Origin of the sequence: Citrobacter sp. ABFQG (assembly GCF_004322975.1) — a bacterium.
Lineage (GTDB): Bacteria > Pseudomonadota > Gammaproteobacteria > Enterobacterales > Enterobacteriaceae > Citrobacter > Citrobacter freundii.
The window spans coordinates 1668287-2591032 of sequence record NZ_CP036435.1 but is presented as its reverse complement, the minus strand read 5'-3'; the positions used below and the strand labels follow the sequence as shown (position 1 = coordinate 2591032).

Genomic DNA, 922746 nt, shown 5'->3' with positions numbered 1-922746 from the left:
AGTGGTTTGGCCAGAATACCCAACGCTACGGCACTCGGTAATGCCAACAGGAAACACAAGCGCAGGCCCCAGTCCATCAGGCGACAATACTCATCATGATTACCGCTGGAAAAGCTTTTTGACAGCGATGGCAGCAGGATAGTCCCCAGCGCTACGCCAAGCACACCGGACGGAAACTCCATCAGACGGTCGGCATAGTACATCCACGAAACTGAGCCAGAGGCCAGAAACGAGGCGAAAATCGTATTGATGATTAGTGAAATCTGGCTGACTGATACCCCAAGGATCGCCGGGCCCATCTGCTTGACGACGCGCATCGCCCCCGCATCGCGGAAGTTCACACGCGGCAGTACCAGCATGCCAATTTTCTTCAGATGCGGAAGCTGATAAATCAGCTGTAGCACGCCACCCACGGTAACGGCCCACGCCAGCGCCAGCACTGGCGGATGAAAATAAGGGGCCGCAAACAGCGCGAAACCGATCATGCTGATATTCAGAAAAGTCGGGGCAAACGCAGGAATAGAAAAGCGGTTCCAGGTGTTAAGGATCGCACCAACCAGTGAGGCCAGTGAAATCAGTAGAATATAGGGAAAAGTGATCCGCAGCAGTTGAGTGGTCAGCGCAAATTTATCCGCTGTGTCGGCAAACCCCGGCGCGGTAACTAAAATCACCCATGGCGCAGCCAACATCCCGGCTACCGTCACCACAGCCAGCGCCAGCGTCAACAGTCCGGAAACGTAGGCAACAAACACGCGGGTAGCATCTTCCCCCTGCTTGCTTTTGTACTCAGCAAGAATCGGCACAAACGCCTGCGAAAATGCGCCTTCGGCAAAAATTCGGCGTAGCAGGTTAGGAAGTTTGAATGCCACAAAAAAGGCATCTGTCGCCATCCCTGCACCAAAGATTCTGGCGACAATCGCATCACGCGCAAAACCCAGCACTCGTGAAAACATCGTCATCGAGCTGACGGCTGCCAGCGACTTTAATAAATTCATCTATGTTGTATTCCAGACTCTGAGGCAAAACCCCGACAAACCTGCCCGTAGGTCGGATAAGGCATTCTCGCCGCCATCCGACACTTTTGCTGCGCCTGATGGCGACACCGTAGCGCCTTATCAGGCCGACAAATCAGCCTATGGTTGAAAAGAGGTGTTATTTTGAGTGGGCATATAGTACCTGGATTACAATGAATTACTACCGCCAGATGTTACAGGGGGTTATTCAGCCATCGCCTCCCGCCACAGCTTTTCAACAACACGCTGGGCCAGTAGCGCCTGCTCACCTGCCGTCTGGGGAACCGTCTGATTTTGCACGCACTCAATGAAATGACGCGCACATCCGGCAAAACCACGCTGTTCTAAGGTCGTTTGCCAGCCCGCTATCGGCTTATGAACAACACCTTGCCCACGCTCTTCCCGCCATTCCCGCATATCAGTTACGTCAATCAGGCCACCGTCCGTCACCGCCTGCACGCTTTCGCGCTGGCTACCGGCACGGCGATGCATACTGGTCGTTATCTGCATTTGACCGGTAGAAAAATGGTGCTCGGCGTAAAGCATCGCACCAGATTCATTGGTCAGCAGCGTGCCGTTATTTAACTGCGCCTGCCCTCCCGCCAGCCACAATGCGGTATCGACTACGTGCAGATAGTCGTCCAGCAAAGTGAAACGCAGATCGTGCAGCCCAACGCTATCCGTACGGTGCTTATCCATACGTACAGACGCGGCGGTGCTCAACTGGGTTTTGAGATCCTGGTACAGCGGTGCAAACCGGCGGTTAAACCCGACCATCAGCGTGAGTTTTTTCCGCGCGGCCAGTTCCACCAGTTGCTCAGCCTCACGCAGGTTTTCCGCCAGCGGCTTATCCACACACACGTGAACTCCGGCATTCAGCAATTCACTGACGACCGCATAGTGAGTCGCGGTGCTGGAATGGACGAAAACCGCGTCGCAGGTTTGCGCCAGATTCACCAGTGAATCCACGTAGGGTATCCGCCAGGTATCACAGATACGCAGTGCTTTATCGCGCGAAGGTGAAAAGGCGCCTTGCAGCGTCCAGTCTGCGGAGGTGCCCAGCACGGGTAGCCAGGCCTTTTGCGCAATACCGCCAAGGCCGACAACGCCGATACGTAATTTATTCACGTTAGTCTCCCAGGTGCGCCAGCAATGAATCAAGTCGCTGCTTAAGTTCTGCGACCTCCGTTTCCAGCATTTCCACGCGTGCCTGCAGATCACCGGAGGCTGCAGGGAGTTGATCTGCCGCGGCAATGGCTTCATCAACCTCACCGCAAAACAGGTGCATATAGCGACTTTCACGTTTGCCCGGCTCGCGCGCCAGGCGGATCACATAAGGCCCATCTTCCCGGGTTGCCAGATTTTCCAGTGTCGATTCCACTTCGGCCATATCGCTGAATTCGTACATACGGGATGCGCGACTACGCAATTCACCAGGCGTCTGAGCGCCCCTCAGCAGCAGTGTAGTGATTACGGCCACCTCTGCGGCACTGAGCTTCAGATTGCCAAATTCAGAGTTGCAGAAACGCTGCTCATATTTCGTAACGCGATTGCCAAAGCCGCTCACCGTGCGCAGAAAATGTCGCTTAACCAGGTTATCCAATTGCTCCTGCACGTCCGATTCCGACAGGTTCATCACCGGTTCACGATTCGTTTTTTGATTGCAGGCTGTTACGACTCCATTAACGGAGAGTGGGTACTGTTCCGGCGTTGTCACTTGTTTTTCTAATAAACAGCCAATCACTCGTGCTTCGGTGGCGGTTAATTCGTATTTCATCGTCTTCTCCATTAATCATGGCTGCATCTGAAACTTAGCGGCCGGGGGTCCATTCTGATGTGGTCAACGCCGTCAGCACGTGATCGCGCCACTGCCCGTCAATCAGCAGGTAGTCTTTGGCATAGCCTTCTTTTTCAAAACCCAGTCGCGCCAACAGGTCACCGCTGCGCTTATTATGTGGCATGTAGTTAGCCATAATGCGGTGAATATGCTGCGTGCGCTGCATATAACGGATGGCCGAAGTTAAGGCTTCATACATTAGCCCCTGCCCCTGCCATTTCTGCGCAATGGAGTAGCCGAGATAACAGGCATGGAAGGATCCCCGCACCACGTTTGAGAAGTTCGCAACGCCGATAATCTCTTTTTCGTCCGGATCGAGCAGCGCAAAATAATAGGCAGTGCCCTGTTTATGAAACTCAGAGATCATGCCGAGACGCGCCTGCCAGCCGGACGGATAGCAGTGGCTTTCATCGCGAATAGGTTCCCAGGGTTTTAAGAAATGACGATTTTCTGCGTAATAATCTGCCAGACGCCAGGCATCACGCTCATGCACTAAACGCACGACCAGGCGGTCCGTGGTTAAGCGCACTTTTGGCACGTTACTGCGATAGCCAAACATTCTATACCTACTCCTTCCCGTAACGTCTTCAATACGCTATTCGCATTACTATACCTGTGCGAATACACCCTGTGAAAAGAGCAAAATGCCATTTTTTGAATTATTCACACATTTTGATGAAAACTCTCTATCAAGACGGACTTTTGATAAAAAAATATTGTCCCGCGAAGGGTGGGAAAAGCGATGACGACACCGCAGAATAGGAGGTGCTTATCTTTTAAACTCTATCCAGAGTGACGAGTTTTTCCCTGGAGGGGAAATGTCGCAAGTCTCGCAGGCAAGGAACCTGGGTAAATACTTCCTTCTCATCGATAATATGCTGGTCGTGCTGGGTTTCTTCGTCGTTTTCCCGCTGATCTCAATTCGTTTCGTCGACCAAATGGGCTGGGCCGCCGTGATGGTCGGTATCGCGCTTGGATTACGTCAATTTATCCAGCAGGGGTTGGGTATTTTCGGCGGTGCTATTGCTGACCGTTTCGGCGCCAAACCGATGATCGTCACCGGCATGCTGATGCGCGCAGCCGGGTTCGCCACCATGGGCATTGCGCATGAACCGTGGCTGCTGTGGTTTTCCTGCTTTCTTTCCGGGCTGGGTGGCACGCTGTTCGACCCTCCCCGTTCGGCGCTGGTAGTCAAGCTGATCCGCCCGGAAAAGCGCGGGCGTTTTTTCTCTATTCTGATGATGCAGGATAGCGCCGGGGCCGTGGTCGGCGCGTTACTCGGCAGTTGGTTATTGCAATACGATTTCCGTCTGGTATGTGCCACCGGCGCAATTTTGTTCGTTCTGTGCGCGGCGTTTAACGCCTGGCTGCTCCCGGCATGGAAGCTGTCGACGGTGAAAATTCCGGTGCGCGAAGGGATGAGCCACGTGATGCATGACAAGCGCTTTGTCACCTATGTGCTGACGCTGGCGGGCTATTACATGCTGGCGGTACAGGTGATGCTGATGCTGCCCATCATGGTGAACGACATCGCTGGCTCACCAGCCGCCGTGAAATGGATGTATGCCATTGAGGCATGTCTCTCTTTAACGCTGCTGTACCCGATTGCCCGCTGGAGTGAAAAACGCTTTCGCCTTGAACATCGCCTGATGGCGGGCCTGCTGGTGATGTCTCTAAGTATGATGCCCATTGGCCTGGTCGGGAATTTACAGCAGTTGTTCACCCTGATCTGCACGTTCTATATTGGCTCGATCATCGCCGAACCGGCGCGTGAAACTCTGAGCGCCTCGCTGGCGAATGCGCGGGCCAGAGGAAGCTATATGGGCTTCAGCCGACTGGGACTCGCCATCGGCGGCGCAATTGGCTATGTCGGCGGCGGCTGGCTGTTTGACATGGGCAAGGCCCTGGCACAGCCTGAGCTGCCCTGGATGATGCTCGGTATTATTGGCTTCATCACCTTCCTGGCGCTGGGCTGGCAATTCAGTCTCAAACGCCCAACGCGAGGTATGTTGGAGCCAGACGCCTGATAGCCGAACCTGCGTCCGGGCGCTTTTCAGTTTTTTCTGCTGGCGTCCGGGGCGCTGGTACTCGATGATGCTTTGTGTCACGATTACGCCACATGCATCATGTTGAGGAACCCCATGAAAAAGTTTTTTTTTGCCGCTGCACTGATTGTCAGCGGCCTGTTGGTTGGTTGTAATCAACTCACGCAATACACGGTTAGCGAGCAAGAAATTAATCAAGCCCTGGCAAAGCATAATAACTTTTCAAAAGACATCGGTTTGCCCGGCGTTGCTGAAGCACATATCGTACTGAATAATCTCGCCAGCCAGATTGGTCGTGAAGAGCCAAACAAAGTCACCCTGACCGGCGATGCCAACCTGGACATGAACTCCCTGTTTGGCAGTCAGAAAGCGACCATGAAGCTGAAGCTGAAAGCCTTACCGGTTTTCAATAAAGAAAAAGGCGCGATTTATCTGCAAGAGATGGAAGTCGTCGACGCCACCGTCACGCCAGAGAAAATGCAGTCAGTACTGCAAACGCTGATGCCGTATTTAAATCAGTCGCTGCGTAACTATTTCAACCAGCAACCAGCGTACATTCTGAAGGAAGACAGCAGCCAGGGTGAAGCGCTGGCGAAAAAACTGGCGAAAGGTATTGAGGTGAAACCGGGTGAAATCATCATCCCGTTCACCGACTAATGAAACTGAGGGCGCTGATGCGCCCTTTTTTTTCGTGCAAACGAAAACGTTTCCGCTTATCCTTTGTTTCCGGCAAAAAAGACTATCCTCAGCCGGAGCATATTGATGACTGCACCATCCCAGGTTTTAAAGATCCGCCGCCCAGACGACTGGCATCTTCACTTTCGCGATGGCGACATGTTAAAAACTGTCGTGCCCTATACCAGTGAAGTTTATGGCCGTGCCATTGTCATGCCGAACCTGGTACCGCCCGTCACCACGGTTGACGCGGCTATCGCTTATCGCCAGCGCATTCTTGACGCGGTACCTGCCGGACACGACTTCACGCCATTAATGACCTGCTACTTAACGGATACGCTGGATCCCAACGAGCTGGAACGTGGATTCAACGAAGGCGTATTCACCGCGGCAAAACTCTATCCAGCCAATGCCACCACCAACTCGACGCATGGCGTAACCTCTATTGACGCCATCATGCCGGTGCTGGAGCGGATGGAAAAATTGGGTATGCCACTGCTGGTGCACGGCGAAGTCACCCATGCAGATATCGATATTTTCGATCGCGAAGCGCGCTTTATTGAAACGGTGATGGAGCCGCTGCGTCAGCGTTTGACCTCGCTGAAAGTGGTGTTCGAGCATATCACCACCAAAGATGCTGCCGAATACGTGCGTGATGGTAACGAACTTTTGGCTGCGACCATTACGCCACAGCACCTGATGTTTAACCGCAACCACATGCTGGTTGGCGGGATTCGCCCTCACCTGTATTGCCTGCCGATCCTCAAACGTAACGTCCACCAACAGGCGCTGCGTGAACTAGTTGCCAGCGGGTTTAAGCGCGCATTCCTCGGTACCGACTCAGCGCCGCACGCGCGTCATCGCAAAGAGTCAAGCTGTGGTTGTGCGGGCTGTTTTAATGCACCGACCGCGCTGGGCAGTTATGCCACCGTGTTTGAAGAGATGAATGCGCTGGACCATTTCGAAGCCTTCTGCTCACTCAACGGCCCACAGTTCTATGGCTTGCCGGTAAATGAGACCTTTATTGAGCTGGAACGCATGGAGCACCTGGTTCCTGAGAGCATTGCACTGGAAGACGATACGCTGGTGCCTTTCCTGGGTGGCGAAACGGTACGTTGGTCAGTAAAAAGCTAAAAAAAGTGTAGCCAACTGATGCGAATAACTGTATAAATAAACAGTATATTCCACAGGGGGCTACTATGCGTATTGAAGTCACTATTGCCAAAACTTCACCTTTACCTGCCGGTGCAATTGACGCACTGGCTGGTGAACTCTCCCGCCGTATTCAGCACCATTTTCCGGATAACGAAGGTAACGTTACCGTCCGTTATGCCGGCGCAAACAATTTGTCGGTTATTGGCGCGACTAAAGAGGACAAAGAACGCATCAGCGAGATCCTACAGGAAACCTGGGAAAGCGCGGATGACTGGTTCATCAACGAATAAATAATGATATGCAGTGATGTTTGTTTGCCGGGTCGCCCCGGCTTTTTTATACACACTATCCTGTAATCAATCGCGCATTTCTTCTGACGAGTATTTAATTTAATATTAACCCACCGATTATCTTTTAACCAAAACAACAAAATAATTGTGCAACATACTAAAAAAAAATGAATAACATGTTGGTTTCTTAGTCAGATAACGCTGAAAACAAAAAATTTATGCCCTTCCCTCTTTAAATTTTCAATGAATACCCTTATTTATTGATATACTGAAGTTGCTTCAGAAAAAAACGCATTGAACCTCGAAAACCGTTGTCTAGTAACACGAATTAGGGGGCATGATGGAAAAGAATAATGAAGTCATTCAGACTCATCCGCTTGTAGGGTGGGACATCAGCACTGTTGATAGCTACGATGCGCTGATGCTGCGTTTGCACTACCAGACCCCGAATCGCCCTGACCCGGATGGGACTGAAGTTGGTCAAACGCTCTGGTTAACCACTGATGTTGCCAGGCAATTTATTTCGATATTAGAAGCAGGAATCGCCAAAATTGAATCTGGCGATTACCAGGTAAATGAGTATCAGCGACATTAAACCTGATACATCCAGCCATCAAAAGGCACCTTAACGGTGCCTTTCTTATTTCCAGGTTGAATATTCCGGGTCAGTTATTTAACCTGCTACTATCGCGATTGCAGAGAGAAGCGGATGAAATACGACTTAATCATTATTGGCAGCGGTTCAGTAGGCGCCGCAGCTGGATACTATGCCACTCGTGCCGGTCTGAAGGTTCTGATGATCGATGCACATATGCCTCCTCATCAGCAGGGCAGCCACCACGGCGACACTCGATTAATTCGTCATGCTTATGGCGAAGGTGAAAAATACGTTCCGCTGGTACTACGTGCGCAAACATTGTGGGATGAACTGTCCACCCATAATGAAGAACCGATTTTTGTTCGCTCCGGTGTTATCAACCTCGGTCCGGCAGAGTCCACCTTCTTAGCGACTGCAGCGCAAAGCGCCAAACAGTGGCAACTCAACGTTGAACAACTGGATGCGGCAGCCATCATGGCGCGCTGGCCGGAGATTCGTGTACCTGACAACTATATCGGTCTGTTTGAAGCGGAGTCCGGTTTTTTACGCAGTGAGTTAGCAATTAAAACCTGGATCCGTCTGGCGGAAGAAGCAGGCTGTGCGCAACTGTTTAAATGCCCGGTCAGCGCAATTCATCACGGTGATGATGGCATCACGGTAGAAACGGCTGACGGTGACTACCACGCGAAAAAAGCAGTGATCAGCGCCGGTACCTGGGTGCAGGCTTTAGTCCCTGAACTACCGATACAACCGGTGCGCAAAGTGTTCGCCTGGTATCAGGCCGATGGGCGCTACAGCGTTAAGAATAACTTCCCAGCCTTCACCGGCGAGCTGCCAAATGGTGATCAATACTACGGTTTCCCGGCAGAAAACGACGAACTGAAAATTGGTAAGCACAACGGCGGACAAGTCATTCACTCTGCTGATGAGCGTAAGCCATTTGCCGCTGTAGCCAGCGATGGTTCTGAAGCCTTCCCATTCCTGCGCACAATTCTGCCGGGCGTTGGCTGCTGCCTGCACGGCGCGTCCTGCACTTACGATAATTCACCGGATGAAGACTTTATTATCGATACTCTGCCAGCGCACGACAACACGCTAATCATTACCGGGCTGAGCGGACATGGCTTTAAGTTTGCCTCTGTTCTGGGAGAGATTGCGGCAAACTTCGCTCAGGACAAACCGTCTGACTTTGACCTGACCCCCTTCAGGCTAAGCCGTTTTAAGTGATAATAAATGAATGGCCTCGATGATGAGGCCATTTTTAATGACAGGAATAACGTTAATGCGCCGTATCTTTCACTATCTTGTTAATAATATTCGCGAGCATCTTATGCTCTACATTATTTTATGGTCGCTGCTGGCCATTATGGATGTAATATATATTATGTTTTTCTGATTCCTGCGCGCTGACAATAATTGACAAAAATTGAAATTATCTTAATTTTCATTGCAATAAACTGAACAATAATAAAAATCATAACCACCCATAAACCAAGCATTATCACCTACTCTCACACTAATCCCTTGATGATTAATTCAATAATCAGTCAACTTTACTGAACAAAAAATAAATATCATCACCATTGTTATTTATTAGTTGCATTAATGTCTTTTACACGCCATTTTCATTCACTTCTGAAATATCAATCGGTGTGCTTATGCAATTCAAAAATAGTTCACAGCGCTATGGCGTAGTGTCAGCCACATTACATTGGCTGGTTGCGATTGCTGTATATGGCATGTTCGCCTTGGGCTTATGGATGGTCACGCTTAGCTACTATGACGGCTGGTATCACCAGGCCCCTGAACTGCATAAAAGCATCGGCATCCTACTCATGATGGGACTGGTTATCCGCGTTATCTGGCGGTTGTTCTCCCCTCCGCCTGCTGCGTTGGCAAGCTACTCCCGTTTAACCCGCATCGCAGCGGCAATGGGTCACCTCGCTCTTTATTTGCTGCTCTTTTCAATTGTCATCAGCGGATATCTAATTTCCACCGCAGATGGCAAAGCGATAAGCGTCTTTGGTTGGTTCGACATTCCAGCCACCGTTGCCAACGCAGGTGCTCAGGCCGACCTCGCCGGTAGCTTGCACCTGTGGCTTGCGTGGACCGTGGTGATTTTATCCCTACTGCACGGACTGATGGCCCTGAAACATCACTTTATTGATAACGACGATACCCTCAATCGCATGTTGGGAAAATCGTCATCTGACTATGGAGCTTAAAATGAAAAAAAACCTGCTGGGACTTACACTCGCCTCTCTGTTATTCACCACCGGGTCGGCCGTGGCGGCAGATTACAAAATTGACAAGGAAGGACAGCATGCCTTTGTTAATTTCCGTATTCAGCATCTGGGTTACAGCTGGCTGTACGGCACATTTAAAGATTTCGACGGTACGTTTACCTTTGATGAGAAAAATCCCGCAGCCGATAAGGTTAACGTAACCATCAACACCAACAGTGTTGACACTAATCACGCCGAACGTGACAAGCATCTGCGCAGCGCAGATTTCCTTAACGTAGCGAAATTCCCGCAGGCGACCTTCAGCTCCACCAGCGTGAAGAAAGAAGGTAATGACCTGGATATCACCGGTAATTTAACCCTGAACGGCGTTACCAAACCGGTTACGCTGGACGCGAAGCTCATCGGCCAGGGCGGCGATCCTTGGGGCGGTACGCGCGCTGGTTTTGAAGCGCAAGGTAAGATTAAGCTGAAGGATTTCAACATTACCACCGATCTCGGTCCGGCGTCGCAGGAAGTCGATCTGATCATCTCAGTGGAAGGTGTGCAACAGAAGTAACGCATGAATGGCCGGATGGGGCTCAAGCCACCATCCGGCATAGCGACTATTGCGCAGGGTCTGGAATACCCAGTTTGGTATTCAGGTGACCACGTGATTTATTAAAGATTTTATTGCCATTTTCACGCCCAGCGCGACGACGCCGTTGTTCCTCTTCCGGCAACTCACTCTCTTCGCTACACAGCTCGCTACAGCAGCCATTATATTTCTGCGCACAAGCCGGGCACTGAATAAACAACAGATGGCAGCCATCATTTTTGCAATTAGTATGGCTATCGCACGCCGTGCCGCACTGATGGCAATGTGCGATAACATCTTCAGAGATTCTTTCGCCCATGCGCTCATCAAAGACAAAGTTTTTACCGATAAAACGCACCGGAAGTCCCTGCTCACGCGCCTTGCGGGCATACTCAATAATACCGCCCTCAATGTGCCAGACTTTGCTAAATCCATTGTGTTTCATCCAGGCGCTAGCTTTCTCACAGCGGATCCCACCCGTGCAGTACATCACGATTTTTTTATCTTTATGCGCCTGCATCATTTCAACAGCTTTCGGCAACTGATCGCGGAATGTGTCTGCCGGGATCTCCAGCGCATTCTCGAAGTGACCCACCTCATATTCATAATGGTTGCGCATATCAATGAATACCGCTTCAGGATCGTCAAGCATGGCATTCACCTCTGCTGCCTTGAGATAATCCCCCACGTTGCTGGCGTCAAAGTCTGGATCGTCAATACCATCCGCCACGATACGTTCACGGACTTTCATACGCAGTACCCAGAACGATTTACCGTCATCATCCAGCGCAATATTCAGACGTAAATCGTTCAATGCAGGATCAAACGCATAGAGTTGCTGGCGAAATGCCTCGACGTTGCTTTGCGGTACGCTGATTTGCGCGTTAATTCCTTCATGGGCAAGATATACTCGCCCGAAGACGTTCAATGCGGTGAACATCTGGTACAGTGCATCACGTGTGTGCTGAGGATTGGCAATGGTGAAATATTTATAGAATGAGATCGTCGTACGCGGCTCGGTCTCGGCCAGCATTTTGGCTTTGAGGGCGTCGTTCGAAATGCGGTTGTGTAACACTGGCATGGTGTACGTATCCTGCAAATAGGGAATAAATGAAAATCGGCGGCATAATAAAGCAAACATCGCCAATTTACATCCACACATTTTACGCTACATTTCATACTTCACTATAAAGTTGCAACAACAATTGCGGAATTAATCACCGTTCTCCCGTCACAAATTTTTGATACGCGCGAAAAAATGCGACAATACAGGGAATTGGTCGTTTGAAGACAGGATAGACATGACGAATTTACCCAAGTTTTCGGCTGCGTTACTGCATCCACGTTATTGGTTAACCTGGCTGGGTATTGGCATCCTTTGGTTAATCGTGCAGTTACCCTACCCCATCCTCTTTAAGTTGGGCTGTGCATTAGGTCGACTGGCGCTACGTTTGATGAAACGTCGGGCAAAAATTGTTTCCCGAAATCTGGAACTGTGCTTCCCGCAGATGAGTGAGCAGGAACGCCAGCAGATGGTCGTCAAGAACTTCGAATCCGTGGGCATGGGCGTAATGGAAACCGGGATGGCCTGGTTTTGGTCCGATAAGCGTATTTCACGCTGGACTGAAGTGATCGGGATGGAACATATCCGTGACGTTCAGGCGCAAAAACGCGGGATCCTGTTAGTGGGTCTGCACTTTCTGACTCTGGAACTGGGTGCGCGTCAGTTTGGTTTGCAGGAACCGGGTATTGGTGTGTATCGCCCTAACGACAACCCGCTTCTCGACTGGCTACAAACCTGGGGCCGTATGCGCTCGAATAAATCAATGCTCGATCGTAAAGACCTGAAAGGGATGATTAAAGCGTTGAAAAAGGGCGAAGTGGTCTGGTACGCGCCGGATCACGATTACGGCCCTCGTGCCAGTGTGTTTGTACCACTTTTTGCCGTTGAACAAGCCGCAACAACCTCTGGGACCTGGATGCTTTCGCGCATGTCCAATGCCTGCCTGGTACCGTTTGTTCCTCGCCGCAAACCTGACGGTAAAGGCTATCAATTGATTATGCTGCCTCCGGAGTGTTCACCGCCTTTGGACGACGCAGAGACCACTGCCGCGTGGATGAACAAAATTGTTGAGCAATGCATCATGATGGCACCAGAGCAGTATATGTGGCTGCATCGTCGCTTCAAGACGCGCCCTGAAGGTTCTCCTTCCCTGTACTAAAACACTGTTGCAGTCCTGTGGGCTGCAACACCTTCCCTGCCTGCTTTAGGTTTAACTGCTATCCGCATTGCAGCAATTATCTACCAGGCGCATAATTAGCCTGCTTACTTATATTCAATCGATAGCGCAAACAGCGCGCCACACTGCGGAACGCTATGTCACCCTCAGATGCTCCCATAAACTGGAAACGCAACCTCACTGTTGCCTGGTTAGGTTGTTTTTTAACCGGCGCAGCATTTAGCCTGGTCATGCCCTTTTTGCCCCTTTACGTCGAAAGTCTCGGCGTCACGGGACATAGCGCACTGAATATGTGGTCAGGCCTGGTCTTCAGCATCACCTTTCTTTTTTCCGCCATCGCCTCTCCTTTCTGGGGTGGCCTTGCCGATCGCAAGGGGCGAAAAATCATGCTGCTACGATCTGCGTTGGGTATGGCTGTTGTGATGCTGCTGATGGGACTGGCGCAAAATATCTGGCAGTTCTTGATCCTGCGCGCCTTGTTGGGGCTGCTTGGTGGATTCATCCCCAATGCGAATGCACTGATCGCCACCCAGGTTCCACGCAATAAAAGCGGCTGGGCACTGGGAACGCTTTCCACCGGTGGCGTTAGTGGCGCACTGCTCGGGCCGCTAGCGGGCGGCCTCCTCGCGGATCAGTACGGACTGCGTCCCGTATTTTTCATCACCGCCAGCGTGCTGTTGGTCTGCTTCATCCTGACGCTATTTTTTATCCGCGAGCGTTTCCAGCCGGTGAGCAAGAAGGAAATGCTGCACATTCGTGAAGTCGTGGCCTCTTTAAGGAACCCCAAACTGGTGCTGAGCCTGTTTGTCACCACTTTGATCATTCAGGTAGCCACCGGTTCTATCGCGCCAATACTGACACTGTACGTTCGAGAGTTGGCTGGTAACGTCAGCAATATTGCGTTTATCAGTGGGATGATAGCCTCTGTCCCCGGCGTTGCGGCATTAATCAGCGCCCCTAAACTTGGCAAATTAGGCGATCGGATTGGCCCGGAGAAGATCCTGATCGTCGCGCTGATCGTTTCCGTGTTACTGCTAATTCCAATGTCATTTGTCCAGACGCCCTGGCAGCTTGGTATTCTGCGCTTTATATTGGGGGCGGCCGACGGCGCTCTGCTCCCGGCGGTACAAACGCTGCTGGTCTATAACTCGACTAATCAAATAGCTGGACGTATTTTCAGTTATAACCAGTCATTTCGCGACATTGGTAACGTAACAGGACCTCTAATGGGGGCAGCGATATCCGCCAACTACGGTTTTCGTGCTGTATTCTGTGTGACCGCAGGAGTCGTACTGTTCAACGCCCTGTACTCGTGGAATAGCCTGCGCCGTCGTCGGAGTACAGAGGTCGTGGGATGATTTATATATTTATATTCGCAGGTTCAGAATAAAAATTTATCTCACATGACATATATTTCAGTCTTAATGATAATAGTAACACACTTTATTTCTGCCAGAATTTTTGGCTTCATACAAAGCGGCATCAGCATATGAAACAACTTTATCCGCTGATTCATCATCAATTTTACTGCAATATACACCGATACTTATCGTCATTTTTTCTTTTAAATCATATGAATTTGGTATTGTCGTACCATTTTCCACATTTCGCCTAATTCGTTCTGCAACAACAATTGCCTCATCTTTATCGTTACACTTAAGAAGGATCGCAAATTCTTCGCCACCGACTCTGGCAAAAATATCCGTATCTCTGATTGATTTATTGATAATATCGACAATGCTGATTATTACTCTGTCACCTTCCTGATGACCGTAGGTATCGTTAATCCGTTTGAATTTATCAATATCCAGAACCATTACACACACTGCACCTTTTGCTAATGATGCTTTTAATGACTTATAGAATAGTTTACGATTATATATTTTAGTCATTGCATCTTTAATAGCTGAATCCGTTTCTTTTTTTAAGATGATGAAGGTGTTGTACATCAGTATTGAGATTATACACAGGGCACTTATCACCTCAATTCCCCGGCTAACATACCAAATATACATGCTATATTCATCCAGGCTCAGAAGTAGTACATTGGTCAATATTGCTGAGCAACACAGTAGCCCTATACTTTTCCACAAGATGTTGTGCGTTCTGGTTTTAATGATTAAATACAACAGGACCAGCCCCCAGGATATAATAAGCGAATAAATGTACCCAATGTGCCAGTGCACCGTGACATTATCAGGCTTCAGGCTTGTTATCTCGAGTGTAAAATTAGGGTTGTAACTGGCCAGAGTGTGCGCCATCACCGCGATAACAAGCATGATTAAAAAAGACAGAACGATATAGCAAGGTTCTCTTTCTTTGGTTTCAATAACTGTCGAGGATATTTTATAAGATTTCAATGAAACAAATAGCAGAGCGATGAAACTAATCTGCCGAAAGTAATAAAATATAGCTATATCGTTAGTTCTTTTTTCGATTGATGCATGATCATTAATCAAGTCCTGAACAATGTAGATAGTCTCGACGAAAAATATGTTATTGCCAAGAAACGCCATGCCTAATATCATGAGGCAGGTGAGATCTTTTCTACAAAGATACTGAAATAACATAAACAGGAAAATTATTCCATATAAAAAGAACAACCCTACAATTATAATCAGATATACTGTTTGCGGGACACTTTGCATCGTTAATTTAAATTGTGTAAGACACAAACCGCCAAGAACATAGCTAGCCAAACAGATTATATAGAAAGCCATTAACCTTCCATTATTTGAATTATAGTTATCCATAACAACCTTAAGGTAATTCTTAATTTTGCATTTTATATAATAAAGCATAAGATTTTGCAAACTATTATACCCGCACAATTTCAATAACATTAATTCATTTCTTATTTAATGGTTTCTTATAGATTTATAACCTTTGTCATTAATAATCTTTTATTATGTATACTATTCCAGTATCACTCGCACCATTCACAACCCCTATACGCAAAAGACACTTTGTCACTTCCAGAGACACCACTAAGTTTAGCCACTTTCATTGATTACCTCTGCAACACTTCCGTATTGGGCATTAATTTTCTCCTTTATTTTGATTGAGTTATGCAATATTAATTCATAAACGTTCGCATTCCCCCTCTAAAACACATAAAAATCGGTGTTTAAAACTGAAGATTTTCTAATATAACGCCAACTTTTATTTATTTGATTTTCATTACTGCATTGCAAACCACATACATTACTCTTTTTTCTTGAATTTTTTTCCTGATATTACGTCGGCTTCAGTATCTGCCAATGTAAATTTTTTCATAAACTACCGAGGTTACTTTCACCTGCTCTCGTTGGCATTGCAGGCAGTAATCATCTGATTGAGTTAGCCACGCAGCTAACGGGTTTGACGCTCTGCGGATCGCCGTCTATAGATTGAATCATCCCCCTTTATTGTTCGCCTTAGGAGAAGAAAAATGGCAAAGAATGACATGAATTTTTATGCCACGTTGGAAGAGGCTATTGATGCGGCTCGTGAAGTGTTTCTGGCTGATAACCCTGACCTTGAGTCAGACGATGCCAGCGTTCAACAGCTAAGCATCCAAAAATACGTGCTACAGGATGGCGACATTATGTGGCAGGCGGAATTCTTTGCTGACGAGGATGATGTAGATGGTGAATGTCTACCAATGCTGAGCGGAGAAGCGGCTCAGAGCGTTTTTGATGGCGACTATGATGAAATTGAAATTCGCCAGGAGTGGCAGGAAGAAAATACGCTTCACGAATGGGATGAAGGTGAATTCCAGCTGGAACCTCCCCTTGATACCGAAGAGGGGCAGACCGCAGCCGATGAATGGGATGAGCGATAGTTACTCGTAAGGTCCATGATGAATATCGAGCGGGAGCAGCAACGTATCAAACACTAGCGAAAAAGGCAGATCGAGGATCGTGACGTAGCGCCATGCCGAGTCCCGAACATCCCATTGCACGCCAGGATAGTATTGATTTCCGTGTCCTTGCCCTGGGATGGTACGACTAATAATGCTGCCGCATCCGCTCAGGAAGAAGATCATTATTCCTACAGCCAATATTCGCACCTGCTACCTCACGACTCATTCTATTCAATATAAAAAAATACCGGCACCAGGCCGGTATTTTCACGTTACAGAACGCTTATTTTTTCCTGAGCGCCAACGGGTTCAGAGTCAATCCCTGATAGTAGTTCACCCACGAAGAATACTTATCAGGTGAATTCCAGACGCGATAATGTAAACGTGCCATGGTCACCGGATCGCTCAACAATACAAGGCGGCGATCGCGATTCAGTTTCTCCGGCGTTTCGTTCAGCGCCTGTTCCACATGGCGATCGCGTGCAATCTCCAGCACGTTGCTGGCGCGGTGGCGTGCAGTCGCCATGGCCGTGGCCAGTGCGTTAAACGACGGGTTAAACACCGCATGCATAAAGCCATCGTCCAGCGTACGTTTACGGTTCATCACCAGATAAGTATCGGTATCCACCAGCACCTGCGGCGGGGAATACTCTTCCGGGATCAGGAACAGCTTCCAGCGCTTGGTACGTAACCCCACCGTGGAACGGCTGGAAATCACTGAAACAAACGGCGACAGGATCAGCGAGAAGACAATCGGTGCCAGCCAGAACAGGAAACGCAGATCCAGCCAGGCCATACCCACAGCCCACACCAGCCCCAACAGTAACTGAGAACCGTGACGCATAAACGCTTCACCCCATGGGGTGGAATCGTCATCGCGCTGCGGCGAATTCCACACCACTTCCCAACCGAGGAAAGCGCTCACGACGAAGACGGTATGGAACAGCATGCGCACCGGTGCCAGCAGCACGGAGAACAGAACCTCCAGCAGCAGCGACAGCGTAACGCGGATGAACCCACCGTACTCTTTCGTCCCTTTACACCAGATGAGCAAAATACTCAGCAACTTCGGCAGGAACAACAGCACCATCGTTGAAGCAAACAGCGCGATCGCCAGTTCAGGTCGCCATTGCGGCCATACCGGGAATAGCTGACGCGGTTGCAGGAAGTACTGCGGTTCCGTCAACGCATGTACCACCTGCAATGCGGTAGAGAGCGCGAGGAACATAAACCACAGCGGCGCGGACAGATAGGACATCACACCAGTCAGGAACACCGCACGGTGAACCGGGTGCATCCCCTTAACCAGGAACAGACGGAAGTTCATCAGGTTGCCGTGGCACCAGCGACGGTCACGCTTGAGTTCATCCAGCAGGTTCGGCGGTAGCTCTTCATAAGAGCCCGGTAGATCGTAGGCAATCCACACGCCCCAGCCAGCGCGACGCATCAAGGCCGCTTCCACGAAGTCATGGGAGAGAATCGATCCCGCAAACGAACCTTCGCCCGGTAACGGCGCGAGCGCACAGTGCTCGATAAACGGCTTCACGCGGATAATTGCGTTGTGGCCCCAGTAGTGTGATTCGCCTAACTGCCAGAAGTGAAGCCCGGCAGTAAACAGCGGCCCATAAACACGGGTCGCAAACTGTTGGCAGCGCGCATACAGCGTATCCATACCGGAAGCCTTCGGTGAAGACTGGATAATCCCGGCATTCGGATTCGCTTCCATCAGGCGCACCAGGCCGCTCAGACAGTCACCGCTCATCACTGAATCCGCATCCAGCACAACCATGTAGCTGTACTGATTTCCCCAGCGACGGCAGAAGTCATCAATGTTGCCGCTTTTACGCTTCACGCGACGACGACGACGGCGGTAGAAAATCTGTCCTTCGCCCTGCACTTCGGCAATCAGCTCCATCCAAGCTTTTTGTTCTGCCACGCAGATATCAGGATTGTAGCTGTCGCTCAGAATGTAAACATCGAAATGCTCAGCGTTGCCCGTTGCTTTGACCGACTCCCACGTGGCGCGAAGTCCCGCGAATACGCGATCAACGTCCTCGTTACAGATAGGCATAATCAACGCCGTACGGTGTTCAGGATTCAACGGTTCATCCCCGACCGTTGAGGCCGAGATACTGTACTTATCCCGTCCAATCAGCAATTGCAGGAAGCCCATCAGCGCGGTCCAGAATCCCGCTGATACCCAACAGAAAAGTACGGCAAACAAAATAAGAATGCCGGTCTGGAGCATGTAGGGCAGCAGTTGCATAAAGGAGACCCACAAATCCTGCCCCATCATGTCTGCAGGATTAATGAATGCCCACCCCTGATAAGGAAGGATCGTCTTCATATACCAGGTTGCAACGACCGTTTGCGCCAGCGTTAAGATCAACAGCGTATAGCGGCGGATGGTGCCTACGGTACGCCATTTTTGCTCGCTCTCTTGTTCTTCTTTCGTCAAACGCGAAAGATAACGCGGAGTCACATCGCGCCCACGCAGACGATCCCAAAAACGGCCAACCGGGTTGGTACGCCAGGGATCGGGGAACATAGAGGTACGCGTTGCTTTTGGCATCGCCTGTAGCTGATCGCGCCCCTCATCGTCCTTAACCAACTGCTCTTTAGCCAGAGAATCCGGCCATGCTTGCTCAAGACGAGCTTTTACAGAACCCTGCGGTGAATCATCTTCGCGCGAGTACGTACGATGCTCAGCATCCAGCGCCTGATGAACGGCGCGGATGTCAGTTTTCGGCAGTGCCGCTTTTTCGATATCCGAAAGCGGCATTGCGTCAATATACTCAGTTGTCTTATTCATTGGCAGGTAACTGGTAGCTCCAGGTTTCACTCAGCGTCTGATCTGCATTGACCAGGGCAGCACGCATTTCAGTGGTTTTCTTCACGTCTTTCACTTTCACGCGCAATACCAAACGCCAACCTTTAGTGACCGGGTTGTAGCGCACGGTGTTTTCAACGATTTCACCGTTGTCACCAATACTGGTTTGTGCAGTAACCGGCGTATCCTGCGGCAGCTTTTTCATATCGGTGCCGGAAAAGTCCACCACAAACGCGATGGTACCGTCAGGCTGACGAATGAGATTGGACTGTTTAACATCACCGGTAGAACGACGTGTCTGCTGTACCCAGGCGTTATCAGGCGCATGAAGCTTGTCTTCATCACGCGTGAACGTCAGGGTATATTTAAAGTTCATTTCTTTACCGGCTTCAGGCAGCTGATCCGGGGTCCAGTACGCAACGATGTTATCGTTCGTTTCATCGTTAGTTGGAATTTCAACTAACTCAATCTTACCTTTGCCCCAATCGCCTTTTGGCGTGATCCAGGCGCTCGGGCGCAGATCGTAACGATCGTCGATGTCTTCAAAACGCGAGAACTGACGGCCACGCTGCAACAGACCGAAACCTTGCGGATTTTCCATAGCAAAGCTGCTCACCGCGAGATGTTTCGGGTTATTCAGCGGACGCCAAATCCATTCGCCGTTACCAGCGTGGATGGACAAACCGTTAGAGTCATGCAGTTCTGGACGATAGTTAGTCGTCGGAGAAGGCTGGTTCGGTCCATACAGGAACATACTGGTTAACGGTGCCACGCCAAGTTTGCCTACTTTGTCGCGCAGATAAACTTTGGACTGAACATCGACTACCGTGTCACGACCAGGAATGATGACAAAGCGATACGCTCCTGTAGCACGCGGAGAATCCAGTAAGGCATAAATAGTTAGACGTTTATCAGTTGGTTTCGGACGCTCGATCCAAAACTCACGAAAGCGGGGAAATTCTTCACCAGAAGGCAGAGCGGTATCAATCGCGAGACCGCGCGCAGAAAGGCCGTAGACCTGGCCTGCACCCAGAACACGGAAATAGCTGGCACCGAGCATGCTGACGATTTCGTCGTTTTTATCTTTGCTGTTGATCGGATACAGCACTTTGAACCCGGCGAAACCGAGATCTTTTACCGTGTCTTTATCATGCTGAACATCGCCGAAATTAAAGTAATCCGGGCTGTATTTGATTCTTTTCACCGCAGTAGCGGTCACTTCGTTGATTTTGACCGGCGTGTCGAAGTACATACCCTGGTGGTAGAACTCGAGCTTAAATGGGGTCTTGAGATTGCTCCAGTAGGCTTTATCGCGATTAAACTGGATCTGCTGATAATCCGCATATTTCATGTCGCGGAAAACGGAGGGCAAGTTACTTTTTGGCGCCTCATAGCCTTTATCGGCTAAGGATTGAGCTTGTTTTGCAACATCATCAATGCTGAATGCCCAGCTTGATGATGTGTACAGCGTTAACATGACTGCTGCACCCAACCAACGCATTTTCATCATTTGTAGTTTATGTTTCATAATTAGTAAGCACTTCCCCCTTTGTGTGCTTATATTGATCCGATCCATTTTAATGGATAATCGGGTATTCCGACAACTGAATCCCTGTATTGTTCGCGCGCTGGCTCATGGTTTAAGCAGGTTCGTCTGCCTGTTTTCACTTTGCGTGCTTATCCTGGAGACAGGTTGTTAGACTTCGTGTAGGGTTGCCCTCGAATGTAACCATTATTCGTCTTAGGGATAAGACGAAAAGTCTGAGAATACATAACTGTCTATGAGCTCTGTATCACCACCACGCGAATATTTTCTTGACTCCATCCGTGCCTGGCTAATGTTGTTAGGGATCCCGTTTCATATTTCATTGATCTACTCCACCCACACATGGCACGTGAACAGCGCAGAACCATCGTGGTGGTTGACCTTGTTCAATGACTTTATCCATGCTTTTCGCATGCAAGTCTTCTTTGTCATTTCGGGTTATTTTTCCTACATGCTATTTCTACGCTATCCGATAAAGCGCTGGTGGAAAGTGCGTGTAGAACGCGTGGGGATCCCTATGCTGACTGCGATTCCGCTGCTTACACTGCCGCAATTTATCATGCTGCAATACGTGAAAGGCAAAGCAGACAGCTGGCATACCCTCAGCGGCTACGATAAATACAACGCGCTGGCCTGGGAGCTGATTTCCCATCTGTGGTTTTTACTGGTTCTCGTGGTGTTAACAACCCTGAGCATGTGGGTGTTTACCCAGATGAAACACAGATTGACGCAAAGCGACGTCGGCAGCGCGCCTTCGGTGTCAATGACGAAGTTAACGCTGATTTTTGCAGTGCTGGGTTTCGGTTATGCCGCCGTCAGAAGGACGATTTTCATCCTCTACCCTTCGATTCTCAGCGATGGCATGTTTAATTTTATCGTTATGCAAACGTTGTTTTATGTGCCTTTCTTTATGCTCGGTGCGCTTGCGTTTATCAATCCTAATCTGAAAGCGCTGTTTACCACGCCATCGCGCGGCTGCACGCTGGGCGCCGCATGCGCATTTGTCGCCTATCTGCTCAATCAACGTTACGGCAACGGCGATGCCTGGATGTATGAAACCGAATATGTTATTACCATGGTCATGGGCCTGTGGATGGTGAACGTCGTCTTTTCACTTGGTCACCGTTTGCTGAATTTCCAGTCAGCCCGCGTGACCTATTTTGTCAACGCATCTCTGTTTATCTATCTGGTGCATCATCCGTTAACGCTGTTTTTTGGCGCTTACATCACACCGCATATCAAGTCGAATCTGCTGGGTTTTCTCTGCGGTCTGCTGTTTGTGGTCGGGATTGCGGTAATACTGTACGAAATCCATTTACGGATCCCGGTGCTGAAGTTTCTCTTTTCGGGTAAACCAGCCGTCAGGCAGGATAAAAACAAGGCCGTGGCCGGTTAGTTTTCTTGCATTGAATGGTTCAGAGCAACCATTCAATGGGCAACACGGACGCCAACTTTACCAGCACCCGCTTCCAGAATCCTGTGGCGGGTTCTTTTTTCAGTACTTGTTCACTGCCAGAATGTCTGTCGACCCAATTGATTCTTCCCCACCGATCAAGACGTAGTTGCCAGGCTATTTCACGCTGGCTTTGCATAAAACGTTTATGAATCAACTCGGCCAGTACTTCACTCTCAATCACAAACCCCATTTCCGTATTGAGCAGCGTTGAACGGGGATCAAAATTAAGCGATCCGATAAACACTTTACGACCGTCAATACTGAAGGTTTTCGCATGCAGGCTGGAGCCTGAATTACCGGTTAATCCCCGGTCATGTACTGCTGAAACGCGATCGCGGGTTGGTTTGAGCTCGTATAACTCCACACCGTAGCGCAAGAGCTTTTTTCGCCAGCGTGCATAGCCTGCGTGAACGACTGCGACATCATTCGCCGCCAGAGAATTAGTTAAAATCGCGATCTTAACGCCTTTTCTCACCAGTCTCAGGAGCTGCGCCACGCCGGCGCGAGTTGGTACAAAGTAGGCGGAAATAATATCAATACGCTCGGTGGGAGATCCCATCACGTCAAACAAACGCTGCGGTAATAGTGAGTGGCGCGGCGCTTTCCCCTCTCCTTTTGCGGGATCATCACTCAGCAAGCGCGTTCTCGCCCAAATCAGCGGTAGCGACCTCTGATCGAGGTGGGTCATAAACTGGCTGGTTTCCAGCTTATGTAGATAGCGACGCGTGATGTCATCGTTATACCAGGATTCTGGAAGTTCGATTTTTTGCGTTGAAGCTGGCTCAGCCACCTCAAGTACGTTTTGCAATGTTGAAACCGAGCGGCAGTGCCAGTAACGCTCAAAGTCGTCTGCAACATCCTGGACCACCGGCCCGATAGCCATAACATCCAGATCGGAAAACAGCGGTTGTTCGCCTGTACCAAAATAGGCATCGCCGATATTTCGCCCGCCCACGAGAGTTACGACGCCGTCAGCGGTATAACTTTTATTGTGCATACGTCGATTCAACCGGGCAAAATCGGTTAAATAGCCCAGTGCACGCAGGATACGAAAGGAAAAGGGATTAAACAGACGGATTTCTATATTAGGGTGATTGTCCAGCAAACGCAGCGTATCATCCAGACCTGGCGTGTTGTTATCATCCAGCAACAAACGCACCCGGACGCCCCGCTTCGCCGCGGCCAGCAAAACGGAAAATAGTAATAGCCCGGACATGTCGCTTTCCCAGATGTAATACTGAACATCCAGGGTACGTTCCGCCATTTCCGTCAACCGATAGCGAGCAGCAAATGCATCCAGGCTGTCATCCAACGTCAGAATGCCGCATTCTCCCGGGTGGTTTTCACAAAGTGGCGTGATGGCACGCTCAAGTCGCGTCATATCAGTCCGTGCGTTCATCGCCTTGCTGGGTAAGTAATCTCTTGTATAGCCGAGCGTTTTCTTCATCAAAGCACACGAAGTATATTTGATCGGGAAGCGTACGTCGGGTGATAAATTTCAACACCGTTTTCACCGCGATCTCTGCCGCTGCAGCGCGGGGGTAACCATAAGCACCGGTGCTTATTGCTGGAAAAGCAATGGATTGATAACCATTGGCTAAGGCCAGTTGCAAGCTATTAAAGTAAGCCTCTTCGAGGCGTTCAGCTTCATGATGATCGCCACCCTGCCATACGGGCCCCACGGTGTGGATCACTGCTCTGGCGGGCAAGTTTCCCGCCAGGGTGATAACCGCATGACCGGTTGGGCATTCGCCCTGTTGCTGGATAACCTGTTTGCAGGCCGCCAGCAACGCAGGCCCTGCAGCGCGATGAATCGCTCCATCGACGCCACCTCCGCCCAATAGCGATGGATTCGCCGCGTTGACAATCACATCAACAGCGATCGTCGTAATATCGCCATGTAACACATGAACACGTGATTGCATAAGTTCCCCCTGACCAAACACTATTTGTTAAGTGTACAGCAGGGTTTTCCCGGAAATCTCACTTTTTAACCAAACGTGTGCATATGTACGCCGGAATGATTCATTTATATTCAATGTTAAGAATTGCCATGTTTTTCTGTTCATTGAGATAGTGCATTTTGACTGTGGCAATTTGCTGCACATTTTGAGGGGCAGTCGCGACCTGTTGCTGACTGTAGAGACTATTACGGGTGGTGCCGTCGCGCATACATGACAATTCAATTTGCTGCTGCCGAGCGTTAACATCGCAAGGTGATTCAACTATTGCACCGCGAAAATGAATAACCCCGCCGGTTGAGATTTGTTGCGCCATTGCGGGGAGGGTAAAAAGAGAAATGCTGCACAAGCTGATACTAAAAAAACGCTTTAATAATGTACACATAAGGGTTCCTCAATGATTAGCCATCCTTGAGGGATCGAAATGATCCTTCGCCGCTGTGATTAACGATCAAATTAAAACGTTCAAACGTCTCTATATTCATAGAACAGCAGTGCATTCCCAGCCACACCCTTAATGCAAATACATCAAAAAAATCACGGGTGACCGTTTGAATCTGGCCATTGCTGAGACAGATGCAGAGACTGCCCATCCGAAACGGTAACGATAATCTTGACCGAATCCTCAGGTGAAATATTAAAACTCAGTTTAGTTAATTCAATCGGCCGATTAGCGGGGACCGAAAGGCTTGTTTTCTGCTGCGATTGGCTTTGTCCCCCGGACCCTTTACGTATGGCGAGGACTTGTACCTCACATACGCACGGTTGAGTTAACGTCACCTGAGGAATAATGGTGTACATATCACCTTGCTGAGTTGTATTGAATGTTATTTGATTTGCCAGCGCGGCAATGAGTAATAGCGTATGCATCATATTCTCCCGAAAAAAAAACAGGGCTCACGCCCTGTTTATTATCAGTCAGAAAACTGAATTAGTGTTGGTTAGCTGTAGCGTTGTTACCAAAGCCAACCTGCTGAATCAGCACATTGGAGTCAGAGGCTGTCTGATTAACCAACGCACCGTTGCGGCCACCGAACTGGGTCACGCTAATATCAGCATTTTTTGCATTCCACTGATCGATAGTGGCACTGTTCTGGAAGCCGGTCTGTTTCAGGCTAATGGTACTGTCATCAGCACCCTGGCCAACAACAGCTCCGTTGCCACGCCCGTGTTGTGTGATGGTGACATCTGATTTACGCGCATCACTTTGCAGAGCATTTGCAGAGTTGTTTGACCCATATTGGTAGATACTCAGTGAAGAGTCTGGGCCATAATTACTGCCACCACCATGATGATTGCCGCCCCATTGCGGAACAACACCAGCCAGAGCACTGCCAGAAACTACGATTGCTGCGAATGCTGCCACTTTTAAAAGTTTCATGGTAAACCCCCATCGGATTGATTTAAACGTCGTTAATGGATTAGCGTTGAGTCACGCGAATTGCCATTTGCGACTGTCTCTGCACCACAACTGCTGTTTTTTGTGTACCGTACTGGGTAATATTGGCTTTATTACCAGAGCCTTTCTGGATAATTACCGCCGTATTACCGTATGAACCTTGTTTAATACTCGCATCATTGGAACTACCCGTTTGATCAATATATGCAAAGTTATATGATCCCGTCTGGTCTGTTTTCGCTCGATTACCAGAACCTTCTTGCGAAATGACTGACAATAACTTCGAGCCCCCCTGGCGGGTATTTGCACTGTTCGCAGTGCCAACCTGACCAATAATGGCTGCCTGATTAAATGAAGACTTACTTAATTCATTTACCGCAAAGTTATATTCTGAATTAGCTAAATCATAACTTGTAGTCGCGGCTGCAATCCCAGGCACACCCAGCATTGTAAACATCATAAATAACAACTTGTTTTTCATGTTGTCACCCTGGACCTGGTCGTACATGAAGTTAAATTAATTACCACTCAAATTGTTGTTAACATGACTTACATTTGTTAACGCCACGTTACGATGAAGATTATGTCTGCGGAAACATTTTAAATAACTCACCCGCCAGTTGTATTTTTATATTCAGATTCACCCCAAAGTACTAATTAACAGCGAACAATACCGTTACAGCTCTGGATTTCATTTCTTTTTTAACCCGGTGAATGAATTTCTATGCAGTAACAAAAAAAACGCGTTTTCCGCGTTTTCTGGGCCTCGTAGCGAGGTACTTCGATAGTTAGCAGTGCAAGTCGTGACAAGCGTCATTTTTTTCTATCTAAAATTGTTCAACTTAAAGTAAGACAAAAAGATCGGAATTCATTAGAAATCAAAAACCATCTAAGCATAAATTTAACTCTTAATAATCAATACCATATTATAATTTGTATGATTTTTTAAATCTATGCAGTATCGCCAAAATGTACAACTTTACTATCAAATCTAAACTTCTAAAAAACCCAAAAATCACATTTTAATATATAAATTTACATTCTGTAACATGTTTAACACTTGCTTTAAGATTTGTAATAGCTAGATTGAAATCAGTTGAAGTCCATTTGTTTTAATATTTTCACCCCGTTGGGTCGATATTTTATTTCTACACAGCAGTGCAACATCTGTCAGTACTTCTGGTGCCTCTATTTTAGTAGAGACAGCTGTCAGGTGTGCGACTAAAAAAGTGGAGTTTCATCATGTTTAATGAAGTCCATAGTATTCATGGTCATACATTATTGTTGATCACTAAACCATCCCTGCAGGCAACTGCGTTATTACAGCATTTAAAACAATCGCTGGCGTTAACCGGAAAACTACATAATATTCAACGTTCTCTGGATGATATTTCCTCCAGCTGCATTGTTCTACTGGACATGATGGAGGCAGACAAAAAACTGATCCATTACTGGCAAGATAATTTGAGCAGAAAAAACAACAATATAAAGACGTTATTGTTGAATACCCCAGATGATTATCCTTATCGGGATATTGAAAACTGGCCGCATATCAATGGCGTATTCTACGCAACGGAAGATGAGCAGCGTGTCGTCAGCGGATTGCAAGGTGTGTTGCGTGGCGAATGCTACTTTTCACAAAAGCTCGCCAGCTACCTGATCACGCATTCCGGGAACTACCGCTATAACAGCACGGAGTCGGCATTACTTACGCACCGTGAAAAAGAGATCCTTAATAAACTGCGTATTGGCGCCTCAAATATTGAAATCGCGCGTTCACTATTTATTAGTGAAAATACGGTTAAAACACATCTTTATAATCTTTTCAAAAAGATAGCTGTCAAAAATCGTACGCAGGCGGTCTCGTGGGCCAATGATAACCTCAGGCGATAAAGCCATGAAAAGCTATTTGTCCTGGATTGTGGCAGCAAATTTGTTCCTTGCTGCCGGGAATCTACACGCTGCTGTAGAGGTGGAGGTTCCCGGACTGTTGACTGACCACACTGTCTCTTCCATTGGCCATGATTTTTATCGTGCCTTTAGTGACAAGTGGGAAAGTAAGTACACAGGAAACTTAACCATTAATGAAAGGCCCAGTGCACGTTGGGGAAGTTGGATCACCATAACTGTCAATCAGGACGTTATCTTCCAGACTTTTTTATTCCCGACGAAAAGAGACTTCGACAAAATTGTGGTCTTCGCATTGGCAGAAACTGAGGAAGCATTAAATCGTCGGCAAATAGATCAAACGCTATTAAGTACGAGCGATTTAGCGCGCGATGAATTCTAAAACATGATTTAGTCCGGAGGCTTTCATGCGTGTCAAACATGCAGTGGTTTTGCTCATGCTGATTTCACCATTAAGTTGGGCCGGAAATATGACGTTCCAGTTCCGCAACCCTAACTTTGGTGGCAACCCAAACAACGGCTCTTTTTTACTGAACAGCGCTCAGGCGCAAAACTCGTATAAGGATCCGAGTGCTGGCGATTACGGGATTGAAACCCCATCAGCACTGGATAACTTTACCCAGGCAATACAGTCGCAAATACTCGGTGGCTTGCTCACCAATATCAATACCGGTAAACCGGGGAGGATGGTAACCAGCGATTTTATCGTTGATATCGCCAACCGGGATGGGCAACTGCAACTGAATGTCACGGACAGGAAAACGGGGAGAACGTCGACTATTGAAGTGTCGGGTTTACAAAATCAGTCGACCGATTTCTAAATTATAGCCACGAAAGGAAAAAATCATGCAGCGCTTACTTATCATGGTGGCAGTAATTTTACTCAGCGGATGTTTAACAGCTCCGCCTCAAGAAGCCGCTAAGCCGACATTAATGCCCCGGGCCCAAAGCTATAAAGATTTGACGCATCTGCCTATGCCTACAGGTAAGATCTTTGTGTCGGTATACAACATTCAGGATGAGACTGGCCAATTTAAACCTTACCCGGCAAGTAACTTCTCTACCGCCGTCCCGCAAAGCGCCACGGCTATGCTTGTCACCGCATTGAAAGATTCTCGTTGGTTCGTCCCTCTGGAACGTCAGGGGCTACAGAACTTGCTGAACGAACGTAAAATCATTCGTGCGGCTCAGGAAAACGGTACGGTTGCGATTAATAACCGGATCCCGCTACAGTCCCTGACCGCAGCAAACGTCATGGTGGAAGGGTCAATTATCGGTTATGAAAGCAACGTTAAATCGGGTGGTGTCGGTGCGCGTTATTTCGGTATTGGCGCCGATACGCAATACCAGCTCGACCAGATAGCGGTAAACCTGCGCGTAGTTAACGTCAGCACCGGTGAGATCCTGTCGTCAGTGAACACCAGTAAAACCATTTTGTCTTATGAAGTACAGGCTGGAGTGTTCCGCTTTATTGACTACCAGCGTCTGTTGGAAGGTGAAATTGGCTACACCTCTAACGAACCGGTTATGCTTTGTCTGATGTCAGCGATTGAAACAGGCGTTATCTTCTTAATTAATGACGGCATCGATCGCGGATTGTGGGATTTGCAGGATAAGAAACAAGTTGATAATGACATTCTGGTTAAATACCGCCATATGTCGGTACCGCCAGAATCCTGATGGATCTTTACTGCATAAAAAGCGTGAGGAAAACCCTCACGCTTTTTTATTTACTGGTCAGCGTCGGCGATATTCGATTTTCACGGCGAGATGCCAGCCACAGACCACTGTTTTTCATCGCATAGCCGAATATCAGGCCCAGTACCAGTGACGGTACAACCAGTCGCCAGTCGCCCTGCCCTGCAAATGTTGCACATGCGCCAATAAACGTGCCCGGTACAAATGAAAGCAACCATTGCTTTGCCTGGATACACATCAGAAACGCGACAATTCCCGTCATGACATAACCAATAATGTCCATATGCGGGGCAAGCGCGCTACCGTTAATAATCACCAACGCCCACACCACACCGCTTAGCAGCGTACACGCCGAGATCCACAGTCCTTTTAGCCCACCTTGCGGGCAGGCGAAATAGGCCGTGCACCCCAGAAAGCCAGCCCAACTGAGTAAGCCAAGAGAAACGGCCACCCATCCCCAGATCCCAGAGAGAATGCCCGTTGTGATTGCAATTGAGAGAAGTATGTTCATGCCGCGTATCTTAGCAGAAAAACGGCATAGGAATGAGATCGTGCACACAATTTATGCAAGCATATAATTAGCGTTGCAGCTTAAAGTGATTTAAATCACATTTATTCGTCAGTATCTTCCTGCAACTCGTCCCACATTGCACTAATAGCATCACGTGTTAGCGGCGCCATGGTACGCCAGAACGGCGTGTTTGCGTGCGCCTCAACTTTGCCAAGGAACGTACCACACCAGGGCAGCAGGTAGTCTACAAACAAGGTTTCAAGCGCCTCACTTTCATCTTCCGCAGACTGGTCTTCAAGCCATGAAGCCGCCAGCAACAGCGTACCAATGTGATCTGCCGGCGTATCTGCCAGCGGCATGCCGCGGGCAGAAAGAAATGCACGAACATCCGATTCTTTCGCCCCTTCTACCCAGGCGCTACGATAAGGCGGCACAGCACACTCTTCACCGACAAACAGCGCGTTGTAATCTGCAGCCAGTTGGGGCATATCGCAGCTCTTCTGCAGACGAGTGAGCAGTTCGTCCTGTTCCAGCGGCCAGTTGGCAGACAGTTTACCTTCACTAATTAAGGTAAACAGGGGAACCAGTAAAGGGTCCTGCGGTTGGCGATAAAACAGCGAGCCCAGTACACGACACAGGATAGAAAACTCGTTCATTGATATATTCCAGTTAGTAACAATTACAGTTCAGCAAATTCCGCGATCGGCTCCATGCCTCGCGATTCCAGAAACGCCAACAGGCGTTTAGGTGTGACGTTTAAAATTCTGTCTTCAGGGAAATTAACATCATCCAGGATTTTACGGCATTCGCCAAATTCTCCCAGCGTGAAAGCAGTATGTGAATCCGACCCTAATGCCACCCAGCCGCCAGCATCGCGCACAGCCGCAGCAACCGCACGACAATTATCCTCACTGCCCTTACGCGAATGCAAAAACGAAGAGTTATTGATTTCCAGTGCAACCTGGTACTTTGCCGCCGCCTGGGCAATTGCAGTAATATCAACCGGATACTTGGGATTTCCCGGATGGCTAATGATGTGCACATTACCGCTGGCCATCGTGGCTATCATTGCCTGGGTATTGGTTTCTTTATCGTGAGGTGCAAAAACTGGCTCATGGAAGCCCGCAATAATGAGGTCCAGAGAGGTAAACATCGGACCTGAACAGTCAATTTCGCCTTCAATATTCTTAATATTCGCCTCAATGCCGCGCAGGATCCCTACGCCATCTACAACACGTGGCCAAATACGCATATTGATAAAGTGCCAGTGGTGAGGCGCGTCCGCCATGTCCGGTCCATGATCGGTAATAGCAAACAGCTTGATGCCTTTGCGACGGGCTTCAGCGATGTAATCACTTAAGGTGCTGTAGGCGTGGGTGCTGGCGACGGTATGCATATGCAGGTCAACGGGATACATAACTCTCTCCTGTAGTCATTTTTCGTCAAGGATAGCAGGTATCGCCGCTATTTATTAGCTGAAACCCGGCATCCGCCGGGTTAGCATTAGTATCCCCGAACGCGATCGACCTGACCCGTTACGGATTTCCTGCTCTCCAGGTCCAAAATCGTGCGGGAAATATAGTCCACAGCCTCTGCTGGTCGCGTTACCGCGGCAATATGCGGCGTCATTGCCACACGCGGATGTTTCCACAGAGGACTGGTTTCCGGCAGCGGTTCACGGCTATAGACATCCAGCATGGCACCTTTCACCTTGCCGCTGTCCAGCGATGCCAGAAGATCGTCTTCATTGAGATGAACACCACGCGCCAGGTTCAGCACGTAGGCGCCATCCAGCAATTGGCTAAGTAAATCAGCGTTAATAATACCTACGGTTTCTGCCGTATTAGGCAGGAGGTTGATAAGCACACGAGTTTGGCTCAAAAACGCGCCCAGTTCCTCAGTACCGGCGAAGCTTTCCACGCCAGACCAGGATTTACGCGAACGGCTCCAGCAGCGCAGTGGGAATCCCCATGCTTGCAGGCTTTCGGCAACTTTTGCGCCCAATACCCCTGCTCCCATGATCCCGACGGTAAACTCCTCACGAGTATATTCTGGCAACGGTTGCCATTTCGCCTGATTTTTCAATGCCTGATAATCATCAAAGCGACGAAACCAGTGCAGCACCTGACTAACCGCATATTCCTGCATTTGCAGGCCCATACCCGTATCTTCCAGACGGAAAAGCGGGATCGACGCATCCAACATTTCCGGATGAGCATTGAGTTTACTGAGAATAGAATCGACGCCCGCGCCTAGCGCAAATACGGCTTTTAATTTTCGTCCTGCGAGCATTTCAACCGGCGGATGCCAGACCAGCGCATAGTCAGCATGTGCATTATCACCCGCTTTCCACTCACGTACGTTTGCACCAGGTATTGCCTTTGCCAACGCATTAATCCACCAGGTCGTATCGAATGTTGGGTGATAGAAAATTATATCCACATTGTCTCCTGAACATTGTTGTGCGGAACTTTCTCGCACTTATTATCATCATTTTCCGAGGGAACATCAGAGTAGCAAATTTTAGGATGCTGGCAAAAAAAACAATTCCCGCTTATTTATGCTCCATGTTGCTTGAAGTTTGTGTAAATGCACATTTTTTTCAAAAAGTTGATTGACGACGGGGCGGTGTTTCCCCTACATTAGCGCCCGTTCCGGTAGCACAGGAACAACAATATGGTGAGGTGTCCGAGTGGCTGAAGGAGCACGCCTGGAAAGTGTGTATACGGCAACGTATCCGGGGTTCGAATCCCCGCCTCACCGCCATATTTAAAGAAGAGCTCGTATGCAAGTACGGGCTTTTTTTTCGCATATTGCATAGCCTGGCGGGGATGAGAAGCCCGGACCGGGGTTCGACTACTGGCGCAGCCAGTTGGACAGACTGAGAGCATAGCGAACAGGCTGCCCGCAGGGCGAGCGAAGCGAGTCAATCCCCGCCTCACCGCCATATTTAAAAAAGAGCTCGTACGCAAGTACGGGCTTTTTTTTTCGCATATTGCACAGCCTGGCGGGGATGAGAAGCCCGGACCGGGGTTCGACTACTGGCGCAGCCAGTTGGACAGACAGAGAGCACAGCGAACAGGCTGCCCGCAGGGCGAGCGAAGCGAGTCAATCCCCGCCTCACCGCCATATTTAAAGAAGAGCTCGTACGCAAGTACGGGCTTTTTTTTCGTATGTTGCACAGCATGGCAGGGATATCGCCCCGCTCAAGGTTTCTGCTCTACTTATCGCTGGTAGCGGCATGCATGAGACTTATCATGCCGGATATCTTCAACAAATCACGCCAGATCCTCCGGTCCAGATTGCAGGTAATGACCTTCATAGCGGTTTACTCTTTCTCAAGCAACCAGCAGCGGAAGCCATCATCCATTGCCTAGTCCTGCGCAGTTTGCCCGCCAATACTCCCGGTTGTGCTGAGATATCAGCAAGCTGGTGGAGCATCGCTTTAATTTATTCCAGCGCGGCATTGCACCCGGTAATGATGCGCTTAAGCAAGGAATGCTGGCCAGGTGTTGTGAGTCCGGCAGCATCACGAATGGTGTGTAATACAGGGGTGTAAGCATCGATCGATTTCGTCGATCGATTACGTAAAAATTGATCTGCAAAATGAATTATCCCGCATGATTGTCCCTGTGCCACAATCTCTAAAACGAATTTAACTGATTGTTTATAAATCTAATTCCTGTCTTATTTAGGAGCGAACACCTTTTGTCCTGGAAGCTCGGCAGGGAAATAGCATAAAGGATGATGTGATGAGAGATGCGCACGGTGTAATAAGAAAAGGAGCGTCTTTGAACAGTGGCTCTCACTCGATACAGAATTCTGCGACGAGTGCTTATTTGATATTGACGAGGAAATCAGGGAAAGGCAAATACTCCCCGTCAGACGTCTGAAAGATGATCCAGCCCGCAATACAAATCGGAAGTCTTCCCGTTGATTTTTATCATCATTTTATAGATACGATCATGATAAATTTCACCTTGTTTTTTATATCACCCTGACTGTAAATGAGATTGAGTACTGTAACAGCACACGTTTCTCTTAAGAGCAGGTACATGCCAGAGTGAAGGGTTGACAATGCTCTTCAGAAGAACATGTCAGTATGGCAAGCAAGGATACACATAAATGGTAAAGTTTCTGCGAAATGGACCCGCAGTTGTTGTTCTGGCATTTATATTATGGGGCCTGATCCCATTGTTTTATCAATATCTATCTGGCGGAGCCCTCGCTGAAATTTTGATGTACAGAGTTTTCTGGTCTATACCTCTATTACTGCCAATAAGATTATTATTTCGTAAGAGAACTTTTTTTCGCGATTTACTGAAAGATAAAACCTCCTTCATATCCTGCATGATAGCAGGCTTGCTAATGGTAATTTCGTGGTCAGCTTTTATTTATGCATTAACAAATCATAAGGTACTCGACGCCAGTCTGGGATATTTTATCAACCCACTTATTGTCATTTGCCTTGGATGTATTTTTCTTAAAGAAAAACCATCATTATTTCAACTTATAGCAGTAATATCCGGCGTATGTGGTCTTGGCTATCAGATTATTTCCGCAAACAGTTTTCCTTCACTAGCGTTAATCATGGGGTTTTCATTTGCATTGTACGGACTGGCGCGAAAATTTATCCATTACGATGCAATAACCTCAATCACGCTTGAAACATTCTGGGCTCTACCTGTTGCTCTTTTCATCTTTATCTATACTGGCTCGAGTATAACTACATCATCTGACATCTCTCTGTTCCTTTATATATTAACCGCTCCCGTTACAGTAATTCCGTTAGTGTTATTTGCAGTAGCGCTAAATCGTACATCTCTTATTGTGACAGGTCTTGCTCAGTATATAGAACCATCTTTGCAATTTCTCATTGCCATACTTATATTTGGAGAAGTTATTAATTACTCCGAGCTATTTTGTTTTTCAGCGGTATGGTTTGGATTGTTGCTATGTATATTTGAGAGTCTTTACTATCATTACCGACGTAATCCTCCACGGTCTGAAAGTAATCATCCTGCAGGCACTTTACGGTGATGTACATGCAGAATATAAAACTCAGTACGCTTATTCGTTTCCCTGGAACACGCGCTCAGGTATGAATGAGTAAACAATTCGAGTTTGTTTATTCAAGATTACCACGTCATTTAGGTACATAGGACAGTTGACTGCATGTTCATGGTTAAAGCCGGACAAAAAAATTTTTCCGATACCTTTATACAGATTGGCACTGTTCATCACCGGTGAATCCCCCGGAACACTGTCGCACTGCAACCAGGCATCGAGCTAGTGCATTTCTCTGAGAACGTGAGTGACCAGAGAATGTTGCGGCCGATCGGTAAAGTCTCTGTATCCAGAAATATTCTTAACGGCAGTACCCTATTCGTGCGTCAGCCAGCGAATCAGGTTCCCCTTGGTATTGTTTTGCGGGCCTGTTTCATAACCATACAATGCAAACTCCTTTTCAGTACAAAAGGTTACCAAAAATATACTGGGCATTATATCTGGAAAGAAAGTCAGGAATGTGTATATCCCAATTTAAGTTATTCAATTTGACAATAATCCACGAAAACCGGCGTATTGCGCGGGAATACAGCCAATTGTGATAGCTGTCATCGTTCAAAATTTGTCCTGACGTTCAAAGTCGTGCGTTTTCCAAACACCCATGGCTCGCTGAATCACATGATTTACTTCGTTATGTGGTTGACAAGTCAACCTACCAGTTTACTCAATGAACATCGGTATGTTTGTAAAGTATACTTTGTTTAACAAATATATATGTTCTTCTCTGTAGAATGAAAAAAATTTGTTTTCATCAGGATATGCGAACGAGAGAGCGCCTAATGATTATCAACAAAACTGGCATGTCAGACATGAATTTATTTTCAAAATGTTTCGCATTAACAAAACAGCGTCAGAGATTCCAGTATTTACACCTTGCACGTAAATAAATTTAAACACCCTGAATTAATAATGATACTTATGAAAAATACATCATATCTAAGTTTCTTTAACCAAATTCTATTGGCACGTGGCCCTTTGCATAGCAAATGGAAGAACAAAAAATTTCGACTCATGTATCTTTTACGATCTATGATAAGTCCTGTCTCCAGTATTCGGTATTATCAAGAATTACATTCCCTTAAATCAATTGATAAGATTCTGGAGATGCAACCTACGTTACCAGCCAAAATTCATCGTCCCTATTTACATAAAGGAGGGCTGGCATGGAATCGAAGGAAAAACATTATTGGTCACTACCGTTTTGTCCAGAATTTACCAGTGAAACACCAGGCGTTATTATTACCTGACAGAGATGTGCTATTGGTCCATTTCACCGGAAAAAATGGTGAGGATTTTGATATTCACTGTTCTTCAGGCGGTTTTGATCGTGAAGGAGAACTGATGTTATCTCTGAGTTTTAACAACACCCCGGTGGCCCGATTGTCCTTCTCGGTTATCCCGTCAAAAAAAGGACATTGTGCATTTATTGGCGGTCTGCAGGGGGCACCAAAAAATATTGGCCCAGACATTATTCGTAACGCTACTAAAGCCTGCTATGGACTATTCCCTAAGCGGATCGTTTTTGAGGTTCTTTGTTCATTGATGCGTTGCTGTGATATCACTAATATTTTAGCAGTTAGTGAACAGAGCCATGTTTTCAGGCAATGGCGATACCGGTACAAGAAACGTAAATACTTTGTTGCCCTGTACAGTGATTTTTGGGAATCAGTTGCTGGTCGTCCATACGGTAATTGGTATAAGTTGCCAATTTATGTAGAGCGTAAGTCATTTAATGAGCTTGCCAGTAAAAAACGCGCGGAATACCGGAGACGGTATGACCTGTTGGATCATATTAATGAGGAAATCATGATTCTCCTGCAAAATCAGATGTAACATAATGTCGTAACTCAGCTCAGAAACTGGCTGATGAATGCGACATCTCGATAAAAGCGTAGCTATCGTTCCGCGTTGGCGAACCATTACACGAACGTCCGCTGAGTGCTGTGAGCTCAACGGGTCGCTGATCCGCGAGACGCATTCATCACTGGATAAACGCATGAGTCTAAAATAAGGTGTTCTCTATTCCACAGTTCATAAATCAAACTTTTGACATATCTCAAGTCAGGCAAGGTTCCCCCTCGACTTCAGATATCCTGGTTTCTACTCGTTTTCGATGTTCTATTTCATCAGAGCATACTATTTCAATTTCTAAAATTTACTTAACAACACACAAATAACAAAGCCCGGTTTCCCGGGCCTTGAAGACGGAGTACTTATCAGTTGTAAGCGTTGAGCGTCCGCTGACAGAGCGCCGAGCGGACGCAATCGTCTTTATTGAAACGAACGATCCCAACCATATCATCTTCTTCGAAACGGGCCAGCGCATCGCTTAGTCCTGAGCGAACGTGAGCTGGAAGATCGCACTGGGTCACATCCCCATTCACAATCACCGTCACATTCTCCCCGAGGCGGGTCAAAAACATCTTCATTTGCGCAGCAGTGACGTTCTGAGCCTCGTCAAGAATGACCACTGCATTTTCAAATGTACGTCCACGCATATAGGCGAACGGCGCGATTTCCACCTTACCAATCTCAGGTCGCAGGCAATATTGCATGAAGGAGGCTCCCAGCCGTTTCACCAGCACGTCATACACGGGGCGAAAATAGGGAGCGAACTTCTCGGAAACATCTCCAGGTAAGAAGCCGAGGTCTTCATCAGCTTGCAGAACTGGACGGGTTACAATGATCCGGTCCACGTCTTTGTGGATCAGAGCCTCTGCAGCTTTTGCCGCGCTGATCCAGGTTTTACCACACCCGGCTTCACCGGTGGCGAAGATCAGCTGTTTACTCTCAATAGCATTCAGGTAGTGCGCCTGAGCCTCATTTCGCGCCGTGATTGGCGTGGCATCGCGACTATCACGCGCCATACCGATCGCTTCTACGCCGCCCATCTGCACAAGCGAGGTGACCGATTCATCTTCACGTTGCTTATGACTACGCGAATCCCGCCTCAGCACACGTTTTGCTTCACGACGAGCTTTGATCACTGCTTTTTGTCTTCCCATGGATAGCACCTTGAGTTGTAGGTATACATCACACGCGCCGTTGGCGGCACGATTATGCGCACGAACATCTGAGGGTTGGCTTCCTTGTAAGCCATTGCTTGCTTTCGGATAAGACGCCACACACGGCTACGCGCACCGTACAGGGCGTAAGTTACAAGGAGAAGAAGTGAGTGAGAGAGAGATTTAGCGGTAACGAGGAGGCTACCGGAAGAGAAACGTCCGCGTAAGGTACTGCTGTTACTGTGAAAAACGTGTCCAGTACAGGACTTTTCCATTCGCGATCTCCATAGTGAATGACTATCACCGCCGGGAACTACCGCTATTACTTATAATTACATCATAACCTTTCGCTAATGCAACAATATTTTTACTTATTGTTAACTTAAATTCTATCTTATCACCAGAGACAGTCTCTTGCAGAGAGATGACAGAATTATTTCAGTCGCATACCGATCATAAAAAATAATTTGTTCCTTCATCAAGATATCAGGAAAAACCCCGCTGTACTGCGGGGCATAATCATCACGCTTCGAGCAGAGACTGTCCCAGATAATTGTCTGCAGTTTTAACACCCGGCAAAGAAAAGAAATATCCCCCACCAATCGGTTTGACATACTCTTCGAGCGCTTCACCATTCAGACGTTTCTGCACCGCCAAAAATCCTTTTTCCAGATCGTGTTGATAGCAAACAAACAACAGCCCCATATCCAGTTGACCAGAATTAGTCACACCGAGCGAATAACTGTAGCCACGACGCATCATCAGGCTCGAGTCGGTCTCTTTCGTGCGCGGGTTTGCCAGGCGGATATGACTGTCGAGCGCAATCACCTCACCTTCAGGATCACTGGCATAGTCAGGTACATCATGCTCATGCTGCATGCCCAGCGGCGCGCCGGTGTGTTTATCACGACCAAAAATCGTTTGCTGCTCTTTCAGCGGCGTACGATCCCAGAACTCAACGCGGAACTGAATGAGCCTGACGGCCTGATAACTGCCACCTTGCGCCCAGGCAGGTTCGCCCTGCCCATCCGTCACCCACACCACGTCTTGCATCAACTTCGCATCCGTAGCGTCCGGATTCGCGGTGCCGTCTTTAAAGCCAAGCAGGTTGACCGGGGTCTCTTTGCCTTTGCTGCGCGCTGCGTGGTCAGAAATAAACCCTTCACGTTTCCAGCGCACGCTGAGGAGATCGGGCGTATGTTTAATGATATCGCGCAACGCGTGGATGACAGTGTCCTGGGTGTTGGCACAAATCTGCAGCAGCAAATCGCCATGGCACAGCGCCGCATCCAGCGAATCATTCGGGAAGCGGGTCATTTTTTGCAGCTTTTTCGGCATCTGCGGTTTCAGGCCATAACGTTCATCGAACAGCGATGAACCAACCGACAACGTCATCGTCAGGTTGTCTGGCGCAATGTAAGCGCCGAGGATACCTGAATCCATAGGAGGGAGACGCGGATTGGGCGTATCCGGTGCCGGTCCACCGGTGGTCAGAAACGCAAATCGGCTAGTCAACAACCGGAATAAACGCTCAAGATCGGCCTTATCGCTGGCGAGAACATCGAATGCCACCAGCATCATTGATGCCTGCTGCGGCGTCAGGATCCCCGCCTGATGCTGACCATAAAACGGCTGCGTTTCACTACGCGCATCCGGAGACAGCGTTCCCGGCGCGCTTTTTGGTTTTTGCGCGTGGGCAACCGGACACCCACCCGCCAGCGCCAGCGCCCCACCCAGGGCGCCCATCCCTTTCAGTAAACGTCGGCGTGACGGTTCGCTCACGCCGTTTTCATTATCTTGCTGCATAGTGCTTAATCCAGACCCAGAACACCGCGTAATTGCGACAAGTCTTCCGCCAGCGTCGTGATTGGCCCTTTCAGCGCATTACGATCGGCATCAGTCAGTTTGTCATAGGTTTCAAAACCGTCTTTGGTACGGTACTTGCTCAGAATGGTATCGACCTTTTTGAAGTTCGCATCCACCTTTGCCAGCAGCTCAGCATTGGATTTTTGTAACTGAGGACGCAGGAGATCGACAATTTTCTGCGCGCCATCGACGTTCGCCTGGAAATCCCACAGATCGGTATGGCTGTAGCGATCTTCTTCCCCACTGATTTTGCTGGCAGCAACTTCTTCAATCAGTCCTGCAGCCCCGCCAACAACTTTAGACGGTGGGAAAGCCAGCTCGCTAATACGCGTTTGCAGGTCAAGAACATCGCTATTTAATTGGTCGGCGTATTTATCCATTCCTTTGGTGGTATTGTCGCCAAACAGCGCTTTCTCCAGGCGGTGGAAGCCGGTGAATTTAGGATCGGCGGCTTTTTGCTCATAATCATCTTCACGCGCATCGATGCTGCCGTCGAGATCGGAGAACAGTTCAGCAATCGGTTCAATACGCTCATAATGCTGACGGGTTGGCGCATACAGCGATTTCGCTTTTTCCACATCACCGGCTTTAATTGCATCGGTGAAGGCTTTAGTGCCCGCCACCAGTTGCGCGGTTTCAGCCGTCACGTAGGCTTTGTACTCGGTAATCGCGCCGCTCAGACTCAGCAGAGCATCGCTCTGTGCGGCATCCGCCGTTGCGCTGCCTTTTACGATCAGTTTGCCTTTCGGGTTAGTCAACAGACCGCAGGTCATATCATATTCGCCAGGCTGCAGGTTAGCGGTCATTTTCTGGCTAAAACCTGGTGCAATGTTTTCGCGCTCTTCAACCACCATAACGCCTTTAAGAATTTCCCACTCCAGCGCTTTCTGGCTGTGGTTCTGGATGATGAACTGCGTTTTCCCGGCGTTAACCGTGATCGTCATCGGTTCACACTGTTTGTCGTTAACCGTGACTTTCACCTGCGGAATATCGGCGGCTTGTGCAGAAAAAGCGGATGCAAACAGCGCGGCAATACCCAACTGCAGCGCACTACGGCGAAAATTAAACGTCATAACCTATCCCTATAAATAAGTATGTTGTAACTAAAAAGTATTCTGCATCGCGTTTTTATCAAGGTGCGGTACGCGATGCCGTAGTGCCTGAACGCGGCGGTAGTGCAAACATAATCAACGCCGGAATCAGGTAGATAAACCAGACAGCGACTTCACTGACGCTTGGCGCTTCCTGATAGCCGAAAATGCCTTCCATCAATGTGCCAAACAGCGAATGCGTCGACAGCACACTGCTCAGGTCAAACGCCACATCCTGAAAATGATTCCACAACCCGGCTTCGTGGAAAGCGCGGATCGCCCCAGCGGCAAGACCGGCTGCTACCAGCAAAATGAACAGGCTGGTCCATTTAAAGAATGCCCCGAGGTTGAGGCGAATGCCGCCGAGGTAAATCAGGTATCCCAGTACCACTGCGGTAGCCAGTCCCAGCATCGCGCCTAACGGCGGCCAGATGCCTACATCCTGCTGGAATGCCGCCAGCAGGAAGAACACCGATTCCAACCCTTCTCGCGCAACAGCAAAAAAGACCATCATCACCAGCGCCCAGCCGTGATGATTACCGCGTTGCAACGCGTTATCGACAGCCTGTTCAAGCTGGACTTTGACGTTGCGGGAAACTTTACGCATCCAGAACACCATCCAGGTGAGGATCACCACGGCAATGACCGCCACGATGCCTTCAAACAGCTCCTGTTCTTTTTGCGGAAATTCACCGGTGGTTTCGTTGATGAAAATCCCTAACGCCAGGCATAACGCCGCCGCCAGCAGAACACCAATCCACATCACACCAATCCATCGACCACGCTGAGTCCGTTTCAGGTAGCTGGCAATCAGGCTGACAATCAGCGCGGCCTCTAACCCTTCGCGCAACATAATTAGAAATGGAACAAACATGCGAAGAACCCTTAAACGTTATTCTCGGTCAATTGATGAAAAGAAAAGTAAATTACAGTGATAGTGATTATCATTACAGCAAAGAAAAACTCAAGCAGAATGTTTTGAGAATGATGACTTAATGTAAACAGTTAGGCGGGTAATGGTTATGCAGGTTTGCGGGGGCGCAATAAAAAGCCCGCGCACGGCGGGCTTCAGGGACAGGTGATAAATTATTCTGCCTGTAAACGCGATGGCGGAGCTGAGTGATAATGCGCGTCAGCCTCGGCAAAACGTTGCTGCATAGCAGTTGAAGGTGCTTTACCCAACAGGCTGAAGACCACAATACCGATGCTGCCGAAAACAAAGCCCGGGATAATTTCATACAGACCCAGCCAGGCGAACTGCTTCCAGACGATTACCGTCACCGCACCGATGATCATCCCTGCCAGCGCGCCGTTGCGGGTCATACGCGACCACATTACGGAGAACAGGACTACCGGACCAAACGCCGCGCCGAAGCCGGCCCAGGCATAGCTTACCAGACCAAGTACGCGGTTCTCCGGATTCGCCGCCAGCGCGATGGACACCAACGCCACGACCAGCACCATGATGCGGCCAATCCATACCAGCTCTTTCTGGCTGGCATTTTTACGCAGGAACGCTTTGTACAAATCTTCGGTGATTGCGCTGGAGCACACCAGCAACTGGCAGCTCAGAGTCGACATAACCGCAGCGAGGATCGCAGACAGCAGAATACCGGCAATCCATGGGTTAAACAGTATTTGCGCCAGTTCAATAAACACACGCTCGGCGTTCTGGTTAACGGCACCGGCAAGCTGTGGGTTGTTGTTAAAGTAAGCAATACCAAAGAAGCCTACGGCCACGGCACCTGCCAGACACAGGATCATCCAGGTCATGCTGATACGGCGAGCATGAACGATGCTATGGTGGGAATCTGCCGCCATAAAGCGCGCCAGAATATGCGGCTGGCCAAAGTAACCCAGACCCCAGCCCATCAGGGAAATGATGGCAACAAAATTCAACCCTTTGAACATGTCCACGTTCTCAATGCTCTTTTGTTTAATCACTTCCAGCGAATCTTCAAATCCACCTACGCCAATAATGACCATTACCGGCGTCAGGATGAGAGCAAAGATCATCAGGCTGGCCTGGACGGTATCCGTCCAGCTTACCGCCAGAAAACCACCAATAAAGGTATAAATGATCGTCGCGGCCGCGCCCGCCCACAGCGCTGTTTCGTAGCTCATGCCAAAGGTGCTTTCAAACAGACGCGCCCCTGCCACAATCCCTGAAGCACAATAGATGGTGAAAAACAGCAGAATAACCAACGCGGAGATAATACGCAGAATTCGGCTTTTATCTTCAAAGCGACCGGTAAAGTAATCCGGTAACGTCAGCGCATTGTTATTGTATTCGGTATGTACGCGTAAACGTCCGGCCACCAACTTCCAGTTGATCCATGCGCCCAAAATAAGGCCGATGGCGATCCAGCTTTCTGAAATGCCCGACAGGAAAATCGCGCCAGGCAAACCCATCAGCAACCAGCCGCTCATGTCAGATGCCCCGGCGGATAACGCGGTCACGAATGGACCCAGACTGCGTCCACCAAGAATGTAATCGTCAAAGTTTTTGGTTGAACGCCATGCAATAAACCCTATCAATATCATGCCGAAAATATAGACACAGAATGTCACTAACATCGGTGTGCTAATAGCCATCAAAACTCTCCAAAATTATGTATCAGCAATGCCGTGGCTTGCCGTTTTATTACCCTGCCGGAACGTGGCAAAGATATCTATGTTGACCAGGGCGACCGTATCCTGCCGGAAGCGATGGTTATTCACAATCGATTTAACACACCATTTACATCAAATTTGATCCAGAGTAGATAGCATTTTTCTGTAGGTTGCACTCTCTCACATTTTTTTCGGTTGCACCTTTTAAAAGTGTTAACTACCGCAGAGAAAAAGATTCTGTAATTTTTACAGCCCACATCATAACGCTCATATTTATTAACATTTCATTCATTTCCAAGCTTGCAAACCAAGTCACATTTAACACGGTTGCACAAAGTTGCAACATAGTGGATATTTCTCGGTAACTATCAGACCCGTATTTCAGTACAACAGGAGTAAACGGCATGGGAACCACCACGATGGGGGTTAAGCTGGATGACGCCACTCGCGAGCGTATTAAAACAGCAGCATCACGAATCGATCGCACGCCACATTGGCTGATCAAACAAGCCATCTTTAATTATCTCGAAAGACTGGAAAACGACGACGCGCTTCCTGAACTACCGTCCCTGCTGGCGGGTGCCGCGAATGAGGGTGAGGAGTCAACCACGCCGCAGAATGAAGCGCATCAGCCTTTCCTGGAATTTGCCGAACAGATCCTACCGCAGTCAGTTTCCCGCGCAGCAATCACCGCCGCGTACCGCCGCGCCGAAACCGACGCAGTGCCGATGCTGATGGAGCAGGCTCGTCTGCCGCAACCCATCGCTGAGCAAGCGCACAAGCTGGCGTACAGCCTGGCCGACAAACTGCGTAACCAGAAGACCGCCAGCGGCCGCGCCGGGATGGTACAAGGTTTATTGCAGGAATTCTCCCTTTCTTCACAGGAAGGCGTCGCGCTGATGTGTCTGGCGGAAGCCTTGCTGCGTATTCCTGATAAGGCAACCCGCGATGCGTTAATCCGCGACAAAATCAGCAACGGCAACTGGCAGTCGCACATTGGACGCAGTCCGTCACTTTTCGTCAACGCAGCGACCTGGGGGCTGTTGTTTACCGGTCGTCTGGTTTCTACGCATAATGAAGCCAGCCTTTCACGCTCACTCAACCGTATTATCGGCAAGAGCGGTGAACCACTGGTGCGTAAAGGCGTCGACATGGCAATGCGCTTGATGGGCGAGCAGTTCGTCACCGGAGAGACTATCGCCGAAGCGCTGGCTAACGCGCGTAAACTGGAAGAAAAAGGTTTCCGCTACTCTTATGACATGCTGGGTGAAGCAGCTCTAACCGCCGCTGATGCCCAGGCTTATATGGTTTCGTACCAACAGGCAATCCACGCCATTGGTAAAGCCTCAAATGGTCGCGGCATCTATGAAGGGCCGGGCATTTCTATCAAGCTGTCGGCGTTGCATCCGCGTTATAGCCGCGCGCAGTATGACCGCGTGATGGATGAACTCTATCCGCGTCTGAAGTCGCTTACTCTGCTGGCCCGCCAGTACGACATCGGTATCAATATCGATGCTGAAGAGGCAGACCGACTGGAGATCTCCCTCGATCTGCTGGAAAAACTGTGCTTTGAACCTGAACTGGCGGGCTGGAACGGTATCGGCTTTGTTATTCAAGCCTACCAGAAGCGCTGCCCGTATGTTATCGACTACCTGATTGACCTCGCCACGCGCAGCCGCCGTCGCCTGATGATCCGCCTGGTTAAGGGCGCCTACTGGGATAGCGAAATCAAACGTGCGCAAATGGACGGTCTGGAAGGTTATCCGGTCTATACCCGTAAGGTGTACACCGACGTTTCCTATCTGGCCTGTGCGAAAAAACTGCTTGCGGTACCGAATCTGATCTACCCGCAGTTCGCCACCCACAACGCCCATACGTTGGCGGCGATTTATCAATTAGCCGGTCAAAACTACTATCCGGGTCAGTACGAGTTCCAGTGCCTGCACGGTATGGGCGAACCGCTATATGAGCAGGTCACCGGTAAAGTTGCCGATGGCAAACTGAACCGTCCATGCCGCATTTATGCACCGGTAGGCACGCATGAAACGCTGCTTGCGTATCTGGTGCGTCGTCTGCTGGAAAACGGCGCCAACACTTCATTCGTCAACCGCATTGCAGACACTACCCTGCCGCTGGATGAACTGGTAGCCTGCCCGGTCGAAGCCGTTGAAAAACTGGCGCAGCAGGAAGGCCAGGCTGGTCTGCCACATCCGAAGATTGCCCTGCCGCGTGACCTGTACGGTAAAGGCCGCGAAAACTCAGGCGGACTGGATTTAGCTAACGAACATCGTCTGGCCTCGCTGTCCTCCGCCCTGCTCAACAGCGCGCTGCAAAAATGGCACGCTAAGCCAATACTCGAACATCCGGTTGCTGACGGTGAAATGACGCCAGTCGTCAACCCGGCCGAACCGAAAGATATTGTCGGTTACGTGCGTGAAGCGACTCACAGCGAAGTGGAACAGGCATTGCAGAATGCGGTAAATAACGCGCCGATCTGGTTCGCCACACCGCCGCAAGAGCGTGCCGCTATTTTGCATCGCGCCGCCGTTCTAATGGAAGGCCAGATGCAGCAATTGATTGGCATTCTGGTGCGCGAAGCAGGTAAAACCTTCAGCAACGCCATTGCGGAAGTGCGCGAAGCGGTAGACTTCCTGCGCTATTATGCCGGTCAGGTCCGCGATGACTTCGATAATGAAACCCATCGTCCGTTAGGGCCTGTAGTCTGTATCAGCCCCTGGAACTTCCCGCTGGCTATTTTCTCCGGGCAGATTGCCGCCGCGCTGGCGGCGGGCAACAGCGTACTGGCAAAACCCGCGGAACAAACCCCGCTGATTGCCGCCCAGGGTATTGCCATTTTACTCGAAGCAGGTGTACCGCCAGGCGTGGTGCAACTGTTGCCTGGTCAGGGCGAAACGGTCGGGGCGCAGCTCACTTCCGATGAGCGCGTACGCGGCGTCATGTTTACTGGCTCAACGGAAGTTGCCACGCTGTTGCAACGCAATATCGCGACCCGCCTGGATGCTCAGGGACGTCCAATCCCGCTTATCGCCGAAACCGGCGGGATGAACGCCATGATCGTCGACTCCTCCGCGCTGACGGAACAGGTGGTGGTCGACGTCCTGGCTTCTGCCTTTGACAGCGCCGGGCAGCGCTGCTCTGCGCTTCGCGTCCTGTGTCTGCAGGACGATGTAGCCGACCATACGCTGAAAATGCTGCGCGGCGCGATGGCGGAGTGCCGCATGGGTAACCCGGGCCGCCTGACCACCGATATTGGACCGGTTATCGATGAAGAAGCCAAAACCAATATTGAGCGCCATATTCAGGCCATGCGCGCCAAAGGGCGTCCGGTGTTCCAGGCCGTGCGCGAAAATAGCGACGATGCGCGGGAATGGCAAACCGGTACCTTTATCGCCCCGACGCTTATTGAGCTGGAAAGCTTCGATGAATTACAAAAAGAGGTGTTTGGTCCGGTACTGCACGTCGTGCGTTACACCCGTAATAATCTGGGCAGCCTGATTGAGCAAATTAATGCCTCCGGCTACGGTCTGACGCTGGGCGTACACACGCGTATCGACGAAACCATTGCCCAGGTCACGGGCTCAGCACATGTGGGGAACCTGTATGTTAACCGCAATATGGTCGGCGCCGTCGTCGGCGTGCAGCCATTCGGTGGTGAAGGCTTGTCAGGAACCGGGCCAAAAGCGGGTGGGCCGCTGTATCTGTACCGCCTGCTGGCAAACCGTCCGGAAAATGCGTTAGGCATTACCCTTGCCCGCCAGGATGCAGACTACCCGGTCGATGCGCAGCTTAAAGCCGCACTCGTTCAACCGCTGGAAGCGCTCAGCGAATGGGCAACCGACCGTCCAGCACTGCGTGCGCTCTGCCAGCAGTTTGGCGAACTGGCGCAGGCCGGAACGCAACGCCTGCTGCCAGGACCCACCGGCGAGCGCAATACCTGGACGCTGTTGCCGCGCGAACGCGTTCTATGTATCGCCGATGATGAACAGGACGCACTGGTACAGGTTGCCGCTGTAACTTCCGTTGGTAGCTTAATCCTGTGGCCAGATGATACGTTCCATCGCGACCTGGCAAAACGCCTGCCAGCCGCGGTCTCCGGGCGCATTCAGTTTGCCAAAGCGGACAACATCGCCACGCAGCCGTTTGATGCCGTTATTTTCCACGGCGATTCCGATCAGCTTCGCGCACTGTGTGAAGCAGTGGCGGCCCGCGAAGGGGCGATTGTGTCGGTCCAGGGCTTTGCCCGTGGCGAGAGCAATATTCTGCTGGAGAGGCTGTACATTGAACGCTCCCTGAGCGTCAACACCGCCGCAGCTGGCGGGAACGCCAGCCTGATGACAATCGGCTAAGGTTGTGGTTAATTAAGGCTCCGGTAACGGGGCCTTTTTTTATGAAGCCAGAGGGAAGCATGAAACGAATCGTACTGACATGTGCAGCGCTGCTGCTGAGCGGCCAGGTGCTGGCGGATGACTGCGCCAACGCGAACACACAGATTGAGATGAACACCTGTGCGGCAGAGCAGTATAAGGCGGCCGACGCCAAACTTAATGAAACTTATCAGAATGCGCTGAAGCGCGCCGCCCCAACCCAGCGCGATTTACTGAAAAAAGCGCAAATATCCTGGATAACTTTGCGCGATGCAGACTGTGCGTTAATCAGTTCCGGCACCGAAGGCGGCAGCGTTCAGGCGATGATTTCCAGCCAGTGCCTGACGGATAAGACCAACGAGCGCGAAGCGTTTCTCGCCTCGCTCTTGCAGTGTGAAGAAGGCGATTTAAGCTGCCCACTACCACCGGCCAGTTAACGCACGCGGATCCCTTCAATAATCATCCGCTGTACGCTCTCGACCGTTTGGTTAAAAAAGGCTTCATCACGCAGCGTTGCGCCTGTCACCGCCTCTACCTGTGGGGCAAAGTCGGCGTAGTGCTGAGTTGAAGCCCAAATCATAAAAATCAGATGATGCGGATCGACCGGAGCCAGTTTTCCGCTTTTGATCCAACCGGCAATCAGCGCGGATTTCTCATCAATTAGCGTTTTGAGATCCCCCTCCAATTCTGCCATCAATAAAGGCGCTCCGGCCAGCATCTCCATACAAAACAACCGTGATGCCTGAGGGTAATCGCGCGACACTTCCAGCTTAAGGCGAATGTATTCTTTAATGGCCACCAGCGGCGCAAAGTCTTCGCGAAAAGCTTTTAATGGAGCCAGCCAGATGTCGAGGATCTGCCGTAAAACGGCAATATAAAGCAACTCTTTTGACGGGTAGTAATAAAGTAAATTGGTTTTTGACACGCCCGCCTGCTCTGCCACCTGCTCCAGGCGCGTGCCGTGGATCCCATATTGGGAGAAGATATTTAATGCCGCGGTTAATATGGCCTGGCGTTTTGCACTGACGGCCTGCGAACGCTTACCTGTTTTTTTCTCTGCGCGTTGGACCATGCGCCCTCTCCTTCTTGTGAGGGCGTCAGCATACCAAATCACGCGGTGAATGGTTAAATTAAAGCGATTCCGGAGGCGCCTCTTGCGGCTGCGCTTTTTTCTTTTTGAACTTCAGCTCGCTGACCAGCACGCCAACAATAATGAATGCCGCGCCAAGCAATGCAAGTAGCGGTAAGCGTTCACCCGCCAGACGGCCAAAGATCCCCGCCCACACCGGCTCACCGGTATAAATAACCGTCGCGCGCGTCGGCGAAACACTACGCTGCGCCCAGTTCATGGTGACCTGAATAATCGCGCTGAAAATCCCCAGCCCCAGCGCCACCACCAGCAATCCGGTAGACATTGGCGGTACGGCCTCTCCGGCTGGTCCCATCGCAATAAACGCCACTATCGAAGCAGTTGCCAGTTGCACTACCGTTACCCGCCGTACATCCACTTTTCCCGCCCACGCGCTAATCAGGATAATTTCTGCCGCAATCGCCACCGCACCGGCGAGCGTGATCCACTCGCCTTCGCCTAAAGCCAGTAAATTACCTCCCGGTCCGGCAAGAAAAATCAATCCGATAAAGGCCAGTACAATACCGACGCACGGCATCAGTCCAGGCATGCGCCCCAGACACAGCCATTGTAAAAGCGGTACCAACGGAACGTACATCGCGGTAATAAACGCCGATTTACTGCTGGGAATAAACTGTAGCCCCCAGGTTTGCAGGCTATAACCCAGCGCAATGGCGATACCGATTGCAACCCCTGCTTTGACTTCCAGCCATGTCAGCTTATGCAGTGTGTGTAACGACAAAAGCGCGACCGCCAGTGCGGCAGTGGCAAAACGCACACCGACAAAGAAAAAAGGCCCGCTCAGGGTAACGGCATATTGCACCGCCAGAAACGTGCCACCCCAGAACATGGTGATCACAATGAGGATCGCTTCCTGAGGTTTAACAGAAAAGGAATAACGAGAGAGTAATGACATGAGACACCCGATTAACTGAATGTCATTAGTCTGCGTTGCGTTTTGTTACAGTTCAACCTTGCAGACAAAAAAAACCGCCGGAAGGATCCGGCGGCGGTGGCTACGTAACGTCTGTCTCTGACGCTCAGGCGTCACGACATATCTGACAGATAGCCCGACAATTACGATTTGTTGTTGCCGTGGCTATTTTTGCCCCCTTTTTTGCCTGCCTCTGAAGCGCGTTGCGGGTCATTCTTAAAGTTGCCCCCGCTGTGCTGGCCACCTTTTCGACCTGCTTCTGATGCTCTTTCGCGGTCTTCCGCAAAGTTGCCGGAACCGCCCCGATGGTTTGCCATTACTGACCTCCGTCATTGATTAGACATCATATTGCATAGGTACTGAGGAGTGATACCTCACGCAGCGTTACGGGCGGGGCCCTGAAAATAACTGCGTGGGATTAAGCATAGTGAAGCGTGGACTGGGCAGACGCTAACTGTAATATCCTGCAACAGGATCAGGAGTGCCAAAGAAATAATCACCCTAAGAAATCAATAAGTCTTTCTTATGACTACCGAATTCACTCCAGTTAAATATGTATCATTTTGCTACAAAGCAGGTTGTTATAAAAATTGTTATAAATCAAAGAAGTGATTGTGAAATTTGCACTCCTGACAGTACGTCATATCTTTAAAGGTAGGTAGCGAGTCGCTACGGACACGGTTAACTCGAGGAGTAGTGTAAAATGGCAAAAGTTCTGGTGCTTTATTATTCCATGTACGGACACATTGAAACTATGGCCCATGCAGTCGCAGAAGGCGCAAATAAGGTAGATGGCGCGGAAGTGATTATTAAGCGCGTACCAGAGACCATGCAGCCTGAGATTTTCCTTAAGGCTGGCGGCAAAACACAAAACGCACCAGTCGCAACCCCGCAAGAACTGGCTGATTACGACGCCATCATTTTTGGTACCCCCACGCGCTTTGGCAATATGTCCGGTCAGATGCGTACCTTCCTCGACCAGACTGGCGGGCTGTGGGCCTCTGGTGGTCTGTACGGCAAACTCGCCAGTGTATTCAGCTCAACGGGAACCGGCGGCGGTCAGGAACAAACCATTACCTCAACCTGGACTACGCTTGCCCACCATGGGATGGTGATTGTGCCTATCGGTTACGCGGCGCAAGAGCTGTTTGATGTCTCTCAAGTTCGCGGCGGTACCCCTTACGGTGCAACCACCATTGCCGGAGGCGACGGCTCCCGCCAGCCAAGTCAGGAAGAATTATCTATCGCCCGCTATCAGGGTGAATATGTCGCAGGTCTGGCAGTAAAACTCAACGGCTAATCTTCAACAGGAGGATTCGAATGCCAACTCAAGAAGCGAAAGCCCATCGCGTCGGCGAATGGGCAAGTCTGCGCAATACATCGCCGGAAATAGCCGAAGCCATTTTTGAAGTCGCACATTATGACGAGAAACTGGCGGAAAAAATTTGGGAAGAAGGTAGCGATGAGGTACTCATCAAAGCCTTTGAAAAAACAGACAAAGATTCGCTCTTTTGGGGTGAACAGACTATCGAACGTAAAAACGTCTAGCGCTCAGACTCCCCCGCGAACACGGGGGAGTTTTCTTTTATTTAGCCGCCTCATTCAGCACGCTGTCGAACTTATCTATCGGGCAAAAACCATCCGCATCTATCGGACATCCTTTCAGCTCAAGCGTTACGCGCTGCGCTGGGGATTTCAGCGTCAGAACGTCTGCATTACGCAACTGCAGCGAGCTCTGATACACATACTCGATTTTCATCAGATCACGATTTGCGTTGCTGTCATGCCAGCGCTGGAAGACAATCTTCCCGCCAATCGGTGTACGCTCGTTCTGAGCGTGAAGCTGGTATGGTTTGAAATCCAGCGCGGTGAGCAGCGAAGCGATGTTTGAGTCATGTCCCACCAGCACGGTTATTTTCGGTGCTTTCGCGCGTTCCGTAACCAGCGCATTATCAATATATTTCACCAGAGGTTTGGCGACGTTCTGCGCCACTTCCGGGGAGGTGAACAGGCTGTCCTGATAGCCATTTTTCAGCTTCGACAGAACCTTCCACTGCTGATCCGATTTAATCTCGCCCCAGGCAACCTTGTCCATCGGGAAGCCTTCGTAATACTGCAGCGTGAAGGCATCGACCAGCGAATTCCCCACCTTCAGCGGCCCCGATACGCCTGGCTCCTGCTGGTATTTCGCGCTGAACGTATCTTTGGCATCGGTCAGGGAACACTGCTGTTTTTCTTTACAGGATGGAGAGTCTTTGTAGTCGGTCATTTGCTCAAGCAACTGATAGCTATCGTTGAGCTGCATTTTACTACGCTCTTTCTCCATGGCCTGAACGGCCTGCTGGCTGAAGGTGGCGGAATCATCGGTGATCACCGGATTAAAGGTGGGATCCATGGTGCCCATTTTTTCCTGATGATGGACCGGAACATCGCAACCAGGGAAAGCGCCGGTGACAAAGAACTGCGCCGTAGCAACAGTGCGCTGCAGGCTGTTAGCATAGGTATAAACCGTATCCGGTGCCGGACATTCGCCCGATTTCACCATCCCCTGCTCTGCCAGCCACTCTCGCATGTAGTGACCCATATAGATTTCCAGCACACCGCCTTTGGTGGTGAGTTGTCCGCCGGGGACATCCCACTCTGGCCATTGCTTGGGGGTGGACTGTTCAAGAACGCTGCCATTATTGGCTAAAGGTGCACGTAAGTTATGCCGACTCATCATCAATACTTGTTGAAGCTGATACCCTTCCGGCGCGGTCTGCGCCTGCGCGGCGGTTGACAATAATACAGCCCCTGCCACGGCTGCGGCGATTAACGATTTATTCATCCCTACGACCTCTTGTTGTTATCAATCACAACAGAGTGTGACAGAAATATGACATATTTCCGGGAACGCTTTCGCAAAACAGACCATCTAGCGTGTCGTTTTAACACCAAACTCGGTTTCGAGTTTACGAATGCCAAGAGGTGTGAAGATGACGTGGCGGCTGCCCTGTTCGGTTTTTATCCATCGCTGTTCACTGAACCAGCGCAGCAGCGTTGCGCCAAGCACACCACCAGGATGATAACGTCGCTCGCTCCAGTCCAGACAACCGCAGGTTAACTTCCGCCGGGATGAACCCGCCGCCAGGACAATCCCCATCTGGGCCAGCTTTTCCCGTCCAAGTGACGTCAGCGTTTCGCCATCCGGCGTTAACCACTGACGGGAAACCAACGTATCAAACAACCTCACCGCGACCTCTCCGGCGAGATGGTCGTAGCAGGTGCGGGCATGCCGCAAACCTGGCGGCGTTGTGATTCTCCGGGGCGTTGATGCCGCCCACGCAACGCCCATCAGGCGTTCCAGCAGTTCAGCGATATCGGAACCTGCAAGGCGAAAATAACGATGTCTGCCCTGCGCAAGCGCCACAACAAAGCGTTGTTCGCACAGACGCGCCAGATGCGCGCTGGCGGTCGACGCGGATATATCCGCCACCGCGCTGAGCTCAGTTGCAGTCCAGGCGCGGCCATCCATCAGGGCGCACAGCATACGCGAGCGCGATTTATCGGCCATCACTGCCGCAGAGAGTGCCATTTTCGACTCCAGATCGCCCTCTTCTTCATGTAACATCACGGATGCCATAACGACCTCATTGCCCCTGAATCTTTGAATTAACGATGCCATGAAAGTCGCGCAAAGTCACCGAACCGGTCACACAGCACGCAGCATCATCTCTGTACCCAACCCGACCAGACAAAACAGAAAACAGCGTTTAAACACGAGCGGAGAAATAACCCTTCGCACACGGGTTCCTATCCACTGGCCAATAAGTGCAGGAACAATGGCCAAAGCCGACAAGCTTAGGGATTGTACGGGCAGCGCGTTGTGCCACCACAGACCCAGCGCCAATGCCAGGGTCGAAAAGGTAAAAGAGATCCCGAGCGCCTGTACCAGTTCATCTTTCTCAAAGCCCAGGGACTGGATCCAGGGTACGGCGGGCATCACAAACACCCCGGTTCCGCCGGTCAATAAGCCGGTCACAAATCCAATAACGAGGGAGTACTGTTTTTCACGCTGCGGGGCCACCGTGATTTTCTTTCCCGCCAGCGTCCAGATAGCGTAGGCCACCAGCGCCACGCCGAGCGCAAACTGAGTTCGGGTGGTGTCATCCCCGGTAATCCAGGCGCTGGCAAGCAGAGTCGCCACTACCACTGTCAGCAGCATTGGCCACAGTCGTTTGAGCAATTGACGCGTATTTCCGCCTGCGCCAAACTGAAACAGATTACTGATCAGCGAAGGCAACAGCAGCATGGCCGCCGCCGCAACCGGTGAAATAAGCGATCCGAGGATCCCCATTGCCACGGTAGGTAACCCCATACCCGTAACGCCTTTCACCATCCCGGCGAGGACAAATGTGGCGGCAATCATCATCACCAGGGAGGATTCAAATGCGTATACATTGGCCATTCTTTATTTTCCCACAAAAAAAGATAAGCCAGATTAAACGCAACTATGAATACTTGCTTCGTCGGTTGACGAAATATGCCATTCAATTATTCGCAGATAATCACTTCGCTGCGGATATTGCGTGCACAATATAAGGTTCCATCTGTCAAATACAATTGATGAAAGCGCGTGTTATCTGGGATGTTGTGTAAAAGGGAACGCTCAGTATCAATGAACTCTCGTTGTATCCGATAATGAACCGCATCATCAGTTTCAAAGGAAACGTATTCCCGTTTGGTATATGGTTTACTTTTTAATTTCACATACACAATGTATTGCACCGTACTGAATGTCAGTCCAGTTTTTGCAGCAATCTCTTTCAGATTTAGTGGTTCAGAAGACGTATAGAGTGTTTGTACCTGTTCAATACGTTTTTGATTGTAGGCGGATACCCGCAGGCTGAGTTTCAGTCGATACGCCATATTGCGCACAACCGTAATATTAGTGTGAAGCATCCCCGCAATCTGCTCCGTCGTGAGAACGCCTGCGTTTTCACGCAGGACGGCCAGACTCTCTTTATTCCACCTGAATGCCATATAGTGTTTCTCTTTGTATCGCGTTCATCGGGCGGCCAGTCGCGCAAACGTTGCATCTAACTCAGGCGGTTTCCGCATCCCCTGGTGTAATTCCAGTACACGACCATCCCTGTCAATTAACACAGAGGTTGGCGTGCCGATGACCTGATAGCGTTCCTGGGAAATCTTAAGCTGATCGCGGAGTACCGGGTAAGAAACCTGATGTTTCGCCAGTAAGTCATCTATGTTAACCGTTGCCGGATCGGTATTCACAGCCACGACCACAACGTTATCGCCCCACTTTTTACTTAGCGCTTCCAGCGCGTCCATTTCGGCAAGACAGCCACCGCATCCCGCCGACCAAAAGTTTAGATAAATAGCCTTTCCACGCCAGCGCTCAAGCCCAGCCTTCCCCCCCTGCAGGTCGAATGTTGCCAGCGCCGGGGCTTGCTGCCCAACCACCAACTTCTCTTCTTTACATCCACTAATCAGAACCAAAATGGCGAAAGTTAATACGTTAATCCAGCGCATGTTGATTAGCCTCCTCACCGTGATATTTGCCATGCTGCAAACGGATAATACGATCGGCAAATAACCCCAGCGCCGGATTATGCGTCACCATCACAATCGTGCGCCCCTGCCGATGCAGGTCAGTGAGTAGATCCAACACCCGCTGTTCATTCTCTTCATCGAGGTTACCCGTAGGTTCATCGGCAAAAATCACCGGCGGCTCATTGACCAGCGCCCGGGCAATGCACACCCGTTGCTGCTCTCCCCCAGAAAGTTGACTCGGCAGGTGCGTTACTCGATGCCCAAGACCGACTTGTTCCAGAACCTTCCTGGCCGCCGCTTCATCTACCACGCTATGGTAGTGTTGCGCCAGCATGATATTCTCCAGCGCGGTTAAAAACGGGATCAGATGAAACTGCTGGAATACCAACCCTATTTTCTCAGCGCGAAAACGGCGACGCCCCTCTTCATCCAGTGCGGCAGCATCAATCCCATCTAAAAACACCTGACCTTCTGTCGCGGTGTCCAGGCAGGTCAGAATATTCATCAGTGTCGTTTTACCCGAACCAGAAGCGCCCATAATCGCGACAAACTCCCCCTGCACTATTTGCAGGTTGATGTCATCTAAGGCGGTAACATCGCCGAACCGTTTATATAAATGGCGGGTTTCAATCGCCATTGATGGGGTCTGCACAACGGACATGGCGTTACTCTCCTTTCAACACTTTTGCGGGTTCGATGCTAACCGCGCGACGGACCGGAACAATCGCCGCCAGAATGGCGACCAGTAAAGATAATGTCAGGGTGATGGGCAGCACTGGCCAGCGTAGCGATATTGCGGCATTGAATACAGTCAGTCCCAGTAGTTGGGCCAACATGTACCCTAAGATCCACCCACAAACCACTGCAGCCAGCGCGATAATGCAGGTTTCAAGGAGAATTTGCCGGACAATATCACCGTTGCTGGCCCCCAACGCTTTTTGCAGCGCAAATTCCCTTGCCCGCTCACCCACAATGGCCATCAACGTGGTATTCACACACAAAGATGACAGCGCAAGGATCACAACCGATACCAGCCCCATTAACCCTTTTATTTTATCCAGTACCTGTCCTTCTGATGCGGAGACTTTCCGTATTGGACGGATCTCCAGTTCCGGGTATTGAGCCTGCAATCGGCTGGCATAGTTTTCCACCTGACCGACATCGTTACTGACACTCAGCAGCCCATGGCTGATTTTATCGGGCTGATGCAACCACGCCTGCGCCACTTCAAGACTCACAATTAGCATGTTATCTGTCGCATCACCGGCTTCAACAATGCCTTTTATCTGTAAGTTTTTGCGCTGATTGTGATCCACCAGGATGATGTTATCGCCCGGTTGGACGTTAAGACGCTCAGCCAATTTGATGCCAATCATCGCATTGCGATCGTCAAAGCTGACACCAATCCAATTCCCCTGAACCTGCCAGTACGGCACCAGCTTTTGCAAGGATTCAAACCACACGCCGACAATCACCACCTTCTCCAGCTCGGTACGCGCCATACCGTAAAGCCAAGGACTGGCTCCGTGAACCAGGCCTTGCGGTGCCTGATCTAAAATAGTCTGCAACGCTTGCTGCGGCATGCCGGAGCCATGGCCTGGCCCGATGTAGAAATTTGCGCCAAAGGTCCGCAATTCATCACTCATTTTGGTATTGATGTCGAACCACACCGCAGATAGCGCGGTCACAATGGTCGCCCCGACCATCAATGCGGCAAATACTACGCTAACTCGCTGAAAACGCAGACGCAGTGCCCGCCATACCAGCAACCAGAGCATCGTACGTTTAGCGGCCATACAGCACCTCCACAGGATACAGGCGGGCAATACGGCGGGCCGGGAACCAGGTGCCAATCAGGGCAATCAGGACCGCAATAACCAATACACATGGCACCACAATCCAGGCAAAATTCAATGGCGCATCAAATAGCATCAGGCCAATCGCTTTCGCCATTCCCCATCCAGCAACACATCCCAATGCCCCTCCGGCCAGTCCACTGGACGCGGCTTCAAGATAGAACAACAGCATGATTTGCCACTGATGCGCGCCAAGCGCCTTCATCAGGCCGATCTCTTTAGCGCGTTCCATAATGGTGCTGGTCATAAGTGACGCAATTCCCATAGCCGAAGCTGCCAGTGCTGCGACGGTCACTACGGCCATCAGCAACTGAATTTTATCGATTACAACCCCCTCAGATGCAGCAACCTGCCACACAGGGCGAACTTCTGCACCGGAAATAGCCTCCTCCAGTTGATGAGCAATGGACGAGACATAGGCAGTGCAGTACCAAAGGTCGTACTCTTCAGCATTCAGTGCATCGAGATTTTCACGCGCCCGACGCGACAATTCATTTTCCGGCACCGTCAGCGCTGAGACACGAATGGCCTGTACTTTGCCGGGTAAATCCAGCAACGTTTGCGCCGTGCTCAACGGCATAACCAGTTGGTTATCCTCGTCCCCGCCGCTGGAGAGAATGCCGCTGACGGCCACATTCAACGTTGTATTGCTGGTACGGATCACCAGTTTATCGCCTGGCTTCCAGCCCGTTTGTCGTGCCAACGCATGCCCTACCAGTGTTTGAGGAGCATCACCAGCAGGCTCTTGCGGCCAGTGGCCTGTCACTTGCCAGAACGGGCTTACCGTTTTTTGCCCCGTCTCAAACCCTTCTTCATCTGGAATATCTACCGGTTGGCTGAAGAAGGTGCCGAGAATACGTACTTCTTTGCCGTTAACGTCGACATCACCGCCAAGCATAGGGGCAAAGCCGACAATGTTGTTGCGCCAGAAGATATCCTTAATGTTGGGGAGTTCCGCTTCATCAAGGAAATCCTGTCCTGATAGTGGATTACTGTTTTCACTGAAAAGTGCAGGAAGCGCCGCCTGTCCGGCAGGTTCAATCAAAATATTGGCACCATAGGACTTCAATTCTCTGGACATTTTATCGCCAATATCAATCGACACCGCCAGCAGGGCGGAGATAAGGCTGGACGCAAGAAAGACGGTCATAATAGCCAGCCCCTTGCGTCGGAGATTACGCCCCCAGGATTGTCGTAACATTCTCCACAGCATTGTTACTCCTCCCTCAATTCAGCAGGGACGAACTGTTCCGGGGTTTTACGGAAGCGATCGTAATTGGCCTCGGACGAGAAAAACCAGGTTTTGCCACCATAGCTGTATTTGTAGTCAGCAGAAGTATTGGTCAATGTGGAACCATCAACCGGGTCGGTCACCTTGATGGTCATGACCGTCGAGAAGTAATTCACGCCAGCAGCCAGCTCTTTACCTGGGATCACCAGCTCTTTCTCATCATTACGCCAGTTTTCAATTGGCACAGGATTGCAACCACCAGGTTTACCAATCGAAGGAATGAAAATGTGTACCCCGCATGCCACGCAGATAACCTGATTACCTTCCATCACGTAACCCTGATCGCCGCACAGTAGACAGGCATCAAAAACTACCCCCAAACGCAACTTGTCGGGATAACGGTTAATCACGAAAAAACGTACCGCTTTACCATCATCAGCCACCCAAACAAAGCGGTGCAGCTTGCCATCACGGAGTCGTTCTATTGGCAGATGAACCATGCCATCACTGGCAAGTTGTACCGGAATGGCTTCTGACAACTGCGGCGGTTGAGAGGCGACTTTTTCCCACCACAGTTGTCCGGCGATCACCACCACCGCACAACCTAGCGTGACCAGCCAAAGACGAAACGCATTTCGACGATGCGCCAGCGCCAGTCGATAAGCAATCGGCTCATCGGCTTTACGCGTCTGGCGGAACGCGCATAACAACGCCGGTACCCAGCACAGTGCCAGAGCAAGTAATAGGGCGGCCCCCAACCAGTTATACATCGCCGCGTTGTTTGTCACTTTGGCCACGAAACTCAATAGCGATTTCGCCAGCGGTAGCACCTGCAGTTTCATTAGCAGTAGCAACAAATTACCGCTTAATGGCAGCCAAATCATGACCATCAGAATCAGCGTCAACGGCCAGTAGAGTCCACGAATACGACGCAACAGCATGGCGCTCAGTACCCCAACCAGGCAGAGGATCGCAAATGCCAATAGCATTGCCGTCAGATTCAACAGCAGATCGGTATTTAGCACATGGGTGCTGGTTAATCCGCCGAGATTGGGATCCAAAGCCCAATGTCGGGCTGCGCCAAACACCAAAATCCCCTGCCACAGGTAGCGAATGCGCTTTGATACCCACCAGAAGCTCAACACAAACAGCAGCGTAATCATCACTTCTGTGCCAACCAGCAACAATTGCACTGGCTGCGAGCCACGGAGGGTCAGTCCCACCAGCACGCCAACGATTAAACCTGTGAGTAAGGTCCAGACGAGTGGGCGCAAAGAAGGGGGATCGATGCGACTCCAGAGAACCCCGGAGAGCAGCGCAATGCAGAAAAAAACCTGTAGCGTCGTGACAAAAAAATAACTCATAACATCGACTCTGTACGGCGGATTGAATGATGTAACTATCCAGGTACATCGATAATTTAGAGCCAGCCCATCAGGGGGATAAGTTCGCGGTCAGTTAAGACATGAGCAGCGCAAAACAAATCGTGGGTACACTTCGTACGTAAGATTGTGAGCACTGCCCGGTCCAAAATGGCAAATCAAGCAGCCTGATGGAAAAGCGCTTAGTTCAGGCCGACGTATTTAAATTCATAACTCACGTCAAATGGTTTCCACCAACGACCAACGCCGGTCTCACTGTCTGTATGACGGTGCATACCTGCTTTTGACGGCGGTTCGATGTGATAGGTCACTTTATAGTTACCCACCCCCATCATTTTGATGTTCGCACCGTAATGAGGGCCATCGCTGGCAACCATCGGCATGAACGTACCTTCTTGTTTTTCACCCGTATCACTGTTAATCAAGGTGTAACTGATAGTCAGATAAGGGATCCACTCGCCTGCGCCAAAACCATTTTTACTGCCTTCCACGGCATGAATATCCGCCTCAAGGTGAATATCGGCTTTTGCTGCCGGTAATCCCATGCCACGCGGTTCCATATCGATTGGCTGCAGGTAAACAGCGGCCAGTTCCATCTCATTCATGGTGACAGGCTCACCTGCCGGATACTCCTTAAAGGCAAACGCTGCCGGAGCAGTGAAAATACCGGCCATCACTGCACTGGCAATCAGGGTTTTCTTCATGGTCATCAGACATATCCTCTCGTCTCAAATAACAGCTATAGATTAGTTTTTATCGTTTCCCCAGGAACAGTGCTTTTCCTCCGCATCACCCACAGCGCCGCCAGCGCCGCAAGTAGCAATATGGCCTGCGGTAATAACGTTTCCACGTAGGGATAAATTCCCAACCAACTGATTTCGGGGAAGCCGTTAATCAACGTTGGCTGGAACAGCTTACCTTCCACCAGTTCCAGAACCCCTTTGCCCGCAAATACAAAGGCCATCAGGTACATAAAACTGCCGGTAAACATAAAGAACGGCTTCAAAGGCAGGCGTACAACCGAGTAGCGCATAATGAGCCAGGCGACCAGCAGAACAACACAGCCGATAACAAAACCTGCCGCAATCGCCATATGCCCAGAAATATCATTCGCATCCCCGATCAGGGCGTAGTAAAACAGCACGGTCTCCGCCCCTTCGCGGTAAACCGCCAGGAAACTGGTAAGCCACAGTCCAACCAGTGAACCACGGGAAAGTGAGTGGGACAGTTTCCCTTCCAGCCATGCTTTCCAGTGGCGAGCCTCGACTTTAGACAGTAACCAGTAGCTCATGAAGAACAGCATGACGACGGCAATCAGCATCGTTACGCCTTCCAGCAGTTCTCGGCTGGCGCCGGAATTCGTGAACAGGAGTTGGAATATCACAGCGGTAATGACGCTGGCGAATAATGCAACAATCACCGACTGGCGAATTAACGGAAGCTTATCCTGGTGATTGTTTTTCACCATATAAGCCACGATGGCCGCCACAATAAGCAGGGCCTCCAGTCCTTCGCGGACAATGATCATCAGGCTGTAGAGCAGCAGGCTCCACTGGGTTTCTACTCCTTCTCCCAACATCACCACCGCTTTTTGTAAATCCTGCTCCAGTGCGCTGGCTTCGGCGTTGAGTCTTTCCACTGGCTGACCCGCTTTCATCAGACTAACCAGACGCGTGAAGTAAGCCTCCAGCGAGGTTTTAAACGCCGAATCGCGAGAACCGATTTTGTTTTCCATACCGCTAGCTTCAAAGCGGTCAAAATAACTGTCTTGCACATCCAGAATGGCATTCTTCGCATCGCCCTCCTGGTAACGGGCAATCGCTTTCTGAATACTTTGATGGATACCCAACGAGACGGCAGCCCAGTCTGCGCGGGCTATATCATCCTGTGCCGTGGGCGTATTCCCCGTATTTTGCACCGCCGTGACCTGCTGTTCGTCACGGGTAGTAGGCAAACCAGGCAGAAGATCCTCAATATCCTGTAACAACGTAGTGACCTGATAAGAGACATCATTAAGGCGATCTGGCTCTGCGGTGAGCGCAATCAACGCAGAAAATTGCTGGTTAATCGCAGCAGCGTCTTTTGCCGATCGATTCTGTCTGACCGACATTTCCATCTCTGAGTTTTTAAAACCCTGATAGTGCGCTTGTTGAACGTTTTGGCTGGCTACGCTTAAATTCCCGGCCTGATAGTTATTTACTGCCTGGGCCAACAAATCGTCGATAACACGAAAACTCTCTTGCCAGTGTACGGCGATATCTGTCCTGGAAAACGCATTGTGCTGCTCTTCGGCAACCAGGCGATGTCCGCCATCTAACACAGGTTCAACTTCGCGCAGCGAGGCTTTGAGCCAGTCGATTTTAGACTGCACGTCAGAGAGCGATTTTTTTGCGCCAATCATGCGACGGATCTCACCAAAAGCGCTTTCCATCTCATAACTTTTGCTGGCGGAAATGTTGATTCGAATAGGACCTTCAAGGTTTTCAAATACCTCAAAGTAGGCCATTTGCACCGTTCGCCGCGCTTCATCAGTTTGTTGCTGAGAGTAAAGTTCTGCTGTTTTATCAAGACGTTGCTCAATATCCTCAATGAATGGAGCATAGTTTGTTGCGGCCCATACATGAAGGCTTACAAGCAAGCTACACAAAGTGGTCAGCAGGAAAACACAGAACTTACGCACGGTACGCATCCCGTAAAATACAAATGATAATTATTATCATTATCGATTTTAGCTTGCGTTGTACATGACCTGGATCATAAAAATGTCAACGGGTAACAAGTTATGTAAATTTATCTCATGAAAATGTGATGAATACGAAACTGAGACATTTGGGATTGATTAGTGATGCCGTCAATACAGGAGAATTTATCGGTGATATGGAATAGAGTTGCCCCATACTCACTGACGCAAATGAGGCCAACAGTGAGTATGAAGATAAACGTTATTTAAGACAAAAGTGATCAGGGAACTATTATATCAGGACCACGAGTAATCCGTTGCAAAAAACGGCCGTAACCCTGTTCGCCTGTCCAGTAGTTGATGCTTCTCTCAACCCCATTCGATGTCAGGGTCGCGCCAGAAATACCATCCACTGTATATTCATCGATATTCTCTGGTTTCTCCTGAGTTATTCTTAGCGCTGGCATCAAGTTATTATCAACCACTTTTTTACCCGGCCATTGCTTGCGCCAACTTTCATCTTCCACTCTGGCTCCCAAAAAAGGAGTTTCCCGCTGCTGATAGTAATACAGGTTTTTAACCGTACGTCCGTCTGGGTCAAGAGCCAGAAAGGCATACATCATTGACTTCGCACCCTCACCGAAAACAGGGAGTATAATTTGTTGAATTTTATTACTTTTATCTTTTACAAGATATACATCTGCAATAGTACAGCGCTGATGGATCTTCGCGGGATCATGTTCCGGAGCGAGTTTTTTACATCCCTGCGTCTGGACGTCATCAGCTACCCATTCACCGGAATCCAGATTAACCTTACGCGCTAAAATATAACGTTGATACAAATTTTTAATTGTTTTTTTATCGTGCTCATCTGATTTCAACAGGCCTGAAGCATGCAGAATGGCGGCATATTTCTCTTCGCTGGTAGGTTCAGTGAGTTCCCCCTGATACATCATAAACCAGACAATAGCAGCAATAAAAATAAGGATACAAAAAAACATCATTGATATAACAATAACTTTACCCTTGCGCATTATTCTATAATCCCTGCGAGAAATAAGATATTTAAAACATCATCAGATATGCCATTATCCTTGTGAATTTGCAACTACAGAAAAAAATCAAAAATATATAACTATTAGTGTGTAGCTTTAGGATCAAATATCAGAACAACATGTTTTTCTTACCTTTTTATCGTAAAAAAATGCCGGGTTCCCCCGGCACAAATATCAGAATATTTTCGCCCACCACAGCCGAAGTTTCATGCCCCAGTAGCTGGTCCAGCCGCTGGTGGTTGATACCACCCGACCTTCTGACATCACCACCAACGTGGGCGTGACGCTAATCGCCCAACTGTGGGAAATAGCCCCATTCGCATCATTGATGACCGGAAATTCCACGCCTTTACGCAACAGCCAGCGAGATACCTCAGCTTCATTTCCGGAGCGTAACGCAATGGTCATCACATTTTCCCCTTCCGAGCGCAGCCTGGCGACTTCCGGCGTTGTGAAGCGGCATACGCCGCACCAGCTCGCCCAGAAATAAAGCAACACTGGCTCGTCTTTGCTGAGCGCCGCCAGCGTGACGGTTTCACCATCCAACGTTTGTAAAGGCGTACTGTCAAAAGAGGCAGGGAGCTGCGGCGCGCGCCAGGCATCCATCAGCAGCATCGCCCCCGCCAACAGAGCCAGTAAGATCAGCCCTTCGCGCAGCCAGCGGCGCAGTTTACTGAGCATTGGCCGCCGCCAGTTTTTCTTTTACCACTTCCTCAAGCGTTTCCCACGGCACCGCACCGGGAATAAGTTCATCGCCAATGATCGTTGCGGGGGTTCCCTGTACACCCACCAGTCGCGCCAGTTGCAGGTTAGTGCTCAGCGTTTCAGCACTTTGGGCGTCCAGCGTCACCGGACTGGCCCCCGCTTTTTCCTGCGCCTGTTTGATACTGACATCGGTATGGTAGCCCTTCTTCTGCATCAGTTTTTCATGTAGCGCCAGAAACTGCTGCGGATGCTGATGCCATGTCGTCAGCACGGTCCGCGCCGCCAGTTCCGAGCTTTCACCTTTAAACGGCAACGGTTTGATCACTACCGCCACGTCAGGATATTTCTGCACAATTTTTTCCAGCATTGGATCCAACTGCTTGCAGTATGGGCAGTTGTAATCGGTGAAGTTTATCAGGGTCAGTTTTGCCTGCTTTGCGCCAATCAGCGGGCTGTTGGGATCGTTAAACAGGGCTTCCTGAATTAATGCTTCAATTTGCTTTTCCTGTTCCGGGGTAAACGGTGCAGGCTCTTTCGCGATACTGACGGCAGAAAACAGAGTTAACAGCAGAACAATCATCATCTTCATGGGGTAACTCCTTTGGCATCGTTCAACGTTTGCAGTACCGCATCGCGGGTTAACAACGTGGGTAACACCTGGCCTTCCGGCAGACCGGGGCCATAAATTTGGTTATACGGCACAGCAACCTGGCCGCGTTTTTTTAGAAATTCGGTAATGGCTTCAGAAGGGAGTGTCCAGTCGCCACGCAGCGCCACCACATCCGGCTGTTGCAATGCGGCCTGGACGTCATCTTTATGCAAGACGTTGAACTTGTTTACCTTACAGGTGATGCACCAGTCTGCTGTGACGTCAATGAACACACGCTTATGTTGCGCCAGCGCATCCTCAATAGCTTGCTCGCTTAGCGGTTGCCAGTTCACGCTCTCTTTGCCGGTGCTTTGCCCTACGAACCCGAAATGCGGGAGCAGCAACGTCGCAAGCCAGATGGCGGAACCCAGCATCATCACGCCGAGCAGACGCCGCAACATATTCATCCAGCGTCCTGGCCGCGGCAAACGCAGCGCCAGACCGGGACGCAGAGCCACCAGAAGCCACGGTAAGCTCATTCCCAGCCCAAGTGCGATAAACAATCCCCACAATGTCGGCAGCGAAGCGGTCAATGCCACCGCCACCGCCGTTCCAAGGAACGGGGCACTGCACGGCGTAGCAAGCAGCGTCGCAAATGCACCTTGCCAGAAATGTCCCGACAGACCGTTGCCTCCGTGAGTCGCCAGCGTGGTAGTCATCGCAGAAGGGAGTCGGAATTCAAACCACCCGAACAGGCTGGCGCTGAACGTCAGCATCACCAGAACCATCACGCCAATGAACCATGGATTCTGAAACTGGATCCCCCAGCCAAGCGCCTGATTGGTTAAACGCAGCACCGTCATCAATAGAGCCAGAGCCATAAATGAGACAAGTATTCCGGCTACCGATGCGAGGAACTGACGACGGACCTGGCGACGACTTTTTTCCTCGACCAGCAAAATCGAGCCCAGCTTCATGCCCAGAACCGGTAACACACAGGGCATCAGATTGAGGATCAAACCGCCCAGCAGCGCCATTAGCACCACTTGCCACAGTGGGAGTGAGGCGTTCTCAACAACCGGGGCTTCGCCAATCGCAAGACGACTTTCCTGGGCAACACCGTTATCTGCCAGCACCAGGGTGACTGACTTACCACGCAGATCCGGCGCGCCTTCTCCCCAACCGTCATGTACAGGTACCGTGGCGCGTAATGTCTCCCCCTCAACATGGATTTGCGGCATGCCAAAATCCGCATCATCAACAGCATCCAGATACAGCCCTGGTGCAGTCCAGCCTCCCGCACGGTGAGCCTCGACGACTAACTCTCCCGCCCGTGCGCCGGCGCTCAGAGCATCGGTCAGGCCGCTGGCTAGTGGGATCTGTCCCATCGCCTGAGCATAGTCATGTGCAAAAGTCGGGTCCTGGGCTGTGGGCGTCACGGAAAAAGGAAAATCCGTCAACAGGCAAACGTTGCTACAGGTGGATAGTGTCAAAACGCCGCTGAGCGTGGCGGGCGCTCTACCGCGCACCACCATCGGGAACGTCACCTTATCGTGATACCCCTGGGTAGTGATATTGGCGACCTCAAAACGAGCAGGGGTTGGCCAGAACCAGTCGACCGCAGGCATTTCCTCTTTCCAGGCGATAGCAGGCGCAACGCCCCCCTCGCCCGGAGAACGCCAGTAGGTTTTCCAGCCGTCCTCCAATTTGACATCCAACAACAGACGGGTTTCACCGCCAGCGGACGTATCAGCGCGTAACCGCACGCTGGCGTGATCGTTATCGGGTGAACGCATCCAGCCGGGTTCAGCCGCCCAGGATACGGGCAGCCATAGCAATAACAGACAGAGCAGTGTCTGCCTGAAAACAGTCATCATAGTTTTTCTCCGTGAATAATTATCTAACAGTCAGCAACGGCTGTTCTGTCATTCACGGAAGACGCAAAATCGGAGATGCACCCGGAGAGTGGGCGGCGAGATGGCTCGCGGTGGGAAAAAAGGTAGACGAAACGCCCGCACTGGCGCCAGCAACGACAGCAGCAGGCACAGCACCAGAATAGCACCTTCAAACAGTACGGGTGGCGCAGCCAGTAATGACTTCGCGCTCAGTTCACAAGGGGTAACGGGTGAGGCCTCATCGGCCTGCACTTGTGCGCTGGCGACAACGCTTGTAACGGCGGTATCCATCTGCAACGCGTGCAGACCCGCCATGCGTTGTGCGGTGCAAACCATCACCACAACACATGCCAGACAGAGGAACCACCATCCCATCCGTTGACGTTTCGCCATTATACCCTCACTCATTGATGCGAGTTATCTTAACCACTCGCCGGTTTTTGGCAACCTTTGCGCTGTAAAGTTATGTCCTAGCATCTGCTGGATATACCGCGATTTCAATCAGATTGAGATCGGGATCCCTGACATAAACCGAGCGAATCGGTCCTGTCGCACCGGTTCGTGCAACGGGCCCTTCAATAATCTCGACTCCGTGGGTTTGAAACGTCTCTGTCACCTCTTCCAGTGTACGCGTGGTGATAAAACACAAATCCAGCGCCCCCGGCGTTGGCGCGTAGGCTTTAGGTTCAAACTCTTTTCCCCGAATATGGAGATTGATTTTCTGATTGCCAAAGACGAAGGCTTTCCGACCTTGTGCGAAAGTTTCCAACCTCATGCCTAAAAGCTCGACATAAAAACGAACGCAAGCCTCTTCATGATTGGTGGTTAGTACCAGGTGATCCAGGTGGTCGATCATAGTGATATCCATTTGGATTGCTCATCTCTGACACTTACCCTATTCATTCACGCGCGACAAGAAAAAGACAATCTACAGGGGTATTTGCAAATACTTAGCGCAATACCTTGCCATTCACGCTTTAAAAGCGAAATGATAATTAATCATATTTTCGTCTTTGTTTATTACACTATAACATTGCTAAAAACACCCCTGAAAATATCACGGAAGTTATCATTCACTATTTACGAAGAATGCCAGAGAATATTTCAATGTCAGCACACAAATAATGCCCGCTACGTACTGATGCGTAAATGAAAGTAAGGGTCAGCGCATTTTCAGGGGATTTCCTTATTATATCCATACGCAATGAATAACGTATTCATTAGCAGATGATTTGTTTATCAAATGTTATTTAGAGTATATGGAAATGAAAAAATATTTATTACCCCTGATTGGGTTACTTTTTACAGTTAGCGCTCAGGCAGCATCATTTACCGACGGTAAAGAGTATATCACCCTGGAAAAACCCGTCGCTTCCGCCCCAGCTGCGCTGAAGTTTTTCTCATTTTACTGTCCTTCCTGTTATCAGTACGATGAAGTTTTTGAAATCACGGATAACGTGAAAAAAGCACTGCCTGCTGATGTCAAACTCACCGAATACCACGTCGACTTTTTAGGTCCGCTGGGGCAAGACATGACGCACGCCTGGTCCGTCGCCATGCTGTTAAACGTACAAGATAAAGTTAAACCGTTGCTTTTTGATGCCGTTCAGAAAAAACAAACCGTTAAAACAGCGGATGATATTCGTAACGTATTTATCAGCGCGGGCGTCAGCGCCAGTGATTATGATGCCGCCTGGAACAGTTTTGCCGTGAAATCCCTGACCGCAAAACAACAAGAAATGGCTAAAGCGGTAGATTTAACCGGTGTGCCCGCCATTTTTATCAACGGTAAATATATGATCAATCCAAAAGGACTGAAATCTGACGACCTAAACTCTTTTGTGAAGAGCTACGCGGATACGGTTCGCTATCTGATCACCAAATCCTGACATTTCGCTAATCTCACTTTTCGCACCACACAACAGTCAAAAGCGCTGTTGGTGGTGCGCAATCACATCATTTAGACCAATATCCTTTCTTCCCGGTTGGCATTCGCCGTTATCAGGATTACCCTAAACTTAGCGGTGTTACCTGTTGTCGGGGTACACCTTCTTCAAGTGTTGATTTACACGAGAGAACGCTATGGAATTAAAGGATTATTACGCCATTATGGGCGTGAAACCGACAGACGATCTCAAGACAATCAAGACCGCCTATCGTCGACTCGCCCGTAAATACCATCCTGATGTCAGCAAAGAGACTGACGCTGAGGCCCGGTTTAAAGAGGTTGCTGAAGCCTGGGAAGTCCTGAGTGATGAACAGCGACGTGCCGAGTACGACCAACTGTGGCAGCATCGCAACGACCCTCAGTTCAGCCGTCAATTCCAGCAAGGAGAGGGGCAAAGCTACAGCGCCGAAGATTTCGACGATATCTTCTCCTCCATTTTTGGTCAGCGTGCGCACCAGTCGCGCCAGCGCCCTGCCAGCCGCGGGCATGACATCGAAATAGAAGTTGCCGTCTTCCTCGAAGAAACGCTTACTGAGCATAGCCGCACTATCAGTTACAACCTGCCAGTCTACAATGCGTTTGGCATGGTAGAACGAGAAATTCCTAAAACACTGAACGTGAAAATTCCGGCTGGCGTCGGTAACGGTCAGCGTATCCGCCTGAAAGGTCAGGGCACGCCCGGCGAAAACGGTGGGCCGAACGGTGATTTGTGGCTGGTGATTCATATTGCGCCGCATCCGCTGTTCGATATCGTTAATCAGGATCTGGAAGTTGTCGTTCCTCTGGCGCCGTGGGAAGCTGCGCTGGGTGCGAAAGTAACCGTTCCGACGCTGAAAGAGAGCATCCTGCTGACCATTCCTGCAGGCAGCCAGGCCGGTCAGCGGTTACGCATTAAAGGCAAGGGTCTGGTAAGTAAAAAACATACCGGCGATTTGTATGCGGTGATCAAGATCGTCATGCCACCGAAACCTGACGACACCAGTGCCGCCATGTGGCAACAACTGGCAGATGCACAAAAGACCTTTGATCCGCGCAAAGAGTGGGGGAAAGCATAATGGCTAACGTTACCGTCACTTTTACCATTACCGAATTTTGTCTGTACACCGGTGTGTCAGAAGAAGAACTGCATGAGGTTGTCGGCTTAGGGGTGATAGAACCCCATGAAGACGAGACGTTTGACGATCATGCGCTGACCGTAATGCGTCGCGCGATGCGTCTGCGTCAGGAGCTGGAACTTGACTGGCCAGGGATTGCCGTTGCATTGACGTTGCTGGAAGAGAACGCTCAGTTACGTCAGGAAAATCGCCTGCTGCGCCAGCGATTGTCTCGTTTTATCAGCCATCCTTAGTGTGTCAGGGCCAGCATGGTGCTGGCCCTTTTATTGTCCCGAAACCTGCTCTTAATGACATTAAGCAGTAGATGGCATACAGTCAGCGATAAGAATTATCTCAAACAATAAGACGTTGAGCCATGCAGCTTAAGCCCCTCACAAAAGGTCGTTTTCACAATATCTGGCAGCAAGATGATGCCTTAATTGAGAAGATATTCCAGGAACTGCTCTCTGAAACTCAGATGATCCACGAAGATGAGTATCTCTATCGCCAGGGACAGGTAGTCGATCGACTTATCATGGTGCAATCAGGCAGAATTTCCCTGCGTTACAGCGCGGAAAATGGTCGCCGTTTTCAGTTGGGCGCAATGGAATGTGATGAGCAACTATTTGGTGAAATGGAGTTTTTTACCGGGTATCGCTGCCAGCTTGATATCGTGGCCGAAGAGCCGTTGACCGTGGTGGTGTGCAGCTGTGAGCGTCTGGAAGAAGCGCTAAACCAGCACCCGAGACTGGCGATATTCTTTGCCAGTGCGATGGCGATTGATTATCAGGATATGCTGGAAATCTTCCTGCACCGGATGCTCTACCCTATCGTTCATAACGTGGCGTATGATCTGTATCGCCAGCATCAGAACAAACAGCCGATGGATGGTTTCCATAAAAAATACCAGGAAGCAGAACGGTTCGGCACCACCGATCGGGTCTATCGGCGGGCGGTTAAAGCCCTGACGGATGCCGGACTGGTAACGCGCACGAAGCAAGGACTGGAAATTAAGGATCTGGATGGGCTGCGTAAATTCCTCGGCAATGACATCATTGACTGACACACCATCCCCGTAGAGAAGGTTGGTGTGTCAGTTCAACGCAATCAGAATTTATAGGTAAGGTTGAAGTAGTGACCGAGTCCGGTGGTGCGCCCTGCTCCGCCGTGATTTTCCATCAATGCCATATTGCGGAAATACTTCAAGCCATAACCCACCGCATAATGCTCTGAATGCCAGTAGATACCGTTATACCATTCAATCGCGTTATTGCTGTATAACGGTTGATTAGCAATCTTGTTAGCGGCGAACTGATAGTCAAAGTAACCCTGATAGTTCAGGTAGCTGCCGTTAGCAAAGGTATAGAACGGCGTCGACCAGTTGGTCGAGAACATGTAGCCATCCCACTTGCCTTCGTTATCCGCACCGTAGTTTTCACGCACATAATGCGCATAGATGTTCATTCCCACCAGACCAAACCACGGAACCTTAATATCTGTGCCCAGACCGACATAATGTTCAAATAATTCCCGGTCGCCAATGTTATTTACCGTTGCGATATAGAATTCGTTAAATGGCCCAACGGATAAATCTTTATTTAAAATAGCATCCAGGGAAAAACGTGGGGATATCTTGGCGAAAAAGTTATCGCCACCATGTCGGTCATCCTGCTTGCGGTCAAAAATATCAAAGAAATCGACATAACCATACAGATCGATAACTCCGGAACGCGCTCCAAACTCCAGTTCCAGATAAGTGTCATTACGAATACCATAAGGCACTTTCGCATCCACACTTTGCATTAAGTTCATCTGCATCCAGTTAAAATCATTTTTACGGACGTTGCCATCGGTATAATCAGCAGCAAGCGCTTGCGTACAGCTCATTGCAACGATTGCGCCCAGAACTGTTTTTTTAATCATTGATTTATTCTTCATCATTTTCAATTCCTTTGAGCAAGGTTGAGTGTCGCCCCACCAAATAAATGGTGTGGCGACTGACTATCTAATTAGAGAGGTAAGTGTTATTACTGTGCTTTGTTACGTTTAAGTTTTAATGTACCCATCAACATGATAAAGATTATTAAATATAATACTGGTATTGCGTACATAATTTTCTGCAAGCCCATTGTTTTTTCCATTAGCGCACTGATCGCTGGACTAAACATAGCCCCGGCGCTACCGCTAATTAAAATATATGAAACATTCTGACTACTTGCGCGCTTCACAAATGAAACTCCGTAGGCAATAAAGGAGTTATACAGCGCCGCACAGACGAATCCGTAACTATAAGCCAGATAATCAAGCCCCGAGATGTTTTCTTTCGTTACAATAATGGTCGTAATAACGCAAGCGAGCAAAATAATACTCAACAGGAAATAATGTATCCTCACTCGAGAAACAATGACAGTTGATACTAGCGCCCCAACCAACGCCGCTCCCCAGTATTGCGTAATAATATTACCGGCTTCTTCAAAAGGAATGCCAAATTTGTTCTTCACAAATAATGGTGCCCAGGTCAGGAAGGTATACAGCGCCAGCATACCTAAGAACAGACCAATACCTCCGCTAATAATCCCTGGGTTCCACTCAGACTTCACCGCGTCTGTCCGATCCTCCGCAGACGCAGTTTCACAGGCAGTAAAACGAGTGAGCGCCACCACACCTAACGTAAGTAAGGCCACCATGCCAACACTTAGATAGCTGTAACTCCATGACATATTGTGCGTCAGGGCGTAGGTGGTGATCAGCGGGAAAACCACGCCTGCGACGTTAAAGGTGGCGTCTTGTACCACCAACATTGTACTTTGAATGCGATCCTGCCATACCGAAACGACAATCGTTCCTGCCACACACAGGCCAATCCCACCGCAAAAGCCCACCAAAGTCATGGCAACCATCACTGGCCATAAGCCGGGGCTTAAGTGCATTGCCAGCGAACAGAGGAACACTATCGAATAGATAATAAACGTCATTCGCTTGACGCCAATTTTTTCTATCAGGAAAAAGGCGGCGATGGTCCCCGCTAATGCCCCACCGTTAAGCAGCGAAAATATCGAGGCAACGGTATTCACATCAGCACTGTAACGTACCGCAATCGGTTCAATCAGCATTCCAAACTGACTGGCAAACCCCGCCATAATAAAATTTGCCAGAAAACTAATCAGTGTAAGTGCTATTTTATTCTTCATATAATGACATCCCTGATTGGTTCAATTAAAAGCCAATGCTAAGCCGTAACGGCTGTATTTAGCGCCAGCTCAATCATATTTTTAAAAGTTAATTGTCGTTCCTCTGCCGTGGTTTCTTCGCCTGTCAGGCAATGATCGGACACCGTTAAAATAGCCAGTGCTTCAATATTAAATTGGTGTGCTAAGGCGTATAAGCCGGCCACCTCCATATCCACACCCAGTACACCAAACTTTTCCAGTGCAGGAATGAGGTTTTCGTCAGGATCGTAATAAAGATCGCCACTGAAAACATTACCGACCTTAATGTCGATTCCGGCCTTCTGCGCCAGCATCCACGCCTGTTGTAGTAATGGGAAGTGAGCGGATGTCGCCATCGTGTAGCCCGCGCTACGTTTTAAATTTGTGACAGAGTCCGTTCCGGCAGCGAGAGCCAGAATAATGTCGCGCATTTTGACATGCGGTTGTGTTGCCCCCAGGCTACCGACGCGAATAATTCTCTTCACATTAAAATCATGTACCAGCTCATGGGCGTATAGCGTCATAGACGGAATACCCATACCGTGTCCCATCACCGAAACAGGTTGACCAAAATAAATACCGGTATAGCCCAGCATATTACGCACGTTGGTAACTTCGCGGTAATCCATAAGATAATTTTCGGCAATAAATTTTGCGCGCAGCGGATCGCCCGGCATAATCACAGTTGGCGCAAAATCACCCGCTTTAGCATTAATATGTGCAGTCATAACAATTCCTGAATTATGGGTATTGGAGATATGCAGGGATTGTAACCAGACGTTTGCAGAGGATTGAGGACAAAAGTCCTGCTCAAAGGATCGGCCTCTCATTTCTGAGAGTTAGAGTTGCAGGCTTAGGATGCAGAGGAAAACTATGCCCCGGCAACAGTTAGGAAAAGCAAGACCCAGAACAATAAAAGAACAGATTAGCCCCCAAATCGCTGGTGACTACCGCGTTGGCGCGAGTAGCCATAGCAGCGTCAATATTGTTTTGAAAATGGTCTTATTGTTATTATCGTATTCCACTCTAAGCTTGGATGCCTGCCATGACCCGATTAAGGTTTAGTGAGATGACTCACGCCGATATACCTGCTGTTCAGTCGTTCCTTATTAAGCATCTTAATTTGTTCTTCAATGCCGGGAGAGTCATGCCTGCTGCTGAAGAAGATATCTTCGATCTCAGGCAGCAGTATATTTTGCAAGAAAGAAATCTATTACTTTGCGCATGGAGTGAAAAACAAGAGCTCATCGCTACACTTGCGGTATGTCAATATGATGATCGTATCACTGAGCTACGTGGGCACTATAATTTGCCTGAAACGGCAGAAATTTGTCGTTGCTACGTGGATGCGCGCTACCGCAGACAGGGAATCGGAAGCCGGTTGTTTGCTTTAGCTCAAATGTTCTGCCAGCAGCAAAAATATAAAACCTTATATCTTCATACTCATCATTTCTTGCCTGGAGGGTATCATTTTTGGTTGCGTAAAGATTTTAGCGTCGTTATGGATATGCAGGATGAATGGCAATTGGTACATATGCAGAGATCACATTATTAAATTAACCCAACGCTAATTAACTGCGTTATTGATAACGATCAATATGATTAAATTGAAAAAATAAAACCGTGTTTATAGTTTGATCAATATCAATCAATTCTCATTTAGCTTTTTATTGTTATTTTCATGTATACATCCGAGATAAAGGATTTAAGCATAACCAATTGTAAAACATAACAATTTTACCAAAGGTGTGAGGTTTTCCCTGTTTATTCATACGGTTGACCTCGTTAACAATTGCCGTTAGAGTCGCTTTTGACAGCATTTCATTACATTTTTGTATATGAATAGGAATATGGTGAGAATTATTCAATTCAATTCCATAACTGCCCCCGCAACTGTAGGCGGATGCAGAATATCCTTGTGTGGTTAATAAGCCACAGGTCACTGTAAAGCTCGTCTTTATGGGAAGGCCGATATTCTGATTACCGTGAGTCAGGAGACCTGCTGTCAACGATGTATACCATTAAGTGGACGGGATGGTCCATGGGATGAATTATTTGACGTAAGCAGTAGTGTATTTATGAATAAGATTTTGGCTAAGTAAGGCTTATTTGCATTTGTTGCATATCTTCATTCTTAAAATTCACGATTTAATGTCATCTATCTTCATGTCTCCTCCCGATATATGGAATGAAATGAGCCATGACCAGACTTTAAGATTCTGGCATCAACGGGACGATGATAATGCACGCTAATTCTACATTTTTCTCTTCTAAAAAAACGCTTCTGGCTATTGTTGGAACCACTGTACTGTTGACTTCCGGTTTTTCTAACGCGGCAAAAACCGAATATCCTCTGACGATTAAAAACTGTGGACGCGATATTACCTTTAATCAGGCACCAACGCGCGTGGCAACCGTGGGTCAGAACAGTACCGAGATTCTCTATTCACTGGGGCTGGCCGATCGCGTCGTGGGTACTTCGTTGTGGTTTGGCCCGGTACTGGATGCTTACAAAGCAGCAAATGAAAAAGTTGCCGTCATTGCGCAAAATATTCCCAGCTTTGAAGGAATTGTGGCTAAAAAACCAGATCTGGTCGCCAGCCAGTTTGAATGGCAAATCGGCCCTGCTGGCACAGTTGCCTCATACGAACAGTTTAGTGAACTGAAGGTGCCCGTTTACACCGCGCCAGCTGACTGTGCTAAGGATAACGAAGATGGGGGTGATGGTGTTCGTAAGGGCATGTTTGATATTGCTATGGTGTATCAGGAAGTCGCCGATCTGGCAAAAATTTTTGATGTTCAGGATAAAGGCGAAGCGCTGATTGCCAGCCTTAAAGCGCGTGAATCAGCAGCAAAAAATAAAATTACCGGCATGGATAAGAATGTTTCTGCCGTGTTCTGGTTCTCAAGCGCCGATTTACAGCTCGATCCTTACGTTGCCGGGAAGTTTGGCCCAGCAGCATGGATAGCCCAAACGCTGGGTGTGAAAAATGTCATTGATTCTGCTGAAGAGTGGCCAACGGTGGGCTGGGAAACCATCGCTAAAGCTAACCCTTCTGTCATTGTGCTCGGTGAGATGAGCCGCCGACGCTTCCCGGCAGATGACTGGAAGATCAAGATGGAATACCTCCAGTCCGATCCTGTCACCAAACTGATTCCTGCCGTCAAAGAAAACCATCTGCCGGCCATTGACGTACAGACAATGAATGCCGGGATCAGAACTATTGATGGGGTGGAAAAACTGGCTGACGCTCTGGTTGAATATGGCTTAGCGCATCCGCAGGCTGCTCATTAATCTACATTTTGCGCTATATCACGGCACGGTATAGCGCATCTCCGTTACTCAGGAACGCAGATAATCATGAGTGATTCTCGCAGGATGCGTCGCGCTGTTGGTCAGCTTGCGGTGAGAGTCGGTGGTCATGCCGTTTGGGTCAGTGCGCTGATGTGTTGCGTACTGCTGGCGGGGATTTCCATCGGCGAAACGTTTATCCCCTGGCGGCACGTACTCAGCACGTTGGCAAATCATCTTTTCGATACCCACTATCCTGTCGATGCACTGGATGCGGGGATCGTCTGGAACTACCGCCTGACCCGAGCACTGGTCTCAGCAAGCTGCGGCGCCTGTCTGGCTGTTTCCGGCGTAGTGTTGCAGTCGTTGCTGCGCAATGCGCTCGCCGAACCTTATCTACTGGGGATTTCTGCCGGAGCATCTACCGGTGCGGTGCTGATTGCGCTCACGGGACTGGGGGCTGGCATCATCAGTATGTCTTTAGGGGCGTTCATTGGTGCGCTGACGGCATTTCTGTTCGTTGCGCTATTGGCGATGGCCGCTGGCGGTAAACAAGGCGGCGGGATTACAACCCAAATCATTCTTGCCGGGATCGCCAGTTCGCAACTGTTCAATGCGATTACGTCGCTTATCATCACCCGCTCAGCAAACGCCGAGCAAGCACGCGGAATTATGTTCTGGTTGTTAGGCAATTTGAGCGGTGTACGCTGGCCCGATGTTGTCTTAGCTATTCCTACCGCTCTGGTCGGTATTGCGCTGTGCTTCTGTTATGCCCGCCACCTTGATGCGTTCTCCTTTGGCGCTGAATCCGCGGCATCGTTGGGCATTCCAGTCAAACGTACTCGCGCAGTACTAATTGCTGCTGTCACCGGTATGACAGCGATTATGGTCTCCATTGTTGGTGCGATCGGCTTTGTCGGTCTGGTGATCCCTCATGCCGCTCGTTTGCTGGTCGGCAACCAGCATCATCGACTGCTGCCGGTTAGTGCGCTTACCGGCGCCATTTTCCTCATTGTCGCCGATGTTATTTCTCGCACGTTACTACCCGGCCAGGTACTGCCCATTGGGGTAATCACGGCTTTGGTCGGCGCGCCTGCGTTTTCAATCATTCTGATAAGAGGAAACCAGAACAAATGACGGTAAACCTCGTACAGCCACTTGTTACCTCTGCGCAAGCCGTTATTGAAGCCTGCAATCTGCGTTGGAAGGTAAAGGGTAAGACGATTGTTGATGATATTTCTCTCCGCGTAACTCCCGGCGAGTTTGTCGGTATCATCGGTCCCAACGGCTCGGGCAAAACGTCACTGATTTCACTGCTGGCCGGTTTGCTGAAGCCGACTTCCGGGCACATCACTCTGCGGCAAAAAGCGCTCCAGCACTATTCGCGGCGTCATCTTGCGCAACATGTGGCGCTGGTCGAACAACAGGCTGAAACCAGCGAGCGGCTTACCGCTTTACAAGCCGTTTCTCTGGGACGGACCCCCTGGCTTAGCCTGCTCACCCCCTGGTCTGCCAAAGATGACGATATCGTACAAACGATGCTGGAGAAGGTCGATCTCAGTGAATTACAGCACCGCTGCTGGCATACCTTTTCCGGGGGAGAAAAACAGCGCCTGCATATTGCACGGGCGCTGGCGCAGCAGCCGCAATTGTTGCTGATGGACGAACCCACCAACCATCTCGACATTCAACATCAGATTGGCCTGCTGAGTCTGGTTAAACGTGAAAAGCTCACGGTGATTGCTGCTCTGCACGACCTTAATCATGCCGCAATGTTCTGCGATCGCATCATCGTAATGACCTCCGGACATATGGCAATGCAGGGTAAACCTTGCACCGTTTTTACCCGCGATAATCTCCATGCCTGGTTTGGTATCGACGCCGTTGTCGAACATGAAGCGGGTAGTGAAAACTGTTTTATTCGTTATCAAAGACCTGATGAATTTTAAGGAAGAATCGATGAAATACCTCAAACAGAGTCTGAAAGTTTTGTGTTTACTCGCCCTCGCCTCTTCAGCCTTCGCGCAAACTCACGAAGTGTTGATGAAGAATCGTGGGTCTGCGGGGCCGATGGTCTACGTGCCGGATTATCTGGAGATCCAACCCGGTGATACGGTGAAGTTTATCCGTAAGCATAAGAGCCACAACGCGGCTTCAATTGCTGAATTGTCTCCGGCTGACTATCCCGGTTTCATGGGAAAAATAGATGAAGAGATCGAGGTGACTTATGACAATCCTGGATTTTACGGCATCAAATGTTCACCGCATTACGCTCAGGGCATGGTGATGATGATTAAGGTTGGCGATACCACGTTACCGGATAGCTATCGGGCATTCAAAGCGCCAGGTATTGCTGATAAGCGCTTTCAGGAAATTTACGCGCGTATCGACAAACAATAATCCGCATTACTCTGGGAGAAATACAAGGTGGCAGATAAAAAACTTGCAGATGGCGAAATCCAGGAACAGCGTCGGGAATGCCTGTGTAAACTGACGAAATTCGTCGGCGCGGCTGGCGTCGCGGCTGCCGTGTGGCCGCTGGTTTCGGCCTTAAGCCCGGATGAGAAAACGCTAGGGGAAAATGAACCGATTGATGTTTCTCTTGCGGGTGTTGCTGCTGGACAAACCATCAGGCGCATATGGCAGGGAAAGCTGATTCTTATTCACCACCGCACGCAGGAAGAGATTGTCGCCGCCAGAAATACCAACTGGCATACGCTTATTGATCCACAGTCTGACAGCGAGAGGGTCTCTGCGGTTCATCCCCAATGGCTGGTGGTTCAAGGGTACTGTCCACATGCCGGATGTGTCCCCAACGCCCAGCCGGGAGGGCTGGGCTGGATTTGTCCGTGCCACGGCTCGGAATTTGATACCTCCGGGCGCGTGACGCGCGGCCCCGCAACGGCCAACCTGGCAATCCCGGATTACGCCTTTCATTCTGATGGTCAGATCGTGCGTATCGGCACTAAGGAAGCCTGACATGATGAGTGAGCGCGTCTATTCGCTTCGCTGGCGAATTCCTTTTCCTCGTTCGATTGCCGGACTCTGGCTGTTCGCTATCGGCGCAATCCTGCTGGTTATGCTCGGCGTGCAGATCCTGACAGGTATCGTACTGGCGATGTTTTACGTGCCGACAGCCGGGTTGGCATTTGACTCCATTATTCATATTATGCGTGCGGTTCGCCACGGAGAACTGATACGTAATATGCATGCTATTGGCGCATCGCTCTTTTTCTTTGCCTGTTATCTGCATATTTTTCGCGGTATGTACTACAACGTGTACCGCAAGCCCTGGACAACAATGTGGTTAATTAGCGTCACGCTGTATATCCTCCTGATGATAACCGCATTTCTTGGTTATAGTCTTATTTGGGGGCAAAAAAGCTACTGGGCGGCAACGGTCATTACTCGCTTTGCCCAGGCCATTCCGCTAGTGGGTGATACGTTATACGCATATTTAGTCGGTAGCCATACGCCGGGAACACCGATGCTTGGCCGCTTTTTTGTTATCCACTTTATTCTTCCTTTTGTGATTGTCGTGGCAACGGTTTTTCATATTCGAACCGTACAGTCAGCGTTTGCCCAGGCGATGAAAAAGAAGTTCAGCGAGAAAGAGTCCAGGAACCTGTTGTTCGATTACAAAATTACCGATCTCGATGCCATCAAAATCACCCTTTTTTTGATGCTCTTCGCCTGGTTTTTATTCTTTGCTCCGCACTATCTGAGCAGCGCCGATAACTTTATTCCCGCAGACCCAACGATTACACCGGCGATTGTTGCGCCAGAATGGTATTTCCTTCCCTTCTTCTCCATCTTGCGCTGTTTCCCGAATGAATTCGTGGGACTAGCCGCGATGTGCGGTTCGATACTGATTTTCTATTTTCTTCCCTGGCTTGATACCTCCCGGGCTCGTTTTCGCCATTACAGCAAGCTGGTCAAATGCGGATTCTGGCTGTGGGTCATCAATGCCTGCTTTTTAGGCTGGTTAGGATCGAAAGCGCTGGTTGGCCCCGACCTTCTTGACGGTTTTCGTAACGAAGAAGGTTGGATACGTGCCGCGTCCCAGCTTTCGACGCTGATTTGGTTTGCCTGGTTTTTAATCGTATTACCTTGCCGTCGTTTTCTGGAAAAACAGGACTGATAATGAAACGACTATTGAAATTCAGTGTTCTGTGTTTTTCTCTATTGGGACTGGGCTCCACCTATGCGCAAGAAGCCACGCCTGAACGACAGGAATGGAGTTTCAGCGGCATCAATGGCCAGTATGATAAAGAGCAGCTTCGGCGTGGTCTGCAGGTTTATGAAGAGAAGTGTCGCGCTTGTCACGGCATGAAGCACCTTACCTTTCGAACCTTGACCAGACCCGGCGGCCCGGAACTCACGGAAGAAGAAGCAAGAAGTATCGCTAACGGCTATCAGTTTCCTGAGATTCAGGATGACGGCCAGATGGGTGAGCGGGACGGGACGCTAAATGATAGCTTTATATCGCCATATTTAAACGAGCGGGAAGCTCGATACCTTAATAATGGCGCAGAACCTGTTGACCTGAGCTATATCGTCCGCGCCCGCTCATACGATCGTGGATTTCCGCAATTCCTGTTAGATGCTTTTCTGCCCTACACGGACCAGGGAGCTGATTACGTCTACGCGCTACTCACCGGCTATCTGCCTGACGATCCCGAACTGAAGGCTAACCGCTATTTTCCGGGCGGCGTGATTAACATGCCGAAACCGCTGAATAGCGGAGAGATCCAATGGAGTCCGGCGTCACAGAAAGCTGAAACTGAGGAGCAATACGCCAGGGATGTTACCGCCTTTCTGGCATGGGCAGCCGATCCGGCGCTCTCTGAACGAAAACAGCAAGGGAATTACGTTATGGGCTATCTGGCTATTATGCTGGGGCTGCTATGGATATTACGACGAATGAAGAGACGTTCGCTCATGTAGGTCTTGCGAGGCGGGGGATTACTCAGTTCACCAGCATTCAACCGGTCAGCTGCGCTGTTGCCCTCGCGCGACTAAGACAAGTAAAGGAAGGAAAAATATAAATCAAGCAAAATGAAAAAACCCCAAGCTATTTGATAGCTTGGGGTTCATGTTTGGCGGAAGCGTAGAGATTCGAACTCTAGAACCCTTTCGGGTCGCCGGTTTTCAAGACCGGTGCCTTCAACCGCTCGGCCACGCTTCCAATGAGGCGCACTATAAACATCCCGAACGGACCTGTAAAGCACCAATGTGTTCGTTTGCCTGAAAAACAGCCAAAATGCTGTTAATCGACTGAAATAACAACAGATTGACCATTTAATCAGCACAAATATCGGCTACAACGCTTAATGTTTTTTGATGTACATATCTTTGGTGTAGTAATTTCCCCGGTTATCCGGTGCAAATCCCCCCACCCACGGCTTCACCAGATGCGTGCGGACATAGTGGTAAACCGGAATCGCAGGGACATCATCACCTAAAAGATCTTCAGCCTGCTGATAGTATTTGCCTCGTTCTTCCAGTGAATTTGCTTTCGCCGCATTACGCATCGCTTCATCAAAGGCGGGGTTGCTGTACTTGGTAGTATTCTCGCTATCACCGGTACGGAAAATATTGAGGAAACTTGAAGCATCATCATAATCGGCTATCCACGCATAGCGCACGACGTCAAAATTACCGGTGTGCATAGTGTCCAGCATGGTTTTCCATTCCTGGTTTTGCAGCTTCGCCTCGACGCCAAGGTTTTTCTTCCACATCGACGATGCGGCAATCGCAATACGCTGGTGCGTTTCGAAGGTGTTGTAGAGCAAATTCAAGCTAAGCGGATGCTCAGGACCAAAACCGGCTTCAGCAAGCAGTTTTTTGGCTTCAGCAATACGTTTTTCGAGCGGCCATGACGCATACTCCGGTGCATGCAGTTTCACCCCACCTATTTCCGGCTGGCTGATAACCCACGCTGCTCGCTGTCCCTGCCCCATCACCTTTTGCGCAATGATGTCTTTATCCAACGCCATATTCAGCGCCCGGCGCACGCGCGGATCATTAAACGGCGCGCGGGTTGTATTGAACTGATAGTAATACGTTGAAAGCTGGGGAGAGACATGCAGTTCATCGCCCATCGTTTTTTTCAGTTGGGCGAACTGATTGACCGGTACGCTATAAACAATGTCGATTTCACCGGCCTTATAGCGGTTTACGTCAGCCGACTCTGAGCTGATGGGCAAATAAGTAACTTTATTAATAACCGTATGCCGATCGTCCCAGTAATGTGGGTTACGCTCGGCAACGATGCGCTCATTGACCACCCATTGCGATAGTTTGTACGGCCCACTGCTGACAAAATGTTCTGGTCGGGTCCACTTGTCGCCAAAACGCCCAATCAGAACTTTATCCAGCGGCACCAGCGATGGATGCGCCAGCATCGCCAGAAACGCCGCCGTCGGTTGCGTCAGGGTAATTTCCAGCGTGGTATCATCCAGGGCTTTGACCCCTAGTGTAGCGGGATCTTTATTCCCTTGGGCAATATCAACCGCGTTCGCAACATGCATATTGCCCAGATACGAAGCATAAGGTGAAGCCGTTTGCGGCGAGACCAGACGCTGCCAACTCCAGACAACATCCTGTGCGGTAATCGCAGAGCCATCAGACCAGGTAATGCCCGGACGTAAATGAAAGGTCCAGATAGTATTGTCTTTATTCTCCCAGGATGCCGCAAGGCGGGGCTCGATAGACCCATCCTGCTTGACAGCAACCAGACCGTCGAACATATCGCTGATTAAATTAAACTCAACGTTGCTTTCGACTTTATGCGGATCCAGCGATGCCGGCTCACTGCCGTTATTTCTCACCAGTTCCTGCTTTTCAGCCAATGCTGTTCCTGCGGGAACATGAGCTGCCCATGCCGCGCCGTTTATTGATATCATACAGGCGGCCAACAGCGTAAACGTAAATACCTTCGATTTGTGTTGAGTCATTCCCTGCACCTTATTGTTCTGTTTTATGTAGACACCGCTTTCACTGTCAGAGAGATTCAGGAATAACGCAATATTTTTCAGTGACCTATAAGATGTCGATCTGACATTTTCAAACAATAAGTGGTAACATCTAATTTAGACACTTTTGCTGAAATAATATGCTTAAGTCTGGCGGGTTAAAATGCGTAAAGATGGGTAAAACCGCTGTGTCATTCCCCTTGATTTCATTATCCTCCATCATTAATTACATCTGTCATAAGAGAGTGACTCATGGATCGTATTATTAGTTCTTCGCGCGACCGTACATCGCTACTCAGCACGCATAAAGTGCTGCGCAATACCTATTTTCTGCTCAGCCTGACGCTGGCGTTTTCTGCCATCACCGCAACGGCAAGCACCGTGCTGATGCTGCCATCCCCGGGTCTAATCCTGACGCTGGTGGGAATGTATGGTCTGATGTTCCTGACATATAAAACTGCGGATAAGCCGGTCGGAATTCTGTCTGCTTTCGCATTCACCGGCTTCCTGGGCTACATTCTGGGACCGATTCTGAACACCTACCTGTCTGCAGGCATGGGTGATGTTATCGGTATGGCGCTGGGCGGCACTGCTCTGGTCTTCTTCAGCTGTTCTGCCTATGTGCTGACCACCCGTAAAGACATGTCCTTCCTCGGCGGTATGCTGATGGCAGGTATCGTGGTGGTGCTGATTGGTATGGTTGCGAATATCTTCCTGCAACTGCCAGCTCTGCATCTGGCCATCAGCGCGGTGTTTATTCTGATTTCTTCAGGCGCTATCCTGTTTGAAACCAGCAATATCATCCGTGGCGGTGAAACCAACTACATCCGTGCAACGGTCAGCCTGTATGTTTCGCTGTACAACATCTTCGTCAGCCTGCTGAGCATTCTGGGCTTCGCCAGCCGCGACTAAGTTGTCAACTCGCACTATCCAGCCCCGCTTATGCGGGGCTTTCTTTTTTGGTAAACTGCCGCCTGTTTGACTTACGTAGTGACAAATTATGTTGATCTTTGAAGGTAAAGAAATCAGTACCGATAGCGAAGGCTATCTGAAAGATACCACGCTGTGGAGCGAGCCGCTGGCCGAGAAAATCGCCGAAAACGAAGGCATTACGCTCTCCGCAGAACACTGGGAAGTGGTGCGTTTTGTCCGCGATTTTTATCTGGAATTTAATACCTCCCCCGCTATCCGCATGCTGGTAAAGGCGATGGCCAACAAGTTTGGCGAAGAGAAAGGCAACAGCCGTTATCTCTACCGCCTGTTCCCGAAAGGTCCGGCCAAGCAGGCGACTAAAATTGCCGGCCTGCCGAAACCGGTGAAATGTATTTAATAACGGATACTAAATCCCTTTAGCTCGTCGCCAGGACGATGGGGTTCGCTGAGAACTCTGTCTACCCTGGCGCTTCGCGGCCCCCCGGCTTTCAACCACTTCATCAGTTGTTCCACCCGGTCACCTTCACCGCAGGCGACAACCTCTACGCTGCCGTCATCCATATTCTTCGCGTATCCGGTCAATCCCAGCCGTTGTGCTTCATGCTGGGTGGTGTAGCGAAATCCTACCCCCTGAACCCGGCCATAGACCCAGGCGATTATGCAGACTTTCGACATTGCGGTTCTCCTTATCATCACAGCGCGCGTTGCAAATATGCGCAAAACTCAGGACAATGGCGCCCATTTCTTTGAATTGACAGAATAGTAAATTATGAGTGTACGTTTAGTGTTAGCCAAAGGGCGCGAAAAATCATTACTGCGCCGCCATCCGTGGGTATTTTCCGGTGCTGTCGCACGTATGGAAGGTAAAGCCAACCTCGGTGAAACCATCGATATTGTTGACCATCAGGGTAAATGGTTAGCACGCGGCGCGTACTCACCCGCGTCGCAGATCCGTGCACGCGTCTGGACATTTGACAAGTCTGAGTCCATCGATATTGATTTCTTCACCCGTCGTCTGCAGCAGGCGCAGACATGGCGTGACTGGCTGGCGAAAAAAGACGGTCTGGACAGCTACCGTCTGATCGCCGGCGAATCCGATGGTCTGCCGGGTGTCACCATTGACCGCTTCGGCAACTTCCTGGTGTTGCAGTTGCTCAGTGCGGGGGCTGAATACCAACGCGCCGCGCTGATTAGCGCTCTGCAAATTGTTTTCCCGGACTGCGCCATTTATGACCGTAGCGATGTGGCCGTGCGTAAAAAAGAAGGTATGGAGCTGACTCAAGGGCCAGTAACGGGCGAGCTTCCGCCAGCACTGCTGCCAATTGAAGAGCACGGCATGAAGCTGCTGGTTGATATTCAGCATGGTCACAAAACCGGCTACTACCTCGATCAACGCGATAGCCGCCTGGCCACGCGTCGTTATGTGGAAAATCAGCGTGTGCTGAACTGTTTCTCTTATACCGGTGGATTTGCGGTTTCAGCATTAATGGGTGGATGCCGTCAGGTCGTCAGCGTTGACACCTCTCAGGAAGCGCTCGATATTGCCCGCCAGAACGTGGAACTGAACAAGCTGGATCTGAGCAAAGCTGAGTTCGTGCGTGATGATGTGTTCAAACTTCTGCGAGCTTATCGCGATCGTGGTGAGAAATTCGACGTCATCGTGATGGATCCGCCGAAATTTGTCGAAAACAAAAGCCAGTTGATGGGCGCCTGCCGCGGCTATAAGGACATCAATATGCTGGCTATTCAGTTGCTCAATCCGGGCGGCGTACTGCTGACTTTCTCCTGCTCTGGGCTTATGACCACCGATTTATTTCAGAAAATCATCGCTGATGCCGCAATAGATGCTGGTCGTGATGTACAATTTATAGAGCAGTTCCGTCAGGCCGCCGATCACCCGGTGATCGCTACCTACCCGGAAGGGCTGTATCTGAAAGGGTTTGCCTGTCGCATCATGTAACTTGAAAAGTGGAATATTACCCTTACATAGAGGGTATCTATTTCCCGGGAGGTGACTATGATTGCCAGCAAATTCGGTATCGGCCAGCAGGTCCGCCATTCCCTGTTAGGTTACCTCGGAGTGGTCGTGGATATCGACCCGGAATATTCGCTTGATCAACCGTCAGCCGATGAGTTGGCGGTTAACGACGAACTTCGCGCCGCTCCCTGGTATCACGTGGTGATGGAAGACGATAATGGTCTGCCAGTACATACGTATCTGGCCGAAGCACAACTGAGTAGCGAGCTACAGGAAGAACATCCGGAGCAACCGTCGATGGATGAACTGGCGCGAACAATTCGAAAACAGCTTCAGGCCCCGCGCCTGCGCAATTGATGCAAACACAGACCCGATTAGCTAATCGGGTCTGTGCGTTTTGTTCGGCTACAGATCCACCTTACTTCGCCAGTCCCAGCCGCGGGATCTCAATCGCCGGGCAACGATCCATCACCACCGTCAACCCTGCATCACGAGCCAGTACGGCTGCCTGCTCGTTAATCACGCCGAGCTGCATCCATAGGGTCTTCGCGCCGATGGCAATTGCCTCCTGAGCAACACCCCACGCCGCTTCGGAATTACGGAAGACATCTACCATATCCACTTTCTCTGGTACATCTGCCAGCGTCGCATAGCCCTGCTGCCCCAGCAGTGTTTTTCCGGCAACTTTCGGTGAAACAGGAATAACGTGATAGCCCTGATCGAGTAAATATTTCATAACCCGATAGCTTGGGCGATCGGGTTTATCGCTTGCACCCACCAGTGCAATCGTGCGGGTCGTTGTCAAAATGCCAGCAATATCGGTCTCTTTCATCGTTTTCCTCCAGGCTGTTTAGCAAAGTGTACGACAAACCTGACTTTGCGACCATTCATCCCATACTGGCGCATGAGAGCTAAACTCAAAAATATGTCTATATGTTAGTAAACATGATTATCGAAAAATTTAGATACATCTTATACAGATTTTTTCTGGACAGGAGAAACCTATGAAAGCCGGCATTGTGACAGCCTTAATTGCCCTGTGTTTGCCGGTAACCGTTTTTGCTACCTCTCTACGTCTGTCTAATGATATTGACCTTCTGGTGCTGGACGGAAAAAAAGTCTCCAGCTCATTACTGCGTGGTGCCGAAAGTATTGAGCTGGAAAATGGTCGGCACCAGCTCGTGTTTCGCGTAGAAAAAACCATTCGCCTGTCCAGCCACGAAGAACGTCTGTATATTTCGCCCCCGCTGGTCATCAGCTTTGATACCCAACTCGTCAGTCAGGTTAATTTTCACCTGCCACGTCTGAGCAACGAGCGAGATGCAACGCATTTTGATGATGCCCCACGCGTAGAACTGCTGGATGGGGATTCCATGCCTATACCGGTTAAGCTGGATATTCTGTCAATCACATCCACCGCAAAAATCGTAGATTATGAAATGGAAACAGAGCGCTATAACAAAGCGGCTAAGCATGCGTCTTTACCGCAATTTGCCACGATGATGGCCGATGACAGTTCGCTGCTTTCCGGGGTATCTGAACTGGACCGCGTGCCGCCTCAGTCACAAACGCTGACTGAGCAGCGCTTAAAATATTGGTTTCAACAGGCTGACGCACAAACGCGAAGTAACTTCTTACAATGGGCTGAGAAACAGCCCCCATCGTGACATTTATGTTCGTATACGCATTTTTTTTGTCTTTCTCTTGCAGCGTCAAGTGCTTCCAGTACTCTGTAACAAGGTTAACTTGGGAGCTGTACTATGGAATTAACGACTCGCACATTACCAGCGCAGAAACATATTGCGTTGGTCGCACACGATCACTGCAAAAAGATGTTGATGAGCTGGGTTGAACGCCACCAGCCATTACTGGAACAACACGTTCTGTATGCTACAGGGACAACTGGAAATTTAATTCAACGCGCGACAGGAATGGACGTCAATGCCATGCTGAGCGGCCCAATGGGGGGTGACCAGCAGGTGGGTGCGCTAATTTCAGAAGGGAAAATTGATGTGCTGATTTTCTTCTGGGATCCGCTCAACGCCGTTCCCCACGATCCTGATGTCAAAGCCCTGCTACGCCTGGCCACAGTCTGGAACATTCCGGTCGCCACCAACGTGTCAACGGCTGATTTTATTATCCAGTCGCCAAACTTCAACGACGCAACGGATATCTTGATCCCGGATTACGCCCGTTATCTTGCAGAACGCCTCAAATAAACGCTAAGCAGGCGGCAACTGCCGCCTGCTTTTCAGGGTTTCCGGGTCACCGGAACGTCTAATTGCTTAAGCTCATCAACAAAACATGATGGCGCGTCTTTGCTAAACAGTAGCCATACCCGATGCCGTGCACGCGTTAGCGCCACATACAGCAACCGCCTCTCTTCAGCATCAGGAAAATCTTCAACAGCCGGGAGTAACGCCTCTTCCATAATCGACTCACGAGCCGGAGCCGGAAAACCGTCATTCCCGTCATGAAGCCCCATAACAATGACGTAATCCGCCTGCTGCCCTTTGCTGGCATGAATAGTCATAAAATCCAACTGCAGCTTGGGCCAGCGGGTGGCCGCTTTGTCCAGGCTGGCTGGCTTCAGATGATGGTACCGCGCCAGCACCAGAATTCTCTCTTCAGCTTTCACAAAACCCGACAGCTTATCCAGCAACAGATCTAACTGACTTTCATCGAGCAACGTGACAGCTTTTTTATCACCGGTCGTCAGACTGTTCAGCGGTTTCGTGAGCTGATGTGGGTTTTGCTGGATAAACTGGTTTGCGACTTCGCCAATCCGGCTATTAAAACGGTAAGTCGTATCCAGATTACAGCTATCGCCCTCACCAAAATTTTGCTGGAATGCGGTCGTCAGAGAAAGCTTTGCTCCGCTGAACCGGTAAATGGCCTGCCAGTCATCTCCCACGGCAAACAGCGTGGTCTGCGAGTTTTGCTTTCGCAAGGCGGCTAACAGGGCGGCGCGCTGAGGGGAAATATCCTGAAATTCATCGACCAGAATATGTTTCCACGGACTGATAAACCGCCCCTTCTCCAGAATGACAATAGCCTGATGGATCAACCCGGAGAAATCGACGGCATTCTCATCCTTCAGGGCACTCTTCCAGGCCTTGAGCAGCGGCGCCATTAGCTTTATGCGTTTACTGAACAGATCGCGGATCTCCTCCGGAGCATTAGCAATCATCTCCGCCTGTGCTCCACCATGCATCCGCATCAAACTAACCCAGCGATCCAACCGGGAGGCCAGACGGCGCTGTAATTTTTCGTCATCCCAGAAGTTACCTTCGGGTACAGACCACTGCATTTCTTCTTCTAACCATTGTCGCCAGCCTTTAGCCTGAGCCTTTTTCTCACTGCACTGCTGACGCCAGGTCGTTATAAAGAGTTTACTGCGAGCGGCGGCATCATTTTCCAGCTTGCTCACTGTTGGAACTTTTTTGCTACCTTGCGAAATAATGTACAACGCCAGTGAATGGAACGTCCGTGCAGTGACCTCGTCCGTATGCAGACGCTCACGAATGCGGTCATCCATCTCCTGGGCTGCTTTGCGTCCAAACGCCAGCAACAGGATCTGTTCTGGCGCGGCTTCTCCTCGTGCAAGCAGCCAGCCCGCACGGGCGACCAATACGGATGTTTTACCGCTTCCAGCCCCTGCAAGTACCAACAATGATTGCTCACCGTTCACTACCGCGCGCGCCTGAGCAGGGTTCAACGGCGAAGATTCAATATGCTGGAAAAACTCAGCATACTCTTCCAGCATTGCCTCGGTGTACGCCTGATTGTGCTGTAAGCGGCAGGCTTCAATGTCCTTCAACCACGCCTGGCATTGACGTAACGCCTCCCGGCAATTTTCAAATTCTTCCAGCCGATTAACCGGGAGCGGTAACGCGGCAAAGGCACGGCGAATCTGCTGCTGCAGCCCTGACGTTTGTTCGCGCGTCAGCCATTTACTTTCACTAGTACGCGCCGCTATCGCATCCAACTGCTGCTGTAAAACCCCCGCAGCAACGTCACTCATTTCCTGGCTCCACTGCTGCCAGAGTGCATTCAAATGATGATGGAAGCGCTGGGTTTCCGCCCACTCTGTACCGTGAAGACGAACCACCTTCTCATCCGGGAGTACAAACTCCAGCTCGCCCCACACCAGACCACGTTTGCAATGAATAGCCAGTAACTGATTGAAGGGAATAAGATACTCGTGACGATCGCCGGAAACTTTAATCCCGGCATTGAGAATAACGGCCCGATCGTAAGGGTGTTGTGCCAGACGTTTTCCAAGAGAAGTAGCTTTCAGTTCCATAAGACTCAAGCGGATCCACACGAAGAGGTTTGCTTATCAGTGTAACCGCCAGAGAAAACGTGCTCCAGCCCAAAAAAACGTTACAATTGCCGAATTCACAGAAAACCAGAGTTAACCGAGGGTTTATGCGTACTGTTCTGAATATTTTAAATTTTGTGCTTGGGGGGTTCGCCACCACCCTGGCCTGGTTACTGGCAACGCTGGTCAGTATCGTGCTTATTTTTACTTTACCCTTGACCCGTTCATGCTGGGAGATAACCCGACTTTCACTGTTTCCCTATGGCAACGAAGCGATACATGTCGATGAACTGAATCCGGCCGGTAAAAGCGTCCTGTTGAATACCGGCGGCACCGTGCTCAATATTTTCTGGCTGATTTTCTTCGGCTGGTGGTTGTGTCTGATGCACATTGTCTCTGGTATTGCTCAGTGCATAACGATTATTGGTATTCCGGTTGGCATTGCGAACTTTAAAATCGCTGCCATTGCGCTCTGGCCGGTGGGTCGCCGGGTAGTTTCAGTAGAAGTTGCCCGTGCAGCGCGTGAAGCCAATGCACGTCGTCGCTTTGAATAATCAGGACCAATGGCCTTTATGTTAAGTCCTCTGCTCAAACGCTATACCTGGAACAGCACCTGGCTGTACTACGTGCGGATTTTTATCGCGCTATGCGGTACAACGGCGCTGCCCTGGTGGCTGGGTGACGTCAAGCTGACCATCCCTCTCACGCTAGGTATGGTCGCTGCCGCACTTACCGATCTCGATGATCGTCTCGCGGGCCGACTGCGCAATTTAATCATCACGCTGGTGTGCTTTTTTATTGCCTCAGCCTCCGTTGAACTGCTCTTCCCATGGCCCTGGCTGTTTGCTATTGGGTTAACGCTTTCCACCAGCGGTTTTATTCTGCTGGGGGGATTAGGCCAGCGCTATGCAACCATCGCTTTTGGCGCGTTGCTCATCGCCATTTACACGATGCTGGGCACCTCGCTTTACGATCAGTGGTATCAACAACCAATCCTGCTGCTCGCTGGCGCTATCTGGTATAACCTGCTGACGCTCACCGGGCATCTTCTGTTCCCCATCCGCCCCTTACAGGACAATCTGGCCCGCAGCTACGAACAATTAGCGCACTACCTGGAACTGAAGTCGCGTCTTTTTGATCCCGACATCGAAGATGAAAGCCAGGCGCCGTTGTATGATTTAGCCCTCGCTAATGGGCAACTGATGGCAACGCTAAACCAGACCAAAGTATCGCTGCTGACTCGCCTGCGCGGTGACCGTGGACAACGGGGAACACGTCGCACGCTACATTACTATTTTGTGGCGCAGGATATTCATGAACGCGCAAGCTCCTCACATATTCAGTATCAAACGCTACGCGATCATTTCCGTCATAGCGATGTGATGTTCCGCTTCCAGCGGTTGATGTCGATGCAAGGACAAGCCTGTTCACAACTGTCTCGTTGTATTTTATTGCGCACACCTTACCAGCACGATCCGCACTTTGAACGCGTCTTCACTCATATAGATGCCGCACTTGAGCGCATGCGCGCCAGTGGTGAGCCTGCAGATCTGCTCAATACGCTGGGATTCTTACTATCGAACCTGCGGGCTATCGATGCGCAACTGGCCACCATTGAGTCTGAACAGGCTCAGGTACTCTCGCGCAATGAGTCTGAAAATCAGCTTGCTGATGACAGTCCCCATGGATTCAGTGATATCTGGTTACGCCTGAGCCGTAATTTCACCCCAGAGTCCGCACTGTTTCGCCATGCCGTCCGCATGTCGTTAGTGCTCTGTGTTGGTTATGCCATTATCCAGGTAACCGGCATGAATCACGGATACTGGATCTTGCTGACCAGCCTGTTTGTCTGTCAACCAAACTACAATGCCACCCGACATCGCCTGGCGCTCAGGATTATCGGCACGTTGGTTGGTATTGCCATCGGTTTACCGATCCTGTGGTTTGTGCCCTCTTTAGAAGGGCAGCTAATACTTTTAGTGATCACTGGTGTACTGTTTTTTGCCTTTCGCAACGTCCAGTATGCGCATGCCACCATGTTTATCACGCTGCTGGTATTACTGTGCTTTAACCTGCTCGGCGAAGGCTTTGAGGTTGCGCTGCCGCGTGTCATCGATACGCTAATTGGCTGTGCTATCGCCTGGGCGGCTGTCAGTTTCATCTGGCCAGACTGGCGTTTTCGTAATCTACCACGGGTAATTGAGCGGGCGACTGACGCTAACTGCCGCTACCTTGATGCAATTCTCGAACAATACCATCAGGGTCGTGATAATCGTCTGGCCTACCGTATCGCTCGCCGTGACGCGCATAACCGTGATGCTGAACTCGCCTCTGTGGTGTCAAACATGTCGAGCGAGCCGGATGTGACGGCCCAAACCCGCGAAACGGCGTTCCGTTTACTGTGTCTCAACCATACGTTTACCAGCTATATTTCTGCGCTTGGCGCACATCGCGAACAGTTGACCAATCCAGACGTTCTGGCATTGCTGGATGACGCTGTTTGCTATGTTGATGATGCCCTTCACCATCAACCCGCTGACGAGCAACGCGTATACCAGGCGTTAGAAGGGCTGAAGCAGCGAATTCAGCACCTGGAACCACGCCCGGACAGTAAAGAGCCTCTGGTCGTTCAGCAAGTTGGGTTATTGATCGCTCTGCTCCCGGAAATCCGGCGATTACAGCAGCAAATTGCCGTACTACCTTCTAATACCCCGGTTCCGGCGTAAGAGAACTTACCCACTCCACCAGCTCCTGGCGACGCGTCGCCGGGAGCGCGGCTTCATGTATCCCCCCTACCGCGCCTTCAAGGGCATAGAGTACTTTTACCGTCAGAGCCGGGTTATTTTGCCGAAGTTTCAGCCAGCACATTTGTGCTCCCAACGACCGCATAGTCCCCTCATCTTTAATGCCAACTTCATTCAGCAGAGTCTCCAGATGAAACGTCATATTTGGCAATTCCCGCAGACGATGCTGGGTAAAGCGACTCTGTTTTTCCTTAACCGCTGCATCCAACGAATATCGCGATAACGACACCAGTTGCTGCTGGTTTTGCCACAGGGCATCGTTCACCTGGTAATAATTAAGTACAAGAGGACGTCCCCGCTTAATAAATGTCAGCCAGACAGGAGAATTTTGTACACAATACTGGGCGCTCTGTTCACAGGCGCGAAGATACAACTCACCATTGGCGACCATGGCAAAGACCGTATCGCCAACCGTCAGACTGTAGCCACCAAACAGTGAGCGATAGTGAATTGTCCCCAGAGAAGCCAAATATTCCTGCGATTTATAGATCCTTGCATAAGAAAGCTCTTTCATAAAAATCCTTTTTAAATCATAACGTAAGCAAATGATTTTTAGTAGCGGATCCGTTAATGACGAAAATAGGCAACTTATGCGTATGGGGCAAGATGAATTTTATTTTTCCCGTGACGACGACTAAAAATTGCGAACCTGTTTCCGAAAATAAGGTTGATCTTTGTTGATAGCAGGGTTACTGTATATCCATACAGTAACTCACAGGGCTGGATTGATTATGTACACTTCAGGCTATGCAAATCGTTCTTCGTCGTTCTCTTCCGCATCAAGCAGCATTGCGCGCGTTTCATCAGAGAACGCAACCGCTGGGCTTATCAGTGAAGTAGTCTATCGCGAGGACCAGCCCATGATGACGCAACTACTGCTGCTTCCTCTGCTGCAACAGTTAGGGCAGCAATCACGCTGGCAGCTGTGGCTGACGCCTCAGCAAAAATTAAGCCGGGAGTGGGTGCAGTCAGCCGGACTTCCATTGACAAAAGTAATGCAGATTAGCCAACTCTCCCCCTGCAATACGCTGGAATCGATGATCCGTGCGCTGCGCACAGGTAATTACAGTGTCGTTATCGGCTGGCTGGCAGAAGAATTAACGGAAGATGAACATGCCGAGCTGGTAAAAGCGGCTGATGAAGGAAATGCGATGGGTTTTATCATGCGTCCTGTTTGCGCACAGTCACTTGCGGGGAGACAGCATTCCGGGCTAAAAATTCACTCGAATTTGTATCATTGAGTAAAATTAGGATTTATCCTGGAATTTTTTTTCATGCTTCAATTTGCCTTTGAGCTTTAACGCGTTTTTCGTCCGAACGCCTGTCTCAAGCGGTTTTCAGGAAATCCTCAGTGCATTTAGTCATCAATAAATGTTAAATATTATGTATACAAGCCTTTTTTTTTCATATGCCTGACGGACTTCACACTTGTAAGTTTTCAACTACGTTGTAGACTTTACATCGCCAGGGGTGCTCGGCGTAAGCCGCAGATATCGGTAGAGCAACTATTGAACTGGTCCCCGGGTGAAGGATTTAACCGTGTTATCTCTCTTCGGAGATATTCATGGCGAATTTTGGATGATAACGAGGCGCAAAAAATGAAAAAGACAGCTATCGCAATTGCAGTGGCACTGGCTGGTTTCGCTACCGTGGCGCAGGCCGCTCCGAAAGATAACACCTGGTACGCTGGTGCTAAAATGGGCTGGTCTCAGTACCATGATATTGGCAACAACCAGATCAACAACGCCGGTCCGACCCACGAAAGCCAACTGGGTGCCGGTGCGTTCGGTGGTTATCAGGTTAACCCGTACGTTGGTTTTGAAATGGGTTACGACTGGTTAGGCCGTATGCCGTACAAAGGCTACACCGACCAGACTCATCAAAACGGCGCTTTCAAAGCTCAGGGCGTTCAGCTGACCGCTAAACTGGGTTACCCAATCACTGACGATCTGGACGTTTATACCCGTCTGGGTGGTATGGTTTGGCGTGCAGACGCTAAAAACAACGAAGGCTTCAAAGACCACGACACTGGTGTATCCCCAGTATTCGCTGGTGGCGTAGAGTATGCAATTACTCCTGAAATCGCTACCCGTCTGGAATACCAGTGGACCAACAACATCGGTGACGCGAACACCGTTGGTGGTCGTCCGGATAACGGCCTGTTGAGCGTTGGTGTTTCTTACCGTTTCGGCCAGCAGGAAGAAGCAGCTCCAGTAGTTGTTGCTCCGGCTCCGGCTCCAGAAGTACAGACCAAGCACTTCACTCTGAAGTCTGACGTTCTGTTCAACTTCAACAAAGCAACTCTGAAACCAGAAGGCCAGCAGGCTCTGGACCAGATGTACAGCCAGCTGAGCAACCTGGATCCGAAAGACGGTTCCGTAGTGGTTCTGGGCTTCACTGACCGCATCGGTTCTGACGCTTACAACCAGGGTCTGTCCGAGAAACGTGCTCAGTCCGTTGTTGATTACCTGATCTCTAAAGGTATTCCTTCTGACAAAATCTCTGCACGTGGCATGGGTGAATCCAACCCAGTTACTGGCAACACCTGTGACAACGTGAAAGCTCGCGCTGCACTGATCGACTGCCTGGCTCCGGATCGTCGTGTTGAGATCGAAGTTAAAGGCATCAAAGACGTTGTAACTCAGCCTCAGGCTTAAGTTATCGTCTTATAAAAAAACCCCGCGCTATGCGGGGTTTTTTTTCATCTGTTTCCACTCAAAACAAGCCTCTTGTTACACCAGCCAACCGCTAGTCTTTTCCCAGCAACGCCTGTAAATCCTGTTTCAATGTCGACATTTTGTTCGCGTACTTCTCTTTATGCTCTGCGTCTTCAATCAGCTGCACTATAGTTTCAGAAAGTGTTTTTCCGCGCCGCTGCGCAAGACCTGCCAGACGCTGCCAGACCATAAACTCCAGATCGATAGATTTCTTACGCGTATGTTGATGTTCTGCATTAAAGTGCCGCTTACGCCTCGCCCGGATCGTTTGCTTCATACGATTGAGCAGTGCAGGGTTCATGTATTCTTCAATCCAGGCGTTGACCCGAACCGGTTCATTTTCGAGGGTTAGCAACAAATCAACGGCTTCTTTGGCAGCGCTGGCTTCCACATAGCGGGTAATCAACTCCCCCTCGCGATGCTTCTTCACCAGGTACTTCCATTTCCATCCGCTTTCAAGATTTTCAAGTTGTTGATATTTCATTGCGATCTCAATGTTACCGTGTAACTCTTATCAGAATATCAGCTTTTTCGGCATCTGAAGAAAAGAATATCCAGCCTGTGAACTGCCGCGCGTCATCACAACCGTTTCGCGGCGCTTTCCAGGTGTTTAGTGGTGAGGGTTACGGTATAATCTCGTTTTTTACAACAGACTAAAAAACATCAACTTTGACCATTACGAAACTTGCATGGCGTGATCTGGTTCCTGATACCGACAGTTATCAGGAAGTATTTGCACAGCCGCACGTCACTGACGACACCGACACCTTACTTAGTGATACTCAGCCACGTTTACAATTCGCGCTAGAGCAGCTTCTTCAGCACTGGACAACATCCTCGTTCATGTTGGTTAAAGCACCGGAGGAGCTTGAGTATCTCAACCTTATTGCAAAGGCTGCACGTCCCTTGCACACGGATGCAGGAAGCCTGACTGGCGGTCATTACGACATCTCCGGTCACACTATTCGTTATCGTACAGCTGAAAAAGCGGAAGACAATTTTGCGACGTTGACGCAGGTGGTCAGCGCTGACTGGGCCGAAGCTGAACAACTGTTTGGCTGTCTACGTCAGTTCAATGGCGAAATTACGCTGCAGCCAGGTCTGGTACATCAGGCCAATGGGGGGGTGCTGGTTATCTCATTGCGCACGCTGTTGGCCCAACCTCTGTTGTGGATGCGTCTGAAAGCCATTGTCAGCCACGAGCGTTTTGATTGGGTGGCTTTTGATGAGTCTCGCCCACTGCCTGTCTCTGTTCCGCCTATGCCGCTTAAACTGAAAGTGATTTTGGTGGGTGAGCGTGAATCGCTGGCGGATTTCCAGGACATGGAACCAGAGTTGGCTGAGCAGGCCATTTACAGCGAGTTTGAAGATAATCTGCAGATAGTGGATGCAGAAACCATGACGCAGTGGTGTCAGTGGGTCACGCATACTGCCATGCGCAATAATTTGCCTTACCCCGCTCCTGATGCCTGGCAGGTTTTGATCCGTGAAGCCGTTCGCTATACCGGTGAACAGGATACATTGCCTCTTAACCCGCTGTGGATCACCAGACAGTTCAAAGAGGTGGCCCCGTTATGCGAGAGCGAAACCTGCAACGCTGAGCAGTTCAGCCTGATGCTGGCTCAGCGCGAATGGCGTGAGGGATTCCTGGCCGAACGCATGCAGGACGAAATTCTGCAAGAGCAGATCCTTATCGAGACAGAAGGCGAGCGTATTGGCCAGATCAACGCCTTGTCGGTGATTGAGTTTCCAGGCCACCCACGCGCATTTGGCGAGCCTTCTCGTATCAGTTGCGTCGTGCATATTGGCGACGGCGAGTTTACGGACATTGAGCGCAAAGCCGAGCTCGGCGGAAATATTCATGCCAAGGGTATGATGATTATGCAGGCGTTCCTGATGTCGGAACTCCAGCTTGAGCAGCAAATCCCCTTCTCTGCCTCGCTGACCTTTGAGCAATCTTACAGCGAAGTGGACGGTGACAGCGCGTCTATGGCAGAACTGTGCGCATTGATCAGCGCCCTCGCCGACGTGCCTGTTAATCAAAGTATCGCCATTACCGGTTCTGTCGATCAGTTTGGTCGGGCGCAACCTGTCGGTGGTCTGAATGAGAAAATTGAAGGTTTCTTCGCCATCTGCCAGCAGCGTGAGCTGACGGGCACGCAGGGCGTTATCATTCCTTCGGCTAACGTCAGACACCTCAGCCTGCATCCCGCGCTGCTGCAGGCCATAGAAGAAGAAAAATTCACTATCTGGGCGGTGGACGACGTAACTGATGCGCTGCCACTGTTGTTAAATCTGGTGTGGGATGGCGAAGGCCAGACAACGCTGATGCAAACCATTCAAGAGCGTATTGCCACGGCTACGCAACAGGAAGGTCGTCACCGTTTTCCATGGCCGCTACGTTGGCTGAACTGGATTATTCCGAACTGATCGGACTTGTTCAGCGTACACGTGTTAGCTATCCTGCGTGCTTCAATAAAATAAGGCTTACAGAGAACATGGTAGATAAACGCGAATCCTATACGAAAGAAGACCTTCTTGCCTCTGGTCGCGGTGAACTGTTTGGCGCAAAAGGGCCACAACTGCCAGCACCAAGCATGCTGATGATGGACCGTGTCATCAAGATGACCGAAACCGGTGGCAACTTTGACAAAGGTTATGTTGAAGCTGAACTGGATATCAACCCAGACCTGTGGTTCTTCGGTTGTCACTTTATCGGCGATCCGGTGATGCCGGGCTGCCTGGGTCTCGACGCCATGTGGCAGCTGGTTGGATTCTATCTCGGCTGGCTGGGCGGAGAAGGTAAAGGCCGTGCGCTGGGCGTAGGTGAAGTTAAATTCACCGGCCAGGTTCTGCCGACTGCGAAGAAAGTCACTTACCGCATTCACTTCAAACGTATCGTTAACCGTCGCCTGATCATGGGCCTGGCTGATGGTGAAGTGCTGGTTGATGGTCGTCTGATCTACACCGCAAACGATCTGAAAGTGGGTCTGTTCCAGGACACTTCCGCGTTCTAATCCAGGACTGCGTAGCAGCCAGACATTAACGTTTCTCCGTTTTATCTGGTGTGCAAAAAGGCGAAACCTCCGCTCTGCGGAGGTTTCTTTTATCTAAAGAGACAGAATCAGGCCATTAAAACCCTATCCCCCATGGCTTCTCGCCAGCCTCCCAGCCAGTATGACCTCTGATTCAGCGTCTGATAGGGACACATTTCTTTTGAGCGTCCGGCAATGCCGGCCTGATATCCACGTTGATGTGCCCGTTCCAGGCGATCTCGTTTTTGTCTCTTCATGCCTCGTTTCCCTCATTTTTTGGTCTGGTGGAAAAGAAAACAGTGATTACTAAGTGTGCAATCACACTAAACGAATACCCCTAAACATTAGGCTCGTCAATGCGCAAAATTCACGCCAGTGTCATATTTGTGAGCTAGCCTCTAAATCATTTGTACAAAAATAGTCAGTCAGAACAGCTATCTCCACGGCTAAAAAAATAAAAAAAACCGCCCCGGGCGGTGAGCCAGGGGCGGCATAATTTACAATTATTTAAGCTTATGGGATGCGTTTCAGCTCTTGAGCAATAGCCGTCGCTTCCTGACTCCAGGCGTTAGCAAGAACCTTCACCATCTCATCGTAGCCGTCTTTAGTCTGTACAGCTTCGATGTGGAATGGACGTTTGATCAGTTGTCCCTGATGATTCAGCAACCATTCTCCACTCACGATAACCTTACCATCGTAACGACCGTGGAAGCCGGTTACGGTGACGTTCAGCGTGTCCTGAGTGCTTCCCAGCGGCTGCGAAGCAACAACCCAGCCAGGCAACTGCATGCTGAGGTTAGCAACCAGCGTATTGCGCAATTGCTGATCTAATGGGCTGGCCCAGAGATTATTATTGGCTATAACATATTGCACATCGCTGGTCTGGTAAACCACCCCATTACCGGCCAGATAATCAGGTACCGCAATCTGTTCAACCCACAGCAGACGGTTTCCCTGATTGGCGGAGCTCTGCACACCGCCTTGTGCGATAGGGAGCTGGTAATAGCTTTTATTCTCTCCGCTGGAGCTGCATGACGTCAGCCAGACCGCCATCATCACCACTAGCCACTTTTTCATTGTTTCGCCCTCTTCGGCTCTGGATCTTTTTTGTCCTTCGCTTCAAATACCAGCGCATTACTCTTATCGTTCAGCGTTTTCAGTACCGGTTGCAGTTCACGTAGCACCTGATCAAGACGCTGCATATCTGCCACCATCTTGTTGTAGGCCGCAGAACCAGGCTGGAAGCCCTGCATGCTACGATTTAGTTCACGCAGCGTGTTCTGCATATCCGCCGGAAGATCCTGCATCGACTGGCTGGACGTGATCTTGTTCATGTTATCCAGCGTGGTTTGCAGATGCTTCATCGTGCGCTGGCTTTCCGACAGCGTATTGGTTGCCTGCTCAATCATCGGGTTCAGCGGCAGATTATTAATCTTATCCAACGCTTCCATCAGACGCTGTTGGATCTGCGCCAGACCACCGCTCACGGTCGGAATAATTTGATAACCATTAAATTCGCGTACACCAGTAATCGGCGGCTCTTTCGGATAGAAGTCGAGATCGACATAAAGCGCGCCGGTCACCAGGTTCCCGGTTTTGAGCGATGCCCGTAATCCGCGTTTAAGCAATTCCGCCAGATGAGCACCAACATCAGTATCTTCGCCCAGCTGCGCCTTCAGACGTTCTGGTTCAATGCGTACCAGCACCGGAATGCGATAATCATTGTTGAACACCTGGCGCATATTCGGTGAGAAGAAAGGCACTTTACTCACCGTACCCAAGCGGATGCCACGGAATTCCAGCGGCGCACCAGGCTGCAGGCCACGAATCGAATCTTTAAAGAACATCAGATAATCGATATGATCGGTATACAGTGAATCCTGAATACTTTTTTGATCGTCATAAAGATTAAACGCTGACTGTTGTGCGACCGGCTCGCCCTGCTCTAAACCTTCTGGCACATCAAAACTTACACCACCGCCAAACAGCGTGGAGAGCGAACCCATTTCTACGCGCATACCTGCTGAGGTAAGATCTACGGCGATCCCGCTGTCTTTCCAGAAACGCACATTACTGGTCACCAGACGATCGTTAGGCGCATTAATGAAAAGCTGATAGCTGATCGTACGCTTTTGCGCATCAAATGTGCTGGTTTCAACCGAACCTACACGATAGCCGCGAAAAAGCACCGGATCGCCCGGACTCAACTGACCGGCTTTTTTGCTGTCCAGAATCACACGGATCCCTTTTGCATCTGGCGGGGCCAGTGGCGGTGAATCCAGCAGTTGGTAATTTTCCAGCTTACTGCCTTTATTGCCAGGCTGCAGTTCAATATAAGCCCCCGACAATAGCGTGCCGAGCCCACTGATACCTTCACGTCCAACCTGCGGCTTCACCACCCAAAAGACAGAATCTTTATGCAGCAGCTTTTCCATTCCGGAGTTAAGGCGCGCTTTAATCTCCACATGGGTCAGATCATCCGTCAGGGTTGCGCTCTCAACGATGCCGACGTCCACACTGCGGCTCTTAATCGTCGTCTTGCCCCCTTCAATACCTTCGGCATTGGTGGTAATAAGCGTGACCTGTGGCCCCTGATGACTGTAGTGATAAAACAGAACCCACGCGCCAATGAGTGCAGTGACGATAGGAAATATCCACACGGGCGACCAGTTTTTTACCTTTTGCACTTTGGCTTCCCCACTTTTAGATTCCATGCTGTCAGGACTCCTCATGGCCTGGTTCTGGTTCACGATCCCACGACAGACGCGGATCAAATGTCATCGCAGAAAACATTGTCATAATGACGACTAAAGCAAACATCAAAGCACCCATTGCAGGATAAATGTTCATTAACCCTCCCATGCGCACCAGCGCAGAGAGTACCGCAATCACAAAGACGTCGATCATTGACCAGCGACCGACAAATTCCACGACCTCATAAATTAAATGCATCCGTTCACTGTCGCGCTTGCCGTGCCCCTTGGCGTCCCAGCATAGCCAGGCAATGGCGATCATTTTCAACGTCGGCACCATAATACTGGCGATAAAGATAACCGCAGCCACCGGATACGAGCCTTCGCTCCAGATTAAAACCACCCCCTCAAGTATGGTTGACGGCAGCTTTGACCCGAGCAAATCGGTAATCATAATCGGCAGAATATTGGCAGGAAGATAAAGCATGATTGACGTAAACAGTAATGCCAACGTCCATTGCAGACTGTTTTTACGCCGCACATAGCCTTTCGTCTGACAGCGTGGGCACACCCGTTCATCAGCGGGAAGTATTGCAGTGCAGCAAGAGCAGGAACGCAGTCCCTGTCGGATGCCAGGCACGCCAGGTTTTAAGGCCTGCTTTATGACAGGCATTGGCGCAATATCATCCCATAGCCAGCGACGGTCAACGCACTGAAATGCACGCAACTGTAAAACGCAAAAGAAGCACCACGGAATAAAGCTGCTGCCCACGCCGATATCGCCGTAGGCCATCAGCTTAACAAAGCTCACCAGCACGCCGGCGAGGAAGATTTCTGCCATTCCCCAGCTTTTTAACTGAAACAAAATGCGCGCCAGCCATGCTTTAAGCCGCTCGGGCATCTGAACCCGGTTTACCAGTAGCAGGATCGTCAGCAGGCAAAAGGCCGGAACCAGCTGAACGAATAAGATAAAGAAGGTGCCGAGACTGGCGTAATCTTCAGAAAAGAGCACGCTGGGAATTTGCAGCAACGTCACTTCACTACTCACACCTGCGACGTTCATATTCACAAAGGGAAAGAGGTTTGACAGCAGCAGCATAAATAGTGCGGCTAAAACATAGGCAGTGGGACGCTGCCGGGGCGCGTCCCACTCAACGGTTAACGTAGTGCCACATCGTGGACATGCCGCTTTCTGACCATGCTCAAGGCGAGGTAACGCCACCAGCATGTCACACTGCGAGCACAAAATATGCTTCGCGGCATGGTGATGTTCGCACATAGGTGCTCCTTTAATTATGCGCCATTCTTCAAAGACTCAAGATACTCCCAGCGCTCAAAGGCTTGCTCAAGTTCTTGTTCCGCTTCGTTCAAATTAGCTAACACCTGTTGCGTTTGCTCGTGAGGCTGACTGAAAAACGCGGCGTCAGCAACCTGAGCCTGTAAGGCTTCCAGCTTAGCTTCCAGTTCTTCAAGCAACGCGGGGAGCTGCTCCAGTTCGCGCTGCAGTTTATAGCTTAGTTTGCTGGTGCCGCGTTTGACAATTTCTGCTTTAGGAGCGGCTGGCTCCTCTGTTTTTTTCGCAACTGGCTGCTTAAACGCCACATACTGCGATTGTTGACTGCGCGCATCATGATAACCGCCGACATAACGACCAATTTTACCGCCGCCTTCGAAGATCCAGCATTCGGTCACGGTATTATCGACAAACTGACGGTCGTGGCTCACCAGCAGCACGGTGCCCTGGTAGCTATCAATCAACTCTTCGAGCAGTTCTAGCGTTTCGACGTCAAGATCGTTCGTTGGTTCATCGAGAATCAACAGATTGCTGGGTTTCAGGAACAAACGTGCCAATAACAGGCGATTACGTTCCCCGCCAGAGAGCGCACGTACTGGCGTCATCGCACGTTTCGGATGGAACAGGAAGTCCTGCAGGTAACCCAGCACATGGCGAGGTTTACCGTTAACCATCACCTCTTGCTTACCTTCAGCCAGGTTGTCCATCACGGTTTTATCGGGATCCAGTTCGGCGCGGTGCTGATCGAAATAGGCCACTTCCAGCTTGGTACCGACGTGAATGCGTCCGCTGTCAGCCTGAAGCTGACCTAACATCAACTTCAGCAGCGTTGTTTTGCCGCAGCCGTTAGGTCCGATTAGCGCGATCTTGTCGCTACGCTGCACCTGCGCGGAGAAATCTTTCACCAGCTGCTTTCCGTCAACCTGGTAATCCACATTCTCCATTTCGAAAACAATCTTGCCTGAACGGCTAGCCTCTTCGACCTGCATCTTCGCTGTGCCCATCACTTCGCGACGTTCGCCACGCTCGCGACGCATGGCTTTCAGTGCGCGCACGCGACCTTCGTTACGCGTACGACGCGCTTTGATACCCTGACGAATCCAGACTTCTTCCTGCGCCAACTTGCGATCAAATTCCGCGTTTTGTAACTCTTCTACGCGCAACGCTTCTTCTTTATCCAGCAGATACTGATCGTAACTCCCCGGATAGGTCACCAGCTTGCCGCGGTCAAGATCGACAATACGCGTCGCCATATTGCGGATAAATGAACGGTCATGGGAAATGAAAATAATTGTCCCATTGAAAGTTTTCAGGAACCCTTCCAGCCAGTCGATGGTTTCAATATCCAGGTGGTTCGTCGGTTCATCCAATAGCAGCACGCGCGGGTTGCTCACTAACGCGCGGCCCAGCGCCGCCTTACGTAGCCAGCCGCCGGAAAGCGATGCCAGCTCCATGTCTGCTTCCAGGCCAAGCTGTTCCAGTACTTCATTAATACGGTTTTCCAGCTGCCACAGATTGTGGTGATCCAGCTGTTCCTGAACCTTCGCCAGTTCCTGGAGGTTTTTATCACTCGGATCGGCGATCACCAGATGCGAGATATCGTGATAACGCTTGAGGTAAACCGCCTGTTCTGCAATCCCTTCGGCGACAAAATCGTAGACGCTACCCTGCACGTTGCGCGGCGGATCCTGCTGCAGACGCGCCACAACCAGATCCTGCTCATAAATAATACGCCCATCGTCAAGACCCTGTTCACGGTTCAGGATCTTCATCAGCGTCGATTTGCCCGCGCCATTACGGCCAACCAGACAGACCCGCTCGTTATCTTCGATATGCAGTTCAGCATTATCAAGAAGCGGCGCATCGCTGAACGACAGCCATGCACCATGCATACTGATTAATGACATTTAATTTTCCTTTCAGGCTGCGGTAATCAGCCAGCAATTGTGGATCTGACGGTTACGGGCAAAGTCCTGGGAAAGCGTTTTTTGGGTGATTTCTTGTGCTTTCAATCCCAGTTCAGCCAAACCGTCGAGATCCATACGGAACCCACGTTTGTTGTTGGAGAACATGATCGTGCCGTCTTTACGCAGCAAACGTTTCAGATCTTTCATCAGCGCCAGATGATCGCGCTGCACATCAAACGAGTCTTCCATACGTTTTGAGTTAGAGAACGTCGGCGGATCGATGAAAATCAGATCAAACTGTTCATTGGCATCACGCAACCAGCCCAGGCAATCGGCCTGAATTAAACGGTGAGCGCGACCGCTCAGGCCGTTCAGACGCAGGTTGCGTTCCGCCCATTCCAGATAGGTACGCGACATATCAACCGTCGTGGTGCTACGCGCACCGCCCAATCCTGCATGTACGCTGGCGCTGCCGGTGTAGGAGAACAGGTTAAGGAAGTCCTTACCTTTACTCATCTGCCCCAGCATACGGCGCGCAATACGGTGATCGAGGAATAAACCCGTATCAAGGTAGTCAGTCAGGTTCACCCACAGGCGCGCGTTGTACTCGCTTACCTCAATGAATTCACCCTTCTCATTCATCTTCTGATACTGATTCTTGCCTTTCTGGCGTTCACGGGTTTTCAGCACCAGTTTATTGGGCGCGATTTCCAGTACTGACAGCGTTGCGGCAATAATGTCAAACAGGCGTTGACGCGCTTTTTGTGCATCAACTGTCTTCGGTGGAGCATATTCCTGAACCACGACCCACTCACCGTAACGATCCACAGCAACGTTGTATTCCGGCAGGTCAGCGTCATACAGGCGATAACATTCAATGCCTTCCTGACGCGCCCATTTTTCCAGTTTCTTGATGTTCTTGCGCAGGCGGTTAGCATAATCTTCCGCGACCGTGGCAGGCTTGCTGTCCGCGGTGGTCTCTGCAACGTGATAGTTTTTCTGCACACAATCCAGCGGGCCGTTTTTCGCCTTGAACTGCTTGTCGGCACGTAATTGCAGGCTGCTGAGCAGATCCGGAGAGGCGCTGAACAGCGACAAATTCCAGCCGCCAAACTGGTTTTTCATCGTTCGGCCCAGCAGGCTGTGCAGGGCAATCAGCGCCGGTTCGCTATCCAAACGTTCGCCGTAAGGCGGGTTACTGATAACCGTCCCATACGGTCCTTTCGGCAACGGATTGCTCAGTTTGGCGACATCTTTAACGTCAAATGTCATCAGATCGGCGATACCGGCGCGGCGAGCGTTACTGCGCGCTTTTTCAATCACGCGCGCATCGCTGTCGGATCCATAAAAATGCGAGGTATAGTCAGCCAGTCCCTTACGCGCACGCACCTGCGCTTCGGCTTTAACTTCTTGCCAGACGGCTTCGTCGTGCTGCGCCCAACCGCTGAAGCCCCAGTACCCGCGGTGCAGGCCCGGCGCGCGATCGGTTGCCCACATCGCCGCTTCAATCAGCAGTGTGCCGGAACCACACATCGGATCGAGTAACGGGGTTCCCGGTTGCCAGCCAGAACGCATAACAATAGCGGCGGCCAGCGTTTCTTTAATCGGTGCCTGACCCGCGCGATCGCGATAGCCACGCTGGTGCAAACCATCACCGCTCAGATCGAGCGCAATGCTGGCGGTATCTTTGTTCAACCAGACGTTGATGCGCAAATCCGGAGATTCACGATCCACATTCGGACGCGGCATATTTTTACGGGTAAATGCATCGACAATCGCATCCTTGACCTTTAGCGCGCCGTACTGGCTGTTACGAATGGTTTCGTTCAGGCCGCTAAAATGAACGGCAAACGTAGCACCAGGGTTAAATATCTCTGTCCAGTCGATTGCCTGAACGCCGAGGTACAGATCAAGATCGCTGTAGACCTTGCACTCTCCCATCGGCAGGATAATGCGCGAGGCCAGGCGACTCCACATCAGGCTCTGGTAAACAAGCCGCGTGTCGCCCTTAAAATGGACCCCACCCTGAACGACCTGACACTCCTGCGCGCCGAGGTTTTCCAGTTCAGTTTTTAACAGCTCTTCCAGCCCGCGGGCCGTACTGGCAAACAGAGAATTCATAATGTCACTTTTACTCCGAGAAAATTGCTGCGCATTATAGCTAATATGGGCTGTATGTCATAAAGTTGAAGGCTTATTTTCATTCGAGGGGCTGTACAGTGGTCACGTTAACCCGACTTTTTATTCATCCGGTTAAATCAATGCGCGGCATTGGGCTCACGCATGCCCTGGCCGACGTCAGCGGTCTCGCCTTTGACCGTATATTTATGATCACTGAACCTGACGGAACGTTCATAACCGCCCGCCAGTTCCCACAAATGGTCCGTTTTACGCCATCCCCATTCCACGATGGGCTGCATCTTACGGCTCCAGACGGCAGCAGTGCACTCGTACGATTTGCCGACTTCGCCACCCAGGATGCGCCAACTGAAGTATGGGGTAATCATTTTACCGCGCGCATTGCGCCAGTGGCTATTAACCAGTGGCTTAGCAGTTTTTTCTCCCGTGACGTGCAGTTACGCTGGGTCGGTCCGCAGCTGACGCGCCGTGTAAAACGACATGTTGATGTTCCTTTATCCTTCGCTGATGGTTATCCCTATCTGCTGGCCAACGAAGCATCCCTGCGCGATGTGCAACAGCGCTGTCCGGCAAGCGTCAAAATGGAACAGTTTCGCCCCAATCTGGTGGTTTCAGGAGCTGGCGCCTGGGAAGAAGATACCTGGAAAGTGATTCGTATTGGCGACGTCATTTTTGATGTTGCAAAACCCTGTAGCCGCTGTATTTTCACTACCGTTAGCCCGGAAAAAGGCCAGAAACATCCATCCGGCGAACCGCTCGCAACACTGCAAACCTTCCGTACTGCGGTAGATAACGGCGATGTCGATTTCGGCCAGAATCTTATCGCACGCAACAGTGGCGTTATTCGCGTCGGCGATGAGGTAGAAATTTTGGCAACCGGCCCCGCCAGAGCGTACGGCGCGGCGGAATCAGACGACACTGCACCCGAACAACAACCTGATGCCACGGTGCTTATTGACTGGCAGGGACAGACCTTTCGCGGAAATAATCAGCAGGTATTGCTTGAGCAGCTGGAAAACCAGGGTATCCGGGTTCCCTATTCATGCCGGGCAGGCATTTGCGGATGCTGTCGAATTCGACTGGTAGATGGCGAAGTTAGCCCGTTGAAGAAATCAGCGATAGGGGACGACGGAACGATTCTGTGCTGCAGCTGTATTCCCAAAACGGCAATCAGGCTGGAGAGCTAAACCGCCTGCTCAAGGCTGAAACTGTCAACTACTGCTTGCGGTTTCAGTCTGTCATTCATTATTTTAATCGCATCGCCAAGCTGCATCGTGCGCCCGGCGATAACCACACCAGGTTGCGCAAGCAGACAAAGCGCGGCGTTTTCACCCGGCTCAACCACTAACAGGTTTACCTGTTCATCGGTATCGCTTAAATCAACACAGGCAGCGTCACCCACGACCGGCGACCAGTTAATACCGTGCGCAACAAAGTGCCAGCTTTTCGGCATTTGCGGTTTGAGATAACGAATCGCCACCAGCGCATTGAGCACCAGTTCCGCTTTTTGTTCTTTGGCTAAATCCAGGTAGCGACATTTTTCTTCAAAGGAAAAATAAAGCGCGGCGTCATCAACACAAAAACCTGACGGAGAAAATGCATCAGGAGTGAGCATTTTACGAGCAAAACGCGAGCGGAATAACATGCCATTGGCTAAATCGAGCATCATACGATCATGCTCTTCATCATAATACCAGCGCCAGTTATCGTCGGGTTTAATTCGCATCAGTTTCTCTCCTTTCCTTAATCATCACCGTTACGACAGTATCCTTTTGCCGCTTCGTTTATTGCCCTAATAATAAAAGCTCAGAATGTTTAAATAAGCAACAGTAAAGGAATATAAAACAACCAGGGCTAGAAATAAAGCCCTGGTTTGTGATTAAGGTAGCATTCAGATATTGCTGACGATTTCTTTTATCAACGGCGGACCTTTAAAAATAAAGCCCGAATAAATCTGTACGAGGGTTGCACCAGCAGCTATTTTCTCACGTGCAGCAATCACCGAGTCGATACCACCAACACCAATAATCGGCAGCTGGCCTTTTAATTCCTGAGACAACTGGCGAATAATTTCTGTACTTTTTAATTGTAATGGTCGACCGCTCAGGCCACCCATTTGATCGCAATTTTTCATTCCTTGAACGAGAGAACGATCGAGCGTGGTGTTAGTCGCAATTACGCCATCAATATTATGACGAACTAAACTGTCAGCAACCTGGATCAGTTCTTCCACAGAAAGATCCGGCGCGATCTTTACCGCCACTGGAACATATTTATGGTGGATCGCTTGCAGATCATTTTGCTTATTTTTAATTGCCGTCAGGAGATCGTCTAGCGCCTCGCCGTATTGCAGCGTACGTAATCCCGGCGTATTCGGTGAAGAGATATTAATCGCGATATAACCCGCATAAGCATAGACTTTTTCCATACAAATCAGATAGTCATCTTTGCCGTTCTCTACTGGGGTATCTTTATTCTTACCAATATTAATCCCCAGAATACCGTCAAAATGCGATTTTTTAACGTTCTCAACCAGGTTATCAACCCCGCGGTTATTAAACCCCATACGGTTGATCAAACCTTCTGCATCGACCAGACGGAACAGACGCGGTTTATCGTTACCCGGCTGAGGGCGTGGCGTCACGGTACCAATCTCAATGGAACCAAATCCCATCGCGCCGAGCGCATCAATGCACTCCCCGTCTTTATCCAGTCCGGCAGCAAGCCCGAGCGGATTCTTAAACGTCAACCCCATACAGGTAACCGGTTTTGCCGGTACTTTCTGGCGCACAAGCGCTTCAAGCGGTGTGCCGGTAATGCGACGTAATTGCTGGAATGTCAATTCATGAGCGCGCTCTGGATCGAGCTGAAAAAGGGCTTTACGAACGAAGGGGTAGTACATGAACTCTCCTGGATTCCCGGTGTGCAAACCGGGGGCGTATTATGTGCGATCGCGAGCAAAAAGGGAATTGACCTGCGGCAATAAATAGCAATCGTTTTCCTCGCCCCTGCTTTTTACACCCTAAATAATTCGAGTTGCAGGAAGGCGGTGACGCAGCAAATCCCCAGGAACGTACACCAGTACGTGACTGGGGTGAGCGAGGAAAGCCAACGCACATGCAACTTGAAGTATGACAGGTATATTTATTTTTCGACTTTTCTATCCCGTATAAATCATTTCGATAAACAAAATCTCTCTGCCAGACTGCATAAATTGTTATCAATGTTAAGCAAAAGCAAACAATTAGTTATAAGGGGAGATTAAAATTATGCGCGTCATTACTCTGGCGGGAAGCCCACGCTTTCCCTCTCGCTCCAGCGCGTTACTGGAATATGCTCGAGAAAAACTAAACGGTCAGGATGTGGAAGTTTTTCACTGGAATCTGCACAACTTTGCCCCAGAAGACCTGATCTATGCCCGTTTCGACAGTCCGGCGCTGAAGACATTTAGCGAACAATTGCAGGATGCAGACGGGCTGATTGTCGCCACGCCGGTCTACAAAGCCGCTTACTCTGGCGCCCTGAAAACCCTGCTCGATCTGCTCCCCGAGCGAGCGCTGGAAGGGAAAGTAGTTTTGCCGTTGGCTACCGGCGGCAGCGTGGCGCATTTGCTTGCCGTCGATTACGCGCTGAAACCGGTACTGAGCGCATTAAAGGCCCAGGAGATCCTGCACGGTGTGTTTGCCGATGATTCACAGGTAATTGATTATCAACATAAACCTCAGTTTACGCCTAACCTTCAGCAGCGTCTGGACAGTGCGCTCGATACCTTCTGGCTGGCGTTGCATCGTCGCGATGTCCAACTTCCTCAACTGAACACCCTGCGAGGTGCCGCCCATGCTTGATCTTCTCAAGCGTCACACGTCATGGCTGGCACTGAGTGGGTTGTTGTCGTTGTCAACTCTGGGGCATGCCGCAGAATCGGCCCCCGATGCCTTGCGTATTGGTTACCAGAAAGGAAGCGTCAGTATGGTGCTGGCCAAAAGCCATCAGCTACTGGAGAAACGCTATCCGCAGACTAAAATCTCGTGGGTCGAATTCCCGGCTGGGCCGCAAATGCTGGAAGCGCTCAACATCGGCAGTATCGATCTCGGCAGCACCGGTGATATTCCGCCAATTTTCGCCCAGGCTGCCGGAGCCGATCTGGTTTACGTGGGCGTCGAGCCGCCCAAGCCGAAAGCCGAAGTGATTCTGGTGCCGAAAAATAGCCCGATCCAGAGCGTCGCGCAGCTTAAAGGACATAAAGTCGCCTTCCAGAAAGGGTCCAGCGCCCACAATTTACTGCTCCGGGCGCTGCAACAGGCTGGACTGAAACTTACCGATATTCAACCGACCTATCTGACTCCCGCCGACGCGCGAGCAGCCTTTCAGCAAGGAAACGTTGATGCATGGGCTATCTGGGACCCCTATTATTCCGCCGCGTTACTGCAAGGTGATGTACGTGTGCTAAAAGACGGCTCAGACCTCAAGCAAACCGGTTCGTTTTATCTCGCCGCCCGCCCCTATGCCGAGAAAAATGGCGCATTTGTTCTTGGCGTACTGGATACCTTTAGCCAGGCCGATGCGTTAACCCTCAGCCAGCGCCAGCAAAGTATTACCCTGCTGGCCAAAACCATGGGACTGCCAGAACCGGTGATTGCGTCTTATCTGGATCACCGTCCGCCAACCACCATTGTGCCAGTCAACGCCTCTGTTGCAGCCCTGCAACAACAAACCGCCGATCTGTTTTATGACAACCGTCTGGTGCCGAAAAAAATCGATATTCGCCAGCGTATCTGGCAACCCACTCAGCAGGCAGGAGAAAAATTATGAGTCTGAACATGTTTTGGTTTTTACCCACCCATGGTGACGGTCATTATCTTGGAACGGAAGAGGGTTCGCGCCCTGTCGATCACGGTTATCTGCAACAAATCGCGCAAACGGCCGATCGTCTTGGGTTTACCGGCGTTCTGATCCCAACTGGTCGCTCTTGCGAAGATGCCTGGCTGGTCGCCGCCTCGATGATCCCGGTCACCCAGCGATTAAAGTTTCTGGTCGCGCTGCGTCCAAGCGTTACCTCGCCAACGGTTGCCGCACGTCAGGCTGCAACGCTCGACAGACTCTCAAATGGCCGGGCGTTATTTAACCTGGTGACCGGCAGCGATCCACAGGAACTGGCAGGCGACGGCGTGTTCCTCGATCACACCGAGCGCTATGAAGCCTCTGCTGAATTTACTCAGGTCTGGCGGCGCTTGCTGCAAGGTGAAACGGTGGATTTCAACGGCAAACATATTCACGTTCGCGGCGCGAAGCTGTTTTTCCCTCCCGTACAACAACCCCAACCACCGCTTTATTTCGGCGGCTCGTCTGATGTCGCACAAGATCTTGCTGCAGAACAGGTTGATCTCTACCTGACCTGGGGCGAGCCGCCCGAACAGGTGAAAGCGAAGATTGAACAGGTGCGGGCCAAAGCAGCGGCGCTCGGGCGCAAGATCCGCTTCGGTATTCGTCTGCATGTGATCGTACGAGAGACAACGCACGAGGCATGGCAGGCAGCGGATCGTCTGATAGCCCATCTGGATGACGACACCATCGCCAAAGCCCAGGCCGCCTTCTCAAAAACGGATTCGGTTGGTCAGCAGCGAATGGCTGCACTGCACAACGGTAAACGCGACAAACTGGAAATTAGCACGAACCTGTGGGCAGGGGTAGGACTGGTACGCGGTGGCGCAGGGACCGCACTGGTTGGAGACGGTCCTACGGTCGCAGCACGTATTAACGAGTATGCCGCGCTGGGCATCGACAGCTTTGTGCTGTCCGGCTATCCGCATCTGGAAGAAGCGTACAGGGTTGGTGAGCTGCTGTTCCCGCATCTGGATGTCGCGATACCAGAAATTCCGCAACCGCAGCGCCTGCAACAGCAAGGAGAAGCAGTTGCAAACGAATTCATCCCGCGCAAAGTCGCACAAAGCTAAGGAGCGGCTAATGGCAACGACGAAAAACAGATGGTTATTGCGCCTCGCGCCCTGGTTTTTACCGGTAGGTCTGGTGGCGCTCTGGCAGCTCGCATCATCAATGGGCTGGCTGTCCAACCGCATACTACCCTCTCCGGAGGGTGTTATCGAAGCCTTCTGGACGCTTTCCGCCAGCGGCGAGCTTTGGCAGCATCTGGCCATCAGTTCCTGGCGCGCGCTGATCGGATTCTCCATCGGTGGATCGATTGGCCTGACGCTGGGACTGATCAGCGGTCTTTCGCGTTGGGGAGAACGCTTGCTGGATACCTCGGTGCAGATGCTGCGTAACGTACCGCATCTGGCGCTGATCCCGCTGGTGATTTTGTGGTTCGGCATTGATGAATCCGCCAAGATCTTTCTCGTTGCGTTGGGCACGCTGTTCCCGATTTACATCAACACCTGGCATGGGATCCGTAATATCGATCGTGGGCTGGTAGAGATGGCGCGCAGCTATGGGTTGTCCGGCTTTTCACTGTTTGTTCATGTCATCCTCCCTGGCGCCCTGCCCTCCATTATGGTCGGCGTGCGTTTCGCTCTCGGGCTGATGTGGCTGACGCTTATCGTCGCAGAAACCATTTCAGCCAATGCCGGTATTGGCTACCTGGCGATGAACGCCCGCGAATTTCTGCAAACCGATGTGGTCGTGGTGGCCATTATTCTCTACGCCTTACTCGGCAAACTTGCCGACGTCAGCGCCCAATTGCTGGAGCGAGTCTGGCTGCGCTGGCACCCGGCTTACCATATAAAGGAGGCTACCGTATGAATACCGCTCGCTTGAACCAGGGTACGCCGCTGTTGCTGAGCGCCGTGACAAAGCAATACGCCGCCAATACGGTGCTCAATCAGTTAGATTTGCATATACAGGCCGGGCAGTTCGTTGCCGTGGTTGGCCGCAGCGGTGGTGGTAAAAGCACGTTGCTGCGTCTGCTGGCAGGGTTGGAGTCGCCCACCTCAGGCGCATTACTTGCCGGAACCACCCCACTGGCGGAAATTCAGGATGATACGCGTATGATGTTTCAGGATGCGCGTCTGCTGCCATGGAAGACGGTTATCGATAACGTCGGTCTGGGTCTGAAAGGTCACTGGCACAATGCGGCCCGAGATGCGCTGGCCGCCGTTGGACTGGAGAATCGTGCTCAGGAGTGGCCCGCAGCGCTTTCTGGCGGACAAAAACAGCGCGTGGCCCTGGCCCGGGCATTAATTCATCGCCCTGGTCTGCTGCTGCTGGATGAACCCCTCGGCGCACTGGATGCCTTAACCCGCCTTGAAATGCAGGAGCTGATCGTCTCTTTATGGCAAGAGCACGGCTTTACCGTACTGTTGGTCACCCATGACGTCAGCGAAGCGGTAGCAATGGCCGATCGCGTTTTGCTGATTGAAGACGGAAAAATCGGGCTGGATTTAACGGTGGATATTGCACGACCTCGCCGGATTGGTTCCGTGCGTCTGACAGAACTGGAAGCCGAGGTGTTGAACCGGGTGATGCAGCGCAGCGACAATGAAGTTCAGCTACGCAAGCAAGGTTAAAAATGCCGGATGGCGCTACCGCTTATCCGGCCTACGCGTGAATGGTAGGCCGGACCCATCCGGCAATATTATCAGGCTAACGCTTTAGAGATCTTTTCGAACAGATCGCCTGACAGATTCTCCAGACCTTTCAGCTGTTCCAGCGCCGCACGCATCTTCGCCTGACGTTTTGCATCATAACGTTTTAAGCGAATCAGCGGCTCAATCAGGCGTGACGCCACCTGCGGGTTACGGCTGTTGAGCTCAGTCAGCATGTCAACCAGGAACTGATAACCGCTACCATCTTCCGCATGGAATGCTGCCGGGTTGCTGCCCGCGAAGGCACCGATCAGCGAACGGATGCGGTTTGGGTTACTCATGCTAAAAGAGCGATGCTTCAACAGGCCGCGTACCGTTTCCAGCACGTTTCTAGCCGGGCTGGTGGATTGCAGGATAAACCATTTATCCATCACCAGACCGTCATGGTGCCACTTATTGTCATACTCCTGCATCAACGCGTCACGACAAGGAAGCTGCGCCGCGACTGCCGCGGATAGCGCCGCAAGCGCATCGGTCATATTGTTCGCTTCACGGTACTGCTTGCTTACCAGCGTGTCAGCCAGATGGGTTTCGCCAAAGGCCAGGAAACGCAGGCAGGCGTTACGCAGCGTACGCTTGCCAATATCGGCATGCTCAACGCGGTACTCATCAAGATGATTAGCGTTATAGATGGCGAGGAATTCATCCGCCAGCTCGGCCGCCAGCGTGCGGGTTAACGCTTTGCGTACTTCGGTTATCGCCACCGGATCAATGATGTCGAACAGTTCGGCAATTTCATTTACTGAAGGCAGCGTCAGGATCTCTGCCGCCAGCGCCGGATCGATTTTCTCATCCAGCAAAACTGCGCGGAATGCATCGGCCACGTGTACCGGCAGCGACAGCGGTTGTCCCTGCTGATGGCGAGCAACGTTGAGCTTAATGTAGGTCGCCAGCAGGCTTTGCGCCGCGTCCCAACGAGAGAAATCATTACGCGCGTGACGCATCAGGAAGGTCAGTTGCTGATCGCTCCATTTATATTCCAGTTTTACCGGCGCGGAGAATTCGCACAGCAATGCCGGAACCGGCTGGAAGTAGACGTTATCAAAGACAAACGTCTGCTCTGCCTGGGTGACGTTGAGTACGGAATTCACCGGGTGCCCGCCTTTTTGTAGCGGGATCACTTTCCCTTCGTTGTCATACAACTCGAGAGCGAATGGAATATGCAGCGGTTGTTTTTCAGCCTGATCCGGCGTGGCCGGCGTGCGCTGGCTAATGGTCAGCGTGTACTGTTCAGTTGATGGGTTATAGTCATCACGCACGGTCAGAATCGGCGTACCGGACTGACTGTACCAGCGGCGGAAATGGGAGAGATCAACGTTAGACGCATCTTCCATCGCCTGCACAAAATCATCACAGGTTGCAGCGCTACCGTCGTGACGCTCAAAGTACAGCTGCATCCCTTTCTGGAAGTTAGCCTCACCCAGCAGGGTGTGGATCATACGAATCACTTCCGCACCCTTCTCGTACACGGTCAGGGTATAGAAGTTGTTCATTTCGATGACCATATCCGGGCGGATAGGATGCGCCATCGGGCTGGCGTCCTCAGCAAACTGCAGGCCGCGCATGGTACGCACATTGCTGATGCGGTTTACCGCACGTGAACCGAGATCGGAACTGAACTCCTGATCGCGGAACACAGTTAAACCCTCTTTCAGGCTCAACTGGAACCAGTCGCGACAGGTCACGCGGTTGCCGGTCCAGTTATGGAAATATTCGTGACCGATGACGCGCTCAATATCGAGGTAATCTTTGTCGGTGGCGGTATCGGTACGCGCCAGCACGTATTTGGAGTTAAAGATGTTCAGACCTTTATTCTCCATCGCGCCCATGTTGAAGAAATCCACAGCGACAATCATATAGATGTCGAGGTCATACTCGAGGCCAAAGCGCTCTTCATCCCATTTCATGGAGTTTTTCAGCGAGGTCATCGCCCATGGCGCGCGGTCCAGGTTACCGCGATCGACGTACAGTTCCAGTGCCACTTCACGCCCTGAGCGGGTAGTAAAAGTATCGCGCAGGACGTCAAAATCACCGGCCACCAGCGCAAATAAATAGCACGGTTTCGGGAATGGATCCTGCCACTGAACCCAGTGGCGACCATTTTCCAGTTCACCCTGCGCCACGCGGTTACCGTTGGAGAGCAGGAACGGATATTGCGTTTTATCGGCGATTATTTTGGTAGTAAAACGCGCCAGCACCTCCGGGCGATCAAGATACCAGGTAATATGGCGGAAACCTTCTGCTTCGCACTGGGTACACAGCGCATCGCCTGACTTGTACAGCCCTTCCAGCGCGGTATTCGCCGCTGGGCTAATTTCATTCACGATACGCAGCGTAAAACGTTCCGGCAGTTGATTGATGACCAGAGCGCCCTCTTCTTCTCTATACTCTGTCCACAGCTCGTCGTTTACGTGGATCGACACCAGGGTCAGATCTTCGCCATTCAGGCGCAGGGGCGCGTCGGACGCGCCATGACGGACAACCTGGCTCACTGCGGTGACCACGGTTTTTTCAGCATCCAGGTCAAAGGTCAAATCAATATCAGTAATCTGGTAATCCGGCGCACGATAGTCGTGACGGTATTTGGCTTGTGGCTGTTGTGTCATAAAAAAACCTTTAGCATCTTTAATAGAGTCTCGGCTTCAGTCTATTCCTGTTGCGTAAATCGCGCTACGCAGAATGTTCATCTTTTCAGGCACAAACACCCTTTTTGCTACATTTTTATAACACGTGGCACGAATTGCCCTCGACCAGAAAGAGAGCTTATGGTGTGATCGGGGTTCAATAAATCGCTAAACAGGGTATACTCCAGCGGTTTTCTTAGTTGTTTATTGTACTAAACGCTCCCGTGAGAGGATGCTACTGCGCACCTATGACACAATTCGCTTCTCCTGTTCTGCACTCGCTGCTGGATACAGACGCTTATAAGTTGCATATGCAGCAAGCCGTTTTTCACCACTACTATGACGTACAAGTAGCGGCTGAATTTCGTTGCCGTGGCGATGACCTGCTCGGTATTTATGCCGATTCTATTCGTGAGCAGGTGAATGCTATGCAGCACCTGCGACTGCAGGAGGATGAGTACCAGTGGCTCTCCGGCCTGCCTTTCTTTAAAGCTGATTACCTCACCTGGTTACGTGATTTCCGCTATAACCCGGAACAGGTTTGCGTCACCAATGATAACGGTAAGCTAAACATCCGCTTAACCGGTCCGTGGCGTGAAGTGATCATGTGGGAAGTCCCGCTGTTAGCGGTGATTAGCGAACTGGTACACCGTTACCGCTCACCTGAATCAGGCGTCCCGCAGGCACTCGATGAGCTGGAAAGCAAACTAGTAGAATTCTCTGCTTTAACGAAAGATGTCGATATGTCCCGCTTCCATTTGATGGATTTCGGTACGCGTCGTCGTTTTTCGCGCGAAGTACAGCAGGCTATCGTTAAACGCCTGCAGCAAGAGCCCTGGTTTGTCGGCACCAGTAACTACGATCTGGCCCGCCGTCTGTCATTAACCCCAATGGGTACGCAGGCGCATGAGTGGTTCCAGGCTCATCAGCAAATCAGTCCTGAACTTGCCACCAGCCAACGTGTTGCCCTGGCCGCTTGGTTAAATGAGTATCCTGATCAACTCGGCATTGCATTGACCGATTGCATCACCATGGACGCATTTTTACGCGACTTTGGCGTTGAGTTTGCGACCCGCTACCAGGGATTACGCCATGACTCAGGCGATCCGGTGGAATGGGGTGAAAAAGCCATCGCCCATTATGAAAAACTGGGTATTGATCCGCTGAGCAAAACGCTGGTCTTTTCAGATAACCTCGATCTGAAAAAAGCGATTGAACTCTACCGCCACTTCTCTTCCCGCGTACAGTTGAGTTTTGGTATTGGGACACGGCTAACATGCGACATTCCACAGGTTAAGCCGCTTAATATCGTAATTAAGCTGGTGGAATGTAACGGCAAACCAGTGGCGAAGTTATCTGACAGCCCGGGTAAAACCATCTGCCACGATAAAGCATTTGTTCGTGCACTGCGCAAAGCCTTCGATCTCCCGCATATTAAAAAAGCCAGTTAATCCTTCCAGGGAGCCATTTTGGCTCCCTTATTCGCGTTTATTTCCGAAATCTTTCACTCCAGCTACGAATTCTGCTTGTCTGATTGCAGATGCCAGGTAACATAGGTATCCCCCCCATTATGGGTGGACATGTGTTTATATATCCGACTATTAACAGAGAGAATATTATGAGCGTTGTGCCTGTAGCCGACGTACTCCAGGGCCGCGTAGCCGTTGACAGCGAAGTCACCGTGCGCGGATGGGTGCGTACCCGCCGAGATTCAAAAGCTGGCATCTCCTTCCTCGCCGTTTATGACGGTTCCTGCTTTGATCCTGTACAGGCCGTCATCAATAATTCTCTGCCCAATTACAATCAGGACGTACTGCACCTGACGACGGGTTGTTCAGTTATCGTAACGGGTAAAGTCGTTGCATCACCTGGACAAGGACAGAGCTTTGAAATTCAGGCCACTGAAGTTGAAGTCGCGGGCTGGGTTGAAGATCCTGATACCTACCCAATGGCGGCTAAGCGTCACAGCATCGAGTATCTGCGTGAAGTGGCGCATATGCGTCCGCGCACCAATATGATTGGTGCGGTAGCGCGCGTACGTCATACGCTGGCGCAAGCGCTGCATCGCTTCTTCCACGAGCAGGGTTTCTTTTGGGTATCGACTCCGCTGATCACCGCTTCCGATACGGAAGGTGCCGGTGAAATGTTCCGTGTTTCTACGCTGGATCTGGAAAACCTGCCGCGTAACGATCAGGGTAAAGTCGATTTCGATAAAGACTTCTTTGGTAAGGAAGCGTTCCTGACCGTTTCCGGTCAGTTGAACGGTGAAACCTACGCCTGCGCTCTGTCCAAAATTTATACCTTTGGCCCGACGTTCCGTGCAGAAAACTCTAACACCAGTCGTCACCTGGCAGAGTTCTGGATGCTGGAACCAGAAGTGGCGTTCGCTGACCTGAACGATGTTGCAGGCCTGGCTGAAGCGATGCTGAAATACGCGTTCAAAGCCGTACTGGCAGAGCGTGCGGATGATATGAAATTCTTCGCTGAACGTGTCGACAAGGACGCGATTTCACGCCTGGAACGTTTCATTGACGCTGACTTCGCGCAGGTGGATTACACCGACGCGGTAAGCATTCTGGAAAAATGCGGCAAACAGTTTGAAAACCCGGTTTACTGGGGTGTGGATCTGTCTTCCGAGCATGAACGTTATCTTGCTGAAGAGCACTTTAAAGCGCCGGTGGTGGTGAAAAACTACCCGAAAGATATCAAAGCGTTTTATATGCGCCTTAACGAAGACGGTAAAACCGTTGCTGCAATGGACGTTCTGGCTCCTGGAATCGGCGAAATCATCGGTGGTTCTCAGCGTGAAGAGCGTCTGGACGTGCTGGATGCCCGTATGCTGGAAATGGGTCTGAACAAAGAGGATTACTGGTGGTATCGCGACCTGCGTCGCTACGGTACCGTTCCGCATTCCGGCTTCGGATTGGGCTTCGAGCGTCTGATCGCTTACGTCACCGGCGTGCAAAACGTCCGTGATGTTATTCCGTTCCCGCGTACTCCGCGTAACGCTACCTTCTAAACGTGCGTTATTGTTTCAAAGGCCAGCATTGCTGGCCTTTTTTATACCCTTTTCATATTATCTGGATACCCATCTCACGTTAAACACAACCATTCAATCCCCTCCACCTGTTACGTAATATTTCATCGCAATACATTTGCACAAAAAATAACCAGTAATTTTATTGTGGATTAGCATTTTCTGATTAAATAGTACATTTTTTAGCCTTTCGCACGGCACTCCAGACGTCCAAAAATCGTTATCTGTAAAATCCAAACTTTCCGGTATTACGGAGAAAAAATAACCTTAGCAAAATTAAATATAAGAAAATCATATAAATAGAAATAAAAACGAGAATTTTCAGCTCAGGGGTATCCGAAGTTTGACGCTGTTCACAAAGTTGCACAAAAATAACATTTTGTTACACATTTTTTCTTTTTGAAACCAAATCTTTATATTTGTAGCACTTTGACGGTAGCGAAACGGTAGTTTGAATGGAAAGATGCCTGTCAGACACATAAAGACACCAAACTCTCATCAATAGTTCCGTAAATTTTCATTGACGGAATTTATTGGCGGCAGTGGCAGGTGTCATATAAAAACCGATGAGGGTAATAAATAATGATGAAGCGCAATATTCTGGCAGTGGTTATCCCTGCTCTGCTGGTAGCCGGGGCAGCTAACGCTGCAGAAGTTTACAACAAAGATGGTAACAAGCTGGATATCTACGGTAAAACCGTTGGTCTGCATTATTTTTCTGACAGCGCTGCTGACGATGGCGATCAGACTTATGCTCGTCTTGGTTTCAAAGGGGAAACTCAGATTAACTCCGAGCTGTCCGGTTACGGTCAGTGGGAATACAACTTTGCCGGTAACAACTCTGAAGGCGGCAGTGACGCTCAGAACGGCAACAAAACCCGTCTGGCATTTGCTGGTCTGAAATATGCCGATCTGGGTTCTTTCGACTACGGTCGTAACTACGGTATCGTTTACGATGCTCTGGGTTACACCGATATGCTGCCAGAATTTGGTGGTGATACCGCATACAGCGACAACTTCTTCGTTGGTCGTGTTGGTGGTGTTGCAACCTACCGTAACTCCAACTTCTTCGGTCTGGTTGACGGTCTGAACTTCGGTATCCAGTATCTGGGTAAAAACGAACGTGATGGCAATACCGGTCGCTCTAACGGCGACGGCGTTGGCGGTTCTGTAAGCTACGAAATGGATGGTTTCGGTATCGTGGGTGCTTACGGCGCAGCTGACCGCACCAACGCGCAGGAAAACTCTTTCTACGGCAATGGCGGTAAAAAAGCTGAGCAGTGGGCGACCGGCGTGAAATACGATGCTAACAACATCTACCTGGCAGCGAACTACGGTGAAACCCGTAACGCGACCCGCATCTCAGGTGCTGGTAACAGCGGTTTTGCGAACAAAACTGAAGACGTATTCGTCGTTGCTCAGTACCAGTTCGATTTCGGCCTGCGTCCGTCCCTCTCCTACAACAAGTCTAAAGCGAAAGACGTAGAAGGTATCGGTGATGTGGATCTGGTCGATTACTTCGAAGTAGGTGCGACCTACTATTTCAACAAAAACATGTCCACCTATGTTGACTACAAGATTAACCAAATCGATTCTGACAACAAACTGGGCGTGAACTCTGACGACATCGTTGCAGTTGGTATCGTTTACCAGTTCTAATAGCAGACCTCTTTGTTAAATGCCTTAAAAACAGGACTTCGGTCCTGTTTTTTTATATCTGCCAGCGGATTCTTGCATCTTAAAAAAACACCTCAGCTTTTCGTCAGTAACGGTTGGCATTTTGTAAATCTACCGTTAACCTGATAGCGGACTTCCCTTCTGTAATCACTATGGAACCTCGTCATGTTTGAGAACATTACCGCCGCTCCTGCCGACCCCATTTTGGGTCTGGCTGATTTGTTTCGTGCCGATGACCGCCCTGGAAAAATAAACCTCGGGATCGGTGTATATAAAGATGAGACAGGCAAAACGCCGGTGCTGACCAGCGTTAAAAAAGCCGAGCAATATATACTGGAAAATGAAACCACCAAAAACTATCTTGGCATTGACGGTATTCCAGAGTTTGGTCGTTGTACTCAGGAATTACTGTTTGGTAAAACGAGTTCGCTTATCAACGATAAACGCGCACGTACAGCACAGACCCCTGGCGGCACTGGCGCACTTCGCGTGGCAGCTGATTTTCTCGCAAGAAATACGTCGGCTAAACGCGTATGGGTGAGCAACCCAAGCTGGCCGAACCATAAGAGCGTCTTTAACTCTGCCGGTCTGGAAGTTCGTGAATACAACTATTACGATGCGGCGAACCACTCATTAGACTTTGATGCGCTGCTGGCCAGCCTCAGCGAAGCTCAGGCTGGCGATGTGGTACTGTTCCACGGCTGCTGTCATAACCCAACCGGTATCGATCCTACGCTTGAGCAGTGGCAAACGCTGGCTCAGCTTTCTGTCGAGAAAGGATGGTTGCCGCTGTTTGACTTCGCATACCAGGGCTTTGCCCGCGGTCTGGAAGAAGATGCAGAAGGTCTGCGCGCATTCGCCGCGCTGCACAAAGAGCTGATCGTTGCCAGTTCCTACTCCAAGAACTTTGGTCTGTACAATGAGCGCGTAGGTGCCTGTACGCTGGTTGCTGCTGATGCTGAAACCGTCGACCGTGCGTTTAGTCAGATGAAATCAACCATTCGCGCTAACTATTCCAACCCGCCAGCACACGGCGCATCCGTAGTTGCCACGATTCTGAGCAATGACGCGCTGCGTGCCATCTGGGAACAGGAACTGACCGATATGCGCCAACGCATTCAGCGCATGCGTTTACTGTTCGTGAATACGCTGCAGGAGAAAGGTGCGAACCGCGACTTCAGCTTTATCATCAAACAGAACGGCATGTTCTCATTCAGCGGCCTGACAAAAGAGCAGGTTCTGCGTCTGCGTGAAGAGTTTGGTGTCTACGCTGTCGCTTCCGGACGTGTAAACGTAGCTGGAATGACGCCAGATAACATGGCACCGCTGTGCGAAGCGATTGTCGCAGTACTGTAATCTATCGCGTACAAAAAAGGCCGCAATAGCGGCCTTTTTATTTATCTGCGGTATTACCAGACAGGCATTTCGTCCTGCAGGAACGGGTTATGAAGCCGTTCGTTACCCAGCGTAGAAAGTGGGCCGTGACCCGGAATAAACGTCACGTCATCGCCCAGCGGCAACAGTTTACGTTTAATCGAATCGATCAGTTGGCTGTGATCTCCGCGCGGAAAATCGCTGCGCCCTACGCCACCTTTGAAAATCACGTCACCCGAAATCAGTAACTTTGATTGCTCATCAAAGAAGACCACATGTCCCGGTGTATGACCCGGACAATGCAACACCTGCAACGTCACGTTGCCAACGCTGACCCGATCACCTTCGTTCAACCAGCGATCGGGCGTCAGCGGCTCACAATCGCCCAGGCCAAACATGCGGCTCTGCGCAGGGAGACCCTGTAGCCAGAACTCATCTTCTTTTTCCGGACCAATAACCGGTACACTATAATGCTGTGCCAGTTCAGTTGCCGCCCCAACATGATCAAGATGACCGTGAGTAAGCAGGATCTGCATTAGCGTCAGACCGCTGGCATCCACTTCCTGTTTGATTTTCTCGGCATCGCCGCCGGGATCGACCAACGCGGCCAGACGAGTCTGCTCACACCAGATTAGCGAGCAGTTCTGGGCGAATGCAGTGACCGGAATAATACGATAGTTCATACAGCTCCTGTTTCATTAAGCTTATGGATCACCAGTGCCGTGCAGGGCCGGTGTCAATATGCACAAAGTTACTGCTGGGGTAGTATCCTACACCACCTGCGCGCATAGATAACGCAGCTTTGCGAATATTACTTAATGCGATGCCTTCAATATGGAAATCCATGGCCTGCCCTTTGGTGTGGTAGCTTTTCTTGGCCACACCGCGACTGCGCGCACGTAGTTCATTATTGGTATCGACGGAACGATAACCGGAGATCAGCTGTACGGGTTTACGCGTACCCAGCAGGCCCTGCAGACGGAAGAGTTGATCAAACAGTCCGGGGTCAATGGATTTCACTTTATTGGCCCGAAAATCACGGAAAAAGTGGTTAAGTTTTGCTAATTCGTCCTGAATATAGCCCCTGCCATCAAAAAACTCTGCTTTTATTGACTCACCGGTATGCAGGTTATTCAGAGTCAATATACGCGGACGTGGGGTAGAGAGTGTTGCAAACGCAGGCGTAGGCAGGATGGCAGCGCCGAGGGCAATACCACCAAGCGCCAGCAGTTTGCGGCGATTAGCGTCAAATTTGTCCATGGTATTAAGGTCTACAAGGTCAATGTTATCGTATGTATGCTCTAGCGCACGCGGGAAACCTTATCTGGCTAAGTAGTCCACGTCAAGGCTCCCAACCCCAGGAAATACGGGGCTCACAGCCATTTTGCCCCGTTTCCAGCATAACTTACGACAATCATTTTCCTCGAACTGCTTCATTTATCTGATTAATTGCTCGGCTTTTGACACAATTTGTGCGCTGGATCGCGCTGTCAGATCGTAATTGTAAATATCTGTACGATACTGCGTGCGACCATCCGGGCCAACAAATGCGGTCAGATAGTAGAGGTTGACCGGAATATTCTGGCGAATATTCACGTACCGCGTATCCCCTTGCTTCAGGACATCCGAGATGCGGGTATCATTCCAACCCGCGTCCTGTAGCAGCATATTCGCCAGCTCAGATGCCTTATTCACACGCACACAGCCGGAACTTAACGCCCGCGTATCTTTCTGGAACAGATTGTGGTTCGGCGTATCGTGCAGATAAATAGCGTCCGAACTCGGCATATTGAATTTATAGCGTCCGAGCGAGTTACGTGCGCCCGGAGCCTGCTGAAAGCGGAACGGCAGATTGGACGCAGTGATGGTGGCCCAGTCAACCTGCCACGGATCTATCGTCTCTTTACTGTTCCAGCCGCGCATTACGGTATAGCCGTGACGTTCAAGATACCCCGGATCATTCCATAACTTAGGCAGAATATCTTTTCGGGCCAGCGTCGGTGGAACGTTCCACGGTGGGTTAACGACCACGTTATTCAGCGCACTACTCATCATCGGCGTTTTGCGATCTGGACGCCCGACAATAACGCGCGAGGCCAGCACCTGATTTCCATTCTGATAATAAACCAGCGAATAGGCAGGAATGTTCACCATGATACCGGTAGACAGCTCACTCGGCAGCAGGCGCAAGCGCTGAATATTTAACGCCAGCACGCCCGCACGCTGAGCAGGCGTTACGTTCAGCCAGTCACGCGTGGCAGGGCCAATCGCGCCATCAGCCCCAAGCCCTTGCCACGTCTGAAAACGCTTTACCGCATCGACAAGTTCACGATCGTAAGCGCTACGTCCTTCTTTAGCAGATGTACTGACGGCGGACTCCAGCATTCCCGTACGGCGCAAAATTTCACGCAGCGCGGGGATGTCGTTACTCCACTCTCCCGGACGCAGCGTCGCGGTACTGGTGAGCTGAGGCCAGGGCCGCGTATCGCTCACCAGCTTGAGTAGTGATTCATGCATTGCGGCGTACTGCGGATGCTGAGGCGGCAGGCTGGCAACAAACGAAGTTAGTTGACCGTTATCCAGTGCGACCTGCCACTGGTTGATGACAGAAATCGGCGGCGTTGTTAGCGCATAGGGCTTATCGCTATAAAGCCAGCGATTACCTTTGACAGGGATATTAGCAATAAAGTGCAGGTATCCCAACATCGCATCAGAGAGCACGATATCTCGCGCCTGGCCGGACACTGCCGGATCAGTCAGAAGTGCAACCCAGGTAGTAAACTGCGGCTGAAAGCCAGCAATCGCGACCTCGGCCAACTGTTGTTGAAAGGCCTTTACCGCATCACGATTTTCCCACATCGGCTTCATTTCACGTGCGGCATACAGCAATTCCAGCTGGCTCATATACACTGGCGTGAAGCCCGCTGGAAGTTGAGATTGTAATTCGGCGCGGGCTTGATCAACTGACACGCCCTGCGGTAACGGTTGAATCCCCGCCATAATAGCCGTCGCGGAAGATTGTACCTGCGGCTGCGATAATGCTGTTGGCTGTTCACTGACGCTCGCGGAGCTATCGCCAGGGATCATTTCAGGCTCATCGGCCTGCGCATTGAACAGTGGAGCGAATGTTACGGCCAGGCACAAACTGATTGCCGACAGCCGACGACCACACATTTTATTAAGCAACATCCCTTGCCCCCTGTTTTCTTTATCATACTCTATAGCCAGGCACCATAAATCGGGTGTGCAACGCCTGTAGACGCCAATACAACTGAAGTATGACGAGTAAGCCTGCATACCCGTCAGGCTTATCTTCAGTATATAAACTTCGCCAATGTTTTACCTGGTATAATGTAAAGAAGTTAAAAGAAATTGCACCTGCAATTGAGACTTTTCGGAAAAGAAGAAAGGCGGTCAAATGACCGCCTTTCTATTTAGCTTGCCTGCGAGGAGGCATCTTCAGTCCCCGGCAGTGGTTCCGGTAACTGAGGCGCAAATCCGCGCAGCCCCACCACATGAACGTGCTCGGTGTTCTGGAAGACTTTACGCACCAGTTTGTAGGTCGTGCCTTTCTCTGGGCTGATGTTTTCCGGCGCAGCGATAATCAGCTGCATCTGCAAACGCTCACACAGCTCAAACAGAGTCGCAATAGAACGCGCATCGAGTCGTGCTGCTTCATCAAGGAACAGCAGGCGGCAAGGAGAGATGTCTTTCCCGCGCAATCTGCGACCTTCATCTTCCCAGCTTTGCACCACCATCACCAGAATAGACATCCCGGTCCCGATCGCTTCACCCGTTGACAGCGCGCCAGATTCAGCACGCAGCCAGCCGTCAGAACCACGGTTAACCTCAACTTCCATTTCCAGATAGTTACGATAGTCCAGCAGCTCTTCACCAATGGTTTGCGGCGTGCGTTGCCCCATGTCGATCTGCGGATTCAGGCGCTGATACAGCTTCGCCAGCGCTTCTGAGAAGGTCAGGCGATTGCTGTTAAACAGATCCTGATGCTGCTCATGCTGCTCTGAAAGTACGTCCAGCAAGGTAGCATGCGTTTCACGCACATTGACGTTCAGGCGAACGCTGTTAACCTGGCCAAACGACACACTTTGCAGCCCCTGGTTCAGCATGCGAATACGGTTCTGTTCACGCTGAATGGTCTTACGAATAATGTTCGCCACGCTGCGTGAGCTGATCGCCAGTTTCTGTTCACGAGAGGTTAACTCTTCCGTCAGACGGCTCAGCTCAATCTCCATCTGTTCGATGGCTTCAACCGGATCGTCGGTACGGATAATATCCTGGCGAATACGTTCACGCAGATGCTGGTAAACCGCGACGAAGAACTGGATTTTGCGCTCTGGGCGTTTTGGATCTTCAGACATACGCAACACATCGCGCAGGTGTTCGTTATCCGCAACCGCCAGACGTAGCGCACCGAGCGCCTTATCCGACATCGAACGCAGTTCGTCACCAGAAAGATAGGCCAACTCGCGACGGTGCAGACGACGTTCCACACCGTTATCTTTCACCATCCGCATGACTGCACACCAGCCGGCTTTGGCGGTGACTACCTGCTCACGCATTTCATGATAATCACGTTCCAGCTTGCGCAGTCTGCGGGTCAGGTTTTCCATCTCCGCTTCGCAGAAGGTCAGTGCTTTCTCAAGTTGGTTGCGGCGTGCACGGTTGTTGCTGAGCTGCGCATGCAGTTCGTCACGACGGATACGCGCGCGCTCTTCGGCACCGCTGTCCGCACGGACACCAATATCCTGCAGTTCACGTTGTAAATCGTTAAGCAGCTCTTTTTTGGTGTCATAAGAGCTTTTTAGCGATGCCATGACCTGGTTGTACTGGCTTAACTGTGCAGCATGACTGCGCAGCGCCTCACGAGCGCGGGTACGTTCGGCTTCCGCCTGTTCCAGGCGTTCACGCAATTTTTCGTTCAGATCGCTATTACCGCTCAGCATTTCGGCTGAGTCGGAATAACTAAAGTGCGCCCGACGCTGTACGACTTCAGTCAGCGCAAAAGCCTGCTGACGTGCGTCGCGCTGCATCTGCTGGGAATACGTATAGTCTTCCTTCAGCTGTTCAAACTGCTCAGGGTCATTTTGCAGAACTGAAACGATAGGTTCCAGTTTCGCCAACTGATTGCCATGTTGCTGTACAAAACGCGCGGCTTCCTGAGCTTCATCCAGACGCTCGCGAATTTCGTCCACGCGATCGGCCAGCGTGTCATCTGCCAGCAGATTCAAGCGAGGCAGCAGGCGGTTCAGCGCGGAGACGCCCTCTTTCGCCTGTTCAAACTGCATACGGCTTTGCTGATTATCATTTTCATGATTGGTCAGCGCACGTTCCAGTTCAACGCGACGGCTATTCAGTTGGCGAATTTCCGCTTCTGGATCGGCTTCAAACGCCACCGACAGATGGCTGCCGATAAAGCGGCTGAACGCCTGATGCAGACGCTGGGTTTTCTGGACATCAAAGGAGAGCGTGGCGAAACGTTCAGACAGCCCTTCACGCTCGGCATGCAGGGTTTCGATACGGCTTTCGCGCGCGGCACGACCAAAAATAGGTACCTTCGGGAAGCGGGAATAACGCCATTGACGCTCGGCGGTTTTCACCACCACCGCATTTTCCAGTTCATCAACGCTGAAGACGCTATCATCAAACGACTGCGGATCCCCTTCGATGAAATAGAGATCTTCCGGGCAATCCGTCAGCCCTTCAAGCTGTTCGGTAATTAGTGATAGATCTGGTACCACGATGGCATGGCGCGAAGGACCATACAGCGCAGAGAAGTACGGGGCATCTTCAAGGCTAACGTCATCATAAATTTCTGACAGCAGCACGCCGCCAAAGCGTTCCGCCAGCGCGTTCAGACGCTGATCTTCCGCCCCGCCCGGCTGACTTAAACGTTCAATCTCTTCATCAACCGCATTTTTACGTGCACCGACTTCATCACGCTCAACAATGGCCTCACGCTCGCGCTCCAGCAATTGTTGCAGATACTCGGTCACATCCTGGCTGGAGGTAAACTCTTCGCCACACTGCTCGCTAAGCTGATTCAGGCTATTTTGCGCAGCCAGCCAGACAGGTGCCCGCTTCATCAAATGCTGAATACGGGATTGTAGCTGTTCCTGTTCCTGACGCAGCGTCATACGCTGTTCGCTGGCAGACGAGACGCTGTCCGACAAGGCGGCGATGCGCGCTTCCAGTTCCTGGTGCAGCGCTTCCAGCTCATCGATATCAAACTGTTTACCCTGACGCTTGCAGAATTCGGCCAGCAGACGCTCGGCATCCTGCTGTTCGCGCAGACGCTGCTCCAGTTCGCTCAGTCGCATACGCAATGGCTGAACCTGTTCCGCCAGGTGGCGCTGTTCAACGCCTTCGCGCAGCAGTTCACGCGCCACGCTCCAGGCTTCACTACGTGCCAGCGGGCCGTTGATAGCCGCCACCAGCTGATAAGCCTGTTCGAACTGGCTATGCGCGGTTTGCGCCACGCTCATTTTTTGTTCAAGCGTTAGCAGCTTTTCAGTGGCTTCCTGCTCTTTGGCCTGGAAAGTCTCCAGCCATTCGGCGGCGCTGTCGGCTGTCAGATCCGGTAGGTGGCAGAGCTCTTTCGCCCGATTTAGGGCCTGGATCGCCTGGGTATACTGGATGGCTCGCGTCTGCTGGACGTCCAGCGCCTGCTGGTAATCGGCAAGCTGGCTTTTCAGCTCATCCACTTCCAGTTCGGCGGCTTCCGCGCGGGCTTCGTTTTCATCCTGGCGGTCAACGGCTTCCGCAACCACCTCATTTTGTTCTTCAAGACGGATCTGCAGTTCTTCGAGATCCGCTTCGTAGCGTTCAATTTTTTCCTGCTGACGCAGCGCGGTTTGCACCAGATTCAGGTGATCGCTCGCGGCCTGATAATCGGCTTCCAGATCGCCTTCGGCGCCGTTATGCTCGCCCAGTTCACGCGCCATATCCACGTGCTTGTACTGCTCTGCCGCCAGCTGCTTACGTGAGGTATACAGTTCACGACGATATTCCAGTGCTTTATCCAGATGGATACGACGTTCGTTGGCATGGCGCATATAATCCGCAGCCACATAGTTGGTCGCTTCGCTGATCAAATGCTTAAACAGGTCGCGGTCAGACTGGGTTACGCGAATCGCTTCAAGCGTCATGCGGTTTTCACGCAGCGCGGCTTCCATATCCTGGAACGCTTTACGGACGCCGCCGTTTTCCGGCAGCAGGTAGTCACGCAGTGAACGGGTAATGGCGCTGGAGATCCCGCCGTACAACGAGGCTTCAATCAGACGGTAGAATTTACTACGATCAGACGCGGAGCGCAGACGACGAGCAATGATGCCCAGATCGAACATCAGCGAATGATAATCGGTTATTGAGTTGAACTGCTTAAACTGCACACCTTCCATCTCATCAAGCTTCTCTTTCAGCTCAGGTAGAGACAGTACGCGCGCCTGGCGTTCGTTCAGCGTTTCCGTCACCAGTTGGGTTGGCTGTACCGACATCGGCAGCCCCTGAATGGCAAACGGTTTGATATCCACTTTGCGATCACGACCCGCAACCTGTTGCAGACGCACACCCACGACCACGCGCTGATGACGCGAGTTGAGGACGTCGAGCATTGAGTAACAGACCCCTGCTTTCAGCTTACCGTGCAGACCTTTATCACGTGAACCGCTGGTTGCACCAGCTTCGGTGGTGTTACGGAAATGCAGCAGGGTTAAGTCCGGAATGAGCGCCGTAACAAATGCCGCCATGGTGGTGGATTTACCCGCACCGTTACCACCGGACAGCGTGGTGACCAGCTCATCGAGATCAAACGTACGGGCAAAAAAACCATTCCAGTTAATCAGCGTAAGTGAGCGAAATTTACCGCGTTCAATCATTATTCTTCTTCTCCACTGTCCGGCTGATTCTCTTCGGGCTCATCGTTGAGCTGCAGACGGTTCTCGACCGCCATCGCTTCACCATCACGAATTAAGCGACGCTGTGCTTCACGCGGATCGTCACCGCTACGCACATCCGCGCCAAAGCGGAAGACAGATTCCGTAATACGGAATTTGCTGCTGTCGTGGCCCAGAAACCACACCATGCCTAAGCGGCGCAAACGGTTGAGCGAAGAACGCACTTTTTCCTGTAGCTTCTGGCGGTCAACGTCAGAACCGGTTGAACGGTTGTTCACCAGCTTCAGCAGTTTGGCTTCATCCGCCAGCGTTAACAGCTCGTCATACAGCTCTTGCTGGGTAAAAATCCCTTCGTTCGCCAGGCGTTCCGGGCTGAGATAGAGATAGCAAAGAATTTTACCCACCATCATGTCCAGTTCAGACAGGACCGAACGCGGAATGAGCGTCGTTGAACGCGGACGAAGGTAAAAGAACCCTTCCGGCGCACGGATCAATTCCACGTTATAGCGGCTGTAAAACTCTTCAAAATATTCCTGAAAATCCATCAGGAAGGCATGATTATCCAGTTCATCCAGACCGATATGGCGACCCGAACGTAAGGCGCTATCCAGCGCCGGAAATAACGGATTCGCCAGCGCCTGCGCCAGCTTTACCGGCATCACTTGTTCAATATTTGTCAATGACATGCGCCTGTACCTTGGCTCCGTAATCATTAATCGGCTGCCATTTGGCTGGCAGTCCGGTGAAGTCTGCTTGCGCTACGCCAAGGCGTACCGCCTGATCGATGACAATACGCGCGACGTCGAAATGACGCGCACGTGGGTATTGCGCCAGATACTCGCGCACTACCAAACCGAGATCCAGTGGTGTTTGTCTGGATTTGTAGATAGCCAGCTGTTCTTCGATGATCGCCGCCAGTTGTTCACGGATCTCGTTAAATTCTTCATATTCCAGATCTTCCGGAAGTTCACCGGTGACCTCTTCGTCACGCAGCACCATCTCCTCGTCACGCATATCCAGCAGACGATCGGCGTTGGCATAGGTCAGCGCCCATGGGTCGTCAAAGTAGGTCTGCACGGACTGACGCAGACGTTGGGCGAAGACGCGGTTTTTATCCATATCGATCGCGGTACGGATAAATTTATGCACATGACGATCGTAGCCGATCCACAAGTCAATGGACTGCTGACCCCAGCTAATAATGCGGTCGAGCTTGCTTTGTAAATCAAACACCAGCCGATCAACAAAATGCAAATCATCATGCGTCATTGTGGCGTCCTGGATGCGTAACAGGTTAGCCTGCAGCTTATCCCCCGCCGCTTCCAGCGTATCCTGCAGTTCACGCAGCGTACCAGACGTTTCAGAAAGCAACAGTTCACAGCTGGAAATCGCCGCCCGCCAGTCTTTGTTTAGCAACTGTGCGATGTCGTCTTTTACCTGCTGCTGCTGTTCATCCATGATGCGCTGGGTCAGATCGATACTGTCGAAAATCTCCGCCACCGAGTATTTCAATGGCGCATAGACGTTGCGGTGCCAGTGGAACTCATCGCCACCTTCCGCTGCCGCATCCGCCGCGCGCTTCAGTTCGCCTGCAACAATCGACAGTTGCATGGAAAGACGCAGCGTAGAGAACTCGCGCTGACGAATATAGTAATCTGTGATGCCAATCCCGAGCGGCGTTAAACGGTAAATGGCGTTGCCTTCAGCCTGCTCGCTGGTAAAGCGGTTCAGCAGACGTTGACGCACCATATCGTTGATCGCGTTGTTGGCGCGGACGCCGATGGTTTCGCTGGTTTGCTCAAACGCATCACTCACATGGCGGAATGCATCCACCAGTTCACCTTCACTCATCTCACCGTCAAGTCGCTCACCGTTCAATGTGGCGACCGCCAGCAGGAACGAAAGTCTGTCTACCGGCAGAGAGATGGAGAAGTCATTTTTTCTGGCCCAGGCAACCAGTTCGGGGACTGTCTGGGAAAATTCACTCATAGGTTATCCTTGCATCTGCGGCTCGGGCCGGACGTTTAATCGCGGTGACATGAATATAGCGCCCAAGGCTGATATACGGTTCCTGGCGGCAATAGCGCGTTTCTATTTCTGTTAAAGCATCAAAACAGTCATGCTGTTTTTGTTTATCACGCAGATAATCATGAAACACCCTCACGCCCGTTTTACCGGTTATCTCCCAGCCAATCTCCTCCAGCCAGCCATAGACCTGCTGAGGGTCGCGCGGGAAATCGGGAGACAACGTGCGCCGTTTCTTTTTATACATTCCCTGCTGTACATAGCCGAAATTACCGACCAACACATTACGCATCAACAGGCCATTTGCATTGTAGAACATCAGCGATAAAGCACCGCCCGGGCGTAACATCGACCACAATGTTTTTAAGACGGCTTGTGGATCGGCCACCCATTCCAGCACAGCATGAAACAATATCAGATCAACCTGAGAATCCAAATGCTGTGGGATGTCCTGAGCGGCACAATGTATAAAATGCATGTTGTCGCTCACACCTTGCTCTTCTGCCGCCCGTTGCGCTCGCGCCACCATCTCAGCAGAAAGATCGCACAAGGTAACGTGATGGCCCCGCTGCGCCATCAGAATGGCTGTCTGCCCTTCTCCGCCACCCGCATCAAGCACACGCAATGTCTGGCCCGCGTATTCGGCAAGAAGTTTGTCCAGATCCTGCCAGAGGATCGTCTGGCGAAGCTGACCTTTAGTGGTGCCGTAAATGTTACGGGAAAACTTCTCTGCAATGTCATCAAAATTGCGATCCCGCATCAGGCTCTCCACATGCTGGCTTTAGGGTGACTAAGTAAAACCGCTATTTTGTCACACCCACGCCGAGAATGAACCTTCCTGGTGTAATATCGCTGCAGATCCCCTGCTGTATGGTTAAAAAAGGAACCAAAAAGGATGCTTTTTACGCTGAAGAAAGTGATTGGCGGTATGATGCTGCCACTTCCGCTAATGCTCATTATCATGGGTATAGGCCTGGCGCTGCTCTGGTTTAGCCGCTTTCAAAAAACAGGGAAAGTGTGCATTAGCCTGAGTTGGCTGGCGCTGTTACTTCTTAGCTTGCAACCCGTCGCTGATAGCCTACTGAAACCGATTGAGGACAGCTATCCAACCTGGCAGGATACACAAAAAGTGGAATACATTGTGGTGCTGGGCGGAGGGTATACCTGGAATCCTCAGTGGGCACCAAGTTCAAACCTAATCAGCAACAGTCTTCCGCGTCTGAATGAAGGTATTCGCCTCTGGCGTGCTAATCCGGGATCGAAGCTTATCTTTACCGGTGCTGCGGCAAAGAGCAATAACGTCAGTACTGCAGAAGCGGGAGCCCGCGTAGCGCAGTCACTGGGTGTGCCACCCGGTGATATCATCACGCTGGATAAACCTAAAGATACTGAAGAAGAAGCCGCAGCAGTTAAGCAGGCCATCGGCAGCGCGCCGTTCCTGCTGGTGACCTCCGCATCGCACTTACCACGAGCAATGATTTTCTTCCAACAAGCTGGACTACACCCGTTGCCCGCGCCGGCTAATCAGTTAGCAATTGATTCACCGCTAAATCCGTGGGAGCGCGCGATCCCCTCTCCCGTCTGGTTGATGCATAGCGATCGTGTTGGTTACGAAACATTGGGTCGCATCTGGCAGTGGTTAAAGGGATCGGAGCACTGACAGAAATATTGCCTGACGGCGACGCTAACGCGGCTTATCAGCCCCAGGCGTTCAGCGCAGAATTGTAGGCCGGATAAGGCGCTCACGCCGCCATCCGGCAATGCCGTAACGGGATAGTCAGGCGAGCCACGGCAGCAGTGATTTCGTTGCCAGGTCAAAGTTGGTGCGATTAAAACGTCCGGTGTTGACCAGTTGCGCCACCTCATCCCATAACACATACAGCCAGCGCCGCCAGATGAAGGACTCCGCCACGGGCGCGCGTTGCAGGTATTGCCAAAGCAGGCTTTCCGCCAGCGCGTTATCCATTAAACGGAACAATTCATACTCTCTGGGCGCCCACAGCATCAACCCCGGTCCCACCATGGCCAGTAGCTGATCGCTACGGGCGTCTTTGAGCATGCTACGTAAACTGAAATTACCGTGGATCAGTACGCAGTTATCATTGAATCCTTCAAATAAAGCGGGTAAACACTCACGGGTACGAAACAGGATCCGCTTATCCTGCATCGTCAAGCCAGTATTGTTGAACTGATTTAACGTGGTCCACAGCACCTCAACACGCTGGCGATACCAGGATGGCCAGATATTCTCTTGCGTGTTATCCACCATTCCCACGCAGCCACGGCTATCCTGCCGATGCCATGACAGCAGACCTTCTACGATCTGATCTTTTAAATGTTCCCAGCGTTCGGGCGTTCGGGCTGGCGCTTCCACCGGCACACCCCGTAAACGCTCAAGCAGTAACACATCGGGGCCGGGATGCTCTTCGTGGGTTAAGACCCCGTAAATGACGGGCATACGCACCGTACCGCTGCGCGCTAACATGGAGGTTTTCCATGCCAGTTGCTGCGCCATACCTGGCGTGGTGAAACTTCTCGCCATCAGCGGCATCGGATTTCCCTGGCTGTCGTACAGTGACCACAGGGCCGTATCCACTTTTTCATTCACGCATTCTATACGACTGAGTTTTTCGCCCAGCAGGTGGCTGAGTTCGGCACGCAACTGTTCCATTTCAGATTGCCCTCATAAATGCTACTGCTTTCATAATGAGCGTCGGGCAGACAGATGTCACCCGGATGAGATCAATTGATGAAAAGAAAAGTTGAGGGAAAGCGCAACGATACGACACTCCTCCCAAAAATACGCATCAATATGGGGGAGTGCCGTGAGAAAAACTAAGGCATTTCGGCGCGAACGCGCTCGAGATCTTCGGTAGTGTCTACGCCGGTACCCGGGACTTCTTTTGCGACGGCAACGTGAATTTTTTCGCCGTACCACAGCACTCGCAGCTGCTCCAGCATTTCGATATGCTCAAGCGGGCTAGGCTGCCAGTTAACATAGCGGCGAATAAAACCGGCGCGATAGCCGTAAATGCCCAGATGGCGCAGGAAGGTGTCCCCCACCGTTTCCAGACTTTTGGCGAAACGATCGCGATCCCATGGGATGGTCGCGCGTGAAAAATAGAGCGCATATCCTTCAGCGTCCAAAACGACTTTTACCGCATTCGGATTAAATGCCTCTTCCGCACTGTGAATCGGAGCCGCAAGAGTCGCCATGCCGACCTGACGTTGCGCCAGATTCTCAGCCACCTGGCGAATAATGACCGCCGGAATCATCGGCTCATCACCCTGTACGTTCACAATAACGGTATCATCGCTAAAACCACATTTCTCGACGACTTCCGCCAGGCGCTCCGTACCAGACTGGTGATCGGCGCGGGTCATGCACACTTCCCCCCCCACCGCTTCTACCGCGCGAGCAACATCCTCGTGATCGGTGGCCACGATGATACGTTCAGCGCCAGATTCACGCGCACGCTCCAGGACATGCACGATCATAGGCTTGCCGTTGATATCCAGTAGCGGCTTGCCCGGCAGACGAGTGGACGCATAACGCGCAGGAATAATGACCACAAAACTCATGATTTACTCTCATCAGCAGTCAGAACGCGGGCTTCGGTTTCCAGTAACACAGGAATGCCATCACGCAGTGGGAAAGCAAGGTTATCCAGTTTACAAATCAGTTCCTGTTTTTCCTGGTTAAACCAGAGTTTGCCATTGCATACCGGGCAGGCAATGATTTCAAGCAGACGATGATCCATAGTTCCTCCAGATGGACCGGATTGTGAATCCGTAAATATTAACATAATCGCTTAAAGGGCTGGGTCTATTTCCCAACCATGGCGTGCATCAGCAAATAAACCTTCAGGATAACGTCCCAGCGTCACGCGTGTTGCCAGTTGCCAGCGGGCAAAATCGTCAATCGCCTGAAACAATCCTTTTTGCAAAGTCACCCCAGGCTTAACCCCATCCTGTAACCACAGCGAAATCACGTCCAGCACGCCCGTTTTACGGTGCATTTTGGCATCCATTCGCCCAACCAACTGCCCGCGGTGCAGCAACGGCAAGACGAAATAACCGTACTGACGTTTTGGTGCTGGCGTGTAACACTCCAGCCGGTAGCTAAAATCGAATAGCTGCTCTGCCCGTTTACGATCCCAAACCACCGGATCAAAAGGCGATAACACTGCGCTGTGGGTCGCTGTTAATTTGCCCGCCAGCGCCTGTTCGAGTAGCGGCTGAAGGTGGCTATGCAGCCACAGCGTTCCCAGCCCTTCAACGTCGACAGGAATAATCTGTTGCTGTTCCGCCCGTTCGTTGCACCAGTTTTTTAGCGCCGGGCGCTTCAGGCGGTAGTAGTCTGCCAGCCATTGTTCGCGGAAAATCCCCAGACTGCGGGCGCTGTTATCCAGCATGACGCTTTCAGCATCTTCCTGCGAAAGTGGGTCGCGTTCATCGTCCCAGTGTGGCATGACGCGATGGGTTAAATCATACACTCGCTGGAAATTACGCCGTTCCACCACCATCACTTTCCCGGCAGTGAACAGCCCTTCAAGATGACGCTTCTGCGGTTTCCATTCCCACCAGCCGCTGGTCCCCTTACGTGGATGCTCAAAATCAGCAGATCGTACCGGTCCGTTATGCTGGATGTGCTGGAGCAGTTGCTCAATTTCATGAGCATGTTCTTTCATCCACGCCGCTTTATACTTCCAGCCCATATTCTCCGGGGCCAGCATGCGGTGACGTATCAGCATAAAATCGCTGCGCGGCAAAAAGCAGGCCTCGTGCGCCCAGTATTCCATCAGTTCGCCCTGCTGTAACGAGTCGTCCAGCCATTGGGGTGAATAATCGCCTAAACGACTAAACAGCACCAGGTAAGGACTTCGCGCCACAATATTGATGGTATCGATTTGCAGTAACGACATGCGCGAAATAGTCGCGAGAATATCTGCCGGGGTTGCCCGACGGCGTGTTTTTTTCAGCAGACCTTGAGCGGCAAGGTGAAGATGACGGGCATCCGTCAGAGAAAGGTGCGGCAACGACATCTATGGCCTCATAAATGATTCGCTGCCGCAGCGTGAATCAGTTAGCGAGTCAGCGAGATTAAGCTATCCAGCAACATGTCAGGCCGATCGCCTGACAAATGTGCGTCAACAGGTAAATACCACCAGTTTTCATCGGCAAATGCCCGGCACTTAACCGCATCTTTTTCCGTCATCACCAGCGTTTGCCCGGCGTTTACAAACGCACTGACGTCACTGTAGGTCAGAGACTGATGGTCTGCCAGCGCAATGCTTTTTTGCACGCTGGCACCGCATGCTTTCAGCGTGGCAAAAAAACGCGGAGGGTGACCAATGCCCGCCATGGCGACAATATTGGGCAATTGCGCTACATCACGGCGTTCGCCTGTACGTAAATTAACGGCCAGCCCCGGTTCAAGTCGCATAGGGATTTCCCCTGGTTGCGCAACGCCACCGTTAACAATAGTCGCATCCACCGATTTTAGACGACCTGCGCGTTCCCGCATTGGACCAGCGGGAAGCCACCAGCCATTGCCAAACCGACGTTCGCCGTCAATAACCACGATTTCAACATCTCGCGCCAGACGATAGTGCTGTAGCCCATCGTCGGTCACAATAATCTGCACGTCATGTTGGGCCAAAATGGATTTTACCGCATCCGATCTTACCGGGGATACCGCTACCGGCACGCCGGTACGTTGGGCGATCAGCACAGGTTCATCACCCGCTTCTGCGGTAGTGGTCTCTGCGGTCAATAACAACGGGTAAGCAGCCGCTTTCCCGCCGTAACCACGCGACACCACGCCCACGCGAATCCCGCGTTGCTGCAGTTGTTCAACCAGCCAAATCACCACCGGTGTTTTGCCATTGCCGCCGGCTGTAAGGTTTCCGACCACCACAACCGGTACTGGCGCGCGCCAAGCGCGTTTCAGCCCAAGCTTGTAGCATAGACGGATCCCGCCACTCACCAGGCCATAAAGCCAGGAGAGTGGAAGTAACAATCGCCACAGCGGCGATTCACCAGACCAGATACGTGCGATCATTGACCGAATTGCATTTTGTGTAATTGCGCATAGACCCCGCGCTGCTCAATCAGGTCGCTATGGGTTCCGCGTTCGACAATCAGACCATCCTCCACCACGATGATTTCGTCGGCTTGTTCAATGGTTGAAAGACGGTGAGCAATGACCAGAGAAGTACGGTTTTTCTGTAGCTCATCCAGCGCAGACTGAATCGCACGTTCAGATTCGGTATCAAGAGCTGATGTTGCTTCATCAAGGATCAGAATTGGGCTGTCACGCAACAAGGCACGGGCGATAGCGATACGCTGACGTTGTCCGCCGGAAAGCAGGACGCCGTTTTCACCAATCACCGTATCCAGACCATTATCCATCTTGTTGATGAAATCCATGGCGTAGGCCATCTGCGCCGCTTTTTCGATCTGCTCACGGCTGTACATATCGGTACGCGCGTAGGCGATGTTGTTGGCAACCGTATCGTTAAACAGGTGCACATTCTGCGAAACCAACGCAACCTGATCGCGCAGGGATGCCAGGGTATATTCGCGCAGATCGTGTCCGTCCATCAGAATCTGCCCTTCATCAATATCGTAGAAGCGCGTAATCAAGCTGGCGATGGTGGATTTTCCTGAGCCCGAACGGCCAACCAGAGCAACGGTTTTACCCGCGGGAATATTCAGGTTGATGTTGCGCAGAGCCGGTACTTCACGTCCCGGATAGGTGAAAGTCACGTTGCGGAACTCGAGATCGCCGGTAGCACGCTCGATAACACGTTTACCTTCATCTTTCTCTTGTTCGCTATCCAGAATCGTAAATAAGGTCTGGCATGCCGCCATACCGCGCTGGAACTGCGCGTTGACGTTGGTCAGCGATTTCAACGGACGCATCAGCGCGATCATTGAGGAGAAGACAACCGTAATTGTCCCTGCCGTCAGGTTTTCCATTACGCTTGGGAAGCTGGCCGCATATAACACGAAGGCCAGAGCCAGAGACGCAATCAACTGGATGATAGGGTCGGAGATAGAAGAAGCGGAAACCATCTTCATACCCTGCAAACGCATCTTGTTGCTGACCTTATCAAAGCGCTTGGTTTCGACTTCCTGACCACCAAAAATCAGAACTTCTTTGTGGCCTTTCAGCATCTGCTCCGCACTGGTCGTAACCTGCCCCATAGTGTTTTGCATGTTTTTACTGATGCTACGAAAGCGCTTGGAAACCACACGGATCGCCACTGACACAATTGGCGCCAGTACAATCAGGATCAGTGACAGCTGCCAGCTGTAATAGAACATCATGATAAACAGGCCAATGATTGAGGCCCCTTCACGTACCACGGTGATCAGCGCGCCGGAAGACGATGACGCGACCTGCTCTGAATCATAGGTAATACGTGACAACAGCGTACCTGTAGACTGTTTATCAAAAAAGGAGACTGGCATGCCCATCATATGACCAAACAGGCGGCGACGCATGGTCATGACCACTTTGCCTGACACCCATGAGATACAGTAGCTGGAGACATAACTGGTTAAGCCACGAACTATCATCAGCCCAATGACCACCAGCGGCATCCACAGCAGCACCGAACGATCCGTTTTACCAAAACCATCATCCAGTAATGGTTTAAGGAGCGATAACATGAAGGTATCGCTGGCCGCGTTAAGGACTAACGCTATACCCGCCACGATCAGACCCGATTTAAAAGGCGCTATGGTTGGCCATAGTCGGCGAAACGTCTGCCACGTAGAGAGATCTTTATCGTTATGCATTCAAAAAACCAGCATTTGTTAGAATAGCCGCATATTCTACCCGTTATCCTCCGACACGCCAAACCACTGATGATACCAACGAGGTAAAATCTGATCCCGCAAGCTGTGTATTCGCCAGTTTTTTTGGTAAAAATCCAGCGTAATCTGCCCCTGATGTGGTGTATCCAGCCATTGATAATTTTGTTTCCGATAACGTTGCTTCACTTTCCAGGATGGCAGACGCCAGGCGTTGTAACGGGATGCAGAGGCTAATGCGGCCTGCCCGTCAACTCTCTGAATGAGTGCCAGTGATGATGAAGTATTGCTGCCATGATGCGGAACCTGCATCACCGTAGACTGCAGATGCTGCCAGTAGTGACTTAGCATTTTTTGTTCAGCGGGAGACTCAATATCGCCGGTCAGCAAAACACTCTGATACCCATCATCAACTTTAACCACGCAGGAGTGGTTATTCCCCTGCCCTGTACTTCCACGCACAGGCCAGTGCGCACTGAAGGTTAACCCTTGCCATTGCCAACGTTCTCCGCGAAAACACGGGAGGTGTCCTTTCCAGCCTAGCGGACTTCTTATCCATAGTGATGGCCAGGCTTGTTGTAAGGAGTGCAACCCTCCCCGGTGATCCATATGTTCATGACTTAAAATGACCCCTTCCGGCTCCAGGTTATGCCAACGCAACCAGGGAATAATCAGCTGTTGCGCGCTATCGCCTTCAGGCCATGCCAGACCGGTATCGTAAAGCAGCGCTTTTCCATTACGCACAATCACCATCGCCAGCCCCTGCCCGACATCCAGCATATGCACTTGCCACACATCTGTACGCGGTGCACGCCAAAGCGGCCCACTCAGCAAAAGTAGCGCAGAGAAACAGACCACCGGTAGCGTACGCAAGATATTTAGTCGCCATGCGATAATCATCATTCCGGGTAAAAATGCGAGCCATTGCCAGCGTGCATCAATATTGATCCACCCTTCAGGCAGGCTCCTGAGCCCCCAAAATAGTAGCGCCAGAGAACGATCCGCTAAATACCACAGATTCGATTCAATCATCACCAGTCCGGCTAAATGCACGATCATGCCTGCTAATATCAAGGGTACGGAAACAAACGTGACCAAAGGGACGGCAAACAAATTAGCCGGAAACGAGGTCAGACTAAAACCGTGAAACATTGCGATTTGTACGGGAAGAAGCAGAAGCGTAATACCCAATTGCAGATGAGCCAGCGCCAGAAATTGACGACCAGCACGCGACAGCGGCCAGTCCGGGAGCGGTACCCATTGGTACCAGAACAGCAGTGCCGCAACGGCGGATGCAGACAACCATAGACTTTGCGAAAGAACGGCAACAGGATCCACCACCAGAATGGCTGCCAGACAGCAGATCCATACCGACCATCCGCTCCACTGCCTGCTGCTAAGTCTTAGCGCCCCCCAGACTAGCAGCGCAACAACCGTTCGTAATGCCGGGGGTTGCAGCCCCGTCAGCCAGGCATATAATGTGGCGCAGACAATCCCACCCACTAATGGAACCTGCCAACAAATCCATCTGGCGGGCATAAAAAATTGTCCCGCGCGAATTATTCCGCCAGCCAGAAGTGCAGCAAACGCAATATGCAACCCGGAGATAGCCATCAAATGAGCCGTGCCGGTATCACGCATAATCGTTTTCACCTCTTGTGACACGGACAAGCGCTCACCCATTCCCAGACCCAGTATGACCTGCTGCCAGGGATAATCGGCGAGTACCGTTTTCAATGAGTCGAGAAATCGCGAACGCAAACTGCATTGTGGTGTGATAACCGAAGCCTGTAAGAATCGCCCCGTCAACGGTTGATGCTGCGCCAATGCGTAACGCTGGCTATCAAATCCGCCTTCGTTTAATTGACCGTGTACGGCGCGGACTTTCAATGTCATCGCCCATGTCTGACCCGCACAAACATCACCGGGTAAATACTGTCCGTACAAGACGATTCCTTGTGCAGGAAAGATTCGTCTCCCCTGAAGGTGAGTGATTTGGCCGTAGTGCGTTGTCATATTGTCAGTTCCGGTTATCCGCACAATGGCTTGCTGGGTTTTCGCAGGCAGCGTATTACCGGCCCACTGAGCCTCTTTCGCAGCCAGGATTCCCCAAAGAAAAAACAGCAGGGTTAGTCCGACGGAACGTATATATTTGTGGGGGAGAAAACAGAGCAGCCATGCCAGACAAAATACAATGCCGATACACAACATGCCTGGCAGCGTAGGTAATAGCATGAGTGGGAGAATGCCGAATAATGCACACGTACTCACCGTTGTTATTTTCATCAATAACCTCCCTGTTACAGGGAGTGTGCAGTACTCTTCGACGGTTGTCTGGCATCAATTTATCGTTATACGACCTGAGTTCCGCAGACATTTAGTGGGGGTTGTAACGTACAAATTAACTGGGATGAGGATTCCAGGATAGGCGCACAGAAATGAAAAAAGCACCCATGTGGGTGCTTTTCTCGGCGTTAAGTCTCGCTAAAAACTTAACCGTAAATATTGGCGCGGTCGCGCAGTTCTTTACCTGGTTTAAAGTGCGGAACGTATTTCCCTTCCAGATCCACTTTATCGCCGGTCTTCGGATTACGTCCGGTGCGTGGTGCGCGGTAATGCAAAGAGAAGCTGCCGAAACCGCGGATTTCAATACGCTCGCCCTGCGCAAGAGTCGAGGCCATATGTTCCAGCATCTCTTTAACTGCATCTTCAACCGCTTTCGCGGGAATATGAGGTTGCTGGGTTGCAAGTCTTTCAATCAATTCTGACTTGGTCATGATTCCTCCGGTTCCTTAAAGGCATAATTAGCTGCTGCATTGATTAAGGGCGGCCGTAGCCGCCCTTTGTCATTGATTACAGGACGAATCCTGTAATCTGTCAAGCTACTCGTCATCCTTTGTGCCGTTAACAGCACAAAGGATTTAGAGCACTCGATATTACTCGCCTTTAGCTGCTTTGAAAGCTTCAGCCATTGCGTTGTTAGAGAAGTTAGCATCTTCCTGTTTGTTAACAGTTGCGATTGCATCTTTCTCATCAGCTTCGTCTTTAGCACGAACAGACAGGCTGATTGCACGGTTCTTACGATCAACGCCGGTGAATTTAGCTTCAACGTCGTCGCCTACGCTCAGAACCAGAGTTGCATCTTCAACGCGGTCACGTGAAGCTTCAGAAGCGCGCAGGTAACCTTCAACGCCGTCAGCCAGTTCTACGGTTGCGCCTTTAGCGTCAACTGCAGTGACTTTACCGTTTACGATTGCGCCTTTCTTGTTCAGTGCAACCCAGTTGTTGAACGGATCTTCTGCGAGCTGTTTAACGCCCAGAGAGATACGCTCACGCTCTGCGTCAACCTGCAGAACAACTGCTGCGATTTCGTCGCCTTTTTTGTATTCACGAACTGCTTCTTCGCCTGCAACGTTCCAGGAGATGTCAGACAGGTGAACCAGGCCGTCGATGCCGCCGTCCAGGCCGATGAAGATACCGAAGTCAGTGATAGACTTGATTTTACCTTCAACACGGTCGCCCTTGTTGTGGGTTTCCGCGAACTGCTGCCATGGGTTGTTTTTGCACTGCTTCAGACCCAGGGAGATACGACGACGTTCTTCGTCGATATCCAGAACCATAACTTCCACTACGTCGCCAACGTTAACAACTTTGGACGGGTGGATGTTTTTGTTGGTCCAATCCATTTCGGAAACGTGAACCAGGCCTTCAACGCCTTCTTCGATTTCAACGAAGCAGCCGTAGTCGGTCAGGTTGGTCACGCGACCAGTCAGTTTGGTACCTTCTGGATAACGCTTAGCGATAGCTACCCATGGATCTTCGCCCAGCTGTTTCAGGCCCAGAGATACACGAGTACGCTCGCGGTCGAACTTCAGCACTTTAACAGTGATTTCGTCGCCAACGTTTACGATTTCGCTCGGATGCTTAACGCGTTTCCATGCCATGTCGGTGATGTGCAGCAGGCCGTCAACGCCACCCAGATCAACGAATGCACCGTAGTCAGTGAGGTTCTTAACGATACCTTTAACTTCCATGCCTTCCTGCAGGTTTTCCAGCAGCTGATCGCGTTCTGCGCTGTTTTCGGATTCGATAACGGCACGACGGGAAACAACAACGTTGTTACGCTTCTGATCCAGCTTGATTACTTTGAATTCAAGCTCTTTGCCTTCCAGGTGCAGCGTGTCGCGGACCGGACGAACGTCTACCAGGGAACCCGGCAGGAACGCGCGAATACCATTCAGCTCAACAGTGAAGCCACCCTTGACTTTGCCATTGATAACACCAGTAACGGTTGCAGCTTCTTCGTAAGCTTTTTCCAGCGTGATCCAAGCTTCGTGACGTTTAGCTTTTTCACGGGACAGCAGGGTTTCACCGAAGCCGTCTTCTACTGCATCCAGAGCAACGTCAACTTCGTCACCAACCTGGATTTCCAGCTCGCCCTGGGCGTTTTTGAACTGCTCTGCCGGAATGGCGGACTCAGATTTCAGACCAGCGTCAACCAGTACTACGTCTTTGTCGATAGCAACAACAACACCACGAACGATGGAACCCGGACGGGTTTCGATTTCTTTTAAGGATTCTTCAAACAGTTGAGCAAAAGATTCAGTCATGTTTAATCTTCAGGTTTCATATTTAACGTCCACCTGGCTCCATGCCGGATGGGGTTGTTTAACATACCCGCTGTCAATCCATTGCAACGGGGGTACTGCAAATTCGGTCGCACTTAAGCGAGAGCCAGTTTTTGGCGCGCGTATTGTAACGCTTTTTCAATCACTTGCTCAATGCTTAATCGGGTTGAATCCAAAACTAAAGCATCAGCAGCAGGAACCAGCGGCGCTACAGCACGGTTACGATCGCGATAATCGCGTTCTTCGATCTCGGCCAAAAGGCGTTCAAAGTTAACACTAAAGCCCTTCTCCTGCAACTGTAGCATACGTCTATGCGCACGTTCTTGCGAGGAGGCGTCCAGAAAAATTTTCACCGGCGCATCCGGGAACACCACGGTCCCCATATCACGTCCATCAGCAATCAGACCTGGGGTTTCGCGAAATGCGCGTTGACGACGTAAAAGCGCTTCACGCACGCGAGGAAACGCCGCGACCTGAGAGGCGGCATTCGCCACTTCCTGGGTACGGATTTCACCGCTGACATCCTCACCTTCAAGAATGACTTCAAGGTTGCCGTCTGTTGAGATAAAACGCACATCCAGGTGTGAGGCAAGTGGTACCAGAGCATCTTCAGAAGTGACATCAACATGGTGATGTAACGCTGCGAGCGCCAGTACGCGGTAGATCGCGCCTGAATCTAACAGATGCCACTGCAATGCTTCCGCCATTGCCTTGCACAAGGTGCCTTTTCCTGCACCGCTTGGGCCATCAATGGTAATAACCGGGGCAATTGCCGTCATCTTTTTCTCCTTAAACGGGCGTACATTAACGTGAACGCCGCGCATTATACGCGCCAACGCTAATGATCGTTAATACAGAGTGTAAAAACCCGATTAGTCTGTAACGATATGTGGAAGAATTGCGCAATTATAGCGGGCTGGCGAGAAACCAGCCCGGAAGATGGCACTGTTTTACTTTTTATCTGCTGCGATACGTTCACGCATATGCTGAGCGCGATCGTCAGATGCCGGATGAGAATCCATCAGTGATTTTGCATGGCCTGCGTCCATCGTGGCAAACTTATCAAACGCAGTCACTAACCCCTGACGGTCAATACCGCGTTTTTTCAGCAAATCATAGGAAAAGTCATCCGCATCCGATTCCTGGCTACGGGAGAAGGCTGAGTTAATCACACCTTCCGCCAGATCGCCCAACTGAGACTGGGAAAGCTGAGAAGCGACGCCGCTGGTCGCAGAAATAGCATCGCGCGCAGCAAGTGTGGCATACGCGGTCTGCATTGCTTTACGTGAGTGCCCTAAAGAAACATGGCCCAACTCATGACCCAGCACGCCTTCAATTTCATTGTCGGTCATCAGGTCCATCAAGCCCGAATAAACACGTACACATCCATTCGCCATTGCCCAGGCATTGATATCACTGGTCATATAAACTTTATAGTTGACCGGCGTTCCATCAATGTTATTACCCAACGCTTTCGCAATTTTATTCAGACGCTTAGTGTATTTGCTTTTTGCGCCCGCCAGCTGGTTTTCACTATCCATCTGCTTACATGAGCTTTTAGAGAGGGATTTGACATCAGCGTCGGTAAGCGTCGCAGCTTTATAAGCTGCCATACCAGAACTGGCAACAAGGTCGCCATTTACGCCATTTTTACAACCTGCCAGCAACGTAGCGGAAACCGCCAACGCCAAAAAGAGTGATTTATTTTTCATGCTAATCTTCCGATGACATTTATAATAAAAACAAATAAATAAGTTAAATCATCCACAAGTTAGCATTAGTTGTAAGCGTAAAAACAGTGCGGTTACGGACACAGAAACGCCAGTCCGGGGACCGACGTTTCGTGAGGATCAGGCAGATGTACTAATACGCGCCAGCTGTTCGAAATAATCCGGGAAAGTTTTGGCGGTACATTTTGGATCAAGAATGGTCACAGGCGTGTCAGACAGCGCCACCAGCGAGAAACACATCGCCATGCGGTGATCGTTATAGGTCGCGATGTCCGCAAATTGCAATGTTGCAGGCGGGGTGATGCGGATAAAGTCATGCCCCTCTTCCACTTCCGCGCCCACTTTGCGTAACTCCGTCGCCATCGCGAACAGACGATCGGTCTCTTTGACGCGCCAGTTGTAGATATTACGTAATGTTGTGGTGCCTTTCGCAAACAGCGCCGCCGTTGCAATGGTCATCGCCGCATCAGGAATATGGTTCATATCCATATCCACTGCGTTCAACTCGCCGCGAGTACAGGCAATAAAATCGTCGCCCCATGTAATGGTAGCACCCATTTTTTCCAGTACATCGGCAAAACGAATATCACCCTGCATGCTGTTACGGCCAATCCCGGTAACTTTTACCGTACCGCCTTTAATGGCACCCGCCGCGAGGAAATAGGAAGCGGAAGAAGCATCGCCTTCAACCAGGTATGCACCCGGTGACTGGTACTGCTGCTGCCCCTTCACGACAAAGCGCTGGTAGTTTTGATTTTCAATTTCAACACCAAACGTTTTCATCAGGTTCAGTGTGATATCAATGTAAGGTTTGGATACCAGGTCACCTTTAATTGCAATCGTCGTATCCTGCGGCGCAAGCGGCGCAGTCATCAGCAGCGCAGTGAGGAACTGGCTGGAAACGCTACCGTCTACCTCAACCTGGCCACCGGTAAAGCCACCGCGCAGACGTAAAGGTGGATAGTTTTCCTGCTCCAGATAGTCAATTTTGGCTCCGCCCTGGCGCAGCGCATCAACCAGATGGCCAATCGGGCGCTCTTTCATGCGCGGTTCGCCCGTCAGCACGATGTCATTGCTGCCCAGACATAGCGCTGCGGCCAGCGGGCGCATGGCGGTTCCGGCATTACCAAGGAACAGTTCCACTGAGCCTTGCGCATGTAATGCACCACCATTGCCAATAATCTCGCAGCGGGTACGATCAGCAGAAAGGGTATAGCTAATCCCTAACACATTCAGAGCATTGAGCATATGGCGAACATCATCGCTGTCCAGCAGGTTGGTCAGGACAGTGGTGCCATTGGCTAATGCGGCCAGCAGCAAAGCGCGGTTAGAAACACTTTTGGATCCAGGCAGATTGATTGTGCCATCCACCCGCGCAATGGGTTGTAACGTCAGGGATTCCATGAAACTCGACTCTCAAAAACAGACATAAAAACCCCACAGACGGGCTGTGGGGATGAAAAGTACAGCAGATTAGCCGCGACGGCGTTCAAAATCGACCATGAAATCGGTCAGTGCTTTTACACCTTCAAGCGGCATTGCATTGTAGATGGACGCACGCATACCGCCGACCACACGATGCCCTTTCAGCGCGTGCAGGCCCGCAGCAAAAGACTCTTCCAGGAACAGTTTATCCAGTGCGCTGTCAGCCAACTGGAACGGTACGTTCATGCGTGAACGGTTGGATTTCGCCACATCGTTACGGTAGAAATCGCTGTTATCAATTACGCCGTACAGCAGTTCCGCTTTTTGCTGGTTAATCTTATCCATTGCATTAACACCGCCCTGCTTTTTCAGCCATTTAAAGACCAAGCCAGACAGATACCAGGCAAAGGTTGGCGGCGTATTGAACATGGAATCGTTGTCATTCAGCACGGTATAGTCGAGGATTGACGGGCATGAAACATGAGCTTTACCCAGCAAATCTTCACGGACGATGACAATCGTCAGGCCCGCCGGGCCGATGTTTTTCTGTGCACCGGCATAAATTACGCCATAACGGCTAACGTCAAGCGGTGCGGAAAGAATGGTAGAGGACAGATCCGCCGTGACCACAACGTTACTGGCAAAATTCGGCGTTTCATCGATCGCAATGCCATCGATAGTTTCGTTCGGACAATAGTGCAGGTACGCCGCGTTATCAGAAAGCTGCCATTCACTCATCGGCTTAACAGCGCGCAGGCCGTCCACGGTGACTTTGGCATCAATAACGTTTGGTGTGCAGTATTTTTTCGCTTCTTTAATTGCACTGGCGGCCCAATAACCGGCATCGACGTAATCCGCGGTGGTTTTATCACCCAGAATATTTAACGGGATACCCGCGAACTGCCCACGACCACCGCCATGGCAGAACAACACTTTATAGTTGGAGGGGATGCTAAGAAGATCACGAAAATCCTGCTCCGCTTCCTCGGCGACCTGGATGAATTCTTTGCCACGGTGGCTAATTTCCATCACCGACGTGCCAAGACCGTTCCAGTCGCGAAGATCCTGTTGAGCCAGTTTAAGTACTTCTGCCGGTAGCATTGCCGGACCTGAACTAAAATTAAAGACCTGAGCCATTTCCCCTCACCACGTTGTGTTGTTGTCCAATCAACATCCTGTCATTGACGATAATCCGGTGACAGACATTGGTATAAGTTATTCCTGTGGATATCGGTTTTATCATTCAGTGACACGCGCCGCAATGGGTAAAACTGACCAGGGTAAAAATGTGTCATTGGTCACACAACAGAATCTATCGGATTGACGGGTAAAAACCGAGATTTTTGCTGTCAGGTAACCCGTTTTGCCCGACTGGCCTTCGACCATTCTGGATTTGCACAGCGTGGACATAATTGATGATCTCCGGCGTTCATTTGCACCACTTCGCTACAACGTATACAGGCATAGTCTCCTGCTTCAGGCATTACTTTAAATCGTTGCGTACAGTGCTTAGGTAAAATACTGAGCCCCGGCTTTACGTCTTCATCGGCAAAGAAGTAGACGCTGATTTGTCCATTCGTCTCCAGAATAGCCAGTTTCACCTGTCCCAATTGCTCCACGCCGTTCAAACGCAGTTCCATAAAGAATTCAAATTCCGTCATATTGGCGCTATTGAGCTTTGACCATGCCAGCTCGCCGTCTTCAATGATCACGACGGGCTTGCCCTCCAGCAGGTCCTCCATTTTTTCACTATGCGCCATCAGCCACATCACCAACCGATACAGCACAGCAAGAGTAATAAAAACCACCAGCACTGGCAGCATCGGGACATCGTCATAGAATGCCACGTCTCCCGCTGCAGAACCCAGCGTAAGGATGATCAGCACTTCAAAAAGCGACATCTGGCGTACGCCGCGACGTCCGGTGATTTTTAAAAACAGAAAAACCAATATAAAGGTGTAGAGGCTGCGTAACGCAACTTCCCCCAGAAAATCCATGGGCACCTTATCAAGCGCCATACGGTGCAAATCGAAAGTTTTCATTAATATGCTCTAAACGTGGTTGGTTGTAAGAAAGCATAGCCAATGCTTTTATTTACGCCTGAGCTCCGGCGGCGATAGCGCCGTTCATTGAAAACCCGTATCATTGCGCGCTTTCCGTACGACAAAAGTGATTTTCATGACGCAAACATTTATCCCCGGCAAAGATGCCGCTCTGGAAGACTCCATCGCTCGCTTCCAGCAAAAATTGCTCGACCTCGGTTTTCAAATTGAAGAAGCCTCGTGGTTGAATCCCGTCCCTAACGTCTGGTCTGTACATATTCGCGACAAAGAATGCGCGCTGTGCTTCACCAACGGTAAAGGCGCGACGAAAAAAGCGGCGTTGGCTTCCGCGCTGGGCGAATACTTTGAGCGTCTGTCGACTAACTATTTCTTTGCGGATTTCTGGTTGGGCGAAACTATCGCCAATGGCCCGTTCGTGCATTATCCGAACGAAAAATGGTTCCCGCTGACAGAAGAAGACGATGTACCAGAAGGTTTACTGGATGCACGTCTGCGAGCGTTTTACGATCCAGATAACGAACTGACTGGCAGCATGCTTATCGATCTGCAGTCTGGTAATGAAGAACGTGGCGTCTGCGGCCTGCCGTTTACCCGTCAGTCGGATAACCAGATTGTCTATATTCCGATGAATATTATCGGCAACCTGTATGTTTCTAACGGCATGTCCGCGGGTAACACGCCTAACGAAGCGCGCGTTCAGGGCCTGTCTGAAGTCTTTGAGCGTCATGTGAAGAACCGCATTATTGCGGAAAGCATCAGCCTGCCGGAAATCCCGGCCGAAGTCATGGCGCGCTATCCGGCAGTGGTGGAGTCCATCGCCACACTGGAAGCTGAAGGTTTCCCAATTTTCGCCTACGATGGCTCGCTGGGCGGCAAGTATCCGGTGATTTGCGTTGTCCTGTTCAACCCGACCAACGGTACCTGCTTCGCTTCCTTCGGCGCACACCCGGATTTCGGCGTGGCGCTGGAGCGTACCGTCACTGAACTGCTGCAGGGCCGTGGTCTGAAGGATCTTGATGTCTTCACCCCACCGACCTTCGACGATGAGGAAGTGGCAGAACATACCAACCTTGAAACTCACTTCATCGATTCCAGCGGTTTGATCTCATGGGATCTGTTCAAGCAGGATGCCGACTATCCGTTCGTTGACTGGAATTTCTCTGGCACCACGGAAGAAGAGTTCGCCACTCTGATGGCCATCTTCAATGCTGAAGATAAAGAAGTGTATATCGCTGACTATGAGCACCTGAGCGTTTACGCGTGCCGCATTATTGTGCCGGGAATGTCTGACATCTATCCGGCAGAAGATCTGTGGTTAGCTAACAACGCTATGGGCGCCCATCTGCGTGACACCATTCTCTCTCTGCCGGGCAGCGAATGGGATAAAGAAGACTATCTCAATCTGATCGAACAACTGGATGAAGAAGGCTTTGACGACTTCACCCGCGTACGCGAGCTACTCGGTCTGGCGACCGGTGCAGATAACGGTTGGTACACCCTGCGTATTGGCGAGCTTAAAGTGATGCTGGCGCTGGCCGGTGGCGATCTGGAGCAGGCGCTGGTGTGGACAGAATGGACGATGGAATTTAACGCCTCCGTCTTTAGCGCGGAACGTGCAAACTACTATCGCTGCCTGCAAACATTGTTGCTGCTGTCTCAGGAAGAGGACCGTCAGCCGCTGCAATATCTGAACGCATTTGTCCGCATGTACGGCGCAGAGGCGGTTGAAGCGGCAAGTGCGGCATTGAGTGGCGAAGCGCCATTCTACGGGTTGCAAACCGTTGATAACGATCTGCAAGCTTTCCCGGCGCATCAGTCTCTGCTGAAAGCCTATGAAAAACTGCAGCGCGCGAAAGCGGCACATTGGTCAAAATAATGACAGTCAGCCTGCGCTAAGTAGGCTAAAAGTATTGTCTGGGATATATTACGGGGCGCTTTAAGCGCCCTGTTTTTTATTTTGTTCAAATCGGAAAATAAATGTAAAAACAAGGTTAAATATTAGTAGTTGATATTAAAAAAATTAGCATATTAATGTGGTTTTTTATCTCAATTACTCCATTTTAATTAACCGTCTGACAGGAGATAAAAAGAAAAAATTCAACTCACTTTATAATTTTTAAAATTTATTTTTATATGGATAATCAACAAGTTACTCCGTAATCGCATAAAAACCATGCGTCTTGCGGGCCTATAAGCCAGGCGAGATATGATCTATATCAAATTCTCATCTATAATGCTTTGTTAGTATCTCGTCGCCGACTTAATAAAGAGAGAGTTAGTGTGAAAGCTGACAACCCTTTTGATCTTATTCTACCTGCTGCAATGGCCAAAGTTGCCGAAGAAGCAGGCGTCTATAAAGCAACGAAACATCCGCTTAAGACGTTCTATCTGGCAATTACTGCCGGTGTATTCATTTCAATTGCCTTTGTTTTCTATATCACCGCCACAACCGGTACCGGAACTATGCCTTTCGGCATGGCAAAATTAGTAGGTGGTATCTGCTTTTCCCTGGGGCTGATTCTTTGTGTTGTCTGCGGCGCAGACCTCTTCACCTCAACCGTATTGATTGTCGTAGCAAAAGCCAGTGGTCGTATTACCTGGGGCCAATTGGCTAAAAACTGGCTTAACGTTTATGTCGGTAACCTGGTGGGTTGCTTGCTCTTCGTGCTATTGATGTGGCTTTCCGGCGAATACATGACCGCCAACGGCGCGTGGGGGCTCAACGTCCTACAAACAGCCGACCACAAAGTGCACCATACTTTTGTTGAGGCGGTAAGTCTTGGCATCCTGGCTAACCTGATGGTGTGTCTGGCCGTATGGATGAGCTACTCGGGCCGCAGCCTGATGGACAAAGCGTTTATCATGGTATTACCGGTCGCAATGTTTGTTGCCAGCGGTTTTGAGCACAGTATCGCAAACATGTTTATGATCCCTATGGGTATTGTAATACGCGATTTCGCCACCCCGGAATTCTGGACCGCAGTTGGGTCTTCTCCGGAGAATTTTTCTCACCTGACCGTGATGAATTTCATCACCGATAACCTGATTCCGGTTACGATCGGTAACATTATCGGCGGCGGTTTGTTGGTCGGGTTGACATACTGGGTCATTTATCTGCGTGGTAACGATCATCATTAATCTGATGATGCCCATTACACGCAGTAAATAAAAAATCCACTTAAGAAGGTAGGTGTTACATGTCCGAGCTTAATGAAAAGTTAGCCACAGCCTGGGAAGGTTTTACCAAAGGTGACTGGCAGAATGAAGTAAACGTACGTGACTTCATTCAGAAAAACTACACTCCATATGAGGGTGACGAGTCCTTCCTGGCTGGCGCAACTGATGCGACCACTGCACTGTGGGACAGCGTGATGGAAGGCGTTAAACAGGAAAACCGCACTCACGCGCCTGTTGACTTTGACACCTCCGTTGCTTCTACCATCACTTCTCACGACGCTGGCTACATCAACAAAGCGCTCGAGAAGATTGTTGGTCTGCAGACTGAAGCTCCGCTGAAACGTGCGATCATTCCGTTTGGCGGCATCAAAATGGTTGAAGGTTCCTGCAAAGCGTACAATCGCGAACTGGACCCGATGCTGAAAAAAATCTTCACCGAATACCGCAAAACCCACAACCAGGGCGTATTCGATGTTTACACCAAAGACATTCTGAACTGCCGTAAATCCGGTGTTCTGACTGGTCTGCCAGATGCGTATGGCCGTGGCCGTATCATCGGTGACTACCGTCGCGTTGCGCTGTACGGTATCGACTACCTGATGAAAGACAAATACGCTCAGTTCGTCTCTCTGCAGTCCGATCTGGAAAACGGCGTAAACCTGGAAGCAACTATCCGTCTGCGTGAAGAAATCGCTGAACAGCACCGCGCTCTGGGTCAGATCAAAGAAATGGCTGCTAAATATGGCTGCGATATCTCTGGTCCGGCTACCAACGCTCAGGAAGCTATCCAGTGGACTTACTTCGGCTACCTGGCCGCTGTTAAATCTCAGAACGGTGCAGCAATGTCCTTCGGTCGCGTATCCACCTTCCTGGATGCTTACATCGAACGTGACCTGAAAGCAGGCAAAATCACCGAGCAAGACGCACAGGAAATGATCGACCACCTGGTCATGAAACTGCGTATGGTTCGCTTCCTGCGTACTCCTGAATATGATGAACTGTTCTCCGGTGACCCGATTTGGGCAACTGAATCAATCGGTGGTATGGGCGTTGATGGCCGTACTCTGGTTACCAAAAACAGCTTCCGCTTCCTGAACACCCTGTACACCATGGGTCCTTCTCCGGAGCCGAACATCACTGTTCTGTGGTCTGAAAAACTGCCTCTGAACTTCAAGAAATTCGCCGCTAAAGTGTCCATCGACACCTCTTCTCTGCAGTACGAGAACGATGACCTGATGCGTCCGGACTTCAACAACGACGACTACGCTATCGCTTGCTGCGTAAGCCCGATGGTTGTTGGTAAACAAATGCAGTTCTTCGGTGCGCGTGCAAACCTGGCGAAAACCATGCTGTACGCAATCAACGGTGGTGTTGATGAAAAACTGAAAATGCAGGTTGGTCCTAAATCTGAACCGATCAAAGGCGACGTTCTGAACTTCGACGAAGTTATGGACCGCATGGATCACTTCATGGATTGGCTGGCTAAACAGTACGTCACTGCACTGAACGTTATTCACTACATGCACGACAAGTACAGCTACGAAGCCTCTCTGATGGCGCTGCACGACCGTGACGTTATCCGCACCATGGCGTGTGGTATCGCTGGTCTGTCCGTTGCTGCTGACTCCCTGTCTGCAATCAAATATGCGAAAGTTAAACCGATTCGTGACGAAGACGGTCTGGCTATCGACTTCGAAATCGAAGGCGAATACCCGCAGTTTGGTAACAACGACTCTCGCGTTGATGACATGGCGGTTGACCTGGTAGAACGTTTCATGAAGAAAATTCAGAAACTGACTACTTATCGTAACGCTATCCCGACTCAGTCTGTTCTGACCATCACCTCTAACGTGGTTTATGGTAAGAAAACTGGTAACACCCCAGATGGTCGTCGTGCTGGCGCGCCGTTCGGACCGGGTGCTAACCCAATGCACGGCCGTGACCAGAAAGGTGCTGTTGCCTCTCTGACCTCCGTTGCTAAACTGCCGTTTGCTTACGCTAAAGATGGTATCTCTTACACCTTCTCTATCGTTCCGAACGCTCTGGGTAAAGACGACGAAGTTCGTAAGACCAACCTGGCGGGTCTGATGGATGGTTACTTCCACCACGAAGCGTCCATCGAAGGTGGTCAGCACCTGAACGTGAACGTCATGAACCGTGAAATGCTGCTGGATGCGATGGAACATCCGGAAAAATATCCGCAGCTGACCATCCGCGTTTCTGGCTACGCAGTACGTTTTAACTCCCTGACTAAAGAACAGCAGCAGGACGTTATCACTCGTACCTTCACTCAGACCATGTAATTGGTTTTGACTGAAATCGTACTTTAAAAAGCGTACAATAAAGGCTCCACGTAAGTGGGGCCTTTTTAATAGCCTGCTTTGTCAGCCATCTATACTTATGGATAGCAGCCAAAACAGACTCGACACAGTTAATAACTGTGCACTAACACTGGCCCCGGATGGGCCACACCTGGAGAAACACCGCAATGTCAGTTATTGGTCGCATTCACTCCTTTGAATCCTGTGGCACTGTTGATGGCCCGGGCATCCGTTTTATTACCTTCTTTCAGGGCTGCCTGATGCGCTGCCTGTATTGCCATAACCGCGACACGTGGGATACGCACGGCGGTAAAGAAGTTACCGTTGACGAATTAATGAAAGAGGTGGTGACCTACCGCCACTTTATGAACGCCTCCGGAGGCGGCGTGACAGCGTCTGGCGGCGAAGCTATCTTGCAAGCTGAATTCGTACGTGACTGGTTCCGGGCCTGTAAAAAAGAAGGTATTCATACTTGTCTGGATACTAACGGTTTTGTTCGCCGCTACGATCCGGTGATCGATGAGTTGCTGGAAGTCACCGACCTGGTCATGCTCGATCTCAAACAAATGAACGATGAAATCCATCAGAATCTGGTGGGTGTGTCTAACCATCGTACACTCGAGTTCGCGCGTTACCTGTCCAACAAAGACATCAAAGTGTGGATCCGCTATGTTGTCGTACCTGGCTGGTCTGACGATGACGACTCCGCACACCGCCTTGGCGAATTTACCCGCGATATGGGCAACGTTGAAAAAATCGAGCTGCTGCCTTACCACGAGCTGGGCAAACACAAATGGGTGGCAATGGGCGAAGAGTACAAACTGGATGGCGTCAAACCGCCGAAGAAAGAGACCATGGAACGCGTGAAGGGTATTCTCGAGCAATATGGACATAAAGTGATGTATTGAGTTTTATGGTGGGTAACAGATACGTTACCCACCTGACCCTGCCTTAACGCCCTCTTCTCGCCAGTAACGGGAAAATCAATCCCAGTCCAACCAGCACAAATGGCGTCACAATATTCAGCGTGAGCTGGAATGTCCACTCAGGGGTGAAGGCTTCCATTTTCGGGAAAATCCCGGTCAGACAGGCAAATGCGGTAAAGGCAAAGCACCAGATCCCCACGGTCATCGCGAGCGATCGGTTGCGAATAAAGACATATTCTGATTTATATTTTTGCGCCAGACGAATAACGGCAATGAATGCCACAAACACCCATAAATAACGCAATGGCATCACGACAGAGTTAAGATTCAATAGCCATTTATACAGATTGTTCATGTCGCCAATTCCCAGTGTTGGCAACATAATCAGAATCGCCACCAGCACCAGCGTCAGAATATAACCATTTACCGGCGTACCGGAAGCATTGGTTTTACACAGACTCTCGGGAATATATTTACGATCAGCATCACCCAGCAGAACTTTAAGCGGTGCATCAATAGAAAATACCAATGCCGCAATCTGTCCCAGCGTATTGGCAATCGCGTAAATAACCATCAGCGAATTACCCATACCATAATACTCACCCAGTTTCTGGAAGGCGTAATATTGACCATTCGTCATCAGATCATCTGGAATATGCCGGGAGTCAAACATCATTCCCATAGCCAGCGATCCGAGAATCGCACATACCGCCACCATAACAGCCAGAACGAGCATCCCTTTCGGAAATTCTTTGCCCGGATTACGTGTCTGATTAACGTATGGCGAAATTTTCTCCGCGCCGCCCACGGCAAAGACCAGCATGGAGATCGTGGTAATGTAGGTAAAATCAATGTGCGGGATAAACGATTCCCAGGTGATATTGGTTGTCGCTATCTGCACATCCGTAATTGCAGGCGCAGTTACCGCCATCACGACATACAAAATGGACATCACAAACATCGCGATGCCTGCAACTGACCCAACAATTTTCAGCGACTTCATGCCACGGGACGCAACCCACATGAAAAAGACAAACAGCGCCAGTGTCAGCCCCTGCAACGCCACGACGGTGTACTCTTTAATCAACGAACCATCGCCCTTCAGCGCCCATCCCAGCGCAATCAGAATAGCCTGCGGTTTTTGCGCCAGATAAGGAATATGCACAACCCAATAGGTCCATGCAGCAAGATAAGCCAGCCCTGGCCCCATGGTATGTTTAATCCAGGTACTGACGCCGCCTTTACCCTCTTTAAAAGTTGAGCCAAGCTGCCCGACGATCAACGCATAAGGTATAAAATAGAGCGCGAAAATAAAGATCCAAGAGGAGACAACAACTAATCCCTGATTGGCATAGTTGTTAACGACGTTGCCAAAACCCCAAACGGTAATAAAAGACATCAATGCAATGTTGTACCATCGTAATTGTTTTTCCTGCACACCAGCCATACGCAATCCTTCGTGGAAGCTTTATGATTATAAATAAATGAGGCGTGGGATTATGCGCGGTAAAATGAGCGAGCGGAAACGGCAGGATGTAAAACTATAACCTTCTGCACACTTTATTTTCAGGAAAGAAGTGTGTGATTAAATAATGCAGGTTCCCATAAAGCATACATAAACAGTATGTATGGGAACCTGTTCATATTCTGTTAAATCAGGTCAAATGTGCGCAATAGAATTGGGTGTATGGCCCGTTTTACGCAACAGCATCAGTAAATAAATAAACGATACGCTGGCGATCATGATAAACAGCAAGCTATCTGAATAATTCTGCATCAGCATCGCTGTAAATGAAGGACCCAGCAGACTGCCCACGGTATAGCTCAATAACAATGCCTGATTCATGGCGACCAGCTGATGATGCTCCACCTTTTCACAGGCCCAGGCCATCGCGACCGGGTAGAGGGTAAAGCCTGCCGCACCCAACATAAACAACGCGGGCGCCATCGCCGCCTGATTCAGCATGGCGATACTCCCGACGATCACCACGAAGACCTGGACGCGTAAAACCAACAGACGTCCCAGCTTGTCCGCCAGACGGCCAATCGGCCATTGCCCCAGAATACCTGCACTTACCAGGACCGCCATCCAGAAACCAATGCTGGCGTTACTCACCCCCTGATGATTGAGATACAGCGGCATCAGGCCATACAAAGACCCCAGCACAATCCCGGAAATAATACAGCCATTCACGCCCAGACGCGCCTGGCGGAGTTTCAGCATGGAAACAATAGGCGTAGACTGCTGCTCATCACCCTGCTGATTGGCAATGCGCGTAAACAGCAGTGGCAAAACACCCGCCAGGATAGTACCCGTCACCCACGGCAGGACGTTCATCAATTCCGTGGATACTTTACTCACCAGCAGTTGGCCTAAAAACGTCCCCACGTAATAGATCATCATATAGGCGGCAAGCAAACGTCCGCGATTACGCGAAGTCCCGCTGCACATCAGCGCGCTTTCCACCACCACCCAAATCATGGCGCAGCCAACACCAGCGATAAAACGCCAGGTCATCCAGCTCCAGAATCCCACCATAATCCCCAGCCCGACACAGCCCGCGGCAAAAATAAGCGAGGCGATATAATAGCTGCGGTTAAAACCAAGGTGTTTTATTAAATACCCTGTCAACAACGTCCCTACCAGATTACCGGTAAAGTAGGACGAGCTCACCACGCCTACCTGCCAGGTGGGCAGATTTTCATGGGCGAGCCAAAGCGGGACGAGCGTGTTTAACACGGCGATCGCCAGGGTCAACAGAAGTAGCCCGCACAGCAATAGCATGACGGGACGGGTATAGGTGGACATGAATAAAAACCGTGAGGAAGTTCAAATTTCATGCGCATCATGCCACTGCTAAAAACATTGTCAATCGGCGTAATCAGAGGGCTGAGGCGCTTTCTGGTCGATCGATTTGCATTACTGATTCTTAATGTGAATAGATAAAAAATACAAAATCACATCTGCTTGTTTTTATTGATCTAAAACAAAAATCTCGCGTTACGTTCAGTCGAAAAATTTCATGGATTACCCTTACTTTTATTTCTTACTAAACTCAATGCGGGATGCTGAGCTGCATTGTCTTCAAAATAGAACAGTGAGTTCTTATTTAGGCATCTACTCCAGATATCGTTCTTTTCGTAGACTTAAACTCATCAAATTTCCCCCACTGAGCTGAACAGGAGAAATATCATGACTAAACCTTACGTAAGACTTGATAAAGATAATGCGGCAGTACTGCTGGTCGACCATCAGGCAGGCCTGCTCTCTCTGGTTCGGGATATCGATCCCGATAAATTTAAAAACAACGTGCTAGCCCTGGGTGACTTAGCAAAATACTTCAACCTCCCAACCATTCTGACAACCAGTTTTGAGACAGGACCAAACGGGCCGCTGGTACCGGAACTGAAAGCGCAATTTCCCGATGCGCCCTATATTGCTCGCCCAGGAAACATTAACGCATGGGATAACGAAGATTTCGTGAAGGCAGTGAAAGCGACCGGCAAAAAGCAGCTGATTATCGCCGGTGTCGTGACGGAAGTTTGCGTCGCCTTCCCTGCGCTCTCAGCTATTGAAGAAGGCTTTGACGTCTTTGTGGTAACCGATGCTTCAGGCACATTTAATGAAATTACCCGTCATTCAGCTTGGGATCGGATGTCTCAAGCAGGCGCTCAGTTGATGACATGGTTCGGAGTAGCGTGCGAGCTGCACCGCGACTGGCGCAACGATATCGAAGGTCTGGCAACGCTGTTCTCGAATCACATTCCGGACTACCGCAATCTGATGACCAGCTACGACACGTTAACTAAGCAGAAGTAAAACCAGGGCGAAAGCCCTGGCCTGACATATTGCCTGATGACGCGCAGCTTTAAGGCCTACGGATCTGTAGGCCTGATAAGACGCAAGCCGCCATCCGGCATAGTTTGGATTAACTCGCCACCGCCATACCGACTGTCATATGCAGCCCGTAGAACACGCCACGACCAATCAGCTCGCCGACTAACAGCAAAATAAACGCCACGGAAAGCAGCGGAACGGCAGGCTGGTAACCCTTCACTTGCGGTACAATCCAGCAGCACAACGCTAATGCCAGCGCCACAATCCGCCACGCCATCAGCGAGCCGTAATCCGGAACCAGCGCAGACGCCTGCTGAATCGAACTGTGGATCGTCGCCAGTTCAGCCCCCTGCATGACAGACATAATGGCGCTTACGACCAGAGCAAGCACTGAAATTGCCGGCAGCAGGCGCATCGCCCAACCATCCACGCCAGCAATTCTCAGTAACAGATACCCCAGCAGCGGACCGCCCATAAACATCGTCAGGAAGAAGCCCAGCGGAGTCCAGACGCTGTACCAGGTCGGCACAGTATCAATGGTGTTATAAACGCGTACCATCATCCAGACAAAAACCACACCCAGCACCATGGTGACAACTAACCACAGATTGCGTAATGCGGGCGACATTTTTTTCAACGTGGCCAGCAGCCAGCCGATACCACCAACGGCAAAGAAGATTGAACCGCTGGCAATTTCGTTACTCAACGCCGAAGACCCTACGCGATTGAGCGAGTTAAAGGCGCGCATCGGCGAGCCCAGGTGGAGCATAGAAGCAATGAAGCCAATGCCCATTAATACCCACAATCCAAACATGCAGGCAATCACGCGCTGCTGCGATTCTGGACGCAAGTCACCTTTCATCAACGCCAGCGCAAGAACGATAAAGCCACCAACCACACACTGTCCGAAGACCGTGAAGATCATCAGCGGCCATTCATGCCATCCACTTCCCATCTTACACCTCCTTCGGATTGGCCAGATAACCTGTGGTATCCCCGGTCGGGCGGCTATTGGCGTTAGGTTTGATGACAATACTCGGTTTGGTAAAGTGCGCGCCCGGCAGTGGCGCAACCGCAGCCAGGGTGCCATGCTTTTTGCGCAGCTCTTCAATCGGACCAAAATCCAGCGCACGCAGTGGGCAGGATTCGACGCAGATAGGTTTTTTACCTTCAGCGACGCGCTCATGGCAGCCATCGCATTTAGTCATATGCCCTTTTTCAGCATTGTACTGCGGCGCGCCGTAAGGACAGGCCATGTGGCAATACCGACAGCCAATGCACACGTCCTCATCGACAACGACAAAGCCATCTTCACGTTTGTGCATCGCGCCGCTCGGACACACCTTGGTACAGGCTGGGTCTTCGCAGTGGTTACACGCAATGGAGAGGTAATAGGCAAAGACGTTCTGATGCCAGACGCCGTTATCCTCCTGCCAGTCACCGCCCGCGTATTCATAAATGCGGCGGAAGCTGACTTCCGGGGTTAAATTTTTGAAGTCTTTGCAGGCCAGTTCGCAGGTTTTGCAACCGGTGCAACGGCTGGAATCAATAAAAAATCCATACTGGGTTGTCATCGGTTACTCCTTACACCTTTTCAACCTGAACAAGGTTCGTGTGTGATGGGTTCCCCTTCGCGAGAGGAGACGGACGCTGGGTCGTCAGGACGTTAATACAACCGCCCTGGTCCACGCGTTTTGCGTCCGGGTCATACCACGCCCCTTCGCCTAGTGCCACCACGCCAGGCATCATACGCGGCGTTACTTTAGCCTCGATGTGCACTTCACCACGATCGTTAAAGATGCGCACCTTGTCGCCGTTGTTAATGCCGCGTCTCTGCGCATCCATCGGGTTGATCCACATTTCCTGACGGCAGGATGCTTTCAGAACATCCACGTTGCCATAGGTCGAGTGGACACGAGACTTGTAATGGAAACCGGTCAGTTGCAGAGGGAATTTCTCCACCAGCGGATCGTTCAGGCTTTCAAATCCTGGGGTATAAATCGGCAGTGGATCAATCACATCACCTTCCGGCAGTTCCCAGGTCGCCGCGATCTCGGCAAGTTGCTGCGAATAAATTTCGATCTTACCTGACGGAGTAGTCAGCGGATTGGCGTCAGGATCCTCACGGAACGCCTTGTACGCCACGTGATGCCCCTGTGGGTCACGCTGTTTAAAGATCCCCTGCTTGCGGAATTCTTCAAACGTTGGCAGTTCAGGAATCGCTTTGCGCGACTGCTCGTACAGATGACGCATCCACTCTTCCTGAGTGCGACCTTCTGTAAACTGCTGCTCAACGCCAAGGCGTTTCGCAAGCTCGCTGGTCATCTGGTAGATAGTCTTGCATTCGAAGCGTGGTTTGATCGCCTGATCGGTGAAAATCACATACGACATATTCCCGCAGGAGGCATCCAGTGCGAAGTCCATCTGCTCCGAAGCGGTACAGTCCGGCAGCAAAATATCCGCGTATTTCGCCGAGGAGGTCATATGGCAGTCGATGACAACGATCATCTCGCACTTCTTATCATCCTGTAGGATTTCGTGTGTGCGGTTGATGTCGGAGTGCTGGTTAATCAGGCAGTTACCCGCATAGTTCCAGATCATCTTAATCGGAACATCGAGCTTATCTTTACCACGAACACCGTCACGCAGCGCCGTCATCTCCGGACCTCGCTCAATGGCGTCCGTCCACATAAACATCGAGATACTGGTTTCTACAGGGTTTTCCAGCGTAGGCATACGTTCAAACGGCAAACTGTATGAGCCCTCACGCGCCCCGCTGTTGCCGCCGTTAATCCCAACGTTACCGGTCAGAATAGCCAGCATAGAAATGGCGCGGGTCGCTATTTCACCATTAGCATGACGCTGCGGTCCCCACCCCTGGCTGATGTATGCCGGTTTAGCGCTACCGATTTCACGTGCCAGTTTGACGATTCGTTCAGCAGGAATCCCGGTAATTTGCGCAGCCCATTCCGGGGTCTTGGCAATACCGTCTTTGCCCTGCCCAAGAATATACGCCTTATAGTGACCGTTTTTCGGTGCATCTGCCGGTAAGGTTTTCTCGTCGTAACCTACGCAATATTTGTCAAGGAACGGTTGATCAACCATGTTTTCGGTGATCAGAACATACGCCAGCCCATTTACCAGCGCGGCATCCGTACCAGGACGGATGGGGATCCACTCATCTTCACGACCCGCACCAGTATCCGTGTAGCGAGGATCGATAATGATCATGCGGGCATTGGATTTCTGTCGCGCCTGTTCAAGGTAATAGGTTACCCCACCCCCGCTCATACGGGTTTCACCTGGGTTATTCCCGAACAGAACCACCAGCTTGCTGTTTTCAATGTCTGACGGGCTGTTACCGTCTGCCCAGCCGCCGTAGGTGTAGTTCAACCCGGCAGCGATTTGCGCTGAAGAGTAGTCACCGTAGTGGTTCAGGTAGCCACCACAGCAGTTCATCAGACGTGCTACCAGCGTTTTGCCCGGTGGCCAGGAGCGTGTCAGGGTGCCGCCCAGCGTACCTGTGCCGTAGTTCAGGTAGATAGACTCGTTGCCGTAGTCTTTGATAAGACGCTGCATATTGCTGGCAATGATATCGTAGGCTTCATCCCAGCTGATACGCTCAAATTTACCTTCGCCACGCTTGCCGACGCGTTTCATCGGGTATTTCAGACGATCGGGATTATAGACGCGACGACGCATGGAGCGACCTCGCAGACAGGCGCGTACCTGATGCAAACCGTCGTAGTTGTCATCACCGGTGTTGTCGGTTTCAACATACTTTATTTCACCATCTACCACGTGCATACGCAGAGGACAGCGGCTACCACAGTTCACCGTACACGCGCTCCAGATGACTTTCTCACTGGCCTGTGTTGGATTAAGGGCTTCTGCAGCATTTGCAATACGGGTAAATGGCAGGGTAAACGCGCTACTGGCCACCGCCAGTCCGCCTATCGCCGTCGTTTTCACCAAACCTCGGCGACTAACCTCAGCTGCCAGCATGGCATCGGGGATCTTAGTTTTCATAGTGGCTCACTCTGCTGCTCACAATAAACAAAAGGCAAATATCCGTTGTATAGATTTTTATATAACGTTACTATCGATATAAAGACTGGTAGATACTGAATTTGCGAAAAGACAGAGATAAATACTGACTTTCATTTGAAGGCAGTATTACTCCTATGGAGGTAGATGTTATTGTCCGACGTCAAACGGGCATAAAAAAAGCGCCCGGAGGCGCTTTTTTAGCAGGGAAAGGTAGCTTAGCCGATGAATTCCAGGCCATTCATGTACGGACGCAACACTTCCGGAACCTGAATGCGACCATCAGCCTGCTGATAGTTTTCCATTACCGCAACCAGCGTACGTCCTACCGCCAGACCAGAACCGTTCAGCGTATGTGCTAAACGGGTCTTTTTATCGGATTTACTGCGGCAACGCGCCTGCATACGACGAGCCTGGAAATCCCACACGTTGGAGCAAGAGGAGATTTCGCGATAAGTGTTCTGCGCCGGGATCCACACTTCCAGATCGTAGGTTTTGCATGCACCGAAGCCCATGTCGCCAGTGCACAGGATGATCTTGCGATACGGCAGACCCAACAGTTGCAGGACCTTCTCAGCATGACCGGTCATCTCTTCCAGCGCGTCCATAGAGTCTTCCGGGCGAACGATCTGCACCATCTCAACTTTATCGAACTGGTGCATACGGATCAGACCACGGGTATCACGACCGTAAGAACCTGCTTCAGAACGGAAGCACGGCGTATGCGCAGTCATTTTGATCGGCAGCGCATCTTCGTCAATGATTTCGTCACGCACCAGGTTGGTCAGCGGCACTTCTGCAGTTGGGATCAGCGCATAGTTGCTGCTGTCAGCTTCTTCATCCAGCGGACGGGTGTGGAACAGATCGCCAGCAAATTTCGGCAGTTGGCCTGTTCCGTACAGCGTGTCATGGTTAACCAGATACGGAACGTAGTTTTCGCTGTAACCATGCTGTTCGGTATGCAGATCCAGCATAAACTGAGACAGCGCACGGTGCATGCGTGCGATCTGGCCTTTCATAACAACGAAACGAGAGCCAGTCAGCTTAACCGCCGCGGCGAAATCAAGACCCGTGTGCATTTCACCCAGAGTAACGTGATCGCGCACTTCGAAATCAAACTCACGTGGTGTACCCCAGCGGCTGACTTCGACGTTGTCATTTTCATCTTTACCCACCGGAACTTCGTCCGCTGGCAGGTTAGGAATGGTCAGCGCAATATCGCGGATCTCGGCCTGTAAGGTATCAAGTTCAGCTTTCGCGGCATCCAGCTCTTCGCCCAGTTTGTTCACTTCCAGACGTAAAGACTCGATATCTTCCCCGCGCGCTTTTGCCTGGCCGATGGATTTCGATCGAGAGTTACGCTCTGCCTGCAGGTTTTCAGTTTGTACCTGCAGAACTTTACGACGCTCTTCAAGAGCGCGCAGCTTATCTACATCCAGCTTAAAGCCCCGGCTTGCCAGTTTTTCTGCGACTGCGTCTGGCTCATTACGCAGCAGATTGGGATCGAGCATGCTTATCCTGTGCTTATCGAATTAAAATAGGAGAAAGTGACCACAGCCTGCGGTCACAGGGATACAGAGACAACATTACCGCAACGATAACACTAACGGTAGCGTTTTATAGGGCTATTTTGATCCTGTCCGGCGAGCCAGGCGAGCTTTTCGCCAATCTTGCCTTCAAGACCTCTGTTTGTGGGGTGATAATAGCGCGTTTGTGCCATTTCCTGCGGGAAGTACTCTTCTCCGGCGGCATAGGCATTTGGTTCATCATGGGCGTAACGATACTCCTGACCGTAGCCCATATCCTTCATCAGCTTCGTCGGCGCATTGCGCAGGTGAACCGGCACGTCGTAATCCGGACGTTCACGTGCATCAGCCAGCGCGGCTTTGAAGGCGGTGTAAACTGCATTACTTTTCGGCGCGCAGGCCAGATAAACAATCGCCTGAGCAATCGCACGTTCGCCTTCCGCTGGTCCCACGCGGGTAAAGCAGTCCCATGCTGAAATTGCCACCTGCATGGCGCGTGGATCGGCATTGCCCACATCTTCAGAGGCAATTGCCAGACAGCGACGAGCAACATACAGCGGGTCACCGCCTGCACTAATGATGCGCGCATACCAATAAAGCGCTGCATCCGGTGCACTGCCGCGAACCGATTTATGTAATGCAGAGATGAGATCGTAAAAGCGATCGCCTTTATTATCGAAGCGTGCGCTGCGCTCACCGGCAATTTCAGTGAGCAATTCTGGTTTCAATACGTGCTTGCCAGAATCATCAACTTCGGCCATATCGGCCATCATTTCCAGCGTATTCAGCGCCCGGCGCGCATCACCATTAACCAGTTCGGCAATAGCCCGACGCGTCTCTGGCGGCAGTACGATATCCTGGCAGCCGTAACCCCGCGCTTTGTCTGACATCGCCTGGTCCAGCACCTGTTCAATGTCGTCGGTGGTTAACGATTTCAGTAAATAAACACGCGCCCGCGACAGCAGCGCTGAGTTCAGTTCAAACGAGGGATTTTCAGTGGTGGCGCCAATAAACGTGATGGTACCGTCTTCAATATGCGGTAAAAACGCATCCTGCTGGCTTTTATTAAAACGGTGAACTTCGTCGACAAACAGGATCGTACGCCGACCAGCGTTACGGTTCTGACGCGCACGCTCAATCGCTTCACGAATCTCTTTTACACCAGACGTAACCGCCGAAATGCGTTCGACATCGGCGTTAGCGTAACGGGCAATGACTTCGGCAAGGGTGGTTTTCCCCGTCCCCGGAGGCCCCCATAAAATCATGGAGTGCAGGTGCCCGGCCTCGATAGCGCGCGGCAAGGGTTTACCCGCAGCCAACAAATGCTGCTGGCCGATATACTGCGCTAAATTTTCTGGCCGCATACGCGCGGCCAGTGGCTGAAAGGTATTATCAGAAAAGTCGAGCGACAGATTGCTCACTCACACGCCTCTACTTACGTTGATCGTCAACCGTTACACCTTGCGGCGGGGTAAAGGTGAATTTGGAAGGTTCAATCGCACCATTCTGCTGAGATTTCAGCTGATAGCTGCTGCGCTGATCGTCTTGCTCAACGGCGCTAAACTGATGGATCGTCCCGTCACGCCCAACATTGATCGTAAACTGCTTCAGGTTACCGCTGCTGGTTTTTGGCGTCAGCACGAAATCATCGCCGTTTTGCTTAATGTTGTACTGCTGCCAGTCACTGGCCTGGTTACGCGCGATCAGCATGAACGGCGTATTGCCCGTGGCGTCTTTCAACCAGGTCGCGGTCGCCTGTTCAACAAACGGGTTAAAGAACCACAGCGTTTTCCCATCGGAAACCAGGATGCTCTCATCAGGCTGGGTCATATGCCAGTTAAACAGATTAGGACGTTTAACCCATAAATCACCCTGACCTTCCTGCACCGCTGCGCCGCTGCCGTCCGTGACCTTCTGAGTAAAGCTGGCATGGAAGCTACTGACTTTATCCAGACGGCTTTTCAGGTCGCTGGCAGCGTCAGCCCAGACGCTGCTCACCACAAAGCTCGACAGTAATGCACAGGTGATTGCGATTCTTTTCATCGTTATTCCTCAAAATACGTCACTCCCAACGGGGAGATCCCTCTGCTATCCATTTCAGGCCAAAAATCAGCATGAGGAAAGTAGAAAATACTGAATTACTTAACTTTGCAATCATTCGAAGGGCGGCGGAGCCAGCACTTCACGATTACCATTATGCCCTTGTTCGCTGACAATACCCTGCGCTTCCATCTGCTCGATGATGCGCGCCGCTCGGTTGTAGCCGATGCGGAACTGACGCTGGACGCCGGAGATTGAGGCTTTGCGTTTCTGGGTCACAAAGTTTACCGCCTGATCGAACAGCGGATCCAACTCTTCGCCACCATCAAAACCGCCACCGCCGCCTTCGCTTTCGCTGTCAGAGGTAATGCCGTCGACGTATTGCGGACGACCGCGCGCTTTCCAGTCCTGTACCACTGCGTGAACTTCTTCGTCGCGGACAAAGGCGCCGTGAACACGCACAGGGATCGTCGAGTTCGGTGCGGAATAGAGCATGTCACCCATACCTAACAGCGATTCCGCTCCGCCCTGGTCAAGGATGGTACGCGAGTCAATTTTACTGGACACGGTAAAGGCGATACGCGTTGGAATGTTCGCTTTAATCAGTCCGGTGATAACGTCAACCGACGGTCGCTGGGTTGCCAGCACCAGGTGGATCCCCGCCGCACGCGCTTTTTGCGCCAGACGAGCAATCAGTTCTTCCACCTTTTTGCCAACCGTCATCATCAGGTCGGCGAATTCATCCACCAGCACAACAATATACGGCAGTTTTTCCAGCACCGGATGCTGAACATCCATACTGTCACCCGGCTTCCAGTAAGGGTCCGGAATCGGACGTCCCATGCGGGCGGCTTCGGCGATTTTCTCGTTATAACCGGCAAGGTTACGCACGCCAAGCGCCGACATCAGCTTGTAGCGACGTTCCATTTCATTGACGCTCCAGCGCAAGGCGTTAGCAGCATCTTTCATGTCGGTCACGACTTCGGTCAGCAGATGCGGAATGCCTTCATAAACCGACAGTTCCAGCATTTTCGGGTCAATCATGATAAAGCGAACGTCTTCCGGCTGCGCCTTGTAGAGCATGCTGAGGATCATGGCGTTCACCCCAACAGACTTACCGGATCCGGTTGTCCCTGCTACCAGCAGGTGCGGCATTTTTGCCAGATCGGCCACCACCGGTTCGCCCGCAATATCTTTACCCAGCACCACAGTCAGCGGAGATGAATTATCACGGAATTTAGCGTTATCCAGCACTTCACGCAGATAAACGGTTTGACGTTTTTTATTCGGTAACTCCAGTCCGACATACGGTTTGCCTGGAATAACCTCGACCACACGTACCGCTGCGGTCGACAATGAACGCGCCAGATCGCGCGACAGGTTGGAAATACGCGCCGCTTTAACCCCAGGAGCCAGATTAAGCTCAAAGCGGGTAATCACTGGGCCTGGAGAGTAGTTCACTACATCGGCTTTAATGCGGAAATCCGCCAGACGCGCTTCCACCAGACGTGCCATTTGCTCCAGCGCGAACGTATCTATCGGCTCAACCTCGCTCGGCGGCGGTGTAAGCAGATCTAACGATGGCAGCGGCGTGCTTGGACGGTGCGCCGGACGGCTGTCGCCATTACGCATCAGCAGCGGATGGATCAGACTATCCTGCGGCGGCGGCGTAACAGGCTGCGCTGGCTGCTGATAATGCTGCTGCGGTGCGACAGGCTGCGCCGGCTGCTGATAATGCTGCTGCGGTGCGACAGGCTGCGCCGGCTGCTGATAATGCTGCTGCGGTGCAACAGGTTGCGCCGGTTGCTGATAATGCTGCTGCGGTGCAACAGGTTCCTGGTACTGCGGCGCAGGCTCCGGCATCACGCCAGGCGTAAACAGCGGCTCATGCGGCCCCTCATCTACCAGCGTTTTCATTGGCGAAAATTCAAAGTCATCGAGCGAGAACGGATTCGCTCCGGCAGGCTGTTCACCGGAATAACGCTGCTGCTGAGAAGAAGCAAACTGGCGAGCCAGTTCCGCTTCTGCGGCTGAATCTTCGTCATCAGTCTGGTGGGTATCGTCCTGATACTCTTCGCCATAACGATGCTGCTGCGACTGAGCGAACTGGCGTGCCAGCTCGTCCTGCTGCATTGCATCCATTTCATCGTCATTGTACGCATCTGTATCAAGCTGCTCTTCGCGCGCTTTCTCTTCAGCCATACGCTGTGACGGCAGTTTGATGCCATACGACGCCAATTCCCGGCGAGTAGGCACGCGCACACGATTTGGGCGCGGTAACTGCGGGCCAATCCCCTCTTTCACCTGCGGACGCGGCGCACCGCTGCCCGCAAGGCTAAAGACAGGTGCAGCTGCTCCTGCACCCGCCCCTAAAGCGGCGCTTTTTACACCGGCAGCCAGCGGTGCAACAGCAGCAACAGACTCAACGGGCGGTATGGATGCAGTCGTCGGCATAGATGGCGTAGACGGTTTAATACGCTCAGGCTCCTGAGCAGGTTCTGGAATCGGCTGATACCATGCGGCCAGTTGCTCACGCTCACGCGCACGTTTCTCTTCGACTTCTTCAAAGTAATAGAGCGGCGGACGAGTCGGTTTAACTTCTTCAACCACGGGCTCAGGTTCCACCACAAGCGGTTGTTCAACCACAGGCTGCTGGAACGTAGTGCTCTGTTGAGGGATTGATTCCTGCTGATAAACAGGTTGCGGCGCAGGCTCCGGCTGATAAGCAGGCTGCTGGAATGTGGCGTTCTGTTGAGAGGTCGGATCCTGTTGATAGACAGGCTGCAGCACAGGCTCTGGCTGATAAACAGGTTCCGGCTGCGGTGCGACTGGCTGCGCATAAACAGGTTCCGGCTGCGGTGCGTAATATTGCGGCTGCGGACTCTCCTCCACAACCGGCTGTTGCCATGGCTCATACGGCTGCTGCACCGGAGGTTGCGCGTACTGGGCTGGTTGCGGATAACCTTCAGGCGTTGGTGCAATCGCGGCATCACCGGTTTGCGGGCCTGGTGCGGATTGCCAGGCTACGGCTGGGGCCGGTTGCTCCATAACAGTGTTGGTCACGGGCGAGGTTTGCAGCAACGGATCTACCGGCGCGCTCCAGGCCTGAGCGGCCGTTGTAGCTGCAGCTGCTGCAGCCACAGGCTCGGTCACCGAGTGGCCGTTAAGCAGTGGGTCAAGCTCGTCATATTCAGGCAGCGTCGCGCGATTGCCGGAAAACAGCACATCGTTAGGATCGGCAACCACGCCACGGGCGCTGTATTCAATTTCGTCTTCATCATCCATGCGTTTGCCGGAGAACAGCGCCGCATCGGTGTGACGACCAAGCGGGTTGGTAAATTTCTCTGCCAGACGCTTACGGCGCGCTAACGCACCGCGCAGAATACGAGCCCGACGCGATTCATGGGGTTTGCCATCAGCGGCATCGACAGACTCTTCTTCATCTTCATATTCTTCGTCATCGACCCAGGTATCGTCGCGGCGGGTACGGTTGCTGGCAAACGTCAGGATATTGAGTAACCAGCCGCCCAGTTTTTCCGCAATGCTCACCCATGACCAACCGGTGAACAGCGTTAATCCCGCCGCCCAAATGCACAACAACGTCAGCGTGCCGCCGCTGCTGTGCAGTAAAGGTTGTAGCGTAGTGCTGAGCAGACTGCCGATCACGCCGCCAGAGGCGAAATACCAGATGTCATCGGCGTTAATTGCGGCCAGCCCGCAGGAAGTGAGAATCAGCGCCAGAACGCCAATAATGCGCAGCGAGACGGCAAAATAATCGACGTATTCGTCGCTGGCCTGGTGTCGCCAGGCAAACCAACAACCGCCAACAATGATGACGGGAATGGTGTAGGCCATGACGCCAAAAATAAAGAACAGCGTGTCCGCCAACCATGCTCCGGGTATTCCCCCCAGATTATGGATAGGTTCATGCCATGCGGTTTGTGACCAACTGGGATCCGAAGGGTTAAAGCTGAGTAAGGCAGCCATCAACCAGACGGCAAAAAGGGCAATAAGGATCAGTAGCGCTTCCAGAAGTCGGCGCCCGCTGCTTAACTTCGTCAATGTGATGTCTTTGTCTTCAGTGTATTCCTGGCTCAAAAACGGCTCTCCAGGTTTCAGGCTTTTCCTGCCCGATGCTAAAACGGACAACAGCACCGGGTTACCCCGGCACTGTTGCTGTATGGATTAACAGGAGTGTAATCAAACTGCGTCGATTTTGCACCTGTTCCGTGTTAGCGCGTCTTAATTACCAGACGATTGCTCTGTTTGACTTCTTCCATGACTACATAAGTACGTGTGTCATTCACGCCAGGCAGACGCAGCAGGGTTTCCCCCAACAGCTTACGGTATGCCGACATATCCGGTACGCGTGTTTTCAGCAAATAGTCGAAATCACCGGAAACCAAATGACACTCTTGAATTTCTTCAAGTTTTTGTACTGCAGAGTTGAATTGTTCAAACACATCCGGGGCGCCACGATTCAGAGTAATCTCAACAAAAACCAGAAGTGATGCATCCAGATAATGCGGGTTTAACAGCGCTGTATAGCCCTGAATAAAACCCTGTCTTTCCAACCGACGCACACGCTCAAGGCAGGGCGTTGGTGAAAGTCCCACACGTTTAGAAAGCTCGACGTTAGAAATACGCCCATCCTTTTGCAGCTCATTAAGAATGTTACGATCGATACGGTCGAGATCTTTGCCAGGGCGCTTCTTACTATCTACCATTATTATTGTCTCTCTGTATTCCTTCCCTACTCCTGCCTGACTCTACCAACATCACTGTTCAGAGTCGCTACCCATCAAAATAAACCGCAACCCAGAGGGATTTTCGGTTCGCAATGTCTGGGTTTATGGTGAGAAGACCGTTGCCTGTCGGCGGCTATCGACATCACGAATGGCATCTGTCCACACCATGCGTAGATTTCGCTAACACGGTAAACATGGTATCTACATGCATGATTATGCAGCACATACATGACACAGTTTTTTTCTTCCTTGAATGTTTTCGCAAAACAGCAGGGGATTGTCAAAGCAAAACATCGATTTTTAGTACAACATGCCAGTTATTCATTCGCAGTGATGGAAAATCGTCATTTTATCACCTTATAACTGACCGATTTTAAGTAGAAATCGTTATAGTATTACGGCTGATCACCCCGTTCATCGGTTTCTGCTATTACACATATTGTTAACAAAATCGCCATACTCTTTTTTTACGTCTGTAAATTCCCTACAATCCTGCTCATTGCCTGCCAACAACTATGGGGATCTCATGGGCGCAACCAAACACAGTAAACTTCTTATTCTGGGCTCTGGCCCTGCGGGATATACCGCTGCGGTCTACGCTGCACGCGCGAACCTGCAACCGGTACTGATTACCGGTATGGAAAAAGGTGGTCAGTTGACCACAACAACAGAAGTGGAAAACTGGCCTGGCGATCCGCACGATCTTACTGGCCCGCTGCTGATGGAGCGTATGCACGAACATGCGTCCAAATTTGACACTGAAATCATTTTTGATCACATCAGCAAAGTTGATCTGCAAAACCGTCCTTTCCGTCTGACCGGCGACAGCGGTGAATACACCTGTGACGCACTGATCATCGCCACCGGCGCTTCAGCACGTTACCTGGGTCTGCCTTCAGAAGAAGCATTCAAAGGCCGTGGCGTTTCCGCCTGCGCGACCTGCGACGGTTTCTTCTACCGTAACCAAAAAGTTGCGGTGATCGGCGGCGGCAACACCGCTGTTGAAGAAGCGCTATATCTGGCGAATATCGCATCTGAAGTGCATTTGATTCACCGTCGCGACAGCTTCCGCGCGGAGAAAATTCTCATCAAACGTTTGATGGATAAAGTTGAAAACGGCAACATCGTGCTTCACACCCACCGCACGCTGGAAGAAGTGACCGGCGATCAAATGGGCGTAACCGGACTGCGTCTGCGCGATACGCAAAACACTGACAACGTGGAATCACTTGACGTTGCCGGGTTATTTGTCGCTATCGGTCACAGCCCGAATACCGCTATTTTCGACGGTCAGCTTGAACTGGAAAACGGCTACATCAAAGTTCAGTCCGGTATTCACGGCAATGCCACTCAAACCAGCATTCCGGGTGTCTTCGCAGCCGGTGACGTGATGGACCATATTTATCGCCAGGCGATTACCTCTGCGGGCACGGGCTGTATGGCCGCGCTTGATGCAGAACGTTATCTCGACGGTCTGGCGGACGCTTGCAAATAAGTTTTACAAATCAGTAACAAAAGTAAAAAAGGCGACTATAAGTCGCCTTTATTTTTGCCTCGTTGTAACATTGCCCTGCCCAAAAATTCCAATAACTCACCTGCTAAGCGTGCAATGAATAAAACCCGTCAAAAAGAGCTGACCCGCTGGTTAAAACAGCAAAGTGTAATTTCCCAACGATGGCTGAACATTTCGCGCCTGTTGGGGTTCGTGAGCGGCCTGTTAATTGTCGCTCAGGCCTGGCTCATGGCCCGAATTCTGGACCATATGATCATGGCCAATATTCCCCGAGAGGCGCTTCTGCTTCCTTTCATCGTGCTGGTATTGATTTTCATCCTGCGGGCATGGGTCGTCTGGTTACGCGAACGGGTCGGGTTTCACGCAGGGCAGCATATTCGCTTTGAAATTCGCCGCCAGGTGCTTGACCGTCTGCAACAGGCAGGTCCGGCCTGGATACAAGGCAAACCGGCCGGGAGTTGGGCCACGTTGATCCTGGAGCAGATTGACGATATGCATGATTACTATGCACGTTATCTGCCGCAAATGGCGTTGGCCGTATGCGTCCCCTTATTGATCGTGGCGGCGGTATTCCCGTCAAACTGGGTGGCCGCCCTTATTCTGCTTGGAACTGCCCCGCTGATCCCGTTGTTTATGGCGATGGTTGGTATGGGTGCTGCCGACGCTAACCGCCGCAATTTTCAGGCTCTTGCTCGCCTCAGCGGCCATTTCCTCGACCGCCTGCGTGGCATGGAGACGCTAAGAATCTTTGGTCGCGGTGAAGCCGAAACGGAAAGCATCCGCGCTGCGTCACAGGATTTCCGCCAGCGCACTATGGAAGTCCTGCGCCTGGCTTTCCTGTCATCCGGTGTCCTTGAGTTCTTTACCTCCCTGTCCATCGCACTGGTCGCGGTTTACTTCGGTTTTTCCTACCTTGGCGAACTCGATTTTGGACACTACGGCACAGGTGTCACATTGGCTGCCGGCTTCCTCGCGCTCATTCTGGCGCCGGAATTTTTCCAGCCCCTGCGCGATCTGGGCACGTTTTATCACGCCAAAGCACAAGCCGTTGGTGCAGCAGACAGTCTGAAAACCTTCATGGAAACCCCGCTTGCACATCCTGAGCGTGGCGACATTGAGCTGACAACAAAAGACGCTGTTTCAATTGAAGCACAAGATCTGGTCATCACCTCGCCGGAAGGTAAAGTGCTTGCAGGCCCGCTCAACTTTACCCTGCCAGCGGGCCAACGTGCGGTGCTGGTTGGCCGCAGCGGTTCCGGCAAAAGTTCGTTGCTAAATGTCCTGTCCGGATTTCTCTCTTATCAGGGATCGCTGCGAATTAACGGCTTTGAACTACGCGACCTGTCGCCTGATTGCTGGCGCAAACAGCTGTCCTGGGTTGGACAAAATCCGCAGCTCCCTGCCGCCACGTTACGCGATAACGTGCTGCTCGCTCGCCCCGATGCCAGCGAAGAACAGCTGCGGGCCGCACTCGACAGCGCCTGGGTCAGTGAGTTTTTACCGCTACTGCCGCAGGGTGTAGATACACCAGTAGGCGATCAGGCGGCTCGACTTTCTGTCGGACAAGCGCAGCGCGTTGCCGTGGCTCGCGCCTTACTCAACCCGTGTCAGTTGCTGCTGCTTGATGAACCCGCCGCCAGCCTGGATGCACACAGCGAACAACGCGTGATGCAAGCGTTGAACGCAGCGTCACGCCGCCAGGCTACGCTGATGGTGACACACCAACTTGAAGACCTTGCCGACTGGGATGCTATCTGGGTGATGCAGGACGGACAGATCGTTGAACAAGGCACTTATGCCGAACTTAGCGCAGCCAACGGGGCGTTTGCGACATTACTGGCTCATCGTCAGGAGGACATCTAAATGCGCGCTTTGCTACCTTATCTGACGCTGTATAAACGTCACAAATGGATGTTAACCCTGGGGATCGTTCTGGCGATCGTCACACTGTTGGCAAGTATTGGTTTGCTGACGCTTTCCGGTTGGTTCCTGTCGGCTTCTGCTGTGGTGGGTGTCACCGGGATTTACAGTTTTAACTATATGCTCCCTGCCGCCGGGGTACGCGGTGCGGCAATCACCCGCACCGCGGGCCGCTATTTCGAGCGACTGGTCAGCCACGACGCGACGTTCCGCGTGCTGCAACATTTGCGTATATATACCTTCAGCAAACTGCTGCCGCTCTCTCCTGCTGGCCTGTCCCGTTATGGACAAGGTGAATTGCTTAATCGCGTGGTGGCGGATGTCGACACGCTCGATCATCTCTATTTACGCGTGCTCTCCCCGCTTGTAGGCGCTTTTGTCGTCATCATGGTGGTCACGCTGGGGCTAAGCGTTCTCGATTTCACGCTAGCTATTACTCTCGGCGGTATTATGCTGCTGACCTTATTTATCTTGCCCCCACTCTTTTATCAGGCAGGTAAAAGCACCGGGCAAAGCTTGACGCATTTACGTGGGCAGTATCGTCAGCAGTTAACATCCTGGCTGCAGGGCCAGGCTGAACTGACCATCTTTGGTGCCAGTGAACGTTACCGCGCGCAAATGGAAGCCACTGAGTTGCAGTGGCATGAAGCCCAACGACGTCAGTCTGAATTAACGGCGCTATCACAGGCGGTCATGCTGTTAGTCGGCGCACTGGCAGTGGTTGTGATGTTATGGATGGCCTCAGGTGGCGTAGGTGGCAATACCCAGCCTGGTGCGCTGATCGCGCTGTTTGTCTTCTGTGCGCTGGCCGCATTTGAAGCATTAGCACCCGTCACCGGCGCGTTTCAGCATCTCGGACAGGTTATTGCCTCTGCGCTGCGCATCACCGAACTGACTGAACAGCAGCCAGAAGTCACCTTCCCGGATGCCGGTTCCCCGGTTTCTGAGCAGGTCACTCTCACGCTACGCGATGTATCATTCAGTTATCCGGGACAAGCACAAAAAGCGCTCGACACCCTTTCCCTGAAGGCTCAGCCCGGTGAGCATATTGCGATTCTCGGCCGCACCGGATGCGGTAAGTCAACGTTACTGCAATTGCTTACCCGTGCATGGGATCCGCAGCACGGCGAAATTCTGATTAATGAGCAGCCGATTTCAGCCCTCAGTGAAACCACGCTGCGCCAGAGCATCAGCGTCGTGCCACAGCGCGTGCACCTGTTCAGCGCGACGCTTCGCGACAATCTTCTGCTGGCGGCACCGCACGCCAGTGATGACACATTATCCGCAATGCTGTGCCGCGTCGGTCTGGACAAACTGCTTGAGGGTGATGGACTCAACGCCTGGTTAGGCGAAGGGGGTCGACAGCTTTCTGGTGGCGAACTTCGTCGTCTGGCTATCGCCCGTGCCTTATTGCACGATGCCCCACTGATGCTGCTGGACGAACCGACCGAAGGACTTGATGCAACAACAGAAAGCCAAATGCTTGAATTAATTGGCGATGCCATGCGTGATAAAACCGTACTGATGGTGACACATCGTCTGCGCGGCTTGTCACGTTTTGATCAAATAATAGTGATGGACAACGGACACATTATTGAGCAAGGTAATCACGCAGATTTGTTAGCCCGGCAGGGACGTTATTACCAGTTTAAGCAACGTCTGTAAGCTATTATTGAACGATCAAACTCGCGTAGTGGAGTTTCGCAGTCATGCGCCTGGTGCAATTGTCCCGCCATTCTATAGCCTTCCCTTCACCGGAAGGCGCTTTACGCGAGCCTAACGGTTTGTTGGCGCTTGGCGGCGATCTCAGCCCAGCCCGACTGTTAATGGCCTATCAGCGCGGAATTTTCCCGTGGTTTTCACCTGGCGACCCCATCCTTTGGTGGTCGCCCGATCCACGCGCCATTCTTTGGCCCGAGAAATTTCATCTCAGCCGCAGCATGAAACGCTTTCATAAAAACTCGCCTTATCGCGTGACGCTCAATTACGCGTTCGGTCAGGTGATTGAAGGCTGCGCGAACGACCGGGAAGAAGGCACCTGGATAACGCATGATGTAGTGGACGCCTACCATCGCCTGCACGAACTGGGCCATGCGCACTCCATTGAAGTGTGGCGACAAAATGAATTAGTGGGCGGTATGTATGGCGTGGCGCAAGGTACACTATTTTGTGGCGAATCAATGTTCAGCCGTCAGGAAAATGCGTCCAAAACCGCACTGCTTGTTTTTTGCGCTGAATTTATCCGTCAGGGCGGAAAATTAATCGACTGCCAGGTATTAAATAGCCACACAGCTTCGCTGGGCGCCGTCGAAACCCCTCGTCGGGAGTACCTTGAACACCTGAGCAGACTGCGCCAGCAGCGGCTACCGAGCCATTTCTGGGTTCCCAGGACGTTATTTTCGCCTCAGGGGTGAATGTTTTCGGCACATTTTTTGTCGGGGTGTTATAATTGTCGCGCAGAGTTGGTTTAGCCCATTACCCCGCCGCCGTTAAGGAACAGTTCGCGTCAGGCAACGCCTATCGTTTATCTCCTCGTTCCCTTACACGTTGCGCTTTAAGTGCGGCTTTGCCGTGTGTGGTTAGAGTAATGCGCCAAACCCGATTTGCTGTGTTTTAAACGCACAAATCTTTACTTATTAAAAGAACTTCGGCATTATCTTGCCGGTTCAAATTACGGTAGTGATACCCCAGAGGATTAGATGGCCAAAGAAGACAATATTGAAATGCAGGGTACCGTTCTCGATACGTTACCTAATACCATGTTCCGCGTAGAGTTAGAAAACGGTCACGTGGTTACTGCACACATCTCCGGTAAAATGCGCAAAAACTATATCCGCATCCTGACGGGCGACAAAGTGACTGTTGAGCTGACCCCGTACGACCTGAGCAAAGGCCGCATTGTCTTCCGTAGTCGCTGATTGTTTTTAACGCCCGAATGGCGTCCAGATAATAAAAGGTCGGTTTAACCGGCCTTTTTTGTGGGTTGAGGATATGTATTTAATCCTCAATCATCCGCGCATATTCTTCCGTTAAGAAATCTACTAAAGCGCGCACTGACGGCAATAATCCCCTGCGTGATGGAAAGACTGCGTGAATAATTTCTCGCTTCGGTTCCCAACCGTCGAGCAACGCCACCAGTTCACCCGCGGCTAATTGATCTTTTACCATCAGTTGCGGAAGCTGCACTACCCCCACACCGGCAACTGCGGCTTCACGTAGCGCCAGCATATCGGTGGTAATCATTCGCGGCGTGAAATGCACCTCTGCCCGCGCGCCCTGCGGGCCAAATAACTCCCAACGATGTACATGTTTGCCCGAGGCGAGACTCAAACCAGGCCAGCGTGTCAGCTCCGCCGGAGAGTGTAGCGCCCCCATTTGCTCGATTAACTGCGGGCTGGCATACAAACGATGCCCCCTGTCCGCCAGCACACGCATCACCAGGTCGCTATCCTCAAATGGTCTGGGCCTGACACGAATCGCCACGTCCAGACCTTCTCCAACGACGTCAACACGACGATTTGTCGCCTCCAGTTGCACTGATACGTCAGGATAACGCGCCATAAAACGAGCAAGCATCGGCCCGATATGCACATGCAGCAACGTGACCGGGCACGTCAACTTCACCACGCCACGCGGTTCAACCTGTAACGCGGCAATGGCATCCTGCGCCGCCTGCGCTTCAACCAGCATCGCCTTACAGTGTTCGTAAAAGGTTTGCCCCACTTCCGTCACGTTAAACTGGCGGGTGGTTCGCTGAATCAGTCGAACCCCCAGCCTCTCTTCCAGTTGCGCTATCCGTCGGCTTAGTTTTGATTTCGGTTCATCAAGCGCCCGACCCGCCGCCGCGAATCCTCCTTCCTCTACAACATGCACAAACCATGCAAAATCATTGAGATCTGGCTTCGTCATCTAATTGTCCTATTTATGAGACAGTGAGAACTATTTTAGCTACTACTCAGTTCGCTGTCATGAATATAAGCTTATTCACATCAAGATAACGCCACTGAGGAGACACAAATGAAACACGTAACAGGCGTCTACACCGCACCTCGCCCGCACTGGGTTGGCGATGGATTTCCGGTTCGCTCGATGTTTTCTTACCAGTCTCATGCTGAGCAACTAAGTCCGTTCCTGCTGCTGGATTACGCCGGTCCACATACGTTTACGCCGGGTAACGAAAAACGCGGCGTAGGCGAGCACCCTCACCGTGGTTTTGAGACGGTGACCATCGTTTACAGCGGCGAAGTTGAACACCGTGATTCAACCGGTCGCGGCGGCACTATCGGCCCCGGCGACGTGCAGTGGATGACCGCGGGTGCAGGAATATTACATGAAGAGTTCCATTCACCAGAATTTACCCGTCAGGGCGGCGAACTGGAAATGGTACAGCTGTGGGTCAATCTGCCAGCAAAGGACAAAATGGCCGTTCCGGGTTACCAGGGCATCAACAGCGATGTGATCCCCTCTGTCGCCCTGCCTGATGAAGCAGGAAGCGTTCGGGTGATTGCGGGCAGCTATCAGGATACAAAAGGCCCGGCACATACCTTCTCGCCGCTGAACGTTTGGGATATGCGTTTACAACGTAATCATCAGCTCACGTTGTCCCAGCCGGAAGGATGGAGCACTGCGCTGGTGGTATTGAAAGGGAATATCACCGTAAACGGCACTACGTCTGCCAGCGAAGCGCAACTGGTGGTGCTGAGCCAGCAAGGGAAAACGCTGCATATTGAAGCCTCCAGCGACGCCAGCGTGCTACTGCTTTCTGGAGAACCGTTGAACGAGCCGATTGTAGGTTACGGTCCGTTTGTAATGAACACGAAACAAGAAATCGCTGAAGCCGTACGCGATTTTAACTCCGGCCGCTTTGGCCAAATCTGAATCGAAGGAGAAGAATATGTCCAGTCCTGCAAACTTTAATGGTTCACGTCCGGTCATCGATGTAAATGATTCCGTCATGCTGCTTATCGATCATCAGAGCGGGTTGTTCCAGACCGTCGGCGACATGCCAATGCCAGAACTGCGTGCGCGTGCCGCCGCGCTGGCTAAAATGGCGACCCTGGCGAAGATACCGGTGATTACCACGGCATCCGTACCGCAGGGACCTAACGGCCCGCTGATCCCTGAGATCCACGCTAATGCGCCACATGCCCAATACGTGGCGCGTAAAGGCGAAATCAACGCCTGGGATAACGAAGACTTCGTGAAAGCGGTAAAAACAACAGGTCGCAAGACGCTGATTATCGCCGGTACGATTACCAGCGTGTGCATGGCTTTCCCGGCTATCAGCGCGGTTGCGGAAGGCTATAAGGTCTTCGCAGTGATCGACGCTTCCGGTACTTACAGCAAAATGGCGCAGGAAATCACCCTGGCTCGCGTTGTTCAGGCTGGCGTCGTGCCGATGGATACCGCCGCCGTCGCGTCTGAAATTCAGGGCACATGGAACCGTGAAGACGCCGCCGAATGGGCGGAAGTGTATACCAAAGTCTTCCCGGCTTATCAGTTGCTGATCGAGAGCTACAGTAAAGCCCAGGAAGTCGTGACCAACGGCGAAAAACTGGACTCTCAGCGCTAATCCTATCCTCCGCGCCTGCCTGGGCGGAGGAATATGTATATTGCGTAACCAAACGAGAGTTAACACGTAAATTCTGCTTGACCGTTTTAGCGCAACTCCCTATAGTAGCGCCCCGTTGCCCCCCAAGCGGTCAGGCAGCAATACAATATGGTGAGGTGTCCGAGTGGCTGAAGGAGCACGCCTGGAAAGTGTGTATACGGCAACGTATCCGGGGTTCGAATCCCCGCCTCACCGCCATATTTTAAGAAGAGCTCGTACGCAAGTACGGGCTTTTTTTTCGCATATTGATTTGCCGGATGCGGTGCAAGCACCTTATCCGGCCTACGAATGACGAACAACCTGTAGGCCTGATTAGCGAAGCGCCATCAGGCATAGCAGTTATTGTCGGCTGAGCAGCGTTAACACTTCATAATGCGAGGTGTGCGGGAACATATCGAAAAGCTGAACGCGTTCAATGCGATACCCAGGCAACTCACGAATATCCTTCGCCATGGTTTGCGCATTACAGCTGGAATAAACAATAAAACGCGGTGCCATGCGGGAAAGAAAATCGCACAGCGGTTTCCCAATCCCGCGACGCGGTGGATTCACCAGCACCAGATCCGGAACTTCGCCCTGAGCGGTAGCAAACTGAGTTGAATCCAACGCCTGAAAATGCAGATTCTGCAACCCAAGTTCCTGCGCCGACTGCTTCGCGCAGGTAATCGCCTCTGGCGCGATTTCAATCCCCGTCAGTTTCATTTGCGGCGTAGCGCAGTGCAGGCCAAAACCCCCAACGCCGCAAAACAGATCCCACATGTGATTAACCGGAAGCTGACGCACCCAGTCGCGCGCCGTGGCATACAACTGCCCCGCCACCACCGGGTTAGTCTGGAAGAAGCTCTGTGGGCGGATCCACAACGGTACATCGTTAAAGCGTTCCGCCAGCGCCTGTTGTTCCGTCAGGAAGATTTCTGTCTCCCCTTCCATAATCGCCATATGCACCGGCTGAATATTGGCAGTGATCACTTTTAACTGTGGGAGTTGTGCCTGCAGCCAGGGCAGCGCCGCGCGCAGCTGTGCCAGTTTTGCTTCAGAACGCAGGACAAAACGCAGCATCATGCCGCCATCGAACCGGCTTTCCGTTAACAGCAAATATTTCAGTTCCCCGCGTTTACGCGCAACGTTATAGGGTGTTAATCCTGCTCGGGCGATAAACGGCTTAAGAACGGAAAATACGGGCGCAAAAGACTCAGGGTAGAGCGGACAGTCGCACAAATCCTCCGGCGTACCGTCACGATGCAACATCCCCAGCAACGGTTTTTCCACGCTGCCGCTGACCACCATTTTGGCTTTATTGCGAAACGCGCTTTCCGGACCACTGACCGGCGCGCACCATTCTCCGACCGGATAATCGGCCAGCAGATTCTGCAGATCGGCTGTTTTAGCGAAGAGTTGATCGGCGACAGGCTGTGTTATCCACTGACAGGAGCGACAGCGTTCGGCGTCATAAAGTGCGCACTGCATACAAAGACCTACAAATTAACCGGGGGCCAAGATTATACACGTTATTGCAAACGGAAGAACCGCCTGCTGGACGCAGGAACAAACAGTAGCAGCAATACCAGCATATCCGGCAGTTTTTGCATCACCAGCGTATGCAGGATTTCGCGTCTGGACTCCCCCGCAATACTGAACAGTTCGGGATATCCGTAGCCCAGCGAAGCAGCCCACAGATAGACGCTGGCGATAATCTGGGTCAACAGATAGATCCAGCGTGCCCAGTTCCGTCCTTTTACCAGCGAAAATGCACAGTAAATTTCGATAAATAGCAGCACCAGACTGCCCAGAAACACCAGCGTCAAATTCCAGGTCTGCACACTGCGATGAATAAACTCACTGGTTCCACGAAACCCAAGCGTATTAAAAATCATCAACAGATCGAGACAGCGGATCATAATAATAGCCAGCGCCGCCACCTGCACCAAAGCAGGGACGTTTAAGCGAGCATGTGATGTGGATGATTTCTTAAAAAATCCCAACGCGTCGTCTTCCATGAAAACGGCGCAACCACCACAGCTGCGCCGTATAGACAGGTTGGCAGATTTTAGTTTTTTCAGCCGCGTCTTGCACGTTGGATATCGCGGATCCGTTGTTTTTCTGTTCGCGCCATCAGATACCACGCGATAAATCCGATAATTCCTACCACACCAAGAATCAGCGTTGCCAGCGCGTTGATCTCCGGGTTCACCCCCATACGTACGCTGGAGAACACCAGCATCGGTAACGTTGTGGCGCCAGGACCAGAGACAAAGCTGGCAATAACCAGATCATCGAGTGACAGCGTGAAGGCTAATAGCCAACCGGAAATCACCGCCGGCATAATCATCGGCAGCGTGATGACGAAAAAGACCTTCAGCGGCGTGGCGCCAAGATCCATCGCAGCTTCCTCAATGGAATGATCCAGTTCGCGCAAACGTGAAGAAATCACCACCGCTACGTACGCTGTACAGAAGGTGACGTGCGCCAGCCAGATGGTCAGCATTCCGCGATCAGCCGGCCAGCCGATGGCGTGAGCCAACGCTACAAACAGCAGCAGCAGCGACAAACCGGTAATGACATCTGGCATAACCAGCGGCGCGGTGATCATAAAGGCGAAACCATTCGAACCACGAAAACGACCAAAGCGCACCATTACCACGGCGGCGATGGTACCAAGGATTGCCGCCATCGTCGCAGCGCCTGCGGCAATCGTTAGGCTCATGCCTACGGCGCTTATCATCGCGGTATCGTGAAAAAGCTCGCCATACCAACGCGTTGACCACCCTGCCCAAACCGTCACCAGCTTCGAGCTGTTAAACGAATAGATAACCAACATCAGCATCGGCGCGTACAGGAAGGTAAAGCCAACTACCAGGATAAAAATACGCCACGGCGAGCGAACGACCGGTAAGTTATTCATCCGTGTTCCCCCACGCTTTTTTGCTGATATTTGTGGAACCACATGATCGGCACAATTAGTAACAGCAGCATAATAATGGCGACAGCAGAAGCCACCGGCCAGTCGCGGTTATTGAAAAACTCCTGCCAAAGCACACGGCCAATCATGATGCTGTCCGGGCCGCCCAGCAGCTCAGGGATCACAAACTCGCCAACAGCCGGAATAAACACCAGCATTGACCCGGCAATAATCCCGCCCTTGGTCAATGGCACAATCACGCTAAAGAAAGTCTTCAGTGGTCGGGCACCTAAATCCAGCGCCGCTTCCACCAGCGAGTAATCAATACGGGTCAGCGCGGTATAAATCGGCAGCACCATAAAGGGCAAATAGGCGTAAACAATGCCGATATAGACCGCCAGATTGGTGTGCAAAATAGTCAACGGTTGGTCGATGACACCCAGCCACATCAGAAAGTTGTTCAGGACGCCGTTGTTTTTCAGGATCCCCATCCAGGCATACACGCGAATTAAAAACGAGGTCCACGACGGTAGGATCACCAGCAACAGCAGAATATTACGCGTTGAGGGTTTACTGTGCGCGACTGCCCATGCCAGCGGGTATCCCAGCAGCAGACAACAGATTGTCGAAATTCCCGCCACCTGTAACGATTGCAGGTAGGCATCGAAATAGAGCGGATCGTCCGTCAGTTGCAGGAAGTTGGCTAAGTTGAGCGTGATGGATAACTGATCGTCAGCCCATGAAACGAGGTCGGTATACGGTGGAATAGCCCGCGCCATTTCCGCCAAACTGATTTTGAAGACGATCAGAAATGGCAGCAGAAACAGGAGCAGCAGCCACACATACGGCAGCGCGATCACCAGCTTGCGCCCGTGCTTCATTTGCAGCCGCGACATAAACAGCCTGAATCGCCCCGCGTTATCCACGCGTGCCGCAGGTTCAAGTGTACTCATCTTCGCTCCTTAAACCGTCAACACCACACAGCTGTCCGCATCCCAACATAAACGGACTTCGTCACCCCAGGTTGGTAACCCTTTACGATAACGATGCTCATTTTGTAGCTGGGCGCTCAACATCTGACCGCTTTTCAAACGTACGTGATACACCGACAAATCGCCCAGATAGGCAATGTGCACCACTTCGCCTACCGCGAAGTTATAACCCTCTGGCGGAGGCGCTTCGCAGAGCATGATTTTTTCCGGACGTAGCGCAACATACACCGGGACGTTATCGACAACAGAAGCATCGGCGTCCACTTTCAGCGGATGTACCAGTCCTGGAGACTCAATCACCAGACCATCTTCCCGACGTTCTTTCAGCAGTCCCTCAAAAACGTTTACCGAACCGATAAACTCTGCGCTGTAACGCGTGGTCGGATGCTCGTAGATCTCTTCTGGCTCACCAATCTGGACAAATTTTCCACGATTCATGATCGCAATACGACCCGCCATCGTCATGGCTTCTTCCTGATCGTGCGTCACCATCACGCAGGTCACACCGACGCGTTCCAGGATATCCACTACCTCCAGTTGCATGCGGTCTCGGAGTTTTTTATCCAGCGCCCCCATTGGTTCATCCAGCAGCAGCAGTTTTGGACGTTTTGCCAGGCTGCGCGCCAATGCCACGCGCTGACGCTGGCCGCCAGAAAGCTGATGTGGTTTGCGTTTAGCGAACTCCTGCATATGCACGAGTCCCAGCATCTCATTCACCCGACTGGCGATTTCAGCCTTCGGCAGTTTGTCCTGCTTGAGACCAAAGGCAATGTTCTGCTCGACAGTCATATGCGGAAACAAGGCGTAGGACTGAAACATCATATTAATTGGACGCAGATAAGGCGGGACATGCGCTAAATCGACGCCATCAAGCATGATTTGCCCGGTAGTCGGCAGTTCAAATCCCGCCAGCATCCGCAGCAGTGTCGATTTGCCACAGCCGGACGCGCCGAGCAGAGCAAATATTTCACCTTTGTAGATAGTAAGATTGACGTCATCAACGGCGTGCTGACCGTCAAATGACTTGGTCAGATTGCGAATTTCAAGCAGCGGGGTCAGCGCCTTGCGGATTTTCGCTTGTGGGCGTGGGGTTGCATCATTCACTCAGGTGCTCTCCGGCATAAAACAAAGAAACGGTGCAAATAACGCACCATAACGGTGCGTATTGCCGGGTTATATGTGTCCGGGCTCAACGCTGCCCGGCAGGCACAAATCCTGCCGGGTCATGTCCCAAACATCGGTTTATTTCCCGCTTTTTACCTTCGTCCATGCGCGGGTACGTACACGATCGATCTTCGGATCCTGTACTTTCAGTGTGAATAACTTAGCTCGCACATCCGCAGGCGGGTAAATACCCGGGTTGTCACGAACTTCAGGGCTTACCAGAGCCGTCGCTTCTTTGTTGGCATTGGCATAAAACACGTGGTCGGAGATATGCGCAATCACATCAGGGCGCAGCAGGTAGTTGAGGAACTGATAGGCTTCGTCTTTGTTTTTCGCATCGGCAGGCATCGCGAATACGTCAAAAAACGCCATTGCACCTTCTTTAGGAATTGAGAAGGAGATATTGACGCCATTTTTCGCTTCTTTCGCACGGTTTGCGGCCTGCCATACGTCCCCAGCCCAGCCGATTGCAACGCAGGTATCACCGTTTGCCAGGTCGTTGATGTACTGCGAAGAGTGGAAATAGCGAATATTCGGTCGCAGTTTCAACAACAGATCCGTTGCCGGCCCGGTGTAATCATCCGCTTTGGTACTGTTTGGATCTTTACCCAAATAGTTCAGCACCGTGGCGAACACCTCTTCGGGGGCATCAAGGAAAGAGACGCCGCAACTTTTGAGTTTTTCCAGATTTTCTGGCTTGAGGATCAAATCCCAGCTGTCAACCGGCGCATCCGGCCCCAGCACAGCTTTAACTTTATCCACGTTGTAACCAATACCGGTCGTAGCCCACATATACGGCATCGCAAACTTGTTGTCCGGATCGTGTTTGCCCACCAGCTTCAGCAGTTCAGGATCAAGGTTTTTCCAGCCCGGCAATTTGCTCTTATCCAGCGGTTGGAATACGCCCGCGGTCAGTTGACGCTCAAGGAAGCTGGCGGATGGAACGACAAGGTCAAAGCCGGTACTGCCAGCCATGAGCTTACCTTCCAGCACTTCATTGGAATCAAATACGTCATAGATGACTTTAATTCCGGTCTCTTTTTCAAAATTAGCCACCGTGTCCGGGGCAATATAATCAGACCAGTTATATATATGCAGCGTTTTTTGTTCAGCAGCGAGCGTGCCGGCAGAGACGGCCATCAGAGCACCCGCAACCAGGCCTGATAACCATTTTTTATTTAAGGCGGTCATAATCTCTTTCCTTCTGAAAGTTCGTTAACAAACGAACAAAAATGTCACACTCTAATGATATGCAAGAAACGTGCATATTCTTTCATGCGGCACCGATGTAAAGAGAGACCTCTCCTCACGCCGCTATTGCTCGCTGGCATCCGTCCAGGCATTCAACATACATTGTGGCCGTAGAACAGGTCACAAGGGGCTGTTTAAATGATGACGTTGGTAAGCTTCGCAAGAATAACTTTAGCCAGGAATTGTGGATATAGCCCAGATTAAAAAACGTCTTTTATCAATTTTTTATGCAGGAATTGTCTATGACGTAAAGCGGAAGGCGCTGAATAGAGGTGAATAACTCTTTAATGAAAGGTTAAATACAGAATAAAAACGGGCAATACGCAACCGCTCTGGCAGCGGCTGCGCAATATATGTCCAGATTCAGGAAGAATTAATGGAGGAAATGAATTTCAGCGGTGCTATTCTGCGCATCTTCTTCAGCATTAAATAACAGCTGATGCGCACCGGCTTCAAGGATCACCATCGATATCTGCTCTTCGCTCTGGCGAACAAAACATTCAAACTGCTCAAACGTCACACCCGGCATAACGGATAAAGACTGGCAAACCACCAGTTTTGGCAGATTATCATCCTGCATATCCAGAAAAGCTTTCACCGTCAGTGAGCTGGCATTGATCGCGGACAGATCGGCGGCCAGCGGCAGCAGTGCAGAAGGTCTGACTTCTGCCATCGCGGAAAACAGAATGACGTTATCGACCAAATCAACTTTTGCATCAAAGATGCCGTCAAAATTCTGCATGTGCGGCAAATGCAGCGCCTGACAGGTATCGCATTCAAAAAAACTCATGCCCAGGTCGTCGAGCCATTGACGCAACGTATCCAGAGTGGGAACGACCAGTGATGTCATAATAATGTGCGACCTCTATTGATGAAAAAAATACCGGCACAGCTTACGCAAAAAGAGCGTGTCATACCACGATCGCAATCGATATTGCGCTTAGCCGCCGATTTTAAGGCAAAATTCAGGCGTAGCGTGACGTTCGATCCACTGGATCATCTTGCCAGCTATGTCTATCCCGGTGGTTTTCTCCACTCCTTCCAGCCCCGGAGACGCGTTGACCTCCATGACCAGTGGCCCTCGATCAGCGCGCAGAATATCAACGCCTGCAACGTCCAGGCCCATAGTCCGGGCGGCTTTGAGCGCAATTTCTCTTTCGCGCGGCGTGATACTCGCAATAGTCGCCACACCACCGCGATGGAGATTAGAACGAAAATCGCCCTCTTTAGCCCGTCGTTCAATGGCGGCCACTACTTCGTCGCCCACCACGAAACAGCGGATATCGCGCCCCTTCGCTTCTTTGATATATTCCTGAACCAGGATATGGGCATTCAGCCCACGAAAGGCATCTACCACGCTTTCTGCAGCCTGCCGCGTTTCCGCCAACACCACGCCAATACCCTGGGTGCCTTCAACCAGTTTCACCACCAACGGCGCACCGCCAACCATGTCAATCATGTCGCTGGTATCGTCGGGAGAGTGGGCTATCCCGGTGATGGGTAAATCAATTCCCTGACGCGCCAGCAGCTGTAGCGAACGCAGCTTATCGCGCGCTCGTGTAATCGCTACCGACTCATTCAACGGATAGCTACCCAGCATCTCAAACTGGCGCAGCGCCGCCGTCCCATAAAAGGTAATTGCGGAACCAATCCGCGGGATCACCGCGTCGAAATGGGGAAGCTGACGGCCCTTATAATGAATAGAAGATGCCGCCGGACTGATGTTCATATAGCAAGAAAGGGGATCGATAACTTCAACCAGGTGACCGCGCTGCATCGCCGCTTCACGCAGGCGTTTACAAGAATAGAGCGTTCCGTCCCGGGACAAAATGGCAATTTTCACCCTGCACCTCTCTGAATGACCTGGTAAAAGCTGGCGTATCATACACTGGGTTAAAATCTTTAGCGCGTGGCCCATCCCTGTTTATGCAAATATTCCAGGATAAAGGGGCGACTTTCTTTAATGATGGTACGGCGAATGTGATCGCTCCAGGTGTCACGACGCGTATTGCTGCCGCGGGTCAGATAGTACTGCGCAAGCTGTTCGTCATACTGCGACAAAACGTCTGTATCGAGCGGCTGATACTGGTTTTCGTGCACAACAAGCGACGCAGGCAGGCGCGGCTTGATATCCGGGTTATCCGCAGGCCAGCCAAGGCACAAACCAAACAGCGGCAGAACGTGCTGCGGCAGCTTCAGCAGTTCGGTGACCGGCTCAATATTGTTACGCAGACCGCCAATGAATACGCCGCCAAGTCCCAGCGACTCTGCCGCCGTCAACGCATTTTGCGCCATCATTGCAGTATCAACCACGCCCAGCAGCAGCTGTTCCGCCAGCCCAAGTTGCGCATCAGGGCAAATCTGCAAATGACGATTAAAATCAGCGCAAAACACCCAGAACTCAGCGGCCTGGGCCACATGCTTTTGGCCGCCAGATAAGGTAGCCAGCGATTCACGCAGAGATTTATCCGTTATACGAACGATCGTCGTGCACTGTAGAAAACTGGAGCTTGACGTTCCCTGAGCGGCGGCAATAATCGCCTCACGCTGTGCATCCGAAATATCATCATCGGTAAAATGGCGAATGGAACGGTGGCTGCGGAGTAAATCAATGGTTGGTGTCATCTCTTTTGTCTCTGTCTAAATCAGTTGAATCACCGGGTGCGCGTGACATCAGTTGCGGTGCCAGCAGTTGAGCAATACGCCACATCAACGCCACCGCAGCAGGGAGCATCAGCAGTACGCCCAGAAATATCATCACCACGCAGGCTAACGGGCTGTTAAGCGGTGCGGGCAAGGTGAGGTAATCGTTAAGCGATAGCAGCGCCAGCGATAACAAAACCATCCCAATTATTTCCAGCATCAATACGCTTTTGGGTAATACACCAATTGTGCGCATACGCGGCCTCCCGGCGAAATGGCTTTCATTATAAAACGTTCCGGCTTGCCGTGTTTAACAGATATAGCTTGAGGATATCAAAGCAACAGGCTGAACCTGCTTTCCATCCGTCACAAATCGCGGCATCATAACAAGTATTGCCATCCGGCCTGATAAGTTCGAGGAGAAAGAGATGTTTGCCGTTATTTTTGGTCGCCCAGGGTGCCCGTATTGCGTGCGCGCAAAAGAATTAGCAGAAAAATTAAGCAGTGAGCATGACGATTTTAACTTCCGCTACATTGATATCCATGCTGAAGGAATTACCAAAGCAGATCTGGAAAAAACAGTAGGTAAGCCAGTTGAAACCGTTCCGCAGATTTTCGTCGATCAAAAACACATCGGCGGCTGCACGGATTTTGAAGCATGGGCAAAAGAGAATATGAATCTGTTCGCCTGATAGCTGTTTCTACGCCCTCAGCTTGAGGGCGTTATCAGTTCTTTTTCCGCCGTTGATGCTGATTGAATAAGCTACTGATAAATAAAAAACATAATGCGCCAAGCGCGCACCAAAACACCGCACTAAACAACCACGCCAGCTCTTGCCACAATGAACGCGTCGGCATAAAAACGAAACGCATCAGTAACAGGCAGCACGGCGCCGCCAACATTGCACCAAGAAGGGGTTTGAGTACTTCCCGACGATGGGAAAAAAAGCTTGCTGCAGCACCAGGTAAGATAAAAAACAACAATCCGACCTCAGGATGCCCTGCTGCTCTGAATGCCCCTTTCACGTTCAGCGTTAATGAAAGACACACCACAATAAAGAGCACAAAGCAGCAGACCGCACTCGCCCAACTTTGCTTATGTTTCAATCGTTCCTCCTGACACATTCTCTATCGAACACTCTTTTCGCCCGCAGGCGTCCAGTCAGATAAAGTAACTCGGCATTCCATGCCAAAAACACACCCACACGATTCTTATAGCCGTTGATACGTAATGAGATTAAACTAGCCGCATATATTGTTATGCTGCATTATTCGGGGCTGTGTACGATGCTATCGCCCCTTAATTTCTGGCAAAAACATTAGCGTAAATTGCCATTTCTTTCAATAGCTTACTAGTAAACAAGAAGTTAGTCTCCGTGAATATAAACGTCGCAGATTTGTTAAATGGGAATTACATCCTGTTATTATTTGTGGTCCTGGCTCTGGGCCTGTGTCTGGGCAAATTGCGTCTGGGTTCAGTCCAACTCGGTAATTCCATTGGCGTTTTAGTGGTCTCCCTATTATTAGGTCAGCAGCACTTTAGTATTAACACCGATGCATTAAATCTCGGCTTTATGCTGTTTATTTTTTGCGTCGGCGTCGAAGCCGGCCCCAACTTTTTTTCGATTTTTTTTCGCGATGGGAAAAATTATCTAATGCTTGCCCTGGTGATGGTCGGTAGCGCAATGCTGATCGCCCTGGGGCTGGGTAAGCTATTTGGCTGGGACATCGGCCTGACGGCGGGTATGCTGGCTGGCTCGATGACCTCAACGCCGGTGCTGGTCGGCGCAGGTGACACCTTGCGCCATTCAGGAATGTCAGGGACACAACTTTCAAGCGCTCTCGATAACCTGAGCTTGGGTTACGCCCTCACCTATTTGATTGGTCTGGTCAGTCTGATTGTTGGTGCGCGCTATTTGCCGAAACTTCAGCATCAGGACCTGCAAACCAGCGCCCAACAAATCGCGCGTGAACGGGGCCTGGATACTGATGCCAATCGTAAAGTTTACCTCCCGGTGATTCGCGCCTATCGCGTTGGCCCGGAGCTGGTGGCATGGGCCGATGGTAAAAATCTGCGCGAACTGGGTATTTATCGTCAGACCGGTTGTTACATTGAACGTATCCGTCGCAACGGCATTCTTGCCAACCCGGATGGTGACGCGGTGCTGCAAATGGGCGATGAGATAGCCCTGGTGGGTTATCCGGACGCCCATGCTCGCCTCGATCCCAGCTTCCGTAACGGTAAAGAGGTGTTCGATCGCGATCTGCTCGATATGCGCATCGTCACTGAAGAAATTGTAGTGAAAAACCACAATGCCGTTGGTCGTCGCCTGGCTCAGTTGAAACTGACCGACCACGGTTGTTTCCTGAACCGCGTGATCCGCAGCCAGATTGAAATGCCTATTGATGACAACGTCGTGCTCAACAAAGGTGACGTATTGCAGGTCAGCGGTGATGCTCGCCGCGTGAAAACCATTGCCGATCGTATCGGCTTCATTTCGATTCACAGTCAGGTGACCGATCTGCTGGCCTTCTGCGCCTTCTTTATCATCGGTCTGATGATCGGGATGATCACCTTCCAGTTCAGTAATTTCAGCTTCGGCATCGGGAATGCGGCTGGACTGCTGTTCGCCGGTATCATGCTGGGCTTCCTGCGAGCCAACCATCCAACGTTTGGCTACATCCCACAGGGTGCGCTGAACATGGTGAAAGAGTTTGGCCTGATGGTATTCATGGCTGGTGTCGGTTTAAGCGCAGGCAGTGGCATTGGTAATGGCCTGGGGGCCGTCGGTGGTCAAATGTTGATTGCCGGTCTGGTAGTCAGCCTGGTTCCGGTTGTTATCTGTTTCTTGTTTGGTGCTTACGTATTGCGCATGAACCGCGCCCTGCTCTTTGGCGCCATGATGGGCGCACGTACCTGTGCTCCGGCAATGGAAATCATCAGCGACACCGCACGCAGCAACATCCCTGCGTTAGGCTATGCCGGGACCTACGCGATAGCCAACGTTCTGCTGACATTAGCGGGGACACTCATCGTCATTGTCTGGCCTGGCCTTGGTTAGCGCTGAAATTTACCCTTAAACGAAAATTTTTTGCAGGTAAGCAGAACTTTTCTTCAAGGTGTCAGTCATAACTATTGCCACTGCTTTTCTTTGATGTCCCCAATTTGTGGAGCCCATCAACCCCGCCGTTTTGGTTCAAGGTTGATGGGTTTTTTGTTGCCTGAAATTTACTACTGAAAAAATCAATCACCAACACCAACACCAACGCCAACACCAGCAGTATGCCCGTATTCGAAGTCAGTGTACTTATGGTTCCTCGTGCTGCCTGGCAATCAAACACAATTAAATTTAACTGGAACCCTACCATCGAAAATTATGGCTATATACCTGTGACTCATATCTCAATTTTTTGAGTCAAAAGTTTGACAGTTCATTTCAACTCTGTTTTATTGCCTACACGATAATTATCCACAACATCTCTATTTAAATAGTGAACTTTTTCATGCTTTTAATTTACTCATGGTGATAAGTAATGAAGCTGCAAACTGTTATTCATAGAAAGAACATAATTTACTTTACTGTCGGCCTGGCCATGTTGACGATAATGGGAATTCTGGGAGTGGACACTTATTTACCTTCAATTCCCGACATCGCAAAAGAATTTGAAAAAAATGTCTCAACCACGCAGTTGTCGATTATGGTTTATACCCTATGCATTGGTTTTGGACAGCTAATTTTTGGTCCATTATCTGATGCTATTGGCCGGCGAAAAATTATGCTTACAGGTGCGGTTATTTATGGCGTGACAACATATTGTCTCACGCTCTCAACCGGTCTGGTTATGTTTCTGGCGATCCGTGTCATACAAGGTCTTTCTATATCAATAACGCTGGTTACAGCAATCAGCGCAGTTCGAGATGTAACTCGTGGTTCAGTGGCCGCGACGCTGTATGCCATCATCATCACTATCGAAGGTGTCGTTCCCATTGCTTCGCCCCTGCTGGGAGGGGTAATTAATGACTTATGGGGATGGCGCGCAATTTTTTTAATGATATGTGGCTATGCTATTATAACGTTAACATACGTTTATTTTAACTTCCCTGAAACACTCAGCCATGAGAGAAGGGTTGCCTATTCATTGAAATCATCATTTAATACGTATAAAGAGATCAGCAAACAACCTCGATTTTATCTACCTTGTCTGTCTCTTGGTCTGTCATTCTCGCTGATTTATTGCTATGTCACAGCCTCCCCATTTATTTTTATGGTTACGTTTGGATACTCATCAACGCAATTTGGTGTGCTTTCATCAATTATTGGAGGCTTCCTACTGCTGGGGGCTGCATTATCAGGTAAACTTCTTAAGAAAAGGTCTGCGCCGCAAATTTTGAATTCGTGGCTGAAAATCATCGCCTCATTTATTGTACTGTGTATTCCATTAATAATACTTAGTTATCACGTCAATATTTTTATATTCTTCTTTATTATCCTGATGTTTGCTGGAGGGATGTTCGAATCACTCTATACCTACCTGACCATGTCCAGCCAGCGCACCAACCTGGGAGCGACCTCTGCGTTGATGGGAGCCGCCTCGCTGGTTATTCCGTCAGTCATCGGAGGTGTCGGTAGTTTTTTAATTGAGCTAAATACCAGCATCTGGATGATGTACTTGCTTTTGATAATTTTGATAATGATATACATGTTAAAGAAATATCAAACACTTACAGTAACTGATCGGCGTTAAAATGAGCTGATAGACATTGCTGCTATAAGATCCATAGCAGCAATGTCCCCGACATAACCTGATTTTTCATCGCTGAGTGAGGTTCCCCGGAAACGCTTTCTCAAATTTGCAGCATGCCCGTTATGGCACATACTTTACTCGGTGCTAAATGGTGATGGGGTTGCTATGTTACTCTCAGGCAAAGTCGCAATGATCTTCGGTGGCAGCGGCGCTATTGGTAGTGCAGTTGCGCATACTATGGCGCGCGAAGGGGCCCATGTGTATCTGGGCGCGCGCCGTCAGGAAAAGCTGGATTGGACCGCCAGTGGCATCCGAACGGCGGGTGGTACAGTCGAAACCTTTATCACCGATGTACTCGACGAGCACAATGCATCGAAGGAAGTTACCCGCCTTGTACAGCAAACCGGTGGAATAGATGTGGTGGTTAACGCAACGGGATTTATGCACGAACAGGGCAAGCGCATCGATGCATTATCCCTCTCTGAGTTTATGAGCGGTATCACCCCTTTTCTTGCGGCGCAGTTCAATATCGCAAAAGCCGTAACGCCGCACATGGGCGGCAATCGAGCAGGCGTTATTCTCACCATCGTTGCGCCCGCAGCCCCGATGGCGATGCCCGGGCATCTCGGCCATATCGTCGGCTGTGCAGGAACAGAGGCTTTTATTAAGGCGCTCGCCAGCGAGACGGGACCAATAAACATTCGTGTCGTCGGCGTGCGGTCGCATGCGATTGTGGATGCTGTAGCGGCTGGCTCCTATACCGGAGAAATTTTCACCGCTAAAGCACAGTCAATGGGTTTAACCGTCGATCAATGGTTAGGGGGGGCGGCGCAAAGTACCATGCTCGCGCGCCTGCCTACGCTTGCACAAATCGCTGAGGTTACAACCTTTCTCGCTTCAGACCATGCCAGCGCCATGACCGCCACAGTGGTAAATATTACCGGGGGCGCCACCATAAGCTAATTTACCCGCTTTTCACGCCACGCGCTGCTGCGAGCCTTTTTTTGCACTCGGACGGGAACACAATGCTATACCGCACATAATAACCAACGCGCTCACCAGATGATATGAATGCAGAGTGACGTGCAAAAACATCACGCTAAATAATCCGCCACTCAATGGGATCAAGTGTGAATAGATCTCTCCACGCGTTGCGCCAATGGCGCTAATCCCTTTGTTCCATAATAGATATGACAGCCACGAAGGAAAAATAACAAGGTATGCCAGCCCAGTCACAACGCCTGTATTGGCATAGCTATTCCATCCCGGCATACCATTGCGTATCAACTCCAAAGCCAGTACCGGAATAAGTACAATCGCACCTAACAGCGCGCTCACTGCGACAAAGGCGTTTCCCTTTACCTCACGCGGTTTAATGCGTAAAAAAGCACAATAGACGGCCCAACTTAACGCTGACCCCATGGTCCAGAAATCGCCCTGATTCAGATGCGCAAATACCCGCGCATTTATCATATCACCCTGCGACACCAGCCATATAACACAAACAGTACTCAGGATCACACCAGCTATATTTCGCGCAGAAATCCGCTCTTTAAAAAAAAACTTATTGATTAACAGTACGAGCGCCGGGGTGGTGGACATATAAATCACGGCATTAAGCGAGGTTGTATATTGCAAGCCGATATACAACGTTAAGGGGAAAAGAACCTGACCACAAAGCGCAAGGAAGACGATAGTACCAAAGGATTTTTTCATCACCGGCCATTGCTCTGTGACCTGACGAAAATAGAGCGTCATCAATAATAACGCGGTAAATACCCAGCGTGCCGCTGATAAAACGATGGGATTAACTTCAGCGACCAAGAGATGACCAATCACATAATTTCCACCCCAAAAACAGGCAGCCAGACTGAGTAAAAGATAGGGCATATTTGCGCCTTATTGTCAGTTGTACGGTATGACCACAAGGCTACGGCGGCGTGAGAATGAATGCTAATATAACGTTTTTATCCATCTGCATAGATTAAAACTATGAAATTTACGCTAAGGCAACTTGAGTTTTACATCGCGCTTGCAGAAACATTACAAATTTCCAAAGCTGCTGCACGCTGTCATATTTCTCAGTCATCAATGACCATTGCCATGCGGAACCTGGAAGAAGCATTAGACGTGCAGCTATTTGTACGTTATCCCAAAGGTGTGAAGCTCACCGCTGAGGGCGAGCGCTTTCTGGCACATGCCTGCAACATCATCAACAGTAGCCACTCGGCTATTGACGCCCTGCATGACAGGAGCGAAATTCTCACCGGCACGGTGCGCATAGGCATTGCTGAAACGCTCTCTGCCTATCTTATCCCGGATATACTCAACGATATTGAACGACGTTTCCCTTTGCTGGAGATCGTGTTTTATGAAGCTACTGCACCGGAACTGGTACAGGCGCTACGGGAACAAAAGGTCGATTTTTGCCTGCTTCTGACCTCAAATATCAACCATGATAACGACCTGGAGATCGAAACATTTATTCGTTCACAGCGCCGCCTGTGGACGTCTATTGGGCATCCGCTACAGAGCCAGGCATCGATCCGTTTAATAGACGTCGAGAAACTACCATTTTTACTACTGGAAACCGATAAGTACCCTGACGTAATCATCGATTACTGGCAGCAGCGTGGCTATACGCCCAATATCAGTTTTCGCAGCAACTCTTTTGAAGCAATAAGAAGTCTGGTTGCAAAAGGTAGAGGGATAACCATTTTATCCGACCTGGTGTATCGCCCGTGGTCACTGGATGGTCTGCGCGTCATGCACAGAACGATTGATGATTTTATTACTTATATGGATGTCGGGACGGTAAAAATAGCCGCCCGACCGTTGACGCCAGAGGCGGTAAAAGTCATTGATTTTTTACGTCAGGCCGTTACCCGCCTCGACAAACCATTTTGAGGATTTTATCTCTGCGGCAATTCGGCAATACGCTCCACCATCATCAGAATATCTTCTCGCTGCAGCGGTTTTTTATCCGTGACAAAATGCAGCGTCATTCCTTCAATAAACGCATCCAGCGCCCGCGCCGTAACCGGATCAAACCACTGCTCTAACGTTTGTTGGCTACGTAGCATCCAGTTCTGCATCACCGTTTTCAACGCTGGTTTACGGCTGGCGAAAGCATACAGCTGATACATAAGCTCCATATTATCAGGCGTTGTGACCTGGGAGCCGTAAATCATATCGGTAATCGCATGGCAGGCCGCCTGCGCATCAGCAACGTCGGCAAAAAAATCCTGGTACTGCTGAGACATAGTATGCGTAAAACAGCTGAATGCCTCCAACAGCAGATCATCTATTCCTGCAAAATAATAGGTCATGGAGCCCAGTGGCACCTCGGCAATCATAGCGATTTTACGGTGTGTAACCCCATGAATACCATGGATTACTATCGCCTTAAGGGTGGCCTGAACTATTTTTTCCCGCCGCTGCGGATCGTTTGCACGTCGCACTGCATTTCCTCTTCTTGCATTTGTGTACAAATGTACACAACCTTGCTAATGTTGTCTTCTTTCCTCTTTTCTTTGGCTCGAATTCATGACTGGCATCTCATCACGCAAAGCCTTAAGACGTCGCACCTGGGCGCTGTTCACGTTCTTCTTTTTACCAGGATTATTAATGGCCTCCTGGGCAACGCGTACCCCTGCCATCAGAGATATCCTCTCCATCTCTACCGCCGAAATGGGCGCGGTACTGTTTGGACTCTCTATTGGTTCGATGAGTGGCATTCTTTGTTCGGCCTGGCTGGTGAAACGATTTGGCACGCGCAAAGTGATCCGCACTACCATGTCATGTGCGGTCATTGGGATGGCTATCCTCAGCGTGGCGCTCTGGCTGCATTCCGCCTGGCTTTTCGCATTTGGTCTGGCCGTGTTTGGTGCCAGTTTTGGCGCAGCAGAAGTGGCCATCAACGTCGAAGGTGCGGCGGTTGAACGCGAAATGAATAAAACCGTGCTGCCGATGATGCATGGTTTTTACAGCCTGGGAACGCTGGCGGGCGCAGGGGTCGGGATGATGCTTACCGCCTTCAGCGTCCCGGCAAACGCGCATATTCTGCTGGCGGCGCTGGTAGCTATCACGCCTATCTTTATCGCCATCAAAGCAATTCCTGACGGCACGGGTAAAAATGCCGCTGATGGTTCTCCCTCCGGTGAAAAAGGACTGCCTTTTTATCGCGATATCCAGTTATTGCTGATTGGCGTCGTGGTGCTCGCAATGGCATTTGCTGAAGGTTCCGCCAACGACTGGCTTCCGCTGCTGATGGTGGACGGTCATGGGTTTAGCCCAACATCAGGCTCTCTGATTTATGCCGGATTTACGCTGGGCATGACCGTTGGCCGCTTTACTGGCGGCTGGTTCATCGACCGCTACAGCCGCGTAACGGTGGTGCGCGCCAGTGCGCTGATGGGCGCTCTCGGGATTAGCCTGATTATTTTTGTCGACAGCTCTTGGGTGGCGGGTGTTTCCGTTATTTTGTGGGGACTCGGTGCATCACTCGGCTTCCCGCTGACCATTTCAGCCGCCAGCGACACCGGCCCCGATGCACCAACCCGCGTCAGCGTTGTCGCAACAACCGGCTATCTGGCGTTCCTGGTTGGACCGCCGCTGCTGGGCTACCTGGGTGAACACTACGGCCTGCGCAGCGCTATGCTGGTGGTGCTGGCGCTGGTGCTTGTCGCCGCCATCGTCGCGAAAGCGGTGGCGAAACCGGATCTCAAAAATACCACGGTGATGGAGAACAGCTAATGAGCATCAAATTAATTGCGGTCGACATGGATGGCACATTTTTAAGTGACCAAAAAACCTATAACCGTGAGCGCTTTATGGCGCAATACCGCCAGATGAAAGAACAAGGGATCCGCTTTGTGGTCGCCAGCGGCAATCAATATTATCAGTTGATTTCCTTTTTCCCCGAACTGGCCAGTGAGATCTCATTTGTTGCCGAAAACGGCGGTTGGGTAGTCAGTGAAGGTGAAGATGTTTTTAACGGCGAACTGGCAAAGGATGATTTCCAGGCCATCGTTGAACATCTGCTGACCCGTACAGACATTGATATCATTGCCTGTGGTAAAAGCAGCGCCTACACGCTGAAGCAGTACAGCGATGAACATAAAGCTGTTTCTGCCATGTATTATCATCGTCTCGAATTTGTAGATAATTTTGACAATCTTAACGACGTTTTCTTCAAGTTCGGGCTGAATATTTCCGACGACAGAATCCCACAGGTGCAGGCCGATCTCCACGAGGCGATTGGCGACATTATGGTGCCGGTGCATACCGGCTACGGGAGCATCGATTTAATTATTCCTGGCGTGCATAAGGCAAATGGACTGCGGCTGCTGCAACAACGCTGGAATATTAACGACGATGAGGTTGTTGTGTTTGGCGATGGTGGAAATGATATTGAAATGCTGCGCCAGGCGGGATTTAGTTTTGCAATGGCCAACGCCCATGAGCCGGTTATCAAGGCAGCGAAATATCGCGCGGGATCGAACAACGAAGAGGGCGTCCTGGATATTATCGACCGCGTGTTAAAGAATGAAGCACCGTTTACGCATTAACGCCTCAGCACAGACGGCAACAAAATGATGGCATGATCTATTCATAATCCGCCTCAAATTAACCCACTGGATTATTACTTCCAGTGAATATTTCAGGTGAGCGGATTATGAAGAAAAGTGTACTGATGGCGACATTGTTGCTGGGTTTTGCAGGGTCAGTATTTGCACAAAGCGTTACCGTTGATGTACCAAGCGGTTATAAAGTGGTGATCGTGCCCTCTTCCGTCAGCGTGCCTCAGGCGGTCAACGTGACTACCGCGCCACAAACGGTGTATGTTGCCCCGGCTCCTGCCCCGGCTCCTGTTTATCGCGCACATCCTTATGCGCGACATGTTGCCAGCGTCGGTGAAGGCATGATCATCGAACATCAGATTGACGATCACCACTAAGCTTCTGCCAGGCCCGGGCTACCGGGCTTTAGCCTTCCCGGGAATCCCCTACCCGTTTATCTTTCAGGAAGATCACCATCAGAATCAGCCACAGCACGCCGCTGGCCAGATTGAACAAGCTGAACAAGCCGTTGCCTCCCAGCAGATAAGCGTGTTTACTCAGCTCGATACCAACGGTAAAAATCAGCATCTGCAACATACCCATTGCGGCAGAAACCGTACCTTTACTCATTTCACTGGCAAACAGCGTCAGGCGCACCAGCCCCGCATTCGCCACGCCAATGCCAAACGCATAGATACTCAAACCCGCCGTCATCCATAGATATGCATGAGATGACACCACCGTGGCCGCAGCGGCAATAATCAGGCCAACGGCAATTGGCCAGCCGCCCATGATAATCAGCGAACGCACGGTTTTTCGCGAAGTCAGACGCGCCAGCACCAGGTTACCGGCAATCAGCGCACCAAAAATCGGCACCTGCAACAGGCCATATTCGTAACTACTGAGATGTTCTCCGCTGATGATAATAATCGGAGATTGCGCAATCCACGCCAGTAACGGCAGGCTGACAAAACCCAACGCCAGTGCGCCTGCAACGAAACGCACGTTCCTTAGCACCAACTTATAATCCTTGCCCAGCTCTTTAATGGACAGCTTTTCACCCAGCCGGGTTGCCGTTTCCGGCATCGCGCGTTGCAGACCAAAAAAGGAGATGGCCGCCAGAGCAGCAAACAGGATAAACATCCCTTCCCACGGCAGAACATGCACCCAGGCTGCGCCTACCAACGGACCCAGCAACGGCGCAATCAGCGCCACGTTTGCCATCAGCGCGGTAATTTTTATGCAGACCGCTTCTTCAAAGGACTCCTGAATGGCGGCGTAACCCACCGCACCAATAAAGCACAGGCTTATCCCCTGCAAAAAACGCAGGAAAGTAAATTGCTCAATATTCTGTGCAAGCAGGGTCGCAAGGCAGGTCACGATGAACCAGAGCACGCCGGTTAACATCACCGGACGACGCCCAACACGATCCGATAGCGGTCCTAACAACCACTGTAAAAACATGCCGCCAGCCAGATAGGCGGTCATGGATGTGGGTACCCAATCTAATCCGGCATTGTATTGCTCCACCACCGCCAACATTCCAGGCTGGATCATATCGTTGCCGATATAAGTAGAGAATTCGTAAAGCACCAGACAGAGAGGGAAAAGTAATGCCTGACGCCCCAAACGGGCGCCTGAAGATAAACGGTTCTGCATGCAGTCTCTTAGCTATAGAAAAATCGCGCAAAGTGTAATAAATGCGCCGTACTGGTGATAGTGAATTATGTGATTTGAAAGCAAAATGCGCACATTTTTACATTCATTTGCTCAAGAAGATTTTGCTTTAAGGTTAATTTAAGTTGAGACCGCTATCATGCTCAATAAGTCTCATTAATTGTCTTAAAAATAGTCATTTAGCAGACAAATAAGACAAGACCGCTTTTTATCCCGTGAAAGCAATTTTATGCTCTCGCTCCCATGGGCCTTTTTAACGATTACACTGAGTCTGGACGTTATGCTGGAAAATCTGAACAACTCACTTTTTTACCTGATCAATGCAACACCCGACTCTGCGCAATGGGCAATTTCGCTCGCCATTTTCATTGCCAAAGATCTGATCAGCATTGTGCCGCTGTTAGCCGTTGTGCTCTGGCTATGGGGACCTCGCGGTCAGGTTACGCTCCAGCGCCAGTTGGTCATCAAAATGGCCATTGCGTTGATAGTTGGTCTGACGATTTCCTGGCTGATGGGACATCTGTTCCCTCACGATCGCCCGTTTGTAAACCACATCGGTTACAACTTCCTGCATCATGCGGCAGATGATTCTTTCCCGAGTGACCACGGTACGGTTATCTTTACCTTTGCACTGGCCTTCCTGTTCTGGCATCGCCTGTGGACGGGCGCTCTGCTGATGGTCGTTGCCGTGGCGATTGCCTGGTCGCGGGTTTACCTTGGCGTACACTGGCCGCTGGATATGCTGGGCGGATTACTGGCTGGGTTGATCGGCTGTCTGAGCGCCCAGATGATCTGGCAGCGCTTTGGCGCGACCCTGTACCTCGGCTTGCAAACTTGCTATCGCGCCTGCTTCGCCCTCCCCATCCGTAAAGGTTGGGTACGTGACTAACCCACGGTAAAAAGAGTAGTATTAAGCGCGAAACTGAGCACTTATTCTATTCTCCAGGGGAACTATGGAAACTCGACGCGACGAGCGTATTGGTCAATTACTGCAGGCGCTGAAACGCAGCGATAAATTACACCTCAAAGAAGCCGCAACGTTGCTGGGCGTGTCTGAGATGACCATTCGTCGCGACCTGAATAATCATGATGCTCCCGTCGTACTGCTCGGGGGCTATATTGTTCTGGAACCCCGCAGCGCTAACCATTATTTAATCAGCGATCAAAAATCCCGTCTGGTTGATGAAAAACGTCGCGCCGCCCAGCTGGCGGCGAGTCTCGTGCAGGCACATCAGACCATCTTTTTCGATTGCGGTACTACCACACCGTGGATCATTGAAGCGATCGACAATGAACTGCCCTTCACCGCAATCTGCTACTCGTTGAATACGTTTCTGGTGCTGCAGGAAAAACCGCAGTGCCGCGTCATTCTGTGTGGTGGCGAATTCCATGCCAGTAACGCGATTTTTAAACCGCTCGACTTCCAGGAAACGCTGAACAATCTGTGTCCGGATATCGCCTTTTATTCTGCGGCAGGCGTTCATATCGAGAAAGGCGCGACCTGTTTTAATCTGGAAGAACTGCCGGTGAAGCACTGGGCAATGTCGATGGCGCAGCATCACGTTTTGGTGGTCGATCACAGCAAGTTTGGCAAGGTGCGGCCTGCGAGGATGGGGGAATTAAAACGCTTTGATACCATCATCAGTGATAACCGCCCTGACGATGAGTTTGTTGAGTACGCTAAAGCGCAACGTATCACGCTGAAGTATTAAGAGATACTGCCGGACGGCGATTGCGCCATCCGGCATAGGTAAGGTTAAGAGAACCAACCACCAAACCACTGGTGGAATTTCATCATCACAAAGTCCCACATGCGGCTAAAGAAACCACCCTCTTGCACATCCTCCATCACCATCAACGGACGTTGCTCAATGGATTTTCCGTTCAACTGAAAGTCGATAGTGCCCACAACCTGACCTTTCTTCAGCGGTGCAGTTAGCTGTGGTTCAGTCAGGGTAAAGCTGGCCTTCAGGTTTTTGAGCTGGCCACGCGGGATGGTCACAGAACCACCTTCTCCGGCACCCAAATTCACTTCACTCTTATCGCCAAACCATACGCGCTGAGTAACGAAAGTCGCATCCGGCTTGATCGGCGTAACGGTTTCAAAGAAGCGGAAGCCCCAGGTCAGCAGCTTTTCTGACTCATTAAAACGAATGCGATCGGTTTTCGCCCCCAGCACCACGGAGATCAGGCGCATATCGCCCTGGGTCGCGGAAGCCACCAGGTTGTATCCCGCCCCGGCAGTGGTCCCGGTTTTCATTCCGTCCACGTTAAGGTTGGTGCTCCACAGCAGACGGTTGCGGTTCGGTTGACGAATTTTATTGAAGGTAAATTCTTTCTCTTTGTGAATAGCATACTCTTCCGGCACATCATGAATTAACGCCTTCCCGAGCAGCGCCATATCACGTGCGGTACTGAACTGTCCTGCCGCATCCAGACCGTGCACCGTCTGGAAAGTAGTGTTGGTCAGCCCCAGTTTTTTCGCATAGCCGTTCATCAGACCAATAAAGGATTCCTGGCTGCCGGCAACGTAATCAGCGAGTGCAATACAGGCATCGTTACCTGACTGAATGATAACGCCTTTATTCAGATCTGACACCGCAACCTGATCGCCGGGCTTGAGGAACATGACCGACGAACCGCGCAGGGCTGGATTACCGGTCGCCCAGGCGTCTTTGCCCACGGTGACCATGTCGTTGAGGTTAATTTTTCCGGCCTTCAGCGCCTGCCCAACCACATAGCTGGTCATGATTTTGGTCAGACTGGCAGGATCCAGTTTCTCATCAGCATTACCTTCCGCCAGCACCTTGCCACTGGCGTAATCCATCAGAATCCACGCGCGTGCGTCCACGCTCGGCGGGGCCGTCGGTTGCTCCGCCGCCTGTACGGTCGGCGCCAAAAGGATTAAGAGTGCAGAACCTGCAGCAAAGCTGCGAAGTGAAGAGAAGTATTGCGTCATAAATGCCACCCGAGTATCCATTCCAAAAAACCACGTCATACCACACCGTGTTTACACAAAACCGGCCAAGCGACCTCGACCAACCCATGCAGAAAAAGTCTGATGGATGACGTGTAAAATAAGTGCGGTGAGTAATAACGCACTAACGAGCTTAAAGAAACCGTAAGTTGGTAAAGTTTTTAAAGTTTATGCAATAACGCCGCGCTGCGCTGCTCCTGGCACGATTTTTTTAGACTTTGTTGCGTAAATATTAGGTTTACCCCACCATGTGAGCTAGTCAGATGGCATCTGCAGCCATAAAGCTGCTCAATTAATTTGCGGGGTTACTATGATTACACTGTGGGGTCGCAATAACTCGACCAACGTAAAAAAAGTATTGTGGACGCTCGAGGAACTGGAACTGCCGTATAACCAAATTCTGGCGGGCGGACAGCATGGCGGTAACCGCGATGCCGACTATCTGGCACTAAACCCGAACGGACTGGTCCCGTTGTTACGCGATGATGAAACGGACGTTGTTCTGTGGGAATCCAATACCATTGTCCGCTATCTGGCCGCTCAGTACGGACAAAAACGTTTATGGATTGACGCTCCGGCCGCGCGCGCCGTCGGCGAAAAATGGATGGACTGGGCAAATCAGACGCTAAGCCCCGCGCATCGGGTTATCTTATTTGGCCTGGTCAGAACACCTGCCGATCAGCGCGATCTAGCGGCCATTGAGGCCAGTAAGCAAGTTTGCGATAACCTGTTTGCCATTCTGGATAACGCGCTGGCGGACCAGCCATGGTTCTCCGGCGCTGAATTTGGCACTGCCGATATCGCTGTGGCACCGTTTATCTATAACCTGTTCAACGTTGGCCTGAGCTGGACCCCGCGCCCTCATCTGGAGCGCTGGTATCAACAACTGACCGAGCGCCCGGCGTTTCAAAAAATCGTGATGATCCCGGTCAGCTAATTCAATCAGGGACTCACTTTCAGTAATTCCCCGTCGGACTCGTCGGTTAGTACATACAAATAACCGTCTGGTCCGACGCGCACATCACGGATCCGTTGCCCCCTTTCCTGCAACAGACGACCATCCTCAGTGACCGTATTCCCTTTAACGCTCAGTACGATCACTTCTTTATCTTTCAACGCGCCGATGAACAACTTCTGCCGCCACTGTGGAAAGGTATCGCTATTATAAAAAGCCATTCCGCTGACCGCTGGCGACTTTTCCCAGTAAAAGATGGGTTGTTCCGTGCCAGCAACAATTTGACCTTTTGCTTCGGGAATTTTCAAACCACTGTAGTTAACACCCCAGGTCGCGACAGGCCAACCGTAGTTTTTCCCTTTCTCGGGGATATTAATTTCATCGCCTCCGCGTGGACCATGCTCATTGAGCCACAACACATCACTCCACGGATTCATCGCCATACCCTGCGGGTTGCGGATGCCATACGACCAAATCTCTGCCCGCGCTCCCGCCATGTTCACAAACGGATTATCCGGTGGAATTTTGCCCTCATCGGTCAGCCGTACGACCTTGCCCTGCAGCTTATCCAGATCCTGGGCGGTAGCGCGTTGATTATTCTCCCCCAGGCCAATAAACAGATAGCCGTTGCCATCAAATACCAGACGTCCACCAAAATGGTTTCCGGTAGAGAGCTTTGGCTGTTGGCGAAAAACGGTCTGAAATCCTTGCAGGTGTTTGAGATCGTCACTCAATCGCCCGTAGCCTACCGCGGTGCCCGCTTTGCCTTCGCGGTCGGTTTCAGCGAAGCTTAGCCACACCCGACGGGATCGTTCAAAGTCCGGAGCTAACACCACATCAAGCAATCCGCCCTGACCATTCGCCCAGACTTTTGGTACGCCGGTTAGCGGGTCGGAAAGCCCTTTATCAGGCTGCCAGAGTCGAAGCTGTCCACCTTTGAGCGTAATGAGCATACCGCGGTTATCGGGTAAAAAAGCCAGTGACCATGGGTGATCGAGTTTGGTTTGCAGCACTTCCACTTTTACCGCGACGGCATAAGAGGAAAATAGCGCAAGTGGGATAGCACAGAGAAAGAGTCGACGCATAACACCTCCTTAATGGCTCTGCATAAAGCGTAGCCAGCAAGGGGAATCACCCCGTCATATTTACATAATCTTAACGAAAAGGGGGAGCGCCCTCCCCCTGATTCAGACGTGTTCCAGCGTTGGGTAAGATTGCAAACTCTGGATACTCAGCGTCAGCGTTGTCAGGCAGTTTTCCAGTTTCTCTGCGTTAACGGCGATAAACGTTGGACAATCATGGTGTCCACTCATAAGACAAACAGCGGCGGCGGCTAACGCCCCTTCAGCACGATGAAGGGCATTCCACTCTTCCTGATCAAGATGCATACCGTGAAGCTGTGATTGTTCGTGCAATTCGCGATTCAGTGCAAAAAAATTATCACGCAGACGATCGCTCTCGCTGACTGACATGTAGCCTTTCGCTTTTCTCAACAGCAGATAAGCGGCAAGTTCGATACGGGCGTTTATCAATTTGTTGAGAAGATCGGTTCTCAGTCTGTCAACAACCATACTTTGTTCCTCCTCTTTCCAACTATGGTGCAACTTAATAGTATGGTTGTTTTTTGAACAAAGTCGTGTCCAGGATCAATCCATCACTTAAAATTAACATAATTTACAAATAATCTTTAATTCCGCGCCCGGCAGGCCGCTGATGGTATGAGATTGCGATACAATTTTTGTTCAGAACTCTGTAGAATCCCTGCCCTGAACATTCCAATAACTGAACACTTTTTACGCTATGAGCAATGTAACCCACCAGCCGAAAATCGGCTTTGTCTCCCTCGGCTGCCCGAAAAATCAATAAATATATTGTGTTATTTTTTATGCTATCCATTTAACTTATTGATAATCAACTAACACAGATTCGCAAGTTACCTTAGTACCGTTCCATTGGTCACGGTAGATTGATGTATCTATCCCCACACCAGGATGTAAGATTAGCCCCGTATCCTTTTCAAATTTGATGTACTTAGCAGACTGTATCGAGCGGTCATAGTATGTATGGCCTGAGTACTTAAACCCCGCACTACCCTGTGGAACAATCCATACCCCATAGCTGGAATACTCCCTTGCCCTATCAATTATCTTGTACTCAAATTCACTACCCGTATAACGGCCTGTATACGCCCCTGACGTGTTTATCTTGCCGAATGGGGGATTACCATAAGCAACACGGTAGAAACGGTCTGGTGTGTATTGTAGTGCATCACCAGTGATCCATTCGGCTTGTGGTAGTACACGTTTACCAATAAGTACGTATTCAGGATTCAGTTCAACACATGTGATGTGTGAAGGTTTATTACGTATGAATTGATAGTAGCTAAGTCGCCCGATACCGGCACATAGTTCAATGCAGTCATCACTACAGCCAGCGTCTAGCATAAAGTCCCATGCTAGCATTTCGGGCGTGAAGAAAGCACCAGTAGCCCCGATACCATCACCCCTGTAGTTATTAAAAATAAACTCTTTATCATCTTCTGTTAGTTGCCTATCTGAATGTACTAACTCCATAACTTTTAAACGTAGTTGTGATTCCTTTTTAGTTACTCTTGCCATAAAATACCCTTGTACAAATTATGTATAGGTATTTATGAAAATGTCAGTGGAAAAACTTATTAAAAAAAGCAAGATTAAAAGATATATAGCTAAAATTCGATTCTCACATGTAATGTGTTTGTGTACTGGGGCATTAATCCCAATCTACAGTGATGTACTTTTTTTGAATGGATTTGATAGTAGCACCGTCTCTGCTATTATGGATACAGTAGTTGCAGGTTCTGTAATCTATGCTGCCTGGAGCGTTCGAAACTGGTTTAAAGATAGAGTTAAGAATAAAGGCTTTGAACATGCTCAATTAATATTAATGGATATACATTTAATTACTAAACTCCTATTCGAATTGCAATCAGATTATAAGTATTTTGCATTAAATTATATGAATGGTACTGAATTAACCAAAGTAGAAAAAAATGAACTCATATTAGAACGTGAAGAAATATTAGTTCAATGTTCTAAGATTAGAAAAAAGTCAGTAGAATTGCTAGTTTCAATTTATGGTTTAGGATCATGGGATATGAAGTTGCATTATGAGAATGATTATATTACATATCTAAGTGCAATCGAGGATGCAAGAGAGAAAATAGAAGATAAGATAAGAAATATTGACATCGATACCCATACAAGCCACATAGCCAGAAATAGATCAATGAATAACTTCAAAAAAGAGTTTGAAGAATTAATAAAAAAATGCTCGATTATGAACAGAACTTTAAATAAACGATTTGCAAGCGTATTCTCTTATTCCCCTCCAATCGAATAGCAATAAACCATTCTTAAAAAACCTTTAGAAATTAATCCAGCAGAATTTTTTCACTAAACCACTGGAAGAATCAAGTACTGATACAATAATCCAGAAATCACGCTAATGGTAAAATTCCTGTAACATCAATACCCCTTATAACCTCTTTATCAACATATGTTATCTATTCACCAGAACGCACTAACTTCATCGACCTATTATGATTAGTAGATTTCTTTTTATCTACTTTTGGCATAAAATACCCTTATACAATATATGCACAGGTAGTTAGGGAATTATTAATGAAAACCATCAAACTATTAGCAGTAGTTATAGTCATTACATTATTATCTATAGCCGCTAATATTGCATTGATTTATCTATGCCCAGATACTGAATATTCACTTTGGGTTAGTACACAATCTTTGATCTTGACATTCATTGCGGCTACTTATTGCGTGAAAACAAAGATAAACCATTTTCTAGAAAGGGAAATCGATCTTATTGGTGTGTTTAGTGTTGCTGTAGCTATCAGTGCATCCATAACATCATTTTATGTAAATGATAAGTTTAAATTCCCCGATACATTAATATATTCCTTAGTAATTATTTTAGGAATAGCATTCATCATTTGGGATTATAAAAAATTTAAAAACAAAACAACACGGTACTTGCCAAATATAAAAAGCACCTCAACATTTAGAGAGACAAATAGCCAAATAATCATAACCACAAAAATAGATAAAGCCCCATAAGGGGCTTCATTTAGATTTTAACATTCCTTTAATTTCAGAAATATCACTTTTAATTTTTGAAAGTTCTCGTACTAAATCGTACAATTCATCAATATCAGATTCGTTGTTTTCTGTTTTAGTTTCTAATACTAAAAGTTTACTTTCAATATCACTTATACGCCTTTCAGCTTCTAATATCTCCTGTTTTCGTCTATAAAGCAGATGCCCAATAAATGTAAAGAATCCAATGATAAGACCCCCTATTGCAATGTAGTCCATTACTTATTTCCTTATTTTTAGTATGAATCATAAACGTCTGTGTTTATGTAATAACTGCTAGTACGTTAGTTGGATTGGTAACGGCATTCATCATAACTCCATTACGCTGTACTTAAATACCATATACCATTACATACCTCCTACCATCAATTGCAACAATGCAAATATCTCACCCAATGGAAGGGAGAATAAAACAATTCCAAATACATCAAGTAAAGGTACAAGGATATAATTCCACGCAATGATTGCTCCCAAAACATAAAACAAGAAATTACGACCACTAAAGCCTTTTTTGATTTCTTCTCTGTTTGTCTCGTTAGTTTCCTGAGTAGTAACTACAGTTTTATCAATTTCTTTCTCTTGTTTTTTCTGGAAAAAAGATAGACCAGATTTTATTAATTCTATAATTACACTAATCATTCCATGATTCCTACACAATATGCATGTACTCTTAGACCTTTAACGAACAATTCACCATACCCTAAAACTATCACATCAAAACCCATACCGCGTAATTCCCAACGTAAAGTACTACCAACTTTAATTGGTTTCTTCTTGTCGTAAATTACATTCATATGTTGAGATGAAGTATACCCACTACTTTTAAGTTCTTTCTTTACTTTCTTATTCAGAAAATATTATAAATGGGCTTACTATTTGCCATTGGTGTAAACCCATCAAGTGTTATGTATGGTGTATCATCATTAAAATGTTGTTCAAAGTCCATGCCTAGCCTCTTTTTAATTTAAAGTGTCCTTGTATGCCGCTTATAATCGCAATAGCCCCCCCTGTTCTGCCTCATTATAAAAGTCATATACGAGCTTATGTTTTTTACTTTCGCGTACACCAATTATCCTCTTTGTTTTATATTTAGTGTTTTTTTAGTAATATCAATTAAGTACTTCTTACCATTCTGCACTACCGCCTTATATTTACCCTTTGCTAAACCACTTTTTAATTGTGAAATGTTCCCCAGTTTAGTCATCTTTGCCGCACTGGTAGGTACAAATTTATTAATATATGAAGATTTTACAATTACATCATATAAGTACTTGGCCTGAATATCCTTAATCATGATAGTACAGGTAACACTAGTACCAATCTTTGCATAAAAGAATAGTACCGCACTATTAGTAAATGGAACTGGACCCTTATCTATTGCCGCCGACATATCGGCCTGTATTTGTCTTGATAATGTACGGGTAATTGGTTTCATTTAATTATTCCTTGCATAATTATTCACTTCGCTTCGGGCATGCATTTATTTTGCATATGTGTTCAAATCAATGCGTGGGCGAAACCTCACCCTTTAGGGGCTACGGGGGGGTACCTTTTATAGATCCATACAAAACAATAAGATATTTGTTTTTCTATTTAGTGGTATAGGTGACGGCCTCACTCCCCCACGCACTGTTTATGCACTTTATTGCATAAATGATAGTGCTATCACACTGAGGCGATAAGGTATTTTGTACCCGTCCACGGTTTGGTGGTTTATTATTTCGTCACGTAATTCTATTAATCTTTTAATATGTTTATGTTCACTACCCTTATATGAATCAATAGTATTAATTGGGTAGTTATACTTACCAATGCTATATCGTGAATAGTTTAATGAATGTATTTATACTTGAGCGTTAGTGAATGGTTATCAATGAATAGCCCGTAACCGTCCTGTGTGATGATATGAGCGGTTATTAGATTATCTTTACGTGATATAGGTATCGTAGCTTGTGGACGTTTCTATGGCCTTGTGTGTGCCATTGGGAAAGTGTAGGAAGGTGGTTAACATAGCGTGTACTCCTATGCTGTATAGGAGTATTTAGAAATAAAAAACCCACAAATTTGTGGGTTTAAAAAATAATTTAGTTAATGGCTTTTATTTCCCAACGACCGCCAGGCTTGGTGATTTCATACCGATATTGATCATCGCAATAAATATCGATTCTACCAGAAAAGTTAGCATTACTAAATGTCGTAACTTTATCACACTTATAACCTCTAGACTGAATTAATGATTGTGCAAAATCCTTTGCGTCTTGTGCTTCTTGTGCAGTCATTTTAACTGTCTGCTCCTGCGGTTCAGATTTAGTTGTTGTTTTTTTCTCATCTTTGAAATGAAAATATGATGCAACTAAGACAATACCCCAGATTATTTTTGTACTGGTTTTCATATCAAAACATCCTTTATCGCATAATTAAGCATATTGATTGAACAGAAAGTAAATTGAGACCATTTATACTGAATTTTTCAAGATTTAACTTCGGTACAGTTGGTTATTAGATATCTTATTTTATTTTTAATATCCTGTATTGCATAATGGTTTCCAGTATCAGGATTTGCACGAGTGTAAACATAATCACCAATGGTAATACGATGAACTATCCTTCTAACATTATTAATGTCAGTAATTACATGAACTTCAAGAGGCGGAGTTTCCTGATTAATATGTAAAACTTTAATTGCAAAATGATCAGGATAGTCCATTACTGTTGCTTCACCCGTAAGTACTGATTTGACATCAACTGTACCTATAACGCCTTCAGTTATTCCTACGTCACACTTAAGTACAGTAACTGCATGTACAGAGGTCGATAATATTACTGATAATAAAATTAATAACCTTTTCATTCAGTATCTTACCCATATAATGATTGATGCCATTAATAAAAACTGCATTTATCAAAGCTCTTCACATTTTATATCGTTATACATATTTCCTTCTCTATCCTGGTATATATTGCCATAATAATAGCCATCATCATGTTTACTATTAGCTATTATAATTTCTCTATAGTAATCGTTATCTTTGGGAGATGTTATATAGTGATATGCTAACATAGCTTGATCATAGTATCGCGTTACAAAAATGCCGCTCTCTGTGCTTATGGCATAATTTTTAATATCCCAACATTTGAAGTTAGGTATGGATGCATAAGTTACAGTTGGCAGTAAAACTAGCCATATCAATATCTTCAGAACCGCCTTTCTCTACTGATCATATATTTTTATAACTCATAATTTCAATTTATTATGGCCTTTTACAACCACCATACTCATCATAGCTATTAGAATCATTTCGTGCATCTGTATAGTGATGATAGAGCGTTTTATTTTCATTAAAACTGAATGCCACTAATTCATTATTATTACCTATGAAGTAAGCATAACTCCATTCATCCTCACCAAGCCTAGCATTTCTAAGTAGTAATTTTCGCCCATCATATATAATAAATTTACCCTCACTATCAATAGATACGGAATGAGTTTTGGAAAAATCTGTATTTGAACACGTAAATGATTTTATTTTATCTTTTTTTGTACACCCTATCAGAGATAGAGATATTGCTAATATTACAAAATATGTAATTTTCATAAATCATTTCCCATTAATTTTTCTAATTTTTGCTCTTAACTGATCTAATGTGAGTACATCCTGACCGATATGAAGCATAGCATGACAATTTGCACATACCGGTATAAGATCCTTAATTGGATCAACCTTATGTTTTTTCTTCTCAACTGAAATAGGCTTGATATGATGAACATGTATAAATTCTTTACCTAGATCGCCGTATGTTTTTTCAAAATTAAATTTACATACTTTGCAACTGTAACCATGAAAATCAAGACATTCCTTGCGAGCTTTAGGGTTTCTCTCATAATAAGTGCTCCATTTTGTTTTTCTATCACCTTCGTAATAGTGTTCTTCTACTTCAGGGGTATAATTATAGTTTTCTTGTTCAGTGGCATACCATGCGTTACCTTCTCTTGACAAATATTTCAATTCAATTATAGGTACGAATGATTCAATTTTTGCTGCTTTCTTTTCATTAATATCCTCTTTTCGTTTTTGACTAAATGTGTAGAGTTGATATCCTTCATATATAACTTTATTCAGATGTTCACGTGCCTGAATATAACCTAACTTTTTACTACCATTTACATTTTCATTCCAATCATCGGATAAGATCATAACTTTAGTTGCATCTGCTGATCTAAGATCCTCCCATGCTCCAAAAATAATCCTCTTGTTGGTCTCATCAATAAATGACCAACTCCACATATCATTTTTACATGTAGCACCCAGAGAACGTAGAAACTCAGTTCGAGACATAGTGTATCCTTGATTTTTTTATGGTCTTAACTTCTTCACACTATCGATTGTTGGAAGTTTCTATCGTTCGTACAGCTAACAAACCTACCCTAAATAGATAGAAACCTCCAACAATCGATAGTGTATGTAGGTTCCTTTTGATGGTAAAGTACTATTACTGTGTTGTATGCGTTCACACAACACATTTACATGGGGTTCTATGTTTATTTTTATCATCTATAGTTTCAGTTTAAATATTTACTAGTGCATTAATTTACCTTGGAAACTATTTGTTTTAGATATTAAACTCAAATTGAACAATGTATCGAAATACTCTACATTCGTAGTTAATTAATTTTTGAGATTATAAAATGAAATTTATCTCTGAAAGAAATGAACATGTAAGAATAGACAATGGATATTGTGTAATATGTGGGAATTTTAGCAAACTAAAAAAAGATCATGTACCGCCACAATGTGCATCCAAACCTTCACCAATGTTGCAAAAGACGATTTTTGAGTATTTCTCTAATGCTCATGTGCCACCAATTAAAGCTAAAAATGGTACAACTTTTCGTACTATTTGTCATGATTGCAATTCTCAGCTTCTTGGTTCAATGGATGCAGAAATAGGTCGTGTTACATCGGAGTTTATCAAAAAATTAAATGATTACTTCGTTGGGAAATTTTTCTATCATAATTATATTTCATTTGAATTTGATGCTTATAAATTCCTAAGAGCAATGATTGGACACCTTCTTGCTGCAACATCTGTAAAAGATTGTATGCTTCCAATTGTTGATAGTCCTTTTTATACGCCATTAAGAAGCTTTGTATTAGGTAAAAACCTAGATATTGATACAACTCATAACATTTATTACTGGTTTTATCCATTCAAAAGGCAAATAACAGCTCAGTCAGTTGGCTTTTTCAATGATGGTCATTTTTGTATTTGCTCATGTTTACATTTTTTTCCGATCTCTTTTATGGTCACATTAAAAGAGCAAGGAACATATCCTGTTCATGCGACGGAAATGAAGTTATCAGATAATTATCTTCATTTCAATATGACGACAGCAAATATTGATTATGCTTCTTTTCCTTTCGTTTCGTTAAAGGGTAATCAAATGTCAATGCTCAGTTCTGGTCACACATGTGTAAGTTACACTAAATGATTATTCTCTATAATCCGTTCTCATGGAAAAAATTATGAAAAATGAATGTAAAATTCAGAATTTTAATTTTTTGTTACTTACTATAGTAGCAGTGCTATTAATTATTGCTATTTTTGTAGGTGTTGAAATATTATTTCATAGCTCTAAAGGATATGAATGGGTAACTTTAGTAGGAGCATGGTGTAGTGCTTTGGAACATTAGGTACTCTATGGGTTGCCTACCTAGCATATCTAAAAGCACCTGCATGGTTATCACAAAAACATTATGATGTTGTTTATAGTGTTATTGAAAAAGCAATTTATCAAGATCTTATTAAGATACGTTCTGCTAGCTTAATTTTAAAAAATCATTTAGTAACTTCAGCAAAAATGTACCGAAATTATTTAAACAAAGGGAGCCAACTACAAGAATCACATGATGAGTTTATGAATAAGACTGACACTCTCGTTTCTGACTTATACATCATCTCTTACTCTGTCATTAATGCTTTGAAATCTATTGATAGAACTAATTACGGCATAAGTGATTATACAAAAGAAATAATAAATGCACTTCAGTCGTACACTAAGAAATATAATAATTTAAGTGTTGAATTATATATTGCAAGTTCTTCTATTCCCTCATTAACACATGCAGATGAAAGTGTGGAAGACAGCGAATGTAAAGAGCTTCATGCAATGATGATGAATGCTATTTCATTTCATGAAAAACTCTCAACATTTATCAATGACATTTATGACAATAATTACTCAGTTGATAGATTCATATTTCTGAAGAGAGAATGACTCAATTGCCCCGTTGTTCTTTAACGCTCATATGACACGAACATTTAAAGAAAAGCATCTACCACACAACACATAGAAACAATGCCCCATCGGGTACATTTACTGCTAAGCACTTCGCAACATACCATGTAGAAAAAACAAAGCCCCTTTAGAGGGGCTTTTTTGTTTTCTTCGGTTTAGGGTTTAGTACAGTGTCCAGTAGTTCTACGGTCATTTCCTGATTGTTACTATAGAATGCGTCCAGTAGCAGTCCTGCAATCTTCTTTTGATGGGTTAGGGGATCTACCAGTGAGTTCTGAAATAGTTCTTCTTCGGTCATATGGTGCTGTGTGATCTCTTCACCTGCCCCGTAAATCTTGCCGTAGGCGTTACGTGTGGCGTTCTGGTGACGGGCAATACGTACCCATGAGTTACCAGTTATTAGCCTCCCATAGTGCGTAGTATCGCCTTGTAGGTGGGCTTGTTGTTCTAGTCCATCCACTTCATATTGTACTTTGAAATTTTGTTTATTGTTGTTGATTACTGTGTATTTCATTTATAACCCTTTATAAAAATTAGATGTTGCTCTTATTGAATATTTATTATTGAGGTGTGCGGTTGTAGGTCTTTCCCCCTTAGTACTCTTATAGTCGCGTATATAGTCCTGTATGACTTCCTTTAGTGCCTCCCCTACTGGCGGTGTATCACTAAGTGGGGATTTCTTCGGTTTGTTATAAAGTCCGTTTGGCTTCATTCCACGTGCTTTATTGGCTTTTCGTATTTGTTCCCATGTACTCATAGTAATTCCTCTAGTTGTGCCTTTCGGCGGTTTCTTTGTGACCGTTCCCACTTCGCGGGGCTGCGTGTCCACTTCAAGAGACTTTGAATAATCTATTGAGTAGTAATTCTTGGTAGTTGGTACTTCCAATCAATTATTTGTTAGTACTTTTATTGTCTGAGCGAAAGCGAGTAGGAACGGGCGTTCTTTCGAGTACTCACGAGAAAAACGCAAGTTACGATCTTATGTTTAGTTTTTATAGAGACTGACGAGCAAAGCGATGTGTAGTGGTCAACTAAAACTGGCCACGGCTTTAGAGTTTTTCCAGTATCGGTTTTCCGATTCGTTTGGGGGCAACCCACCGTTATAGTCATGCGGCCTTAGCGAGCTGTAATACCCGACGATATAGTCTGTGATCGCATGAGCAGCATCGCTAAAGTTTATATAACCTGTCACTGGCACCCACTCGTTTTTCAGACTACGGAAGAAGCGTTCCATCGGGCTGTTGTCCCAACAGTTTCCACGTCGGCTCATACTCTGCCTGATCTGGCAACGCCACAGTAACTGCCGGAACTGCCTGCTTGTATAGTGGCTACCCTGGTCACTGTGGAACATCACTCCGGCTGGTTTACCGCGAACTTCCCACGCCATTTCCAGCGCTCTGATGGTCAGCTTGCTATCCGGCGAGAATGACATTGCCCAGCCCACTGGTTTCCTTGCGAACAGATCGAGAACAACTGCAAGGTAAGCCCAACGCTTGCCTGTCCAGATGTACGTCACATCGCCGCACCACACCTGGTTAGGTTCTGTCACTGCGAACTGTCGCTCAAGGCGATTCGGGATAGCGATGTGTTCATGACCAACACGTTTATACCGGTGGGTAGGCTGCTGACAACTCACCAGCCCCAGTTCTTTCATGAGCCTGCCAGCAAGCCAGCGTCCCATTCTGAAGCCTCTCAGGGTTGCCATAATGGCGATACTTCTTGCGCCAGCAGAGCCATGGCTGATGTTATGCAGCTCCCGAACCTGGCTGCGTAACACAGCTCGCCAGCCGTCTGGCTTTTCGGCGCTTTTCTCCCAGTATTTGTAGCTACTGCGATGAACCCCGAACACGTGGCAGAGTGTGACCACAGGATACTGCGCTCTGAGTTTCCCGATTAACGAGAATTGTTCAGGGAGTCTGACATCAAGAGCGCGGTAGCCTTTTTTAATATGTCGTTTTCCATTTCAATGCGTTGTAGCTTTTTCTTCAGCTCACGTATTTCAATCTGTTCCGGGGTTATAGGGGAGGCTTTAGGTATTTTGCCCTGTCGTTCATCCCGCAACTGCTTTACCCATCGCGTCATGGTAGAAAGACCCACATCCATAGCACTGGCCGCAGCTGCAACGGTGTAGTTCTGATCAAGGACCAGTTGAGCGGATTCACGTTTAAACTCTGCGCTGAAATTTCTTTTTTTCATTGAGGCACCTGTAATGTTCTGAGGTGAGCATATCACCTCTGTTCAGGTGGCCAAATTCAGTAAACCACTACACTTACACCTGGCTCAATGATTTCTACCATCTCCAGCCCCTTCTCTTCAGCATACGTCCTCGCTGCCGATAACTGGCGGTCTTTTGTCGTTCCCTTGTCTTGTCGGTCACTTGACCAACGGATGTAGCTGTAAAGTTTAGGCATGATGTATAATCCGAGTTTTCCCGAGCAATGTATTGTACAAAATAATGTCTAAGATTGGATTTATATCATTAGGGTGCCCGAAAAACCTCGTCGATTCTGAGCGCATCCTGACCGAACTTCGTACCGAAGGCTATGATGTCGTGCCAAGCTACGACGACGCGGATATGGTTATCGTTAATACCTGCGGCTTTATCGACAGTGCGGTTCAGGAATCCCTGGAAGCAATCGGCGAAGCGCTGAACGAAAACGGCAAGGTGATCGTCACCGGTTGTCTGGGCGCGAAAGTCGATCAGATCCGTGAAGTCCACCCGAAGGTGCTGGAAATCACCGGGCCGCATAGCTACGAGCAGGTTCTGGAGCACGTTCATCATTACGTACCCAAACCAAAGCATAATCCGTTCCTGAGCCTGGTTCCTGAGCAGGGTGTCAAGCTGACTCCGCGCCACTACGCCTATCTGAAGATTTCTGAAGGCTGTAACCACCGCTGTACGTTCTGCATTATTCCATCCATGCGCGGCGATCTGGTGAGCCGTCCGATTGGCGACGTCCTCAGCGAAGCCAAACGTCTGGTCGATGCGGGCGTGAAAGAGATTCTGGTAATCTCTCAGGATACCTCTGCGTACGGTGTGGATGTGAAGCATCGTACCGGTTTCCATAACGGCGAGCCGGTCAAAACCAGCATGGTTGATCTGTGCGAACAGTTATCAAAACTGGGGATCTGGACGCGCCTGCATTACGTCTACCCCTACCCGCACGTTGATGACGTGATCCCGCTGATGGCAGAAGGGAAAATCCTGCCGTATCTGGACATCCCGTTACAGCATGCCAGCCCGCGTATTCTTAAACTGATGAAACGCCCAGGCTCCGTAGACAGACAGCTGGCGCGCATCAAGCAGTGGCGTGAAATCTGCCCTGAACTGACGCTGCGCTCCACCTTCATTGTTGGTTTCCCGGGTGAAACGGAAGAAGACTTCCAGATGTTGCTCGACTTCCTGAAGGAAGCACGTCTGGATCGCGTGGGCTGCTTTAAATACAGCCCGGTAGAAGGCGCTGGCGCTAATGACCTGCCGGATCAAATCCCGGAAGAGATAAAAGAAGAACGCTGGAACCGCTTTATGCAATTGCAACAGCAGATCTCTGCTGAACGTTTGCAAGAGAAAGTGGGCCGCGAGATTCTGGTTATCGTTGATGAAGTTGACGAAGAAGGCGCAATTGGTCGTAGCATGGCTGATGCTCCGGAAATCGACGGCGCGGTATACCTGAATGGTGAAACCAAGGTGAAACCTGGTGATATCATCCGCGTGAAGGTCGAAAACGCAGATGAATACGATCTGTGGGGCACCCGCGTTTAAAAAAGCGTAACCCAACGTAGGCCGGATAAGGCATTTATGCCGCATCCGGCAATGCCTGATGGCGACGCTGAAGCGTCTTATCAGGCCTACGGTTCACCCTTTTATCTTCGGGTCCAGCGCGTCGCGCAGACCATCTCCCAGTAAGTTAAACGCCAGCACCGTCAGGAATATCGCTACCGCCGGGAAAATCGCCACGTGCGGCGCGATCACCATGTCAGCACGCGCTTCATTAAGCATTGCCCCCCACTCCGGCGTCGGCGGCTGTGCGCCTAATCCCAGAAATGACAGGCTCGCGGCAGAGATGATCGACGTGCCAATTCGCATGGTAAAAAAGACCACGATCGATGAAACCGTACCCGGCAGGATATGGTTAAAAATGATGGTCGTATCGCTGGCACCAATACTGCGCGCAGACTCAATAAACGTCTGTTGCTTCAGCACCAGTGTATTTCCGCGCACCAGGCGCGCGAAAGCAGGAATGGAGAAAATGGCCACGGCGATAATCACGTTCGCAATGCCGCTGCCCAGCACGGCGACCACGGCTATCGCCAGCAGAATGCCGGGAAAGGCGAACAGCACATCGCAGATACGCATAATCAGCCGATCCCACCAACCTTCGTAGTATCCCGCCAGCAGACCCAGCACTGTGCCAATCGCCGCGCCAATAAACACGGCAAAGACTCCTGCCGCCAGCGAGATTTGGGCGCCAACCAGCACGCGGCTAAAGATATCTCGTCCCAGAGAATCGACACCAAACCAGTGCAGCATCGACGGCCCATCATTCAAACGGTCATAATCGAAGTAATTCTCGGCATCAAATGGCGTCAGCCAGCGGGCAAAAATCGCCACCATGATCAGGAGCAATACAAACAGCCCAGCGAACATCGCCATGTGCTGTCGACGGAAACGACGCCAGAACTCATGCCACGGTGTGCGTATCTGCTCTGGCTTAACAAGGGGCATTGCATTCAAAATCGCCTGTCGGCGCCAGTTAAAAAATCGCATCCTTACTTGTACCTGATAGCCGGATTAATGGCGGCGTAAAGCACATCCACCACTAAGTTGATAAGAATAAACTCCAGAGAAAACAACAGTACCTCGGCCTGAATCACCGGGTAGTCGCGCATTTCGACGGAGTCCACCAGCAGTCGCCCAAGCCCAGGCCAGTTGAACACCTTCTCAACCACGATTGATCCACCAAGCAAAAAGCCAAACTGTAGTCCCATCATGGTGACCACCGGGATCATCGCGTTACGCAGACCATGTTTTAACACCACCCAGGTCTCACTCACCCCTTTAGCCCGCGCGGTGCGCATATAGTCTTCGCTGAGCACATCGACGAACGAGGCGCGGGTAAACCGGGCCAGCACCGCAGCCACCGCCGCGCCCAGAGTAATAGACGGGAGGATATAGTGCAGCCAGGTGTCAGCGCCAACGGTTGGCAACCAGCCAAGCTCAACGGAGAATATCTGCATGAGCAGCATGCCAAGCGCAAACGCCGGGAACGAGATCCCGGTGACCGCCAGCGTCATACTCAACCTGTCCGGCCAGCGATTGCGCCATACGGCTGCAATGATCCCCGCCGTCATACCAAATAACACAGCCCATGCCATACTCGCAATTGTCAGCCATAACGACGGCATAAAACGGCTGGCTATCTCTTCGGAAACCGGGCGACGAGAAACCATCGACGTGCCAAAATCGCCTTGCAACACGTTGGTCATGTAATGCCAGAACTGAATATGCAGCGGTTGGTCCAGACCCAACTGCTTGCGTACCAGTTCAATCACCTCGGCGTCAGCTTCCGGTCCGGCAATCAGTCGGGCCGGATCGCCGGGTAGCAGGTGAACAAATAAAAACACCAGCACCGCAACAATCAACAGAGTTGGAATCAACCCCAGCAGGCGCTTGAAAACATAGTTAAGCATCACGCTCCCTTCGCCGGCCCCTGGTTAACGGGGCCGAATGAATAGCTTATTTTAAATCCGCATCATCAAAGCTAAATCCGGTGTCCGGCATAATCCAGAACCCGGTCAATCTGGTGCTGTGCGCCGAAATCAGTTTTTCCACAACCAGTGGGATCCACGGCGACTCTTTCCAGATAATATCCTGCGCATCCTTGTACAGCTTCGCTTTCTGCGCCGGATCGTTGGTTTGCAACGCTGCCGCTAAATCACTGTCCACCTGCTTATTGCTATAGAACGCCGTATTAAACAGTGTTGGCGGCCAGTTTTGTGATGCAAATAGCGGTGACAGCGCCCAGTCAGCTTCCCCCGTAGAGGCAGACCAGCCCGTGTAGAACATCCGCACCCCGCTCTCTTTCTGCGCTTTACCCTCTACTTCCGCCGCGCGCTGGCCGGCATCCATCGCTGTTACCTGAGCCTTAACTCCCACCTGCGCCAGCTGCTGCTGGGTAAATTGCAGCACTTTCTGCGCGGTACTGTGATTATGCGAAGACCATAGCGTGGTGGTAAAACCGTTCGGATAACCTGCTTCTTTCAGCAGTTCGCGCGCTTTCGCCGGGTCGTATGGCCATGGCGTATAGCTTTGCGCATAGGCTATCGACGGAGGAAGAACGCCCGTTGCTGGCGTGGCATAACCCGCAAACGCCACTTTCACCAGCGCCTGGCGGTTGATGGCATAATTCAGCGCTTCACGCACCTTCGGGTTGTCGAATGGTTTTTGCGTGACGTTCATGCTGATATAACGTTGCATAATAGACGGACTGGCCACCAGTTCCAGGTTTTTATTCTTCGCCAGTAACGCAGCCTGCTCGTAAGGGATCGGGAAGGCAAACTGCGCTTCCCCGGTCTGCAGCATGGCCGCACGCGTGTTGTTGTCGGTCACCGGACGCCAGGTAATCGTATCCAGCTTTGGCAGCCCTTGCTGCCAGTAACCCGCGAACTTCTTAACCTTCACAAAATCTGTCTGATTCCAGGTATCAAGCTGGTACGGCCCGGTCCCCACAGGGTGGAAACCGATCTCCTTACCGTATTTCTCCAGCGCGGCGGGAGAAATCATTGCCGTTGCCGGATGCGCCAGAATATTGATAAAGGCAGAGAACGGCTGTTTCAGCGTAATCTTCACCGTCGACGGATCGACGACTTCGGTTTTATCGATATTCTTATACAGGTTGTAGCGTTTCAGACGGTTTTCCGGATTGCTGGCGCGATCGAGGTTGGCTTTAACCGCATCGGCGTTGAAGTCGGTGCCATCCTGAAATTTCACGCCCTGACGCAGCTTAAGAGTGTAAGTCAGGCCGTCATCAGAAACCGTATAGCTCTCTGCCAGCACATTTTTCAGCTTCATCTCTTTATCAAGACCAAACAGTCCCTGATAAAACGACTTCGCTACCGCCTGCGACAATGTGTCATTCGCGTCATAGGGGTCAAGCGTGGTGAAATTGGATCCTACCGCCACCACCACGTCTTTGGCCGCCCAGCCAGGCGATGCGGCCAGCGCAGAGGCCACTCCCACAGCAACCAGCCATTTCCGAGCAACAATTTTTGTCATGTTATTCTCCTTAAACCCTGTCTGCCTGTTATAAACGTGAAAGCGCATTTTCTGGTTGCCCACGCGCAACATAATGCCCCGGGCCAACTAACTGTAACGACACGGGGGAAATCTCTTCGCCGCGCTTGCGGATATTGCTGGGGATATCATCCGACAACAGCACACGCTGTGGTCGGTGATGCGATGGATCGGCAACTGGTACTGCCGCCATCAGTTTGCGCGTATACGGATGTTGCGGATTTTCAAACACCGCGCGTCGGGGGCCAATCTCAACGATTTGCCCGAGATACATCACCGCCACACGGTGACTGATCCGTTCCACCACCGCCATATCGTGGGAAATAAACAGGTATGCAATTCCCATTTCCCGCTGCAGGTCGAGCAACAGGTTGATAATTTGCCCACGAATTGAAACATCCAACGCCGAGACAGATTCATCGGCAATAATCACTTTGGGATTGAGTGCCAATGCCCGTGCAATACAGATACGCTGACGCTGACCGCCGGAAAACTCGTGCGGATAGCGCCAGGCATGCTCAGGCAGCAATCCTACGCGTTCCAGCAGCCATGCAACTCGTTTTGACCCCGCATCCCCCTGCAATAACCCATGCACCCGTAGCGGCTCCAGAATGGAATATCCCACCGTCTGACGTGGATCGAGCGAGGCATACGGATCCTGGAAGATAAACTGAATATCCCTACGCAGCGGCTGCAACTTGCTGGCAGCAAGGGTATCAATACGCTGTCCGTTGAAAATGATTTCCCCACGCTGAGACTCAACCAGGCGCAACAGCGCCCGCCCGGTGGTGGATTTCCCACAGCCCGACTCCCCCACCAGCGATAGCGTTTCTCCCGGCCACAGGTCAAAGCTGACGTTTTCCACTGCATGCACCTCGCGAGTTACGCGATTTAGAATGCCGCTACGCAGAGGAAAACGCGTCACCAGGTTACGTACCTGCAAAATTGGCTCGCCTTCAACCACGGTATCCTGTTCGGTCTGTGGCTCTACATGACTGGGATCGTGTAATGAAATAAGCGGGAAACGGCGCGGAAGTTCATGCCCGTTCATTGCCCCAAGCTGCGGCACGGCTGCCAGCAGCGCTTTAGTATAAGGATGCTGGGGAGCGTGAAAAATCTGCTCAACGCTGCCAGTTTCTACCGCCTCGCCCTGATACATCACCAGCACGCGGTCGGCAATATCCGCCACAACGCCCATATCGTGGGTAATAAAGATCACTCCCATCGACATATCCTGCTGCAACACTTTTATCAGTTGCAGGATCTGCGCCTGAATGGTGACATCCAGCGCGGTTGTCGGCTCATCAGCAATTAAAACCGCAGGGCGACACGACAGTGCCATGGCGATCATCACCCGCTGGCGCATACCGCCGGAAAGCTGATGTGGATAACGCGATAAAATCGCCTTCGCCTCGGGGATACGCACCTGATCGAGCATTCGCTTCGCTTCTACCATCGCCTCTTCGTGACTGGCACCCTGGTGCAAGCGGATAGACTCGGCAATTTGCTCGCCCACGGTAAACACCGGATTAAGCGATGTCATAGGCTCCTGGAAGATCATCGCGATATCCGCACCGCGCACGTGACGCATTTGTGATGCGCTCTGTTCACCCAGCTCAATAACCTGTCGATTACGGCGTCGGAGGAGCATTTCATCGCAGCTCACCTCGCCGCCGGACTGTTCAATCAGACGCATCAGCGACAAGGCGGTCACCGACTTACCAGAACCAGACTCGCCGACTATCGCCAGCGTTTCGCCACGCTTCAGGCGAAATGACAGATTGCGCACTGCGCTGACACGCTGCTGCTCCTGTTCAAAGGCAATATTCAGATTGCTGACTGCCAGCACATCGCTGGCATCAAGCTCATCACTGTGTGGCAACGCTATCTCCTTTTTCCCGATAAATACCGGTGGTTGGCGTATCACCTGCGTATCCCCAGGCGCGGTACATGCCTTCGCTGTTAAACGGCAAAGCGACATTGCCTTCATGATCGATAGCAATTAAACCGCCGCTGCCGCCAAGCGCCGGTAATTTTTCCATCACTACGCGTTCACACGCTTCGGATAAACTCAGACCGCCGTAGTCCATCAACGCCGCAATGTCATAGGCCGCCAAAGCACGAATAAAGACTTCTCCGGTTCCGGTGCAGGAGACTGCCACACTTGCATTATTGGCATAACAGCCTGCGCCAACCAACGGACTGTCACCCACCCGCCCCGGTAATTTATTGGTCATCCCGCCGGTCGATGTTGCTGCCGCCAGATTGCCAAACATATCTAACGCGACCGCACCCACGGTACCCATTTTGTTGTTTTCATCCAGCGGGCTCGCGCTATGGTCCAGCACCGTTTCACCCGCTGTTCGCGCCGCCAGAAGTTGAGCGTAGCGTTCTGGCGTCGAGAAAATATCCGCTGATACGCGCTCCATACCCTGCGCAATGGCAAAGTTTTCAGCCCCTTCACCTATCATCATGACGTGTGGGCTGTGTTCCATTACCAGGCGTGCCGCGAGAATCGGGTTTCGCAGATGGCTTACCCCGGCGACGGCGCCTGCGTTCAGCGTATTACCGTCCATCACACAGGCGTCCAGCTCATGGGTTTCATCACGGGTATACACCGCGCCAATTCCGGCATTAAACAATGGACACTCTTCCAGCAGGCGCACGGCCTCGGTAACGACATCCAGTGCGCTACGACCGTCTTCAAGCATCCGCTGGCCGGTTTCAACGATATCCGACAGCGCCTGTATATAACGCAACTCTTGCTCCTGGCTCAGCTGCGAACGGGTAATAGCCCCTGCGCCGCCGTGAATTGCAATGACTGCTTTACCCATTTTTTTCGTCCATTAGGTGGCAGGTACCGGGGTTATAAATATCAGAATTTCTGTGACTTATTGATTCGATTTTTGAATATAGAAAGATGCAGACGTCATGTAAAGGTTAAGGCCCGTACCTCACCCCCCCATCCCATCAGGTTATTTAGATGAGTTAATCAGAAAGGGGATCTTCCAACATCGTTGAATATATTATTCAAGCCGATCGGCAATCTGTTTTTTTGCATAAAACACAAAGCGTTCAACAGACGGCATAGACGCAGCCCAGTTCTTTTTGGTTAACCCCAGGTATTCCGCACGCGCGGCTTGCAGCGTGTCAGCATACTCAACGGGTAATTGCGGTATAAGCCAGGCGGCGGCTTCATCTTTAGCGACAATATTGCCCATAACCAGGCTGTACCAAATACGCGCCAGAGTAAGGATGATATTTCGCTCGTCACCCTCTAAATCGCCCGTTTTCTGCCACATATCAAGAATATGCCGAAATGTTTGCACGACATCGCTAAAAGGAATGACGTTGAATAACGTCTCAGCGGCTTCACCGAACAACGCTACGCTGGCGCGCCTGGCCTGGGTCAGCAGGATGGAAAGATCAGGATCCACCTGTGTCGGTTCAACAATTCCCGCGCGAATATCGTCACGCAACCATTCGCCAAATTGCATTTCTCTTGACGGTGGGAATTGCCAGGGTACAAGTTGTGAATAGATCACGATGGTCACTTCCAGCGCCCGATATCTATCAACGCTACCAGGCGGGGCTGATATTTCCAGAAAACCCTGCATCAGATCTTTTCTTTGCCGGGTATTAAGTGGCTGCCTAATGGTAACCAGTAAATCGATATCGCTTTGGGGCTTTAAGCCACCTTCAACAGCAGAGCCATACAAATGAACAGCAACCAGATCGCCCTCGATAATCCGCGCAATCAGTGCACTGGCGGCATGCACCTGTCGTCGAATTGAATCCGGGATAGTCGCAGACATTTAGCCTCCTGGAGAAAAAGCAGAAATTATGAGTCTATACTGCATCTTTCCTGTAGCGCTAATCTCTGGCAGAAAACCTGTATCAGATCTGATCCTAAGCCTGAGGTAGCATACTGTCCGCGTCCATTTTCTGACATAATGAGCGGATTCGATTTTGCCCCGCAGGAGTCTTCTCATGGAATTTACCGCCGGACTGATGCCGCTTGAAACGGCTCTTTCTCAGATGCTTTCGCGTATTACCCCACTCACCGCCGTCGAAACGCTGCCGCTGGTTCAATGCTTTGGCCGCATTCTGGCCACCGACGTCGTCTCCCCGATTGATGTGCCGGGATTCGATAACTCGGCAATGGATGGCTATGCGGTGCGATTAGCCGATTTACAATCAGACCAGCCTCTTGCGGTGGCTGGCAAAGCCTTTGCTGGACAGCCATTTCACGGCGAGTGGCCTGCGGGAACCTGCATCCGTATTATGACCGGAGCCCCGGTGCCTGCCGGTTGTGAAGCCGTGGTAATGCAGGAGCAAACGGAACAAACTGACGACGGTGTGCGTTTTACCGCCGACGTCCGCAGCGGACAAAATATTCGTCTGCGCGGTGAAGATATTGCAAACGGCGCGGTGGTATTCCCCACAGGAACTCGTCTGACAACCGCCGAGCTTCCCGTGCTGGCTTCGCTCGGTATTGCCGAGGTCCCCGTTGTGCGTAAAGTCCGCGTGGCATTGTTCTCCACCGGTGATGAGCTGCAATTGCCGGGTCAGCCGCTGGGCGACGGGCAGATTTATGACACAAACCGTCTGACCGTTCACCTGATGCTGCAGCAGTTGGGCTGCGAGGTGATCAACTTAGGGATTATTCGCGACAATCCCAACGCGCTGCGGGCCGCATTTATCGAAGCCGACAGCCAGGCCGACGTTGTCATCAGCTCTGGTGGCGTTTCGGTAGGCGAAGCGGATTACACCAAAACCATTCTGGAAGAGCTGGGAGAAATTGCCTTCTGGAAGCTGGCTATCAAACCCGGTAAACCGTTCGCCTTTGGCAAACTGAGCAACAGCTGGTTTTGCGGCCTGCCGGGTAACCCGGTGTCTGCTGCCCTCACCTTTTATCAACTGGTACAACCGCTGCTGGCGAAACTCAGCGGCAACACCGCCTGTGGGTTGCCTCCGCGCCAGCGCGTGCGCACCGCTTCACGCCTGAAGAAAACGCCAGGGCGTCTGGATTTTCAGCGTGGTGTATTGCAGCGTACCGCGGAAGGCGAACTGGAAGTCACTACCACCGGGCACCAGGGCTCGCATATTTTTAGCTCCTTTAGCCAGGGCAATTGCTTTATTGTGCTGGAGCGCGATCGCGGTAACGTTGAGGTCGGAGAATGGGTTGAAGTTGAGCCATTTAACGCACTGTTTGGAGGTCTGTAATGGCAGAACTCAGCGACCAGGAGATGATGCGCTATAACCGGCAAATCATTCTGCGCGGCTTCGATTTCGAAGGTCAGGAAGCGCTCAAAGATGCGCGGGTACTGGTCGTTGGTCTGGGGGGACTGGGATGTGCTGCAACCCAGTACCTTGCTGGTGCTGGCGTCGGGCATTTAACCCTGCTCGACTTTGACACGGTCTCCGTGTCGAACCTCCAACGCCAGACGCTGCACAGCGATGCAACCGTAGGGCAACCAAAAGTGATATCCGCTCGTGACGCGCTAACGCGGATTAACCCTTATATCGCCATTACGCCGGTGAATGCGCTGCTGGACGATAGCGAGATTCACGCGCTTATTGCCGAACACGATTTGGTGCTGGACTGTACGGATAACGTCAGCATCCGCAATCAGCTGAATGCCGGATGCTTTGCCGCCAGAGTTCCGCTGGTTTCCGGTGCAGCAATTCGCATGGAAGGGCAAATTACCGTCTTTACGTATCAGGAAGGCGAGCCCTGCTACCGTTGCCTGAGCCGTTTGTTCGGTGAAAACGCCCTGACCTGCGTAGAAGCCGGAGTGATGGCCCCGCTGATCGGCGTGATCGGCTCGTTACAGGCGATGGAAGGCATTAAGCTGCTGGCAAACTACGGTAAACCGGCATCCGGAAAAATCGTCATGTACGATGCCATGACCTGCCAGTTTCGCGAAATGAAGCTGATGCGTAATCCGGGGTGCGAGGTTTGTAGTCGGTAAAAAAGTCGGGTGGCGGCTTCGCCTTACCCGACCTACAACGGCTCGAACGTAGGCCGGGCAAGCGTTAGCGCCACCCGGCAACAGCATCAGATCGACGTGCGACCGAATGCGCTCTGCCAGTCGTGCTCAAACTTCGCGACGGCAGCATCAACTGCCGGAGAGCTAATCATCTGCTGAGCAACGTCCAGCGGTAGCGTGATGGACTCGCAGCCTGCCAGCAGGCAATCCAGCGCCTGACGCGGCGTTTTAAAACTGGCTGCCAGTACTTTGGCGTGCGGGGCATGCATTTTCAGTAACGTCTGCAGGTCGGTCACCGTCTGAATGCCATCCCCTCCTTGCGCATCCACGCGGTTAACGTATGGCGCAACATATTCCGCACCTGCCAGTGCAGCCAATAACCCTTGAGCTGCACCGTATACCGCAGTACCCAACGTCGGGATCCCTTCTTCTTTCAGCAATTTTATAGCCGCCAGACCTTCTGCTGTTACCGGCACTTTGACCACGATATCAGCAATGATTGCCCGCAGCTTACGCGCATCGCTAACCATCCCTTCGGCGGTGGTTGCCATCACCTGAGCAAACAGACGGCCTTGTCCTCCCATCGCTTCCTGCAGTTGCGGCAGTAGTACTTCCAGCGTCTGGTTCCCCGCCGCCACAATGCTCGGGTTAGTGGTCACCCCTGCCAGCGGGAAAATGCGCGCCAGAGCTTTTACCGCATCAACATCAGACGTATCTAAATAGAGTTCCATAACCTTTCCTCAAACGAATTATTGGCATGAATAAAAGGTAGCACGGCGAAACCTCACGGTTAGTTGACGCACGTCAATATAACTTTCATTCGAAAGTAATTTAATCTTTATATGAAAGAAAAGAGGTCGCTTATGATTTTCAATATCCAGCGCTATTCCACGCATGATGGTCCCGGGATCCGTACTGTGGTGTTCCTTAAGGGATGCTCCCTGGGCTGTCGGTGGTGCCAGAATCCGGAAAGTCGCGCCCGTACGCAGGATCTGCTCTATGACGCACGTCTGTGCCTTGACGGTTGCGATCTCTGTGCTCAGGCCGCACCCGCAGTAATTGAGCGGGCACTAAGCGGGTTGCTGATTCATCGCGAAAAACTAACCGATGACGTTCTCGCAGCGCTGACCCACTGCTGTCCAACGCAGGCGCTTACCGTCTGTGGAGAGATAAAAAGCGTGGACGAAATCATGGCGACCGTATTGCGTGATAAACCGTTTTACGATCGCAGCGGAGGGGGCCTCACCCTGTCCGGTGGCGAACCGTTTATGCAGCCAGAGCTGGCGGCTTCTTTGCTCAAAGCCAGCCACGACGCAGGCATTCATACCGCAGTGGAAACCTGCCTGCATGTCCCGTGGAAGTATATTGAACCATCATTACCTGACGTCGATCTGTTTCTGGCCGATCTAAAACACGTGGCGGATGCGCCGTTTAAACAGTGGACCGATGGCAGCGCCTCTCGTGTGCTGGAAAATCTAAAAAAACTGGCCGCAGCTGGTAAAAAAATGATTATCCGCGTACCGCTGATTCAGGGATTCAACGCTGACGAAGCCGCCATCCAGGCTATTACCGATTTTGCTGCCGACGAGCTTCACGTCGGGGAGATTCATTTTTTGCCCTACCACACCCTAGGTATCAACAAATACCACTTACTCAGTCAACCCTACAACGCACCGGATAAACCGCTTGATGCGCCTGCACTGCTCGAATTTGCCCAGCAGTATGCCAGCCTTAAAGGTTTAACCGCGACCCTACGAGGATAATCGCCATGACCACTCTGAAACTGGACACACTCAGCGATCGTATCAAAGCGCATAAAACAGCCCTGATCCATATCGTGAAACCGCCGGTTTGTACCGAGCGCGCCCAGCACTATACCGAGATGTATCAGCAACACCTGGATAAGCCGATCCCGGTACGCCGCGCGCTGGCACTGGCCCATCATCTGGCGGAACGCACCATCTGGATCAAGCATGACGAACTGATTATCGGTAACCAGGCAAGCGAAGTGCGCGCCGCGCCGATCTTCCCGGAATACACCGTCTCCTGGATTGAAAAAGAGATCGACGACCTCGCCGACAGACCGGGCGCAGGTTTTGCGGTAAGCGAAGAGAATAAACGCGTATTACACGAGGTGTGTCCGTGGTGGCGTGGTCAGACCGTGCAGGATCGCTGCTACGGGATGTTCACTGACGAGCAGAAAGGGTTGCTGGAAACCGGCATTATCAAAGCCGAAGGTAATATGACCTCCGGCGACGCACACCTGGCGGTGAACTTCCCGCTACTACTGGAAAAAGGTCTCGACGGCCTGCGCCACAAGGTCGATGAACGTCGCTCCCGCATCAATCTGACTTGTCTGGAAGACCTCCATGGCGATCAGTTCCTGAAAGCGATTGATATCGTGCTGGAGGCCGTCAGCCTGCACATTGAGCGCTTTGCCGCGCTGGCGCGTAAAATGGCGTCCACAGAAACGCGCACCAGCCGTCGCGATGAACTGCTGACCATGGCGGAAAACTGTGATGTGATTGCCCATGAGCCACCAAAAACATTCTGGCAGGCGTTGCAGTTGTGCTATTTCATCCAGTTGATTCTGCAAATTGAATCTAACGGTCACTCAGTGTCGTTTGGCCGTATGGATCAGTACCTCTACCCGTTCTACCGTCGCGACGTAGAACTGAATCAGAGCCTCGATCGTGAGCACGCCATTGAGCTGTTGCACAGCTGCTGGCTGAAACTGCTGGAAGTGAACAAAATCCGTTCCGGCTCCCATTCGAAAGCCTCAGCGGGCAGCCCGCTCTATCAGAACGTAACCATAGGTGGCCAGAACCTGGTCAGCGGTCAGGCGATGGATGCCGTCAACCCGCTCTCCTACGCCATTCTGGAATCATGTGGCCGCCTGCGTTCTACTCAGCCGAACCTGAGCGTGCGTTATCACGCGGGGATGAGTAATGACTTCCTTGATGCCTGCGTGCAGGTGATCCGCTGCGGCTTCGGGATGCCAGCCTTTAACAACGATGAAATCGTCATTCCGGAATTCATTAAGCTGGGCATTGAGCCGCAAGATGCCTATGACTATGCAGCGATTGGTTGCATCGAAACCGCCGTTGGCGGCAAATGGGGCTACCGCTGCACCGGCATGAGCTTTATTAACTTTGCCCGCGTGATGCTGGCGGCGCTGGAAGGCGGACGCGATGCCACCAGCGGCAAAGTCTTCCTGCCGCAGGAAAAAGCGCTCTCAGCTGGCAACTTCAACAATTTCGATGAAGTGATGGATGCCTGGGATACACAGATTCGCTACTACACGCGTAAATCCATTGAAATCGAGTATGTCGTTGACACCATGCTGGAAGAGAACGTACACGATATTCTGTGCTCCGCGCTGGTAGACGACTGTATCGAACGCGCGAAAAGCATTAAGCAAGGCGGCGCGAAGTATGACTGGGTATCAGGTTTGCAGGTGGGTATCGCCAACCTCGGCAACAGCCTGGCAGCAGTGAAGAAACTGGTCTTTGAACAGGGCGCTATCGGTCAACAACAACTGGCCGCCGCGCTGGCCGATGATTTTGACGGTCTGACCCATGAGCAGTTACGCCAACGACTAATCAACGGCGCACCGAAATATGGCAACGATGACGATAGCGTTGATACGCTGCTGGCCCGCGCTTATCAGACTTATATCGATGAACTGAAACAGTATCATAATCCGCGTTACGGACGTGGCCCGGTTGGCGGCAATTACTACGCCGGGACCTCGTCTATTTCTGCAAACGTGCCGTTTGGCGCAGCAACGATGGCAACGCCGGATGGCCGTAAAGCACACACTCCACTGGCAGAAGGCGCAAGCCCGGCTTCCGGTACGGACCATCTCGGCCCAACTGCGGTAATTGGCTCGGTGGGTAAACTGCCGACCGGTTCGATTCTCGGTGGCGTGCTGTTAAATCAGAAGCTGAACCCGGCCACGCTGGAAAATGAGTCTGACAAACAAAAGCTGATGATTCTGCTGCGTACCTTCTTTGAAGAGCACAAAGGTTGGCATATTCAGTACAACATCGTTTCTCGTGAAACGCTGCTGGAAGCCAAAAAACACCCGGATCAGTACCGTGATCTGGTGGTGCGTGTAGCGGGTTATTCCGCCTTCTTCACCGCTCTCTCACCGGATGCACAGGACGATATCATCGCGCGCACTGAACATATGCTGTAACCCTCCCGCCCGGTGGCGCTACGCTTACCGGGCTTACATACTCCCCCTTTAGCCGGGTAAGGCGAAGTTGCCACCTGGCGTTTTACTTTCATTCGAAATTAAATTTGTGCTTTAGCTCACATTGTTATTAAAATGTTTCTGGTCGCAGTTATGAGCCAGGAGCATATATGACCATCAAAGTTATCGTCACCGATATGGACGGAACTTTTCTCGACGACGCCAAGCAATACGATCGTGCACGCTTTATGGCGCAGTATCAGGAACTGAAGAAACGAGATATTGAATTTGTCGTGGCAAGCGGCAACCAGTATTACCAGTTGATCTCCTTTTTCCCGCAGCTCAAAGATGAGATCTCTTTTGTCGCCGAGAACGGGGCGCTGGTGTTTGAACATGGCAAACAGCTGTTTCACGGCGAACTTACGCGCCACGAATCACGCATTGTCATTGGCGAACTGCTCAAAGATAAGCAGCTCAACTTTGTGGCCTGTGGACTGCAAAGCGCCTACGTGAGCGAAAATGCCCCAGAGTCCTTTGTCGCGTTGATGGCAAAACACTACCATCGTCTGAAACCCGTCAAGGATTATCAGGATATCGACGATGTGCTGTTCAAGTTCTCGCTGAATTTACCGGACCAACAGATCCCGCTGGTTATCGATCACCTTCATTCTGCTCTCGACGGCATTATGAAGCCCGTCACCAGCGGCTTTGGGTTTATCGACCTGATCATTCCAGGCTTGCATAAAGCCAACGGAATCAGCCGTCTGCTAAAACGCTGGAACCTGTCACCGCAAAACGTGGTCGCCATTGGCGACAGTGGCAATGACGCGGAAATGCTGAAGATGGCGCACTACTCTTTCGCCATGGCCAATGCGGCAGAGAGCATCAAAGCGATTGCCCGCTATCAGACCGATGACAATAACCATCAAGGCGCGCTGAACGTAATTCAGGCAGTGCTGGATAACACTTCACCTTTTAACGTCTGATCCTGCCAACCGGGGTATCCCTCATCCCGGTTTTCACTCTTTTTCTATTTTGCTCACACCAGCAGGTTTTTAAACTTGCATTAACTAATTTTTAACTTATATTGTCACTTGTAATTAAATTTAGTTTCGAATGAAAGTTAATGCGAGGTGGTTATGGCTTTTACTTTTACCAGCGACACGTTGCCCGCCGATCACAAAGCGGCAATCCGTCAGATGAAACAGCAACTGCGGGCACAGCTTGGGGATGTTCAGTTGATCTTCAATCAGCTGAGCGATGCCATTGCCACCCGCGTGGCGGAAATCAACGCTCTCAAAGCGCAAGGCTCCCCGGTATGGCCTGTGTTGTCCTATGCGGATATCAAAGCGGGTCGCGTGAGTGCAGAGCAGCGTGAAGAAATTAAGCGTCGCGGATGCGCAGTCATTAAAGGGCATTTCCCCCGCGAACAGACGCTGGCATGGGATCAGTCGATGCTTGATTACCTGGATCGCAACCATTTTGATGACGTCTACAAAGGGCCAGGCGATAACTTCTTCGGCACCCTGAGCGCATCGCGACCTGAAATCTACCCCATTTACTGGTCCCAGGCGCAGATGCAGGCCCGCCAAAGTGAAGAAATGGCCAATGCGCAGTCGTTCCTCAATCGTCTTTGGACATTTTCAAGCGAAGGTAAACAATGGTTTAACCCGGATGTCAGCGTTATCTACCCTGACCGTATACGCCGCCGTCCGCCGGGAACCACCTCCAAAGGGCTGGGCGCGCATACGGATTCCGGCGCGCTGGAACGCTGGCTGCTGCCTGCGTATCAGCAGGTATTTGCTCATGTTTTCAATGGAAAGCTGGCAGATTACGATCCGTGGCAGGCTGCGCATCGCACCGAAGTAGAAGAATACACGGTGGATAACACCACCAAATGTTCAGTGTTCCGTACCTTCCAGGGCTGGACTGCGTTGTCCGATATGCTGCCAGGTCAGGGATTGTTGCACGTGGTTCCGATTCCTGAAGCGATGGCGTATGTGCTGTTACGCCCATTGCTTGACGATGTGCCGGAAGATGAGCTTTGCGGCGTAGCGCCCGGACGAGTCCTGCCGATTTCCGCACAATGGCATCCGTTGCTGATTGAAGCGTTAACCAGCATTCCGCAACTGGACGCCGGAGACTCCGTATGGTGGCATTGCGATGTGATTCACTCCGTCGCGCCTGTAGAAAATCAGCAGGGCTGGGGTAACGTTATGTATATCCCTGCCGCCCCGATGTGCGAAAAAAATCTGGCCTACGCCCACAAAGTGAAAGCTGCGCTGGAAAAAGGCGCATCGCCGGGTGATTTCCCGCGAGAGGATTATGAAACTAACTGGGAAGGACGCTTCACGCTGGAGGATTTGAATATCCACGGTAAACGCGCGCTGGGGATTATTTAATATGTAGCTTACACAATTTTCCCTAGGTATTTCGCGTTACAGGAAGGCGACCAGCCTGTAAATCCCCGGGAGCTTACATAAGTAAGTGACCGGGGTGAACAGGTGCAGCCAACACACCTGTAACACGAAAGACGACGGGTAAATTAACCGTCAATACCTTTACTACGTAGGTAATCTTCGTAGTTGCCGGTGAAGTCGATCACGCGTTCCGGCGTAATCTCAATCACGCGGGTCGCCAGGGAGCTGACGAACTCACGGTCGTGAGAAACAAAGATCAACGTGCCCTGATACATTTCCAGCGCCATGTTCAGCGACTCGATAGATTCCATATCCAGGTGGTTGGTCGGTTCATCCATGACCAGGATATTCGGTTTCTGCATCATCAGCTTACCGAAAAGCATGCGTCCTTTTTCACCACCGGAGAGCACTTTTGCAGGTTTCTTGATATCGTCCTGGCTGAACAGCAGACGGCCAAGGAAGCTGCGCACAACCTGCTCATCATCGCCTTCTTGTTTCCACTGGCTCATCCATTCGAAGACGGTCAGATCGTTTTCAAACTCGTATTCATGATCCTGCGCGTAGTAACCCACCTGGGCGTTTTCAGACCACTTAACGGTACCGTTGTCCGGCTGCAAATCGCCAACCAACGTTTTCAGCATGGTGGATTTACCCACGCCGTTGGCACCAATGATGGCAACCTTCTCCCCTACTTCCAGCAGCAGGTTGAAGTTTTTAAACAGCGGACCTTCATCAAAACCTTTCGCCAGCGCTTCCACTTCCAGCGCGTTACGGAACAGTTTCTTATCCTGTTCGAAGCGGATGAACGGGTTCTGACGGCTGGACGCTTTCACTTCGTCGAGCTTGATCTTATCAATCTGACGCGCACGAGAGGTCGCCTGTCGAGATTTAGACGCGTTGGCGCTAAAGCGGCTGACGAAGGATTGCAGATCGGCAATCTGTGCTTTCTTCTTGGCGTTATCGGCCAGCAGACGTTCACGCGCCTGGGTTGCCGCCGTCATGTATTCGTCGTAGTTACCCGGATAAACACGCAGTTCGCCATAGTCCAGATCCGCCATGTGCGTACAGACCATGTTCAGGAAGTGACGGTCGTGCGAAATGATGATCATGGTGCTGTCACGCTCGTTCAGCGTCTGCTCCAGCCAGCGAATGGTGTCGATATCCAGGTTGTTCGTTGGTTCGTCGAGCAGCAGAATGTCCGGGTTAGAGAACAGCGCCTGCGCCAGAAGCACACGCAGCTTCCAGCCGGGCGCGACTTCGCTCATCGGGCCGTAATGCTGTTCTACCGGAATACCTACGCCCAGCAGCAGTTCACCCGCACGCGCTTCCGCAGAGTAGCCGTCCATTTCGCCATACTGAACTTCGAGATCAGCAACTTTATAGCCGTCTTCTTCGCTCATCTCAGCCAGGGCGTAAATGCGATCGCGCTCCTGCTTCACTTCCCACAGTTCAGCGTGACCCATGATCACGGTGTCAAGCACGGTGAATTCTTCAAAGGCGAATTGATCCTGACGCAGCTTACCGATGCGTTCATTCGGATCGAGGGAAACGTTGCCCAGCGTCGGTTCGAGGTCGCCGCCGAGAATTTTCATAAAAGTGGATTTACCGCTACCGTTCGCGCCAATCAGGCCGTAACGGTTGCCGCCGCCAAATTTGACGGAAATATTTTCAAACAGCGGCTTACTGCCGAACTGCATGGTGACGTTGCTGGAAACTAACACTGGCGTATCCTGAAAGAGAAAGAAATATGTGACAAACCGCTTATTATGCCATAAGTCTGCAAGAAGATCGCGTCTTCATGCGGAAGGGATAAAGTGAAACCAAAAGGAAAAAAATGTGATTTAGTACACATCCGAATTCCTTGTTGCTCAGATTGCACATATAATGCGTGCCCAACACTACATAAATCTCAACCCACTAGCCTGCCTGGCACTGAATCTCGCATACATGAATATGAATATGAAATTAACAACGCTTTTCGCGGCGGCACTCGCAATAGTTGGTTTTTGTAATACCGCTTCAGCCGTCACGTACCCGCTGCCGACCGATGGTAGCCGTTTGATTGGCCAAAACCAGGTCATTACTATTCCTGAAGGCAACACCCAACCGCTGGAGTATTTTGCGGCAGAGTATCAGATGGGTCTGTCTAACATGCTGGAAGCCAACCCGGGCGTGGATACCTTCCTGCCGAAAGGCGGCACCGTGCTGAACATTCCTCAGCAGTTGATCCTGCCGGATACCGTGCATGAAGGTATTGTTATCAACAGCGCTGAAATGCGTCTGTACTACTACCCGAAAGGCACCAACACCGTCATTGTTCTGCCGATCGGTATCGGCCAGTTGGGCAAAGACACGCCAATCAACTGGACCACCAAAGTAGAACGTAAAAAAGCAGGCCCAACCTGGACGCCAACGGCGAAAATGCATGCGGAATACCGCGCTGCAGGCGAGCCGCTGCCAGCCGTTGTTCCGGCGGGTCCGGATAACCCGATGGGACTGTACGCGCTGTATATCGGTCGCCTGTATGCTATCCACGGTACCAATGCTAACTTCGGCGTCGGCTTACGTGTCAGCCACGGTTGCGTACGTCTGCGTAACGACGACATCAAATTCTTGTTTGAAAATGTGCCGGTCGGCACCCGTGTACAGTTTATTGATGAGCCGGTAAAAGCCACTACCGAACCAGACGGTAGCCGTTACATCGAAGTACATAACCCGCTGTCTACGACTGAAGCACAGTTCGAAGGCGGGGAAATTGTACCGATTACCCTGACCAAGAGCATTACCAGCATCACCGGTCAGCCTGACGTCGATCAGGCCGTCGTTGAGCAGGCAGTACAGAACCGTTCTGGTATGCCGGTTCGCCTGAACTAATCTGCTATATAGGCCCGATGGCGCTACGCTTATCGGGCCTACCAACACTGTAGGCCGGATTAGGCGCCAGCCGCCATCCGGCACACCACATCAATTACATCATTAGCAACAAACCATAACCCACCAGCGCCGCCCATATCAGCATCGGTACCGAATACCAATGAAAACCCCACCAGATCCGGCGGTCGTTTGCCATCCGTAACGCAATGAGATTCGCCAGCGATCCTGGCAACAGCCCAAAGCCGCCCACATTGACCGCCCAGGCCAGAAGCAGCGTTGGCGGGACGTAGTTCAGCAGCAAAATCGTACTGGGCACATTACTGATAAACTGCGACAGGCCAATGGCGGTCAGCCAAAGTCCCGGCGCTGAAAGCGCGCCAATCTGGTGGGTTATCCCCTGCAGGGCCGGAAGCTGCGTCAGCAAGTGCACATCAATGAACATCGCCATAAACACCAACAGCAGCGTCCAGTCTACGCTGAGGATCACGCGGCGAGCCAGCACCATGAACCCTGCCGCCACAATCGCCAGACCCCACAGCTCTTGTTTTAACTCCAGTGCTGCAAGGAAGATGATATACAACACCAGACAGCCCCACACCAGACGCGGTTGCCAGTCAGGTGCGCGCGTACCGGTGTGATAATGCAATGCTTTATTCGGGAAACTAAACCAGCACAGCACCACCAGCGTCAGCATCATGGCCCCCGCAAGCGGCGCCATTTGCCAGGTAAACGCGGTAAACGATAAGCCTGAGCGTCCCCACATCAGAATGTTTTGTGGATTGCCTATTGGCGTGAGCAACGATCCGGCGTTAACCGCCAGCGCCTCAAAGATAATCAGGCGATTCACCGGAATAGCGCACAATTTTTTCAGAGTGATGGTCAGCGGAACAACAATAAACAGCGCAACATCGTTGGTCAGAAACGTCGACAACAACGCCGCTGCCAGCACCATAAATATCGCCAGCTGACGCTCTGTTTTGAAACGGCGGGTCATCTTGCGCCCTAACACATCGAAGTAACCGCTTAGCTCCACGCCTTTGGTCAGTAACATCAGGCCACTAAGCGTGATAATTGTGTGCCAGTCAATTGCTCCCGGCCACGACCGGGGTGTAAATGGCGTGAACAGGCTCAGTACAACCCCAACGATGATTAACAGCTGGAAAAAACGATCGCGCTGTAAGGCGCGTAATAAAGAAAAACTCATTCAGAGCCTGTTCCTTGCTGTTGCGTAAACCGGCTAAAAGCCTCCAGCGTTTCCTTACTGACGTGATGCTCCATCCCCTCCGCGTCGCGACGGGCAATTTCCGGACTGATACCTAACATCAACAGGAAATTCTCCACAATCTGATGACGCTCCCGACTTTCCTGAGCCAGTCGTTCACCTTCTGCGGTTAAAAACACGCCTCGCCAGGGGATCATTTCAATCAATCCGACTGAAGCAAGACGCTTAAGCATTTTAGCAACCGTCGGCTGGGAAACCCCAAGCCGTGCGGCCATATCCACCTGGCGCGCTTCACCTACCTCAATAATGAGATCGGAAATCAGCTCTACGTAGTCATCAATCAGCTCACGGCGATGCGCCTCCCGAACCTGACGAAACCCTTCAACGTGTTCTTCGACATTCACCAATTGCGTCACTTTTTTTGTTGTTGGCGTACCTGCGCGACGACTCATTCTGCTTCCTCGTTACTGTGACGCGTTAACGGCATCTGATTAGAGAGCACTCATTGTAAACCAGAGTTGCGCGGGCACAAAAAATTAACGTTTTAGCAATAGCTATATAATATAGCCTGTGCTATATCTGTATATAATAAAGACATCCCTCAAGGACTGATGGGATCGTGAAGTCAGGAGGTTTACATGAATGAATTTAAGAGGTGTATACGCGTGTTTAGCCACTCTCCCTTTAAAGTACGGTTGATGCTGATCTCTATGCTGTGTGACATGATTAACAGCAAACCTGAGAAGGATAAACCTTCAGAAAATTAATGCGGCGTTGCGGTACGCCGCTTCTTTTTCCTGCCGTCATCCGGGTACGGTGGTGGTTTTCGTCCCAATAACCCTTCTTTTTGTCAGTTTTGCCACGTCCCTCGCAAAACAATTTCTTTGTAGTAGTTGACCTTCTCTTGCGCACACTCTATCTTTTCGCAGCCCTGCATATATTGCGGCTCGCGGATGCGGACCCTATCCCTCTTCTCGCTCTCTCAGGCAGGCAATGACCCTTAGCGCCAGGGTAAGCACATGGCGTTTTTGTAACAGTGGCATATGAATTTAACCCTCAAAGATTCAATCATTGCTCGCAGCCGGGCGATTAGTCCGTGGACTGGCCTCTATTTCTTACAGTCTCTGCTGATCAATCTTGCGCTGGGCTATCCGCTTAGCCTGCTCTATAGCGTTGCTTTCACCTGTATATTAATGCTGATGTGGCGCAGCGCGCCACGCGCGCAGAAAGTGCTGATTGGCATTTGCTCGCTGATTGCGGCAATGTATTTTCCGTTCGGCCAGGCTTACGGCTCACCGAACTTCAATACCTTGCTGGCGCTGCACTCAACCAATATGGAAGAGTCCACCGAAATCCTGACCATCTTCCCCTGGTACAGTTATCTGGTTGGGGTGTTTATTTTCGCCCTCGGCGTTATCGCCGTACGTCGTAAAAAAGATGAACAAAAGCGTGGCTGGAACAAGTTCGACAGCGTTTGTTTGCTGTTCAGCATTGTCGCATTCTTTGTTACCCCGGTACAAAACCTGGCCTGGGGCGGCGTGTTCAAGCTGAAAGACACTGGCTATCCGGTTTTCCGGTTTGCCAAGGACGTGATCGTCAATAACAACGAAGTGCTCGACGAACAAGAGCGTATGGCGAAGCTGTCGAGCGTGAAAGACAGTTGGACCGTAACCGCCGTGAAGCCGAAGTATCACACCTACGTTGTGGTGATCGGCGAAAGCGCCCGCCGCGATGCGTTAGGCGCGTTTGGCGGTCACTGGGATAACACCCCGTTTGCCAGCTCTGTTAACGGCTACATCTTTGCGGATTACATTGCTGCCAGCGGTTCAACGCAAAAGTCACTCGGCCTGACGCTGAATCGGGTGGTCGACAATAAGCCCCAGTTCCAGGATAACTTTGTCACTCTGGCCAACCGCGCGGGTTTCCAGACATGGTGGTTTTCCAATCAGGGACAAATTGGTGAATACGACACGGCCATCGCCAGCATTGCAAAACGCGCTGATGAAGTTCAGTTCCTCAAGAACGGTGACTTCGAAGCGGATAAAAACACCCGTGACGAAGCGCTGTTAAAGATGACCGCTCAGGTGCTGGCAACCGAGCGCACTCAGCCGCAGCTCATTGTATTGCATTTAATGGGCTCACATCCGCAGGCCTGTGACCGTACGCAGGGTAAGTACGAGACTTTCGTCCAGTCAAAAGAGACGTCTTGCTACCTGTACACCATGACGCAAACGGATGACCTACTGTGCCAGCTATACGATCAGCTGCGTAATAGCGGTACCAGCTTCTCGATGGTCTATTTCTCCGATCATGGCCTCGCGTTTAAAGAGCGTGGAAAAGAGGTGCAGTACCTGGCGCATGACGATCAGTTCCAGCAGAATTTCCAGGTACCTTTCATGGTGCTGTCGAGCGATGATAAAGCGCATCGGGTGATTAAGGCCCGTCGATCCGCCAATGATTTCCTCAGCTTTTTCTCGCAGTGGACAGGGATTAGCGCAAAAGAAATCACCAACAGCTACCGCTTTATCTCAGAGAAAAAAGCCGGGCCGGTGTACATCACCAACTTTAAGCTACAGAAGGTGGACTACAACCACCTTGGTACCGACATCTTCGAGACCAAATCTCGTTAACAGCTCATATTGCAGGCAAAAAAAATCCGCCCCGAGAGGCGGATTTTTCATATCACCGAAGTGATTAGAAGCGGTAACCCACGCCAGCGATCCAGGTGCCAACGTCAACGCTACGAATACGGCTCTGCTCGTAGGAGAAGTCCAGAGCAACGTTTTCGATCGGGTTGAACTGCAGACCAGCACCGTAAGAGAAACCGTAGTCGCTGGTGGTGTGGTTGTCAGCCGGGGATGCTGCGTTCTGGAATTTACCGTAACCAACACCCACTACACCGTAGATGCTTGCCCAGTCGTTCAGACGGTAAGCCGGACCAGCAGTGATGCCGTAGTACTGGGTTTTGTTGTAGTCGCCAGAAGCATCGGTACGATCTTTTTCAGTGTAAGTGAAGGAACCGATAACACCCAGCGGGTTGTTGTCCTGCTCGTAGCGATACTTCAGGTTGAAACCGTTCATTTTGTTCGCTGCGCCCTGAGCATCGCTCTGAGCGTAACCACCGGTAACGGTAGAAGTAGCAGCTACAGCAGTACCTGCGGAGAAAGCCAGAACAGCGGCCAGTGCTGAAAGACATGCAATTTTTTTCATAACCACCTCAAATGTGCTTCAAGTAAATCTTAAGTTTTAAATATACCAAAAATTGATGGGAAACTCTTTGCGATTAGCGATGTCTAACGGGGTCTTTCATGTAACAGAACATTTCAGAAATCCGCTATCTCTTTCAATTAACATCACTTTTCTAAAGTAAAATGCCATTATTGCGCGCACAATATGGCACATTCATCCAGATTATTCCTAATCACGCAGATTATTAATCCATCATTTTCATGCCATTGTACGGAACTGAGCAATTTTTTTTTCAACGAATACTCAACCGCATGTGTGTATTTCCATTACACTCGCTGTTTTACTTCTATTGACATAATTTGACAGGAGAAAGGATGCCGGGGTCGTCACGTAAAGCGCCAGTCTGGTTGCCTATTTTGGTTTTGCTAATTGCTATGTCCTCCATTCAAAGCGGAGCATCTCTGGCGAAATCGCTGTTCCCGCTCGTCGGCGCGCCGGGCGTTACCGCGTTGCGCCTTGCGTTGGGCACCCTCATCCTTATCGCCTTCTTTAAACCCTGGCGTTTGCGATTCGCCAAAGAACAGCGCCTGCCCCTTCTGTTTTATGGCCTGTCTCTGGGCGGGATGAACTATCTCTTCTATCTGTCAATCCAGACCGTGCCACTGGGAATTGCCGTGGCGCTGGAATTTACCGGCCCGCTGGCGGTAGCGCTGTTTTCATCCCGGCGCCCGGTGGATTTCATTTGGGTTGCACTGGCTGTACTCGGACTGTGGTTCCTGCTGCCATTAGGTCAGGACGTTTCTCACGTCGATTTAACCGGTGCTGCGCTAGCGCTGGGGGCTGGTGCCTGCTGGGCCATCTATATTCTTACCGGGCAGCGAGCCGGGGCGGAACACGGTCCGGCAACCGTCGCAGTAGGGTCATTAATTGCAGCACTGGTATTTGTGCCAATCGGCGCGATCCAGGCTGGTGATGCCCTGTGGCATTGGTCCATTCTGCCGTTAGGCCTGGCCATTGCAGTCCTCTCTACTGCACTTCCCTATTCACTGGAGATGATTGCATTGACGCGCCTGCCGACGCGTACTTTCGGTACATTGATGAGTATGGAACCTGCCCTGGCAGCGGTTTCCGGAATGATCTTCCTCGGTGAAACGCTGACGCTTATCCAGACACTCGCTCTGGGTGCCATTATCGTCGCATCAATGGGCTCTACGCTCACTATTCGTAAAGAGCCACAAATAAAACAAGTCGACGTGAATTAACCACGTAATATTCTGCATGGTTTGCATAATCATGCAGAATATCCAATTGTAAATCTGCGTGATAATAATTCTAAAAAATATAATTTTCTCATCCGCATATTTCATTTAATCTCAAAATTAACATAAAAATAACACCCCGCAAGAAACACAACATTCAATTCATTGATTTTATTAGATATTTTATATTTACCCCTTCTTCGCTATTAAAGTAATAGGCAACACCGGAAAAAAAATCCAAATTTAGCGCTATACTTAATTCCGTTGAAGAGTTGGGACATAAATATCAAGAGGATATGAAAATATGAGTACCGCGAAACTGGTAAAAACAAAAGCATCCGCCCTCCTTTATACCCGCAACGATGTGTCTGATAGCGAAAAGAAAGCGACCGTAGAACTGCTGAATCAGCAAGTAATCCAGTTCATTGACCTGTCATTGATCACCAAACAGGCTCACTGGAACATGCGCGGCGCAAACTTCATTGCGGTACATGAAATGCTGGATGGCTTCCGTACAGCCCTGACCGATCACCTCGACACAATGGCTGAACGCGCCGTACAGTTGGGCGGTGTGGCACTGGGCACAACTCAGGTTATTAATAGCAAAACGCCTCTGAAAAGTTACCCGCTGGATATCCATAGCGTACAGGACCACTTAAAAGAACTGGCTGAACGTTATGCCGTAGTTGCAAACAGCGTACGTAAGGCTATTAGCGAAGCAAAAGACGAAGATACCGCAGATATCTTTACCGCAGCTTCTCGCGACCTCGATAAATTCCTGTGGTTTATCGAAGCCAACATTGAGTAACAGCAGACATAAGAATTACCTATATAACCCTCGCTCCGGCGGGGGTTTTGCACATCTATGGTGCATAACATTGATCGTTCGTCACTCCAAAGTAAATTATTTGTAATAATCACCTCACACAATCGTTAACGAAAGATTGTTTTATCAACAATTTTTACGCTAAATAGTCATACCGTTTGCACCGTGGCTGGTTCGCACCAAATGAGTGCCCCAAAACAGTGCAAATTACTCGCTTTGCCCTACTTATTGTGCAGAGAAACGAGATACCCTCTTGTTAAAACAATGAGTTGCAAAATTGGCACGATTCTTTCATTAAGCCATATGTTCTCGCAGGGGATCGCCCCGTGGATATAAAAGGAAATCCTATGAAGTCTGTATTAAAAGTTTCACTGGCTGCACTTACCCTGGCTTTTGCGGTGTCCTCCCATGCCGCAGACAAGAAACTGGTTGTCGCAACCGACACCGCGTTTGTACCGTTTGAATTCAAACAGGGTGACAAATACGTTGGTTTTGATGTGGATCTGTGGGCTGCCGTTGCCAAAGAATTGAAACTGGATTATGAACTGAAACCAATGGATTTCAGCGGCATCATCCCGGCTCTGCAAACCAAAAACGTCGACCTGGCGCTGGCGGGTATCACCATCACCGATGAGCGTAAAAAAGCGATCGACTTCTCCGATGGCTACTACAAAAGCGGTCTATTAGTGATGGTGAAAGCAAATAACAACGACGTCAAAAGCGTAAAAGATCTGGATGGTAAAGTCGTTGCAGTTAAGAGCGGTACCGGTTCCGTTGATTACGCGAAAGCGAATATCAAAACCAAGGACCTGCGTCAGTTCCCGAACATCGATAACGCCTATATGGAACTGGGCACCAACCGCGCAGACGCCGTGCTGCACGACACACCAAACATTCTTTACTTCATCAAAACAGCTGGCAATGGTCAGTTCAAAGCTGTAGGCGAATCACTGGAAGCCCAGCAGTACGGCATCGCCTTCCCGAAAGGCAGCGACGACCTGCGTGAGAAAGTGAACGGCGCGCTGAAAACGCTGAAAGAGAACGGTACTTACAACGAAATCTACAAAAAATGGTTCGGTACTGAACCTAAATAATAACCGGTAGCGTTGCCCGGTGGCGTGATGCTTACCGGGCCTACGCCTGGATTTTTGAGACCTGTAAGCCGGATAAGCCCAGCACATCCGGCAAAACGGGCATTTGAATATTTACACCACGGTAACAGGAACGACATATGCAGTTTGACTGGAGTGCCATCTGGCCCGCCATCCCGCTTTTGATTGAAGGCGCCAAAATGACCCTGTGGATCTCGGTCCTCGGTCTGGCTGGCGGTCTGATAATCGGACTTGCAGCAGGGTTTGCGCGCACTTTCGGCGGTTGGATCGCCAACCACGTAGCGCTGGTGTTTATCGAAGTCATTCGCGGTACGCCAATCGTTGTGCAAGTAATGTTTATTTACTTCGCTCTACCAATGGCATTTAACGATTTACGCATTGACCCCTTTAGCGCCGCCGTTGTCACCATCATGATCAACTCCGGTGCCTATATTGCGGAAATCACCCGCGGTGCGGTGCTCTCAATCCATAAAGGATTCAGCGAAGCCGGACTGGCCCTTGGACTTTCACGCACAGAGACTATTCGCCACGTTATTTTGCCTCTCGCGCTGCGTCGTATGCTGCCGCCGCTGGGCAACCAGTGGATCATCAGCATTAAAGATACCTCGCTGTTTATTGTCATTGGCGTCGCTGAACTGACCCGTCAGGGCCAGGAAATCATTGCCGGTAACTTCCGCGCACTGGAAATCTGGAGCGCCGTTGCGGTGTTCTATCTGATCATAACGCTGGTGCTGAGCTTCATTCTGCGTCGTCTGGAAAGAAGGATGAAAATCCTGTGATTGAATTTAAAAACGTTTCTAAGCACTTTGGCCCAACCCAGGTGCTGCACAATATTGACCTGAACATTCAACAGGGTGAAGTAGTGGTGATTATCGGGCCGTCAGGATCCGGTAAATCTACCTTGCTACGCTGCATTAACAAACTGGAAGAGATAACCTCTGGCGATCTGATCGTCGACGGTCTGAAAGTGAACGATCCGAAGGTAGACGAGCGGTTAATCCGCCAGGAAGCCGGGATGGTATTTCAGCAGTTCTATCTGTTCCCGCATCTGACGGCGCTGGAAAACGTCATGTTCGGGCCGCAGCGCGTACGCGGGGCGAATAAAGAACAGGCCGAGAAACTGGCGAAAGAACTGCTGGCGAAAGTGGGTCTGGCCGAGCGCGCGCATCACTACCCTTCTGAGCTGTCCGGCGGTCAACAACAGCGTGTGGCTATTGCCCGTGCGCTGGCGGTGAAACCGAAAATGATGCTGTTTGATGAGCCAACCTCAGCGCTGGATCCAGAACTGCGTCATGAGGTTCTGAAAGTTATGCAGGATCTGGCGGAAGAAGGGATGACCATGGTGATTGTGACCCACGAAATCGGTTTTGCCGAAAAAGTGGCTTCACGCCTGATTTTCATTGATAAGGGTCGTATTGCCGAAGACGGTAATCCGCAGGCCCTGATTGAAAATCCGCCCAGCCAACGCTTACAGGAATTCTTGCAGCACGTATCCTGATAGCTCTGCCTCCCTTCGCCCGAAGGGAGGTTTTTCACCAGAATCCTCTCATTTCAATTCTCTCCCGCCCTGACATCTATACTTATCCTTTTGAATTTATTTTCTCATGGGAGGAGTCATGCGCGGGATCCTGTTCATTTTTGTTTGTCTGTTGAGTTTCCCGACTCAGGCGGTGACGATACCTGGCGTCACCACGCCAACATCAACCAACGCGCAAACCACAGCGGCGAAAGAGCCGGATATTGAACAGAAAAAAGCGGCTTACGGCGCACTGGCCGATGTGTTGGAAAATGACGCCTCGCGTCAGGAGCTGATCGGTCAGTTACGCAAAGTGGCCACTGCCCCTCCTGCCGAGCCGGTGCCGACCATTGTCCCGCCCACGTTAACGGAAGAAAAAACGGTACTGGAAAACGTCACGGACGTCACCCGCCACTACGGTGAGGCGCTCTCCAGCCGCTTTGCCCAGCTTTATCGCAATATTACCGATGCCCCGCATAAGACCTTTAATCCGCAAACGTTCACCAATGCTCTGACGCATTTTTTAATGCTGGCGGTGTCAGTGTTCGGTTTTTTCTGGCTGGTTCGCCTGTGCGCGCTACCGTTGTATCGCAAAATGGGACAATGGGCACGACGCAAAAACCGCGAACGCAGCAACTGGCTTCAGCTTCCGGCGATGATCGTTGGCGCATTCATTATTGATTTGCTTCTGCTGGCGCTGACATTATTTGTCGGGCAGATACTGAGCGACAAAATGAACGCTGGCAGTCGCACGATCGCCTTTCAGCAAAGCCTGTTTCTCAATGCCTTCGCCCTGATTGAATTCTTCAAGGCCATTTTGCGCCTGATATTTTGCCCAACGGTGGCCGAGCTGCGCCCGTTTAACATTCAGGATGCTGGCGCATGCTACTGGAATCGCCGTTTGAGTTCATTGAGCAGCCTGATTGGCTATGGGCTTATCGTTGCCGTGCCCATTATTTCGAATCAGGTCAATGTGCAGGTCGGCGCGATGGCCAACGTCATCATCATGTTGTGTATCACGCTATGGGCGCTGTACCTGATTTTCAGAAACAAGAAAGAGATAACGCAGCATTTGCTGAATCTGGCGGAAAGATCCCTCGCTTTTTTCAGTCTGTTTATTCGTGCTTTTGCGTTGGTATGGCACTGGCTGGCCAGCGCCTATTTCATTGTGCTGTTTTTCTTTTCGCTGTTTGATCCGGGCAACAGCCTGAAATTCATGATGGGCGCTACGCTGCGCAGCCTGGTAATCATTGGAATTGCCGCCTTTGTTTCCGGCATGTTTTCCCGCTGGATAGCCAAAACTATTACCCTTTCGCCACACACCCAGCGCAGCTATCCGGAACTACAAAAGCGGCTGAATGGCTGGCTATCGACAGCGTTAAGCGTAGCCAGGATCCTGACGGTGTGCGTTGCGGTGATGCTGCTACTGAATGCCTGGGGGCTGTTCGACTTCTGGAACTGGCTGCATTACGGCGCAGGAGAAAAAACAGTGGATATCCTGATCCGTATCGCGCTGATTTTATTCTTCTCCGCCATCGGCTGGACAATCCTTGCCAGCCTGATTGAAAATCGTCTGGCTTCCGATATTCATGGTCGCCCGTTACCCAGCGCGCGTACCCGCACCCTGCTGACACTGTTTCGTAACGCACTGGCGGTGATTATCAGCACGATCACCATCATGATTGTGTTGTCGGAAATCGGCGTCAATATCGCCCCCTTACTGGCCGGGGCCGGGGCGCTGGGGCTGGCTATCTCTTTCGGCTCGCAAACGCTGGTAAAAGATATTATTACCGGGATTTTTATTCAGTTTGAAAATGGCATGAACACCGGCGACCTGGTGACCATCGGTCCACTCACCGGTACGGTTGAACGGATGTCCATCCGTTCTGTGGGCGTGCGTCAGGACACCGGGGCGTACCATATCATTCCCTGGTCATCGATAACGACCTTCGCCAACTTTGTGCGTGGCATTGGCTCAGTCGTCGCCAATTACGACGTAGACCGCCATGAGGATGCGGATAAAGCGAATCAGGCGTTGAAAGATGCGGTTGCTGCGGTGATGGAAAAAGATGATATTCGCGGGCTGATTATCGGCGAGCCGTCGTTTGCCGGGATTGTAGGATTAACCAATACGGCATTCACACTACGGGTCTCGTTTACCACCTTGCCGCTGAAGCAGTGGACGGTACGTTTTGCGCTCGACAGCCAGGTGAAGAAATACTTCGATCTGGCCAACATACGCGCCCCGGTACAGACGTATCAAGTGTTGCCTGCACCAGGGAATGGCCCAACGTCTGCGGCAAGCGAACCGCTGCCGCCAACCGAGCCAACGCTTTAGCGTTTACGCGCCATAAAACGACGACGCTGATCGTTATCCATAAAGGTCCAGGCAATAAAGCGACTCTGCTTTTGCCCCTGGGCCATCTCTTTCTTGACCACTTTCACCGCGCCCGCATCCGTTAATGCGTGGTACAGCGGAGGCAAGTTCTCGCCGCGAGAAACCAGCGTGGTAAACCACATAACCTGACGGCCAAAAGCCTGGCTTTCGACGATCATTTTTTTGATGAACGCTACTTCGCCGCCTTCACACCACAGCTCCTGCTGTTGTCCGCCAAAGTTCAGCGCATCATCTTTATCTTGCCCCAGATTACGACGTTTACGCTCGCTTCCGGCGCGGGCTGAGGCCGAAGAATCATGGAATGGCGGGTTACACAATGTGGCTTCATACTGCTCATTTTTGTGAATGATACCGTTGAAGATTGCCGAAGCATCTTTCTGACGGCGCAGACGAATAGCACGGGTTAACCCCGGATTGCCGTTTATGATCGCCTGAGCGCTGTTAAACGCTTCGCTACTGCTCTCACTGCCCGTGAATCGCCAGCCGTATTCATGCACGCCGATCAGCGGATAAATACAGTTTGCCCCTACGCCTATGTCCAGGATGCTCGCATTTGCCGGAATGGTTCCGCTGGTTTCCCCCAACAGGTCGGCCAGGTTGTGAATGTAGTCAGCACGACCAGGCACCGGCGGGCACAGAAAACCGTCCGGAATATCCCAGTTTTTCACCGCATAAAAATGCGCCAGCAGTGCTTTATTGAGCGCCTTTACTGCCTGCGGATTGGCGAAATCAACACTCTGCTCCCCGCCGGGCGTGAGGGTGAGAAATTGCGTCAGCTCTGGGGTAACCTGGCATAAAGTCGCAAGATCATAACGGCCATTGTGGCGGTTGCGTGGGTGTAATCCCGGTTTCTGGGCGGACATAGCATTCTCCTTTTAACAGCGGCGTAAGATACCCGCATAACGCCACGCGGTAAACACACACAACAAGGAAATTTGATTTTTTACGCCTGTTTGACGCTTTGCTGATTGTTCGAAAAACAGACAGTTCATCACCAGTTTTTTGCGGTAAATGTCATCCGCTGACGACCTAAACTTATCAGGCACACCTGTTGTTTTTCAGAGGATATCACCATGAAGAAATGCCTCACATTACTTGCCGCTACCGTACTTACCGGCATGACATTTGCCTCCTTTGCTGCACAGCCATACACCAGCCCAGCTACCGGTCAGCTACAAGCTTCCGGCACAGTATCTGCTACCGGTGCAACTAACCTGAGCGATCTCGAAGACAAGCTGGCAGAGAAAGCGAAAGAGCAAGGGGCAAAAGGCTTTGTCGTTAATTCTGCTGGCGGTAAAAATCAGATGTACGGCACCGCAACTATCTATAAATAACTCCCCTTCCTTAGCCTAACTGCATTCATCCCGAATGCAGTTATGTGCGCGCTGTTCACTTCATTGCAGCTCAATTTGTAATCAATGTGTTGGCATTTTGAATCCAATGTAAATAAATGTATTTATTTTTGAATTAATGAATGTTAAAACGTCGCACTGATTAGAAATGATTATTAAAATCATTATCAATTACACATTCATTTTCGCGAGACCTGCAGGGTACAACATCCACAGAGATGTCCCTTCGCGTGAGTGAAACCGTCTACTCAAAAAATAATAAGTCATTAATTAAAATGGATAAAAATCGCAACTTGCCGTCCAGTAGTTTTCATTCACTGACTTTTTTTGCCGGTCTGTGCATTGGCCTGTCTCCGGTAGCCCAGGCTGTCGCAGCAGGCGATCAGGATAAAAAACAAGAAGATACGTTGGTCGTTGAAGCGGCCAAACCTTCGCTGTACGCCCCAACACAGTCTGCCGACCCTAAATTCTCCCGCCCGGTGGCGGATACCACCCGCACCATGACGGTGATTTCTGAGCAGGTGATTAAGGATCAAGGCGCAACAAATCTGACCGATGCGCTGAAAAACGTACCGGGCGTTGGCGCGTTTTTCGCTGGCGAAAACGGCAACTCCACTACCGGTGATGCGGTTTATATGCGTGGCGCGGATACTTCGAACAGTATTTATATCGACGGTGTTCGTGATATCGGCAGCGTCACGCGCGATACCTTCAATACCGAACAGGTCGAAGTGATTAAAGGTCCTTCCGGTACCGACTATGGACGTAGCGCACCGACTGGCTCTATCAATATGATCAGCAAACAGCCGCGTACCGACTCAGGAATCGATGCGTCGGCCAGCGTCGGTAGCGCCTGGTTCCGCCGTGGTACGCTGGACATTAACCAGGTTATCGGCGACACCACCGCCGCACGTTTAAACCTGATGGGTGAAAAAACACATGATGCCGGTCGCGATAATGTTAAGAATGAACGTTACGGCGTGGCCCCCTCACTTGCTTTTGGCTTAGGGACTGAGAACCGACTGCATCTGAACTATCTGCACGTTACTCAGCACAACACGCCGGATGGGGGTATTCCCACCATCGGTCTGCCGGGATATTCTGCGCCTTCCGCAGGGACGTCTGCACTGAATCATTCAGGAAAAGTGGATACGCATAATTTCTACGGTACCAACTCGGATTACGACGATTCGACGACCGATACCGCGACGATGCGTTTTGAACATGACCTGAACGACAGCACCACGATTCGCAACACCACCCGCTGGTCGCGCATTAAACAGGATTATCTGATGACGGCGGTGATGGGCGGTGCGTCTAATATTACGCAACCCACCAGCAGCGTCGACACCTGGACCTGGTCACGCCTGGCAAATACCAAAGATGTCAGTAACAAAATCCTGACCAACCAGACCAACCTGACCTCAAAGTTTTACACGGGATCCATCGGTCACGACATCAGCACTGGCGTGGAGTTGACGCGCGAAACACAAACCAACTATGGCGTAGCCCCGATTACCCCGCCGCCGGTTAATATTTATCATCCCAACAGCGACGTGAATATCGGCGGATTATCGCGTAACGGCGCCAACGCTAACGGGCAAACCGATACCTTTGGCGTATACGCTTTTGATACGCTACAAATTACCCGTGAGTTTGAGCTGAACGGTGGTATTCGCCTCGACAATTACCGCACTGAATATGACAGCGCCACCGCTTGCGGCGCTTCTGGCCGTGGTGCAGTGGCATGTCCGACAGGCGTCGCCAAAGGTTCCCCGGTCACCACTGTGGATACTGCCAAATCAGGCAATCTGGTGAACTGGAAAGCGGGCGCGCTGTATCACCTGACCGATAACGGCAATGTCTACATTAACTATGCCGTTTCTCAGCAACCGCCGGGCGGCAGCAACTTTGCCCTTGCTCAGGGCGGAAGCGGTAACAGCGCAAACCGTACCGACTTCAAACCGCAGAAAGCGAAAACTAGCGAGATTGGCACCAAATGGGAGGTGCTGGATAAGCGCCTGCTGCTAACCGCCGCAATTTTCCGCACGGATATTGAGAATGAAGTTGAGCAGAACGACGACGGTACCTGGTCCCAGTACGGGGAGAAACGCGTTGAAGGCTACGAGCTCTCGGTAGCAGGCAACATCACCCCCGCATGGCAGATTATTGGGGGTTACACCCAGCAACGCGCCACCATCCACAGCGGCAAAAACGTTGCTCAGGATGGTTCTTCTTCCCTGCCCTATACGCCGGAACATGCGTTCACGCTGTGGAGCCAGTATCAAGCAACCGACGATGTTTCCGTTGGCGCAGGCGCTCGCTACGTGGGCAGTATGCATCGCGGTTCGGACGGCGCCGTGGGTACGCCATCCTACACTGAAGGTTACTGGGTCGCCGACGCCAAACTGGGCTATCGCGTGAATCGCAATCTCGATTTCCAGCTAAACGTCTATAACCTGTTCGACACCGATTATGTATCCTCCATAAACAAGAGTGGATACCGTTATCATCCAGGCGAGCCAAGAACCTTCCTGCTCACCGCCAATATGCATTTCTGATCCATCGCGTGGGGCGAAAGCCCCACTTTCAGGAGAAACACTGATGATGTACCACATTCCCGGCGTTCTGTCGGCGCAGGATGTAGCCTGGTTTCGCGAGCAACTGGACGCAGCCGACTGGGTTGATGGCCGCGCAACCACCGGCGCTCAGGGGGCGCAGGTTAAAAACAACCAGCAGGTAAATACGCAAAGTGAACGCTACGGCGTTTTACAACAGGCGGTACAGACTGCGGTAAATAACAGCGCGCTTTTCTTCGCCGCAGCACTACCGAAAACGCTCTCCACACCGCTGTTTAATCGCTACCAGGACAACGAGACCTATGGTTTTCACGTTGACGGTGCGGTGCGTAGCCATCCGGAGAACGGCTGGATGCGCACAGACCTTTCCGCAACCTTATTCCTGAGTAATCCGGATGATTATGAAGGCGGAGAGCTGCTGGTTAATGACACCTACGGCCAGCATGCGGTGAAGCTTCCGGCAGGCGATCTGGTGCTTTACCCTTCCAGCAGCCTGCACTGCGTCACGCCAGTAACCCATGGCGTTCGTGTGGCGTCCTTTATGTGGGTACAATCGATGATCCGTGACGACAAAAATCGCGCCATGCTTTTTGAACTGGATAAAAACATTCAATCCCTGAAGGCTCGTCATGGAGAGAGCAACGAGATCCTGTCATTACTCAATCTCTACCATAACCTGCTGCGCGAATGGTCTGAAATCTGATACTGCTGGCGCATGGTCGTTTTTCAGCCATCATCTTCGTTATACTTAGTCTGTAGACATCTGCAGGAGGTACACATGGCATCCGGATGGGCAAATGACGACGCTGTAAACGAACAGATCAACAATACTATTGAAGATGCTGTTGCCCGTGCCCGCGGTGAGTTACCGACGGGGGAAAGTCTGTATGAATGCGAAGAATGTGGCAATCCTATCCCTCAGGCCAGACGTGAGGCCGTACCTGGGGTACGCTTGTGCATCACTTGCCAACAGGATAAAGATTCACATAGCGCGGCATTTTCAGGATATAATCGCAGAGGTTCGAAAGATAGCCAGCTACGTTGACTCATCTTTACCAAAAGTTTCAGCGCATACGATTTCCTTTACGAGCACGCTTTTTCGCACTCTGTGTGGCAAAATGTGCCGTTGTTGGTTTCTCTGTAAAGCGCAATGACAAGAACTGTAAATCCCTCGCCTGAATTTATTAATATTCAATAAGTTATTTGTCATTCAATTTTTTTGATTGATGTCGTCAATTCTATTCGATTTTCTCTCACCAAAAAAAACGTGATACTTATCACATCGACGGAACAACGTCTTCTTAAAGAACACTGACTACTAACAGAACAACCCTGCGAGAGATTAATCATGAAAAATATCAAATTTGCTGTTGCTGCCATCGCCCTGTCTACCCTGTCATTTGGCGTTTTCGCTGCCGAGCCGGTTTCCTCCACTCAGGCACAAAGCATGAATAAAATTGGTGTAGTTTCTGCTGATGGCGCCACCACACTGGATGGCCTGGAAGCCAAACTGGCTGAGAAAGCGGCTGCTGCTGGCGCAACTGGTTACAGCATCACTTCCGCTGTCGGTAAAGACAAAATGAGCGGCACCGCGGTTATCTATAAATAACCGAAAGATTACCTGTACGACCCAATGCTCCAACCCTCATTGACCCTGTTTGTTACCCTTTGTTTGCCCGTCCGCCACTGGACGGGCTTTTTTTTTGCTTAGTGTTCAAGTCGTTGACGGAATTCCTGCAATACGGCGTCCGGCATGCCTATTTGCAGCGCCGCCTCGCAAATCGCCTGCCAGCTTCCTGCATCCAGCGGAATACCGTGTTCCAGCCGTTCCTCGCGAGTATTCACTTCCCACTCACCTGGCAACAGGATCGGGGCATCTTCAGCATGCGGGGACGCTTTCACCCACTCAGCAAATGCTGCGACCTGGTTGTCGCAGTCCGGCGCGCCGAACAGTTCCGGATTCATAATAATAGTGGTCATACAGTTGATGATGGCGTCCGGGCTGGTCTGCAGGCTCTCTTCATGTGTGGTTTTACCCCCTGAAAGCGCACCACCCATAATTTCGCACATCGCCGCCAGCGCATACCCCTTGTGCTCGGCAAAGGTTAGCAACGATCCCAGCGGAGAAACCTGCATTACCGCAGGATCGGTTGTAGGCATCCCCTCCACATCAATCAGACATCCAGGAGCTACCGGCTCGCCCTTATGCCATGCCACACGGGTTTTGCCAAACGCGATGGCACTGGTTGCATAGTCGAGCAATAGCGGGAAGGTATTTTTACGCGGAAAAACAACGCAGAAGGGGTTAGTGCCAAAACGACTATCGCGGCCATGAAACGGTGCAACCATCGGGATCCCGACCACACTCACAAAATGCACTGAGACAAAACCTGCAGCCGCGCATTGCTCCGCCCAGTAGCCAATACGTCCGATATGATGCGAATTATGTAATGCCACGGCGGCGATACCGTGCTGACGAGCTTTTTCAATCCCCAGCGTGATGGCTTCGTGAGCCGCCACCTGACCAAAGGCACAATCGCCATCAAGCGTAATCACCACCCCCGCATCTTTTACCACTTTGGCATGACGGTTGATTTGCAGATGCCCCAGCGAGAATGAACGAATATAGCTTGGGATCATACCGATGCCGTGGGAGTCGTGACCGGCGAGGTTAGAGGCTATCAGATGATCGGCCACCAGCCGCGCCTCCTGATCATTGCTTCCCATCTGGTGAAAAACGGCCTGGATAAAGGCGTGCAGCGTTGGCACATGGAAGCGATGTCCACTGTTCATTGTTATCTCCTGTTGTGTCGCGTGTTTGTTGTGTTTCTTATTTTTCAACAAACTATGCTGCGCCACGGCGCTCAGGAGGTCAATAAACGTGCAGAAATTTCACGTTGCCGAAAAGAGAAAACCGACAGACCAGGTAAAAGGCCCGTCGGGATAACAAATAAATCAGAAACTTTGCTCGACGCGGGCAAGTCCTTCGGCCAGCGAGGCGGATTCACCGGTTGCCACCAGGCAGCAGGCCATCTGAATTTTCAACGATGCCGGGACCGGCTCACTGCCAGCCAGACAACGCTCAATCCAGCGCGCGGTGGTTTCCGGATCTTTTGCCACCGGCAGCGGTACCGGCTCGTCAGGCATCTCGCTTTGTCGGTCCTGTAACACTCGCACACCGGATGAATCTATCAGGCTTATCTGCGGGCAGCGCTGCGGGTTGGCATACACTTCGCCCTCGGTACCATGCATCAACAGGCCGCGCCCACCGATATCGCCGAAGAACTTCGCCACACGCGAGACGTATTCCGGGTGGGAAACGCTGGAAAGACGCAGCGCCGCATCTTCAGCAAACGGCGTGGCTAATTTAGCCAGCGTGTGCGCACTGTTACGCACGCCCATGCGCCAGCGCATCGCCAGCTGTTTCTCCAGCGGAGGGCACAGCGCGCTCACCGGGATAAACACCGGCTGATGACCATCCAGCTTTGCCTGCGCCTGCCCGGCATGCAGCGTTGGCGTAATCCCCATCAGTTCAAAAATGGTTTCTGTCAGCACGCGGGTTGGATCCTCGCTGACGCCGTGCACTACTACCGGGAAACCGAGCTTATGCAGTAAAATCGCCAGCAGCGGCGTCAAATTCGCCTGCTTGCGTGCACCATTGTAGCTGGGAATGACAATCGGCATGGGTTTGGCTACTGGCGGAGTCAGGCGAATGGTGTGGTTTTGCATCGCTTCGTAAAAGCCCAGCATCTCCGCTTCGCCTTCGCCTTTAATACGTAGCGCAATCAGCACCCCGCCCATCTCAAGGTCAGGTACGTCGCCGTTCATCATATGGGTATACAGTCCGCGAGCAGTATCCTTGTCCAGGTCACGCGCGTGATTTTTTCCTCGCCCAATCTCTTTAATGATTTTGCGGTAATCCATCGATAACTCCTTGCCTGTTGCTCGCATCGTTAACGCCGACGGCGGCGCGTGGGTTTCGCTTTTTCTTTTGGTTTTACTATAACGTCTGGCACAGCAGGTTGCTCTATCGGAAATATGGGTAACGCGTTCAGTAAACGCTTGCCATAGTTTTTGGTCAATAAACGTTTGTCATAAATAACCACTTCTCCCCAGCAGCCATGGCTACGGATGAGTCGCCCAACCTGCTGGATCAAATTGAACGACGCCGCGGGCAGGCTCTGCACCTCGAAGGGGTAGCGGTTCAGGCTTTTCAACCACTCGCCCTCGGTGATCACCACCGGGCTGTCGATCGGTGGAAAAGCAATTTTGTGAATATGCACCTGGGTCAGCAGGTCGCCTTTCAAGTCCAGACCTTCAGCGAAAGATTGCAGCCCAACCAGCACGCTGCGCTCGCCGTTGGTCACCCGTTTGCGGTGCAACTCTACCAGACGATAGCGCGGCTGATCGCCCTGCACCAACAACAGCAGGCGCAGATCGGTAACATGCTCAAGAAAACGCTGCATCGCCCGACCGCTGGCAAAGAGTACCAGCATCCCCTGATGCTTTTTGCTTTCCAGCTGTTCGCGGAAATAGGCGGCCATTTCCGCGATATGCTGCTCTTCGTTATCAATTAACGGTTCGTAGCGCATCTGCGGAATGACGATTTTGCCCTGTTCAACGTGATTAAACGGTGAATCCAGCGCAACAAACCGATCCCCTGCTTTTTCCTTCAGACCACTCATCTCCTGCAAACGCGAGAAGCTGTTGAGCGAGCGCAGCGTTGCGGAAGTGACAATAATATGCGGGACGCTACGCCACAGCAGTCGTTCGAGCTGATCGCTCACACGGATCCCCACGCAGTGGAACCAGATGTGGATTTGCCCGTCACGCACCTCGCGCGTCGCCCATTTACTCACCGGCGCGCCTGACGACTGCGCGAGCGATGCCAGCCGCCACAGTTTGCTTTGCGCCTCAAACATGCCCAGCGCCCGGTTCATCTGCAAAATAACCCGATGCAGACGCACAATATCGTGAGTGCCGGTTTTTTCGCTGAGATCGTTGAGGAACAGTTCCGCCAGCCCGCGTAGCATTTCCGTAAGCTTTGCCAGACGCTGACAAATCTCCATCACTTCTGCAGGCAGTTCGCCCATCGCAAAGCGGTGTTCCGCCTCCTGAGTAGCAGGCATATACAGATTAAGAATGTTATTGAGCGATGAAATCAGTTCATACAGCTCTTCACAGTGACCGTTCAGACGCTCGGCATTCGCCAGCGGCGGCGTGGTTTTCGGGCGAAACTGTTCCAGACAGGTCGCCACTAATTTGCAAAACAGATCCAACTGGAGCCGATACCAGGGGGCGCTGATTTCCGCGCTCATCTCCAGCGCATCGCGCGCGACATCCGGCAAATGGTGGCCTTCATCAAGTACCAGCAACAAGTTTTTCGGCTCCGGCAAAACGGCTTCGCTTTCCATCGCCGCCATCACCAGCGCATGATTAGCCACCACCACTTCAGCTTCCTGAATCTCCCGACGGGCGACAAAAAAAGGGCACTCACGGTAGTAGTGACAGTTGCGATTCAGACAGCTAGCTTTATCGGTGCTCAGACGCTGCCAGAGTCCGTCGTCAATGGCGATATCGGTGTGATCGCGCAGCCCGTCCCACTTGTAGCTGTCGAGATCGCCTTTTAACCTGGCGCAGCGCTTTTGTTCTTCCTGGTTGTTGGGCGTTAGGTCATCGTCGAGAAAAGCCAGCAGATCCTGCTGATTGGGTTCAGTACTGGCCAGCGCCGCTAAGTTACGCGGGCAGACATAGCGTCCGCGACCAAACGCGGCGGTAAAACGCAGGTCAGGGATAATTTTGCGCAGCAGCGGTAAATCTTTGCTGTAGATCTGATCCTGCAAAGCGACGTTGGCGGTGCTGACCACCAGCGTTTTTTGCTCTTCACGCGCAATGGCAATACCGGGAATCAGATACGACAGAGTTTTCCCCACCCCGGTCGGCGCTTCAATCGCCAGATGCCGCCCTTCTTCACCTGCCAGCGTTTTCGCGACGTCAGCAATCATCTGCCGCTGCGGCGCACGGGGGATAAAGTCGGGGATCTGTTCCTGAAGCGCCTTATACCAGGCGGCGATTTGCGCTTTTAACGCGGCCGTTAGTGCCATGAGAAAACCTGAAATACTGTATAAACAGCCACTATTGTGGCACATTTCAGGCCCTGGATGTACCTTTTTCCCCCATTCTGGAAAGCGTTTCGCAATTCATTTTTCCTGGCCGGACGGCTGTTCGAGTCCTGTCCGGCCAATAATTCACTGACGTTTAATAGTATCCCAACAGCTTCCACCACAGCATGCCCACGGCAAAAATGATGATCACATTTGCCGTCACCACACAGAGGTTAATTTTGTAAAAGCGCGGTCGTTCAAAATAGCCCTGGGCAAAATAAATGGGGCCAGGTCCACCACCATACTCGGTATTCCCCCACATCAGGTTACTAAAGATACCGAAGCAAATAGCCACCATCATCGGCGGTGCTCCCGCAGCGATCGCCGTGGCCGCGAAAGGGGCATACAGCGCAGCCACATGCCCGGTCGCCGTAGCGAAGAGATAATGGACGTAAATGTAAAGGATCCCCAACACAATAAAGGACTCGATCGCGCCAAAACCCTGAATACCGCTGCCTAACTTTATGGTCATCCATTTAATAAAACCCAGATCGGCAAGCCCTGTCGCCAGACTAATAATGACGCTAAACCAGATCACCGTATCCCAGGCGGCGTGGTCATTAAGCAAACTTTTCCAGCTAACAGCGCCCGAGGCAAACAGATACGCAGCCAATCCCAGCCCGACAGATGTGGCAGACAATCCCGTAATCAAGCTGGTCCCCCAACCAACCAATGCCAGCACAAAACCAAACGCGACCTTTTTCTCATTGCTGCTCATCGAACCGAGCTCACCGAGGGCCTGTTTGCCCATCGCTTTCGCCTCCGGCGTACGCTTAAGCTCGGGATCCAATAATTTATAAACCAATAGCGGCATCAGGCAGAAACAGACCATCGCAGGAACCACTGCGGAAATAAACCATCCGCCCCAGGTTATCTCTATTCCTAATGACGATTTCGCCAGACTCGCTACCAGCGGATTCGCCGCCATCCCGGTGAGAAATATTGCCCCGGTAATCGGCGTAAACTGGAAGCACACCATGGTTAAGAAATCGCCGATACGCTTGCCCGTTGCCCCCGGCGCTGAGCCCAATACATCATTGATGGAACGAGTGATAGGGAAAATAATCCCCCCGGAACGCGCGGTTACTGATGGCATTGCCGGGGCCATAATCAGATCGGAAACCCCCAGTGAGTAAGCGATACCCAGGCTGCTGCCACCAAAGAGCGATAACATTTTATACGCAATACGTTTCCCCAATCCCGAGGTTACAAAACCCAGAGACAAGACGTAGGCACAGAAAATGAGCCATACTGTACCGGATGCAAAACCTGACAATGCTTTTGCCTCTGGCAACGTTTTGGTGAAAATTACCACGCAAAGTGCAATCAACATCACCGCCCCCGAAGGGAGCGGCTGGGTAAGAATCGCGGCTATGGTCGCGGCAAATATCGCGAACATATGCCAGGCCTGAGGCGTCAGACCAGCAGGTACGGGATAAAACCAAATGATCGCGCCTATCGCCAGCGGTATCAGGAACGAGAGAATGGATTTTCCCGTGGCAGAATTTTTTGACATAAAAATATCCTTATTCCGTTAGCCCAAGAGCGTTCATTTCCGCGACATATATCTCGCTAATACCTGATCCACCATTGCTGGCGCCATTCCAAGGTAATTTGCCGGGTCGGTCAGTTCTTCAATCAACTGCGGGTCAAGTCGTTCCGAGACAGATGGCATCGCATTCAGCACGTCCGCTAATCGCCCGCCTTGTTCGTTGACGATGCGGCAAGCGTCGTACACCACATCATGCGCATCCTGACGACCAATGTACGGAGCCAACCCCATCATGACCGCTTCAGCCACAATCAATCCGTTGGTCATACCGAGGTTACGTTTCATCGCCGCTTCATCGACCACCAGCCCCGCCAGCATAAAGTTAGCCTGATGCAATGCCCCCGCGCTGAGAACGAAACTCTCCGGGATAGCAATCCATTCGGCATGCCACGGCCCGGTTGCACGCTCCAGATCTTGCACCATTGCATCAAGCATCAGCCCTGCCTGTTGGCGAACGCCTTTGGCACAGGCCAGCATTAACTCGCTGGAAATAGGGTTGCGTTTCTGCGGCATAGTACTGCTGGCACCGCGTCCTTTAACAAACGGCTCATACAGCTCACCAAACTCGTTTGCTGCCAGCAGCATTACGTCGTAGGCAATCTTGCCCAGCGACCCGGTAATCACCGCTAACAGATTCACCGCCTCGGCGAAACCATCACGCGCAACATGCCATGTGGACGTTGGGATATTCAGCCCAAGCTCTTCCATCATCGCTTTTTGTACCGCCAGCCCTTTATCCCCCAGCGATGCCAGCGTACCGGCGGCACCCGCAAACTCGCCGACCAATACACGAGGACGCGCCTGAGTCAGACGTTCCGCGTGACGTTCAAACATATCCAGCCAGATGGCTGTTTTATAACCGAAGGTCACTGGCAGAGCCTGCTGCAAATGGGTTCTCCCGGCCATCGGCGTATCACGATAACGGCGTGAGAGATCGGCCAGCGTTGCACGAAGTTTGTCCATATCGGACTCAATGAGCGCAAAAGCATCACGAATTTGCAGGACTACAGCAGTGTCCATAATGTCCTGAGTGGTTGCCCCCCAGTGCACATAGCCGCCGGACTCGCCAGCCTGTTTAGAAATCTGGTGCACCAGCGGTAGGATCGGATAACCCACGATTTCGGTTTCATGGCGTAATAAATCAAAATCGAGCGTATCGGCATTACATTTTTCAGCAATTTCCTGCGCCGCAGCCTCAGGTATCACACCGCAGCGTGCCTGGGCTTTAGCTAATGCCACTTCCACTTCCACGTATTTGCGTACCAGCTCGCGATCGTCAAACACCGCGCGCATCGCCGGTGTGCCGAAAGAATCCCTGAACAGAACAGAATCAAGTACATTCGAAGCCATAAATCCCCCTGGAAAATCTGATAGTGATAAGATGCGTGTTTACGGTCGTTTTTTAGATATTCAAACGCCGACACAATGTCCAGACATAATTAAATGTCCGTACATTTGAATGTACGGACATTTATAGTATTCATAAGAAATGTAGGGAATAGTCCGTACAAATTTTCGTGATAAAGATCACTAATATTTTGATGAAACCGCGATGAAAGAATCTCTGTACAAGCGAATAGCACGTGAACTGGCGCAGCAAATTTCGGTGGGGACCTTTGCCCCCGGATCGCTGTTTCCAACGGAAATGGAACTGTGCGAAACATGGCAGGTCAGCCGCCACACCATGCGTGAGGCGTTGAGGGAATTAACAGAGCAAGGTCTGATTTCACGGCGTAAAGGCGCGGGAACTCGCGTTTGCGAACCTAAGGCTAACGGTGTCAATCACCCGCTATCGCATCTTGAGGATCTGTTGCTGCTGGCCAAAAACAATCTGCGCGTCATCAAGAAAATCGATGAGATTGTGGCGGACATCGAGCTGTCCCAGATGATTGGCTGCCCGCCAGGTTCCCGCTGGCTGCACATTGCCAGTACTCGCGAAGATGCGCAAAACCCCGACGCACCGATCTGCTGGACGGACAGCTATGCCAGCACGGATTACGCTAAACTGCGCACCTACATCCGTGACGATCCACACTCATTAATCAGCGACTTGATCGAAACGCATTACGGCATCAAAAGCCATGAGGTGCATCAGACCATTACGGCTGTCGGTGTGCCCAAAAAGGTGGCAAAGATCCTCAACGTAGCGCCTGATTCGCCAGCGATGAGAATTGTGCGTCGTTATCTGGACAGGGACGGGAAAGTATTTGAGACGACGATTTCGATTCACCCGGCAGGACGATATACCTGCTCAATCGTGCTGAAATCGCAAAGTTCGGGGGAGTGATTGACCTGTCCGGCCTACACCCTGTGTAGACCGGATAGCGTGTTTATACTGCCAGACAGCAAGGTGAATTACTGGGCGGAAGACGGTTTGCGCGGACGGCGCGGCGGACGAGGCTTATCGCCTGCCGGTTTGCCTTCGCCATTACGCGGCTTCGCTTTTGGCGCACCGCCATCCTGACGACGCGGCTGCTGGCCACGCCCTGCTCCGCCCTGCCCGCGACCACCACCGCCGCCACGCTGCTGGCGACCATTCTGGATCGGCTCAGCTTTAATGGAGGGATCTGGCTCATAGCCTGGCGTTGCAATACGCGGGATCTCTTTTTTCAGCAGCTTCTCGATGTCACGCAACAACTTGTGTTCATCGACGCACACCAGAGACAACGCTTCGCCGGTAGCAGCGGCACGCCCGGTACGACCAATACGGTGCACATAATCTTCTGGGACGTTTGGCAGCTCGTAGTTCACCACGTGCGGTAACTCTTCAATGTCCAGACCACGCGCGGCAATATCGGTCGCTACCAGCACGCGTATATCACCGGATTTAAAATCAGCCAGCGCACGTGTACGCGCCCCCTGAGATTTATTACCGTGGATTGCCGCACTGCGGATGCCGTCTTTATTCAGCTGTTCTGCCAGATGGTTCGCGCCATGTTTGGTACGGGTAAACACCAGCACCTGCTGCCAGTTGCCCTGACCAATCATCTGTGACAACAGTTCACGTTTACGTTTTTTATCGACGAAATGAACATGCTGAGTTACCTGCTCGGACGCGGTATTACGACGCGCCACTTCGATTTCCAGCGGGTTATGCAGCAGTTTTTCGGCCAGCGACTTAATGTCATCAGAGAACGTTGCCGAGAACAGCAGGTTCTGACGTTTTGCCGGCAGTTTTGCCAGAACGCGACGAATATCGTGAATAAAGCCCATATCCAGCATGCGGTCAGCTTCATCCAGTACCAGGATCTCCACCTGATCCAGTTTTACCGCATTCTGATGCTCCAGATCGAGCAAACGACCCGGGGTGGCAATCAGTACATCCACACCGCCACGCAGTTTCATCATCTGCGGGTTAATGCTGACGCCGCCGAAGACCACCAGCGAGCGAATATTCAGATACTTACTGTAATCACGGACGTTTTCGCCAATCTGGGCCGCCAGTTCACGGGTTGGCGTGAGGATCAGCGCACGAACCGGACGACGGCTTTTACCATGCGGCTGATTGGTAATCAGGTGCTGCAACAGCGGCAGGGTAAAACCTGCCGTTTTCCCCGTACCGGTCTGGGCGCTGGCCATCAGATCGCGGCCTTCCAGCACGGCAGGAATAGCCTGCTGCTGAATAGGGGTAGGTTCACGGTAACCCTGCTCGGCAACGGCACGTAAAATTTCAGGGTTTAAACCAAGGGAATCAAAAGACATAACAACTCCGAACCGCCCTGACCGTTACCGGTGTCGTTTTCAGGGAGATACATACAATAGAGATGACAAAAACCACAATGTCATGAAGGGGCGGAGTGTAGCAGTTTTTGTGATGTGCCGCATAAATTATCCCTTCACTGGAAAATAACCGTCCGGACTGGACAAGGCAGCACATCAGTCATAATCTTAATCAATCGATTGATTAAGATCAGAGTCGTGCCATGAATACACCCACCATGACAACCAAAGGTGAACAGGCGAAGAACCAGCTCATTGCCGCCGCATTGGCGCAATTCGGCGAGTATGGTCTGCACGCCACGACGCGCGATATCGCTGCACAGGCCGGGCAAAACATTGCGGCTATCACCTACTATTTTGGCTCAAAAGAGGATTTATATCTCGCCTGCGCCCAGTGGATTGCAGATTTTATCGGCTCACAGTTTCGTCCGCACGCTGAAGAGGCCGAGCGTTTATTCGCTCAGCCAGAACCGGATCGTGGCGCGATGCGTGAACTGATCCTGCGCGCCTGCAAAAATATGATCATGCTGTTAACCCAGGACGACACCGTTAACCTGAGTAAATTTATCTCGCGTGAACAGCTTTCCCCCACAGCGGCTTATCAACTGGTGCACGACCAGGTTATCAATCCGCTGCATACACACCTGACGCGCCTGATTGCCGCCTATACCGGCGGCGATGCCAACGATACCCAAATGATTCTGCATACCCACGCCATCCTCGGCGAGGTGCTGGCTTTTCGTCTGGGGAAAGAAACCATTCTGTTGCGTACGGGCTGGTCACAATTTGATGAGGATAAAACCGCGCTGATTGACCAAACGATCACCTGTCACATCGATCTTATTCTGCAAGGTTTAACGCAAAGGAGTCTGGAGTCATGAAAAAACCTGTCGTTCTCGGGCTGGTTATCGCGGCCCTCGTTGCCGTGATTGCCGGTGGAACGTGGTGGTATCAGAGTCGGCAAGATAACAGCCTGACGCTATACGGCAATGTCGATATCCGTAGCGTCAACCTGAGTTTTCGCGTCGGCGGCAGACTGGCCTCACTGGCGGTTGATGAAGGCGATGCGATTACCGCCGGTCAGGTACTGGGTAAACTGGACCGCGCACCGTATGAAAACGCATTGATGCAGGCAAAAGCCAACGTTGCCGCCGCGCAGGCGCAATACGATCTGATGCTGGCAGGGTATCGCGAAGAAGAGATCGCGCAAACCGCGGCGGCAGTCAAACAGGCGCAGGCCGCCTATGATTACGCGCAGAATTTTTACAATCGGCAGGTAGGATTGTGGAAAAGCCGTACCATTTCTGCCAACGATCTGGAAAATGCGCGTTCATCTCGCGATCAGGCGTTAGCTTCATTGAAATCCGCACAGGATAAACTCACGCAATATCGCAGCGGTAATCGTGTGCAGGACATCGAACAGGCAAAAGCCACGCTCGAACAAGCCCAGGCAGAGCTGGCACAGGCAGAGCTTAATTTGCATGATACCACGCTGACCTCGCCATCTGACGGCACGCTTCTCACCCGCGCGGTTGAACCCGGCAGCATGCTGAACGAAGGGAGCACGGTACTGACGCTGTCGCTCACGCGTCCGGTATGGGTCCGCGCCTACGTTGACGAACGCAATCTGAGCCAGGCGCAGCCAGGACGTGAGATCCTGCTCTATACCGACGGTCGCCCGGACAAACCGTATCACGGCAAAATCGGCTTTGTGTCACCAACCGCCGAATTTACGCCGAAAACGGTCGAGACTCCTGATCTGCGCACCGATCTGGTGTATCGCCTACGAATTGTCGTAACCGACGCGGACGATGCGCTACGTCAGGGAATGCCGGTAACGATAAAATTTGGCGATGAGGCACGGCATGAATGACGCCGTCATTACGCTTAAAGGGCTGACGAAAAACTTTGCTGGAATGGAAAAACCGGCCGTCGCCCCGCTCGACTGTATCGTGCATGCGGGCTACGTGACCGGGCTTGTCGGGCCGGACGGTGCGGGCAAAACCACGTTGATGCGCATGCTGGCGGGATTATTAAAACCTGATGCCGGAAGTGCTGCGGTAATTGGTTTTGACCCCATCAAAGACGACAGCGCGCTGCACGCGGTGCTGGGCTATATGCCGCAGAAATTTGGTCTGTATGAAGATTTGACCGTCATGGAGAACCTCAATCTCTATGCCGATTTGCGCAGCGTCACCGGTGAGGCGCGAGAAAAAACCTTTGCCCGACTACTGGAGTTTACCTCGCTGGGGCCATTTACCGGACGACTGGCCGGCAAACTTTCCGGCGGCATGAAGCAGAAGCTCGGGCTAGCCTGTACGCTGGTCGGCGAACCCAAAGTGTTGCTGCTGGATGAGCCAGGTGTGGGTGTCGACCCAATTTCCCGTCGCGAACTGTGGCAAATGGTCCACGAACTGGCCGGAGACGGCATGCTGATCCTCTGGAGTACGTCGTATCTGGATGAAGCAGAGCAATGCCGTGATGTGCTGCTGATGAACGAAGGCGAATTGTTATACCAGGGCGATCCTACTCAGCTTACGCAAACCATGGCTGGTCGCAGCTTCCTGATGAGCAGTCCGCAGGAAAATAACCGCCGACTGCTACAACGCGCGTTAAAACTACCGCTGGTCAGCGACGGAATGATTCAGGGGAAATCCGTCCGTTTAATCCTGAAAAAAGAGGCGACAGCTCAGCAGATCCAAAACGCTGACGGCATGCCGCAGATAACCATCAATGAAACTGCACCCCGCTTCGAAGATGCCTTTATCGATTTACTCGGCGGAGCCGGAACATCGGAATCCCCGCTGGGCGCTATCCTGCATACCGTAGAAGGCACGCCTGGCGAAACGGTGATCGAAGCCAAAGCGCTGACCAAGAAGTTTGGCGATTTTGCCGCGACCGACCACGTAGACTTTTCCGTACAGCGCGGCGAGATTTTTGGTCTGTTAGGACCCAACGGTGCCGGCAAATCCACCACCTTTAAAATGATGTGCGGCCTGCTGGTCCCCACTTCCGGCAAAGCGCTGGTGCTGGATATGGACCTGAAAGTCAGCTCCGGCAAAGCGCGTCAGCATCTGGGTTATATGGCGCAGAAATTCTCCCTGTACGGTAACCTGACGGTTGAACAAAATCTGCGCTTTTTCTCCGGCGTCTACGGCCTGCGTGGTCGGGCGCAGAAGGAGAAAATCGATCGTATGAGCGAGGCATTTGGCCTGAAGAGTATCGCTTCCCACGCCACCGACGAACTGCCGCTGGGGTTTAAGCAGCGTCTGGCGCTGGCCTGCTCGCTGATGCATGAACCCGACATTCTGTTCCTTGATGAACCCACTTCCGGGGTCGATCCCCTCACCCGTCGTGAGTTCTGGTTGCATATCAACAGCATGGTGGAAAAAGGCGTCACGGTGATGGTGACCACCCACTTTATGGACGAGGCGGAATACTGCGATCGCATCGGGTTGGTGTATCGCGGCAAACTGATTGCCAGCGGAACACCGGACGACCTGAAAGCTCAGGCTGCCGACAGCGACACTCCGGACCCGACCATGGAGCAGGCGTTCATTACGCTAATCAATGACTGGGATAAGGAGCATACGCATGAGTAACTCCGCTCTCTCCTGGCGTCGCGTACGTGCGCTGTGCGTGAAAGAAACCCGCCAGATCGTTCGCGATCCCAGCAGTTGGCTGATTGCGGTGGTGATCCCGCTGCTGCTGCTGTTTATCTTCGGCTACGGGATAAACCTCGACTCCAGCAAGCTGCGGGTCGGGATTTTGCTCGAACAGCAAAGCGAAGAGGCGCTGGATTTTACCCATACTATGACCGGTTCGCCGTATATTGACGCCACCATCAGCGATAACCGGCAGGAATTGATTGAGAAAATGCAGGCCGGGCGCATTCGTGGGCTGGTGGTGATCCCTGTGGATTTTGCCCAGCAGATGGCGCGACCTAATGACGTGGCACCGATCCAGGTGATCACCGATGGCAGCGAACCCAATACCGCCAATTTTGTGCAGGGTTATGTCGAAGGTATCTGGCAGATTTGGCAGCAACAGCGGGCGGAAGATCGTGGGGAATCGTTCGAGCCTTTGATCGACGTGCAAACACGCTACTGGTTTAACCCGGCGGCCATCAGCCAGCACTTTATTATTCCCGGGGCGGTAACCATCATCATGACGGTGATTGGCGCGATCCTCACCTCATTAGTGGTGGCGCGCGAATGGGAACGCGGAACCATGGAGGCACTGCTTTCTACCGAAGTTACCCGCGTCGAATTACTGCTGTGTAAACTGATCCCCTATTATTTCCTCGGCATGCTGGCGATGCTGCTGTGTATGCTGGTGTCGGTATTTATTCTTGGCGTGCCCTATCGCGGCTCGTTGCTAATCCTGTTTTTCATTACCAGCCTGTTTCTGCTCAGTACGCTTGGCATGGGGTTGCTTATTTCCACCATCACCCGCAACCAGTTTAACGCCGCGCAGGTCGCGCTGAACGCCGCTTTCCTGCCCTCGATTATGCTGTCAGGTTTTATCTTCCAGATAGACAGCATGCCCGCGATTATCCGGGCGGTAACCTACATTATTCCGGCGCGTTATTTCGTCAGTACCCTGCAAAGCCTGTTTCTGGCGGGAAATATTCCGGTGGTGCTGATTATTAACGTGCTGTTTTTAATCGCTTCGGCGGTGATGTTTATTGGCCTGACGTGGCTTAAAACCAAACGTCGGCTGGATTAAGGGGACGGGCATGTTTCATCGCTTATGGACATTAATTCGCAAAGAGCTGCAATCGCTATTACGCGAACCGCAGACGCGAGCCATTCTGATTTTACCGGTGCTGATTCAGGTGATCCTGTTCCCGTTCGCGGCAACGCTGGAAGTCACCAACGCCACGATCGCTATCTATAACGAAGACAACGGTAAACATTCGGTTGAGCTTACCCAGCGCTTCGCCCGCGCCAGCGCTTTTACGCATGTTCTGCTGCTGAAAAGCCCGCAGGAGATTAAGCCTACCATCGATACGCAAAAAGCCCTGCTGCTAGTGCGCTTCCCGGCCAATTTTTCGCGCAACCTGGACACCTTCCAGCAAGCTCCTATGCAGATTATCCTCGACGGGCGTAACTCCAACAGCGCGCAAATTGCCGCCAATTACCTGCAGCAAATCGTTAAGACGTATCAGCAGGAGCTGATGGACGGCAAGCTGAAACCAAACAACAGCGAGCTGGTCGTGCGTAACTGGTACAACCCGAATCTGGATTATAAATGGTTCGTGGTGCCGTCGCTGATCGCCATGATCACCACTATCGGCGTAATGATCGTCACCTCGCTCTCGGTTGCCCGTGAGCGCGAACAAGGCACGCTGGATCAGCTGCTGGTCTCCCCGCTTACCACCTGGCAGATTTTCATCGGCAAAGCAGTTCCCGCGCTGATTGTGGCCACCTTTCAGGCCACCATTGTGCTGGCAATTGGTATCTGGGCTTATGACATTCCATTTGCCGGTTCACTGGGGTTGTTCTATTTCACAATGGTAATTTACGGGCTGTCGCTGGTCGGCTTTGGTCTGCTGATTTCATCGCTGTGCGCCACCCAGCAGCAAGCGTTTATCGGCGTGTTTGTGTTTATGATGCCGGCGATTTTACTCTCGGGCTACGTCTCACCAGTCGAAAACATGCCGGTCTGGTTGCAGAATCTGACGTGGATAAACCCGATCCGCCATTTTACGGACATCACGAAACAGATTTACCTGAAGGATGCGAGTCTGCAGATTGTCTGGGGAAGTTTGTGGCCGCTGTTGGTGATAGCGGCCACAACCGGCTCAGCGGCGTATGCGATGTTTCGACGTAAGGTGATGTAGCTTTTTGTCTTTCGCCAGCAGCGAGACCACGGCGGGTCCGGCCAGGATCACCAGACCCGCCAGTGCCAGCAAGACGTTGTTTTGCAGCACGCGCGACAGTAACCACAGCACGATCATTGCGGCACCGAAATACCACGTGGTAGTCAGCTCTTCCAGCACATCAGCGACGTCACGCCAGCGTTGTTCATGGTGACGTTGCAAGGCCAGCATTAATAAAACCGTTACGCCGTAAACGACGCATAATCCCAGGCCGACGCGCACCAGCGTGCCGCTCATCCAGCCCATTACCAGCAACGCCACTACCAGTAAATGCAACACAATCTGCCAGCAACTTAGACCCGTTGCGACACGAACACGTTGTTGCCACCTCATGGCTTTTCTCCTGAAGGATTTTCAACTAATTGTTCAGAGTACCGGACTTTACGGAAAATTCCGCAACACTGCATCTTTTTGTGACGATGACTACACTATTTTATTTAGGAAGTGACGCCAACGGGAGGCTCATGAGCGGATCGGGAGTTCAATTTTCATTCAATGTGCTCACCATTAATACTCACAAAGGGTTCACCGCCTTCAACCGGCGTTTTATTTTACCTGAGCTAAGGGAGGCCGTCAGAACGGTCGGTGCAGACATTGTATGCCTGCAGGAAGTGATGGGTGCGCACGAAGCTCATTCGCTGCACATTGAGAACTGGCCGGATACCAGTCACTACGAATTTCTGGCGGACACGATGTGGAGCGACTTCGCCTACGGGCGTAACGCCGTGTACCCGCAGGGACATCACGGTAATGCTGTGCTGTCGCGGTATCCCATTGAGCATTATGAAAATCGTGATGTGTCGGTCGGCGCGAGTGAAAAGCGCGGAGTCCTTTACTGCCGAATCGTACCGCCAATGCTCTCCCACCCCATCCATGTGATGTGTGTGCACCTCGGCCTGCGTGAAGCTCACCGCCAGGCCCAGCTCGCGATGCTGGCAGACTGGGTTAACGCCCTGCCCGACGCGGAGCCGGTGGTGATTGCCGGGGATTTTAACGACTGGCGGCAAACGGCCAATCGCCCGTTGAAAGCCAAAGCTGGCCTTGACGAGATTTTTACCCGCGCCCACGGCCGCCCGGCGCGAACATTTCCGGTGCAGTTTCCCCTGCTGCGTCTGGACAGGATCTATGTGAAAAACGCGAATGCCAGTACCCCAACGACGCTGGCGCTGCGTCACTGGCGACATTTGTCCGATCATGCCCCTCTGAGTGCGGAGATTCATTTATGAAATATGGCTGGCGTGAAGGCAATCAAATTCAACTACTGGAAAACGGCGATCAATTCTACCCCGCCGTCTTTGACGCCATTGAACAGGCGCAGCAAAAAATAATCCTCGAGACCTTTATCTGGTTTGAAGATGCGGTAGGAAAACAGCTGCATGCCGCGTTGCTCGAAGCCGCCCGGCGAGGAATCAAAGCAGAGGTGCTGCTGGATGGCTACGGCTCGCCGGATCTTAGCGACAGTTTTGTCGAAGAGCTCACCGTAGCCGGCGTTGTTTTCCGCTACTACGATCCGCGTCCGCGTCTGTTCGGGATGCGCACTAATCTCTTTCGCCGTATGCATCGCAAAATTGTGGTCATTGATGATCGTGTTGCCTTTGTTGGCGGCATCAATTACTCCGCTGAACACATGTCTGATTACGGTCCGGAGGCCAAGCAGGATTACGCCGTGCGCGTTGAAGGTCCAGTCGTTGCTGACATTCTGAAATTCGTGCTGGAAAACTTGCCCGGACAGAGTGCTGTACGACGCTGGTGGCGACGTCATCACCGGGCAATCGACAATCATCGCCCCGGCGAAGCGCAGGCGCTGTTCGTCTGGCGCGATAACGAAGAACATCGTGATGATATTGAACGCCACTATCTGAAAATGCTGACCCAGGCACGGCGGGAAGTGATCATCGCCAATGCCTACTTCTTTCCCGGCTATTGCTTTCTGCATGCCCTGCGTAAAGCGGCCCGACGGGGCGTGCGGGTAAAACTCATCGTGCAGGGTGAACCGGATATGCCGATTGTGAAAGTGGGCGCCCGCCTGCTGTACAACTATCTGGTAAAAGGCGGCGTCCATGTCTATGAATACCGCCGTAAACCTCTGCATGGCAAAGTGGCGCTGATGGACGATCACTGGGCGACGGTGGGCTCCAGCAATCTTGATCCACTGAGCCTGTCACTGAATCTGGAGGCAAATCTGATTATTCATGACCGTACGTTTAATCAGACCCTGCGTGACAACCTGAACCCTATTATTGCGCAGGACTGCAAGCGGGTTGATGAATCCATGCTGCCAAAACGCACCTGGTGGAACCTGACCAAGAGCGTACTGGCCTTCCACTTTTTACGCCACTTCCCGGCGCTGGTCGGCTGGCTGCCGGCGCATACCCCGCATCTGGCCGAAGTAGAGCCGCCCGCGCAGCCTGCTCTGGAAACTCAAGACCGTATACAAACTGAGGATGCAGGAGGGAAAACCTGATGGCAAAAAGCCACCGACGCTGGCGGTTAGCGAAAAAGATCCTCACATGGCTGTTTTTTATTGCGGTGATCGTGCTGCTGGTTGTTTATGCCAGCAAGGTCAACTGGCAGGAAGTGTGGACGGTAATTCGCGATTACAATCGGATCGCCCTGCTCAGCGCCGTGGGGTTGGTGATCGTCAGTTATTTACTTTACGGCTGTTATGATCTGCTCGGGCGCTACTACTGCGGCCACAAACTGGCAAAACGCCAGGTCATGCTGGTGTCGTTTATCTGTTACGCCTTCAACCTGACATTGAGCACCTGGGTGGGTGGTATAGGGATGCGTTATCGCCTTTACTCGCGCCTCGGATTGCCGGGGGGCACAATAACGCGGATTTTTTCGCTGAGTATTACCACTAACTGGCTGGGCTATATTCTGCTGGGCGGTTTTATATTTACCTTCGGCGTCGTCGAACTGCCCGCACACTGGTATATCGATGAAGGCACATTGCGCATCTTAGGCATTGCGCTGCTGCTGATTATTGTTGTTTATCTGTGGTTTTGCGCCTTCGCTAAACATCGTCACATCACCATCAAGGGCCAAAAACTGGTGCTGCCCTCCTGGAAATTTGCCCTCGCGCAAATGACGATATCCAGTGCGAACTGGATGGTAATGGGGGCGATTATCTGGTTGTTGCTCGGTCAGAATATCGATTATTTCTTCGTGCTGGGCGTGCTGCTGGTGAGCAGTATTGCCGGCGTAATCGTGCATATTCCCGCGGGGATCGGCGTGCTGGAAGCGGTGTTTATGGCGCTGCTGGCAGGAGAGGACACGTCTCAGGGAACAATCATTGCTGCCCTGCTCGCGTATCGCGTGTTGTACTATTTTATTCCGCTGCTTCTGGCTCTGGTGTGTTATTTGTTGCTGGAGAGTCGGGCAAAAAAGTTGCGGGTAAAAAACGAGAAGGCGATGGCGAAATGATAGTATATATAGTGCCGGATAAGGCTTAACGCTTTATCCGGCCTACTTTTGATACCAAGCGGTAGGCCGGATAAGCGCAGCGCCATCCGGCAACAGAGAATTAACGACGATTGCCGAAAATACGCAGCAGCATCAGGAACAGGTTGATGAAGTCCAGATACAGCGTTAAGGCCCCAAGAATCGCGTATTTACGCAGATTGGAGCTGTCGCGCAGGTCAATCTGCTCACCGATATTTTTCAACTTCTGCGTGTCATAGGCGGTCAGACCAACAAACACAATCACCCCGATATAGGTCACCGCCCACATCAGCGCTTCGCTCTTCAGCCAAAAGTTAACCAGTGAGGCCAGCACAATACCGATCAGCGCCATAAACAGCATATTGCCGAAGCCGCTCAGATCACGTTTGGTGGTGTAGCCATACAAACTCATGATCCCGAACATCCCTCCGGTAACCACGAAGGTGCTGGCGATAGACGAGTAGGTATAGACGATAAAAATGCTTGATAGCGTCAGCCCGGTTAATGCCGAATAGAGCATAAACAGCGTGGTCGCCATACCCGCGCTCAGCCTTTGCACCATGCCGGACAGGACGAACACCAGCGCCAGTTGAGCGATGATCAGGCCAAAGAAGGTGATTTTGCTGGAGAAGACAAACATCATCACCGCGGGCGTATTTGCCGCATACCAGGCGATAAACGCCGTCAGCAACAGTCCGCAGGTCATCCAGCCGTATACCTGCGCCATATACGTTTGCAGGCCGGAACGGGCCTGTACAATAGAATCGGATCGTGGGAATCGGTCCATGACAATCTCCTGAATCAGTATGAGCCTACAACAATTGTACTCTACCAGCGTTTTGCTGCTAGCTTATCGCTGTCGCGGGCATCAACCCAGCGCTCACCTTCCGGCGTGGCCTCGCGCTTCCAGAACGGCGCGCGGGTTTTCAGGTAATCCATAATGAACTGCCCGGCATCAAACGCGCTGCTGCGATGCGCACTGGTCACGCCAACAAACACGATTTCGTCACCCGGCCACAGTTCGCCAATGCGATGAATCACCGTCACCCGACCCAGCGGCCAGCGCAAACGCGCTTCGTCGACAATCTCCGCTAGCGCTTTTTCGGTCATTCCCGGATAGTGTTCCAGCGTTAACGCCTTAACGCTGTCACCGAGATTGTGATTGCGCACTTTACCGGTGAAAGTGACTACCGCGCCGTCTTCATCGCGCTCTGCCAGCCAGGGATACTCATCCCCGACGCGAAACGGCGCAGGGCCAACAACAATTCGCGTTTCCGCCATCTTAGCCTCCGGTTACCGGTGGGAAGAAAGCCACTTCGTCACCTGAGTTAAGGGGATGGTCAAAATCGACCAGCGTCTGGTTTACCGCCGCCAGCAGCTTGCCGTCTTCCAGCGCCAACGCCCAGCGATCGCTTTTTGCGGCAAGATGCTTGCGCAGCGCTTCTACCGTTGCAAACTCGGCGGCAACCTCTAACGCATCGGTGTTTACCAGTTCGCGTACCTGAGCAAAGAAGAGAACCTTAATCATGCGCATCTACCTTAAAATCTCCGGACTTGCCGCCGCTTTTTGCCAGCAGACGCACCGGACCAATCACCATATCCTTTTGCACCGCTTTGCACATATCGTAGATGGTCAACGCCGCCACGGAGGCCGCCGTTAACGCTTCCATTTCAACGCCGGTTTTACCGGTCAGGCGACACAGCGTTTCAATCCGTACGCGGTTGTGCTCCGGTTCAGCGTGAAGATTGACTTCCACCTTACTCAGCATCAGCGGATGGCACAGCGGGATAAGATCCCAGGTACGTTTGGCGGCCTGAATACCCGCAATACGCGCCGTGGCGAATACATCACCTTTATGGTGGCTGCCATCGATAATCATCGCCAGCGTTTCGCTACGCATAGTCACGAATGCTTCAGCACGCGCCTCGCGTACAGTTTCCGCTTTGGCGGAGACATCCACCATATGCGCTTCGCCAGCGGCGTTAATATGAGTCAGTTGCGACATACTTATTTCTTCAAATGTGGGTGGAAATTACACGGACGCGTACGGGCATCAAGCTGCGGCGCAATGATATTTTCCCAGGCGGTACGACACGCTTTGGTCGAACCCGGCATGGCGAAAATCAGCGTTTTATTGGCCACTCCGGCAATCGCGCGGGATTGCAGCGTCGCGGTGCCAATCTCTTCAAACGACAGCATACGGAAGACTTCGCCAAACCCTTCAACTTCTCTGTCAAACAGCGGTTGCAGCGCTTCCGGCGCCTGGTCCCCTTCGGTTAACCCGGTACCGCCGGTAATGAGCACTACCTGTACATCATCACTGGCAATCCAGGCAGAAACCTGGGCGCGGATGGCGTAACGGTTTTCTTTGACAATCGCCTTATCGACAATCTGATGACCCGCTTCTTGCGCCGAGTCACGCAGATAATGGCCGGAGGTGTCATCTTCTTCGCCGCGACGGTTGGAAACAGTAAGAATAGCAATGCGTGTCGGGATAAATTCAGCGCTTACCTGACTCATGAAAAACTCCTTTTAGCGATCAGCCGCCAATGTAAGATAAGTTTTGCGTAATACCGGTATTGTTCTGATGCAGGAAATGGGTCTGCTTTTTCTCCAGCAGCGCGGCTGAAATACGTTCTTCCAGCGCCGGCTGCTGAGCGTCATCTTCCAGCAAATCACGCAGGCTTACGCCGCCTTCACCAAATAAACACAGATGAAGCTTGCCAACAGAGGAAACGCGCAGACGATTACAGGTGGCGCAGAAGTCTTTCTCATAAGGCATGATCAGACCAATTTCACCAACATAATCAGGATGACAGAAAACCTGAGCCGGGCCGTCGCTGCGCTGTCGGATCTGGTGGATCCAGCCGCGACGCAATAGCTCATCGCGAAGTACCTGTCCGGAGATATGGTGTTTACGGAAGAGAGAGCTGCCCTCGCCCGTTTCCATCAGTTCAATAAAACGCAGTTGGATTGGCCGAGGTTGGATCCACGCAAGGAAGGTGTCCAGCTGATGATGGTTTACATCGCGCATCAGCACGGTGTTGACTTTCACTTTTTCAAAACCCGCATCAAAGGCGGCGTCAATGCCTGCCATCACCTGTTGAAACTTGTCCTGCCCGGTAATGGCATGAAACTGACGGGCATCCAGGCTGTCGACGCTGACGTTGAGCGCGGTCAGTCCGGCATCGCGCCAGGCAGCAGCATCGCGAGCCAGACAATAACCATTGGTGGTTACCGCAATCTGACGGATGGCGTCGTTTTCGCGCACGGCGGCGATAATGTCAGTAAAGTCGCGACGCAGTGAAGGTTCGCCCCCTGTCAGACGCACTTTTTCCGTTCCCAGACTGGCGAACGCGCGCGTGACACGGCTAATTTCATCAACGGTCAGAAAGCCGTTATTGGTGACCCCACCGGGCTTATAGCCATCCGGCAGGCAGTAGGTGCAACGAAAGTTACACACATCGGTAATCGACAAACGTAAGTAGTAAAACTTACGTGCGAAAGCATCGGTAAGTTGAGAGCCCATGTACACCTTTCCAAATACGGGAGACGTAGTCATTTCTTCCTGCGCCCTGGTGACAAACTTTTTCAAGTCTTGTCACGGCCAAAGCACCGTATCATTTGACCCAGGTGCAGAGGCTAGAGTGTTTATACTCGTCATACTTCGTGTTGCAGATGCGTTGGCTTCCGGCAACTCAAATTATTAAGAGTACTTAGTGGTTATGCCGATACTAGCGTGTAAATGACGCTTTTGCCATGTACACTTTCGCTATATAAATACATACATAACGACATGATCGTGCAATTTCGCTACAGAATAAGCAAAAATCACAGTTTTGCATTGATATACATCATCTTGCCATCAGGTGGATCTCGCCAGAAAGGAGTAGACCGCAGAAAAAAATTACGGCAGATGCCGACTGGATAATTGCTGAAAACACGCTATTTACGTTACTGTAACGCCGATCAATTGATATCAGGAAAATATATGCGCACTCGCACGCTGGCAGATCTGGACCGCGTTGTCGCTCTCGGCGGAGGGCATGGATTAGGACGCGTTCTCTCCTCACTTTCCCCTCTAGGCTCACGCCTGACGGGTATCGTCACCACCACGGATAACGGCGGCTCGACAGGCCGTATTCGTCGCTCTGAAGGCGGGATAGCCTGGGGAGACATGCGTAACTGTCTCAACCAGTTAATAACCCAGCCCAGCGTCGCATCCGCTATGTTTGAGTATCGTTTTGGCGGGAATGGCGAACTTTCCGGGCATAACCTCGGAAATCTGATGTTAAAGGCGCTCGATCACCTCAGCGTGCGGCCTCTGGAAGCCATCAATTTAATTCGTAACCTGCTGAAAGTCGATGCGCATTTAATTCCGATGTCGGAGCTGCCGGTGGATTTGATGGCTATCGACGATCAGGGGCATGAAGTCTATGGCGAAGTGAATATCGATCAGCTTACTATCCCGCCTCAGGAGCTAATGCTATCGCCAAAAGTCCCCACCACGCGGGAAGCAGTAGAGGCTATCGCCGAAGCGGATTTGATTCTGATAGGACCAGGCAGTTTTTACACCAGCCTGATGCCGATCCTGTTGCTAGACGAGCTGGCGCAGGCGTTACGTCGCACACCGGCCCCGATGGTCTATATAGGCAATCTTGGGCGCGAATTAAGCCTGCCAGCAGCCAGCCTGACGCTTAGCGATAAGCTGGCCATTATTGAACAGTACGTCGGGAAGAAAGTGATTGATGCGGTAGTAGTGGGTCCGAAAGTGGATGCTTCCGTCGTTACCGACCGCGTTGTCATTCAGGAAGTGCTGGAAGCCAGCGATATTCCCTACCGCCATGACCGCCAGCTATTGCATAGTGCGCTGGAGAAAGCGGTGCAGGCGCTAGGCTAAACGGATTTACCTGATGCGCGGCGCTTATCAGGCCTACCAAACGCTCCGCTCCGACATCCGACCTACGGACGCGATCTTTGCCGTAGGCCGGATAAGGGGTTTACCCCGCATCCGGCACACTCTTACGATGCTGCGATAAACAACTCGCGCAGTTGATGCAACTGGTCGCGGATCGTCGCTGCCTCTTCAAATTCAAGATTCTGCGCATGCTGCATCATCTGCCCTTCCAGCTCGTGAATCTTCTGCTGCAGCGCTTTTGGCGTCATATCCAGTTCCACAACTTCAGACTTCGCGCCTGCACGTGACTTCCCTTTGCCTTTCGCCTTGGTCTTCGCAATATTCTGACCCAGCGCCAGAATATCGACCACTTTCTTATTCAGGCCCTGCGGCGTAATACCGTGCTCTTCGTTGTAGAGTTGCTGCTTCTCACGACGACGTTCGGTTTCACCAATCGCTTTAGCCATTGAGGCGGTAATTTTATCGCCGTAGAGAATAGCCTTACCGTTGATGTTACGCGCCGCACGACCGATGGTCTGGATAAGCGAACGTTCAGAACGCAGGAACCCTTCTTTGTCTGCGTCCAGAATCGCCACCAGGGAGACCTCAGGCATGTCCAGACCTTCACGTAACAGGTTGATACCCACCAGCACGTCAAACTCGCCCAGACGCAGGTCACGAATGATTTCCATGCGTTCCACAGTATCGATGTCAGAGTGCAGATAACGCACCCGCTCGCCATGTTCTTCGAGGTATTCTGTGAGGTCTTCTGCCATCCGTTTGGTCAGCGTGGTGACCAGCACACGTTCGTTAATCGCCGCACGGGTGCGGATCTCCGACAGCAGATCGTCAACCTGCGTCGCCACCGGACGCACCTCAATGACCGGATCCAGCAGGCCGGTCGGTCGTACCACCTGATCGACCACTTCATCACCGGATTTCTCCAGCTCATAGTTGCCCGGCGTCGCCGAAACGTAGATAGTTTGCGGAGCCAGCGCCTCGAACTCTTCAAATTTGAGCGGACGGTTATCCAGCGCCGACGGCAGACGGAATCCGTATTCGACCAGGGTTTCTTTACGCGCCCGATCGCCGCGATACATGCCGCCAATTTGCGGGATAGTCACGTGGGATTCATCCACCACCAGCAGGCCATCGGCAGGCAGGTAATCAAACAGCGTCGGCGGCGGCTCGCCAGGGCCGCGCCCGGACAGATAGCGGGAGTAGTTTTCAATCCCCGAGCAGTAACCCAGCTCATTCATCATTTCCAAATCGAACTGGGTACGCTGACTTAAGCGCTGTTCTTCCAGCAGTTTGTTATTTGCCAACAGGACTTTACGTCGCTCTGCCAGCTCAACTTTGATTTCTTCCATCGCCTGCACGATACGTTCTCGCGGCGTCACGTAGTGCGTTTTAGGATAGATGGTGTAGCGCGAAATTGTGGATTCGACCTGTCCGGTCAGCGGGTCAAACAGCGATAAACGTTCAACCTCTTCATCAAACAGTTCCACGCGCAGCGCGATGTCATCGGATTCTGCCGGGAAAATGTCGATCACTTCACCGCGCACGCGGAAGGTCCCGCGCTGGAATGCCTGATCGTTGCGGGTATATTGCAGCTCCGCCAGACGACGCAGGATCGCACGCTGGTCGATAATCATCCCCACCGTCAGGTGCAGCATCATTTTCAGGTACAGATCCGGGTCACCCAGACCATAAATCGCGGAAACCGACGCCACGACAACGACATCGCGACGTTCCAGCAGCGCTTTGGTTGCCGACAGACGCATCTGCTCAATATGTTCGTTGACCGAAGCATCTTTCTCGATGAAGGTGTCAGAACTGGGTACGTAGGCTTCCGGCTGATAATAGTCGTAGTAAGAGACAAAATACTCCACCGCATTATCCGGGAAGAACTCTTTCATCTCACCGTACAGCTGAGCAGCAAGTGTCTTATTGGGGGCCAGCACCATGGTAGGACGCTGCAAGTCCGCAATCACGTTAGCGATGGTGAATGTTTTCCCCGACCCTGTCACCCCCAGTAGCGTCTGATGCGCCAGACCATCCTCCAGACCTTCTTCCAGGCGACGAATCGCCTCAGGCTGATCGCCAGAGGGTTTAAAAGCGGAATTTAGTTTGAACGGTTTACTCATGAGCAGCTACCTGAAGCAATGGGCGGGCAGGTGTGTAATTTTACTCGCAGCAGTATATTTTGCCAGTAAAATATACTGGATGAAAAAACAGTAACGCGCCAGAATATTTCTGTTACCCCAGCAAAATGGCCGTGACTACAGGCTAAAATTTGTCCGCAGGCAAGATAAAACACCAGCAAAAATGTGTTATCCCCAAACCAATGACTTTTTTAACATTTGTCAAGCTACTCGATGAAAGTTTTGTGGCAACGCATGACACTTCTGCGACAGCCATTGCATTTATCTAACATCCTGTAATTTAATGATTATTATCTCGAGCCGTCTTTCGCATCAATTTAGTCGCAGGCCGCGTCTTCTCTCGCTTACATTGTGTTTTCTAACCCTAATACACAAGGTTATCCACAGGAATAGTGGATAACTGCCTCCAGCCCGTATGGACTGTAGCCTGGCAAAAACGTCCTGATGGTCTTTTCTGGTGGGATAAAAAAAAATTATCGCTATTTTTTGATATTTATCAGCTAACGAAGCGACCTCGGATGGCCGAGATCTTGCTCGCATTTTCATCATTTTCCTGCCTGCACCATCACGACACCACCAGGCACTGCCAATGTGCACAAAAGAACGTCAGGAATGCGGTCAGTAAGAATTTAGCGCCAGCGTTGCACGCCATCCTGCTGTATTTTTCCCCAATTCCGCTTCTGGCAAGAGATTTGCAGTTTTCTCCCGACCACCATTCCGCGAGGCGGATATCATCATGAGGGAGAAATCTATGTTGAGTCTTCGTGCAGTGAATCACTATTACGGTAATCAACACTCGCTTTGGGATGTCGATCTCGACCTGTTGCCCGGTAAATGTACCGCCGTGCTGGGTCTTCCAGGGATGGGAAAGACTACGCTTGCCAATTGCATCATCGGCAATTTACCGATTGAGAGCGGAACCATGTTCTGGCATCAGGCTGGCGCACCACCTTGCGATCTGCTTCAGATTCCGGCGGCAAAGCGCATTGCACTAGGTATTAACTGTGTATCACAGGAGCGGCGAATTTTTTCGCAGTTGACGGTAGAGGAAAATCTGCACATTGCGCGCCAGGCGGTTGAGGAAAGCGAAGCAATGAACAGCAGCGATATTTACCGCCTGTTTCCACAGCTGTTTGTACTGCGTCAGGCCAAAGGGGTAGCATTGTCGGAGGAAAATCAGCACCAGCTTGCACTCGCCAGCGCGTTGGTCACTCGCCCGCGTCTGCTGATCCTCGATGAGCCCACACGAGGAACAGGCCAGGCGTATATCCACAAACTGGGGAATCTGATTGTGAGGCTAAGCCAGGAGCTTGGCATCACCATTATGCTCGCGGAGCAGAGCCTGCCGTTCATTCGTCGGGTCGCCGACTGCTATTGCTTGTTACATCGTGGCCGCAACGTGGCTCAAGGGCAAATAACACAATTCAGCGACCCGCTAATCAACGACTGGTGGATGCCAGAGACAAAACGCTAAGATCGATATAACGACCTGTCGATGCTTGCTCCGGCTCTTCTGCCAGCCAGGGAATTTCCCCCAGCAGCGGAGCCGCAAGCGCACGCTTTAGCGTCGCCATATATTCAGCATGACGCTTGCCGGGGGGCGTCACATCATTGGCAACCCATCCGGCGAGCGTCAGCCCGGCCTGCTGCACCGCCAGGGCGGTCAAAATGGCATGATTGATACAACCGAGCTTAACGCCAACCACCAGAATCACCGGCAGTTGTTCCTCTTTTACCCAGTCAGAAAAACTCAGCGTTGGCGAAAGCGGCGTAAACCATCCGCCTGCACCTTCCACCAATACCCAGTCAGCCTGTTCTTCAAGCAGGCGTAAACCCGCAGACATCACGGAGGCCTGAATGGGGCGCCCTTCGTCAGCACTGATGATATGCGGTGAGGTAGGTTCCGCGAAGGTATACGGATTGATGGCTGCATAATCCACGGCTACAACGCTGTTGCGCTGTAGCGCCAGCGCATCACTGTTTCGCAGACCTTCATCCGTCATTTCACTGCCTGACGCCACCGGCTTATAGCCGACGGTTCGCAATCCCAACTGTCCCGCCGCCTGAAGCAACGCACAGCTGGCGATAGTTTTACCTACTTCAGTGTCCGTCCCGGTGACAAAATACGTGTTAGTCACGTTGAATCACTCCCAAAAAAAGATGATAGGTCAGCGGATATTTCCCCTGCTGACAGGGCCAGGCGAGCTGTAGCTGACGCAGTTGCGAGCGGGTCAGCACACGCTGCTCGCGTCCATCATGCAAATGCGTCGCACCAATACCCTTCAACGAGCGCATGGCGCTCAGCGCATCGTCAAACCACAGCGTGACGGCATGAGACTGGTATTCAACGTCCCAGCCGCACAGCGCGTTTTCCAGTTGCTCCACGGGCAAAAAACGGTTGGCATGCTCCCGGTCATCAACTGTTCGCCACGCCTGACGAAGTTCCGGCATCGAACCTTGCGCCAGGGTACTAAACGCCACCGTTCCGCCAGGACGCACCACCCGGTATAGCTCGCTTAACGCACCGCGTAGGTCGCTGCACCACTGCACGGCCAGATTGCTCCAGGCCAGGTCGAAAGTGGCAGCGGCCTGCGGAATGGCTTCGATATCCGCCAGCAGATAGTGATGGGCAACATCGTGACGCTGCGCTTCAGCCAGCATTTGCGCCGAAAGATCCAACGCACAGACCTCACCCCCCTGCTCCCTCCAGTAGCGACTCATACGCCCAGGCCCACAGCCCGCGTCCAAAACCCGTGAGAACGCCCGGCCATCGAGTTGTGCCAGTAACGCATCGGCACTCTGACGTTGTAGCTCTGCGTGTTGCTCATAGTGGGTGGCAGCGCGGCCAAACGCGGCGGCAATCGCCTGTTTATTGACCTGCGCCATGCAACACCTCCAGTAGACGATCGATATCCTGCACCTCATGCGCCTGGGTCAGCGTCAGCCGTAATCTGGCCGTACCAATGGGCACCGTTGGTGGGCGAATTGCCGTAACCCAGCATCCCTGTTGCCGTAATGTCTGTGCCAGTTGCAGGGCTTTATGATTGTCGCCAACGATCAGCGGTTGAATAGCGCTGTCTGAATGCGCCAGCGTCAAATCCGTAGTATTCACCCCAGCGCGAAAACGCTGGATCAGCATCGCTAACTTTTCCCGGCGTTCATCGCCTTCACGGCTGCGGATCACCGCCAGCGCAGCGCGTAAAGCCTGCGCCTGCGCCGGAGGCATGCTGGTGCTGTAGATCAGATGGCGGGCAAACTGCAGCAGATAGTCGGCCACGCTATCAGAACACAGGATCGCCGCACCGCTGACGCCAAACCCTTTGCCAAACGTCACTACGAGCAGCTCAGGTTTCACCTGTTGTCGAGAGCACGAACCGCGCCCTTCCTCACCGCTTACGCCAATCCCATGCGCATCATCCACCAGCAGCCACGCGCCCTGCCGTTTCGCCACCGCGTGGATTTCTGCCAGCGGCGCACTATCGCCATCCATGCTGAATACGCCTTCAGTGACCACCAGCTGCTGCCCCGGACAGGGGGAAGTCAGCAGACGCTCCAGGTGTTGCGGATCGTTATGGGTAAAGCGACGTAAAACAGCAGGGCTAAGGCTGGCGGCCTCCAACAGCGAGGCATGGCTAAGCCTGTCGGCGACAATGCGATCGTCTTTTTCCATCAATGCGGCTATCACTGCCTGATTAGCGGCAAAACCGGAGATGAACAACAGCGCCCGGGAATAGCCGAGCCACTGCGCCAGCTCTTCTTCCAGCGCCTGATGCGCAACGGAATAACCGCTGACATGGCCCGAGCCGCCACTGCCGACGCCAAAATGCTCAGCGCCCTGCTGCCACGCGCAGATAATTTGCGGATGGTGGCTTAAGCCGAGATAGTCGTTGCTGGAGAAATTCAGATACTGACGACCGCTAGCCTGTAACCAGCGACCAGCACCCTGTGTCACTGCATAGCGCCGACGCCACGCATCAGCACGACGACGCGCCGTTAGCGCATCGTCTATTTTTTGCTGCCAGGTCATACGGTTGCCGCGTTGTAGTAATCGTCGGTATCCGGGGTACGCAGCGCCTGCTCCAGACGTTGTTGCTGTTCGTTATCACCCGCCAGTACCGCCGTTTGCTGCGGGTTAAGACCCAGCTTACGGAACAACAATAAATCTTTATCTTCGTTCGGGTTCGGCGTGGTCAGCAGTTTGCATCCGTAGAAAATCGAGTTGGCCCCGGCCATAAAGCACATTGCCTGGGTTTGTTCGTTCATCTGCTCGCGCCCGGCAGAAAGACGTACGTATGAGGTCGGCATCATGATACGCGCGACGGCGATAGTACGAATAAAATCAAAAGCATCTACGTCGTCGTTATCGGCAAGCGGCGTGCCCTTCACTTTCACCAACATGTTGATCGGCACGCTTTCCGGCGGCGTCGGCAGATTCGCTAATTGCAGCAGCAGACCCGCGCGGTCGGTCACTGTTTCACCCAGCCCCACAATCCCGCCGGAGCAAACTTTAATGCCCGCCTCACGCACTTTATCCAGCGTATCCAGGCGCTCCTGATACGAACGGGTGGTAATGATATTGCCGTAAAATTCCGGCGAGGTGTCGAGGTTGTGGTTGTAGTAGTCCAGACCCGCATTGGCCAGGCGCTGGGCCTGAGATTCGTCCAGCGTGCCCAGCGTCATACAGGCTTCCAGCCCCAGTTCTTTCACGCCCTGAACCATTTGTTCCAGGTACGGCATATCGCGTTCGTGAGGGTTCTTCCACGCCGCGCCCATGCAAAACCGCGTTGAACCGGCTTGTTTCGCCTTACGGGCAGAGTCCAGAACCTGTTCAACTTCCATCAAACGTTCCGTTTCCAGTCCGGTTTTATAGCGGGAACTTTGCGGGCAGTATTTGCAGTCTTCCGGGCAAGCACCGGTCTTAATCGACAGCAGCGTACTAACTTGTACCTGCCGCGGATCGAAATGCTGACGATGAACCTGCTGCGCTTCAAACAACAGATCCAGCAGCGGTTTTTCAAATAATTCGGTGACTTGCGACATTGTCCAGCGAGAAGAATGAGCCATATTGGTATACGTTTCGTTGTTAGTTTGGTGTAGACTTGTAAACCTAAATCTTTTTAATTTGGTTTACAAGTCGATTATGACAACGGACGATCTTGCGTTTGACCAACGCCATATCTGGCACCCTTACACCTCCATGACCTCCCCGCTACCGGTTTATCCGGTGGCCAGTGCCGAAGGTTGTGAACTGATATTAGCCAGCGGTGAGAAGCTGGTTGACGGCATGTCATCCTGGTGGGCGGCGATCCACGGTTACAATCACCCGCAGCTGAATGCCGCGATGAAAACACAGATTGATGCCATGTCGCACGTGATGTTTGGCGGCATTACCCATGCCCCGGCTATTGCGCTGTGTCGCCAGTTGGTGGCGATGACGCCCGAGGCGCTGGAGTGCGTTTTTCTCGCGGATTCTGGTTCGGTCGCCGTGGAAGTCGCGATGAAAATGGCGCTGCAATACTGGCAGGCCAAAGGTGAATCCCGTCAGCGTTTCCTGACATTTCGTAACGGTTATCACGGCGATACTTTCGGCGCGATGTCGGTCTGCGATCCTGACAACTCGATGCACAGTCTGTGGAAGGGTTATCTGCCTGATAACCTGTTTGCGCCCGCTCCGCAAAGCCGGATGGGCGGCGAATGGGCCGAACTGGATATGGTGCCTTTTGCCCGTCTGATGGCCGCACATCGCCACGAAATTGCGGCAGTGATCCTTGAACCGATTGTGCAAGGCGCTGGCGGCATGCGCATGTACCATCCTGAGTGGTTAAAGCGCATCCGTAAGATGTGTGACCGGGAAGGCATTTTGCTGATTGCCGATGAAATCGCCACCGGATTTGGTCGCACGGGCAAGCTGTTTGCCTGTGAGCATGCCGATATCACTCCGGACATTTTGTGCCTTGGAAAAGCGTTAACCGGCGGAACGATGACCCTTTCCGCCACCCTGACCACGCGCCTGGTTGCGGAAACCATCAGTAACGGTGAAGCCGGATGTTTTATGCACGGCCCGACTTTCATGGGTAATCCACTGGCCTGCGCCGTCGCCTCTGCCAGCCTGTCGCTGCTCGAAACCGCCGAATGGCGCTCGCAGGTCGCGGCCATTGAAGCGCAGTTGCGTGAAGAACTCGCCCCGGCGGCAGATTCCCGTTGGGTCGCCGACGTACGCGTGCTTGGTGCCATCGGCGTGATAGAAACCACGCATCCGGTGAATATGGCCGCGTTACAGAAGTTCTTTGTCGAACAGGGCGTGTGGGTAAGACCGTTTGGTAAGCTCATTTATCTGATGCCGCCGTACATCATCAAGCCCGAACAACTGCGTCGTCTGACCCAGGCCGTCAATGAGGCTGTGCGCAATGCAACATTTTTTAGCGATTAATCGGCGGTAAGCTCTACGGTTTCTGGCTACACTTTTTGGCTAACGAGAGGAGTCAGCATGAAACTAATCAGTAACGATCTGCGCGATGGCGAAAAGCTTCCTCATCGCCACGTCTTTAACGGCATGGGATATGACGGGGATAATATTTCCCCGCATCTGGCATGGGATGATGTGCCCGCCGGGACTAAAAGCTTTGTCGTGACCTGTTACGATCCTGATGCGCCAACCGGCTCCGGCTGGTGGCACTGGGTGGTGGTTAACCTGCCTGCAGATACCCGGGTTTTACCACAAGGTTACGGCTCGGGGCTGGTTGCGTTGCCGGAAGGCGTGCTGCAAACACGCACGGATTTTGGTAAAGCCGGTTATGGTGGCGCTGCGCCGCCGAAGGGGGAAACCCACCGCTATATCTTTACAGTTCACGCACTGGATGTGGAGCGTATTGATGTCGATGAGGACGCCAGCGGCGCGATGGTTGGATTTAACGTCCATTTCCACTCGCTCGCCAGCGCTTCTATTACCGCAATATTTAGCTAAGTTCTGTTGTGCCGGATGTCGGCTTAGCCTCATCCGGCGTACAAAGCAGACCGTAAGCCTGATAAGACGCGTCAGCGTCGCCATCAGGCAATTTTCTACAGAAATTCAGGCAGCAATTTCAGCAACGTTCCTTGCGCTAACAGTTCGGTCGCGCACTCGATATCCGGTGCGAAAAAGCGATCCTGCGTGTAATGAGCAACCTGCTCGCGTAAAGCCTGGCGCGCCTGCTCCAGCAGCGGGCTTGAGGTTAACCCTTCACGCAGGTCAATCCCCTGACACGCCGCCAGCCACTCTACGGCAATCACGCCGCGCGTATTTGCTGCCATCTCCCACAGTCTGCGCCCCGCCGCCGGAGCCATAGATACGTGATCTTCCTGGTTGGCGGACGTCGGTAAACTGTCTACGCTATGCGGATGCGCCAGCGCTTTGTTCTCACTCGCCAGCGCGGCAGCCGTGACTTGAGCAATCATAAAGCCGGAGTTCACCCCACCGTTTTTCACCAAAAACGGCGGCAGTTGCGACATGTGTTTATCCATCATTAACGCAATGCGTCGCTCCGATAACGAGCCGATTTCCGCAATCGCCAGCGCCAGATTATCTGCTGCCATCGCCACCGGTTCAGCATGGAAGTTGCCACCAGATATGACATCCCCCTCTTCGGCAAATACCAGCGGGTTGTCGGAAACCGCATTGGCTTCCACCAGCAGAACATCCATCACCTGGCGCATTTGCGTCAGACATGCCCCCATCACCTGTGGCTGACAGCGCAGAGAATACGGATCCTGCACTTTCTCACAGTTATGATGCGACTGCGAAAGCGCGCTGGTGTCGGTCAATACGTGACGATACAGCGTTGCGGCATCAATCTGCCCACGCTGCCCTCGCGCGGCGTGAATACGGGCGTCAAACGGACGACGGGAACCCAGCACGGCTTCGGTGGTCAGCGCCCCGCACACCGTTGCAGACGCAAACAGTTCCTGAGCTTCAATTAGCCCGCGCAGCGCAAAGGCCGTCGAAGCCTGGGTGCCGTTGAGCAACGCCAGCCCTTCTTTTGCCTCCAGCGTTATCGGCTCCAGCCCGGCCTTTTTCAGCGCTTCGGTCGCCGGGAGCCATTCACCCTGCCAGCGCGCCTTCCCTTCTCCCAACAGCGTCAAAGACATATGCGCCAGTGGCGCCAGGTCACCCGATGCCCCCACGGAGCCTTTCGCCGGGATCAGCGGATATACCTCGGCATTCACCAGCGCAATCAGCGCTTCAATCACGCTCAGGCGAATACCGGAAAAACCGCGCGCCAGGCTGTTGATTTTCAGCACCATAATCAGACGCACCATCGCGTCGTCCAGCGCCTCGCCGACACCTGCCGCATGGGAAAGCACCAGCGAACGCTGCAAATTCTGCAAATCTTCCGTGGCGATACGGGTCTGGGCCAGCAGGCCAAAGCCGGTATTAATGCCATACGCCGTACGGCCTTCAGCGACAATATTATTGACGCAGGCGACGCTGGCGTTAATAGCATCGATCGCCCCGGCATCCAGACTCAGTTTGACCGGCTGCTGCCAGATTTCACGTAGCTGGATAAAACTCAGATGGCCCGGCGTGAGTGTCATGGTGTTCATATCAGCGTTTCTCCTGCGTCGCGGCAACCATCGGCAAATTTAGCCCTTCTTCGACGGCGCATTCCACCGCAATGTCATATCCGGCGTCGGCGTGACGCATCACCCCGGTCGCCGGATCGTTATGTAAGACCCGGGCGATACGCGCCGCGGCTTCATCGGTGCCATCGCAAACAATCACCATCCCGGCATGCTGAGAGAAGCCCATACCGACCCCGCCACCGTGATGCAGCGACACCCAGGTCGCGCCGCTGGCGGTGTTAAGCAGCGCGTTCAGCAGCGGCCAGTCGGATACGGCGTCTGAACCGTCGCGCATAGCTTCAGTTTCGCGGTTCGGGCTGGCAACAGAACCGGAGTCCAGATGGTCACGGCCAATAACAATTGGCGCGGATACTTCACCGCTGCGCACCATTTCATTAAACGCCAGCCCTAGTTTCTGACGCCACTCCAGGCCGACCCAGCAGATACGCGCCGGTAAACCCTGGAAATTAATCCGCTCACGCGCCATATCCAGCCAGTGATGAAGGTGCTTATCATCTGCCACGATCTCTTTCACTTTGGCATCTGTTTTATAAATATCCTGCGAATCGCCGGACAGCGCCACCCAACGGAACGGGCCAATGCCGCGACAGAACAACGGTCGAATATAAGCAGGTACGAAGCCGGGGAAATCAAAGGCATTTTCCACGCCCATCTCTTTGGCCATCTGGCGAATGTTGTTGCCGTAATCAAACGTTGGCACGCCCATTTTGCTAAACGCCAGCATCGCCTCAACGTGCGTTGCCATTGAACGTTTCGCCGCCTGCACCGTGCCCTGCGGATCGGACACCGCTTTTGCCTGATACTCTTCCCAGCTCCAGCCAGACGGCAGATAACCATGCAGCGGATCGTGGGCGCTGGTCTGGTCGGTGACCATATCCGGGCGCACACCGCGCTTCACCAGTTCCGGCACAACGTCGGCGGCGTTCGCACACAGCGCAATGGAGACCGCTTTACCCTCGCGAGTGTATTTGTCGAGACGCGCCAGCGCATCGTCAAGCGATGTCGCCTGCTCGTCCACGTAACGGGTACGCAGACGGAAATCGATTCGGCTTTGCTGGCATTCAATGTTCAGCGAACACGCCCCCGCAAGCGTAGCGGCTAACGGCTGCGCCCCGCCCATGCCGCCCAGTCCGGCGGTCAATACCCAGCGCCCGCTCAGGTTACCCTGATAATGCTGACGCCCGGCCTCAACGAAGGTTTCATAAGTCCCCTGCACGATCCCCTGGCTGCCGATGTAGATCCAGCTCCCGGCGGTCATCTGGCCGTACATCGCCAGCCCTTTGGCGTCCAGTTCGTTGAAATGTTCCCAGGTAGCCCAATGTGGCACCAGGTTGGAGTTGGCAATCAGCACGCGCGGTGCGTTGTCGTGAGTTTTGAATACGCCTACCGGTTTTCCGGACTGGACCAGCAGCGTCTCATCGGTCTCCAGTTTGGTCAGCGCGTTGACGATGGCGTCATAGCATTCCCAGTCCCGTGCGGCGCGGCCAATCCCGCCGTAAACCACCAGCTCATGTGGATTTTCCGCCACATCGGGATCCAGATTATTCATTAACATGCGCAGCGGCGCTTCGGTCAGCCAGCTTTTGGCCGTTAAGGTGGTGCCGCGTGGGGCACGAATATCCTGCTGACGATATTTGCTATGGGACATGACAGAAAACTCCTCGCGAACGTCGGATAGATAAGTAACATATACTTGTCTATACAAGCCACCGCAAGGATGATTTTAACAATTAAGATACATTTTTATTATATTGCGTCAGCAATCACGGTTTTCATCTCCTGTATCAGGACATAAACCGCCCTTGCAGTCGATAGCGGGAACCAGGGAACAGCAAACGGGCATGAGAGACAATGGATGACGCGGACCAGGTCTTGCGGCGGATCAGCAGGCAGGGATCGTGTTCTTTGATGTTCAGCAGCGCGCACTCTTCGGCGCTGGCGCGAACGGCCTCAACAATATGCTCACCTTCGGTCAAGGGGGCTATCAGTGAAAGGTATGCGTGCGGCGTGGTCTGGCTGTAATCCTGCCCCAGATACTCGGGCACAATTTCGGCATTCACGCAGCGATCTTCAATCTGTACTGGCAGATCGTTCTCGTAGTGCACCATGACAGAGTGAAAAATAGAGGTGCCTTCTTTGACGTTTAATACCAAAGCCTGCTGCGCGTTTGCCCGGGTTCTTTCCAGCGTCAGCACTTCGCACCGGTGCTGATGCTGACGGGCGTTGATTTCATCCGCGATGCTGCGAATTTCAAACAGCGCGGACTGACCTTTTGGCTCGGCGACAAACGTCCCCACGCCCTGCAAACGCACCAGTAAACCTTCATCCGTTAACTCACGCAGCGCCCGGTTGATGGTCATGCGGCTGAAACCATACTGCGCCACCAGCTCTGCCTCAGACGGAATGCGATCGTGAGGCTGCCAGATACCGCTGGCAATTTTTTCGCTGATCTCCTGTTTGACCTTTTCGTAAAAAGGAGCCGGAGCAGAACGGGATGGGAGCATGCGTGAGCCTTCCTTAAGCTGAAAATGTGAGTGGGTACAGTTTACAGGCATTACCCGAACCTGATAAGCGCAACGCCATCAGGTATGTCAGTGCCACCAGTGGGCGATTTGCCAGCCTAATCGCGCCGCAACCCGCGCCGCCCTGCCATCATCGTCAAAGCGTGGATTAAATTCAACCATATCCACCGCCTGTAGTTTACCGCTACAACACAGAGGCTCAATCAGTCTCAGCAGCGTCGCCAACGGTACGCCAAGCGCGGCGGGGGCCGACACACCGGGCATTTCCCACACCGGCAGCACGTCGAGGTCGATTGTCAGATAGATGACATCCAGATTGGCAATGAACTGCGCTAGCTGCGCCTGCGCCGTACCACAATGCAGATCCTCCACTACGGTCACACCGAGCCGCTGGGCCTCATCCCAAAGCGCCTGGGTGTTTGCCGCCCGGCTGACGCCGATACAGGCATAGTGAAATTCACGCTGTTGTTCATCGCAAAGCTGCGCCAACTGGCGAAACGGCGTACCGGATGTAGCCTGCCCGGCATGGCGCAAATCGAGATGCGCATCGAAGTTGACTATCCCCACTTTCGCCTGCGGGAATGCGTCCAGCACACCTGCACCATGGGCATATGCGGTTTCGTGTCCGCCACCCAAAACAAAGGTGCGCATATTTTCCTGCTGGCAACGCTGTACTGCATTGCGTAGCGCCTGCTGCGCGCCCTCAAGATCGGGGGCCTGCGCCACAATATTTCCCAGATCCACCAGTCGATGATGCCCATCGTGGCTGGCTAAATTCGCCAGCGCCTTGCGCAGCACATCGGGCGCTCCGGCAGCTCCCGTGCGCCCCTGATTACGTTTAACACCTTCGTCGCAGGCAAACCCGAGCAACGCTATCTGCTCGCGATACATTTCTGGGCTAAACGTCGGGCTCTGGGTGATAGTCTGAAACAGGCGCAGCGCATTCGGCGATTCGGCCCGGTCATCACGTCCCTGCCATAGCGCAGGTGAAGCAGGTTGCCAGTGAGTCATGCTATTTGTCCTTTGAATACGCGTTGGTAGAGCGGGTTGCGTCCTGGTTCATACAGGATCTCAACAGGAAGTGTGGCATCCCACACCACAAAATCGGCCACAAACCCGGCCTTCAATTGACCGTGGGTGTCGTGACGCCCCAGCGCCCGGGCCGCATGACGGGTTACGCCCGCCCATGCTTCTTCCGGCGTTAAGCCAAACTGAACGCAGGCGATATTCATCGCCCAGTGCAGGCTGATAAACGGGCTGGTACCGGGGTTAAAATCTGTCGCTACCGCCATCGGTACCTGATATTGACGCAGCAACGCTACCGGTGGGCGCTGCTGCTCTTTGAGGAAATAGAATGCGCCGGGCAGCAGCACGCCGACCGTACCGCTTTGGCTCATTGCCGCCACACCTGCTTCATCGAGGTATTCAATATGATCGGCGGATAGCCCGTGGTAGCGGCTTACCAACTGTGCGCCGCCAAGCAATGACAGTTGTTCGACATGGCCTTTAATCGGGATGCCCAGCGCCTGCGCAGCCTGAAACACCCGCTCACTCTGCGCCAACGAAAAACCAACGCTTTCACAGAACAGATCAACGGTCTCAAACAGCCCTTGTTCCCACAGCTGCGGCAAAATGGTCTCGCACACCAGCGTAATATAGCCGTCAGGATCATCCCTGAATTCCGTTGGCGTCGCATGCGCAGCCAACAGCGTCGGGCTGATTTCAACGATATTCTCTGCCGCCAGCGCTGCCACCACGCGCAATATTTTCTCTTCTGTCGGCAAATCCAGGCCGTAGCCGGATTTTATTTCCAACAGCGTAACACCTTCTTTGATCAGCTGTTCCATCCGCTGATGAGCTACGTGTAAGAGTTGTTCATCCGTGGCGCTGCGGGTCGCCGATACGGTGGCATTGATCCCCCCACCCTGAGCGCTTATCTGCTGGTAGGAGACACCATTTAACCGCTGCTCCCATTCACCTGCGCGGTTTCCGCCAAAGACGAGATGCGTATGGCAATCAATCAGGCCAGGCGTAATCAGCCGGCCCTGCATATCAAAAGTATTGTCATGTGTGAGATATAACGATGATTCTGGGACGATATCGCGAATCTTGCCCTGGCGGACGATCAGCGCGTGACCATCCACCAGCCCATATGGGGTACCACGTTCAGGATCCATAGTCGCCAGACGAACATTGCGCCAGATAACATCATCAGGGAAGAATTGCTGCATTCGACTCACCACTTGTCATAGGTTGTATAGACATTTATTTTTGATTATAGGGATGTTGTCAACCTGAAGAGCCATAATTGTTATCTATTTGTGATATAAAGACTCTCCGCGCCAGACATTGCTGCGATAAAAAACAACTTTTTACCTTTTCGCCTTCCCGTTTCGCTCAACTTAGTATAAAAAAGCAGGCTTTAATGGATAACTTTCAAAGCCCGGAGCAACCTGTGAACATATCATCAGTTTCCCGTCTGGCGCTGGCAATGGCTTTTGGCGTGACGCTGACCGCCTGTAGCTCTACGCCGCCCGATCAAATTCCTTCCGATCAGACCGCGCCAGGTACCTCTTCGCGCCCGATCTTGTCGGCCAATGAAGCGAAAAACTTCGTTGCTGCGCACTATTTTTCCGCGCTGACGCCAAACACCGCGCCATGGAGCCCTTCTTCAATTTCTCTGCCTGCACAACCTGACTTCGTCGTTGGCCCGGCAGGCACTCAGGGCGTAACCCATACCAGCATTCAGGCTGCGGTGGATGCGGCAATCATCAAACGTACGAACAAACGTCAGTACATCGCGATTATGCCGGGCGAGTATCAAGGCACGGTGTACATCCCGGCAGCAACGGGTAGCCTGACGCTGTACGGTATGGGCGAAAAACCGCTGGATGTAAAAATTGGCCAGGCCATTGACGGTGACATGAGCACCGCAGACTGGCGTCGTACGGTGAACCCAGGCGGTAAATATATGCCGGGTAAACCTGCGTGGTATATGTTTGATAATTGCCAGAACAAACGTGGCACAAATATTGGTGTGATGTGTTCTGCCGTCGTCTGGTCGCAAAACAACGGTCTGCAATTGCAGAACCTGACCATCGAAAACAACCTGGGTGATAGCGTTGATGCAGGCAACCACCCGGCCGTTGCACTGCGTACCGATGGTGATAAAGTGCAGATCAACAAGGTCAATATTCTGGGTCGTCAGAATACGTTCTTTGTAACCAACAGCGGCGTACAAAACCGTCTGGAAAACGATCGTCAGCCTCGCACGCTGGTAACCAACAGCTACATTGAAGGTGATGTGGATATCGTTTCTGGTCGTGGCGCAGTGGTGTTCGAGAACACCGATTTCCGTGTTGTGAATTCCCGTACGCAGCAGGAAGGTTACGTGTTCGCACCGGCTACTCTGTCAAACATCTACTACGGTTTCCTGGCGATTAATAGCCGCTTCACGGCAAGCGGCGATGGCGTGGCGCAGTTAGGCCGATCGCTGGATGTCGACTCCAACACTAACGGTCAGGTCGTTATCCGTGACAGCGTGATTAACGAAGGCTTTAACATGGCAAAACCATGGGCTGACAGCGTTATCGCAAAACGCCCATTTGCCGGTAATACCGGTGCGGAAGATGACAAAGGTGAAATCCAGCGCAACCTGAACGACACCAACTTCAACCGCATGTGGGAATACAACAACCGCGGTATCGGTAGCAAAGTGGTTGCCGAGCCGAAGCAGTAACAGCGAAAAGGGATGGCTTACCGCCATCCCTGAATATGTCACTCTTTTTATTGCGCCAGCACTGGCCGGTTGCTGTAAAGGCGGTTGAGTTCTTTTCTGCTGAGTCCGCGTTCTGGAGTCTTGCTTTGAAGTAAATCATCTGCAGGCTGTACAGCGGCAGTTTCATTTTCATTACTCAATGATGGCTCCAAAACATGTGGATCGTTATCATCAAGTTGTGTATCAATCCTATCATGCTCTTGCTTCTTTGCCAGCTCTAACATATCTGACATCAATTTATCCATTGATAACTCCTTTATAAAGGCAGGGTCAGTCATAGGTGTAACTTTAGCATCTAAGAATGTACTTAAAACAGTAGCATCGTGGGTTTCAATAGTCATATTAGTAGTCACTAGATTTGGGATAAACAGTTCCTTGGGCTTTGTCCCTTCAGAAAGACTGTAACTGGTTGACGTAATAGCATTGTCTTTTATTCTTACTACCTGAAGACATCCATTATATATACGATATGCAAGCCCCTCATCAGGTATTAACCCCCCTGGTCCTACTAGCATACGACGATACATAGACAAAAAATCTTCATAACTCGCCTTAATGTTCACCAGACTATTTTTTTATCGCTCGGCACTTCCATGTCATGGATTACATTAGCAAACTCATTACTGTGCAATAAATATTCAGCCTTTGATTTCAGAATATTAGCCATAGCATCAATTTTTTCTTTCCTATTAAAATTGGGGGCAATAGCCTTAATAGACTTGCTTGGTGTCAATTTATAGCTAGCAACTTTAAAAATATCAGTTTTATTTTTATGTTTATTTATATATTTACTTGCACTTTCATTTATATTTATTTTCACATAGCGAATAAGAGCTTGAGTAAGTATTTCATCTTTTAAATCTGAATTGAGAACTTTATCAACAAATTGGTCATGATAAAGCTCCATAAAAGCAACGCTATCGACCTTATTTTGTAGAGAAGACACTCGCCAAGACTGGAGGCCGTCTATTGACTGAACAGATCCCTTTGGAATATCTGGCGAAAATGAATATTTACCATTATCACCAATTAATAATTTGAGGTTTGTACCAATCGATAGCGATTTTTCAGGCGTCAAATCGGAACTTGGTGCATTTACTGTCTCTTTGACTTTTTGAGACTGGTGCACACCATCTGTTGATATCACGGATTCATCATGACGTTTAATTTTGTCGGTATTCTGGCTATTTTCTACTACTTTCTCATTTTTTTGAATATAAATTTCATTGCTGTTGTTGACACGCGAACGGGAGGACTCCTGTAGACGGCGGATTTCCCGGCCACTCATCGTTTTGCCAATTACATTATTTTCTTGCAATGATTGAGACGGCGCCAAGGTTCGCAGCGGCAACTCCTGCGAAATATTCTCGCTTACCGGTGACAACATGGATTCCACAGAAACAGCTGCTGTGGGTTTATCCGTACCCGTTTTAGGTAGTGAAACATTGTCATCTTGTACAAGAGCATCAATCATATCATCAAGATAATCTCTAGGTCTCGCCACATCCGACAGATCGTCACTTATCTCATTATCACCAAATGCAGAAATGCTACCCAGTGATGGGTCTGAGTACTTTTCTCCAAAAAATTGATTAAATTTCTTCTTGAAATCCGAGTTAGTTTCAATCATTTTAAAATCAAAGTAGGAGTTGCCGTCAGAATTATCACAATTATATTTTTCATCTTGATAAACCTCCAACAAACCGCTGTTCTTTAATCTAAAATTATTAATCACCTCAACAAATTGAGTTTTATCTACCCCCATTTTTTCAAGTATTGAAAGATCATATTTATAAAGTTGAGATTCAATATTCACCTCACTGATATCATCATTTTTAATAACTTCCTGCGCAATACGACCAGTGGGAACAACAACATCAAGTAATACTCTTGAATTGTTAACACTGGTTTTTACTTCCTCTTGCCACATAAATTTATCTTTAAAACTTGTCGTTTCATTAATAATGGGGTAATTAAATTTATTTTTCACATCGATAGTAACATCTGCCCCACTATATCTTTTTTTAACAAATAATTCATTTAGTGGCAAATCAACTCCATTTTTAAACTTTATAGATGTTAGTCCATTTGAACGGAAACCTTCAACGTCGGGAGATAATAGCGATTTTATTTGTACGGTTGATTCATCCTTCAATAGATAAGGAGCACCTGAGTCTACCCTGGATGCAACAAATAAAAGATCTGCCATAAAACGAAGAAAAATTCCGCCTTCACTCTTCAACTCAATATAATTTTCTGCAAGAATATTTCTAACTTCACTCTCATTACTTTTGCAAAACTCAGAAATAACTTTGCTTGAAAAGTTATTGCCATTATTTTTATATTTTTCAAAAACACCCGGAAACTTATTGACAATGGTCATTAATCTCGGATCAAGACCTTTAGTCTCACTATTGATAATGGGAATTCTATTACCAGAATTAATACTGATAATGTTCTCCTGACCAGGATTATTTTCATTTTCCGCTATTTGCGGCTTAAAATAGCTTTCGATCTTGCTAGTAGTACTATCTATCAGCTTTTGCTGAGATATACCTCCAACTTGCTCGCGAAAATCATCCAATTCCGATGGTGTCATGCTTCTTATATAATCAAATCTGTTTTCATTTATTAATGAATCAATATATTCGATAAAACCTTCATGTGAAGAACGGGTTGTTTTTGCCTCCTCTACTTGCTTAAAATACTCATAGAAATGAGAAGCAGCCAACCCTCTCTCATATTTCTTATAAATACAACCAGGAATAGTATAAATCTTACCATTCACCCCCGGTATTTTAAGATCCCCATTGCCAGATATTGGTTTATATTCTGTTGCAAGTTCATCGAGCTTACCATTGGAGTCATAAAAATATTTAACCTCGACCTTAAGAAATTTTTTATGTTCTGCATCTCCTTGCTTTTCCAACTTAGTGACACACATACCTTTTTCAGTAAACTCAACACCATCATAGGGGATACTAATTTTTTTAAAAATTGACTTTTGCCGTTCAATTTCTTTAAGCATCTCTTTTTTTTCTGCTCTATCAGAGGTTTTCCTTGCCATTTCCTCAAGAGCATTTACATTTTTTAACGTATATACTTCATTATTAAATGTTATTTTAAACTCAGGAGTATTCGGCTCCACAGGAACAGTTGAACCAGTCGATACTGTAGATGTATTTGAAACAATGGTTTCTTTACCAGAATTTAACCCTACAATCAGTGTATCCTCTACAGATTCACTGGCTCGCCCCATTTCTTCTTCGTTTGACAACATATCGATAAACAGATCTTTCTCTACTGGCTCAGTGGCTTGCCCCACTACTGCGTCGGTTGCCAACAGCTCAAAGAGCGGGTCTTCCGCTCCTGATTCACTGGATTGCTCTACTTCTTCTTCACTTGGCAACATATCGATAAACAGGTCTGGCTCACTGGCTTGATTCACTACAGCTTCAGTTGTCTGTGTATCAACAATATGCTCATTCGCTTCAGGCTGACTGGGTTGCCCTACTGTAGCGTTAGTTTTTGCATTTTGCGGTAAATCACTAACCCATTTTAGAAACTCATTAACTCTTTTTGCCTGTTTCTCAGTTGCGCGACATTGTTCTTTAGATTCTTTATTCTGATGATGGCTTAGCGCCATTTCGTTTACAGAAGTTAATTTATCGTCATTAAGCGTGCTGATCTCTCTAAGCGCATGAGATGAAAATGTAAAAGCGGCACCTTTTATATCGACCATTTTTTCTATTGACGAAAGCAAATACTTCAACTGACTTTCTCTGGTAATTGCCAGATGATGATATTTTCTGGCTAACTCCCTGTTGCCCGATGTATGTTCTTTACTTGAATACGAGGCATACTTATCCCACGCCATAGCAGATTCTTGTTGTAAAAAAAGAACTTTATCTTTCGGCGATAAGTCATGGTAGTATGACCTCACGACAGAGAAGTCTTTTATAGCATCTTTAACTGCAAAAGACTCAATGTGGTTATCCAGCCAGGCAATTTGCTGTCTTGAACTTTCTCGCTCATATTTTTTTTTAAGTTCGTGAAGCCCAGATATCTTGCTATCTCTCAATTCCCTGAGCGTATTAATACCTTTCTGAGAAAACTCATTTTCTACATTATTGTTTTTAAGACACACCGCAACCATACTCGCTATACTACCGGGTTCTGGTTCTGCTTCGGTGATATTTTTCAACTCTATTTTAAGTGAGATAATTTCTTTACGATATGCTTTATTTTTTAACAGATTCAACTGTCTGGCTAGTTTACCAATCTCTTGTCCGTATTCTAAAGTTTTGGCATCATCATCCGTGATGCCATTATCCTCCAGATGATTGAGTAACTCCATTTCCTTTCGTTTCAGTTCACTCTTTATTTTTTTTGGATTCAGGGATGCCATATCCTCTAACTTAGAAATAGCCTTTTTGATATTTTCCGATCTTGACGACAATACTTTAACATCTTGTATATTGCTAAAATCATTACTGTTAACCATGGTACTCAAGGCGGATAGATAGCCAGAATCAGCATATACAGTATCAATATAGCTCTTGAATTTATCACTACTATAAATTGTCGGAAGATATTTTTCCGCATCAGATTGTGATATATTTTCAACCCATCCTTTTTTTATAACATTCTCAATAGCAGCACAACGGAGTTTATCTTTATCTGTCCAGCCTTTCATTGTTTTTGCGGACCAGTCCGTACACAGTGCATCAATCCCTTTCGCGTAGTTTTTTTTAGCCGTAGACCGCGTTAGAGCCTGAGAATCTGCATGGCGTTTACTTTGTTGTAGCGCTTCTATATTCTTTCCATTGGAATAATGGAACATAGAATCGATATTATTCTGCAAATGATACAGCTTATCCTTTCCAAAAAACTCCTTAACATCAGCATCTATTCCTATACCTATAACCCTGGCAGGAACACCACTGCCAAATTCATGAACAAGAGATTTTACATATTCACTGACTTTATTCTCTTGAGAATATTTTGATGTATCCAGAAGTGTGGGGAAGTGTGTCTCTAAAGATTCTTTTCCATATAACACGCCGAGAGGAAGTGCATTATTTTCGTTAAGAATGATATTCTGGCTTTTCTCACGGATAAATAACTTTAAATTCGCAATATTATTTGGCTTGTCAAAATTACTATATTTTGCCTCAGGCTCCTGCCAGGCAATTATATTATCCCATGAAATGATCTTACCGTTATATTGAATTCCTTTAGTACTGATTAATTTATTTCCTTTACTATCGGTGGCACTTTCAGCAATGAGTGTCATTCTCTCTTTTCTGTCTAACGTTCTGGCAAATGTAGTCCCATCATCCTTCTCGACCAAGGAATAGTGGACCAGAGCATTACCAACATGTTTAGCTGGTACATGTAAATTAAGGGTACCCTTGCCATCACCGCTGCCAGAATCAAGGGTCAAGGTTCCCATGACACTAACCTGCGATTTTAGAGGCACATTAATAGTCGCCGTAGCTTCACTTTTCGGTCGACAATCAGAAAGACGTCGAATGGTGTGACATGTTTCGGCTCTGGAAAGTTTTTGGCCTGATAGATTAGATGTAGAATCTATTCTTTTCACCGTATAGAATCTCATACTCTTTGAATGGAAAATTTCAAAAAACGCTCCATTTTCCGAAAATTTTTTACGCAAAAATTCAGTGATATTTAATGCAGAAAAAAGGAAGAAACTAAATCGTCAGCAGAAACGCAAGTCCAGCCTACTGTAGAAGGGAATTAAACAAGCAGAAACAGTAAAAGTATTTGCAATCAATCTTAAAGATAGCGACGCCCGCTAACGGGCGTCGCTATTGTTAGTACGCGTTAACCACCACCCACATCGGTCCTTGTCCTACCGCGTAACGACCGTTCTCTGTCAACAGTCCTTGTTCGCCTGCAATCTTATACACCGCGATATGGTGCGATTTTTGCCCGGCGGCAATCAGGTATTTTCCGCTGTGATCGATATTAAAACCACGCGGCTGAGTTTCGGTAGGCTGGAAACCCTCTTTAGTCAGTACGCTACCGTCTTCAGACACGCTAAAGACCGTAATCAGGCTGGCGGTGCGATCACAGGCATACAGATGACGCCCATCAGGTGTGATATGAATATCTGCTGCCCAACGGGTATCAGCGAAATCTGCAGGCATCATATCCAGCGTCTGCACACACTCAATTTTGCCGTACGGATCTTTCAGCTCCCAGACATCAACAGAGCTGTTCAGTTCGTTCACACAGTAGGCATATTGCTTATTCGGATGGAACGCCATATGACGCGGGCCCGCGCCTTCCACGGTAGTCACTTCAGCCGGTTCCTGCGCGACCAGATGGCCATCATCGCTTACGTCAAACAGGCAGATACGATCCTGTTTCAACGCCGGAACCCACAGGGTACGGTTATCCGGAGAGATGTTGGCTGAGTGGCAACCATCCAGACCCTCAACCACGTCAACCAGTTCCACCGGCAGACCATCTTCCAGACGCGTGACGCTCACGCTGCCAGCGTTATAAGAACCCACAAACACGAAACGTCCCTGATGATCGGTAGAAATATGCGTCGGGCTACCCGGCAGCGCAGACTCTGCCGCGAAGGTCAGCGCACCGTCATCAGGCGCAATACGATAAGCCAACACGCGAAACTCCGGGCGCACGCCAACATAGAGGTAACGCTTATCCGGGCTGACGACCATCGGCTGTACCTGACCCGGCACATCAACCACCTGTGTCAGCGTCAGAGAACCATCGTGATTCAGGCTCCAGACGTGGATTTGCTGACTTTCAGGGCTGGCGGTATAAACGGTTTGCTTCATGAATACTCCTTTGCTTTTTGGCAGGTGGCTGCAATTGCCTGACACACGCCTAAGGTAGACGCTTTTAACGGTGAATGCTTAATTAAGGCTCAGAATTTTGTCCGGCTCCCGTCTCGGTGTACCATTCCAACAGACATAATTCTCAACCTTAATCTGGATAAACCTATGACCGCACGCGTGATTGCCCTGGATTTAGACGGTACCCTCTTGACCCCGAAAAAAACCTTGCTGCCATCTTCTCTCGAAGCGCTCTCGCGCGCCAGAGAAGCAGGCTACCAACTTATCATTGTCACAGGTCGCCATCACGTTGCTATTCATCCTTTTTATCAGGCACTGGCGCTGGATACACCTGCAATTTGCTGTAACGGTACCTATTTGTATGATTATCAAGCAAAAAAGGTGCTGGAATCCGATCCCCTTCCGGTAGACCAGGCATTACAGCTGATCGAAATGCTGGATGAACATCAGATCCACGGGCTGATGTATGTGGATGAGGCCATGCTGTATGAGCGCCCTACCGGGCATGTAGTGCGTACCGCTAACTGGGCACAAACGCTGCCGCCGGAACAGCGCCCGACCTTCACCCAGGTTCCTTCGCTGGCGCAGGCGGCGCATGACGTTAACGCCGTCTGGAAATTTGCTCTGACCGACGATGATATTCCGAAACTGCAGCAGTTTGGCCGGTATGTCGAGCAACAGCTGGGGCTGGAGTGTGAATGGTCCTGGCACGATCAGGTCGACATTGCCCGTAAAGGCAACAGTAAAGGACGACGCTTGACCCAGTGGATAGAAGCACAGGGCGGGTCAATGGAAAACGTGATTGCCTTTGGCGATAACTTTAACGATATCAGCATGCTGGAAGCCGCAGGCACTGGCGTGGCGATGGGCAACGCGGATGACGCGGTCAAAGCCCGCGCCAACATCGTGATTGGTGATAACACCACCGACAGCATCGCGAAATTTATCTACTCTCACCTGCTGTAATCAGGCGGTAATCGATACGCTCTTAATTTGCGCGTACAGCCACAGGCCAGGTTTGATACCCAGTTCATCCCTGGCCCATGGGCTGATCTTCGCCCACAGCGTCTTACCGCCCACCTCAAGCTGAACTTCCACCTGACCGTTATCGTCATAGCATTGCGCGACTTTTGCCCGGAGAACATTACGAATACTGGTCTGTTGCGGCGGTTGCAGTACCAATGAAACATCAGAGGCCTGAATACGAATACGCAGCGCGGTTTGCAGCGGTTGTTCCAGCTTGTTAACCCACAGATGCTGATCGCCAAGCGCCAGCGCGGTCATCGCGTAGTGTGGATGATGTTCCAGCACGCTGACTTTCAGAATACTGCTTTGCTGTTCCTTAGGCAGCCAGGGGTGCATCACGCTGCTGCCCCAGACATCTTCCAACGAACCAAACGCTTTGACCTGCCCGTTTTCCAGCACCATCACTTTATCTGCCAGGTGCAAAATCTCATCAAGCGAGTGGCTGACGTACAGCATCGGAATATTAATTTCCCGCGCCAGGCGTTGCAGATAAGGCAGCAGTTCGCGTTTACGCGGTATATCCAGAGAGGCTAACGGCTCATCAAGCAGCAATAACTCAGGCGCGGTCAGCAGCGCCCGACCGATGGCGACACGCTGCTTTTCACCGCCAGAAAGACCGCCTGGCAGACGGTCAAGCAGCGGTTCAATGCCCAACAACGCCACCAGCTTATCAAACTGTCCGGCCATGCTTTTCGCCATTCCGTAACGCAGGTTGCCGCGCACTTTATAGTGCGGGAACAGGCGCGCATCCTGGAAAACATAGCCCACCCGGCGTTTTTCCGGCGTTAAACAGATACCGTTCTCGACGTCGTTTAAGACCCGACCGTTGAGCACGATGCGCCCGGACTGCGGCTGCGTCAGACCACTGATGGCGTTAATCAGTGAGGTTTTGCCCGCACCGGAAACGCCAAAAATAGCGGTGATGCCGCTCGCTGGCAGCGTTTCGTTGAGCGTCAGACAATGCGTCCCCAGCGTCTGGGAGAAATTAAGTTCAAGCATGATTATCGCCCCGTCCGCTCACGGCTAATACGCGCCAGCCATTCAGAAATCAGCAGCGAAATCAGCGCCAACACAATTGAAATGATACATAACCTCGCCGCCGCGCTTTCGCCGCCGGGAGTTTGGATCAGGGTATACATCGCCGAAGGAATGGTGCGGGTTTCACCAGGAATATTGGAAACAAAGGTAATGGTTGCACCAAATTCCCCAAGGGAACGCGCAAACGCCAGCACCGTACCAACAATAATGCCGGGCAGCATCAGCGGTAACGTAATGGTCATAAAGACGCGCCAGCGTCCGGCTCCCAGTGTGCGGGCCGCCTGCTCCAGCTTGACGTCGACACCTTCCAGCGCCAAACGAATAGCCCGCACCATGAGCGGGAAGGACATCACCGCAGCGGCCAGCACCGCCCCACGCCAGCTAAAGGCAAAAGTGATGCCAAACCAGTCGTACAGCCATTCGCCAATGAATCCGCGCCGTCCCATAGAGACCAACAGCAGATACCCCACCACCACAGGCGGCAGAACCAGTGGCAAATGCAGTACGCTGTCGAGCAGCGCTTTGCCCGGGAACTTGCATCGCACCAGTAGCCAGGCAAAGAAGATCCCAAATGGCAGACTAAACAACACGGCCAGGGAAGAAACTTTCAGGCTCAGTATAACGGCCTGCCATTCAGGATCGGTCAGTATCATTACTTGGTCGTAAATCCATAACGTTTAAAGATTTCAGCAGCCTGCGGTCCTTTCAGGTAATCATAGAACGCGCTAACCGTTGCGTTTTTGTGCCCATCAACAATCGCGATAGGGTATTCCACTTTTTTGTGCGAATCTTCCGGGAAAGTCGCCACAACTTTTACGCCCTTGCTGGCGACGGCATCAGAACCATAGACGATCCCCAGCGGCGCTTCGTTACGCTCTACCAGCGCCAGCGCACCGCGCACGTCTTCAGCAGGAGCCAGTTTCGGGGCCAGGGTATCCCATGCACCCAGTTTTTGCAGCGCTTCTTTGGCATAAATGCCTGCCGGAACATGTTCCGGATCGCCAACAGCCAGGCGCCCACCGTTCAACAGACTGGTCCAGTTGGTTTTGCTGTCGATGGTGAAGTCTTTCTGTGCGCTGGCTTTCGGCGCAACCACCACCAGGCTGTTACCCAACAGCGTTTCACGCGTTGCGGTATCAATCGACTTCTTGTCTACCGCGTAGTCCATCCATTTCTGATCGGCAGAAATAAACAGATCGGCCGGTGCGCCTGCTTCAATCTGACGCGCCAGTGTGGAAGAAGAAGCAAAAGAGGAGACAACATCAACGTTCTTCTCTTTTTTATATTGCGTTGCAATGTCCTGCATCGCGTTGGTCAGCGAAGCCGCTGCGAAAACGGTAATCTTTCCTTCATCCGCCAGCGCATGTCCGGCAACAGTAAGAGAAAGTGTTGCCCCTGCAAACAAGCGTAACCATGTACGTGCCATCTGTAACTCCTTTGCGTTTCGTTATGTAGGCGCAAATATAACGATTAAACCAGGATTTTCCCAGTGGTTATTGATACCAATTAGAGGTTACACAAAGAAAATATCGGCAGGGAAAGCAGGATCTTGAGAAACTGTAGCGAGAGAAAACGAGTAGGAAGGCTAAAAATATAAACGCCCGACTGAGCGGGCGTTTGGGGAATCAATGATTCTGTCTGGACTGGTCTTTCTGACCGATACCGGAGAAAATGTTGAACACTTCACCCAGTCCGTAAATCAGACCCAGAATGATGGCCATTACCACAGGTACCATGATTACGGCGAATACCAGACTTTTCAATAACTCTAACATGGTCAACTCCAGATATAGTCCTTAGTTGTATTCTAACCACATAACGCAGAAAAGCACTCCCCTTTTGTGCGGTCGGCTTTGCTCAGGCACGGTTTTCCGTCACAATACCCTTTTTTGCCAGGAGCTTGTGATGCAGGCCGAAATCCTTCTTACGCTGAAACTTCAGCAAAAACTGTTTGCTGATCCCCGTCGCATTTCTCTGCTTAAGCACATTGCGCTTTCCGGTTCCATCAGTCAGGGCGCGAAGGATGCAGGTATCAGCTACAAAAGCGCCTGGGATGCGATTAACGAAATGAACCAGCTCAGCGAGCAGACGCTGGTTGAACGTGCCACAGGCGGTAAAGGCGGCGGTGGCGCGGTGTTAACGCGCTATGGCCAACGTTTAATCCAGTTATATGATTTACTGGCGCAAATCCAACAAAAAGCTTTTGATGTTTTGAGCGATGACGATGCGCTACCGCTCAACAGCCTGCTGGCAGCTATCTCGCGTTTTTCACTGCAAACCAGCGCCCGTAACCAGTGGTTTGGCACTATTACCGCTCGCGACCACGATCAGGTCCAGCAGCATGTTGACGTCCTGCTGGCCGATGGCGAAACGCGCCTGAAAGTGGCAATCACTGCGCAAAGCGGCGAGCGTCTGGGTCTTGAGGAAGGCAAAGAAGTACTGATTCTGCTGAAAGCGCCGTGGGTGGGAATCACTCAGGACGACGCCATCGCTCAGGCTGCCGATAACCAGTTGCAGGGCACGATTAGCCATATTGAACGCGGTGCGGAACAGTGTGAAGTGCTGATGACGTTGCCAGACGGCCAGACGCTCTGCGCGACGTTGCCGATAGATCAGACCCACACATTAACTGAAGGCGCTAACGTCACAGCATATTTTAATGCGGACAGAGTGATTATCGCCACACTGTGCTGAGTTAATTGACATCAGCCTGAAGAACACGTATCCCTGTTATTCATCGCTGCAAATAATGGGATACAAAATGTCATCGTTGCAAATTTCGCAAGGCATGTTTCGTCTTAGCGACACAAAAACGCTCCAGTTAGATGCGTTGACGTTAAACGCGGGTGATAGCTGGGCGTTTGTTGGCTCTAATGGTAGCGGGAAATCTGCGCTGGCCCGCGCGCTGGCGGGCGAGTTGCCGCTCCTGAAAGGCGAACGCCGCTGCCAGTTCACACGTATTACCCGACTCTCCTTTGAGCAGCTCCAAAAGCTGGTCAGCGACGAGTGGCAGCGGAACAACACCGATCTTCTTAGTCCCGGTGAAGACGACACAGGGCGCACCACCGCAGAAATCATTCAGGATGAGGTCAACGATCCCGCCCGCTGCGCTGCGCTGGCGCAGCAGTTTGGCATTTCAGCCCTACTCAACAGGCGTTTCAAATACCTTTCCACCGGTGAAACACGCAAAACTCTGCTCTGCCAGGCATTAATGTCCACGCCAGATTTGCTGATCCTTGATGAACCCTTTGACGGGCTGGACGTCGCGTCCCGCCGCCAGTTAGCAGAACTGCTCGATGAGCTGCACCAGGCCGGTTTAACGCTGGTACTGGTGCTTAATCGCTTTGATGAAATTCCCGAATTCGTGCAGTTTGCCGGCGTGCTTGCCGATTGCACACTGACGGAAACCGGCGCAAAAATCGACCTTCTGCAACAAGCATTAATCGCTCAGCTTGCCCATAGCGAGCGGCTGGAAGGCATCCAGTTACCTGAGCCGGATGAGCCTTCAGTACGCCACACATTGTCAGATAACGAGCCGCGCATTGTGCTTAACGATGGCACCGTCTCGTATAACGATCGCCCTATCCTGCATCATCTGAGCTGGCGAGTAAATCCGGGGGAACACTGGCAAATCGTCGGCCCCAACGGTGCGGGGAAATCAACCCTGCTCAGTTTAATCACCGGCGATCATCCCCAGGGATATAGCAACGACCTGACCCTGTTTGGCCGACGCCGGGGCAGCGGTGAAACTATCTGGGATATCAAAAAACACATTGGCTATGTCAGCAGCAGTCTGCATTTGGATTACCGGGTAAGTACAACAGTTCGCAACGTTATTCTCTCCGGTTATTTCGATTCAATCGGCATTTATCAGGCCGTCTCCGACAGGCAGCACAAGCTGGTACAGCAGTGGCTGGATATTCTTGGCATCGATAAACGTACCGCGGATGCGCCATTTCATAGTCTTTCCTGGGGACAACAGCGGCTGGCATTGATTGTTCGTGCTCTGGTGAAACATCCTACATTGCTGATCCTCGATGAACCCTTGCAAGGATTAGATCCGCTCAACCGCCAACTGATCCGTCGGTTTGTGGATGTCCTGATCGGTGAAGGCGAAACTCAGCTTTTGTTCGTCTCTCATCACGCCGAAGATGCCCCGGCCTGCATTACCCATCGGCTAGAGTTTGTACCCGAGGGAGATATCTACGGCTATCGACAAACTTCTCTGCGTTAATTTTCATGCCAGGGCGTTTATCACGCCCTTTTTTCTGCTTTTTTTTCAGACAATCGCTGTAATAACAACCTAACATAATGATTTATAATAAATTAACTAGCAGCGTCGAGTGAAAATCCTGGAGTGTAAACGATTCCACTAATTTATTCCGTGTCACACTTTTCGCATCTTTGTTATGCTATGGTTATTGCATACCATAGGCTTAACGGAGCGAATTATGAGAGTATTGGTTACAGGTGGTAGCGGTTACATTGGAAGCCACACTTGCGTGCAGTTGCTGAAAAACGGTCACGAGGTGGTGATCCTGGATAATCTCTGCAACAGCAAGCGCAGCGTACTGCCCGTCATTGAGCGTTTAGGCGGCAAGCATCCGACCTTCGTGGAAGGAGACATCCGTAACGAAGCGCTGATAACCGAAATTCTGCACGATCATGCCATTGATACGGTCATCCATTTTGCCGGTTTAAAAGCCGTTGGAGAATCCGTTGCCAAGCCGCTGGAGTACTATGACAACAACGTCAACGGCACTCTGCGTCTGGTGAATGCAATGCGCGCAGCCAACGTGAAAAACTTCATTTTCAGCTCCTCCGCGACCGTCTATGGCGATCAGCCGCAAATTCCTTACGTTGAAAGCTTCCCCACCGGCACGCCACAAAGTCCGTACGGCAAAAGCAAGCTGATGGTGGAACAGATCCTGACCGATCTGCAAAAAGCTCAGCCCGACTGGAGCATTGCCCTGCTGCGCTACTTTAACCCTGTTGGCGCTCATCCGTCAGGAGATATGGGGGAAGATCCGCAAGGTATTCCAAACAACCTGATGCCTTACATCGCGCAGGTTGCCGTTGGCCGCCGCGAGTCTCTTGCCATATTTGGCAATGACTACCCTACTGAAGATGGCACCGGCGTACGCGACTACATCCATGTGATGGATCTCGCCGACGGCCACGTTGCCGCCATGGAAAAACTGGCAGGCATTCAGGGTGTGCATATTTATAACCTCGGTGCAGGCATCGGCAGCAGCGTGCTGGACGTGGTCCACGCCTTCAGCAAAGCCTGTGGTAAACCGGTGAATTACCACTTCGCCCCGCGCCGTGAAGGCGATCTTCCAGCCTACTGGGCTGATGCCAGCAAAGCCGATCGCGAGCTCAACTGGCGCGTGACCCGCACATTGGATGAAATGGCACAAGATACCTGGCACTGGCAGTCACGCCACCCACAGGGATATTCGGATTAAGGACCAATCATGACGCAATTCAATCCTGTCGATCATCCACACCGCCGTTTTAACCCGCTCACCGGGCAGTGGATCCTCGTATCACCGCATCGCGCCAAACGCCCGTGGCAAGGGGCGCAGGAAACTCCGTCTAAGCAGGTACTACCTGCACATGACCCGGACTGCTTCCTGTGCGCTGGCAATACGCGCGTTACCGGCGACAAAAACCCGGATTACACCGGGACCTATGTCTTTACCAATGACTTTGCGGCGCTGATGTCCGATACCCCCGACGCGCCGGACAGTCACGATCCGTTGATGCACTGCCAGAGCGCGCGCGGTACCAGCCGCGTGATTTGCTTCTCACCCGATCACAGCAAAACGTTGCCGGAACTCAGCGTCCCTGCACTGACAGAAATCGTAAAAACGTGGCAGGAGCAGACCGAAGACTTAGGGAAAACCTATCCCTGGGTGCAGGTATTTGAGAATAAAGGCGCAGCGATGGGGTGCTCGAACCCACACCCACACGGACAAATTTGGGCCAACAGCTTTTTGCCTAACGAAGCCGAACGTGAAGATCGCCTGCAGAAAGCGTACTTCGCCGAACAAGGCGCGCCAATGCTCGTTGATTACGTCCAGCGAGAACTGGCGGATGGCAGCCGTACGGTTGTTGAAACCGAGCACTGGCTGGCGGTTGTACCTTACTGGGCCGCGTGGCCGTTCGAAACGCTGCTGCTGCCGAAAGCGCATGTGCTGCGTATTACCGATTTGAGCGACGAACAGCGGGCTGACCTGGCGCTGGCGTTGAAAAAACTGACCAGTCGTTATGACAATCTGTTCCAGTGTTCATTCCCCTACTCCATGGGCTGGCACGGCGCACCGTTTAACGGTGAAGAAAACCAACACTGGCAGTTGCATGCACACTTTTATCCGCCGCTGCTGCGTTCCGCGACTGTGCGTAAATTTATGGTCGGATATGAAATGCTGGCAGAAACCCAGCGCGACCTGACGGCAGAACAAGCGGCTGAACGACTGCGTGCGGTCAGCGACATCCATTTTCGCGAATCCGGAGTTTAAATAATGAGTCTGAAAGAAAAAACACAATCTCTGTTTGCAGAAACATTTGGCTACCCTGCCACCCATACTATTCAGGCACCGGGTCGTGTAAACCTGATCGGCGAGCATACCGATTATAACGACGGCTTCGTTCTGCCTTGCGCCATCGACTATCAAACCGTTATCAGTTGTGCGGCACGCGACGATCGAAAAGTCCGCGTGATCGCCGCTGATTACGACAATCAGATTGATGAGTTCTCGCTTGATGCGCCGATTATCGCCCACGACAGCCAGCAGTGGTCAAACTACGTGCGTGGCGTAGTGAAACATCTGCAAAAGCGCAATAACACCTTTGGCGGCGCTGATCTGGTGATCAGCGGTAACGTCCCACAGGGCGCGGGGTTAAGTTCTTCTGCCTCGCTGGAAGTCGCTGTGGGTACGGTATTCCAGCAGCTCTATCATCTGCCGCTCGACGGCGCGCAGATAGCCCTGAACGGTCAGGAAGCTGAAAACCAGTTTGTCGGCTGTAACTGCGGCATTATGGATCAGTTGATCTCGGCACTTGGTAAGAAAGATCATGCGCTACTGATCGACTGCCGAACGCTTGGCACCAAAGCAGTTTCTATGCCTGAGGGCGTAGCGGTGGTGATCATCAACAGTAACTTTAAACGTACGCTGGTCGGTAGCGAATACAACACCCGTCGCGAACAGTGTGAAACCGGCGCGCGTTTCTTCCAGCAGCCAGCGCTGCGTGATGTTAACCTTGAAGCGTTTAACGCCGTCGCCCACGAATTGGATCCGATCGTCGCCAAACGCGTTCGCCACGTGATCACGGAAAATGCGCGTACCGTTGAAGCAGCACAGGCGCTGGAAAAAGGCGACCTGCTGCGTATGGGCCAACTGATGGCGGAATCTCACGCCTCAATGCGCGATGACTTTGAAATTACCGTGCCGCAAATTGATACGCTGGTTGAGATTGTCAAAGCGACCATTGGCGATAAAGGCGGTGTACGCATGACCGGCGGCGGCTTCGGCGGCTGTATAGTGGCGCTGATCCCGCAAGATTTGGTGCCAGCCGTACAGCAAGCTGTAGCTGAGCAGTACGAAGCAAAAACTGGAATTAAAGAAACATTCTACGTCTGCAAACCTTCTCAAGGAGCCGGACAATGTTAAACGAAATCCCCGTGCAGGCTCCGGACGGTCAGCCGTTTCGCCTGCTCACCCTGCGCAATGACGCAGGGATGGTGGTCACGCTGATGGACTGGGGCGCGACCCTACTCTCTGCGCGTATTCCGCTCAGCGATGATAGCGTGCGCGAAGCATTACTCGGTTGTGCCAGCCCGGAACAATACCCGGGACAGGCTGCATTTCTGGGGGCCTCGATTGGTCGCTACGCTAACCGTATCGCCAACAGCCGCTATACATTTGCTGGCGAAACCGTTGAATTAATACCAAGTCAGGGCGACAACCAGCTGCACGGCGGGCCGGACGGTTTTGACAAACGTCGCTGGCAGATAGTCAATCAAAATGACCGCCAGGTGCTGTTCGCCTTAACGTCTGACGATGGCGATCAGGGCTTCCCTGGCCATCTTTGCGCTACCGTGCAGTATCGCCTGACTGACGATAATCGTATTTCGATAACCTACCGCGCCACGGTCGATAAGCCCTGCCCGGTGAATCTGACGAATCACGTTTATTTCAACCTCGACGGTGACAAAACGGATGTGCGCCAACACAAGCTGCAAATCCTCGCCGACGAGTACTTGCCGGTTGATGAAATGGGCATCCCGCACGACGGACTGAAATCCGTCGCTGGTAGCACTTTCGATTTCCGTACGCCTAAGATCATCAGCAGTGAATTTCTTGCCGATGACGATCAGCGCAAGGTAAAAGGTTACGATCACGCCTTCCTGCTCCAGGCACAGGGCAATACGCATACGCCGGTCGCTCGACTGTGGTCCCAGGATGAAAAACTGCAGATGGAGGTCTACACCTCCGCCCCGGCATTACAGTTTTATTCCGGGAATTTCCTCGGCGGTACGCCATCCCGTGGTCCTGATGCCTACGCCGACTGGCAAGGTCTGGCACTGGAAAGCGAGTTCCTGCCGGACAGCCCGAACCATCCGGAATGGCCGCAGCCAGACTGCTTCCTGCGTCCTGGCGAAGAGTACGCCAGCGTGACGGAATACCGGTTTATTCCAGCTTAATTGTTCCCCCCTCCCAGGCCCGATGACGTAACGTATCGGGCCTGTTGCTTGTTTATCACAGTAGAACCGCTCAAATCCCCACCGTTCAAAGACAAAATCGCAACCTTGAGTTCACAAGAACCTTACACTGTGGCGCTATTTTCGCTATGGTTATGCGTAAGGATTGCCGCTGACGCATTACGGCAATATAATGAGAATTATTATCATTAAATATGATTTATAGGAGTGAGTGTATGGCTGTAACTAAGCTGGTTCTGGTACGTCACGGTGAAAGTCAGTGGAACAACGAGAACCGTTTTACCGGTTGGTATGACGTTGATCTGTCCGAGAAAGGTGTGGGCGAAGCAAAAGCGGCAGGTAAACTGCTGAAAGAGGAAGGCTACAGCTTCGATTTTGCTTATACCTCTGTGCTGAAACGTGCCATTCACACCCTGTGGAACGTACTGGACGAACTGGATCAGGCCTGGCTGCCAGTTGAGAAATCCTGGAAACTGAACGAACGTCATTACGGCGCGCTGCAGGGTCTGAACAAAGCTGAAACCGCTGAAAAATACGGTGACGAGCAGGTTAAACAATGGCGTCGCGGCTTTGCGGTAACGCCACCGGAACTGACCAAAGATGACGAGCGTTATCCGGGTCACGATCCGCGTTATGCGAAGCTGACCGACAAAGAGTTACCGGTTACCGAAAGCCTGGCGCTGACCATCGATCGCGTTATCCCCTACTGGAACGAAACCATTCTGCCGCGCATGAAAAGCGGTGAGCGTGTGATTATCGCCGCTCACGGTAACTCTCTGCGTGCGCTGGTTAAATACCTGGATAACATGGGCGAAGATGAGATCCTTGAACTGAACATTCCGACCGGCGTACCGCTGGTATATGAGTTCGACGAAAACTTCAAACCGATCAAACACTACTATCTGGGTAACGCTGACGAGATCGCCGCAAAAGCTGCGGCCGTTGCGAACCAGGGTAAAGCGAAGTAATTTCTTCGCGACACATAAAAAAGCGCGGATTATCCGCGCTTTTTTATTTTTCTGGAAGGCTAACGTTTTAACCGCGACGCGCTTTTACCGCATCCGCCAACTGGCGCAGCACCGCATCGGTGTCTTCCCAGCCAATGCAGGCGTCAGTGATGCTCTTACCGTAGGTCAGCGGCTCGCCGCTATCCGGGTTCTGATTACCCTCGACCAGATGGCTTTCGATCATCACGCCAATAATCGCTTTTTCTCCACCAGCGACTTGTCCGCAAACGTCTTTCGCAACATCCATCTGCTTTTTGAACTGCTTGCAGGAGTTGGCATGGCTAAAGTCGATCATCACTTGTGCAGAGAGCCCTGCTTTGATCAGACCTTCTTTCACGTCGGCAACGTGCTGAGCGCTGTAGTTAGGTTCTTTGCCGCCGCGCAAAATAATATGGCAATCGCCGTTACCGCTGGTATTCACGATCGCTGAATGACCCCATTTGGTCACAGACAGGAAGCAGTGTGGCGCCCCTGCTGCGTTGATTGCATCAATCGCAACTTTGATCGTGCCATCGGTACCGTTTTTAAAACCAACCGGGCAAGACAGACCTGATGCCAGCTCGCGGTGTACCTGAGATTCCGTGGTACGAGCCCCAATCGCGCCCCAGCTCATCAGATCGGCAAGGTATTGCGGCGTGATCATATCGAGGAACTCACCCGCAGCCGGCAATCCGCTATCATTGATATCCAGCAGCAATTTACGTGCAATGCGCAGCCCATCGTTGATTTGGAAGCTGTTGTCCATATGCGGATCGTTGATAAGCCCTTTCCAGCCGACGGTGGTTCGCGGTTTTTCAAAATAGACGCGCATGACAATTTCAAGCTCGCCTTTTAACTCTTCGCGCAGCGCCAGCAGGCGGGCGGCGTACTCTTTAGCGGCTGCCGGATCATGAATAGAGCACGGCCCAATTACCACTAACAGGCGATCATCGCTTCCTTTCAGAATTTTATGAATCGCTTTACGGGCATGAGCCACCGTGTTTGCGGCATTTTCAGTAGCGGGGAATTTTTCCAGCAATGCGACTGGCGGTAATAACTCGTTGATCTCTTTAATGCGTAAATCGTCGTTCTGATAATTCATGATTATTCCAGCGTTGCCATACTTATATAAATGAATGCAATCCCTCCAATCTATATCTTCAGTCATAAAGTGTAAACGGGGTTTTACACTTTGGACGGATTAATCCTGGAATTGGCCAAAAAAACACAATAAAGTAGCGAAAAACGAGATCCAACCTACAATTTATAACTGTAACAGCTTTAATTTTCATAAATTTCAAGATTCTATGCTGGGTTTAATTTCTCAGGCAAAACTATTAACCACATATTGATGATGTAACTGGCACATGCACTGTTGGAAGACGTTATCCGACATATCGACCATAACAGGAGCATATTATGCATATGACAAAGCTGGCTTCACTCTTTCTTACCGCTACACTCAGCCTCGCCAGCGGCGCGGCGCTGGCTGCTGAAACCAATACGCAGTCCAATAACGGCCAGGCAAATTCCTCGGCGGACGCCGGTCAGGTCGCCCCAGACGCACGTGAAAACGTGGCACCAAATAACGTCGACAACAGTAACGTGAATTCGGGTGGCACAATGCTGCACCCGAACGGTTCATCAATGAACCATGAAGGGATGACCAAAGACGAGATGCACAAGAACACCATGTGTAAGGACGGTCGCTGCCCTGATGTGAATAAGAAGGTTGAGACCGGAAACGGCATTAATAATGATGCCGAGACAAAAACTGATGGCACTACGCAGTAACGCTGAAAATAAAGCTAATAACGGGAGAGCAATAGCTCTCCTTTTTAATTTTATCATCCCAAAAACGGTATGATGGCATACAGTAAAGATGAGAATAACAAAGGGATGGCATAATGGCGCACTCGCATACTCATAATTCCTCTGAGCAACCCAAGGACAATAATGCCCGCCGCTTGATGTTTGCATTCTGCATTACAGCCGGATTTATGTTGGTTGAAGTGGTAGGTGGAATACTTTCAGGTTCACTGGCCTTGCTGGCTGATGCCGGGCATATGCTCACTGATGCCGCAGCGCTCCTTTTCGCGCTGCTGGCCGTCCGGTTTTCCCATCGACCGCCCACAATACGACACACCTTCGGCTGGCTGAGGCTCACGACACTGGCCGCGTTTGTTAATGCCATCGCATTGGTCGTGATCACCATTTTAATCGTCTGGGAAGCCATTGAGCGCTTCCATACGCCCCGCCCCGTGGCAGGCGGCATGATGATGGTTATAGCTGTCGCGGGTTTACTCGCCAACGTGCTGGCTTTTTGGGTTCTACACCGCGGCAGTGAGGAGAAAAACCTGAACGTCCGCGCCGCGGCACTACATGTGATGGGCGATTTACTCGGCTCGGTCGGGGCGATCATCGCTGCGCTTATTATTATCTGGACGGGCTGGACGCCTGCGGACCCGATTCTCTCGATTCTGGTTTCCGTGCTGGTACTGCGCAGCGCCTGGCGACTGTTAAAGGATAGCGTTAATGAATTACTGGAAGGTGCCCCGCTGACGCTGGATATTGCCGCACTGCAGCGCCATCTCAGCCGGGATATCCCCGAAGTCCGCAATGTACACCATGTCCATGTCTGGATGGTGGGTGAAAAACCGGTAATGACGCTGCATGTGCAGGTGATCCCGCCGCACGATCATGATGCCCTGCTGGAACGTATTCAGCATTTCCTTATCCACCACTACCAGATTGAACACGCGACGATCCAGATGGAGTATCAGCCGTGCAATGGGCCGGACTGCCACCTGTACCAAGGCGTGTCCGGCCATTCACATCATCACCATTAATGGGACAGCGCGCGGGAACCCCGCTCACGCGCGCTGTTAATCCACATCCTGCTACCATTCAGGGCGATAACCGTCAGGATCATATACTCCAGCGACATGGCATATACGCCTTGTAGGGCGAAAATCACTACGCTTATTACGTTAATGATCACCCACAGCAGCCAGTTTTCGACGTATTTGCGCGTCATCAGGATCATCGCCGCAATCGACAACACCATCATGCAGGAGTCCCAGAACGGGAATGCATCGGGTTGCAACTCAGGCACAACAACCTGTAATCCTAATGCCTGCATAATGTTCACCGCAATGCGGGTCAGGAATGCAAAGACCGGATCGATATAGACCGACATCAGACCGATCGCTACCACGCAAGCCGCCAGCCAGCCGATCGCTTTTGGTAACGGCAGCCAGCGAATTTTCAGTTCCGCTTCATGCTGGTTAGTTTGCCTGGACCAGGCATACCAGCCGTAGATGTTGGCGGCAAAGAAGAAAACTTGCAGCAACAGGCTTGCATAGAGCTGGATCTGAAAGAAGATAATCGCAAACAGCGTGACGTTTATCAGGCCGAAGAAGTAATTGCTTATTTTCTCAAGACTCGCCAGACCAATACACAGCAACCCGGCGATCGTCCCCACAGCTTCGATCCACGACAGATCGTAACCGCCAGCGCCGATCGGAATATGTACCAGAATGTTCTGCGTGCTAAAAAAGTCCATCTTTTCCCCCAGAGCAAAAAAATTAATTAAGCTCGAAGTGTAGCCGCAAATTCCAACATGCGGTTTAACGGCAACAACGCCCCTTCTCGCAGCGCAGCATCAACATGTATCTCATGAGCCGCTCCGCCTTGTTCCAGGCCCTCAGCAATCGCCTTGAGGCCGTTCATCGCCATCCACGGACAATGCGCACAGCTGCGACAGGTTGCCCCCTCGCCAGCCGTCGGCGCTTCAAGCAATTCTTTATCCGGAACGGCCTGCTGCATTTTGTAAAAAATGCCCCGGTCAGTCGCCACAATCAGCTGTTGATGCGGTAACGATTTAGCTGCGTTGATTAACTGGCTGGTTGAGCCAACCGCATCGGCCATATCAACGATAGACTGAGGGGACTCCGGGTGCACCAACACCGCAGCATCAGGGTAAAGCCCCTTCATGCGTGTTAAAGCCTGAGTTTTAAATTCGTCGTGGACGATACAGGCCCCCTGCCAACAAAGAACGTCTGCACCGGTCTGTTTTTGCACGTAGTTGCCCAGATGTCTGTCCGGAGCCCAGATGATCTTTTCACCTAAACTATCAAGATGCTCAATAAGTTCTACCGCGATACTGGACGTGACAACCCAGTCCGCCCGCGCTTTAACGGCAGCGGAGGTATTGGCGTAAACCACCACGGTACGATCAGGATGCGCATCGCAAAACGCGCTGAAAGCATCAATCGGACAACCCAGATCTAATGAACATTCCGCCTGTAAGGTCGGCATCAGGATGGTCTTTTCCGGGCTGAGGATTTTGGCGGTTTCCCCCATAAACCTCACTCCTGCAACCAACAGCGTAGAGGCAGAATGTTTTGAGCCGAACCGCGCCATCTCCAGAGAATCAGAAATACAGCCACCGGTCTCTTCGGCCAATTGCTGAATTTCAGGATCGGTGTAATAGTGCGCGACCATAACGGCATCACGCTCTTTCAACAGGCGCTTGATTTTTTCACGATAAAATTGCTTTTCATCCACACTCAGCGGGGCTGGCTTCGGCGGAAACGGATAAATTGCTGCTTCTGGATCAAACATCACGCTCATCTTGCTTTCTCGTTTTACTAGCTTAACGAAATAACCGATTAAAAGCGTGACGCACGCCGTATTCGGTTAGATTTGTTTTATATGCTAAACAAGATAGCGGATTGGCGTAAGAAAGTCACAATAATTGCGTGTGATGAATGCCGGATGGCGACTGACGTCTTATCCGGCCTACGTGAATAGTGTCGTCTGTAGGACTGATAAGCGAAGCGCATCAGGCAAGCAGGTTCGAATCGTTGATTCTGCGAATAGCAAAAAGGCGCCTTTTTACACTGGTGGGGCGTGCAGGATGACTCGCTACGCTCGCCCTTCGGGCCATCGCCGTAAACGGCTCCGTTGTCTCACTTCGTGAGACCCGAACCTGCTGCAGGTTCGAATCATGAAATCCTGCGCATAGCAAAAAAGCGCCTTTAGGGCGCTTTTTTACACTGGTGGGGCGTGCAGGATTCGAACCTGCGACCAATTGATTAAAAGTCAACTGCTCTACCAACTGAGCTAACGCCCCCTTATGGGGTTTACTTCTTTATACTTTCAGGATGGTGGGGCGTGCAGGATGACTCGGCTTTGCCTCGCCCTACGGGCCGTTGCTTACGCAACGTTATCCTTCACGTTTTACAATCGCGTTCCACCTTAGCGATTGGTGGGTCGTGCAGGATTCGAACCTGCGACCAATTGATTAAAAGTCAACTGCTCTACCAACTGAGCTAACGACCCGCTCGGGTATAACCTGAAAATTTTTACTCGGTACCACCAATAAATTGGTGGGGCGTGCAGGATTCGAACCTGCGACCAATTGATTAAAAGTCAACTGCTCTACCAACTGAGCTAACGCCCCGAGTGGTGGGTGATGACGGGATCGAACCGCCGACCCCCTCCTTGTAAGGGAGGTGCTCTCCCAGCTGAGCTAATCACCCGATACTACGCTGGATACTACTTACTAACTGAGTTAGTGGTGGGTCGTGCAGGATGACTCGACTTCGTCTCGCCCTACGGGCCGTTGCTTACGCAACGTTATCCTTCACGTTTTACAATCGCGTTCCACCTTAGCGATTGGTGGGTCGTGCAGGATTCGAACCTGCGACCAATTGATTAAAAGTCAACTGCTCTACCAACTGAGCTAACGACCCACTTTTTTTGCCGCTTTCGGGCTGTTTGATATCCCTTGGCAACGGCGGCATATATTACTGATTTCAGATTTTAGCGCAACAAAAATTTCGATGTAAATAACTCAACTGCTTAGGAATCACACGACGCGACCAGAATTAACACGATTTCTGGTCGCATGGTGTTCATTACATCGCGCCAAGGCGTTTTTGCGCTTGTTTCGCGCCATCAGTGCCAGGGTATTTAGTGATAACCTGCTGATAAACGGCTTTAGCTTTTGCTGTGTCACCTTTGTCCTGCATGATGACGCCGACTTTATACATCGCGTCTGCAGCCTTTGGTGATTTCGGGAAGTTTTTAACTACTGAAGCAAAATAGAACGCTGCATCATCTTTTTTCCCCTTGTTGTAATTCAACTGACCCAGCCAGTAATTCGCATTTGGCAGGTAAGTCGAGTCTGGGTACTTTTTGATGAAGTTCTGAAATGCTTCAATCGCATCATCCTGGCGGGATTTATCCTGCACCAGAGCAATGGCCGCATTGTAATCAGTGTTCGCATCGCCAGTCTGCGCCGGGGCTCCTGCCGCTGCGCCCGCATCAGGCGTAGGGGTTGCTGCTGCCCCACTCTGATCGCTACCTGCAGACTGCGCCGCAGGCGCACTACCGCTGCCAAGATTATTAATCTGCAACAATATTTGCTTCTGGCGTTCAACAACCTGGTTCAACTGATACTGATTTTCCTGAATTTGACCACGCAGGGAATCAATATCGGACTGATTATCGGAGAGTTGTTGCTGGAGTTGGGTTAAAAGCTGACTGTGAGCGTTAGAAATACGCTCGAGTTGAGTGACACGGTCTTCGACCGAGCCTGAGCCGACACTACTGATTGGCGCCTGAGCAAAAGCGGCCCAAGGGGCCGCTATGCCAACCAGTAACGACAGACTCAACAGATGATGTCTGAAGTTACTGCTCATGCAATTCTCTTAGTAAACCAGTACGGCGCGACGGTTTTTGGCGTAAGCCGCTTCGTCATGACCCAGTACTGCAGGTTTTTCTTTACCGTAAGAAACGATGGAGATCTGGTCAGCAGAAACGCCTTTACCCTGCAGGTACATCTTAACGGCGTTCGCACGACGCTCACCCAGGGAGATGTTGTACTCAGGAGTACCACGTTCGTCCGCATGACCTTCTACGGTGACTTTGTAAGACGGGTTGCTACGCAGGAAGTTAGCGTGAGCATCCAGCATTGCAGCGAAATCAGAACGGATATCGTACTTGTCCAGATCGAAGTAAACGATGTTGTTCTGCTGCAGCTGTTGCATCTGAAGACGCGCTTGCTCTTCAGAAGACATGTTGCCGCTGCCGTTTGCATCCATACCAGTGCCGGCACCCAGCATGCCTTCGCTGCCGTCATTGCTGGCGTTCTTGTTAGAAGAACACGCTGCAATAGCCATAACAGGCAGAGCAATCATCAGCCCTTTCAGCACTTTGTTCAGTTGCATTTCAATGATTCCTTTATTAATCAATTATTTATTATCACAGATACGGCGACCAGGCAGGGAATTTAACCTGTCCATCAGTTGCCGGAAGACGCGCTTTGAAACGCCCATCTGTAGAAACCAAATTCAGCACGGATCCCATCCCCTGAGAAGAGCTGTAGATTACCATAGTGCCGTTAGGTGCCAGACTTGGCGTTTCGTCCAGGAACGTTGACGACAGAACTTGTACGCCACCCGCTACCAGATCTTGTTTGGCAATGTGCTGCTGACCGTTGGCCGAACTTACCATTACCATAAATTTACCGTCGCTGCTCACATCCGCATCCTGGTTTTGCGAACCTTCCCAGGTAATGCGCTGCGGAGCACCGCCGTTGACGTTAACTTTATATACCTGCGGACGACCGGCCTGGTCAGATGTAAAGGCCAGGTTTTGGCTGTCCGGGAACCAGGTCGGTTCCGTGTTGTTGCTACGACCATCCGTCACCTGACGGATCTGACCGGAACCAATGTCCATGACATACAGGTTCAGGCTACCGGTTTTAGACAGGGCAAACGCCAGTTTGCTGCCATCCGGAGAAAACGCAGGCGCACCGTTGTGACGTGGGAACGACGCTACCTGACGAACCGCGCCATTAGACAACGTCTGAATAACCAGTGCAGAACGACCACTCTCGAAGGTTACGTACGCCAGTTTTGAGCCGTCCGGAGACCACGCCGGAGACATCAGCGGCTGCGGAGAACGGTGTACCACGAACTGGTTGTAACCATCGTAGTCGGACACACGTAATTCGTACGGGAACTGACCACCGTTGGTCTGAACAACATAAGCGATACGGGTACGGAATGCACCTTTAATGCCGGTCAGTTTTTCAAACACTTCGTCACTTGCAGTATGCCCTGCGTAACGCAGCCACTGCTTGTTCACTTTATAAGTGTTCTGTGCCAGTACGGTACCCGGTGCGCCACCGGTGTCAACCAGCTGATAGGCAACGCTGTAAGAACCATCCGGGTTCGGCGTAACCTGGCCGACGACTACGGCATCAATGCCCAGCGCAGACCAAGCGGCAGGTTGAACTTCCTGCGCGGTACCAGGCTGCTGAGGCAGACGAGAACGGTCTAACGGGTTAAATTTACCGCTGTTACGCAGGTCAGCACCTACGATACCACCGATATCTTCAGGTGCAGCACCCGGTCCTGCCCACTGGAACGGAACGACGCCAATCGGGCGCGCCGAGTCCACCCCCTGGGTGATCTCGATACGTACTTCTGCGTGCAGCACCGCTGCCCACAGCATCAGAAAACCAAATGCTACTCGTAATGCCTGCTTCATCATATCTCCCTTATCTGGACGGAAAGCCCACGATAATTTAGCAGAATGTTAACAAACTCAAATACACAAAACTACCACAACTCAGTATCAACCTTAGACCGTTTCCCCTGATTTCTCAGGGGTCGTTATTACAGTTTGAAGTCCAGTTTGGCATCTTTTACTTTTTCATAAACTGCCTGGCTAGGCGGTTTAGGAATTCTGGCGGTTTTCGCAGCCGTCAGCGCAGCCTGACACAATGCTGGATCCCCACCCTCTTCGGTCACATCCAGTAACAGACCATCGGGTGCTAACTTGATATGTAATACGCAAGATTTACCTGCATACAAATCTGCACCATACAGACGGCTCTGGATCGCATTACGAATTTGAGATGCGTAAGCACTGATATCAGCACCAGATGCACCGCCATTGGCACCACTTGTACCACTATCTTTCGCCGGTTGGCCGTTTCCTTTCGCTCCACCGCCCGATTTCGGTGCATTCTTACCGGAGCTCAGGTCACCCAACAAGTCGTCAACGCCAGAGGCTGCAGCGGCTTTTTCGGCCGCAGCCTTTTTAGCAGCAGCTGCTTTATCTGCCGCAGCTTTCTTATCGGCAGCGGCTTTCTCGGCTGCAGCTTTTTTGTCTGCTGCTGCTTTTTCCGCTGCGGCTTTCTTATCAGCCGCCGCTTTTTCAGCAGCGGCCGCTTTCGCGGCGGCGGCTTTTTCTGCTTTCTCAGCGGCAGCTTTCTCGGCTGCTGCTTGCTTAGCGGCTTCAGCCTGTGCTTTCTTCGCAGCGTCCGCGGCAGCCTTAGCAGCTTGTGCTTCGGCAACTTTCTTCGCATCAGCAGCGGCTTTAGCAGCTTCCGCCTCAGCTTTTTTCTGTGCATCCGCAGCGGCTTTCTTCGCGGCATCTGCCGCTTGTTTCGCCTGTGCATCAGCTTTAGCCTTCGCCGCAGCTTCTTCAGCCTGTTTCTGTTGCTCTTGCGCTTTCGCGGCGGCGGCTTCAGCTTGCTTCTGCTGTTGCGCCTGTTCGCGCACTTTTTCCTGCGCGGCTAAGCGTTCTTTTTCCAGCTGCTTCAGTCGCTCTTGCTCAGCTGCCTGTTTCTCGCGAAGTTCTTCAGCTTGCTGCTGCGCCTGCTTTTCACGCTGCTCTTCAGCACGTTTCGCGCTTGCCTGCTGTTGCTGCTGCCTGTCGTACTGTTGCACAACGGCGCCAGGATCGACCATAACGGCGTCGATGGACGAACCGCCACCGCCGCCGGCTGAAGCATCAATGTGCTCATCGAACGAACTCCAGATCAGCGCTGCAAATAAAATGACATGCAGCACCGCTGAAATAATTATCGCCCTTTTGAGCTTGTCGTTTTGTTCGGTTGCCTTTGACACTCTCGGTTCCCAAAAAACTGTTCGCCTGTTACGTGCTATCTTTCAAGCCAGCAAAACGCCGTCATCAGATTGGCTGCGTCATCAAGCCAACCGATTTTACGCCTGCACTGTGTAACAAGTTCAGCGCTTTAATTATTTCATCATAAGGCACGTCTTTCGCACCACCGATTAAAAAGACCGTTTTCGGATTGGTCTGCAGGCGACTTTTCGCTTCCGCGATAACCTGCTCCGGCGGCAGTTGATCCATACGATCTTTCTCAACCACCACGCTGTATTGCCCAATACCGGAAACTTCAATAATGACCGGGGGTTCGTCGTTACTGCTGACGGCTTGCGATTCGGTCGCATCCGGCAGGTCGACTTCCACACTCTGCGTAATGATCGGTGCGGTTGCCATAAAGATCAGCAACAGCACCAGCAGTACGTCGAGCAGCGGTACAATATTGATTTCGGACTTGAGTTCGCGACGACCTCGTCCACGCGTTCTGGCCATGGCTTACCCCTTGTTGCTCTCGCTAACGGTAAACGCCTGGCGGTGCAGAATCGCGGTGAACTCTTCCATAAAGTTGTCGTAATTCAGTTCCAGTTTGTTCACGCGCTGGTTCAGACGGTTGTAGGCCATAACCGCCGGGATTGCCGCAAACAGACCGATAGCCGTTGCAATCAACGCTTCCGCGATACCCGGTGCAACCATTTGCAGCGTCGCCTGTTTTACCGCGCCCAGCGCGATAAATGCGTGCATGATCCCCCAAACGGTACCGAACAGACCGATATACGGGCTGATGGAGCCAACGGTTCCGAGGAATGGAATATGCGTTTCCAGCGTTTCCAGCTCACGGTTCATCGAGATACGCATCGCACGGGAAGCCCCCTCAACGACCGCTTCCGGCGCGTGACTATTTGCCCGATGCAAACGAGCAAACTCTTTGAACCCGCTGTAGAAAATTTGTTCTGAGCCAGCCAAATTATCACGACGCCCCTGGCTTTCCTGGTACAGGCGCGACAATTCAATGCCGGACCAGAACTTGTCTTCAAATGCTTCGGCTTCACGTGAAGCAGCATTAAGAATACGGGTCCGCTGGATAATAATGGCCCAGGATGCGATTGAGAAACCAATCAAAATCAACATGATAAGTTTAACCAGAAGGCTTGCCTTCAGGAACAAATCAAGGATATTCATGTCAGTCACTGCTTAAACTCCGCGACAATAGACTTGGGAAGCGCACGAGGCTTCATTTTGAGTGGATCAACGCAAACAATCAGAACTTCGGCTTCATTCAGCACGGTGTTCTCTGCGTTGACAATGCGTTGCGTGAAAACCAAAGAGGTGCCACGCATTGACGTAATTTCGGTTTGAACTTCGAGCATATCGTCGAGCCGGGCAGGCGCAAAATACTCGAGGGTCATCTTGCGCACCACAAAGGCTACACGTTCAGCCAACAGGACCTGCTGACTGAAGTGATGATGACGCAGCATCTCTGTGCGCGCTCTTTCATAAAAAGCGACGTAGCTGGCGTGGTAAACCACCCCACCGGCATCGGTATCTTCATAGTAGACACGAACCGGCCATCGAAACAGCGTTGTATTCACTTTACATCCCGGTAATGCAACAAAAGGTTAGTGCTTTCAAACTTCGCTACTATACGCGCGGGAATGGTGCTTTGGAATGGGGGAAAGTAAACGGAGAGTAAAAAATTATGGGCTTATGCAAGCCCATAAATATTTAAGGATGTTTCTTATTCAAAAGAAGAAGAAAAACAGACCAACAACGAGGACGATATCCGCGATCAGCGGGCAGAAGATACCCTGCCAGTGTACGGCACGAGGACGAAAGCCAACGCCGTGAATGATGCCTGCGCAGACCGCCCACATCAGCAGAAAACCATGCCAGATTTCAAGCTCACTGGTTTTGGCCGCGAAACGTGACGGATCCCAGAATATGCAACCGGCCAATACGATTGCCAGCACAAATGAAAGCGCCCGCAAGGGGCGCTTGTCCATCGCGTTGTATAACATCGCGATAATGTTGGTCATTAGCTATCTTCTTGTCCGGCTTTGCCTGATTCAACGTGCTCAAGCGCCAGCGCTGTGATTATCCCAAATGCACAGGCAAGAAGCGTTCCCAAAATCCATGCGAAATACCACATTTTAAGCTCCTTACTTAGTACAGAGAGTGGGTGTTACTTTCAATATCTTCTTTAGTGATGCGACCAAACATCTTCCAGTAACACCAGCCGGTGTACAGCAGAATGATCGGTACGAACACACAAGCTACATACGTCATCAGATTCAGCGTCAGCTGGCTGGACGTTGCATCCCACATGGTCAAACTTGCGTTCATCATGGTGCTGGATGGCATCACAAACGGGAACATTGCGATACCGGCAGTCAGGATGATGCATGCTAACGTCAGTGAAGAGAAGACGAATGCCCAGGCCCCTTTCTCCATACGAGAAGTCAGAATGGTCAACAGCGGCAGAACCACGCCCAGTGCAGGAACCAGCCACAGGATAGGTGCATTGTTAAAGTTCACCATCCATGCGCCAGCCACGCGAGCCACTTCTTTGGTCAGCGGGTTGGAGGCGGCATGATGATCCAGTGCTGAGGTCACAACATAACCGTCAATACCGTAAATCACCCATACACCGGCCAGCGCGAAGCAGACCAGAGTCACCAGCGCCGCAACCTGTGAAGTTGCACGAGCACGCAGATGCAGTTCACCTACCGTACGCATCTGCAGATAGGTCGCACCCTGGGTGATGATCATCCCAACGCTCACGACACCAGCCAGCAGACCAAACGGATTCAGCAACTGGAAGAAGTTACCGGTGTAGTACAAACGCATGTAGTCATCTACGTGGAACGGAACCCCTTGCAGCAGGTTGCCGAACGCCACACCAATCACCAGCGGTGGCACGAAGCTACCAATGAAGATGCCCCAGTCCCACATGTTGCGCCAGCGCATGTCTTCAATCTTGGAGCGGTAATCAAAACCGACCGGACGGAAGAACAAAGACGCCAGTACCAGGATCATCGCCACATAGAAACCGGAGAACGCAGCGGCATACACCATCGGCCAGGCAGCGAACAGTGCGCCACCCGCGGTGATGAGCCAAACCTGGTTACCGTCCCAGTGCGGGGCGATGGAGTTAATCATAATTCGACGCTCGGTATCATTACGACCGAGGAAACGGGTGAGCATGCCCACCCCCATGTCGAAGCCATCAGTGACCGCGAAACCAATCAGCAGAATGCCAACCAGCAGCCACCAGATAAAACGCAATACTTCATAATCGATCATTTGACGACTCCTGTCTTAGCGTGCCGGCTGAGAAGTCACAGTGGACTGCTCGTAGTGATAACGACCGGTTTTCAGGCTACTCGGCCCAAGGCGTGCGAACTTGAACATCAGATACAGTTCAGCCACCAGGAACAGGGTATACAGGCCGCAAATCAACAGCATCGAGAAGATGAGGTCGCCAGCAGTCAGCGAAGAGTTCGCTACGGCTGTTGGTAACACTTCACCAATCGCCCACGGTTGACGACCGTACTCTGCGACAAACCAACCGGATTCAATAGCAATCCACGGCAGAGGAATCGCGTACAGCGCAGTGCGCAGCAGCCATTTTTTCTCACCGATACGGTTACGAAGCACAGTCCAGAAGGACACCGCGATAATTGCCAGCATCAGAATGCCGCATGCCACCATGATACGGAAAGCGAAGTACAGCGGCGCAACGCGAGGGATAGAATCTTTCGTTGCCTGCTGAATTTGCGCTTCGGTCGCGTCGGTGACGTTATCCGTATAGCGTTTCAGCAGCAGACCATAACCCAGGTCTTTCTTCATGTTGTTGAACTGGTCGCGAACGGCCTGGTCGGTAGTACCAGCACGCAGTTCTTCCAGCAACTGATACGCTTTCATCCCGTTACGGATACGCTCTTCGTGCTGCACCATCAGGTCTTTCAGACCAATGACCGGTGTATCAACAGAGCGGGTGGCGATGATGCCCAGCGCATAAGGAATTTGAATCGCAAAATGGTTTTCCTGCGCATCCTGGTCCGGAATACCGAACAGCGTAAAGGAAGCCGGTGCAGGCTGAGTTTCCCATTCTGCTTCAATCGCTGCGAGTTTGGTTTTCTGCACGTCGCCCATTTCGTAACCGGATTCATCACCCAGAACGATAACAGACAGAATGGCAGCCATACCAAAGCTGGCAGCGATGGCAAAAGAACGTTTAGCAAACGCGAAGTCACGACCGCGCAGCATATAGTAGGAGCTGATACCCAGAACGAACATCGCGCCGCATACATAACCAGATGCCACAGTGTGAACAAATTTCACCTGTGCTACCGGGTTGAGCACCAGTTCAGAGAAGCTCAGCATCTCCATACGCATGGTTTCGAAGTTGAAATCCGCTGCGATTGGGTTCTGCATCCAGCCGTTCGCAACCAGAATCCACAGCGCGGACAGGTTAGAACCCAGGGCCACCAGCCAGGTGACACACATATGCTGGACTTTACCCAAACGGTCCCAGCCGAAGAAGAACAGACCTACAAAGGTGGATTCGAGGAAGAAGGCCATCAAACCTTCGATCGCCAGCGGCGCACCGAAAATATCCCCTACATAGTGGGAGTAGTAAGACCAGTTAGTCCCGAACTGGAACTCCATGGTCAGACCGGTAGCCACACCCAGAGCGAAGTTGATACCAAACAACTTGCCCCAGAACTTGGTCATATCTTTATAAATCTGTTTGCCGGAAAGGACGTAGACCGTTTCCATAATGGCCAGCAAGAACGCCATACCGAGCGTCAGTGGCACAAACAGGAAGTGGTACATCGCGGTCAAGGCAAACTGTAAGCGCGACAGTTCGACTATATCTAACATCATGACTCCTTGCTCATCGCATGAAGACTCCGAGAGTGAACCCCGTTAGAAAGGGTCACACGCATGCCCCAATACAAATTTATCTGCTTCCTTACGCCGCTACTCTTTCTTCTCTTGTGAAGAAAGGACAATGGAGAAAGGTTACAAACATGTTAATAAAACACTCAAATTGATCCCGCAATTATATTACGCCGTAAAATCCTTACAATAAACAGGTTTTTATCGAGACAAATTTGCATTTTTCGATAGTGATCAATTTATAGCTAATTTACCACTTTCAGACCAATTTGATCTGCAGCAATTTAACCTCTTTTGATGCTGTTTTCCAAGTTTTAAACATTGATTTAAATCAATTTTCAAATTTAATGTTAATAGTGTTTAACACTCGCATGACTAGTGAATGCGATGTTAACAACATGTTTTTCAATGAGTAATTGCCGTTACTACAAATGATAGGATATTTATTTAAATGTACACGATCTTTTAACCAGCCCGGCTGACAAAATTGATAGCAGATAAAGAATCACTAATGCTAGGTAGCTCACAGTTTTTTGTTTAGCAAGTCATGGACTTGTTATTTCATACAAATTATTCATTTAAATTTTACTTATAATTAACACCGAGATGTAACTATCTCAGCTGGAAGAGAAAACGTTCCACATTGACCGATGCATTGCGTTTGGTGTTCTGCGAGAGAACGCTGGCGTTTCGCTTAAATCATCACTGAAAGTTATCTTTAACGCCCACTCTGCACTTATGTGGCAAAGATTAAATATGCCACAAACATTTCATTATCATTTTTATCCTAAAATTAACAAAAATGAATTGTGACATATAAGATTAAAAAATAAAAAACCGTTACGTCGTTCACAAGTTAATTAGTAATTGTGATTTTTGAAATTATTAAAAACACGACATAAATGGCGCGCATAACAAAATAAGATTTCGATCACAAACATGGCAAGTAATTTATTACCCATTTTTCTAATAAATTAAAACCGGCCAAGAAAATATGATACATCCTACTGATTATAAAGAAATTTTATAACAACCAAATATAACAATCATTTTTCTCAGGATATTTTGAAAATAGATCAATTGCTTCCTTTTTCGCTTCCACAGAAACTCCAACCCTATTAAGAGGTTGTCACAATCCATGTTCTAAATATTAGAAAATAATTTCACTTATTGACCATCAGCCCTACAGAGGATTACCCATGAAGAAATCTACACTTGTTATTGGCGTCATCGGTGCTGACTGCCATGCAGTAGGTAATAAAGTTCTGGATCGCGTTTTTACCGCTCATGATTTTCACGTAATCAACCTCGGGGTGATGGTGAGCCAGGATGAATATATTGATGCTGCGATTGAAACAGGCGCCGATGCCATCGTGGTGTCCTCTATCTACGGTCATGGCGACATTGATTGCCTCGGATTACGTGAGCGCTGCATCGAACGCGGCCTTGGCGACATTCTGCTGTACGTCGGCGGCAACCTGGTCGTCGGTAAACATGACTTCGCCGATGTGGAAGTGAAGTTTAAAGAGATGGGCTTTAACCGGGTCTTCGCCCCCAGTCACGATCTGGAAGATGTTTGCGCGCTTATCACTAATGATATTCACCAACACAATGGCCTCGAACAGCGTTGCCTGGAAGAGGCTATCTGATGCAAACAGTTTCTGTCGATATCGGCTCGACATGGACCAAGGCAGCCCTCTTCGCCCATGAAGGCGAGGAATTAACCCTGGTAAACCATGTCCTGACCCCAACCACCACACATCATCTGGCAGACGGTTTTTTTGCCAGCCTGAATCAGGTGCTGAATGTTGCCGATGCTCGCCCGTTACTGAAAAGTGGTGAAGTGCAGTTGAAATACTCCTCCTCAGCGAAAGGTGGGCTTGCCGTTGCAGCAATGGGGCTGGTGCCTTCCATTACGTTGGAATCGGCAAAAGTTACCGCCCATTCGGCAGGAGCGAAAATCGCGCAATATTATTCGTACAAGCTGAACCGTCATGACATCCAGGAGCTGGAGTCATCCCCTCCAGATATTCTGCTGTTTACCGGCGGTACAGACGGTGGCGAAGAAAGTTACGGCCTGGCGAATGCGCATGCGCTGGCAGGCTCAAAGCTTGATTGCGCCATTATCTACGCCGGAAACCGGGACATTCAGGACGAAATACAAACGATTCTGGGACATAAGGATTTGACCACGGTAGACAACATTCTGCCTGACCTCGATCACCCGAATCCGTTTGCCGCACGTCAGGCGATTTGTGATGTGTTCTTGTCACGCATTGTCAAAGGCAAAGGTCTGGACGTCATTGTTGGCGAAACAGGCGAAGAGCCAATGCCGACGCCATGGACGGTCTATGAGTTAGTCAAAGCCATTAGCGATTACGACAGCGCATGGAAGGAATTCATGCTGATTGATATGGGCGGAGCCACCACGGATGTCTATTCGGCCAGCGCGAATACCCTCTCCCCCGATACCGTCCTGCATGGTGTTCCTGAACCGTTCGTCAAACGTACCGTAGAAGGCGACCTGGGCATGCGCGTTTCCGCCGTCGTGGTGGGAGAAAGCACGCAGGATATGGTGAAAGTCATCTTCGCCCAACAACCACAGCGCGAGGAAGCGTTTTACCGCTACCTGCGCCATCTGGTAGGGCAACCGGATTACCTGCCACTCAGTGAGGAAGAGAAATATTACGACACCCTGCTGGCAGGTTTATGCGTGGGCTATGCCGCTGAGCGCCACGCGGGCACTAAAAAGCAGGTTTGCACCTGCGTGGGTAACGTGGATTTACAGATGGGTCGCGATCTCACCACCGTACGCAAAGTCGTCGGTTCAGGGGGATGGCTCTCTCGCGCCAGCCAGTTTGATATCCATAACTGGCTCAAATACCGGGAGCTGGACGACCAGGGGAAAAGAATTCTGTTACCGAATCAGTTTGAGTATTACCGCGATTCAAATGGCCTGCTCCCGCTTCTGGCAAACGTCGCCAGGCTGTACCCGCAAGCCGCTGCTCGCACCAGCATTCAGTGTTTAACCCTATAAAACTTAAGGCAGCTACGAATGGAACTTCGAAATAAAAAATTGACCCATGACGAATTCATGACCGAAAGGCATCAGGTATTACAAACCTGGGAAACCGGCAAAGACGTTGAGAACTTCGAAGATGGCGTGAAGTACCAGCAATCAATTCCAGATAAAAAACGCTTCTCCCTTGCCCTGCTGAAAGCCGATCAGGAAGGTAAAACCCTGAGCCAGCCGCGTGCAGGCGTAGCATTAATGGATGAGCATATTGCGCTGCTCAAAACATTGCAGGAAGAGTGCGACCTCCTGCCGAGTACTATCGATGCCTATACCCGTCTGAACCGCTATGAAGAAGCCGCTGTCGGGATCCAGAAATCCATCGAAGCAGGTACTTCCAAGCTGAATGGTTTACCAGTTGTCAATCACGGGGTTGCTGCCTGCCGCCGGATGACTGAATCGCTGGAAAAACCGATCCAGGTTCGCCACGGTACACCGGATGCGCGCCTGCTGGCAGAAATCGCCATGGCCAGTGGCTTCACCAGCTACGAAGGCGGCGGTATCTCCTACAACATCCCTTACGCCAAACGCGTCACCCTGGAAAAATCCATTCGCGACTGGCAGTACTGCGACCGTCTGATGGGTCTGTACGAAGAGAACGGCATTCGCATCAACCGTGAGCCGTTTGGCCCGCTGACCGGTACCCTGATCCCGCCGTTTATGTCCCACTCGGTGGCGATTATTGAAGGTCTGCTGGCGCTGGAACAAGGCGTGAAATCCATTACCGTCGGCTACGGCCAGGTCGGTAGCCTGACGCAGGATATCGCCGCTATTCAGGCGCTGCGTGAACTGTCCCACGAATACTTCCATAACCATGGCTTCGACGATTACGAACTGAGCACCGTTTTCCACCAGTGGATGGGCGGATTCCCGGAAGATGAAGCGAAAGCCTTCTCCGTTATCGCCTGGGGTGCAGCGGTTGCTGGTATGTCGGGTGCCACAAAAGTGATCACCAAAAGCCCGCACGAAGCGTTCGGTATCCCAACCGCGGCAGCTAACGCCCAGGGTCTGAAAGCGTCACGCCAGATGCTCAACATGGTCAGCGACCAGAAATTCCCGCAGTGCGCTGCCGTGGAGCAGGAAGTTGACCTGATTAAGAGCGAAGTCCGCGCGGTGTTGAAGAAAGTCTTCGAACTGGGCAATGGCGACATTGCGCGCGGTACGGTGCTGGCCTTTGAAGCTGGCGTGCTGGATGTACCTTTCGCTCCTGCCGCCTGTAACGCCGGTAAGATCCTGCCTGTTCGCGATAACACAGGCGCAATCCGTATTCTTGAAGCCGGTGCCGTGCCGCTGCCGAAAGATATTCTCGCCCTGCACCACGACTATGTCGCAGAGCGCGCACATTTTGAAGGCCGCAAGCCTTCTTTCCAGATGGTCATTGATGACATCAACGCCGTATCCCACAGTAAATTAATAGGAAGACCATAATGAAAATCAAAAAGGCCCTTTTCACCGCTGGCTACTCCTCATTTTATTTTGACGATCAGCAGGCCATCAAAAATGGCGCCGGTCATGACGGGTTTATCTACACCGGCGATCCGGTCACGCCTGGATTTACCTCTGTTCGTCAGGCGGGTGAATGTGTTTCCGTACAACTGATTCTGGAAAACGGCGCGGTAGCTGTGGGCGATTGCGCAGCGGTGCAATATTCAGGTGCAGGCGGTCGTGACCCGCTGTTCCTGGCTGAAAACTTCATTCCGTTCCTCAACGACCACATCAAGCCGTTGCTGGAAGGTCGTGACGTTGATTCGTTCCTGACCAACGCCCGTTTCTTTGATGAATTGCGTATTGACGGCCATCTGCTGCATACCGCCGTACGTTATGGTCTGTCTCAGGCACTGCTCGACGCGGCGGCATTGGCTACCGGTCGTCTGAAAGCCGAAGTGGTTTGTGATGAATGGCAACTGCCATGCGTTCCGGAAGCCATTCCGTTATTTGGTCAGAGCGGCGACGACCGTTATATCGCCGTCGACAAGATGATCCTAAAAGGTGTGGATGTCCTGCCGCATGCCCTGATCAATAACGTTGAAGAGAAGCTGGGCTTTAAAGGTGAAAAACTGCGTGAGTACGTCCGCTGGTTGTCTAACCGCATCCTGAGCCTGCGCACCAACGAAAGCTATCACCCGACACTGCATATTGATGTCTACGGCACCATTGGTCTGATCTTCGATATGGATCCAGTGCGTTGCGCCGAATACATCGCCAGCCTGGAAGCCGAAGCTCAAGGTCTCCCGCTGTACATTGAAGGCCCGGTTGATGCCGGTAACAAGCCGGATCAGATCCGCATGTTAACCGAGATCACTCAGGAGCTGACTCGTCTGGGTTCCGGCGTGAAAATCGTTGCGGATGAATGGTGTAACACCTATCAGGACATCGTGGACTTCACCGACGCGGGCAGCTGCCACATGGTGCAGATTAAAACCCCGGATCTGGGCGGTATTCACAACATCGTTGATGCAGTGCTGTATTGCAACAAACACGGAATGGAAGCCTATCAGGGCGGTACCTGTAACGAAACGGAAATCAGTGCTCGTACCTGCGTACACGTCGCGCTGGCCGCGCGTCCAATGCGCATGCTGATCAAACCGGGTATGGGTTTCGATGAAGGTCTCAACATCGTGTTTAACGAAATGAACCGCACCATCGCGCTGTTGCAAACTAAGGATTAAGAGATGGCACGCACATTTAAGATCTTATCGCCTACGGCTATCCTGGGTTATGGCTTCCCGGAAGAAAGTTTTCGTAAAGCCATGGAAGAGTCACCGGATCTTATTGCTGTTGACGCAGGTTCCTCCGATCCTGGCCCCCACTACCTGGGGGCAGGTAAACCCTTTACTGACAGGGCCGGTGTGAAACGCGATCTGCGCTATATGATTGTGGCAGGCGTTAAGAACAACATCCCGGTAGTGATCGGCACAGCCGGTGGTTCTGGCGCAGCTCCGCATCTGGAGTGGTGTCGCCAAATAATCCATGAGATCGCACAGGAAGAAAAACTGTCTTTCTCAATGGCGCTAATTCCGTCTGATGTCGACAAAGAAATCGTTCATCAGGCACTGGATAACGGCAAAATCACCGCGCTCGATTTTGTGCCTGAACTGACTCACGAGGCCATTGAAGAGAGCACCTACATTGTCGCGCAGATGGGCGTCGAGCCTTTCCAGCGTGCGCTGAAAGCCGGTGCACAGGTGGTCCTGGGCGGACGAGCCTACGATCCGGCCTGCTTCGCCGCGCTGCCGATTATGCAGGGCTTTGATGAAGGTCTGGCGCTTCATTGCGGTAAGATCCTTGAGTGTGCTGCCATTGCCGCCACCCCTGGCTCCGGCTCCGATTGTGCGATGGGGATTATCGACGACAACGGCTTTACGCTGAAGGCGTTCAATCCCAAGCGTAAGTTCACTGAAACTTCTGCTGCGGCGCACACCCTGTACGAGAAGTCAGATCCTTACTTCCTGCCAGGGCCAGGCGGTGTGCTGAACCTGAAAGCGTGCACCTTTACCCAGGTTAACGAGGGTGAAGTGTATGTCAGCGGTTCACGCCATGAAGAAACACCGTATGCGTTGAAACTGGAAGGTGCACGCCAGGTTGGCTTCCGTTGCCTGACCATCGCCGGAACACGCGACCCGATTATGATTGCCGGGATTGACACGATTCTTGAAGAGGTACAGGCAAGCGTTGCACGTAACCTCTCCCTGAACGACGACAGTATCCGCATGACGTTCCACTTGTACGGTAAGAACGGTGTGATGGGCAACCATGAACCGATGAAAACTGCGGGCCATGAACTGGGAATTTTACTGGATGTCGTTGCGCCGACGCAGGACATCGCCAACAGCGTTTGCTCGCTGGTGCGCTCTACCCTGCTGCACTACGGCTATGAAAATCGCATTGCGACTGCGGGCAACCTCGCCTTCCCGTTCTCGCCATCTGATATTCAGAGTGGACCGGTGTATGAGTTCTCGATCTATCACCTGATTGAAGCGAGTAATGCGCTGCGTTTTGATTTCCACATTGAACAGGTGACGCCAGAAGGAGTTCAGGCATGAAACACTCAATTTGTTCACTGGCACAAGTTATTCGCTCGAAAAACGCCGGACCGTACGAACTGGTTTTAGATATTTTATTTAAAACCCGGGAAGATTATCAGCGCGTAAAACGCTCAGAGCAATTAACACCGCAGCTTATTGCCGGTTTATATAACGTTAAGCCTGACTTTATTCACAATATTGTATGGTTCGATCCGGCGAATGCCGTAAAAATCGTCATGCCGCGCGATATTATTTCCGGCAACGTCGGTGACAATGATGTTTATGGTGCACAGCAACACGCACCATTATTAAGTATTGAGTTCGACTTGTAACAAAAAACACAATAACAACCATTGGGGCACAGAATTCAGCTGTATCACAGTGCTTCGAATTATTCATGCGGTTGGTCACAACAGGCGTGCGTCTAAGCTGCTGTCCAGGCTCAGGCGCACGCCACCCTACACAATTCCAATTACCAACCTTTATCCGATGGAGTACACATGAAGAAAATAAGTTTAACGAAGATGATCATATTAGGCCTGATACTCGGCATGATTGCCGGGGTGGCCATAAATAATATGGCCGCGGCTGAAACAGCAAAATCTTATGCAGCAGATATATCCATTTTTACCACTATATTCTTACGTATGGTGAAAATGATTATCGCACCATTGGTTATTTCAACTCTGGTTGTGGGTATTGCCAAAATGGGTGATGCCAAAACGCTCGGACGTATATTTTCGAAAACCTTCTTCCTGTTTATTTGCGCGTCATTGCTGTCAATCGCGCTGGGTCTGGTTATCGTTAATATCTTCCAGCCAGGCGCAGGTATCAACTTTGTGCCACATGACGTCGGCGCTGTTGCCGCCGTTAAGTCAGAGCCATTCACGCTGAAAGTGTTCATCTCACACGCGGTACCGACCAGTATTGTCGATGCGATGGCGCGTAACGAAATTCTGCAGATCGTCGTGTTCTCCATCTTCCTTGGTTGTAGCCTCGCTGCGATTGGTGAAAAAGCCGACCCTATTGTGAAAGTGCTGGATTCACTGGTGCACGTGATGCTGAAGCTGACGGGTTACGTCATGCTGTTTGCGCCACTGACCGTTTTTGCCGCTATTTCAGGTCTGATTGCCGAACGTGGTCTGGGTGTGATGGTTAGCGCCGGGATCTTCATGGGTGAGTTCTACCTGACGCTGGGTATGCTGTGGGCGATCCTGATTGGCCTGTCTACTATGATCGTCGGGCCTTGCATCGCACGGTTAACTAAATCAATCCTCGAACCCGCTCTGCTGGCCTTTACCACTTCAAGCTCTGAAGCCGCCTTCCCGGGTACGCTGGACAAGCTGGAAAAATTCGGTGTTTCTTCAAAAATCGCCAGCTTCGTTCTGCCTATCGGTTACTCCTTTAACCTGGTCGGCTCCATGGCTTATTGCTCCTTTGCCACTGTCTTTATTGCTCAGGCGTGCAACATCGAACTGAGCATGGGCGAGCAAATTACCATGCTGTTAATTCTGATGCTGACTTCTAAAGGGATGGCGGGTGTACCGCGTGCCTCGATGGTCGTTATCGCCGCTACCCTGAACCAGTTCAACATTCCGGAAGCGGGTTTGATCCTGCTGATGGGCGTCGATCCGTTCCTCGATATGGGTCGTTCCGCTACCAACGTCATGAGTAACGCCATGGGCGCTGCCATTGTGGGCCGTTGGGAAGGCGAACACTTCGGCCAGGGTTGCCGTGGAACTGCGCCAGTGAAGTCACCGGAACAGGAACGCCCGGTTACCGAAACGGAAGTCGCTTTGTCCTGATACTACGTTATTGCCGGATGGCGCTTGCGCTTATCCGGCCTACATAACGTTTAACTATCCGTAGGCCGGATTAGGCGGTACGCCGCCATCCGGCATCAAGATGAGCACACCAACAGGAACGCACAATGAATAAAACAATTATCGGCGTGAGTCTCTTTTCTTTCAGCGTCTTGTTTAGCGCAACCACATTCGCGCAAACCACGCCCGACTACGCCAAGCTGATAGAACAGGCTCATCAGAAGTACAAAAGTAATAACGATGGAAAAGTCGCCGACTACATCCCTGCTCTGGCGACCTATAGCCCGAAAAATTTTGCCATCACCATTGCGACGGTGGACGGCAAGATCTACCAGGTTGGCGATGTTAACAAACCTTTCCCAATGGAATCCCTGAGTAAAGTGTTCACCATGGCGCTCGCCATGGAGCAGCACGGTCCACAGGTAGTGCTGGATAAACTTGGCGCCAATGCCACCGGCATGCCGTTCAACTCAGGTTTGGCCGTTGAACTGACCAAAGGCGCGCCTGAAAACCCACTGGTAAACGCCGGGGCCATGAGCACCGTTAGCCTGATTGAAGCCAAAGACAAAAGCGATCGTTGGAACAAAATCCTCGACAACCTGAACGTCTGGGCCGATGCCACTCTCACCGTAAACGAACCGGTTTTCAAATCTGAAATGGAAACCAACCAGCACAATCAGGCGCTGGCCAAACTGATGGAATCCTATAACAGCTTCTATGGCAACACTGACGAAGCCGTTGAAATTTATACCCGCCAGTGCTCGGTGGATATCACCGTTGAGCAACTGGCCAAAATGGGTGCCGTACTGGCGAACAAAGGCAAATCTCCGTTCAACGGCAAACAGTTGCTGAATGAGAAATATGTTCCACAGGTACTGGCAGAAATGGCAATTGCCGGACTGTACGACGGCAGCGGTAAATGGCTGTACACCGTTGGCATTCCGGCGAAAAGCGGCGTCGGCGGCGGCATGGTTGCCGTCGTCCCAGGCGAATATGCGATTGCGGTCTATTCTCCGCCGCTTGATGAAGCCGGAAACAGCGTTCGTGCCCAGAAAACTATCGAATATGTCGCCGAAGCGACAAAAGCCAACGTCTTTTTAGCCAAATAACTTTACGCCGGATGGCACATTGCTTATCCGGCAAACAATACGAAGAGGTGAGAAGTAAACATGTCTAAACCATTTGTCTGGCAGGAACTCTTTGTTCAGAGTAAAGATAGTACCGAATATGAATTACTCAGTAACCAGCACGTTACGGTAACGGAGTTAGACGGAGAGGAAGTTATCAAGGTTGCACCGGAAGCGTTAACCTTGTTAGCACAGCAGGCGTTTTATGAGGCTTCATTTTTCCTGCGCGCCGGACATTTAAAACAGATTGCCAGCATTTTGCACGACCCACAGGCCAGCGGTAACGATAAGTACGTCGCATTACAGCTGCTGCGCAATGCAGAGGTTTCAGCTAAAGGTGTACTGCCTAACTGCCAGGACACCGGGACGGCAACCATTGTGGCCTGCAAAGGACAACATGTCTGGACAGGCGGCGATGACGCCGAAGCCTTAAGCAAAGGCGTGTATACCACCTTCACCGAAAACAATCTGCGTTACTCGCAAAATGCCCCGCTGGACATGTATACCGAGGTCAATACTCAGACAAACCTGCCGGCACAAATCGACATCAGCGCCACGCCGGGCAATGAATATAAATTCCTGTTCGTCAACAAAGGCGGCGGTTCTGCCAATAAGGCGGCGTTATTCCAGGAAACCAAATCCATTCTGCAGCCGGAAAAGCTCACCGCGTTCCTGATCGAAAAAATGAAATCACTGGGTACAGCCGCTTGTCCGCCGTATCACATCGCTTTTGTGGTTGGGGGCTTATCCGCCGACCAGACGCTGAAAGTCGCCAAACTGGCTTCAACCAAATATTACGATAATCTGCCCACCAGCGGGAATGAGCTGGGCCAGGCGTTCCGTGATACGGCGCTGGAAGCCGAGTTGCTCAATGCCAGCCGTGAGTTTGGCATCGGGGCGCAGTTTGGCGGCAAATACTTTGCCCACGATATTCGCGTAATTCGCTTACCGCGCCACGGCGGCTCCTGCCCAATCGCGATGGCCCTCTCCTGCTCTGCCGACCGCAATATTAAAGCCAAAATTAATAAACACGGTATCTGGCTGGAAAAACTCGAGCATAATCCGGGCAAATTTATCCCCGATTCTCACCGGGTAGAAAACGGCGCCCAGACCGTACAACTGGATCTGAATCGTCCGCTGCGTGAGATCCTGCTTGATCTCTCCGCCTTGCCCATTGGTACACGTCTGTCGTTAAGCGGCCCGATTGTTGTGGCTCGCGATATCGCTCACGCGAACATCAAAGCGCGACTGGATAACGGTGAACCGATGCCGGAATACATGAAAAAGCATATCGTTTACTATGCTGGTCCAGCCAAAACCCCGGAAAATCAGGCCTGTGGCTCAATGGGCCCCACCACCGGCGGGCGCATGGATGGGTATGTCGATGCTTTCCAGGCACAAGGCGGCAGCCTCATTATGCTCACCAAGGGTAACCGCAGCCAGCAGGTCACTGATGCCTGTCACAAACACGGTGGATTTAGCCTCGGCAGCATTGGCGGTGCCGCAGCCCTACTGGCGCAACAGTACGTGAAGAGTCTGCAGTGTCTTGAATATCCAGAACTGGGAATGGAAGCGGTGTGGATGATGGAAGTTAAAAATATGCCCGCCTTCGTATTAGTGGATGACAAAGGTAATAACTTCTTCAGCCAGTTCGAGCAGCAGCATCGCTGCGCAACCTGTCCGGCAGGGCATTAAGGAGTTTCCATGGAAGCGCGCGCCAATAACGACAGACACCGTCAGCGTCAGCAGAAGCTGAAAGAGCAGGTTGATACCCGCGTAGCGGCGGCAACGGAGAAGAAAGGGATCCTGATTGTCTTCACCGGCAACGGAAAAGGAAAATCCACCGCAGCCTTTGGCACGGCAACGCGCGCAGTGGGTCACGGAAAAACCGTTGGCATCGCGCAGTTTATTAAAGGTCAGTGGGATAATGGTGAGTACAACACACTGCAACCGCTCGGCGTCGAATTCCATATTATGGGTACCGGATTTACCTGGGAAACCCAAAATCGGCAAGCAGATATCGAGGCGGCAACAATTGTCTGGCAGGAAAGTAAGCGCATGCTGGCTGATGCGCATTACGATCTAGTGGTGCTGGATGAACTCACCTACATGCTGGCTTACCACTATCTGGATACGCAAGAGGTTATCAGCGCCATCGAAAATCGTCCTGCCGGTCAGAGCGTTATCGTCACAGGACGCGGATGCCATACGCTGTTACTGGAACTGGCCGATACGGTCAGTGAAATACGCCCGGTCAAACACGCGTTTGACCGCGGTATTCAGGCACAGATTGGGATCGACTGGTAGCCGTTCTTTTGCCGGATAACGATGCTAACGCGTCTTATCCGGCCTACCCATCGTTGTAGGCCTGATAAGGCATAAGCCACCCTCAGGCAGCCGATACTACGGACTTACTGAGCAACCAGTTGCGGAAAATCTGTAAATGCTCGGATTCCGATTTTTCTTCACGCCATGTCATAATAAATCGATTCCCGGTACGCATCGGAACATCGCAAGGAATGACCATATCGCCACTGTCCAGATCGTGCTGAATGGCAAAACGCGGGAGCAGCGCAACGCCCAGATTAGAGCGGACCGCCGCGATCAGCATCGATAACAAATCAAATCTCGGACCTTTATTCACCAACGGACTGCTGACATCTGACAGCGCAAACCATTCCTGCCAACCTTTGATACGCGTGCTTTGGTGCAATAGCGGGAATTCGTTTAGTAATTCGTTTACCGCCAGTTTTCGTTCCGGTTCGGCCAGCAAACAGCGACTGCATACCGGCAGAATCTCCTCTTCAAACAGGTACTCAACCCCTGACCATGGCGAATAAAAGTCTTCGCGCATGATTGCCGCGTCATACTCTCGATTGAGAAAATCACCAATATTCGCCAGGGAATGAATGTTCACGATAATATCAGGATTAAGTTTGTTAAATTCACGCAGGTTTGGGATCAGCCAGTGCGTGCTGAACGTCGGATTCACCGCCAGCTCAATAACCTGTACCGTCGGCTGCCAGGTCATTATCGTCGTCGTATCTCGTTCAAGCTTATTTAACGTTTCTTTAACGATGCTTAAATAGTGTTTGCCCGCCGCATTTAAAAAAATGCGTTTTTTGGCGTGATTAAATAGCGCGGTATTGAGAAAATCCTCCAGTGCATTTACCTGGCGGAAAACAGCACTTTGTGTTAAAGCCAGCTCTTCAGCTGCCCGGGTATAACTTTCGTGACGCGCAACCACTTCAAAAGTTACCAGCAACTCCGTCTTGGGTATTTTTCCTCTCATAACCTCTTCCATTTGCAGCGTACAAAAATAGTTTAATTTATAAAAAATAATTCAAGACACCCAGATAAGCATCGAGAGTTATATTTTATCCATTGATGTCATTGATCCAATCCATGATTTACTCACACTGATGACGGGTAAATATTAACCAATAATACTTAAGGGAAACAATAAACACAATTTAAATAAGGTTAAACTTAAGCAAATAGTGCCAATAAGTTCTTAATAATTTTTCAAGTCATCTTGTTTATTGCAGAAAAAACTTTGCGAGATTAATCAATATTATCAATGCGATAATTTTGGATAATTTCACGTTATAACTTACGGGCAAACGACTGCTTTTTATCATTCCTTGATGTAGTTTCTGCCTTTTTTTGTTAGACGTGATAAAGGACACAATGTGAAAACTTTCGGAAAGGTCTGGCTCGTTGGGGCAGGTCCCGGTGATATTTCATTGCTCACCCTCAAAGCAATGATGTGCATTAAACAGGCTGACGTCATTATTTACGATCGGCTGGTCAATCCTAAAATTTTGGAATGGGCATTACCAGATTGCCTGCTTATCAATGTCGGCAAAAATCCAGGCTTCCATTGTGTACCCCAGGATGAAATCAATGCGCTGCTCGTCCAGTATGCCCAAACTCACAATAATATTGTACGCCTGAAAGGTGGCGATCCGTATGTTTTTGGACGCGGGGCTGAAGAAGTTGAGGATCTCGTCGAGACGGGCATCCCGTTTGAAGTGGTGCCGGGTATCAGCTCAACCATTGGTGGCCTGACCTATGCTGGGATTCCGGTAACACACCGCGATTTCGCCTCGGGATTTCACGTAGTGACCGGCCATACACGGGAGGGCAACCAACAGCAGGACTGGCGTCAACTGGCAAAACTGAATGGTACCCTGGTTATCGTCATGGGCATCGCCAATCTGGCGTTTATCTGTGAGGAATTATTGATGGGTGGAAAATCAGCAGATACGCCTGCAGCGCTAATTATGTCTGCCACCCGCGATAATCAGCGCCGACTGACCTGTACGCTCGGTTCACTACTGAGCAAGGCGCAGGAAGCTAACATCCTTCCCCCTGCACTGATAGTGATTGGTGATGTGGTAACCCTGAGCGATCGGCTCTCTTTTATCCCTGAAGCCTTCAAGCTGCCAGAAAACCTTTACTGTGACAGTCTGGCATGACGAAAAGACTGGGGCGACGTTTGATGCGCCGCCCGGAAAACGCGGCAAAAGTAGCTGGTTTGTGCGTATTGGAGTTTCCGGGCAATGCTGTCTATGGAATGAACGGGATCGTGCAATAACTCCCCCGCTTTTTGCATTTTTTTCTGATTCACCCAGGTTTTAAAGTTAACGCCCTGCCGTTTCTTAAAAAAACGGCTGAAATAGTTTGCGCTTAAGCAGACGTGAGCTGCTACGGATTCCAGGGATAATTCACCATACAAATTCTCATCGATATAACGCAACGCTGCCAGTAGCTTTTTCTCGTGTCGGGAAGGTTCTGTAAAATAATGACGCATGTAACTGGTCGCTGGGATAACAATCTCATCAGATTGTTGTTCTGTTTCAAAATTATCAATAATAAAATTCAATAAATTTGCCGATGCCACCAGCGTATTATTATCGACTACCGCCACCTGACTCCATTCAGTTTTTATTTTTGGTTCATCCATCCATGAGCATTCATTATCAATAATGATTGTTTTATATTCCTGATATTTTGCCCGCACCTGCCCACAGAGCATAAAACCGTACAGATGCCCCTCGCGAATTAATGGCATAGAAAACAGACTTAGCCCTGCATGACAGCTGAGTATTCTGGGTTTAAGGTGTTTTAATCCTTCAAAAGCACAATACTTGTCACACTTTTGGCAACTCACACAATAGCGTTCATCCGCCCGCATTAATGTGCAGAACGAATTAAAATTATGACAATCCGAGAGAATTTTTCCGGTAACATCAACTACGACGGTGGCTAATCCAGTCGCACTGGAAAATACCTTTGCTATTGAGAAAAAACGTTGTAGGTAATCATCCTGAATTTTCAACGACACGGTATCCTCCGGCATTAATCAAATTAAAGCCGGTAATATGCAGAATTTAATCAAGAGAAAGAATGATGTTTACCGCAAAAAATAATCTTATTTATGCAGATGATTATGAGTAATTTGCAAGATTCAGATAACTAAAAATAAAAAAAGGCCATCATCAGATGGCCAACCATGTCGAAACGGGACCAGCCCTTGACTATGCAGAGAGTCAGGGCTGTTTTTTATTTATTACTTAATAACAGTTTTCAGCGCTTCGCCGATATCAGCCAGGCTACGAACAGTTTTCACGCCTGCAGCTTCCAGCGCAGCGAATTTCTCATCCGCCGTACCTTTCCCACCTGCGATGATCGCACCCGCGTGACCCATACGCTTACCTTTCGGCGCAGTCACACCCGCGATGTAACCCACAACCGGCTTGGTTACATGATCTTTAATGTATGCCGCCGCTTCTTCTTCAGCGCTACCGCCGATCTCACCGATCATGACGATCGCTTCAGTCTGCGGATCTTCCTGGAACAGCTTCAGGATGTCGATGAAGTTAGAACCTGGGATCGGGTCGCCACCAATGCCCACACAGGTGGACTGGCCGAAACCGTAGTCGGTAGTCTGCTTAACCGCTTCATAGGTCAGGGTACCTGAACGGGAAACGATACCCACTTTACCCGGCTTGTGAATGTGGCCCGGCATGATGCCGATTTTGCACTCGCCCGGGGTGATAACACCTGGGCAGTTCGGGCCGATCATGCGCACGCCAGCTTCATCCAGCTTCACTTTCACGGTCAGCATATCCAGCGTCGGGATACCTTCGGTGATGGTGATAATCAGTTTGATACCAGCATCAATCGCTTCCAGTATGGAGTCTTTGCAGAACGGTGCCGGAACGTAGATAACGGTGGCGGTCGCGCCCGTCGCTTCTACGGCTTCACGTACGGTGTTGAACACCGGCAGGCCCAGGTGCGTGGTGCCGCCTTTACCTGGCGTTACGCCGCCAACCATCTGCGTACCGTAAGCAATCGCTTGTTCGGAGTGGAATGTCCCCTGGCTACCGGTGAAGCCCTGGCAGATAACCTTGGTATCTTTATTAATTAAAACTGACATTATTTCCCCTCCACTGCGGCAACAACCTGCTGAGCTGCATCCGTCAGACTTTTCGCTGCAATAATATTCAGGCCACTATCAGCCAGTTTTTTCGCGCCGAGTTCAGCGTTATTACCTTCCAGACGTACCACGACCGGAACGTTTACACCTACTTCTGCTACCGCGCCGATGATACCGTCGGCGATCAGGTCGCAACGTACGATACCGCCGAAGATGTTAACCAGTACGGCTTTAACATTGTCATCAGAGAGGATAATTTTGAACGCTTCCGTTACACGCTCTTTGGTCGCACCGCCACCAACGTCGAGGAAGTTAGCCGGTTCGCCGCCGTGCAGCTTAACGATGTCCATGGTGCCCATTGCCAGGCCCGCACCGTTAACCATGCAACCGATGTTGCCGTCGAGCGCAACGTAGTTCAGTTCCCACTGCGCAGCCTGCGCTTCACGCGGATCTTCCTGAGACTGGTCGCGCATTTCGCGCAGGTCAGCCTGGCGGAACAGCGCGTTGCCGTCAGCACCCAGTTTGCCGTCGAGGCAGATCAGGTCACCCTGCTTGGTGACAACCAGCGGGTTGATTTCGATCAGCGCCAGGTCGCGCTCCAGGAAGATAGTCGCCAGACCCATGAAGATCTTGGTGAACTGCTGAACCTGTTTACCTTCCAGACCCAGTTTGAACGCCAGCTCGCGACCCTGGTAAGGCATCGGGCCTGCCAGCGGATCGAGCGCCACTTTGTGGATCAGGTGCGGGGTTTCTTCCGCTACTTTTTCGATTTCCACGCCGCCTTCGGTAGAGGCCATGAAGACCACGCGACGGGAGCTACGGTCAACAACTGCGCCGAGGTAAAGTTCTTTACCAATGTCGGTCGCGGCTTCAACCAGAATCTGATTTACCGGTTGGCCATGAGCGTCTGTCTGGTAAGTAACCAGACGTTTACCCAGCCAGTGTTCAGCAAAAGCGCGAATGTCTTCTTTGCTGTTCACAACCTTCACACCGCCCGCTTTACCGCGGCCACCAGCGTGAACCTGACATTTCACTACCCACGGGCCAGCGCCGATTTTTGAAGCGGCTTCTTCTGCTTCACGCGGAGTAGTACAGGCATAACCCACCGGTGCCGGTAAGCCATAGCGGGCAAAAAGTTGTTTTGCCTGATATTCATGTAAGTTCATGTGTTCTGTCCATCCTTCAGGTAATCGTTATCTTTTACCCGTAGGTCTGATAAGCATCCAGACCTACGGGGCAGGTGATACTCTTATTAACTACACGTCCAGCAGCAGACGCGTTGGATCTTCCAGCAACTCTTTAATGGTTACCAGGAAGCCTACTGACTCACGACCATCGATCAGACGGTGGTCATAAGACAGCGCCAGATACATCATCGGCAGGATTTCAACCTTGCCGTCTACCGCCATCGGACGATCTTTGATGGCATGCATACCCAGGATGGCGCTCTGCGGTGGGTTGATGATCGGCGTGGACATCAGGGAACCGAACACACCACCGTTAGTGATGGTGAAGTTACCGCCCGTCAGATCTTCAACCGTCAACTTGCCGTCGCGACCTTTAACTGCCAGTTCTTTAATGTTCTTCTCGATGTCAGCCATACCCAGCAGATCCACATCACGCAGGACCGGCGTGACCAGACCACGCGGCGTGGAGACCGCCATGCTGACATCAAAGTAGTTGTGATAAACCACGTCATCGCCGTCGATGGACGCGTTCACTTCCGGATAGCGTTTCAGCGCTTCAACTACCGCTTTCACGTAGAAAGACATAAAGCCCAGACGGATACCGTGGCGTTTCTCGAACGCATCACCGTATTGCTTACGCAGGTCCATGATTGGCTTCATGTTGACTTCGTTGAAAGTGGTCAGCATGGCGGTGGAATTTTTCGCTTCCAGCAGACGCTCGGCTACGCGTTTGCGCAGACGGGTCATCGGAACACGTTTTTCGCCACGCGCGCCCAGTTGAGCCTGTGGTGCAGGTGCTGCTGCCGGCGCTTTTGCTTCGGCTTTCGCAGCCGGGGCTTTCGCCAGATGTTTTTCAACATCTTCACGCGTGATACGACCGCCGACACCGGTGCCGTTGATAGCGCTGGCTTCGAGGTTATGCTCACCCAGCAGGCGACGGATCGCCGGGCTCAGGGCATCGTTGTTCTGCTCAGCAAGAGACGCCTGCTGGCGCTGTGCCGGAGTAGAATCTTTCTCTTCAGACTTAGCGCTAGTTTCTTTACCGGTGCTGTTGCCTTCACGCAGGCGACCAAGGATCTGGCGAGAAGTGACGGTTGTCCCTTCATCTTCCAGAACCGCATCAAGAATACCGTCCGCTGATGCCGGTACTTCCAGTACCACTTTGTCAGTTTCGATTTCTACCAGTACTTCATCACGACGTACTGCATCGCCCGGTTTTTTGTGCCAGGTTGCAACCGTTGCATCCGCTACGGATTCAGGCAGGTCGGGAACAAGAATATCTACGCTACTCATTATTTATCCTTTATTTAATCGACGTTCAGCGCGTCATTTACCAGATCTTGTTGCTGCTTCTGGTGAACGGACATATACCCTACTGCCGGAGAGGCAGAGGCCGGGCGACCTGCATAACGCAGAGCTGACCCAAATGGAATTACTTCACGGAAATGATGCTGGCTGCAGTACCATGCGCCCTGGTTGAGCGGCTCTTCCTGGCACCAGACAAAATCATGTACATGAGCAAACGGTTTCAGCGCTTCCTGCACCGCTTTATGCGGGAACGGATAGAGCTGTTCGATGCGCACAATGGCAACATCTTTTTGGTCGTTCTTGCGGCGTTGCTCCAGCAGGTCGTAATAAACCTTACCAGAACACATCACGACACGCTTCACGCCTTTCGGATCAAGTTCATCGACTTCGCCAATGGCTGGCAGGAAGGTGCCATTTGCCAGTTCGTCCAGCGTAGACACCGCCAACGGATGACGCAGCAGCGACTTCGGTGACATCACCACCAGCGGACGGCGCATACCGCGCAGCGCCTGACGACGCAGCATGTGGTAGACCTGTGCCGGGGTAGACGGGACGCAAACCTGCATGTTTTGCTCAGCGCAAAGTTGCAGATAACGTTCCAGACGCGCGGAGGAGTGCTCCGGACCCTGACCTTCGTAGCCGTGCGGCAGCAGCATCACCAGACCGCACATACGGCCCCATTTCTGCTCGCCGGAAGAGATGAACTGGTCGATAACCACCTGCGCACCGTTGGCGAAGTCGCCGAACTGCGCTTCCCAGATGGTCAGCGTGCGCGGTTCTGCCGTGGCATAACCATACTCGAACGCCAGTACCGCTTCTTCAGACAGCACGGAGTCCCATACGCGGAACGTGCCCTGGCCGTTATGCACATGCTGCAGCGGCGTGTAGGTTGAACCGTTCGCCTGATTATGAATGACCGCGTGACGGTGGAAGAAGGTTCCGCGACCGGAGTCTTCACCCGACAGACGAACCGGAATGCCTTCGTCCACCAGCGTGGCGTAAGCCAGATTCTCTGCCCCCCCCCAGTCGAATAGCTTCTCGCCTGCGGCCATGGCCTGACGGTCGCCGTAAATTTTGGCAACACGCGACTGCATTTCAACGGCTTCAGGCACGGTGCTGATACGTTTTGCCAGCTCCTGCAGACGCTTCATCTCAACCTTGTTCGGGTAGCTTTCGTCCCACTCGTGGTTGAGGTACGGCGACCAGGTGAAGGAGTGCATGTTCATTGGACGCCACTCTTTCACCACGCATTCACCAGCATCCAGCGCATCACGGTACAGATTGACCATTTCGGTCGCATCTTCCAGCGTGGCGACTTTGTCCGCTTCCAGCTTGTCAGCGTAGATTTTACGCGGGGTCGGATGCTTTTTGATTTTCTGATACATCAGCGGCTGGGTTGCGCTCGGCTCGTCGGCTTCGTTGTGGCCGTGACGGCGGTAGCACACCAGATCGATGAACACATCGCGTTTGAAGGTGTTACGGAAATCCAGAGCCAGACGCGTCACGAAAGCGACCGCTTCCGGGTCATCCGCGTTAACGTGGAAGATTGGTGCCTGAACCATCTTACCGATGTCGGTGCAGTACGGCGTAGAACGCGCATCCAACGGGTTAGAGGTAGTAAAGCCAACCTGGTTGTTAATGACGATACGCACGGTACCGCCCACTTCGTAACCACGCGCTTTCGACATGTTCAGGGTTTCCTGAACCACGCCCTGCCCGGTTACCGCCGCATCGCCGTGGATGGTGATTGGCAGTACTTTATTGCTGCTCGGCTCGTCCAGACGATCCAGGCGTGCACGTACGGAGCCGATAACCACCGGGCTAACGATTTCCAGGTGCGACGGGTTAAACGCCAGCGCCAGGTGTACCAGACCGCCTTCGGTTTCGATATCAGACGAGAAGCCCATGTGGTACTTCACGTCACCGGTGCCGAGGTGTTCTTTATGTTTGCCCGCAAATTCGTCGAACAGTTCCTGCGGGCGTTTGCCCAGTACGTTAACCAGAACGTTCAGACGACCACGGTGCGCCATACCCAGCACCACTTCACGGGTACCGCTGTTACCAGCGTGGCGGATCATCTCTTTGAGCATTGGGATTAACGCATCACCGCCTTCCAGCGAGAAGCGTTTCGCGCCCGGGAACTTAGCGCCCAGGTAGCGTTCCAGTCCTTCTGCTGCGGTCAGTTCGCTCAGGAAGCGTTTCTTCTCTTCGGTACTGAATGCGGCACGGCCAGACTCGATACGCTGTTGAAGCCAGCGTTTTTCTTCGGTGCTGGTGATGTGCATATACTCGGCGCCAATTGGGCCGCAGTAGGTTTGTTTCAGCGCAACAACCAGGTCGCTCAGCTTCATGGTGTCTTTGCCGCCGGCAAAAGAACCTACGTTAAAGCTTTCCTGGAAATCCGCATCGGTCAGATCGTGGAAAGACGGGTCCAGATCGGCCACATTTTCTTGCTGCCACAGTCCCAGCGGATCAAGATTCGCATGCTGATGACCGCGGAAACGGTAGGCGTTAATGAGCTGCAGGACTTTAACCTGCTTCACATTGGCATCAGGGTCGGAGATAGAAGAAGAGTAACGTGGAGTAATCAACGCCTGCCGACGGAAATAATCACGTGTTTTTGAGTGGAGTTGATCCGGTTTGACTCCGGTACCAGGTAACTGCTGGAACGTCGAACGCCAGTTAGCATCTACCGAGTCAGGGTCGGTTAAGAAGTCTTCATAGAGCTGTTCTATCCAGCTCTGGTTAGAACCAGAGAGGTAAGAAGAGTCCAACCAGGCTTTCAAAGCGCTGTTCTGCATCGTGATCCCTTAAGCATCTTTTCTGCTTATTTAATACTCTAAATAGATCGCGTTTCAGGAAGGTGGCAAGCTTGCGAATCCCAGGGAGCTTACATCCAGTAAGTGACCAGGGTGAGCAAGTGCAGCCAACGCACATGCAACGTGAACTATGACGAGTATTTCGCCGTGGATACTACCACGCACACCGATGTGCGTGCCGGGGTTCACTTGTTGCGGACTGTCGTGTCATCTGCGTCCGCTAAGGAACCTTTAAAAACTGTCTAATAATCTTCGCTGTTCAGGCTACGACTGCGTTGCGGCCTTGTCTCGCTCTGAACATCTCGATTATTACTACTCATATGGCAGTTTTTAGAGGTTTCCTGTACTACCGGGGAATCACTTCCCCGGCAACCACTACAAAAACTTACGCACTACGTTTGAGCAGCATCGACTTAATATGGCCGATGGCGCGCGTCGGGTTCAGTCCTTTAGGACATACGCTGACGCAGTTCATGATGCTATGGCAGCGGAATACGCTGAAAGCGTCACTTAAACCTTCCAGGCGGCTGTCGGTCTCGGTATCGCGGCTATCAATTAAGAAGCGATACGCGGCCAGCAGGCCTGCCGGGCCAATAAACTTGTCCGGATTCCACCAGAATGATGGGCAGGACGTTGAGCAGCATGCACACAAAATACATTCATACAGCCCATCGAGCTTCTCACGCTGCTCAGGCATTTGTAAATGCTCACGAGCCGGCGGATTTTTCCCATTATTCAACAAGTAAGGCTTAATCTTCTCATACTGTGCGTAGAATTGCCCCATGTCTACCACCAAATCGCGCACAACCGGTAAACCCGGCAGCGGGCGAATGACAATTTTCTTGCCCGGCTGATTCAGCGCAGAAATAGGTGTGATACAGGCCAGTCCATTTTTGCCGTTCATATTCAGACCGTCGGAGCCGCAGACCCCTTCACGGCAGGAACGGCGGAACGACAGAGACGGATCTTTTTCTTTCAGCTGCATCAATGCATCCAGCAGCATCATGTCGCGCCCTTCTTCCGCCTCCAGGGTGTAATCCTGCATACGCGGAGCGTCGTCAACATCCGGGTTATAGCGATAAACTGAAAACTCGAGTTTCATTGTCCTGTCTCCGCATTAATAAGTACGAATCTTCGGCGGGAATGCCGGGCGCAGCTTCGGTTCCATATTGACTTGACGTCGCGTCATGGATTCCGATTCTGGCAGGTACAGGGAATGGCACAGCCAGTTTTCATCATCTCGTTCCGGGAAGTCGAAGCGGCTATGCGCGCCACGGCTTTCGGTACGGAAGTTTGCAGAGACTGCAGTGGCGTACGCGGTCTCCATCAGGTTATCCAACTCCAGACACTCAACGCGCTGGGTGTTGAACTCGCTGGAGGTATCGTCCAGACGGGCATTTTTCAGGCGTTCGCGAATCGCTTTCAGCTCTTCCAGACCTTTCGCCATCGCATCGCCTTCGCGGAATACCGAGAAGTTATGCTGCATACATTCTTGCAGCGCTTTGCGAATCGCCACCGGGTCTTCACCGTTACGGTTACCGTTCCAGCGGTTCAGTCGTGCCAGAGAAGCATCGATTTCATCTTCGGTCGCATCCAGCAGGTCACCCTGCTCAGCGATAGATTCCTGCAGATGCAGACCCACCGCACGACCAAACACCACCAGGTCCAGCAGCGAGTTGCCGCCGAGACGGTTGGCACCGTGAACCGATACGCAGGCGATTTCGCCTACCGCAAACAGTCCCGGGATCACCACATCTTCGCCCTGCTCATTCACAGTCAGCGCCTGGCCAGTAACTTTGGTCGGAATACCGCCCATCATATAGTGGCAGGTTGGGATAACCGGAATCGGCTCTTTAACCGGGTCAACGTGAGCAAAGGTACGGGACAGTTCGAGAATGCCCGGCAGACGGGATTCCAGCACTTCTTTACCCAAGTGGTCGAGTTTCAGCTTAGCGTGCGGACCCCACGGGCCGTCACAGCCGCGACCTTCACGGATTTCGATCATGATGGAACGCGCCACCACGTCACGACCCGCCAGGTCTTTCGCATTCGGGGCATAACGCTCCATGAAGCGCTCGCCGTGTTTGTTCAACAGATAACCACCTTCACCACGGCAGCCTTCTGTGACCAGAACGCCCGCACCGGCGATGCCGGTTGGGTGGAACTGCCACATTTCCATATCCTGCACCGGCACGCCAGCGCGGATAGCCATACCAACACCGTCACCAGTATTGATGTGGGCATTGGTGGTGGACTGATAAATACGGCCAGCACCACCGGTCGCCAGCACGGTCGCACGGGCTTTGAAGTAAACTACCTCACCGGTTTCAATACACAACGCGGTACAACCGACAATCGCGCCATCGGCATTTTTTACCAGATCCAGCGCATACCATTCTGAGAAGATGGTGGTATGGTTTTTCAGGTTCTGCTGATACAGCGTGTGCAACAGCGCATGACCGGTACGGTCTGCCGCTGCCGCAGTACGTGCCGCTTGCTCACCGCCGAAGTTCTTCGACTGGCCGCCAAACGGACGTTGATAAATTGTGCCATTGTCGAGGCGAGAGAACGGCAGCCCCATGTGGTCCAGTTCCAGAATCGCTTCCGGACCGGTTTTACACATATATTCAATAGCGTCCTGGTCACCAATGTAGTCCGACCCTTTAACGGTGTCGTACATGTGCCATTCCCAGTTATCTTCATGGGTATTACCGAGCGCAACGGTGATGCCACCCTGCGCGGATACGGTATGGGAACGAGTTGGGAACACTTTAGAGAGCAGCGCACAAGTCTGCCCGCTCTGGGAAATTTGCAGCGCCGCGCGCATACCTGCGCCGCCGGCACCAATCACAACAGCATCAAATTCTCTGACTGGCAGTTTCATTACACACCCCACACCACAACAAATCCATAAATGACGTAAACCACCAGCGCAACAACGATAGCCAGTTGCAGAATCAGGCGCACAGCCAGGGGTTTAACGTAGTCGGTCAACACCTGCCACATGCCGATCCAGGCATGAATCAAGATGGAGAAAAGTGCCAGCAGGGTGAAGACTTTGGTGAATGCCGATGAGAAGAAACCGGTCCAGACTTCATACGTCAGCTCGCCGCTGGTGGCGAAGAAACCGACCATAAAGATGATGTATAACGTCAGAACGATAGCGGTAGCACGGACCAGAATGAAGTCATGTACGCCGTTGCGTCCTAATGCGGAGGCGTTGCTTACCATACGAGGACTCCTGCGAGAAGTGAAAGCACGACAATAATAACGAAACAAATTTTGGCGGAGCGTGTCCCTGCTTCGAGGGTTTCTTCGATATAGCCAAAATCCATCAACAGATGGCGAATGCCCATTACGGCGTGATATGCCAGCGCAATCAGGATCCCCCACAGAATTAACTCCACAAAGAAGTTATTCATAATGGATGACGCGGTGAGGAAACCTTCAGGGGAGGAAAGGCTGGTACCCAATAACCACAACAGAATCCCGACCGCCACGAAGGTGATCACTCCGGATACGCGATGGAGAATGGACGCTATCGCCGTGATTGGGAACCGGATCGTTTGCAGATCCAGATTGACAGGTCTTTGTTTTTTCACATTTCTTATCATGAATAACGCCCACATGCTGTTCTTATTATTCCCTTTAGACTTCGGGTACAGAAGATGAAGACACCTGTAGCCTGAAAGACGACGGGATTTCCTTCCTCCGGTCTGCGTGCGGGTCAGACAGCGTCCTTACTATAACTACGCGTCATATAAAACACTGCTTCCAGATGCTAAAACGACACGTTACAACGCTGGTTGGCTCGGGATTGCAGGGTATTCCGGAGACCTGGCGGCAGTATAGGACGTTCACAAAATCATTACAATTAACCTACATATAGTTTGTCGGGTTTTATCCCGAACAGTGACATAGGTCACGATAACAACATTATTTTAATTTTTAATCATCTGATTTGACAATCATTAAACAAAGTTGTTACAAACGACACCAGAAAAAGCATATAATGCGTAAAAGTTATGGGGTCACTCTTTCACCGGAGATTTAGTTATGTAACAGTGTGGAAGTATTGACCAATACCTTCAGGACAGTTATTAGTGATAGACAGGTTAAATAATTCGGATTGCTAAGTTCTTGATTTGCAGTTTATTCGCCATAAAAAGACCGTTTTACCTGCAAGCGCCCATAGCTCTGTACCCAGGTCATCCCCTCTTTCGCAGAGCGGCGAGCCAAATAACAAACTGGTAACGGTTTATTGATGCACGAAGGCAAATTTGAGTTCCGGCAGTCTTAAGCAATAAGGCGCTAAGGAGACCGTAAATGGCTGATACTAAAGCAAAACTCACTCTAAATGGTGACGCTGCTATTGAACTGGATGTGCTGAAAGGTACGCTCGGTCAGGACGTTATTGATATTCGTAGTCTTGGCTCAAAAGGGATGTTTACTTTTGACCCAGGTTTTACCTCTACCGCATCCTGCGAATCCAAAATTACTTTCATCGACGGTGACGAAGGTGTTTTGCTGCATCGCGGCTTCCCGATTGACCAGTTGGCGACCGAGTCCAACTATCTGGAAGTGTGTTATATCCTGCTGTACGGCGAAAAACCGACGCAGGAAGAGTACGACGAGTTCAAAACCACAGTCACTCGCCATACCATGATCCACGAGCAGATCACGCGTCTGTTCCACGGTTTCCGCCGCGACTCTCACCCGATGGCCGTTATGTGCGGTGTCACCGGAGCGCTGGCAGCGTTTTATCATGACTCGCTGGATGTAAACAACGCGCGTCATCGTGAAATCGCCGCCTTCCGCCTACTGTCCAAAATGCCAACCATGGCAGCGATGTGCTACAAGTATTCCATCGGGCAGCCGTTCGTGTACCCGCGTAACGATCTCTCCTACGCTGGTAACTTCCTGAACATGATGTTCTCTACGCCGTGCGAAAAATACGAAGTGAATCCGATTCTGGAACGCGCCATGGACCGTATCTTAATCCTGCACGCTGACCACGAACAGAACGCCTCAACCTCTACCGTACGTACCGCGGGCTCTTCTGGCGCTAACCCGTTTGCCTGCATCGCGGCTGGTATCGCTTCCCTGTGGGGACCGGCACACGGCGGCGCAAACGAAGCTGCGCTGAAAATGCTGGAAGAAATCAGCTCTGTTAAACACATTCCGGAATTTGTTCGCCGCGCGAAAGACAAGAATGATTCCTTCCGCCTGATGGGCTTTGGTCACCGTGTTTATAAAAACTATGACCCGCGCGCTACCGTCATGCGTGAAACCTGCCACGAAGTGCTGAAAGAACTGGGCACCAAAGATGATCTGCTGGAAGTGGCGATGGAACTTGAGCACATTGCGCTCAACGACCCATACTTCATCGAGAAGAAACTCTACCCGAACGTAGACTTCTACTCCGGCATAATCCTGAAAGCGATGGGTATTCCGTCCTCCATGTTCACCGTTATCTTCGCCATGGCGCGTACCGTTGGCTGGATTGCACACTGGAACGAAATGCACACCGACGGCATGAAAATCGCCCGTCCGCGTCAGCTGTACACCGGCTACGACAAGCGCGATTTTAAATCTGATATTAAGCGTTAATTGTTCAGGCCACCGGGTAATTCCGGTGGCTTTTCTCAGATCCTGCTCAAATTACCACATTCATCTCATCAATATTATTCTCATCAGCCAATTCGTCCCATAATACATTTCAGACATGCGCCCCTTTTATATAGCATTAATCGCCAACGCATTATTTGATTTTTAAATTTATTAGCTATTTAATTCGGCCTTATAAAATACATCTCTGGATTAAATGGCATGGGCAATCTTATTTACCTGAAGATAACAGGTGAACAACAAGAAAATATTTCTTCCGGCTGCGGCACTTACGCGTCAGTAGGGAATCGCTGGCAGGAAAATCATCCTGATGAGATTTTTGCTTTTTCACTTTCGAATGGATTAGCTAATACTGATTCTGGTATTAATACCCAGCTACTGAACTTCACAAAACTAATTGATAAAAGCACACCATTATTGATTAACGCCATTAATAACAATGAACGTCTGTTTATTGAAATTGATTTATGGAGAATAAACAGATTTGGTAGATGGGAACGCTACTATTATATTCAATTAAGAAATGCGTCGGTAAAAAGCATACAAACCTATGTGGCCCTAAACGAGCTGGATACCGAAGAAATTGCAGTATCGTATGACCATATTCTTTGCAAGCACCTAATTGCCAATACGGAATTTAACTACCTGGCATTGCCTGCTGAGTACAACCGTTTATTTATACCACCTCTCAATCAGCCGACTAATTCGATAATACCCGTTTCGAACCGTCCTCCTCCCCCTGCGCCACACATTCCTGCTGTCACGCCGGTCTATGCCAAATCCTGTCTGAAAGAGAAAGGCTGTACAGACGCGGGGAGCCGTGAAGAATCGGCTGAAAACTTCGGACAGATAGCGGTTTTCGCACAATCTTCCGTCGTTGATTGTTGCGGATATACACAGCCCGCAGAAGCCTCGGCCGCGCTGCCGATCTTAGGTGGGCTGACGCAGGTGTGGGGCGAGTGGTCACTCGGTGGCATGCTCAGCGCCGCACGCGGCGTTCCTTATATCGGAGCGCTAGCTTCCGCGCTGTATATTCCGTCCGCGGGTACGGGCAGCGCACGCGTTCCCGGACGTGATGAGTTCTGGTATGAGGAAGAACTGCGGAAAAAGGCGCTGGTAGGTGGCACTGCCACCACCCGGGTTCGTTTTTTCTGGGGAACCGACATTCACGGTAAATCGCAAGTCTACGGCGTGCATACCGGCGAAGGTACTCCTTATGAAAACGTGCGCGTCGCGAATATGCTGTGGAACGATGAACATCATCGCTATGAATTTACGCCTGCCCACGACGCAGGCGGGCCGTTAATCACATGGACGCCGGAAAATCCTGCGACCGGCGATTTACCCACACATACGGGTAGCAATGTTCCACCGCTGGATCAGCCAACCATTCTGGTGACACCAATCCCGGATGGCAAAAACGAATACACCACGCCGCCGTTCCTTGTGCCCGATGTCGCCGATTTTAACGATTATATTCTGGTCTTTCCGGCCGATTCAGGCATTCAGCCGATATATGTTTACCTCAGCGAGAGAAAAACATCTTATACTCATAGACATAAGCACTATCCTTCCAAAAATAGACCCTGGGAGGAAGTGATAAAAAATACGAAGTCTGGTCCAGCAAAATTCAAACCAGAAGTCCATATCGAATCTGTAGACCAGGATGTATGGGAGAATGGTACTCCAACAACTAATGGACAAAACTGGAAAGTTAAAGAATTCAATAATGTCCAAGGCGCTTACAAAGGAAAGGAAACGAAATGGGTGGTTACCAAAGAATCTCAAGGAACTATTCACTCTCATCCAATAGGTTCAAATGAGGCCAGGAAATTAACAAAATGAAAACAAATTACTGCATTTTAGGAAATAACTATCATATCGAAAATGTAGAGAATATTTACGACGAAATATCAGCTTTAGATTTCAACAAAACTGAGTTGGAAGAGGTAACACGATTAGATGAAGATTTATTTCAGCTAGCCTTAAATGATGGGGTTGTTGTAGACATTGGTTGGTATCCTTCATTTGAAGAAGGTGGTGAATTTATCATTCAAGTGATACAAAATAGTGACTGGGATCACCCTATGATAAAAATATCCTCTGGATGGGATAAAAATGAGTTAATTGAAAAGTTAAACATAGTTTTAGAACAGTTACCTTTTTGTCTTAAAAGTTGAATACGCATTCAGAAAACAAATAATAACACTCTGCAAAGCATCTTATTATAAAGGTGAATATATGAATCATCTTAAGCAAAAACTCGAAGACTACACTGAATCCGAATTCTTAGACTTCCTAAATGAATTCTCTGCAAACCCGCGCTACCAGGGAGAAATGGATCGTGAATCTTACATCGACTCATTAGTCGATCATTTCGATAAAATCGTGGACCATCCGGAAAGTAATGGATTGATTTTTTATCCCACGGATGACAGGGAAGACAGCCCACAAGGCGTCATTGATGAAATCAAAAGATGGCGTAAGTCCCAGGGACGCTCATCATTTAAACAATCAACCTAAAAATTTTCAAATCAAACACTCGAATTATCAGTGTAAATTATATAACAACGAATATTTATACATGTGGGAATTTAAAATGACGATCACGGTTACGGTTCAAGCTCAACTCATTGTCGGTGAAGCACAGGTAATAGAAAGTTTGGCCCCAGAAGGTTCTTACACGGCTGTATTTGAAGATGATGGTCAAACCGGGTACTTCTATGCACTTGATGAATCTGCTGACGGAAATCCTATCAAAGATGCACTGCATATTTACAATGCAGAAGATGTTTCAGATGGGCATATCCCATCAGATGTGAAGATCGGTTGGTCAGAAGACAGTAAGAAATGTGTGTTGCTGATAAATGGTTACCCACACGGCGTCTTTAATTTTGAATCTAAAAATGGATACTGCCGGAGCGGTTTTCCACCTACAATCAGTCAGGAATGGTCTGTCTTTGGGCATGCATGGAATGATGCTGTCGATGATTTTTTCAGATAACAGGCATCAATACCCGATCACCGGTTAGTCCGTTTTTATTGATACTTGATATTTTTTTCAGCGGACTTTTTCTCTATGCTGTATCAACACGTTAAACGCAGCATATAACTCAGGAGCATGGGATGCCTGTTTTGCAGTGGAGCCTGTTGTTTGTGCTATCGCTCCTGCTTTCCCTGCTCTTTCTGTTTATCCATCTTCCAGGACCCTTGCTGCTCGGTTCGATGATCGTCGGCATCATCTTTAGTCTGCGCGGCGTCTCTCTGCATCCTCCTCGCTGCACATTTCTTGGCGCGCAGGCGATTCTCGGCTGCATGATTGCCCAAAATCTGACCGGTTCAATCTTCACAACCCTTGCAGCCCACTGGCCGATGGTGATTGTTATCCTGCTGGCAACCCTTATCAGCAGCGCGATAATCGGCTGGCTGCTGGTTCGCTACAGTACGCTACCGGGTAACACCGGCGCATGGGGCTCGTCACCAGGCGGCGCAGCGGCAATGGTTGCAATGGCCCAGGATTATGGTGCCGACATCCGACTGGTGGCGTTTATGCAGTATCTGCGCGTACTGTTAGTAGTCGGCGCGGCAGCGCTGGTCACCCGGCTGGTGATGGGCGACCAGGCGCAGGCGGTCACTGAACAAATCATCTGGTTTCCGCCGCTAAGCGGCAATCTTTTCAGCACTCTGATGCTGGCCGCCGTTGCCGGCACGACTGGACGCTTACTGCGTATTCCCTCTGGCGTCATGCTATTGCCGATGCTGGTGGGTGCCTTGCTGAATGCAAGCGGAGTGATGGTGATTGAACTGCCGGAATGGCTACTGGCGATAGCCTATATGGCCATCGGCTGGCAAATCGGCCTTGGCTTTGACAAACAGATCTTTCTAATGGCATTACGACCACTGCCGCAGATCCTGTTGTCCATTTTTTCACTAATGGCGATCTGCGCCGGTATGGCCTGGGGACTGGCGCATTACATGCAGATTGATTTTCTCACTGCCTATCTGGCGACCAGTCCAGGTGGCGTGGATTCTGTCGCGGTGATTGCCGCAGGAAGCCACGCTGATATGGCGCTCATCATGGCGATGCAAACCCTGCGACTGTTCAGCATTTTGTTAACTGGCCCCGCAGTCGCGCGGTTTATTTCGGTGCACGCGCCAAAACAGCCCGCTTAGTGCTGACATCCCGGACACCAGTAAAAAGGTCGCGAAGAGAGCATCGTTTTCTCGATAGTCCCACCACAACGCTCACAGGCTTCGCCGTCCCGATGAAAGACCTTGAAGCGAAACAACGCACCGTGATGTTTATTCTCATCGACCAGCCCGCGGGTATTATAAGACAGGCGCGGAATATCAAGCAGCGCATGTGCCAGTTGATCCAGTTGCTCATCACTAAGCTGCGACGCTTTATGCTGCCCGGTCAACCCAACCTGCCAAAGGATCTCTACCCGCAAGTAGTTACCTAATCCCGCCAGAAAAGCCTGGTCCAGTAGCAGACCAGAAAACTGGCGATTGCAAAAACGCGGAGATAACAGACGCGCTTTAACGTCATCGGGCGTTAAACGTAAATCCAGTACATCCGGCCCTACCCGTTGCAGGAACGGGTGGGTGGCGAGCTGTTCTGGCGTCAGCATTTCGATATCAGACGCGCTATAGAGCAGAATTGTCTTGTCATGTGTTTGCAGACTGACGCGCAGTACCCGCGAAGTTTGCGGAATTTCGCCGGTATCCACCACTCGCCACACGCCATAGAGCTGATTGTGACTGTACAGCGTCAGGCCATTAGAAAAATGGGTCAGCAGCGCTTTCCCTCGCGTTTCAAGCTGGGTTACACGTTGCCCAATCAGTTGAGATTGAAACGGTTTTAACTGCTCAAAGGCAAACCAGACATCCGTCAGGGGTTTGCCTTTGACTGCCGCCTCCAGGTTATCCGCCGCTCGGCGGATCTCCGGGCCTTCAGGCATAATACTGTCCTTTGTTAATGTGTTGCGCCGCCCGTCACTGCGATATCGCTTTCCACCTGCAAGGCGGTGGCAATTGCAATCTCCAGCGCACGGCGCACCGTTTCTGTCGCCATACTTGGCGCTCCGGGATGCTGTGCAGCCTGTTGCGGCAAATATGGGATATGAATAAAGCCGCCCTTCACCGCCGATGCGTCGCGTAGTTTATGCAGCAGGCCATACATCACGTGGTTACACACGAAAGTGCCAGCGGTCTGGGAAACCGAAGCCGGAATTCCCGCGTTGCGCATAGCCACAACCATCGCTTTGATCGGCAGCGAGCTAAACCACGCAGCTGGACCATCGGCTACAATCGGCACATCTACCGGCTGTTGCCCCTGATTATCCGCAATACGCGCATCGTCAACGTTAATCGCCACGCGTTCCACGGTGATATCCGTGCGGCCACCTGCCTGCCCCACCGCCAGGACCAGCGATGGCGACAGCGCGTCAATTGCGCCATTGAGTACGGTAAGAGACTCGCCAAAGACGCACGGCAGTTGGCGGGCAACGACGCGGCATCCACCGATGATAGCATTATCGAGTCCCGAGACCACTTCCCAGGAAGGGTTAACTGACTCGCCGCCAAAGGGTTCAAATCCCGTGATGAGTACTGTTTTCATCCTGTCACCTTACAAGAACATCAGGAAATACATCAGGAACACGTTGACCAGCAGCAGCAGTATGCCGGTTGGCACCTGCGCTTTAATCACCGCGTTTTTGTCCGGTAGTTCCAGCAGCGCAGCAGGGACAATGTTAAAGTTCGCCGCCATCGGCGTCATCAGTGTCCCGCAATAACCGGAGAACATACCAATCGCCGCCATTACCGCCGGATTACCACCGTGTTGCAGTACAAGAATTGGAATACCAATCCCAGCGGTCACGATCGGGAAAGCAGCAAACGCATTGCCCATGACCATAGTCAGCAATGCCATGCCGATGGTGTACACCGCCACTGCGATAAAGCGACTGTCTACCGCCAGATATTCCTGCGTCAGATATGAAATGCCGCTGCCTACGCCCGCTGCCGTAAACAACAGCCCGAGCGTAGCCAGAATCTGTGGCAGGATGAACGCCCAGCCGATGGAGTCCAGCAGACGGCGCGCCTCCTGGATCGGTTGATGCACCCGCTCATGGGTCATTTTTATTGCCATCGACAGGCCAATCAACGAACCTGCGGTCATGGAAAAAAGCGTCACCAGCGTGGCGTGATTACCCGGCCCAAACAGCGCATCCTGTAAGCCCGGAATATGGTTGAACATCAGCACGCCAATAACCGTTACCACCGGGATCGCCAGCGCCGGGAAAAAAAGGCGGTTGCCCAGGCGACTGGCACTTTCTTCGCGTTGTTGCTGCGTCCGTTGATGGTAACTTCCCAGCTTCACGCCGCCAAAACCGGCGATCAGCGCCAGGACGACCACCGCAATACCGACGGCAATATGCACCGCGCGCTTGTCGCCAAACAGCGAGAATGTCCAGTCGCCAAGCAGAAACAGTACGCCGTATATGCCCCAAAACAGGCCAGTGGTGAAACGACGCGGGTTCGCTTTATCCTGCCAGGACATGACAGCCACAATCAGTAATACCGCGCCCGCCAGCCAGTAGAGATAGCTTTGTTGAAAATTCATTGCGCTTCCCCTTTCGCTGCGGCATTCGCTTTCGCCACCTCACGTTGCAAATAGCTATCCAGACGCCACAAACGTGTGCCGTGGATCAGGAAAGCACAAATTGCTGTTGGGATCCCCCATAGGGCGATATGCAGCGGTTCGGTCTGGATCCCACCAGACTCCAGCATAAAGTTATGCATGAAGATGATGGCGCCGAAAGCAACAAAGATATCTTCACCGAAAAACAGCCCGACGTTATCGGTCGCCGCTGACATTGCGCGCAGTCGATAGCGTACCGCCCCAGGTATCTCGCCGTGATTTTTCTCAGCGGCCCCTTCCGCCATCGGCGCCAGCAGCGGACGCACCATTTGCGGATGCCCCCCCAGACTGGTGAGTCCTAATGCAGCGGTCGCTTCGCGAATGAACAGATAGACAATCAGCAGGCGGCCGCTGGTAGCGCTGCGGATTTTTGCAATCCACGCCTGCGCACGCTCTTTCAGACCATGACGCTCCAGCAGACCGATTACCGCCAGTGGGATCAATAAGATAAATGGCAGGTTACGGGTGTTGAGAAAACCTTCACCCAGTTTCTCGAGAATAGTGGCGATAGGCATATGCGCCGCCAGTCCCGTGACGATCCCGGCAATAATAACCACCAATACCGGGTTAAAACGTAAAAGAAATCCGACCACGATGACGGCGATCCCCGTCAATGGCCAGAGAGAAATAGCCTCTCCCATAATTAAATCCCTTATGTTGTTGTGTAATATATTATTGTTTTGTATGAATAAATTTATGCGCTAATTTGAATATTGCATGCTTCAAAGGCGCTACGCAAGCGGCGGGCAAAAGCGAGTGCGTGCTCGCCATCCCCATGAATGCATACCGTCTGGGCAGTCACGCTCGCCCATGTCCCACTTTGGCTTTTTACTCTGCCGGATTGCACCATTTCTAACGTTTGCGCCAACGCCTGCTCTTCATCCTCAATCAGTGCGCCCGGCTGACTACGCGGCACCAGGCTGCCATCGGCCTGATAACCCCGATCGGCAAACACCTCCTGACGCGTTACCAGGCCATAGTGTTCTCCAGCACGAATCAGTTCGCTTCCCGCCAGTCCCACTAAAATCAGCGACGGATCGCAGGCATGAACCGCTTTCGCAATCGCATCAGCCAGTTGAGGATCTTTCGCTGCCTGGTTATAGAGCATGCCATGCGGTTTGACATGATGCATCACACCGCCCTCCGCCCGCGTGATGGCAGCCAGCGCGCCAATTTGATACAGCGTCTGCGCATACACCGTTTGCGCAGGCAGGGTCATGGCGCTACGGCCAAAATTTTCCCGATCCGGAAAGCTGGGATGCGCACCTATCGCTACGCCATTTTTTAGCGCTTCGCGCACGCTTGAGAGCATGGTTTGCGCATCGCCTGCGTGAAACCCACAGGCGATGTTGGCCGATGACACCAATTGCAGCAACGCTGCATCGTTCACACATCCCTCACCGAGGTCTGCATTGAGATCAATTTTCATTGTTAAGCCGCCATGCTAACTGTTCCAGGTAACGCTGCTGGTCGTACCGCGCCTTCAGCGCTTCCTCCAGCGAACACTGCACAAAATGAATCGGTTGACCGAGCGGGATCTGCGCCAGATGATACATATCTGCCTCGATGATACAGGCGATGCGCGGATAGCCGCCCGTCGTCTGCGCATCGTTCATCAGCACAATGGGTTGGCCATTATGTGGAACCTGCACCACACCGGGGAGCAAGCCATGCGACAGCAGCTCGCGATCGGTCGTGCGCGTCAGCGGCTGCCCCTGAAGACGATACCCCATACGGTTACTTTGCGGGCTAAGTTGCCACGGTGAGCGCCAGAACGAAGCCTGCGATACCTCATCAAACTCCTGATATTCAGGTCCGGGCAGCGCACGAATGAGATTACCCCACATCAGTTGCTTAACACCTTGCGGCTCGCTGAATTTCCGGGTAGATACGCCAATCGCCAGTCGATCGCCATCACGCAGTAGACGCCCTTCAAACCCACCAATGCCCACTTTCAGATCGGTACTACGCGAGCCCATCACTTCAGGAACATCAATACCGCCCGCTACCGCCAGATAACTGCGCATGCCATGAAGCGGACGTTTTAGCGTCAGGCGCTGCCCGGCTTTTACCGGTAACCGCCATCCGCTCCACACGGGCGTACGATCCAGATGCGCTTCGCATCCGGCACCGGTCAGGGCAAACCAGCCATCGGCTTCAAACTCCACCACCAGTTGCCCCAGCGTGATTTCCAGCGCTGCGGCATTCGCATCATTACCCACCAGCAGGTTAGCCACGTTCAGCGCCGGTTTATCCAGCGCCCCACAGTGACTGATTCCGGATTGACGAAAACTATGACGTCCCCCGTCCTGTACTGAGGTGTACATGCCAGCGCGGATGATGTTTAACATATCCCCTCCTTCTGCGGGACAAAACGCACCGTATCGCCAGCACGTAACAGAATCGGCTCCTCCCGTTTTGGATCAAATAACGAAACGGAGGTACGCCCAATCAATTGCCACCCGCCAGGCGTGGAAAGCGGGTAGATCCCCGTTTGAGATCCACCGATACCGACAGAACCTGCCGGAACAAGCAAACGCGGTTCCGCACGTCTGGGAGTATGCAGTTGTTCAGGTAAGCTCCCGAGATAGGGGAATCCCGGCTGAAAACCGATAAACCACACCACGTAATCAACCGACGCATGAAGTTCCACAACTTGCTTGTCACTTAATCCGCTGTGCCGGGCGACCTCTGCCAGATCGGGGCCGGCCTCACCGCCATAGGTGACGGGAATTTCAATAAAGCGCGAATCCGGCTCCAGTGCTTCACTCTCTTCCCACCAGCGTTGCAGGCGCTCAATCGCATCCAGCGCCAGCGTTTGCGGGTCGCGCAAGGTCACCGTGATATTGTTCATGCCTGGAATAGCTTCCAGTACATTCGGGGCATCAACCAGACGCTGGGCCAGACGCCAGATGCGTTTCTGAGTCGCCAGCGTAATGGGCGGTTCCAGTTCAAGAACCACTGCCGTTTCACCTAACAGATAACAACGCGCTCGCTGCACTTTCGTCCCTCTTTATTACGCTGGATTAGGAATATCGATAAAAGTCACGTCCAGATCGGTATTTTCATTAAGCCAATCGCTTAATGCGCGAATGCCGCCGCGTTCGGTCGCATGGTGACCGGCAGCATAAAAATGCAGCCCCTGCTCGCGGGCTGAGTGAATGGTTTGCTCTGAAACTTCACCAGTGATAAAAGCGTCGACGCCAAACCGGGCTGCGCTATCAATAAAACTTTGACCGCCCCCGGTACACCAGGCGACGCGCTGAACTTTTTCCGGACCGGTATCACCACACCATAACGGTTTACGGCCTAAACGCGCTTCAATCCATGATGCCAACTCCAGTCCCGGAACCGGCATGGAGAGTTCTCCCCATGGCACCAGCGGTTCGATCTCACCCATCACGGTAATCCCCAACAGCGCGGCCAACTGCGCGTTATTCCCCAGTTCCGGGTGAGCATCCAGCGGCAGGTGCCAGCCATACAGGTTGATATCGTTTTCCAACAGCGTTTTCAGACGATGGCGCTTCATGCCGCGAATTACCGGAGATTCGCCTTTCCAGAAATAACCGTGATGAACGATAACCGCATCTGCCTGCAGGCGCACCGCCTCATCCAGCAGCGCCTGACTTGCGGTCACGCCGGTCACGATTTTATGCACCGTCTCTTTGCCCTCAACCTGCAAACCATTCGGCGCATAGTCGCTAATGGCGGCGCTGTTCAGTTTGTCGTTGATCAGTTGTTCCAGTTCGGTGTTTTTCATCATCGTCCTCGTAGTCATTAATTCTGCCTGCCTAATCAGCAACACAGCTTAGGTTAAAATAGCGTCCTCGCCTGCGTTCGTCGATAGCCATTTCACTGACACATCAAGAAACAATCACACCCGCTTTGAACATGATTTGCTTACCACTACGCGATCCAATTCATGTATATTTATGCAATCAGACAGCATATTGCAAAAATAATCAGATCTGTATCAAAGTTACAACTTTAAGGAAACACACTCGCGCAGTACGCTCAGCCTGTCGCGAGGCATTTACTTCGAGAAAATAATGAATAAACAAGCATCTCAACCACGGGCGATTTATTACGTCGTCGCGCTACAAATCTGGGAATATTTCAGTTTTTACGGCATGCGTGCGCTGCTGATCCTGTATCTCACTAACCAGCTCAAGTACGACGATAATCACGCATATGAACTGTTCAGCGCCTACTGTTCGCTGGTCTACGTCACCCCCATTCTCGGGGGATACCTGGCAGATAAAGTGCTCGGTAATCGAATGGCGGTGATGATCGGCGCATTTTTAATGGCGGTGGGACATCTGGTATTGGGCGCAAGCGAAATGGCTCCGGCGTTCCTTTATTTGTCGCTGGCGATCATTGTCTGCGGCTACGGTCTGTTTAAATCCAACATTAGTTGCCTGCTGGGCGAGTTATATCAGCCTGAAGATCCGCGTCGCGACGGTGGATTCTCTCTGCTCTACGCAGCCGGTAACATCGGTTCGATCATCGCACCAATTGCCTGCGGATACGTGCAGGAAGAGTACAGCTGGGCGATGGGCTTTGCGCTGGCTGCGATTGGCATGCTGGCAGGGTTGGTGATTTTCTTATGCGGTAATCGCCATTTCGCTCATACCACTGGCGTCAACAAGGCCGTGCTATGTGCGAAAAAGTATATGCTGCCAAACTGGGCCTGGCTGTTAGTTCTGCTGGTTGCAGCACCGTTACTGATTACCGTCCTGTTCTGGAAAGAGTGGTCCGTTTACGCACTGATCGTTGCCACGGTTATTGGTCTGGCGGTTCTGGCGAAGATTTACCGTCAGGCGCAAACCCAAAAGCAGCGCAAAGAATTGGGGCTTATCGTCACGCTGACCTTCTTCAGCTTGCTGTTCTGGGCCTTTGCTCAACAGGGCGGCAGCTCGATTAGCCTGTATATTGACCGCTTCGTAAATCGCGATATTTTGGGGTATTCCGTCCCGACCGCGATGTTCCAGTCGGTTAACGCCTTTGCCGTTATGCTGTGCGGTATCGTGCTGGCCTGGGTAATCAAAGAAAGCGTTGGCGGCAATCGTACCGTACGTATTTGGGGTAAATTCGCCCTTGGCCTCGGTTTAATGAGCGCAGGGTTCTGCATTCTGACCTTAAGCGCCCGCTGGTCCGCAGCTTACGGCCACTCTTCCATGCCGCTGATGGTATTGGGGCTGGCGGTCATGGGCTTTGCCGAACTGTTTATCGACCCGGTGGCGATGTCGCAAATTACGCGTATTGAGATCCCTGGGGTGACTGGCGTATTAACAGGCATTTATATGCTGCTGTCCGGCGCCATCGCCAACTACCTGGCAGGCGTTATCGCCGATCAGACGTCGCAAGGCTCGTTTGATGCTGCTGGCGCTATCAACTACTCCATCAATGCGTATATTGATGTCTTTAGCGAAATTACCTGGGGCGCGCTGGCCTGCGTGGTGTTGGTGCTGCTGATTTGGCTGTACCAGTCGCTTAAGTTCAGAAACCGTCCGCTGGCGGTAGAATCCTGAGTGTAAGGGCCCGATGATGTAATACTATTCGGGCCTGTTTTTTCGGGTAATTACGCATAACTTGCAGCGAGTTCCTCTTCAGTAAGCCCCGTCACTAGTAGTACCATTGCGCGATCTATTCCCTGCTCCAGCATAGTTTGCGCTATACGTAATGCGGCTTCTCGCTTTCCAACTTCTTTACCTTGTTGTAAACCTTCCTGTAATCCATCTAACCGTAACCGCTCCGCAATAGTCATCAGCCTCTCCTTATGTTGGGGGATCCGTTGCGCCATCTCTTGCATAAACTCATTAAAGCGAGATTCATCGCCGGATCGTAGGATGTAATTAAACATCGCCTGCAGTTGCGTGTCATTAGCGCATCCAGTAAGTAGTAGCGTGGTCAGTTGTTCTATCAGCCCCATCAAATCCCGCTGACGGATATGTTTTTGCATTAATTCCAGCAGCGCCATTCGCCTGTGAGCCATGATCTCATCATCGGGTACCACCGTTATGTCTACCAACGGAAATGCGCTGGAATAAAGCTGTCTTGCCGCCACGGGGTCGGCAAAGGTATCCAGCCAGCACAATGAGTACGGATAGGGGCTTCGGCAGCCATGATAAAACAGCATCGGTATCACCAGCGGCAGTTCCTTGTGCCCTGCGTCCAGATGGCGCTGCATCGCCGCCAGCGCATAACGCAACAGACGAAAAGCCATATGTGGCTCGGCTGAACTTTGATGCTCTATCACTACATAGACATAACCGTCACCGTTGCGTGTGTGCAAAGACCAGAGCACGTCGGAGTAGCGCGAACGTAAATCCGCTTCAATAAAGCTTTCTGACTCCAGTTGCAGCGAATTCAAATCGCAAAGCATCCGCAGTTCAGCTGGCAGGTGAATGTCGAGAAAATCTCGTGCAGTTTCGGGATGATGTAAAAACGTTTTAAACACCGCATCATGCGGGGTGGAGGTCGTTGGCGTTGTCATTAATTTCCGTCATTTTCATTCAGATGACGGAAATTTACTGCTGAGAGAAAACTTGTGCAGCAGGGTATTCACGGTACTGAGCGCACGCTTCAGCGCTAAAATCACCCGACTGCAACATGTTCATTCTGTTGGAAGGTATTACGCAAAATCCACCATGCCTTTACCCCTTGCGCGCCGCCTCATATGCCGACAGCGTCGCCAGCCTAGCCTGTTTATGATCCACAATCGGGCGAGGATAACTTAGTGTTACCTGCGCTTTTTCTGCCCACGACCACGGGTCATGAATGGCTTTATCCGGCACGTCGCGCAGTTCCGGCACCCACTGGCGGATAAACTCACCGTCACGGTCGAATTTTTCGCCCTGCGTCGTGGGGTTAAAGATACGGAAATACGGTGCGGCGTCGGTTCCGGTTGAGGCTGCCCACTGCCAGCCGCCGTTATTGGCCGCGAGGTCACCATCAATCAGTTGCGACATGAAATATTGTTCGCCTTTACGCCAGTCAATCAGCAGGTCCTTCACCAAAAAACTGGCGGTAATCATGCGTAATCGATTATGCATCCAGCCCGTGGCGTTGAGCTGACGCATCGCCGCATCCACAATAGGGTAACCCGTACTACCCGTTTTCCAGGCCTGCAAATGCGTCGGATTATTCTGCCATTGCACGCGATCGGTCCAGCGGATAAAGGGTTGATACCGACACAGCGCCGGATGGTAAGTCATCAGATGACGATAAAATTCACGCCAGATAAGCTCGTTCAGCCAGACGCTACCCCTGCCGCCCTCAAGCGCCTGCGGCTGCTCCGCGAGCAGTCGATTCAGGCACTGGCGCGGTGATAGTCCTCCTGTCGCCAGGCTCGCGGATAATCGACTGGTCCCGTCAATCGCAGGAAAATCACGCTGCTGCTCGTATTCTCCCGCCGCCTGCTGGCAAAACTGACGTAATTGCGCGATGGCCAATTTTTCATCTGCCACAAACCTCTGCGCATCAAAATCTTGCTGCGGATAGCTCAGCGTTATTGCGCTTAACGACGTGCTGAGTGCGCCGCTGTCCCTCATTTTCGGCGCGCTAACGCATTCTGGAATACCGTCTTTAATCCGCTTCAGCCAGGCATTTTTAAACGGCGTGAACACTTTATACATCTCATGATTGCCGGTCATCACAGCCCCCGGGGGCAGGATCACGCTGTCGTCAAACCCTTCGCACACCACCTGAGGTAAGGACTTTTCGACGGCGGCATCACGCTGGCGTTCGTTTATTTCATATTGATAGTTATAAAATAATCGACTGACGTCATGCTGCAGGCAGACATTTTTGATGGTGTCCACGCTGGCCGCAAAATCAGCCACTTCGTAAAACAGTAAAGGGATGCCTTTTTCTGCCAGCGCTGTTTGTAACGCATTCAACTGCGCGCAGGTAAATGCCGCCTGGCGCGGGGCCATATCGTGGGCCTTCCACTGCTCGGGGGTAGCGATATATAACGCCAGCACCTGCGCAGAACGATCCCGACAAGCCGCCGCCAGCGCGAGGTTGTCGTGCAGGCGTAAATCACGCCGAAACCAGACCAAATGGGTGGTCATAACACTCCTGAAGAAAAAACTTAACGCCCGTAGCGCAAACGCAGAGCCTCTGGCCAGGGATTGAAATAGCGCTGCCCGGAGAGATAAGCATCCGGATATTCCGCCATATAGTGTTTGAGTAATGTTATTGGCGCAAGCAGCGGTTGAGTCGAACGTCGATACCCGTCAATGAGAGAGGCCAGCTCCTGCCGCTGACGAGAATTTAATTGCGTACGGAAATAGCCCTGGACATGCATCAGCACGTTGGTATGGTTGCGCCGGGAGGGAAGATGCGCCAGCAAACTCATCAGCCTTAAGCGATACTCGACAAAATAAGCCTGCAAATCTTGCCATTCGCCGATCGCCGCGACAAAACGCCCGAGTTCGCGATAGTCCGGCTGGGAATGGGCCAACAGTAATAGCTTGTAACGGCTGTGATAATCGATTAGTGCTCCGCGCGTTAACCCTTGCTGACGGATACCGTTGAGCTCGTGCAAGGCATAAATGCGCTCAACAAAATTTTCCCGAATCTGCGGGTCGTGCAAACGCCCGTCCTCTTCCACGGGAAGCCAGGGTAACGTCGACATCAGCACAGACGTAAAGATCCCTCGTCCCGCTTTACGGTTGTTTTTGCCTTCCGCGTCGTAGACCCGCACCCGTTCCATACCGCAACTAGGCGATTTTGCACAGACAATATAGCCACACAAATGCTCCAGACGATCGCTTTGTCGCTGACTAAAAGCCGTCATTACGTCTGTCAAATCACCCTCGCGCTTATCACTAAAACGCAGGGAGACAGCCTCGCCCTCTTTGACCAGATGCAGCGCAGGTCTCGGGACCGGTAACCCGATACCCATTTCAGGGCATACGGGTTCGAAAGCGACCCACGGCGACAGTTCTTCCACAGCAAAGGCCAGCCGCTTGTGCCCACCATCATAGCGAACCTCCTCCCCCAACAGACAGGCACTTATACCAACAGGGATTTTCTCGCTCATGATCGCTCCTTTCTCATTCCTGAGATAAGTGTAGCTATCATGAACAAAAAAGCCGCTGATATCAGCGGCTTTTGGGGATTTATTAGCTATCAGTAGAAATCGCAGGTGGCTTTTTCAGCCTGCTCCATCCACACCGGTTTATCACTGGTTTTAGACCAGACGCGGTGCAGGTAGCTGTAAAAACGGGCGCGGTCTTTCCAGAACAACATGACCGGCAGCGCCAGCACGCCCGCCACAACGGCAAAGGTACGGCGCAAGAAAACAATGTGTGCTGGATATTCTTTATAAAAGTCCATAATCCTCTCCCATATATCTGTTCGGTGAATCGCACCGGAAAAATAAACTTGGTTAACTGATGAAAATAATACCGCCTTGTGTGTAATTTTGCTACTCATCCGACCACTTATTTTTATCTATTGATGCTCCGTTTAGCTAAAAACTGTAATTAAGTTACATAAAAGTTAAATTAATACTAACCATTAGTTAAATAATGGTCTTTGCCATTTTTATACTTTTTTTACACCCCACCCACTGATTTTTGCGAAATCTTTGCAAGCAAAAATCTACGCTCTGGTTATCACATTTATGCCACTGGAGGTGCACTGTGAGTGCAGGCGTGATAACCGGCATTGTGCTGGTCTTTTTATTATTAGGTTATTTGGTGTATGCCCTGATTAATGCGGAGGCGTTCTGATGGCGGCCCAAGGATTTTTACTCATTGCCAGTTTCTTGCTGGTGCTGTTTGTCGTCGCCAGACCGCTGGGCTTTGGGCTGGCTCGACTGATCAATAATACGTCCCTGCCGGGCCTGACTGGCGTGGAGAGTTTGCTCTGGCGCTCTCTGGGCATCTCGCAGCAGGAGATGAACTGGCGGCAGTATCTGTTGGCGATCCTCGCGCTCAATGTACTGGGCCTGCTGGTCCTGTTTTCGATGCTGATGGCGCAAAACCTGCTGCCGTTAAATCCCCAGCAACTGCCAGGGCTTTCGTGGGATCTGGCGCTTAACACCGCGGTGAGTTTTGTCACTAATACCAACTGGCAATCCTACGCTGGTGAAACCACCTTAAGCTACTTCAGCCAGATGGTCGGGCTGACCGTACAAAACTTCCTGTCAGCGGCAACCGGGATTGCGGTGATTTTTGCCCTGACCCGCGCCTTCACGCGCCAGAGTATGAACACCTTGGGCAACGCCTGGGTCGACCTGATTCGCATTACGCTGTGGATCTTGCTCCCCATTGCATTGCTCATTGCGCTGTTCTTCATTCAGCAAGGTGTGCTGCAAAACGTATTGCCTTATCAGCCCATCACCACCCTTGAAGGGGTTAAACAACTGCTGCCGATGGGGCCCGTCGCCTCACAGGAAGCGATTAAGATGATTGGCACTAACGGGGGCGGTTTCTTTAACGCTAACTCATCACATCCGTTTGAAAACCCTACCGCATTGACCAATCTGGTACAGATGCTGGCTATTTTCTTAATTCCTACCGCGCTGTGTTTTGCCTTTGGTGATGTGGTGGGCGATCGTCGCCAGGGACGGACCCTGCTGTGGGCCATGTCGCTGATATTTGTGGTCTGCGTAGCTGTGGTGATGTGGGCCGAAGTTCAGGGCAACCCGCACCTGATGGCATTCGGTGCAGACAGCAATATCAACATGGAAGGCAAAGAGAGCCGCTTTGGCGTGCTGGCCACGAGTCTGTTTTCCGTCGTGACGACAGCGGCATCTTGCGGCGCTGTCGATGCTATGCATGACTCCTTCACCGCACTGGGCGGCATGGTGCCGATGTGGTTAATGCAGATTGGTGAAGTGGTCTTCGGCGGCGTGGGTTCAGGTCTGTACGGCATGCTGCTGTTCGTGCTGCTGGCGGTATTTATCGCCGGGTTAATGATTGGCCGCACACCAGAGTATCTGGGTAAGAAAATAGACGTGCGCGAAATGAAAATGACCGCGTTGGCGATTCTGGTCACCCCTGCGCTGGTCCTGATCGGCACAGCGATCGCCATGATGACCGAAGCTGGCCGCAGCGCCATGCTTAACCCGGGTCCACACGGGTTTAGCGAAGTGCTGTATGCCGTGTCGTCCGCCTCGAACAACAACGGTAGCGCCTTCGCCGGGTTAAGCGCCAACAGCCCGTTCTGGAACTGCCTGCTGGCCTTATGCATGTTCTTTGGTCGCTTCGGCGTGATCATTCCCGTGATGGCGATTGCCGGATCGTTGGTCAGTAAAAAGATCCAACCAGCCAGCCCGGGCACGCTACCTACCCACGGCGCGCTGTTTGTCGGGTTGTTGATCGGTACGGTGTTACTGGTTGGCGCTCTCACCTTTGTTCCTGCCCTGGCGCTTGGCCCGGTCGCAGAATACCTGTCATTACACTGAGTGATGCGGAGCACATTACTATGAGTCGCAAGCAACTGGCGCTGTTCGAACCCTCTCTGGTCGCACAGGCGCTGATGGACGCCGTGAAAAAATTAAGCCCACATACCCAGTGGCGTAATCCGGTGATGTTTATCGTCTGGTTGGGCAGTCTGTTAACGACCCTGTTAACCGTGGCGATGGCAACAGGCCATATGCCGGGTAATCCTTGGTTTACCGGCGCGATAAGTCTGTGGCTGTGGATTACCGTTCTGTTCGCCAACTTTGCTGAAGCGCTGGCGGAAGGACGCAGTAAAGCTCAGGCCAATAGCCTGAAAGGCGTCAAAAAAACCGCCTTTGCCCGCAAGCTTCGCGAACCGAAATACGGCGCGGCAATGGATCACGTCCCTGCCGATGATTTACGTAAAGGCGATATCGTGCTGGTGGAAGCTGGCGATATTATCCCGTGTGACGGCGAGGTGATCGAAGGCGGCGCGTCGGTAGATGAAAGCGCCATTACCGGTGAATCCGCGCCGGTGATTCGTGAATCCGGTGGTGATTTCGCCTCCGTCACCGGCGGGACTCGCATCCTCTCCGACTGGTTGGTTATCGAATGCAGCGTAAACCCTGGTGAAACGTTCCTCGACCGGATGATCGCCATGGTTGAAGGTGCACAGCGGCGTAAAACGCCCAATGAAATTGCCCTGACGATCCTGTTGATAGCCCTGACCATCGTCTTTCTACTGGCTACGGCCACGCTGTGGCCGTTTTCCGCCTGGGGCGGTAGCGCGGTCAGCGTCACGGTATTGGTTGCGCTGCTGGTGTGTTTAATCCCTACGACGATAGGCGGGCTGCTCTCCGCGATTGGCGTCGCCGGGATGAGCCGCATGTTGGGTGCGAACGTCATTGCCACCAGCGGACGTGCAGTAGAAGCGGCGGGTGACGTGGATGTACTGCTGCTGGATAAAACCGGCACCATTACGCTAGGTAACCGCCAGGCTTCAGATTTTCTGCCCGCCCACGGCGTGGACGAAAAAACGCTGGCCGATGCCGCGCAGCTTTCATCCCTGGCCGATGAAACGCCGGAAGGCCGCAGCATCGTGATTCTGGCTAAACAGCGCTTTAATCTGCGTATACGCGACGTGCAATCGCTGCACGCCACCTTTGTACCGTTTACCGCCCAAAGTCGGATGAGCGGGATCAACATCGACAACCGTATGATCCGCAAAGGGTCGGTCGATGCTATTCGTCGTCACGTCGAGGCCAACGGCGGCCACTTCCCCGCCGACGTTGAGCAGAAGGTCGAAAACGTCGCACGCCTTGGCGCTACGCCGCTGGTGGTTGCTGAAGGCTCCCACGTACTTGGCGTGATTGCCCTGAAAGATATCGTAAAAGGCGGGATTAAAGAGCGTTTTGCCCAACTGCGTAAAATGGGGATCAAAACGGTGATGATCACTGGCGACAACCGTCTGACCGCCGCCGCAATCGCCGCGGAAGCCGGAGTGGATGACTTCTTAGCCGAAGCCACACCGGAAGCCAAGCTGGCGTTGATTCGTCAGTATCAGGCGGAAGGTCGTCTGGTGGCGATGACCGGCGACGGAACTAACGACGCACCAGCCCTTGCTCAGGCCGATGTGGCCGTTGCGATGAACTCCGGAACCCAGGCAGCGAAAGAAGCGGGCAACATGGTGGACCTCGACTCCAACCCCACCAAACTGATTGAAGTGGTGCACATTGGTAAACAGATGCTGATGACGCGCGGTTCGCTGACCACCTTCAGTATCGCCAACGACGTAGCGAAGTATTTTGCCATTATCCCGGCCGCGTTCGCCGCCACCTACCCGCAGCTCAATGCGCTGAACGTGATGGGGCTGCATTCGCCGGACTCGGCGATCCTCAGCGCGGTTATCTTTAACGCACTGGTTATCGTCTTTCTGATCCCACTGGCGCTGAAAGGCGTGAGTTACAAACCGTTATCCGCTTCCGCGATGCTGCGCCGCAATTTGTGGATCTATGGCCTGGGTGGTCTGGTTGTGCCGTTTATCGGTATCAAAGCAATTGATTTACTGCTGACCCTGCTGGGTCTGGTGTGAGGTTTCTGATGAGTGGATTACGTCCTGCATTATCAACATTGATTTTCCTGATGCTTATCACCGGCGGGGCATACCCGCTGCTGACCACTGCGCTGGGGCAATGGTGGTTTCCCCACCAGGCTAACGGTTCGCTTCTCCGCGAAGGTCAGATTGTTCGCGGCTCCGAGCTCATTGGGCAACAGTTTACCGCTGCCGGTTATTTTCAGGGACGCCCCTCAGCCACAGCGGAAATGCCCTATAATCCAATGGCTTCAGGCGGCAGTAATCTGGCAGCCAGCAACCCGGAACTGGATAAACAGCTGCAAAGCCGGATTGCCGCGCTGCGTGCCGCTAACCCGCAGGCAAATCCTGCCGTTCCGGTAGAGCTGGTAACAGCTTCCGCCAGCGGGCTGGATAACAACCTGACGCCAGCTGCGGTGGCCTGGCAAATCCCCCGCGTGGCGCAGGCTCGCAACCTCAGCGTTGAAGAGGTCACACGCCTGGTTGCACAATACACGCAAAAGCCGTTGGTCAGTTTTATCGGCCAACCGGTGGTGAACCTGGTGGAACTTAATTTAGCGCTGGATAAGCACTGAGAAAAAGGACATGCATAACGAACCCTTACGCCCCGACCCCGATCGCCTGCTGGAGCAGACCACCGCTCCGCACCGGGGAAAACTAAAAATTTTCTTCGGCGCGTGTGCCGGCGTCGGTAAAACCTGGGCCATGCTGGCAGAGGCCCAGCGGCTGCGGGCGCAGGGATTAGATGTGCTGATTGGCGTGGTGGAAACCCACGGACGCAAAGAGACCGCCGCGCTGCTGGACGGTCTCAGCATCCTGCCGCTAAAGCGACAGGCGCGCCATGGTCGTCATATCAGCGAATTCGATCTCGACGCGGCGCTGGCCCGCCGCCCGGCACTCATTTTGATGGATGAACTGGCGCACAGTAATGCGCCAGGCTCACGCCACCCTAAACGCTGGCAAGATATTGAAGAGCTGCTGGAAGCCGGTATTGACGTTTTTACTACCGTCAACGTGCAGCATCTGGAAAGCCTCAATGATGTGGTCAGCGGCGTCACCGGCATTCAGGTTCGCGAAACCGTCCCCGATCCTTTTTTCGATGCCGCTGACGATGTGGTGCTGGTCGATCTTCCCCCCGACGATTTGCGCCAGCGCCTGAACGAAGGCAAGGTCTATATCGCCGGTCAGGCGGAAAGAGCCATCGAGCATTTCTTTCGCAAAGGTAACTTGATCGCGCTACGTGAGCTGGCCCTGCGCCGCACGGCCGATCGGGTTGACGATCAGATGCGTGCCTGGCGTGGACGTCCGGGAGAGGAGAAAGTCTGGCATACCCGCGACGCCATATTGCTGTGTATTGGACACAACACCGGCAGCGAAAAGCTCGTGCGTGCCGCCGCGCGTCTGGCAGCGCGCCTCGGCAGCGTATGGCATGCTGTGTATGTCGAAACGCCAGCGCTGCACCGACTGCCCGAAAAACAACGCCGCGCAATTTTAAGCGCCCTGCGATTAGCCCAGGAGCTGGGTGCAGAAACCGCCACCCTTTCCGATCCCGCTGAAGACAAAGCAGTAATCCGCTACGCCCGTGAGCATAATCTGGGAAAAATTGTCCTCGGACGTCCGACTACGCGACGCTGGTGGCGCAGTGATTCCTTTGCTGACAAACTGGCCCATCGCGCACCGGATCTCGACCTGATGATTGTTGCGCTCGACGAACCACCTTCGCGCCCTGTGCTGCAAACTGCAGATAGCCGCACCTTTAAGGATAAGTGGCGGGTTCAAATTCAGGGTTGCGTGGTTGCCGTCGCGCTGTGCGCCATCATTACGTTGATTGCCATGCAGTGGTTGATGGCCTTTGACGCCGCCAACCTGGTGATGGTCTATTTATTGGGTGTGGTGGTTATCGCCCTCTTTTACGGACGCTGGCCGTCAGTGCTGGCAACCTTTATTAACGTTGCCAGCTTCGATCTCTTCTTTATTGCCCCACGCGGTACGCTGGCCGTTTCCGACGTCCAGTACCTGCTTACCTTTGCCGTGATGTTAACGGTAGGGCTGGTTATCGGTAATCTCACCGCCGGAGTGCGTTATCAGGCACGGGTAGCGCGTTATCGTGAACAGCGTACGCGTCATTTATATGAGATGTCGAAAGCGCTGGCCGTCGGACGGAGCCAGCAGGATATCGCCGCCACCAGCGAACAGTTTATTGCCTCAACGTTCCAGGCCCGCAGCCAGGTTTTACTGCCCGGTGAGAACGGTAAGCTGGCCCCTCTCACTCATCAACAGGGCATGACGCCGTGGGATGACGCCATTGCCCAGTGGAGCTTTGATAAAGGGCAACCGGCCGGCGCAGGCACTGACACCTTACCCGGTGTGCCGTATCAAATTTTACCGTTAAAAAGCGCCGACAAAACGCATGGGCTGCTGGTTGTGGAACCAGGAAATTTACGCCAGTTGATGATCCCCGAACAGCAACGCCTGCTGGAAACTTTCACTTTACTGGTCGCCAGTGCGCTGGAGCGTTTGACGCTGACCGCCAGCGAAGAGCAGGCCCGGTTTGCCAGCGAGCGTGAAAGCATTCGCAATGCCCTGCTCGCCGCCCTTTCCCACGATTTACGCACACCGCTGACGGTATTGTTTGGTCAGGCAGAGATCTTAACGCTGGATCTGGCAAGCGAAGGATCGCCGCACGCGCGTCAGGCCAGCGAAATTCGCCAGCACGTCCTGAATACGACCCGACTGGTTAATAACCTGCTGGATATGGCGCGAATTCAGTCTGGCGGCTTTAATCTTAAGAAAGAGTGGTTAACGCTGGAAGAGGTGGTCGGCAGTGCCCTGCAGATGCTGGAGCCAGGATTCTCTGCTCCTATTAATTTGTCGCTACCCGCGCCGTTGACGCTGATCCACGTCGATGGCCCGCTATTTGAACGGGTGCTGATTAACCTGCTGGAAAACGCTGTTAAATACGCAGGTCCAGCGGCGCAAATCGGTATTGATGCCAGCGTCGATGGTGAGCATCTGCAACTGGACGTCTGGGATAATGGCCCTGGCATTCCATCGGGAATGGAGCAACGAGTTTTTGACAAGTTCTCCCGGGGAAACAAAGAGTCATCTGTACCGGGCGTTGGGCTGGGGCTGGCAATCTGCCAGGCCATTGTGGACGTGCACGGCGGTACAATTTCCGTCCACAATCGCGCGCAGGGAGGAGCATGTTTCCGTGTTACACTGCCCCAGGAAATCCCCCCTGAACTTGAAGATTTTCATGAGGATATGTGACGAACGTACTGATTGTTGAAGATGAACAGGCTATCCGTCGCTTTCTGCGCACCGCGCTGGAAGCCGATGGTCTGCGTGTATATGAAGCGGAAACGCTGCAACGTGGTCTGCTGGAAGCCGCCACGCGAAAACCCGATCTCATCATTCTCGATCTCGGTCTGCCGGACGGTGACGGCATTGATTTTATTCGTGACCTGCGACAATGGAGCGCAATACCGGTAATTGTGCTCTCAGCCCGCAGCGAAGAAAGTGATAAAATTGCCGCCCTGGATGCCGGTGCCGATGACTATCTCAGTAAACCCTTTGGTATTGGCGAGCTACAGGCGCGATTGCGCGTGGCATTGCGTCGCCACGCCAGCGGCACGTCTCCCGAGCCGGTGGTGCATTTTTCCAACGTAAAAGTAGATATCGCCGCCCGGCTAGTACATCGTGGTGATGAAGAGATTCATTTGACGCCGATTGAGTTTCGCCTGTTAGCGGTACTGCTGAATAATGCCGGAAAGGTACTGACGCAGCGCCAGTTGCTCAATCAGGTTTGGGGACCAAACGCCGTCGAACACAGCCACTATCTGCGAATTTACATGGGACACCTGCGCCAGAAACTGGAACTGGACCCGGCACGTCCGCGTCATTTTCTGACCGAAACCGGGATTGGTTATCGGTTCATGCCATGACGTTAAGTTGAATATAAAAAGCCGGACCAGCGTATTTGCTGTCCGGCTTTTTCATTATTCATGCCGAATAGCGACGCTAGCGTCTTATCCGGCCTACGGTTTACGCGTTCTTCAGCACTTCGCTGACGATCTCAACCGCTTCTTTTTCGATCTGCTTGCGATGTTCTTCACCGAGGAAGCTTTCGCAGTAGATCTTGTAAGCGTCTTCCGTACCAGAAGGACGCGCGGCAAACCAGCCGTTGTCAGTCATCACTTTCAGACCGCCGATAGAAGCGCCGTTGCCCGGTGCAGCCGTCAGACGCGCGGTGATCGGGTCGCCCGCCAGCGTACTGGCGCTCACCATTTCCGGAGACAGCTTAGACAGCGCCGCTTTCTGCGCGGAGGTCGCGCTTGCCTGCAGGCGGTTGTAGCTCGGTGCGCCAAAGCGAGCAGCCAGTTCGTTGTAGTGCTCCTGCGGGTTCTTACCGGTCACTGCGGTAATTTCTGCCGCCAGCAGGCACATGATGATGCCGTCTTTGTCGGTTGACCACGGTGTACCGTCGAAACGCAGGAAAGATGCCCCCGCGCTCTCTTCCCCACCAAAGCCAAAACTGCCGTCAAACAGACCGTCAACAAACCATTTAAAGCCCACCGGCACTTCAACCAGTTTACGCCCTAAATCATTCACTACACGGTCAATCATCGCCGATGACACCAGCGTCTTACCGACGGCAACATCTTCGCCCCACTGCGGACGATGCTGGAACAGGTAGTTGATCGCCACCGCCAGATAGTGGTTCGGATTCATCAGCCCTGCCGGGGTGACGATACCGTGACGGTCGTAGTCTGGGTCATTGGCAAAGGCCAGATCGAACTTGTCGCGCAGCGCCAGCAGCCCCGCCATCGCACACTCGGAGGAGCAGTCCATGCGGATTGCGCCATCTTTGTCGAGATGCATAAAGCGGAAAGTCTGATCAACGTGATCGTTAACGATAGTCAGGTTCAGGTTGTAGTGCTTTGCAATACGCTTCCAGTATTCGATACCGGAACCGCCCAGCGGATCGACACCCAGCGTCAGACCCGCTTTCTGGATCGCCGCCATGTCTACGATGTCAGCCAGTCCTTCAACAAACGGCTGAACCAGATCCTGCTCTTTCACATGACCAGATGCCAGCGCAGCGTCCAGCGACATACGCTTCACGCCTTGCAGACCGGCCGCCAGCAGCGCGTTGGCTCTGTCTTCCACCACTTTGGTGACATTGGTGTCTGCCGGACCACCGTTTGGCGGGTTGTATTTAATGCCGCCATCTTCCGGCGGGTTGTGGGACGGCGTGATCACAATGCCGTCAGCCAGCGGGCCGCCTTTTTTGTTGTGGACCAGGATAGCGTTCGATACAGCAGGGGTTGGCGTAAAGCCGTTATTTTCCTGCACGATGACGTCAACGCCGTTCGCCGCCAGCACTTCCAGTACAGAGATAAAAGCTGGTTCAGACAGCGCGTGGGTATCCTTGCCCACATAGCACGGGCCAGTAATCCCGTTTTTCGCACGTTCTTCAGCAATCGCCTGGGCGATAGCCAGAATATGCGGCTCGTTAAAACTATGACGACCTGCACTGCCGCGATGTCCGGACGTACCGAACTTAACAGCGTGCTCAGCGTTCCCTGCTGTTGGTTTCAGTACATAGTACTGTGCCGTCAGTTGGGCGACGTTAATCAAATCACTCTGTTGCGCAGGTTGACCTGCACGATTGTGGATTGCCATTGCCTGGTCCTTCTAATGCAAGGATTAAATTGTTCCGCAAACCTTTTCAATCAATTCCGCAGGGAATTGCATTGACTGCATGATGTGTTCAACCATGCTGCATTTACGGCCGGTATTGGTATTGGTGATCACCCAGTACGGCGTGCCTGGCACGTGCTTCGGTTTGGTTTGATTACCATTTTTCAGCAGCGTCTGTTCATCAGCTGCAAAATAAACACGCGTACGACCATGCAACGATTCCGTTGCTTCGGCGAACGCGTTTTGATCCAGTGAATAGAGTGTAGACAGCACCAGCATAAAGCGATTTACTGCTTTCTTCTGTTCCGCGTATTCGTCGGACAGCAGCAGTTCACGCATCGCGCGCACTTTATCTTTTACGGGGTTAACCGGCTTGGCTTCCACGACAGGTTGCACAGCGCGGACTTCTTTGACTATCGGAGTGACAGGCTGTGATGCGGCGGAAAATTTCAACATACGCCGTAAAATGTCGGATGCGCTCTCGCCAATATGCTTGGTGTGGCTGGCAATATAGCTATAGAGTTCATCATCAACTTCAATCGTTTTCATCTTAATCCAGTGCAGTGTTTAGCTGAATACAAGTTGTCGGGGTAAACACACGTAGTGTAAAGGCAAATCCCAACAGCGGATAGCGTCAAGCCTGGTGGCCAGCAAAACTCAGAGTAACCGTAGTTGTTGCAGCCATGTGGCAGAATGGTCAACATGATACCCTAACCCGTGAGTGTGAAAAAAAGAACTTTGCCATGAAATTGAATATCCGAGCGCAATCTGCGCAAAACCTGCACAATAATTCTCCCATCGTCCTGGTTCACGGCTTGTTTGGCAGTCTGGATAACCTGGGGATCCTGGCACGCGATCTAGTAACCGACTACGACATCATCCAGGTCGATATGCGAAACCATGGCCTCTCCCCTCGTTCACCTGAGATGAATTATCCGGCCATGGCGCAAGATCTGCTGGATACGCTGGACGATCGGCAGATCGAAAAAGCGATCTTTATTGGCCACTCGATGGGCGGTAAAGCTGTCATGGCGCTGACTGCGCTGGCTCCGGAACGTGTCGAACGGCTGGTCGCCATCGACATTGCTCCCGTTGACTACCATGTTCGCCGCCACGATGAGATTTTTGCGGCAATCAATGCCGTAACCGATGCACAAGCGTCCTCACGCCAGCAGGCGGCAAGCGTCATGCGCCAGCACCTGCAAGAGGAAGGTGTTATCCAGTTTCTGCTGAAATCCTTTGTTGACGGCGAGTGGCGCTTTAACGTTCCCGTATTGTGGGATCAATATCCGCATATCGTCGGTTGGGAAACCATTCCTGCGTGGGAGCAACCGGCGCTGTTTATCCCAGGCGGCAACTCACCGTATGTTACCGAAGCGTATCGCGAACAACTGCTGGCGCAATTCCCACAAGCTCGTGCGCACGTTATAGCAGGCGCCGGGCATTGGGTGCATGCCGAAAAACCGGAGGCGGTGCTGCGCGCCATCCGTCGTTATCTGAGCGAGCAGGCTAACTGATTAAAAACTCAGCGTCTGCGCGCGATTACGCGCGCGGGCGTTGGCGTGTCTCCCCTGCTGATGTATTATGGCGCGCTATCCATCCGGGCAGACGCCTGGCTGATTGTTTCCCCGAAGTCACCAAGATCATGGCCAAAGAACAAACGGACCGTACGACATTAGATCTGTTCGCGCAGGAGCGTCGCCCGGGACGACCCAAAACTAATCCGCTCTCGCGTGATGAACAGTTACGTATTAATAAACGTAATCAGCTTAAGCGTGACAAAGTTCGCGGGCTTAAGCGTGTCGAACTGAAACTGAACGCTGATGCCGTTGACGCTCTGAACGAGCTGGCTGAGGCACGCAACATGAGTCGCAGTGAACTCATCGAAGAGATGCTGATGAACCAACTCAGCGCATTGCGCGGTCAGGCATAGTCTGAATTTCTGCTCTAAATCATAAATCGTGTAGCACAGAGTGCAGTCCTGCGTGTTTGCTGTTTCCGCATGCCAGACTGTTCTGCTATGATTGCCCTTATCCGTGGGCAATGCGCCACCACCATTTCAATAAGTTTCAAGAGGTTATTTTACTCATGGCAATCACTGGCATCTTTTTCGGCAGCGACACCGGTAATACCGAAAACATCGCAAAAATGATTCAAAAACAGCTTGGTAAAGACGTTGCCGATGTTCATGACATTGCAAAAAGCAGCAAAGAAGACCTCGAAGGGTATGACATTCTGCTGCTCGGCATCCCAACCTGGTACTACGGTGAAGCGCAGTGCGACTGGGACGACTTCTTCCCTACCCTCGAAGACATTGATTTTAACGGCAAACTGGTTGCATTGTTCGGCTGTGGCGACCAGGAAGATTACGCAGAATATTTCTGCGATGCGTTAGGGACCATTCGCGACATCATCGAACCGCGCGGCGCAACCATCGTTGGTCACTGGCCAACGGCGGGTTATCACTTTGAAGCGTCCAAAGGTCTGGCTGACGACGACCATTTTGTCGGTCTGGCTATCGATGAAGATCGCCAACCTGAACTGACCGCAGAACGCGTAGAAAAATGGGTTAAGCAGATCTCTGAAGAGCTGCACCTCGACGAAATCATTAATGCCTGATTTCGTGTGGCGCAGATTTCCATCTGCGCCGCATCAATAGATAAAACCAATCAAAATAATTGCTACAAATTTGTAACTTTTTCGTCTGACCCTGTACAATGGCTGGATGCCAATCGGGTGTTGCACAGTGTGTTTGTCGGCGATACCACGTTTTGATTAACAATATATGCCAGAGACTTGCAGTTTTCATTTAGCCATGGCAGTTCTATAATGAATCGCATTATCTCAAGTGCAATTTCTGTCACTTCTGTTAATGAAGTGAATCGTTTAGCTACAGGACAGATTCCGCATGACTGACAACAATACCGCATTAAAGAAGGCTGGCCTGAAAGTAACGCTTCCTCGTTTAAAAATTCTGGAAGTTCTTCAGGAACCGGATAACCATCACGTCAGTGCGGAAGACTTATACAAACGCCTGATCGATATGGGTGAAGAAATTGGTCTGGCGACCGTGTATCGCGTGCTGAACCAGTTTGATGATGCCGGTATCGTGACCCGCCATAATTTTGAAGGTGGTAAATCCGTCTTCGAATTGACTCAACAGCATCATCACGATCACCTCATCTGCCTTGACTGCGGCAAAGTGGTCGAGTTCAGCGATGATTCCATCGAAGCCCGCCAACGTGAGATTGCGGCTAAACATGGCATTCGCTTAACTAACCATAGCCTCTATCTTTACGGTCACTGTGCCGAAGGCGATTGCCGCGAAGATGAGCACGCCCACGACGGCAAATAATGTAATGCTTTCTGAAAAGCCAACCATCCGGTTGGCTTTTTTTATGGGCGTTACCTGCCCTTTTCCCCTTCCCTCCGCTCCTGTGTTGCTTTAATGTAAAAATCAATTGCCCCCTTCCGGAGAGTCGAAATGGAACTTCGCCAGCTACGCTATTTTGTGCGCATTGTAGAAACCGGCAGCATGGGTAGCGCGGCGCTCGATCTCAATATCGGGGTTTCGGCACTCAGTCAGCAAATGTCGCGTCTGGAAAACGAACTCGCTATTCGCCTGCTGCAGCGCACTTCGCGAGGCGTGACCCCCACCAGCGCCGGACTGGCTTTTTACTCCCAGGCGCAGCTGGCGCTCCGTCACGCAGACGATGCAATCCTCGCCGCGCGTGAATCCCGGCTTTCCGGGCACGTCAGCGTCGGCATGGCTCCCAGTACCGCTTCAGTTCTCGGTATGCCTTTTATTCACGCCATGCGGGAAAGCTATAGCGATGTTCGCCTGCATGTGGTGGAAAGTCTCTCTGGTAATTTGGAACGGATGATTAATACCCGACAGATTGATCTGGCTGTGGTGTTTCAAAAAGAAAAGATCCTGCGCTGGAGTGCCAGACCGATTCTCGAAGAACGGCTGTTTTTGATTGGGACCCATGCCCTACTGGCTGATATTACCGATGACAATATTTCTCCAGCCGAATTGGCACGTATTCCATTGATAATGCCAAGCCCAGGCCACGGTCTGCGCGGCAGGCTGGAAGCAATTTGTCAGGAACACGCGCTGAACATTGAGATTGCTACAGAAATTGATGGTCTGGCGCTGCTGATGCGCGCCGTGCGCAGTGGCATTGGCGCCACTCTTCAACCCGGAGCGGCGATTTCCCATCTCGATAAAGAGACGCTAAGAGTGATCGGCGTCCATAATCCGATACTTAGCCGCCCCAACTTTCTGGTGAGCCTCTCTGACGATGAGCTCACCCCGGCGGGCCTCGCAGCCCGCGTAGTGCTGACGAAAGTGATGCATCAACTGGTGGAAGCAGGACGCTGGCCAGGCGCCATCCTTTACAATAACTAAAGCCCTCTTTAGCACTACGTCATAGCGCCCGCACAAGCCGTTCGCATACATTTTAATTACAAATTTAACAATTGGTTAAATGGTAATGGAGTATACGATGGTTGATGTTCTGGTGATTGGCGGTGGCAATGCTGCCTTATGCGCTGCCCTTACCGCCCGGGAGCAAGGCGCTTCCGTTTTACTACTCGAAGCGGCTCCCCGGGAATGGCGTGGGGGAAATTCCCAACACACGCGTAACCTGCGCTGTATGCATGATGCACCGCAGGATGTGCTGGTGGAAAGCTATCCGGAAGAGGAGTATTGGCAGGATCTGCAGCGCGTCACGGAAGGAAATACCAACGAAGCCCTAGCACGTCTGGTGATCCGCACCTCTTCACAGTGTCGCGACTGGATGCGCCGACACGGCGTCAATTTTCAACCTCCTCTCTCTGGCGCTTTACACGTGGCGCGAACCAATGCCTTTTTTATGGGTGGCGGGAAAGCCCTGGTGAATGCCTATTATCGCAGCGCAGAAAAGTTAGGCGTACAAATCCGCTATAACACCCCGGTGCAGGCGCTTGAACTGCACAACGGCGAGTTCGTGGCGGCGCTGGCAGGCGAAGAGCGTATTACAGCGAAATCCTGCGTGCTTGCCGCTGGCGGGTTTGAGTCAAACCGCGAATGGCTGCGAGAAGCGTGGGGAGAGAACGAGCGCGGCGAATGGCCTGCAGATAACTTTCTGATTCGCGGAACGCGCTTTAACCAGGGCGTACTGCTCAAATTTATGATCGATGCCGGAGCCGACATCATCGGCGAACCCTCCCAGTCACATTGCGTAGCTATTGACGCCAGAGCGCCGTTATATGACGGCGGGATTTGTACCCGCGTGGACTGTGTTTCTCTCGGCATAGTCGTCAACCGTGACGCTGAGCGTTTTTATGATGAAGGCGAAGATTTCTGGCCCAAACGCTACGCCATTTGGGGACGACTGGTCGCCCAACAGCCCGGGCAGATTGGCTACTCCATTATCGACAGTAAAGCCATCGGTCACTTCATGCCTCCGGTCTTTCCTGGCGCACAGGCTAATACGCTGGCGGAACTGGCTCATCAGTTGGGGCTGAATGGCGAACACTTTACCCACACCGTGACGGAGTACAACAACGCCTGCCAGCCCGGCCAGTTCAACCATACCATTCTGGATAACTGCACGACAAAAGCGTTAACCCCCGCGAAGACACACTGGGCGCGACCACTGGACCAGCCGCCTTACTACGGCTATGCCCTGCGGCCAGGGATCACCTTCACCTATCTCGGGTTAAAAGTAAATGAACGCGCTGCCGTACACTTTGCCGGGCAGCCAAGCCGCAACCTGTTCGTCGCCGGAGAGATGATGGCGGGCAACGTGCTGGGCAAGGGCTACACCGCAGGCGTGGGCATGTCAATCGGTACCACTTTTGGCCGTATTGCCGGAAAAGAAGCCGCGCTGGCCGCACGTAAGGAAACTCGTCATGAGGCAGCTTGAGAAACTGATTATCGACGCGCAAATTATCACCGAACCGGAAGCGGAAGTTGAACGCGTGATGCAGGTCTGCAACGCCTGTCGCTATTGTGAAGGATTTTGCGCCGTGTTCCCGGCAATGACGCAGCGCCTGGAATTCGGTAAAGCGGATATCAATTATCTGGCAAACTTGTGCCATAACTGCGGTGCCTGCCTGCACGCCTGTCAGTATGCCCCGCCTCATGAGTTTGCCATCAACGTGCCGAAGGCGATGGCAGAAGTCCGGCTTGAAACCTATCAGCACTACGCGCAACCCGCGGCCTTTGGCGCGCTTTATCGTCGCGCAGGCGTCACCGTGACGCTGGCGCTGGTTTTCGGTCTGACTCTGTTTTTACTGCTCGCCATGGGGTTAAAAGGCTCGTTACTCCATCCACCGCTGGCCGGAGATTTCTACCAAATTTTCCCGCATAGCCTGCTGGCCTGGATGTTTGGTTCGGTATTTATTCTGGCGATAGGTCTGCTGATGGCGGGCGTTATCCGCTTCTGGCGCGAGATCTCTCCCGGTATGCCACGTTCCGTCGAAATTGCTGAAGCTTCACACGATGCGCTGACGCTAAAGTATCTCGATGGCGGGCACGGTAAAGGTTGTAATGAAGCAGATGATGCCTTCACTCTGATGCGGCGCCGTTTTCATCACTTCACTTTCTACGGTTTTCTGCTCTGCTTTGCCGCCACCGTGGTGGCGACGGGCTATCACTATTTCGCAGGTATTGAAGCGCCCTATCCGTTCTTCAGCTTGCCGGTGATGTTGGGCACATTAGGCGGCATTGGCCTGGTTGTCGGCCCGGCTGGCTTGCTATGGCTCAATCTCAAGCGCTCACCGCTACATGGCGACGCACGGCAAAAACCGATGGATCGCGGTTTTATTTTACTGCTGCTGCTGACCAGTCTGACCGGTTTAGCCCTGCTGGCAGGAAGAGACTCGTCCTGGATGGCTATTTTGCTCGCCATTCACCTCGGCGTGGTCATGGCGCTCTTTCTGACCATTCCTTACGGAAAATTTGCCCATGGATTTTACCGCTGCGCAGCCTTACTCAAGTGGGCGATTGAGAAACGGCGCGGCAAACAGGCGGGGGTCACAGACAACTAACCCGCACACTCTTACCTCTATAAATATTATGATAAGACAGTGGAGCAAACCCAATGACACAACAACCATCGCGCGCCGGAACTTTCGGCGCAATACTGCGGGTAACCAGCGGTAATTTTCTCGAACAGTTCGACTTTTTTCTGTTCGGGTTTTACGCCACCTATATTGCAAAGACCTTCTTTCCCGCGGAGAGTGAATTTGCCGGGCTAATGTTAACTTTCGCCGTTTTTGGCTCGGGTTTCTTAATGCGACCCGTTGGCGCCATTGTGCTGGGTGCTTACATCGACAGAATTGGTCGTCGTAAAGGCCTGATGGTGACGCTGGCGATTATGGGCTGCGGTACCCTGCTGATAGCCCTTGTACCTGGCTATCACAGTATTGGCCTGCTGGCTCCCGTGCTGGTATTACTTGGACGATTATTACAGGGATTTTCTGCAGGCGTAGAGTTAGGCGGTGTCTCGGTTTATCTTTCGGAAATCGCCACGCCTGGCAATAAAGGCTTCTACACCAGTTGGCAGTCGGCCAGTCAACAGGTCGCCATTGTGGTGGCGGCGCTGATTGGTTACTGTCTGAACGCTACCCTGGGACACGATCAGATCTCGGAATGGGGCTGGCGCATTCCCTTCTTTATTGGTTGCATGATTATTCCTTTGATCTTCGTGCTCCGCCGCTCGCTGCAGGAAACAGACGCATTTTTACAACGCACGCACCGCCCCGACACTCGGGAAATTTTCACCACTATCGTCAAAAACTGGCGTCTTATCGCTGCAGGTACGCTGCTGGTGGCGATGACCACAACGACATTTTACTTCATCACCGTCTACACCCCGACCTACGGCAGGGCTGTACTCCACCTGAGCGCTCGCGACAGCCTGGTGGTCACCATGCTGGTCGGTATTTCTAACTTTATCTGGCTGCCCATTGGCGGGGCAATTTCTGACCGAATTGGTCGTCGTCCGGTGTTAATGGGGATTACCATACTCGCTCTGATCACCACCTGGCCGGTAATGCACTGGCTCACCGCCGCGCCAGATTTCACTCGCATGACATTGGTCCTGCTTTGGTTCTCATTCTTTTTTGGTATGTATAACGGGGCAATGGTAGCCGCACTCACCGAGGTGATGCCGGTCTATGTGCGTACGGTGGGCTTTTCACTGGCATTCAGTCTTGCCACAGCGATTTTTGGCGGCCTAACGCCGGTCATATCCACGGCACTGGTTCAGCTAACCGGGGATAAAAGCTCACCGGGATGGTGGCTGATGTGCGCGGCACTTTGCGGACTCGCCGCCACGGCAATGCTGTTTGTCCGGCTAAGTCGGGGTTATCAACCAGTGGAAAATAAGCTCTGAAATGCAAACGGGCGGAAAATTCTCCGCCCGTTATCTTTTTCATTTTTTGAATTACTGTGCGGCATTCTTGCTGCGAATTTCCTGCCAGACTTTATCGCAATCAGCATTAACGGCCTGATCGTTACCCGTGCGCGTGGCCTGGATACACTGCTGATAATCCAGTACGCGTACGCTTTCTTCATTGGCAAACTGCTGGTGCTGTTTTTCTTTCTTCAGTACATTCAACACGCTTTGGCAGGCTTCTATTTTTTCCGGCGATCCTTGAGCGGTATTAATACACGCGCTGTAGGCTTCTTTCAGACGGCTGTCTTCTTTCGGTGCAGGGGATTGCGTACAAGCCACCAGCCCTGATGCCATAACGGCGATGAGTATCAGTTTTTTCATAGCACGTTCCTCAACGAGGCGGCAGGCGCACGGCCTGCCGCTATTGGCATTAGAAGATAGTGAACGGAGCAATAACGATGAATTTCACGTCACGCTCATCCTGGAAGATGTTGCCGTAACCACCACCCCAGCTCGGAATATCTGAATGGTTGTCGTACTGGGTGAAGTGCAGTTTAAACATAGTGCCCTTCGCACGACCATCCTGCAGGGTGTAGACCGCATCCAGGCTGTAAGAAGATTCTTCGATAGTGCGGTTTTTGTCGTAGTACGCATCCGGGTTGAGCTGCCAGGTAGCGGGTTTGGCATCCCATGCGTAAACGTAGGACGCGCCCACTGCCCAGCCCGGCAGGTTCCAGTTCTTCAGGTCATACATTGCGCCGAAGAAGACTGCCTTTTCGCCGTTGGCGTTGAAGTCAGAACGGTTATCCCACCACACGTCCAGGCGACCGTTTGATGAGGCGTAGGTCGGGGTCATACGCTGCAGGAAGTAGCCTTGTTGCCCATCTGCTTTAACCCATGTGCCTTCCAGACGCAGGTCAACCACTTCCGCTACTTTATAACCGAAGGTCAGCGCCTGCAGCCAGGCCGTGCCGTCATAAATATCGTTCACGGTGCGATCGTCAACTTTGTCACGTGCGCCGTAGAATTGATAGCTGGTAGTAAACGGGTTACCGCCTAAATCGAATTTGTAGCTGGCTTTGGCGAAGTACTGATCGACGTAGCCTTCAGACTGACCAAATGCCGCTTCCAGTAACAGGTTATTTTTGAAGTCATATTTCGCGCCGATTGAATGCAGGTAATCAACGCTGGTCTTTTTATCAGCCTGATAGAATTTATCGACTTCGGTGTGCCACGGCGCTTTATATTCGTTAGCCCACATATAGGAGAAGCTTAGTGCGCCAGCATCACCATAGTCGAAGTTGGCACCGGCTTCAGCCCCCTGATAGGTACCTGGCATAAAGCTCCAGTGCGGTGCCAGCAAAGTCTGCCCGGTTGGTTGAATGTAACCGGCACGCGCCCAGGTTGGGCCGTATTTAAATTTAGCTGCTGCTTTATAAAGGCTAATCCCGCTCTTATCGCCGGAGTAATCCTCGTCATAGCCTTTATTTTTGGAAGAGAATGCGATTTCGTTTGGATGGCCGCTTTCGCTACTTTCGTTCATTTCAATAGCGGTAAATGCTGCGATATCAATACCAAACATATCGGCCGCATAACCGGACTGGAAGTCGAGGTTAGCGTTCCAGGTGGAGTGAGAAAGGTTGGTTTTGTATTTGTCATGATCGGTCACATCTTTACGGTCACGCTCACGCTGCCAGTAATAGATGCCGCCGGTTAAGGTTGAGTCATCAATAAATCCTTCGGCGTGTACCTGCGGAGCGACAACAAAACCCGACATTGCTGTGATACCGGCGATAGCCAGCGCCAGCGTACTACGTTTGCCACTAAACGTACGCATATGTTAATCCTCTTTGACATAAAAATGCTGCCGATATAAGCGGACAGCGAAAAAACAAAAATTAAAAAAGTAGCGCCAAGAAAACCTCAGTGACTACAATGAATAGACTATTTTTCGCGACGCGAATTATCAATCTCTTTCTGTAACGAGTATGTAATAGTATGAGCAACCGCACATATTTCATTGCTTTCTGTTACATTTTCATTGGGAGATAAAAAAGCGTTGATAAAATGAAAAAATCGCTTGTTTTCCATAGAGATGAAATCGGTTTCAGCCCATTTCACATTGAGGTAAGTTATTTAAACGTAAAAACATTCAGCCGATTTATTATTACAGACATGTAATTAATTCGCTGCGCAAACGGAGCCTGTCAAACGGTTTTTTTGCGAAAAAAAACGCCGCATGAAGCGGCGTTTAGAGAGGATGTGTTGCGACTTATTCGCCCGCTTTAGCCCACGTATCACGCAGACCAACGGTACGGTTAAACACCAGCTTGTCAGCTGTTGCATAACGGCTGTCCAGGCAGAAGTAACCTTCACGCTCAAACTGGAACGCTTTACCTGCAACCGCAGCCTGCAGCGACGGCTCACCGTAACCCTGCTTAATGACCAGCGATTCTGGGTTAATAACGGACAGGAAGTCTTCCGCCGCACCTGGGTTTGGCACGCTAAACAGACGGTCGTACAGACGGATTTCAATCGGTAGCGCATGGGACGCGCTCACCCAGTGAATAACGCCTTTAACTTTACGACCATCGGCCGGATCTTTGCTCAGGGTGTCAGCATCGTAGGTGCAGAAAATGGTGGTGATCTTCTCTTCTGCATCTTTCTCAACACGTTCGGCCTTGATCACGTATGCATTACGCAGACGCACTTCTTTGCCCATCACCAGACGCTTGTACTGCTTGTTCGCTTCTTCGCGGAAGTCTGCGCGATCGATCCAAATTTCACCGCTAAACGGTACTTCACGGCTACCCATTTCCGGTTTATTCGGATGGTTAGGCATAGTGACCAGCTCGCTTTCGCCCTGCGGGTAGTTTTCGATAACCAGTTTCACCGGATCGATAACCGCCATCGCGCGCGGAGCATTTTCGTTCAGATCTTCGCGGATGCAGGATTCCAGAGAAGCGATCTCAATGGTGTTGTCCTGTTTGGTCACGCCAATGCGTTTGCAGAACTCACGGATCGCGGCAGCGGTGTAACCGCGACGACGCAGGCCAGAGATCGTCGGCATACGCGGATCGTCCCAGCCTTCAACGTGCTTGTCGGTCACCAGCAGGTTCAGCTTGCGCTTAGACATCACGGTGTATTCCAGATTCAGGCGCGAGAATTCGTACTGGCGCGGATGAACCGGAATGGTGATGTTGTCTAGCACCCAGTCGTACAGACGACGGTTATCCTGGAACTCCAGCGTACACAGTGAATGCGTAATGCCTTCCAGCGCATCGCTGATGCAGTGGGTAAAGTCGTACATCGGGTAGATGCACCACTTGTTGCCGGTCTGGTGGTGTTCGGCGAACTTAATGCGGTACAGCACCGGATCGCGCATCACGATAAACGGCGAAGCCATATCGATTTTCGCACGCAGGCAGGCCTTACCTTCTTCAAAGCCACCGGTACGCATTTTTTCGAACAGCGCCAGGTTCTCTTCAACGCTACGATCTCGGTACGGGCTGTTTTTGCCTGGCTGAGTCAGCGTGCCACGGTATTCGCGGATTTCGTCCGCTGACAGTTCGTCAACGTACGCCAGCCCTTTATTAATAAGCTCTACCGCATAGGCGTGAAGCTGATCGAAGTAATCCGAAGAGTAGCGAATGTCGCCAGTCCAGTGGAAACCTAACCATTCAACGTCGTTTTTAATCGACTCAACGTACTCGATATCTTCTTTAACCGGGTTCGTATCATCAAAACGCAGGTTGCACTGGCCCTGGTAATCTTGCGCAATGCCAAAGTTCAGACAAATGGATTTCGCGTGGCCAATGTGCAGATAGCCATTTGGCTCCGGCGGAAAACGGGTATGGATAGTGGTGTGCTTACCACTGGCCAGATCTTCATCGATGATCTGACGAATAAAGTTACTCGGGCGGGCTTCAGCCTCACTCATCGTGGATTCCTCAAAGCGTAAACAACGTATAACGGAGTATGATCTTATAAGCCAGGCAGACTGACAACCCTTAGTTACGTAAAATACGTATCAAACGAAAATATTGGGGCCGATTGCTGCAAAAAAAAGCGGCGGAGGACTATCCCCCGCCGCTTAAGGCACTTAACTCACTTTACTCAGGAGCAGTTACTTACCTTTAATCTCATACAGTGGTGTTTGACCGGCAACCACATGACCTTCGGCTTTAATGACCAGAGCGCCAAAATCATCGCTGTTGCTACACACAACCGGGCTTATCATAGAACGTGCGTTAGCGTTCAGGAACTCCAGATCCATTTCCAGAATCGGTTGGCCTGCAGTAACTTCCGCACCTTCTTCAACCAGACGCTTAAAGCCTTTACCTTCCAGCGCGACGGTGTCGATGCCCATATGGACCACGATTTCCGCGCCTTTAACAGTTTCCAGGCAGAACGCGTGGTTAGTGTTGAAGATTTTCACGATGGTGCCCGCAGCCGGAGCAACCACAATTTTATCCGTTGGTTTCACCGCCACGCCGTCACCTACAGCTTTGCTGGCGAAGGCTTCATCAGGAACCTGCTCCAGCGCAACTACGTCACCGGTAATCGGAGAAACCAGCGCTTCAACGGTGACTGCATTCGCTACCGCCTGCGGTTTTGCTACCGGAGCCGCTGCTGCTGGCGCACTTTCACCAGACGCTGCTGCCACCGGGCCACGCGCGACAACTTTCTTCATTTCGTCGCCGATGGATTCAGCTTTCGCACCCACGATGACCTGAATTGTTTGCTTATTCAGCTTAACGACACCCGATGCTCCTAAACGTTTACACATCGCATCGTTTACGCGACCGGAGTCGGCAACGGTCAGACGCAGACGAGTGATACAGGCATCAATCGCTTTCAGGTTATCAGTGCCGCCAACCGCTGCAATGTAGCTGGTTGCCAGTTGAGCCAAACCTTCTTCAGTGTTGCTGTTGGCTTCTTCAGTAACGATATCGTCTTCTTTATCTTCGCGGCCCGGCGTTTTCAGGTTAAACATACGAATAACCGCGCTGAACAACACAAAGTAGATAACGAAGAACACCAGACCCATCACCACCAGCATCCAGACGTTCTGGCTTGCTGCCGGCAGGTTGTACATCAACACGTAGTCGATAGCACCTGCGGAGAAGGAGAAGCCTGCGTGGATCCCCAGCAGTGTTGCAACGAACAGGCTGATACCCGTTAACAGTGCGTGAAGGAGGTACAGCAGCGGAGCCAGGAACATGAACAGGAATTCCAGCGGCTCGGTAACACCGGTCAGGAACGCGGTGATCGCAACGGACAGCAGCATACCGCCAACCATCGGACGACGTGCTTTCGGAGCCGCGAAGTACATCGCCAGCGCCGCACCCGGCAGACCAAACATCATGATCGGGAAGAAGCCAGACATGAACATACCCGCAGTGCCGTCACCCGCGTAGAAGCGGTTGATGTCACCGTGGAATACGGTACCTGCAGCGTTAGTAAATTCGCCAATCTGGAACCAGGCGATAGTATTCAGCACCTGATGCAGACCGGTTGGGATCAGCAGACGGTTGATGAAACCAAAGATACCGGAACCCAGCGCGCCAGCGCCCACGATCCACTCACCACCCGCATGGATGGCATTCTGTACCGGTGGCCATACGTAACCGAAGATAGCAGCCAACACCAGACAGAAGAAGCCAGTGGCGATCGGCACGAAGCGTTTGCCGCCAAAGAAGCTCAGGAAGTCAGGCAGTTTGATACCAGACCAGCGGTTATACACGGCACCGCCGACCAGACCGGTGATGATACCAGCCAGCACGCCCATATTGATTGCAGGGTTAATGGTAACCATTGCTTTGGTCAATATGAAATAACCGACCGCACCTGCCAGCGCTGCTGCACCTGCGCTGTCTTTTGACCAGCTGGAAGCAACACCGATCGCAAATATTAACGCGAGGTTATCAAAGATGGCCCCACCCGCTTGCGCGATGAAGGGTACGTTAAGTAAATCTGGTTGGCCGAATCGCAGCAGCAGTGCCGCGACTGGCAGCACAGCGATGGGGAGCTGTAACGCCCTACCCAGCCGCTGGAAAAAACCTAAAATATTCATTTTATTCCCCCTACGAGACCCCGATTAGGCTTCTTTGAAGCCATATTTTTATTGTGTGACCATTCCTGACAGCAAGATTCTGGAACAACGATATTAACCATTCATCTACATTCAGAGTGTGTGAAAAATTAATTCGTATCGCAAATTAAACGCGTGTTTTTTGTGATTTCAGTCACCAAATATCGTTATTAACCCTCCCTTCCACTGGCTAACTACGAAAACTTATTTTATCATTCAAAAAATCGAAACGGATTGATCCTTACCGATGCAAAACCAGGTTACGCTTAATACTGCACAGAGACTCAATCCGCCAATTGCTTACATTTACTTTTGAGGTGAAGAATGAGACTGATCCCCCTGAATACCGCTGAACAAGTCGGCAAATGGGCTGCTCGCCATATCGTTAACCGTATTAACGCGTTCAAACCAACGGCAGATCGTCCGTTCGTTCTGGGCCTGCCGACTGGCGGTACTCCGCTGACAGCTTATAAAGCATTGGTTGAAATGCACAAAGCGGGCCAGGTGAGCTTCAAGCATGTTGTTACTTTCAATATGGACGAATATGTTGGCCTGCCGAAAGAGCATCCGGAAAGCTACCACAGCTTTATGCACCGCAATTTCTTTGATCACGTTGATATTCCAGCAGAAAACATCAACCTCCTCAATGGTAATGCGCCGGATATTGATGCAGAATGCCGTCAGTATGAAGAAAAAATCCGTTCTTACGGTAAAATCCACCTGTTTATGGGCGGTGTAGGCAACGATGGTCACATCGCGTTCAACGAACCGGCTTCCTCTTTGGCTTCCCGTACCCGTATCAAAACGTTGACTCACGACACACGTGTTGCTAACTCACGCTTCTTTGACGGCGACGTAAGCCAGGTGCCTAAATATGCGCTGACCGTTGGCGTGGGTACCCTGCTGGATGCCGAAGAGGTGATGATCCTGGTTCTGGGCCACCAGAAAGCACAGGCGCTGCAAGCCGCCGTTGAAGGCAACGTTAACCACATGTGGACCATCAGCTGCTTGCAGTTGCATCCAAAAGCCGTTGTGGTCTGCGATGAGCCTTCCACCATGGAACTGAAAGTGAAGACGCTGAAATACTTCAACGAGTTAGAAGCGGAAAATATTAAAGGTCTGTAATTGATGTCTCCGCCCTGTCGATGAGTTGCAGGGCGGCATTTTTTGAAATCGGGGGTCGGAATGTATGCTTTAACCCAGGGCCGGATCTTTACCGGTCACGAAATTCTTGATGACCATGCGATTGTTGTCGCCAATGGCCTGATTGACAGCGTTTGCCCACTGGCTGAGTTACCGTCAGGAATTGAACAGCGCTCACTGAATGGGGCCATTGTTTCCCCCGGTTTTATTGATGTACAGCTAAACGGCTGCGGCGGTGTACAGTTTAACGATACGGCAGAAGCCGTGACCGTTGAAACGCTGGAAATCATGCAGAAAGCCAATGAAAAATCTGGCTGCACCAACTATTTGCCAACGCTTATCACCACCAGCGATGACCTGATGAAACAGGGTGTTCGCGTGATGCGTGAATACCTGGCGAAACACCCGAATCAGGCATTAGGACTTCATCTTGAAGGCCCGTGGCTGAACCTTGTGAAAAAAGGTACCCATAATCCTAGATTTGTCCGTCAGCCGGACGCTGCGTTGGTTGATTTCCTATGCGATAATGCGGATGTGATCACCAAAGTCACACTGGCACCAGAAATGGTCCCGGTAGAGGTCATCACCAAACTGGTTAATGCCGGTATCGTGGTTTCTGCGGGTCACTCCAATGCAACGGTCAAAGAAGCCAAAATCGGTTTCCGCGCAGGCATCAGCTTTGCGACCCATTTGTTCAACGCGATGCCGTACATTACCGGTCGTGAACCAGGTCTGGCGGGCGCAATTCTTGATGAAGCCGATATCTACTGCGGTATCATCGCCGATGGCCTGCACGTTGATTACGTTAACATTCGTAATGCTAAGCGCCTGAAAGGCGACAAGCTGTGCCTGGTCACTGACGCGACCGCGCCAGCAGGTGCAAACATTGAACAGTTCATTTTCGCTGGTAAAACAATATACTACCGCAATGGACTGTGTGTTGATGAGAACGGTACGTTGAGCGGTTCATCATTAACCATGATTGAGGGTGTACGCAATCTGGTCGAACATGCGAATATCGCTCTCGACGAAGTCCTGCGCATGGCAACGCTCTACCCTGCTCGCGCCATTGGCGTCGACAAACAACTCGGCAGTATCGCGCCAGGCAAAGTAGCCAACCTGACTGCGTTCACGCACGACTTTAAAATTATCAAGACCATCGTTAATGGCAACGAGGTCATTACTGAGTAAGAGAAAGAATGACACCAGGCGGACAAGCTCAAATAGGTAATGTTGATCTCGTAAAACAGCTTAACAGCGCGGCGGTTTATCGCCTGATTGACCAGCATGGGCCAATCTCGCGAATTCAAATTGCCGAGCAAAGCCAGCTTGCCCCCGCCAGCGTAACCAAAATTACGCGTCAGTTGATCGAACGCGGGCTGATCAAAGAAGTCGATCAGCAGGCCTCCACCGGGGGCCGCCGCGCTATCTCTATCGTCACAGAAACCCGCAATTTCCACGCCATTGGCGTACGCCTGGGTCGCCACGATACGACGCTCACTCTCTATGATATGAGCAGTAAAGTGGTCGCCGAAGAGCATTACCCTCTCCCGGAGCGCACCCAGGAAACGCTGGAATATGCGCTGCTCAACACCATTGCCATCTTTATTGAGAGCTGCCAGCGGAAAATCCGCGAGTTGATCGCAATTTCTGTCATCCTGCCAGGCCTTGTCGATCCTGAAAGCGGCGTCATCCGCTATATGCCACACATTCAGGTCGAAAACTGGGGGCTGGTCGAAGCGCTCGAAAAACGCTTCAAAGTTACCTGCTTTGTTGGTCACGATATTCGCAGCCTGGCGCTGGCTGAGCACTATTTCGGGGCAAGCCAGGATTGCGAAGACTCCATTTTGGTGCGAGTGCACCGCGGAACCGGCGCGGGAATTATTTCCAATGGCCGCATTTTCATCGGTCGCAATGGCAACGTCGGTGAGATTGGTCATATTCAGGTTGAGCCGCTGGGTGAGCGCTGTCACTGCGGTAATTTCGGCTGTCTGGAAACCATTGCGGCCAACGCCTCTATCGAACACCGCGTACAAAACTTGCTAAAGCAAGGCTATCCAAGCCGGCTCACGCTGGATGATTGCAGTATCAAAGCCATCTGTAAGGCAGCGAATAAAGGCGATAATCTGGCAGCAGAAGTCATCGAGCATGTTGGCCGCCATCTGGGTAAAACCATCGCTATCGCCATCAACCTCTTTAATCCGCAGAAAATCGTCATTGCGGGCGAAATTACCGAGGCTGATAAAGTACTGCTGCCTGCAATAGAAAGCTGTATCAACACGCAGGCGTTGAAGGCGTTTCGCCATAATTTACCGGTGGTTCGGTCCACGCTGGATCACCGCTCCGCCATTGGCGCCTTTGCGCTGGTGAAACGCGCAATGCTTAACGGGACTTTGCTGCAACGTTTGCTGGAAAGCTAATACACGTCATCCTTCAAGCTGCCTCTGCGTTAGCTGCATCTGCTCACCCCGGTCACTTACTTCAGTAAGCTCCGGAGGTTCGCAGACTTGCCGCCTTGATGCGACTCGAATGATGTAGTGTATTTTGTGTATAGTAATGCCTTCTTTTTTTAATGTCGGATTGTCCATGGCCATTAAGAATGTAATTTGTGATATCGACGGCGTGCTGATGCACGACAATGTTGCTGTACCGGGTGCGGCAGAATTTCTGACTGGGATCCTGGAAAAAGGTCTGCCGTTAGTCCTGCTGACTAACTACCCTTCGCAGACCGGGCAAGATCTGGCAAACCGCTTCGCCACCGCAGGTGTGAATGTCCCTGATAGCGTCTTTTATACTTCCGCGATGGCTACCGCTGATTTTCTTCGTCGCCAGGAAGGAAAAAAGGCCTATGTGGTTGGTGAAGGCGCGTTAATTCACGAACTGTATAAAGCTGGATTTACCATTACCGACGTGAACCCCGATTTTGTGATTGTTGGCGAGACGCGTTCCTATAACTGGGACATGATGCATAAAGCGGCGTATTTTGTCGCCAACGGCGCTCGTTTTATCGCCACTAACCCGGATACCCACGGTCGCGGCTTTTATCCCGCCTGTGGAGCACTCTGTGCCGGTATTGAGAAGATCTCAGGTCGTAAACCATTTTATGTCGGCAAACCAAGCCCGTGGATTATTCGCGCGGCGCTCAACAAAATGCAGGCGCACTCAGAAGAAACCGTCATTGTTGGCGACAACCTGCGCACCGATATTTTGGCAGGTTTTCAGGCGGGTCTGGAAACTATCCTGGTACTGTCTGGCGTATCCAAGCTCGATGATATTGACAACATGCCGTTCAGACCAAGCTGGATTTACCCGTCTGTTGCTGAAATTGATGTGATTTGATTCGCAGGCCGGATAAGACATAAGTTCGTCTTATTCGGCAATTATGCAGCGTTATTGCCGGATGGCGGCGTCATCGTCTTATCCGCCCCACGAAGCCCCTCCATTCAATAAAACCGCCATAAAACTGTCGATTCATCAATAAACACGTCTATTCTGTAATCTTTTTTCACCAATCTACAATGACCATTGCAGTTTTTATTTTCTGACCCGCAATTCGCTTGCGCCCTCTCCCGCTTTGCGGCATTTTCTTTATCAAGCAAACATAAAAAGCATCACGCAACAGGTTAACGGAGAAGGTTATGTGTTCTATTTTTGGCGTATTCGATATTAAAACTGACGCAGTTGAACTGCGTAAAAAAGCCCTGGAATTGTCTCGTCTGATGCGCCATCGCGGCCCGGACTGGTCGGGTATTTATGCCAGTGATAACGCCATTCTGGCACACGAACGTCTGTCCATCGTCGACGTCAACGCCGGTGCTCAGCCGCTGTACAACGTGAAGAAAACGCATATCCTGGCGGTTAACGGTGAAATTTATAACCACCAGGCGCTGCGCGCTGAGTACGGCGATCGCTATCAGTTCCAGACCGGTTCCGATTGCGAAGTTATCCTCGCGCTGTATCAGGAAAAAGGCCCAGAGTTTCTGGATGATCTGCAAGGCATGTTTGCTTTTGCCCTGTATGACAGCGAGCAGGACGCTTATCTGATCGGTCGCGATCATATTGGGATCATCCCGCTGTATATGGGTTACGACGAACACGGTAACTTCTATGTTGCGTCTGAAATGAAAGCGCTGGTTCCTGTCTGCCGCACAATCAAAGAATTCCCGGCCGGTAGTTATTTATGGAGTAAAGACGGCGAAATTCGTCAGTACTACCAGCGCGACTGGTTTGAATACGATGCAGTCAAAGACAACGTTACCGATAAAAACGAGCTGCGCCAGGCGCTGGAAGATGCGGTGAAAAGCCACCTGATGTCAGATGTTCCTTATGGAGTACTGCTGTCCGGCGGTCTGGATTCATCCGTCATTTCCGCGATCACTAAAAAATACGCGGCACGCCGTGTTGAAGATCAGGAACGTAGCGAAGCCTGGTGGCCACAGCTGCACTCCTTCGCCGTCGGCCTGGAAGGCGCTCCGGATCTGAAAGCTGCGCAAGAGGTGGCAAACCATTTGGGTACCGTGCACCACGAGATCCACTTCACCGTGCAGGAAGGTCTGGATGCTATCCGCGACGTGATTTATCACATCGAAACTTACGATGTCACGACGATTCGCGCCTCGACGCCAATGTACTTAATGTCGCGTAAAATTAAAGCGATGGGCATTAAAATGGTGCTGTCGGGCGAAGGTTCGGACGAAGTATTTGGCGGTTATCTCTATTTCCACAAAGCGCCAGATGCAAAAGAACTGCACGAAGAAACCGTGCGCAAGCTGCAGGCACTGCATATGTTCGACTGCGCCCGTGCCAACAAAGCGATGTCAGCCTGGGGCGTGGAGGCACGCGTGCCATTTCTGGATAAGAAATTCCTTGATGTGGCGATGCGCATCAACCCGCAGGACAAAATGTGCGGCAACGGCAAAATGGAAAAACACGTTCTGCGCGAATGTTTTGAGTCCTACCTGCCAGCAAGCGTCGCGTGGCGTCAGAAAGAGCAGTTCTCTGACGGTGTCGGTTACAGCTGGATTGATACACTGAAAGAAGTCGCTGCTGAACAAGTTTCTGACCAACAACTGGAAACCGCCAGCTTCCGTTTCCCATACAACACGCCATCATCTAAAGAAGCGTATTTGTACCGTGAGATTTTCGAAGAGTTGTTCCCGGTTGCGAGCGCTGCGGAATGTGTGCCTGGTGGGCCATCTGTAGCCTGTTCTTCCGCTAAAGCGATCGAATGGGATGAAGCGTTTAAAACCATGAACGATCCGTCTGGTCGTGCGGTTGGCGTACACCAGTCCGCTTATAAATAAGTTAATCCTTAGAAAAGGGCCCTGCGGGGCTCTTTTTTTATGTCTGTTTTCTGTGCAAAAAAACAATTAATAACTAATAATTGCCGAATATTGCGTCATGCTGTTCGCAACCTAACCAAACAGTCACATTCCAGCTATTTTCAATGAAAAAGGGGTTGACGCTTCAAGGCTCAATACGCATAATGCGCCCCGCAACGCCGATAAGGTTACGCGAAAAAAAAGATGGCTACGTAGCTCAGCTGGTTAGAGCACATCACTCATAATGATGGGGTCACAGGTTCGAATCCCGTCGTAGCCACCATCTTTTTTTTGCGGGAGTGGCGAAATTGGTAGACGCACCAGATTTAGGTTCTGGCGCCGCAAGGTGTGCGAGTTCAAGTCTCGCCTCCCGCACCATTCACCCGTAAGCGTTGCACGGATGGGGTATCGCCAAGCGGTAAGGCACCGGTTTTTGATACCGGCATTCCCTGGTTCGAATCCAGGTACCCCAGCCATTTTTTCTTCGATATAGCGGTTCACCGCAACGGTCATTGGGGTATCGCCAAGCGGTAAGGCACCGGTTTTTGATACCGGCATTCCCTGGTTCGAATCCAGGTACCCCAGCCATCGAAGAATATGATAGTATCTGGCTACGTAGCTCAGCTGGTTAGAGCACATCACTCATAATGATGGGGTCACAGGTTCGAATCCCGTCGTAGCCACCATATTAAGGACGTATCGACTCGTTCGGTAAATCCAAAAAATTGTTGGGGTATCGCCAAGCGGTAAGGCTCTGGTTTCTGATACCAGCATTCCGAGGTTCGAATCCTCGTACCCCAGCCAATTTCAAAAAGTCGTCCACTTTGTGGGTGCACCCGTTGGGGTATCGCCAAGCGGTAAGGCTCTGGTTTCTGATACCAGCATTCCGAGGTTCGAATCCTCGTACCCCAGCCATATTAAAAAAGCTCGCTTCGGCGAGCTTTTTGCTTTTATAAAATCCTAAAAACACCCTCTCCTGCACAAGCGCCCAAAAGCTTAATGCTAGAATGCCTTTTTTGCACAAAAGGAGCTTGTGATGAATTATCAGATTTTCCCTCTGTTTTTCATGCGAATAACTGCCCTGTTGTTTTTTCTTCTCGCGGTTGGTCTCAGCTTTATCGGCATTTCGTCACTGATAACCTACTTCATTCTGATTGGCATCGTATTCCCGGTTATTGTGTCAATGCATCTTCACCGACTTAATGAAGCCGGTACGGCCTTAACGCTGACGGAGAATACTCAGTGGATGGTCTATATCCACGGCTTTCCCGCTCAGGAACAGCGATCTGTACTGAAAAATCCCTGCTTCTTTTCACAAGCACGGCTTCGCCAGTTTTTTATCTATGGGTTTAGCGGCAAGCTCTGCCTGCAAATTGCCTGTATTGCCATACTGGCGCATGATTATGCCAATGGGGGAAATACGGTTGCGGCGCTGTTTGTGCTGGCTTGCCTGCTCATCTTCGCAGGTATTAGCACCAGAGCTTTGTATTGCGTTGCCACTCATCAATGGCAATGTGAAACCCTGACAACCAACACCGGAAGTGTTTGGTATCAGGGGTTCTTTCCAGGTAAGGAAGGTAGAGAAACTCTGTTTTCGCGCCTGGTTTAACGGCACTACAACCCTAACGCATACTTCAGTGCCTGACGTTTCAGTACGCCAGCGCGCTCTGCGGCCATGAGCCCGAGATTACGCATGATGCGCAGCGGCTGCAGGTTATTGCTGAATCCGGCGTAGAACAGATCCATACCGCTTTGCATGATGAAATTGTCAGTCATACGGCGATTCTGATAACGCTTGAGCACCGGCTGACTGGCCCAGGATTCACCGTAGCTGCGCGCATTCACCAGCACATCAATCAACGCATCGACATCACGAAAACCCAGATTAACGCCCTGCCCCGCCAGTGGGTGAATGGTATGCGCGGCATCACCTACCAGCGCCAGCCCCGGTTGCACATATTGCAGCGCATGACGACGCGTAAGTGGGAATGCCCCCGCCGCCACAGGCGTAACGTTACCGAGTCTTGAAGGGAAATGTTTAGCGATCTCCGCCTGCAGTTGCGGCATATTTAGCGCTTGCAATTGGCGGATGCGAGCTGGTGAGTCGTACCACACCAGCGAGGCCCAGTTATCGAACAACGGTAAAAACGCGCGCGGACCGTCAGGGGTAAATTGCTGCCAGGTGCTGTCTCCCGGCGAATGCTCGCATTGCACGGTAATCAACATACAGGACTGCGCATACTGCCAGGCATGAATGCCAATCCCGGCCATTTTCCGCACCTGAGAATTTGCACCATCCGCGCCGATAACCAGCTTCGCGCTGATTTTTTCACCGTCTGCCAGTTCAAGTTCATGCCGATCGTGATGTTGATGCAAAGAGAGAAGCGACGCCGGCACGCGCAGCGTAACTTTAGGGTGAACTTCCAGCGCCTGCCAGAGCGCCTGTTGCAGGACCGTGTTCTCCACCATATAGCCCAACAGAGGCAGCTTAAGCTCGGCGGCATCAAACATCACATGGGCATTTTCCCATTCCCACGTTTCCAGACGACGGTAAGGATGGCTACGCATTCCCTGAACCGTATCCCAGACGCCCAGCCCTTTCAGCAACGACACGGAGGCGGAGCTAATGGCCGAAATTCTGACATCAGGCTGTCCGCCAGCAACAAACGGCGCAGGAGCGGCATGTTCAATCACCGTTACCGAAAATCCATGCTGCGCCAGTCCCAGCGCCAGCGCGCCGCCGACCATCCCCCCGCCGACAATGGCAATTTCCGTTGGTTGATTTGTCATGGTCAATTTTCCAGTTACATGTATTGTGTAAGTTTACAGGATTTTTTACCCCTTGAGGCTGACATCCGTCATACTGGTCACAACCGCGCCAAAGCAGTACACTATGCGCCCTGCATTTCAGCCACAATTTCGCAAGAGCAAGTCGATGACCAAAAAACTCCATATTAAAACCTGGGGCTGTCAGATGAACGAATACGATTCATCGAAGATGGCCGATCTGCTGGATGCCACTCATGGGTATCAACTGACTGACGTGGCGGAAGAAGCGGATGTGCTGCTGCTGAATACCTGCTCAATCCGTGAGAAGGCTCAGGAGAAAGTGTTCCATCAACTGGGCCGCTGGAAACTGTTAAAAGAGAAAAATCCCAAGCTCATCATTGGGGTCGGTGGCTGTGTTGCGTCTCAGGAAGGCGATCATATTCGCCAGCGCGCGCATTACGTTGATATTATTTTTGGGCCGCAAACGCTGCATCGCCTGCCGGAAATGATCAACAAAGTGCGTGGAAGCACGACCCGTAGCCCGGTGGTTGATATCAGTTTCCCGGAGATCGAAAAGTTCGACCGCCTGCCGGAACCGCGTGCTGAAGGTCCAAGCGCGTTTGTGTCCATCATGGAAGGTTGTAATAAATATTGTACTTACTGCGTGGTTCCCTACACCCGCGGTGAGGAAGTCAGCCGTCCGGCGGATGATATTCTGTTTGAAATCGCCCAACTGGCAGCCCAAGGCGTGCGTGAAGTGAACCTGCTGGGGCAAAACGTGAACGCCTGGCGTGGTGAAAACTACGACGGCACGATCGGATCCTTTGCCGATCTGCTGCGTCTGGTAGCAGCGATCGACGGCATTGATCGTATCCGCTTCACCACCAGCCATCCGATCGAATTCACCGATGATATCGTTGAAGTTTATCGCGATACGCCAGAGCTGGTGAGCTTCCTGCACCTGCCGGTACAGAGCGGCTCAGACCGCGTACTGAACCTGATGGGACGTACCCACACGGCGCTGGAATACAAAGCGATCATCCGCAAACTGCGCGCTGCGCGTCCGGATATCCAGATTAGCTCCGACTTCATCGTTGGCTTCCCAGGTGAAACCACGCAGGATTTCGAGCAGACCATGAAGCTGATCGCTGACGTCAATTTTGACATGAGCTACAGCTTTATCTTCTCTGCGCGTCCTGGCACCCCTGCCGCCGATATGGTTGATGACGTACCAGAAGAAGAGAAGAAACAGCGTCTGTACATTCTACAGGAGCGTATCAACCAGCAAGCTATGGCCTGGAGCCGTCGTATGGTTGGTACGACCCAGCGCATTCTGGTTGAAGGCACATCGCGTAAGAGCATTATGGAACTGTCAGGGCGTACCGAAAATAACCGCGTGGTGAACTTTGAAGGTACCCCGGATATGGTCGGTAAGTTTGTGGATGTTGAAATTACCGATGTCTGGACGAACTCCCTGCGCGGCAACGTGGTGCGTACCGAAGATGAAATGGGCCTGCGCATCGCAGAATCTCCTGAATCGGTCATTGCGCGTACCCGTAAAGAAAACGATTTAGGCGTTGGTATTTATCAGCCTTAATCCTGCTGAAAGACGTAAAAAAGGCCCGATACCGCTACACTTATCGGGCCTACACTTCTGGGCTCGCTGTCCCGGCAGGCCTTGTAATCTTCCCTGGCATCCCCATATTTATTGCAATGCTTGCGCCTTTCCCCCATGGCGTGAATAATTTCCTTAGATGCCGGTAAATGTTCAGCGTCCGGCGAGACATGCATAAGAGGAACAGTTTGAACATAGACACTCGCGAAATCACCCTTGAACCCGCAGACAACGCCCGCCTGTTGAGCCTTTGCGGCCCATTTGATGACAACATCAAACAGCTGGAACGTCGCCTCGGCATCGAAATTAACCGCCGTGATAACCACTTTAAACTGACCGGCCGCCCAATTTGCGTCACCGCTGCGGCAGATATTTTACGTAGTCTGTACGTCGATACCGCCCCGATGCGCGGTCAGACGCAGGACATCGAGCCTGAACAAATTCATCTGGCGATCAAAGAAGCGCGTGTGCTTGAGCAAAGCGCAGACAGCGTGCCTGAATTTGGCAAAGCGGTGAACATCAAGACCAAGCGCGGAGTAATTAAGCCGCGTACGCCGAACCAGGCACAGTACATTGCAAATATCCTCGACCACGACATCACCTTTGGCGTTGGCCCTGCGGGTACGGGTAAAACGTATCTCGCAGTTGCCGCTGCGGTTGATGCGCTTGAGCGTCAGGAGATCCGTCGTATTCTGCTGACCCGTCCGGCAGTGGAAGCGGGCGAAAAACTGGGATTCCTGCCGGGTGATCTCAGCCAGAAAGTCGATCCCTATTTACGACCGCTGTATGACGCGCTGTTCGAAATGCTCGGTTTTGAGAAGGTTGAAAAGCTGATTGAACGTAACGTCATTGAAGTTGCGCCGCTGGCCTATATGCGTGGCCGTACGTTAAACGATGCGTTCATCATTCTTGATGAGAGCCAGAACACCACCATCGAACAGATGAAAATGTTCCTGACCCGTATCGGCTTTAACTCCAAAGCGGTCATCACCGGCGATATCACCCAGATTGACCTGCCACGTAGCACCAAGTCCGGTCTGCGTCATGCCATTGAAGTACTGGCTGAGGTCGACGAGATTAGTTTTAATTTCTTCCATAGCGAAGACGTGGTTCGCCATCCGGTGGTGGCTCGTATCGTCACGGCGTATGAAGCCTGGGAAGAAGCAGAACAGAAACGTAAAGCCGAGCAGGCTGCAGAACGCAAGCGCGAAGCTCAGGAGCAGGAACAAAAATGAGTCAGGTTATTCTCGATTTACAGCTGGCATGTGAAGACGAATCCGGTTTACCCACAGAAAGTCAGTTTCAGGGGTGGCTGGATGCGGTGATCCCGCAGTTTCAGGAAGAGTCTGAAGTAACCATTCGTCTGGTCGATGACGCGGAAAGCCATGAGCTCAACCTGACCTATCGCGGGAAAGATAAATCCACCAACGTGCTCTCTTTCCCGTTTGAAGCCCCGCCGGGCATTGAGATGCCGCTGCTGGGTGATTTGATCATCTGCCGTCAGGTCGTCGAGAAAGAAGCGCAGGAACAAGGTAAGCCGCTTGAGGCCCACTGGGCGCACATGGTGGTGCACGGAAGCTTGCATTTACTCGGCTACGACCATATTGAAGACGATGAAGCGGAAGAAATGGAATCCCTCGAAACAGAGATTATGCTTGCTCTGGGCTATGAGGATCCGTACATTGCCGAGAAGATTGCAGAATAGTAGCTTGCCGGATGGCGCCGCTTGCGCCTTATCCGGCCTACATTTATGCCTTTCGTAGGCCTGATAAGCGTTGCGCATCAGGCAAAACATGCCGTCAACAGCTGAGTATACGCATGACGCGCTTTGTATTAACTAACATGAGAACCCATACGACGCCATGAGCGACGACAATTCACACAGTAGTGACACCTTAAACAGCAAAAAGGGATTTTTTTCCCTGTTACTGAGCCAACTTTTCCACGGTGAACCGAAAAACCGCGACGAACTGTTGGAGCTGATCCGTGATTCCGGGCAAAACGACCTTATCGATGAAGATACGCGCGATATGCTCGAAGGGGTAATGGATATTGCGGACCAACGCGTGCGCGACATCATGATCCCTCGCTCTCAGATGATTACCCTGAAACGCAACCAGACCCTGGATGAATGTCTCGATGTCATTATCGAGTCTGCTCACTCGCGTTTCCCGGTGATTAGCGAAGACAAGGATCACATTGAAGGGATTCTGATGGCCAAAGATTTGCTGCCGTTTATGCGCAGCGATGCCGAAGCCTTCAGCATGGAGAAAGTGTTACGCCAGGCGGTTGTCGTACCTGAAAGCAAGCGGGTTGACCGCATGCTGAAAGAGTTCCGCTCCCAGCGTTATCATATGGCTATCGTCATCGACGAGTTTGGCGGTGTCTCAGGTCTGGTGACCATTGAGGACATCCTTGAACTGATTGTCGGTGAAATTGAAGATGAGTACGACGAAGAAGACGATATTGATTTCCGTCAGCTCAGTCGCCACACCTGGACTATTCGCGCGCTGGCATCGATTGAAGACTTCAACGAAGCTTTCGGGACCCACTTTAGCGACGAAGAAGTCGATACCATTGGCGGGCTGGTCATGCAGGCCTTTGGTCATCTGCCCGCGCGTGGGGAAACTATCGACATTGATGGTTACCAGTTTAAAGTGGCAATGGCCGACAGCCGCCGTATTATTCAGGTTCATGTCAGAATTCCGGACGACTCACCCCAGCCAAAACTGGACGAATAAACCCGAAACTGGATCTAAGACTACATGGCATTTGCCCCATTAATTGAACGCCAGCGCATTCGCCTGCTGCTGGCGTTATTATTCGGTGCCTGCGGGACACTGGCTTTCTCACCGTATGACATCTGGCCCGCTGCGATTGTTTCGCTGATGGGCCTGCAGGCTCTCACCTTCAACCGCCGTCCGCTCCAGTCTGCCGCTATCGGCTATTTCTGGGGACTGGGACTATTTGGCTCAGGCATCAACTGGGTTTACGTCAGTATCGCGCAGTTTGGCGGTATGCCCGGCCCGGTTAACATTTTCCTCGTGGTTCTGCTTGCCGCATACCTTTCCCTCTACACCGGTCTGTTTGCCGGCGTGTTGGCGCGCTTGTGGCCGAAAACCACCTGGCTGCGGGTGGCAATTGCCGCGCCGGTAGTCTGGCAAATCACGGAATTCCTGCGCGGTTGGGTACTGACCGGCTTCCCGTGGCTGCAGTTCGGTTATAGCCAGATCGACGGTCCGTTAAAGGGGCTGGCGCCGGTAATGGGCGTTGAGGCGATTAACTTCCTGCTGATGATGGTTAGCGGCCTGTTGGCGCTGGCGCTGGTGACACGTAACTGGAAGCCGCTGGTTGCCGCACTCGTGCTCTTTGCTCTGCCTTTTCCACTGCGCTATATCCAGTGGTACACGCTTGAGCCGGAAAAAACCACCCAGGTCTCGATGGTGCAGGGCGACATTCCGCAGTCGCTTAAATGGGATGAAGGTCAGTTACTCAACACCCTGAAGATTTATCTCGACGCCACCCAACCCGAGATGGGCAAATCACAGCTAATCATCTGGCCAGAATCCGCTATTCCGGATCTGGAAATTAACCAGCAGCGTTTTCTGAGCATGATGGATGACCTGCTGAAATCGAAAAACAGCACACTGATTACCGGTATCGTGGACGCGCGTCTGAACAAACAGAATCGTTACGACACCTACAACACCATCATCACACTGGGTAAAGACAGTCCATACAGCTACGACTCCAGCAACCGCTACAACAAAAACCATCTGGTACCGTTTGGCGAGTTTGTCCCGCTGGAATCAATCCTGCGACCGTTAGCGCCGTTCTTTGACCTGCCAATGTCTTCGTTCAGCCGTGGCCCGTACGTACAGCCACAGTTGCATGCACACGGCTTTAAGCTGACCGCTGCCATTTGCTACGAAATCATTCTTGGCGAACAGGTTCGGGATAACTTCCGTCCGGATACGGACTACCTGCTGACTATCTCCAACGATGCCTGGTTTGGTAAGTCCATTGGCCCGTGGCAGCACTTCCAGATGGCGCGGATGCGTTCCCTTGAGCTGGCGCGCCCCCTGCTGCGTAGCACCAACAATGGTATTACGGCGGTGATTGGTCCTCAGGGTGAGATTCAGGCGATGATCCCGCAGTTTACCCGTCAGGTTCTGACCACCAGCGTGACGCCAACCACGGGCCTGACCCCTTATGCCCGTACCGGTAACTGGCCGCTCTGGCTGCTGACTGCACTGTTTGGCTTTGGTGCGGTGGTAATGAGCCTGCGCCAACGTCGCAAATAAAACAGTGCCCCATCAAATTCAGGCCGGATAAGGCGGTACGCCGCCATCCGGCCGTTGTGCAGCATCTTGCCTGATGGCGCTACGCTTATCAGGCCAACTCCCCTCCAAAAGACCATTCTGGCACGTCTATTGCTTTGTTCTACAAGGCAAACGCTGTTTTGGCTGAATGTGCAACCTGGTCGCACCAAAGTTGAGCGCCGGTAGCACCTGAAAAGTGCAACAAGATATTTTTGCCCCCAAATGGTGCGGCGCACTTCGCAAAAATAAACAATAACACAGCAAATTCTTTACATTCATCCAAACTAAATGTTAACAAACACATACAAGACTGCACGTTTTAGTAGCAAACAATAACAACATCACAATGGGTATCAATGCGTCCCTGGCGCAGACGATAAAGGAGTTGGATATGCAATTACGTAAGCTCGCCACTGCCATGCTGGTCATGGGAATGTCCGCCGGTCTGGCGCACGCAGAAGACGCAGCACCCGCGGCAGGCAGCACGCTGGATAAGATCGCCAAAAATGGCGTGATCGTGGTCGGTCACCGTGAATCATCGGTACCGTTTTCTTACTACGATAATCAGCAAAAAGTGGTCGGTTATTCACAGGATTACTCCAACGCGATCGTTGAAGCGGTGAAGAAAAAGCTGAACAAGCCCGATCTGCAGGTAAAACTGATCCCGATTACTTCACAAAACCGTATCCCGCTGCTGCAAAACGGTACCTTCGACTTTGAATGTGGATCCACCACCAACAACGTCGAGCGTCAGAAACAAGCAGCCTTCTCTGACACCATTTTCGTTGTCGGTACCCGTCTGCTGGCGAAAAAAGGCGGCGACGTCAAAGATTTCGCTGACCTGAAAGGCAAAGCCGTGGTCGTGACTTCAGGTACCACCTCAGAAGTGCTGCTGCACAAGCTGAACGAAGAACAAAAAATGGACATGCGCATTATCAGCGCGAAAGACCACGGTGACTCTTTCCGTACTCTGGAAAGCGGTCGCGCCGTTGCCTTTATGATGGATGACGCCCTGCTGGCTGGCGAACGCGCGAAAGCGAAGAAACCAGACAACTGGGAGATCGTTGGCAAGCCACAGTCTCAGGAAGCTTACGGCTGCATGCTGCGCAAAGATGACCCTGAGTTCAAAAAGCTGATGGATGACACTATCGCCAAGGCGCAGACCTCAGGCGAAGCTGAGAAATGGTTTGATAAGTGGTTTAAAAATCCAATTCCACCGAAGAACCTGAACATGAATTTCGAACTGTCAGATGAGATGAAAGCCCTGTTCAAAGAACCGAATGATAAAGCGCTTAACTAACTAAAATAAATGGGAGGCTTCCCCTCCCTCTCGATTGCTACTCGGCACGGACAGACTATAAGCCTGATGGTCGTTCCCCATCAGGCCTGAAAACCGCAAAACGCCGAATAACAATCTTCGAGGGTAGCGCTGCTACCCTTTTTTTTCTGGAGTAGATTTATGTCTATAGACTGGAACTGGGGTATTTTTTTACAACAGGCCCCGTTCGGCAACACCACCTATCTCGGCTGGCTCTGGAGTGGTTTCCAGGTCACGGTCGCGTTATCTATCACCGCCTGGATTATCGCTTTCCTCATAGGCTCTTTATTCGGCATCTTACGTACCGTCCCAAATCGTTTCCTTTCCGGGATCGGCACGCTATACGTTGAGCTGTTTCGTAACGTTCCGCTCATCGTTCAGTTCTTTACCTGGTATCTGGTCATTCCTGAACTGCTGCCGGAAAACATTGGCATGTGGTTCAAGTCGGAACTGGATCCCAACATTCAGTTCTTCCTCTCATCCATGCTTTGTCTGGGGCTGTTTACCGCCGCGCGCGTCTGTGAGCAGGTTCGCGCAGCGATTCAGTCCCTGCCTCGCGGGCAGAAAAACGCCGCGCTGGCGATGGGGCTGACTTTGCCGCAGGCCTACCGCTATGTGCTGCTGCCAAACGCATACCGCGTGATTGTTCCGCCGATGACCTCAGAGATGATGAACCTGGTGAAGAACTCCGCGATCGCCTCTACCATCGGCCTGGTCGATATGGCGGCGCAGGCGGGAAAACTATTGGATTACTCCGCCCACGCATGGGAGTCGTTTACCGCCATCACGCTGGCCTACGTCCTGATTAACGCCGTCATCATGCTGGTGATGAATCTCGTCGAACGCAAAATCCGCCTGCCTGGCAATTTGGGAGGCAAATAATGTACGAATTTGACTGGAGTTCTATCGTCCCTTCCCTGCCGTATCTGCTGGACGGGCTGATCATCACCCTGAAAATCACCGTTACGGCGGTCGTCATTGGTATTGTCTGGGGAACCATCCTTGCAGTAATGCGTCTGTCCAGCTTCGCGCCGATTGCCTGGTTTGCGAAAGGCTACGTCAACGTATTTCGTTCTATTCCGCTGGTCATGGTGCTGCTGTGGTTCTACCTGATTGTGCCCGGCTTTTTGCAAAACGTACTGGGTCTGTCGCCTAAAACCGATATTCGCCTGATCTCAGCGATGGTCGCGTTTTCGATGTTTGAAGCTGCGTACTATTCCGAGATTATCCGTGCCGGTATCCAGAGTATTTCTCGTGGGCAATCCAGCGCCGCGCTGGCGCTGGGGATGACACACTGGCAGTCGATGAAGCTGATCATTCTGCCACAGGCCTTCCGCGCGATGGTACCACTGCTGCTGACCCAGGGCATCGTACTGTTCCAGGATACCTCGCTGGTCTATGTATTGAGTCTGGCAGACTTCTTCCGTACCGCCTCCACCATTGGCGAGCGTGACGGCACACAGGTTGAAATGATCCTGTTTGCTGGCGCCGTTTATTTTGTATTCAGTCTGAGCGCATCGTTGTTGGTCAGCTATTTGAAGAAAAGGACAGTTTAATGATTACCCTGAAAAATGTTTCTAAATGGTATGGTCACTTTCAGGTGCTGACCGACTGCTCCACGGAAGTGAAAAAAGGTGAAGTGGTGGTGGTCTGCGGCCCGTCAGGTTCAGGTAAATCAACGCTTATCAAAACGGTGAACGGGTTGGAGCCGGTACAACAGGGCGTCATCACCGTTGATGGTACCGTGGTGAATGATAAAAAAACCGATCTGGCCAAACTGCGCTCTCGTGTTGGTATGGTGTTCCAGCACTTTGAACTGTTCCCACATCTGTCGATCATTGAGAACCTGACTCTGGCGCAGGTAAAAGTGCTTAAGCGCGATAAAAAGCCGGCCCGCGACAAAGCGCAAAAGTTACTGGAACGCGTTGGCCTGTCGGCACATGCCGAGAAGTTCCCGGCCCAACTCTCCGGGGGCCAGCAACAGCGTGTCGCTATCGCCCGGGCACTATGTATGGATCCTATTGCCATGCTGTTTGACGAACCGACATCGGCGCTTGATCCTGAAATGATCAACGAAGTACTGGACGTTATGGTTGAACTGGCCAATGAAGGGATGACCATGATGGTGGTGACCCATGAAATGGGCTTTGCGCGTAAAGTGGCGAACCGGGTGATCTTCATGGATGAAGGGAAAATTGTTGAAGACTCACCGAAAGAAGAGTTCTTCGCTAATCCGAAATCGGACCGCGCCAAAGACTTCCTCGCGAAAATCCTGCACTAATCTTGCTGGCGCGCATCTCCATGTGCGCGCCACCTCACGCTTTATCCCTTCGCCTCTCGAAACACATACAGCCCAGCGTTAACCTTGTCACAAAGTCCCACTTACAAGGAGCAACAATGGCACTTCCGATCCTGTTTGATTGCGATCCAGGTCATGACGACGCTATCGCAATTGTACTCGCCCTCGCCTCACCTGAACTGGATGTGAAAGCGATAACCTCGTCAGCCGGGAATCAGACTCCCGACAAAACGCTGCGTAACGTATTGCGCATGCTGACGTTGCTCAAGCGTACGGATATTCCCGTCGCCGGTGGCGCTGTGAAACCACTGATGCGCGATCTGATTATCGCCGATAACGTCCATGGCGAGAGTGGGCTGGATGGTCCGGCGCTGCCGGAACCCACTTTTGCGCCACAAGACTGTACCGCTGTGGAACTGATGGCGAAAACCCTGCGTGAAAGCCCGGAACCGATGACGATTGTCTCCACCGGCCCGCAAACTAACGTGGCATTGCTACTGAATAGCCATCCTGAGCTGCACGCCAAAATCGACCGTATCGTGATTATGGGTGGTGCAATGGGCCTCGGAAACTGGACACCCGCCGCCGAGTTCAACATCTTTGTGGATCCCGAAGCCGCGGAGATCGTATTCCAGTCGGGTATTCCGGTGGTGATGGCTGGTCTGGACGTGACGCATAAAGCGCAAATACATCGTGAAGATACCGAACGGTTCCGCGCTATTGGCAATCCTGTTTCAACGATCGTTGCTGAACTACTCGATTTCTTCTTTGAATATCACAAAGACGAAAAATGGGGATTCATCGGCGCACCGCTGCATGACCCATGTACCATTGCCTGGCTGCTGAAACCTGAACTGTTTACCACCGTTGAACGCTGGGTTGGCGTGGAAACTCAGGGTAAATATACCCAAGGAATGACCGTGGTGGACTACTACTTCCTGAGCGGCAATAAGCCAAACGCCACCGTGATGGTGGATGTTGATCGCCAGGGGTTTGTCGATTTGCTGGCAGAACGGCTGAAGTTTTACGCCTAATACACGCCGGATGCCGCTAACGCTTATCCGGCCTACAAAATCGTGCAATTTGTAGGCCGGAGAAGACGCTTTGCGTCGCCATCCGGCAATAAGCAATTACGGTTCAAACGGTCGGCGCTGAAACTGATCGTGTCCGCATTTCGGACACAGCGGCAGCACATCCGGGGTGTAAACCGCTAAATGGAAGTGGCACTTCTCGCAGACCAGATTACCTAATCCGACCACCTCGCCGCTGTGATAAACACCGTGATGACTGAGGTCCTGGAACACTTCGCGCCATTCGAGCTGCGTTTTATCGGTAATATCGGCCAGTTCCTGCCAGATACTCTCCTTGATAACCCGCATAAAGACGCTGTCTGTCTCCTCATCGAGACTTTCTTCATAGCTCAGAGCAAACTCTTCCAGGTCACGTCTGACGGCCCGAGTGAGCTCTTCCACCTCGGTTCGCGTTAACTCCCCGGTCTGCATAACTCGTTGACGCGCCTGCTCCACCAACGCATCGATATCGCGTTCGCCATTACGCAGACGTTCGCTCAGTGAAGCTACCAGTTCACGGTAATATTGAGCAACCTTGTTCATCGCTTCGCCTCCTGGGTCGTTAACTGTCTATAATAATAGACGTTATTTACACTACGCTTTGCAAGACTGTCCACAGAGTGTGTAAATTCGTGCAAGAATTATCCTTGCGGGAATTCAACGCTGAATGCGCGAAAGGCTGTTTTGGCGCGGGCGTTTGGGCTATGCTATGCGGATCTGAAACACCACATCTAGAGCTACGTTTGTAGCTGTATTGAAAACAGGACCACTGGCTGCCATGCAAGAGCAATACCGCCCGGAAGAGATAGAATCCAAAGTACAGCTTCACTGGGATGAGAAGCGCACATTTGAAGTTACCGAAGACGAGAGCAAAGAGAAGTATTACTGCCTGTCTATGCTTCCCTATCCTTCTGGTCGACTACACATGGGCCACGTACGTAACTACACCATCGGTGACGTGATCGCCCGCTACCAGCGCATGCTGGGCAAAAACGTACTGCAGCCAATTGGCTGGGATGCGTTCGGTCTGCCAGCAGAAGGTGCTGCGGTTAAAAACAACACCGCGCCGGCACCGTGGACGTACGACAACATCGCATACATGAAAAACCAGCTCAAAATGCTGGGTTTCGGTTACGACTGGAGCCGTGAGCTGGCGACCTGCACCCCGGAATATTACCGTTGGGAACAGAAATTCTTCACCGAGCTGTACAAAAAAGGCCTGGTGTACAAGAAAACGTCTGCGGTCAACTGGTGCCCGAATGACCAGACCGTACTGGCGAACGAACAGGTTATCGACGGATGCTGCTGGCGTTGTGATACCAAAGTCGAGCGTAAAGAGATCCCGCAGTGGTTCATCAAAATCACCGCTTACGCTGACGAACTGCTGCGTGACCTGGATAACCTGGATCACTGGCCTGACACCGTGAAAACGATGCAGCGCAACTGGATTGGCCGTTCTGAAGGCGTAGAAATCACCTTCGATGTGAACGATTACGACAACACGCTGGCCGTTTACACCACCCGTCCGGACACCTTTATGGGTGCGACCTATCTGGCCGTTGCCGCAGGTCACCCGCTGGCGCAGAAAGCCGCTGCAAATAACCCGGAACTGGCCGCCTTCATTGACGAATGCCGCAACACCAAGGTTGCTGAAGCCGAAATGGCAACCATGGAGAAGAAAGGCGTCGACACGGGCTTTAAAGCCGTTCACCCGCTGACTGGCGAAGAGATCCCGGTTTGGGCAGCAAACTTCGTCCTGATGGAATACGGTACGGGCGCAGTCATGGCCGTTCCGGGGCACGATCAGCGCGATTACGAGTTTGCGACTAAATATGGCCTGACCATCAAGCCTGTAATTCTGACCGCTGAAGGCGCAGAGCCGGATCTGTCCGAACAAGCTCTGACCGAAAAAGGGGTGCTGTTTAACTCCGGTGAGTTTGACGGCCTCGACTTCGAAGCAGCCTTCAATGCCATTGCTGACAAGCTGGTGGCTCTTGGCGTGGGTGAGCGTAAAGTGAACTACCGTCTGCGTGACTGGGGTGTTTCCCGTCAGCGTTACTGGGGCGCGCCGATTCCGATGGTGACATTGGAAGACGGTACCGTACTGCCGACGCCAGAGGACCAGTTGCCGGTTATTCTGCCGGAAGACGTGGTTATGGATGGTATTACCAGCCCAATCAAAGCCGATCCGGAGTGGGCAAAAACCACCGTTAACGGCATGCCTGCACTGCGCGAAACCGACACTTTCGATACTTTTATGGAATCCTCCTGGTACTACGCGCGCTACACCTGCCCGCAGTACAACGAAGGGATGCTGGATCCAGAAGCTGCAAACTACTGGCTGCCGGTTGATATCTACATTGGTGGTATTGAACACGCCATCATGCACCTGCTCTACTTCCGCTTCTTCCACAAGCTGATGCGCGATGCGGGTATGGTCAACTCTGACGAACCGGCTAAACAGCTGCTGTGCCAGGGTATGGTGCTGGCCGATGCGTTCTATTACGTTGGTGCAAACGGTGAGCGTAACTGGGTTTCTCCGGTTGATGCCATCGTTGAGCGCGACGAGAAAGGTCGTATCGTCAAAGCTCAGGACGCAGAAGGCCATGAACTGGTGTATACCGGCATGAGCAAAATGTCCAAGTCGAAAAATAACGGTATCGACCCGCAGGTTATGGTTGAACGTTACGGCGCCGACACCGTACGTCTGTTCATGATGTTCGCTTCTCCGGCTGATATGACGCTGGAATGGCAAGAGTCCGGCGTTGAAGGGGCGAACCGCTTCCTGAAACGTGTCTGGAAGCTGGTTTACGAACATACCTCCAAAGGTGATGTAGCTGAACTGAACGTTGATGTGTTGAGCGAAGACCAAAAAGCGTTGCGTCGCGACGTGCATAAAACCATTGCTAAAGTGACCGATGATATTGGTCGTCGTCAGACCTTTAACACCGCAATTGCGGCGATTATGGAGCTGATGAACAAGCTGGCGAAAGCACCACAGGAAGACGAGCAGGACCGCGCCCTGATGCAGGAAGCGCTGCTGGCCGTTGTACGCATGCTCAACCCGTTCACCCCACACGTTTGCTTCACGATGTGGCAGGCGCTGAAAGGTGAAGGCGATATCGACAACGCACCGTGGCCGGTAGCTGACGAAGCCGCAATGGTTGAAGACTCGACGTTGGTTGTTGTTCAGGTGAACGGTAAAGTCCGTGGCAAAATTACCGTTCCGGTAAATGCGACAGAAGAACAGGTTCGTGAAGGTGCTGGCCAGGAGCATCTGGTGGCAAAATATCTTGATGGCGTTACCGTACGTAAAGTGATTTATGTACCGGGTAAACTCCTCAATCTGGTCGTTGGCTAAGCGCGGGAGGAAGCGTGCGACTTCTGACAACATTGTTGTTATCTCTGGCGGTGCTTGCCACCGCCGGGTGTGGCTGGCATCTGCGTAGTACTACGCAGGTTCCACCCTCAATGAAAACCATGATCCTGAACTCTGGCGATCCGAACGGCCCGTTAAGCCGTGCGGTCCGTAACCAGCTGCGTCTGAACGGTGTGACGCTGCTTGAAGACGGTACAATGCGTAAAGATGTGACGTCTTTACGTCTTGGCGCGGTCAGCATTTCGCAGGATACGGCGTCGGTATTCCAGAACGGTCAAACGGCTGAATACCAGATGGTGATGTCCGTAAGCGCTACCGTGCTGATTCCAGGACATGATATTTACCCTATCAGCGCAAAAGTTTATCGTTCGTTCTTTGACAACCCACAGGCTGCACTGGCGAAGGATAACGAGCAGGAGATGATCATCAAAGAGATGTATGACAAAGCGGCTGAACAGTTAATTCGTAAGCTGCCAAGCGTACATCTGGCTGATACTCTGTCATCCAATGCTGATGATGATGCTAAGCCAGCTGCGACAAAAGCCGCAGAGCCTGCGTCATCTCCGGCGCGTGTCTCCACCACGCTGGGTAACTGATGCTCAAGTTGTACCCTGAACAACTCCGCGCACAGCTCAATGAAGGGCTGCGCGCGGCGTATTTGCTCTTAGGTAACGATCCCCTCTTATTGCAGGAAAGCCAGGATGCCATCCGTCAGGCTGCTGCCACACAAGGGTTCGAAGAACACCACGCCTTCACTCTGGACAACAGCACCGACTGGGGAGAGATTTTTTCACTCTGCCAGGCGATGAGCCTGTTTGCCAACCGTCAAACCCTGCTCCTGCAACTGCCTGAAAATGGCCCCAATGCCGCCATTAACGAACAGCTCGCTTCACTCGTCACACTGCTACATAACGACCTGCTGCTGATTGTTCGTGGTAACAAGCTGACTAAAGCGCAGGAAAACGCCGCATGGTATACCGGACTTGCCAATAATGCGGTGCAGGTCAGCTGCCAGACGCCGGAGCAAGCACAGCTCCCGCGTTGGGTCGCCGCGAGGGCTAAACTCAATAACCTGCAACTGGATGACGCAGCCAATCAGCTGTTGTGCTATTGCTATGAAGGTAACCTGTTAGCACTGGCGCAAGCGCTGGAACGGTTAGCATTGCTTTGGCCTGATGGCAAACTAACGCTGCCTCGCGTAGAGAAAGCCGTTAACGATGCAGCGCACTTTACCCCGTTCCACTGGGTGGATGCGTTGCTGATGGGCAAAAGCAAACGCGCGCTGCACATTCTGCAACAGCTACGTCTGGAAGGCAGTGAGCCGGTTATTTTGCTGCGTACGATACAGCGTGAATTGCTGTTGCTGGTCAACCTAAAACGGCAGTCGGCGAATACCCCCTTGCGCACGTTGTTTGATAAACACCGGGTGTGGCAAAATCGCCGGGGCATGATGGGTGATGCGCTAAACCGGCTGAACCCGGCACAGTTGCGTCAGGCGGTAACGCTGTTAACGCGTACGGAAATTACGCTTAAACAAGACTATGGTCAGTCAGTGTGGGCGGAACTTGAGGGTCTGTCCCTTTTGCTCTGCCATAAATCACTGGCCGATGTTTTTATTGATGGTTGATATGAAATCATTGCAGGCTCTGTTCGGCGGCACCTTTGATCCGGTGCATTATGGTCATCTTAAACCGGTTGAAATTCTGGCGAATCTGATTGGTCTTTCCCGGGTCATCATCATGCCCAATAACGTCCCGCCGCATCGTGCGCAGCCTGAAGCGTCCGGTGAGCAACGTAAGCGCATGGTTGAACTGGCCATTGCTGATAAACCGCTGTTTTCCCTGGATGAACGCGAACTGAAACGCGACACGGCCTCCTACACCGCGCAAACGCTAAAAGAGTGGCGCGAGGAACAAGGCCCGAACGTGCCGTTAGCGTTTATCATTGGTCAGGATTCGCTGCTGACCTTCCCTTCCTGGCACGACTACCACACGATTCTGGATAATACCCATCTCATCGTGTGCCGACGTCCAGGTTATCCTCTCGAAATGACGCAGGAAAAGCACCAGCAATGGCTGGAGGATCACCTGACTCATTCGCCGGATGACCTGCACAACCTGCCTTGCGGAAAAATCTACCTGGCCGAAACGCCGTGGTTCAACATCTCCGCCACGCTCATTCGCGAGCGCCTGGAAAAAGGCGAGCCGTGCGACGACCTGATGCCAGGCGCAGTGCTTGACTATATCAATCAGCAGGGGTTGTATCGCTAAGCGTGTTGTTTAATGCCGCCAGCAGGCGGTCATTTTCTTCCTGACTGCGAACAGCAACTCGGTAATAACGCGCGTCCAACCCAGGGTAATTGGCACAACTGCGAATCAAGACATGCTGTTCCAGCAACATCCGTTGCAAATCAATATCCGCGCGATCGCAGCGTAATAAACGATAATTTGCCTGGCCGGGATACACCGTCAGGCCAGGCAGGTTTTGTAGCTGTTGCTCAAACCGCGCTCCCTCTTGTTCCAGCCATTTCCACGTCGCCTGCTGATAAGCGCTGTCGCGTAAAATAATCTCGCCGGCCAGAGCAGCAAACGCATTAATTGACCACGGCATTTGTCGGCTGCGCATTTGTACAACGGCCTGCTCGTTACTGTTGACCAGATACCCCAGACGCAGCCCCGGTATCGCATAGAACTTGGTGAGCGAGCGCAGCACCCAAATATGCGGGTTATCCCGAAGTAGCGGAATAAACCCCGGCTCCCCGGCAATAAAATCGATAAACGCTTCATCAAGGATCAGATTGATCCCAAGCCGCTCACAACGTAAGGCAATCTCACGTAGCAGGCGGTTATCCGGTAGTAACCCGGTGGGGTTGTTGGGCGTGCAGAGAAACAGGCAGTCCAGCTCTGAGGTTAACGCATCGAGGATCGCATCGGTAAGCTGCCACCCATCGTCTTCGCGCAGCGCAAACTCATGGATCGTACAGTCTCCCCATTGCAGCGCCCGACGATATTCAGCAAACCCAGGCGTCACGATCATCGCGTGACGTGGCTTCAGGCCATCTACCAGGGTAAAAATAGACTCGGTCTCACCGTTTCCGGCCAGGATCCACGAGGCCGGAATCTGATGATGCTCCGCCAGCGCTGCATGCAGTTGCGCGTAATCGACATCCGGGTAACGCTCCGCGCAGTCCATATTGTCGATAATTGCGCGTTTTAAACCTGCTGGCATACCCAGCGGATTAATATTTGCGCTAAAATCCAGCAATTGCTCAGGCGAGACGCCCAACAGTTCGGCGGCTTCTCGGGTATTACCACCATGCGCGCTCTTCAATAAAGACATCGTGCCGCTCCACGTAAAAAAAGGTATTTTAGTGAAAAATCTCTGCGCAATCAGGGCAAACATCATGTTTTGTGCGAATAACCCCAAGAGGAAAAAATGAGACTCTGGTTGGTACGTCATGGCGAAACCGAAGCCAACGTCGCGGGTTTATATAGCGGCCACGCTCCCACACCACTAACAGAACGGGGAATAGCTCAGGCGCAAACGCTGAGTACGCTGTTACGCGATGTGCCTGTCGACAACGTTCTGTGCAGCGAGCTGGAGCGCGCCCGCCATACAACGCAGTTGATCTTAGGCGATCGCGAGATTCCTGTGCGTAACATGCCTGAGCTCAATGAGATGTTTTTTGGCGACTGGGAAATGCGCCACCATCGCGATCTGGCGCGCGAAGACGCCGAAAACTACGCCGTGTGGTGTAACGACTGGCAGAACGCGACGCCCACTAATGGCGAAGGTTTTCAGGCATTTTCCCTGCGCGTGGAACGCTTCATTGCTCAACTCGATGATTACAAAATGTGCCAAAACCTGCTGGTGGTGAGTCATCAGGGTGTACTGAGCGTGTTGATCGCCCGTTTGTTGTCCATGCCGGCAGCAGCAATGTGGCATTTTCGCGTCGAACAAGGTTGCTGGAGCGCGATTGATTTTTGCGACGATTTTGCGGTTCTGAAAGTACTTAACAGCCGGGCTGTATGGCACGACGGAGAGTGAAAGCACTGTTTTTTCTGCCGAAGGGCTTCTCTCCCATTGACACCCCATGACAGGCTGTTATTCTCCGCAACCTGACTTTTCCCGCCCTTCAGAGCTTTGCAGAAATTGTTTTACAAAAATGGCGATGCATTCTGCGGCGTGGGGTGGGATGATAGCGCACTTCACAAGCGCTTTCGGAGACATTTGTCCCGATATCGCCTCTGGTTCAGGTATACTAACAGACGTTTTTAACTCTTTTCACCCAGGGGGAACACTTGCAGGGTAAAGCACTTCAGGATTTTGTAATCGACAAAATTGATGACCTGAAAGGTCAAGACATCATCGCCTTAGACGTTCAGGGCAAATCCAGCATCACTGATTGCATGATTATCTGTACTGGCACGTCCAGCCGTCATGTAATGTCTATCGCAGACCACGTTGTTCAGGAGTCCCGCACTGCTGGTCTGCTGCCGCTTGGCGTAGAAGGCGAGAACGTCGCAGACTGGATCGTCGTTGACCTCGGCGATGTGATTGTCCACGTGATGCAGGAAGAAAGCCGTCGCCTGTATGAACTGGAAAAACTCTGGAGTTAATGCGTGAAGCTGCAACTTGTCGCTGTGGGTACGAAAATGCCTGACTGGGTGCAAACCGGTTTTACGGAGTATCTCCGTCGGTTTCCGAAAGATATGCCCTTTGAGCTGATCGAAATCCCGGCAGGAAAACGCGGCAAGAACGCGGATATTAAACGCATTCTCGACAAAGAGGGTGAACAGATGCTGGCTGCAGCAGGCAAAAACCGCATCGTCACCCTTGATATCCCAGGCAAACCCTGGGACACGCCGCAGCTGGCGACCGAACTGGAACGCTGGAAACTGGACGGTCGTGACGTCAGTTTGTTGATTGGTGGGCCGGAAGGTCTTTCTCCTGCCTGTAAAGCAGCAGCGGAACAAAGCTGGTCACTCTCAGCGTTAACCCTTCCTCACCCTCTTGTTCGGGTTCTGGTTGCGGAGAGTCTGTACAGGGCGTGGAGCATTACCACCAACCATCCTTATCACCGTGAGTGATCATTGATTCTTGAGTAGATTAAGCAGCGGATGAAACTACAGAATTCTTTTCGCGACTATTCGGCTGAGTCTGCGCTGTTTGTGCGCCGGGCGCTGGTCGCTTTTTTGGGGATTTTGCTGCTCACCGGCGTGCTGATCGCCAACCTTTATAATCTGCAAATCGTTCGCTTTACTGATTATCAGACCCGCTCGAACGAAAACCGCATCAAACTGGTGCCTATCGCCCCCAGTCGCGGCATCATTTATGACCGTAACGGAATTCCGCTCGCCCTTAACCGCACCATTTATCAGATAGAAATGATGCCAGAAAAGGTCGACAACGTTCAGGATACCCTCGACGCGCTACGTAACGTCGTAGACCTGACGGACGATGACATTGCCGCCTTTAAAAAAGAGCGCGCCCGTTCACACCGTTTCACATCCATTCCGGTAAAAACTAACCTGAGTGAAGTTCAGGTCGCACGCTTTGCCGTTAATCAATATCGCTTTCCTGGCGTCGAAGTTAAAGGTTATAAACGCCGCTACTACCCCTACGGCTCTGCACTGACCCATGTCATTGGCTATGTATCAAAAATCAACGATAAAGACGTAGACCGCCTGGACAAAGACGGCAAACTGGCTAACTACGCGGCGACGCACGACATCGGCAAGCTGGGTATTGAACGTTATTACGAAGATGTACTTCACGGCCAGACCGGTTATGAAGAGGTTGAGGTGAACAACCGCGGCCGCGTCATTCGCCAGCTGAAAGAAGTGGCGCCGCAGGCCGGGCACGATATCTATCTCACCCTCGATTTGAAACTCCAGCAGTACATTGAAACGCTGCTGGCGGGCAGTCGCGCCGCCGTGGTGGTTACCGACCCGCGTACCGGCGGCGTTCTCGCGCTGGTGTCCATGCCGAGCTACGACCCGAACCTGTTTGTCGATGGTATCTCCAGTAAAGATTACTCCGGGTTGCTCAATGACCCGAACACCCCATTGGTTAACCGCGCCACGCAGGGTGTTTACCCTCCTGCTTCGACAGTTAAACCTTACGTCGCGGTTTCTGCATTAAGTGCAGGTGTCATCACCCGCAATACTGGTCTGTTCGATCCAGGTTGGTGGCAATTACCGGGCTCTGAAAAACGTTACCGTGACTGGAAAAAATGGGGGCACGGCCATCTGAACATCACCCGTTCTCTGGAAGAGTCGGCGGATACGTTTTTCTATCAAATCGCCTATGATATGGGGATAGACCGACTTTCAGAGTGGATGAGCAAATTCGGCTACGGCAAATATACGGGTATCGATCTCGCTGAAGAACGCTCCGGCAATATGCCTACCCGCGAGTGGAAGCAAAAACGGTTTAAAAAGCCATGGTACCAGGGTGATACCATTCCGGTCGGCATCGGTCAGGGTTACTGGACTGCAACCCCAATCCAGATGAGTAAAGCGCTGATGATCCTTATCAACGACGGTTTGATAAAAGTTCCGCATCTGTTGATGAGCACGGCAGAAAATGGCAAGCAGGTTCCGTGGGTACAGCCGCACGAACCGCCCGTTGGTGATATTCATTCTGGATACTGGGAAATCGCGAAAGACGGCATGTACGGTGTAGCAAACCGCCCTAACGGTACTGCGCACAAGTATTTCGCTAGCGCGCCTTACAAAATTGCGGCGAAATCCGGTACTGCCCAGGTCTTTGGCCTGAAAGCCAATGAAACCTATAACGCGCACAAGATCGCCGAGCGCTTACGTGACCACAAGCTGATGACGGCCTTCGCACCCTATGATAAGCCCCAGGTTGCTGTCGCCATAATCCTTGAAAACGGTGGCGCGGGCCCGGCTGTGGGTACCATTATGCGCCAGATCCTTGACCACATTATGTTGGGCGACAACAACACCAATCTGCCTGCAGAAAACCCCGCGGTTGCAGCAGCGGAGGACCAATAATCGTGACGGATAATCCGAACAAAAAAACATTCTGGGATAAAATCCACATCGATCCCACGATGTTGCTTATTTTGCTGGCGCTGCTGGTTTACAGCTCGCTGGTCATCTGGAGTGCCAGCGGCCAGGATATCGGCATGATGGAGCGCAAGGTCGGCCAGATCGCAATGGGCCTGGTCATCATGGTGGTGATGGCGCAAATCCCGCCCCGGGTTTATGAAGGCTGGGCACCCTATCTCTATATTTTCTGCATCATCCTGTTGGTGGCGGTAGATGCCTTCGGCGCGATATCCAAAGGGGCACAGCGCTGGCTGGATTTGGGTATTGTGCGTTTTCAGCCTTCCGAAATTGCCAAGATTGCCGTGCCGCTGATGGTCGCACGCTTCATCAACCGTGATGTTTGCCCGCCATCGCTAAAAAATACCGCCATTGCACTGGTGCTGATATTTATGCCCACCCTGCTGGTGGCCGCTCAGCCTGACCTCGGTACCTCAATACTGGTCGCCCTTTCCGGTCTGTTTGTTCTGTTCCTTTCTGGTTTAAGCTGGCGTTTAATCGGTGTTGCGGTGGTTCTGGTTGCGGCGTTTATCCCGATACTGTGGTTCTTCCTGATGCATGATTACCAGCGTCAGCGCGTCATGATGTTGCTCGATCCGGAAACCGATCCACTGGGTGCGGGTTATCATATTATTCAGTCTAAAATTGCTATTGGCTCCGGCGGTCTACGCGGCAAGGGCTGGCTGCACGGTACACAGTCGCAGCTTGAGTTTTTACCCGAACGTCACACGGACTTTATCTTCGCGGTATTAGCAGAAGAGCTGGGTCTGGTAGGGATCTTAATTCTGCTTGCGCTGTACATTTTGCTGATTATGCGCGGATTATGGATCGCTGCCCACGCGCAAACCACCTTTGGTCGCGTCATGGCAGGTGGTTTAATGTTGATATTATTCGTTTATGTCTTCGTAAATATTGGTATGGTGAGCGGTATTCTGCCCGTGGTTGGCGTTCCTCTCCCACTGGTCAGTTACGGAGGCTCGGCACTTATCGTGCTGATGGCCGGGTTCGGGATTGTTATGTCGATCCACACCCATAGAAAAATGTTGTCGAAAAGCGTGTAAGGGGTACGCAATGCGTAAGCAGTGGCTTGGTATCTGCATCGCAGCAGGAATGCTCGCGGCGTGTTCGAGTGATGATGGTCAGCAACAGGGTGCTGTCGCGCCGCAGCCTGCGGTGTGTAATGGTCCGATTGTTGAAATCAGCGGGGCCGATCCGCGCTTTGAACCCCTGAACCCAACGGCGAATCAGGACTATCAGCGTGATGGTAAGAGCTACAAAATCGTCCAGGATCCTTCCCGCTTTAGCCAGGCAGGGCTTGCCGCTATCTATGATGCGGAACCCGGAAGCAACTTAACCGCGTCTGGTGAAGCGTTCGACCCGATGCAACTGACCGCAGCGCATCCGACGCTGCCAGTCCCAAGCTATGTCAGAGTAACTAACCTGGCAAACGGCAGGATGATTGTCGTGCGCATAAACGATCGCGGCCCTTATGGCAACGATCGCGTGATTTCACTTTCACGTGCAGCAGCAGACCGTCTGAATACCTCCAACAACACCAAAGTGCGTATCGACCCGATCATCGTCGCCCAGGATGGTTCATTGTCCGGTCCGGGTATGGCGTGTACGACAGTCGCAAAGCAAACCTATGCCCTGCCCGCGCGTCCTGATTTAAGCGGTAGCGGTAATATGGGAAGTATGCCTTCGCCATCGGATGCGGGTCAGCCGCAAGGCGATATTCGTCCGATCAGCAATTCCACGCTGAAAAGCGATGATCCAACCGGTGCGCCAGTGAACAGCGGTGGATTCCTCGGTGCACCAACCACCCTCGCCGCAGGCGTGCTGGAAGGTAGCGAGCCGACTCCGGCTCCGCAACCGACCATCACCGCACCGGCAACACCAACCGCACCAGCAGCAACACCAGCCGCCGTCGCGGCACCAGCTCCAGCGGCAGTAGCCAACGGACGTTACGTGGTTCAGGTTGGCGCAGTCAGCGAGCAGTCGCGTGCGCAGCAGTATCAAAAACGTTTAAGCCAGCAGTTTGGCGTTCCAGGTCGGGTGGTACAAAATGGCGCAGTCTGGCGTATCCAGATGGGGCCGTTCGCCAGCAAAGCTGAAGCCTCCACATTGCAGCAGCGTCTTCAATCCGAGGCGCAATTACAGTCCTTCATCACCGGCGTGTAATAACGTAAATCAGGTATCTGAACTGTCAGTTTCTGTAAATGACATTAACAAAGTCACGCGGAAAGTCAGATGCCTGCCCGTTTTGCATTTGCTATAGTAGGGCACTTTTTTAAATTTCATCACGGACGTCGTAGTTCAGACCATGAAGACCACTTTTTCCGCTCGTTTCGTGCAGCGTATGGCGCTCACCGCGGCTCTCTGCGCAGCTTCTCTCTCTGCTGCCCATGCCGATGACCTGAATATTAAAACCATGATCCCGGGTGTTCCGCAGATCGATGCGGAGTCATATATCCTGATTGATTACAATTCAGGCAAAGTTCTGGCAGAACAGAACGCAGACACTCGCCGCGACCCCGCCAGTCTGACCAAAATGATGACCAGCTACGTCATCGGCCAGGCGATGAAAGCCGGCAAGTTCAAAGAAACCGATCTGGTCACTGTAGGCAATGACGCCTGGGCTACAGGTAACCCGGTGTTTAAAGGTTCATCGTTGATGTTCCTGAAACCTGGAATGCAGGTTCCTGTTTCCCAGTTGATCCGTGGTATCAACCTACAATCCGGGAATGACGCGTGTGTGGCAATGGCGGACTTCGCAGCCGGTAGCCAGGATGCTTTCGTCGGTCTGATGAACAGCTATGTGAACGCGCTGGGCCTGAAAAACACCCACTTCCAGACCGTTCATGGTCTCGATGCTGACGGTCAGTACAGCTCGGCTCGCGACATGGCGATGATTGGCCAGGCCCTGATTCGTGACGTGCCTAACGAATACTCTATCTATAAAGAAAAAGAGTTCACCTTTAACGGTATTCGTCAGTTAAACCGTAACGGCCTGCTGTGGGATAACAGCCTGAATGTCGACGGTATCAAAACCGGTCATACCGACAAAGCTGGCTATAACCTCGTTGCATCCGCAACCGAAGGTCAGATGCGTCTGATCTCTGCCGTCATGGGTGGCCGCACCTATAAAGGTCGCGAAACCGAAAGTAAAAAACTGCTGACCTGGGGCTTCCGTTTCTTTGAAACCGTGAATCCACTGAAAGTCGGTAAAGAGTTTGCTTCAGAACCGGCCTGGTTTGGTAACACCGATCGTGCATCGTTAGGCGTAGATAAAGATGTCTACCTGACCATTCCGCGCGGCCGCATGAAAGATCTGAAAGCAAGCTATGTGCTGAACACCACAGAACTGCATGCACCGCTGCAGAAAAACCAGGTTGTCGGCACCATCAACTTCCAGTTGGATGGCAAAACCATCGAACAGCGCCCGCTGGTAGTCCTGCAGGAAATCCCTGAAGGCAACTTCTTTGGGAAAATCATTGATTACATTAAATTAATGTTCCATCACTGGTTTGGCTAAAAATCGAACACTTGAAAGTGTGATTTACGTCCCCATATACTAGGTATCCAGATAACTCCCACACGCTGTGGGAGTTATTATTTATTGATGTAACGCCGGAGCTGACATGAAAACCAAACTTAACGAACTGCTTGAATTCCCTACTCCATTTACTTACAAAGTAATGGGGCAGGCGTTGCCTGAGCTGGTTGATCAGGTGGTTGAAGTGGTACAGCGCCATGCGCCAGGTGATTACTCTCCGACGGTAAAACCGAGCAGCAAAGGCAACTACCACTCGGTCTCAATCACTATTACTGCTACACACATTGAGCAGGTTGAAACGCTGTACGAAGAATTAGGCAATATCGATATCGTACGCATGGTACTGTAAAAACCTGTTGGTTACCCGCTGCATCCCCGCTCGGGTAACCCCTCCCTCCTGTGATATACTTTTCCCCCTCTTTTATATTCTCTACTCTATGTGAGTATCTACGGAGATGCCGTTTTGTATCAGGATAAAATTCTGGTCCGCCAGCTCGGTCTTCAACCTTACGAGCCAGTTTCTCTGGCCATGCACGAATTCACCGATACCCGCGATGAAAACAGTTATGACGAAATCTGGCTGGTAGAGCATTATCCTGTTTTTACCCAGGGTCAGGCAGGTAAAGCAGAGCACGTACTGATGCCGGGCGATATTCCGGTGATCCAGAGCGATCGTGGCGGCCAGGTGACCTACCACGGGCCGGGCCAGCAGGTCATGTATGTGCTGTTGAACCTGAAGCGTCGCAAACTTGGCGTTCGTGAACTGGTTACGCTGCTGGAACAAACCGTCGTCAATACACTTGCGGAAATCGGCATTGATGCCCACCCGCGAGCCGATGCGCCTGGCGTATACGTCGGGGAGAAGAAAATCTGCTCTTTGGGATTACGTATTCGTAGAGGATGTTCGTTTCACGGCTTAGCGCTCAACGTGGATATGGATTTGTCGCCTTTCCTGCGTATCAATCCTTGTGGTTACGCCGGAATGGAGATGGCGAAAGTATCGCAGTGGGATAGCGCAGCCACGACCGAGAGCGTTCGCCCACGCCTGCTGGCCAACATATTAGCGCTGTTGGGTAACCCACCGCACGAGTACGTTGCAGACTGAAAATACGGTCATACTTTGCCACGGCAAATGTTGTGGCAAATGGCACAAAACAACAACTATTTTACATTTTGCCAGCCTGTCAGGCTGCTTTCTGGCCCGTTTCAATGATATACTGCGTATCACTAATTCAAAAATAGTTGATAAATGCAACATTCCCTTGAATTGAAACGCTTTCCTTCGTAATTCGCAACTGGAACACGCAAGCTATGAGTAAACCCATTGTGATGGAACGCGGTGTTAAATACCGCGATGCCGATAAGATGGCTCTTATCCCGGTAAAAAATGTGGCAACAGAGCGTGAAGCCCTGCTGCGTAAACCGGAATGGATGAAAATAAAACTGCCAGCGGACTCCACTCGCATCCAGGGCATCAAAGCGGCAATGCGCAAAAATGGCCTGCACTCTGTCTGCGAAGAAGCTTCCTGCCCTAACCTGGCTGAATGTTTCAATCACGGAACCGCAACCTTTATGATCCTCGGCGCAATCTGTACCCGCCGTTGCCCATTCTGTGACGTTGCCCATGGCCGTCCGGTTGCTCCGGATGCTAACGAGCCGTTAAAACTTGCTCAGACGATTGCTGACATGGCGCTGCGCTATGTCGTCATTACCTCCGTTGACCGCGACGATCTGCGTGACGGCGGCGCCCAGCACTTTGCTGACTGTATCACCGCTATTCGTGAGAAAAGCCCGTCGATTAAAATCGAAACGCTGGTGCCTGACTTCCGTGGTCGTATGGATCGCGCGTTGGATATCCTCACCGCCACGCCGCCAGACGTGTTTAACCACAACCTCGAAAACGTACCGCGTATTTATCGCAATGTACGTCCGGGGGCAGACTACAACTGGTCGCTGAAGCTTCTGGAACGTTTCAAGGAAGCGCACCCGGAGATTCCGACTAAATCAGGTCTGATGGTTGGTCTGGGCGAAACCAATGCAGAAATCATTGAGGTCATGCGTGACCTGCGCAGTCATGGCGTGACCATGCTGACGCTGGGGCAGTATTTACAGCCAAGCCGTCACCACCTGCCGGTTCAACGCTATGTAAGCCCGGATGAGTTCGATGAGATGAAAGCCGAAGCTATGGCCATGGGCTTTACCCATGCAGCCTGCGGTCCATTCGTTCGCTCTTCATACCATGCTGACATGCAGGCCAAAGGGCTGGAAGTGAAGTAATCGTGTAATACTCACTTACATATCAGCAATAAAAAAACCGGCAAATTGCCGGTTTTTTTTCATGCAGAGTATGCAGTATGAGCATCATGCTCCTGACATTACTCTTTATGAGAAAGCTTCTCAGCCTGAACGCTACCATCAGCATCTTTCTTAGCATCGGCATTATCGTCATTCATTGCTTTCTTGAAGCCCTTGATTGCCGTTCCCAGGTCTCCACCCAGTGTACGTAACTTCTTGGTACCAAACAGCAGAACAACCAGTGCGGCAACCACCAGCAGTTTGGTAATACTAATCTCACCCATAGATACCTTCTTCACTTAAACCAGGCTGCATAAAGCGCCATATTAACCTGAGAATATTAACGGCCTTTCGACGCGCGCACACAATAGCAATCTGTAACAAGGTGAATCAAGCCTTGTTTAAAAAAACGTCATAATAATTGCGGTGGCGCAAAACGTCGGTTACTTAACACCGGAAGTTGTGCTCTGACCTGCCTTACCCGCTCTGCAGAAACCTCGGCCATAATTAGCGCAGGCGTTTCCGCCGCCGCAGCAATGGTCACACCAAAAGGGTCGATGACCCGGCTTTGGCCGATATTCTTATTACCACACTCTCCCGCCGCAATCAGGTAACACGTTGCATCTAACGCTCTTGCAGCCAAAAGCGTAGACCAGTGATGCTCTTTAAGCGATCCCCGTACCCAGGCTGCGGGTAATACGAGAATTTCCGCTCCCTGCAATGCGTGCGCCAGCGCCAGCTCAGGGAAGCGCAGATCATAACAGGTCATTAACCCTACTTTTAACCCGCCTACGTCCAGCAGCGGCGCTATGGCGTCCCCTGCATCCACATTTCGTGACTCCTGAATCGAAAAGGCGTCGTAGAGATGTAATTTAGCGTAATGGGCAACTACCTGACCTGCCCGTAGCGCCACCAGCATGTTAAACGCCCGTCCAGGCACAGAGGGAACATGAATCGTCAGGATTGTCGTCATCTCGTTTTGCGCGCTTTCTCGCAGCAAGCGCGTCAAAAACCCGCCTTCCAGCAATTGAGCTGATTTCACTGACAGGTCAGGGTCCAGATCGTCACGGGCCAGAAGCGCTTCCGGTAATACCAGTAACGATGCCCCCTCTCCCGCAGCCTGAGACATCAGTAAAACGCAGGTTTCTGCATTTTTTTCCCATGAAGGTCCCACGGCAAATTGCCCTGCTGCAACGAACATATTCCCTCCAGAAAACGTTGTTAGGCTCGCCAACCACGATTATTCAGCGTTACACTCATCCTATATACAATCAAATAGCAGGATTACGCAGTGTTACAACTCCTTTTAGCGGTTTTTATCGGTGGTGGTACAGGTAGTGTAGCAAGATGGATGTTGAGCATGAGGTTTAACCCGCTACATCAGGCCATTCCATTCGGTACGCTGGCTGCAAACTTACTTGGCGCATTTATCATTGGTATGGGTCTGGCATGGTTTAATCGCATGACAAACATTGATCCAATGTGGAAGGTACTGATTACAACTGGCTTTTGCGGGGGACTAACAACATTTTCCACTTTCTCGGCTGAGGTGGTGTTTTTGCTACAGGAAGGACGCTTTGGTTGGGCTATGGTGAATGTGCTGGCGAATCTGCTGGGATCATTTGCGATGACCGCCCTGGCATTCTGGCTGGTTTCGGCCTCTCCCGCACACTGAGGCGAAAAAAACCCGCAATTAAGCGGGTTTTGAATGCTTGCTGTCGTATGCTTACAGAGCGATTACGTTTGCAGCAGAAGGGCCTTTGGCACCGTTAGTGATTTCGAACTCTACACGCTGACCTTCAGCCAGAGTTTTAAAACCATTGGTCTGGATTGCAGAGAAGTGTACGAACACGTCTTTGCTGCCATCTTCCGGAGTAATGAAACCGAATCCTTTGGACTCATTAAACCACTTAACGTTACCTTTAATCTTAGACATCAAAATTACCTTTACATGAAAAATAGACACAAATGCTGTGTCGGGTATCAGTACAACAATTGTGGTGCACTTTGTCCAGTCGAACTTTATCAAAAAGTGATAAATGTCGCGTTATTTTTCAGTTAACGCTGATATCACACTGTTTTAAAAAGACTTTTTAATAATCCATCTGACAATACAGGTAGTCCATCAAAACTGGAAACGCATCCACGCAAAGTAGACGTTACCGTTGTTGTACGTTCCCGGAATGTAGGTCATCTGGAACGTTGCCGGACCATACCCTATCGATGCCAGCGGTAACAGCACAGGTACCGGAATGTAGTTCCAGTTATCACGCGCGGTAAAACCGGCGGTAAAACCGAGACCTGTATGGAAATTTTCATCGGCCAGCGGTCGCCAGGTTTTTTCCCAGCCATAACCACCAATGGGTTCCCATTTATTGTAGGAATCCTTAAAGGCCATTATATAAAGTCCGTGCCAGTTACCTTTATCATCCCAACGGGATTGACCAAATCCTGCCCCCCACGGGCGTTCATTGTAGCGATCCGTTTTTTCTTTATCGTAGGCAAAGCGTGCATGCCAGGTAATAGCCGGTATATACAAATCATAATGTTCCGGCTGCTGCCATGTTTCACTGACGTTGTCTTTAAAAGTAGCGAACCAGCCTTTATCTTCAGCAGCGCCCTGGGGAATGAAAGCTAACTGAATAAAAAGAAATGAAAAAATGAGAAAATATCGTTTAGCGACAATCACAACTTAATTACCATCCTGGGATTTATTATTAATTGTAGCAAACCCAACCTTAATGTTAGCTTAACAAAAATGCGCAGCTAAAAAATCAGAATATTCCTCAGCATGTAATTTTTAAGATAATTAGCCCTTAATTTATTGAGCCATCTCATAGGAACTATTTTCTCTTTATTGCCAATAAATTGTTCTTTCCTCCGGGAAAAGTTAAATAATATTACAATAAATTAACAATTAAGAATCAACATCACCACAAAACACACACACCGTCGCTGCACTTCACAGTTTTTTATTGTGAGATTCTTTTTTTAACCACGATGCTGAAAAAACGGCTAAGCCATCGCTTGAATCCGTATTTTTATTGATTTTAATCAGCAAGAGTTATCGGTTTATTAGGCACATTCTGTCACCACTTTTTACTTTTTTTAGTTTTTTTACTTTCTGGGCAGCAATGCGACAGGGGAAACGATGTTGACATTTATTGAACTCCTTATTGGAGTTGTGGTTATTGTGGGTGTAGCGCGCTACATCATTAAAGGTTATTCCGCGACAGGCGTACTGTTTGTTGGCGGTCTGGTTTTGCTGATTATCAGTGCGCTGATGGGGCATAAAGTGTTGCCATCCAGCGCGGCATCGACGGGCTATACGGCAACAGACATTGTTGAATATATTAAAATTTTGCTGATGAGCCGTGGTGGCGATCTCGGCATGATGATCATGATGCTGTGTGGTTTTGCCGCCTATATGACCCATATTGGCGCGAACGATATGGTCGTTAAGCTGGCCTCCAAGCCCCTGCAATACATCAACTCTCCTTACCTGCTAATGATTGCCGCCTATTTTGTCGCCTGCCTGATGTCACTGGCGGTTTCTTCAGCAACCGGTCTGGGCGTATTGCTGATGGCAACACTGTTCCCGGTCATGGTTAACGTTGGAATCAGCCGTGGCGCTGCAGCGGCTATTTGTGCCTCCCCTGCTGCAATTATTCTTTCACCAACATCCGGTGATGTGGTGCTGGCGGCAAAAGCTGCGGAAATGCCGCTGATCGATTTCGCCTTTAAAACCACGCTGCCGATTTCCATTGCCGCCATCATTGCTATGGCGATTGCCCACTTTTTCTGGCAGCGTTATCTGGATAAAAAAGAGAACATTTCTCATGAAATGTTAGATGTGGCTGAAATCACCACGACTGCCCCGTCATTTTACGCCATTCTGCCGTTTACCCCGATCGTTGGCGTCCTGATTTTTGATGGTAAATGGGGCCCGCAGCTGCACATCATTACGATTCTGGTTCTGTGCATGCTCATCGCGGCTATTCTGGAGTTCGTACGTGGGTTCAACACCCAAAAGGTTTTCTCTGGTCTGGAAGTCGCTTACCGTGGCATGGCGGATGCCTTTGCTAACGTGGTGATGTTGTTAGTCGCTGCGGGTGTTTTTGCCCAGGGTCTGAGCACAATCGGCTTTATTCAGAGTCTGATTTCTATCGCCACCTCGTTTGGTTCAGCGAGCATTATCTTGATGATGGTGCTGGTGATCCTGACTATGTTGGCGGCAATGACTACGGGTTCCGGTAACGCCCCGTTCTACGCCTTCGTTGAGATGATCCCTAAGCTGGCGCATTCTTCCGGCATTAACCCGGCTTACCTTGTTATCCCGATGCTGCAGGCGTCAAACCTTGGGCGCACCATCTCCCCGGTCTCCGGCGTGGTTGTCGCTGTAGCAGGTATGGCAAAGATTTCTCCGTTCGAAGTGGTGAAACGTACTTCGGTTCCGGTTCTGGTTGGACTGCTGGTGGTGATTATCGCAACTGAAGTGATGGTACCAGGTTCTTCTTCAGCCGTCGTTGGCGGCTGATACTCAGTGAAATTTAGGCCGGATTAGGCATCTACGCCGCATCCGGCATTTAAACCGCACCGTTGCCGGATGTCGATGCTAAAACATCTTATCCGGCCTACGTCAGAAATCAGCATTTAGCCGCCATGATAAATACGCTGCGGCCTGCCTACCTTACCGTGAATAATCTCCGCAATAATCAAATGACGGCTGGCACAGTACTCCAGGTAGCGTCTGGAAGTCGTTCGGCTGATGGTAAGCGCCTGGGCGATCGTTTCCGCAGTATGGTGTACCGTCGGGTCGGCGAATAATTTCAACACTGCATTCAGTGTTAACGCATCAATCCCGGTCGGTAAATCCCCTTTCGGTTCGCCCCGCGCGTAGGCATTAAACATTTCATCAATCTGCTTTTGGCTGGCGCTGTCATTCCCCGCCAACATGCGTCGACGTTGCTGATAACGCGTCAGGGTCTGCCCCAGCCGCTCGTAGGCAATGGGTTTGACCAGGTAATCAAACGCACCGCTGCGCACGGCCTCGGAGACCGTTTCCATATCGCTAGCCGCCGTGGTAAACACTACGCCGCCCGGATAGCGCGCCTGGGTCAGCTCATGCAGCAACGTAATTCCCTTGCCGTCCGGCAAGTAGTTATCGAGCAGTATCAGACCGGGCTTAAAACGCTCAATCATCATCCTCGCCTGCTCAAGATTACCCGCCAACCATATCTGGCTGAAACCGGGTATATGGCGGATATATTCAGCATGCATTTCCGCCAGTAGCGTTTCATCCTCAACGATCAACAGCGTTAATGGTTCCGTCATTATTTTTTTTCACTTTCGGAAGAAATAAAGAAAATAAGGTACCGCAAGGGGAGTTATCTTCGAGCGTAATCACCCCGTCACAGCGCCTCACATAACTTGCAATTAGATACAAACCGATGCCATGTTCACCTGGTTCATCGGTACGGGTGCTCACACCCTGTTCAAATATTTTCTCACGCAATGCTTCCGGCACACCGCATCCCTGATCGGCAACTTCGATGATCACGTCATCCCCTTCATCGCTCAAATAGAGCTCTACGACCTTGTTGCCTTGCTGGGTGCGTAAGCTCGCTTCAAATGCATTATCAAGCAGATTGCCAACAATTGCTGCAAACTCTGTGCTATCCAGCCCCTCGGGGAGTTGATGCAGTTGGCTCCCCGGAACGATAGTCATGGTGAGGCCCAGTTCCCGCGCGCGCTGCACCTTGCCAAACAACAGACCGGCGACCTGACGATCGGCAAACGCGCCACGCAGGCTGTCAATCAGTTGCTGTTGCGCCTGGGATTCTCCCTGCACCATGGCCAGAACCTTGTCATATTCTTTCATTTGCAGCAGGCCATTGATAGTCGACATCCAGTTCAGGTGCTCATGACGCAGCGTTCTCAGGCTCTCTACATACTGTTTGATCTGCGTTAATTGCGCATTAAGGGTAGCAATTTCATCTTTACTACGAAAACTGATGATTGCCCCAAGCAGTTCGTCACCAGAGCGAATCGCTTCACGGTTGGCGATAACGCTCAGGCCATTAAAGTTTACCATCGCATCCTGTCGTTTTTCCGCAATCTGTTGGGTGAAAAAGTCCGCTGGCTGAACCACCTCACTCACCGGTTTTCCAAGCCACTTTCGCCCTGGTGAAGACAGCCCCAGCATTTTCCTCGCACTGCGGTTTATTGCGGTGATATATCCATCAGGATCCACGGCAATCAATCCTTCATATACCGAGCTGAACAACGCTTCCTGCTGACGTACCACCCGCGCAATTTGTTTCGGTTCCATACCCAACATCTGCCGACGAATATGGGCAGCGAAAAACCAGGAGAGCAGCATAAGTACCAACAACAGCAAGATAAACACACCGGCCATCGGGAGTAAGAAATCCGATCGCCAGCTATCGATTTTGCTGATCAGATAACCAATTGAGACTACGCCAATGATTTTGCCATCGTCATCAAAGATGGGCGTTTTAGCGCGCATTGCCATCCCGATGGACCCTTTACCGGTAATAAAGTAGCTCTCCCCTTTTTCCAGCGCACCGGGTTTGGTGAACTGCATCGGGTAGCCAATTTTTTCCGGGTTCGGATGATATAGACGAATGGAGTTGGTATCCCCGATAACCACATAGTCGAAGTCAGTTCCGCTCTGCAGTTTGTCGGCAATCGTCGCCAAACGCTTGTAATCACGATGTTTAACCGCCGTAATGATACTCTCGTTAGAGGCGATGATTTTGGCCTGGTTCATTGCCATATCGCGGACATGCGCGGCCAGATAATCTTCAAAGCTGGCGGTAAAGTATTGTGCCAGGGCGGCGATGATAAAAACAGAAACGACCAAAATAAGCAGAAAGATGCGTAAAGGAAACGCCAGGCTGCGGAAAAAAGGAAACCGTGTTTTATTTTTCTGCTCAGCCATATATCTTCCTCATCCACGTTACCCGAAACTTATTTCTCATTGTAGTTGTAATAGAAATGTTTTATTTACACGTTACGGTATAAAACAAGATCGTTGCAGATTCCCCACTTTAAATCAATTAAACAAATTAAAACCACACGCTATTTCGAGGTTAAATTAATTAAAAAACTTAAAACCATAAAACACATTAAAACCTTCTAACTTATTGTGAAATAAATCAAAAATTACCTCCAAAATACCCCTTACGATGTATGCAGCAGGGAAAAAAAGAAATACTCCGTAATAAAAAACCATTCCCTTCAATTGCAAACAAAACGTTATCAGGTTGCTAAGCAGAGCAACAAAAACAGAAACCCAGTAACAAATATAGCATCGGGGCTCTATTCACTATGTTCGGTAATAATATATTCACGCAAGTTAAACGCTCAGAAAATAAAAAGATGGCGGCTATCACGCAATTTCTGAAAGAGAATGATTTGAGCGTTGACACCACCGTCGAAGTATTTATCACCGTCACCCGTGACGACCGCCTGATTGCCTGCGGCGGTATCGCTGGGAATATTATTAAATGTGTCGCCATCTGCGAATCCGTACGGGGCGAAGGCTTAGCGCTGACGCTGGCGACCGAGTTAATCAACCTCGCCTATGAGCGCCACTGTACGCACCTCTTCATCTATACCAAAACCGAGTACGAATCGCTGTTTAAACAGTGTGGCTTTTCTACGCTGACCAGCGTTCCCGGCATTATGGTGCTGATGGAAAACAGCACCACGCGTCTGAAATGTTACGCTGAATCTCTGGCAAAACAGCGTCGTGAAGGGAAAAAAATTGGTTGCATCGTCATGAACGCCAACCCCTTCACCAACGGACATCGTTTTCTGATCCAACAGGCGGCCGCACAATGTGACTGGCTGCATCTGTTTTTGGTCAAAGAGGATACCTCACGGTTTCCGTATGAAGACCGGTTGGATCTGGTGCTTAAAGGGACAAAAGATATTCCACGTTTAACCGTGCATCGCGGTTCGGAATACATCATTTCCCGCGCCACGTTCCCGTGCTACTTCATCAAAGAGCAGAGCGTTATTAACCACTGCTACACCGAAATAGACCTGAAAATCTTCCGCCAGTACCTGGCACCGGCTCTCGGCGTTACACATCGTTTCGTCGGTACCGAGCCGTATTGCACCGTCACCTCCCAGTACAACAACGATATGCGCTACTGGCTGGAGACCCCAACGCTTCCCGCCCCACCGATTGAACTGGTGGAAATTGAGCGGCTGTGCTTCCAGGAGATGCCGATTTCCGCCTCTTGGGTGCGCAAGCTGCTGGTTAAAAAAGATCTCACGGCTATCGCATCCCTGGTCCCTGACGCCACGCTGCACTATCTGCAAAGCATGGTTGAACGAGCCTCATCGGGTGCGGCAGTCCGCCAAAATACCCCCGCATTAGCAACAGGTGAAAAATGAAAATAAACCAGGCAGCCGTCGCAGGCACACTCGAGTCCGGTGATGTGATGATTCGCATCGCCCCACTCGATTCGCAGGATATTGACCTGCAGGTTAACAGTAGCGTCGAAAAACAGTTCGGTGATGCCATCCGGACCACCATCCAGGACGTTCTGTCCCGCTACAACGTACGCGGCGTGCAATTAAATGTTGATGATAAAGGCGCACTGGACTGCATTTTACGTGCGCGACTGGAAGCACTACTGGCCCGCGCTGGCGGTATTCCGGCACTGCCATGGGAGGATTGCCAGTGATTTCCGCATCTTTGCAACAACGTAAAACCCGTACTCGCCGCAGCATGTTGTTCGTACCGGGTGCCAATGCCGCCATGGTCAGCAACTCGTTCATCTACCCGGCAGATGCACTGATGTTCGACCTGGAAGACTCCGTCGCGTTGCGTGAAAAAGATACCGCTCGCCGCATGGTGTACCACGCGCTGCAGCATCCGCTGTATCACGACGTTGAAACCATCGTGCGTGTAAACGCCCTCGACTCCGAATGGGGCATCAACGACCTTGAAGCCGTGGTACGCGGCGGTGCTGACATCGTACGTTTACCGAAGACCGATACCGCGCAGGATGTCATCGACATCGAAAGTGAAATTCTGCGCATCGAGAACGCCTGTGGCCGTGAACCCGGCAGCACCGGCCTGTTAGCCGCCATTGAGTCGCCGTTAGGCATTACCCGTGCGGTAGAAATTGCCCACGCTTCCGAGCGCCTGATCGGTATTGCTCTGGGTGCTGAAGATTATGTGCGTAACCTGCGCACTGAACGCTCGCCGGAGGGTACTGAACTGCTGTTTGCCCGCTGCTCTATTTTGCAGGCTGCACGTTCTGCCGGTATTCAGGCGTTCGACACCGTGTATTCCGATGCCAACAACGAAGCAGGTTTCCTGCACGAAGCCGCACACATCAAGCAGTTGGGTTTTGACGGCAAGTCGCTCATCAACCCGCGCCAGATCGAACTCCTGCATAACCTGTACGCCCCGACGCGCAAAGAGCTGGCTCACGCCCGTTTGGTCGTAGAAGCCGCTGAAGCCGCTGCCCGCGAAGGTCGTGGAGTGGTTTCCCTGAACGGCAAAATGGTCGACAGCCCGGTTATCGAGCGCGCCCTTCTGGTTATCTCCCGTGCAGAACTTTCCGGCATTCGCGAAGAATAAGGCAAAAAAATGACGCAGAAAATCGAACAGTCTCAACGCCAGGATCGCGTGGCGACCTGGAGCCGTCATGCAGAAAGTGAGCTTTCCGCTTATCAGAGCACCGCAAAAGTAGAACTACAGGCGCAAAAACCGCGCGACAAAAAGCTGTGCGCTAACCTGGAAGACGCCATTCGTCGTTCGGGTTTACAGGATGGCATGACCATCTCTTTCCACCACGCTTTTCGCGGTGGCGATCTGACCATTAATCTGGTGATGGATGCCATCGCCAGTATGGGCTTTAAAAATCTGACGCTGGCCTCCAGCTCTCTGAGCGATTGCCATGCTCCGCTGGTTGAGCACATCCGTCAGGGCGTGGTCAGCCGTATTTATACCTCCGGGTTGCGTGGCCCGCTGGCGGAAGAGATCTCCCGTGGCCTGCTGGCCGAACCGGTACAGATTCACTCCCACGGTGGACGTGTACACTTGGTACAAAGCGGCGAACTCAGCATTGATGTGGCGTTCCTCGGCGTACCGTCCTGCGACCAGTTTGGTAACGCCAACGGTTATACCGGTAAAGCATGCTGCGGCTCACTGGGCTATGCCCGCGTAGACGCCGAAAACGCGAAACAGGTTGTCCTGCTGACTGAACAACTGCTGACCTATCCACATAACCCTGCCAGCATTACACAGGATCAGGTAGATCTGATCGTGCAGATCGATCAGGTCGGCGATGCGGACAAAATCGGTGCTGATGCGACCCGCATGACCACTAACCCGCGAGAACTGTTAATCGCCCGTAGCGCGGCAGAGGTCATTGCTAATTCCGGCTACTTCAATGAAGGCTTCTCACTGCAGACAGGCACCGGCGGCGCTTCTCTGGCCGTGACGCGTTTCCTGGAAGACAAAATGCGCAGCCGCGATATCCGTGCTGACTTCGCGCTGGGCGGCATCACCGCCACCATCGTGGATCTGCATGAAAAAGGCCTGATTCGCAAACTGCTGGACGTGCAGAGCTTCGACCGTAACGCGGCTGAGTCCTTGGCCCGCAACCCAAACCACATTGAAATCAGTGCAAACCAGTATGCCAACTGGGGTTCAAAAGGCGCATCCGTTGACCGTCTGGATGTGGTGGTACTGAGCGCATTAGAAGTAGACACCAACTTCAATGTGAACGTACTGACCGGTTCTGACGGCGTACTGCGAGGCGCATCCGGCGGACACTGTGATACGGCTGTGGCCGCAGCGCTTTCCATCATCGTCGCACCGCTGGTTCGCGGACGCATCCCGACGCTGGTTGATAACGTGCTGACCTGCGTAACCCCTGGCTCCAGCGTTGACATTCTGGTCACTGACCACGGTATCGCCGTCAACCCTGCACGTCCGGAACTGGCAGAACGACTGAAAGAAGCCGGTATGAAAGTGGTGTCCATTGAATGGCTGCGCGAACGTGCACAGCAACTCACCGGTCAGCCACGCGCTATCGAATTCACTGACCGCGTGATTGCCGTTGTGCGTTATCGCGACGGTTCAGTGATTGACGTTGTGCATCAGGTGAAGGAATAAGCCATGCGCCTGCTCCCTGAACTCGCCACCCAACACGCGGTTTCGATTCCCGAGCTGCTCGCCAGCCGCGATGAGAGACAAGCAAGGCAACAGGACTGGCTGACACGCCACTCTGCACCACTGGTCTCGTTTACCGTAGTCGCACCGGGTCCGATTAAAGACAGCGAATTAACCCGTCGCATCTTTAATCACGGCGTAACCGCCTTGCTCGCGCTGGCGGAACAATCTGCCTGGATTGTCAGGGAGCAAACAGCGCTGGTTTCTGCCAGCGGTCCAGAAGGTCTTTTGTCTATTGAGGCTCCGGCCCACGACCTCAAGCTCGCCACGATTGAACTTGAGCATTCACACCCGCTGGGACGGCTATGGGACATCGATGTCCTGACCCCTGAAGGGGAAATTCTGTCCCGGCGTCATTTCGCACTCCCTGCCCGCCGCTGTCTGCTGTGCGAGCAAAGTGCTGCCGACTGTGCGCGGGGTAAAACCCACGCACTTTCCGACTTACTCACTCAGATGGAGGCACTGCTGCATGATGCCGATTCCCGCAACATCAACCAATAATGCAGTCCTTCCTCTGGATCTGCCTGATGCTTACGCAACGCTCGCGTGGCGCGCCATGCTGACTGAAGTCAACCTGTCACCTAAACCCGGTCTGGTAGATCGTATTAACAACGGCGCGCATAAAGATATGGCGCTGGAAGATTTTCATCGCAGCGCCGAGGCTATTCAGGCCTGGCTGCCACGTTTTATTGAATATGGGGCGTTTAGCGCACAGCTGTCGCCTGAGGATGTATTGAAAGGACTGCGCCCGCTGGGCATGGCCTGCGAAGCTGATATGTTCCGCGCCACCGCCGGGGTGAACACTCATAAAGGAAGCATCTTTTCTCTGGGCCTGCTGTGCGCCGCCATTGGCCGCCTGCACCAGCTCCAACTAACTGTTACCGCTGAAACCATTTGCTCTACGGCAGCAACATTTTGCCGTGGTCTGACCGAGCGCGAACTGCGCCAGAACAATCAACAACTCACGGCAGGCCAACGTCTTTATCAGCAACTGGGATTAACCGGCGCACGGGGCGAAGCCGAAGCGGGATACCCGCTAGTCATCCAGCATGCCCTGCCGCACTACCGCGCACTGCTGACTCAGGGCCGCGACCCTGAACTGGCGTTACTCGACACTTTATTGCTGCTGATGTCTATCAACGGCGACACCAACGTGGCTTCACGTGGCGGCGCAGAAGGTCTGCGTTGGCTACAGCAGCAGGCCACCGCCCTGATGCAGCAAGGGGGGATTCGTACCCCTGCCGATCTCGAATACCTACACCAGTTCGACCAACAGTGCATTGAACGCAACCTCAGTCCCGGAGGCTGCGCCGATCTGCTGATCGTCACCTGGTTCTTAGCTCAGATTTCACAAGTTCATCATTATCACAATTAAAGATCCTTTCCGGAGAATCACACACATGTCTTTAGCAAAAGATAAAATATGGAAGTTACTGGCCCCATTGGTCGTAATGGGCGTCATGTTTCTTATCCCCGTCCCTGATGGAATGCCTCCACAGGCCTGGCACTACTTTGCCGTGTTTGTGGCGATGATCGTCGGTATGATCCTCGAGCCAATTCCGGCAACAGCGATCAGCTTTATCGCCGTAACGATCTGCGTTATCGGCAGCAACTATCTGCTGTTTGATGCTTCAGAACTGGCCGACCCGGCATTTAAAGCGGGTAAGCAAGCGTTGAAATGGGGTCTGGCGGGCTTCTCCAGCACCACCGTGTGGTTGGTGTTTGGTGCATTTATCTTCGCACTGGGTTATGAAGTCACCGGTCTGGGTCGTCGTATCGCGCTGTTCCTGGTGAAATTCATGGGTAAACGCACCCTGACGCTGGGCTATGCGATTGTTATCATCGACATTCTGCTGGCGCCGTTTACACCGTCTAACACCGCGCGTACCGGTGGTACCGTATTCCCGGTTATCAAAAACCTGCCGCCGCTGTTTAAATCATTCCCGAACGATCCTTCCGCGCGCCGTATCGGCGGATACCTGATGTGGATGATGGTAATCAGTACCAGCCTGAGCTCCTCTATGTTCGTGACCGGCGCTGCGCCAAACGTACTGGGTCTGGAATTCGTCAACAAAATTGCCGGTATTCAAATCAGCTGGCTGCAATGGTTCCTCAGCTTCCTGCCGGTCGGTATTATTTTGCTGATCGTTGCTCCGTGGTTGTCATACGTTCTGTACAAACCAGAAGTCACTCACAGTGCTGAAGTTGCCGCATGGGCCGGTGATGAACTGAAAGGCATGGGTAAACTGACCCGTAAAGAGATAACGCTGATCGGTCTAGTTCTGCTCAGCCTGGGCCTGTGGGTCTTCGGTGGTAAACTGATTGATGCAACCGCAGTGGGTTTGCTTGCTGTCTCCCTGATGCTGGCGCTGCATGTGGTACCGTGGAAAGACATTACCCGCTATAACAGCGCATGGAACACCCTGGTTAACCTCGCCACGCTGGTCGTTATGGCGAATGGTTTAACCCGTTCAGGCTTCATCGACTGGTTCGCCAACACCATGAGCACGCACCTGGAAGGCTTCTCGCCTAACGCGACCGTAATCGTGCTGGTGCTGGTGTTCTACTTTGCTCACTACCTGTTTGCCAGCCTTTCTGCGCACACTGCCACCATGCTGCCGGTTATTCTGGCTGTCGGTAAAGGTATCCCGGGCGTGCCGATGGAACATCTGTGTATCCTGCTGGTACTGTCCATCGGTATCATGGGCTGTCTGACTCCATATGCAACAGGCCCTGGCGTTATCATCTACGGATGTGGTTATGTGAAGTCCAAAGACTACTGGCGTCTGGGTGCTATCTTCGGCGTTATCTACATCTCTATGCTTCTGCTGGTCGGCTGGCCGATTCTGGCAATGTGGAGCTAATCATTTCGGTTCACACCTGATGAAAATGATGCCAGTCAGCTAAACCTGACTGGCATTTTTTATGATTAAATAGATGATATTCAGAATTTATATAAGTATCCGAAATCATCATGACATCAACATGGCGTTATTCTTCGTTGCTGGCAGCACTCCTGCTGCCAGTTTCTGCAGCTCAGGCCGATGAACTTCAGGCAAAACAGTACGCTGATTTTGACAGCTACGTGCTGGCCCTCTCCTGGCAAACTGGATTTTGTCAGAGCCAACACGAGCGTAATCGTCAGGAGCCTGACGAATGTCGTTTACAAAAAGAGAGCGCAGACAAAGCGGATTTCCTGACCGTTCACGGTTTATGGCCCAGCCTGCCTAAATCCATTGCCGCCCGTGGAGTCGACAACCGCCGCTGGATGCGTTTTGGCTGCGCGACTCGCCCTATTCCCAACCTGCCTGAAGCACGTGCCAGCCGTAAATGCGCGGCCCCCGAAACCGGGCTGTCGCTGGAAAGCGCAGCAAAACTCAGCGCCGTAATGCCCGGCGCTGGAGGGAGATCCTGTCTGGAACGTTACGAGTATGCCAAACATGGCGCGTGTTTCGGTTTTGATCCCGACGCGTACTTTGGCACGATGGTACGGCTGAATAATGAGGTTAAGAACAGCGAGGTGGGCAAATTCCTGGCGGAAAACTACGGCAAAACCGTCAGCCGTAACGCATTTGACGCCGTAGTTGCCAAAAGCTGGGGCAAAGAGAACGTCAAAGCTGTGAAGCTAAGCTGCCACGGCAATCCGGCGTATCTCACTGAGATCCAGTTATCCCTGAAAGCCGACAACATCAACCAGACGTTATCTGCACAGTCATTCTTACCGCAACCGCATCCGGGTAGCTGCGGTAAACAGTTTATTATCGACAAAGTGGGATATTGAAACTTGCGACCGACGCTGCAAGCTGGCGTCGGTCCGTAAGCTCAGCGTTTTGCTCGTGCATCCGGGCGAACTAAATCAAAACGGTGTGTTTCACTGATCGAATAATACGCCGTTGGCCCACCTGCACGCAGTACCGGCTTCGCTTTCGCCGTCTGATAGATGCCGTCTTCCAGGAGTGTTTCATCAATGTGGATGCCCACCACTTCCCCCAATACCAGCCAGGTATCAACCGGTGAGCCATCAGCGGTAGTCAGTTGCAGGCTTTGCGATAAGCGACACTCAAAATTGACCGGGCTTTGCGCCACGCGCGGCACGTTGACTATCCGGCTATCTGCTTTACTAAGCCCGGCGGCAAAAAACTCGTCCTCACCGTGCGGCAAGCTGGCTGACGTTTCGTTCATCGCAGTGGCCAGCTCAAGAGTCGTCAGGTTCCAGACAAATTCACCGGTTTCGATAATATTCTGCACGCTGTCTTTCCAGCCGCTGCTAGCGAAACCGATAATCGGCGGATGATAGTTAAAACAGTTAAAGAAACTGTATGGTGCCAGATTGTGCCGACCATTGCCGTCACGCGACGCAATCCAGCCAATCGGGCGCGGTCCAATGATGGCATTTAGCGGGTCATGCGGTAAGCCGTGTCCCTGTGACGGTTGATAGAAATACATAGCGTTCCCTGTTGAAGTTAACGTCAGCGCAGCACAAATTATGCTTCGCTCATCCCCCTGGAAAAAGAAGATCAGCGTAGAACAATCTGCCAACGATTACGACTGAATAAAGTTGAGCAGGTCACCGTTGATCTGTTGTTTATGGGTGGTGCAAATGCCATGCGAGCCGCCGACATATACCTTCAACTGCGAATCAGGCAGTATTTCCGCCGCGACCTTTCCGCAGGTTTCAAACGGGACAATCTGATCGTCATCACCGTGGATCACCAGCGTCGGGATGGTCATCTTTTTGAGGTCCTCAAGCAGATCTGTTTCCGAAAACGCGTGGATACAGTCGTACAACGCTTTGATGGAACCTTGTAAACCCTGTTCAACAAAACTTTCCCTGACGGCTTTCGACTCTTTTGTGCCAGGACGGTTGTAGCCATAGAATGCAGCGGTTAATTCATAGAAAAAGGCGGCGCGATCGTTCACAACCCCCTCACGGATGCCATCGAATACCTCTTTCGGCACGCCATTTGGATTAAAGTCAGTCTTGATCATGATGGGCGTCACCGCGCCAATTAACACCGCTTTTGCCACCCGCTGCGTCCCATGCCGGCCAATATAACGAGCCACTTCCCCACCGCCAGTAGAGTGTCCGACATGGACGGCATCTTTAAGATTGAGATGCGCGGTAAGTTCAGCCAGATCGTCAGCATACTGATCCATATTGTGACCATCCCAGGGTTGGGCCGAACGCCCATGGCCACGCCTGTCATGGGCGATCACACGAAATCCTTTCGACCCGAGGAACAACATCTGATCCTCAAACGCATCTGCCGTCAGCGGCCAACCATGACTGAAGACAATGGGCTGTCCACTTCCCCAGTCTTTAAAATGCAAATAGCTGCCGTCTTTCAAAGTAAGTTTGTCGTACTGGCTCATGAGATCTCCTGTCGCGGAACACTGAGTTGTTTGACGCGCCCGCAGCGAGCGCTTAAAAAGCATAATGCAAATTGGAGAACGATCACGTTTTTCGGCTAAAATCACACCATACGCGACAATATTGATGATTTGCCTGAATGTGAACTAAATCACTTCAAACATGGGGTAAGTCTCAGTATCATCATAAAAGCTAAACCCTTGCCGCCTGACGGTGAGGGTTTTCTTTTGGGATTATTTACCTGCGCACCCGCAGTATCGACGACATGGAGTAATAAATGTCCAGACCAACTATCATCATTAACGACCTCGATGCGGAACGCATTGACCGCCTGTTGGAGCAACCTGCGTTTGCTGGTTTACCGATTGCCGACGCCCTTAACGCCGAGCTGGATCGTGCCCAAATGTGTTCTCCAGAAACCATGCCGCACGATGTCGTGACCATGAACAGCCGCGTGAAATTCCGCAATCTGAGTGATGGCGAAGTCCGTGTGCGTACCCTTGTGTATCCGGCCACTATGACTGACAGCAGCACACAGCTTTCGGTAATGGCACCTGTCGGCGCTGCACTTTTGGGGCTGCGCGTTGGTGATACCATTCACTGGGAACTGCCAGGCGGGACCTCAACGCACCTCGAAGTTATTGAGCTTGAGTACCAGCCTGAAGCTGCAGGCGACTACCTGCGCTAACTCTGTCTTATCAAAGCCACTCGCTTTATCTTACAGGGGATGCATCCGCATCCTCTTTCCGGTTAGATCTCCCTGCTCCTCGCTTTCTTTCATGTTCGCAAAACATAAATCTGTGTCGTGACTGACAGAATCATTTTTAATACTATGCTGTTATGTGTTCATGTAATGACAAGGAGAATGTTTATGTACAACACAATCATAATGCCTGTTGATGTATTCGAAATGGAACTGAGCGACAAGGCTATTCGCCATGCAGAATTTCTGGCCCAGGATAAAGGGGTTATCCATCTGCTGCATGTGCTGCCAGGCTCAGCGAGCCTAAGTCTGCATCGCTTTGCCGCTGACGTTCGTCGTTTTGAAGAGCATCTGCAACACGAAGCGGAAACCCGTCTGCAAACGATGGTCGGTCACTTCAGCATCGATCCTTCCCGTATTAAGCAACACGTCCGCTTTGGCAGCGTCCGTGACGTGGTCAACGAGTTGGGTGAAGAGTTGAATGCAGATGTCGTTGTCATTGGGTCGCGTAACCCATCAATCAGCACCCATCTGCTCGGCTCAAACGCTTCCAGCGTTGTCCGTCACGCGACTTTGCCAGTGCTGGTTGTTCGTTAACTGCCACTGATTCGCTAAAGAAAACCCCTGCCAGGTTAACGCCTGACAGGGGTTTTTATTACCTCACGATCAATACAAATGACCGATATTCACGATGGTGCTGATCGTATCGCCAAAGAACGTCAGACGACTCAGGAATATGCCAACAAACAGCAGGACAAAAATCGCTTTTGCGCGACGCTCTCCCTGACGGCTTAGCACAAAGGCCACCGCCAGACAGACCAGACTCGCCAGATAAAGCGGCGACGTCAGCCAGGCATGCGCCGTCATCTGCATGATAGTGCCGCCGCTTAGCCAGATAATGGGCGCGGCGATCATGACCGCCATACACACAACAATCCCCTGGCGCAATGCGGCAACGGCAGGTGCAAGGTTAAGCAGTGGAATCGCCGCACACCCCATCACCCACACCGTGATAAAGAACAACAGCATTGTCAGACCGTTGGCTATCGCCACCATTGCCGGGGCAGCATAGGTCATCCCCTGCACCGCTACCAGCGCGATACCGAGAACAGAGGCCAGAACAGCTGGCGCTTTGTGCCCTTTTGCCAAAAACGTCACCCCGACCGCCGCACCGTATAAGGTTGCGCCAAGAATTTCACGGCTCAGCCAGGCGTGCTGCAGGTTAATCAGGGCATCGTAGGCGCGATCCGGATGCGCAAGGTGCAGGATCGCTGCAACGGACGCCACCGCCAGAACCAGCCCACTTACCAGCCAGTACAGGCGTTTGCTTTCCAGTTTTCCTTGCAGCGTGCGTAGCGTCAGAATGAGCGTGATCCCAACCGACATCTGGCTCAATACGGTAAAAATAACCAGCGGAAGTTCATACTTTTCCATTACTTGCCCTCCGGCTGCTTCGGCTGACGCGCAAGGATAAAACGCGTGCCAGGATTAAGCTGCGGCATACGCGGGAATCCCGGCGGATACTGTACGGCATTGTCAGGTATAGGATCGGCATCCAGATCGATAAGCGTCAGCGCACCTACCGGACAGGCATTCACGCAAGCCGGTTGCATACCAACATCAAGGCGCTCGTAGCACATGCTGCATTTTTCCGCTTTCTTCGTCTCCTCATTAAAACGCGGCGCACCGTATGGGCAGTTGCGGATACAGTTTTTGCATCCAATACAGCGCTCCGGGTTATGCACCACGACACCATCTTCACGCTTGGTGTACGCCTCTACCGGACACGCCGCCAGACAGGCCGGGTTTTCGCAGTGGTTACAGGCCAGCGAATAGAACGCCCGCTCTTCATGCGGATAAATTTCTTTATCCAGCGGGTAGACATAGCGCCAGAAACGTTCAGGTTCCAACTGGTTAAAACTCTTACACGCCATTGCACAGCCACGGCAGCCGATGCATTTATCGCTATTAACTAAAAACGCGCGTCTCATGCCGCTGCTCCTTTACTGATCAAAATGATGTCCGCAAACTGACTGTGGATAGCCGCACCTGGCGCACCGGTTTTCATCAACCCCATATCGGCTGGGGTATCCGCCACCACGTTTTGAACGTTGTATTTCCGTTTCGGGAACCACGCCTCGTACATCACCAGGAAATCTTCCGGAACGTTAGCGGTCACCTTCGCACGCAGTTCTACTTCACCTACGGTGTTAAACACTTTCACCAGGTCGTTTTCGGCAATGCCTCTTTTTTCTGCGGAAATCGGATGCATATAGACAAACGGCTCCGGATAGAAGACCTGCATCCAGTCAAGGTTGATAAATTGGGAATGGATACCGAACTGCACATGCGGTGTAAACAAGTGGAATGGCAGCGTACTTTTCGCCTCCGGTTTGTATTCCGGCAGCGCCGTATGACCATTTTTCTCACACAGCTCAGATCTGAACTCAAACTTTCCTGAGGGGGTTTTAAATTTGCGGTCATACCAGGCCGCAGAACTCGGCAAAATGGCTTTTTTCGGGCCATCCAGTAAGTCATCCCAGGAGGAAATGCCAAACATTTTGGCCATTCCGTCATTGAATTCCTGGTCCAGCCAACGCTTATGATTGAACTCCTGCGGGAATGTGCAAGAACCCGGCTCCAGCTTGTTGATTGTGCGGGAAAGTAAAACGGCGATTTCCAGATCGCATTTTGCCTCGTACATTGGCTTAATTGCAGGCTGGTTGATTGAGAGCCAGTAGTGCCAATATGAGGCGTCTACGTTCCACTCTTCAAAGGCCGTGGTGACAGGCAAAACGATATCGGCATGCTGGACGGTCTCGTTAAAGAACTGATCGGCACAGACCACCATTTCCTGTTTTTCGAATGCTTTTTCCATCTTGCTGCGATCAAAATCCTGAGCAAACGGGTTCTTACAGGCAACCCAAAGCATTCGGACAGGCGGCTCGTTGGCTTGCAGAATTCCCTTGGCGGTCTGGTTGATATTCAATGAGCGATCGGAATACTGTGCGACTTCCCCCGCAGAACCAAACTCGCTGGTAGTTCCCGCCGCACCTGGCATACCGATGGAGCCTACCGGTGGCTTCTGCAGCATGGCGTTGTAGTTAAAGCCCCAGGTATGCAGATGACCGTAGCGAGCGCCGCCGCCTTCAATGCCAATATTGCCGGTCATTGCCACAAAGGCATCGATCGCCCGTACGTTAGCGCCGCCGTTAACATGACGCTGCATGCCGTAGCCAATCCACACGGTAGCAGGGTTAACCGCGGTAAATTCTTCCGCCAACTGGCGAATAACATCCGCCGACAGCCCGCAAATCTCAGACGCCCACTCTACGGTAACGCTGTTGCGCAGATAGGCTTCGAATTCCGGGTAACCATGGGAATAGTTGTTGACGAAATCCTGGTCCACCAGACCTTTATCCACCAAATGACGTGCCATACCCAGCGCCAGCGCACCATCAGAACCAGGACGAACGCGTAAATAGAGATCGGCTTTCGCAGCGGTCTGGGTTAACAGCGGATCGATAACGACCACTTTCGCCCCTTTCTCCCGCGCCTGGTAGATATACTTCATGGTGTGCATAGAGCACCAGGCCGGGTTAGCGCCCCAGATAATGATGTATTTTGCTTTCACAAAATCTTCCGGGTCGTTACACCACATATCACCCATATCGTAGTTCTGGGCATCGATACCGGCTGGCCAGCAAGGTGTTCCGGCAAAACGCGTGGTGTAACCCAGCGAAGACATCATCCCTTCAACCGCATAGTTCAATACCCCAAATTTGCCGGAATATTTGGTCATCGCCAGACCCAGCATTGAACCGTCTTTCTTTTTAATCTCCAGCATCTTGGTCGCAATGCGCTGCATTGCTTCGTCCCAGGAAATACGACGCCAGTTCCCACTGCCGCGAACATCCTGAACCATCGGATATTTAATGCGATCCGGGCTGTATACCCGACGCGGGTAGCTCAGTCCCTTCACACACGGAGTTCCATGCGTAAACGTTGACTCAGGCGCACCCTCCACAAAGGTGATGACGTCATCCTTCACCCAGGTTTTCAGGCTACAAGTGTCATAGCAGTTACGCGGACAGGCGTTACGATAGATTTTGTAGGTTTTGGGGTTAAATGGAATGGGCGGTTGCGCCAATGCACAACGTGAAGTCAGCAATCCCCCAGGCAGGGCTGCGACCGTGCCAAGGGCAATCAACCCTTTCAAAAATGAACGTCTGTTCAGAACTCCCGGTTCATTACTCATATTGATACTCTCGTTTTTAATTCATCAAGCCAAGAAGACAATCTTCCAGCTACGTTTTTCAACGTGGCGGTTTGTGCATTTATATTTATTTTTTCTATATACTCGGGCCCCCACACCGCGACATACTCAGATGCATATCGAGTAAGGGTCACCTGGTATTCTGACGATGCTCTGGCATTAGCTGATAATAAAACCGCCAATTCCAATACACAGGAAATATGATCATCCGGAATATTATTCACGACACTTATAGATAACCCTATATTTGCCATGAATTCCCGAATGCTAAGGGTTGATTTACCCATTACAAGGGCATCTTCTTCAAGATAAACCGAGGCAAACGGCGCGGCCTTTAACTTCTGCGGTCCGACAAACAGCGCATTGAAGTCGTACTCCGCTTCCAGCCACTCCTGCTCTGTTAGCGCCGAGGCATTTGTATCTAAAGCTGAATAAGCCGCTTTCAGCGTGCAATTATCGTGAGAGATAAAAAAATCACGTAACAATAACCCTGTCGATTCAAAGATCGTCAGGGTTTCATATATTTCACCCATGAATTAACCAACCATTTATTCACACAACAAATGAAAAAATAATGCAGGTTAATATAATAAAGATAACGCCCTCTCTTTCTTTGATGAAAATAATGATCAGGCTAATTAAGTGAATGTTTTATACGGTTTATTGTTTCAAGAATTGACAATGTGAGTATATGGAAATAAAAAACCGCCAGCGGATGACTGGCGGTTTTGGCATTGCAGGTGAGTCTTACTCTTTTTATGCTACTGTCGTGCGAATCAGATAATCAAACGAACTCAACGAGGCCTTCGCGCCTTCACCGGTCGCGATGATAATCTGCTTATACGGTACGGTGGTGCAGTCACCGGCAGCGAAAACACCTTTCACGCTGGTTTCGCACTTGGCATCGATGATGATTTCACCCATGCGATTACGTTCAACGGCGCCTTCCAGCCAGTTGGTGTTCGGCAGCAGACCAATCTGTACAAAGATACCGGCCAGTTCCACATTGTGAACATCCCCGCTCACGCGGTCACGATACTCCAGGCCAGTGACCTTGCTGCCATCGCCTTTCACTTCTGTCGTTTGCGCGTTCAGAATGATGTCGACATTTTTCAGGCTGCGAAGCTTATTCTGCAGCACCTGGTCTGCCTTCATTTCAGGAGCAAACTCCAGCAGCGTCACATGTTCAACAATACCTGCCAGGTCGATAGCCGCTTCAACGCCGGAGTTACCGCCGCCAATTACCGCAACACGCTTACCTTTAAACAGCGGACCATCACAGTGCGGGCAATAGGTTACACCTTTGGTGCGATACTGATCTTCACCCGGAACGTTCATGTTGCGCCATTTCGCGCCGGTGGCGATGATAATGCTACGTGCTTTCAGCACCGCGCCGGAGGCTGTTTCAATCTGATGCAAACCGCCTTCCTGCGCTGCCGGGATCAGTTTGCTTGCGCTCTGGCTGTCGATCACATCGACATCATAATCATCAACGTGTGCTTTCAGCGCACCTGCCAGTTTCTGACCTTCAGTTTTCGGTACTGAGATGTAGTTTTCAATATCAACGGTATCAAGAACCTGACCACCAAAACGTTCGCCCATCAGACCGGTACGAATGCCTTTACGTGCAGAGTACACCGCTGCCGCCGCCCCCGCAGGACCAGAACCGACAATCAACACGTCATAAGCATCGCGCTTATTCAGTTCTTCAGCCGCACGTTTTTCTGCGCCGGTATCCACTTTCGCCACGATCTCAGTCAGCGTCATACGACCCTGGCCGAACTCTTTGCCGTTCATAAATACCGCCGGAACGCCCATCACGTTACGATCGGTGATTTCGTTCTGGAATGTACCGCCGTCAATCGCCGTATGCTTGATACGTGGGTTCAGTACCGACATCAGGTTCAACGCCTGCACCACGTCCGGGCAGTTGTGGCAGGAAAGCGAATAATAGGTTTCAAATTCAAAATCACCGTCGAGATCGCGGATCTGCTCCAGCAACGCCTGCGCCTCTTTTGACGGATGACCGCCGGTCCACAGCAGAGCCAACACCAGAGAGGTAAACTCATGACCCAGCGGAGAACCGGCAAAACGCGGTCCCTGGTGAGAACCAGGATTGGTAATCAGGAACGATGGCTTACGCACCGCCAGAGTATTGTCTTCTTTAAAGGTGACTTTTTCTGACAGTTCAGCAATTTCAGTCAGCAGTTCCTTGATTTCTGCCGATTTAGCGCTGTCATCCAGCGTAGCAATCAGCTCAACAGGTTTGGTCAGTTTCTCAAGATAAGCCCTGAGCTGGGTTTTCATATTTGTGTCGAGCATTCTTCTTCCCTCTCTGAAAACATCATCATGCAAGCCGATTTTGCGGGACTGCATTAATGCAACTTGCGTCATGGTGCTGGAATAAAACAGGCGCAGATTTGCGCCTGTGGAATGCCGGATGCACTACGTTTATCCGGCCTACAAATTATGCGACTTAAATCTTACCAACCAGGTCCAGAGATGGAGCTAAGGTTGCTTCACCTTCTTTCCATTTCGCCGGGCAAACTTCACCTGGGTGAGAAGCGACATACTGTGCAGCTTTAATTTTACGCAGCAGGTCAGATGCATCACGGCCGATACCTTCAGCAGTAACTTCGATTGCCTGGATGATACCCTGCGGGTCAACAACGAAGGTTGCGCGGTCAGCCAGACCTTCATCTTCACGCATGTTGTCGAAGTTACGGGTCAGGGCGCCAGTCGGGTCGCCGATCATCGCGTATTTGATTTTAGCGATGGTCTCAGAGCTGCTGTGCCATGCTTTGTGGGTGAAGTGGGTATCAGTAGATACGGAATACACATCTACGCCCAGTTTCTGCAGTTCTTCGTAATGGTCTGCAACGTCACCCAGTTCGGTCGGGCATACGAAAGTAAAGTCAGCCGGGTAGAAGAAGAAGACGCTCCAGCGACCTTCGGTATCTTTCTCGGTTACTTCGATGAACTCACCGTTTTTGAACGCCTGGTTTTTGAAAGGTTTAATTTTGGTATTAATCAAAGACATCTGTACTTCCTCCGTGTTTTCGTTGAGAGATAAGTTAACGAAAATCTCTTAGCAGGGCTAATGCGTTTCCTTTATCAAATCAATAAGCGTTAACTAACAACTTACTCAATCGAACCTAAAAGACAAAAGTAAAAAAGGCCCCCTATGCAGGGAGCCTCATTACCCGAGCTACCCGCAGGTAACGTCAGTGCCAGCAGGGCTGGCTATGTGTTGCGCTCTACATTACCTTAACAAAGGTCGTAACAGCGATTGGGATTACATCACCCAACTCAAGAAAGGGCAATCGATGGACCGTCGATCTTACCTATGGCTGCGATAGGTTTTGCAATTAAGCCCCCTTTCCTGCTGATTTTATAAGGAAAATCAATGTTTAAACGTACCTTACTTTTAACCCTACTCCCTGCCGTGGTGCATGCCGAAGAACTGCCTGCTCCCGTTAAAGCTATTGAGAAACAGGGCATTACCATCCTGAAGCCTTTCGATGCACCGGGTGGAATGAAAGGCTATCTGGGAAAATACCAGGACATGGGGGTCACTATCTATGTCACGCCTGACGGTAAACATGCCATCTCCGGCTACATGTATAATGAAAAAGGCGAAAACCTCAGTAATTCGCTCATAGAAAAAGAGATCTATGCCCCTGCCGGACGTGAAATGTGGCAGCGAATGGAAAAAGCATCGTGGATTCTGGACGGGAAAAAAGAGGCACCGGTTATTGTGTACGTGTTTGCCGATCCCTTCTGTCCCTATTGTAAACAGTTCTGGCAGCAGGCGCGTCCGTGGGTAGAATCCGGTAAAGTTCAGTTGCGTACATTATTGGTTGGCGTAATTAAACCTGAAAGTCCGGCCACCGCCGCTGCAATTCTGGCAACCAAAGATCCGGCCAAAACCTGGCATGACTATGAGGCATCCGGTGGGAAAATGAAGCTGGAAATCCCGGCTTCGGTCCCTGCGGAGCAAATGAAGTTACTGAATATCAACCAAAAGTTGATGGATGATTTGGGGGCCAATGTAACGCCGGCTATCTATTACATGAGTAAAGACGATACGTTACAACAGGAAGTAGGCTTACCGGATAAAGAAAAATTAAACATTATCATGGGAAATAAATAAAAGTAACAAGATGAGTGATTGTTATCGTTCTCATATCAATCACTCATTTAAATTAACTTTCCTGCTGAAAATTACGCAACTTGTGCTATTTTAGCTAAAGTTAATTATTCATTAAGCACACAAACATAAATTTCAAGAATAACTACCATTTAAACTATTCCACAATTGAATTTTTCACTACATTACCATCACAGGAAGGTACGCATGGCTAACCTCTATGACCTCAAAAAGTTCGATCTCAACCTGTTGATTATATTTGAATGCATATATCAACATTTGAGCATCAGCAAGGCTGCAGAAACGCTGTACATCACACCATCAGCTGTAAGTCAGTCATTGCAACGACTGCGTACGCAGTTTAACGACCCTTTATTTATTCGCTCCGGCAAAGGTATTACGCCCACGGTGACTGGTATTAATCTTCATCATCATCTTGAGCAAAACCTGAATCACCTGGAGCAAACAATAAGCATCATGCATGGTGCCCAGCTGAAAAATAAATTCATTATTTACAGCCCACAACTTACAACCACCGTAAATGTGACGACATTAATTCATGCTCTGGTACAAGATTCAGATATTGAAGTGGAACATCACGATATCTTAATGTCGGCAGAAACTGCTGAAAACATACTGGCTTACCGCAAGGCCGACATGGTGGTTACGATGATGCCGGTCCATAACCGTTCCGTCGTTTGCATCCCTTTTAAGACTATCGAGAGTGTTTTGATTTGTAGAAAAGACCATCCCAGAATGAATGACTCAAGCACCCTGCAACAAATTATGCAAGAGCAATTCACCTTCTTACTCACCGAAGAGAAAGGTATTAAAGAATGTCAATCACAAGCCAATACTTTTTTTGTTAATCGTAAGATTGGATTTAGTAGCGATTCTCTGACATCAATCGTTAATATTATTTCCAGCACGGATATTATTGGCCTGATTCCTAAATTAATGTACGATCACTATGCGACTGCACTTAATCTCAAAGAGATTAGTGTTGACTTTAATCTACCCAGCGTCCAGCTATTTTTAATGTATAACAGGGCGTCGCTTAACAACAAAGCATTCGCTGCATATATAAATCAAATTTCCTCAGAAGGTCTGTAAATCGTATTGCAACCTCTCATCAGTACATTTAATTCATTTTCAGAATGTAACAAGACAACACATATAAATTAAATATATATTTAAATATTGCATACTATATAAATTGGCATATCGTAATAATGTGCATCTCTTATTAATACAAACAATAAAAATCTCTGATATGGTCTTGATATGTCTGTTTATAAAATACCATTGAATCAAAACGTTCTCGAAGCCGCACAGGATCGTATCGCCTGGACGCTTGAGGCTCTGCCACGCATTTGCGTTTCTTTCTCTGGAGGTAAAGATTCGGGGCTGATGTTACATCTAACCGCCGCCATTGCCCGCCAGTTACAGAAAAAAATAAACGTCTTGTTTATCGACTGGGAGGCGCAGTTTTCCTGCACTATCGATTATATCCAGGCGCTGCGCGAGAGTTATTCCGATGTCATCGAAAATTTCTATTGGGTGGCATTACCGCTGACGACGCAGAATTCACTGTCACAATTTCAACCCGAATGGCAGTGTTGGGAGCCGGGTACGCAATGGGTTCGCCAGCCGCCCGCAGATGCCATAACCGATCCTGAATATTTCTCCTTCTATCAACCCGGCATGACCTTTGAACAATTTGTTCGTGAGTTCGCTGACTGGTTTTCGCAGAAACGACCGGCTGCCATGATGGTGGGCATCCGCGCCGATGAGTCATATAACCGCTTTGTTGCCATTGCCAACTCGCAAAAGCAGCGTTTTGCCGATGACAAGCCGTGGACGACTGCAGCACCTGGTGGACACACCTGGTATATTTACCCGCTGTATGACTGGAAAACAGCCGACATCTGGACGTGGTTTGCGAAGTCAAAATTGCCGTGTAACCCCCTGTATAATCTGATGTACCAGGCCGGGGTCCCGACACGATATATGCGCATTTGCGAACCCTTTGGCCCGGAACAGCGTCAGGGATTATGGCTATATCATGTCATTGAACCCGAGCGCTGGGCGGCTATGTGCGCCCGTGTCAGCGGTGTTAAAAGCGGGGGGATTTATGCCGGTCATGACAACCATTTTTACGGTCATCGGAAAATACTTAAACCAGAGCATTTAAGCTGGCAGGAATATGCCATGCTGCTATTGAACAGCATGCCGGAGACTACCGCAGAGCATTACCGCAATAAAATCGCCGTCTATTTGCAGTGGTATAAGAAAAAAGGCATGGATAATATCCCGCAAACTCAGGAAGGCGATATTGGTTCGAAAGATATTCCTTCATGGCGACGTATCTGCAAAGTCCTGTTGAATAATGATTACTGGTGTCGGGCACTTTCATTCAGTCCAACGAAACCCAAAAACTACCAACGCTATAACGAACGTATGAAAACAAAACGCCAGGAATGGGGAATCTTATGCAACACCGACTAACTCACGAACTCCTCGGCTTTCTTTCTGGCCTGTCAGAAGAAGAACGAATTGAAGCCATCAATGAATTCAGGCGGGCGATACACAGCGTCAGTCCCTTTCGCAAGGAACCCGTAGATTGCGTACTTTGGGTTAAAAATGATCACATTTCACCCAATGACTACAACCCCAATAACGTTGCGCCACCGGAGAAAAAGCTGCTGCTGAAGTCCCTTGAAGCAGACGGGTTTACACAGCCCATTGTGGTGGTTCACTCAACGGCAGAGGAATACGAAATTGTCGACGGTTTCCACCGCCACGAGTTAGGTAAAGCCAAAGCCTCACTGAGGCCCAGGCTTAAAGGATACCTGCCGGTTGCCTGTTTAGAACGAGAACGCCAAGAGCGTATGGCGGCGACCATTCGCCACAACCGCGCCCGTGGGCGTCATCAAATCCACGCCATGTCCGAGATTGTCCGCGAGCTATCGCAACTGGGATGGAGTGAAGAAAGAATTAGCAAGGATCTCGGCATGGACAACGACGAGGTGTTACGCCTGAAGCAAATCAACGGTCTGCAAGAGTTGTTCGCCGACCGTCGATTCTCCAAAGCCTGGACGGTGAAATAGCTACAGCGACACCAGACGTTCAGCTGCTGTTAACAGCGTCGATTCTTGCTTGGCAAAACAGAGACGAATCAGTTTATGCGGGAAAGGATCGGCGCAAAACACCGACAGCGGTATCGCCGCAACGCCCACTTCAGTGGTCAGCCACTGGCAAAATTCCACGTCGTTAAGCGTGGAAACGGCGCTGTAATCGACCAGCAGAAAATACGTGCCTTCACACGGCAGAATTTCCAGTCGGCTGTCACGCAGCGCGTTCACCAACACGTCGCGTTTTTTCTGATAAAACGCAGGCAGCTCGCGATAGTGTGCAGGATCTTCTCGTAGCATATCCGCCAGTGCCAACTGAGCCGGCGTGTTGACAGAAAACGTCAGATACTGGTGTACCTTGCGTAACTCAGCGCTAATGGCTGCTGGCGCAACGCAGTAGCCAATCTTCCAGCCGGTCATATGGTAGGTCTTACCAAACGATGAAACAGCAACAGCGCGTTCCCGCAGCTCTGAATGTGCCAGCACACTGGCATGCCCTTGCCTGGCGAAACAGATATGCTCATAAACTTCGTCGCTGATGACAAAGATCTCGCGTTCTTTAATTGCTTGCCACAGCGCGTCAAAATCGGCCTGATGCCACACGGTGGCAGAAGGATTATGTGGCGTGTTCAGGATAACCAATCGGGTACGGTCGCTGAGTAAGGCACTAAAAGCCTGCCAGTCGACGCGAAAAGACGGTGGTTGCAGCGCGATACGTTTAACCACCCCGCCGGATAATTCAACCGCAGGCGCATAGCTGTCGTAGCTCGGGTCAAAACAAATCACCTCATCACCTGGGCGCACCAGCGCAGTGATCGCGGCATACAGCGCTTCTGTGGCCCCCGCCGTGATGGTCACTTCACTATTCGCGTCGGGTTTGTAGCCGTACAGGTCTGCCGTTTTACCCGCGATGGCTTCGCGCAGCGGCTGCACGCCCGTCATCGGTGCATACTGGTTTGCACCGTGCGCGACGTGATACGCCAGACGCTCCTGCAAAAAGAGCGGACCGTCAAAATCAGGAAATCCCTGCGAGAGATTAATGGCCTGATGCTGCTGCGCCAGCGCACTCATTTGCGTGAAGATAGTAGTGCCCAGGTTAGGCAGTTTGCTTTGCGGAATCAGCGGGTTATTACTCATTATTGTTATCCCAGCGTGTGATGTTGTGGTTGAAGCCACTATAACACGATGCTAGTATTTGGCAATCAAGACGTTCAGACGTCTATATAAAAATAACCTGCCTGGACAGGACAGCCAAAGGACAACACAACATGAGTAATACAGAGATTCGCGTCGTCACCGGCCCGGCCAACTATTTTTCCCATCCCGGCAGCCTGTCGAGACTCAACGATTTTTTCACTACCGACCAACTTTCACGCGCCGTGTGGGTTTATGGTGAGCGCGCTATCGATGCGGCCCGCCCTTATCTGCCAGAGACATTTCATCTCGCCGAGGCTAAGCGCCTGCTGTTTACGGGACATTGCAGCGAAACCGATGTTGCTCAACTGGCAAAAGAGTCGGGAGATAATCGCAGCGTGGTGATTGGCGTGGGCGGAGGAACATTGCTCGACACCGCTAAAGCGTTGGCCCGTCGTCTGGATCTGCCGTTTGTCGGTATTCCTACGATTGCGGCGACCTGCGCCGCCTGGACGCCGCTCTCCGTCTGGTATAACGATGCAGGCCAGGCGCTGCATTTTGAAATTTTCCCTGATGCCAATTTCCTCGTTCTGGTCGAACCCGAGATCGTTCTCAATGCGCCAGAGGAATATCTACTGGCGGGGATCGGCGACACGCTGGCGAAGTGGTACGAGGCCGTCGTGCTTGCGCCTCAGCCAGAAAACCTGCCATTAACTGTTCGTCTGGGTATCGATGCCGCGCAGACGATCCGCGACGTCCTGCTGGAAAGCAGCGAGCAGGCGCTGACAGATAAACAACAAGGCTCGTTAAGCCGCACGTTTTGCGATGTAGTGGATGCGATTATTGCCGGAGGCGGCATGGTTGGTGGTCTGGGCGAGCGCTACACCCGCGTGGCGGCGGCGCATTCTGTTCACAATGGCCTGACCGTCCTCCCACAAACAGAGAAGTTTTTACATGGCACTAAAGTTGCGTACGGCATCCTGGTGCAGAGTGCGTTGTTGAGACAAGATGCCGTGCTGGCGCAGTTAATTACCGCCTATCAGCGCTTCAACCTGCCCACCCGATTAGCTCAACTGGACGTGGACATCAATAATCGCGCAGAAATCGACAAAGTGATTACGCACACCCTGCGCCCGGTGGAGTCCATTCACGCCCTGCCGGTAACGTTAACGCCGGAGACACTGCGCGCAGCATTCGAAAAGGTAGAATCGTTTACGGTATGATTAGGGTATGGGATGCCTGATAGCGGCTTCGCCTTATCAGGCCTACGACGACTAATTATAACGGCAAATGCGATGTTGTAGGCCGGATAAGCGTCAGTGCCATCCGGCAAAAAATCAACAGCACTTCGCGCCGCCTTTCCCCCCATATCGCGCATCCTGGCGCTCGCGGAAAAATTCTTCGTAGGTCATTGGCGTTTGGTCCGGATGCGTGACGCGCATATGTTCAACATAGTTGTCGTAATCCGGCACACCTATCATTAATCGGGCGGTTTGACCTAAATACTTCCCGGCTTTGGCGAGTGTTTCAAACATAGTGATTCCCTGTCGTACAAACGCCCTCCCCGTTCAGGAGAGGGCTCATTGGTTAAGAGAATATTAGTGCGCGCCTTTCGCCTGCGCCACGATCTCTTCGACATTCTCAGGCATCGGCTCGTACGGCGTCTCTTTCGACGTTGGTTTGTCCTCTTTCAATGCTGCCAGCGCAGTTTTGATGGAGAACAGACCCAGCACCACAACGACTACCATGAAGAAGATGGTGAGACCCGCATCCAGGCGGTTGTTAAACACCAGCTGCGTCAGCTGCGACTGGGTGTACTGCGCCGGAATGTTACCACTGTCGATCATCGCCTGGAATTTGTTGGCGATAGCCAGGAAGCCGATTTTTGCATCCGGGCTAAACGCTTTCTGCCAGCCAGCGGTCAGGGTACAAATCAGCAGCCAGGCGGTTGGGACCAGTGCCACCCACGCGTAACGCTGGCGTTTCATCTTGAACAGCACCACAGCACAGAGCATCAACGCCATACCGGCCAGCATCTGGTTAGCAATACCAAACAGCGGCCACAGGGTATTAATACCACCCAGAGGATCCACCACGCCCTGGTGTAAGAAGTAACCCCAGGCCAGCACGCACAGCGCCGTCGCCAGCAGGTTCGCAGGCAACGAATCGGTACGTTTCAGGCCCGGTGACACCACGCCCAGCAAGTCCTGCAGCATAAAGCGCGCAGCGCGTGTACCGGCATCAACCGCCGTCAAAATAAACAAAGCTTCAAACAGAATGGCGAAGTGATACCAGAACGCCACATCCATCATGCCACCCAGCGCGCCATGCAGAATGTACGCCATCCCGACGGCCAGCGTCGGCGCACCACCTGCGCGGGAGATAATGGATTGTTCGCCGACATCGTTAGCGATCTGATGCAGCGTATCAGGCGTGATAACAAAACCCCAACTGCTGACTACCTGTGCCGCTGACGCAACCACATCGGTGGTTCCGGCAGGTGCCAGTACCGCCATTGGGCTGTTCATCGCAAAGTAAACGCCCGGGTCAATAACGCAGGCCGCCACCAGCGCCATAATGGCGACAAAGGATTCCATCAGCATCCCGCCATAGCCGATAAAACAGGCCTGACCTTCATTCGCCAGCATCTTCGGCGTGGTGCCGGAGGCAATCAGCGCGTGGAAACCAGAGACTGCGCCGCAGGCGATGGTAATAAACAGGAACGGGAACAGGTTACCGCTCCAGACCGGGCCGGTACCGTCAACAAACTTGGTCAGAGCTGGCATGGTCAGCGTCGGACGCATGATCAGAATCCCTACCGCCAGACCAACAATGGTGCCGATTTTCAGGAAGGTAGAGAGGTAATCACGCGGGGCCAACAGCAGCCACACCGGCAGCACGGCGGCGACAAAACCGTAGCCCACCAGCATCCAGGTCAGCTGTACGCCGGTAAAGTCAAAGTACGGTGCCCAGGTCGGGCTTTCCGCTACCCAGCCGCCGGAAATAATGGCAAACACCAGGAATACCAGACCAATAACCGACACTTCACCAATGCGGCCCGGGCGCAGATAGCGCAGGTAAATCCCCATAAAAATCGCCAGCGGGATAGTGAACGCTACGGTGTAAGTTCCCCACGGGCTGTGGGTCAGCGCTTTCACGACAATCATCGCCAGTACCGCGAGGATAATCACCATGATCATAAAACAGGCCACCAGCGCAATAACACCCGCCGTAGGGCCCATCTCTTCTTTCACCAGTTCGCCAAGGGAACGACCATCGCGACGGGTAGAAACAAACAGCACCATGAAGTCCTGCACCGCCCCTGCCAGTACCACCCCGGCGAGCAGCCAGATCATACCCGGCAGATAGCCCATTTGCGCCGCCAGCACCGGTCCAACTAACGGACCCGCTCCGGCAATCGCCGCAAAATGGTGACCAAACAGTACTTTTTTATCGGTGGGAACATAATCCAGACCATCGTTATGACGCACGGCTGGCGTCATACGCGTCGGGTCCAGCGCCAGTACATTTTTCGCGATGTACAGGCCATAGAAACGGTAAGCGATAAGGTAGACACAGACTGACGCCACGACTATCCACAACGCGTTGATCTGTTCACCACGATTTAACGCAATATATCCCAGGGCAAATGCTCCGATAACGGAGAGCAATGTCCAGAGGAGGTATTTCCCTGATTTATTCATAGTTGTTGTCCGTTTGCGTGATCCAGAAAGATGTTACATTTTGTTTCTATAACATCTTTCCTGATTTTAACAACCTGACAACCACATAAACCTGAGACATCACTGACTATTTACATTGCATTGTTAACTGGATCACTTCATTTACCTGTTAACTCTGCAATTTCATTTTACTTTGCCGGGTAACCTCACCCCATAACCGCCGTGCCTAAACGGCAGGTGCAGCAGCGTCGTCCCTGCTCATCAAAGATGACGATTTCCCAGCTTTGATTTTGACGCCCAAGATGCAACGGCTGACAAACGCCGCGTACTTTCCCCTGCGATACCGCCCGATGATGCGTGGCGTTTAGTTCCGTCCCCACCACACACTGCCCGTCGCGCGTCATCAGATAACCCGCCATCGAACCCAACGTTTCCGCCAGGGCCGCCGACGCGCCGCCATGCAGCAGGCCAAACGGCTGATGCGTTCGGCTATCCACCGGCATTTCGGCTTCCAGCACATCATCACCCAGTCGTGTATAGACCATTCCCAGATGCGCCACCATCGTGTTCTGACTGGTGGCATTGAGTTCATCCAGCGTCAAATGACGTTTCCAGATCATCGTCATGCCCCCAGCGTGGAACCGCCGTCCACCACGATATCCTGTAATGTAATGTGGCTGGCCAGATCGGAAGCGAGGAATAAAATAGTGTTGGTGATCTCTTGCGGCCGGGCGATTTTCCCCAGCGGAATCCCAAGCTTAAACTGCTCGCCAAATCCACGAATGCGCTGTTGCTCCGCGTCATCGCTGACCCACAGCGTACGCTGCATGTCGGTATCGGTCGAACCCGGAGAAACCACGTTACAACGCACACCGCTGCCTGCCAGTTCAAGTCCGACGGTCAGCGCCAGGCTTTTCAACGCGGCCTTTGAGGCACCGTAAGCACTCATGCCGATACGCGGCGTGTGCGCCGCATCCGACGCGACGGTCACGATCGCCCCGCCCTGCTGGCGACGAAACTGCGCCATCGTCTGCTGAAACAGATTGAACGCTCCGCCAACGTTAACCGCAAACGTCTGCTGCCACTCCTCAGCGCTTAGCGCATCGGTGGCACCCATACGCAAAATACCTGCGGCATTGACCAACACATCCAAACGCTCGCGCGCTTTGAGGACGCGCTGGCACACCTCAGCTACCTGTCCGGCATTCGCCACATCCAGCACTTCGGTCGTAAACGGGTAGTTATCCTGAGGAAATTCGCGATCGAATCCAGTCACCTCAGCACCTGCATTCGCAAACGCCAGCGCCGTGGTGTAGCCAATCCCTTTTCCCGCCCCGGTTACCCAGACGGTTTTCCCGGCAAAATCAAATCCGGCCATTACTTCACCTCGCGGGAGAGCAGCGCCCACCATGCGTCAATGGTCGGTTTTTTCGCCAACATCACGAAATCAATGTCACCATGAACCTTACGCCAGCGCGCCGCCAGCGCCATCATGCGCACGGAATCCAGCCCATAGTCGATCAGGTTTTCGTCATCCATCGGCTCTTCGGACTCATCCAGCAGCGGCAGAATAACGCTGCGCAACGCATCTTTACTGGCCGGAACCGGCGTCGGTAATAATTCCTGGGTCATAACCACACGCCCGGAACGTCCCGCCACGTATTTCAGCGACATCAAGTGTTCATCACGGCTAAAGTCCGCCAGCGCATCGGCAACCATAAACGGCTTGATGTCACGCATGAAAGCGTCAGTTGCGGTGGTCATACAGCCAATATGCGCATACACCCCGGTAATGATCAGTTGATTACGCCCGGTTTCCTTGAGCATCTGTTCAAGCGGGGAGCGATGAAATGCGCTATAACGCCATTTCACCAGAATGGTATCCGCTTCATCCGGCGCCAGCGCCTCAACAATCTTTTGTTGTTCCGGCGAACGCGTCAGGCCCGGTCCCCACATATCATTGAGCAGAGCGCGGTCTTCATCACTCTGCTCTTTCGGTTGAGCGGTGTAATACACCGGAATATTATGCTCTTTGCAGTACTGGCGCAGCGCGGCGATGTTCGCGACGACCTGCTCCATCATCGGACAGTTATCGCCCCAAAAGCCGATAAAATAATCCTGCATGTCGTGGATCAGCAGCGCGGCGCGTTCAGGGTCAAATGCCCAGTCGACTTTGTTCACCGGAATATCGAGCGCCGTTGGTAGCGCATAAGCCTGCAGTTTAGGAATTGCCATTTCTATTTCTCCTTCAGGCCAGTGAACGTGATGCCAGCCACTGACGTAATTGTTTTTTATCTACCTTCCCCACTGGAGTCAGCGGTAATGACTCAACGCACTCAACACGATCGGGTAATTTGAATTCCGCCACACCCTGTTCGCGCAGAAAACGGCGCACCTGAACCGCGCGCAGCGGCTCTTTTACCACTAGCCAGGCACAGCTTTTCTCGCCCATCAGTTCGTCATCCATACTGACCAGCGCTGCATGGATAACCATTGGATGGCGCAGCAGCAGGTTTTCAATCTCTTCAGCAGCGATCTTCTCCCCGCCGCGGTTGATCTGATCCTTTTCGCGTCCCTGAACGGTGATGTAGCCATCCGGATCGATAGCGATCAGATCGCCGGAACAGTAAAAGCCGTTGGCGTCAAAGGCGCTGGCATTATGCTCAGGGCTTTTGAAATAACCACGGAAGGTGTACGGACCACGTGTCATCAAGCGTCCGGTCTCTCCCTGGGCTAAGGGGTTGCCGTCAGCGTCTGCTACCCAGACTTCATCATCAGGACACATCGGGCGCCCCTGGGTATTGATGATGCGCTCAGGACTGTCGTCCAGACGGGTGTAGTTCACCAGCCCTTCCGCCATGCCGAAGACCTGCTGCAACTGGCAGCCAATCTCAGCCGGAATACGCGCCGCAAGCGTGGCGGAAAGTCTCGCTCCACCGACCTGTAGCAGTTTCAGCGAAGCCAGTTGCGCATTGCTGCCCCACTCCGCAATCGCCTGCAACCACAGGCTCACCGCAGGTGGCACCAGCGCCGTGACGTTAACCTGATGCTGTTCAATCAGCGGGAAACACAGGGTAGCGCTAGGGTCGGCCGCCAGCACGACGGTGCCGCCGGCCAGGAACACACCCAGCGCGCCTGGCGAACTCATGGCGTAGTTATGCGCCGCCGGGATTGCGCATAAATAACGCGTTTCCCCGGTGAAGCGGCAAATCTCATTGCTGCGACGCACGCTGTAGTAGTAATCGTTATGAGTGCGAGGAATCAGCTTTGGCGTCCCGGTCGTCCCGCCGGAAAGCTGGAAGTACGCCACCTCATCAGCGGGCGACGGTGTAGCCGTAAAATCAGTCGCAGGTTGGCTTATCGCCGTTTGCAGATTGTGTTCACCTTCGTCGTTGTGCAGTTGCACCACGCGCACTGAATTGTGTTCGGCCACAAAAGCGTTTAGAAAATCGTCCCCGCTAAACAGCGTATGCTGGCGATCGGCAATCAGCAGCGCCGGTTCAATCTGTTTGGCATAGGCGTTGAGTTCGTTACGCTGATGGCTGAACAGGGCCAACACCGGAGCTACGCCCAGCTTGAGTAACGCAAAGAAGGTGATATACAGCTCAGCCACATTGCCCAGTTGTACCAGCGCGGTTTCACCGGGTTTAATCCCTTGGCGACGCAAACTGCAGGCTAGATTGTTAGCGGCCTGATTCAGCTGGCGATAGCTCAGATGGCGTTCACCATCAATAACCGCCGTATGGTCGCTGTCGGCGTGACGGGTCAGAATGTCGGTCAGCGGCAAATCCTGCCAGTAACCTTTTTCACGATACCTGCGGGCAAACTCTTCCGGCCAGCGGGTGAATGGAATACTCATTATTGCTCCTTAAAACCAGTCCACAAGGCTCTTAATGCAGTCCAAAAACATTCAACATCGTGGAGAGCTTGGCCCCCGTTTCACGCCATTCCGCAACCGGGGAAGAGGCTGGAACAATTCCTGCTCCGGCAAAAAAACGCACCTGATTGCGCAGCAGCTTCGCACAGCGGATCGTCACTACCCACTCACCGTTACCTTCGGCATCACACCAGCCGACAATACCGCCGAACAGTTCGCGATCGAACGGCTCCAGCTCGGCGATAAGTTTGCGCGCAACCTGATGTGGGAAGCCGCTCAGCGCAGGCGTCGGGTGCAGCAGGCACGCCAGCGTCAGGGCGTTTTCCTGCGCGTTGGCTTTACCTTCAAACGGCGTGCCGAGGTGCCAGAGCGTCGGCGTAGTAACCAGCTGCGGAGAAGAAGGCAGTTGCAGTTCACGGCTGCGATCGCGCAATATCGTTTTCATAGCTTGCGTCACCAGTTCGTGCTCATGGCGGTCCTTCTCAGATGCCAGCAGGCGGATCCCTGCTTCGCGATCCAGCACATCATCAGGCTGACGACGTGCAGAGCCCGCCAGCGGCAGAGAACTGAAACGCTCGCCTTCTTTGCGCAGAAGCAATTCCGGGCTGGCACCAATCAATACGCCGCCGTCTTCAATCGGCACATGGAAGTTGTAGCTCGCTGGATTTTGCGCCACCAGACGCTCCAGCAGCGCACCGCTGTCAATGTTGGCATCGGTGGTGATATCGATCAGGCGTGACAACACCACTTTGTCGACTTCCGGAGTAGACGTCAGCGCAGCCGCCCGGGCGACCATATCTTCAAAAAAGTCCTGTTCCGGGATCGATTTACGTTCCACGACGTTCAGCGACTGATGCGCGGTAAAGTAACGTGATGATTGCTGCTTCGCCGTACGAGAAAAGCTCTGCCACGATTGGGGAATAAACAGCGATGATGGCTGGCGGGTATCAAAGGGAATCGCCCCGACCATGACAGGATTCGCGATACCCTGTGATTTGGCATCAGCAAACAGTGCGTTCATTTTTTGTTGGAAAGGGCTGTCTGGCGAATCGCCATCAATTGCCGGTTCCGCATAGCGGGCGAAGCATCCTGACGTCGTAAAACTACGGTACGGCGACATAAAGAAAAAACTGTCGGGAGCGAGCGTCGGCATAGTCTGCGTTTTTTCCTCGGCCAGTGACGTATCCATATCATCCTCCAAAAATGATAAAGGCTCTAATAATGATTATCATTTATATTTTCGGTCGCTAACCTAAAAGTAAAGCGGCGGTATGTCAACTCTTGTGGTAGCACAATGTGCGACTTTGGCTTGCATCCTTGCTCGCTAACAATGAAAATGAGAAGCATTACTTATACTGATAACAGGAAGCTGATTCGTGAGTCTCCCCTCTTTTTGCCGCACCGTGCTCTTACTGGCAGGTTTATCTCTTTCAGGAATTTCTTCAGGTCACGCCGCCGACTGGCCGCGTCAGGTTACTGACAGCCGCGGCACGCATACGCTGGAGCATAAACCGCAGCGAATTGTCTCCACCAGCGTGACCCTCACCGGTTCGCTGCTGGCGATTGATGCCCCGGTCATCGCCAGCGGTGCCACTACGCCGAACAATCGCATCGGCGATGCGCAGGGCTTTTTACGCCAGTGGAGCGAAGTGGCAAAAGAACGCAAACTGAGCCGCCTGTATATCGGCGAACCGAGCGCCGAGGCCGTCGCAGCTCAAATGCCGGATTTGATTCTGGTAAGCGCCACCGGGGGCGATTCTGCCCTCGCGCTGTACGATCAGCTGTCCACCATTGCGCCAACGCTCATCATTAATTACGACGATAAAAGCTGGCAGTCGCTGCTGACCCAGTTAGGTGAAATTACCGGTCAGGAGCAACAGGCTGCTGCGCGTATTGCCGAGTTTGATAAGCAACTACAGGCAGTTAAGCAACGTATTACCCTGCCACCACAGCCGGTCAGCGCGCTGGTATATACCGCCGCAGCGCACAGCGCCAACCTGTGGACGCCTGAGTCAGCGCAAGGCAAGCTGATGGAGCAGTTAGGGTTCACGCTGGCAACGCTGCCTGCCAACTTGCATACCAGCCAGAGTCAGGGCAAACGCCACGATATCATCCAGCTTGGCGGTGAGAACCTGGCGGCAGGCCTGAACGGCGAAGCGCTGTTCCTGTTTGCTGGCGACAGCAAAGATGCCGATGCTATTTATGCCAATCCGCTGCTGGCGCATCTGCCGGCCGTGCAGAACAAACGCGTTTACGCCCTGGGAACGGAAACCTTCCGTCTCGACTACTACAGCGCAACGCTGCTGCTGCAACGTCTTTCGGCTCTCTTTTAATCATCAGCGCCGGATGCGGCTAACGCCTTATCCGGCATTAACAGGTGTTTGCCGGAATCGGCGTACTTCCCTCAGCAACAGCAGCAATAGCAGACCAACAATCACCAACCCGAATCCACTCACACTTGCCGAAGCGACCGGCGTCATCATCGCACCCAGCCCGCCAAGCAGCGCCGCGCCAATCGCATCGCCGGTCACGTTCTGCGCAGTCCACAAACCGTTAATTCGCCCGAGCATCGCTTCCGGCGTCTGCGTCTGTAACAGGGTGTATTGCAACAACGAGCTGACCGCACTCAGCCAGCCAAACAGCGCCAGGCAAACAACCCCAAGCTCCCAGACTGGCATCAACCCAAACAGTCCGATAGCCAGGAACGACGCCACGGTCGATGCCAGCATGATCAGTCCCGGGCGAACGCTGTGCGCCAGTTGCCCGCTGGTCAATGCGCCCACTGCTGCGCCAAGAGGAATGGCCGCATACAGCAGACCAATTTGCGCGCTCGACATTTGCCAGTTAATCGCCAGCGCCGGATACAGCACGCGCACGGCGCTCGCCATGGTCAACAGACCGCCGAGCAGCGCAATGCCTCCAATCAGCGGGCTGACAAGCAGAAAGCGAAATGCTGCCAGCAGCGATTTCAACGGATGCTCGCGCGGCTGCGGCGGAGGCGGCAACGCGGGAAGGCTCAGCAACGGCAGTAAAGTAATGAAGGTCCCCGCCGCCGCCAGCCCGTAGTTCCAGGCCACGCCACCGGTCGCGAGCAACACCCCGCCAAGCATTGGCGAAATGACCGACCCCAGACGCACCGTCAGCATGGTAATCGCCCCGGCCTGCATCAGATTCTCCCGCCCAACCAGCGCCGGCGTCGCCGCCAGCAAAGCGGTTACACCCAGTGAGGCAAAGAAACCGTCCCATAAGCCAAGCAGATAAATTGCCAGTAACGACGGTTCGGGAAGTAACGCATTCAAACACAGGCCAATAAAGCCAATGCCACAGGTACCACGCGCCAGCAGGATCACTTTTTTACGCTCATAGCGGTCGGCCAGCACACCGCCCACCATCAGGCCAATAAACATTGCACTGCCGGTCAGCGTCACCGACAAACCGACCTGCCAGGTCGACTGGGTCATCATCTGGATTTGAACCGGAACCGCGACGCCGAGTAGCCCCAGAGAGACAATGGAAATAAAACGGGCGAGGAAGACTGCACGAAATGCAGGGTGGGTCTTTAACAGGCTGAGATTGAGCAGCCATGATTGTCGATTCATTACAGAGCCTTACCAGGTACTTTTTCAATATCCATTCGATGGCTGCACATGCTAACATATCCAAATAAGATCGATAACGATAATTACTATCATTATCAGGGAAGTTGATATGTCATGCTCTGTTTCCGCGACACGCGCCTTCGCCGTGCCCGGACTATTGTTATTACTTGTTCTGACCACGGTATTAAGTCTGGTTATTGGCGCCAAGTCGCTACCTGCCTCCGTGGTGCTGGATGCGCTCACCGGCAGTTGTCAAAGCGCTGATTGCACCATCGTGCTTGACGCGCGACTCCCACGCACGCTGGCGGGGCTGCTCGCCGGTGGTGCGCTGGGCCTGGCTGGCGCATTAATGCAAACGCTCACTCGTAACCCTCTAGCCGATCCCGGCATTCTGGGCGTCAACTCCGGTGCCAGCTTCGCTATTGTGCTGGGCGCCGCGCTGTTCGGCTTTTCCTCTGCGCAAGAGCAACTGCTGATGGCCTTTTGCGGTGCGCTGGCTGCGTCACTGATCGTAGCTTTTACCGGTAGTCAGGGCGGTGGGCAGTTAAGCCCGGTACGTTTGACGCTGGCGGGCGTTGCCCTGGGCGCGGTGCTGGAAGGATTATCCACCGGCATCGCCCTGCTCAACCCGGACGTTTACGATCAGTTGCGTTTCTGGCAAGCTGGCTCACTGGATATCCGCAGCCTGCAAACGCTGAAGGTTGTATTGGTACCAGTACTGATTGCCGCGGCTGTCGCACTGTTCCTCAGTCGCGCCCTGAATAGCCTGAGCCTCGGGAGCGACACAGCTACCGCGCTTGGTAGTAAAGTCGCTCGCACACAGTTTATTGGCCTGCTGGTGATTACCGTACTGTGCGGCAGCGCGACCGCGATTGTCGGTCCTATCGCCTTTATCGGCCTGATGATACCTCACATGGCGCGCTGGCTGGTGGGGGCGGATCACCGCTGGTCACTGCCCGTCACCCTGCTGGCAACCCCTTCTCTGTTACTGATTGCCGATATCATCGGTCGCCTGATTGTTCCCGGCGAGCTGCGCGTGTCGGTGGTCAGCGCTTTCATCGGCGCGCCGGTGCTTATCTTTCTGGTACGCCGTAAATCGCGCGGGGGTGGCGCATGATGCACCTCTCCCGCCGCCTGATAATCAGCAGCCTGCTGCTGGTTGCAGGTTGTCTCGTCATTGGTTTATGGAGCCTGCGTAGCGGCGTTGTTACGCTGGAAACCCAGCAAATTATTGCCGCCCTGCTCGGCGATGCGCCGCGCAGTATTACCCTGGTGGTGACCGAATGGCGTTTGCCACGCGTGCTCATGGCGCTATTGATTGGCGCAGCGCTCGGCGTGAGCGGCGCAATATTCCAGTCGCTGATGCGTAACCCGCTGGGTAGCCCGGATGTGATGGGCTTTAATACCGGTGCCTGGAGCGGTGTGCTGGTGGCAATGGTGCTGTTCGGACAGCATCTTACCGCGATCGCGCTGGCGGCCATGCTCGGTGGGATCCTGACTTCTCTGGTGGTCTGGGCGCTCGCCTGGCGCAATGGGATCGACACCTTCCGGCTAATTATTATTGGTATCGGCATACGCGCCATGCTGGTGGCGTTCAACACCTGGCTACTGCTGAAAGCATCATTAGAAACCGCGCTAACGGCTGGACTGTGGAACGCTGGATCGCTCAATGGCCTGACCTGGGCCAAAACCTGGCCGTCTGCCCCGCTGATTATCATCATGCTGGTATGCGCCACATTGCTGGTACGCCGGATGCGCTTACTGGAAATGGGTGATGACAGCGCCTGTGCGCTTGGTGTCAGCGTTGAGCGCTCGCGTCTGATGATGATGCTGGTTGCGGTTGTACTGACCGCTGCCGCCACCGCGCTGGCGGGTCCTATCTCGTTTATTGCCCTTGTCGCGCCGCATATCGCGCGACGTATAAGCGGCACATCGCGCTGGGGATTAACCCTGTCAGCGCTGTGCGGCGCGTTGCTGCTGTTGATGGCGGATTTATGCGCCCAACAGCTGTTTATGCCTTATCAGCTTCCGGTGGGCGTTGTCACCGTAAGCCTCGGCGGTATTTATCTTATCGTCTTGTTAATTCAGGAGTCCCGCAAAAAATGACCGAATCAGTAGCCCGTTTGCGTGGCGACCAGTTAACGCTGGGTTATGGCAAGTTTACCGTGGCGGAAAACCTCAATGTGTCGATTCCCGACGGTCACTTCACCGCGATTATCGGGCCAAATGGCTGCGGGAAATCGACATTGCTGCGCACGCTTAGTCGCCTGATGACGCCCGCGAACGGCAAGGTCTGGCTCGACGGCGAACATATTCAACACTATGCCAGCAAGGAAGTCGCCCGAAGAATAGGTTTGCTGGCGCAAAACGCCACCACGCCGGGAGATATTACGGTACAGGAGCTGGTTGCCCGCGGGCGCTATCCGCACCAGCCGCTGTTTACCCGCTGGCGGCAAGAGGATGAAATTGCAGTCTCAAACGCCATGCAGGCGACGGGTATCACCCACCTGGCATCACAAAGTGTGGATACCCTTTCCGGCGGACAACGTCAACGTGCATGGATTGCGATGGTGCTGGCGCAGGAAACGTCGATTATGCTGCTTGATGAACCCACCACCTGGCTGGATATCAGTCATCAGATCGATCTGCTGGAACTGCTGAGTGAGTTAAACCGGGAAAAAGGCTACACGCTGGCCGCCGTTTTGCACGACCTGAATCAGGCCTGTCGCTATGCGACGCATCTGATTGCGCTGCGAGATGGAAAAATTATTGCCGAGGGTGCACCGAAGGAGATCGTCACCGCGCAGCTTATTGAAAAAATCTATGGACTGCGCTGTATGATTATCGACGATCCAGTTGCCGGAACGCCGTTAGTAGTGCCGCTTGGACGCAGCAAATAACACGCGTTATCGTAAGGCGGCTGGCTTGCCGCCATACGATAATTCATCACACCAGTTGCTGATCAATAAACGTCATTTTTTGCTTACGCGACACCATGGCATAGTTCAGCAGAACGCCACCACACGCCACCATTCCACCCAGTAATGCGGCCAGAATAACGATCATTGATTTAGCCGGGCCATCTTTTTTCACCGGCAGCGAAGGCGTAAGTTGATATTTAAACGGTGTGAATTTTACGTCGCTCACATTCATCGCTAACAGTTGCTCAACGTGATACTGCCGATTACGTAATTCACCGTTAATTTCAGCAACATCCGTTACTGATTTTTCTATTTCTAATTTACGTTCGATGCCGTCAGCACCCAGTGAAATAGAGAAATCGGGATCATCCTTCACCGCCTGGCCATTACTGTAGACCGGCTTTTTAATCCCGGCGGCATTGGCAATCTCCAGCGAGTAGTTCAGTCGCTGGATATTTGCTTCCAGTTGGTTCTTGAGCCTGACGCGATCCATCTCCAGCCTTTCTTTTTCGAAGCTGGTTTTGATGGACAGTTTATTGCGAATATCTTCCAGCGTTTCTTTCACTACAATATCAGAAATATACTGGATATATCCCTTCAGCACAGACTGAGCTTCTTCGGCCTGAGGTGCGGTAAAACTCAGCGTCCATGAGGTATACAGCGAAGTTTCGTTCTTCTTACCCAGGTTAGTATCAACCGCTTTCATTTTCTCACTAAGCCTGACAATTGCCTGATGCAACTCCATTTCGTCGATATCAGCGCCTTTCAATTGATCCATCACGTAAGGTGAAGAGCGCAGATATTCTTCTAACAATGAAGGCGACTGGAATTTTTTGATAAACAGGTTAAACACATCACCACGGCTAACGCTAATATCCATATCCAGCACGCGCAATTTGGTCAACGTATTCTCGAGACTCTGCCACTGAACCGGTTCTGCGGGGGTCACGATTGCCTGACTGGTCCATTTTTGCGGAAGCAGGAAAGATACCAGAATACCCACACAAGCAAAGGCGAAAACGGTCGCGATAATTTTCGTTCTTGCTCGCCATAAGATTTCGATTAGGTTCACTAAATCGATTTCATTTGCGTTTGCCGATGGCTGAGGATAGCCAGTAAATTCCGAAACGTTATCTTGCTTAATATTTAATGATGACATGTTGCGTGACCTGAAAACTTTCCCAAAAGAAAAACATTTCTGTGGGGAGAGTCTACCAGCTAGTCAGAATAATCCGAAACACTCTTTGTGCTGGAAGCCCTACCAAAAATTATATTAGGAATTTATTCACCCCTTTAATCGCCCTCTGTCCCCAAGAAGATCAACTCCATAACATATCATTTACATTATGGAGTTATTCGATCGTTCCGATAACGAAATAAGTCTGGTTATACCGATTTATTGATCAGGGTGTTTATGATTGGCCCTATCACCTCAAACGAGGCGGGGGAAATAATATCAACATGCGCGCAGTCGTGGCGGTAAACATCCAGACTGGATATCCACGGGGCCCAGCTACGTTCAGGGCTGACACCCGGCACTAAGGTACGCTCAGCAACGAACAGCGTGGCGTGGCCTGCAAACGGCACGCTGTGTGCCGTCGTGAGCAGGCGAACCGCATCGGCATAGTTGCCTTCGATAGCGTTAAATAAGGCCTCTGACGCATTCCCCTGCTGCGTCGCCAGAAAGGCTTCGCGTTCACGCTCGATCTCCGCCAGCACCGCTGGATCCAACCCATTGGCCTCTTTTTCTTGCCAGTTTTGCGTCTCTGGCGGCCAGGTATCCAACAGACCGAGGAATGCAACCGACTCTCCTCTGGCATGTAAGCGCGCGGCGATCCCCTGAGCCAGCGTGCCGCCCAGCGAATAACCTAATAAATAGTAAGGTCCGTGAGGTTGTTGACTGAGCAGCGTTGCCAGGTGATGTTCGCATACCGAGTCGAGATTTTCCGCCGTCTGCATCGGGCCATCCGGTCGTGGCGACTGAATACCCATAATCGACCACTGAGGGCTGAGATAGCGCGACAGCACGCTAAACTGCCAGGCAAAACCCGACGCCGGATGGAAGCAGAACAACGTTGGGCCGTAACTTTCACGCAGTGGCAATAGCGTCTCAAATCCCAGACGCTGCGACTGTTCATCATCATTGCTCTCCAGCAATGCGCTCAGTTGTTCCACGGTGGAAGCCACCATAATCTGCCCGGGCGTCACCTGACGCTCAAAAATGCGGCTCAACTGCGCTGCCAGCTTCATCGCCAGCAGCGAATGCCCACCAAGCGCAAAGAAATCAGCCTCTACATCATTCACCTCACAATCCAGCAAGGCCGCAAAAGACTGCGCGATGGTGGTCTCAGTCCCTGTTCGCGGTGCGCGCCCGGAAACACGCGACATCAACTGCGGCATCGGTAGCGCTTTACGATCCAGTTTGCCGTTCGCGCTAAGCGGCAGCTCCGCCAGTTGTAACAATACCGTCGGTACCATGTGCGCAGGCAGTTTTTCGCGCAGACGTTCCCGCAACACAGTCGTATCCAGCGGCAAACCCGATTGCGACACCAGATACCCCACCAGTTGGCGCGCATCGCCGCCTGTCGCCGCAGCCTGGTTGAATACGCAGGCATGGGCAACGGCATGCTCGACATCAGGCAACTGCTGCATCACCCGGTCAATCTCGCCGAGCTCAATGCGCTGTCCACGAATTTTAAGCTGGTCATCGCTGCGCCCGAGGTATTCCACCGCGCCATTTTCCAGCCAGCGCGCCACATCTCCGGTACGGTACATACGTTCACCGACGTTAAACGGATCGGCGATAAAGCGGCTCGCCGTCAGATCCGGACGCCCCAGATAGCCTTGCGCCAGTTGGATCCCCGTCAGATACAGGTCCCCCGCTACGCCGAAAGGCACCGGGCGCATCATGGCATCCAGAATGCGTAAACCGGTATTCCAAACCGGATAGCCAATCGGCACGCTGTTGCCGGTTACGGCAGCGAGATCTTCTCCCCAGGCCGGATACCAGCTCACATCGACCGCAGCTTCCGTTGGTCCGTACAAATTGTGCAGTGGCGCATGAGTCAACTGCTCCCACTCACGGCATAAATCGGCTGGCAAGGCTTCGCCGCTGCAAAATACCCGTTTCAGAGAGGCACAACTCTCCCGCGCGGTTTCCGGCGTCAGTGAAGCGACAAAAGCGGCCAACATAGAGGGGACAAAGTGCGTGGTCGTCACCCCATAACGGGCAAAGAACTGCTGCATCACCAGCGGATCGCGGTGCGCTTCAGGTTCTGCCATGACCAGTTTTGCCCCGGCAATAAACGGCCAGAAAAACTCCCATACCGAGACGTCAAAACTGCATGGCGTTTTTTGCGCCACCACATCATCTGCGGTCAGCGGATAGTGATTTTGCATCCACAGCAGACGGTTAACGATGGCGGTTTGCCCAACCATCACCCCTTTTGGTCTACCGGTAGAACCGGAAGTAAAAATGATATAGGCCGTATGATTGGGTTGAGATAGCGCCAACGGAGCAGCATCTTCTGCTGGCAGCGGCGAGTCATAGCACAGACTTTCCAGCCCTGGGATATCGCTAAAACGCGCCAGTTGCTCTTCAGTCGCTATCAACAATTTTGGCTTCGCGTCTTCGAGCATCATCCGCAGGCGATCGTCCGGGTATCCGGTATCCAACGGCAGCCAGGCAGCTCCGGCTTCCACAATACCGTGCAGCGCCAGCGTCAGGAACACAGAACGCGGTAATGCCACAGCTACGCTGTCGCCAGGACGGACGCCGCGTTCGCGCAGAAGGCTCGCCAGCGCCACGACCTGCTGGCGCATTTCGCGATAGCTAAACTGATAACGGGCATCGGCCAGCGCCGGGGCATCCGGCGTTTTATCGGCCTGCTGTGTCACCAGTGCGCTAAGCGTAGTGAACGGGATCTCCACGGTCGTGTCGTTAATCTTCGCCAGCCGCTCATGTTCTGTAGGCAACAGCATCCCGGCGTCGCCGCAGCATAGCGACGGATTGTCAGCAAACTGCTCGATAAGCCCGATTAAACGCGAGGCATGCTGCGCCAGCGTTTCTGCATCGTAGCGCTGTTTATTGGCCAGGATTTCAATACTCAGCCCGCCGTTTTCATCCGGGAACAACGCCAGTTCAAGATCGTTCACCGGTCCTGTCGCCAGCGTATGAGTTTGCGCCTGAACGCCGGGAATATTCAGATGATAGTCGAATATTTTCACATTCAGCACCGGGCCAAACAGCGGCTCTGCACCGGCTGCACGCCCGCTGTCGCGAACGATTTGTTCGGCATCATAACGTTGATGCCGACGCATTTTCTTCAACTGTCCGGCCAGTCGTTGTGCAAGCGCAGGCAAGCTTTCTGCCGCATCCAGCCTCACACCAAATGGCAGTACATTTAAAACAGGTCCAGTGGACGTCAACGCTGCCGAGCCCATGCGCCGCATAAAGATAAACCCGGCGGCATAATCCATTCGGCTGCATAAACGTCCCAGCCACAATGCCACCAGCGCGAGGGCCAGATCCGCACGCTGAACGTCAGGCATGCGTGCCGCAAGTCGGCGAAACGCTCCTTCAGGCGCGGTTAACTTCATGCGAATAATATCCGCGCTGGCCGAGCGTCCCGGCAACGGATTGTTCGACAGCGAAGCAGGAGGTGGGAGTTGCTTTCGCTGATCGCGCCAGAAGGCGCCGTCGCCTTGCCAGGCATCACTTTGACGGTACTGTTGATACTCTTCCACCACCTCGGCGAACGGCGTAAAAGGCGAGTCTGGCGTAGACTCGCCATCTAGCCATGCGCGATAGATTGCGGCTATCTGGCGGGTAATGGCCGGGAAGCTGAAGCCATCGACCAGCAAATGATGGTAACGCTGATACCAATACCAACGTTTATCTCCCACCTGTATAAGCTGGTGAAAAACCAGCGGCTTATTGCCGTCAGCACGTATGTCCTGCTGCAGGTCTGCCTGCATCAACGCACGCGCCGCCTCATGTGGGTTGGATTTTTCGCGCAGATCGATGATTTCGGGTTGCGCAAAAGTGAGCGCAGGATCCACCCATTGCCAGACCTCGCCGTTATCTTCGCTAAACTGCATTCGCAAGGTATCGGCTTGCTCCAGGCCCGCCACAACCGCTTTCGCCAGCAACAACGCGTCCAGTTCGCCGGTTAATTCTACGTAGTGCGCCACGCTCCACGCCGAGGGCAATGTGGAGAGTTTTTCCGCCATCCAGATCCCCGGCTGAGCCGCCACTAACGGTAAACGCTGAGTCATGGAGCCTCCTGCACATCGACATAGTTCGCGGGCGTCAGCGTGGTCCAGTTTGCATCCAGCCATTGCTGGCAGGCTTCCTGGGATTGGGGTTCGCAAGCAATTTGCCAACCAGCAGGAAGTGAACACTGCTGCGGCCAAAGGCTAAACTGACGTTGGGGATTTTGCAGAATGTAAAACTGGCCCTGCGGATTATCGAAGGGGTTACTGAATTCCATACTCAACTCCTGTCGTGGAACGTCGTCCGGTTAAATCGTGTCGGTAAGCGGTTGCCAGAGCGTCATTAGCCCTTGCATCAGACCGCCGCGCCAACAAAGCGCATCGTGTCCACCATCAACCTGACGCCAGAAAATAGACTGTAGTGCAGAAGGTAACTGGGCATATAACGCCTGATTAGCGCGATAAATAATGGGCTCGCGGATCCCCGCTTCCAGTACAATACGCAGTCCCTGAGCGCTGATGGTCCCGGTCTTCAGTTGCTCGACGATCACTCCGTCCTGACCACCACCACGATGCGGCCACCAGTAAGAGCCCGACTGGCTAAGAACACAGCCAAAGCGCGCGGGCCAGTTCAGCCCGGCATACAGCGATGACAACCCGCCAAAACTTTGTCCGGCGACCACAGTACGCTGCGGATCGTCACTGAATGCGGTCGTCGTCTTCACCAGCGGCAACAGCTCCTCTTGTACCGCCAACCAAAAATCCGCGTTACACGGCAGTTCGCGGCTACGGTGAGCCGTGTCGATGGCATCAATCAGGAGATAAACGGCAGGAGGAAGGTGTCCACGATGCGTAAGTGAAGTTAGCGCAGGCCAGACCGGCATACTCTGTGCCCAAAACTGCCCATCCAGCAGGATAGCCAGCGGACGAGATTCCGCTTGGGCCTCTCCGGTGGTAAATACCCATACGCGACGCGTATTACCGAGCCTGGCGCTACGCCATTGCAGGCAAACTGCGGGTGAATCGGGGTTTTCAGGTCGATCCCATCCGGGCTGTACGGGCGCCTCCGGCATTTCCAGCGCAGACACCGCATGACCGCGACCGCCCTGCCAGCTCTGCGGATTAAGGGGATCGGCAATGGCCTGCGGCAGCAATTGCCGCCAGCCTTCACGCAGTACGCTTCGGTCAGGCGCTGCGCCCACCGCCAGCGAGGAAAAGATATCGTTTCGTGTTGTCGGGATAAAACAGTAGCTGCCGCGCCAGTTGGCGCTGAGAGAAACACGCCAGCACCAAACATTTGTTCCATCAATGCGTTGCATCGACTGAGGGGTAGCGTTTTGATGATGATCGGTGACGCCAGTGATATAGACCCACACGCGATGAATGGCTGACTCTTTCTCCGTTCCCTGCGGGTCACGCCACCAGAAGGTTACCCGATAATTTCCGTTGTCTTCACGCTCCCACTCCGGGCCTTTTTTTGACTGCCACCACGCCTCGCTTCCCATCTTTAACGTCGTCACCGCCATAACCCCATGTTTATTGTGAAATTTTATGATCTAGCGTGAAATATATTGATAATATTATTGATAACTATTTGCATTTGCAATAGCGTATTGTCGCGCTGTGGGAAGCGCGCACAGTTTTTCACCACTTATAAACCGACCTGGCGCTGCGTACTTTTTCTGGAATGGATAGTTTACGCAGATGCGGGCGACATCAGACCAAATGCCGCACCGAGGCACATTGGTACTCGTGGCTAAAAGAACAGCAGGACATACAATGAACAACAAGATTCATTCACTGGCCTTATTGGTCAATTTAGGGATTTACGGGGTAGCCCTGCCAGCAATGGCAGAAGATCAAACCGATAGCGTAGCTGTCTCTCATGAAGACACCATCGTCGTTACCGCCGCCCAGCAGAACCTACAGGCGCCGGGCGTGTCAACCATTACCGCTGATGAAATTCGTAAGAACCCTCCCGCTCGCGATGTGTCGGAAATCATCCGTACCATGCCTGGCGTTAACCTGACCGGTAACTCAACCAGCGGTCAGCGCGGCAACAACCGCCAGATCGATATTCGCGGCATGGGGCCAGAAAACACCCTGATTTTGATCGACGGTAAACCGGTTACCAGCCGTAACTCCGTACGCCAGGGCTGGCGCGGCGAGCGTGATACCCGCGGCGATACCGCCTGGGTTCCACCGGAAATGATTGAGCGTATTGAAGTGCTGCGCGGTCCTGCCGCGGCACGCTATGGCAATGGCGCAGCTGGCGGCGTGGTGAATATCATCACCAAAAAAGGCAGCAATGAATGGCACGGTTCCTGGGATACCTATTTCAACGCCCCGGAACACAAAGACGAAGGATCGACCAAGCGCACCAACTTTAGCCTGAATGGTCCAATGGGTGGGGATTTCAGCTTCCGCCTGTACGGTAATCTCGATAAAACCCAGGCCGACGCATGGGACATCAACCAGGGTCATCAGTCAGAACGTACCGGCACATATTCAAATACCTTACCAGCCGGTCGTGAAGGGGTGATCAACAAAGACATTAACGGTGTGGTTCGCTGGGATTTCGCCCCACTCCAGTCACTGGAGCTGGAAGCCGGTTATAGCCGTCAGGGCAACCTGTATGCGGGCGACACTCAAAACACTAACACCAACCAACTGGTGAAAGATAACTACGGGAAAGAGACCAACCGTCTTTACCGTCAGAACTATTCTCTGACCTGGAATGGCGGCTGGGATAACGGCGTCACCACCAGCAACTGGGTACAGTACGAACATACACGTAACTCCCGTACGCCTGAAGGTCTGGCGGGCGGTACTGAGGGTATCTTCGACCCGAATGCGTCACAAAAATATCTCGATGCCGACCTGAGTGACGTCATGCTGCACAGTGAAGTCAGCATTCCGTTAGATCTGCTGGTCAACCAAAACCTGACGCTTGGTACCGAATGGAACCAGCAACGCATGAAGGACATGTTGTCCAATTCACAGACCTTTATGGGCGGTGATATTCCAGGTTCGAGCAGTACCAACCGTAGCCCATACTCAGACGCAGAGATTTTCTCTCTGTTTGCTGAAAACAACATGGAACTGACCGACAGCACCATGTTGACGCCGGGTCTGCGTTTCGACCACCACAGCATCGTTGGCGACAATTGGAGCCCATCTCTGAACCTGTCCCAGGGTCTGGGTGATGACTTCACGCTGAAGATGGGGATTGCGCGAGCCTATAAAGCACCAAGCCTGTACCAGCTCAACCCGAACTACATTCTGTACAGCAAAGGCCAGGGTTGCTACGCCACCGGTTCCGCGACGGGCATTGGTTGCTACATGATGGGCAACGATGACCTGAAGGCCGAAACCAGTATCAACAAAGAGATTGGTCTTGAGTTCAAACGTGACGGCTGGCTGGCCGGGGTAACCTGGTTCCGTAACGATTACCGCAACAAGATTGAAGCGGGTACGGTACCGTTCGACAGAACGTCTATCACCAGCAAAGGGAAGACGACTTACACTGATATCTATCAGTGGGAAAACATTCCTAAAGCAGTGGTTGAGGGTCTGGAGGGTACGTTGAACGTACCGGTTAGCGAAACCGTTAACTGGACCAACAACATTACCTACATGCTGCAAAGTAAGAATAAAGAGACCGGCGAGCGCTTGTCGATTATTCCTGAATACACGCTGAACTCAACGCTGAGCTGGCAGGCGCGTGAAGATTTATCGCTGCAGTCAACCTTCACCTGGTACGGTAAACAGCAGCCGAAGAAATACGATTACCAGGGTAAACCGGTAACCGGTAGTTCGGCGAGTGAAGTCAGCCCGTACAGCATCGTCGGCCTGAGCGCGACCTGGGATGTGACGAAAAATGTCAGCCTGACTGGCGGCGTGGATAACGTCTTCGACAAACGTCTGTGGCGTGAAGGCAATGCCCAGACCACGGGCGATATTGTAACCGGGAACTATATGGCGGGCGCTGGCGCGCACACCTATAACGAACCGGGCCGGACGTGGTTCATGAGCGTTAATACGCACTTCTGATAACGTTTCTCCCTCTCCTCGCTACGGGGAGAGGGAAACAATAACGACGATGCACACAACGCACACAACGCTCACTTTCGCAGACCACACGCTGCACATTATCGAGTTCGATCCCGACACCTTCCAAGAGCACGACCTGTTCTGGCTCCCCCACCATACTCAGCTTCAATCCTGTGGACGTAAGCGTAAAGCTGAGCACTTAGCGGGGCGTATTGCCGCAGTACATGCATTACGTGAATACGGTATCAAAACTGTGCCTGGCATCGGCGGGCAGCGACAACCGCTGTGGCCACAAAAGTTGTTTGGCAGCATCAGCCACAGTACGTCAACTGCGCTGGTGGTGGTATCGACGCATCCCGTCGGACTGGATATAGAAGCTATTTTTACGCCACAAACCGCAGTTGAGCTGACTGGCGGTATTATCGATAACTGTGAACAACGGCTTTTACAGTTCAGTTTGGTTCCCTTTCCGCTCGCCTTAACCTTGGCGTTTTCCGCCAAAGAGAGCGTGTATAAAACATTTTCCGCGCAGGCATCGGAGCTGCCGGGATTTGCCAGCGCCAAAATAGTTGCACTCACAGCGACACACTTAACGGTGCAAATCACCCCGTCATTTTCGCAAAACCTCGCCGGGCAGGAAGTTAATGTTCGCTGGTTTCAGCATGATGAAAACATCATTACTCTGTGTGAAGCGACTTTGTAACAAAGTCCGCCATTGACCGGCGTTGCCGCCCGTGTTCATCAAAGTTCTCCGCAGCCAGCCAGCGCTGTAACACGGCGTCACACTGGGGCCATTCGCCGTCAATCATCGATAACCAGTCGCTGTCGCGATTGCGGCCCTTACGCACAATCTTCTGGCGAAAGCGTCCTTCGAAGATAAACCCAAGGCGCTCCGCTGCCCGTCGAGAAGCGGTGTTCAAAGAATCGCATTTCCACTCCACGCGACGATAACCCAACGCAAACGCCTGGCGCAGCAGCAGCCAGATGCTTTCGGTACCAAGTACCGTATTTTTCATGCGCGGTGACCAGGTCACATGACCAATTTCGACCGAACCGTGCTCGCGTTCGATCGCCATAAAACACACCAGTCCGACGGCACGTCCGAAACGCTGCTCAATGACGGCATAGGGAACCAGAGAGGCATCAGTGGATTTCCCCTCAACCCAACAAGCTGCAGCCTCAACGCTTGTGGGGCGAGAGCTTGCAAGCCAGGTCCAGTCGCGATCGTCCGGTGCCTGCGCGTAGGCATCAAACAGATCGGCGGCATGGCTGTCGGCATCCAGAGGAACCAGTCGACAATATTGACCGACAAGCGTTTCCCGTGGCAGTGCGGCAGCGCCATTCCAGTCCGGCACAACATCGCCGACGGTCTGCCCATAAAGATTTATTTCCGGCACGATTCAACCCCAGTTGCGAAGTAAAAAATAGTTATAACACCAGCTATTTCACCTTCAAAGCGTCACCAGGGAATATCTGACAACGAACAGAAAATCAGCCGCCCTTCTATACTGATTAAAAATCAACGCTGAAGAGAGTCTTATGCCACTTCCCGATTTTCATGTTTCTGACCCTTTCACGTTAGGCATTGAACTGGAAATGCAGGTGGTCAATCCTCCGGGCTACGACCTGAGCCAGGATTCTTCCCGGCTGATTGACGCCGTAAAGCCGCTGCTTACCGCCGGAGAAGTCAAGCACGATATCACGGAAAGTATGCTGGAGATGGCGACCGGAGTTTGTCGTAATATCGACCAGGCGAGTGCTGAATTATCCGCCATGCAGCAGATAATCACGCGGGTTGCTGCAGAGCAGCACCTCGCCATTTGTGGCGGTGGTACGCATCCATTTCAAAAATGGCAACGTCAGGAAGTCTGCGATGACGAACGCTATCGGCGTAACCTGGAAAATTTCGGTTATCTCATTCAGCAGGCGACGGTATTTGGCCAGCATGTGCATATCGGCTGCGCAAACGGCGACGATGCCATATACCTTCTGCATGGCCTGTCGCGATTTGTTCCGCATTTTATTGCGCTCTCTGCCGCTTCACCTTATATGCAGACGTCCGACACGCGGTTTGCCTGCGCGCGACTGAATATATTCTCCGGATTTCCCGATAATGGCCCGATGCCATGGGTGAATAACTGGCAGGAATTCGAGGGGCTATTCCGTCGACTGGCTTACACCAGCATGATTGATAGTATTAAAGATTTACACTGGGATATCCGTCCCAGCCCACACTTTGGCACGGTAGAGGTTCGGGTAATGGATACGCCGCTGACCCTTGATCATGCGGTCAATATGGCAGGGCTTATTCAGGCTACCGCCCACTGGTTACTCACCAAACGTCCGTTCAAGCACCAGGAGCGTGATTACCTGTTGTATAAATTCAATCGTTTTCAGGCCTGTCGCTTTGGTATGGCGGGAATCATCACCGACGTCAATACCGGCGACGGTTGTCGCTTGTCAGATGATACATTGCGACTACTGGAGAATGTTGCTGTCTCTGCGGATAAAGTGGGCGCGGCCAGCGCGATTGAAGCCTTGCATCTGCAGGTTAAGCATGGTCATGACGAGGCGCAAAACATGCGTGACTTCGTCGCCGAAGGCGGGTCGCTGAGTGGTCTGGTGAAAAAACATTGTGAGATTTGGGCCGGGCTGTAAACGTGGCGTTTGCGTTGCCCACAGAGATCCCGGACAATGGCTTTTTAACTCAAGTTTAACAATACCATGAAACACCCGCTTGAATCACTGATGACCGCCGCCGGGATCCTGTTGCTGGCATTTTTGTCCTGTCTGCTGCTGCCCGCCCCCTCAGTTGGCCTGGTACTGGCGCAAAAATTCGTGGCCACCTTTCATTTGATGGATCTCAACCAGTTTTATACTTTGCTGTTTTGTCTGTGGTTTTTACTGCTGGGGGTGATTGAGTATTTCGTTTTGCGCTTCATATGGCGGCGCTGGTTCTCGCTGGCGGATTAGGCCCGCGAGAACCCTTAGCTGTTAATGCGTTCGGCTATGATTTTCTTTGCGATAAGCGCCCGGCGGCTGGCTGAACGTACGGGTGAAAATACGCGTAAAGGTCTGCTGCGAATCGAATCCGTATTTCAAACAGATGTCGTACACTTTCTGGTCGGTATCGCGTAGATCGCGCGCGGCCAGTAGCAGCTTGCGTTCCCGAATGTAACGCCCGAGGCTTTCGCCTTTATACTGCATAAAAAGACGCTGCAGGTGCCATTTTGAATATCCCGCATGGCGTGCAATATCATCAATGCGCAATGGTTGATTCAAATTATCATCAATCCATTCAACAATCGTATCAATTACCTGAGCAGAAATCGTCATCATGCTCTCCCCTGTATTCATTGAGTCACCTGTTGCCACCAGGCCGTAAACAGTTGGTCCGGTGCGGACAGTATTACCGGTTCACCCAGCATTGGCGTCAGCAATCGGTAATCGTAACGACGGCTGGCAAGCGCCAGTCGTTTGTAAGGATCATCCCAGGTATGTTTCGCCAGAACGAAACGACCTGCATGCCCTGGTAGAACGGCTTTCGCATGCAGATCGACCGCAGCCTGTGCCGTCTCTTCCGGCATCATGTGAATAAACTTCCAGTCATGGTCATACTGGCCGTTCTCCATAATCGCCAAATCAACCGAGCCAAACTGCTCGCCGATGGCTTTAAAATGCGGTCCATAGCCGGAATCGCCGCTGTAATAAACGTTCTGCTCCGGCGTTTCAAACATGAAACTCGCCCATAGCGTCTGATTGCGCTTGATGCCTCTCCCCGAAAAATGACGGGCTGGCAACGCATGAACGATCAGCGAATCCGTTACTCTGATGGATTGATTCCAGTCCATCTCGTCGATTATCTCGCCGCGCATTCCCCAATAACGCAGATGTGACCCTACGCCAAGCGGCGTAATCACCCGCTTAATTTTCGGCATCAACGCCTTGATCGTGGCAAGATCCAGATGGTCATAGTGATCGTGCGAGATAATGAGCAGATCGATCTCCGGCATCGTCTGTGCGGACCACGGATAATCACCGGCAAAGGCTTTGTTCAGGAATGAAAGCGGTGCGGCATAGTTGCTAAACACGGGATCGATCAGGATACGTTGACCCGCCAGTTGCAAATACCACGAAGAGTGACCCAGCCAGACAAGCGTGTCCTGCTCTGGAGATAACCCGGCGAGATCGGTCGCCACCAATGGCAACGGATGTGCTGGCCGCGCATTTTCGCGCTTAGCGACCAAAAACTCCCACCAGGCAGCCAGCATACTTTTGTTGCCGGTATAGCCCGGTGTTGGTACCTGGTTATGAAACTGTCCATCACGATAGTGCGGTGACTGTTCAACCTGACTCAGCTGTGCCCCTTTCGGTGCCTGACCAAACCCGGCATTGAGTAAAAACGGTAAACTTGCAGCTGCGCCAATGAGCATAATAACAACCACACAAACTGTGAGACGCTTCATATCCTGACCTTAAACACGCCCCCTTTCCGCTGGTTTGCGTGACTGACTCTTGATTATGAGTGAGTAAGCACTCATTATAGAAATCGAAAGTTCGCCGTCAAGATGATTTTCAATCTTTGACATTCACCGTTGCGGTGCTGCAAAGGCCGTGATTCAATCATGCTTTTTACAACTTAAGGGTAAAGTGTAGTGGCTCGTCCGAAGAGTGAAGACAAAAAATTGGCATTACTGGAAGCTGCAACCACAGCATTTGCACAATCAGGTATTGCGGCGTCTACCGCCGTAATTGCCCGCAATGCAGGTGTTGCGGAGGGAACGTTGTTTCGCTATTTCGCGACCAAAGATGATTTAATCAACGAGCTTTACCTCTTTTTAAAGCACGATCTCTGTCAGTCGATGATGGCAAATCTGGATCGCTCCGTGACCGATGCCAAAACCATGACTCACTATATCTGGAACAGCTACATTAGCTGGGGCCTGAACCATACCTGTGGGCATCGCACGATTCGCCAGTTAGCCGTTAGCGAGAAAATCAGCAAAGAAACAGAACAGCAGGCCGACGATATGTTCCCGGAACTGCGCGATCTTTGTCATCGCTCCGTGCGACCTGAGTTTATGTCTGACGAATATCGCGCCTTCGGCGATGGCCTTTTTCTCTCTTTGGCGGAAACCACCATGGAGTTCGCTGCCCGAGACTCTGCCCGGGCCAAGGAATACATATCGATGGGATTTGAAGCGATGTGGCGCGCGCTAACCCGCGAGGAACAATAATGGACGGCCTGACCCTGCCTACCTGTGCGAAACGCCTTGCGCTCGAACTGCCTTTTACCGAACACTGCTGGCCATTCGGCCCGGAATACGATGTATTCAAGGTTGGCGGTAAAATTTTTATGCTGGTCACGGAGCTTCGCGGACGTCCGCTTATTAACCTGAAATCCGATCCGCAAAAATCACTGTTAAACCAGCAGATCTACCCCAGCATTAAACCCGGCTATCACATGAATAAAAAGCACTGGATCTCGGTCTATCCGGGCGACGACATTACCGAGTCATTACTGGCAGAGCTGGTGAATGATTCCTGGCACCGCGTCGTTGACGGCTTGCCGAAGCGGGATCAAAAACGCCTGCGTCCAGACTGATTTATCGTTAACCCCGATAAGTGTTTTTGCATTTTCCTGTCTTATCTTTTTCCTGCTAACCCTGTACCCTGCTGAAACAAAACGTACCCGCAGGGTATAAAAAACCACCAGGAGTAGTTATGGATATTGTTTCTGTCGCCTTAAAACGTTACTCCACTAAGGCATTCGATCCGACTAAAAAACTGACCGCTGAGCAGGCCGAAAAATTAAAAACGCTGCTGCAGTTTAGCCCATCCAGCACCAACTCTCAGCCATGGCATTTTATCGTTGCCAGTACTGATGAAGGTAAAGCGCGTGTGGCCAAATCCGCAGCCGGCGGCTTTGTGTTCAACGAACGTAAAATGCTGGATGCTTCCCACGTAGTAGTGTTCTGCGCCAAAACGGCGATGGACGACGCGTGGCTGGAGCGCGTGGTGGATCAGGAAGAGAGCGATGGCCGCTTCGCCACCCCTGAAGCTAAAGCTGCAAACCACAAAGGTCGTACCTTCTTTGCTGATATGCATCGCAAAGAACTGAAAGATGACAACCACTGGATGGCAAAACAGGTGTACCTGAACGTTGGTAACTTCCTGCTGGGCGTTGCAGCAATGGGTCTGGATGCAGTGCCGATCGAAGGCTTTGATGCAGCGGTGATGGATGCAGAGTTTGGTCTGAAAGAAAAAGGTTTCACTAGCGTAGTGGTGGTCCCGGTGGGTCATCACAGCGTAGAAGATTTCAACGCCGCGCTGCCGAAATCCCGTCTGCCGCTGGAAACAACGCTGACAGAAGTCTAGTCCCCACATTTGCATAAGCTCCACACAGCGGTCATCATAGACCGCTGTTTATTAAGGAGACGTTATGCAGGAATTGATATCTCAGGTAGAAGAACTCGGCATTGAAATAAATCACACCACTTCGCTGGTGATGATTTTTGGCATTATTTTTATCACCGCCATTATTGTTCACGTTATTTTGCACTGGGTGGTATTACGCGCATTTGAAAAACGCGCCAGCACCAGTTCCCGTCTGTGGTTGCAAATTATCACGCAGAACAAATTATTCCACCGCCTGGCGTTTACGCTGCAAGGTATCATCGTCAATATACAGGCCACACTCTGGCTACAAAAAGGCAGTGAAGCGGCCGATATATTAGTGACTTGCGCACAGCTGTGGATCATGATGTACGCCCTGCTGTCCCTGTTTTCTCTGCTGGACGTTATTCTTAACCTGTCACAAAAGCTCCCAGCCGCATCCCAATTACCCTTAAAAGGTATATTTCAGGGTATCAAACTGATCGCCGCCATCCTGGTCGGGATCCTGATGATTTCCCTGCTGATAGGTCAATCGCCGGCAATACTGATAAGCGGCCTGGGTGCCATGGCAGCCGTGCTAATGCTGGTATTTAAAGACCCGATTCTCGGTCTGGTGGCCGGAATACAGCTCTCGGCCAACGACATGCTTAAGCTTGGCGACTGGCTGGAAATGCCGAAATACGGTGCAGACGGTGCTGTTATCGATATTGGTTTAACCACCGTCAAAGTACGCAACTGGGATAACACCATCACCACGATCCCCACCTGGTCACTGGTATCAGACTCTTTTAAAAACTGGAGCGGAATGTCGGCTTCAGGCGGTCGAAGAATTAAACGCAGCATCAGCATTGATGCCACCAGCATCCATTTTCTTGATGAGGATGAGCGTCAGCGACTGCATAAAGCACACCTGCTGAAACCGTATTTGACCACGCGTCACCAGGAAATCGACGCGTGGAATCAGCAATTAGATGCGCCTGAATCGGTATTGAATCACCGCCAAATGACCAATATTGGCACCTTCCGCGCTTATCTGAACGAATATTTGCGTCATCACCCGCGTATTCGCAAAGATATGACGTTAATGGTGCGCCAGCTTGCGCCAGACGATCACGGATTACCAATCGAAATTTATGCTTTTACCAATACGGTGGTCTGGCTGGAATATGAAAGTATTCAGGCTGATATCTTCGACCATATCTTTGCCGTGGTCGAAGAGTTTGGCCTGCGCATTCATCAGTCGCCTACCGGAAACGATATTCGCGCACTGTCTGGCGCATTTCAGCGATAACGCTCAGGTACTGGCGCGTGAAATATAGCGCCAGTCCATCATCACCCTTTCCGTCTGCGCGTCAGGATTTTCTATTTTATTCAGCAGCAATCCTACCGCTTTGCGGCCTATATCCCGCGAGGGCTGCTCAATGGTCGAAAGCTGAGGGGAAACCATTTCTGCCAGTTCCGTACCGTCGAATCCAACGACGGCGATATCCTGCGGGATCTGTAATCCGGCATCGAAAATAGCTCGCATCGCACCAGCGGCTAACGTGTCCGATACGGCAAACACCGCGTCGGGTTTCACCTCTGCGGCAAGGAATGTTTTCATCGCCGCAATTCCTGCGCTGGAACTTAATTCACTGGCGTATTCCACGGCCTGATATTCAAGCGACAGCGCATGTAGCGCCGCTTTATAGCCGCGTTCGCGTAACCGGGCGTATTTATAACTTAGATCATGGTTGATTAAGGCAATGCGTTGGTAGCCCTTTTCCACCAGGTGAGATATTACCGACTGTGCAGCGTCAACATCGTTAATCCCGACGCAGGAAACCGCACCTTTATCAGCGTATTCCGCACACTGAACCCAGGGCGCGTCGCCAATCAGCGTAGTCAGTTCCGGTAATTTTGAGAATGCATCCATGGTGATAATGCCATCGACGATTTTCCCCGACAGCAACTTCAACGCCGATTTTGAGCGGGCTGTATCCGAGCCGGAATTACACAGCAAAATGCGATAGCCATTCTTCTCCGCCTCCTCTTCAATACCTTTAACAACCTCTGCACAAAAAGGGTTGGCAATGTTGGAAACCATTACCAGAATCATCGAACTACGTGCCGTACGCAACTGACGCGCCAGCAGGTTGGGCTGATAATTGCTTTCTTTAATAGCCTGTAGCACGCGCTCGCGATTTTTGGCTTTGACGGTATCGCTGTGATTCAGCACACGCGATACCGTCGCCACTGACACACCGGCAAGCTGAGCGATTTTTTGAATAGACATAACGACGACACATCCTGCGGTTTACGCTTTGCGTTGAGGCTACCATAAAATCGCCGCCTGGCGAACCGGATGCGTGTTTAGCGCTGTACTGATATCCAACGCTGCTGCTGATGGCTTTTTATAATTGCATCAATGATATACATCACATCCGCGCCATCAGAAAATGACGCAAATCGACGCTCCGCCGTCGCGGGCATTTTGCCTGCCGACACCGCCTGATAAAACTGCTGCATCATATTCTTGAACGCATCCGGCCAGCCCTCAATATGCCCGCCAGGAAAGTGCGCACTGGCAGCAACATCCGCATTCATCAATCCAGGGTCATCCGTCAGGATCTGGTTCGCCTGCTGACGGTGCCCAACCCAAAGCTGTTGCGGCGTTTCCTGATCCCAGTGCAGTGAACACTGGCTACCGTTAATTTCAAAGCTCAGGTGATTCTTGCGCCCTGCACTCACCTGCGAAACGCTAAAGCAGCCTTTGCTGCCATCATCAAAACGTACCAGCACCGATCCACGATCTTCCGTCGTAACCGCTTTATCCTCAAATTGCACATCAGCCATTTGCTGACCAAACGTAGCGTTACTGGCAATGCTGGCTTTACGTACCGGCCAGACGATAGCCAAATCTGCCATCACCTCGACAATACGTTTTCCAGTCACGAATTGCACCGTGTCACACCAGTGTGAACCGATATCCGCTATCGCCCGCGAATTGCCGCTCTGTACAGCATCGACCCGCCAGTTGTAGTCAGTCTCCAGCAGCATCCAGTCCTGCAAATAGCTCCCCTGAACTGCAAACAGACGGCCTACGCTGCCGCTTCTGACCATACTGGCCGCCTGCTGCACCATTGCAAACTGACGATAGACAAAGCTCACGCCGTGCACCACTCCCACCTGCTGTGCCAGCCTTTCCAGTTCACGAGCCTCATCCGGCGTCATACACAGCGGCTTTTCTGAAAACACATGCAGGCCCGCGCGTAAAATCTGCCGATTGATGTCGGCATGCAGATAATTCGGCGTACAGTTATGCACTACCTGCAGTCCGGGATGCGCCAGCAGCGCCTCAACGCTGCCATACGCATGAGGAATATGAAGAGCATCTGCACGTTCCTGGGCAACCGCCAGCGAGCTATCACAGAGCGCCACCACGTTCAGACCGCCGAGTCGACGCAATGCCTCAATATGTGCAGGTCCAATAAATCCGCTACCAATAATGCCAACCTGTATCATTTGCGTACCTCATCGCCAGCGGCGAAATCATCAAATGCGCGTGCAGAAACCGGAATAATATGGCGGCGTATAAAATCACTCCCCTCACGCGCCCCGGTTTGCGCGTCTTTCAGGCAACACTCCCATTCCAGCACCGCCCAGCCAGGGAAATCATATTGTGTGAGCTTGCTGAAGATCGTTTTGAAATCGACCTGCCCGTCCCCCAGGGAACGGAAACGCCCGGCACGATCGAGCCACGGCTGGTAACCGCCATAGGCACCGCTACGGCTACTGGCGTGGTATTCAGCGTCCTTGACGTGAAACGCTTTAATGCGGGAATGGTAAACATCGATAAATCCAAGATAATTCATCTGCTGCAATAACAGATGGCTAGGATCATAGAGAATGTTGCAGCGAGGATGATTATCAACCAGCGCAAGAAAACGCTCAAACGTCACGCCATCGTGCAGATCTTCGCCGGGATGGATCTCAAAGCAAACATCCACCCCATGATGATCAAAGCGATCGAGAATCGGTCTCCAGCGCCGCGCCAGCTCCAGAAATGCCTCTTCAAAACGCTGACGATTATGCGGTGGCCATGGATAAAAGAAAGGCCAGGCGAGCGAACCTGAAAACGTGGCATGCGCAGTCAGCCCCAGTCTTTGCGAAGCCGCAGCGGCCTGGTGTAAGGTTTCGATGGCCCACGCCTGTCTGGCCTGCGGATTAGCGCGTACAGATGGCGGAGCAAATCCGTCAAAAGCGTCATCATAAGCCGGATGGACTGCAACCAGTTGACCTTCAAGATGGGTCGATAATTCGCTAATCACTAACCCATGCCCGGCCAGCATCCCGCGAATATCATCACAATAGGCCTGACTTACAGCAGCTTGTTCGACATCAAACAGCGACTTGTGATTACACGGGATTTGTAATGCCTTATAGCCCAGCTCCGCTGCCCATTTTGCCACGCCTTCCAGGGTGTTAAATGGCGGGCGTTCCCCGATAAATTGCGCCAGAAAAATGCCAGGCCCTTTGATGGTTTTCATAACCCCTCCTAAAAATTACGCCTGCTCTTTATCGTCATACTTGAAAGAGAAAAGGAAAATCACGGCAATGACTGCGGCAGCTACTGCCGGGATCCACCAGAATGTGGTCCATGCCTGAGGCACGGTTTGCCCCGCCACCAGCCGGTTGTAAAGTGCGCCTGAAATTTGCGAGCCCAGCAGCATCCCGATCCCATAGGTAAACATGACGATCATGCTTTGCGCCTGACCTTTTACTTTTTCCCCGGCGATACGATCGGTGTAAATAAAGCCGACCACGAAGAAGAAGTCGTAACACACGCCGTGCAGCAGAATGCCGAGATACAGCAGGAATCTGCCCTCTTCGCTGATGCCGAGGGCAAAGAAGGCATAACGCACGAACCAGGCGCACATCCCGATTAACAGCATGTATTTCACGCCCAGGCGTCTGAACAGGAAAGGGATTACCAGCATGAAGAAAATTTCAGACATCTGACCAAATGACATCGCCGTACTGACGTCGCCAACGCCCGCATCAGCAAGAAACGACGCGGTATATGCGTAATAGGTTCCCAACGGCACAGAGATGAGCGTCGCGCAGAGTGAGAAAACAAAAAAGTGACGAACCTTGAGTAAGGCGAAAGCATCCGCACAAAACAGATCGCGAACTTTTACCGGCAGTCCTTTCGCCGGTGCTGGTGTGTTGGGCAGCGTCAGGCTGTAGAGTGCCAGAATCACAGAGATAATCGCCGCCAGCGTAAAGATGCCGGTGGTGTCTGAAATTCCGGTTACACCGATAAAGATCCCCGCAACAATCCAGCCAATGGTGCCAAACACCCGCACCACCGGGAAGGTTTTGTCCTTATCCGACAGGCTATGAAAAGCAATGTTGTTAGTAAGCGCCAGAGTTGGCATATAGCACAACGTGTAGCCAAACAGCAGACCAATCAACAGCGCGCCGTTTTGCGCCACCAATGCCTGCGGAACAAACCACAGGATTGCCGCACCAGCAAGGTGCATCACTGCCATCACCTTTTGCGAGGCAAAGAAGCGATCTACCAGCATCCCTAAGACGAACGGCGACAGAATAGAAGCAATGGGCCCGGCTGAAAACGCATCCCCAATCAACAGTGACATGTTGTGCTGGCTCATCACCAGCCCCAGCGTGACGGACCAACTTCCCCAGATAAAGAACTGTAAGAACATCATTAGCGACAGCCGGGGCACCAGCAGCCGGTACTGTACGCTCTGTTTTCCACTACTTTCGGTTGTTGACACCATTTTTGCCCCACCCTTAAAAAGTAATCGATTACAAATAGACTCAATAGAAAAGTAATCGATTACAAAATAAAGATCCTGTCAGCAAAAGCAAAATTGCGAGAACGGTCACGATAAACGTTGAGGGAGGATCCGATCCCATCCTGACGATGGGATCGGTAGCAACAAGATAGGTAGAAACTTAGCGGGACTTACGACGCAGCAGTTTGAAGGCCACAAACAAGAAAATGATCCACACTGGCAGCAGGATAGCTGACAGGCGCATCTCATCCATCGTACACATCAGCACCAGGATCATGCCAAGGAAAGCAATACACAGGTAGTTCCCTGCTGGATACAGCAGCGCTTTAAACTGCGTGTCACGTCCCTTGCGACGCATCGCCGCCCGGAATCGCAGATGTGCCAGGCAGATCATAATCCAGTTCAGCAGCAGCGTCGCCACCACCAGCGCCATCAGCAGGCTAAAGGCCTTTTGCGGCAGCACATAGTTGATCAGTACCACCAGCGACGTAATAGCACCGGAAAGGATCAGTGAATTCACCGGTACGCCGCGACGGCTGACGCGGGTTAAGAACTTCGGCGCGTTCCCCTGAACCGAGAGACCAAATAGCATACGACTGTTAGAGTAGACGCCACTGTTATACACCGACAGCGAAGCCACCAGGATGACAAAGTTCAGCGCAGAAGCCACCACGTTGCTATCAAGATTATGGAATATCATCACAAACGGGCTGCTGTTAGATTTCACTTCCACCCACGGGTATAGCGCCAACAGCACCACCAGAGAACCGATGTAAAACAGCAGAATACGGTACACCACCTGGTTTACCGCCTTTGGAATGCTTTTCTGCGGATCCTGCGCTTCCGCGGCGGTAATCCCGATAAGCTCCAGCCCGCCAAAGGAGAACATAATCACTGCCAGCGACAGAATTAATCCGTTCCAGCCGGTAGCAAAAAAGCCGTTGTAACGCCACAGGTTATCGATGCTTGCATGTTCCCCGCCGTTACCGGAAAACAGCATCCACACGCCAAAACCTATCATGCCGATAATGGCCAGCACTTTAATCAGTGCGAACCAGAATTCCGTTTCGCCATACAGACGTACGTTGACCAGATTGACGGCGTTGATGATCACGAAGAATGCCGCGGCCCAAATCCAGGTCGGGACATCGGGCAGCCAGTACTGCATATAGATCCCGGCCGCTGTCAGTTCCGCCATACCGACCAGCACAAACATCACCCAGTAGTTCCAACCGGACAGAAAACCCGCGAACGGTCCCCAGTATTTATAGGCAAAGTGGGCAAAGGATCCGGAAACGGGTTCTTCCACTACCATTTCGCCCAGTTGACGCATGATCAAAAAAGCGATGATCCCGGCCACACCGTAACCCAGTAACACCGCAGGTCCCGCCATCTGAATAGCCGGGCCAATGCCCAAAAACAGGCCCGTACCAATTGCACCGCCCAGTGCAATTAACTGAATATGGCGGTTTTGCAACCCTCGTTGAAGCGTCGGCTCATTTGTTGACGCGGCATCAGACACGCTGGTGTCAGATGCAGTTGACGCGTTTTTCACGCCCTTCCCCTGTGTCGTTTTTATTGAAGGGGCTTCTTTTAACATTTCAACCTGGTTGTCGCAAGGCGCAATAAGGACCTGCCGTGCCTGTAGCATTGCGTTTGTTCATAATTACGGTGAATTATTCTGGACGAAAAGGCATGACAGGCCACAGAATGCGCTTTACTGTTTTTCTAACATTTTCAAACGGGTGAACCTGTTGTACTTCAGCCACTCGTTTTTGAGTCAGGCCAGGCAACGACTGTCATGAATAAGATCATCAAACGACTGGAAATCGTCAAAAGCGCTATTGAACTGGAAGATGAGGAGATTATTTTCCAGCAGGTGGCGCATCTTAAAAATGAGCCGTTATCCGTCGTGCCAGGCACCATTGTGCAGGCGATCGAAGAACGACGCTTTAGTGATGCCCTGCGTGAAATCTCGGCCTGGCTGCAATCTCAACGGGCAGTCTCTACGTGGCAGGATCCAGCCATTGCCGCCAGTAAGCTGGAACTCAAAGCGCTCGAAACACAGCTGCGTGACCTGATCGATAAGCGCAACACGCGCATTCAAATCCTCGATGATTTCAACGATCTGTATCACCTTCGTCTTGGACCGCTGATGAGCCGCATTCTCGAACTGCGTAAACAGCTCGCCGCCAGCGCCCAGCGCAAACAGGAAGCGGAGCGAAAACGCCGGGAAAAAGACTATCAATCCTGCCAGCACTATATTTCCCAGGCTGTTGATCAACTGGCAAGGCTCAAGCAGCACTGGATGAACCAGAATTCAGATTCGCGCGAATCGGTGGAAACACGCCAACGTATTCAGCAACAAACGGAACTGATTACCGCCCTTCTGGCGGAGATTCGTGAGTTGGAAAACGACTTTTCTCGCCAGGACGACAGCGCAACCCGTCAGGCACAGGAAGAGGCCAGCCATGAATATGATGAATATCAGGAGCAGCAGCAGGATGCGCAGCATCGTTTTAGTCGTGACCAGCGGCTTTCCTCTGATGAACGTAATGAGCTAAAACGCCTGTGGCGTCAGGCCAGCCGTCTTTGCCACCCGGATGTGGTAGCCGATGATCTGAAAGAGAAAGCGCATCAGATGATGGTGCAGCTTAACCAGGCACGCCAAAATGCCGATCTTGCCGCCGTCCGGGCGCTACTAACTCAATTGCAAAGCGGCCTCGAACCGATGATGGCGAGTGACCGATTGAACGATTTGCAGCATTTACGCAGCAAAATACAACAGCTCAGAGAACACATTAACGCGCTGCTGAAAGAGATTACCGAACTGGAAGCGGAGAACGCCTGGCGGCTTGCCACCTCCGTGACAGATAAAGAGGCCTACTTCTCCGATCAACAACGGGCGCTTACGGAAATCCGCAATACGCTGGAACAACAGGTGCAACAGGTTGAGCAGGAGCTGTTGGCGGGCTAAGCGCTATCGCTAGCGCATTAAGACAAAATGACACCTGCAAGCCAGATTTCAACATTAGGCACAAAAAGACCAAAAAAGGATAAAGCACTAATAAATTGCTTTAACGTAGAAATATAATCTGGAATGATCCTATTTTTAGCCGATAGGTGTAAATTCGGCAATATTTCCCTCTTCTCCTGACCTTCCACCTCCTACGTCCTGGCCAGGATTAAGAATTCTCCTACCCTCAATTAATCCCATGAAGAAAAATGAGTATCTTATTGAAATTAAAGCCATTACATATAAATACCTTTCTTTAACCCTAGGAATACCCTGCCTTTATACAAACCTCCTTCTTATTATTATCCCGATCCATAAGCGAAATCTATCAATCATTTACTCAGAGCTGAAATAAACGATTTATCTTAAATTTTAACAAAGTGTAATATCCACTTTAAGGATAGTTAATGATTCTAATTAATACAGAGAATTTCTGTTTGATCTGGAATTAATAAGGATACGTTCACAGCACAGAACGTTATACGAGATTTAATTAACATTTCACGCGTCGCAAGAAACTCTTTTTTAACCTAAAAAAAGAGGCGACTGCTTGCACCAAAATTTCAAGGAGATCGTTATGTCAAAAGCTATTTTTTTGGGTGACTCAATTTACCCTTGGCTAGGCATGCGAGAAATCCTACGTGGCTCATCATTATTTATTGATATCACGTACTACTCCTCCCAGACACTTTCTGCTGTCAAAATGCTCCCTTATGAAACGGATTGCATCATCATTAATCCTGACAAATCAGATTTTTTAAAATATGCCAGGATTATCCGCAACATGGCTTTACGACCTGTCACCAAAATTATTGTTTTGGCAGATGAAGCTACCTTTGCCATTTTTCAAACCGTTTGCGGGAAGAACATGCAATTTCTCGATCAAGACACCAGCCTTGATCAGCTATTACAGACCGTCACACGTATCACGCAAAACAAAAAACAACAAAGTATCAAAGAACTACACACAAAAATTACAGCTAACGAATTTAACGTAATGATGATGCTTGCACGAGGATGGTCACTGACACAAATCGCCGGGGCATCACAAAAAAGTGAAAAAACCATCGGGGCGTACAAAAGCAATATTGCCAGAAAACTCGGCAAAAATAACACCCGGCTCAAGTACACCATTTCCCACTATTGCCAGCCGTAACTGACTTATTTAAGGACAATTATCACGGTTATTATTTAAATAGGTTTTCTTTCGACTCGCTTTTTTAATTCCGCATCGCACGGAAGGGAACCCTATTTCCAAAATCCATTACCGGGTAGCACATCCGCGTGCCAACCATAGCCAACAACTCAACGTATTAACACGGTAATGACTCCAACTTATTGATAATGTTTTATGTTCAGATAATGCCCGATGACTTTGTCATGCAGCTCCACCGATTTTGAGAACGACAGCGACTTCCGTCCCAGCCGTGCCAGGTGCTGCCTCAGATTCAGGTTATGCCGCTCAATTCGCTGCGTATATCGCTTGCTGATTACGTGCAGCTTTCCCTTCAGGCGGGATTCATACAGCGGCCAGCCATCCGTCATCCATATCACCACGTCAAAGGGTGACAGCAGGCTCATAAGACGCCCCAGCGTCGCCATAGTGCGTTCACCGAATACGTGCGCAACAACCGTCTTCCGGAGCCTGTCATACGCGTAAAACAGCCAGCGCTGGCGCGATTTAGCCCCGACGTATCCCCACTGTTCGTCCATTTCCGCGCAGACGATGACGTCACTGCCCGGCTGTATGCGCGAGGTTACCGACTGCGGCCTGAGTTTTTTAAATGGCGGAAAATCGTGTTGAGGCCAACGCCCATAATGCGGGCGGTTGCCCGGCATCCAACGCCATTCATGGCCATATCAATGATTTTCTGGTGCGTACCGGGTTGAGAAGCGGTGTAAGTGAACTGCAGTTGCCATGTTTTACGGCAGTGAGAGCAGAGATAGCGCTGATGTCCGGCGGTGCTTTTGCCGTTACGCACCACCCCGTCAGTAGCTGAACAGGAGGGACAGCTGATAGAAACAGAAGCCACTGGAGCACCTCAAAAACACCATCATACACTAAATCAGTAAGTTGGCAGCATCACCCAGGTCGCAATGGCTCATGAAATGATGAATAACAGTGATGCCTCTGCACATCAACAAATGGCGCAGGCACATGCCTCGCAGGCAAATAATTCATCGTCAACACCAACCAATTCGCAATCATTTTCACAAATGAATGAACATGAAAAAGCAATGGTTGTTCACCAATCAGTAAATAACGGCCATTCATTTGCCCATGAGATACAGGCCGAGCAGCACCGCGCACAGATCTCCACTCAAGGGTAAAGACGAACTGTATTGACGACAATATCCATAAATACGCTAAGTTTGAATATTGTGGACTACTCTCCCCGTGCAGGCCTGTTTATATACAAGCCTGCATCCTTGTTCATCGTTAATGTCAACATTAATAATTCATTAAATCTTCCATTAAAAAGTAAAAACCTTTTAACTCTTTATTCAGATTGTATAAAAATCGTAAATCAACTACTTATTATGTTGCGTATCACAACATTTATCACCTCACCCTAATTATAAATTAGGATTCCCCCTGGTATGCGTCGTTAATATTTAATGGGAGACTGCCATCGTCGTAAAAATGACAGCCAAAAAGTTCGTGTCCCTATAAATAAACTTAATGATGATAGTGAGTGAAAAATGAATAAACGTCTGCTGACCCTCCTGGTCCTTGGTCTGACAACGGCCACAACGGCATATGCAATTACCCCGGCAATGCAGAAAAAATATGAACGTTCAGGTTGTACGCAAATGAGCGAACTCAATGGTTGTGATGTGAACAAATCCTATCAGTGGAACCACGATCATGGCTTTATCGAGAGCGATAACAGCCAGCAAAATCGTCATCATCGCCATGGTGAAGAGCAGCAAAATACCACAGGCCGGGATAACCACGATAATGCGGGTATTGATGGCAAATTCAGCGGAAATTACGTGGCCAAATTTGCCAATGGTCAACGCAGCGTTGATATTCACGTCGAAGATTCCGGCGTTTACGTCAATGGTAAGGAAGTGCGTGACGTAAATACCTATAAGGATACGATGACCTTCCGCGTCGGTTATGCCACTTACACCATTAAAACAAATGGTCGCGGTAGCTGGAATGACAGCGATGCAGGAAACGCTGGCAAAATTGTGCGTGAATAACAGATACCGCTAAAGAGCGCTGCGATCACAGCACCCTCAACAGCCATGCATTACAGTATGCCGTTTTAATACTGGAGTCAGACATGGCTTTGACCCTCACGGTGCTGCTTGAAAACCGACGTGCTGCTGGCGCTGGAAAAACATTACTGGCAAAGCCTGGATTAAGTCTGTTAGTTCAGGATGAAACGACCACAATATTGTTTGATACCGGGCCGGATGGCAGCTTCATGCATAACGCTGCACAAATGGGCGTGGACCTGACGCACTTAACCGCCGTGGTGTTGTCGCACGGCCATTACGATCACTGCGGCGGCGTGCCGTGGCTTGCGGATAACAGCCGTATCATTTGTCATCCCCAAATAGCCTGTGAACGATACGCCTCAGTTACGGTTGCGGGAACACCACGAAAAATTAAAAAACTCTCGCATGATAACAACTACTCTCGATTCATCATGGAATACACCCGCGAGCCGCTGGCTATCAGCGATCGCTTTTTGTGGTCCGGGGAAATTAGCGTTCCCACGCCACAATCCTATGGTGTGATTAGCGAGAAAACACTCCAACCAGATTACATCAGTGACGAAGGCGTGTTGATCTATAAATCTGAACGCGGGTTAGTCATCATTACTGGTTGCGGGCATCGGGGAATAGAGAACATCGTACGCCATTGCCAGAAAATCACAGGGGTTAACCAAATTTATGCCCTGGTCGGTGGGTTTCATTTACGTGCTGCCTCCCCCGCTAAGCTATGGCGGACCCGACAATTTATTAAGCAACAACAACCCGAAAAACTACTCGGCTGTCATTGCACTGGTTCATGGGGTCGATTGTGGCTACCGGGAACTGACGCACCGGCAACGGGAGATGTGATTGAACTGGCTGAGTAACAACAGTAAAACGTTGCCCAAACAGTAATAAAAAACGGGAGCCTTACGGCCCCCGTTTATCAGCCATCATCATTACATGGTGACAATTGCTGGCTCATCAAAGACGGTGAGTTTTGGCGCTTCACCGGTGAATTTTTCTGCATATACAAGGCTGGTATTCCCCGCACAGCCATTCGCCAGCCGTGAGGTTGGGATATCCGCCGTCAGCACGTTCGCACCGCCATTTTTACAGATACCGTTTTCAATATCCGGCCATGCGCCTTCATGGATACAGATAATTCCCGGTTTGATACCGTCGCTGACGTGCGCCCCCACCAGAACCTGTCCACGAGCATTCCATACACGAACCAGATCGCCCTCGACAATCCCTCTGGCTTTCGCGTCATCCGGATGAATCGTCACCGGTTCACGATTGGCAATCGCGTATTCTTTACGTAGCGACGCGTAGTTCAGCTGGCTATGCAGACGATGTGCCGGGTGCGCCGTCAGTAGCTGCAGCTGATCTTTATCCGCAGTTCCTTTCCATTCATCCGGTTCAATCCAGGACGCATGCGGCGGACAGTCTTTATACTGATAGCCTTCAATCGTTTTCGAGTAGATTTCTATCTTGCCGCTCGGCGTTCCCAGCGCATTCATCACCGGATCGCTGCGGAAATCCGCGTAGCGCACATATTTGTTATTCTTTTCATTCTCACGCATTTCGATCAGTTTATTCTGCTGCCAGAACGCGTTGAACTGAGGCATGGCGACACGCTGGGCGCGGGCGGCTTTTTGCGCGACGTCATAGAACTGCTTCAGCCACGCCATTTCGTCTTTGCCTTCGGTGTAGACCGCCTTACCACCCGGCTTGAGCATCTCAGCCAGATCGGCAAATACGTCAAAATCACTACGCGCTTCAAACTGCGGCGCGATGACCTGCTTCATAGGCACCAGATGCTGGTTACTGTAATCACCGGTCATGGTCAGATCATTACGCTCAAACGAGGTGGTGATTGGCAGAACGATATCGGCGTGTTTGGCCGCTGCGGTCCAGTAACACTCAGAGATGACAACCAGTTCAGGCTTCTGCCAGGCTTTGATTAAGCGGTTGGTATCCTGATGATGGGTAAAGTTAGCGCCACCCGCCCACCAGATCATTTTGATATCCGGGAAGGTTTGCTCTTTACCGTTATGCTGATATTTGCCGCCTGGGTTTTCCAGCGCCTCGACAATTCGCGCTACCGGCAGGCTGGTCACCGCATCGGAAACCGCCCAGTCGTTGCCCGCAGATGATCCCCCCTCAATTTTGGCGGAAATTGCTGGCAATACCCCACCGGTGCGTGTTGGGTTACCGCCGTTAGAATAGTGATAAGAGAACCCGAAACCACCGCCTTCGGTACCAATTTGCCCCAGCATCGCCGCCAGAGTCACCAGCATCCAGTGTTTTTGCTCACCGTATTGCTGACGCTGAATCCCCCAGCCTGCCATGAGCATGGTTTTGTTGCTGGAGAAAATTTCCGCCAGCTTTTCCAGTTGCTCAGCAGGCACGCCACACACGCCAGATGCCCACTCGGCGGTTTTCTCAATTTTGTCGCTCTTGCCGAGCAGGTACTCTTCAAACTGCGGATATCCAGTGGTGTATTTTTCCAGGAAGGCTTTGTCGTGAAGATTTTTCTTCACCAGCGTGTGGGCGATCCCTAACATCATCGCCACATCGGTCCCCATATGTGGCGCAATCCAGGTCGCATTATCACCAAAGAACTCGATGGTTTCAGAACGCATCGGATCGATGGCGATGACGCTTTTCCCTGATTTTTTCAGCAGATTAAAGTATTCAATCCCCTGTTCATCCGTGCTGCTCCAGGCAATTTTGAGGGTATTGAGCGGGTTCATCCCCCACAGCACCACGACCTGACTGTGCTCTAGCACCATCGGCCAGGTGGTTTGCTGCTCATAGACTTCGACCGATCCCACAACGTAAGGCATGATCACCTGCGCTGCCCCGGTTGAATAATCTCCGGTATGACCGGCGTAGCCACCGGCCATGCTCATATAGCGTTGCAGTAGGGTTTGCGCCTTATGCAGAACACCGCTAGAGCGCCAGCCATAGGAACCGGCAAATATTGAGGACGGGCCATAGCTGCTACGGATCCGGCTATGCTGCTCGTGAATGAGCTTCAGCGCTTGTTCCCAACTCACGCGCACGAAAGGATCGTTACCACGTTTACCATCCGCTTTACCCGGGTTTTCCAGATAGCTTTTGCGCACCATCGGATACTTAACGCGGATATTGGTATGAACCTGATCCGGCGCGGTTTGCTGTAATGAGTTCGGCACCGTTTTCGGCAACGCACCTTTTGAGGAAACCACTTTGCCGTCTTTGACTTCCACGTATACCGCACCCCAACGTGCTGCCGTCAGGATTGCCCCACCATTCTGGCCTTCGGCCCAGGCCGGCATTGGGATCACCGAAGAAATCGCCATTGTCCCGGTTGCCGCGCCAGCCGTCTTGATAAAGTCACGTCTTGTGAGTTTCATGATTTCTCCTGATTTATCGCTTATTTGTTCATGTCTTTCGCGTTGTACTGGAAGTAACGGCTCAGGATATCCAGTTCGTTTTCACTGATATTGGTACGAGCACCCATCCCTTTTGCCACAGAAGGCCAGGCGTTGAGCGTGAAATGATTCGCCGGAATTGGCGCATGACAACCCGCGCAGTACACATTGTCGAGTTTGCGTGCGTAATCCCACATGGGTTCGCGGCTGGCGAGAGCGGAACCGCTCCATTCGCCCTGCAGCACGACATCTCGCCACGCATTGCCGTAGTCATCTTTTTTCCAGTCGGAGAGGATCTTCAGCGACTGCTGACCTTTTTCACTCAGGCTGGCAAGAATCAAACGCTGCCCTGCTGCGTAGTAAATAACCTGTTCACTTCCTTGCATCTGGCTACCGCGAATCTCGACCAGTCGTGCGTTGTCCGTTGTTTTCAGAACCTGCATTTTTGTTGCCGGGTAAACGGTTCCCAGATCGCCAAGCGCGGTATTGCTTACGGCATAAAGCTCAGTTGCCGAGGCTGGAGTAGAGGCTGACTGCGCTTCAAGCCCTTTAAGCGCACTGTCATCCATTTTTATTTCAGGTGGGAAATGGGCGACGCCTTTATGGCAATCAATACAGGTTTGCTTTTCCGCGATGCCCATTTTGTGCATCTTCTGGGCATCCGCGCTTTGTGCAGCAAGATCCATTGCGTCCATACTGTGGCAGCTACGGCAGGTCGCAGAATCACTCGCCTTGAGCTGTGCCCAGACGGTTTGCGCCATCTCCAGACGATGTTCTTCAAATTTTTCCGGGGTATCGATTTTTTTGGTTATGAACTGGTGATAAACATCTTTTGAGGCCCGCAGCTTAGCCACCAGATAATCCAGCCCGCCCTCCGGGATATGACAGTCCGCGCACTCTGCACGAATGCCTTTCTGATTCTGGAAGTGAACCGAGCCGGTATATTCCTCGTAAGGTGCCTGCATCGTATGGCACGACAAACAAAATTCCGTGCTCGAGGTTTTGTGCAATGTCCATTGCCCTGCCAAAACAATAACTGCACCAAGAACAATGCACAGCAGCATCGTCCATATGATAGTTTTATTTATTTTTCTCATCTTATATTTCCATCAGACGAATACCCTTTTAGAGGTAGACAATAAATATACTAAAGCAGCTACTTATTGATATTCATCAAGCGAAGAGAGAAATAAGAATCAGCCAATAGGTAAGTTTGAAGGGGCTCGCATAATTAATGAGAACGAAATGTAAATATCAAATTTCGTTTAAAATTAGAATTTTAAACCAAACATAAAGTTTGATTAACTATTAATCACACAAACATCAGAATAAAAGTTTGATAACGATTAAAAGCTGCTGAAATTAATCCTTTGGTGACAATCGTTATATAATTAAATATATAATGAAAACACATAAAAAAGAACCCTTTTCTGTTTTTCGATTACACGTATTAATGAAGATATCTGTCTTACAATTTTGCTCACATATACATATACGGCCAGACATGCGACACACACATTTCATTGACGCACATTTATGCACGTAACCTTGATCTGGTCACTTATTATACAAAGACAACTTTCGCTACACTCAGAGTAGAGGTAAACAAACAGGAGGTAGTGAATATGTATCGCTCAATTCTGGTGCCCATTGATATCTCTGAAACCGATTTGACTCGCCATGTTGTTCCACAGGTTCAGGCGCATGCCAAAACCGCGAAGGTTCACTTTTTAGCCGTTATTCCTACCGTTCCGTTCTATGCCTCGCTGGGGCTGGCCTACTCTACCGAATTCCCGGACAGAAGTGGTCTGCAGGCCAAGGCCAGCGAAAAACTCGAAGAGATTATTAAGCAGTTCAATATTCCTGCAGGCAGGAGTCAAACTCATGTCGTTTACGGCCCGCCAAAGGATCAGATCCTCAAACTGGCGGAATCAGTAGACGCCGAGCTTATTGTCATCGCCTCACATAAACCCGGTTTTAGCACTTATCTGCTGGGTTCAACGGCAGCAGCCGTGGTACGCCACGCGAAATGTCCGGTGCTGGTTGTACGGTGATAGGGTTAAAACGGGAGCGAATGTGCTAATGCCATTCAGTTCACGAAGATGAAAGACCATGGAAATAACTGGGAGTGGAACAACCATAGCGAGGTCATCGCTTCAACGCCCTAATTTCCAGTTAAATCTGTTTTGCTGTTCAGCGATTTTCAAATAAAAGCGCAGGAGGTCAAGTGTGGACTGGTCCGGCTGAAAATTGCCGACGTGTTTCCGTAAGGCCGGGAGAACCCACAGGGATGCGGGTTCAGGGCGCGTTTTACAGGGATGTTGCCTCGCGCCCGGCCCGGTAGCCTGAAGGAATAAGCGGAGAGTATTGCGCAGCAACAATTTTCCCGCCGGGAGCCGGGATTGTTAAGGGTACGGCGATAGTACCCTTAACACGTTCACAGACAGTATCGTTTCAGAGAAGTGAAAAACATAAGGTGAACGTAGCAATACGACGGAGGCAACAGATTCATTACTGCCGGATGTGCTGCTCTCAGCGCTGATTATCCAGTCTGACCAAAGCCAGCAACAGCTGACTTAGCGCGCCGTAAAAACCAAAGTCATCATACCGACAGCATTTAGTGGTGAACTCCGGTAACCAGCGTAACAGCCCTGCCAGCGTTTCTCTGCGCAACGCATCCACCTGCTGATGACGCGGTCCTGCCTCTGCCAGGGAAAAATGCAGATGGCTCAGCAGTTCGATAAAAATCGCCAGATGATCGGCTGACTCGCTAAACGTATCGCTTACCTGCATGCCCGCATCAGATAATAGTTGTTTAATGACCCCATAGTTTGGCCCTCCTTCAAGATGAGCCGATGCATAGGGTAACGCCGCGTGTTTATCCGACATCAGGAACAGGCTGCAAAAATCAGCCGCCAGTTCCAGGGTAGCGTCTTCCCGCACCTTGAGCGCGGCAATTTTCGCCTCTAGCAGAAGGACCTGCGCCTCAAGCAGAGGCTCGCCTTTGAGCACCGCGAACCACTCAGCCATTTCGCTGGACTGCAAAAGCCCCAGGCTTTCATCGTCACGCTCCCGGGAAAACAACTGCGCCAGCCAGGCGTACACGCAGGCCATTTGTTCTTTTGTCAGGGAGGTGTCTTTCATCATGACTTCACCTGCTCAGCCGGGACATATTCACACTGCGCCACCATTTTTATCGGGCCACTGAACGCCGTCACGTTATCCACCTTGCCGGTATACTTCTCAATTTCCACCAGCGTAGTATGGGCGCTGGTTGCCTGCGCCAGCTGAGACGTGCCGATATCTATCGTTAACACGTTCGGATTGCCGTATTTACACAGCGATCCGGTTTCTCCACCGTTATCAGGGTCGTACCAGGCACCTTCATGGATGCGCGCCACGCCCGGCGAGTAGAGATCGGAGACAACCGCCCCGGCCAGCACTTGTCCACGCGCGTTAAATACACGAACTATATCGCCGTTGCGAATGCCCCTGGCGTTGGCATCCTGTGGGTTAATAAACACCGGCTCTTTGCCACCTACCGCGTAATGCTTACGCAACGCTTCGGACTCGCAGAGCTGTGAATGCAGACGGAAATCCGGGTGGACGGATTGCAGATGCAGCGGCCAACGTTGCGACCCTGGCCCACCGTGTGAACGTTCGATTTTCTCGAACCACATCGGATGCCCCTGGCAATCGTCATATTGCATATCGGCAATGGTTTTCGAATATATCTCGATCAAACCGCTTGGCGTCCCCAACGGTTCAAGGTCGGGATCTTCGCGGAAGGCCTGATGACGAACAAACATCTGCGGATGTTCGAATTCAACGTACTCTTGCTGATTCCAGAAAACGTCGAAGGCCGGAAGATGAACGCCGCGTCCCTTCCCTTGCTGACTTCCTTCCTGCCAGATGCGCTTCAACCAGCCCATCTCATCCAGCCCTTCAGTGAACGCTTCTTCACGGTTAAAGCGGCGGCAAAGATCGCGGAAAATATCGAAATCATTACGCGCTTCAAACTGCGGCTGCACCAACTGCTTCATGGCGATAATTCCGCGGTTGGAGTGGTTGCCATATTGGTCAAGATCGTTACGTTCAAACTGGGTCGTCGCCGGCAATACGATGTCGGCGAATCGACAGGTCGACGTCCACTGATTATCGATGGCGATGACGGTTTCCAGCTTACGCCATCCCTCAATAATGCGATTAATCTGCTGGTGACGATGGAAAGGGTTGGTCCCGGCAAAAACGCACATCTTCAGCGGCGGTAACTTAACGGTTTTGCCGTTCCAGTTAATGTTTTTGCCCGGCTCCAGAATCGCATCGATAAAACGCGCGATCGGAATAGTACTGCTGCAGCCCTTATAATCGGTGCTGTCATGCACAGGAGGCACGGTGGTGGAGCCAGAAAAACCGCTCAGGATAATCCCTTTACGCCCCGGGGTGCCCGCACCGTTGTAATGCCAGCCAAAGCCAAAGCCGCCGCCGGGTAAACCGATTTGTCCGAGCATCGAGGCTAGCACCACGATCATCCAGGCCCACTGTTCCCCATGCTGCATACGCTGCACGCACCAGCCGGCAATAATTTGCGTTCTGCCGCCCGCCATCTGCCGCGCCAGTTCACGAATCGTATCTGCATCAATTCCGCAGATTTTTTCCGCCCACTGGGCATCTTTAGGCTGTCCGTCACTTTCGCCCAGCAGATAAGGCAGAAATTGCTCAAACCCAACGCAGTAGTTATCGAGGAAATGCTTATCGTAGAGCTTCTCGGTATACAGCGTGTGTGCCAACGCCAGCTGTAGCGGCACATCAGCCTGCGGGTTCACGGCGATGTGCTTAACCTTGTCGCGGCCCAGATAGTCATGCGTTGAGGTGACGACCGGGTCAACGCTGATGACCGAAATCTCACCCCGCGCCACTTTATCCTTCAGTTGCTCGTAGTATTCGTAGACATCATGATCCGGACACCACCAGTTCGCCTGCTGGTTTTTGATGAGATCGGAACCCCACAGCACAATGGTTTTGCTGTTTTCTAGTACCAGCGGCCAGGAGGTCTGCTGTTCATATACCTCCATTGACCCTACCACGCGCGGCAGAATGACCTGAGCGGCGCCGGTGGAATAGTCTCCCCCGGTACTCACGCTGTTGCCATGCAGCGCAATGGCACGTGCCAGCATCCCGGAAGCATTGTGGAACATCCCGGTCGATTGCCAGCCGCTGGCAGTCAGCAGCGCGCTCGGACCATAGGTCTTCTGAATGCGTTCCAGCTCCTGGTAGAAGAAGTCCAGCGCTTCATCCCACGAAACGCGTACAAAACGGTTATCTCCGCGCTGAGTGGTATCGCTCTGATGGCGCTTACGCAACCAGTCCACGCGGACCATCGGGTAGCGAATACGCGCCCCACCGTGTACGTGATCCGGGAGTCCGGCGATCATTTTTGACGGGTATTTATCATGCTCAAACGGTTTGGCCTCAATAAAACGACCATCAACCACGGTGGCACGGATAGCCCCCCAGTGAGAACCGGTCAGAATCCCCTCTTTGACACCAGTGCCCTGGACTTCTGCGGCGTTAGCGCTACGCGGCGTGAGCAGCGAAGGCCCTAACATACCAGCTACGGTCAAGCCCCCCAACTGCATTAGAAAACGTCGGCGAGATGCCTGAAAGAGATCGTTATTTTTCATTGCTTTCTCCCTTATCGCCATGCGGCTTATCCGTAGTGTCAGAGGCATTCATCTGCAAATATTTCAGTAAGGTACGTTCTTCACGTTTATCCAGACTGGTAAAGCCAATCATGCCGTTCAACGTGCCAATCCAACCGTTAGCATCAAAGTGCTCTTTCTCTGGCGCGCCGTGGCATTGGTTACAGGTTCCGTTATAGAGCGAGTCGGCATAAGCCCAGATAGGTTTGATGTCGTTGACCATATCGCCCTTCTGCATCCAGGCGGTGGCCTGCAATTTACTCCATGGTGTATTCGTTTCCGCAACGGTGGTTTGCTCCAGCGTCTTCACGTGCTGCTGGATGTCGCCACGAATGGAAGCCACAAAAATGCGCTTGCCCGGCAGTTGCGCCAACACGCGCTGACGCCCATTACTCTCGGTCCAGCCCACAATTTCAATTTGCAGCCAGTCACCGTCACGCTTTAACACTTTCACTTCAGAAGCGGGCAGCAGTGAGCCTGCAGGTTCTTTATCACCTTTGGCGGCATAAATAGGTTTGATGTCCAGAGAGTAGAGCGTCTCGCCATCGTCGTTTGCATTGGCGCGTAACTGGTCAAACTGCTTACGGAAACCGCTACTCATATCGGGAAGCTGGTGCGCGATTCCTTTATGGCAGTCGATACAGGATTGGTTGTCCTTGGCCGCAATCTTCATCTGGCGCGCAGCTTCAGGATGTTGTTTAGCGTGGTCCATCGCATCATAGTCATGACAAGAACGACAGGTCGCGGAGTTGTTCTCCTTCATTCGCGCCCATTCGCGCTCCGCCAGCTCAGCGCGTTTGGCTTCGAATTTCTCTGGAGTATCAATAGAGTGGGCAACAAAGGTTTGGTAAATATCGTTGCTGGCCTCCAGCTTACGTTTCACCATGCCTGGAATATCGGATGGAATGTGGCAGTCATGACATTCTGCGCGTACCCCGGAGGCATTCTGAAAATGCGCAGACTGTTTATATTCTTCGTAAACCGGCTGCATACTGTGGCAGCTCACGCAAAACTCGGTAGAACTGGTTAATTTAATACCAACGTGCGGCAAGACGATCAGCGCAATACCGACCACAATCCCGATAACGACCAGCGCCAACACTGACCAACGTGCGCTCGGTCTGAGCAGCGCCCTCCATAGTTTCCGCATAATAGCCCCTGTAATCTTATGGTTTAGTTACAGAGGATCTTATTTCTCAAATGTGAACAGCAACACTGGTCAGGATGAATGACTTACGGCACAATGTGAACAGATATGAACAGAAAGAGCACGCCATCAGGATGTCGCATCACATTGTAATTGTTGAAGATGAACCCGTCACCCAGGCGAGGTTACAGGCATACTTTGAACAGGAGGGTTACCACGTCTCGGTCACCGCCAGCGCTACAGGCCTACGTGAAATCATGTCACAACATCCTGTCGATCTTATTCTGTTGGATATCAATCTCCCGGACGAAAATGGCTTAATGCTGACCCGTGCCCTGCGCGAACGCTCAACGGTAGGGATCATTCTGGTGACGGGTCGTAGCGATCAAATTGACCGGATCGTTGGCCTGGAAATGGGTGCTGATGATTATGTCACCAAGCCGCTGGAGCTACGTGAACTGGTGGTTCGGGTTAAAAATTTGCTCTGGCGTATCGATCTTGCCCGCCAGGCACAGCCGGAGACCAAAGATAACTGCTATCAGTTTGCCGGATACTGTCTGAATGTCTCCCGGCATACCCTGGAGCTGGGCGATGAGACGATCAAACTCACCCGCGCCGAGTATGAAATGCTGGTCGCCTTTGTCACCAATCCGGGGGAAATTCTCAGCCGCGAACGTTTACTGCGTATGCTTTCGGCACGACGGGTAGACAATCCAGACTTACGCACCGTGGATGTATTGATCCGCCGTTTGCGCCATAAGCTACGGGCTGATTTACTGGTGACGCAGCACGGCGAAGGTTATTTTTTAGCGGCCGACGTGTACTGATACAGATAAACCGGACGGAACCCGCCAGGAGAAAGTGAGCGCTGAACATGCTGGCTGTCGGCATTTTTCGGGGTGAGCACCAGGATCGGCGGACTGATATTTTCCCGCACCGGTTGCCCTTGTAATACTCTGATAGCCTGTTGAATCGCCAGTTCACCTTGCCAGACCATTTGATCGCTGGCAGCCATAATGATTCTTTCGCGTTTAAGTCCGCGATAAACCTGATGCGACAGGTAAAAAGAGACCACGGTTAGCGGCGTCCCCTGATTCCGCTTCTCTCCCATCGCTGCCTCCGCAGCAATTGCTGTACCGGCAACCACATCGACATCCGGGTGACGTTCAAGCATCTCTTGTAACAGGTTGCGCTGAACTTCAATATCATTATCCCCCAACGCCACATCCACGATGTGCACCTGACTACCGGCAATCGCCTGACGGAATCCTGCCACCATTTCGCGGCTGCCTCCGGCGTCATCAGGTCCGGGCAATAATAAGACCTTTAACGGTTTTCCCGCGCTCCACTTAACCAGATAGTGGCCTGGCTGGTAACCCATCTGGAACCATGGAACTCCGACCCGTGCTTTCACCGTCGGATCGTGTATCGCATTCACTACCTCAATGACCGGCAACGTACCAACCTGCGCCTGCAAATCCGGAAAAGTCGTTGTGCTGCTGCCCAATAAAATGGCATCCGCGCCCCACTGCTGGCACTGGGCGATTTGTGTTTTTTGCGTGGTGAACTGACGATACCCTCCCGCCTCAAACACCTTCAGGCTTACTCCATATTTTTTTGCCGCCTCAAGCATGCCGTAATTCACTGAAAGCCAGTAGGAATCCTTCAGGCTGGGATACAACGCGCACAGTTTCCAGACTTTGCTTGCAGTAACGTCCGTCTGCGGCACCGAGACTGACTGCCGGGTATCCTGCCAGCGCAGCAGTGCAGACCCGGCCGCGTGACTTAAGCCGGGAAAAAGTGTGATAAGCAGGAAAACCAATACGCGCATGATAGCCTCAACATTGATAAGGCTTTATCCTAGTTGCTTTCCTCTTTTGGACTCAACCTTTTTAATCTGTGGCGACCAGACAGTGAATTTATCTCTGACCAAACGACTGTGGATAGGCTTTGCGCTGATGGCGGTACTGACTCTTATCAGTACGCTGACAGGCTGGTATAACCTGCGTTTTGTCAGCCAGGTTGAGCAGGCCAATACCCAGGCGCTAATTCCAACCATGGATATGGCGCGCCAGCTCAGCGAGGCCAGTGCCTGGGAACTGTTTTCCGCACAAAATCTGACCACCGCAGACAATGAAAATATGTGGCTGGCTCAGGGGAGAATGCTAACCGCCCAGAGTCTGAAAATAACCACATTACTCAAAACTCTTCGTGAACAGGGCTTTGATACTTCGGCCATAGAACAACAGGAAAAAGAGATCGCCCAGTCGTTAAGCCATCAGGGGGAGATGGTTGGCGAACGCCTGAAATTACGCGCTCAACAGCAACAACTTAGCCAGCAAATTATTGAGGCCACCGCTGACGTTGCCGAAATGGCGCGCGGCCAGGCCAGCAATGCAGCTACCTCGGCGGGCGCCACGCAGGCAAGCATTTATGATTTAATTGAGAGTCATCAGGGGCAAGCGGCTGAACACGCGTTGGACAGGCTCATCGATATCGATCTGGAATATTATAACCAGATGAATGAGCTGCGCCTGAGCGCGCTACGCGTGCAGCAAATGGTGATGAATCTGGGGAATAACCAGGCGCAGAATAACCTGGCTGCGCTGGAAAGCCAGTTGAATGCCGCCGTCAGAGTGCTTCACCGCCGACAAATACGTATTGAAGATCCAGTGGTGCGCACTCAGGTGGCCGACACCGTCAATACGATTAGCCGTTATATTGAGCTGCTGTCCCTGTATCGCCAGGATAATGACATCACGACCCAATTGCAGATCTTATCGCAGAATAATATCGAACAATTTACCCGTTTCAGTAGCGAAGTCAGCCAGTTGGTGGAAATCATCGGCCAACGCAATCAAAGCGGACTCGCGCATCTCAAACAGGCCAGCCAGCGCGGGCAACACTTGCTGCTGCTGTTAGGTGGCGTGTCATTATGTTTGCTGATTCTTATACTTTGGCGTGTGGTTTATCGCTCAGTCACACGCCCACTGGCACAGCAAACCCAGGCGTTGCAGCGTCTACTTGAGGGGGATATTGACTCCCCCTTTCCGGAAACCGCAGGCGTTCGCGAGCTGGATACCATCGGGCGGTTGATGGATGCCTTTCGCAGTAGCGTTCACGCCCTCAATAACCATCGCAAACATCTGGCCGCACAGGTTAAAGCTCGCACCGCCGAGCTGCATTCTATGGTATCTGAACACCGGCAGGCCCGTGCAGAAGCTGAAAAAGCTAACCAGGCAAAATCGGCGTTTCTTGCCGCCATGAGTCATGAAATACGCACTCCGTTGTATGGTATCCTCGGCACTGCGCAGTTGCTCTCAGACAATCCCGCCCTGGCACAGCATCGGGAAAATCTACGCGCAATCACCGACTCGGGCGAGTCTCTGCTGACCATCCTCAACGATATCCTCGACTATTCCGCCATCGAAGCCGGTGGAAAGAATGTGGCGATAGGCGATGAGCCTTTTGAACCCAAACCCTTGCTGGAAAGTACGCTTCAACTCATGAACAGCCGCGTTAGCGGTCGCCCGGTCGTGCTGGTTGCGGATTTTGCCGATGACGTTCCCGCTTCCCTGCGTGGCGATCCGCGCCGTATCCGGCAAATCATTACTAACTTATTAAACAACGCACTACGCTTTACCGATCGAGGACACATTATCCTGCGTAGTCGGCGTGAAGATCAGGACTGGTATGTTGAGGTTGAGGATACAGGATGCGGAATTGACCCTGCCCGTCAGCACGATATTTTTCAGCCGTTCGTTCAGGTAAGCGGTAAACGCGGAGGAACCGGGCTCGGACTCACCATCAGCGCCAGTCTCGCCAAGGCAATGCAGGGAGAACTAAGCGTCACCAGCACACCCGGCGTCGGGAGTTGTTTCCAGCTGCGTCTGCCATTGCGGGCAACCACGATGCCCATCATTAAACCCGCACAACGTTCCATATCATTACAGGGCTTACGCTTATTGCTTATCGAGGATAATCCTCTTACGCAGCGCATCAGCACAGAAATGCTCACTCTCAATGGCGCACAGGTCACCGCTGTCGACTGTGCCGAGGAGGCGTTAAGCCTGTTGCGGGAAGATGCCAGCTTTAATGCTGCTCTGGTTGATTTCGATCTTCCTGATATCGACGGGATCACGCTGGCGCAGCAGTTAGCCCACGACTATCCGGCACTTAACCTGATCGGCTTTAGCGCACACGTCATCGACGAAACGCTAAACCAAAGAACCAGTACCCTGTTTCTCGGCATTATTCAAAAACCGGTTCCCCGGGATGAACTCAGTCGACTTATTACGCATTATCTGCACGCCAACGAGTCTCTCCCGCTTGCATCAGACAATGACAACAAACGGTTAGATTTTCAGCAACTGGCTGGGGATATCCAGGTCATGGGATGGCAAAAGGTGCACGAATGGTTAGCGCTCTTTAAGCAACACACCCTTCCTTTATTAGATGAAATTGACACGGCGCGAGATTTAAATGAGCGCGAGCAGATAAAACGTCTGGCACATCAGCTCAAAAGCAGCTGCGCCAGCATGGGAATGCGCTCAGCCAGCACGATGTGTGCAGCACTTGAACAGCAGCCGTTGGGTGATTTTTCACTCAGAGAGGAGATCCAACAAAGTCTTTATGAGGTAGAACGTTGGCTGGAAGCAGAAAAACCGTCCCGCGCGTAACGGTGCGTTGAAGCTGAGCATAGGGACTAACTTTGAATGGTACGCCCTGTAGGATTCGAACCTACGACCTACGGCTTAGAAGGCCGTTGCTCTATCCAACTGAGCTAAGGGCGCATTGCGAAGTGATTACTTCATGCAGATGAAACGCGTGAATTATACGGTCAGCGTCTGCTGAGTCAATGCCTTTTATTTCAGTTGCTGGCGAAGTGTACGAATGTTGATTTTTTCTGCTTGTTCAAGGGTATCCAGGAAATCACCTGGTAACAACTCAGCCCACGAAACGCCAGATTTAAGGATACATGTATTTAGAATATTTATGATTTTGCTTAACATTCCCTTACCCCTCCAGTGGTTCAGGAACTCTTTAATGTTAAGTATCGCCATCAAGGAAGAAAACAGTCACTTCGAACATGGACTGAAAATCATCATCTCCCATCTGTCAAATCAGTGGCATCAGGAGATCTGCTTTTTACCTGTCGAGAATATCGATCGCGCTGACATCGCATTTATCTCCCTGGATGAAGATTGGCTCAGCGCCGATTGCTATCAGATTCCGATCCATACCCGCCGCCAACACCGGGTTGTCATCTGCAACAGAAACGATAAAGATAAGCTGATGTTCCGGCCCTGCCTGTACATGTTGCCGCTGATCTATCGGGAAGATGACGTTGAGGAAATGACTAAAAAATTAGTCCCCATCCTGCAAAAACGTGCGCTGCGCAACAACGTGCCTGCAACTATCTGCCATTACTGCACTACCCGCAACTTTTCTGTCGACGAACGCAAATTCTTAATGTTTCTCGCCAGCGGATATACCTTAGCCGAAACGGCTCACCTACTCTCAATAAGCGATCTTCAGGCCAAAGCGACCCGCCGCGGCATAATGAAAAAGCTGCATGTGAAAAACGATCAGCAATTCTTAAGATACATCCGCGCCCATCTGAATTTTCTACAAAATTAGACGGGGTATCTCTGCCTAATTTTTATTGAGAAATATCTCATCCTCGATTAAGTATCGACTCCTACTGTACCTATCCGCAGACTGCCAGAATAATCCAGCCATACTATTTCCGGGGTAACAGAAAGACACACCCGGTAATATTTTATCTAATATCAGAGAGAGGTTGAACTGGATAAAACGATCTTTTGGGCATTGAGTAAGACATCAGAAAACTTCCGGCAGATTATTCTGATGGGATACGCAATTGCCAGTCTGATGATTGTTGAAGTACTGAAACCCAACGGCACAAGGACATTGACCTTTACGCTGGCAAAAATTTGGGTCAGGGATGTTTATAGTCAGCAATTTATCCAGACCTGCCGCAACAGAAATGGAATGGAAAAGGATGCACAGCGCAAAACGCCGGGACCGCTATCGCCGCATACGAAACACTAACTGTACCTGGCAATATCCCCACTGTACCTCACAAGTATTTGACCGGCTCGAGTATCTGGCGCAAAAACTCGAATACACATTACCGGACGACACTATATCTCAGGCGATAATTACAACAGACTACTACCTGGCCTATGCGTTAAGTCGACATTTATTCTCAGGCACACGTACGGCGGTCTTCCAGAGCGTTGAGTCGGCCTTACCCAGCATGCAAGAACCAGTAATTAGCCAGTTAGTGATTGACATAGAAAGCTTAACACTCCCCTATTTCGATATACTTGAACGTTTGCGCCAGCTAATTAAGCAGCGTAATGACATCCAGATCTTCATAATGCTTTCCAGTCGTGATGAAGACCTGACTACCTTTATTTCACTATCCGGACCATTTTATATCTTATCACGTAATTTACGCCTTCCGGAGGTGCGTCACGCCTTATTATCGCCGGTTCCTGACTATATTCATTCCAGACGCATAAATCAGCTCGATTGGGAGATGATTGCCTTACTTTTACAAGGTAACTCCTTAAAAAAGATTGCATTGTTACAAACACAACCCTACCACCGTATCATCTATCGCCTGAACCAATTGATTACGCGCCTGGGGTTACCCAGCAGACAACGCTTTTTGCATCTGATACACCGCCTCAACGTTACCTCTCTTCATTTAATTTAACACCATAACCCTATGTGCGATAAGATTTTTTAGGAAACTACTTATTCTCGAATAAGAAAAAAGATCTAATTTTTACAAATATTTAATATTTACAACTATTCCTGGTCTTATGCCTGGTGCCACTGTCACACTTAACCTTACTGATTCTGTGCATTTCAATATAAAAAAGCCTAATTACAGTCTTAACAAAACCTAAACAATTGGTTTATTGTATCGTTTTTACTATTTAAAAAAATTTTCAATCTGCCATAATTCGAACTGCAGATAAATAATACCAATAGTCATTAACACATCTGGATCTTTCAGAATATCCTAACTGACATTAACAACCGGGATGTTGTAAGTCTTTTCCGAAAGAACAGAGCAGGTATAATCCCCACAGTTTCCTGATTAATTGTTAGTTTTCCCGGTGTGAAATGGATTTTCCACAAATTCATTGTTCTGCAGAAGAACAACCGAATAAACAAGGATGAAATAATATTTATTCGGTTTTCCCGCAGAACAATTCTTGGCTATTTGACAATATTATAACGCCTGATGTTTTATCAAATTCGCAAGATACGCAAACAGTTTGAGGCATACAACAATGAAACCAGCATCCGTTATCATTATGGACGAACACCCTATTGTCAGAATGTCGATAGAAGTACTACTCGAGAAAAACAGTAATATTCAGGTAGTATTGAAAACCGACGACAGCCGTACGGCAATAGAACACCTGCGCACATACCCGGTCGATCTTGTCATCCTGGATATTGAACTACCTGGTTCGGATGGATTTACATTACTCAAGAGAATAAAGTCTCTGCAGGAGAAAACTCGGGTGCTGTTTCTCTCTTCCAAATCGGAGTCTTTTTATGCCGGGCGTGCTATCCGGGCCGGTGCAAATGGTTTTGTCAGTAAACGAAAGGATCTCAATGATATCTACAATGCAGTAAAAATGATTTTATCGGGATATTCTTTTTTCCCGTCGGACACCCTTAATTTCATTAACAATATAAACGCACAAAAAGGTGTGCTGAATGACATGCCGCTCTCTAACCGCGAGGTTACGGTTTTGCGTTATCTGGCAAACGGTCTGTCCAATAAGGAAATTGCTGAACAGTTGTTACTCAGCAATAAAACGATTAGCGCTCACAAGGCGAATATCTACTCCAAGCTCGGGTTGCACACCATCGTTGAGCTGATCGATTATGCAAAAATGCATGAGTTAATGTAATAACACTCCCGGCGAGATGTCGTTCGGGAGCGTTTTGTCAGCTTATTGATTAGTTATAGTTAATCATAAACGTGGCATCAGCCCTGGCGACGCCAGGCTGAACTCCATCGGCTAACGCGATATAGTTGGCGAAAAAGGTCAGCGTGGCATTGCCGTTCTCATCAATCCCCACGGCCTGGCTCGCCTGTTCGAGCGGTAATCGCGTACGATCGCTGTCGTGCAGTTCAATCGCCACCTTTTGCGCCATGACCGCATCATCAAGCGCCAACAGCGTCGTGCCCGGAGCCGGAGTACCGGAAAACGTTATCGACGCGGATCCCGGCGGGCAACCTTCAAGCTTCAGCGTAAACGCGACCGGTTGAGTGGTATCTCCGCTGGTCTGAAGCTGCTTTGTCGGCCAGGTCCCCAACTCCACCGACTTATTGCTATCGCTGGCAATCACCGCACAGGTAAAGTCCACCACGTTGCCACGCAGCTCAATATTGATTTCCCCCAGCGACGAGGAGGCATGGCCCAACGAACTGAATGTTAGCAGGGACACCATCGCCAGAAGCGCCCCTGCGAATGGCGTTTGCTTGTTAGTCATAATCCACTCGCAGATAACCACGAGCCGTAAAAGGCCCTTCGGTAGGTTTATTCCCCGTCACGCTGACCGGCCATGCCCGAATACCGACCCTGGCTGCGGCGTTATCATCCAATTGAAATGGGATATTGCTGGAAAAATTGTTAGGCGTCAGCGGGTTACCACTGCTATCGGCGACGATAAAACCTAAATCCGGGTTGTCAGAAACCATCATTTTTCCGGTGGCTTTCTCAGCCTCTACACGCATGGTCAAGTAGGCCTGTGCGGCGACGTTGGTGCATTTTATCGCCACGGTTTTTGTCTGCGGATTAATGCCTTCGGGCCGGTTTCCTGCCCCCGCCTTGCTAAACAACGATGCGCCGATATCGCCAAAATCAAACTCAACAATCTGCCCGGCGTTCACCTCACAGTTTTGTGGAACCTCCACCTTACCGCTGTAGCTGATAGTGTACACCGGCGTGCTTAGCGCATCTCCGGTACTGGTCGTGACATAGACGCTGAACATCGTCTGCCGCGGAATCGGAACCATGTTAATAAACGAGCGGATCACTTTGAGTTTAAACACCAGCTTTGAATCCATTACGCCAAAAGGCTGCTGTTTCGATACGTTGGGGTGAGTCCCCATGCGGATATAATTACGCGGAGGATAAAACAACCCGGCATAGCTGTCGGTGATGCTCATGGCTCCCAGCAGGTAGTCATTGAGCTTCAGATACTGAAAACCGCCCTCGGTACTTTGCACCGGAAGTTCAGTGACATAGCTTCGGTAGGTGTAATTCACCGACGTTCCGGCCGGACAGGTGGCATTCACGCCAATCCAGCCCGATTTTTCCGGTAACGTTACAACCTGTCCCGGCTGGTTGTTGCTGCTGTTAAAGACATTCGACAGATCGTAAAAAACATCCGTTGGCGTGCCATTCGAGTTATGGCAGACCGTCGCCCATGACGAATGGGCCATCAGCAGTAAGGCGCTTCCCAGTAACAAACCCGTTTGTCTTTTCATCGTATTATTCCTGTCGTGCCGTTGGAGATTCGCACGTCACGTTCGTGAGCGTCACCGCCTGTTTCAGACTCTCCTCAGGCAAGGCATAGCGCGCCACGCAGCGAGCGTTTGCGCCTTCCCCCCATTGGATCAGCAACTCGCCTTTTAGCGGCAGACCACTGAGATAAATTTGCCCGTCTTCGCCCACCATACTGGTCACGCCACTGGTGTTTTCCCGCACAATAGAGCCAAACGGCACGGGTTTACCGGCATGTTTGGCGGTAATCAGCGCCCGCACACCGATTCGTGTATCAAACGCCGCTCGCACCAGCGCCCCTTGCGTTGGTACTACGCTGCTGACGTTATTTTCCACATCGGTATTGTTGTTCATGGAATTGGTGTCTAACGCGATGCGGTTATAGCGATAGACGGTGGCATACGGCATCACCGCGTATCCACGCCAGTCGGTTTGAACGCCGGTCTGGTTTTCTATCCGCACACCCTGTGCGCCAGGCGCTTTAATCAGCACGTTGGTATCACCCAGAGGCTGACTGAGCGTAATGCCATCCGCATGCCCCACCACGCCACCAGAGAGTTGCCAGTTGTAATCATGCTGATCGCGATCGTAGTTGTATCCCACGCCCAGCGTGCCATAGGCCGCCTGCCAGTTGGCACTGGCGTTTCCGCTGTAGCCATTGGTGCTGCTGTGCCCCTGATTCACGCTGTAGCTCAGGTTGCGTCCATCCAGCAACGTACCGCCGATCCCGCTCTGCCAGCTGTTTTGTCCATTGCTATTACGGTTAGCATTAAAGGTGGCGTAGGTGCGATCTAAGGCGCTATCTCGCGAGTAGCGCCGTCCGCTCAGCAGGCTGAACGGTATTGACATATTGAACGCGACAATACGGTCGGTGTCGGAGATGCCAACCGATTCATTCCACGACCAGGAGAGTGAATAGCTAATACCTTGCCAGCCGCTGGCATAGCCCAGTTGATACCAGGTATTGGTGTCTGAGGTATTCCAGTACGTTTGCTGACTACCCGAGACATACAGCGATCCGTAATCCCCCAGATTCTGCGAAATGTTTATCTGGAAACGGCCCTTTTTGCTGTAGCTCAGGTTGTGGTAACTCTTCACATCGGGCACATCGTGGCGATTGCCCTCGCTGTCGTATTCGTACTCATAGCCTTCCATACTGCGATACGCCACATCGTCGAGGGTATAGAAACCACGCGTAGAGTAGCGATATCCCAACAACTGAAAGTTGGTGCCAAAATTGTTCAGCGATTTCGCATATAGAAAACGCAATGACTGCCCCTGGTGCGTACTGTCATCCGCCAGTTGGCTGCGGGCATGGGTCAGATCGACAGAAACCGCCCCCCAGTCCCCCAGGTTTCGGCCGGTGCCTAAAACCACCGCCGTGTAGCGTGAGGCCAACTGCGTACCGCCGTAAGCGGTGTAGCCTTCTGGTAACCCAGCAATTAATGTTCCCTGGAAAAAGAATGGAGAAGATTGTTGGCTATTGCCGCTGCGAAAATCCCCTGCGACCACGTCATATTTGAAACGCCCTTCTCGTTGTAACAAGGGAACCGTGGAGTACGGCACCGTATAGCGCTGTTGGCTGCCGTCCTTTTCGTCCACCGTCACCTCAAGGTCACCGCTGGATGACGTCGGGTTGAGATCGGTTATCGAGAAAGCGCCCGGTGAAACATAGCTTTGATAAATCACATAGCCATTCTGACGAATGGTTAGCTTTGCCGCTGTTCGCGCAATACCGCGAACGGTAGGCGCGTAACCCTGTAAGCTGTCGGGATACATACTGTCTGAGGAATAGAGCCGCGCCCCGCGAAATCCGACGCTGTCAAAAACGTCGTTGCCGGTGTTGCTGTCACCCATCACCAGCTCGCCCTTCAGCGGGATAATCGCGCGCTGAAGCCATGTGCCGATGTTTTTCCAGCTTTGTGAGTGATATCCGTCACCTTTGGAATAGCTCCATGCACCGTTATTTCTCAAGCGCCAGGGGCCATAGTTCAGGCCACTGAGCATACTTAAGAAATAACTGTCCGTATCACTCCCGCGACTGCCGGTGAAACTGTAGTTAACCAGCGCAGCCGGGATGCCTTCATCCCACTCTTCCGGTGGAATATAGCCACGCGCGCTGTTTAACATCGACGCCTGCGGCAGGCTGACGTTTAGTCGCAGGGTAGAAAAATCAAACGCAATCTCGCTGCCTGGAATCGCCTCAGGTAGATTGATGCAGGTATCGTTCGCATCCTTACTGAGTGCCGGAAACGCGGCGATATTGACGCCAAGGCGCTTCACCCAGTCGAGCCCAAAGCACGGCATCAGCCCACCGGACTTCTCCCCGGCTTTTCCCGCGCTGGTCGTAAAACGAATATCCTGAGTAGCCACAAACTCATCGTTGCGCCAGATATCCACGCGATAAACACCTTCAGGCTGGTGATTACCTTTTTCAAAACGTGATAAATCCGCCACGGTTGCCGTATCCGCAGATAAAAAAGCCGGATTAAAATAGCTTTCACCATGGCTTAAAGAGGGAAAGAGCGCCGCCAGCGTGGACAACGCCACCCCCGCCAGCGGTGGCGTAACCCCCGGAAACAGGCCAGGAAAATACGTTGTCTTATTCATCGTTATCTCAACGCACGCTAACCGTTTGGGCCGGGGTCACAGCGCCATAATCATTGACCGTCTGGAACGTAACGTTGCCCTGCACGCCTGTTGGCAACAGAACCTGCGCATCACTTTTCGGTGCAACCATCACGTTATCGACCTTCGTTTTCCCCACGTTGAGATTGACCAACGTGACGTAATACGCTGACGGATTGTTAATTTTCAGGTGGTTGCCGGAACGGGAGAATTTCAGCATCCCGGGCGCATCTTCCGGAATTTGCGGCAAATTATTCGGGCGCACAAAAAGCTTGATGCGGGACAGAATCGCCAGTTGCAGAACGTTTTTGCCCTCAAGGCTGTTTTTATTGACTGACGGAATGGCTTTTACGTTCATCCAGAACAGCGACTCACGATCTTTGGGCAACGGAACACCTGCATAGATAATACGCAACGTGTTTTCGCTTTTGGGCTCGCTGACAAACAACGGAGGCGTAACCACAAACGATTTTTCTTTAACACCTGCGCTATTCTCAATCCATGAATTGACCAGGTAACGTTCTTTGGTATCACTATTGCTAATAGACAGTGACGTTTGTTTAGCATCGGCTGGATAAATAACACGGGTAGCGCCTAATGCAATGCCTCCGGCAGCCTGAACACTGGCAACAGGAAATAAGAATAGTAAAAGGATAAAACCTGATTTTAGATAATTAAACATAGCTACAAATACCTTTGGTGTGATTATCGTTGGGAAATAAATCAGGGATAAACCAACGTAAACCACACGTCTGAACGAAGCGTTCCCGGCGTTATATTTTCCGAGACAGCCCGATAACGAGCAGTGAAATGAAACGTCATCTCTTGCGTTATAATCGGCGCATAATGAAGCGGCAGCGCGTTCGGAATAATTTGCCGTTGGCGCTGGTCAAATAACGCCAGGCCGATCCCCGAAGTCGCAGACGCATCTCCACTGGCAAGGAAAACCTGCGGATCTTCCGCTGGCGTCACGCCTGCAAACGCAATCCCAACGTGGTCATAAACATCGGAGCTGCATGACGTTAAGCGCAGTGAAAACGGCACGCTGGTAGAGGCAAAGCTCCCCGTCCCGGAGAAAGCATTGGTGCGATACTGCCCCATTTGCACCCGCAAATTTTGGCTGTCAGTAGCGACCGTGCAGGCACCATTGACGAGCTGCCCCCGTAAGTGAAGGCGGCCACTTTCCAGTATTACCGTATGTGCAAACACAGGCAGTACGCACAGCATTCCCGCCAGCGCCACGCCTTTCCCTATCATCTGCCGCATCCTTCATCATCCCCGGAAATTGCCTCATCCAGTGAGGCGAATGTCATCCTTGCGCAAATCAAAACGGCTTATTCGTACTTCATGATGAACGTCGCGTCGGCATTTGCCTGACCCGGCGTAGCGCTGGTGGCAGTGGCTTTGTAACGCGCAGAGAAACGCAGGGTGTTGGTTCCTTCTACCAGCGCCTGAGCGGTAGAGAAGGTGGCTCCATCCGGCTTCAGCGCGGTGGACGTATTGTCCAGAATTTCAATCCCGACACCGCTGGCAGTGGTACCGTTATCTGCAGAAGTGACAGCCAGCAGGTTGTTGTTGGTAATATCGGATTGACCAGAGAAAGCCACAGCTGCGGTTGCGGCAACTTTCGGGTCACAGTCGTTCAGCACGATGGAGAACGGAATTTGTGCCGTTGTATCACCTACTGCGGCAAAACTGGCAGTACGATACTGGCCTAAGGTAACAACCTGATCGGATGACTGAGTACTGACTGCACAGGCTGCATTGACCAGTTCACCTTCAAAATGCACAGTACCGCCGCTCACGCTTACCGGATCGGCTGCAACCGCAGCACCTGCGACTAACATCAGGCTGGCAATAACAGAAGAGGTCATTAATTTACGTTTCATGGATTTCCCTTGAATTACACACATCCGGCTCCAGCATCCTGCGGGATCCGTTTTCATTATCGACATTAAATGTCAGGCTAATTATCTCTGCATCCTGTAAAGATATATATCGCAAGAGAATTAGCTAACCTTTTACCCCGACTCTCCTGAGTATTTGATTTACTAATTATCCTTCGCGAATATGACTATTCGTCACAGCGATAAATTAAACATTTCAATTAATGAAAAATACCTGCAAATCCTTTTAATAGCCCTGGCTAATTCTTAATGGGATCTAAGAAAAGTCTTGGTTAATATTACCTAAATGCCGCCGTAATAGTACGTAACAGTCTGGTTTATGAAGCATTACCCATAAAGAACCCAGGGTGATGAGATGTTTCATTCACGTTAATTTTAATTAGCATGCTTACTATTTATTCGTAAGGCTTCAGCCTTTGTGCTGACACCATTTGCAGCCCGTGACGGCCCTGGCGCACATAAAAACGCAAACGAAAACTGACAGCACGTCCCGCTTCTGACAAAATAGTGGCATCCCCTTCGATTTAACGTAACAGACGGAATCCTCTCTCTGATGGCAGCAAAGATTATTGACGGTAAAACGATTGCGCAGCAGGTGCGCTCTGAGGTTGCTCAAAAAGTTCAGGCGCGTTTAGCGGCTGGATTACGCGCCCCAGGCCTGGCTGTTGTGCTGGTAGGCAGCAATCCGGCTTCGCAAATTTACGTCGCGAGTAAACGCAAAGCCTGCGACGAAGTGGGGTTCGTCTCCCGCTCCTATGACCTGCCCGAAACCACCAGCGAGGCGGAGCTTCTTGAGCTGATCGATACGCTCAATGCAGATACCACCATCGACGGTATTCTGGTACAACTGCCGTTACCTGCCGGTATCGACAACGTTAAAGTGCTGGAGCGTATTGCACCGGATAAAGACGTTGACGGTTTTCATCCGTATAACGTCGGTCGCCTGTGCCAGCGTGCGCCGCGCCTGCGTCCTTGTACCCCGCGCGGTATCGTGACCCTGCTTGAGCGTTACAACATCGACACCTACGGCCTTAATGCGGTCGTCATTGGCGCTTCAAACATCGTCGGTCGCCCAATGAGCATGGAACTGCTGCTGGCTGGCTGCACCACCACCGTCACCCATCGCTTCACCAAAGATCTGCGTCGCCACGTTGAGCATGCTGACCTGCTAATTGTTGCCGTCGGTAAACCGGGCTTTATTCCTGGCGAGTGGATCAAAGAAGGTGCGATTGTGATTGATGTCGGCATCAACCGTCTGGAGAATGGTAAGGTTGTTGGCGATGTGGTCTTTGAAGATGCTGCCGCACGCGCGTCATATATCACGCCGGTCCCCGGCGGCGTAGGCCCAATGACGGTCGCCACACTTATCGAAAACACGCTGCAGGCGTGTGTTGAATATCATGATGTAAAGGACGTTTAAGATGGCCACATTTTCACTGGGTAAACACCCACATGTTGAACTCTGCGATCTGCTGAAGCTGGAAGGCTGGAGCGAAAGCGGCGCCCAGGCAAAAATTGCTATTGGCGAAGGGTTAGTGAAGGTCGATGGTGTTGTTGAAACGCGTAAACGCTGCAAAATCGTTGCCGGACAGACCGTGAGCTTTGAAGGTCACAGCATTACCGTCGTGGCATGACCCTAAGTGCCGGATGAGGTAAACACCGTATCCGGCCACTTCTCCCTCTCGTTTTCAGATAATGACTTCATCCCCGCTTCACAGTGAACTGTTAGCATGTTGTTTTTCCACACGAAGCGATCATCATGCCCACTATTGTTACCCACGCAGCCGTTCCGCTCTGTTTAGGGTTAGGTCTCGGACTTAAAGTCATCCCCCCACGATTACTGTTTGCTGGCGTCGTTCTGGCTATGCTGCCAGATGCCGATGTGTTGTCATTTAAGTTCGGTGTCGCCTATGGCAATGTGTTTGGCCACCGGGGATTTACCCACTCACTGCTGTTCGCCTTCGTGGTACCGCTGCTCTGCGTATTGATTGGCCGACGATGGTTTAAGGCGGGATTGATTCGCTGCTGGCTATTCCTGACGGTTTCACTGCTGTCACACAGTCTGCTGGATTCCGTTACGACAGGCGGCAAAGGCGTCGGCTGGCTGTGGCCGTGGTCGGATGAACGCTTCTTTGCACCGTGGCAGGTGATTAAAGTCGCCCCGTTTGCGCTATCACGCTACGCCACACCGTATGGGCATCAGGTAATAACTTCGGAGTTGATGTGGGTATGGCTGCCGGCCGTTATGATGATGGGTGTGCTGTGGTGGTACAAACGTCATTAATAGTGCCTGATGGCGCTACGCTTATCAGGCCTACCGATCATTCCATCGTAGGCCGGATAAGGCGTAAGCCGCCATCCGGCAATATAGAGAGTTACTTACGACGCCAGGTGGTGCCCTGCGGGCCGTCTTCCAGCACGATGCCCATCTCATTGAGACGGTCACGCGCGGCATCAGCCGCCGCCCAGTCTTTCGCTTTACGCGCATCCAGACGCTGTTGGATTAACGCTTCAATTTCAGCAACTTCACCGTCATCCGCCTGCGCCCCGCTTTGCAGGAACGCTTCCGGATCCTGTTCCAGCAGTCCCAGCACGCTGGAGAGCTTGCGCAGATGCGCAGCCATACCGTTAGCCGCCGCCATATCTTCACCCTTCAGGCGGTTAACTTCACGCGCCATATCAAACAGCACGGAGTAAGCTTCCGGCGTGTTGAAGTCATCGTCCATCGCTTCAATGAAACGTGCTTCAAAGGCCTCGCCACCCGCAGGGGCAACGGATTTGTCGGTACCGCGCAGTGCAGTGTACAGACGCTCCAGCGCAGAACGCGCCTGTTTCAGGTTCTCTTCGCTGTAGTTGAGCTGGCTACGATAGTGACCCGACATCAGGAAGTAGCGAATGGTTTCGGCGTCGTAGTATTTCAGCACATCGCGCACGGTAAAGAAGTTGCCCAGCGATTTAGACATTTTCTCGCGGTCAACCATCACCATCCCGGAGTGCATCCAGTAATTAACATACTCACCGTCATGCGCACAGGTGGACTGCGCGATTTCGTTTTCATGATGCGGGAACATCAGGTCCGAACCGCCGCCGTGAATATCGAAATGGTTACCCAGTTGTTTGCAGTTCATCGCCGAACATTCGATGTGCCAGCCCGGACGACCTGCGCCCCATGGAGACGGCCAGCTCGGCTCGCCTTCTTTGGACATTTTCCACAGCACGAAGTCCATCGGGTTACGCTTCACATCAACCACGTCAACGCGAGCACCCGCCTGCAGCTGATCCAGATCCTGGCGTGACAGCTGACCGTAGTTCGGGTCAGTCGGCACGTCGAACATCACGTCGCCGTTATCAGCAACGTAAGCGTGACCTTTGGCAATCAACTGCTCAGTGATTTCGATAATTTCAGCGATATGGTGCGTAGCGCGCGGCTCCAGATCCGGGCGCAGAATATTCAGCGCATCGAAATCGCTATGCATTTCCGCGATCATTCTGTCGACCAACGCGACAAAGCTTTCACCGTTTTCATTCGCGCGCTTGATGATTTTGTCATCAATATCGGTAATGTTGCGTACATACTTCAGCTTATAGCCGAGGAAGCGCAGGTAGCGCGCGACGACGTCGAAAGAAACAAAGGTACGTCCGTGGCCAATATGACAGAGATCGTAAACGGTAATACCACACACGTACATGCCGACTTCCCCGGCATGAATAGGTTTGAATTCCTCTTTTTGGCGCGTCAGTGTATTAAAGATTTTTAACATCGAAGATTCCGTGTAGACGTGTGTGGATAGTAAAGTCTGTATAATACCCATAATTTAGACCGGAAGCAGCACACTTTGCGAGGTGATCACAGCTTGCGGTTATGCTATAACACACCCCTAACTCTGACCCTTGACGGGGTCGAAGCACCAATCTATCGGAACAGGATGCAAAAATGGTTACTTTCCACACTAATCACGGCGATATCGTAATCAAAACGTTTGATGATAAAGCGCCTGAAACAGTTAAAAACTTCCTGGACTACTGCCGCGAAGGTTTTTACAACAACACCATTTTCCACCGTGTTATTAACGGTTTCATGATCCAGGGCGGCGGTTTCGAGCCAGGCATGAAGCAAAAAGCCACGAAAGAAGCGATCAAAAACGAAGCGAACAACGGTCTGAAAAACACCCGTGGTACGCTGGCAATGGCGCGTACTCAGGCTCCGCACTCCGCAACCGCACAGTTCTTCATCAACGTTGCTGACAACGACTTCCTGAACTTCTCCGGTGAAAGCATGCAGGGTTGGGGTTACTGCGTGTTCGCTGAAGTTGTTGAAGGCATGGACGTGGTTGATAAAATCAAAGGCGTTTCCACCGGTCGCAGCGGCATGCACCAGGATGTGCCAAAAGAAGACGTCATCATTGAAAACGTGACCGTCAGCGAGTAATCGTGGCGACACTGTTTATTGCAGATCTTCACCTCTGCACAGAAGAACCGGCGATCACCGCCGGTTTTCTGCGTTTTTTAGCCGGCGATGCGCGCAAGGCCGATGCGCTATACATTCTCGGCGACCTGTTTGAAGCCTGGATTGGCGATGACGACCCGAATCCGCTGTATCATGAAATGGCCGCAGCGATAAAATCACTGGCTGATTCCGGCGTTCCCTGCTTTTTTATTCACGGCAACCGTGATTTTCTGCTCGGTAAACGTTTTGCCCGTGCGAGCGGCATGACCTTGCTTCCCGAAGAAAAAGTGCTCGACTTGTATGGCCGCAAGGTTCTGATCATGCATGGCGACACCTTATGCACCGACGACGCAGGCTATCAGGCGTTTCGCGCCAAAGTGCATCAACCCTGGCTACAGAAGCTGTTTCTCGCCCTGCCCCTGTTTGTTCGCCAGCGCATTGCCGCAAAAATGCGCGCCAACAGTAAAGCCGCCAACAGCAGTAAATCGCTGGAAATCATGGATGTGAACCCGCAGGCCGTGATTAACGAGATGGAAAAACATCAGGTCCAGTGGTTAATTCACGGACATACACACCGTCCGGCTGTCCACGAACTCACGGCCAATGAGCAACCCGCTTTCCGCGTGGTATTAGGCGCATGGCATACCGAAGGCTCAATGGTGAAAGTCACGCCCAGCGACGTTGAGCTGATCGCGTTTCCGTTTTAATTCTGCAGATATCCAGTTCCTCTTTACACAAAACTATTCGAGTTGCATCGAGGCGGCAAATCTGTGAGTCCCCAGGAGCTTACAAAAGTAAGTGACTGGGGTGAGCAGATGCAGCCAACAAAGAGGCAGCTTGAAGAGTGAAGTGTAGAGCGCGCAATCGTTTTCCTTGAAGGTTAATTATGCTATTCTCTGTGGCCTCAAAAGTCGAGTGTAGTGCACCACAGGAGTTTTCAGACGCATGTCTTCCCGCAATAATCCGGCGCGTGTCGCCATCGTGATGGGGTCCAAAAGCGACTGGGCTACCATGCAGTTCGCCGCCGAAATCTTCGAAATCCTGGACGTTCCGCATCATGTTGAAGTCGTCTCCGCCCACCGCACCCCAGACAAATTGTTCAGCTTCGCCGAAGGCGCTGAAGAGAACGGTTATCAGGTGATTATTGCCGGAGCCGGTGGCGCAGCGCATTTGCCTGGCATGATTGCGGCGAAAACGCTGGTGCCAGTTCTCGGCGTTCCGGTGCAAAGCGCAGCGTTGAGCGGCGTAGATAGCCTCTACTCCATTGTTCAAATGCCTCGCGGTATTCCCGTTGGAACACTGGCGATCGGCAAAGCGGGTGCGGCCAATGCGGCCCTACTGGCAGCGCAAATTCTGGCTACACACGACAAAGCATTACACCAGCGTCTGGACGACTGGCGCAAAGCACAAACCGATGAAGTGCTGGAAAACCCGGACCCGCGAGGTGCGGCATGAAGCAGGTCTGCGTACTCGGTAACGGTCAGCTAGGACGCATGCTGCGTCAGGCCGGCGAGCCGCTGGGCATTGCGGTCTGGCCCGTCGGGCTGGACGCTGAACCGGCTGCTGTCCCTTTTCAGCAAAGCGTGATCACCGCTGAGATTGAGCGCTGGCCGGAAACGGCACTCACCCGCGAACTGGCGCGCCACCCGGCATTTGTTAACCGCGACGTCTTCCCGATTATTGCCGACCGTATGACGCAAAAGCAGCTTTTTGACAAGCTCGGTCTGGCGACTGCGCCGTGGCAACTGCTGGCAGATAAAAGCGAATGGTCTGCGGTATTCGACAAACTCGGCGAGCTGGCGATCGTCAAGCGTCGCGTCGGCGGCTACGACGGTCGTGGGCAGTGGCGTTTGCGCGCAAATGAAACCGCACAACTGCCGAATGATTGCTATGGCGAGTGCATCGTCGAGCGGGGAATCAACTTCTCTGGCGAAGTCTCACTGGTTGGCGCTCGGGCGCATGACGGCAGCACCGTTTTCTATCCGCTAACCCATAACCTGCATCAGGACGGCATTCTGCGCACCAGCGTGGTGTTCCCGCAGGCTAACGCCAGACAGCAGGCACAGGCTGAAGCGATGCTCTCCGCCATCATGCAGGAGCTGGGCTATGTCGGCGTGATGGCGATGGAGTGTTTTATCACCCCGGAAGGTCTGCTGATCAACGAACTGGCTCCGCGCGTGCACAACAGCGGACACTGGACGCAAAACGGCGCCAGCATTAGCCAGTTTGAGCTGCACCTGCGTGCCATTACCAACCTGCCGTTACCGACGCCGGTGGTGAACCATCCTTCGGTGATGGTAAACCTGATTGGTAGCGACCTGAACTACGACTGGCTGAAGCTACCGCTGGTACACCTGCACTGGTATGACAAAGAAGTGCGTGAAGGGCGTAAGGTGGGTCACCTGAACCTGAGCGACAGCGATACCGCGCGCCTTAGCGCGACACTGGAAGCGCTTATCCCCCTGCTGCCGCCGGAATATGCCAGCGGTATTATCTGGGCGCAGTCAAAGCTGAAATAAGAAGACGCGGGGCGGGTATACACACGCCCCGTTTTTTTACAGACGGATACAGGTTCCAGCATTTCCCGCCAGCGTATCTTCAATGCGTGACAGCGCGCCAATCCATGCTGGTTTCCCACGGCGTTTCACATATCCACTGACAGCGGTGACCTTTGGTCCCATCGAACCATCTGCTTTAGCAAACGGCGCCAGTTCATCCGGAGAGGCCTGACGAATCGCGCGCTGTTCCGGCGTTCCCCAGTTTTCATAGACCGCATCAGCATCGGTCAAAATAACCAGACCATCGGCATCAATCTGTTCAGCCAGCAACGCCGCCGCCAGGTCCTTATCAATGACCGCTTCAGACCCTAATCCTTCGCCAGTAACCGGGACACCGCCACCCCCGCTGCAAATCACCACATGCCCTTCCTTGAGTAAGAGCTTAATGGCGTCACTTTCAACGATCTGGCGAGGTTCTGGCGAAGCGACAACGCGCCGCAGGTATTTGCCGTCACGCTTCATATGCCAGCCGTAGGTCGCTTCCAGCTGCGTTTGTTCTTCTGGCGAATAGACCGGACCAATAAATTTTTCCGGTGCCATAAACGCAGGATCGTCTTCTGAGACAACAATTCGTGTCAACACTGTGGTCACTGGCGGCATTTCCGGTTCAGCGGTCAGGCTCTGGGCCAACATATAACCAATCATGCCCTGCGTCTCGGCCACCAGCACATCTAATGGATAAGGCTCGACCTCCTTCCAGGCGAGATTCTGTAACGAAAGCAGGCCAACCTGCGGCCCATTGCCATGGACAATAGCCAGGCGATATGTGCGCGCCAGACGCGCCAGGGCGGGTACGGCGCTGGCAATATTACGGTATTGATTTTCTGCAGTCAGCGCCTCGCCGCGTTGCAATAATGCGTTGCCACCGAGAGCAACAACCAGCGTTTTCATTCCCTATCCTTCTATGATTTGTTGTCCAATCCAGAACCCCAGCAGAGTATCTGCGCCGGAGGTATGCCCAAGCGCCAGCAGCGAATCAATCGCCGCATCCAGTCTTTCCTGACGACGCAATGCATGGGTAAAGTGGAGTAAAGGTGAAGCGAAGTAACCTGCAGCCGCGTAACGCAAGTAGCTCACGCTAACCACAGTCGTCGCCTGTTCAAGGTTGCCGGAAGCAGCAAAGAAATGTTGGCCGGAAACCTTATTCAGCGCACCGAAATACCAGGCTGCCAGCAGCATGCCGGTCAACGTGTCATCATGGCTGGGCGTTAGCCCGGGCCCCTTGCCTAACCACTGTCGCCAGTCTGTCGACAACCCCGCAAGCGCCGAGAAAAAGCAGTGACGGAACTGGCGTAGTTCGGGGCACAAAGGCAGGTTTGCCGCCAACATTAACGGCCCGAACAATCCCGTTTCCTCACCGCGATCCATCCAGGCAGGTGCAAGGCGCGGGGAATGTGGCCGGGAAGTGATTCTCAACGAACAGCGGCGATGCGGCTGGCACAGCAAAAATGGCCCCAGTTGGATCCCACCAGGGACAGCCTGAGGAGATTCGTTTCCACGTAACACCGCACGCAGCGCATCAAAATCATGCGTACGGATCACCCATCCTGCCGGGCTAAAGCCGCTCCCCTGGCGGTGCAACGTCAACAGTGCGCCCCCTTCGGCCACGAGATTAATCGCGCGTCGCCAGACGCCAGACAATTGCCAGGACTGGCGGAAATCCGGGGACTGTTGGCTGGCCAGCAAAGGATGGATGATCATCATGCGTGCCTCTTTTAGCTAATGCCCATGCTTTCAGCCAGCGCTTCGAGAGCCAGCTCAAAACAGGCCAACGGCGCACGGACGGTTCCCGCGCCAATCTGACCAATACCGGCCTCTTTATGCGCAATACCGGTATTGATCAGTGGCGTAATCCCCGTTTCGACCACGCGGCGAATATCGAGTCCCAGACAAGCCCCCTGGAAATCCCAGCCAGGGATCTGCAACTGCATATTGCGCTCCAGATAGATTTCCGCCATCTCCTCGGACACAGATTTCGCCGCTTCCATTCCACCAGCCCCGACAAAACGCGTGACGCCTGGTGCGGCGATCATCGCTGCTCCGCCAATGCCAAACGTTTCGGTGATGGCGCTATCACCCATATCAGGGTTAGCCTGTTCCTGCGAAAAACCAGTAAAGAACAGTCCCTGCGGGGTGTTAACCGGTGCGGTAAACCAGCGATCGCCAAGTCCACTCACCCTAATTCCGAACATGTCGCCATTACGGGTCATCGCCGTCACAATACTGCCAGAACGCACCATCGCCCCGGCGTCCATCGCCGCTTTACAGTAAGCCATCGCAAGGTTGAGGAAGAACTGGTCGGTTACGCTGAGGAAATCCATCACTTCAGCAATCTGCTGCTTATCATGTTGTAGACGGGCAATTTGCGGTGCCAGCGTACGCATCAGCAGGGCTGAAGAGGCAATGTTGCGCTGATGGAACTCGTCGCCCATCGTAATGCCCTGTGCCATCATGGCGGTCAGATCAATACCCTGTTCCAGCGTCCCCAATGCGGCGCTTAAGACCGGCATCAGAACATCGCGCATCCAGCGTAAGCGCTGCTGGACATCCTCGCCGTACGCACCGAAGCGCATCACCTTGCCAATGCCTTCGTTGAGATTGCAGTACGCGCGGTTCCCTTCAGTAATGTTTTCCACCACCAACATCGGCATGCTGGCAGAAGTGATCCCGCCCATTGGCCCCACGGCATTAACGTGATGGCAAGGTACAAAATTGACTTTCCCCTGCTCCAGTAATGCCAGCGCGCTCATTTCGTCATTGGCCCACCCTTCAAACAGGCACGCACCAATGCAGGCCCCTTTCATCGGGCCGGTCATCTCTTGCCAGCGCATTGGCGGTCCCGCATGAAGCAGCGTTTTTCCTTCATTAAGTTCACTGATTAACGAGGACGCGGGTTGCACATCCAGCCAGTGCGGGCGCGCGCGACGAATTTGTTCGATTACTGCAGTATTGGCTTGTGCCACTGATGTAAACATTGGAACCCCTTATTGCAAACGTTCTAATAAACGAGCCAGTTTTTTGTTACCGCCAGCGACAGGCGCCCACTGGTAATGCACCACAGGCTTTTCTGCCGCCTGTAAATCCAGTGCAAAACTGCGTAACCCGGCATTAATGACCGCCACTTTTTCCAGTAGCGAAGGTGAGGATTGATGAGATAAAGGTTGAGATGGGCGAATCAGTTCGGCGGCAAGCAAGGTAGCCTCAGGCAGTGAACTCACCACGGCGATACCGGCATCTTCCAGCGTGGCGATTTGCAGTGAACGACACTGCGGATCGCGTTCTGTACCGGTCACCGTGGCGATCGCAAACAGCGGTTGGTCGATGTCACGCACAGCGCATGCCTTTTGCCAGGCCTCAACCAGTGATGCAGCTGGATCTGCCGTCGCCCCGTAACCAATCACGACGTCGACCAATAACACCCGCACCTGCGGCTGAGAGCCGAGGTCCGTAATAAGCTGATTGCGTAACGCAGGGTCGATCATCGGATGCGGACGCCCGACGGTGTAAAAATCATCCCCGAGGTCGATAATCTGATGCCCGGCGGCATCCAACATCATGCCGTGATGATGTTGTGCATCCGCTGCAACATTAAGGTTTGCGGCCAGCAGACCCGCCGCTTCGGCAGCCAGCGTTCCTCCGGTATAGAGTCCCCGAATAAGGCCGTCCCCCGTGGCAGAAAGCGCGCTACGTCGCGCCGTGACGCGCGCCAGTAAACAGGCGAGACGGGCCGCATCATCCAGCGTCGAGGCAAACCAGACGTTCTCATCGCGGGTCGCTGCGCTGGTGTAACCTAAAAACAGGGCCACAACGGGTTTACCCGTGGCTTTCATCGCCGTGACAATCCGCTGGCGAACGGCTTCCGCAGGTGGTTTAGACACAAAAGCCAACACCTGACTTTTATCATCCGCGCCGAGCATATCCAGCGCGGTAAGTGCGCTAATTCCTCCCACCTCAGCGCTCAGGTCGCGTCCACCCAGACCAATGGCGTGAGTGATGCCTTCCCCGGCCAGTGCTATCTGTGAACACAGCTCCTGGATCCCTGTGCCTGAGGCGCCTATGACGCCAATGTTGCCTTCCGGCATCACGTTGGCAAATGCCAGCGGCGTACCAGCGATCATGGCGGTTCCGCAATCGGGTCCCATCACCAGCAGGCCTTTATCTTGTGCACGCCGCTTCAGATTGATTTCATCTTCCAGCGTGACGTTGTCGGAGAACATCATGACATTCAGGTTGCGATCCAGCGCCTGGTTCGCCAGTTCAGCCGCGTATTCGCCCGCTACAGAAATTAACGTCATATTCGCTTCAGGCAATTTCTGACACGCGCTTTCCCAGCGCCTGACCTGCAATAGCGTTTGGCTCCCCCCGGTTGCCTGCGCCAACTGCTGCAACGACTCATCCAGTTGCTGCAAAATAGCCTGGGTAATACTTTCATCCGCCGCTTCAGTACGAATCGCCACGCAAATATCATTCGGCGTCGCCTGATTAAAATCGTCATGCCAGAATCCGGTTGTTTCCAGCAATGATTTATTCGCTGGCGTTCCCATCATCACCGATACATCGTCTACATTTTCGGACTCACTCAGCTTGCGTGAAATAATCATTAAACTGACAGAGTCCTGAAAACACCCTTTTTTAATAAAGGCGTGGATCATAACAACCCCTTAATAATTGCACCCATGGCAATTGCACGAGTAGTGTTAATGTGGAACTCAAGGTATATATCTGGCATAGCAAATAGAGTGACTGATATCACATACGATTTATTAGCAAAAGAATTTTAATAACCACCTAAGGATTACATGTTATTTTCTAACGACATTATTTATTTAAAAAGAAAAGGCAAACCAATGCTGATTATCAAATAAATTCTAACTATATTTTTTTGCCTGTCTGGATCACATATTAGATTTATTTTCCCGGTATGTTAACGGCAGTCATGCTTCACACCGTCGTTAAAAAGGAAGACAGATGAAAATCAGTCGGGAAACACTCCACCAGCTTATCGAGAATAAACTTTGCAAGGCCGGACTAAAACGTGAGCACGCCGCAACGGTTGCCGAGGTATTGGTTTATGCCGATGCCAGAGGCATTCATTCTCATGGCGCTGTACGCGTTGAATACTATGCCGAGCGCATTTCAAAAGGCGGCACCAACCGCGAACCCACATTTCGTTTTGAAGATACCGGTCCCTGCACAGCGATTTTGCATGCCGATAATGCCGCCGGGCAAGTCGCAGCAAAAATGGGTATGGAGCATGCAATTGAAATTGCTGAAAAAAATGGCGTCGCCGTTGTCGGCATTAGCCGAATGGGGCACAGCGGAGCCATTTCTTACTTTGTGCAGCAAGCCGCCCGCGCAGGCCTGATTGGACTCTCTGTCTGCCAGTCCGATCCGATGGTCGTACCGTTCGGCGGCGCAGAAATTTACTACGGAACCAATCCGTTAGCCTTCGCAGCGCCAGGGGCTGGCGACGATATCATGACCTTCGATATGGCGACGACGGTGCAGGCCTGGGGCAAAGTTCTGGATGCCCGCTCACGCAATGAACTAATCCCCGATACCTGGGCTGTCGATAAAAATGGCGCGCCGACCACCGATCCTTTTACGGTTAATGCGTTGCTTCCCGCTGCCGGGCCGAAAGGCTATGGTCTGATGATGATGATCGATGTGTTATCCGGGATTCTGCTGGGATTACCGTTTGGTCGTCAGGTCAGTTCTATGTATGAAGATCTCCATGCTGGACGTAATTTAGGCCAACTGCATTTGGTGATTAACCCCGAGTTTTTCTCCTCCAGCCAATTATTTCGTCAGCATCTCAGTCAAACCATGCAAGAGTTGAATGCCGTTACTCCTGCGCCTGGTTTTAAACAGGTTTATTACCCCGGACAGGATCAAGATATTAATCAACGTGATGCCGCCGTTCATGGCATTGACATTGTTGATGATATTTATCAATACCTGATTTCCGATGCTCTCTATATCAAGTCATACGAAACAAAGAACCCCTTTGCGCAATAATTATTGAAACAGGAATTTCATATGATTAATCATTTTCGTCACGCAATAGAAGAAACCCTTCCCTGGCTCTCTTCCTTTGGCGCAGATCCATCCGGTGGGATGACGCGCCTGCTGTATTCGCCAGAATGGCTTGAAACACAACAGCAATTTAAAAAGCGTATGGATGTCAGCGGCCTGGAAACACGCTTTGATGAAGTAGGTAATTTATACGGTCGCCTGCGCGGGAGTGAATCCCCGGAACAAGTCATTTTAAGCGGCTCGCATATTGATACCGTCGTCAACGGCGGCAATCTTGACGGCCAGTTTGGCGCGCTGGCGGCGTGGTTAGCAATTGACTGGCTTAAGACCACCTACGGCGCACCGCTGAAAACGGTCGAAGTGGTCTCGATGGCAGAAGAAGAAGGCAGCCGCTTCCCGTATGTCTTCTGGGGCAGCAAAAACATTTTTGGGCTGGCCAATCCCGATGACGTCCGTAACATCCAGGACGCGAAAGGCACCCGTTTTGTTGACGCAATGAACGCCTGCGGCTTTACCCTCCCCTCAGAACCACTTCATGCCCGCAGTGACATCAAAGCCTTCGCTGAATTACACATCGAACAAGGTTGCGTGCTTGAAAGCAATGGCCAGTCGATAGGCGTCGTCAGCGCGATTGTCGGACAACGTCGCTACACGGTAACGCTGAACGGCGAATCCAACCATGCGGGTACAACGCCGCTGAGCTACCGTCGCGATACCGTTTACGCTTTCAGTCGCATCTGCAGCCAGTCTATCGAGAAAGCCAAAAAGCATGGCGATCCTCTGGTACTGACCTTTGGTAAGGTCGAGCCGCAGCCGAACACCGTCAACGTGGTGCCAGGAAAAACGACCTTCACGATCGATTGCCGTCATACCGATGCCGATGTATTACGTGATTTTACTCAGCAACTGGAAAACGACATGCGCGCCATCTGCGATGAAATGGATATCGGTATTGATATCGATTTGTGGATGGATGAAACGCCGGTCCCGATGGACAGTAAACTGGTCTCCACCCTTACCGAACTGTGTGAAAAAGAACAGCTGAACTACCGTGTGATGCACAGCGGCGCGGGCCATGATGCGCAAATTTTCGCGCCTCGCGTACCGACCTGCATGATTTTCATTCCCAGCATTAACGGTATCAGCCACAACCCCGCTGAACGCACAAACATTAACGACCTTGCCGAAGGGGTCAAAACTCTGGCATTAATGCTTCATCAACTTGCCTGGCAGAAATAAGGAGTCACCCATGGGATATCTGAATAACGTTACGGGTTATCGCGATGATTTACTGGCTAATCGCGCAATTGTAAAACACGGTAACTTCGCCCTGCTAACCCCGGACGGACTGGTTAAAAACATCATTCCGGGTTTTGAAAACTGTGACGTCACCATCCTCTCAACGCCGAAACTAGGCGCGTCGTTTGTTGATTATCTGGTAACGGTTCACCAAAGCGGTGGTAACCAGAGCGGTTTCGGCGGCGAAGGCGTTGAAACGTTCGTCTATGTTATCTCCGGCAAAATTGAAGCAAAAGCAGAGGGTAAAACATTCGCTTTAACTCAGGGTGGATACCTTTATTGCCCGCCCGGCGAGCTGCTCACCTTTAGTAATGCCCAGGCTGAAGACAGCCAGCTGTTTTTATACAAACGTCGTTATACGCCAGTAGCAGGTCATTCGCCGTGGCTGGTTTCCGGTAACACCAACCAGTTAGAACGTATTCATTATGAAGGCATGGATGACGTGATCCTGCTGGATTTCCTGCCTAAAGAATTGGGCTTCGATATGAATATGCACATTCTGTCGTTCGAGCCGGGCGCTAGCCACGGTTATATCGAAACGCACGTGCAGGAACACGGGGCGTATATTCTTTCAGGCCAGGGCGTTTACAACCTCGACAATCAGTGGATCCCGGTGAAAAAAGGCGACTACATCTTTATGGGAGCTTATTCCCTGCAGGCCGGATACGGCGTGGGTCGTGGCGAAGCATTTAGCTACATCTATTCCAAAGATTGCAACCGGGATGTTGAGATCTAACAGCGTATAGCCCTCCTGATACTTTTTTTATTTAGCTATGTTGGGTTTTGCCACGGTGTTTACCGTGGCTTTTTTTATGCTTAACGCTGAGCCACCACCTGACCCAATTTCATCGCACAAGCGATATTACGCGCACAGTGATAGAGATTGGTTTCGCCGTTTGTCAGCACTTCTGCTAACGGCGCGAGTCGCGGCAGAATACTGAACACCGCATCGATACCATGATCGTGAACCACCTCTACGCCTTCGCCCAACACCCCGGCGATGCCGATCACGGGAACATGATGCCGCATGGCTACCGACGCGACACCGATTGGCGCTTTGCCACCGACCGTTTGCGAATCAATACGCCCTTCGCCGGTAATAACTAGCGCCGCGTCCTGGATTGCCTGCTCCAGTTGTATAGCCTGCAGCACAATCTCGATCCCGGGTTTCATGCTGGCCCGCAGGAAGATAACCGCAGCAATCCCCATTCCTCCAGCCGCTCCGCCGCCCGCCACCTGAGCAACATCCTCACCGGTCAGCGTTTGCAGCACGTGGGCATAGTTGAGCAACCCTTCTTCCAGCCTCTCAACCATTTCCGGCGTCGCCCCTTTCTGCGGGCCGAATACCCTTGCCGCGCCGCGCGGGCCAACCAGCGGATTATCAACGTCACAGGCGACGTCAATGCGACACGCTTTCAGCCGCGGATCGCAGTGTTGCAGGTCGATGCGCGCAAGGCGAGACAAACTCCCGCCCCCAGCGCTTAATGGCGCACCTTGCGCATCCAGAAAACGAACGCCAAGCGCCTGGGCCATCCCCATACCGCCATCAACCGTCGCACTCCCGCCAATACCAAGAATAATATGACGAATACCGGTATCCAGCGCATGGCGAATCAGTTCACCCGTGCCGTAACTTGAGGCCAGCAGTGGATTGCGCGCCTGCGGTTCGACCAGCATCAGCCCACTCGCCGCCGCCATTTCGATAATTGCGGTCTTACCATCCCCGGTCAGGCCATAAAATCCCTTAACCGGTTCCCCCATCGGCCCGCAGACTTCCACAGAGATAACTTTTCCGCCTGTCGCCGCCACCATTGCATCTACAGTTCCCTCTCCGCCATCAGCAACCGGCAAACAAATATATTCTGCATCCGGGAATATGGCTGAAAATCCGGCTTTAATTGCCTGGCAGCATTGGTCAGCGCTTAAGCTCTCTTTAAATGAATCTGGCGCAATTACAATTTTCATCATCAATCCTTTTTCATCATGTTATTTAATGCGTTCCCATGGAATGAGATTTTCCATAAGCACCGCCAGTAAAATTCCCACCAACAAACCATTGCTCAGTAATGGCCGAATCGTCAGTGGAAGATCTTGTAAATAAACAGGAGGTAACCCCATCAAAAAAATGCCGACAAATAGCGGGAGCGCCAGTCGATAAATATTGCGTGCGGTAAATGTAATTTGTTGGCTAAAAACCAGACCGGAATAGAGTAACGGAAGATAAGAAACCAGCATCACGGCACTGCTGATCGCCAGCGGAATGGCGCAAAATAAGCGGGTTAGCGGCATTACTATAGCCACGAATAAACATAATACACTGCCGCAAATAAATGATTTTCGCGAGCTGTCGCCGGTCTGTGTTAACAAACCAATAGAAGAAACAAAAGGTGAAAATGGAATAACGGCAAAAGGGACTGTCACCAACGTCATAAAACCGGAAATGATAAAACTGCGGCGATAACGCGAACTGCTGGAGCCTTGCTGCGCATAAAAGACATCCGTACCGCGCACTGCGCCATAGGTATTACTGACATTCACCAGGCCGGTGATAACGGCCGTCAAAATAATGCCCGGCAACAGTTTGCCGTGGCTACCTAGCGGAAACCATTGCCAGCTTGAATCACCAGCCGGCAAGGTCATTGATGGAAAACACAATCGCCAAAGCCCCCATCCCACTATCGCCCCCACCAACAGGGCATAGCGCGAGATCCGCTGTGGTAAAAAGATGATCATCGCAAGGATGAAGCACATCACGGCAACGGCCAGACTAAATGGAGCCAGTTGAATTTTGACGCTGGTATCCGCAATACCAAAGGGCAATCCCAACATGCCCTTAAAAAAGATGGTGGTCAGTTGCGCACCGAGCAGCAGCATAAAAAAAACCATCACCGTTGGGGTAAAAAACCGGGCTAATCGATGCCCTAAGCCGCTAAAGCCGATAATCATCGTCAGTACAGCGGAAATTACAATGCCAACGGACAGGCTGGTAGCAATATCATTGAGCGGTGTCCCACGTGATGCCTCAGCCAGGGTAATCGTCAGAATGGTTCCCCACCATAAACCGGTGGGCCCTTCCATAATGGCGCGGCGGTGGCCACAAATTACCTGCGCCAGACAGGCCAGCGACGTTGTTAAAAAAGCGTACTGCGTGAGCATTAGCAGATTGCTGACTGGAAGATGAAAAGCAGAAACCAGCGTTGGCGGGACCACGACCGTGTTACAAAAAATAAAGAAAAACCACTGAAAGCCGGACAACAAACTTTCGCGGTTAATAACAGGAAGCATATTCATACCTTAAAATAGAGAATGCCCGCCAACATGACGGGCATTAATTCACATCACATTATTGTTGATGTTTAAGGATAAATTGACCTTTAGGCGATACCGGGAAACCCTGCTCAATGTCATAAATAACATCACCACGCAGAATGGTTTTCGTAATGCGCGCGCCAATTGTACGGCCTACATACGGGCTGACTTTATGGCGATATTCCAGGTCTTCGTTCTTCAGAACGTATTTGCTGTCAGGTTGAATAAAGACGAAGTCGGCGTCTTTACCCGGGGCGATACGTCCCTTCTGCTTCAGACCAAAAATATCGGCGGCATTGGTTGCCATCAATTTCGCGAACAGCGGCAACGACATACCGCGTTTTTGCACGGCTTCATCAAACATAACGTCCATGCAGTTCTGCAGTCCGGCGATGCCGCCCCACGCCTGCATGATATTGCCGGCTTTCATTTCCGGCGGGCATGGAGAGTGGTCGGAAACCAGGCAGTCAATTTCACCGTTAAACAGCTTTTCCCACATACCTTGCTGATTTTGCAAATCGCGGATCGGTGGAGAACATTTCGCCAGGGTGCCAATCTCTTCAAACTGATCGGTATCCAGCACGAAATAATGCGGGCAAGATTCGCAGGTCACATCTTGACCTTCCTGACGGGCGCGGGTTACTTCTTCCACGCCTTCCGGACTGCTGATATGGCAGACATGCAGGCGACAACCAGCAACTTTCGCCAGATACAGTACGCGACGAATCGCTTCCACTTCGGTAAACACCGGGCGTGAGGCCACATAGTCATGCGCCGTGACGCGACCTTCGCGTTTAGCTTCCTCACCAAGCTCGTCACAGATGAGCGCGTTTTCGCAATGCACCAGTACCGTCTGATTCATTTCCGCCAGCTTCTGCGCGCCTTTGTAGAACTGCCAGTCGTTCACATCGCGGAAATCATTATCGATACCGCGGTCACCGCAGGTGGCAACAAAGCATTTAAAGCCAACGACACCGACGTCATCCAGTTCGTGCAAACGATCGAGGTTGTAAGAAACCAGCCCCCCAAGCTGCGCGGCATCAATGGTCAACTTGCCTTTGGCCGCATCAAATTTCAGTTCGATGGTTTCACGATCCACCGTTGCTGGCAGTTGGTTGAGGGGCATTTCGATCATCGTGGTGATACCGCCTTTTGCCGCGGCACGCGTCCCTGTCTCATACCCTTCCCAATGGGTACGACCTGGCTCAGAGATATGGGTATGCGCATCAACCATACCAGGTGAAACTACCAGACCCGTCGCATCCATAACCTGCTTCGCCTCCCCCAGATTCTCGCCAATGGCGGCGATTTTTCCAGCGTGGACGGCAATATCAACAATTCGAGCTTCATTTTCTAAAATAACAGTACCGTTCTTAATAATTAAATCAAAAGACATAACGAACTCCTTGTATGGATACAGATAATTTTTATAAATAACTCACGCTTAAATAAGCGCTTACTGATTTCATCACATCTGCCCTGTGGCTTTTTGCGCTCCGGCTGATTCAGCAACCGTTCTTTTCTTCAGCAAGGCATAGGCGATAAATGCGACAATAACGCCAACAAACCACGACACTCGCGATAACGGTTCGAGGAGAGGAATAAATTTACCCCCCAGTGAAAGAATGACTGCCACTAACGTTACGGAGAAAGCTGTCAGATTAAATCCGTTTTCATAATATTGGTAATCACCGCTGGCGGTATATAATTCATCAAGATTAATCTTACCGCGCATCACGACAAAATAATGCGCTAACATAACGCCAATAACGGGACCAAGCATCCCACCAATGATATCCAGAAACAGATAAATACTGCTCTGATTTTCCATTAACTTCCACGGACAAATCAGCAAACTAATAATACTGGCAATCAATACACCATTTTTATACGTTAATTTAGTAGGTGCAATAGCGGCAATCTGATAACCAGCCAGAATAATATTACCAGTGGCATTCGTAGAGATTGTCGTCATCAAAATAACCAGTACCGCAAAAAACGAAGCAAATAAGCTGTCCCAACGCTGGACGATATCCAGAACATTCCACGTATCCATTCCGTAATGAATACTGGCTCCGGCGATAATACACACGCTGGCAATGGCAAATAGCACGTATGCGACAATTAGCCCCAGCGTCTGACCCAACGCTTGTTCACGAAATGAGTGGGCATTTTGCGTGAAGTCGGATGCGCTTACCGCCGGAGCGGCCCATACTGCAACGACTGCATTAATCACTACCAGGAACAGGAATCCGCTGTTGCCCGCCTTTTGCACACCACCGGGAATGTAGTCCAGAATCGGTCCAATTCCTACCAGTGATATCGCCCAGATAGCCATCCCGCCGAATACAATATAAATACAGGGGTTGAGGATTGCGGTAAATTTGTTTAATACCTTACCACCACCAAAACCAATACCGACGTTAATGAGCCAAAAAATAAGAAATGTAATCAGCCCCGGCAGAGAAAGCCCCAATAAGGTAAAGTCACCGCCCAACGTTAAAAACCCTGGCCATATCTTGCCAATCAAAATAAGAAAGGCCAGCGATCCGGCGTAACACTGTAGACCGAACCACATGATTGCAGCAATTCCCCCTCTTAATAATCCTGGGAATAGCGCTCCACGGACACCATACGAGCCCCGCAAAATCATGGCAAAAGGTACGCCGTATTTACTTCCGGCTGCACCGTTCATTACCATAACTAACGCAATAAACAATGCACTAATAATAATAGCCAGCATAATGCTGAATGTAGAAAGCCCAAGAATAAAGAATCCGCCAACCATAACGTAATTAGGTACGTTATGCACAGAACCCATCCATAATGTAAAATAGTTGAATGTTTTCCAGTTTCGTTGCTCGGCCGTTTTTGGTAATAAATCGTCACTATAACCACGTTGTTGGTATAGTTCTCTTTGATGTTCCATAAATCCCTCTTGTCACGTATCGGATAACGTTGTAATGGGTTTAGCTATGCGGAACAAAAACAATAAAGAAATAAGTTAAATAGTTTTAATTATGTTTTTATGCTGAAGCAATGACTGTCGTTGCTTTCTTTTTATATAACGTAACGGCCGCAAAAATAAGCGTTCCGGTAACAACCAGACAAGCGGAGATCACAAAGCTTATTTCTTTAGAACCAGTCAAATCAGAAATAAATCCGGTTAATGTTGGCGCAATAACCGCTGAGCTCATGCCAAAGAAGTTAAACAGGCTAAATGCTCTGCCCAACGTTTTTGACGACGCTTGCTCAGAAACAAAGGAGATCAGAATCGGATCGACCGCCATTTTGCCCAGTAAACCGTACAGAGTCAGGCTGACCATCAGCATAGTGGTATTCGGCGATAGCACCGTAAATACCAGCATTGCGGCGGCCATAATTTCCAGACCAAGAATGACTTTGACTTTGCTGTTGCGAAACTTATCGGACAGATGACTAAAGAACAATGCGCCCGGGACACCCACCACGGCGACTAGCGCCGAGGCCACCCCAATTGCGCCGCCATCAAATCCTCTTTCGGTCTGCAGATAAGACGGAAGCCAGGTCACGATCAGGTAATAGCCATAGCAGGTACAGAAGTAGAGGAAGTACACGCTACATAACAGACCTGAAAACAGAGGCGGACTCTTTTCTTCTGACGCCGTTACCGTTTGAATTTTCTGGTCTGCAGCAGGGGTAATGACTCCAACTTACTGATAGTGTTTTATGTTCAAATAATGCCCGATGACCTTGTCATGCAACTCCACCGATTTTGAGAACGACAGTGACTTCCGTCCCAGCCTTGCCAGATGTTGTCTCAGATTCAGGTTATGTCGCTCAATGGGGAGCCCGCAGAATTCGGAAAAAATCGTACGCTAAGGTTTTCCGGGCATCCGTAAGGGCCGAAACTTCCCGTCTTCCAGTCTGCGGCTCTGCCGCCAGACGTAATCGCCGGTTAGGTTGATGTGCTCCCAGCCCAGCGGCGACAGGAATTGCAGCAGCTCGCCGTCCACCGGCTTGCCGGCCTCGACCAACCCCTGGGTGGCGCGTTCCAGGTACACCGTGTTCCACAGCACGATAGCCGCCGTCACCAGGTTGAGGCCGCTGGCCCGGTAGCGCTGCTGCTCGAAGCTCCGATCCCTGATTTCCCCAAGGCGGTTGAAGAACACCGCCCTGGCCAGCGAGTTGCGCGCCTCACCTTTGTTCAGGCCGGCATGCACGCGGCGGCGCAGTTCAACACTTTGCAGCCAGTCCAGGATGAACAGCGTGCGCTCGATCCGGCCCAGCTCGCGCAGGGCCACGGCCAGTCCGTTCTGGCGCGGGTAGCTGCCGAGCTTGCGCAGCATCAGCGAGGCGGTGACGGTGCCCTGCTTGATCGAGCTGGCCAGGCGCAGGATGTCGTCCCAGTGGGCACGCACGTGCTTGATGTTCAGGGTGCCGCCGATCAGCGGGCGCAACGTCGGGTAGGCTTGCACGCCCTGCGGCACGTACAGCTTGGTTTCGCCGAGGTCGCGGATGCGCGGCGCGAAGCGGAAGCCTAGCAGGTGCATCAGGGCAAAGACGTGATCGGTGAAGCCGGCCGTGTCGGTGTAGTGCTCCTCGATCCGCAGGTCGGACTCGTGGTACAGCAGGCCGTCGAGCACATAGGTGGAATCGCGGACGCCGACATTCACCACGCGGGTGCTGAACGGCGCGTACTGGTCGGAGATATGGGTATAGAACAGCCGTCCCGGCTCGCTACCGTACTTCGGGTTGACGTGCCCGGTGCTCTCGCCCCGGCCACCCGCGCGGAAGCGCTGGCCATCGGAGGATGAGGTCGTGCCGTCGCCCCAGTGGGCGGCAAAGGCGTGGCGATACTGGTGGTTGACCAGCTCGGCCAAGGCCGCCGAATAGGTTTCGTCGCGGATGTGCCAGGCTTGCAGCCAGGACAGCTTGGCGTAGGTCAGGCCGGGGCTCGACTCGGCCATCTTGGTCAGCCCGAGGTTGATCGCATCACCGAGGATTGCGGACAGCAGCAACGTCCTGTCTTTGGCCTCGGCCCCGTCCTTCAAGTGGGTGAAGTGGCGGCTGAAGCCCGTCCAGTCGTCCACGTCCATCAGCAGTTCGGTGATCTTGATGCGCGGCAGTAACTGGCTGGTTTGGTCGATCAGCGCCTGCGCCCGATCCGGCACCGCCGCATCCAGCGGGGTGATTTTCAGCCCTGACTCGGTGAGGATGGCATCGGGCAGCTCGTTGTCCTTGGCCAGGCGGGTGACGGTGGCCAACTGCTCGTCCAGCAGCTGCAAACGCTCTTCCAGGTACTGGTCGCTGTTCGGGTTGATCGCCAGGGGCAGGGCCTGCTCGCGCTTGAGTGCGGCGAACTTCTCGGCCGGCAGCAGGTAGTCGTCGAAGTCGCGGAACTGCCGCGAGCCCTTGACCCAGATGTCGCCGGAGCGCAGGGCGTTCTTCAGCTCGGACAGGGCGCAGATTTCGTAGAATTTCCGGTCGAGGCCTTCCGGGGTGATCACCAGCGGCTTCCAGCGCGGCTTGATGAAGGCCGTGGGTGCATCGGCCGGCACCTTGCGCAGGTTGTCGGCGTTCATCTCACGCAGGGTCTGCACGGCTGCCAGCACGCCTTGCGCGGCCGGCCCGTGCTGTTCCCCAACTTTTCGCTCGGCGAAGAGTATGAACATGCGCCGCCGGCGACGAATCGCCAAATCTCACCGTATCTCCCGAGCGGACGATTTCGCACCGGTCTGCCCGTCGAAGGGCTTGCGATCGAACGGGGCGACCTTTTCTATGCATGTCCGCGAGCCAGCGTCTTTTATGGCACGGCGCTCGACGCCGACCTTCGGACGCGCGGCGTAAGCACGCTTGTCATGGCCGGGATAAGCACCACCGGCGTTGTTCTTTCAAGCGTCGCCTGGGCTAGTGATGCGGACTACGACGTGCGTTTGGTCCAGGACTGCTGCTACGACCCGGATCGGGATGCCCACGAAGCTCTGTTGCGTTCCGGGTTCGGCGGACGTGTACAGGTCGTGTAATTTTCGGGCCTCGCATGATCGCGGCCATAGCCGCAGGTGGATTGGTGCGAGGCAGGGCCAGTCCAAGTCAGGGTGCGGTCATCGCGGCGCCTGCAACTCTCAAAAACCCATCGCCGTAGCGGAGGTCTTGTAATCGCATGTCATTACGCACGCCCGATTTATTGTTCACAGCGATAGCACCTGCCATTTGGGGCAGCACCTACATTGTCACCACCCAATACCTGCCGAACTTCTCACCGATGACGGTCGCGATGCTGCGGGCGTTGCCGGCGGGTTTATTGCTCGTGATGATCGTCCGACAGATTCCAACGGGAATCTGGTGGATGCGCATCTTCATCCTCGGCGCACTTAATATTTCGCTATTCTGGAGCTTGTTGTTTATTTCGGTCTACCGCCTGCCGGGCGGGGTCGCGGCGACGGTAGGCGCTGTGCAGCCGCTGATGGTCGTGTTCATCTCTGCCGCTCTGCTAGGTAGCCCGATACGATTGATGGCGGTCCTGGGGGCTATTTGCGGAACTGCGGGCGTGGCGCTGTTGGTGTTGACACCAAACGCAGCGCTAGATCCTGTCGGCGTCGCAGCGGGCCTGGCGGGGGCGGTTTCCATGGCGTTCGGAACCGTGCTGACCCGCAAGTGGCAACCTCCCGTGCCTCTGCTCACCTTTACCGCCTGGCAACTGGCGGCCGGAGGACTTCTGCTCGTTCCAGTAGCTTTAGTGTTTGATCCGCCAATCCCGATGCCTACAGGAACCAATGTTCTCGGCCTGGCGTGGCTCGGCCTGATCGGAGCGGGTTTAACCTACTTCCTTTGGTTCCGGGGGATCTCGCGACTCGAACCTACAGTTGTTTCCTTACTGGGCTTTCTCAGCCCGGGGACCGCCGTGTTGCTAGGATGGTTGTTCTTGGATCAGACGCTGAGTGCGCTTCAAATCATCGGCGTCCTGCTCGTGATCGGGAGTATCTGGCTGGGCCAACGTTCCAACCGCACTCCTAGGGCGCGTATAGCTTGCCGGAAGTCGCCTTGACCCGCATGGCATAGGCCTATCGTTTCCACGATCAGCGATCGGCTCGTTGCCCTGCGCCGCTCCAAAGCCCGCGACGCAGCGCCGGCAGGCAGAGCAAGTAGAGGGCAGCGCCTGCAATCCATGCCCACCCGTTCCACGTTGTTATAGAAGCCGCATAGATCGCCGTGAAGAGGAGGGGTCCGACGATCGAGGTCAGGCTGGTGAGCGCCGCCAGTGAGCCTTGCAGCTGCCCCTGACGTTCCTCATCCACCTGCCTGGACAACATTGCTTGCAGCGCCGGCATTCCGATGCCACCCGAAGCAAGCAGGACCATGATCGGGAACGCCATCCATCCCCGTGTCGCGAAGGCAAGCAGGATGTAGCCTGTGCCGTCGGCAATCATTCCGAGCATGAGTGCCCGCCTTTCGCCGAGCCGGGCGGCTACAGGGCCGGTGATCATTGCCTGGGCGAGTGAATGCAGAATGCCAAATGCGGCAAGCGAAATGCCGATCGTGGTCGCGTCCCAGTGAAAGCGATCCTCGCCGAAAATGACCCAAAGCGCGGCCGGCACCTGTCCGACAAGTTGCATGATGAAGAAGACCGCCATCAGGGCGGCGACGACGGTCATGCCCCGGGCCCACCGGAACGAAGCGAGCGGGTTGAGAGCCTCCCGGCGTAACGGCCGGCGTTCGCCTTTGTGCGACTCCGGCAAAAGGAAACAGCCCGTCAGGAAATTGAGGCCGTTCAAGGCTGCCGCGGCGAAGAACGGAGCGTGGGGGGAGAAACCGCCCATCAGCCCACCGAGCACAGGTCCCGCGACCATCCCGAACCCGAAACAGGCGCTCATGAAGCCGAAGTGCCGCGCGCGCTCATCGCCATCAGTGATATCGGCAATATAAGCGCCGGCTACCGCCCCAGTCGCCCCGGTGATGCCGGCCACGATCCGCCCGATATAGAGAACCCAAAGGAAAGGCGCCGTCGCCATGATGGCGTAGTCGACAGCAGCGCCGGCCAGCGAGACGAGCAAGACCGGCCGCCGCCCGAAACGATCCGACAGCGCGCCCAGCACAGGTGCGCAGGCAAATTGCATCAACGCATACAGCGCCAGCAGAATGCCATAGTGGGCGGTGACGTCGTTCGAGTGAACCAGATCGCGCAGGAGGCCCGGCAGCACCGGCATAATCAGGCCGATGCCGACAGCGTCGAGCGCGACAGTGCTCAGAATTACGATCAGGGGTCTGTTGGGTTTCACGTCTGGCCTCCGGACCAGCCTCCGCTGGTCCGATTGAACGCGCGGATTCTTTATCACTGATAAGTTGGTGGACATATTATGTTTATCAGTGATAAAGTGTCAAGCATGACAAAGTTGCAGCCGAATACAGTGATCCGTGCCGCCCTGGACCTGTTGAACGAGGTCGGCGTAGACGGTCTGACGACACGCAAACTGGCGGAACGGTTGGGGGTTCAGCAGCCGGCGCTTTACTGGCACTTCAGGAACAAGCGGGCGCTGCTCGACGCACTGGCCGAAGCCATGCTGGCGGAGAATCATACGCATTCGGTGCCGAGAGCCGACGACGACTGGCGCTCATTTCTGATCGGGAATGCCCGCAGCTTCAGGCAGGCGCTGCTCGCCTACCGCGATGGCGCGCGCATCCATGCCGGCACGCGACCGGGCGCACCGCAGATGGAAACGGCCGACGCGCAGCTTCGCTTCCTCTGCGAGGCGGGTTTTTCGGCCGGGGACGCCGTCAATGCGCTGATGACAATCAGCTACTTCACTGTTGGGGCCGTGCTTGAGGAGCAGGCCGGCGACAGCGATGCCGGCGAGCGCGGCGGCACCGTTGAACAGGCTCCGCTCTCGCCGCTGTTGCGGGCCGCGATAGACGCCTTCGACGAAGCCGGTCCGGACGCAGCGTTCGAGCAGGGACTCGCGGTGATTGTCGATGGATTGGCGAAAAGGAGGCTCGTTGTCAGGAACGTTGAAGGACCGAGAAAGGGTGACGATTGATCAGGACCGCTGCCGGAGCGCAACCCACTCACTACAGCAGAGCCATGTAGACAACATCCCCTCCCCCTTTCCACCGCGTCAGACGCCCGTAGCAGCCCGCTACGGGCTTTTTCATGCCCTGCCCTAGCGTCCAAGCCTCACGGCCGCGCTCGGCCTCTCTGGCGGCCTTCTGGCGCTCCTGCTGCGGCGTCCGCTCGTGGGCCGTGGCGCGGGTCCGCGCGCCGGCCTCGTGCGCCTGGCGCTCGCGGGCGAGGTCCAGGGCGGCCGTCTTCACGTTCTGCCTTGCGCAGATGAGATAGATCTAGCGTGGACTCAAGGCTCTCGCGAATGGCTCGCGTTGGAAACTTTCATTGACACTTGAGGGGCACCGCAGGGAAATTCTCGTCCTTGCGAGAACCGGCTATGTCGTGCTGCGCATCGAGCCTGCGCCCTTGGCTTGTCTCGCCCCTCTCCGCGTCGCTACGGGGCTTCCAGCGCCTTTCCGACGCTCACCGGGCTGGTTGCCCTCGCCGCTGGGCTGGCGGCCGTCTATGGCCCTGCAAACGCGCCAGAAACGCCGTCGAAGCCGTGTGCGAGACACCGCGGCCGCCGGCGTTGTGGATACCTCGCGGAAAACTTGGCCCTCACTGACAGATGAGGGGCGCGATCCTTGACACTTGAGGGGCAGAGTGCTGACAGATGAGGGGCGCACCTATTGACATTTGAGGGGCTGTCCACAGGCAGAAAATCCAGCATTTGCAAGGGTTTCCGCCCGTTTTTCGGCCACCGCTAACCTGTCTTTTAACCTGCTTTTAAACCAATATTTGGGGTCTGACGCTCAGTGGAACGAAAACTCACGTTAAGCAACGTTTTCTGCCTCTGACGCCTCTTTTAATGGTCTCAGATGTCCTTTGGTCACCAGTTCTGCCAGCGTGAAGGAATAATGGCCGAGCATATTGATATGTCCGTGGCAAAGCGGGGAGAGGCGTGCGATATCTTCATCATTCAGTGTTTCACCCTGCGCCCGGAGATGATCCAGGGCTGCCTGCATATAAATAGTGTTCCATAACACGACGGCGTTAGTGACCAGCCCCAGTGCGCCCAGTTGATCTTCCTGACCGTCGGTATATCGTTTTCTTATCTCACCTTTTTGACCGTGACAGATGGCTCTGGCAACGGCATGGCGACTTTCTCCCCGATTAAGCTGGGTCAGAATGCGCCGGCGGTAATCTTCATCATCAATATAATTAAGCAGATACAGCGTTTTGTTGATGCGCCCCACTTCAATGATTGCCTGAGTCAGTCCGGAAGGACGTTCACTTTTCAGCAATGAACGGACCAGCACTGAAGCCTGTACTTTGCCCAGCTTCAGGGAGCCAGCGGTCCGGATCATTTCGTCCCACTGAAGGACTATTTTTCGGGGATCTGATTGCCCTCTGGCAATATCATTCAGCACGCCATAGTCGGCATCATGGTCCATTCGCCAGAAAACCGAAGCACCGGCATCAGCCAGGCGTGGAGAAAACTGGTATCCCAGCAGCCAGAAAAGGCCAAAGACAAGTTCGCTGGCACCTGCTGTATCGGTCATAATTTCGGTTGGATTCAGCCCGGTCTCCTGTTCCAGAAGACCTTCCAGCACAAAGATAGAGTCCCTCAGCGTCCCCGGTATAACGATGCCATGAAAGCCGGAATACTGATCGGACACAAAGTTGTACCAGGTGATCCCTCTGTTATTACCAAAGTATTTGCGGTTCGGTCCGGCATTGATTGTTCTGACTGGCGTAACAAAGCGCATTCCATCTGCAGATGCCACTTCTCCTCCACCCCATATCTGTGCCAGTGGCAGCGTTGCCTGAAAATCAACCAGTCTGGCATTAGCGCTGGTGATAGTTTCAGCCCGCAGATAGTTCGCTTTTGTCCAGTTCAGCCGGTGTCGGGTCAGTGCAGGAACATTTGATCTGATCAGTGGTTCCAGACCGATATTGCAGGCTTCAGCCATCAGCACGGCGCTGATGCTGACGGGCAGATCATCAACTCTGGCACTGGCTTCACTAGCATGGAAAAACTCATCAGCAAATCCGGTATGGGCGTTAATTTCGAGCAGCAACTCCGTTAAATCCACCGGAGGGAGTAGATCACTGATCATTTTGCTCAGTCGTTTCAGACTGTCCGGCTCATCAAGACTGGCGAGGGGAGAAATTGTCAACCGGGGCTTCGGGCCAGAAACATCGAGTTCGACAGCCTCATTTTCGCAAAGACGTGCAGCAACCTGTCTGTAACGACTATCAAGCTGATGACCCAGAGATTTTATTGCTTCCTGCGGGTCTGTCGGGTGCCCCAAAGAACGATAAACCTTAATCCGGTTTGCCTGCCAGTCAGCACCCTGTAGTAATCTTGCACGAGGATCTCCCCACCGGTTACTGCCGGTAACGTAGACATCCCTCCGCCTCAGACTATCCTGCAGTTTACTGAGAAAGCAGAGCGTGTATCCCCTGCGGGTGATATGTTTTTCCTTGTTAATCACCAGCCGTTTCCATGACCGACTGATAATTTCCGTTGGTGCGTCGTCAAAAAACTGCCGCCGTGAGCTGAACTCCCGGCTGAGGTAGTCACAGGCATTCAGAGTGGTAACCCCGGCAGGTGCGGATGAAAATTTAACGGTATTCAGCAGATGGGGCAGGAAACGACGAACGCGCCCGTACTGCTCCACCATTTCTTCATGAAAATTATCGTCTGAGGGCCGGGCAATTTCACGGACAAGCGTGATGATTTCAGCCAGCTTTTGCCTTGGGATGTAGCTGAACACCTCAGCACGAATCGATTCGTCCGGTGTTTCTTCTTTCAGCAGGTACGAACATGCGCTGGCGAGCGCCAATGCAGATTTATCCAGATCCTTCAGCGAGCGGAGCCGTTTTTTCTGCCCAATCTTTCTGGCGTCACGGATGATAACGGCCAGCATGGCGTCCAGAACGTCCAATGCATCATCCAGCGCCAGCGTTTCCCATGCAAGGACAAAGGCAACCAGAACCGCCATCCTTTTCTGCGGTGACATCCTGGCAATATTGAACACCGAAGTCATACCAGCATAACGTGCGAGATTTTTCAGGCGCACAGCCGGGAGTGTACTCAGGTTTTCAGCATGCAGGCCAAAATCGTTCAGAGTTTTCCAGCGTTCAATTGCTTCATTAAACGCCGGACCACTGATGGTCACAGGGCCCTTTTTCAGTGATTCCAGTAAAGACAGGCGGCTGCAATCAGTTGGCCCCAGCAGCATCTCCAGCTGTGAACGCTGTTCGGCTGACGGTATCAGTGCCAGTTTGTTCCACAGGCGCAACGTCGCCTTTTCCCTTACCTCTGAAATCAACCGGGTCAGCGTAGTGGCTCCGGGGAGAATAATACGATGTTGCATAAGCCACCCTGTCGCCAGATCGAAAAGCAGGCCAGGACGTTCGTTGCTTATCCAGCTCCGGGTATATAAAAGACGGGTAAGGCGAAATGTCCAGGGCCAGGCAAATTCACGATACTGATAGTGCTGACGTATCAGCGCTGCATGCTCACGGCGGGTATTTTCCCTCTGACCGTATTCTGCAAGAACGGTGATATCACGAATCCCGAGCTGTCTGGCGGTAAAATGCCGGACGCCGGAAGGAATATGATTCATATCGGTGAGGAAGGTGCCCAGAAAACGGACACATCCAATTTGCAGGGCAATGCCCAGACGGTTGTGATCACCTCTGCTTTTTCCGATAAATTCCTTGTCTGCTTCATCAAGGTGAAAATATCGTGCCAGCTGAAGCTCATCCGGTTCACCGGTGAATCTGCCATAGCTTTCAGTCTGCTCAGTGGTCAGAAAGTCAACGGGCATATCGGCCTCCCTGCCTGACGGGCATTTAGTAACATTTTTGCAACCGTACGAAATGTTATAAATTATCGGACATCGTAAAACTGTTACATTAATATGTCTATTAAATCGTAAATTTGTAATAATAGACATGAGTTGTCCGATATTCGATTTAAGGTACATTTTTATGCGACTTTTTGGTTACGCTCGGGTCTCAACCAGTCAGCAGTCTCTTGATCTTCAGGTCAGAGCACTCAAAGACGCAGGTGTGAAAGCAAACCGTATATTTACCGATAAGGCATCCGGCAGTTCAACAGATCGGGAAGGGCTGGATTTGCTGAGGATGAAGGTGGAGGAAGGTGATGTCATTCTGGTTAAGAAGCTCGACCGTCTTGGCCGCGACACTGCCGATATGATCCAACTGATAAAGGAATTTGACGCTCAGGGCGTGGCAGTCCGGTTCATTGATGACGGGATCAGTACCGACGGTGATATGGGGCAAATGGTGGTCACCATCCTGTCGGCTGTGGCACAGGCTGAACGCCGGAGGATCCTAGAGCGCACGAATGAGGGCCGACAGGAAGCAAAGCTGAAAGGAATCAAATTTGGCCGCAGGCGTACCGTGGACAGGAACGTCGTGCTGACGCTTCATCAGAAGGGCACTGGTGCAACGGAAATTGCTCATCAGCTCAGTATTGCCCGCTCCACGGTTTATAAAATTCTTGAAGACGAAAGGGCCTCGTGATACGCCTATTTTTATAGGTTAATGTCATGATAATAATGGTTTCTTAGACGTCAGGTGGCACTTTTCGGGGAAATGTGCGCGGAACCCCTATTTGTTTATTTTTCTAAATACATTCAAATATGTATCCGCTCATGAGACAATAACCCTGATAAATGCTTCAATAATATTGAAAAAGGAAGAGTATGAGTATTCAACATTTCCGTGTCGCCCTTATTCCCTTTTTTGCGGCATTTTGCCTTCCTGTTTTTGCTCACCCAGAAACGCTGGTGAAAGTAAAAGATGCTGAAGATCAGTTGGGTGCACGAGTGGGTTACATCGAACTGGATCTCAACAGCGGTAAGATCCTTGAGAGTTTTCGCCCCGAAGAACGTTTTCCAATGATGAGCACTTTTAAAGTTCTGCTATGTGGTGCGGTATTATCCCGTGTTGACGCCGGGCAAGAGCAACTCGGTCGCCGCATACACTATTCTCAGAATGACTTGGTTGAGTACTCACCAGTCACAGAAAAGCATCTTACGGATGGCATGACAGTAAGAGAATTATGCAGTGCTGCCATAACCATGAGTGATAACACTGCGGCCAACTTACTTCTGACAACGATCGGAGGACCGAAGGAGCTAACCGCTTTTTTGCACAACATGGGGGATCATGTAACTCGCCTTGATCGTTGGGAACCGGAGCTGAATGAAGCCATACCAAACGACGAGCGTGACACCACGATGCCTGCAGCAATGGCAACAACGTTGCGCAAACTATTAACTGGCGAACTACTTACTCTAGCTTCCCGGCAACAATTAATAGACTGGATGGAGGCGGATAAAGTTGCAGGACCACTTCTGCGCTCGGCCCTTCCGGCTGGCTGGTTTATTGCTGATAAATCTGGAGCCGGTGAGCGTGGGTCTCGCGGTATCATTGCAGCACTGGGGCCAGATGGTAAGCCCTCCCGTATCGTAGTTATCTACACGACGGGGAGTCAGGCAACTATGGATGAACGAAATAGACAGATCGCTGAGATAGGTGCCTCACTGATTAAGCATTGGTAACTGTCAGACCAAGTTTACTCATATATACTTTAGATTGATTTAAAACTTCATTTTTAATTTAAAAGGATCTAGGTGAAGATCCTTTTTGATAATCTCATGACCAAAATCCCTTAACGTGAGTTTTCGTTCCACTGAGCGTCAGACCCCTATTTATAAACCTTGTTTTTAACCAGGGCTGCGCCCTGTGCGCGTGACCGCGCACGCCGAAGGGGGGTGCCCCCCCTTCTCGAACCCTCCCGGCCCGCTAACGCGGGCCTCCCATCCCCCCAGGGGCTGCGCCCCTCGGCCGCGAACGGCCTCACCCCAAAAATGGCAGCGCCTACGGCGCTGACTCTTTCGTTGACCAGGCGCAAGCGCCTGGAAATGCTCAATTAGGGGGCACCTCAGAAAACGGAAAATAAAGCACGCTAAGGCATAGCTGACCTTGCCAGGCCTGCTTCGCCCTGTAGTGACGCGATCAACGGGCAGGAAACATTCCCCTTTCGTGCATGGCAGGCGCACACGAGTTCAGACAGCACGGTTTCCATGCGCGCCAAGTCGGCCATCTTCTCGCGCACGTCCTTGAGCTTGTGTTCGGCCAGGCTGCTGGCCTCCTCGCAGTGGGTGCCATCGTCGAGCCGCAACAGCTCGGCAATCTCGTCCAGACTGAACCCCAGCCGCTGTGCCGATTTCACGAATTTCACCCGAACCACGTCCGCCTCCCCATAGCGGCGGATGCTGCCGTAAGGCTTGTCCGGTTCCCGCAACAGGCCCTTGCGCTGATAGAAGCGGATTGTCTCCACGTTGACCCCGGCCGCCTTGGCAAAAACGCCAATGGTCAGGTTTTCCAAATTATTTTCCATATCGCTTGACTCCGTACATGAGTACGGAAGTAAGGTTACGCTATCCAATCCAAATTCAAAAGGGCCAACGTATGTCTGAACCACAAAACGGGCGCGGTGCGCTCTTCGCCGGCGGGCTGGCCGCCATTCTTGCATCGACCTGCTGCCTGGGGCCGCTAGTACTGGTCGCCCTGGGCTTCTCCGGTGCTTGGATCGGCAACCTGACGGTGCTGGAACCCTATCGACCGTTGTTCATCGGCGCGGCGCTAGTGGCGCTGTTCTTCGCCTGGAAGCGGATTTACCGGCCCGTGCAGGCATGCAAGCCAGGTGAGGTCTGCGCGATTCCGCAGGTGCGCGCCACCTACAAGCTGATTTTCTGGATCGTGGCCGTGCTGGTCCTGGTCGCGCTTGGATTTCCCTATGTCGTTCCATTTTTCTATTAACCAGGAGTTCATCATGAAGAAACTGTTTGCCTCCCTTGCCCTCGCCGCCGCTGTTGCCCCGGTGTGGGCCGCTACCCAGACCGTCACGCTAGCGGTTCCCGGCATGACTTGCGCCGCCTGCCCGATCACAGTCAAGAAAGCGCTCTCCAAGGTCGAAGGCGTGAGCAAGGTCGATGTGGGCTTCGAGAAGCGCGAGGCCGTCGTCACTTTTGACGACACCAAGGCCAGCGTACAGAAGCTGACCAAGGCCACCGCAGACGCCGGCTATCCGTCCAGCGTCAAGCAGTGAGCCAGCAAGCCAACGACAACAGCGAGAGCCGCTTCATGGGACTGATGACACGCATTGCCGATAAAACCGGCGCGCTCGGCAGCGTCGTTTCCGCGATGGGCTGCGCCGCCTGCTTTCCAGCCCTCGCCAGCTTCGGCGCGGCCATCGGGCTGGGCTTCTTGAGCCAGTACGAGGGACTGTTCATCAGCCGCCTGCTGCCGCTGTTTGCCGCGCTGGCCTTCCTGGCGAACGCGCTGGGTTGGTTCAGTCATCGGCAATGGCTGCGCAGTCTGCTCGGCATGATCGGCCCGGCCATCGTGTTTGCGGCCACGGTCTGGCTGCTCGGCAACTGGTGGACGGCGAACCTGATGTACGTCGGCCTGGCCTTGATGATTGGGGTGTCGATCTGGGACTTCGTGTCGCCGGCGCATCGCCGTTGCGGACCGGACGGCTGCGAACTCCCCGCCAAGCGCTTGTGAAAGACGGCTGACCGTGCGACACGGCGGCCCACACGAATAAGGAACGATGGTATGAGCACTCTCAAAATCACCGGCATGACTTGCGACTCGTGCGCAGTGCATGTCAAGGACGCCCTGGAGAAAGTGCCCGGCGTGCAATCAGCGGATGTCTCCTACGCCAAGGGCAGCGCCAAGCTCGCCATTGAGGTCGGCACGTCACCCGACGCGCTGACGGCCGCTGTAGCTGGACTCGGTTATCGGGCCACGCTGGCCGATGCCCCCTCAGTTTCGACGCCGGGCGGATTGCTCGACAAGATGCGCGATCTGCTGGGCAGAAACGACAAGACGGGTAGCAGCGGCGCATTGCATATCGCCGTCATCGGCAGCGGCGGGGCCGCGATGGCAGCGGCGCTGAAGGCCGTCGAGCAAGGCGCACGTGTCACGCTGATCGAGCGCGGCACCATCGGCGGCACCTGCGTCAATGTCGGTTGTGTGCCGTCCAAGATCATGATCCGCGCCGCCCATATCGCCCATCTGCGCCGGGAAAGCCCGTTCGATGGCGGCATCGCCGCTACCACGCCGACCATCCAGCGCACGGCGCTGCTGGCCCAGCAGCAGGCCCGCGTCGATGAACTGCGCCACGCCAAGTACGAAGGCATCTTGGAGGGCAATCCGGCGATCACTGTGCTGCACGGCTCCGCCCGCTTTAAGGACAATCGCAACCTGATCGTGCAACTCAACGACGGCGGCGAGCGCGTGGTGGCATTCGACCGCTGCCTGATCGCCACCGGCGCGAGCCCGGCCGTGCCGCCGATTCCCGGCCTGAAAGACACTCCGTACTGGACTTCCACTGAAGCGCTGGTCAGCGAGACGATTCCTAAGCGCCTGGCCGTGATTGGCTCATCAGTGGTGGCGCTGGAGCTGGCGCAGGCGTTCGCCCGACTCGGAGCGAAGGTGACGATCCTGGCTCGCAGCACGCTGTTCTTCCGCGAAGACCCAGCTATAGGCGAAGCCGTCACGGCCGCATTCCGCATGGAGGGCATCGAGGTGAGGGAACACACCCAGGCCAGCCAGGTCGCGTATATCAATGGTGAAGGGGACGGCGAATTCGTGCTCACCACGGCGCACGGCGAACTGCGCGCCGACAAGCTGCTGGTCGCCACCGGCCGCGCGCCCAACACACGCAAGCTGGCACTGGATGCGACGGGCGTCACGCTCACCCCGCAAGGCGCTATCGTCATCGACCCCGGCATGCGTACAAGCGTGGAACACATCTACGCCGCAGGCGACTGCACCGACCAGCCGCAGTTCGTCTATGTGGCGGCAGCGGCCGGCACTCGCGCCGCGATCAACATGACCGGCGGTGACGCGGCCCTGAACCTGACCGCGATGCCGGCCGTGGTGTTCACCGACCCGCAAGTGGCGACCGTAGGCTACAGCGAGGCGGAAGCGCACCATGACGGCATCAAAACTGATAGTCGCACGCTAACGCTGGACAACGTGCCGCGCGCGCTCGCCAACTTCGACACGCGCGGCTTCATCAAACTGGTGGTTGAAGAAGGCAGCGGACGACTGATCGGCGTGCAGGCAGTGGCCCCGGAAGCGGGCGAACTGATCCAGACGGCCGCACTGGCGATTCGCAACCGGATGACGGTGCAGGAACTGGCCGACCAGTTGTTCCCCTACCTGACGATGGTCGAAGGGTTGAAGCTCGCGGCGCAGACCTTCAACAAGGATGTGAAGCAGCTTTCCTGCTGCGCCGGGTGAGGACAAGGAGGTGTGCGATGAGCGCCTACACGGTATCGCAACTGGCCCATAACGTTGGGGTGAGCGTACATATCGTGCGCGACTACCTGGTGCGCGGCTTGTTACGGCCGGTGGCCTGCACCACGGGCGGCTACGGCGTGTTCGACGATGCGGCCTTGCAACGGCTGTGCTTCGTGCGCGCGGCCTTCGAGGCGGGTATCGGCCTGGATGCCCTGGCGCGGCTGTGCCGTGCGCTCGACGCAGCGGACGGCGCACAAGCCGCAGCGCAGCTTGCCGTGCTGCGCCAGTTGGTCGAGCGGCGGCGCGCGGCGTTGGCCCATCTGGACGCGCAACTGGCCTCCATGCCAGCCGAGCGGGCGCACGAGGAGGCATTGCCGTGAACGCCCCTGACAAACTGCCGCCCGAGACGCGCCAACCCGTTTCCGGCTACCTGTGGGGTGCGCTGGCCGTGTTGACCTGCCCCTGCCATCTGCCGATTCTCGCCGCCGTGCTGGCCGGGACGACCGCCGGTGCCTTCCTTGGCGAGCATTGGGGTGTTGCCGCGCTCGCGCTGACCGGCTTGTTCGTTCTGGCCGTAACGCGGCTGCTGCGCGCCTTCCGGGGCGGATCATGACGAGTTCGCAGCCCGCCGGATGGACGGCGGCCGAGTTGGCGCAGGCGGCGGCGCGCGGACAGCTTGACCTGCATTACCAGCCGCTGGTCGATCTGCGCGATCACCGGATCGCTGGCGCGGAAGCGTTGATGCGCTGGCGGCATCCGAGGCTTGGCCTGTTGCCGCCCGGCCAGTTCCTGCCGCTGGCCGAGTCGTTCGGCCTGATGCCGGAAATAGGCGCGTGGGTGCTGGGCGAGGCCTGTCGCCAGATGCACAAGTGGCAAGGACCGGCATGGCAACCGTTCCGTCTTGCCATCAATGTGTCCGCCAGCCAGGTTGGGCCAACGTTCGACGACGAGGTAAAGCGGGTGCTGGCCGATATGGCCCTGCCCGCCGAGCTTCTGGAGATCGAACTGACCGAATCGGTCGCATTCGGCAATCCAGCCCTGTTCGCCAGTTTCGACGCCTTGCGCGCCATCGGCGTGCGCTTCGCCGCCGACGACTTCGGCACCGGCTATTCCTGCCTGCAACATCTGAAATGCTGCCCCATCACCACATTGAAAATCGACCAATCCTTTGTCGCCAGGCTCCCGGATGATGCCCGTGACCAAACTATCGTGCGGGCGGTGATCCAGCTCGCGCACGGGCTGGGCATGGATGTCATTTTCAGAAGACGACTGCACCAGTTGATTGGGCGTAATGGCTGTTGTGCAGCCAGCTCCTGACAGTTCAATATCAGAAGTGATCTGCACCAATCTCGACTATGCTCAATACTCGTGTGCACCAAAGCGAGGTGAGCATGGCGACGGACACCCCACGGATTCCAGAACAAGGCGTGGCCACTCTGCCTGATGAGGCTTGGGAGCGTGCGCGCCGTCGTGCGGAGATCATCAGTCCGTTGGCGCAGTCGGAGACGGTCGGGCACGAAGCGGCCGATATGGCGGCTCAGGCGCTGGGCTTGTCTCGGCGCCAGGTATACGTTCTGATCCGGCGTGCCCGGCAAGGCAGCGGCCTCGTGACGGATCTGGTGCCCGGCCAGTCCGGTGGAGGTAAAGGTAAGGGGCGCTTGCCGGAACCGGTCGAGCGCGTCATCCACGAGCTACTGCAAAAGCGGTTCCTGACCAAGCAGAAGCGCAGCCTAGCGGCCTTTCACCGCGAAGTCACTCAGGTGTGCAAGGCTCAAAAACTGCGAGTGCCGGCGCGCAATACCGTGGCCTTACGGATCGCTAGCCTTGACCCGCGCAAGGTCATCCGCCGGCGGGAAGGCCAGGATGCCGCTCGTGACCTACAAGGTGTGGGCGGCGAGCCTCCTGCCGTGACCGCGCCGCTGGAGCAGGTGCAGATAGACCATACGGTCATCGACCTGATCGTGGTCGATGACCGCGACCGGCAACCTATTGGCCGCCCGTACCTGACCCTCGCCATCGACGTGTTCACCCGCTGCGTGCTCGGCATGGTCGTCACGCTGGAAGCGCCGTCTGCCGTTTCGGTTGGCCTGTGCCTCGTGCATGTCGCCTGCGACAAGCGCCCTTGGCTGGAAGGACTGAACGTGGAAATGGATTGGCAGATGAGCGGCAAGCCCTTGCTGCTCTACCTAGACAACGCGGCCGAGTTCAAGAGCGAGGCCCTGCGCCGGGGTTGCGAGCAGCATGGCATCCGGCTGGACTATCGCCCGCTGGGACAGCCGCACTATGGCGGCATCGTGGAACGGATCATCGGCACGGCGATGCAGATGATTCACGACGAACTGCCGGGAACGACCTTCTCCAACCCTGACCAGCGCGGCGACTACGATTCCGAAAACAAGGCCGCCCTGACGCTGCGCGAGCTAGAGCGCTGGCTCACATTGGCGGTCGGCACCTACCACGGTTCGGTGCACAACGGCCTGCTCCAACCGCCGGCCGCGCGCTGGGCCGAGGCCGTGGCGCGTGTCGGCGTACCGGCCGTCGTCACACGCGCTACTTCGTTCCTGGTCGATTTTCTGCCGATCCTCCGGCGCACGCTGACCCGCACCGGCTTTGTCATCGACCACATCCACTACTACGCCGATGCGCTCAAGCCGTGGATTGCGCGGCGTGAACGCTGGCCGTCCTTTCTGATCCGGCGCGATCCGCGCGACATCAGCCGTATCTGGGTCCTGGAACCGGAGGGACAGCATTACCTGGAAATTCCCTACCGTACCTTGTCGCATCCGGCTGTCACCCTCTGGGAACAACGGCAGGCGCTGGCGAAACTGCGGCAGCAAGGGCGCGAACAGGTGGATGAGTCGGCGCTGTTCCGCATGATCGGCCAGATGCGTGAGATTGTGACCAGCGCGCAGAAGGCCACACGCAAGGCGCGGCGTGACGCGGATCGCCGCCAGCACCTCAAGACATCAGCTCGGCCGGACAAGCCCGTTCCGCCGGATACGGATATTGCCGACCCGCAGGCAGACAACTTGCCACCCGCCAAACCGTTCGACCAGATTGAGGAGTGGTAGCCGTGGACGAATATCCCATCATCGACCTGTCCCACCTGCTGCCGGCGGCCCAGGGCTTGGCCCGTCTTCCGGCGGACGAGCGCATCCAGCGCCTTCGCGCCGACCGCTGGATCGGCTATCCGCGCGCAGTCGAGGCGCTGAACCGGCTGGAAGCCCTTTATGCGTGGCCAAACAAGCAACGCATGCCCAACCTGCTGCTGGTTGGCCCGACCAACAATGGCAAGTCGATGATCGTCGAGAAGTTCCGCCGCACCCACCCGGCCAGCTCCGACGCCGACCAGGAGCACATCCCGGTGTTGGTCGTGCAGATGCCGTCCGAGCCGTCCGTGATCCGCTTCTACGTCGCGCTGCTCGCCGCGATGGGCGCGCCGCTGCGCCCACGCCCACGGTTGCCGGAAATGGAGCAACTGGCTCTGGCACTGCTGCGCAAGGTCGGCGTGCGCATGCTGGTGATTGTCGACAACCTCTCGCGCAACCAAGACATCGCGGTCGGACTGCAAGTGATCTTGAAGCCACGGGCCCGTCCCACCCCGACATGGACCTCGATGCCCGAACGGACGTTAGATTTCGAGTTCTAGGCGTTCTGCGATGAAGGTTGGATCCCAGCCGGGATTGAAAGTGTCGACGTGGGTGAATCCGAGCCGCTCGTATAGGCCACGCAGGTTCGGGTGGCAGTCGAGCCGCAGCTTGGCGCACCCCTGCGTTCGCGCGGCATGGCGGCAAGCCTCGATCAGCGCGGAGCTGACACCCCGGCCCGCATGTGTCCGTCGCACCGCGAGCTTGTGCAGATATGCGGCCTCCCCCTTGAGGGCGTCGGGCCAGAACTCGGGATCCTCGGCCGACAAGGTGCAACAGCCGACGATGCCGTCGCTGCAACTCGCGACTAGGAGCTCGGATCTCAGGACGAAGGTCTCCGCGAATGTCCGGTCGATCCGCGCGACGTCCCAGGCGGGCGTTCCCTTGGCGGACATCCACGCCGCAGCGTCGTGCATCAGCCGCACAACCTCGTCGATATCACCCGAGCAGGCGACCCGAACGTTCGGAGGCTCCTCGCTGTCCATTCGCTCCCCTGGCGCGGTATGAACCGCCGCCTCATAGTGCAGTTTGATCCTGACGAGCCCAGCATGTCTGCGCCCACCTTCGCGGAACCTGACCAGGGTCCGCTAGCGGGCGGCCGGAAGGTGAATGCTAGGCATGATCTAACCCTCGGTCTCTGGCGTCGCGACTGCGAAATTTCGCGAGGGTTTCCGAGAAGGTGATTGCGCTTCGCAGATCTCCAGGCGCGTGGGTGCGGACGTAGTCAGCGCCATTGCCGATCGCGTGAAGTTCCGCCGCAAGGCTCGCTGGACCCAGATCCTTTACAGGAAGGCCAACGGTGGCGCCCAAGAAGGATTTCCGCGACACCGAGACCAATAGCGGAAGCCCCAACGCCGACTTCAGCTTTTGAAGGTTCGACAGCACGTGCAGCGATGTTTCCGGTGCGGGGCTCAAGAAAAATCCCATCCCCGGATCGAGGATGAGCCGGTCGGCAGCGACCCCGCTCCGTCGCAAGGCGGAAACCCGCGCCTCGAAGAACCGCACAATCTCGTCGAGCGCGTCTTCGGGTCGAAGGTGACCGGTGCGGGTGGCGATGCCATCCCGCTGCGCTGAGTGCATAACCACCAGCCTGCAGTCCGCCTCAGCAATATCGGGATAGAGCGCAGGGTCAGGAAATCCTTGGATATCGTTCAGGTAGCCCACGCCGCGCTTGAGCGCATAGCGCTGGGTTTCCGGTTGGAAGCTGTCGATTGAAACACGGTGCATCTGATCGGACAGGGCGTCTAAGAGCGGCGCAATACGTCTGATCTCATCGGCCGGCGATACAGGCCTCGCGTCCGGATGGCTGGCGGCCGGTCCGACATCCACGACGTCTGATCCGACTCGCAGCATTTCGATCGCCGCGGTGACAGCGCCGGCGGGGTCTAGCCGCCGGCTCTCATCGAAGAAGGAGTCCTCGGTGAGATTCAGAATGCCGAACACCGTCACCATGGCGTCGGCCTCCGCAGCGACTTCCACGATGGGGATCGGGCGAGCAAAAAGGCAGCAATTATGAGCCCCATACCTACAAAGCCCCACGCATCAAGCTTTTGCCCATGAAGCAACCAGGCAATGGCTGTAATTATGACGACGCCGAGTCCCGACCAGACTGCATAAGCAACACCGACAGGGATGGATTTCAGAACCAGAGAAAGAAAATAAAATGCGATGCCATAACCGATTATGACAACGGCGGAAGGGGCAAGCTTAGTAAAGCCCTCGCTAGATTTTAATGCGGATGTTGCGATTACTTCGCCAACTATTGCGATAACAAGAAAAAGCCAGCCTTTCATGATATATCTCCCAATTTGTGTAGGGCTTATTATGCACGCTTAAAAATAATAAAAGCAGACTTGACCTGATAGTTTGGCTGTGAGCAATTATGTGCTTAGTGCATCTAACGCTTGAGTTAAGCCGCGCCGCGAAGCGGCGTCGGCTTGAACGAATTGTTAGACATTATTTGCCGACTACCTTGGTGATCTCGCCTTTCACGTAGTGAACAAATTCTTCCAACTGATCTGCGCGCGAGGCCAAGCGATCTTCTTCTTGTCCAAGATAAGCCTGTCTAGCTTCAAGTATGACGGGCTGATACTGGGCCGGCAGGCGCTCCATTGCCCAGTCGGCAGCGACATCCTTCGGCGCGATTCTGCCGGTTACTGCGCTGTACCAAATGCGGGACAACGTAAGCACTACATTTCGCTCATCGCCAGCCCAGTCGGGCGGCGAGTTCCATAGCGTTAAGGTTTCATTTAGCGCCTCAAATAGATCCTGTTCAGGAACCGGATCAAAGAGTTCCTCCGCCGCTGGACCTACCAAGGCAACGCTATGTTCTCTTGCTTTTGTCAGCAAGATAGCCAGATCAATGTCGATCGTGGCTGGCTCGAAGATACCTGCAAGAATGTCATTGCGCTGCCATTCTCCAAATTGCAGTTCGCGCTTAGCTGGATAACGCCACGGAATGATGTCGTCGTGCACAACAATGGTGACTTCTACAGCGCGGAGAATCTCGCTCTCTCCAGGGGAAGCCGAAGTTTCCAAAAGGTCGTTGATCAAAGCTCGCCGCGTTGTTTCATCAAGCCTTACGGTCACCGTAACCAGCAAATCAATATCACTGTGTGGCTTCAGGCCGCCATCCACTGCGGAGCCGTACAAATGTACGGCCAGCAACGTCGGTTCGAGATGGCGCTCGATGACGCCAACTACCTCTGATAGTTGAGTCGATACTTCGGCGATCACCGCTTCCCTCATGATGTTTAACGCCTGGCACAGCGGATCGCAAACCTGGCGCGGCTTTTGGTACAAAAGGCGTGACAGGTTTGCGAATCCGTTGCTGCCACTTGTTAACCCTTTTGCCAGATTTGGTAACTATAATTTATGTTAGAGGCGAAGTCTTGGGTAAAAACTGGCCTAAAATTGCTGGGGATTTCAGGAAAGTAAACATCACCTTCCGGCTCGATGTCTATTGTAGATATATGTAGTGTATCTACTTGATCGATCAGGCTTTTGTATATCTCCCCACCACCTGAAACAATGACATGATCCGTTATTTTCTTTAGGTTGGTTAAAGCATCTTTAATTGATGGAAAGATCACTACGTTCTCATTGTCAGATGTAAAACTTGAACGTGTTACGACCGCATACTTTCGGTTGGGTAATGCTCCCATTGATTCAAAAGTCTTGCGTCCAACCAACAGCCATTGGTTATAGGTAATAGCTTTAAACAGGAGCTGTTCACCTTTGGCACTCCATGGAATATCAGGGCCATTCCCGATAACTCCATTCTTCGATATAGCTACCATTAGTGATAGTTTCACAATTCTTCCTCAGAGGTTAACTTTGTTTTAGGGCGACTGCCCTGCTGCGTAACATCGTTGCTGCTCCATAACATCAAACATCGACCCACGGCGTAACGCGCTTGCTGCTTGGATGCCCGAGGCATAGACTGTACAAAAAAACAGTCATAACAAGCCATGAAAACCGCCACTGCGCCGTTACCACCGCTGCGTTCGGTCAAGGTTCTGGACCAGTTGCGTGAGCGCATACGCTACTTGCATTACAGCTTACGAACCGAACAGGCTTATGTCCACTGGGTTCGTGCCTTCATCCGTTTCCACGGTGTGCGTCACCCGGCAACCTTGGGCAGCAGCGAAGTCGAGGCATTTCTGTCCTGGCTGGCGAACGAGCGCAAGGTTTCGGTCTCCACGCATCGTCAGGCATTGGCGGCCTTGCTGTTCTTCTACGGCAAGGTGCTGTGCACGGATCTGCCCTGGCTTCAGGAGATCGGAAGACCTCGGCCGTCGCGGCGCTTGCCGGTGGTGCTGACCCCGGATGAAGTGGTTCGCATCCTCGGTTTTCTGGAAGGCGAGCATCGTTTGTTCGCCCAGCTTCTGTATGGAACGGGCATGCGGATCAGTGAGGGTTTGCAACTGCGGGTCAAGGATCTGGATTTCGATCACGGCACGATCATCGTGCGGGAGGGCAAGGGCTCCAAGGATCGGGCCTTGATGTTACCCGAGAGCTTGGCACCCAGCCTGCGCGAGCAGCTGTCGCGTGCACGGGCATGGTGGCTGAAGGACCAGGCCGAGGGCCGCAGCGGCGTTGCGCTTCCCGACGCCCTTGAGCGGAAGTATCCGCGCGCCGGGCATTCCTGGCCGTGGTTCTGGGTTTTTGCGCAGCACACGCATTCGACCGATCCACGGAGCGGTGTCGTGCGTCGCCATCACATGTATGACCAGACCTTTCAGCGCGCCTTCAAACGTGCCGTAGAACAAGCAGGCATCACGAAGCCCGCCACACCGCACACCCTCCGCCACTCGTTCGCGACGGCCTTGCTCCGCAGCGGTTACGACATTCGAACCGTGCAGGATCTGCTCGGCCATTCCGACGTCTCTACGACGATGATTTACACGCATGTGCTGAAAGTTGGCGGTGCCGGAGTGCGCTCACCGCTTGATGCGCTGCCGCCCCTCACTAGTGAGAGGTAGGGCAGCGCAAGTCAATCCTGGCGGATTCACTACCCCTGCGCGAAGGCCATCGGTGCCGCATCGAACGGCCGGTTGCGGAAAGTCCTCCCTGCGTCCGCTGATGGCCGGCAGCAGCCCGTCGTTGCCTGATGGATCCAACCCCTCCGCTGCTATAGTGCAGTCGGCTTCTGACGTTCAGTGCAGCCGTCTTCTGAAAACGACAATGGAGGTGGTAGCCGAGGGTGTGGAAACACCCGACTGCCTTGCGTGGTTGCGGCAGGCGGGTTGCGACACGGTGCAGGGTTTCCTGTTCGCCAGGCCGATGCCGGCGGCGGCCTTCGTCGGCTTCGTCAACCAATGGAGGAACACCACCATGAACGCCAATGAACCGAGCACCAGTTGCTGCGTGTGCTGCAAGGAAATCCCGCTCGATGCCGCCTTCACGCCGGAAGGGGCCGAGTACGTGGAGCATTTCTGCGGGCTGGAGTGCTATCAGCGCTTCCAGGCGCGGGCCAGCACTGCGACCGAAACCAGCGTCAAACCGGACGCTTGTGATTCGCCGCCGTCAGGTTGAGGCATACCCTAACCTGATGTCAGATGCCATGTGTAAATTGCGTCAGGATAGGATTGAATTTTGAATTTATTGACATTCGATCATCAACGTTAAATCGGGTGGTCGCGGACGTTTATCATCCTTCGCTGCAGGCGTTTTTTTACTTGTGATGGTGGTGTTTTTAGGAGAGTGGTTAAAGCTTATTCCTATGGCGGCACTGGTTGCCGTGATGATCATGGTGGCTATCGGTACATTCTCTTGGGATTCAATCCGTAATCTTAAGCATCATCCTATGTCAACCAACCTTGTGATGGTGGCGACGGTTGTGGTCGTGGTCGCTACCCATAACTTAGCAATTGGGGTATTTGTAGGTGTATTACTCGCGTCCCTATTTTTTGCTAATAAAGTGGGACGTTTTATGGTGGTTAAGAGTACAACGACTGCTGCTGACACTGGTCGCCATTATCAGGTTATTGGACAAGTCTTTTTTGCTTCATCAGATAAGTTCAGTAATTCATTCGATTTTAGGGAAGTGGTTGATAAAGTGACTATCGACTTATCTCAAGCACATTTTTGGGATATTACCGCGGTATCGGCCCTCGACAAGGTAGTGATTAAATTCCGCCGCGAGGGGACTGAGGTTGAGTTGATTGGCCTTAACGAAGCCAGTGCCACCATAGTCGATAAATTTGGGGTACACGATAAGCCAGAAGAAGTTGAAAAAATGATGTCTGGTCACTAAGCCATTAGCAACACAACAACAAAGGAATAAAACGATGACAAATGTGATTGCTTGTATTGACGGTTCAAATGTGACATCCGCTGTATGTGATGCCAGTGGCTGGGCCGCCTTTCAACTGAATGCCCCTGTAATCCTAGGTGATGCTGCCAACTTACTGATTTAGTGTATGATGGTGTTTTTGAGGTGCTCCAGTGGCTTCTGTTTCTATCAGCTGTCCCTCCTGTTCAGCTACTGACGGGGTGGTGCGTAACGGCAAAAGCACCGCCGGACATCAGCGCTATCTCTGCTCTCACTGCCGTAAAACATGGCAACTGCAGTTCACTTACACCGCTTCTCAACCCGGTACGCACCAGAAAATCATTGATATGGCCATGAATGGCGTTGGATGCCGGGCAACCGCCCGCATTATGGGCGTTGGCCTCAACACGATTTTCCGCCATTTAAAAAACTCAGGCCGCAGTCGGTAACCTCGCGCATACAGCCGGGCAGTGACGTCATCGTCTGCGCGGAAATGGACGAACAGTGGGGATACGTCGGGGCTAAATCGCGCCAGCGCTGGCTGTTTTACGCGTATGACAGGCTCCGGAAGACGGTTGTTGCGCACGTATTCGGTGAACGCACTATGGCGACGCTGGGGCGTCTTATGAGCCTGCTGTCACCCTTTGACGTGGTGATATGGATGACGGATGGCTGGCCGCTGTATGAATCCCGCCTGAAGGGAAAGCTGCACGTAATCAGCAAGCGATATACGCAGCGAATTGAGCGGCATAACCTGAATCTGAGGCAGCACCTGGCACGGCTGGGACGGAAGTCGCTGTCGTTCTCAAAATCGGTGGAGCTGCATGACAAAGTCATCGGGCATTATCTGAACATAAAACACTATCAATAAGTTGGAGTCATTACCCCGTCGGCAATCTCTTCAAACTCGGTGACATTATCCAGCTCGCTGCCCATAGAGATGTTGGTCACGCGCTCAAGGATCACTTCGACCACAACCGGCACGCGGTACTGCGCCATCAGTGCTTTGGCTTGTTCAAAAGCCGGAGCAAGATCTTCAGGTTTAAATACGCGGATGGCTTTACAGCCGAGTCCTTCTGCCACTTTGACGTGATCGACGCCATAGCCGTTTACTTCGCTGGAGTTAATGTTTTCGAACGCCAGTTGGACGCAGTAATCCATATCAAAAGCGCGTTGCGACTGGCGAATCAGGCCGAGATAGGCGTTGTTGACCAGTACATGGATGTAAGGAATGTTGAACTGCGCGCCCACCGCCAACTCTTCGATCAGGAACTGGAAGTCAAAATCACCGGAAATCCCAACAACATTACGCGCCGGATCGGCCACACAAACCCCTAATGCCGCCGGCAGCGTCCAGCCCAGTGGGCCTGCCTGACCACAGTTGATCCAGTGACGATCTTTAAATACGTGCAGCATTTGCGCGGCGGCAATTTGCGATAAGCCAATAGTCGTGACGTAGCAGACATCACGGCCAAAGGCTTTATTCATCTCTTCATACACACGCTGCGGTTTAACCGGGACATTGTCGAAGTGGGTTTTACGCAGGAGCGTCCGCTTACGCTGCTGACATTCATCAACCCAGGTATTCCGGCAAGGTAAACGGCCGGCTTTTTGCATCTCCTGAGCAACGTCAATCAACAAAGTCAGCGCGGCTTTGGCATCCGAAACGATACCTAAATCCGGACACAGGACGCGGCCAATTTGCGTCGGCTCAATATCGATGTGAATGATCTTGCGACCTTCGGTATATTTCGCGACGGAGCCGGTGTGTCGGTTAGCAAAACGGTTACCAATACCGAACACCATATCGGAGGCCAGCAGCGTGGCGTTGCCGTAACGATGCGCCGTTTGCAACCCCACCATTCCGGCCATTAACTCATGATCGTCCGGGATGCATCCCCAGCCCATCAGCGTAGGAATTACCGGTACGTGGGTTAATTCAGCAAAGCGTTGCAGCAGTTCGCTGGCATCAGCATTAATCACCCCGCCCCCAGCCACGATGACCGGGCGCTCAGCCTGAATCAGCATCTCCAGCGCTTTCTCAATCTGTTTGCGGCTGGCCGCAGGCTTGTAGACGGGCAGCGGTTCATACATGTCTGGATCGAATTCGATTTCTTCAACCTGAATATCAAAAGGCAAATCGATCAATACCGGACCAGGACGACCAGAGCGCATGACATGAAATGCCTGCTGCAAAACCCGGGGAAGCAGCGCGGCTTCACGCACCGTTACCGCCATTTTACTGACCGGTTTGGCAATAGATTCAATATCAACAGCCTGAAAATCTTCCTTATGCAGGCGAGCGCGAGGCGCCTGGCCGGTGATGCATAAAATAGGAATAGAATCGGCAGAAGCGGAATACAGCGCAGTGATCATGTCAGTGCCTGCCGGGCCAGAGGTGCCAAGGCAGACGCCAATGTTTCCTGCCGTCGCACGCGTATAGCCTTCCGCCATATGGGAAGCGCCTTCAACGTGACGAGCCAGAATGTGACGGATGCCTCCGTGCTTACGCATTGCGGAATAGAACGGGTTAATTGCCGCCCCCGGAACCCCAAATGCGGTGGTGATGCCTTCTTTTTCCAGCACATACATTGCCGCGTCAACGGCTCTCATTTTTGCCATTTTCTTTCTACCTCTATTTATTGGAAAAATTTTCCAACTTTGAAAAAATCCAAAAAAGTCCCGCTCCTCTGAGCGGGTTGCGACTTAAGCTACGGGGGCTTTTAAACCCAGCGCCGTACTGATATCTCGTGCAGTATCCCGTACCAGCTCCCCCTGACTGATAAAACGATCTTCTGTCAGTCTGGATGCGGGCCCCGAAATAGAGATGGCAGCAACGACACTGCCTGCATCGTCATAGATAGCTGATGCGATGCAATTCAAACCAATAACATGCTCTTCGTGATCGACGATATAACCATTGTCACGCGCCAGTTCCAGATTGCGCAGCAGAGTAGGAAAATCCACCAACGTGTTCGGCGTAAACTGCTGTAACCCCGTTTTCACGACGATGTCCATTAACTCTTCTTCCATCAACGGATAAAGCAGCGCTTTTCCCGCACCGGAAGCATGTAACGGCATACGACTGCCTAAAGGTGCGCACATTCTGACCATCGATTTGCACTCCTTCTGACCAATCAACACCGCTTCGGTGCCATTGCGAATCGCGACATTAACCGTTTCGCCTGACAGCAGCATTAATCGGTGCATAAACGGTCCGGCTACCGACAGGACGTCGCGATTATGAATATACGCGGAGCCCACGTTAAATACGCCTAAACCGATGTGCCACCAGCCTAACTGGCTGTCCTGATAGACAAAATCAGCACCCTGTAAAACCTTCAACAAGCGAAAGGTCGTAGAGAGCGGCAAATCCAGACTGGCGGAAATATCGCTCACTGACGAACTGCCTCCACTTCTTTCGAGGTACTGCAAAATCGCAATGCCTCTCTCAAGCGCCTGAGCGCCTTTCTGCGCAACCGGCTCCGCCTGTCCAGGCCTGCCGCGCCGTCTTACTTCCGTCTCCACTACGTTTACTCCGGCCCAAAATATGAGCATAAACAATGAACAATATGCGCATATTAAGCAAGAAGGCCGAAAGCGTCACGCAAAACAGAGCTCATGCGTCGGGATACTTTCAACATCACAATTATCGCTGCCACCGCGATCGACCGTCAGAAAATCGGTGACGGTTTGCCAGGCAAATAGTGGGTGATGCCAGACATTTCGATGATAATTCACGCCCTGTTGGCCATTGGTGATAAAGGCTTTTAAGGTGGAAAGGTCAGGTTTGTCCTCACCGAGTGCGACAATCACCACAAACGCTTCGCCATTCATTGGCATAAATGCCTGGGTGCCTAACGGGTGGCGCTCCAGCTCATGCACAACAATTGGCATTGCTGCCGGTTGCGCGCGATTGATACTGATGAGGGTGCGATCCTGATTAAGGATCTCCACATTGGCCAGATCGTGATAACGCTCAACAAGCCCATCATTGATATGAAAAAAATCACGTTTATGCGTCTCAATGACATCGCCATAGGCGCTGAACGTGTGCTGATTTAACGGTAAGACCTCAAGTTTCATCATTATTTCCTTGTAACTGAATTCCGTTGAACCGCGACCAGAACACATAGCGGCTTCAATACCATGCAATCTAAAACCTTCGTGATTTAACATCAACACAAAAATTGGAAAAATTTTCCAAAACTAGATTTAGACCACAATTTGAACAAGGCTATTATGCAAAAATACTTATAAATCAGAGAAAAAGAAATCATGCTTGTAGAAGATCATTAAGGGAGTAGCTGACGATGTTTGACCCGGAAACACTGCGTACCTTTATCGGCGTCGCCGAAACGGGGAGTTTCTCCAGGGCGGCGGAGCGCTTGTGTAAAACCACGGCCACGATCAGCTATCGTATTAAGCTTCTGGAAGAAAACACCGGTGTCGCGCTGTTTTTTCGTACAACCCGAAGCGTGACGTTAACCGCCGCAGGGTCTCACCTTCTTTCACAGGCAAAAGACTGGCTCGCCTGGCTGGACAGCATGCCCAGCGAATTGCAGCAAGTGAACGACGGCGTAGAGCGCCAGGTGAATATTGTGGTTAACAACCTACTGTACAGCCCTGAAGCCGTCGCTAGTCTGTTATCCTGGCTTAACGCGCGCTATCCCTTTACTCAGTTTCACTTTTCCCGGCAAATTTATATGGGCGTGTGGGATTCACTCTTGTATGAAGGATTCTCGTTGGCTATCGGCGTTACCGGCACGGAACCGATGGCCAACACCTTTACCCTCGATCCTTTGGGTTCTGTTCAGTGGCGATTTGTTATGTCAGCAGATCATCCGCTGGCAGACGCGAGCGGTCCATTAACAGAAGCCCAACTGCGCCGTTTTCCGGCGATTAACATTGAGGACAGCGCGCGGACGCTGAGCAAACGTGTCGCGTGGCGCCTTCCCGGTCAAAAAGAGATCATCGTACCGGACATGGAAACCAAGCTCGCAGCGCATCTTGCAGGAGTGGGCATTGGATTCGTTCCGCAACCGATATGCCAACCTTTACTGGATAGCGGGCATCTGGTCAGCAATATCATCCCCACTATGCGTCCTCCTTCCCCCTTAAGCCTTGCCTGGCATAAGTTCGGCGCGGGTAAGGCCGTTGAAGATATCGTGACGCTGTTTACCCAGCGAAAGCCTGAAATTGCCGGGTTTTTAGCAATTTTCAACAACTCACGCGATTGAAAATCAAGTCATCCTCTCATTTGACGCGTAAAATGGTACGCAGGATGATTTGAGGTTTCGTTTTTTACTATGCAAGACACACAAACAGTACAGGACTATCGCGCAATTCTGCTCGCCGGTACGCCTTTAATCGATGTACGCGCCCCCGTCGAATTTCAGCAGGGCGCCATGCCGGGCGCAATAAACCTTCCCTTAATGAACGATGACGAACGTGCTGCCGTGGGTACCTGTTATAAACGTCAGGGGCCTGAGGCCGCCCTCGCGCTCGGCCATCAACTGGTCTGTGGCGAGACTCGCCAGCAACGCATGAAGGCCTGGCTGAATGCCTGTCGTCAAAATCCTGCGGGCTACTTATGCTGCGCGCGCGGCGGCCAGCGTTCGCACATTGTGCAGCAATGGCTGCACGAGTCCGGTACTGACTACCCGCTAATACAAGGCGGTTATAAAGCATTGCGTCAGGCGGCGATTCAACTGACTGAAGAGCTGGTGCAAAAACCGATCGTCTTAATTGGCGGCTGTACCGGGAACGGTAAAACGCAGCTAGTGCAACAGCAGCCAAACGGAGTGGATCTCGAAGGTCTGGCGCACCATCGCGGTTCCTCATTTGGTCGCACCGTTGAACCGCAGCTTAGCCAGGCAAGCTTTGAAAACCTGCTGGCGGTCGAAATGCTGAAAACCGACAGCCGTCAGGATCTGCGTCTGTGGGTACTTGAAGACGAAGGCCGCATGATCGGCGCTAATCATCTGCCCGAATGTTTGCGCGAACGCATGAGCCAGGCCGCTATTGCGGTGGTGGACGATCCTTTTGAGCTACGGCTGGAGCGACTGCGCGAAGAGTATTTTGTGCGCATGCACCACGATTTCACTCACGCTTATGGCGAGAGTCAGGGCTGGCAGGAGTACAGCGAGTATCTGCACCACGGTCTGTTTGCTATCCGCCGTCGTCTGGGTTTGCAACGTTTTGCCGAGCTGACCACCCTGCTCGACGTGGCTCTGCGCGAACAGCAGGCAACGGGCAGCACCGACGCGCATATGAGCTGGCTGGTACCGTTGCTCAACGAGTATTACGACCCGATGTATCGCTATCAGCTGGAAAAGAAAGCCGCGAAAATCGTCTTTCGCGGCTCATGGCCGGAGGTGGCTGACTGGCTTAGCGTACAGTAATCAATGTCTGTCGCGCTTGTCTGCGCGTTTCGCCAACCAGTCGCCCAGCACCTGAACGACCTGCACCAGAATAATCAGCGCCACCACGGTGACGATCATGACCTGGGTTTCGTAGCGGTAATAACCAAAGCGAATCGCCAGGTCGCCGACTCCACCGCCGCCAACGATACCGGCCATTGCGGAGTAACCGATCAGACTCACCAGCGTTATCGTCAGCCCACGCAGCAGACCCGCGCTCGCCTCCGGTAACAGAACGGTGCAGATGATGCGCATCGGGCTGGCGCCAAACGCTTCCGCCGCCTCGATAATGCCTTTATCGACTTCACGTAGCGCGCTATCAACCAGACGGGCATAGAAAGCAATTGCTGCTACCGACAGCGGAACCGACGCCGCGATGGGTCCAATGGTATTGCCGAGCAAAAACTGGGTTAGCGGCAACAACAGAACCAGCAGGATCACAAACGGCACCGAGCGGATAATATTCACCAGCACGGAGCTGAGCAGATACACAAAACGGTTCTGCCAGAATAAATGCCGGTCGGTAACGAAAATAAGAAAACCGAGCGGCAGACCGCCAATAATCGCCAACAGCGTAGAGATGCTCAGCATCTGGAAAGTTTCATTAAACGCCAGCGTCAAATCAGGCAATAAATCATCCACGAATCACCTCCACCTGTGCAGTACGTTGACGAATATGTTCCACGGCGACATCCACCGCAGAAGGGTTATGCGGCGCGGTCAGTTGCACCACCAGAATCCCCAGCGCACGTTCGCCGATATATTCAATTTTGCCGTGCAGAATGTTCACCGCCACGCCAAATTTAACCGCCACTTCTGACAACACCGGCTGTTCTGCCGAATCGCCGATAAAAAGAATTTTCAGCAACTGGCCGGGCAGATGCTGGCGCAGACGCTCGGGTAGCGTCAGATTGAGGGTATGCGACACCAGTTGCTGAGTGAAAGCGTGCTGCGGGTGAGCAAAAACATCAAACACCTCACCAGACTCCACCACCTTGCCACCGGACATCACCGCCACGCGATCGCAAATCGATTTGATCACGTTCATCTCATGGGTGATCAGCACGATCGTGATCCCCAACTGTTGGTTGATCTGCTTAAGCAACGCCAGAATCGTGGCCGAGGTTTCGAGATCTAACGCGGAGGTGGGCTCATCACACAGCAGCACATCCGGGTGATTGGCAATTGCGCGGGCAATACCCACACGCTGCTTTTGCCCACCGCTGAGCTGAACCGGAAAGCGGTTCGCCTTGTCTGACAGCCCCACCAGCGACAGGATTTCGCTCACGCGCGGGCCAATTTTACTGCGTTCCCATCCGGCAGCCTTCAGGCTAAAGGCGACGTTTTGCGCCACGGTACGGGTATGCATCAGATTAAAATGTTGAAAAATCATCCCGATACGCTGACGGGCTTTACGTAGATGCGCGCCTTCCAGTGCGGAAATTTCTACGCCGTTCACCTTAACGCTTCCCTGGCTCGGACGCGTTAAGGCGTTCAGGGTGCGCAGCAGCGTACTTTTCCCCGCACCACTGGTCCCAACAATACCAAATATCTCACCTGCGCCAATGCGCAAGCTAACGTCATCAACCGCCCGGGTTGATGCTCCACGGCCTGCGCTAAAATCCACGCAAACTTTCTCAATCTCAATCATAGCCACCTCAGAAATGCGAAAAGGGCAGTCGTCGCTGCCCCTGTTAACCCTTGTGCGCAGCGATTATTGGGCTGCCGACATCCATTCCGGTTTCTGGAAGGCGCTGTAGATATTTTGCGGATCGTCGATCACCGCACGATACGCCGGAGATTTCACCGCCTCGACAATATCTTTCGCAAATGGTTTATCCGCATCTTCACTGCGTACCGCGATGATATTTTTCAGATTTTCGTCCAGGTGTTCCTGCTTGATGGCGCTGGCAAGATCCAGTTTCGCCGCTACGGCAAAGTTGCCGTTGACCAGCGCACCGGTCACACCGTCCAGCGTACGCGGCAGCTGTGCCGCTTCCAGCGGTTTAAACACCAGCCCTTTCGGGTTGCTGGCAATATCGCGCTCGGAGGCTTTAGTTGGATCGATGTTATCTTTGATGGTGATAAGGCCAATAGACTGCAGGAAACGCAGACCGCGAGCCAGGTTGGTGGGATCGTTGGAAAGCGTGATCACATCCCCTTTTTTCAACTCATCCAGGCTTTTGATTTTATGTGAGTAAAAACCCATCCCGGCCGTCGGGACCACAATCAGCTTGCTCAGCTTCAGGCCTTTATCGGCGGTGAATTTGTCAAAGTAGAGTGAATGCTGGAACAGGTTAGCATCGATGCTGCCATTGGAGAGCGCCATGTTAGGCTGCACGTAGTCGCTGAATTCGCGCACTACTACCTTATAGCCTTTCTCTTTCAGCGTAGGGGCAATGGCTTGTTTTACCATATCGCCGTACGGCCCAGGTGCGACGCCAAATACGATGGTGTGCGGATCACTGTTCGCATGAGCAAATTGTAATCCACAGGCCAGTAACAGCGCCCCGGTCGCGACGCGTAAACTCTGACGCAATCCCATAATCTCTCCATTTTAACGTTGTGGTGTCATGTCTCACGCCGTTCTTGCGGCGTTGTTCTTGTTGGCCTGTTAACAGGCTGATTGTTAACATGACACAGATCACAACCTGCTGTCCTTGAAATTATTTCATGATGTTGCAGAGTGTGTTTTTAAATGTGAGAAGGCATGAAAAAGCCGGATGTCGGCACAAGTGCCTTATCCGGCCTACAAATAACGCGATCCCCCTGCTCTCGTAGGCCCGATAAACGCATCGGGCGGCAGGCATTCGATTAGAAGTCGTAACGCAGACGCACCAGGTTCATGTCGCCCAGATTGTCGGTGCTGGAGGTGAAGACGTGTTCGTAATCCACACGGAAACCGTAATCCAGCTGGAAGCTGATACCCACACCGTTGTCGGTACGCAGGTAGTTACGGCCATTCACGTATTCAATACGATCGCCCATAAAGTATGGTTGCACGGATTTCAGCGCATACTGACCAACCGGGAAGGTGTATCCCGCAAAGTATTCCAGACCCCAGGCGTCACCGGCAAAATAATCATTAACAGAGACTTTTTTGGTGGTCATGAAGTTTTGATACCAACCGCCGCCCAGCGAGAAAGTCCAGTTGTCCGGTTTCCAGCTCAGCGCAGTACCGACGATGTTTTGATCGTAGGTTTTGCTGGTGTTGCCACGCATTTCCGCGCGGGTGTAGTTCCACGCCGTACCCCAGGTCAGGTCATCGGTGATGTGATAATCCACACCCAGGGAGCCGCCGCCTTTACGTTTGTAGCGCAAACCGTTGTTCGGGTTGTAGTCATCGCTGAACAGATAAGACGCGTAAAGATCAACATCGCCTACCGTATTTTTATACTTCAGTGACTTACGTGTACGATAGGAACCGTCGTAGTCGCCATTGATACCGTTACCTGGCGCCTGGCCGATCATGTCGTAGTCCCAGATATCCGTTTTCGCGCCAACCACATCATAGTAAATGCTGTTCTGTTGACCGAAGGTCAGCGTACCCCAGGTCGCGCTCTTCAGACCGGTGTACAGCATACGACGCGTAGTATCGTTGGCGCCGTTAGCATAGTGATTGTCCCAGTTGAACATCGCCGGGAAGTTAACGCCCAGCTCGTAATAGCTCACCCAACTGATGTCATCAAACAGATAGTAGTCAGCAGCGAAGCGGAAACGCGTTCCACCGTCGAAGCCATTACGTTTGTAGCCATTCTTACCATCGTCACCGGCCATATTCTGGAACTGCGGACGAATACTCCCGCCGACGGTGAAATTAAGACGGCTCAGCGGGTTGCCCGCCTGCGGATCTTGTTTCAGGACCGTGATTTCCGCCTGGGAGGCGAAAGTCGTTAATGCCACTGCTGCGCCGATCGATACCGCCAGCGCCGTTTTTTTTATAGTCATTATTTGTACCTTGATAGATAGCCTGCCAATTATTCAGCATACAAATATTAACGTTTATTAATACACTCGTGTTGTCGGGTTTTTATTGTTCTGTGCTGTTAAATATCAATGAGTTATCATTTTGTGCTACATAGATAAAAAAAAGCACCGATTTAAAAAAACCGGTGCGTAATCATCACGAATATGAATTAACTGCTGAACTGACGGAACAGCGCTTTGCCTTTAAGAAGACGTGAACCGAGCCATCCGCCACAGAGAGAGAGCAGCAATGCCCCACAAAGCGGCAACACAACCCACAGCCGCCAGTCTGGCTCCCAGGGGAAATCAAACACGCGGGTTTGCAGCACCGCCAGCGCAGTTTCCGCCCCGATGGCCGCCACCAGTCCGGCGACCATCCCGAGCATGGCGAACTCGCACCACAGCGTGGTACGCAGCAGCTTCTTGCCCGCGCCCAGCGTGCGCCAGACCACCAGTTCCTGATGACGCTGACGCATCCCGACCTGCACCTGCGCCAATAGCAGCAACATACCGCAAGCGGTGACCAGCACTACCATCACCTCCAGCGCGCGGCTCACCTGCTCCAGCACCTGACTCACCTGTTTGAGAATGGCACCAATATCCAGCAGGCTGATAGTCGGGAATTCGCGGTTAAGCTGCGTCAGCATGCCGTTGCCGTTCTCCCAGCGAAAGCTGGTTAACCAGCTTTGTGGCTGAGCATCCAGCGCGCCGGAAGGGAAGATAAAGAAAAAGTTTGGTCGCAGGCTTTCCCAGTCCACTTTGCGCAGACTGCTGACCGTGGCGCTGAAATCCTGGGTATCCCCCATAAAGGTCACCCGATCGCCAAGCTTAACGCTCAGTCGTTTCGCCAGCCCCTCTTCCATCGACACTTCGCCCGCTTTTGGCGGCCAGCTCCCGGCAACGATCGGGTTATGATCCGGGCGGGTATCCTGCCAGGTCAGATTAAGCTCGCGGTTCAGCGCTTCATCCTGATTACCTTCGGTCGATTTCTCATTGATCGCCGTCAGACGGGCCCGCACTATCGGGTAGAACGACTCAGGGATCACCTGATGCTCAGCAAGGAAAGCCTTCAGCGGAGCCACCTGCTCAGTGGCAATGTTGATCAGAAAATAGTTTGGACTTTCCGGCGGCATTTGCTGCTGCCAGCGGTCGAGGAGATCGCCGCGCAGCACCAGCAACAGCGCCAGCAGCATAAAGGACAGCGAAAATGCCGACAGTTGGCTCAGCGTTGACCACGGCTGGCGCAACAGCCGGCTGACCGCCAAACGCAGCGGCAGCGAGGTCAGCGTCAGACCACGCAGCAGGTTAAGCAACATCCAGCCCAACACGCCGCACAGCAGCGCCAGCACCACAGCTCCGGCCAGTACCGCCCACAGCAGCATACTTCCGCCCATCAATCCGGCCAGCAGCGCAACCACAACTATCGTTGCTACGGGCAGATAGACCTTAAGCGGCCAGACGTTTGCCACCACGTCGCGACGCAGTACCCGCAGCGGCTGCGTCGCCAGCAGCAAGCGATAAGGGCGTAGCCCCACCAACAGAGAAATGACGGTCATGGTACCGAGTGCCCACAGCCACGGCCACAGGCTGGCGGGCGGCAGCTCACCGGGCAGAACTGGCTTCAGTAATACAACCAGCACCCGCTCAAATAACAGCCCGAACAGCCCGCCGGTCACGCCAGAAAGCGTCAGCACCATCAGCCACTGGCCGATAATCAGCTTGCGCAGCTGTGCCCTGCCCGCGCCGAGCGTTTTTAATATCGCCACCAAATCGTAACGACTGCGACAGTAATGATTCATCGCCACGGCAACGGCAGCAACCGCCAGCAGTAGCGTTAACAGTGCCGACAGCAGCAGGAACTGTTGCGAACGCTCCAGTGATTTCCCCAACGCCCCTTCATCCTGCTCCAGCCCATACCAACGCTGTTCCGGCTTTAACTGCGGAAGCAGCCATTTTTCATAGGCTTCCAGTTGCTGTGGCGTACCGCCAAATTTATAGCGCCAGGTCACACGGCTTCCCGGCTGGACCGCCGCCGTTTTTTCGACATCCGCCATGTTCATCATCAGGCGCGGCGCTATCTGGAAGGGATTAAAACCGGAATCCGGTTCCTGCACCACTTCTCCGGCGATGCGCAGGGTGGCATCGCCAACGTCGATGGAATCACCGATTTTTAAGTTGAGTAGCGCCATCAGACGCGGGGCCAACAGCACTGAGCCCGGCTGCGGTTTCAGCCCCGGCGGATTGGTTTGCAGCGTGCCGTACATCGGATACACATCATCCACTGCTTTGACGTTCGCCAGCTGCGGCGTATCCCGGGCAAAGGTCATGGTGGCAAAGGTGAGCTGTTCACCCACCTTCAGACCACGCTGTCGCGCCTCGTCAATCCACGCTTTCGGCACAGCGCGCGAACTTTGCAGCGACCGGTCCCCCGCCATAAACTCACGGCTTTGCTGGCTCAGCCCTTTTTCCATGCGATCGCTGATATTGCCCAGCGCCAGTACACAGGCCACCGCCAGGCTTAACGCCAGCCAGACAATCAGTAATGAAGGCGAGCGCCATTCGCGCCAGAACCAGCGTGCAATCATGCCTCCTCCTGCAACTGTCCGTTCACCAGGCGTAAACGCCTATCGCAACGCGCCGCCAGCTGCGGGTCATGGGTCACCAGAATCAGGGTGGTACCGTGTTCCCGGTTCAGAGAAAACAGCAGGTCGGCGATTTTGTCTCCGGTCTGGCGGTCCAGATTGCCCGTTGGTTCATCGGCAAACAGCACGTCAGGCCGTCCGTTAAACGCCCGTGCCAGCGCTACGCGTTGCTGCTCCCCGCCGGAAAGCTGGGCCGGAAGATGATCAAGGCGTTTTCCCAACCCCAGTTGCTCCAGCAGCGTTTTTGCCCCGTCACGACTTTTTCCGCTATTTTCGCCGCGTAGCAGCGCGGGCAGTTCGACGTTTTCCAGCGCGTTGAGGGTTGGAATTAACATGAATGACTGGAAGACAAAACCGACGTGTCGCGCCCGCAGCTGCGCCCGGGCTTCTTCGTCCATGGCGTGCAGCGCCTGCCCCACCAGGCTGACTTCACCGCTGGAGCCATCGTCCAGCCCGGCGAGGATCGCCAGCAGCGTGGATTTCCCCGATCCCGACTCGCCAATCAACGCAATGGTCTCGGCGCGTTTGACAACCAGTTCAACTCCGGTAAGGATGGATAGCTCTTGATCACCCTGACCGACGGATTTCTTAAGATGATGAACTTCAACAATGTTTTCCGCTGGCATTGGCCTTTCCTGTTCCTGGTCCTGTTAACTTTCCGCGCCGCCGCTGCGGACACGTTATTAATTCTGGGTGACAGCCTGAGCGCCGGATACCGTATGTCCGCCAGCGCCGCGTGGCCTGCGCTACTTAATGATAAATGGCAAACCAAAACGCCAGTCGTGAATGCCAGCATTAGCGGCGACACCTCGCAGCAAGGTCTGGCCCGTCTGCCTGCATTACTCAAGCAGCACCAGCCGCGCTGGGTGCTGGTCGAACTTGGCGGTAACGATGGCCTGCGCGGATTTGCGCCTGCGCAAACCGAACAAACCCTGCGCACGATTCTGCAGGATGTGAAAGCGGCAAATGCCGAACCGCTGCTGATGCAAATTCGTCTGCCAGCAAATTATGGTCGCCGTTATAATGAAACCTTTAGCGCGATTTATCCAAAACTCGCCAAAGAGTTTGATATTCCTCTGCTGCCATTTTTTATGGAAGAGGTTTATCTGAAACCCCAGTGGATGCAGGATGATGGTATTCATCCTAACCGTGACGCTCAGCCGTTTATTGCCGACTGGATGGCGCAACATCTCACTCCTCTAGTAAATCACGACTCATAAAACAACGGAGATCCTGACAGGTAAAGTTATGCAAAAATCGGTCTTAATAACAGGATGTTCCAGCGGAATCGGTCTGGAAAGCGCGCTTGAACTAAAGCGTCAGGGTTTTCAAATTCTGGCAGGCTGTCGCAAACCTGACGATGTCGCGCGTATGAACAGTATGGGATTCACTGGCGTATTGCTGGATCTGGATTCACCCGAAAGCGTGGATCGTGCCGCCGATGAAGTGATCGCCCTGACCGATAATCGTTTATATGGGATCTTTAACAACGCCGGATACGGTGTCTATGGTCCCCTGCCCACCATCAGCCGTGAACAGATGGAACAGCAATTTTCCGCCAACTTCTTTGGCGCACATCAGCTTACCATGCGCCTGTTGCCCGCTATGCTCCCTCACGGCGAAGGACGTATCGTGATGACCTCATCGGTGATGGGATTGATCTCAACGCCGGGACGCGGCGCCTATGCCGCCAGTAAATATGCGCTGGAAGCCTGGTCCGACGCGCTGCGTATGGAACTGCGCCACAGCGGCATTAAGATCAGCCTGATTGAGCCCGGCCCCATCCGTACCCGCTTTACCGAAAACGTTAACCAGACCCAGAGCGATGCTCCCGTGGAAAACCCCGGCATTGCCGCGCGTTTTACGCTGGGACCAGAAGCGGTTGTCGCCAAAGTACGTCATGCCTTTGAGAGCGATAAACCGAAGCTACGTTATCCGGTTACGCTGGTGACCTGGGCAGTGATGCTACTTAAACGCCTGTTGCCAGGCCGCATAATGGACAAAATTTTACAGGGTTGAGTTGAAGCACGCGCGTCAGCCCCCATGTAACAAGAAATCGACAAAAGAGAGTAACTCCATGTCCACACAGAATATTGTTAACATTAACGAATCGAACCTGCAGCAGACCCTTGAACAGTCGATGACCACGCCGGTCCTGTTCTATTTTTGGTCTGAGCGCAGCCAGCACTGCCTGCAATTGACGCCGGTACTGGAGAGCCTTGCCGCCCAGTACAACGGTCAGTTTATTCTCGCCAAGCTCGACTGCGACGCCGAGCAGATGATCGCTTCTCAGTTTGGCCTGCGCGCCATCCCTACGGTTTATCTGTTCCAGAACGGTCAGCCAGTAGACGGATTCCAGGGCCCGCAGCCGGAAGAGGTTATCCGCGCACTGCTGGAAAAAGTGTTGCCGAGCGAAGAAGAGCTGAAAGCGCGTCAGGCTATCGAATTCATCGAAGCCGGTAATCACGCGGATGCACTGCCGCTGCTGAAAGAAGCCTGGCAGATCTCCAACCAAAGCAGCGAAATTGGCCTGCTGCTGGCGGAAACGCAAATCGCCCTCAATCGTTCTGACGATGCCGAAGCGGTGCTGAAAACCATTCCGTTGCAGGATCAGGACACCCGCTATCAGGGACTGGTGGCGCAGATAGAACTGCTGAAGCAGGCGGCGGATACGCCGGAAATCCAACAGCTGCAGCAGCAAGTCGCCAGCAATCCGCAGGATGCGGTGCTGGCAACTCAACTAGCCATCCAGTTACATCAGGTCGGACGTAACGAGGAATCACTGGAACTGCTGTTCAGCCACCTGAAGAAAGATCTCACTGCTGCCGACGGTCAGGCACGTAAGACCTTCCAGGAGATCCTTGCCGCACTCGGAACCGGCGATGCGCTGGCCTCAAAATACCGCCGCCAACTGTACGCACTGTTGTACTAATCCGTTTGATTTTGCCCGATGGCGCTTGCGCTTATCGGGCATACAAATTCTACCAATACCGATCCCTCCGGCATCACATCACGTCTTCTTCAAATGCGTTACGACTAATTGGTGGCGCGAATTATAGAACTTCCGATAAGTCAGGTAGCAGGCAATAATGGTCGACAGGCTGGCGGTAGAAAGCAGCATAAACGTCACCATAATCTGATACTTAATCGCTTTTACTGGATCAATACCCGCGAAGATCAACCCGGACATCATCCCCGGTAAACTCACCAGCCCTACCGTTTTTGCAGAGTCGATCGTTGGGATCAGCGAGGCGCGAATGCTGTCGCGAATCAGCGGCGCAGAGGCCACTTTCGGCGTCGCGCCGAGGCTAAGTTTTTCCTGAATTTGCTGCTGTTCGCTGTTAAACCGCTGTCCCAGATTGTTGTAACACAGCCCCACTGCCACCATCGCATTGCCTGCAATCATGCCGGAGATCGGGATGACCTGCATCGGCGTGAACTCGATAGAGCCAGACAAAACCAGCACCGCCAGCGTTAGCCCCGCCCCCACCGTGATAGCGATAAACGACGAGAGGAAAGCTTTATCAATATATTTACTGCGCTTTTGTGCGTTATAAGCCGCGTTAAAGCAGATAAACAGCACCATCAGTAAGGTCAGAATACTGTGGTTAACGCCAAAAATATATTTCAGCACATAGCCGACGATAATCAGCTGAACCACTGCCCGGCAAACGCTCCAGAGAATATCTTTCTCCAGCGCCAGTTTTTCTTTGTGGCTAATCAGGATCGCCACCACCACCAGCATCATCGCTAATGCCAGGGACTCATTGGTAATATTATGCTCGTTCATTGCGTGCTTCCTGCATTTCTCCGGCGTGCGGTTGAAGGGTTATGACATTATCCGCATGCGTAATTTCATCTTTGTCGTGCGTCACCCACAGCACCGCAATATTCTTATCGCGAACATAGTGGTGAATTAATTCGTTCACATTACGTTTATTAGCCTCATCCAGCGCGCTGGTGATTTCATCAAGCAGCAGAATTTTGGGCAGAAACTGCAAATTACGAATTAGCGAGACGCGCTGCTTCTCGCCACCGGACAGCTCATTTATGCTTTTTCTGAGGATCGTCTCGGGGAGATCAAAACGGGCCAGATCGCTCAGAAACGCATCCGGCTCCGGACGTTTGTTACGGATTTGCCAGGGGAAAATGAGGTTGTCGTAAACGGTGTCACCAAACAAAGCAGGCGTTTGCGCACAATAGGAGACCTGCTGGCGATACGTTTCCGGCTTGAGGGTATTGATCTCCTTGCCTTCAAAGAGAATTTCACCGGCAGTCGGACTCATTAATGACGCCACAATCTTGAGTAACGTACTTTTCCCACAGCCGGACTGGCCGGTAATCAACTTAAATTCTCCGGCGCGGAGATCAAAACAGATGTTATTGAGAACCTGCGTCTCACCTGCCTGCCATGCGACATTTTTTAACTGAAGCAAAATACTGCTTTCTTCCATTACCCATTCCTTTTTTACATCTTTCGTTCAGACAGTCTATCCCTGTAATTTATTATAAGGGAGCCCACCTTGATAAATCGGGTATAATTTGATTAATGAGGCAGTAAAGGACAGCACAACAGGAGGTTTCATCAATGCTCATTTTTATTCCTATTCTTATTTTTGTCGCGCTGGTGATCGTCGGCGCTGGCGTCAAAATCGTCCCGCAGGGATATCAGTGGACGGTAGAGCGTTTTGGCCGTTACACCAAAACCCTGCAACCGGGTTTAAGCCTTGTTGTGCCGTTCATGGACCGCATTGGTCGTAAGATCAACATGATGGAACAGGTGCTTGATATCCCTTCTCAGGAAGTCATCTCCAAAGATAACGCCAACGTCGCAATTGATGCCGTGTGCTTTATTCAGGTGATCGATGCGCCGAAAGCAGCCTATGAAGTCAGCAACCTGGAACTGGCGATTATCAACCTGACCATGACCAACATTCGTACCGTTCTCGGTTCGATGGAACTCGATGAAATGCTTTCCCAACGCGACAACATCAACACGCGCCTGCTGCATATTGTTGATGAAGCCACGAATCCCTGGGGCATCAAAATCACCCGTATCGAGATCCGCGACGTGCGTCCTCCGGCAGAACTTATCGACGCGATGAACGCGCAGATGAAAGCCGAACGTACCAAGCGTGCCTACATTCTTGAGGCCGAGGGGATCCGTCAGGCAGAAATCGTCAAGGCCGAAGGTGAGAAACAGTCGAAGATCCTTAAAGCGGAAGGTGAACGCCAGTCCGCGTTTTTACAGGCTGAAGCGCGTGAACGTTCAGCAGAAGCCGAAGCTCGCGCAACGCAGATGGTGTCTGAGGCCATTGCCGCTGGGGATATTCAGGCAGTGAACTACTTCGTGGCGCAGAAATACACTGAAGCGCTGCAGCATATCGGCTCGTCGAATAACAGCAAAGTGGTGATGATGCCGCTGGATGCCAGCAGCCTGATGGGCTCTATTGCCGGGATCGCCGAACTGGTTAAGGACAGCGCCAGCGAGCGGAAAAAATCATGATAGCGATGATTCTGGTGCATCCGCACATCTTCTGGCTCAGCCTCGGCGGTTTGCTACTCGCCGCCGAGATGCTGGGCGGTAACGGCTATCTGCTGTGGAGCGGCGTAGCGGCGGTAATTACCGGTCTGGTCGTCTGGCTCGTTCCGCTAGACTGGGCGTGGCAGGGGGCAATGTTCGCCGTCCTCACCCTGCTGGCGGCGTGGCTGTGGTGGAAATGGCTGGCAAGGCGCGTTCAGGAGCAGAAACCCGCCGACAGCCATCTTAACCAGCGCGGACAGCAGCTGGTTGGCCGACGATTTATTCTGGAAACCGCCCTGGTCAATGGTCGCGGACACATGCGCGTCGGCGACAGTTCCTGGCCCGTTAGCGCCAGCGACGATTTGAGCGCCGGTACGCAGGTTGAAGTCATTGCCGTTGAAGGGATAACCCTGATTATTAAAGCGGTATCACATTAAAAAGAAAGGAAATAAGACTATGGTCAGGAAGACACCCCTTGCCTTTGCCCTTTGCACATTACTGACCGCCGCCCCGCAGGCATTCGCCTCTTTCGATATGGAAGACTGCAAATGGAGCGACGACAGCTGCCTGCTGAAAGGCACGCCGACCTTTAACCCTGAAAACGACAGTCGCGACAACCTGCTGCGGCTGCTGAGCCAGGAAAAATCATTTGCTCTGCCGGTGCAATCAATGCCAGCGGATATCACCCGCTCCCGGGATTTCTATTTTGCCTATCACCCGCAATGGGATGAGGCAGCCCCGCAGCCAGCCGCTGCGCCGGCATCCGCCGCAGACAGCCCACTCTCCCGACAGATGGCCGAACTGAACATTAGCGCAGACGAAATAAACGTCAACGACGCTGAGCTTGAGAACCGTCATGTTTCAAATAACACCGAGAGCGTCAGCGCATTTTTTGCCGCACTGCTGGCCGACCCGACGTTAACGGCGGAACAGCGCCAGGCCTTAGCCCAGGCGCGTACGGGGCTGCTATCCGGGGCAACCCGCGAGCAAATTGAGTCTTCACTTGCCACCCTCCCGGCTGATTCACCGGCTCAGTCCTATAAAAATTATCTGGCCGCAGCTGCCAGTTTCTATGCCGGTGATTATGCCAGCGCCGAACGGGATTTCACTCAGCTTGCCAAAAGTGAGCGCCCGTGGCTGGCAGAGACCGCGCAATACATGCTGATGCGTGCGGCCTTGAACAAGAGCAGCCAGAACAGCGTGGGCGAGTACGGCGATTTTGATATTGCAAAAATTAACCGCGAGGACGCGACTCAGGCTCAGACGCAGGCACAAGCCTACCTGCAACGCTTCCCGCAAGGCCTGTATGCCGACTCCGCGCGCGGTATGCTGCGTCGCATCAACTGGTATTTACAGGCGTGGCCGCAGCTGGCCGGGTTGTATGAGCAGACGCTCCAGCAGTCGGCTGACGCTCGGCAACTGCGTGAAATTGTCATCGAATACGATAATGTCTACGGTATGGCGTTCTACGAACAGTCCGTGGTGGAAGCATTCCCCGATGCGCCGCTTGTCAGCTATATCGAACTGCTGCGCGCGCTGCGTCTGGATAACAACAGTAAACCCACGCTGACCCAGGCGCAGCTCGATGCCAGCAAACCGGTGTTTGAGCAGAGCCAAAAACTGCCGCTATGGCGCGATCTGCAACTGAATCTGTGGCTGGCGACGGAGAACTACGCGGCGATTATTCAGGCAGTTACGCCAGCGCAGAAACTCGCCATTCACGATACCCTCGCCTTCAGCGAACAAGTGCTGTACGGCGAAGCGCTGATGGGCCAGAAGAACTGGAGCGCGGCGCGTGATTTCTGGCTGCAGTTGCTAAAACTCAGCCAGGACAACGAACAGCAGCAGTATGTACAGGCTAAGCTCGCCGCAACGCTGGTTTATAGCGGCGACGTGGCGGCGGTTTTTGCCCCAGAAAGCGCAGTAACCAACCTGCGTTTTCGCTCGCAGATACTGAAAACACAGGCCTCGCCTGAACTGCTGCGCCAGCAGGCCGTCCATGGACCTAACAATGAAGAGCGTACCATCGCCCTGCATACGCTGCTGGTACGCGATCTTACCGAAAACCGCTTTGGCGACTGGTTGAATGACAGAAAACTGGCCAGCGCCATTACTCCGCCGGTTATTGGCGACGCGTTTGATGACGTTAATCTGAGTATTTTCGACTGGAACGGCGACGCTGCCGAGCGCGGTTACACCTGTCGCAGCCTCAATGAAACGGTAACGGTATTGAGCAAAAAAGCGGATGATGCCCACGCGCTGAACTGCTTAGGCGAATTCTTCCGCACCACGCAAACCCACGTCGATTTGTGGAAAAACAGTGCTGGCAACGACGTTCTTGAATCAGCAATATCGCGCAAGGAGCCGTTCGGTCAGTTCGACAGGCAACGCTACTATCAGCAGGTGATCACTTCGCCGAAAGCAGAGGTTGAAGACAAGAGCTTCGCGCTGTATCGCGCCATCATGTGCTATGCGCCGTCAGGCTCTAACGAGTGCGGCGGTGAGGAAGTGGATAAACTGCAGCGTAAAGGCTGGTTCACCCAACTGAAAACGCAGTATCCGGGAAGTCCGTGGGCGCAAAAACTCAAATACTACTGGTAACCGCGCTGCTGACAGGCCAGCCGCAGGCGGCGGATATCGTCGCCGCCCGTGAGCATCCGGCCTTCTGGCTGTGGTCCGGCGTGAAGGCCAGTGACGAACTGAAAGACGCGCAAACGGTCTATCTGCATCAGGGTGAGGTGCTGGTTCGTTCGGGTAACGTGGTTTTCCAGCGTCTCGGGCTGCCGGTCAGCCGCCTGTCTTTTCCCTCGATCTGGCTGACCGTGCGCTTTACCACGCTCGACGTACCGGAGGCGATCCCGGCTCGCATCATAAGATTGATGCAACGCTGGCAGACCGCCGGGAATCATGTAGTCGGCCTGCAGGTTGATTTTGACGCGGCGACCCATCAGCTTGCCGATTACGCCCGCTTTCTGCAGCAATTACGCCAACAGTTACCGGCCGAGTTTGCACTTGGCGTGACTGGACTTCTGGATTGGGCAAAAACGGGCGACGTCGCCACGCTGAATGCGCTGGCGGTCGATGAACTGGTGGTCCAGAGCTATCAGGGCCGTCATACGGTAACGAATTATCAGGCGTATCTGCCCGCACTCAGTCGTCTGCGCATTCCGTTTAAGCTGGGGCTGGTGCAAAACGGTAGCCGGGACCCGCAGGCTGAAGCGCAGCTTGAGAAATCCCCGTGGTACCGCGGGACGGTGGTATTTATGCTTAATCCCCCTCGCCGTTAAGCCTTCGCTTTATGGTGGCAGCAGCCGGAGAGGTTATCAATGATCGGGCATTCGGCGCTGTCATCGCCAGGGCAACTCTCCGCCAGTGCCAGCAAATGCAAGCGCATGGCCTGCAGCTCGCTGATATGCCGCTCAATGTCCGCGACCTTTTCTAAGGTACGCTTTTTCACATCTGCGCTATGACGCGCCGGATCGTTAAACAGATTCACCAGTTCGCCGCACTCTTCGAGATTAAAACCCACCTGGCGTGCCTGGCGCAGCAGCGTAAGTTCATTCAGATGCTGTTGGTTGTATGTGCGATAGCCATTTTCGCTACGCAGCGGCGGCGTCACTAAGCCTTTTTCTTCATAAAAACGTATCGCTTTGCTGGTCAAACCGGTTCTTTTCGCAACATCGCTAATATTCACATTTCCCCCGCGGATCTTGTTGGTACTGAGCCCCATTATAGCCCAGATTGTCCTAATGATTTACCCGAGAACCCTGCACATTTCCCACCATTACCGCGATGCACAAATCCTTTTAATTCACATTGTTATATCCGATTCAGATCACATTTATGCATTTAATGACTGCACGAAATTGACTCAAATCAAAAGATATATTGGTTCTACATCTTTCATCTTGAACAAAGGGAAACAATTTTATATATAAACGCGAATGATAATGATGGTCATTTACATTCAATAAAGGTTCTCTTATGTTGCCACGGAATAACCAAAGGCCATTTATTCTTTCAGCCCTGACATTATGCATGTCCGGCGCCGCTTTTGCAGCTACCTCTCCAACATACGCTTCTACGTCTGACGAAGACACGGTTATCGTCACGGCTAACCGCACAGAAAGTAGCCTTTGGGATAGCCCAGCAACCATCCAGGTTATCGATCGCCAGACGCTGCAAAACTCCACCAGCGTTTCTATTGCTGATGATTTACAAGATATTCCCGGCGTCGAAGTCACCGATAACGCCCTCGCAGGGCGGAAACAAATTCGTATCCGTGGCGAAGCGTCTTCGCGGGTGCTGATTTTGATCGACGGCCAGGTCGTCAGTTACCAACGTGCCGGACAAAACTACGGAGCCGGTTTGCTGATTGACGAATCAGCGCTGGAACGGATTGAAGTGGTCAAAGGCCCCTATTCTGTCCTCTACGGTTCGCAGGCGATTGGCGGTGTCGTAAACTTTATTACCAAAAAAGGCGGTGATAAGCCTCTCGGCGGCAGCGTTAAGGCTGTTTATAACTCCGCAACGGCAGGATGGGAAGAGTCGGCAGCGGCCTGGGGCAGCATCGGAAACTTTGACTACCGCATCAATGGCAGCTATTCCGACCAGGGGGACCGCGATACGCCTGACGGAAGATTGCCCAACACCAACTTCCGTAATAATGGCCAGGGCGTATGGCTGGGTTACAACTTCGATCGCCACAAAATTGGGCTCTCCCTCGATCGTTACAAACTGTCTACTCAAACCTGGTTTGACGATCCAGAGGGCCAGTTCGACGACTTTAGCGTCAAAATACCTAAGCTGGAACGCGAGAAAATCGGTCTTTTCTACGACTACGCGGCCGATGGGGATTACCTGAAGAACATCCATGTTGACGCATACAGCCAGACAATAGAGCGCAAATTTGAAAACCGGGTCAAAACGACCCAGGTTATCCCCAGCCCGATGATTAAAGCGCTGACGGTCAGCAATCAGACCAATACCAACGACAAACAGTATACCCAAGGGGTAACGCTACAGAGCAACTTCTCCCTGCCTGCTAACAACGAGCTGGTGATTGGCACTCAATATCAGCATGACAAAATAAAACAGGACACGGACGGCAGTACGCGCCAGACCGCAGCTACCGGCTTCTTCGATACGCAAACACGTACCCTGTCATACAACGAAGCGGAGCAAAGCAACACCTCATTGTTCGCGCAAAACGACTGGCGCTTTGCCGATGACTGGACGTGGACCGTAGGCGCACGCCAGTACTGGCTGTCTTCGAAGCTCAAGCGCAACGATACGCAAACCCTGCAAAGCAGCGGCAGCACCTGGCAATCCACCGGAGGAAATTCCGTTCACGATGATGAACTGGTGACCTCAACCAGCCTACGCTATTCCGGTTTTAAAGATCTTGAACTTCGGGCTGCATATGCCCAGGGCTATGTCTTCCCCACGCTGACTCAGCTGTTTATGCAGACGTCCGCAGGCGGCAGCGTAACCTACGGCAATCCAAACCTGAAGGCGGAACACTCGAATAACTATGAGCTGGGTGCACGGTATAAAGGGAATATGTGGCTGATTGACGGCGCCATTTATTACTCCGAAGCCAAAGACTATATCGCCAGCCTGGCCTGTTCAGGTCAACCCGTATGCAGCGGTAATACCACCTCTTCACGGGGCGGCTATTACTACTACGACAACATCGATCGGGCCAAAACCTGGGGCATGGAACTCACCGCAGAATACAACGGCTGGGCAGTTTCACCTTACCTGAGCGGTAATCTCATTCGCCGTCAGTACGAAGGCAATACCCTTAAAACCTGGGATACCGGCGAACCCACTCTGACCGGGCGCGTCGGCCTGAAACATACCTGGTTGATGAACGCCGCTAACCTGACGTCCGATGTCTTTATCCGCGCGGCGTCCAGCGCCAAAGATAATACCGGCACCACGGAAATCAACTACCCAGGCTGGGCCACGCTTAACCTTGCATTCAACACCGAGTTCGGTCCGCAGGATCAGTATCAGGTCAACCTCGCGCTCAACAACCTGACCGACAAGCGTTACAGAACCGCGCATGAATCTATTCCAGACGCTGGTTTCAATGCCGCCGTTGGCTTTGCGTGGAATTTCTGACGATGAAAAAACTCTTGATTGGCTTACTGAGCCTCGCCTGCGTTTTCAGTGCCCAGTCCGCCGACCGCCTGGTGGTGGCGGGCGGCTCTCTTAGCGAACTGATATACGCCATGGGCATCGGCAACCGGGTGGTCGGCGTTGATGAAACCACCTCGTATCCACCCGAAACTGCCGCACTCCCGCATATCGGCTACTGGAAGCAGTTAAGCAGCGAGGGCATTTTATCGCTGCATCCGGACAGCTTTATCACCTGGCAGGATGCTGGTCCTCAAATCGTGTTGGATCAGTTGCGGGCGCAAAAAGTTAACGTCGTGACGTTGCCGCGCGTACCGGCCACCGTCGAACAGATGTACGCCAACATTCGGGAACTGGCTCAAACCCTGCGCATTCCCGAACAAGGTGAGACGTTGATCGATCGCATACGTCAACGTCTGGATCGCGTTCAGCACAACGTGGCAGCGAAAAACGCGCCGGTCAAAGCCATGTTCATTCTCTCCGCTGGCGGCAGCGCGCCACAGGTCGCCGGAAAAGGCAGCGTTGCCGATGCCATTATGACCCTCGCAGGCGCACAAAATGTCGCCACCCATGCGCAGTATAAAAGCTACAGCGCGGAATCGCTGATCGCCGCCAACCCAGAGGTGATCGTGGTGACGTCGCAAATGGTGGATGGCGGTCTGGCTCGTCTGAGCGCGATTGCCGGGATTACCCACACTGCGGCCTGGAAAAACCAGCGCATTGTGGCGATTGACCAGGCGCTGATTCTGGGTATGGGGCCGCGCGTCGCCGATGCGGTTGAAGCCATGCACCAGCAATTCTGGCCTCACTAACTGGATTTATAAAGAACAATGAAAACTGAACACTCGCTGGATCTCACTGCGCATTTTGCGCTCGAGGGAAGTCAGCCATTTAAGGATCGCCGCGCCACGATGCCCTGGCGTGGGGCGATCCCGGTTGCCAAAGAGCTATTGTCACAAACCTGGCAGGAGGTCATCAGCCAGCCAACCCCACCGCGGAAACGGTTGGTGTACTTGCATATCCCTTTCTGTGCAACACATTGTACTTTCTGCGGTTTTTATCAAAACCGCTTTGAAGAGGATCACTGCGCCCGCTACACCAACGCGCTATTACGCGAAATAGAGATGGAAGCCGATAGCGCATTGCATCAGTCGGCCCCAATTCACGCCGTCTATTTTGGCGGCGGTACACCGTCTGCGCTATCGGCACGGGATCTGGCCAGAATCATCACCGCACTACGTGACAAGCTACCGCTGGCGCCGGACTGCGAAATCACCATTGAGGGGCGGGTACTCAATTTTGACGATGCGCGAATAGATGCCTGCCTTGACGCTGGCGCCAATCGATTTTCGATCGGCATTCAGTCATTTAACAGCCGGATCCGCAAGAAAATGGCGCGCACTTCGGACGGCCCGACCGCGATGGCCTTTATGCAGGGGTTGGTAAAACGGGATCGAGCCGCCGTGGTCTGCGATCTGCTGTTTGGTCTGCCAGGACAGGACGCAAAGGTGTGGAGCGAGGATCTGGCGATCGCCCGCGACATCGGCCTCGACGGCGTAGATCTTTATGCGCTGAACCTGCTCCCTAATACACCGCTTGGCAAAGCGGTTGAAACCGGGCGCACAACGGTTCCCTCTCCTGCCGAACGTCGCGACCTCTATCTTCAGGGCTGCGATTATATGGACAGCGCGGGCTGGCGCTGCATCAGCAACAGCCACTGGGCGCGCACCACACGGGAACGCAATCTGTACAACCTGCTGATTAAACAGGGCGCAGACTGTCTGGCATTCGGCTCTGGCGCAGGAGGATCAGTCAATGGCTATTCCTGGATGGTCGAGCGCAATCTGACCACATGGCATGAATCCATCGCCGCCGGAAAAAAACCGCTCATGATGATGATGCGCACCGCCGAGCGTGGTTTCCAGTGGCGACACACCCTCCAGGCCGGTATTGAAACGGCCCGCGTCCCGCTGGATGAACTGACACCTCATGCACAAAAACTGACCCCGCTACTGACCCAGTGGCATCACGCAGGACTGACGCGAGATGCCAGCACCTGTGTACGCCTGACCAATGAAGGGCGTTTTTGGGCGAGCAATATTTTGCAGTCTCTTGATGAACTGATTCAGGCACTTAACGCGCCGCGCATTGCGGTAGAGCAACCATAAAAGGAGTGAAGTATGAGCCATGTCTCTTTACAGGATTTTTTGAAAACTGAGCCGGACGGTACGCTGGAAGCTATCGCAGCCCAGTACAACACCACGCTGCTGGAGGTGGTGAAAAACCTCCCCTCCCCGACGCTGGTTTCCGGCGATCAATTTGATACCGTCTGGGAAACCGTCAGCGAATGGGGCAAAGTCACCACCCTGGTCCATACTGCTGATGTCATACTGGAATTCACGGGTGAATTACCTTCAGGATTCCACCGCCACGGTTACTTCAACCTGCGCGGCAAAAAAGGCATGACCGGTCATATCAAGGCAGAAAACTGCACACATATCGCCCTGATTGAACGCAAATTTATGGGCATGGACACCGCGTCCATTCTCTTCTTTAACCAGGCGGGTAGCGCTATGTTCAAAATTTTCCTCGGTCGGGATGAGCATCGTCAGCTACTGGCCGACCAGGTCAGCGCCTTTCACGCGCTGTCTTCATCCTTAAAGGAACATGCCTGATGGCTCCATGGCTCATTTTTGGTGCAGGTGGTAGCGGCGTCGGCGCGAAAACACTGGCACTCGCACTGGCGGAACAACGTCCGGTGATTGCCGTCGTTCGCAACGCGCAGGTCGCTGCCGGGTTGCAGGAAAAAGGTGTGCAGGTCTTCATTGGCGACGCCTGCGACAGCCAGGTCACCGCCTGTGCCTGTCGCGCAGCGGGTCAACATGCCACGGTGATCTCCTCCATGGGCGGTGCCCAAGATTATCTGGCGCACAGAACCGTCATTGATGAAGCAGAAAAAGCTCAGATCAAACGCATGATTCTGGTGACTTCGCTTGGCTGTGGCGACAGTTGGCCCTTTTTGTCCCCACGCGCCAGGGCCGCATTTGGTCAGGCGGTACGCGAAAAATCGTTGGCTGAAAGCTGGCTACAAACCAGTCAACTGGACTACGCCATTCTCCGCCCCGGCGGTTTGCTGAACGGTGCAGCCACAGGTCAGGCGCAACGGATACAGGCCGAGGAGTGCCATGGTTTTGTGATGCGTGCAGATGTTGCAAGGCACATTCACGAACTGGCTACAGCCCCGTCACTCAATAACCAGATTTACAGTTTGGTTGAGCCAGGACTGAAACCCGCGTAAACCCCTCGCGGCGCGGGAACTTCGCGCCGCAAAGACGTTATGGAGCGTTGCGTGCTTAAGGACTCGCTTTCTTCCGTCAGCATTCTGACGGGTCTTTCTCTGTTGTTGGTCGCTCTGATGCTCTTCGGAGCCAGCCAGGGGGCGCTGAACATTAGCTTCAGCGCGCTGTTCAACGACGAATACCGTGACATCTGGTTGAACATCCGTTTGCCCCGTGTGTTGCTGGCCGTTCTGGTAGGCGCAGCGCTGGCAACGGCAGGGGTTATCATGCAGGGGCTTTTTCGCAATCCGATGGCCGATCCTGGCCTGCTTGGTGTCAGTAGCGGCTCCGCGCTGATGGTCGGTATCGCGATAGTTATCCCCTTTTCGTTTCCCGTGGTGCTGGTGCTGTATGAGCAGATGATTTTTGCCGTCGCGGGCAGCATGGTGGTCTGCACGATTATTTTCCTGATAAGCCAGCGTCATAGCCACGGCGGAATGATGCAACTGCTGTTAGCCGGTATCGCTATCAATGCTTTGTGCGGTTCGGCTATTGGCGTACTGAGCTATGTGGGCGATGAGCAACAGCTACGTCAACTTACGCTGTGGATGATGGGCAATCTCGGCCAGGCCCAGTGGCCAACGCTGCTGGTTGCCAGTACCTTTGTTCTTCCAGCCATTGCTGTCACCGTCTGTATGGCGGGCACGCTTAATTTGCTGCAATTGGGTGATGAAGAGGCGCATTACCTCGGCGTGAACGTCAAACGTAAGCGCCAGCAGTTACTGTTGCTCAGCTCGCTACTGGTTGGTGCTGCCGTTTCGGTCAGCGGCGTAATTGGCTTTATTGGCCTGGTGATTCCACATCTGATCAGAATGACTACCGGCGCCGATCATCGCTGGTTGATTCCCTGCTCGACGCTGGCGGGCGCCTGTCTACTCCTGATTGCCGATACGCTGGCCCGCACTCTGGTGCAGCCTGCCGAAATGCCCGTTGGTCTGTTAACCAGCCTGATCGGAGGACCGTATTTTCTGTGGTTAATACTGCGTAGCCGGAGGGTGTCATGATCGTTGCTGAAAATCTGGTTTACCACATTCAGGGCAGACGATTGACCGACGATGTTTCCCTGACGCTACCTGAAGGAGAGATTATCGCGATTCTTGGCCCGAATGGCGCCGGGAAATCAACGCTGCTACGCCAGCTCACGGGTTATCTGCAACCTCACAGTGGGCGCTGTAGCTTATTCGGCAAGCCGCTGAACGAATGGTCAATCACCGAGCTGGCAAAAACCCGTGCCGTGATGCGCCAGAACAGTCATATGGCCTTCCCGTTTAGCGTGCAGGAGGTTATTCGCATGGGCAGGCATCCGTATCGCACGCGCAATACGGGCGATGAAACGGAACACATCATGACGTTGTGCGACTGCCAGGCGCTGGCCGCGCGCAATTACCGGCATCTGTCGGGAGGAGAACAACAGCGGGTACAGCTGGCGCGCCTGCTGGTTCAGCTTTGGGAGCCCGTGCCTCGGCCCAAATGGTTATTTCTCGATGAACCTACCTCCGCCCTGGATATTCACCACCAGCAGCACCTTTTTCGTCTGCTGCGTCGCCTGGTGCGTGAACGGCAGTTTAGCGTCTGCTGCGTCCTGCACGATCTCAACCTCGCAGCGCGTTATGCCGACCGCGTGGTATTGATGGAACGCGGCAGGATTGTTGATAACGGGTATCCGCAGGATGTCCTGAAGCAACGGGCGCTGAACGCGCTGTACGGTGCCGATCTCACGGTCATAAATGAACCGGAGCATCGAACGCCGCTTATCGTCCTCAATCAATAACAGACCGGGAACGCTCTGAGGTGACGTTCCCGTTTTTTCCCCCTTCGCCCCTTTTTTCATCTTTTCTAAAAACACCCTTGACCTTCCCCTTGCTGGAAGGTTTAACCTTTATCACAGTCAGTTAAACCTGCAATGAAGGAGTTGGTTATGTCTCAAACAATCGATCTAACCCTGGACGGTTTGTCCTGTGGTCACTGCGTAAAACGCGTTAAAGAAAGTCTGGAACAACGTCCGGATGTTGAGCAAGCGGATGTCTCCGTGACAGAGGCGCATGTTACCGGGAGCGCCAGCGCAGAAGCGCTGATTGAAACCATCAAACAAGCCGGTTACGGCGCGGAGTTAAGCCACCCAAAGGCTAAACCGCTGACGGAGTCATCAATCCCGTCGGAAGCACTGGCAGCGGTCCCTTCCGAGCTTCCGGCAGCTACGGCTGATGATGACAGCCAACAGTTGCTGTTAAACGGCATGAGCTGCGCCAGTTGTGTGACCCGTGTACAAAATGCATTGCAAAGCGTACCGGGTGTCACCCAGGCACGGGTAAACCTGGCGGAACGCACTGCGCTGGTAATGGGCAGTGCCTCCGCCGCAGATTTAGTGCAGGCGGTGGAAAAAGCAGGCTACGGCGCAGAAGCCATTGAAGATGATGCTAAGCGCCGCGAGCGTCAGCAAGAAACCGCCGTGGCAACCATGAAACGTTTTCGCTGGCAAGCCGCCGTTGCGCTGTTGCTGGGCGTACCGGTTATGGTGTGGGGCATGATTGGCGATAACATGATGGTCAGCGCCGACAACCGCAGCCTGTGGCTGGCCATTGGTTTGGCGACGCTTGCCGTGATGGTCTTCGCGGGCGGTCATTTTTACCGCAGCGCATGGAAAAGCCTGATGAACGGCACCGCGACCATGGATACGCTGGTGGCGCTCGGAACCGGGGTGGCCTGGCTCTATTCCATGAGCGTCAACCTCTGGCCGCAATGGTTCCCAATGGAAGCGCGACACCTCTATTATGAAGCCAGCGCCATGATTATTGGTCTGATTAACCTCGGACACATGCTGGAAGCGCGGGCTCGCCAGCGCTCGTCCAAAGCGCTGGAAAAACTGCTTGATCTGACGCCACCGACCGCACGCGTCGTTACTGACGAAGGTGAAAAGAACGTGCCGCTGGCAGACGTTCAGGCGGGAATGTTACTGCGCCTGACCACCGGCGACCGCGTGCCGGTCGATGGCGAAATCACCCAGGGCGAAGCCTGGCTGGATGAAGCTATGCTCACCGGTGAGCCGATTCCGCAGCAAAAAGGTGAAGGCGATAGCGTCCACGCCGGTACGGTCGTACAGGACGGCAGCGTGCTGTTCCGCGCCAGCGCCGTTGGCAGTCACACCACGCTGTCACGCATTATTCGTATGGTGCGTCAAGCGCAAAGCAGCAAACCGGAAATTGGCAAACTGGCCGACCGTATCTCCTCGGTGTTCGTTCCGGTCGTGGTCGCCATTGCGCTGGTCAGTGCGGCTATCTGGTATTTCTTTGGACCAGCACCGCAGATTGTCTATACGCTGGTCATTGCCACCACCGTTCTGATTATCGCCTGCCCTTGTGCGCTGGGTCTGGCAACGCCGATGTCGATTATTTCCGGCGTGGGGCGTGCCGCTGAGTTTGGGGTACTGGTACGCGATGCCGATGCGCTGCAGCGCGCCAGCACGCTCGATACTCTCGTCTTTGATAAGACCGGGACGCTGACTGAAGGCAAACCGCAGGTTGTCGCCATCAAAACGTTTGGCAACACCGATGAAGCGCGGGCAATTCGTCTGGCTGCAGCCCTTGAACAGGGTTCCAGCCACCCGCTGGCCAGGGCGATTCTGGACAAAGCAGGCGATGTCTCGCTGCCGCAGGTCAACGGTTTCCGTACGCTGCGCGGGTTAGGCGTCAGCGGCGAGACCGAAGGTCATACGTTGCTGCTGGGAAATCAGGCACTGCTCAATGAACAGCAGGTAGATACCACTGAAATGGAGGCTGAAATCACCGCTCAGGCTTCCCAGGGTTCAACTCCGGTCCTGTTGGCGATTGATGGTAAAGCAGCGGCGCTGTTAGCGGTGCGAGATCCACTGCGTAGCGACAGCGTGGCAGCGCTCCAGCGCCTGCACCGCGCCGGGTATCGTTTGGTGATGCTGACCGGCGACAACCCAACGACCGCCAACGCCATTGCCAAAGAGGCGGGTATTGACGAGGTGATTGCGGGTGTTCTGCCGGACGGTAAGGCCGAGGCGATCAAGCGTCTGCAGAGCCAGGGGCGTCAGGTCGCCATGGTCGGTGACGGTATCAACGATGCGCCTGCGCTGGCTCAGGCCGATGTAGGGATCGCCATGGGTGGCGGCAGCGATGTGGCGATTGAAACAGCCGCGATTACGCTGATGCGTCATAGCCTGATGGGCGTTGCGGATGCGCTGTCTATCTCCCGGGCAACGCTACGCAATATGAAGCAGAACCTGCTCGGCGCGTTTATCTACAACAGCATCGGCATCCCGGTTGCCGCTGGGATTCTGTGGCCGTTCACCGGCACGCTGCTCAACCCGGTAGTCGCCGGGGCGGCGATGGCGCTTTCTTCCATCACCGTGGTGAGCAACGCGAACCGATTGCTGCGCTTCAAACCTAAAGAGTGACCCTTTGCCGGATGGCGCTATCAACTGCGCCATCCGGCAATTCACACATTGCGACTTTTCCGGCCACGCGCTAGCATGGTTCTCCACTTAGGGAGGTCGTATGGATTTGTTATACCGGGTAAAAGCATTATGGTCTGCACTGCGCGGCAACCACTATACCTGGCCTGCCATCGACATCTCTTTGCCCGGCAACCGCCATTTTCATCTGATTGGCAGCATTCACATGGGCAGCCGCGATATGGCGCCTCTGCCTGCCAAATTACTCAAAAAGCTCAAGCATGCCGATGCGCTGATTGTCGAAGCGGATGTTTCCGGTGACGACGCGCCGTTTGCCAACCTTCCGATCTTTGCTGCACTCGAAGAACGTCTCAGCCCGGAGCAGTTAGAAAACCTGCGTAAAGTCACCAACGAACTGGGCATTTCCCCATCCCTGTTATCTACTCAGCCGTTGTGGCAAATTGCCATGGTATTACAGGCAACGCAGGCACAGCAGCTAGGGCTGCGAGCGGAATACGGGATTGATTATCAACTGTTGAATGCGGCTAAACAGGCGCATAAACCGATAATCGAACTGGAAGGCGCATCCAGTCAAATCGAGCTGTTATGTCAGTTGCCTGATAACGGACTGGCCCTGTTGGACGATACTCTGACGCATTGGCATACCAATGCCAGACTGCTCCAGCAGATGATGGGCTGGTGGCTTGAAACGCCACCGCACAATAGCGAACTGACGCTTCCCAATACCTTTAGCCAGTCGTTGTATGACGTATTGATGCATCAACGCAACACAGCCTGGCGCGATCGGCTCAGAGCGATGCCTGCTGGTCACTACGTCGTGGCCGTTGGCGCACTGCATTTATACGGAGAAGGAAATTTGCCGGAGATGTTACGGTAAAAAAAATGGCCAATATCTCTATTGGCCCGTCAAAGAGGAATTTCATCATTATTATGATCCCGGCGCTTAAAGCGTCGGTGTAGTTCGATTGTCGCTCAAAGTCATCATCCTGCCAATACTATTGCGCAAGATGGTACTATTTTTTAGACAGACATCAGGCGTATGCTTGAGTCGTATTTTGTCTGGGCCAGGAAAATTGCTATGACACCCGCCGTTAAATTACTCGAAAAAAACAAAATTTCTTTCCAGATCCACACCTACGATCACGATCCGTCCGAGACGAACTTTGGTGATGAAGTGGTGCGAAAGTTAGGTCTGAACGCGGACCAGGTTTACAAAACGCTGCTGGTTGCCGTGAATGGCGACATGAAGCATCTGGCGGTCGCCGTCACACCGGTAGCAGGTCAACTGGATCTCAAAAAGGTTGCCAAAGCATTGGGTGCCAAAAAGGTCGATATGGCCGATCCCATGGTCGCGCAACGCACTACCGGCTATCTGGTAGGCGGTATTAGCCCGCTGGGGCAGAAAAAAAGATTGCCGACGCTTATCGATGCGCCTGCTCAAACGTTTGACACCATTTATGTTTCCGGCGGCAAACGCGGGCTGGATATCGAACTGGCAGCGAGCGATCTGGCGAAAATTCTGGATGCGAAATTCGCCGATATCGCCCGCCGGGATTAAGCGGTTATAGAATGAATGCCTGATGGCGCGCAGCTTTAAGGCCTACAAATCGCACTGACCTGTAGGCCGGATAAGGTGCCAGCACCGCCATCCGGCACTCCGCTCTGTTACTGCCAGCTCACCTCACCCTTCGGCTCATACGCACTGGCATCCAGCGGTGAGTTCTTCTGCACGTACTCTTTCAGCACTTCCGCATCAATAAACCCGGTATTCACATAGCCTGGTTTATTATCAATGCGCGGATAGCCATCACCGCCGGTGGCGTTGAAGCTCAGCGTTGCCATACGATAGGTTTTGGCTGGGTCAACAGGTTCGCCTTTGATTTTCAAATCGTTAAGTTTGCCGTCTTTCGCTACAAAGCTGACGTTGGCAAACTGCGGGTAGGCTCCGGAGTCCGGCTTCATTTGCGCCACCGCGGTCAGATAATCAATCACTTCTTTCCCGCTCATATCGGCGTACACCACGATGTTGCCAAACGGCTGTACCTTCAGCACGCTCTTATAGGTGATATCGCCGCCTTCGATGGAGTCACGGATACCGCCGCCGCTCATCACGCCAAAATCAGCGCTGGTTCGCGCCATTTGCGCAGCCAGCAGCAAGTGCCCCATATTGGTTTGCACGAAACGGACTTTGCTACGGTCGCCTTCGAGGCGCGCATTGACGCTACCGATTTTCACGTCGAGCTGCGCTTTACCTTTATTCTGGAACGGCGTCAGCAGCGAAAGCATTTGCTGATTTTCAACAATCTCCGGGGTGTAGAGTACGCGCTCACTTTTACCGTTGTCCCAGGTCACTTTTTTCTTCAGATTAACGGGAATGAGCTGGTAGTTAACCATTTTCATTTCGCCGTTACGGAACTCAAAGTCCGCCCGGCCCACGTATTTCCCCCACTCGTGGGCCTGTACAATCCAGATCCCATTTTGCTTATCTGGCGCACACGGCGTACCCGGTACGTAATCAACCTGCTTCTTATTTTCCGCAGCCATACACACCGGATCCTGCGAGTGGCCACCGACAATCATCGCCAGCGAACCTGCTGGCAGGCTGCGCGCCATTTCGACATCGCCAGGGGCGTTCGAGCCGTGGTTGCCGTTGTCATAATGTCCCATATGGGTGGTCGCGATAATGATGTCTGGCTTTTCACCCATATTCAGTTCCTGAATAACCAGTTTGGCTTCATCAGCAGGTTTACGGAATTCGATATCGGTAAAGAACTCAGGGTTGCCAATTTTCGCCGTATCGTCAGTGGTTAAACCAAGTACGGCAATTTTTAAATCCTGGCGCTTAAAGATGGCCCACGGCTTAAATAAACGCTCGCCGGTGCTTTTCTGATAAATGTTGGCCGAGAGAAACGGAAATTTGGACCATTTTTCCTGCTGGCGCAATACGCTAAGCGGATTATCAAACTCGTGGTTTCCGACCGCCATCGCATCATAGCCAATCAGGTTCATCCCGCGAAAATCAGGTTCCGCATCCTGCAGATCGGACTCCGGTACGCCGGTATTAATATCACCACCAGAAAGCAGCAGTACGCTGCCCCCTTCCTCAGCCACCTCTTTACGAATACCGTCCACCAGCGTTTTTTGCGCCGCCAGTCCGTATTCCCCATATTCGCTACGCCAGAAGTGACCGTGGTGATCGTTGGTATGCAGAATGGTAATTTTGTAGGTTTTATCTTTTTCGTACGCTTGCGCTGGCTGACCTGCCAGCGTAAATGCGGCTAATAACGCCAGCGCCACGCCCCGTTTTAAAAACTTCATATTTCTCTCCCTGAGCCAAAATCAACGACTGAAATTACAATGATATGAAATAATAGTCGAAAATGTTTTCAGAAATGAGACTTCCTTCAAACACCTTCCGCAGGTATGTTAGTCAGGTAATAATAACAAATTAGATTACCCTCATAATCGCAACCCAAACAGAAGTGACTTTCTATGGCAATAAGTGAACCAACCCAGCCTGTGGCTGGCGCGTCAGCGTCGGTTGCTAAAGCACGCACCTCATTTGGCATTTTAGGAGCGATCAGCCTCTCCCATTTGCTAAACGATATGATTCAGTCGCTGATCCTGGCGATTTATCCGCTATTGCAGTCAGAGTTCTCGCTGACGTTTATGCAGATCGGGATGATCACCCTAACCTTCCAGTTAGCTTCTTCGCTGCTGCAACCGGTGGTGGGTTACTGGACGGACAAATACCCGATGCCGTGGTCGCTGCCCATAGGAATGTGCTTCACGCTGAGCGGGCTTGTTTTGCTGGCCATGGCCGGCAGCTTCCATATGGTGCTGCTCGCCGCGGCGCTGGTTGGCACCGGCTCTTCGGTATTTCACCCGGAATCGTCCCGTGTGGCGCGTATGGCCTCCGGCGGTCGCCACGGCCTTGCCCAATCGATTTTCCAGGTTGGCGGCAACTTCGGCAGCTCACTGGGACCGTTGCTGGCGGCTGTCATCATCGCGCCATATGGTAAGGGTAATGTGGCCTGGTTTGTTCTGGCTGCGCTATTAGCGATTGTCGTCCTGGCACAAATCAGCCGTTGGTATGCCGCGCAGCATCGGATGAGTAAAGGAAAGCCGAAGGTCGCTATCGTTAATCCGTTGCCGCGTAATAAAGTGGTGCTGGCTGTAAGCATCCTGCTGGTACTGATTTTCTCCAAATACTTCTATATGGCGAGCATCAGCAGCTATTACACTTTTTATCTGATGCAAAAATTCGGATTATCGGTACAAAACGCCCAGTTTCACCTGTTTGCCTTCCTGTTTGCCGTCGCGGCCGGGACGGTGATTGGCGGACCATTAGGCGATAAAATTGGCAGAAAATATGTTATTTTGGGGTCTATCCTCGGCGTTGCGCCATTTACCCTCGTTTTACCCTACGCAACGCTGGAATGGACCGGGATTTTAACCGTGATCATTGGTTTTATCCTCGCATCGGCGTTTTCTGCCATTCTGGTTTACGCACAGGAGCTGCTTCCTGGGCGTATCGGCATGGTTTCTGGGTTATTTTTCGGTTTTGCCTTCGGCATGGGTGGCTTGGGAGCCGCGGTGTTAGGGCTGATTGCCGACCATACCAGTATCGATTTGGTCTACAAAATATGTGCTTTCCTGCCACTTCTGGGGATACTGACCATATTCTTACCTGATAACCGACATAAAGCCTGATTTTCTGACGGCCAAAGGTAAACTTTGGTCGTCATCACTTACAGTGACCATCAGCGTTTGCCTCAAACATCCCCTCGTAGTTTTCCGATCCGTGCTTTTTTTCCTTTAAAATCCTGTTTTCTTCAAAATTCAATAATTATTCATAAACATAAACATTAAAATTGTCATAAACTATTACTCGCAGTTTGGGTTTTTAGGATCATCACAGCAACCAAAGGAGACGGAATGCATCACGCCACCCCGCTTATCACCACCATTGTCGGCGGCCTTGTACTCGCTTTTATATTAGGCATGATTGCCAATAAACTACGTATTTCTCCTCTGGTGGGATATCTGTTAGCGGGCGTTCTGGCCGGTCCATTTACACCTGGTTTTGTTGCTGATACTAAGCTCGCGCCTGAACTGGCCGAGCTTGGCGTTATTCTGCTGATGTTCGGCGTCGGGCTGCACTTTTCCCTGAAGGATTTGATGGCGGTAAAGTCAATCGCCATTCCCGGCGCGATTGCCCAGATAGCAGTGGCAACGCTGCTGGGTATGGCGCTTTCAGCTGTATTAGGCTGGTCGCTGATGGTGGGGATCGTGTTTGGTCTGTGTCTTTCAACCGCCAGCACCGTGGTGCTACTGCGTGCGCTTGAAGAACGACAGCTCATTGACAGCCAGCGCGGGCAAATTGCCATTGGCTGGCTGATTGTCGAAGATCTGATGATGGTACTGACGCTGGTTCTCCTGCCAGCCGTCGCCGGAATGTTGGAAAAAGAAGATGTCGGCTTCGCTTCGCTGGCTGTCGATATGAGCATTACCATCGGTAAGGTGGTGGCGTTTATCGCGATTATGATGCTGGTGGGTCGTCGCCTGGTACCGTGGATTATGGCCCGCAGCGCCGCAACCGGTTCACGCGAACTGTTTACCCTCTCAGTCCTCGCCCTCGCCTTAGGTATCGCCTTCGGCGCAGTAGAGCTGTTCGATGTCTCCTTTGCACTGGGCGCGTTCTTCGCCGGTATGGTGCTGAATGAATCTGAGCTGAGCCACCGTGCGGCGCATGACACCCTGCCGCTGCGCGATGCGTTCGCAGTGCTGTTCTTCGTTTCCGTCGGAATGCTGTTCGATCCGTTAGTCCTGATCCAGCAGCCGTTGGCAGTACTGGGCACGCTGGCGATTATCATCTTTGGTAAATCCCTTGCCGCCTATTTCCTGGTGCGCATGTTTGGTCACTCTCAACGCACGGCGCTCACCATTGCCACCAGTCTGGCGCAAATTGGTGAATTTGCCTTTATCCTGGCGGGTCTGGGAATGGCGTTAAACCTGCTGCCGCAGGCCGGACTGAATCTGGTGCTGGCAGGGGCAATCCTGTCCATAATGCTCAACCCGGTGCTGTTCGCGGTGTTAGAAAAATATCTCGCCAAAACAGAAACGCTGGAAGAGCAGACTCTGGAAGAGGCTATCGAAGAAGAGAAGCAAATTCCGGTGGATATCTGCAATCACGCCCTGCTGGTTGGCTTTGGTCGCGTCGGCAGCCTGCTGGGTGAGAAATTGATGGCTGCCGGGATCCCGCTGGTGGTTATCGAAACCTCACGTACCCGGGTGGATGAACTGCGCGAGCGTGGGATCCGCGCGGTGCTGGGAAATGCCGCTAACGAAGAGATTATGAATCTGGCGCATCTGGATTGCGCACGCTGGCTGTTGCTGACCATTCCGAATGGCTATGAAGCGGGTGAAATTGTCGCTTCCGCTCGTGAGAAGTGCCCGTCGATTGAGATTATCGCCCGCGCACATTATGACGATGAGGTGGAATATATTACTGAGCGCGGAGCCAATCAGGTCGTCATGGGCGAGCGTGAAATCGCCCGTACCATGCTGGAGCTAATTGAAACGCCGCCTGCCGGTGAAGTTGCTACCGCCAGTTAATGTTACGTGCCGGATGGCGGCGTAAAACGCCTTATCCGGCCTGCTATTGCTACGCGTAGGCCCGATAAGCGTAGCGCCATCGGGCAAGAACTCAGCGATCCCAGTACGACTCTTCGAGACTGTCTTCACGTTCCGGCAAACCGCGCGTCAGGCGCGGTGAATGCTGGTTCAGCACCTGGTAACTCACGCGGTTAGCATATTTACACACCTGGGCTAGCGACGAATAGGTCAGCCAGGTGAACTTGTGCTTGCTGGAGTTAGGCACGTTACTGCGGTGATAGCTGTTGGCAGTAATATCATGCAGCAATGCCGCCAGCGCGCCGTCGCCAGCACCGTTGGTATTCATTATCTTTTCTGGCCCGCCCATATACGGTGCAATGTGCGAATACACACGCAGCGGATTGGTACAGTCTTTATGGCGCATGGCGCGGCTGAATTCGTACTGATTGAATTCGGCAATCGCTCCAGGCAGCAGCGGATGCTGGGTTTTACGTTTGACTTCTTCTTCCGTAAAGCCCGCCATATACAGACCCGCCGGACCCGCAGTGCACAGCACCAGATCCACCCAGTCCAGCGCCTTGTCAGACGCCAGCAGCGGATCGTTCTCGCCGGTCAGCGCTTCAGCCTCTTCTTCATTCATCGCCAGAATAGATACATGCTCTTTGAGGAATGCCTGCCACCATTGCGGGTAATCGGCAATGACGAATTTGGTGCCCAGCGTCAGTACCACCGGCACATTGTGTTTTTTAGCGTATTCAATCGCCTTCATGGTCGCTTCCGGCATCGGCTCGCCCGGCTCGCAGCGCACCAGATAGGACGTCAGCACCAACGCGGACGCTCCGGCAATCACCGACTCAGGGATGCTATCCGCCCGTAGCTTATTCATATGCCCAGGGCTGATTGCGAAGGTACGCTCTCCGGATTCACCAATCAGCGTAAAGCAACGACCAATCGGTCCATTAACGCCTTGTAGGTAGTTCAGATCGGTACGGCTGGAGGTATTGCATAAATAGCGGTACGCATAGCTGCCAATCTCGATATTGCTGCACATCACGCCCAGCAGCACCGAGCGGTCATCCGCCAGCACGGAGTAGTTGTGCATCGTGTTACCGATCGTACCGCCCGCAAACTGATGGGTGATCAAATTTTCACGCACCAGTTCCTGATAGAGCGCTTCCGCGACATCATCGGCAATCACCAGAGAATGCCCGGCGCTTAATCCATAACGTTTTACAAAGTCATCATCCACTTTGGCTTCAATATCCACCAGCGTCTGGTCGATGCCCACCACCCAGGCTGCGCTGGTTTCATTTTCTGGCTGAATTTGTTGCAACAACGGATCGCGCGCGCTGACGGGAAAATAGTGTTTGGATTTACGTTTACCGGGAAATTTCATGGTCGATTTTACGGGTGGTTAACTGAGCGATGCATGGTAGCACATTCCCTGCTGCGCATGCGATGCGACGCTGAGTTTCAATATCGGACGGTGAGATCGCAGTTTATCCGGGATTAATTTCTACAATAACTCACCTTCACAAGGAGCGTTTTATGAAGCCGGAAAACAAAACCCCCGTACTCGACAAAATTTCGGATGAAATGAAAAGCGTGGTGAATTTTCATCGCGACGATTTGCCGCCGTGGCCCGCTGCCGATGACTTCGTGGCCCAGCGCCAACACTACATTCATGAGCGGCGACTGTGGAATGCCGATGCCCCGCAGATGCATACCCGAGAATGCGTGATTTCTACCGCGTGCGGCCCCGTTGCCACACGCATCTACGCTCCGCAGCCCCAAAGCCAGGCCACGCTGTATTACCTGCACGGCGGCGGTTTTATTCTCGGTAATCTGGATACCCATGACCGTATTATGCGTTTACTTGCGCATTACACCCAGTGCACGGTGATCGGCATCGACTATTCGCTGGCGCCGGAGGCCCGCTACCCACAAGCCATCGAAGAGATCGTCGCCGTCTGCCAGTACTATCATCAACATGCTGGCGACTATTCCCTCAATATCAATACGATTGGTTTTGCGGGCGATTCCGCCGGAGCCATGCTGGCGCTTGCCAGCGCGCTGTGGCTGCGGGATAAACGCATTGCCTGCGGCAAGGTGGCTGGCGTGCTGTTGTGGTATGGGCTTTACGGGCTACAGGATTCACTGAGCCGACGGCTGATGGGCGGAGCGTGGGATGGGTTAACCCGCGAGGACTTGCAGATGTATGAAAACGCGTACCTACGTAGCGCTGATGATCGCGAGTCACCGTACTATTGCCTGTTTAATAACGACCTGACGCGTGACGTGCCGCCGTGTTTTATCGCCGGCGCGGAGTTCGATCCACTGATTGACGATAGCCGCTTATTATTCCAGACGTTACAGGCGCATCAGCAGCCCTGCCAGTACAAAATGTATCCCGGTACGCTGCACGCCTTCCTGCACTATTCGCGGGTGATGAAAACCGCCGATGAAGCTCTGCAGGACGGCGCGCGTTTCTTTAAGCAACAGCTTTAGCGGTAGGCGGCGGTCAGTTTAACCATCATTTCGATATGTTCCGGTGTGGCATTCAACGCCGGAATATACTCATATTGCTTACCGCCAGCCTCAAGGAAAATTTCCCGGTTTTGCACCGCTATCTCCTCCAGCGTTTCGAGACAATCAGCCGCGAAGCCCGGACACATAACCTGGATATGTCGGGTTCCTTTCTCCGCCAGCATTTTTAACGTTTCGTCGGTATACGGCGTCAGCCAAGGTTCGCGGCCAAAGCGAGACTGGAAGGTCATCATGACTTTTTCCGGCGGCAGACCAAGCGCTGAAACCAGCTCACGCGTCGTATCGCGACAGCGCTGCGGGTAGTCATCGCCTTCATCGGCGTAGCGCTGCGGAATGCCGTGGTAGGAGAGCAGCAGTAAATCAGGTTCGCCATGTTGAGCGAATGAATCCCGGGCACTCTTGGCCAGCGCATCAATGTAGCTGCTGTCATCGGCGTAATCACGAATAAAAGAGACGCCGGGAATACCGCGTTTACGCGCTAAGATGCGCGCTAGCTCGTCCCAGACTGCTGCAACCGTCGAACAGGAATATTGCGGGTACAGCGGTAACACCACCATGTGTTCCACTCCGCTTGCCAACAGTTCATCGACCGCGCTTTCGAGCGATGGCGAACCGTAGCTCATCCCCAGCGCGACAGGGGTATCAGGCAGACGTTGTGCCAGCGCCTGCTGTTGCGCCTTGCTGTAGACCATCAGCGGGGAACCGTCTTCCATCCAGATTGACTGGTACAGCTTTGCCACACGCGGCGCTCGCAGCGGCAAAATCACACCGCGCAGCAGCGGCCACCACAGTGCAGGGGACGTATCAACTACGCGTGGATCGCTTAAAAACTGGCGCAGGTAGCGCTTAACGGCTTCGGGAGTTGGGGCATCGGGAGTGCCGAGGTTTGCCAGCAGGATACCGGTTTTCGTCTGACGCATTACCGCCTCTTATCGATTCAAATTGTTGATAATTGTAGCGGAAAAGCGGTAAAGAAGAACTAATTGCTGTGAAAGGTAAGACGAGAATTTGCCTGATGGCGATGCGCTTATCAGGCCTACGAGATAATGGCAGACCTGATAAGAGGTTTATTACGCGAAAAAATTAGCCGAGGATTTTTTCCAGCGCTGCGCGCACGTCAGCAACTGCCTGAGTGCCATCAACTTTCGCGTATTTGGTGTTACCCGCCTGCGCTTCTTTAGAGTAGTAGCCAATCAGCGGTGCGGTCATCTGATGGTATTCCACCAGGCGCTTACGTACGGTCTCTTCCTGATCGTCTTTACGGGTGGTCAGCTCTTCGCCGGTCACGTCGTCTTTGCCTTCAACCTTAGGCGGGTTGAATTTGATGTGGTAAACGCGGCCAGAAGCAGCGTGTACGCGGCGACCGACGATACGGTCAACGATCAGTTCGTCAGGTACGTCAAACTCCAGAACGTAGTCCACGTTGATGCCCGCTTCTTTCATGGCGTCTGCCTGCGGAATAGTACGCGGGAAGCCATCAAGCAGGAAACCATTACGGCAGTCTTCCTGAGCAATACGCTCTTTTACCAGCGCGATCACCAGCTCATCAGTCACCAGCTTACCGGCGTCCATGATGTCTTTCGCTTGTTTGCCCAGCTCGGAGCCAGATTTCACGGCGGCACGCAGCATATCACCGGTGGAGATTTGCGGAATACCATACTTCTCCATGATGAACTGAGCCTGAGTTCCTTTACCCGCGCCCGGAGCGCCAAGCAGAATGATACGCATTACGAAAATCCCCTTAAAGGTTGTCGATATTTTTTAAAAAGCGCTAAACGATACCACCATCACGCAATTGGCTCAAGGAAGGTAGTCTGCGCTGAAACGGTTAATGGCGGGAAAATTGAAAATAAGGAAAGAAATTGCCGGATGGCGGTGTAAACACCTTATCCGGCCTACGATCAAAAAGATGTTGTAGGCCGAATAAGCGTTAGCACCATCCGGCATTACATTACAGGTATCAGGATACCAGCAACTGGTTCATACGACGAATGAACTGGTTCGGGTCTTCCAGCGTGCCGCGCTCGGCAAACAGCGCCTGATCCAGCAGCAGCTCAACCCACTCTTTGAACTGTGCTTCGTCCTGAGTATCCGCCGTGCGTTTTACCAGCACGTGGTCCGGGTTCAATTCAAAGATATATTTCACTTCCGGTACGGCCTGGCCCGCAGCGGCAAACAGTTTCGCCATCTGGGTGCTCATTTCATCCGCATCGGTGGTAACGATGGCTGGCGTGTCGGTCAGACGGTGAGTCAGACGCACTTCTTTCACGCGGTCACCCAACAGGGTTTTCACACGCTCAACGAACGGCGTCAGCGCTTTTTCCGCTTCTTTTGCCGATTCGTCAACTTCATCCGCCAGCTTGTCGATGGACTCGTCAGCTTTAGCAACGGACTGGAATGCCTTACCGTCGAACTCGGTCAGGTAGTTCATCATCCACTCATCGATGCGGTCAGAAAGCAGCAGCACTTCGATGCCTTTCTTACGCAGCAGTTCCAGGTGCGGGCTGCTCTTCGCCGCCGCATAGCTGTCTGCAGTGATGTAGTAGATTTTCTCCTGCCCTTCTTTCATTCGCGACACGTAATCTTCCAGCGACACGGTTTGCGCGGAGGAGTCAGTGTGCGTAGACGCGAAGCGCATCAGTTTAGCGATCGTTTCCTGGTTGGCGTGGTCTTCCGCCGGGCCTTCTTTCAGCACCAGGCCGAACTGCTTCCAGAAGGTCTGGTATTTTTCCGCGTCGTCTTTCGCCAGTTTTTCCAGCATCTGCAGTACGCGTTTGGTCAGCGCGCTGCGCAGGTTACGGGTGACGGTGCTGTCCTGCAGGATCTCGCGAGAAACGTTCAGCGGCAGATCGTTAGAATCTATCAGACCGCGGACAAAGCGCAGGTAGTTCGGCATGAACTGCTCGGCATCGTCCATGATGAAGACACGCTGGACGTACAGTTTCAGACCATGCTTGTGATCGCGGTTCCACATATCCCACGGCGCTTGCGACGGGATATACAGCAGGCTGGTGTACTCCTGCTTACCTTCCACACGGTTGTGGCTCCAGGTCAGCGGGTCAGTGAAGTCGTGAGCGATGTGCTTGTAGAATTCGTTGTACTCGTCGTCTTTGATTTCCGACTTGTTACGGGTCCACAGCGCCTGCGCCTTGTTGATTTTTTCCCAGGAAACCACGGTCTCGCCGTCTTTCTCTTCGGATTTTTCGATCTCTACCGGCAGCGCAATATGGTCGGAATATTTGCTGATGATGGAACGTACGCGCCAGTCATCGAGGAACTCGTCTTCGCCTTCACGCAGATGCAGAGTAATTTCGGTACCACGGTCTTCTTTGGTAATATCAGCAACGGTGTACTCACCCTCGCCCGCGGACTCCCAGAACACGCCGTTTTCCGGCTTATCACCCGCAGCACGGGTACGCACGGTGACTTTGTCCGCCACGATGAAGGCAGAGTAGAAACCAACCCCGAACTGACCAATCAACTGGCTGTCTTTCGCCTGATCGGAGCCCATGGATTCGAGGAAAGATTTGGTGCCGGATTTCGCAATGGTCCCCAGATGATCGATAACGTCATCACGATTCATCCCCACGCCGTTATCGGCAATGGTCAACGTACGCTTATCTTTATCGAAGGAAACACGCACACGCAGCTCACCGTCACCTTCATACAGGTCCGGGTTAGACAGTGCGCGGAAACGCAGCTTGTCTGCCGCATCCGAGGCGTTAGAGATAAGCTCACGCAGGAAGATTTCTTTATTGGAATACAGAGAATGGATCATCAGGTGCAGAAGCTGTTTTACTTCTGACTGAAAACCACGAGTTTCTTGTCCTTTCATGTAGATCTACCTCAACAATGCCATATTCAATGGTAAAAACACGTTGAGGGTGAAATGGGGACAAGCGGGAAGGATTTCAAGCGGAAGCCGCCGTCGCGGCCTCCGTTTGTTCAGAATTTAATCTTGTGTCGTCCTGCCAGAGAATGCGACAGCGTGGTGCCATCGACCATTTCCAGCTCGCCGCCTACCGGAACGCCATGGGCGATACGGCTGGCTTCAACGCCATATTGCATGCAAAGCTCAGCAATATAGTTGGCGGTCGCCTCTCCTTCGACCGTGGGATTGGTCGCCAGGATCAGTTCGTTGATTTGCTCAGACGCCAGTCGCTGTTCAAGACGATCCAGCCCGATATCATCAGGACCAATACCGTCCAGCGGCGACAGGTGTCCCATCAGCACGAAGTAACGCCCGGAAAATTGCCCGGTTTGCTCAATGGCGTAGATGTCCGCCGGACTCTCCACCACGCAAATCTGACCGTTTTCCTGGCGACGCGGGTTCGAACAGATGTTGCAGACGTCTTGCTCTGTGAAGGTGCGGCAATCGGCACAGTGGCCGATTTCCGACATCGCCTTCGTTAACGCCTGCGCCAGACGCATCCCGCCGCTGCGATCGCGCTGAAGCAGCGTGAACGCCATGCGCTGCGCCGACTTCGGGCCAACGCCCGGCAGACAGCGCAGTGCTTCCATAAGCTGAGTTAACAGCGGGCTGGTTTGCATCAGAACGGCATCTTAAAGCCAGGCGGCAGCTGCATTCCGGAAGAAACAGAGGCCATCTTCTCTTTCTGCGTCTCTTCAATGCGACGCGCCGCGTCATTGAATGCCGCAGCAACCAGGTCTTCCAGCATCTCTTTGTCGTCTTCCAGCAGGCTTGGATCGATCTCCACGCGACGGCAGTTATGCGCGCCGTTGATGGTCACTTTTACCAGACCCGCGCCAGATTCGCCGGTCACTTCCAGCTTGGCGACTTCTTCCTGCATCTGCTGCATTTTTTCTTGCATCTGCTGGGCCTGTTTCATCAGGTTACCCAGACCGCCTTTACCAAACATAGGCTTCTCTCTCAATCACGTTAAGGGATGACGACCGTCAAACCATTAGGCTGACGATCAAATGGGGCGAATACTCTCTTCGTCCAGCTCCGCATCGAAAAAACGACGCAGCGTCTGGATGTTATTATCCGCAATAATCGACTCACGCGCCTGCGCGAGCTTCTCTTCATAAATGGCCTGACGCCACTCCAGCGGCGTACGCACCGCAGGATTATCATCTTCAACGATGGTCAATTCAACCGTTGACCCCGTTAAGGAACTCAGTGCTTCGGCCAGTTTTTGCTGCGCGCCGCTGGAATTAAGGTGTCGCTGCGTGGAACGCAGGTGCAGGCAAACCACGTTGCCATTCTCTTCTTTCCAGGCATTAAGCGCCACCTGCTCTACCAGTTTAGGCAGCGAGAGCTGGCTCACCTGGGCGGCCCACGGGTCGCGTTCAATGGCTTCAGCCGCAAGCTTTGCCGCCAGTTCCGGCGTTTTTTCATGCTCAAGCGCTTTTTTCAGCGCTTTCGGCGTGGCGACGACTTCTTTGACTTCTGCAACAGGATTGGTCGCTTTCCAGCGATACGCTTCTTTCTTCGCTGGTGCTTTTTCCAGCGCAGAGACTGCCGGACGCGCCTGAACACGTTCCGACACCGAAGCCAGTCTTTCCAGCGCAGCATTATTCACCGGCCGCGCGCGGGAAGCGGCTGCCGGTTCACTCTTTTTTGCTTTGGTTGCTCCCTGAGCACGTTGCAGTTGACTGCGCGCCGCCAGCACCTGACTGGTGGCATCGGAAAGCGGCACATTCTGTTGCTGTTGCGCTGGCGCAGGTTGCTGCTGTGGCACCTGCGTCGGGGTCATTACCGCTGTGGGTGCGACCGGGGCAAACGACTGGCGCGGGACTTCAGGTTCCGGGAGTGGCATGCGCGGATGAAAAGCCAGCGCACGCAGCAGCGTCATTTCGACGCCCATTCGCCTGTCCGGCGCATACGGCAGTTCTTTGCGCCCGATTAACAGGGTCTGGTAGTAAAGCTGCACATCGGTAGGCGGTACAATTCGCGCCAGTTCACGCATACGCTGTTCAATGGCGGCCATATCGCTACCGAGCGCAGCAGGTGAAAGCTGAACCATGGCAATACGATGCAGCAAAGCCGACATCTCAACCAGCAGCGCTTCCCATTCGATACCACGCGCGGCGGCGTCGTTCACCAGCGTCATCACGCGTTCGCCGTCCGCAGCCACAACCGCTTCAACAAGCGAGAGCGCCTGGTCGTCGTCCAGCGTGCCGAGCATGGTGCTGACCGCGTCGGTCGAGACCTGACCATCGCCGCTGGCAATCGCCTGATCGGTCAGGCTTAGCGCATCGCGCAGGCTGCCGTCCGCGGCACGAGCCAGCAGTTGCAGCGCACGTGGCTCATGGGCGATATGCTCTTCTTTGAGAATATGCTCAAGCTGATGGCGAATCTGTTCGACATCCAGCGCTTTAAGATGGAATTGCAGACAGCGCGACAGGATGGTCACCGGCAGCTTCTGCGGATCGGTGGTCGCCAGCAGGAATTTGACGTGCGCGGGCGGCTCTTCGAGCGTTTTCAGCAAGGCGTTAAAACTGTGGCGCGACAGCATGTGCACTTCGTCGATCAAATAGACCTTAAAGCGGCCGCGCGCAGGCGCATACTGGACGTTATCCAGCAGATCGCGAGTATCTTCGACTTTGGTGCGTGAGGCGGCATCGATTTCAATCAAATCGACAAAACGCCCCTGCTCAATTTCCCGGCAGTTATCGCACACGCCGCACGGCGTAGCGGTGATGCCAGTTTCACAGTTTAATCCCTTCGCCAGCAAGCGGGCGATAGAGGTTTTTCCGACGCCACGGGTCCCGGAAAACAAATAAGCATGATGAATACGCCCTAACGACAAGCCGTTCGCCAGTGCCGTCAGCACATGTTCCTGGCCGACGACGTCAGCAAAGGTTTGTGGGCGCCATTTTCGGGCTAAGACCTGATAACTCATTGGCAGGCTCTGAAAGGCTGGAGGGTGGATTCACAGGAGGGTAATGCTAACACAACCTCGCAGCAACGGCGAGGTTGACACGTTATATTCGGGCGTTATCGTTGCAGTCAGTTTGGTTTCGGGCAGCGCACAGAAACCGGAGCGTACACGCAGTACGTGAGGATTTCGAGCACTGACCGGGGCCAAAATGGCAAAAAAGATAGCCCTAAATTAGTGGCCCGGGAATGGAACCAGGCTATAACAGGTCAGCCCCTGCTTTTCCAGACGCTGCTCGCCGCCCAGATCAAACAAGTTAATGATAAAGGCAGCATCAGTCACTTCGCCACCCAGGCGGCGGATCAGCTTCACGGTCGCTTCAATCGTGCCGCCAGTTGCCAGAAGATCGTCCACAACCAGGACTTTATCACCCGGTTTGATGGCATCAACGTGGATTTCCAGCTGATCGGTGCCGTACTCCAGCTCATAGGTCTCAGCAATAACTTCACGCGGAAGCTTACGCGGTTTGCGTACCGGAACAAAGCCGACGCCCAGCCCCAACGCTACCGGCGCGCCAAACAGGAAGCCACGCGCTTCGGTGCCAACCACTTTAGTGATCCCCGCATTTTTGTAGCGCTCAACCAGCAATTCAATGCTGAGGGCGTAGGCTTTCGGATCTTCCAGTAAACTGGTGACATCACGGAAAAGAATGCCCGGTTTTGGGTAGTCGTGGATGCTTTTGATGCTATTTTTGAGAAACTCAAGCTGCTGTGCAGTCGCGGTCATAAGTTTGTGCCTGATTAATACAGTATTACTTCACGGCGCACTATACACTTCATCCTCGACGTATCTTGAATGATTTTGTGTCTATATTAGGGCCAAGGTTACACTTGGTTAACCTTTGACCATCTGCGCCTGTGCTCGAAAACGGTCGAATTTACTGGCTGCGAGAGACAATTGCAACAGCGATTATTGCGCTTTACTGCTTTTGTTGTTTTTCATCAATCACCGGGATCCGCCACATAAAAGTCAGTAAACAGGCGAGAATAACCAGCAGCAGGCCGCGTACCCACATCATATTGACCAGCCAGAGGGAAATAGCAAACGTCACCAGGATCAACAAAATAGCGCGCGGTTTTGCTCCCGGCGGCATCGCGCGATGTTTTTGCCAGTGACGCAGATACCCGCCGAACCACGAACGGTAAAGCAACCAGTCGTGAAAACGCGGCGATGAGCGGGCAAAACACCAGGCGGCCAGCAGTATAAACGGCGTCGTCGGTAACAGAGGCAATACTACGCCCAGCGTACCTAGCACTACCGCTATCCAGCCAATGATGATTAGAATAATGCGTTGCATAATATCAGTACTTAACACAGAGAATCGCTACTTTAGCATAACAGTTCTCATTTTCATCGGAGTGTTGTTGTGAAAACCGCCATGCTGTTACAGACGCTCGAAAACCAGCTTAACCGCCTGCGACAGCGTTGTGCTCCGCTGGCGCACCACACAACGCTTAGCGCCCGCTTTGACAGGCATCTGTTTCACACGCGCAGCACATTGCTGCAGGCCTGCCTGGATGAAGCTGACGATAATCTTACTGCCCTACGTCGCGCCGTTGAGCAGCAACAACTACCACAAATCACCTGGCTTGCGGAACACCTTGCCTCACAGTTAGAGGCGATTTCACGTGAAACTGCCAGTTGGTCGCTACGCGAGTGGGACAGCGCATCTCCAGGTCTGGCGCGCTGGCAGCGCAAGCGGGTCCAACATCAGGAGTTTGAACGCCGTCTGGTTGAAATGACGCGTGAACGCAAAGAGCGTCTGGCTCAGGCTACCGGCTTTGCAGAACAGCAAAAACTGCATCGTGAAGTAGAAGCATTCGAGGCGCGACTGGCGCGCTGCCGTCATGCTCTGGCAAGAATAGAAAACGTGTTGGCGCGTTTAACCCGTTAATCCCCGGAGAATTTATGTCATTAGAGAACGCCCCGGACGAGGTCAAACTGGCCGTCGATTTGATTGTTTTACTTGAGGAAAATCAGGTTGCACCTGAAACCGTACTGAAGGCGCTGGAGATTGTTAAACGGGATTACGAAAAGAAACAGCTCTCTTCTTCAAAAAACGCGCTATAGCTGAAATGCCTGATAACGTTGCACTTACCAGGCCTACGAATGAATCGAAGCTCGCAGGCCTGATGAGTTTTTCTATTAACCTACCGAAGGCGTCGGATCATCACCTTTAATGATGTCACGCTTAACCTCGGTCACGGTGTCGCCCTTCGCGTTGTGCAGGTGCACTTCAAGCTGGTTAAAGGCGATATCAATGTCGTTTTCACGGCACAAACGATCGACCGCACGGTTCAGTTCATCAACCGTGTGACTACGATCGCGCAGTTCACGCACGTATAAACGCAGTTCATGATCCAGCGTGCTGGCGCCGAAGGCGGTAAAGAACACAGCAGGCTCCGGATCGTGCATCACTTTCGGGTGTTCCATCGCCGCCTGCAGCAGCACTTTCTTCACTTTGTCCAGATCCGAACCGTAGGCCACGCCGATGCGGATCACCAGACGCGTGGTGGTATCGGAAAGCGACCAGTTGATCAAACGCTCCGTCACAAAGGCTTTGTTCGGGATGATCACCTCTTTGCGATCGAAGTCGGTAATGGTGGTGGCACGGATACGGATCTTGCTGACCGTTCCTGAGAACGTACCGATAGTCACGGTATCGCCGATGCGGACCGGGCGTTCAAACAGAATAATCAGACCCGAAACAAAGTTACCGAAGATTTCCTGCAAACCAAAACCAAGACCAACCGACAGGGCTGCTGCCAGCCACTGTAGCTTATCCCACGAAACACCGAGCGATCCGAAGACCGTCATCGCGCCGATGGCGATGATCGCGTAGTTAAGGATCGTGGTGATCGCATACGAAGCGCCCTGACGCATCTTCAGTCGCGAGAGCACCAACACTTCCAGCAGGCCGGGTAAGTTACGGATCAGCGCCCACGCGACCATTGAGGCAATAATCGCAAACAGCAGGCTACCCATGGTGACGTCTTTCACCACTGCCGCACCCGCTTCGGTACCGTTGTAATGCCAGAGCGTAATGCTGTCGAGATAGCTGAACACGGTGATCAAATCAGACCAAATGGCCCAGAACAAGACACCAAACAGGGCAACCATCACCAGCATAGTTATACGCAGCGTTTGCTGGTTAACCTGCTCAAGCGCGATGGTCGGTTCTTCCTGCGGTTCTGCACCTTCCGCTCCTTCTTTCACCAGGTTCTGACGACGCGCCAGCGCGCGACGCCAGGCGATACGACGTGCCGCGACGCTCAACCCACGCAGCACGGTCTGGTACAGCAGGTTCCAGAGAATGACCAGATAAACCGTTTCAATCCAGCGTCCCGCCAGACGCAGCGTGGTGTAGAAATAGCCGGTCGCCGTCAGCACCATTAATGCTATCGGGATAATAGACAGCACGGTAATCGTCACCAGACGCAGACCATGCGACTCTTTATCACGCCAGCTTTCGCGGCACATTGGCCATACCAGGAAGGCGATCAGCAGCAGGTTGAGGAAAATCACCACCTGACCCAGCACATCGTCCATCAGATTGAGCGGTGACAGTTCAGCAATGACCGACCAAAAATTAAGCGGCAACAGCGCCAGGCTAATACGCACGATTTGGCGGCGCCAATGGCTAGTTTGTTTTGCTGGCATACCAAAATGACGAATTGCCACGCCATCTTTTTCCAGCACCTTCCAGCACAAACCAAACACCAGCCAGAAGACTGTCATCTTCTTACTGAACGCCCACAGTAGGTCGCTGATATTCAACTGCATGGTAAGCAGAATCAGACCTACCGCAAGGATAATCAGGCACGCCGGCAAGGCTCTGATGAGATCGATCAGAATCGCTTTTGGCGTGTTGAGCTGACTGTCATTACGCAGGTTACCCACCGCAGCGGCTAATTTCGCCTGATACTCTTTCAACCATTTCAGACGCCAGCGGATTAACCCGGCAATGAGCAGCAGCGGCAATCCCGCCAGGAACGCAATAAATACTGCGGGCCACGCTTTTTCCCAGTTCACCGTGATTTTCATCGACTTAAACTGGTCTTTAAGCGTTTGCGGGAAAGCTTTGATCCAGTCCCAGTCCATCGGGCGGTTACTGTTAACCCAGAAAATCTGCTGCGTGAGGATCCCTTTCAGGTTTTTCGACACGCTCATTAACTGCTGCTGGTTAATTTGCAGATTAATCGCCATCATCAGCTGGTTGCCCAGTTGCTTATTGAGCTGATCCAACAGTTCACGACGCATATCCACAACCTGCAGTAAGGCATCATGGACTTCGCCGTTAACTTCGTTGCTGTGCCCTTCTTCCAGTTTGGCGACAAACGCATCATTCTGGAACAGCGCGTCGCGCTGCTGGTTGACCTCGAACTGCTCCAGACGCAAGTCGGCGATCCGGTTGGTCATATCGGCAAGTTCATCCGCCGACGGCAGCGTTTGTTGTTGCTGATACAGAATACGCGACAGCAGCAGACTGCCTTTCAGAACGGCGATCTGTTCTTTAATGTTGCGTTCGGATTGCAGCGCGCGGTCAAGCCAGTTTTTGACTTTGATATTTTGCTGCATCAGGCTGTTGCCGTTTTCGGTCGCGGCAATCAGACGCTGGCTGAGCTGATGGTTAACATCAAGCTCCTGCTTCACTAACGGATTGGACTGAATACGCTCGGCTTCATCCGGCGTGACTGCTTCCTGCGCCGTTTTTTCGGTTAACGTCAGTCGCTTGCTGTTCACCGCTTCCTGCAGGAGCTGGAGCTGATGCTCAAGGCGGTTACTGTTCGCCGTCACGTAATCACGTTGTTTTTGCAAGGTATCTTGCAAAATCGTATTACCTTCAAGGCTCTTACGCTGTTGGTCGATCTGCGCATTCAGCAGCGCCTGCTGCGCCTGTAACAGCACCTGCTGGCTGGGGCGTAAAGCACCTTCGCCTACATTAGTGCCATCAAGTCGGTTGCGGATTTGCTGCATCTGCTGCGACGCGGTGTACATCGCATTTTGTACGCGCTCTGGCTGAGTCTGGAGCGACACCAGCTGGCTGTTATACGTGGCCAGATCGTTTTGCGAGCTTTGCAGGTCATCGAGCACCTGCGCGACGCGTGACTCAAGCTGTCGTAAGGAAAGCGTGCTCAGCGTTTTTCGCGTTTCGTCGTCATTGTCGACATCGCTGAGCGAATTTAGCGCATCCGTCGCCTGGCGCATTTTCTCCGGCGCCTGGGCCACTTTCTGGCGAAGCTGTACGGTCTCATCTTTCACGCGATCGATTTTATCCAGCGTGGCGATAGTATCGATGAGATCCTGTTGGACCAGCTTATCCTGCGCGGAGAGATCTTTTTGTTTACTCAGTGCGTCCAGTTGGCTCTGAATATCTGCTTTCGTCGGCAGTTCACCACTCTGTTGCGCCCGCGCAAATGCAGATGACTGGCAGGATAACAATAGAATGAAGAAAAGTATGCTAATAGCAATTACATGCTGTGAACGTTTATAGAGCTGCAACATAGTCATGAGAATGAATGTTTCTGAACCGGGAAAGTGACCGGAAATAGTCAAGCGGCAAGAATATCACGGCTGTGACCAGCAGAATAGCAGCAGGCAAAACGACCAGGAGAATTCCTGGTGCAGAATGGCAAACTAGCTTGTCTCTCCTGCCTGCAGGCGCAAGCTTGGACAAAGCAGACACATCTCCAGCAGCACCGCCACGTACTGGCGAGCCTCATTCTTCAGATCAAACGATTCGGGAGCAAATAACCAGTTCTCCATGATCCCGGAAATATAGCTACGCATTAACACCGCTACACGACGTGTGTTCAGGTTTTCCGGCAACATGTTGACATCCATACAGTGGCGTAACGTTTTTTCTATACGGTCATAGTTTTCCAGACACAGGCTACGTTCGACTAACTGAACTGATGCTATTTCCCCGACAAATTCGCATTTGTGGAATATAATCTCCATCAATAAACGTCGGCGTTCTTCTGTCACGGTAGTTTCAAGAACGTAAATTAAAATTTCTCTTAATACTGATAGTGGATCGTCAGGGAATTTTGCCTGATACTCAGTCTCTAACTCATCAATGTTAGGTTTTGCTAGCTCCCAGATTTCACTGAATAAATCCGATTTGTTTTTGAAATGCCAATAGATTGCACCGCGCGTCACACCAGCGGCTTTTGCGATCTCAGCCAGCGAGGTGGATGAGACCCCTTGTTGCGAAAACATACGCAGAGCGACATCAAGAATGTGTTGTCGTGTTTCCTGTGCTTGTTGTTTGGTTTTTCGTGCCATAGGTCAGTGAATTTACAGGCGTTAGATTTACATACATTTGTGAATGTATGTACCATAGCACGACGATAATATAAACGCAGCAATGGGTTTATGGGCTTTAAGCCATTGATCAATTTGAAATCGGACACTCGAGGTTTACATATGAACAAAAACAGAGGGTTAACGCCTCTGGCAGTCGTTCTGATGCTCTCAGGCAGCTTAGCGCTAACAGGATGTGACGACAAACAGGCCCAACAAGGGGGCCAGCAAATGCCAGAGGTTGGAGTTGTTACGCTCAAAACTGAACCTCTACAGATCACAACCGAACTTCCGGGTCGCACCAGTGCGTTTCGTATTGCTGAAGTTCGTCCTCAGGTTAGCGGGATTATCCTGAAACGTAATTTCACGGAAGGTGGTGACATCGAAGCGGGTGTATCTCTCTATCAGATTGATCCTGCTACCTACCAGGCCGCTTATGAAAGTGCAAAAGGCGATCTGGCTAAAGCACAAGCCGCAGCAAACATTGCTCAACTGACGGTGAAACGTTATCAGAAACTGTTGGGTACTAAATACATCAGCCAACAGGACTACGATAGCGCGTTGGCTGACGCACAGCAGGCAAACGCCGCCGTTGTTGCCGCGAAAGCTGCGGTAGAAACTGCACGCATCAATCTGGCTTACACCAAAGTGACGTCACCGATCAGCGGTCGCATTGGTAAATCATCCGTTACGGAAGGCGCTCTGGTGCAAAACGGTCAGGCGACCGCACTGGCGACCGTTCAGCAGTTGGATCCCATCTATGTAGACGTGACGCAGTCAAGCAACGACTTCCTGCGCCTGAAACAAGAGCTGGCCAACGGCACGCTGAAGCAAGAGAACGGTAAAGCGAAAGTCGAACTGGTGACCAATGACGGCATTAAATACCCGCAGTCCGGTACGCTGGAATTTTCTGATGTGACGGTAGATCAAACCACTGGGTCGATTACGTTACGCGCAATTTTCCCGAACCCGGATCATACCTTACTGCCGGGTATGTTCGTCCGCGCACGTCTGGAAGAAGGGATTAACCCAACTGCATTACTGGTTCCACAGCAAGGCGTTACCCGCACACCGCGTGGCGATGCCAGTGCATTGGTTATCGGTGCAGACAACAAAGTTGAAACTCGTCAAATTGTCGCCGCACAAGCGATTGGCGACAAATGGTTAGTCACTGATGGACTTAAGCCGGGCGACCGCGTGATTGTTACTGGGCTGCAGAAAGTACGTCCTGGCGCGCAGGTAAAAGCGCAGGAAATCACCGCTGATAACAACCAGCAAGGCCAAAGCGGTAGCCAGCCTGAACAGTCCAAGTCTTAACTTAAACAGGAGCCGTTAAGACATGCCTAATTTCTTTATCGATCGCCCAATATTTGCGTGGGTGATCGCCATTATCATCATGTTGGCAGGGGGGCTCGCGATCCTCAAATTGCCGGTAGCGCAATATCCGACTATTGCACCGCCAGCAGTGACGATCTCCGCGACCTATCCTGGCGCTGATGCCAAAACAGTACAGGATACTGTTACGCAGGTTATCGAACAGAATATGAACGGTATCGATAACCTGATGTACATGTCCTCAAACAGTGACTCCACGGGTACCGTGCAGATCACCCTGACCTTCCAGTCTGGTACTGATGCGGATATCGCACAGGTACAGGTGCAGAACAAACTGCAGCTGGCCATGCCGTTGCTGCCTCAGGAAGTACAGCAGCAAGGGGTTAGCGTTGAGAAGTCATCCAGCAGCTTCCTGATGGTTGTCGGTGTTATCAACACCAACGGCACCATGACGCAGGAGGATATTTCCGACTACGTTGGCGCCAACATGAAGGATGCCATTAGCCGTACTTCAGGCGTGGGCGACGTTCAGCTGTTTGGTTCTCAGTACGCGATGCGTATCTGGATGGATCCGAACAAACTGAACAACTTCCAGCTGACACCGGTTGATGTAATCAGCGCCATCAAAGCGCAGAACGCCCAGGTTGCAGCCGGTCAGTTAGGTGGTACGCCGCCGGTGAAAGGTCAGCAACTTAACGCATCGATCATTGCGCAAACCCGTCTGACCTCCGCTGATGAGTTCGGCAAAATCCTGCTGAAAGTGAATCAGGATGGTTCCCAGGTTCGTCTGCGTGACGTAGCGAAAGTGGAACTGGGCGGTGAGAACTACGACATCATTGCGAAGTTCAACGGTAAACCGGCATCCGGTCTGGGTATCAAGCTGGCAACAGGTGCTAACGCCCTGGACACCGCAAACGCTATCCGCGAAGAACTGAAGAAGATGGAACCGTTCTTCCCGTCAGGTCTGAAGATCGTTTACCCGTATGACACCACGCCGTTCGTGAAAATTTCTATTCACGAAGTAGTGAAAACGCTGGCAGAAGCAATCATCCTCGTGTTCCTGGTAATGTATCTGTTCCTGCAGAACTTCCGCGCGACGCTGATTCCGACTATCGCCGTGCCGGTGGTACTCTTGGGTACGTTTGCCGTCCTGGCGATTTTCGGCTTCTCAATAAATACCCTGACGATGTTCGGGATGGTGCTCGCCATCGGCCTGCTGGTGGATGACGCCATCGTGGTGGTCGAGAACGTTGAACGTGTAATGGCTGAGGAAGGACTACCGCCGAAGGAAGCAACGCGAAAATCGATGGGCCAGATTCAGGGCGCATTGGTGGGTATCGCGATGGTGTTGTCAGCGGTATTTATCCCAATGGCGTTCTTCGGAGGGTCGACCGGTGCAATTTACCGTCAGTTCTCCATCACCATTGTTTCCGCGATGGCGCTGTCTGTACTGGTGGCATTGATTCTGACCCCTGCCCTGTGTGCGACCATGCTCAAACCGATTGCTAAAGGCGATCACGGAGAAGGCAAAAAAGGCTTCTTCGGCTGGTTTAACCGCATGTTCGATAAGAGCACGCATCATTACACCGATAGCGTGGGCGGTATTCTGCGCAGCACCGGTCGTTATCTGGCGCTGTATCTGATTATCGTTGTGGGCATGGCCTATCTGTTCGTTCGTCTGCCAAGTTCGTTCCTGCCAGATGAAGACCAGGGGGTATTCCTGTCTATGGCTCAGCTGCCTGCGGGTGCGACGCAAGAGCGTACCCAGAAGGTACTGGACGAAATGACGGATTACTACCTGACCAAGGAAAAAGCGAACGTTGAATCGGTGTTTGCCGTTAACGGTTTCGGTTTTGCTGGTCGTGGTCAGAACACCGGCATCGCGTTCGTTTCTCTGAAAGACTGGAGTGAACGTCCTGGCGAAGAGAACAAGGTTGAAGCGATTACTCAGCGTGCAATGGGCGCATTCTCGCAGATTAAAGACGCAATGGTCTTTGCCTTTAACCTGCCAGCGATTGTGGAGTTAGGGACCGCAACCGGTTTTGACTTCCAGTTGATTGACCAGGCGGGTCTGGGCCATGAGAAGCTGACTCAGGCGCGTAACCAACTGTTTGGTGAAGTCGCGAAGCATCCTGATCTGTTGGTCGGTGTTCGTCCTAACGGTCTGGAAGATACGCCGCAGTTCAAGATCGATATCGATCAGGAAAAAGCGCAGGCTCTGGGCGTTTCCATTAGTGATATTAATACAACGCTGGGTGCAGCATGGGGCGGAAGCTACGTGAATGACTTCATCGACCGTGGTCGTGTGAAGAAAGTTTACGTCATGTCTGAAGCGAAATACCGTATGTTGCCGGAAGATATTGGCAACTGGTATGTCCGCGGTAGCGATGGACAGATGGTACCGTTCTCCGCCTTCTCTACCTCACGTTGGGAATACGGTTCGCCGCGTCTGGAACGCTATAACGGTTTGCCTTCCATGGAAATCTTAGGCCAGGCCGCTCCGGGTAAAAGTACCGGTGAAGCCATGGCGATGATGGAGCAACTGGCCAGCAAACTGCCATCCGGTATCGGTTATGACTGGACTGGTATGTCCTACCAGGAACGACTGTCCGGCAACCAGGCTCCTGCCCTGTATGCTATTTCACTGATCGTCGTATTCTTGTGTCTGGCAGCGTTGTACGAGAGCTGGTCAATTCCGTTCTCCGTAATGCTGGTTGTACCGCTGGGTGTTATCGGTGCATTGCTGGCAGCAACGTTCCGCGGCCTGACCAACGACGTTTACTTCCAGGTAGGCCTGCTCACAACCATTGGGTTGTCGGCGAAGAACGCGATACTTATCGTCGAATTCGCCAAAGACTTGATGGATAAAGAGGGTAAAGGTCTGATAGAGGCGACGCTGGACGCAGTACGCATGCGTTTACGTCCAATCCTGATGACGTCACTGGCCTTTATTCTGGGCGTAATGCCGCTGGTCATCAGCTCCGGCGCAGGTTCCGGTGCGCAGAACGCCGTTGGTACTGGCGTAATGGGTGGGATGGTGACGGCAACCGTGTTGGCGATCTTCTTTGTTCCGGTGTTCTTTGTGGTGGTACGCCGCCGCTTTAGCCGCAAAAATGAAGATATTGAGCATAGCCACTCAGTAGAGCATCATTGATACATCTCTAAAGATAAGGCCGCGCAAGCGGCCTTTTTTCTGAAAAAATCATAAAAATCACTTATTGCCATTCCGTTTATTTTCTATCGGGTAAATAAGCGATATAATCCTTGCAGCCTTAAAGGCTATTCTTAAAAAACAGCGAGAGTTCTTATTTACTTTAATAAATATTAAGATTAATCCTATCCACTGGTTCACATTGTCGGTTGTTGCCTTTCGTTGCTAAACCTAAACAAGATAACCCGATGATTGCCCGAAGAATAAAGAAATTGTCCCATTTCGAATAGCGGCATTTATCTGTTAAAATGTAAAAATGACGTAGCATCATAATTTTACATAATTGTAATTTTTCGTGATATGACGATGAAATCTTTTTTAGAGTAGATTATAGTTAAATCATCAGGAGTCGCGGGCAAGTTCCAGGTAGTTGTTGTATCCATCCCGAAAGGTGTTCGGTTAGTTTAAGCCACTAAGAAGGGGATGCGTTATGGATGAATACTCACCCAAAAGACATGATATCGCGCAGCTTAAATTTCTCTGCGAAACTCTGTATCATGACTGTCTTGCAAACCTTGAACAAAGTAACCATGGCTGGGTTAATGACCCTACCTCTGCAACCAGCTTGCAGCTCAATGAACTGATAGAGCATATTGCAACCTTCGCACTTAATTATAAAATTAAGTACAATGAGGACAATAAGCTGATCGCGCAGATAGATGAATACCTGGATGACACTTTTATGTTGTTCAGCAGTTATGGTATTAATACGCAGGATCTGCAGAAATGGCGGAAGTCAGGTAATCGACTGTTTCGCTGTTTTGTCAATGCCACCAGGGCTAATCCTGTTAGTTTGTCTTGTTAAAAATTATTACAATCATAGGTAAGAGTTATGTCCGATAAACCATTAACTAAAACAGATTATTTGATGCGCCTGCGACGTTGCCAGACAATTGATACGCTAGAGCGCGTTATTGAAAAAAATAAATATGAATTGTCCGACAACGAACTGGCTGTATTTTACTCAGCAGCAGATCATCGCCTTGCTGAATTGACCATGAATAAGCTTTACGACAAGATTCCAACTTCTGTTTGGAAATTCATTCGCTAATTGCACTCAAGGTTAAGTCAGGTATAGCGGTACATTTGTCTGGCTGACCGTTTTCGTATTTATACCTGTCATACTTCAAGTTGCATGTGCGTTGGCTTTCCTCGCTCACCCTAGTCACGTACTAATGTACGCTCCCAGGGATTCGCTGCGTCGCCGCCTTCCTGCAACTCGAATTATTTAAGGTATACAATGGTTATTTAATTCAAATCACGTGACAATGATCACAGCAAAGAAGCGGGAACGTTCCCCTTGCTTGCATTACGTTTTACTGTGCTGAAATAACCTTCAGTACACAGGGAAATCGTAATGCGTAATGAAAAGCAAAAAATGATCGCCGGCGAATACTATCACCCGGCAGATGAAACACTGCGCAGTGACCGACTACGCGCTCGTCAATTGATCTATCGTTACAATCTCACCGCTCCCGATGAAAAAAATGAGCGTCAGGCAATCCTGCATGATCTGTTAGGTCAGAGTGAGGGTGCCTATATTGAACCCTCTTTCCGGTGTGATTACGGTTATAACATCTATCTTGGTAAAGACTTTTACGCTAATTTCGACTGCGTTATGCTCGACGTCTGTCCAATTCATATTGGCGACAACTGCATGCTGGCACCTGGCGTTCATATCTATACCGCGACCCATCCGCTGGATGCTACCGAGCGCAACAGTGGCCTGGAGTTCGGAAAGCCCGTGACTATCGGCAATAATGTCTGGATAGGTGGCCGTGCAGTGATCAATCCTGGCGTCACGCTGGGCGATAACGTGGTTGTGGCATCAGGTGCAGTAGTCACTAAAAGCGTTCCAGCGAACACCGTAGTTGGGGGCAATCCCGCAAGGATCATCAAAACGCTGTGATCTTAAATGTAACTGTTATGCTAAATTGCGGTTAATCTGTTACTTTCTTCAAAGGGTATCCCCTTTTAAAATAGGGCGATCCCTCCTGAATTTTGCAGATATCACGAAGGCAAGAGATGACAGAAATACAGCGCCTGCTTACTGAAACAATCGACGACTTAAATATTCGCGAGAAGCGCGACAACAAACCGCGCTTTAGCATCAGCTTTATTCGCAAACACCCAGGGCTGTTTATCGGCATGTATGTTGCCTGGTTTGCCACGCTGGCGGTGATGCTACAGTCAGAAACGTTAGTCGATTCAGTATGGCTGCTGGTGGTACTGTTCGTTGTACTCAACGGCTTTTTCTTTTTCGACGTTGCGCCACGGTACCGCTTTGAAGATATCGACGTTCTGGATTTTAGAGTTTGCTATAACGGAGAATGGTACAACACGCGCTTTGTCCCCTCCTCGCTCATCGATACTATCCTGCACTCACCGTCCGTGGATAGCGAACATAAAGCACAGCTGCAAAAGATGATATCGCGCAAAGGCGAACTCTCGTTTTACGATGTCTTTACGCTTACCCGCGCCCAGACCACCCAGTAACGGTATCTCAGCGCAGATAAAAAAAGTGCGTTCCTGCCCAGGCAACGCACTTTAATCCCTGAAATGCTGGCAAAGAAACTAACGTCTCTTTTTACGCCCCTGTACTGCTTTAAAGCGCGGATTCGTTTTGCAGATAACGTACAAACGCCCTTTGCGTTTTACTATCTGGCAGTCAGGATGGCGCTGTTTTGCGCTGCGAAGTGAATTGAGTACCTGCATTTTAACCCCGCTTAACGCCAATAAAATGACCAAAACGTTTTTGGAAACGTGCTGCACTACCTTCATTATCAAAGGTTTTTTGTTTCCCGGTATAATACGGATGCGATTTAGAAGAGATATCGAGGGTCACGTACGGGTACATTTCCCCCTCAAACTCAATTTCACGCTCAGTCTTAATGGTCGAACCGACCTTAAAGAATTCATTGGCACTGGTATCGTGAAACACCACGGTACGGTAAAAAGGATGAATATCCGGTTTCATGGCAACCTCGATTTGTTACGTTATAACATAACCGACAAAATACACCACTCTTGTACAAACCACAACCTGATTTACGCTACAGGGAGTTAAACGGGATGATAAGTGGCCGTAAATATATGATGTCAATCGAATAGCTTTTCGGGGTTTCAGATATACTTTCCCTACGCTGTGTAAATAAGGATATCACTGTGACAACACGACATCTGATAAGCCTGGTGACTGGGGTACTGTTCCTTTCCATCCTCGCGCCTGTAGGTTTAAGCCTGTGGCTGGCACATCGTCAGGTCGAAACGAAATTTATCGATGAACTCGACATGTTCTCAACACGAGTCGCATTACGTACGGAACGCGTAGGCGAGCAGGCGAAAAAAGCATTACGCCATATTGAAGCATTTCAGGGGGTGCCTTGTAGTGATGAGCATCTGCTGGAAATGCGTCGTTTGTCATATAGCTATCGCTATATTCAGGAAGTGCTGTACCTCAAAGATAACGTTCCGCAATGCTCATCCCTGGAAAAAAGAAGCCAGGCAGACGCATTTCCACCCGCAATGAAAGTCACTCCTGATGGATATCGCGCATGGCTTACCACGCAAAATGATTTGGGCATCAAGCGCTTTATGGCAGCATTAGGGAGCGAACATTATATTGTGATGGTCGATCCGGGTTCTTTCATTGACGTCATCCCGTTTGGCTCATGGCCGATTGAAGTGACTATTATTGGCACCATGCGCAACGTCGTGGTTGCCAGTAGCGCCGATCTGCCATCGGACGTTTTGCAGCATATACAGCAAGAACGATCTATTACTCATTTTAACAAAGATGGCAGCATTTATAACGCCCGCCCCTTTCCTGAGTTGGGCATCACGATCGTAACCTGGGCGTCCACCCTGCCATTGCAAAAAACCTGGCACCGGCAGGCTCTGATCTGGCTCCCGGCAGGCATTCTTATCGGCTTGCTCACCGCCGCCTTTGTTTTGCGTATTTTGCGCCGCTTACAGTCGCCCCATCATCAGTTGCAGGACGCTATCCAGCATCGGGACATCAAAGTCCACTATCAACCAATTATCTCGCTCAAAACGGGGAAAGTGGTTGGGGCGGAGGCGCTGGCTCGCTGGCAGCAGGCCGATGGGAGTTATCTGTCACCTGAAATTTTCGTCGCGCTGGCGCATGAAACCGGGCTGACAGAGTCCCTCACTCGGTTGATTATTGAAAGCGTATTTGAAGATTTAGGCAAATGGCTGCGTCAGCATCCTGAGCAGCATATATCCATCAACCTTGAGTCAGCCGATCTGTCCTCCGAAACGCTTCCTGCCCTGTTAAGCAAGAAGGTGAACCACTGGCAACTTAAGCCTGCGCAAATCGCGCTGGAGCTAACTGAACGCGAATTTGCTGACCCAAAAAACAGCGCGCCGTTTATTGCCAAATACCGTCAGGCGGGTCATTCAATCTATATTGATGACTTTGGTACCGGCTATTCCAGCCTGAGTTATTTGCAGGATCTGGATGTAGACATTCTGAAGATAGACAAATCGTTCGTCGATGCACTGGAGTACAACAACGTCACGCCACATATCATCGAGATAGCAAAAGCGTTGAAACTTGAGATGGTGGCGGAAGGTATCGAAACCGAGAATCAGGAAACCTGGCTACGCAAGCACGGAGTGCAGTACGGTCAGGGCTGGCTTTACAGCAAGGCGCTGCCGAAAACGGAATTTATACTGTGGGCAGAAAAACGGCTTTAATATGGCTGTTGATGTTGAGATGGCTGGCGGCACGCCGCACAGCCAGTCACATCACTCTTCCATAATGGGCGCAAATCCACCGTAGATCATTCGCTTGCCATCAAATGGCATAGATTCACCGAATTCCTTCATACGGGGATCGGACATCATCTTCTGATTCGCCGCGTCGCGGACCTCTTTGGAAGGGTATTCAATCCAGCTGAATACCACTTCTTCATGATCCTGCGCTTTCACAGCCATGCGAAAATCGGTCAATTTGCCGTCGGGGACATCATCTGCCCAGCACTCCACCACGCGCAATGCACCGAACTCCTTGAAAAGCGGAGCTGCTTTTGCCGCCATCGCAATGTACGCCTCCTTGTTTTCAGCGGGTACGGCAACCACAAAGCCATCAACATACTTCATGAGAAAAACCTCCGAAGTGTACTGCGCGGCAAGCCGATTCCGGCCGCGTCAGTCGAGGTTAAGTTTAGTCGCCAGCAGGCGATCGCGCCCCAGGCGTATTCTTGATGCGAATACGTGCCTGCGGCTGATGGCGAAACCACGGCAAGCAAAGCTGAATGAGCGGTCCGATAGCCAAGGCATACAGCACCGTACCAACCCCCACGGTTCCTCCCAGCAACCAACCGATAAGCAGCACCGACACTTCAATTGCGGTTCGAATTCGTCGTACTGGCCAGCCGGTACGTGCGTGGATACCGGTCATCAGACCATCACGCGGACCGGCGCCAAAACCGGCACCAATGTACAGGCTGGTTGCTAACGCATTCAAGATCACCGCTGACACCAACAGCCCGCTGCGCGCCAGCAGGGATTCAAATCCCGGAATCACCAGCAGCGCGGCATCTGCCGCCAGCCCGATCATAATCACGTTGCTCAACGTGCCAAACCCTGGACGCTGGCGCAGCGGTATCCACGCCAGCAGTACCAACACACCCACGGCAATAATCACCACGCCGATATTCATCGACAATAAATTGGCCACGCCCAGGTGAAACACGTTCCACGGATCGGCCCCTAAATCGGCACGGACAAACATCGCCGTCGACACACCGTACAGCGTCAGCCCGATAAACAGCTGAAGTAAACGACGCAGCATGCTTTTCCCCTCTCACTCTCAGATAACTTTCATCATCACCGCAATTGGCACTATGATTAATGTCCAGTTTTCAAAAAGTGGACTGCTATGTCATCACGCCGTTACGGAAGCCAGTCTTTGCAGCGCCTGCTCGGACACTGGCAGGAAAACCCCTCACGAACGCCCATCTGGCGACAACTGGCAGAAGCGTTACGTCTGCTGATCCTTGATGGTCGACTGGCGCTGGATAGTCGCTTACCCGGCGAACGCGAGCTCGCTGCCGTTCTGCAAGTGAGCCGAACCACCGTCGCCAGCGCCATGGCGCAACTGCGTGAAGAGGGATATCTGGAAAGCCGTCATGGGAGCGGCTCACGGGTGATCCTGCCGGAACACATTCGTCATGTGCCTACACGAACCAGTACCGGTACAGCGCTGGATTTGTCCACGGCGGCGCTGAGTGCCGGTCCCGAAATTCACCATGCTTACCAACAAGCGCTGTTTGCGATGCCGCAGCATTTGCTGAGTTCCGGGTATCTACCACAGGGACTGGCGGTTTTGCGTGAATCCATCGCCCGGCATTATTGCGAACGCGGACTCCCGACGCAGCCCGATGAGATTATGGTCGTGAACGGCGCGGTCAGTGGCCTGGCACTGATCCTGCGTTTACTCACCGGCCCTGGCGATCGCGTGGTGGTCGATCATCCCACGTATCCGCTGGCGATTGCCGCGATTCAAGGTGCATCATGTCGTCCCGTCGGTGTGTCGCTGCCCGAACACGGTTGGGATACGGCAGGTCTGGTCGCCACCATCGCGCAAACCGCACCGAGAATGGCCTATCTGATGCCGGACTTTCACAATCCGACCGGGCGTTGCATGGACGCTGCAACTCGCCAGGTCGTGGCAGATATTGCTGAAAGGACCCGCACCACATTGGTGATTGATGAGACCATGGTGAACCTGTGGTATGACGCCCCGCCACCACCGCCGCTTGCCGCATTCAACCGCAATGCACCGATCATCCTGCTGGGATCTGCCGGGAAAAGCTTTTGGGGAGGATTGCGTCTGGGCTGGATTCGGGCGTCGGCGCGAACCATCGCGGCGCTGGTACAAACTCGCGACACCTTCGATTTAGGCTCCCCGGTGCTTGAACAACTCGCCACCAGTTGGCTGCTGGATAATGCCGCCGACTTTCTTCCTGACAGAAGACGGCTACTCACATCGCAGCGAGATCTGTGCTCGGACCTGATGAATGCACATTTCCCGGAGTGGCAGTTTACCCAGCCACAGGGAGGACTCTCTTTTTGGGTTGAACTGCCCGATACGCTGGCAACGCTATTAGCTACGCGCGCCGAAATCGCAGGCATTCAGTTGGGAACCGGTACGCGTTTCGGTCTTGATGGTGCATTTGACCGCTTTTTGCGTATGCCCTTCACATTACCGGATGACACAACGCGTGCCGCCTTCCGGGTGTTGCAACCCATTTGGGATAACCTGCGTTTGCAGGCCAGCAGCGGGAAAATACGTAAAATAATCTAAACGACGAGTCAAAGGACTCGTCCTTGAATGCCGTGATGGACGAGGATGTCCCGGCAATATTAACGCTGAGGAGGAACCGGAAACCCCTTCAGAGAAATCACGAAATTCTCACCGTCTTTCTTAATTTTTGCCCCGGCATCACACCAGTCGGAGGCAATACGGAAGAACTCATCGCTGCCGACATTCCAGCTCAGACGAACATGTTTCACATAACCGGAACGCAGCATTTCACAGGCTTCACCATAATTACAGGCGGTTGAGAGCGGTTGTTGTTTCATTTTTTCTTCTTCAGTAGTCTTCGCAATGCTTTGATTTCTTTAGGAGTCAGTGCTTCAACCACGGATTCTTCCGTATGCTGGCTATCGATATCCTCAGCGGAGACTCCCGCCTCTTCAACGGCGGAAAACGCGATCAGCAGTAGTTTTTCCGTCGCGATACTTAAATTTTCACTATGCACTTCAGCGTAATGGCGAAGCTTTTCTTTTAGCGCCTCATCAATTTTGACATTCAATACAGCGGTCGACATCGTAGAAAATCCTTGTGGTCAGCCAAAACACACCGAATGTAAGACCCCTGTCGTTACAGTGCGATGGCGGCGGCAAAAGCATCAAATAACATCCCCGAAACACATTGACAGCATTTGATGACATTAAAATGACAATACGATGACAAAGAAAAGAAGATAAGCAGAAGGAAAATTGCCGGACGGCAGAATTGGGTGGGGGCCCTGCCAGCTACATCCCGGCACACACGTCATCTGCCTTGGCTGCTTCCTTCCGGACCTGACCTGGTAAACAGAGTAGTGTTGCGGGAGAACCAACAGAGCCCCCATTGAGAGCGTTGTTAACCAACGCGCAGGCGCATTATCACTGCTGCACCCTGTAATTGCAACCCATCCAGCATCGGATGCTGTTTTCTTGTGCAATGCGGCTTCACTCCTTCGCCGTTCAGCATTATGCTGGAGGATTAGCGCAGGAATAAATGATGGATATACAAGACACTTTCCCCCAACGCGTCTGGCAAATCGTCGCGTCAATCCCCGAAGGTTTCGTCACCACCTATGGCGATGTTGCCAGGCTTGCCGGTTCGCCGCGTGCTGCGCGCCAGGTAGGCGGCGTGCTTAAGCGTCTCCCCGAAGGCAGCACTTTGCCCTGGCATCGGGTGGTTAATCGTCATGGTGCCATTTCGCTGACAGGCCCCGACCTGCAACGGCAGCGCCAGGCGTTGCTGGCTGAAGGAGTAGTGGTTTCAGGAAGCGGACAGATCGATTTACAGCGCTATCGCTGGGTGTACTAACCCTCTCTGGGCGGAGAGGGTTACGACTGCCTTAGTACTGTGTGGGAGCAGGGACGGCAGAAGACGGATTCACCTGGGTTGGTGACGTTGACGGCACCGTGGTGGCAGCCCCACCGCTCGCCTGAACCGGTACTGCCGTTTGCTGTACAGGGACCAGCGTCAGGTCAGCTTTTGTCCCCCCCTGATTGATGACCGTCTGCACGGTATCAGTAATGAAGACCAGTTTGTCATTAACCGTAATTGCCGCACTTAGCAGAATACGGGCGTTAGGTTGAATATCAGCCGGGTTAAACGGTAATACGAAGCTGAATGGCGCCTGTTTACCCTCAGTACGGACCGCTTTTTGCGACAGCACTTTTGACGGTGCATCGGCCAGTGAAGCATCTGACAGCGTTACGGTCAGCACCGCATCAGGTGGCAAGGCCACTTTCTGGCGGATCCATACTGTACCGGAGACATTAGGCTGCTGAATTTTAGACTGTGTGTCAGCAATTGACGTATTAGGGCTTGGCGCAGGTGTCTGAATATCCGCGCTTTTATCGGCGCAGGCTGCCAGAGCGACCGCAACCGCTAAACCACTTACCATGTGCACGAGTTTCATTAAATTCTCCTTTTCATCTATGCACCAGCGAGAACTTTCCTCGCCAGAAGAGTGGTTAACAAAAACATAACGTGACTAAGTGTGGCACAAGATAGCTGTTTTTGCCTGTAATAGGCCTTTAATTCAGACAATTGCACCCATCGGACCACTTTCAAAATTGCGTTATACTCTGCCTACCTCGCTGCGAGAACGATATAACCTGGAGAGCACGTATGAGTCTGGCGCTGAAAAATTTGCTGACATTGTTAAATCTGGAAAAAATTGAAGAAGGACTCTTTCGGGGCCAAAGTGAAGACTTAGGGTTACGTCAGGTTTTTGGGGGACAGGTTGTCGGTCAGGCGCTATATGCCGCAAAGGAAACCGTACCAGAAGAGCGTCTGGTCCACTCCTTTCACAGCTACTTTTTACGCCCCGGCGATAGCCAAAAGCCCATCATCTATGATGTAGAAGTCCTGCGTGATGGTAACAGCTTCAGCGCGCGCCGCGTTGCCGCAATCCAGAATGGTAAACCTATTTTTTACATGACAGCCTCTTTCCAGGCGCCGGAAGACGGATTTGAACATCAGAAAACCATGCCGGATGCGCCGAGTCCCGATGAGCTTAAATCAGAAACAGAAATTGCCCGCTCAGTGGCGCATTTGCTGCCGCCGCTGTTGAAAGAAAAATTTATCAACGATCGTCCATTGGAAGTGCGTCCGGTTGAATTTCATAACCCCTTAAAAGGTCACGTCGCACCTCCGGCGCGCCAGGTTTGGATCCGCGCAAACGGCGAGCTGCAGGACGATCTGCGCGTCCATCAATATCTGCTGGGTTATGCTTCAGACCTGAACTTCCTGCCTGTTGCGCTGCAGCCGTACGGAATTGGTTTCCTGGAAAAAGGGATTCAGATCGCCACCATTGACCACTCCATGTGGTTCCATCGTCCGTTCAATATCAATGAGTGGTTGTTGTATAACGTCGAGAGTACTTCGGCCTCCGGTGCCCGGGGTTTTGTACGCGGGGAGTTTTATACGCAGGACGGCGTGCTGGTCGCCTCTACCGTGCAGGAAGGGGTAATGCGTAATCGTAATTGAGAATTACCGGATGGCGGCGCAAAAGCGTTGCCATCCGGCAGATTGAAACATCAAGCGTTGTAAGCGTTCTCGCCGTGGCTGTTCACATCCAGACCTTCGCGTTCCTGCTCTTCCGGTACACGCAGACCCACCGTCATATCCGCCAGCTTATAGCCAATGAAAGCCACCACACCGGACCAGACGATGGTAATCGCCACGCTTTCCAGTTGCACCAGCAGCTGATGCCCCATGGTCACGCCCTCGGCAAAGCCCACGCCGCCCAGAGAGCTGGCAGCGAACACCCCGGTCAGGATGCAGCCGACAATGCCGCACACGCCGTGCACGCCAAACACATCACACGGATCGTCCACGCGCAGAATACGCTTCAGGATGGTCACACCCCACAGGCCAGCCAGTCCCGCAACGACACCAATAATCAACGCGCCGCCGACACCAATATAGCCACATGCCGGTGTTACCCCCACCAGACCCGCAATAGCGCCAGAACACGCGCCCAGCAGAGACGGTTTGCCACGCAGCGCCCATTCACCGAAGATCCATCCGAGGATGGCTGCGGCGGTGGCGACCACGGTATTGACGAAGGCCAGTGCGGCAATCTCATTCGCCGTTCCCGCTGAACCGGCGTTAAAGCCAAACCAACCAATATAGAGAATAGCGGTACCGGTGAAGACCATCGGCAGGTTATGCGGTTTAAAGGCTTCTTTGCCAAAACCGACGCGTTTGCCAATCAGATACGCACCAACCAGACCGGCAATCGCCGCGTTGATATGCACGACTGTTCCGCCGGCAAAATCCAACGCACCGTGGGAAGCCAGCAAGCCGCCGCCCCAGACCATATGGGCAATGGGGATGTACGACAACGTTAACCATACCACTACAAAAATCAGCACCGCAGAGAAGCGAATACGTTCAGCCAGCGCCCCAACAATCAGCCCAACGGTGATGCAGGCGAAAGAACCCTGAAAAGCAACGTGAATGTACTGGTAGAAGCTCCCCGTGACCGCCGTCAGCGCGATGTTCTTCAGCAATACCCAGTTGAAGTTGCCGAAGAAATTATTCCCTTCGCCAAAGGCCAGTGAGTAGCCATAAACCACCCATAGAATACAAACCAGAGCGAATGTCACCGTCACCTGAGTCAGCATCGACAGCACGTTCTTACCGCGAATCAAACCGCCGTAGAACAACGCAATGCCAGGGATAGTCATAAACAGCACCAGCGCGGTACAGATCATCATAAAAGCGTTATCTGCTTTATCCGCAACCGCCGGTGCCGCCATTGCCAGTCCCGGCAGTAGCGCCAGTGAAGCAATACCTGTTTTCATCGTTGCTATCTTCATTTTTTGGTTTCCTATCACTGTGTGCCAGAAGTTACAGTGCGGCTTCGTCGGCTTCGCCGGTACGAATACGAATCACACGTTGCAGCTCGGCGACGAAGATTTTGCCGTCGCCAATTTTTCCGGTGTATGCCGCTTTACTGATGACATCAATCACGCCATCCAGTTGGTCGTCGGCAATCGCCACATCAATCTTCACCTTTGGCAGAAAATTGACGCTATATTCAGCCCCACGGTACAGCTCAGCATGACCTTTCTGTCGGCCAAAGCCCTTCACTTCGGTGACGGTCAGCCCCTGAATACCAATAGACGACAGTGCTTCACGGACGTCTTCCAGTTTGAACGGTTTGATTACCACGGTAACCAGCTTCATAGATCCCCTCCAGTCAGAATTCAGTAGTGGCTGCAGATACACGAGAGGAATATTGCAAGGGGTGTGCCAGGAATGAAAAACGCGGAATAATTCAGGCTTGCAGGGTATTGCTGGGGGAGAAAAAGAAAAAACGCACTATGACGGTGCATAGTGCGTTACATTTTTGCACCAGATTGTTGATTGCCGGATGGCGGCGTAAACGCCTTATCCGGCCTACAAAACCGCGTTGACCGTAGGCGTGATAAGCGCAGCGCCATCAGGCGATAACCGAATCCTCATGTGCGCTGGCCGCCAGCTCTTCACCCGCCAGTTGCAGCTGATACATCTGCCAGTAACGGCCTTGCGCCGCCAGTAGTTGCTGGTGCGTACCACGCTCAACCGCCTGCCCGCGATGCAGCACCAGAATGGTATCCGCATCGACAATCGTCGATAACCGATGTGCAATCACTACCAACGTGGTGTGTTCACGTACCGCCGCCAGCGCGTGCTGAATGGCCTGTTCAGTACCGGAATCAATACTGGCAGTGGCTTCATCGAGGATCAGTACCTGCGGCGTTTCCACCAATACCCGCGCCAGCGCCAGCAGCTGTTTCTGCCCAACGGAGAGATTATTGCCCTGCTCGCCCAGCCGGGTATGGATCCCCTCGCTCAGCCCCCGCGCCAGTGCTGCCAGTTGCACAGTCTCCAGAGCCTGCCATACCCGCTCTTCTGAGATATCACGACCCAGCGTGACGTTTGCCAGGAAGGTATCCGCCATCACCACCGGATCCTGCTGCACCATCGCGATGCCCTGACGTAACGCACTGTGGCTCAGAGAAGACAGCGGACGTCCGTCAAGGCGGATTTCGCCCTGCGTCAACGGGTAGTAACCCATCAGCAGACTGGCCAGCGTACTTTTGCCGCTACCGGTGTGTCCGACCAAGGCTACAAAGCTGCGCGAAGGCACGGACAGACTGATATTTTGCAGCACCAGATTGTCGTCACGATAGGCAAATGAAACGTTATCCACCTCAATGTCTCCGCTTTTGAGCGGGCGATCGTCTTCACCATAGCGCTGACGAGGCCCGTCCATCAGTTCGAACACTCGCTCACCGGCGACAACCGCCTGCTGCAGCATGGATTGCTGGGTGGTCAGCTCGATCAGCGGTTCGTTCAAACGGCCGAGGTAGCTGATAAACGCGTACAGCACGCCAACCTCAATGGAGCTGCCAGAGGTAAAGCTGAACAACATCAGCAAACCGCAGAGGATCAGCGCCGAGAAAAGGCTCAGCAGCGGGCGCAGCAAAAAGCCATCCAGTCGCAGGGTTTGCATACGCGCCATATAGTGCGAGCGGCTGGCCTCCCCCATTCTCTCGCCAAATCGCGCCTGCTGGCGGAACTGCTGGATAACGCTCATGCCGTTGATGACTTCGTTAAAGCCATCGTTAATATCCGCCAGATAAGCGCGCACCCGACGCACAATCGGGGTGCTGTAGCGTTGATAAATCACCATCACCACCATCACCGCCGGGAAAATGGCCATCGCCACCAGCGCCATACGCCACTCGAGGCTGAACATCGCCACCAGCATGGCACCGATTAAGGCCGCGCTGCGCAGAACCGTTGCGACCACCGTCACGTACAGGTCGCGAATAACTTCGGTGTCATTGGTCACACGTGAGATAAGCTGCCCGACGGGCTGAGTATCAAAGGCGCTGAGCGGCTGGCGCAGCGCAGCGTCCATTACGTCAGTGCGTAACTGTTGTACGACGCCAACCGCCGCCTGGTTAAACAACAACGACTGCGCGTAATGCAGGCCTGCCGCCAGCAGTTGCAGACCGACATAGGCCGCAACCAGCCCGACAACCATCGCCAACGGCAGATTGTTCTTCGCCACCATGTTATCGATAAAATAGCTAATCAACAGCGGACCGCTGACTTCCGCCGCAGCCGCCACCCACAGCATAACTACCGCAATCACCAACTGTTTTCGCCATGGTGAACCATACGCCAGCAATCTTTTCAGGGTCGGCCATAGTTGCCCAAAACTACGCATTAGCCGCCTCCTCGTTTATTTCTGGCGCATCAGACAGTGCCGCTTCCAGTTGCTGATAGCGGTACATATCGCGATACCAGCCGGGCTGTTGCACTAAAGATTCATGCTCACCGCGCTGGGCAATATGCCCATGCTGCATCACGATAATCTCGTTGGCTTCCGTCAGAGCCGATAAACGGTGGGCGCTGATAATCACGGTTCTGCCTTCGCCCCACTGACGCAGGTTATGCAGGATCTGATGCTCGGTACGACCATCTACCGCCGATAACGCATCATCCAGAATCAGGATTTCAGCATTCAGCAGTAGCGCTCGGGCGATAGAAATACGCTGTTTTTGTCCACCAGACAGCATCACCCCACGTTCGCCCACTTCGGTGTCATAGCCCTGAGGAAGACGTAGAATATCTTCATGAACGCTGGCAAGGCGCGCCACATGCTCGATCTCTGCCTGGGTGGCCTGCGGGCGTCCTAAGGCGATGTTATTGCCGACCGTATCCGAGAACAAGAAAGGTGTCTGGCTGACCACTGCCAGACGGCTACGCCAGCTATCCAGCTGCAAGCGCGTTAACGGGATATCATGAAAGCGCACATCGCCCTCGGTGATATCAAAATGACGTTGGATCAGCGACAGCACCGTACTTTTCCCCGCGCCGGTTGGGCCACAGATGCCCAGCATCTGCCCTGGTTTAAGCCGAAAATTCACATTTTCCAGCGCCGGGTGGGTGGTTTGTGGGTAACAAAATTCGCGAATCGCCACCGCCAGCTCGCCGCGTCCTTCCGGCACCAGTTCAGTACCGTCATCCACTACCGGCGCTTCTGCCAGCATGGCGCGAATTCGGCTATACGCGGCGCTGCCACGCTCGACGATGTTAAACATCCATGCCAGCGCCAGCATCGGCCAAATCATCAGACCGAGATACATCATAAAGCTGGTGAGCTGGCCGAGCGTCAGCGAACCGTGCACCACCATCCAGCTTCCCCCGGCAATCGCCAGCAGGTTAGCCATCCCAATGGCGATATAAATCGTGGGATCAAAGCGAGCGTCAATGCGCGCCACGCGCAGGTTTTTCTTACCTGTATCTTCAGCATCAGCGGCAAATAATGCCGACTGCCGATCCTCCAGACCAAAGGCCTTGATCATACGAATACTGGTCAGGCTTTCCTGAGTACGATCGTTGAGGCTGGAAAACGCCGCCTGCGCCAGCTTAAAGCGGTTATGGAGTCGATCACCGTAACGTTTGATCATTATCGCCATCACCGGCATCGGCAGCAGCGCAATCAACGTTAGTTGCCAGCTTATCTGCGTTGACATCACGATCAGCACCGCACATCCCATGACCAGCGAATCTACAAGCGTCAGTACGCCTTCCCCGGCGGCGAATACCACGCGGTCAACATCGTTAGTTGCACGCGCCATCAGATCGCCCGTGCGGTGACGCAGATAAAACTCTGGATGCTGACGACTCAACTGACGGTAATAATCTTCCCGCAGCTCAACTGCCAGTTGGTAGGATGCGCCAAACAGCAGCACGCGCCAGACATAGCGCAGTAAATAAACTACCACGGCGATCAGAGCAATGGTTCCCACCCACATCAGCAGCCGCTCGGTGGTGAAGCGTTGTGTCGTTACGCCATCCACAATGATCCCCACCACTTTCGGCGGAATAAGCTGAAGGATAGCGATGATGATAAGCAGGGCCACCGCCCCGAGGTAGCGACGCCACTCCCGGCGGAAGTACCAGCTTAATTGAGCAAATAATCGCACGCGTTATGTCCTGACAAAATTTCCGGCAATAAGCGCCGGGAGAATTATTCAATAGGGAGAGCAGTTGTGTATTTAATCTGTTCCATAGCAAAGCTGGAGGTGACGTCAGACAGGCCCGGTACGCTGTTCACCAGGCGCTTATAAAATTCATCGTAGCTTTTCATATCAGCGACCTGCACTCGCATCAGGTAATCATACTCCCCTGCCATACGCCAGAACCCCAGAACCTCGGGCATTCCGGTCACTTCAGTGACAAAGCGGCAATACCATTCGCTGCTGTGATGCTGAGTTTTGATCAGCACAAACGCGGTTAAGCCCAGCCCCAGTTTTTCCGGATCCAGCAAGGCGACTCTGCCCAGCAGAACACCGTCATCCTCGAGCCGTTTGAGGCGTTTCCAACAGGGAGTGGTAGTCAGATTAACGGCATCTGCTAACGCCTGCAAAGAAAGGGTGCAGTCCTGTTGCAGTAAGCCAAGCAGCTTACGGTCAATTTTGTCTAGCATATCCACTCCACAGAGAAGAATTTTCTACTTACATTCTATTTTAAAGGCTAAATGGCAACAATTTTTTCCGTGCTTTTCGCTATTCTGGGCACAAAATGACAAACGGATATCTATTAATGATGAATAGCTCCTGGGTTAAAAACGCCATCAATGAAATCAACGCGGATTATCAGCGTTCTGCAGATACGCATCTCATTCGTCTGTCGCTACCGGCGTTTCCTGGCATTCAGATCTATTTAAAAGATGAGAGCACGCATCCGACCGGGAGCCTGAAGCATCGTCTGGCGCGCTCACTGTTTCTGTACGGATTGTGCAATGGCTGGATCAAAGAAGGCACCACCATCATTGAATCATCGTCCGGTTCAACGGCGGTATCTGAGGCTTATTTCGCTCGACTGTTAGGGCTGCCGTTTATTGCCGTCATGCCTTCCTGTACGGCGAAACGTAAAGTTGAACAGATTGAATTTTACGGCGGTCGCTGTCATTTCGTGCAAAGCGCCTGCGAAATCTACGCGGCCTCTGAACAATTGGCGCGTGAACTGAACGGTCATTACATGGACCAGTTCACTTATGCTGAGCGCGCCACCGACTGGCGTGGCAATAATAATATTGCCGACAGCATCTTTCGTCAGATGCAGTGCGAGCCCAATCCCGTTCCCCGCCATATCGTGATGAGCGCCGGCACCGGCGGCACCTCAGCAACCATTGGCCGCTATATCCGCTGTCAGGGCTACGATACTCGCCTGATGGTAGTGGATCCGGAGAATTCGGTTTTTCTGCCCTTCTGGCAGTATCGCGATGCGACATTGCGCAGCCCGGTAGGAAGCAAAATTGAAGGTATCGGGCGTCCGCGCGTAGAACCCTCTTTCATTCCTGATGTGGTCGATGAAATGCTGCGCGTGCCGGATGCCGCCAGCGTGGCTACCGCGCACTGGCTGGAAACGCAGTTGGGTCGTAAAGTCGGCGCCTCAACCGGCACCAACATGTGGGGAACGCTGCAACTTGCCGCGCGCATGCGCAATGCCGGAGAAACCGGTTCACTGGTGACGCTGCTCTGCGACAGCGGTGAACGCTATCTGGAAACCTACTACAACCCGCAATGGGTTGACGCACACATCGGTGATTTAACGCCGTGGAAAGCGGAACTTGCCCAGTTGCTGAATACACACTAAGCAGACAAAAAAAAGCCAGACGCGAAGTCTGGCTTGCTGGAAGGGATCTCTCATTCGGGGGAATAAGGTAGATGCGGATTGTCCAGCCAATGCGTCAAAAAGTGTGACACCGCCTGATTACGGCAATGTCCAATCACCGATAAATGAGGCAGTTCAGCCATCAGTTGCGGCATTGCGTTACCCATAATCAGGCCGCGCCCAACGCTGCCTAACATTTCGCGATCGTTCATAGCATCGCCAAACGCCATACACTCGGACATTGAATATCCTAAGTGGTCACTCAATACCGCCAGCGCGGATCCTTTGTTACAGCCCAGCGGTAGTACCTCAAGGCAATCAACCGCGGAGAAACAGAGATTCGCCTGTTCTCCCAGCGCTTCATTCAGTTGAATGCGCAACTGGATCAGAGACTCATGATCGCCGCAGAAACAGATCTTCGTTACCTGATGAGCCGGAATACGTTTCACATCGACGATCTGGTAGCGAAATCCGCTATACACATGCGCCTGTAGCAGCGAGGGGATCTCTTGTCCGGTAAACCAACCGTTGTCATTAAAGACATGCATGCTGGCGGTGGTATCCCATTTCTGATGTAACACGATATCCGCAACATTCGGATCCAGATCCTGACGGTGCAACACATCGCCCTCAAGAGAGTGAATGCGCGTGCCGTTACCGGTGATCAAAAAGGCGTCCAATGAAATAGAACCCAAAATGTGGCGCATTTCCAGCACATGGCGGCCAGTGGCAAATGTCAGGGTGATATCGCGTTCACGCAGGCGCGCCAGCGTTGAAAGCGTTTCGTCACCTAAATGGTGATTCGGCATCAAAAGGGTGCCATCCATATCAAATGCAGCCAGACGAGCCATTTCTTTCTCCACACTGTGACGCGGTTAACTTGTGATTCAGTATCACCTGAGATATACGGAAGTAATAGTGAATAGATAAAATGAATTGTTCCGGGTTTATATGAGATTGTTGAATCGCCTGAACCAGTACCAACGCCTGTGGCAGCCTTCGAACGGCGAACCGCAGTCGGTGACCGTCGGGGAACTGGCCGAACGCTGTTTTTGCAGTGAGCGCCACGTGCGTACCCTGCTGAAGCAAGCGCAGGATGCTGGCTGGCTGGAGTGGCACGCCCAGTCTGGGCGTGGGAAACGCGGGCAATTACGCTTTTTGGTGACGCCGGATTCCCTACGCAACACCATGATGGAACAGGCGCTGCAAAAGGGAGAACAGCTTAGCGCGCTGGAACTGGCTCAGTTAGCACCGGGAGAATTAAGAACGTTGCTACAGCCGTTTATGGGCGGCCAATGGCAAAACGACACGCCAACCCTGCGTATCCCCTATTACCGCCCGCTTGACCCTTTGCACCCTGGATTTCTCCCCGGTCGCGCGGAGCAACACCTTGCTGGACAAGTTTTCTCTGGCCTGACCCGATTTGACAGCACTACGCAACGTCCCTGTGGAGACTTAGCCCACCACTGGAATATCTCCGCTGACGGCCTGCGCTGGGATTTCTATATTCGTTCCACCCTGCATTGGCATAACGGCGATACGGTAAGCAGCACACAGCTACATCAACAGTTGCTGAAGCTGTTAGAGTTACCTGCGCTGAATAAGCTGTTTATCAGCGTAAAGCGCATTGAAGTGACGCATCCCCAGTGTCTGACCTTTATTCTGCATCGTCCCGACTTCTGGCTGGCGCACCGTCTGGCGAGCTACAGCAGTCACCTGGCGCATCCTGAGCACCCGTTTGTGGGTACCGGCCCGTTCCGGTTGACACTGTTTACTCCTGAGCTGGTGCGTATCGAGAGTCACGATCACTACCACCTCAGTCATCCGCTGCTAAAAGCCATTGAATACTGGATAACCCCGCAGCTCTTCTCCCAGGATTTGGGCACCAGCTGCCGCCATCCGGTGCAAATTGCGATTGGTAAACCCGAAGAGTTACCTATGCTAAGCCAGGTAAGCAGCGGGATCAGCCTTGGTTTTTGCTATCTCACACTCAGAAAAAGCGCGCGCCTGAATACGCAGCAGGCTCGTCGACTGGTCGATATTATCCACCGTTCTTCCCTGCTACAAACGCTTGAAGTGGATGAAAATCTGATCACGCCAAGCAATGCACTGCTGCCCGGATGGAGTATCCCGCAATGGGATGAACTCGACGAGGTGGCATTACCGGAAAAGCTGACGCTGGCTTATCATCTACCGGTAGAACTTCACGCTATGGCTGAACAGCTTTGCCATGCGTTGGCTCTGCTCGGCTGTGAATTAACGCTTATTTTTCATAATGCTAAAAACTGGGATGGCAATCATCCCCTAGCCCAGGCCGACCTGATGATGGGCGACAGGCTGATTGGTGAAGCACCTGAATATACTCTCGAACAGTGGTTGCGCTGCGATCAGCTCTGGTCACATGTATTGAATGCACCAGCATACACACATTTGCAAACGACCCTGGATGCCCTACAAATCCAGGCCGATGAGGACGATCGCCACGCGGCTTTACAACAAGTTTTCGCCACGCTAATGCATGACGCTACCCTGACGCCTCTGTTCAATTATCACTATCGCATCAGCGCGCCACCAGGGGTGAACGGCGTACGCCTGAATCCTCGTGGCTGGTTTGAGTTTACCGAAGCCTGGCTGCCACCTCCTTCAGCGTGAAGAAGCTGGTCGGCGACACGCCCAGGCGCTACCATAAGGGCTTCGTTATTTTGTCAGGAAAAGCCATGAAACGTGCCGTTGTTGTATTCAGTGGAGGTCAGGACTCCACGACTTGTCTGGCGCAAGCGCTGCATCAGTATGATGAAGTGCACTGCGTGACCTTTGATTATGGTCAGCGCCATCGCGCTGAGATTGATGTCGCACGTGACCTGGCCTTAAAACTTGGCGCACGCGCGCACAAAGTGCTTGATGTCACGCTGCTCAGTGAACTGGCTGTCAGCAGCCTGACCCGCGATAATATTCCGGTACCCGATTACGAACCGGATGCGAACGGCATTCCCAATACCTTTGTGCCAGGACGCAATATTCTGTTCTTAACGCTGGCAGCAATTTACGCGTACCAGGTGCAGGCAGAGGCAGTCATTACCGGCGTTTGTGAAACGGATTTCTCTGGATACCCGGACTGTCGCGATGAGTTCGTCAAAGCCCTGAACCATGCCGTAAGCCTGGGGATGGCGAAAGATATTCGCTTTGAAACCCCACTGATGTGGATCGATAAAGCCGAAACCTGGGCGCTGGCTGATTACTGGGGCAAGCTGGACCTGGTACGCGAAGAAACACTAACCTGCTATAACGGCATCAAAGGTGACGGTTGCGGTCACTGTGCGGCGTGTAATCTGCGTGCCAACGGCCTGAACCATTATCTGGCGGATAAACCGGGAGTGATGGCGGCAATGAAGCAGAAAACCGGACTGAAATAATTGAGCGAATAGTGCCGGATGGCGGCGTAAACGCCTTATCCGGCCTACCGACAGCATTCATCGTACACAATAACGCCCGTAGGCCTGATAAGCGAAGCGCCATCAGGCAACGTTGAGCTACTGCACCATCTGCTCCAGTTTTTCGCGTAACTCCCCTTCCAACGGCAGCGCTTTTTGCGTTTTCAAATCAATACAGACGAAGGTAATCAACGCGTCAGCCACTACCTGCCCTTCCGGCTCCAGGGTAATTGTCTGGTTTAACACCCCACTTTTGCCATTTAGCTGTTGCACCTGACTAGTGATGGTCAGCAGGTCGCTTAGCACCGCTGGACGACGGTAGTTAATATTTATATTCACGACCACAAAAGCGATGTTGTGTGCAGTCATCCATTGAAAGCTGTCGCTGTTTTCCAGACCATCCCAGCGGGCTTCTTCCAAAAACTCGAGATAGCGGGCGTTGTTGACGTGCTGATAGACATCAAGATGAAAACCACGGACTTTGATTTGTGTTTGCATAGCGCAGGAACCTTACGTTTTTATAAGAATATATTCAGGGTAGTGAGGCCATAACTGGTATGACCTCTCTAGTCTGGCAAATTTTCAGCGCTGTGCAAGTTATTAAAGTGTTAAAACTGCCAAATTACGCTCCACCAGCGAACTGCCCATACCCGGTACCTGCTTTAAATCCTCCACCGTTTTAAACGGTCCGTACTCCTCACGATAGCTCACAATCGCCTGCGCTTTCTTCAGACCTACGCCATTCATGACTCGCGCTAAATCCTCCGCTGAAGCGCTGTTGATGCTTACCCTGGTGCCTTCATCGTCGCTTGCTTTAGCGGGCAGTGTGGCTTTGCTTTGTGCCGCCCCTGAGTTTTCCGCTTTGGTTTGTGTCGCCTGGCTTTTGGCGACAGGCTCAGCCGCCAATGCAGTTTGGGCCATACCGGCGCAGGTCAATGAAAGAGTGATAAGCAGGGCTTTGATTCCATGTTTCATACTGTTTTCTCCTTGTTTGTTAACAGTGGAATCACGATAGCGAGGTGCAGAACGGCAGACAAATGGCAAATATCAGAAATGGAAAAGGCCGCGAAAGCGGCCTTTGGTAGATACAACTTTTTGCAATTTTTTGCGAACTGCCTCGGTTATTGCTGCTGTTCCAGCGCATCACCGATTTTAATTTTTGCGGCTTTACGCAGGTTGCTCATCAGCGCTTCGAAGACAATCTGCGCGTTGTTCTGAGTGATCCCCTGAACCATCGCTTTCTTCTGCGCTTCAGGCATAGAACCGGCTTTCACCTCGTCCAGCGCCAACAGAACAACGTTACCCTGCATGTCGTTCGCTACGCCGTAGCTCGGCTTGTCTTTCGCCGGCAGGCTCAGACCAAAGGCAGCCTGGCTCAACGGATCCTGACCCGTACGGCTCAGCGTTTTTGCCTCGCCAAAGCTCAGACCCGCAGCTTTCATCGCTTCATCGCCTTTACCGGCTTTCAGATCCGCCAGCAGTTTATCGGCATCAAGCTTCGCCTGCTGCTCTGCTTTATTGTGCTTAACGAGCGCAGTTACCTGCTCTTTCACTTCAGCCAGTGGCTTCACGGCTTCAGCTTTGTGCTCTGCAATACGCAGCACGAACGCGCGATCGCCATCCACGGTGATGATATCGGAGTTACTGCCAGGTGTACCGTTCTCGCCAACCAGACCACCATTGAAAATGATATCAGCGACTGGTTTGAAATTCAGTTCTTCCGGCAGGCTGTCACGGCTAAACCAGCCCGTTTCAACCGCTTTCATACCTGCTGCCTGCTCTGCACCCGCCAGAGATTCGTTATCGTTGCTGGCCGCATCGCTGACTTTCTGTTGCAGCGCATAGTAGGCATCCAGCGCTTTTTCCTGCTTCACTTTTGCCGCAATGTCGTCACGGGCTTCGCTCAGCGGTTTAACCTGTGCAGGCTGTACGTCGTCAAGACGCGCAACGAGGAAACCAACGGAAGACTTAATTACGCCAGACAGTTGGCCTTTTTCTTTCAGACCGGCATTTTTCAGCTCATCCGGGGTGGTGGAATCTTCCAGCCATCCCATATCGCCGCCTTTACGGGCAGAGATGATATCGGCAGATTTTTCTTTCGCCAGCGCAGCAAAGTCACCGCCTTTATTTAGCTCGTCCAGTACCGCTTTGGCTTCATCTTCAGTTTTGGTCTGAATGATGCTATAGCGGTTACGCTGCGGCTGAGTGAACTGATCCTGATGCTGGTCATAGTAAGACTGAATATCAGCATCGCTGGCCGTCTCCTGCATAGCAGCAGCATCCAGCTTGATATAGCTCACGCGGAACTGTTCCGGCGTCATAAAGTTGTTTTTATTCTGCTCGTAGTAGCTGGCAACTTCCTGCTCGGTAACAGACTGCTTCGCGGCCAGTGCGTTAACGTCAATCGTCGCCTCGCGCACGATCCGCTGCTGTGCGACCAGCGCCGCCAGTTCGTCCGTTTCGCCTTTCAGCATAAAGTCCGTACCGGCAACGCCGTTAATCAGCTGCTGGGTAGTAAGCTGATTACGTAATGCCTGAGCGTACTGGTCTGCGGTCATGCCCATCTGATTAACAATTGCGTTATAGCGGTTGTTATCAAATTTACCGTCGACCTGGAAAGCAGGCGTGGCAAAAATAGCCTGTTTAATCTGATCGTCGCTGATGTTGAGCTTAAGCTCGCGGGAATACTGATCCAGCAGCGCTTCGTCAACAAGACGATTCAGCACCTGCTGACGCAGCGTTTTCATGTAACCTTCGTTCGCGGCCAGCTCGGAGTATTGATCGCCCAGCTGTTGCTGCATGCGGTTACGTTCGCTGTTGAACGCATTCTCGAACTGCCCGCGGCTGATCTCCTGGCCATTCACTTTGGCGGCGAAGTTATTGCCCCCGCCAATCAGGTAACCACTCACGCCGGTCAAAATGAACGACACGATAATGATACCGAAAATAATCTTGAGCACGAGACTGTTAGCAGCCGTGCGTAAGCTGTCCATCATGGTGTAACCACACTCCGCTGTAGATGACTATACGCGTTATCTCTAAAGCCGCCTGCGCGTTGACACAACAACGGCGGCAAGGATTTTGAGTATATATGCTTCACGCAGCATAGCGTTTCCTGAACGCTGCGCACAAAGGCCTATTGTGACAAGAAACAGGGGTAATTGTCAGCCCACAACACGTAGAAAGTACCGGAATTACAAATAAAAAAGGCACATCAGTCGATGCGCCCTTGTACTTCGTCACATCCCCAAAGGGGAAATCACTTAGTTTACCGCGTCTTTCAGTGCTTTACCTGCACGGAAGCCCGGTACTTTAGCCGCGGCAATGGTGATCTCTTTACCTGTTTGCGGGTTGCGACCAGTACGGGCAGCACGCTCTTTAACGGCAAAAGTACCAAAACCTACCAGCGCTACGTCATCACCTTCTTTCAGAGATTCGGTAACAGAAGCAATAATTGCATCTAACGCACGTCCAGCCGCAGCTTTAGAGATATCAGCCCCTGCAGCAATTTTGTCGATCAGTTGAGATTTATTCACTCTTCTCTTCCTCTTTATAATTTATATCGCACCTGAATCCTTCAAAGTGCGACCGCGCAGCAGTTATATCAGGCCTGCCATGCCCTTACAACACCCGTTAATGATGGCAAGCCTAATCCGTCATCTAAATTAGCTATACAAAAAAAGGCTGGCAAGCCCGAAATGGCCTGCCAGCCCTGTTTTTATTAATGCTCTTTGCGCGAGGTCACTATTTTGCCGTCACAACCTGCATTCCAGAGGGTTCATTTTGCAACGCAAGAGCCAGAACTTCCTCAATGCGTTTCACCGGATGGATGTCCAGATCGGCAATTACGTTATCCGGAATCTCTTCCAGGTCACGTTTGTTCTCATCAGGAATTAAGACCGTTTTAATACCGCCACGGTGTGCCGCCAGCAGTTTTTCTTTCAAACCACCGATTGGCAGAACCTGACCACGCAGGGTGATCTCGCCGGTCATCGCCACGTCGGCGCGAACCGGGTTACCGGTAAGACAAGAAACCAGCGCGGTACACATGGCAATACCCGCACTTGGGCCATCTTTCGGCGTCGCTCCTTCAGGTACGTGAACGTGAATGTCGCGTTTTTCGTAAAAGTCCGGATTAATACCCAGTTTTTCCGCACGCGCACGTACCACGGTCAGTGCAGCCTGAATAGATTCCTGCATGACTTCACCCAGAGAACCGGTGTAGGTCAGCTTACCTTTACCCGGTACGCAGGCGGTTTCGATGGTCAACAGATCGCCGCCCACTTCCGTCCACGCCAGGCCGGTTACCTGACCAACGCGGTTTTCGTTGTCCGCGCGGCCATAATCAAAGCGCTGTACGCCCAGATAGTCGTGCAGATTATCGCCATTGATCTCGATATGTTTCAGCGACTTGTCGAGCAACAGCTGTTTCACCGCTTTACGGCACAGTTTGGAGATTTCGCGCTCCAGACTACGCACGCCCGCTTCACGGGTGTAGTAACGAATAATGCCTACAATGGCGCTATCGTCGACCGTCAGCTCACCTTTTTTCAGCGCGTTACGCTCAATCTGTTTCGGCAACAGGTGACGTTTTGCAATATTCAGCTTCTCGTCTTCGGTATAACCGGACAGACGGATCACTTCCATACGATCCAGCAACGGCGCCGGAATATTCATGGAGTTAGAGGTCGCAACGAACATCACGTCGCTGAGATCGTAGTCCACTTCCAGGTAGTGATCGCTGAACGCCACGTTCTGCTCTGGATCCAGCACCTCAAGCAGTGCGGAAGCCGGATCGCCACGCATGTCGGAAGACATTTTGTCGATCTCATCAAGCAGAAACAGCGGGTTTTTAACACCCACTTTAGCCATTTTCTGGATCAGTTTACCCGGCATAGAACCGATATAGGTCCGGCGGTGACCGCGAATTTCAGCCTCATCACGCACGCCGCCCAGCGCCATACGGATGTATTTACGCCCGGTCGCCTTGGCGATGGACTGCCCCAGAGAAGTTTTACCTACCCCCGGCGGCCCAACCAGACACAGGATCGGCCCCTTGATTTTATTCACACGGCTTTGGACCGCGAGATACTCAAGGATACGATCTTTGACGCGTTCCAGACCGTAATGGTCGGTATCGAGGATTTCCTGCGCCTGACGCAGGTCTTTTTTGACCTTGCTACGCGCATTCCACGGTACCTGAACCATCCAGTCGATGTAGCCACGCACTACGGTCGCTTCCGCCGACATCGGAGACATCATTTTCAGCTTCTGCAGTTCCGCTTCCGCTTTCTCTTTTGCCTCTTTCGGCATTTTCGCCGCGTCGATCTTACGCTTCAGCGCTTCGTTTTCGTCCGGCGCATCGTCCATCTCGCCGAGCTCTTTCTGAATAGCTTTCATCTGCTCGTTCAGATAGTACTCACGCTGGGATTTTTCCATCTGCTTTTTCACGCGGTTGCGAATGCGTTTCTCAACCTGCAGCAGATCGATTTCAGACTCCATCATCGCCATCAGATATTCCAGACGTTCGTTAACGTCGGACATCTCCAGCACGGACTGTTTGTCAGCCAGCTTCAGCGGCATGTGCGCTGCGATGGTGTCCGCCAGACGTGCAGGATCGTCGATGCTGTTCAGCGACGTCAGCACTTCTGGTGGGATTTTCTTGTTCAGCTTGATGTAGCCTTCAAACTGGCTGATAGCAGTACGCACCAGCACTTCCTGTTCGCGCTCATCAATAGCAGGCGAGTCAAGGTACTCTGCTTTCGCAGAGAAGTGCTCGCCGTTGTCAGACAGCGCTGAAATACGCGCGCGCTGTAACCCCTCGACCAGCACTTTTACGGTGCCGTCAGGCAGTTTCAGCATCTGCAAAATAGAGGCCACGGTCCCGACGGTGAAAAGATCGTTTACACCCGGCTCATCCGTTGACGCTTCTTTCTGTGCGACCAGCATGATTTTTTTATCATGGTCCATAGCCGCTTCCAGACAACGGATAGATTTTTCCCGCCCTACAAATAAGGGTATGACCATGTGCGGATAAACCACCACATCGCGCAACGGCAATACGGGGATTTCAATGCGTTCAGAACGCTCAGGATTCATAGAGCTCTCTCTTAGTTTAGTTTCCGCCAGGTAATCAGGTGGTACGACTGTGCTTCACACCACCTTTAACATGTATGTCAGTATATGGGGATGTTTCCCACACATTCAACGCCATGTTTACGGAAAAATAAAAGGGGAGATAAAATCCCCCCTTTTTAATTAAATGTCTGTATGAATTGATGAATTATTCGCCAGATGCCTGTTGTGCTTCCGGCTTACCGTAAATCAGCAATGGCTTGCTCTGGCCGCCAATCACCGACTCGTCGATCACCACTTTTTCGACGTCTTCCATAGAAGGCAGATCGTACATGGTGTCGAGCAGCGCGGCTTCGACGATAGAACGCAGACCACGGGCACCGGTTTTACGCGCCATCGCTTTCTTGGCGATCGCATCCAGCGCTTCCTCACGGAACTCCAGATCAACACCTTCAAGATTGAACAACGCCTGGTACTGCTTGGTCAGGGCATTTTTCGGCTCTTTGAGGATCTGAATCAGCGCTTCTTCACTCAGTTCGCTCAGGGTTGCCACAACCGGCAGACGACCGATGAACTCAGGGATCAGACCAAATTTGATCAGATCTTCCGGTTCGACCTGCGACAGCAGTTCACCTTCGCTGGCTTTATCAGACTGCGCTTTTACCGTTGCGCCAAAACCAATGCCGGAGCCAGTTTCAACACGGTTAGCAATCACTTTATCCAGACCGGCAAATGCACCACCGCAGATAAACAGGATCTTGGAGGTATCAACCTGCAGGAATTCCTGCTGAGGATGTTTACGACCACCCTGCGGCGGAACGGCGGCAACCGTACCTTCGATCAGTTTCAACAGCGCCTGCTGTACGCCTTCGCCGGAAACGTCACGGGTAATGGACGGGTTGTCAGACTTACGAGAAATCTTGTCGATTTCATCGATATAGACGATCCCACGCTGTGCTTTCTGCACGTCGTAATCGCACTTCTGCAACAGTTTCTGAATAATATTTTCAACATCTTCACCCACATAACCGGCTTCGGTCAGCGTGGTGGCGTCGGCCATAGTGAACGGAACGTCCAGCAGGCGCGCCAGCGTTTCAGCCAGCAGCGTTTTACCGGAACCCGTCGGACCAATCAGCAGGATGTTACTTTTGCCCAACTCAACCCCATTGCTGGTGTCGCCGTTGCGCAGACGTTTGTAATGGTTGTATACCGCGACCGCCAGCACTTTCTTCGCCTGCTCCTGACCGATAACGTAATCGTCCAGGTGGTTGCGAATTTCATGTGGCGTCGGCAGCGCACTGCGTTCACGGTGCGGTGCTACTTCCTTAATCTCTTCGCGAATGATGTCGTTACATAAATCAACACATTCGTCGCAGATATACACGGATGGTCCGGCAATCAGCTTACGCACTTCATGCTGGCTTTTGCCGCAAAAAGAGCAGTACAACAATTTGCCCGAGCCATCTTTGCGTTTATCTGTCATGGGTCAAAACCTCTTCTTTGTTCTTTGTGCCGCACACGACGACGCAAATGCCATTCTCAGGCGCAAGACGCTAGTCAGCGTTGTGCCGCTCCAGGTAATTATAGCGGCACACCTGCGCACTGGGCATTAATTACGATGGGTCAAAATCGAGTCGACCAGACCGTACTCTACCGCTTCAGAAGCGGAGAGGAAGCGATCGCGCTCGGTATCACGTTCAATCTGCTCAAGAGATTGACCCGTATGATGCGCCATAAGTTCGTTCATGCGCCCTTTTACCTTCAGGATTTCACGGGCATGAATTTCAATATCCGTTGCCTGGCCCTGGTAACCGCCCAGAGGCTGGTGGATCATGACGCGAGAGTTAGGCAGGCAAAAACGTTTGCCTTTCGCCCCGGCGGTCAGCAGGAACGCCCCCATTGAGGCCGCCTGGCCCATACAAATGGTGCTGACGTCCGGCTTAATAAACTGCATGGTGTCATAGATAGACATCCCGGCAGTGATCACTCCACCAGGGGAGTTGATGTACAGGTAGATATCTTTTTCTGGGTTTTCTGCTTCCAGGAACAGCATCTGCGCCACGATCAGGTTAGCCATATGGTCTTCGACCTGGCCGGTCAGAAAAATGACGCGTTCCTTAAGTAGACGAGAATAGATATCAAAAGAGCGCTCACCACGTGAGGTCTGTTCAATGACCATCGGCACCAGCGCCATATGGGGTGCAAAGTTATCTCGTTCGCCGCTGTATGACATTTCCGTCTCCTGGATAAAATTTGAAAAAACCTGCTGTGCTGATTGTAACCTTATGGACGGATTATCAGCTAGTCCCTCAGTAATGGGTACGACATCGCCATAATTCAAGCATAACAATCTTTTGTTGTAACGCTAACACTGAAACGCTGTTTTCGCACTCTTCCCATGCAAAATGCGTGACAAAAAAAAACCCGCCACCAAAAGGTGACGGGCTTGCGTACGAAATTCGTGCTAAAAAAGCGACGAATTACGCCTGCTGGTTCATCAGCTCGTTGAAGGAAGTGGCTTTTTCAGTCACTTTCGCTTTCGCCAGAACGGCTTCAACAGCCTGCTCTTCCAGAGCGACGTTACGCATGTTGTCCATCAGCTCTTTATTTTTGCTGTAGAACTCAACCACTTCTTTCGGATCTTCGTAAGCAGAAGCCATCTCTTCGATCAGGCCTTTAACGCGATCTTCGTCAGCTTTCAGTTCGTTGGTGCGAATCACTTCGCCCAGCAGCAGACCAACAACTACGCGACGCTTAGCCTGTTCTTCGAACAGTTCACGCGGCAGTTCCAGAGCTTGTTTCTCGTTGCCGCCGAAACGCTGTGCAGCCTGACGACGCAGAACGTCGATTTCGCTGTCGATCAGCGCAGCCGGAACGTCGATGTCGTTAGCTTTTACCAGACCTTCGATCGCCTGAGACTTAACGCGGTTACGCACAGCGCCTTTCAGCTCGCGTTCCATGTTTTTGCGTACTTCAGCGCGCAGACCTGCTACGGAACCATCTTCAACGCCGAAACGTTTGATGAATTCTTCAGTCAGTTCCGGCAGTTCGCGTTCTTCAACTTTCTTCAGGTTGATAACGAACTTAGCGGCTTTACCTTTCAGGTTTTCAGCGTGGTACTCTTCCGGGAAAGTCACGTCGATAGTGAACTCTTCGCCAGCTTTGTGGCCTTTAACGCCTTCTTCAAAGCCTGGGATCATACGACCCTGGCCCATCGCCAGTACGAAGTCAGACGCTTTGCCGCCTTCGAACTCTTCGCCGTCTACAGAACCGGTGAAGTCGATGGTTACACGGTCTTCTGCATCAGCAGCGCCGTCTTTGTCTTTCCAGGTAGCCTGCTGCTTACGCAGGGTATCCAGCATCACGTCAACGTCAGCGTCGGTGACTTCAACAACCGGTTTTTCAACTTCGATTGCTTCCAGACCAGTCAGCTCAACTTCCGGGTAAACTTCGAACTCTACCGCGTAAGTAAAATCTTCACCCAGTTTGTATTCGCCCGGAACGTAGTTCGGTGCGCCAGCCGGATTGATTTTTTCTTTGATGATCGCGTCAACGAAGTTGCGGCTCATCAGGTCGCCCAGAACGTCCTGGCGAACAGATGCGCCATAACGCTGAGCAACAACATTCATCGGTACTTTTCCTTTGCGGAAACCGTCAATACGCACTTTCTTCGCTACGTTGACCAGCTCGCTTTTCACAGCGGTCTCGATGCTGTCAGCAGCGATAGTAATCGTTACACGGCGGCCAAGGCCTTGAGTGGTTTCAACTGAAACTTGCATCTTGTTACCTCAAAAAATCACAGTGCTCGGTCAACTCTTCTCCGCAAGCACAGGTTGTTGGCTTCGCGGAACTGGGATGTTCTCATAAGCAATCACATTCCCTGTCGTCAGAATCATCCCGAAGACATTCCGAAAAATAAGACGCGCATTATAGCGGCATCACTTTTATGAGTCGAGAACGGTTATCGCGCGTTGCTGCGGCTTTTTTCACAATTCCCGGCTAATTTTTGTCTGAATACTGTACGACTACCCCAGAATTCAGACAAAACAAAACGGCCCGCAGGCCGTTTTCACATAATCTGTAGCAACATACTGGAAAAGCGTCGGTTGTTGCAAATCCGTTTTACGCGATGCTTCCCGCCCCACGACACGGAGGCGATGCAAAAATCGTATCCTGCAACGCTTCCCACTCCTTAATGGTGTAGGTATGCAGGGCAAGTGCGTGAACGGTTGTGGAAAGCTCCGCCGTTAACGTGCTGTAAATCATCCGATGACGATTAAGAAAACGTTCACCTGTAAAGCGATCGCTAACCAGCACAACCTTAAAGTGGCTTTCAGAACCAGCCGGGACATTGTGACGATAGCTTTCATCCACAACTTCGAGGAACACGGGTTCGAACGCTGCCCTTAATTTTTCTTCTATTTGCTCACGAATCATCATGAAATTTTCCTCCGACAACGCTGAGATGTCACCCATCCCTTTAAATACTAGCCGCTTTTACCGTTTTCATTACACCTTAGCAACAAAAAATTAGCGCTTGTCTGATTTTCTCAGCCAAACGGATGAAGTTCACTGAATCCTCACTTCGTTTTATTGCAAAAAGTCCGTTTATGGTCTCCACCAAGTCATAAAACGGACAACACAATGAATTTACATGCGTTACCCACTTCCCCTCATCGTTGGCGATGTTATGATGGCGGGAATTTTCTCCAACCATACAATTTAGATTCGCTGAGAGCCCTGGCATGTTTAAAAAAATCCTCTTCCCGTTAGTCGCGATGTTCATGTTAGCTGGATGCGCAACGCCGCCGACCACTATTGAAGTCTCCCCGAAAATTACCCTGCCACAGCAGGACCCAAGCCTGATGGGCGTGACCGTTAGCATCAACGGTGCCGACCAGCGTCAGGATCAAGCGCTGGCAAAAGTCACCCGCGACAACCAACTGGTTACGCTGACTGCGTCCCGCGATCTGCGCTTCCTGCTGCAAGAAGTACTGGAAAAACAGATGACCGCACGCGGTTATATGATTGGACCAAACGGCGCTGTAAACCTGCAAATCATTGTTAGCCAGCTGTACGCTGACGTGTCTCAGGGTAGCGTGCGCTATAACATTGCCACCAAAGCAGATATCGCCATCATTGCGACCGCTGCTAACGGCAACAAGATGACCAAAAACTACCGCGCAAGCTATTCTGTTGAAGGCGCACTGCAGGCCTCTAACAAAAATATCGCTGACGCCGTTAACAGCGTGCTGACCGACACCATCGCTGATATGTCTCAGGACACCAGCGTTCACGATTTCATCAAGCAGAACGCTCGTTAATTTCTGCCCATATGGCCCGGCGTTCGTCGGGCCTATAGAAGCCCATGTCCAGTCATTACTTACGTATTTTTCAGCAACCACGCTCAGCTATCCTGCTTATTCTGGGGTTCGCCTCCGGTTTACCGCTCGCACTCACCTCCGGTACGCTTCAGGCGTGGATGACGGTCGAGAATATCGATCTTAAAACCATCGGTTTCTTTTCCCTGGTAGGTCAGGCCTACGTATTTAAGTTTCTCTGGTCCCCGTTGATGGACCGTTACACGCCACCGTTTTTAGGTCGACGTCGCGGCTGGCTGCTGGCGACCCAGGTGCTGTTGTTAATTTCTATCGCCGCGATGGGCTTTCTGGAGCCTGGCACACAGTTACGCTGGATGGCCGCACTCGCAGTGGTGATCGCTTTTTGCTCGGCCTCGCAGGATATCGTCTTTGATGCCTGGAAAACCGACGTGTTGCCCGCAGAAGAGCGCGGCACCGGCGCTGCTATCAGCGTGCTGGGCTATCGATTAGGGATGCTGGTTTCAGGCGGACTGGCCCTGTGGATGGCCGATCGCTGGCTGGGCTGGCAAGGGATGTACTGGCTGATGGCAGCGCTGTTGATTCCTTGTATCATCGCCACCCTGTTAGCACCTGAACCGACTGACACCATTCCGGTACCTAAAACGCTGGAACAGGCGGTTGCGGCTCCGCTGCGCGACTTCTTTGGTCGTAACAACGCCTGGCTTATCCTGCTGCTTATTGTGCTGTATAAGCTCGGGGATGCCTTCGCCATGAGCCTGACCACCACCTTTTTGATCCGCGGCGTTGGATTTGATGCGGGTGAGGTTGGTGTGGTGAATAAAACGCTCGGGCTTCTGGCAACCATCGTTGGTGCATTGTACGGCGGGATCCTGATGCAGCGCCTTTCGCTGTTCCGCGCATTGCTGATATTTGGCATTCTGCAAGGGGCGTCAAATGCAGGCTACTGGCTATTGTCCATCACTGACAAACACATGTTCAGTATGGCGGCTGCCGTCTTCTTTGAAAACCTGTGTGGCGGAATGGGCACAGCGGCGTTTGTCGCTTTATTAATGACGCTGTGCAATAAGTCCTTCTCAGCGACCCAGTTCGCCCTGCTCTCCGCGCTTTCAGCCGTTGGTCGCGTTTATGTTGGCCCGGTAGCAGGTTGGTTTGTCGAAGCACACGGCTGGCCGACATTTTATCTGTTCTCCGTGTTTGCAGCGATCCCCGGCCTCATACTGCTGCTGGTATGTCGCCAGACCCTGGAACATAGCTGGCAAAATGAAAGCTTTATTCCGCGTACGGAATTTCGTGGAGCGTACAGTCTGGCATTAATGACGTTGGTAGTGGGCTGCTGCCTGCTGCTGGCTTGGCTGCTGCTGTTAACCATGAATGCGCTGGATTACACCAACTTCTCCTTCCTGCCGGAACTGCTTGAAGTCTCGGTGGCGGTCGCGGTCTGCGGGGTGATTTTTGGCGGATTGTTGGATTATCTGGCTCTGCGCAAAAACCGTCTGGCGTAAAAAACCGTATTAATAAGCCGTTGTAATCACCTTGCGTAATTATAACGGCTAAATAAACAACAATTGATAAAAATAATATTTGTTATTTTGTGCGCCAAAGAATTTGGAAATTATTGACGCCTTTTATATATTTTATTTTCCTTACTCGATTCAGCCACTACAGATTTATTTTTTGTTCCCAAATTGTCTTTTTATTGATAATCAATTGTTAAACAATTGTTTTATTTTCGTATTGGTTATACCAATTGCCCTCAGCCTGTCCCCCACCTGCCTGCTTTCGTTATAACGTGGTGTTGCAACAGGTTCTTAAAGTCAAAGCGACATATATTGCAACATATGTGACATGCACGGCAGAACCCAGTAACACAGATCCAAGGATGTTTACAGTAATGTAACCTTCCCGTAAAATGCCCTCACACTTTAAACGCCACCCGGTCCCGTGGAATTGAGGTCGTTAAATGAGACTCAGGAAATACAATAAAAGTTTGGGATGGTTGTCATTAATTGCAGGCACTGCGTTACTCAGTGGCTGTAATTCTGCGCTGCTTGACCCTAAAGGACAGATTGGACTGGAACAACGTTCACTGATACTGACGGCATTTGGCCTGATGTTGATTGTCGTTATTCCTGCCATCTTGATGGCTGTTGGTTTTGCCTGGAAGTATCGTGCAAGCAATAAAGATGCGAAGTACAGCCCGAACTGGTCACACTCCAATAAAGTGGAAGCTGTGGTCTGGACGGTGCCGATCTTAATCATCATTTTCCTTGCCGTTTTGACCTGGAAAACCACTCACGCTCTTGAGCCAAGCAAACCGCTGGCGCATGACGAGAAGCCCATTACCATCGAAGTGGTTTCCATGGACTGGAAATGGTTCTTCATCTATCCGGAACAGGGTATCGCTACCGTGAATGAAATCGCCTTCCCGGCGAATACTCCGGTTGAGTTCAAAGTGACATCCAACTCCGTGATGAACTCCTTCTTTATCCCGCGTCTGGGTAGCCAAATTTATGCCATGGCCGGTATGCAGACTCGACTGCATCTGATCGCCAACGAAGTCGGTACTTATGATGGTATCTCCGCAAGCTATAGCGGACCAGGCTTCTCCGGTATGAAGTTCAAGGCTATCGCAACAAAGGACCGCGCCGAATTCGACCAATGGGTTGCTAAAGCTAAACAGTCCACGAACACCATGAGCGACATGGCTGCGTTCGAGAAAGTGGCTGTGCCAAGCGAATACAACCAGGTGGAATACTTCTCCAACGTGAAACCCGATTTGTTTAAAGATGTTATTAACAAATTTATGGCTCACGGTAAGAGCATGGACATGACCCAACCCGAAGGTGAGCACAACGCACACGAAGGCATGGAAGGCATGGACATGAGCCACGCGGAATCCGCTCACTAAGGGGCCGAGGAAGAATACGATGTTCGGAAAATTGACGCTGGATGCAGTGCCGTTCCATGAACCCATTGTCATGGTTACGATCGCTGCCATTATCATCGGTGGTGCGGCCTTACTGGGCCTAATCACTTACTTCGGTAAGTGGACCTACCTGTGGAAAGAGTGGCTGACTTCGGTTGACCACAAACGCCTTGGCATCATGTATGTCATTGTTGCAATCGTCATGTTGATTCGTGGCTTTGCCGACGCCATCATGATGCGTAGTCAGCAAGCGCTGGCTTCTGCGGGTGAAGCGGGCTTCCTGCCTCCTCACCACTACGATCAGATCTTCACGGCTCACGGCGTGATTATGATCTTCTTCGTGGCAATGCCATTTGTTATCGGTCTGATGAACCTGGTGGTTCCACTGCAGATCGGTGCACGTGACGTTGCATTCCCGTTCCTGAACAACCTGAGCTTCTGGTTCACCGTTGTCGGCGTAATCCTGGTTAACCTGTCTCTGGGCGTGGGTGAATTCGCGCAGACCGGTTGGCTGGCGTATCCGCCGCTCTCGGGAATAGAGTACAGTCCAAGCGTCGGGGTCGATTATTGGATATGGGCAGTCCAGTTGTCCGGTATTGGTACAACCCTGACCGGTATCAACTTCTTTGTGACCATCATTAAGATGCGTGCACCAGGAATGACCATGTTCAAGATGCCGGTATTCAGCTGGGCGTCTCTGTGCGCGAACATCCTGATTATCGCCTCTTTCCCAATCCTGACGGTTACCGTCGCGTTGCTGACCCTGGATCGCTATCTGGGTACCCATTTCTTTACCAACGATATGGGCGGCAACATGATGATGTACATCAACCTGATTTGGGCCTGGGGCCATCCGGAAGTGTACATCCTGGTTCTGCCGGTCTTCGGGGTGTTCTCCGAAATCGCAGCAACCTTCTCACGTAAACGTCTGTTTGGTTACACCTCGCTGGTGTGGGCAACCGTGTGTATCACCGTTCTGTCGTTCGTTGTTTGGCTGCACCACTTCTTCACCATGGGTGCAGGCGCTAACGTAAACGCCTTCTTCGGTATTACCACCATGATTATCGCCATCCCGACCGGGGTGAAGATCTTCAACTGGCTGTTCACCATGTATCAGGGCCGTATCGTATTCCACTCAGCGATGCTGTGGACGATTGGCTTTATCGTGACCTTCTCAGTCGGCGGCATGACCGGCGTACTGTTGGCGGTTCCGGGCGCAGACTTCGTACTGCACAACAGTCTGTTCCTGATTGCGCACTTCCATAACGTTATTATCGGCGGCGTCGTATTTGGCTGCTTCGCAGGTATGACCTACTGGTGGCCAAAAGCGTTTGGCTTCACGCTGAACGAAACCTGGGGTAAACGCGCATTCTGGTTCTGGATCATCGGCTTCTTCGTGGCATTTATGCCGCTGTACGTGCTGGGCTTCATGGGTATGACCCGTCGTCTCAGCCAGCAGATTGACCCACAGTTCCATCCGATGCTGGTCGTTGCCGCCTGCGGTGCCGCGCTGATTGCACTGGGTATCCTGTGCCAGCTGATTCAGATTTACGTCTCTATTCGCGACCGCGAGCAGAATCGTGACCTGACCGGTGACCCATGGGGTGGTCGTACGCTGGAGTGGGCAACCTCTTCCCCGCCTCCGTTCTATAACTTTGCCGTTGTGCCGCACGTTCACGAGCGTGATGCCTTCTGGGAAATGAAAGAAAAAGGTGAAGCGTACAAGCAGCCTGCGCACTATGAAGAAATTCATATGCCGAAGAACAGCGGTGCCGGTATCGTCATTACCGCCTTCGCAACACTGTTTGGTTTCGCCATGATCTGGCATATCTGGTGGCTGGCGATTGCAAGCTTCGCAGGCATGATCATCAGCTGGATTGTGAAAAGCTTTGATGAAGACGTCGATTACTACGTGCCGGTCCCGGAAGTCGAAAAACTGGAAAACCAGCATTTCGATGAGATTACTAAGGCAGGGCTGAAAAATGGCAACTGATACTTTAACGCACGCGACTGCCCACGCGCACGAACACGGGCACCACGATGCAGGCCAGACCAAGATCTTCGGATTCTGGGTCTACCTGATGAGCGACTGCATTCTGTTCTCTATTCTGTTTGCAACCTATGCCGTTCTGGTGAACGGCACCGCAGGTGGCCCAACAGGTAAAGACATTTTTGAACTGCCGTTCGTTCTGGTTGAAACATTCCTGCTGTTATTCAGCTCCATTACTTACGGCATGGCAGCGATTGCCATGTACAAGAACAACAAGAGCCAGGTTATCTCCTGGCTGGCGTTGACCTTCTTGTTCGGTGCCGGATTCATCGGGATGGAACTCTATGAATTCCATCACCTGATTGTTAACGGCATGGGCCCGGATCGTAGCGGTTTCCTGTCTGCGTTCTTCGCGCTGGTCGGCACGCACGGTCTGCACGTCACCTCCGGTCTTATCTGGATGGCGGTTCTGATGGTGCAAGTCGCTCGTCGCGGCCTGACCAGTACTAACCGTACCCGCATCATGTGCCTGAGCCTGTTCTGGCACTTCCTGGATGTGGTATGGATCTGTGTGTTCACTGTTGTTTATCTGATGGGGGCGATGTAATGAGTCATGCTAACGAGAGCGGCGGCGCATCCCATGGCAGCGTAAAAACCTACATGACAGGTTTTATCCTGTCGATCATCCTGACGGTCATTCCGTTCTGGATGGTGATGACAGGTTCTGCCTCTCCGGCCGTCATTCTGGGAACTGTTCTGGCAATGGCAGTGGTACAGATTCTGGTGCACCTGGTGTGCTTCCTGCACATGAATAGCAAATCTGATGAAGGTTGGAACATGACGGCCTTTGTCTTTACTGTGCTAATCATCGCCATCCTGGTTGTGGGCTCCATCTGGATTATGTGGAACCTTAACTACAACATGATGATGCACTAAGAGCGGCGATTATGATGTTTAAGCAATACCTGCAAGTAACGAAACCAGGCATCATCTTTGGCAACCTGATCTCGGTGATTGGGGGGTTCCTGCTGGCCTCGAAAGGCAGCATTGATTATCCCCTGTTTATCTACACGCTGGTTGGGGTGTCACTGGTTGTGGCGTCGGGTTGTGTATTTAACAACTACATCGACAGGGATATCGACAGGAAGATGGAGAGGACCAAAAACCGCGTGCTGGTTAAAGGTCTGATTTCCCCTGCGGTCTCGCTGGTATACGCCACCCTGCTGGGTATTGCTGGCTTTATGCTGCTGTGGTTTGGCGCGAACCCTCTGGCTTGTTGGCTGGGGGTAATGGGCTTCGTGGTCTATGTGGGCGTCTATAGCCTGTACATGAAGCGCCATTCCGTTTATGGCACGCTGATTGGCTCACTCTCCGGCGCTGCGCCGCCGGTGATTGGCTACTGCGCCGTAACCGGTGAGTTCGATAGCGGTGCGCTGATTCTGCTGGCTATTTTCAGCCTGTGGCAGATGCCGCACTCTTACGCGATTGCGATTTTCCGCTTTAAGGATTATCAGGCTGCCAACATCCCGGTACTGCCGGTGGTGAAAGGTATTTCCGTCGCGAAAAACCATATTACGCTGTATATCATCGCATTTGCTATCGCCACGCTGATGCTAACCTTGGGCGGCTATGCAGGTTATAAATACCTGATTGTTGCTGCGGCGGTGAGCGTCTGGTGGTTGGGCATGGCGCTGCGCGGTTATAAAGTGGAAGATGACAAAGTCTGGGCGCGCAAGCTGTTCGGTTTCTCCATCATCGCCATTACCGCGCTTTCCGTGATGATGTCCGTCGACTTTATGGTGCCAAACTCGCAGAACCTGCTGACTTACGTCTGGTAAGTTAATCGTCACATCTTCTATGCCGGATGGCGGCTGACGCCTTATCCGGCCTACAAAAAAGCACATTGCTTGTAGGCCGGATAAGATACGTGAGTATCGTCATCCGGCATTTTCGTTTCCAGCCGACTCCCCTCACAACCCCAACATTTGTTAATAAAGCGCATATTTACCCAGCCTGCTTAGCGCTTTACACTAGGCGCGAAATTAATACAGAGGTGGGAATGAACGATTACAAAATGACGCCCGGTGAGTTGCGCGCCACCTGGGGTTTAGGGACCGTATTCTCGTTGCGCATGCTTGGCATGTTTATGGTTCTACCGGTTCTGACCACGTACGGTATGGCGCTACAGGGCGCCAGCGAAGCGTTGATTGGCCTTGCCATCGGCATTTACGGCCTGGCGCAAGCCGTCTTCCAGATCCCCTTTGGTCTGCTCTCTGACCGCATTGGTCGTAAGCCGCTTATTGTCGGCGGACTGGCGGTATTCGTTCTCGGCAGCGTGATTGCTGCCCTCTCCGATTCAATCTGGGGCATTATTCTTGGTCGCGCATTGCAAGGTTCCGGAGCAATTGCCGCGGCCGTGATGGCGCTGCTTTCCGACTTAACCCGCGAGCAAAACCGCACCAAAGCGATGGCGTTTATCGGCGTCAGCTTTGGTATCACCTTTGCCATTGCGATGGTGCTGGGGCCAATCGTTACCCATGCGCTGGGGCTCCACGCGCTGTTCTGGATGATTGCCGCCCTTGCTACCACGGGTATCGTGCTGACCATTTGGGTCGTTCCCAATAGCACCAGCCACGTACTAAACCGTGAATCGGGCATGGTAAAAGATAGCTTCAGCAAAGTGCTGGCGGAGCCCAAACTGCTGAAGCTCAATTTCGGCATTATGTGCCTGCACATTTTGCTGATGTCCACTTTCGTCGCGTTACCAGGACAACTGGCGAAAGCCGGTTTCCCCGCCGCAGAACACTGGAAAATTTATCTGGTGACGATGCTGCTATCCTTTGTTTCCGTGGTGCCGTTCATCATTTACGCCGAAGTGAAGCGCAAGATGAAACGCGTGTTCCTCGCCTGCGTGTTACTGATCCTTATTGCAGAGATTGTATTGTGGAGCGCTAACATTCGTTTCTGGGGTCTGATTGCGGGCGTGCAGATTTTCTTCCTCGCCTTCAACCTGATGGAAGCCCTCCTCCCCTCGCTTATCAGCAAAGAATCGCCTGCGGGTTACAAAGGCACGGCAATGGGTGTTTACTCCACCAGCCAGTTTCTTGGCGTGGCGATTGGCGGTTCGCTCGGCGGTTGGGTGGTTGAAATGTTTGATGGTCAGGCCGTATTTCTGGCCGGTGCGCTGCTGGCGGCAGTTTGGTTGATTGTGGCAAGCACAATGAAAGAGCCGCCGTATGTCAGCAGCCTGCGTGTGGAAATTCCACCAGAAATTGCCGCAGATGACACGTTAAAGCAGCGCCTGCTGGCAAAAGAAGGAATAAGCGAAGTGTTAATTGTGGCGAAAGAGCATTCGGCCTACGTGAAAATCGACAGCAAAGTCACCAATCGATTTGAGGTTGAGCAGACCATCAGCCAGACGTGATGATTACCGGATGGTAACTAACGTCTCGTCCGGCCTACAAATAGCGTGTGCGACCTGTAGGCCGGATCAGGCATTACGACTTAATCACGGAAGTTTTTAAACTGGAACGGCTGGCCGAGATCGCCACCGCGAACCAGCGCCATGACGGATTGCAGATCGTCACGCGCCTTACCGGTCACACGAATTTCTTCACCCTGAATCTGCGCCTGCACCTTCAGCTTGCTGTCTTTGATCAGCTTAACGATTTTCTTTTGCACTGCGCTTTCAATGCCCTGCTTCAGCTTAGCTTCAACAAACCAGGTTTTACCGCTGTGCACGAAAGTTTCTGGTACGTCCAGCGAGGTGCCTTCAATACCGCGTTTCAGCAGCTTGGCACGCAAAATATCCAGCAGCTGATTAACCTGAAAATCAGACTCGCTCAGCACCTTAATCGTCTTATTTGACTCATTCAGCTCAAAAGTGGCTTCAACGCCACGAAAATCAAAGCGTGACTCGACTTCACGGCTGGCGTTATCCACCGCGTTACGGGCTTCCTGAAGATCAACTTCAGAGACAATATCGAAAGATGGCATCTTTTCCTCTCCCTTCATTTTTGATGCGAAGCATAATACCTGCAAAGTTACTCAACAGACAGCGCTATACTAGGCTGTATCCTTTCATTGTACGTGGTAGCGACATCTGCGAACAATAATAGGGTGCGGTCGATATGGATTAACACCTGGTGCTGTTGCAGGTGAGGAGGAAGAATGAAAATTACCGTACTGGGATGTGGAGCGTTAGGACAGCTATGGCTTACAGCGCTGTGCAAACATGGACATGAGGTGCAAGGGTGGCTGCGCGTACCGCAACCCTACTGCAGCGTAAACCTGATCGACACGGATGGCTCAGTTTTTAATGAATCCCTGACGGCAAACGACCCCGACTTTTTGGCAAAAAGCGACCTGCTGCTGGTCACTCTGAAGGCCTGGCAAGTTTCTGATGCGGTAAAAGGCCTGTCTGCAATTCTGCCTGAAACCACGCCCATTCTGCTTATTCACAACGGCATGGGAACGATTGAAGAGTTACATAACATTAAGCAACCCTTGCTGATGGGTACCACCACCCACGCAGCACGCCGTGACGGGAACGTCATCATTCATGTCGCTCAGGGAACAACGCGTATTGGGCCGGCGCGTGAGCAAGACGGCGATTTCAGCTATCTGGCTGAAACCCTGCAAGAGGTGCTGCCGGACGTCGCCTGGCACAACACCATTCGCGCCGAGCTGTGGCGCAAGCTGGCCGTCAACTGCGTCATTAACCCGCTGACCGCATTATGGGATTGCCCAAACGGTGAGCTACGCCATCATCCTGAAAAAATAGCGCTCATCTGTGAGGAAGTGGCAGCGGTCATCGAACGCGAAGGCCACCACACATCAGCGGATGATTTACGCTATTATGTCGAGCAAGTGATTGACAGTACGGCGGAAAATATCTCATCTATGCTGCAGGACATTCGCGCCATGCGTCATACCGAGATCGACTACATTACCGGTTATTTGTTAAAACGTGCACGCGCGCACGGCATCGCCGTTCCGGAAAATGCCCGCCTGTTTGAAATGGTTAAAAGAAAGGAAAGTGAGTATGAGCGCTCAAGCACTGGTATGTCTCGCCCCTGGTAGTGAAGAAACCGAAGCGGTTACTACTATCGATCTACTGGTTCGCGGCGGAATTAAGGTCACAACCGCCAGCGTCGCCAGCGATGGCAACCTGACGATCGTGTGCTCGCGCGGTGTGAAACTGCTGGCGGATGCGCCATTAGTCGAAGTTGCTGACGGCGATTTCGACATTATCGTACTGCCGGGCGGTATTAAAGGCGCCGAGTGTTTTCGCGACAGCCCTCTGCTGGTCGAAACCGTGAAGCAGTTTCATCGCTCCGGACGCATTGTCGCGGCAATCTGTGCCGCGGCTGCCACCGTCCTCGTCCCGCACGATATTTTCCCCATCGGTAACATGACCGGTTTTCCGGCGCTGAAAGACCAAATCCCCGCTGATCAATGGCAGGACAAGCGCGTCGTATGGGATCCGCGCGTCAACCTGTTAACCAGCCAGGGACCGGGAACCTCAATCGATTTCGGTTTGAAAATCATTGATCTTCTGGTCAGTCGTGAAAAGGCTTACGAAGTTGCATCACAACTGGTGATGGCAGCGGGAATCTATAACTACTACGAGTAAATCTTCAGGCCACTCCCTTATAAGGAATCATAATGAAAGGATATCTGAGTGGAGTGGCTTTATTGCTCCTTTCCGGTTATGCCACAGCGACGCAACTCGACATAAAGAGTATTGAGTATCGTTATCCCGGAAGCACTGAAATGCAATATCGCGTGCCATGGTTTTCCTCGACGGATAACCCCAAGGTTGCGAAACGTATTAACGATTATATTTTCGCAACCTTTATCAATCAGCTACCGGGTAATACTCCGCAGGCCACAGTAAACCAGTTTGCGAAATCAGCCATGAATCCCACCGCAAACCTTAACTACACGGTTGAATTTCGCGACGAAAAAATCCTGACCATGAATATGTTTGTCGAAGGCTGCGGAGCGTATTGCGAATCGTACAATGTACCGCTCAGCTTCGATTTAGCCAACGGCGCGGCAATTACCCTCAACGATCTCTTTTCCCGCTCTACGATGGCCGAATTAAATACCCGCATCAGAAAAGATATCCGTGGCCAAATCGATACCTTTGTTGATGCGCATAAATCGCAGACGTCGGCGCAAATAAAAGAAGAGAAAGGCGATGATTTTGACTATGCCGAATTCTACGCATCGTGCGCAACCTACACCGACGGTTTGTACTACATCGACAAATTCTCCCTGCAAAAAGACCATCTGGCTTTCCTGAACGGGCGCTGTAGCAACCACGCCAGCCGCGCGCTCGACGAGTTGGGTGATTTCACCACGAAAATCCCAACCGCGGAACTGCAAAATCGGCTCACGCCGTACGGCCAGTATCTGACTGGAGCAAAGAGTACAACACAGGTTTCCCCAGCGCCCGGCATTGACGGCAAAGTCATGTACGGCACGCTGGGAAAAAGCATGCGTATTGTGTTGAAGGTGGACTGCAAATACGGTGATTTTTTTGAAGGGGCTTACTTTTACCAGAAATTTGGCGCACCGATTGAATTAACCGGCAAATGCGATACAGCCGACAATCAACATTATGAACTGAAGACATCTGCTGCTGAACAAGCGCAAGAGAAGATAACGCTGAAGTTAAAAGACGGTGTCTATCAAGGCGTCTGGGAGTCGAACGGGAAGACGCTTCCTGTGCGTTTTGAATAATATCGTTGCATTGCCGGATGGCGGCGTAACCGCCTTATCCGGCCTACAACACGGTGTTTACTCAATTACGGGCGATACACCTTCACGTTCTCAAAGCCCTGCTCGCGCAGATAAAGCGCCTGCAGGCGGCTCATCACCCCGCGTTCACACCACAGCAGCCAGGTTTTGCTCTGGTCCAGATCGCCGAATTTGGTGCTCAGCTTGTAGAACGGCAGAGAAACGACGTCCACGCCGTCAACCTTCAGCGGTTTATCATCCTGTTCATCCACAGAACGGATATCCAGGATCACATCGTTCGGGCCGAAACCGCTCACGGTTTCCACTTCTACCACGGTTTGCTGCGTCTGCTGGGCGATATCGCGAATATCAATATTGTTCGCTTCTTCAACCACTTTATCGAGGATAGAGAAATCGAAGTTTTCTTCTTCGGCCTCAATCTTTGCTTTGATCGCTTTCACCGTCGGGCTTTTTGAAATTACACCGCAGTATTCCGGCATGGTACGAGCAAAATCCTCGGTGCCAATTTCACGCGCCAGATTGATGATGTGCTCTTTATCATGAGAGATAAGTGGGCGCAGGATCAGGGTGTCTGATACGTTATCGATCAAACGCAGGTTGGTCAGCGTCTGACTGGACACCTGACCCAGTGCTTCACCGGTTACCAGCGCCTGTACGCCGTAGCGCTCAGCGACTTTCGACGCCGCGCGAACCATCATACGCTTGAGAACCACGCCCATCTGGCCGTCATCAACTTTCTCCAGGATCTCACCGACCACCGGTTCAAAGTTGATAGCAACAAAACGCACGCGATGCGAACTACCGAAGCGATTCCACAGGTAATGCGCCACCTGGCGAACACCGATTTCATGCGCTGCCCCGCCAAGGTTGAAGAAGCAGTAGTGCACGCGGCAGCCGCGACGCATCAGCATGTAGCTTGACACGCCGGAGTCGAAACCACCGGAGATCAGCGACAGTACGTCTTCCTGCGTACCAATTGGGAAACCGCCAATACCTTCATAGCGGCCTTTAACCAGCAACAAACGGTCGTTTTCGATTTCAAGATTAACCGTCACGTCCGGCTTCGTCAGCTTCACGCGCGCGGATTCAATATGCTGGTTCAGTCCACCGCCAACATAACGTTCCACCTCAATGGAGCTAAACTCATGCTTACCACGACGCTTAACGCGTACGCAGAAGGTTTTACCTTCCAGTTGATCGCGATACTGCACCAGTGCTTTCTCGAAAATATCGTGCATATCGGTAAACGGCACGTCTTCTACTTCGAGAATGTGGTGGATCCCCGGAATACGGGTCAGCGCGTCGCGAATGTCCAGGCGCTGGCTTTCATCTTTAGCGCGAACCTCAACGTGATCCCAGTGACGGACAACGGCAAGGTCTTCATCATAGTGCTTTAAAACGTTACGAATGTTCCCTGTCAGAATTTTTATAAAGCGCAAACGCACAGATTGGCTTTTGATGGTGATTTCTGGGAACAATTTAATGATAAACTTCATGGCGGCAATGGTTCTTAGGCAAGTCTGAATGACTTGTAATGGAAAAAAATACAGCAGCCCATACCCGCGACTGCATCCAGGCGCGCAAGTATATCACCATCACGCGGCTACTGTGCACATTGCGCGTTATTTGCTTATCAGTGCGAGTCCGTTACCATAGTCTTGTGCTGCCAATACAGAGAGTCAGACATTCATTATGCCGAAGAAAAATGAAGCGCCCGCCAGTTTTGAAACCGCGCTGAGCGAGCTGGAACAAATTGTTACCCGTCTGGAAGGCGGCGACCTGCCGTTAGAAGAAGCGTTAAACGAATTCGAACGCGGCGTACAGTTGGCGCGTCAAGGACAGGTCAAATTGCAACAGGCTGAACAGCGCGTACAAATCCTGCTGTCAGATACTGAAGACGCGGCCCTTACGCCTTTTACACCGGATAATGAGTAAATGGATTTTACGCAGCAGCTACAGGCTTGCGTTGAGCAGGCCAACCAGGCACTGAGCCGTTTTATCGCGCCACTGCCCTTTCAGAACACTCCCGTGGTCGAAACCATGCAATATGGCGCATTATTAGGCGGTAAACGCCTGCGCCCGTTCCTGGTGTATGCGACCGGTCAGATGTTTGGTGTCAGCCTGAGTACGCTTGATGCTCCCGCTGCCGCCGTCGAATGCATTCACGCCTATTCGCTGATGCACGATGATTTACCCGCGATGGACGACGATGACCTGCGCCGCGGTCTGCCGACTTGCCACGTAAAATTTGGTGAGGCAAACGCGATCCTGGCCGGAGATGCGCTGCAAACGCTGGCATTCTCCATTATCAGCGACGCTCCAATGCCGGAAGTATCTGACCGTGACCGCATCGCGATGATCTCTGAACTGGCTCAGGCCAGCGGTATCGCCGGTATGTGCGGCGGTCAGGCACTGGATCTGGAAGCTGAAGGTCATCAGGTTGAGCTGGATGCGCTGGAGCGTATTCACCGCCATAAAACCGGGGCATTGATTCGCGCCGCCGTACGTCTGGGAGCATTAAGCGCAGGCGATAAAGGGCGAGAATGCCTGGCAATACTCGACAAATACGCAGAAAGCATCGGTCTGGCCTTCCAGGTTCAGGATGACATCCTGGATGTGGTAGGCGATACTGCAACATTGGGTAAACGTCAGGGTGCTGACCAGCAGCTTGGCAAAAGTACCTATCCTGCACTTCTGGGTCTTGAGCAAGCCCAGAATAAAGCCCGGGATTTAATCGAGGATGCCCGCCAGTCGCTAAGTTTGCTGGCCGCACAGTCACTCGATACCTCGGCACTGGAAGCGCTAGCGGACTACATAATCCAGCGTGATAAATAAACCAACATATCCCATGAGCTTGCGATGAGTTTTGATATAGCCAAATACCCGACCCTGGCGCTGGTCGACTCCACCCAGGAGTTACGTCTGCTGCCAAAAGAGAGCCTGCCAAAGCTTTGCGACGAACTGCGCCGCTATTTGCTCGACAGCGTAAGCCGTTCCAGCGGGCACTTCGCCTCTGGTCTGGGCACGGTGGAACTCACCGTCGCGCTGCACTATGTCTACAATACCCCGTTTGACCAGTTAATCTGGGATGTAGGACATCAGGCTTACCCGCACAAAATACTGACCGGACGCCGTGATAAAATCGGCACCATTCGTCAGAAAGGCGGTTTGCATCCGTTCCCGTGGCGCGGTGAGAGCGAGTATGACGTACTGAGCGTTGGGCACTCTTCAACCTCCATCAGCGCAGGTATCGGTATTGCGGTTGCCGCTGAGAAAGAAGGCAAAGAACGTCGTACCGTATGTGTGATTGGCGACGGCGCTATCACCGCCGGGATGGCGTTTGAAGCGATGAACCACGCAGGCGATATTAAGCCCGACATGCTGGTTATCCTCAACGACAATGAAATGTCGATTTCAGAGAACGTTGGCGCGCTGAACAATCATCTGGCGCAACTGCTCTCTGGCAAACTCTACTCCTCGCTACGCGAAGGAGGGAAAAAAGTCTTCTCCGGCGTACCGCCGATTAAAGAGCTGCTCAAACGTACCGAAGAACACATCAAAGGCATGGTTGTGCCGGGTACGCTGTTTGAAGAACTGGGATTTAACTATATCGGTCCGGTGGACGGTCACGACGTGCTGGGGCTTATCACCACACTGAAGAACATGCGCGATCTGAAAGGCCCGCAGTTCCTGCACATCATGACCAAAAAAGGTCGTGGTTACGAGCCGGCAGAAAAAGATCCAATCACCTTCCACGCGGTACCAAAATTCGATCCATCCAGCGGATGCCTGCCGAAAAGCAGCGGCGGCCTGCCGAGCTATTCAAAAATCTTCGGTGACTGGCTGTGCGAAACCGCGGCGAAAGACAATAAGCTGATGGCAATCACCCCGGCGATGCGCGAAGGCTCCGGTATGGTGGAATTTTCACGTAAGTTTCCGGACCGCTACTTCGATGTGGCGATCGCCGAACAGCACGCGGTGACGTTTGCTGCAGGTCTGGCGATTGGCGGCTATAAGCCGGTCGTGGCTATTTACTCGACCTTCCTGCAGCGCGCCTACGATCAGGTGCTGCATGATGTCGCCATCCAGAAACTGCCAGTTCTGTTCGCCGTTGACCGGGCAGGAATTGTTGGCGCAGATGGCCAAACCCATCAAGGGGCGTTCGATCTTTCCTTCCTGCGCTGCATCCCGGAAATGGTCATTATGACCCCGAGTGATGAAAACGAATGCCGCCAGATGCTGTTCACCGGCTATCACTACAACGACGGTCCAACGGTCGTGCGCTACCCGCGCGGTAACGCGGTGGGCGTAGAGTTGACGCCGCTGGAACAACTGCCTATCGGGAAAGGTATAGTGAAACGTCACGGGGAGAAAGTGGCAATTCTCAACTTCGGTACCCTGATGCCGGAAGCCGCTCAGGTCGCAGAGTCGATGAACGCCACACTGGTCGATATGCGTTTTGTGAAACCCCTGGATGAAACGTTGATCCTTGAAATGGCTGCCCAACACGAGGTGCTGGTTACCATTGAAGAGAACGCCATTATGGGTGGTGCTGGTAGCGGTGTAAACGAAGTGCTGATGGCCCATCGTAAGCCCGTCCCGGTGCTGAACATTGGCCTGCCAGACTTCTTCATCCCGCAGGGAACTCAGGATGAAGCTCGCGCCGATCTGGGTCTGAATGCCGTCGGAATTGAGGCCAAAATCAAGGCCTGGCTGGCATAAACCCCTCCCCGCTCCTGCTATGCTTAATTCATCACGAGCTAAGCAGGAGTGGATTGATGAAATACAACATCTTAGGAAAAACCGACCTACGGGTCTCCCGCCTTTGCCTGGGCTGCATGACGTTTGGCGAGCCTAATCGCGGCAATCACGCCTGGACGCTACCTGAAGAAAGCAGCCGCCCGATAATCAAACACGCCCTTGAGGGCGGCATTAACTTTTTCGATACCGCCAACAGCTACTCCGCTGGCAGTAGCGAAGAGATTGTCGGTCGCGCGCTGCGTGATTTCGCCCGCCGCGAAGATGTCGTGGTCGCTACCAAGGTTTTTCACCAGGTTGATGATTTAGCAGAAGGATTATCCCGCGCACAAATCCTGCGCTCAATCGACGATAGCCTCCGACGTCTGGGTATGGACTATGTCGACATCCTGCAAATTCACCGCTGGGATTACAACACACCTATTGAAGAAACCCTTGAGGCTCTAAACGACGTCGTGAAAGCCGGTAAAGCGCGCTATATCGGCGCCTCCTCCATGCACGCTTCGCAATTTGCTCAGGCGCTGGCCTTACAGAAGCAACACGGCTGGGCGCAGTTCGTTAGCATGCAGGATCACTACAATCTGATCTACCGCGAAGAAGAACGCGAAATGCTGCCACTGTGCTACGAGGAAGGCGTGGCAGTGATCCCCTGGAGTCCACTGGCACGTGGACGCCTGACGCGCCCATGGGGAGAAACGACAGCACGCCTGGTTTCCGATGAAGTCGGTAAAAATTTGTACAACGAGAGCGATGAAAACGACGCGCAAATTGCCGCACGACTGACCGGTGTCAGTGAGGAGTTGGGTGTTACGCGGGCGCAGGTTGCGCTGGCCTGGCTGCTGAGCAAACCGGGGGTGGCAGCGCCGATTATCGGCACATCGCGCGAGGAACAGCTGGATGAGTTGCTCAATGCGGTGGATTTAACGCTGAAGCCGGAGCAGATTGCCGAGCTGGAAACGCCGTACAAACAGCATCCGGTGGTGGGATTTAAATAAGTATTGGCGATGGCTAATTGTAGGCCGGATAAGCATAGCGCATCCGGCACTGATTGCCCGATGGCGCGACGCTTATCGGGCCTACAACAGCCCCCCAAAAGGGTTAAATGATACCTACCGGCCAGTGATGACCGATAAAATACAAAATTCCGGCAGAGAGTATTCCGGCCACAATATCGTCGATCATGATCCCCGTCCCGCCATGCACGTTGCGATCGAACCAACGAATCGGCCACGGCTTCCACATATCCAGAATACGGAAAATCACAAATCCGGCGGCAACCCACTGCCAGTCATTGGTCGGCAGCGCCATCAGGGTAATCCACATCCCGACAAACTCGTCCCAGACAATGCTACCGTGATCGTGCACACCCATATCTTTCGCCGTTTGATGGCACAGATAAACGCCGATACAGATAGATAACATCACCACCAGTGAATACAGCTGCCACGGTAGAAAGGTCATTAAATACCAAAAAGGGATCGCCGCCAGCGATCCCATCGTGCCAGGAACAATTGGGCTCAACCCGCTGCCAAAACCGGTGGCTAGCAGGTGCCACGGATTGCGCATACTCAGGCGGCTTTTGGCGACATCTTTTTTAAGGCGCGGCAAAATGGTCATATCCTTTCCAGTCAAACGTGACGGATTTTCCATCGCGCGTAAAGTGAATGCCTTCCACGTCTGCGCTCATCTGCCCAATGCAGGTAAACGCTGCGCCGAGATTTCCCAGCGCCACATCCAGCGCACCACGGTTAATTTCCGGTACGGTAAAGCATAACTCATAATCTTCACCGCCCGAGAGCGCCCAGCGTAGGGCCTGTTCCGGCTCAACGTGCCGGGCGAATGCCGTGGAGTAAGGCAGCGCATCGACGTTAACCCGCGCGCCACAGCCGCTGGCATTAACGATATGCCCCAGATCGGAAATCAGGCCATCGGAGATATCGATAGCCGCACTGGCCAGATCGCGCAGGGCTTGTCCCTGCAAAATACGCGGCGTGGGACGCAGATGGCGTTTAAGCAGATAGTCTGCGTCTTTTGCATCTCCAACCTGCAACCGATTCTGTAAAATCGCCAGCCCCGCCGCGCTGTCTCCCGGCGTACCGGTAACATAAATCCAGTCCCCCGGCTTCGCACCAGAGCGTTTTAAGGCCCGTCCTACAGGAACGTAGCCATGGATACCCAACGTCATCGACAGTGGCCCACGCGTGGTGTCACCGCCAATTAGCTGCATATCATAGTAATTAAGCAGTTCAAACAGGCCATCACTGAAGGCTTCAAGCCAGGCTTCATCAACGTCAGGTAACGTGAGTGCCAGCGTCAACCACGCAGGATCGGCCCCCATCGCCGCCAGATCGCTCAAATTCACCGCCAGTGCTTTCCAGGCGAGATCGGTGGGATCAATGTCGGGGAGGAAGTGATTGCCTGCCACCAGCGTATCGGTACTGATCGCCAGCGTCTGTTTTTCAGGGATATTCAAGAGTGCGCAGTCGTCACCAATACCGGTTTCGACATCAAGACGAGACGTTCTTACGCGGTCAAAATAACGGGCAATCAGGGAAAACTCGCCGCATGCCATACGTTATGCCTCAGCAGAAAAAAAAGAAAAAGCCGGGGACAGCGGAAACAGGTTCCACCATCCAGCCGGCCTCGGGATTACTTTTTGTTGGGGCGAATCACAGGTGCTGCTTTATCCAGTACGCCGTTCACGAATTTATGGCTATCTTCAGCGCCGAAGGTTTTCGCCAGTTCAATCGCTTCGTTGATGGCCACTTTGTACGGCACATCACTACGTTTAGACAGTTCAAACAGCGCAATACGCAGTACGGCTTTTTCTACCTGCCCCAGCTCTTCTAACAGACGAGACAGGTAAGGCTTCATTAATCCATCCAGGTACGCGCTGTTAGTCGCCACCCCGGACAGCAGTTCACGGAAATACAGAACGTCGACATCTTTAACGTCCTGTTCCGCCAGGAACTGGTATTCAACATCAGCGATGTCGTTCTGGGACAACTGCCAGGAGTAGAGCGCCTGGACGGCACACTCACGGGCGCGGCGACGAGCAGCAGGTTTCACGGATTTCCCCTTACAAAAATCAGGCCTTAATGGCTTTCAATACATTAATCATTTCAAGCGCAGTCAGTGCAGCTTCTGCGCCTTTGTTGCCGGCTTTAGTGCCAGCACGTTCGATGGCTTGTTCAATACTTTCGGTGGTCAGAACACCGAAGGCTACCGGAATGCCACTGTCCTGAGCGACATGCGCCAGGCCATTGCTTGCACCGCCAGCCACATATTCGAAGTGCGCGGTACCGCCACGGATCACCGTACCAAGCGCAATTACCGCGTCGTATTTACCGGTTTTTGCCAGTGCGTCAGCGGCCAGCGGCAGCTCATATGCACCTGGAACCCAAACAACGGTAATGTTTTCATCTTTAACCTGGCCAATACGTTTCAGGGCGTCGATAGCCCCTTCCAGCAGGCTGTCATTGATAAAGTTGTTGAAACGCGCAATGGTGATGGCGACGCGAGCGTCCGGGGTAGCAACGTTAGCTTCAATAATGTTCATATTCTTCCTTCGGGTTCGATTTATGGCCCCGTAAGGGGGGCGGATTTTATCATAATATTCTGTGCGCTGCTTCCTCTAAATCAGAAAGCCTCACGCAGTCGTTAAATGCAGGCAAACGTCCGGGCCCACCTGGCGTATCTCATTGAATTTAAAATGGGGTGCGTCAGCCAGTTTCTCAAGGCCTGGAAGCACACATAATCCTCGCGCATCGCTGCCTAACAGTTTAGGCGCAACATACACGATTAGCTCATCGACCAAACCGGCCTGTAATAATGCTCCCGCGAGCGTTGGGCCTGCTTCAACCCAAATGCTGTTAATTTGCTGTTTGCCCAGTTGCATCATCAGCACCACCAGATCCAGATGCCCATTATGTTCCGGCACCTTCAGGCTACGAACCGTCTCCGGCCAGCTACGGGGGTCGTCTTCAGTCCGGACAATCCAGGTTTCTCCAGGCTGTTGGACAATACGGTGCTCCGGCGTGACCTGATTCTGGCTATCCAGAACAATGCGGATTGGTTGGCGCAGCTCTTCCTGCGGGTAACTCGCCTGAGTTGACTCCCCAAGCTCCGACCAACGCACGGTAAGCTGAGGGTCGTCTGCCAGCACCGTAGCACTGCTGGTTAAAATGGCATGGCTTTGCGCGCGCAAACGTTGCACATCGCGGCGCGCCTGCGGTGAGGTAATCCACTGGCTTTCACCGCTGGCCATCGCCGTACGGCCATCAAGCGACGCGCCAAGCTTAAGCTGCAGATACGGGAATCCCGTACGCATGCGCTTGAGAAAGCCTTTATTCAGTTGCTCAACTTCGCTCATCATCAGCCCGTGGCTGACGTCGATGCCCGCCTGCTGCAAACGGTAGAGCCCACGTCCTGCGACCTGCGGATTGGGATCCTGCATCGCCGCAACCACTCGCGATACACCCGCCGCAATCAGCGCATCGCAACACGGCGGCGTGCGACCATGATGACTACAGGGTTCAAGCGTCACATAGGCCGTTGCCCCTTGCGCTTTTTCTCCAGCCATCCGCAGAGCATGAACTTCGGCATGCGGTTCGCCCGCACGGTGATGATATCCTTCACCGACGATCTCCCCATCCTTCACAATCACGCAGCCTACGTTGGGGTTGGGGTGAGTGGTAAAACGTCCGCGCGCAGCAAGCTTCAGCGCACGCGCCATGTACAATTCATCCTGCATGGCTTAGTCCTGTAGGCGAGCAATCTCTTCGCCAAATTCTTTGATATCTTCGAAACTCCGGTAGACAGAGGCAAAGCGGATGTAGGCGACTTTATCGAGCTTTTTCAACTGCTCCATCACCAGGTTGCCAATCATCTTGCTCGGCACCTCACGCTCACCAGTCGCACGCAGCTGTGATTTGATATGGTTTAACGCCATTTCGACGTCATCCGCGCTAACAGGCCGTTTCTCAAGCGCTCTGAGCATGCCGCTACGCAGCTTTTCTTCATTAAAGGGTTCACGCACGTCGTTGCTTTTCACAACGCGCGGCATGACAAGTTCAGCCACTTCAAAAGTGGTGAAACGTTCGTTACAGACCAGACACTGCCGACGGCGGCGTACCGAGGAGCCCTCGCCTACAAGACGAGAGTCAATTACCTTAGTGTCTACGGCGAAACAGAATGGGCAATGCATACGGCGTCCTGTACCTCAGTGGTTAACAGAATCTATTTTACCCTGAACTGCCGTGACAACAAAGGCACTGCGCTTTTGAGACAAAGGATCGATGCCTTCGTGCTCAGTCCACACTACCATTATGCTATCGCGACAATGAAGGAAGTAATCACAATGACAAGACGTTACCTAAGAATTCTCCTGGTGGGAAGTCTCTTTAGTCTTAGTGCCTGCGCACAGCAAAGCGAAGTACGCCAGATGCATCAAAGCGTTAGCACATTGAATAAAGAGATGGCGCAGCTTAATCAGGAAACAGTAAAAATTACGCAACAAAATATGTTGAATGCAAAATCAACCAGCGGCGTCTATCTGCTACCGGGTTCCAAAACTCCGGCACGACTGGACAGCCAGATTGGCACTTTACGCATGTCGCTGGTAAACATTGCACCGAACGCGGATGGTACGCGCCTGACGCTACGGATTCAGGGTGAATCCAACACGCCTTTACCCGCCTTTAGCGCCACCGTCGAGTACGGGCAAATTAAGGGCACCACGGACAACTATCAGGAAGTGAACGTTCAAAACCAGTTGGTCAACGCTCCGGCGAGTATTCTTGCTCCCAGCGACGTAGACATTCCGTTGCAGATAAATGGCCTCACTCCAGAGAGGTTAGGATTTGTTCGCATCCACGACATCCAGCCTGTTAGCCAATAAACTTTTTTGCGGAACGTTTTGTGCGTTCCGCAACATCACTCCGCTCCATTTTGTTACTCCCCTGACATAACCGATATTTCTGGTAAAACTTGGCAACATTCATGAGAGCCAGTACAATTCGCCGCCTAAAGTACGCAAACGTGAACGCAATCGATTACGTAAATGATAGAACTGTGAAACAAGACATATTTTTGTGAACAATGATTTTTATAATAGGCTCCGAAGAATTACGAAATATTTAGAAACGCAAATTGCGCATTTTTCACTCCCGAAAGGGATTTCAAACAGTGGCATACATATGAAAAAAACATTACTTGCAGCCGGTGCAGTGCTGGCGCTCTCCTCGTCTTTTACTGCCAACGCAGCAGAAAATGACAAACCGCAATATCTGTCCGACTGGTGGCACCAGAGCGTTAACGTGGTGGGTAGCTATCACACCCGTTTCTCTCCGAAACTGAACAACGACGTGTATCTGGAATACGAAGCATTTGCCAAAAAAGACTGGTTTGATTTCTATGGCTACATCGATATTCCGAAAACCTTCGACTGGGGTAACGGCAACGATAAAGGTATCTGGTCTGACGGTTCCCCGTTGTTTATGGAAATCGAACCGCGTTTCTCCATCGACAAACTGACCGGCGCTGACCTGAGCTTTGGTCCGTTCAAAGAATGGTATTTCGCCAACAACTACATCTACGACATGGGTGATAACAAAGCCAGCCGCCAGAGCACCTGGTATATGGGTCTGGGTACCGATATCGATACCGGTCTGCCGATGGGTCTGTCCCTGAACGTCTATGCTAAATACCAGTGGCAGAACTATGGCGCATCCAACGAAAACGAGTGGGATGGCTACCGTTTCAAAGTGAAATACTTTGTGCCGATCACCCAGGTTTGGGGCGGACAGCTGACCTACATCGGCTTCACCAACTTCGACTGGGGCTCAGATTTGGGTGATGACCCGAACCGCACCAGCAACTCTATCGCTTCCAGCCACGTTCTGGCGCTGAACTACGATCACTGGCACTACTCTGTCGTAGCGCGTTACTTCCATAACGGCGGTCAGTGGAAAGGTGGGGATACTCTGAACTGGGGCGAAGGCGACTTCAGCGCGAAATCTACCGGTTGGGGTGGTTACCTGGTCGTAGGTTACAACTTCTAATCCAGACAATTTATCGCAAACAAGCCAGCTTAACCGCTGGCTTTTTTATGGCTGGTCTTCACAGCGTACTTTACGTAAAAAGTCACTTAGCGAACGCTCCGCAGATTCGCGAAAGTGCCTGTCGAGTGGCGTGATCTTCAGACATCGATCAACGCGAAAACAACGATAATCATCACGCTTCTCGCACCAGCCAACCAGCAGCCAGTGCTCGCCCCAGAAAAATAATCCCAGCGGCTGAACGTCGCGCCACGAGAGGTTCCCGGACTCATCGCGATAATGCAGCGCCAGCACCTGCTGAGCTGAAACCGCGCGATGTATGAGATCGAACGCACTGCGTGAATGCGGCTGATTACCAAAATCTGGCGCGAAAATCCGCGTTTGCTCAGCTCTGCGCCGACTCTCTGGCGGCAATATCGCCAACACTTTTTCCTGTGCTGATTCCAGCGCCTGTGAGAGTGAATCCCCGCCCCATGTTTTCAGCAACCGAATCGCTACCATCAACGCTTCTGATTCGTGCTGAGTTAACATCAACGGCGGCAGATCAAACCCCGCCATTAAGCGGTATCCACTGCCCACTTCGCCTTCAATGGGCACGCCGGATAAAGAGAGATCGCGGATATCGCGATAAATCGTCCGTTCAGAAACTTCAAGACGTTCTGCCAGCAGCGCCGCCGTTGTCACTCGCCTGCCACGCAGGATTTGTACAATCTGAAACAAGCGGTCGGCGCGTCTGCTCATTTTAATCCTCAGTGCTGAAAATATTACGCGGGTTGATGTAAACCAACACGATTGCCTTCGCTGTCAGTAAATAGCGCAATCGTACCAATGTCCTGCCCCAGTTCGAGTGGGCCAAACACACACTGACCGCCAGCAGTGGCGACGCGTTCAAGCGTTGCAGTCAAATCGTCCGTATGCAGATAAATAATAGCGCCCTGCGTTGAAGGAGTAATACCTTCAAATTTAGCCAGCGCCCCGCCGGGAGCGGGATCCTGATGCGGAAATACGGCCAGCTCAGCGCAGTCCATGTTCTCCCGACGCAAAGAAACCTGCATCACTGGTTCATAAAAAGCGATGGCGCGATCCATTTGTGCTACAGGGATTTCAAACCAATTAATTACGTTGCTCATACTTCCTCCTGCCTGTGTGGGTAATCTCAGAAGGACTATAAAACAGGGCTACTGACAGCATACTGTCAGTAGTATGGCGACAGGAAAAGATAATTGCCTGTCGCTAATTCACAGGCAAAAAAAATCCCGACCTTACGATCGGGATTCCAGTATCTTCACTCTTAATGGTTAAGGAAGAATCGACGGTTGATCCGCCCCTTCTTTCTCGACCTTCTGCTGCAGCATGTGCTCACGCTTCATACCCAGCTTCAGCGCCAGCGCCGATGCCACGTAGATAGAGGATGCGGTACCGATGGAAACACCGATCAGCATCGTCAGCGAGAAGCCTTCCAGTACCGGACCACCGAACAGGAACAGCATCAGAATAACCATCAACGTTGTACCGGACGTAATCAACGTACGGTGCAGCGTTTGAGTCAGTGACACGTTAAAGATTTCGTAAGGCGTACCGCGACGAATTTTGCGGAAGTTTTCACGAATACGGTCAGATACAACGATACTATCGTTCAGCGAGTAACCGATTACCGACATCAGTGATGCGACAATAGTCAGGTCAATCTCGATATGGAACAACGACAGGATCCCAAGTGTGATAATCACGTCGTGCGCCAGAGCGATAACCACCCCCGCCGCCAGTCGCCACTCAAAGCGGAAACCGACGTACACCAGGATGGAGATCAGCGCCGCCATCAGCGCCATCGCACCGGTTTGCGCCAGATCAGCCCCCACGCTCGGACCCACGAATTCAATTCGCTTCACCGCGGCGTTTTGATTGGTGGATTCGTTAATCACACTCAACACTTTGCTGCCCAGCACCTGACCGCCGTCTGCACCTTCAGTTGGCGGCATACGTACCATAATGTCGTGGCTGCTGCCGAAGTTCTGCAGAAGCGGATCAACGAAGCCCGCTTTCTCCAGCGCATCGCGCATCACGTCCATATCGGCCGGTTTTTCCAGCGTGATTTCAATAACCGTACCACCGGTGAAATCGAGACCCCAGTTAAACCCGCGTACGCCCATCACCACGATGGCCGCAATCAGCAGGAAACCTGAAATGCCGAAAGCCCAGTAGTCCCAGCGCATAAAGTCCCAGACTTTACGGCCGTGGTTTAATTGTTCAACAGTATATTCCTGTGCCACTTCGCACTCCTCAGATTGACAGCTTTTTGACGCGCTTGCCGCCATACAACAGGTTTACGATGGCACGTGTACCGACAATCGCGGTAAACATCGACGTCGCCACACCAATACCGGTAGTAATCGCGAACCCTTTAATTGCCCCGGTGCCAACTGCGTACAGGATGATGACCTTGATCAGCGTCGTAATGTTCGCATCAAAGATGGAGCTAAATGCGCCCGCATAACCTTCGTTGATGGCCTGCTGCACCGAACGCCCGTTACTCAACTCTTCTTTGATACGTTCGTTGATCAGTACGTTCGCATCGACCGCGACGGCAAGGGTTAAGACAATCCCCGCAATCCCCGGCATACTTAGCGTAGCGCCCGGCAGCAACGACATAATACCGACAATCAATACCAGGTTAGCAATCAGCGCACTGGTCGCAATCAGACCGAACTTCTTATAGAAGAAGATCATGAACAGGATAGACACCACCAGACCGGCCAGACACGCTTCCAGACCCTGTTTAATGTTCTGCATACCCAGGGTTGGGCCGATGGTACGTTCTTCCACAATCTGAATCGGCGCAATCAACGCACCGGCACGTAACAGCAGAGAAAGCTGACGCGCTTCGTTCGGGTTGTTGATACCGGTGATACGGAAGCTGTTACCCAGGCGAGACTGGATATTGGCAATGTTAATCACCTCTTCCTGTTTCACCAGTACTGCACGACCGTTAGCATCTTTCTTACCGCTGTCTTTGTACTCCACGAACAGGGTCGCCATCGGCTTACCGATGTTGTCCTTGGTGAAGTTGGACATGATGTTACCACCCGCGCTATCCAGCGAGATGTTAACCTGCGGCTGATTATATTCGTCCTGGCTGGAAGTGGAATCGGTGATATGGTCACCGGTCAGGATCACGCGCTTGTACAGCACAACAGGCTGACCTTCACGAGACTGTTTCACTTCCGAATCACCCGGAACACGACCCGATGCTGCAGAGGACTGGTCAACGTTGGTGTTTACCAGACGGAACTCCAGCGTCGCGGTTGCGCCCAGAATTTCTTTCGCACGCGCGGTATCCTGAATACCCGGCAGTTCGACCACGATGCGGTCAGCACCTTGACGTTGTACCACCGGCTCAGCAACACCCAGTTGGTTAACACGATTACGCAGAATGTTGATGTTCTGCTGTACCGCGTACTCACGGGCTTCGCTCAGGCGCGCATCGGTCATTACAGCACGCAGTGCATTGCTGCCCTGGCTGGAAATAACCAGATCCTGGTGACGTTTGCTCAAGTAAGAGATAGCTTCATCACGGGCGCTGCTATCACGGAAAGTGATGCTCAGACCGTAGTTATCTTCTTTGCGAACGGTAGTATAAGGAATGCCTTTTTCACGCAGATCGCTGCGCAGGCTATCAATATTTTGTTCCTGCAACTTACTCAGCGCGGTATCCATATCCACTTCCATCAGGAAGTGAACACCGCCACGCAGGTCAAGGCCGAGTTTCATCGGTTCTGCATGAATGGCAGCCAGCCAGCGCGGGGTTGCCGGAGCAAGGTTAAGCGCCACGACGTACTGATCGCCCAGTACGCCCATTAATACTTCACGTGCGCGCAGTTGGGTATCAGTGGAGTCGAAGCGCGCGAGAATAGCACCCTCTTCCAGAGCCACAGACTTAGGTGTGATTTTATCTTCTTGTAACGTTTTCTGGACCTGGATCAGCGTTTGCTCACTGGCGGCGGCACCGCGCACGCCAGTGATTTGAACAGCCGGATCCTCACCATACAGGTTGGGAAGCGCATAGAGCAGACCGACGACAATAACGACGATCAGCATGACATACTTCCACAAAGGATAACGGTTTAACACGGCAGTTCCCTTTGGGAAAACAATAAATTACAGCGCCTTCATGGTGCCTTTCGGCAGAACGGCAGCTACGAAATCACGTTTAATAACCACTTCAGTGGTGTCGTTCAGCGCGATAGCGATGTAGCCAGATTCTGCTACTTTGGTCACGCGACCCACCAGACCACCGTTAGTCAGCACTTCATCGCCTTTCGCAATGGAGTTCATCAGATTTTTGTGTTCTTTGGTACGCTTTTGCTGCGGGCGCAGGATCATGAAGTAGAAAATCAGACCAAACACCACCAGCATCAGAATCAGAGACATCGGGCTGCCCTGCGCCGGAGCACCTGTTGCCGCTACCGCATCAGAAATAAAAAAGCTCATTCAAATTCCCTCATTATTAAAATTAATCAACGTTCACAGGTGGAACTGGTCTACCCTGACGTTGGTAAAAATCAGTCACGAAGCTCTCTAATTTACCCTCTTCAATAGCCTTGCGTAAACCCGCCATCAAACGCTGGTAGTAGCGAAGGTTATGAATCGTGTTGAGACGCGCGCCCAATATTTCGTTGCAACGGTCGAGATGATGCAAGTAAGCGCGCGAATAATTGCGACAGGTGTAGCAATCACACTCAGCATCGAGCGGACTGGTGTCGCTTTTATGTTTCGCGTTACGAATTTTTACCACGCCGTCAGTCACAAACAAATGACCATTACGGGCATTTCGCGTTGGCATCACACAGTCAAACATATCGATACCGCGACGCACGCCTTCAACCAGATCTTCTGGTTTACCGACGCCCATCAGGTAACGCGGTTTATCTGCCGGAATCTGCGGGCAAACATGTTCCAGAATGCGGTGCATATCTTCCTTCGGTTCACCGACAGCCAAACCGCCGACAGCGTAGCCATCAAAGCCGATATCTACCAGACCTTTGACGGAGATATCACGTAAATCTTCGTAAACACTGCCCTGAATGATGCCAAAAAGCGCATTTTTGTTGCCGAGGCTATCAAAACGGTCACGGCTGCGCTTCGCCCAACGCAGAGACATCTCCATCGAGCGTTTAGCATAGTCCCAGTCGGCCGGATACGGTGTACATTCGTCGAAGATCATCACGATATCGGAACCGAGATCGTATTGAATCTCCATCGACTTCTCGGGATCGAGGAAAATCGGATCGCCGTTGATCGGGTTACGGAAATGCACGCCTTGTTCGGTTATCTTCCGGATATCGCCCAGGCTGAACACCTGGAAGCCGCCGGAATCGGTGAGTATCGGCCCTTTCCACTGCATAAAATCGTGCAGATCGCCGTGCAGTTTCATGATTTCCTGCCCCGGGCGTAGCCACAGGTGGAAAGTGTTGCCGAGGATGATCTGTGCGCCGGTCGCTTCAACTTCTTCCGGCGTCATGCCTTTTACTGTGCCGTAAGTACCGACCGGCATAAAAGCAGGCGTTTCTACTACGCCACGATCAAAAACCAGGCGGCCGCGGCGAGCGCGACCGTCTGTGGTATCCAGTTCAAATTTCATCTTCACTCCTGCGTCAGAAAAACAGTCCGACGTTTTAAACACTCATGCCGGAAACTTATTCCCCGACACGCTCAGAAATAGCCTGCGGATTGTACGTGATAAACATCGCATCCCCGTAACTAAAAAAGCGATATTCCGCTTTTACCGCTTCATGATAGGCGTGCATGGTGTTTTTATAACCAGCAAATGCGGAAACCAGCATAATCAGTGTCGATTCCGGCAGGTGGAAGTTGGTGACCAGAGCATCAATCACCTGATATTTATAGCCTGGATAAATAAAGATTTGTGTATCGCCGAAGAACGGCTCGATTAGATCGTTTTTGGCCGCCTGCGCCGCACTTTCCAGTGAACGTACGGAGGTGGTGCCCACCGCAATCACGCGGTTACCGCGCGCTTTCGCCGCCAGCACCGCGTCCACCACATCCTGCGGCACTTCCGCATATTCGGAGTGCATAATGTGGTTTTCAATAGTGTCTACGCGCACCGGCTGGAAAGTGCCCGCTCCAACGTGCAGGGTGACGAACGCCATTTCAATGCCTTTATCGCGCAGTTTAGCCAGCAGCGGATCGTCAAAATGCAGACCCGCGGTCGGCGCAGCGACGGCACCCGGTTTTTCGCTGTACACGGTCTGGTACAGCTCGCGGTCGGCGTCTTCATCCGGACGGTCGATATACGGCGGCAACGGCATATGGCCAATCGCGTTGAGGATATCCAGCACGCTGCGTTCGTCGTTAAACTCAACTTCAAACAGCGCGTCATGACGCGCCACCATCGTTGCTTTAATGCTTTCGTCATCGCCCAGCAGCAGCTCGGCGCCCGGTTTCGGCGCTTTCGAGGCACGAATATGCGCCAGAATACGTTTGTCATCCAGCATACGCTCGACCAGCACTTCAATTTTACCGCCGCTGGCTTTACGACCAAACAGACGCGCAGGAATTACGCGGGTGTTGTTAAAGACCAGCAAATCGCCAGGGTTGAGCTTATCGAGCAAATCGGTGAAAGTACCGTGCGTCAGCGCGCCCGTCGGCCCGTCCAAAGACAGCAAGCGACAGCTACTGCGCTCAGCTTGCGGATAGTGGGCAATCAGGGATTCGGGTAGTTCAAAGGTGAAATCGGTAACGCGCATGACACTGACTCAGACTAAAATAAGAGGCGGGTAGTCTAGTGCCGGGGCGTTCTCCCTGCAACCTTTACCCCTCTGGATAAACATTTAACTATGAATTTTCTTGCACATTTGCATCTCGCTCACCTTGCCGACAGTTCGCTTTCCGGCAATCTGCTGGCCGATTTTGTCCGGGGTAATCCGGAAACGCACTACTCGCCTGATGTGGTAGAAGGCATCTTCATGCATCGTCGTATCGACGTGATGACAGATAACCTGCCGCAGGTGCGTGAAGCCAAAGAATGGTTTCGTAGCGAAACGCGCCGCGTCGCGCCGATTACGCTGGATGTCATGTGGGATCATTTTCTGTCGCGCCACTGGTCGGAGATCTCCCCTGACTTACCGCTGACGGACTTTGTGCGCTATGCCCGTACCCAGGTAACCACTATTTTGCCGGAATCGCCGCCACGCTTTATCAATCTGAATAACTATATATGGTCAGAGAAATGGCTTGAGCGCTACCGGGACATGGATTTTATCCAGAACGTCCTGAACGGCATGGCCAGCCGCCGTCCACGGCTCGATGCCCTACGCGACTCATGGTATGACCTCAATACGCATTACGATGCGTTAGAAGAACGATTCTGGCAGTTTTATCCGCAAATGATGGACCAGGCGCGGCGTAAAACCCTTTGATTGCAACCCGCATTCCCCGCCGGATAAGCCGTAGCCGTCATCCGGCAAAAGATTGATAGACAAAACCTGTCTCAATGATTGCCAGCGCCTCTTTGTCTTATTCACGAACACTCTCTATACTGGCCCGCGTTGCGTTCCAAAAACCCCTTAACATTGCAGGAGAATTATATGGTACTGGTAACTCGTCAGGCTCCGGATTTCACAGCAGCTGCGGTACTGGGTAGCGGTGAGATCGTTGAAAACTTCAACTTCAAACAGCATACCAACGGTAAAACTACCGTTCTGTTCTTCTGGCCGATGGACTTCACCTTCGTTTGCCCGTCTGAACTGATCGCATTCGACAAACGTTACGAAGAATTCCAGAAGCGCGGCGTTGAAGTTGTTGGCGTTTCCTTCGACTCTGAATTTGTCCACAACGCATGGCGTAACACCCCTGTCGACAAAGGCGGCATCGGTGCAGTGAAATACGCAATGGTTGCTGACATCAAACGCGAAATCCAGAAAGCCTACGGCATCGAGCACCCGGAAGCTGGCGTTGCTCTGCGCGGTTCTTTCCTGATCGACGCTAACGGCGTTGTTCGCCACCAGGTGGTTAACGATCTGCCGCTGGGCCGTAACATCGACGAAATGCTGCGCATGGTTGACGCGCTGCAGTTCCACGAAGAGCACGGCGACGTATGCCCGGCACAGTGGGAAAAAGGTAAAGAAGGTATGAACGCGTCTCCGGACGGCGTAGCAAAATACCTGACCGAGAACGTTTCCAGCCTGTAATTGGCATGAATCGACAAAAGGCCCGCTAGTGCGGGCCTTTTTTATTGTTCGTAGGTCAGGTAGGCAATTGCGTCACTATCTGTAAGTATCACCCGCGACAATACACTTATCCAAACCACAATTAAAACGCGAAGCAGGAACAGCCAAGCGCGCCCCAGAAAGCCCGGTCATCTGACACCGGAATGCCTGATTGACGCGCAATATCATGCTGATGACCGTGTACGCCACAGCTACCACAGCACTGATGCATCTGCACCATTGCGCCAATTTTTGCCGCAGCAGGCGGCGCTGAGCGATAGTGCCCCGGCACCTTCACCACCGGCGACCAGTCCGGCACAACCGGGATGGCTGGTGGTGCCAGCGGGGTGAAATGCCCTGCCGCATACACGACTTTGCCATCGACAATGGTCATCACTGACTCAATGCCTTTGATCTCTTCTTCCGCCACGTTGAAGTAATCTTTAGACAGCACCACCAGGTCGGCCAGTTGATCTTTCTCGATTCGCCCTTTCTTACCCTGCTCGCTGGAGAACCAGGCGCTGCCAGCGGTCCACAGTTCCAGCGCCACGTCGCGCGGCAAGCGGTTGTTATCATCGTACATCGCCATACCGCCAACGGTGCGGCCCGAAACCAGCCAATAGAGCGCGGTCCACGGGTTGTAGCTAGCCACACGGGTGGCGTCAGTCCCCAGCCCTACCGGAACTTCAGCCGCCAGCATTTTCGCCACCGGCGGCGTGTGTTTGACCGCATCTTTGCCATAACGATCGACAAAATATTCGCCCTGGAACGCCATTCGGTGCTGAACAGCAATCCCGCCGCCCAGCGCTTTAACGCGCTCGATATTCCGTTCAGTAATGGTTTCGGCATGATCGAAGAACCAGTGCAGGCCATTGAACGGGATATCACGATTCACCTTCTCAAACACGTCCAACATGCGGCTGATAGATTCATCGTAGGTGGCGTGCAGGCGGAACGGCCAGCAGTGCTCCACCAGGTGTCGCACCACGCGCTCCAGCTCATCTTCCATACCCTCCGGCAGGTCCGGGCGCGGCTGGAGAAAATCTTCAAAATCCGCTGCCGAAAAGACCAGCATTTCCCCGGCCCCATTGGCGCGGTAGAAGTCGGTCCCCTGCCCCGGTTTGAGCATATCGGTCCAACGTTCAAAGTCTTCCAGTTCCTGTTTTGGACGCTGGGTAAACAGGTTGTAGGCAATACGCACCGTCATCTGCTTGTTGGCGTGTAACTGCTCAATGATCTCGTAATCTTCCGGATAGTTCTGGAAGCCGCCGCCCGCATCGATGGCACTGGTCAGTCCCAGACGGTTCAGTTCACGCATAAACTGGCGGGTCGAGTTAACCTGCATTTCCAGCGGCAGTTTGGGTCCTTTTGCCAGCGTCGAATAAAGGATCATGGCGTTTGGTTTAGCGATCAACATCCCGGTCGGGTTGCCGTTGCTATCACGCACAATCTCACCGCCCGCCGGATCCGGCGTCGCTTTGGTGTAGCCGACGGCTTTCAGCGCAGCGCGGTTCAGCAAAGCCCGGTCATAGAGATGCAGAACAAAAACTGGAGTATCCGGAGCAGCCTCATTCAGTTCTTCCAGGGTTGGCATGCGACGTTCGGCAAACTGGAATTCGCTCCAGCCGCCCACCACGCGTACCCATTGCGGCGACGGCGTTCTGTCCGCCTGGTCTTTGAGCATACGTAGGGCGTCCGCCAGCGACGGCACGCCTTCCCAACGTAATTCCAGGTTGTAATTCAGTCCACCACGAATAAGGTGCAGGTGCGAATCGTTCAGGCCCGGGATCACCGTATGTCCTTGCAGATCGACAACCTGCGTCCCTTCGGCAGCAAAGCTCATTACCCGCTCGTGGCTACCAGTCGCCAGGATCTTTCCGTTGGCAATCGCCACCGCCTCGACCTGCGGGCGTTGCCTATCGAGAGTATGAATTTTTCCGTGAGTCAGAATCAGTGTGGCAGTTTGAGACATAACAATCTCCTGAGATACCGGTCAGGCTTTTTTCAGCCATCCGGCAAACAGACGGGTTACGATGGGCATCCAGAACCAGACCACCAGCGCAACCACACAGGCATCATTGATGAGATGCAGGAGTAACGAGCCCTTCATTGCAGGCAGCACAATGCCGGTCAACCACGGCACCAGATTGGTGCTAGGAAATATCACCAGCAGGGTTATCAGAAACTGTTTCCAGCGTTTGGGCTGGCGTACATGTGGCGCTGGCGGCGTAAACCAGAATGCCGCTTCGGTACGAATTTCGGTTTTATCACCTTCCGCCAGCAGTGGGGCAATCTCTTCCACCAGCACACGGCGCGTATCGGACTGGGTCCAGTTATACAGATGCTCAAGCGTGTCGAAGCGAATAATGATATTCCACAGGTTGTCGCCATCCGCAGGGCGAATCACGTTCGCCCCGAGATGACCGGGAAACTCGGCCGCCACCGGCATAATTTTCCCCAGCCATTGCTCATACCGCTGCGCCTGCTCAGGCAGCAGGGTGTGGGTAATCACCAACGTCACATGTTTGTTCTGCGCCATGAAGGATTCCTTGTTGAGAGGAAACAGGCCGCTTAGGCCAGGAAAGCAATACACAAAATCATTCATGGTGCATCGAGGCGGCAAGGTTGTGGATCCCCGGGAGCTTACATAAGTCAGTGACTGGGGTACGCAAGCGAAGCCAACAAAGATGCAACATGAAGGATGACGTGTATTTAGGCTTTACGTTCTGGCGCGCCATGCACCATGGTATAGGCATAATCCACGCCCATACCGTAGGCACCGCTGTGCTCGCGTACCAGATCCATGACGGCGTCGTAGGTTTCTTTGCGAGACCAGTCGCGCTGGTACTCAAGAAGAACCTGTTGCCAGGTTACGGGTACGGCACCAGCCTGTACCATGCGGTCGATAGAACGCTCATGGGCATCCACGGACGTGCCGCCGGAAGTGTCGGTCACCACATATACTTCATAACCCGCTTCCAGCGCCATCAGTGCCGGGAAAGTCAGGCAGACTTCGGTCCACAGCGCGGAGATAATCAGTTTTTTGCGCCCAGTCGCTTCCACGGCCTTCACAAACGCCGCATCTTCCCAGGAGTTCATTGAGGTGCGTTCAATGGGTTTTACATCAGGATGAACCGCTAACAATTCTGGCCAGATATATCCGCTAAAACTTTTCGTTTCTACAGAAGTATAAATCACCGGAACATTGAATATTTTCCCGGCTTTCGCTAATGCCACGGTATTATTTTTTAAAGTCTGGCGATCGATATTCGCTACACCAAATGACATTTGCGGCTGATGATCAATAAAAATAAGCGTAGAGTTTTGAGGGTCAATCAGTTCCCGAATAGACATATCACACCTTCTTAATCAATAAGTTAAAAGGCAACGGTCTGTATCTGCCGTCAGCAGCAGGATCCTGAATCAGAAAGCTTGTTGAGTATAGCGGGAAATTTCTAACGAGTTATTAAAGAAAACTTACCATCCTGTGAAACTATTAATTCTGTGTTGCGATATATCCTAAACAACATCAAAAAAATGCGCATGATTCATCTAAATTATTCACTGGCATTGTTTTTCTTCATTCGGTACAACAGAAGGGTTTAATTTTCAGGATCTTTTCTGCTTATGCGCATTAATCTGGATGTTTTGCTTATTCTCGACGCACTCGACAAACAGGGTTCATTTGCCGCGGCGGCCGAATCGCTGTTTAAAACGCCTGCGGCACTCAGCTATATGATTCAAAAGCTGGAAAGCGACCTGAATATCGAGTTGCTTGACCGTTCCGGACACCGGGCTAAATTTACCGACACCGGACAGATGATGCTGGAAAAGGGACGTTTATTGCTAAGTGCGGCAAAAGATCTCGAAAAACAGGCGGTACAGCTGAGTTCAGGCTGGGAAAAAGAGCTGGCGATTGCGCTGGACGACTCCTTTCCTTTCGCCTCGCTGTTACCCATTATCGATGAATTTCACGCGCTGAATAAGCAAACCCGCCTCAGTTTTACCCATCATACGCTGGCGGGTTCCTGGGAGGAGCTGACCCATAATGGAGCAGATATTATTCTGGGGGCGATTAATGAACCACCAACGTCAGCGGCCTGGTCCTACAAAATGCTCGGTACATTGGACAATGTATTTGTCGTGGCACCTGAGCATCCGCTGGCCACAGCACCTGATGGCCTGACCAACGAGCAGTTGTGCCTGCATCGGGCGATTGTTATCAGCGACAGCGCCCGCTTCTGCCATCCGTTACAAACCAATCTGATGGAGGAGCAGGCGCAGATCCGTGTCGATGACTTCCACAGTAAAGTGATGCTACTGCGAGCCGGCATGGGCTGCGGATTTCTCCCCCGCCATATTGCCAGCCCGTGGCTTGCTACGGGCGAGCTGGTGGAAAAAACGGTTATCTCATTTCGCCAAAAAGACGTGGCCTATATGGCATGGCGTAATAACCGTGATGGACTGGCGCAGCGCTGGTGGCGAGACGCGCTGCTGGCAAGCCCGGCGATTGCGCACTTATATCAATGACCTGACCATACCGAGGCGGAAATCGCCGGCAACGTCAGGATATCGTCGGCAAGCACACCTGTGCCCTCTTTGTGCTGCCAATGACTCACGCTCAGTAATGGCGAGGCTGGCAGGACCACTTCACAAGCCTGGCCACGGTTAATCGCCACTAACACGCGCTGGCGGTTTAGCACCCGTACAAACACCACCACGTTATCCTCGGCGTAAATCACCTGACAACCACCGTGGCGTAGCGCCTGGCTCTGGTGGCGTAATTTTGCCAGCCGCTGGTACAACGCCAGCAGGTTAGCGTCCTGTTTTTCAGGCTGCCATGGGAAAGGTTTGCGGCAAAACGGATCGTTGTTGCCATCCAGCCCCACTTCGTCGCCGTAGTAAATACAGGGCACGCCAGGCCAGGTAAATAGCCACACCACCGCCAGCGGTAAACGTGCGACGTCTTTACCGAGCAGAGACTTAAAGCGAGCGGTATCGTGGCTGTCGAGCTGGTTAAACATGCGCAATTGCTGTTGATGCGACAACCCCGCACGGTAGTTATCCATCCACGCCATACAGGTCTGGGCGTCAATGGATTGTGGGTCGTATGAAATATCGGTATTGGCGAGGAATCCCCAGAGAGGGAAAGTAAAGCCGCGATAGTTCATGGCGGCATCTTCCGCGTCGGCCTGCAACCACTGGCGAGCATCGCCAAAATGTTCACCCACCACATACGCCTCTGGCTGGGTTTCTTTTGCCGCCTGCGTAATGCCGGCCACGTGTTGTAGGTTGTTACGTGCGCCTCCTGCTTCTCCCAGCATGTGCACCACATCAAGACGCCAGCCGTCCATACTCCACGGCGCTTTCAGCCAGTGACGGACGATACTGTCTTCGCCGCGATAAATTTCATTTACCAGGCTTTCCGAAGAAAAGTCCAGCTTGGGCAGGCTGGAATACCCCAGCCAGTCGAGCGCAACGCCGTCGGCTGAGAAATGATACCAGTCGCGCCAGGGGGATTCTGGGTTATGGCACGCCCCATCCGTTCCCCTACTATGCCGGTCAAACCAGGCGTGCGAATCGCCGCTATGGTTAAAAACACCGTCCAGAATCAAGCGCATGCCCTGCTGTTGGGTGTTGTGCCGCAGGCGTAGCAGCGCCGTGTCGCCGCCAAATTGCGGATCAACATGACGGTAATCTTCGGTATCGTATTTATGCACGCTCGGCGCGGTAAACACAGGATTCAGGTACAGCGCCGTGACCCCTAACGTTTTCAGGTACGGTAGCTTTTCGCTGATGCCGTCCAAATCGCCGCCATAGAACGTGGAGCCACCGGCCTGAGCCGTAAGCGGTTCGTCCCATTCGCGCCGCACGATGTCGTGCCCGGCCGCGTGATGGTAATAGACGTTATCCTGGCCCGCTTCACGCGACTGGCTGCGGGCAAAACGGTCCGGGAAAATTTGGTAAAAGACCTGGTCAGCGACCCACTGCGGACCGTTATCCGGCACATCGACGGCAAACTGCTCCAGACGCGCAGGCGGAAAACGGCTGAATCCCTGTGGGGTGAACCACAACTGACGATCGAGCCAAAGTAATTTAAAGCTATAGCGTCGACGAGGCTGCCCGCTGGAGAGATCAATCGCCGCTCGCCACGCGGTCACACCCGGCTGCGGCTGGCTGCGCTGCTTGTGCATAGCCAGCGAAATCTCTTCGTTATCGTTTTCTGCGCGTAGCGTCACCCGCTGGGGTGGATTTTCCCCCGCCAGCCATAATGTAATCGTCAGTTGATCTTTGTTTTGCTTAACAAATGGGGCAACCGGAAGGTGCCAGGCGTTCAACATCACGTATCCCCTTTGATGATAATGACGTCACCTTGCCATAGCGAAGTGCAGGATCACTCATCATCTTAACGTTTATTGGGGGAGGAGTTCGGGGGAGGAGAAAATTGCCGGGTAACGCAAAGCTACCCGGCAAAAATATTACTGTGCTTCAGCAAGTTGGCGCTCGCGACGGCGCTTGAATCCCCAGCCGACCAGCAGCAGGACAATCCACGCAAAGCCGACGTACAGCGAAATGCGGGTATCCGGATGATAGCCGATAAGCGCGATGATAAAGACCAGGAAAATCAGGCCAACAACGGTCGTCGTTACCCCACCCGGTACTTTAAATTTCAGCGCTTTGACCTCTTCTGGCGGCAGACGACGACGGAAAGCAATCTGCGACAGCAGGATCATAATCCACACCCAAACCGTGGCGAACGTTGCCAAAGAGGCGATCACCAGGAAGACGTTTTCCGGCATGATGTAGTTAAGATAAACCGCAAACAGCAGCGCGATGGTCATCACCATCACCGTAACCCACGGCACGCCACGACGCGACGTCTTGGCAAACATTTTTGGGGCACTGCCCTGTTCCGCCATGCCGTGTAGCATACGTCCCACACCGAAGACGTCAGAGTTAATTGCCGACAGCGACGCAGTCAGAACCACAAAGTTGAGGATCCCGGCAGCAAAGGTAATGCCCATATGCTGGAACGTCATAACGAACGGGCTACCGTCGGTACCCACCTGGTTCCACGGGTAGATAGACATAATGACGAACAACGTCCCCACATAAAACACCAGGATACGCATTGGTACGGAATTGATAGCGCGCGGAATAGATTTTTCCGGGTCTTTGGCTTCGCCTGCGGTAATCCCGATAATCTCAATCCCGCCGTAAGCGAACATCACCATTTGCAGCGACATCACCATGCCGAGCCAGCCGTTGCTGAAGAAGCCACCATTGCTCCATAAGTTATGGATACCGGTCGGTTGCCCGCCGTTGCCAATCCCCCAAATGATGATACCGAAACCGGCGACAATCATGATGATAATGGTGGCGACTTTGAAGAACGAGAACCAGAACTCCAGCTCGCCAAACACCTTCACGCTCATCAGGTTGATGGCGCAGATAATCAGCACTACGCTAAGTACCCAAATCCAGTGCGGTACGGCCGGGAACCAGACGCCCATGTAAATACCAAAGGCAGTCACATCGGCAATGGCGACAATCAGGATTTCAAAACAATAGGTCCAGCCGGTGATATAGCCTGCCAGCGGTCCGAGGTTTTCCTGCGCATAGCGCGAGAAGGAGCTGGCTGCAGGGTTATGAACAGACATTTCGCCCAGCGCGCGCATAATAATATACGCCGCTACGCCGCCGATAATATAGGCCAGCAACACGCTTGGCCCCGCCATTTTGATGGCATCGGCCGAGCCATAGAACAGCCCGGTACCAATTGCTGAACCTAATGCCATAAAGCGGATGTGCCGGGTGCTCAGCCCACGCTTTAGCTTGTTATTACTTTCCATCGATTCCTAACCTGTTAACACAATAAAAAAACCACGGGGCCATGTTAATAGCCCCGTGGTTAAAACTTATTGTCAGTGATATTAGTGTGCGCTGGAGGTCACTTGTCGACCCGCGGCGCGATCCCAGATAACTGCCAGGACCACCATCACGACTGTTGGCATCAACCACGCCAGCCCCTGCTCCGCCAGCGGTAAACGCTGGGTCCAGGCCGGTAACACGTCGCCAATTGCAGAAGCTTTAATGCCATCAAGGATACCAAAAATCAGGCTGATAAACATCGCAGGTGCAATGACGCGGGAAGAATTATGCCACCATGAGCGGGTAAAGCTTAATACAACCAGTGCGATACATGGCGGATAGATAGCCGTCAGCACCGGAATAGAGATCTGAATCAGATGGCTCAGACCCAGGTTAGAAACCACCATCGAGAAGCCGCCGAGGATAAATACCAGCGTACGATAAGACAGTGGAACGTACTGGGCAAAGAACTCTGCGCACGCACAGGTCAAGCCAACCGCGGTGACCAGACAGGCGATGAAAATCAGCGCCGCCAGCAGGAAGCTTCCTGCACCGCCAAAGGTGTGCTGAACATACGCATGCAGAATCGCCGCGCCGTTAGCAGACTGATCGACCAGAATCGCGCTATCTGAACCCAGACGGAACAGCGCGAGATACAGCAGCGTTAAGCCCACACCCGCCATTAAACCCGCCCAAACGGTGTAACGGGTCAGCAGACGCGCTTCAGTAACACCACGCGAGCGAGCGGCGTTAACGATAACAATACCAAACACCATCGCGCCCAGCGTATCCATGGTCAGATACCCGTTCACGAAGCCATTAGAAAATGCCGCAGTTTGGTAGGCTTCCATCGCATTACTGATCGGGCCTGCTGGCCAGACGATTGCGGCGACAGACAGAACAACCAGCGCCAGGATTTTCAGCGGTGCCAGGAAATTACCCACCGTATCCAGCAGTTTGCCCGGATACAGCGAAACCAGAATCACAATCGCGAAATAGATAACGCTATAGATAAACAGCGGCAGCGCAGAGTCACCGGTCAGCGGTGCAATCCCGACTTCGAAAGAGACCGTCGCGGTACGCGGGGTAGCAAATAACGGCCCAACGGCCAGATAGCAAACAGTCGCCAGTAGCAGACCAGCAACTTTACCGATAGGTGTGCTCAGTCGGTCCACACCACCACCGACTTTCGCCAGCGCGACAACGGTAAGTACCGGCAGGCCAACGGCGGTAATCAAAAAGCCAAAAGCCGCAGTCCAGACGTGTTCACCTGCCTGCAAACCAACCATTGGGGGGAAGATGATGTTACCTGCACCAACGAACAGTGCAAATGTCATAAATCCCAAAGCGATAATATCGCGCGATTTTAACTGATGGGTCATAAAGTCTTACTGCCTGTGGATGTGGTGTTGAAAATAATAAATTTTTGCCTTTCCCTGGGGGACAATACAGCGGCATTTTTGCTCAATTCCAGCGGGAAACACTCCCGACCTGGCGCGGCGAAGAATAGTTTTTCGATTTACCGCGTAAATGCAGTCGGTATGACAGCATCTGGAGCGCAATTTAAACGCTTATAACGTTTTAAAGCAAGGTGGGATCCAAAAACCAGAACAATATAGCGATATGAAAAAATGGGTTAGCACAAAACACCATTTCATTGAAAAAGGTATGGGTAATAGTTCGAACAAAAAACAATCAAACGTCGTAAAATTCAGGAGTCATATATTGACCGCATAGAAAAAGCCAGCTTGTGCTGGCTTTTGGAAAGATAATCTTACGAATGTGCTTTAACCGTTACTTTTGGCAATCAAACGTTCCGGGATCACGAAACTAAATCGCGTCCCTTTGCCTGGTTCGCTTTCGATATTCAAACGGCTGTCGTGATGATGCAGCGCATGTTTCACGATGGCAAGGCCCAACCCGCTACCGCCCGTTTGCCGCGATCGCGCCTTATCTACCCGATAAAAACGCTCGGTCAGGCGTGGAATATGCTCGGCGGCAATGCCTGGACCGTTGTCTTCCACACAAAACTCCGCTCCCGAGGCCACATGCCGCCAGCGTACGGTAATGTGCGTTCCCGCAGGGGTGTGGTTCACCGCGTTATAGACGAGATTCGAGATAGCGCTACGCAACTGCTCCTCGTTGCCCCGCACGTTCAGGCTGTTATCGACATCAAAGGTAAACGTATGTTTATGCTGGCTCAGGGTTTGCGCTTCGTGCTCGATCACGCGCAGCATCATGGGCACATCGACTTTCTCATTCAGTTGCAACGTCGGAGCAGCTTCAATTTTTGACAGCGTCAGCAGCTGTTTCACCAGGCCTTCCATACGGTACGTTTGTTCGCGCATGGTATGCAGCGCTTTTTCGCGCGTTGTCCCTTCCAGCGGATGCTCCTGCATCATTTCCAGATAACCTTGCAGCACCGTCAGCGGTGTGCGCAGCTCATGGCTGGCGTTGGCGAAAAAGTTTCGCCGTGAACCTTCCAGTTGGTGCATCTGGGTAACGTCGCGCGCCACCATCAGCAGTTGCTTATCCGTGTAGGGCATCACGCGAATTTCCAGATGCCGTCCGGTATTGAGCACCAGATTGATAGGCCGGCTAAAGTCGCGCGTTTTCAGATATTGTGTGAATTCCGGGTATCGCAGCAGGTTAAGAATATTTTGCCCGCTATCGTCCGGCCAGCGCAATCCCAGAACCTGCTGAGCCAGTCCGTTACACCAGAAGATACCGCCTTCTTCGGTGGTCAACACCACCGCGTCGGGTAGTGATTCCGCCCCGCTGCGAAAACGTTTGATCAGGTTACCCAGTTCTCGACGGCGCTTTTTGTTGCGCAGCTGCATTTGATGCAGCCCATATAACAACGGCTCCCAACTGCCTCGCCCCGGCGGCGGCGTCATGCTTCTGTCGACCCATAGCCACCAGGACAAACGTAATAGATTCCAGAAATGCCAGATAAGCAGGCCCGTTACCGACGCCAGTAAAAACCAGGGCAGGTAACCGAAAAAAGCGCTAAGGATAAATGCCGGTATGCAGCACAGGATCAGCTCCAGTACCAACCTTTTCCATGACAATCGTTCTAGCAAACGTCTTACTCCATAAACGGCCTAATCCATCAGGCCCTGATTCTTGTCAGTCAGAAGCGGGTCGAAAAACGATATCCCGTCCCGCGAACTGTCTGCACCATTCGATCGTGTCCGCTGTGCTCCAGCGCTTTACGTAAGCGGCGGATATGCACATCCACTGTCCGGTCTTCCACGTAGACATTGGTTCCCCAGACATGATTGAGGAGTTGTTCACGGCTGTAGACGCGCTCAGGGTGGGTCATAAAGAAGTGCAACAGTTTGAATTCGGTCGGCCCCATATCCAGCGGATCCTCGCCGGTCATCACGCGATGCGAGGTCGGATCAAGGCTTAGCCCCTGCATCTCAATAACCTCTTCCACCGCCATCGGTGAAATACGACGCAGAACCGCTTTAATACGCGCCACCAGCTCCTTGGGAGAAAACGGCTTGGTAATATAATCATCCGCACCGGTTTCCAGACCCCGGACGCGGTCTTCCTCTTCACCTCTCGCCGTCAGCATCATCACGGGGATATCCCGCGTCATGGCTTCGCGCTTGAGATGTTTAATAAACTGCAGACCCGAGCCGCCGGGAAGCATCCAGTCAAGCAGGACGAGATCCGGCCAGGGTTCATTGAGTTGGTTCACAGCACTGTCATAGTCTTCGGCTTCTACGGGTTGAAAACCGTTTTGCTCGAGCACGAAGCAGACCATTTCGCGAATTGGAGCTTCATCTTCTACGACCAGAATACGTCTCGCCATGATTTGCCCTGTTTATAATTAAATCGTTTGCCATCAATACGGTGCCATTATGCGTCAGTTTTATGACAGATTTATGAAAAGATAGCCCAGGTTTAACGCAGCCCGGCGAATTATGACAGCCCGGAGACAAGATATTACCGTCCTTGAAAGGTTATAATCCCCACCACTGTTTTATCGTCATGGAACTCTTATGCGCATCCTTCACACGTCTGACTGGCATCTGGGCCAAAATTTCTACAGCAAGAGCCGTGCCGCTGAACATCAGGCCTTTCTCGACTGGCTGCTGGAAACGGCACAATCCCATCAGGTGGATGCCATTATTGTGGCGGGTGATATTTTCGATACCGGCTCACCGCCAAGCTACGCTCGTGAGCTGTATAACCGTTTTGTCGTTAATTTACAGCAAACCGGGTGTCATCTGGTGGTGCTGGCAGGCAACCACGACTCCGTCGCCACACTCAATGAATCCCGCGATATACTGGCGTTTCTCAACACCACGGTCGTTGCCAGCGCCGGCCATGCTCCGCAGGTACTGCCGCAACGCGACGGCACGCCGGGGGCAATTCTGTGCCCGGTTCCTTTTTTACGTCCACGCGACATCATTACCAGCCAGGCCGGGCTAACCGGGCAAGAAAAACAGCAACATTTGCTGTCAGCCATCACCGACTATTACCAGCAGCAGTATCAGGATGCCTGCACGCTGCGTGGTGATCAGAATCTGCCCATCATCGCGACCGGGCATTTGACCACCGTCGGCGCCAGTAAAAGTGACGCCGTCCGTGACATTTATATCGGTACGCTGGACGCCTTCCCAGCACAAAACTTCCCTCCGGCGGACTACATCGCGCTGGGCCATATTCACCGGGCGCAGGTTATCGGTGGCACGGAGCATATTCGCTACTGCGGCTCGCCGATCGCTCTCAGTTTTGACGAGTGCGGCAAAAACAAATGCGTGCATCTGGTGAGCTTTGAAGCAGGGAAACTCAACGCCGTCGAGAATCTCACCGTACCGGTCACCCAGCCGCTTGCGGTACTGAAAGGCGATCTCGCCGCCATTACCGCCCAGCTTGAGCAGTGGCGCAACGTACAGCAAGAGCCGCCTGTGTGGCTGGATATTGAAATTACCACCGATGACTATCTGCATGATATGCAGCGTAAAATCCAGGCCTTGACCGAAGATTTACCGGTAGAGGTGTTATTGGTGCGCCGCAGTCGCGAACAGCGCGAACGCATTATGGCCAATGAACGTCGTGAAACATTAAGCGAGCTGAGCGTGGCGGAGGTTTTTGACCGCCGCCTGGCGCTGGAAGAACTCGAAGAACCGCAGCGCGAGCGGCTTAATCAGCTGTTTAGCGCAACCGTACAGACGCTTGCCGGGGAGGCTGAAGCATGAAAATTCTCAGCCTGCGCCTGAAAAATCTCAACTCCCTGAAGGGAGAATGGAAAGTCGATTTCACGGCAGAACCTTTTGCCAGCAACGGGCTGTTCGCTATCACCGGGCCCACAGGCGCGGGGAAAACCACCCTGCTGGACGCAATTTGCCTTGCGCTGTACCACGAAACGCCGCGCCTGAATACTGTGTCACAGTCGCAAAACGACCTGATGACCCGCGACACAGCGGAGTGTCTGGCCGAGGTGGAATTTGAAGTGCGGGGCGAAGCCTACCGCGCATTCTGGAGCCAGAACCGGGCGCGTAATCAGCCAGAGGGCAACCTGCAGGTTCCGCGCGTTGAGCTGGCCCGCTGCGCCGACGGTAAAATCCTCGCTGATAAAGTCAAAGACAAGCTGGAGATGACCGCCGAGCTTACCGGGCTGGATTACGGCCGTTTTACCCGTTCCATGCTGCTCTCTCAGGGCCAGTTTGCCGCATTTCTCAATGCCAAACCAAAAGAGCGCGCCGAGCTGCTCGAAGAGTTAACCGGTACTGAGATCTACGGTCAAATCTCCGCCATGGTGTTTGAAAAGCACAAATCAGCGCGTACGGAGCTGGAAAAACTGCAGGCCCAGGCCAGCGGCGTGGCGCTGTTAGCGCCAGAGCAGGTGCAATCTCTGACAGAAAGTTTGCAGGTACTTACTGACGAAGAAAAACAATACCTTACCAGCCAACAAACCCAGCAACAGCACCTCAACTGGCTCATTCGGCAAAATGAGCTACAAACGGATATAAACCGCCACCAGCAGGCATTACAGGCAGCGCTTCAGGCGCAAGAAGACGCGCAGCCGCAGTTGGCGGCACTGAATCTGGCACTGCCGGCCAGGGCGTTACGCCCGCACTGGGAGCGAATTCAGGAACAAACGGCTACCATCGAGCGTACGCGCCAGAAGATTCAGGAAGTGAATGCTCGCTTACAAAGCAGCTTAACGCTGCGCGGGCGTATTCGTCAGCAGGCACAAATGCAGTCGACCTTGATGCTAGCCGAACAACAGACGTTAACCGACTGGCTTAATGAGCATGATCGCTTCCGCTTATGGAGTAGCGAACTGGCAGGATGGAAAGCGCTGCTGGCCCAACAGTCCGACGCCAGCACCCAGCTACGCCAATGGCAGCAGCTGCGAGAAAACGACACGCGTAAGCTCAATGCACTAACGCTTCCCGCGCTGACCCTTTCACCGCAGGAGGTAACGGATGCGCTGGCGCAACATGTGCAGCTTCGTCCGTTACGCCAGCGGCTGAGCAATTTACACGGGCAAATCACCCCGAAGCAAAAACAACTGGCACAGTTACGCGCCACGCTTGTACAGCATCAACAAGAGTTGACCCAGCGCAACGCGGTGCTTGCCGAAAAACGTCAGCGCTATAAAGATAAAAATCAGCAGCTTACTGATGTGAGAGTCATTTGCGAGCAAGAAGCCCGCATCAAAGATCTGGAAAGCCAACGGGCATTGTTGCAATCCGGCATGCCTTGCCCGCTATGCGGCTCCATCGCACATCCGGCGATTGAACGCTATCAAACGCTCGAACTGAGCGTGAATCAGACGCGGCGTGAGGCACTGGAAAAAGAGGTCAAAACGCTGGCCGATGAGGGTTCAACGTTACGCGGCCAGCTTGAGGCGATAACCCAGCAACTTCAGCGGGATGAACGCGAAGCACAGACGCTTTCTCAGGAGGAGCAAGCACTTACTCAAGAGTGGCTGACCGTCACCGCCAGCCTCAACGTCACGCTACAACCGCAGGATGACATTGCCCCGTGGCTGGCCGCTCAGGAAGAGCACGAACAACAGCTTCACCAGTTGAGCCTGCGTCATACCCTGCAGGCGCAAATCACCGCGCATACCGAGCAGATTACCCAGCTCCAGCTGCATATTGACCAGCGCCAGGCGACGCTAACCGCCGAGCTTTCCCGCTATGGTCTGGCCCTTCCACCCGAGGATGACGTCGCCTCATGGCTAAGCGAACGGGCGAACGAAGCACAAATGTGGCAACAGCGTCAGAATGAACTGACCGAGTTACAGGCCCGGATTGCCCAGCTTGCGCCGCTGCTGGAAACGTTGCCTGAAACCGAGGCGCTTTCTGAAAACATTGAGGATTTGTCGCTGGAAAACTGGCGGCAGGTGCACGACGATTGCCTCTCTTTACAGGGACAGTGGCAAACCTTGCAACAGCAGGAGGCGCAGGACGTTCAGCGCGCCACGGAAATCCAGGCGCAGTTTGATGCCGCATTGCAGGCCAGCATCTTTGCCGATCGCGACGCCTTTATTGCCGCCCTGCTGGACGAAGAGACCTTTAATCGCCTGGAGCAGTTGAAGCAATCACTGGAAGGCCAGCGACAGCAGGCGCAAACGCTGGTTAATCAGGCCCAGCAGGCACTGACGGCTCATCAACAGCAGCAACCAACAGAAGTGGATCTCACGCTGACGGCGCAGCATCTGCACGACGCGCTGGCGCAGCTCACCCAACTGCTACGCGATAACACTACTCGTCAGGGCGAAATTCGCCAGCAGCTCAAACAAGATGCTGAAAACCGCCAGCAGCAGCAGGCGCTGATGCAGGAGATTGAAAAAGTCGCGCAGCAGGTCGAAGACTGGGGGTATTTGAATGCACTGATCGGCTCGAAAGAGGGAGATAAGTTCCGCAAATTTGCCCAGGGGCTGACGCTGGATAACCTCGTCTGGCTTGCCAACAACCAGTTAACCCGTCTGCACGGTCGCTATTTGTTGCAGCGCAAGGCCAGCGAAGCGTTAGAGCTGGAAGTGGTTGATACCTGGCAGGCCGATGCCGTACGTGATACGCGTACGCTTTCCGGCGGCGAGAGCTTCCTCGTGAGTCTGGCGCTGGCGCTGGCGTTGTCCGATCTGGTCAGCCACAAAACCCGAATTGACTCCCTGTTCCTCGACGAAGGTTTCGGCACGCTGGACAGTGAAACGCTGGATACCGCACTGGACGCGCTTGATGCGCTCAACGCTACCGGTAAAACCATTGGCGTGATCAGCCACGTCGAAGCAATGAAAGAACGCATTCCGGTGCAGATCAAGGTGAAAAAAATCAACGGTCTGGGCTACAGCAAACTCGACAAAATGTTTGCGGTGGAGTAATCGGCCAGCGGATATGGTGTCACAGGCCGGATAAGCGCTAACGCTATCCGGCACGCTATGTAGCACAATATTGCATACTCAGGGACGGATATGAAATGGCATTCCACTTCGCTTATCCGCAAGCTATCGCTATTGGCGGCGAACGTTCGTCGCTATGACGCAAATCCTGCGTCTTTCTTGTTGGCAGGTGGTATGAAAAAAGTCATTTTCTCTTTAGCGCTCGGAACATTTGGGCTGGGCATGGCCGAGTTTGGCATCATGGGTGTCCTCACTGAGCTGGCGCGGGACGTGGGAATTTCCATTCCTGCCGCTGGCCATATGATTTCGTTTTACGCCTTTGGCGTAGTGCTTGGCGCGCCCATTATTGCGCTCTTTTCCAATCGCTTTTCGCTCAAACATATTTTGCTGTTTCTGGTCACCCTGTGCGTGATTGGCAACGCCATCTTCACCCTCTCTTCCTCGTATTTTATGCTGGCGGTGGGCAGGCTGGTTTCCGGCTTCCCTCATGGCGCATTTTTCGGCGTGGGCGCGATTATCCTGTCGAAGCTAGCCCGTCCAGGAAAAGTCACCGCCGCCGTCGCGGGCATGATTTCGGGGATGACCGTTGCCAATCTGGTTGGCATTCCCGTCGGCACCTGGCTGAGCCAGGAATTTAGCTGGCGCTACACGTTTCTGCTGATAGCCGTCTTTAATATCGCCGTAATAGTCTCGGTCGCTTTTTGGGTCCCCAACATTAGCGATGAGGTAAAAGGGAAACTGCGCGAACAATTTCACTTTTTGAAAAGCCCCGCCCCGTGGTTCATTTTTTCCGCCACCATGTTTGGGAACGCCGGGGTTTTCGCCTGGTTCAGCTACGTCAAACCGTACATGATGTATATCTCCGGCTTCTCCGAGGCGCTAATGACCTTCATCATGATGCTGGTGGGATTGGGAATGGTGTTAGGAAATCTGCTAAGCGGTAGGCTGTCAGGCCGTTATACGCCGCTGCGAATTGCGGTAATAACCGACTTCGTGATTGTGCTGGCTCTGCTGCTGCTCTTTGCCTTTGGCGGCATCAAAGCCGCGTCGCTGACCTTCGCTTTCATTTGCTGCGCGGGTCTGTTTGCTCTGTCGGCGCCGTTGCAAATTTTGCTTCTGCAAAATGCTAAAGGGGGAGAACTACTGGGCGCGGCTGGCGGGCAAATTGCCTTCAATCTCGGCAGCGCGATTGGCGCGTACTGCGGTGGCATGATGCTGACGCTGGGATTTGCCTACAACTACGTGACGCTGCCGGCTGCGCTGCTGTCGTTTTCTGCGATGTCCTCGCTGCTGCTCTATGGTCGCCTGAAGCGCGGCGTGCAACAACAGGTTGCACCCGCGACATAACAACCGTTTATACGTGCGGCCACAGCCAGGCCGCGCCGCGCACGCCGCTGGAGTCACCGTGCAACGCCTTGCGTAGAGGCGTTTCACACTCGCCGCCAAAAACAAATTGCTTCATCAACGTCGGAACGTTTTGATACAGTCGATCGACATTGCTCATTCCGCCACCCAGCACAATGACGTCCGGATCGAGAATATTCACCACATGTGCCAGTGATTTCGCCAGACGAAGCTCATAGCGGCTCAACGCTTGCTCCGCAAGAGTATCCTGCGCATTAACAAGGCTGATAATTTCACTGCCTTTGAGCGGCTTACCGCTCAGGCGCTGGTAGTCGGTGGCAAAACCGGTCCCGGAAATGAAGGTTTCAATGCAGCCTTGTTTGCCGCAATAACAGGGGACTTCCTGCCGATAACGCAGCTCATCTTCGTCCATCCACGGCAGCGGATTATGCCCCCACTCCCCTGCGGTACCGTTACCGCCCGTGTGTGCCCGACCATTCAGCGCCACGCCTGCGCCACATCCGGTGCCGATAATCACCGCAAACACGGTTTGCGCCCCCGCCGCTGCCCCATCCACCGCTTCAGAAACCGCCAGACAGTTGGCATCATTTGCCAACCGCACTTCGCGATTCAGACGCGAACTCAGATCTTTGTCAAAAGGTTGCCCGTTAAGCCAGGTCGAGTTGGCATTCTTTACCACCCCGGTGTAGGGCGAGATTGAACCGGGAATGCCCATTCCCACGGTTCCCGTCTGCCCGGTGGCGTTTTCCGCCATCTCCACCAGCATGGCGATGGTTTCTATCGTTTGCCGATAATCATCACGCGGCGTGGGCAGGCGATGGCGAAAAAGCTGTTCGCCCGCATCGCCAAGCGCAATAACTTCCGTTTTCGTACCGCCCAAATCGATACCTATACGCACTGTTTGCTCCTCTTCCCGATTAACAATGCAAGCATAGCGACAATTCGCTATCATGCCCGCTGGATTTAACGACAAGGCCGTGGAAATTATCATGCTGTGGTTCAAAAATTTAATGGTTTACCGTCTTAGCCGCGATGTTTCTTTGCGTGCCGAAGAGATGGAAAAACAGCTGGCATCAATGACGTTCACCCCTTGCGGTAGCCAGGATATGGCAAAAATGGGCTGGGTTCCGCCGATGGGATCGCACAGCGATGCATTAACGCATACCGCCAATGGCCAAATTATTATCTGCGCCCGCAAAGAAGAAAAAATTCTGCCGTCGCCGGTTATCAAACAGGCGCTGGAAGCCAAAATATTCAAACTGGAAGCTGAGCAAGGTCGCAAACTCAAGAAGACCGAAAAAGACTCACTGAAAGATGAAGTTCTGCACTCATTGCTGCCGCGCGCCTTTAGCCGCTTCAGCCAGACAATGATGTGGATCGACACCGTCAACGATCTGATCATGGTCGACTGTGCAAGCGCGAAAAAAGCGGAAGATACGCTGGCGCTGCTGCGTAAAAGCCTCGGCTCGCTGCCGGTCGTTCCGCTGACGATGGAAAACCCTATTGAGCTGACGCTGACCGAATGGGTTCGCTCCGGCACAACAGCACAAGGATTCCAGTTACTGGATGAAGCTGAACTGAAAGCGATCCTTGAAGACGGCGGTGTGATCCGCGCGAAAAAGCAGGATCTGGTCTGCGACGAAATCGCCGTGCATATCGAGGCGGGCAAACTGGTCACCAAGTTGGCCCTCGACTGGCAGCAGCGTATTCAGTTCGTTATGTGTGACGACGGCTCCATTAAACGTCTGAAGTTCAGCGACGAGCTGCGCGATCAGAACGAAGATATCGACCGTGAAGATTATGCTCAGCGTTTTGATGCCGATTTCATCCTGATGACAGGTGAACTGGCGGCGCTGATTAAAAGTCTGGTGGAGGGATTAGGCGGCGAAGCGCAACGTTAGCCCTGTTTAGCGAATGGCGACACAATATCGCCATTCGTCATTTTTACGCTTACAAATAGCGGCAAAGATAGGATGTTGGCTCTGCTACCTGCAGATGAAACTCACTGTTGCCCGGTACGTTAAACACGTCTCCTGCGGCATAGACTTTCCACTCGGTTTCCCCCGGCAGCAGCACGTTCAGTGCGCCACTAACCACCGTCATCTCTTCAGGCGCCGCAGTACCAAAGGTATATTCACCTTCAGCCATCACGCCTACACTGGCGCGGCCAGTACTGCTGCTGGTAAAACCGATCGATTTTACTTTGCCGGAAAAGTATTCATTACTTTGAAGCATACAACTGGCCCTATCTCGTGATTAAGTTAGGAACCAATATAGGGGGCTGACGTTCCACCTGTCACGCAAAATTACGCCAGCAATTCCGAAGCTAGTCGGGCAATCAACACATTGGACAGCAAAACCGGGACATCCAGCGACTTTTGCAGTAAATCACGATGGCGTTGATGAAAACCCAGGCAGTCCAGCATGAGAACATCAGCGCCTTGCTCAAGGAGATATTTTCCGGCATCAATCAGCTGTTGTTCAGAACCTTCTACTGGATTCGCTACGGCATACACTGGCGGCGTTTGTAACACCTGCCACTTTTGTGTCTGGGCTTTGAGCAATTCAGCAACAGGTACTATGACCCCAACCTGATGCCCTTCGACAATCGAAGCCACTAACGGGGGAATAATGCGTATGGGTTCCAACAAGATGCTATTGCGGGCGGTCAGACGGGTGATTGAAGCGGTACTCATCAGCAGGATCACGTCAAAGCCCTGATTATCCAGCACCTCCACGATACTTTGTAGCGAGCGTTCTACCTTCAGGCGCGAGACATGTGCAAGCTGATGGTCGCTAAGCAGCGTTAATAACAGCTCATCACCGGGTGAAGCTCCGTACTCAGCCATCACATCTTCTCGCTGCATCTGCCCCAGCAGACTGTGGTGAGTAATGTGCTGTTCATCAATATATTCCGTCAGGAGCGGTAACACCTCACACATCGGCACAACGCCAATCGTGAGGATAGCCAACGACGTACTCATTTGTTGCTCCACCGTTTTCTTACTTTGCTGTGAAATCCCGGACACGTGCCGGACGCTAACCTGTGCTACAAATGCTCAAAAGCGTAGCAGTAGATCGGCGGTGTATTGTGTAAAGATTCCAGATCATTCCAGTACTGGATTGTTATTGTTTAATTTTCAATTTTTACTGTATACAGCGAAATTTAAAAAAATGTGATGCACGCCCGGACTGGCACTTTTAAGACTCGTGCCAGGGCGGTCTTCATATCAGGTTTTATCGGGGTCTTCGTAGCGTTTTTTAGCATCCATCGCTTCCTGAGCCGAAGGATGCTCACTGATCAACGAATTCGGTTTAGGGTGATCGGCACGAAGTTGATACCAGGTTACCGTCTGGCCTGGCGTCCCTTTTTCAACCGTAACAATGGTCGCTTGACGTGGGTAAGGTGGTTGTGTCGGCATAGTTCTTCCTTTTCACTGGATGAACATTAAGTATAGACACCGCCCTGCAACCGTGGCGCTGCCTGCGCCAGTATCCCAAGAATGTCTTCCACCACCTGCGCAGGCGCATTGGTGGCATCAACGATATAGTGCGCGGCTTCGCGATACAAAACATCTCGCTGGGCGAGCACTTCCTGCACTTCTTCAGTCAACGGCTTGCCGGTTAAGGTCGGTCGTAATCCTTCTTCAGGCGTCGCCTCCAGACGATCAACCAGTACCGATACCGGTGCGCTTAAATAGATAACCACGCCGTGGCTGCGCATGTAGTGACGGTTAAATTCGGTAAGAATAATACCGCCGCCGGTCGCAACAACCGTTGCTGGTGCTGTGACAGCCTGCAGAGCGGTCGTTTCCTGGGCACGAAACCCTTCCCACCCTTCTCTTTCGACGATTTCCGCCACGGTCATTTGCACGTGCGATTGCAACCAGCGATCGGTATCAACGAACTGGAAATCAATAGCCTTTGCCAGCGCCATACCGGTTGTCGTCTTACCACACCCCCGGGGGCCAACAAGAAAAAGAGGTTGCGTCATCACAGAATTTCCCCAGAGAACCGCCAACAAGCGGGGTCTGATGCGGTTAAAAATATAATCATATCATCAAACTAGTACACCGCCAAAACCGTAAAGAAAAAATTACATAAAGAATGGCGAGATGAGTTAACCCCTACTATAACAAGAATTCACAACGAATAAAGTGTAAATAATAAATTACACACACTATTTTCTACGCTGAACTTCCAGCCACCACTTATCCAGTTCAGCTGCAAAATGCTGTCTGTCGCGGGACGAAAGGCTGTCCGGCCCCCCGGTCTGAATACCGCTAGCGCGTAGCGTATCCATAAAATCACGCATCATCAGACGCTCGCGGATCGTGGCTTCGGTATAACGTTCGCCACGCGGGTTAAGCGCCGCCGCACCTTTTTCAATCACTTCAGCCGCCAGCGGAATATCTGCCGTTATCACTAAATCACCAGCACTGCACTGACGCACAATCTCGTTATCAGCCACGTCAAAGCCCGCAGGCACACGTAATGTGCTGATGAAACGCGAAGGCGGGACGCGCAGGCTTTGGTTGGCCACCAAAACAAGCGGCATTTGCATGCGCTCAGAAGCGCGGTACAAAATGTCTTTAATCACATTCGGACACGCATCAGCATCCACCCATATTGTCATAACTTCTCCCCACTGTTGTGCTGCCGCACATTGTCGCGTGCTTTTACTTTCAGGCAAAGTGCTGTTTCTCCTTCTGAACATATTCATTCCGCGCTAAGCTTAGCTTTCCCAGGTTTACCCCAAATAATTCAAGTTACTTGAAGTAATTAGGGTATAAAACAATGAATATCATCCATAGGGAGTGACAAGATGGACAAGAAAATTGGTTTTATCGGCTGCGGTAATATGGGCAAAGCCATTCTTGGCGGCATGATCGCCAGCGGTCAGGTTCTCCCCGGACAAATCTGGGTCTATACCCCTTCCCCCGATAAGGTCGCCGCGCTACACGACCAGTACGGCATTAATGCGGCGCAGTCTGCACAAGAAGTCGCGCAGATCGCTGATATTGTTTTTGGGGCTGTAAAGCCAGGCATTATGATTAAGGTGCTGAGCGAAATTACCTCCAGTCTGAACAAAGACTCCCTGGTCGTCTCAATTGCCGCAGGCGTCACCCTCGATCAGCTTGCCCGCGCGCTGGGTCACGACCGTAAAATCATTCGCGCGATGCCAAACACGCCGTCGCTGGTGAACGCCGGAATGACCTCCGTCACGCCAAACGCCTTAGTCACGCCGGAAGATACGGCTGACGTGCTGAATATCTTCCGCTGCTTTGGCGAAGCTGAAGTCATTGCGGAGGCAATGATTCATCCGGTCGTTGGTGTCAGCGGTTCAGCACCGGCCTATGTATTTATGTTTATCGAAGCAATGGCAGATGCCGCCGTTCAGGGGGGAATGCCCCGCGCGCAGGCTTATAAATTTGCGGCACAAGCGGTAATGGGTTCGGCGAAGATGGTGCTGGAAACGGGTAAACATCCTGGCGAATTAAAGGATATGGTGTGCTCGCCAGGTGGAACCACCATTGAGGCGGTACGCGTCCTGGAAGAACGCGGATTCCGTTCATCAGTAATTGAAGCGATGATTAAGTGCATGGAGCAATCGGAAAAACTCAGCCGCTCCTGAGTTAACACCGCCGGACGTCATGCCGCAGCTTCAGTGCGGTTACGTCCGGAATTCTTTGCTTTATAGAGCGCCATATCTGCTGATTTTAACCATTCTCTATAGTGTTCAGTTTCAGATGTCAGCGGCGCAACGCCCACGCTAATGCGCAGGTCAACCTGCGGCGCGCAAGATAAACGCAGTTGGGTAAGCCGTTCGTGAACACGAGACATCGCTGCAATCGCGCTGCTCGCCGACGTGCCACACATGATTACCGCAAACTCATCACCGCCAAAACGCCCAATCACATCGCTACCGCGTAAGGTCATCTGTAACTGGCGGGTCAGTGCAACAATGGCCTGATCCCCTACGTCATGGCCCCAGGTATCATTGATACTCTTAAAATGGTCGATATCGATGATAAGGAGCGTGGCATCACGCTGATGGCGACGACAATTATCAAACTCATTACGCAGCAACAGTTCCCAATGACGTCGGTTATACACCCCGGTCATCCCATCTCGCGTACTCATAACCTGTAAGCGACGTTTATGTTCTGCCAGCCGGATGAGCGTCTTATAACTCACCCAGGCAAACAGCAACGGGTAAACCACTAACACTGGCAGTGACAGCAGCACGCTCAGCTGCGTACTGCTAAAAGCCATGGGGATATCCGTTAACTGTAACGTCACCAGGCAGGAAACCACCATCAACACGGCGCCTGCGATGAAGACTCGCATACCTCCTGCGCCCATCAGGTTGATACAGATAATCATCAACAGCGCCGTGGATGGCAGCAAGTTTATCCCCATAATCCCCATCCACATCCCGGCGAGGATGGCATCGGCTTTTAAGTTGGTATATTCGCTATGCAGTGGATCGACAGCTTTACTTGCCAATTGCCATGCCAGATGTGGCCAGACAAATGCCCATCCCACCAGCAAAAGCCACCAGCCTCCGGTTATTGGCTGAGAAACTAATACCGACGCGATAGGGAAAAACATTCCCCCCAATCCCACTGCTCGCGGCAGCCTGATTCGTCGGGCAAATCGCAGACCGGAACGTTGGTGGTCATTTTGATGAAGCAATATAAATGCTTCATTTGAGACGACCTTCTTTTGATAAAAATTTTCATCATTCATCGTATTTGGGAATATTCTGAAACAAATTTCCCAAATTATAGGAAGGGGTCTGGCGGCGGAAGTATGATATTTCGGGTGAGCGATTTTATCTGCTCACCCGGAAGTGCTAAGCAGATTTTTTCAGGCAAGCACTCATAAACTTATTACGATCATCGCCTTTCAGAGACTGCTCCGTCGCCTTGACGTTGCATTCACGCATTTTCTGCTGCTGCGGCGTCAGACTCTTTTCCTCAGGCCCAGATTTACTGTTTTTCAGGCAATCACTCATATACGTCTTACGCGCATCCCCTTTTAAGGTTTGCGCCGTTGCCTGCTGATTGCAGGTGGTCATACGTTGTTGTTGCGGGGTTAATGTCTTCTCGGCAGCACCGACGGTAGTTAAAAAAATAAGACCAAAAAGCAACGTCATTAATAATGTAATTTTCATAGCACCATCCTTTTCTGAACGACGACACACAGGTAAGTTTGGCTGCTAACGATAAAAAAACCACCCGACGGCAAAAGTATTGCCGCCGGGCGTCGGGTTATTTCAGTCCTAACGCCGCTTTCATGGTGTAGAACAGGTCGGTTTGATCGGTCAGGCCAACCACATTCGCCGCATGAGGGCCATAGGCTGCAATACGCAGTTGGCTGCCGGTGTGCTCCTGGGACTCTTCTTCAGAGTTGCCATAGCTAATGACCATCACCGCACCATCTTTGGTGTTCAGCGCTTGCGTTAAACCGGGTGCTTTAGTATCCGGTGCGACTATCTGGCTGGCATGCGCGTGGTCAGCGGTTACCACGACCAGGGTGTTGCCATCTTTCTTCGCAAAAGCAAGCGCACGCTGCACCGCTTCATCCAGATCGACAGTTTCACCAATTTGTCCACACGGGTTAGCGGCGTGATCTTGTTTGTCGATTGACGCGCCTTCCACTTGCAGGAAGAAGCCTTTCTCATTTTTGCTTAACAGCTCAATCGCTTTATCCGTCATCTGTGCCAGAGTCGGCACGCTGTCGTTACGTTTTGGATTTGGCGTGCAGGTCACTACCGGCTTATCCAGATTTCCGTGATAAGACGCTTTCGGGCCTTCCCAACGCACTGGCATATTACCGTCAGAGAACAGACCCAACAGCGGTTTATCCTGATTCGCTTCGGTAATCGCCGCCAGCGTCGCGGTATCACTCACCATCTGGTAACCACGGGCCTGTGCTTGTTCACGCAGCGTTTTACCCTGCCACTCACCTGCCGTAGCGGTTTCAGTAAAAGTCTTTGCCCCGCCACCTAACGTAACATCCGCACGGGCATTCAATAATTGTTCGGTAATCGACCCTTTACCGCCTTTTTCCAGCGCGTTCGTCGGGCATTTTTCAGCCGTCACGCTCGGGCCATAGCATTTACGCGAAGTGACATGGGCAACCAGTGCGGCAGGCGTGGCATCCTGCAATTCAGCCGTGGAAACGTTGCCTGTCGCCAGACCCGCCGCTTTGGCCATTTCCAGAATAGTAGCGTGATCTTTCTCATGAATATCAACGCCCAGAGCACCATTGTAAGTTTTAACACCGGTCGTCCACGCCGTCGCCGATGCTGCAGAATCTGTCACATAATCGGGCTTGCCGGTTTTCTTATCCAACGCATAATGTGTGTATTGTCCGGTCAACGGTAAAGCATCAATACCTTTAAAAAAGCCGCCCGCGCCTTCAGCATAATTTCGCGCTGCCGTTATTTCGGAATCACCCATCCCATCGCCAATCAGTAAAATAATATTTTTGGCCGGTTTGTCGTTCAGGGATTCGCGCAGAGCCGCGGTTTGGTCGGCAGACAATCGGCGAGCGCCACCCGGCGTGGAGATATCACCTTGAGCGGCACGATTATCCAAAACCGCTACAGTAGATGTTTCTGCATTAATAACCGGGGTAAACAGCAAAGGTAACAGGGCAATAGCGAGTGCGCTTTGTTTCACTTTATATTCTCCATGTATAAATACGGTAAAATTAAAACAAAGCGACTATAAGTATTTGATGTGACACTTTTATGATAATTTGTGGGTGCCCCGCCACAGATGGTTCAAAACGCTTTTGGTACGATCTCGCAAGCGTTATGTATGTTCGTGAGAAACGCGGGCATGCGGTTTACATCAGCCAGCGCCCCCTCAATTTGACGAATAAATATTTGCCGATCGTTCCACGCCATATTGCGCAGCATTTCGATGATTACCCGCTCTAACGTTTCGACCTGTACCGCCAGATCTTGCGACTCTTCTTCTTTTTGCGCGAGTTTAAGTAACAACTCAGTGACGAGGTTTTTCATTTGCCTATTCCCTTAACAAAATATGGGTCACGTTATCATTAAGGCTCACGACTGCCTAGAGGATGAAAGTTGTATTTTTATAAGTAATAAAACGATTTGCGAAAACAATCACAACACAAAATAAGGGTAAATGCGTCTTGACGCAGAATGATTCAATATAAAAAGGTAAGAAAATTAATAATCACACAAATATATAATACACAATTATGGATTAACAACGCTGACAGGCAGCGTTGTTAATCAGGAGCTCAACGCCCCCCGCGCCGACGTCGCAACGCAATAGCCAATTGCCAGATATTGATAAGCACAATGCTTGCTGTAGCAATGAACACCCAACGGAACCCCGCCATTGCCGAAACCGTCGCCCCCATTAATGGCCCGGCGACGTTGCCGAGATACATAAATGACTGGTTATAACCAAAGATGCGCCCGGTTATCTGATCGCTGGAGTATTTCACTAACAGCGTCTGCACCGCCGGCAACATCGCACCGTCGGCAAAGCCAAGCAGAAAACGGAGAACTCCCAACTGCAACGGCGTGGTGACCCACGACATAGCGAAAAACAGCACCACCGCGAAGATTAACGTCGCCATTAAAATCCGCTCAGTACCAATACGGTCGCCTAATTTACCAAGTCGAGGCGCGGAAATCAGAGCAGAAATGCCCGGTACTGAGGCTATCAGCCCGCTGAGAAAGGCAATATTCGAACTATCTGGGACCATTGATTTAATAAACAGCGCCAGAATTGGCCCAATTGAACCGTTACAAAGTTGAATCACCATGGTGGTAAAAAACAGGCTGATCACCAGCGCCGGATGTGAAAGCGAGGCAAATACGGCCTTCCCACTCAGACGTTCGCTTTTTTTAATCGTCGGACGAACGCCCTCTTTGATCAAGAACAGTGTGACCAGAAAACTCACCACCAGCAAAGCGGCGGTAATACAGAATACCGCCCGTAAGCCAACGTGATCGGCAATAAAGCCCCCCATTAACGGTCCACCAATGACACCGCTAATTTGCGCCGTCGACAGCGTACTCAGCGCCCAGCCGCTGCGTTCACGCGGAACCTGTGACGCGACCAGCGCCATCGCATTAGGAATATAACCGGAGGTTAACCCCATCACCCCGCGCAGCAGAAAAAGCTGCCAGACGTTAGTAGCAAATGCCTGTAGCAAAATCGCAATGGCCATACCCAGTGAGGCCCGCAGCAGCATTAGCTTGCGTCCTTTGCGGTCGGCTAAACTGCCCCACATTGGAGAGACAATAGCTGAAATCAGGAAGGTGACGCTGAACGTTAATCCGGACCACATTGAGAGCGCTTCATGCGAGGTCACGCCCAGTTGGGAGATATAGAGTGGTAAAAAAGGCAAGATTTGGCTAATCGCCAGTCCGGTAAAAAAGCACCCGAACCAAACGGAAATAAGGTTAACTCTCCAGGATTCCATAAGGACTCATAACGATAAGTAGCTGAAAACTGCGAGCAGCTTAACAAATTACTTAGCTGAATAAGGGTCCACAGGTGCGATAAATCACAGTTTAGTATTTTATCTTCCCGCTCATCATATTTGTGATACAGCTCACATCAAACCCATAATATAAGCAGGGGATTATGCTTCGCGTGCGGGCCTCTTGTTTGTTCTGTTCTATTCCCCTGTCGTCAGCCAAAACAATCTGCCAGAAGCCGAGGAAACCTGCGTTTTGTCGTGGTAATGTATGTGCTTTGCATTCATGGAATGGGTTTTTAAGATGGCAAAGTTGCGGGTAGGAATCGTATTTGGTGGTAAATCAGCGGAACATGAAGTGTCATTGCAATCGGCAAAAAATATTGTCGATGCCATCGACAAGACTCGCTTTGACGTTGTGCTGTTAGGTATTGATAAACAAGGGCAATGGCACGTCAGCGATGCCAGTAATTATCTGCTCAATTCAGACGACCCGGCGCATATTGCATTGCGACCTTCTGAGACCAGCCTGGCGCAGGTACCGGGTAAACAAGCGCACCAGTTGATCGATGCACAAAACGGTCAACCGCTGCCGACGGTCGATGTTATTTTCCCGATCGTACATGGCACTCTGGGTGAAGATGGCTCTCTGCAGGGCATGCTGCGCGTGGCAAACCTACCGTTCGTAGGTTCTGATGTGCTGGGTTCTGCGGCCTGTATGGATAAAGACGTGACCAAACGTCTGCTGCGTGATGCCGGATTAAACATCGCGCCATTTATCACGCTCACTCGCGCCAATCGCAACAGCATCAGCTTTAGCGAAGTGGAATCCCGCCTGGGTCTGCCGTTGTTTGTAAAACCGGCCAACCAGGGATCGTCCGTTGGCGTCAGCAAAGTAACCAGCGAAGCCCAATACGATCAGGCCGTCGCGCTGGCATTTGAATTCGATCATAAAGTCGTGGTGGAGCAAGGGATCAAAGGCCGCGAGATCGAATGTGCGGTACTGGGCAACGATCATCCGCAGGCCAGTACTTGTGGAGAGATTGTGCTGAACAGCGATTTTTACGCTTACGACACTAAATACATTGACGATAACGGTGCCACAGTTGTCGTTCCGGCAGCAATTGCACCAGAGATTAACGATAAGATCCGCGAAATCGCCATTCAGGCCTACCAGACACTGGGCTGTGCCGGCATGGCGCGCGTGGACGTTTTCTTAACTGCTGAAAACAACGTTGTGATCAATGAGATCAACACGCTGCCAGGCTTTACCAACATCAGTATGTATCCGAAGCTGTGGCAGGCGAGCGGTTTAGGCTATACCGATTTGATCACTCGCCTGATCGAACTGGCGCTGGAACGCCATGCTGCGGATAGCGCGCTGAAAACCAGTATGTAAACCCGCCAGGATGCCTGATATAGCTATTGGGCATCCTTTACTTCATCATCTTCAACGCGGCGACGGATGATTAATCCGGCCAGCCAAAAGCTAATCACCCAGGTCACCAGCCCTACCGCATAGGTTTGCCACCCCTGCGCTTCAAAACCGAGTAAGCCCACCACGCCGTTGAGAATAAAGATAAGCCCAATAGCGAAGGCATAATAGTGCCAGTCTCGGCGGATTTTAACAGGCAGGTTCATAACGGCTCCGGTGGATATACAACATGAAAACGCATCCTCGCACATTTCCTCATACACGTCTGTGGCCTGTGCGGAATTTCTGAAATGTAAATTAATTTCACTTAAGGTTGCGTAATTGTGACGTTAAGCAAAAAACCGAAATCCAGGAATAATCTCTACCTGAAATTACCATCATTCTGATATTGACATTGCCGATCACCTGTCAGACTCACTTTCAGTTACAGGCATTACGTCAAAAAAAGCAGGTTATTTCCGGAGGTCTTTATGGCTGATTTTACGCTCTCAAAATCCCTGTTTAAGGGCAAGCATCGGGATCCCTCCTCCCTGCCCGGCAACATTGCCTATGCCGTATTTGTGCTGTTTTGCTTCTGGGCAGGCGCGCAGATTTTAAATCTGTTGGCCCACGCTCCCGGCATCTATGAGCAGTTGATGCAGTTGCAAATGCAAGAGACAGGGCGCCCGCGAGTTGAAATCGGCCTGGGCGTCGGAACCCTTTTTGGACTGGTCCCTTTTCTCGCCGGAAGCCTGATTCTTGGCGCCATCGCGGCATTCGCGCGCTGGCGCCGCCGTCATCATAACGATGACTGACCCATACATTTCGCCCGACGATCGTCCACGCGTTTAGCAAACCACGCGGTAGTCAGGTTACGTGTGATCTTCGGGCTTTCCAGTTGAATGCCAGGCAGCATTTCACGGGGAAGCGTTTTCCCCGCCTTCGCTTCCGCCAGCTTATAGACTTTCTCGTACAGCGCGGTCTCTTCAAAGGCCAGGCTGTCGCCTTTTTGCAGCTGACGGCGGATCTCACTCTCGCTCATGTCCAGCTTCCCGGCCAGTTTACGTACCGCCAGCTCCGTTTTGCCCGGCTCGCTGCTGCCATAGAGAATTAAATCACCGTCCATCGCCAGCTTCACGCCGCTGGCTTTACTGACCGCATTCTGGAAAGCTGCATTGCGGCTGGCATACCACCCGGCATTGAAATCGGCGAAGCGGAAAATTGGCGCACTGTAATTCGCCGGGTAGTTAAGCAGATGATACGTACCGAACCACAGCCCACCGCGGCGGCTAAATACTTCCTGGCGCACGGTTCCCGCTATTTTCCACGGGTAGCCGCTGGCATGCTGCTCAGCAAAGGCGATGCTAACCTGCATCGGCCCACCGGTATGCACCGGATTAAGCGAACCAAATAACGTCTGCCCCATCGGTACCATGTTGATAAAATCATCAAAGATCGCGCTAAGCTGTTTTTCGGTTTTCACCGTATCCAGGCGCTCGCTGTAGCTTTTCCCCGTTGGCGAGTTAATCTTCAGCGCGGTATGCACCACAAATAGCGGGATGTGCATACGCTCGGCACGACGATCGATCTCTTTCCAGGCGATTTTACTTAAGTTCGGCACGGCTGGATCCGCCTGGTAATTTGACTCCTGTTGCGCGACCGCCAGCACCGAACAGATGTTTTCAACCGTCGGCGCCAGCTTCTGGCTTTCAAAAGTCTTTGCCAAATCCTGCGCCCATGCGTCCCGGTCTTTCACGCTGGCGGGCATTTTCTGACGCACCACGCTCGCCACATCGACGGCTTTCTCCCCCTTTTTTAGCGGCTGCGCGGGTTGGCTACTACATCCCACCAGCACCAGTGCTGCCAGACCAGACAAGGGGTAAAGACGGGAAACCGTCGACATAACATCTCCTTATTATTAACTCAGTGTATGGGTAACTTCCTGAATATCCTGACCATCAAGCTCTCGTTCAAAGCTGCGCAGACGCTTATAAATAGACATCAGTTCCACTAACGTTGTCCAGGAGTTAATCAGATACTGGAACGAGCCGCGCACCTGGCCAAACACGTTGGTGATTTGCGTCATCAGGCCGAGCGTAATCGTACCGGCAACAATCGATGGAAACAGCAGGAACAAGCCGAAAACGTTATCAACCTGCAGATAAAGAATTCGGGCGATATTGAAGTACATATAGTGAAAATAGAGACGGAAGTAATTTTGGCGTACCGCATGAAACAGTTCACGCACCGTCGGTGGCGTCGCACGGTTGCCATCATCTTCGCCATAGACCAGTTCTTTACGATAGGCCGCTTCCACGCGCTGGTTTTTAAACTCCAGCCCTGGAAGTTTTATCCCGACCACGGCCAGCAAACCGGTTCCCATCAGCGACCAGACAATCGCGGCAATCACCAGGCCATAAGGCACATGTCCAACAATCGGCAGGTCAGGAACATGGGCAGAGAGCGTAACCAGTACAGGCAGGAAGGCAATCAGCGTCATAATCGCGTTGATAAAGCTGACGCCCATATCTTCCAGCGTAGAAGCAAAACGCATGGTGTCTTCCTGCACACGCTGCGCTGCGCCTTCGATGTGACGCAAATGCTGCCAGTGCGCCATATAGTGTTCGTTCATCGCGGTACGCCAGCGGAACACGTAGTGGCTGACGAAGAAGTTGTTCATCACGCCAATGACCACGGCTATCAGCGCAATGCCGAGAAAAATGCCAACTTCATGATAGAACTGCTCAATCTTCACCTTGTGTGGTGTGCTGAGCGCAGTTTGAATTAGGTCATAAAATGGCGCGTACCAGGCGTTGACAGCGACGCCGACTTCAACCAGAAACCAGGTCACAAAAATAATCAGCGATGTGCCCAGAATAGACCAGTACTGCCAGCGGTGTGGGCTGTAGAGAAACCAGAACAGCGCGAACACTCCGACACAAAGAATGTAGTACGCATAAAAAATCAGATAATCCAACGACCAGAAACGCGCTGCGCTAATAGGTACGTCTCCCGACGCGCCGGTAATATGTGCAACCCAGGCTCCCCCACCTGCTTGCCAGAATACAACAGCGACAAATGCCCAAATAAATGCCGAAATAAAGAACGGCCCCGGCTTTGGGAAAAAAGACTTAAACATAGTGCTCTCCTGCTAACTTCTTATCGTTATGACGACTGCTGTGCATTTGCCACCGTGGAGTGCGGAGGCCAGACGGCTTACGCCCAAAAACACAAGCTGAAACCGACAATTGTGACCAAAACCGAGGCACTTAGTTCGCACCTCGGTTATGAAGAATTGTTTCTGTGGTTTTCACACTCGACAACGTTCCAGTATGTGCAGATTATCACAGCGTGAGATCACAAAAGCGAACATCCGCAATCCAGGAAACTCCTACGTTTACTCATCGTTACGTTTTTCCCACTATCATTGGTTGATAAGCGCTTTGCAATACGCCGATGAGTAGTATAAATACGCATACGCACGACATCCTTTTTCACTTTCTCTAACTCATGGACACCACCGTTGAAACGTAGTCTGCTTTTTTCTGCCGCGCTGTGTGCGGCGTCATTGACATCAGTCCAGGCGGCACAGCCTATAACCGATCCGGTTTTCGCCTCCGATATCGTCGATCGTTATGCCGACCATATATTTTACGGCAGTGGTGCTACGGGGATGGCGCTCGTGGTGATTGATGGTAATCAGCGCGTATTTCGCAGCTTTGGCGAAACGCGTCCCGGTAACAACGTCCATCCACAGCTTGATTCCGTGATTCGAATTGCCTCAATCACTAAATTAATGACCAGCGAAATGCTGGTGAAATTGCTCGATCAGGGCACGGTCAAACTCAACGATCCATTGAGTAAATATGCACCTCCAGGTGCACGCGTGCCGACTTATCAGGGCACGCCGATTACGCTTGTGAATCTGGCGACGCATACCAGCGCGCTGCCGCGCGAGCAGCCTGGCGGCGCGGCAAAGCGCCCGGTGTTTGTCTGGCCAACCCGCGAGCAGCGCTGGAGCTATCTCTCTACTGCCACGTTGAAAGCCGCACCGGGTTCACAGGCATCTTATTCCAACCTGGCGTTTGACCTGCTGGCCGATGCGCTGGGAGCGGCCTCTGGTAAGCCTTATCCGCAGCTGTTTGAAGAAAAAATCACCCGTCCGCTGGGGATGAAAGACACCACCTTTACCCCGTCCCCCGATCAATGCCGACGCCTGATGGTCGCGGAAAAAGGCGCCAGCCCCTGTAACAATACGCTGGCGGCAATGGGCAGCGGCGGTGTCTATTCTACGCCCGGCGATATGATGCGCTGGATGCAGCAGTATCTCTCTTCTGACTTTTATCATCGTAGCCAGCAGGCCGACCGGATGCAGACGCTGATTTATCAGCGTACGCAGTTAACTAAAGTGGTGGGAATGGATGTTCCAGGCAGAGCCGATGCGCTTGGTTTGGGCTGGGTCTACATGGCGCCGAAGAATGGCCGACCGGGAATTATTCAAAAAACCGGCGGCGGTGGAGGTTTCATCACCTATATGGCGATGATCCCACAACAAAACGTCGGTGCGTTTATCGTGGTGACCCGTTCTCCGCTAACCCGTTTTACCAATATGAGTGACGGTATCAACGATCTGGTTGCAGAGTTGAGCGGGAACAAACCGCAGGTTATTCCCGCATCCTGAGTTAATACTCAAAAGGCAAACGGTTTATGCTCACCAGTTTGCCTTTATTCATTTCAATGTAACCACCTTTACGCAAAGCCGCGAGAACCTCAGCGACAACCGAGCGGGAAATTCGCGTGCGTTGGTGAATATAGTTCATGACGCCGATACGCGAACGCAGTACGTCGTCCCATTTCATCATGGATATCAGCGTCGCGCGAATCTGATCGTAGGAGTTATTGCCGATCAACTGCAGATCTCGCAATTCAAGCATGGAATTTTGCCATGCCAACCAACAAAAAGCTTCACGCCAAAGCTGGCACTCTTCAATTATATTAATTGTTTGTGAGGCAGGTAGATGGTATCCCATACAATCGCTTTCCGTGATTAATCTGTATTGTATATCTGTTTTCATTACGCCATCTGAAAGCCCCATAATAAACGGTGCCTGTGCAATACCGACCAGCACATTCTCCCCTCGCCTCAGGGAAATTACACCATTTAAAATGATAAAGGTATCGTCACTGTTTATATCACTGGAATAAATTATTTCTTTATCATTATCACACTCAAAGTGTTTACCATATTTCGACAAACATTTATCAAGCTTACCAAATTCTACAAGCGGTTTATTTGCAGACAACATCTGAGCATTCCTTGCAATAAATGCCCGTCAAATCCGTGACGGGCATTTTTCTGAGTTAGATTATCTTTTCTTTAACAACGAGAGATGTCTTACCAGGTATATTTAACGCCAACATTTGCAGACCAGTCTTGATCTACATCACCACCACCAAGATAGTTAGCATCGGTGTAGGCGCTGAAGTTTTTGGTAAAGCTGAACTGAGTACCCAGTCCAACACGTACCGCAGAACCTTCTACACCGTTGTCGATAGAATCGCCGTTTACGTCAGAATCGTTGTTAGAGTCGTCGTAAACGTAGGCCAGTTTGAAGTACGGAGTCAGCGCCTGATCTTCGCTATAGGCGAAGGTATAACCTGCATCTACACCGAGTTCATAGCGCATGCTGTCATAAGACTGACCGTCAACTTTCATGTCGTTGCTCAGCTTATAATCATCACCAGACTGGAACAGACCGGATACGCTGCCGTATGGCGTTACGTAGCCTGCGTCACCCAGCTTCAGGTCATAACCCAGTTTCAAGCCAAAGCCCCAGGCATCAGAAGAGGTGCTGCCATCAACATACTGACCGTTGCTCATGTTAGCAGACAGATCGTTGTTGAAGTGGGAGTAGCTTAAGTTACCGTCAACAAAGATGTTGTTGTCAAAGCGAGCAGAAGAGTAGATGTAGGCAGTCTGGCTATCCTGATCCACCTGACCGGTACGGTCGCTCATATCACCTTTCGCGAAGCCTGCTGCAGCACCGACAATCCACTTAGCGTTGTTACCATCAATTTTGGAATCAACACCAACCATGATGCCGTTAACATCCTGATCGTAGTTAATGGTGCCGTTATCTGCATCGAAGCTACCACCGAAGTAGCTTACCCATGCACCACCGTTATCAACCAGACCATGACGTGCGTTAGTCAGACGAGTACCAACGGTGTCTTGTTCCAGGTTCCAGATATTGGTGTTAGCAGACGGGATGCTCAGCGCCATGTTCGCGTAGTCTGTCAGTTCCATCTGCTGCAGAACAACGGTGTTACCCTGCTGCTGTGCCTGATAGGTGTAAGCACCGAGGTCAGCTTTGTTGGCTGCAGAGAAGGTCGCGTTGCTGTTCGTGTCGTTAACGTAGATCAGCTCGTTACCTTTGTAATCAGCAACAGAGCCTGCGCCGGTCGCGTTGTCGATACGCACTTTATAGTTACCGGATGCCGCAACAACGTTGTCAACAGAGCTGTTATCCAGTTCGTCGCCATTGTTGATATCGCCGTTACCGTTAACGGTCAGGTGACCGTCAGAGTTCATTGCGATAGTACCGTAACCGTAGTTAGCCTGAGTGGTATCCCAGGTACGATCGTTCACCAGATCGGCATTCAGAACATAGTCGCTGCTGTGGATGTTGAATACACCAGAAACAACATGGTTGCTGTTATCAGCATAATTGCCGCTGGTCAGTTCCAGTTTATCGGTGTTGAATACTTCAGTATCAAATTGATCAACATTAACATCCAACACACCACCATTAGTTACAGTGATGGTATTGGCATACAAGTTAGAACCCGTCGCCCATCCAGTGGACTCGGTCAAATTCACAGTACTATAGCTGTTAATTGTCAGATGATCTGTATCAACTTGACCACCTTCACCAATATTCAATGAAGAGCTATTGGTTAAATCAATAGTATCTGAAGTCAGCATTGAATCAGAGACGTTAACCTGAGAACCATTGTTCACAGTCAGAGTATCAACTAATGAATCCCCAACGGTATCCCACTCAGAACCGTTGTTCAGCGCTACGTTGAACACACCGCTCTGGAAGACTTTATTATCAACAACACGTCCCCAACCATTGGCTTCAGCGGTTCCACCCGGAGTCAGGCTATTGGTTGCAACATCAAACATATTTGCTGGGTAGATAGTCTCAGCATCGAAAGTAGCCTGGCCAACCCACTTACTACCATTATCAAGAGTCAGGTTCAGTTCATCGACATTCAGGCTATCGTCAGCCCAACCAAGGTTGGTATCCGCCACACCGTCACCGTTGGAATCATGACCAATAGTGTCAAAATTGGCATTCCAGTTACTGGTAAATGCAACATCACCAATCAGCGTTGAATTGCTGAAGTACACATTGTTTTTCATTGCATAGTCTGAAGAAGAGCTATCGGTGAAAGACAATGCAACATCGCCCGGACCAGTGTAATCACTTGGCTCATTGGAATTACCAAAGAAGGCAGTATTCGATTCCAGAATGGAATCTGAACCAGAAGTTACAGTAGAGTTGTAGACGTTGATGTTGTTATCCCAGGTATGGGATTCCGTCGTATAGGTGTTGTTGTAAGTATTCCCTTGAGACAGAGCAATGCCAGCAACACGTGAGTTGTTGGAAATATTGATATTGCTTTCTACATCAAGATTAACCGCAACACCTTCGCTGGTATCAAACGTTTCATTGGTATATTTAGTCACATCAACAGATAAATAAGAATCGGTGAAATACAACGCTTCATAATCATCATCAATGGTGGAATTAGCAATATTCAGAGTGAAAATATCACCGTCATACCAGTTTCCGTCAACAACGGTAGTGTTGTTAAATTCATATCCACCAAAGCCATTGCCATCAACATCAAAACGATCGTAGTAACCGCTTGGCAACATAGATGTAATTGAACCATGAATAACAGAGTTACTGATATTCAGCTGATTCACTGCGCCATCAGTGTAGTCATGATTCAGATAATAGGTAGAAATCGTGCCGTTAACGGTATCGCCGTTAAAAGACTGATCAAAATCACCAGCCGCATTATTATAGTAAACAAAGCCACTATAATTCACGTAGTTACCATCTACAGTTCCGGCTGCATCCATATTGTCCCAGTTCAGGGCCGTAGTTGGATTGTCGTAGTAGGTCCAGGTATCGTAAGTAGAAGCATTCGCCTGAGAAGTGATTGCCAGAGTGCAGGCTAATGCTAATTGTGAGACTACGAGTTTCTTTTTCCAAGTGTGCATTTGTCATCCCTCCTCAGGGACGTAATATAGTTGATCCATCAATTATCAATGCAAAGAAAACATTTTATGTTTCGCAGGGACGATTATGCGGTTTCATTAAGGAAAGGTTCAATTATTCTTTGCCCGTTGTCCGAAACCGGACAACATAATAAATCCAACCCACGCCACTTAAGAAATATAAAAAACAATACTTTCAATCAATTAAAAGCCAACCAACATTCAAATCATACAATTCACTAATGAATCAGAACGCAAACGAATATATAGCCAATAAATAAACAAAATCTATACACCACACTATAAAAGCAAAAGCATAGATATTTAAAATAATAAAAAAACAATAAACAAAATAATGAATATGAATAAATTGCTATGCTTGTGAATAAATTGCGCTAATGATTCATCCCTTCGTTACAGGAAATCCTGATATAACGCCAACTTTCGTAAACCACACGCCCTCAGGTTCGGGTATACTACGGCCTTCGATTCCACAAACATCAGGCATACCATGACAGACCTAATCCAACGCCCTCGCCGCCTGCGCAAATCTCCCGCGCTGCGCGCTATGTTTGAAGAGACAACACTCAGCTTAAATGACCTGGTGTTGCCGATCTTTGTTGAAGAAGAACTCGACGATTACAAAGCTATCGACGCCATGCCAGGCGTGATGCGTATTCCAGAGAAACACCTGGCGCGCGAAATTGAACGCATTGCTAATGCTGGCATCCGCTCGGTGATGACTTTCGGCATTTCCCACCATACGGATGACACCGGTAGCGATGCCTGGAAAGAAGACGGCCTGGTGGCGCGCATGTCGCGTATCTGCAAACAGACCGTGCCGGAAATGATCGTCATGTCCGACACCTGCTTCTGCGAATACACCTCACACGGCCACTGCGGCGTGTTATGCGATCACGGCGTGGATAACGATTTAACCCTTACCAACCTCGGCAAGCAGGCGGTGGTTGCCGCCGCAGCGGGTGCGGACTTCATCGCACCTTCCGCCGCAATGGATGGTCAGGTACAGGCGATTCGCCAGGCGCTGGACGCCGCGGGCTTCACCGATACCGCTATCATGTCCTACTCCACTAAGTTTGCCTCATCTTTTTACGGCCCATTCCGTGAAGCCGCGGGCACCGCGCTGAAAGGCGATCGTAAAACCTATCAGATGAACCCGATGAACCGTCGGGAAGCGATTCGCGAATCGCTTCTGGATGAAGCCCAGGGCGCAGACTGCCTGATGGTCAAACCGGCTGGCGCGTACCTCGATATTCTGCGTGATATCCGCGAGCGCACCGAGCTGCCGATTGGCGCTTATCAGGTCAGCGGTGAATACGCGATGATCAAATTCGCGGCGCTGGCGGGGGCTATAGATGAAGAGAAAGTGGTGCTGGAAAGTTTAGGGTCGATCAAACGCGCTGGCGCGGATCTGATCTTCAGCTACTTCGCACTGGATCTGGCTGAGAAAAAAATTCTGCGTTAATAACGCCTAACCGGGCCTACAGGTCGTAGGCCCGGCAAGTGAAGCGTCTCCGGTAATCATCACGCCCGATAAAACGGCTTATCTCCCAGAATCGTTGCCCGATGCATAATGCGCCGCTGCGGCAGATAATCCGCATTCGCATAATGCTGCGTCACGCGATTATCCCAAATCGCCACATCGTTGGGCTGCCAGCGCCAGCGCACCTGAAACTCCGGTTTGGTGATATGCGCGAACAAAAAGCTCAGTAACGCCTCGCTCTCTTTTTCCGTGACATCAACAATTCGTGTGGTAAATCCTTCATTCACGAACAGCGCCTGCTTCCCGCTCACCGGATGCGTGCGCACCACCGGATGCAGCAACGGTGGATGTTTAGCGACGGCCTCCAGCCAGCGCAGGTGCTCCTCTGGGGTCTTGCGATATTTATATTCCTGAAATGATTTACGGAAATCATGCTCTGCCCGCAGGCCACTCAGCAACTGACGGAACGGCTCAGACAATGCTTCATAAGCGGCAATCCCACTAGTCCACAAGGTGTCGCCCCCGGTTGATGGCAGCTCTTTCGCCGCTAAAATCGCCCCGGCAGGCGGCGTGTCGATAAAGGTGACATCGGTGTGCCAGTTGTCGTTATCCGGCGGATTATCGTTATGGGTATCCAGCACGATAATTTCTTCGACTCCTTCGGCATGCGGATAGACCGGGTGAATATGCAGATCGCCAAAACGCAGCGCCAGCGCCCGCTGTTGTTGCGGCGTAATCACCTGTTCGCGCAGAAACACCACCTGGTGGCGCAATACCGCGTGATAAAGCTGTTCAAACTGATTATCGCTCAGCGGACGCGCCAAATCCGCACCGGAAATTTGTGCGCCAATATACGGCCCCAGCGGGGTTATGCTCAGACGTTCACTCATTGTACTTCTCCATGCCAGGGCGTCAGGCGGCGCTGAAGCGCGCGCAGACCCAGTTCTAAAATAAACGCGATAACGGCAATCACCGCGATCCCCGCCAGCACCACATCCGTTGCCAGAAACTCACCGGCAGACTGGACCATAAATCCTAAGCCTCGCGTGGCGGCAATCAGCTCTGCCGCCACCAGCGTCGACCAGCCCACCCCAAGTCCGATCCGTAATCCGGTGAGGATCTCAGGTAATGCCCCCGGCAAAATAACAAACCACAGCACCTGCGCACGGCTGGCTCCCAGCGACTGCGCGGCGCGCACTCTCACCTGCTGCGCACTTTTCACTCCCGCCAGCGCCGACATCGCTACAGGGGCGAAAATCGCCAGATAGATAAGCAAGATCTTGGAGGTTTCGCCAATGCCAAACCAAATGACCATCAGCGGCAGATAGGCCAGGGGCGGAACCGGACGATACAGCTCAATGATCGGATCGAGAATGCCGCGCATCGTCGGACTCAGCCCCATAGCGATTCCAACCGGAACGCCCAGCAGCACCGCCGCCAGCAGCGCGATAACAATACGTGTCAGACTCGCCGCCAGATGCTGCCACAGCGTGGCATCCATAAATCCCTGCGGACCGGCAATAACGATCAGCTTTTGTAAAACCTGTCCCGGTGGCGGTAAAAACAGCGGACTGACTAACTGCAGCGCCGCCACCGTCCACCACAACGCCAAAATGACGGCCAACGTACCAAGGCTTAAGGTAATCTGCCGCGAGAACGGCCAGCGCCAGTTGAGCGCGCGCTGGCGACGGGGTTTATCATTAATCACCACGCTCATGAAAATGCCTCCCGTTGTTCAAAGACTCGACCTAACACGTACTCGCGCATGGCGATAAACTGCGGATCGGACTTAATGCTGCGACTCGACTCTCCAGCCACAAAGCGACGGGCGAAATTCAGCGGCAGACGCTCCAGTACCCGGCCAGGGCCTGGCGACAGCAATACCAGCTCTGTCGCCATAAACACCGCTTCTTCAATATCGTGCGTAATCAACAGCACCTGTTTGCCAGTCTCATGCCACAGCTTCAGCAGCAGGGTTTGCATCTGCTCACGAGTAAAGGCGTCGAGCGCGCCAAAAGGTTCATCCAGCAACAACAACTGTGGATTGGCCGCCAGCGCCCGCGCAATGCCGACGCGCTGCCGCTGTCCACCGGAAAGCTGCCAGATAAAGCGTTTGCCCGCGTCCTCCAGCCCGACTTTCTGCAACATCTCCAGAGCAATACGCTGACGCTGTGGTTTATCCACCCCCGCCAGCTGCAGACCAAAAGCCACGTTGTCCTGCACGTTACGCCAGGGCAGCAGACCTTCATTCTGGAACACGACCCCGCGATCTGCCCCCGGACCGTCAACCCTGTTACCCGCCAGTGTGATGCTGCCATGCTGATACGGCACAAATCCGGCAATCAGATTTAACAATGTGGTTTTCCCGCAACCGGAAGGTCCGAGTACCACCAGCAGCTCACCGCTATCGAGCGTCAGGTTGATATCCTCCAGCGCCGGTTTTCCACCGTAGCTGGCGGCAAGATGAGAGATTTGCAGCATCAGCGCCTCCTTATTTATTGCACGAAGCGATCGGTCACGTACTGGCTGTAATCCGTCGCGACAGCGGGGACTTTGCCCTGCTCTTTGAGGAACTGCGCGGTGTCGATAATGGCTTTGTTCACCGGTCCGGTCAGTTCGGCAGTCTGCTGTTGCGGCGTCAGGTAAGTGTTACCTTTCACCAGTCCCGGCACATCCGCTTCCGGCACGCCGCTTAAACGCGACAATTTGCTGATATTCTCCGGCTGCTTCAGCCACTCATCGGGATTAGCGATATAAGGTTGCTGCGCATCGATAGCGCTTTTGGCAAAGGCTTTCACCACCTCAGGATGCTTCTCTGCAAAATCTTTGCGTACCACCCACACGTCCAGCGTCGGTGCGCCCCACTCACCAACCTGCGATGAGTCGGTTAACACCTTGCCGTCTTTTTCCAGCGCATTGACCGCAGGAGCCCAGACGTACGCGCCGTCAATATCCCCGCGCTGCCATGCGGCAATAATCGCAGGTGGTTGCAGGTTCACAATCTCCACCTGACCGGGTTTAATCCCCCAGTGTTTCAACGCCGCCAGCAGGCTGTAATGGGTGGTGGAGATAAACGGCACCGCAATGCGTTTGCCAATCAAATCTTGCGGTTTACTGATGTTTTTCTTCACCACTAGTGCCTCGGAGTTACCAAGCTTTGACGCCAGCAGAAAAACTTCAATGGGTACTTGCTGACTGGCGGCGACCGCCAGCGGGCTGGAGCCAAGATTACCGATCTGCACGTCGCCGGAGGCTAGCGCCCGGACGATGCTCGCGCCGCTGTCGAATTTGCGCCAGTCAACGGTAGCGCCGCTCTCTTTGGCAAAAGTATTATCCGCCTGCGCCACTTTGGCGGGTTCGGCGGAGGTCTGATAAGCGACGGTTACGTTCACCGCCTGCGCCTGAAATGCGATGAATGCCAGTGCACCGAGAAGTGCGTTACGCGATGAAATAGCCATGATTGTCTGCTCCCCTGTCTTGTTATGGAGGCAGTATTTCGTTGCGGCACAATTTGATAAAGGAATTAAAAATTCTGGCTAAGAACAAAGCGTTTTTAGAAAAAAAGCGGCAATAGTTAGCGATTTTGCTCATTACAGATGGAATTCGTAGGCCTGATAAGCGCAGCGCCATCAGGCACTGTTGCCGGATGGCGGCGCAAGCGCCTTATCCGGCCTACAACACCCGGCAAATTATTGCGATTTTGTTACATTCGTTACATAACTACACCTGGATGATTGCCAGCGCGGCGCTGACCGGCATCATAGACGCCATTATCAGGCAAGAGAGTAAAATCATGATTCATGTTGTGCTGGTGGATGACCATGTGGTGGTGCGTTCCGGCTTTGCGCAATTACTCAGTCTCGAAGACGATCTCAACGTTACCGGTCAGTACAGCAGCGCAGCGGAGGCCTGGCCTGCACTTCTGCATGATGACGTCAACGTTGCGGTGATGGATATCGCCATGCCGGATGAAAATGGTCTGAGCCTGTTAAAACGACTGCGGGCACAGAAGCCCGGTTTTCGCGCCATCATTCTCAGCATCTATGACTCACCCACGTTTGTGCAAAGTGCGCTGGATGCCGGCGCCAGTGGCTACCTGACCAAACGCTGCGGACCAGAGGAGCTGGTGCAGGCGGTACGATCGGTCGGTATGGGCGGGCATTACCTGTGCGCCGATGCGCTGCGGGCGCTACGCGGCGGCGAACAGCCCGCGCAGGTACTGGAAGTACTGACCCCACGCGAGCGCGAAGTGTTTGAGCTGTTGGTCAAAGGCGACAGCGTAAAAGAGATCGCCTTCAAGCTCGACCTCAGCCACAAGACGGTACACGTTCATCGGGCGAACGTGCTGGGCAAACTGCAATGCCACAGCACCATCGATCTGGTGCATTTTGCCCTCGACCACCAGCTATTAACGGGGCATTAATGTCGCGTAGCCTTCGGCATTGGGTTATTTCTCTGTTTATTCTGCTGGCCTGGGGATCGGGCTGGTTGATGCTGTGGACGCTGGGGTTTTACCTGACCCACAACGGCCAGCAGGCGGCGCTGTTCCTGCCGCACGGCGTCTATCTCGCGCTGCTCATCCTGCTTTCTCGCCGTTACTGGCCCGCGCTGGTACTGCCGCCGGTGCTGATGTTGTTCTGGCTGCACAGTGAGCAATTATTGAATGGCTATATCCTGCTGGCCGCGCCGTTTATTAGCCTGATTCCGGCAAGCATCGGTCAGTCATACTGGCACCGTTTCCCCCTTTACTGGCAGCGCTTAACGCTGCTGCTGGCCGGGGTGACGCTCACCTCATTGCTCAATACCGCCCTGCTTTCACCGTTTATCCAAAGTCCGGCAACGTTAATTGGCCTGGCGTCGTTTACCGGCGGCGTGCTGCTGACGCCGTTTGTCTATCTGATCTATGAATTTTTGCGCCAGCAGCACCGCTATCATTTGCTCGGGCTGGATACCACCAATCCCCCGCTGCGCACCTCGCTTATCATCTGGTGCAGCCTGTTTTTTATTATTGGCATCGGCACCCAGATGGTGTTGTCGCCGGAGATCGAGCGCCTGTTGCTGATCGTGGTGTTCTTACCGAACGTGGTGATGGCGTGGAAATTTGGCTGGCAGGGCGGCGTGTTGTCCGGATTGCTCGGCAGTATGATGATCACCATCGCCCGGCAAATCGGCGTCGGGTTCAGTAATTTACTGGAGCTGGAGATTTTCCTCGCCACCCAGGCGCTGCTCGGCATAGGGCTGGGGATCGCCATCAGCCGCCAGCAGCATCTGGCGCAAAACCTGCACCATTATCGCCAGCGTCTGGAAACTGAACTGGCGGCGCGTCGCGCGCTGACCGAACAGCTGATCCGCACCGAAGAAAACACGCGCAAAAGCCTGGCGCGGGAACTGCACGACGAAATTGGTCAGAACATCACCGCCATTCAAATTCAATCACAACTGGTCAAACGCGCACCGGGTTGCGAGCAAACGCTTGAGGCGGCAAATCAGATCAACGACCTGGCCCGGCGTATTCACCACTCCACCCGCCAGCTGCTGCGCCAGCTGCGTCCACCCGCGCTCGATGAACTGTCTTTTAAAGATGCACTACATCATCTGGTGAATGAATTTGCTTTTGCTGAACGGGGCATTCGCTGTCGCTTTGATTATCAGCTAGAGAATACGCCAGAAAACGAAACGGTGCGCTTCACGCTGTATCGCCTGTTGCAGGAGTTACTCAATAACGTCTGTAAACATGCCGATGCCAGCGATGTGTCGATTACGCTGCGCCAGCAGGAACATAGCTTGTTTCTGGACGTCGCTGACAATGGCGTGGGTATTCTGCCAGAAAAAATTCCCGGTTTCGGTATCCAGGGAATGCGTGAGCGGGTGAGCGCCCTTGGCGGTGAACTGACGCTCGAATCAAACAACGGCACACGGGTAATTGTTAACCTGCCCACAAATTTGCAACAAATCAGCCGCTAACCAGGAAAAAGTCTTAGCCACTCTGGACTTTCTCTCATCCTCTTTTGCTTTCACTTTCCTATAGTCAGCACAAACGGAGACTGCCATGCATACACGCTCAGCCAGCGAAACAGATCAACAATACCGGGCGCTACGCCCCCGACTGCTGATGTGTATGGTCATTGGCTATGCCGCGTTTTATCTGACGCGCAAAAGCGTTAACTACGTCCTCCCGGCGCTACAAACGGACCTCGGTCTGGATAAAGGCGATATCGGCCTGCTGGGGTCGCTGTTTTACCTGACCTATGGCCTGTCGAAATTTACCGCCGGACTGTGGCACGACAGCCACGGACAACGCGCATTTATGGGCATTGGCCTTTTCGCCACCGGTGTTTTGAATGTGCTGTTCGCCTTTGGTGAATCGCTGACGCTGCTGCTGGTGGTCTGGACGCTGAACGGTTTTTTCCAGGGGTGGGGCTGGCCGCCCTGCGCCCGACTACTGACCCACTGGTACTCGCGCAACGAACGCGGATTCTGGTGGGGCTGCTGGAATATGTCGATCAACATTGGTGGGGCAGTTATCCCGCTGATTAGCGCCTTTGCCGCCCACTGGTGGGGCTGGCAGGCAGCGATGCTGGCACCGGGGATTATCAGCATGGCGTTAGGCATTTGGCTCACTCTGCAACTGAAAGGCACGCCCCGGGAAGAGGGATTACCGACGGTTGGGGAATGGCGGCATGACCCGCTGGAGCTGCGTCAGGAACAGCAAAGTCCGCCGATGGGGCTGTGGCAAATGTTACGTACCACCATGCTGAAAAACCCGATGATCTGGCTGCTCGGCGTGTCGTATGTATTGGTCTATTTGATCCGCATTGCGCTCAACGACTGGGGCAACATCTGGCTGACGGAAAGCCACGGCGTGAATCTGCTCAGCGCCAATGCCACGGTGATGCTGTTTGAAGTTGGCGGTTTGCTGGGGGCGCTGTTTGCCGGATGGGGATCGGATCTGCTGTTCAGCGGTCAGCGTGCGCCGATGATTTTGCTGTTCACGCTGGGGCTGATGGTCTCCGTCGCCGCGCTGTGGCTGGCGCCGGTGCACCACTACGCGCTACTGGCAATGTGTTTCTTTACGGTGGGCTTTTTTGTGTTTGGCCCACAGATGCTGATTGGCCTCGCGGCAGTGGAGTGCGGACACAAAGCGGCAGCAGGTTCAATTACCGGTTTTCTCGGGCTGTTCGCCTATCTGGGGGCCGCGCTGGCGGGTTGGCCGCTGTCGCTGGTCATAGAACACTACGGCTGGTCGGGAATGTTCAGTTTGCTCTCGGTCGCCGCTGTCTTTATGGGTTTATTGCTGATGCCACTGCTCATTGCAGGCATTACCCCTTCTCTCAGTCAAAGGATAAAACAATGAAACTGACGCTTACCTCTACACTAATTGCCTCCGCTCTGACGCTGGCAGCCTTCAGCAATGCAGCTCAGGCGCAGGGCCGTCTGGTGGTGTATTGCAGCGCCACTAACGAGATGTGCGAAACCGAAACCAAAGCCTTCGGTGAAAAATATGATGTGAAAACCTCATTCATTCGCAACGGCTCGGGCAGTACGCTGGCGAAAGTGGATGCCGAGAAGAAAAATCCGCAGGCGGATGTCTGGTACGGCGGTACGCTGGATCCGCAGTCCCAGGCCGGGGAAATGGGCCTGCTGCAGCCGTATAAATCACCCAATCTCGAACAGATCATGGAGAAATTCCGCGATCCCGCGAAGGTGAAAGGCAATCTCTCCTCGGCGGTTTACGTCGGTATTCTGGGCTTTGGCGTCAATACCCAGCGCCTGAAAGAGAAAAACCTGCCGGTGCCAAAATGCTGGAAGGATCTGACCAAACCGGAATACAAAGGTGAAATCCAGATTGCTGACCCGCAAAGCTCCGGTACCGCCTATACCGCGCTGGCGACTTTTGCCCAGTTGTGGGGTGAAGATCAGGCCTTTGACTACCTGAAACAGCTCAACGCCAACGTCTCTCAATACACTAAATCAGGCATTGCCCCAGCGCGTAACGCCGCTCGTGGCGAAACGGCGATTGGCATTGGCTTCCTGCACGACTACTCGCTGGAAAAAGAACAGGGCGCACCGCTGGAGCTAATTTCACCGTGCGAAGGTACTGGCTATGAGATCGGCGGCGTTAGCATTCTGAAAGGCGCGCGCAACCTCGATAACGCCAAACTGTTCGTTGACTGGGTACTGTCAAAAGATGCCCAGGAACTGGCGTGGAAGAAAGGTAAGTCCTATCAGATCCTGACCAACACCACCGCCGAGACGTCTCCTAACTCGCTGAAGCTCGACGACCTGAAACTTATCAATTACGACATGGATAAGTACGGCTCGACCGACGTGCGTAAAGCGTTGATCAATAAGTGGGTCAGCGAAGTGAAGATGGGTAAATAAACCTACATCGGCGATCATTTGCCGGGTGCGGCGTAAATACCGCATCCGGCCTGGAATACCGGAACCGCTATGTCACACACACTTGCACTCCATCCCGTGAAAAAACGGGATGCGATATTTCTTTGGGTTTTGCTTGGCTGGCTGGCGTTTGCCCTGTTGCCAAGCTGGAGCCTGGACTACGGTCTGCAGGAATCGACAGGCGAGGAAATACTCGCCGCCTACGGCTGGTCACAGTTCAATATCAGTTGGTTATGGTATCTGCTGCCGAGCCTGCTACTGGTGCGTCCGTTCCATGAGGCCAGGCGCGAACAGCGCGGCCGCCATTATCTTGATGCGGGCTGGGCTTTTTTCTGTATGGCGTTTATCGTCGCCAGCGCGACTCTTGAGGGGCGCGGCTTAGGCTATGCCACCATTGTGTTGTTTGTGGCACTTGGCGCGATCATGACCCTGGCGCTCACCCGTCTGGAATGGCTGGGCGGCGACCGTTTCGTCATCGGTTCGCTCACCGCGATTGTCGCGCTAATCGGTATTTTTATCGTCTGGCCGAGTATCGCTATTTTTATTCCGATGTTCACCAACGACGCCGGGGAATTTGCCCCGCTGGCGTTTATGAATGTGCTGTCGCAGGCACATATCATTCAGGTGATCCTCAACTCGATTATGCTGTCGATTGCCGTCGGCATCGGCTGTACCTTCTTTGGTCTGGTACTGGCTATCTATACCACCCGGATCGCCAGACGCAGCGCCATAATCGGACGTATCTTCTCGATTCTGCCGATCGTCACCCCGCCGTTTGTCGTGGGTTTAGGCGTCACGCTGATGATGGGACGCTCCGGCTACATCACCGAATTTATGGTCGAATGGTTTGGCTTAACCAACACCAACTGGCTGTACGGTTTTACCGGCATCTGGCTGGCGCAGGTGCTGGCCTTCACTCCGATGGCGTTTATGATCCTCGACGGAGCAATCAAAACCATTCATCCGTCGCTGGAAGAAGCGTCATACACCCTGCGTGCCAGCCGCTGGCAGACCTTTAACGGCGTGTTTGTCCCGCTGTTGAAACCAGCGCTGGCGAACGCCTTTTTGATTGTGGTTGTGCAGTCGCTGGCTGACTTTAGTAACCCGCTGGTGCTCGGCGGTAACTTCGACGTGCTGGCAACGCAAATCTACTTCTACATCACCGGTTCGCAGCTCGACTACCAGGCCGCCAGTACGCTGGGTGCCTTCCTGCTGCTGTTCTCGCTGCTGGTGTTCTGCGTGCAATATATGTGGATTGGTAAACGCTCATACGTCACCGTTTCCGGTAAATCCTACCGGGGCGACGTGCAACCGTTACCTGTGACGTTGGTATGGAGCGTGGTCGCGCTGCTGGCGGTGTGGATTGCCTTTAACGCCCTGTTGTACGGCAGCATTTTCTACGGCAGTTTCACCGTTAACTGGGGCGTGGACTACACCCTGACGTTAGCGAACTTTACCAAACTGTTCGGTCAGGGGATGAGCGACGGCGCATGGCCTTCACTGCTCGACACCCTGCTCTACGCCGGTATTGCCGCGCCGATCACCGCCATCTTCGGCCTGCTGATCGCCTGGGTAGTCGTGCGCCAACAGTTTAAGGGCAAGAAGACCATCGAGTTCACCACCATGCTGTGCTTTGCCGTTCCAGGCACCGTCGCGGGCGTATCGTACATTCTGGCCTTTAACAGCGCCCCGGTGTACCTCACTGGTACGGCGGCGATTGTCATTATCTCGATGGTAATGCGTAACGTCCCGGTCGGCATTCGCGCGGGTATCGCGGGCTTAGGCCAGATCGATAAATCACTGGATGAAGCCTCGCTCAGCCTGCGCGCCGGTTCGCTGCGTACTATTACGCATATCCTGCTGCCGCTGCTACGCCCGGCGATCCTTTCGGCGCTGATTTACAGCTTTGTGCGCGCCATTACCACCGTCAGCGCCATTGTGTTCCTCGTCACGCCGGATACCCGCGTGGCCACGGCCTACATCCTTAACCGCGTGGAAGACGGCGAATACGGTGTGGCGATTGCCTACGGTTCCATTCTGATCGTGGTGATGCTGGCGATTATTTTCATCTTTGACTGGCTGATCGGTGAATCACGTACCTCCCGTTCAAAAGCCAAAAACCAAGCGTAATGGAGCGCACTATGACTCAGAAAAATTTCGTTGAACTGCGCAACGTCACCAAACGATTTGGCAGTAATACGGTAATCGACAATATCAACCTCACCATCCCGCAGGGGCAAATGGTGACGCTGCTCGGCCCGTCCGGTTGTGGTAAAACCACCATTTTGCGCCTGGTCGCCGGGCTGGAAAAACCGAGCGAAGGGCAGATTTTCATTGATGGCGATGACGTCACCCATCGCTCAATTCAGCAGCGTGATATCTGTATGGTGTTTCAGTCCTATGCCCTGTTCCCGCATATGTCGCTGGGAGAGAACGTTGGTTACGGCCTGAAGATGCTCGGCGTGTCCCGCGCTGAGGTGAAAACCCGTGTCAAAGAGGCACTGGCGATGGTCGATCTGGAAGGATTCGAAGAACGCTATGTTGATCAGATCTCCGGCGGTCAGCAGCAGCGCGTAGCGCTGGCCCGCGCATTGATCCTCAAGCCGAAAGTGCTGCTGTTTGATGAGCCGTTGAGTAACCTCGACGCCAACCTGCGTCGCAGCATGCGCGACAAGATCCGCGAACTGCAAAAGCAGTTTGATATCACCTCGCTGTACGTCACCCACGATCAAAGCGAAGCCTTTGCGGTTTCCGATACCGTGCTGGTGATGAACAAGGGACACATCATGCAGATCGGTTCACCGCAGGATCTTTACCGCCAGCCCGCCTCGCGCTTTATGGCAAGTTTTATGGGTGACGCCAACCTGTTCCCGGCCACCTTCAGTGACCAATACGTTGATATCTACGGCTACCACCTGCCGCGCCCGCTGCACTTTGATACGCAAGGCGAAGGCATGGTCGGCGTGCGCCCGGAAGCGATCACGCTCAGCGATCGCGGCGAAGAGAGTCAGCGCTGCGTGATCCGCCACGTGGCCTATATGGGCCCCCAGTATGAAGTCACGGTGGAATGGCACGGGCAGGAGATCTTATTGCAGGTCAACGCTACGCGTTTACAGCCGGACGTCGGCGAGCAGTATTATCTCGAAATCCATCCGTACGGCATGTTTGTTCTGGCGGATGCAGCATAACGTTTTGTGGCTTTGTAGGCCGGATAAGGCGCTTATGCCACCATCCGGCAATGCCTGATGCGCTGCGCTTATCAGGCCTAAAGTGAACGATGTAGGCCCGATAAACTCTCAGCTTCGCGCTTTTAGCGCGGCGATATCCGCAGGCGTGGTGCGACAGCACCCGCCAATCAACCGTGCGCCAGCGGCCTGCCACTGCGGCAGATAATCCGCCAGATGCGCACAATGCTCACCGTGATGATGCCAGGTTTTGCTCACGGCATCATACTGCTCGCCCGAGTTCGGATACACCACCAGCGGCAGCGCCGTTAAACCGTGTAAATGCTGCAACGCAGCGGTGGTGTTTTCCAGCGCAATGCAGTTAATACCTAGCGCCACCACCTGCGGATAATCCGCCAGCAACGCAACCACGTCACGCAGCGGCGTACCGTCGCTCAGGTGCTCGCTGTCGCGCAGGGTAAATGAGAACCACGCCCGCGCACGCGGATATACAGTCAATAACTCAGCCAGCGCGCTAATTTCGGCAAAATTTGGCAGGGTTTCACAGGCCAGAAGATCGGCCCCGGCATCCAGCAAGGCTTCCACGCGCGGGCGGTGAAACGCCTGAAACTCTTCAGCGCTACGTTGGTAATCACCACGGTATTCAGAACCATCCGCCAGATACGCGCCGTAAGGCCCGACCGATCCTGCTACCAGCAGCGTGCCCGCCTGCGGGTTCTCTGCCAGATACGCTTCGCGGGCTTTACGCGCCAGCTCCACGCTTTTGCCAATCAGCGCTTTCGACTGCGCTTCATCCAGATCTCGCGCGGCAAAGCCCGCCGGCGTCGCCTGATAGCTGGCGGTGATCGCGCACTGCGCCCCCGCCCGGTAGTAATCGAGATGGACTTCGCGGATAAGCTCCGGATTTTCGACCAGCACTTTGGCTGACCACAGACTATCGGCTAAGTTACAGCCACGCGCTTCCAGCTCCGTCGCCATCGCACCATCGAGCAGCAGGAAATCCTGTTTATCGAGGATGGCGCTTAACGGATTATTCTGCGACATGTTCGGGCTCCTGTTTGGTTTTACGCGGTTGAGTAAGGAAATAAGCACCATAACACACTGCCACAAACGGTAACCCGCACCACAGCGCAATTCTCTGCGCTGGATCGAATGCCAGCCCGACACAAGCCACCAGGCACAGCACAAATCCCAGTACCGGCACCAGCGGATACCACGGCGCGCGATAATGCAATTCACTCAATGCCTTACCCTGCTGCAGATAACGGCGGCGAAAGACGAAGTGTGAAGCGCAAATACTCAGCCACACCGCCACCACCGCAAACCCGGAGATTGCCGACAGCGCGACAAATACCGTATCCGGGGCCACCACGCTGGAAAACAGCGCCAGTACACCACCGAGCATACTGACCGACAGCGCCGTCAGCGGCACGCCGTTTTTCGTTACTCGCGCAAAACAGGCCGGTAGCGTACGTTCATTCGACAGCGACCACAGCATGCGCCCGGAGGCATACAGCCCGGAGTTCGCCGCGGATAGAATAGCCGTCAGGATCACGAAGTTAAAAATATCGGCGGCGTAAGGAATACCCACCTTCTCAAACACCAGCACAAACGGGCTTTTCTCCACGCCCGCCTGCTGCATTGGGATCAGCGCCGCCAGCACAAACACGGTGCCGATAAAGAAAATAATCAGTCGCGCGATAGTGGTACGAATCGCTACCGGAATGACCTTGCGCGGGTTTTCTGTTTCTCCGGCGGCAATACCGATAAGCTCGGTTCCCGAAAAAGCAAAATTCACCGCCACCATCGTCATCAGGATAGGTAAGCCACCGTGTGGGAACCAGCCTTCCGCCGTGATATTACTCAGTCCAGGCGCGGGCGAGCCATCCTGCATCGGGATAAAACCAAAAATCGCCGCCCCGCCGAGGATGATAAAGGCGATGATAGTGACCACTTTTACCAGCGAGAACCAGAACTCCCCTTCGGCAAAAAAGCGCGTGGAGATGACGTTCAGACCAAAAATAATCGCGCAGAACACCACACACCAGACCCAAACCGGCACCTGTGGAAACCAGTACTGCATACAGAATCCGGCGGCGGTAAAGCTCGACCCCAGCGCCACAGTCCAGGTCAGCCAGTAGAGCCAGGCTACGGTATATCCCGTTGCGGGGCCGAGATAACGCGCAGCATAGACGTGAAACGCCCCAGTCTCCGGCATCGCGACCGAAAGCTCGCCCAGACACTGCATAACCAGCCAGACCACCAGCGCGCCAATCAGATAAGCCAGCAGCGTTCCCGCCGCCCCGGTAGTGGAGATGATGTACCCGGTATTGAAGAATAACCCTGTGCCAATCACGCCGCCTAAGGAGAGCATTATCAGGTGACGCGTTTTCATTGTGCGCTTCAGTGGCGCATTTTGTTGTGTTGTTTGCATATAACCTTCTAAACGTATGGACATCTAAACATCCAAAGAAGGTTTGTTATACCGCGTTTGTTAACAGAATGCAAAGTCAACCCTGCACCAGGCGCAAATGCCCGCGCCGGGCGCTTAATATCGGATGGGGATTAATAATCAAATACAAAAAGGGCCGCCAGCTCATAACGCCTCCGTTGCCAGGCTTTATGTAAACTCTGGCAACGTCCTCACCGGCTGGCGTTCACCCGGAAGTGGGAACCGTATCTCCCTGCTCATACTACCGAATGAGCGTTTAAGCACCGCTGGCAGGGATCGGCATCTGCGATTTGCGACTCATCAGAATAAATACCGCCAGCCCTGCCAGCAATATCCCCGGCGCAGAAGCCGCCATCACCCCTACCGTTCCGGTGCCGAGCGCTAACATTTTTCCTGCCAGCAACGGACCACTCATCGCGCCCAGACGCCCGACGGCGACAGCGGTACCAACGCCGGTGGCGCGGATCTGCGTGCTGTAAAACAACGGTGCCAGCGCATACAACACGCTTTGCCCACCGGTGGCAAACATCCCCGCCACAAATCCAGCCATCAACATGCCGCTCAATGACGATACCGTGCCCAGCGCCAGCAGTGAAGCCAACATCCCGGTGTAGATCAAAAGTGACATCACCACCGGACGCAGTTTGTCCATCAACGCCCCGAGAATTAACGTCCCGCTGGCCGCGCCGATTTGCAGAGCAAACATCACGCCTGCTGCCTGCGAGGGCTGAAAGCCCTGCTCTACCAGCAGCATCGGCAGCCAGTTGATCAGCATATACACCACCAGCAGGGTGAAGAAATAGCACAGCCACAGCAGCAGCGTGGCTGTCGCGGTGGTTGGCGCAAACAGAGCGCGCAGCGGCGCGGCAGCCACCTGCGTTTGTTGGGCGTAAACCTGCGATTCCGGCAACCAGCGCATCAACAGCGGTACCAGCAGCAGCGGGATCACCCCGCCAACCCAGAACACCGTTTGCCAGGCAGAGGCCAGACCGCTAAACCCGAGCGCGGCCGCAAGCGCCGCGCCAATCGGCACACCGCAGTACATCAGGCTCACCGCCGTACCACGAAAACGCGGGCCCGCCGCCTCAGAAGTCAGCGCGATCAGATTCGGCAATGCCGCCCCCAACCCAACACCGGTCATCAGGCGAGCAAACACCAGCGATGAGAAATCCCAGGATATCGCTGTTGCCAGTGAGAACAGGCCGAACAGCGCCACGGAGGCAATAAGAATGCGTTTGCGGCCATAGCGATCGGCCAGCATGCCACCCACCAGCGCGCCGGGCAGCAGCCCAAGAATGCCCGCGCTGAAGATCCAGCCCATCTGCATTTTATCCAATGCAAACGCATGGGCGATACCGACGGCAGCGATCCCGGCGGCCTGTAAATCCAGCCCTTCCATCAGGGCGACTAAAAAACACAGCCCGACGGTCAACGTCAGGCGGGATGAGGATGCGGGGGTACGGGTAGTCATAAGATGTACCTCTGAGGTCACGATGCAGGTGAATCGCGGCTGATACGTTGCCAGCCGCGTAATCATTTTTATTTTCTGTTGCGCAGATCCAACGCCACGTCGACGATCATATCTTCCTGGCCGCCCACCATCCGGCGTTTGCCCAGTTCAACCAGAATATCTACCGCGCTCAGGCCATAACGCGCCGCCGCCACTTCGCAGTGGCGCAGGAAGCTGGAGTACACCCCAGCATAGCCCAGCGCCAGCGTTTCGCGGTCCACCCGCACCGGGCGGTCCTGCAGCGGACGCACCAGATCGTCGGCGGCGTCCATCAGCGCATACAGATCGGTGCCGTGCTGCCAGCCAAGCTTATCCGCCGCGGCGATAAATACCTCCAGCGGCGCGTTGCCTGCGCCTGCGCCCATACCGGCCAGACTGGCATCGATACGATCACAACCCTCTTCTACCGCAGCAATCGAGTTCGCCACGCCAAGGCTCAGGTTGTGGTGGGCGTGCATCCCGGTTTCTGTTTCCGGCTTCAGCACCGCTTTCAGGGCGCGGAAGCGGTCACGGATATCAGACATGTTCATCGCCCCGCCTGAATCGACCACATAGATACAGGTCGCACCGTAGTTTTCCATCAGTTTCGCTTGCTGTGCGAGGTTTTCCGGCGTGGTCATATGACTCATCATCAGAAAACCGACGGTGTCCATGCCCAGTTCACGCGCATACTGAATATGCTGGGCCGACACGTCCGCTTCGGTACAGTGGGTCGCCACACGCACAACGCGCGCCCCAGCCTGATACGCATTTTTCAGGTCATGAATCGTGCCAATGCCCGGCAACAGCAGCGTGGCGATCTTGGCGTGCTTGACCACGTCCGCCGCCGCTTCAATCCACTCCAGGTCGCTGTGCGCACCAAAGCCATAGTTAAAACTGGAACCCTGCAGACCGTCGCCGTGCGCCACCTCAATGGAATCCACCCTCGCGTCGTCCAGCGCTTTGGCAATCTGGCGCACGTTTTCCAGCGAATATTGATGACGAATAGCGTGCATGCCGTCGCGCAGGGTCACGTCAGAGATATAGAGTTTTTTACCGTTCATGCTGCTTCTCCTGCCTGACGAGTGAGGGACTGCGCCATTTTCTCAGCGGTCGCCAGCGCGCTGGAGGTCATAATGTCGAGGTTGCCCGCATAGGCAGGTAAATAGTGCGCCGCGCCTTCCACTTCCAGATACACCGCGGTTTTCAGCCCGGAGAACTGACCGATGCCCGGCAGATTTACCGGTTTATCCTGCGGGATGACTTCAAACTGGACACGCTGTTTCAGACGATAGCCCGGCACGTAAGCCTGCACCGCCGCCGCCATCTCATTAATCGATGCTTTAACTTCAACCTCAGAGGCCGCTTCGCTCAGCACATACACCGTGTCGCGCATCATCAGCGGCGGCTCGGCCGGGTTAAGGACGATAATCGCTTTACCTTTTGCCGCGCCGCCAACCACTTCAATCGCCTTCGAGGTGGTTTCGGTAAACTCATCGATATTAGCGCGCGTGCCAGGACCCGCAGATTTACTGGCGATCGAGGCGATAATTTCGGCGTAATGGACTTTTGCCACGCGAGAAACTGCCGCCACCATCGGGATAGTCGCCTGCCCGCCGCAGGTCACCATATTAACGTTCTGCTGATCAACGTTGGCCTCCAGATTCACCACAGGCACACAGTACGGGCCGATTGCCGCGGGGGTCAGGTCGATCAGGCGGATCGCTGGTTTAACGGCGCGCAGCGCGGCGTCGTTCTTCACATGCGCGCCTGCGCTGGTGGCATCAAAAACAATGTCGATGTCGGCGAATTCCGGCATGGTGATAAGCCCTGTCACCCCTTCATGGGTGGTGGCAACGCCCATGCGTCGGGCACGCGCCAGACCATCAGAATCTGGATCGATACCGACCATCACCGCCATTTCCAGATGTACGCCGTGACGCAGAATTTTTATCATCAAATCGGTACCGATGTTGCCGGAGCCGATAATGGCGACTTTACGCTTACTCATGACTGACTTCCTTTTGTAACCGCCGCTGAAAAGGTGGCGGCAACTGAACCAATACCGTCGATATGGGCCTCGAAACGATCGCCCGCATTCACCGCCACCATCGGGCCTAACGCCCCGGTGAGAATGATATCTCCGGCACGTAGCGGCTCGCCGAGGCTGGCCATTTTGCGCGCCAGCCAGACGGCGGCGTTGATCGGATGTCCCAGGCATTCGCTGCCGCGTCCGCTGGAAACCTCTTCGTTGTTGCGCGTCATTTTCATCGCGCAGTTTTTCAGATCTAATCCTGCCGGACGCTGTGCCGGGCCGCCGACCACATACACCCCGCAGGAGGCGTTATCCGCCACGGTATCAACAAACTTGATTGACCAGTCACGGATACGGCTGCCGACCACTTCCAGCGCGGGCAGCACCCACTCGATGGCGTTATACAGCTCGTCAAAAGTAGTGTCGGCATTGGGCAGATCGCGGTTCAGCACCAGCGCGATTTCCGCTTCAATACGCGGTTGCAGCACGCGCTCAAACGCAATGGTGTCGTTATCGCCGTAGCACATGTCGGCAAACAGCGTACCGAAGTCCGGCTGATCGACGCCAAGCTGCTGCTGCACTTTCGGGTGTGTCAGCCCTACTTTGCGCCCGACCACGCGACGCCCGCGCGCCACTTCATACTGCACGTTGATGCGTTGAATGGCGTAGGCCGCTTCGCCGTTGTCCACACCAATCAATTCACGCAGTGGGGCGATAGCTTCCCCTTTTTCTTCAGCCTGACGTAAATCGGCGGCCAGCTGCTCAAGATTATGATTCGTCATGTCCGTTCCTTAAGGGCGTGCGAGGAAGTTCAGCACCAACTGGTTAAAGGCATCCGCATGCTCCCACTGCGCCCAGTGCCCGCAGTCGCGGTAGATATGCAGCTCAGAACCGGCAATTCCGGAGAGCAGGCGCAGACCGGCATCCATCGGCACAAAGCGGTCATTGCGTCCCCAGACAATCAGGGTCTGGGCTTTGATTTCACCCAGACGCGGGCTGAAATCCGGGAACTGTTTCGGGTTGGCCTCCAGACTCTGGACAAAGTTTTCCAGGTGATCGCGACGCGACAGCATGTTATTCAGTCGTGCCTCAAACAACGCCTCGGTCAGGTCGCTGGTGTCGAAGACAAAGATCTCCATCATCAGCTTCAGGTTCTCGATGGTCGGCTCGCGGTATAGCTGATTCAGGCGCTTGATACCTTCGGTCGGCATCGGGGTAAACAGACTCATGCCGCCCGTTCCGCCGCCCATTAGCACCAGTTTGCCCACGCGCTCCGGCCAGCTCAGGGTAAACGCCACAGCACTGTGACCGCCCATCGAGTTACCCAGCAGGTGGACTGTTTGAATATCCAATTGATCGACCACGCTTTTCAGAATGCGAGCGTTGAGATCAGATCGCGAACCGCGGTTAACGATCCCATCGCTTTTGCCCCAGCCTGGACAATCCAGCAGGATCACCCGGTATCCGGCCTGTACCAGCGGATCAATATTGCGGCTGAAGTTTGCCCAGCCCGTCGCGCCAGGACCAGAGCCGTGCAGCAGCACGACAGTCTCTTCGCCCTGTCCACAGTCATTGAAATGCACGCGTAGTGTTTCGCCTGCTTCCTGCACCTCCAGAAAACGACTGGTAGCGGCTTCGGTTTGCGGTTGGTAAGTCATGATGTTCTCCTGCATATTCAGTTCTGTTTCAGTTCTGTGTGGTAGCGCTCAGGGAGCCGAATCCGGCGATCCACTCCGGGATCGGGCGGTAATAACGGCCTTCACTACGCCAGCTACCAAAGGCAGAAATGGCGGCAAAGGCGGCAACCCAGGTTTTAACTTCGTGCGTTGATTTGCCCGCCATCACGGACAGCTCTTCGTTACTGACCGCGTCCAACTCCTGCAAACGCCCCTGCTCAAGCAGGCTCATAAAGCGGTTATCCCAGACAGGGTTCAGCGGATGCAGCGTGTTTTGATCGGCCACGAACTTCTCGGCGGCGCTGATCACCCGCTGCTGGCGCAGCTCGCGTTCGTTTTCAGGTAACTGTTTGCCGCTGCCGAGCAGGCGGTCACGCATATGGGCATCAGCCTTCGCCAGCTCCGGGACCGGCGGTTGATGCGATAGACCACCGGAGCCTAAAAAAAGCACGCGCTTATTCAGCGAGCTGGCGAAACGGCCAATCGCTTCCCCGAGCAAGCGGGTACGCTGAAAGCCCGGCAGCGGCGTGGCGACGCCGTTAATAAACACCGGCAGCACCGGCACCTTATCCAGACCGCCGAGCAAAAACTCCAGCGGCTGCGCGAAGCCGTGATCGACCTGCATGTTGTAGGACACGGCAAGATCGATGCCGCTTTTCATCACCGCGTGGGCGCAGGCTTCAGCGAGATCTGTCGGCACCGGCAGTTCCCCCGCCGCGCTGCCGAAATCGCCGATCGCCGTGGCTCCCACGCCTAAACAGAACGGCGGCATCACATCGTAAAAAAAACCGTTGTAGTGATCGGGGGCAAACAGAACTACAAGTTCCGGGTCGAACGCCGCAATACGCGCCCGGGCGCTGGCGATCACGCCGTTAACCTCGTCAAGCACAGCCTGAGCCGGGTCGACATAGCCCACCAGCGGCGAGTGGGAAAGACAGTGAAGATAAGCGTGCATATCAGGCAACCTTTTCAACAGGAATATCGGCAGTAGCGCGGGTAAGTGTCATCACCGACGCCAGTTTATTCAGGGTGCTGCCCAGGGTTTGCGGAATGGCGATGGCGGCCACGAAGCGGTCCGGGCGCATTACCACCAGCGCGGCGTTGTGCTGGGCAAACCACGCGCGCAGGCGGTTTTGCGTATCACCAATGCGGGTAACGCCGTCGTGGTTATCCTGATCGGTATGTATCTGCGTATCCGGCACGACCTGGATAAAACGCGTCCCCAGCGCCTGCCACTGTTGGATCTGCGACTCGCTCATGCCCCATAGCGGGTTACAGCCCCAGCCAATCACCGCGAAATTCGGTCCAATAACGTTGTCGAGCAGCGTCACTTCGCCCGATTCCAGCGTCACCTTCGGCTGGATAAACATCTTGCCGACCGGAGACGTTCTCGCCTCACCCTCACGCACCAGTGCTCCAACATGGTATTGCGGCATCGGCTTAAAGCGCATTTCGAGGAAGTAGCGTTTGACCGGCGGAATATAATTCAGCAGCCAGGAAACCCCGTCGCGCACCGCGCCGTGCCAGCGTTTTGGCGGCGCCAGCACGTTGCCAGCGGTCACGGAGAGATCGATCATCGCTTTGGCGTGGTCGCGGCGTTCCTGCTGGTAGGTATCCAGCAGCTCATCACCGGCTTTGCCCTTAATGACCAGCGCCAGTTTCCACGCCAGATTGAAAGCATCGCGCATGCCGCTGTTGTACCCCTGCCCCTGCCAGACCGGCATAATGTGCGCCGCATCGCCCGCCAGCAGCACGCGGTCAATGCGAAAACGTTCGGCCAGACGGGCGTTATGGGTATAAACGCGCTGGCGGATCAGTTCGACGTTGTCCGGGTTCGGCAGCACTTTGCTCAAAAGCTGACGCATATTCTGCGGTTCACTGAGCTGCGCTTCGGTTTCCCCCGGCATCACCATAAATTCAAAGCGACGCACCGCGTGCGGCAGCGCAGCGGAGACATACGGGCGCACCGGATCGCAGCACAGGTACACATGCGGTGTGCTGAGCGGATCGTTGGCGATATCCACCACAATCCACTGATTCGGCGCGGTTTTGCCTTCAAACGGCACATTCAGCGAGCGTCTGACGTTGCTGCCGCCGCCGTCGCAGGCCACCAGCCACTGGGCCTTCACCGTTTCGCGCTGGCCGTCCGGAGCTTTCAGATTCAGCGTTACTTCACCGTTCTGTTGGCTAAAGGCTTCCAGTTCGCGGGAGAACAGGCAGCGCACGTTGGGAAAACGCGACAACCCTTCCAACATCACCGCATCCACCTGTGGTTGAATAAACGCATTGCGGCGCGACCAGCCAAATTCGTCGGTCATCGGCTGGATATCAGCAAAGCAGCGGCCTTTCGGCGTCAGAAAGCGCATCGCGTGCCACGGCGTGGTGTGCGGCAAAACGCGCTCGACCAGCCCCACAGACTGCATGGTGCGCAACGCTTCATCGTCAATGCCGATGGCTCGGGGATAGTCGATCAGCGTGTCGAGCTTCTCCACCACCAGCACGTCAATGCCCATCTGGCCAAGATAGTTGGCCATCATTAGCCCCACCGGGCCGGCACCAGCAATCGCGACCTGAACGGTGTGCTGCACAGCGGGTTGGATATCCGGGTTTTTTGTTGTCATTTCAGAACCTCACGACTCGGACAAAACGCAATTGCGGACCCTGGTGAGGCGCAATTTGTTTTGTTAAAAATATGTGAATAATTTTTTGTTGTGCGGTCAGTATAGGAGTGAGTTTTTGCGCTACAATCAAAACATGCCTGGATGTGCACTAAGTGCACAACGTTGTTTTACCTGTAGATTTGTCAATGAATATGAAAAATGACGAGAGCACTGAGTACAAAACCGTACGCGGATTAACGCGCGGATTAATGTTATTAAATATGTTAAACCGGCTCGATGGTGGGGCCAGTGTTGGCTTACTTGCTGAGTTAAGCGGCCTGCATCGCACCACGGTCAGACGGCTGCTGGAAACCCTGCAAGATGAGGGTTACGTTCGGCGCAGCCTGTCCGATGACAGCTTTCGCTTAACCATTAAAGTCCGCCAGCTCAGCGAGGGATTTCGTGACGAGCAGTGGATTTCCGCACTAGCCGCCCCGCTGCTGGGGGATTTGCTGCGCGAGGTCATCTGGCCGACCGACGTTTCCACGCTGGATGTGGACGAGATGGTGGTACGTGAAACAACCCACCGCTTCAGCCGCCTGTCGTTTCACCGGGCGATGGTCGGGCGTCGTTTGCCATTGCTGAAAACCGCATCCGGCCTGACCTGGCTGGCATTCTGTCCGGAGAATGAACGTCAGGAACTGATTGAAATGCTGGCCTCCCGACCAGGAGAAGAGTTCCAGCTTGCGCGCGAACCGCTGAAGCTCAATGCCATTTTAACCCGCGCGCGAAAAGACGGTTTTGGCCAGAACTTTCGCGGCTGGGATCAGGAGGAGAAAATCGCTTCTATCGCCGTTCCCATCCGTAGCGAACAGCGAGTGATCGGCTGCCTGAATCTGGTGTATATGGCCAGTGCCATGACCATCGAACAGGCGGCAGAAAAGCATCTTCCGGCCTTACAAAAGGTAGCGAAACAGATAGAGGACGGCGTTGAGTCGCAGGAGATTTTGGTGGCCGGGAGGTGAGATGGATCACAGTTATGCGGATCATCTGATTGATAGCTGGGATGACTCACTCACCTGCCGATATAACATTGTGGTGTCTTGCCCAAATGATATCTACTATTACATAGTGTGCATTGTTTATTTGCCAGGAGGCTGCGTGTTAAAGGTCATTGCCGAAGATTTCATCAAACCTGAGTTTATTGAAACCGTTCTCCCGTTGTATCGTGAGCTAATATCGGCAACGAAGAAAGAACCGCATTGTATTGCTTACGACCTCTATATTGATGAAAAAGATCCGGGTCATTTTATTTTTATCGAAGAATGGCCAAACCACGCGGCTCTCGATGAACATTGTGCCAGTGAGCATTTCCGACGACTTGTACCGTTAATTGATCAATACACACGACAGGAAGCACGTTACATATTGATGGATGGCGTGGTAAATCCAACGGTCACATCATAATTAAGAAATAGGATAGGTAATGAAGAAAGTACTTGGTTTACTATTAATTATGTTTTTAACAGGATGCTCCACACCAGGCAAACCAGCCTTTTACTACCCCTGGACACAGTACAAAACGGGCATCGATATTCAGCTGCCAAAAGATCCTAAATATAATGATGCTTTCCATGGGACTTTACGCCTCGACGACGATGGCGATTATGCAATGATCGTTATTTATAACGGCGGTAATGTGGTTACCCAATTCGGCTATGTCACGAAAAGCAATCTTGAAAACTGGATCACACTTTATTCTGGCTTCTTAAAATGGGATCCAAATGATTCAGGTGTAACAACAACGTTCACCATTCCTGATACAGGCTCAACGTTTAACAAAGAATACGATGTTGAGTATCGTGTTGTTCAGAGCAAAAAGCTCTTTGTCATTAATAAACATAGCTCCGGTACCTGGTTTATCGACTTCTCAGAGATATCGATGGACGAGGCAAATGTGCAGAAAGCACTGGATGTCTATGAAGGATTACGAGGCAAGCTTAAGTAGCCAGATGCTGAACCTGGTCTCTTGTAAAGAGGCCAGGGCCATATCAATAAAGAGTGGCGTCAATAGTCTCTCCTTCTGCTTTTCATAATCGCAACATCAATTTTAATTTTTTAATATTTTCATCATCCGGAACCTGGTGTATGTCAACACAGTAGCTCTCTTCATACTCTTCAATTATTCTTTGGGCCTCTCCTCTACGGTTTCGGCCATTCATCCATAACTCATCTCTGGCATCCTGACCTATTCTCATCATGTCATAAGAGCTAATATGCGGTGGTGAGCGGCCAAATATAGCCGTGACACCGTTTTTTTCGTAATTTTCTTGTGCCAGGGAATTACCTATCTCATTAACAGCCAAACCACACTTTAGTAATTTTTTAACTTTCGTTTCCTGACTATCACAACCCTGCAAAACAAACAAACCCGCTATAATGATCACTATTTTATATATTTTCATCTTTCGCCCGAAAAATTCATATAAACTCATTACGAAGTGATCAATTCCGACAGACATTTATGTCCTCATAATGAGGTAAGCATCAGACCTCGGTTTAGTCACTTTCGGGATAACTGTATCATCTGGAATGCTTACAAAACAATTCAATATAATCAAAAGCATTCTTATGCTGCTGCAAGTGTGATTAGGGTTGTCAAAGAAAGCTATTCTTATTTCAACCCATTCACACAATACTAAACCGAAACCAGCTCTGAAAAGAGCAGTGTTTCGGCATTCATTCACTCTGAATGGGCTTCAGACCTTAAGCAGTTTCACCGTCTCGTCAATGTCGATTTCATCTTCAGAGAAAATCAGCGTCGTGCCCTGGAAGGTGGTGATAGCCAGCTTTTTCAGCGTGCGCATTTCACCAGGCTTCACGTCTGATTTTGGTCGGATGCTGTTCATCAGCACGCCGACAGACAGCACTGCATTTTCTTTGTCGATACGGGTCTCGGCAGGGACTTCTTCGCTGTAGACCAGAAATGACTTGATCGAGGTGAGCTTCAGACGCTCGCCTGCGATATAGATGTACTTGCTGTCTGGTATGACTTTTACCGCGTAGGCAGACAAGCCTTTGTTATTGGTGGTGGGCTCAAAAGTCACCGCCGCGTCTTTCTTGATCAGCTCAGGATTAGCAACCTTAATCACATGAAAATAGCGATTGTCGCCGTTTTCATCTTTGATAAATCCAAAGCCTTTATCTTTAAACCACGTTGTGATTGTTCCGTTCATTGCTGTTTCCGCCTGATTAAACCTATTACTCGTAGAGTATACCTACTCAATTTGCGCGCAGTGTAAAACACAGGCCATACCTTTGGCTACTCGTTACCCCAACGATTGAGGAACTCCGCGATATCATCGATACGCTGAGCATCGACACCGGCCACGGTTGCCATCTCCTGCTGCGCTTCTTCGCTGATCTCTTCGTTGTTCATCAAACGGGTAATCAACTGCTGGAAGTAGTGCGCCAGCGCGTCACGTTCTGTGTCGCTCACCGGCTTTGCGGCCTCGGTCGCGTACTCGTCGGCGATATCATAATATTTAAGCGCAATGTCGTTGTTCATCAGTTGCTCCGGGGGGATATGCGTGTGCCAGCAGTTTCCTGCCGCGTCTGATGTGAATGATAGCATTCTTATTTCATGGTTCGCGATCTGTTTTATTGGTCACTATGCATTACATATATCAATAATGTTTTCTGGCACCGCTTCGTATTTAATAAATTTTTCCGTATTTAAGTAACAGCACTCTTATTCATTTCGATATAATGGCAGCAAATTAAATAACGAGTTACAAAGGAAATATTAAATTACTTTAATTACATAATTGATATATGTAATCTGCTATTGGCCCAATCCCATCGCTAGTCGCCCATTTGCCCACATTCATCTTCTGGACAACACTCTACGATGACACCACTGATCCAACACGTGGAGCAAACATCATGAACATCACGCAAATCCGTAACGCCACGCAGCACATCACCTTTGGCGGTAAAACTTTTCTGATTGATCCGATGCTAGCGGATAAAGGTACTTATCCGGGCTTTGCCGGAACGGCTCGCGCCGAGATCCGCAACCCGACCGTTGATCTGCCTGTCGATATCGACACGCAGCTCAACGTTGATGCGCTGATCGTGACCCATCTGCATGAAGACCACTGGGATGAAGCAGCGGCTCGTGTCGTGCCGAAAGACAAACCGATTTATGTGCAAAACGATCGCGATGCGCAGGTACTGCGGGAACAAGGTTTCACGCAACTGACCGTACTGACGCAAAACACCGCGCTTGGTGATATCACCCTGCGTAAAACCGGCGGCCAGCACGGTTCGGATCGCGCTTACGCCATCCCGCAAATGGCTGAGCGTCTGGGTGATGCCTGCGGGGTTATCTTCCAGCATCCGGCGGAAAAAACGCTGTATCTGGTCGGGGACACCATCTGGCGCGACGAGGTGGAAACCAACATGCGGACTTTTCAACCCGGCGTGGTCATTCTGAACGCAGGCTTTGCCCACGTTATCGGGTTTGGCCCAATTATCATGGGCGCGGAAGATGTGCTAAAAACCCACTTCGTACTACCTGAGGCACAAATTGTGGCGACCCACATGGAGGCGATTAACCACTGTCTGCTGACCCGCGCGGCCTTGAAAGAGTACGCCCGCGACAACCAGATTGCGCAATTCATTAACGTGCCGGAAGATGGCGAAACCCTGACGTTTTAAACTCCACAGAGGAATCGTATGCAACCGCTTAACGTCGCCATTGTCGCCGTGGAAGATTTCAGCCCGTTTCACTTCTCAGTGCCGTGCATTATTTTCAGTGACAAAGTGGCGGCGAAAAAGCGCTTTGAGGTGCAACTGTGCGCCGAACAGCCGGGCATCGTTTCCTCGCAGGATGGCTTCGCCATTACCGCAGCCTACGGCTATGAAGCGGTGGAGGCCGCCGACATTGTAGTGATCCCCTGGTGGGGCACCACGGCACATCGACCACCACAAAGCCTGCTTGATGCGCTCAACCGCGCACGACAAAACGGCGCGCAAATTGTTGGGTTATGTCTGGGCGCGTTTGTTCTCGGCTATGCCGGTCTGCTGGATGGCAAACGGGCAGCTACGCACTGGGAGTTCGAGCAGGATTTTCAGGCGCGCTTTCCGGCGGCCCGTCTGGATATCAACGCGCTATACGTGGATGACGACGGTATTATTACCTCGGCAGGGACCGCCGCCGCGCTGGATTGCTGCCTGTACGTCATCCGCCAGCGTTTTGGCAGCACGGTGGCGAATCAGATTGCCCGACGGATGATTGTGCCGCCACATCGCGAGGGCGGCCAGGCACAGTTTATCGAACAACCGGTAGCGAAAAATACCCAGGATCAGCGCATCAACGCCCTGCTCGACTATTTGCGCCAGCATCTCCACGAACCGCATAATCTCGACGAGCTGGCGCAGCGAGTGATGATGAGCCGTCGTACCCTCACTCGTCATTTTATGAAGGCCACCGGGTCAAGCGTAGCCGAATGGTTGATTGCCGAGCGCCTGCGCCGTAGCCAGACGTTGCTGGAGTCCAGCCAGTTACCCGTTGAACGCATTGCAGAACAGGTTGGTTTTCAGTCGCCCGTCACCTGGCGCCAGCATTTTAAATCCCACTTTGGTGTTAGCCCGTCTGAATGGCGTAAAACCTTTCGCGGCGATTAGCCTCTTTTTTGCGCCAGCCAGACGGTGTGCCCGGCGCAGTGCGGGTCTTCCATCACCATCTCGACTACCGCAAAACCATGCGCTGACAGCAATGCGCGGTATTCGTCCGGCGCGAGGCTGGCGTGAAACAGCGGCTCACCCTCAAATTGCCCCATCGCGATGCCATTGTCCGTACCGCTGGTAAACATCAGCGCGCTGCCGGGATGGCTGAGGCGGTCAAAAATCGGGAACATCTTTTGCTGGTCCTGCTGAGTTAAATGGAAAAAACTGTCCCAGGCGATCAGACCATCGAAAGTCTCATTGAGTGCCAGTTCGCGCATATCCTGCTCCAGCCAGCGCTGTGCGGGAAAAGTGTTTCGGGCCCGCGCCAGCATCGCCGGGGAACCATCAACGCCGGTAAGCTGAAAACCTTGCTGGATAAAATAACCGGCAATCGGCTGACCATTGCCGCAGCCAATATCCACAATGCTGCCCTGCCCGCCCATCACGGAAATGAATTTATCGAGCCAGCTTTTCTCGAACAAGGTGCGCGAGCGCTGGCTGGCAAAGGCATCCGCATGACGTCGGTAGATGGACAGAATATTATTTGCCGCAGAGTCGCTCACAATGTCCTCACTTTTTTCTTCTGTTAAGAAGAACGACGATAAATCCTCCAGCACACGATCCGCAACCCTGGAATGCGCCTCGCAGAACCTATGCGTAAATCCCCCAAAACCGTCCCGCTGTGGCATCATAGCGCGCAGATAACGTCATGACAGGGGTGATAAACGTGAAACCGGTAACGCTATACGATGTGGCAGACCATGCAGGTGTCTCTTACCAGACCGTCTCGCGCGTCGTTAATCAGGCCAGCCACGTTTCCGCAAAAACCCGACAAAAAGTTGAGGCCGCGATGGCGGAACTCAATTACATCCCTAACCGCGTCGCACAGCAGCTGGCTGGCAAACAGACGCCGCTGATTGGCGTTGTGACGGCGAACCTTGCCCTGCATGCCCCCTCACAAATCGTTGCCGCCATAAAATCCCGTGCCGACCAGTCCGGTGCCAGCGTGGTGATCGCCATGGTCGAGCGCAGCGGCGTTGAGGCATGTAAAGCCGCGGTCCACAACCTGCTTTCTCAGCGCGTAACCGGGCTTATCATCAACTATCCACTGGATGAAGAAGACGCCATTGCCGTGGCCGCCGCCTGCGGTACGGTGCCGGTGCTGTTTCTCGATGTCTCTGACCTGACGCCAATTAACAGCGTGATTTTCTCGCATGACGACGGCGCGCGCCTCGGCGTTGAACATCTGGTGCAGTACGGACATCAGCGTATCGCCCTGCTGAGCGGGCCGCACACTTCCGTTTCGGCAAGGCTTCGCCGTGCGGGCTGGCACAAGTATCTGGCACATTACCAGCTACAACCCGTTGTGGAGCTGGAAGGCGACTGGAGTGCGATGTCTGGTTTTCAGCAAACGATGCATATGCTGAATAACGGTAACCTCCCTACCGCCATGCTGGTCGCTAACGATCAAATGGCGCTGGGCGCGATGCGCGCAATCAGCGAGTTCGGTCTGCGGGTGGCGGTAGATATCTCGGTGATTGGCTACGATGATACCGAAGACAGCGCCTGCTACATTCCACCGCTGACCACCATCAGGCAGGATTTTCCGTTATTGGGTGAAACCAGCGTCGACAGGCTGCTGCAACTTCCCCGTGGCGAATCAACCGTGGGCAACCAACTGCTGCCCGTCACCCTGGTTAAGCGCAAAACGGTTCTGCCACCCAACACCCAAACCACCTCACCCCAGGCGCTGGCCGATTCATTGATCCAGCTCGCGCGGCAAGTTTCTCAGCTCGCACCCAAATTGTGAACGCACAACAATTGTGTGAGTCAGTTCACTCATTGAACGCCCTATCCTTTACAGTTGGGATCGCTTATCCGTATTTTGATTGAAATTGTGAGCGTATAACAAATTCAAACAGGATACCGTTATGAACCTGAACACAGATTCACTCTCCGCTGTTCTGGCCCGCCGTGACTGGGAAAATCCCGGCGTCACGCAGCTCAACCGCCTGGAGGCGCATCCACCGTTCTGTAGCTGGCGTTCAGCAGATGACGCACGTACGAATCAGCGTTCGAGTCAGTTACGCTCGCTGAATGGCCAGTGGCAATTTGCCTGGTTTGCCGCGCCGGAGGCTGTGCCGGAAAGCTGGCTGACAAGCGATCTGCCACAAGCTGATACTGTCAACGTCCCCTCGAACTGGCAGATGGACGGTTACGATGCACCAATTTATACCAACGTCACCTACCCAATCCCGGTTAACCCTCCGTACGTTCCGGCACAGAACCCGACAGGATGTTACTCGCTCACATTTTATATTGACGATATCTGGTTAGATGAGGGTCAGACGCGCATTATTTTTGACGGCGTGAACTCCGCATTTCATTTGTGGTGCAACGGCCGCTGGGTCGGCTACGGACAGGACAGCCGCCTGCCATCTGAATTCGATCTTAGCGATTATCTGCAGCACGGCGAAAACCGTCTGGCGGTGATGGTGCTGCGCTGGAGCGATGGCAGCTATCTGGAAGACCAGGATATGTGGCGCATGAGCGGTATTTTTCGCGACGTATCTTTGCTGCATAAGCCCACAACGCAAATTCGCGACCTGCGCATTAATACCTGGTTTAACGACGACTTCAGCCGCGCCACGCTGGCAGTGGAAGTCAGAGTAGCGGGCAACGCGAGCGAAGATTTACGCGTAGCCCTGCAATTGTGGGAGGGGGAAACGCTCACAGCCGAAACGAATTCCCCACTCGGCAGTGAGATTATTGATGAACGCGGTGCTTATCATGACCGGGTGACTCTGTGTCTGAACGTCAAAAAACCGGCTCTGTGGAGTGCCGAAACGCCCAATCTGTACCGCGCCGTTGTGCAGTTGCGCACCGCGGACGGAGCGCTGATAGAAGCGGAGGCCTGTGACGTCGGCTTTCGTCAGGTTTGCATTGAAAACGGACTGCTGTTACTCAATGGTAAGCCGCTGTTGATTCGCGGTACCAACCGTCATGAGCACCATCCGATCAACGGCCAGGTGATGGATGAGGCGACGATGGTGCAAGACATCATCCTGATGAAGCAGAATAACTTCAACGCCGTGCGCTGCTCCCATTACCCAAATCACCCGCTGTGGTACACCCTGTGCGATCGCTACGGCTTGTATGTCGTCGACGAAGCCAACATTGAAACCCACGGCATGGTGCCGATGAATCGCCTCACCGACGATCCCGCATGGTTGCCTGCCATGAGCCAGCGCGTCACGCGCATGGTGCAGCGCGATCGCAACCATCCGAGCATTATCATCTGGTCTCTGGGCAATGAATCCGGCCATGGCGTCAATCACGACGCGCTCTACCGCTGGATAAAATCAGAAGACCCGTCACGCCCGGTACAATATGAAGGCGGCGGCGCAAATACCGCAGCGACCGATATTATTTGCCCGATGTACGCCCGCGTCGATCAGGATCAACCCTTCCCCGCCGCCCCCAAATGGTCGATTAAAAAGTGGCTGTCGATGCCCGGCGAGCAGCGTCCGCTGATCCTTTGTGAATATGCCCACGCCATGGGCAACAGTTTCGGTGGCTTTGCCAAATACTGGCAAGCGTTCCGTCAGTATCCGCGCCTGCAGGGCGGATTTGTCTGGGACTGGGTGGATCAGTCGCTGACCAAATATGATGAGAACGGCAAAGCATGGTCAGCCTACGGTGGCGATTTTGGCGACACACCTAACGATCGTCAGTTTTGCATGAACGGGCTGGTGTTCGCCGATCGCACCCCACACCCGGCGTTATACGAGGCCAAACATGAACAGCAGTTTTTCCAGTTCACGTTACTGCCGGGCGCTAAACGCCAGATTGAAGTGACCAGCGAATATCTGTTCCGCCGCAGCGATAACGAAGTTCTGCACTGGTCTATTGCCCAGGACGGCAACCCGCTGGCCGCCGGAGAAATCGTTCTGGATATCGCTCCACAGGGTCGCCAGGTGATTACCCTGCCAGATGTCCCGATGCCGGAAACCGCAGGTCAGCTGTGGCTGACGGTACGCGTAGAACAACCTCAGGCAACCGCGTGGTCAGACGCCGGGCACATCAGCGCCTGGCAGCAATGGAAGCTTCAAGAGAAGCTCAGCCTGACGCAACTGCCGTCTGCCCGCACCGCGCCACAGCTCAATGTGAGCGAAAACGTCTTTACTGTTGAGAACGACCACAAGCGCTGGCAATTCGACCGTCAGTCTGGCCTGCTGACACAGTACTGGATTGGCGATTCAGCCCAACTGTTAACTCCGCTTACTGACCAGTTCACCCGCGCCCCGCTGGACAACGACATCGGCGTGAGCGAGTCAACCCGCATCGACCCGAACGCCTGGGTCGAACGCTGGAAGGCCGCCGGTCACTATCAGGCTGAAGCAACGTTACTACACTGTGCTGCCAATACGCTGAGCGATGCGGTACTGATCACCACTGAACATGCGTGGCAGTATCAGGGCGAAACGCTGTTCATCAGCCGAAAAAGCTACCGCATTGACGGCAAGGGTGAAATGCAGATAACGGTGGATGTCGACGTTGCCAGCGGTACGCCGCATCCGGCCCGCATCGGCCTGAGCTGCCAGTTAGTGCAGATCTCAGAGCGAGTGAACTGGTTAGGTCTCGGTCCACATGAGAACTACCCGGACCGTCTGGGCGCCGCCTGTTTTGATCGCTGGGATCTGTCGCTTGATGAGATGTACACCCCGTATGTTTTCCCAAGTGAAAACGGTCTGCGCTGCGGCACGCGCGAACTGCACTACGGCGCGCACCAGTGGCGTGGGGACTTCCTGTTCAACATCAGCCGCTTTAGCCAGCAGCAACTGATGGCAACCAGCCACCGCCATTTGCTGCAGCCTGAGGCGGGCACCTGGCTCAATATTGATGGCTTCCATATGGGCGTTGGCGGCGATGATTCGTGGAGCCCTTCCGTGTCGCCGGAATTTCTGCTGAGCGCCGGACGCTACCACTTCCAGTTCATCTGGGGCCAAAAATAATAATATAAGTTGGGCAGGCCCAAACCTGCCCGCATTTATAGGAAGTCTGTTATATATTATTTAAAAAACACTAACTTTTGGATGTTCGGCTTTTTCTTCTTCTTTTACTTTTTTATTATGGGTGCGTATTTCCCCTTCTTCCCCATCTGGTTACACGAGGTAAACCATATCAGTAAAGGCGATACCGGCATCATCTTCGCCTGTATCTCACTGTTTTCTTTGTTATTTCAGCCAATTTTCGGACTACTCTCCGACAAGCTTGGCCTGCGTAAACATCTGCTGTGGGTAATTACCGGCATGCTGGTAATGTTTGCCCCGTTCTTTATTTACATTTTTGGTCCGTTATTACAAGTTAATATTTTACTGGGTTCAATTGTCGGTGGGATTTACCTTGGCTTTATTTACAATGCCGGCGCTCCGGCGATTGAAGCCTATATTGAAAAAGCCAGCCGCCGAAGCAACTTTGAATTTGGTCGCGCGCGCATGTTTGGGTGCGTGGGCTGGGCGCTGTGCGCCTCGATTGCCGGCATTATGTTCACCATCAATAACCAATTTGTCTTTTGGTTAGGCTCCGGCTGCGCGGTCATTTTGGCATTGCTGCTGTTATTTTCAAAAACAGATGCCCCCTCTTCTGCAAAAGTCGCGGATGCGGTAGGCGCCAATAACTCGGCATTCAGCCTGAAGCTGGCGCTGGAGTTATTTAAACAACCAAAACTTTGGTTCCTTTCCCTGTACGTAGTTGGCGTTTCCTGTACTTACGATGTGTTTGACCAGCAGTTCGCCAACTTCTTTACCTCGTTCTTTGCCACCGGCGAACAGGGCACCCGCGTGTTTGGCTACGTCACGACGATGGGAGAATTACTCAACGCCTCAATCATGTTCTTTGCGCCGCTGATTGTGAATCGCATCGGCGGGAAGAACGCCCTGCTGCTGGCAGGTACGATTATGTCGGTAAGGATTATTGGCTCCTCATTCGCCACCACTGCGCTGGAAGTCGTTATTCTCAAAACGTTGCATATGTTTGAGATACCGTTCCTGATCGTCGGTTGCTTCAAATACATCACCAGTCAGTTTGAAGTGCGTTTCTCGGCGACGATTTATCTGGTGTGTTTCTGCTTCTTCAAACAGTTAGCAATGATTTTCATGTCAGTTCTGGCCGGGAAAATGTATGAAAGTATTGGTTTCCAGGGAGCTTATCTGGTGCTGGGGATTATTGCGCTGAGCTTCACGTTGATTTCCGTATTTACCCTAAGTGGACCGGGGCCGTTTTCCCGCGTTTTCACCCCGGCAAGTAAACAAGTCTGAAGACAAATAACAAGAAGGAATATCTTCGATGAGCATGTCTATGAGAGACAGAATGAAAGCAGGCAAGCTGTTTACTGATATGTGCGAGGGGCTGCCGGAAGAGAGACTGCGCGGAAAGGAGTTAATGTATGAATTTAACCACACGCGTCCATCGGAGATTAAAAAGAGGGAAAAACTGATTCGTGAAATGTTTGCCACCGTGGGAGAGAATGCGTGGATCGAGCCTCCCATTTATTTCTCTTACGGCAGCAATATTCACATTGGCAAAAACTTCTACGCCAATTTTAACTTTACCATTGTGGATGATTACACGGTAACCATTGGCGATAACGTATTAATTGCGCCAAACGTCACTATCTCGGTAACAGGTCACCCTGTTCATCATGAATTAAGGAAATCCGGAGAGATGTTTTCCTTTCCGGTCACCATCGGCAATAACGTATGGATTGGCAGTAATGTGGTCATCAATCCAGGCGTAACGATTGGCGATAATTCCGTGATTGGCGCAGGGAGTGTCGTCACAAAAGACATTCCGGCAAATGTCGTGGCTGTGGGAGTTCCCTGTCGGGTTATCCGCGAGATAAATGACAGAGATAAGCAATATTATTATAAAAACTATAAATTAGAAGATGCTCTTTGATACTGGGCATAACGCCGGATGGTGCCGCATTGCGGCTTATCCGGCGACCAGGCCCGGTAAGCATCGCGCCACCGGGCCTGGTTATAACCGCTATTCCTCGATCGCCTGACGGATTTGCTGTAACGACGCGGGATCGTCAATGGTCGTCAGATCGCCGGGATCGCGGCCTTCGCAGATCGCCTGGATCGTCCGTCTGAGCATTTTACCGGAACGTGTTTTCGGCAACTGCGACACAAACCAGACGTGTGTCGGACGGCCAAAGTTGCCAATCTGGTTGTCCACCAGCGCCATAATCGCCTTCTCTTCCGAATGTGCGATGTCGCGATCTTCAAGGCTGTCGCTCTGTTTCGGAATAACAAACGCGACCGCTACCTGCCCTTTCAGCGCGTCCTTCACGCCGACTACCGCCACTTCGGCAACGTTCGGATAGCTGGAAATACTCTCCTCGATCTCGCGCGTCCCCAACCGGTGCCCTGCCACGTTTATCACGTCATCCGTACGCCCCAGAATGAAGTAATAGCCGTCAGCGTCACGAATGCCCCAGTCAAAGGTGGCGTACACCTGGCGAGAAAACAGCGACCAGTAGGTATTCACAAACCGCGCGTCATCGCCCCAGATGGTCTGGATACAGCCCGGCGGCAGCGGGCCTTCAATCACCAACATGCCCTTTTCGTTCGCCGCACAGGGTTCACCAGTGACTTCATTGAGCAGTTGTACGTTGTAGCCGTACATCGGCACCCCGGGACTGCCCAGACGCGACGGCCTGTCGTCTAGGCCGCGGGCAATCGCCATAATTGGCCAGCCGGATTCGGTCTGCCAGTAGTTATCGATAACCGGGACGCCCAGCGTTTCTGTTACCCAACTGGCGGTTGGTTCGTCCAGCGGTTCCCCCGCCAGATACAACACCTCCAGCGAGGAGAGATCGTGATTACGGATTTGCGCGGTCGGGAATTTCTTCAGCACGCGGATGGCGGTCGGAGCGGAGAACATCCGGCAGACCTGATACTTCTCAACAATTTTCCACCATACACCACAGTCCGGATACGTTGGCAGACCTTCGTAAACCACCGTCGCCATCCCCGCCAGCAGCGGGGCATACACGATATACGAATGCCCAACTACCCAGCCGATATCCGACGCGCAGAAGAACACGCCGCCCGCTTTACCGCCGAAAATGGTGTCCATCGAGGTCGCCAGCGCGACCGCATAGCCGCCAACGTCGCGCTGGACGCCTTTCGGTTTACCGGTTGTCCCGGAGGTGTAGAGAATGCAGGAGGTTTCGTTCGATTCCAGCCAGACAACTGGTACCCTCGCGCCGAGATGCTGTTGGCGCAGGGCGGCAAAGTCGAGGTCACGTCCCTCGACCCGCGCCATTTTCGCCAGACCGCGATCGACCAGCACCACATGACGCGGTCGGTGCTGCGCCTGTTCGATCGCATCATCGAGCAGCTTTTTATACGGCAGGATCTTGCCCCCGCGCGCCCCGGCATCCGCCGAGACGATAACCACCGGTCTGGCGTCGTCGATGCGCGCCGCCACGCTGTGCGAGGCGAAACCACCGAACACCACCGAATGAATTGCCCCAATGCGTGCGCAGGCCAGCAGCGTAATATGCGCCTCGGCGATCATCGGCATATACACCAGCACCCGATCGCCACGCTGTACGCCCAGCGACAATAGCATCGCCGCCGCGACGTTCACTTCGTCATACAGCTGACGAAAGGTAAACGTGCGTTCTTCTTCAGTTTCTGATGACACAGCAATCAGCGCCAGCGCGTCAGGCTGTTTCTCCAGCCAGCGGTCGATGGCGTTATGACACAGATTGGTCGTGCCGCCGCAAAACCAGCGGGCAAACGGCGGGTTGCTGTGGTCCAGTACCTGCGTATACGGCTGCTGCCAGTCAATACGCTGGGCCTGCTCGGCCCAGAACGACTCCGGTTGCGTTATAGAACGTTGATAAAACTCGCTATAAGACATAATGCTCTCCTGTTGAACTTACGCCTTGCTGCACGCTGGTTTAAATAATGAAGAGATCCATATACTCATTGACCGGCATCTGCTCCAGGCGAGTTCTGTCCAGGGAGACATCCAGGATGCGCTGCTGCTGACGGGTCGGGAACTGACGCGCCAGGTTGATTTTGAACTTCTCGACCAGCTTCGGCATGCCGTCAGCACGACGACGCGCATGGCCGATTGGGTATTCCACTACCACTTCTTCAAAGCGTGAGCCGTCGGTGAATTCCAGAGTGATGGCGTTGGCGATGGCGCGTTTTTCAGGGTCGTGGTAATCGGCGGTAAAGGCCGGATCTTCGAAGCAGTTGATCTTCTCGCGCAGTGCATCAATGCGTTTGTCCTGCGCCACGCCGTCTTCGTAATCTGCCGCCGTTAAGCGCCCGAACAGCAGCGGAATGGCCACCATATACTGGATACAGTGATCCCTGTCCGCCGGGTTATTCAGCGGGCCTTTTTTATCGATGATGCGGATACAGGCTTCGTGCGTACGAATGGTCACTTTTTCGATATCGGCAGCGGTCTTACCTGCGGCCTGTAACCGCTCGTACAGCGTCATGGCCGCTTCTACCGCGGTCTGCGAGTGGAACTCGGCCGGGAAGGAGATTTTAAACAGCACGTTTTCCATCACATAAGAGCCGTATGGGCGCTGGAAGCGGAAAGATTCGCCTTTGAAAGAGACGTCGTAAAAGCCCCAGGTTTTCGCCGTCAGCGCAGACGGATATCCCATCTCACCGGTTTTCGCCATCAATGCCAGACGTACCGCGCGCGAGGTCGCATCGCCTGCGGCCCAGGATTTACGCGTGCCGGTATTTGGTGCATGGCGATAAGTACGCAGCGACTGGCCGTCGACCCACGCCAGCGACACGGCGTTGAGAATTTCATCCCGGTTCAGGCCAAGCATCTCAGCGACCACTGCCGTGGAGGCCACTTTTACCAGCAGGACGTGATCGAGACCAACACGGTTAAACGAGTTTTCCAGCGCGATACAGCCCTGAATCTCATGAGCTTTGATCATCCCGGTCAGCACCGTTTTCATGGTCAACGGCGCTTTCCCCACCGCCACCGCATTACGCGACAGCCAGTCAGCCGTGGCCAGAATACCGCCGAGGTTATCAGAAGGATGACCCCACTCAGCGGCAAGCCAGGTATCGTTGAAGTCCAGCCAGCGGATCATCGCACCGATGTTAAACGCCGCCTGCACCGGGTCGAGCTGGAACTGGGTGCCAGGTACGCGCACGCCGTTCGGTACCACTGTACCTGGGACGACCGGCCCCAGCAGTTTTTTACAGGCCGGATATTCCAGCGCTTCGAGGCCGCAGCCTAAGGTATCAAGCAGGCAATAATGCGCAGTGTCATACGCCACCTTCGAGGTGATCTCGTAGTTCATGACGTAATCAACGATATCAACGATTTCACGGTCAAATTCGGGGCGGACGTTCAAAATATGTGCGGACATAGGGTACATTTCCTGTTTTTTATCTTTAGAGGTTTTTGAATTAGCAACGTTTTTCAATCGGGACAAATTCGCGATCTTCCGGGCCGGTATAGTTGGCGGAAGGACGGATAATTTTGTTGTCCTGACGCTGTTCGATAATGTGCGCCGCCCAGCCGGTGACGCGGGCGATGACAAACAGCGGGGTGAACATTTCGGTGGGAACGCCCATCATGTTGTAAGAGACCGCCGAGAACCAGTCGAGGTTGGGGAACATCTTTTTCGTTTCCCACATTACGTCTTCCAGACGGTCAGCGATGTTGTACATTTTCAGCGAACCACCTTCCTGAGAAAGCTGTTTCGCCACGCGCTTGATCACCTGATGGCGCGGGTCGGCGATGGTGTAAACCGGATGGCCAAAGCCAATCACCACTTCTTTGTTTTCCACGCGTTTACGGATATCTGCTTCGGCTTCGTCCGGCGTTTCGTAGCGCTGTTGGATCTCCAGCGACACTTCATTCGCCCCGCCGTGTTTCGGTCCACGCAGTGCGCCAATCGCGCCGATAATCGCGGAATACATATCGGAGCCGGTCCCGGCAATCACGCGGCTGGTAAAGGTGGAGGCGTTAAATTCGTGCTCGGCGTACAGCACCAGCGAAATATGCATCGCTTTTTCCCAGCTTCGCGAAGGTTTTTCGCCATGCAGCAGGTGCAGGAAGTGACCGCCAATGGAATCATCGTCAGTTTCCGGCTGAATACGCTCGCCGTTATGGCTGTAGTGATACCAGTACAAAAGGATTGAACTGAGCGACGCCAGTAGCTTGTCGGCAATATCGCGCGCGCCGGAGACGGTATGACCTTCTTTTTCCGGCAGCGTACAGCCCAGCGCGGAGACGCCGGTGCGCATCACATCCATCGGATGCGAGGCAGCAGGCAGCGCTTCCAGCACGGTGCGTACGTTAGCAGGCAGTCCGCGCAGCGCTTTGAGTTTGCTTTTATAGGCGGTGAGTTCATCGCGGGTGGGTAATTTCCCGTGGATCAGCAGATGCGCGACTTCTTCAAATTCGCACTGCTGCGCCAGGTCGAGAATATCGTAGCCACGATAGTGCAGGTCGTTACCGCTTTTGCCTACGGTACACAGCGCGGTATTTCCGGCGGCAACGCCTGACAGCGCAACCGATTTTTTAGGTTTAATGACATGGGTACTATTTTGCAGGATCGTTGTGTCGCTCATGTTGTCCTCGTCATTTTTATAATATGTAGGGTACAAATTTATTGCCGGATGGCGGCTGTGCCTTATCCGGCCTACGACGGTTACTTTTTGCTATACAACGCGTCGAGTTTCTCTTCGAACTGGTAATAATTGATGCTTTCGTAAAGCTCGTTACGCGTCTGCATAATGTCGATCACGCTCTTTTGCGTTCCTTCCTGACGCAGCACGTTGTAAACCTTTTCCGCAGCACGGTTCATAGCGCGGAAAGCCGACAGCGGATACAGCGCCATCGCGACGTTTGCGCTGCGCAGTTCATCGGTGGTGAACAGCGGCGTAGCGCCAAATTCGGTAATGTTGGCGAGGATCGGCACCTGCACCGCGTCGGCAAACTGGCGGTACATCGCAAGCTCGGTGATGGCTTCCGGAAACAGCATGTCCGCGCCTGCTTCGACGTACGCCTGGGCACGTTCGATGGCTGCCTCTAACCCTTCCACCGCCAGCGCATCGGTCCGCGCCATGATGACAAAGTTGGGATCGGTACGTGCATCCACCGCGGCGCGGATCCTGTCGACCATCTCTTCTTTAGAGACGATCGCTTTGTTCGGGCGATGGCCGCAGCGCTTAGCGCCGATCTGATCTTCAATATGCAGCGCTGCAGCACCCGCTTTGGAAATCGACTTCACGGTACGCGCCACGTTGAAGGCTGACGATCCAAACCCGATATCCGCATCCACCAGCAAGGGCAGCGGGCAAACATCCGTAATGCGACGAATATCAGTCAGCACATCATCAAGGGTAGAAATACCGAGATCCGGCAGCCCCAGTGACCCCGCAGCGACGCCGCCGCCGGAGAGATAAATCGCCTGATACCCGGCACGTTGGGCCAGCAGAGCGTGATTGGCGTTGATGGTGCCCACGATTTGTAATGGATTTTCTTTGCTGAGCGCGGCGCGAAACGCCAGCCCTGGGGAGTGTAGAGACATATCCCGTCCTCTTGTTATCAACTTGTTAGCATTCGTTGATTTACTTAAAGCAAGGGGTATGCCAAAGACCTTAATTTTTAATTAATTTATAGATCTCCCTTAAAAAACAATACCTTAATATAAATTACTGTATCTTTGATGCACAAAAGCGTGTCAGCTATCGTTTCATGAAACGTTCCTTCACGTTTCATTGCAACATTTATGAAACACAACTAAACCCTAATACTCAGTTCCTTACTTTTTGGGTTGGTTATGACTGATACGCATCTTCCACCGCGGGTGAACGACGACAAACCGGTTATCTGGACGGTTTCTGTCACGCGCCTGTTCGAACTGTTTCGCGACATCAGCCTGGAGTTCGACCACCTGGCGACCATCACCCCCATTCAGCTTGGTTTCGAAAAAGCGGTGGCGTATATCCGCAAAAAACTGGCTACCGAGCGTTGTGATGCCATTATTGCGGCGGGCTCCAACGGGGCGTATCTGAAAAGCCGTTTATCGATCCCGGTGATCCTGATTAAACCCAGCGGATTTGACGTGCTACAGGCGCTGGCAAAAGCAGGAAAGCTCACCTCGTCGATTGGCGTCATTACCTATCAGGAAACCATTCCTGCGCTTCTCGCCTTTCAAAAAACCTTTAATTTGCAGCTTGAACAGCGCAGCTATATCACCGAGGAAGATGCCCGCGGGCAAATCAACGAACTGAAGGCCGGCGGCACGCAGGCGATAGTTGGTGCGGGATTGATTACCGATCTGGCAGAAGAAGCAGGTATGACCGGCATCTTTATCTATTCGGCGGCCACCGTGCGCCAGGCCTTTGTCGATGCGCTTGATATGACCCGCCTGACGCTGCGTAGAAACGGTCAGTATGCTTCTGGCGATACGTTGCGCACCCGCTACGCGCTCGGTGATATGCGCGGTCACTCTGCGCAGATGGAACAGGTGCGACACACCATTATGCTCTACGCCCGCTCGCGTGCACCGGTGCTAATTCAGGGTGAAACCGGTACGGGCAAAGAGCTGGCGGCACAGGCCATTCACCGTGAGTTTTTCACTCGTCAGGAGAATCGGCGCGGTAAACCCTCGCCGCCGTTTGTTGCCGTCAACTGCGGAGCAATCACCGAATCATTGCTGGAAGCGGAGCTGTTCGGCTATGAAGATGGCGCCTTTACCGGCTCTCGTCGGGGAGGACGCGCGGGCCTGTTTGAAATTGCTCATGGCGGAACCCTTTTTCTTGATGAGATAGGCGAGATGCCGCTGCCGTTACAAACCCGGCTGCTGCGCGTACTGGAAGAAAAAGAGGTCACCCGAGTCGGTGGGCATCAGCCTATTCCGGTCGATGTCCGGGTGATTAGCGCCACACACTGTAATCTGGAGCAGGAGATGAAACAGGGGGAGTTTCGTACCGATCTGTTTTATCGCCTGAGCATTTTACGCCTCAAGCTGCCGCCGCTACGCGAGCGGTTGCCCGATATCCTGCCGCTGGCGGAAGGTTTTTTAAAGCAGTCGCTGGCGGAACTGGATGTGCCGTTTTCTGAGCCAGTACGCAAGGGGCTGGGTTTAAGTCAGCCGACGTTACTGAATTATGGCTGGCCGGGGAATATCCGCGAACTGCGTAATATGATGGAGCGCCTGGCGCTATTTTTAAGCGTCGAGCCGCAGCCGGAGCTGAATGTTGATTTTTTACAACAGCTATTACCGGAACTGGCCATTGTTGCAGACTCACCACAATCATCGTCATTGCTGACGCCGCAGCAGGTGTTGGCACAATTCAATGGTGATAAAACCGCGGCGGCACGCTATCTCGGAATTAGCAGAACCACGTTCTGGCGCAGATTAAAAGAAAACCCGCCGGTACAATGACCGACGGGAATCGTGATTTTTACAGCAGCGTATTATTTTTTCTTGTAGATATTGGCTGTGCCATGGATTTTATTATCCGTTTGACCGGAAGTTAATACCACAACATCGGCACCTTTCTCTTCGGCTTTTTTCAGCAGTTCTTCTTTGGCATCTGCGACAGAAACTTCATTACTCGTTGAGATATCACCGATTTTTGTGTACTGCGACTCAACCTTTTCAAACTCAAGCTTTGTCATAAACTCCGCGGCATATGCGTTGGTCACGACAAAAGCTAACGCACCAATAAGTACTTTAATTCCAGTTTTCATATAAAAGCTCCAGATTTTGTTATATATGCCATCATCGATCCCTGAACATTCGACATGCGAATCAAGGATGATTAATAAGTAGTTCAGGCTGACAAAAAAATCCAGAGCAGGCGGAAATATAAAGAAATTTTGCAAATCGTTGATAACAGAAAACCTGTGCTGTCGCGTTATCTGACGCGCCAGACTTGCACAAAATAGTCTATGAAGTCATTTGCAAATCTCAGCGCGTTTCACTACACAGTGTGAGTGAATACGCAGAATGATAGACACGCTAAAATTATAGTGTTAGCTGTCACTCAAGCGCTTACTAATGGAAATGTTGTCTATGGAACCGCTACACGCCGTCGTGCTCACCGTCAGCCTGTTTGTTTTAACCTTTTTTAACCCCGGTGCAAATCTGTTCGTAGTGGTACAAACTAGCCTGGCATCCGGACGACGCGCAGGTGTGATGACCGGTCTGGGGGTCGCCTTAGGTGATGCGTTTTACTCCGGCCTTGGGCTTTTTGGCATGGCAACGCTAATCACCCAGTGTGAAGAGATATTTTCATTGATTAAGATTGTCGGCGGCGTCTATCTGCTGTGGTTTGCCTGGAACAGCATCCGCCATCAGGCCACGCCACAAATGCCCACGCTACAGCAGCCGATTTCCGCCCCCTGGTATGTATTTTTCCGCCGAGGATTACTAACGGATTTATCGAACCCACAAACCGTACTGTTTTTTATTAGTATCTTCTCGGTCACCTTAAGCGCAGACACACCTACGTGGGCCAGGCTGATGGCCTGGGCAGGTATTGTATTGTCTTCCGTTATCTGGCGTATTTTTCTCAGCCAGGCATTTTCGTTACCCGCTGTACGCCGTGCCTATGGCCGCATCCAACGCGTTGCCAGCCGAGTCATTGGCGCAATAATAGGTGTCTTCGCGCTCAGGCTTATTTATGAGGGTATTAGCCATCGATAAGAGAGTTTAACTTGACCATCGTGAGGTAATTGTCCGTAATACTGCCTGAATTTTTAATCGCACGTTGAGTGGCAGCGAGATGGAACAGATTGAACCGGAAAACGACACATTACTCCTTACAGAATGGCAGGCACTGATACGACAAACATCGCCTGACGTTCACACGCTCCTCACATCGTTAAGCGATGAAGAGATCCACCATTTAGTGACCGTTTTTTATGACTATATGCTCTCCCATGCCCAAAGTGCATTGTTCCTCAATACGGAACAGGTCAGTACCCGCCTCAGCGGCAGTATGTTTGACTGGTTACGCAGCGTGCTCGGCAGCGCGCACGAAGATCTCTCACAGTTGCTGGCCAAACAACGCAAAATTGGCGTAGTGCATGCCCGTATCGGTCTGCCCATCGATCTGGTGAACCGCGGTGCGCGTAAGCTCAAAGATGAGCTGTATCGGGTGTTGAAAACCAAAGCTGACGACTCGTCTTCCCTGCTGAGCAGGGCTATCTGTTTTAGCAGTCTGGCAATGGATACTGCGCTGGAGGCCATGACCGTCTCCTATTCCCCAAGCTACCAAAACTCCCTGCATACACAGGAACAGTATCGTCTGCAGACTATTTACGATGACGTTAACGTCGAGCGCGAACGGCAAATCCGTTCGTTTACCGACTGGGAAAACCAGTTTATCTATAACATTGCCACCGGAATGCCTTTCGGTGAAATGGTGTTTCTGGCGAACTCTGATTTTGGTATGTGGTTCTCACATAAGGGAAAACATATTCTTGGCAACAGCAATTTGCTCAAAGAAATGGAATCACTGATTGCAGAGATCGACACCCGTCTGACGACAACCCTGTCACCTCAGCATCAGCCGACAGAACCCGAGCGGATGAGCTTATTACAGGATGTTCGCCAGCTGTCGGCAAAAATCCATTTCCTGCTCGCTTCGATGTTTGAGGCGCTGGTTAAGCAGGAAAATGGTAAAGATTCGTTGACCCAGTTGCTTAATCGCCGCTTTATTCCGACCATCATGCGACGTGAAATCTCGCTGGCGTTACATGCGCGTAAGCCTTTTAGCCTGGCGATGCTGGATATCGACTACTTCAAGCAAATTAACGATAACTTCGGGCATAATACCGGCGATCTGACGCTCAAAAATGTCGCAGCGGTCATTCATGATCATATCCGTAGCAGCGATTACGTGTTCCGCTACGGTGGTGAAGAATTTATGATTCTGCTCGTCGAGTCAGATGAATCGCAGGCCAGTATTATTCTGGAAACGCTGCGCATGAAAATTGCAGGGATGCGCATGGCAGCCTCTGCGACAGAAACGTTTTCTATTACCGTCAGTATCGGTATTGCCGAATATGATTATCATCCCGACTACAAACAGCTGGTTGATAAAGCCGATCGCGCACTTTATCTGGCAAAAAGTAATGGTCGCGACCGCGTTGAGATTTATCAGGAATAACCATTGCCTTGCAGAGAAATAAATACCCCGTTCAGGGTATTTATCTGGCTTGCGATAAATATCGAGCTGTTATTTTTATTCAAGTATATTTGCATGATGAAAATAACAGCCACGTAATAAGATGCAAATCAAATACACCAAATCTAAATGGCGCTAGCATATCCCGGTGATAACGCCTTCTGAATGCAGAAGGGGAAATATGAGGGATAGTATAAAATCATGAATGGGAAGAAGAGAACGCGCTGGCAGCGCCGTCCTGGCACGATCGGAGGCAAACTGCCGTGGAATGACTGGCGCAATGCCAGCAGCTGGCGAAAAGCCACCCAGTTTCTCCTGCTGACTATTAATATTTATATTGGCGTAACGTTCTATTACTGGGTCCGCTATTTCGAAACCGCCGGCACCAGCGTCTATATTCCAAGGCCTGGTGGTATTGAGGGATGGCTACCGATCGCGGGTTTGATGAATATCCGCTATACGCTGGAGACTGGTTTTCTTCCTCCCATCCATGCCGCCTCCATGCTGCTGTTAGTTGCGTTTATCCTGATTAGTCTGTTGTTAAAAAAAGCCTTCTGTTCGTGGTTATGTCCGGTGGGCACACTGTCCGAACTGCTCGGCAATCTGGGGAAAAAAGTCTTTGGTCGCAACTTCACGCTGCCGCGCTGGCTGGATATCCCGCTGCTCAGTCTGAAGTATCTGTTGCTGAGTTTCTTTTTATATATTGCCCTGTCGATGCCTGCACAGGGGATTCAGTATTTTCTAATGTCGGCCTATGGCATGATTATCGACGTGAAGATGCTCGATTTCTTTCGCCATATTGGCCCCGCTACGCTCATCTTTGTTGTCGTTATCAGCGTCCTGAGCCTGTTTATTCGCAATGCCTGGTGCCGCTATCTGTGCCCTTATGGCGCGCTGCTCGGCCTGTTCTCGCTATTCTCGCCGTTTAAAATCCGCCGTAACGCAGACAGTTGCATCGACTGCGGAAAATGCGCGAAAAACTGCCCGTCGAATATCCCGGTCGACAGACTGATTCAGGTGCGTACCGTGGAATGCACTGGCTGCATGACCTGCGTTGAATCCTGCCCGGTAGCCTCAACGCTGAGCTTTTCACTGCAGACTCCGCCTGGCGCACAAGGCAACGGTGGTAAATCGTTATGGCGTCAGAGGACGATGTCAGGTGTTGCCATGGCGCTACTGGTGCTTGGTATTCTGTTTGCCGCCGTAGGTTATGCGGTGTACGCCAACGTCTGGGATACGCCAGTACCCGATCATATGTATTTCCAGCTGATCCCGAAGGCAAAGATGATCGGCCATTAATGGTTTGAACTGTCTGCATTTATGCCGGGTGGCGACAACACCCTACCCGGCCTACACAGCGGATATCACCGGTTTATTTCTTCGCCCCGGATTTACCAATGCCCCGATACAGTTCGTTAATCCGCTTCACGGATTTAATTGATCGCTGCGGCGCAGTGGAAGCGACAGACAGCACAATCATTTCCAGACACACCAGCACCGTACCGTGGAGCGGCATTTTCCCATTCTCGCCGCCGCGCGGCACGTTAATCACCACATCCGCTTCTTTACTAAAACGGGAGTCCAGCGCGTTCGTCAGTAAAATAACCGGGACACCCAACCGCCTGGCCTCGCGAATGGTCGTCAGCCCTTCACGATGCGGAGATTTCTGCGCCATCATGATCAGCACATCTCCACGCTGCAATGCGATCAGTTGCTCCGCGAGGTTAATCCCAGTGCGATTAAATGCTACCGCAGGCAGGCCAATACGGCTGAGCAGACGAACGGTATAATCCGCCAATACGCCGGATGCGCCGATACCAAAAATTCCCACCTGACGGGCTTCTACCAGTAATGCCACCGCCTGGGCAATTGCATAGCGGTTTTGCGGTGTAGAAAGCGCTTCGCAGGTACCCTGATGCCCCTGCAAGACAAAATCAATACTGGAATTAACATCGCAAGAGAGCGTATTCACCGTGGTGGTCATCTTCTCTTCTGAGGTCACGCCAGGGCCAAACCAGTGTTCAATGGTCTGCTTTAAATCGCGCAACCCGGCAAACCCCAGCGCCTGAATTGCCCTGACCACCGTCGCGTCAGAGGTTTGCGTGGCGGCAGCGATTTCTATCGCCGTAAACTCCAGCACCACTTCGCGATTTTCGTTGATATAACGCGCCACGGCCTGCATACGTGGCGAGAGTAAATGCGCCCGGGCGCGAAAACGGTCACCATAGACATCAATACGGTTTTTGGCTTTTTTCGCCGCCAGCATGGTTATTTAGCCTCCGGTAGCCATCGTCCGGCGATATGCGTTTGCACCTGCGCCACCATCAGACTGAGCGAGGCATAGGAATTGGATATCGCCTCTTCACGGGAGAGTAAAACGTAATGTCCGCGCTGGCAGGCGGTCAGGAACTCACACCAGCCAGGCATCACCGCATCCATCGCCGCGATTTCATCCTGCGGTTTACCGCCGGTATCGCCACGCCAAGTCGCGAAGACAAAATCGGCATCCAGTTCAGGCAGACGTTCCGCACTGACATCAATGCGCCCACCCGGCGGAATACTGTCGATAAGTTTCGGGAAAGTGAAACCAGCATCGCGTAAAACTCGCCCCAGGGAATGATAGGTGTGCAACGCATTGATTTTGCCATGATTGGCCTGTATTACCGCCACAGAGATGTGCTGCGTATCGACCGTTCGCTTGAGCTGGGCTATTTCTTCACGGTAGCGCCGTTCCAGCAATGCCAGCCGGTTCTGCGTACCAGTAAGCTGCGCCAGCTTGCGGTAGATTTCCGGCGCACCGCCATCAAGATGATCGATGCTGACCGTCGGCGCTATTTTTTCCAGTTGCTCAATCGGCGTGTTACGGCTGGGTTCGGTGATAATTAAATCCGGTTTTGCCGCCACAATGGCTTCAATATCAATGTCTGCCGTACCGATATACGTAATGTTCGAATTATCAAAATCCACGCCGGTCAGCTGCACGCCGGAGCGTAAAAAATGGCTGCCATCCGGGCGCGTTCGGCCATGACTGGCCACCGGAGGCACGCCCAGTTCGATCAGCGGAATAGTGATGTCGAGATCGTGCAATGACACAATACGCTGCGGATGCAGCGGCACGTTCACCACTCGCCCGAGATCGTCAGTAAATGACTGAACAGGCACCGCCGCCTGGACGGTGCAGCCGACCAGCAGCAGCAATGAAAAGATTAAACGCATATACCCTCTTAACAATTACAAACGATCCCGGCGACGCCAGAGCAACAGCAAAAAGAACGGTCCACCGACCAGGGCAATGACGATCCCGGCGGGGATTTGCAGTGGTGCAAACGCCAGACGACCCACGGTATCGGTGACCAGCACCAGCAACGCACCGATCAACGCACTTCCCCACAGCAGCGCTGTTTGTCCGCCACGCAGCCAGAATCGTGCCATGTGTGGCGCCATCAACCCGACAAAACCGAGGCTGCCCACGCAGGCAACACTGGCGGCGGTGAGTACAACCGGCGCGAGAAAACGCAACAACGCCAGTCGGGGTAAATGGACACCAAGCCCCGTTGCCGTCGCATTGCCAAGTAGCGCCACATCCGAAGCGCGCGCCGTGGCAAATAAGATGATGGCCGCAGGCAACGTCCAGACCAGTGCCACCAGCAGCAGTGGCCAGGTGGCGGCATGAAGGCTTCCCGCCAGCCAGACCAGTGCAGTCTGTACGTCACGGACATCGGCGGTGGTCATAAATACGCCCATTCCCGCGGCAAAGAACCACGACACGCCAATGCCTATCAACACGAAGCGAGGCCGGGAGAAATCACGGGCCAGCAGCATCACCAGTGTGGCGACCAGTGCGCCGCCGGCCATTCCCGCCAGGGGCCGCCAAACCAGACTTGCGGACGGGAAAAACAGCACCAGGGCCAGTACCACCACGCAACTCCCTTCTTTGACACCGATAAGCCCGGGATCGGCCAACCCGTTGCGGGTGATAGATTGCATCGCCGCCCCTGCCAATCCGAGCATCGCCCCGCACAGAAGCGCCATCAGCAGTCGAGGCAGTCGTACATCCCAAACGACATACTGTTGCTGAACCGTCAACGCCTGAGAGTCAAACACCGCCCGTCCGATAGCGGAAGCCGGAACCGGGAGCGACCCCTGCATCACGCCAAACAGCAGTAATGCGATTGCCAGCACCGTCAGGCTGAGGCTGTACAGCACGGTTTTGGGACGAATGACACGAGAAAATCCACCCACCCGCCATGCACGAAGCCCTGCACGTTGCAGCATATCGTTCATTTCAAAAACCTCGACGCAATGAAAATAAACGCCGGTGCGCCCACCAGGGCGGTCATGATCCCTGTAGCCAGCTCCTGCGGAGCCAGCACCGTGCGGGCGGCAATATCCGCCAGCAGCAGCAGCGCCGCACCCAGCAATGCCGACGTCGGTAGCATCTGGCGAATATCTTCTGTTACCAGACGGCGGGTAACGTTAGGCACTAACAGGCCGATAAATCCCAGCGGCCCCACGACAGAAACTGCCGCACCGCACAACAGCGCAATGGCGATCATCGCCAGCAAGCGTATGCGCAGAATGTTCACCCCTAACCCACAGGCCATACGGTCGCCGAGAGCCAGAATATTCAGGCCCGGCGCGATAGCGAGCGCCAGCACCATACCGGCAAGCGACGGGGGAACGGCACTTTTGACACTTTCCCAACGCAGACCCGCGAGATCACCCACCAGCCAGGTGCGCATTGCCAACAGGGTTTGTTCATCCAGAATCAGGATGGCCGCAGTAAGCGATGACACCATGGCCGACAGCGCCACGCCGCACAGCGTGACCTTCAGCGGCGTTAAGCCACCGCGCCCGGCAGATGCAAGCGCCATCACCAACGAAAAGAGTGCCGCAGCACCGCCTGCCGCCAGCAATGGCTGGCTTACCCCCGTCACGCCAAGCGCGGTGCACAACACAACGACAAACGCCGCACCGGCATTCAGCCCCAGAATATGCGGTTCTCCCAGCGGATTACGAATCAACGCCTGCAACAGAACCCCCGCAACACCTAACGCCGCGCCGACCAGCATCGCCGCCGTCATACGCAGCAGACGTAAGGAGACAATAATCCGGTGGTCGAAATTTTTCGCGTCAAAGTGGAACAGCGCCTGCACGACGGTCTGCGGGCTGATAGTGCGTGCGCCCACACCCAGATGCACCACTGCCAGAACACACAACAGCAGCGTTAACACGGGGAACGCCAGCATAATCCGGCCACGGCGACGAGCCAGTGTGCTTGCCATGACCGTCATTGCTCTTGCCCGCCCGGCGCGCGGAACGGCATAAAGAACGGTTTGCCGGTGAGAGGATTCACCGACATCTGCACGTCGACGTCAAACACGTGCTTAATCAACTCGGGCGTGCAGTTTTCGCCATCATGCACGACGCCCTGCAACGTCCCCTGTTTGAGGAACACCAGCATGTCCCCGTAATTCACGGCAAAATTCAGGTCATGCAGGACCACAACCACAGTACGGCCATGATGGCGAGTCAGTGAATGCAACAGTTCGAGGATCTCCACCTGATAGCGCAGATCGAGAAACGTAGTCGGCTCATCCAACAAGATGACCGGCGTTTGCTGTGCCAGCGCCATCGCAATCCAGCAGCGCTGACGTTGCCCACCGGAAAGGCTCTCTACCGGCAAATGCGCAAAATCAGCAGTTCCGGTTAACTGGAGTGCCTGCTCCACGGCGCGTTCGTCATCGTCCGTCCATTGCGAAAGCATGTTCTGCCAGGGAAAACGCCCACGCGATACCAGTTCGAAAACGGTAAGTCCTTCGGGCACCAATGGGGATTGCGGCAGGATGCCGAGCTGGCGTGAAACCGCTTTGGTAGGCTGTTGATAAATGGCTTTGCCATCCAGCAATACGCTGCCGCCGTGCGGTTTCAACATACGGGCGATAGTGCTTAACAACGTTGATTTACCCGAGCCGTTCGCCCCCACCAGTACCGTCATTTTGCCTTGCGGAATAGTGAGACAGATATCGTGGACAATGGTGTTATGGCGATAACCCGCAGAAAGCTGTTGTAGTTCAATGCCCGTTCTGTGGGCGATATTTTCCACATGCTGTGGCATGTTCACTCCTGCGCCGCCGCATGGCAAAGCCTGCATGCGTAATTCTCTAAATAAAAATAAAACTCATTCTCTTTGTGATCTTGCTGGCTTGCACTGTAGTAGTCAAGCAATTACACCCTGTAGTTACATCACCCGTCGCCAACAACTAAAGCACAAATAAAAAACGCTGAAAAATCAATAAAAATCATTCTTTTTCAATATATTGAAAATTAAATACCCTTAAAAAAACGACGGTTAAATTGCGTCAAATCGCTTGTAGTTTCTTTTTCAATTTTACGTTTACTACTACAAACACTCATGATTGAATGATTCTCAATTACACATCTGACGCCAGTAACGCTGGCTTACAGATGGATAAATGCAGGGCTGGCAAGCCGGGCAATGAATTGAATCAACTTGTTTCCCTGCCCATTTTTGGCAGGGTCTTTTGCGGAATAAATAAAATAATGGCTGAGTTAACGACTTACTTTTCGGGGATGAAAGGGCGGGCATTGTGCTCTGCTCTCTTTCTGGGCATGACAACAACACCTGCGGTATTTGCAGCGGAGAAAGAGACGACTCCGCCTAAAGGGGAAGATACCATCACCGTTCGGGCAGATGCATCGTCTGCCGATCAGGCCGTAACATCGGGTTATCAACCGCTGAGTTCGTCCACCGCGACGCTGACATCCATGCCATTGTTGGATATCCCACAAGTGGTGAACACTGTCAGCGATAAAGTTCTGGAAGATCAGCATGTCACGACGCTGGACGAAGCGCTGTATAACGTTAGTAACGTCGTGCAAACCAACACATTAGGTGGCACACAGGATGCGTTTGTCCGCCGTGGCTTCGGCGCAAACCGTGACGGTTCGGTGATGACCAATGGTCTGAAAACCGTGTTGCCGCGCAGCTTTAACGCCGCCACCTCACGCGTGGAAGTGCTGAAAGGCCCGGCCTCAACCCTGTATGGGATTCTCGATCCCGGCGGCCTGATTAATGTCGTCACCAAACGTCCGGAAACACAGTTTGGCGGGTCGATTTCAGCAACCTCCAGCAGGTTTGGCGGCGGCACAGGGCAGTTTGACGTGACCGGGCCGATTGAAGGCACGCAGTTAGCCTATCGCCTGATTGGCGAATATCAGCATGAGGATTACTGGCGTAACTTCGGCACCAATCAGAGCAGCTTCATCTCCCCGTCCCTTACCTGGTTTGGCGACAAGGCCACCGTCAACGTGCTCTATTCACATCGCGACTATAAAGCCCCGTTCGATCGCGGCACCATTTTCGATCTCAACACCAAACACGCGGTGAATGTGGATCGCAAAACCCGTTTTGATGAGCCGTTTAATATCACCGATGGCGAATCGGATCTGGCGCAGCTGAATGCCGAATACCGTTTCAACAGCGAATGGACAGCGAAATTCGACTACAGCTTTAGTCAGGATAAATACAGCGATAATCAGGCTCGCGTGATGGCTTATGATTCTGCAAGCGGAAATCTTACCCGCCGTGTTGATGCCACTCAAGGCTCCACTCAGCGCATGCACGCCACACGTGCCGATTTACAGGGCAACGTCGATATCGCTGGCTTTTATAACGAGATCCTCACCGGCGTCTCTTATGAGAACTACGATCTGCTACGCACCGACATGATCCGCTGCAAGAACGTAAAAGGGTTCAATATTTATAATCCTGTCTACGGTACGTTGGATAAATGTACTAACGTTTCTGCCGCTGATAGCGATCAGACTATTCAACAAGAGAGCTATTCTGCGTATGTGCAGGACGCGCTGTACCTGACCGATAAATGGATCGCCGTCGCCGGGATGCGTTATCAGTACTACACCGAATACGCTGGCAAAGGCCGTCCGTTCAACGTCAACACCGACAGTACCGACCAACAGTGGGTGCCCAAATTCGGTATGGTGTACAAACTGACGCCGTCGGTATCGCTGTTCGGTAACGTGTCGCGATCCTTCATGCCGCAATATTCTATCGCCAGTTATATTGGCGAATTGCCACCTGAAACTTCAACGGCTTATGAAGTGGGGGCAAAATTCGATATCTTTGACGGTATCACCGCCAATATTGCCCTGTTTGATATTGATAAACGCAATGTGCTGTACAACGAAATGATCAATGGCGAAACTGTGGCGAAAACTGCGGGTCGCGTGCGTTCACAAGGTGTGGAAGTGGATGTCGCCGGTTCGTTGACCACCAACACCAATATCATCGCCAGCTACGGTTATACCGCCGCGAAAGTGACGGAAGATCCTGATTACAAAGGTAAGCCGCTGCCTAATGTACCGAAGCATACCGGCTCATTATTCCTCACCTACGATATTCAGAATGCCTTTATGGGCAATACCCTGACGATTGGCGGTGGGGGTCATGGGGTGAGCCGCCGTTCCGCAACCAATGGCGCAGACTATTATCTGCCGGGCTATTTTGTCGCCGATGCCTTTGCCGCTTATAAAATGAAGCTGCAGTATCCGGTCACATTGCAGCTCAATGTGAAAAACCTGTTTGATAAGACCTATTACACTTCATCCATTGCCACCAATAATCTGGGTAATCAGATTGGCGACCCACGAGAAGTGCAGTTCACGGTGAAAATGGAATTCTGATCCTCTTCATCCATTAACCCTGCCAATTCTGGCAGGGTTTCCCGTCTGTCCTGCCATTTTAAGACAATTGAACTTGTGCCATCGTGCTCTCATTTATACAACCTTAAATATCATCTGTAATAATTTTTCTATTTTGTTATGGGCGACTGGGATCAAAATAATGAACGGGATAACATCATGACTAAAATAAAACTGACACTGCTATTACCTCTGTTTCTGGCAGGTTGTACGATGAGTGACGGGGAATTAAGAAACGCTTACGCTCAGCATTATCAGCAACCTACCGCCTATGTAGATGCTTATAAACAGAAAATAGCCAGTATGGATATTCATGCGCTGGCCCAATACGCCGCCGCAGAAGATAAGAAAAAAATGCGTGGGCAGCCAAGGCTGAAAATCGACGAATTTATTACCATTGAGAACGTGCAGGCGAAAGGAAATCGGGTGGTCTACGATTACTCACTGTCCGAAAACTGGCTGGCGCTGTCCGCAGATAAACAGCGCGAGAAGCAGACCAATATGAATAAAGACCTGATCTACCGTACCTGCTCGCTGGAAACGGTTCGTCTGGCGCAGGCAAAAGGGCTGGAAGAAGAGCATAACTATTACAGTCAGTACCCAGACAAAGTCGCCTTCACTCTGAGAACCAGCGCGCAGATTTGTATGCAAAACGGTTTTACACAATAACCGCAATCCACTATGCCTGATGAGCTACGCTCATCAGGCATACAATTTGCACACTGCACCAGGCCGGATAAGGCGCCAGCGCTGCATCCGGCTAAAACATCAGAATTTCCAGGACACACTGCCGACAATGCTGCGCTCGGCGCCGAAGTAGCAGTATGAGAGCGAGTTACAGGCCGCAACGTAGCGCTTGTCGGTCAGGTTGTTAACGTTCAACTGCGCACTCAACCCTTTAATACCGATATTCGTTAAGTCGTAACCAATCACCATATCCACCAGAGTGTAGGACGGCAGGGTGTGAGTATTCAGGCGATCGCTGGTAATACCGTTAACGTAGCGCACGCCTGAACCCAACGTCAGACCGTCCAGCGGACCACTTTTTACATCGTAGCTCAGCCAGGCACTGGCCTGGTTACGCGGGGCGTACACTGCGCGCTTGCCCTGCTCTTCCGGGCTGCTTTTCTTATAGCGAATGTCGGTATAGGTATACGCCGCCTGCATACGGAAGCTATCCGTCAGTTGGCTAATTGCCTCCAGCTCCACCCCTTCAGATTCAATTTCCCCAATCGAGCGGTATGGATCGGTCGGCTCTTCTTTAGTGGCTATATTCGTCTGATTGATACGGAACACCGACGCGCTGAACTGACTGTTAAGACCTTCCGGCTCATATTTCAGCCCGGCTTCCCACTGCTTGCCTTTCATCGGATCCAGCAGGTTGCCGTTCTCATCGGCAAAACTAGTGGGCGTAAAGGCAGTGGAGTAACTCACGTACGGCGCAAAGCCGTTATCGAACAAATAGAGCAACGCGGCGCGGGTGCTGAAGTTGTTTTTATCCAGATCGCTGCGAGTATCCTTGATCTTATCAATGTTAGAAACGCTGACCTGATCGTAGCGACCACCGAGCGTAATACGCCAGCGATCCCATGACATCTGATCCTGCAAATAGTAACCCGTCTGTCGCAGCTTGTGTTTCTCACGCGCATACATGTCGATGTAATCAGGCTTCGCGCCGTACACCGGATTAAAGGCGTCAATCGGGGGGAAAGCGCCGTAGTAACCGGTAGTATTGTTGCTGCGATCCTGATAGTCGATCCCCACCAGCAAACGGTGGTTTACCTGCCAGGTATCAAAGCTGCCGTCGAGCTGGTTATCCAGCGTAATCGCCGACATTTTTTCATCGGAGCCGGAGTAGCCGCGATTAAGCTCGGTTTCATTCAACCAGCCCGCCGCATACACCTGGTTCAGCTCAACGTCGGTATGCAGATAGCGCAGCTTTTGCCGCACCGACCAACCGCTATCAAACATATGCTCAATGTTGTAGCCCACCATGTTCTCACGGCGATCGTATTTGTCATAATCATCCTCGCCTTCGTAAAAGGTATTGGAGATCTTTTGCCCGTAATGCGGAACCACGGTGCCGTCATACGGCAGACCGGAGTGGCTTCCGCCTTCCGGGTCACGGTGCAGATAGGCCATCAGATCCAGACGCGTCTGGTCGGTGATACGCCAGGTCAGGCTGGGCATCAGCGCGTAACGTTCTTCCTTCAATGGACCAAACTGCGAGTCCGCGTAACGCGTCATCCCGCTCAATCGCGCCGCCACTCGATCGTTATCATCCAGCGCCCCGGTGACGTCAAACGCCGCGCCGCGCTGGTTATTATTGCCGGCAAACATCTTCACTTCGCCGCCCGCATCAAACGATGGCTTACGTGAGGTCAGCGCCACAATACCGCCCGGAGAGGAACGACCATACAGTACGGAAGCCGGACCGCGTACGACTTCGATATCTTCGAGGAACCACGGATCGACTACCAGCGAGCTGTGCGAGTTGGTGTCGCCCATCATCTTCAGACCGTCGAGATAGACGTTATCCAGGCTACCGTCAGAAAAGCCACGCAGCACGATGTAGTCAAAGCGGTTGGAGGCGCCAATCTGATTGCTGTACACCCCCGGCGTATAGCTGACAGCCTGGCGCACGCTGGTTGCGCCTTGCTCTTCAAACTGTTCACGGGTAACGATCGATACCGACTGCGGCGTTTCAATATCCGGCGTGGCAAGCTTCGTGGCCCCGCTCTGCATCTGCGAGGTGACAACCACCGTATCGTTTTTTGTTGTTTCCTGCGCCAGCAGAGGAAAAGCCACGCTGCCGGTCACCCATCCCACCAGCAGCGCCAAGCGAGTCTTCGCGAACATGAATATCTCCAAAGGCATGTCTAATTGTAAGTGAGAATTATTACCTTTTTGCTGACGGAGATAGCTATGCCGGATGCCAGGTTGCCTATGCGCAGTGCCAAATTGTCAGGAAATCACGTGCGTAAAACGCAAATATGGATTAGCAAGGTTTGAGTAAATCGCCGGGCGAAAAGCCGTAACGGCGACGAAAAGCGGTAGAAAAGTTGGTGGCGTGCTGATAACCCGACATCCAGGCCGCCTGCTGTACGCTATATCCTTCCAGTAGATAGCCGCGCGCATGTTCCAGACGGCAATCGCGCAGGTAGTCGAATACCGAACAGCCATAGGCTGCACGGAACTTACTGCGCAGGCTGCTGGGGCTCATCGCCGCGCGTTGGGCCAGTTCATTAAGGGTGTAGTCATTTTCGGGACTCTCCTCCAGCAGTCGGCGAACGACCTCCAGCCGCTGCTGCTCACCGCTCGTCGCAAGACGTTTACCGCTCTCGACCTGACACATGCTGAGACCATGACCGAACAGTTGTAATATCAGCCCTTCCAGCATCAGCTGACGAGAAACATGGCTAATCGTACTCTGCTGCGCGTACTGCAGTCCGCTGAGTAAAAACCCCGGTACCTGCCAGATAAGCGTCGGCGTCTGGCATCTTTCCCACTCGCGCATCAACGATTCGAGCAACCCCGTGCGATACGCGCCGTCGGGATATAAACCGAGCGATAATGTCCGGAGTTTACAATCAGCATGATGACGGGCACGCATCGTCTGGTGCTCACTCAGGCGCGAGCTAAACGCCATGCCGGAGCGCACCACATGCTCCTGTCCGTTAAGCGTCAGGATCACGCAGCCTTCCAGAACCACCAGCATATACAGAGGACTGTCGTGGCGAGAGGTGGTTTCGTAGGGTTGCAATACCTGTACGTCGGAGTGCGTCACGCACATCCCGCAGGGGAGAGTCATCTCCTCAATTTCACCTTGCAGAACAGGGCTGCCAGACGGCAAATCCGGTCTTTGTGCCAACAGGGGAAAGCGGTAATCGATCCCGTAGCGCTCACCAAAATCCATAAACTCGCTTACGGAGAAAGTGCGAGCGACGCGTCCGGAGGCATTCAGGGCGGTGGTGTTGTTCATGCTGTCTTCTGCACAGGAAATGGGATTAACGGTTTATAACTGAAGCAACATTACCATTACCTGCACAATACGACAATAATAATGAGAACCATTATCAATATAGGTAATCAGCTAAATAAACAGCTTAATCCAGCCAGTTTAGATCTGCCGAGGAGGCACACGGCGCAGCCTCTTTTAACCAGCGATACAGCAGCTCAATATTTCTGAGCCGTGTTGAAGCCTTTGGCCAGACAAGGTAATACCCCTCGCCAGTCGCCACAGCATCTTTAAACGGTAACGCCAACATCCCTGCCTGAATGGCCGCCAGGCTTAGCAGCAGGTCGGCAACAGACACGCCATGACCACTCATCGCGGCAAGACTACCCTGCTCCAGGGTGTCGAACACTTTGCCTCGCGCAAGATTCAACGTCGGAAACTTCCCAGTGCGTTGCAGCCACCGACGCCAATCTCGGCGATCCGCTGAGGGATGAATCAGTTCACAGGCAGAAAGATCGCGCTGCGCCTGCACCAGCAGTGCGGGTGAACACACTGGGATAAGCCACTCCTGAAACAGCAACCGGCTGTCGGTATCGTCGCCAAAATGGCCATTCCCTAACAGGATCGCACAATCATACGGTTCACGACTGAAGGATACCGAATCGGTATCCATCCAGACGCTGGAAATTTCGATCACCGGGGTCGGATGCGCTTCACGGAAAAGACGCAGCACATCCAGAAGCCAGCGCATTGTCAACGTAGACGGCGCTTTCAGCCGTAGCTCATGACTGCGGCTGCGAAAGGCATGACACGCGTGTTCCAGACTCTGAAACCCAGCCGTCAACTGCTGCGCTAACCCTTGGCCAGAAGGTGTTATCTCGATACGCGGGCCGCTGCGGATAAATAGCTCACAGCCAAACCATGCCTCCAGCGTGCGAATATGACGGCTTACCGCGCCCGGCGTCACGTTAAGTTGAATAGCGGCTTTGCTGAACGTTCCCAGACGGGCTGCGGCTTCAAAAGCCCTCAGGGCATACAACGGAGGTAGCGTCATCGTGAGTTTCTATGTTGAGTTTTACTCACAGTAGAGCGCAGTTTTATTCGTTTTTCAATGCGTTACGTAAACGGAATACTGGTGGAAAATATCATCAGGATAATCAGGTATGAATTTCACTTTACTGGCTGCCTATAGCCTCAGCGTAGTAACCCTGTTGTTAACGCCGGGTCCTGTCGTGGCGCTGATTACCACCACCGCGGCGCAGCACGGCTATCGCCGGGCTTTTCTCACGCTGATTGGCACTAACGGCGCTTCTTTAGTACTGATTGCTCTGGCTGCACTGATGCTAGCTGGCGTGGTTTCAATCTCTGCGATATGGCTTGGCGTACTGGGTCTTGTGGGATCGTTGTATATCGGAGTGATGGCGATTAACGGCCTGCGGACCAGGGCCTCAAACCCCGGACTGGGTGCACGAAAACGCGATAACAGCGGGCTTATCCACGGATTTCTGACCGGGGTCGCCAACCCAAAAGACATTTTGTTTTTCGTAGCGTTTTTCCCCCAGTTCATTGCCATTACGCAAGATTTCACCACCAGCATTCTGACGCTAACGCTGGTGTGGGTTATTTTTGATCTGACGGTGTTGTCTTTTTACATCGTGGTTTTCAAACGCTGGATACCAGCGCGCTTTGCCAGATGCAGCGGTTTTATCTCCTCTCTTTTTCTGCTCGCGGTGGCGGTGTTTGGCATTATTTATAATGTACACGCACTACAAATGCTCTCACCCGCGCTGTGATCCTCAACAAATTGTTCAGCCAGACATCTCATCTTGCACCGGGAAGGACAAAATAAGAACAAATCGACATTAATATTATTAATGGATTAATAAACCCGGATTCAGAAAATATAGACGATAACATTTTCATGGCGTTCAACTGGCACCCTCACCCATGATAACGCATCAACGGCGATAGGTGCCATGTCATTTTCTAAACGAAGTAGAGGTGTATTATCATCTGGCACAACCGTGCTTTCACCGATCTCAAGAACGCCCCGAAAAGAAATGGACATATTGTCTGACGTATCCGACAATTTTATCCATTCGGTTGTAATCACTAACTTTCGAGTAAACATTCGCTATCCTTTGCGCGTGGTATATATCCGATACTTTCACAAGTAGATCACTACTCTTTGAACAAATAGAAATTTTTCCTCTATATCAGTTAAGCATTACTTAACAGAAAGAAAATTGAAATAATGAAACTCATTCGAAATGTGTTTCACAAATTCAACCGGCAGGTTATGTTTGATGAACGTTAACTTTGCAAACTCAACATCGCCGTACACTCGAATACAGAAAGGTTTGACAATCTCGCCCTGCACGCCAAAGCACTCCTGAAGCCGGGCATCATCCATAAAGATAAAGTCACCTTTTCTGACCTTAATACTTTCATGAAGTCCTTGCCATTTCTCTGGAGTGAGCAGAAAGCTCTCCCATCCATTATTTCTCAATACTTCAATCGTATGAGTAAATTTAAAATAGTCGTTTTGCATTGTCACGTCACCACTCGATGTGGCGTACAAATATTCTATTTTAAATTTAAGTTGTGCATTGATGCTTTTTTTCTTCCCCTCATCAATTAGCCACTGAAGCTCACTGACAATGCTCTTCGAAAATATTTTTCTTTTTTTTGGCAATAGCCAGCCAATGCATAATGAATAGATGCTCTGACATTTTAGAGTAGATCTTATGATCCTTTATTGCGATACCAATTGCAACTAACGCACTCCAGGTAAATGTTTCCAGATCATCCTGATAATGATGTCGTAACGTACAAACTCTTCCAGAATCCCTTACCACTTAAACCTGCCCAAATAAATCGTCATTGTTATTCCACGTTATTCTTGTATTACTCTATTAAAAAATTACTACAACTAAAATCGCCAAAATATGATCCAGGTTAACTTATCCCTATGTAATAAACGTGCAAATACAATACATCATACTTATTAATCATTAATCCAGAATAGCTCAACAATGTCCAATAAGAATAATGCGATAAAGATAAAAGTTAATAATAATCACCAGTAATCAATATCATCTGCGGTGATGAGAGCTGTAATCAGAAAAAGCAAACTACCGGACATTTAGCAGGCCGGAAGTTTGCTTGTTACAAACGAAGTTAATAGAAAATACCGATGATCAGGGTATGAGTTACAAAGCCCACAATCAGCGGTACGGCGGTACGTTTAACCACATCAAATGGCGTTATTTTCGCCCCACTGGAAACGGCAATCACCACGCCGGAAACCGGTGAAATTGCCCGCCCCATATGTGATGCCTGCTGCATCGGCAGGATCATGGCAACAGCGTTAGCGCCCATACTTGCCGCGATTTGCGGGATCAGCTCAACGAAAGCAAGGAATGGCGCATTACCCGATCCCATAATAATTGCTGCCGCCAGCGTCACCAGCGCAAACACCACCGCCATAGCAAATGGGGGTAATCCCACGTGCTCCGCCATCAGGATTAATTGATCAATGGCACCAATAACTTTAATCCCGTGAGCAAAAACACCTGCCGCAACCAGCAGCCCAACTACCCCGGTAAAGGCAGTGCCCATGCCTTTAAGGAAATGGCTGAATCCTTCGCATACTGACTTTAAATCACGCACCCGCAGCCATTCAATCAACATACAGACAGCCATCGAAATGAGCACAATGGTGATAATATTCAGGTTAATACCACTGACAAACATTTCCGATGATCCCACCGCCATCAGTATCGGAAGCATCGGGAGCAGCGCATAAAAAGCCGGGGCTTTTCCTGAGTCAGTCACCTCAGCGCTACCGATTTCTCGTGGAAGCGTCCCCGCTTTACGGTCGCAATGCCGCTGCCAGAAGAAATGGCAGACGCCGACGACCAGCACGGTTGCCAGCGCTGCGGGTCCCTGGTGGTAAACAACGTATTCCACCACATCCATATTGACCGCTTTAGATCCCCTGATAGCATCGATGGCCGTCGGGGTATATGCCACACCAAGCGAGGTGGCAATAACCCCAGCGGCTGAGGCCGCAGAAAGCCCTAACCCCAGCATAATGGGGAACATCGTCCCCATCAGCAACACGGCTAGCCCAGTGGCGGATGGAATGGCCAACTGCAGGAGGCTGGCGAGCAGATAGGAGAAAAATAGAAGCACATAGGGCGAACGAAGCGCACGCAAAGGTTTCGTCACAACCCGCACAACCGCTTCATTTGCCCCGATATGATCCATGTAATGCGCAAATCCCATGAGCGCCATGATCATCAGGCCGAGATCGGCGGCACGCGTACTAAAGAGATCGCGCATCACCTCGAAAGGATCGAGAAATGAAATCCCCGTACTGGCAACACCCTTCGGTAATACAGAACCCCATCCGGTTAACGCCGTACAAATCATCAACACCAGGCCAGCAATGAACAACACGGGTTCAGCGCGATAACCTTTCAGGATAAGACGCGCGACCACTACGATAACCAGTAGGGCAATTAACACCTGAATCATGACTGAGCTCTCCCCTGCGCGAACTCAGAAAAGGTTTCCTCAATGACCGCTACCACGACATCGCTGGCGGCCCGCAGTGAACGCACCGGCAGGTATTCATAAATCGAATGAAAGTTATGGGCACCGGTAAAAATATTCGGGCAAGGTAGTCCTTTCTGCGATAACACTGCGCCATCATATCCACCACGCATGGCGACAGGTTGCGGGGTAATGCCACACTTCTGATACGCGCGTAACGCAATATCAATCGGGTAGTGAGCATCGCCCTGCAAGCTATTGAACACATTGGCATAGCGATCGGTTAAATGGCAGACCACGCTGTTTTCTCCCCACAGCGCGCAGGTGCTGACGGCCAGCTGGCGGATATATGCCATACGCGCCTTATACCCCTCTTCGGTAAAATCCCGGATATCCAGCTTAAGTACCGTACGGGCGCTGTTACCCTGAAGTTGTTTTACCCAGTAATACCCTTCGCGTCCTTCCGTATACTCAGGCGCCTCTCCTCCGGGCAGCATCGCAATAAACTTATGCGCCATCAGCAGAGAGTTCTTAAGCTTACCTTTGGCCGACATAGGGTGTGCGGACTGGCCGGTAAAGATGATTTCCGCATCACCCGCGTTCCAGTTCTCATAGACAAATTCTCCAATGCCGCAGCAGTCCAGGGTATAGCCAAAATCAGCCCCAAACGCCGCAACATCAAATGCTTTTGCACCTCGTAATCCCTGCTCTTCATCAGGAACAAAACCGACCTTCACTGGCCCATGCTTAATCTCCGGATGTGCGACAAGGTACTCCAGGGCATTCATAATCGCGGCGATGGCGGCTTTATCATCTGCCCCCAACAGACTGGTACCATCCGTCACCAGCAGATCATCACCGATATAATTTTTCAGTTCTGGAAATTCACTTTCGCGCAGATAAATTTTTAGCTCCTGGTTCAGACACAAATCCCCACCGCTGTAGTGAAGACGTTGTGCTTTTGTGTCCGCAGTCTGTTCCGCACTGGTATCGAGATGACCAAAAAAGGAAACGACAGGGATCGCGTCGTCCGTATTTGCAGGTAATGTCGCTGTCACAATAGCGGTATCCCTGACCTCAATGTTTTCCATTCCTAATGCTTCAAGTTCTACTGCCAGCAGTTTTGCCAGTTCCATTTGACCAGGTGAAGAAGGCATTATCCCATTAGCACCATTTTCCCTTGAGGTCGTGGTATTGATTTTCGTGTAGTTAATAAAGCGTTCAACAATATCCATTCCAGGAGATCCTTTAATGTATCATTTACGAGGTACTGCAAGAGAAGACCTGCATACAGCGTGGGTTGAATAATCTGAGAACAAAATAAAATCAGCACTCATCCCAGAATGCTGACTTTATGGGCATTACGACAACGATTTATAAAAAGGAAGATAAAAAACCAGTAATTATGCCAGTGATTAAAAGCTCCGTTCTGATTGATAAAATCATATTTCCTGTCTGTTTTTACTGCATTTTCCATGGTGTTAAGCTAACAGAAGTCATAAACGGTATTCGTATATCCAAGAGATAATAAAAATCATTTAGATTCTTGCACCCAATACCGACACAAGATATACCATCGCTATATTTTTTAATGAACGAATGCTGTAACAGCAAAATGCAACCGTTTGCACCTCTCTACAAATAGCTACTTAACGCACTAAAATCCGTGAACAAAATCACAATTATTTCAAAAGCAAGAATTAACATAACGCTGAAAAACAGGCAGTTATAAGAAAAACTATATAATACCATTATAAATAAATACAAAATTACACTATTCACTATAAAATAGATTCATAGCGATACTATTTCAATAGTACCGTATGGTTCACAGAAAAAAATCTGTCGTCATCACTAATGTAAAGCAACAAGAACAATAATATTAAATTATCTATTTATGATGACTATCAAAATAATATACAGAAAAAAAACCTCTCCCCTGAGAAGAGATACAGGGCAGAGGTAATACGGGTGTTAAGGACATTTTTATAGTTTTGATGATAACAGAAGAGCTTCTTGCAGGATTGAGTATACACACTTCATGACGTTAAGAAAATTCCTAAATAGAATTAAACACAAACACCATTAAAAATTCTTTTTATAATAAAGACCTGTTTATCAAATAAAACAAAATTAAGATAAGAAAAGATTAAATATCACTAATCTATAGTGTGACGCAAGTGAGACCAACTACACATCATTACGACCAATACCGCTACTGACGATGTCTGAAAATTCAATAAATTTAATACATTCATACACCGCTCAGCTAGCTGAGAGTTAAAAAATTATAAAATAAACTAAACGCAATTTTTCGTCATAGATCACATTTTCCCGACAGGACGATTCCCCTACTCGTCCAGGCTGGTATGATTCAGCAGGTAAATATCTATCAACTCAACCCGAGGCTTTGATGCTGGAGAATGTAATCATCAGATAATCAGCTTACCGACCTTTTCAGGCCGGCCTGGTTATCAATGCGCCGAAATCGAATGCGGACACCGCTGTGTGTTTGCACGTTTTGCACATGATGATTAAACAGGTTTTCCAGTATGAATTTATCCCGTCAGGAACAACGTACCTTACACGTACTCGCCAAAGGTGGCCGTATTGCTCACGTCCGTGATGCATCAGGCCGTGTCACTTCCGTCGAATGCTATAGCCGCGAAGGGTTACTGCTCTGCGACTGCACGCTCGATGTATTCAAAAAGCTCAGAACGAAAAAACTGATCAAATCCGTCAATGGTCAGCCCTACCGCATCAATACCACTGGGCTGAACAACGTTCGCGCCCAACTGGATAATCGCTAAGGAGAGAGAGATGGATATCCCGAAGATTTTTACAATCAGCGAAAGCGCACATCGCATTCATAATCCGTTCACCGCGCAGAAATATGCAACGTTAGGTCAGGTTTTACGGATGGCCCCAGGAACCCGCATCCTGGATCTCGGCAGCGGCTCTGGCGAGATGTTGTGCACCTGGGCACGCGATCATGGAATTTCCGGCGTTGGTATCGATATGAGCCAGTTATTCAGCGAGCAAGCCACCCTGCGGGCAAGTGAATTGGGCGTCACTGAGCACGTGCGTTTTATTCATGCCGATGCAACAGGTTATATCGCCGAAGAAAAATTCGATATTGCCGCCTGCATTGGTGCAACCTGGATTGCCGGCGGCGTTGCCGGAACGGTCAAACAGCTGGAACAAAGTCTCAAATCAGGCGGGATCCTGCTCATCGGCGAACCGTACTGGCGCCAGATACCCGCAACGGAGGAGATCGCTAAGTCTTGCGGCGCGACCTCAGTGACTGATTTCCTCTCTCTGCCAGAACGCGTTTCGTCTTTCGATCAGCTCGGTTATGACGTGGTCGAAATGGTACTGGCGGACCAGGAGGGTTGGGACAGATACGAGGCGGCAAAATGGTTGACGATGCGCCGGTGGCTGGAGGCAAATCCGGACGATGAGTTTGCCGTCGAAGTCAGAGAGCAACTGAGAAGTTCACCAGCACGCCACGTTACCTTCACCCGGGAATATATCGGGTGGGGCGTGTTCGCACTCATGCGGAGGTAATATCTCCTGTCGGTATAGCCAGGCTGGTTATACCGACTTTTCATCTCATCGTCGCTTACTTCATTAATACTTCGACAAATTTAGCTAACCATTGCGGATGCGCGGGCCATGCTGGTGCCGTCACCAGATTGCCATCAACGTGGGCCTGATCGATGCCAATATCGGCATAATGTCCACCGCTCAGACGAACCTCAGGCGCACAGGCCGGATAAGCGCTACAGGTCCGGTTTTCTAACACTCCCGCCGCCGCTAATAGTTGGGGCCCATGACAAACCGCAGCGATAGGCTTATCGGCAGTGTTGAAATCTTGCACCAGCTTAATGACATCTGGATTCAGTCGAAGATATTCCGGAGCACGCCCGCCGGGGATCAACAGAGCGTCGTAATCGGCGGCCCGCGCCTCGGCAAAATTCGCATTCAACGTAAAACGATGCCCCGGCTTTTCACTGTATGTCTGCGCCCCATCAAAATCGTGAATGGCGGTTTGAACGTAGTCACCCTGACTTTTCTCCGGACAGACGGCATCCACACGATGCCCAAGCATTTGCAAAGCCTGAAAAGGCACCATTGTTTCATAATCTTCGACATAATCTCCGACCAGCATCAGTATCTTCTTCATTCACATCCCCCACTCACGGTTATTAATGATGAGAAATAACGGCCATCTTTACTATAGTCCACACGGTTCATGGCATTAATAAATACAACAGAACAATCGGCCAGATCACAATCCGCGGCAAGGCCCGTCAGACGGGGCTTCAGAGCCAACGGTGTGACACATGTTCATGCTGATAAATATAAATTATATATAAATATATAGTTGAGAAATTTTAATAGTAGTCAATTTCACTCATAATATAAAACGAAGAGATTGCAACGAATATCTCCTGTGATATATTCCGCATGAAACTTATCCGCAATCAATTCATTTGTTATTCAATATTTAAAACACGCAGAACATTAACTATCTATTATTATTTTATTCATCCAATATCAGATAAATATACGTAAAGGTTAATCCTATGATGACAAGACGTTCGTTCGTCTGGCAAGGTTTGGTGACTTCAACGAGTATGTTACTCGCCGGTATGACAGGCATCAGTTTTAGCCAATTTGCCCGCGCAACAGAGGACCGCCGCTGGCAAATGCCGGATGAAGGCGCACCGCATGCAGCAACCTGGATGGCGTTTGGTGCCAGTGCGGAGATCTGGGAGCCTCATCTGCTACCGGTGGTGCAGGAAAACCTGGCGCTAGTTGCTAAAACCATCGCCGCATTTGAACCCGTAAATATGTTGGTACGCGAAGAAGACAGCGAACTCGCCGCGCGTCTGTGCGGACCGTCGGTCAATCTTCTGGTTCACCCGATAGACGATCTGTGGATCCGCGACACCGGGCCGGTGTTTGTGAAAAGCGCCAGCGGTGCGCTCGGCGGTGTGGGATTTAATTTTAACGGCTGGGGCAATAAGCAAGAGCACGAACGTGATGCCGATGTGGCTGAATTCGTTACTGATTACGTTCATACCGAGTTCATCCGCTCGGCGCTGACTCTGGAAGGTGGCGGTATTGAGGTAGACGGCGAAGGCACGGCGATTATTACCGAGAGCTGCGTGCTTAACTCCAACCGTAATCCCGGCGTCAGCAAAGCCGAATGCGAAGAAGAACTTAAGCGACTGCTAGGTCTGGAGAAAATCATCTGGTTGCCGGGTATTGCCGGCAAGGATATTACCGACGGCCATACAGATTTTTATGCCAGGTTCACGCATCCGGGTACGGTGGTGACAGGTCTTGAGCAGGATCCGTCGTCCTTTGATTACGCGATCACCCGACGTCATCTGGACATATTACGAGCCGCCACGGATGCCAAAGGCCGACGGTTGAAGGTCGTCACGCTGGAAGGACCTTCTACCATCCGCCAGACTTATGCGAGTGATGATTTTGCCGCAGGGTATATCAATTTTTATCTGTGTAATGATGCCGTCATTGCACCACAATTTGGCGATAAGCGCACCGATCGTAATACCCATGCTATTTTGCAGGAGCTGTTTATCGATCGTGAAATTATACAACTGAATATTGATGGCATTGCGGCTGGCGGCGGCGGCATTCACTGCGCGACACAGCAGCAATCTCGTTAATGATTAACAATTGAGTGTATTGTGGGAAGGTGGGGAAACTCACTTTCCTGCCAATATCATAATAATTCCTTTAGAAGGATGCCTGCATAGGTTAATTTTTAATAAACAAAGTGCTCAATTAACATTTATGAAATAAACACCTTTAAAAAATAACATTTTAATAGATTTTATCGATCTTTCGTGGTATTTATGATCTGCCAAACCTATCGATAAAATCTATCAAAAGATTTATATTGATCGTTTTTATCGATCGTCTATTCTGTCTTAAATAATGGCTACTGACGGAATTTTTATTATCAGTACAGTCACAAAAATTATTCTTCCCTGCGTTGTGAAACACACGGAAATTATCGAGGTTACCTTTAAAAAATTTACATAACATATTTTAGAATGGTTTTCAATTAGCGAAAACATCCAAAAATACACATTTCAAACCTCCAGTCTAACCTTTTTTAAGTAGATGACTTAAATCGAGAACGGTGATAACTCACTGAAAATTGCGAATGATGATATTGCTAAGAAAAACTGAAAATATAAATTTCATTAATACATTTAGAGGCTATTTTTGTGTAGGCATCGCGTTTTTTGCATTACAGCTGGTCGCTGGTCATCTCAGTAAGCAAGAGGATGTTGCGGGTATAACACTGCATTTTTACGATCTCACTTTACCTCTTATTTCTGCACTGCTGGTTTTATACCGGCAAAAGGCGCTGCCAATTTTGGGTGCCTTTTTCTTGTATGCCCTTTATTCTTACTCTTTATCTTCGGTGTTCACGCTAACGGCTCAACTGCTGGCTGCTCTCATTAGCCAGACACTCTACTTTTTCTCGACAGGTAAACGAGGCGCGGTTAGCTTTGGTCGTAGCCAGCTTACAACCCTGCGTATTGTCTGGCTCGTGTGTTGCAACGCCTTACTATTCATCTCGATTGATTACTGGCTCCAGTCGAACACTGCCTCAGCACCGATCACAAACCTTTTTACACTACAAACACTAATTAACTTACAGTGGTTGATGAACTCTTGCTTGACTGGCATCCCTTTTTGTTATCTGTTGCTTAGAAGCGTTCAAAACCCTGCATGGTGCATTTTATACATCAGACAAGTGAAGACGCTGATAAAATCCGGCCCTCCTATTCTGTATCAAGTATTATGGCTGGTGCTGTTACTCTGCATTATGTCCGCTTTGATCGTCATCAGAGAAGATATTCTTATATTTACAGACTATTCATTACTGTGGTTACTTCCAGTAATGCTGTGGGGAGTGATCTGCATTGGCCATGCTTTTATATCCCCTGTATGGGTAACAATGCTCATCCTGTTGGGATATTATATAAACAGTTATATTTCGCCGGATAACTATAATAATTATTTACATAGTCTCGTGATTTCCTCCACGATAGTGTTTGTCTTTTCTCTTACGATTGTTGTTACCGGTGTACTTGTGGTCCGTAACCGAAAATATCTCCGCCGCCTCAAACAACTTTTTAGATCAGAGCCTAATACCGGACTGCCTAACTTTCAGGCCCTGCAAATGGACATCCGTAAACACGCAACAGAGTGCTTGTGTTACATCCGTTGTACAGAGTTGAATACGCTGGAGCAAACCCATGGAATAGAATTCCGTTTTGAATTTGTAAAAGCGCTAAGCTCATATGTACGTAAATTGATTAAGGATACAGGTAACATTTATTACGCACCTGGTCATGGAATAATTCTTCGCCTTAATACTGCCCCTGACATTCCTACTCTTTACAAAGACCTAAACTCTTTTCGTTTTATCTGGAAGGATTACCAATTGGGACTATCTTGTGGTGTGGCATATACCACCGAGAAAAACCTGATTAAAAATTTATCACAAGCAATTAAACATCTTAATACCCAAAGCTACATCTCGTTAATGCAGGGGCAACCGTTGTTACTCAGCCCGCAGGTGCCAGGCGATAAAATTGTCAGTCAGGCAGTCATTCGTCATATGTTGCAAAAAGCAATTGACAGAAAATCGTTTGAGCTTATGGCTCAACCCATCGTATCAACGATGCTGGTTGTTCAGCCTATCGTTTCAACTACGGGACTGACACGTTATCACGAGATACTTATTCGGATAAAAATGGTTGATGGTAAGTTAATCTTTCCAGATACCATCCTACCCGTTGCTCGTGAGGCAGGATTACTTCCTGCACTGGATATCACTGTTATAGAGCAAACATTTCGTTTTATACAGTCACGGCAGAAATCTGACCCGAGCAGTCATTTCTCCATTAATCTGACACCTGACTCGCTTAATAAAATTGATTTTCTTGATAATGTTTTCACATTGTTTAGAAAATATTCCATCACACCTAAACGTATAATTTTTGAAATCATTGAATCAGATATCATTGACAATGCTAATGTCACTGATGTTCTGAGAGCATTACGTAAAGCCGGTTCTAAAATTGCTATTGATGATTTTGGCACAGGGGCGTCAAGCTATTCACGACTCAGAACATTAGACGCAGATATTCTGAAAATTGATGGCTCCTTCATCCGTAATATACTGACAGATGAATTTAGTCGATGCGCCGTCAGATCCTTCTGCGAAGTAGCAAAACTCAAAAATATGGAAGTGGTAGCTGAGTTTGTTGAAAATGAGGAAATTGAAAAGATTCTAATTACCATGGGTATTGGTTGGTTACAGGGATACCATATAGGGAAACCCGTTCCTATTGAGTTGGCTGAATTATAATAATAATTATATTCCTACATTGTTCCACTTACCGGCTCCCGTGCCGGTTTTTTATTCCCTTAACTAAAACTGCATATTAATTAAGCAAAACACTATACAACTTAACGTCATAACATCGTGTTGTTGCTACCTATCAGTCTACAGATATTGCCATACAGCCATGAGTTGTAGAGCCTCCCCCCTCCTAAAAATAAGGGTTTTTTTAGAGGATCTTTGAAATTTATATGGAGATTAATGCTCCTCCATATGGAGGTTTTGTATTGTGCAAAAAAAACGGCGAGAAGGACTTTCCTGCATGATAGGCTGGTTTAGCCTTAAAAACGTGGTATTTCCCCGAAATTAATCCCTAATGAGAAACTGACCAAGAAGCTTTAAATCGGGTGGCAACCTGAAGATTTTGGCTACCTCAGTCATAGAGTTCATAATCAATATTAGTGATCGCTGCGCTAGTCTGCATTTAGCATTACGGCTAATATCATTTGCGTCAATTATCATAGTCATTTGATGATATATCACACAGCAGATTTAACGGTAAAAATGATGACACAACAAAATAATAATCTCGCTCAGAATATTAACGATGATGAATTTTCCTCCATCACACAGGTAGAATTGCAAGTTGTAGAGGAGATTAATGCTCCCGAGCAGACCGCATCCATTATTAGCTCTTTCGTAACCTCCTGCCAGGCTCGCGGCGATCAGCCATTGGGGCAATGGTTGGATGATGAATTTCGTAAATATCCACAGATCTGGAAAAACGAAGAAGAGTTACTAAACACTCGTCGGCAGATAATACGGTCTACGGAAGCCTTTAATCAGTCTCGCGACTCATTACAGCAGCATATGGATAAAGGTCGTAGCCGTGCCTCCTGGTTGGCTGGCGAGATAGAAAAAAATGCAGCAGTTTCCGGTTCGGTACACGTAGGCCAATACGCCAGCCTTATCGATAGCGCCTTGGTAGACGCTAACGAAAATGCGCGCAAAACAATCACCACGCTGGCCGGGAATATCAACCAAAACCCCAATCTAGATGGTCTTGTTGCGGAACAGCATCACGTCGATACATTTAATATCGATGCAACCACCAAAGGCAGTCCGTATCGTGCACGGGTTGTTGGTTCACAGGAGCTAAACTCCGTTGATATTGAGATTGTTGACGGCAACGGCAATGTGGTCTGCAAATATCAGTCGAAATATGGTGCTGACTCAAACGCCACAAATACACAGCTCAATCGGGGCGACTATAACGATCAACAAGCGCTAGTTCCCGAGGGGCAAGGCGCAGATGTGGTCAACAGCACAGAGGTTATTGAAGCTGACGGAGTGTCTTCTCAGCCACTTTCTAAAGAGAAAGCAAAAGAATTACAGAAAAAAGCTCAACAAGATGCCGAAGCGCGTCAGTACGACTGGAATGACACTAATCGTATTGATATTGCCAAGCAAATTGGTAAACAGGCTGTGCTCGGTGCCTGTATTGCGGTGGGTATGCAGGGAACCAGAATCCTTGCAAGGCGTGCCTGGAATCGCCTGAACGGTCGTGAAAATCCATCCACTAGTGAAGACCTCAACGATTTTTTCGAAAGCTCGCTGCGTACCGGTACGCAAACAGCTATACAGGTTGCTGTTTCCGGAGCGGTCGTAGTCGCTGTCAAGAACGGCTTTCTTGGCGCAGCCTTACGCAGTACACCTGCGGGCCTAATTACCAATATCGTCTGCGTGGGCATACAGAATGCAAAGGTACTTTATAAACTGGGCAAAGGTGAACTGACTGGAGAGGAAGCGCTCGATGCCATCGGTAACACCACTATAACCACGACAATGGCTATTGCTGGTGCAACGGAGGGGGCCACGTTGGGCGCAGCGATTGGTACCGTATTTGGTCCAGTCGGTACAGCCGTTGGAGGGTTTGTTGGCGGTGTCGCAGGTGGTATAGCGGGTGGGCAAATTGGTGAAATCGTCTATAACGCGGGCAAGGTTGTTGCCAAAACAGCTGCCAAAGTCATTGCCAGTGTTACTGAAAATACGAGTCATGTCATTAAGTCCTTTAGCCGGGGTATCAGTAACTTTGCCTCAAACCTTTTCTCATTCTGGTAAATACTGATGAATCTGCTCGAACTTAAGACCAAGATAAAATCCCATATCCTCGCTGGATATCCAGGGCTTTACATCCACTCCGGCGAAGAAAGCCGAGTCGATACGCTATTGCAGGAAATAAGTACAGAACTGACACTGTCTCCCAAAGAGTGGAACCTTGGATATGGCTGGGTTGATTTCCATAACAAGCAGCCTCGGAACACGCAGAGTCAGGCCACCGAACTAGCAGAAAGTTTACCTTCGCTGCTCGATGACGATTTGGACGGAAAACTCCTCATCATTAAAGATGCCCGCAGTGCACTGGAAAACCAGCCACTCGCCGTTGCACGGTTAAAGCAATTGCTCAACCGCATTCAGCGCCACCACCGGAGCAAAACGGCTGTAGTACTTGTTTCAGAAACTTTGCACATCCCAGTACAAATCGAGTCGCAAATCACCTTGCTCCCCCTGTCACTGCCCCAGGGTGAGGAAATTAACCAGCAGCTCAGCAGTTTTTGCCAGATGCTTGATCTGTTTGTCCCGGAAAATATGCATCAGCGTCTGCATACTGCGTGTTGCGGACTGAACCAGGAAGAGATCCGATCAGTATTAGCACTAGTTCGTCAACAGCATGAACAAATTAATGACGAGGCGTTGGCTCTTATCCAGCATGGGAAAGAGCAGATTATCGCAAAAAGTGGCGTGCTTGAGATGCTGCACGTAATCGAAAATGCAACTGACATCGGCGGTCTTGAGAACCTTAAAACCTGGCTCACTCGCCGCGCCCAGATTTTCCGCCGCCTGAGTGAAGCTCGCGATTCACGCGTACAGGCGCCTAAAGGTGTACTTATCGCCGGTATGCCCGGTTGTGGGAAGTCTCTTGCAGCCAAAGCAGCGTCCGGTTTATTCCAGTTGCCACTCCTACGTCTTGATATCGGCTCATTATTAGGTAAGTACGTCGGAGAAAGTGAACATAATATGCGTCGGGCGCTAACAATGGCAGAATCAATTAGCCCCTGTATTTTGTGGATCGACGAACTGGAAAAAGCCTTTGTCGGCATGAACAGTGGCAGTGGTTCGGAGGTTTCCTCACGACTTTTCGGCTATTTTTTGACCTGGATGCAAGAAAAAACCGGTGCGGTATTTGTCATTGCCACTGCTAACAATATTACCGTGCTCCCTCCAGAGTTGCTGCGTAAAGGACGGTTCGATGAGGTGTTTTACGTCGGATTCCCCAACGGCGTAGAGCGAGCAGCTATTCTGGACATCCATCTGAAAGGTGAGTCGCTTGAACTGACCCAGAATGAACGCAATAAGCTGGTAACACAGTGCCGTGATTATGCAGGTGCAGATATTCAGAATGCTATCAACGAAGCTCGAGAAATAGCATTCCTTGAAAACCGCCAGTTGGAGCTGAAAGATCTGGAAGCTGCTATCCAGCTTACAGTTCCGTTACGTGAGACCCTGCGTGAACAGGTTGCCCAATACGAAGAGTTGTTTGAGAAACTCAAGCTCAAACCAGCTTCCACCAGCGATGGTCTTAGCGTAGCGCAGATGATTCAGATGGCGGATAGTGCAAACTCGTTGCGCCGCGCAGAGGTCGCTAATAGCGAAGATTGTCCGGATGATTTACTGGAAAAACTGGCGGCAGATGCAGACCTGAACGTACGCAAAGCAGTATATCGTAACCCGAACTGTCCTGAGCAGGTACTCACCCAACGTATTAACATTGTTAATGACCAGCCTGAGTTTGACATCGATCTTTTACATCTGGCCTGTATACATGCAAATGCACCGCATGATCTGATGGCAACACAATTCGAACGGCTTCAGCTCACTATTCAACATCGACTCCAGCTCGCCAGCAACAGCACAGATAGTACATTGCTTCAACATTTAATGCGTGATCCAGAATTAGACGTTTGCGAGATGCTGATTACCAATAAAAATCTCAGTAAATTAATGCAATTACAACTTGCGAAGGATTCCAGGGTCTCTATTCGCCGACGTTTGGCGCGCAATAGCAATCTTCACCCTGAGGCGCAGGAAATACTGGCAAGGGACCACGATTTTACCGTGCGTGAAGATCTAGCAGATCTTGATGGGCTTAGCGAAAAGGTACAACAGATCCTGACGCTGGACAGCGATCAGGACGTGCGTGAAACACTGGCTAAACGCCGCCGTGAAGGATTACTCGCGGAAGCTGTACAACTAGAGTTAGCAAAAGATGAATGTACGGAAGTTAGGGAGTCATTAGCGTCTAACCCCAACCTGACTGCAACCGCACAGATACGGCTGACTCAGGATACGCGTGTCTCGGTTCGTCGCAAGCTTGCCGAACACCCTAATCTGTCCAATCCCGCATTAAACTCTTTGCTCAAGGACACAGATGAAGTTCTTAGAGAACTCGCCGGTAGCAAACACTTTGATAGCGCCCTGTTGCAAAACAATTTGAGCCAGCATCCGTCAGAAAAAATTCGTATTGCCCTTGCCAGCAATTACGCTCTTCACCCTGAGGTTCAGGAACAACTGACCAAAGACAGCTGCACAGAAGTACGTGAGACATTAGCTGGCAATGCTAACATTGCGGACGACACGATCTGTACCTTAATGGATGATAGCGATGATGATGTTCGTGCACGCCTGGTACACTGGCGCAATTCGCTGCCAGAGAAAGCTATACATCATCTCGCGATGGATCAAAACCATCAGGTTCGAAAATCGTTGGCTTACACTGAAAATCTACCGAGTGAAGTACAGCAGCGACTAGCCAATGATATCTACGATGTTCAAAAAGAGCTGGCAAGTAACGCCACTATAAGTGCATTAACTCAACAGCAATTACTGGATAACGGTAACCAGGAAGTGCATTACGCGTTAGCAGGTAATCGCAACCTGACGGGTCCAATCATGGCGCAGCTCGCTGAAATGCATGATAGCGAAATCCGTGTTCAACTGGCCAGGAACAATGCCCTTACCGCTCCAATCATTGGTAAATTAATAAAGGATGAAGAGGAAGTACAACTGGCGCTTGCACTAAATCAGCATCTCAATGAAGAGTACTATACGCAGCTTTACGACTCGGGCTCAGCTGCGATACGCGAGAATCTAGCGGGCAACCCACAAATCGGCGAACCGTTAATGGAACGCATCTATAAAACAGAATTGGCGGTAAACAATCTGGCCACGGCGATGGAAAGCGTACAGTCGATTTTAGCCAGCATGAGGGCAAACTCAGGTTTACCATCAACGAAGAGTGTGACAAAAATCGCGCTAGCGCTGGCTGGTAATTCCGCGCTATCGGAAGCCCTACAGAATAAAATCCTGAATCTGGAGAACTGCAGCGTAGAGATACTCGAAGCGTTAGCCAGTAACCCGGCGTTGAGTAGGGATGGGCAAGAAGAGTTGGTTACGCACAAAGAGGCCAATGTGCGTCAGAAACTGGCGGCCAACCAAAATACGAATACTAAGATTCTCCACGAGCTGCTCCTTGATGATGAAGACAAGGTTCGCATCGCCCTGTTACGTGATTGGTGGACAGATCGCGAGATCGAATGGCAACTGGCGAACGATAAATCGGTCAAAGTACGCTGCGCAGTTGCGGCCTCACAAAGCCCAGGAAAAGCAGTTCAGGTGAAATTGGCAAACGATAGAGACCAAAGAGTACGTGCCCACCTGATACCAGAGGAGGAAAACTATCTCTTTACACTGAATCCTCTAACACAAACCCTTCTTGCCAGAGATAGCGATCTGTCAATTCGCCAGAAAATGGCCTCTTATCCTAAACTGCATCCGTCGGCACAACTCATACTGGTAGAAGATGATGCCATCTGTGTTAGGGAAGCACTGGCTAGAGGTTCGGAAGGACTCTTCAATTCGCCACTGAGTGAAGAAGTGCAGCATCGGTTGATAAAAGATAACGATCTCAGAATAAGGCTCGCATTGGCGAAAAATAAAAGGTTAACGCCAGAGGTCCAGATATTGTTAGCAAAGGATATAGATAACAGCGTTAAAAGAAAGTTGATTGAAGAATCAGATCGCATGAATCCGCTCTCTCTTCTGGTGCAAGAGCAACTGGCAAATGATCCTGATGTCACGATTCGAAGCGATTTGGCTCGGTGCCTGTTTAGTGGGCTCCTTGCTCCACGAAGCAGCCAGAAAATCCGACTGAGACTTGCTAACGATCCAAATGAAGCGGTTCGCGATATTATCATTAAGATGGGGTTATTTGAATTAACCTATTCAAGTGAACAATATAACGATGCCGTTCTGGACGGTTTGTTGGTAAGGGCAACCCACGAGCAAATGGAATTGATCAATCGCATCAGGGAAAAAAATCGACTTGCGGTTCAGTAAACAACACCGCTAAGCAGGTATGCCACGACTTTCCACCGTGGCATACCGTTTTCATTTGATTAGCCGAAAGCTACGGCCGACTTTCACATCCGATGGTGTAAATCTGGCCACTGCTAAATATTAATCGTCATTACCAGATCTCTGCCGATTCCGTTTCCATCACTCCCATGCGCGCTCAGATTTAGCGGCGTCAAACTGCGGCGGCGGTTTACGAAAGCGTCCGGTCAGGTACGCGAGATACACCAGCCCAACGCCGGCCCATACCAGTCCCAGCGTCAGCGATGTCACTTCCAGATTCACCCACAGTACGGCTACCGTGGCGGCACCGACCATTGGCAATACCAGATAGTGCAACTTTTCCTGCCAGGTATGCTTACGTCCTTCACGACGCCAGAAGTGGTTAAACACGGACAGATTAACGAAGGTAAAGGCCACCAGCGCGCCAAAGTTAATCAGCGCCGTGGCGGTCACCAGATCAAAAAACAGGGCCGACAGCGCCACAATCCCGACCATGATGACGTTCAACGCGGGAGTACGCCATTTGGGATGGACATAACCAAAGTACTTCTCCGGGAAGACGTTATCGCGGCCCATCACGTACAGCAGGCGCGAAACGCTGGCATGCGATGCCAGACCTGACGCCAGCGTATTCACAAAGGTGGTACACAGAAAAATAGACTGGAACAACTTGCCGCCGACGTACAGCGCAATCTCCGGCAGCGCCGCATCCGGGTCTTTGAATCGGCTAATGTCCGGAAAGAACAGTTGCATAAAGAACGAGGCGGCAATGAAGATCAGTCCACCGTACAGCGCGGTAAGAAAAATGGCTTTTGGAATGGTGCGCGCAGCATCTGGCGTCTCTTCAGAGAGAGTCGTTACCGCGTCAAACCCGAGAAACGAGAAGCAGACAATGGTCGCCCCGGTGATAATCGGAATCAAATGCGCATTCTGACTAATAAACGGTTGCAACGACCAGACGGTCCCGACCCCTTCGCCTTTGTGCAGCCCCTGCACCACGAGGAAAATAAACACCACGATGATCGCCACCTGCACCAGGACAAACAGGGCATTGAAGTTCGCCACCAGGTTAACGCTTTTCAAATTGGCCGCGGTAAGGATCGCCACGAACAGCACCACCCAAATCCATGGCGCAACCCCCGGGAATAACGCGGAAAGGTAAATTTTCGCCAATAGTACGTTAATCATCGGCAGGAAAAGGTAGTCAAGCAGTGACGACCAGCCGACCATAAACCCCACATGCGGATTAATCGCTTTTTGCGCATAGGTATAGGCCGAACCGGCCTGCGGAAACTGGCGCACCAGCTTTCCGTAACTGATGGCGGTAAACAGTACGCCCGCCAGGGCCAGCAGGTAGGAGGCTGGAACATGGCCATTGCTGATACCCGAAACAATGCCAAAGGTGTCAAACACTGTCATCGGCGTGAGATAGGCCAGCCCCATCACCACTACCTGCCACAGCTTGAGAGATTTACGCAGCTGTGCTTTGCCCGGCTGGGCTGCAAGATCCACAGAAGAATTAGTCGACATAGCTTTCCTCCCCGCGACGAGCCCAGATCTGCGTTCGAAATGTGGGAACAGCAGACCTGGGTCGTATCGGGGTAGAAAGCCATAAGAAAGGCGTCAATGTTGCACGGCACAGATGCGGTCCGTACTTACTGCGGGAGCCATGGATGCTCACGCGGGGCTGGTTTTTAAACATTGGCATCATCACATTTCCTCGTCACAAACTCTGTCGGTTATCTGAAGACCCGTTGTCGCCCGCGCTCCATTACGCGACATCCGGGAAATGGCAGGTATTCCTACAATTTTGACGGGCTGGCTCCGCTCAGCCCGCATGATGCGACTTCTTTTTAAATGACCTGTACGACTGTCAGGCGTTTTTCAACATCCACTCAATTTCAGTGTCGGTGATAAGACGTTCAAACTGGATTAATTCATCGTTTTTACAGGCGTGATACACGTGGCTAAAACGCTCACCCAATAATTCACGCAGACTGTCGTTTTGCATAAACTCCCACAGCGCATCGCTCTGGCGGATAGGAAACGGTAGCCCTTCCTGCTCCAGTCCGTTGCCTTCCACCTCTTCCTGCAGCGGCAGATCGTTATCCAGACCGTGAAGGATCCCCGCCAGGATGGTCGACATCACCAGATACGGGTTGGCATCCGCCCCTGCCACGCGATATTCAACCCGATGGTTATCACGATCGCCGCAGGGAATACGCAGCGCCACCGTACGGTTGTTATGCCCCCAGGAAGCCTGAGTCGGCACATACATACCCGGCTGGAAGCGGCGATAGGAGTTCACATTCGGCGCCAGCAGCGCCATTGATGCGGGCATCAGATCAATCATCCCGGCAAGCGCACGCTTAAGTAACATGGAATCATCGCCATTCGCATCGGCCAGCACGTTCTCGCCTTTGTTATTCATGACGCTGATGTGGATATGCATCCCGCTACCGGCATGCTCCTCATAAGGCTTTGCCATAAACGTGGCATGCATCTTATGTTTCTCCGCCACCAGCCGTACCAGACGTTTCAACGCCAGCGCGTCATCGCAGGCGTCGAGCACGTTATCGGTATGGTAGAGGTTGATTTCAAACTGCCCAGGGGAGGCTTCAGCCACTGCGCCGTCAGCCGGGATCAGCTGTAAACGGGCCAGTTCATCGATATCGTTTAACACATCAGCAAAATGGTTCAGGTTATCAACCGAGTAAACCTGACTTTGGGTATTGCGATCGTCCGTACCCGGCGCGCACGGCGGCTGCAGATAACCTTCGGGATCGCGCTTACGATCGAGTAAATAGAACTCCAGCTCTACCGCTACGACGGGGAACAGACCGCGCTGGCGAAGTTTCTGCCAGAGTCGGTTCAGTACGTTCCGCGGCTCAACGTCAAAGGGAGCGCCATCTTCATCCAGCATCGTCAGCATCATCTGTGCAATAAATTCAGGATCGGCGGCCGAAGGGGTTAACGTGCCTGCCACCGGTACACAAGTCCGATCCGGTTCGCCAAGCTCCTGGCCTAATCCCGCCTCTTCGACCACATTGCCAAGAATATCCATCGCGAAAACAGATGCCGGGAAATAGCAGCCTTTCTCTAACTTATGCAATCCAGCAACCGGGAGGCGCTTACCGCGAAAACAACCATTAAGGTCGGTTAACAGCACATCCACATACTGCGTATTAGGATAGCGTTCCAGATACTGCTTAACTTCGCGCGCAAACGCGCTACTTCGTCTCTCTTCAGAATGCTGAACAAAATTCTCAACTTCTACGATATTGGTTTCCATGATTCACCGCCGTTGGCCTGGTAAGCTGCTCTGTGATTTGACTGTTAAATATAATGTCCACCATTCGACTCTGGATGCAAACAAATTGTTTGTCAAATGTTAAATTAAGTTTGCTAGAAGGTTATTCCGCTGCTAGATTGAGAAAATAATGAACGGAATTGCACAACAAGGAACCGTTTGGCAATAATTTATTCCAAAACGTGAGGTCGATCATGGGCAATATATTTGACAAGCCAGTTATTGGTGTAGTGATGTGTAGGAACAGGCTTAAGGGTCATGAGACCCAGACTCTGCAAGAAAAGTACCTGAATGCGGTATTAAATGCCGGTGGATTACCGATAGCGCTGCCCCATGCGCTCGCGGAACCCGAATTGCTGAACGCGCTGTTACCGAAACTGGATGGTATCTTCCTGCCAGGAAGCCCAAGCAATGTGCAGCCGCACCTCTATGGTGAAAATGGCGATGAGTCTGACGCCGATCCCGGGCGTGATCTTCTGAGCATGGCGCTAATTACCGCCGGGCTCGAAAGGCGCATTCCCATTTTCGCCATCTGCCGGGGCTTACAGGAAATAGTTGTCGCCACTGGCGGGACTCTGTATCGTCGCCTGTGCGATCACTCACAGTTCCTGGAACATCGTGAAGATGCGGAACTCCCGGTGGAGCAGCAATATGCGCCATCTCATGAAGTCCAGGTTCAACAGGGAGGATTGCTATCTCAGTTAATACCAGGTTGCAGCACGTTTTGGGTTAACTCCTTGCATGGTCAGGGCGCAAAAACCCTTGGCCCGCAGCTGCGCGTGGAAGCACGCTCGCAGGATGGATTAGTGGAAGCGGCCAGCGTCCATGACCATCCTTTCGCGCTCGGCGTGCAGTGGCACCCGGAATGGAACAGTAGCGAATACGCCCTGTCGCGTTTGTTACTTGAAGGTTTTATCACCGCTTGTCAGAACCACCTCGCTGAAAAACAGCGACTCTGACCACTACAGTTAAGGAAATGCAATTATGAGCGATGACGGCCTGGCGCCGGGTAAACGTTTGTCAGAGATCCGCCAGCAATTGGGTCTTTCGCAGCGTCGTGCCGCCGAACTGTCTGGGTTAACGCATAGCGCCATCAGCACCATAGAGCAGGATAAAGTCAGTCCTGCCATCAGTACGCTGCAAAAGCTATTGAAAGTATATGGGCTGTCGCTCTCCGAGTTCTTCGCGGAACCGGAAAAGCCTGACGAACCGCAGGTGGTTATCAATCAGGATGATTTGATTGAGATCGGGAGTCAGGGAGTATCCATGAAGCTGGTACACAACGGAAATCCGAATCGTACGCTGGCAATGATGTTTGAAACCTATCAGCCAGGCACGACAACCGGGGAGAGAATTAAACATCAGGGTGAAGAGATTGGCACAATACTGGAAGGTGAAGTGATACTGACCATCAACGGTCAAACGTATCCTCTTGTTGCAGGGCAAAGCTATGCCATTAACACCGGCATACCACACAGCTTCAGCAACACCTCGGCGGGGATCTGCCGCATCATCAGTGCCCACACTCCCACCACGTTCTAATCAGTAACGGCCTGAGTTTCTCAGGCCTTCTTAAATAACGCGCATTAACAGGGTACATCCCTGGGGTATCGTGCAGCCTGATTTTGCCTGAAAAAGATCAGCAACGAACTTTATCTTATTGATATAAAAGGAGTAGCTATGAACTTTCAGAATCTTAAATATTGGCGTGAGAAAGCCAGCCATTATTCACCGGAAACCCGTTTATTTATTAACGGCGAATATTGTGCCGCCGCCGATAACGAAACCTTTATTACCCAGGATCCGGCAGGACAACGCCCGCTCGCCAAAGTCGCCCGCGGCAAAAAAGCGGATGTTGACCGCGCGGTCACCGCAGCCCGCACCGTGTTTGAACGCGGGGACTGGTCGCAGGCATCACCCGCAGAGCGCAAAGCGGTGCTGCACAAACTCGCCGATTTAATGGAGCAGCATCACGAGGAACTGGCGCTACTGGAAACGCTCGACACCGGTAAACCGATTCGCCATAGCCTGCGTGATGATATTCCCGGCGCGGCACGCGCCATCCGTTGGTACGCCGAGGCGATAGATAAAGTCTATGGTGAAGTTGCCACTACCTCGGTGAACGATTTAGCGCTGATTGTCCGCGAACCGGTGGGCGTGATTGCGGCCATCGTGCCGTGGAATTTTCCCCTGCTGCTGGCCTGCTGGAAACTCGGCCCGGCTCTGGCTGCGGGTAACAGCGTGATCCTCAAGCCTTCCGAAAAATCACCGCTGACCGCGATTCGCCTGGCCGCACTGGCTAAAAAAGCAGGTTTGCCCGATGGCGTGCTCAGCGTTGTGAGCGGGTACGGTCACGAAGCGGGCCAGGCACTGTCGCTGCATCCGGATGTTGATGTGATCACCTTTACCGGCTCGACCCGCACCGGCAAGCAACTGCTCAAAGATGCTGGCGACAGCAACATGAAACGCGTCTGGCTGGAGGCCGGCGGTAAAAGTGCCAACATCGTATTTGCCGACTGCCCGGATCTGCCGAAAGCCGCCGCTAATGCAGCGGCAGGTATTTTCTATAACCAGGGCCAGGTTTGTATCGCCGGTACACGTCTGCTGCTGGAAGAAAGTATTGCCGACGAGTTTATCGCGCTTTTAAAAGAGCAGGCGACAAACTGGCAGCCGGGCAACCCGCTGGATCCGGAAACCACGATGGGCACGCTTATCGACAACACGCATGCCGACACCGTTCACAGTTTTATTCGCGACGGTGAAGCGCAAGGCACGCTGGCGCTGGATGGCCGCAGCCACGTACACCCGGCGGCCATCGGCCCGACTATTTTTGTCGACACTGTGCCGCAAGCCCACGTCAGCCGCGATGAGATCTTCGGTCCGGTACTGGTCATCACTCGTTTTAGCAGTGAAGCCGAAGCTCTGGCGCTGGCCAACGACAGCGACTACGGTCTGGGCGCCGCGGTCTGGACCCGAGATTTGTCGCGCGCGCACCGCATGAGTCGCCGCCTGAAGGCCGGTTCGGTCTTCGTGAATAACTACAACGACGGAGATATGACCGTGCCATTCGGCGGCTATAAACAAAGCGGTAACGGACGCGATAAATCCCTGCATGCGCTGGAAAAATTTAGCGAATTAAAAACCATCTGGATCTCCCTGGAGTCTTAATCATGACTGAACATACCAGCAGTTATTACGCCGCAAGCGCCAATCAATACGAACCGTTCCCGATCCTTAGCGAATCGGTAAGCTGTGATGTTTGCGTCGTGGGCGGTGGTTATACCGGACTCTCCTCCGCCCTGCATTTATCAGAGATGGGTTACGACGTGGTGCTACTGGAATCCGCACGAATTGGCTTCGGAGCCAGCGGGCGTAACGGTGGCCAGTTGGTGAACTCCTACAGTCGCGATATCGACGTCATTGAACGCACCTACGGCCCGGACGCCGCTAAAATGCTTGGCAGTATGATGTTTGAAGGCGGCAATATCATTCGCGAACGTATCAAACGTTATCAGATCGACTGCGACTATCGTCCTGGCGGGCTGTTTGTGGCCCTGAACCACAAACAGATGGAAACGCTGGAGGAGCAGAAATCGAACTGGGGACGCTACGGCAATACGCAGCTTGAACTGTTGGATAGCAGCGAAATTCGCCGCGAGGTCAGCAGCGATCGTTATGTCGGCGCGCTACTCGACCACAGCGGTGGTCATATTCATCCGCTAAACCTGGCGATTGGCGAGGCTAACGCCATTCGTCTGAACGGCGGACGCGTCTTCGAACAATCGCCTGTGACGCGTATTCAGCACACCAGCCCGGCAGTGGTCAGCACCGAAAAAGGTCAGGTTACGGCACGTTTTGTGATTGTCGCGGGCAACGCCTACCTCGGCGACAAACTGGAACCTGCGCTGGCAAAAAGCAGCATGCCGTGCGGCACGCAGGTGTTAACCACCGAACCGCTGTCGGCGGAGATGGCGCGATCGCTGATCCCGAAAAACTACTGTGTGGAAGATTGTAACTACCTGCTGGATTACTACCGTCTGACCGGCGATAACCGCCTGCTGTACGGCGGCGGTGTAGTCTACGGCGCTCGCGATCCGGACGATATTGAGCGTCTGGTGATGCCGAAACTGCTGAAGACCTTCCCGCAATTGCAGGGGGTAAAAATTGATTACCGCTGGACCGGTAATTTCCTGTTAACGCTGTCGCGCATGCCGCAGTTCGGCCGTCTTGATACCAACATTTACTATATGCAGGGCTACAGCGGCCACGGCGTGACTTGTACCCACCTGGCAGGACGGCTGATTTCGGAACTGCTGCGCGGGGATGCCGAGCGTTTTGACGCGTTCGCCAAACTGCCGCATTACCCGTTCCCGGGAGGCCGCAGCCTGCGCATTCCGTTTACCGCCATGGGCGCGGCCTATTACAGCTTACGCGATCGCCTTGGGGTTTAAGTTCTTCCGCGATAAACCCGACGCACAGGGCGGTCCCCCCTGTGCGTTTTTTATTGCCGAAAAGCGAAAAACAGATAACAGGCACGAAAATATCGCAATAGGACATAACCACACACTTTGCATTGTTTCTCCCCGCTAATCGGATAGGCTTTTTTAGATTATCGCTGGCGGCGTGCGCCAGAACTCAACGGGGGAAGAAACGCGTGTTATGAATACGAATAACGAGGAGACCTTTTATCAGGCGATGCGCCGCAAGGGCGTGAGCAGACGCAGTTTTCTTAAATATTGTAGCCTCGCGGCAACATCGCTAGGGTTGGGGGCTGGAATGACGCCCAGAATCGCCTGGGCGCTGGAAAACAAACCCCGGATCCCGGTCGTCTGGATCCACGGTCTGGAATGCACCTGCTGTACCGAATCATTTATCCGCTCCTCTCACCCACTCGCCAAAGACGTCATCCTCTCTCTGATTTCCCTTGATTACGACGACACTCTGATGGCCGCCGCCGGAACACAGGCCGAAGAGGTCTTTGAAGACATTCTAAGCCGCTACCACGGCCGATACATTCTGGCCGTCGAAGGTAATCCTCCGCTGGGAGAACAAGGGATGTTCTGCATTAGCGGCGGGCGACCGTTTATTGAAAAGCTTAAAAGAGCCGCCGCCGGTGCCAGCGCGATTATCGCCTGGGGCACCTGCGCATCCTGGGGCTGCGTGCAGGCTGCCCGGCCTAACCCAACTCAGGCAACACCGATCGATAAAGTGATTACCGATAAGCCGATCGTGAAAGTGCCCGGTTGCCCGCCGATTCCAGACGTCATGAGCGCCATCATTACCTACATGGTGACCTTTGGAAGGCTGCCGGAACTCGATCGTCTGGGGCGTCCGCTGATGTTTTATGGTCAGCGTATTCATGACAAATGCTACCGCCGCGCCCACTTTGACGCCGGGGAGTTCGTTGAAAGTTGGGACGATGACGCTGCCCGCAAAGGCTATTGCCTGTACAAAATGGGCTGCAAGGGGCCAACCACCTATAACGCCTGTTCCACCACCCGCTGGAATGGTGGCGTTTCCTTCCCCATCCAGTCCGGCCACGGTTGTCTGGGATGTTCGGAGAACGGCTTCTGGGATCGCGGTTCGTTCTACAGCCGCGTGGTCGATATTCCACAGATGGGAACGCATTCTACCGCTGACACCGTGGGCCTCACCGCGCTCGGCGTAGTGGCGGCTGGCGTCGGCGTCCACGCAGTCGCCAGCGCCGTCAATCAACATAACCGCCACAAACAGCAGTTAACAGAAGCCGAACAACCGCAGCCGGACAAAGAGGATAACCAGGCATGAGCAACTCGTATCAAACCCAGGGATATACGTTAAACAATGCGGGTCGCCGCCTGGTTGTGGACCCCATAACCCGCATTGAAGGCCATATGCGTTGTGAAGTGAACATTGATGAACAGAACATCATCACCAACGCGGTTTCCTGCGGCACTATGTTCCGCGGACTGGAGATCATTCTGCAGGGGCGCGACCCGCGCGATGCCTGGGCATTTGTCGAACGTATTTGCGGAGTATGCACCGGCGTACATGCCCTGGCATCGGTGTATGCCATTGAAGATGCCATTGGCATCAAGGTGCCCGACAACGCCAACATCATTCGCAATATTATGCTGGCGACGCTGTGGTGCCACGACCATCTGGTGCACTTTTACCAGTTAGCCGGAATGGATTGGATTGACGTGCTGAATGCCCTGAAAGCAGACCCGCGCGCCACATCACAGCTGGCGCAAAGCCTTTCTGCCTGGCCGAAGTCCTCCCCTGGCTACTTTTTTGACGTCCAAAATCGCCTGAAGAAATTTGTCGACGGCGGTCAACTGGGGATTTTCCGCAACGGTTATTGGGGTCATCCGCAGTACAAACTGTCGCCTGAGGCTAACCTGATGGGCTTTGCCCATTATCTGGAAGCACTCGATTTTCAGCGCGAGATCATCAAAATCCATACGGTGTTTGGCGGTAAGAACCCGCATCCTAACTGGATTGTCGGCGGTATGCCGTGCGCGATTAATATCGATCAGCGCGGCGCGGTTGGCGCAGTCGATATGGAACGCCTGAACCTGGTGCAGTCGATCATCACCCGCACCGCTGATTTCATCAACAACGTCATGGTGCCTGACGCGCTGGCTATCGGTCAGTTCAATAAGTCCTGGAGCCAGATTGGCACCGGGCTTTCTGATAAGTGCGTCTTGAGCTACGGCGCATTCCCGGATATCGCCAATGACTTCAGCGCGAAGAGCCTGTTGATGCCAGGCGGCGCGGTGATTAACGGTAATTTTAAAAACGTGCTGCCAGTGGATCTGGCCGATCAGCAACAAATTCAGGAGTTTGTCGATCATGCCTGGTACCGTTATCCGGACGATCAATTAGGTCGTCACCCGTTCGAAGGGATTACTGAACCCTGGTATAACCCGGGCGATGTCAAAGGCAGCGATATTGATATCAAACAGCTCAACGAACAGGAACGCTATTCGTGGATTAAAGCCCCGCGCTGGCGCGGACACGCCATGGAAGTTGGACCACTGGCGCGCACGCTGATTGCCTATCACAAAGGGGATGCCGCCACGATTGAATCCGTCGATCGCATGATGTCTGCCCTCAAGCTGCCGCTTTCGGGTATGCAGTCGACGCTGGGGCGTATTCTGTGCCGCGCGCACGAAGCCCAGTGGGCCGTGAGCAAACTGCAATATTTCTTCGACAAGCTAATGACCAACCTGAAAAACGGCAATCTGGCGACCGCAAACACCGAAAAATGGGAGCCTGAAAGCTGGCCGCAGCAGTGTCGCGGGATCGGCTTTACCGAAGCACCGCGCGGCGCGTTAGGTCACTGGGCATCGATTCGCGACGGGAAAATCGATCTCTATCAGTGTGTGGTGCCGACCACCTGGAATGCCAGCCCGCGCGATCCGAAGGGACAAATTGGCGCTTACGAGGCGGCGCTGATGGGCACCCAAATGGCGATACCGGATCAACCACTGGAGATCCTGCGCACCTTGCACAGCTTCGACCCCTGCCTGGCATGTTCAACCCACGTACTCGGCGACGACGGCAGCGAACTTATCGCCGTCCAGGTTCGCTAAGCGTTAAGGAACGGAACGATGACTGGAAAAACATCCCCACGCGTCGGGGAGGCGCGTGATACCGCTATCAGCCACTATGTGTTTGAAGCGCCTGTACGCTTGTGGCACTGGCTGACGGTGGGCTGCATGTTGGTGTTGATGGTGACCGGATACTTCATTGGTCGACCGCTGCCGTCGGTCAGCGGTGAGGCCACTTATCTGTTCTATATGGGCGACATCCGGCTGATACATTTCTCCGCCGCCATGGTATTCACGGTGATCCTGCTGATGCGCATTTACTGGGCCTTTGTCGGTAACCGCTATTCACGCGAGTTGTTTATCGTGCCGGTCTGGCGGCGCAGCTGGTGGCGAGGCGCGTTTTCGGTGGTGCGCTGGTATCTGTTTCTGGAAAAAAAACCGGGAGATGATATCGGTCATAACCCCATCGCGCAGGCGGCGATGTTCGGTTATTTCCTGCTTTCCGTTTTTATGATCCTGACCGGTTTTGCCTTATACAGCGAACATAGCCAATACGCCATTTTTACCCCTTTCCGCTATGTGACGGAGTTTTTCTACTGGACCGGTGGGAACTCTCTCGATATCCACAGCTGGCATCGGTTGGGGATGTGGTTCATCGCCGCCTTCATCGTAGGCCATGTGTATATGGCGATTCGTGAGGACATCATGTCTGACGATACCGTCATCTCCACCATGGTCAATGGCTACCGTAGCCACAAATTTCCCAAAGGTCAGCACGACAAGGAGGCGTCATGAGCGAACCACACGTCATCGTGATGGGTCTAGGCAACCTGCTGTGGGCAGATGAAGGCTTTGGCATTCGCGTCGCCGAACGCCTGTACGCCCATTATCACTGGCCGGAATACGTTGAGATCGTCGACGGCGGCACGCAGGGGCTGAATCTGCTGGGCTACGTTGAGCAGGCCAGTCATCTGCTGTTGCTGGACGCCATCGACTACGGTCTCGCGCCGGGCACCCTGCAAACCTACGCCGGTGAAAAAGTCCCCAGTTACCTCAGCGCCAAAAAAATGAGTCTGCATCAGAACAGTTTCTCCGAAGTGCTGGCGCTGGCGGACATTCGCGGCCATCTGCCCCCGCACATCGCCCTTGTAGGACTTCAACCGGTACAGCTGGACGACTATGGCGGCAGCTTGACCGACATCGCGCGTGCTCAGCTTCCGGCGGCGGAGCAGGCCGCACTTACGCAACTGGCTGCGTGGGGGATTGTGCCACAGACCAACGATGAAACGCGTTGCCTGAACTATGAATGCCTGTCGATGGAAAACTATGAAGGCGTGCATATTCGCCAGTATCGCGTAACGCTGGAGAGATAAGCAACATGTTGAATGACAACCCTTTTCCTGCTCTATGGCAACGTATGCTGGCACGAGGCTGGCAGCCGCTAACCGCGCCCGAACTGGATGACTGGATAACCCACGTTCGCGACGGTGTGGTGTTACTCAGTAGCGATCCCCGCCGTACACCGGAAGTCAGCGATAATCCGGTGATGATTGCCGAGTTGCTCCGCGAGTTTCCCCAGTTTGACTGGCACATCGCCATGGCGGATCTCGAGCATAGCGAGGCGATTGGCGATCGTTTTGGCGTATTCCGCTTCCCGGCCACACTAGTGTTTATCCACGGCGAACTGAGCGGCATTCTCAGCGGCATCCACCCGTGGGCCGACCTGCTCAACCTGATGCGCCCCTTAGTTGAACCACGCACGCCGCCGGAGTCTGAACGATGAGCGACACTTTTTTTCATCTGCTGGGGCCGGGAACGCAGCCGGACGATGACAGCTTCAGCATGAATCCTTTGCCCCTCACCTGCCAGGTCAACAGCGACCCCAGCATGGCATCACTGGAAAACTGTCCGCACAGTCCGGCGGTGATGACATTGTTAGCCGATGTGCGCCAGCAGCTCAGGAGGCGCACTCCCGCCAAACAAGACGTGCTGGGATGGGATTTATCCGCGCTCAACGCAGACGATCTCACGTTTTTGAATACGCTGCTCGGCGAAGGCGAAGTTTCAATACGCATCCAGCATGCTGACGGTAGAGCGAGCGAGATCCAGGAGTCGATTTTCTGCGGTATCTGGCGGGTGCGTTGTCAGAATGACAACGGGCAGTGGGAGGAGCATCTGGAAGCAGGCAGTGCGCCGCGGGCGCTGTGGCTGGCAGCAACGTTCAATACACTGCCGGACGACAGCCTGTTGCCCCCGCCAGTGGACGGGCTAATGAATGGCCTGACGCTGGCTCAGGAACTGCTGGCGCACGTGCGCGATCCGGCCTTGCAACCCCATAGTATTAACCTCACCCAACTGCCGATTAGCGATGCGGATCGCCTGTTTCTTGCTCGATTATGTGGCGAAGGGCGCATCCAGATCCGCACCATCGGCTACGGCGAGAGCCAGATCGATTCCACGGCGCTGCGCCATGTCTGGCATGTGCGCTGTCTGGATACCCTGAAAGGGCTTCTGCTCGAAAGTTATGAGATCTGTCCATTACCGGAACTGGTGCAGGCTGCGCCGGAAGATCTTCGCAACTCGCTCCAGCGTCTGGATGAAGTCTGCGGCTGGCTGGCATCCGGTCCACCGGCCTGACCCTCTCTCCCGGCCCGCATGCTTTTATGCTGCGGGTCTGGCGTTTTCTTCCTTATCTATTCACTCTCTAATGCCTGATGGAGTTCGCATGTGGGACGTCATTGACTTATCGCGTTGGCAGTTTGCGCTGACCGCGCTGTACCATTTTCTGTTTGTTCCCCTGACGCTGGGGCTAATTTTTATGCTGGCCATCATGGAAACCATTTATGTGGTGACGGGCAAAACAGTCTACCGCGACATGACGCGTTTCTGGGGTAAGTTATTCGGGATTAACTTTGCGCTCGGCGTGGCAACCGGCCTGACCATGGAGTTTCAGTTCGGTACTAACTGGTCGCTCTATTCTAACTATGTGGGCGATATTTTTGGCGCGCCTCTGGCAATGGAAGCCCTGCTGGCCTTCTTCCTCGAATCCACGTTTGTTGGTCTGTTCTTCTTCGGCTGGCAGCGCTTAACCAAATACCAACACCTGATGGTCACCTGGCTGGTCGCGTTTGGTTCCAATATCTCGGCCCTGTGGATCCTCAACGCCAACGGCTGGATGCAATATCCAACCGGCGCTCACTTTAATATTGATACCCTGCGTATGGAGATGAGCAGCTTTAGCGAGCTGGTCTTTAACCCCATCAGCCAGGTGAAATTTGTGCATACCGTGATGTCCGGTTATGTCACCGGCGCCATGTTTGTGATGTCCATCAGCGCCTGGTATTTGCTGCGCGGTCGCAATCGCGAGTTCGCCCGGCGTTCCTTCGCGGTGGGTTCCGTTTTTGGCACGCTGGCTATCCTCGGCACTCTACAACTGGGTGATAGCTCAGCCTATGAGGTTGCCCAACGCCAGCCGGTAAAACTGGCGGCAATGGAAGGCGAATGGCAAACCGAACCGGCACCCGCGCCCTTTCATGTCATCGCCTGGCCGCAGCAGGAGCAAGAACGTAACGCCTTTGCTGTGAAGATACCGGCTCTGCTGGGCATCCTGGCCACGCACTCTTTAGACACGCCGGTTCCGGGGCTGAAAAATCTGATGGAGGATGCTCTCCCCCGCCTGCAACGAGGTCGGGAAGCGTGGCTGCTGATGCAGGAAATCGCCAAAGGTAACCGCACGCCTCAGGTGCTGAACGCTTTTCACGCTGTGGAGAAAGATCTGGGTTACGGCATCCTGCTGGCGAACTACGCGCCTGATATGAACCATGTCACTCCGGAGCAATATCAGGCCGCGCAACGCGGTGCGATCCCGCAAGTAGCACCGGTATTCTGGAGTTTTCGCATCATGATTGCATGCGGTTCACTTCTGCTGCTGGTGATGGCGATTGCGCTGATACAGACCTTACGCTGGCGTATCGACCAGCATCGCTGGGTACTGCACATGACGCTGTGGAGCTTGCCGCTACCGTGGATTGCCATTGAAGCGGGCTGGTTTATGACGGAGTTTGGCCGCCAGCCGTGGGCGATTCAGGATATTTTGCCGACCTGGTACGCCCACTCCGCGTTAAGCGCAGGCCAACTGGCCTTCTCCATGGGGCTAATTCTCACGCTTTACACCTTGTTTTTAATTGCCGAAGTCTACCTGATGCAGAAATACGCGCGCCTTGGCCCGGATGCAATGCATAACCAACAACCAACGCAACAACAGGGATAAAGGAGATAATCATGTTGGATTATGAAACGTTGCGGCTCATCTGGTGGCTGCTGATTGGCATCATCCTGGTGGCATTTATGGTCACCGACGGGTTTGATATGGGGGTTGGCTGCCTGTTGCCGCTGATCGCGCGTAACGATGATGAGCGTCGGGTACTAATCAATAGCGTCGGAGCGCACTGGGAAGGTAACCAGGTGTGGCTCATTCTGGCGGGCGGTGCATTATTCGCGGCCTGGCCGCGGGTCTATGCCGCGGCATTTTCAGGGTTTTATGTGGCGATGATTCTGGTGCTGTGCGCCCTTTTCTTTCGCCCGTTGGCCTTTGATTATCGTGGAAAAATAGCCAATGCACGCTGGCGCGCCATGTGGGATACCGGGTTGGTGATTGGCAGTCTGGTCCCTCCAGTTATCTTCGGCGTCGCGTTCGGTAACTTGTTTTTGGGCGTGCCTTTTATCTTCACACCACAGCTTCATGTGCAATACCTGGGCACCTTCTGGCAGTTACTCTCACCCTTTGCCCTGCTGTGCGGCGCATTAAGCCTGATGCTGGTTATTCTGCAAGGGGGCGTGTGGCTCCAGTTGAAGACCGACGGCATTCTTCACCAACGTGCGCTGTCTGCTACCCGCCGCAGCGCGATGCTGGTCGTGCTCTGCTTTCTGTTAGCCGGTTACTGGCTATGGACGGGTATCGATGGCTATGTGTTGCTAAGCCAGGATCCTAATGGTCCTTCCAACCCGTTATTAAAAGCAGTAACTACCTCGCCGGGCGCGTGGATGGCGCACTTTTATCAGTCACCACTGCTGTTAATTATTCCGCTGCTTGGCATGATTTTCCCGATGCTCGCGATCTATGCCTGCGGACAGCGTCGGGCCGTATGGGGATTTTTGTTTGCTTCACTGGGCCAGGCCTGCGTGATCTTCACCGCTGGAATCACCCTGTTTCCGTTTGTGATGCCTTCAAGCGCGTATCCGCTCTCCAGCCTGACGGTGTGGGACAGCACCTCCAGCCAGATGACACTCAGTATCATGCTGGTTATTGTGCTGATTTTTCTACCGATCGTTCTGCTTTATACCGTGTGGAGTTATTACAAAATGCTCGGGCGCATCAATGTAGAAACGATCCGCCGCCACAACCACGAACTTTATTAAGGAGGACTGTACGATGTGGTATCTGTTTTGGTTTGTCGGCATTCTGCTGATGTGCGGACTCTCCACGCTGGCGCTGGTCTGGCTTGAGTCGCGGCAGAGATAATTCTACACGGGCGCTACGCTTTCTGGCTCCCCGGTTTATTCGGGGAGCTTTTTTATCCCCTTTCCATCAGCTCGCCAAGACGCCTAATCTGCCGTCCCTGATTATCGAAATTACGCTCATCGAGCCACATATCGTAGGCCGGTCGAAGTGACGGGTACTCACCGTCAATGATTGAGTACCATGCGGTATCTCGATTACGCCCCCGCGTGACGACAGCCTGACGAAATATGCCTTCAAAACTGAAGCCAAAGCGCTCCGCCGCCTCACGGGAAGGAGCATTGAGAGCATCGCATTTCCATTCAAAACGGCGATAGCCCAGATCCTCAAAAACGTACTTTAAAAGCAATGAGATGACTTCTGTTGAGATTCGCGAACGTTTCATGCGTACGGAGTAGGAAACATGGCCAACCTCGATCACGCCATTTGAGGGATCAATCCGCATCAGTGCAAACGTACCAACAGGTTTCATACTGGTTAAATCGATCACAGCAAAATGCATCGGATCGGTCTGTTCTTCCATCTTTTTTACATAATCCAGGAAGGTATCGAAGGTCTCAAAAGGCCCGACCGCGAGATATGTCCAGTCACGACAATCGCTTGCTTCGCTGTACGCTTCATACAACTCTTTTGCATGGCGTTCGGCGTTAATACGTTCAAGCTTACAATAGCGACCTGTAATTTGCTGAGCCTGTGGAAAGGGTGCGCCTTTCCAGTCAGACAAAGTCATACCAACGGGTTGATGAAATTGATTAAAGATGCCCGACATATCCATACCTCTTACAAAACAGGGCTAAACCAGCGCAGAGTATGATCAAACTGGACAGTCCAAAAGAACCACAATGCGTGTTTTTAACAGATCCACACTATTTAATAGTACAAAAAACAGGCGCAACATTTTTACACGTAGCAAAAGAAACGTATTTACTGCATTAATGCTAAGAGCTGAATAAATTATAAGTTAAATAACCTGAGCCAGACGGCGAATCCCATCAACAATTGCCTCTACCGGATGATTTGCAAAACCAATCAAAATCCCCTGTCGTGAGACATCGCTCTGGTAATAACGACTTAGCGATAGTATTCCCATCCCTAGTAATCTGGCTTTCTCTTCAACTTCACTCCCAGTCATCCCATTTTGCAACCAACATACGATATGAACGCCTGAGTCTGAAGGTTGAATAATCATTTTATCAGCAAGATAGTATTGAATAGCATTGACCAACGCAGTTCTTCTTTCATAGCATGCTTTGCGAATTCGACGCACATGACTGGCATAGTGCCCCTCCTCAATAAAATTTGCCATCACTGCTTGTTCAAGATAACTGGTACCGAGATCGGAATAATATTTGGTCACCATAATCTGTTCTTGTAAACCCGGCGGAACAACTAAAAAACCTAAACGGAATTCCGGGTACATCATTTTAGAAAATGTTCCGGCATAGATTACGCGTTGATTCTGATCTAATCCTTGCAGAGCTTGTAAAGAACGGTCGGCATAACGGAACTCACTATTATAATCATCTTCAAATATCCATGCCTGATTCGACTTCGCCCATTCCAGCAACTCAAAACGCCGGGATAAACTCAACGTTCCACTTAATGGATATTGATCCGACGGGACGACATAGGCCAGCTTAGCGTCAGGAAAATGATCAATACCATAGCGGACGTTCATTCCTTCGCTATCTACCGGTACCGGCCTCACCATAGCACCAACAGACATGAAGGTTCCGCGGGCGCCTTTGTAACCAGGGTCGTCCAGCCAAACATCATTTCCTGCCGACAGCAATGCTCGTGCAGTAATGTTCAATGCCTGCTGAATACCATTTACGATGATTATTTGATCTTCGTTACAGTTCACTCCACGCGTTGTTTTAATGTAGCGGCAAACCGCTTTTCTCAAAGGAAGGTACCCGCAAGGATGAGTGTGGGCTCCCAGTTGATGCCGGGATTGTCTCCAGACTCGTTGCAGTAGCTTTCCCCATAACCCATGCGGGAAGAGATCCGTACACCCGACACCAACCGCAAATAGACGGTTCATGCCGCGCCCTTCATACTCATTTGACCATAAATCGCGAGCAGGATTATTTCGGCTGTGAACCTGCTCATCAGGCGATACGACGTCCACCAACGCCATCTCTGGATAGCTATTGCTGATACTCCGATCCGGAATATGATGTGAGACATACGTTCCAGACCCTTTACGAGTCAGGATATACCCTTCATCTAATAGCCGGTCATAACCGGCGATCGCTGAGTTTCGTGAAATTGACATCATTTCGGACAACGCCCTGGTTGACGGCATTTTTGTTCCTGGCGGCAATCGCCCTTCGAGGATGTGATCGCGGAGGATGTGGTAAACCTGCTCCTTAACCGCACCTTTTCCTAAAACAAATCCTTGAAATAAAGGCGCATTGTTTTTCTTCATTGTATTAACCTTTATACTAAAGTGGATCCTATCAATATATCGAAAGTGTCTCTTTACGAGATTTTATAAAATTCTTAGTATCATCATACTAACACATTACTCGTATAAAATATCAGGATATATATGATTAACATGAATGCCGTTACTATTGAAAGTGCAGAACAAAAAGACTACGCCAGCTGGCTTCCTTTATGGATAAACTATCAAACATTTTACCGCACTATAATTTCAGATGAAGTAACAAAATTAACGTGGGAGCGTTTCTTTACCCCGAGCGAACCTGTTTATTGTGCTGTTGCAAAATATGATGGGAAAATAGTGGGGCTGGTTCATTATCTCTTTCACCGCTCAACCTGGGCAGAATCAAACTATTGCTATCTCGAAGATTTATTTGTTAGCGAAGATGTACGCGGCCAACACATCGGTAAACAACTTATCGAATATGTCCAACAACAAGCCAAAAAACATCACGCGTCAAGATTATACTGGCATACGCATGAAACCAATCTCCGTGGGCAACGTCTGTATGACTGGGTGGCCAAAAAGAGCGGGATGATCGAATATCGTATGTAAGTATAATAATACTCAGGATAGTATTGAATAATTAAATACTAAAAATAAGCCTCTGAGTAGATATACTCAGAGGATGTATCGGTGACAAATCCTCCCAACCTGAATAAGATAAGGAAAAAAACCAGCGATAAGCAAATTCTTAAGTATTAAAAAGGTAAAGAGCCAGCATGGCAACGATAAAAGATGTTGCAGAGTCAGCGGGAGTGTCCACCGCAACAGTTTCACGTGTTATTAATCAAACCGCATGGGTTGAACCCGTGACGCGTGAGCGTGTTGAAAAAGCCATGCGCGAACTGAACTATCATCGCAATGCTGCCGCTATTGCATTAGCGAAACGCAGCGGTGACATGCTCGGGTTATTGACCGGCAATCTTGCCGATCCCTTTTTTGCCAGGCTTGCACGAGGCGTGGAAGAAGTATCACGCCAGCAGCAATTTCGGCTGATGGTATGCAGCGGCGGTCACGATGAAGGAATGGAGAAATCAGGACTCGATTTCCTGATAAACCAGGGCTGCGAAGCTATTGTGGTCCATGCCAGTAGACTGTCTGAAAAGGAACTGTTGCGATATGCCGCTCATTTTCCTGCCATGGTGGTCATAAATCGCTATATTGCCGGGATGGCCAATCGCTGCGTGTGGCTGGAAAATAGTCAAGCAGCTAAAACAGCCACGCTACATCTCCTGGAGCAAGGACACCGTTGTATTGCCTGCGTGACAAGTGACTTACCGATTATCGATCGCCGTGAGCGGCTGGAAGGTTATCGCCAGGCGCTGGCTGAATATGGTATTACGCCAGATAAAAATTGGGTGATTAGCGTACCCTTTAATGAAGAAGGTGGCGAACGCGCTGCACATCAGCTGCTTAATTGCGGCATTCCTTTCACCGCAGCGGTGACGTTTAATGATGTGATGGCCGCCGGGATTATGCGCATCCTCCATCAGCAGGGAATTACACTTCCGCAACAGCTTTCGATTGTTGGATTTGATGATGTGGTGATGGCCCGCTATCTCTACCCAGCACTCACAACAATGCATTATCCCGTTGAGCGCATGGCTCGCTGCGCTTCGCAGCTGGCGATACAGCTTTTTAAGGGCGCAACTTAGCGTCCCAGCGTGAATAGTTTCACTGCAGAGCTGGTGATCCGCGATTCTGTTCTTCCCCCCTCTCTCTGAAATCAATGCGTAAATCGTCAAGCCCCTGAGTTGTGATTAACTTCAAATTTAGCGCCCTCATGTAATCGCTTACATGAGGGCCAATGAACGATCACAGTCAGACAAAAGAGTGTTCTCTACTCTTGAGCGACCTTACAGACTGGAGATTCATGAATGAATGCCTCTCAAAATCAGAAAAAAGCACTCTCATTTGGACTGGCAGTGATCCCTATTTTAGCCATGCTACTGCTGTTAATGATTGGCTACGGCATCATGGGGCTACGTATTGAACCTTTATTGCTTTGTTCTGCTGCAGTCGCCGCGGGCATGGCCTGGTGGCAAGGGTATTGCTGGGAAGACATCATTAATTCGGTGGTGGATAAACTCGCCAAAGCAATGCCGGTTATCATGATTCTTATCTGTGTTGGCGGCCTGATTGGTACATGGATGTTCAGCGGCACCATCCCTTACATGGTGTACTGGGGGCTTAAACTCATCAGCCCCGAATACATTCTCATCGCTGCGTTCTTTTTGACCAGCGTCGTATCGGTGTGTACCGGAACCTCCTGGGGTTCCGCCGGAACGGTTGGCGTAGCGCTGATGGGGGTTGCCGCCGGACTGGATGTCTCATTGGCAGCAGCGGCAGGTGCCGTTGTTTCTGGCGCTTACTTCGGTGACAAGATATCGCCGCTGTCAGACTCCACCAACTTTGCGGCTATTGTCGCAGATACCACCCTTTTCGAGCATATCCAGCACTTATTGTGGACCACTATTCCCAGCTTTCTGCTTGCTGCCGTGGTTTATCTTATTGCGGGCCACAGCAATATGCTCGGCGAGGTCGCCACGCCGCAACGGGTTACCGATATTGTCAACGCTCTGGAGTCGCTATACCACTTCAATATCATTCTGATTTTGCCACCGGTTATTGTGTTGTGGGGCGCGGTTCGTAAAAAGCCGGTCATTCCTTTAATGCTGAGCGCATGCGTATTAGCCCTGATTCTGGGCGTTGTCATGCAAGGACTCAGCATCAAGCAGGGGCTGGATGCCTTTATAGATGGGTTCAACATTACTATGTTCCCGCAAGGGAGTGAGGGCATTATTGCTGATGTTCCGCGCCTGCTGAACCGTGGCGGAATGTTCTCAATGATGAGCACTATTCTTCTGGTATTTTGCGCATTTTCTTTTGCCGGTGCCTTAACGTTAACGGGCGCACTCAACATTATCATTAACCGCTTACTGACGGTCATTCACAGCGTCGGTCAGTTAATTGCGGCAACCATTGGTACCACCCTTCTTGTTACCGGAGCGACAAGCGACGGCAAGCTGGCTCTTCTGGTTCCAGCTGAATTATTTAAAGACGCATACCGCCGCATGGGACTGGATACCAAAAATCTGTCCCGCACAATTGAAGACGCTGGCACCGTCATTGAGCCGTTGTTGCCATGGACCGCCGCCGGAGTTTATATGGCCACAACATTAGGAGTGAGCACACTGGATTTATTGCCATGGGCGATTCAGTGCTATGCCGCAATCTTCTTCGCCTTGATTTACGGCTTCACGGGAATCGGTATTGCGAAGGCGCCATCAGTGACAGAAACAGAAAAAAATATTACGGCAACAGAATAGGGAGAGCATGTAATGGATTTTAATAAGATTATCGATCGCCACGATACCGCCTCGCTGAAATGGGACTTTATGGCGCGATATTTCGGCGAGGATACACATCAACTGTTGCCAATGTGGGTGTCTGATTTTGACTTTACTTGCCCGCCCGCTGTTCAGGAGGCTTTAACTCACCGCGTCGGGCACGGTATTTTTGGTTACAGCGAACGGCCACAAAGCTACTTTGATTCATTAATCTCATGGCTCTCAACCCGGCATCAGCTGGAAATCAAGCAAGAATGGATCTGCAGTATTGAAGGTGTTGTTCCGGGATTATCGCTACTCGTACAAATGCTGAGCCAACCCGGTGAAGGCGTAGTCGTTCAGGGGCCTTATTATGGCTCATTCGCTAAAATTATCTCTTTGAACGGCAGACAGTTGCTGGAAAATCCGTTGTATGAGGACCCGGCTACCGGTTATCAAATGGATTTTGCTCACCTGGAAATGTTATTCCGGACTGAACGTCCACCGTTGATGATTTTATGTAATCCGCATAATCCAACCGGCCGTTGTTGGTCTGTACAGGAGCTGGAACAGCTACTTACGCTGTGCGAAACCTATGATGTGACGTTGCTGTCTGATGAAATATGGGCAGATTTATTGCTTCCTGGAGAACAATTTACTTCAGTTCTGCATCTGGGAGAACGCTGGCATTCGCGTGTAATTTCAGCCACTTCAGCCAGTAAAACGTTTGGTTTGTCGACATTGCGTATTGCTAATTTTCTGATACCGGCACCGGCATTGCGTGAACACTTTTTACACCGTCTGGATGCACATGGGCTGGATGTATTCAATGCGCTATCCGTCGAAGCGAGTACGGCAGCATGGCAACATGGTGCACCATGGTTAGACGAGTTACTTGGCTATCTGGCTGAAAATCGACGCTGGTTTATTCAACAAATTGATGAACATCTCCCGTGGGCTCGGGTTGTTCCTTCCCAGGCAACTTATCTACTGTGGATAGATTGCAAAGCGCTTGGACTGGATGATGAGCAGCTCAAATGGGTAATGCTTGATGTTACCGGTATTGCGCCTTCAATGGGAAATAGCTTTGGTCCTGCTGGAAAAGGTTTTATCCGCCTGAACATGGGATGTCCACGCGCCTACCTCGAAAAAGCGGTAGAGGGGTTGAAGCGTATTGCATTTACATCTTGCTAAATCTGCTCAGTAAACGAATCGGCCCTGGCGCAGGGCCGCTCGATATTATCAGCCATTTTAATGAAAAACCAAGTGATATAGTACCAGTTAGCCACCAACAGACAGGGGCGTCTAAGCGCGTTTTTGCTATTACAAGCTAAAACGAGGATTCAGGCACTATTATTTTCATTCACTATCTTCTTGTTTCATTTTTATTAAAAAATGCAACACATTAGGATTATTATCCACAATATTTGTGAATTTTCTCAATAACCTTGAAGCATCTTTTTTTCGATTGTGATTAACATACCAGGTATGGCATACACCGTATAACAATGCGCTTTTTAACTCAATGAATTCATCATCCATGCCAGGATGTTGATAAAGAAAATTATCCGTATAATCTTCTATTTCTTTAATTTCATGAATTTGTTTAACTGGTATATCAAGCAGTGAATTACTGGTTTTGATCATTTCTAACATTGAATAAAAAATCGTAGGCAATTGGTTTTGAAGAAAAACCTGATTTTTAAAGTCATCAATGATCTTTTCTTTTTCCTTAGTATCTTCGATAAAAGATGTCAACTGCGCCAGGTGGCTCAATAAAGTCACATCATTTTCAGCGTCATTAGTTAGTTTCCATTTATCATAACTATTTTTGACATAAGCGCGTTGAAAACTCTCCTTATCTGGATAAGGATAATAAGGATGAAAGCTGAGTGCCTGCACTAAAAACCCAGCAGCGACGTCATCAGATAGTTCTGCACTATAAACATCTACGAAAGAAGCTGTCAGACCAGCCATCAAAAAGTTGAGCTCATCGTCTATAAAAGGATATCTCCCTTTTAAATCAATGACCTCACTCCTTATCTTAACGACCAGGTTAGCCATACCAATAGCGTCCATTTCATCTTTTCGGGCACTTAGTGTACGGGCATTTATATCAATGAAGAGGATCTTAGCTATTATCTCTCGCTTTTGAGCATCAGTTAACTGTGATTGCGAAATAATTTTATCAAAAATCTGATTAAACCATCTACTCTCTAAATTAATGCTATGCGCATTGGGTGATAACAACTTCCCGTTCAAACCATAGTGGATTTTCTCTATTTTATTATCACGTGTAAACCCTACCAACGTTACGACTGAGCGAGAATTCGCTTCAGCCAAATTAATTATTTGCTGTTTAGAACGATGAGTCAAAAACAATGTCGGAAATTGCCAGTTCTCAACCGCAAACGGGGGCACAAATTGGAATGAAGGATTCTCTTTAGATGTGGCCCTTTTCCACGTCTCCTCCATCTGGTGAGTGATGTCATAAGCATTTTCATCTGTATTACTACTGTTCCACCCCCCATCTTTTTCATTATAGAAGCCAGAAATGCTTATCTGTGCAAATTCAGGGTATGGTTGGTAGAAAATCGCACAACCCATTGCAAAAAACAACACAAGCAATGAGAAACAACTCGACTTGTTGGGATAACGTCTTTTTTTTCGATGATAAATTAATGTAGTTATTAGAATGACAACAGAACCACATATGAAAGGAATCTTCCATTCATTCAGAAAAAACAAAAAAGAGGAAAATTTAAAAAAAATCAGTGCTGGCAATCCCAAAAAGGTGAGAATATTTCCGGAAAAAGTAGCAACGTCCTGGAATTTCATGAGAGGCCTATCTTCTGGTAGATATTGAAGATAGATTAAAAAATACAGCGCAAGATGACAAGGATTTCTGCCAAGAAGTTTATGTTAGTCGATTGTTTTTTCTAGGTAAATGTTCTTATTCATGTAAAATCACCCCATCCCTAAGTAAAATTGTGGTTTTCATGTAATTCGGAGCTAAAACCTCCGCTCACAGAATGGCGAGGACCTGCGATTGCACGTCTTACAAAACTCCCACGTTGCATTGTTCAACTCATTGAAACAAATATATTGATCATCAGTTGCCTCAATTTTGTCACATCCGCAACGCGCAAAATGCACATTAGTGCTGAACAAAGCAAAACACTGCAATAGTAACTTGATGATTTTACGAGAAAAGGTGGTGCCGATAATAGGAGTCGAACCTACGACCTTCGCATTACGAATGCGATGTTATTATATTTTCACCCCTTTAAAAACCTACTATTAAAACAAGCAATTCATTATAAAACATTGTGTTATGAAAAACACCTGTTGATAAAAATTGACACGCGTTGATGTTTATTCCCCCATTTTACTTACACTAGCCGTTACATTATGGTGATGTAACATTTCTCATCTGGAGCCCCAAAATGGCACTTCCAAGACAAAAACTCACCTTCGAGCGCATTCGAAAATTTGCTTTATCTGAAGGAAAAACCCTGGCATTTCTTTGGGATGCGGACGTAACTTCCCTGGCATGTAGGGCAACTCGCGGAACAAAAGCTTTTGTGTTCCAAAGCGTATATGCGGGAAAAACCCTTCGCATGACCATTGGCAACATTAACGATTGGAGAATTGATGATGCCAGGGCCGAAGCCAGGCGGCTGCAAACATTAATCGATACAGGGATAGATCCGCGTATAGCTAAGGCAGAAAAAATTGCTGAAGCGGAATCACAGCAGGCTGAATCTCGTAAAACGAAGGTAACCTTCACAAGCGCTTGGGAAGATTACCTTGAAGAATTGAGAGCCGGAATCAGCGCAAAAACTAAACGCCCATATTCTACTCGATACATTGCCGATCACATTAACTTGTCCAGCCGTGGAGGCGAAAGTAAAAAAAGAGGCCGGGGCCCAACCTCGGCTGGACCATTGGCTAGCTTACTCGACCTACCGTTATCGGAACTAACACCAGAGAACATTGCCGCATGGCTAAGTACAGAGAGACAAAATCGGCCTACCGTCACTGCTCATGCCTACCGTCTGTTGCGTGCATTTATCAAATGGGCTAATTACCAGAAAAAATATCAGGGAATAATCCATGGCGATATTGCACAAGATCATAACGTGAGAAAAGTGGTTCCAGTATCAGCGAGTAAAGCGGGAGATTGCTTACAAAAAGAACAGTTAAAAATCTGGTTCAGTGCCGTACGTAGCCTCAATAATCCCATTGCATCGGCCTATCTCCAGGTACTTTTGCTCACCGGTGCACGGCGTGAAGAAATTGCGTCACTTCGGTGGTCTGACGTAGATTTCAAATGGTCAAGCATGAGGATTAAAGACAAGATCGAAGGCGAACGTATCATCCCTCTCACTCCTTATGTTTCTGAGCTGTTAAGTGCGCTAGCGCAATTCCCAAATTCTGACGTAAATAAGGAGGGTTGGGTTTTCAGAAGTAACAGTAAAAGTGGCAAAATTATTGAACCGCGTTCAGCACACAACAGAGCGTTAGCTCGAGCTGAGTTACCACATATCAGCCTTCACGGCTTACGCCGTAGTTTTGGCACTCTTGCTGAATGGGTTGAAGTGCCAACAGGTATTGTTGCTCAAATTATGGGACACAAACCAAGTGCACTGGCGGAAAAACACTACCGCCGTCGTCCGTTAGATCTGTTGCGCAAATGGCATGAAAAAATTGAGAGGTGGATCTTACAGCAAGCAAATATTGTAAAAAAATAACCGTTGATATGCGTTGATTTCATTTAATATCAATAGATTACAGAACAACATCCATCGTTGACATAAGTGTATTTTAAGGTTTAAATTCCATCGTCCACTTTTAAATCAGGAGATAAAGCATTATGTCTAATTCTTTGATGAGTTCTGCGCAAACCAGCTCAAAGGCTCGAATAGTACGGGTCGTGGGTAAGATCAAAGTTGTTCCTTCTAGTAAGCAGCGACAAACCTGTGCTGAGTCCATATTTCAGGAAAGACAGGTGAACATCAGGATTCGAGCTGCTCTTGGACACCTCAGTGAAAAAAACTCTTTATACAATAAAAACAATCGACATAAAACTTTGGGCGTTTTTTTTGCACGTATCATCTCGCACAAAAATCAGGCCGAAAACTCGCAAGGTAATGCGTCTAAATCAACTAAAAGTACCTCATCCGGCTCAAGCGAAGGTAGTGATCCTGACCCTGAAGCTTATTCAAGCTTGGCTTTTTTGTTTTCTTTTTGGTCCTTTCTTTCCCTTCTAATTTCATTACTTTTTGTATATGCCTGCATCTCAATCATTGAGGTGGTAGCATGAGCATATATGAGCAATCCAGAACATCTCTATCTGAACTTGTTTCCACAAGTGAGTTAGCACATCTATTAAACCTTAAAGCCCAAACAATTCGAAAATGGCTTTGCCAAGACAAGCTGCCTAATGGTTTACCACGCCCAAAGAAAATTAACAGCCGACATTATTGGTTACGCAAAGACATTGATAGGTTCCTATTAACCTTCTCAGTATATTGTAATTAACAGCAGCATCAAAATCATAACTCCCCAGCTATTCTAAAGAATAGCTGGGTTAATTAACAGAAACAATCCGTCGATAAAAGATACTAAATCACACCGTTTATCACATTTTACATTAACGAAAGTCAAGGATACATATGAAAAAACGCATCACTTTCAGCGCAAACAAAAAATCAACTATTGATGCAATTGACGACTATAGCAATGCAAAAGGATATTCTAGGTCAGAGGTGATATCATTTTTGTTAAACGCCACAGCCCCAGCATTGAATAAAATAACATCGCAATATCATATAGCTCAAACTTTGGAGTCAACATTAGGCTGTATTTTTGAAGAGAAGGCCCCCTCAATCGCACGGGGTGAGCCAAAATTAACTTACGAAGAGTTTTTTTATTCCGTCTGGAACACTCACATTCGACACCGGAACGAGGTTGTCGATCAAGATTTTTATGCGCACAAAATACCTCATGATAAGATGGGTAAGAGCGAAAAAAAATTAATTCATGAAAAGCTCTCATACATTATAAAAAGTTTCAATGTAAAAAAAGCAATTTTTATTTACACAGATCGGCGCGTGAACCACAAACATCTCATTGCAGGAGGGTTATCTAATATCATACTGATAAAGGAAACAGTCTACGATGGTTGTTTTTTTGATTTGAGCAGCATTGTGATTATGCCAATCTTTGAACTTATTACATTTGGAGTTGAAGCAGTATTGAAAAGAAATAAAACTCCCCCTAAACAATCATGCTATTGCTGGATACCAATTTATTACACAAATGATCTAGCGGTAATGGTCCCTGTGATTGCCGAAGGCGATACACCTCAAAAGGCGATGAAAGGAGGAGATGCCATCATTATTAACCCCTTTAACGGTGAAGTAAGCCATACTTTCTGATACCAATGTTAAGCATAACCACTTAGTTGCATACATCTCGACAGTATGGAGTTAGTACCTAATAGCTTGATGAGGGTAAAAGATGCCTACTAACAAAGCAAAATCAAAGAAAATTCTAGGAAGGCCTGAAGGAAGTAAATATTCCCATTTAATTCAGAGTGAGAAGGCTAAGCATTACTCTCAATCCAAGGTGGCAAAGATCTTAGGAATAAGTATTTCCACGGTAAAAAGACACTGGGATAACGGCATCTTTGGGTGATTATAATTGCAGAGTTGCTTTTTAATTATTTTACTGCATGGGTAATGGGTTGATAACAAGTTTTATTGTTGGAAAGGTATTATATAACAGTCATTACTATTAACAGTTAATTAATATAACTAACCACAGACATTCAGCTATGTCTGATCATATTACTATATACGGCTATCCAAAGCCGTAGGGCTAACGACAGGATCGAAACATGGAATTATATCATGGTTCCCATGGTGAGCATGTGCTCGCCTATAAAAAACATATTGAACGAGTCGTCAATGATGCTATCAGTGAATTCCCCAGAACAATGGCGTTACGTGTTGATGTTCATTATCCACCCATTTTAGACAGAGGTGACACTGTTTGCTGTTTTCCTAATCTAGAGCCTGGTGCCATATCCCGTTTCCGTAATGCATTAAATGCCATGTTGGAGGCCAATGAGAGAACCAGAGCAGCTAACGGCAAAAGAATATATCCAAACCGTGTTCGTCATGTTTGGGCACGGGAGTTTTCCGAAGAAGGAAAATGTCACTTTCACCTTGGTCTTTTTTTTAATAAAGATGCTTATTACCATTTAGGTGATTATGAGGCTGAAAGAAATTTAAGGATGATGATTGTAAGAGCATGGTATAGCGCACTGGGATTGGAACTGGATGATTATCCGGGATTGGTTCACTACCCTGAAAATTGTCGTTATATTTTAGACGTCAATGATTTTAACTTTGAAGGAGAATACAATAAATTACTGAATCGCTTCGACTACCTAGCTAAACTCGATACAAAAGCATATGGAGATGGCGACCGTAGCTTCGGCTGCAGTCGCGGGTAATTTATTTTTTACAGCAATGGCCTTTCTTATGGATGGAAAGGCCAGACCTTATATATCAAGAAGATGGTGAGCGATAAAGTATTGTTTTCAAGTAATCATCTGTTGCAGTAAACTCAGGGAGTTGGCCACTCATGGCCTGTGTTAGTGGAATAATCTTTGTCCTGACTCCCATCCCCCTGAAATCAACGTAACCATAATCACGTAAGACTTCCATGATAATCGTATTACGTGGTGATCGCTGACCTGTAACCATCTTTTCAATCGACATCGAATTATTCAGCGCCCCTGGGCTAATAACTTCAAATCGATTGCTATACAAGCCAATCTCTATCTCAACAAAGCGTGTCCAGTCACGATGAGCCAGTGCATTTACAACAGTTTCGCGAATAGCTTCCAGTGGATAATACCAGGTTGTTTCCCGACGTAGATGCGTATCGGGTAGAGGGGCCTCTGAAGTGATAAAGGGCATGATAGTTGACATCAAACGCTCAATCAATCCACCATCGATCAAAGCCTTTCCGGCTTCCTCAGTATCAAAACGCCCAACCATTGGACCATCCAGAATATCATCGAGTAACGGTTGGTACTCCTTATCCTCGCTGGCAAACGCAAAGACTCGGATATCTGGTCGATGCGAGAGTTCAACCATTTTGATTTTGAACTCAACGGGATAATTAGGGCTTTTTTTACGCACTGTGGTTAATGATTTCATGGATAGTGTCCACCATATTTGGTGTCCACTATCCTCTCAGGAATTTCAGGATCTGCCAGACGGTGCTGAGACGACGCTTACGAATGTTATACCCCCTGCTGCAGTGGAAAGACGTGGTGACAGATACCCCTTCCCCACATTCAGGCAGCAACTCTTTCATCAGTAGCAGGCGGGAATCAATATGAGCAGGATCGGTGTGGTTAAAACGATGAAGGAGCGATTTTGTCCGCAAAGAATCCGCTTTTATGGCGGGTTCAGCAGGGAAAAAGTAATCCCCATCTTTAAGACGGACACGTTCCACCCTGGTATCAGCGCAGGGCGGCAATTTATCATTCATTAATTCTGTTTCCTCCGTATGCAGCGTGGAGCCTTTCCTGTTACCGGTTTTATCCGGATGTATGCTGTCCCGTGAAGTGGCGGGCAAACTCACTTCTAAAAAATTACGGCCAGATCTTGTCATGCCTATCACAAAGTATCATAACCGTAAGCGTGCAGCGAGAACCGTATTGACGGGGAGGTGTTATTCAGTTGGCAATGCTACGCGGCAGGGGAGCAGTTCGCTGACCCGGTTTATCGGCCAGTCAGCAATGACGTCAAGGACATAGCGGAGGTAGCTTTCTGGCTCCACACCGTTCAGTTTGCACGTCCCGATCAGGCTGTACAGCAACGCGCCGCGCTCACCTCCGTGATCCGAACCGAAGAACAGCCAGTTTTTTCGACCCAGGCTGACCGTCCGCAGAGCATTTTCAGCGATGTTGTTATCTGCTTCCGCCCAGCCATCGTCTGCATAGTACGTCAGGGCCGGCCACTGGTTCAGGGCGTATGCGAACGCTTTCGCCAGTTCTGAGTGTCGCGACAGGGTTTTCATCTTTTCACGCAGCCAGCTTTCCAGTGATTTCAGCAGTGGCTTCGTTTTCTGCTGACGTTCGGCAAGGCGCTGTTCTGCCGGTATTCCCCTTATTTCCGCCTCGATGATATACAACTCGCCGATACGCTTCAGGGCTTCATCCGTCAGCGCCGATGGCGTTCGGACATGCACATCGTGGATTTTTCGGCGGGCGTGAGCCCAGCAGGCGGCTTCCATTATCCGGCCATTGCGGTAAAGCTCGTTGAACCCGGCGTATGCATCCGCCTGCAGCACACCGCTGAAGCCGGCAAGATGGGTCTGCGGGTGGATGCCTTTTCTGTCCGGGCTATAGGCGAACCACACGGCCGGTGCCAGCGCTGACCCGGCGTTGCGGTCGTCGCGAACGTATGTCCACAACCGCCCGGTCTTCGTCTTCTTATTACCCGGCAACAGCACCTGCACCGGGGTATCATCGGCATGGAGTTTGCCATCGGTCAGGACATAGTCCTGAAGCGCCTCTTCCAGCGGTGACAGCAGCCGGCAGCATGCATCCACCCAGCCCGACAGCAGTGAACGGCTCAGGTCCACACCCTGGCGACCGTATATTTCTGACTGACGATACAGCGGGGTATGCTCTGCATACTTTGAACTCAGCACGCGCGCCAGCAGCCCCGGCCCGGCGATACCCCGCTCGATGGGGCGTGAAGGCGCGGGGGCCTGCACGATGGCGTCGCATTTTGTGCAGGCGTGTTTTTCCCGCACGGTCCGGATAACCCTGAAGGCGCTGCGCATCAGCTCCAGCTGTTCGGCGGCATCTTCGCCCAGGTAACTCAACGCACCGCCGCAGTCCGGGCAGCATGCCTCTGCCGGCAGCAGCCGTTTTTCGTCACGGGAGAGTGATGCGGGGAACGGTTTGCGGGTGCGGGTCTGACGCAACGGACGCTGCACTGTCGGGTCATCCACCCGACCGGTCAGAGCATCGCTTTCTTTCTGCAGCCGGTTCAGGTCGGCTTCCATCTGTGCGATGCGGCGGGAGACCTTTTCGGAACGACTGCCGAAGTTCATCCGGCGAAGTTTATCCAGCTGCGCCTGCAGCTTGTCTATTTCGCGCTCCCGGTTGCTCAGCTTTTCCTGCAGGGCGTGGATCAACGCTTCCTGTTCAGCCAGGCGCTGTTTCAGCAGAAGGATGTCGTCAGAAGAGGTGTCGTTCATAAGCCCGCATTTTACCAGGCTTATTCTGCAACAACCAGGATAAAGAGGCCTACAGCATGGTCAGGGAGGTCAGCAACCGCTTCGGCTGTCGCCAGTCGATGCCTTCCAACAACATTGCCAGCTGCGCCGGTGTCAGGAACACTTTGCCATCGCGGGCTGACGGCCAGGCGAAGCGCCCGCGCTCCAGCCGTTTGGTCAGCAGGCACAGCCCGTCTCCGGTAGACCACAGCAGTTTGACCTGACTGCCACTGCGGCCCCGGAAGATGAAGACGTGGCCGGACATCGGATCATCTTTCAGCGCCGTCTGCACTTTTGCAGCCAGCCCGTTGAAGCCGTTGCGCATGTCGGTGATACCGGCAACCAGCCAGATCTTGGTCCCGGAAGGTAACGGGATCATCACTTCAGTTCCTGTATCAGCAGAGTCAGGAGCTTTTCGCTGACCGTACCATTAAGGCGGAGCGTCCCGTGCCGGAACGTTACCTCACAGCTGATACTGAGAGCCTCCGGGCCCTCAGCGGTTAGTTCTGGCTGTACGGAGGTGGCATCGAGAGTCACAGGGAGTAGCTGAGGACTCTCTGAGGAAGGTAACAGCAGCTTTCCCTCACGCCATTGTTGGCGCCATTTGAACAACAGATTGGCGTTAATGCCATTTTCAAGCGCCAGTTTTGAGATGGATATCCCGGGTTCACAGGAGGCAGCTACGAGCTGCTTTTTAAACTCAGGAGAATAATTAGGGCAGCCCTTACGCCTGCCGGGAGTCATATTTTTCTGCATATCTGACACTTTGGTTCCCACTACTTATTTGGTGGACACCACTTTGTCGTATGCTTCAGATTATGACCAGACGGCTCTCGCTGGACGCTTACTCATAACCGAGCATTGTGTAAAGATGAAAACCGTCAAATTGAGCGCAATCGAGCTGCATGATATGATCAGAACCCTACTAAATCAGAAGTATTGGGTATGAGATTACTTTTGAGGAAGCACGTAAATGAAACGAGTGGTTCTGTTTTCATGTGGGAGCGCTTGTCGCTCCCTGAATAGTCCATGTGACAATGAAGATTAAACAGCATCATAACCAGCATGATGCCGTTGCATTTCTTGCATATCGGCAGACTACATCAGAACCCGGTAACCTTGGATGCTGGGATAATGGCAGAGAAGAGGCACTTACTGTATCTACGGTAAAAAGCGGTTTTGTCGATGAAGTTTTAAAGGAAACCCTCCAGAAACGCTGATGAAATTGCGCAGTTTCGCTGGCCTGATGCGACAACAACTCGCCAGTAGAATGGGTATTTCTTACAAATACCTGCGCAGCATAGAAGCAAACCCATCCAGAGCGAGCATTACTACACTTAACCATTATGCCAAGAAGTGTGGTGTTAAAAGCCCTTTGATTTATCTGTAAATAAGATAAAACATGATAATTTCATCAAGTTGCATGGTAATTTATCCAGGATCCATTTGTGTCCAGGACGTAAGTCTTCACAGCTGTCGAATCAATTCTATTTCGTAAGGCGGCTCACGTTTTTATGCCCTGAGCAGTGCTTTTCCGGCTGGAACTTTCCCCCACTCATTCACTGTGATTTAATATGCTAAACCGGTTTAATTAAGTTTAGCCTTGGAGGGTTTTAGCATGAAAGCAAAAGTTTGGGTTCTGGGCGACGCAGTGGTGGACCTGCTACCGGAGAGTGAAGGGCGCTTGCTACAGTGCCCTGGAGGCGCGCCGGCTAACGTGGCGGTAGGGGTTGCCCGCCTTGGCGGCAACAGCGGATTTATCGGCCGCGTCGGCGGTGACCCGTTTGGCCGCTACATGCGTCATACCCTGCAACAGGAGCAGGTCGACGTCAGCCATATGTATCTTGACGATCATCACCGCACGTCCACTGTGGTGGTCGACCTTGATGACCAAGGTGAACGCACCTTTACCTTTATGGTACGCCCCAGCGCTGACCTGTTCCTGGCTGAAGAAGACCTGCCACAGTTTGCCGCCGGACAGTGGTTGCACATCTGCTCCATCGCGCTCAGCGCCGAGCCCAGCCGCAGTGCTACCTTCGCGGCTATGGAGAACATCAAACGTGCCGGTGGCCGGGTGAGCTTTGACCCTAATATCCGCCTGGATCTCTGGCAAGATCAGAACCTGTTGCACGCCTGTCTCGACCGCGCCCTGCGTCTGGCGAACGTGGTGAAACTGTCCGAAGAAGAGCTGATACTCATCAGCGGGAGTAATGATATCGCGCAGGGGATCGCCAGCATCACTGAGCGTTATCAGCCTGAATTACTGCTGGTGACTCAGGGTAAAGCGGGCGTCATCGCCGCATTCCAGCAGCAGTTTATCCATTTCAGCGCTAAACCGGTTGTCAGCGTGGATACCACCGGTGCGGGCGATGCGTTTGTCGCCGGACTGCTTGCCAGCCTTGCTGCCAACGGGATGCCGGCGGATATCAATGCCCTGGAGCCAACGCTCGCTCTGGCGCAAACCTGCGGTGCCCTGGCAACCCTGGCGAAAGGCGCGATGACTGCCCTGCCATACCAGCGCGATCTACACCGCCAGATTTGATCCTAAATACCGTCGTACGCGGTCCACTTTGTTGCATCCATCACACTTATTAAACCGGTTTAGCAAAATCAATTTCAAAATGTTAAATGTCGTGCTTAACATTGCAACTAAACCGGTTTAGCAAAAACACACAATTTTTTATTTTCCTTTTGGGATGCAATCAATATGTTCAGAAAAAGCACACTCGCGGTTCTTATCGCTTTGCTAACCGGCGCCGCCTCAGCCCATGCACAAACGGATCTCAGCAGTATCGAAGCCCGTTTAATTGCGCTGGAAAAACGCTTACAGGATGCCGAAAACAGAGCGCAAACGGCAGAAACCCGCGCAGAGTCGGCAGAGAAGAAAGTACAGCAGCTCACGACACAGCAACAAAAAACCCAGGACAGCACTCAGGAAGTGGCTCAGCGTACCGCCAAACTGGAGAAAAAAGCCGATGAGAAAAGCGGGTTTGAGTTCCACGGCTACGCCCGCTCCGGCGTGATAATGAATGACTCCGGCGCCAGCACCAAATCCGGAGCCTACATGACGCCAGCAGGGGAAACCGGTGGGGCTATTGGCCGCCTGGGAAACCAGGCCGATACCTATGTTGAAATGAATCTTGAACATAAGCAGACCCTGGATAACGGGGCAACGACCCGCTTCAAAGTCATGGTCGCCGACGGTCAAACCACTTATAACGACTGGACGGCGAGCACCAGTGATTTGAACGTGCGTCAGGCCTTTGTTGAACTGGGCAACTTGCCCACCTTCGACGGGCCGTTTAAAGGCTCCACCCTGTGGGCCGGGAAACGCTTTGACCGGGATAACTTTGACATTCACTGGATCGACTCGGATGTCGTGTTCCTCGCCGGTACCGGCGGCGGTATTTACGATGTCAGGTGGAACGACAGCGTTCGCAGCAACTTCTCTCTTTACGGGCGTAACTTCGGCGATATTGCTGATACCAGCAACAGTGTGCAGAACTACATCGTCAGCATGAACAATTTCATCGGGCCGGTGCAGATGATGGTCAGCGGGATGCGGGCAAAAGACAACGACGAACGCCAGGATACCAACGGTAATCCGGTCAAAGGCGATGCGGCAAATACCGGTGTACATGCGCTGCTCGGGTTGCACAACGACAGTTTTTACGGCCTGCGTGAAGGTGCCAGCAAAACCGCCCTGCTCTACGGTCACGGACTGGGTGCCGAAGTTAAAGGTGTCGGCTCTGACGGCGCGTTACGCTCGGGGGCTAACACCTGGCGCTTCGCCAGCTACGGCACCACGCCACTGAGCAAGAACTGGTTTATCGCCCCGGCGATACTGGCACAAACCAGTAAAGACCGTTATGTCGATGGCGACAGCTACCAGTGGGCAACCCTCAACATGCGTCTGATCCAGGAGATCAATCAAAACTTCGCCCTCGCTTATGAAGGCAGTTACCAGTATATGGATCTCAAACCTGAAGGTTATAACGATCGCCATGCGGTAAACGGCAGCTTCTACAAGCTCACCTTCGCCCCGACCTTTAAGGTTGGCGACATCGGCGATTTCTTCAGCCGTCCTGAAATCCGTCTTTACACCTCGTGGATGGACTGGAGCAAAAAACTCAATAATTACGCCAGCGATGACGCGCTGGGCAGCAGTGGTTTTAAATCGGGCGGCGAATGGTCGTTCGGGATGCAGATGGAAACCTGGTTTTGATGGTTAACACCTGGCGACAGTAACCGCCGGGGCGACAAAATACGTTTCGTCGCCCCGGACACAATAACAACGAAGAGAATGCGCTCCGGCTACCACGGGACGACAACTCGAAAATCAATACGCATTCAGAGGGTACTATGGATTTTGAACAGATTTCCCGCTCGCTACTTCCGCTTCTGGGAGGCAAGGAAAATATCGCCAGCGCCGCGCACTGTGCCACACGCCTGCGCCTGGTGCTGGTCGATGACTCACTGGCCGATCAGCAGGCCATCGGCAAAATTGATGGGGTGAAGGGCTGTTTCCGTAACGCCGGACAGATGCAGATTATCTTCGGCACCGGGGTGGTGAACAAAGTCTACGCCGCCTTTATTCAGGCGGCAGGGATTGGCGAATCCAGCAAATCGGAAGCTGCCGACATTGCGGCGAAAAAACTGAATCCTTTCCAGCGCATTGCCCGCCTGTTGTCGAACATCTTTGTGCCGATCATCCCGGCTATCGTCGCCTCCGGCCTGTTGATGGGCCTTCTGGGGATGGTTAAAACGTACGGCTGGGTCGACCCGGGTAACGCCATCTACATCATGCTGGATATGTGCAGCTCAGCGGCGTTTATTATTCTGCCGATCCTGATTGGCTTCACCGCCGCCCGCGAGTTCGGTGGTAATCCTTATCTTGGCGCGACGCTTGGCGGCATCCTGACTCACCCGGCGCTCACCAACGCCTGGGGTGTGGCCGCCGGTTTCCACACCATGAACTTCTTCGGCCTTGAGATTGCCATGATCGGCTATCAGGGCACGGTGTTCCCGGTGCTGCTGGCGGTGTGGTTTATGAGCATCGTTGAGAAACAGCTGCGTCGCGTGATCCCCGATGCACTGGATCTGATCCTGACGCCGTTCCTGACGGTGATCATTTCCGGTTTTATCGCCCTGCTGATTATCGGCCCGGCTGGTCGCGCGCTTGGCGACGGTATTTCGTTTGTCCTTAGCACCCTGATTACCCACGCCGGTTGGCTGGCCGGACTGCTGTTTGGCGGTCTCTATTCGGTTATCGTCATTACCGGTATTCACCACAGCTTCCACGCCATCGAAGCGGGACTGCTGGGCAACCCATCCATCGGCGTCAACTTCCTGCTGCCGATTTGGGCGATGGCCAACGTCGCTCAGGGCGGTGCTTGTCTGGCGGTGTGGTTCAAAACGAAAGATGCCAAAATCAAAGCCATTACCCTGCCCTCGGCGTTTTCTGCCATGCTCGGCATCACCGAAGCGGCGATTTTTGGTATTAACTTACGCTTTGTAAAACCGTTTATCGCAGCCCTGATTGGCGGCGCGGTGGGCGGCGCGTGGGTGGTATCCATGCATGTTTACATGACCGCCGTGGGCCTGACGGCTATCCCTGGCATGGCTATCGTGCAGGCCAGCTCGCTGCTGAACTACATTATCGGGATGGTTATCGCCTTTGGCGTCGCCTTTGTCGTCTCCCTGGTACTGAAATACAAAACGGACGCTGAATAATGTCACATCCATCACGCCTGCCTGCGATTTTGCAGGCTGTTATGCAGGGCCAGCCGCGCGCGCTGGCCGACAGCCACTATCCCCGCTGGCACCATGCGCCGGTGACCGGGCTGATGAACGATCCCAACGGCTTTATTGAATTTGCCGGACGTTATCACCTGTTTTATCAGTGGAACCCGCTCGCCTGCGATCATAAGTTCAAGTGCTGGGGGCACTGGAGCTCTGCCGACCTGCTGCACTGGCAACATGAGCCGATCGCGCTCATGCCGGATGAAGAGTATGACCGCAACGGCTGCTACTCCGGAAGCGCCGTGGATAGTCAGGGCACGCTCACCCTGTGCTATACCGGCAACGTAAAATTTGACGACGGCAGCCGAACCGCGTGGCAGTGCCTGGCGACGGAAAATGCCGACGGCACGTTTACCAAACTCGGCCCGGTATTACCGCTGCCGGAGGGCTATACCGGCCACGTGCGTGACCCGAAAGTCTGGCAGCACGAAGGTCGCTGGTACATGGTGCTGGGCGCACAGGATTTGCAAAAGCGTGGCAAGGTGTTGTTATTCAGCTCAGCGGACCTTCATGAGTGGACGAGTCAGGGCGAAATCGCCGGTTATGGCATCAATGGCCTGGACGACGCGGGCTATATGTGGGAATGCCCGGACCTGTTTGCCCTCGGCGACCAGCATGTCCTGATTTGCTGCCCGCAGGGCGTGCCTCGTGAGAAAGAGCGCTATCTCAACACCTACCCGGCAGTGTGGATGAGCGGCGATTTCGACTACCACCGCGCGGCCTTCGAGCATGGCGAACTGCACGAATTGGACGCAGGGTTTGAGTTCTACGCCCCGCAAACCATGCTTACCAGTGATGGCCGCCGTCTGCTGGTCGGCTGGATGGGCGTGCCGGAGGGCGAAGAGATGCTTCAACCGACCCTCACCAACGGCTGGATCCATCAGATGACCTGCCTGCGTGAGCTGGAGTTTATCGATGGTCAGCTATACCAACGTCCTCTACGAGAGCTGAGCGCCCTGCGCGGCGAAGCGCACGGCTGGGCAGGGAACTCCCTGCCGCTGGCACCGATGGAAATCGTTCTACAAACCACTGGGGACGATATTTTGAGCCTCGATTTTGACGGCGCATTAATCCTTGAACGCGATGCCAGCGGGATCCGCCTGGCCCGACCCAGTCTGGCCAGCGACGAGAAGCATTATCGTTACTGGCGCGGAGACGTCCGCTCGCTGCATATTTTCATCGACCAGTCTAGCGTGGAGATTTTCATCAACGGCGGCGAAGGAGTGATGAGCTGCCGCTACTTCCCGGCCTGTTCAGGGCAGCTAATGTTCTCTGGCATCACACCGGACGCATTCTGCTACTGGCCGCTGCGAACTTGCATGGTAGAATAAGCGTTTTGCCTCAAGCTCATGGCGTCGTAATGAAAACTAAACGCGTAACCATTAAAGATATCGCCGAACAGGCTGGCGTCTCAAAAGCGACCGCCAGCCTAGTACTGAACGGTCGTGGTAAGGAGCTGCGTGTGGCGCAGGAAACGCGTGAGCGAGTACTGGCGATTGCCCGTGAGCAGCACTATCAGCCAAGCATTCACGCCCGCTCGCTGCGCGACAACCGCAGCCACACCATCGGACTGGTGGTGCCGGAGATCACCAACCACGGCTTTGCGGTCTTTTCACATGAGCTGGAAATGCTGTGCCGCGAAGCAGGCGTCCAGCTATTGATCTCTTGTACTGATGAAAACCCCGGTCAGGAGAGCGTGGTGGTCAATAACATGATTTCCCGCCAGGTTGACGGTCTGATCGTCGCTTCATGTATGCACAACGATGCCGACTATCTTAAGCTCAGCCAACAACTGCCAGTAGTGCTGTTTGACCGTTGTCCTAATGAAAGCCTGCTGCCGCTGGTGATGACTGATTCGATTACCCCAACGGCGGAACTGATTTCCCGCATTGCACCTAAGCATAGCGATGAGTTCTGGTTTTTAGGCGGTCAGTCGCGTCTGTCGCCTTCACGCGATCGTCTGACCGGCTTCACGCAGGGTTTGGCTCAGGCGGGTATTGCACTGCGCCCGGAATGGGTGATTAACGGTAACTACCACCCGAGCTCAGGCTATGAGATGTTCGCCGCACTCTGCGCGCGACTTGGGCGGCCGCCTAAGGCGCTGTTCACTGCCGCCTGTGGACTGCTCGAAGGGGTACTGCGCTATATGAGCCAGCACCATTTACTCGACTCAGATATCCATCTGACGAGCTTTGACGATCACTATCTTTATGATTCGCTGTCGCTGCGTATCGATACCGTACAGCAGGATAACCGCCAGTTGGCCTGGCACTGCTATGATCTGATAAGCCAATTGATCGAGGGCGATACGCCCGAAACGCTACAACGCTACCTGCCCGCAACGCTGCAGTTTAGGCATCAGTAATAACTGAGCATTTTTGAATACCCTACAGAGGTGAAATCTGGTGCGAATCCAACAATCAAAAATCAATATTTGTAGTGATGTGATGCGGAAAGGTCTTCACTGCATCAGTAATCACACCAATCGGGTTAAACGGCAAACTGAGTGGTGGTAAAGACTGACACCGGCATTATTACTGTCACTGTGGAACATCACTCCGGCGGGTTTACCGCAAGCTTCCCACGCAATTTCCAGCGCTTTGATGTCAGCTTGCTGTCCGGTGAGAATGACATTGCCCAACCCTCAGGTTTCCTTGCGAACAGATCGAGAACAACAGCAAGGTAAGCCCAACGCTTGCCTGTCCAGATATAGGTCACATCACCGCACCACACCTGATTTGGCTCGGTCACGGCGAACTGCCTTTCAAGGTAGTTAGGGATAGCAACATGTTCATGACCACCACGTTTATACCGGTGAGTCGGCTGCTGACAGCTGACCAGCCCCAGCTCTTTCATGAGCCTGCCAGCAAGCCAGCGTCCCATCTGGTAGCCTCTCCGGGTTGCCATTGTGGCGATGCTTCTTGCTCCGGCCGAACCGTGGCTGATGCCATGTAGCTCAAGTACCTGACTGCGTAATACAGCCCGTCTGCCGTCTGGTTTTTCAGGACGGTTTTTCCAGTATCTGTAGCTGCTGCGATGAACCCCGAACACATGGCAGAGTGTGACCACAGGATAATGCGCTCTGAGTTTCCCGATTATCGAGAACTGTTCAGGGAGTCTGACATCAAGAGCGCGGTTGTAGATTCAATCTGTCAATGCAACACCCCTTTCAATTATCTCTTTCGGTGTTTTGAACTTCAGTGTCTTTCTCGGTCTGTTGTTTAGCTGAGCAGCAACCAGATCTAGTTCATGTTGAGTATATTGGGCAAGACATGTCTTTTTAGGAAAGTACTGCCGAATTAGCCCATTTGTGTTCTCATTTGTTCCCCGCTGCCAAGGACTCTGAGGATCGCAGAAGTAAACTTTAACGCCGGTGCTGACAGTAAATTCTAGATGTCTGGCCAGTTCCATTCCTCTGTCCCATGTCAGTGATTTTCTGAGTTCTGACGGTAAACTCAGGAATTTGTCGGTAAGAGCCTGATTTACTGAGACAGAATCTTTGCCCCTGAGTCTAAGGATGATCGTATAACGTGATTTTCGGTCTACAAGTGTGGCTATATGAGAGTTTTTTGTACCTGAGACTAAATCGCCCTCCCAATGCCCCAGAGAGCGTCTGTTATCGATATTTCGGGAACGTTCGTGAATTGGTGTTCCGTTCACTATGTTAATCGTACCTCTTTCGCCTTTGCGGGTATGACGCCTGCCATGGCGAAGGCTATGCGACCGTCGCAGATGCTGTATATTCAGGTGGTGTAGCGCTTCACGGCTACGAAAGTACAGCGTTTTATAAATTGTCTCAGGTGATATTCGCAGCGTTTTTTGACGTGGTTTTGTTCGCCTTAACCATCCTGATATTTGCTCTGGAGACCATTTCATCTCCAGCTTTTCCAGAACAAGCTTTCGCAATGGTAAATTTTGATCCAGTAAGCACGGTTTTGGCCTTTTCGCCATTCTGTTGGCTCGGTTATTAGCATCAACAGCTTTGTAATAGCGTCTGCCCCGATTACGCTGAACTTCACGTGAGATCGTCGAAGGACTGCGATTCAGCGCAGTAGCTATCGCACGAATGCTCATTTTGGGTGACAAACCAGCTCGTATCTCCTCGCGCTCAGACAGTGTCAGGTGAGCTACAGCCCGCTTACGCTCATGGGGTTTTATGCCGCCAGTATCCCTTAACATAGTGAAGATCGTTCCGGGTTTTGAACCCAGGATATTCGCTATTTCACTGAAGCCTGTTCCGTTCTTCCATAGTTCAAAAACAGAGGCTTTTTCCTCTGCTGTAAATGTTCGTCTCATTCAAAAAACCTCCGCAACCCCATGTTTTCACATAACTGTTGCGTTGACCAATTGAATCTACAGTAGCCTTTTTTAATATTTCATTCTCCATTTCAATGCGTTGTAGCTTTTTCCTCAGCTCACGTATTTCGATTTGTTCTGGTGTTATCGGAGAGGCTTTTGGTGTTTTGCCCTGACGCTCATCACGCAGTTGTTTGACCCATCTTGTCATTGTGGAAAGGCCAACATCCATAGCTTTGGCGGCATCTGCCACCGTGTAGTTCTGGTCAACAACCAGTTGAGCGGATTCGCGTTTAAACTCTGCGCTGAAATTTCTTTTTTTCATTGGAGCACCTGTGTTGTTCTGAGGTGAGCATATCACCTCTGTTCAGGTGGACAAATTCAGTGTGCCACTTCACTGCCCCAGTTGATGCGATTCAATTGTGTTCCAAACGACTCGCCGCTCGTACGGCTGAGGTCAGTATGACAAAGCACGTCGTAGCTGAACCGGTCGCGAGCAAATATGTTGGTCTTAAGGTTGCGGTTATAGTTCAGCCAGTTGTCCGCAAGTTTCTTGGGGCATAACACCAGAACTGACTTGTTGCGCAGTTCGTAATACTTTACGACGGCAAGTGCGGTGAAGGTTTTGCCCAAGCCCACGCTGTCGGCCAGGATGCAACCGCTGTAGTTTTCAAGTTTGTTGATGATCCCAGTGGCAGCATCTTTCTGGTAATTGAAGAGTTTGTTCCAGATGAGCGTGTCTTGATAGCCCGTGCGGTCATTGGGCAGGACATCCTCGTTGAGGTCGTCCAGAAACTCATTGAAGATGTTATAGAGCATCAGGAAGTAGATACTTTCAGGCGAGTTTTCCTGGTAGACGGATGCAATGTGGTCGCAGATCTGCGCCGTTACATCCTCCAGCTTCTCAGGATCTTGCCAGATCTGGTTAAACAGATTGAGGTAGGTCGCCGTAAACGTCGACTCGTCCATTTTGTTGACGAGGTTTGAAACAGCATTGCCTTGCTGGTAGCCAAGATCGACGGCCGTAAATCCGTGCAGTGGCATGTAGGCAGTCTCTGCGGCGGCGGCCTGAACACAAGCAAACTGCTGCATCGGAGCCTTGCTGCGATTGGACTTGAATGTTGTCTTACGCCGCATCCAGTCCGCACACTCTTTTGCAATTGCGCGCTGGGTCAGTTTGTTGCGCAGCTGAATTTCGAACTCACTACCGTACAGACTACGTTCGCGGTCAGCCTTCGGTATGTGGAATTCTTTGCGTTCCTTACGAATCTTGTCGGTTACTTCATTAGCGGTGAACGTCGGCGAGGTAAAGATGAATTGCAGCTCGTCGATTTTTTCCAGCTCTGCTTTTAGCGCTTCAAACGCGTACATCGAAAAACAGGAGGCGGCGATCTTCAGGCGAGCACCGGGTTTGAGCGTCTGCTTTAGGTCGTCTCCGAGCAGACGATTGATATTGTCGATCAGTTCCATCAAGAGTCAGCCTTTGTAGAGGTGCTATAGCCTGGTGCCAGTAAGGCGTTTTTCACGCCGTAGATCGCGAGATGATCTTTGAGCCATAAACGGTACTCCGGTCCATTTAGGCAATGATTGGGTGAGCAGTCAACACGCCAGCGCTGCAACATATAGCCTGCCACCGCTGCACGAACGTACATCCTAATCGAGCCACCGGTCATCCCGTAGTCCATCTCGATGATTTCGGGGCGTTCAACACGCGGGTGCGGCACGAAATCCAACTCAACGATGCGCGTCCACTGGATATCATTATCCGGTCGTTCGTTGGCCTGCGGAACCTCTTCAAGCAATGTTGGCGCTTCGATGCGGGTGACGACGAAATCCCGAAACTCTCCACTCTTGCGATCAAAGGCCCGGGCGTGCCAGCGCAGGCCGGTATCTACCAAAGCAAAGGGCACAATGATCCGTTCGGACTTTCCGCTGCTCATCGAGTGGTAGCGGATGGCGACGGGGCGCTTGGAGTGGATGGCTCGACAAATCACGGCCAACACATCCATCTTGGGTATGCTCAGGGCTGTGGGGGATTCACAGGGTAACAACGCCTGCATTGGGCCATTCACGCCATCGCCAAAGCCCAGAGCCAGCGCCGACAGAACACGCTGCGATGCGTGCTCGAACAACGGAGAGAACGCCTGCCCGATACGATAGATCTTGTCGCTACCATCAAAGGTGATGTTATTCGGAGCGATTTCCCGGTACAAAGCCAAATCGCGAGTCGCTCCTGCTGGAGCAACGCCAAAGCGCTCAATCAGATCTGGGCGACCGATCTCACCGAAGAAGTAAAGCCGAAAATCGATGTAGGCCAGCCGTTCGCGCTGGACCTGACTCAAGTCGTCAAGCCGCTTACAAGGGGGACTAGGCATGAATCATCACTATAGGGAAAAATGAAAATTTAATACGGTAATCAATAAAGTGCCATGATTATAATCAAATTGATGATAATCAACATTAATACTTATGTAAAAGCAAGAGATGACGTTTCAAACGTAGACAGTCATCGTATTAGCTGATGTTTCTATAACGTTAGATTAATGCCTAACAACTATAAAACCTTAATGCCCAATGCCCAATGCCCAATGCCCTATCGCCCCTCGGACAATTTGCCCTTATCCACTGGTCTGGCTTGAGGATGAGGGGGGCAGAATAACCTAACGACTTAGGGGCCGGGATCACAGGCGGCAGCTGTTTAACGCTTACCTTAATTCAAATTATTTTCAGATAGATATCATTCTTCTGAACATACCTGACTAACGGTGGAATCTCACGATCCTGCCGTTTTTGTATTATTTTTCAGAGGAGTAGTAATGAACAATTCTGAAGGATTGAAGCCGTTTCAGCAATCGCTCGCTGGTCTGCCACAGTGGGTGTCTGAACGTATATTGCAGCAGATAAATCAGTTAACCCGCTACGAGCCAGTGATCGGCATTATGGGTAAAACCGGTGTTGGGAAGAGCAGTCTGTGCAATGCCCTGTTTGCCGGAGATATATCACCGGTCAGCGATGTGGCTGCATGTACCCGTGAGCCACTGCGCTTTCGCCTGCAAGTCGGCGAGCGCTATATGACGCTGGTGGACCTGCCCGGCGTGGGCGAAAGTGGTGCTCGCGATACCGAGTATGCTGCGATGTACCGCGAACAACTCCCCCGGCTCGACCTGGTTCTGTGGCTGATTAAGGCCGATGACCGGGCGCTGGCGGTGGATGAACATTTTTATCATCAGGTGATTGGAGAGGTATACCGGCATAAGGTGCTGTTTGTTATCAGCCAGTCGGATAAGGCCGAACCCACCAGCGGTGGGGGACCGTTGTCCACGGCGCAGAAGCAGAATATCAGCCGTAAAATCTGTCTGCTGCATGAGCTGTTCCAGCCCGTACATCCGGTGTGTGCCGTGTCGGTCCGTCTTCAGTGGGGACTGCGGGTGATGGCCGAGCGAATGATTAAGTGCCTGCCACGTGAGGCCACCAGCCCGGTGGTGTCGCAACTCCAGTCTTCCTTTCGCACGACGGTAGTCCGGGAACAGGCTCGTAGCGATTTTGGTGAAACCGTCGGGGCCGTACTCGATAGCATCAGTGCCTTTCCCCTGATACCCGCCCCGGTACGGGCTGTCATTCAGGCCGTGCGCACCACGGTGGTGTCAGTGGCCCGCGCCGTCTGGGATTTCTTCTTCTGAGTATTTAACCCATCCCTGTTACTTCCCTGCCCCTGTCGCAGATGCGACGGGGATCCCTTTTATTTGTTTTCCCGTTATGAGGAGTCTGCTTATGGCCCGTCTGGCTTCGCGCTTTGGCGCAGCAAATCTTATCCGTCGCGACCGCCCGTTAACCCGCGAAGAGCTGTTTCGCGTGGTGCCCAGTGTATTCAGTGAGGACAAACACGCATCCCGTAGTGAGCGTTATACCTATATACCCACCATATCCCTGCTGGACAGCCTGCAGCGCGAAGGCTTCCAGCCGTTCTTTGCCTGTCAGACCCGGGTACGCGACCCGGGTCGACGCGAGCACACAAAACACATGCTACGCCTTCGTCGGGAGGGGCAGATTACCGGTAAACAGGTACCAGAAATTATCCTGCTCAACTCCCATGATGGCACCAGTTCGTACCAGATGTTGCCGGGTTTATTTCGTGCGGTTTGTCAGAACGGGCTCGTCTGCGGTGAGTCATTTGGCGAGGTGCGTGTGCCGCACAAAGGCGATGTAGTGAGTCAGGTGATTGAGGGGGCCTATGAAGTGCTGGGCATTTTTGACCGTGTGGAGGAGAAGCGGGATGCGATGCAGTCGTTGCTGTTGCCACCACCTGCGCAGCAGGCACTGGCAAAAGCCGCGCTGACGTACCGCTTTGGTGAGGACCACCAGCCGGTGACTGAGTCGCAGATCCTCTCCCCGCGCCGCTGGCAAGATGAGAGTAGCGACCTGTGGACCACGTACCAGCGTATTCAGGAGAACCTGATTAAGGGTGGGCTCAGTGGCCGTAATGCCAAAGGAGGACGGTCACATACCCGTGCCGTTCGCGGTATCGACGGGGACGTGAAACTTAACCGGGCACTGTGGGTGATGGCGGAAGCGATGCTCACGCAACTGCAGTGACCGTTTAATGTTGCCGCTTTGTTAATATCGGACACCACCTGTCCGCATCGCACCGTGCTGGCGGTCCTCACTCACTGAGGAATGGCCTGTAACCCCCGCTGCCTCTGGCTTTTGCAGAAATGAAAAATAGTTTCTGTGATGTCCATACCCTGTCCGACCCCCTCTTTAAAGTAATCACATCATTTTCAGTCAGTTAACTTTCACGGAGAACGTCTCATGACACAGGCAGAACGCCGCCATGACCGGCTGGCTGTCAGGCTGTCACTGATAATCAGCCGTCTGGTGGCAGGGGAAACACTGAGTGTGCGTAAGCTGGCCGCTGAGTTTGGTGTGTCGGTGCGCACGCTGCGGCGTGATTTTCGTGAGCGGCTGATGTATCTGGACCTGGAGTATCAGTCCGGATATTGCCGCTTACGCACTGCGGGCAGTGAGACGCAGATGGTGCCCGACGTGCTTATCTTTGCCCACCGCAGCGGGATGGCCGGTCTTTTCCCTGGCTTTGACCGTCGTCTGGTAAACGCACTGCTGATGTGCGATGAGTCTCCCTGCGTAATCGCACCCGCCAGTCCGGCTCCTTCGCCATCAGGCGCATTGTCTTTCTGGCGACTGATTCAGGCCATTACCGGGCGCAGGCGGGTGACGCTGATTGCCGAGGGGCAGCGCTGTGAGCGGCTGGCTCCCTGCCGGTTACTTATCCACCAGCAGGCCTGGTATCTGGTGGCAGAGCACGACGGACATATCGCCTTATTCACACTTGATGAAATCCATCTGATTCAGCCTTTGCAGGAGACTTTTCGCCGGAATGACAGTCTGTGCCGCCTGACTGAAGACCCGGTCTTCATTCAGGCCTTACCCCATTTTCGCTTTATCCAGCATTCACTGCTTACGTTTGTTCCGGCTGACAGCCCACCGGAATAGCGCAGGCGTTGTTATCAACCCGGCAACAGGGAGGAGCCCAGTGCCTGTTATTGCCATTATCGCCATTGTTATCATCGTCATCATTCTGAACAAAACTGGAGTGTCCGACAGCCTCACGGCCCTGACACTTGCAACCGTTGCCGCACTACTGACGGGAGGTGGCGCAGCCGGTGCTGCCAGTGTCGCGCTGACGCCGTTCGTCGGCGTGCCGGTGGGTATTTTCGTGGGGATTTATGTCTTTACCAAAGTGGTTCGTCTGATTTCAGGAAAAAATAATGAAACGTAAAACACTACCTCTACTGGCGCTGGTTGCCTCCACTCTGTTTCTGAGCGCTTGCGATGACAGGAGTGATGACCTGAAAGCTATCAGTAAATTTAAGGACCTCACGCCTCCGCGCTTCAGCGATGTGGTGAGCCGTCAGGATGATGTCAGGGAAGAGTGGTCGCAGATTGCTCTTTCTGGTCCCACTATGCAGGTCTTACGTACCCGTCAGTCGCCCGATGGCTGCGAGGGTGGCTGTTACTACTACCTCGTGGATATGGAGGAGAAAACCGTGCAGCCGCTGATGAATGCGCTGTGTATTGCCGACAACATCAGCCTGGAATACCACGAGAAAACGGACCCGCGCACCCGGGAGCGTTTCCTTGAATATTCCCATGACGGCAAACTGATGGGACGGCTGCTGATACCCTCAAATCCTGATAACCGGGAATAAATACAAAGACAAAGGAGACAGAAATGAAAATAAATTCTTTAAGTCGGCTCATGCTCGCTGGCGTGCTGCTTGTCAGCTTCAATGCCTCTGCGGTTTCGGGACTCTGGCAACAGGGGTACGGTCAGGGCAATGCGGAATACAGTGTGACGGATAGCAGCGGAAAGATGTTTACCATCAACTGCACGGAAAATCCGGACCAGAACGGTATTTACCAGCAATCGGTTTTTCTGACCCTCGCAGGGGATAAAACGATCAGCTCGCATGATGACAGTACCGACATCACAGTGGTGATGGGCCCCATAAGCAATACGCCATTCCCTCAACCCTTGGCTGGCGTAACGGGGATAATGCCTGGTTTAGTTTCATCATGGATATCCGTAAGGCCAGGCAGTTCGACGTCTACGTCAATGACCGCAAAGCGGGGACCTTCAGCGTTGACCTGACGAACGCTACGAAGGCACTGCCAACATTAGCAGACTGCACTAACGAGTGACAGTTGTGCTTTCCATCCATAACAACATACCTGACTGCCAGGAGCAGTCAGGGTTTATTTTTTTCATTTTTTATTTCCACCGATTAGTCCAGGCACTTCCGAATAATGAGCGCAGTGGCCAGTTTTAGTTGACTATATAGCAATGATAAAATAATCACGTGTTATGTTGAGATTGTTTATTTAGCGGTTGAGAGAAACTATGGATAAAATTTGTGATAAGTGTGCACACATGATGAGTGCATGTACTTGTGGAACTTGTGAGAACTGTGACGAGAAAGAGTCGGACTGTACCTGCAAAAAATGTAGCCAGTGCAATAACCTTGAGGACTTCTGCTCTTGCAGAATTTGTGAAGAATGTAGTGAAAAAGAAGCAGAGTGCTGCTGTTGAAATGTTAACAATACTGGCTGCAGGAGCTACCTGCCTGCAGCTTCGATTGCCGACGTACCCCGATCCCAGTTGGTTAGCGTATTTCGATTCTTGCAATAATCGCTGGACTCATAGCACGAAGCCGACATACTTACTGGATTGAAGGTCCGCTGTGAGCGAAAAGCGGACGCCCGCATAGCGTAAACAGGCGTCTGATATTTTGATATGGATTGATGACTTAACCCCTTCCCCGCTTCGTCAATGACTTTCTCGTCATTATCTTTGGTAAATGATCCTTTTGCCTTTCCGGTAGAATACTCAGCATTATTTCTGAAGAGCGGCAAAGACGAGTGCCTTGCCATGAGTTCACCATAATTTCATCTGCGCCCGTGCGGCGAACCAGATCCCTGAGCCCGTCACGGACGACCTCCGGTTTGCCCCATACGGATTCACGCAGCTGATAATATTTTGCGGTCAGTTCATCAGCGGTATCACTAGTCATTGCCCGTGAGCGGGTCATGGGGGCCATAACGACGCGGTTTACCAGGTCAGTATCACCGGTCTGAAACTGGGTAAATAATTTTTCCATTTTTATCTCCTTTGCTGGAGGAAATATGATGGTCTCAGCTACGGAATAAAAAAACAGTAGTCTGTTCCGAACTGAGTAGACATAATTTCTACATTTAGTGTTCTCCTGGTATTAAACCGAAATATTTGATTGTAGGCGATGTCTTACGTAGAGATAAAGCCTGCTGCAAAAGTGATGAAGACTCAGTATGTTCTCTTCTAATACAAAGCAGACGCCCATTCTCATGCAGACGCTTTGTTCTTGTCTCGCTAGCAACCAAATCGCTTGCTCCACAACTATGATTGCTTATTAGCGTTTTCATCAAAAAACAAATCAAAATAAATTGATTTTATGAATTCTCTATCGGAGTCTATATGGTCAGCGCGATTTGCATGCTCTAATGTTTCAATTGCCAGAGTGTGCGCGGCATCAGCAAACATCTCAGGCCAACCCGTACTCAGCATAGATAGCCCTTTGAGCACTCTTATCTGAATCTCTCTCATACTGGCACCATCGCGTGCGACAGGTGAGAAAAAGTCTTCCAGGAGATCGTTGTTCTGAAGTGGCGCAACGTGTACTGAAGGATAGGTCACTTCAATTTCATGAGACTTATTCTGCGCGTAAGCAGAAAGTATACGAACACCTCTGCCAATGACATCGATTGCGGTTCCAGGATCGTTCACTGCGGGTGAAAGGGCTCTGCAGGCTATTTCGGCCATGACGCTAAGACAAAATCGGGGATCCTGAGCAAATGAACGCACATCCGAGACAATGATCGTCTCAAGTAAATCGGCGCAGATTGATGACTCCTGGCCCTGACTCAGGTACAAAGCTGGCATGGACGGATGAATGAAACTGCCTGGTTGCGCCACAAGGTATACATGACGAGGATCATTGGCCAGCAGCTTGCTGAGTTTCTCCATATCAATATATTCAACATAGCCAATCTTCTTCGGATAAACTGCAACCGTTCCTTTCGGCTGTTCATAGCTCTCAAGCCATGGATATCCGCCGAGACAGGGATTTCTGGCTCTCGCAATAAATGTTTCGATGGCCGCCTGTTCTACTTTTGCTGTTGTCTCACCGACCCTCCCCAGAGAGGTCAAATGCTGTATCCAACGAAGCAATGTGATGAGGATGAGGGCAATGACAACGAGTGTGACAATGAATAAAATGACTCTTCCCCTTTCTCCGTAGGCTCCCATATTGAGGGCAATAATTCCTACCAGACTGAAGAGAAAGGAACCAATGAAGGTGGCCAGTACATTTTGTGTGGTTACGTCTTCCACAACTAAACGCGTTGCTCTGGGAGTAACATTAGTAGTGGCTGAACCGTAGGCTGTGACCATGATACTCAGCGAAAATGTGGTCACTGCCAGCATACTCGATGCCAGTATGTTCAGAATGTTATCAACTGCTTCCGCACCAACCTTCACTGAAACCGACTCAGGAATCATTGATTTAAAAAGAATAGATAAAAGAGCCGTTATTATCGCGACAATTGCGAATAACGTAGCTCTGAACCAGAGTTTCTTAAATGTTTGCTTCAGAATCCATTGCCAGCGTGAAATCATTCTGCATTCCCTCGTATTGCGGTCGGGATAAATAATTGCCGCCCCCTAGGACGGCATTTTGCTATCAACGAACCAGGTGCAGGAAGTGCAGGTGTTTTTCGTACTGGTCCAGTATGTCATTAATCAACTGTTCCTGATTCCAGCCCATCACATCATAATTTTGACCGCCTTCTTTGAGATAAACCTCAGCGCGATAATATCGATGTTGGTCAGTCTGCTGCTCATCATTATCCATTGCGGCGAGCGCGAAGGTGGGTGAGCTATACCCGCGAAGCCTCACTTCATATATAAAATTCAGCTCGTTGCCCAAATCCACTTCAAGACGAATACGATCGTCGGCTGCGTCACTAATGTGGCTTATCGTCCCCTGCTTGTTCAGTTCTTCCTGAACCAGCGTCATGGCAGGCTGGATAATGTCGTCCATAAAACGTTTCACAAGAGATCGTTTCGGCAGATACGCGATATTGCGTAACCTTCTCTGCCAGGGAATTGGGTTACGTGCAGCCGTAGGAGCAATAGTCGCCATGCTCAGGCTTTCACGCTTAGTCAAATCTCGACGCAGGGCTTTTAACAGCCCGTATATGGATATCAGCAAGATCACGGAGAAGGGTAATGCACTTGCTATTGTCACCGTTTGCAGCGCGCTCAGCCCTCCCGCAAGGAGAAGCGCAATTGCAACAACTCCCATGAGCGATGCCCAGAAGATTCGCTGCCAGACGGGTGTGTTTGCCACCCCACCTGATGCCAGAGTATCTACAACCATTGCCCCCGAGTCAGCAGATGTGACAAAGAAGACGATGACCATAGCCATTGCAATAAATGACAGCACGGAGGAGAACGGGAAATGCTCCAGGAAATTGAACAAGGCCAGCGAGACATCCTGTTGGACGGTATTGGCGAGATCGGTCGCCCCCTGGTTCATAATGAGATAGATTGCGCTGTTACCAAACACCGTCATCCACATGAGCGTAAAGCCGGCCGGAACAAACAGCACACCGGTGACAAATTCGCGAATGGTTCGGCCGCGTGAGACCCGTGCGATAAACATCCCCACAAATGGCGACCATGAAAGCCACCATCCCCAGTACAGTAATGTCCAGCCCCCCAGCCAGTTGCTCGACTTAGGTTCATATGCGTAAAGATTGAACGTTTTACTCACCAGTTCCGAAAGATAACCGCCGGTATTTTCCACAAATGACTTCAGCAGAAGCACAGTTGGCCCCAGACACAGGACCAGCGCCAGGAGCAACAACGCGAGGCCCAAATTGAGCTCAGACAGGATACGTATTCCCTTGTCTAGGCCGGTCACCACAGAAATCGTCGCTAACCCCGTGATGGCCACGATCAGAATGACCTGCACCGTTTCATTAATGGGCACCCCGAATAGGTGGTTCAAACCGGCATTCACCTGCAAAACACCGTAACCCAGCGATGTTGCAACGCCAAAGACCGTACCTATAACGGCAAAAATATCAACCGCATGGCCTATAGGTCCGTATATGCGATCGCCAATAATGGGATAGAGTGCAGAACGCAGCGTTAAAGGTAGACCGTGGCGGTAACTGAAAAAGGCCAGAATCAGCGCTACAATGGCATATATTGCCCAGGCATGCAGACCCCAGTGGAAGAAGGTCAGCCGCATTGCTTCCTTCGCTGCCGCAACAGTCTCTGGGGCGCCAACGGGAGGTGAGAGATAATGCATCACCGGTTCAGCAACGCCAAAGAACATCAGGCCGATCCCCATCCCTGCCGAAAAAAGCATCGCAAACCAGGAGTGATAGCTGAAATCAGGTTGCGCATGGTCCGGACCCAGCTTGATATCACCGTAGCGTGAGAGTCCCAGAAACGTGACACTCAATAAAATCAGGGCCACAGCAAGGATGTAGAACCAGCTTGCATTCGTGAAGATTTGTTGCTGAAGTAGTTTGAAATTTTTGTCAGCAACATCCGGGAATGCAGCGGCAAAAGCGACAAGAAGAAAAATTAACAAAGCAGATGTAAAGAATACAGCTTTGTTAATCTGGCTGTGAGACTTCTTTGGGATTGTTTCATTTTCACTCATAATCATTTATTCCATTGATTTAAATCCGTATTGGATAATGCTTACCACCTCTTACAGAGTAGCAAAATTCAACTGACTATGCGGCGTGAATCGAGCACATGGTGTGATGAGTGCCGATACAAATCATCCTATAATCGAAGGAGTTCTTTGTTAATCAGCCTGCCACTTCTTGGGTATTTAATTTGCATATTCTGTACCAGAGCTGGGATATACGTTAAGTGAAGTATATTAGACACGAATTACCAGCTTCTGCTTTTGGCACAAAACGGCCTATCAGCATTATAAAAATATTCAGATATATATCATTCCTCTGAACATACACAACTAACGGCAGAATCTCACGATTCTGCCGCTTTTTTATTATTTTTCAGGGGGGGAGTAATGAATAATTCTGAAGGTTTGAAGTCGTTTCACTAATCGCTTTATGACCTACCGTAGTGGGTATCGGCTGATTGCGCAGCAGGGCCATTAGTTCCTGCCAGTATCACCGGCGTTAACATTGAAGACGACTAGGGCAGGCATGGAACTTTGAACCGGATGCCGGTGAAGGTCTTAACCGCTATACCCGCAAGCCAGGCATCTGTACGGACGTATCCATCTGCTGGCTCCGCATGATTTACCAGCAACATTTAATCTTCCCGAACACTCATTATTACCGCATACGCCAGCCGTCGCCGCTGGCGTTTTTTTATTGACGGAGACATACCCATGACAACAGCGACAAAAAACAACCTCGCATCTGCTGCTAACGAATCCGAATTTGAACTGACCGTAACGCAGATACCCGACGAACAGCGTATCTGCTTCTGGCCGCAGTACTTTGGCTCTATCCCACAATGGATAACGCTGGAACCCCGCATTTTCGCCTGGATGGACCGCTTCTGTGACGAGTACAACAGTGGTATCTGGTCCTTTTACACGCTCAGCAATGGCGGCGCGTTTATGGCCCCTGATGCTGACGTTGACGATAAATGGCATCTGTTCAACGGTATGAACGGCAATGGCGCGGACATGAGTGCTGAAGCCGCAGGCATTGCTGTCTGCCTGATTGAATACAGCCATCACGCCTGCCGTACAGAGTGTGACGCAATGACCGCGCACTATTACCGCCTGCGGGACTATGCCCTGCAGCATTCTGAAGCCCACGCCATTTTGCGTATCATTGACTGACCGGAGGAGCAACGAATGAAACAGCTTTCCTTTTTACCCGGCGAGATAACGCCACAGGACCGGCGTCTCATTCAGCGGGCGCTCAGGGCTCTGGAGCGGCACCTGCATGAGCCTGGGGTAGCCTTCACCTCCACTCATGCCGTCCGGGAGTGGTTGCGGCTGCATATGGCCGCGCTTGAACGGGAAGAGTTCCGGGTGCTGTATCTGAACCAGCAGAACCAGTTGATTGCCCACGAAACCCTGTTTGCCGGTTCTATTAGCAGTACCGAGGTACATCCCCGCGAGGTGGTCAAGCGCGCTCTGTACTTCAACGCGGCAGCGGTAATACTGGCGCATAACCATCCTTCCGGCGAGACGACGCCCAGCCAGGCTGACAAAGCCCTCACGCAGCGACTGGTTCAGGTACTTCAACTGGTGGATATCCGTGTCCCTGACCATCTGATTGTCGGCGGCAGGCAAATCTATTCGTTCGCAGAACACGGTCTGCTGTGAGGTATTACATGAAAATTATCAGTAAACGCCGGGCAATGACGATATACCGCCAGCATCCTGAGTCCCGAATCTTTCGTTTCTGCACCGGCAAATACCAGTGGCACGGTAGCGTCTGCCATTACACCGGCAGGGACGTTCCGGATATCACAGGAGTCCTGGCGGTATACGCCGAACGCCGCCAGGACCGCGAGGGGCCTTATGCCTGCCTGATGAGCATCACCCTGAACTGACAATAAAGAGGTTATCAATGAGCAAAATCACATGGGGTCTGCAGCGTGATATCACGCCACGTCTGGGAGCCCGTCTGGTGCAGGAAGGCAACCGACTGCATTATCTGGCTGACCGGGCCAGCATGACCGGCAAGTTCAGTGACATCGAATACCGGAAGCTGGATGAAACATTCCCGCACTTTATCCGCCAGATGGAATCGATGCTGACCACTGGTGAACTCAGCACCCACCATGCCCACTGCGTTACCCTGTACCACAACGATTTAACCTGCGAAGCCGACACCCTTGGCAGTTGCGGCTACGTATACATCGCCATTTACCCCACTCAGCGTTAATTACCTTCACGAGAGCAAACATGAAAACTTTACCTGCAACAACTCAGCGGGCGGTGAAGCCCTGCCTGTCACCCGTGGCTGTCTGGCAAATGTTACTGACACGTCTGCTGGAACAGCACTATGGTCTGACAATAAACGACACGCCATTCTGCAATGAGGCTGTGATTAAGGAACACATCGATGCCGGTATCACCCTAGCCGATGCCGTGAATTTTCTGGTAGAAAAATACGAGCTGGTTCGTATAGACAGGAAGGGATTTAGCTGGCAGGAACAATCTCCTTATCTCCGGGCTGTAGACATTCTGCGAGCGCGGCAGGCAACTGGCTTGTTGCGGCAAAGCCGTAACAACGTAGTACGATGAACATTGCGTACAACCTTCCCGATTTACATTTCTGAACTTCCTCCCTTGTTTACCTATTGCGTAATGCGCCTGCTACTACCCGGCGGGCGCGTTATCTTTTTACGGACAAACAATCATGCAACCAGAAGTTGAAGTATTAACCGATCATAATGAGCTAATTTGTTCGAGCTTTATTGAACACATTGCCAACACATTAAATTTAGGAGTGGTGTAGACATGGACAACTAAACCTGCAGCCACGGATGTATAGTGAGCGAAGCCCTATCAGGCCTTTTTGGTCAGTAGATAAGATTGATCTTCGTTGATAGAATTTACTTACACCAGCTGTTACATGAAAATAATTTTTTGGTGGGAGAATGATAAGATCTTACGTAAGAATTTGATTTTAATGGTGCCGATAATAGGAGTCGAACCTACGACCTTCGCATTACGAATGCGCTGCTCTACCAACTGAGCTATATCGGCCCTGAAAAGGACATGTCCACGAATGTGAGCACGGGGTAGAAGGTTAAAACTAACCGGGCGACGCGTCAATGGCCTTGCGAATCAAACGCCTATTTTTGCATCATCCGGATTCAATTACGCACGAATCGTGTCGTCACAGGCATCCTGTACGCGGCAAGGGAACGCTATAACCAGCGGCGAACACGCTGCTCATAGTGTTTCCATTCCAGCCCGAAATGTTTTCGCAGTTGTTCCTCTTCAAAATCAATGTGCAATCTGGCAACCGCCAGCATAAACAGTGGTGCAGCCAATATTCCAATCAGGCTACCGACGTAGAGAGCAAAAGCTAACTGGAGTCCACTCATTCCAAGATAGATTGGATTGCGGCTCCAGGCATAACATCCGCCAGTAACAAGCGTGGTCGATTTCTCTGCATGCAGTGGGTTTAGCGTCGTACGTTTCTTCCGCATCTGCCACGCGGTATGCAGTATCATCGCCAAACTGGCGCTAGCCAACAATGCACTTATTACGATAGTCGCCGCGCCAAATGTGAAACGCGGGATCGCCGTCAACGCGTCCGCGATGAGGAATAATATTAAGATGAGTGGTGGTGGAAGCCAGACTCTTAATTTTGTCAGGAAATGACGCATGGCTATAGACTAACCTCGGAAGCGGTTTGATTAACGCTGATACCGCTATAAATACCTTGTAAAAGACACATAAACAAACAATGTTTCACTCAGAACTGGCTATCGTCTTCACCAGACAGGCAGGATCTGTAGTACTAACCTCGGCAAAAAACCGGCACCAGAGGCATCCGCCCCTGATGTTCCCGACAGGTTTACGCTGAAAAAGTTGAATCCGACGCTGATTCAAACAGCCCTACAGACTGCTTGTAAAAACGCATAAAATCATCAAACATCACTGGCGGTAAAAATTGATAACCCTGCAGGTAATCCACATTATTTTTCCGCAACCATTGCTGCTGATAGCCATATTCAACGCCTTCCGCCACCATGCGTAACCCCAGGAGTCCGGAAAGATGAATGATTGACTCGAGCATAGGGATATGTTGCTCAACTTCTTTAATAGCCTTGATGAACGTTTTATCAATTTTGATTACATCCAGGTCTAACTCATTGAGATAGCAGAGATTAGCGTATCCCGTTCCAAAATCATCTAAAGCAAACAGCACCCCTCTGTTTCGCAACGATCGTATCAGCTCTTTGAGAGCTGGAGTGATAGTTAGAGTCTGATTTTCGGTTATTTCAATCATTAATTTTATCGGTAGTCTTTGCGTTATCTCCATAAAGTTAAGGCATTCCCAATAAAAAACAGGATTACTTAAACCTGATGGACTGACATTAAAGGAGACGAATAGCGTTTTATTAATATCCTCGCTTCCGTCGACCAGATTACGCGCGACGGTGGTCATTAAATAGCTCGTTAACTCATTCATTAAGCCACTTTTTTCAGCCAGAGGTATAAACTCACGCTGAGAAATCGCATAATTATGGCCCTGTGGCCACCGAGCCAAAACCTCAACACCACAGACGTCCCCATGGATATTTACGATGGGCTGAAAATAAGGAATGATTTCTTCATTCCTTATTGCCATACTCAGTCGGCCAGAATCTGAAACATCATATGCATCGCCATAAATTACATTCTCACCAGAATGACTGTTTGTCGGGTAGCCTTCATGCAATAAATTATTCCTGGTTAAAAAAATGATAGTTTCATTAAAATGAGAAAATCCCAGACGAGCGGTTATCCGCTCCCGATATCGATAAACTGACTTAGTTGTTAGTGAGTTAGCAATACAAAAGTCGTGCAATTTTTCTTTTGTGAATGATGAATACAACATTTCCTCTTCAAATTCAGTCAAATGAAAATTAAAAATCGTCGAACCTTTAGTGACTTCCACAACCTCATTGGGTGCCATTAAATTGGCTCTTAGCTGAGAAATCAATTGTTCAGATAATTCTCGTCCATTAATGAAAGCATACTCCTCGTATCCTCTATTAACAGAACGAGTTTCATTCATCCGAAGAACAATACAGTTGATGTTGATAAACTGCGTGCTATTTCTCTGAAACCATTTCCTGACCAGTAGCAATGGTAACCGGTTATCGATCACCAGCAAACAGGACGGGTATCGTGGAATAACTGACTGTGTACCAGAAATAAATGATCGCGCATCCACCAGTACCAGATTTGGCAGCCACGCTTTTATCCCTGAGAAAAGAAAAATATCATAACTGAGCAGAAAAACCTTTTTCGTATTCATAGTTACCACCAACTTAAATTTATGGCATAGCAGGTCCCTCGTTATATACACGAGAGAATATACAACACCTTCAGCCTCCAGCAATTATAAGGCGGTTCGTGAATTAACTTTATCCATAAGCCATATCACGTAATTTCAGAGTTTATAATCACAATTATCCATATGCGTATTCCCATTAAATAGTAAATCCATTTCAAATATCGAAAAAGGAAAATTCCTAATTTTCATCAGTACAAATCCTTTTACTCATTTTCACTACAAGGCAAAACAAAAAACCACAAATGCAAGCAACGACAAAATATACAACCACAAAAATCAAAATGCTAACACATTACCTTGATTTATGCTGCCCGACAAACCATGAGCGTACGTCGCAGATCTCTTATCGCATAGACATTTCCTGCGATACGGATGACCTTATAATAGAAAATATCCTGTTGAGACATAAGCAGTTCGGTAATTTCATCGGGAACATTGTCATTTTTATTTTTGACAATAGCCAAGCGACGAGTCTGCAGATATCCGTCGCGGTCTTTGCCAATAAAATTCAGGACAACATTACGATCTACAGCATAGTGCTTACCCTGAATATTAAGGCTCCCTATCTGGGATACCCGCCCTTCGGTAGCGGAAGAAATACGAAAAACCAACAGAACTTCACCTTCAATTTTTACGCCCTGAGTTTGCGCCTCCAGATGCAGGTAATTCTTGGCAGAGCAGGTCAGCGTCTCAGGTTCTTGATGGCGATAAAAAAAGTATGCTGTTATCACCGCAAGAAAGATCGCCCCGCTAATAAAGATAATTTTCGCATTCACGGGCAGCCCCTCCTTTATCCAGCGTACAGATCCCCAAAAAATTCTCTTTAAGATCATTACCTGTCGATAAATTATTATCATCATAAAAAACAATTGTTTTCTTGCCATCATGACAAGTCGCATTTATTTTTCGCCACATATCAGAAGATAAAAACGCTTTCGTTTTATCAGCATTATTGTCATCGGCAGTATAAAGTTCACAATCACCTATTGCCCTGATATAGATAAAATTCGTGGCACCTGAATTAAGAGTTGGCAATATCAAAACAGAGCTCCCAAGAAAGGCAAACAATAAAATGAACAGAACAATATTTTTGCGTTTCGGTGTTGCGGGTGAGTTCACCGTTTCTGTTACCGAACGAACAGGTACATCTCCACTGAAAGATGACTGTTCATCATTGACCGAAGCATGGAACAAAAATCCCTGCCGGGGCAATGTTTCAATGGGATTATCGGCCCCCAACTCACTAAATGCTTTTCGCAATATACTGATACTTTTATTAAGGCTATGACCCGATGGGGCCATGCCATGCTTTTTCCATACTTCTTCAATGATAAACTCACGATGGAGTTGTTGATTTTTATGGGCAATGAATAGCTCAAGTAGTCTCGCTGTAGATGCCGAAAGGATTATTGTAGTATCGCGATGTTTCAGGCTTTTTCTGGTGGAATCGTACTCAACCTGATCATTAATTATACTTTTCATACTACCTGACTCTTGAATACCGTGACATGGAGTACAAATGACCAAAGTTTCATCTGTGCTGAGCTGAATACTGCATTGTATAAAGATAGTTACAGTATAGGTTCGATATCTAACCATGACATATCGGATCAGACTCAATGCTTACTATTGATTGAGTTTGAAGCACCCCTGACCTACTGGGATGTATTTCTGCAACGCTACGATAAACTTTCGGTTTTTTGTTTTGAGCTCACTACTACGCCAGGTTTCACCCGGCAACACATAACGCATGGTGGCTTCATCATCGGTTGAATTGCACCCTTGGTGTACGATGATTTTAAAAAAAGTATTCCCAGTGTTTTTCAGTGTTCCGTTAGCCTCATCAATTGTGTAGGCCAGATTTATGTTTCTCGGGCGAACAACCAATATGGTGTCCATAGCGATCACCGGGAGAGCCTGCCCGCCTTTCCCTTGATTACGTTCGGTAAACAGCGTGATCGGCATTTCACGAAACAGAATTCGGTAATAGCGTTCTTTATCATCCTGCGGCCCGCGGTAGAAAATCTTAAAAAACTCACTCGCCTGCGGAGCCAGTGAAAAATTCAGCGGAGTAAACAGAAGTTCGCCTTCAGCAATAGCACTTCTGTTTTCACCTCCCGGTCCCGGCTTATCAATTTTTACTGCGCCGATACTGTATAAATTCTGTTTCTGGCTATCGTTATAGATTCGTTTACTGATAAATGCTTTATCCGATGGCATCTCATAAATGGTCGACTCCAGGTAGACTGCCTGTGTAGAGAATGCTGTCAGACCGGAAAGTAGAATAAATACCCATCTAAGCGCCAGACGACGGCGGTTCATGGCGTCACTCCCACCCAATTCGCCGTGACTTTTATCTCTCCACTGGCGCTGACGACACCTTCCCAGTCAGCGCCGGAAACGGTTAACATCGAACGCGAATCATTCATTGGGAAAAGCAATTTCAAATCAGTAGCATAATAGCTTCCATCGTCATTGTTATTTGCGTCCCAGGGCGTCTGTTGCCACTGCGCATCTCTCATACTGACTGCCGCTTCACTGCAGCTATTTCGTTTTTGCACCACGCCCCCCGACTGACTGTTGTACTGCAGAAAAGCGGGAATGGGGACGGACAGCCCGCCATGCGCAGACGTAAACAGACAGTAAGGGACACTGTTTATCGTCGTACTTTCCCCAATAACTTGCGCGGTGATACTGTCTGCCTGACGGGGGCCTGAGACGGTTACGGTGTACTCCATTTCTATAGGAGCGGCATCGCCAATCGTGCCACTACCGCTCGCAGAAGCTGTGTTGTCCGAAGAGACGATACTGATCCCATACTCCTTCGGCACAATATTAAGCTGTAGCGAAGGAGTAAACTGGTAGTGTCCTGACTCTGGTGTTAAGCCATTATAAAAACCGAAGGTAAAGGGCTGACTGTTAGTAATGCTGATCCCTGAATCGACAAGATTCTTCAAAAATGCTTTTGACAGAAAAATATAAATGTATTCTCCAGAGGTCGTAAAAACGTTGTAATAAGCAGTTGAAGTACCATAGTTATACCAGTTTGAACCATTCCCGGAGTATCTCACGGTGGCCGCTCCGGGCGTAAAACCAAGCATCGCCGTATCGACAAAAGCGCGAAACGTCAAGGAGGCGGTCAGATTGGCCGTTTGTTGCAGGTTATAACTCACCATTTTGCAAATCACACCGTCAGTACCGCCTACCACGCCAAGTTCGCAATAACCAGAGTCTTTGGTGATGCTCGGCGTACCGTCGCTGGCAACCCAAAGCTCCTGAAATGCGTTAGTCGAGACAAGTGACAGATGACCGCGTTTAGTTAACGTGTAATTGACGTAATTCCATGATCCTGTCGATTGGTCTTTGCACCGTTGCCCGGAAGAATAATCATAATTTACAGAAGTATAACAGCGGTTGAACACGTAGGTTTCGCTGCTACCGGTAGGCACATTGCGAAAGTACTCATAAGCAGTATCGGTCAGGGAAGCGAATCCGTAGGCGCCACCAATAACGCCTGCGACAGAGCCGACCTGCGCATGATAAAAACCGTTTTTGTCAGTGCCCAATCCGGCAATAAACCCGGTTGATGGGCATTGGGTGCCACTATAACAACGGATTCCCCGGAAAGGCCCGTTAATCGGGGAGTTATCAATCCACATGTCCTGATAATAATTTCCAGGCGCAGTCCAGCCGACAAAACCTAAATACCCGAGACTCACCTGAGAGGTACCGTATTTTATCCACGTGTTTGACCCGCTGAAACGCGGATCAAGTGCCGATGGGGTAATAAAGTATTCACTATCAATGGCATTTTCGATAAACAAATAGTTATTGCTAACTGAGCCGGAAGAGATTGCATTCAACGCCAAAGCAGGCACAGGTGAAAAACTCCCTACGGCACAGATTACAGTAGCTAATTTAATTAATGCTTTCATTTTATTACCTCTGCGCCATCGTGGTTTGCGTTGCACATTTCACATCGCCAACCCACGCTGCGCCGCGTGCTTTTTCCAAATCAAGATCGGCTTCGCATATGCTGCCATTGGCTGAAATTAACGTGATGACCGGATACTTTTTATCGATATCGATAGCAAACTCACCCTTTTCATCCGTACGCGTTTTACCGATGTGGTTATGGATATCGGTATTTGCAGCCAATTGTCCATCGGGATAACGAATGCGCCCGAATACGGTGACCATGCTTTTCACTTCAGGGTTGATAACACCCACGTTACCCGGATATAGCGTCAGCTCCTGTTTGCGTCCTGAAACAATATCGAAGCTGTCCTCAGAGTTTTTATCATTGAGGATTTCCAGCTTGTACTGAGCATAGGGCGGCAGTGCAATGAAATTTGATTTACCGCTGAGAAGATAATTGCGGTTATTAATCTTCGCAGCCAGTTTCCCTTCACCGGTCAAATCTGTTTTCACAATGATGCCGGACCGCTGCCGCTCTTTACTCAGGCCGAAATCTTTACCTGCCCACGCCAGAGAACCCTGGGAAGAGAAGTTCATATTGGTGGAGTTGTCAGCAGAACGCGTTACCGATACGGTGCCGGCGTTATATTTCGTGTCATAACTCAAATTGCCGTTTACCGAATAATTATTGTCGTAATACTGTTCGCCACTCAGACGCGTTGATGCCGACAATCCGACCGATTTAATCGGGCCCTCAGCATACTGCTTACGCGCGCTGAGATTACCCTGAGTACTGCCATAACGATCCCGGGAGACGCCCATGCTCAACCAGGTCGCCAACGGCAATGATAAATCCAGACTGACATAACGTTCCTGTCGCCCATCGTCATTCCGATTGTTGTAGTAATAACGCTGAATACCTGCACGCAACCCAACCGTGGCATACCTGCCTGAATAAAGGGTCGTGCTGTAGTCCAGATTACGATATTTATTTCCCGAGTAGCGATTCTCCGTCTGACTCACGGTGAGCGAGCCGCCATGAGGAATAAACTTTCCGAGGTTAAGAGTCCCGCCAATGGAATAATTATCACGCTCCTGTAAAGGCAGACGATCGCCAATTTTACTGTCTTCACGAGATGCCCATAGGGAACCGTATCCCTCAGGGACATTAAGGTTGATGTTACTGATATTTCGCCAAGACGAATCGTTCGCCACTAGCGTCTGATTGCCAATACTTACGTATTCATTCACATTGAGCGTGACATCCGTTTCATTAACCGCATTGTTGTCAAAACCGTAGAGCGTGGATTTCAGGCCCAGCCCCGATAATATCGCCAGCGTCACCGATGCGGCCCCCCCGGCAATCCAGGTCTGCTCGTTGCCCAAATCTTGATAATGATTTCGCTTGTAACTCACACGGTCATAATCCAGTGAGCCACCAAACAGTTGCCACGAAAGCTGATCAATCCCGGCGGCTTGTTGGCGGGCAAAGATTTTATTAACCCTGCTAATACGACTATTAATTGTCCGGCCATTGACCACGATATCTACCGTGACGTCATAAACACCATACGGAAAGCGACTGGTATCAATTTCATAGCTGCCCATATTAAAGTTCTGCACGCTGAGCAAACGCCCATCACGGAAGACATGAACCTCGCCAGCGGCTGGCAAAAATACGGTAATCGGCGTGAGTGAAAGCGCGGTATTCTCAACAACCGTACTTCCTTTGTTTCCGTAGCTCACACCGTAAATTTTCCCACCATTCAACGCATTCAGACTAGCAATAGACTGCACGTTCCAGGTGTCGAGCATCCCGAGCGCCAGTCGATACCCGTCATAATCACGCTCATACATCGCACGATAGAGTTTACTGGTGCCGTTGCTGTCGCCGATGCCGTAAAACGAACCGTTAATATTGATATGGTGCTCACGCAGCGATGTTGTATTGTCCACCGTCAGATAGCTGCGGGTACTGCTGCCATTATGATAATCGTTGTAGTAGGTACCAAAGTTATAATTCAGGACGTTAGAGAGAGACTCCACGCTGGAAGGTCCAAGCAGGCTACTGCGTGCGACAATCGCTTCAGTTAACGCATCTTTGCTGACTATCATCTCCAGGTGAAATGAAGAGACGTTGAGTTGCAGGCGTGCATTGTCCGATAGCTCGATATTGGTGTTATCGTGAAATTTCACATCACGAATTTTTTCTACCAACGCACGAGTTTTTCCAGATAACACGGCATTATTAGGCAATTCAGCAAGAGTCAGGGCTTTAACTGTAATATTGCCATCAACAAGCGAAATCATCGCATCGGCAATTTTTTGCTGACTTTTCTCGTCAGTCTCGTTGTAACGAATATATACCGGCACCGTCATTCCCTGCTCCAGTGAACGGGCGAAAGCGCTGGGAATAACGTAATTACCCACTTTTACTGGGGCTGCATGTGAAGTTCCTGGTGTCAGCGCAAGAAAAAGACAAATGCTACCGCCGACAATATATTTTGTTGTCATATGCATCCTTACAATCCGGTATTTTTATTTATCCCGTACAGATGGCTGCTATTGACCATCACTTCACTGTAATAAACTGCTTACCGTGCCAGATACCAATGCGTGAGCGGCTATTACTAATGTCGGTGAACTGCAGTTTTATTTTTGTACCTGGCATAATGTAATAGCGTTCGCGACAACCTCGTCCCTGATCGCGAGCCTTATCCTTACAGGCGCCATAGGCGATCACACGAAACGAAACATTGCCAGTATTGGTAATAACATCGCCATTTCGGCTATATTCAAAACGTTCTTTTCGCGGCGCGACCACCAGAATAGTGCCAATTTCTGCCGACGCTGTTGCTACCGCCATTTTATTCGCCCGGGTTTCCGCGCTCTCGGTGACCGGCTCATCTATCCATTGCAGACGATAATAACGTTCGAGATCATCTGCTGGTCCTTTATAAAAGAAGCGGAAAACATCCTTTGCTTGACCAGGAAGAATAAGATTGGCAGGTGTAGAAAGTAACTCTCCGGAATTGACAGGCTTTATTTCGACTCCCCCCGCCAAAGGTGATGACAATTGTTTTACCGAAACACTGACATAACGCGCCGCATCAGTTGTATTAGTAATTTCTTTCGATAATGAACTCTCAGCAGAAGTCATTATCGATGTGATTTCACCCACATTAATTGCCCATCCGGGAAAAGATGCTACTAACCCTACCAACATCACTGCCGGTAAATATTTTTTCATGACGCCATTCCTGATAAATTCGGGAGAAAAAATTCTCCCGAATTTTTATTACTTAGGCAGACGGAGTCGTCCAGGTTGCATTAAACTGTACTTTTACATCGCCAGTCCAATAGCCGTCTGGCAGAGCAGAGTAATCCGTTACTGCCTGGCTACCATCAGAAGTCGCTGACGCGATGGTGAATTTGAAGTTGGATTGATCGCTGACACGAGCAGCACCGTTATAAGCGCCATCAGCCATCAGGCTTTCAAGACCAGAAGTCGAGCTGGAGTTAACCAGGACAGTATCTGATGAGTTAGTCAGCGCGGTGCCATTCCATGCCACCCCTACGTTCAGGGTAGACGCATCGCCACTGGCGTTGGTCAGCGTGTTACTAATGATCTGAGCAGTCAGCTCAAAATCAGTTGCCGTTTCCTGACCCTGAATAGTCACATCAAAAGCACCGTCCTGAGAGTTGAAGGCTTTCAGTCCCTCAGCATACTGGAAAGTCAAAGAGTTCAGCGGGGTGACAACCAACATACTGGTGGTATCTTTTGTTGCCGTCGCGTCCCACGAGGCAGTTGCAGAAGCAGTAACATCTGCCATTGCATTTGCTGCAACAAATACAGAAGCCAGAGAGGTTACTAATAATAATTTTTTCATTTTTATCTTCTCCTAAGAACAAACTCACCACCGAGTCTTATTTTTAAGTCACTCCAGCGGTTCCATTAATTGCGAGCCAGAATTGCCGCGCCAAAAAATTATCATTTGAATTAAGTAACATCTCAACAAACCCTGAAACGCAAAAATTACAAAAAACTAAGAATTTTCCCACAAAAAATTTTATCTAAGAAGTCTCCTAAGACAGAAGTACTTGAAATGTGCCTTGTTTCAGAATTATCACCCACACAAATAAGCAATACCAAACAATTCATCTTTTTTATGTTTTTGATAAATATCAAAAAGATCATACAAATACCACCTAAGCAAAACCCTTACAAAACATAAAGATAATTAACGCCTCCATATTTTCTCTATAATGCTTATTATTTGTTGCAATTATGCTAATTTTTTAACTTCACAAGAAAATTCTCATGAAATATTCATATGAGGGGGAATATTCTTATAAAAGAATCGCTAAGCTGGAGGATTAGTATTCGAATTGATAATTATTTCACAGAAATAAAACCAGGAATTTTCCATATAAAAAGAATATTCCTGGAATATCAAGAGTTATATAACGCTCAACAGGAGAGATTTAGTTGAAACCTTTTAATCCCAAATAACTATTAAGTGTTACCGTTCGCACCCGATGTAGGGTAATCAAATTTTGTTGTTCGAGGGATTTAAATGACCGGCTAACGGTTTCAATTTTAAGGTCGAGATAACTGGCAATTTCCTCCCGGGAGAATGGCAAGTGAAGCGTCGTTTCTGGCCTGCCAATACGTAAATGCATCTCGTAAAATTCCACCAGAAAAGCAGCGATCCTGGCCTCAGCATGTTTATTCGCATAGCGCCGCAGTTTTTCAACAATGAATCCATTGTCCCTGCAGAGAAACTTGATGACTGCGGCAGCAACCGACGGATCCTTTTCTGCTACTTTGAACAACCGCGCAATATCGATATGACATACCTCCGCAGCCGTTGCCGCCTTAATCGTTGTCAGGTACTTCCCCCCTTCGACAGCATCCAGCGCCATGATATCTCCCGGAACATAAAAGCGACTGATAAAATCGTTATCACCGCATTCCACGCTGGACTTGCAGTATCCTTCGTGAATAACAAAAAGCATGTTTGCGGCTTCATCCTGCCGGGCGAGTATCTCCCCTGATTTAAACCTTCTTCTTTTGTCTATTAATCGGTGTTGATTATCACGATCAATTGCCGCTCCCTTTGGACACAGCGAACAATGGCGGGGGGGAAACGGGTTGCCGAGCGGCACTACAGGAATGCGATGTTTGTGAATATCCGATTTCACGCAACAACTCCTCATAAAAATGAGACTGATTCTAATAGATCGGGCCATGGGAACAATACGTGAACTGAAGACCAGGAAAATTCATGCTGGCAGGGAAAATTCTGTGATACATCGCCTTTCTGGCACAGGGACGCATGGGTCAAAACCAGACTGATGATGTTAAAACGCAGGATAGAAAAATGTGGCAGTGGAGTGAAGGTTAGAATTAACAGGGCGATGCCTTAATAGCCTTGAAAATCAGAGTGCTATTATGGAATCGCCCGTTTTCAATTACGCACGGATCGTGTCGTCGCCGAAGCCAACCCATTTGTATGTAGTCAGTGCTTCCAGCCCCATTGGGCCACGCGCGTGCAGTTTTTGCGTACTTACCGCCACTTCCGCGCCCAGTCCAAACTGGCCGCCATCGGTAAAACGCGTAGAGGCGTTAACGTACACAGCTGAAGAATCGACTTCATTCACAAAACGATCGGCGTTGCGTAGCGTACGCGTCAGGATCGCATCGGAATGCTGGGTACCATGCTCGCGGATGTGGGCGATGGCATCATCCAGACTGGTGACGATTTTCACGTTCAAATCCAGCGACAGAAACTCGTCGTCATACTCTTCAGCTTTCACCGCAACCACATTAGCAGGTCCTGCCTTCAATGTAGCCAGCGCCATTTCGTCTCCGTGCAGAGTTACGCCGCTTTGTGCCATCTGCTGGCTCAATGCTGGCAGAAAACGCGCGGCGATATCCTGATGCACCAGCAGAGTTTCTACGGTGTTGCAGGTGCTCGGACGCTGGGTTTTAGCGTTGACGATAATCTTCAGGGCCGGGGCGATCTCCGCGGTATCATCAACATAGATATGACATACGCCAATGCCGCCGGTGATGACCGGGATAGTCGACTGCTCACGACACAGCTTGTGCAGGCCCGCGCCCCCACGAGGGATCAGCATATCGATGTACTTATCCATCCGTAGCATCTCAGCGACCAGTGCGCGGTCCGGGTTATCAATCGACTGTACGGCAGCCGCGGGTAAACCGCAGGCTTCCAGCGCCTTTTGGATAACCGCCACGGTGGCAGCGTTCGTCCGGTAGGTCTCTTTCCCACCGCGCAGGATCGCGGCATTGCCGGTTTTCAGGCACAGGGAGGCAACGTCAACGGTGACGTTTGGGCGCGCTTCATAAATTACGCCAATCACGCCCAGCGGGACGCGACGACGCTCCAGACGCAGACCGCTGTCCAGCAGCCCACCGTCAATCACCTGCCCGACCGGGTCGGCGAGATTACACACCTGGCGTACATCGTCAGCAATCGCTTTCAGACGCGCTGGCGTCAGGGCCAGGCGGTCGAGCATCGCATCGCTCAGGCCGTTGGCTCGCGCCTGCTCAACATCTTGTACGTTCGCGCTGAGGATGCTTTCGGTTTGCGCTTCCAGCTCATCAGCAATGGTTTCCAGTACGCGATTTTTTTCGCGACTGGAGAGCAGCGCCAGCTTATATGACGCGGCTTTGGCAGCAATGCCCATTTTTTCCAGCATATGCCTGTTCCTTAACGGGTGATCATGTCGTCACGATGGACAGCGACCGGGCCGTATTCGTAGCCCAGGATGGTGTCGATCTGTTGTGAGTGATGTCCGGCAATACGGCGCAGCGCATCGCTGTTATAGCGGGTGACGCCGTGGGCAATATCGCGCCCTTCGAGATTGCAGATGCGGATCACTTCACCACGAGAGAAGTTGCCTGTCACGCTTTTAATGCCTTTTGGCAATAATGAGCTGCCGCGTTCCAGAATCGCTGCGGTAGCGCCCTCATCAACAGTAATTTCTCCGGCAGGCGGCGCGCCGAAGATCCAGCGTTTACGGTTCTCCAGTGGAGATGCCTGAGCATGAAAACGCGTCCCAACGGAAACGCCTTCCATCACGTCGCCAATGACGCCCGGTTTGCTGCCTGCGGCAATTATGGTGTCGATCCCGGCGCGGCACGCGACATCGGCGGCCTGCAGTTTTGTTCCCATCCCGCCGGTTCCCAGACCCGAGACGCTGTCTCCGGCAATGGCGCGCAGCGCATCATCAATACCGTGCACGTCTTTGATCAGCTCCGCCTGCGGATTGGTGCGAGGATCGGCGGTGAACAGGCCCTGCTGATCGGTCAACAGCAGCAGCTTATCGGCTCCAGCCAGAATTGCCGCCAGCGCTGAGAGGTTGTCGTTATCACCCACTTTAATTTCAGCGGTCGCCACCGCATCGTTCTCATTAATGACCGGAACGATGTTGTTATCCAGCAGCGCGCGCAGCGTATCGCGGGCATTGAGGAAGCGCTCTCTGTCTTCCATATCCGCACGCGTCAGCAGCATCTGCCCGATATGAATACCGTAAATCGAGAAAAGCTGTTCCCATAGTTGAATCAGTCGGCTCTGCCCTACCGCTGCCAACAGCTGTTTCGAGGCTATCGTTGCCGGGAGTTCAGGGTAACCAAGATGCTCACGTCCGGCGGCAATCGCGCCTGAGGTAACAATAACAATACGATGCCCTGCGGCATGGAGCTGCGCGCACTGGCGAACCAGTTCTACGATGTGGGCGCGGTTCAGGCGGCGGGATCCGCCCGTTAACACACTGGTGCCAAGTTTTACCACCAGCGTCTGGCTGTCACTCATGATTCTCTGCCATTCAAAATTGGGGAAAATGATATCAAACGAACGTTTTAGCAGGACTGGCCCCGGTTGCCAACAACCAGCGCACAAAGCATGAAATTTTATTGCGCAGGATCAGCAAGCGTAGCGGCAGATTTTGACGCATTTATTACAGAAACAAAAAAACATCCTTTTTTAAAAATATTCTTACTTTGTCATAAAACGTTCATTGCCAGACGTTAAAAACCCTCCTGTCTTTTAACGGGGATCACACCCAGTGAATATTAGCGCGTACTTTTAATCAGGAATGAAAATGAAAAAGAGCACTCTGGCATTAGTGGTGATGGGAATTGTTACGTCGGCATCCGTACAGGCAGCGGAAGTGTATAACAAGAACGGTAATAAGCTGGACTTATACGGCAAAGTAAAAGCCATGCATTACATGACGGATTATGACAGCAAAGATGGTGACCAAAGCTATATCCGTTTAGGTTTTAAAGGCGAAACGCAAATTAACGATCAACTGACCGGTTATGGTCGTTGGGAGGCTGAATTCGCCGGCAATAAAGCTGAAAGCGATTCTAACCAACAAAAAACACGTCTGGCCTTCGCCGGTGTGAAATTAAAAGATTTTGGCTCGTTTGATTATGGTCGTAACCTGGGTGCGCTGTATGACGTGGAAGCATGGACCGATATGTTCCCGGAATTCGGCGGCGACTCCTCCGCACAAACCGATAACTTTATGACCAAACGTGCCAGCGGCCTGGCAACTTACCGTAACACCGACTTCTTCGGCGTCGTGGATGGCCTGGATCTGACCCTGCAATATCAGGGTAAAAACCAGGACCGCGATGTGAAAAAACAGAACGGCGACGGTTTTGGTACTTCCGTTACCTATGACTTTGGCGGCAGCGACTTTGCGGTGAGCGGCGCTTATACCAACTCCGATCGTACTAACCAGCAGAATCTGCAAACTCGCGGTACAGGCGATAAAGCAGAAGCCTGGGCAACTGGCTTAAAATATGATGCTAACGATATTTATATTGCAACGTTCTATTCTGAAACGCGCAATATGACGCCAATTTCCGGTGGCTTTGCTAATAAAACACAGAACTTCGAAGCGGTAGTTCAGTACCAGTTTGACTTTGGTCTGCGTCCGTCACTGGGTTATGTGCTGTCTAAAGGGAAAGATATTGAAGGCGTCGGCAATGAAGATCTGGTGAATTATATTGATCTCGGCGCAACGTACTATTTCAACAAAAATATGTCCGCGTTTGTCGATTATAAAATCAACCAGCTCGATAGCGATAATAAGCTGGGCATCAACGATGATAATATCGTTGCCGTCGGTATGGTCTACCAGTTTTGATATAGCATAAAAAAAGCCGGATGGGGTTGCGCCGCCATCCGGCTTTTCACTGTTCATTATGCCGTTAACTTAACCGGTTCATCCTTAAAGTCGTCAGCAGGTTCCAGCGCCAGATTCAGCGTCGTTAACAAGCCAAGTAATTTTTCATGGAATTCACGTAAGGTGTATTCCAGTCGCTCTACCACTTCAGTCTCTTTCACCGGCACCGCAGTCCAGTTACCGTCTTTATCAAACAAACCAAACTGATAACTATACGTGAAGCGTTTTTCCTGCGCCTCCAGTTCCATCCACCAGCCCCAGAACTCGCGTTTCTCAGGGGCCGGTTTCACGTTGACGCAAACAGCCAGACAATCGAAAAAAAATCGATTATCTTCGCACTGCCCTTCCCGGATGTACGGGCCAAGCGCGGTGAATTTCTTGATCAATCTACTTTTCGGATGCCCACTCGGTAACGTCATTACGATCTCCTTAGGTGAAGCACCTGTTTTACCAAATCGATAAAATTTAGCAAACTTTTAACACAATCTCTGATTGATCCAACTGGTTATTTCCTGCAACCCTTTGTCAAAATTGCGATACACCGGATTGAAGGGGATCTCCAGTAGCTTACCGTCTGAAGATGAAGATGTGATTAAACGTGACTCTTCTTCCGGGCTAAACGGGTCGTTCTTCCAGAACCCCGAAAGCATTGGCGTCGGGCAGCGTCGCCCCAGCAGGCCCTGCACTTTTAATGAATAGCGATTAAGCTCAACGCGCAGCGCTTCATCGGAGGCGTCATGCATCCCCAGGCGGCTAGCCAGTACATCAAGATACATTTCCGGGACGCTCGCCTGACGCTGCGGGTCACTAAGCAGCGAATGAACCACTGGTCCCAGACAGGCCACCGCCTTCAGACGTGATGATTCCAGATATGCCAGACGTACCGCTACGTTAGCGCCAAAGCGGAAACCGAAGGCCGCCACGCGAGTGTGATCCACCCAGGGAACATTAGGCAGCGCTTTTAATACGTGCTGATGCAGCAGGCTGGAATCCTGAGTCAGTTTCCATTTTGATGAGAACCCAACCGACGGCATATCCAGCGTCAGCATAGCAATGCCACGTGGAGCAAAGTAGCGCTCATACAGACTGTAATAATCCGTTTGCATGGAATCGAGGCCACCGCACATCAGCACCGTCGGGAACGGACCGTCGCCTTTTGGCATATGCAGGAATCCAGTGATTGGCGCGCCGCCGGTAACGGCAAATTCCATCTCGCGCAATGTCCCCGGCAGTCGCTGCGCGGCCTCTTCATAGGCGCGATTGGCCAAAGCCTGTGCCTGTTCTGCCAGCTCATCGCCTTTCAGGTGTGGGTAAGCGGCAATGTTGTACAACGTAGACGCATGCAGCCAGTGGCGTCCGCTCACCTGCGGATCCTCTTCCATAGACGCTTTCTGTTGCCAGTCCATCGCCTGCTTCGCCCACTCATAGATCCAGTTCCCGCCGCGATAGCCGATAACCGTATCGTAGAGTTCTTTATCCGTACGTTCGGCTTCGCTCATCACGATACGTGCCTGCACCTCAAGGATTTCACGCGGGTCGACGCCACGCCAGATCCACATCAGACGATTCACCATGCGATACCAGTGGGGAATGGTTTTACCATCCAGGGCAGATTGTACGGACGGCTGCGCGCCGTGATTAAAACGACGAACCAGCGTTGACGTTTCAGGGTGTTTGAAGCGGGGTTTAAACAGGACTTCGCTGAGGTTAGCCTGTGACATGATTGCAGCCTCCATGAGTACTCACTAAGGCATAGTGTAACCTGACACTGCACAAAAAGAACAACGCCCGGCAGTTGCCAGGCGTTGAAAACTTTTTAGATTAGCGACCAGAGATCGGCGGGACGAACACCACGCCCATATCCCACGGCTGTTCAATCCAGGTATCCTGAGGGATATCAACAACATAATCATTCACCAGCGGGCGACCTGCCGGCTTAGCGAAGATAGTAACGAAATGCGCTTTAGGATACATTTCGCGGATCGCAACGGCGGTACCACCGGTGTCAACCAGGTCATCGATTACGATGAAACCTTCACCGTCGCCTTCGGCACGTTTCAGCACTTTCAGTTCGCGCTGGTTGTCGTGATCGTAGCTGGAGATGCATACGGTATCGACATGACGAATACCCAATTCACGCGCCAGCAATGCGCCCGGTACCAGACCACCACGGCTAACGGCAATAATGCCTTTCCATTGTTCAGAAGGCATCAGGCGGCTTGCCAGTTTACGTGCATGGATCTGCAACATGTCCCAGGTGACGACGTATTTTTCGCTCATGTGAAGTGTCCCAGCCTGTTTATCTACGGCTTAAAAAGTGTTCGAGGGGGAAATAGGTTGCGCGAGATTATAGAGATCTGACGCACTAAAAACCAGTGTTTCGCGGAATCCGCGCCTCTTTTTGCATGCTTTATGCTAGCCGTCAGCGGAGAAAGTGGTATTCTCAATCGCATCGCGCAAGCCTGACTTGTGGTGTTTTTAATTCTGCTAACCCCGTGGCCTGCAAGTAAGTTTTGTAGGACATCGCCAAGGAGACTCAACGTGTCTGAACTGTCTCAATTATCCCCGCAACCGCTATGGGATATTTTTGCCAAAATCTGTTCTATTCCTCATCCGTCCTATCATGAAGAGCAGCTCGCTGAACACATTCTGAGCTGGGCCCAGGAAAAAGGTTTCCACGTCGAGCGCGATCAAGTTGGTAATATCCTGATTCGCAAACCCGCTACCGCAGGTATGGAAAACCGCAAACCGGTCGTTCTGCAGGCGCACCTGGATATGGTCCCGCAGAAAAACAACGACACCGTGCACGACTTCACCAAAGATCCTATCCAACCTTATATTGATGGCGAATGGGTAAAAGCCCGTGGCACCACGCTGGGTGCAGATAACGGTATCGGTATGGCGTCCGCGCTGGCCGTTCTGGCTGATGACAGCGTGGTACATGGTCCTCTGGAAGTGCTGCTGACCATGACCGAAGAAGCAGGTATGGATGGCGCGTTTGGTCTGCAGGCTAACTGGCTGCAGGCAGATATCCTGATCAACACCGACTCAGAAGAAGAAGGTGAGATCTACATGGGTTGCGCAGGCGGTATCGACTTTACCTCTAACCTGCCGCTGTCCCGTGAAGCAATCCCTGCTGGCTTCCAGAGCTTTAAGCTGACGTTAAAAGGCCTGAAAGGCGGCCACTCCGGCGGCGAAATCCACGTGGGTCTCGGTAACGCGAACAAGCTGCTGGTCCGCTTCCTGGCGGGCCACGCTGAAGAGCTGGATCTGCGTCTGGTTGATTTCAACGGCGGTACGCTGCGTAACGCAATTCCGCGTGAAGCCTTTGCCACCCTGGCCGTGGCTGCAGATAAAGTTGATGCGTTAAAAGCGCTGGTCAACACCTATCAGGAAATCCTGAAAAACGAACTGGAAGCCAAAGAGAAGAACCTGGCTCTGCTGCTGGATGCCGTTACTCAAGACAAAGCCGCGCTGACCGCTGAGTCTCGCAACAGCTTTGTGCGTCTGCTGAACGCCACCCCGAACGGTGTTATCCGCAATTCCGACGTAGCAAAAGGCGTGGTAGAAACCTCCCTGAACGTCGGCGTTGTAACCATGACTGACGACAACGTTGAAATTCACTGCCTCATCCGTTCTCTGATCGACAGCGGTAAAGACTACGTGGTGAGCATGCTGGATTCACTGGGTAAACTGGCTGGCGCGAAAACCCAGGCAAAAGGCGGATATCCAGGCTGGCAGCCGGATGCCAACTCTCCGGTTATGCACCTGGTTCGTGAAACCTATCAGCGTCTGTTCAACAAAACGCCTAACATCCAAATCATCCACGCCGGTCTGGAATGTGGTCTGTTCAAGAAACCGTATCCAGATATGGACATGGTTTCCATCGGGCCAACCATCACCGGTCCACACTCCCCGGATGAACAGGTTCATATCGAAAGCGTCGGCCATTACTGGACGCTGCTGACTGAACTGCTGAAGTCTATTCCGGCGAAGTAAGTCTGCGCTAAACGCCGGATGACGCTGTGCTTATCCGGCCTACATGCTGATTTGTAGGCCGGATATAGTTTTTACGCAGCCATCCGGCAATACATCAACATCACAGTCCCAACAGTAGTTGCCTTTCCAGCTGTGGATCCAGCAGCGTGACGTGTAATCCCACCAGCCTAACGCCCCGCCCTCCCCGACGTTCATTCCAGGTTTTGCGCGCCGTCGCAATTAAGTCATCTTTACTTAAGCGCGGCCAGACGTGCTCCTGCGTGGTTTGCTGAAAATCATTAAACTTGAGTTTTACTCCCTGCCGGGCGATCAACAGATCCGGTTTTACCTTGGCCAGACGTCGTTCCAGTTCGGGATATAGCCGCTCAATAATCTCCTCACATTCAGCCCACTCATGAATATCTTCTGCCAAAGTACGCTCGACGCCGACTGATTTGCGCAGTCTGTCATTGTTGACGTCGCGTTCATCAATGCCCTGGCTGCGTTCCCACAACACGCGACCAAACTTACCAAAACGTTTGAGCAACATGGCCAGGTCGTATTTCTGAACATCCTCGCAGGTTCGCAACCCCATCGCTTCCAGCTTAGCGGCAGAGACTTTGCCAACGCCGGGAATTTTGCCTAACGGTAATGTTCTGAGAAATTCAGGAACATCGGCAGGGGTAATCACATATTGCCCATTGGGTTTGTTGAGATCGGAAGCTATTTTTGCCAGAAATTTGACCGGCGCAATTCCGGCAGAGGCGGTTAACTGTAGCTCGGTAAAAATTGTCTGGCGGATCTCCTGAGCGATCAGCGTAGCTGAGCCATGGCAGTGAGTGCTGTCAGTCACATCCAGATAGGCTTCATCCAGCGAAAGCGGTTCTATCAGCGAGGTATAACGGGAGAAAATAGCCTGAATCTGGCGGGAGGCTTCTTTATAGGCCTCGTAACGACCAGGTAATAACGTGAGATGGGGGCACAGTTTTAACGCCATTCCGGTCGGCATTGCGCTACGCACACCAAATTTGCGCGCCGGGTAATTGGCCGTGCTGATGACTCCCCGACGTTCACGACTGCCGCCAATAGCAATGGGAATATCACGCAAGGCGGGGTTGTCGCGCATTTCCACCGCCGCGAAAAAGCAGTCCATATCGACATGTATGATTTTGCGCATGACTCACCTCTCACAACACTGTTTAAGTATACAGTATTTTTATGTTGTGAGAAGTCTGTTTATGCCTTACGCCGGACCATTCATGACGAAGCGTGCATCGCACAGGTAACGCACGATATCCGTGATCTTATGTTCTGCGGGATTACCCGCCGTACTGACAAAAAGTTTATTCACTTTGCGAATCTTTGCCCGCAGCAATTTTTCGATCGTCATCAGGCGAAATGCATCATTTTCCACGCAGAAAAGCTCATAGTCGCCCAGACGTTCTCCACAGATTTCACAGTGGTTCATCCAGTAACGTAGCCCGGTCGTTTTGCTTTTATCCAGGTAGTAATTGCTAGCTTTGATGTTCTTTTTTATCTCTTCCGGCAACGTATTGATATGGAACAAAAATGTATTGCGCCGCACGGACATCCATCTTTTATCATCCTGATTTTGTTTGATAAACCGGGTAAACATCACACCATGAATATGCGTGGGCTGATGGCAATTCCAGCATTGCATTTTCGACGTAATAACCAGGTAATAAGGAGCCACAATATTAAAATTGTCCGTCGCGTAAACATGCTCGCGCAGCGTCTCATTTAACTCATGAGGTTCGGTGTACCAGATACTTGAAACCGGGTCGAAATGCGCGCCCTGACAAGCCCCATCAGTGACATTATCAGTATGAATATCCAATGGAATAATATGGGTTACATCTATCACATTACCTTCCTGAGGGATAATTTGCCCCCACGTTGCGTGGGGGGCGGAAAACAGAATTAATGAGTGACGGGAGCAGAGGGCTGACGTAAAGAAGTCACCTGCTTTTGTTTGTCCAGCTTATCAACCAGTGGCTGAACCACTTTCTCGCCGTGCTGACCAAAATATTGATACAGCGTATCGGAAGCACTTTGCGTTAACACCATGATCTCAATACGGCGGTTGCCTGCGCTTTCCGGGTTTTTCGCATCCAGCAGCATTTGGTCCGCCATGGCGCTAACCTGCATGACTTTATCCTGCGGCATGCCGGCATCTTCCAGCACGCGTCGTGCTGACAAAGCACGGTCGCCGGAGAGGTTCCAGTTGTTGTAAATGTTGCTCTTATAGCTCATCGCATCCGTATGTCCGGTAATAATGAGCTTGTTGTCCAGCGAGTCAAACACGGGGGTCAGCTCAACCAGCAGCGATTTAAAGAACGGCATAATTTTGGCGCTGCCGCGTTCAAACATATTCCGGTTCTGGTCATCTTTAATCAGTACGCGCAACCCCTGAGGAACAATCTCCATCTCGAGGTTGGTTTCCATATGTGCGTTGCGGGCAATGACGTTAATATCGGTCGCCAGCTCGCCCAATTCACGCGCTGATTTTTGCTTCAGCAACACCGCTTTTTCATTTACATCCAGCGCTTTTTTGGCGTTATCTTCTGTGATCTTCGCCGTCTCTTGCGGGGTAACCGTTTTATCCAGCTTGTTGCGCGTGACGTTTTTCTTCTGCGCACCCGGCGCTATCGGCTGCTTGCCCAGCTTGTTTAAAGGTGCCATACCGCCACCATTAAAGATTGACTGGCCGTGCAGCGCCGCCACAATATTTTCTCGGTCAGCCTTGCTGACGCTGTTCACAATTAACTTTATCGTGGTGACCAAAGGTGCGGAGCGTATCTCCGAAGTTTCTGCCCGCTTTACGCTGGACGCCATGCCCGGTAAGCAGATGGCGATCGACGCCGATCTGAACGCAGGACTGATTAATCAGGCGCAGGCGCAAGCGCGACGTAAAGACGTAGCGGGCGAAGCGGATTTCTATGGCGCGATGGATGGTGCGTCAAAGTTCGTGCGCGGCGATGCCATCGCCGGGATGATGATCCTGGCTATCAACCTGATCGGCGGCGTCTGTATCGGGATCTTTAAATACGATTTAAGCGCCGAAGCCGCCTTCCAGCAATACGTACTGATGACCATCGGTGACGGCCTGGTCGCCCAGATCCCTTCTCTGCTGTTGTCGACAGCAGCAGCGATCATCGTCACCCGCGTAAGCGACAGCGGCGATATTGCCACGGACGTACGTAGCCAACTGCTGGCCAGCCCCTCCGTGCTGTATACCGCCACCAGCATTATGTTTGTGCTGGCAGTGGTGCCGGGGATGCCGCATTTCCCCTTCCTGATTTTCAGCGCCCTGCTGGGATTCACCGCCTGGCGCATGAGCAAGCGACCGAAGGTGGCTGAGACCGAAGAGAAAAATCTCGAAACGCTGACCAAAACCATCGCTGAAACCACCGAGCAGCAGGTCAGTTGGGAAACTATCCCCTTAATAGAACCTATCAGCCTGAGCCTGGGATATAAGCTGGTGTCGTTGGTCGATAAATCCAAAGGGAATCCGCTCACTCAACGCATTCGCGGTGTGCGACAGGTGATCTCAGACACGAACGGCGTACTGCTGCCGGAAATTCGCATCCGCGAAAACTTCCGCCTTAAACCGACCCAGTACGCCATTTTTATCAATGGGATCAAGGCCGATGAAGCCGATATTCCCGCAGATAAGCTGATGGCGCTGCCCTCCAGTGAAACCTATGGCGAGATCGACGGTGTTTTAGGCCACGATCCAGCCTATGGTATGCCGGTCACCTGGATTGTTCCGGCGCAAAAAGCTAAAGCGTTAAATATGGGGTACCAGGTTATTGATAGTGCCAGCGTCATTGCGACGCATGTGAATAAGATCATTCGTAACTATATTCCAGAGCTATTTAATTACGATGATATTACGCAGTTGCATAACCGCCTCTCTTCTATGGCGCCACGTCTGGCGGAAGATTTGAGCGCAGCGCTGAATTACAGCCAGCTCTTGAAAGTGTACCGGGCGCTGCTTATCGAAGGTGTGTCATTGCGCGATATCGTCACCATAGCCACCGTACTTGTCGCCAGTAGCACCGTGACCAAAGATCATATTTTGTTAACGGCAGATGTGCGTCTGGCGCTACGTCGCAGCATTACCCACCCGTTTGTGCGCAAAGATGAGCTGGCCGTATATACGCTGAACAGTGAACTGGAGAATCTGCTGGCGAATGTGGTGAATCAGGCTCAACAAAGTGGAAAAGTGGTGCTGGATAGTGTGCCGGTCGATCCCAATATGCTGAATCAGTTTCAGACCAATATGCCGCAGATAAAAGAACAGATGAAAGCGGCGGGGAAAGAGCCTGTGCTGCTGGTCGCACCGCAGTTACGTCCTTTGCTCGCGCGCTATGCGCGCCTGTTTGCCCCGGGCCTACAGGTGTTGTCTTATAACGAAGTTCCGGATGAACTGGAATTAAAGATCATGGGGGCGTTAAGTTAACGCCTGCCGAGGCGGTGTCATTACACCGCCTTTTTGATTACAGAATCGTATTTTCCGTAAGAATACGACGAGCGCCTAGATAATGATCCTGCCAGAAGTCATCGGATAAATTGCTCACCCGAATTGTTTCTCCTGTCCGTGGTGATTCAATAAATTGTCCCTGCCCCAAATAGACGCCCATATGATCGGCAATATCCCGGCTGTGAATATGAAAGAACACTAAATCACCACGGCGAAGATCGCGGTTAGCGACAATAGTAGCCCGTCGATAGTGATACATTTCATTCGCTGTCCGGGGCAATTTTGCCGCCAGGATTTTGTTGTAGGCATAAAAAATCAGCCCGCTACAGTCAAACCCTTCATCCGGATCGGTACCGCCCCACAAATAGGGTTTACCGAGCTGTTGCTCAAGTCGGTGGATGGCCACTTCAGTGATATTGTGTAGATGATTGCTACTGAGAAAATGGTCATTCTCAGCCAGTTCCTGCCAGCGATGGTCGCTGGCTTTTAGTGGGCCAGGGAACCACTCCGGGTGCTGTTTAATCAGCGCCCGGTTCTGCTGGCGCAGCGCGCTTTTACTTTCTGCGTTGCCTTCCACCACGTAGCTTGCCTGCTTTTTTACCTGCGCGTGATACTGCTTCAGCAGCCGGGCGCGGTTACGCATCCGCAAGTGCGCCGCATAGCTTAAATGGGCGTCAGATAAGTGGGGCTGAACTTTGGCGACAGACGGTAAAGACAGCACAACATACAAAGACAGCAGACCCGGCAAGAAGCAACGGGGTGCAGAGACAAAAAACATGAAAAGAAGAATACCTGGTCAAACACGTTCGCCGCAGTCTACCGCTATTGCCCATCATTCCTTTTTAATATTCGATTATTAAATAATTAATTTTTTAAATTCAATAGAATAGACATTCTTCACTAATAAGACGAAATGCAGTGTGCTAACCAGCAAAACAAGCCAGTGTCTGACTGCCTTTAAGCACAATTTTCCGTATAAAGGAAAACTAAAGTGTAAACGCCGCACGAGAGACTTGCGAAAAACTCTCTTGGTGCTAATGTGAGCGCTCCAGATCCAGATTTATCCGATTTGGGGACTCTTTTTGCCGTCCTGGCGTGTGTAATCGTTTTATCAAGGAATAAGCAGTATGCGTAAAATCGCATTTTTTCTTGCGATGCTTTTATTGCCGTGCGTTTCATTTGCCGGTTTGCTGAGCAGCAGCAGCCCGACTACGCCTGTCAGCAAAGAATATAAGCAGCAATTAATGGGCTCCCCCGTTTATATCCAGATCTTCAAAGAAGAGCGAACGTTGGATCTGTACGTCAAGATGGGCGAACAGTATCAATTGCTCGACAGTTATAAGATCTGTAATTATTCCGGTGGCTTAGGGCCGAAACAGCGTCAGGGTGATTTCAAAAGTCCGGAAGGATTTTACAGCGTTCAGCGTGGACAGCTGAAACCGGATAGCCGCTTCTATAAAGCGATTAACATTGGTTTCCCTAATGCCTACGATCGCGCCCACGGTTATGAAGGTAAATACCTGATGATCCACGGCGCCTGCGTTTCCGTCGGCTGCTATGCGATGACCGACAACGGCATTGATGAGATTTTCCAGTTTGTCACCGGCGCGCTGGTGTTCGGACAATCCAGCGTACAGGTGAGCATTTACCCGTTCCGCATGACCGATGCCAACATGCAGCGCCATAAGTTCTCGTATTACAAAGAGTTCTGGTCGCAGCTAAAACCGGGATACGATTACTTCGAACAAACGCGTAAGCCACCGACCGTTTCCGTCGTCGATGGCCGTTACGTCGTCAGCAAGCCGTTGAGTCACGAAGTGGTTCAGCCGCAACTGGCATCAAACTACGCGCTCCCCGAGACAAAATAATGCCCACTCGCCTGGCATAATCTTTTGCCAGGTTTCATTGCCGGTTAACGGTTGAGTGGCAATCACGGTGACCACATCATTGGGTGTGGTCTCTGAGCTAAAATCAATCTCCACATCCTGATCCAGCAATGTCGCCACGCCAAACGGCGCACGCCGCGTGATCCAAAACAAATTGGTCGAGCAGAAGGCCATCACATAACGTCCGTCAGACAACAGCATGTTGAAGACGCCCTTCTCCCGCAGTTCTCCTGCCAGCATCGCGATATATTTAAACACCGCCGCCATATTGCCAGGCGTGCGCGGATAACGCTCCGTCAGCTTGTGGAGCAGCCAGCAGAAGGCTTTTTCGCTGTCGGTTTCACCGACCGGGCGGAAATTACCGGTCTCCAGTGATTTATAACCGCTGAGTTGCCCGTTATGGGCATACGTCCAGTTACGTCCCCATAGTTCACGGGTAAATGGATGGGTATTTTCCAGCGCTACTTCTCCACGATTCGCCTGACGAATGTGGGCAATCACGGAACAGGATTTGATGGGATAGTCTTGTACCAGTTTGGCGATAGGCGAATTAAAGCTGGGTTGCGGATCTTTAAACGTACGGCAGCCCTTACCTTCATAAAACGTAATACCCCAGCCGTCTTTGTGCGGCCCGGTACCTCCGCCGCGCTGGACCAGCCCGGTGAAGCTAAAGCAGATATCGGTTGGCACATTGGCGCTCATCCCGAGCAGTTCGCACATACATCACCTACCTTAAAACCGTGAACTGCCTGATGGCGCTGCGCTTATCAGGCCTACGTGGCGCTCATGTAGGCCGGATACGGCTTCAGCCACCATCCGGCAATCGTCTTCTTATGGTTTAACCATCTCTTTTTCGATCAACTGGATCAGGATATGAATCACTTTGATATGAATTTCCTGAATACGATCAGCGTAGCCAAAGTGCGGCACGCGAATTTCGATATCCGCGCTGCCCGCCATTTTGCCGCCATCTTTACCGGTCAGGGTGATAACTTTCATCCCTTTCTCACGCGCTGCGGCAATCGCTTTAATTACGTTACCGGAATTACCCGAAGTCGAGATGCCTAACAGGACATCTCCCTCACGACCCACGGCTTCTACGTAGCGAGAGAACACATAATCGTAACCGAAATCGTTGCTGACGCAGGAGATATGGCTGACGTCAGAGATAGCGATAGCAGGGTAACCAGGACGGTTTTCACGATAGCGTCCGGTCAGCTCTTCGGCAAAGTGCATCGCGTCGCAATGGGAACCGCCGTTACCGCAAGAAAGTACCTTACCGCCGGCTTTAAAGCTGTCTGCCAACAGGACCGCCGCGCGCTGAATGGCGTGAATATTGGCGTCATCTTTAAGAAAATTAGCCAGCGTTTCCGCCGCTTCGCTCAGTTCGTTACGAATAAGATCCTGGTACATGAGGATATCCTTCAGCATGAATGTAAATGACAAGGTGCAGTGTACCGGATAGCGCTACCAGCGAGAAGTACAAGCCACAGGAATGGCTACGGCTTTTGATTTTTTGTGCCGGTTAAAACAGCAACAATGTGAGCTTTGTTGTAATTATTTTGTAAACACATTGCTAAAAGAATTTACATCCACTACAACCATATCATCACAAGTGGTCAGACCTCCTACAAGCAAGGGAGCTTTTCGTTATGATGATTTTGAGTATTATCGCTACGGTTGTTCTGCTCAGCGTTCTGTTTTATCACCGCGTGAGCTTATTCCTCAGCAGCTTAATTTTGCTCGCCTGGACGGCCGCGCTTGGCGTGGCTGGCCTGTGGTCAGTCTGGCTGCTGGTTCCTCTGGCCATTATTCTCGTACCGTTTAACTTTACGCCGATGCGCAAATCTATGATCTCTGCACCGGTGTTCCGCGGTTTCCGTAAAGTCATGCCGCCGATGTCGCGTACTGAGAAAGAAGCGATTGATGCCGGTACGACCTGGTGGGAAGGTGATCTGTTCCAGGGCAAGCCTGACTGGAAAAAACTGCATAACTATCCTCAGCCGCATCTGACTGCTGAAGAGCAAGCGTTTATTGATGGTCCAGTGGAAGAAGCGTGCCGCATGGCGAACGACTTCCAGATCACTCACGAACTCGCGGATCTGCCGCCGGAACTGTGGGCATATCTGAAAGAACACCGCTTCTTCGCGATGATCATTAAGAAAGAGTACGGCGGGCTGGAATTCTCAGCATATGCTCAGGCTCGCGTTCTACAGAAACTCTCCGGCGTTTCCGGGATCCTGGCAATCACCGTTGGCGTGCCTAACTCATTAGGCCCAGGCGAACTGCTGCAACATTACGGCACCGAAGAGCAGAAAAATCATTACCTGCCGCGTCTGGCTCGCGGTCAGGAGATCCCATGCTTTGCTCTGACCAGCCCGGAAGCCGGCTCCGACGCAGGCGCGATCCCTGATACCGGCGTAGTTTGTATGGGCGACTGGCAGGGCCAGCAGGTGCTGGGTATGCGCCTGACCTGGAACAAACGCTATATCACGCTGGCGCCTATCGCTACCGTGCTGGGTCTGGCATTTAAACTCTCCGACCCGGAAAAACTGCTGGGGGGCGAAGAAGATCTTGGCATTACCTGTGCGCTGATCCCAACCTCAACGCCAGGTGTACAAATTGGGCGTCGTCACTTCCCGCTGAACGTGCCGTTCCAGAACGGTCCGACACTGGGCAAAGATGTGTTTGTACCAATTGATTACATCATCGGTGGTCCGAAAATGGCCGGTCAGGGCTGGCGCATGCTGGTGGAATGCCTGTCTGTGGGACGTGGTATTACCCTGCCATCTAACTCGACGGGCGGCGTGAAATCGGTCGCGATGGCCACCGGCGCGTATGCGCACATTCGTCGCCAGTTCAAAATCTCTATCGGCAAGATGGAAGGTATTGAAGAGCCGTTGGCACGTATTGCCGGTAACGCCTACGTGATGGACGCTGCGGCATCACTGATTACCTACGGCATTATGCTGGGTGAAAAACCGGCGGTGTTGTCGGCCATCGTGAAATATCACTGTACCCACCGCGGGCAGCAGTCAATCATCGATGCGATGGATATCACTGGCGGTAAAGGCATTATGCTTGGCGAAAGTAACTTCCTCGCCCGTGCTTATCAAGGTGCGCCAATCGCTATTACCGTTGAAGGTGCCAACATTCTGACCCGTAGCATGATGATCTTCGGTCAGGGTGCGATTCGCTGCCATCCGTATGTTCTGGAAGAGATGGCTGCGGCACAGAGTAACGATGTGAATGCGTTCGACAAGCTGCTGTTCAAACACATCGGTCACGTCGGCAGTAACGAAGTGCGTAGCTTCTGGCTTGGCCTGACGCGTGGTTTAACCAGCAGCACGCCAACTGGCGATGCGACCAAACGTTACTACCAGCACCTGAACCGTCTGAGCGCCAACCTGGCCCTGCTTTCAGATGTGTCGATGGCTGTACTGGGCGGTAGTCTGAAGCGTCGTGAACGTATCTCCGCACGTCTGGGCGATGTGTTAAGTCAGCTGTATCTGGCCTCCGCGGTGCTGAAGCGTTATGACGACGAAGGCCGTCATGAAGCGGACCTGCCGTTGGTTCACTGGGGCGTTCAGGATGCGTTGTACAAAGCGGAACAGGCGATGGACGATCTGCTGAAGAACTTCCCGAACCGTCTGGTCGCGGGCTTGCTGAATGTGGTTATCTTCCCTACCGGTCGCCACTACCATGCACCGTCTGACAAATTGGATCATAAAGTCGCGAAGATTTTGCAGGTTCCGAGCGCTACTCGTTCTCGTATTGGTCGCGGTCAATATCTGACGCCAAGCGAGCATAACCCGGTTGGTTTGCTGGAAGAGGCGCTGCTGGACGTGATTGCAGCCGACCCAATCCACCAGCGGATCTGTAAAGAGTTGGGTAAAAACCTGCCATTTACCCGTCTCGACGAACTGGCGCACAATGCGCTGGCGAAAGGTCTGATTGATAAAGATGAAGCCGCGATTCTGGTGAAAGCCGAAGCGAGCCGCCTGCGCAGTATCAACGTGGATGACTTTGAACCCGAGGAGCTGGCGACTCAGCCGGTAAAGCTGCCAGAGAAAGTGCGTAAAGTCGAAGCAGCATAACGACACTCGCACGACGTTTAGCCCCGCTTAATGCGGGGCTTTTTATTGCCACATTTTCATTAATGCTCATGCTACAGTGTCAAAATGTTGTTCAACGAGGAGCCTCGATCGTGCCTGGTTTGAAAATTACTCTGCTGCAACAACCATTGATCTGGATGGATGGTCCGGCCAACCTGCGCCATTTTGACCGACAACTGGAAACCGTCGCCGGACGTGATGTCATTGTATTGCCTGAGATGTTTACCAGCGGATTTGCCATGGAAGCGGCAAATAAATCGTTGCCGCAAGAAGAAGTTGTAAGCTGGATGCGTAGCAAAGCGCAGCAGACAAATGCCCTGATAGCAGGTAGCGTGGCGATACAGTCTGAACGGGGGCCGGTGAATCGTTTTTTGCTGGTTGAACCCGAAGGTAATGTGCATTTCTACGACAAGCGCCATCTGTTCCGCATGGCGGATGAGCACCAGCATTACCAGGCGGGTGACGCGCGCGTTATTGTTGAATGGCGCGGCTGGCGCATTCTGCCGTTGGTCTGTTATGACCTGCGTTTTCCGGTATGGTCGCGCAATCGCAACGATTACGACCTTGCGTTGTATGTTGCCAATTGGCCGGCGCCGCGTTCTCTGCACTGGCAGGTTCTGCTTGCCGCACGGGCGATTGAGAACCAGGCTTATGTAGCAGGATGTAACCGCGTGGGCACTGACGGTAACGGGCATCATTATCGCGGTGACGGCCGGGTGATTAATCCGCAGGGTGAGATTATAGCCACCGCCGAGCCGCATCAGGCCACACGCATTGACGCAGAACTGTCTCTCTCAGCGCTGCGTGAATATCGCGAGAAATTTCCCGCCTGGCAGGACGCCGACCCATTCACACTATAACTATCGCCTTCACTCCCGCTGCATAACGTTTTTCCGTGGCGGGATTGTTTCACTCCGTAACCAACCGCAAAACAAATTCGCGTGGCGACATGCGGTGGGCATCGTATCCTGCAAAAGATAATCACTCGTAACCAGCGAGTGACTGACAATGTTAATAATTCCCTTATCAGGATCTCGACATGAAGAACTTCTTACGCATGACTTTGCTGGCAGTTACCGTGGCTGGCGCTTCTTTTAGCACCCTTGCAGCAACCACATCTAATGTTCCGGCTCCAGCCCAGGATCCGATAGTACAACATCTTAAGTTGAGCACTGACCAGATTGCGCAGATTAAAAAACTGCACCAGCAGCTTGAAACCAACGTAAGCCAGATTTCGGTGAAGGATGTTAAAGACGGCGCGTTGATTGACGTCATCAAGTCCGGGAAGTGGGATGAAACAGCCGTCAAAAAACAGCTTTCGGCATTCAGCAACATCGAACAGCAGGCGCGTTATTATCGCGTGAAATACTATTTTGACCTGAACAAAGTGCTGACTCCAGAACAGCGCCAGCAGGTGCAAAAAGACATCGCACAGACGCTAAGCGAGTAATTGTCAGAGCCTGGATCAGCAATGATTCAGGCTTTTCGGTAAAATCGCCTGTTCAAACAGAAAACCCTGTACAGCATCTGCGCCGCTCATACGGCAAATGGCATAATCCTGTGGCGTTTCTACCCCCTCAATGACAACCCGTTCACCCAGCCCACGAAACTGATTGACCAGAACCCTCAACTGCCACTCCGATGTTCTGAACTGATGAAACATTCCACTTTCAATTTTGATGGCATCGAAACGGATGCCCGACAGCCGCCAGACAAAAAATAGCTCAGGTGAAACATCATCCAGCCACACGCGAAACCCGTGACGCACCAGCGTTTTTACGGCGATGCATACGGCCTGCTGCTCTGCCTTCTCCAGCCGCATCATGGAGCCCGGATCCTGAATCTCAATAACAATCCGCCCCTGATGCACCTGCTTTGTGAGACGCGTGACCCATGACAGACAGGTCAGCATCCTGATGGATAAATTCAACGAATAGCTTCCAGAAAGAGCCAGCACCCGTTGCATTTGCCATAGAAAAAGCTGCTGTTTTGCCGCAATTGAAAGGTGCTTGAAAAACAAATCCAGTGGGAGCGGAGTGCGTACCTGACTTAACACTTCACAGACATCCAGCGATACGTCATCAAAAAAATGAATGCGCTGCAAACGGATCCCAGTGATCTGCAGCAGTTCGGCGTTGCGGGGAAGTTCTGGCACATAACGGGCCTGTTCGCTGAATCTGTTCATATCATTCCATTATTTTATTAAAAGGACGTCGTGCATCCTGCAGCCACGGGATACGGCGATCGTTCGGGTATATCAGGCAAAAGCGCGTCGCCAGACGATGCGCCTCGACAAGGTCGCGCTGTTGCAACGCCAGCAAGATTTGCGTGAAGGAGACATTAGGGTCTGGGTGAACGCGCACATAGTCAGGCGCCCAGCGGCGAACCGCCTCCAGCCAATGAGCGTCCCGGGTACGCTGATACCGTTGCAGATACCCCATCTGGACATCAAACCGATAGCGACTGGTAAGAAGCCAGCCTCCTACAGGGAGCGATTCGGCAAGATGCCACTGCGATGACTGCCTTTCCGCCAGCGTCAGTTGCTGTTGCGTATGCAGCGTGAGAAGCAGCAATGGCGCAACGGTCAGTAGCGAGATAACCCCTGGCGCGCGAATCAGCCACGTCGACGTAAGCACCAGGCGTATTCCAGCTCGGTCGCTGTCTGCACATCGAAGCAACAGGATCAGCAGTAGCCAATGCGGCGTTGACTGCCTGACGGGGTATTCCGTCAGCATATGAATCACCACCGGCAGCGCCGCCACCAGACAGGCGCGACGCCAACGATTTCCATGCATCCAGAGCCAGAAACCACTCGCAATAAAACACAGCGCTCCCACCAGCCCAACCAGACCGCCCTCCACCAGCCATAACACCAGTTCATTGTGCGGATGCGAGATGCTGCTCAACCCCAACGGTCCCGCACGTTCGAGAAACACGGCGGCAAAACTGCCCACGCCCCACCCCGTCCACGGGCGTTCGGCAAATAATGCCAACGACGTTTTGAGTACCGTCCAGCGCACCTGGGAAGTGGTGAAGTGATCGACCGTTGCAACGGACAAAAAATGGCGAACGAGCGACCCCGCCGCCATGCCTGACGCCAACGGCAACAGGAGTAGTAACAACGTACGCCGTTGCGCCGGGAAAACCGCCAGCAGCAGCACTTCACCGACTACCAGAGACAGGTAACCGGTTTGCGACTGGGATTCATGCAGCACAAATCCCATCATCACCAGGCCAACCCCGATGACAATTCGATACCCGTCGCGCAGCCGTAAAAAGAGCGTGGCTGACAGCAACACGCCACAGGCCGTAAAGCTGGCCAGCAGGTTGACCTGCTGAAAAATGCCGTAAGGCCGTGTACCACGTCGCCAGGCAAACTCCCAGTAATCCACGCCCGGCAAATGCCAGTACTGATAGACAAACACCAGACATTCAATCACGCACGCCCCCCATAGCAGGGCCAGCAGTGCCGTCAGGGTGTTTGCCGTGAGAGGAATTTGCAATGTGACCAGATAGACGCTCACACCTCCCAGTAACGCCCCCGCCACCAGTAGTGCCTCGGCCTGCCTGACGTCAGGTGTTAGCAGGCAAAGCAACATCAGGATGAACGCCCCGATCGTAAAACCCGCAGCTGGCACAGTGATGCGCCAGCGTTGACGAGGCGCCAGCATCAATGCGCTTGCAGCCAGTACAACAGCGTAGATCCAGCTCGTAATATTAAGCGGCAACGACAGACCGCTGCCGCCGTTGTTCGGCCAGTAGAGATGCATGGCCCCACACCAGAAAAACAGACTAATACCGAGCAATAATTTCTGCGCAGGCAACGGCGCAATCCGATTCAGTACGTTCATCATGCTACTGGTAGTTCAACGTCCAGGTCCCGCTGGCGCTGAACGGACCGTATTCGAGAGACTGATTTTTTATCGCCGATGGCTCCGCTGCGACCCACGCCAAAAAATTCAGCGTCATCGAGCCTTCTGTTATCTCTTTGACTGATGTGCTCTCATCAAGGCGGATTGCCGTGCCGTCCTCTTCGCTCATCCCAATCCCGATCCCTGACGCGCCCCCTTGTTCACTGCTATCCAGCGCCAGATGATCGGCCAGCTCCGCATCCTCACGACCGCTGAAGGTAACCGAGATCCCACGGAAAACCTCAGGATTGCAGTCGCGTAACTGGATGCTGAATTTTTCCGGCTTACTGCGCCCCGATAGATAGAGATCCTGCGTCGCGATTTGCTTGAAATCGACCTCGATTTTGTCGCCACCCGGTGCAAGGCTGCAGGCCAGTGCTCTGATGGTGCCGTGAAAATACATATCGCCGCCGACCAGTTTGGTGTCGGCCTGTGCCATGCTGCCAAGCAGTAACATACCGGTCGCGAATAACGCCGAGAATCTCATGACATCCCCCTACTGAAACTGCGCGACAACGGTGGCAGAGGCTTCAAATTCACCTTCCTTCACGCTTCCCACGCCCGGCTTTGCCACCGGCGCGGCGGTGAGATTCCAGTCGCCCTGATTCTGGTAAAACCCCTTCACGTTGTAAAATTGATTGGGCACGACGGTGCCACCACTCTCGTCTTTAAGCATAATGCCGAGATCGTCGCGTTTTTGTCCGCCGCTTAACGTGCCGAGGAGATTACCGTTAAATCCCGCCGTGCCTGACGCCGTGGTCGTTTGCACGCCAAGATTGATATTCAGCGCGCCCTGATCGAAGCTGCCGCCTTCACACACCACATGTATAGGGATTGGCTTACTATAGTTAGTGCCGTTGAGCCGGGCAGCGGATCCTGGCAAATCGCCAAACTCAATGCTGATTTTGTCTCCCCGGTTGAAGGTGCATTTGTCCGGTACGGTAATCAGCCCGGATTTAATCACCACGCGGGAAATTGGCGTTGTCGGCGTAGGACCAGCATCCCCTAAGCGCCCAGCAACCTCCACCAGCGACTGGGAGGTAATATTGATGCCATTAATAATGGGTTTTGTGACAATAAACGTCACTTTCCCTTTTGAACCACTTTCTATGTTGGTAGCCCGCTCGTAACCTTTGCGCTTTTTGCAGCTATGATCGTTATAACGATTTGAAAAATTGGTAAAAGGTGCCTGAACGTAGTTGTTATAACGCCCGGCGACCCACACCTGTACTTCCACATCCAGATACTCGTTTAGACGAAAACGGTTCGCTCCCTGATTGGAAGGCGGCATCGTGGTCGTGGTGGTGTAGTAAATCGGTTGTCGGGAGATGTCAGCCTGTTCGCAGTGAAAATCCACTACATACCAACTGCCAAGATTCCAGGGGAACGGCTCCGTTCTGCCGCCCACGTGGTTTTTGCTGACATCCAGCGAGTTCAGTTCAATATCGTACTGATGCGGCGACCCACCTTCCGGCTCACCTTCTCCCTGTGTAAATGCCTGCCCGGCCAGAGGACAGCCTGCCAGCACCCCCCACAGCAGCATTTTGCGCAATACGCTCATAGATACTCCAGCTTAAGTCTGACCAGACCGTTAAACTCTCCGGCGGTCACCTCTCGCCCAAAAGATTCCAGCGCGGCAAGAAAATGAATGGCGTTATCGCCCGGTTTGAGGATCCACATGCGTTGCGGTTGATTCAGGTGGATCAACTGCTTACGTTCAGTCAGTAGCCGGATGCCCGCGCCGCGAACATCGCCACGAATGCGCCCCAAATCGCTGTTTTCCGGTGCGCCTTCAGCCATCATCGTCATCGAAACACCACGCTCCACCGTGCTGTAAGCAAGCTCAGGCATCTCACTGGTCTGCCCGGGAAAATCCCTTAAGGTATGACCGGAGCCCTTTAAACAACCGTTCAGATACAGCGTGACCAATACCGGATCGCTGCGATCGCCGCCCTGGCGAAATCGGCTGGCGGAAATATCACCAAGATCGATAGTCTGATCGCGGGAGGCCATATCCAGCACGCACGGCGAAACGAATACCCGACCATGAAAGCGGACATTGCCATACTCACCGGACACGTTGCTCATATCCTGGCGACCGCTTGTGGCCTGAACCGAGCAGGCCATGCCCGCCATCAGCAGAGCGCAAAGCATCTTTTTCATTTACGAATCCTGTTACCGGGGCTGTTGCTCCATTGGCAATGCTTTACACACATTGCCTGTGCAGCTGAATTTCAATTCGGGATGACCGCCAAAATCGTTCACATACATCATGCTGAACTGGCTAACGCTGCCGTCGGTCACACTGAAATCGCGAGAGGACTTTGGTGAAACCATAACCCCAGGGAAGTCAGTCAGCCTGTCGCCGCCCTGAGCTTCAGGTTTGCGGCTTAAGCCGATCAAGGTGACGAAGTACGGCGTTGGGTTATCCACACTCCAGCGCAGGCCCTGCTTATGAAAGACCAGTTGGTTTTGCCACACGGCGCCCGGTGTTTCCGGCACGATGGCGGTCGGACGGTAGAACAGTTTGATACGCGACTGCATCGCCAGCTGCAGCACGTTCGGCTTATCCGGCTTGGGCGGAATTTCGCGCACGTTCAGGTAGAACAGACTTTCTCGATCCTGTGGCAGAGCGTTAATACCGCTGGTTTTCGTCACACGTGCAATGCCCTTTTGCCCGCCGTTAATCCGTTGTAGCGGCGGTAAAACCATCAGCGGCGAGGTGATTTTTGTTCCATTGGCGTCTTCCACCCACGACTGAGCCAGAAACGGAATGCTCGGACTGGTGTTGGTTAAGTTCGCGCTGACAGAGCGCGCATCACCGGTGATGATCAGGCGGGTACGGTCAAGTGCGATACCCGCCCATGAGGCGTTGATCTCTGCAATAAAAAGCAGACCGCAGGCCACGGGTTTCAGCCAACGCTGCACGGAGTAAAAAGCTTGATTTTTCATGACAAAATTCATTCAGGTTATTGAAATTATTCACAAGGCAACAGCACGTTACCTTCCGGGTTGATTTGTTGCGGCACCTGTAAGTGACACTGAGCACGACCGCCCCAGGCAACAGAAAGACGCTCAGCTGGATTCACACCCGCAATCCAGGCCATGCCGTTTTCCATCACCATGGCGACGCTGACACCGTTGGCGTTAAACACTTCGGCACCAAACGGCGGTACAGAGCCATCCTTCAGGCGCAGCAGCGCCATCATTTTTTGCCCCTGCGCCACGGCGAAGCGCTGATAACCAATCGCGCCTTCCGTCAGGGTGTTGGTGACGATGGCTTTGGTCGCGGAAATATCCTCGTCCATTGCGTCCACATCGATACGGGTATCAAAGCTGTGATAGCTGACGACGTCCGGTACGACGGCAATACCGAAGCGGTTTGAGTGCGCCTGTTCACCGTTCAGCGGTACATTCGCCACACCGTCGGTATCAACCATCACCCTGGCGGTATTCATTGACGCCTGGCTGTTATGCAGCGCCGCGCCGTGACGCGTTGCGGTAAAGCCGCCGCGCATCGTGCCGCCAACGGAGAAATAACGTGATTGCTGCCAGCTGACGTTAGACTCAAGCTCAGCCATCATGCTGCGATGCTTGTAGTAACCATCAAACGCGGTGTGCCCTTCACCGGAAACCCCTGCGCGCAGTCGCCATGGATTGTTACGGTCGCGGTTATCGGAATACGAAACCATCTGACTGGTCTGGTTGCCGCTGTTTTGCACTTCATAATCCATGGAGCGGCCATCGCTCCATGGCACAGAAATGGACAGCGAAAGGCTGTCGTCCCGTTTGCCCTGATACTCAGAGCGGTAAGCAGCAAGGTTGGCGCTGATCCCCTGAATGCCTGCGAACGAAAAGCTGTGTCCCATCGACAACCCGTAACGATCCTGAGAGCCACGATCCCAGTAATTCTGGTGGGTATAGGTCAGGTACAGCGTGGTCGCTAATTGCGGGTCGTCAGCAAAAAAGGTCTTGTTACCGGTGATGGTGTACATCTCTTTTTCGTTGCCGGCGCTGTTGTTATTTTCATACTGCTCGTCAAGGAACTGCGAGAAGGTGCGGAAGTTACGCTGTGAAAAGCGGTAACCAGCAAAGGTGATGGCGCTGTTGTACTCATCAAAGGTTTTGGCATAGCTGAGCTTAAAGGACATCCCTTTTTGTTCAGTCTGATGCTTCACCCGACTCACGGATTGCGTCGCGTCAGCCGACAGCGCACCCAGCCAGCTCAAATCCCGCCCAATCCCCATCGACCAGGCGTTATAACGATCGCCAGTGAGCAACGCGCCGCCATACAGCGACCACGCATTGCTGACCCCCCAGGAAAAATCACCGCTATAAAACGCAGGCCCCTGGACGTCGTGGTTATAACGCGATGGCTTACCGACCGCGGCGTTGTATCGAACATAGCCCGGGCGCGTCAGGTAAGGAATATCGGCCGTATTGACCTGAAAGGTTTGTACACTGCCATCCTGCTCTTCGACGCGAACATCCAGCGTGCCGCGTACCGAGCCGTGCAGATCCTGAATATTAAATGGCCCCGCAGGAACGGTGGTTTGATAGATAACACGCCCCTGCTGACTGACAGTGACCTTCGCATTGCTGCGCGCGATGCCATGTACTTCGGGCGCGTAGCCCTGCAAATTCGGCGGCAGCATGCGTTCGTCGCTGGCGAGGTTCGCCCCGGTGAAACGTACCGAATCAAAAACCTGAGAATTCAGGTAGATTTCGCCGAGCGTCAGTTTTGCCGCCTGCATCGGTAACGGGCGATAGGCATAGATCTGATCCCAATCGATTCGCCCTCGGTTCTCATCCGAAGCGTAATTGGCTTGATACTGCCCACGAAAACGCCACGCGCCGAGGTTAAAGCCAGTCTGTCCATAGCCAGACAGAGAGCGATAACGATCGCCGCCCTGCTCGTAATGTGTGGCCTGACCTGAAACGCTGTAGTCAAAAATCAGCCCTGCGGCACCGTTATCCCAACGCTCCGGCGGCGTCCAGTCTGGATCGGTATATTTCATCCATGCCTGAGGCACGGTAATGTCCAGTACGCCGGCGCTATTATTCAGCACCACACCCGGCAGGCGGGAAATGTCATAGCAGGCCGCGCTGATCGGGTGAATATAGGTCAGCGCCTCTTCTTTGAGCGCCAGTAATTCAAGTTGTTGTGGCGTCAGACAGGCCATGGATTTATGCGGGTTGGCAGGGTCGACGATATAACGAATCGACTGCTGAGGGATCTCCTGGCTGTTAATACGAACATCCAGCAGATATTCTCCGGGAGTCACAAAGTTGCCTTCGGAAAAACGCTGCAAATCGACATTGTGCCTGTCGCTGGCATCCAGTACGTCGGTATTAAATTCAATGGCCTCATCCGCTTCAACAAATGAAGAGGCACAGACCAGAGCAATAAAAAGCGCCAGACGTTTTTTATCTGTTTTCAGCGTGATCATTTTCGTTCGCAAACCTTCAGATACCCGAATTGCAGTGCAGCTCAGAGATAATTCACAACAAAATGCGTGACCGCAGTAAATTCGCCGGATGTCATTCTTCCGTCGCGGGAGATCAAATAAGCCGTAAAATTGAGCGTGTTTTTCCCTGGGTTAAGCGCATAGTCCGGTGATGGCTCACCCAGATGAATTTGCTGTCCTTTGCCGTCATATATTTCTATCGCTAAATTTTCAGTTTCCGATTGCACGCTCAGATAATCAGGATTGTCACTATCGGGTGCGCCGGAAAAGGTAATATTGGCGCGTTGAAACAGACTCCCCGGATGTTGAGAATCCCCAAGGGAACATCCCAGCAAATGAATGCTGAAATCATGCGCAGATACTTTTTCAGGTTTACCGGAAATATCTCTGGCTGAGAGATCATCAAATTCAACCAGTAGCGACCGGTCGCGCGGATCGACATAACAGGCAGCTTCAATAATATTTCCCCGCATGCGCATTTTGCCGGGCGTACTGACAAGACGATGAGTGTCAGCCAAAACCCATGCAGGCGATATAAAGATAAAAAGCAGTAAAATACGCCATCCAGGCATCACCGCATTTCCTTTCAGTTATTCGCAGGAAGGGTTAGGCAGGCGCATAATTGCGCCTGCTGCAGATCGTTACTGGTAGTCGATCTGGAAATTAACGGTAGATTCGAAATCACCCGGAGTTACCGCTGCAGATGCGTTGTTTGCCTGCAGGTAAGCGACGAAATCAATGTCGGTTTCGCCATCGGTAATGTTGACCTGAGAGGCGGCTTTGCCCCATTCCACGTCCTGGTTGCCGCTGTCAACCATACCGATGCCCGCACCCTTTGCAGTACCCGAGGTGAACGCGGCCAGCGCGTTGTTATCTGAATCAATTGTTGCCGGGGTATAGGTCACAGTAGCCGTTTTCGCGACGGTCGTATCACAGCCCTGCAGCACGATTTTGGCATGCTTAACGCCAGCACGTTGGTTGTCTTTTAACTGAGAGGTTGGGATTTCACCAAAATTTACCTGCACCGGGCTGGATTCTGGGGCCAGACCGCATGCGGAATTAACTAGAGAACCAGTGAAGTGAATTTTACCGTTAGTCGGTTCAACATTTTTTGCAGCATAAGCAGAAGATGCAGTAAAAGCCATTCCCGCCATCAGCGCACAGGCCACAGCCACGTTTTTCATTTTCATATTACTACTTAACCTTATATCTTTTTTTTGGTTATTCCGACGATCTATTTCCGCAGACAATCAATGCAAGGGAAATCCTGATCTGCAGGTGGCGGTAGTGCATATCCTTGCAAACAATCCATCTCAAGCCACCCCGTATTTTGAACTTCATTGGTATTCCATCCGAAATACCGTCCACAGGTGTTTACGCTGTTTCGGGACTTATATTAAGTCGACGAAAAAATGACACAATGCAAAAATCCGGTATTAATCAAACTCAGGGAATCGTGTTGTAACACAGTCTGTCGAGCGATCGTTTACCTAAAAAACAGCCAAAAAACATACCACACCCAGTGTTAATTGCTATTATTTATGGTTTTTATAGAGTTTTTATCTATCAAATATTTTTTTATTTAGCCAGAAGAACAGGCAAAATGTATTTATGAAAGTTTTGTAAAAATGAAATTAGGTATCAAAAGCGAGTAATGACAATAAGATAGTGAAAGAGAGAAAGGACATAGGAGGATTCTATTAGATATATTAAAAGATTGTTATATAAATATTAATAAAGAGTTCTATGGTACAATCATTTTTTATAAATGAATTATGTTATGCTATTGCTTCCCCCACTCGAATGCGAGATATCCTGCTTTAAAGGAGACATCAGTGATTTCTCATATACCAATAAACAAAATCAAATCCGTAATTATTGGTGATGGCTTAGTTTTCAGACCACATAAAAATACCCTAAAAGACCTGGCGTCTGGTGAAATGGCCACATTGAATAATGTGGCAACACAATTACTGCTCTATCTGTTGCAAAATGGTAAAGAGATATCCTCGCGCGATGAAATTCTGCAGAATGTTTTCCAGCATAATGGCGCCAGAGCGACGGATGCTAATCTCAATCAGCACATTTCATTTCTGCGCAAAGCAATAACGTCTACGGGCCATCCTGCAGAACTGATCGTCACCATTCCGCGAATAGGATTTCGGATGGGCGACGCCAGTATCAATATTCAGCAACTGGAGGAAGCACAAGCACCCACCAGAATAGCCAATATTGCATTGATGCCCAGGAAAAAGAAACGAAACCTGTGGCCTGTCACGATAACAACGTTAATTACCGGAATCGCCGTGCTGGCGACAGCGTGGTTAACATGGATACCCAATAAAATCGCTATGACGGACGCGGCGATCCTGCGGACTATCGACTACGAGCAGTGCCGTGTGCATATATTAGGAAACGCCCTCACCGACACCATTACCGAAAAAAAAGCACTGGATATTTTCAAGTCCGTGGGTATTAACCCTAACTGTTCGTATCCAAAAGATCTGTATCTCAATACCTGGGCGAGCAACCATAATCTGGTTGAGTGGTCATTTGCCGCTGAATGCGGGCTAAACCTCGGCTATTACCATTGCATCAGCCAGTATCGCCATCATGAGGAATGATATGAAGCAGGAAAGCGATCACTCTCCTTTACTATGGTCAGTCGTGATTGCCATTTTTGGGCTGGCGACTATCGCTTTTTTTATTATCGCCGGGAATGCGAAAAAACAAGAAATCAGTTTTTCCTGTTCCTCGGAATTCACGTCGATACTCGACATCCAAAACACCAAAAAGGAACTCCACGGAATAATGCTGATCACCAGCTACAACTCTGGACACCTCTCATTGTCAGTACAAGGGAAACTCAAAAGTGATGATGGCGAGTTTGCTGTTAACCGAAAACTGTTCTTTCGCTATGCCCGACCACTCGGCCATACCGCCGGCGTTTTTATGCTCACCCCCGACGGACGCGAAAAATCCCCGGATGATGAAGCAACGGATGCTATAGATTATCTTTTCTTTGACGCTTACGAACGTGCCGACAAGCTGTATATGCTAAAGCACCTGAATGAGGAAACGGTTCTTATTGGCGATAACTTTTCACCCCGCTTCGCCTGCGTGATGAATCACTTCGCAAGTTAATCGCCTTCTGGATATGCGTCGGGTTAAGGATGACCTGATGTGTTGCCCACCCGAAAGCACGGGCGCGGTCGATAGAACGTGAGAATGAGATTATTATTTTTGGCGGGTTAATAACGACGAAAGCCTGAATCATTTCTGATTCAGGCTTTCTGAATAGTGGCGGAATGGACGGGACTCGAACCCGCGACCCCCTGCGTGACAGGCAGGTATTCTAACCAACTGAACTACCACTCCGCGTTGTGTTCCGCTTGGGAACGAAGCGAATATTACGGATTGCTTCGCACCTCGTCAACGCTTTTTCTCACGTTTTTTAATCGTTTGCTGCAAAAATCACCCGAACGGCCATTTTCATACGGTAAATGTACAAACTATGCCCGCCAGAGGCAACTTCCGCCTTTCTTCTGCACCAGGTCAAGGCGTGACTCATGGGCCGCTAACTCTTCATCAGTGGCGAAAACAACACGTAGTTTGCTGGACTGGCGCACAATACGCTGGATCCCCGTGTCATTCCTCTGCTGGCTGTCGCCTTCCATTGAGAACGCCATCGTGGTCTGCCCGCCGGTCATCATCAGATAAACGTCGGCCAGAATCTGGGCATCAAGCAATGCGCCGTGCAGGGTTCGTTTACTGTTGTCTATCTCATAGCGCGAGCACAACGCATCAAGGCTGTTTCGCTTGCCAGGAAACATTTTCCTCGCCAGCGCCAGGCTATCGGTTATTTTGCAGAATTCGTTCGTCTTCGGAATATCCCGCTTGAGCTTCGCGAACTCGTAATCCATAAAACCGATATCGAACGATGCGTTATGGATGACCAGCTCCGCGCCGCGAATGTAGTCGAGAAATTCGTCGGCTACATCAGCAAACGTGGGTTTATCAAGCAGGAATTCGTCTGCGATTCCGTGTACGCCGAACGCTTCCGGGTCCACCAGCCGATCCGGCTTCAGATAAACATGGAAGTTATTGCCGGTCAGGCGGCGGTTCACCACTTCAACCGCACCGATCTCAATGATCTTGTGGCCTTCATAGTGGGCGCCAATCTGGTTCATACCGGTGGTTTCGGTATCGAGGACGATCTGTCGTGTAATTCCAGTGCTCATAACGGTCATTTATGTCAGACTTATCGTTTGATTTCGATTTGCTAAAACAGGAAGTCTACCAGAGATGCTTAAACAGGTAGAAATTTTCACCGATGGTTCTTGCCTGGGAAATCCAGGACCGGGTGGTTATGGGGCGATTTTACGCTATCGCGGGCGCGAAAAAACCTTTAGCGAAGGCTACAACCTTACAACTAATAATCGCATGGAGCTGATGGCAGCAATCGTTGCGCTGGAAGCCCTGAAAGAACAGTGTGAAGTGATACTCAGCACGGACAGCCAGTATGTGCGCCAGGGCATTACGCAGTGGATCCACAACTGGAAGAAGCGTGGCTGGAAAACAGCAGATAAAAAACCAGTGAAGAACGTCGATCTGTGGAAGCGTCTCGATGCCGCTTTGGGCCCTCATCAAATCAAATGGGAATGGGTTAAAGGCCATGCGGGCCATCCGGAAAACGAACGCTGCGATGAGCTTGCGCGCGCCGCGGCCATGAGCCCAACTCAGGATGATATTGGGTATCAGACTGAGGCTTAAGCGTCCGGTTTACGGTATTGCCGGGTCGCGCCAACGGCATGACGGATAGGCGTTTTGCTTTTATTTTGTTTCATCGGGTTGAGTGTAAGTGGAATGGTTCGCTTGCGCGCAACCACCAGCTGTAAACAGCCCAGCGCGGGGATATGGGTGCTTAACATTTTCCCGCCCTTCTTATTCCAGGGCAGAACATGAAAACGACTATAGTGCAGCACTTCAAAATTCAGTAATGATAGCCAGTCCAATTGACGCATGAGGGTAAACATCCGACTGTTATAGGGCGATGTCTTACGCAATACGGGCACCAGTTTACGCAAACCCATCAGGCTTACCGGGTTAAAGCCGCTCAAAATCAACCAACCGTCATCAATCAACACGCGATCGGCTTCACGCAGTAGGCGATGCGGATCGGAACACCACGGTAACGTATGGGCCAATAAACAGACATCCACGGACTTATCGGCAAAGGGAAGATGCAAAGGATCGGCCGTCACCTGCATGGGAGAACCCTGCAAAGAAACATTTACCTGATGAGAAACCGCGCACGCTTCGGAATCGATTTCTGCGCTTAAATTACCAACCTTAAGCAGATGAAAACCGTACATTTTTGCGAACCACGGGTTAAGCTGATACTCCAGCGCCTCACGATAGTGTTCGCCCCAGGGCAGATCATCCCAGCTAACGGGCGCTACGACAGTTTGAGGGATCCTTGCCGGTTTCATCACAACCTTCCGTTACGCATTGAGAGGTAATATATGAATCTTAACAGTATTCCTGCATTTCAGGACAATTACATCTGGGTCTTGTCAAATAATGACCAGCATTGTCTGATTGTGGACCCGGGTGAAGCGGCTCCTGTTCTGAAAGCCATTGCAGAGCATAACTGGGTGCCTGAAGCCATTCTGCTAACCCATCATCATCAGGATCACGTGGGCGGAGTGAAAGAACTTCTGCAGCATTTCCCACAAATAGTGGTATACGGACCGGCTGAAACGCAAGATAAGGGAACGACACACATAGTCGAAGATGGTGATATTGCACTCGTTTTGGGGCATGAATTTAGGGTAATTGCTACTCCGGGTCACACTTTAGGACATATCTGTTACTTTAGCCATCCTTACTTATTTTGTGGTGACACACTCTTTTCTGGCGGTTGCGGTCGACTTTTCGAAGGCACAGCGACCCAAATGTATCAATCACTTAAAAAAATAAACGCCCTTCCTGACGATACATTAATTTGTTGCGCACATGAGTACACATTAGCAAACATGAAGTTTGCCTTAAGCATTCTCCCGCACGATTCGTTCATAAATGAATATTATCGTAAAGTTAATGAGTTACGCGTAAAAAAACAAATGACACTACCCGTAATTCTGAAAAATGAGCGGCGAAATAATCTTTTTTTAAGAACAGAAGATATTGATTTAATTAATGAAATTAACAAAGAAACAATATTGCAACAACCTGAGGAGCGTTTTGCCTGGTTAAGGTCAAAGAAAGATACGTTCTGACAATTCCGGGTTGCCTTTTGAAAACTTCGCCGTTATGATCGGTCGTCTTTTAAGCAACTATTGACACACACATGAAGGCAAAAGCGATATTACTCGCCTCTGTCCTGCTTGTTGGGTGCCAGAATACTGGTAACGTCCAACAACACGCACAGAGCCTTTCTGCAGCTGGTCAAGGGGAAGCAGGAAAGTTTACAAGTCAGGCGCGATGGATGGACGACGGAACATCTATCGCTGCTGATCAAGATTTGTGGGCTTTCATTGGTGACGAGCTAAAGATGGGAATTCCGGAAAACAGCCGGATTCGCGAACAGAAACAGAAGTATTTACGCAATAAGAGCTATCTCCACGATGTAACTTTACGGGCAGAGCCGTATATGTACTGGATAGCCGGGCAGGTTAAGAAACGTAACATGCCTATGGAACTGGTACTACTACCCATAGTGGAGAGCGCTTTTGATCCTCACGCAACGTCTGGCGCCAATGCCGCAGGTATTTGGCAGATCATTCCGAGCACGGGGCGCAATTATGGTTTAAAACAGACCCGCAGTTATGATGCACGTCGCGACGTTGTGGCTTCCACCACCGCCGCGCTGGACATGATGCAGCGTCTGAACAAGATGTTTGATGGCGACTGGCTGCTGACCGTTGCTGCTTATAATAGCGGTGAAGGTCGTGTCATGAAGGCAATCAAAACGAACAAAGCTCGTGGTAAACCCACTGACTTCTGGTCGTTGCCATTGCCTCAGGAAACGAAGCTATACGTGCCCAAAATGCTGGCATTGAGCGATATACTCAAAAACAGCAAACGCTATGGCGTACGTCTGCCAACAACAGACGAAAGCCGCGCGTTGGCACGTGTTCGCCTGAGTAGCCCAGTTGAGATGGCTCAGGTTGCCGATATGGCGGGTATTTCCGTCAGCAAGCTGAAGACCTTCAATGCAGGCGTGAAAGGTTCCACGTTGGGTGCCAGCGGCCCGCAATATGTGATGGTGCCAAAGAAGCATGCAGAGAAGCTGCGTGAGTCTCTGGCTTCAGGCGAAATTGCAGCCGTGCAGTCAACGCTGGTCGCGGATAACACGCCGCTGAACAGCCGTAGCTACAAAGTTCGCTCTGGCGATACGCTTTCTGGCGTCGCTTCACGTCTTGGCGTGAGCATCAATGACCTTAAGCAGTGGAATAATCTGCGCGGGTCGTCGCTGAAAGTAGGCCAGAATCTGACGGTGGGCGCTGGTAGCAGCGCACAGCGACTGGCGAACAACAGCGATAGCATTACCTATCGTGTGCGTAAAGGCGACTCGCTCTCGAGTATTGCCAAACGCCACGGGGTTAACATCAAGGATGTGATGCGCTGGAACAGCGATACGAATAATCTACAGCCAGGCGATCAGCTAACGTTGTTTGTGAAAAACAACGACATGCCGGACTCCTGATAGCATTGTAGAAATGAAGGCACTGGTTTCCCCCCAGTGCCTTTTTTATTTATCCCGCTTTATGTGCCTCAACCATTATCGTGTCGCTGGTAAACGAGCCATCTTCCTGTAACGCAAAGTAGTCTTTCACTTGTGCAGAAGCACTTTGTTGGTAGGCACGAATCGCGTCGCTCAACGCTGCAGGCGTACGCATCCGCGCCACCCACGAACTGAATTCCAGCGCCAGACGATCGGTTAACAAGGTATCGGCAATCAGATTGGCGTCATTGATTAACGACAACCACTCTCCGCTGGAATAGTTGCGTACGTGTGAGGTATCGCGTAACGCCTCCGCGGTTTGCAACCAGATATCACGTACTGGGTGGCCAGGCGACATCACATCCATCACAATCAGTACACCACCGGGCTTCAGAACGCGGTTCACTTCCCGCAGCGCGCGCCCGACATCATGCCAGTGATGCGCGGAATAGCGGCTAATCACCACATCAAATACGTTATCTTCAAATGGCAGGCTTTCAGCATACCCCTGCCGTGTGGCGATATTATCCAGACCTCGGTCTTTTGCCGCCTTAGCAACCACTTCAAGCATCTGCGACGATAAATCATAAGCCATGACCTGCTTTACGTGTTGCGCGGCCACAAAGCTGGCGTGCCCTGCTCCGCATCCCATATCCAATACGCGAGCCTGTGGAAATGCCGACAACCTTTCCCCCAGACGTTGCAAGTCACGGCCAGAGGCGTGCACCGTACTGGTTAAATAGGCATTAGCCTGAGAGCCAAACTGTTTTTCGACGTTGTCATGGTGAGAACGTGTTGTCATTGTGTTGTCCTTCGGTTGTTGAGAAATATGAAGGGCAACCATCACAGGCCTGCCCTATGGCAGACCTGACACACCGTTATTGTTCAGGTTTGCCGGGACTGAATTCAACGAGTAGCGGGTTGTGATCGGATGCGCGGGTGACCAGCACAGAGGCTTCACTCACGTTCAG

At 51.7% G+C, this 922746-nt stretch carries 838 protein-coding genes, 18 tRNA genes, 4 other RNA genes, 21 pseudogenes, 2 riboswitches and 1 other annotated feature (2 of these 884 only partly in view); of the genes and pseudogenes, 421 read left to right on the top strand and 460 right to left on the bottom strand.

Annotated elements, in window-relative coordinates; all coding sequences use genetic code 11:
- From murJ to rimJ, 4 genes are all read right to left on the bottom strand, one after another.
- Positions 1-995, bottom strand: partial view of a murein biosynthesis integral membrane protein MurJ gene (gene murJ / locus WN16_RS12575; RefSeq protein WP_047412118.1) — the 5' portion only. It extends 541 nt beyond the left edge of the window; only the first 995 of its 1536 coding nucleotides appear in the window; its start codon is at positions 993-995; the stop codon falls past the left edge of the window.
- Between the two features lie 222 nt (positions 996-1217).
- Positions 1218-2141 (bottom strand): Gfo/Idh/MocA family oxidoreductase, encoded by a 924-nt coding sequence (locus tag WN16_RS12570; RefSeq protein WP_044700692.1) that lies wholly within the window; start codon positions 2139-2141, stop codon positions 1218-1220.
- A gap of 1 nt (position 2142) precedes the next feature.
- Positions 2143-2790: a YceH family protein gene (locus WN16_RS12565; RefSeq protein WP_003836771.1), complete on the bottom strand. Its 648-nt coding sequence runs from the start codon at positions 2788-2790 to the stop codon at positions 2143-2145.
- Between the two features lie 34 nt (positions 2791-2824).
- Positions 2825-3409, bottom strand: coding sequence for a ribosomal protein S5-alanine N-acetyltransferase (gene rimJ, locus WN16_RS12560; protein WP_016149925.1), 585 nt, complete (start codon positions 3407-3409; stop codon positions 2825-2827).
- Between the two features lie 259 nt (positions 3410-3668).
- On the opposite strand from rimJ, the gene mdtH reads away from it, so the two are divergent.
- The 9 genes from mdtH to WN16_RS12515 all read left to right on the top strand — a co-directional run bounded on the left by mdtH (position 3669) and on the right by WN16_RS12515 (position 10415).
- A complete protein-coding gene (gene mdtH, locus WN16_RS12555; RefSeq protein ID WP_003036166.1) occupies positions 3669-4877 on the top strand; it encodes a multidrug efflux MFS transporter MdtH in 1209 nt (402 codons plus the stop codon).
- A gap of 114 nt (positions 4878-4991) precedes the next feature.
- Positions 4992-5552, top strand: coding sequence for a lipoprotein (locus WN16_RS12550; RefSeq protein ID WP_003836774.1), 561 nt, complete (start codon positions 4992-4994; stop codon positions 5550-5552).
- A 105-nt stretch (positions 5553-5657) separates the two neighbouring features.
- The gene (gene pyrC / locus WN16_RS12545) at positions 5658-6704 is read left to right on the top strand and encodes a dihydroorotase (protein ID WP_003036160.1); all 1047 of its coding nucleotides are present in this window, start codon (positions 5658-5660) and stop codon (positions 6702-6704) included.
- Between the two features lie 65 nt (positions 6705-6769).
- Positions 6770-7015 (top strand): DNA damage-inducible protein I, encoded by a 246-nt coding sequence (gene dinI, locus WN16_RS12540; protein ID WP_003036157.1) that lies wholly within the window; start codon positions 6770-6772, stop codon positions 7013-7015.
- Positions 7016-7355: 340 nt separating this feature from the next.
- On the top strand, positions 7356-7610 hold the full coding sequence (gene bssS, locus WN16_RS12535) for a biofilm formation regulator BssS (protein ID WP_003036154.1): 255 nt from the start codon (positions 7356-7358) through the stop codon (positions 7608-7610).
- Positions 7611-7724: 114 nt separating this feature from the next.
- Positions 7725-8840, top strand: coding sequence for an N-methyl-L-tryptophan oxidase (solA, locus tag WN16_RS12530; protein ID WP_003836779.1), 1116 nt, complete (start codon positions 7725-7727; stop codon positions 8838-8840).
- A gap of 55 nt (positions 8841-8895) precedes the next feature.
- Positions 8896-9009, top strand: coding sequence for a YceO family protein (locus tag WN16_RS12525; protein WP_003036148.1), 114 nt, complete (start codon positions 8896-8898; stop codon positions 9007-9009).
- A gap of 262 nt (positions 9010-9271) precedes the next feature.
- Positions 9272-9838: a cytochrome b gene (locus tag WN16_RS12520; protein WP_044700695.1), complete on the top strand. Its 567-nt coding sequence runs from the start codon at positions 9272-9274 to the stop codon at positions 9836-9838.
- 1 nt (position 9839) lies between these two features.
- Complete coding sequence (locus tag WN16_RS12515; RefSeq protein ID WP_003832130.1) at positions 9840-10415, top strand: YceI family protein; 576 nt, start codon at positions 9840-9842, stop codon at positions 10413-10415.
- Between the two features lie 46 nt (positions 10416-10461).
- Here WN16_RS12515 and WN16_RS12510 read toward each other — a convergent pair whose 3' ends face one another.
- Positions 10462-11514 carry a rhodanese-related sulfurtransferase gene (locus WN16_RS12510; RefSeq protein ID WP_044700698.1) on the bottom strand — a complete coding sequence of 351 codons (1053 nt, stop codon included), beginning with the start codon at positions 11512-11514 and terminating at the stop codon, positions 10462-10464.
- Positions 11515-11734: 220 nt separating this feature from the next.
- On the opposite strand from WN16_RS12510, the gene WN16_RS12505 reads away from it, so the two are divergent.
- Both WN16_RS12505 and mdtG read left to right on the top strand, forming a co-directional pair.
- Entirely contained in the window at positions 11735-12655 is a 921-nt protein-coding gene (locus WN16_RS12505; RefSeq protein ID WP_003036136.1) for a Kdo(2)-lipid IV(A) acyltransferase, read from the top strand.
- 155 nt (positions 12656-12810) lie between these two features.
- Positions 12811-14031, top strand: a complete 1221-nt coding sequence (gene mdtG, locus WN16_RS12500) for a multidrug efflux MFS transporter MdtG (RefSeq protein ID WP_044700699.1) — start codon at positions 12811-12813, stop codon at positions 14029-14031.
- Between the two features lie 63 nt (positions 14032-14094).
- Here the strand turns inward: mdtG and WN16_RS12495 are convergent, their stop codons facing one another.
- Positions 14095-15426, bottom strand: a complete 1332-nt coding sequence (locus WN16_RS12495; RefSeq protein ID WP_127663895.1) for a sensor domain-containing diguanylate cyclase — start codon at positions 15424-15426, stop codon at positions 14095-14097.
- 692 nt (positions 15427-16118) lie between these two features.
- On the opposite strand from WN16_RS12495, the gene WN16_RS12490 reads away from it, so the two are divergent.
- Positions 16119-16496 carry a MysB family protein gene (locus WN16_RS12490; protein WP_032936472.1) on the top strand — a complete coding sequence of 126 codons (378 nt, stop codon included), beginning with the start codon at positions 16119-16121 and terminating at the stop codon, positions 16494-16496.
- Here WN16_RS12490 and WN16_RS12485 read toward each other — a convergent pair whose 3' ends face one another.
- The 3 genes from WN16_RS12485 to mdoG all read right to left on the bottom strand — a co-directional run bounded on the left by WN16_RS12485 (position 16497) and on the right by mdoG (position 20857).
- Positions 16497-16724, bottom strand: a complete 228-nt coding sequence (locus WN16_RS12485) for a YceK/YidQ family lipoprotein (RefSeq protein WP_003832117.1) — start codon at positions 16722-16724, stop codon at positions 16497-16499.
- Positions 16725-16800: 76 nt separating this feature from the next.
- Positions 16801-19329, bottom strand: coding sequence for a glucans biosynthesis glucosyltransferase MdoH (mdoH, locus tag WN16_RS12480; protein ID WP_003036122.1), 2529 nt, complete (start codon positions 19327-19329; stop codon positions 16801-16803).
- Entirely contained in the window at positions 19322-20857 is a 1536-nt protein-coding gene (gene mdoG / locus WN16_RS12475; protein ID WP_003836790.1) for a glucans biosynthesis protein MdoG, read from the bottom strand. Before mdoG ends, mdoH begins: the two co-directional genes overlap by 8 nt.
- A gap of 271 nt (positions 20858-21128) precedes the next feature.
- Between mdoG and mdoC the strand changes: the two genes are divergently transcribed.
- Complete coding sequence (mdoC, locus tag WN16_RS12465; protein WP_032936227.1) at positions 21129-22289, top strand: glucans biosynthesis protein MdoC; 1161 nt, start codon at positions 21129-21131, stop codon at positions 22287-22289.
- A 19-nt stretch (positions 22290-22308) separates the two neighbouring features.
- Here the strand turns inward: mdoC and WN16_RS12460 are convergent, their stop codons facing one another.
- The 6 genes from WN16_RS12460 to csgB form a co-directional block, all read right to left on the bottom strand.
- A complete protein-coding gene (locus WN16_RS12460) occupies positions 22309-23796 on the bottom strand; it encodes a phospholipase D family protein (RefSeq protein WP_088168950.1) in 1488 nt (495 codons plus the stop codon).
- Positions 23732-24274, bottom strand: a complete 543-nt coding sequence (gene ymdB / locus WN16_RS12455; protein ID WP_003036110.1) for an O-acetyl-ADP-ribose deacetylase — start codon at positions 24272-24274, stop codon at positions 23732-23734. The genes WN16_RS12460 and ymdB overlap by 65 nt, the downstream gene beginning before the upstream one ends.
- Positions 24275-24374: 100 nt before the next feature.
- Entirely contained in the window at positions 24375-24695 is a 321-nt protein-coding gene (locus WN16_RS12450) for a type 1 fimbrial protein (protein WP_032948974.1), read from the bottom strand.
- A 152-nt stretch (positions 24696-24847) separates the two neighbouring features.
- Positions 24848-25180, bottom strand: a complete 333-nt coding sequence (gene csgC, locus WN16_RS12445; RefSeq protein WP_032948973.1) for a curli assembly chaperone CsgC — start codon at positions 25178-25180, stop codon at positions 24848-24850.
- A gap of 61 nt (positions 25181-25241) precedes the next feature.
- Positions 25242-25691 (bottom strand): curli major subunit CsgA, encoded by a 450-nt coding sequence (csgA, locus tag WN16_RS12440; protein ID WP_003036098.1) that lies wholly within the window; start codon positions 25689-25691, stop codon positions 25242-25244.
- A gap of 40 nt (positions 25692-25731) precedes the next feature.
- Complete coding sequence (gene csgB, locus WN16_RS12435) at positions 25732-26190, bottom strand: curli minor subunit CsgB (protein ID WP_003036094.1); 459 nt, start codon at positions 26188-26190, stop codon at positions 25732-25734.
- A gap of 761 nt (positions 26191-26951) precedes the next feature.
- Between csgB and csgD the strand changes: the two genes are divergently transcribed.
- The 4 genes from csgD to csgG are packed head-to-tail and all read left to right on the top strand — an operon-like array spanning position 26952 to position 29297.
- The gene (gene csgD / locus WN16_RS12430) at positions 26952-27602 is read left to right on the top strand and encodes a biofilm master transcriptional regulator CsgD (protein ID WP_003036091.1); all 651 of its coding nucleotides are present in this window, start codon (positions 26952-26954) and stop codon (positions 27600-27602) included.
- A gap of 4 nt (positions 27603-27606) precedes the next feature.
- Positions 27607-27999 (top strand): curli production assembly/transport protein CsgE, encoded by a 393-nt coding sequence (gene csgE / locus WN16_RS12425; RefSeq protein ID WP_003036087.1) that lies wholly within the window; start codon positions 27607-27609, stop codon positions 27997-27999.
- 25 nt (positions 28000-28024) lie between these two features.
- On the top strand, positions 28025-28438 hold the full coding sequence (gene csgF / locus WN16_RS12420) for a curli production assembly/transport protein CsgF (protein WP_003036084.1): 414 nt from the start codon (positions 28025-28027) through the stop codon (positions 28436-28438).
- A gap of 25 nt (positions 28439-28463) precedes the next feature.
- On the top strand, positions 28464-29297 hold the full coding sequence (gene csgG, locus WN16_RS12415; protein ID WP_003036082.1) for a curli production assembly/transport protein CsgG: 834 nt from the start codon (positions 28464-28466) through the stop codon (positions 29295-29297).
- A gap of 46 nt (positions 29298-29343) precedes the next feature.
- On the opposite strand, the gene WN16_RS12410 is transcribed toward csgG, so the two are convergent.
- The 4 genes from WN16_RS12410 to ghrA all read right to left on the bottom strand — a co-directional run bounded on the left by WN16_RS12410 (position 29344) and on the right by ghrA (position 32268).
- The gene (locus WN16_RS12410; RefSeq protein WP_044700707.1) at positions 29344-29826 is read right to left on the bottom strand and encodes a DUF1097 domain-containing protein; all 483 of its coding nucleotides are present in this window, start codon (positions 29824-29826) and stop codon (positions 29344-29346) included.
- A 101-nt stretch (positions 29827-29927) separates the two neighbouring features.
- Positions 29928-30482, bottom strand: coding sequence for a molecular chaperone (locus WN16_RS12405; protein ID WP_003836798.1), 555 nt, complete (start codon positions 30480-30482; stop codon positions 29928-29930).
- Between the two features lie 23 nt (positions 30483-30505).
- Complete coding sequence (locus WN16_RS12400; protein WP_003836800.1) at positions 30506-31243, bottom strand: phosphatase; 738 nt, start codon at positions 31241-31243, stop codon at positions 30506-30508.
- Positions 31244-31329: 86 nt separating this feature from the next.
- Positions 31330-32268, bottom strand: a complete 939-nt coding sequence (ghrA, locus tag WN16_RS12395; protein ID WP_044700709.1) for a glyoxylate/hydroxypyruvate reductase GhrA — start codon at positions 32266-32268, stop codon at positions 31330-31332.
- Positions 32269-32504: 236 nt separating this feature from the next.
- Here ghrA and WN16_RS12390 point away from each other — a divergent pair.
- The 6 genes from WN16_RS12390 to WN16_RS12355 all read left to right on the top strand — a co-directional run bounded on the left by WN16_RS12390 (position 32505) and on the right by WN16_RS12355 (position 36726).
- Positions 32505-32592, top strand: a tRNA-Ser gene (locus WN16_RS12390).
- Positions 32593-32636: 44 nt separating this feature from the next.
- A non-coding RNA gene (locus WN16_RS12385) (RtT sRNA) lies at positions 32637-32773 on the top strand.
- A gap of 45 nt (positions 32774-32818) precedes the next feature.
- A non-coding RNA gene (locus WN16_RS12380) (RtT sRNA) lies at positions 32819-32955 on the top strand.
- Positions 32956-33067: 112 nt separating this feature from the next.
- Positions 33068-33385, top strand: coding sequence for a hypothetical protein (locus tag WN16_RS12375; protein ID WP_127674221.1), 318 nt, complete (start codon positions 33068-33070; stop codon positions 33383-33385).
- Positions 33386-33951: 566 nt separating this feature from the next.
- Positions 33952-34866, top strand: a complete 915-nt coding sequence (gene rarD / locus WN16_RS12365) for an EamA family transporter RarD (RefSeq protein ID WP_003036060.1) — start codon at positions 33952-33954, stop codon at positions 34864-34866.
- Positions 34867-35802: 936 nt separating this feature from the next.
- A complete protein-coding gene (locus WN16_RS12355) occupies positions 35803-36726 on the top strand; it encodes a VirK/YbjX family protein (protein WP_129993987.1) in 924 nt (307 codons plus the stop codon).
- A gap of 383 nt (positions 36727-37109) precedes the next feature.
- Here WN16_RS12355 and phoH read toward each other — a convergent pair whose 3' ends face one another.
- From phoH to putP, 5 genes are all read right to left on the bottom strand, one after another.
- Positions 37110-37898 (bottom strand): phosphate starvation-inducible protein PhoH, encoded by a 789-nt coding sequence (gene phoH, locus WN16_RS12350; protein WP_003036052.1) that lies wholly within the window; start codon positions 37896-37898, stop codon positions 37110-37112.
- 522 nt (positions 37899-38420) lie between these two features.
- Positions 38421-39704 carry an iron uptake transporter deferrochelatase/peroxidase subunit gene (efeB, locus tag WN16_RS12345; RefSeq protein WP_088169005.1) on the bottom strand — a complete coding sequence of 428 codons (1284 nt, stop codon included), beginning with the start codon at positions 39702-39704 and terminating at the stop codon, positions 38421-38423.
- A gap of 5 nt (positions 39705-39709) precedes the next feature.
- Positions 39710-40837 carry an iron uptake system protein EfeO gene (gene efeO / locus WN16_RS12340; protein WP_044700715.1) on the bottom strand — a complete coding sequence of 376 codons (1128 nt, stop codon included), beginning with the start codon at positions 40835-40837 and terminating at the stop codon, positions 39710-39712.
- Between the two features lie 58 nt (positions 40838-40895).
- Positions 40896-41729, bottom strand: coding sequence for an iron uptake transporter permease EfeU (gene efeU / locus WN16_RS12335; RefSeq protein ID WP_003036041.1), 834 nt, complete (start codon positions 41727-41729; stop codon positions 40896-40898).
- Between the two features lie 212 nt (positions 41730-41941).
- Positions 41942-43450: a sodium/proline symporter PutP gene (gene putP / locus WN16_RS12330; RefSeq protein ID WP_032936247.1), complete on the bottom strand. Its 1509-nt coding sequence runs from the start codon at positions 43448-43450 to the stop codon at positions 41942-41944.
- Positions 43451-43872: 422 nt separating this feature from the next.
- Between putP and putA the strand changes: the two genes are divergently transcribed.
- Both putA and WN16_RS12320 read left to right on the top strand, forming a co-directional pair.
- Positions 43873-47835 (top strand): trifunctional transcriptional regulator/proline dehydrogenase/L-glutamate gamma-semialdehyde dehydrogenase, encoded by a 3963-nt coding sequence (gene putA, locus WN16_RS12325; protein ID WP_044700718.1) that lies wholly within the window; start codon positions 43873-43875, stop codon positions 47833-47835.
- Positions 47836-47894: 59 nt separating this feature from the next.
- The gene (locus WN16_RS12320) at positions 47895-48290 is read left to right on the top strand and encodes a lysozyme inhibitor LprI family protein (protein WP_003832062.1); all 396 of its coding nucleotides are present in this window, start codon (positions 47895-47897) and stop codon (positions 48288-48290) included.
- Here the strand turns inward: WN16_RS12320 and rutR are convergent.
- From rutR to WN16_RS12305, 3 genes are all read right to left on the bottom strand, one after another.
- Positions 48287-48925, bottom strand: a complete 639-nt coding sequence (gene rutR, locus WN16_RS12315; RefSeq protein WP_044700720.1) for an HTH-type transcriptional regulator RutR — start codon at positions 48923-48925, stop codon at positions 48287-48289. The two genes, WN16_RS12320 and rutR, sit on opposite strands and share 4 nt — an antisense overlap.
- Before the next feature lie 58 nt (positions 48926-48983).
- Positions 48984-49898: a DMT family transporter gene (locus tag WN16_RS12310; RefSeq protein WP_032948964.1), complete on the bottom strand. Its 915-nt coding sequence runs from the start codon at positions 49896-49898 to the stop codon at positions 48984-48986.
- A gap of 161 nt (positions 49899-50059) precedes the next feature.
- Positions 50060-50233, bottom strand: a complete 174-nt coding sequence (locus tag WN16_RS12305) for a general stress protein (protein WP_003036022.1) — start codon at positions 50231-50233, stop codon at positions 50060-50062.
- A gap of 386 nt (positions 50234-50619) precedes the next feature.
- On the opposite strand from WN16_RS12305, the gene wrbA reads away from it, so the two are divergent.
- Both wrbA and WN16_RS12295 read left to right on the top strand, forming a co-directional pair.
- Positions 50620-51216 (top strand): NAD(P)H:quinone oxidoreductase, encoded by a 597-nt coding sequence (gene wrbA / locus WN16_RS12300; RefSeq protein WP_003832057.1) that lies wholly within the window; start codon positions 50620-50622, stop codon positions 51214-51216.
- Positions 51217-51236: 20 nt separating this feature from the next.
- Entirely contained in the window at positions 51237-51464 is a 228-nt protein-coding gene (locus WN16_RS12295; RefSeq protein ID WP_003036015.1) for a YccJ family protein, read from the top strand.
- 37 nt (positions 51465-51501) lie between these two features.
- On the opposite strand, the gene agp is transcribed toward WN16_RS12295, so the two are convergent.
- The 17 genes from agp to WN16_RS12205 all read right to left on the bottom strand — a co-directional run bounded on the left by agp (position 51502) and on the right by WN16_RS12205 (position 67730).
- Positions 51502-52743 carry a bifunctional glucose-1-phosphatase/inositol phosphatase gene (gene agp / locus WN16_RS12290; RefSeq protein ID WP_044700724.1) on the bottom strand — a complete coding sequence of 414 codons (1242 nt, stop codon included), beginning with the start codon at positions 52741-52743 and terminating at the stop codon, positions 51502-51504.
- Between the two features lie 87 nt (positions 52744-52830).
- Positions 52831-53538: a winged helix-turn-helix domain-containing protein gene (locus tag WN16_RS12285; RefSeq protein WP_044700725.1), complete on the bottom strand. Its 708-nt coding sequence runs from the start codon at positions 53536-53538 to the stop codon at positions 52831-52833.
- Positions 53539-53607: 69 nt separating this feature from the next.
- Positions 53608-54363: a sulfite exporter TauE/SafE family protein gene (locus WN16_RS12280; RefSeq protein WP_044700727.1), complete on the bottom strand. Its 756-nt coding sequence runs from the start codon at positions 54361-54363 to the stop codon at positions 53608-53610.
- 86 nt (positions 54364-54449) lie between these two features.
- The gene (locus tag WN16_RS12275; RefSeq protein ID WP_003036005.1) at positions 54450-54938 is read right to left on the bottom strand and encodes a hypothetical protein; all 489 of its coding nucleotides are present in this window, start codon (positions 54936-54938) and stop codon (positions 54450-54452) included.
- Between the two features lie 24 nt (positions 54939-54962).
- Positions 54963-55448, bottom strand: coding sequence for a TlpA disulfide reductase family protein (locus tag WN16_RS12270; protein WP_003036003.1), 486 nt, complete (start codon positions 55446-55448; stop codon positions 54963-54965).
- A complete protein-coding gene (locus tag WN16_RS12265) occupies positions 55435-56130 on the bottom strand; it encodes an ABC transporter ATP-binding protein (RefSeq protein WP_003836817.1) in 696 nt (231 codons plus the stop codon). The genes WN16_RS12270 and WN16_RS12265 overlap by 14 nt, the downstream gene beginning before the upstream one ends.
- Before the next feature lie 4 nt (positions 56131-56134).
- Positions 56135-57265, bottom strand: coding sequence for an FtsX-like permease family protein (locus WN16_RS12260; protein ID WP_044700730.1), 1131 nt, complete (start codon positions 57263-57265; stop codon positions 56135-56137).
- Complete coding sequence (locus WN16_RS12255; protein ID WP_003836819.1) at positions 57255-58538, bottom strand: ABC transporter permease; 1284 nt, start codon at positions 58536-58538, stop codon at positions 57255-57257. The genes WN16_RS12260 and WN16_RS12255 overlap by 11 nt, the downstream gene beginning before the upstream one ends.
- A 2-nt stretch (positions 58539-58540) precedes the next feature.
- Positions 58541-59920 carry a Fe-S-containing protein gene (locus WN16_RS12250; protein ID WP_016149897.1) on the bottom strand — a complete coding sequence of 460 codons (1380 nt, stop codon included), beginning with the start codon at positions 59918-59920 and terminating at the stop codon, positions 58541-58543.
- A gap of 200 nt (positions 59921-60120) precedes the next feature.
- Complete coding sequence (locus WN16_RS12245; RefSeq protein WP_003035987.1) at positions 60121-60648, bottom strand: iron transporter; 528 nt, start codon at positions 60646-60648, stop codon at positions 60121-60123.
- A 29-nt stretch (positions 60649-60677) separates the two neighbouring features.
- The gene (locus WN16_RS12240) at positions 60678-62627 is read right to left on the bottom strand and encodes an FTR1 family protein (protein WP_032933625.1); all 1950 of its coding nucleotides are present in this window, start codon (positions 62625-62627) and stop codon (positions 60678-60680) included.
- 272 nt (positions 62628-62899) lie between these two features.
- Entirely contained in the window at positions 62900-63652 is a 753-nt protein-coding gene (gene nqrC, locus WN16_RS12230) for an NADH:ubiquinone reductase (Na(+)-transporting) subunit C (RefSeq protein ID WP_003836822.1), read from the bottom strand.
- A gap of 195 nt (positions 63653-63847) precedes the next feature.
- Positions 63848-64354, bottom strand: a complete 507-nt coding sequence (locus WN16_RS12225; RefSeq protein WP_003035978.1) for a protein disulfide oxidoreductase — start codon at positions 64352-64354, stop codon at positions 63848-63850.
- Positions 64344-64967 (bottom strand): DsbA family protein, encoded by a 624-nt coding sequence (locus WN16_RS12220; RefSeq protein ID WP_088169007.1) that lies wholly within the window; start codon positions 64965-64967, stop codon positions 64344-64346. The genes WN16_RS12225 and WN16_RS12220 overlap by 11 nt, the downstream gene beginning before the upstream one ends.
- Entirely contained in the window at positions 64964-66844 is a 1881-nt protein-coding gene (locus tag WN16_RS12215; protein ID WP_044700733.1) for a protein-disulfide reductase DsbD domain-containing protein, read from the bottom strand. Before WN16_RS12215 ends, WN16_RS12220 begins: the two co-directional genes overlap by 4 nt.
- A gap of 48 nt (positions 66845-66892) precedes the next feature.
- On the bottom strand, positions 66893-67255 hold the full coding sequence (locus WN16_RS12210; protein WP_003836824.1) for a hypothetical protein: 363 nt from the start codon (positions 67253-67255) through the stop codon (positions 66893-66895).
- Between the two features lie 70 nt (positions 67256-67325).
- Positions 67326-67730, bottom strand: coding sequence for a VOC family protein (locus WN16_RS12205; protein WP_003035964.1), 405 nt, complete (start codon positions 67728-67730; stop codon positions 67326-67328).
- 397 nt (positions 67731-68127) lie between these two features.
- On the opposite strand from WN16_RS12205, the gene dsbA reads away from it, so the two are divergent.
- From dsbA to WN16_RS12185, 4 genes are all read left to right on the top strand, one after another.
- Positions 68128-68751 carry a thiol:disulfide interchange protein DsbA gene (gene dsbA / locus WN16_RS12200; RefSeq protein ID WP_044700768.1) on the top strand — a complete coding sequence of 208 codons (624 nt, stop codon included), beginning with the start codon at positions 68128-68130 and terminating at the stop codon, positions 68749-68751.
- A 193-nt stretch (positions 68752-68944) separates the two neighbouring features.
- A complete protein-coding gene (gene cbpA, locus WN16_RS12195) occupies positions 68945-69865 on the top strand; it encodes a curved DNA-binding protein (RefSeq protein WP_044700736.1) in 921 nt (306 codons plus the stop codon).
- Positions 69865-70158 carry a chaperone modulator CbpM gene (cbpM, locus tag WN16_RS12190; protein WP_003836827.1) on the top strand — a complete coding sequence of 98 codons (294 nt, stop codon included), beginning with the start codon at positions 69865-69867 and terminating at the stop codon, positions 70156-70158. The genes cbpA and cbpM overlap by 1 nt, the downstream gene beginning before the upstream one ends.
- A 122-nt stretch (positions 70159-70280) precedes the next feature.
- The gene (locus tag WN16_RS12185) at positions 70281-70967 is read left to right on the top strand and encodes a Crp/Fnr family transcriptional regulator (protein ID WP_044700737.1); all 687 of its coding nucleotides are present in this window, start codon (positions 70281-70283) and stop codon (positions 70965-70967) included.
- Positions 70968-71011: 44 nt separating this feature from the next.
- On the opposite strand, the gene WN16_RS12180 is transcribed toward WN16_RS12185, so the two are convergent.
- The 3 genes from WN16_RS12180 to deoD form a co-directional block, all read right to left on the bottom strand.
- Positions 71012-71845 carry an outer membrane protein OmpK gene (locus WN16_RS12180; RefSeq protein ID WP_044700740.1) on the bottom strand — a complete coding sequence of 278 codons (834 nt, stop codon included), beginning with the start codon at positions 71843-71845 and terminating at the stop codon, positions 71012-71014.
- 86 nt (positions 71846-71931) lie between these two features.
- A complete protein-coding gene (tsgA, locus tag WN16_RS12175; protein WP_016149894.1) occupies positions 71932-73095 on the bottom strand; it encodes an MFS transporter TsgA in 1164 nt (387 codons plus the stop codon).
- Positions 73096-73133: 38 nt separating this feature from the next.
- Entirely contained in the window at positions 73134-73841 is a 708-nt protein-coding gene (gene deoD, locus WN16_RS12170; protein ID WP_044700742.1) for a purine-nucleoside phosphorylase, read from the bottom strand.
- A 317-nt stretch (positions 73842-74158) separates the two neighbouring features.
- Here deoD and WN16_RS12160 point away from each other — a divergent pair, with 317 nt between their 5' ends.
- From WN16_RS12160 to WN16_RS12125, 8 genes are all read left to right on the top strand, one after another.
- The gene (locus WN16_RS12160) at positions 74159-74668 is read left to right on the top strand and encodes a GNAT family N-acetyltransferase (protein ID WP_008320248.1); all 510 of its coding nucleotides are present in this window, start codon (positions 74159-74161) and stop codon (positions 74666-74668) included.
- A gap of 242 nt (positions 74669-74910) precedes the next feature.
- Positions 74911-75135: riboswitch (cobalamin riboswitch) on the top strand.
- Between the two features lie 220 nt (positions 75136-75355).
- Complete coding sequence (locus tag WN16_RS12155; protein ID WP_003035934.1) at positions 75356-76408, top strand: ABC transporter substrate-binding protein; 1053 nt, start codon at positions 75356-75358, stop codon at positions 76406-76408.
- A 66-nt stretch (positions 76409-76474) separates the two neighbouring features.
- The gene (locus tag WN16_RS12150; protein ID WP_003836829.1) at positions 76475-77542 is read left to right on the top strand and encodes an iron ABC transporter permease; all 1068 of its coding nucleotides are present in this window, start codon (positions 76475-76477) and stop codon (positions 77540-77542) included.
- Entirely contained in the window at positions 77539-78354 is an 816-nt protein-coding gene (locus tag WN16_RS12145) for an ABC transporter ATP-binding protein (RefSeq protein ID WP_044700745.1), read from the top strand. Before WN16_RS12150 ends, WN16_RS12145 begins: the two co-directional genes overlap by 4 nt.
- Positions 78355-78364: 10 nt before the next feature.
- On the top strand, positions 78365-78805 hold the full coding sequence (locus WN16_RS12140) for a pseudoazurin (RefSeq protein WP_044700746.1): 441 nt from the start codon (positions 78365-78367) through the stop codon (positions 78803-78805).
- Positions 78806-78832: 27 nt separating this feature from the next.
- Entirely contained in the window at positions 78833-79384 is a 552-nt protein-coding gene (gene petA / locus WN16_RS12135; RefSeq protein WP_044700748.1) for a ubiquinol-cytochrome c reductase iron-sulfur subunit, read from the top strand.
- Position 79385: 1 nt separating this feature from the next.
- Positions 79386-80546 carry a cytochrome b N-terminal domain-containing protein gene (locus tag WN16_RS12130; protein WP_044700750.1) on the top strand — a complete coding sequence of 387 codons (1161 nt, stop codon included), beginning with the start codon at positions 79386-79388 and terminating at the stop codon, positions 80544-80546.
- Positions 80547-80548: 2 nt separating this feature from the next.
- On the top strand, positions 80549-81352 hold the full coding sequence (locus tag WN16_RS12125; protein WP_044700752.1) for a cytochrome c1: 804 nt from the start codon (positions 80549-80551) through the stop codon (positions 81350-81352).
- A 153-nt stretch (positions 81353-81505) separates the two neighbouring features.
- On the opposite strand, the gene WN16_RS12120 is transcribed toward WN16_RS12125, so the two are convergent.
- Positions 81506-81593, bottom strand: a tRNA-Ser gene (locus WN16_RS12120).
- A 142-nt stretch (positions 81594-81735) separates the two neighbouring features.
- Positions 81736-83364, bottom strand: a complete 1629-nt coding sequence (locus WN16_RS12115; protein WP_032936281.1) for an ABC transporter substrate-binding protein — start codon at positions 83362-83364, stop codon at positions 81736-81738.
- A 270-nt stretch (positions 83365-83634) separates the two neighbouring features.
- Here WN16_RS12115 and yccA point away from each other — a divergent pair, with 270 nt between their 5' ends.
- Positions 83635-84294, top strand: coding sequence for an FtsH protease modulator YccA (gene yccA / locus WN16_RS12110; protein ID WP_003035917.1), 660 nt, complete (start codon positions 83635-83637; stop codon positions 84292-84294).
- An 88-nt stretch (positions 84295-84382) separates the two neighbouring features.
- Positions 84383-84712 (top strand): sulfurtransferase TusE, encoded by a 330-nt coding sequence (tusE, locus tag WN16_RS12105; protein WP_003035914.1) that lies wholly within the window; start codon positions 84383-84385, stop codon positions 84710-84712.
- On the opposite strand, the gene yccX is transcribed toward tusE, so the two are convergent.
- Positions 84709-84990: an acylphosphatase gene (yccX, locus tag WN16_RS12100; protein WP_003836833.1), complete on the bottom strand. Its 282-nt coding sequence runs from the start codon at positions 84988-84990 to the stop codon at positions 84709-84711. The genes tusE and yccX overlap by 4 nt on opposite strands.
- A gap of 94 nt (positions 84991-85084) precedes the next feature.
- Between yccX and rlmI the strand changes: the two genes are divergently transcribed.
- Positions 85085-86275, top strand: coding sequence for a 23S rRNA (cytosine(1962)-C(5))-methyltransferase RlmI (gene rlmI / locus WN16_RS12095; protein ID WP_032936284.1), 1191 nt, complete (start codon positions 85085-85087; stop codon positions 86273-86275).
- 57 nt (positions 86276-86332) lie between these two features.
- Positions 86333-86650: a heat shock protein HspQ gene (gene hspQ, locus WN16_RS12090; protein ID WP_003035905.1), complete on the top strand. Its 318-nt coding sequence runs from the start codon at positions 86333-86335 to the stop codon at positions 86648-86650.
- A 61-nt stretch (positions 86651-86711) separates the two neighbouring features.
- Here the strand turns inward: hspQ and WN16_RS12085 are convergent, their stop codons facing one another.
- Positions 86712-87125: a CoA-binding protein gene (locus tag WN16_RS12085; protein WP_003035903.1), complete on the bottom strand. Its 414-nt coding sequence runs from the start codon at positions 87123-87125 to the stop codon at positions 86712-86714.
- Between the two features lie 172 nt (positions 87126-87297).
- On the opposite strand from WN16_RS12085, the gene WN16_RS12080 reads away from it, so the two are divergent.
- Together WN16_RS12080 and mgsA are read left to right on the top strand one after the other, a co-directional pair.
- Positions 87298-87960, top strand: coding sequence for a DUF2057 family protein (locus tag WN16_RS12080; protein WP_003836835.1), 663 nt, complete (start codon positions 87298-87300; stop codon positions 87958-87960).
- Between the two features lie 93 nt (positions 87961-88053).
- A complete protein-coding gene (mgsA, locus tag WN16_RS12075) occupies positions 88054-88512 on the top strand; it encodes a methylglyoxal synthase (RefSeq protein ID WP_044700753.1) in 459 nt (152 codons plus the stop codon).
- Between the two features lie 32 nt (positions 88513-88544).
- Here mgsA and helD read toward each other — a convergent pair whose 3' ends face one another.
- Positions 88545-90599: a DNA helicase IV gene (helD, locus tag WN16_RS12070; protein ID WP_044700756.1), complete on the bottom strand. Its 2055-nt coding sequence runs from the start codon at positions 90597-90599 to the stop codon at positions 88545-88547.
- Positions 90600-90724: 125 nt separating this feature from the next.
- Between helD and WN16_RS12065 the strand changes: the two genes are divergently transcribed.
- Together WN16_RS12065 and yccS are read left to right on the top strand one after the other, a co-directional pair.
- Positions 90725-91171 (top strand): YccF domain-containing protein, encoded by a 447-nt coding sequence (locus WN16_RS12065; protein ID WP_003035892.1) that lies wholly within the window; start codon positions 90725-90727, stop codon positions 91169-91171.
- A gap of 18 nt (positions 91172-91189) precedes the next feature.
- Positions 91190-93343 (top strand): YccS family putative transporter, encoded by a 2154-nt coding sequence (gene yccS / locus WN16_RS12060; protein ID WP_032941200.1) that lies wholly within the window; start codon positions 91190-91192, stop codon positions 93341-93343.
- Here yccS and WN16_RS12055 read toward each other — a convergent pair.
- Positions 93321-93935, bottom strand: coding sequence for a TfoX/Sxy family DNA transformation protein (locus tag WN16_RS12055; RefSeq protein ID WP_003035889.1), 615 nt, complete (start codon positions 93933-93935; stop codon positions 93321-93323). The two genes, yccS and WN16_RS12055, sit on opposite strands and share 23 nt — an antisense overlap.
- 217 nt (positions 93936-94152) lie before the next feature.
- Between WN16_RS12055 and sulA the strand changes: the two genes are divergently transcribed.
- Positions 94153-94662 (top strand): SOS-induced cell division inhibitor SulA, encoded by a 510-nt coding sequence (sulA, locus tag WN16_RS12050; protein WP_032936288.1) that lies wholly within the window; start codon positions 94153-94155, stop codon positions 94660-94662.
- A gap of 357 nt (positions 94663-95019) precedes the next feature.
- A complete protein-coding gene (gene ompA / locus WN16_RS12045) occupies positions 95020-96078 on the top strand; it encodes a porin OmpA (protein ID WP_003836839.1) in 1059 nt (352 codons plus the stop codon).
- A gap of 91 nt (positions 96079-96169) precedes the next feature.
- On the opposite strand, the gene matP is transcribed toward ompA, so the two are convergent.
- Positions 96170-96622 (bottom strand): macrodomain Ter protein MatP, encoded by a 453-nt coding sequence (matP, locus tag WN16_RS12040; RefSeq protein ID WP_003035881.1) that lies wholly within the window; start codon positions 96620-96622, stop codon positions 96170-96172.
- Positions 96623-96807: 185 nt separating this feature from the next.
- Here matP and WN16_RS12035 point away from each other — a divergent pair, with 185 nt between their 5' ends.
- Both WN16_RS12035 and fabA read left to right on the top strand, forming a co-directional pair.
- Positions 96808-98568: a Lon protease family protein gene (locus WN16_RS12035; RefSeq protein WP_003035878.1), complete on the top strand. Its 1761-nt coding sequence runs from the start codon at positions 96808-96810 to the stop codon at positions 98566-98568.
- Positions 98569-98636: 68 nt separating this feature from the next.
- A complete protein-coding gene (gene fabA / locus WN16_RS12030) occupies positions 98637-99155 on the top strand; it encodes a bifunctional 3-hydroxydecanoyl-ACP dehydratase/trans-2-decenoyl-ACP isomerase (protein ID WP_003035875.1) in 519 nt (172 codons plus the stop codon).
- A gap of 107 nt (positions 99156-99262) precedes the next feature.
- On the opposite strand, the gene rmf is transcribed toward fabA, so the two are convergent.
- From rmf to rlmKL, 6 genes are all read right to left on the bottom strand, one after another.
- Complete coding sequence (gene rmf, locus WN16_RS12025) at positions 99263-99430, bottom strand: ribosome modulation factor (protein WP_003035871.1); 168 nt, start codon at positions 99428-99430, stop codon at positions 99263-99265.
- Positions 99431-99686: 256 nt separating this feature from the next.
- The gene (pqiC, locus tag WN16_RS12020) at positions 99687-100250 is read right to left on the bottom strand and encodes a membrane integrity-associated transporter subunit PqiC (protein ID WP_003035868.1); all 564 of its coding nucleotides are present in this window, start codon (positions 100248-100250) and stop codon (positions 99687-99689) included.
- Positions 100247-101887 carry an intermembrane transport protein PqiB gene (gene pqiB, locus WN16_RS12015; protein ID WP_003836843.1) on the bottom strand — a complete coding sequence of 547 codons (1641 nt, stop codon included), beginning with the start codon at positions 101885-101887 and terminating at the stop codon, positions 100247-100249. The genes pqiC and pqiB overlap by 4 nt, the downstream gene beginning before the upstream one ends.
- A gap of 4 nt (positions 101888-101891) precedes the next feature.
- Positions 101892-103145, bottom strand: coding sequence for a membrane integrity-associated transporter subunit PqiA (gene pqiA, locus WN16_RS12010; protein ID WP_003035862.1), 1254 nt, complete (start codon positions 103143-103145; stop codon positions 101892-101894).
- Positions 103146-103159: 14 nt separating this feature from the next.
- The gene (locus WN16_RS12005; protein WP_003836846.1) at positions 103160-105067 is read right to left on the bottom strand and encodes an ABC transporter ATP-binding protein; all 1908 of its coding nucleotides are present in this window, start codon (positions 105065-105067) and stop codon (positions 103160-103162) included.
- Positions 105068-105079: 12 nt separating this feature from the next.
- Positions 105080-107188: a bifunctional 23S rRNA (guanine(2069)-N(7))-methyltransferase RlmK/23S rRNA (guanine(2445)-N(2))-methyltransferase RlmL gene (rlmKL, locus tag WN16_RS12000; protein ID WP_087879486.1), complete on the bottom strand. Its 2109-nt coding sequence runs from the start codon at positions 107186-107188 to the stop codon at positions 105080-105082.
- A gap of 98 nt (positions 107189-107286) precedes the next feature.
- Between rlmKL and WN16_RS11995 the strand changes: the two genes are divergently transcribed.
- Entirely contained in the window at positions 107287-108393 is a 1107-nt protein-coding gene (locus tag WN16_RS11995) for a YcbX family protein (RefSeq protein WP_044700763.1), read from the top strand.
- On the opposite strand, the gene zapC is transcribed toward WN16_RS11995, so the two are convergent.
- Together zapC and pyrD are read right to left on the bottom strand one after the other, a co-directional pair.
- Positions 108390-108932 (bottom strand): cell division protein ZapC, encoded by a 543-nt coding sequence (gene zapC / locus WN16_RS11990; RefSeq protein ID WP_003035852.1) that lies wholly within the window; start codon positions 108930-108932, stop codon positions 108390-108392. The two genes, WN16_RS11995 and zapC, sit on opposite strands and share 4 nt — an antisense overlap.
- A 165-nt stretch (positions 108933-109097) precedes the next feature.
- On the bottom strand, positions 109098-110108 hold the full coding sequence (gene pyrD, locus WN16_RS11985) for a quinone-dependent dihydroorotate dehydrogenase (RefSeq protein ID WP_044701565.1): 1011 nt from the start codon (positions 110106-110108) through the stop codon (positions 109098-109100).
- Between the two features lie 367 nt (positions 110109-110475).
- Between pyrD and ssuE the strand changes: the two genes are divergently transcribed.
- From ssuE to ssuB, 5 genes are read left to right on the top strand one after another with little or no spacing between them, the layout of a single operon-like run.
- Positions 110476-111051 (top strand): NADPH-dependent FMN reductase, encoded by a 576-nt coding sequence (gene ssuE / locus WN16_RS11980; RefSeq protein ID WP_016149876.1) that lies wholly within the window; start codon positions 110476-110478, stop codon positions 111049-111051.
- Positions 111044-112018 (top strand): sulfonate ABC transporter substrate-binding protein, encoded by a 975-nt coding sequence (locus WN16_RS11975; RefSeq protein WP_003836853.1) that lies wholly within the window; start codon positions 111044-111046, stop codon positions 112016-112018. The genes ssuE and WN16_RS11975 overlap by 8 nt, the downstream gene beginning before the upstream one ends.
- Complete coding sequence (gene ssuD, locus WN16_RS11970) at positions 112015-113160, top strand: FMNH2-dependent alkanesulfonate monooxygenase (RefSeq protein ID WP_103790832.1); 1146 nt, start codon at positions 112015-112017, stop codon at positions 113158-113160. Before WN16_RS11975 ends, ssuD begins: the two co-directional genes overlap by 4 nt.
- A gap of 10 nt (positions 113161-113170) precedes the next feature.
- Positions 113171-113962, top strand: coding sequence for an aliphatic sulfonate ABC transporter permease SsuC (ssuC, locus tag WN16_RS11965; RefSeq protein ID WP_003035843.1), 792 nt, complete (start codon positions 113171-113173; stop codon positions 113960-113962).
- Positions 113959-114726 carry an aliphatic sulfonates ABC transporter ATP-binding protein gene (ssuB, locus tag WN16_RS11960; protein WP_032936311.1) on the top strand — a complete coding sequence of 256 codons (768 nt, stop codon included), beginning with the start codon at positions 113959-113961 and terminating at the stop codon, positions 114724-114726. The genes ssuC and ssuB overlap by 4 nt, the downstream gene beginning before the upstream one ends.
- A 71-nt stretch (positions 114727-114797) precedes the next feature.
- Here ssuB and pepN read toward each other — a convergent pair whose 3' ends face one another.
- Positions 114798-117410 (bottom strand): aminopeptidase N, encoded by a 2613-nt coding sequence (pepN, locus tag WN16_RS11955; RefSeq protein ID WP_103790833.1) that lies wholly within the window; start codon positions 117408-117410, stop codon positions 114798-114800.
- A 266-nt stretch (positions 117411-117676) separates the two neighbouring features.
- Here pepN and pncB point away from each other — a divergent pair, with 266 nt between their 5' ends.
- From pncB to aspC, 4 genes are all read left to right on the top strand, one after another.
- The gene (pncB, locus tag WN16_RS11950) at positions 117677-118879 is read left to right on the top strand and encodes a nicotinate phosphoribosyltransferase (RefSeq protein ID WP_003836860.1); all 1203 of its coding nucleotides are present in this window, start codon (positions 117677-117679) and stop codon (positions 118877-118879) included.
- A gap of 167 nt (positions 118880-119046) precedes the next feature.
- Complete coding sequence (gene asnS, locus WN16_RS11945; protein WP_032936329.1) at positions 119047-120447, top strand: asparagine--tRNA ligase; 1401 nt, start codon at positions 119047-119049, stop codon at positions 120445-120447.
- 600 nt (positions 120448-121047) lie between these two features.
- Positions 121048-122124: a porin OmpF gene (gene ompF, locus WN16_RS11940; protein ID WP_016149871.1), complete on the top strand. Its 1077-nt coding sequence runs from the start codon at positions 121048-121050 to the stop codon at positions 122122-122124.
- Positions 122125-122307: 183 nt separating this feature from the next.
- Positions 122308-123498 (top strand): aspartate transaminase, encoded by a 1191-nt coding sequence (gene aspC / locus WN16_RS11935; protein WP_044701570.1) that lies wholly within the window; start codon positions 122308-122310, stop codon positions 123496-123498.
- A gap of 53 nt (positions 123499-123551) precedes the next feature.
- Here the strand turns inward: aspC and WN16_RS11930 are convergent, their stop codons facing one another.
- The 7 genes from WN16_RS11930 to cmoM all read right to left on the bottom strand — a co-directional run bounded on the left by WN16_RS11930 (position 123552) and on the right by cmoM (position 134214).
- Positions 123552-124199, bottom strand: a complete 648-nt coding sequence (locus WN16_RS11930) for an MBL fold metallo-hydrolase (protein ID WP_044701572.1) — start codon at positions 124197-124199, stop codon at positions 123552-123554.
- A 28-nt stretch (positions 124200-124227) separates the two neighbouring features.
- On the bottom strand, positions 124228-124776 hold the full coding sequence (locus WN16_RS11925; RefSeq protein ID WP_003035820.1) for a YcbK family protein: 549 nt from the start codon (positions 124774-124776) through the stop codon (positions 124228-124230).
- Between the two features lie 177 nt (positions 124777-124953).
- The gene (ldtD, locus tag WN16_RS11920; RefSeq protein ID WP_044701574.1) at positions 124954-126705 is read right to left on the bottom strand and encodes a L,D-transpeptidase; all 1752 of its coding nucleotides are present in this window, start codon (positions 126703-126705) and stop codon (positions 124954-124956) included.
- A 245-nt stretch (positions 126706-126950) separates the two neighbouring features.
- The gene (gene mukB, locus WN16_RS11915; RefSeq protein ID WP_003846984.1) at positions 126951-131411 is read right to left on the bottom strand and encodes a chromosome partition protein MukB; all 4461 of its coding nucleotides are present in this window, start codon (positions 131409-131411) and stop codon (positions 126951-126953) included.
- Positions 131411-132115 (bottom strand): chromosome partition protein MukE, encoded by a 705-nt coding sequence (gene mukE, locus WN16_RS11910; protein WP_003035809.1) that lies wholly within the window; start codon positions 132113-132115, stop codon positions 131411-131413. The genes mukB and mukE overlap by 1 nt, the downstream gene beginning before the upstream one ends.
- Entirely contained in the window at positions 132096-133418 is a 1323-nt protein-coding gene (gene mukF, locus WN16_RS11905; RefSeq protein WP_003836877.1) for a chromosome partition protein MukF, read from the bottom strand. The genes mukE and mukF overlap by 20 nt, the downstream gene beginning before the upstream one ends.
- Entirely contained in the window at positions 133411-134214 is an 804-nt protein-coding gene (cmoM, locus tag WN16_RS11900; protein ID WP_003846990.1) for a tRNA uridine 5-oxyacetic acid(34) methyltransferase CmoM, read from the bottom strand. Before cmoM ends, mukF begins: the two co-directional genes overlap by 8 nt.
- A 135-nt stretch (positions 134215-134349) precedes the next feature.
- On the opposite strand from cmoM, the gene elyC reads away from it, so the two are divergent.
- On the top strand, positions 134350-135114 hold the full coding sequence (gene elyC / locus WN16_RS11895; protein ID WP_003836882.1) for an envelope biogenesis factor ElyC: 765 nt from the start codon (positions 134350-134352) through the stop codon (positions 135112-135114).
- A gap of 117 nt (positions 135115-135231) precedes the next feature.
- Here the strand turns inward: elyC and WN16_RS11890 are convergent, their stop codons facing one another.
- The 14 genes from WN16_RS11890 to WN16_RS11825 all read right to left on the bottom strand — a co-directional run bounded on the left by WN16_RS11890 (position 135232) and on the right by WN16_RS11825 (position 151103).
- Positions 135232-136125 (bottom strand): YcbJ family phosphotransferase, encoded by an 894-nt coding sequence (locus WN16_RS11890; protein WP_003035798.1) that lies wholly within the window; start codon positions 136123-136125, stop codon positions 135232-135234.
- A gap of 164 nt (positions 136126-136289) precedes the next feature.
- Positions 136290-137036, bottom strand: coding sequence for a 3-deoxy-manno-octulosonate cytidylyltransferase (kdsB, locus tag WN16_RS11885; RefSeq protein WP_003035796.1), 747 nt, complete (start codon positions 137034-137036; stop codon positions 136290-136292).
- Positions 137033-137215 carry a protein YcaR gene (gene ycaR / locus WN16_RS11880; protein ID WP_003035793.1) on the bottom strand — a complete coding sequence of 61 codons (183 nt, stop codon included), beginning with the start codon at positions 137213-137215 and terminating at the stop codon, positions 137033-137035. The genes kdsB and ycaR overlap by 4 nt, the downstream gene beginning before the upstream one ends.
- A gap of 51 nt (positions 137216-137266) precedes the next feature.
- Positions 137267-138499 carry a winged helix-turn-helix domain-containing protein gene (locus tag WN16_RS11875; RefSeq protein ID WP_044701577.1) on the bottom strand — a complete coding sequence of 411 codons (1233 nt, stop codon included), beginning with the start codon at positions 138497-138499 and terminating at the stop codon, positions 137267-137269.
- A gap of 41 nt (positions 138500-138540) precedes the next feature.
- Complete coding sequence (gene lpxK / locus WN16_RS11870) at positions 138541-139518, bottom strand: tetraacyldisaccharide 4'-kinase (protein ID WP_044701579.1); 978 nt, start codon at positions 139516-139518, stop codon at positions 138541-138543.
- Positions 139515-141263 (bottom strand): lipid A ABC transporter ATP-binding protein/permease MsbA, encoded by a 1749-nt coding sequence (msbA, locus tag WN16_RS11865; protein ID WP_003035784.1) that lies wholly within the window; start codon positions 141261-141263, stop codon positions 139515-139517. Before msbA ends, lpxK begins: the two co-directional genes overlap by 4 nt.
- 36 nt (positions 141264-141299) lie before the next feature.
- Positions 141300-143564, bottom strand: coding sequence for a ComEC family protein (locus WN16_RS11860; protein WP_044701581.1), 2265 nt, complete (start codon positions 143562-143564; stop codon positions 141300-141302).
- A gap of 206 nt (positions 143565-143770) precedes the next feature.
- Positions 143771-144055 (bottom strand): integration host factor subunit beta, encoded by a 285-nt coding sequence (ihfB, locus tag WN16_RS11855; RefSeq protein WP_003035780.1) that lies wholly within the window; start codon positions 144053-144055, stop codon positions 143771-143773.
- 159 nt (positions 144056-144214) lie between these two features.
- Entirely contained in the window at positions 144215-145888 is a 1674-nt protein-coding gene (gene rpsA, locus WN16_RS11850) for a 30S ribosomal protein S1 (protein ID WP_003035776.1), read from the bottom strand.
- Positions 145889-146001: 113 nt separating this feature from the next.
- Positions 146002-146685: a (d)CMP kinase gene (gene cmk, locus WN16_RS11845; protein WP_003035772.1), complete on the bottom strand. Its 684-nt coding sequence runs from the start codon at positions 146683-146685 to the stop codon at positions 146002-146004.
- 171 nt (positions 146686-146856) lie between these two features.
- Entirely contained in the window at positions 146857-147618 is a 762-nt protein-coding gene (locus tag WN16_RS11840; RefSeq protein ID WP_103790834.1) for a M48 family metallopeptidase, read from the bottom strand.
- 138 nt (positions 147619-147756) lie between these two features.
- On the bottom strand, positions 147757-149040 hold the full coding sequence (aroA, locus tag WN16_RS11835; protein WP_003836893.1) for a 3-phosphoshikimate 1-carboxyvinyltransferase: 1284 nt from the start codon (positions 149038-149040) through the stop codon (positions 147757-147759).
- Positions 149041-149109: 69 nt separating this feature from the next.
- A complete protein-coding gene (gene serC / locus WN16_RS11830; protein WP_003847007.1) occupies positions 149110-150198 on the bottom strand; it encodes a 3-phosphoserine/phosphohydroxythreonine transaminase in 1089 nt (362 codons plus the stop codon).
- Positions 150199-150410: 212 nt separating this feature from the next.
- On the bottom strand, positions 150411-151103 hold the full coding sequence (locus tag WN16_RS11825; RefSeq protein WP_016149861.1) for a DUF421 domain-containing protein: 693 nt from the start codon (positions 151101-151103) through the stop codon (positions 150411-150413).
- Between the two features lie 136 nt (positions 151104-151239).
- Here WN16_RS11825 and ycaO point away from each other — a divergent pair, with 136 nt between their 5' ends.
- The 4 genes from ycaO to pflA all read left to right on the top strand — a co-directional run bounded on the left by ycaO (position 151240) and on the right by pflA (position 157530).
- Complete coding sequence (gene ycaO, locus WN16_RS11820; protein ID WP_003836899.1) at positions 151240-153000, top strand: 30S ribosomal protein S12 methylthiotransferase accessory factor YcaO; 1761 nt, start codon at positions 151240-151242, stop codon at positions 152998-153000.
- A gap of 404 nt (positions 153001-153404) precedes the next feature.
- Positions 153405-154262 carry a formate transporter FocA gene (gene focA, locus WN16_RS11815; protein WP_003035756.1) on the top strand — a complete coding sequence of 286 codons (858 nt, stop codon included), beginning with the start codon at positions 153405-153407 and terminating at the stop codon, positions 154260-154262.
- Positions 154263-154321: 59 nt separating this feature from the next.
- Positions 154322-156604, top strand: a complete 2283-nt coding sequence (pflB, locus tag WN16_RS11810; protein ID WP_003035753.1) for a formate C-acetyltransferase — start codon at positions 154322-154324, stop codon at positions 156602-156604.
- Between the two features lie 185 nt (positions 156605-156789).
- Entirely contained in the window at positions 156790-157530 is a 741-nt protein-coding gene (pflA, locus tag WN16_RS11805) for a pyruvate formate lyase 1-activating protein (RefSeq protein ID WP_003035751.1), read from the top strand.
- Between the two features lie 43 nt (positions 157531-157573).
- Here pflA and WN16_RS11800 read toward each other — a convergent pair whose 3' ends face one another.
- Complete coding sequence (locus tag WN16_RS11800) at positions 157574-158995, bottom strand: amino acid permease (protein ID WP_003035749.1); 1422 nt, start codon at positions 158993-158995, stop codon at positions 157574-157576.
- 213 nt (positions 158996-159208) lie between these two features.
- Positions 159209-160357 (bottom strand): MFS transporter, encoded by a 1149-nt coding sequence (locus tag WN16_RS11795; protein ID WP_003836902.1) that lies wholly within the window; start codon positions 160355-160357, stop codon positions 159209-159211.
- 384 nt (positions 160358-160741) lie between these two features.
- Between WN16_RS11795 and ycaC the strand changes: the two genes are divergently transcribed.
- The gene (gene ycaC, locus WN16_RS11790; protein ID WP_003035746.1) at positions 160742-161368 is read left to right on the top strand and encodes an isochorismate family cysteine hydrolase YcaC; all 627 of its coding nucleotides are present in this window, start codon (positions 160742-160744) and stop codon (positions 161366-161368) included.
- A gap of 109 nt (positions 161369-161477) precedes the next feature.
- Here ycaC and WN16_RS11785 read toward each other — a convergent pair whose 3' ends face one another.
- From WN16_RS11785 to lrp, 8 genes are all read right to left on the bottom strand, one after another.
- Positions 161478-162341 (bottom strand): dimethyl sulfoxide reductase anchor subunit family protein, encoded by an 864-nt coding sequence (locus WN16_RS11785; RefSeq protein ID WP_003035744.1) that lies wholly within the window; start codon positions 162339-162341, stop codon positions 161478-161480.
- 1 nt (position 162342) lies between these two features.
- A complete protein-coding gene (locus tag WN16_RS11780; RefSeq protein ID WP_003035741.1) occupies positions 162343-162960 on the bottom strand; it encodes a DMSO/selenate family reductase complex B subunit in 618 nt (205 codons plus the stop codon).
- 10 nt (positions 162961-162970) lie between these two features.
- Entirely contained in the window at positions 162971-165415 is a 2445-nt protein-coding gene (gene dmsA, locus WN16_RS11775) for a dimethylsulfoxide reductase subunit A (protein ID WP_032948932.1), read from the bottom strand.
- A gap of 236 nt (positions 165416-165651) precedes the next feature.
- Positions 165652-166944 carry a serine--tRNA ligase gene (gene serS, locus WN16_RS11770; protein ID WP_088169004.1) on the bottom strand — a complete coding sequence of 431 codons (1293 nt, stop codon included), beginning with the start codon at positions 166942-166944 and terminating at the stop codon, positions 165652-165654.
- Positions 166945-167036: 92 nt separating this feature from the next.
- Complete coding sequence (gene rarA / locus WN16_RS11765) at positions 167037-168380, bottom strand: replication-associated recombination protein RarA (RefSeq protein WP_044701644.1); 1344 nt, start codon at positions 168378-168380, stop codon at positions 167037-167039.
- Between the two features lie 10 nt (positions 168381-168390).
- Positions 168391-169002 (bottom strand): outer membrane lipoprotein chaperone LolA, encoded by a 612-nt coding sequence (gene lolA / locus WN16_RS11760; RefSeq protein ID WP_003831898.1) that lies wholly within the window; start codon positions 169000-169002, stop codon positions 168391-168393.
- A 111-nt stretch (positions 169003-169113) separates the two neighbouring features.
- Positions 169114-173097 carry a DNA translocase FtsK gene (ftsK, locus tag WN16_RS11755; protein WP_046155120.1) on the bottom strand — a complete coding sequence of 1328 codons (3984 nt, stop codon included), beginning with the start codon at positions 173095-173097 and terminating at the stop codon, positions 169114-169116.
- 134 nt (positions 173098-173231) lie between these two features.
- The gene (gene lrp, locus WN16_RS11750; RefSeq protein WP_002439523.1) at positions 173232-173726 is read right to left on the bottom strand and encodes a leucine-responsive transcriptional regulator Lrp; all 495 of its coding nucleotides are present in this window, start codon (positions 173724-173726) and stop codon (positions 173232-173234) included.
- A gap of 547 nt (positions 173727-174273) precedes the next feature.
- Between lrp and trxB the strand changes: the two genes are divergently transcribed.
- The 6 genes and pseudogenes from trxB to infA all read left to right on the top strand — a co-directional run bounded on the left by trxB (position 174274) and on the right by infA (position 180098).
- Positions 174274-175242, top strand: coding sequence for a thioredoxin-disulfide reductase (trxB, locus tag WN16_RS11745; protein ID WP_003035727.1), 969 nt, complete (start codon positions 174274-174276; stop codon positions 175240-175242).
- 114 nt (positions 175243-175356) lie between these two features.
- Positions 175357-177123, top strand: coding sequence for a cysteine/glutathione ABC transporter permease/ATP-binding protein CydD (gene cydD / locus WN16_RS11740; protein WP_044701662.1), 1767 nt, complete (start codon positions 175357-175359; stop codon positions 177121-177123).
- Positions 177124-178845, top strand: a complete 1722-nt coding sequence (gene cydC, locus WN16_RS11735; RefSeq protein WP_003035722.1) for a cysteine/glutathione ABC transporter ATP-binding protein/permease CydC — start codon at positions 177124-177126, stop codon at positions 178843-178845. It begins immediately after the preceding gene.
- A 44-nt stretch (positions 178846-178889) separates the two neighbouring features.
- A complete protein-coding gene (aat, locus tag WN16_RS11730; RefSeq protein WP_032948928.1) occupies positions 178890-179594 on the top strand; it encodes a leucyl/phenylalanyl-tRNA--protein transferase in 705 nt (234 codons plus the stop codon).
- A pseudogene (locus WN16_RS11725) lies at positions 179595-179952 on the top strand (hypothetical protein).
- Positions 179880-180098 (top strand): translation initiation factor IF-1, encoded by a 219-nt coding sequence (gene infA, locus WN16_RS11720; protein ID WP_002211347.1) that lies wholly within the window; start codon positions 179880-179882, stop codon positions 180096-180098. The pseudogene WN16_RS11725 and the gene infA overlap by 73 nt, the downstream one beginning before the upstream one ends.
- 79 nt (positions 180099-180177) lie before the next feature.
- Here infA and WN16_RS11715 read toward each other — a convergent pair whose 3' ends face one another.
- A complete protein-coding gene (locus WN16_RS11715; RefSeq protein WP_003847025.1) occupies positions 180178-181089 on the bottom strand; it encodes a LysR family transcriptional regulator in 912 nt (303 codons plus the stop codon).
- A gap of 108 nt (positions 181090-181197) precedes the next feature.
- Between WN16_RS11715 and WN16_RS11710 the strand changes: the two genes are divergently transcribed.
- From WN16_RS11710 to WN16_RS11700, 3 genes are all read left to right on the top strand, one after another.
- Positions 181198-182058: a pirin family protein gene (locus WN16_RS11710; protein WP_044701665.1), complete on the top strand. Its 861-nt coding sequence runs from the start codon at positions 181198-181200 to the stop codon at positions 182056-182058.
- A gap of 16 nt (positions 182059-182074) precedes the next feature.
- Entirely contained in the window at positions 182075-182752 is a 678-nt protein-coding gene (locus WN16_RS11705; protein WP_016149852.1) for an isochorismatase family protein, read from the top strand.
- Positions 182753-182901: 149 nt separating this feature from the next.
- Positions 182902-182989: transfer RNA gene (locus tag WN16_RS11700), tRNA-Ser, on the top strand.
- Between the two features lie 141 nt (positions 182990-183130).
- On the opposite strand, the gene rlmC is transcribed toward WN16_RS11700, so the two are convergent.
- From rlmC to WN16_RS11650, 10 genes are all read right to left on the bottom strand, one after another.
- Complete coding sequence (gene rlmC / locus WN16_RS11695) at positions 183131-184258, bottom strand: 23S rRNA (uracil(747)-C(5))-methyltransferase RlmC (RefSeq protein ID WP_044701666.1); 1128 nt, start codon at positions 184256-184258, stop codon at positions 183131-183133.
- A gap of 41 nt (positions 184259-184299) precedes the next feature.
- On the bottom strand, positions 184300-184788 hold the full coding sequence (locus tag WN16_RS11690; protein WP_003035378.1) for a YbjO family protein: 489 nt from the start codon (positions 184786-184788) through the stop codon (positions 184300-184302).
- Positions 184789-184847: 59 nt separating this feature from the next.
- Complete coding sequence (gene potI, locus WN16_RS11685) at positions 184848-185693, bottom strand: putrescine ABC transporter permease PotI (RefSeq protein ID WP_003035376.1); 846 nt, start codon at positions 185691-185693, stop codon at positions 184848-184850.
- Positions 185690-186643: a putrescine ABC transporter permease PotH gene (potH, locus tag WN16_RS11680; RefSeq protein WP_044701670.1), complete on the bottom strand. Its 954-nt coding sequence runs from the start codon at positions 186641-186643 to the stop codon at positions 185690-185692. Before potH ends, potI begins: the two co-directional genes overlap by 4 nt.
- A gap of 9 nt (positions 186644-186652) precedes the next feature.
- Complete coding sequence (gene potG / locus WN16_RS11675) at positions 186653-187786, bottom strand: putrescine ABC transporter ATP-binding subunit PotG (protein WP_003035373.1); 1134 nt, start codon at positions 187784-187786, stop codon at positions 186653-186655.
- Positions 187787-187924: 138 nt separating this feature from the next.
- On the bottom strand, positions 187925-189037 hold the full coding sequence (potF, locus tag WN16_RS11670) for a spermidine/putrescine ABC transporter substrate-binding protein PotF (protein WP_003035370.1): 1113 nt from the start codon (positions 189035-189037) through the stop codon (positions 187925-187927).
- Between the two features lie 433 nt (positions 189038-189470).
- Positions 189471-189947 (bottom strand): YbjN domain-containing protein, encoded by a 477-nt coding sequence (locus WN16_RS11665; RefSeq protein ID WP_003035368.1) that lies wholly within the window; start codon positions 189945-189947, stop codon positions 189471-189473.
- Between the two features lie 90 nt (positions 189948-190037).
- On the bottom strand, positions 190038-190940 hold the full coding sequence (gene rimK / locus WN16_RS11660; protein WP_003836932.1) for a 30S ribosomal protein S6--L-glutamate ligase: 903 nt from the start codon (positions 190938-190940) through the stop codon (positions 190038-190040).
- Positions 190941-190999: 59 nt separating this feature from the next.
- A complete protein-coding gene (nfsA, locus tag WN16_RS11655) occupies positions 191000-191722 on the bottom strand; it encodes a nitroreductase NfsA (RefSeq protein WP_044701671.1) in 723 nt (240 codons plus the stop codon).
- A complete protein-coding gene (locus tag WN16_RS11650) occupies positions 191706-191996 on the bottom strand; it encodes a YbjC family protein (protein WP_003845523.1) in 291 nt (96 codons plus the stop codon). The genes nfsA and WN16_RS11650 overlap by 17 nt, the downstream gene beginning before the upstream one ends.
- Positions 191997-192168: 172 nt before the next feature.
- On the opposite strand from WN16_RS11650, the gene WN16_RS11645 reads away from it, so the two are divergent.
- Positions 192169-192432, top strand: a complete 264-nt coding sequence (locus tag WN16_RS11645) for a GrxA family glutaredoxin (RefSeq protein WP_003035358.1) — start codon at positions 192169-192171, stop codon at positions 192430-192432.
- A 34-nt stretch (positions 192433-192466) separates the two neighbouring features.
- Here WN16_RS11645 and WN16_RS11640 read toward each other — a convergent pair whose 3' ends face one another.
- Positions 192467-192847, bottom strand: coding sequence for an inner membrane protein YbjM (locus WN16_RS11640; protein WP_003035356.1), 381 nt, complete (start codon positions 192845-192847; stop codon positions 192467-192469).
- Positions 192848-193116: 269 nt separating this feature from the next.
- Here WN16_RS11640 and WN16_RS11635 point away from each other — a divergent pair, with 269 nt between their 5' ends.
- The 3 genes from WN16_RS11635 to WN16_RS11620 all read left to right on the top strand — a co-directional run bounded on the left by WN16_RS11635 (position 193117) and on the right by WN16_RS11620 (position 197449).
- The gene (locus WN16_RS11635; RefSeq protein WP_003035354.1) at positions 193117-194802 is read left to right on the top strand and encodes an aspartate:alanine antiporter; all 1686 of its coding nucleotides are present in this window, start codon (positions 193117-193119) and stop codon (positions 194800-194802) included.
- A 472-nt stretch (positions 194803-195274) separates the two neighbouring features.
- The gene (locus WN16_RS11625; RefSeq protein ID WP_003845517.1) at positions 195275-196486 is read left to right on the top strand and encodes a multidrug effflux MFS transporter; all 1212 of its coding nucleotides are present in this window, start codon (positions 195275-195277) and stop codon (positions 196484-196486) included.
- Positions 196487-196651: 165 nt separating this feature from the next.
- On the top strand, positions 196652-197449 hold the full coding sequence (locus WN16_RS11620) for an SDR family oxidoreductase (RefSeq protein ID WP_003845515.1): 798 nt from the start codon (positions 196652-196654) through the stop codon (positions 197447-197449).
- A 12-nt stretch (positions 197450-197461) separates the two neighbouring features.
- On the opposite strand, the gene WN16_RS11615 is transcribed toward WN16_RS11620, so the two are convergent.
- Positions 197462-198376 (bottom strand): DMT family transporter, encoded by a 915-nt coding sequence (locus tag WN16_RS11615; RefSeq protein ID WP_044701677.1) that lies wholly within the window; start codon positions 198374-198376, stop codon positions 197462-197464.
- Between the two features lie 102 nt (positions 198377-198478).
- On the opposite strand from WN16_RS11615, the gene WN16_RS11610 reads away from it, so the two are divergent.
- Entirely contained in the window at positions 198479-199393 is a 915-nt protein-coding gene (locus tag WN16_RS11610; protein ID WP_003836947.1) for a LysR family transcriptional regulator, read from the top strand.
- A gap of 5 nt (positions 199394-199398) precedes the next feature.
- On the opposite strand, the gene WN16_RS11605 is transcribed toward WN16_RS11610, so the two are convergent.
- Positions 199399-199947 carry a TetR/AcrR family transcriptional regulator gene (locus WN16_RS11605; RefSeq protein ID WP_003035341.1) on the bottom strand — a complete coding sequence of 183 codons (549 nt, stop codon included), beginning with the start codon at positions 199945-199947 and terminating at the stop codon, positions 199399-199401.
- An 85-nt stretch (positions 199948-200032) separates the two neighbouring features.
- Here WN16_RS11605 and WN16_RS11600 point away from each other — a divergent pair, with 85 nt between their 5' ends.
- The 3 genes from WN16_RS11600 to WN16_RS11590 all read left to right on the top strand — a co-directional run bounded on the left by WN16_RS11600 (position 200033) and on the right by WN16_RS11590 (position 202445).
- Positions 200033-201241 carry an MFS transporter gene (locus WN16_RS11600; protein ID WP_003836950.1) on the top strand — a complete coding sequence of 403 codons (1209 nt, stop codon included), beginning with the start codon at positions 200033-200035 and terminating at the stop codon, positions 201239-201241.
- On the top strand, positions 201241-202056 hold the full coding sequence (locus WN16_RS11595; RefSeq protein WP_003035335.1) for a Cof-type HAD-IIB family hydrolase: 816 nt from the start codon (positions 201241-201243) through the stop codon (positions 202054-202056). The genes WN16_RS11600 and WN16_RS11595 overlap by 1 nt, the downstream gene beginning before the upstream one ends.
- 107 nt (positions 202057-202163) lie before the next feature.
- A complete protein-coding gene (locus WN16_RS11590) occupies positions 202164-202445 on the top strand; it encodes a hypothetical protein (protein ID WP_003035330.1) in 282 nt (93 codons plus the stop codon).
- Between the two features lie 28 nt (positions 202446-202473).
- On the opposite strand, the gene WN16_RS11585 is transcribed toward WN16_RS11590, so the two are convergent.
- Positions 202474-203706: an MFS transporter gene (locus WN16_RS11585; RefSeq protein ID WP_003836956.1), complete on the bottom strand. Its 1233-nt coding sequence runs from the start codon at positions 203704-203706 to the stop codon at positions 202474-202476.
- 298 nt (positions 203707-204004) lie between these two features.
- Here WN16_RS11585 and ybjG point away from each other — a divergent pair, with 298 nt between their 5' ends.
- Together ybjG and deoR are read left to right on the top strand one after the other, a co-directional pair.
- Positions 204005-204613 carry an undecaprenyl-diphosphate phosphatase gene (ybjG, locus tag WN16_RS11580; RefSeq protein ID WP_003836958.1) on the top strand — a complete coding sequence of 203 codons (609 nt, stop codon included), beginning with the start codon at positions 204005-204007 and terminating at the stop codon, positions 204611-204613.
- A gap of 64 nt (positions 204614-204677) precedes the next feature.
- Entirely contained in the window at positions 204678-205436 is a 759-nt protein-coding gene (gene deoR / locus WN16_RS11575) for a DNA-binding transcriptional repressor DeoR (RefSeq protein WP_003836960.1), read from the top strand.
- Positions 205437-205480: 44 nt separating this feature from the next.
- Here the strand turns inward: deoR and dacC are convergent, their stop codons facing one another.
- Positions 205481-206683, bottom strand: a complete 1203-nt coding sequence (gene dacC / locus WN16_RS11570) for a serine-type D-Ala-D-Ala carboxypeptidase (protein WP_003035316.1) — start codon at positions 206681-206683, stop codon at positions 205481-205483.
- A 328-nt stretch (positions 206684-207011) separates the two neighbouring features.
- Here dacC and WN16_RS11565 point away from each other — a divergent pair, with 328 nt between their 5' ends.
- The gene (locus tag WN16_RS11565; RefSeq protein ID WP_003836961.1) at positions 207012-207638 is read left to right on the top strand and encodes a glutathione S-transferase family protein; all 627 of its coding nucleotides are present in this window, start codon (positions 207012-207014) and stop codon (positions 207636-207638) included.
- A 5-nt stretch (positions 207639-207643) separates the two neighbouring features.
- Here the strand turns inward: WN16_RS11565 and WN16_RS11560 are convergent, their stop codons facing one another.
- The 3 genes from WN16_RS11560 to WN16_RS11545 all read right to left on the bottom strand — a co-directional run bounded on the left by WN16_RS11560 (position 207644) and on the right by WN16_RS11545 (position 210274).
- Positions 207644-208741 (bottom strand): PQQ-dependent sugar dehydrogenase, encoded by a 1098-nt coding sequence (locus WN16_RS11560; protein WP_003836963.1) that lies wholly within the window; start codon positions 208739-208741, stop codon positions 207644-207646.
- Positions 208742-208843: 102 nt separating this feature from the next.
- On the bottom strand, positions 208844-209227 hold the full coding sequence (gene bssR, locus WN16_RS11555) for a biofilm formation regulator BssR (RefSeq protein ID WP_003845496.1): 384 nt from the start codon (positions 209225-209227) through the stop codon (positions 208844-208846).
- A gap of 330 nt (positions 209228-209557) precedes the next feature.
- The gene (locus tag WN16_RS11545) at positions 209558-210274 is read right to left on the bottom strand and encodes a methyltransferase (RefSeq protein WP_044701680.1); all 717 of its coding nucleotides are present in this window, start codon (positions 210272-210274) and stop codon (positions 209558-209560) included.
- Positions 210275-210320: 46 nt separating this feature from the next.
- Here WN16_RS11545 and WN16_RS11540 point away from each other — a divergent pair, with 46 nt between their 5' ends.
- Positions 210321-211037: a hypothetical protein gene (locus tag WN16_RS11540; RefSeq protein ID WP_044701681.1), complete on the top strand. Its 717-nt coding sequence runs from the start codon at positions 210321-210323 to the stop codon at positions 211035-211037.
- Between the two features lie 281 nt (positions 211038-211318).
- Positions 211319-211771 carry a hypothetical protein gene (locus WN16_RS11535; RefSeq protein ID WP_003845493.1) on the top strand — a complete coding sequence of 151 codons (453 nt, stop codon included), beginning with the start codon at positions 211319-211321 and terminating at the stop codon, positions 211769-211771.
- A 6-nt stretch (positions 211772-211777) separates the two neighbouring features.
- Here WN16_RS11535 and WN16_RS11530 read toward each other — a convergent pair whose 3' ends face one another.
- The 7 genes from WN16_RS11530 to WN16_RS11500 form a co-directional block, all read right to left on the bottom strand.
- On the bottom strand, positions 211778-212029 hold the full coding sequence (locus tag WN16_RS11530) for a hypothetical protein (RefSeq protein ID WP_044701683.1): 252 nt from the start codon (positions 212027-212029) through the stop codon (positions 211778-211780).
- A 129-nt stretch (positions 212030-212158) separates the two neighbouring features.
- Positions 212159-212449, bottom strand: coding sequence for a hypothetical protein (locus WN16_RS11525; protein WP_044701684.1), 291 nt, complete (start codon positions 212447-212449; stop codon positions 212159-212161).
- A gap of 430 nt (positions 212450-212879) precedes the next feature.
- Positions 212880-213245 (bottom strand): hypothetical protein, encoded by a 366-nt coding sequence (locus WN16_RS11520; RefSeq protein ID WP_224771503.1) that lies wholly within the window; start codon positions 213243-213245, stop codon positions 212880-212882.
- A gap of 649 nt (positions 213246-213894) precedes the next feature.
- Positions 213895-214203, bottom strand: a complete 309-nt coding sequence (locus WN16_RS11515; protein ID WP_003845482.1) for a hypothetical protein — start codon at positions 214201-214203, stop codon at positions 213895-213897.
- Positions 214204-214280: 77 nt separating this feature from the next.
- Entirely contained in the window at positions 214281-214661 is a 381-nt protein-coding gene (locus WN16_RS11510; protein ID WP_127791476.1) for a hypothetical protein, read from the bottom strand.
- 400 nt (positions 214662-215061) lie between these two features.
- Positions 215062-215406, bottom strand: a complete 345-nt coding sequence (locus tag WN16_RS11505) for a hypothetical protein (protein ID WP_127702284.1) — start codon at positions 215404-215406, stop codon at positions 215062-215064.
- Between the two features lie 3 nt (positions 215407-215409).
- A complete protein-coding gene (locus WN16_RS11500) occupies positions 215410-216147 on the bottom strand; it encodes an HNH endonuclease (RefSeq protein ID WP_003845478.1) in 738 nt (245 codons plus the stop codon).
- A gap of 350 nt (positions 216148-216497) precedes the next feature.
- Here WN16_RS11500 and WN16_RS11495 point away from each other — a divergent pair, with 350 nt between their 5' ends.
- The 3 genes from WN16_RS11495 (at position 216498) to WN16_RS24510 (ending at position 218087) form a co-directional block, all read left to right on the top strand.
- Positions 216498-217301, top strand: a complete 804-nt coding sequence (locus WN16_RS11495) for a chaperonin (protein WP_071681817.1) — start codon at positions 216498-216500, stop codon at positions 217299-217301.
- 34 nt (positions 217302-217335) lie between these two features.
- Complete coding sequence (locus WN16_RS24515) at positions 217336-217503, top strand: hypothetical protein (protein ID WP_191606759.1); 168 nt, start codon at positions 217336-217338, stop codon at positions 217501-217503.
- 224 nt (positions 217504-217727) lie between these two features.
- Entirely contained in the window at positions 217728-218087 is a 360-nt protein-coding gene (locus tag WN16_RS24510; RefSeq protein WP_207388392.1) for a hypothetical protein, read from the top strand.
- Between the two features lie 148 nt (positions 218088-218235).
- Here the strand turns inward: WN16_RS24510 and WN16_RS11485 are convergent, their stop codons facing one another.
- From WN16_RS11485 to WN16_RS11475, 3 genes are all read right to left on the bottom strand, one after another.
- Positions 218236-218622: a hypothetical protein gene (locus WN16_RS11485; RefSeq protein WP_003845473.1), complete on the bottom strand. Its 387-nt coding sequence runs from the start codon at positions 218620-218622 to the stop codon at positions 218236-218238.
- Positions 218623-218865: a hypothetical protein gene (locus WN16_RS11480; protein WP_003845471.1), complete on the bottom strand. Its 243-nt coding sequence runs from the start codon at positions 218863-218865 to the stop codon at positions 218623-218625. It abuts the gene before it with no gap.
- Between the two features lie 270 nt (positions 218866-219135).
- Positions 219136-220304, bottom strand: a protein-coding gene (locus tag WN16_RS11475; RefSeq protein WP_131138615.1) for an IS3 family transposase whose coding sequence is annotated in 2 segments (ribosomal slippage) — positions 219136-220055 and positions 220055-220304 — 1170 coding nt in all. Because the reading frame shifts where the segments join, the coding sequence is not laid out codon by codon here.
- A 259-nt stretch (positions 220305-220563) separates the two neighbouring features.
- On the opposite strand from WN16_RS11475, the gene rimO reads away from it, so the two are divergent.
- Positions 220564-221871, top strand: coding sequence for a 30S ribosomal protein S12 methylthiotransferase RimO (gene rimO / locus WN16_RS11470; RefSeq protein ID WP_044701116.1), 1308 nt, complete (start codon positions 220564-220566; stop codon positions 221869-221871).
- A 93-nt stretch (positions 221872-221964) separates the two neighbouring features.
- Here the strand turns inward: rimO and gsiD are convergent, their stop codons facing one another.
- The 6 genes from gsiD to WN16_RS11440 form a co-directional block, all read right to left on the bottom strand.
- Complete coding sequence (gsiD, locus tag WN16_RS11465) at positions 221965-222876, bottom strand: glutathione ABC transporter permease GsiD (RefSeq protein ID WP_003035302.1); 912 nt, start codon at positions 222874-222876, stop codon at positions 221965-221967.
- 2 nt (positions 222877-222878) lie between these two features.
- Positions 222879-223799 carry a glutathione ABC transporter permease GsiC gene (gene gsiC / locus WN16_RS11460; RefSeq protein ID WP_003836970.1) on the bottom strand — a complete coding sequence of 307 codons (921 nt, stop codon included), beginning with the start codon at positions 223797-223799 and terminating at the stop codon, positions 222879-222881.
- A gap of 46 nt (positions 223800-223845) precedes the next feature.
- Positions 223846-225384: a glutathione ABC transporter substrate-binding protein GsiB gene (gene gsiB, locus WN16_RS11455; protein WP_003035297.1), complete on the bottom strand. Its 1539-nt coding sequence runs from the start codon at positions 225382-225384 to the stop codon at positions 223846-223848.
- A gap of 28 nt (positions 225385-225412) precedes the next feature.
- Positions 225413-227284, bottom strand: coding sequence for a glutathione ABC transporter ATP-binding protein GsiA (gene gsiA / locus WN16_RS11450; RefSeq protein WP_003836972.1), 1872 nt, complete (start codon positions 227282-227284; stop codon positions 225413-225415).
- A complete protein-coding gene (iaaA, locus tag WN16_RS11445) occupies positions 227271-228236 on the bottom strand; it encodes a beta-aspartyl-peptidase (RefSeq protein ID WP_003836974.1) in 966 nt (321 codons plus the stop codon). The genes gsiA and iaaA overlap by 14 nt, the downstream gene beginning before the upstream one ends.
- A 192-nt stretch (positions 228237-228428) precedes the next feature.
- Positions 228429-229217 (bottom strand): aminoglycoside nucleotidyltransferase ANT9, encoded by a 789-nt coding sequence (locus tag WN16_RS11440; RefSeq protein ID WP_044701114.1) that lies wholly within the window; start codon positions 229215-229217, stop codon positions 228429-228431.
- A gap of 175 nt (positions 229218-229392) precedes the next feature.
- Between WN16_RS11440 and moeA the strand changes: the two genes are divergently transcribed.
- Both moeA and moeB read left to right on the top strand, forming a co-directional pair.
- Positions 229393-230628, top strand: coding sequence for a molybdopterin molybdotransferase MoeA (gene moeA / locus WN16_RS11435; protein WP_044701113.1), 1236 nt, complete (start codon positions 229393-229395; stop codon positions 230626-230628).
- Positions 230628-231377, top strand: a complete 750-nt coding sequence (gene moeB / locus WN16_RS11430) for a molybdopterin-synthase adenylyltransferase MoeB (RefSeq protein ID WP_044701110.1) — start codon at positions 230628-230630, stop codon at positions 231375-231377. The genes moeA and moeB overlap by 1 nt, the downstream gene beginning before the upstream one ends.
- A gap of 86 nt (positions 231378-231463) precedes the next feature.
- On the opposite strand, the gene fsa is transcribed toward moeB, so the two are convergent.
- Positions 231464-232126, bottom strand: coding sequence for a fructose-6-phosphate aldolase (gene fsa, locus WN16_RS11425; RefSeq protein WP_003836983.1), 663 nt, complete (start codon positions 232124-232126; stop codon positions 231464-231466).
- A 132-nt stretch (positions 232127-232258) separates the two neighbouring features.
- On the opposite strand from fsa, the gene WN16_RS11420 reads away from it, so the two are divergent.
- The 4 genes from WN16_RS11420 (at position 232259) to WN16_RS11405 (ending at position 237995) form a co-directional block, all read left to right on the top strand.
- Positions 232259-233158 (top strand): glycyl-radical enzyme activating protein, encoded by a 900-nt coding sequence (locus WN16_RS11420; RefSeq protein ID WP_032936389.1) that lies wholly within the window; start codon positions 232259-232261, stop codon positions 233156-233158.
- A gap of 5 nt (positions 233159-233163) precedes the next feature.
- On the top strand, positions 233164-235596 hold the full coding sequence (locus WN16_RS11415) for a glycyl radical protein (RefSeq protein ID WP_044701109.1): 2433 nt from the start codon (positions 233164-233166) through the stop codon (positions 235594-235596).
- 167 nt (positions 235597-235763) lie between these two features.
- On the top strand, positions 235764-236579 hold the full coding sequence (locus WN16_RS11410; protein WP_044701108.1) for a Cof-type HAD-IIB family hydrolase: 816 nt from the start codon (positions 235764-235766) through the stop codon (positions 236577-236579).
- A 153-nt stretch (positions 236580-236732) separates the two neighbouring features.
- Positions 236733-237995 carry a DUF1479 domain-containing protein gene (locus tag WN16_RS11405; protein WP_044701107.1) on the top strand — a complete coding sequence of 421 codons (1263 nt, stop codon included), beginning with the start codon at positions 236733-236735 and terminating at the stop codon, positions 237993-237995.
- A gap of 143 nt (positions 237996-238138) precedes the next feature.
- Here the strand turns inward: WN16_RS11405 and WN16_RS11400 are convergent, their stop codons facing one another.
- Entirely contained in the window at positions 238139-239734 is a 1596-nt protein-coding gene (locus WN16_RS11400) for an ABC-F family ATPase (protein WP_003035269.1), read from the bottom strand.
- Positions 239735-239966: 232 nt separating this feature from the next.
- On the opposite strand from WN16_RS11400, the gene ldtB reads away from it, so the two are divergent.
- Positions 239967-240887, top strand: a complete 921-nt coding sequence (ldtB, locus tag WN16_RS11395; protein WP_003845438.1) for a L,D-transpeptidase — start codon at positions 239967-239969, stop codon at positions 240885-240887.
- A gap of 94 nt (positions 240888-240981) precedes the next feature.
- On the opposite strand, the gene WN16_RS11390 is transcribed toward ldtB, so the two are convergent.
- On the bottom strand, positions 240982-242091 hold the full coding sequence (locus tag WN16_RS11390; RefSeq protein WP_044701106.1) for an anion transporter: 1110 nt from the start codon (positions 242089-242091) through the stop codon (positions 240982-240984).
- A complete protein-coding gene (mntR, locus tag WN16_RS11385) occupies positions 242088-242561 on the bottom strand; it encodes a manganese-binding transcriptional regulator MntR (RefSeq protein WP_003035264.1) in 474 nt (157 codons plus the stop codon). The genes WN16_RS11390 and mntR overlap by 4 nt, the downstream gene beginning before the upstream one ends.
- A gap of 186 nt (positions 242562-242747) precedes the next feature.
- On the opposite strand from mntR, the gene mntS reads away from it, so the two are divergent.
- Together mntS and WN16_RS11375 are read left to right on the top strand one after the other, a co-directional pair.
- Complete coding sequence (gene mntS, locus WN16_RS11380; protein WP_003836996.1) at positions 242748-242876, top strand: manganase accumulation protein MntS; 129 nt, start codon at positions 242748-242750, stop codon at positions 242874-242876.
- A gap of 276 nt (positions 242877-243152) precedes the next feature.
- Positions 243153-244739, top strand: a complete 1587-nt coding sequence (locus WN16_RS11375) for a phosphoethanolamine transferase (RefSeq protein ID WP_044701104.1) — start codon at positions 243153-243155, stop codon at positions 244737-244739.
- Positions 244740-244803: 64 nt separating this feature from the next.
- Here WN16_RS11375 and ompX read toward each other — a convergent pair whose 3' ends face one another.
- Entirely contained in the window at positions 244804-245319 is a 516-nt protein-coding gene (ompX, locus tag WN16_RS11370) for an outer membrane protein OmpX (RefSeq protein ID WP_003035257.1), read from the bottom strand.
- A 353-nt stretch (positions 245320-245672) separates the two neighbouring features.
- On the opposite strand from ompX, the gene rhtA reads away from it, so the two are divergent.
- The 6 genes from rhtA (at position 245673) to ybiO (ending at position 252349) form a co-directional block, all read left to right on the top strand.
- On the top strand, positions 245673-246560 hold the full coding sequence (gene rhtA, locus WN16_RS11365) for a threonine/homoserine exporter RhtA (RefSeq protein WP_003035255.1): 888 nt from the start codon (positions 245673-245675) through the stop codon (positions 246558-246560).
- A 301-nt stretch (positions 246561-246861) separates the two neighbouring features.
- Positions 246862-247365 (top strand): DNA starvation/stationary phase protection protein Dps, encoded by a 504-nt coding sequence (gene dps / locus WN16_RS11360; RefSeq protein ID WP_003035253.1) that lies wholly within the window; start codon positions 246862-246864, stop codon positions 247363-247365.
- A 365-nt stretch (positions 247366-247730) separates the two neighbouring features.
- Entirely contained in the window at positions 247731-248477 is a 747-nt protein-coding gene (gene glnH, locus WN16_RS11355; protein ID WP_003837002.1) for a glutamine ABC transporter substrate-binding protein GlnH, read from the top strand.
- 137 nt (positions 248478-248614) lie between these two features.
- The gene (gene glnP / locus WN16_RS11350) at positions 248615-249274 is read left to right on the top strand and encodes a glutamine ABC transporter permease GlnP (RefSeq protein WP_003035248.1); all 660 of its coding nucleotides are present in this window, start codon (positions 248615-248617) and stop codon (positions 249272-249274) included.
- Positions 249271-249993, top strand: coding sequence for a glutamine ABC transporter ATP-binding protein GlnQ (gene glnQ / locus WN16_RS11345; protein WP_003035246.1), 723 nt, complete (start codon positions 249271-249273; stop codon positions 249991-249993). Before glnP ends, glnQ begins: the two co-directional genes overlap by 4 nt.
- Before the next feature lie 118 nt (positions 249994-250111).
- Complete coding sequence (gene ybiO, locus WN16_RS11340; protein WP_044701102.1) at positions 250112-252349, top strand: mechanosensitive channel protein; 2238 nt, start codon at positions 250112-250114, stop codon at positions 252347-252349.
- On the opposite strand, the gene rlmF is transcribed toward ybiO, so the two are convergent.
- The gene (rlmF, locus tag WN16_RS11335) at positions 252346-253272 is read right to left on the bottom strand and encodes a 23S rRNA (adenine(1618)-N(6))-methyltransferase RlmF (RefSeq protein WP_044701100.1); all 927 of its coding nucleotides are present in this window, start codon (positions 253270-253272) and stop codon (positions 252346-252348) included. The two genes, ybiO and rlmF, sit on opposite strands and share 4 nt — an antisense overlap.
- 210 nt (positions 253273-253482) lie before the next feature.
- Between rlmF and mcbA the strand changes: the two genes are divergently transcribed.
- The 5 genes from mcbA (at position 253483) to ybiJ (ending at position 257949) form a co-directional block, all read left to right on the top strand.
- The gene (mcbA, locus tag WN16_RS11330; protein ID WP_003837009.1) at positions 253483-253743 is read left to right on the top strand and encodes a DUF1471 family periplasmic protein McbA; all 261 of its coding nucleotides are present in this window, start codon (positions 253483-253485) and stop codon (positions 253741-253743) included.
- 293 nt (positions 253744-254036) lie between these two features.
- Positions 254037-256322 (top strand): catecholate siderophore receptor Fiu, encoded by a 2286-nt coding sequence (locus WN16_RS11325; RefSeq protein WP_044701117.1) that lies wholly within the window; start codon positions 254037-254039, stop codon positions 256320-256322.
- Positions 256323-256365: 43 nt separating this feature from the next.
- The gene (gene ybiX, locus WN16_RS11320; RefSeq protein ID WP_003837014.1) at positions 256366-257043 is read left to right on the top strand and encodes a PKHD-type hydroxylase YbiX; all 678 of its coding nucleotides are present in this window, start codon (positions 256366-256368) and stop codon (positions 257041-257043) included.
- A 75-nt stretch (positions 257044-257118) separates the two neighbouring features.
- Entirely contained in the window at positions 257119-257385 is a 267-nt protein-coding gene (locus WN16_RS11315) for a DksA/TraR family C4-type zinc finger protein (protein WP_003035233.1), read from the top strand.
- A gap of 303 nt (positions 257386-257688) precedes the next feature.
- The gene (ybiJ, locus tag WN16_RS11310; protein ID WP_003035231.1) at positions 257689-257949 is read left to right on the top strand and encodes a DUF1471 family protein YbiJ; all 261 of its coding nucleotides are present in this window, start codon (positions 257689-257691) and stop codon (positions 257947-257949) included.
- 98 nt (positions 257950-258047) lie between these two features.
- On the opposite strand, the gene WN16_RS11305 is transcribed toward ybiJ, so the two are convergent.
- The 5 genes from WN16_RS11305 to WN16_RS11285 form a co-directional block, all read right to left on the bottom strand.
- A complete protein-coding gene (locus WN16_RS11305) occupies positions 258048-259133 on the bottom strand; it encodes a malate/lactate/ureidoglycolate dehydrogenase (protein WP_044701098.1) in 1086 nt (361 codons plus the stop codon).
- Positions 259134-259295: 162 nt separating this feature from the next.
- Positions 259296-260264, bottom strand: coding sequence for a DNA-binding protein YbiB (ybiB, locus tag WN16_RS11300; protein ID WP_003035227.1), 969 nt, complete (start codon positions 260262-260264; stop codon positions 259296-259298).
- 29 nt (positions 260265-260293) lie between these two features.
- Positions 260294-262444, bottom strand: a complete 2151-nt coding sequence (gene dinG, locus WN16_RS11295) for an ATP-dependent DNA helicase DinG (RefSeq protein WP_003837021.1) — start codon at positions 262442-262444, stop codon at positions 260294-260296.
- A 154-nt stretch (positions 262445-262598) separates the two neighbouring features.
- Positions 262599-264020, bottom strand: a complete 1422-nt coding sequence (locus tag WN16_RS11290; protein ID WP_003837022.1) for a DASS family sodium-coupled anion symporter — start codon at positions 264018-264020, stop codon at positions 262599-262601.
- A gap of 33 nt (positions 264021-264053) precedes the next feature.
- Positions 264054-265406 (bottom strand): adenylosuccinate lyase family protein, encoded by a 1353-nt coding sequence (locus WN16_RS11285; protein WP_003837024.1) that lies wholly within the window; start codon positions 265404-265406, stop codon positions 264054-264056.
- Between the two features lie 202 nt (positions 265407-265608).
- Between WN16_RS11285 and WN16_RS11280 the strand changes: the two genes are divergently transcribed.
- Complete coding sequence (locus WN16_RS11280; protein WP_016149828.1) at positions 265609-266343, top strand: GntR family transcriptional regulator; 735 nt, start codon at positions 265609-265611, stop codon at positions 266341-266343.
- Positions 266344-266411: 68 nt separating this feature from the next.
- Here WN16_RS11280 and rhlE read toward each other — a convergent pair whose 3' ends face one another.
- Positions 266412-267758, bottom strand: coding sequence for an ATP-dependent RNA helicase RhlE (rhlE, locus tag WN16_RS11275; protein ID WP_003035219.1), 1347 nt, complete (start codon positions 267756-267758; stop codon positions 266412-266414).
- Between the two features lie 221 nt (positions 267759-267979).
- Between rhlE and cecR the strand changes: the two genes are divergently transcribed.
- The 5 genes from cecR to WN16_RS11250 are packed head-to-tail and all read left to right on the top strand — an operon-like array spanning position 267980 to position 273621.
- Positions 267980-268657 carry a transcriptional regulator CecR gene (gene cecR / locus WN16_RS11270; protein WP_003035216.1) on the top strand — a complete coding sequence of 226 codons (678 nt, stop codon included), beginning with the start codon at positions 267980-267982 and terminating at the stop codon, positions 268655-268657.
- The gene (gene hlyD, locus WN16_RS11265; protein WP_032938552.1) at positions 268654-269649 is read left to right on the top strand and encodes a secretion protein HlyD; all 996 of its coding nucleotides are present in this window, start codon (positions 268654-268656) and stop codon (positions 269647-269649) included. The genes cecR and hlyD overlap by 4 nt, the downstream gene beginning before the upstream one ends.
- The gene (locus WN16_RS11260; protein WP_003845404.1) at positions 269642-271378 is read left to right on the top strand and encodes an ATP-binding cassette domain-containing protein; all 1737 of its coding nucleotides are present in this window, start codon (positions 269642-269644) and stop codon (positions 271376-271378) included. The genes hlyD and WN16_RS11260 overlap by 8 nt, the downstream gene beginning before the upstream one ends.
- Positions 271371-272504, top strand: a complete 1134-nt coding sequence (locus tag WN16_RS11255; RefSeq protein WP_003035208.1) for an ABC transporter permease — start codon at positions 271371-271373, stop codon at positions 272502-272504. The genes WN16_RS11260 and WN16_RS11255 overlap by 8 nt, the downstream gene beginning before the upstream one ends.
- 10 nt (positions 272505-272514) lie before the next feature.
- Entirely contained in the window at positions 272515-273621 is a 1107-nt protein-coding gene (locus WN16_RS11250; RefSeq protein ID WP_003035205.1) for an ABC transporter permease, read from the top strand.
- Here WN16_RS11250 and WN16_RS11245 read toward each other — a convergent pair.
- Positions 273583-273993 carry a YbhQ family protein gene (locus WN16_RS11245; RefSeq protein ID WP_003035203.1) on the bottom strand — a complete coding sequence of 137 codons (411 nt, stop codon included), beginning with the start codon at positions 273991-273993 and terminating at the stop codon, positions 273583-273585. The genes WN16_RS11250 and WN16_RS11245 overlap by 39 nt on opposite strands.
- A 131-nt stretch (positions 273994-274124) precedes the next feature.
- Here WN16_RS11245 and WN16_RS11240 point away from each other — a divergent pair, with 131 nt between their 5' ends.
- The 3 genes from WN16_RS11240 to WN16_RS11230 are packed head-to-tail and all read left to right on the top strand — an operon-like array spanning position 274125 to position 277086.
- Positions 274125-274886, top strand: a complete 762-nt coding sequence (locus tag WN16_RS11240; protein ID WP_003035201.1) for an endonuclease/exonuclease/phosphatase family protein — start codon at positions 274125-274127, stop codon at positions 274884-274886.
- Positions 274883-276124 carry a cardiolipin synthase ClsB gene (clsB, locus tag WN16_RS11235; protein WP_044701094.1) on the top strand — a complete coding sequence of 414 codons (1242 nt, stop codon included), beginning with the start codon at positions 274883-274885 and terminating at the stop codon, positions 276122-276124. The genes WN16_RS11240 and clsB overlap by 4 nt, the downstream gene beginning before the upstream one ends.
- Positions 276124-277086, top strand: coding sequence for a YbhN family protein (locus WN16_RS11230; protein WP_016149824.1), 963 nt, complete (start codon positions 276124-276126; stop codon positions 277084-277086). Before clsB ends, WN16_RS11230 begins: the two co-directional genes overlap by 1 nt.
- A gap of 100 nt (positions 277087-277186) precedes the next feature.
- Here WN16_RS11230 and WN16_RS11225 read toward each other — a convergent pair whose 3' ends face one another.
- The 6 genes from WN16_RS11225 to moaA form a co-directional block, all read right to left on the bottom strand.
- On the bottom strand, positions 277187-277891 hold the full coding sequence (locus tag WN16_RS11225) for a Bax inhibitor-1/YccA family protein (protein WP_003831536.1): 705 nt from the start codon (positions 277889-277891) through the stop codon (positions 277187-277189).
- A 41-nt stretch (positions 277892-277932) separates the two neighbouring features.
- Positions 277933-278385, bottom strand: a complete 453-nt coding sequence (gene moaE, locus WN16_RS11220) for a molybdopterin synthase catalytic subunit MoaE (RefSeq protein WP_003035193.1) — start codon at positions 278383-278385, stop codon at positions 277933-277935.
- Between the two features lies 1 nt (position 278386).
- Complete coding sequence (moaD, locus tag WN16_RS11215) at positions 278387-278632, bottom strand: molybdopterin synthase sulfur carrier subunit (protein WP_003837047.1); 246 nt, start codon at positions 278630-278632, stop codon at positions 278387-278389.
- On the bottom strand, positions 278625-279110 hold the full coding sequence (gene moaC, locus WN16_RS11210; protein WP_003035188.1) for a cyclic pyranopterin monophosphate synthase MoaC: 486 nt from the start codon (positions 279108-279110) through the stop codon (positions 278625-278627). Before moaC ends, moaD begins: the two co-directional genes overlap by 8 nt.
- 2 nt (positions 279111-279112) lie before the next feature.
- Complete coding sequence (gene moaB / locus WN16_RS11205; protein ID WP_003035187.1) at positions 279113-279625, bottom strand: molybdenum cofactor biosynthesis protein B; 513 nt, start codon at positions 279623-279625, stop codon at positions 279113-279115.
- A gap of 19 nt (positions 279626-279644) precedes the next feature.
- Positions 279645-280634, bottom strand: coding sequence for a GTP 3',8-cyclase MoaA (gene moaA, locus WN16_RS11200; RefSeq protein WP_044701092.1), 990 nt, complete (start codon positions 280632-280634; stop codon positions 279645-279647).
- Positions 280622-280767: riboswitch (molybdenum cofactor riboswitch) on the bottom strand. (Overlaps the previous gene by 13 nt.)
- A gap of 329 nt (positions 280768-281096) precedes the next feature.
- Between moaA and yvcK the strand changes: the two genes are divergently transcribed.
- Entirely contained in the window at positions 281097-282005 is a 909-nt protein-coding gene (yvcK, locus tag WN16_RS11195; RefSeq protein ID WP_032938564.1) for a uridine diphosphate-N-acetylglucosamine-binding protein YvcK, read from the top strand.
- A 122-nt stretch (positions 282006-282127) separates the two neighbouring features.
- On the opposite strand, the gene uvrB is transcribed toward yvcK, so the two are convergent.
- Positions 282128-284149 carry an excinuclease ABC subunit UvrB gene (gene uvrB / locus WN16_RS11190; RefSeq protein WP_003837055.1) on the bottom strand — a complete coding sequence of 674 codons (2022 nt, stop codon included), beginning with the start codon at positions 284147-284149 and terminating at the stop codon, positions 282128-282130.
- 769 nt (positions 284150-284918) lie between these two features.
- On the opposite strand from uvrB, the gene WN16_RS11175 reads away from it, so the two are divergent.
- A complete protein-coding gene (locus WN16_RS11175; RefSeq protein ID WP_003035181.1) occupies positions 284919-285641 on the top strand; it encodes an ATP-binding cassette domain-containing protein in 723 nt (240 codons plus the stop codon).
- Here the strand turns inward: WN16_RS11175 and bioD are convergent.
- The 4 genes from bioD to bioB are packed head-to-tail and all read right to left on the bottom strand — an operon-like array spanning position 285607 to position 289231.
- Positions 285607-286305: a dethiobiotin synthase gene (gene bioD, locus WN16_RS11170; protein ID WP_003035179.1), complete on the bottom strand. Its 699-nt coding sequence runs from the start codon at positions 286303-286305 to the stop codon at positions 285607-285609. The two genes, WN16_RS11175 and bioD, sit on opposite strands and share 35 nt — an antisense overlap.
- A complete protein-coding gene (gene bioC, locus WN16_RS11165; protein ID WP_044701090.1) occupies positions 286298-287053 on the bottom strand; it encodes a malonyl-ACP O-methyltransferase BioC in 756 nt (251 codons plus the stop codon). Before bioC ends, bioD begins: the two co-directional genes overlap by 8 nt.
- The gene (bioF, locus tag WN16_RS11160; protein ID WP_044701088.1) at positions 287037-288194 is read right to left on the bottom strand and encodes an 8-amino-7-oxononanoate synthase; all 1158 of its coding nucleotides are present in this window, start codon (positions 288192-288194) and stop codon (positions 287037-287039) included. Before bioF ends, bioC begins: the two co-directional genes overlap by 17 nt.
- Entirely contained in the window at positions 288191-289231 is a 1041-nt protein-coding gene (gene bioB / locus WN16_RS11155) for a biotin synthase BioB (protein WP_003837062.1), read from the bottom strand. The genes bioF and bioB overlap by 4 nt, the downstream gene beginning before the upstream one ends.
- A 76-nt stretch (positions 289232-289307) precedes the next feature.
- Between bioB and bioA the strand changes: the two genes are divergently transcribed.
- Positions 289308-290597, top strand: coding sequence for an adenosylmethionine--8-amino-7-oxononanoate transaminase (gene bioA / locus WN16_RS11150; protein WP_044701086.1), 1290 nt, complete (start codon positions 289308-289310; stop codon positions 290595-290597).
- Between the two features lie 57 nt (positions 290598-290654).
- Complete coding sequence (locus tag WN16_RS11145; RefSeq protein ID WP_044701085.1) at positions 290655-291131, top strand: kinase inhibitor; 477 nt, start codon at positions 290655-290657, stop codon at positions 291129-291131.
- A 95-nt stretch (positions 291132-291226) separates the two neighbouring features.
- Here WN16_RS11145 and hutH read toward each other — a convergent pair whose 3' ends face one another.
- The 5 genes from hutH to hutI all read right to left on the bottom strand — a co-directional run bounded on the left by hutH (position 291227) and on the right by hutI (position 297539).
- Positions 291227-292747, bottom strand: a complete 1521-nt coding sequence (hutH, locus tag WN16_RS11140; protein WP_003837068.1) for a histidine ammonia-lyase — start codon at positions 292745-292747, stop codon at positions 291227-291229.
- 1 nt (position 292748) lies between these two features.
- Entirely contained in the window at positions 292749-294434 is a 1686-nt protein-coding gene (hutU, locus tag WN16_RS11135; protein ID WP_044701083.1) for a urocanate hydratase, read from the bottom strand.
- Positions 294435-294570: 136 nt separating this feature from the next.
- Positions 294571-295290 (bottom strand): histidine utilization repressor, encoded by a 720-nt coding sequence (locus tag WN16_RS11130; protein ID WP_003837073.1) that lies wholly within the window; start codon positions 295288-295290, stop codon positions 294571-294573.
- Positions 295291-295377: 87 nt separating this feature from the next.
- Positions 295378-296319 (bottom strand): formimidoylglutamase, encoded by a 942-nt coding sequence (hutG, locus tag WN16_RS11125; protein ID WP_003023056.1) that lies wholly within the window; start codon positions 296317-296319, stop codon positions 295378-295380.
- Positions 296316-297539: an imidazolonepropionase gene (gene hutI, locus WN16_RS11120; RefSeq protein ID WP_044701082.1), complete on the bottom strand. Its 1224-nt coding sequence runs from the start codon at positions 297537-297539 to the stop codon at positions 296316-296318. The genes hutG and hutI overlap by 4 nt, the downstream gene beginning before the upstream one ends.
- Before the next feature lie 224 nt (positions 297540-297763).
- Here hutI and WN16_RS11115 point away from each other — a divergent pair, with 224 nt between their 5' ends.
- The gene (locus WN16_RS11115; protein ID WP_003837077.1) at positions 297764-299047 is read left to right on the top strand and encodes a putative acyl-CoA thioester hydrolase; all 1284 of its coding nucleotides are present in this window, start codon (positions 297764-297766) and stop codon (positions 299045-299047) included.
- 47 nt (positions 299048-299094) lie between these two features.
- On the opposite strand, the gene WN16_RS24505 is transcribed toward WN16_RS11115, so the two are convergent.
- From WN16_RS24505 to pgl, 3 genes are all read right to left on the bottom strand, one after another.
- On the bottom strand, positions 299095-299613 hold the full coding sequence (locus WN16_RS24505; RefSeq protein WP_224769962.1) for a hypothetical protein: 519 nt from the start codon (positions 299611-299613) through the stop codon (positions 299095-299097).
- A gap of 32 nt (positions 299614-299645) precedes the next feature.
- Positions 299646-304541, bottom strand: coding sequence for a hypothetical protein (locus WN16_RS11110; RefSeq protein ID WP_242670823.1), 4896 nt, complete (start codon positions 304539-304541; stop codon positions 299646-299648).
- A gap of 382 nt (positions 304542-304923) precedes the next feature.
- Positions 304924-305919, bottom strand: coding sequence for a 6-phosphogluconolactonase (gene pgl / locus WN16_RS11105; RefSeq protein WP_003023041.1), 996 nt, complete (start codon positions 305917-305919; stop codon positions 304924-304926).
- 165 nt (positions 305920-306084) lie between these two features.
- Here pgl and WN16_RS11100 point away from each other — a divergent pair, with 165 nt between their 5' ends.
- On the top strand, positions 306085-306903 hold the full coding sequence (locus tag WN16_RS11100; RefSeq protein WP_044701079.1) for a pyridoxal phosphatase: 819 nt from the start codon (positions 306085-306087) through the stop codon (positions 306901-306903).
- On the opposite strand, the gene modC is transcribed toward WN16_RS11100, so the two are convergent.
- The 4 genes from modC to WN16_RS11080 all read right to left on the bottom strand — a co-directional run bounded on the left by modC (position 306904) and on the right by WN16_RS11080 (position 309776).
- Complete coding sequence (modC, locus tag WN16_RS11095) at positions 306904-307962, bottom strand: molybdenum ABC transporter ATP-binding protein ModC (RefSeq protein ID WP_003837092.1); 1059 nt, start codon at positions 307960-307962, stop codon at positions 306904-306906.
- Positions 307963-307964: 2 nt separating this feature from the next.
- Positions 307965-308654: a molybdate ABC transporter permease subunit gene (gene modB, locus WN16_RS11090; RefSeq protein WP_003023032.1), complete on the bottom strand. Its 690-nt coding sequence runs from the start codon at positions 308652-308654 to the stop codon at positions 307965-307967.
- Entirely contained in the window at positions 308654-309427 is a 774-nt protein-coding gene (gene modA / locus WN16_RS11085) for a molybdate ABC transporter substrate-binding protein (protein WP_003023029.1), read from the bottom strand. Before modA ends, modB begins: the two co-directional genes overlap by 1 nt.
- 199 nt (positions 309428-309626) lie before the next feature.
- Positions 309627-309776: an AcrZ family multidrug efflux pump-associated protein gene (locus WN16_RS11080; RefSeq protein WP_003023026.1), complete on the bottom strand. Its 150-nt coding sequence runs from the start codon at positions 309774-309776 to the stop codon at positions 309627-309629.
- Positions 309777-309906: 130 nt separating this feature from the next.
- On the opposite strand from WN16_RS11080, the gene modE reads away from it, so the two are divergent.
- From modE to gpmA, 7 genes are all read left to right on the top strand, one after another.
- A complete protein-coding gene (gene modE / locus WN16_RS11075; protein WP_003023018.1) occupies positions 309907-310695 on the top strand; it encodes a molybdenum-dependent transcriptional regulator in 789 nt (262 codons plus the stop codon).
- A gap of 67 nt (positions 310696-310762) precedes the next feature.
- Positions 310763-312235 (top strand): molybdate ABC transporter ATP-binding protein ModF, encoded by a 1473-nt coding sequence (modF, locus tag WN16_RS11070; RefSeq protein ID WP_032938578.1) that lies wholly within the window; start codon positions 310763-310765, stop codon positions 312233-312235.
- A gap of 217 nt (positions 312236-312452) precedes the next feature.
- On the top strand, positions 312453-313469 hold the full coding sequence (gene galE / locus WN16_RS11065; protein ID WP_003837100.1) for a UDP-glucose 4-epimerase GalE: 1017 nt from the start codon (positions 312453-312455) through the stop codon (positions 313467-313469).
- Positions 313470-313478: 9 nt separating this feature from the next.
- Complete coding sequence (gene galT / locus WN16_RS11060; protein WP_044701072.1) at positions 313479-314525, top strand: galactose-1-phosphate uridylyltransferase; 1047 nt, start codon at positions 313479-313481, stop codon at positions 314523-314525.
- A 3-nt stretch (positions 314526-314528) separates the two neighbouring features.
- Positions 314529-315677, top strand: a complete 1149-nt coding sequence (gene galK / locus WN16_RS11055) for a galactokinase (RefSeq protein WP_016149810.1) — start codon at positions 314529-314531, stop codon at positions 315675-315677.
- Positions 315671-316711: a galactose-1-epimerase gene (galM, locus tag WN16_RS11050; RefSeq protein ID WP_016149809.1), complete on the top strand. Its 1041-nt coding sequence runs from the start codon at positions 315671-315673 to the stop codon at positions 316709-316711. Before galK ends, galM begins: the two co-directional genes overlap by 7 nt.
- A 233-nt stretch (positions 316712-316944) precedes the next feature.
- Positions 316945-317697 carry a 2,3-diphosphoglycerate-dependent phosphoglycerate mutase gene (gene gpmA / locus WN16_RS11045; RefSeq protein WP_003022999.1) on the top strand — a complete coding sequence of 251 codons (753 nt, stop codon included), beginning with the start codon at positions 316945-316947 and terminating at the stop codon, positions 317695-317697.
- Positions 317698-317764: 67 nt separating this feature from the next.
- On the opposite strand, the gene aroG is transcribed toward gpmA, so the two are convergent.
- Positions 317765-318817 carry a 3-deoxy-7-phosphoheptulonate synthase AroG gene (gene aroG / locus WN16_RS11040; protein ID WP_003837108.1) on the bottom strand — a complete coding sequence of 351 codons (1053 nt, stop codon included), beginning with the start codon at positions 318815-318817 and terminating at the stop codon, positions 317765-317767.
- Between the two features lie 317 nt (positions 318818-319134).
- On the opposite strand from aroG, the gene WN16_RS11035 reads away from it, so the two are divergent.
- Both WN16_RS11035 and zitB read left to right on the top strand, forming a co-directional pair.
- Positions 319135-319509, top strand: a complete 375-nt coding sequence (locus WN16_RS11035) for a YbgS-like family protein (protein WP_003022994.1) — start codon at positions 319135-319137, stop codon at positions 319507-319509.
- 113 nt (positions 319510-319622) lie between these two features.
- Positions 319623-320564 (top strand): CDF family zinc transporter ZitB, encoded by a 942-nt coding sequence (zitB, locus tag WN16_RS11030; protein WP_003022992.1) that lies wholly within the window; start codon positions 319623-319625, stop codon positions 320562-320564.
- Here zitB and pnuC read toward each other — a convergent pair.
- The 19 genes from pnuC to cydA form a co-directional block, all read right to left on the bottom strand.
- A complete protein-coding gene (gene pnuC, locus WN16_RS11025) occupies positions 320561-321280 on the bottom strand; it encodes a nicotinamide riboside transporter PnuC (RefSeq protein WP_003022990.1) in 720 nt (239 codons plus the stop codon). The two genes, zitB and pnuC, sit on opposite strands and share 4 nt — an antisense overlap.
- A 26-nt stretch (positions 321281-321306) precedes the next feature.
- On the bottom strand, positions 321307-322350 hold the full coding sequence (nadA, locus tag WN16_RS11020; protein ID WP_003837113.1) for a quinolinate synthase NadA: 1044 nt from the start codon (positions 322348-322350) through the stop codon (positions 321307-321309).
- Between the two features lie 270 nt (positions 322351-322620).
- Positions 322621-322754, bottom strand: a non-coding RNA gene (locus WN16_RS11015) — RtT sRNA.
- A gap of 22 nt (positions 322755-322776) precedes the next feature.
- Positions 322777-322852 (bottom strand) — tRNA-Lys (locus WN16_RS11010).
- Positions 322853-322985: 133 nt separating this feature from the next.
- Positions 322986-323061: transfer RNA gene (locus WN16_RS11005), tRNA-Lys, on the bottom strand.
- A gap of 45 nt (positions 323062-323106) precedes the next feature.
- Positions 323107-323182: transfer RNA gene (locus tag WN16_RS11000), tRNA-Lys, on the bottom strand.
- Positions 323183-323185: 3 nt separating this feature from the next.
- Positions 323186-323261 (bottom strand) — tRNA-Val (locus WN16_RS10995).
- Positions 323262-323398: 137 nt separating this feature from the next.
- A tRNA-Lys gene (locus WN16_RS10990) sits at positions 323399-323474 on the bottom strand.
- Positions 323475-323639: 165 nt separating this feature from the next.
- Positions 323640-324425: a cell division protein CpoB gene (gene cpoB, locus WN16_RS10985; RefSeq protein ID WP_044701059.1), complete on the bottom strand. Its 786-nt coding sequence runs from the start codon at positions 324423-324425 to the stop codon at positions 323640-323642.
- A gap of 9 nt (positions 324426-324434) precedes the next feature.
- Positions 324435-324953, bottom strand: coding sequence for a peptidoglycan-associated lipoprotein Pal (gene pal / locus WN16_RS10980; protein WP_003022983.1), 519 nt, complete (start codon positions 324951-324953; stop codon positions 324435-324437).
- A gap of 34 nt (positions 324954-324987) precedes the next feature.
- Complete coding sequence (gene tolB / locus WN16_RS10975) at positions 324988-326280, bottom strand: Tol-Pal system beta propeller repeat protein TolB (protein WP_003022981.1); 1293 nt, start codon at positions 326278-326280, stop codon at positions 324988-324990.
- Positions 326281-326408: 128 nt separating this feature from the next.
- On the bottom strand, positions 326409-327647 hold the full coding sequence (gene tolA / locus WN16_RS10970; RefSeq protein WP_044701056.1) for a cell envelope integrity protein TolA: 1239 nt from the start codon (positions 327645-327647) through the stop codon (positions 326409-326411).
- A 64-nt stretch (positions 327648-327711) separates the two neighbouring features.
- A complete protein-coding gene (gene tolR / locus WN16_RS10965; RefSeq protein WP_003022978.1) occupies positions 327712-328140 on the bottom strand; it encodes a colicin uptake protein TolR in 429 nt (142 codons plus the stop codon).
- A 3-nt stretch (positions 328141-328143) separates the two neighbouring features.
- Positions 328144-328836, bottom strand: coding sequence for a Tol-Pal system protein TolQ (gene tolQ / locus WN16_RS10960; RefSeq protein WP_003022976.1), 693 nt, complete (start codon positions 328834-328836; stop codon positions 328144-328146).
- Entirely contained in the window at positions 328833-329237 is a 405-nt protein-coding gene (gene ybgC, locus WN16_RS10955; RefSeq protein ID WP_003835413.1) for a tol-pal system-associated acyl-CoA thioesterase, read from the bottom strand. Before ybgC ends, tolQ begins: the two co-directional genes overlap by 4 nt.
- A 150-nt stretch (positions 329238-329387) precedes the next feature.
- Positions 329388-329681 (bottom strand): cyd operon protein YbgE, encoded by a 294-nt coding sequence (gene ybgE / locus WN16_RS10950; RefSeq protein WP_003022971.1) that lies wholly within the window; start codon positions 329679-329681, stop codon positions 329388-329390.
- Positions 329681-329794 carry a cytochrome bd-I oxidase subunit CydX gene (cydX, locus tag WN16_RS10945; RefSeq protein ID WP_003022970.1) on the bottom strand — a complete coding sequence of 38 codons (114 nt, stop codon included), beginning with the start codon at positions 329792-329794 and terminating at the stop codon, positions 329681-329683. Before cydX ends, ybgE begins: the two co-directional genes overlap by 1 nt.
- Positions 329795-329808: 14 nt before the next feature.
- A complete protein-coding gene (gene cydB / locus WN16_RS10940; RefSeq protein WP_003022968.1) occupies positions 329809-330948 on the bottom strand; it encodes a cytochrome d ubiquinol oxidase subunit II in 1140 nt (379 codons plus the stop codon).
- Between the two features lie 15 nt (positions 330949-330963).
- Positions 330964-332532: a cytochrome ubiquinol oxidase subunit I gene (cydA, locus tag WN16_RS10935; RefSeq protein WP_044701051.1), complete on the bottom strand. Its 1569-nt coding sequence runs from the start codon at positions 332530-332532 to the stop codon at positions 330964-330966.
- 1217 nt (positions 332533-333749) lie between these two features.
- Here cydA and glmS point away from each other — a divergent pair.
- The 10 genes from glmS to cobO all read left to right on the top strand — a co-directional run bounded on the left by glmS (position 333750) and on the right by cobO (position 344905).
- On the top strand, positions 333750-334199 hold the full coding sequence (gene glmS / locus WN16_RS10930) for a methylaspartate mutase subunit S (RefSeq protein WP_003022963.1): 450 nt from the start codon (positions 333750-333752) through the stop codon (positions 334197-334199).
- Entirely contained in the window at positions 334199-335587 is a 1389-nt protein-coding gene (gene glmL, locus WN16_RS10925; RefSeq protein WP_044701049.1) for a methylaspartate mutase accessory protein GlmL, read from the top strand. The genes glmS and glmL overlap by 1 nt, the downstream gene beginning before the upstream one ends.
- An 18-nt stretch (positions 335588-335605) precedes the next feature.
- Positions 335606-337051, top strand: a complete 1446-nt coding sequence (locus tag WN16_RS10920; RefSeq protein WP_003022957.1) for a methylaspartate mutase subunit E — start codon at positions 335606-335608, stop codon at positions 337049-337051.
- Complete coding sequence (locus tag WN16_RS10915) at positions 337051-338292, top strand: methylaspartate ammonia-lyase (protein ID WP_003022953.1); 1242 nt, start codon at positions 337051-337053, stop codon at positions 338290-338292. Before WN16_RS10920 ends, WN16_RS10915 begins: the two co-directional genes overlap by 1 nt.
- 3 nt (positions 338293-338295) lie before the next feature.
- Complete coding sequence (locus tag WN16_RS10910; protein ID WP_044701047.1) at positions 338296-339666, top strand: acyclic terpene utilization AtuA family protein; 1371 nt, start codon at positions 338296-338298, stop codon at positions 339664-339666.
- The gene (locus WN16_RS10905) at positions 339663-339980 is read left to right on the top strand and encodes a DUF4387 domain-containing protein (RefSeq protein ID WP_008320068.1); all 318 of its coding nucleotides are present in this window, start codon (positions 339663-339665) and stop codon (positions 339978-339980) included. The genes WN16_RS10910 and WN16_RS10905 overlap by 4 nt, the downstream gene beginning before the upstream one ends.
- A gap of 168 nt (positions 339981-340148) precedes the next feature.
- Positions 340149-341453, top strand: coding sequence for a dicarboxylate/amino acid:cation symporter (locus tag WN16_RS10900; protein WP_003022946.1), 1305 nt, complete (start codon positions 340149-340151; stop codon positions 341451-341453).
- 125 nt (positions 341454-341578) lie between these two features.
- Entirely contained in the window at positions 341579-342580 is a 1002-nt protein-coding gene (gene glsA, locus WN16_RS10895) for a glutaminase A (RefSeq protein ID WP_016149805.1), read from the top strand.
- A gap of 60 nt (positions 342581-342640) precedes the next feature.
- Positions 342641-344293, top strand: coding sequence for a class I fumarate hydratase (locus WN16_RS10890; protein WP_044701043.1), 1653 nt, complete (start codon positions 342641-342643; stop codon positions 344291-344293).
- A 9-nt stretch (positions 344294-344302) separates the two neighbouring features.
- Positions 344303-344905 carry a cob(I)yrinic acid a,c-diamide adenosyltransferase gene (gene cobO, locus WN16_RS10885; protein WP_044701041.1) on the top strand — a complete coding sequence of 201 codons (603 nt, stop codon included), beginning with the start codon at positions 344303-344305 and terminating at the stop codon, positions 344903-344905.
- An 82-nt stretch (positions 344906-344987) separates the two neighbouring features.
- Here the strand turns inward: cobO and WN16_RS10880 are convergent, their stop codons facing one another.
- Positions 344988-345890 (bottom strand): LysR substrate-binding domain-containing protein, encoded by a 903-nt coding sequence (locus WN16_RS10880; RefSeq protein ID WP_003022936.1) that lies wholly within the window; start codon positions 345888-345890, stop codon positions 344988-344990.
- A 400-nt stretch (positions 345891-346290) separates the two neighbouring features.
- On the opposite strand from WN16_RS10880, the gene cobA reads away from it, so the two are divergent.
- Positions 346291-347079, top strand: coding sequence for a uroporphyrinogen-III C-methyltransferase (gene cobA, locus WN16_RS10875; protein WP_003835432.1), 789 nt, complete (start codon positions 346291-346293; stop codon positions 347077-347079).
- Here cobA and WN16_RS10870 read toward each other — a convergent pair.
- The 9 genes from WN16_RS10870 to sdhC form a co-directional block, all read right to left on the bottom strand.
- Positions 347058-347948 (bottom strand): PocR ligand-binding domain-containing protein, encoded by an 891-nt coding sequence (locus tag WN16_RS10870; protein WP_044701038.1) that lies wholly within the window; start codon positions 347946-347948, stop codon positions 347058-347060. The two genes, cobA and WN16_RS10870, sit on opposite strands and share 22 nt — an antisense overlap.
- A gap of 225 nt (positions 347949-348173) precedes the next feature.
- Positions 348174-349043, bottom strand: coding sequence for a succinate--CoA ligase subunit alpha (gene sucD, locus WN16_RS10865; RefSeq protein WP_003022929.1), 870 nt, complete (start codon positions 349041-349043; stop codon positions 348174-348176).
- Positions 349043-350209, bottom strand: coding sequence for an ADP-forming succinate--CoA ligase subunit beta (gene sucC, locus WN16_RS10860; RefSeq protein WP_003022927.1), 1167 nt, complete (start codon positions 350207-350209; stop codon positions 349043-349045). Before sucC ends, sucD begins: the two co-directional genes overlap by 1 nt.
- 90 nt (positions 350210-350299) lie before the next feature.
- A complete protein-coding gene (odhB, locus tag WN16_RS10855; RefSeq protein ID WP_003022925.1) occupies positions 350300-351523 on the bottom strand; it encodes a 2-oxoglutarate dehydrogenase complex dihydrolipoyllysine-residue succinyltransferase in 1224 nt (407 codons plus the stop codon).
- A 14-nt stretch (positions 351524-351537) separates the two neighbouring features.
- A complete protein-coding gene (gene sucA / locus WN16_RS10850; RefSeq protein WP_044701036.1) occupies positions 351538-354339 on the bottom strand; it encodes a 2-oxoglutarate dehydrogenase E1 component in 2802 nt (933 codons plus the stop codon).
- Between the two features lie 403 nt (positions 354340-354742).
- Positions 354743-355459 carry a succinate dehydrogenase iron-sulfur subunit SdhB gene (sdhB, locus tag WN16_RS10845; RefSeq protein ID WP_003022921.1) on the bottom strand — a complete coding sequence of 239 codons (717 nt, stop codon included), beginning with the start codon at positions 355457-355459 and terminating at the stop codon, positions 354743-354745.
- A gap of 15 nt (positions 355460-355474) precedes the next feature.
- Positions 355475-357241, bottom strand: a complete 1767-nt coding sequence (gene sdhA, locus WN16_RS10840) for a succinate dehydrogenase flavoprotein subunit (RefSeq protein WP_003022919.1) — start codon at positions 357239-357241, stop codon at positions 355475-355477.
- Entirely contained in the window at positions 357241-357588 is a 348-nt protein-coding gene (sdhD, locus tag WN16_RS10835; RefSeq protein ID WP_003022916.1) for a succinate dehydrogenase membrane anchor subunit, read from the bottom strand. The genes sdhA and sdhD overlap by 1 nt, the downstream gene beginning before the upstream one ends.
- Complete coding sequence (gene sdhC / locus WN16_RS10830; RefSeq protein WP_003831406.1) at positions 357582-357986, bottom strand: succinate dehydrogenase cytochrome b556 subunit; 405 nt, start codon at positions 357984-357986, stop codon at positions 357582-357584. Before sdhC ends, sdhD begins: the two co-directional genes overlap by 7 nt.
- A 383-nt stretch (positions 357987-358369) precedes the next feature.
- Here sdhC and WN16_RS24430 point away from each other — a divergent pair.
- The 7 genes and pseudogenes from WN16_RS24430 (at position 358370) to WN16_RS10800 (ending at position 364158) form a co-directional block, all read left to right on the top strand.
- Positions 358370-358480, top strand: a pseudogene (locus tag WN16_RS24430) (hypothetical protein).
- A 203-nt stretch (positions 358481-358683) separates the two neighbouring features.
- Positions 358684-359967: a citrate synthase gene (locus tag WN16_RS10825; protein WP_003831404.1), complete on the top strand. Its 1284-nt coding sequence runs from the start codon at positions 358684-358686 to the stop codon at positions 359965-359967.
- A 219-nt stretch (positions 359968-360186) separates the two neighbouring features.
- Positions 360187-361830 (top strand): type VI secretion system tube protein TssD, encoded by a 1644-nt coding sequence (gene tssD, locus WN16_RS10820; RefSeq protein ID WP_088169012.1) that lies wholly within the window; start codon positions 360187-360189, stop codon positions 361828-361830.
- Complete coding sequence (locus WN16_RS10815; protein WP_003847324.1) at positions 361827-362165, top strand: hypothetical protein; 339 nt, start codon at positions 361827-361829, stop codon at positions 362163-362165. Before tssD ends, WN16_RS10815 begins: the two co-directional genes overlap by 4 nt.
- 61 nt (positions 362166-362226) lie before the next feature.
- Entirely contained in the window at positions 362227-362508 is a 282-nt protein-coding gene (locus WN16_RS10810; RefSeq protein WP_032938511.1) for a bacteriocin immunity protein, read from the top strand.
- Between the two features lie 76 nt (positions 362509-362584).
- A complete protein-coding gene (locus WN16_RS10805; RefSeq protein WP_044701066.1) occupies positions 362585-362989 on the top strand; it encodes a DUF2251 domain-containing protein in 405 nt (134 codons plus the stop codon).
- A gap of 122 nt (positions 362990-363111) precedes the next feature.
- Positions 363112-364158: an AbrB family transcriptional regulator gene (locus WN16_RS10800; RefSeq protein WP_044701031.1), complete on the top strand. Its 1047-nt coding sequence runs from the start codon at positions 363112-363114 to the stop codon at positions 364156-364158.
- Here the strand turns inward: WN16_RS10800 and nei are convergent.
- Genes nei through ybgI form a run of 8 tightly spaced genes read right to left on the bottom strand, consistent with a single transcriptional unit; the run spans position 364155 to position 370448 of the window.
- Positions 364155-364946, bottom strand: coding sequence for an endonuclease VIII (gene nei / locus WN16_RS10795; protein ID WP_044701028.1), 792 nt, complete (start codon positions 364944-364946; stop codon positions 364155-364157). The genes WN16_RS10800 and nei overlap by 4 nt on opposite strands.
- A gap of 14 nt (positions 364947-364960) precedes the next feature.
- Complete coding sequence (gene pcp / locus WN16_RS10790; RefSeq protein WP_044701027.1) at positions 364961-365605, bottom strand: pyroglutamyl-peptidase I; 645 nt, start codon at positions 365603-365605, stop codon at positions 364961-364963.
- Positions 365606-365614: 9 nt separating this feature from the next.
- The gene (locus WN16_RS10785; RefSeq protein ID WP_003835448.1) at positions 365615-366610 is read right to left on the bottom strand and encodes a DUF979 domain-containing protein; all 996 of its coding nucleotides are present in this window, start codon (positions 366608-366610) and stop codon (positions 365615-365617) included.
- On the bottom strand, positions 366607-367329 hold the full coding sequence (locus tag WN16_RS10780) for a DUF969 domain-containing protein (RefSeq protein ID WP_003835449.1): 723 nt from the start codon (positions 367327-367329) through the stop codon (positions 366607-366609). Before WN16_RS10780 ends, WN16_RS10785 begins: the two co-directional genes overlap by 4 nt.
- Positions 367330-367382: 53 nt before the next feature.
- Entirely contained in the window at positions 367383-368117 is a 735-nt protein-coding gene (pxpA, locus tag WN16_RS10775; RefSeq protein WP_044701024.1) for a 5-oxoprolinase subunit PxpA, read from the bottom strand.
- Entirely contained in the window at positions 368107-369039 is a 933-nt protein-coding gene (pxpC, locus tag WN16_RS10770) for a 5-oxoprolinase subunit PxpC (protein ID WP_032938517.1), read from the bottom strand. Before pxpC ends, pxpA begins: the two co-directional genes overlap by 11 nt.
- On the bottom strand, positions 369033-369689 hold the full coding sequence (gene pxpB / locus WN16_RS10765) for a 5-oxoprolinase subunit PxpB (protein ID WP_003835457.1): 657 nt from the start codon (positions 369687-369689) through the stop codon (positions 369033-369035). The genes pxpC and pxpB overlap by 7 nt, the downstream gene beginning before the upstream one ends.
- A 15-nt stretch (positions 369690-369704) precedes the next feature.
- Positions 369705-370448: a radiation resistance protein YbgI gene (ybgI, locus tag WN16_RS10760; RefSeq protein WP_003022887.1), complete on the bottom strand. Its 744-nt coding sequence runs from the start codon at positions 370446-370448 to the stop codon at positions 369705-369707.
- A 289-nt stretch (positions 370449-370737) separates the two neighbouring features.
- Between ybgI and dtpD the strand changes: the two genes are divergently transcribed.
- The gene (gene dtpD / locus WN16_RS10755; RefSeq protein ID WP_003847348.1) at positions 370738-372219 is read left to right on the top strand and encodes a dipeptide permease DtpD; all 1482 of its coding nucleotides are present in this window, start codon (positions 370738-370740) and stop codon (positions 372217-372219) included.
- Positions 372220-372269: 50 nt separating this feature from the next.
- Here the strand turns inward: dtpD and WN16_RS10750 are convergent, their stop codons facing one another.
- From WN16_RS10750 to WN16_RS10735, 4 genes are all read right to left on the bottom strand, one after another.
- Positions 372270-373184: an Rpn family recombination-promoting nuclease/putative transposase gene (locus tag WN16_RS10750; RefSeq protein WP_016149795.1), complete on the bottom strand. Its 915-nt coding sequence runs from the start codon at positions 373182-373184 to the stop codon at positions 372270-372272.
- 160 nt (positions 373185-373344) lie between these two features.
- Positions 373345-374763 (bottom strand): deoxyribodipyrimidine photo-lyase, encoded by a 1419-nt coding sequence (gene phrB / locus WN16_RS10745; protein WP_044701018.1) that lies wholly within the window; start codon positions 374761-374763, stop codon positions 373345-373347.
- A 20-nt stretch (positions 374764-374783) separates the two neighbouring features.
- Entirely contained in the window at positions 374784-375737 is a 954-nt protein-coding gene (locus WN16_RS10740; RefSeq protein ID WP_047715969.1) for a DUF523 and DUF1722 domain-containing protein, read from the bottom strand.
- A gap of 89 nt (positions 375738-375826) precedes the next feature.
- Positions 375827-376033: a YbfA family protein gene (locus tag WN16_RS10735; RefSeq protein WP_003022870.1), complete on the bottom strand. Its 207-nt coding sequence runs from the start codon at positions 376031-376033 to the stop codon at positions 375827-375829.
- Between the two features lie 308 nt (positions 376034-376341).
- Between WN16_RS10735 and kdpF the strand changes: the two genes are divergently transcribed.
- Genes kdpF through kdpE form a run of 6 tightly spaced genes read left to right on the top strand, consistent with a single transcriptional unit; the run spans position 376342 to position 384123 of the window.
- Positions 376342-376431 (top strand): K(+)-transporting ATPase subunit F, encoded by a 90-nt coding sequence (gene kdpF / locus WN16_RS10730; protein WP_001670793.1) that lies wholly within the window; start codon positions 376342-376344, stop codon positions 376429-376431.
- Positions 376431-378110, top strand: a complete 1680-nt coding sequence (gene kdpA, locus WN16_RS10725; RefSeq protein WP_044701010.1) for a potassium-transporting ATPase subunit KdpA — start codon at positions 376431-376433, stop codon at positions 378108-378110. Before kdpF ends, kdpA begins: the two co-directional genes overlap by 1 nt.
- Before the next feature lie 20 nt (positions 378111-378130).
- The gene (kdpB, locus tag WN16_RS10720; RefSeq protein WP_003022864.1) at positions 378131-380179 is read left to right on the top strand and encodes a potassium-transporting ATPase subunit KdpB; all 2049 of its coding nucleotides are present in this window, start codon (positions 378131-378133) and stop codon (positions 380177-380179) included.
- A gap of 8 nt (positions 380180-380187) precedes the next feature.
- On the top strand, positions 380188-380754 hold the full coding sequence (kdpC, locus tag WN16_RS10715; protein ID WP_003835531.1) for a potassium-transporting ATPase subunit KdpC: 567 nt from the start codon (positions 380188-380190) through the stop codon (positions 380752-380754).
- 10 nt (positions 380755-380764) lie between these two features.
- On the top strand, positions 380765-383449 hold the full coding sequence (gene kdpD / locus WN16_RS10710) for a two-component system sensor histidine kinase KdpD (RefSeq protein WP_044701009.1): 2685 nt from the start codon (positions 380765-380767) through the stop codon (positions 383447-383449).
- A complete protein-coding gene (gene kdpE / locus WN16_RS10705) occupies positions 383446-384123 on the top strand; it encodes a two-component system response regulator KdpE (protein ID WP_003022856.1) in 678 nt (225 codons plus the stop codon). The genes kdpD and kdpE overlap by 4 nt, the downstream gene beginning before the upstream one ends.
- A gap of 100 nt (positions 384124-384223) precedes the next feature.
- Here kdpE and pgm read toward each other — a convergent pair whose 3' ends face one another.
- Together pgm and seqA are read right to left on the bottom strand one after the other, a co-directional pair.
- Positions 384224-385864, bottom strand: coding sequence for a phosphoglucomutase (alpha-D-glucose-1,6-bisphosphate-dependent) (gene pgm / locus WN16_RS10700; protein ID WP_044701007.1), 1641 nt, complete (start codon positions 385862-385864; stop codon positions 384224-384226).
- 24 nt (positions 385865-385888) lie between these two features.
- The gene (gene seqA / locus WN16_RS10695; protein ID WP_003022848.1) at positions 385889-386431 is read right to left on the bottom strand and encodes a replication initiation negative regulator SeqA; all 543 of its coding nucleotides are present in this window, start codon (positions 386429-386431) and stop codon (positions 385889-385891) included.
- A 194-nt stretch (positions 386432-386625) separates the two neighbouring features.
- On the opposite strand from seqA, the gene ybfF reads away from it, so the two are divergent.
- The 9 genes from ybfF to WN16_RS10650 all read left to right on the top strand — a co-directional run bounded on the left by ybfF (position 386626) and on the right by WN16_RS10650 (position 394269).
- The gene (gene ybfF / locus WN16_RS10690) at positions 386626-387399 is read left to right on the top strand and encodes an esterase (protein ID WP_044701063.1); all 774 of its coding nucleotides are present in this window, start codon (positions 386626-386628) and stop codon (positions 387397-387399) included.
- A gap of 128 nt (positions 387400-387527) precedes the next feature.
- On the top strand, positions 387528-387815 hold the full coding sequence (gene ybfE / locus WN16_RS10685) for a LexA regulated protein (protein WP_003022842.1): 288 nt from the start codon (positions 387528-387530) through the stop codon (positions 387813-387815).
- Positions 387816-387970: 155 nt separating this feature from the next.
- Positions 387971-388501, top strand: coding sequence for a flavodoxin FldA (fldA, locus tag WN16_RS10680; RefSeq protein WP_003022839.1), 531 nt, complete (start codon positions 387971-387973; stop codon positions 388499-388501).
- Between the two features lie 210 nt (positions 388502-388711).
- On the top strand, positions 388712-388798 hold the full coding sequence (locus WN16_RS10675) for a ryhB-regulated fur leader peptide (protein WP_049259739.1): 87 nt from the start codon (positions 388712-388714) through the stop codon (positions 388796-388798).
- Positions 388791-389237, top strand: a complete 447-nt coding sequence (fur, locus tag WN16_RS10670) for a ferric iron uptake transcriptional regulator (protein WP_003022836.1) — start codon at positions 388791-388793, stop codon at positions 389235-389237. Before WN16_RS10675 ends, fur begins: the two co-directional genes overlap by 8 nt.
- Positions 389238-389366: 129 nt before the next feature.
- Positions 389367-390293, top strand: coding sequence for a tricarballylate utilization LysR family transcriptional regulator TcuR (gene tcuR / locus WN16_RS10665; RefSeq protein ID WP_044701004.1), 927 nt, complete (start codon positions 389367-389369; stop codon positions 390291-390293).
- A 97-nt stretch (positions 390294-390390) separates the two neighbouring features.
- Positions 390391-391794, top strand: coding sequence for an FAD-dependent tricarballylate dehydrogenase TcuA (gene tcuA, locus WN16_RS10660; protein ID WP_044701001.1), 1404 nt, complete (start codon positions 390391-390393; stop codon positions 391792-391794).
- A complete protein-coding gene (gene tcuB, locus WN16_RS10655; protein ID WP_044701000.1) occupies positions 391781-392920 on the top strand; it encodes a tricarballylate utilization 4Fe-4S protein TcuB in 1140 nt (379 codons plus the stop codon). The genes tcuA and tcuB overlap by 14 nt, the downstream gene beginning before the upstream one ends.
- A 53-nt stretch (positions 392921-392973) precedes the next feature.
- The gene (locus WN16_RS10650; protein WP_003835542.1) at positions 392974-394269 is read left to right on the top strand and encodes an MFS transporter; all 1296 of its coding nucleotides are present in this window, start codon (positions 392974-392976) and stop codon (positions 394267-394269) included.
- A 51-nt stretch (positions 394270-394320) separates the two neighbouring features.
- Here the strand turns inward: WN16_RS10650 and chiQ are convergent, their stop codons facing one another.
- The 4 genes from chiQ to nagE form a co-directional block, all read right to left on the bottom strand.
- Complete coding sequence (gene chiQ, locus WN16_RS10645; RefSeq protein WP_003022817.1) at positions 394321-394653, bottom strand: ChiQ/YbfN family lipoprotein; 333 nt, start codon at positions 394651-394653, stop codon at positions 394321-394323.
- 49 nt (positions 394654-394702) lie between these two features.
- Positions 394703-396109: a chitoporin gene (gene chiP / locus WN16_RS10640; protein ID WP_003835544.1), complete on the bottom strand. Its 1407-nt coding sequence runs from the start codon at positions 396107-396109 to the stop codon at positions 394703-394705.
- A 435-nt stretch (positions 396110-396544) separates the two neighbouring features.
- Complete coding sequence (glnS, locus tag WN16_RS10630; protein WP_003835546.1) at positions 396545-398212, bottom strand: glutamine--tRNA ligase; 1668 nt, start codon at positions 398210-398212, stop codon at positions 396545-396547.
- 186 nt (positions 398213-398398) lie between these two features.
- Entirely contained in the window at positions 398399-400348 is a 1950-nt protein-coding gene (gene nagE, locus WN16_RS10625) for a PTS N-acetyl glucosamine transporter subunit IIABC (protein ID WP_016149786.1), read from the bottom strand.
- Positions 400349-400690: 342 nt separating this feature from the next.
- Between nagE and nagB the strand changes: the two genes are divergently transcribed.
- The 13 genes from nagB to WN16_RS10555 all read left to right on the top strand — a co-directional run bounded on the left by nagB (position 400691) and on the right by WN16_RS10555 (position 408439).
- The gene (gene nagB / locus WN16_RS10620) at positions 400691-401491 is read left to right on the top strand and encodes a glucosamine-6-phosphate deaminase (RefSeq protein WP_003022803.1); all 801 of its coding nucleotides are present in this window, start codon (positions 400691-400693) and stop codon (positions 401489-401491) included.
- A 60-nt stretch (positions 401492-401551) separates the two neighbouring features.
- Complete coding sequence (gene nagA / locus WN16_RS10615; RefSeq protein WP_044700996.1) at positions 401552-402700, top strand: N-acetylglucosamine-6-phosphate deacetylase; 1149 nt, start codon at positions 401552-401554, stop codon at positions 402698-402700.
- A gap of 8 nt (positions 402701-402708) precedes the next feature.
- The gene (locus WN16_RS10610; RefSeq protein ID WP_003022796.1) at positions 402709-403929 is read left to right on the top strand and encodes an N-acetylglucosamine repressor; all 1221 of its coding nucleotides are present in this window, start codon (positions 402709-402711) and stop codon (positions 403927-403929) included.
- A 166-nt stretch (positions 403930-404095) separates the two neighbouring features.
- Complete coding sequence (nagD, locus tag WN16_RS10605; protein ID WP_003022792.1) at positions 404096-404848, top strand: ribonucleotide monophosphatase NagD; 753 nt, start codon at positions 404096-404098, stop codon at positions 404846-404848.
- 299 nt (positions 404849-405147) lie between these two features.
- Positions 405148-406812 (top strand): asparagine synthase B, encoded by a 1665-nt coding sequence (gene asnB / locus WN16_RS10595; RefSeq protein WP_003835552.1) that lies wholly within the window; start codon positions 405148-405150, stop codon positions 406810-406812.
- 224 nt (positions 406813-407036) lie between these two features.
- A tRNA-Met gene (locus WN16_RS10590) sits at positions 407037-407113 on the top strand.
- A 10-nt stretch (positions 407114-407123) separates the two neighbouring features.
- A tRNA-Leu gene (locus WN16_RS10585) sits at positions 407124-407208 on the top strand.
- A gap of 23 nt (positions 407209-407231) precedes the next feature.
- Positions 407232-407306 (top strand) — tRNA-Gln (locus tag WN16_RS10580).
- Between the two features lie 37 nt (positions 407307-407343).
- Positions 407344-407418: transfer RNA gene (locus WN16_RS10575), tRNA-Gln, on the top strand.
- 21 nt (positions 407419-407439) lie between these two features.
- Positions 407440-407516 (top strand) — tRNA-Met (locus tag WN16_RS10570).
- Between the two features lie 43 nt (positions 407517-407559).
- A tRNA-Gln gene (locus WN16_RS10565) sits at positions 407560-407634 on the top strand.
- Between the two features lie 36 nt (positions 407635-407670).
- Positions 407671-407745: transfer RNA gene (locus tag WN16_RS10560), tRNA-Gln, on the top strand.
- 121 nt (positions 407746-407866) lie between these two features.
- A complete protein-coding gene (locus WN16_RS10555) occupies positions 407867-408439 on the top strand; it encodes a hypothetical protein (RefSeq protein ID WP_032936885.1) in 573 nt (190 codons plus the stop codon).
- A 5-nt stretch (positions 408440-408444) separates the two neighbouring features.
- On the opposite strand, the gene ubiF is transcribed toward WN16_RS10555, so the two are convergent.
- A complete protein-coding gene (gene ubiF, locus WN16_RS10550; RefSeq protein WP_003022782.1) occupies positions 408445-409620 on the bottom strand; it encodes a 3-demethoxyubiquinol 3-hydroxylase in 1176 nt (391 codons plus the stop codon).
- Positions 409621-409765: 145 nt separating this feature from the next.
- On the opposite strand from ubiF, the gene miaB reads away from it, so the two are divergent.
- The 10 genes from miaB to rihA all read left to right on the top strand — a co-directional run bounded on the left by miaB (position 409766) and on the right by rihA (position 420187).
- Positions 409766-411196: a tRNA (N6-isopentenyl adenosine(37)-C2)-methylthiotransferase MiaB gene (gene miaB, locus WN16_RS10545; RefSeq protein ID WP_044701062.1), complete on the top strand. Its 1431-nt coding sequence runs from the start codon at positions 409766-409768 to the stop codon at positions 411194-411196.
- 206 nt (positions 411197-411402) lie between these two features.
- A complete protein-coding gene (locus WN16_RS10535) occupies positions 411403-412449 on the top strand; it encodes a PhoH family protein (protein ID WP_003022776.1) in 1047 nt (348 codons plus the stop codon).
- On the top strand, positions 412446-412919 hold the full coding sequence (gene ybeY / locus WN16_RS10530; RefSeq protein WP_003022773.1) for an rRNA maturation RNase YbeY: 474 nt from the start codon (positions 412446-412448) through the stop codon (positions 412917-412919). The genes WN16_RS10535 and ybeY overlap by 4 nt, the downstream gene beginning before the upstream one ends.
- A 157-nt stretch (positions 412920-413076) precedes the next feature.
- Positions 413077-413955 carry a CNNM family magnesium/cobalt transport protein CorC gene (gene corC / locus WN16_RS10525; protein WP_003847383.1) on the top strand — a complete coding sequence of 293 codons (879 nt, stop codon included), beginning with the start codon at positions 413077-413079 and terminating at the stop codon, positions 413953-413955.
- 24 nt (positions 413956-413979) lie between these two features.
- Positions 413980-415518 carry an apolipoprotein N-acyltransferase gene (gene lnt, locus WN16_RS10520; RefSeq protein ID WP_003847385.1) on the top strand — a complete coding sequence of 513 codons (1539 nt, stop codon included), beginning with the start codon at positions 413980-413982 and terminating at the stop codon, positions 415516-415518.
- A gap of 409 nt (positions 415519-415927) precedes the next feature.
- Positions 415928-416836 carry a glutamate/aspartate ABC transporter substrate-binding protein GltI gene (gene gltI / locus WN16_RS10515; RefSeq protein ID WP_003022762.1) on the top strand — a complete coding sequence of 303 codons (909 nt, stop codon included), beginning with the start codon at positions 415928-415930 and terminating at the stop codon, positions 416834-416836.
- A 159-nt stretch (positions 416837-416995) separates the two neighbouring features.
- Positions 416996-417736, top strand: a complete 741-nt coding sequence (gene gltJ / locus WN16_RS10510; RefSeq protein ID WP_003022759.1) for a glutamate/aspartate ABC transporter permease GltJ — start codon at positions 416996-416998, stop codon at positions 417734-417736.
- The gene (gene gltK, locus WN16_RS10505; RefSeq protein WP_003022757.1) at positions 417736-418410 is read left to right on the top strand and encodes a glutamate/aspartate ABC transporter permease GltK; all 675 of its coding nucleotides are present in this window, start codon (positions 417736-417738) and stop codon (positions 418408-418410) included. Before gltJ ends, gltK begins: the two co-directional genes overlap by 1 nt.
- A complete protein-coding gene (gene gltL / locus WN16_RS10500; protein WP_003022754.1) occupies positions 418410-419135 on the top strand; it encodes a glutamate/aspartate ABC transporter ATP-binding protein GltL in 726 nt (241 codons plus the stop codon). The genes gltK and gltL overlap by 1 nt, the downstream gene beginning before the upstream one ends.
- A 116-nt stretch (positions 419136-419251) precedes the next feature.
- On the top strand, positions 419252-420187 hold the full coding sequence (rihA, locus tag WN16_RS10495) for a pyrimidine-specific ribonucleoside hydrolase RihA (protein ID WP_003847389.1): 936 nt from the start codon (positions 419252-419254) through the stop codon (positions 420185-420187).
- 96 nt (positions 420188-420283) lie between these two features.
- Here rihA and WN16_RS10490 read toward each other — a convergent pair whose 3' ends face one another.
- Positions 420284-420766: a zinc ribbon-containing protein gene (locus WN16_RS10490; RefSeq protein ID WP_003022748.1), complete on the bottom strand. Its 483-nt coding sequence runs from the start codon at positions 420764-420766 to the stop codon at positions 420284-420286.
- 235 nt (positions 420767-421001) lie between these two features.
- Between WN16_RS10490 and leuS the strand changes: the two genes are divergently transcribed.
- Genes leuS through nadD form a run of 4 tightly spaced genes read left to right on the top strand, consistent with a single transcriptional unit; the run spans position 421002 to position 425872 of the window.
- Positions 421002-423584 (top strand): leucine--tRNA ligase, encoded by a 2583-nt coding sequence (gene leuS / locus WN16_RS10485; protein ID WP_088169013.1) that lies wholly within the window; start codon positions 421002-421004, stop codon positions 423582-423584.
- Between the two features lie 14 nt (positions 423585-423598).
- Positions 423599-424198, top strand: coding sequence for an LPS assembly lipoprotein LptE (gene lptE / locus WN16_RS10480; RefSeq protein WP_044700991.1), 600 nt, complete (start codon positions 423599-423601; stop codon positions 424196-424198).
- Positions 424198-425229 (top strand): DNA polymerase III subunit delta, encoded by a 1032-nt coding sequence (holA, locus tag WN16_RS10475; RefSeq protein ID WP_003022740.1) that lies wholly within the window; start codon positions 424198-424200, stop codon positions 425227-425229. The genes lptE and holA overlap by 1 nt, the downstream gene beginning before the upstream one ends.
- Position 425230: 1 nt before the next feature.
- Positions 425231-425872 carry a nicotinate-nucleotide adenylyltransferase gene (gene nadD / locus WN16_RS10470; RefSeq protein WP_003022738.1) on the top strand — a complete coding sequence of 214 codons (642 nt, stop codon included), beginning with the start codon at positions 425231-425233 and terminating at the stop codon, positions 425870-425872.
- Here the strand turns inward: nadD and cobD are convergent.
- Complete coding sequence (cobD, locus tag WN16_RS10465; RefSeq protein WP_044700989.1) at positions 425847-426941, bottom strand: threonine-phosphate decarboxylase CobD; 1095 nt, start codon at positions 426939-426941, stop codon at positions 425847-425849. The two genes, nadD and cobD, sit on opposite strands and share 26 nt — an antisense overlap.
- A gap of 96 nt (positions 426942-427037) precedes the next feature.
- On the opposite strand from cobD, the gene WN16_RS10460 reads away from it, so the two are divergent.
- The 10 genes from WN16_RS10460 to lipA all read left to right on the top strand — a co-directional run bounded on the left by WN16_RS10460 (position 427038) and on the right by lipA (position 436511).
- Positions 427038-427649: an adenosylcobalamin/alpha-ribazole phosphatase gene (locus WN16_RS10460; protein WP_016149777.1), complete on the top strand. Its 612-nt coding sequence runs from the start codon at positions 427038-427040 to the stop codon at positions 427647-427649.
- A 254-nt stretch (positions 427650-427903) separates the two neighbouring features.
- Positions 427904-428221 (top strand): ribosome silencing factor, encoded by a 318-nt coding sequence (rsfS, locus tag WN16_RS10455; RefSeq protein ID WP_003022728.1) that lies wholly within the window; start codon positions 427904-427906, stop codon positions 428219-428221.
- 3 nt (positions 428222-428224) lie between these two features.
- A complete protein-coding gene (rlmH, locus tag WN16_RS10450; RefSeq protein WP_003022725.1) occupies positions 428225-428692 on the top strand; it encodes a 23S rRNA (pseudouridine(1915)-N(3))-methyltransferase RlmH in 468 nt (155 codons plus the stop codon).
- Between the two features lie 30 nt (positions 428693-428722).
- Positions 428723-430624 (top strand): peptidoglycan DD-transpeptidase MrdA, encoded by a 1902-nt coding sequence (mrdA, locus tag WN16_RS10445; RefSeq protein WP_003022722.1) that lies wholly within the window; start codon positions 428723-428725, stop codon positions 430622-430624.
- A gap of 2 nt (positions 430625-430626) precedes the next feature.
- Positions 430627-431739: a peptidoglycan glycosyltransferase MrdB gene (mrdB, locus tag WN16_RS10440; RefSeq protein WP_003022718.1), complete on the top strand. Its 1113-nt coding sequence runs from the start codon at positions 430627-430629 to the stop codon at positions 431737-431739.
- A gap of 10 nt (positions 431740-431749) precedes the next feature.
- Positions 431750-432859 (top strand): endolytic peptidoglycan transglycosylase RlpA, encoded by a 1110-nt coding sequence (rlpA, locus tag WN16_RS10435; RefSeq protein ID WP_044700988.1) that lies wholly within the window; start codon positions 431750-431752, stop codon positions 432857-432859.
- A 142-nt stretch (positions 432860-433001) separates the two neighbouring features.
- Positions 433002-434213: a D-alanyl-D-alanine carboxypeptidase DacA gene (gene dacA, locus WN16_RS10430; RefSeq protein ID WP_003022711.1), complete on the top strand. Its 1212-nt coding sequence runs from the start codon at positions 433002-433004 to the stop codon at positions 434211-434213.
- Positions 434214-434319: 106 nt separating this feature from the next.
- Complete coding sequence (gene ybeD / locus WN16_RS10425; protein WP_003022706.1) at positions 434320-434583, top strand: DUF493 family protein YbeD; 264 nt, start codon at positions 434320-434322, stop codon at positions 434581-434583.
- 114 nt (positions 434584-434697) lie between these two features.
- On the top strand, positions 434698-435339 hold the full coding sequence (lipB, locus tag WN16_RS10420; RefSeq protein ID WP_003022703.1) for a lipoyl(octanoyl) transferase LipB: 642 nt from the start codon (positions 434698-434700) through the stop codon (positions 435337-435339).
- Positions 435340-435545: 206 nt separating this feature from the next.
- Positions 435546-436511 carry a lipoyl synthase gene (lipA, locus tag WN16_RS10415; RefSeq protein WP_003022702.1) on the top strand — a complete coding sequence of 322 codons (966 nt, stop codon included), beginning with the start codon at positions 435546-435548 and terminating at the stop codon, positions 436509-436511.
- A gap of 98 nt (positions 436512-436609) precedes the next feature.
- Here the strand turns inward: lipA and tatE are convergent, their stop codons facing one another.
- Both tatE and WN16_RS10405 read right to left on the bottom strand, forming a co-directional pair.
- Entirely contained in the window at positions 436610-436813 is a 204-nt protein-coding gene (gene tatE / locus WN16_RS10410; RefSeq protein ID WP_003022699.1) for a twin-arginine translocase subunit TatE, read from the bottom strand.
- A 128-nt stretch (positions 436814-436941) separates the two neighbouring features.
- The gene (locus WN16_RS10405) at positions 436942-437730 is read right to left on the bottom strand and encodes a deaminated glutathione amidase (RefSeq protein ID WP_016149776.1); all 789 of its coding nucleotides are present in this window, start codon (positions 437728-437730) and stop codon (positions 436942-436944) included.
- Positions 437731-437820: 90 nt separating this feature from the next.
- Between WN16_RS10405 and crcB the strand changes: the two genes are divergently transcribed.
- On the top strand, positions 437821-438204 hold the full coding sequence (gene crcB, locus WN16_RS10400) for a fluoride efflux transporter CrcB (RefSeq protein WP_016149775.1): 384 nt from the start codon (positions 437821-437823) through the stop codon (positions 438202-438204).
- A 51-nt stretch (positions 438205-438255) separates the two neighbouring features.
- On the opposite strand, the gene cspE is transcribed toward crcB, so the two are convergent.
- Together cspE and pagP are read right to left on the bottom strand one after the other, a co-directional pair.
- Positions 438256-438465, bottom strand: a complete 210-nt coding sequence (gene cspE / locus WN16_RS10395) for a transcription antiterminator/RNA stability regulator CspE (protein WP_000034825.1) — start codon at positions 438463-438465, stop codon at positions 438256-438258.
- A 189-nt stretch (positions 438466-438654) separates the two neighbouring features.
- Positions 438655-439218: a lipid IV(A) palmitoyltransferase PagP gene (pagP, locus tag WN16_RS10390; protein ID WP_003835590.1), complete on the bottom strand. Its 564-nt coding sequence runs from the start codon at positions 439216-439218 to the stop codon at positions 438655-438657.
- Positions 439219-439680: 462 nt separating this feature from the next.
- Between pagP and dcuC (WN16_RS10385) the strand changes: the two genes are divergently transcribed.
- Positions 439681-441066 carry an anaerobic C4-dicarboxylate transporter DcuC gene (gene dcuC / locus WN16_RS10385; RefSeq protein WP_003835592.1) on the top strand — a complete coding sequence of 462 codons (1386 nt, stop codon included), beginning with the start codon at positions 439681-439683 and terminating at the stop codon, positions 441064-441066.
- Positions 441067-441182: 116 nt separating this feature from the next.
- Here dcuC (WN16_RS10385) and dpiA read toward each other — a convergent pair whose 3' ends face one another.
- On the bottom strand, positions 441183-441863 hold the full coding sequence (gene dpiA / locus WN16_RS10380) for a two-component response regulator DpiA (RefSeq protein WP_003022133.1): 681 nt from the start codon (positions 441861-441863) through the stop codon (positions 441183-441185).
- Entirely contained in the window at positions 441832-443493 is a 1662-nt protein-coding gene (dpiB, locus tag WN16_RS10375; protein WP_044700983.1) for a sensor histidine kinase DpiB, read from the bottom strand. Before dpiB ends, dpiA begins: the two co-directional genes overlap by 32 nt.
- A gap of 389 nt (positions 443494-443882) precedes the next feature.
- On the opposite strand from dpiB, the gene citC reads away from it, so the two are divergent.
- The 8 genes from citC to rna all read left to right on the top strand — a co-directional run bounded on the left by citC (position 443883) and on the right by rna (position 451537).
- Positions 443883-444959 carry a [citrate (pro-3S)-lyase] ligase gene (gene citC / locus WN16_RS10370; RefSeq protein WP_044700981.1) on the top strand — a complete coding sequence of 359 codons (1077 nt, stop codon included), beginning with the start codon at positions 443883-443885 and terminating at the stop codon, positions 444957-444959.
- Positions 444956-445252, top strand: coding sequence for a citrate lyase acyl carrier protein (citD, locus tag WN16_RS10365; RefSeq protein WP_044700979.1), 297 nt, complete (start codon positions 444956-444958; stop codon positions 445250-445252). The genes citC and citD overlap by 4 nt, the downstream gene beginning before the upstream one ends.
- Positions 445249-446157 (top strand): aldolase/citrate lyase family protein, encoded by a 909-nt coding sequence (locus WN16_RS10360; RefSeq protein ID WP_003022123.1) that lies wholly within the window; start codon positions 445249-445251, stop codon positions 446155-446157. Before citD ends, WN16_RS10360 begins: the two co-directional genes overlap by 4 nt.
- Before the next feature lie 9 nt (positions 446158-446166).
- Entirely contained in the window at positions 446167-447699 is a 1533-nt protein-coding gene (gene citF, locus WN16_RS10355) for a citrate lyase subunit alpha (protein ID WP_003022120.1), read from the top strand.
- Between the two features lie 3 nt (positions 447700-447702).
- The gene (gene citX / locus WN16_RS10350; RefSeq protein WP_016149774.1) at positions 447703-448257 is read left to right on the top strand and encodes a citrate lyase holo-[acyl-carrier protein] synthase; all 555 of its coding nucleotides are present in this window, start codon (positions 447703-447705) and stop codon (positions 448255-448257) included.
- Positions 448226-449131: a triphosphoribosyl-dephospho-CoA synthase CitG gene (gene citG, locus WN16_RS10345; protein WP_003835603.1), complete on the top strand. Its 906-nt coding sequence runs from the start codon at positions 448226-448228 to the stop codon at positions 449129-449131. The genes citX and citG overlap by 32 nt, the downstream gene beginning before the upstream one ends.
- Before the next feature lie 25 nt (positions 449132-449156).
- Complete coding sequence (citT, locus tag WN16_RS10340; protein ID WP_003022114.1) at positions 449157-450620, top strand: citrate/succinate antiporter CitT; 1464 nt, start codon at positions 449157-449159, stop codon at positions 450618-450620.
- A gap of 110 nt (positions 450621-450730) precedes the next feature.
- Entirely contained in the window at positions 450731-451537 is an 807-nt protein-coding gene (rna, locus tag WN16_RS10335) for a ribonuclease I (RefSeq protein WP_044700975.1), read from the top strand.
- A 41-nt stretch (positions 451538-451578) separates the two neighbouring features.
- Here rna and WN16_RS10330 read toward each other — a convergent pair whose 3' ends face one another.
- Positions 451579-452202 (bottom strand): flavin reductase family protein, encoded by a 624-nt coding sequence (locus WN16_RS10330; RefSeq protein ID WP_003022109.1) that lies wholly within the window; start codon positions 452200-452202, stop codon positions 451579-451581.
- A 96-nt stretch (positions 452203-452298) separates the two neighbouring features.
- A complete protein-coding gene (locus WN16_RS10325; protein ID WP_044700974.1) occupies positions 452299-453129 on the bottom strand; it encodes an alpha/beta hydrolase in 831 nt (276 codons plus the stop codon).
- A gap of 275 nt (positions 453130-453404) precedes the next feature.
- Here WN16_RS10325 and rnk point away from each other — a divergent pair, with 275 nt between their 5' ends.
- Together rnk and uspG are read left to right on the top strand one after the other, a co-directional pair.
- On the top strand, positions 453405-453815 hold the full coding sequence (gene rnk, locus WN16_RS10320) for a nucleoside diphosphate kinase regulator (RefSeq protein WP_003022104.1): 411 nt from the start codon (positions 453405-453407) through the stop codon (positions 453813-453815).
- Between the two features lie 183 nt (positions 453816-453998).
- Positions 453999-454427, top strand: a complete 429-nt coding sequence (gene uspG, locus WN16_RS10315; RefSeq protein WP_003022101.1) for a universal stress protein UspG — start codon at positions 453999-454001, stop codon at positions 454425-454427.
- Positions 454428-454496: 69 nt separating this feature from the next.
- Here uspG and WN16_RS10310 read toward each other — a convergent pair whose 3' ends face one another.
- The 6 genes from WN16_RS10310 to ahpC all read right to left on the bottom strand — a co-directional run bounded on the left by WN16_RS10310 (position 454497) and on the right by ahpC (position 461146).
- Entirely contained in the window at positions 454497-455264 is a 768-nt protein-coding gene (locus WN16_RS10310) for a DmsC/YnfH family molybdoenzyme membrane anchor subunit (protein ID WP_016149771.1), read from the bottom strand.
- The gene (locus WN16_RS10305; protein ID WP_003022094.1) at positions 455264-455821 is read right to left on the bottom strand and encodes a 4Fe-4S dicluster domain-containing protein; all 558 of its coding nucleotides are present in this window, start codon (positions 455819-455821) and stop codon (positions 455264-455266) included. Before WN16_RS10305 ends, WN16_RS10310 begins: the two co-directional genes overlap by 1 nt.
- On the bottom strand, positions 455818-458088 hold the full coding sequence (locus WN16_RS10300) for a molybdopterin-dependent oxidoreductase (protein WP_103790840.1): 2271 nt from the start codon (positions 458086-458088) through the stop codon (positions 455818-455820). Before WN16_RS10300 ends, WN16_RS10305 begins: the two co-directional genes overlap by 4 nt.
- Complete coding sequence (locus tag WN16_RS10295; protein ID WP_044699507.1) at positions 458085-458639, bottom strand: molecular chaperone TorD family protein; 555 nt, start codon at positions 458637-458639, stop codon at positions 458085-458087. Before WN16_RS10295 ends, WN16_RS10300 begins: the two co-directional genes overlap by 4 nt.
- A gap of 223 nt (positions 458640-458862) precedes the next feature.
- Positions 458863-460428: an alkyl hydroperoxide reductase subunit F gene (gene ahpF / locus WN16_RS10290; RefSeq protein ID WP_003835619.1), complete on the bottom strand. Its 1566-nt coding sequence runs from the start codon at positions 460426-460428 to the stop codon at positions 458863-458865.
- 154 nt (positions 460429-460582) lie between these two features.
- Positions 460583-461146 carry an alkyl hydroperoxide reductase subunit C gene (gene ahpC / locus WN16_RS10285; RefSeq protein WP_002894394.1) on the bottom strand — a complete coding sequence of 188 codons (564 nt, stop codon included), beginning with the start codon at positions 461144-461146 and terminating at the stop codon, positions 460583-460585.
- Positions 461147-461512: 366 nt separating this feature from the next.
- Between ahpC and dsbG the strand changes: the two genes are divergently transcribed.
- The 4 genes from dsbG to WN16_RS10265 all read left to right on the top strand — a co-directional run bounded on the left by dsbG (position 461513) and on the right by WN16_RS10265 (position 465366).
- Positions 461513-462259 (top strand): thiol:disulfide interchange protein DsbG, encoded by a 747-nt coding sequence (gene dsbG / locus WN16_RS10280; RefSeq protein ID WP_016149767.1) that lies wholly within the window; start codon positions 461513-461515, stop codon positions 462257-462259.
- Positions 462260-462463: 204 nt separating this feature from the next.
- Positions 462464-463369 (top strand): LysR family transcriptional regulator, encoded by a 906-nt coding sequence (locus WN16_RS10275; protein ID WP_016149766.1) that lies wholly within the window; start codon positions 462464-462466, stop codon positions 463367-463369.
- A gap of 171 nt (positions 463370-463540) precedes the next feature.
- Positions 463541-464764 carry a phosphoadenosine phosphosulfate reductase gene (locus WN16_RS10270; protein ID WP_003835626.1) on the top strand — a complete coding sequence of 408 codons (1224 nt, stop codon included), beginning with the start codon at positions 463541-463543 and terminating at the stop codon, positions 464762-464764.
- Positions 464749-465366: a ParB/RepB/Spo0J family partition protein gene (locus WN16_RS10265; protein ID WP_003847426.1), complete on the top strand. Its 618-nt coding sequence runs from the start codon at positions 464749-464751 to the stop codon at positions 465364-465366. Before WN16_RS10270 ends, WN16_RS10265 begins: the two co-directional genes overlap by 16 nt.
- Here WN16_RS10265 and WN16_RS10260 read toward each other — a convergent pair whose 3' ends face one another.
- A complete protein-coding gene (locus WN16_RS10260) occupies positions 465367-466527 on the bottom strand; it encodes a pyridoxal phosphate-dependent aminotransferase (protein ID WP_044699502.1) in 1161 nt (386 codons plus the stop codon). It lies immediately after the preceding gene.
- 131 nt (positions 466528-466658) lie between these two features.
- Here WN16_RS10260 and WN16_RS10255 point away from each other — a divergent pair, with 131 nt between their 5' ends.
- Positions 466659-467747 carry an oxidoreductase gene (locus WN16_RS10255; protein WP_044699500.1) on the top strand — a complete coding sequence of 363 codons (1089 nt, stop codon included), beginning with the start codon at positions 466659-466661 and terminating at the stop codon, positions 467745-467747.
- A 114-nt stretch (positions 467748-467861) separates the two neighbouring features.
- Here the strand turns inward: WN16_RS10255 and WN16_RS10245 are convergent, their stop codons facing one another.
- From WN16_RS10245 to entC, 7 genes are all read right to left on the bottom strand, one after another.
- Positions 467862-468059, bottom strand: coding sequence for a YbdD/YjiX family protein (locus WN16_RS10245; RefSeq protein WP_003022064.1), 198 nt, complete (start codon positions 468057-468059; stop codon positions 467862-467864).
- A gap of 63 nt (positions 468060-468122) precedes the next feature.
- Positions 468123-470228: a pyruvate/proton symporter CstA gene (gene cstA / locus WN16_RS10240; protein WP_032936900.1), complete on the bottom strand. Its 2106-nt coding sequence runs from the start codon at positions 470226-470228 to the stop codon at positions 468123-468125.
- Positions 470229-470413: 185 nt separating this feature from the next.
- Positions 470414-470827 (bottom strand): proofreading thioesterase EntH, encoded by a 414-nt coding sequence (gene entH / locus WN16_RS10235; protein ID WP_003022055.1) that lies wholly within the window; start codon positions 470825-470827, stop codon positions 470414-470416.
- A 2-nt stretch (positions 470828-470829) separates the two neighbouring features.
- Entirely contained in the window at positions 470830-471585 is a 756-nt protein-coding gene (entA, locus tag WN16_RS10230) for a 2,3-dihydro-2,3-dihydroxybenzoate dehydrogenase EntA (RefSeq protein ID WP_003022049.1), read from the bottom strand.
- Positions 471585-472442: an isochorismatase gene (locus tag WN16_RS10225; RefSeq protein ID WP_003847431.1), complete on the bottom strand. Its 858-nt coding sequence runs from the start codon at positions 472440-472442 to the stop codon at positions 471585-471587. The genes entA and WN16_RS10225 overlap by 1 nt, the downstream gene beginning before the upstream one ends.
- A 13-nt stretch (positions 472443-472455) precedes the next feature.
- Positions 472456-474066, bottom strand: a complete 1611-nt coding sequence (gene entE / locus WN16_RS10220) for a (2,3-dihydroxybenzoyl)adenylate synthase EntE (RefSeq protein ID WP_003847432.1) — start codon at positions 474064-474066, stop codon at positions 472456-472458.
- Between the two features lie 31 nt (positions 474067-474097).
- A complete protein-coding gene (gene entC, locus WN16_RS10215) occupies positions 474098-475273 on the bottom strand; it encodes an isochorismate synthase EntC (RefSeq protein WP_044699498.1) in 1176 nt (391 codons plus the stop codon).
- A gap of 187 nt (positions 475274-475460) precedes the next feature.
- On the opposite strand from entC, the gene fepB reads away from it, so the two are divergent.
- On the top strand, positions 475461-476417 hold the full coding sequence (gene fepB, locus WN16_RS10210) for a Fe2+-enterobactin ABC transporter substrate-binding protein (protein WP_044699495.1): 957 nt from the start codon (positions 475461-475463) through the stop codon (positions 476415-476417).
- Positions 476418-476444: 27 nt separating this feature from the next.
- Here fepB and entS read toward each other — a convergent pair whose 3' ends face one another.
- Positions 476445-477683, bottom strand: coding sequence for an enterobactin transporter EntS (gene entS, locus WN16_RS10205; RefSeq protein WP_044699494.1), 1239 nt, complete (start codon positions 477681-477683; stop codon positions 476445-476447).
- A gap of 109 nt (positions 477684-477792) precedes the next feature.
- Between entS and fepD the strand changes: the two genes are divergently transcribed.
- From fepD to fepC, 3 genes are read left to right on the top strand one after another with little or no spacing between them, the layout of a single operon-like run.
- On the top strand, positions 477793-478800 hold the full coding sequence (fepD, locus tag WN16_RS10200) for a Fe(3+)-siderophore ABC transporter permease (RefSeq protein ID WP_003835646.1): 1008 nt from the start codon (positions 477793-477795) through the stop codon (positions 478798-478800).
- Complete coding sequence (fepG, locus tag WN16_RS10195) at positions 478797-479789, top strand: iron-enterobactin ABC transporter permease (RefSeq protein ID WP_003022026.1); 993 nt, start codon at positions 478797-478799, stop codon at positions 479787-479789. The genes fepD and fepG overlap by 4 nt, the downstream gene beginning before the upstream one ends.
- Entirely contained in the window at positions 479786-480583 is a 798-nt protein-coding gene (gene fepC, locus WN16_RS10190; protein WP_003022023.1) for an iron-enterobactin ABC transporter ATP-binding protein, read from the top strand. Before fepG ends, fepC begins: the two co-directional genes overlap by 4 nt.
- Before the next feature lie 46 nt (positions 480584-480629).
- On the opposite strand, the gene wzz(fepE) is transcribed toward fepC, so the two are convergent.
- The 4 genes from wzz(fepE) to fes form a co-directional block, all read right to left on the bottom strand.
- Positions 480630-481763, bottom strand: coding sequence for an LPS O-antigen length regulator Wzz(fepE) (gene wzz(fepE), locus WN16_RS10185; protein WP_044699491.1), 1134 nt, complete (start codon positions 481761-481763; stop codon positions 480630-480632).
- 227 nt (positions 481764-481990) lie between these two features.
- A complete protein-coding gene (entF, locus tag WN16_RS10180) occupies positions 481991-485881 on the bottom strand; it encodes an enterobactin non-ribosomal peptide synthetase EntF (RefSeq protein WP_044699489.1) in 3891 nt (1296 codons plus the stop codon).
- Positions 485878-486096: an MbtH family protein gene (locus tag WN16_RS10175; protein ID WP_003835654.1), complete on the bottom strand. Its 219-nt coding sequence runs from the start codon at positions 486094-486096 to the stop codon at positions 485878-485880. Before WN16_RS10175 ends, entF begins: the two co-directional genes overlap by 4 nt.
- A gap of 30 nt (positions 486097-486126) precedes the next feature.
- Positions 486127-487344 carry an enterochelin esterase gene (gene fes / locus WN16_RS10170; protein WP_072213447.1) on the bottom strand — a complete coding sequence of 406 codons (1218 nt, stop codon included), beginning with the start codon at positions 487342-487344 and terminating at the stop codon, positions 486127-486129.
- 253 nt (positions 487345-487597) lie between these two features.
- Between fes and WN16_RS10160 the strand changes: the two genes are divergently transcribed.
- Both WN16_RS10160 and entD read left to right on the top strand, forming a co-directional pair.
- Entirely contained in the window at positions 487598-489871 is a 2274-nt protein-coding gene (locus WN16_RS10160) for a TonB-dependent siderophore receptor (RefSeq protein WP_003835658.1), read from the top strand.
- Between the two features lie 49 nt (positions 489872-489920).
- A complete protein-coding gene (entD, locus tag WN16_RS10155; protein ID WP_088169015.1) occupies positions 489921-490574 on the top strand; it encodes an enterobactin synthase subunit EntD in 654 nt (217 codons plus the stop codon).
- Here entD and WN16_RS10150 read toward each other — a convergent pair.
- Entirely contained in the window at positions 490549-491268 is a 720-nt protein-coding gene (locus WN16_RS10150; RefSeq protein ID WP_044699486.1) for a GNAT family protein, read from the bottom strand. The two genes, entD and WN16_RS10150, sit on opposite strands and share 26 nt — an antisense overlap.
- Before the next feature lie 142 nt (positions 491269-491410).
- On the opposite strand from WN16_RS10150, the gene WN16_RS10145 reads away from it, so the two are divergent.
- Together WN16_RS10145 and WN16_RS10140 are read left to right on the top strand one after the other, a co-directional pair.
- The gene (locus tag WN16_RS10145) at positions 491411-492529 is read left to right on the top strand and encodes a YbdK family carboxylate-amine ligase (RefSeq protein WP_044699485.1); all 1119 of its coding nucleotides are present in this window, start codon (positions 491411-491413) and stop codon (positions 492527-492529) included.
- Positions 492530-492595: 66 nt separating this feature from the next.
- Positions 492596-492844: a DUF1158 domain-containing protein gene (locus WN16_RS10140; RefSeq protein WP_003835669.1), complete on the top strand. Its 249-nt coding sequence runs from the start codon at positions 492596-492598 to the stop codon at positions 492842-492844.
- Positions 492845-492865: 21 nt separating this feature from the next.
- Here WN16_RS10140 and WN16_RS10135 read toward each other — a convergent pair whose 3' ends face one another.
- Together WN16_RS10135 and WN16_RS10130 are read right to left on the bottom strand one after the other, a co-directional pair.
- A complete protein-coding gene (locus tag WN16_RS10135; protein ID WP_003021996.1) occupies positions 492866-493207 on the bottom strand; it encodes a RamA family antibiotic efflux transcriptional regulator in 342 nt (113 codons plus the stop codon).
- Positions 493208-493224: 17 nt separating this feature from the next.
- Complete coding sequence (locus tag WN16_RS10130) at positions 493225-494337, bottom strand: MBL fold metallo-hydrolase (RefSeq protein WP_003835671.1); 1113 nt, start codon at positions 494335-494337, stop codon at positions 493225-493227.
- A 189-nt stretch (positions 494338-494526) separates the two neighbouring features.
- On the opposite strand from WN16_RS10130, the gene WN16_RS10125 reads away from it, so the two are divergent.
- The 4 genes from WN16_RS10125 to WN16_RS10110 all read left to right on the top strand — a co-directional run bounded on the left by WN16_RS10125 (position 494527) and on the right by WN16_RS10110 (position 497558).
- Complete coding sequence (locus tag WN16_RS10125; RefSeq protein ID WP_003835677.1) at positions 494527-495108, top strand: TetR/AcrR family transcriptional regulator; 582 nt, start codon at positions 494527-494529, stop codon at positions 495106-495108.
- The gene (locus WN16_RS10120) at positions 495108-495476 is read left to right on the top strand and encodes an MmcQ/YjbR family DNA-binding protein (protein ID WP_016149755.1); all 369 of its coding nucleotides are present in this window, start codon (positions 495108-495110) and stop codon (positions 495474-495476) included. The genes WN16_RS10125 and WN16_RS10120 overlap by 1 nt, the downstream gene beginning before the upstream one ends.
- Before the next feature lie 119 nt (positions 495477-495595).
- A complete protein-coding gene (nfsB, locus tag WN16_RS10115; protein WP_003021982.1) occupies positions 495596-496249 on the top strand; it encodes an oxygen-insensitive NAD(P)H nitroreductase in 654 nt (217 codons plus the stop codon).
- Positions 496250-496313: 64 nt separating this feature from the next.
- Positions 496314-497558 (top strand): mechanosensitive ion channel family protein, encoded by a 1245-nt coding sequence (locus WN16_RS10110; protein ID WP_003835682.1) that lies wholly within the window; start codon positions 496314-496316, stop codon positions 497556-497558.
- A gap of 3 nt (positions 497559-497561) precedes the next feature.
- On the opposite strand, the gene WN16_RS10105 is transcribed toward WN16_RS10110, so the two are convergent.
- The 5 genes from WN16_RS10105 to pheP form a co-directional block, all read right to left on the bottom strand.
- Entirely contained in the window at positions 497562-498542 is a 981-nt protein-coding gene (locus WN16_RS10105) for a LacI family DNA-binding transcriptional regulator (RefSeq protein ID WP_003835685.1), read from the bottom strand.
- 77 nt (positions 498543-498619) lie between these two features.
- The gene (locus tag WN16_RS10100; protein WP_044699482.1) at positions 498620-499771 is read right to left on the bottom strand and encodes a Gfo/Idh/MocA family oxidoreductase; all 1152 of its coding nucleotides are present in this window, start codon (positions 499769-499771) and stop codon (positions 498620-498622) included.
- Positions 499768-500796, bottom strand: a complete 1029-nt coding sequence (locus tag WN16_RS10095; protein ID WP_044699481.1) for a sugar phosphate isomerase/epimerase family protein — start codon at positions 500794-500796, stop codon at positions 499768-499770. The genes WN16_RS10100 and WN16_RS10095 overlap by 4 nt, the downstream gene beginning before the upstream one ends.
- A 15-nt stretch (positions 500797-500811) precedes the next feature.
- A complete protein-coding gene (locus WN16_RS10090) occupies positions 500812-502053 on the bottom strand; it encodes an MFS transporter (protein ID WP_003835691.1) in 1242 nt (413 codons plus the stop codon).
- 178 nt (positions 502054-502231) lie between these two features.
- Positions 502232-503626 (bottom strand): phenylalanine transporter, encoded by a 1395-nt coding sequence (gene pheP, locus WN16_RS10085; RefSeq protein ID WP_003021979.1) that lies wholly within the window; start codon positions 503624-503626, stop codon positions 502232-502234.
- Positions 503627-503872: 246 nt separating this feature from the next.
- On the opposite strand from pheP, the gene WN16_RS10080 reads away from it, so the two are divergent.
- Positions 503873-505048, top strand: a complete 1176-nt coding sequence (locus WN16_RS10080) for a DnaJ family molecular chaperone (RefSeq protein ID WP_003021972.1) — start codon at positions 503873-503875, stop codon at positions 505046-505048.
- A gap of 616 nt (positions 505049-505664) precedes the next feature.
- The gene (locus WN16_RS10075) at positions 505665-506243 is read left to right on the top strand and encodes a LuxR C-terminal-related transcriptional regulator (protein ID WP_044699477.1); all 579 of its coding nucleotides are present in this window, start codon (positions 505665-505667) and stop codon (positions 506241-506243) included.
- 179 nt (positions 506244-506422) lie between these two features.
- Here WN16_RS10075 and WN16_RS10070 read toward each other — a convergent pair.
- A protein-coding gene (locus WN16_RS10070) for an IS1-like element IS1B family transposase (protein WP_095033700.1) occupies positions 506423-507120 on the bottom strand; the annotation gives its coding sequence in 2 pieces (ribosomal slippage) (positions 506423-506871 and positions 506871-507120; 699 coding nt in all).
- A 61-nt stretch (positions 507121-507181) separates the two neighbouring features.
- On the opposite strand from WN16_RS10070, the pseudogene WN16_RS10065 reads away from it, so the two are divergent.
- The 3 genes and pseudogenes from WN16_RS10065 to WN16_RS10055 all read left to right on the top strand — a co-directional run.
- Positions 507182-507418: pseudogene (locus tag WN16_RS10065) on the top strand (copper-binding protein); the annotation flags it as partial.
- Between the two features lie 372 nt (positions 507419-507790).
- Complete coding sequence (locus WN16_RS10060) at positions 507791-508297, top strand: hypothetical protein (protein ID WP_016149744.1); 507 nt, start codon at positions 507791-507793, stop codon at positions 508295-508297.
- An 83-nt stretch (positions 508298-508380) separates the two neighbouring features.
- Complete coding sequence (locus tag WN16_RS10055; RefSeq protein WP_016149743.1) at positions 508381-509184, top strand: MBL fold metallo-hydrolase; 804 nt, start codon at positions 508381-508383, stop codon at positions 509182-509184.
- 72 nt (positions 509185-509256) lie between these two features.
- Here WN16_RS10055 and WN16_RS10050 read toward each other — a convergent pair whose 3' ends face one another.
- Positions 509257-511701: a trimethylamine-N-oxide reductase 2 gene (locus WN16_RS10050; protein ID WP_003021928.1), complete on the bottom strand. Its 2445-nt coding sequence runs from the start codon at positions 511699-511701 to the stop codon at positions 509257-509259.
- 20 nt (positions 511702-511721) lie between these two features.
- Positions 511722-512816 carry a NapC/NirT family cytochrome c gene (locus tag WN16_RS10045; RefSeq protein WP_003835730.1) on the bottom strand — a complete coding sequence of 365 codons (1095 nt, stop codon included), beginning with the start codon at positions 512814-512816 and terminating at the stop codon, positions 511722-511724.
- A 528-nt stretch (positions 512817-513344) separates the two neighbouring features.
- Here WN16_RS10045 and uspF point away from each other — a divergent pair.
- The gene (uspF, locus tag WN16_RS10040) at positions 513345-513773 is read left to right on the top strand and encodes a universal stress protein UspF (protein ID WP_003835732.1); all 429 of its coding nucleotides are present in this window, start codon (positions 513345-513347) and stop codon (positions 513771-513773) included.
- Positions 513774-514251: 478 nt separating this feature from the next.
- On the opposite strand, the gene torD is transcribed toward uspF, so the two are convergent.
- Genes torD through torC form a run of 3 tightly spaced genes read right to left on the bottom strand, consistent with a single transcriptional unit; the run spans position 514252 to position 518571 of the window.
- A complete protein-coding gene (gene torD / locus WN16_RS10030; RefSeq protein WP_032936924.1) occupies positions 514252-514866 on the bottom strand; it encodes a molecular chaperone TorD in 615 nt (204 codons plus the stop codon).
- Entirely contained in the window at positions 514863-517403 is a 2541-nt protein-coding gene (gene torA / locus WN16_RS10025; RefSeq protein ID WP_044699463.1) for a trimethylamine-N-oxide reductase TorA, read from the bottom strand. Before torA ends, torD begins: the two co-directional genes overlap by 4 nt.
- Entirely contained in the window at positions 517393-518571 is a 1179-nt protein-coding gene (gene torC, locus WN16_RS10020; RefSeq protein WP_003021915.1) for a pentaheme c-type cytochrome TorC, read from the bottom strand. Before torC ends, torA begins: the two co-directional genes overlap by 11 nt.
- A 131-nt stretch (positions 518572-518702) precedes the next feature.
- Here torC and torR point away from each other — a divergent pair, with 131 nt between their 5' ends.
- Positions 518703-519395, top strand: coding sequence for a two-component system response regulator TorR (gene torR, locus WN16_RS10015; protein WP_003021912.1), 693 nt, complete (start codon positions 518703-518705; stop codon positions 519393-519395).
- Here the strand turns inward: torR and torT are convergent.
- The gene (gene torT / locus WN16_RS10010) at positions 519368-520399 is read right to left on the bottom strand and encodes a TMAO reductase system periplasmic protein TorT (RefSeq protein WP_044699462.1); all 1032 of its coding nucleotides are present in this window, start codon (positions 520397-520399) and stop codon (positions 519368-519370) included. The genes torR and torT overlap by 28 nt on opposite strands.
- 82 nt (positions 520400-520481) lie before the next feature.
- On the opposite strand from torT, the gene torS reads away from it, so the two are divergent.
- Positions 520482-523247 carry a TMAO reductase system sensor histidine kinase/response regulator TorS gene (gene torS, locus WN16_RS10005; RefSeq protein WP_071681432.1) on the top strand — a complete coding sequence of 922 codons (2766 nt, stop codon included), beginning with the start codon at positions 520482-520484 and terminating at the stop codon, positions 523245-523247.
- A gap of 37 nt (positions 523248-523284) precedes the next feature.
- Here the strand turns inward: torS and WN16_RS10000 are convergent.
- Positions 523285-523361: transfer RNA gene (locus WN16_RS10000), tRNA-Arg, on the bottom strand.
- A gap of 253 nt (positions 523362-523614) precedes the next feature.
- Between WN16_RS10000 and fimW the strand changes: the two genes are divergently transcribed.
- From fimW to fimZ, 3 genes are all read left to right on the top strand, one after another.
- Positions 523615-524208 carry a fimbria biosynthesis transcriptional regulator FimW gene (gene fimW / locus WN16_RS09995; protein ID WP_044699458.1) on the top strand — a complete coding sequence of 198 codons (594 nt, stop codon included), beginning with the start codon at positions 523615-523617 and terminating at the stop codon, positions 524206-524208.
- A gap of 385 nt (positions 524209-524593) precedes the next feature.
- Positions 524594-525316 (top strand): hypothetical protein, encoded by a 723-nt coding sequence (locus WN16_RS09990; protein ID WP_003021904.1) that lies wholly within the window; start codon positions 524594-524596, stop codon positions 525314-525316.
- A gap of 586 nt (positions 525317-525902) precedes the next feature.
- Positions 525903-526535 (top strand): fimbria biosynthesis transcriptional regulator FimZ, encoded by a 633-nt coding sequence (gene fimZ / locus WN16_RS09985; RefSeq protein ID WP_003021902.1) that lies wholly within the window; start codon positions 525903-525905, stop codon positions 526533-526535.
- 49 nt (positions 526536-526584) lie between these two features.
- On the opposite strand, the gene sfmF is transcribed toward fimZ, so the two are convergent.
- The 6 genes from sfmF to fimA all read right to left on the bottom strand — a co-directional run bounded on the left by sfmF (position 526585) and on the right by fimA (position 532654).
- Positions 526585-527079, bottom strand: coding sequence for a fimbria assembly protein (gene sfmF / locus WN16_RS09980; protein ID WP_085951539.1), 495 nt, complete (start codon positions 527077-527079; stop codon positions 526585-526587).
- A gap of 34 nt (positions 527080-527113) precedes the next feature.
- Positions 527114-528076, bottom strand: a complete 963-nt coding sequence (gene fimH, locus WN16_RS09975) for a type 1 fimbria D-mannose specific adhesin FimH (protein ID WP_230133457.1) — start codon at positions 528074-528076, stop codon at positions 527114-527116.
- A gap of 49 nt (positions 528077-528125) precedes the next feature.
- Positions 528126-530747, bottom strand: coding sequence for a fimbrial biogenesis usher protein (locus WN16_RS09970; protein WP_044699455.1), 2622 nt, complete (start codon positions 530745-530747; stop codon positions 528126-528128).
- A gap of 7 nt (positions 530748-530754) precedes the next feature.
- Positions 530755-531447, bottom strand: a complete 693-nt coding sequence (gene fimC, locus WN16_RS09965) for a type 1 fimbria chaperone FimC (protein ID WP_044699452.1) — start codon at positions 531445-531447, stop codon at positions 530755-530757.
- Positions 531448-531488: 41 nt separating this feature from the next.
- Positions 531489-532022 carry a type 1 fimbrial protein subunit FimI gene (gene fimI / locus WN16_RS09960; RefSeq protein WP_044699450.1) on the bottom strand — a complete coding sequence of 178 codons (534 nt, stop codon included), beginning with the start codon at positions 532020-532022 and terminating at the stop codon, positions 531489-531491.
- 77 nt (positions 532023-532099) lie between these two features.
- Positions 532100-532654 (bottom strand): type 1 fimbrial major subunit FimA, encoded by a 555-nt coding sequence (fimA, locus tag WN16_RS09955; protein ID WP_003835752.1) that lies wholly within the window; start codon positions 532652-532654, stop codon positions 532100-532102.
- Between the two features lie 571 nt (positions 532655-533225).
- Between fimA and folD the strand changes: the two genes are divergently transcribed.
- The 3 genes from folD (at position 533226) to WN16_RS09940 (ending at position 534956) form a co-directional block, all read left to right on the top strand.
- On the top strand, positions 533226-534092 hold the full coding sequence (folD, locus tag WN16_RS09950) for a bifunctional methylenetetrahydrofolate dehydrogenase/methenyltetrahydrofolate cyclohydrolase FolD (RefSeq protein ID WP_003021887.1): 867 nt from the start codon (positions 533226-533228) through the stop codon (positions 534090-534092).
- A 1-nt stretch (position 534093) separates the two neighbouring features.
- Positions 534094-534306, top strand: coding sequence for a ribosome-associated protein YbcJ (ybcJ, locus tag WN16_RS09945; protein WP_044699447.1), 213 nt, complete (start codon positions 534094-534096; stop codon positions 534304-534306).
- 125 nt (positions 534307-534431) lie between these two features.
- Complete coding sequence (locus tag WN16_RS09940) at positions 534432-534956, top strand: metal-dependent hydrolase (protein ID WP_003835753.1); 525 nt, start codon at positions 534432-534434, stop codon at positions 534954-534956.
- Between the two features lie 91 nt (positions 534957-535047).
- On the opposite strand, the gene cysS is transcribed toward WN16_RS09940, so the two are convergent.
- A complete protein-coding gene (gene cysS, locus WN16_RS09935; RefSeq protein WP_003831109.1) occupies positions 535048-536433 on the bottom strand; it encodes a cysteine--tRNA ligase in 1386 nt (461 codons plus the stop codon).
- A 173-nt stretch (positions 536434-536606) separates the two neighbouring features.
- On the opposite strand from cysS, the gene ppiB reads away from it, so the two are divergent.
- The 4 genes from ppiB to purK all read left to right on the top strand — a co-directional run bounded on the left by ppiB (position 536607) and on the right by purK (position 539638).
- A complete protein-coding gene (gene ppiB, locus WN16_RS09930; protein WP_003021875.1) occupies positions 536607-537101 on the top strand; it encodes a peptidylprolyl isomerase B in 495 nt (164 codons plus the stop codon).
- A 2-nt stretch (positions 537102-537103) separates the two neighbouring features.
- Positions 537104-537826 carry a UDP-2,3-diacylglucosamine diphosphatase gene (gene lpxH / locus WN16_RS09925; protein ID WP_044699445.1) on the top strand — a complete coding sequence of 241 codons (723 nt, stop codon included), beginning with the start codon at positions 537104-537106 and terminating at the stop codon, positions 537824-537826.
- Positions 537827-538064: 238 nt separating this feature from the next.
- Positions 538065-538574: a 5-(carboxyamino)imidazole ribonucleotide mutase gene (gene purE / locus WN16_RS09920; protein ID WP_044699444.1), complete on the top strand. Its 510-nt coding sequence runs from the start codon at positions 538065-538067 to the stop codon at positions 538572-538574.
- The gene (purK, locus tag WN16_RS09915; RefSeq protein WP_088169111.1) at positions 538571-539638 is read left to right on the top strand and encodes a 5-(carboxyamino)imidazole ribonucleotide synthase; all 1068 of its coding nucleotides are present in this window, start codon (positions 538571-538573) and stop codon (positions 539636-539638) included. Before purE ends, purK begins: the two co-directional genes overlap by 4 nt.
- 36 nt (positions 539639-539674) lie before the next feature.
- Here the strand turns inward: purK and WN16_RS09910 are convergent, their stop codons facing one another.
- Genes WN16_RS09910 through WN16_RS09895 form a run of 4 tightly spaced genes read right to left on the bottom strand, consistent with a single transcriptional unit; the run spans position 539675 to position 544329 of the window.
- Positions 539675-540568 (bottom strand): carbamate kinase, encoded by an 894-nt coding sequence (locus WN16_RS09910; protein ID WP_003835758.1) that lies wholly within the window; start codon positions 540566-540568, stop codon positions 539675-539677.
- A 3-nt stretch (positions 540569-540571) separates the two neighbouring features.
- Positions 540572-541381: a DUF2877 domain-containing protein gene (locus WN16_RS09905; protein ID WP_032936938.1), complete on the bottom strand. Its 810-nt coding sequence runs from the start codon at positions 541379-541381 to the stop codon at positions 540572-540574.
- A gap of 11 nt (positions 541382-541392) precedes the next feature.
- Complete coding sequence (locus WN16_RS09900) at positions 541393-542652, bottom strand: DUF1116 domain-containing protein (RefSeq protein WP_044699437.1); 1260 nt, start codon at positions 542650-542652, stop codon at positions 541393-541395.
- 9 nt (positions 542653-542661) lie between these two features.
- The gene (locus tag WN16_RS09895) at positions 542662-544329 is read right to left on the bottom strand and encodes an acyl-CoA synthetase FdrA (RefSeq protein ID WP_003835765.1); all 1668 of its coding nucleotides are present in this window, start codon (positions 544327-544329) and stop codon (positions 542662-542664) included.
- A gap of 316 nt (positions 544330-544645) precedes the next feature.
- Here WN16_RS09895 and allD point away from each other — a divergent pair, with 316 nt between their 5' ends.
- The 3 genes from allD to allE are packed head-to-tail and all read left to right on the top strand — an operon-like array spanning position 544646 to position 547748.
- Entirely contained in the window at positions 544646-545695 is a 1050-nt protein-coding gene (gene allD, locus WN16_RS09890; protein WP_044699436.1) for an ureidoglycolate dehydrogenase, read from the top strand.
- A 21-nt stretch (positions 545696-545716) separates the two neighbouring features.
- Positions 545717-546952, top strand: a complete 1236-nt coding sequence (gene allC / locus WN16_RS09885; RefSeq protein WP_044699434.1) for an allantoate deiminase — start codon at positions 545717-545719, stop codon at positions 546950-546952.
- A gap of 10 nt (positions 546953-546962) precedes the next feature.
- Positions 546963-547748, top strand: a complete 786-nt coding sequence (gene allE, locus WN16_RS09880; RefSeq protein ID WP_003835769.1) for a (S)-ureidoglycine aminohydrolase — start codon at positions 546963-546965, stop codon at positions 547746-547748.
- Between the two features lie 80 nt (positions 547749-547828).
- On the opposite strand, the gene glxK is transcribed toward allE, so the two are convergent.
- From glxK to WN16_RS09845, 7 genes and pseudogenes are all read right to left on the bottom strand, one after another.
- Positions 547829-548977 carry a glycerate 3-kinase gene (glxK, locus tag WN16_RS09875; protein WP_044699430.1) on the bottom strand — a complete coding sequence of 383 codons (1149 nt, stop codon included), beginning with the start codon at positions 548975-548977 and terminating at the stop codon, positions 547829-547831.
- 21 nt (positions 548978-548998) lie between these two features.
- Positions 548999-550297, bottom strand: coding sequence for a uracil/xanthine transporter (locus WN16_RS09870; protein WP_044699428.1), 1299 nt, complete (start codon positions 550295-550297; stop codon positions 548999-549001).
- 58 nt (positions 550298-550355) lie between these two features.
- Positions 550356-551717, bottom strand: coding sequence for an allantoinase AllB (gene allB / locus WN16_RS09865; protein WP_044699426.1), 1362 nt, complete (start codon positions 551715-551717; stop codon positions 550356-550358).
- A 72-nt stretch (positions 551718-551789) separates the two neighbouring features.
- Positions 551790-553250 carry a putative allantoin permease gene (locus tag WN16_RS09860; protein WP_088169110.1) on the bottom strand — a complete coding sequence of 487 codons (1461 nt, stop codon included), beginning with the start codon at positions 553248-553250 and terminating at the stop codon, positions 551790-551792.
- Between the two features lie 97 nt (positions 553251-553347).
- Positions 553348-553992: pseudogene (locus tag WN16_RS09855) on the bottom strand (MFS transporter); the annotation flags it as partial.
- A 21-nt stretch (positions 553993-554013) separates the two neighbouring features.
- A pseudogene (locus WN16_RS09850) lies at positions 554014-554145 on the bottom strand (IS1 family transposase); the annotation flags it as partial.
- 33 nt (positions 554146-554178) lie between these two features.
- A pseudogene (locus WN16_RS09845) lies at positions 554179-555930 on the bottom strand (Tn3-like element TnAs1 family transposase); the annotation flags it as partial.
- A gap of 3 nt (positions 555931-555933) precedes the next feature.
- On the opposite strand from WN16_RS09845, the gene WN16_RS09840 reads away from it, so the two are divergent.
- Entirely contained in the window at positions 555934-556326 is a 393-nt protein-coding gene (locus tag WN16_RS09840; protein WP_001351729.1) for an isochorismatase family cysteine hydrolase, read from the top strand.
- Between the two features lie 137 nt (positions 556327-556463).
- Positions 556464-557348 carry an EamA family transporter gene (locus WN16_RS09835; protein ID WP_000058717.1) on the top strand — a complete coding sequence of 295 codons (885 nt, stop codon included), beginning with the start codon at positions 556464-556466 and terminating at the stop codon, positions 557346-557348.
- A 31-nt stretch (positions 557349-557379) separates the two neighbouring features.
- On the opposite strand, the gene tet(A) is transcribed toward WN16_RS09835, so the two are convergent.
- The gene (tet(A), locus tag WN16_RS09830) at positions 557380-558579 is read right to left on the bottom strand and encodes a tetracycline efflux MFS transporter Tet(A) (RefSeq protein WP_000804064.1); all 1200 of its coding nucleotides are present in this window, start codon (positions 558577-558579) and stop codon (positions 557380-557382) included.
- Positions 558580-558684: 105 nt separating this feature from the next.
- Between tet(A) and tetR(A) the strand changes: the two genes are divergently transcribed.
- Positions 558685-559335, top strand: a complete 651-nt coding sequence (tetR(A), locus tag WN16_RS09825; RefSeq protein ID WP_000164043.1) for a tetracycline resistance transcriptional repressor TetR(A) — start codon at positions 558685-558687, stop codon at positions 559333-559335.
- Between the two features lie 31 nt (positions 559336-559366).
- Here tetR(A) and WN16_RS09820 read toward each other — a convergent pair whose 3' ends face one another.
- Positions 559367-559609 carry a transposase gene (locus tag WN16_RS09820; RefSeq protein WP_000844627.1) on the bottom strand — a complete coding sequence of 81 codons (243 nt, stop codon included), beginning with the start codon at positions 559607-559609 and terminating at the stop codon, positions 559367-559369.
- 564 nt (positions 559610-560173) lie between these two features.
- Entirely contained in the window at positions 560174-563179 is a 3006-nt protein-coding gene (locus WN16_RS09810; protein ID WP_001143759.1) for a Tn3-like element Tn3 family transposase, read from the bottom strand.
- 163 nt (positions 563180-563342) lie between these two features.
- On the opposite strand from WN16_RS09810, the gene WN16_RS09805 reads away from it, so the two are divergent.
- Together WN16_RS09805 and WN16_RS09800 are read left to right on the top strand one after the other, a co-directional pair.
- Positions 563343-563900, top strand: a complete 558-nt coding sequence (locus WN16_RS09805; protein WP_001235713.1) for a recombinase family protein — start codon at positions 563343-563345, stop codon at positions 563898-563900.
- 182 nt (positions 563901-564082) lie between these two features.
- Entirely contained in the window at positions 564083-564943 is an 861-nt protein-coding gene (locus WN16_RS09800) for a broad-spectrum class A beta-lactamase TEM-1 (protein ID WP_000027057.1), read from the top strand.
- A 407-nt stretch (positions 564944-565350) separates the two neighbouring features.
- Here WN16_RS09800 and merR read toward each other — a convergent pair whose 3' ends face one another.
- Positions 565351-565785, bottom strand: a complete 435-nt coding sequence (merR, locus tag WN16_RS09790) for an Hg(II)-responsive transcriptional regulator (RefSeq protein WP_000429836.1) — start codon at positions 565783-565785, stop codon at positions 565351-565353.
- Between the two features lie 71 nt (positions 565786-565856).
- On the opposite strand from merR, the gene WN16_RS09785 reads away from it, so the two are divergent.
- From WN16_RS09785 to WN16_RS09740, 9 genes and pseudogenes are all read left to right on the top strand, one after another.
- Positions 565857-566207, top strand: coding sequence for a mercuric transport protein MerT (locus WN16_RS09785; RefSeq protein WP_001294663.1), 351 nt, complete (start codon positions 565857-565859; stop codon positions 566205-566207).
- A 13-nt stretch (positions 566208-566220) separates the two neighbouring features.
- Complete coding sequence (gene merP / locus WN16_RS09780) at positions 566221-566496, top strand: mercury resistance system periplasmic binding protein MerP (protein ID WP_000732292.1); 276 nt, start codon at positions 566221-566223, stop codon at positions 566494-566496.
- 35 nt (positions 566497-566531) lie between these two features.
- Positions 566532-566954, top strand: coding sequence for an organomercurial transporter MerC (gene merC, locus WN16_RS09775; protein WP_001340589.1), 423 nt, complete (start codon positions 566532-566534; stop codon positions 566952-566954).
- Positions 566955-567005: 51 nt separating this feature from the next.
- Positions 567006-568700, top strand: a complete 1695-nt coding sequence (merA, locus tag WN16_RS09770; RefSeq protein ID WP_000105636.1) for a mercury(II) reductase — start codon at positions 567006-567008, stop codon at positions 568698-568700.
- Positions 568701-568717: 17 nt separating this feature from the next.
- Positions 568718-569080, top strand: a complete 363-nt coding sequence (merD, locus tag WN16_RS09765) for a mercury resistance co-regulator MerD (RefSeq protein WP_001277457.1) — start codon at positions 568718-568720, stop codon at positions 569078-569080.
- Positions 569077-569313, top strand: a complete 237-nt coding sequence (gene merE / locus WN16_RS09760) for a broad-spectrum mercury transporter MerE (protein WP_000993386.1) — start codon at positions 569077-569079, stop codon at positions 569311-569313. The genes merD and merE overlap by 4 nt, the downstream gene beginning before the upstream one ends.
- Positions 569310-569957, top strand: a pseudogene (locus WN16_RS09755) (EAL domain-containing protein); the annotation flags it as partial. The gene merE and the pseudogene WN16_RS09755, both read left to right, overlap by 4 nt.
- 134 nt (positions 569958-570091) lie before the next feature.
- The gene (locus WN16_RS09745) at positions 570092-571771 is read left to right on the top strand and encodes a Mu transposase C-terminal domain-containing protein (protein ID WP_000179844.1); all 1680 of its coding nucleotides are present in this window, start codon (positions 570092-570094) and stop codon (positions 571769-571771) included.
- A gap of 2 nt (positions 571772-571773) precedes the next feature.
- Positions 571774-572226 (top strand): annotated as a pseudogene (locus WN16_RS09740) (TniB family NTP-binding protein); the annotation flags it as partial.
- Between the two features lie 105 nt (positions 572227-572331).
- Here WN16_RS09740 and WN16_RS09730 read toward each other — a convergent pair.
- From WN16_RS09730 to dfrA1, 5 genes and pseudogenes are all read right to left on the bottom strand, one after another.
- Entirely contained in the window at positions 572332-572832 is a 501-nt protein-coding gene (locus WN16_RS09730; RefSeq protein WP_000376623.1) for a GNAT family N-acetyltransferase, read from the bottom strand.
- 127 nt (positions 572833-572959) lie between these two features.
- Positions 572960-573799 (bottom strand): sulfonamide-resistant dihydropteroate synthase Sul1, encoded by an 840-nt coding sequence (sul1, locus tag WN16_RS09720; protein ID WP_000259031.1) that lies wholly within the window; start codon positions 573797-573799, stop codon positions 572960-572962.
- Positions 573793-574140: a quaternary ammonium compound efflux SMR transporter QacE delta 1 gene (locus WN16_RS09715; RefSeq protein WP_000679427.1), complete on the bottom strand. Its 348-nt coding sequence runs from the start codon at positions 574138-574140 to the stop codon at positions 573793-573795. Before WN16_RS09715 ends, sul1 begins: the two co-directional genes overlap by 7 nt.
- A 116-nt stretch (positions 574141-574256) precedes the next feature.
- A pseudogene (gene aadA1, locus WN16_RS09710) lies at positions 574257-575095 on the bottom strand (ANT(3'')-Ia family aminoglycoside nucleotidyltransferase AadA1).
- 92 nt (positions 575096-575187) lie between these two features.
- A complete protein-coding gene (gene dfrA1, locus WN16_RS09705; RefSeq protein ID WP_000777555.1) occupies positions 575188-575661 on the bottom strand; it encodes a trimethoprim-resistant dihydrofolate reductase DfrA1 in 474 nt (157 codons plus the stop codon).
- 156 nt (positions 575662-575817) lie between these two features.
- Here dfrA1 and intI1 point away from each other — a divergent pair, with 156 nt between their 5' ends.
- From intI1 to WN16_RS09680, 4 genes and pseudogenes are all read left to right on the top strand, one after another.
- On the top strand, positions 575818-576831 hold the full coding sequence (gene intI1, locus WN16_RS09700; protein ID WP_000845048.1) for a class 1 integron integrase IntI1: 1014 nt from the start codon (positions 575818-575820) through the stop codon (positions 576829-576831).
- A 202-nt stretch (positions 576832-577033) separates the two neighbouring features.
- Positions 577034-577384 (top strand): annotated as a pseudogene (locus WN16_RS09690) (DUF3330 domain-containing protein); the annotation flags it as partial.
- A gap of 76 nt (positions 577385-577460) precedes the next feature.
- Positions 577461-578105, top strand: a pseudogene (locus tag WN16_RS09685) (STAS domain-containing protein); the annotation flags it as partial.
- A 191-nt stretch (positions 578106-578296) separates the two neighbouring features.
- Positions 578297-578994 (top strand): IS1-like element IS1B family transposase gene (locus WN16_RS09680; protein WP_095033700.1). Its coding sequence is split into 2 segments (ribosomal slippage): positions 578297-578546 and positions 578546-578994, totalling 699 coding nucleotides; the frame shifts between segments, so codons are not numbered across the junction.
- Here the strand turns inward: WN16_RS09680 and gcl are convergent.
- The 3 genes from gcl to allA all read right to left on the bottom strand — a co-directional run bounded on the left by gcl (position 578988) and on the right by allA (position 582209).
- Positions 578988-580745 carry a glyoxylate carboligase gene (gene gcl / locus WN16_RS09675; protein WP_103790843.1) on the bottom strand — a complete coding sequence of 586 codons (1758 nt, stop codon included), beginning with the start codon at positions 580743-580745 and terminating at the stop codon, positions 578988-578990. The genes WN16_RS09680 and gcl overlap by 7 nt on opposite strands.
- A gap of 84 nt (positions 580746-580829) precedes the next feature.
- On the bottom strand, positions 580830-581681 hold the full coding sequence (allR, locus tag WN16_RS09670; protein ID WP_042269079.1) for an HTH-type transcriptional repressor AllR: 852 nt from the start codon (positions 581679-581681) through the stop codon (positions 580830-580832).
- A gap of 45 nt (positions 581682-581726) precedes the next feature.
- Positions 581727-582209, bottom strand: coding sequence for an ureidoglycolate lyase (gene allA / locus WN16_RS09665; RefSeq protein WP_003835778.1), 483 nt, complete (start codon positions 582207-582209; stop codon positions 581727-581729).
- Positions 582210-582436: 227 nt separating this feature from the next.
- Between allA and allS the strand changes: the two genes are divergently transcribed.
- Both allS and mnmH read left to right on the top strand, forming a co-directional pair.
- The gene (allS, locus tag WN16_RS09660; RefSeq protein ID WP_044699419.1) at positions 582437-583363 is read left to right on the top strand and encodes an HTH-type transcriptional activator AllS; all 927 of its coding nucleotides are present in this window, start codon (positions 582437-582439) and stop codon (positions 583361-583363) included.
- A gap of 69 nt (positions 583364-583432) precedes the next feature.
- Positions 583433-584527 (top strand): tRNA 2-selenouridine(34) synthase MnmH, encoded by a 1095-nt coding sequence (gene mnmH, locus WN16_RS09655; protein WP_044699418.1) that lies wholly within the window; start codon positions 583433-583435, stop codon positions 584525-584527.
- Here the strand turns inward: mnmH and WN16_RS09650 are convergent, their stop codons facing one another.
- From WN16_RS09650 to ybbA, 6 genes are all read right to left on the bottom strand, one after another.
- Positions 584528-585187, bottom strand: a complete 660-nt coding sequence (locus WN16_RS09650) for a methionine ABC transporter permease (protein WP_003021866.1) — start codon at positions 585185-585187, stop codon at positions 584528-584530.
- Entirely contained in the window at positions 585180-586196 is a 1017-nt protein-coding gene (gene sfbB, locus WN16_RS09645; RefSeq protein WP_003835783.1) for a virulence-associated ABC transporter ATP-binding protein SfbB, read from the bottom strand. The genes WN16_RS09650 and sfbB overlap by 8 nt, the downstream gene beginning before the upstream one ends.
- 63 nt (positions 586197-586259) lie before the next feature.
- Positions 586260-587090 carry a MetQ/NlpA family ABC transporter substrate-binding protein gene (locus WN16_RS09640; RefSeq protein ID WP_003021862.1) on the bottom strand — a complete coding sequence of 277 codons (831 nt, stop codon included), beginning with the start codon at positions 587088-587090 and terminating at the stop codon, positions 586260-586262.
- A gap of 269 nt (positions 587091-587359) precedes the next feature.
- Positions 587360-588493, bottom strand: a complete 1134-nt coding sequence (locus WN16_RS09635; protein WP_003021860.1) for a porin — start codon at positions 588491-588493, stop codon at positions 587360-587362.
- A 188-nt stretch (positions 588494-588681) separates the two neighbouring features.
- The gene (gene ybbP / locus WN16_RS09630; RefSeq protein WP_044699416.1) at positions 588682-591096 is read right to left on the bottom strand and encodes a putative ABC transporter permease subunit YbbP; all 2415 of its coding nucleotides are present in this window, start codon (positions 591094-591096) and stop codon (positions 588682-588684) included.
- Positions 591093-591779: a putative ABC transporter ATP-binding protein YbbA gene (ybbA, locus tag WN16_RS09625; protein ID WP_044699413.1), complete on the bottom strand. Its 687-nt coding sequence runs from the start codon at positions 591777-591779 to the stop codon at positions 591093-591095. Before ybbA ends, ybbP begins: the two co-directional genes overlap by 4 nt.
- On the opposite strand from ybbA, the gene tesA reads away from it, so the two are divergent.
- Genes tesA through WN16_RS09610 form a run of 3 tightly spaced genes read left to right on the top strand, consistent with a single transcriptional unit; the run spans position 591747 to position 594085 of the window.
- A complete protein-coding gene (gene tesA / locus WN16_RS09620; protein ID WP_003021850.1) occupies positions 591747-592373 on the top strand; it encodes a multifunctional acyl-CoA thioesterase I/protease I/lysophospholipase L1 in 627 nt (208 codons plus the stop codon). The genes ybbA and tesA overlap by 33 nt on opposite strands.
- 28 nt (positions 592374-592401) lie before the next feature.
- Positions 592402-593172 carry an SDR family oxidoreductase gene (locus WN16_RS09615; RefSeq protein WP_044699402.1) on the top strand — a complete coding sequence of 257 codons (771 nt, stop codon included), beginning with the start codon at positions 592402-592404 and terminating at the stop codon, positions 593170-593172.
- A 58-nt stretch (positions 593173-593230) separates the two neighbouring features.
- Positions 593231-594085 carry a co-chaperone YbbN gene (locus tag WN16_RS09610; protein WP_003021844.1) on the top strand — a complete coding sequence of 285 codons (855 nt, stop codon included), beginning with the start codon at positions 593231-593233 and terminating at the stop codon, positions 594083-594085.
- A 78-nt stretch (positions 594086-594163) separates the two neighbouring features.
- Here WN16_RS09610 and fetB read toward each other — a convergent pair whose 3' ends face one another.
- Both fetB and fetA read right to left on the bottom strand, forming a co-directional pair.
- On the bottom strand, positions 594164-594943 hold the full coding sequence (gene fetB, locus WN16_RS09605) for an iron export ABC transporter permease subunit FetB (RefSeq protein ID WP_003835795.1): 780 nt from the start codon (positions 594941-594943) through the stop codon (positions 594164-594166).
- On the bottom strand, positions 594930-595607 hold the full coding sequence (gene fetA / locus WN16_RS09600) for an iron ABC transporter ATP-binding protein FetA (protein ID WP_003835797.1): 678 nt from the start codon (positions 595605-595607) through the stop codon (positions 594930-594932). The genes fetB and fetA overlap by 14 nt, the downstream gene beginning before the upstream one ends.
- Before the next feature lie 134 nt (positions 595608-595741).
- Here fetA and WN16_RS09595 point away from each other — a divergent pair, with 134 nt between their 5' ends.
- Genes WN16_RS09595 through WN16_RS09580 form a run of 4 tightly spaced genes read left to right on the top strand, consistent with a single transcriptional unit; the run spans position 595742 to position 599964 of the window.
- Complete coding sequence (locus WN16_RS09595; RefSeq protein WP_003021835.1) at positions 595742-596659, top strand: SPFH domain-containing protein; 918 nt, start codon at positions 595742-595744, stop codon at positions 596657-596659.
- Entirely contained in the window at positions 596656-597114 is a 459-nt protein-coding gene (locus tag WN16_RS09590) for an NfeD family protein (RefSeq protein WP_003021832.1), read from the top strand. The genes WN16_RS09595 and WN16_RS09590 overlap by 4 nt, the downstream gene beginning before the upstream one ends.
- A 19-nt stretch (positions 597115-597133) precedes the next feature.
- A complete protein-coding gene (locus tag WN16_RS09585; RefSeq protein WP_044699399.1) occupies positions 597134-599278 on the top strand; it encodes a hypothetical protein in 2145 nt (714 codons plus the stop codon).
- Positions 599248-599964 carry a DUF3142 domain-containing protein gene (locus WN16_RS09580; protein ID WP_044699397.1) on the top strand — a complete coding sequence of 239 codons (717 nt, stop codon included), beginning with the start codon at positions 599248-599250 and terminating at the stop codon, positions 599962-599964. The genes WN16_RS09585 and WN16_RS09580 overlap by 31 nt, the downstream gene beginning before the upstream one ends.
- Here WN16_RS09580 and cueR read toward each other — a convergent pair.
- Positions 599961-600371: a Cu(I)-responsive transcriptional regulator gene (gene cueR, locus WN16_RS09575; RefSeq protein WP_003021822.1), complete on the bottom strand. Its 411-nt coding sequence runs from the start codon at positions 600369-600371 to the stop codon at positions 599961-599963. The genes WN16_RS09580 and cueR overlap by 4 nt on opposite strands.
- Positions 600372-600661: 290 nt before the next feature.
- Between cueR and WN16_RS09570 the strand changes: the two genes are divergently transcribed.
- The 10 genes from WN16_RS09570 (at position 600662) to ybaK (ending at position 612155) form a co-directional block, all read left to right on the top strand.
- Positions 600662-602806, top strand: coding sequence for a TonB-dependent receptor (locus WN16_RS09570; protein ID WP_044699396.1), 2145 nt, complete (start codon positions 600662-600664; stop codon positions 602804-602806).
- A 2-nt stretch (positions 602807-602808) separates the two neighbouring features.
- Entirely contained in the window at positions 602809-603633 is an 825-nt protein-coding gene (locus tag WN16_RS09565; protein ID WP_044699395.1) for a hemin ABC transporter substrate-binding protein, read from the top strand.
- 18 nt (positions 603634-603651) lie between these two features.
- Positions 603652-604989 carry a heme anaerobic degradation radical SAM methyltransferase ChuW/HutW gene (gene hutW, locus WN16_RS09560; RefSeq protein WP_044699393.1) on the top strand — a complete coding sequence of 446 codons (1338 nt, stop codon included), beginning with the start codon at positions 603652-603654 and terminating at the stop codon, positions 604987-604989.
- 12 nt (positions 604990-605001) lie between these two features.
- Positions 605002-605496 carry a heme utilization cystosolic carrier protein HutX gene (gene hutX / locus WN16_RS09555; protein WP_003021812.1) on the top strand — a complete coding sequence of 165 codons (495 nt, stop codon included), beginning with the start codon at positions 605002-605004 and terminating at the stop codon, positions 605494-605496.
- Positions 605496-606119 carry an anaerobilin reductase gene (chuY, locus tag WN16_RS09550; RefSeq protein ID WP_044699392.1) on the top strand — a complete coding sequence of 208 codons (624 nt, stop codon included), beginning with the start codon at positions 605496-605498 and terminating at the stop codon, positions 606117-606119. Before hutX ends, chuY begins: the two co-directional genes overlap by 1 nt.
- Positions 606120-606170: 51 nt before the next feature.
- Complete coding sequence (locus WN16_RS09545; protein ID WP_003021806.1) at positions 606171-607163, top strand: iron ABC transporter permease; 993 nt, start codon at positions 606171-606173, stop codon at positions 607161-607163.
- A complete protein-coding gene (locus WN16_RS09540) occupies positions 607160-607930 on the top strand; it encodes a heme ABC transporter ATP-binding protein (RefSeq protein ID WP_044699387.1) in 771 nt (256 codons plus the stop codon). Before WN16_RS09545 ends, WN16_RS09540 begins: the two co-directional genes overlap by 4 nt.
- 147 nt (positions 607931-608077) lie before the next feature.
- Positions 608078-610579 carry a copper-exporting P-type ATPase CopA gene (gene copA / locus WN16_RS09535; protein WP_044699386.1) on the top strand — a complete coding sequence of 834 codons (2502 nt, stop codon included), beginning with the start codon at positions 608078-608080 and terminating at the stop codon, positions 610577-610579.
- A gap of 100 nt (positions 610580-610679) precedes the next feature.
- On the top strand, positions 610680-611474 hold the full coding sequence (locus tag WN16_RS09530) for a TraB/GumN family protein (protein ID WP_016149720.1): 795 nt from the start codon (positions 610680-610682) through the stop codon (positions 611472-611474).
- A 201-nt stretch (positions 611475-611675) separates the two neighbouring features.
- The gene (ybaK, locus tag WN16_RS09525; protein ID WP_003021794.1) at positions 611676-612155 is read left to right on the top strand and encodes a Cys-tRNA(Pro)/Cys-tRNA(Cys) deacylase YbaK; all 480 of its coding nucleotides are present in this window, start codon (positions 611676-611678) and stop codon (positions 612153-612155) included.
- A 107-nt stretch (positions 612156-612262) separates the two neighbouring features.
- Here ybaK and ushA read toward each other — a convergent pair whose 3' ends face one another.
- Complete coding sequence (gene ushA / locus WN16_RS09520) at positions 612263-613915, bottom strand: bifunctional UDP-sugar hydrolase/5'-nucleotidase UshA (RefSeq protein ID WP_044699384.1); 1653 nt, start codon at positions 613913-613915, stop codon at positions 612263-612265.
- A 174-nt stretch (positions 613916-614089) separates the two neighbouring features.
- Between ushA and WN16_RS09515 the strand changes: the two genes are divergently transcribed.
- Together WN16_RS09515 and ybaL are read left to right on the top strand one after the other, a co-directional pair.
- The gene (locus WN16_RS09515) at positions 614090-615310 is read left to right on the top strand and encodes an MFS transporter (RefSeq protein WP_103790844.1); all 1221 of its coding nucleotides are present in this window, start codon (positions 614090-614092) and stop codon (positions 615308-615310) included.
- A gap of 225 nt (positions 615311-615535) precedes the next feature.
- The gene (ybaL, locus tag WN16_RS09510; protein WP_088169108.1) at positions 615536-617215 is read left to right on the top strand and encodes a YbaL family putative K(+) efflux transporter; all 1680 of its coding nucleotides are present in this window, start codon (positions 615536-615538) and stop codon (positions 617213-617215) included.
- 91 nt (positions 617216-617306) lie between these two features.
- Here the strand turns inward: ybaL and gsk are convergent, their stop codons facing one another.
- Positions 617307-618611 carry an inosine/guanosine kinase gene (gene gsk, locus WN16_RS09505; RefSeq protein WP_044699379.1) on the bottom strand — a complete coding sequence of 435 codons (1305 nt, stop codon included), beginning with the start codon at positions 618609-618611 and terminating at the stop codon, positions 617307-617309.
- 152 nt (positions 618612-618763) lie between these two features.
- Here gsk and aes point away from each other — a divergent pair, with 152 nt between their 5' ends.
- Positions 618764-619723, top strand: coding sequence for an acetyl esterase (aes, locus tag WN16_RS09500; protein WP_044699378.1), 960 nt, complete (start codon positions 618764-618766; stop codon positions 619721-619723).
- Here the strand turns inward: aes and hemH are convergent.
- The 8 genes from hemH to WN16_RS09460 form a co-directional block, all read right to left on the bottom strand.
- Positions 619720-620682 (bottom strand): ferrochelatase, encoded by a 963-nt coding sequence (gene hemH, locus WN16_RS09495; RefSeq protein ID WP_003021775.1) that lies wholly within the window; start codon positions 620680-620682, stop codon positions 619720-619722. The genes aes and hemH overlap by 4 nt on opposite strands.
- A 163-nt stretch (positions 620683-620845) precedes the next feature.
- A complete protein-coding gene (adk, locus tag WN16_RS09490) occupies positions 620846-621490 on the bottom strand; it encodes an adenylate kinase (RefSeq protein WP_003021773.1) in 645 nt (214 codons plus the stop codon).
- A 232-nt stretch (positions 621491-621722) separates the two neighbouring features.
- Complete coding sequence (gene htpG / locus WN16_RS09485; protein ID WP_003021770.1) at positions 621723-623597, bottom strand: molecular chaperone HtpG; 1875 nt, start codon at positions 623595-623597, stop codon at positions 621723-621725.
- 110 nt (positions 623598-623707) lie between these two features.
- Positions 623708-624313, bottom strand: coding sequence for a recombination mediator RecR (recR, locus tag WN16_RS09480; protein ID WP_003021767.1), 606 nt, complete (start codon positions 624311-624313; stop codon positions 623708-623710).
- Positions 624313-624642: a YbaB/EbfC family nucleoid-associated protein gene (locus tag WN16_RS09475; RefSeq protein WP_003021764.1), complete on the bottom strand. Its 330-nt coding sequence runs from the start codon at positions 624640-624642 to the stop codon at positions 624313-624315. The genes recR and WN16_RS09475 overlap by 1 nt, the downstream gene beginning before the upstream one ends.
- A 57-nt stretch (positions 624643-624699) precedes the next feature.
- Positions 624700-626631, bottom strand: coding sequence for a DNA polymerase III subunit gamma/tau (gene dnaX / locus WN16_RS09470; protein ID WP_003021761.1), 1932 nt, complete (start codon positions 626629-626631; stop codon positions 624700-624702).
- Positions 625303-625367: a sequence feature (DnaX frameshifting element), on the bottom strand. (Overlaps the previous gene by 65 nt.)
- A gap of 210 nt (positions 626632-626841) precedes the next feature.
- Entirely contained in the window at positions 626842-627393 is a 552-nt protein-coding gene (apt, locus tag WN16_RS09465) for an adenine phosphoribosyltransferase (RefSeq protein ID WP_003021759.1), read from the bottom strand.
- A 193-nt stretch (positions 627394-627586) separates the two neighbouring features.
- Positions 627587-627964 (bottom strand): DUF454 family protein, encoded by a 378-nt coding sequence (locus WN16_RS09460; RefSeq protein WP_044699375.1) that lies wholly within the window; start codon positions 627962-627964, stop codon positions 627587-627589.
- Positions 627965-628033: 69 nt separating this feature from the next.
- On the opposite strand from WN16_RS09460, the gene priC reads away from it, so the two are divergent.
- The gene (gene priC / locus WN16_RS09455) at positions 628034-628561 is read left to right on the top strand and encodes a primosomal replication protein N'' (protein ID WP_003021753.1); all 528 of its coding nucleotides are present in this window, start codon (positions 628034-628036) and stop codon (positions 628559-628561) included.
- Between the two features lie 14 nt (positions 628562-628575).
- The gene (gene rsmS, locus WN16_RS09450) at positions 628576-628737 is read left to right on the top strand and encodes a pleiotropic regulatory protein RsmS (protein ID WP_003021750.1); all 162 of its coding nucleotides are present in this window, start codon (positions 628576-628578) and stop codon (positions 628735-628737) included.
- A 75-nt stretch (positions 628738-628812) separates the two neighbouring features.
- On the opposite strand, the gene mscK is transcribed toward rsmS, so the two are convergent.
- Both mscK and acrR read right to left on the bottom strand, forming a co-directional pair.
- A complete protein-coding gene (gene mscK / locus WN16_RS09445) occupies positions 628813-632178 on the bottom strand; it encodes a mechanosensitive channel MscK (RefSeq protein ID WP_003835917.1) in 3366 nt (1121 codons plus the stop codon).
- A 126-nt stretch (positions 632179-632304) separates the two neighbouring features.
- Positions 632305-632955, bottom strand: coding sequence for a multidrug efflux transporter transcriptional repressor AcrR (gene acrR / locus WN16_RS09440; protein WP_003021744.1), 651 nt, complete (start codon positions 632953-632955; stop codon positions 632305-632307).
- Positions 632956-633096: 141 nt separating this feature from the next.
- On the opposite strand from acrR, the gene acrA reads away from it, so the two are divergent.
- The 6 genes from acrA to WN16_RS09410 all read left to right on the top strand — a co-directional run bounded on the left by acrA (position 633097) and on the right by WN16_RS09410 (position 640015).
- Positions 633097-634290, top strand: coding sequence for a multidrug efflux RND transporter periplasmic adaptor subunit AcrA (gene acrA / locus WN16_RS09435; RefSeq protein ID WP_003835922.1), 1194 nt, complete (start codon positions 633097-633099; stop codon positions 634288-634290).
- A gap of 22 nt (positions 634291-634312) precedes the next feature.
- Positions 634313-637462, top strand: coding sequence for an efflux RND transporter permease AcrB (acrB, locus tag WN16_RS09430; protein WP_003021736.1), 3150 nt, complete (start codon positions 634313-634315; stop codon positions 637460-637462).
- 487 nt (positions 637463-637949) lie between these two features.
- The gene (gene tomB, locus WN16_RS09425) at positions 637950-638324 is read left to right on the top strand and encodes an Hha toxicity modulator TomB (RefSeq protein ID WP_003021733.1); all 375 of its coding nucleotides are present in this window, start codon (positions 637950-637952) and stop codon (positions 638322-638324) included.
- A 27-nt stretch (positions 638325-638351) separates the two neighbouring features.
- Positions 638352-638570 carry an HHA domain-containing protein gene (locus WN16_RS09420; RefSeq protein WP_002892050.1) on the top strand — a complete coding sequence of 73 codons (219 nt, stop codon included), beginning with the start codon at positions 638352-638354 and terminating at the stop codon, positions 638568-638570.
- A gap of 306 nt (positions 638571-638876) precedes the next feature.
- Entirely contained in the window at positions 638877-639428 is a 552-nt protein-coding gene (maa, locus tag WN16_RS09415) for a maltose O-acetyltransferase (RefSeq protein WP_044699372.1), read from the top strand.
- A gap of 116 nt (positions 639429-639544) precedes the next feature.
- A complete protein-coding gene (locus WN16_RS09410) occupies positions 639545-640015 on the top strand; it encodes a YlaC family protein (protein WP_003021724.1) in 471 nt (156 codons plus the stop codon).
- 78 nt (positions 640016-640093) lie between these two features.
- On the opposite strand, the gene ykgO is transcribed toward WN16_RS09410, so the two are convergent.
- Together ykgO and WN16_RS09400 are read right to left on the bottom strand one after the other, a co-directional pair.
- Positions 640094-640234, bottom strand: coding sequence for a type B 50S ribosomal protein L36 (gene ykgO, locus WN16_RS09405; RefSeq protein ID WP_005125190.1), 141 nt, complete (start codon positions 640232-640234; stop codon positions 640094-640096).
- A gap of 1 nt (position 640235) precedes the next feature.
- On the bottom strand, positions 640236-640496 hold the full coding sequence (locus tag WN16_RS09400) for a type B 50S ribosomal protein L31 (protein ID WP_003021719.1): 261 nt from the start codon (positions 640494-640496) through the stop codon (positions 640236-640238).
- A 188-nt stretch (positions 640497-640684) separates the two neighbouring features.
- Here WN16_RS09400 and WN16_RS09395 point away from each other — a divergent pair, with 188 nt between their 5' ends.
- Complete coding sequence (locus WN16_RS09395; protein WP_044699371.1) at positions 640685-642238, top strand: EAL domain-containing protein; 1554 nt, start codon at positions 640685-640687, stop codon at positions 642236-642238.
- A gap of 51 nt (positions 642239-642289) precedes the next feature.
- Here the strand turns inward: WN16_RS09395 and WN16_RS09390 are convergent, their stop codons facing one another.
- Together WN16_RS09390 and WN16_RS09385 are read right to left on the bottom strand one after the other, a co-directional pair.
- Positions 642290-642643 carry a DUF1428 family protein gene (locus WN16_RS09390; RefSeq protein WP_003831033.1) on the bottom strand — a complete coding sequence of 118 codons (354 nt, stop codon included), beginning with the start codon at positions 642641-642643 and terminating at the stop codon, positions 642290-642292.
- Between the two features lie 64 nt (positions 642644-642707).
- Entirely contained in the window at positions 642708-643337 is a 630-nt protein-coding gene (locus tag WN16_RS09385) for a membrane protein (RefSeq protein ID WP_003835929.1), read from the bottom strand.
- A gap of 87 nt (positions 643338-643424) precedes the next feature.
- Between WN16_RS09385 and WN16_RS09380 the strand changes: the two genes are divergently transcribed.
- Positions 643425-644852, top strand: coding sequence for a PLP-dependent aminotransferase family protein (locus WN16_RS09380; protein ID WP_044699368.1), 1428 nt, complete (start codon positions 643425-643427; stop codon positions 644850-644852).
- A 59-nt stretch (positions 644853-644911) separates the two neighbouring features.
- On the opposite strand, the gene WN16_RS09375 is transcribed toward WN16_RS09380, so the two are convergent.
- From WN16_RS09375 to ffs, 3 genes are all read right to left on the bottom strand, one after another.
- A complete protein-coding gene (locus WN16_RS09375) occupies positions 644912-645130 on the bottom strand; it encodes a hypothetical protein (protein ID WP_003021701.1) in 219 nt (72 codons plus the stop codon).
- Complete coding sequence (locus WN16_RS09370) at positions 645127-645378, bottom strand: hypothetical protein (protein ID WP_003021699.1); 252 nt, start codon at positions 645376-645378, stop codon at positions 645127-645129. Before WN16_RS09370 ends, WN16_RS09375 begins: the two co-directional genes overlap by 4 nt.
- Positions 645379-645577: 199 nt before the next feature.
- An RNA gene (gene ffs, locus WN16_RS09365) (signal recognition particle sRNA small type) lies at positions 645578-645674 on the bottom strand.
- A gap of 150 nt (positions 645675-645824) precedes the next feature.
- On the opposite strand from ffs, the pseudogene WN16_RS09360 reads away from it, so the two are divergent.
- Positions 645825-646148 (top strand): annotated as a pseudogene (locus tag WN16_RS09360) (MGMT family protein); the annotation flags it as partial.
- A 31-nt stretch (positions 646149-646179) separates the two neighbouring features.
- Here the strand turns inward: WN16_RS09360 and WN16_RS09355 are convergent.
- Entirely contained in the window at positions 646180-646749 is a 570-nt protein-coding gene (locus WN16_RS09355) for a YbaY family lipoprotein (RefSeq protein ID WP_003021666.1), read from the bottom strand.
- A gap of 212 nt (positions 646750-646961) precedes the next feature.
- Here WN16_RS09355 and tesB point away from each other — a divergent pair, with 212 nt between their 5' ends.
- A complete protein-coding gene (gene tesB, locus WN16_RS09350) occupies positions 646962-647822 on the top strand; it encodes an acyl-CoA thioesterase II (protein ID WP_003835934.1) in 861 nt (286 codons plus the stop codon).
- A gap of 50 nt (positions 647823-647872) precedes the next feature.
- Here tesB and amtB read toward each other — a convergent pair whose 3' ends face one another.
- From amtB to WN16_RS09320, 5 genes are all read right to left on the bottom strand, one after another.
- Positions 647873-649159, bottom strand: a complete 1287-nt coding sequence (amtB, locus tag WN16_RS09345; RefSeq protein WP_003835936.1) for an ammonium transporter AmtB — start codon at positions 649157-649159, stop codon at positions 647873-647875.
- 31 nt (positions 649160-649190) lie between these two features.
- The gene (gene glnK, locus WN16_RS09340) at positions 649191-649529 is read right to left on the bottom strand and encodes a P-II family nitrogen regulator (RefSeq protein WP_003021657.1); all 339 of its coding nucleotides are present in this window, start codon (positions 649527-649529) and stop codon (positions 649191-649193) included.
- 256 nt (positions 649530-649785) lie between these two features.
- On the bottom strand, positions 649786-651564 hold the full coding sequence (locus WN16_RS09330) for a SmdB family multidrug efflux ABC transporter permease/ATP-binding protein (RefSeq protein WP_032936971.1): 1779 nt from the start codon (positions 651562-651564) through the stop codon (positions 649786-649788).
- Positions 651557-653329 carry a SmdA family multidrug ABC transporter permease/ATP-binding protein gene (locus WN16_RS09325; protein ID WP_003835940.1) on the bottom strand — a complete coding sequence of 591 codons (1773 nt, stop codon included), beginning with the start codon at positions 653327-653329 and terminating at the stop codon, positions 651557-651559. The genes WN16_RS09330 and WN16_RS09325 overlap by 8 nt, the downstream gene beginning before the upstream one ends.
- 44 nt (positions 653330-653373) lie before the next feature.
- Entirely contained in the window at positions 653374-653832 is a 459-nt protein-coding gene (locus WN16_RS09320) for an Lrp/AsnC family transcriptional regulator (protein WP_003021649.1), read from the bottom strand.
- 116 nt (positions 653833-653948) lie between these two features.
- Here WN16_RS09320 and WN16_RS09315 point away from each other — a divergent pair, with 116 nt between their 5' ends.
- Complete coding sequence (locus tag WN16_RS09315; RefSeq protein ID WP_219619315.1) at positions 653949-655004, top strand: PLP-dependent cysteine synthase family protein; 1056 nt, start codon at positions 653949-653951, stop codon at positions 655002-655004.
- Between the two features lie 50 nt (positions 655005-655054).
- Here the strand turns inward: WN16_RS09315 and cof are convergent, their stop codons facing one another.
- Positions 655055-655873: an HMP-PP phosphatase gene (gene cof, locus WN16_RS09310; protein WP_003021643.1), complete on the bottom strand. Its 819-nt coding sequence runs from the start codon at positions 655871-655873 to the stop codon at positions 655055-655057.
- A 100-nt stretch (positions 655874-655973) separates the two neighbouring features.
- Here cof and WN16_RS09300 point away from each other — a divergent pair, with 100 nt between their 5' ends.
- Positions 655974-657674 carry an SgrR family transcriptional regulator gene (locus WN16_RS09300; protein ID WP_088169107.1) on the top strand — a complete coding sequence of 567 codons (1701 nt, stop codon included), beginning with the start codon at positions 655974-655976 and terminating at the stop codon, positions 657672-657674.
- Between the two features lie 65 nt (positions 657675-657739).
- The gene (gene queC, locus WN16_RS09295) at positions 657740-658435 is read left to right on the top strand and encodes a 7-cyano-7-deazaguanine synthase QueC (RefSeq protein ID WP_003835948.1); all 696 of its coding nucleotides are present in this window, start codon (positions 657740-657742) and stop codon (positions 658433-658435) included.
- 117 nt (positions 658436-658552) lie between these two features.
- On the opposite strand, the gene fadM is transcribed toward queC, so the two are convergent.
- The 9 genes from fadM to bolA form a co-directional block, all read right to left on the bottom strand.
- On the bottom strand, positions 658553-658951 hold the full coding sequence (gene fadM, locus WN16_RS09290) for a long-chain acyl-CoA thioesterase FadM (protein WP_003021636.1): 399 nt from the start codon (positions 658949-658951) through the stop codon (positions 658553-658555).
- Between the two features lie 102 nt (positions 658952-659053).
- Positions 659054-659428: a helix-hairpin-helix domain-containing protein gene (locus tag WN16_RS09285; protein WP_003021633.1), complete on the bottom strand. Its 375-nt coding sequence runs from the start codon at positions 659426-659428 to the stop codon at positions 659054-659056.
- 146 nt (positions 659429-659574) lie between these two features.
- The gene (ppiD, locus tag WN16_RS09280) at positions 659575-661449 is read right to left on the bottom strand and encodes a peptidylprolyl isomerase (protein WP_016149702.1); all 1875 of its coding nucleotides are present in this window, start codon (positions 661447-661449) and stop codon (positions 659575-659577) included.
- A gap of 267 nt (positions 661450-661716) precedes the next feature.
- Entirely contained in the window at positions 661717-661989 is a 273-nt protein-coding gene (hupB, locus tag WN16_RS09275) for a nucleoid-associated protein HU-beta (protein WP_003021629.1), read from the bottom strand.
- A gap of 208 nt (positions 661990-662197) precedes the next feature.
- The gene (gene lon, locus WN16_RS09270; RefSeq protein ID WP_003021627.1) at positions 662198-664552 is read right to left on the bottom strand and encodes an endopeptidase La; all 2355 of its coding nucleotides are present in this window, start codon (positions 664550-664552) and stop codon (positions 662198-662200) included.
- Positions 664553-664736: 184 nt separating this feature from the next.
- The gene (gene clpX / locus WN16_RS09265; protein ID WP_003831013.1) at positions 664737-666011 is read right to left on the bottom strand and encodes an ATP-dependent protease ATP-binding subunit ClpX; all 1275 of its coding nucleotides are present in this window, start codon (positions 666009-666011) and stop codon (positions 664737-664739) included.
- Positions 666012-666137: 126 nt separating this feature from the next.
- Positions 666138-666761: an ATP-dependent Clp endopeptidase proteolytic subunit ClpP gene (gene clpP, locus WN16_RS09260; RefSeq protein ID WP_003021624.1), complete on the bottom strand. Its 624-nt coding sequence runs from the start codon at positions 666759-666761 to the stop codon at positions 666138-666140.
- Positions 666762-667008: 247 nt separating this feature from the next.
- Positions 667009-668307: a trigger factor gene (gene tig / locus WN16_RS09255; protein WP_003021622.1), complete on the bottom strand. Its 1299-nt coding sequence runs from the start codon at positions 668305-668307 to the stop codon at positions 667009-667011.
- Between the two features lie 343 nt (positions 668308-668650).
- Positions 668651-668968: a transcriptional regulator BolA gene (gene bolA / locus WN16_RS09245; protein WP_003021619.1), complete on the bottom strand. Its 318-nt coding sequence runs from the start codon at positions 668966-668968 to the stop codon at positions 668651-668653.
- A gap of 305 nt (positions 668969-669273) precedes the next feature.
- Here bolA and WN16_RS09235 point away from each other — a divergent pair, with 305 nt between their 5' ends.
- The 8 genes from WN16_RS09235 (at position 669274) to WN16_RS09200 (ending at position 678210) form a co-directional block, all read left to right on the top strand.
- Positions 669274-669852 (top strand): lipoprotein, encoded by a 579-nt coding sequence (locus WN16_RS09235; protein WP_003021617.1) that lies wholly within the window; start codon positions 669274-669276, stop codon positions 669850-669852.
- Positions 669853-669896: 44 nt separating this feature from the next.
- A complete protein-coding gene (ampG, locus tag WN16_RS09230; protein WP_016149701.1) occupies positions 669897-671372 on the top strand; it encodes a muropeptide MFS transporter AmpG in 1476 nt (491 codons plus the stop codon).
- Positions 671373-671830: 458 nt separating this feature from the next.
- On the top strand, positions 671831-672778 hold the full coding sequence (gene cyoA, locus WN16_RS09225) for a cytochrome o ubiquinol oxidase subunit II (RefSeq protein ID WP_003021613.1): 948 nt from the start codon (positions 671831-671833) through the stop codon (positions 672776-672778).
- Positions 672779-672797: 19 nt separating this feature from the next.
- On the top strand, positions 672798-674789 hold the full coding sequence (cyoB, locus tag WN16_RS09220; protein ID WP_003021610.1) for a cytochrome o ubiquinol oxidase subunit I: 1992 nt from the start codon (positions 672798-672800) through the stop codon (positions 674787-674789).
- Entirely contained in the window at positions 674779-675393 is a 615-nt protein-coding gene (locus tag WN16_RS09215) for a cytochrome o ubiquinol oxidase subunit III (RefSeq protein ID WP_003831007.1), read from the top strand. The genes cyoB and WN16_RS09215 overlap by 11 nt, the downstream gene beginning before the upstream one ends.
- On the top strand, positions 675393-675722 hold the full coding sequence (locus WN16_RS09210; RefSeq protein WP_044699360.1) for a cytochrome o ubiquinol oxidase subunit IV: 330 nt from the start codon (positions 675393-675395) through the stop codon (positions 675720-675722). Before WN16_RS09215 ends, WN16_RS09210 begins: the two co-directional genes overlap by 1 nt.
- Positions 675723-675733: 11 nt before the next feature.
- The gene (gene cyoE, locus WN16_RS09205) at positions 675734-676624 is read left to right on the top strand and encodes a heme o synthase (RefSeq protein ID WP_003835956.1); all 891 of its coding nucleotides are present in this window, start codon (positions 675734-675736) and stop codon (positions 676622-676624) included.
- A 221-nt stretch (positions 676625-676845) separates the two neighbouring features.
- On the top strand, positions 676846-678210 hold the full coding sequence (locus WN16_RS09200; RefSeq protein ID WP_044699359.1) for an MFS transporter: 1365 nt from the start codon (positions 676846-676848) through the stop codon (positions 678208-678210).
- Between the two features lie 80 nt (positions 678211-678290).
- Here the strand turns inward: WN16_RS09200 and WN16_RS09195 are convergent, their stop codons facing one another.
- On the bottom strand, positions 678291-678782 hold the full coding sequence (locus WN16_RS09195) for a YajQ family cyclic di-GMP-binding protein (protein ID WP_003831002.1): 492 nt from the start codon (positions 678780-678782) through the stop codon (positions 678291-678293).
- 174 nt (positions 678783-678956) lie between these two features.
- Between WN16_RS09195 and panE the strand changes: the two genes are divergently transcribed.
- The 3 genes from panE to WN16_RS09180 are packed head-to-tail and all read left to right on the top strand — an operon-like array spanning position 678957 to position 681536.
- Positions 678957-679868, top strand: coding sequence for a 2-dehydropantoate 2-reductase (gene panE / locus WN16_RS09190; protein WP_003021593.1), 912 nt, complete (start codon positions 678957-678959; stop codon positions 679866-679868).
- Positions 679831-680421: a protein deglycase YajL gene (gene yajL / locus WN16_RS09185; protein WP_003847587.1), complete on the top strand. Its 591-nt coding sequence runs from the start codon at positions 679831-679833 to the stop codon at positions 680419-680421. Before panE ends, yajL begins: the two co-directional genes overlap by 38 nt.
- Before the next feature lie 32 nt (positions 680422-680453).
- Positions 680454-681536 (top strand): hypothetical protein, encoded by a 1083-nt coding sequence (locus tag WN16_RS09180; protein WP_044699356.1) that lies wholly within the window; start codon positions 680454-680456, stop codon positions 681534-681536.
- Between the two features lie 65 nt (positions 681537-681601).
- Here the strand turns inward: WN16_RS09180 and thiI are convergent, their stop codons facing one another.
- Positions 681602-683050 (bottom strand): tRNA uracil 4-sulfurtransferase ThiI, encoded by a 1449-nt coding sequence (gene thiI / locus WN16_RS09175; RefSeq protein ID WP_005125147.1) that lies wholly within the window; start codon positions 683048-683050, stop codon positions 681602-681604.
- A 196-nt stretch (positions 683051-683246) separates the two neighbouring features.
- Between thiI and xseB the strand changes: the two genes are divergently transcribed.
- The 4 genes from xseB to yajO are packed head-to-tail and all read left to right on the top strand — an operon-like array spanning position 683247 to position 687307.
- Positions 683247-683489 carry an exodeoxyribonuclease VII small subunit gene (xseB, locus tag WN16_RS09170; RefSeq protein ID WP_003021586.1) on the top strand — a complete coding sequence of 81 codons (243 nt, stop codon included), beginning with the start codon at positions 683247-683249 and terminating at the stop codon, positions 683487-683489.
- Entirely contained in the window at positions 683490-684389 is a 900-nt protein-coding gene (gene ispA / locus WN16_RS09165; RefSeq protein ID WP_003021584.1) for a (2E,6E)-farnesyl diphosphate synthase, read from the top strand.
- Between the two features lie 24 nt (positions 684390-684413).
- On the top strand, positions 684414-686276 hold the full coding sequence (gene dxs / locus WN16_RS09160) for a 1-deoxy-D-xylulose-5-phosphate synthase (RefSeq protein ID WP_032936978.1): 1863 nt from the start codon (positions 684414-684416) through the stop codon (positions 686274-686276).
- A 56-nt stretch (positions 686277-686332) separates the two neighbouring features.
- The gene (gene yajO, locus WN16_RS09155; protein WP_003835964.1) at positions 686333-687307 is read left to right on the top strand and encodes a 1-deoxyxylulose-5-phosphate synthase YajO; all 975 of its coding nucleotides are present in this window, start codon (positions 686333-686335) and stop codon (positions 687305-687307) included.
- Between the two features lie 103 nt (positions 687308-687410).
- On the opposite strand, the gene pgpA is transcribed toward yajO, so the two are convergent.
- From pgpA to nrdR, 6 genes are all read right to left on the bottom strand, one after another.
- Positions 687411-687929 (bottom strand): phosphatidylglycerophosphatase A, encoded by a 519-nt coding sequence (gene pgpA, locus WN16_RS09150; RefSeq protein WP_003021578.1) that lies wholly within the window; start codon positions 687927-687929, stop codon positions 687411-687413.
- Positions 687907-688884 (bottom strand): thiamine-phosphate kinase, encoded by a 978-nt coding sequence (gene thiL / locus WN16_RS09145; protein WP_003835968.1) that lies wholly within the window; start codon positions 688882-688884, stop codon positions 687907-687909. Before thiL ends, pgpA begins: the two co-directional genes overlap by 23 nt.
- A 77-nt stretch (positions 688885-688961) precedes the next feature.
- Positions 688962-689381: a transcription antitermination factor NusB gene (nusB, locus tag WN16_RS09140; protein ID WP_000801129.1), complete on the bottom strand. Its 420-nt coding sequence runs from the start codon at positions 689379-689381 to the stop codon at positions 688962-688964.
- A 19-nt stretch (positions 689382-689400) separates the two neighbouring features.
- Entirely contained in the window at positions 689401-689871 is a 471-nt protein-coding gene (gene ribE / locus WN16_RS09135; RefSeq protein WP_003021575.1) for a 6,7-dimethyl-8-ribityllumazine synthase, read from the bottom strand.
- Between the two features lie 90 nt (positions 689872-689961).
- Positions 689962-691065, bottom strand: coding sequence for a bifunctional diaminohydroxyphosphoribosylaminopyrimidine deaminase/5-amino-6-(5-phosphoribosylamino)uracil reductase RibD (gene ribD, locus WN16_RS09130; RefSeq protein WP_003021573.1), 1104 nt, complete (start codon positions 691063-691065; stop codon positions 689962-689964).
- A 3-nt stretch (positions 691066-691068) separates the two neighbouring features.
- Positions 691069-691518: a transcriptional regulator NrdR gene (nrdR, locus tag WN16_RS09125; RefSeq protein WP_003021571.1), complete on the bottom strand. Its 450-nt coding sequence runs from the start codon at positions 691516-691518 to the stop codon at positions 691069-691071.
- A 153-nt stretch (positions 691519-691671) separates the two neighbouring features.
- Here nrdR and WN16_RS09120 point away from each other — a divergent pair, with 153 nt between their 5' ends.
- The gene (locus WN16_RS09120; protein WP_044699517.1) at positions 691672-692211 is read left to right on the top strand and encodes a DUF3251 domain-containing protein; all 540 of its coding nucleotides are present in this window, start codon (positions 691672-691674) and stop codon (positions 692209-692211) included.
- Positions 692212-692509: 298 nt separating this feature from the next.
- Positions 692510-693373 (top strand): nucleoside-specific channel-forming protein Tsx, encoded by an 864-nt coding sequence (locus WN16_RS09115; RefSeq protein ID WP_003021561.1) that lies wholly within the window; start codon positions 692510-692512, stop codon positions 693371-693373.
- A 45-nt stretch (positions 693374-693418) separates the two neighbouring features.
- On the opposite strand, the gene WN16_RS09110 is transcribed toward WN16_RS09115, so the two are convergent.
- From WN16_RS09110 to queA, 7 genes are all read right to left on the bottom strand, one after another.
- Positions 693419-694111 carry a YafY family protein gene (locus WN16_RS09110; RefSeq protein ID WP_003835974.1) on the bottom strand — a complete coding sequence of 231 codons (693 nt, stop codon included), beginning with the start codon at positions 694109-694111 and terminating at the stop codon, positions 693419-693421.
- 23 nt (positions 694112-694134) lie between these two features.
- Positions 694135-694500 (bottom strand): VOC family protein, encoded by a 366-nt coding sequence (locus WN16_RS09105; RefSeq protein WP_044699354.1) that lies wholly within the window; start codon positions 694498-694500, stop codon positions 694135-694137.
- 168 nt (positions 694501-694668) lie between these two features.
- On the bottom strand, positions 694669-695640 hold the full coding sequence (gene secF / locus WN16_RS09100) for a protein translocase subunit SecF (protein ID WP_003021550.1): 972 nt from the start codon (positions 695638-695640) through the stop codon (positions 694669-694671).
- 10 nt (positions 695641-695650) lie between these two features.
- The gene (gene secD, locus WN16_RS09095; protein ID WP_071681428.1) at positions 695651-697498 is read right to left on the bottom strand and encodes a protein translocase subunit SecD; all 1848 of its coding nucleotides are present in this window, start codon (positions 697496-697498) and stop codon (positions 695651-695653) included.
- 27 nt (positions 697499-697525) lie between these two features.
- Positions 697526-697858 carry a preprotein translocase subunit YajC gene (gene yajC, locus WN16_RS09090; RefSeq protein WP_003021544.1) on the bottom strand — a complete coding sequence of 111 codons (333 nt, stop codon included), beginning with the start codon at positions 697856-697858 and terminating at the stop codon, positions 697526-697528.
- Positions 697859-697880: 22 nt separating this feature from the next.
- On the bottom strand, positions 697881-699008 hold the full coding sequence (tgt, locus tag WN16_RS09085; protein ID WP_003021535.1) for a tRNA guanosine(34) transglycosylase Tgt: 1128 nt from the start codon (positions 699006-699008) through the stop codon (positions 697881-697883).
- A gap of 55 nt (positions 699009-699063) precedes the next feature.
- Positions 699064-700134: a tRNA preQ1(34) S-adenosylmethionine ribosyltransferase-isomerase QueA gene (gene queA / locus WN16_RS09080; protein ID WP_044699350.1), complete on the bottom strand. Its 1071-nt coding sequence runs from the start codon at positions 700132-700134 to the stop codon at positions 699064-699066.
- A gap of 90 nt (positions 700135-700224) precedes the next feature.
- On the opposite strand from queA, the gene acpH reads away from it, so the two are divergent.
- Both acpH and WN16_RS09070 read left to right on the top strand, forming a co-directional pair.
- Positions 700225-700806 carry an ACP phosphodiesterase gene (gene acpH / locus WN16_RS09075; protein WP_003021527.1) on the top strand — a complete coding sequence of 194 codons (582 nt, stop codon included), beginning with the start codon at positions 700225-700227 and terminating at the stop codon, positions 700804-700806.
- 168 nt (positions 700807-700974) lie between these two features.
- Positions 700975-701577 carry a peroxiredoxin gene (locus WN16_RS09070; RefSeq protein ID WP_003021524.1) on the top strand — a complete coding sequence of 201 codons (603 nt, stop codon included), beginning with the start codon at positions 700975-700977 and terminating at the stop codon, positions 701575-701577.
- 121 nt (positions 701578-701698) lie between these two features.
- Here the strand turns inward: WN16_RS09070 and WN16_RS09065 are convergent, their stop codons facing one another.
- The 3 genes from WN16_RS09065 to WN16_RS09055 all read right to left on the bottom strand — a co-directional run bounded on the left by WN16_RS09065 (position 701699) and on the right by WN16_RS09055 (position 704949).
- Positions 701699-703567 (bottom strand): amidohydrolase, encoded by a 1869-nt coding sequence (locus WN16_RS09065; RefSeq protein WP_047715963.1) that lies wholly within the window; start codon positions 703565-703567, stop codon positions 701699-701701.
- 21 nt (positions 703568-703588) lie between these two features.
- On the bottom strand, positions 703589-704134 hold the full coding sequence (locus tag WN16_RS09060) for an antibiotic biosynthesis monooxygenase (protein ID WP_003835991.1): 546 nt from the start codon (positions 704132-704134) through the stop codon (positions 703589-703591).
- 173 nt (positions 704135-704307) lie between these two features.
- On the bottom strand, positions 704308-704949 hold the full coding sequence (locus tag WN16_RS09055; RefSeq protein ID WP_003021513.1) for a hydrolase: 642 nt from the start codon (positions 704947-704949) through the stop codon (positions 704308-704310).
- Positions 704950-705222: 273 nt separating this feature from the next.
- Here WN16_RS09055 and WN16_RS09050 point away from each other — a divergent pair, with 273 nt between their 5' ends.
- Positions 705223-706125, top strand: a complete 903-nt coding sequence (locus WN16_RS09050; RefSeq protein WP_044699345.1) for a LysR family transcriptional regulator — start codon at positions 705223-705225, stop codon at positions 706123-706125.
- On the opposite strand, the gene malZ is transcribed toward WN16_RS09050, so the two are convergent.
- The 5 genes from malZ to phoB all read right to left on the bottom strand — a co-directional run bounded on the left by malZ (position 706119) and on the right by phoB (position 713290).
- Complete coding sequence (gene malZ / locus WN16_RS09045; RefSeq protein WP_044699344.1) at positions 706119-707936, bottom strand: maltodextrin glucosidase; 1818 nt, start codon at positions 707934-707936, stop codon at positions 706119-706121. The genes WN16_RS09050 and malZ overlap by 7 nt on opposite strands.
- 138 nt (positions 707937-708074) lie before the next feature.
- The gene (proY, locus tag WN16_RS09040; protein WP_003021504.1) at positions 708075-709448 is read right to left on the bottom strand and encodes a proline-specific permease ProY; all 1374 of its coding nucleotides are present in this window, start codon (positions 709446-709448) and stop codon (positions 708075-708077) included.
- Between the two features lie 81 nt (positions 709449-709529).
- Positions 709530-710849 (bottom strand): branched-chain amino acid transporter carrier protein BrnQ, encoded by a 1320-nt coding sequence (brnQ, locus tag WN16_RS09035; RefSeq protein WP_003021501.1) that lies wholly within the window; start codon positions 710847-710849, stop codon positions 709530-709532.
- A gap of 405 nt (positions 710850-711254) precedes the next feature.
- Positions 711255-712550, bottom strand: coding sequence for a phosphate regulon sensor histidine kinase PhoR (phoR, locus tag WN16_RS09025; RefSeq protein WP_016149692.1), 1296 nt, complete (start codon positions 712548-712550; stop codon positions 711255-711257).
- A gap of 50 nt (positions 712551-712600) precedes the next feature.
- Complete coding sequence (gene phoB, locus WN16_RS09020; protein ID WP_003021496.1) at positions 712601-713290, bottom strand: phosphate response regulator transcription factor PhoB; 690 nt, start codon at positions 713288-713290, stop codon at positions 712601-712603.
- A gap of 190 nt (positions 713291-713480) precedes the next feature.
- Between phoB and sbcD the strand changes: the two genes are divergently transcribed.
- The 3 genes from sbcD to araJ all read left to right on the top strand — a co-directional run bounded on the left by sbcD (position 713481) and on the right by araJ (position 719188).
- Positions 713481-714683: an exonuclease subunit SbcD gene (sbcD, locus tag WN16_RS09015; RefSeq protein ID WP_032936985.1), complete on the top strand. Its 1203-nt coding sequence runs from the start codon at positions 713481-713483 to the stop codon at positions 714681-714683.
- The gene (gene sbcC / locus WN16_RS09010; RefSeq protein WP_044699338.1) at positions 714680-717823 is read left to right on the top strand and encodes an exonuclease subunit SbcC; all 3144 of its coding nucleotides are present in this window, start codon (positions 714680-714682) and stop codon (positions 717821-717823) included. Before sbcD ends, sbcC begins: the two co-directional genes overlap by 4 nt.
- A gap of 192 nt (positions 717824-718015) precedes the next feature.
- Positions 718016-719188, top strand: coding sequence for an MFS transporter AraJ (gene araJ / locus WN16_RS09005; RefSeq protein ID WP_032937081.1), 1173 nt, complete (start codon positions 718016-718018; stop codon positions 719186-719188).
- 7 nt (positions 719189-719195) lie between these two features.
- Here araJ and mak read toward each other — a convergent pair whose 3' ends face one another.
- Entirely contained in the window at positions 719196-720104 is a 909-nt protein-coding gene (gene mak / locus WN16_RS09000; protein WP_044699335.1) for a fructokinase, read from the bottom strand.
- A gap of 91 nt (positions 720105-720195) precedes the next feature.
- On the opposite strand from mak, the gene rdgC reads away from it, so the two are divergent.
- Complete coding sequence (gene rdgC / locus WN16_RS08995) at positions 720196-721107, top strand: recombination-associated protein RdgC (protein WP_003021479.1); 912 nt, start codon at positions 720196-720198, stop codon at positions 721105-721107.
- A 49-nt stretch (positions 721108-721156) separates the two neighbouring features.
- Here the strand turns inward: rdgC and ppnP are convergent, their stop codons facing one another.
- From ppnP to WN16_RS08970, 5 genes are all read right to left on the bottom strand, one after another.
- Positions 721157-721441, bottom strand: a complete 285-nt coding sequence (gene ppnP, locus WN16_RS08990) for a pyrimidine/purine nucleoside phosphorylase (RefSeq protein ID WP_003021477.1) — start codon at positions 721439-721441, stop codon at positions 721157-721159.
- A gap of 71 nt (positions 721442-721512) precedes the next feature.
- Positions 721513-722190, bottom strand: a complete 678-nt coding sequence (locus WN16_RS08985; RefSeq protein ID WP_003021474.1) for an AroM family protein — start codon at positions 722188-722190, stop codon at positions 721513-721515.
- A gap of 246 nt (positions 722191-722436) precedes the next feature.
- Positions 722437-722628, bottom strand: coding sequence for a protein YaiA (gene yaiA, locus WN16_RS08980; RefSeq protein ID WP_003021472.1), 192 nt, complete (start codon positions 722626-722628; stop codon positions 722437-722439).
- Positions 722629-722654: 26 nt separating this feature from the next.
- Positions 722655-723200: a shikimate kinase AroL gene (aroL, locus tag WN16_RS08975; protein ID WP_003836009.1), complete on the bottom strand. Its 546-nt coding sequence runs from the start codon at positions 723198-723200 to the stop codon at positions 722655-722657.
- A 186-nt stretch (positions 723201-723386) separates the two neighbouring features.
- On the bottom strand, positions 723387-723842 hold the full coding sequence (locus tag WN16_RS08970) for a YaiI/YqxD family protein (protein ID WP_003021467.1): 456 nt from the start codon (positions 723840-723842) through the stop codon (positions 723387-723389).
- Positions 723843-724031: 189 nt separating this feature from the next.
- On the opposite strand from WN16_RS08970, the gene proC reads away from it, so the two are divergent.
- Positions 724032-724841, top strand: coding sequence for a pyrroline-5-carboxylate reductase (gene proC, locus WN16_RS08965; RefSeq protein WP_003021462.1), 810 nt, complete (start codon positions 724032-724034; stop codon positions 724839-724841).
- A gap of 17 nt (positions 724842-724858) precedes the next feature.
- Here the strand turns inward: proC and adrA are convergent, their stop codons facing one another.
- The 5 genes from adrA to WN16_RS08940 form a co-directional block, all read right to left on the bottom strand.
- Positions 724859-725974 (bottom strand): diguanylate cyclase AdrA, encoded by a 1116-nt coding sequence (gene adrA, locus WN16_RS08960; protein WP_085954043.1) that lies wholly within the window; start codon positions 725972-725974, stop codon positions 724859-724861.
- A 91-nt stretch (positions 725975-726065) separates the two neighbouring features.
- The gene (psiF, locus tag WN16_RS08955; protein ID WP_003021454.1) at positions 726066-726386 is read right to left on the bottom strand and encodes a phosphate starvation-inducible protein PsiF; all 321 of its coding nucleotides are present in this window, start codon (positions 726384-726386) and stop codon (positions 726066-726068) included.
- Positions 726387-726483: 97 nt separating this feature from the next.
- Positions 726484-727899 carry an alkaline phosphatase gene (phoA, locus tag WN16_RS08950; protein ID WP_003021451.1) on the bottom strand — a complete coding sequence of 472 codons (1416 nt, stop codon included), beginning with the start codon at positions 727897-727899 and terminating at the stop codon, positions 726484-726486.
- Positions 727900-728003: 104 nt separating this feature from the next.
- A complete protein-coding gene (locus WN16_RS08945; protein WP_003021448.1) occupies positions 728004-728246 on the bottom strand; it encodes a sigma-S stabilization anti-adapter protein IraP in 243 nt (80 codons plus the stop codon).
- Positions 728247-728494: 248 nt separating this feature from the next.
- On the bottom strand, positions 728495-729691 hold the full coding sequence (locus WN16_RS08940; RefSeq protein ID WP_003021445.1) for a multidrug efflux MFS transporter: 1197 nt from the start codon (positions 729689-729691) through the stop codon (positions 728495-728497).
- 301 nt (positions 729692-729992) lie between these two features.
- Here WN16_RS08940 and ddlA point away from each other — a divergent pair, with 301 nt between their 5' ends.
- Positions 729993-731087 (top strand): D-alanine--D-alanine ligase, encoded by a 1095-nt coding sequence (gene ddlA, locus WN16_RS08935; RefSeq protein WP_003021442.1) that lies wholly within the window; start codon positions 729993-729995, stop codon positions 731085-731087.
- 23 nt (positions 731088-731110) lie between these two features.
- On the opposite strand, the gene WN16_RS08930 is transcribed toward ddlA, so the two are convergent.
- The gene (locus WN16_RS08930; RefSeq protein ID WP_003021440.1) at positions 731111-731329 is read right to left on the bottom strand and encodes a DUF2754 domain-containing protein; all 219 of its coding nucleotides are present in this window, start codon (positions 731327-731329) and stop codon (positions 731111-731113) included.
- Between the two features lie 264 nt (positions 731330-731593).
- Here WN16_RS08930 and WN16_RS08925 point away from each other — a divergent pair, with 264 nt between their 5' ends.
- A complete protein-coding gene (locus WN16_RS08925; RefSeq protein WP_003021437.1) occupies positions 731594-731917 on the top strand; it encodes a DUF2755 family protein in 324 nt (107 codons plus the stop codon).
- On the opposite strand, the gene WN16_RS08920 is transcribed toward WN16_RS08925, so the two are convergent.
- Together WN16_RS08920 and sbmA are read right to left on the bottom strand one after the other, a co-directional pair.
- The gene (locus tag WN16_RS08920) at positions 731902-733005 is read right to left on the bottom strand and encodes a DUF1615 domain-containing protein (RefSeq protein ID WP_088169105.1); all 1104 of its coding nucleotides are present in this window, start codon (positions 733003-733005) and stop codon (positions 731902-731904) included. The two genes, WN16_RS08925 and WN16_RS08920, sit on opposite strands and share 16 nt — an antisense overlap.
- 15 nt (positions 733006-733020) lie before the next feature.
- Entirely contained in the window at positions 733021-734241 is a 1221-nt protein-coding gene (gene sbmA, locus WN16_RS08915; RefSeq protein WP_044699333.1) for a peptide antibiotic transporter SbmA, read from the bottom strand.
- Between the two features lie 384 nt (positions 734242-734625).
- Here sbmA and ampH point away from each other — a divergent pair, with 384 nt between their 5' ends.
- Positions 734626-735783 carry a D-alanyl-D-alanine-carboxypeptidase/endopeptidase AmpH gene (gene ampH / locus WN16_RS08910; RefSeq protein ID WP_003021428.1) on the top strand — a complete coding sequence of 386 codons (1158 nt, stop codon included), beginning with the start codon at positions 734626-734628 and terminating at the stop codon, positions 735781-735783.
- A gap of 1 nt (position 735784) precedes the next feature.
- On the opposite strand, the gene iprA is transcribed toward ampH, so the two are convergent.
- Entirely contained in the window at positions 735785-736408 is a 624-nt protein-coding gene (gene iprA / locus WN16_RS08905) for a hydrogen peroxide resistance inhibitor IprA (protein WP_044699331.1), read from the bottom strand.
- A gap of 89 nt (positions 736409-736497) precedes the next feature.
- Complete coding sequence (locus WN16_RS08900; protein WP_044699329.1) at positions 736498-739401, bottom strand: autotransporter outer membrane beta-barrel domain-containing protein; 2904 nt, start codon at positions 739399-739401, stop codon at positions 736498-736500.
- A 508-nt stretch (positions 739402-739909) separates the two neighbouring features.
- Between WN16_RS08900 and hemB the strand changes: the two genes are divergently transcribed.
- Positions 739910-740884, top strand: a complete 975-nt coding sequence (gene hemB / locus WN16_RS08890) for a porphobilinogen synthase (protein WP_003021420.1) — start codon at positions 739910-739912, stop codon at positions 740882-740884.
- Between the two features lie 59 nt (positions 740885-740943).
- On the opposite strand, the gene tauD is transcribed toward hemB, so the two are convergent.
- From tauD to tauA, 4 genes are read right to left on the bottom strand one after another with little or no spacing between them, the layout of a single operon-like run.
- On the bottom strand, positions 740944-741792 hold the full coding sequence (gene tauD, locus WN16_RS08885; RefSeq protein WP_003021417.1) for a taurine dioxygenase: 849 nt from the start codon (positions 741790-741792) through the stop codon (positions 740944-740946).
- Entirely contained in the window at positions 741789-742619 is an 831-nt protein-coding gene (tauC, locus tag WN16_RS08880; RefSeq protein ID WP_003021414.1) for a taurine ABC transporter permease TauC, read from the bottom strand. Before tauC ends, tauD begins: the two co-directional genes overlap by 4 nt.
- Complete coding sequence (gene tauB, locus WN16_RS08875) at positions 742616-743383, bottom strand: taurine ABC transporter ATP-binding subunit (protein ID WP_003838608.1); 768 nt, start codon at positions 743381-743383, stop codon at positions 742616-742618. Before tauB ends, tauC begins: the two co-directional genes overlap by 4 nt.
- 14 nt (positions 743384-743397) lie before the next feature.
- Positions 743398-744360 (bottom strand): taurine ABC transporter substrate-binding protein, encoded by a 963-nt coding sequence (gene tauA, locus WN16_RS08870; RefSeq protein ID WP_003838610.1) that lies wholly within the window; start codon positions 744358-744360, stop codon positions 743398-743400.
- Positions 744361-744695: 335 nt separating this feature from the next.
- Between tauA and WN16_RS08865 the strand changes: the two genes are divergently transcribed.
- The 6 genes from WN16_RS08865 (at position 744696) to fbpC (ending at position 752490) form a co-directional block, all read left to right on the top strand.
- A complete protein-coding gene (locus WN16_RS08865; RefSeq protein ID WP_003021406.1) occupies positions 744696-745325 on the top strand; it encodes a response regulator transcription factor in 630 nt (209 codons plus the stop codon).
- Positions 745325-746866: an MASE1 domain-containing protein gene (locus WN16_RS08860; RefSeq protein WP_044699328.1), complete on the top strand. Its 1542-nt coding sequence runs from the start codon at positions 745325-745327 to the stop codon at positions 746864-746866. The genes WN16_RS08865 and WN16_RS08860 overlap by 1 nt, the downstream gene beginning before the upstream one ends.
- 85 nt (positions 746867-746951) lie before the next feature.
- Entirely contained in the window at positions 746952-748256 is a 1305-nt protein-coding gene (gene uhpC / locus WN16_RS08855) for an MFS transporter family glucose-6-phosphate receptor UhpC (RefSeq protein WP_003021400.1), read from the top strand.
- The gene (locus WN16_RS08850; RefSeq protein ID WP_003021397.1) at positions 748253-749284 is read left to right on the top strand and encodes an ABC transporter substrate-binding protein; all 1032 of its coding nucleotides are present in this window, start codon (positions 748253-748255) and stop codon (positions 749282-749284) included. The genes uhpC and WN16_RS08850 overlap by 4 nt, the downstream gene beginning before the upstream one ends.
- 69 nt (positions 749285-749353) lie before the next feature.
- Positions 749354-751432 (top strand): iron ABC transporter permease, encoded by a 2079-nt coding sequence (locus WN16_RS08845; protein ID WP_088169104.1) that lies wholly within the window; start codon positions 749354-749356, stop codon positions 751430-751432.
- Between the two features lie 11 nt (positions 751433-751443).
- Positions 751444-752490 carry a ferric ABC transporter ATP-binding protein gene (gene fbpC / locus WN16_RS08840; RefSeq protein WP_044699326.1) on the top strand — a complete coding sequence of 349 codons (1047 nt, stop codon included), beginning with the start codon at positions 751444-751446 and terminating at the stop codon, positions 752488-752490.
- A 108-nt stretch (positions 752491-752598) separates the two neighbouring features.
- Here fbpC and mmuM read toward each other — a convergent pair whose 3' ends face one another.
- The 9 genes from mmuM to WN16_RS08795 all read right to left on the bottom strand — a co-directional run bounded on the left by mmuM (position 752599) and on the right by WN16_RS08795 (position 762760).
- Positions 752599-753531: a homocysteine S-methyltransferase gene (gene mmuM, locus WN16_RS08835; protein ID WP_044699324.1), complete on the bottom strand. Its 933-nt coding sequence runs from the start codon at positions 753529-753531 to the stop codon at positions 752599-752601.
- On the bottom strand, positions 753518-754921 hold the full coding sequence (gene mmuP / locus WN16_RS08830) for an S-methylmethionine permease (RefSeq protein WP_044699515.1): 1404 nt from the start codon (positions 754919-754921) through the stop codon (positions 753518-753520). The genes mmuM and mmuP overlap by 14 nt, the downstream gene beginning before the upstream one ends.
- Before the next feature lie 274 nt (positions 754922-755195).
- A complete protein-coding gene (gene mhpT, locus WN16_RS08825) occupies positions 755196-756410 on the bottom strand; it encodes a 3-(3-hydroxy-phenyl)propionate transporter MhpT (RefSeq protein WP_044699513.1) in 1215 nt (404 codons plus the stop codon).
- Between the two features lie 68 nt (positions 756411-756478).
- Positions 756479-757492, bottom strand: coding sequence for a 4-hydroxy-2-oxovalerate aldolase (mhpE, locus tag WN16_RS08820; RefSeq protein WP_003021379.1), 1014 nt, complete (start codon positions 757490-757492; stop codon positions 756479-756481).
- Complete coding sequence (mhpF, locus tag WN16_RS08815; protein WP_044699322.1) at positions 757489-758439, bottom strand: acetaldehyde dehydrogenase; 951 nt, start codon at positions 758437-758439, stop codon at positions 757489-757491. The genes mhpE and mhpF overlap by 4 nt, the downstream gene beginning before the upstream one ends.
- Positions 758436-759245: a 2-keto-4-pentenoate hydratase gene (gene mhpD, locus WN16_RS08810; protein ID WP_016149677.1), complete on the bottom strand. Its 810-nt coding sequence runs from the start codon at positions 759243-759245 to the stop codon at positions 758436-758438. The genes mhpF and mhpD overlap by 4 nt, the downstream gene beginning before the upstream one ends.
- Positions 759246-759254: 9 nt before the next feature.
- On the bottom strand, positions 759255-760121 hold the full coding sequence (gene mhpC / locus WN16_RS08805) for a 2-hydroxy-6-oxonona-2,4-dienedioate hydrolase (protein ID WP_016149676.1): 867 nt from the start codon (positions 760119-760121) through the stop codon (positions 759255-759257).
- 28 nt (positions 760122-760149) lie between these two features.
- Positions 760150-761094: a 2,3-dihydroxyphenylpropionate/2,3-dihydroxicinnamic acid 1,2-dioxygenase gene (gene mhpB, locus WN16_RS08800; protein WP_016149675.1), complete on the bottom strand. Its 945-nt coding sequence runs from the start codon at positions 761092-761094 to the stop codon at positions 760150-760152.
- Between the two features lies 1 nt (position 761095).
- Positions 761096-762760: a bifunctional 3-(3-hydroxy-phenyl)propionate/3-hydroxycinnamic acid hydroxylase gene (locus tag WN16_RS08795; RefSeq protein WP_044699319.1), complete on the bottom strand. Its 1665-nt coding sequence runs from the start codon at positions 762758-762760 to the stop codon at positions 761096-761098.
- 191 nt (positions 762761-762951) lie between these two features.
- On the opposite strand from WN16_RS08795, the gene WN16_RS08790 reads away from it, so the two are divergent.
- The 3 genes from WN16_RS08790 (at position 762952) to WN16_RS08780 (ending at position 764747) form a co-directional block, all read left to right on the top strand.
- Positions 762952-763764: a DNA-binding transcriptional regulator gene (locus WN16_RS08790; RefSeq protein WP_044699510.1), complete on the top strand. Its 813-nt coding sequence runs from the start codon at positions 762952-762954 to the stop codon at positions 763762-763764.
- 136 nt (positions 763765-763900) lie between these two features.
- Positions 763901-764206: a putative quinol monooxygenase gene (locus WN16_RS08785; protein ID WP_003838643.1), complete on the top strand. Its 306-nt coding sequence runs from the start codon at positions 763901-763903 to the stop codon at positions 764204-764206.
- A 19-nt stretch (positions 764207-764225) separates the two neighbouring features.
- Positions 764226-764747 (top strand): hypothetical protein, encoded by a 522-nt coding sequence (locus WN16_RS08780; RefSeq protein ID WP_003838645.1) that lies wholly within the window; start codon positions 764226-764228, stop codon positions 764745-764747.
- Positions 764748-764829: 82 nt separating this feature from the next.
- Here the strand turns inward: WN16_RS08780 and WN16_RS08775 are convergent, their stop codons facing one another.
- The 3 genes from WN16_RS08775 to WN16_RS08765 form a co-directional block, all read right to left on the bottom strand.
- On the bottom strand, positions 764830-765261 hold the full coding sequence (locus tag WN16_RS08775) for a hypothetical protein (RefSeq protein ID WP_003838647.1): 432 nt from the start codon (positions 765259-765261) through the stop codon (positions 764830-764832).
- 237 nt (positions 765262-765498) lie between these two features.
- Positions 765499-765975 carry a cold shock domain-containing protein gene (locus tag WN16_RS08770; RefSeq protein ID WP_003838649.1) on the bottom strand — a complete coding sequence of 159 codons (477 nt, stop codon included), beginning with the start codon at positions 765973-765975 and terminating at the stop codon, positions 765499-765501.
- An 86-nt stretch (positions 765976-766061) separates the two neighbouring features.
- On the bottom strand, positions 766062-766307 hold the full coding sequence (locus WN16_RS08765) for a DUF2543 family protein (RefSeq protein ID WP_044699318.1): 246 nt from the start codon (positions 766305-766307) through the stop codon (positions 766062-766064).
- Between the two features lie 377 nt (positions 766308-766684).
- On the opposite strand from WN16_RS08765, the gene WN16_RS08760 reads away from it, so the two are divergent.
- Together WN16_RS08760 and WN16_RS08755 are read left to right on the top strand one after the other, a co-directional pair.
- Positions 766685-767461 (top strand): MBL fold metallo-hydrolase, encoded by a 777-nt coding sequence (locus WN16_RS08760; RefSeq protein ID WP_044699316.1) that lies wholly within the window; start codon positions 766685-766687, stop codon positions 767459-767461.
- A gap of 18 nt (positions 767462-767479) precedes the next feature.
- Positions 767480-768430 (top strand): helix-turn-helix domain-containing protein, encoded by a 951-nt coding sequence (locus WN16_RS08755; RefSeq protein WP_044699314.1) that lies wholly within the window; start codon positions 767480-767482, stop codon positions 768428-768430.
- On the opposite strand, the gene WN16_RS08750 is transcribed toward WN16_RS08755, so the two are convergent.
- Complete coding sequence (locus WN16_RS08750; protein WP_044699313.1) at positions 768427-769089, bottom strand: class I SAM-dependent methyltransferase; 663 nt, start codon at positions 769087-769089, stop codon at positions 768427-768429. The genes WN16_RS08755 and WN16_RS08750 overlap by 4 nt on opposite strands.
- A 110-nt stretch (positions 769090-769199) precedes the next feature.
- On the opposite strand from WN16_RS08750, the gene WN16_RS08745 reads away from it, so the two are divergent.
- The 4 genes from WN16_RS08745 to lacA all read left to right on the top strand — a co-directional run bounded on the left by WN16_RS08745 (position 769200) and on the right by lacA (position 775432).
- Entirely contained in the window at positions 769200-770282 is a 1083-nt protein-coding gene (locus WN16_RS08745; RefSeq protein WP_044699311.1) for a LacI family DNA-binding transcriptional regulator, read from the top strand.
- A 121-nt stretch (positions 770283-770403) separates the two neighbouring features.
- Positions 770404-773487 carry a beta-galactosidase gene (locus WN16_RS08740; protein ID WP_044699310.1) on the top strand — a complete coding sequence of 1028 codons (3084 nt, stop codon included), beginning with the start codon at positions 770404-770406 and terminating at the stop codon, positions 773485-773487.
- A gap of 51 nt (positions 773488-773538) precedes the next feature.
- Positions 773539-774792, top strand: coding sequence for an MFS transporter (locus WN16_RS08735; protein ID WP_044699309.1), 1254 nt, complete (start codon positions 773539-773541; stop codon positions 774790-774792).
- Positions 774793-774820: 28 nt separating this feature from the next.
- Positions 774821-775432 (top strand): galactoside O-acetyltransferase, encoded by a 612-nt coding sequence (gene lacA / locus WN16_RS08730; protein WP_003021330.1) that lies wholly within the window; start codon positions 774821-774823, stop codon positions 775430-775432.
- Positions 775433-775522: 90 nt separating this feature from the next.
- Here lacA and prpE read toward each other — a convergent pair whose 3' ends face one another.
- The 4 genes from prpE to prpB all read right to left on the bottom strand — a co-directional run bounded on the left by prpE (position 775523) and on the right by prpB (position 781073).
- Positions 775523-777409 (bottom strand): propionate--CoA ligase, encoded by a 1887-nt coding sequence (prpE, locus tag WN16_RS08725; protein WP_103790846.1) that lies wholly within the window; start codon positions 777407-777409, stop codon positions 775523-775525.
- A gap of 40 nt (positions 777410-777449) precedes the next feature.
- Positions 777450-778901, bottom strand: coding sequence for a bifunctional 2-methylcitrate dehydratase/aconitate hydratase (locus WN16_RS08720; protein WP_044699306.1), 1452 nt, complete (start codon positions 778899-778901; stop codon positions 777450-777452).
- 40 nt (positions 778902-778941) lie between these two features.
- Complete coding sequence (prpC, locus tag WN16_RS08715) at positions 778942-780111, bottom strand: 2-methylcitrate synthase (RefSeq protein WP_003838667.1); 1170 nt, start codon at positions 780109-780111, stop codon at positions 778942-778944.
- A gap of 80 nt (positions 780112-780191) precedes the next feature.
- Positions 780192-781073 (bottom strand): methylisocitrate lyase, encoded by an 882-nt coding sequence (gene prpB / locus WN16_RS08710; protein WP_044699304.1) that lies wholly within the window; start codon positions 781071-781073, stop codon positions 780192-780194.
- A 252-nt stretch (positions 781074-781325) separates the two neighbouring features.
- On the opposite strand from prpB, the gene prpR reads away from it, so the two are divergent.
- Entirely contained in the window at positions 781326-782936 is a 1611-nt protein-coding gene (gene prpR / locus WN16_RS08705; protein WP_044699303.1) for a propionate catabolism operon regulatory protein PrpR, read from the top strand.
- A gap of 32 nt (positions 782937-782968) precedes the next feature.
- Here prpR and yahO read toward each other — a convergent pair whose 3' ends face one another.
- Positions 782969-783244, bottom strand: a complete 276-nt coding sequence (yahO, locus tag WN16_RS08700; RefSeq protein WP_003021310.1) for a DUF1471 family periplasmic protein YahO — start codon at positions 783242-783244, stop codon at positions 782969-782971.
- A gap of 325 nt (positions 783245-783569) precedes the next feature.
- On the opposite strand from yahO, the gene WN16_RS08695 reads away from it, so the two are divergent.
- The 3 genes from WN16_RS08695 to WN16_RS08685 all read left to right on the top strand — a co-directional run bounded on the left by WN16_RS08695 (position 783570) and on the right by WN16_RS08685 (position 786987).
- On the top strand, positions 783570-784202 hold the full coding sequence (locus tag WN16_RS08695) for a LysE family transporter (protein ID WP_044699300.1): 633 nt from the start codon (positions 783570-783572) through the stop codon (positions 784200-784202).
- Positions 784203-784281: 79 nt separating this feature from the next.
- Positions 784282-785670: a diguanylate cyclase gene (locus tag WN16_RS08690; protein WP_003021304.1), complete on the top strand. Its 1389-nt coding sequence runs from the start codon at positions 784282-784284 to the stop codon at positions 785668-785670.
- 219 nt (positions 785671-785889) lie between these two features.
- Positions 785890-786987 (top strand): 4Fe-4S binding protein, encoded by a 1098-nt coding sequence (locus WN16_RS08685; RefSeq protein WP_044699299.1) that lies wholly within the window; start codon positions 785890-785892, stop codon positions 786985-786987.
- Positions 786988-787060: 73 nt separating this feature from the next.
- Here WN16_RS08685 and WN16_RS08680 read toward each other — a convergent pair whose 3' ends face one another.
- Genes WN16_RS08680 through WN16_RS08660 form a run of 5 tightly spaced genes read right to left on the bottom strand, consistent with a single transcriptional unit; the run spans position 787061 to position 791806 of the window.
- The gene (locus WN16_RS08680) at positions 787061-787954 is read right to left on the bottom strand and encodes a MurR/RpiR family transcriptional regulator (protein ID WP_044699298.1); all 894 of its coding nucleotides are present in this window, start codon (positions 787952-787954) and stop codon (positions 787061-787063) included.
- A 2-nt stretch (positions 787955-787956) separates the two neighbouring features.
- Entirely contained in the window at positions 787957-788904 is a 948-nt protein-coding gene (locus tag WN16_RS08675) for an iron-siderophore ABC transporter substrate-binding protein (protein ID WP_044699296.1), read from the bottom strand.
- A 15-nt stretch (positions 788905-788919) separates the two neighbouring features.
- Positions 788920-789972 carry an iron ABC transporter permease gene (locus tag WN16_RS08670; RefSeq protein ID WP_044699295.1) on the bottom strand — a complete coding sequence of 351 codons (1053 nt, stop codon included), beginning with the start codon at positions 789970-789972 and terminating at the stop codon, positions 788920-788922.
- Positions 789969-790982, bottom strand: a complete 1014-nt coding sequence (locus WN16_RS08665) for an iron ABC transporter permease (RefSeq protein WP_044699294.1) — start codon at positions 790980-790982, stop codon at positions 789969-789971. The genes WN16_RS08670 and WN16_RS08665 overlap by 4 nt, the downstream gene beginning before the upstream one ends.
- Positions 790979-791806 (bottom strand): ABC transporter ATP-binding protein, encoded by an 828-nt coding sequence (locus WN16_RS08660; RefSeq protein ID WP_032937018.1) that lies wholly within the window; start codon positions 791804-791806, stop codon positions 790979-790981. Before WN16_RS08660 ends, WN16_RS08665 begins: the two co-directional genes overlap by 4 nt.
- 446 nt (positions 791807-792252) lie before the next feature.
- On the opposite strand from WN16_RS08660, the gene WN16_RS08655 reads away from it, so the two are divergent.
- On the top strand, positions 792253-794415 hold the full coding sequence (locus WN16_RS08655; protein ID WP_044699292.1) for a TonB-dependent siderophore receptor: 2163 nt from the start codon (positions 792253-792255) through the stop codon (positions 794413-794415).
- A gap of 138 nt (positions 794416-794553) precedes the next feature.
- Positions 794554-795102 carry a hypothetical protein gene (locus tag WN16_RS08650; protein WP_044699290.1) on the top strand — a complete coding sequence of 183 codons (549 nt, stop codon included), beginning with the start codon at positions 794554-794556 and terminating at the stop codon, positions 795100-795102.
- A gap of 99 nt (positions 795103-795201) precedes the next feature.
- Here WN16_RS08650 and foxA read toward each other — a convergent pair whose 3' ends face one another.
- The 3 genes from foxA to WN16_RS08635 all read right to left on the bottom strand — a co-directional run bounded on the left by foxA (position 795202) and on the right by WN16_RS08635 (position 799445).
- The gene (gene foxA / locus WN16_RS08645) at positions 795202-797310 is read right to left on the bottom strand and encodes a ferrioxamine B receptor FoxA (RefSeq protein WP_088169102.1); all 2109 of its coding nucleotides are present in this window, start codon (positions 797308-797310) and stop codon (positions 795202-795204) included.
- Positions 797311-797431: 121 nt separating this feature from the next.
- Positions 797432-798415, bottom strand: a complete 984-nt coding sequence (locus WN16_RS08640; RefSeq protein ID WP_003838681.1) for a helix-turn-helix domain-containing protein — start codon at positions 798413-798415, stop codon at positions 797432-797434.
- Positions 798416-798539: 124 nt separating this feature from the next.
- Positions 798540-799445 carry a LysR substrate-binding domain-containing protein gene (locus tag WN16_RS08635; RefSeq protein ID WP_060855522.1) on the bottom strand — a complete coding sequence of 302 codons (906 nt, stop codon included), beginning with the start codon at positions 799443-799445 and terminating at the stop codon, positions 798540-798542.
- 109 nt (positions 799446-799554) lie between these two features.
- On the opposite strand from WN16_RS08635, the gene WN16_RS08630 reads away from it, so the two are divergent.
- The gene (locus WN16_RS08630; RefSeq protein WP_044699285.1) at positions 799555-800184 is read left to right on the top strand and encodes a LysE family translocator; all 630 of its coding nucleotides are present in this window, start codon (positions 799555-799557) and stop codon (positions 800182-800184) included.
- 101 nt (positions 800185-800285) lie between these two features.
- Here the strand turns inward: WN16_RS08630 and WN16_RS08625 are convergent, their stop codons facing one another.
- The 4 genes from WN16_RS08625 to pepT form a co-directional block, all read right to left on the bottom strand.
- Positions 800286-800522, bottom strand: coding sequence for a hypothetical protein (locus WN16_RS08625; protein ID WP_003847694.1), 237 nt, complete (start codon positions 800520-800522; stop codon positions 800286-800288).
- A gap of 96 nt (positions 800523-800618) precedes the next feature.
- Positions 800619-801086, bottom strand: a complete 468-nt coding sequence (locus tag WN16_RS08620) for a DUF2913 family protein (protein WP_224769896.1) — start codon at positions 801084-801086, stop codon at positions 800619-800621.
- Positions 801087-801571: 485 nt separating this feature from the next.
- A complete protein-coding gene (dcuC, locus tag WN16_RS08615) occupies positions 801572-802933 on the bottom strand; it encodes a C4-dicarboxylate transporter DcuC (protein WP_003830889.1) in 1362 nt (453 codons plus the stop codon).
- Positions 802930-804186, bottom strand: coding sequence for a peptidase T (gene pepT, locus WN16_RS08610; protein ID WP_044699281.1), 1257 nt, complete (start codon positions 804184-804186; stop codon positions 802930-802932). The genes dcuC (WN16_RS08615) and pepT overlap by 4 nt, the downstream gene beginning before the upstream one ends.
- A gap of 1317 nt (positions 804187-805503) precedes the next feature.
- Between pepT and WN16_RS08605 the strand changes: the two genes are divergently transcribed.
- Together WN16_RS08605 and WN16_RS08600 are read left to right on the top strand one after the other, a co-directional pair.
- Positions 805504-805761, top strand: a complete 258-nt coding sequence (locus WN16_RS08605) for a YjhX family toxin (RefSeq protein WP_003021255.1) — start codon at positions 805504-805506, stop codon at positions 805759-805761.
- A gap of 10 nt (positions 805762-805771) precedes the next feature.
- Positions 805772-806518, top strand: coding sequence for a class I SAM-dependent methyltransferase (locus WN16_RS08600; protein ID WP_044699278.1), 747 nt, complete (start codon positions 805772-805774; stop codon positions 806516-806518).
- Positions 806519-806573: 55 nt separating this feature from the next.
- On the opposite strand, the gene WN16_RS08595 is transcribed toward WN16_RS08600, so the two are convergent.
- Positions 806574-807137 (bottom strand): DJ-1/PfpI family protein, encoded by a 564-nt coding sequence (locus WN16_RS08595; RefSeq protein WP_008320993.1) that lies wholly within the window; start codon positions 807135-807137, stop codon positions 806574-806576.
- A gap of 403 nt (positions 807138-807540) precedes the next feature.
- Between WN16_RS08595 and WN16_RS08590 the strand changes: the two genes are divergently transcribed.
- The 4 genes from WN16_RS08590 (at position 807541) to WN16_RS08575 (ending at position 817808) form a co-directional block, all read left to right on the top strand.
- A complete protein-coding gene (locus WN16_RS08590; protein WP_044699274.1) occupies positions 807541-808653 on the top strand; it encodes an agmatine deiminase family protein in 1113 nt (370 codons plus the stop codon).
- A gap of 503 nt (positions 808654-809156) precedes the next feature.
- Positions 809157-811379: an EAL domain-containing protein gene (locus WN16_RS08585; protein WP_016149653.1), complete on the top strand. Its 2223-nt coding sequence runs from the start codon at positions 809157-809159 to the stop codon at positions 811377-811379.
- Positions 811380-811916: 537 nt separating this feature from the next.
- Positions 811917-813473, top strand: a complete 1557-nt coding sequence (locus WN16_RS08580; protein WP_032937030.1) for a hypothetical protein — start codon at positions 811917-811919, stop codon at positions 813471-813473.
- Between the two features lie 6 nt (positions 813474-813479).
- The gene (locus WN16_RS08575) at positions 813480-817808 is read left to right on the top strand and encodes an AAA family ATPase (protein WP_044699269.1); all 4329 of its coding nucleotides are present in this window, start codon (positions 813480-813482) and stop codon (positions 817806-817808) included.
- A gap of 159 nt (positions 817809-817967) precedes the next feature.
- Here the strand turns inward: WN16_RS08575 and WN16_RS08570 are convergent, their stop codons facing one another.
- Positions 817968-819356 carry an APC family permease gene (locus tag WN16_RS08570; protein ID WP_003838705.1) on the bottom strand — a complete coding sequence of 463 codons (1389 nt, stop codon included), beginning with the start codon at positions 819354-819356 and terminating at the stop codon, positions 817968-817970.
- Positions 819357-819699: 343 nt separating this feature from the next.
- On the bottom strand, positions 819700-821118 hold the full coding sequence (locus tag WN16_RS08565; protein ID WP_032937032.1) for a glutamine synthetase family protein: 1419 nt from the start codon (positions 821116-821118) through the stop codon (positions 819700-819702).
- Positions 821119-821330: 212 nt separating this feature from the next.
- Between WN16_RS08565 and puuD the strand changes: the two genes are divergently transcribed.
- The 13 genes from puuD (at position 821331) to cbdX (ending at position 834192) form a co-directional block, all read left to right on the top strand.
- Positions 821331-822095: a gamma-glutamyl-gamma-aminobutyrate hydrolase gene (gene puuD, locus WN16_RS08560; RefSeq protein WP_032937033.1), complete on the top strand. Its 765-nt coding sequence runs from the start codon at positions 821331-821333 to the stop codon at positions 822093-822095.
- A gap of 25 nt (positions 822096-822120) precedes the next feature.
- The gene (gene puuR, locus WN16_RS08555) at positions 822121-822678 is read left to right on the top strand and encodes an HTH-type transcriptional regulator PuuR (RefSeq protein WP_003830877.1); all 558 of its coding nucleotides are present in this window, start codon (positions 822121-822123) and stop codon (positions 822676-822678) included.
- A gap of 138 nt (positions 822679-822816) precedes the next feature.
- Positions 822817-824304, top strand: coding sequence for an aldehyde dehydrogenase PuuC (gene puuC, locus WN16_RS08550; protein ID WP_044699265.1), 1488 nt, complete (start codon positions 822817-822819; stop codon positions 824302-824304).
- Positions 824305-824306: 2 nt separating this feature from the next.
- The gene (locus WN16_RS08545; protein WP_044699263.1) at positions 824307-825587 is read left to right on the top strand and encodes an FAD-binding oxidoreductase; all 1281 of its coding nucleotides are present in this window, start codon (positions 824307-824309) and stop codon (positions 825585-825587) included.
- Between the two features lie 208 nt (positions 825588-825795).
- Positions 825796-826923: a hydrogenase 1 small subunit gene (gene hyaA / locus WN16_RS08540; protein WP_071681424.1), complete on the top strand. Its 1128-nt coding sequence runs from the start codon at positions 825796-825798 to the stop codon at positions 826921-826923.
- Positions 826920-828713 carry a Ni/Fe-hydrogenase large subunit gene (gene hyaB / locus WN16_RS08535; RefSeq protein WP_044699255.1) on the top strand — a complete coding sequence of 598 codons (1794 nt, stop codon included), beginning with the start codon at positions 826920-826922 and terminating at the stop codon, positions 828711-828713. The genes hyaA and hyaB overlap by 4 nt, the downstream gene beginning before the upstream one ends.
- Before the next feature lie 18 nt (positions 828714-828731).
- The gene (gene hyaC, locus WN16_RS08530; RefSeq protein ID WP_044699252.1) at positions 828732-829466 is read left to right on the top strand and encodes a Ni/Fe-hydrogenase b-type cytochrome subunit; all 735 of its coding nucleotides are present in this window, start codon (positions 828732-828734) and stop codon (positions 829464-829466) included.
- Entirely contained in the window at positions 829463-830044 is a 582-nt protein-coding gene (gene hyaD, locus WN16_RS08525; RefSeq protein WP_003838722.1) for a hydrogenase 1 maturation protease, read from the top strand. Before hyaC ends, hyaD begins: the two co-directional genes overlap by 4 nt.
- A gap of 5 nt (positions 830045-830049) precedes the next feature.
- A complete protein-coding gene (gene hyaE, locus WN16_RS08520; protein WP_016149647.1) occupies positions 830050-830454 on the top strand; it encodes a hydrogenase-1 operon protein HyaE in 405 nt (134 codons plus the stop codon).
- The gene (locus WN16_RS08515; protein ID WP_044699251.1) at positions 830451-831308 is read left to right on the top strand and encodes a hydrogenase expression/formation protein; all 858 of its coding nucleotides are present in this window, start codon (positions 830451-830453) and stop codon (positions 831306-831308) included. The genes hyaE and WN16_RS08515 overlap by 4 nt, the downstream gene beginning before the upstream one ends.
- An 88-nt stretch (positions 831309-831396) precedes the next feature.
- Positions 831397-832941, top strand: a complete 1545-nt coding sequence (gene appC / locus WN16_RS08510) for a cytochrome bd-II oxidase subunit 1 (RefSeq protein ID WP_044699249.1) — start codon at positions 831397-831399, stop codon at positions 832939-832941.
- 11 nt (positions 832942-832952) lie between these two features.
- Complete coding sequence (gene appB / locus WN16_RS08505; protein ID WP_003838730.1) at positions 832953-834089, top strand: cytochrome d ubiquinol oxidase subunit II; 1137 nt, start codon at positions 832953-832955, stop codon at positions 834087-834089.
- A 13-nt stretch (positions 834090-834102) separates the two neighbouring features.
- Positions 834103-834192, top strand: a complete 90-nt coding sequence (cbdX, locus tag WN16_RS08500) for a cytochrome bd-II oxidase subunit CbdX (RefSeq protein WP_003838732.1) — start codon at positions 834103-834105, stop codon at positions 834190-834192.
- A gap of 52 nt (positions 834193-834244) precedes the next feature.
- On the opposite strand, the gene WN16_RS08495 is transcribed toward cbdX, so the two are convergent.
- Both WN16_RS08495 and WN16_RS08490 read right to left on the bottom strand, forming a co-directional pair.
- Entirely contained in the window at positions 834245-834958 is a 714-nt protein-coding gene (locus WN16_RS08495; protein ID WP_044699247.1) for a GNAT family protein, read from the bottom strand.
- A 192-nt stretch (positions 834959-835150) separates the two neighbouring features.
- Complete coding sequence (locus WN16_RS08490; protein ID WP_044699246.1) at positions 835151-836620, bottom strand: PLP-dependent aminotransferase family protein; 1470 nt, start codon at positions 836618-836620, stop codon at positions 835151-835153.
- Positions 836621-836743: 123 nt separating this feature from the next.
- Between WN16_RS08490 and WN16_RS08485 the strand changes: the two genes are divergently transcribed.
- The 4 genes and pseudogenes from WN16_RS08485 to WN16_RS08470 all read left to right on the top strand — a co-directional run bounded on the left by WN16_RS08485 (position 836744) and on the right by WN16_RS08470 (position 841164).
- A complete protein-coding gene (locus tag WN16_RS08485) occupies positions 836744-837193 on the top strand; it encodes a GNAT family N-acetyltransferase (protein WP_003838738.1) in 450 nt (149 codons plus the stop codon).
- A 167-nt stretch (positions 837194-837360) separates the two neighbouring features.
- A pseudogene (locus WN16_RS08480) lies at positions 837361-838293 on the top strand (LacI family DNA-binding transcriptional regulator); the annotation flags it as partial.
- Positions 838294-838518: 225 nt separating this feature from the next.
- Complete coding sequence (gene nhaC / locus WN16_RS08475) at positions 838519-839970, top strand: Na+/H+ antiporter NhaC (RefSeq protein WP_044699245.1); 1452 nt, start codon at positions 838519-838521, stop codon at positions 839968-839970.
- A 12-nt stretch (positions 839971-839982) separates the two neighbouring features.
- Entirely contained in the window at positions 839983-841164 is a 1182-nt protein-coding gene (locus WN16_RS08470) for a MalY/PatB family protein (RefSeq protein ID WP_016149639.1), read from the top strand.
- 165 nt (positions 841165-841329) lie between these two features.
- On the opposite strand, the gene WN16_RS08465 is transcribed toward WN16_RS08470, so the two are convergent.
- Positions 841330-842808, bottom strand: coding sequence for a hypothetical protein (locus WN16_RS08465; protein ID WP_044699242.1), 1479 nt, complete (start codon positions 842806-842808; stop codon positions 841330-841332).
- Between the two features lie 593 nt (positions 842809-843401).
- Here WN16_RS08465 and WN16_RS08455 point away from each other — a divergent pair.
- From WN16_RS08455 to WN16_RS08430, 5 genes and pseudogenes are all read left to right on the top strand, one after another.
- Positions 843402-844741 (top strand): annotated as a pseudogene (locus WN16_RS08455) (integrase family protein).
- Positions 844742-844846: 105 nt separating this feature from the next.
- On the top strand, positions 844847-845296 hold the full coding sequence (locus tag WN16_RS08450) for a hypothetical protein (protein WP_044699238.1): 450 nt from the start codon (positions 844847-844849) through the stop codon (positions 845294-845296).
- On the top strand, positions 845293-845514 hold the full coding sequence (locus WN16_RS08445; protein ID WP_003847740.1) for a helix-turn-helix domain-containing protein: 222 nt from the start codon (positions 845293-845295) through the stop codon (positions 845512-845514). Before WN16_RS08450 ends, WN16_RS08445 begins: the two co-directional genes overlap by 4 nt.
- A gap of 134 nt (positions 845515-845648) precedes the next feature.
- Positions 845649-846413: a hypothetical protein gene (locus tag WN16_RS08440; RefSeq protein WP_003029576.1), complete on the top strand. Its 765-nt coding sequence runs from the start codon at positions 845649-845651 to the stop codon at positions 846411-846413.
- A 461-nt stretch (positions 846414-846874) separates the two neighbouring features.
- Entirely contained in the window at positions 846875-847495 is a 621-nt protein-coding gene (locus WN16_RS08430; protein WP_003029579.1) for an inovirus Gp2 family protein, read from the top strand.
- Between the two features lie 55 nt (positions 847496-847550).
- On the opposite strand, the gene WN16_RS08425 is transcribed toward WN16_RS08430, so the two are convergent.
- The 4 genes from WN16_RS08425 to tnpB all read right to left on the bottom strand — a co-directional run bounded on the left by WN16_RS08425 (position 847551) and on the right by tnpB (position 850663).
- A complete protein-coding gene (locus tag WN16_RS08425) occupies positions 847551-848207 on the bottom strand; it encodes an ATP-binding protein (protein ID WP_003029581.1) in 657 nt (218 codons plus the stop codon).
- A gap of 28 nt (positions 848208-848235) precedes the next feature.
- Positions 848236-848544 (bottom strand): maltose acetyltransferase domain-containing protein, encoded by a 309-nt coding sequence (locus WN16_RS08420; protein ID WP_003029582.1) that lies wholly within the window; start codon positions 848542-848544, stop codon positions 848236-848238.
- Between the two features lie 183 nt (positions 848545-848727).
- Positions 848728-850266: an IS66 family transposase gene (locus WN16_RS08415; RefSeq protein ID WP_042922208.1), complete on the bottom strand. Its 1539-nt coding sequence runs from the start codon at positions 850264-850266 to the stop codon at positions 848728-848730.
- A gap of 49 nt (positions 850267-850315) precedes the next feature.
- Positions 850316-850663: an IS66 family insertion sequence element accessory protein TnpB gene (gene tnpB, locus WN16_RS08410; RefSeq protein ID WP_042922210.1), complete on the bottom strand. Its 348-nt coding sequence runs from the start codon at positions 850661-850663 to the stop codon at positions 850316-850318.
- A 1239-nt stretch (positions 850664-851902) separates the two neighbouring features.
- Between tnpB and WN16_RS08395 the strand changes: the two genes are divergently transcribed.
- From WN16_RS08395 to WN16_RS08375, 5 genes are all read left to right on the top strand, one after another.
- A complete protein-coding gene (locus tag WN16_RS08395) occupies positions 851903-852826 on the top strand; it encodes an aminoimidazole riboside kinase (RefSeq protein ID WP_003029584.1) in 924 nt (307 codons plus the stop codon).
- A 165-nt stretch (positions 852827-852991) separates the two neighbouring features.
- Positions 852992-854509: a carbohydrate porin gene (locus WN16_RS08390; RefSeq protein WP_003029587.1), complete on the top strand. Its 1518-nt coding sequence runs from the start codon at positions 852992-852994 to the stop codon at positions 854507-854509.
- Between the two features lie 137 nt (positions 854510-854646).
- Complete coding sequence (locus WN16_RS08385; protein WP_000345204.1) at positions 854647-856017, top strand: sucrose-specific PTS transporter subunit IIBC; 1371 nt, start codon at positions 854647-854649, stop codon at positions 856015-856017.
- Positions 856017-857417 (top strand): sucrose-6-phosphate hydrolase, encoded by a 1401-nt coding sequence (locus tag WN16_RS08380; protein WP_003029589.1) that lies wholly within the window; start codon positions 856017-856019, stop codon positions 857415-857417. Before WN16_RS08385 ends, WN16_RS08380 begins: the two co-directional genes overlap by 1 nt.
- Before the next feature lie 29 nt (positions 857418-857446).
- Entirely contained in the window at positions 857447-858451 is a 1005-nt protein-coding gene (locus WN16_RS08375; RefSeq protein ID WP_003029591.1) for a LacI family DNA-binding transcriptional regulator, read from the top strand.
- Positions 858452-858625: 174 nt separating this feature from the next.
- On the opposite strand, the pseudogene WN16_RS24425 reads toward WN16_RS08375, so the two are convergent.
- From WN16_RS24425 to WN16_RS08350, 5 genes and pseudogenes are all read right to left on the bottom strand, one after another.
- Positions 858626-859221 (bottom strand): annotated as a pseudogene (locus WN16_RS24425) (IS3 family transposase); the annotation flags it as partial.
- Positions 859222-859230: 9 nt separating this feature from the next.
- Complete coding sequence (locus tag WN16_RS08365) at positions 859231-860382, bottom strand: IS30-like element IS30 family transposase (RefSeq protein ID WP_003029596.1); 1152 nt, start codon at positions 860380-860382, stop codon at positions 859231-859233.
- Between the two features lie 67 nt (positions 860383-860449).
- Positions 860450-860707 (bottom strand): annotated as a pseudogene (locus tag WN16_RS08360) (IS3 family transposase); the annotation flags it as partial.
- Between the two features lie 56 nt (positions 860708-860763).
- Complete coding sequence (locus WN16_RS08355; protein ID WP_003029602.1) at positions 860764-861852, bottom strand: SNF2-related protein; 1089 nt, start codon at positions 861850-861852, stop codon at positions 860764-860766.
- Entirely contained in the window at positions 861852-862757 is a 906-nt protein-coding gene (locus tag WN16_RS08350; RefSeq protein ID WP_032933065.1) for a WYL domain-containing protein, read from the bottom strand. Before WN16_RS08350 ends, WN16_RS08355 begins: the two co-directional genes overlap by 1 nt.
- Before the next feature lie 441 nt (positions 862758-863198).
- Here WN16_RS08350 and WN16_RS08345 point away from each other — a divergent pair, with 441 nt between their 5' ends.
- The 6 genes and pseudogenes from WN16_RS08345 (at position 863199) to yfjT (ending at position 867102) form a co-directional block, all read left to right on the top strand.
- Positions 863199-864062: a GTPase family protein gene (locus WN16_RS08345; RefSeq protein WP_003029608.1), complete on the top strand. Its 864-nt coding sequence runs from the start codon at positions 863199-863201 to the stop codon at positions 864060-864062.
- A 91-nt stretch (positions 864063-864153) separates the two neighbouring features.
- The gene (locus WN16_RS08340; protein WP_003029610.1) at positions 864154-864975 is read left to right on the top strand and encodes a DUF932 domain-containing protein; all 822 of its coding nucleotides are present in this window, start codon (positions 864154-864156) and stop codon (positions 864973-864975) included.
- Positions 864976-865191: 216 nt separating this feature from the next.
- Positions 865192-865893, top strand: coding sequence for a WYL domain-containing protein (locus WN16_RS08335; RefSeq protein WP_003029611.1), 702 nt, complete (start codon positions 865192-865194; stop codon positions 865891-865893).
- A 40-nt stretch (positions 865894-865933) separates the two neighbouring features.
- Positions 865934-866179: a protein YpjK gene (ypjK, locus tag WN16_RS08330; RefSeq protein WP_003029614.1), complete on the top strand. Its 246-nt coding sequence runs from the start codon at positions 865934-865936 to the stop codon at positions 866177-866179.
- Entirely contained in the window at positions 866169-866609 is a 441-nt protein-coding gene (locus WN16_RS08325; RefSeq protein WP_003029616.1) for a YfjS/YafY family lipoprotein, read from the top strand. Before ypjK ends, WN16_RS08325 begins: the two co-directional genes overlap by 11 nt.
- Before the next feature lie 23 nt (positions 866610-866632).
- Positions 866633-867102, top strand: a pseudogene (gene yfjT, locus WN16_RS08320) (protein YfjT).
- 812 nt (positions 867103-867914) lie between these two features.
- Here the strand turns inward: yfjT and WN16_RS24690 are convergent.
- The 3 genes and pseudogenes from WN16_RS24690 to betT form a co-directional block, all read right to left on the bottom strand.
- Positions 867915-868058: pseudogene (locus tag WN16_RS24690) on the bottom strand (morphinone reductase); the annotation flags it as partial.
- Positions 868059-868333: 275 nt separating this feature from the next.
- Positions 868334-869611 (bottom strand): DUF2254 domain-containing protein, encoded by a 1278-nt coding sequence (locus WN16_RS08310; RefSeq protein ID WP_003036928.1) that lies wholly within the window; start codon positions 869609-869611, stop codon positions 868334-868336.
- Positions 869612-869675: 64 nt separating this feature from the next.
- Positions 869676-871673, bottom strand: a complete 1998-nt coding sequence (betT, locus tag WN16_RS08300) for a choline BCCT transporter BetT (RefSeq protein ID WP_016245729.1) — start codon at positions 871671-871673, stop codon at positions 869676-869678.
- A 503-nt stretch (positions 871674-872176) separates the two neighbouring features.
- Here betT and WN16_RS24685 point away from each other — a divergent pair.
- The 6 genes and pseudogenes from WN16_RS24685 to ykfI all read left to right on the top strand — a co-directional run.
- Positions 872177-872269: pseudogene (locus tag WN16_RS24685) on the top strand (DUF905 family protein); the annotation flags it as partial.
- 112 nt (positions 872270-872381) lie between these two features.
- Positions 872382-872843, top strand: coding sequence for an antirestriction protein (locus tag WN16_RS08290; RefSeq protein WP_003031344.1), 462 nt, complete (start codon positions 872382-872384; stop codon positions 872841-872843).
- Between the two features lie 15 nt (positions 872844-872858).
- The gene (locus tag WN16_RS08285; protein WP_003031345.1) at positions 872859-873335 is read left to right on the top strand and encodes a RadC family protein; all 477 of its coding nucleotides are present in this window, start codon (positions 872859-872861) and stop codon (positions 873333-873335) included.
- 8 nt (positions 873336-873343) lie between these two features.
- Positions 873344-873565 carry a DUF987 domain-containing protein gene (locus WN16_RS08280; RefSeq protein WP_003031346.1) on the top strand — a complete coding sequence of 74 codons (222 nt, stop codon included), beginning with the start codon at positions 873344-873346 and terminating at the stop codon, positions 873563-873565.
- Between the two features lie 17 nt (positions 873566-873582).
- The gene (locus tag WN16_RS08275; protein WP_003031347.1) at positions 873583-873900 is read left to right on the top strand and encodes a type IV toxin-antitoxin system YeeU family antitoxin; all 318 of its coding nucleotides are present in this window, start codon (positions 873583-873585) and stop codon (positions 873898-873900) included.
- A 20-nt stretch (positions 873901-873920) separates the two neighbouring features.
- Entirely contained in the window at positions 873921-874262 is a 342-nt protein-coding gene (ykfI, locus tag WN16_RS08270) for a type IV toxin-antitoxin system toxin YkfI (RefSeq protein ID WP_003031349.1), read from the top strand.
- Between the two features lie 389 nt (positions 874263-874651).
- Here the strand turns inward: ykfI and WN16_RS08265 are convergent.
- The 13 genes from WN16_RS08265 to proB form a co-directional block, all read right to left on the bottom strand.
- Positions 874652-874727 (bottom strand) — tRNA-Thr (locus WN16_RS08265).
- A 164-nt stretch (positions 874728-874891) separates the two neighbouring features.
- A complete protein-coding gene (locus tag WN16_RS08260) occupies positions 874892-875200 on the bottom strand; it encodes an isoprenylcysteine carboxylmethyltransferase family protein (protein WP_230132591.1) in 309 nt (102 codons plus the stop codon).
- Between the two features lie 347 nt (positions 875201-875547).
- On the bottom strand, positions 875548-876996 hold the full coding sequence (locus tag WN16_RS08255) for an EAL domain-containing protein (protein WP_044702495.1): 1449 nt from the start codon (positions 876994-876996) through the stop codon (positions 875548-875550).
- 341 nt (positions 876997-877337) lie between these two features.
- A complete protein-coding gene (locus WN16_RS08250; protein ID WP_044702484.1) occupies positions 877338-877811 on the bottom strand; it encodes a hypothetical protein in 474 nt (157 codons plus the stop codon).
- A complete protein-coding gene (locus tag WN16_RS08245; RefSeq protein ID WP_044702485.1) occupies positions 877786-878517 on the bottom strand; it encodes a winged helix-turn-helix domain-containing protein in 732 nt (243 codons plus the stop codon). The genes WN16_RS08250 and WN16_RS08245 overlap by 26 nt, the downstream gene beginning before the upstream one ends.
- Before the next feature lie 144 nt (positions 878518-878661).
- Complete coding sequence (locus WN16_RS08240) at positions 878662-879357, bottom strand: fimbria/pilus periplasmic chaperone (protein WP_003031358.1); 696 nt, start codon at positions 879355-879357, stop codon at positions 878662-878664.
- Entirely contained in the window at positions 879354-880970 is a 1617-nt protein-coding gene (locus tag WN16_RS08235; protein ID WP_044702486.1) for a hypothetical protein, read from the bottom strand. The genes WN16_RS08240 and WN16_RS08235 overlap by 4 nt, the downstream gene beginning before the upstream one ends.
- Before the next feature lie 4 nt (positions 880971-880974).
- Positions 880975-883467: a CS1-pili formation C-terminal domain-containing protein gene (locus WN16_RS08230; protein WP_008324497.1), complete on the bottom strand. Its 2493-nt coding sequence runs from the start codon at positions 883465-883467 to the stop codon at positions 880975-880977.
- 58 nt (positions 883468-883525) lie between these two features.
- The gene (locus tag WN16_RS08225) at positions 883526-884203 is read right to left on the bottom strand and encodes a hypothetical protein (protein WP_003031363.1); all 678 of its coding nucleotides are present in this window, start codon (positions 884201-884203) and stop codon (positions 883526-883528) included.
- Positions 884204-884255: 52 nt separating this feature from the next.
- A complete protein-coding gene (locus WN16_RS08220; protein WP_003031365.1) occupies positions 884256-884843 on the bottom strand; it encodes a common pilus major fimbrillin subunit EcpA in 588 nt (195 codons plus the stop codon).
- 595 nt (positions 884844-885438) lie between these two features.
- Positions 885439-886158, bottom strand: coding sequence for a Crp/Fnr family transcriptional regulator (locus WN16_RS08215; protein WP_044702490.1), 720 nt, complete (start codon positions 886156-886158; stop codon positions 885439-885441).
- 270 nt (positions 886159-886428) lie between these two features.
- Complete coding sequence (proA, locus tag WN16_RS08210) at positions 886429-887682, bottom strand: glutamate-5-semialdehyde dehydrogenase (RefSeq protein ID WP_003031370.1); 1254 nt, start codon at positions 887680-887682, stop codon at positions 886429-886431.
- 11 nt (positions 887683-887693) lie between these two features.
- A complete protein-coding gene (gene proB, locus WN16_RS08205; protein ID WP_003031373.1) occupies positions 887694-888797 on the bottom strand; it encodes a glutamate 5-kinase in 1104 nt (367 codons plus the stop codon).
- 289 nt (positions 888798-889086) lie between these two features.
- Between proB and phoE the strand changes: the two genes are divergently transcribed.
- Positions 889087-890142, top strand: coding sequence for a phosphoporin PhoE (gene phoE / locus WN16_RS08200; protein ID WP_003843783.1), 1056 nt, complete (start codon positions 889087-889089; stop codon positions 890140-890142).
- A gap of 56 nt (positions 890143-890198) precedes the next feature.
- Here phoE and crl read toward each other — a convergent pair whose 3' ends face one another.
- From crl to gpt, 3 genes are all read right to left on the bottom strand, one after another.
- Entirely contained in the window at positions 890199-890600 is a 402-nt protein-coding gene (crl, locus tag WN16_RS08195) for a sigma factor-binding protein Crl (protein WP_003031376.1), read from the bottom strand.
- 57 nt (positions 890601-890657) lie between these two features.
- Positions 890658-891902 (bottom strand): esterase FrsA, encoded by a 1245-nt coding sequence (frsA, locus tag WN16_RS08190; protein ID WP_044702502.1) that lies wholly within the window; start codon positions 891900-891902, stop codon positions 890658-890660.
- A 100-nt stretch (positions 891903-892002) separates the two neighbouring features.
- The gene (gene gpt, locus WN16_RS08185; protein ID WP_003031380.1) at positions 892003-892461 is read right to left on the bottom strand and encodes a xanthine phosphoribosyltransferase; all 459 of its coding nucleotides are present in this window, start codon (positions 892459-892461) and stop codon (positions 892003-892005) included.
- 261 nt (positions 892462-892722) lie between these two features.
- Between gpt and pepD the strand changes: the two genes are divergently transcribed.
- Positions 892723-894180: a cytosol nonspecific dipeptidase gene (gene pepD / locus WN16_RS08180; RefSeq protein ID WP_044702503.1), complete on the top strand. Its 1458-nt coding sequence runs from the start codon at positions 892723-892725 to the stop codon at positions 894178-894180.
- A gap of 100 nt (positions 894181-894280) precedes the next feature.
- Here the strand turns inward: pepD and dinB are convergent, their stop codons facing one another.
- The 3 genes from dinB to lafU form a co-directional block, all read right to left on the bottom strand.
- The gene (gene dinB / locus WN16_RS08175) at positions 894281-895336 is read right to left on the bottom strand and encodes a DNA polymerase IV (RefSeq protein WP_003031382.1); all 1056 of its coding nucleotides are present in this window, start codon (positions 895334-895336) and stop codon (positions 894281-894283) included.
- 66 nt (positions 895337-895402) lie between these two features.
- On the bottom strand, positions 895403-896044 hold the full coding sequence (locus WN16_RS08170; RefSeq protein ID WP_044702505.1) for a hypothetical protein: 642 nt from the start codon (positions 896042-896044) through the stop codon (positions 895403-895405).
- Positions 896045-896100: 56 nt separating this feature from the next.
- Positions 896101-897015: a putative lateral flagellar export/assembly protein LafU gene (gene lafU, locus WN16_RS08165; protein WP_071596408.1), complete on the bottom strand. Its 915-nt coding sequence runs from the start codon at positions 897013-897015 to the stop codon at positions 896101-896103.
- On the opposite strand from lafU, the pseudogene WN16_RS08160 reads away from it, so the two are divergent.
- Positions 896942-898645, top strand: a pseudogene (locus WN16_RS08160) (flagellar biosynthesis protein FlhA); the annotation flags it as partial. The gene lafU and the pseudogene WN16_RS08160 sit on opposite strands and share 74 nt — an antisense overlap.
- A 37-nt stretch (positions 898646-898682) precedes the next feature.
- Here WN16_RS08160 and WN16_RS08155 read toward each other — a convergent pair.
- Entirely contained in the window at positions 898683-899444 is a 762-nt protein-coding gene (locus WN16_RS08155) for a C40 family peptidase (protein ID WP_032937061.1), read from the bottom strand.
- A gap of 349 nt (positions 899445-899793) precedes the next feature.
- Between WN16_RS08155 and dpaA the strand changes: the two genes are divergently transcribed.
- Positions 899794-900534, top strand: coding sequence for a peptidoglycan meso-diaminopimelic acid protein amidase (gene dpaA, locus WN16_RS08150; RefSeq protein ID WP_003031387.1), 741 nt, complete (start codon positions 899794-899796; stop codon positions 900532-900534).
- Here the strand turns inward: dpaA and WN16_RS08145 are convergent.
- Positions 900505-901272 carry a class II glutamine amidotransferase gene (locus WN16_RS08145; RefSeq protein ID WP_044702507.1) on the bottom strand — a complete coding sequence of 256 codons (768 nt, stop codon included), beginning with the start codon at positions 901270-901272 and terminating at the stop codon, positions 900505-900507. The two genes, dpaA and WN16_RS08145, sit on opposite strands and share 30 nt — an antisense overlap.
- Before the next feature lie 111 nt (positions 901273-901383).
- A complete protein-coding gene (gene lpcA, locus WN16_RS08140) occupies positions 901384-901965 on the bottom strand; it encodes a D-sedoheptulose 7-phosphate isomerase (RefSeq protein ID WP_003031390.1) in 582 nt (193 codons plus the stop codon).
- A 239-nt stretch (positions 901966-902204) separates the two neighbouring features.
- On the opposite strand from lpcA, the gene fadE reads away from it, so the two are divergent.
- The 3 genes from fadE to WN16_RS08125 all read left to right on the top strand — a co-directional run bounded on the left by fadE (position 902205) and on the right by WN16_RS08125 (position 906117).
- Complete coding sequence (fadE, locus tag WN16_RS08135; protein WP_044702510.1) at positions 902205-904649, top strand: acyl-CoA dehydrogenase FadE; 2445 nt, start codon at positions 902205-902207, stop codon at positions 904647-904649.
- Between the two features lie 110 nt (positions 904650-904759).
- Positions 904760-905527: an amidohydrolase gene (locus tag WN16_RS08130; protein ID WP_032937062.1), complete on the top strand. Its 768-nt coding sequence runs from the start codon at positions 904760-904762 to the stop codon at positions 905525-905527.
- Positions 905528-905706: 179 nt separating this feature from the next.
- Positions 905707-906117, top strand: a complete 411-nt coding sequence (locus tag WN16_RS08125) for a Spy/CpxP family protein refolding chaperone (RefSeq protein ID WP_003838871.1) — start codon at positions 905707-905709, stop codon at positions 906115-906117.
- Positions 906118-906132: 15 nt separating this feature from the next.
- Here the strand turns inward: WN16_RS08125 and WN16_RS08120 are convergent, their stop codons facing one another.
- From WN16_RS08120 to WN16_RS08080, 9 genes are all read right to left on the bottom strand, one after another.
- Positions 906133-906852, bottom strand: a complete 720-nt coding sequence (locus WN16_RS08120; protein WP_044702512.1) for an EAL domain-containing protein — start codon at positions 906850-906852, stop codon at positions 906133-906135.
- A gap of 1 nt (position 906853) precedes the next feature.
- The gene (locus WN16_RS08115) at positions 906854-908521 is read right to left on the bottom strand and encodes an O-antigen ligase family protein (RefSeq protein ID WP_044702513.1); all 1668 of its coding nucleotides are present in this window, start codon (positions 908519-908521) and stop codon (positions 906854-906856) included.
- Position 908522: 1 nt separating this feature from the next.
- Complete coding sequence (locus tag WN16_RS08110) at positions 908523-909065, bottom strand: fimbrial protein (protein WP_044702515.1); 543 nt, start codon at positions 909063-909065, stop codon at positions 908523-908525.
- Positions 909066-909074: 9 nt separating this feature from the next.
- Positions 909075-910139, bottom strand: a complete 1065-nt coding sequence (locus tag WN16_RS08105; protein ID WP_044702517.1) for a fimbrial protein — start codon at positions 910137-910139, stop codon at positions 909075-909077.
- Positions 910136-910741, bottom strand: coding sequence for a fimbrial protein (locus WN16_RS08100; protein ID WP_032948581.1), 606 nt, complete (start codon positions 910739-910741; stop codon positions 910136-910138). Before WN16_RS08100 ends, WN16_RS08105 begins: the two co-directional genes overlap by 4 nt.
- A 12-nt stretch (positions 910742-910753) precedes the next feature.
- On the bottom strand, positions 910754-911530 hold the full coding sequence (locus tag WN16_RS08095) for a fimbria/pilus periplasmic chaperone (RefSeq protein WP_003838882.1): 777 nt from the start codon (positions 911528-911530) through the stop codon (positions 910754-910756).
- A 26-nt stretch (positions 911531-911556) separates the two neighbouring features.
- Positions 911557-914028: a fimbria/pilus outer membrane usher protein gene (locus tag WN16_RS08090; protein ID WP_044702520.1), complete on the bottom strand. Its 2472-nt coding sequence runs from the start codon at positions 914026-914028 to the stop codon at positions 911557-911559.
- Between the two features lie 41 nt (positions 914029-914069).
- Positions 914070-914618, bottom strand: coding sequence for a fimbrial protein (locus WN16_RS08085; RefSeq protein WP_003838886.1), 549 nt, complete (start codon positions 914616-914618; stop codon positions 914070-914072).
- A 69-nt stretch (positions 914619-914687) separates the two neighbouring features.
- Entirely contained in the window at positions 914688-915236 is a 549-nt protein-coding gene (locus tag WN16_RS08080; RefSeq protein WP_044702521.1) for a fimbrial protein, read from the bottom strand.
- Between the two features lie 750 nt (positions 915237-915986).
- Between WN16_RS08080 and WN16_RS08075 the strand changes: the two genes are divergently transcribed.
- Positions 915987-916670 carry a winged helix-turn-helix domain-containing protein gene (locus tag WN16_RS08075; RefSeq protein ID WP_223232893.1) on the top strand — a complete coding sequence of 228 codons (684 nt, stop codon included), beginning with the start codon at positions 915987-915989 and terminating at the stop codon, positions 916668-916670.
- Position 916671: 1 nt separating this feature from the next.
- The gene (locus WN16_RS08070) at positions 916672-917190 is read left to right on the top strand and encodes a hypothetical protein (RefSeq protein ID WP_003838893.1); all 519 of its coding nucleotides are present in this window, start codon (positions 916672-916674) and stop codon (positions 917188-917190) included.
- A 157-nt stretch (positions 917191-917347) separates the two neighbouring features.
- Here WN16_RS08070 and WN16_RS08065 read toward each other — a convergent pair.
- Both WN16_RS08065 and dnaQ read right to left on the bottom strand, forming a co-directional pair.
- Positions 917348-917424: transfer RNA gene (locus WN16_RS08065), tRNA-Asp, on the bottom strand.
- 134 nt (positions 917425-917558) lie between these two features.
- Positions 917559-918287 carry a DNA polymerase III subunit epsilon gene (gene dnaQ, locus WN16_RS08060; RefSeq protein WP_003031410.1) on the bottom strand — a complete coding sequence of 243 codons (729 nt, stop codon included), beginning with the start codon at positions 918285-918287 and terminating at the stop codon, positions 917559-917561.
- Here dnaQ and rnhA point away from each other — a divergent pair.
- Positions 918241-918819 (top strand): annotated as a pseudogene (gene rnhA, locus WN16_RS08055) (ribonuclease HI). The gene dnaQ and the pseudogene rnhA overlap by 47 nt on opposite strands.
- Here rnhA and WN16_RS08050 read toward each other — a convergent pair.
- A complete protein-coding gene (locus WN16_RS08050; RefSeq protein WP_003031413.1) occupies positions 918816-919538 on the bottom strand; it encodes a class I SAM-dependent methyltransferase in 723 nt (240 codons plus the stop codon). The pseudogene rnhA and the gene WN16_RS08050 sit on opposite strands and share 4 nt — an antisense overlap.
- 33 nt (positions 919539-919571) lie before the next feature.
- Here WN16_RS08050 and gloB point away from each other — a divergent pair, with 33 nt between their 5' ends.
- A complete protein-coding gene (gloB, locus tag WN16_RS08045; RefSeq protein ID WP_003031418.1) occupies positions 919572-920327 on the top strand; it encodes a hydroxyacylglutathione hydrolase in 756 nt (251 codons plus the stop codon).
- Between the two features lie 71 nt (positions 920328-920398).
- Positions 920399-921757 carry a murein transglycosylase D gene (gene mltD, locus WN16_RS08040; RefSeq protein WP_003031421.1) on the top strand — a complete coding sequence of 453 codons (1359 nt, stop codon included), beginning with the start codon at positions 920399-920401 and terminating at the stop codon, positions 921755-921757.
- 49 nt (positions 921758-921806) lie between these two features.
- Here mltD and WN16_RS08035 read toward each other — a convergent pair whose 3' ends face one another.
- Both WN16_RS08035 and WN16_RS08030 read right to left on the bottom strand, forming a co-directional pair.
- Positions 921807-922577 carry a class I SAM-dependent methyltransferase gene (locus tag WN16_RS08035; RefSeq protein WP_044702525.1) on the bottom strand — a complete coding sequence of 257 codons (771 nt, stop codon included), beginning with the start codon at positions 922575-922577 and terminating at the stop codon, positions 921807-921809.
- A 76-nt stretch (positions 922578-922653) separates the two neighbouring features.
- Positions 922654-922746, bottom strand: the 3' end of a protein-coding gene (locus WN16_RS08030) for an endonuclease/exonuclease/phosphatase family protein (RefSeq protein ID WP_003031427.1). Its footprint extends 708 nt past the window's final position; only the last 93 of its 801 coding nucleotides appear in the window; its start codon lies off the right edge, out of view — the gene reads right to left on this strand; its stop codon occupies positions 922654-922656.

What these genes read in the sequence shown, in the direction of transcription:
- WN16_RS12565 (WP_003836771.1), bottom strand. Translation starts at nt 2,790, where the DNA reads ATGAAATACGAATTAACCGCCACCGAAGCACGAGTGATTGGCTGTTTA.
- rimJ (WP_016149925.1), bottom strand. Translation starts at nt 3,409, where the DNA reads ATGTTTGGCTATCGCAGTAACGTGCCAAAAGTGCGCTTAACCACGGAC.
- mdtH (WP_003036166.1), top strand. Translation starts at nt 3,669, where the DNA reads ATGTCGCAAGTCTCGCAGGCAAGGAACCTGGGTAAATACTTCCTTCTC.
- WN16_RS12550 (WP_003836774.1), top strand. Translation starts at nt 4,992, where the DNA reads ATGAAAAAGTTTTTTTTTGCCGCTGCACTGATTGTCAGCGGCCTGTTG.
- pyrC (WP_003036160.1), top strand. Translation starts at nt 5,658, where the DNA reads ATGACTGCACCATCCCAGGTTTTAAAGATCCGCCGCCCAGACGACTGG.
- dinI (WP_003036157.1), top strand. Translation starts at nt 6,770, where the DNA reads ATGCGTATTGAAGTCACTATTGCCAAAACTTCACCTTTACCTGCCGGT.
- bssS (WP_003036154.1), top strand. Translation starts at nt 7,356, where the DNA reads ATGGAAAAGAATAATGAAGTCATTCAGACTCATCCGCTTGTAGGGTGG.
- solA (WP_003836779.1), top strand. Translation starts at nt 7,725, where the DNA reads ATGAAATACGACTTAATCATTATTGGCAGCGGTTCAGTAGGCGCCGCA.
- WN16_RS12525 (WP_003036148.1), top strand. Translation starts at nt 8,896, where the DNA reads ATGCGCCGTATCTTTCACTATCTTGTTAATAATATTCGCGAGCATCTT.
- WN16_RS12520 (WP_044700695.1), top strand. Translation starts at nt 9,272, where the DNA reads ATGCAATTCAAAAATAGTTCACAGCGCTATGGCGTAGTGTCAGCCACA.
- WN16_RS12515 (WP_003832130.1), top strand. Translation starts at nt 9,840, where the DNA reads ATGAAAAAAAACCTGCTGGGACTTACACTCGCCTCTCTGTTATTCACC.
- WN16_RS12510 (WP_044700698.1), bottom strand. Translation starts at nt 11,514, where the DNA reads ATGCCAGTGTTACACAACCGCATTTCGAACGACGCCCTCAAAGCCAAA.
- WN16_RS12505 (WP_003036136.1), top strand. Translation starts at nt 11,735, where the DNA reads ATGACGAATTTACCCAAGTTTTCGGCTGCGTTACTGCATCCACGTTAT.
- mdtG (WP_044700699.1), top strand. Translation starts at nt 12,811, where the DNA reads ATGTCACCCTCAGATGCTCCCATAAACTGGAAACGCAACCTCACTGTT.
- WN16_RS12495 (WP_127663895.1), bottom strand. Translation starts at nt 15,426, where the DNA reads ATGGATAACTATAATTCAAATAATGGAAGGTTAATGGCTTTCTATATA.
- WN16_RS12490 (WP_032936472.1), top strand. Translation starts at nt 16,119, where the DNA reads ATGAATTTTTATGCCACGTTGGAAGAGGCTATTGATGCGGCTCGTGAA.
- mdoH (WP_003036122.1), bottom strand. Translation starts at nt 19,329, where the DNA reads ATGAATAAGACAACTGAGTATATTGACGCAATGCCGCTTTCGGATATC.
- mdoG (WP_003836790.1), bottom strand. Translation starts at nt 20,857, where the DNA reads ATGATGAAAATGCGTTGGTTGGGTGCAGCAGTCATGTTAACGCTGTAC.
- mdoC (WP_032936227.1), top strand. Translation starts at nt 21,129, where the DNA reads ATGAGCTCTGTATCACCACCACGCGAATATTTTCTTGACTCCATCCGT.
- WN16_RS12460 (WP_088168950.1), bottom strand. Translation starts at nt 23,796, where the DNA reads ATGAAGAAAACGCTCGGCTATACAAGAGATTACTTACCCAGCAAGGCG.
- ymdB (WP_003036110.1), bottom strand. Translation starts at nt 24,274, where the DNA reads ATGCAATCACGTGTTCATGTGTTACATGGCGATATTACGACGATCGCT.
- WN16_RS12450 (WP_032948974.1), bottom strand. Translation starts at nt 24,695, where the DNA reads ATGTGTACATTATTAAAGCGTTTTTTTAGTATCAGCTTGTGCAGCATT.
- csgC (WP_032948973.1), bottom strand. Translation starts at nt 25,180, where the DNA reads ATGCATACGCTATTACTCATTGCCGCGCTGGCAAATCAAATAACATTC.
- csgA (WP_003036098.1), bottom strand. Translation starts at nt 25,691, where the DNA reads ATGAAACTTTTAAAAGTGGCAGCATTCGCAGCAATCGTAGTTTCTGGC.
- csgB (WP_003036094.1), bottom strand. Translation starts at nt 26,190, where the DNA reads ATGAAAAACAAGTTGTTATTTATGATGTTTACAATGCTGGGTGTGCCT.
- csgD (WP_003036091.1), top strand. Translation starts at nt 26,952, where the DNA reads ATGTTTAATGAAGTCCATAGTATTCATGGTCATACATTATTGTTGATC.
- csgE (WP_003036087.1), top strand. Translation starts at nt 27,607, where the DNA reads ATGAAAAGCTATTTGTCCTGGATTGTGGCAGCAAATTTGTTCCTTGCT.
- csgF (WP_003036084.1), top strand. Translation starts at nt 28,025, where the DNA reads ATGCGTGTCAAACATGCAGTGGTTTTGCTCATGCTGATTTCACCATTA.
- csgG (WP_003036082.1), top strand. Translation starts at nt 28,464, where the DNA reads ATGCAGCGCTTACTTATCATGGTGGCAGTAATTTTACTCAGCGGATGT.
- WN16_RS12410 (WP_044700707.1), bottom strand. Translation starts at nt 29,826, where the DNA reads ATGAACATACTTCTCTCAATTGCAATCACAACGGGCATTCTCTCTGGG.
- WN16_RS12405 (WP_003836798.1), bottom strand. Translation starts at nt 30,482, where the DNA reads ATGAACGAGTTTTCTATCCTGTGTCGTGTACTGGGCTCGCTGTTTTAT.
- WN16_RS12400 (WP_003836800.1), bottom strand. Translation starts at nt 31,243, where the DNA reads ATGTATCCCGTTGACCTGCATATGCATACCGTCGCCAGCACCCACGCC.
- WN16_RS12375 (WP_127674221.1), top strand. Translation starts at nt 33,068, where the DNA reads ATGCATGAGACTTATCATGCCGGATATCTTCAACAAATCACGCCAGAT.
- rarD (WP_003036060.1), top strand. Translation starts at nt 33,952, where the DNA reads ATGGTAAAGTTTCTGCGAAATGGACCCGCAGTTGTTGTTCTGGCATTT.
- WN16_RS12355 (WP_129993987.1), top strand. Translation starts at nt 35,803, where the DNA reads ATGATACTTATGAAAAATACATCATATCTAAGTTTCTTTAACCAAATT.
- phoH (WP_003036052.1), bottom strand. Translation starts at nt 37,898, where the DNA reads ATGGGAAGACAAAAAGCAGTGATCAAAGCTCGTCGTGAAGCAAAACGT.
- efeB (WP_088169005.1), bottom strand. Translation starts at nt 39,704, where the DNA reads ATGCAGCAAGATAATGAAAACGGCGTGAGCGAACCGTCACGCCGACGT.
- efeO (WP_044700715.1), bottom strand. Translation starts at nt 40,837, where the DNA reads ATGACGTTTAATTTTCGCCGTAGTGCGCTGCAGTTGGGTATTGCCGCG.
- efeU (WP_003036041.1), bottom strand. Translation starts at nt 41,729, where the DNA reads ATGTTTGTTCCATTTCTAATTATGTTGCGCGAAGGGTTAGAGGCCGCG.
- putP (WP_032936247.1), bottom strand. Translation starts at nt 43,450, where the DNA reads ATGGCTATTAGCACACCGATGTTAGTGACATTCTGTGTCTATATTTTC.
- putA (WP_044700718.1), top strand. Translation starts at nt 43,873, where the DNA reads ATGGGAACCACCACGATGGGGGTTAAGCTGGATGACGCCACTCGCGAG.
- WN16_RS12320 (WP_003832062.1), top strand. Translation starts at nt 47,895, where the DNA reads ATGAAACGAATCGTACTGACATGTGCAGCGCTGCTGCTGAGCGGCCAG.
- rutR (WP_044700720.1), bottom strand. Translation starts at nt 48,925, where the DNA reads ATGGTCCAACGCGCAGAGAAAAAAACAGGTAAGCGTTCGCAGGCCGTC.
- WN16_RS12310 (WP_032948964.1), bottom strand. Translation starts at nt 49,898, where the DNA reads ATGTCATTACTCTCTCGTTATTCCTTTTCTGTTAAACCTCAGGAAGCG.
- WN16_RS12305 (WP_003036022.1), bottom strand. Translation starts at nt 50,233, where the DNA reads ATGGCAAACCATCGGGGCGGTTCCGGCAACTTTGCGGAAGACCGCGAA.
- wrbA (WP_003832057.1), top strand. Translation starts at nt 50,620, where the DNA reads ATGGCAAAAGTTCTGGTGCTTTATTATTCCATGTACGGACACATTGAA.
- WN16_RS12295 (WP_003036015.1), top strand. Translation starts at nt 51,237, where the DNA reads ATGCCAACTCAAGAAGCGAAAGCCCATCGCGTCGGCGAATGGGCAAGT.
- agp (WP_044700724.1), bottom strand. Translation starts at nt 52,743, where the DNA reads ATGAATAAATCGTTAATCGCCGCAGCCGTGGCAGGGGCTGTATTATTG.
- WN16_RS12285 (WP_044700725.1), bottom strand. Translation starts at nt 53,538, where the DNA reads ATGGCATCCGTGATGTTACATGAAGAAGAGGGCGATCTGGAGTCGAAA.
- WN16_RS12280 (WP_044700727.1), bottom strand. Translation starts at nt 54,363, where the DNA reads ATGGCCAATGTATACGCATTTGAATCCTCCCTGGTGATGATGATTGCC.
- WN16_RS12275 (WP_003036005.1), bottom strand. Translation starts at nt 54,938, where the DNA reads ATGGCATTCAGGTGGAATAAAGAGAGTCTGGCCGTCCTGCGTGAAAAC.
- WN16_RS12270 (WP_003036003.1), bottom strand. Translation starts at nt 55,448, where the DNA reads ATGCGCTGGATTAACGTATTAACTTTCGCCATTTTGGTTCTGATTAGT.
- WN16_RS12265 (WP_003836817.1), bottom strand. Translation starts at nt 56,130, where the DNA reads ATGTCCGTTGTGCAGACCCCATCAATGGCGATTGAAACCCGCCATTTA.
- WN16_RS12260 (WP_044700730.1), bottom strand. Translation starts at nt 57,265, where the DNA reads ATGGCCGCTAAACGTACGATGCTCTGGTTGCTGGTATGGCGGGCACTG.
- WN16_RS12255 (WP_003836819.1), bottom strand. Translation starts at nt 58,538, where the DNA reads ATGCTGTGGAGAATGTTACGACAATCCTGGGGGCGTAATCTCCGACGC.
- WN16_RS12250 (WP_016149897.1), bottom strand. Translation starts at nt 59,920, where the DNA reads ATGAGTTATTTTTTTGTCACGACGCTACAGGTTTTTTTCTGCATTGCG.
- WN16_RS12245 (WP_003035987.1), bottom strand. Translation starts at nt 60,648, where the DNA reads ATGACCATGAAGAAAACCCTGATTGCCAGTGCAGTGATGGCCGGTATT.
- WN16_RS12240 (WP_032933625.1), bottom strand. Translation starts at nt 62,627, where the DNA reads ATGCGTACCGTGCGTAAGTTCTGTGTTTTCCTGCTGACCACTTTGTGT.
- nqrC (WP_003836822.1), bottom strand. Translation starts at nt 63,652, where the DNA reads ATGCGCAAGGGTAAAGTTATTGTTATATCAATGATGTTTTTTTGTATC.
- WN16_RS12225 (WP_003035978.1), bottom strand. Translation starts at nt 64,354, where the DNA reads ATGCTCAGTAAACTGCGCCGCTGGCTGCGCGAAGGGCTGATCTTACTG.
- WN16_RS12220 (WP_088169007.1), bottom strand. Translation starts at nt 64,967, where the DNA reads ATGAAGATGATGATTGTTCTGCTGTTAACTCTGTTTTCTGCCGTCAGT.
- WN16_RS12215 (WP_044700733.1), bottom strand. Translation starts at nt 66,844, where the DNA reads ATGATGACTGTTTTCAGGCAGACACTGCTCTGTCTGTTATTGCTATGG.
- WN16_RS12210 (WP_003836824.1), bottom strand. Translation starts at nt 67,255, where the DNA reads ATGGCGAAACGTCAACGGATGGGATGGTGGTTCCTCTGTCTGGCATGT.
- WN16_RS12205 (WP_003035964.1), bottom strand. Translation starts at nt 67,730, where the DNA reads ATGGATATCACTATGATCGACCACCTGGATCACCTGGTACTAACCACC.
- dsbA (WP_044700768.1), top strand. Translation starts at nt 68,128, where the DNA reads ATGAAAAAATATTTATTACCCCTGATTGGGTTACTTTTTACAGTTAGC.
- cbpA (WP_044700736.1), top strand. Translation starts at nt 68,945, where the DNA reads ATGGAATTAAAGGATTATTACGCCATTATGGGCGTGAAACCGACAGAC.
- cbpM (WP_003836827.1), top strand. Translation starts at nt 69,865, where the DNA reads ATGGCTAACGTTACCGTCACTTTTACCATTACCGAATTTTGTCTGTAC.
- WN16_RS12185 (WP_044700737.1), top strand. Translation starts at nt 70,281, where the DNA reads ATGCAGCTTAAGCCCCTCACAAAAGGTCGTTTTCACAATATCTGGCAG.
- WN16_RS12180 (WP_044700740.1), bottom strand. Translation starts at nt 71,845, where the DNA reads ATGATGAAGAATAAATCAATGATTAAAAAAACAGTTCTGGGCGCAATC.
- tsgA (WP_016149894.1), bottom strand. Translation starts at nt 73,095, where the DNA reads ATGAAGAATAAAATAGCACTTACACTGATTAGTTTTCTGGCAAATTTT.
- deoD (WP_044700742.1), bottom strand. Translation starts at nt 73,841, where the DNA reads ATGACTGCACATATTAATGCTAAAGCGGGTGATTTTGCGCCAACTGTG.
- WN16_RS12160 (WP_008320248.1), top strand. Translation starts at nt 74,159, where the DNA reads ATGACCCGATTAAGGTTTAGTGAGATGACTCACGCCGATATACCTGCT.
- WN16_RS12155 (WP_003035934.1), top strand. Translation starts at nt 75,356, where the DNA reads ATGCACGCTAATTCTACATTTTTCTCTTCTAAAAAAACGCTTCTGGCT.
- WN16_RS12150 (WP_003836829.1), top strand. Translation starts at nt 76,475, where the DNA reads ATGAGTGATTCTCGCAGGATGCGTCGCGCTGTTGGTCAGCTTGCGGTG.
- WN16_RS12145 (WP_044700745.1), top strand. Translation starts at nt 77,539, where the DNA reads ATGACGGTAAACCTCGTACAGCCACTTGTTACCTCTGCGCAAGCCGTT.
- WN16_RS12140 (WP_044700746.1), top strand. Translation starts at nt 78,365, where the DNA reads ATGAAATACCTCAAACAGAGTCTGAAAGTTTTGTGTTTACTCGCCCTC.
- WN16_RS12130 (WP_044700750.1), top strand. Translation starts at nt 79,386, where the DNA reads ATGATGAGTGAGCGCGTCTATTCGCTTCGCTGGCGAATTCCTTTTCCT.
- WN16_RS12125 (WP_044700752.1), top strand. Translation starts at nt 80,549, where the DNA reads ATGAAACGACTATTGAAATTCAGTGTTCTGTGTTTTTCTCTATTGGGA.
- WN16_RS12115 (WP_032936281.1), bottom strand. Translation starts at nt 83,364, where the DNA reads ATGACTCAACACAAATCGAAGGTATTTACGTTTACGCTGTTGGCCGCC.
- yccA (WP_003035917.1), top strand. Translation starts at nt 83,635, where the DNA reads ATGGATCGTATTATTAGTTCTTCGCGCGACCGTACATCGCTACTCAGC.
- tusE (WP_003035914.1), top strand. Translation starts at nt 84,383, where the DNA reads ATGTTGATCTTTGAAGGTAAAGAAATCAGTACCGATAGCGAAGGCTAT.
- yccX (WP_003836833.1), bottom strand. Translation starts at nt 84,990, where the DNA reads ATGTCGAAAGTCTGCATAATCGCCTGGGTCTATGGCCGGGTTCAGGGG.
- rlmI (WP_032936284.1), top strand. Translation starts at nt 85,085, where the DNA reads ATGAGTGTACGTTTAGTGTTAGCCAAAGGGCGCGAAAAATCATTACTG.
- hspQ (WP_003035905.1), top strand. Translation starts at nt 86,333, where the DNA reads ATGATTGCCAGCAAATTCGGTATCGGCCAGCAGGTCCGCCATTCCCTG.
- WN16_RS12085 (WP_003035903.1), bottom strand. Translation starts at nt 87,125, where the DNA reads ATGAAAGAGACCGATATTGCTGGCATTTTGACAACGACCCGCACGATT.
- WN16_RS12080 (WP_003836835.1), top strand. Translation starts at nt 87,298, where the DNA reads ATGAAAGCCGGCATTGTGACAGCCTTAATTGCCCTGTGTTTGCCGGTA.
- mgsA (WP_044700753.1), top strand. Translation starts at nt 88,054, where the DNA reads ATGGAATTAACGACTCGCACATTACCAGCGCAGAAACATATTGCGTTG.
- helD (WP_044700756.1), bottom strand. Translation starts at nt 90,599, where the DNA reads ATGGAACTGAAAGCTACTTCTCTTGGAAAACGTCTGGCACAACACCCT.
- WN16_RS12065 (WP_003035892.1), top strand. Translation starts at nt 90,725, where the DNA reads ATGCGTACTGTTCTGAATATTTTAAATTTTGTGCTTGGGGGGTTCGCC.
- yccS (WP_032941200.1), top strand. Translation starts at nt 91,190, where the DNA reads ATGTTAAGTCCTCTGCTCAAACGCTATACCTGGAACAGCACCTGGCTG.
- WN16_RS12055 (WP_003035889.1), bottom strand. Translation starts at nt 93,935, where the DNA reads ATGAAAGAGCTTTCTTATGCAAGGATCTATAAATCGCAGGAATATTTG.
- sulA (WP_032936288.1), top strand. Translation starts at nt 94,153, where the DNA reads ATGTACACTTCAGGCTATGCAAATCGTTCTTCGTCGTTCTCTTCCGCA.
- ompA (WP_003836839.1), top strand. Translation starts at nt 95,020, where the DNA reads ATGAAAAAGACAGCTATCGCAATTGCAGTGGCACTGGCTGGTTTCGCT.
- matP (WP_003035881.1), bottom strand. Translation starts at nt 96,622, where the DNA reads ATGAAATATCAACAACTTGAAAATCTTGAAAGCGGATGGAAATGGAAG.
- fabA (WP_003035875.1), top strand. Translation starts at nt 98,637, where the DNA reads ATGGTAGATAAACGCGAATCCTATACGAAAGAAGACCTTCTTGCCTCT.
- rmf (WP_003035871.1), bottom strand. Translation starts at nt 99,430, where the DNA reads ATGAAGAGACAAAAACGAGATCGCCTGGAACGGGCACATCAACGTGGA.
- pqiC (WP_003035868.1), bottom strand. Translation starts at nt 100,250, where the DNA reads ATGAAAAAGTGGCTAGTGGTGATGATGGCGGTCTGGCTGACGTCATGC.
- pqiB (WP_003836843.1), bottom strand. Translation starts at nt 101,887, where the DNA reads ATGGAATCTAAAAGTGGGGAAGCCAAAGTGCAAAAGGTAAAAAACTGG.
- pqiA (WP_003035862.1), bottom strand. Translation starts at nt 103,145, where the DNA reads ATGTGCGAACATCACCATGCCGCGAAGCATATTTTGTGCTCGCAGTGT.
- WN16_RS12005 (WP_003836846.1), bottom strand. Translation starts at nt 105,067, where the DNA reads ATGTCATTAATCAGTATGCATGGTGCATGGCTGTCGTTCAGCGATGCG.
- rlmKL (WP_087879486.1), bottom strand. Translation starts at nt 107,188, where the DNA reads ATGAATTCTCTGTTTGCCAGTACGGCCCGCGGGCTGGAAGAGCTGTTA.
- zapC (WP_003035852.1), bottom strand. Translation starts at nt 108,932, where the DNA reads ATGCGAATTAAACCCGACGATAACTGGCGCTGGTATTATGATGAAGAG.
- pyrD (WP_044701565.1), bottom strand. Translation starts at nt 110,108, where the DNA reads ATGTACTACCCCTTCGTTCGTAAAGCCCTTTTTCAGCTCGATCCAGAG.
- ssuE (WP_016149876.1), top strand. Translation starts at nt 110,476, where the DNA reads ATGCGCGTCATTACTCTGGCGGGAAGCCCACGCTTTCCCTCTCGCTCC.
- WN16_RS11975 (WP_003836853.1), top strand. Translation starts at nt 111,044, where the DNA reads ATGCTTGATCTTCTCAAGCGTCACACGTCATGGCTGGCACTGAGTGGG.
- ssuD (WP_103790832.1), top strand. Translation starts at nt 112,015, where the DNA reads ATGAGTCTGAACATGTTTTGGTTTTTACCCACCCATGGTGACGGTCAT.
- ssuC (WP_003035843.1), top strand. Translation starts at nt 113,171, where the DNA reads ATGGCAACGACGAAAAACAGATGGTTATTGCGCCTCGCGCCCTGGTTT.
- ssuB (WP_032936311.1), top strand. Translation starts at nt 113,959, where the DNA reads ATGAATACCGCTCGCTTGAACCAGGGTACGCCGCTGTTGCTGAGCGCC.
- pepN (WP_103790833.1), bottom strand. Translation starts at nt 117,410, where the DNA reads ATGACACAACAGCCACAAGCCAAATACCGTCACGACTATCGTGCGCCG.
- pncB (WP_003836860.1), top strand. Translation starts at nt 117,677, where the DNA reads ATGACACAATTCGCTTCTCCTGTTCTGCACTCGCTGCTGGATACAGAC.
- asnS (WP_032936329.1), top strand. Translation starts at nt 119,047, where the DNA reads ATGAGCGTTGTGCCTGTAGCCGACGTACTCCAGGGCCGCGTAGCCGTT.
- ompF (WP_016149871.1), top strand. Translation starts at nt 121,048, where the DNA reads ATGATGAAGCGCAATATTCTGGCAGTGGTTATCCCTGCTCTGCTGGTA.
- aspC (WP_044701570.1), top strand. Translation starts at nt 122,308, where the DNA reads ATGTTTGAGAACATTACCGCCGCTCCTGCCGACCCCATTTTGGGTCTG.
- WN16_RS11930 (WP_044701572.1), bottom strand. Translation starts at nt 124,199, where the DNA reads ATGAACTATCGTATTATTCCGGTCACTGCATTCGCCCAGAACTGCTCG.
- WN16_RS11925 (WP_003035820.1), bottom strand. Translation starts at nt 124,776, where the DNA reads ATGGACAAATTTGACGCTAATCGCCGCAAACTGCTGGCGCTTGGTGGT.
- ldtD (WP_044701574.1), bottom strand. Translation starts at nt 126,705, where the DNA reads ATGTTGCTTAATAAAATGTGTGGTCGTCGGCTGTCGGCAATCAGTTTG.
- mukB (WP_003846984.1), bottom strand. Translation starts at nt 131,411, where the DNA reads ATGATTGAACGCGGTAAATTTCGCTCACTTACGCTGATTAACTGGAAT.
- mukE (WP_003035809.1), bottom strand. Translation starts at nt 132,115, where the DNA reads ATGTCATTGACAAATATTGAACAAGTGATGCCGGTAAAGCTGGCGCAG.
- mukF (WP_003836877.1), bottom strand. Translation starts at nt 133,418, where the DNA reads ATGAGTGAATTTTCCCAGACAGTCCCCGAACTGGTTGCCTGGGCCAGA.
- cmoM (WP_003846990.1), bottom strand. Translation starts at nt 134,214, where the DNA reads ATGCGGGATCGCAATTTTGATGACATTGCAGAGAAGTTTTCCCGTAAC.
- elyC (WP_003836882.1), top strand. Translation starts at nt 134,350, where the DNA reads ATGCTTTTTACGCTGAAGAAAGTGATTGGCGGTATGATGCTGCCACTT.
- WN16_RS11890 (WP_003035798.1), bottom strand. Translation starts at nt 136,125, where the DNA reads ATGGAACAGTTGCGTGCCGAACTCAGCCACCTGCTGGGCGAAAAACTC.
- kdsB (WP_003035796.1), bottom strand. Translation starts at nt 137,036, where the DNA reads ATGAGTTTTGTGGTCATTATTCCTGCGCGTTATGCGTCCACTCGTCTG.
- ycaR (WP_003035793.1), bottom strand. Translation starts at nt 137,215, where the DNA reads ATGGATCATCGTCTGCTTGAAATCATTGCCTGCCCGGTATGCAATGGC.
- WN16_RS11875 (WP_044701577.1), bottom strand. Translation starts at nt 138,499, where the DNA reads ATGTCGTTGCCGCACCTTTCTCTGACGGATGCCCGTCATCTTCACCTT.
- lpxK (WP_044701579.1), bottom strand. Translation starts at nt 139,518, where the DNA reads ATGATCGCACGTATCTGGTCTGGTGAATCGCCGCTGTGGCGATTGTTA.
- msbA (WP_003035784.1), bottom strand. Translation starts at nt 141,263, where the DNA reads ATGCATAACGATAAAGATCTCTCTACGTGGCAGACGTTTCGCCGACTA.
- WN16_RS11860 (WP_044701581.1), bottom strand. Translation starts at nt 143,564, where the DNA reads ATGAAAATAACAACGGTGAGTACGTGTGCATTATTCGGCATTCTCCCA.
- ihfB (WP_003035780.1), bottom strand. Translation starts at nt 144,055, where the DNA reads ATGACCAAGTCAGAATTGATTGAAAGACTTGCAACCCAGCAACCTCAT.
- rpsA (WP_003035776.1), bottom strand. Translation starts at nt 145,888, where the DNA reads ATGACTGAATCTTTTGCTCAACTGTTTGAAGAATCCTTAAAAGAAATC.
- cmk (WP_003035772.1), bottom strand. Translation starts at nt 146,685, where the DNA reads ATGACGGCAATTGCCCCGGTTATTACCATTGATGGCCCAAGCGGTGCA.
- WN16_RS11840 (WP_103790834.1), bottom strand. Translation starts at nt 147,618, where the DNA reads ATGAAAAATAAATCACTCTTTTTGGCGTTGGCGGTTTCCGCTACGTTG.
- aroA (WP_003836893.1), bottom strand. Translation starts at nt 149,040, where the DNA reads ATGGAATCCCTGACGTTACAACCCATTGCGCGGGTGGATGGCACAATC.
- serC (WP_003847007.1), bottom strand. Translation starts at nt 150,198, where the DNA reads ATGGCTCAGGTCTTTAATTTTAGTTCAGGTCCGGCAATGCTACCGGCA.
- WN16_RS11825 (WP_016149861.1), bottom strand. Translation starts at nt 151,103, where the DNA reads ATGAAAACTTTCGATTTGCACCGTATGGCGCTTGATAAGGTGCCCATG.
- ycaO (WP_003836899.1), top strand. Translation starts at nt 151,240, where the DNA reads ATGACGCAAACATTTATCCCCGGCAAAGATGCCGCTCTGGAAGACTCC.
- pflB (WP_003035753.1), top strand. Translation starts at nt 154,322, where the DNA reads ATGTCCGAGCTTAATGAAAAGTTAGCCACAGCCTGGGAAGGTTTTACC.
- pflA (WP_003035751.1), top strand. Translation starts at nt 156,790, where the DNA reads ATGTCAGTTATTGGTCGCATTCACTCCTTTGAATCCTGTGGCACTGTT.
- WN16_RS11800 (WP_003035749.1), bottom strand. Translation starts at nt 158,995, where the DNA reads ATGGCTGGTGTGCAGGAAAAACAATTACGATGGTACAACATTGCATTG.
- WN16_RS11795 (WP_003836902.1), bottom strand. Translation starts at nt 160,357, where the DNA reads ATGTCCACCTATACCCGTCCCGTCATGCTATTGCTGTGCGGGCTACTT.
- ycaC (WP_003035746.1), top strand. Translation starts at nt 160,742, where the DNA reads ATGACTAAACCTTACGTAAGACTTGATAAAGATAATGCGGCAGTACTG.
- WN16_RS11785 (WP_003035744.1), bottom strand. Translation starts at nt 162,341, where the DNA reads ATGGGAAGTGGATGGCATGAATGGCCGCTGATGATCTTCACGGTCTTC.
- WN16_RS11780 (WP_003035741.1), bottom strand. Translation starts at nt 162,960, where the DNA reads ATGACAACCCAGTATGGATTTTTTATTGATTCCAGCCGTTGCACCGGT.
- dmsA (WP_032948932.1), bottom strand. Translation starts at nt 165,415, where the DNA reads ATGAAAACTAAGATCCCCGATGCCATGCTGGCAGCTGAGGTTAGTCGC.
- serS (WP_088169004.1), bottom strand. Translation starts at nt 166,944, where the DNA reads ATGCTCGATCCCAATCTGCTGCGTAATGAGCCAGACGCAGTCGCAGAA.
- lolA (WP_003831898.1), bottom strand. Translation starts at nt 169,002, where the DNA reads ATGAAAAGAATCGCAATCACCTGTGCATTACTGTCGAGCTTTGTGGTG.
- lrp (WP_002439523.1), bottom strand. Translation starts at nt 173,726, where the DNA reads ATGGTAGATAGTAAGAAGCGCCCTGGCAAAGATCTCGACCGTATCGAT.
- trxB (WP_003035727.1), top strand. Translation starts at nt 174,274, where the DNA reads ATGGGCGCAACCAAACACAGTAAACTTCTTATTCTGGGCTCTGGCCCT.
- cydD (WP_044701662.1), top strand. Translation starts at nt 175,357, where the DNA reads ATGAATAAAACCCGTCAAAAAGAGCTGACCCGCTGGTTAAAACAGCAA.
- cydC (WP_003035722.1), top strand. Translation starts at nt 177,124, where the DNA reads ATGCGCGCTTTGCTACCTTATCTGACGCTGTATAAACGTCACAAATGG.
- aat (WP_032948928.1), top strand. Translation starts at nt 178,890, where the DNA reads ATGCGCCTGGTGCAATTGTCCCGCCATTCTATAGCCTTCCCTTCACCG.
- infA (WP_002211347.1), top strand. Translation starts at nt 179,880, where the DNA reads ATGGCCAAAGAAGACAATATTGAAATGCAGGGTACCGTTCTCGATACG.
- WN16_RS11715 (WP_003847025.1), bottom strand. Translation starts at nt 181,089, where the DNA reads ATGACGAAGCCAGATCTCAATGATTTTGCATGGTTTGTGCATGTTGTA.
- WN16_RS11710 (WP_044701665.1), top strand. Translation starts at nt 181,198, where the DNA reads ATGAAACACGTAACAGGCGTCTACACCGCACCTCGCCCGCACTGGGTT.
- WN16_RS11705 (WP_016149852.1), top strand. Translation starts at nt 182,075, where the DNA reads ATGTCCAGTCCTGCAAACTTTAATGGTTCACGTCCGGTCATCGATGTA.
- rlmC (WP_044701666.1), bottom strand. Translation starts at nt 184,258, where the DNA reads ATGCAGTGCGCACTTTATGACGCCGAACGCTGTCGCTCCTGTCAGTGG.
- WN16_RS11690 (WP_003035378.1), bottom strand. Translation starts at nt 184,788, where the DNA reads ATGGAAGACGACGCGTTGGGATTTTTTAAGAAATCATCCACATCACAT.
- potI (WP_003035376.1), bottom strand. Translation starts at nt 185,693, where the DNA reads ATGAATAACTTACCGGTCGTTCGCTCGCCGTGGCGTATTTTTATCCTG.
- potH (WP_044701670.1), bottom strand. Translation starts at nt 186,643, where the DNA reads ATGAGTACACTTGAACCTGCGGCACGCGTGGATAACGCGGGGCGATTC.
- potF (WP_003035370.1), bottom strand. Translation starts at nt 189,037, where the DNA reads ATGACCGCCTTAAATAAAAAATGGTTATCAGGCCTGGTTGCGGGTGCT.
- WN16_RS11665 (WP_003035368.1), bottom strand. Translation starts at nt 189,947, where the DNA reads ATGACATCACTGGTCGTTCCCACTCTGGATACGTTGCGTCAATGGCTC.
- nfsA (WP_044701671.1), bottom strand. Translation starts at nt 191,722, where the DNA reads ATGACACCAACCATTGATTTACTCCGCAGCCACCGTTCCATTCGCCAT.
- WN16_RS11650 (WP_003845523.1), bottom strand. Translation starts at nt 191,996, where the DNA reads ATGCGCACAATTGGTGTATTACCCAAAAGCGTATTGATGCTGGAAATA.
- WN16_RS11645 (WP_003035358.1), top strand. Translation starts at nt 192,169, where the DNA reads ATGTTTGCCGTTATTTTTGGTCGCCCAGGGTGCCCGTATTGCGTGCGC.
- WN16_RS11625 (WP_003845517.1), top strand. Translation starts at nt 195,275, where the DNA reads ATGAAGCTGCAAACTGTTATTCATAGAAAGAACATAATTTACTTTACT.
- WN16_RS11620 (WP_003845515.1), top strand. Translation starts at nt 196,652, where the DNA reads ATGTTACTCTCAGGCAAAGTCGCAATGATCTTCGGTGGCAGCGGCGCT.
- WN16_RS11615 (WP_044701677.1), bottom strand. Translation starts at nt 198,376, where the DNA reads ATGCCCTATCTTTTACTCAGTCTGGCTGCCTGTTTTTGGGGTGGAAAT.
- WN16_RS11610 (WP_003836947.1), top strand. Translation starts at nt 198,479, where the DNA reads ATGAAATTTACGCTAAGGCAACTTGAGTTTTACATCGCGCTTGCAGAA.
- WN16_RS11600 (WP_003836950.1), top strand. Translation starts at nt 200,033, where the DNA reads ATGACTGGCATCTCATCACGCAAAGCCTTAAGACGTCGCACCTGGGCG.
- WN16_RS11595 (WP_003035335.1), top strand. Translation starts at nt 201,241, where the DNA reads ATGAGCATCAAATTAATTGCGGTCGACATGGATGGCACATTTTTAAGT.
- WN16_RS11590 (WP_003035330.1), top strand. Translation starts at nt 202,164, where the DNA reads ATGAAGAAAAGTGTACTGATGGCGACATTGTTGCTGGGTTTTGCAGGG.
- WN16_RS11585 (WP_003836956.1), bottom strand. Translation starts at nt 203,706, where the DNA reads ATGCAGAACCGTTTATCTTCAGGCGCCCGTTTGGGGCGTCAGGCATTA.
- ybjG (WP_003836958.1), top strand. Translation starts at nt 204,005, where the DNA reads ATGCTGGAAAATCTGAACAACTCACTTTTTTACCTGATCAATGCAACA.
- deoR (WP_003836960.1), top strand. Translation starts at nt 204,678, where the DNA reads ATGGAAACTCGACGCGACGAGCGTATTGGTCAATTACTGCAGGCGCTG.
- dacC (WP_003035316.1), bottom strand. Translation starts at nt 206,683, where the DNA reads ATGACGCAATACTTCTCTTCACTTCGCAGCTTTGCTGCAGGTTCTGCA.
- WN16_RS11565 (WP_003836961.1), top strand. Translation starts at nt 207,012, where the DNA reads ATGATTACACTGTGGGGTCGCAATAACTCGACCAACGTAAAAAAAGTA.
- WN16_RS11560 (WP_003836963.1), bottom strand. Translation starts at nt 208,741, where the DNA reads ATGCGTCGACTCTTTCTCTGTGCTATCCCACTTGCGCTATTTTCCTCT.
- bssR (WP_003845496.1), bottom strand. Translation starts at nt 209,227, where the DNA reads ATGGTTGTTGACAGACTGAGAACCGATCTTCTCAACAAATTGATAAAC.
- WN16_RS11545 (WP_044701680.1), bottom strand. Translation starts at nt 210,274, where the DNA reads ATGGCAAGAGTAACTAAAAAGGAATCACAACTACGTTTAAAAGTTATG.
- WN16_RS11535 (WP_003845493.1), top strand. Translation starts at nt 211,319, where the DNA reads ATGAAAACCATCAAACTATTAGCAGTAGTTATAGTCATTACATTATTA.
- WN16_RS11530 (WP_044701683.1), bottom strand. Translation starts at nt 212,029, where the DNA reads ATGGACTACATTGCAATAGGGGGTCTTATCATTGGATTCTTTACATTT.
- WN16_RS11525 (WP_044701684.1), bottom strand. Translation starts at nt 212,449, where the DNA reads ATGATTAGTGTAATTATAGAATTAATAAAATCTGGTCTATCTTTTTTC.
- WN16_RS11520 (WP_224771503.1), bottom strand. Translation starts at nt 213,245, where the DNA reads ATGAAACCAATTACCCGTACATTATCAAGACAAATACAGGCCGATATG.
- WN16_RS11515 (WP_003845482.1), bottom strand. Translation starts at nt 214,203, where the DNA reads ATGAAAACCAGTACAAAAATAATCTGGGGTATTGTCTTAGTTGCATCA.
- WN16_RS11510 (WP_127791476.1), bottom strand. Translation starts at nt 214,661, where the DNA reads ATGAAAAGGTTATTAATTTTATTATCAGTAATATTATCGACCTCTGTA.
- WN16_RS11505 (WP_127702284.1), bottom strand. Translation starts at nt 215,406, where the DNA reads ATGAAAATTACATATTTTGTAATATTAGCAATATCTCTATCTCTGATA.
- WN16_RS11500 (WP_003845478.1), bottom strand. Translation starts at nt 216,147, where the DNA reads ATGTCTCGAACTGAGTTTCTACGTTCTCTGGGTGCTACATGTAAAAAT.
- WN16_RS11495 (WP_071681817.1), top strand. Translation starts at nt 216,498, where the DNA reads ATGAAATTTATCTCTGAAAGAAATGAACATGTAAGAATAGACAATGGA.
- WN16_RS24515 (WP_191606759.1), top strand. Translation starts at nt 217,336, where the DNA reads ATGAAAAATGAATGTAAAATTCAGAATTTTAATTTTTTGTTACTTACT.
- WN16_RS24510 (WP_207388392.1), top strand. Translation starts at nt 217,728, where the DNA reads ATGAATAAGACTGACACTCTCGTTTCTGACTTATACATCATCTCTTAC.
- WN16_RS11485 (WP_003845473.1), bottom strand. Translation starts at nt 218,622, where the DNA reads ATGAAATACACAGTAATCAACAACAATAAACAAAATTTCAAAGTACAA.
- WN16_RS11480 (WP_003845471.1), bottom strand. Translation starts at nt 218,865, where the DNA reads ATGAGTACATGGGAACAAATACGAAAAGCCAATAAAGCACGTGGAATG.
- rimO (WP_044701116.1), top strand. Translation starts at nt 220,564, where the DNA reads ATGTCTAAGATTGGATTTATATCATTAGGGTGCCCGAAAAACCTCGTC.
- gsiD (WP_003035302.1), bottom strand. Translation starts at nt 222,876, where the DNA reads ATGCGATTTTTTAACTGGCGCCGACAGGCGATTTTGAATGCAATGCCC.
- gsiC (WP_003836970.1), bottom strand. Translation starts at nt 223,799, where the DNA reads ATGCTTAACTATGTTTTCAAGCGCCTGCTGGGGTTGATTCCAACTCTG.
- gsiB (WP_003035297.1), bottom strand. Translation starts at nt 225,384, where the DNA reads ATGACAAAAATTGTTGCTCGGAAATGGCTGGTTGCTGTGGGAGTGGCC.
- iaaA (WP_003836974.1), bottom strand. Translation starts at nt 228,236, where the DNA reads ATGGGTAAAGCAGTCATTGCAATTCACGGCGGCGCAGGGGCTATTACC.
- WN16_RS11440 (WP_044701114.1), bottom strand. Translation starts at nt 229,217, where the DNA reads ATGTCTGCGACTATCCCGGATTCAATTCGACGACAGGTGCATGCCGCC.
- moeA (WP_044701113.1), top strand. Translation starts at nt 229,393, where the DNA reads ATGGAATTTACCGCCGGACTGATGCCGCTTGAAACGGCTCTTTCTCAG.
- moeB (WP_044701110.1), top strand. Translation starts at nt 230,628, where the DNA reads ATGGCAGAACTCAGCGACCAGGAGATGATGCGCTATAACCGGCAAATC.
- fsa (WP_003836983.1), bottom strand. Translation starts at nt 232,126, where the DNA reads ATGGAACTCTATTTAGATACGTCTGATGTTGATGCGGTAAAAGCTCTG.
- WN16_RS11420 (WP_032936389.1), top strand. Translation starts at nt 232,259, where the DNA reads ATGATTTTCAATATCCAGCGCTATTCCACGCATGATGGTCCCGGGATC.
- WN16_RS11415 (WP_044701109.1), top strand. Translation starts at nt 233,164, where the DNA reads ATGACCACTCTGAAACTGGACACACTCAGCGATCGTATCAAAGCGCAT.
- WN16_RS11410 (WP_044701108.1), top strand. Translation starts at nt 235,764, where the DNA reads ATGACCATCAAAGTTATCGTCACCGATATGGACGGAACTTTTCTCGAC.
- WN16_RS11405 (WP_044701107.1), top strand. Translation starts at nt 236,733, where the DNA reads ATGGCTTTTACTTTTACCAGCGACACGTTGCCCGCCGATCACAAAGCG.
- ldtB (WP_003845438.1), top strand. Translation starts at nt 239,967, where the DNA reads ATGAATATGAAATTAACAACGCTTTTCGCGGCGGCACTCGCAATAGTT.
- WN16_RS11390 (WP_044701106.1), bottom strand. Translation starts at nt 242,091, where the DNA reads ATGAGTTTTTCTTTATTACGCGCCTTACAGCGCGATCGTTTTTTCCAG.
- mntR (WP_003035264.1), bottom strand. Translation starts at nt 242,561, where the DNA reads ATGAGTCGTCGCGCAGGTACGCCAACAACAAAAAAAGTGACGCAATTG.
- mntS (WP_003836996.1), top strand. Translation starts at nt 242,748, where the DNA reads ATGAATGAATTTAAGAGGTGTATACGCGTGTTTAGCCACTCTCCCTTT.
- WN16_RS11375 (WP_044701104.1), top strand. Translation starts at nt 243,153, where the DNA reads ATGAATTTAACCCTCAAAGATTCAATCATTGCTCGCAGCCGGGCGATT.
- ompX (WP_003035257.1), bottom strand. Translation starts at nt 245,319, where the DNA reads ATGAAAAAAATTGCATGTCTTTCAGCACTGGCCGCTGTTCTGGCTTTC.
- rhtA (WP_003035255.1), top strand. Translation starts at nt 245,673, where the DNA reads ATGCCGGGGTCGTCACGTAAAGCGCCAGTCTGGTTGCCTATTTTGGTT.
- dps (WP_003035253.1), top strand. Translation starts at nt 246,862, where the DNA reads ATGAGTACCGCGAAACTGGTAAAAACAAAAGCATCCGCCCTCCTTTAT.
- glnH (WP_003837002.1), top strand. Translation starts at nt 247,731, where the DNA reads ATGAAGTCTGTATTAAAAGTTTCACTGGCTGCACTTACCCTGGCTTTT.
- glnP (WP_003035248.1), top strand. Translation starts at nt 248,615, where the DNA reads ATGCAGTTTGACTGGAGTGCCATCTGGCCCGCCATCCCGCTTTTGATT.
- ybiO (WP_044701102.1), top strand. Translation starts at nt 250,112, where the DNA reads ATGCGCGGGATCCTGTTCATTTTTGTTTGTCTGTTGAGTTTCCCGACT.
- rlmF (WP_044701100.1), bottom strand. Translation starts at nt 253,272, where the DNA reads ATGTCCGCCCAGAAACCGGGATTACACCCACGCAACCGCCACAATGGC.
- mcbA (WP_003837009.1), top strand. Translation starts at nt 253,483, where the DNA reads ATGAAGAAATGCCTCACATTACTTGCCGCTACCGTACTTACCGGCATG.
- WN16_RS11325 (WP_044701117.1), top strand. Translation starts at nt 254,037, where the DNA reads ATGGATAAAAATCGCAACTTGCCGTCCAGTAGTTTTCATTCACTGACT.
- ybiX (WP_003837014.1), top strand. Translation starts at nt 256,366, where the DNA reads ATGATGTACCACATTCCCGGCGTTCTGTCGGCGCAGGATGTAGCCTGG.
- WN16_RS11315 (WP_003035233.1), top strand. Translation starts at nt 257,119, where the DNA reads ATGGCATCCGGATGGGCAAATGACGACGCTGTAAACGAACAGATCAAC.
- ybiJ (WP_003035231.1), top strand. Translation starts at nt 257,689, where the DNA reads ATGAAAAATATCAAATTTGCTGTTGCTGCCATCGCCCTGTCTACCCTG.
- WN16_RS11305 (WP_044701098.1), bottom strand. Translation starts at nt 259,133, where the DNA reads ATGAACAGTGGACATCGCTTCCATGTGCCAACGCTGCACGCCTTTATC.
- ybiB (WP_003035227.1), bottom strand. Translation starts at nt 260,264, where the DNA reads ATGGATTACCGCAAAATCATTAAAGAGATTGGGCGAGGAAAAAATCAC.
- dinG (WP_003837021.1), bottom strand. Translation starts at nt 262,444, where the DNA reads ATGGCACTAACGGCCGCGTTAAAAGCGCAAATCGCCGCCTGGTATAAG.
- WN16_RS11290 (WP_003837022.1), bottom strand. Translation starts at nt 264,020, where the DNA reads ATGTCAAAAAATTCTGCCACGGGAAAATCCATTCTCTCGTTCCTGATA.
- WN16_RS11285 (WP_003837024.1), bottom strand. Translation starts at nt 265,406, where the DNA reads ATGGCTTCGAATGTACTTGATTCTGTTCTGTTCAGGGATTCTTTCGGC.
- WN16_RS11280 (WP_016149828.1), top strand. Translation starts at nt 265,609, where the DNA reads ATGAAAGAATCTCTGTACAAGCGAATAGCACGTGAACTGGCGCAGCAA.
- rhlE (WP_003035219.1), bottom strand. Translation starts at nt 267,758, where the DNA reads ATGTCTTTTGATTCCCTTGGTTTAAACCCTGAAATTTTACGTGCCGTT.
- cecR (WP_003035216.1), top strand. Translation starts at nt 267,980, where the DNA reads ATGAATACACCCACCATGACAACCAAAGGTGAACAGGCGAAGAACCAG.
- hlyD (WP_032938552.1), top strand. Translation starts at nt 268,654, where the DNA reads ATGAAAAAACCTGTCGTTCTCGGGCTGGTTATCGCGGCCCTCGTTGCC.
- WN16_RS11260 (WP_003845404.1), top strand. Translation starts at nt 269,642, where the DNA reads ATGAATGACGCCGTCATTACGCTTAAAGGGCTGACGAAAAACTTTGCT.
- WN16_RS11255 (WP_003035208.1), top strand. Translation starts at nt 271,371, where the DNA reads ATGAGTAACTCCGCTCTCTCCTGGCGTCGCGTACGTGCGCTGTGCGTG.
- WN16_RS11250 (WP_003035205.1), top strand. Translation starts at nt 272,515, where the DNA reads ATGTTTCATCGCTTATGGACATTAATTCGCAAAGAGCTGCAATCGCTA.
- WN16_RS11245 (WP_003035203.1), bottom strand. Translation starts at nt 273,993, where the DNA reads ATGAGGTGGCAACAACGTGTTCGTGTCGCAACGGGTCTAAGTTGCTGG.
- WN16_RS11240 (WP_003035201.1), top strand. Translation starts at nt 274,125, where the DNA reads ATGAGCGGATCGGGAGTTCAATTTTCATTCAATGTGCTCACCATTAAT.
- clsB (WP_044701094.1), top strand. Translation starts at nt 274,883, where the DNA reads ATGAAATATGGCTGGCGTGAAGGCAATCAAATTCAACTACTGGAAAAC.
- WN16_RS11230 (WP_016149824.1), top strand. Translation starts at nt 276,124, where the DNA reads ATGGCAAAAAGCCACCGACGCTGGCGGTTAGCGAAAAAGATCCTCACA.
- WN16_RS11225 (WP_003831536.1), bottom strand. Translation starts at nt 277,891, where the DNA reads ATGGACCGATTCCCACGATCCGATTCTATTGTACAGGCCCGTTCCGGC.
- moaE (WP_003035193.1), bottom strand. Translation starts at nt 278,385, where the DNA reads ATGGCGGAAACGCGAATTGTTGTTGGCCCTGCGCCGTTTCGCGTCGGG.
- moaD (WP_003837047.1), bottom strand. Translation starts at nt 278,632, where the DNA reads ATGATTAAGGTTCTCTTCTTTGCTCAGGTACGCGAACTGGTAAACACC.
- moaC (WP_003035188.1), bottom strand. Translation starts at nt 279,110, where the DNA reads ATGTCGCAACTGACTCATATTAACGCCGCTGGCGAAGCGCATATGGTG.
- moaB (WP_003035187.1), bottom strand. Translation starts at nt 279,625, where the DNA reads ATGAGTCAGGTAAGCGCTGAATTTATCCCGACACGCATTGCTATTCTT.
- moaA (WP_044701092.1), bottom strand. Translation starts at nt 280,634, where the DNA reads ATGGGCTCTCAACTTACCGATGCTTTCGCACGTAAGTTTTACTACTTA.
- yvcK (WP_032938564.1), top strand. Translation starts at nt 281,097, where the DNA reads ATGCGCACTCGCACGCTGGCAGATCTGGACCGCGTTGTCGCTCTCGGC.
- uvrB (WP_003837055.1), bottom strand. Translation starts at nt 284,149, where the DNA reads ATGAGTAAACCGTTCAAACTAAATTCCGCTTTTAAACCCTCTGGCGAT.
- WN16_RS11175 (WP_003035181.1), top strand. Translation starts at nt 284,919, where the DNA reads ATGTTGAGTCTTCGTGCAGTGAATCACTATTACGGTAATCAACACTCG.
- bioC (WP_044701090.1), bottom strand. Translation starts at nt 287,053, where the DNA reads ATGGCGCAGGTCAATAAACAGGCGATTGCCGCCGCGTTTGGCCGCGCT.
- bioF (WP_044701088.1), bottom strand. Translation starts at nt 288,194, where the DNA reads ATGACCTGGCAGCAAAAAATAGACGATGCGCTAACGGCGCGTCGTCGT.
- bioB (WP_003837062.1), bottom strand. Translation starts at nt 289,231, where the DNA reads ATGGCTCATTCTTCTCGCTGGACAATGTCGCAAGTCACCGAATTATTT.
- bioA (WP_044701086.1), top strand. Translation starts at nt 289,308, where the DNA reads ATGACAACGGACGATCTTGCGTTTGACCAACGCCATATCTGGCACCCT.
- WN16_RS11145 (WP_044701085.1), top strand. Translation starts at nt 290,655, where the DNA reads ATGAAACTAATCAGTAACGATCTGCGCGATGGCGAAAAGCTTCCTCAT.
- hutH (WP_003837068.1), bottom strand. Translation starts at nt 292,747, where the DNA reads ATGAACACCATGACACTCACGCCGGGCCATCTGAGTTTTATCCAGCTA.
- hutU (WP_044701083.1), bottom strand. Translation starts at nt 294,434, where the DNA reads ATGTCCCATAGCAAATATCGTCAGCAGGATATTCGTGCCCCACGCGGC.
- WN16_RS11130 (WP_003837073.1), bottom strand. Translation starts at nt 295,290, where the DNA reads ATGCTCCCATCCCGTTCTGCTCCGGCTCCTTTTTACGAAAAGGTCAAA.
- hutG (WP_003023056.1), bottom strand. Translation starts at nt 296,319, where the DNA reads ATGACTCACTGGCAACCTGCTTCACCTGCGCTATGGCAGGGACGTGAT.
- hutI (WP_044701082.1), bottom strand. Translation starts at nt 297,539, where the DNA reads ATGCAGCAATTCTTCCCTGATGATGTTATCTGGCGCAATGTTCGTCTG.
- WN16_RS24505 (WP_224769962.1), bottom strand. Translation starts at nt 299,613, where the DNA reads ATGTATCGTCGTATGCTAGTAGGACCAGGGGGGTTAATACCTGATGAG.
- WN16_RS11110 (WP_242670823.1), bottom strand. Translation starts at nt 304,541, where the DNA reads ATGGGAACCTTGACCCTTGATTCTGGCAGCGGTGATGGCAAGGGTACC.
- pgl (WP_003023041.1), bottom strand. Translation starts at nt 305,919, where the DNA reads ATGAAGCAAACCGTTTATACCGCCAGCCCTGAAAGTCAGCAAATCCAC.
- WN16_RS11100 (WP_044701079.1), top strand. Translation starts at nt 306,085, where the DNA reads ATGACCGCACGCGTGATTGCCCTGGATTTAGACGGTACCCTCTTGACC.
- modC (WP_003837092.1), bottom strand. Translation starts at nt 307,962, where the DNA reads ATGCTTGAACTTAATTTCTCCCAGACGCTGGGGACGCATTGTCTGACG.
- modB (WP_003023032.1), bottom strand. Translation starts at nt 308,654, where the DNA reads ATGATACTGACCGATCCTGAATGGCAGGCCGTTATACTGAGCCTGAAA.
- modA (WP_003023029.1), bottom strand. Translation starts at nt 309,427, where the DNA reads ATGGCACGTACATGGTTACGCTTGTTTGCAGGGGCAACACTTTCTCTT.
- WN16_RS11080 (WP_003023026.1), bottom strand. Translation starts at nt 309,776, where the DNA reads ATGTTAGAGTTATTGAAAAGTCTGGTATTCGCCGTAATCATGGTACCT.
- modE (WP_003023018.1), top strand. Translation starts at nt 309,907, where the DNA reads ATGCAGGCCGAAATCCTTCTTACGCTGAAACTTCAGCAAAAACTGTTT.
- modF (WP_032938578.1), top strand. Translation starts at nt 310,763, where the DNA reads ATGTCATCGTTGCAAATTTCGCAAGGCATGTTTCGTCTTAGCGACACA.
- galE (WP_003837100.1), top strand. Translation starts at nt 312,453, where the DNA reads ATGAGAGTATTGGTTACAGGTGGTAGCGGTTACATTGGAAGCCACACT.
- galT (WP_044701072.1), top strand. Translation starts at nt 313,479, where the DNA reads ATGACGCAATTCAATCCTGTCGATCATCCACACCGCCGTTTTAACCCG.
- galK (WP_016149810.1), top strand. Translation starts at nt 314,529, where the DNA reads ATGAGTCTGAAAGAAAAAACACAATCTCTGTTTGCAGAAACATTTGGC.
- galM (WP_016149809.1), top strand. Translation starts at nt 315,671, where the DNA reads ATGTTAAACGAAATCCCCGTGCAGGCTCCGGACGGTCAGCCGTTTCGC.
- gpmA (WP_003022999.1), top strand. Translation starts at nt 316,945, where the DNA reads ATGGCTGTAACTAAGCTGGTTCTGGTACGTCACGGTGAAAGTCAGTGG.
- aroG (WP_003837108.1), bottom strand. Translation starts at nt 318,817, where the DNA reads ATGAATTATCAGAACGACGATTTACGCATTAAAGAGATCAACGAGTTA.
- WN16_RS11035 (WP_003022994.1), top strand. Translation starts at nt 319,135, where the DNA reads ATGCATATGACAAAGCTGGCTTCACTCTTTCTTACCGCTACACTCAGC.
- zitB (WP_003022992.1), top strand. Translation starts at nt 319,623, where the DNA reads ATGGCGCACTCGCATACTCATAATTCCTCTGAGCAACCCAAGGACAAT.
- pnuC (WP_003022990.1), bottom strand. Translation starts at nt 321,280, where the DNA reads ATGGACTTTTTTAGCACGCAGAACATTCTGGTACATATTCCGATCGGC.
- nadA (WP_003837113.1), bottom strand. Translation starts at nt 322,350, where the DNA reads ATGAGCGTGATGTTTGATCCAGAAGCAGCAATTTATCCGTTTCCGCCG.
- cpoB (WP_044701059.1), bottom strand. Translation starts at nt 324,425, where the DNA reads ATGAGCAGTAACTTCAGACATCATCTGTTGAGTCTGTCGTTACTGGTT.
- pal (WP_003022983.1), bottom strand. Translation starts at nt 324,953, where the DNA reads ATGCAACTGAACAAAGTGCTGAAAGGGCTGATGATTGCTCTGCCTGTT.
- tolB (WP_003022981.1), bottom strand. Translation starts at nt 326,280, where the DNA reads ATGAAGCAGGCATTACGAGTAGCATTTGGTTTTCTGATGCTGTGGGCA.
- tolR (WP_003022978.1), bottom strand. Translation starts at nt 328,140, where the DNA reads ATGGCCAGAACGCGTGGACGAGGTCGTCGCGAACTCAAGTCCGAAATC.
- ybgE (WP_003022971.1), bottom strand. Translation starts at nt 329,681, where the DNA reads ATGACCAACATTATCGCGATGTTATACAACGCGATGGACAAGCGCCCC.
- cydX (WP_003022970.1), bottom strand. Translation starts at nt 329,794, where the DNA reads ATGTGGTATTTCGCATGGATTTTGGGAACGCTTCTTGCCTGTGCATTT.
- cydB (WP_003022968.1), bottom strand. Translation starts at nt 330,948, where the DNA reads ATGATCGATTATGAAGTATTGCGTTTTATCTGGTGGCTGCTGGTTGGC.
- cydA (WP_044701051.1), bottom strand. Translation starts at nt 332,532, where the DNA reads ATGTTAGATATAGTCGAACTGTCGCGCTTACAGTTTGCCTTGACCGCG.
- glmS (WP_003022963.1), top strand. Translation starts at nt 333,750, where the DNA reads ATGAAGAAATCTACACTTGTTATTGGCGTCATCGGTGCTGACTGCCAT.
- glmL (WP_044701049.1), top strand. Translation starts at nt 334,199, where the DNA reads ATGCAAACAGTTTCTGTCGATATCGGCTCGACATGGACCAAGGCAGCC.
- WN16_RS10920 (WP_003022957.1), top strand. Translation starts at nt 335,606, where the DNA reads ATGGAACTTCGAAATAAAAAATTGACCCATGACGAATTCATGACCGAA.
- WN16_RS10915 (WP_003022953.1), top strand. Translation starts at nt 337,051, where the DNA reads ATGAAAATCAAAAAGGCCCTTTTCACCGCTGGCTACTCCTCATTTTAT.
- WN16_RS10910 (WP_044701047.1), top strand. Translation starts at nt 338,296, where the DNA reads ATGGCACGCACATTTAAGATCTTATCGCCTACGGCTATCCTGGGTTAT.
- WN16_RS10905 (WP_008320068.1), top strand. Translation starts at nt 339,663, where the DNA reads ATGAAACACTCAATTTGTTCACTGGCACAAGTTATTCGCTCGAAAAAC.
- WN16_RS10900 (WP_003022946.1), top strand. Translation starts at nt 340,149, where the DNA reads ATGAAGAAAATAAGTTTAACGAAGATGATCATATTAGGCCTGATACTC.
- glsA (WP_016149805.1), top strand. Translation starts at nt 341,579, where the DNA reads ATGAATAAAACAATTATCGGCGTGAGTCTCTTTTCTTTCAGCGTCTTG.
- WN16_RS10890 (WP_044701043.1), top strand. Translation starts at nt 342,641, where the DNA reads ATGTCTAAACCATTTGTCTGGCAGGAACTCTTTGTTCAGAGTAAAGAT.
- cobO (WP_044701041.1), top strand. Translation starts at nt 344,303, where the DNA reads ATGGAAGCGCGCGCCAATAACGACAGACACCGTCAGCGTCAGCAGAAG.
- WN16_RS10880 (WP_003022936.1), bottom strand. Translation starts at nt 345,890, where the DNA reads ATGAGAGGAAAAATACCCAAGACGGAGTTGCTGGTAACTTTTGAAGTG.
- sucD (WP_003022929.1), bottom strand. Translation starts at nt 349,043, where the DNA reads ATGTCAGTTTTAATTAATAAAGATACCAAGGTTATCTGCCAGGGCTTC.
- sucC (WP_003022927.1), bottom strand. Translation starts at nt 350,209, where the DNA reads ATGAACTTACATGAATATCAGGCAAAACAACTTTTTGCCCGCTATGGC.
- odhB (WP_003022925.1), bottom strand. Translation starts at nt 351,523, where the DNA reads ATGAGTAGCGTAGATATTCTTGTTCCCGACCTGCCTGAATCCGTAGCG.
- sucA (WP_044701036.1), bottom strand. Translation starts at nt 354,339, where the DNA reads ATGCAGAACAGCGCTTTGAAAGCCTGGTTGGACTCTTCTTACCTCTCT.
- sdhB (WP_003022921.1), bottom strand. Translation starts at nt 355,459, where the DNA reads ATGAAACTCGAGTTTTCAGTTTATCGCTATAACCCGGATGTTGACGAC.
- sdhA (WP_003022919.1), bottom strand. Translation starts at nt 357,241, where the DNA reads ATGAAACTGCCAGTCAGAGAATTTGATGCTGTTGTGATTGGTGCCGGC.
- sdhD (WP_003022916.1), bottom strand. Translation starts at nt 357,588, where the DNA reads ATGGTAAGCAACGCCTCCGCATTAGGACGCAACGGCGTACATGACTTC.
- sdhC (WP_003831406.1), bottom strand. Translation starts at nt 357,986, where the DNA reads ATGTGGGCGTTATTCATGATAAGAAATGTGAAAAAACAAAGACCTGTC.
- WN16_RS10825 (WP_003831404.1), top strand. Translation starts at nt 358,684, where the DNA reads ATGGCTGATACTAAAGCAAAACTCACTCTAAATGGTGACGCTGCTATT.
- tssD (WP_088169012.1), top strand. Translation starts at nt 360,187, where the DNA reads ATGGGCAATCTTATTTACCTGAAGATAACAGGTGAACAACAAGAAAAT.
- WN16_RS10815 (WP_003847324.1), top strand. Translation starts at nt 361,827, where the DNA reads ATGAAAACAAATTACTGCATTTTAGGAAATAACTATCATATCGAAAAT.
- WN16_RS10810 (WP_032938511.1), top strand. Translation starts at nt 362,227, where the DNA reads ATGAATCATCTTAAGCAAAAACTCGAAGACTACACTGAATCCGAATTC.
- WN16_RS10805 (WP_044701066.1), top strand. Translation starts at nt 362,585, where the DNA reads ATGACGATCACGGTTACGGTTCAAGCTCAACTCATTGTCGGTGAAGCA.
- WN16_RS10800 (WP_044701031.1), top strand. Translation starts at nt 363,112, where the DNA reads ATGCCTGTTTTGCAGTGGAGCCTGTTGTTTGTGCTATCGCTCCTGCTT.
- nei (WP_044701028.1), bottom strand. Translation starts at nt 364,946, where the DNA reads ATGCCTGAAGGCCCGGAGATCCGCCGAGCGGCGGATAACCTGGAGGCG.
- pcp (WP_044701027.1), bottom strand. Translation starts at nt 365,605, where the DNA reads ATGAAAACAGTACTCATCACGGGATTTGAACCCTTTGGCGGCGAGTCA.
- WN16_RS10785 (WP_003835448.1), bottom strand. Translation starts at nt 366,610, where the DNA reads ATGAATTTTCAACAAAGCTATCTCTACTGGCTGGCGGGCGCGGTATTA.
- WN16_RS10780 (WP_003835449.1), bottom strand. Translation starts at nt 367,329, where the DNA reads ATGGGAGAGGCTATTTCTCTCTGGCCATTGACGGGGATCGCCGTCATC.
- pxpA (WP_044701024.1), bottom strand. Translation starts at nt 368,117, where the DNA reads ATGAAAATTGATCTCAATGCAGACCTCGGTGAGGGATGTGTGAACGAT.
- pxpC (WP_032938517.1), bottom strand. Translation starts at nt 369,039, where the DNA reads ATGTTAAACATCATCCGCGCTGGCATGTACACCTCAGTACAGGACGGG.
- ybgI (WP_003022887.1), bottom strand. Translation starts at nt 370,448, where the DNA reads ATGAAAAACACCGAACTGGAACAACTGATCAACGACAAACTGAACAGC.
- dtpD (WP_003847348.1), top strand. Translation starts at nt 370,738, where the DNA reads ATGAATAAACAAGCATCTCAACCACGGGCGATTTATTACGTCGTCGCG.
- WN16_RS10750 (WP_016149795.1), bottom strand. Translation starts at nt 373,184, where the DNA reads ATGACAACGCCAACGACCTCCACCCCGCATGATGCGGTGTTTAAAACG.
- phrB (WP_044701018.1), bottom strand. Translation starts at nt 374,763, where the DNA reads ATGACCACCCATTTGGTCTGGTTTCGGCGTGATTTACGCCTGCACGAC.
- WN16_RS10740 (WP_047715969.1), bottom strand. Translation starts at nt 375,737, where the DNA reads ATGAGCGAGAAAATCCCTGTTGGTATAAGTGCCTGTCTGTTGGGGGAG.
- WN16_RS10735 (WP_003022870.1), bottom strand. Translation starts at nt 376,033, where the DNA reads ATGGACTTTTATAAAGAATATCCAGCACACATTGTTTTCTTGCGCCGT.
- kdpA (WP_044701010.1), top strand. Translation starts at nt 376,431, where the DNA reads ATGGCGGCCCAAGGATTTTTACTCATTGCCAGTTTCTTGCTGGTGCTG.
- kdpB (WP_003022864.1), top strand. Translation starts at nt 378,131, where the DNA reads ATGAGTCGCAAGCAACTGGCGCTGTTCGAACCCTCTCTGGTCGCACAG.
- kdpC (WP_003835531.1), top strand. Translation starts at nt 380,188, where the DNA reads ATGAGTGGATTACGTCCTGCATTATCAACATTGATTTTCCTGATGCTT.
- kdpD (WP_044701009.1), top strand. Translation starts at nt 380,765, where the DNA reads ATGCATAACGAACCCTTACGCCCCGACCCCGATCGCCTGCTGGAGCAG.
- pgm (WP_044701007.1), bottom strand. Translation starts at nt 385,864, where the DNA reads ATGGCAATCCACAATCGTGCAGGTCAACCTGCGCAACAGAGTGATTTG.
- seqA (WP_003022848.1), bottom strand. Translation starts at nt 386,431, where the DNA reads ATGAAAACGATTGAAGTTGATGATGAACTCTATAGCTATATTGCCAGC.
- ybfF (WP_044701063.1), top strand. Translation starts at nt 386,626, where the DNA reads ATGAAATTGAATATCCGAGCGCAATCTGCGCAAAACCTGCACAATAAT.
- ybfE (WP_003022842.1), top strand. Translation starts at nt 387,528, where the DNA reads ATGGCCAAAGAACAAACGGACCGTACGACATTAGATCTGTTCGCGCAG.
- fldA (WP_003022839.1), top strand. Translation starts at nt 387,971, where the DNA reads ATGGCAATCACTGGCATCTTTTTCGGCAGCGACACCGGTAATACCGAA.
- WN16_RS10675 (WP_049259739.1), top strand. Translation starts at nt 388,712, where the DNA reads ATGAATCGCATTATCTCAAGTGCAATTTCTGTCACTTCTGTTAATGAA.
- fur (WP_003022836.1), top strand. Translation starts at nt 388,791, where the DNA reads ATGACTGACAACAATACCGCATTAAAGAAGGCTGGCCTGAAAGTAACG.
- tcuR (WP_044701004.1), top strand. Translation starts at nt 389,367, where the DNA reads ATGGAACTTCGCCAGCTACGCTATTTTGTGCGCATTGTAGAAACCGGC.
- tcuA (WP_044701001.1), top strand. Translation starts at nt 390,391, where the DNA reads ATGGTTGATGTTCTGGTGATTGGCGGTGGCAATGCTGCCTTATGCGCT.
- tcuB (WP_044701000.1), top strand. Translation starts at nt 391,781, where the DNA reads ATGAGGCAGCTTGAGAAACTGATTATCGACGCGCAAATTATCACCGAA.
- WN16_RS10650 (WP_003835542.1), top strand. Translation starts at nt 392,974, where the DNA reads ATGACACAACAACCATCGCGCGCCGGAACTTTCGGCGCAATACTGCGG.
- chiQ (WP_003022817.1), bottom strand. Translation starts at nt 394,653, where the DNA reads ATGAAAAAACTGATACTCATCGCCGTTATGGCATCAGGGCTGGTGGCT.
- chiP (WP_003835544.1), bottom strand. Translation starts at nt 396,109, where the DNA reads ATGCGTACGTTTAGTGGCAAACGTAGTACGCTGGCGCTGGCTATCGCC.
- glnS (WP_003835546.1), bottom strand. Translation starts at nt 398,212, where the DNA reads ATGAGTGAGGCTGAAGCCCGCCCGAGTAACTTTATTCGTCAGATCATC.
- nagE (WP_016149786.1), bottom strand. Translation starts at nt 400,348, where the DNA reads ATGAATATTTTAGGTTTTTTCCAGCGGCTGGGTAGGGCGTTACAGCTC.
- nagB (WP_003022803.1), top strand. Translation starts at nt 400,691, where the DNA reads ATGAGACTGATCCCCCTGAATACCGCTGAACAAGTCGGCAAATGGGCT.
- nagA (WP_044700996.1), top strand. Translation starts at nt 401,552, where the DNA reads ATGTATGCTTTAACCCAGGGCCGGATCTTTACCGGTCACGAAATTCTT.
- WN16_RS10610 (WP_003022796.1), top strand. Translation starts at nt 402,709, where the DNA reads ATGACACCAGGCGGACAAGCTCAAATAGGTAATGTTGATCTCGTAAAA.
- nagD (WP_003022792.1), top strand. Translation starts at nt 404,096, where the DNA reads ATGGCCATTAAGAATGTAATTTGTGATATCGACGGCGTGCTGATGCAC.
- asnB (WP_003835552.1), top strand. Translation starts at nt 405,148, where the DNA reads ATGTGTTCTATTTTTGGCGTATTCGATATTAAAACTGACGCAGTTGAA.
- WN16_RS10555 (WP_032936885.1), top strand. Translation starts at nt 407,867, where the DNA reads ATGAATTATCAGATTTTCCCTCTGTTTTTCATGCGAATAACTGCCCTG.
- ubiF (WP_003022782.1), bottom strand. Translation starts at nt 409,620, where the DNA reads ATGACAAATCAACCAACGGAAATTGCCATTGTCGGCGGGGGGATGGTC.
- miaB (WP_044701062.1), top strand. Translation starts at nt 409,766, where the DNA reads ATGACCAAAAAACTCCATATTAAAACCTGGGGCTGTCAGATGAACGAA.
- ybeY (WP_003022773.1), top strand. Translation starts at nt 412,446, where the DNA reads ATGAGTCAGGTTATTCTCGATTTACAGCTGGCATGTGAAGACGAATCC.
- corC (WP_003847383.1), top strand. Translation starts at nt 413,077, where the DNA reads ATGAGCGACGACAATTCACACAGTAGTGACACCTTAAACAGCAAAAAG.
- lnt (WP_003847385.1), top strand. Translation starts at nt 413,980, where the DNA reads ATGGCATTTGCCCCATTAATTGAACGCCAGCGCATTCGCCTGCTGCTG.
- gltI (WP_003022762.1), top strand. Translation starts at nt 415,928, where the DNA reads ATGCAATTACGTAAGCTCGCCACTGCCATGCTGGTCATGGGAATGTCC.
- gltJ (WP_003022759.1), top strand. Translation starts at nt 416,996, where the DNA reads ATGTCTATAGACTGGAACTGGGGTATTTTTTTACAACAGGCCCCGTTC.
- gltK (WP_003022757.1), top strand. Translation starts at nt 417,736, where the DNA reads ATGTACGAATTTGACTGGAGTTCTATCGTCCCTTCCCTGCCGTATCTG.
- gltL (WP_003022754.1), top strand. Translation starts at nt 418,410, where the DNA reads ATGATTACCCTGAAAAATGTTTCTAAATGGTATGGTCACTTTCAGGTG.
- rihA (WP_003847389.1), top strand. Translation starts at nt 419,252, where the DNA reads ATGGCACTTCCGATCCTGTTTGATTGCGATCCAGGTCATGACGACGCT.
- WN16_RS10490 (WP_003022748.1), bottom strand. Translation starts at nt 420,766, where the DNA reads ATGAACAAGGTTGCTCAATATTACCGTGAACTGGTAGCTTCACTGAGC.
- leuS (WP_088169013.1), top strand. Translation starts at nt 421,002, where the DNA reads ATGCAAGAGCAATACCGCCCGGAAGAGATAGAATCCAAAGTACAGCTT.
- holA (WP_003022740.1), top strand. Translation starts at nt 424,198, where the DNA reads ATGCTCAAGTTGTACCCTGAACAACTCCGCGCACAGCTCAATGAAGGG.
- nadD (WP_003022738.1), top strand. Translation starts at nt 425,231, where the DNA reads ATGAAATCATTGCAGGCTCTGTTCGGCGGCACCTTTGATCCGGTGCAT.
- cobD (WP_044700989.1), bottom strand. Translation starts at nt 426,941, where the DNA reads ATGTCTTTATTGAAGAGCGCGCATGGTGGTAATACCCGAGAAGCCGCC.
- WN16_RS10460 (WP_016149777.1), top strand. Translation starts at nt 427,038, where the DNA reads ATGAGACTCTGGTTGGTACGTCATGGCGAAACCGAAGCCAACGTCGCG.
- mrdA (WP_003022722.1), top strand. Translation starts at nt 428,723, where the DNA reads ATGAAACTACAGAATTCTTTTCGCGACTATTCGGCTGAGTCTGCGCTG.
- rlpA (WP_044700988.1), top strand. Translation starts at nt 431,750, where the DNA reads ATGCGTAAGCAGTGGCTTGGTATCTGCATCGCAGCAGGAATGCTCGCG.
- dacA (WP_003022711.1), top strand. Translation starts at nt 433,002, where the DNA reads ATGAAGACCACTTTTTCCGCTCGTTTCGTGCAGCGTATGGCGCTCACC.
- ybeD (WP_003022706.1), top strand. Translation starts at nt 434,320, where the DNA reads ATGAAAACCAAACTTAACGAACTGCTTGAATTCCCTACTCCATTTACT.
- lipA (WP_003022702.1), top strand. Translation starts at nt 435,546, where the DNA reads ATGAGTAAACCCATTGTGATGGAACGCGGTGTTAAATACCGCGATGCC.
- tatE (WP_003022699.1), bottom strand. Translation starts at nt 436,813, where the DNA reads ATGGGTGAGATTAGTATTACCAAACTGCTGGTGGTTGCCGCACTGGTT.
- WN16_RS10405 (WP_016149776.1), bottom strand. Translation starts at nt 437,730, where the DNA reads ATGTTCGTTGCAGCAGGGCAATTTGCCGTGGGACCTTCATGGGAAAAA.
- cspE (WP_000034825.1), bottom strand. Translation starts at nt 438,465, where the DNA reads ATGTCTAAGATTAAAGGTAACGTTAAGTGGTTTAATGAGTCCAAAGGA.
- dcuC (WP_003835592.1), top strand. Translation starts at nt 439,681, where the DNA reads ATGTTGACATTTATTGAACTCCTTATTGGAGTTGTGGTTATTGTGGGT.
- dpiA (WP_003022133.1), bottom strand. Translation starts at nt 441,863, where the DNA reads ATGACGGAACCATTAACGCTGTTGATCGTTGAGGATGAAACGCTACTG.
- dpiB (WP_044700983.1), bottom strand. Translation starts at nt 443,493, where the DNA reads ATGGCTGAGCAGAAAAATAAAACACGGTTTCCTTTTTTCCGCAGCCTG.
- citC (WP_044700981.1), top strand. Translation starts at nt 443,883, where the DNA reads ATGTTCGGTAATAATATATTCACGCAAGTTAAACGCTCAGAAAATAAA.
- citD (WP_044700979.1), top strand. Translation starts at nt 444,956, where the DNA reads ATGAAAATAAACCAGGCAGCCGTCGCAGGCACACTCGAGTCCGGTGAT.
- citF (WP_003022120.1), top strand. Translation starts at nt 446,167, where the DNA reads ATGACGCAGAAAATCGAACAGTCTCAACGCCAGGATCGCGTGGCGACC.
- citX (WP_016149774.1), top strand. Translation starts at nt 447,703, where the DNA reads ATGCGCCTGCTCCCTGAACTCGCCACCCAACACGCGGTTTCGATTCCC.
- citG (WP_003835603.1), top strand. Translation starts at nt 448,226, where the DNA reads ATGATGCCGATTCCCGCAACATCAACCAATAATGCAGTCCTTCCTCTG.
- citT (WP_003022114.1), top strand. Translation starts at nt 449,157, where the DNA reads ATGTCTTTAGCAAAAGATAAAATATGGAAGTTACTGGCCCCATTGGTC.
- rna (WP_044700975.1), top strand. Translation starts at nt 450,731, where the DNA reads ATGACATCAACATGGCGTTATTCTTCGTTGCTGGCAGCACTCCTGCTG.
- WN16_RS10330 (WP_003022109.1), bottom strand. Translation starts at nt 452,202, where the DNA reads ATGTATTTCTATCAACCGTCACAGGGACACGGCTTACCGCATGACCCG.
- WN16_RS10325 (WP_044700974.1), bottom strand. Translation starts at nt 453,129, where the DNA reads ATGAGCCAGTACGACAAACTTACTTTGAAAGACGGCAGCTATTTGCAT.
- rnk (WP_003022104.1), top strand. Translation starts at nt 453,405, where the DNA reads ATGTCCAGACCAACTATCATCATTAACGACCTCGATGCGGAACGCATT.
- uspG (WP_003022101.1), top strand. Translation starts at nt 453,999, where the DNA reads ATGTACAACACAATCATAATGCCTGTTGATGTATTCGAAATGGAACTG.
- WN16_RS10310 (WP_016149771.1), bottom strand. Translation starts at nt 455,264, where the DNA reads ATGGAAAAGTATGAACTTCCGCTGGTTATTTTTACCGTATTGAGCCAG.
- WN16_RS10305 (WP_003022094.1), bottom strand. Translation starts at nt 455,821, where the DNA reads ATGAGACGCGCGTTTTTAGTTAATAGCGATAAATGCATCGGCTGCCGT.
- WN16_RS10300 (WP_103790840.1), bottom strand. Translation starts at nt 458,088, where the DNA reads ATGAGTAATGAACCGGGAGTTCTGAACAGACGTTCATTTTTGAAAGGG.
- WN16_RS10295 (WP_044699507.1), bottom strand. Translation starts at nt 458,639, where the DNA reads ATGGGTGAAATATATGAAACCCTGACGATCTTTGAATCGACAGGGTTA.
- ahpF (WP_003835619.1), bottom strand. Translation starts at nt 460,428, where the DNA reads ATGCTCGACACAAATATGAAAACCCAGCTCAGGGCTTATCTTGAGAAA.
- ahpC (WP_002894394.1), bottom strand. Translation starts at nt 461,146, where the DNA reads ATGTCTTTGATTAATACCAAAATTAAACCTTTCAAAAACCAGGCGTTC.
- dsbG (WP_016149767.1), top strand. Translation starts at nt 461,513, where the DNA reads ATGTTTAAACGTACCTTACTTTTAACCCTACTCCCTGCCGTGGTGCAT.
- WN16_RS10275 (WP_016149766.1), top strand. Translation starts at nt 462,464, where the DNA reads ATGGCTAACCTCTATGACCTCAAAAAGTTCGATCTCAACCTGTTGATT.
- WN16_RS10270 (WP_003835626.1), top strand. Translation starts at nt 463,541, where the DNA reads ATGTCTGTTTATAAAATACCATTGAATCAAAACGTTCTCGAAGCCGCA.
- WN16_RS10265 (WP_003847426.1), top strand. Translation starts at nt 464,749, where the DNA reads ATGCAACACCGACTAACTCACGAACTCCTCGGCTTTCTTTCTGGCCTG.
- WN16_RS10260 (WP_044699502.1), bottom strand. Translation starts at nt 466,527, where the DNA reads ATGAGTAATAACCCGCTGATTCCGCAAAGCAAACTGCCTAACCTGGGC.
- WN16_RS10255 (WP_044699500.1), top strand. Translation starts at nt 466,659, where the DNA reads ATGAGTAATACAGAGATTCGCGTCGTCACCGGCCCGGCCAACTATTTT.
- WN16_RS10245 (WP_003022064.1), bottom strand. Translation starts at nt 468,059, where the DNA reads ATGTTTGAAACACTCGCCAAAGCCGGGAAGTATTTAGGTCAAACCGCC.
- cstA (WP_032936900.1), bottom strand. Translation starts at nt 470,228, where the DNA reads ATGAATAAATCAGGGAAATACCTCCTCTGGACATTGCTCTCCGTTATC.
- entH (WP_003022055.1), bottom strand. Translation starts at nt 470,827, where the DNA reads ATGATCTGGAAACGTCATTTGACGCTGGATGAACTCAATGCCACCAGT.
- entA (WP_003022049.1), bottom strand. Translation starts at nt 471,585, where the DNA reads ATGGCCGGATTTGATTTTGCCGGGAAAACCGTCTGGGTAACCGGGGCG.
- WN16_RS10225 (WP_003847431.1), bottom strand. Translation starts at nt 472,442, where the DNA reads ATGGCAATTCCTAAACTGCAGGCTTATGCGCTACCAACGGCGCTCGAT.
- entE (WP_003847432.1), bottom strand. Translation starts at nt 474,066, where the DNA reads ATGAGTATTCCATTCACCCGCTGGCCGGAAGAGTTTGCCCGCAGGTAT.
- entC (WP_044699498.1), bottom strand. Translation starts at nt 475,273, where the DNA reads ATGGATACGTCACTGGCCGAGGAAAAAACGCAGACTATGCCGACGCTC.
- entS (WP_044699494.1), bottom strand. Translation starts at nt 477,683, where the DNA reads ATGAATCGACAATCATGGCTGCTCAATCTCAGCCTGTTAAAGACCCAC.
- fepD (WP_003835646.1), top strand. Translation starts at nt 477,793, where the DNA reads ATGTCATGCTCTGTTTCCGCGACACGCGCCTTCGCCGTGCCCGGACTA.
- fepG (WP_003022026.1), top strand. Translation starts at nt 478,797, where the DNA reads ATGATGCACCTCTCCCGCCGCCTGATAATCAGCAGCCTGCTGCTGGTT.
- fepC (WP_003022023.1), top strand. Translation starts at nt 479,786, where the DNA reads ATGACCGAATCAGTAGCCCGTTTGCGTGGCGACCAGTTAACGCTGGGT.
- entF (WP_044699489.1), bottom strand. Translation starts at nt 485,881, where the DNA reads ATGACTCAGCGTTTACCGTTAGTGGCGGCTCAGCCGGGGATCTGGATG.
- WN16_RS10175 (WP_003835654.1), bottom strand. Translation starts at nt 486,096, where the DNA reads ATGGAATTCAGTAACCCCTTCGATAATCCGCAGGGCCAGTTTTACATT.
- fes (WP_072213447.1), bottom strand. Translation starts at nt 487,344, where the DNA reads ATGGCGGTGACGACGTTAAAGATGGGAAGCGAGGCGTGGTGGCAGTCA.
- WN16_RS10160 (WP_003835658.1), top strand. Translation starts at nt 487,598, where the DNA reads ATGAACAACAAGATTCATTCACTGGCCTTATTGGTCAATTTAGGGATT.
- entD (WP_088169015.1), top strand. Translation starts at nt 489,921, where the DNA reads ATGCACACAACGCACACAACGCTCACTTTCGCAGACCACACGCTGCAC.
- WN16_RS10145 (WP_044699485.1), top strand. Translation starts at nt 491,411, where the DNA reads ATGCCACTTCCCGATTTTCATGTTTCTGACCCTTTCACGTTAGGCATT.
- WN16_RS10140 (WP_003835669.1), top strand. Translation starts at nt 492,596, where the DNA reads ATGAAACACCCGCTTGAATCACTGATGACCGCCGCCGGGATCCTGTTG.
- WN16_RS10135 (WP_003021996.1), bottom strand. Translation starts at nt 493,207, where the DNA reads ATGACGATTTCTGCTCAGGTAATTGATACGATTGTTGAATGGATTGAT.
- WN16_RS10130 (WP_003835671.1), bottom strand. Translation starts at nt 494,337, where the DNA reads ATGAAGCGTCTCACAGTTTGTGTGGTTGTTATTATGCTCATTGGCGCA.
- WN16_RS10120 (WP_016149755.1), top strand. Translation starts at nt 495,108, where the DNA reads ATGGACGGCCTGACCCTGCCTACCTGTGCGAAACGCCTTGCGCTCGAA.
- nfsB (WP_003021982.1), top strand. Translation starts at nt 495,596, where the DNA reads ATGGATATTGTTTCTGTCGCCTTAAAACGTTACTCCACTAAGGCATTC.
- WN16_RS10110 (WP_003835682.1), top strand. Translation starts at nt 496,314, where the DNA reads ATGCAGGAATTGATATCTCAGGTAGAAGAACTCGGCATTGAAATAAAT.
- WN16_RS10105 (WP_003835685.1), bottom strand. Translation starts at nt 498,542, where the DNA reads ATGTCTATTCAAAAAATCGCTCAGCTTGCCGGTGTGTCAGTGGCGACG.
- WN16_RS10100 (WP_044699482.1), bottom strand. Translation starts at nt 499,771, where the DNA reads ATGATACAGGTTGGCATTATTGGTAGCGGATTTATTGGACCTGCACAT.
- WN16_RS10095 (WP_044699481.1), bottom strand. Translation starts at nt 500,796, where the DNA reads ATGAAAACCATCAAAGGGCCTGGCATTTTTCTGGCGCAATTTATCGGG.
- WN16_RS10090 (WP_003835691.1), bottom strand. Translation starts at nt 502,053, where the DNA reads ATGGTGTCAACAACCGAAAGTAGTGGAAAACAGAGCGTACAGTACCGG.
- WN16_RS10080 (WP_003021972.1), top strand. Translation starts at nt 503,873, where the DNA reads ATGAATAAGATCATCAAACGACTGGAAATCGTCAAAAGCGCTATTGAA.
- WN16_RS10075 (WP_044699477.1), top strand. Translation starts at nt 505,665, where the DNA reads ATGTCAAAAGCTATTTTTTTGGGTGACTCAATTTACCCTTGGCTAGGC.
- WN16_RS10060 (WP_016149744.1), top strand. Translation starts at nt 507,791, where the DNA reads ATGAATAAACGTCTGCTGACCCTCCTGGTCCTTGGTCTGACAACGGCC.
- WN16_RS10055 (WP_016149743.1), top strand. Translation starts at nt 508,381, where the DNA reads ATGGCTTTGACCCTCACGGTGCTGCTTGAAAACCGACGTGCTGCTGGC.
- WN16_RS10050 (WP_003021928.1), bottom strand. Translation starts at nt 511,701, where the DNA reads ATGAAACTCACAAGACGTGACTTTATCAAGACGGCTGGCGCGGCAACC.
- WN16_RS10045 (WP_003835730.1), bottom strand. Translation starts at nt 512,816, where the DNA reads ATGAGAAAAATAAATAAAACTATCATATGGACGATGCTGCTGTGCATT.
- uspF (WP_003835732.1), top strand. Translation starts at nt 513,345, where the DNA reads ATGTATCGCTCAATTCTGGTGCCCATTGATATCTCTGAAACCGATTTG.
- torD (WP_032936924.1), bottom strand. Translation starts at nt 514,866, where the DNA reads ATGATGAAAGACACCTCCCTGACAAAAGAACAAATGGCCTGCGTGTAC.
- torA (WP_044699463.1), bottom strand. Translation starts at nt 517,403, where the DNA reads ATGAAAAATAACGATCTCTTTCAGGCATCTCGCCGACGTTTTCTAATG.
- torC (WP_003021915.1), bottom strand. Translation starts at nt 518,571, where the DNA reads ATGCGGAAACTATGGAGGGCGCTGCTCAGACCGAGCGCACGTTGGTCA.
- torR (WP_003021912.1), top strand. Translation starts at nt 518,703, where the DNA reads ATGTCGCATCACATTGTAATTGTTGAAGATGAACCCGTCACCCAGGCG.
- torT (WP_044699462.1), bottom strand. Translation starts at nt 520,399, where the DNA reads ATGCGCGTATTGGTTTTCCTGCTTATCACACTTTTTCCCGGCTTAAGT.
- fimW (WP_044699458.1), top strand. Translation starts at nt 523,615, where the DNA reads ATGTTAAGTATCGCCATCAAGGAAGAAAACAGTCACTTCGAACATGGA.
- WN16_RS09990 (WP_003021904.1), top strand. Translation starts at nt 524,594, where the DNA reads ATGCACAGCGCAAAACGCCGGGACCGCTATCGCCGCATACGAAACACT.
- fimZ (WP_003021902.1), top strand. Translation starts at nt 525,903, where the DNA reads ATGAAACCAGCATCCGTTATCATTATGGACGAACACCCTATTGTCAGA.
- sfmF (WP_085951539.1), bottom strand. Translation starts at nt 527,079, where the DNA reads ATGGTGTCCCTGCTAACATTCAGTTCGTTGGGCCATGCCTCCTCGTCG.
- fimH (WP_230133457.1), bottom strand. Translation starts at nt 528,076, where the DNA reads ATGGCCCATTCGTCATGGGCGACGGTCTGCCATAACTCGAATGGCACG.
- WN16_RS09970 (WP_044699455.1), bottom strand. Translation starts at nt 530,747, where the DNA reads ATGAATAAGACAACGTATTTTCCTGGCCTGTTTCCGGGGGTTACGCCA.
- fimC (WP_044699452.1), bottom strand. Translation starts at nt 531,447, where the DNA reads ATGTTTAATTATCTAAAATCAGGTTTTATCCTTTTACTATTCTTATTT.
- fimI (WP_044699450.1), bottom strand. Translation starts at nt 532,022, where the DNA reads ATGATAGGGAAAGGCGTGGCGCTGGCGGGAATGCTGTGCGTACTGCCT.
- fimA (WP_003835752.1), bottom strand. Translation starts at nt 532,654, where the DNA reads ATGAAACGTAAATTAATGACCTCTTCTGTTATTGCCAGCCTGATGTTA.
- folD (WP_003021887.1), top strand. Translation starts at nt 533,226, where the DNA reads ATGGCAGCAAAGATTATTGACGGTAAAACGATTGCGCAGCAGGTGCGC.
- ybcJ (WP_044699447.1), top strand. Translation starts at nt 534,094, where the DNA reads ATGGCCACATTTTCACTGGGTAAACACCCACATGTTGAACTCTGCGAT.
- WN16_RS09940 (WP_003835753.1), top strand. Translation starts at nt 534,432, where the DNA reads ATGCCCACTATTGTTACCCACGCAGCCGTTCCGCTCTGTTTAGGGTTA.
- cysS (WP_003831109.1), bottom strand. Translation starts at nt 536,433, where the DNA reads ATGTTAAAAATCTTTAATACACTGACGCGCCAAAAAGAGGAATTCAAA.
- ppiB (WP_003021875.1), top strand. Translation starts at nt 536,607, where the DNA reads ATGGTTACTTTCCACACTAATCACGGCGATATCGTAATCAAAACGTTT.
- purE (WP_044699444.1), top strand. Translation starts at nt 538,065, where the DNA reads ATGTCTTCCCGCAATAATCCGGCGCGTGTCGCCATCGTGATGGGGTCC.
- purK (WP_088169111.1), top strand. Translation starts at nt 538,571, where the DNA reads ATGAAGCAGGTCTGCGTACTCGGTAACGGTCAGCTAGGACGCATGCTG.
- WN16_RS09910 (WP_003835758.1), bottom strand. Translation starts at nt 540,568, where the DNA reads ATGAAAACGCTGGTTGTTGCTCTCGGTGGCAACGCATTATTGCAACGC.
- WN16_RS09905 (WP_032936938.1), bottom strand. Translation starts at nt 541,381, where the DNA reads ATGATGATCATCCATCCTTTGCTGGCCAGCCAACAGTCCCCGGATTTC.
- WN16_RS09900 (WP_044699437.1), bottom strand. Translation starts at nt 542,652, where the DNA reads ATGTTTACATCAGTGGCACAAGCCAATACTGCAGTAATCGAACAAATT.
- WN16_RS09895 (WP_003835765.1), bottom strand. Translation starts at nt 544,329, where the DNA reads ATGATCCACGCCTTTATTAAAAAAGGGTGTTTTCAGGACTCTGTCAGT.
- allD (WP_044699436.1), top strand. Translation starts at nt 544,646, where the DNA reads ATGAAAATCAGTCGGGAAACACTCCACCAGCTTATCGAGAATAAACTT.
- allC (WP_044699434.1), top strand. Translation starts at nt 545,717, where the DNA reads ATGATTAATCATTTTCGTCACGCAATAGAAGAAACCCTTCCCTGGCTC.
- allE (WP_003835769.1), top strand. Translation starts at nt 546,963, where the DNA reads ATGGGATATCTGAATAACGTTACGGGTTATCGCGATGATTTACTGGCT.
- glxK (WP_044699430.1), bottom strand. Translation starts at nt 548,977, where the DNA reads ATGAAAATTGTAATTGCGCCAGATTCATTTAAAGAGAGCTTAAGCGCT.
- WN16_RS09870 (WP_044699428.1), bottom strand. Translation starts at nt 550,297, where the DNA reads ATGCTTCCTGTTATTAACCGCGAAAGTTTGTTGTCCGGCTTTCAGTGG.
- allB (WP_044699426.1), bottom strand. Translation starts at nt 551,717, where the DNA reads ATGTCTTTTGATTTAATTATTAAGAACGGTACTGTTATTTTAGAAAAT.
- WN16_RS09860 (WP_088169110.1), bottom strand. Translation starts at nt 553,250, where the DNA reads ATGGAACATCAAAGAGAACTATACCAACAACGTGGTTATAGTGACGAT.
- WN16_RS09835 (WP_000058717.1), top strand. Translation starts at nt 556,464, where the DNA reads ATGTCATTACGCACGCCCGATTTATTGTTCACAGCGATAGCACCTGCC.
- WN16_RS09810 (WP_001143759.1), bottom strand. Translation starts at nt 563,179, where the DNA reads ATGCCCGTTGACTTTCTGACCACTGAGCAGACTGAAAGCTATGGCAGA.
- WN16_RS09805 (WP_001235713.1), top strand. Translation starts at nt 563,343, where the DNA reads ATGCGACTTTTTGGTTACGCTCGGGTCTCAACCAGTCAGCAGTCTCTT.
- WN16_RS09800 (WP_000027057.1), top strand. Translation starts at nt 564,083, where the DNA reads ATGAGTATTCAACATTTCCGTGTCGCCCTTATTCCCTTTTTTGCGGCA.
- merR (WP_000429836.1), bottom strand. Translation starts at nt 565,785, where the DNA reads ATGGAAAATAATTTGGAAAACCTGACCATTGGCGTTTTTGCCAAGGCG.
- WN16_RS09785 (WP_001294663.1), top strand. Translation starts at nt 565,857, where the DNA reads ATGTCTGAACCACAAAACGGGCGCGGTGCGCTCTTCGCCGGCGGGCTG.
- merP (WP_000732292.1), top strand. Translation starts at nt 566,221, where the DNA reads ATGAAGAAACTGTTTGCCTCCCTTGCCCTCGCCGCCGCTGTTGCCCCG.
- merC (WP_001340589.1), top strand. Translation starts at nt 566,532, where the DNA reads ATGGGACTGATGACACGCATTGCCGATAAAACCGGCGCGCTCGGCAGC.
- merA (WP_000105636.1), top strand. Translation starts at nt 567,006, where the DNA reads ATGAGCACTCTCAAAATCACCGGCATGACTTGCGACTCGTGCGCAGTG.
- merD (WP_001277457.1), top strand. Translation starts at nt 568,718, where the DNA reads ATGAGCGCCTACACGGTATCGCAACTGGCCCATAACGTTGGGGTGAGC.
- WN16_RS09745 (WP_000179844.1), top strand. Translation starts at nt 570,092, where the DNA reads ATGGCGACGGACACCCCACGGATTCCAGAACAAGGCGTGGCCACTCTG.
- WN16_RS09730 (WP_000376623.1), bottom strand. Translation starts at nt 572,832, where the DNA reads ATGGACAGCGAGGAGCCTCCGAACGTTCGGGTCGCCTGCTCGGGTGAT.
- sul1 (WP_000259031.1), bottom strand. Translation starts at nt 573,799, where the DNA reads ATGGTGACGGTGTTCGGCATTCTGAATCTCACCGAGGACTCCTTCTTC.
- WN16_RS09715 (WP_000679427.1), bottom strand. Translation starts at nt 574,140, where the DNA reads ATGAAAGGCTGGCTTTTTCTTGTTATCGCAATAGTTGGCGAAGTAATC.
- intI1 (WP_000845048.1), top strand. Translation starts at nt 575,818, where the DNA reads ATGAAAACCGCCACTGCGCCGTTACCACCGCTGCGTTCGGTCAAGGTT.
- gcl (WP_103790843.1), bottom strand. Translation starts at nt 580,745, where the DNA reads ATGGCAAAAATGAGAGCCGTTGACGCGGCAATGTATGTGCTGGAAAAA.
- allR (WP_042269079.1), bottom strand. Translation starts at nt 581,681, where the DNA reads ATGCTCATATTTTGGGCCGGAGTAAACGTAGTGGAGACGGAAGTAAGA.
- allA (WP_003835778.1), bottom strand. Translation starts at nt 582,209, where the DNA reads ATGAAACTTGAGGTCTTACCGTTAAATCAGCACACGTTCAGCGCCTAT.
- allS (WP_044699419.1), top strand. Translation starts at nt 582,437, where the DNA reads ATGTTTGACCCGGAAACACTGCGTACCTTTATCGGCGTCGCCGAAACG.
- mnmH (WP_044699418.1), top strand. Translation starts at nt 583,433, where the DNA reads ATGCAAGACACACAAACAGTACAGGACTATCGCGCAATTCTGCTCGCC.
- sfbB (WP_003835783.1), bottom strand. Translation starts at nt 586,196, where the DNA reads ATGATTGAGATTGAGAAAGTTTGCGTGGATTTTAGCGCAGGCCGTGGA.
- WN16_RS09640 (WP_003021862.1), bottom strand. Translation starts at nt 587,090, where the DNA reads ATGGGATTGCGTCAGAGTTTACGCGTCGCGACCGGGGCGCTGTTACTG.
- WN16_RS09635 (WP_003021860.1), bottom strand. Translation starts at nt 588,493, where the DNA reads ATGACTATAAAAAAAACGGCGCTGGCGGTATCGATCGGCGCAGCAGTG.
- ybbP (WP_044699416.1), bottom strand. Translation starts at nt 591,096, where the DNA reads ATGATTGCACGCTGGTTCTGGCGCGAATGGCGCTCGCCTTCATTACTG.
- tesA (WP_003021850.1), top strand. Translation starts at nt 591,747, where the DNA reads ATGATGAACTTCAACAATGTTTTCCGCTGGCATTGGCCTTTCCTGTTC.
- ybbA (WP_044699413.1), bottom strand. Translation starts at nt 591,779, where the DNA reads ATGCCAGCGGAAAACATTGTTGAAGTTCATCATCTTAAGAAATCCGTC.
- WN16_RS09615 (WP_044699402.1), top strand. Translation starts at nt 592,402, where the DNA reads ATGCAAAAATCGGTCTTAATAACAGGATGTTCCAGCGGAATCGGTCTG.
- WN16_RS09610 (WP_003021844.1), top strand. Translation starts at nt 593,231, where the DNA reads ATGTCCACACAGAATATTGTTAACATTAACGAATCGAACCTGCAGCAG.
- fetB (WP_003835795.1), bottom strand. Translation starts at nt 594,943, where the DNA reads ATGAACGAGCATAATATTACCAATGAGTCCCTGGCATTAGCGATGATG.
- fetA (WP_003835797.1), bottom strand. Translation starts at nt 595,607, where the DNA reads ATGGAAGAAAGCAGTATTTTGCTTCAGTTAAAAAATGTCGCATGGCAG.
- WN16_RS09595 (WP_003021835.1), top strand. Translation starts at nt 595,742, where the DNA reads ATGCTCATTTTTATTCCTATTCTTATTTTTGTCGCGCTGGTGATCGTC.
- WN16_RS09590 (WP_003021832.1), top strand. Translation starts at nt 596,656, where the DNA reads ATGATAGCGATGATTCTGGTGCATCCGCACATCTTCTGGCTCAGCCTC.
- WN16_RS09585 (WP_044699399.1), top strand. Translation starts at nt 597,134, where the DNA reads ATGGTCAGGAAGACACCCCTTGCCTTTGCCCTTTGCACATTACTGACC.
- WN16_RS09570 (WP_044699396.1), top strand. Translation starts at nt 600,662, where the DNA reads ATGTTGCCACGGAATAACCAAAGGCCATTTATTCTTTCAGCCCTGACA.
- WN16_RS09565 (WP_044699395.1), top strand. Translation starts at nt 602,809, where the DNA reads ATGAAAAAACTCTTGATTGGCTTACTGAGCCTCGCCTGCGTTTTCAGT.
- hutW (WP_044699393.1), top strand. Translation starts at nt 603,652, where the DNA reads ATGAAAACTGAACACTCGCTGGATCTCACTGCGCATTTTGCGCTCGAG.
- hutX (WP_003021812.1), top strand. Translation starts at nt 605,002, where the DNA reads ATGAGCCATGTCTCTTTACAGGATTTTTTGAAAACTGAGCCGGACGGT.
- chuY (WP_044699392.1), top strand. Translation starts at nt 605,496, where the DNA reads ATGGCTCCATGGCTCATTTTTGGTGCAGGTGGTAGCGGCGTCGGCGCG.
- WN16_RS09540 (WP_044699387.1), top strand. Translation starts at nt 607,160, where the DNA reads ATGATCGTTGCTGAAAATCTGGTTTACCACATTCAGGGCAGACGATTG.
- copA (WP_044699386.1), top strand. Translation starts at nt 608,078, where the DNA reads ATGTCTCAAACAATCGATCTAACCCTGGACGGTTTGTCCTGTGGTCAC.
- WN16_RS09530 (WP_016149720.1), top strand. Translation starts at nt 610,680, where the DNA reads ATGGATTTGTTATACCGGGTAAAAGCATTATGGTCTGCACTGCGCGGC.
- ybaK (WP_003021794.1), top strand. Translation starts at nt 611,676, where the DNA reads ATGACACCCGCCGTTAAATTACTCGAAAAAAACAAAATTTCTTTCCAG.
- ushA (WP_044699384.1), bottom strand. Translation starts at nt 613,915, where the DNA reads ATGAAGTTTTTAAAACGGGGCGTGGCGCTGGCGTTATTAGCCGCATTT.
- WN16_RS09515 (WP_103790844.1), top strand. Translation starts at nt 614,090, where the DNA reads ATGGCAATAAGTGAACCAACCCAGCCTGTGGCTGGCGCGTCAGCGTCG.
- ybaL (WP_088169108.1), top strand. Translation starts at nt 615,536, where the DNA reads ATGCATCACGCCACCCCGCTTATCACCACCATTGTCGGCGGCCTTGTA.
- gsk (WP_044699379.1), bottom strand. Translation starts at nt 618,611, where the DNA reads ATGAAATTTCCCGGTAAACGTAAATCCAAACACTATTTTCCCGTCAGC.
- aes (WP_044699378.1), top strand. Translation starts at nt 618,764, where the DNA reads ATGAAGCCGGAAAACAAAACCCCCGTACTCGACAAAATTTCGGATGAA.
- hemH (WP_003021775.1), bottom strand. Translation starts at nt 620,682, where the DNA reads ATGCGTCAGACGAAAACCGGTATCCTGCTGGCAAACCTCGGCACTCCC.
- adk (WP_003021773.1), bottom strand. Translation starts at nt 621,490, where the DNA reads ATGCGTATCATTCTGCTTGGCGCTCCGGGCGCGGGTAAAGGAACTCAG.
- htpG (WP_003021770.1), bottom strand. Translation starts at nt 623,597, where the DNA reads ATGAAAGGACAAGAAACTCGTGGTTTTCAGTCAGAAGTAAAACAGCTT.
- recR (WP_003021767.1), bottom strand. Translation starts at nt 624,313, where the DNA reads ATGCAAACCAGCCCGCTGTTAACTCAGCTTATGGAAGCACTGCGCTGT.
- WN16_RS09475 (WP_003021764.1), bottom strand. Translation starts at nt 624,642, where the DNA reads ATGTTTGGTAAAGGCGGTCTGGGTAACCTGATGAAACAGGCCCAGCAG.
- dnaX (WP_003021761.1), bottom strand. Translation starts at nt 626,631, where the DNA reads ATGAGTTATCAGGTCTTAGCCCGAAAATGGCGCCCACAAACCTTTGCT.
- apt (WP_003021759.1), bottom strand. Translation starts at nt 627,393, where the DNA reads ATGACCGCGACTGCACAGCAGCTTGAGTTTCTCAAAAATAGCATCAAA.
- WN16_RS09460 (WP_044699375.1), bottom strand. Translation starts at nt 627,964, where the DNA reads ATGCAACGCATTATTCTAATCATCATTGGCTGGATAGCGGTAGTGCTA.
- rsmS (WP_003021750.1), top strand. Translation starts at nt 628,576, where the DNA reads ATGTCATTAGAGAACGCCCCGGACGAGGTCAAACTGGCCGTCGATTTG.
- mscK (WP_003835917.1), bottom strand. Translation starts at nt 632,178, where the DNA reads ATGACTATGTTGCAGCTCTATAAACGTTCACAGCATGTAATTGCTATT.
- acrR (WP_003021744.1), bottom strand. Translation starts at nt 632,955, where the DNA reads ATGGCACGAAAAACCAAACAACAAGCACAGGAAACACGACAACACATT.
- acrA (WP_003835922.1), top strand. Translation starts at nt 633,097, where the DNA reads ATGAACAAAAACAGAGGGTTAACGCCTCTGGCAGTCGTTCTGATGCTC.
- acrB (WP_003021736.1), top strand. Translation starts at nt 634,313, where the DNA reads ATGCCTAATTTCTTTATCGATCGCCCAATATTTGCGTGGGTGATCGCC.
- tomB (WP_003021733.1), top strand. Translation starts at nt 637,950, where the DNA reads ATGGATGAATACTCACCCAAAAGACATGATATCGCGCAGCTTAAATTT.
- WN16_RS09420 (WP_002892050.1), top strand. Translation starts at nt 638,352, where the DNA reads ATGTCCGATAAACCATTAACTAAAACAGATTATTTGATGCGCCTGCGA.
- maa (WP_044699372.1), top strand. Translation starts at nt 638,877, where the DNA reads ATGCGTAATGAAAAGCAAAAAATGATCGCCGGCGAATACTATCACCCG.
- WN16_RS09410 (WP_003021724.1), top strand. Translation starts at nt 639,545, where the DNA reads ATGACAGAAATACAGCGCCTGCTTACTGAAACAATCGACGACTTAAAT.
- ykgO (WP_005125190.1), bottom strand. Translation starts at nt 640,234, where the DNA reads ATGCAGGTACTCAATTCACTTCGCAGCGCAAAACAGCGCCATCCTGAC.
- WN16_RS09400 (WP_003021719.1), bottom strand. Translation starts at nt 640,496, where the DNA reads ATGAAACCGGATATTCATCCTTTTTACCGTACCGTGGTGTTTCACGAT.
- WN16_RS09390 (WP_003831033.1), bottom strand. Translation starts at nt 642,643, where the DNA reads ATGAAGTATGTTGATGGCTTTGTGGTTGCCGTACCCGCTGAAAACAAG.
- WN16_RS09385 (WP_003835929.1), bottom strand. Translation starts at nt 643,337, where the DNA reads ATGCTGCGTCGTTTACTTCAGCTGTTTATCGGGCTGACGCTGTACGGT.
- WN16_RS09380 (WP_044699368.1), top strand. Translation starts at nt 643,425, where the DNA reads ATGTCATCACGCCGTTACGGAAGCCAGTCTTTGCAGCGCCTGCTCGGA.
- WN16_RS09375 (WP_003021701.1), bottom strand. Translation starts at nt 645,130, where the DNA reads ATGAAACAACAACCGCTCTCAACCGCCTGTAATTATGGTGAAGCCTGT.
- WN16_RS09370 (WP_003021699.1), bottom strand. Translation starts at nt 645,378, where the DNA reads ATGTCGACCGCTGTATTGAATGTCAAAATTGATGAGGCGCTAAAAGAA.
- WN16_RS09355 (WP_003021666.1), bottom strand. Translation starts at nt 646,749, where the DNA reads ATGAAACTCGTGCACATGGTAAGTGGTTTAGCGGTTGCGGTCGCTCTG.
- tesB (WP_003835934.1), top strand. Translation starts at nt 646,962, where the DNA reads ATGAGTCTGGCGCTGAAAAATTTGCTGACATTGTTAAATCTGGAAAAA.
- amtB (WP_003835936.1), bottom strand. Translation starts at nt 649,159, where the DNA reads ATGAAGATAGCAACGATGAAAACAGGTATTGCTTCACTGGCGCTACTG.
- glnK (WP_003021657.1), bottom strand. Translation starts at nt 649,529, where the DNA reads ATGAAGCTGGTTACCGTGGTAATCAAACCGTTCAAACTGGAAGACGTC.
- WN16_RS09330 (WP_032936971.1), bottom strand. Translation starts at nt 651,564, where the DNA reads ATGCGTAGTTTTGGGCAACTATGGCCGACCCTGAAAAGATTGCTGGCG.
- WN16_RS09320 (WP_003021649.1), bottom strand. Translation starts at nt 653,832, where the DNA reads ATGCTAGACAAAATTGACCGTAAGCTGCTTGGCTTACTGCAACAGGAC.
- WN16_RS09315 (WP_219619315.1), top strand. Translation starts at nt 653,949, where the DNA reads ATGATGAATAGCTCCTGGGTTAAAAACGCCATCAATGAAATCAACGCG.
- cof (WP_003021643.1), bottom strand. Translation starts at nt 655,873, where the DNA reads ATGGCTCGTCTGGCTGCATTTGATATGGATGGCACCCTTTTGATGCCG.
- WN16_RS09300 (WP_088169107.1), top strand. Translation starts at nt 655,974, where the DNA reads ATGAGATTGTTGAATCGCCTGAACCAGTACCAACGCCTGTGGCAGCCT.
- queC (WP_003835948.1), top strand. Translation starts at nt 657,740, where the DNA reads ATGAAACGTGCCGTTGTTGTATTCAGTGGAGGTCAGGACTCCACGACT.
- fadM (WP_003021636.1), bottom strand. Translation starts at nt 658,951, where the DNA reads ATGCAAACACAAATCAAAGTCCGTGGTTTTCATCTTGATGTCTATCAG.
- WN16_RS09285 (WP_003021633.1), bottom strand. Translation starts at nt 659,428, where the DNA reads ATGAAACATGGAATCAAAGCCCTGCTTATCACTCTTTCATTGACCTGC.
- ppiD (WP_016149702.1), bottom strand. Translation starts at nt 661,449, where the DNA reads ATGATGGACAGCTTACGCACGGCTGCTAACAGTCTCGTGCTCAAGATT.
- lon (WP_003021627.1), bottom strand. Translation starts at nt 664,552, where the DNA reads ATGAATCCTGAGCGTTCTGAACGCATTGAAATCCCCGTATTGCCGTTG.
- clpX (WP_003831013.1), bottom strand. Translation starts at nt 666,011, where the DNA reads ATGACAGATAAACGCAAAGATGGCTCGGGCAAATTGTTGTACTGCTCT.
- clpP (WP_003021624.1), bottom strand. Translation starts at nt 666,761, where the DNA reads ATGTCATACAGCGGCGAACGAGATAACTTTGCACCCCATATGGCGCTG.
- tig (WP_003021622.1), bottom strand. Translation starts at nt 668,307, where the DNA reads ATGCAAGTTTCAGTTGAAACCACTCAAGGCCTTGGCCGCCGTGTAACG.
- bolA (WP_003021619.1), bottom strand. Translation starts at nt 668,968, where the DNA reads ATGATGATTCGTGAGCAAATAGAAGAAAAATTAAGGGCAGCGTTCGAA.
- WN16_RS09235 (WP_003021617.1), top strand. Translation starts at nt 669,274, where the DNA reads ATGTTTAAAAAAATCCTCTTCCCGTTAGTCGCGATGTTCATGTTAGCT.
- ampG (WP_016149701.1), top strand. Translation starts at nt 669,897, where the DNA reads ATGTCCAGTCATTACTTACGTATTTTTCAGCAACCACGCTCAGCTATC.
- cyoA (WP_003021613.1), top strand. Translation starts at nt 671,831, where the DNA reads ATGAGACTCAGGAAATACAATAAAAGTTTGGGATGGTTGTCATTAATT.
- cyoB (WP_003021610.1), top strand. Translation starts at nt 672,798, where the DNA reads ATGTTCGGAAAATTGACGCTGGATGCAGTGCCGTTCCATGAACCCATT.
- WN16_RS09215 (WP_003831007.1), top strand. Translation starts at nt 674,779, where the DNA reads ATGGCAACTGATACTTTAACGCACGCGACTGCCCACGCGCACGAACAC.
- WN16_RS09210 (WP_044699360.1), top strand. Translation starts at nt 675,393, where the DNA reads ATGAGTCATGCTAACGAGAGCGGCGGCGCATCCCATGGCAGCGTAAAA.
- cyoE (WP_003835956.1), top strand. Translation starts at nt 675,734, where the DNA reads ATGATGTTTAAGCAATACCTGCAAGTAACGAAACCAGGCATCATCTTT.
- WN16_RS09200 (WP_044699359.1), top strand. Translation starts at nt 676,846, where the DNA reads ATGAACGATTACAAAATGACGCCCGGTGAGTTGCGCGCCACCTGGGGT.
- WN16_RS09195 (WP_003831002.1), bottom strand. Translation starts at nt 678,782, where the DNA reads ATGCCATCTTTCGATATTGTCTCTGAAGTTGATCTTCAGGAAGCCCGT.
- panE (WP_003021593.1), top strand. Translation starts at nt 678,957, where the DNA reads ATGAAAATTACCGTACTGGGATGTGGAGCGTTAGGACAGCTATGGCTT.
- yajL (WP_003847587.1), top strand. Translation starts at nt 679,831, where the DNA reads ATGAGCGCTCAAGCACTGGTATGTCTCGCCCCTGGTAGTGAAGAAACC.
- WN16_RS09180 (WP_044699356.1), top strand. Translation starts at nt 680,454, where the DNA reads ATGAAAGGATATCTGAGTGGAGTGGCTTTATTGCTCCTTTCCGGTTAT.
- thiI (WP_005125147.1), bottom strand. Translation starts at nt 683,050, where the DNA reads ATGAAGTTTATCATTAAATTGTTCCCAGAAATCACCATCAAAAGCCAA.
- xseB (WP_003021586.1), top strand. Translation starts at nt 683,247, where the DNA reads ATGCCGAAGAAAAATGAAGCGCCCGCCAGTTTTGAAACCGCGCTGAGC.
- ispA (WP_003021584.1), top strand. Translation starts at nt 683,490, where the DNA reads ATGGATTTTACGCAGCAGCTACAGGCTTGCGTTGAGCAGGCCAACCAG.
- dxs (WP_032936978.1), top strand. Translation starts at nt 684,414, where the DNA reads ATGAGTTTTGATATAGCCAAATACCCGACCCTGGCGCTGGTCGACTCC.
- yajO (WP_003835964.1), top strand. Translation starts at nt 686,333, where the DNA reads ATGAAATACAACATCTTAGGAAAAACCGACCTACGGGTCTCCCGCCTT.
- pgpA (WP_003021578.1), bottom strand. Translation starts at nt 687,929, where the DNA reads ATGACCATTTTGCCGCGCCTTAAAAAAGATGTCGCCAAAAGCCGCCTG.
- thiL (WP_003835968.1), bottom strand. Translation starts at nt 688,884, where the DNA reads ATGGCATGCGGCGAGTTTTCCCTGATTGCCCGTTATTTTGACCGCGTA.
- ribE (WP_003021575.1), bottom strand. Translation starts at nt 689,871, where the DNA reads ATGAACATTATTGAAGCTAACGTTGCTACCCCGGACGCTCGCGTCGCC.
- ribD (WP_003021573.1), bottom strand. Translation starts at nt 691,065, where the DNA reads ATGCAGGATGAATTGTACATGGCGCGTGCGCTGAAGCTTGCTGCGCGC.
- nrdR (WP_003021571.1), bottom strand. Translation starts at nt 691,518, where the DNA reads ATGCATTGCCCATTCTGTTTCGCCGTAGACACTAAGGTAATTGACTCT.
- WN16_RS09120 (WP_044699517.1), top strand. Translation starts at nt 691,672, where the DNA reads ATGACAAGACGTTACCTAAGAATTCTCCTGGTGGGAAGTCTCTTTAGT.
- WN16_RS09115 (WP_003021561.1), top strand. Translation starts at nt 692,510, where the DNA reads ATGAAAAAAACATTACTTGCAGCCGGTGCAGTGCTGGCGCTCTCCTCG.
- WN16_RS09110 (WP_003835974.1), bottom strand. Translation starts at nt 694,111, where the DNA reads ATGAGCAGACGCGCCGACCGCTTGTTTCAGATTGTACAAATCCTGCGT.
- WN16_RS09105 (WP_044699354.1), bottom strand. Translation starts at nt 694,500, where the DNA reads ATGAGCAACGTAATTAATTGGTTTGAAATCCCTGTAGCACAAATGGAT.
- yajC (WP_003021544.1), bottom strand. Translation starts at nt 697,858, where the DNA reads ATGAGCTTTTTTATTTCTGATGCGGTAGCGGCAACAGGTGCTCCGGCG.
- tgt (WP_003021535.1), bottom strand. Translation starts at nt 699,008, where the DNA reads ATGAAATTTGAACTGGATACCACAGACGGTCGCGCTCGCCGCGGCCGC.
- queA (WP_044699350.1), bottom strand. Translation starts at nt 700,134, where the DNA reads ATGCGCGTTACCGATTTCACCTTTGAACTACCCGAATCCCTGATTGCC.
- acpH (WP_003021527.1), top strand. Translation starts at nt 700,225, where the DNA reads ATGAATTTTCTTGCACATTTGCATCTCGCTCACCTTGCCGACAGTTCG.
- WN16_RS09070 (WP_003021524.1), top strand. Translation starts at nt 700,975, where the DNA reads ATGGTACTGGTAACTCGTCAGGCTCCGGATTTCACAGCAGCTGCGGTA.
- WN16_RS09065 (WP_047715963.1), bottom strand. Translation starts at nt 703,567, where the DNA reads ATGTCTCAAACTGCCACACTGATTCTGACTCACGGAAAAATTCATACT.
- WN16_RS09060 (WP_003835991.1), bottom strand. Translation starts at nt 704,134, where the DNA reads ATGGCGCAGAACAAACATGTGACGTTGGTGATTACCCACACCCTGCTG.
- WN16_RS09055 (WP_003021513.1), bottom strand. Translation starts at nt 704,949, where the DNA reads ATGTCTATTCGGGAACTGATTGACCCTCAAAACTCTACGCTTATTTTT.
- WN16_RS09050 (WP_044699345.1), top strand. Translation starts at nt 705,223, where the DNA reads ATGCGCATTAATCTGGATGTTTTGCTTATTCTCGACGCACTCGACAAA.
- malZ (WP_044699344.1), bottom strand. Translation starts at nt 707,936, where the DNA reads ATGTTGAACGCCTGGCACCTTCCGGTTGCCCCATTTGTTAAGCAAAAC.
- proY (WP_003021504.1), bottom strand. Translation starts at nt 709,448, where the DNA reads ATGGAAAGTAATAACAAGCTAAAGCGTGGGCTGAGCACCCGGCACATC.
- brnQ (WP_003021501.1), bottom strand. Translation starts at nt 710,849, where the DNA reads ATGACCCATCAGTTAAAATCGCGCGATATTATCGCTTTGGGATTTATG.
- phoB (WP_003021496.1), bottom strand. Translation starts at nt 713,290, where the DNA reads ATGGCGAGACGTATTCTGGTCGTAGAAGATGAAGCTCCAATTCGCGAA.
- sbcD (WP_032936985.1), top strand. Translation starts at nt 713,481, where the DNA reads ATGCGCATCCTTCACACGTCTGACTGGCATCTGGGCCAAAATTTCTAC.
- sbcC (WP_044699338.1), top strand. Translation starts at nt 714,680, where the DNA reads ATGAAAATTCTCAGCCTGCGCCTGAAAAATCTCAACTCCCTGAAGGGA.
- araJ (WP_032937081.1), top strand. Translation starts at nt 718,016, where the DNA reads ATGAAAAAAGTCATTTTCTCTTTAGCGCTCGGAACATTTGGGCTGGGC.
- rdgC (WP_003021479.1), top strand. Translation starts at nt 720,196, where the DNA reads ATGCTGTGGTTCAAAAATTTAATGGTTTACCGTCTTAGCCGCGATGTT.
- ppnP (WP_003021477.1), bottom strand. Translation starts at nt 721,441, where the DNA reads ATGCTTCAAAGTAATGAATACTTTTCCGGCAAAGTAAAATCGATCGGT.
- WN16_RS08985 (WP_003021474.1), bottom strand. Translation starts at nt 722,190, where the DNA reads ATGAGTACGTCGTTGGCTATCCTCACGATTGGCGTTGTGCCGATGTGT.
- yaiA (WP_003021472.1), bottom strand. Translation starts at nt 722,628, where the DNA reads ATGCCGACACAACCACCTTACCCACGTCAAGCGACCATTGTTACGGTT.
- aroL (WP_003836009.1), bottom strand. Translation starts at nt 723,200, where the DNA reads ATGACGCAACCTCTTTTTCTTGTTGGCCCCCGGGGGTGTGGTAAGACG.
- WN16_RS08970 (WP_003021467.1), bottom strand. Translation starts at nt 723,842, where the DNA reads ATGACAATATGGGTGGATGCTGATGCGTGTCCGAATGTGATTAAAGAC.
- proC (WP_003021462.1), top strand. Translation starts at nt 724,032, where the DNA reads ATGGACAAGAAAATTGGTTTTATCGGCTGCGGTAATATGGGCAAAGCC.
- psiF (WP_003021454.1), bottom strand. Translation starts at nt 726,386, where the DNA reads ATGAAAATTACATTATTAATGACGTTGCTTTTTGGTCTTATTTTTTTA.
- WN16_RS08945 (WP_003021448.1), bottom strand. Translation starts at nt 728,246, where the DNA reads ATGAAAAACCTCGTCACTGAGTTGTTACTTAAACTCGCGCAAAAAGAA.
- WN16_RS08940 (WP_003021445.1), bottom strand. Translation starts at nt 729,691, where the DNA reads ATGGAATCCTGGAGAGTTAACCTTATTTCCGTTTGGTTCGGGTGCTTT.
- ddlA (WP_003021442.1), top strand. Translation starts at nt 729,993, where the DNA reads ATGGCAAAGTTGCGGGTAGGAATCGTATTTGGTGGTAAATCAGCGGAA.
- WN16_RS08930 (WP_003021440.1), bottom strand. Translation starts at nt 731,329, where the DNA reads ATGAACCTGCCTGTTAAAATCCGCCGAGACTGGCACTATTATGCCTTC.
- WN16_RS08925 (WP_003021437.1), top strand. Translation starts at nt 731,594, where the DNA reads ATGGCTGATTTTACGCTCTCAAAATCCCTGTTTAAGGGCAAGCATCGG.
- WN16_RS08920 (WP_088169105.1), bottom strand. Translation starts at nt 733,005, where the DNA reads ATGTCGACGGTTTCCCGTCTTTACCCCTTGTCTGGTCTGGCAGCACTG.
- sbmA (WP_044699333.1), bottom strand. Translation starts at nt 734,241, where the DNA reads ATGTTTAAGTCTTTTTTCCCAAAGCCGGGGCCGTTCTTTATTTCGGCA.
- iprA (WP_044699331.1), bottom strand. Translation starts at nt 736,408, where the DNA reads ATGTTGTCTGCAAATAAACCGCTTGTAGAATTTGGTAAGCTTGATAAA.
- WN16_RS08900 (WP_044699329.1), bottom strand. Translation starts at nt 739,401, where the DNA reads ATGCACACTTGGAAAAAGAAACTCGTAGTCTCACAATTAGCATTAGCC.
- hemB (WP_003021420.1), top strand. Translation starts at nt 739,910, where the DNA reads ATGACAGACCTAATCCAACGCCCTCGCCGCCTGCGCAAATCTCCCGCG.
- tauD (WP_003021417.1), bottom strand. Translation starts at nt 741,792, where the DNA reads ATGAGTGAACGTCTGAGCATAACCCCGCTGGGGCCGTATATTGGCGCA.
- tauC (WP_003021414.1), bottom strand. Translation starts at nt 742,619, where the DNA reads ATGAGCGTGGTGATTAATGATAAACCCCGTCGCCAGCGCGCGCTCAAC.
- tauB (WP_003838608.1), bottom strand. Translation starts at nt 743,383, where the DNA reads ATGCTGCAAATCTCTCATCTTGCCGCCAGCTACGGTGGAAAACCGGCG.
- tauA (WP_003838610.1), bottom strand. Translation starts at nt 744,360, where the DNA reads ATGGCTATTTCATCGCGTAACGCACTTCTCGGTGCACTGGCATTCATC.
- WN16_RS08865 (WP_003021406.1), top strand. Translation starts at nt 744,696, where the DNA reads ATGATTCATGTTGTGCTGGTGGATGACCATGTGGTGGTGCGTTCCGGC.
- WN16_RS08860 (WP_044699328.1), top strand. Translation starts at nt 745,325, where the DNA reads ATGTCGCGTAGCCTTCGGCATTGGGTTATTTCTCTGTTTATTCTGCTG.
- uhpC (WP_003021400.1), top strand. Translation starts at nt 746,952, where the DNA reads ATGCATACACGCTCAGCCAGCGAAACAGATCAACAATACCGGGCGCTA.
- WN16_RS08850 (WP_003021397.1), top strand. Translation starts at nt 748,253, where the DNA reads ATGAAACTGACGCTTACCTCTACACTAATTGCCTCCGCTCTGACGCTG.
- WN16_RS08845 (WP_088169104.1), top strand. Translation starts at nt 749,354, where the DNA reads ATGTCACACACACTTGCACTCCATCCCGTGAAAAAACGGGATGCGATA.
- fbpC (WP_044699326.1), top strand. Translation starts at nt 751,444, where the DNA reads ATGACTCAGAAAAATTTCGTTGAACTGCGCAACGTCACCAAACGATTT.
- mmuM (WP_044699324.1), bottom strand. Translation starts at nt 753,531, where the DNA reads ATGTCGCAGAATAATCCGTTAAGCGCCATCCTCGATAAACAGGATTTC.
- mmuP (WP_044699515.1), bottom strand. Translation starts at nt 754,921, where the DNA reads ATGCAAACAACACAACAAAATGCGCCACTGAAGCGCACAATGAAAACG.
- mhpT (WP_044699513.1), bottom strand. Translation starts at nt 756,410, where the DNA reads ATGACTACCCGTACCCCCGCATCCTCATCCCGCCTGACGTTGACCGTC.
- mhpE (WP_003021379.1), bottom strand. Translation starts at nt 757,492, where the DNA reads ATGAACGGTAAAAAACTCTATATCTCTGACGTGACCCTGCGCGACGGC.
- mhpF (WP_044699322.1), bottom strand. Translation starts at nt 758,439, where the DNA reads ATGAGTAAGCGTAAAGTCGCCATTATCGGCTCCGGCAACATCGGTACC.
- mhpD (WP_016149677.1), bottom strand. Translation starts at nt 759,245, where the DNA reads ATGACGAATCATAATCTTGAGCAGCTGGCCGCCGATTTACGTCAGGCT.
- mhpC (WP_016149676.1), bottom strand. Translation starts at nt 760,121, where the DNA reads ATGACTTACCAACCGCAAACCGAAGCCGCTACCAGTCGTTTTCTGGAG.
- mhpB (WP_016149675.1), bottom strand. Translation starts at nt 761,094, where the DNA reads ATGCACGCTTATCTTCACTGTCTTTCCCACTCGCCGCTGGTGGGCTAT.
- WN16_RS08795 (WP_044699319.1), bottom strand. Translation starts at nt 762,760, where the DNA reads ATGACAACAAAAAACCCGGATATCCAACCCGCTGTGCAGCACACCGTT.
- WN16_RS08790 (WP_044699510.1), top strand. Translation starts at nt 762,952, where the DNA reads ATGAAAAATGACGAGAGCACTGAGTACAAAACCGTACGCGGATTAACG.
- WN16_RS08780 (WP_003838645.1), top strand. Translation starts at nt 764,226, where the DNA reads ATGAAGAAAGTACTTGGTTTACTATTAATTATGTTTTTAACAGGATGC.
- WN16_RS08775 (WP_003838647.1), bottom strand. Translation starts at nt 765,261, where the DNA reads ATGTCTGTCGGAATTGATCACTTCGTAATGAGTTTATATGAATTTTTC.
- WN16_RS08770 (WP_003838649.1), bottom strand. Translation starts at nt 765,975, where the DNA reads ATGAACGGAACAATCACAACGTGGTTTAAAGATAAAGGCTTTGGATTT.
- WN16_RS08765 (WP_044699318.1), bottom strand. Translation starts at nt 766,307, where the DNA reads ATGAACAACGACATTGCGCTTAAATATTATGATATCGCCGACGAGTAC.
- WN16_RS08760 (WP_044699316.1), top strand. Translation starts at nt 766,685, where the DNA reads ATGAACATCACGCAAATCCGTAACGCCACGCAGCACATCACCTTTGGC.
- WN16_RS08755 (WP_044699314.1), top strand. Translation starts at nt 767,480, where the DNA reads ATGCAACCGCTTAACGTCGCCATTGTCGCCGTGGAAGATTTCAGCCCG.
- WN16_RS08740 (WP_044699310.1), top strand. Translation starts at nt 770,404, where the DNA reads ATGAACCTGAACACAGATTCACTCTCCGCTGTTCTGGCCCGCCGTGAC.
- lacA (WP_003021330.1), top strand. Translation starts at nt 774,821, where the DNA reads ATGAGCATGTCTATGAGAGACAGAATGAAAGCAGGCAAGCTGTTTACT.
- prpE (WP_103790846.1), bottom strand. Translation starts at nt 777,409, where the DNA reads ATGTCTTATAGCGAGTTTTATCAACGTTCTATAACGCAACCGGAGTCG.
- WN16_RS08720 (WP_044699306.1), bottom strand. Translation starts at nt 778,901, where the DNA reads ATGTCCGCACATATTTTGAACGTCCGCCCCGAATTTGACCGTGAAATC.
- prpC (WP_003838667.1), bottom strand. Translation starts at nt 780,111, where the DNA reads ATGAGCGACACAACGATCCTGCAAAATAGTACCCATGTCATTAAACCT.
- prpB (WP_044699304.1), bottom strand. Translation starts at nt 781,073, where the DNA reads ATGTCTCTACACTCCCCAGGGCTGGCGTTTCGCGCCGCGCTCAGCAAA.
- prpR (WP_044699303.1), top strand. Translation starts at nt 781,326, where the DNA reads ATGACTGATACGCATCTTCCACCGCGGGTGAACGACGACAAACCGGTT.
- yahO (WP_003021310.1), bottom strand. Translation starts at nt 783,244, where the DNA reads ATGAAAACTGGAATTAAAGTACTTATTGGTGCGTTAGCTTTTGTCGTG.
- WN16_RS08695 (WP_044699300.1), top strand. Translation starts at nt 783,570, where the DNA reads ATGGAACCGCTACACGCCGTCGTGCTCACCGTCAGCCTGTTTGTTTTA.
- WN16_RS08690 (WP_003021304.1), top strand. Translation starts at nt 784,282, where the DNA reads ATGGAACAGATTGAACCGGAAAACGACACATTACTCCTTACAGAATGG.
- WN16_RS08685 (WP_044699299.1), top strand. Translation starts at nt 785,890, where the DNA reads ATGAATGGGAAGAAGAGAACGCGCTGGCAGCGCCGTCCTGGCACGATC.
- WN16_RS08680 (WP_044699298.1), bottom strand. Translation starts at nt 787,954, where the DNA reads ATGCTGGCGGCGAAAAAAGCCAAAAACCGTATTGATGTCTATGGTGAC.
- WN16_RS08675 (WP_044699296.1), bottom strand. Translation starts at nt 788,904, where the DNA reads ATGCGTTTAATCTTTTCATTGCTGCTGCTGGTCGGCTGCACCGTCCAG.
- WN16_RS08670 (WP_044699295.1), bottom strand. Translation starts at nt 789,972, where the DNA reads ATGAACGATATGCTGCAACGTGCAGGGCTTCGTGCATGGCGGGTGGGT.
- WN16_RS08665 (WP_044699294.1), bottom strand. Translation starts at nt 790,982, where the DNA reads ATGACGGTCATGGCAAGCACACTGGCTCGTCGCCGTGGCCGGATTATG.
- WN16_RS08660 (WP_032937018.1), bottom strand. Translation starts at nt 791,806, where the DNA reads ATGCCACAGCATGTGGAAAATATCGCCCACAGAACGGGCATTGAACTA.
- WN16_RS08655 (WP_044699292.1), top strand. Translation starts at nt 792,253, where the DNA reads ATGGCTGAGTTAACGACTTACTTTTCGGGGATGAAAGGGCGGGCATTG.
- WN16_RS08650 (WP_044699290.1), top strand. Translation starts at nt 794,554, where the DNA reads ATGGGCGACTGGGATCAAAATAATGAACGGGATAACATCATGACTAAA.
- foxA (WP_088169102.1), bottom strand. Translation starts at nt 797,310, where the DNA reads ATGCCTTTGGAGATATTCATGTTCGCGAAGACTCGCTTGGCGCTGCTG.
- WN16_RS08640 (WP_003838681.1), bottom strand. Translation starts at nt 798,415, where the DNA reads ATGAACAACACCACCGCCCTGAATGCCTCCGGACGCGTCGCTCGCACT.
- WN16_RS08635 (WP_060855522.1), bottom strand. Translation starts at nt 799,445, where the DNA reads ATGACGCTACCTCCGTTGTATGCCCTGAGGGCTTTTGAAGCCGCAGCC.
- WN16_RS08630 (WP_044699285.1), top strand. Translation starts at nt 799,555, where the DNA reads ATGAATTTCACTTTACTGGCTGCCTATAGCCTCAGCGTAGTAACCCTG.
- WN16_RS08625 (WP_003847694.1), bottom strand. Translation starts at nt 800,522, where the DNA reads ATGTTTACTCGAAAGTTAGTGATTACAACCGAATGGATAAAATTGTCG.
- dcuC (WP_003830889.1), bottom strand. Translation starts at nt 802,933, where the DNA reads ATGATTCAGGTGTTAATTGCCCTACTGGTTATCGTAGTGGTCGCGCGT.
- pepT (WP_044699281.1), bottom strand. Translation starts at nt 804,186, where the DNA reads ATGGATATTGTTGAACGCTTTATTAACTACACGAAAATCAATACCACG.
- WN16_RS08605 (WP_003021255.1), top strand. Translation starts at nt 805,504, where the DNA reads ATGAATTTATCCCGTCAGGAACAACGTACCTTACACGTACTCGCCAAA.
- WN16_RS08600 (WP_044699278.1), top strand. Translation starts at nt 805,772, where the DNA reads ATGGATATCCCGAAGATTTTTACAATCAGCGAAAGCGCACATCGCATT.
- WN16_RS08595 (WP_008320993.1), bottom strand. Translation starts at nt 807,137, where the DNA reads ATGAAGAAGATACTGATGCTGGTCGGAGATTATGTCGAAGATTATGAA.
- WN16_RS08590 (WP_044699274.1), top strand. Translation starts at nt 807,541, where the DNA reads ATGATGACAAGACGTTCGTTCGTCTGGCAAGGTTTGGTGACTTCAACG.
- WN16_RS08585 (WP_016149653.1), top strand. Translation starts at nt 809,157, where the DNA reads ATGATGATATTGCTAAGAAAAACTGAAAATATAAATTTCATTAATACA.
- WN16_RS08580 (WP_032937030.1), top strand. Translation starts at nt 811,917, where the DNA reads ATGATGACACAACAAAATAATAATCTCGCTCAGAATATTAACGATGAT.
- WN16_RS08575 (WP_044699269.1), top strand. Translation starts at nt 813,480, where the DNA reads ATGAATCTGCTCGAACTTAAGACCAAGATAAAATCCCATATCCTCGCT.
- WN16_RS08570 (WP_003838705.1), bottom strand. Translation starts at nt 819,356, where the DNA reads ATGTCGACTAATTCTTCTGTGGATCTTGCAGCCCAGCCGGGCAAAGCA.
- WN16_RS08565 (WP_032937032.1), bottom strand. Translation starts at nt 821,118, where the DNA reads ATGGAAACCAATATCGTAGAAGTTGAGAATTTTGTTCAGCATTCTGAA.
- puuD (WP_032937033.1), top strand. Translation starts at nt 821,331, where the DNA reads ATGGGCAATATATTTGACAAGCCAGTTATTGGTGTAGTGATGTGTAGG.
- puuR (WP_003830877.1), top strand. Translation starts at nt 822,121, where the DNA reads ATGAGCGATGACGGCCTGGCGCCGGGTAAACGTTTGTCAGAGATCCGC.
- puuC (WP_044699265.1), top strand. Translation starts at nt 822,817, where the DNA reads ATGAACTTTCAGAATCTTAAATATTGGCGTGAGAAAGCCAGCCATTAT.
- WN16_RS08545 (WP_044699263.1), top strand. Translation starts at nt 824,307, where the DNA reads ATGACTGAACATACCAGCAGTTATTACGCCGCAAGCGCCAATCAATAC.
- hyaA (WP_071681424.1), top strand. Translation starts at nt 825,796, where the DNA reads ATGAATACGAATAACGAGGAGACCTTTTATCAGGCGATGCGCCGCAAG.
- hyaB (WP_044699255.1), top strand. Translation starts at nt 826,920, where the DNA reads ATGAGCAACTCGTATCAAACCCAGGGATATACGTTAAACAATGCGGGT.
- hyaC (WP_044699252.1), top strand. Translation starts at nt 828,732, where the DNA reads ATGACTGGAAAAACATCCCCACGCGTCGGGGAGGCGCGTGATACCGCT.
- hyaD (WP_003838722.1), top strand. Translation starts at nt 829,463, where the DNA reads ATGAGCGAACCACACGTCATCGTGATGGGTCTAGGCAACCTGCTGTGG.
- hyaE (WP_016149647.1), top strand. Translation starts at nt 830,050, where the DNA reads ATGTTGAATGACAACCCTTTTCCTGCTCTATGGCAACGTATGCTGGCA.
- WN16_RS08515 (WP_044699251.1), top strand. Translation starts at nt 830,451, where the DNA reads ATGAGCGACACTTTTTTTCATCTGCTGGGGCCGGGAACGCAGCCGGAC.
- appC (WP_044699249.1), top strand. Translation starts at nt 831,397, where the DNA reads ATGTGGGACGTCATTGACTTATCGCGTTGGCAGTTTGCGCTGACCGCG.
- appB (WP_003838730.1), top strand. Translation starts at nt 832,953, where the DNA reads ATGTTGGATTATGAAACGTTGCGGCTCATCTGGTGGCTGCTGATTGGC.
- cbdX (WP_003838732.1), top strand. Translation starts at nt 834,103, where the DNA reads ATGTGGTATCTGTTTTGGTTTGTCGGCATTCTGCTGATGTGCGGACTC.
- WN16_RS08495 (WP_044699247.1), bottom strand. Translation starts at nt 834,958, where the DNA reads ATGTCGGGCATCTTTAATCAATTTCATCAACCCGTTGGTATGACTTTG.
- WN16_RS08490 (WP_044699246.1), bottom strand. Translation starts at nt 836,620, where the DNA reads ATGAAGAAAAACAATGCGCCTTTATTTCAAGGATTTGTTTTAGGAAAA.
- WN16_RS08485 (WP_003838738.1), top strand. Translation starts at nt 836,744, where the DNA reads ATGATTAACATGAATGCCGTTACTATTGAAAGTGCAGAACAAAAAGAC.
- nhaC (WP_044699245.1), top strand. Translation starts at nt 838,519, where the DNA reads ATGAATGCCTCTCAAAATCAGAAAAAAGCACTCTCATTTGGACTGGCA.
- WN16_RS08470 (WP_016149639.1), top strand. Translation starts at nt 839,983, where the DNA reads ATGGATTTTAATAAGATTATCGATCGCCACGATACCGCCTCGCTGAAA.
- WN16_RS08465 (WP_044699242.1), bottom strand. Translation starts at nt 842,808, where the DNA reads ATGAAATTCCAGGACGTTGCTACTTTTTCCGGAAATATTCTCACCTTT.
- WN16_RS08450 (WP_044699238.1), top strand. Translation starts at nt 844,847, where the DNA reads ATGTCTAATTCTTTGATGAGTTCTGCGCAAACCAGCTCAAAGGCTCGA.
- WN16_RS08445 (WP_003847740.1), top strand. Translation starts at nt 845,293, where the DNA reads ATGAGCATATATGAGCAATCCAGAACATCTCTATCTGAACTTGTTTCC.
- WN16_RS08440 (WP_003029576.1), top strand. Translation starts at nt 845,649, where the DNA reads ATGAAAAAACGCATCACTTTCAGCGCAAACAAAAAATCAACTATTGAT.
- WN16_RS08430 (WP_003029579.1), top strand. Translation starts at nt 846,875, where the DNA reads ATGGAATTATATCATGGTTCCCATGGTGAGCATGTGCTCGCCTATAAA.
- WN16_RS08425 (WP_003029581.1), bottom strand. Translation starts at nt 848,207, where the DNA reads ATGAAATCATTAACCACAGTGCGTAAAAAAAGCCCTAATTATCCCGTT.
- WN16_RS08420 (WP_003029582.1), bottom strand. Translation starts at nt 848,544, where the DNA reads ATGAATGATAAATTGCCGCCCTGCGCTGATACCAGGGTGGAACGTGTC.
- WN16_RS08415 (WP_042922208.1), bottom strand. Translation starts at nt 850,266, where the DNA reads ATGAACGACACCTCTTCTGACGACATCCTTCTGCTGAAACAGCGCCTG.
- tnpB (WP_042922210.1), bottom strand. Translation starts at nt 850,663, where the DNA reads ATGATCCCGTTACCTTCCGGGACCAAGATCTGGCTGGTTGCCGGTATC.
- WN16_RS08395 (WP_003029584.1), top strand. Translation starts at nt 851,903, where the DNA reads ATGAAAGCAAAAGTTTGGGTTCTGGGCGACGCAGTGGTGGACCTGCTA.
- WN16_RS08390 (WP_003029587.1), top strand. Translation starts at nt 852,992, where the DNA reads ATGTTCAGAAAAAGCACACTCGCGGTTCTTATCGCTTTGCTAACCGGC.
- WN16_RS08385 (WP_000345204.1), top strand. Translation starts at nt 854,647, where the DNA reads ATGGATTTTGAACAGATTTCCCGCTCGCTACTTCCGCTTCTGGGAGGC.
- WN16_RS08380 (WP_003029589.1), top strand. Translation starts at nt 856,017, where the DNA reads ATGTCACATCCATCACGCCTGCCTGCGATTTTGCAGGCTGTTATGCAG.
- WN16_RS08375 (WP_003029591.1), top strand. Translation starts at nt 857,447, where the DNA reads ATGAAAACTAAACGCGTAACCATTAAAGATATCGCCGAACAGGCTGGC.
- WN16_RS08365 (WP_003029596.1), bottom strand. Translation starts at nt 860,382, where the DNA reads ATGAGACGAACATTTACAGCAGAGGAAAAAGCCTCTGTTTTTGAACTA.
- WN16_RS08355 (WP_003029602.1), bottom strand. Translation starts at nt 861,852, where the DNA reads ATGGAACTGATCGACAATATCAATCGTCTGCTCGGAGACGACCTAAAG.
- WN16_RS08350 (WP_032933065.1), bottom strand. Translation starts at nt 862,757, where the DNA reads ATGCCTAGTCCCCCTTGTAAGCGGCTTGACGACTTGAGTCAGGTCCAG.
- WN16_RS08345 (WP_003029608.1), top strand. Translation starts at nt 863,199, where the DNA reads ATGAACAATTCTGAAGGATTGAAGCCGTTTCAGCAATCGCTCGCTGGT.
- WN16_RS08340 (WP_003029610.1), top strand. Translation starts at nt 864,154, where the DNA reads ATGGCCCGTCTGGCTTCGCGCTTTGGCGCAGCAAATCTTATCCGTCGC.
- WN16_RS08335 (WP_003029611.1), top strand. Translation starts at nt 865,192, where the DNA reads ATGACACAGGCAGAACGCCGCCATGACCGGCTGGCTGTCAGGCTGTCA.
- WN16_RS08325 (WP_003029616.1), top strand. Translation starts at nt 866,169, where the DNA reads ATGAAACGTAAAACACTACCTCTACTGGCGCTGGTTGCCTCCACTCTG.
- WN16_RS08310 (WP_003036928.1), bottom strand. Translation starts at nt 869,611, where the DNA reads ATGATTTCACGCTGGCAATGGATTCTGAAGCAAACATTTAAGAAACTC.
- betT (WP_016245729.1), bottom strand. Translation starts at nt 871,673, where the DNA reads ATGAGTGAAAATGAAACAATCCCAAAGAAGTCTCACAGCCAGATTAAC.
- WN16_RS08290 (WP_003031344.1), top strand. Translation starts at nt 872,382, where the DNA reads ATGACAACAGCGACAAAAAACAACCTCGCATCTGCTGCTAACGAATCC.
- WN16_RS08285 (WP_003031345.1), top strand. Translation starts at nt 872,859, where the DNA reads ATGAAACAGCTTTCCTTTTTACCCGGCGAGATAACGCCACAGGACCGG.
- WN16_RS08280 (WP_003031346.1), top strand. Translation starts at nt 873,344, where the DNA reads ATGAAAATTATCAGTAAACGCCGGGCAATGACGATATACCGCCAGCAT.
- WN16_RS08275 (WP_003031347.1), top strand. Translation starts at nt 873,583, where the DNA reads ATGAGCAAAATCACATGGGGTCTGCAGCGTGATATCACGCCACGTCTG.
- ykfI (WP_003031349.1), top strand. Translation starts at nt 873,921, where the DNA reads ATGAAAACTTTACCTGCAACAACTCAGCGGGCGGTGAAGCCCTGCCTG.
- WN16_RS08260 (WP_230132591.1), bottom strand. Translation starts at nt 875,200, where the DNA reads ATGATACTGCATACCGCGTGGCAGATGCGGAAGAAACGTACGACGCTA.
- WN16_RS08255 (WP_044702495.1), bottom strand. Translation starts at nt 876,996, where the DNA reads ATGAATACGAAAAAGGTTTTTCTGCTCAGTTATGATATTTTTCTTTTC.
- WN16_RS08245 (WP_044702485.1), bottom strand. Translation starts at nt 878,517, where the DNA reads ATGAAAAGTATAATTAATGATCAGGTTGAGTACGATTCCACCAGAAAA.
- WN16_RS08240 (WP_003031358.1), bottom strand. Translation starts at nt 879,357, where the DNA reads ATGAACCGCCGTCGTCTGGCGCTTAGATGGGTATTTATTCTACTTTCC.
- WN16_RS08235 (WP_044702486.1), bottom strand. Translation starts at nt 880,970, where the DNA reads ATGAAAGCATTAATTAAATTAGCTACTGTAATCTGTGCCGTAGGGAGT.
- WN16_RS08230 (WP_008324497.1), bottom strand. Translation starts at nt 883,467, where the DNA reads ATGACAACAAAATATATTGTCGGCGGTAGCATTTGTCTTTTTCTTGCG.
- WN16_RS08225 (WP_003031363.1), bottom strand. Translation starts at nt 884,203, where the DNA reads ATGAAAAAATATTTACCGGCAGTGATGTTGGTAGGGTTAGTAGCATCT.
- WN16_RS08220 (WP_003031365.1), bottom strand. Translation starts at nt 884,843, where the DNA reads ATGAAAAAATTATTATTAGTAACCTCTCTGGCTTCTGTATTTGTTGCA.
- proA (WP_003031370.1), bottom strand. Translation starts at nt 887,682, where the DNA reads ATGCTGGAAAAAATGGGCATTGCTGCCAAAGCCGCGTCATATAAGCTG.
- proB (WP_003031373.1), bottom strand. Translation starts at nt 888,797, where the DNA reads ATGAGTGACAGCCAGACGCTGGTGGTAAAACTTGGCACCAGTGTGTTA.
- phoE (WP_003843783.1), top strand. Translation starts at nt 889,087, where the DNA reads ATGAAAAAGAGCACTCTGGCATTAGTGGTGATGGGAATTGTTACGTCG.
- crl (WP_003031376.1), bottom strand. Translation starts at nt 890,600, where the DNA reads ATGACGTTACCGAGTGGGCATCCGAAAAGTAGATTGATCAAGAAATTC.
- frsA (WP_044702502.1), bottom strand. Translation starts at nt 891,902, where the DNA reads ATGTCACAGGCTAACCTCAGCGAAGTCCTGTTTAAACCCCGCTTCAAA.
- gpt (WP_003031380.1), bottom strand. Translation starts at nt 892,461, where the DNA reads ATGAGCGAAAAATACGTCGTCACCTGGGACATGTTGCAGATCCATGCA.
- dinB (WP_003031382.1), bottom strand. Translation starts at nt 895,336, where the DNA reads ATGCGCAAAATCATACATGTCGATATGGACTGCTTTTTCGCGGCGGTG.
- lafU (WP_071596408.1), bottom strand. Translation starts at nt 897,015, where the DNA reads ATGGCGTCCAGCGTAAAGCGGGCAGAAACTTCGGAGATACGCTCCGCA.
- WN16_RS08155 (WP_032937061.1), bottom strand. Translation starts at nt 899,444, where the DNA reads ATGTTTTTTGTCTCTGCACCCCGTTGCTTCTTGCCGGGTCTGCTGTCT.
- dpaA (WP_003031387.1), top strand. Translation starts at nt 899,794, where the DNA reads ATGCGTAAAATCGCATTTTTTCTTGCGATGCTTTTATTGCCGTGCGTT.
- WN16_RS08145 (WP_044702507.1), bottom strand. Translation starts at nt 901,272, where the DNA reads ATGTGCGAACTGCTCGGGATGAGCGCCAATGTGCCAACCGATATCTGC.
- lpcA (WP_003031390.1), bottom strand. Translation starts at nt 901,965, where the DNA reads ATGTACCAGGATCTTATTCGTAACGAACTGAGCGAAGCGGCGGAAACG.
- fadE (WP_044702510.1), top strand. Translation starts at nt 902,205, where the DNA reads ATGATGATTTTGAGTATTATCGCTACGGTTGTTCTGCTCAGCGTTCTG.
- WN16_RS08125 (WP_003838871.1), top strand. Translation starts at nt 905,707, where the DNA reads ATGAAGAACTTCTTACGCATGACTTTGCTGGCAGTTACCGTGGCTGGC.
- WN16_RS08120 (WP_044702512.1), bottom strand. Translation starts at nt 906,852, where the DNA reads ATGAACAGATTCAGCGAACAGGCCCGTTATGTGCCAGAACTTCCCCGC.
- WN16_RS08115 (WP_044702513.1), bottom strand. Translation starts at nt 908,521, where the DNA reads ATGATGAACGTACTGAATCGGATTGCGCCGTTGCCTGCGCAGAAATTA.
- WN16_RS08110 (WP_044702515.1), bottom strand. Translation starts at nt 909,065, where the DNA reads ATGAGATTCTCGGCGTTATTCGCGACCGGTATGTTACTGCTTGGCAGC.
- WN16_RS08105 (WP_044702517.1), bottom strand. Translation starts at nt 910,139, where the DNA reads ATGAGCGTATTGCGCAAAATGCTGCTGTGGGGGGTGCTGGCAGGCTGT.
- WN16_RS08100 (WP_032948581.1), bottom strand. Translation starts at nt 910,741, where the DNA reads ATGAAAAAGATGCTTTGCGCTCTGCTGATGGCGGGCATGGCCTGCTCG.
- WN16_RS08095 (WP_003838882.1), bottom strand. Translation starts at nt 911,530, where the DNA reads ATGAAAAATCAAGCTTTTTACTCCGTGCAGCGTTGGCTGAAACCCGTG.
- WN16_RS08090 (WP_044702520.1), bottom strand. Translation starts at nt 914,028, where the DNA reads ATGATCACGCTGAAAACAGATAAAAAACGTCTGGCGCTTTTTATTGCT.
- WN16_RS08085 (WP_003838886.1), bottom strand. Translation starts at nt 914,618, where the DNA reads ATGCCTGGATGGCGTATTTTACTGCTTTTTATCTTTATATCGCCTGCA.
- WN16_RS08080 (WP_044702521.1), bottom strand. Translation starts at nt 915,236, where the DNA reads ATGAAAATGAAAAACGTGGCTGTGGCCTGTGCGCTGATGGCGGGAATG.
- WN16_RS08075 (WP_223232893.1), top strand. Translation starts at nt 915,987, where the DNA reads ATGGCCACATTGAATAATGTGGCAACACAATTACTGCTCTATCTGTTG.
- WN16_RS08070 (WP_003838893.1), top strand. Translation starts at nt 916,672, where the DNA reads ATGAAGCAGGAAAGCGATCACTCTCCTTTACTATGGTCAGTCGTGATT.
- dnaQ (WP_003031410.1), bottom strand. Translation starts at nt 918,287, where the DNA reads ATGAGCACTGGAATTACACGACAGATCGTCCTCGATACCGAAACCACC.
- WN16_RS08050 (WP_003031413.1), bottom strand. Translation starts at nt 919,538, where the DNA reads ATGAAACCGGCAAGGATCCCTCAAACTGTCGTAGCGCCCGTTAGCTGG.
- gloB (WP_003031418.1), top strand. Translation starts at nt 919,572, where the DNA reads ATGAATCTTAACAGTATTCCTGCATTTCAGGACAATTACATCTGGGTC.
- mltD (WP_003031421.1), top strand. Translation starts at nt 920,399, where the DNA reads ATGAAGGCAAAAGCGATATTACTCGCCTCTGTCCTGCTTGTTGGGTGC.
- WN16_RS08035 (WP_044702525.1), bottom strand. Translation starts at nt 922,577, where the DNA reads ATGACAACACGTTCTCACCATGACAACGTCGAAAAACAGTTTGGCTCT.